General features: G+C 70.3%; 832 protein-coding genes, 5 tRNA genes, 11 pseudogenes and 3 riboswitches (2 of these 851 cut by a window edge). Of the genes and pseudogenes, 383 read left to right on the top strand and 465 right to left on the bottom strand.

The window, feature by feature from the left end; all coding sequences use genetic code 11:
• Positions 1–2,813: the 3' portion of a trypsin-like peptidase domain-containing protein gene (locus ACQPYK_RS16600; protein ID WP_433256165.1), read on the top strand. The gene continues 553 nt to the left of window position 1, outside the view; 2,813 of the gene's 3,366 nt are visible here — the last part of the coding sequence; its start codon lies off the left edge, out of view; its stop codon occupies positions 2,811–2,813.
• A 282-nt stretch (positions 2,814–3,095) separates the two neighbouring features.
• On the opposite strand, the gene ACQPYK_RS16595 is transcribed toward ACQPYK_RS16600, so the two are convergent.
• A complete protein-coding gene (locus tag ACQPYK_RS16595; RefSeq protein ID WP_433256163.1) occupies positions 3,096–4,283 on the bottom strand; it encodes an ROK family protein in 1,188 nt (395 codons plus the stop codon).
• 190 nt (positions 4,284–4,473) lie between these two features.
• Here ACQPYK_RS16595 and ACQPYK_RS16590 point away from each other — a divergent pair, with 190 nt between their 5' ends.
• From ACQPYK_RS16590 to ACQPYK_RS16575, 4 genes are all read left to right on the top strand, one after another.
• Complete coding sequence (locus ACQPYK_RS16590; RefSeq protein ID WP_433256161.1) at positions 4,474–5,691, top strand: sugar ABC transporter substrate-binding protein; 1,218 nt, start codon at positions 4,474–4,476, stop codon at positions 5,689–5,691.
• Positions 5,692–5,829: 138 nt separating this feature from the next.
• Positions 5,830–6,678, top strand: coding sequence for a carbohydrate ABC transporter permease (locus tag ACQPYK_RS16585; protein ID WP_433256159.1), 849 nt, complete (start codon positions 5,830–5,832; stop codon positions 6,676–6,678).
• The gene (locus tag ACQPYK_RS16580; protein ID WP_433256158.1) at positions 6,675–7,532 is read left to right on the top strand and encodes a carbohydrate ABC transporter permease; all 858 of its coding nucleotides are present in this window, start codon (positions 6,675–6,677) and stop codon (positions 7,530–7,532) included. Before ACQPYK_RS16585 ends, ACQPYK_RS16580 begins: the two co-directional genes overlap by 4 nt.
• A gap of 43 nt (positions 7,533–7,575) precedes the next feature.
• Positions 7,576–9,612: a beta-galactosidase gene (locus tag ACQPYK_RS16575; protein WP_433256157.1), complete on the top strand. Its 2,037-nt coding sequence runs from the start codon at positions 7,576–7,578 to the stop codon at positions 9,610–9,612.
• Positions 9,613–9,647: 35 nt separating this feature from the next.
• Here ACQPYK_RS16575 and ACQPYK_RS16570 read toward each other — a convergent pair whose 3' ends face one another.
• Positions 9,648–10,400 carry an aldehyde dehydrogenase family protein gene (locus ACQPYK_RS16570; protein ID WP_433256156.1) on the bottom strand — a complete coding sequence of 251 codons (753 nt, stop codon included), beginning with the start codon at positions 10,398–10,400 and terminating at the stop codon, positions 9,648–9,650.
• Positions 10,401–10,859: 459 nt separating this feature from the next.
• Between ACQPYK_RS16570 and ACQPYK_RS16565 the strand changes: the two genes are divergently transcribed.
• Positions 10,860–12,686 carry a DUF2264 domain-containing protein gene (locus tag ACQPYK_RS16565; RefSeq protein WP_433256154.1) on the top strand — a complete coding sequence of 609 codons (1,827 nt, stop codon included), beginning with the start codon at positions 10,860–10,862 and terminating at the stop codon, positions 12,684–12,686.
• On the opposite strand, the gene ACQPYK_RS16560 is transcribed toward ACQPYK_RS16565, so the two are convergent.
• From ACQPYK_RS16560 to ACQPYK_RS16550, 3 genes are all read right to left on the bottom strand, one after another.
• Entirely contained in the window at positions 12,628–13,518 is an 891-nt protein-coding gene (locus ACQPYK_RS16560) for an ABC transporter permease (protein ID WP_433256153.1), read from the bottom strand. The two genes, ACQPYK_RS16565 and ACQPYK_RS16560, sit on opposite strands and share 59 nt — an antisense overlap.
• Positions 13,511–14,434 (bottom strand): ABC transporter permease, encoded by a 924-nt coding sequence (locus ACQPYK_RS16555; protein WP_433256152.1) that lies wholly within the window; start codon positions 14,432–14,434, stop codon positions 13,511–13,513. The genes ACQPYK_RS16560 and ACQPYK_RS16555 overlap by 8 nt, the downstream gene beginning before the upstream one ends.
• 64 nt (positions 14,435–14,498) lie before the next feature.
• Positions 14,499–16,100 carry a peptide ABC transporter substrate-binding protein gene (locus tag ACQPYK_RS16550; RefSeq protein ID WP_433256150.1) on the bottom strand — a complete coding sequence of 534 codons (1,602 nt, stop codon included), beginning with the start codon at positions 16,098–16,100 and terminating at the stop codon, positions 14,499–14,501.
• 126 nt (positions 16,101–16,226) lie between these two features.
• On the opposite strand from ACQPYK_RS16550, the gene ACQPYK_RS16545 reads away from it, so the two are divergent.
• Entirely contained in the window at positions 16,227–17,204 is a 978-nt protein-coding gene (locus ACQPYK_RS16545; protein WP_433256148.1) for a LuxR C-terminal-related transcriptional regulator, read from the top strand.
• Positions 17,205–17,385: 181 nt separating this feature from the next.
• On the opposite strand, the gene ACQPYK_RS16540 is transcribed toward ACQPYK_RS16545, so the two are convergent.
• Positions 17,386–18,105, bottom strand: coding sequence for a DUF4386 domain-containing protein (locus tag ACQPYK_RS16540; protein WP_433256146.1), 720 nt, complete (start codon positions 18,103–18,105; stop codon positions 17,386–17,388).
• A 138-nt stretch (positions 18,106–18,243) separates the two neighbouring features.
• On the opposite strand from ACQPYK_RS16540, the gene ACQPYK_RS16535 reads away from it, so the two are divergent.
• On the top strand, positions 18,244–20,313 hold the full coding sequence (locus tag ACQPYK_RS16535) for an ATP-binding protein (protein WP_433256144.1): 2,070 nt from the start codon (positions 18,244–18,246) through the stop codon (positions 20,311–20,313).
• A gap of 686 nt (positions 20,314–20,999) precedes the next feature.
• Here ACQPYK_RS16535 and ACQPYK_RS16530 read toward each other — a convergent pair.
• The 3 genes from ACQPYK_RS16530 to ACQPYK_RS16520 all read right to left on the bottom strand — a co-directional run bounded on the left by ACQPYK_RS16530 (position 21,000) and on the right by ACQPYK_RS16520 (position 23,480).
• Positions 21,000–21,440, bottom strand: a complete 441-nt coding sequence (locus ACQPYK_RS16530) for an ATP-binding protein (RefSeq protein WP_433256142.1) — start codon at positions 21,438–21,440, stop codon at positions 21,000–21,002.
• A 164-nt stretch (positions 21,441–21,604) separates the two neighbouring features.
• Positions 21,605–22,423 carry a DUF1206 domain-containing protein gene (locus ACQPYK_RS16525; protein WP_433256140.1) on the bottom strand — a complete coding sequence of 273 codons (819 nt, stop codon included), beginning with the start codon at positions 22,421–22,423 and terminating at the stop codon, positions 21,605–21,607.
• A gap of 124 nt (positions 22,424–22,547) precedes the next feature.
• Complete coding sequence (locus tag ACQPYK_RS16520) at positions 22,548–23,480, bottom strand: Ppx/GppA family phosphatase (RefSeq protein WP_433256138.1); 933 nt, start codon at positions 23,478–23,480, stop codon at positions 22,548–22,550.
• Positions 23,481–23,767: 287 nt separating this feature from the next.
• Here ACQPYK_RS16520 and ACQPYK_RS16515 point away from each other — a divergent pair, with 287 nt between their 5' ends.
• Together ACQPYK_RS16515 and ACQPYK_RS16510 are read left to right on the top strand one after the other, a co-directional pair.
• Entirely contained in the window at positions 23,768–24,919 is a 1,152-nt protein-coding gene (locus ACQPYK_RS16515) for a polysaccharide pyruvyl transferase family protein (protein WP_433256136.1), read from the top strand.
• Between the two features lie 37 nt (positions 24,920–24,956).
• Positions 24,957–26,642, top strand: coding sequence for an MFS transporter (locus tag ACQPYK_RS16510; protein ID WP_433256134.1), 1,686 nt, complete (start codon positions 24,957–24,959; stop codon positions 26,640–26,642).
• A 21-nt stretch (positions 26,643–26,663) separates the two neighbouring features.
• Here ACQPYK_RS16510 and clpX read toward each other — a convergent pair.
• Positions 26,664–27,981, bottom strand: a pseudogene (clpX, locus tag ACQPYK_RS16505) (ATP-dependent Clp protease ATP-binding subunit ClpX).
• Positions 27,982–28,040: 59 nt separating this feature from the next.
• On the bottom strand, positions 28,041–29,258 hold the full coding sequence (locus ACQPYK_RS16500) for a cytochrome P450 family protein (protein ID WP_433256132.1): 1,218 nt from the start codon (positions 29,256–29,258) through the stop codon (positions 28,041–28,043).
• 103 nt (positions 29,259–29,361) lie between these two features.
• On the opposite strand from ACQPYK_RS16500, the gene ACQPYK_RS16495 reads away from it, so the two are divergent.
• Positions 29,362–30,453: a TetR/AcrR family transcriptional regulator gene (locus ACQPYK_RS16495; RefSeq protein WP_433256130.1), complete on the top strand. Its 1,092-nt coding sequence runs from the start codon at positions 29,362–29,364 to the stop codon at positions 30,451–30,453.
• Positions 30,454–30,569: 116 nt separating this feature from the next.
• Here ACQPYK_RS16495 and ACQPYK_RS16490 read toward each other — a convergent pair whose 3' ends face one another.
• On the bottom strand, positions 30,570–31,568 hold the full coding sequence (locus ACQPYK_RS16490; RefSeq protein ID WP_433256128.1) for a Gfo/Idh/MocA family protein: 999 nt from the start codon (positions 31,566–31,568) through the stop codon (positions 30,570–30,572).
• The gene (locus tag ACQPYK_RS16485) at positions 31,561–32,670 is read right to left on the bottom strand and encodes a GntR family transcriptional regulator (protein ID WP_433256126.1); all 1,110 of its coding nucleotides are present in this window, start codon (positions 32,668–32,670) and stop codon (positions 31,561–31,563) included. The genes ACQPYK_RS16490 and ACQPYK_RS16485 overlap by 8 nt, the downstream gene beginning before the upstream one ends.
• A 234-nt stretch (positions 32,671–32,904) precedes the next feature.
• Here ACQPYK_RS16485 and ACQPYK_RS16480 point away from each other — a divergent pair, with 234 nt between their 5' ends.
• Positions 32,905–36,039, top strand: coding sequence for a chondroitinase family polysaccharide lyase (locus ACQPYK_RS16480; protein WP_433256124.1), 3,135 nt, complete (start codon positions 32,905–32,907; stop codon positions 36,037–36,039).
• A 300-nt stretch (positions 36,040–36,339) separates the two neighbouring features.
• Positions 36,340–37,047 (top strand): RraA family protein, encoded by a 708-nt coding sequence (locus ACQPYK_RS16475; protein WP_433256122.1) that lies wholly within the window; start codon positions 36,340–36,342, stop codon positions 37,045–37,047.
• Positions 37,048–37,201: 154 nt separating this feature from the next.
• Here the strand turns inward: ACQPYK_RS16475 and ACQPYK_RS16470 are convergent, their stop codons facing one another.
• Together ACQPYK_RS16470 and ACQPYK_RS16465 are read right to left on the bottom strand one after the other, a co-directional pair.
• Entirely contained in the window at positions 37,202–37,417 is a 216-nt protein-coding gene (locus ACQPYK_RS16470) for a hypothetical protein (RefSeq protein ID WP_433256121.1), read from the bottom strand.
• Between the two features lie 273 nt (positions 37,418–37,690).
• Positions 37,691–38,194 (bottom strand): hypothetical protein, encoded by a 504-nt coding sequence (locus tag ACQPYK_RS16465; protein WP_433256119.1) that lies wholly within the window; start codon positions 38,192–38,194, stop codon positions 37,691–37,693.
• Positions 38,195–38,486: 292 nt separating this feature from the next.
• On the opposite strand from ACQPYK_RS16465, the gene ACQPYK_RS16460 reads away from it, so the two are divergent.
• Positions 38,487–39,128: a response regulator gene (locus ACQPYK_RS16460; RefSeq protein ID WP_433256117.1), complete on the top strand. Its 642-nt coding sequence runs from the start codon at positions 38,487–38,489 to the stop codon at positions 39,126–39,128.
• Positions 39,129–39,138: 10 nt separating this feature from the next.
• On the opposite strand, the gene ACQPYK_RS16455 is transcribed toward ACQPYK_RS16460, so the two are convergent.
• Together ACQPYK_RS16455 and ACQPYK_RS16450 are read right to left on the bottom strand one after the other, a co-directional pair.
• Positions 39,139–40,047, bottom strand: a complete 909-nt coding sequence (locus ACQPYK_RS16455; RefSeq protein ID WP_433256115.1) for a universal stress protein — start codon at positions 40,045–40,047, stop codon at positions 39,139–39,141.
• Positions 40,048–40,202: 155 nt separating this feature from the next.
• Positions 40,203–41,219 (bottom strand): ROK family protein, encoded by a 1,017-nt coding sequence (locus ACQPYK_RS16450; protein ID WP_433256113.1) that lies wholly within the window; start codon positions 41,217–41,219, stop codon positions 40,203–40,205.
• Between ACQPYK_RS16450 and ACQPYK_RS16445 the strand changes: the two genes are divergently transcribed.
• From ACQPYK_RS16445 to ACQPYK_RS16425, 5 genes and pseudogenes are all read left to right on the top strand, one after another.
• Positions 41,218–41,526, top strand: coding sequence for an alpha-L-fucosidase (locus tag ACQPYK_RS16445; protein ID WP_433256112.1), 309 nt, complete (start codon positions 41,218–41,220; stop codon positions 41,524–41,526). The two genes, ACQPYK_RS16450 and ACQPYK_RS16445, sit on opposite strands and share 2 nt — an antisense overlap.
• A 66-nt stretch (positions 41,527–41,592) precedes the next feature.
• Positions 41,593–41,731, top strand: a pseudogene (locus ACQPYK_RS16440) (IS5-like element ISFal3A family transposase); the annotation flags it as partial.
• A 137-nt stretch (positions 41,732–41,868) separates the two neighbouring features.
• Positions 41,869–42,813, top strand: a complete 945-nt coding sequence (sigJ, locus tag ACQPYK_RS16435) for an RNA polymerase sigma factor SigJ (protein ID WP_433256111.1) — start codon at positions 41,869–41,871, stop codon at positions 42,811–42,813.
• 351 nt (positions 42,814–43,164) lie between these two features.
• Positions 43,165–43,572: a hypothetical protein gene (locus ACQPYK_RS16430; RefSeq protein WP_433256109.1), complete on the top strand. Its 408-nt coding sequence runs from the start codon at positions 43,165–43,167 to the stop codon at positions 43,570–43,572.
• Between the two features lie 441 nt (positions 43,573–44,013).
• Entirely contained in the window at positions 44,014–44,673 is a 660-nt protein-coding gene (locus tag ACQPYK_RS16425) for a hypothetical protein (protein WP_433256108.1), read from the top strand.
• 295 nt (positions 44,674–44,968) lie between these two features.
• On the opposite strand, the gene ACQPYK_RS16420 is transcribed toward ACQPYK_RS16425, so the two are convergent.
• The 3 genes from ACQPYK_RS16420 to ACQPYK_RS16410 are packed head-to-tail and all read right to left on the bottom strand — an operon-like array spanning position 44,969 to position 47,993.
• Positions 44,969–45,400 carry an SRPBCC family protein gene (locus ACQPYK_RS16420; protein WP_433256106.1) on the bottom strand — a complete coding sequence of 144 codons (432 nt, stop codon included), beginning with the start codon at positions 45,398–45,400 and terminating at the stop codon, positions 44,969–44,971.
• Positions 45,397–46,731 (bottom strand): carotenoid oxygenase family protein, encoded by a 1,335-nt coding sequence (locus ACQPYK_RS16415; RefSeq protein WP_433256104.1) that lies wholly within the window; start codon positions 46,729–46,731, stop codon positions 45,397–45,399. The genes ACQPYK_RS16420 and ACQPYK_RS16415 overlap by 4 nt, the downstream gene beginning before the upstream one ends.
• 5 nt (positions 46,732–46,736) lie before the next feature.
• The gene (locus ACQPYK_RS16410; RefSeq protein WP_433256102.1) at positions 46,737–47,993 is read right to left on the bottom strand and encodes an MFS transporter; all 1,257 of its coding nucleotides are present in this window, start codon (positions 47,991–47,993) and stop codon (positions 46,737–46,739) included.
• Positions 47,994–48,121: 128 nt separating this feature from the next.
• Here ACQPYK_RS16410 and ACQPYK_RS16405 point away from each other — a divergent pair, with 128 nt between their 5' ends.
• Entirely contained in the window at positions 48,122–50,755 is a 2,634-nt protein-coding gene (locus ACQPYK_RS16405; RefSeq protein WP_433256100.1) for an AAA family ATPase, read from the top strand.
• On the opposite strand, the gene ACQPYK_RS16400 is transcribed toward ACQPYK_RS16405, so the two are convergent.
• Positions 50,717–51,091 (bottom strand): DUF2255 family protein, encoded by a 375-nt coding sequence (locus tag ACQPYK_RS16400; protein WP_433256098.1) that lies wholly within the window; start codon positions 51,089–51,091, stop codon positions 50,717–50,719. The two genes, ACQPYK_RS16405 and ACQPYK_RS16400, sit on opposite strands and share 39 nt — an antisense overlap.
• A 142-nt stretch (positions 51,092–51,233) precedes the next feature.
• Between ACQPYK_RS16400 and ACQPYK_RS16395 the strand changes: the two genes are divergently transcribed.
• The gene (locus tag ACQPYK_RS16395; RefSeq protein WP_433256097.1) at positions 51,234–51,458 is read left to right on the top strand and encodes a hypothetical protein; all 225 of its coding nucleotides are present in this window, start codon (positions 51,234–51,236) and stop codon (positions 51,456–51,458) included.
• On the opposite strand, the gene ACQPYK_RS16390 is transcribed toward ACQPYK_RS16395, so the two are convergent.
• Positions 51,446–52,258, bottom strand: coding sequence for a methyltransferase domain-containing protein (locus tag ACQPYK_RS16390; RefSeq protein ID WP_433256095.1), 813 nt, complete (start codon positions 52,256–52,258; stop codon positions 51,446–51,448). The two genes, ACQPYK_RS16395 and ACQPYK_RS16390, sit on opposite strands and share 13 nt — an antisense overlap.
• 111 nt (positions 52,259–52,369) lie before the next feature.
• On the bottom strand, positions 52,370–52,741 hold the full coding sequence (locus ACQPYK_RS16385) for a DUF5997 family protein (protein WP_433256093.1): 372 nt from the start codon (positions 52,739–52,741) through the stop codon (positions 52,370–52,372).
• Positions 52,742–52,796: 55 nt separating this feature from the next.
• Here ACQPYK_RS16385 and ACQPYK_RS16380 point away from each other — a divergent pair, with 55 nt between their 5' ends.
• Positions 52,797–53,525 carry a LysR family substrate-binding domain-containing protein gene (locus ACQPYK_RS16380; RefSeq protein WP_433256092.1) on the top strand — a complete coding sequence of 243 codons (729 nt, stop codon included), beginning with the start codon at positions 52,797–52,799 and terminating at the stop codon, positions 53,523–53,525.
• A gap of 28 nt (positions 53,526–53,553) precedes the next feature.
• Here the strand turns inward: ACQPYK_RS16380 and ACQPYK_RS16375 are convergent.
• Positions 53,554–53,787: pseudogene (locus ACQPYK_RS16375) on the bottom strand (Rid family hydrolase); the annotation flags it as partial.
• A gap of 117 nt (positions 53,788–53,904) precedes the next feature.
• On the opposite strand from ACQPYK_RS16375, the gene ACQPYK_RS16370 reads away from it, so the two are divergent.
• Positions 53,905–54,057, top strand: coding sequence for a DeoR family transcriptional regulator (locus tag ACQPYK_RS16370; protein WP_433256091.1), 153 nt, complete (start codon positions 53,905–53,907; stop codon positions 54,055–54,057).
• A complete protein-coding gene (locus ACQPYK_RS16365; RefSeq protein WP_433258818.1) occupies positions 54,054–54,251 on the top strand; it encodes a winged helix-turn-helix domain-containing protein in 198 nt (65 codons plus the stop codon). The genes ACQPYK_RS16370 and ACQPYK_RS16365 overlap by 4 nt, the downstream gene beginning before the upstream one ends.
• Positions 54,252–54,665: 414 nt before the next feature.
• Here ACQPYK_RS16365 and ACQPYK_RS16360 read toward each other — a convergent pair whose 3' ends face one another.
• Positions 54,666–55,166 (bottom strand): hypothetical protein, encoded by a 501-nt coding sequence (locus ACQPYK_RS16360; RefSeq protein ID WP_433256090.1) that lies wholly within the window; start codon positions 55,164–55,166, stop codon positions 54,666–54,668.
• A 126-nt stretch (positions 55,167–55,292) separates the two neighbouring features.
• Positions 55,293–55,769: a hypothetical protein gene (locus ACQPYK_RS16355; RefSeq protein ID WP_433256089.1), complete on the bottom strand. Its 477-nt coding sequence runs from the start codon at positions 55,767–55,769 to the stop codon at positions 55,293–55,295.
• 363 nt (positions 55,770–56,132) lie between these two features.
• On the opposite strand from ACQPYK_RS16355, the gene ACQPYK_RS16350 reads away from it, so the two are divergent.
• Positions 56,133–56,915: a neutral zinc metallopeptidase gene (locus tag ACQPYK_RS16350; RefSeq protein WP_433256087.1), complete on the top strand. Its 783-nt coding sequence runs from the start codon at positions 56,133–56,135 to the stop codon at positions 56,913–56,915.
• Between the two features lie 87 nt (positions 56,916–57,002).
• Here ACQPYK_RS16350 and ACQPYK_RS16345 read toward each other — a convergent pair whose 3' ends face one another.
• Entirely contained in the window at positions 57,003–57,314 is a 312-nt protein-coding gene (locus ACQPYK_RS16345) for a hypothetical protein (protein ID WP_433256085.1), read from the bottom strand.
• A gap of 293 nt (positions 57,315–57,607) precedes the next feature.
• On the opposite strand from ACQPYK_RS16345, the gene ACQPYK_RS16340 reads away from it, so the two are divergent.
• The 4 genes from ACQPYK_RS16340 to ACQPYK_RS16325 all read left to right on the top strand — a co-directional run bounded on the left by ACQPYK_RS16340 (position 57,608) and on the right by ACQPYK_RS16325 (position 59,333).
• Positions 57,608–57,823, top strand: a complete 216-nt coding sequence (locus tag ACQPYK_RS16340; RefSeq protein ID WP_433256083.1) for a hypothetical protein — start codon at positions 57,608–57,610, stop codon at positions 57,821–57,823.
• Positions 57,820–57,996, top strand: coding sequence for a hypothetical protein (locus ACQPYK_RS16335; protein ID WP_433256081.1), 177 nt, complete (start codon positions 57,820–57,822; stop codon positions 57,994–57,996). Before ACQPYK_RS16340 ends, ACQPYK_RS16335 begins: the two co-directional genes overlap by 4 nt.
• 66 nt (positions 57,997–58,062) lie before the next feature.
• A complete protein-coding gene (locus ACQPYK_RS16330) occupies positions 58,063–58,578 on the top strand; it encodes an amidohydrolase family protein (RefSeq protein WP_433256080.1) in 516 nt (171 codons plus the stop codon).
• Positions 58,579–58,670: 92 nt separating this feature from the next.
• Positions 58,671–59,333 carry a tyrosine-type recombinase/integrase gene (locus ACQPYK_RS16325; protein ID WP_433256078.1) on the top strand — a complete coding sequence of 221 codons (663 nt, stop codon included), beginning with the start codon at positions 58,671–58,673 and terminating at the stop codon, positions 59,331–59,333.
• Between the two features lie 334 nt (positions 59,334–59,667).
• On the opposite strand, the gene ACQPYK_RS16320 is transcribed toward ACQPYK_RS16325, so the two are convergent.
• The gene (locus ACQPYK_RS16320) at positions 59,668–60,855 is read right to left on the bottom strand and encodes an FAD-dependent oxidoreductase (protein ID WP_433256076.1); all 1,188 of its coding nucleotides are present in this window, start codon (positions 60,853–60,855) and stop codon (positions 59,668–59,670) included.
• A 67-nt stretch (positions 60,856–60,922) separates the two neighbouring features.
• Between ACQPYK_RS16320 and ACQPYK_RS16315 the strand changes: the two genes are divergently transcribed.
• Together ACQPYK_RS16315 and ACQPYK_RS16310 are read left to right on the top strand one after the other, a co-directional pair.
• Positions 60,923–61,591 carry a TetR/AcrR family transcriptional regulator gene (locus ACQPYK_RS16315; protein ID WP_433256074.1) on the top strand — a complete coding sequence of 223 codons (669 nt, stop codon included), beginning with the start codon at positions 60,923–60,925 and terminating at the stop codon, positions 61,589–61,591.
• A 10-nt stretch (positions 61,592–61,601) separates the two neighbouring features.
• Positions 61,602–61,838: pseudogene (locus ACQPYK_RS16310) on the top strand (IS3 family transposase); the annotation flags it as partial.
• Here ACQPYK_RS16310 and ACQPYK_RS16305 read toward each other — a convergent pair.
• From ACQPYK_RS16305 to ACQPYK_RS16285, 5 genes and pseudogenes are all read right to left on the bottom strand, one after another.
• Complete coding sequence (locus tag ACQPYK_RS16305) at positions 61,787–62,395, bottom strand: transposase (protein ID WP_433258816.1); 609 nt, start codon at positions 62,393–62,395, stop codon at positions 61,787–61,789. The pseudogene ACQPYK_RS16310 and the gene ACQPYK_RS16305 overlap by 52 nt on opposite strands.
• A 42-nt stretch (positions 62,396–62,437) precedes the next feature.
• Positions 62,438–62,578, bottom strand: a pseudogene (locus ACQPYK_RS16300) (VOC family protein); the annotation flags it as partial.
• A gap of 8 nt (positions 62,579–62,586) precedes the next feature.
• Entirely contained in the window at positions 62,587–62,844 is a 258-nt protein-coding gene (locus ACQPYK_RS16295; protein ID WP_433258815.1) for a hypothetical protein, read from the bottom strand.
• A 112-nt stretch (positions 62,845–62,956) separates the two neighbouring features.
• Positions 62,957–63,328: a MerR family transcriptional regulator gene (locus ACQPYK_RS16290; protein ID WP_433256073.1), complete on the bottom strand. Its 372-nt coding sequence runs from the start codon at positions 63,326–63,328 to the stop codon at positions 62,957–62,959.
• 26 nt (positions 63,329–63,354) lie between these two features.
• Positions 63,355–64,107, bottom strand: a complete 753-nt coding sequence (locus ACQPYK_RS16285; RefSeq protein WP_433256072.1) for an SDR family NAD(P)-dependent oxidoreductase — start codon at positions 64,105–64,107, stop codon at positions 63,355–63,357.
• A gap of 351 nt (positions 64,108–64,458) precedes the next feature.
• On the opposite strand from ACQPYK_RS16285, the gene ACQPYK_RS16280 reads away from it, so the two are divergent.
• Positions 64,459–64,848 (top strand): transposase, encoded by a 390-nt coding sequence (locus ACQPYK_RS16280; RefSeq protein WP_433256070.1) that lies wholly within the window; start codon positions 64,459–64,461, stop codon positions 64,846–64,848.
• Between the two features lie 680 nt (positions 64,849–65,528).
• Here ACQPYK_RS16280 and ACQPYK_RS16275 read toward each other — a convergent pair.
• On the bottom strand, positions 65,529–65,693 hold the full coding sequence (locus tag ACQPYK_RS16275; RefSeq protein ID WP_433256068.1) for a hypothetical protein: 165 nt from the start codon (positions 65,691–65,693) through the stop codon (positions 65,529–65,531).
• Between the two features lie 492 nt (positions 65,694–66,185).
• Positions 66,186–67,142, bottom strand: coding sequence for a helix-turn-helix transcriptional regulator (locus ACQPYK_RS16270; RefSeq protein ID WP_433256067.1), 957 nt, complete (start codon positions 67,140–67,142; stop codon positions 66,186–66,188).
• A 148-nt stretch (positions 67,143–67,290) separates the two neighbouring features.
• Between ACQPYK_RS16270 and ACQPYK_RS16265 the strand changes: the two genes are divergently transcribed.
• Together ACQPYK_RS16265 and ACQPYK_RS16260 are read left to right on the top strand one after the other, a co-directional pair.
• The gene (locus ACQPYK_RS16265; protein ID WP_433256065.1) at positions 67,291–67,599 is read left to right on the top strand and encodes a putative quinol monooxygenase; all 309 of its coding nucleotides are present in this window, start codon (positions 67,291–67,293) and stop codon (positions 67,597–67,599) included.
• A gap of 21 nt (positions 67,600–67,620) precedes the next feature.
• Positions 67,621–67,920, top strand: a complete 300-nt coding sequence (locus tag ACQPYK_RS16260) for a putative quinol monooxygenase (RefSeq protein ID WP_433256063.1) — start codon at positions 67,621–67,623, stop codon at positions 67,918–67,920.
• A 235-nt stretch (positions 67,921–68,155) separates the two neighbouring features.
• Here ACQPYK_RS16260 and ACQPYK_RS16255 read toward each other — a convergent pair.
• Positions 68,156–68,329 (bottom strand): annotated as a pseudogene (locus ACQPYK_RS16255) (MerR family DNA-binding transcriptional regulator); the annotation flags it as partial.
• Between the two features lie 195 nt (positions 68,330–68,524).
• Between ACQPYK_RS16255 and ACQPYK_RS16250 the strand changes: the two are divergent.
• A tRNA-Leu gene (locus ACQPYK_RS16250) sits at positions 68,525–68,595 on the top strand.
• Between the two features lie 361 nt (positions 68,596–68,956).
• Here ACQPYK_RS16250 and ACQPYK_RS16245 read toward each other — a convergent pair.
• Entirely contained in the window at positions 68,957–70,183 is a 1,227-nt protein-coding gene (locus ACQPYK_RS16245; protein ID WP_433256061.1) for an MFS transporter, read from the bottom strand.
• 55 nt (positions 70,184–70,238) lie between these two features.
• On the opposite strand from ACQPYK_RS16245, the pseudogene ACQPYK_RS16240 reads away from it, so the two are divergent.
• Positions 70,239–70,547, top strand: a pseudogene (locus tag ACQPYK_RS16240) (winged helix-turn-helix transcriptional regulator); the annotation flags it as partial.
• Positions 70,548–71,094: 547 nt separating this feature from the next.
• Here ACQPYK_RS16240 and ACQPYK_RS16235 read toward each other — a convergent pair.
• A pseudogene (locus ACQPYK_RS16235) lies at positions 71,095–71,331 on the bottom strand (transposase); the annotation flags it as partial.
• Positions 71,332–72,377: 1,046 nt separating this feature from the next.
• On the opposite strand from ACQPYK_RS16235, the gene ACQPYK_RS16230 reads away from it, so the two are divergent.
• Complete coding sequence (locus tag ACQPYK_RS16230; protein WP_433256059.1) at positions 72,378–72,623, top strand: tyrosine-type recombinase/integrase; 246 nt, start codon at positions 72,378–72,380, stop codon at positions 72,621–72,623.
• A gap of 265 nt (positions 72,624–72,888) precedes the next feature.
• Here the strand turns inward: ACQPYK_RS16230 and ACQPYK_RS16225 are convergent, their stop codons facing one another.
• Positions 72,889–74,175: an XRE family transcriptional regulator gene (locus tag ACQPYK_RS16225; RefSeq protein ID WP_433256057.1), complete on the bottom strand. Its 1,287-nt coding sequence runs from the start codon at positions 74,173–74,175 to the stop codon at positions 72,889–72,891.
• Between the two features lie 174 nt (positions 74,176–74,349).
• Between ACQPYK_RS16225 and ACQPYK_RS16220 the strand changes: the two genes are divergently transcribed.
• Positions 74,350–75,048, top strand: coding sequence for a hypothetical protein (locus ACQPYK_RS16220; RefSeq protein WP_433256055.1), 699 nt, complete (start codon positions 74,350–74,352; stop codon positions 75,046–75,048).
• A 601-nt stretch (positions 75,049–75,649) separates the two neighbouring features.
• On the opposite strand, the gene ACQPYK_RS16215 is transcribed toward ACQPYK_RS16220, so the two are convergent.
• Positions 75,650–76,603 carry a GntR family transcriptional regulator gene (locus ACQPYK_RS16215; RefSeq protein WP_433256053.1) on the bottom strand — a complete coding sequence of 318 codons (954 nt, stop codon included), beginning with the start codon at positions 76,601–76,603 and terminating at the stop codon, positions 75,650–75,652.
• Positions 76,604–76,665: 62 nt separating this feature from the next.
• On the opposite strand from ACQPYK_RS16215, the pseudogene ACQPYK_RS16210 reads away from it, so the two are divergent.
• The 3 genes and pseudogenes from ACQPYK_RS16210 to ACQPYK_RS16200 all read left to right on the top strand — a co-directional run bounded on the left by ACQPYK_RS16210 (position 76,666) and on the right by ACQPYK_RS16200 (position 79,594).
• Positions 76,666–78,252 (top strand): annotated as a pseudogene (locus ACQPYK_RS16210) (replication initiator).
• A complete protein-coding gene (locus ACQPYK_RS16205; RefSeq protein WP_184757765.1) occupies positions 78,249–78,455 on the top strand; it encodes a helix-turn-helix domain-containing protein in 207 nt (68 codons plus the stop codon). Before ACQPYK_RS16210 ends, ACQPYK_RS16205 begins: the two are co-directional and overlap by 4 nt.
• Positions 78,452–79,594, top strand: a complete 1,143-nt coding sequence (locus ACQPYK_RS16200) for a tyrosine-type recombinase/integrase (RefSeq protein ID WP_433256051.1) — start codon at positions 78,452–78,454, stop codon at positions 79,592–79,594. The genes ACQPYK_RS16205 and ACQPYK_RS16200 overlap by 4 nt, the downstream gene beginning before the upstream one ends.
• 87 nt (positions 79,595–79,681) lie before the next feature.
• Here ACQPYK_RS16200 and ACQPYK_RS16195 read toward each other — a convergent pair.
• A tRNA-Pro gene (locus tag ACQPYK_RS16195) sits at positions 79,682–79,758 on the bottom strand.
• A gap of 97 nt (positions 79,759–79,855) precedes the next feature.
• On the opposite strand from ACQPYK_RS16195, the gene ACQPYK_RS16190 reads away from it, so the two are divergent.
• The 4 genes from ACQPYK_RS16190 (at position 79,856) to ACQPYK_RS16175 (ending at position 82,015) form a co-directional block, all read left to right on the top strand.
• Positions 79,856–80,332, top strand: a complete 477-nt coding sequence (locus ACQPYK_RS16190) for a hypothetical protein (protein ID WP_433256049.1) — start codon at positions 79,856–79,858, stop codon at positions 80,330–80,332.
• 264 nt (positions 80,333–80,596) lie between these two features.
• Positions 80,597–81,232 (top strand): hypothetical protein, encoded by a 636-nt coding sequence (locus ACQPYK_RS16185; protein ID WP_433256047.1) that lies wholly within the window; start codon positions 80,597–80,599, stop codon positions 81,230–81,232.
• Between the two features lie 6 nt (positions 81,233–81,238).
• Entirely contained in the window at positions 81,239–81,826 is a 588-nt protein-coding gene (locus ACQPYK_RS16180; RefSeq protein ID WP_433256046.1) for a hypothetical protein, read from the top strand.
• Between the two features lie 3 nt (positions 81,827–81,829).
• Entirely contained in the window at positions 81,830–82,015 is a 186-nt protein-coding gene (locus ACQPYK_RS16175) for a hypothetical protein (protein ID WP_433256044.1), read from the top strand.
• 216 nt (positions 82,016–82,231) lie between these two features.
• Here ACQPYK_RS16175 and ACQPYK_RS16170 read toward each other — a convergent pair whose 3' ends face one another.
• The 3 genes from ACQPYK_RS16170 to ACQPYK_RS16160 form a co-directional block, all read right to left on the bottom strand.
• Complete coding sequence (locus ACQPYK_RS16170; protein WP_433256042.1) at positions 82,232–83,557, bottom strand: NAD(P)/FAD-dependent oxidoreductase; 1,326 nt, start codon at positions 83,555–83,557, stop codon at positions 82,232–82,234.
• A 65-nt stretch (positions 83,558–83,622) separates the two neighbouring features.
• The gene (locus tag ACQPYK_RS16165; protein WP_433256040.1) at positions 83,623–84,000 is read right to left on the bottom strand and encodes an ATP-binding protein; all 378 of its coding nucleotides are present in this window, start codon (positions 83,998–84,000) and stop codon (positions 83,623–83,625) included.
• A gap of 197 nt (positions 84,001–84,197) precedes the next feature.
• Entirely contained in the window at positions 84,198–84,974 is a 777-nt protein-coding gene (locus tag ACQPYK_RS16160; RefSeq protein WP_433256038.1) for a SigB/SigF/SigG family RNA polymerase sigma factor, read from the bottom strand.
• 193 nt (positions 84,975–85,167) lie between these two features.
• Here ACQPYK_RS16160 and ACQPYK_RS16155 point away from each other — a divergent pair, with 193 nt between their 5' ends.
• Positions 85,168–85,539, top strand: coding sequence for an STAS domain-containing protein (locus tag ACQPYK_RS16155; RefSeq protein WP_433256037.1), 372 nt, complete (start codon positions 85,168–85,170; stop codon positions 85,537–85,539).
• A 75-nt stretch (positions 85,540–85,614) separates the two neighbouring features.
• On the opposite strand, the gene ACQPYK_RS16150 is transcribed toward ACQPYK_RS16155, so the two are convergent.
• Positions 85,615–86,331 carry an ANTAR domain-containing protein gene (locus ACQPYK_RS16150; RefSeq protein WP_433256036.1) on the bottom strand — a complete coding sequence of 239 codons (717 nt, stop codon included), beginning with the start codon at positions 86,329–86,331 and terminating at the stop codon, positions 85,615–85,617.
• Positions 86,332–86,457: 126 nt separating this feature from the next.
• Between ACQPYK_RS16150 and ACQPYK_RS16145 the strand changes: the two genes are divergently transcribed.
• The 4 genes from ACQPYK_RS16145 to ACQPYK_RS16130 all read left to right on the top strand — a co-directional run bounded on the left by ACQPYK_RS16145 (position 86,458) and on the right by ACQPYK_RS16130 (position 91,505).
• A complete protein-coding gene (locus tag ACQPYK_RS16145; protein WP_433256034.1) occupies positions 86,458–88,317 on the top strand; it encodes a SpoIIE family protein phosphatase in 1,860 nt (619 codons plus the stop codon).
• A 242-nt stretch (positions 88,318–88,559) separates the two neighbouring features.
• Positions 88,560–89,513 carry an anti-sigma factor RsbA family regulatory protein gene (locus ACQPYK_RS16140; protein WP_433256032.1) on the top strand — a complete coding sequence of 318 codons (954 nt, stop codon included), beginning with the start codon at positions 88,560–88,562 and terminating at the stop codon, positions 89,511–89,513.
• Between the two features lie 118 nt (positions 89,514–89,631).
• Positions 89,632–90,783 carry a glycosyltransferase gene (locus ACQPYK_RS16135; RefSeq protein WP_433256030.1) on the top strand — a complete coding sequence of 384 codons (1,152 nt, stop codon included), beginning with the start codon at positions 89,632–89,634 and terminating at the stop codon, positions 90,781–90,783.
• A gap of 104 nt (positions 90,784–90,887) precedes the next feature.
• Positions 90,888–91,505 carry an FMN-binding negative transcriptional regulator gene (locus ACQPYK_RS16130; protein WP_433256029.1) on the top strand — a complete coding sequence of 206 codons (618 nt, stop codon included), beginning with the start codon at positions 90,888–90,890 and terminating at the stop codon, positions 91,503–91,505.
• Positions 91,506–91,656: 151 nt separating this feature from the next.
• Here the strand turns inward: ACQPYK_RS16130 and ACQPYK_RS16125 are convergent, their stop codons facing one another.
• Complete coding sequence (locus tag ACQPYK_RS16125) at positions 91,657–92,631, bottom strand: hypothetical protein (RefSeq protein ID WP_433256027.1); 975 nt, start codon at positions 92,629–92,631, stop codon at positions 91,657–91,659.
• A gap of 32 nt (positions 92,632–92,663) precedes the next feature.
• Positions 92,664–93,731 (bottom strand): PucR family transcriptional regulator, encoded by a 1,068-nt coding sequence (locus ACQPYK_RS16120; RefSeq protein ID WP_433256026.1) that lies wholly within the window; start codon positions 93,729–93,731, stop codon positions 92,664–92,666.
• A gap of 94 nt (positions 93,732–93,825) precedes the next feature.
• Between ACQPYK_RS16120 and ACQPYK_RS16115 the strand changes: the two genes are divergently transcribed.
• The 3 genes from ACQPYK_RS16115 to ACQPYK_RS16105 all read left to right on the top strand — a co-directional run bounded on the left by ACQPYK_RS16115 (position 93,826) and on the right by ACQPYK_RS16105 (position 97,191).
• Complete coding sequence (locus ACQPYK_RS16115) at positions 93,826–94,752, top strand: proline dehydrogenase family protein (protein WP_433256024.1); 927 nt, start codon at positions 93,826–93,828, stop codon at positions 94,750–94,752.
• The gene (gene pruA, locus ACQPYK_RS16110; protein WP_433256022.1) at positions 94,752–96,377 is read left to right on the top strand and encodes an L-glutamate gamma-semialdehyde dehydrogenase; all 1,626 of its coding nucleotides are present in this window, start codon (positions 94,752–94,754) and stop codon (positions 96,375–96,377) included. Before ACQPYK_RS16115 ends, pruA begins: the two co-directional genes overlap by 1 nt.
• Positions 96,378–96,588: 211 nt before the next feature.
• Positions 96,589–97,191 carry a hypothetical protein gene (locus ACQPYK_RS16105; RefSeq protein WP_433256020.1) on the top strand — a complete coding sequence of 201 codons (603 nt, stop codon included), beginning with the start codon at positions 96,589–96,591 and terminating at the stop codon, positions 97,189–97,191.
• A gap of 105 nt (positions 97,192–97,296) precedes the next feature.
• On the opposite strand, the gene ACQPYK_RS16100 is transcribed toward ACQPYK_RS16105, so the two are convergent.
• Entirely contained in the window at positions 97,297–97,608 is a 312-nt protein-coding gene (locus tag ACQPYK_RS16100; protein ID WP_433256019.1) for a hypothetical protein, read from the bottom strand.
• A gap of 49 nt (positions 97,609–97,657) precedes the next feature.
• A complete protein-coding gene (locus ACQPYK_RS16095) occupies positions 97,658–98,638 on the bottom strand; it encodes a GlxA family transcriptional regulator (protein ID WP_433256018.1) in 981 nt (326 codons plus the stop codon).
• 71 nt (positions 98,639–98,709) lie between these two features.
• Between ACQPYK_RS16095 and ACQPYK_RS16090 the strand changes: the two genes are divergently transcribed.
• Positions 98,710–99,606, top strand: a complete 897-nt coding sequence (locus ACQPYK_RS16090; RefSeq protein ID WP_433256016.1) for an NAD-dependent epimerase — start codon at positions 98,710–98,712, stop codon at positions 99,604–99,606.
• An 86-nt stretch (positions 99,607–99,692) separates the two neighbouring features.
• Here the strand turns inward: ACQPYK_RS16090 and ACQPYK_RS16085 are convergent, their stop codons facing one another.
• The 3 genes from ACQPYK_RS16085 to ACQPYK_RS16075 form a co-directional block, all read right to left on the bottom strand.
• A complete protein-coding gene (locus ACQPYK_RS16085) occupies positions 99,693–100,106 on the bottom strand; it encodes a type II toxin-antitoxin system VapC family toxin (RefSeq protein WP_433256014.1) in 414 nt (137 codons plus the stop codon).
• Positions 100,103–100,327 carry a FitA-like ribbon-helix-helix domain-containing protein gene (locus ACQPYK_RS16080; protein WP_433256012.1) on the bottom strand — a complete coding sequence of 75 codons (225 nt, stop codon included), beginning with the start codon at positions 100,325–100,327 and terminating at the stop codon, positions 100,103–100,105. The genes ACQPYK_RS16085 and ACQPYK_RS16080 overlap by 4 nt, the downstream gene beginning before the upstream one ends.
• 151 nt (positions 100,328–100,478) lie before the next feature.
• On the bottom strand, positions 100,479–102,467 hold the full coding sequence (locus ACQPYK_RS16075) for a heavy metal translocating P-type ATPase (protein ID WP_433256010.1): 1,989 nt from the start codon (positions 102,465–102,467) through the stop codon (positions 100,479–100,481).
• 112 nt (positions 102,468–102,579) lie between these two features.
• Between ACQPYK_RS16075 and ACQPYK_RS16070 the strand changes: the two genes are divergently transcribed.
• Positions 102,580–102,990, top strand: a complete 411-nt coding sequence (locus ACQPYK_RS16070; protein ID WP_433256008.1) for an ArsR/SmtB family transcription factor — start codon at positions 102,580–102,582, stop codon at positions 102,988–102,990.
• Positions 102,991–103,059: 69 nt separating this feature from the next.
• Here ACQPYK_RS16070 and ACQPYK_RS16065 read toward each other — a convergent pair whose 3' ends face one another.
• The 5 genes from ACQPYK_RS16065 to ACQPYK_RS16045 form a co-directional block, all read right to left on the bottom strand.
• A complete protein-coding gene (locus ACQPYK_RS16065) occupies positions 103,060–104,256 on the bottom strand; it encodes an MFS transporter (RefSeq protein ID WP_433256006.1) in 1,197 nt (398 codons plus the stop codon).
• Between the two features lie 207 nt (positions 104,257–104,463).
• Positions 104,464–105,435 carry an NAD(P)-dependent alcohol dehydrogenase gene (locus ACQPYK_RS16060; protein WP_433256004.1) on the bottom strand — a complete coding sequence of 324 codons (972 nt, stop codon included), beginning with the start codon at positions 105,433–105,435 and terminating at the stop codon, positions 104,464–104,466.
• Positions 105,432–105,662 carry a helix-turn-helix transcriptional regulator gene (locus ACQPYK_RS16055; RefSeq protein WP_433256002.1) on the bottom strand — a complete coding sequence of 77 codons (231 nt, stop codon included), beginning with the start codon at positions 105,660–105,662 and terminating at the stop codon, positions 105,432–105,434. Before ACQPYK_RS16055 ends, ACQPYK_RS16060 begins: the two co-directional genes overlap by 4 nt.
• Positions 105,659–106,087: a hypothetical protein gene (locus ACQPYK_RS16050; protein WP_433256000.1), complete on the bottom strand. Its 429-nt coding sequence runs from the start codon at positions 106,085–106,087 to the stop codon at positions 105,659–105,661. Before ACQPYK_RS16050 ends, ACQPYK_RS16055 begins: the two co-directional genes overlap by 4 nt.
• 74 nt (positions 106,088–106,161) lie before the next feature.
• The gene (locus ACQPYK_RS16045; RefSeq protein WP_433255998.1) at positions 106,162–107,271 is read right to left on the bottom strand and encodes a hypothetical protein; all 1,110 of its coding nucleotides are present in this window, start codon (positions 107,269–107,271) and stop codon (positions 106,162–106,164) included.
• A 171-nt stretch (positions 107,272–107,442) separates the two neighbouring features.
• On the opposite strand from ACQPYK_RS16045, the gene ACQPYK_RS16040 reads away from it, so the two are divergent.
• Both ACQPYK_RS16040 and ACQPYK_RS16035 read left to right on the top strand, forming a co-directional pair.
• Positions 107,443–108,531 carry a sensor histidine kinase gene (locus ACQPYK_RS16040; protein WP_433255996.1) on the top strand — a complete coding sequence of 363 codons (1,089 nt, stop codon included), beginning with the start codon at positions 107,443–107,445 and terminating at the stop codon, positions 108,529–108,531.
• Between the two features lie 5 nt (positions 108,532–108,536).
• Entirely contained in the window at positions 108,537–109,178 is a 642-nt protein-coding gene (locus tag ACQPYK_RS16035; RefSeq protein ID WP_433255994.1) for a response regulator, read from the top strand.
• 50 nt (positions 109,179–109,228) lie between these two features.
• Here the strand turns inward: ACQPYK_RS16035 and ACQPYK_RS16030 are convergent, their stop codons facing one another.
• Positions 109,229–110,587, bottom strand: coding sequence for an FAD-binding oxidoreductase (locus ACQPYK_RS16030; protein ID WP_433255992.1), 1,359 nt, complete (start codon positions 110,585–110,587; stop codon positions 109,229–109,231).
• A gap of 377 nt (positions 110,588–110,964) precedes the next feature.
• Here ACQPYK_RS16030 and ACQPYK_RS16025 point away from each other — a divergent pair, with 377 nt between their 5' ends.
• From ACQPYK_RS16025 to ACQPYK_RS16010, 4 genes are read left to right on the top strand one after another with little or no spacing between them, the layout of a single operon-like run.
• A complete protein-coding gene (locus ACQPYK_RS16025) occupies positions 110,965–111,951 on the top strand; it encodes an aldo/keto reductase (RefSeq protein WP_433255990.1) in 987 nt (328 codons plus the stop codon).
• Between the two features lie 42 nt (positions 111,952–111,993).
• The gene (locus ACQPYK_RS16020; RefSeq protein ID WP_433255988.1) at positions 111,994–113,349 is read left to right on the top strand and encodes an MFS transporter; all 1,356 of its coding nucleotides are present in this window, start codon (positions 111,994–111,996) and stop codon (positions 113,347–113,349) included.
• A gap of 35 nt (positions 113,350–113,384) precedes the next feature.
• Positions 113,385–115,007, top strand: a complete 1,623-nt coding sequence (locus ACQPYK_RS16015) for a long-chain-fatty-acid--CoA ligase (RefSeq protein WP_433255986.1) — start codon at positions 113,385–113,387, stop codon at positions 115,005–115,007.
• 42 nt (positions 115,008–115,049) lie between these two features.
• Positions 115,050–115,574 (top strand): RidA family protein, encoded by a 525-nt coding sequence (locus ACQPYK_RS16010; RefSeq protein WP_433255984.1) that lies wholly within the window; start codon positions 115,050–115,052, stop codon positions 115,572–115,574.
• A 74-nt stretch (positions 115,575–115,648) separates the two neighbouring features.
• On the opposite strand, the gene ACQPYK_RS16005 is transcribed toward ACQPYK_RS16010, so the two are convergent.
• From ACQPYK_RS16005 to ACQPYK_RS15980, 6 genes are all read right to left on the bottom strand, one after another.
• Positions 115,649–117,031: an MFS transporter gene (locus tag ACQPYK_RS16005; protein ID WP_433255982.1), complete on the bottom strand. Its 1,383-nt coding sequence runs from the start codon at positions 117,029–117,031 to the stop codon at positions 115,649–115,651.
• 39 nt (positions 117,032–117,070) lie between these two features.
• Complete coding sequence (locus ACQPYK_RS16000; RefSeq protein WP_433255980.1) at positions 117,071–118,540, bottom strand: FAD-dependent oxidoreductase; 1,470 nt, start codon at positions 118,538–118,540, stop codon at positions 117,071–117,073.
• Entirely contained in the window at positions 118,537–120,654 is a 2,118-nt protein-coding gene (locus ACQPYK_RS15995; RefSeq protein ID WP_433255978.1) for a molybdopterin oxidoreductase family protein, read from the bottom strand. The genes ACQPYK_RS16000 and ACQPYK_RS15995 overlap by 4 nt, the downstream gene beginning before the upstream one ends.
• 30 nt (positions 120,655–120,684) lie before the next feature.
• Entirely contained in the window at positions 120,685–121,854 is a 1,170-nt protein-coding gene (locus tag ACQPYK_RS15990) for a methyltransferase family protein (RefSeq protein WP_433255976.1), read from the bottom strand.
• A gap of 258 nt (positions 121,855–122,112) precedes the next feature.
• Complete coding sequence (locus tag ACQPYK_RS15985) at positions 122,113–123,054, bottom strand: methionyl-tRNA formyltransferase (RefSeq protein WP_433255974.1); 942 nt, start codon at positions 123,052–123,054, stop codon at positions 122,113–122,115.
• 23 nt (positions 123,055–123,077) lie between these two features.
• Positions 123,078–123,953 carry a ThiF family adenylyltransferase gene (locus tag ACQPYK_RS15980; protein WP_433255972.1) on the bottom strand — a complete coding sequence of 292 codons (876 nt, stop codon included), beginning with the start codon at positions 123,951–123,953 and terminating at the stop codon, positions 123,078–123,080.
• A 742-nt stretch (positions 123,954–124,695) separates the two neighbouring features.
• Here ACQPYK_RS15980 and ACQPYK_RS15975 point away from each other — a divergent pair.
• On the top strand, positions 124,696–125,883 hold the full coding sequence (locus ACQPYK_RS15975; RefSeq protein WP_433255970.1) for a CapA family protein: 1,188 nt from the start codon (positions 124,696–124,698) through the stop codon (positions 125,881–125,883).
• 151 nt (positions 125,884–126,034) lie between these two features.
• Complete coding sequence (locus ACQPYK_RS15970; RefSeq protein WP_433255968.1) at positions 126,035–126,799, top strand: ArsR/SmtB family transcription factor; 765 nt, start codon at positions 126,035–126,037, stop codon at positions 126,797–126,799.
• 64 nt (positions 126,800–126,863) lie between these two features.
• Here ACQPYK_RS15970 and ACQPYK_RS15965 read toward each other — a convergent pair whose 3' ends face one another.
• Positions 126,864–127,616: a dienelactone hydrolase family protein gene (locus ACQPYK_RS15965; RefSeq protein ID WP_433255966.1), complete on the bottom strand. Its 753-nt coding sequence runs from the start codon at positions 127,614–127,616 to the stop codon at positions 126,864–126,866.
• Positions 127,617–127,782: 166 nt separating this feature from the next.
• On the opposite strand from ACQPYK_RS15965, the gene ACQPYK_RS15960 reads away from it, so the two are divergent.
• Positions 127,783–128,220, top strand: coding sequence for a MarR family winged helix-turn-helix transcriptional regulator (locus tag ACQPYK_RS15960; RefSeq protein ID WP_433255964.1), 438 nt, complete (start codon positions 127,783–127,785; stop codon positions 128,218–128,220).
• A gap of 90 nt (positions 128,221–128,310) precedes the next feature.
• On the opposite strand, the gene ACQPYK_RS15955 is transcribed toward ACQPYK_RS15960, so the two are convergent.
• The 4 genes from ACQPYK_RS15955 to ACQPYK_RS15940 form a co-directional block, all read right to left on the bottom strand.
• Positions 128,311–128,862, bottom strand: coding sequence for a hypothetical protein (locus ACQPYK_RS15955; protein ID WP_433255962.1), 552 nt, complete (start codon positions 128,860–128,862; stop codon positions 128,311–128,313).
• 58 nt (positions 128,863–128,920) lie between these two features.
• Positions 128,921–129,673, bottom strand: a complete 753-nt coding sequence (locus ACQPYK_RS15950) for a lysophospholipid acyltransferase family protein (RefSeq protein WP_433255960.1) — start codon at positions 129,671–129,673, stop codon at positions 128,921–128,923.
• Positions 129,674–129,832: 159 nt separating this feature from the next.
• On the bottom strand, positions 129,833–131,485 hold the full coding sequence (locus ACQPYK_RS15945) for a thiamine pyrophosphate-binding protein (RefSeq protein WP_433255958.1): 1,653 nt from the start codon (positions 131,483–131,485) through the stop codon (positions 129,833–129,835).
• The gene (locus ACQPYK_RS15940) at positions 131,482–132,255 is read right to left on the bottom strand and encodes a cyclase family protein (RefSeq protein WP_433255956.1); all 774 of its coding nucleotides are present in this window, start codon (positions 132,253–132,255) and stop codon (positions 131,482–131,484) included. The genes ACQPYK_RS15945 and ACQPYK_RS15940 overlap by 4 nt, the downstream gene beginning before the upstream one ends.
• Here ACQPYK_RS15940 and ACQPYK_RS15935 point away from each other — a divergent pair.
• From ACQPYK_RS15935 to dhaM, 4 genes are all read left to right on the top strand, one after another.
• Entirely contained in the window at positions 132,224–139,099 is a 6,876-nt protein-coding gene (locus tag ACQPYK_RS15935) for a HEAT repeat domain-containing protein (RefSeq protein WP_433255954.1), read from the top strand. The genes ACQPYK_RS15940 and ACQPYK_RS15935 overlap by 32 nt on opposite strands.
• Before the next feature lie 104 nt (positions 139,100–139,203).
• Positions 139,204–140,196, top strand: coding sequence for a dihydroxyacetone kinase subunit DhaK (gene dhaK, locus ACQPYK_RS15930; protein ID WP_433255952.1), 993 nt, complete (start codon positions 139,204–139,206; stop codon positions 140,194–140,196).
• A 1-nt stretch (position 140,197) separates the two neighbouring features.
• Positions 140,198–140,839 (top strand): dihydroxyacetone kinase subunit DhaL, encoded by a 642-nt coding sequence (dhaL, locus tag ACQPYK_RS15925; protein WP_433255950.1) that lies wholly within the window; start codon positions 140,198–140,200, stop codon positions 140,837–140,839.
• A 145-nt stretch (positions 140,840–140,984) separates the two neighbouring features.
• Positions 140,985–141,356 (top strand): dihydroxyacetone kinase phosphoryl donor subunit DhaM, encoded by a 372-nt coding sequence (gene dhaM, locus ACQPYK_RS15920; protein WP_433255949.1) that lies wholly within the window; start codon positions 140,985–140,987, stop codon positions 141,354–141,356.
• Positions 141,357–141,455: 99 nt separating this feature from the next.
• On the opposite strand, the gene ACQPYK_RS15915 is transcribed toward dhaM, so the two are convergent.
• Positions 141,456–142,415, bottom strand: coding sequence for a DUF418 domain-containing protein (locus tag ACQPYK_RS15915; RefSeq protein WP_433255947.1), 960 nt, complete (start codon positions 142,413–142,415; stop codon positions 141,456–141,458).
• Between the two features lie 374 nt (positions 142,416–142,789).
• Between ACQPYK_RS15915 and ACQPYK_RS15910 the strand changes: the two genes are divergently transcribed.
• From ACQPYK_RS15910 to ACQPYK_RS15895, 4 genes are all read left to right on the top strand, one after another.
• A complete protein-coding gene (locus ACQPYK_RS15910) occupies positions 142,790–143,947 on the top strand; it encodes a sensor histidine kinase (RefSeq protein ID WP_433255945.1) in 1,158 nt (385 codons plus the stop codon).
• Positions 143,944–144,600 (top strand): response regulator, encoded by a 657-nt coding sequence (locus ACQPYK_RS15905; RefSeq protein WP_433255943.1) that lies wholly within the window; start codon positions 143,944–143,946, stop codon positions 144,598–144,600. Before ACQPYK_RS15910 ends, ACQPYK_RS15905 begins: the two co-directional genes overlap by 4 nt.
• Positions 144,601–145,210: 610 nt before the next feature.
• Positions 145,211–145,837, top strand: coding sequence for a ClpP family protease (locus tag ACQPYK_RS15900; protein WP_433255941.1), 627 nt, complete (start codon positions 145,211–145,213; stop codon positions 145,835–145,837).
• Complete coding sequence (locus tag ACQPYK_RS15895; protein WP_433255939.1) at positions 145,834–146,424, top strand: ClpP family protease; 591 nt, start codon at positions 145,834–145,836, stop codon at positions 146,422–146,424. The genes ACQPYK_RS15900 and ACQPYK_RS15895 overlap by 4 nt, the downstream gene beginning before the upstream one ends.
• A 27-nt stretch (positions 146,425–146,451) precedes the next feature.
• Here ACQPYK_RS15895 and ACQPYK_RS15890 read toward each other — a convergent pair whose 3' ends face one another.
• Both ACQPYK_RS15890 and ACQPYK_RS15885 read right to left on the bottom strand, forming a co-directional pair.
• Positions 146,452–146,808, bottom strand: coding sequence for a helix-turn-helix domain-containing protein (locus ACQPYK_RS15890; RefSeq protein WP_433255937.1), 357 nt, complete (start codon positions 146,806–146,808; stop codon positions 146,452–146,454).
• Between the two features lie 428 nt (positions 146,809–147,236).
• The gene (locus ACQPYK_RS15885; RefSeq protein ID WP_433255935.1) at positions 147,237–147,491 is read right to left on the bottom strand and encodes a Smr/MutS family protein; all 255 of its coding nucleotides are present in this window, start codon (positions 147,489–147,491) and stop codon (positions 147,237–147,239) included.
• A gap of 448 nt (positions 147,492–147,939) precedes the next feature.
• Between ACQPYK_RS15885 and ACQPYK_RS15880 the strand changes: the two genes are divergently transcribed.
• Positions 147,940–151,281, top strand: coding sequence for a S8 family serine peptidase (locus tag ACQPYK_RS15880; protein ID WP_433255933.1), 3,342 nt, complete (start codon positions 147,940–147,942; stop codon positions 151,279–151,281).
• A 110-nt stretch (positions 151,282–151,391) separates the two neighbouring features.
• Here the strand turns inward: ACQPYK_RS15880 and ACQPYK_RS15875 are convergent, their stop codons facing one another.
• Entirely contained in the window at positions 151,392–151,820 is a 429-nt protein-coding gene (locus ACQPYK_RS15875) for a CBS domain-containing protein (RefSeq protein WP_433255931.1), read from the bottom strand.
• A 105-nt stretch (positions 151,821–151,925) separates the two neighbouring features.
• A complete protein-coding gene (locus ACQPYK_RS15870) occupies positions 151,926–152,210 on the bottom strand; it encodes a helix-turn-helix domain-containing protein (RefSeq protein WP_433255929.1) in 285 nt (94 codons plus the stop codon).
• A 74-nt stretch (positions 152,211–152,284) separates the two neighbouring features.
• Between ACQPYK_RS15870 and ACQPYK_RS15865 the strand changes: the two genes are divergently transcribed.
• From ACQPYK_RS15865 to ACQPYK_RS15810, 12 genes are all read left to right on the top strand, one after another.
• Positions 152,285–153,043 (top strand): ABC transporter substrate-binding protein, encoded by a 759-nt coding sequence (locus tag ACQPYK_RS15865; protein WP_433255927.1) that lies wholly within the window; start codon positions 152,285–152,287, stop codon positions 153,041–153,043.
• A 105-nt stretch (positions 153,044–153,148) separates the two neighbouring features.
• On the top strand, positions 153,149–154,567 hold the full coding sequence (locus tag ACQPYK_RS15860; RefSeq protein WP_433255926.1) for an aminopeptidase P family protein: 1,419 nt from the start codon (positions 153,149–153,151) through the stop codon (positions 154,565–154,567).
• Positions 154,568–154,757: 190 nt separating this feature from the next.
• On the top strand, positions 154,758–155,567 hold the full coding sequence (locus tag ACQPYK_RS15855) for an MlaE family ABC transporter permease (protein WP_433255924.1): 810 nt from the start codon (positions 154,758–154,760) through the stop codon (positions 155,565–155,567).
• Positions 155,567–156,433, top strand: coding sequence for an ABC transporter permease (locus ACQPYK_RS15850; RefSeq protein WP_433255922.1), 867 nt, complete (start codon positions 155,567–155,569; stop codon positions 156,431–156,433). Before ACQPYK_RS15855 ends, ACQPYK_RS15850 begins: the two co-directional genes overlap by 1 nt.
• A gap of 6 nt (positions 156,434–156,439) precedes the next feature.
• Positions 156,440–157,456 (top strand): MlaD family protein, encoded by a 1,017-nt coding sequence (locus tag ACQPYK_RS15845; RefSeq protein ID WP_433255920.1) that lies wholly within the window; start codon positions 156,440–156,442, stop codon positions 157,454–157,456.
• Positions 157,453–158,520 carry an MCE family protein gene (locus tag ACQPYK_RS15840; protein ID WP_433255918.1) on the top strand — a complete coding sequence of 356 codons (1,068 nt, stop codon included), beginning with the start codon at positions 157,453–157,455 and terminating at the stop codon, positions 158,518–158,520. The genes ACQPYK_RS15845 and ACQPYK_RS15840 overlap by 4 nt, the downstream gene beginning before the upstream one ends.
• Complete coding sequence (locus ACQPYK_RS15835) at positions 158,520–159,545, top strand: MlaD family protein (protein WP_433255916.1); 1,026 nt, start codon at positions 158,520–158,522, stop codon at positions 159,543–159,545. Before ACQPYK_RS15840 ends, ACQPYK_RS15835 begins: the two co-directional genes overlap by 1 nt.
• Positions 159,546–159,662: 117 nt before the next feature.
• Positions 159,663–160,694, top strand: a complete 1,032-nt coding sequence (locus ACQPYK_RS15830; protein ID WP_433255914.1) for an MCE family protein — start codon at positions 159,663–159,665, stop codon at positions 160,692–160,694.
• Positions 160,695–160,737: 43 nt separating this feature from the next.
• Positions 160,738–161,766 carry an MCE family protein gene (locus ACQPYK_RS15825; protein ID WP_433255913.1) on the top strand — a complete coding sequence of 343 codons (1,029 nt, stop codon included), beginning with the start codon at positions 160,738–160,740 and terminating at the stop codon, positions 161,764–161,766.
• Complete coding sequence (locus ACQPYK_RS15820) at positions 161,763–163,154, top strand: MCE family protein (RefSeq protein ID WP_433255911.1); 1,392 nt, start codon at positions 161,763–161,765, stop codon at positions 163,152–163,154. The genes ACQPYK_RS15825 and ACQPYK_RS15820 overlap by 4 nt, the downstream gene beginning before the upstream one ends.
• Before the next feature lie 3 nt (positions 163,155–163,157).
• Complete coding sequence (locus ACQPYK_RS15815) at positions 163,158–163,979, top strand: hypothetical protein (RefSeq protein WP_433255909.1); 822 nt, start codon at positions 163,158–163,160, stop codon at positions 163,977–163,979.
• A gap of 100 nt (positions 163,980–164,079) precedes the next feature.
• A complete protein-coding gene (locus ACQPYK_RS15810) occupies positions 164,080–164,748 on the top strand; it encodes a 4'-phosphopantetheinyl transferase family protein (RefSeq protein ID WP_433255907.1) in 669 nt (222 codons plus the stop codon).
• Here ACQPYK_RS15810 and ACQPYK_RS15805 read toward each other — a convergent pair.
• The gene (locus tag ACQPYK_RS15805) at positions 164,698–165,201 is read right to left on the bottom strand and encodes a hypothetical protein (RefSeq protein ID WP_433255906.1); all 504 of its coding nucleotides are present in this window, start codon (positions 165,199–165,201) and stop codon (positions 164,698–164,700) included. The genes ACQPYK_RS15810 and ACQPYK_RS15805 overlap by 51 nt on opposite strands.
• A gap of 28 nt (positions 165,202–165,229) precedes the next feature.
• On the opposite strand from ACQPYK_RS15805, the gene ACQPYK_RS15800 reads away from it, so the two are divergent.
• The 4 genes from ACQPYK_RS15800 to ACQPYK_RS15785 all read left to right on the top strand — a co-directional run bounded on the left by ACQPYK_RS15800 (position 165,230) and on the right by ACQPYK_RS15785 (position 168,485).
• Positions 165,230–165,418, top strand: a complete 189-nt coding sequence (locus tag ACQPYK_RS15800; RefSeq protein ID WP_433255904.1) for a hypothetical protein — start codon at positions 165,230–165,232, stop codon at positions 165,416–165,418.
• 127 nt (positions 165,419–165,545) lie between these two features.
• The gene (locus tag ACQPYK_RS15795; protein WP_433255902.1) at positions 165,546–166,010 is read left to right on the top strand and encodes a MarR family winged helix-turn-helix transcriptional regulator; all 465 of its coding nucleotides are present in this window, start codon (positions 165,546–165,548) and stop codon (positions 166,008–166,010) included.
• Between the two features lie 60 nt (positions 166,011–166,070).
• Positions 166,071–166,748, top strand: a complete 678-nt coding sequence (locus tag ACQPYK_RS15790) for an LppX_LprAFG lipoprotein (protein WP_433255900.1) — start codon at positions 166,071–166,073, stop codon at positions 166,746–166,748.
• Positions 166,749–166,751: 3 nt separating this feature from the next.
• Positions 166,752–168,485: an MFS transporter gene (locus tag ACQPYK_RS15785; RefSeq protein ID WP_433255898.1), complete on the top strand. Its 1,734-nt coding sequence runs from the start codon at positions 166,752–166,754 to the stop codon at positions 168,483–168,485.
• A gap of 73 nt (positions 168,486–168,558) precedes the next feature.
• Here the strand turns inward: ACQPYK_RS15785 and der are convergent, their stop codons facing one another.
• The 11 genes from der to ACQPYK_RS15730 all read right to left on the bottom strand — a co-directional run bounded on the left by der (position 168,559) and on the right by ACQPYK_RS15730 (position 180,028).
• Positions 168,559–169,977 carry a ribosome biogenesis GTPase Der gene (gene der / locus ACQPYK_RS15780; RefSeq protein WP_433255896.1) on the bottom strand — a complete coding sequence of 473 codons (1,419 nt, stop codon included), beginning with the start codon at positions 169,975–169,977 and terminating at the stop codon, positions 168,559–168,561.
• The gene (cmk, locus tag ACQPYK_RS15775; protein WP_433255894.1) at positions 169,974–170,630 is read right to left on the bottom strand and encodes a (d)CMP kinase; all 657 of its coding nucleotides are present in this window, start codon (positions 170,628–170,630) and stop codon (positions 169,974–169,976) included. The genes der and cmk overlap by 4 nt, the downstream gene beginning before the upstream one ends.
• 128 nt (positions 170,631–170,758) lie before the next feature.
• On the bottom strand, positions 170,759–171,832 hold the full coding sequence (locus ACQPYK_RS15770; RefSeq protein ID WP_433255892.1) for a prephenate dehydrogenase: 1,074 nt from the start codon (positions 171,830–171,832) through the stop codon (positions 170,759–170,761).
• Positions 171,833–171,893: 61 nt separating this feature from the next.
• Complete coding sequence (gene aroH / locus ACQPYK_RS15765; protein WP_433255891.1) at positions 171,894–172,253, bottom strand: chorismate mutase; 360 nt, start codon at positions 172,251–172,253, stop codon at positions 171,894–171,896.
• Positions 172,254–172,334: 81 nt separating this feature from the next.
• Entirely contained in the window at positions 172,335–174,317 is a 1,983-nt protein-coding gene (locus ACQPYK_RS15760) for a pseudouridine synthase (protein ID WP_433255889.1), read from the bottom strand.
• Positions 174,317–174,874 carry an SMC-Scp complex subunit ScpB gene (gene scpB / locus ACQPYK_RS15755; RefSeq protein ID WP_433255887.1) on the bottom strand — a complete coding sequence of 186 codons (558 nt, stop codon included), beginning with the start codon at positions 174,872–174,874 and terminating at the stop codon, positions 174,317–174,319. Before scpB ends, ACQPYK_RS15760 begins: the two co-directional genes overlap by 1 nt.
• A complete protein-coding gene (locus ACQPYK_RS15750) occupies positions 174,867–175,718 on the bottom strand; it encodes a segregation and condensation protein A (protein WP_433255885.1) in 852 nt (283 codons plus the stop codon). The genes scpB and ACQPYK_RS15750 overlap by 8 nt, the downstream gene beginning before the upstream one ends.
• Before the next feature lie 30 nt (positions 175,719–175,748).
• The gene (locus ACQPYK_RS15745) at positions 175,749–176,696 is read right to left on the bottom strand and encodes a ParA family protein (RefSeq protein ID WP_012889692.1); all 948 of its coding nucleotides are present in this window, start codon (positions 176,694–176,696) and stop codon (positions 175,749–175,751) included.
• Between the two features lie 99 nt (positions 176,697–176,795).
• Positions 176,796–177,722 (bottom strand): site-specific tyrosine recombinase XerD, encoded by a 927-nt coding sequence (locus tag ACQPYK_RS15740; RefSeq protein WP_433258813.1) that lies wholly within the window; start codon positions 177,720–177,722, stop codon positions 176,796–176,798.
• Between the two features lie 12 nt (positions 177,723–177,734).
• Positions 177,735–178,361, bottom strand: coding sequence for an NUDIX domain-containing protein (locus tag ACQPYK_RS15735; protein WP_433255883.1), 627 nt, complete (start codon positions 178,359–178,361; stop codon positions 177,735–177,737).
• Positions 178,358–180,028, bottom strand: a complete 1,671-nt coding sequence (locus ACQPYK_RS15730; protein ID WP_433255881.1) for a CTP synthase — start codon at positions 180,026–180,028, stop codon at positions 178,358–178,360. The genes ACQPYK_RS15735 and ACQPYK_RS15730 overlap by 4 nt, the downstream gene beginning before the upstream one ends.
• A 156-nt stretch (positions 180,029–180,184) precedes the next feature.
• On the opposite strand from ACQPYK_RS15730, the gene ACQPYK_RS15725 reads away from it, so the two are divergent.
• The 4 genes from ACQPYK_RS15725 to ACQPYK_RS15710 all read left to right on the top strand — a co-directional run bounded on the left by ACQPYK_RS15725 (position 180,185) and on the right by ACQPYK_RS15710 (position 183,736).
• A complete protein-coding gene (locus ACQPYK_RS15725; RefSeq protein WP_433255879.1) occupies positions 180,185–181,087 on the top strand; it encodes an acyltransferase in 903 nt (300 codons plus the stop codon).
• A gap of 51 nt (positions 181,088–181,138) precedes the next feature.
• Positions 181,139–182,308 carry an NAD(P)H-dependent flavin oxidoreductase gene (locus ACQPYK_RS15720; protein ID WP_433255877.1) on the top strand — a complete coding sequence of 390 codons (1,170 nt, stop codon included), beginning with the start codon at positions 181,139–181,141 and terminating at the stop codon, positions 182,306–182,308.
• 104 nt (positions 182,309–182,412) lie between these two features.
• A complete protein-coding gene (locus ACQPYK_RS15715; RefSeq protein ID WP_433255875.1) occupies positions 182,413–183,003 on the top strand; it encodes a DUF4126 domain-containing protein in 591 nt (196 codons plus the stop codon).
• 148 nt (positions 183,004–183,151) lie between these two features.
• Entirely contained in the window at positions 183,152–183,736 is a 585-nt protein-coding gene (locus ACQPYK_RS15710) for a hypothetical protein (protein WP_433255873.1), read from the top strand.
• Between the two features lie 90 nt (positions 183,737–183,826).
• On the opposite strand, the gene uvrB is transcribed toward ACQPYK_RS15710, so the two are convergent.
• On the bottom strand, positions 183,827–185,938 hold the full coding sequence (gene uvrB / locus ACQPYK_RS15705; RefSeq protein WP_433255872.1) for an excinuclease ABC subunit UvrB: 2,112 nt from the start codon (positions 185,936–185,938) through the stop codon (positions 183,827–183,829).
• Between the two features lie 272 nt (positions 185,939–186,210).
• On the opposite strand from uvrB, the gene ACQPYK_RS15700 reads away from it, so the two are divergent.
• Genes ACQPYK_RS15700 through ACQPYK_RS15690 form a run of 3 tightly spaced genes read left to right on the top strand, consistent with a single transcriptional unit; the run spans position 186,211 to position 189,862 of the window.
• Positions 186,211–187,809, top strand: coding sequence for an SPFH domain-containing protein (locus tag ACQPYK_RS15700; RefSeq protein ID WP_433255871.1), 1,599 nt, complete (start codon positions 186,211–186,213; stop codon positions 187,807–187,809).
• Position 187,810: 1 nt separating this feature from the next.
• On the top strand, positions 187,811–189,058 hold the full coding sequence (locus ACQPYK_RS15695) for an SPFH domain-containing protein (RefSeq protein WP_433255870.1): 1,248 nt from the start codon (positions 187,811–187,813) through the stop codon (positions 189,056–189,058).
• A 30-nt stretch (positions 189,059–189,088) separates the two neighbouring features.
• Positions 189,089–189,862: a sporulation protein gene (locus tag ACQPYK_RS15690; RefSeq protein ID WP_433255868.1), complete on the top strand. Its 774-nt coding sequence runs from the start codon at positions 189,089–189,091 to the stop codon at positions 189,860–189,862.
• A 37-nt stretch (positions 189,863–189,899) separates the two neighbouring features.
• Here ACQPYK_RS15690 and ACQPYK_RS15685 read toward each other — a convergent pair whose 3' ends face one another.
• Positions 189,900–190,820: a PIG-L family deacetylase gene (locus tag ACQPYK_RS15685; RefSeq protein ID WP_433255866.1), complete on the bottom strand. Its 921-nt coding sequence runs from the start codon at positions 190,818–190,820 to the stop codon at positions 189,900–189,902.
• A gap of 205 nt (positions 190,821–191,025) precedes the next feature.
• On the opposite strand from ACQPYK_RS15685, the gene ACQPYK_RS15680 reads away from it, so the two are divergent.
• The 3 genes from ACQPYK_RS15680 (at position 191,026) to ACQPYK_RS15670 (ending at position 193,553) form a co-directional block, all read left to right on the top strand.
• The gene (locus ACQPYK_RS15680) at positions 191,026–192,027 is read left to right on the top strand and encodes a hypothetical protein (RefSeq protein WP_433255865.1); all 1,002 of its coding nucleotides are present in this window, start codon (positions 191,026–191,028) and stop codon (positions 192,025–192,027) included.
• Positions 192,027–192,668 carry a hypothetical protein gene (locus ACQPYK_RS15675; RefSeq protein WP_433255864.1) on the top strand — a complete coding sequence of 214 codons (642 nt, stop codon included), beginning with the start codon at positions 192,027–192,029 and terminating at the stop codon, positions 192,666–192,668. The genes ACQPYK_RS15680 and ACQPYK_RS15675 overlap by 1 nt, the downstream gene beginning before the upstream one ends.
• 66 nt (positions 192,669–192,734) lie before the next feature.
• The gene (locus ACQPYK_RS15670; RefSeq protein ID WP_433255863.1) at positions 192,735–193,553 is read left to right on the top strand and encodes an inositol monophosphatase family protein; all 819 of its coding nucleotides are present in this window, start codon (positions 192,735–192,737) and stop codon (positions 193,551–193,553) included.
• Between the two features lie 194 nt (positions 193,554–193,747).
• On the opposite strand, the gene ACQPYK_RS15665 is transcribed toward ACQPYK_RS15670, so the two are convergent.
• Positions 193,748–194,938, bottom strand: coding sequence for an SLC13 family permease (locus tag ACQPYK_RS15665; RefSeq protein ID WP_433255862.1), 1,191 nt, complete (start codon positions 194,936–194,938; stop codon positions 193,748–193,750).
• Positions 194,939–195,052: 114 nt separating this feature from the next.
• Between ACQPYK_RS15665 and ACQPYK_RS15660 the strand changes: the two genes are divergently transcribed.
• Positions 195,053–200,740: a TIR domain-containing protein gene (locus ACQPYK_RS15660; RefSeq protein ID WP_433255860.1), complete on the top strand. Its 5,688-nt coding sequence runs from the start codon at positions 195,053–195,055 to the stop codon at positions 200,738–200,740.
• A gap of 160 nt (positions 200,741–200,900) precedes the next feature.
• On the opposite strand, the gene coaE is transcribed toward ACQPYK_RS15660, so the two are convergent.
• The 5 genes from coaE to polA all read right to left on the bottom strand — a co-directional run bounded on the left by coaE (position 200,901) and on the right by polA (position 207,829).
• Positions 200,901–201,503 (bottom strand): dephospho-CoA kinase, encoded by a 603-nt coding sequence (coaE, locus tag ACQPYK_RS15655; RefSeq protein WP_433255858.1) that lies wholly within the window; start codon positions 201,501–201,503, stop codon positions 200,901–200,903.
• A 162-nt stretch (positions 201,504–201,665) separates the two neighbouring features.
• Positions 201,666–202,124 carry a GNAT family N-acetyltransferase gene (locus ACQPYK_RS15650; protein ID WP_433255856.1) on the bottom strand — a complete coding sequence of 153 codons (459 nt, stop codon included), beginning with the start codon at positions 202,122–202,124 and terminating at the stop codon, positions 201,666–201,668.
• A 99-nt stretch (positions 202,125–202,223) separates the two neighbouring features.
• Positions 202,224–203,720 carry a 30S ribosomal protein S1 gene (gene rpsA / locus ACQPYK_RS15645; RefSeq protein WP_433255854.1) on the bottom strand — a complete coding sequence of 499 codons (1,497 nt, stop codon included), beginning with the start codon at positions 203,718–203,720 and terminating at the stop codon, positions 202,224–202,226.
• A gap of 207 nt (positions 203,721–203,927) precedes the next feature.
• Complete coding sequence (locus ACQPYK_RS15640) at positions 203,928–205,007, bottom strand: polysaccharide deacetylase family protein (RefSeq protein ID WP_433255852.1); 1,080 nt, start codon at positions 205,005–205,007, stop codon at positions 203,928–203,930.
• 131 nt (positions 205,008–205,138) lie between these two features.
• On the bottom strand, positions 205,139–207,829 hold the full coding sequence (gene polA, locus ACQPYK_RS15635) for a DNA polymerase I (RefSeq protein WP_433255850.1): 2,691 nt from the start codon (positions 207,827–207,829) through the stop codon (positions 205,139–205,141).
• Positions 207,830–207,975: 146 nt separating this feature from the next.
• Between polA and ACQPYK_RS15630 the strand changes: the two genes are divergently transcribed.
• Positions 207,976–208,320, top strand: coding sequence for a PaaI family thioesterase (locus ACQPYK_RS15630; protein ID WP_433258811.1), 345 nt, complete (start codon positions 207,976–207,978; stop codon positions 208,318–208,320).
• A 266-nt stretch (positions 208,321–208,586) separates the two neighbouring features.
• Here ACQPYK_RS15630 and ACQPYK_RS15625 read toward each other — a convergent pair whose 3' ends face one another.
• From ACQPYK_RS15625 to ACQPYK_RS15615, 3 genes are read right to left on the bottom strand one after another with little or no spacing between them, the layout of a single operon-like run.
• Positions 208,587–209,348, bottom strand: a complete 762-nt coding sequence (locus ACQPYK_RS15625) for an amino acid ABC transporter ATP-binding protein (RefSeq protein ID WP_433255849.1) — start codon at positions 209,346–209,348, stop codon at positions 208,587–208,589.
• A complete protein-coding gene (locus tag ACQPYK_RS15620; protein WP_433255848.1) occupies positions 209,345–210,193 on the bottom strand; it encodes an amino acid ABC transporter permease in 849 nt (282 codons plus the stop codon). The genes ACQPYK_RS15625 and ACQPYK_RS15620 overlap by 4 nt, the downstream gene beginning before the upstream one ends.
• 3 nt (positions 210,194–210,196) lie before the next feature.
• Positions 210,197–211,060, bottom strand: coding sequence for an ABC transporter substrate-binding protein (locus ACQPYK_RS15615; protein WP_433255847.1), 864 nt, complete (start codon positions 211,058–211,060; stop codon positions 210,197–210,199).
• A gap of 495 nt (positions 211,061–211,555) precedes the next feature.
• Here ACQPYK_RS15615 and ACQPYK_RS15610 point away from each other — a divergent pair, with 495 nt between their 5' ends.
• The gene (locus tag ACQPYK_RS15610) at positions 211,556–212,119 is read left to right on the top strand and encodes a DUF4352 domain-containing protein (RefSeq protein WP_433255846.1); all 564 of its coding nucleotides are present in this window, start codon (positions 211,556–211,558) and stop codon (positions 212,117–212,119) included.
• Positions 212,120–212,254: 135 nt separating this feature from the next.
• On the opposite strand, the gene ACQPYK_RS15605 is transcribed toward ACQPYK_RS15610, so the two are convergent.
• From ACQPYK_RS15605 to ACQPYK_RS15580, 6 genes are all read right to left on the bottom strand, one after another.
• A complete protein-coding gene (locus ACQPYK_RS15605; RefSeq protein WP_433255844.1) occupies positions 212,255–212,980 on the bottom strand; it encodes an ABC transporter ATP-binding protein in 726 nt (241 codons plus the stop codon).
• The gene (locus ACQPYK_RS15600; protein ID WP_433258809.1) at positions 212,970–213,734 is read right to left on the bottom strand and encodes an ABC transporter ATP-binding protein; all 765 of its coding nucleotides are present in this window, start codon (positions 213,732–213,734) and stop codon (positions 212,970–212,972) included. The genes ACQPYK_RS15605 and ACQPYK_RS15600 overlap by 11 nt, the downstream gene beginning before the upstream one ends.
• Before the next feature lie 80 nt (positions 213,735–213,814).
• Positions 213,815–214,963: a branched-chain amino acid ABC transporter permease gene (locus ACQPYK_RS15595; RefSeq protein WP_433243761.1), complete on the bottom strand. Its 1,149-nt coding sequence runs from the start codon at positions 214,961–214,963 to the stop codon at positions 213,815–213,817.
• On the bottom strand, positions 214,960–215,928 hold the full coding sequence (locus ACQPYK_RS15590; protein WP_433243758.1) for a branched-chain amino acid ABC transporter permease: 969 nt from the start codon (positions 215,926–215,928) through the stop codon (positions 214,960–214,962). The genes ACQPYK_RS15595 and ACQPYK_RS15590 overlap by 4 nt, the downstream gene beginning before the upstream one ends.
• 158 nt (positions 215,929–216,086) lie before the next feature.
• A complete protein-coding gene (locus ACQPYK_RS15585; protein WP_433255842.1) occupies positions 216,087–217,289 on the bottom strand; it encodes a branched-chain amino acid ABC transporter substrate-binding protein in 1,203 nt (400 codons plus the stop codon).
• 330 nt (positions 217,290–217,619) lie between these two features.
• Positions 217,620–218,237, bottom strand: coding sequence for an ANTAR domain-containing response regulator (locus ACQPYK_RS15580; protein ID WP_433255840.1), 618 nt, complete (start codon positions 218,235–218,237; stop codon positions 217,620–217,622).
• 113 nt (positions 218,238–218,350) lie between these two features.
• On the opposite strand from ACQPYK_RS15580, the gene ACQPYK_RS15575 reads away from it, so the two are divergent.
• Positions 218,351–218,423: transfer RNA gene (locus ACQPYK_RS15575), tRNA-Leu, on the top strand.
• Positions 218,424–218,706: 283 nt separating this feature from the next.
• Positions 218,707–219,243 (top strand): GNAT family N-acetyltransferase, encoded by a 537-nt coding sequence (locus ACQPYK_RS15570; RefSeq protein ID WP_433255837.1) that lies wholly within the window; start codon positions 218,707–218,709, stop codon positions 219,241–219,243.
• A gap of 27 nt (positions 219,244–219,270) precedes the next feature.
• Here ACQPYK_RS15570 and pyk read toward each other — a convergent pair whose 3' ends face one another.
• From pyk to gltB, 4 genes are all read right to left on the bottom strand, one after another.
• The gene (gene pyk, locus ACQPYK_RS15565) at positions 219,271–220,701 is read right to left on the bottom strand and encodes a pyruvate kinase (RefSeq protein ID WP_433255834.1); all 1,431 of its coding nucleotides are present in this window, start codon (positions 220,699–220,701) and stop codon (positions 219,271–219,273) included.
• Between the two features lie 366 nt (positions 220,702–221,067).
• Positions 221,068–222,750 (bottom strand): S8 family peptidase, encoded by a 1,683-nt coding sequence (locus ACQPYK_RS15560; protein ID WP_433255831.1) that lies wholly within the window; start codon positions 222,748–222,750, stop codon positions 221,068–221,070.
• A 131-nt stretch (positions 222,751–222,881) separates the two neighbouring features.
• Positions 222,882–224,360, bottom strand: a complete 1,479-nt coding sequence (locus ACQPYK_RS15555; RefSeq protein ID WP_433255829.1) for a glutamate synthase subunit beta — start codon at positions 224,358–224,360, stop codon at positions 222,882–222,884.
• A gap of 78 nt (positions 224,361–224,438) precedes the next feature.
• Positions 224,439–228,944, bottom strand: a complete 4,506-nt coding sequence (gene gltB / locus ACQPYK_RS15550) for a glutamate synthase large subunit (protein WP_433255826.1) — start codon at positions 228,942–228,944, stop codon at positions 224,439–224,441.
• Positions 228,945–229,144: 200 nt separating this feature from the next.
• On the opposite strand from gltB, the gene ACQPYK_RS15545 reads away from it, so the two are divergent.
• Positions 229,145–230,710, top strand: a complete 1,566-nt coding sequence (locus ACQPYK_RS15545) for a bis-aminopropyl spermidine synthase family protein (protein WP_433255823.1) — start codon at positions 229,145–229,147, stop codon at positions 230,708–230,710.
• Here ACQPYK_RS15545 and ACQPYK_RS15540 read toward each other — a convergent pair.
• From ACQPYK_RS15540 to ACQPYK_RS15470, 15 genes are all read right to left on the bottom strand, one after another.
• Complete coding sequence (locus ACQPYK_RS15540; protein ID WP_433255821.1) at positions 230,676–231,296, bottom strand: hypothetical protein; 621 nt, start codon at positions 231,294–231,296, stop codon at positions 230,676–230,678. The genes ACQPYK_RS15545 and ACQPYK_RS15540 overlap by 35 nt on opposite strands.
• A 90-nt stretch (positions 231,297–231,386) precedes the next feature.
• The gene (locus ACQPYK_RS15535; RefSeq protein ID WP_433255819.1) at positions 231,387–232,202 is read right to left on the bottom strand and encodes a hypothetical protein; all 816 of its coding nucleotides are present in this window, start codon (positions 232,200–232,202) and stop codon (positions 231,387–231,389) included.
• Entirely contained in the window at positions 232,199–232,918 is a 720-nt protein-coding gene (locus tag ACQPYK_RS15530; protein WP_433255817.1) for a VIT1/CCC1 transporter family protein, read from the bottom strand. The genes ACQPYK_RS15535 and ACQPYK_RS15530 overlap by 4 nt, the downstream gene beginning before the upstream one ends.
• Positions 232,915–234,021 (bottom strand): prolipoprotein diacylglyceryl transferase, encoded by a 1,107-nt coding sequence (gene lgt, locus ACQPYK_RS15525; RefSeq protein WP_433255814.1) that lies wholly within the window; start codon positions 234,019–234,021, stop codon positions 232,915–232,917. The genes ACQPYK_RS15530 and lgt overlap by 4 nt, the downstream gene beginning before the upstream one ends.
• Before the next feature lie 11 nt (positions 234,022–234,032).
• Positions 234,033–234,812, bottom strand: a complete 780-nt coding sequence (locus ACQPYK_RS15520; RefSeq protein WP_433255811.1) for a thioredoxin domain-containing protein — start codon at positions 234,810–234,812, stop codon at positions 234,033–234,035.
• Positions 234,812–235,393 (bottom strand): MauE/DoxX family redox-associated membrane protein, encoded by a 582-nt coding sequence (locus ACQPYK_RS15515; protein WP_433255808.1) that lies wholly within the window; start codon positions 235,391–235,393, stop codon positions 234,812–234,814. Before ACQPYK_RS15515 ends, ACQPYK_RS15520 begins: the two co-directional genes overlap by 1 nt.
• A gap of 647 nt (positions 235,394–236,040) precedes the next feature.
• On the bottom strand, positions 236,041–236,835 hold the full coding sequence (gene trpA / locus ACQPYK_RS15510; RefSeq protein WP_433255805.1) for a tryptophan synthase subunit alpha: 795 nt from the start codon (positions 236,833–236,835) through the stop codon (positions 236,041–236,043).
• Positions 236,836–236,903: 68 nt separating this feature from the next.
• Positions 236,904–238,109 carry a tryptophan synthase subunit beta gene (gene trpB, locus ACQPYK_RS15505; RefSeq protein WP_433258807.1) on the bottom strand — a complete coding sequence of 402 codons (1,206 nt, stop codon included), beginning with the start codon at positions 238,107–238,109 and terminating at the stop codon, positions 236,904–236,906.
• A 42-nt stretch (positions 238,110–238,151) separates the two neighbouring features.
• Entirely contained in the window at positions 238,152–238,961 is an 810-nt protein-coding gene (gene trpC / locus ACQPYK_RS15500; RefSeq protein WP_433255802.1) for an indole-3-glycerol phosphate synthase TrpC, read from the bottom strand.
• A 168-nt stretch (positions 238,962–239,129) separates the two neighbouring features.
• On the bottom strand, positions 239,130–239,543 hold the full coding sequence (locus tag ACQPYK_RS15495) for a DUF2752 domain-containing protein (protein ID WP_433255799.1): 414 nt from the start codon (positions 239,541–239,543) through the stop codon (positions 239,130–239,132).
• A 100-nt stretch (positions 239,544–239,643) separates the two neighbouring features.
• Positions 239,644–240,054 (bottom strand): DUF4190 domain-containing protein, encoded by a 411-nt coding sequence (locus ACQPYK_RS15490; protein ID WP_433255796.1) that lies wholly within the window; start codon positions 240,052–240,054, stop codon positions 239,644–239,646.
• Between the two features lie 157 nt (positions 240,055–240,211).
• Positions 240,212–240,868, bottom strand: a complete 657-nt coding sequence (locus tag ACQPYK_RS15485) for a Trp biosynthesis-associated membrane protein (protein ID WP_433255794.1) — start codon at positions 240,866–240,868, stop codon at positions 240,212–240,214.
• On the bottom strand, positions 240,865–241,212 hold the full coding sequence (hisI, locus tag ACQPYK_RS15480; protein ID WP_433255792.1) for a phosphoribosyl-AMP cyclohydrolase: 348 nt from the start codon (positions 241,210–241,212) through the stop codon (positions 240,865–240,867). The genes ACQPYK_RS15485 and hisI overlap by 4 nt, the downstream gene beginning before the upstream one ends.
• The gene (locus tag ACQPYK_RS15475; RefSeq protein ID WP_433255790.1) at positions 241,202–241,918 is read right to left on the bottom strand and encodes a cache domain-containing protein; all 717 of its coding nucleotides are present in this window, start codon (positions 241,916–241,918) and stop codon (positions 241,202–241,204) included. The genes hisI and ACQPYK_RS15475 overlap by 11 nt, the downstream gene beginning before the upstream one ends.
• A gap of 29 nt (positions 241,919–241,947) precedes the next feature.
• Complete coding sequence (locus ACQPYK_RS15470) at positions 241,948–242,742, bottom strand: FadR/GntR family transcriptional regulator (protein ID WP_433255787.1); 795 nt, start codon at positions 242,740–242,742, stop codon at positions 241,948–241,950.
• 71 nt (positions 242,743–242,813) lie between these two features.
• Here ACQPYK_RS15470 and ACQPYK_RS15465 point away from each other — a divergent pair, with 71 nt between their 5' ends.
• The 4 genes from ACQPYK_RS15465 (at position 242,814) to ACQPYK_RS15450 (ending at position 246,833) form a co-directional block, all read left to right on the top strand.
• Positions 242,814–243,842: an ABC transporter ATP-binding protein gene (locus ACQPYK_RS15465; protein WP_433255784.1), complete on the top strand. Its 1,029-nt coding sequence runs from the start codon at positions 242,814–242,816 to the stop codon at positions 243,840–243,842.
• A gap of 16 nt (positions 243,843–243,858) precedes the next feature.
• Entirely contained in the window at positions 243,859–245,082 is a 1,224-nt protein-coding gene (locus tag ACQPYK_RS15460) for an ABC transporter substrate-binding protein (protein ID WP_433255781.1), read from the top strand.
• A gap of 183 nt (positions 245,083–245,265) precedes the next feature.
• Positions 245,266–246,027 carry an ABC transporter permease gene (locus ACQPYK_RS15455; RefSeq protein ID WP_433255779.1) on the top strand — a complete coding sequence of 254 codons (762 nt, stop codon included), beginning with the start codon at positions 245,266–245,268 and terminating at the stop codon, positions 246,025–246,027.
• Positions 246,024–246,833, top strand: a complete 810-nt coding sequence (locus ACQPYK_RS15450; RefSeq protein WP_433255776.1) for an ABC transporter permease — start codon at positions 246,024–246,026, stop codon at positions 246,831–246,833. The genes ACQPYK_RS15455 and ACQPYK_RS15450 overlap by 4 nt, the downstream gene beginning before the upstream one ends.
• Before the next feature lie 24 nt (positions 246,834–246,857).
• On the opposite strand, the gene ppk2 is transcribed toward ACQPYK_RS15450, so the two are convergent.
• Positions 246,858–247,814, bottom strand: coding sequence for a polyphosphate kinase 2 (ppk2, locus tag ACQPYK_RS15445; RefSeq protein ID WP_433255773.1), 957 nt, complete (start codon positions 247,812–247,814; stop codon positions 246,858–246,860).
• 192 nt (positions 247,815–248,006) lie between these two features.
• Between ppk2 and ACQPYK_RS15440 the strand changes: the two genes are divergently transcribed.
• The 5 genes from ACQPYK_RS15440 to ACQPYK_RS15420 all read left to right on the top strand — a co-directional run bounded on the left by ACQPYK_RS15440 (position 248,007) and on the right by ACQPYK_RS15420 (position 253,062).
• Complete coding sequence (locus ACQPYK_RS15440) at positions 248,007–248,912, top strand: amino acid ABC transporter permease (protein ID WP_433255770.1); 906 nt, start codon at positions 248,007–248,009, stop codon at positions 248,910–248,912.
• Positions 248,909–249,673 (top strand): amino acid ABC transporter ATP-binding protein, encoded by a 765-nt coding sequence (locus tag ACQPYK_RS15435; RefSeq protein WP_433255767.1) that lies wholly within the window; start codon positions 248,909–248,911, stop codon positions 249,671–249,673. The genes ACQPYK_RS15440 and ACQPYK_RS15435 overlap by 4 nt, the downstream gene beginning before the upstream one ends.
• A gap of 76 nt (positions 249,674–249,749) precedes the next feature.
• Entirely contained in the window at positions 249,750–250,757 is a 1,008-nt protein-coding gene (locus ACQPYK_RS15430; RefSeq protein ID WP_433255765.1) for an ABC transporter substrate-binding protein, read from the top strand.
• The gene (locus ACQPYK_RS15425) at positions 250,754–251,230 is read left to right on the top strand and encodes a GNAT family N-acetyltransferase (protein ID WP_433255762.1); all 477 of its coding nucleotides are present in this window, start codon (positions 250,754–250,756) and stop codon (positions 251,228–251,230) included. The genes ACQPYK_RS15430 and ACQPYK_RS15425 overlap by 4 nt, the downstream gene beginning before the upstream one ends.
• 197 nt (positions 251,231–251,427) lie before the next feature.
• A complete protein-coding gene (locus tag ACQPYK_RS15420; RefSeq protein ID WP_433255760.1) occupies positions 251,428–253,062 on the top strand; it encodes a Coagulation factor 5/8 type domain-containing protein in 1,635 nt (544 codons plus the stop codon).
• 113 nt (positions 253,063–253,175) lie between these two features.
• Here ACQPYK_RS15420 and ACQPYK_RS15415 read toward each other — a convergent pair whose 3' ends face one another.
• Complete coding sequence (locus ACQPYK_RS15415) at positions 253,176–255,065, bottom strand: ABC transporter ATP-binding protein (protein WP_433255757.1); 1,890 nt, start codon at positions 255,063–255,065, stop codon at positions 253,176–253,178.
• Positions 255,031–256,836: an ABC transporter ATP-binding protein gene (locus ACQPYK_RS15410; RefSeq protein WP_433255753.1), complete on the bottom strand. Its 1,806-nt coding sequence runs from the start codon at positions 256,834–256,836 to the stop codon at positions 255,031–255,033. Before ACQPYK_RS15410 ends, ACQPYK_RS15415 begins: the two co-directional genes overlap by 35 nt.
• A gap of 198 nt (positions 256,837–257,034) precedes the next feature.
• Between ACQPYK_RS15410 and ACQPYK_RS15405 the strand changes: the two genes are divergently transcribed.
• A complete protein-coding gene (locus tag ACQPYK_RS15405) occupies positions 257,035–257,667 on the top strand; it encodes a TIGR03085 family metal-binding protein (RefSeq protein WP_433255750.1) in 633 nt (210 codons plus the stop codon).
• 260 nt (positions 257,668–257,927) lie between these two features.
• Here ACQPYK_RS15405 and ACQPYK_RS15400 read toward each other — a convergent pair whose 3' ends face one another.
• Positions 257,928–258,986, bottom strand: a complete 1,059-nt coding sequence (locus ACQPYK_RS15400) for a hypothetical protein (RefSeq protein WP_433255748.1) — start codon at positions 258,984–258,986, stop codon at positions 257,928–257,930.
• A gap of 9 nt (positions 258,987–258,995) precedes the next feature.
• The gene (locus ACQPYK_RS15395; protein WP_433255745.1) at positions 258,996–260,054 is read right to left on the bottom strand and encodes a hypothetical protein; all 1,059 of its coding nucleotides are present in this window, start codon (positions 260,052–260,054) and stop codon (positions 258,996–258,998) included.
• 1,078 nt (positions 260,055–261,132) lie between these two features.
• Between ACQPYK_RS15395 and ACQPYK_RS15390 the strand changes: the two genes are divergently transcribed.
• The gene (locus ACQPYK_RS15390; protein ID WP_306857830.1) at positions 261,133–261,294 is read left to right on the top strand and encodes a hypothetical protein; all 162 of its coding nucleotides are present in this window, start codon (positions 261,133–261,135) and stop codon (positions 261,292–261,294) included.
• Positions 261,295–261,456: 162 nt separating this feature from the next.
• A complete protein-coding gene (locus ACQPYK_RS15385) occupies positions 261,457–262,866 on the top strand; it encodes a glutamine synthetase family protein (protein ID WP_433255740.1) in 1,410 nt (469 codons plus the stop codon).
• A 30-nt stretch (positions 262,867–262,896) separates the two neighbouring features.
• Here ACQPYK_RS15385 and ACQPYK_RS15380 read toward each other — a convergent pair whose 3' ends face one another.
• On the bottom strand, positions 262,897–263,187 hold the full coding sequence (locus ACQPYK_RS15380) for a hypothetical protein (protein WP_433255738.1): 291 nt from the start codon (positions 263,185–263,187) through the stop codon (positions 262,897–262,899).
• A gap of 331 nt (positions 263,188–263,518) precedes the next feature.
• Here ACQPYK_RS15380 and ACQPYK_RS15375 point away from each other — a divergent pair, with 331 nt between their 5' ends.
• Positions 263,519–264,919: a GH39 family glycosyl hydrolase gene (locus tag ACQPYK_RS15375; RefSeq protein ID WP_433255736.1), complete on the top strand. Its 1,401-nt coding sequence runs from the start codon at positions 263,519–263,521 to the stop codon at positions 264,917–264,919.
• A gap of 137 nt (positions 264,920–265,056) precedes the next feature.
• Here the strand turns inward: ACQPYK_RS15375 and ACQPYK_RS15370 are convergent, their stop codons facing one another.
• The 3 genes from ACQPYK_RS15370 to ACQPYK_RS15360 form a co-directional block, all read right to left on the bottom strand.
• Positions 265,057–265,455 carry a hypothetical protein gene (locus ACQPYK_RS15370; protein ID WP_433255734.1) on the bottom strand — a complete coding sequence of 133 codons (399 nt, stop codon included), beginning with the start codon at positions 265,453–265,455 and terminating at the stop codon, positions 265,057–265,059.
• Positions 265,456–265,755: 300 nt separating this feature from the next.
• Complete coding sequence (locus ACQPYK_RS15365) at positions 265,756–266,427, bottom strand: response regulator (RefSeq protein ID WP_433255731.1); 672 nt, start codon at positions 266,425–266,427, stop codon at positions 265,756–265,758.
• On the bottom strand, positions 266,424–267,563 hold the full coding sequence (locus tag ACQPYK_RS15360) for a sensor histidine kinase (RefSeq protein WP_433255729.1): 1,140 nt from the start codon (positions 267,561–267,563) through the stop codon (positions 266,424–266,426). Before ACQPYK_RS15360 ends, ACQPYK_RS15365 begins: the two co-directional genes overlap by 4 nt.
• 222 nt (positions 267,564–267,785) lie before the next feature.
• On the opposite strand from ACQPYK_RS15360, the gene ACQPYK_RS15355 reads away from it, so the two are divergent.
• Together ACQPYK_RS15355 and ACQPYK_RS15350 are read left to right on the top strand one after the other, a co-directional pair.
• Entirely contained in the window at positions 267,786–268,328 is a 543-nt protein-coding gene (locus ACQPYK_RS15355) for an anthrone oxygenase family protein (protein ID WP_433255726.1), read from the top strand.
• Positions 268,329–268,481: 153 nt separating this feature from the next.
• Positions 268,482–269,756, top strand: coding sequence for an SGNH/GDSL hydrolase family protein (locus ACQPYK_RS15350; protein WP_433255724.1), 1,275 nt, complete (start codon positions 268,482–268,484; stop codon positions 269,754–269,756).
• 115 nt (positions 269,757–269,871) lie between these two features.
• On the opposite strand, the gene hisF is transcribed toward ACQPYK_RS15350, so the two are convergent.
• The 9 genes from hisF to hisD all read right to left on the bottom strand — a co-directional run bounded on the left by hisF (position 269,872) and on the right by hisD (position 276,061).
• Complete coding sequence (gene hisF, locus ACQPYK_RS15345) at positions 269,872–270,642, bottom strand: imidazole glycerol phosphate synthase subunit HisF (RefSeq protein ID WP_433255721.1); 771 nt, start codon at positions 270,640–270,642, stop codon at positions 269,872–269,874.
• A gap of 10 nt (positions 270,643–270,652) precedes the next feature.
• Complete coding sequence (locus ACQPYK_RS15340) at positions 270,653–271,060, bottom strand: RidA family protein (protein ID WP_433255718.1); 408 nt, start codon at positions 271,058–271,060, stop codon at positions 270,653–270,655.
• Positions 271,061–271,070: 10 nt separating this feature from the next.
• The gene (priA, locus tag ACQPYK_RS15335; protein ID WP_433255715.1) at positions 271,071–271,793 is read right to left on the bottom strand and encodes a bifunctional 1-(5-phosphoribosyl)-5-((5-phosphoribosylamino)methylideneamino)imidazole-4-carboxamide isomerase/phosphoribosylanthranilate isomerase PriA; all 723 of its coding nucleotides are present in this window, start codon (positions 271,791–271,793) and stop codon (positions 271,071–271,073) included.
• Positions 271,794–271,797: 4 nt separating this feature from the next.
• Positions 271,798–272,139, bottom strand: coding sequence for a hypothetical protein (locus ACQPYK_RS15330; protein WP_433255712.1), 342 nt, complete (start codon positions 272,137–272,139; stop codon positions 271,798–271,800).
• A 43-nt stretch (positions 272,140–272,182) separates the two neighbouring features.
• Positions 272,183–272,818 carry an imidazole glycerol phosphate synthase subunit HisH gene (hisH, locus tag ACQPYK_RS15325; protein ID WP_433258806.1) on the bottom strand — a complete coding sequence of 212 codons (636 nt, stop codon included), beginning with the start codon at positions 272,816–272,818 and terminating at the stop codon, positions 272,183–272,185.
• The gene (locus tag ACQPYK_RS15320; RefSeq protein ID WP_433255710.1) at positions 272,809–272,964 is read right to left on the bottom strand and encodes a hypothetical protein; all 156 of its coding nucleotides are present in this window, start codon (positions 272,962–272,964) and stop codon (positions 272,809–272,811) included. Before ACQPYK_RS15320 ends, hisH begins: the two co-directional genes overlap by 10 nt.
• A gap of 34 nt (positions 272,965–272,998) precedes the next feature.
• Positions 272,999–273,619 carry an imidazoleglycerol-phosphate dehydratase HisB gene (hisB, locus tag ACQPYK_RS15315; protein WP_433255708.1) on the bottom strand — a complete coding sequence of 207 codons (621 nt, stop codon included), beginning with the start codon at positions 273,617–273,619 and terminating at the stop codon, positions 272,999–273,001.
• Positions 273,616–274,686: a histidinol-phosphate transaminase gene (locus tag ACQPYK_RS15310; RefSeq protein WP_433255705.1), complete on the bottom strand. Its 1,071-nt coding sequence runs from the start codon at positions 274,684–274,686 to the stop codon at positions 273,616–273,618. Before ACQPYK_RS15310 ends, hisB begins: the two co-directional genes overlap by 4 nt.
• A gap of 67 nt (positions 274,687–274,753) precedes the next feature.
• Positions 274,754–276,061, bottom strand: a complete 1,308-nt coding sequence (gene hisD, locus ACQPYK_RS15305) for a histidinol dehydrogenase (RefSeq protein ID WP_433255702.1) — start codon at positions 276,059–276,061, stop codon at positions 274,754–274,756.
• Positions 276,062–276,160: 99 nt separating this feature from the next.
• Between hisD and ybaK the strand changes: the two genes are divergently transcribed.
• Both ybaK and ACQPYK_RS15295 read left to right on the top strand, forming a co-directional pair.
• Positions 276,161–276,661, top strand: coding sequence for a Cys-tRNA(Pro) deacylase (ybaK, locus tag ACQPYK_RS15300; RefSeq protein WP_433255696.1), 501 nt, complete (start codon positions 276,161–276,163; stop codon positions 276,659–276,661).
• A gap of 94 nt (positions 276,662–276,755) precedes the next feature.
• Positions 276,756–278,147: an amidase gene (locus ACQPYK_RS15295; protein WP_433255693.1), complete on the top strand. Its 1,392-nt coding sequence runs from the start codon at positions 276,756–276,758 to the stop codon at positions 278,145–278,147.
• Here the strand turns inward: ACQPYK_RS15295 and ACQPYK_RS15290 are convergent.
• Positions 278,134–278,682: a hypothetical protein gene (locus ACQPYK_RS15290; protein ID WP_433255691.1), complete on the bottom strand. Its 549-nt coding sequence runs from the start codon at positions 278,680–278,682 to the stop codon at positions 278,134–278,136. The genes ACQPYK_RS15295 and ACQPYK_RS15290 overlap by 14 nt on opposite strands.
• 98 nt (positions 278,683–278,780) lie before the next feature.
• Here ACQPYK_RS15290 and murA point away from each other — a divergent pair, with 98 nt between their 5' ends.
• Positions 278,781–280,097: a UDP-N-acetylglucosamine 1-carboxyvinyltransferase gene (gene murA, locus ACQPYK_RS15285; RefSeq protein ID WP_433255689.1), complete on the top strand. Its 1,317-nt coding sequence runs from the start codon at positions 278,781–278,783 to the stop codon at positions 280,095–280,097.
• Between the two features lie 51 nt (positions 280,098–280,148).
• On the top strand, positions 280,149–282,413 hold the full coding sequence (locus ACQPYK_RS15280) for a transglycosylase domain-containing protein (protein ID WP_433255686.1): 2,265 nt from the start codon (positions 280,149–280,151) through the stop codon (positions 282,411–282,413).
• Between the two features lie 96 nt (positions 282,414–282,509).
• Here the strand turns inward: ACQPYK_RS15280 and ACQPYK_RS15275 are convergent, their stop codons facing one another.
• Together ACQPYK_RS15275 and ACQPYK_RS15270 are read right to left on the bottom strand one after the other, a co-directional pair.
• Entirely contained in the window at positions 282,510–283,382 is an 873-nt protein-coding gene (locus tag ACQPYK_RS15275; RefSeq protein WP_433255683.1) for a hypothetical protein, read from the bottom strand.
• The gene (locus tag ACQPYK_RS15270; RefSeq protein ID WP_433255680.1) at positions 283,375–283,890 is read right to left on the bottom strand and encodes a SigE family RNA polymerase sigma factor; all 516 of its coding nucleotides are present in this window, start codon (positions 283,888–283,890) and stop codon (positions 283,375–283,377) included. Before ACQPYK_RS15270 ends, ACQPYK_RS15275 begins: the two co-directional genes overlap by 8 nt.
• Positions 283,891–284,084: 194 nt before the next feature.
• On the opposite strand from ACQPYK_RS15270, the gene ACQPYK_RS15265 reads away from it, so the two are divergent.
• The gene (locus ACQPYK_RS15265) at positions 284,085–284,969 is read left to right on the top strand and encodes a CU044_5270 family protein (protein WP_433255677.1); all 885 of its coding nucleotides are present in this window, start codon (positions 284,085–284,087) and stop codon (positions 284,967–284,969) included.
• A gap of 82 nt (positions 284,970–285,051) precedes the next feature.
• Positions 285,052–286,347: a glycosyltransferase family 4 protein gene (locus tag ACQPYK_RS15260; protein ID WP_433255674.1), complete on the top strand. Its 1,296-nt coding sequence runs from the start codon at positions 285,052–285,054 to the stop codon at positions 286,345–286,347.
• 218 nt (positions 286,348–286,565) lie between these two features.
• Here the strand turns inward: ACQPYK_RS15260 and ACQPYK_RS15255 are convergent, their stop codons facing one another.
• The 5 genes from ACQPYK_RS15255 to dnaE form a co-directional block, all read right to left on the bottom strand.
• Positions 286,566–287,525 carry a TolB family protein gene (locus ACQPYK_RS15255; RefSeq protein ID WP_433255672.1) on the bottom strand — a complete coding sequence of 320 codons (960 nt, stop codon included), beginning with the start codon at positions 287,523–287,525 and terminating at the stop codon, positions 286,566–286,568.
• A 139-nt stretch (positions 287,526–287,664) separates the two neighbouring features.
• Complete coding sequence (locus ACQPYK_RS15250) at positions 287,665–288,981, bottom strand: MFS transporter (protein ID WP_433255669.1); 1,317 nt, start codon at positions 288,979–288,981, stop codon at positions 287,665–287,667.
• Positions 288,982–290,355: a galactose-binding domain-containing protein gene (locus ACQPYK_RS15245; protein ID WP_433255667.1), complete on the bottom strand. Its 1,374-nt coding sequence runs from the start codon at positions 290,353–290,355 to the stop codon at positions 288,982–288,984.
• Positions 290,356–290,639: 284 nt separating this feature from the next.
• Complete coding sequence (locus ACQPYK_RS15240; RefSeq protein WP_433255665.1) at positions 290,640–291,311, bottom strand: GAP family protein; 672 nt, start codon at positions 291,309–291,311, stop codon at positions 290,640–290,642.
• Positions 291,312–291,534: 223 nt separating this feature from the next.
• Entirely contained in the window at positions 291,535–295,056 is a 3,522-nt protein-coding gene (gene dnaE / locus ACQPYK_RS15235; protein WP_433255662.1) for a DNA polymerase III subunit alpha, read from the bottom strand.
• Positions 295,057–295,204: 148 nt separating this feature from the next.
• On the opposite strand from dnaE, the gene ACQPYK_RS15230 reads away from it, so the two are divergent.
• A complete protein-coding gene (locus tag ACQPYK_RS15230; protein ID WP_433255659.1) occupies positions 295,205–296,605 on the top strand; it encodes an amino acid permease in 1,401 nt (466 codons plus the stop codon).
• Here the strand turns inward: ACQPYK_RS15230 and ACQPYK_RS15225 are convergent.
• Positions 296,596–297,528: a chorismate mutase gene (locus tag ACQPYK_RS15225; RefSeq protein ID WP_433255657.1), complete on the bottom strand. Its 933-nt coding sequence runs from the start codon at positions 297,526–297,528 to the stop codon at positions 296,596–296,598. The two genes, ACQPYK_RS15230 and ACQPYK_RS15225, sit on opposite strands and share 10 nt — an antisense overlap.
• A gap of 318 nt (positions 297,529–297,846) precedes the next feature.
• Here ACQPYK_RS15225 and ACQPYK_RS15220 point away from each other — a divergent pair, with 318 nt between their 5' ends.
• The 6 genes from ACQPYK_RS15220 (at position 297,847) to ACQPYK_RS15195 (ending at position 305,329) form a co-directional block, all read left to right on the top strand.
• Positions 297,847–299,904 (top strand): serine/threonine-protein kinase, encoded by a 2,058-nt coding sequence (locus ACQPYK_RS15220; protein WP_433255655.1) that lies wholly within the window; start codon positions 297,847–297,849, stop codon positions 299,902–299,904.
• A 49-nt stretch (positions 299,905–299,953) separates the two neighbouring features.
• Positions 299,954–301,813 (top strand): protein kinase domain-containing protein, encoded by a 1,860-nt coding sequence (locus ACQPYK_RS15215; protein WP_433255653.1) that lies wholly within the window; start codon positions 299,954–299,956, stop codon positions 301,811–301,813.
• Positions 301,810–302,655 carry an AraC family ligand binding domain-containing protein gene (locus tag ACQPYK_RS15210; RefSeq protein WP_433255650.1) on the top strand — a complete coding sequence of 282 codons (846 nt, stop codon included), beginning with the start codon at positions 301,810–301,812 and terminating at the stop codon, positions 302,653–302,655. Before ACQPYK_RS15215 ends, ACQPYK_RS15210 begins: the two co-directional genes overlap by 4 nt.
• Positions 302,656–302,665: 10 nt before the next feature.
• Positions 302,666–303,346, top strand: a complete 681-nt coding sequence (locus ACQPYK_RS15205) for an AzlC family ABC transporter permease (RefSeq protein WP_433255647.1) — start codon at positions 302,666–302,668, stop codon at positions 303,344–303,346.
• Positions 303,343–303,654: an AzlD domain-containing protein gene (locus ACQPYK_RS15200; RefSeq protein WP_433255644.1), complete on the top strand. Its 312-nt coding sequence runs from the start codon at positions 303,343–303,345 to the stop codon at positions 303,652–303,654. The genes ACQPYK_RS15205 and ACQPYK_RS15200 overlap by 4 nt, the downstream gene beginning before the upstream one ends.
• Positions 303,655–303,727: 73 nt before the next feature.
• Positions 303,728–305,329 (top strand): protein kinase domain-containing protein, encoded by a 1,602-nt coding sequence (locus ACQPYK_RS15195; protein WP_433255642.1) that lies wholly within the window; start codon positions 303,728–303,730, stop codon positions 305,327–305,329.
• A 23-nt stretch (positions 305,330–305,352) separates the two neighbouring features.
• Here the strand turns inward: ACQPYK_RS15195 and ACQPYK_RS15190 are convergent, their stop codons facing one another.
• Genes ACQPYK_RS15190 through ACQPYK_RS15180 form a run of 3 tightly spaced genes read right to left on the bottom strand, consistent with a single transcriptional unit; the run spans position 305,353 to position 307,245 of the window.
• Positions 305,353–306,282, bottom strand: a complete 930-nt coding sequence (locus ACQPYK_RS15190; protein ID WP_433255639.1) for an RluA family pseudouridine synthase — start codon at positions 306,280–306,282, stop codon at positions 305,353–305,355.
• Positions 306,275–306,862, bottom strand: a complete 588-nt coding sequence (gene lspA / locus ACQPYK_RS15185; RefSeq protein ID WP_433255636.1) for a signal peptidase II — start codon at positions 306,860–306,862, stop codon at positions 306,275–306,277. Before lspA ends, ACQPYK_RS15190 begins: the two co-directional genes overlap by 8 nt.
• The gene (locus tag ACQPYK_RS15180; protein WP_433255634.1) at positions 306,826–307,245 is read right to left on the bottom strand and encodes a TraR/DksA family transcriptional regulator; all 420 of its coding nucleotides are present in this window, start codon (positions 307,243–307,245) and stop codon (positions 306,826–306,828) included. The genes lspA and ACQPYK_RS15180 overlap by 37 nt, the downstream gene beginning before the upstream one ends.
• Positions 307,246–307,697: 452 nt before the next feature.
• Here ACQPYK_RS15180 and ileS point away from each other — a divergent pair, with 452 nt between their 5' ends.
• Complete coding sequence (ileS, locus tag ACQPYK_RS15175) at positions 307,698–310,862, top strand: isoleucine--tRNA ligase (protein ID WP_433255631.1); 3,165 nt, start codon at positions 307,698–307,700, stop codon at positions 310,860–310,862.
• Positions 310,863–310,976: 114 nt separating this feature from the next.
• Here the strand turns inward: ileS and ACQPYK_RS15170 are convergent, their stop codons facing one another.
• The 18 genes from ACQPYK_RS15170 to mraZ form a co-directional block, all read right to left on the bottom strand.
• Positions 310,977–312,755 (bottom strand): hypothetical protein, encoded by a 1,779-nt coding sequence (locus tag ACQPYK_RS15170; protein WP_433255628.1) that lies wholly within the window; start codon positions 312,753–312,755, stop codon positions 310,977–310,979.
• A 44-nt stretch (positions 312,756–312,799) separates the two neighbouring features.
• Positions 312,800–313,657, bottom strand: a complete 858-nt coding sequence (locus tag ACQPYK_RS15165) for a DivIVA domain-containing protein (RefSeq protein WP_433255625.1) — start codon at positions 313,655–313,657, stop codon at positions 312,800–312,802.
• Positions 313,658–313,706: 49 nt separating this feature from the next.
• Entirely contained in the window at positions 313,707–313,994 is a 288-nt protein-coding gene (locus ACQPYK_RS15160; protein WP_031160088.1) for a YggT family protein, read from the bottom strand.
• A gap of 82 nt (positions 313,995–314,076) precedes the next feature.
• Positions 314,077–314,580 carry a cell division protein SepF gene (locus tag ACQPYK_RS15155; RefSeq protein WP_433255621.1) on the bottom strand — a complete coding sequence of 168 codons (504 nt, stop codon included), beginning with the start codon at positions 314,578–314,580 and terminating at the stop codon, positions 314,077–314,079.
• Positions 314,581–314,700: 120 nt separating this feature from the next.
• Positions 314,701–315,405 carry a YggS family pyridoxal phosphate-dependent enzyme gene (locus ACQPYK_RS15150; RefSeq protein ID WP_433255619.1) on the bottom strand — a complete coding sequence of 235 codons (705 nt, stop codon included), beginning with the start codon at positions 315,403–315,405 and terminating at the stop codon, positions 314,701–314,703.
• Between the two features lie 90 nt (positions 315,406–315,495).
• Positions 315,496–316,920, bottom strand: coding sequence for a cell division protein FtsZ (gene ftsZ / locus ACQPYK_RS15145; RefSeq protein ID WP_433255616.1), 1,425 nt, complete (start codon positions 316,918–316,920; stop codon positions 315,496–315,498).
• 226 nt (positions 316,921–317,146) lie between these two features.
• Positions 317,147–317,815, bottom strand: a complete 669-nt coding sequence (locus ACQPYK_RS15140; protein ID WP_433255613.1) for a cell division protein FtsQ/DivIB — start codon at positions 317,813–317,815, stop codon at positions 317,147–317,149.
• 55 nt (positions 317,816–317,870) lie between these two features.
• A complete protein-coding gene (gene murC, locus ACQPYK_RS15135) occupies positions 317,871–319,277 on the bottom strand; it encodes a UDP-N-acetylmuramate--L-alanine ligase (RefSeq protein WP_433255610.1) in 1,407 nt (468 codons plus the stop codon).
• A 66-nt stretch (positions 319,278–319,343) separates the two neighbouring features.
• On the bottom strand, positions 319,344–320,435 hold the full coding sequence (gene murG, locus ACQPYK_RS15130; RefSeq protein WP_433255608.1) for an undecaprenyldiphospho-muramoylpentapeptide beta-N-acetylglucosaminyltransferase: 1,092 nt from the start codon (positions 320,433–320,435) through the stop codon (positions 319,344–319,346).
• 66 nt (positions 320,436–320,501) lie between these two features.
• On the bottom strand, positions 320,502–321,830 hold the full coding sequence (ftsW, locus tag ACQPYK_RS15125) for a putative lipid II flippase FtsW (RefSeq protein WP_433255605.1): 1,329 nt from the start codon (positions 321,828–321,830) through the stop codon (positions 320,502–320,504).
• Positions 321,827–323,224 carry a UDP-N-acetylmuramoyl-L-alanine--D-glutamate ligase gene (gene murD, locus ACQPYK_RS15120; protein WP_433255602.1) on the bottom strand — a complete coding sequence of 466 codons (1,398 nt, stop codon included), beginning with the start codon at positions 323,222–323,224 and terminating at the stop codon, positions 321,827–321,829. Before murD ends, ftsW begins: the two co-directional genes overlap by 4 nt.
• Positions 323,225–323,264: 40 nt before the next feature.
• A complete protein-coding gene (gene mraY / locus ACQPYK_RS15115; protein WP_433255599.1) occupies positions 323,265–324,323 on the bottom strand; it encodes a phospho-N-acetylmuramoyl-pentapeptide-transferase in 1,059 nt (352 codons plus the stop codon).
• On the bottom strand, positions 324,320–325,717 hold the full coding sequence (locus tag ACQPYK_RS15110; protein ID WP_433255597.1) for a UDP-N-acetylmuramoyl-tripeptide--D-alanyl-D-alanine ligase: 1,398 nt from the start codon (positions 325,715–325,717) through the stop codon (positions 324,320–324,322). The genes mraY and ACQPYK_RS15110 overlap by 4 nt, the downstream gene beginning before the upstream one ends.
• Before the next feature lie 12 nt (positions 325,718–325,729).
• The gene (locus tag ACQPYK_RS15105; RefSeq protein WP_433258804.1) at positions 325,730–327,274 is read right to left on the bottom strand and encodes a UDP-N-acetylmuramoyl-L-alanyl-D-glutamate--2,6-diaminopimelate ligase; all 1,545 of its coding nucleotides are present in this window, start codon (positions 327,272–327,274) and stop codon (positions 325,730–325,732) included.
• A 40-nt stretch (positions 327,275–327,314) separates the two neighbouring features.
• Positions 327,315–329,153, bottom strand: coding sequence for a peptidoglycan D,D-transpeptidase FtsI family protein (locus ACQPYK_RS15100; protein ID WP_433255594.1), 1,839 nt, complete (start codon positions 329,151–329,153; stop codon positions 327,315–327,317).
• A 743-nt stretch (positions 329,154–329,896) separates the two neighbouring features.
• Positions 329,897–330,298, bottom strand: a complete 402-nt coding sequence (locus ACQPYK_RS15095) for a hypothetical protein (protein ID WP_433255592.1) — start codon at positions 330,296–330,298, stop codon at positions 329,897–329,899.
• Positions 330,299–330,392: 94 nt separating this feature from the next.
• Complete coding sequence (rsmH, locus tag ACQPYK_RS15090) at positions 330,393–331,385, bottom strand: 16S rRNA (cytosine(1402)-N(4))-methyltransferase RsmH (protein ID WP_433255589.1); 993 nt, start codon at positions 331,383–331,385, stop codon at positions 330,393–330,395.
• 222 nt (positions 331,386–331,607) lie between these two features.
• A complete protein-coding gene (gene mraZ / locus ACQPYK_RS15085) occupies positions 331,608–332,039 on the bottom strand; it encodes a division/cell wall cluster transcriptional repressor MraZ (protein WP_012889563.1) in 432 nt (143 codons plus the stop codon).
• A gap of 492 nt (positions 332,040–332,531) precedes the next feature.
• Between mraZ and ACQPYK_RS15080 the strand changes: the two genes are divergently transcribed.
• The 3 genes from ACQPYK_RS15080 to ACQPYK_RS15070 are packed head-to-tail and all read left to right on the top strand — an operon-like array spanning position 332,532 to position 337,194.
• The gene (locus ACQPYK_RS15080; protein WP_433255586.1) at positions 332,532–333,509 is read left to right on the top strand and encodes an AAA family ATPase; all 978 of its coding nucleotides are present in this window, start codon (positions 332,532–332,534) and stop codon (positions 333,507–333,509) included.
• Complete coding sequence (locus tag ACQPYK_RS15075; RefSeq protein ID WP_433255584.1) at positions 333,509–334,762, top strand: DUF58 domain-containing protein; 1,254 nt, start codon at positions 333,509–333,511, stop codon at positions 334,760–334,762. The genes ACQPYK_RS15080 and ACQPYK_RS15075 overlap by 1 nt, the downstream gene beginning before the upstream one ends.
• Complete coding sequence (locus ACQPYK_RS15070; protein ID WP_433255581.1) at positions 334,759–337,194, top strand: transglutaminase TgpA family protein; 2,436 nt, start codon at positions 334,759–334,761, stop codon at positions 337,192–337,194. The genes ACQPYK_RS15075 and ACQPYK_RS15070 overlap by 4 nt, the downstream gene beginning before the upstream one ends.
• Positions 337,195–337,310: 116 nt before the next feature.
• Here ACQPYK_RS15070 and ACQPYK_RS15065 read toward each other — a convergent pair whose 3' ends face one another.
• From ACQPYK_RS15065 to ACQPYK_RS15030, 8 genes are all read right to left on the bottom strand, one after another.
• Positions 337,311–337,706, bottom strand: a complete 396-nt coding sequence (locus ACQPYK_RS15065; protein WP_433258803.1) for a DUF3040 domain-containing protein — start codon at positions 337,704–337,706, stop codon at positions 337,311–337,313.
• Positions 337,707–337,853: 147 nt separating this feature from the next.
• Positions 337,854–339,092 (bottom strand): DNA polymerase IV, encoded by a 1,239-nt coding sequence (dinB, locus tag ACQPYK_RS15060; protein ID WP_433255578.1) that lies wholly within the window; start codon positions 339,090–339,092, stop codon positions 337,854–337,856.
• Between the two features lie 37 nt (positions 339,093–339,129).
• Complete coding sequence (locus ACQPYK_RS15055; RefSeq protein WP_433255575.1) at positions 339,130–339,888, bottom strand: methyltransferase domain-containing protein; 759 nt, start codon at positions 339,886–339,888, stop codon at positions 339,130–339,132.
• Between the two features lie 202 nt (positions 339,889–340,090).
• Entirely contained in the window at positions 340,091–340,501 is a 411-nt protein-coding gene (nusB, locus tag ACQPYK_RS15050; protein WP_433255572.1) for a transcription antitermination factor NusB, read from the bottom strand.
• A complete protein-coding gene (gene efp / locus ACQPYK_RS15045) occupies positions 340,501–341,061 on the bottom strand; it encodes an elongation factor P (RefSeq protein WP_433255569.1) in 561 nt (186 codons plus the stop codon). The genes nusB and efp overlap by 1 nt, the downstream gene beginning before the upstream one ends.
• 25 nt (positions 341,062–341,086) lie before the next feature.
• Positions 341,087–342,154, bottom strand: coding sequence for a M24 family metallopeptidase (locus ACQPYK_RS15040; RefSeq protein WP_433255566.1), 1,068 nt, complete (start codon positions 342,152–342,154; stop codon positions 341,087–341,089).
• A gap of 152 nt (positions 342,155–342,306) precedes the next feature.
• Positions 342,307–343,602, bottom strand: a complete 1,296-nt coding sequence (locus tag ACQPYK_RS15035; RefSeq protein WP_433255563.1) for a dicarboxylate/amino acid:cation symporter — start codon at positions 343,600–343,602, stop codon at positions 342,307–342,309.
• A 352-nt stretch (positions 343,603–343,954) separates the two neighbouring features.
• Positions 343,955–344,995, bottom strand: a complete 1,041-nt coding sequence (locus ACQPYK_RS15030; protein ID WP_433255561.1) for an LLM class F420-dependent oxidoreductase — start codon at positions 344,993–344,995, stop codon at positions 343,955–343,957.
• 174 nt (positions 344,996–345,169) lie between these two features.
• On the opposite strand from ACQPYK_RS15030, the gene ACQPYK_RS15025 reads away from it, so the two are divergent.
• Positions 345,170–346,078 carry an endonuclease/exonuclease/phosphatase family protein gene (locus ACQPYK_RS15025; RefSeq protein ID WP_433255559.1) on the top strand — a complete coding sequence of 303 codons (909 nt, stop codon included), beginning with the start codon at positions 345,170–345,172 and terminating at the stop codon, positions 346,076–346,078.
• A gap of 25 nt (positions 346,079–346,103) precedes the next feature.
• On the opposite strand, the gene ACQPYK_RS15020 is transcribed toward ACQPYK_RS15025, so the two are convergent.
• The 4 genes from ACQPYK_RS15020 to ACQPYK_RS15005 are packed head-to-tail and all read right to left on the bottom strand — an operon-like array spanning position 346,104 to position 349,776.
• Positions 346,104–346,700: a nucleotidyltransferase family protein gene (locus tag ACQPYK_RS15020; protein ID WP_433255556.1), complete on the bottom strand. Its 597-nt coding sequence runs from the start codon at positions 346,698–346,700 to the stop codon at positions 346,104–346,106.
• Positions 346,697–347,803, bottom strand: a complete 1,107-nt coding sequence (locus tag ACQPYK_RS15015) for an XdhC family protein (protein WP_433255554.1) — start codon at positions 347,801–347,803, stop codon at positions 346,697–346,699. The genes ACQPYK_RS15020 and ACQPYK_RS15015 overlap by 4 nt, the downstream gene beginning before the upstream one ends.
• Positions 347,796–348,896 carry a vWA domain-containing protein gene (locus ACQPYK_RS15010; RefSeq protein ID WP_433255552.1) on the bottom strand — a complete coding sequence of 367 codons (1,101 nt, stop codon included), beginning with the start codon at positions 348,894–348,896 and terminating at the stop codon, positions 347,796–347,798. Before ACQPYK_RS15010 ends, ACQPYK_RS15015 begins: the two co-directional genes overlap by 8 nt.
• Positions 348,880–349,776 (bottom strand): AAA family ATPase, encoded by an 897-nt coding sequence (locus ACQPYK_RS15005; RefSeq protein WP_433255550.1) that lies wholly within the window; start codon positions 349,774–349,776, stop codon positions 348,880–348,882. Before ACQPYK_RS15005 ends, ACQPYK_RS15010 begins: the two co-directional genes overlap by 17 nt.
• 49 nt (positions 349,777–349,825) lie before the next feature.
• On the opposite strand from ACQPYK_RS15005, the gene ACQPYK_RS15000 reads away from it, so the two are divergent.
• Both ACQPYK_RS15000 and ACQPYK_RS14995 read left to right on the top strand, forming a co-directional pair.
• A complete protein-coding gene (locus ACQPYK_RS15000) occupies positions 349,826–351,166 on the top strand; it encodes a TrkH family potassium uptake protein (protein ID WP_433255547.1) in 1,341 nt (446 codons plus the stop codon).
• A complete protein-coding gene (locus tag ACQPYK_RS14995) occupies positions 351,159–351,827 on the top strand; it encodes a potassium channel family protein (protein WP_433255544.1) in 669 nt (222 codons plus the stop codon). The genes ACQPYK_RS15000 and ACQPYK_RS14995 overlap by 8 nt, the downstream gene beginning before the upstream one ends.
• Before the next feature lie 89 nt (positions 351,828–351,916).
• Here the strand turns inward: ACQPYK_RS14995 and ACQPYK_RS14990 are convergent, their stop codons facing one another.
• The gene (locus tag ACQPYK_RS14990; protein ID WP_433255541.1) at positions 351,917–352,369 is read right to left on the bottom strand and encodes a hypothetical protein; all 453 of its coding nucleotides are present in this window, start codon (positions 352,367–352,369) and stop codon (positions 351,917–351,919) included.
• A 99-nt stretch (positions 352,370–352,468) separates the two neighbouring features.
• On the opposite strand from ACQPYK_RS14990, the gene ACQPYK_RS14985 reads away from it, so the two are divergent.
• Complete coding sequence (locus ACQPYK_RS14985; RefSeq protein ID WP_433255538.1) at positions 352,469–353,155, top strand: response regulator transcription factor; 687 nt, start codon at positions 352,469–352,471, stop codon at positions 353,153–353,155.
• A gap of 10 nt (positions 353,156–353,165) precedes the next feature.
• Positions 353,166–354,443: a HAMP domain-containing protein gene (locus ACQPYK_RS14980; protein WP_433255536.1), complete on the top strand. Its 1,278-nt coding sequence runs from the start codon at positions 353,166–353,168 to the stop codon at positions 354,441–354,443.
• A gap of 419 nt (positions 354,444–354,862) precedes the next feature.
• Here ACQPYK_RS14980 and ACQPYK_RS14975 read toward each other — a convergent pair whose 3' ends face one another.
• The 17 genes from ACQPYK_RS14975 to ACQPYK_RS14895 form a co-directional block, all read right to left on the bottom strand.
• Positions 354,863–355,321 (bottom strand): PH domain-containing protein, encoded by a 459-nt coding sequence (locus ACQPYK_RS14975; protein ID WP_433255533.1) that lies wholly within the window; start codon positions 355,319–355,321, stop codon positions 354,863–354,865.
• Between the two features lie 242 nt (positions 355,322–355,563).
• Positions 355,564–356,034 (bottom strand): 6,7-dimethyl-8-ribityllumazine synthase, encoded by a 471-nt coding sequence (ribH, locus tag ACQPYK_RS14970; protein ID WP_433255531.1) that lies wholly within the window; start codon positions 356,032–356,034, stop codon positions 355,564–355,566.
• Positions 356,035–356,101: 67 nt separating this feature from the next.
• On the bottom strand, positions 356,102–357,316 hold the full coding sequence (locus tag ACQPYK_RS14965; protein ID WP_433255529.1) for a bifunctional 3,4-dihydroxy-2-butanone-4-phosphate synthase/GTP cyclohydrolase II: 1,215 nt from the start codon (positions 357,314–357,316) through the stop codon (positions 356,102–356,104).
• Entirely contained in the window at positions 357,313–357,975 is a 663-nt protein-coding gene (locus tag ACQPYK_RS14960; RefSeq protein WP_433255527.1) for a nicotinamide mononucleotide transporter family protein, read from the bottom strand. Before ACQPYK_RS14960 ends, ACQPYK_RS14965 begins: the two co-directional genes overlap by 4 nt.
• Positions 357,962–358,579 carry a riboflavin synthase gene (locus ACQPYK_RS14955; protein ID WP_433255525.1) on the bottom strand — a complete coding sequence of 206 codons (618 nt, stop codon included), beginning with the start codon at positions 358,577–358,579 and terminating at the stop codon, positions 357,962–357,964. The genes ACQPYK_RS14960 and ACQPYK_RS14955 overlap by 14 nt, the downstream gene beginning before the upstream one ends.
• Positions 358,580–359,740, bottom strand: a complete 1,161-nt coding sequence (gene ribD / locus ACQPYK_RS14950) for a bifunctional diaminohydroxyphosphoribosylaminopyrimidine deaminase/5-amino-6-(5-phosphoribosylamino)uracil reductase RibD (protein WP_433255522.1) — start codon at positions 359,738–359,740, stop codon at positions 358,580–358,582.
• Between the two features lie 103 nt (positions 359,741–359,843).
• Positions 359,844–359,974: riboswitch (FMN riboswitch) on the bottom strand.
• A gap of 388 nt (positions 359,975–360,362) precedes the next feature.
• Entirely contained in the window at positions 360,363–361,190 is an 828-nt protein-coding gene (locus tag ACQPYK_RS14945) for an oxygenase MpaB family protein (protein ID WP_433255519.1), read from the bottom strand.
• A 268-nt stretch (positions 361,191–361,458) separates the two neighbouring features.
• On the bottom strand, positions 361,459–362,115 hold the full coding sequence (gene rpe, locus ACQPYK_RS14940; RefSeq protein ID WP_433255516.1) for a ribulose-phosphate 3-epimerase: 657 nt from the start codon (positions 362,113–362,115) through the stop codon (positions 361,459–361,461).
• Positions 362,116–362,192: 77 nt separating this feature from the next.
• Positions 362,193–364,046, bottom strand: coding sequence for an asparagine synthase (glutamine-hydrolyzing) (gene asnB / locus ACQPYK_RS14935; protein ID WP_433255513.1), 1,854 nt, complete (start codon positions 364,044–364,046; stop codon positions 362,193–362,195).
• Positions 364,047–364,337: 291 nt separating this feature from the next.
• Positions 364,338–365,945, bottom strand: a complete 1,608-nt coding sequence (locus ACQPYK_RS14930) for an RsmB/NOP family class I SAM-dependent RNA methyltransferase (protein WP_433255511.1) — start codon at positions 365,943–365,945, stop codon at positions 364,338–364,340.
• A 5-nt stretch (positions 365,946–365,950) separates the two neighbouring features.
• Entirely contained in the window at positions 365,951–366,880 is a 930-nt protein-coding gene (gene fmt, locus ACQPYK_RS14925) for a methionyl-tRNA formyltransferase (RefSeq protein ID WP_433255508.1), read from the bottom strand.
• Positions 366,881–366,884: 4 nt separating this feature from the next.
• Complete coding sequence (gene def / locus ACQPYK_RS14920) at positions 366,885–367,433, bottom strand: peptide deformylase (protein ID WP_433255505.1); 549 nt, start codon at positions 367,431–367,433, stop codon at positions 366,885–366,887.
• Positions 367,434–367,665: 232 nt separating this feature from the next.
• On the bottom strand, positions 367,666–369,048 hold the full coding sequence (locus ACQPYK_RS14915) for a hypothetical protein (protein ID WP_433255502.1): 1,383 nt from the start codon (positions 369,046–369,048) through the stop codon (positions 367,666–367,668).
• A 39-nt stretch (positions 369,049–369,087) separates the two neighbouring features.
• Complete coding sequence (locus ACQPYK_RS14910) at positions 369,088–370,731, bottom strand: hypothetical protein (RefSeq protein WP_433255499.1); 1,644 nt, start codon at positions 370,729–370,731, stop codon at positions 369,088–369,090.
• Between the two features lie 49 nt (positions 370,732–370,780).
• Entirely contained in the window at positions 370,781–372,853 is a 2,073-nt protein-coding gene (locus tag ACQPYK_RS14905) for a primosomal protein N' (RefSeq protein WP_433255496.1), read from the bottom strand.
• A gap of 346 nt (positions 372,854–373,199) precedes the next feature.
• On the bottom strand, positions 373,200–374,519 hold the full coding sequence (locus ACQPYK_RS14900; RefSeq protein ID WP_433255493.1) for a LuxR C-terminal-related transcriptional regulator: 1,320 nt from the start codon (positions 374,517–374,519) through the stop codon (positions 373,200–373,202).
• 66 nt (positions 374,520–374,585) lie between these two features.
• The gene (locus ACQPYK_RS14895) at positions 374,586–376,916 is read right to left on the bottom strand and encodes an ATP-binding protein (protein WP_433255491.1); all 2,331 of its coding nucleotides are present in this window, start codon (positions 376,914–376,916) and stop codon (positions 374,586–374,588) included.
• A 283-nt stretch (positions 376,917–377,199) separates the two neighbouring features.
• Between ACQPYK_RS14895 and nudC the strand changes: the two genes are divergently transcribed.
• Positions 377,200–378,120 carry an NAD(+) diphosphatase gene (nudC, locus tag ACQPYK_RS14890; RefSeq protein ID WP_433255489.1) on the top strand — a complete coding sequence of 307 codons (921 nt, stop codon included), beginning with the start codon at positions 377,200–377,202 and terminating at the stop codon, positions 378,118–378,120.
• Positions 378,121–378,340: 220 nt separating this feature from the next.
• Here nudC and metK read toward each other — a convergent pair whose 3' ends face one another.
• From metK to pyrR, 15 genes are all read right to left on the bottom strand, one after another.
• Complete coding sequence (gene metK, locus ACQPYK_RS14885; protein WP_433255487.1) at positions 378,341–379,528, bottom strand: methionine adenosyltransferase; 1,188 nt, start codon at positions 379,526–379,528, stop codon at positions 378,341–378,343.
• 12 nt (positions 379,529–379,540) lie between these two features.
• Positions 379,541–380,248, bottom strand: a complete 708-nt coding sequence (locus tag ACQPYK_RS14880; protein WP_433255484.1) for a TPM domain-containing protein — start codon at positions 380,246–380,248, stop codon at positions 379,541–379,543.
• 104 nt (positions 380,249–380,352) lie between these two features.
• A complete protein-coding gene (locus tag ACQPYK_RS14875; protein WP_433255482.1) occupies positions 380,353–380,721 on the bottom strand; it encodes a hypothetical protein in 369 nt (122 codons plus the stop codon).
• A 79-nt stretch (positions 380,722–380,800) separates the two neighbouring features.
• Entirely contained in the window at positions 380,801–382,063 is a 1,263-nt protein-coding gene (gene coaBC, locus ACQPYK_RS14870; RefSeq protein ID WP_433255479.1) for a bifunctional phosphopantothenoylcysteine decarboxylase/phosphopantothenate--cysteine ligase CoaBC, read from the bottom strand.
• 8 nt (positions 382,064–382,071) lie between these two features.
• A complete protein-coding gene (gene rpoZ / locus ACQPYK_RS14865) occupies positions 382,072–382,335 on the bottom strand; it encodes a DNA-directed RNA polymerase subunit omega (protein ID WP_012889517.1) in 264 nt (87 codons plus the stop codon).
• A gap of 13 nt (positions 382,336–382,348) precedes the next feature.
• Positions 382,349–382,921, bottom strand: coding sequence for a guanylate kinase (gene gmk, locus ACQPYK_RS14860; protein WP_433258801.1), 573 nt, complete (start codon positions 382,919–382,921; stop codon positions 382,349–382,351).
• 195 nt (positions 382,922–383,116) lie between these two features.
• Complete coding sequence (gene mihF, locus ACQPYK_RS14855) at positions 383,117–383,440, bottom strand: integration host factor, actinobacterial type (RefSeq protein WP_012889515.1); 324 nt, start codon at positions 383,438–383,440, stop codon at positions 383,117–383,119.
• Positions 383,441–383,626: 186 nt separating this feature from the next.
• Positions 383,627–384,340 carry an orotidine-5'-phosphate decarboxylase gene (gene pyrF / locus ACQPYK_RS14850; RefSeq protein WP_433255475.1) on the bottom strand — a complete coding sequence of 238 codons (714 nt, stop codon included), beginning with the start codon at positions 384,338–384,340 and terminating at the stop codon, positions 383,627–383,629.
• Complete coding sequence (locus tag ACQPYK_RS14845; protein WP_433255472.1) at positions 384,337–385,311, bottom strand: dihydroorotate dehydrogenase; 975 nt, start codon at positions 385,309–385,311, stop codon at positions 384,337–384,339. The genes pyrF and ACQPYK_RS14845 overlap by 4 nt, the downstream gene beginning before the upstream one ends.
• Entirely contained in the window at positions 385,301–386,146 is an 846-nt protein-coding gene (locus tag ACQPYK_RS14840) for a dihydroorotate dehydrogenase electron transfer subunit (protein ID WP_433255470.1), read from the bottom strand. The genes ACQPYK_RS14845 and ACQPYK_RS14840 overlap by 11 nt, the downstream gene beginning before the upstream one ends.
• Positions 386,147–386,426: 280 nt before the next feature.
• Positions 386,427–389,747 carry a carbamoyl-phosphate synthase large subunit gene (gene carB / locus ACQPYK_RS14835; protein ID WP_433255467.1) on the bottom strand — a complete coding sequence of 1,107 codons (3,321 nt, stop codon included), beginning with the start codon at positions 389,745–389,747 and terminating at the stop codon, positions 386,427–386,429.
• The gene (gene carA, locus ACQPYK_RS14830; RefSeq protein WP_433255464.1) at positions 389,740–390,903 is read right to left on the bottom strand and encodes a glutamine-hydrolyzing carbamoyl-phosphate synthase small subunit; all 1,164 of its coding nucleotides are present in this window, start codon (positions 390,901–390,903) and stop codon (positions 389,740–389,742) included. The genes carB and carA overlap by 8 nt, the downstream gene beginning before the upstream one ends.
• 133 nt (positions 390,904–391,036) lie before the next feature.
• A complete protein-coding gene (locus ACQPYK_RS14825; RefSeq protein ID WP_433255461.1) occupies positions 391,037–392,332 on the bottom strand; it encodes a dihydroorotase in 1,296 nt (431 codons plus the stop codon).
• Positions 392,329–393,261 (bottom strand): aspartate carbamoyltransferase catalytic subunit, encoded by a 933-nt coding sequence (locus ACQPYK_RS14820; RefSeq protein WP_433255458.1) that lies wholly within the window; start codon positions 393,259–393,261, stop codon positions 392,329–392,331. The genes ACQPYK_RS14825 and ACQPYK_RS14820 overlap by 4 nt, the downstream gene beginning before the upstream one ends.
• The gene (gene pyrR / locus ACQPYK_RS14815) at positions 393,258–393,827 is read right to left on the bottom strand and encodes a bifunctional pyr operon transcriptional regulator/uracil phosphoribosyltransferase PyrR (RefSeq protein ID WP_433255456.1); all 570 of its coding nucleotides are present in this window, start codon (positions 393,825–393,827) and stop codon (positions 393,258–393,260) included. Before pyrR ends, ACQPYK_RS14820 begins: the two co-directional genes overlap by 4 nt.
• 413 nt (positions 393,828–394,240) lie before the next feature.
• On the opposite strand from pyrR, the gene ACQPYK_RS14810 reads away from it, so the two are divergent.
• The 10 genes from ACQPYK_RS14810 (at position 394,241) to ACQPYK_RS14765 (ending at position 404,946) form a co-directional block, all read left to right on the top strand.
• A complete protein-coding gene (locus tag ACQPYK_RS14810; protein ID WP_433255454.1) occupies positions 394,241–395,164 on the top strand; it encodes a F0F1 ATP synthase subunit gamma in 924 nt (307 codons plus the stop codon).
• Between the two features lie 96 nt (positions 395,165–395,260).
• Positions 395,261–395,533: a DUF3040 domain-containing protein gene (locus ACQPYK_RS14805; protein ID WP_433255452.1), complete on the top strand. Its 273-nt coding sequence runs from the start codon at positions 395,261–395,263 to the stop codon at positions 395,531–395,533.
• Between the two features lie 128 nt (positions 395,534–395,661).
• Entirely contained in the window at positions 395,662–397,089 is a 1,428-nt protein-coding gene (locus tag ACQPYK_RS14800; protein ID WP_433255450.1) for an amino acid permease, read from the top strand.
• A 22-nt stretch (positions 397,090–397,111) separates the two neighbouring features.
• Positions 397,112–398,359, top strand: a complete 1,248-nt coding sequence (locus ACQPYK_RS14795; RefSeq protein WP_433255447.1) for an arginine deiminase — start codon at positions 397,112–397,114, stop codon at positions 398,357–398,359.
• Positions 398,360–398,397: 38 nt separating this feature from the next.
• On the top strand, positions 398,398–399,402 hold the full coding sequence (gene argF, locus ACQPYK_RS14790) for an ornithine carbamoyltransferase (protein WP_433255444.1): 1,005 nt from the start codon (positions 398,398–398,400) through the stop codon (positions 399,400–399,402).
• A 53-nt stretch (positions 399,403–399,455) separates the two neighbouring features.
• Entirely contained in the window at positions 399,456–400,391 is a 936-nt protein-coding gene (arcC, locus tag ACQPYK_RS14785; protein ID WP_433255441.1) for a carbamate kinase, read from the top strand.
• Positions 400,392–400,486: 95 nt separating this feature from the next.
• Positions 400,487–401,911 (top strand): amino acid permease, encoded by a 1,425-nt coding sequence (locus ACQPYK_RS14780; protein ID WP_433255439.1) that lies wholly within the window; start codon positions 400,487–400,489, stop codon positions 401,909–401,911.
• Entirely contained in the window at positions 401,908–402,816 is a 909-nt protein-coding gene (locus ACQPYK_RS14775) for a universal stress protein (protein ID WP_433255436.1), read from the top strand. Before ACQPYK_RS14780 ends, ACQPYK_RS14775 begins: the two co-directional genes overlap by 4 nt.
• A 271-nt stretch (positions 402,817–403,087) precedes the next feature.
• A complete protein-coding gene (gene bldD, locus ACQPYK_RS14770) occupies positions 403,088–403,582 on the top strand; it encodes a transcriptional regulator BldD (protein WP_012889498.1) in 495 nt (164 codons plus the stop codon).
• Between the two features lie 230 nt (positions 403,583–403,812).
• Positions 403,813–404,946 (top strand): PP2C family protein-serine/threonine phosphatase, encoded by a 1,134-nt coding sequence (locus ACQPYK_RS14765; RefSeq protein ID WP_433255434.1) that lies wholly within the window; start codon positions 403,813–403,815, stop codon positions 404,944–404,946.
• Between the two features lie 106 nt (positions 404,947–405,052).
• On the opposite strand, the gene ACQPYK_RS14760 is transcribed toward ACQPYK_RS14765, so the two are convergent.
• Positions 405,053–405,499: an SAV_6107 family HEPN domain-containing protein gene (locus ACQPYK_RS14760; protein WP_433255432.1), complete on the bottom strand. Its 447-nt coding sequence runs from the start codon at positions 405,497–405,499 to the stop codon at positions 405,053–405,055.
• Between the two features lie 321 nt (positions 405,500–405,820).
• On the bottom strand, positions 405,821–406,615 hold the full coding sequence (locus ACQPYK_RS14755) for a L,D-transpeptidase family protein (protein WP_433255429.1): 795 nt from the start codon (positions 406,613–406,615) through the stop codon (positions 405,821–405,823).
• Positions 406,616–406,734: 119 nt separating this feature from the next.
• Here ACQPYK_RS14755 and ACQPYK_RS14750 point away from each other — a divergent pair, with 119 nt between their 5' ends.
• The 3 genes from ACQPYK_RS14750 to ACQPYK_RS14740 all read left to right on the top strand — a co-directional run bounded on the left by ACQPYK_RS14750 (position 406,735) and on the right by ACQPYK_RS14740 (position 408,360).
• Positions 406,735–407,214, top strand: a complete 480-nt coding sequence (locus ACQPYK_RS14750) for a YbaK/EbsC family protein (RefSeq protein WP_433255427.1) — start codon at positions 406,735–406,737, stop codon at positions 407,212–407,214.
• A gap of 67 nt (positions 407,215–407,281) precedes the next feature.
• Entirely contained in the window at positions 407,282–407,629 is a 348-nt protein-coding gene (locus ACQPYK_RS14745; protein WP_433255424.1) for an arsenate reductase family protein, read from the top strand.
• Between the two features lie 182 nt (positions 407,630–407,811).
• The gene (locus ACQPYK_RS14740) at positions 407,812–408,360 is read left to right on the top strand and encodes a GNAT family N-acetyltransferase (RefSeq protein ID WP_433255422.1); all 549 of its coding nucleotides are present in this window, start codon (positions 407,812–407,814) and stop codon (positions 408,358–408,360) included.
• Here the strand turns inward: ACQPYK_RS14740 and metF are convergent.
• The gene (gene metF / locus ACQPYK_RS14735; RefSeq protein WP_433255419.1) at positions 408,357–409,298 is read right to left on the bottom strand and encodes a methylenetetrahydrofolate reductase [NAD(P)H]; all 942 of its coding nucleotides are present in this window, start codon (positions 409,296–409,298) and stop codon (positions 408,357–408,359) included. The two genes, ACQPYK_RS14740 and metF, sit on opposite strands and share 4 nt — an antisense overlap.
• Before the next feature lie 106 nt (positions 409,299–409,404).
• On the opposite strand from metF, the gene ACQPYK_RS14730 reads away from it, so the two are divergent.
• A complete protein-coding gene (locus ACQPYK_RS14730) occupies positions 409,405–410,472 on the top strand; it encodes a polyprenyl synthetase family protein (protein WP_433255416.1) in 1,068 nt (355 codons plus the stop codon).
• A gap of 70 nt (positions 410,473–410,542) precedes the next feature.
• Here the strand turns inward: ACQPYK_RS14730 and thiE are convergent, their stop codons facing one another.
• The 3 genes from thiE to ACQPYK_RS14715 are packed head-to-tail and all read right to left on the bottom strand — an operon-like array spanning position 410,543 to position 412,747.
• Complete coding sequence (thiE, locus tag ACQPYK_RS14725) at positions 410,543–411,184, bottom strand: thiamine phosphate synthase (RefSeq protein ID WP_433255413.1); 642 nt, start codon at positions 411,182–411,184, stop codon at positions 410,543–410,545.
• On the bottom strand, positions 411,162–411,536 hold the full coding sequence (locus ACQPYK_RS14720) for an Rv2175c family DNA-binding protein (RefSeq protein ID WP_433255411.1): 375 nt from the start codon (positions 411,534–411,536) through the stop codon (positions 411,162–411,164). The genes thiE and ACQPYK_RS14720 overlap by 23 nt, the downstream gene beginning before the upstream one ends.
• A gap of 50 nt (positions 411,537–411,586) precedes the next feature.
• Complete coding sequence (locus tag ACQPYK_RS14715) at positions 411,587–412,747, bottom strand: NAD(P)/FAD-dependent oxidoreductase (RefSeq protein WP_433255408.1); 1,161 nt, start codon at positions 412,745–412,747, stop codon at positions 411,587–411,589.
• 343 nt (positions 412,748–413,090) lie between these two features.
• On the opposite strand from ACQPYK_RS14715, the gene thiO reads away from it, so the two are divergent.
• The 4 genes from thiO (at position 413,091) to pknB (ending at position 417,187) form a co-directional block, all read left to right on the top strand.
• Positions 413,091–414,212 (top strand): glycine oxidase ThiO, encoded by a 1,122-nt coding sequence (gene thiO / locus ACQPYK_RS14710; protein WP_433255405.1) that lies wholly within the window; start codon positions 413,091–413,093, stop codon positions 414,210–414,212.
• Positions 414,209–414,409, top strand: coding sequence for a sulfur carrier protein ThiS (gene thiS, locus ACQPYK_RS14705; protein WP_433255402.1), 201 nt, complete (start codon positions 414,209–414,211; stop codon positions 414,407–414,409). Before thiO ends, thiS begins: the two co-directional genes overlap by 4 nt.
• A 14-nt stretch (positions 414,410–414,423) precedes the next feature.
• The gene (locus tag ACQPYK_RS14700; protein WP_433258799.1) at positions 414,424–415,182 is read left to right on the top strand and encodes a thiazole synthase; all 759 of its coding nucleotides are present in this window, start codon (positions 414,424–414,426) and stop codon (positions 415,180–415,182) included.
• Positions 415,183–415,258: 76 nt separating this feature from the next.
• Positions 415,259–417,187 (top strand): Stk1 family PASTA domain-containing Ser/Thr kinase, encoded by a 1,929-nt coding sequence (pknB, locus tag ACQPYK_RS14695; protein WP_433255400.1) that lies wholly within the window; start codon positions 415,259–415,261, stop codon positions 417,185–417,187.
• A gap of 32 nt (positions 417,188–417,219) precedes the next feature.
• Here pknB and alc read toward each other — a convergent pair whose 3' ends face one another.
• The 8 genes from alc to uraD form a co-directional block, all read right to left on the bottom strand.
• The gene (alc, locus tag ACQPYK_RS14690; RefSeq protein WP_433255397.1) at positions 417,220–418,173 is read right to left on the bottom strand and encodes an allantoicase; all 954 of its coding nucleotides are present in this window, start codon (positions 418,171–418,173) and stop codon (positions 417,220–417,222) included.
• On the bottom strand, positions 418,170–419,639 hold the full coding sequence (allB, locus tag ACQPYK_RS14685) for an allantoinase AllB (RefSeq protein ID WP_433255395.1): 1,470 nt from the start codon (positions 419,637–419,639) through the stop codon (positions 418,170–418,172). Before allB ends, alc begins: the two co-directional genes overlap by 4 nt.
• Before the next feature lie 108 nt (positions 419,640–419,747).
• On the bottom strand, positions 419,748–421,004 hold the full coding sequence (locus tag ACQPYK_RS14680; RefSeq protein ID WP_433255392.1) for a glycerate kinase: 1,257 nt from the start codon (positions 421,002–421,004) through the stop codon (positions 419,748–419,750).
• Between the two features lie 173 nt (positions 421,005–421,177).
• Positions 421,178–421,651 (bottom strand): (2Fe-2S)-binding protein, encoded by a 474-nt coding sequence (locus ACQPYK_RS14675; RefSeq protein WP_433255390.1) that lies wholly within the window; start codon positions 421,649–421,651, stop codon positions 421,178–421,180.
• Positions 421,651–422,538: an FAD binding domain-containing protein gene (locus tag ACQPYK_RS14670; protein WP_433255387.1), complete on the bottom strand. Its 888-nt coding sequence runs from the start codon at positions 422,536–422,538 to the stop codon at positions 421,651–421,653. The genes ACQPYK_RS14675 and ACQPYK_RS14670 overlap by 1 nt, the downstream gene beginning before the upstream one ends.
• Positions 422,539–422,564: 26 nt before the next feature.
• Positions 422,565–423,455: a factor-independent urate hydroxylase gene (gene pucL, locus ACQPYK_RS14665; protein ID WP_433255384.1), complete on the bottom strand. Its 891-nt coding sequence runs from the start codon at positions 423,453–423,455 to the stop codon at positions 422,565–422,567.
• Positions 423,456–423,457: 2 nt separating this feature from the next.
• Entirely contained in the window at positions 423,458–423,772 is a 315-nt protein-coding gene (gene uraH, locus ACQPYK_RS14660; protein ID WP_433258797.1) for a hydroxyisourate hydrolase, read from the bottom strand.
• Between the two features lie 79 nt (positions 423,773–423,851).
• Complete coding sequence (gene uraD / locus ACQPYK_RS14655) at positions 423,852–424,412, bottom strand: 2-oxo-4-hydroxy-4-carboxy-5-ureidoimidazoline decarboxylase (protein WP_433255382.1); 561 nt, start codon at positions 424,410–424,412, stop codon at positions 423,852–423,854.
• A 195-nt stretch (positions 424,413–424,607) separates the two neighbouring features.
• Between uraD and ACQPYK_RS14650 the strand changes: the two genes are divergently transcribed.
• Complete coding sequence (locus ACQPYK_RS14650) at positions 424,608–425,456, top strand: deoxyribonuclease IV (RefSeq protein ID WP_433255379.1); 849 nt, start codon at positions 424,608–424,610, stop codon at positions 425,454–425,456.
• A gap of 411 nt (positions 425,457–425,867) precedes the next feature.
• On the opposite strand, the gene ACQPYK_RS14645 is transcribed toward ACQPYK_RS14650, so the two are convergent.
• From ACQPYK_RS14645 to ACQPYK_RS14635, 3 genes are all read right to left on the bottom strand, one after another.
• Positions 425,868–426,632, bottom strand: coding sequence for a LytR/AlgR family response regulator transcription factor (locus ACQPYK_RS14645; protein WP_433255377.1), 765 nt, complete (start codon positions 426,630–426,632; stop codon positions 425,868–425,870).
• 78 nt (positions 426,633–426,710) lie between these two features.
• Entirely contained in the window at positions 426,711–427,895 is a 1,185-nt protein-coding gene (locus ACQPYK_RS14640) for a histidine kinase (protein WP_433255375.1), read from the bottom strand.
• A gap of 86 nt (positions 427,896–427,981) precedes the next feature.
• Entirely contained in the window at positions 427,982–428,599 is a 618-nt protein-coding gene (locus ACQPYK_RS14635) for a molybdopterin-dependent oxidoreductase (RefSeq protein WP_433258795.1), read from the bottom strand.
• Positions 428,600–428,997: 398 nt separating this feature from the next.
• Here ACQPYK_RS14635 and aroF point away from each other — a divergent pair, with 398 nt between their 5' ends.
• A complete protein-coding gene (gene aroF, locus ACQPYK_RS14630) occupies positions 428,998–430,035 on the top strand; it encodes a 3-deoxy-7-phosphoheptulonate synthase (RefSeq protein WP_433255372.1) in 1,038 nt (345 codons plus the stop codon).
• A gap of 144 nt (positions 430,036–430,179) precedes the next feature.
• Here aroF and thiI read toward each other — a convergent pair whose 3' ends face one another.
• From thiI to ACQPYK_RS14605, 5 genes are all read right to left on the bottom strand, one after another.
• Positions 430,180–431,382 (bottom strand): tRNA uracil 4-sulfurtransferase ThiI, encoded by a 1,203-nt coding sequence (gene thiI, locus ACQPYK_RS14625; RefSeq protein WP_433255370.1) that lies wholly within the window; start codon positions 431,380–431,382, stop codon positions 430,180–430,182.
• A gap of 662 nt (positions 431,383–432,044) precedes the next feature.
• A complete protein-coding gene (locus tag ACQPYK_RS14620) occupies positions 432,045–432,491 on the bottom strand; it encodes a hypothetical protein (protein WP_433255367.1) in 447 nt (148 codons plus the stop codon).
• A gap of 795 nt (positions 432,492–433,286) precedes the next feature.
• A complete protein-coding gene (locus ACQPYK_RS14615; RefSeq protein WP_433255365.1) occupies positions 433,287–434,312 on the bottom strand; it encodes a 6-phosphofructokinase in 1,026 nt (341 codons plus the stop codon).
• Between the two features lie 306 nt (positions 434,313–434,618).
• The gene (locus tag ACQPYK_RS14610) at positions 434,619–436,223 is read right to left on the bottom strand and encodes a N,N-dimethylformamidase beta subunit family domain-containing protein (RefSeq protein WP_433255362.1); all 1,605 of its coding nucleotides are present in this window, start codon (positions 436,221–436,223) and stop codon (positions 434,619–434,621) included.
• Positions 436,224–436,281: 58 nt separating this feature from the next.
• Entirely contained in the window at positions 436,282–437,229 is a 948-nt protein-coding gene (locus ACQPYK_RS14605) for a lactonase family protein (protein ID WP_433255360.1), read from the bottom strand.
• A 177-nt stretch (positions 437,230–437,406) separates the two neighbouring features.
• On the opposite strand from ACQPYK_RS14605, the gene ACQPYK_RS14600 reads away from it, so the two are divergent.
• The gene (locus tag ACQPYK_RS14600) at positions 437,407–438,315 is read left to right on the top strand and encodes a bifunctional helix-turn-helix transcriptional regulator/GNAT family N-acetyltransferase (RefSeq protein ID WP_433255357.1); all 909 of its coding nucleotides are present in this window, start codon (positions 437,407–437,409) and stop codon (positions 438,313–438,315) included.
• Between the two features lie 227 nt (positions 438,316–438,542).
• Here ACQPYK_RS14600 and ACQPYK_RS14595 read toward each other — a convergent pair whose 3' ends face one another.
• Positions 438,543–439,676, bottom strand: a complete 1,134-nt coding sequence (locus ACQPYK_RS14595; protein WP_433255354.1) for an alkaline phosphatase PhoX — start codon at positions 439,674–439,676, stop codon at positions 438,543–438,545.
• A gap of 199 nt (positions 439,677–439,875) precedes the next feature.
• Between ACQPYK_RS14595 and ACQPYK_RS14590 the strand changes: the two genes are divergently transcribed.
• Together ACQPYK_RS14590 and ACQPYK_RS14585 are read left to right on the top strand one after the other, a co-directional pair.
• On the top strand, positions 439,876–443,109 hold the full coding sequence (locus ACQPYK_RS14590) for a KAP family P-loop NTPase fold protein (protein ID WP_433255351.1): 3,234 nt from the start codon (positions 439,876–439,878) through the stop codon (positions 443,107–443,109).
• Positions 443,110–443,344: 235 nt separating this feature from the next.
• Positions 443,345–443,626 carry a type II toxin-antitoxin system Phd/YefM family antitoxin gene (locus tag ACQPYK_RS14585; protein ID WP_433255348.1) on the top strand — a complete coding sequence of 94 codons (282 nt, stop codon included), beginning with the start codon at positions 443,345–443,347 and terminating at the stop codon, positions 443,624–443,626.
• Between the two features lie 433 nt (positions 443,627–444,059).
• On the opposite strand, the gene ACQPYK_RS14580 is transcribed toward ACQPYK_RS14585, so the two are convergent.
• A complete protein-coding gene (locus ACQPYK_RS14580; RefSeq protein ID WP_433255346.1) occupies positions 444,060–444,797 on the bottom strand; it encodes a GntR family transcriptional regulator in 738 nt (245 codons plus the stop codon).
• 489 nt (positions 444,798–445,286) lie between these two features.
• Here ACQPYK_RS14580 and ACQPYK_RS14575 point away from each other — a divergent pair, with 489 nt between their 5' ends.
• On the top strand, positions 445,287–445,862 hold the full coding sequence (locus ACQPYK_RS14575) for an RNA polymerase sigma factor (protein WP_433255343.1): 576 nt from the start codon (positions 445,287–445,289) through the stop codon (positions 445,860–445,862).
• On the top strand, positions 445,859–446,746 hold the full coding sequence (locus ACQPYK_RS14570) for a hypothetical protein (RefSeq protein WP_433255341.1): 888 nt from the start codon (positions 445,859–445,861) through the stop codon (positions 446,744–446,746). The genes ACQPYK_RS14575 and ACQPYK_RS14570 overlap by 4 nt, the downstream gene beginning before the upstream one ends.
• Before the next feature lie 410 nt (positions 446,747–447,156).
• Here the strand turns inward: ACQPYK_RS14570 and ACQPYK_RS14565 are convergent, their stop codons facing one another.
• Entirely contained in the window at positions 447,157–447,387 is a 231-nt protein-coding gene (locus tag ACQPYK_RS14565; protein ID WP_433255338.1) for a DUF397 domain-containing protein, read from the bottom strand.
• Positions 447,387–448,262 carry a helix-turn-helix domain-containing protein gene (locus ACQPYK_RS14560; RefSeq protein ID WP_433255335.1) on the bottom strand — a complete coding sequence of 292 codons (876 nt, stop codon included), beginning with the start codon at positions 448,260–448,262 and terminating at the stop codon, positions 447,387–447,389. Before ACQPYK_RS14560 ends, ACQPYK_RS14565 begins: the two co-directional genes overlap by 1 nt.
• Before the next feature lie 231 nt (positions 448,263–448,493).
• On the opposite strand from ACQPYK_RS14560, the gene ACQPYK_RS14555 reads away from it, so the two are divergent.
• Entirely contained in the window at positions 448,494–448,847 is a 354-nt protein-coding gene (locus tag ACQPYK_RS14555; RefSeq protein WP_433255332.1) for a hypothetical protein, read from the top strand.
• A 462-nt stretch (positions 448,848–449,309) separates the two neighbouring features.
• On the opposite strand, the gene ACQPYK_RS14550 is transcribed toward ACQPYK_RS14555, so the two are convergent.
• Positions 449,310–449,777, bottom strand: coding sequence for a Dps family protein (locus ACQPYK_RS14550; RefSeq protein ID WP_433255329.1), 468 nt, complete (start codon positions 449,775–449,777; stop codon positions 449,310–449,312).
• Between the two features lie 112 nt (positions 449,778–449,889).
• On the opposite strand from ACQPYK_RS14550, the gene ACQPYK_RS14545 reads away from it, so the two are divergent.
• From ACQPYK_RS14545 to mmuM, 5 genes are all read left to right on the top strand, one after another.
• Positions 449,890–450,627: a MerR family transcriptional regulator gene (locus ACQPYK_RS14545; protein ID WP_433255326.1), complete on the top strand. Its 738-nt coding sequence runs from the start codon at positions 449,890–449,892 to the stop codon at positions 450,625–450,627.
• Entirely contained in the window at positions 450,624–452,948 is a 2,325-nt protein-coding gene (locus ACQPYK_RS14540; protein WP_433255325.1) for a VIT domain-containing protein, read from the top strand. Before ACQPYK_RS14545 ends, ACQPYK_RS14540 begins: the two co-directional genes overlap by 4 nt.
• A gap of 72 nt (positions 452,949–453,020) precedes the next feature.
• Positions 453,021–454,652, top strand: coding sequence for a DUF885 domain-containing protein (locus tag ACQPYK_RS14535; protein ID WP_433255322.1), 1,632 nt, complete (start codon positions 453,021–453,023; stop codon positions 454,650–454,652).
• A gap of 182 nt (positions 454,653–454,834) precedes the next feature.
• A complete protein-coding gene (locus tag ACQPYK_RS14530; RefSeq protein WP_433255319.1) occupies positions 454,835–455,029 on the top strand; it encodes a hypothetical protein in 195 nt (64 codons plus the stop codon).
• A 4-nt stretch (positions 455,030–455,033) separates the two neighbouring features.
• Positions 455,034–455,906 (top strand): homocysteine S-methyltransferase, encoded by an 873-nt coding sequence (mmuM, locus tag ACQPYK_RS14525; RefSeq protein WP_433255317.1) that lies wholly within the window; start codon positions 455,034–455,036, stop codon positions 455,904–455,906.
• 47 nt (positions 455,907–455,953) lie between these two features.
• On the opposite strand, the gene ACQPYK_RS14520 is transcribed toward mmuM, so the two are convergent.
• Positions 455,954–456,544: an MFS transporter gene (locus tag ACQPYK_RS14520; RefSeq protein WP_433255315.1), complete on the bottom strand. Its 591-nt coding sequence runs from the start codon at positions 456,542–456,544 to the stop codon at positions 455,954–455,956.
• Between the two features lie 271 nt (positions 456,545–456,815).
• On the bottom strand, positions 456,816–457,133 hold the full coding sequence (locus tag ACQPYK_RS14515) for an L-rhamnose mutarotase (protein ID WP_433255312.1): 318 nt from the start codon (positions 457,131–457,133) through the stop codon (positions 456,816–456,818).
• 357 nt (positions 457,134–457,490) lie between these two features.
• On the opposite strand from ACQPYK_RS14515, the gene ACQPYK_RS14510 reads away from it, so the two are divergent.
• Positions 457,491–458,498 (top strand): LacI family DNA-binding transcriptional regulator, encoded by a 1,008-nt coding sequence (locus ACQPYK_RS14510; RefSeq protein ID WP_433255309.1) that lies wholly within the window; start codon positions 457,491–457,493, stop codon positions 458,496–458,498.
• 88 nt (positions 458,499–458,586) lie between these two features.
• Here the strand turns inward: ACQPYK_RS14510 and ACQPYK_RS14505 are convergent, their stop codons facing one another.
• From ACQPYK_RS14505 to ACQPYK_RS14495, 3 genes are all read right to left on the bottom strand, one after another.
• Complete coding sequence (locus ACQPYK_RS14505) at positions 458,587–459,186, bottom strand: DUF421 domain-containing protein (protein WP_433255307.1); 600 nt, start codon at positions 459,184–459,186, stop codon at positions 458,587–458,589.
• Positions 459,187–459,308: 122 nt separating this feature from the next.
• Entirely contained in the window at positions 459,309–460,355 is a 1,047-nt protein-coding gene (locus ACQPYK_RS14500) for a magnesium transporter CorA family protein (RefSeq protein ID WP_433255304.1), read from the bottom strand.
• Positions 460,356–460,491: 136 nt separating this feature from the next.
• Positions 460,492–461,199 (bottom strand): lysophospholipid acyltransferase family protein, encoded by a 708-nt coding sequence (locus tag ACQPYK_RS14495; protein ID WP_433255302.1) that lies wholly within the window; start codon positions 461,197–461,199, stop codon positions 460,492–460,494.
• Between the two features lie 148 nt (positions 461,200–461,347).
• Between ACQPYK_RS14495 and ACQPYK_RS14490 the strand changes: the two genes are divergently transcribed.
• Complete coding sequence (locus ACQPYK_RS14490; protein ID WP_433255301.1) at positions 461,348–462,112, top strand: alpha/beta hydrolase; 765 nt, start codon at positions 461,348–461,350, stop codon at positions 462,110–462,112.
• A 198-nt stretch (positions 462,113–462,310) separates the two neighbouring features.
• On the top strand, positions 462,311–462,652 hold the full coding sequence (locus tag ACQPYK_RS14485; RefSeq protein WP_433255298.1) for a hypothetical protein: 342 nt from the start codon (positions 462,311–462,313) through the stop codon (positions 462,650–462,652).
• 3 nt (positions 462,653–462,655) lie between these two features.
• Here ACQPYK_RS14485 and ACQPYK_RS14480 read toward each other — a convergent pair whose 3' ends face one another.
• The 7 genes from ACQPYK_RS14480 to ACQPYK_RS14450 all read right to left on the bottom strand — a co-directional run bounded on the left by ACQPYK_RS14480 (position 462,656) and on the right by ACQPYK_RS14450 (position 468,747).
• Positions 462,656–463,789, bottom strand: coding sequence for a hypothetical protein (locus ACQPYK_RS14480; protein WP_433255296.1), 1,134 nt, complete (start codon positions 463,787–463,789; stop codon positions 462,656–462,658).
• Positions 463,790–463,947: 158 nt separating this feature from the next.
• Positions 463,948–464,739, bottom strand: coding sequence for an endonuclease/exonuclease/phosphatase family protein (locus ACQPYK_RS14475; RefSeq protein WP_433255294.1), 792 nt, complete (start codon positions 464,737–464,739; stop codon positions 463,948–463,950).
• A gap of 110 nt (positions 464,740–464,849) precedes the next feature.
• Positions 464,850–465,794, bottom strand: coding sequence for an ROK family glucokinase (locus ACQPYK_RS14470; protein ID WP_433255291.1), 945 nt, complete (start codon positions 465,792–465,794; stop codon positions 464,850–464,852).
• A 22-nt stretch (positions 465,795–465,816) separates the two neighbouring features.
• Positions 465,817–466,260, bottom strand: a complete 444-nt coding sequence (locus ACQPYK_RS14465) for a hypothetical protein (protein ID WP_433255289.1) — start codon at positions 466,258–466,260, stop codon at positions 465,817–465,819.
• A complete protein-coding gene (locus ACQPYK_RS14460; protein WP_433255287.1) occupies positions 466,253–467,422 on the bottom strand; it encodes an ArsA family ATPase in 1,170 nt (389 codons plus the stop codon). The genes ACQPYK_RS14465 and ACQPYK_RS14460 overlap by 8 nt, the downstream gene beginning before the upstream one ends.
• Positions 467,423–467,498: 76 nt before the next feature.
• Positions 467,499–467,936, bottom strand: a complete 438-nt coding sequence (locus ACQPYK_RS14455) for an SRPBCC family protein (protein ID WP_433255284.1) — start codon at positions 467,934–467,936, stop codon at positions 467,499–467,501.
• 43 nt (positions 467,937–467,979) lie between these two features.
• Positions 467,980–468,747, bottom strand: coding sequence for a metallophosphoesterase family protein (locus ACQPYK_RS14450; protein WP_433255281.1), 768 nt, complete (start codon positions 468,745–468,747; stop codon positions 467,980–467,982).
• 211 nt (positions 468,748–468,958) lie between these two features.
• On the opposite strand from ACQPYK_RS14450, the gene ACQPYK_RS14445 reads away from it, so the two are divergent.
• The 3 genes from ACQPYK_RS14445 to ACQPYK_RS14435 all read left to right on the top strand — a co-directional run bounded on the left by ACQPYK_RS14445 (position 468,959) and on the right by ACQPYK_RS14435 (position 472,527).
• Positions 468,959–470,752 (top strand): AMP-dependent synthetase/ligase, encoded by a 1,794-nt coding sequence (locus ACQPYK_RS14445; RefSeq protein WP_433255279.1) that lies wholly within the window; start codon positions 468,959–468,961, stop codon positions 470,750–470,752.
• Positions 470,753–470,983: 231 nt separating this feature from the next.
• Positions 470,984–471,127, top strand: a complete 144-nt coding sequence (locus ACQPYK_RS14440) for a hypothetical protein (RefSeq protein WP_433255276.1) — start codon at positions 470,984–470,986, stop codon at positions 471,125–471,127.
• 155 nt (positions 471,128–471,282) lie between these two features.
• Positions 471,283–472,527 carry a sensor histidine kinase gene (locus ACQPYK_RS14435; protein ID WP_433258794.1) on the top strand — a complete coding sequence of 415 codons (1,245 nt, stop codon included), beginning with the start codon at positions 471,283–471,285 and terminating at the stop codon, positions 472,525–472,527.
• 53 nt (positions 472,528–472,580) lie between these two features.
• On the opposite strand, the gene ACQPYK_RS14430 is transcribed toward ACQPYK_RS14435, so the two are convergent.
• The 8 genes from ACQPYK_RS14430 to ACQPYK_RS14395 all read right to left on the bottom strand — a co-directional run bounded on the left by ACQPYK_RS14430 (position 472,581) and on the right by ACQPYK_RS14395 (position 480,534).
• On the bottom strand, positions 472,581–473,696 hold the full coding sequence (locus tag ACQPYK_RS14430; RefSeq protein WP_433255273.1) for a glycosyltransferase family 4 protein: 1,116 nt from the start codon (positions 473,694–473,696) through the stop codon (positions 472,581–472,583).
• On the bottom strand, positions 473,693–474,970 hold the full coding sequence (locus tag ACQPYK_RS14425; protein WP_433255270.1) for a M48 family metallopeptidase: 1,278 nt from the start codon (positions 474,968–474,970) through the stop codon (positions 473,693–473,695). Before ACQPYK_RS14425 ends, ACQPYK_RS14430 begins: the two co-directional genes overlap by 4 nt.
• Positions 474,967–475,752 (bottom strand): hypothetical protein, encoded by a 786-nt coding sequence (locus ACQPYK_RS14420; RefSeq protein ID WP_433255267.1) that lies wholly within the window; start codon positions 475,750–475,752, stop codon positions 474,967–474,969. The genes ACQPYK_RS14425 and ACQPYK_RS14420 overlap by 4 nt, the downstream gene beginning before the upstream one ends.
• Before the next feature lie 100 nt (positions 475,753–475,852).
• Entirely contained in the window at positions 475,853–476,413 is a 561-nt protein-coding gene (locus tag ACQPYK_RS14415; protein WP_433255265.1) for a C40 family peptidase, read from the bottom strand.
• 37 nt (positions 476,414–476,450) lie between these two features.
• Positions 476,451–476,609: riboswitch (cyclic di-AMP (ydaO/yuaA leader) on the bottom strand.
• A gap of 299 nt (positions 476,610–476,908) precedes the next feature.
• Positions 476,909–477,205, bottom strand: coding sequence for a hypothetical protein (locus ACQPYK_RS14410; protein WP_433255262.1), 297 nt, complete (start codon positions 477,203–477,205; stop codon positions 476,909–476,911).
• A 336-nt stretch (positions 477,206–477,541) separates the two neighbouring features.
• Positions 477,542–478,495 (bottom strand): NlpC/P60 family protein, encoded by a 954-nt coding sequence (locus ACQPYK_RS14405; RefSeq protein WP_433258793.1) that lies wholly within the window; start codon positions 478,493–478,495, stop codon positions 477,542–477,544.
• Positions 478,496–478,621: 126 nt separating this feature from the next.
• Positions 478,622–479,257 (bottom strand): hypothetical protein, encoded by a 636-nt coding sequence (locus ACQPYK_RS14400; protein ID WP_433255260.1) that lies wholly within the window; start codon positions 479,255–479,257, stop codon positions 478,622–478,624.
• A 44-nt stretch (positions 479,258–479,301) separates the two neighbouring features.
• Entirely contained in the window at positions 479,302–480,534 is a 1,233-nt protein-coding gene (locus ACQPYK_RS14395; RefSeq protein ID WP_433255257.1) for an NYN domain-containing protein, read from the bottom strand.
• Between the two features lie 270 nt (positions 480,535–480,804).
• On the opposite strand from ACQPYK_RS14395, the gene ACQPYK_RS14390 reads away from it, so the two are divergent.
• A complete protein-coding gene (locus ACQPYK_RS14390) occupies positions 480,805–481,923 on the top strand; it encodes a phosphotransferase family protein (RefSeq protein ID WP_433255255.1) in 1,119 nt (372 codons plus the stop codon).
• 162 nt (positions 481,924–482,085) lie between these two features.
• Here the strand turns inward: ACQPYK_RS14390 and ACQPYK_RS14385 are convergent, their stop codons facing one another.
• Complete coding sequence (locus ACQPYK_RS14385; RefSeq protein ID WP_433255252.1) at positions 482,086–482,784, bottom strand: response regulator; 699 nt, start codon at positions 482,782–482,784, stop codon at positions 482,086–482,088.
• A 109-nt stretch (positions 482,785–482,893) separates the two neighbouring features.
• A complete protein-coding gene (locus ACQPYK_RS14380; RefSeq protein WP_433255250.1) occupies positions 482,894–484,096 on the bottom strand; it encodes a sensor histidine kinase in 1,203 nt (400 codons plus the stop codon).
• A gap of 109 nt (positions 484,097–484,205) precedes the next feature.
• On the opposite strand from ACQPYK_RS14380, the gene ACQPYK_RS14375 reads away from it, so the two are divergent.
• From ACQPYK_RS14375 to ACQPYK_RS14365, 3 genes are all read left to right on the top strand, one after another.
• A complete protein-coding gene (locus tag ACQPYK_RS14375) occupies positions 484,206–484,421 on the top strand; it encodes a hypothetical protein (protein WP_433255247.1) in 216 nt (71 codons plus the stop codon).
• A gap of 109 nt (positions 484,422–484,530) precedes the next feature.
• Positions 484,531–486,255 carry a DEDD exonuclease domain-containing protein gene (locus ACQPYK_RS14370; protein WP_433255244.1) on the top strand — a complete coding sequence of 575 codons (1,725 nt, stop codon included), beginning with the start codon at positions 484,531–484,533 and terminating at the stop codon, positions 486,253–486,255.
• Between the two features lie 43 nt (positions 486,256–486,298).
• Positions 486,299–486,586, top strand: coding sequence for an Lrp/AsnC family transcriptional regulator (locus ACQPYK_RS14365; protein ID WP_433255241.1), 288 nt, complete (start codon positions 486,299–486,301; stop codon positions 486,584–486,586).
• 3 nt (positions 486,587–486,589) lie between these two features.
• Here the strand turns inward: ACQPYK_RS14365 and ACQPYK_RS14360 are convergent, their stop codons facing one another.
• From ACQPYK_RS14360 to ACQPYK_RS14350, 3 genes are all read right to left on the bottom strand, one after another.
• Positions 486,590–487,405, bottom strand: a complete 816-nt coding sequence (locus ACQPYK_RS14360) for a sensor histidine kinase (protein WP_433255238.1) — start codon at positions 487,403–487,405, stop codon at positions 486,590–486,592.
• A gap of 83 nt (positions 487,406–487,488) precedes the next feature.
• The gene (gene trpD, locus ACQPYK_RS14355; protein ID WP_433255236.1) at positions 487,489–488,535 is read right to left on the bottom strand and encodes an anthranilate phosphoribosyltransferase; all 1,047 of its coding nucleotides are present in this window, start codon (positions 488,533–488,535) and stop codon (positions 487,489–487,491) included.
• A gap of 20 nt (positions 488,536–488,555) precedes the next feature.
• A complete protein-coding gene (locus ACQPYK_RS14350) occupies positions 488,556–488,954 on the bottom strand; it encodes a hypothetical protein (protein ID WP_433258792.1) in 399 nt (132 codons plus the stop codon).
• A gap of 195 nt (positions 488,955–489,149) precedes the next feature.
• Here ACQPYK_RS14350 and ctaE point away from each other — a divergent pair, with 195 nt between their 5' ends.
• From ctaE to qcrB, 4 genes are read left to right on the top strand one after another with little or no spacing between them, the layout of a single operon-like run.
• Positions 489,150–489,767, top strand: a complete 618-nt coding sequence (gene ctaE, locus ACQPYK_RS14345) for an aa3-type cytochrome oxidase subunit III (RefSeq protein WP_433255234.1) — start codon at positions 489,150–489,152, stop codon at positions 489,765–489,767.
• A 16-nt stretch (positions 489,768–489,783) separates the two neighbouring features.
• Positions 489,784–490,593: a cytochrome bc1 complex diheme cytochrome c subunit gene (gene qcrC / locus ACQPYK_RS14340; protein ID WP_433255232.1), complete on the top strand. Its 810-nt coding sequence runs from the start codon at positions 489,784–489,786 to the stop codon at positions 490,591–490,593.
• Positions 490,593–491,702, top strand: a complete 1,110-nt coding sequence (gene qcrA / locus ACQPYK_RS14335) for a cytochrome bc1 complex Rieske iron-sulfur subunit (protein WP_433255229.1) — start codon at positions 490,593–490,595, stop codon at positions 491,700–491,702. Before qcrC ends, qcrA begins: the two co-directional genes overlap by 1 nt.
• Complete coding sequence (gene qcrB / locus ACQPYK_RS14330; RefSeq protein ID WP_433255227.1) at positions 491,699–493,339, top strand: cytochrome bc1 complex cytochrome b subunit; 1,641 nt, start codon at positions 491,699–491,701, stop codon at positions 493,337–493,339. Before qcrA ends, qcrB begins: the two co-directional genes overlap by 4 nt.
• 307 nt (positions 493,340–493,646) lie before the next feature.
• Here the strand turns inward: qcrB and ACQPYK_RS14325 are convergent, their stop codons facing one another.
• From ACQPYK_RS14325 to ctaC, 4 genes are all read right to left on the bottom strand, one after another.
• Positions 493,647–494,855, bottom strand: a complete 1,209-nt coding sequence (locus tag ACQPYK_RS14325; RefSeq protein WP_433255224.1) for a L,D-transpeptidase — start codon at positions 494,853–494,855, stop codon at positions 493,647–493,649.
• Between the two features lie 157 nt (positions 494,856–495,012).
• Positions 495,013–495,408, bottom strand: a complete 396-nt coding sequence (locus ACQPYK_RS14320) for a cytochrome c oxidase subunit 4 (protein WP_433255222.1) — start codon at positions 495,406–495,408, stop codon at positions 495,013–495,015.
• On the bottom strand, positions 495,405–497,078 hold the full coding sequence (gene ctaD, locus ACQPYK_RS14315) for an aa3-type cytochrome oxidase subunit I (protein WP_433255219.1): 1,674 nt from the start codon (positions 497,076–497,078) through the stop codon (positions 495,405–495,407). Before ctaD ends, ACQPYK_RS14320 begins: the two co-directional genes overlap by 4 nt.
• Positions 497,075–497,824, bottom strand: a complete 750-nt coding sequence (gene ctaC / locus ACQPYK_RS14310; RefSeq protein ID WP_433255216.1) for an aa3-type cytochrome oxidase subunit II — start codon at positions 497,822–497,824, stop codon at positions 497,075–497,077. The genes ctaD and ctaC overlap by 4 nt, the downstream gene beginning before the upstream one ends.
• Before the next feature lie 216 nt (positions 497,825–498,040).
• Between ctaC and ACQPYK_RS14305 the strand changes: the two genes are divergently transcribed.
• From ACQPYK_RS14305 to ACQPYK_RS14295, 3 genes are read left to right on the top strand one after another with little or no spacing between them, the layout of a single operon-like run.
• A complete protein-coding gene (locus ACQPYK_RS14305) occupies positions 498,041–499,177 on the top strand; it encodes a cysteine desulfurase family protein (protein WP_433255213.1) in 1,137 nt (378 codons plus the stop codon).
• A 25-nt stretch (positions 499,178–499,202) separates the two neighbouring features.
• Positions 499,203–499,472 carry a sulfurtransferase TusA family protein gene (locus tag ACQPYK_RS14300; protein ID WP_433255210.1) on the top strand — a complete coding sequence of 90 codons (270 nt, stop codon included), beginning with the start codon at positions 499,203–499,205 and terminating at the stop codon, positions 499,470–499,472.
• 56 nt (positions 499,473–499,528) lie between these two features.
• Positions 499,529–499,951 carry a CBS domain-containing protein gene (locus ACQPYK_RS14295; protein WP_433255208.1) on the top strand — a complete coding sequence of 141 codons (423 nt, stop codon included), beginning with the start codon at positions 499,529–499,531 and terminating at the stop codon, positions 499,949–499,951.
• A 228-nt stretch (positions 499,952–500,179) separates the two neighbouring features.
• Here ACQPYK_RS14295 and ACQPYK_RS14290 read toward each other — a convergent pair whose 3' ends face one another.
• Positions 500,180–501,166: a carbohydrate kinase family protein gene (locus ACQPYK_RS14290; protein WP_433255205.1), complete on the bottom strand. Its 987-nt coding sequence runs from the start codon at positions 501,164–501,166 to the stop codon at positions 500,180–500,182.
• A 173-nt stretch (positions 501,167–501,339) separates the two neighbouring features.
• Complete coding sequence (gene erpA / locus ACQPYK_RS14285; RefSeq protein ID WP_068894270.1) at positions 501,340–501,693, bottom strand: iron-sulfur cluster insertion protein ErpA; 354 nt, start codon at positions 501,691–501,693, stop codon at positions 501,340–501,342.
• Positions 501,694–501,886: 193 nt separating this feature from the next.
• On the opposite strand from erpA, the gene nadA reads away from it, so the two are divergent.
• Positions 501,887–503,041, top strand: coding sequence for a quinolinate synthase NadA (gene nadA, locus ACQPYK_RS14280; protein WP_433255202.1), 1,155 nt, complete (start codon positions 501,887–501,889; stop codon positions 503,039–503,041).
• 66 nt (positions 503,042–503,107) lie between these two features.
• On the opposite strand, the gene ACQPYK_RS14275 is transcribed toward nadA, so the two are convergent.
• The 9 genes from ACQPYK_RS14275 to ACQPYK_RS14235 form a co-directional block, all read right to left on the bottom strand.
• On the bottom strand, positions 503,108–503,830 hold the full coding sequence (locus ACQPYK_RS14275; RefSeq protein ID WP_433255200.1) for an SIMPL domain-containing protein: 723 nt from the start codon (positions 503,828–503,830) through the stop codon (positions 503,108–503,110).
• Positions 503,831–503,899: 69 nt separating this feature from the next.
• Complete coding sequence (locus ACQPYK_RS14270) at positions 503,900–504,652, bottom strand: maleylpyruvate isomerase family mycothiol-dependent enzyme (protein WP_433255197.1); 753 nt, start codon at positions 504,650–504,652, stop codon at positions 503,900–503,902.
• 1 nt (position 504,653) lies between these two features.
• Positions 504,654–507,116, bottom strand: a complete 2,463-nt coding sequence (locus ACQPYK_RS14265) for a serine/threonine protein kinase (RefSeq protein WP_433255195.1) — start codon at positions 507,114–507,116, stop codon at positions 504,654–504,656.
• A 66-nt stretch (positions 507,117–507,182) separates the two neighbouring features.
• The gene (lysX, locus tag ACQPYK_RS14260; RefSeq protein WP_433255193.1) at positions 507,183–510,503 is read right to left on the bottom strand and encodes a bifunctional lysylphosphatidylglycerol synthetase/lysine--tRNA ligase LysX; all 3,321 of its coding nucleotides are present in this window, start codon (positions 510,501–510,503) and stop codon (positions 507,183–507,185) included.
• A gap of 17 nt (positions 510,504–510,520) precedes the next feature.
• Positions 510,521–511,954, bottom strand: a complete 1,434-nt coding sequence (locus ACQPYK_RS14255) for an alpha/beta fold hydrolase (RefSeq protein ID WP_433255190.1) — start codon at positions 511,952–511,954, stop codon at positions 510,521–510,523.
• Positions 511,955–511,958: 4 nt separating this feature from the next.
• Positions 511,959–512,528 (bottom strand): PspA-associated protein PspAB, encoded by a 570-nt coding sequence (gene pspAB, locus ACQPYK_RS14250; protein ID WP_433255187.1) that lies wholly within the window; start codon positions 512,526–512,528, stop codon positions 511,959–511,961.
• Between the two features lie 3 nt (positions 512,529–512,531).
• Positions 512,532–513,437, bottom strand: a complete 906-nt coding sequence (gene htpX, locus ACQPYK_RS14245) for a zinc metalloprotease HtpX (protein WP_433255185.1) — start codon at positions 513,435–513,437, stop codon at positions 512,532–512,534.
• 9 nt (positions 513,438–513,446) lie between these two features.
• Entirely contained in the window at positions 513,447–513,725 is a 279-nt protein-coding gene (gene pspAA, locus ACQPYK_RS14240; protein ID WP_433255183.1) for a PspA-associated protein PspAA, read from the bottom strand.
• The gene (locus tag ACQPYK_RS14235; protein ID WP_433255180.1) at positions 513,722–514,528 is read right to left on the bottom strand and encodes a PspA/IM30 family protein; all 807 of its coding nucleotides are present in this window, start codon (positions 514,526–514,528) and stop codon (positions 513,722–513,724) included. Before ACQPYK_RS14235 ends, pspAA begins: the two co-directional genes overlap by 4 nt.
• 147 nt (positions 514,529–514,675) lie before the next feature.
• Here ACQPYK_RS14235 and ACQPYK_RS14230 point away from each other — a divergent pair, with 147 nt between their 5' ends.
• A complete protein-coding gene (locus ACQPYK_RS14230; RefSeq protein ID WP_433255177.1) occupies positions 514,676–515,284 on the top strand; it encodes a DUF3043 domain-containing protein in 609 nt (202 codons plus the stop codon).
• 231 nt (positions 515,285–515,515) lie between these two features.
• Here ACQPYK_RS14230 and ACQPYK_RS14225 read toward each other — a convergent pair whose 3' ends face one another.
• Positions 515,516–516,820 (bottom strand): SMI1/KNR4 family protein, encoded by a 1,305-nt coding sequence (locus tag ACQPYK_RS14225; protein ID WP_433255175.1) that lies wholly within the window; start codon positions 516,818–516,820, stop codon positions 515,516–515,518.
• Between the two features lie 56 nt (positions 516,821–516,876).
• Here ACQPYK_RS14225 and ACQPYK_RS14220 point away from each other — a divergent pair, with 56 nt between their 5' ends.
• Complete coding sequence (locus tag ACQPYK_RS14220) at positions 516,877–517,875, top strand: aldo/keto reductase family protein (RefSeq protein ID WP_433255173.1); 999 nt, start codon at positions 516,877–516,879, stop codon at positions 517,873–517,875.
• Between the two features lie 65 nt (positions 517,876–517,940).
• Here ACQPYK_RS14220 and ACQPYK_RS14215 read toward each other — a convergent pair whose 3' ends face one another.
• Positions 517,941–518,147 carry a hypothetical protein gene (locus tag ACQPYK_RS14215; RefSeq protein WP_433255171.1) on the bottom strand — a complete coding sequence of 69 codons (207 nt, stop codon included), beginning with the start codon at positions 518,145–518,147 and terminating at the stop codon, positions 517,941–517,943.
• Between the two features lie 155 nt (positions 518,148–518,302).
• On the opposite strand from ACQPYK_RS14215, the gene ACQPYK_RS14210 reads away from it, so the two are divergent.
• Positions 518,303–519,364, top strand: coding sequence for a bifunctional adenosylcobinamide kinase/adenosylcobinamide-phosphate guanylyltransferase (locus ACQPYK_RS14210; protein ID WP_433255169.1), 1,062 nt, complete (start codon positions 518,303–518,305; stop codon positions 519,362–519,364).
• A gap of 132 nt (positions 519,365–519,496) precedes the next feature.
• Complete coding sequence (locus tag ACQPYK_RS14205) at positions 519,497–520,453, top strand: adenosylcobinamide-GDP ribazoletransferase (protein WP_433255167.1); 957 nt, start codon at positions 519,497–519,499, stop codon at positions 520,451–520,453.
• An 82-nt stretch (positions 520,454–520,535) separates the two neighbouring features.
• Here ACQPYK_RS14205 and ACQPYK_RS14200 read toward each other — a convergent pair whose 3' ends face one another.
• The 3 genes from ACQPYK_RS14200 to ACQPYK_RS14190 form a co-directional block, all read right to left on the bottom strand.
• Entirely contained in the window at positions 520,536–521,459 is a 924-nt protein-coding gene (locus ACQPYK_RS14200; RefSeq protein WP_433255164.1) for a lysostaphin resistance A-like protein, read from the bottom strand.
• A 186-nt stretch (positions 521,460–521,645) separates the two neighbouring features.
• Complete coding sequence (locus tag ACQPYK_RS14195; protein WP_433255162.1) at positions 521,646–522,623, bottom strand: DUF1648 domain-containing protein; 978 nt, start codon at positions 522,621–522,623, stop codon at positions 521,646–521,648.
• Between the two features lie 38 nt (positions 522,624–522,661).
• Complete coding sequence (locus tag ACQPYK_RS14190; protein ID WP_433255159.1) at positions 522,662–522,997, bottom strand: GntR family transcriptional regulator; 336 nt, start codon at positions 522,995–522,997, stop codon at positions 522,662–522,664.
• 102 nt (positions 522,998–523,099) lie between these two features.
• Between ACQPYK_RS14190 and ACQPYK_RS14185 the strand changes: the two genes are divergently transcribed.
• The 9 genes from ACQPYK_RS14185 to ACQPYK_RS14145 all read left to right on the top strand — a co-directional run bounded on the left by ACQPYK_RS14185 (position 523,100) and on the right by ACQPYK_RS14145 (position 533,085).
• Positions 523,100–524,629: a leucyl aminopeptidase gene (locus tag ACQPYK_RS14185; protein WP_433255156.1), complete on the top strand. Its 1,530-nt coding sequence runs from the start codon at positions 523,100–523,102 to the stop codon at positions 524,627–524,629.
• A gap of 232 nt (positions 524,630–524,861) precedes the next feature.
• On the top strand, positions 524,862–526,241 hold the full coding sequence (lpdA, locus tag ACQPYK_RS14180; protein WP_433255154.1) for a dihydrolipoyl dehydrogenase: 1,380 nt from the start codon (positions 524,862–524,864) through the stop codon (positions 526,239–526,241).
• A 37-nt stretch (positions 526,242–526,278) separates the two neighbouring features.
• On the top strand, positions 526,279–527,736 hold the full coding sequence (gene sucB / locus ACQPYK_RS14175; RefSeq protein ID WP_433255152.1) for a 2-oxoglutarate dehydrogenase, E2 component, dihydrolipoamide succinyltransferase: 1,458 nt from the start codon (positions 526,279–526,281) through the stop codon (positions 527,734–527,736).
• 140 nt (positions 527,737–527,876) lie between these two features.
• Positions 527,877–528,773 (top strand): TIGR01777 family oxidoreductase, encoded by an 897-nt coding sequence (locus tag ACQPYK_RS14170; RefSeq protein ID WP_433255149.1) that lies wholly within the window; start codon positions 527,877–527,879, stop codon positions 528,771–528,773.
• Between the two features lie 40 nt (positions 528,774–528,813).
• Positions 528,814–529,551, top strand: a complete 738-nt coding sequence (locus ACQPYK_RS14165) for a Type 1 glutamine amidotransferase-like domain-containing protein (protein WP_433255147.1) — start codon at positions 528,814–528,816, stop codon at positions 529,549–529,551.
• A gap of 28 nt (positions 529,552–529,579) precedes the next feature.
• Entirely contained in the window at positions 529,580–530,257 is a 678-nt protein-coding gene (lipB, locus tag ACQPYK_RS14160) for a lipoyl(octanoyl) transferase LipB (RefSeq protein WP_433255145.1), read from the top strand.
• A gap of 240 nt (positions 530,258–530,497) precedes the next feature.
• Complete coding sequence (gene lipA, locus ACQPYK_RS14155; protein WP_433255142.1) at positions 530,498–531,427, top strand: lipoyl synthase; 930 nt, start codon at positions 530,498–530,500, stop codon at positions 531,425–531,427.
• Between the two features lie 183 nt (positions 531,428–531,610).
• Entirely contained in the window at positions 531,611–532,291 is a 681-nt protein-coding gene (locus ACQPYK_RS14150; RefSeq protein ID WP_433255139.1) for a DUF4191 domain-containing protein, read from the top strand.
• Positions 532,291–533,085 (top strand): class I SAM-dependent methyltransferase, encoded by a 795-nt coding sequence (locus tag ACQPYK_RS14145; protein WP_433255136.1) that lies wholly within the window; start codon positions 532,291–532,293, stop codon positions 533,083–533,085. Before ACQPYK_RS14150 ends, ACQPYK_RS14145 begins: the two co-directional genes overlap by 1 nt.
• A 76-nt stretch (positions 533,086–533,161) precedes the next feature.
• On the opposite strand, the gene ACQPYK_RS14140 is transcribed toward ACQPYK_RS14145, so the two are convergent.
• Positions 533,162–533,626, bottom strand: a complete 465-nt coding sequence (locus tag ACQPYK_RS14140; protein ID WP_433255134.1) for an RDD family protein — start codon at positions 533,624–533,626, stop codon at positions 533,162–533,164.
• A gap of 137 nt (positions 533,627–533,763) precedes the next feature.
• Here ACQPYK_RS14140 and ACQPYK_RS14135 point away from each other — a divergent pair, with 137 nt between their 5' ends.
• Positions 533,764–534,789, top strand: coding sequence for a hypothetical protein (locus ACQPYK_RS14135; RefSeq protein WP_433255131.1), 1,026 nt, complete (start codon positions 533,764–533,766; stop codon positions 534,787–534,789).
• Positions 534,790–535,058: 269 nt separating this feature from the next.
• The gene (glnA, locus tag ACQPYK_RS14130) at positions 535,059–536,483 is read left to right on the top strand and encodes a type I glutamate--ammonia ligase (protein ID WP_433255129.1); all 1,425 of its coding nucleotides are present in this window, start codon (positions 535,059–535,061) and stop codon (positions 536,481–536,483) included.
• Between the two features lie 406 nt (positions 536,484–536,889).
• Here glnA and ACQPYK_RS14125 read toward each other — a convergent pair whose 3' ends face one another.
• Together ACQPYK_RS14125 and ACQPYK_RS14120 are read right to left on the bottom strand one after the other, a co-directional pair.
• Positions 536,890–537,366 (bottom strand): SAM-dependent methyltransferase, encoded by a 477-nt coding sequence (locus ACQPYK_RS14125; RefSeq protein ID WP_433255127.1) that lies wholly within the window; start codon positions 537,364–537,366, stop codon positions 536,890–536,892.
• A gap of 39 nt (positions 537,367–537,405) precedes the next feature.
• Complete coding sequence (locus ACQPYK_RS14120) at positions 537,406–538,788, bottom strand: hypothetical protein (RefSeq protein ID WP_433255125.1); 1,383 nt, start codon at positions 538,786–538,788, stop codon at positions 537,406–537,408.
• 470 nt (positions 538,789–539,258) lie between these two features.
• On the opposite strand from ACQPYK_RS14120, the gene ACQPYK_RS14115 reads away from it, so the two are divergent.
• The 7 genes from ACQPYK_RS14115 to ACQPYK_RS14085 all read left to right on the top strand — a co-directional run bounded on the left by ACQPYK_RS14115 (position 539,259) and on the right by ACQPYK_RS14085 (position 544,422).
• Positions 539,259–539,483 (top strand): hypothetical protein, encoded by a 225-nt coding sequence (locus ACQPYK_RS14115; protein ID WP_433255123.1) that lies wholly within the window; start codon positions 539,259–539,261, stop codon positions 539,481–539,483.
• Positions 539,480–539,923: a hypothetical protein gene (locus tag ACQPYK_RS14110; protein ID WP_433255121.1), complete on the top strand. Its 444-nt coding sequence runs from the start codon at positions 539,480–539,482 to the stop codon at positions 539,921–539,923. Before ACQPYK_RS14115 ends, ACQPYK_RS14110 begins: the two co-directional genes overlap by 4 nt.
• Positions 539,920–540,195, top strand: coding sequence for a hypothetical protein (locus ACQPYK_RS14105; protein ID WP_433255119.1), 276 nt, complete (start codon positions 539,920–539,922; stop codon positions 540,193–540,195). The genes ACQPYK_RS14110 and ACQPYK_RS14105 overlap by 4 nt, the downstream gene beginning before the upstream one ends.
• A gap of 740 nt (positions 540,196–540,935) precedes the next feature.
• Entirely contained in the window at positions 540,936–541,388 is a 453-nt protein-coding gene (locus tag ACQPYK_RS14100) for an NUDIX domain-containing protein (protein ID WP_433255116.1), read from the top strand.
• Between the two features lie 59 nt (positions 541,389–541,447).
• Complete coding sequence (locus ACQPYK_RS14095) at positions 541,448–542,650, top strand: hypothetical protein (protein WP_433255114.1); 1,203 nt, start codon at positions 541,448–541,450, stop codon at positions 542,648–542,650.
• A gap of 382 nt (positions 542,651–543,032) precedes the next feature.
• Entirely contained in the window at positions 543,033–543,578 is a 546-nt protein-coding gene (locus tag ACQPYK_RS14090) for a C40 family peptidase (protein ID WP_433255111.1), read from the top strand.
• A gap of 7 nt (positions 543,579–543,585) precedes the next feature.
• The gene (locus ACQPYK_RS14085; protein ID WP_433255108.1) at positions 543,586–544,422 is read left to right on the top strand and encodes an LLM class flavin-dependent oxidoreductase; all 837 of its coding nucleotides are present in this window, start codon (positions 543,586–543,588) and stop codon (positions 544,420–544,422) included.
• 91 nt (positions 544,423–544,513) lie between these two features.
• Here ACQPYK_RS14085 and ACQPYK_RS14080 read toward each other — a convergent pair whose 3' ends face one another.
• From ACQPYK_RS14080 to ACQPYK_RS14070, 3 genes are all read right to left on the bottom strand, one after another.
• The gene (locus tag ACQPYK_RS14080; RefSeq protein WP_433255105.1) at positions 544,514–545,593 is read right to left on the bottom strand and encodes a hypothetical protein; all 1,080 of its coding nucleotides are present in this window, start codon (positions 545,591–545,593) and stop codon (positions 544,514–544,516) included.
• A 65-nt stretch (positions 545,594–545,658) separates the two neighbouring features.
• Entirely contained in the window at positions 545,659–548,628 is a 2,970-nt protein-coding gene (locus tag ACQPYK_RS14075) for a bifunctional [glutamine synthetase] adenylyltransferase/[glutamine synthetase]-adenylyl-L-tyrosine phosphorylase (protein WP_433258790.1), read from the bottom strand.
• A gap of 283 nt (positions 548,629–548,911) precedes the next feature.
• Positions 548,912–549,613, bottom strand: coding sequence for a type 1 glutamine amidotransferase (locus ACQPYK_RS14070; protein WP_433255103.1), 702 nt, complete (start codon positions 549,611–549,613; stop codon positions 548,912–548,914).
• A gap of 271 nt (positions 549,614–549,884) precedes the next feature.
• Here ACQPYK_RS14070 and ACQPYK_RS14065 point away from each other — a divergent pair, with 271 nt between their 5' ends.
• Complete coding sequence (locus ACQPYK_RS14065; protein WP_433255100.1) at positions 549,885–550,748, top strand: alpha/beta hydrolase; 864 nt, start codon at positions 549,885–549,887, stop codon at positions 550,746–550,748.
• Here the strand turns inward: ACQPYK_RS14065 and ACQPYK_RS14060 are convergent.
• From ACQPYK_RS14060 to ACQPYK_RS14030, 7 genes are all read right to left on the bottom strand, one after another.
• Entirely contained in the window at positions 550,738–551,673 is a 936-nt protein-coding gene (locus ACQPYK_RS14060) for an acyl-CoA desaturase (protein WP_433255098.1), read from the bottom strand. The genes ACQPYK_RS14065 and ACQPYK_RS14060 overlap by 11 nt on opposite strands.
• Before the next feature lie 198 nt (positions 551,674–551,871).
• Positions 551,872–555,315 carry a serine/threonine-protein kinase gene (locus ACQPYK_RS14055; protein ID WP_433255096.1) on the bottom strand — a complete coding sequence of 1,148 codons (3,444 nt, stop codon included), beginning with the start codon at positions 555,313–555,315 and terminating at the stop codon, positions 551,872–551,874.
• Between the two features lie 80 nt (positions 555,316–555,395).
• The gene (locus ACQPYK_RS14050) at positions 555,396–556,121 is read right to left on the bottom strand and encodes a hypothetical protein (RefSeq protein ID WP_433255093.1); all 726 of its coding nucleotides are present in this window, start codon (positions 556,119–556,121) and stop codon (positions 555,396–555,398) included.
• A gap of 663 nt (positions 556,122–556,784) precedes the next feature.
• Positions 556,785–557,588, bottom strand: a complete 804-nt coding sequence (locus ACQPYK_RS14045) for a permease-like cell division protein FtsX (RefSeq protein ID WP_433255090.1) — start codon at positions 557,586–557,588, stop codon at positions 556,785–556,787.
• A 300-nt stretch (positions 557,589–557,888) separates the two neighbouring features.
• Positions 557,889–558,155, bottom strand: coding sequence for a hypothetical protein (locus ACQPYK_RS14040; RefSeq protein WP_433255087.1), 267 nt, complete (start codon positions 558,153–558,155; stop codon positions 557,889–557,891).
• Positions 558,156–558,274: 119 nt separating this feature from the next.
• On the bottom strand, positions 558,275–558,469 hold the full coding sequence (locus tag ACQPYK_RS14035; protein ID WP_433255085.1) for a hypothetical protein: 195 nt from the start codon (positions 558,467–558,469) through the stop codon (positions 558,275–558,277).
• Positions 558,470–558,578: 109 nt separating this feature from the next.
• Positions 558,579–559,271 (bottom strand): aspartate/glutamate racemase family protein, encoded by a 693-nt coding sequence (locus ACQPYK_RS14030; RefSeq protein WP_433255082.1) that lies wholly within the window; start codon positions 559,269–559,271, stop codon positions 558,579–558,581.
• Between the two features lie 76 nt (positions 559,272–559,347).
• Here ACQPYK_RS14030 and ACQPYK_RS14025 point away from each other — a divergent pair, with 76 nt between their 5' ends.
• The gene (locus tag ACQPYK_RS14025) at positions 559,348–560,247 is read left to right on the top strand and encodes a LysR family transcriptional regulator (protein ID WP_433255080.1); all 900 of its coding nucleotides are present in this window, start codon (positions 559,348–559,350) and stop codon (positions 560,245–560,247) included.
• Positions 560,248–560,328: 81 nt separating this feature from the next.
• On the opposite strand, the gene ACQPYK_RS14020 is transcribed toward ACQPYK_RS14025, so the two are convergent.
• Positions 560,329–562,752, bottom strand: coding sequence for an ATP-binding protein (locus ACQPYK_RS14020; RefSeq protein ID WP_433255077.1), 2,424 nt, complete (start codon positions 562,750–562,752; stop codon positions 560,329–560,331).
• Positions 562,753–562,816: 64 nt separating this feature from the next.
• Here ACQPYK_RS14020 and ACQPYK_RS14015 point away from each other — a divergent pair, with 64 nt between their 5' ends.
• Entirely contained in the window at positions 562,817–563,962 is a 1,146-nt protein-coding gene (locus ACQPYK_RS14015) for an epoxide hydrolase family protein (RefSeq protein ID WP_433255074.1), read from the top strand.
• Positions 563,963–564,344: 382 nt separating this feature from the next.
• Here ACQPYK_RS14015 and ACQPYK_RS14010 read toward each other — a convergent pair whose 3' ends face one another.
• Positions 564,345–565,706, bottom strand: coding sequence for a glutamine synthetase family protein (locus ACQPYK_RS14010; RefSeq protein WP_433255072.1), 1,362 nt, complete (start codon positions 565,704–565,706; stop codon positions 564,345–564,347).
• 225 nt (positions 565,707–565,931) lie between these two features.
• Here ACQPYK_RS14010 and ACQPYK_RS14005 point away from each other — a divergent pair, with 225 nt between their 5' ends.
• From ACQPYK_RS14005 to ACQPYK_RS13995, 3 genes are read left to right on the top strand one after another with little or no spacing between them, the layout of a single operon-like run.
• On the top strand, positions 565,932–566,819 hold the full coding sequence (locus ACQPYK_RS14005; protein WP_433255070.1) for a terpene synthase family protein: 888 nt from the start codon (positions 565,932–565,934) through the stop codon (positions 566,817–566,819).
• Between the two features lie 34 nt (positions 566,820–566,853).
• Positions 566,854–567,399, top strand: coding sequence for an EF-hand domain-containing protein (locus ACQPYK_RS14000; RefSeq protein WP_433255068.1), 546 nt, complete (start codon positions 566,854–566,856; stop codon positions 567,397–567,399).
• Positions 567,399–568,568 (top strand): terpene synthase family protein, encoded by a 1,170-nt coding sequence (locus ACQPYK_RS13995; protein ID WP_433255065.1) that lies wholly within the window; start codon positions 567,399–567,401, stop codon positions 568,566–568,568. The genes ACQPYK_RS14000 and ACQPYK_RS13995 overlap by 1 nt, the downstream gene beginning before the upstream one ends.
• Positions 568,569–568,632: 64 nt before the next feature.
• Here the strand turns inward: ACQPYK_RS13995 and ACQPYK_RS13990 are convergent, their stop codons facing one another.
• The gene (locus tag ACQPYK_RS13990; RefSeq protein ID WP_433255063.1) at positions 568,633–569,610 is read right to left on the bottom strand and encodes a DUF5937 family protein; all 978 of its coding nucleotides are present in this window, start codon (positions 569,608–569,610) and stop codon (positions 568,633–568,635) included.
• 47 nt (positions 569,611–569,657) lie between these two features.
• Here ACQPYK_RS13990 and ACQPYK_RS13985 point away from each other — a divergent pair, with 47 nt between their 5' ends.
• The 6 genes from ACQPYK_RS13985 (at position 569,658) to ACQPYK_RS13960 (ending at position 579,150) form a co-directional block, all read left to right on the top strand.
• Positions 569,658–570,857, top strand: a complete 1,200-nt coding sequence (locus ACQPYK_RS13985; protein ID WP_433255061.1) for an MDR family MFS transporter — start codon at positions 569,658–569,660, stop codon at positions 570,855–570,857.
• Positions 570,858–570,940: 83 nt separating this feature from the next.
• Positions 570,941–572,887: a sensor histidine kinase gene (locus ACQPYK_RS13980; protein WP_433255058.1), complete on the top strand. Its 1,947-nt coding sequence runs from the start codon at positions 570,941–570,943 to the stop codon at positions 572,885–572,887.
• An 85-nt stretch (positions 572,888–572,972) separates the two neighbouring features.
• Positions 572,973–574,475, top strand: a complete 1,503-nt coding sequence (locus ACQPYK_RS13975; RefSeq protein WP_433255056.1) for a BTAD domain-containing putative transcriptional regulator — start codon at positions 572,973–572,975, stop codon at positions 574,473–574,475.
• Positions 574,476–574,477: 2 nt separating this feature from the next.
• A complete protein-coding gene (locus ACQPYK_RS13970; protein ID WP_433255053.1) occupies positions 574,478–576,520 on the top strand; it encodes a sensor histidine kinase in 2,043 nt (680 codons plus the stop codon).
• A 301-nt stretch (positions 576,521–576,821) separates the two neighbouring features.
• Positions 576,822–578,606 (top strand): NAD+ synthase, encoded by a 1,785-nt coding sequence (locus ACQPYK_RS13965; RefSeq protein ID WP_433255050.1) that lies wholly within the window; start codon positions 576,822–576,824, stop codon positions 578,604–578,606.
• Between the two features lie 64 nt (positions 578,607–578,670).
• Entirely contained in the window at positions 578,671–579,150 is a 480-nt protein-coding gene (locus ACQPYK_RS13960; RefSeq protein ID WP_433255048.1) for a hypothetical protein, read from the top strand.
• Here the strand turns inward: ACQPYK_RS13960 and ACQPYK_RS13955 are convergent, their stop codons facing one another.
• Both ACQPYK_RS13955 and ACQPYK_RS13950 read right to left on the bottom strand, forming a co-directional pair.
• Entirely contained in the window at positions 579,151–579,444 is a 294-nt protein-coding gene (locus tag ACQPYK_RS13955; protein WP_433255046.1) for a hypothetical protein, read from the bottom strand.
• A gap of 2 nt (positions 579,445–579,446) precedes the next feature.
• Entirely contained in the window at positions 579,447–581,297 is a 1,851-nt protein-coding gene (locus tag ACQPYK_RS13950; RefSeq protein ID WP_433255043.1) for a hypothetical protein, read from the bottom strand.
• Positions 581,298–581,573: 276 nt separating this feature from the next.
• Between ACQPYK_RS13950 and ACQPYK_RS13945 the strand changes: the two genes are divergently transcribed.
• From ACQPYK_RS13945 to ACQPYK_RS13935, 3 genes are all read left to right on the top strand, one after another.
• The gene (locus ACQPYK_RS13945; RefSeq protein WP_433255041.1) at positions 581,574–582,413 is read left to right on the top strand and encodes a helix-turn-helix domain-containing protein; all 840 of its coding nucleotides are present in this window, start codon (positions 581,574–581,576) and stop codon (positions 582,411–582,413) included.
• The gene (locus ACQPYK_RS13940) at positions 582,398–582,634 is read left to right on the top strand and encodes a DUF397 domain-containing protein (protein WP_433255039.1); all 237 of its coding nucleotides are present in this window, start codon (positions 582,398–582,400) and stop codon (positions 582,632–582,634) included. Before ACQPYK_RS13945 ends, ACQPYK_RS13940 begins: the two co-directional genes overlap by 16 nt.
• A gap of 159 nt (positions 582,635–582,793) precedes the next feature.
• The gene (locus ACQPYK_RS13935) at positions 582,794–583,198 is read left to right on the top strand and encodes a protein-tyrosine phosphatase family protein (protein ID WP_433258789.1); all 405 of its coding nucleotides are present in this window, start codon (positions 582,794–582,796) and stop codon (positions 583,196–583,198) included.
• Positions 583,199–583,336: 138 nt separating this feature from the next.
• On the opposite strand, the gene ACQPYK_RS13930 is transcribed toward ACQPYK_RS13935, so the two are convergent.
• From ACQPYK_RS13930 to ACQPYK_RS13920, 3 genes are all read right to left on the bottom strand, one after another.
• Entirely contained in the window at positions 583,337–583,954 is a 618-nt protein-coding gene (locus ACQPYK_RS13930; protein ID WP_433255036.1) for a TetR/AcrR family transcriptional regulator, read from the bottom strand.
• Between the two features lie 7 nt (positions 583,955–583,961).
• Positions 583,962–585,524 carry an MFS transporter gene (locus ACQPYK_RS13925; RefSeq protein WP_433255033.1) on the bottom strand — a complete coding sequence of 521 codons (1,563 nt, stop codon included), beginning with the start codon at positions 585,522–585,524 and terminating at the stop codon, positions 583,962–583,964.
• 109 nt (positions 585,525–585,633) lie between these two features.
• The gene (locus ACQPYK_RS13920) at positions 585,634–586,827 is read right to left on the bottom strand and encodes an MFS transporter (RefSeq protein WP_433255031.1); all 1,194 of its coding nucleotides are present in this window, start codon (positions 586,825–586,827) and stop codon (positions 585,634–585,636) included.
• A gap of 162 nt (positions 586,828–586,989) precedes the next feature.
• On the opposite strand from ACQPYK_RS13920, the gene panB reads away from it, so the two are divergent.
• Positions 586,990–587,835 (top strand): 3-methyl-2-oxobutanoate hydroxymethyltransferase, encoded by an 846-nt coding sequence (gene panB, locus ACQPYK_RS13915; protein WP_433255029.1) that lies wholly within the window; start codon positions 586,990–586,992, stop codon positions 587,833–587,835.
• Positions 587,836–588,014: 179 nt separating this feature from the next.
• Here the strand turns inward: panB and ACQPYK_RS13910 are convergent, their stop codons facing one another.
• Positions 588,015–589,022, bottom strand: coding sequence for a DUF2278 family protein (locus ACQPYK_RS13910; protein ID WP_433255026.1), 1,008 nt, complete (start codon positions 589,020–589,022; stop codon positions 588,015–588,017).
• 55 nt (positions 589,023–589,077) lie between these two features.
• Positions 589,078–590,250 carry a trans-sulfuration enzyme family protein gene (locus tag ACQPYK_RS13905; RefSeq protein ID WP_433255023.1) on the bottom strand — a complete coding sequence of 391 codons (1,173 nt, stop codon included), beginning with the start codon at positions 590,248–590,250 and terminating at the stop codon, positions 589,078–589,080.
• Positions 590,251–590,312: 62 nt separating this feature from the next.
• Here ACQPYK_RS13905 and ACQPYK_RS13900 point away from each other — a divergent pair, with 62 nt between their 5' ends.
• From ACQPYK_RS13900 to ACQPYK_RS13880, 5 genes are all read left to right on the top strand, one after another.
• Positions 590,313–591,746 carry a PLP-dependent aminotransferase family protein gene (locus tag ACQPYK_RS13900; RefSeq protein WP_433255021.1) on the top strand — a complete coding sequence of 478 codons (1,434 nt, stop codon included), beginning with the start codon at positions 590,313–590,315 and terminating at the stop codon, positions 591,744–591,746.
• A 57-nt stretch (positions 591,747–591,803) separates the two neighbouring features.
• The gene (locus ACQPYK_RS13895; protein WP_433255018.1) at positions 591,804–592,712 is read left to right on the top strand and encodes an ABC transporter ATP-binding protein; all 909 of its coding nucleotides are present in this window, start codon (positions 591,804–591,806) and stop codon (positions 592,710–592,712) included.
• Complete coding sequence (locus ACQPYK_RS13890) at positions 592,709–593,485, top strand: ABC transporter permease (protein WP_433255015.1); 777 nt, start codon at positions 592,709–592,711, stop codon at positions 593,483–593,485. The genes ACQPYK_RS13895 and ACQPYK_RS13890 overlap by 4 nt, the downstream gene beginning before the upstream one ends.
• Before the next feature lie 10 nt (positions 593,486–593,495).
• Positions 593,496–594,599: a sensor histidine kinase gene (locus ACQPYK_RS13885; RefSeq protein ID WP_433255012.1), complete on the top strand. Its 1,104-nt coding sequence runs from the start codon at positions 593,496–593,498 to the stop codon at positions 594,597–594,599.
• A gap of 87 nt (positions 594,600–594,686) precedes the next feature.
• Positions 594,687–595,292, top strand: coding sequence for a response regulator transcription factor (locus ACQPYK_RS13880; protein ID WP_433255009.1), 606 nt, complete (start codon positions 594,687–594,689; stop codon positions 595,290–595,292).
• An 80-nt stretch (positions 595,293–595,372) separates the two neighbouring features.
• On the opposite strand, the gene npdG is transcribed toward ACQPYK_RS13880, so the two are convergent.
• Entirely contained in the window at positions 595,373–596,038 is a 666-nt protein-coding gene (npdG, locus tag ACQPYK_RS13875) for an NADPH-dependent F420 reductase (protein WP_433255006.1), read from the bottom strand.
• Between the two features lie 126 nt (positions 596,039–596,164).
• On the opposite strand from npdG, the gene ACQPYK_RS13870 reads away from it, so the two are divergent.
• Positions 596,165–596,743 (top strand): hypothetical protein, encoded by a 579-nt coding sequence (locus tag ACQPYK_RS13870; RefSeq protein ID WP_433255003.1) that lies wholly within the window; start codon positions 596,165–596,167, stop codon positions 596,741–596,743.
• A gap of 94 nt (positions 596,744–596,837) precedes the next feature.
• On the opposite strand, the gene ACQPYK_RS13865 is transcribed toward ACQPYK_RS13870, so the two are convergent.
• Positions 596,838–597,779: a LysR family transcriptional regulator gene (locus ACQPYK_RS13865; RefSeq protein ID WP_433255001.1), complete on the bottom strand. Its 942-nt coding sequence runs from the start codon at positions 597,777–597,779 to the stop codon at positions 596,838–596,840.
• Between the two features lie 103 nt (positions 597,780–597,882).
• Between ACQPYK_RS13865 and ACQPYK_RS13860 the strand changes: the two genes are divergently transcribed.
• From ACQPYK_RS13860 to ACQPYK_RS13850, 3 genes are read left to right on the top strand one after another with little or no spacing between them, the layout of a single operon-like run.
• A complete protein-coding gene (locus ACQPYK_RS13860) occupies positions 597,883–598,152 on the top strand; it encodes a CBU_0592 family membrane protein (RefSeq protein WP_433254998.1) in 270 nt (89 codons plus the stop codon).
• On the top strand, positions 598,149–598,808 hold the full coding sequence (locus ACQPYK_RS13855; protein WP_433254995.1) for a cyclase family protein: 660 nt from the start codon (positions 598,149–598,151) through the stop codon (positions 598,806–598,808). The genes ACQPYK_RS13860 and ACQPYK_RS13855 overlap by 4 nt, the downstream gene beginning before the upstream one ends.
• Positions 598,809–598,839: 31 nt before the next feature.
• The gene (locus ACQPYK_RS13850) at positions 598,840–599,232 is read left to right on the top strand and encodes a hypothetical protein (RefSeq protein WP_433254993.1); all 393 of its coding nucleotides are present in this window, start codon (positions 598,840–598,842) and stop codon (positions 599,230–599,232) included.
• A gap of 270 nt (positions 599,233–599,502) precedes the next feature.
• Here ACQPYK_RS13850 and ACQPYK_RS13845 read toward each other — a convergent pair whose 3' ends face one another.
• Positions 599,503–599,685: a hypothetical protein gene (locus tag ACQPYK_RS13845; RefSeq protein ID WP_352072892.1), complete on the bottom strand. Its 183-nt coding sequence runs from the start codon at positions 599,683–599,685 to the stop codon at positions 599,503–599,505.
• A 45-nt stretch (positions 599,686–599,730) separates the two neighbouring features.
• Between ACQPYK_RS13845 and map the strand changes: the two genes are divergently transcribed.
• The gene (gene map / locus ACQPYK_RS13840; RefSeq protein ID WP_433254990.1) at positions 599,731–600,579 is read left to right on the top strand and encodes a type I methionyl aminopeptidase; all 849 of its coding nucleotides are present in this window, start codon (positions 599,731–599,733) and stop codon (positions 600,577–600,579) included.
• A 229-nt stretch (positions 600,580–600,808) separates the two neighbouring features.
• Here map and ACQPYK_RS13835 read toward each other — a convergent pair whose 3' ends face one another.
• The 5 genes from ACQPYK_RS13835 to ACQPYK_RS13815 form a co-directional block, all read right to left on the bottom strand.
• On the bottom strand, positions 600,809–601,201 hold the full coding sequence (locus ACQPYK_RS13835) for a sensor histidine kinase (RefSeq protein WP_433254987.1): 393 nt from the start codon (positions 601,199–601,201) through the stop codon (positions 600,809–600,811).
• Between the two features lie 206 nt (positions 601,202–601,407).
• On the bottom strand, positions 601,408–603,444 hold the full coding sequence (locus ACQPYK_RS13830) for a cytochrome c oxidase assembly protein (protein ID WP_433254984.1): 2,037 nt from the start codon (positions 603,442–603,444) through the stop codon (positions 601,408–601,410).
• On the bottom strand, positions 603,441–604,076 hold the full coding sequence (locus ACQPYK_RS13825) for a copper resistance CopC family protein (RefSeq protein WP_433254982.1): 636 nt from the start codon (positions 604,074–604,076) through the stop codon (positions 603,441–603,443). Before ACQPYK_RS13825 ends, ACQPYK_RS13830 begins: the two co-directional genes overlap by 4 nt.
• 65 nt (positions 604,077–604,141) lie before the next feature.
• Entirely contained in the window at positions 604,142–605,434 is a 1,293-nt protein-coding gene (locus ACQPYK_RS13820; protein WP_433254979.1) for a helix-turn-helix domain-containing protein, read from the bottom strand.
• Between the two features lie 1,279 nt (positions 605,435–606,713).
• Complete coding sequence (locus ACQPYK_RS13815) at positions 606,714–608,219, bottom strand: PucR family transcriptional regulator (RefSeq protein ID WP_433254976.1); 1,506 nt, start codon at positions 608,217–608,219, stop codon at positions 606,714–606,716.
• A 95-nt stretch (positions 608,220–608,314) separates the two neighbouring features.
• Between ACQPYK_RS13815 and ACQPYK_RS13810 the strand changes: the two genes are divergently transcribed.
• A complete protein-coding gene (locus ACQPYK_RS13810) occupies positions 608,315–610,555 on the top strand; it encodes a xanthine dehydrogenase family protein molybdopterin-binding subunit (protein ID WP_433254974.1) in 2,241 nt (746 codons plus the stop codon).
• 32 nt (positions 610,556–610,587) lie between these two features.
• Positions 610,588–611,964 (top strand): NCS2 family permease, encoded by a 1,377-nt coding sequence (locus ACQPYK_RS13805; RefSeq protein ID WP_433254971.1) that lies wholly within the window; start codon positions 610,588–610,590, stop codon positions 611,962–611,964.
• Here the strand turns inward: ACQPYK_RS13805 and ACQPYK_RS13800 are convergent.
• A complete protein-coding gene (locus ACQPYK_RS13800) occupies positions 611,961–612,887 on the bottom strand; it encodes a SecDF P1 head subdomain-containing protein (protein ID WP_433254968.1) in 927 nt (308 codons plus the stop codon). The genes ACQPYK_RS13805 and ACQPYK_RS13800 overlap by 4 nt on opposite strands.
• Positions 612,888–613,491: 604 nt before the next feature.
• Here ACQPYK_RS13800 and ald point away from each other — a divergent pair.
• Both ald and ACQPYK_RS13790 read left to right on the top strand, forming a co-directional pair.
• Positions 613,492–614,607: an alanine dehydrogenase gene (gene ald / locus ACQPYK_RS13795; protein WP_433254965.1), complete on the top strand. Its 1,116-nt coding sequence runs from the start codon at positions 613,492–613,494 to the stop codon at positions 614,605–614,607.
• Positions 614,608–614,759: 152 nt separating this feature from the next.
• Complete coding sequence (locus ACQPYK_RS13790; RefSeq protein WP_433254962.1) at positions 614,760–615,350, top strand: S26 family signal peptidase; 591 nt, start codon at positions 614,760–614,762, stop codon at positions 615,348–615,350.
• A 50-nt stretch (positions 615,351–615,400) separates the two neighbouring features.
• Here the strand turns inward: ACQPYK_RS13790 and ACQPYK_RS13785 are convergent, their stop codons facing one another.
• Entirely contained in the window at positions 615,401–616,024 is a 624-nt protein-coding gene (locus ACQPYK_RS13785) for a DUF3105 domain-containing protein (protein ID WP_433254959.1), read from the bottom strand.
• A gap of 122 nt (positions 616,025–616,146) precedes the next feature.
• On the opposite strand from ACQPYK_RS13785, the gene ACQPYK_RS13780 reads away from it, so the two are divergent.
• The gene (locus ACQPYK_RS13780; protein WP_433254957.1) at positions 616,147–616,797 is read left to right on the top strand and encodes a DUF305 domain-containing protein; all 651 of its coding nucleotides are present in this window, start codon (positions 616,147–616,149) and stop codon (positions 616,795–616,797) included.
• Positions 616,798–616,874: 77 nt separating this feature from the next.
• Positions 616,875–617,174, top strand: coding sequence for a DUF3467 domain-containing protein (locus ACQPYK_RS13775; protein ID WP_306857431.1), 300 nt, complete (start codon positions 616,875–616,877; stop codon positions 617,172–617,174).
• Between the two features lie 344 nt (positions 617,175–617,518).
• On the opposite strand, the gene ACQPYK_RS13770 is transcribed toward ACQPYK_RS13775, so the two are convergent.
• The 3 genes from ACQPYK_RS13770 to ACQPYK_RS13760 all read right to left on the bottom strand — a co-directional run bounded on the left by ACQPYK_RS13770 (position 617,519) and on the right by ACQPYK_RS13760 (position 621,346).
• Positions 617,519–618,577 (bottom strand): threonine aldolase family protein, encoded by a 1,059-nt coding sequence (locus tag ACQPYK_RS13770; RefSeq protein WP_433254954.1) that lies wholly within the window; start codon positions 618,575–618,577, stop codon positions 617,519–617,521.
• Between the two features lie 61 nt (positions 618,578–618,638).
• Positions 618,639–619,280, bottom strand: a complete 642-nt coding sequence (locus tag ACQPYK_RS13765) for an SDR family NAD(P)-dependent oxidoreductase (RefSeq protein WP_433254952.1) — start codon at positions 619,278–619,280, stop codon at positions 618,639–618,641.
• Positions 619,277–621,346 carry a DUF6421 family protein gene (locus tag ACQPYK_RS13760; RefSeq protein WP_433254949.1) on the bottom strand — a complete coding sequence of 690 codons (2,070 nt, stop codon included), beginning with the start codon at positions 621,344–621,346 and terminating at the stop codon, positions 619,277–619,279. The genes ACQPYK_RS13765 and ACQPYK_RS13760 overlap by 4 nt, the downstream gene beginning before the upstream one ends.
• 152 nt (positions 621,347–621,498) lie before the next feature.
• On the opposite strand from ACQPYK_RS13760, the gene ACQPYK_RS13755 reads away from it, so the two are divergent.
• From ACQPYK_RS13755 to ACQPYK_RS13745, 3 genes are all read left to right on the top strand, one after another.
• Positions 621,499–622,566 carry a sensor histidine kinase gene (locus ACQPYK_RS13755; protein WP_433254946.1) on the top strand — a complete coding sequence of 356 codons (1,068 nt, stop codon included), beginning with the start codon at positions 621,499–621,501 and terminating at the stop codon, positions 622,564–622,566.
• A gap of 2 nt (positions 622,567–622,568) precedes the next feature.
• Positions 622,569–623,237 carry a response regulator gene (locus ACQPYK_RS13750; protein ID WP_433258788.1) on the top strand — a complete coding sequence of 223 codons (669 nt, stop codon included), beginning with the start codon at positions 622,569–622,571 and terminating at the stop codon, positions 623,235–623,237.
• A gap of 147 nt (positions 623,238–623,384) precedes the next feature.
• Positions 623,385–625,088, top strand: coding sequence for a carboxylesterase/lipase family protein (locus tag ACQPYK_RS13745; RefSeq protein ID WP_433254943.1), 1,704 nt, complete (start codon positions 623,385–623,387; stop codon positions 625,086–625,088).
• A gap of 149 nt (positions 625,089–625,237) precedes the next feature.
• Here the strand turns inward: ACQPYK_RS13745 and ACQPYK_RS13740 are convergent, their stop codons facing one another.
• Complete coding sequence (locus ACQPYK_RS13740; protein ID WP_433254940.1) at positions 625,238–625,480, bottom strand: DUF397 domain-containing protein; 243 nt, start codon at positions 625,478–625,480, stop codon at positions 625,238–625,240.
• Positions 625,481–625,970: 490 nt separating this feature from the next.
• Between ACQPYK_RS13740 and ACQPYK_RS13735 the strand changes: the two genes are divergently transcribed.
• The 5 genes from ACQPYK_RS13735 (at position 625,971) to ACQPYK_RS13715 (ending at position 630,372) form a co-directional block, all read left to right on the top strand.
• The gene (locus ACQPYK_RS13735) at positions 625,971–626,816 is read left to right on the top strand and encodes a class I SAM-dependent methyltransferase (RefSeq protein WP_433254937.1); all 846 of its coding nucleotides are present in this window, start codon (positions 625,971–625,973) and stop codon (positions 626,814–626,816) included.
• 68 nt (positions 626,817–626,884) lie between these two features.
• Positions 626,885–627,550 carry a TetR/AcrR family transcriptional regulator gene (locus tag ACQPYK_RS13730; RefSeq protein ID WP_433254935.1) on the top strand — a complete coding sequence of 222 codons (666 nt, stop codon included), beginning with the start codon at positions 626,885–626,887 and terminating at the stop codon, positions 627,548–627,550.
• Between the two features lie 264 nt (positions 627,551–627,814).
• Positions 627,815–628,468 carry an NAD(P)-dependent oxidoreductase gene (locus tag ACQPYK_RS13725; protein ID WP_433254932.1) on the top strand — a complete coding sequence of 218 codons (654 nt, stop codon included), beginning with the start codon at positions 627,815–627,817 and terminating at the stop codon, positions 628,466–628,468.
• A gap of 170 nt (positions 628,469–628,638) precedes the next feature.
• Positions 628,639–629,343, top strand: a complete 705-nt coding sequence (locus ACQPYK_RS13720) for a hypothetical protein (protein ID WP_433254929.1) — start codon at positions 628,639–628,641, stop codon at positions 629,341–629,343.
• Positions 629,344–629,664: 321 nt separating this feature from the next.
• Positions 629,665–630,372 (top strand): hypothetical protein, encoded by a 708-nt coding sequence (locus tag ACQPYK_RS13715; RefSeq protein ID WP_433254926.1) that lies wholly within the window; start codon positions 629,665–629,667, stop codon positions 630,370–630,372.
• On the opposite strand, the gene ACQPYK_RS13710 is transcribed toward ACQPYK_RS13715, so the two are convergent.
• The 4 genes from ACQPYK_RS13710 to ACQPYK_RS13695 form a co-directional block, all read right to left on the bottom strand.
• Positions 630,312–630,974: a response regulator gene (locus ACQPYK_RS13710; protein ID WP_433254923.1), complete on the bottom strand. Its 663-nt coding sequence runs from the start codon at positions 630,972–630,974 to the stop codon at positions 630,312–630,314. The genes ACQPYK_RS13715 and ACQPYK_RS13710 overlap by 61 nt on opposite strands.
• Before the next feature lie 57 nt (positions 630,975–631,031).
• Positions 631,032–632,168: a sensor histidine kinase gene (locus ACQPYK_RS13705; RefSeq protein WP_433254920.1), complete on the bottom strand. Its 1,137-nt coding sequence runs from the start codon at positions 632,166–632,168 to the stop codon at positions 631,032–631,034.
• A 145-nt stretch (positions 632,169–632,313) separates the two neighbouring features.
• Positions 632,314–633,855, bottom strand: coding sequence for a serine/threonine-protein kinase (locus tag ACQPYK_RS13700; RefSeq protein WP_433254917.1), 1,542 nt, complete (start codon positions 633,853–633,855; stop codon positions 632,314–632,316).
• Positions 633,856–633,860: 5 nt separating this feature from the next.
• Positions 633,861–635,555: a hypothetical protein gene (locus tag ACQPYK_RS13695; RefSeq protein ID WP_433254915.1), complete on the bottom strand. Its 1,695-nt coding sequence runs from the start codon at positions 635,553–635,555 to the stop codon at positions 633,861–633,863.
• A 101-nt stretch (positions 635,556–635,656) separates the two neighbouring features.
• Between ACQPYK_RS13695 and ACQPYK_RS13690 the strand changes: the two genes are divergently transcribed.
• Both ACQPYK_RS13690 and ACQPYK_RS13685 read left to right on the top strand, forming a co-directional pair.
• The gene (locus tag ACQPYK_RS13690) at positions 635,657–637,681 is read left to right on the top strand and encodes a hydantoinase/oxoprolinase family protein (protein ID WP_433254913.1); all 2,025 of its coding nucleotides are present in this window, start codon (positions 635,657–635,659) and stop codon (positions 637,679–637,681) included.
• Positions 637,678–639,507, top strand: coding sequence for a hydantoinase B/oxoprolinase family protein (locus ACQPYK_RS13685; protein ID WP_433254911.1), 1,830 nt, complete (start codon positions 637,678–637,680; stop codon positions 639,505–639,507). Before ACQPYK_RS13690 ends, ACQPYK_RS13685 begins: the two co-directional genes overlap by 4 nt.
• Before the next feature lie 34 nt (positions 639,508–639,541).
• Here the strand turns inward: ACQPYK_RS13685 and ACQPYK_RS13680 are convergent, their stop codons facing one another.
• The 8 genes from ACQPYK_RS13680 to ACQPYK_RS13645 all read right to left on the bottom strand — a co-directional run bounded on the left by ACQPYK_RS13680 (position 639,542) and on the right by ACQPYK_RS13645 (position 647,798).
• Positions 639,542–640,219: an adenosylcobinamide amidohydrolase gene (locus tag ACQPYK_RS13680; protein WP_433254908.1), complete on the bottom strand. Its 678-nt coding sequence runs from the start codon at positions 640,217–640,219 to the stop codon at positions 639,542–639,544.
• Between the two features lie 59 nt (positions 640,220–640,278).
• Positions 640,279–641,052 carry an ABC transporter ATP-binding protein gene (locus ACQPYK_RS13675; protein ID WP_433254906.1) on the bottom strand — a complete coding sequence of 258 codons (774 nt, stop codon included), beginning with the start codon at positions 641,050–641,052 and terminating at the stop codon, positions 640,279–640,281.
• Positions 641,053–641,119: 67 nt separating this feature from the next.
• Positions 641,120–642,115: a FecCD family ABC transporter permease gene (locus tag ACQPYK_RS13670; protein ID WP_433258787.1), complete on the bottom strand. Its 996-nt coding sequence runs from the start codon at positions 642,113–642,115 to the stop codon at positions 641,120–641,122.
• Between the two features lie 327 nt (positions 642,116–642,442).
• Positions 642,443–643,432, bottom strand: a complete 990-nt coding sequence (locus ACQPYK_RS13665; RefSeq protein WP_433254903.1) for an ABC transporter substrate-binding protein — start codon at positions 643,430–643,432, stop codon at positions 642,443–642,445.
• A gap of 416 nt (positions 643,433–643,848) precedes the next feature.
• Complete coding sequence (locus ACQPYK_RS13660) at positions 643,849–644,703, bottom strand: Gfo/Idh/MocA family protein (protein WP_433254900.1); 855 nt, start codon at positions 644,701–644,703, stop codon at positions 643,849–643,851.
• Positions 644,704–644,739: 36 nt separating this feature from the next.
• Entirely contained in the window at positions 644,740–646,020 is a 1,281-nt protein-coding gene (locus tag ACQPYK_RS13655; protein ID WP_433254898.1) for a cytochrome P450, read from the bottom strand.
• Entirely contained in the window at positions 645,989–646,990 is a 1,002-nt protein-coding gene (locus tag ACQPYK_RS13650; protein ID WP_433254894.1) for a phosphotriesterase family protein, read from the bottom strand. The genes ACQPYK_RS13655 and ACQPYK_RS13650 overlap by 32 nt, the downstream gene beginning before the upstream one ends.
• Positions 646,980–647,798 carry a phytanoyl-CoA dioxygenase family protein gene (locus ACQPYK_RS13645; RefSeq protein WP_433254891.1) on the bottom strand — a complete coding sequence of 273 codons (819 nt, stop codon included), beginning with the start codon at positions 647,796–647,798 and terminating at the stop codon, positions 646,980–646,982. The genes ACQPYK_RS13650 and ACQPYK_RS13645 overlap by 11 nt, the downstream gene beginning before the upstream one ends.
• 144 nt (positions 647,799–647,942) lie before the next feature.
• On the opposite strand from ACQPYK_RS13645, the gene ACQPYK_RS13640 reads away from it, so the two are divergent.
• Both ACQPYK_RS13640 and ACQPYK_RS13635 read left to right on the top strand, forming a co-directional pair.
• Positions 647,943–648,857, top strand: a complete 915-nt coding sequence (locus ACQPYK_RS13640; RefSeq protein WP_433254888.1) for a TIGR03621 family F420-dependent LLM class oxidoreductase — start codon at positions 647,943–647,945, stop codon at positions 648,855–648,857.
• Between the two features lie 39 nt (positions 648,858–648,896).
• Positions 648,897–649,478, top strand: a complete 582-nt coding sequence (locus ACQPYK_RS13635; protein WP_433254886.1) for a histidine phosphatase family protein — start codon at positions 648,897–648,899, stop codon at positions 649,476–649,478.
• Between the two features lie 84 nt (positions 649,479–649,562).
• Here the strand turns inward: ACQPYK_RS13635 and ACQPYK_RS13630 are convergent, their stop codons facing one another.
• The 4 genes from ACQPYK_RS13630 to ACQPYK_RS13615 all read right to left on the bottom strand — a co-directional run bounded on the left by ACQPYK_RS13630 (position 649,563) and on the right by ACQPYK_RS13615 (position 652,087).
• Entirely contained in the window at positions 649,563–650,330 is a 768-nt protein-coding gene (locus tag ACQPYK_RS13630) for a hypothetical protein (protein WP_433254884.1), read from the bottom strand.
• Between the two features lie 261 nt (positions 650,331–650,591).
• Positions 650,592–650,849 carry a hypothetical protein gene (locus ACQPYK_RS13625; RefSeq protein ID WP_433254881.1) on the bottom strand — a complete coding sequence of 86 codons (258 nt, stop codon included), beginning with the start codon at positions 650,847–650,849 and terminating at the stop codon, positions 650,592–650,594.
• Between the two features lie 140 nt (positions 650,850–650,989).
• Positions 650,990–651,226, bottom strand: a complete 237-nt coding sequence (locus ACQPYK_RS13620; RefSeq protein WP_433254879.1) for a DUF397 domain-containing protein — start codon at positions 651,224–651,226, stop codon at positions 650,990–650,992.
• Entirely contained in the window at positions 651,227–652,087 is an 861-nt protein-coding gene (locus ACQPYK_RS13615) for a helix-turn-helix domain-containing protein (RefSeq protein WP_433258786.1), read from the bottom strand.
• A gap of 308 nt (positions 652,088–652,395) precedes the next feature.
• Between ACQPYK_RS13615 and ACQPYK_RS13610 the strand changes: the two genes are divergently transcribed.
• Both ACQPYK_RS13610 and ACQPYK_RS13605 read left to right on the top strand, forming a co-directional pair.
• Positions 652,396–652,788: an ATP-binding protein gene (locus ACQPYK_RS13610; protein ID WP_433254876.1), complete on the top strand. Its 393-nt coding sequence runs from the start codon at positions 652,396–652,398 to the stop codon at positions 652,786–652,788.
• A gap of 253 nt (positions 652,789–653,041) precedes the next feature.
• The gene (locus ACQPYK_RS13605; RefSeq protein WP_433254873.1) at positions 653,042–655,438 is read left to right on the top strand and encodes a helicase-associated domain-containing protein; all 2,397 of its coding nucleotides are present in this window, start codon (positions 653,042–653,044) and stop codon (positions 655,436–655,438) included.
• A 24-nt stretch (positions 655,439–655,462) separates the two neighbouring features.
• On the opposite strand, the gene ACQPYK_RS13600 is transcribed toward ACQPYK_RS13605, so the two are convergent.
• Positions 655,463–656,035 carry a TetR/AcrR family transcriptional regulator gene (locus tag ACQPYK_RS13600; RefSeq protein WP_433254870.1) on the bottom strand — a complete coding sequence of 191 codons (573 nt, stop codon included), beginning with the start codon at positions 656,033–656,035 and terminating at the stop codon, positions 655,463–655,465.
• A gap of 91 nt (positions 656,036–656,126) precedes the next feature.
• Between ACQPYK_RS13600 and ACQPYK_RS13595 the strand changes: the two genes are divergently transcribed.
• Positions 656,127–656,465: a rhodanese-like domain-containing protein gene (locus tag ACQPYK_RS13595; RefSeq protein ID WP_433254867.1), complete on the top strand. Its 339-nt coding sequence runs from the start codon at positions 656,127–656,129 to the stop codon at positions 656,463–656,465.
• A gap of 39 nt (positions 656,466–656,504) precedes the next feature.
• On the opposite strand, the gene ACQPYK_RS13590 is transcribed toward ACQPYK_RS13595, so the two are convergent.
• Together ACQPYK_RS13590 and ACQPYK_RS13585 are read right to left on the bottom strand one after the other, a co-directional pair.
• Complete coding sequence (locus ACQPYK_RS13590; RefSeq protein ID WP_433254864.1) at positions 656,505–657,761, bottom strand: ArgE/DapE family deacylase; 1,257 nt, start codon at positions 657,759–657,761, stop codon at positions 656,505–656,507.
• A 4-nt stretch (positions 657,762–657,765) separates the two neighbouring features.
• Positions 657,766–659,388, bottom strand: coding sequence for a DUF885 domain-containing protein (locus tag ACQPYK_RS13585; RefSeq protein ID WP_433254861.1), 1,623 nt, complete (start codon positions 659,386–659,388; stop codon positions 657,766–657,768).
• 154 nt (positions 659,389–659,542) lie between these two features.
• On the opposite strand from ACQPYK_RS13585, the gene ACQPYK_RS13580 reads away from it, so the two are divergent.
• The gene (locus ACQPYK_RS13580) at positions 659,543–659,911 is read left to right on the top strand and encodes a hypothetical protein (RefSeq protein ID WP_433254858.1); all 369 of its coding nucleotides are present in this window, start codon (positions 659,543–659,545) and stop codon (positions 659,909–659,911) included.
• A gap of 191 nt (positions 659,912–660,102) precedes the next feature.
• On the opposite strand, the gene ACQPYK_RS13575 is transcribed toward ACQPYK_RS13580, so the two are convergent.
• From ACQPYK_RS13575 to ACQPYK_RS13565, 3 genes are all read right to left on the bottom strand, one after another.
• Complete coding sequence (locus ACQPYK_RS13575) at positions 660,103–660,579, bottom strand: DUF6326 family protein (RefSeq protein ID WP_433254855.1); 477 nt, start codon at positions 660,577–660,579, stop codon at positions 660,103–660,105.
• Positions 660,580–660,741: 162 nt separating this feature from the next.
• Positions 660,742–661,437 (bottom strand): hypothetical protein, encoded by a 696-nt coding sequence (locus ACQPYK_RS13570; RefSeq protein ID WP_433254852.1) that lies wholly within the window; start codon positions 661,435–661,437, stop codon positions 660,742–660,744.
• Positions 661,438–661,603: 166 nt separating this feature from the next.
• Complete coding sequence (locus ACQPYK_RS13565) at positions 661,604–662,605, bottom strand: NAD(P)-dependent alcohol dehydrogenase (RefSeq protein ID WP_433254849.1); 1,002 nt, start codon at positions 662,603–662,605, stop codon at positions 661,604–661,606.
• A 160-nt stretch (positions 662,606–662,765) separates the two neighbouring features.
• On the opposite strand from ACQPYK_RS13565, the gene ACQPYK_RS13560 reads away from it, so the two are divergent.
• Entirely contained in the window at positions 662,766–663,434 is a 669-nt protein-coding gene (locus ACQPYK_RS13560) for a TetR/AcrR family transcriptional regulator (protein WP_433254846.1), read from the top strand.
• Between the two features lie 179 nt (positions 663,435–663,613).
• Here ACQPYK_RS13560 and ACQPYK_RS13555 read toward each other — a convergent pair whose 3' ends face one another.
• Positions 663,614–663,940: a hypothetical protein gene (locus ACQPYK_RS13555; protein ID WP_433254844.1), complete on the bottom strand. Its 327-nt coding sequence runs from the start codon at positions 663,938–663,940 to the stop codon at positions 663,614–663,616.
• 9 nt (positions 663,941–663,949) lie between these two features.
• On the opposite strand from ACQPYK_RS13555, the gene ACQPYK_RS13550 reads away from it, so the two are divergent.
• The gene (locus tag ACQPYK_RS13550; protein ID WP_433254841.1) at positions 663,950–665,530 is read left to right on the top strand and encodes an endonuclease/exonuclease/phosphatase family protein; all 1,581 of its coding nucleotides are present in this window, start codon (positions 663,950–663,952) and stop codon (positions 665,528–665,530) included.
• Positions 665,531–665,588: 58 nt separating this feature from the next.
• On the top strand, positions 665,589–665,909 hold the full coding sequence (locus tag ACQPYK_RS13545; RefSeq protein WP_433254838.1) for a GroES family chaperonin: 321 nt from the start codon (positions 665,589–665,591) through the stop codon (positions 665,907–665,909).
• A gap of 157 nt (positions 665,910–666,066) precedes the next feature.
• Here the strand turns inward: ACQPYK_RS13545 and ACQPYK_RS13540 are convergent, their stop codons facing one another.
• The 11 genes from ACQPYK_RS13540 to ACQPYK_RS13490 all read right to left on the bottom strand — a co-directional run bounded on the left by ACQPYK_RS13540 (position 666,067) and on the right by ACQPYK_RS13490 (position 680,167).
• Positions 666,067–667,014: a hypothetical protein gene (locus ACQPYK_RS13540; RefSeq protein WP_433254835.1), complete on the bottom strand. Its 948-nt coding sequence runs from the start codon at positions 667,012–667,014 to the stop codon at positions 666,067–666,069.
• Positions 667,015–667,457: 443 nt separating this feature from the next.
• The gene (locus ACQPYK_RS13535) at positions 667,458–668,663 is read right to left on the bottom strand and encodes a PucR family transcriptional regulator (protein WP_433254832.1); all 1,206 of its coding nucleotides are present in this window, start codon (positions 668,661–668,663) and stop codon (positions 667,458–667,460) included.
• Between the two features lie 238 nt (positions 668,664–668,901).
• Positions 668,902–669,276 (bottom strand): hypothetical protein, encoded by a 375-nt coding sequence (locus tag ACQPYK_RS13530; protein WP_433254830.1) that lies wholly within the window; start codon positions 669,274–669,276, stop codon positions 668,902–668,904.
• A 222-nt stretch (positions 669,277–669,498) separates the two neighbouring features.
• On the bottom strand, positions 669,499–669,978 hold the full coding sequence (locus tag ACQPYK_RS13525) for a TIGR02611 family protein (protein WP_433254827.1): 480 nt from the start codon (positions 669,976–669,978) through the stop codon (positions 669,499–669,501).
• Positions 669,979–670,124: 146 nt separating this feature from the next.
• Positions 670,125–670,595 (bottom strand): discoidin domain-containing protein, encoded by a 471-nt coding sequence (locus ACQPYK_RS13520; RefSeq protein WP_433254824.1) that lies wholly within the window; start codon positions 670,593–670,595, stop codon positions 670,125–670,127.
• Positions 670,596–671,638: 1,043 nt separating this feature from the next.
• Entirely contained in the window at positions 671,639–671,905 is a 267-nt protein-coding gene (locus ACQPYK_RS13515; protein ID WP_433254821.1) for a hypothetical protein, read from the bottom strand.
• The gene (locus ACQPYK_RS13510) at positions 671,902–672,273 is read right to left on the bottom strand and encodes a hypothetical protein (protein ID WP_433254819.1); all 372 of its coding nucleotides are present in this window, start codon (positions 672,271–672,273) and stop codon (positions 671,902–671,904) included. The genes ACQPYK_RS13515 and ACQPYK_RS13510 overlap by 4 nt, the downstream gene beginning before the upstream one ends.
• 162 nt (positions 672,274–672,435) lie before the next feature.
• Positions 672,436–673,656, bottom strand: a complete 1,221-nt coding sequence (locus tag ACQPYK_RS13505; protein ID WP_433254816.1) for a helix-turn-helix domain-containing protein — start codon at positions 673,654–673,656, stop codon at positions 672,436–672,438.
• Complete coding sequence (locus ACQPYK_RS13500; protein WP_433254813.1) at positions 673,653–675,146, bottom strand: replication initiator; 1,494 nt, start codon at positions 675,144–675,146, stop codon at positions 673,653–673,655. The genes ACQPYK_RS13505 and ACQPYK_RS13500 overlap by 4 nt, the downstream gene beginning before the upstream one ends.
• A gap of 706 nt (positions 675,147–675,852) precedes the next feature.
• A complete protein-coding gene (locus ACQPYK_RS13495) occupies positions 675,853–677,376 on the bottom strand; it encodes a recombinase family protein (protein WP_433254810.1) in 1,524 nt (507 codons plus the stop codon).
• 58 nt (positions 677,377–677,434) lie between these two features.
• Complete coding sequence (locus tag ACQPYK_RS13490) at positions 677,435–680,167, bottom strand: penicillin acylase family protein (RefSeq protein ID WP_433254807.1); 2,733 nt, start codon at positions 680,165–680,167, stop codon at positions 677,435–677,437.
• Positions 680,168–680,724: 557 nt separating this feature from the next.
• On the opposite strand from ACQPYK_RS13490, the gene ACQPYK_RS13485 reads away from it, so the two are divergent.
• A complete protein-coding gene (locus ACQPYK_RS13485) occupies positions 680,725–681,651 on the top strand; it encodes a phosphotriesterase family protein (protein ID WP_433254804.1) in 927 nt (308 codons plus the stop codon).
• A gap of 3 nt (positions 681,652–681,654) precedes the next feature.
• Positions 681,655–682,533, top strand: coding sequence for a sugar phosphate isomerase/epimerase family protein (locus ACQPYK_RS13480; RefSeq protein ID WP_433254801.1), 879 nt, complete (start codon positions 681,655–681,657; stop codon positions 682,531–682,533).
• Between the two features lie 22 nt (positions 682,534–682,555).
• On the opposite strand, the gene soxR is transcribed toward ACQPYK_RS13480, so the two are convergent.
• A complete protein-coding gene (gene soxR, locus ACQPYK_RS13475; protein ID WP_433254798.1) occupies positions 682,556–683,062 on the bottom strand; it encodes a redox-sensitive transcriptional activator SoxR in 507 nt (168 codons plus the stop codon).
• A 50-nt stretch (positions 683,063–683,112) separates the two neighbouring features.
• On the opposite strand from soxR, the gene ACQPYK_RS13470 reads away from it, so the two are divergent.
• Positions 683,113–683,511, top strand: coding sequence for a PPOX class F420-dependent oxidoreductase (locus ACQPYK_RS13470; protein ID WP_433254795.1), 399 nt, complete (start codon positions 683,113–683,115; stop codon positions 683,509–683,511).
• A 62-nt stretch (positions 683,512–683,573) separates the two neighbouring features.
• Here the strand turns inward: ACQPYK_RS13470 and ACQPYK_RS13465 are convergent, their stop codons facing one another.
• Positions 683,574–683,828, bottom strand: coding sequence for a substrate-binding domain-containing protein (locus tag ACQPYK_RS13465; protein WP_433258784.1), 255 nt, complete (start codon positions 683,826–683,828; stop codon positions 683,574–683,576).
• A gap of 63 nt (positions 683,829–683,891) precedes the next feature.
• Between ACQPYK_RS13465 and ACQPYK_RS13460 the strand changes: the two genes are divergently transcribed.
• Positions 683,892–684,518 carry an AAA family ATPase gene (locus tag ACQPYK_RS13460; RefSeq protein WP_433254792.1) on the top strand — a complete coding sequence of 209 codons (627 nt, stop codon included), beginning with the start codon at positions 683,892–683,894 and terminating at the stop codon, positions 684,516–684,518.
• Here the strand turns inward: ACQPYK_RS13460 and ACQPYK_RS13455 are convergent.
• From ACQPYK_RS13455 to ACQPYK_RS13445, 3 genes are all read right to left on the bottom strand, one after another.
• On the bottom strand, positions 684,481–685,260 hold the full coding sequence (locus tag ACQPYK_RS13455; protein WP_433254789.1) for a putative hydro-lyase: 780 nt from the start codon (positions 685,258–685,260) through the stop codon (positions 684,481–684,483). The genes ACQPYK_RS13460 and ACQPYK_RS13455 overlap by 38 nt on opposite strands.
• Before the next feature lie 100 nt (positions 685,261–685,360).
• On the bottom strand, positions 685,361–685,600 hold the full coding sequence (locus ACQPYK_RS13450; protein WP_433254786.1) for a hypothetical protein: 240 nt from the start codon (positions 685,598–685,600) through the stop codon (positions 685,361–685,363).
• 10 nt (positions 685,601–685,610) lie between these two features.
• Entirely contained in the window at positions 685,611–685,832 is a 222-nt protein-coding gene (locus tag ACQPYK_RS13445) for a DUF6158 family protein (protein WP_433254783.1), read from the bottom strand.
• A 137-nt stretch (positions 685,833–685,969) separates the two neighbouring features.
• On the opposite strand from ACQPYK_RS13445, the gene ACQPYK_RS13440 reads away from it, so the two are divergent.
• Both ACQPYK_RS13440 and ACQPYK_RS13435 read left to right on the top strand, forming a co-directional pair.
• Positions 685,970–686,932, top strand: a complete 963-nt coding sequence (locus tag ACQPYK_RS13440; protein ID WP_433254781.1) for a LysR family transcriptional regulator — start codon at positions 685,970–685,972, stop codon at positions 686,930–686,932.
• Between the two features lie 196 nt (positions 686,933–687,128).
• Positions 687,129–688,574 carry a hypothetical protein gene (locus ACQPYK_RS13435; protein ID WP_433254778.1) on the top strand — a complete coding sequence of 482 codons (1,446 nt, stop codon included), beginning with the start codon at positions 687,129–687,131 and terminating at the stop codon, positions 688,572–688,574.
• A 4-nt stretch (positions 688,575–688,578) separates the two neighbouring features.
• Here ACQPYK_RS13435 and ACQPYK_RS13430 read toward each other — a convergent pair whose 3' ends face one another.
• The 7 genes from ACQPYK_RS13430 to ACQPYK_RS13400 all read right to left on the bottom strand — a co-directional run bounded on the left by ACQPYK_RS13430 (position 688,579) and on the right by ACQPYK_RS13400 (position 696,147).
• Positions 688,579–689,529, bottom strand: a complete 951-nt coding sequence (locus ACQPYK_RS13430) for an ABC transporter ATP-binding protein (protein ID WP_433254775.1) — start codon at positions 689,527–689,529, stop codon at positions 688,579–688,581.
• Positions 689,529–690,473, bottom strand: coding sequence for an ABC transporter ATP-binding protein (locus ACQPYK_RS13425; protein WP_433254773.1), 945 nt, complete (start codon positions 690,471–690,473; stop codon positions 689,529–689,531). The genes ACQPYK_RS13430 and ACQPYK_RS13425 overlap by 1 nt, the downstream gene beginning before the upstream one ends.
• The gene (locus ACQPYK_RS13420) at positions 690,463–691,455 is read right to left on the bottom strand and encodes an ABC transporter permease (protein WP_433254770.1); all 993 of its coding nucleotides are present in this window, start codon (positions 691,453–691,455) and stop codon (positions 690,463–690,465) included. The genes ACQPYK_RS13425 and ACQPYK_RS13420 overlap by 11 nt, the downstream gene beginning before the upstream one ends.
• A 64-nt stretch (positions 691,456–691,519) precedes the next feature.
• Positions 691,520–692,419 (bottom strand): ABC transporter permease, encoded by a 900-nt coding sequence (locus tag ACQPYK_RS13415; protein ID WP_433254767.1) that lies wholly within the window; start codon positions 692,417–692,419, stop codon positions 691,520–691,522.
• Positions 692,416–694,095: an ABC transporter substrate-binding protein gene (locus ACQPYK_RS13410; RefSeq protein WP_433254764.1), complete on the bottom strand. Its 1,680-nt coding sequence runs from the start codon at positions 694,093–694,095 to the stop codon at positions 692,416–692,418. The genes ACQPYK_RS13415 and ACQPYK_RS13410 overlap by 4 nt, the downstream gene beginning before the upstream one ends.
• Positions 694,096–694,190: 95 nt before the next feature.
• Positions 694,191–695,465 carry an aminotransferase class V-fold PLP-dependent enzyme gene (locus ACQPYK_RS13405; RefSeq protein WP_433258782.1) on the bottom strand — a complete coding sequence of 425 codons (1,275 nt, stop codon included), beginning with the start codon at positions 695,463–695,465 and terminating at the stop codon, positions 694,191–694,193.
• A gap of 331 nt (positions 695,466–695,796) precedes the next feature.
• Positions 695,797–696,147: a hypothetical protein gene (locus ACQPYK_RS13400; RefSeq protein WP_433254762.1), complete on the bottom strand. Its 351-nt coding sequence runs from the start codon at positions 696,145–696,147 to the stop codon at positions 695,797–695,799.
• On the opposite strand from ACQPYK_RS13400, the gene ACQPYK_RS13395 reads away from it, so the two are divergent.
• Genes ACQPYK_RS13395 through ACQPYK_RS13385 form a run of 3 tightly spaced genes read left to right on the top strand, consistent with a single transcriptional unit; the run spans position 696,137 to position 697,278 of the window.
• Positions 696,137–696,559 carry a hypothetical protein gene (locus ACQPYK_RS13395; protein ID WP_433254760.1) on the top strand — a complete coding sequence of 141 codons (423 nt, stop codon included), beginning with the start codon at positions 696,137–696,139 and terminating at the stop codon, positions 696,557–696,559. The genes ACQPYK_RS13400 and ACQPYK_RS13395 overlap by 11 nt on opposite strands.
• 39 nt (positions 696,560–696,598) lie before the next feature.
• A complete protein-coding gene (locus tag ACQPYK_RS13390; RefSeq protein WP_433254757.1) occupies positions 696,599–696,910 on the top strand; it encodes a hypothetical protein in 312 nt (103 codons plus the stop codon).
• Complete coding sequence (locus tag ACQPYK_RS13385) at positions 696,907–697,278, top strand: GntR family transcriptional regulator (protein WP_433254755.1); 372 nt, start codon at positions 696,907–696,909, stop codon at positions 697,276–697,278. Before ACQPYK_RS13390 ends, ACQPYK_RS13385 begins: the two co-directional genes overlap by 4 nt.
• A 191-nt stretch (positions 697,279–697,469) precedes the next feature.
• On the opposite strand, the gene ACQPYK_RS13380 is transcribed toward ACQPYK_RS13385, so the two are convergent.
• Positions 697,470–698,303: an amidohydrolase family protein gene (locus tag ACQPYK_RS13380; RefSeq protein WP_433254753.1), complete on the bottom strand. Its 834-nt coding sequence runs from the start codon at positions 698,301–698,303 to the stop codon at positions 697,470–697,472.
• A 605-nt stretch (positions 698,304–698,908) separates the two neighbouring features.
• Positions 698,909–699,193 (bottom strand): antibiotic biosynthesis monooxygenase family protein, encoded by a 285-nt coding sequence (locus ACQPYK_RS13375; RefSeq protein WP_433254751.1) that lies wholly within the window; start codon positions 699,191–699,193, stop codon positions 698,909–698,911.
• A gap of 106 nt (positions 699,194–699,299) precedes the next feature.
• Between ACQPYK_RS13375 and rfbB the strand changes: the two genes are divergently transcribed.
• Positions 699,300–700,289 (top strand): dTDP-glucose 4,6-dehydratase, encoded by a 990-nt coding sequence (gene rfbB / locus ACQPYK_RS13370; RefSeq protein WP_433254749.1) that lies wholly within the window; start codon positions 699,300–699,302, stop codon positions 700,287–700,289.
• Here rfbB and ACQPYK_RS13365 read toward each other — a convergent pair.
• Positions 700,281–700,601: a PadR family transcriptional regulator gene (locus ACQPYK_RS13365; protein ID WP_433254746.1), complete on the bottom strand. Its 321-nt coding sequence runs from the start codon at positions 700,599–700,601 to the stop codon at positions 700,281–700,283. The two genes, rfbB and ACQPYK_RS13365, sit on opposite strands and share 9 nt — an antisense overlap.
• Positions 700,602–700,678: 77 nt before the next feature.
• On the opposite strand from ACQPYK_RS13365, the gene ACQPYK_RS13360 reads away from it, so the two are divergent.
• Entirely contained in the window at positions 700,679–700,840 is a 162-nt protein-coding gene (locus ACQPYK_RS13360; protein WP_433254744.1) for a hypothetical protein, read from the top strand.
• On the opposite strand, the gene accB is transcribed toward ACQPYK_RS13360, so the two are convergent.
• Together accB and ACQPYK_RS13350 are read right to left on the bottom strand one after the other, a co-directional pair.
• Positions 700,815–701,294: an acetyl-CoA carboxylase biotin carboxyl carrier protein gene (accB, locus tag ACQPYK_RS13355; protein ID WP_433254741.1), complete on the bottom strand. Its 480-nt coding sequence runs from the start codon at positions 701,292–701,294 to the stop codon at positions 700,815–700,817. The genes ACQPYK_RS13360 and accB overlap by 26 nt on opposite strands.
• 25 nt (positions 701,295–701,319) lie before the next feature.
• Complete coding sequence (locus tag ACQPYK_RS13350) at positions 701,320–703,137, bottom strand: TIM-barrel domain-containing protein (protein ID WP_433254737.1); 1,818 nt, start codon at positions 703,135–703,137, stop codon at positions 701,320–701,322.
• 174 nt (positions 703,138–703,311) lie between these two features.
• Between ACQPYK_RS13350 and ACQPYK_RS13345 the strand changes: the two genes are divergently transcribed.
• Entirely contained in the window at positions 703,312–704,511 is a 1,200-nt protein-coding gene (locus tag ACQPYK_RS13345) for a cytochrome P450 (RefSeq protein ID WP_433254734.1), read from the top strand.
• A 3-nt stretch (positions 704,512–704,514) separates the two neighbouring features.
• Here the strand turns inward: ACQPYK_RS13345 and ACQPYK_RS13340 are convergent, their stop codons facing one another.
• A complete protein-coding gene (locus tag ACQPYK_RS13340; protein ID WP_433254732.1) occupies positions 704,515–705,660 on the bottom strand; it encodes a nucleotide disphospho-sugar-binding domain-containing protein in 1,146 nt (381 codons plus the stop codon).
• 19 nt (positions 705,661–705,679) lie between these two features.
• Positions 705,680–706,501: an SAM-dependent methyltransferase gene (locus ACQPYK_RS13335; protein WP_433254729.1), complete on the bottom strand. Its 822-nt coding sequence runs from the start codon at positions 706,499–706,501 to the stop codon at positions 705,680–705,682.
• A 212-nt stretch (positions 706,502–706,713) separates the two neighbouring features.
• On the opposite strand from ACQPYK_RS13335, the gene ACQPYK_RS13330 reads away from it, so the two are divergent.
• Entirely contained in the window at positions 706,714–708,159 is a 1,446-nt protein-coding gene (locus tag ACQPYK_RS13330) for a multicopper oxidase family protein (RefSeq protein ID WP_433254726.1), read from the top strand.
• Between the two features lie 7 nt (positions 708,160–708,166).
• On the opposite strand, the gene ACQPYK_RS13325 is transcribed toward ACQPYK_RS13330, so the two are convergent.
• The gene (locus tag ACQPYK_RS13325) at positions 708,167–708,430 is read right to left on the bottom strand and encodes a PadR family transcriptional regulator (RefSeq protein ID WP_433254723.1); all 264 of its coding nucleotides are present in this window, start codon (positions 708,428–708,430) and stop codon (positions 708,167–708,169) included.
• 176 nt (positions 708,431–708,606) lie between these two features.
• The gene (locus tag ACQPYK_RS13320; RefSeq protein ID WP_433254720.1) at positions 708,607–709,344 is read right to left on the bottom strand and encodes a permease prefix domain 1-containing protein; all 738 of its coding nucleotides are present in this window, start codon (positions 709,342–709,344) and stop codon (positions 708,607–708,609) included.
• Positions 709,345–709,500: 156 nt separating this feature from the next.
• On the opposite strand from ACQPYK_RS13320, the gene ACQPYK_RS13315 reads away from it, so the two are divergent.
• The 5 genes from ACQPYK_RS13315 (at position 709,501) to ACQPYK_RS13295 (ending at position 715,285) form a co-directional block, all read left to right on the top strand.
• Positions 709,501–711,063 (top strand): multicopper oxidase family protein, encoded by a 1,563-nt coding sequence (locus ACQPYK_RS13315; protein WP_433258780.1) that lies wholly within the window; start codon positions 709,501–709,503, stop codon positions 711,061–711,063.
• Positions 711,064–711,081: 18 nt separating this feature from the next.
• Entirely contained in the window at positions 711,082–711,873 is a 792-nt protein-coding gene (locus tag ACQPYK_RS13310) for a hypothetical protein (protein WP_433254717.1), read from the top strand.
• Between the two features lie 61 nt (positions 711,874–711,934).
• A complete protein-coding gene (locus ACQPYK_RS13305) occupies positions 711,935–713,413 on the top strand; it encodes a sialidase family protein (protein WP_433254714.1) in 1,479 nt (492 codons plus the stop codon).
• Positions 713,414–713,436: 23 nt separating this feature from the next.
• Entirely contained in the window at positions 713,437–714,174 is a 738-nt protein-coding gene (locus ACQPYK_RS13300) for a class I SAM-dependent methyltransferase (protein WP_433254711.1), read from the top strand.
• Between the two features lie 31 nt (positions 714,175–714,205).
• Positions 714,206–715,285, top strand: a complete 1,080-nt coding sequence (locus ACQPYK_RS13295) for an NAD-dependent epimerase/dehydratase family protein (protein ID WP_433254708.1) — start codon at positions 714,206–714,208, stop codon at positions 715,283–715,285.
• A gap of 162 nt (positions 715,286–715,447) precedes the next feature.
• On the opposite strand, the gene ACQPYK_RS13290 is transcribed toward ACQPYK_RS13295, so the two are convergent.
• Positions 715,448–716,668, bottom strand: a complete 1,221-nt coding sequence (locus ACQPYK_RS13290; protein WP_433254705.1) for a DegT/DnrJ/EryC1/StrS family aminotransferase — start codon at positions 716,666–716,668, stop codon at positions 715,448–715,450.
• A 165-nt stretch (positions 716,669–716,833) separates the two neighbouring features.
• On the opposite strand from ACQPYK_RS13290, the gene ACQPYK_RS13285 reads away from it, so the two are divergent.
• Positions 716,834–718,741, top strand: a complete 1,908-nt coding sequence (locus ACQPYK_RS13285) for a non-ribosomal peptide synthetase (protein WP_433254703.1) — start codon at positions 716,834–716,836, stop codon at positions 718,739–718,741.
• A 142-nt stretch (positions 718,742–718,883) separates the two neighbouring features.
• Here ACQPYK_RS13285 and ACQPYK_RS13280 read toward each other — a convergent pair whose 3' ends face one another.
• Positions 718,884–720,077: an NAD(P)/FAD-dependent oxidoreductase gene (locus ACQPYK_RS13280; RefSeq protein ID WP_433254700.1), complete on the bottom strand. Its 1,194-nt coding sequence runs from the start codon at positions 720,075–720,077 to the stop codon at positions 718,884–718,886.
• A gap of 111 nt (positions 720,078–720,188) precedes the next feature.
• Between ACQPYK_RS13280 and ACQPYK_RS13275 the strand changes: the two genes are divergently transcribed.
• From ACQPYK_RS13275 to ACQPYK_RS13200, 16 genes are all read left to right on the top strand, one after another.
• The gene (locus ACQPYK_RS13275) at positions 720,189–721,241 is read left to right on the top strand and encodes a ketoacyl-ACP synthase III family protein (protein ID WP_433254697.1); all 1,053 of its coding nucleotides are present in this window, start codon (positions 720,189–720,191) and stop codon (positions 721,239–721,241) included.
• A gap of 23 nt (positions 721,242–721,264) precedes the next feature.
• A complete protein-coding gene (locus tag ACQPYK_RS13270) occupies positions 721,265–722,464 on the top strand; it encodes a nucleotide disphospho-sugar-binding domain-containing protein (RefSeq protein ID WP_433254694.1) in 1,200 nt (399 codons plus the stop codon).
• A gap of 12 nt (positions 722,465–722,476) precedes the next feature.
• Positions 722,477–722,809 (top strand): TcmI family type II polyketide cyclase, encoded by a 333-nt coding sequence (locus tag ACQPYK_RS13265; RefSeq protein WP_433254692.1) that lies wholly within the window; start codon positions 722,477–722,479, stop codon positions 722,807–722,809.
• Between the two features lie 26 nt (positions 722,810–722,835).
• A complete protein-coding gene (locus tag ACQPYK_RS13260) occupies positions 722,836–723,282 on the top strand; it encodes a cupin domain-containing protein (protein WP_433254690.1) in 447 nt (148 codons plus the stop codon).
• Positions 723,282–724,553: a beta-ketoacyl-[acyl-carrier-protein] synthase family protein gene (locus tag ACQPYK_RS13255; protein ID WP_433254687.1), complete on the top strand. Its 1,272-nt coding sequence runs from the start codon at positions 723,282–723,284 to the stop codon at positions 724,551–724,553. The genes ACQPYK_RS13260 and ACQPYK_RS13255 overlap by 1 nt, the downstream gene beginning before the upstream one ends.
• Complete coding sequence (locus tag ACQPYK_RS13250; RefSeq protein WP_433254684.1) at positions 724,550–725,767, top strand: ketosynthase chain-length factor; 1,218 nt, start codon at positions 724,550–724,552, stop codon at positions 725,765–725,767. The genes ACQPYK_RS13255 and ACQPYK_RS13250 overlap by 4 nt, the downstream gene beginning before the upstream one ends.
• 18 nt (positions 725,768–725,785) lie before the next feature.
• Positions 725,786–726,040, top strand: a complete 255-nt coding sequence (locus tag ACQPYK_RS13245) for an acyl carrier protein (protein WP_433254681.1) — start codon at positions 725,786–725,788, stop codon at positions 726,038–726,040.
• A gap of 2 nt (positions 726,041–726,042) precedes the next feature.
• Positions 726,043–726,510 carry an SRPBCC family protein gene (locus ACQPYK_RS13240; RefSeq protein ID WP_433254678.1) on the top strand — a complete coding sequence of 156 codons (468 nt, stop codon included), beginning with the start codon at positions 726,043–726,045 and terminating at the stop codon, positions 726,508–726,510.
• A complete protein-coding gene (locus tag ACQPYK_RS13235; protein WP_433254675.1) occupies positions 726,507–727,265 on the top strand; it encodes an SDR family NAD(P)-dependent oxidoreductase in 759 nt (252 codons plus the stop codon). The genes ACQPYK_RS13240 and ACQPYK_RS13235 overlap by 4 nt, the downstream gene beginning before the upstream one ends.
• 1 nt (position 727,266) lies before the next feature.
• On the top strand, positions 727,267–727,605 hold the full coding sequence (locus tag ACQPYK_RS13230; protein ID WP_433254672.1) for an antibiotic biosynthesis monooxygenase family protein: 339 nt from the start codon (positions 727,267–727,269) through the stop codon (positions 727,603–727,605).
• Positions 727,602–727,934 carry an antibiotic biosynthesis monooxygenase family protein gene (locus ACQPYK_RS13225; RefSeq protein WP_433254670.1) on the top strand — a complete coding sequence of 111 codons (333 nt, stop codon included), beginning with the start codon at positions 727,602–727,604 and terminating at the stop codon, positions 727,932–727,934. Before ACQPYK_RS13230 ends, ACQPYK_RS13225 begins: the two co-directional genes overlap by 4 nt.
• Positions 727,935–727,964: 30 nt before the next feature.
• Positions 727,965–729,635 (top strand): acetyl-CoA carboxylase, carboxyltransferase subunit beta, encoded by a 1,671-nt coding sequence (accD, locus tag ACQPYK_RS13220; RefSeq protein ID WP_433254667.1) that lies wholly within the window; start codon positions 727,965–727,967, stop codon positions 729,633–729,635.
• 13 nt (positions 729,636–729,648) lie between these two features.
• Complete coding sequence (locus tag ACQPYK_RS13215) at positions 729,649–731,040, top strand: acetyl-CoA carboxylase biotin carboxylase subunit (RefSeq protein ID WP_433254664.1); 1,392 nt, start codon at positions 729,649–729,651, stop codon at positions 731,038–731,040.
• Positions 731,041–731,042: 2 nt separating this feature from the next.
• The gene (locus tag ACQPYK_RS13210) at positions 731,043–731,984 is read left to right on the top strand and encodes a hypothetical protein (protein WP_433254661.1); all 942 of its coding nucleotides are present in this window, start codon (positions 731,043–731,045) and stop codon (positions 731,982–731,984) included.
• A gap of 209 nt (positions 731,985–732,193) precedes the next feature.
• The gene (locus ACQPYK_RS13205) at positions 732,194–734,029 is read left to right on the top strand and encodes a BTAD domain-containing putative transcriptional regulator (RefSeq protein ID WP_433254658.1); all 1,836 of its coding nucleotides are present in this window, start codon (positions 732,194–732,196) and stop codon (positions 734,027–734,029) included.
• 53 nt (positions 734,030–734,082) lie between these two features.
• A complete protein-coding gene (locus ACQPYK_RS13200) occupies positions 734,083–735,705 on the top strand; it encodes an FAD-dependent monooxygenase (protein WP_433254655.1) in 1,623 nt (540 codons plus the stop codon).
• A 15-nt stretch (positions 735,706–735,720) separates the two neighbouring features.
• On the opposite strand, the gene ACQPYK_RS13195 is transcribed toward ACQPYK_RS13200, so the two are convergent.
• Positions 735,721–736,926 (bottom strand): cytochrome P450, encoded by a 1,206-nt coding sequence (locus ACQPYK_RS13195; RefSeq protein WP_433254652.1) that lies wholly within the window; start codon positions 736,924–736,926, stop codon positions 735,721–735,723.
• 159 nt (positions 736,927–737,085) lie between these two features.
• Between ACQPYK_RS13195 and ACQPYK_RS13190 the strand changes: the two genes are divergently transcribed.
• Both ACQPYK_RS13190 and ACQPYK_RS13185 read left to right on the top strand, forming a co-directional pair.
• Positions 737,086–738,831 (top strand): FAD-dependent monooxygenase, encoded by a 1,746-nt coding sequence (locus ACQPYK_RS13190; RefSeq protein ID WP_433254649.1) that lies wholly within the window; start codon positions 737,086–737,088, stop codon positions 738,829–738,831.
• Between the two features lie 27 nt (positions 738,832–738,858).
• Positions 738,859–739,671, top strand: a complete 813-nt coding sequence (locus ACQPYK_RS13185) for an SDR family NAD(P)-dependent oxidoreductase (protein ID WP_433254646.1) — start codon at positions 738,859–738,861, stop codon at positions 739,669–739,671.
• 9 nt (positions 739,672–739,680) lie between these two features.
• On the opposite strand, the gene ACQPYK_RS13180 is transcribed toward ACQPYK_RS13185, so the two are convergent.
• Both ACQPYK_RS13180 and ACQPYK_RS13175 read right to left on the bottom strand, forming a co-directional pair.
• On the bottom strand, positions 739,681–740,757 hold the full coding sequence (locus ACQPYK_RS13180) for a glucose-1-phosphate thymidylyltransferase (protein ID WP_433254643.1): 1,077 nt from the start codon (positions 740,755–740,757) through the stop codon (positions 739,681–739,683).
• Entirely contained in the window at positions 740,757–742,250 is a 1,494-nt protein-coding gene (locus ACQPYK_RS13175) for a peptide MFS transporter (RefSeq protein WP_433254640.1), read from the bottom strand. The genes ACQPYK_RS13180 and ACQPYK_RS13175 overlap by 1 nt, the downstream gene beginning before the upstream one ends.
• Positions 742,251–742,411: 161 nt before the next feature.
• Between ACQPYK_RS13175 and ACQPYK_RS13170 the strand changes: the two genes are divergently transcribed.
• Positions 742,412–743,674, top strand: a complete 1,263-nt coding sequence (locus ACQPYK_RS13170) for a cytochrome ubiquinol oxidase subunit I (protein ID WP_433254638.1) — start codon at positions 742,412–742,414, stop codon at positions 743,672–743,674.
• A gap of 13 nt (positions 743,675–743,687) precedes the next feature.
• The gene (gene cydB / locus ACQPYK_RS13165) at positions 743,688–744,647 is read left to right on the top strand and encodes a cytochrome d ubiquinol oxidase subunit II (RefSeq protein ID WP_433254635.1); all 960 of its coding nucleotides are present in this window, start codon (positions 743,688–743,690) and stop codon (positions 744,645–744,647) included.
• A 205-nt stretch (positions 744,648–744,852) separates the two neighbouring features.
• On the opposite strand, the gene ACQPYK_RS13160 is transcribed toward cydB, so the two are convergent.
• A complete protein-coding gene (locus tag ACQPYK_RS13160) occupies positions 744,853–745,608 on the bottom strand; it encodes a SchA/CurD-like domain-containing protein (protein ID WP_433254632.1) in 756 nt (251 codons plus the stop codon).
• A gap of 151 nt (positions 745,609–745,759) precedes the next feature.
• Positions 745,760–746,215, bottom strand: a complete 456-nt coding sequence (locus tag ACQPYK_RS13155) for an anthrone oxygenase family protein (RefSeq protein WP_433254629.1) — start codon at positions 746,213–746,215, stop codon at positions 745,760–745,762.
• A 179-nt stretch (positions 746,216–746,394) separates the two neighbouring features.
• Between ACQPYK_RS13155 and ACQPYK_RS13150 the strand changes: the two genes are divergently transcribed.
• The 3 genes from ACQPYK_RS13150 to ACQPYK_RS13140 are packed head-to-tail and all read left to right on the top strand — an operon-like array spanning position 746,395 to position 748,665.
• Entirely contained in the window at positions 746,395–746,859 is a 465-nt protein-coding gene (locus ACQPYK_RS13150; RefSeq protein WP_433254626.1) for an anthrone oxygenase family protein, read from the top strand.
• Between the two features lie 16 nt (positions 746,860–746,875).
• Positions 746,876–747,931, top strand: coding sequence for a methyltransferase (locus ACQPYK_RS13145; RefSeq protein ID WP_433254623.1), 1,056 nt, complete (start codon positions 746,876–746,878; stop codon positions 747,929–747,931).
• A complete protein-coding gene (locus ACQPYK_RS13140) occupies positions 747,928–748,665 on the top strand; it encodes an SDR family NAD(P)-dependent oxidoreductase (RefSeq protein WP_433254621.1) in 738 nt (245 codons plus the stop codon). The genes ACQPYK_RS13145 and ACQPYK_RS13140 overlap by 4 nt, the downstream gene beginning before the upstream one ends.
• A gap of 137 nt (positions 748,666–748,802) precedes the next feature.
• Here ACQPYK_RS13140 and ACQPYK_RS13135 read toward each other — a convergent pair whose 3' ends face one another.
• The 7 genes from ACQPYK_RS13135 to ACQPYK_RS13105 all read right to left on the bottom strand — a co-directional run bounded on the left by ACQPYK_RS13135 (position 748,803) and on the right by ACQPYK_RS13105 (position 756,417).
• Positions 748,803–749,384 (bottom strand): TetR/AcrR family transcriptional regulator, encoded by a 582-nt coding sequence (locus ACQPYK_RS13135; RefSeq protein WP_433254618.1) that lies wholly within the window; start codon positions 749,382–749,384, stop codon positions 748,803–748,805.
• Between the two features lie 131 nt (positions 749,385–749,515).
• Entirely contained in the window at positions 749,516–750,355 is an 840-nt protein-coding gene (locus ACQPYK_RS13130; RefSeq protein WP_433254616.1) for a sugar phosphate isomerase/epimerase family protein, read from the bottom strand.
• 158 nt (positions 750,356–750,513) lie between these two features.
• Positions 750,514–751,740 (bottom strand): substrate-binding domain-containing protein, encoded by a 1,227-nt coding sequence (locus ACQPYK_RS13125; RefSeq protein ID WP_433254614.1) that lies wholly within the window; start codon positions 751,738–751,740, stop codon positions 750,514–750,516.
• A gap of 87 nt (positions 751,741–751,827) precedes the next feature.
• The gene (locus ACQPYK_RS13120) at positions 751,828–752,766 is read right to left on the bottom strand and encodes an ABC transporter permease (RefSeq protein ID WP_433254611.1); all 939 of its coding nucleotides are present in this window, start codon (positions 752,764–752,766) and stop codon (positions 751,828–751,830) included.
• Complete coding sequence (locus ACQPYK_RS13115) at positions 752,763–753,827, bottom strand: ABC transporter permease (RefSeq protein ID WP_433254608.1); 1,065 nt, start codon at positions 753,825–753,827, stop codon at positions 752,763–752,765. Before ACQPYK_RS13115 ends, ACQPYK_RS13120 begins: the two co-directional genes overlap by 4 nt.
• Positions 753,824–755,299: a sugar ABC transporter ATP-binding protein gene (locus ACQPYK_RS13110; protein ID WP_433258779.1), complete on the bottom strand. Its 1,476-nt coding sequence runs from the start codon at positions 755,297–755,299 to the stop codon at positions 753,824–753,826. Before ACQPYK_RS13110 ends, ACQPYK_RS13115 begins: the two co-directional genes overlap by 4 nt.
• 8 nt (positions 755,300–755,307) lie before the next feature.
• A complete protein-coding gene (locus tag ACQPYK_RS13105; protein WP_433254605.1) occupies positions 755,308–756,417 on the bottom strand; it encodes a Gfo/Idh/MocA family protein in 1,110 nt (369 codons plus the stop codon).
• A 128-nt stretch (positions 756,418–756,545) separates the two neighbouring features.
• On the opposite strand from ACQPYK_RS13105, the gene ACQPYK_RS13100 reads away from it, so the two are divergent.
• Both ACQPYK_RS13100 and ACQPYK_RS13095 read left to right on the top strand, forming a co-directional pair.
• On the top strand, positions 756,546–757,727 hold the full coding sequence (locus ACQPYK_RS13100) for an ROK family protein (protein ID WP_433254602.1): 1,182 nt from the start codon (positions 756,546–756,548) through the stop codon (positions 757,725–757,727).
• A gap of 18 nt (positions 757,728–757,745) precedes the next feature.
• Positions 757,746–758,264: a GNAT family N-acetyltransferase gene (locus ACQPYK_RS13095; RefSeq protein WP_433254599.1), complete on the top strand. Its 519-nt coding sequence runs from the start codon at positions 757,746–757,748 to the stop codon at positions 758,262–758,264.
• A gap of 139 nt (positions 758,265–758,403) precedes the next feature.
• Here ACQPYK_RS13095 and ACQPYK_RS13090 read toward each other — a convergent pair whose 3' ends face one another.
• The 5 genes and pseudogenes from ACQPYK_RS13090 to ACQPYK_RS13070 all read right to left on the bottom strand — a co-directional run.
• Positions 758,404–759,369, bottom strand: a complete 966-nt coding sequence (locus ACQPYK_RS13090) for a UDP-glucuronic acid decarboxylase family protein (RefSeq protein WP_433254596.1) — start codon at positions 759,367–759,369, stop codon at positions 758,404–758,406.
• Positions 759,366–760,334 (bottom strand): glycosyltransferase family 9 protein, encoded by a 969-nt coding sequence (locus tag ACQPYK_RS13085; protein WP_433254594.1) that lies wholly within the window; start codon positions 760,332–760,334, stop codon positions 759,366–759,368. Before ACQPYK_RS13085 ends, ACQPYK_RS13090 begins: the two co-directional genes overlap by 4 nt.
• Positions 760,335–760,350: 16 nt before the next feature.
• Complete coding sequence (locus ACQPYK_RS13080) at positions 760,351–760,530, bottom strand: hypothetical protein (RefSeq protein ID WP_433254591.1); 180 nt, start codon at positions 760,528–760,530, stop codon at positions 760,351–760,353.
• Positions 760,527–761,699 carry a glycosyltransferase family 9 protein gene (locus ACQPYK_RS13075; RefSeq protein WP_433254588.1) on the bottom strand — a complete coding sequence of 391 codons (1,173 nt, stop codon included), beginning with the start codon at positions 761,697–761,699 and terminating at the stop codon, positions 760,527–760,529. The genes ACQPYK_RS13080 and ACQPYK_RS13075 overlap by 4 nt, the downstream gene beginning before the upstream one ends.
• A gap of 245 nt (positions 761,700–761,944) precedes the next feature.
• Positions 761,945–762,070 (bottom strand): annotated as a pseudogene (locus tag ACQPYK_RS13070) (carbamoyltransferase N-terminal domain-containing protein); the annotation flags it as partial.
• A gap of 187 nt (positions 762,071–762,257) precedes the next feature.
• On the opposite strand from ACQPYK_RS13070, the gene ACQPYK_RS13065 reads away from it, so the two are divergent.
• The 4 genes from ACQPYK_RS13065 (at position 762,258) to ACQPYK_RS13050 (ending at position 765,201) form a co-directional block, all read left to right on the top strand.
• Positions 762,258–762,989 carry a D-glycero-alpha-D-manno-heptose-1,7-bisphosphate 7-phosphatase gene (locus ACQPYK_RS13065; RefSeq protein WP_433254585.1) on the top strand — a complete coding sequence of 244 codons (732 nt, stop codon included), beginning with the start codon at positions 762,258–762,260 and terminating at the stop codon, positions 762,987–762,989.
• The gene (locus ACQPYK_RS13060) at positions 762,986–763,945 is read left to right on the top strand and encodes a glycosyltransferase (protein ID WP_433254582.1); all 960 of its coding nucleotides are present in this window, start codon (positions 762,986–762,988) and stop codon (positions 763,943–763,945) included. The genes ACQPYK_RS13065 and ACQPYK_RS13060 overlap by 4 nt, the downstream gene beginning before the upstream one ends.
• A 97-nt stretch (positions 763,946–764,042) precedes the next feature.
• Positions 764,043–764,432, top strand: a complete 390-nt coding sequence (locus ACQPYK_RS13055; protein ID WP_433254579.1) for a hypothetical protein — start codon at positions 764,043–764,045, stop codon at positions 764,430–764,432.
• 94 nt (positions 764,433–764,526) lie between these two features.
• Positions 764,527–765,201, top strand: a complete 675-nt coding sequence (locus ACQPYK_RS13050; RefSeq protein WP_433254576.1) for a DUF6766 family protein — start codon at positions 764,527–764,529, stop codon at positions 765,199–765,201.
• A gap of 64 nt (positions 765,202–765,265) precedes the next feature.
• Here ACQPYK_RS13050 and ACQPYK_RS13045 read toward each other — a convergent pair whose 3' ends face one another.
• Both ACQPYK_RS13045 and ACQPYK_RS13040 read right to left on the bottom strand, forming a co-directional pair.
• Positions 765,266–765,463, bottom strand: coding sequence for a hypothetical protein (locus ACQPYK_RS13045; RefSeq protein WP_433254574.1), 198 nt, complete (start codon positions 765,461–765,463; stop codon positions 765,266–765,268).
• 173 nt (positions 765,464–765,636) lie between these two features.
• Positions 765,637–766,305 (bottom strand): AIM24 family protein, encoded by a 669-nt coding sequence (locus tag ACQPYK_RS13040; protein WP_433254572.1) that lies wholly within the window; start codon positions 766,303–766,305, stop codon positions 765,637–765,639.
• 190 nt (positions 766,306–766,495) lie between these two features.
• Between ACQPYK_RS13040 and ACQPYK_RS13035 the strand changes: the two genes are divergently transcribed.
• Positions 766,496–768,178 (top strand): sensor histidine kinase, encoded by a 1,683-nt coding sequence (locus ACQPYK_RS13035; protein WP_433254570.1) that lies wholly within the window; start codon positions 766,496–766,498, stop codon positions 768,176–768,178.
• A complete protein-coding gene (locus ACQPYK_RS13030) occupies positions 768,175–768,831 on the top strand; it encodes a response regulator (protein WP_433254568.1) in 657 nt (218 codons plus the stop codon). The genes ACQPYK_RS13035 and ACQPYK_RS13030 overlap by 4 nt, the downstream gene beginning before the upstream one ends.
• On the opposite strand, the gene ACQPYK_RS13025 is transcribed toward ACQPYK_RS13030, so the two are convergent.
• A complete protein-coding gene (locus ACQPYK_RS13025) occupies positions 768,828–769,478 on the bottom strand; it encodes a phosphatase PAP2 family protein (protein WP_433254566.1) in 651 nt (216 codons plus the stop codon). The two genes, ACQPYK_RS13030 and ACQPYK_RS13025, sit on opposite strands and share 4 nt — an antisense overlap.
• A 245-nt stretch (positions 769,479–769,723) precedes the next feature.
• A complete protein-coding gene (locus tag ACQPYK_RS13020) occupies positions 769,724–770,440 on the bottom strand; it encodes a maleylpyruvate isomerase family mycothiol-dependent enzyme (protein ID WP_433254563.1) in 717 nt (238 codons plus the stop codon).
• Between the two features lie 493 nt (positions 770,441–770,933).
• Here ACQPYK_RS13020 and chvE point away from each other — a divergent pair, with 493 nt between their 5' ends.
• From chvE to ACQPYK_RS13000, 4 genes are all read left to right on the top strand, one after another.
• Complete coding sequence (chvE, locus tag ACQPYK_RS13015; RefSeq protein WP_433254561.1) at positions 770,934–772,064, top strand: multiple monosaccharide ABC transporter substrate-binding protein; 1,131 nt, start codon at positions 770,934–770,936, stop codon at positions 772,062–772,064.
• A gap of 101 nt (positions 772,065–772,165) precedes the next feature.
• On the top strand, positions 772,166–773,695 hold the full coding sequence (gene mmsA / locus ACQPYK_RS13010) for a multiple monosaccharide ABC transporter ATP-binding protein (protein ID WP_433254559.1): 1,530 nt from the start codon (positions 772,166–772,168) through the stop codon (positions 773,693–773,695).
• Positions 773,692–774,993 carry a multiple monosaccharide ABC transporter permease gene (gene mmsB, locus ACQPYK_RS13005; RefSeq protein WP_433254556.1) on the top strand — a complete coding sequence of 434 codons (1,302 nt, stop codon included), beginning with the start codon at positions 773,692–773,694 and terminating at the stop codon, positions 774,991–774,993. The genes mmsA and mmsB overlap by 4 nt, the downstream gene beginning before the upstream one ends.
• A gap of 74 nt (positions 774,994–775,067) precedes the next feature.
• On the top strand, positions 775,068–777,374 hold the full coding sequence (locus ACQPYK_RS13000; protein WP_433254553.1) for a tetratricopeptide repeat protein: 2,307 nt from the start codon (positions 775,068–775,070) through the stop codon (positions 777,372–777,374).
• Positions 777,375–778,140: 766 nt separating this feature from the next.
• Here the strand turns inward: ACQPYK_RS13000 and ACQPYK_RS12995 are convergent.
• Complete coding sequence (locus tag ACQPYK_RS12995; protein ID WP_433254551.1) at positions 778,141–778,749, bottom strand: TetR/AcrR family transcriptional regulator; 609 nt, start codon at positions 778,747–778,749, stop codon at positions 778,141–778,143.
• A 52-nt stretch (positions 778,750–778,801) separates the two neighbouring features.
• Here ACQPYK_RS12995 and ACQPYK_RS12990 point away from each other — a divergent pair, with 52 nt between their 5' ends.
• Together ACQPYK_RS12990 and ACQPYK_RS12985 are read left to right on the top strand one after the other, a co-directional pair.
• Entirely contained in the window at positions 778,802–779,338 is a 537-nt protein-coding gene (locus tag ACQPYK_RS12990; protein ID WP_433254548.1) for a hypothetical protein, read from the top strand.
• Between the two features lie 58 nt (positions 779,339–779,396).
• Complete coding sequence (locus tag ACQPYK_RS12985; RefSeq protein ID WP_433254545.1) at positions 779,397–779,846, top strand: ATP-binding protein; 450 nt, start codon at positions 779,397–779,399, stop codon at positions 779,844–779,846.
• Here ACQPYK_RS12985 and ACQPYK_RS12980 read toward each other — a convergent pair.
• From ACQPYK_RS12980 to ACQPYK_RS12930, 11 genes are all read right to left on the bottom strand, one after another.
• Positions 779,782–780,417 (bottom strand): TetR/AcrR family transcriptional regulator, encoded by a 636-nt coding sequence (locus ACQPYK_RS12980; protein ID WP_433254542.1) that lies wholly within the window; start codon positions 780,415–780,417, stop codon positions 779,782–779,784. The two genes, ACQPYK_RS12985 and ACQPYK_RS12980, sit on opposite strands and share 65 nt — an antisense overlap.
• On the bottom strand, positions 780,414–781,076 hold the full coding sequence (locus ACQPYK_RS12975) for a type 1 glutamine amidotransferase domain-containing protein (RefSeq protein ID WP_433254539.1): 663 nt from the start codon (positions 781,074–781,076) through the stop codon (positions 780,414–780,416). Before ACQPYK_RS12975 ends, ACQPYK_RS12980 begins: the two co-directional genes overlap by 4 nt.
• 343 nt (positions 781,077–781,419) lie before the next feature.
• The gene (locus ACQPYK_RS12970) at positions 781,420–781,962 is read right to left on the bottom strand and encodes a hypothetical protein (protein WP_433254537.1); all 543 of its coding nucleotides are present in this window, start codon (positions 781,960–781,962) and stop codon (positions 781,420–781,422) included.
• A 234-nt stretch (positions 781,963–782,196) separates the two neighbouring features.
• Positions 782,197–782,763, bottom strand: coding sequence for a hypothetical protein (locus tag ACQPYK_RS12965; protein WP_433254535.1), 567 nt, complete (start codon positions 782,761–782,763; stop codon positions 782,197–782,199).
• Positions 782,748–782,885, bottom strand: coding sequence for a hypothetical protein (locus ACQPYK_RS12960; protein WP_433254532.1), 138 nt, complete (start codon positions 782,883–782,885; stop codon positions 782,748–782,750). The genes ACQPYK_RS12965 and ACQPYK_RS12960 overlap by 16 nt, the downstream gene beginning before the upstream one ends.
• Positions 782,886–782,954: 69 nt before the next feature.
• Positions 782,955–784,565 (bottom strand): protein kinase domain-containing protein, encoded by a 1,611-nt coding sequence (locus tag ACQPYK_RS12955; protein WP_433254530.1) that lies wholly within the window; start codon positions 784,563–784,565, stop codon positions 782,955–782,957.
• Between the two features lie 115 nt (positions 784,566–784,680).
• Entirely contained in the window at positions 784,681–786,402 is a 1,722-nt protein-coding gene (locus ACQPYK_RS12950) for a glycerol-3-phosphate dehydrogenase/oxidase (RefSeq protein WP_433254528.1), read from the bottom strand.
• A gap of 93 nt (positions 786,403–786,495) precedes the next feature.
• Entirely contained in the window at positions 786,496–788,013 is a 1,518-nt protein-coding gene (gene glpK / locus ACQPYK_RS12945; RefSeq protein ID WP_433254526.1) for a glycerol kinase GlpK, read from the bottom strand.
• Positions 788,014–788,050: 37 nt separating this feature from the next.
• Entirely contained in the window at positions 788,051–788,881 is an 831-nt protein-coding gene (locus tag ACQPYK_RS12940; protein WP_433254524.1) for an MIP/aquaporin family protein, read from the bottom strand.
• A gap of 230 nt (positions 788,882–789,111) precedes the next feature.
• On the bottom strand, positions 789,112–789,264 hold the full coding sequence (locus ACQPYK_RS12935; protein WP_433254522.1) for a hypothetical protein: 153 nt from the start codon (positions 789,262–789,264) through the stop codon (positions 789,112–789,114).
• 29 nt (positions 789,265–789,293) lie between these two features.
• The gene (locus tag ACQPYK_RS12930; RefSeq protein ID WP_433254519.1) at positions 789,294–789,785 is read right to left on the bottom strand and encodes a quercetin 2,3-dioxygenase; all 492 of its coding nucleotides are present in this window, start codon (positions 789,783–789,785) and stop codon (positions 789,294–789,296) included.
• Positions 789,786–789,841: 56 nt separating this feature from the next.
• On the opposite strand from ACQPYK_RS12930, the gene ACQPYK_RS12925 reads away from it, so the two are divergent.
• The gene (locus ACQPYK_RS12925) at positions 789,842–790,492 is read left to right on the top strand and encodes a TetR/AcrR family transcriptional regulator (RefSeq protein ID WP_433254516.1); all 651 of its coding nucleotides are present in this window, start codon (positions 789,842–789,844) and stop codon (positions 790,490–790,492) included.
• A 146-nt stretch (positions 790,493–790,638) separates the two neighbouring features.
• Here ACQPYK_RS12925 and ACQPYK_RS12920 read toward each other — a convergent pair whose 3' ends face one another.
• Positions 790,639–790,950, bottom strand: a complete 312-nt coding sequence (locus ACQPYK_RS12920; RefSeq protein ID WP_433254513.1) for an ArsR/SmtB family transcription factor — start codon at positions 790,948–790,950, stop codon at positions 790,639–790,641.
• A gap of 61 nt (positions 790,951–791,011) precedes the next feature.
• On the opposite strand from ACQPYK_RS12920, the gene ACQPYK_RS12915 reads away from it, so the two are divergent.
• From ACQPYK_RS12915 to ACQPYK_RS12895, 5 genes are all read left to right on the top strand, one after another.
• Positions 791,012–791,773: a VOC family protein gene (locus tag ACQPYK_RS12915; protein ID WP_433254510.1), complete on the top strand. Its 762-nt coding sequence runs from the start codon at positions 791,012–791,014 to the stop codon at positions 791,771–791,773.
• A gap of 152 nt (positions 791,774–791,925) precedes the next feature.
• Complete coding sequence (locus ACQPYK_RS12910; RefSeq protein WP_433254508.1) at positions 791,926–793,074, top strand: hypothetical protein; 1,149 nt, start codon at positions 791,926–791,928, stop codon at positions 793,072–793,074.
• Positions 793,075–793,181: 107 nt separating this feature from the next.
• Entirely contained in the window at positions 793,182–793,313 is a 132-nt protein-coding gene (locus ACQPYK_RS12905; RefSeq protein ID WP_433254506.1) for a hypothetical protein, read from the top strand.
• Positions 793,307–794,851 (top strand): PucR family transcriptional regulator, encoded by a 1,545-nt coding sequence (locus ACQPYK_RS12900; protein WP_433254504.1) that lies wholly within the window; start codon positions 793,307–793,309, stop codon positions 794,849–794,851. Before ACQPYK_RS12905 ends, ACQPYK_RS12900 begins: the two co-directional genes overlap by 7 nt.
• Before the next feature lie 145 nt (positions 794,852–794,996).
• Positions 794,997–796,250, top strand: a complete 1,254-nt coding sequence (locus ACQPYK_RS12895; protein WP_433254502.1) for an NAD(P)/FAD-dependent oxidoreductase — start codon at positions 794,997–794,999, stop codon at positions 796,248–796,250.
• 26 nt (positions 796,251–796,276) lie between these two features.
• Here the strand turns inward: ACQPYK_RS12895 and ACQPYK_RS12890 are convergent, their stop codons facing one another.
• Positions 796,277–796,843: a CGNR zinc finger domain-containing protein gene (locus tag ACQPYK_RS12890; protein WP_433254500.1), complete on the bottom strand. Its 567-nt coding sequence runs from the start codon at positions 796,841–796,843 to the stop codon at positions 796,277–796,279.
• 39 nt (positions 796,844–796,882) lie between these two features.
• Between ACQPYK_RS12890 and ACQPYK_RS12885 the strand changes: the two genes are divergently transcribed.
• On the top strand, positions 796,883–797,575 hold the full coding sequence (locus ACQPYK_RS12885) for a maleylpyruvate isomerase family mycothiol-dependent enzyme (RefSeq protein ID WP_433254498.1): 693 nt from the start codon (positions 796,883–796,885) through the stop codon (positions 797,573–797,575).
• A 146-nt stretch (positions 797,576–797,721) separates the two neighbouring features.
• Here ACQPYK_RS12885 and ACQPYK_RS12880 read toward each other — a convergent pair whose 3' ends face one another.
• Entirely contained in the window at positions 797,722–799,347 is a 1,626-nt protein-coding gene (locus ACQPYK_RS12880) for an ISL3 family transposase (protein WP_433258777.1), read from the bottom strand.
• A 429-nt stretch (positions 799,348–799,776) separates the two neighbouring features.
• Entirely contained in the window at positions 799,777–799,995 is a 219-nt protein-coding gene (locus ACQPYK_RS12875) for a hypothetical protein (RefSeq protein ID WP_433254496.1), read from the bottom strand.
• Between the two features lie 259 nt (positions 799,996–800,254).
• On the opposite strand from ACQPYK_RS12875, the gene ACQPYK_RS12870 reads away from it, so the two are divergent.
• Positions 800,255–800,833 (top strand): NADAR family protein, encoded by a 579-nt coding sequence (locus tag ACQPYK_RS12870; protein WP_433254494.1) that lies wholly within the window; start codon positions 800,255–800,257, stop codon positions 800,831–800,833.
• Between the two features lie 106 nt (positions 800,834–800,939).
• Here the strand turns inward: ACQPYK_RS12870 and ACQPYK_RS12865 are convergent, their stop codons facing one another.
• Positions 800,940–801,668, bottom strand: coding sequence for a hypothetical protein (locus ACQPYK_RS12865; protein ID WP_433254491.1), 729 nt, complete (start codon positions 801,666–801,668; stop codon positions 800,940–800,942).
• A gap of 753 nt (positions 801,669–802,421) precedes the next feature.
• On the opposite strand from ACQPYK_RS12865, the gene ACQPYK_RS12860 reads away from it, so the two are divergent.
• The 4 genes from ACQPYK_RS12860 (at position 802,422) to ACQPYK_RS12845 (ending at position 810,449) form a co-directional block, all read left to right on the top strand.
• Positions 802,422–805,238, top strand: coding sequence for a PQQ-dependent sugar dehydrogenase (locus ACQPYK_RS12860; protein WP_433254489.1), 2,817 nt, complete (start codon positions 802,422–802,424; stop codon positions 805,236–805,238).
• 163 nt (positions 805,239–805,401) lie between these two features.
• Complete coding sequence (locus ACQPYK_RS12855; RefSeq protein WP_433254487.1) at positions 805,402–807,498, top strand: ThuA domain-containing protein; 2,097 nt, start codon at positions 805,402–805,404, stop codon at positions 807,496–807,498.
• 58 nt (positions 807,499–807,556) lie between these two features.
• The gene (locus tag ACQPYK_RS12850; RefSeq protein WP_433254485.1) at positions 807,557–809,239 is read left to right on the top strand and encodes an SEL1-like repeat protein; all 1,683 of its coding nucleotides are present in this window, start codon (positions 807,557–807,559) and stop codon (positions 809,237–809,239) included.
• Positions 809,240–809,426: 187 nt separating this feature from the next.
• A complete protein-coding gene (locus ACQPYK_RS12845; protein WP_433254482.1) occupies positions 809,427–810,449 on the top strand; it encodes a hypothetical protein in 1,023 nt (340 codons plus the stop codon).
• Positions 810,450–810,739: 290 nt separating this feature from the next.
• Here ACQPYK_RS12845 and ACQPYK_RS12840 read toward each other — a convergent pair whose 3' ends face one another.
• Positions 810,740–811,204 (bottom strand): MarR family winged helix-turn-helix transcriptional regulator, encoded by a 465-nt coding sequence (locus ACQPYK_RS12840; protein ID WP_433254480.1) that lies wholly within the window; start codon positions 811,202–811,204, stop codon positions 810,740–810,742.
• A 79-nt stretch (positions 811,205–811,283) separates the two neighbouring features.
• Here ACQPYK_RS12840 and wrbA point away from each other — a divergent pair, with 79 nt between their 5' ends.
• The 4 genes from wrbA (at position 811,284) to ACQPYK_RS12820 (ending at position 815,268) form a co-directional block, all read left to right on the top strand.
• Positions 811,284–811,964, top strand: coding sequence for an NAD(P)H:quinone oxidoreductase (wrbA, locus tag ACQPYK_RS12835; protein ID WP_433254478.1), 681 nt, complete (start codon positions 811,284–811,286; stop codon positions 811,962–811,964).
• 25 nt (positions 811,965–811,989) lie between these two features.
• On the top strand, positions 811,990–813,417 hold the full coding sequence (locus tag ACQPYK_RS12830; RefSeq protein WP_433254476.1) for an MFS transporter: 1,428 nt from the start codon (positions 811,990–811,992) through the stop codon (positions 813,415–813,417).
• A gap of 168 nt (positions 813,418–813,585) precedes the next feature.
• Entirely contained in the window at positions 813,586–814,767 is a 1,182-nt protein-coding gene (locus ACQPYK_RS12825) for a DUF418 domain-containing protein (RefSeq protein ID WP_433254474.1), read from the top strand.
• Positions 814,768–814,827: 60 nt separating this feature from the next.
• Positions 814,828–815,268: a DUF6221 family protein gene (locus ACQPYK_RS12820; protein ID WP_433254472.1), complete on the top strand. Its 441-nt coding sequence runs from the start codon at positions 814,828–814,830 to the stop codon at positions 815,266–815,268.
• Between the two features lie 203 nt (positions 815,269–815,471).
• On the opposite strand, the gene ACQPYK_RS12815 is transcribed toward ACQPYK_RS12820, so the two are convergent.
• Positions 815,472–816,764, bottom strand: coding sequence for a hypothetical protein (locus ACQPYK_RS12815; protein ID WP_433254469.1), 1,293 nt, complete (start codon positions 816,762–816,764; stop codon positions 815,472–815,474).
• Between the two features lie 8 nt (positions 816,765–816,772).
• The gene (locus tag ACQPYK_RS12810; protein WP_433254466.1) at positions 816,773–820,300 is read right to left on the bottom strand and encodes a PQQ-binding-like beta-propeller repeat protein; all 3,528 of its coding nucleotides are present in this window, start codon (positions 820,298–820,300) and stop codon (positions 816,773–816,775) included.
• Between the two features lie 436 nt (positions 820,301–820,736).
• Here ACQPYK_RS12810 and ACQPYK_RS12805 point away from each other — a divergent pair, with 436 nt between their 5' ends.
• Positions 820,737–820,877, top strand: a complete 141-nt coding sequence (locus ACQPYK_RS12805) for a hypothetical protein (RefSeq protein ID WP_433254464.1) — start codon at positions 820,737–820,739, stop codon at positions 820,875–820,877.
• A gap of 438 nt (positions 820,878–821,315) precedes the next feature.
• Here ACQPYK_RS12805 and ACQPYK_RS12800 read toward each other — a convergent pair whose 3' ends face one another.
• Positions 821,316–822,317, bottom strand: coding sequence for an NADP-dependent oxidoreductase (locus tag ACQPYK_RS12800; RefSeq protein WP_433254462.1), 1,002 nt, complete (start codon positions 822,315–822,317; stop codon positions 821,316–821,318).
• Positions 822,318–822,413: 96 nt separating this feature from the next.
• Here ACQPYK_RS12800 and ACQPYK_RS12795 point away from each other — a divergent pair, with 96 nt between their 5' ends.
• The 3 genes from ACQPYK_RS12795 (at position 822,414) to ACQPYK_RS12785 (ending at position 825,405) form a co-directional block, all read left to right on the top strand.
• On the top strand, positions 822,414–823,052 hold the full coding sequence (locus ACQPYK_RS12795) for a TetR/AcrR family transcriptional regulator (protein WP_433254459.1): 639 nt from the start codon (positions 822,414–822,416) through the stop codon (positions 823,050–823,052).
• A 178-nt stretch (positions 823,053–823,230) separates the two neighbouring features.
• Entirely contained in the window at positions 823,231–823,962 is a 732-nt protein-coding gene (locus ACQPYK_RS12790; RefSeq protein ID WP_433254456.1) for a hypothetical protein, read from the top strand.
• 822 nt (positions 823,963–824,784) lie between these two features.
• A complete protein-coding gene (locus ACQPYK_RS12785; RefSeq protein ID WP_433258776.1) occupies positions 824,785–825,405 on the top strand; it encodes a tyrosine-type recombinase/integrase in 621 nt (206 codons plus the stop codon).
• Between the two features lie 275 nt (positions 825,406–825,680).
• Here the strand turns inward: ACQPYK_RS12785 and ACQPYK_RS12780 are convergent, their stop codons facing one another.
• A complete protein-coding gene (locus ACQPYK_RS12780; protein WP_433254454.1) occupies positions 825,681–833,405 on the bottom strand; it encodes a polymorphic toxin-type HINT domain-containing protein in 7,725 nt (2,574 codons plus the stop codon).
• Between the two features lie 976 nt (positions 833,406–834,381).
• Positions 834,382–835,164, bottom strand: a complete 783-nt coding sequence (locus ACQPYK_RS12775) for a GntR family transcriptional regulator (RefSeq protein WP_433254452.1) — start codon at positions 835,162–835,164, stop codon at positions 834,382–834,384.
• Positions 835,165–835,242: 78 nt separating this feature from the next.
• Here ACQPYK_RS12775 and ACQPYK_RS12770 point away from each other — a divergent pair, with 78 nt between their 5' ends.
• Together ACQPYK_RS12770 and ACQPYK_RS12765 are read left to right on the top strand one after the other, a co-directional pair.
• Positions 835,243–835,599, top strand: a complete 357-nt coding sequence (locus ACQPYK_RS12770; protein ID WP_433254450.1) for a hypothetical protein — start codon at positions 835,243–835,245, stop codon at positions 835,597–835,599.
• Positions 835,596–835,946, top strand: coding sequence for a hypothetical protein (locus ACQPYK_RS12765; RefSeq protein ID WP_433254448.1), 351 nt, complete (start codon positions 835,596–835,598; stop codon positions 835,944–835,946). Before ACQPYK_RS12770 ends, ACQPYK_RS12765 begins: the two co-directional genes overlap by 4 nt.
• Before the next feature lie 646 nt (positions 835,947–836,592).
• On the opposite strand, the gene ACQPYK_RS12760 is transcribed toward ACQPYK_RS12765, so the two are convergent.
• Genes ACQPYK_RS12760 through ACQPYK_RS12750 form a run of 3 tightly spaced genes read right to left on the bottom strand, consistent with a single transcriptional unit; the run spans position 836,593 to position 837,839 of the window.
• A complete protein-coding gene (locus ACQPYK_RS12760) occupies positions 836,593–836,934 on the bottom strand; it encodes a hypothetical protein (RefSeq protein WP_433254446.1) in 342 nt (113 codons plus the stop codon).
• A 27-nt stretch (positions 836,935–836,961) separates the two neighbouring features.
• Positions 836,962–837,510 carry a hypothetical protein gene (locus ACQPYK_RS12755; protein ID WP_433254444.1) on the bottom strand — a complete coding sequence of 183 codons (549 nt, stop codon included), beginning with the start codon at positions 837,508–837,510 and terminating at the stop codon, positions 836,962–836,964.
• On the bottom strand, positions 837,507–837,839 hold the full coding sequence (locus ACQPYK_RS12750) for a hypothetical protein (protein ID WP_386434801.1): 333 nt from the start codon (positions 837,837–837,839) through the stop codon (positions 837,507–837,509). The genes ACQPYK_RS12755 and ACQPYK_RS12750 overlap by 4 nt, the downstream gene beginning before the upstream one ends.
• Positions 837,840–837,975: 136 nt before the next feature.
• On the opposite strand from ACQPYK_RS12750, the gene ACQPYK_RS12745 reads away from it, so the two are divergent.
• The 11 genes from ACQPYK_RS12745 (at position 837,976) to ACQPYK_RS12695 (ending at position 846,266) form a co-directional block, all read left to right on the top strand.
• Entirely contained in the window at positions 837,976–838,143 is a 168-nt protein-coding gene (locus ACQPYK_RS12745) for a hypothetical protein (RefSeq protein ID WP_433254443.1), read from the top strand.
• Positions 838,144–838,242: 99 nt separating this feature from the next.
• Positions 838,243–838,587 carry a WhiB family transcriptional regulator gene (locus ACQPYK_RS12740; protein WP_433254441.1) on the top strand — a complete coding sequence of 115 codons (345 nt, stop codon included), beginning with the start codon at positions 838,243–838,245 and terminating at the stop codon, positions 838,585–838,587.
• A gap of 120 nt (positions 838,588–838,707) precedes the next feature.
• A complete protein-coding gene (locus ACQPYK_RS12735) occupies positions 838,708–838,995 on the top strand; it encodes a hypothetical protein (protein WP_433254439.1) in 288 nt (95 codons plus the stop codon).
• Positions 838,995–839,951 carry a hypothetical protein gene (locus ACQPYK_RS12730; RefSeq protein ID WP_433254437.1) on the top strand — a complete coding sequence of 319 codons (957 nt, stop codon included), beginning with the start codon at positions 838,995–838,997 and terminating at the stop codon, positions 839,949–839,951. Before ACQPYK_RS12735 ends, ACQPYK_RS12730 begins: the two co-directional genes overlap by 1 nt.
• Entirely contained in the window at positions 839,948–840,289 is a 342-nt protein-coding gene (locus tag ACQPYK_RS12725) for a hypothetical protein (RefSeq protein ID WP_433254435.1), read from the top strand. Before ACQPYK_RS12730 ends, ACQPYK_RS12725 begins: the two co-directional genes overlap by 4 nt.
• Positions 840,286–842,505 (top strand): cell division protein FtsK, encoded by a 2,220-nt coding sequence (locus ACQPYK_RS12720; protein ID WP_433254433.1) that lies wholly within the window; start codon positions 840,286–840,288, stop codon positions 842,503–842,505. Before ACQPYK_RS12725 ends, ACQPYK_RS12720 begins: the two co-directional genes overlap by 4 nt.
• 139 nt (positions 842,506–842,644) lie before the next feature.
• Positions 842,645–842,863, top strand: coding sequence for a hypothetical protein (locus ACQPYK_RS12715; protein ID WP_433254431.1), 219 nt, complete (start codon positions 842,645–842,647; stop codon positions 842,861–842,863).
• Between the two features lie 23 nt (positions 842,864–842,886).
• Positions 842,887–843,297, top strand: coding sequence for a hypothetical protein (locus ACQPYK_RS12710; protein ID WP_433254429.1), 411 nt, complete (start codon positions 842,887–842,889; stop codon positions 843,295–843,297).
• A gap of 32 nt (positions 843,298–843,329) precedes the next feature.
• Complete coding sequence (locus tag ACQPYK_RS12705; protein ID WP_433254427.1) at positions 843,330–844,529, top strand: DUF3631 domain-containing protein; 1,200 nt, start codon at positions 843,330–843,332, stop codon at positions 844,527–844,529.
• On the top strand, positions 844,456–844,854 hold the full coding sequence (locus tag ACQPYK_RS12700) for a helix-turn-helix domain-containing protein (RefSeq protein WP_433254425.1): 399 nt from the start codon (positions 844,456–844,458) through the stop codon (positions 844,852–844,854). Before ACQPYK_RS12705 ends, ACQPYK_RS12700 begins: the two co-directional genes overlap by 74 nt.
• Positions 844,854–846,266, top strand: a complete 1,413-nt coding sequence (locus tag ACQPYK_RS12695) for a tyrosine-type recombinase/integrase (protein ID WP_433254423.1) — start codon at positions 844,854–844,856, stop codon at positions 846,264–846,266. The genes ACQPYK_RS12700 and ACQPYK_RS12695 overlap by 1 nt, the downstream gene beginning before the upstream one ends.
• Before the next feature lie 130 nt (positions 846,267–846,396).
• Here ACQPYK_RS12695 and ACQPYK_RS12690 read toward each other — a convergent pair.
• A tRNA-Ile gene (locus ACQPYK_RS12690) sits at positions 846,397–846,470 on the bottom strand.
• Positions 846,471–846,621: 151 nt separating this feature from the next.
• On the opposite strand from ACQPYK_RS12690, the gene galK reads away from it, so the two are divergent.
• Positions 846,622–847,740, top strand: a complete 1,119-nt coding sequence (gene galK / locus ACQPYK_RS12685; protein ID WP_433254421.1) for a galactokinase — start codon at positions 846,622–846,624, stop codon at positions 847,738–847,740.
• A 22-nt stretch (positions 847,741–847,762) separates the two neighbouring features.
• Entirely contained in the window at positions 847,763–848,005 is a 243-nt protein-coding gene (locus tag ACQPYK_RS12680) for a hypothetical protein (RefSeq protein WP_433254419.1), read from the top strand.
• Between the two features lie 205 nt (positions 848,006–848,210).
• Here ACQPYK_RS12680 and ACQPYK_RS12675 read toward each other — a convergent pair whose 3' ends face one another.
• From ACQPYK_RS12675 to ACQPYK_RS12650, 6 genes are all read right to left on the bottom strand, one after another.
• Positions 848,211–849,821 (bottom strand): dipeptide ABC transporter ATP-binding protein, encoded by a 1,611-nt coding sequence (locus tag ACQPYK_RS12675; protein WP_433254417.1) that lies wholly within the window; start codon positions 849,819–849,821, stop codon positions 848,211–848,213.
• Positions 849,818–850,684, bottom strand: a complete 867-nt coding sequence (locus ACQPYK_RS12670; protein WP_433254415.1) for an ABC transporter permease — start codon at positions 850,682–850,684, stop codon at positions 849,818–849,820. Before ACQPYK_RS12670 ends, ACQPYK_RS12675 begins: the two co-directional genes overlap by 4 nt.
• Before the next feature lie 139 nt (positions 850,685–850,823).
• A complete protein-coding gene (locus ACQPYK_RS12665; protein WP_433254413.1) occupies positions 850,824–851,795 on the bottom strand; it encodes an ABC transporter permease in 972 nt (323 codons plus the stop codon).
• Entirely contained in the window at positions 851,792–853,417 is a 1,626-nt protein-coding gene (locus ACQPYK_RS12660; protein ID WP_433254411.1) for an ABC transporter substrate-binding protein, read from the bottom strand. Before ACQPYK_RS12660 ends, ACQPYK_RS12665 begins: the two co-directional genes overlap by 4 nt.
• Positions 853,418–853,479: 62 nt before the next feature.
• Positions 853,480–855,234: an FAD/NAD(P)-binding protein gene (locus tag ACQPYK_RS12655; protein WP_433254409.1), complete on the bottom strand. Its 1,755-nt coding sequence runs from the start codon at positions 855,232–855,234 to the stop codon at positions 853,480–853,482.
• On the bottom strand, positions 855,231–856,175 hold the full coding sequence (locus ACQPYK_RS12650) for a glutathione S-transferase C-terminal domain-containing protein (RefSeq protein WP_433254407.1): 945 nt from the start codon (positions 856,173–856,175) through the stop codon (positions 855,231–855,233). Before ACQPYK_RS12650 ends, ACQPYK_RS12655 begins: the two co-directional genes overlap by 4 nt.
• Before the next feature lie 37 nt (positions 856,176–856,212).
• Positions 856,213–856,325, bottom strand: a riboswitch (SAM riboswitch).
• Between the two features lie 52 nt (positions 856,326–856,377).
• Here ACQPYK_RS12650 and ACQPYK_RS12645 point away from each other — a divergent pair.
• Positions 856,378–856,878 (top strand): DUF402 domain-containing protein, encoded by a 501-nt coding sequence (locus ACQPYK_RS12645; RefSeq protein WP_433254405.1) that lies wholly within the window; start codon positions 856,378–856,380, stop codon positions 856,876–856,878.
• Between the two features lie 81 nt (positions 856,879–856,959).
• Here the strand turns inward: ACQPYK_RS12645 and ACQPYK_RS12640 are convergent, their stop codons facing one another.
• The 4 genes from ACQPYK_RS12640 to ACQPYK_RS12625 form a co-directional block, all read right to left on the bottom strand.
• Complete coding sequence (locus tag ACQPYK_RS12640) at positions 856,960–857,733, bottom strand: enoyl-CoA hydratase-related protein (protein WP_433254403.1); 774 nt, start codon at positions 857,731–857,733, stop codon at positions 856,960–856,962.
• A 297-nt stretch (positions 857,734–858,030) separates the two neighbouring features.
• On the bottom strand, positions 858,031–858,807 hold the full coding sequence (locus tag ACQPYK_RS12635; protein ID WP_433254401.1) for an alpha/beta fold hydrolase: 777 nt from the start codon (positions 858,805–858,807) through the stop codon (positions 858,031–858,033).
• Between the two features lie 246 nt (positions 858,808–859,053).
• On the bottom strand, positions 859,054–860,175 hold the full coding sequence (locus tag ACQPYK_RS12630; RefSeq protein WP_433254399.1) for a nitric oxide synthase oxygenase: 1,122 nt from the start codon (positions 860,173–860,175) through the stop codon (positions 859,054–859,056).
• 358 nt (positions 860,176–860,533) lie between these two features.
• Positions 860,534–860,606 (bottom strand) — tRNA-Asn (locus ACQPYK_RS12625).
• A gap of 168 nt (positions 860,607–860,774) precedes the next feature.
• On the opposite strand from ACQPYK_RS12625, the gene ACQPYK_RS12620 reads away from it, so the two are divergent.
• Complete coding sequence (locus tag ACQPYK_RS12620) at positions 860,775–861,113, top strand: YtxH domain-containing protein (RefSeq protein WP_433254397.1); 339 nt, start codon at positions 860,775–860,777, stop codon at positions 861,111–861,113.
• Positions 861,114–861,267: 154 nt separating this feature from the next.
• Here the strand turns inward: ACQPYK_RS12620 and ACQPYK_RS12615 are convergent, their stop codons facing one another.
• The 5 genes from ACQPYK_RS12615 to dnaG form a co-directional block, all read right to left on the bottom strand.
• On the bottom strand, positions 861,268–861,729 hold the full coding sequence (locus ACQPYK_RS12615; RefSeq protein ID WP_433254395.1) for a hypothetical protein: 462 nt from the start codon (positions 861,727–861,729) through the stop codon (positions 861,268–861,270).
• Positions 861,726–863,024, bottom strand: coding sequence for an MGH1-like glycoside hydrolase domain-containing protein (locus ACQPYK_RS12610; RefSeq protein ID WP_433254393.1), 1,299 nt, complete (start codon positions 863,022–863,024; stop codon positions 861,726–861,728). Before ACQPYK_RS12610 ends, ACQPYK_RS12615 begins: the two co-directional genes overlap by 4 nt.
• Positions 863,025–863,147: 123 nt before the next feature.
• Positions 863,148–864,365 (bottom strand): iron uptake transporter deferrochelatase/peroxidase subunit, encoded by a 1,218-nt coding sequence (efeB, locus tag ACQPYK_RS12605; RefSeq protein ID WP_433254391.1) that lies wholly within the window; start codon positions 864,363–864,365, stop codon positions 863,148–863,150.
• 355 nt (positions 864,366–864,720) lie between these two features.
• Complete coding sequence (gene rpoD / locus ACQPYK_RS12600; protein WP_433254389.1) at positions 864,721–865,824, bottom strand: RNA polymerase sigma factor RpoD; 1,104 nt, start codon at positions 865,822–865,824, stop codon at positions 864,721–864,723.
• A gap of 185 nt (positions 865,825–866,009) precedes the next feature.
• Positions 866,010–867,860 (bottom strand): DNA primase, encoded by a 1,851-nt coding sequence (gene dnaG / locus ACQPYK_RS12595; RefSeq protein WP_433254387.1) that lies wholly within the window; start codon positions 867,858–867,860, stop codon positions 866,010–866,012.
• Positions 867,861–868,005: 145 nt separating this feature from the next.
• Between dnaG and ACQPYK_RS12590 the strand changes: the two genes are divergently transcribed.
• Positions 868,006–868,869 carry a M23 family metallopeptidase gene (locus ACQPYK_RS12590; protein ID WP_433254385.1) on the top strand — a complete coding sequence of 288 codons (864 nt, stop codon included), beginning with the start codon at positions 868,006–868,008 and terminating at the stop codon, positions 868,867–868,869.
• A 252-nt stretch (positions 868,870–869,121) separates the two neighbouring features.
• On the opposite strand, the gene ACQPYK_RS12585 is transcribed toward ACQPYK_RS12590, so the two are convergent.
• Entirely contained in the window at positions 869,122–869,478 is a 357-nt protein-coding gene (locus ACQPYK_RS12585) for a winged helix-turn-helix transcriptional regulator (protein WP_433254383.1), read from the bottom strand.
• 96 nt (positions 869,479–869,574) lie between these two features.
• Here ACQPYK_RS12585 and ACQPYK_RS12580 point away from each other — a divergent pair, with 96 nt between their 5' ends.
• Positions 869,575–870,456: an NAD(P)-dependent oxidoreductase gene (locus ACQPYK_RS12580; protein WP_433254381.1), complete on the top strand. Its 882-nt coding sequence runs from the start codon at positions 869,575–869,577 to the stop codon at positions 870,454–870,456.
• Between the two features lie 108 nt (positions 870,457–870,564).
• Here the strand turns inward: ACQPYK_RS12580 and ACQPYK_RS12575 are convergent, their stop codons facing one another.
• The 4 genes from ACQPYK_RS12575 to ACQPYK_RS12560 all read right to left on the bottom strand — a co-directional run bounded on the left by ACQPYK_RS12575 (position 870,565) and on the right by ACQPYK_RS12560 (position 876,864).
• The gene (locus tag ACQPYK_RS12575) at positions 870,565–871,797 is read right to left on the bottom strand and encodes a deoxyguanosinetriphosphate triphosphohydrolase (RefSeq protein ID WP_433254379.1); all 1,233 of its coding nucleotides are present in this window, start codon (positions 871,795–871,797) and stop codon (positions 870,565–870,567) included.
• A gap of 186 nt (positions 871,798–871,983) precedes the next feature.
• Positions 871,984–874,629: a pyruvate, phosphate dikinase gene (gene ppdK / locus ACQPYK_RS12570; RefSeq protein ID WP_433254377.1), complete on the bottom strand. Its 2,646-nt coding sequence runs from the start codon at positions 874,627–874,629 to the stop codon at positions 871,984–871,986.
• A gap of 427 nt (positions 874,630–875,056) precedes the next feature.
• Complete coding sequence (locus tag ACQPYK_RS12565) at positions 875,057–876,442, bottom strand: glycine--tRNA ligase (protein ID WP_433254375.1); 1,386 nt, start codon at positions 876,440–876,442, stop codon at positions 875,057–875,059.
• A gap of 143 nt (positions 876,443–876,585) precedes the next feature.
• Positions 876,586–876,864 (bottom strand): antibiotic biosynthesis monooxygenase family protein, encoded by a 279-nt coding sequence (locus ACQPYK_RS12560; RefSeq protein WP_433254373.1) that lies wholly within the window; start codon positions 876,862–876,864, stop codon positions 876,586–876,588.
• A gap of 200 nt (positions 876,865–877,064) precedes the next feature.
• Between ACQPYK_RS12560 and ACQPYK_RS12555 the strand changes: the two genes are divergently transcribed.
• Genes ACQPYK_RS12555 through ACQPYK_RS12535 form a run of 5 tightly spaced genes read left to right on the top strand, consistent with a single transcriptional unit; the run spans position 877,065 to position 880,484 of the window.
• Positions 877,065–877,457, top strand: a complete 393-nt coding sequence (locus ACQPYK_RS12555; protein ID WP_433254371.1) for a DUF6703 family protein — start codon at positions 877,065–877,067, stop codon at positions 877,455–877,457.
• Between the two features lie 44 nt (positions 877,458–877,501).
• A complete protein-coding gene (locus ACQPYK_RS12550; RefSeq protein WP_433254369.1) occupies positions 877,502–878,461 on the top strand; it encodes a metal ABC transporter substrate-binding protein in 960 nt (319 codons plus the stop codon).
• 36 nt (positions 878,462–878,497) lie between these two features.
• Positions 878,498–879,250, top strand: coding sequence for a metal ABC transporter ATP-binding protein (locus ACQPYK_RS12545; protein WP_433254367.1), 753 nt, complete (start codon positions 878,498–878,500; stop codon positions 879,248–879,250).
• Entirely contained in the window at positions 879,247–880,080 is an 834-nt protein-coding gene (locus tag ACQPYK_RS12540; protein WP_433254365.1) for a metal ABC transporter permease, read from the top strand. Before ACQPYK_RS12545 ends, ACQPYK_RS12540 begins: the two co-directional genes overlap by 4 nt.
• Positions 880,077–880,484: a Fur family transcriptional regulator gene (locus tag ACQPYK_RS12535; RefSeq protein WP_433254363.1), complete on the top strand. Its 408-nt coding sequence runs from the start codon at positions 880,077–880,079 to the stop codon at positions 880,482–880,484. Before ACQPYK_RS12540 ends, ACQPYK_RS12535 begins: the two co-directional genes overlap by 4 nt.
• Before the next feature lie 92 nt (positions 880,485–880,576).
• Here the strand turns inward: ACQPYK_RS12535 and ACQPYK_RS12530 are convergent.
• Positions 880,577–881,521 (bottom strand): annotated as a pseudogene (locus tag ACQPYK_RS12530) (DMT family transporter); the annotation flags it as partial.
• Here ACQPYK_RS12530 and ACQPYK_RS12525 point away from each other — a divergent pair.
• Positions 881,520–882,068 (top strand): CGNR zinc finger domain-containing protein, encoded by a 549-nt coding sequence (locus tag ACQPYK_RS12525; protein ID WP_433254361.1) that lies wholly within the window; start codon positions 881,520–881,522, stop codon positions 882,066–882,068. The pseudogene ACQPYK_RS12530 and the gene ACQPYK_RS12525 overlap by 2 nt on opposite strands.
• 177 nt (positions 882,069–882,245) lie before the next feature.
• Here the strand turns inward: ACQPYK_RS12525 and ACQPYK_RS12520 are convergent, their stop codons facing one another.
• From ACQPYK_RS12520 to recO, 3 genes are read right to left on the bottom strand one after another with little or no spacing between them, the layout of a single operon-like run.
• Complete coding sequence (locus ACQPYK_RS12520) at positions 882,246–883,010, bottom strand: crotonase/enoyl-CoA hydratase family protein (RefSeq protein WP_433254359.1); 765 nt, start codon at positions 883,008–883,010, stop codon at positions 882,246–882,248.
• A gap of 44 nt (positions 883,011–883,054) precedes the next feature.
• Positions 883,055–883,834, bottom strand: a complete 780-nt coding sequence (locus ACQPYK_RS12515; protein WP_433254357.1) for an isoprenyl transferase — start codon at positions 883,832–883,834, stop codon at positions 883,055–883,057.
• Complete coding sequence (gene recO / locus ACQPYK_RS12510) at positions 883,831–884,568, bottom strand: DNA repair protein RecO (RefSeq protein ID WP_433254355.1); 738 nt, start codon at positions 884,566–884,568, stop codon at positions 883,831–883,833. The genes ACQPYK_RS12515 and recO overlap by 4 nt, the downstream gene beginning before the upstream one ends.
• Positions 884,569–884,730: 162 nt before the next feature.
• On the opposite strand from recO, the gene ACQPYK_RS12505 reads away from it, so the two are divergent.
• From ACQPYK_RS12505 to rocD, 5 genes are all read left to right on the top strand, one after another.
• Positions 884,731–886,308 carry a CDP-alcohol phosphatidyltransferase family protein gene (locus ACQPYK_RS12505; protein WP_433254353.1) on the top strand — a complete coding sequence of 526 codons (1,578 nt, stop codon included), beginning with the start codon at positions 884,731–884,733 and terminating at the stop codon, positions 886,306–886,308.
• A complete protein-coding gene (locus ACQPYK_RS12500) occupies positions 886,305–887,012 on the top strand; it encodes a DUF5941 domain-containing protein (RefSeq protein ID WP_433254351.1) in 708 nt (235 codons plus the stop codon). The genes ACQPYK_RS12505 and ACQPYK_RS12500 overlap by 4 nt, the downstream gene beginning before the upstream one ends.
• Positions 887,013–887,162: 150 nt before the next feature.
• A complete protein-coding gene (locus ACQPYK_RS12495) occupies positions 887,163–887,636 on the top strand; it encodes an Lrp/AsnC family transcriptional regulator (protein ID WP_433254349.1) in 474 nt (157 codons plus the stop codon).
• Positions 887,637–887,744: 108 nt separating this feature from the next.
• Entirely contained in the window at positions 887,745–888,539 is a 795-nt protein-coding gene (gene ddaH, locus ACQPYK_RS12490; RefSeq protein ID WP_433254347.1) for a dimethylargininase, read from the top strand.
• A gap of 43 nt (positions 888,540–888,582) precedes the next feature.
• Positions 888,583–889,794 carry an ornithine--oxo-acid transaminase gene (gene rocD / locus ACQPYK_RS12485; protein ID WP_433254345.1) on the top strand — a complete coding sequence of 404 codons (1,212 nt, stop codon included), beginning with the start codon at positions 888,583–888,585 and terminating at the stop codon, positions 889,792–889,794.
• A 46-nt stretch (positions 889,795–889,840) separates the two neighbouring features.
• Here rocD and ACQPYK_RS12480 read toward each other — a convergent pair whose 3' ends face one another.
• Complete coding sequence (locus ACQPYK_RS12480) at positions 889,841–891,403, bottom strand: alkaline phosphatase D family protein (protein ID WP_433254343.1); 1,563 nt, start codon at positions 891,401–891,403, stop codon at positions 889,841–889,843.
• A gap of 235 nt (positions 891,404–891,638) precedes the next feature.
• Here ACQPYK_RS12480 and ACQPYK_RS12475 point away from each other — a divergent pair, with 235 nt between their 5' ends.
• Positions 891,639–892,925: a Glu/Leu/Phe/Val family dehydrogenase gene (locus ACQPYK_RS12475; RefSeq protein WP_433254341.1), complete on the top strand. Its 1,287-nt coding sequence runs from the start codon at positions 891,639–891,641 to the stop codon at positions 892,923–892,925.
• A gap of 170 nt (positions 892,926–893,095) precedes the next feature.
• Here the strand turns inward: ACQPYK_RS12475 and ACQPYK_RS12470 are convergent, their stop codons facing one another.
• Entirely contained in the window at positions 893,096–893,572 is a 477-nt protein-coding gene (locus ACQPYK_RS12470; RefSeq protein WP_433254339.1) for a MarR family winged helix-turn-helix transcriptional regulator, read from the bottom strand.
• A gap of 74 nt (positions 893,573–893,646) precedes the next feature.
• Between ACQPYK_RS12470 and ACQPYK_RS12465 the strand changes: the two genes are divergently transcribed.
• From ACQPYK_RS12465 to ACQPYK_RS12455, 3 genes are all read left to right on the top strand, one after another.
• Positions 893,647–894,735, top strand: coding sequence for a substrate-binding domain-containing protein (locus ACQPYK_RS12465; RefSeq protein WP_433254337.1), 1,089 nt, complete (start codon positions 893,647–893,649; stop codon positions 894,733–894,735).
• Positions 894,736–894,839: 104 nt separating this feature from the next.
• Positions 894,840–896,237: an APC family permease gene (locus tag ACQPYK_RS12460; RefSeq protein WP_433254335.1), complete on the top strand. Its 1,398-nt coding sequence runs from the start codon at positions 894,840–894,842 to the stop codon at positions 896,235–896,237.
• 151 nt (positions 896,238–896,388) lie between these two features.
• Positions 896,389–897,399: an acetamidase/formamidase family protein gene (locus ACQPYK_RS12455; RefSeq protein ID WP_433254333.1), complete on the top strand. Its 1,011-nt coding sequence runs from the start codon at positions 896,389–896,391 to the stop codon at positions 897,397–897,399.
• Positions 897,400–897,493: 94 nt separating this feature from the next.
• Here ACQPYK_RS12455 and ACQPYK_RS12450 read toward each other — a convergent pair whose 3' ends face one another.
• From ACQPYK_RS12450 to ACQPYK_RS12440, 3 genes are read right to left on the bottom strand one after another with little or no spacing between them, the layout of a single operon-like run.
• Positions 897,494–898,384, bottom strand: a complete 891-nt coding sequence (locus tag ACQPYK_RS12450) for a Gfo/Idh/MocA family protein (protein ID WP_433254331.1) — start codon at positions 898,382–898,384, stop codon at positions 897,494–897,496.
• A gap of 16 nt (positions 898,385–898,400) precedes the next feature.
• Complete coding sequence (locus tag ACQPYK_RS12445; RefSeq protein ID WP_433254329.1) at positions 898,401–899,345, bottom strand: NAD-dependent epimerase/dehydratase family protein; 945 nt, start codon at positions 899,343–899,345, stop codon at positions 898,401–898,403.
• A gap of 51 nt (positions 899,346–899,396) precedes the next feature.
• Positions 899,397–899,741, bottom strand: a complete 345-nt coding sequence (locus tag ACQPYK_RS12440) for a YrdB family protein (RefSeq protein ID WP_433254327.1) — start codon at positions 899,739–899,741, stop codon at positions 899,397–899,399.
• A 114-nt stretch (positions 899,742–899,855) separates the two neighbouring features.
• Between ACQPYK_RS12440 and ACQPYK_RS12435 the strand changes: the two genes are divergently transcribed.
• A complete protein-coding gene (locus ACQPYK_RS12435; RefSeq protein WP_433254325.1) occupies positions 899,856–900,554 on the top strand; it encodes a TetR/AcrR family transcriptional regulator in 699 nt (232 codons plus the stop codon).
• Between the two features lie 122 nt (positions 900,555–900,676).
• The gene (locus ACQPYK_RS12430) at positions 900,677–901,039 is read left to right on the top strand and encodes a VOC family protein (protein WP_433254323.1); all 363 of its coding nucleotides are present in this window, start codon (positions 900,677–900,679) and stop codon (positions 901,037–901,039) included.
• Between the two features lie 392 nt (positions 901,040–901,431).
• Here the strand turns inward: ACQPYK_RS12430 and ACQPYK_RS12425 are convergent, their stop codons facing one another.
• The 4 genes from ACQPYK_RS12425 to leuA all read right to left on the bottom strand — a co-directional run bounded on the left by ACQPYK_RS12425 (position 901,432) and on the right by leuA (position 906,400).
• On the bottom strand, positions 901,432–901,917 hold the full coding sequence (locus ACQPYK_RS12425; protein WP_433254321.1) for an Ohr family peroxiredoxin: 486 nt from the start codon (positions 901,915–901,917) through the stop codon (positions 901,432–901,434).
• Between the two features lie 223 nt (positions 901,918–902,140).
• Positions 902,141–902,461 carry a D-arabinono-1,4-lactone oxidase gene (locus tag ACQPYK_RS12420; protein ID WP_433254319.1) on the bottom strand — a complete coding sequence of 107 codons (321 nt, stop codon included), beginning with the start codon at positions 902,459–902,461 and terminating at the stop codon, positions 902,141–902,143.
• A 306-nt stretch (positions 902,462–902,767) separates the two neighbouring features.
• Complete coding sequence (locus ACQPYK_RS12415) at positions 902,768–904,198, bottom strand: FAD-binding oxidoreductase (protein WP_433254317.1); 1,431 nt, start codon at positions 904,196–904,198, stop codon at positions 902,768–902,770.
• A 492-nt stretch (positions 904,199–904,690) separates the two neighbouring features.
• Positions 904,691–906,400 (bottom strand): 2-isopropylmalate synthase, encoded by a 1,710-nt coding sequence (gene leuA / locus ACQPYK_RS12410; protein ID WP_433254315.1) that lies wholly within the window; start codon positions 906,398–906,400, stop codon positions 904,691–904,693.
• Positions 906,401–906,893: 493 nt separating this feature from the next.
• Between leuA and ACQPYK_RS12405 the strand changes: the two genes are divergently transcribed.
• Positions 906,894–907,139: a DUF2630 family protein gene (locus tag ACQPYK_RS12405; protein ID WP_433254313.1), complete on the top strand. Its 246-nt coding sequence runs from the start codon at positions 906,894–906,896 to the stop codon at positions 907,137–907,139.
• Here ACQPYK_RS12405 and ACQPYK_RS12400 read toward each other — a convergent pair.
• Positions 907,133–908,155: a hypothetical protein gene (locus ACQPYK_RS12400; RefSeq protein ID WP_433254311.1), complete on the bottom strand. Its 1,023-nt coding sequence runs from the start codon at positions 908,153–908,155 to the stop codon at positions 907,133–907,135. The two genes, ACQPYK_RS12405 and ACQPYK_RS12400, sit on opposite strands and share 7 nt — an antisense overlap.
• Positions 908,152–909,186, bottom strand: coding sequence for a transporter substrate-binding domain-containing protein (locus ACQPYK_RS12395; RefSeq protein WP_433254309.1), 1,035 nt, complete (start codon positions 909,184–909,186; stop codon positions 908,152–908,154). Before ACQPYK_RS12395 ends, ACQPYK_RS12400 begins: the two co-directional genes overlap by 4 nt.
• 354 nt (positions 909,187–909,540) lie before the next feature.
• Between ACQPYK_RS12395 and ACQPYK_RS12390 the strand changes: the two genes are divergently transcribed.
• The gene (locus tag ACQPYK_RS12390; RefSeq protein ID WP_433254307.1) at positions 909,541–911,451 is read left to right on the top strand and encodes a serine/threonine protein kinase; all 1,911 of its coding nucleotides are present in this window, start codon (positions 909,541–909,543) and stop codon (positions 911,449–911,451) included.
• Positions 911,452–911,586: 135 nt separating this feature from the next.
• On the opposite strand, the gene ACQPYK_RS12385 is transcribed toward ACQPYK_RS12390, so the two are convergent.
• Positions 911,587–911,823: a hypothetical protein gene (locus ACQPYK_RS12385; protein ID WP_433254305.1), complete on the bottom strand. Its 237-nt coding sequence runs from the start codon at positions 911,821–911,823 to the stop codon at positions 911,587–911,589.
• Between the two features lie 267 nt (positions 911,824–912,090).
• Between ACQPYK_RS12385 and ACQPYK_RS12380 the strand changes: the two genes are divergently transcribed.
• The 4 genes in view from ACQPYK_RS12380 to ACQPYK_RS12365 are tightly spaced (at most 17 nt apart) and all read left to right on the top strand, a layout consistent with a single transcriptional unit that may run on beyond the window.
• Positions 912,091–912,393, top strand: coding sequence for an urease subunit gamma (locus tag ACQPYK_RS12380; RefSeq protein WP_433254303.1), 303 nt, complete (start codon positions 912,091–912,093; stop codon positions 912,391–912,393).
• Between the two features lie 17 nt (positions 912,394–912,410).
• Entirely contained in the window at positions 912,411–912,737 is a 327-nt protein-coding gene (locus ACQPYK_RS12375; protein WP_433254301.1) for an urease subunit beta, read from the top strand.
• Complete coding sequence (locus ACQPYK_RS12370) at positions 912,727–914,442, top strand: urease subunit alpha (protein WP_433254299.1); 1,716 nt, start codon at positions 912,727–912,729, stop codon at positions 914,440–914,442. The genes ACQPYK_RS12375 and ACQPYK_RS12370 overlap by 11 nt, the downstream gene beginning before the upstream one ends.
• Positions 914,442–914,468 carry the start of an urease accessory protein UreF gene (locus ACQPYK_RS12365; RefSeq protein WP_433254297.1) on the top strand. It continues 669 nt past the right edge of the window, so only the first 27 of its 696 coding nucleotides appear in the window; the start codon lies at positions 914,442–914,444; its stop codon lies off the right edge, out of view. Before ACQPYK_RS12370 ends, ACQPYK_RS12365 begins: the two co-directional genes overlap by 1 nt.

The raw sequence follows: 914,468 nt of genomic DNA, 5'->3' as shown, positions 1-914,468 counted from the left end.
TGATCCCCGCGGAGGTGATCAACCGGGTCTGCCGGGAGGAACTGGCGCAGGACGCCGACACCGGGTGGCTGTCGCTGCTCGACGACGCGCGGCTCCACGCGGGCGGCTGGCGGCGGCTCGGCCCGCGGCTGCGCGCCTATCTCAAGGTCGCGCGCGAGGAGTCGCGCCAGCACCCCTACGCCACCGCCCTGCCCGGCGCTCCCCGCCTGGACGCCGTCTATGTGCACCAGCAGGCCGCCCGGCAGAGCGAGTCCCCGCAGGGACCGGCCGCCCCGGAGATCTCGGGAACGGCGCAGGGCCGGCGGCCCGCCCATCAGCAGCATCGGGGGACGGCGCCCGCCGAGGGATACCAGTTCCTGCAGCGTTTCGACGCGGACGACATCCTGGAGCGCCACCACGGCGGATTGATCGTCGGGGGGCCGGGGGCCGGCAAGTCCAGCCTGCTCAAGCATTTCCTGCAGACGGCCGCCGACAGGTGGCTGGAGACGGGGAGCGGGGAATACGTGCCCGTGCTCGTGCGCGCCCACGCCCTCGCCGGCGATCTCCCCCTTCCCCAGGCGGTCGCCGCCGGAGTCCAGGCCGACCTGGGGTCCCGACTGGAGGACGCGCATCTCGCCGAGGACCTGACGCGGGAGGCCGCGTCCGGAACGCCCTGGCTCATCCTCCTCGACGGCGTCGACGAGATCCTGGACCCCGCGGCCAGGGCCAGGGTGCTGCGCGCCGTGGTGCGCTGGTGGCCGGACGAGCGCTACCGGTTCCTGATCACCAGCCGCCCCCTGCCCCATGCCGAACTGGACGAGCTGCGCAAGAAAATCCCGATCTTCGACATCCAGCCTTTCTCGGAGGAGCAGCTGCCGGTGCTCGCCGAGCGCTGGTTCACCGCCCTGGGGCTGCGGGAGGTCGATTCCCTCATCGAGGAGTTCGTCGAGCAGCTCTTCCAGAAGCATCTCGGTCAGCTCGCCCGGACCCCGCTCATCTCCACCATGATCTGCGTGGTCTTCGCCCACGAGCCGGGGCGGCAGCTCCCCCACTCCCGGGCGGAGCTGTATGAGAGGTTCGTGGGTGTCCTGCTGGACAAGTCGTTCACGCATGTCAACGCCATGGACCTGCTCAAGCGGCGCGCCGCGCCCTACGGCACGGACGCGGTGCGGGCGGTCGAGTCGCTGCAAGGTGATCTGGGCACCCACCTGGAGACCCTGGCCGTACGGATCTTCAGCGCGGTGGACACGTCCGGAGACGTCCTCGAACACGCCCGGGCGGCCACGAGCGCGATCCGCCCGGCGAACCTGCCGGAGGAGATCTGGCGTGACTTCGTGGCCGAGTCCCTGCGTCAGAGCGGCCTCATTCTGGAAAAGGGCGGCGGGTTCGAGTTCGTCCACCACACGATCGCCGAATATCTGGCGGCCAGATGGTCCGCCTGGCGAAGCGGGAGGTTCGGGTTCCGGGACAGATGGAGGATCGCCGTCGGAGCGGGCAGGCAGCAGTCACTCGATCTCTTCGTGGCCGCACTGCTCCAGCAGGGTGGCGTCGACCTGACCCGTCCCGTCCCGCGACTGCTCATGTGGCGCCGGTTGGTGCACGCCCGGCTCGTCGCCGCGCTCGTCCGTGACGGCGTCCACCTGCCCGAGGACATGGTCCAGACGGCGAAGGACCGGCTAACGGAGATCATCGAAAGACGCTCGGTGGCGCTCCCGGCGGTTCTCCGGGAGCGTTTCTGGGACTACGAGGACGACTGCGTCCTGGCCGCGATCTCTCTCAGCCTCATCGACCAGCAGAACGGCCTGCGCCTGCTGACCCGGCTGGCCGCCGACCCCAGGGTCGGCGGCTTCCACGTCCCCGATGTCGGCGCCTACATGACGGACCTGCTGAACATCGCCCCCGGCGAGGATCTCGCGCTGCTGAGCCGGCTGGCGGCCGACGACTCGCAGGAAAGCTACTATCGGGCGGCCATGGCCGAGTTCGTCCTGGACAAGGATCCACGGCTGGGCACCCCGTTGAGCCGGGAGCTCTGCGCGGACCCCACGATGGACAGCAACGACCGCCTCCAGTGCGCCGAGAACCTCGTCGAGGCGGACCACCAGGCGGGCATCGACGCCTTCTCCGGGCTCGTGGCGGACCCCTCGATGCGGGAGGACGACCGTCAGTCGGCGGCGGACCGCCTGCTGGAGCTCGCAAGCGAGCGAGGAGTCGCGGCGCTCTCCCCCCTCATCGCCGACCCGAACGTCGATCCGGCACAAAGATCGGCCTACATCGCACGACTTCTGCACGAGAACGCCGCCATACCGTTGGACGCGCTCAGCGCCTTCGTCCTCGATCCGTCGGTGGCGATCACCGTGCGCTTCGACAGGCTCAGGCTCATCCGGAAGATGGACTCCGCCAGAGCCGATTCCCTGCTGGCCGAGACCGTGGCGAACGGATCGGACAGCGGCCTGCACCGCTCTCTCGCCTGTGCCGTCCTGCTGCGGCAGTCGCCGGCCGACGGCGCCCGGGTCGTGGAGACGCTGTCCGGGGACTCCCGGGCGCCGGGTTTCCACCGGGTCTTCTGCCACATCTGGCTGGACTCCACCGGCGAGGCGGCGGCGGGGCTGACCAGGCTGGCGGCCGACGGCGGGCTCGGCGGCGAATGGCGGCTCTTAGCCGCCGAGATGCTCATCGACTACGACGGGGAGGCGGGCGAAGCCGTCCTACGAGAACTCTCCCTGGACTCCGCGATGCCTCTTCGCCTGCGATGGCGATGCAGGATCACGCTCCTGTACCGCACGCTTCGCAAGCGTCTCGCCTCCCTGCCGGCGGGCGCGGCGGGGTCCGGGTGACCACCTCGGCTCGCGCGGAGCCGTGTCCGGCGGCACGCCACGGCCGGGCGGCCGAAGGACCTTACTCCCAGCCCTCCACTCCCAGCCGGCCATACCGCCCCGCGGACTCCCGCACGGCGGCGCATCCCCGGAGAACATGTCCGGGGGGCGCGCCCGTACGGCGGGTCCAGAAATTCTGGCTGCTCATCTGGAGCCCCCTTTGCTCGGCGATGGTCGGGCCTACGCCTTACCCCGCTCGGCGGCGATAAACGGCGATCGGCGGATTCGCCCCGGCCCGCCAGGTCAGCGGGCGAGGGGAGTCTTCGCGGCGGAGTGGGCGTTGAGGAACCTTTCGAGGACGAGGGTGGCGGCGCCCAGCGCCACGGCGTCGGGGCCGAGCCGGCCCAGCACGATGGAGGTGGCCGCGTACGGCTGGGCCAGGGAGTTGGCCGCCGAGGCGGCGCGGATGTCGGCGAGCAGGTGACGGCCGAGCAGGAGACCGGCCCAGCCGCCGATGATGATCCGCTCGGGGTTGATCAGGTTGATCAGGTTGGACAGGCCGACCCCCAGGTAGGTCGCGGTCTCCTCGATCACCGGCGAGCCGGATTCGAGCAGGCGGCCCAGCTCGACCTGCCAGTCGGTGGTCTGCGTGGGAACCCCGGCGCGGTCGAGGATGGCCTCGGCTCCGACGTAGGCCTCCAGGCAGCCGCGCCCGCCGCACCGGCAGCTCCGGCCGTTCACAACGATCTTGGTGTGTCCCAGCTCGCCCGCGCTGTTGCTCACGCCGCGGAAGGTCGTCCCGTCGGTGACGACGGTGGCGCCGACCCCCGACCCGATGAGCACGATCACCGCGTCACCGGCCCCGTGTCCCGCGCCGAACCACAGCTCCGCCTGGCCCATCGCCTTGGCGCCGTTGTCGACGAACACCGGCAACGAGGTGCCGGCCCGCATGAGGGCCCCCAGGGGGACGCCGTCCCAGCCGAAGGTCTTGGCGTGGACGCGCACGTCGCCGTCGTGCTCCACGATGCCGGGAACGCCGACCCCCACGCCCAGCACCTGTCCGGCGGACACCTCGGCGTCGGCGAGCACGACATCGATGCCCGCGAGGATGTGCCGCACCACCAGCTCGATGTCGTGCCTGGCGGGACGGAGCGCGTACTCGACCCTGGCCTTCTCGTTCATCTCCAGGTCGAACAGCTCGACGCGCACGTGCGTGTCGGCCACGTCGACGCCGATGGCGTAGCCGTAGACGGGGTTGACGCGCAGGATCATGCGGGGCCGGCCGCCGTCGGACTCGACGTGGCCCGCCTCGACGACGACGTTGTCGGCGAGCAGGTCGCCGGTCATGCTGCTGACCGTCGCGGCGCTGAGGCCGGTGAGCCTGGTCAGCTCGTTACGGCTCGCCGGACCCTCGAAGTACAGCGTCCGCAGCAGCATGGACTGGTTGCCCTTGCGGACATCCCGGACCGTCCTGCGTTCAGGCCTCACCATGATCGTCCCCCACTTCGTGACACATGTTAGTTCAAAGTCCGAAAGCGCATACCTCGAAGTTCGAAGGCCCGTCGCGACATCGCTGATCTCACGGTCATCGCGGGTGCGTTACCAAAACGTTTCCTCAGAGGGCTGAACTTTTTTCACAGCTTACATTATCGTCCGTTCAACCCCTTATGAGGAGTTGGAAATGATCAGGAGAGTCACAGGGACCGCGGCCGGCGTGGCGATGCTCATCGGGCTCGCCGCGTGCGGCAGCGGCTCTGAGCAGGCCTCGGACACCAAGGCGCTGACCTACTGGATGTTCCAGGACCGCACCCCGCAGGCCGGCGAGGTCGTCGAAAAGATCCGCGGTGACTTCGAGAAGGCCAACGGCGTCACGGTGAAGATCGTCAAGATCCCCAAGGACGACTACAACACCAAGCTCGGCAGCGCCATCGCCAGCGGGACCGTTCCGGACGCCGGCATCCTCGACCAACCGCTCGTGGCCCGTTACGCGCTGGACGGCACGATCAAGGAAGTGCCCGCGGGCACGGTCGACGAGAAGTCGCTCTACGCCGGGGCGCTGAACACCAACCGGGTCGACGACAAGCTCTACGGCCTGCCGGTGGACCAGACCGCGGTCGCCCTCTTCTACAACAAGAAGCTGGTGCCGACCCCGCCCAAGACCTGGGACGAGCTCAAGCAGATCACCGCGAAGATCCACGCGGACGACCCGAAGACCGCCGGCATGGTGGTGCCCAAGGGAGACGGCTACGGCGCCTGGATGTGGCCGGGCGTCCTCGGCGGCGCGGGCGGCTCCCTCGTGGACGAGAAGAACAAGAAGATCCTCTTCGACCAGCAACCCGGGGTCGAGGCGCTGCAGCTGTGGGCGGACCTGCTCCCCTCCTCTCCCAGGTCGATCACCGACTCGGACAAGGCGTTCGAGAACGGCCTGGCCGGCATGATGATCTCCGGCCCCTGGGATGTCGCCAACATCAAGGACCAGTTCCCCGACCTGCAGTTCAGCACCGCGCCGCTGCCGTACAAGACGCAGCCGTCCGGCAACATCGGCGGCGAGAACTCCGTGGTCTTCGCCAAGGGCAAGAACGCCGACATCGCCTGGAAGTGGATCCAGTACCTCACCAACGCCGACAACAACACCAAGCTGGCCCAGGCCCTCGGCGGCTTCCCGACCAACATCGCGGCCGCCGAGCGGGACGCCGCGAGCTTCGGGCCCGACCAGGCCGCGTTCCTGGAGCAGCTCAAGGTCGCCCAGGCGCGTCCGGCCCTGCCGCAGTGGATCCAGATCAACGACGAGATCATCGCTCCCGCCATCGAGGCGGCACTGAGCGGCAAGGTCACCTCTCAGCAGGCCCTGAGCGACGCGGCGGACAAGACCCGCGCCCTGCTCGGCTGGACCGGCTGACGCGAAGGCGAGGCGGACGTGGCATCTCCGGCGCCGGCCGACAGGCCCACCGCCACACCTGAGCCTGGGCGGCGGCGACGCCTCCCGGGCCTCGGGGGGCGCGACCACGTCATCGGGTGGCTCCTGATCGCCCCCGCGATGGCGTACTTCATCATCTTCCTGCTCTATCCGGCACTGTCGGCGCTGTACTACAGCTTCACCGACTGGGACCTGCGCTCACCGGCGAACTGGGTGGGGCCGGCCAACTACACCGACCTGCTCTTCGACGACGTCAAATACCCCCACTTCTGGAAGTCGGTGCGGGTCACCCTCCAGTACACGCTGATCGCGGTGCCACTGACGCTGGGCAGCGCGCTGGCCCAGGCACTGCTGATCAACGCGATCCGCCGGGGCTCCAACCTGTTCCGGCTGTTGCTGTTCCTGCCGGTGGTCACCGCGGAGGCGGCCGTCGGCGCCATCTGGCGCTGGCTCTACGACCCGCAGTACGGGCTGGTCAACGGCTTCCTGGGGCTGTTCGGAATCCCCGGGCAGAACTGGCTCAACACCCCCGAGCTGGTCATCCCGGCCCTGGCGTTCATCGCCGCCTGGCAGTGCGGGATCTCAATGATCATCTATCTGGCGGGGCTGAAGGGCATCCCCGACTCGATCCGCGAGGCGGCGACCATCGACGGCGCCGGGCCGCTCCAGCGGTTCTGGAAGGTCGTCTTCCCGATGCTGCGGCCCACCACCTTCTACCTGCTGGTCACCGGCGTGATCGCGGCCCTGCAGGTGTTCGGCCTGGTTTACGTGATCTTCTCGGGCGGCGGCAACAAGAGCGTCACCGGCGGCCCCGAGCAGTCGGGGCTGACCTACGTCCTGCACCTGTACCTGTTCGCCTTCCGCTACGACGCGATGGGCGCGGCCTGCGCGATGTCGTTCATCCTGTTCCTCTTCATCATGATCATCACTGCGCTGCAGTTCAAGTTCGTCAAGCAGGAGGCGTCGTGAGGACCTCGGGGAAATCGGGGAGGGCGGGGCGCGCGTCGATCTACGTCGCCCTGGTGCTGCTGGCGGCGGTCTCGGTCGTCCCGTTCATCTGGATGCTGGCCACCTCCTTCAAGCACGGCTCGGACGTCTACACCAAGGTGCCCAGCCTGCTGCCGCTGGACCGCAAGACCGGCGCCTGGTCGCCGACGCTGGAGAACTACGAGCACGTCCTGAAGGTCGGCGGCCTCGGCCAGGCCTTCCTCAACAGCGTCTGGGTCTGCCTGATCCTGGTGCCGGCCAAGCTCCTGATCGACGCGCTGGCCGCCTACGCCTTCGCCCGCATCCCCTTCCCCGGGCGGGACAAGCTGTTCGTCCTGCTGCTGGCAGGCATGATGGTGCCCACCATCACCCTGCTGGTGCCGCGCATCCACGTCACCCAGCAGCTGGGCATGTTCGACTCGGGGTGGGGCCTGATCGTGCCCAACGTGGCCTCGGTCCTGGACATCTTCCTGCTGCGGCAGTTCTTCCTGTCGCTGCCGGGAGAGCTGGAGGAGGCGGCGCGCATCGACGGCGCCGGACGGATGCAGATCTTCTGGCGGATCATCCTGCCGCTGTCCACGCCGGTGCTGTCGGTCGTCACGATCACCAGCTTCATCTTTCACTGGAACGACCTGGTCTGGCCGCTCGTGGTCCTCAACGACCCCGACCTCTACACGCTGCCCCTCGCCCTGCAGCAGCTGGCCAGCAGCGAATCCGGACGCGCCTACTACATCATGGCGGGCGCCGCCCTCGCGGTCGTCCCCGTGATCGTCGTCCTGCTGATCTTCCAGCGCCGCATCATGCAGGGCATCGCCTTCACCGGCCTCAAGAGTTGACCCACTACGGCGTGAGCCGTACCTGACGAACGGAAGTGTGAGCGTGACCATCGAGGTCCGCGACGGGATCACCGTCATCGACGGCGAGTCCCGGGTGCTTGTCAGCGCCGACTACCCCTATTACCGGGATGAGCCCGGTGTCTGGGCCGACCGGCTGCGGGCGATGCGCGACGAGTTGGGCATCGAGGTGATCAGCAGCTACATCCCGTGGCGGCACCACCAGCCCGACCCCGCGACGGCGCCCGACTTCACCGGCAGCGGCCACCCGTCCAGGGACGTCGTCGGTTTCATCAACCTGTGCCACGAGCTGGGGCTGAAGGTGATCGCCAAGCCCGGGCCGTTCATCCACGCCGAGACGACCTACGGCGGCCTGCCCGACTGGATCTGCCCCTCGGCCGACGCGCAGATCGAGCCGCTGCTCGACGCGGCGGGCGAGCCCTCGCGTTGGATGGACTCGCCCGTGCCACCCGGCAAGGTGCTGCCCGCCCCGCTGGGGCCGGTGTTCCTGGCCAAGGCGACCCAGTGGCTGTCGGCGGTCGGCAAGGACGTGCTGGACGCCACGACCCACCCGGACGGCCCGGTGATCATGATGCAGATCGCCAACGAGGGCATCTACACCAACGGCTCGCGGTCGCTGTCGGCATACGACTACAGCCCTTCAGCGCTGGCGTTCTTCCGCGAGCGCCTGTCGGCGTGGTACGGCTCGGTCGAGGAGTACAACCGCACCCACGCGACGGCGCACCGGGAATGGGACGAGATCGAGCCGCCCCGCTCCTGGAGCGCGACCACCCTGCCGCAGGAGATGCAGACCTACGCCGACTGGGGGCGCTTCCACGCCGAGTACCTCGCCGAGGTCTACCACCGCTGGGCCGCGGCGGTGGACTGCCGGGTTCCGACGGTGGTCAACCTGAACCCGCCGACGGTCGAGGAGCTGGACGACTGGCTGGCCCGGGTGCGCCCCGAGACCTGGCGGGACGTCGCCTACGGGTTCACCAACTGGATGGGCGTGGTCTCGACGGATCCCGACGCCCAGGCCCGTTACGTGACGGCCGCCAAGCGGGCCCCCGGCCCCAATCTCGAGGAGAACTGGGGCTTCTCCCTGCTCTACGACCGCGCCTACGCCGACGCGGCCACCAGCCACCACCAGACCCTGCTCGCGCTGGCCGCCGGAGCCACCGGCTTCAACGTCTACACCGGAGTCGGCACCTCCGGCTGGGCGCCCGAGATGGACTCCACCCACACCGCGCCCTACCCCGACTGCGCCCCCATCGCCGCCGACGGCTCCGCCACCGAGAAGGCCCCCGTCATCCAGGCGCTGGCGGACTTCTTCGCCTTCCACGGAGCGGAGTTCCTGGAGTGCGCGCCCGCGACGGCGGGAGCCTTCGGGCTGTACCTGCCCTACGCGGGCATCGCCGCCTGGGCCGGACCCGGCTCCGGCGGCCCCGAATGCGGCCGCTCGCTGCGCGCCTTCCACGACCGCATGCGCTCGGCGGGACGTGACTACGCCGTCGTCGAGCTGGAGAGCGCCACGCTCGAGCGGCTGGCCGCGCACGAGACGCTGACGGTTCCCGGCGGGCCGTTCATGCACCGCCACGTCCAGGACCTGCTGGCCGGCTACCTCGCGGGCGGCGGGCGGATCATGCTGGACGGTCCCGCGCCCGACCTCGACGAGGACCTGCGCCCGTACGGCGCGCTGGCCGAGGCGCTCGCCCGCGCCGCCGCCACGCCGGCCGCCCCGGCCGCCGAGGCGGTCCGGGTGACGCGCGGCAGCGCGGACGCGTTCGTCCGGGTCCACCCCGGCCACGACGTCCGGTACCTGACGATTCTCGTGCAGAGCGACAACGAGGGACCCGTCAGGGTGGAGACCCCGCACGGCGTGGTCGAGACCACGTGCGCGCGGGGCGGGGCGGTCGTGGTGCGGCTGGCCGGGGGCGAGCTGGACGACTTCGTCGTCAAGGGGCTCAACGGTTTCCTCGACTCCGCCGTACCCGCGTCGATCACCGTCGGCGACCGGGACGTGCGGGCGGACCGCCCCGCGGACCTGGCCCGGATCGGCGGGAAGGTCCGCGGGGACGGCTGACCTCCGGGACCGCCCCCGTCCGGTCGCGGAGCTTGTCAGCGGGTCCAGGCTGGCAGGTCGAGAGGCGTGCGCTGCACCCCGATCCACTGGCGCCTGGTGAATCCGGGCATCTGGTTCTCCGCGCCGTGACGGGCGTGCGCGTCGTTGACGTGCACCTCGCCGGCCTGCAGTCGCTCGGCGACGGCCATGCCCCGCAACAGGTCGGCGCTGAAGACCGAGTTCATCAGCATCGGATGGCCGTTCACCAGGGAGACGACCTCCTCCTCGGAGTCGACCACGGTCACCGGGATGACCGGGCCGAAGATCTCCTCGGTGAACGCGGGCATGTCCGGCGTCACGTCGGCCAGGACCGTCGGACGGTAGAAGAGGCCTTCGTAGGTTCCTCCGGTGACCAGCCGGGCGCCCTTGGCGATCGAGGGCTGGACGATCGTCCGGTGCACCCTGTCCCGCTGGACCTCGCTGATCAGGGGATCGAGATCCACCTCCTCCCGGACGGGGTCGCCCACCCGCAGCGCCTCCACCCGCCTGGTCACCGCCGCCAGGTAGCGGTCGGCGACCCCGCGCATGACGATGTGCCGGCTGGAGCTGATGCAGGTCTGCCCCTGGAACTCCAGCGAGGCGATCATCGCGCACGACGCGGCCAGCTCGACGTCGGCGGCCTCGCCCAGGGCGTAGCCGCCGATCCGCTCGCCGGTGGCCTTCTCGTACACGGCGGCCTCGTGACCCGACTCGGAGGCGCAGAACGTCCCGTCGATGTAGAGCTTGCCGTCTCCGATAGAGAGTGTCATCGCGGCATCATATGTTTGTTCTTGTACAAAAATAAGTGTTGAAACACGGTGAAAACGATGTGGGCGGACGATCGGGCAGGCCGTCCGGCGCCCACCCCTCCCGCCCTGGTGAACGGCGGCCGAAGCCCAGCCGGTCGATGGGACCCCAGGGCGGTGGGCCGGCCACAGGACAGCTTTCGTCAAGATATAAATTTAAGCATTGACAAAGATCTGATGAGAGGCCACTCTCAACCGGTGGGGCACCCTTCCCTCTCCCCGGCGTCCCGTCCGCACGCGACCCGATCGACGGGACCGCCGAAAGCAGACGGCCCACGCGGCGGACTCGGCACCCACCACGGAACATGGGGTTCGGCGGCATTGGAACGATCAGCCACATCAGCGGCGGCGCGGATTCGACCAGCGGGGAGCCCGGCCGCCGGACGCGAGACCGGACCGGCCGTCCCGCGCGACCGCGAGAGCATGGGCCGGCTCGTGCGCGAGCTGACCGACCCGCTGATCCCCCTTCTCAGCCCCGGCCGCGCACGCCTGCGGCTGGGGGACAACGCCGCCCACTACCCCGACGCGGCCGCCGAGCTCGAGGCGTTCGCCCGGCCGCTGTGGGGGCTGGGCCCGCTGGCCGCCGGCGGGGGAGGGTTCGAGCACTGGGAGCTGTGGCGCCGGGGACTGGCGGCGGGCACCGACCTCCGAAACGAGGAGTTCTGGGGGGCGGTGACCGACGTCGACCAGCGGCTGGTGGAGACCGCCGCGATCGGCTTGGCGCTCGCCGTCGCGCCCGAGGCCGTATGGGACCCGCTGAGCGGCCGGGAGCGCGACAACCTCGCGGCGTGGCTGCTGCACGCGACCACCGTCGAACCCGCCGACAACAACTGGCGTTTCTTCCCCGTCATGGTGGGACTCGGCCTCGACCGCGTCGGCGTCCGGTTCGACCCCGCCGCCGGCCTCGCCCACCTGGAGCGGCTGGAGTCCTTCGCCCTGGGCGCGGGCTGGTACAGCGACGGGCCCACCGCCCAGCGCGACTACTACGTCCCCTTCGCGATGCACTTCTACGGCCTGATCTACGCCGCCCTCGCCGGGGACCGCGACCCCGGCCGCGCCCAGCGCTTCCGCGAGCGCGCGGCGGCCTTCAGCCTGGACTTCCAGCACTGGTTCGCCTCGGACGGGTCGGCCGTGCCCTTCGGCCGGAGCATGACCTACCGCTTCGCGCAGGGGGCGTTCTGGGGCGCGCTCGCCTTCGCCGACGTCGAAGCCCTGCCCTGGGGGACGGTGAAGGGCCATCTGATGCGGCACCTGCGCTGGTGGCTGGCGCGGCCGATCCGCGACCGCGCCGGTCTGCTCACCCTGGGGTACGCCTACGCCCAGCCCGCGCTCACCGAGCAGTACAACGCCCCCGGCTCCCCCTACTGGGCGCTGAAGGCCTTTCTGCCGCTGGCGGTGCCGGCCGAGCACCCGTTCTGGACGGCGCCGGAGGAGGCCGCGCCGGACCTGCCGCCGGTCAGTGCCCAGCCGGAGGCGGGCGTCGCGCTGATGCGGTGCGAGGAGGGCCGGCAGGTGGTCATGCTGAGCGCACGGCAACACCACACGTGGGTACGGCACGGCGCGGCGAAATACGCCAAGTTCGCCTACTCCACCTTCTTCGGGTTCAGCGTGCCCGGCGGCTCCTGGGGGCTTGAGCAGGGCGCGTTCGACAGCACGCTGGCGCTGAGCGAGGACGGGACGCACTGGCGGCCGTGCGAGGTGCCGCAGGAGTGCCCGGCACACCGCGACCTCCTCCACACCCGGTGGGCGCCATGGCCCGACGTGGAGGTCGAGACCTGGCTGATCGCTCGCGCCCCGTGGCACATACGGGTGCATCGCCTGCGGTCCGAGCGCGGGCTCCTCTCCGCCGAGGGCGCGTTCGCGGTGAACCGCGACACGCCCGCGCGCCGCTCCGAGGCCGGGGCGGGCCACGCCCGCGTCGACTCCCCCGCCGGACTGTGCGTGATAGAGGATCTCGGCGGGGCGCGGGCCGGGCGGCTGGTGCACGCCCTGCCCGGCACCAACGTCCTCGCGCCGCGAACGGTGATCCCCACGCTGACCGGGGAGCACGAGGCGGGTGAGCACTGGCTGGCATGCGCCGTGCTGGGGCTCGGGCAGGCCCCGCCGGACGCGCGGTGGCCCGAGCCTCCCGGCTGGGAGGCCGTATCGGACCTCGTCCCCGGGCTCCCCGATCTCCCTAGGCTCCCTGGGCTCAGCGCAGCTTGGGATCCAGCGCGTCGCGGACGACGTCGCCCAGCAGCAGGAAGCTGAGCACCGTCGCGGTGAGGAACAACGACGGGAAGACGAGCAGGTGGGGGTGCTCGGCGAAGAAGGTCTGGGCGATGTTGAGCTGCAGGCCCCAGGAGACGTCCGGATACTGCAGACCGACGCCCAGGTAGTCGAGGGTGGCCTCGCCGGCGATGACGTTGCCCACGTTGAGCATGGCCACCACGAAGACCGGGGCGATCGCGTTGGGCAGGATGTGCTTGAACATGATCCGGCCGTCACTCGCGCCGAGCATCCTGGCGGCGAGCACGAAGTCCATGTCACGGACCGCGATCACCTGGGCGCGCATGAGACGGGTCATCGTGGTCCAGCCCAGCACGACCAGCACCAGGGTCATCGCCCAGACGCCGTGGTCGGGGAAGGCGACCAGGATCACGGTCGCGCCCAGCACGAACGGGATGCCGAAGAACACGTCCGTGAGGCGGGAGATGAACGCGTCCAGCCAACCGCCGTAGTAGCCGGCGAGCAGGCCGAGCAGGATCGAGATCAGCAGCGCGAAGACCGTCACCGCGATGCCGATCAGGACGGAGGCCCGGGTGCCGTGCACGATCTGCGACCAGTACTCGCAGCCCTGCAGGTCGTATCCGAACACGGCGCCGGTGCCGGGCCCCTTCTTCGTCATCCGGAGGTTGCAGCCCTGGTTGGGGCCGAAGCGGGTGAACAGGCCGGGGAACAGGGCCATCGCGGTGGCGACCACGAGGATGACCGCCGAGAACCAGAAGATCACCCGGCGGCGCAGTTCCAGCCAGGCGTCGTACCACAGGGAGCCGGCCCGGGTCTGGACGGTGCCGGCCTCCGCGACCTGGATCTCAACCACGGCGGATCCTCGGGTCGAGCACGCCGTACAGCAGGTCGACGAGCAGGTTGACCAGGATGAAGATCATCACAAGCAGGGTGACGATGCCGACGACGACGGGACCCTCCTGAAGCTGGATGGACTGGAAGACCTGCTGGCCGATGCCCGGCAGGTTGAAGATGCCCTCGGTGACGACCGCGCCGGCCATCAGGTTGCCGAAGTCCACGCCGAGGAAGGTGACCACCGGGATCAGCGAGTTGCGCAGCGCGTGCCTGCCGATCACCCGCCTTCGGCGCAGCCCCTTGGCGCGTGCGGTGCGGACGTAGTCGGCCCGCATGTTCTCGATGAGGCTGGTGCGGGTCAGCCGCGCCACGTAGGCCAGGCCGAACGAGCCGAGGACCATGCCGGGCAGCAGGTAGCTGACCGGCCATCCCTCGTCCACGCCGGCGGTCGGCAACAGCCCGAAGTTCAGGCCCAGCATGATCTGCGCGGTGTAGCCGATGACGAAGACCGGGACCGCGATGATGAAGGTGGTCCCGGCCAGCACCGCCGTGTCGGCGATGCCGCCGCGGCGCAGGCCCGCGATCACGCCGAGGCCGATGCCGACCACGAGCTCGAAGATCCAGGCGGTGACGGCGAGCTGGGCGGTCACCGCCCACCGCCCCTGGAGCAGCTCGCTGACCTGCTGCCCGTTGAAGGTCTCCCCCAGGTTTCCCTGGGCGGCGTTGAGCATGTAGAGGCCGTACTGGACGATCAGGGGATCGTTGAGGTGGTAGCGCTCCCTGAGCGTGTGGAGCACCTCGTCCGGCAGGGGCTTGTCCCCGGCCAGGGCCACGATCGGGTCGCCTGGCAGGGCGAAGACCATCGCGTAGATCAGGAACGTGGTGACGAAGAAGACCGGGACGGCCTGCAGCAGCCGGTGGATCGCGTATCTCACGTCCCCGCCTCACGGGGAGACCCCGGAGCGGCGCGCTCCGGGGTCACGGGTGCCTCGTGGACCACTACTTCACCGTGATCGTGTCGAGGTTGGGGCTGTAGGCGTCGATCTGGACCCCGCTGATCCTGCTGGAGTATCCGGCCTGGTCCTGCCAGTTCCACAGCGGGACCATCGGCATCTCGCCGAGCGCGATGTCCTCGGCCTTCTGGTAGAGCGGGATACTGGCCTCCATGCTGGCGGCGGAGTTGGCCTGGGTGAGCAGGTCGTTGAACTCCTTGCTCTCCCAGCCCATCCGGTTGCCCTCGCCCCACATCGGCTGCAGGTAGTTCTGCGGGCTCGGGTAGTCCATCACCCAGTTGTTGCGGTACGGCCCGTCCTGCTTGTGCGCGCGGAGCGTGGACAGGTAGTCGGCCGCCGGGATCTTGCGGAACTGGATGTCGGCGATCCCGAGGTTGTCCTTGAGCTGGTTGGCCACCGCGGTCATCCACTGCTCGTAGCTCGGGTCGGCGTTGGAGAAGTAGAGGTTCATCGTGCCGCTGAAGCCGCCGGCCTTGTCGAACAGCGCCTTGGCCTTCGCCTTGTCGAAGACGCACGCCTCGCCGCAGGCGTTCTCCCGGTAGCCCGGCACCAGCGGCGCCACCAGCGAGCCCATCGGCTTGAAGGTGCCGTTGAAGACCGCGTCCACGATCGCCTGCCGGTCGATGGCCATCGAGACGGCCTTGCGCAGGTCGGCGTTCTGGAAGCGCTTGTCGAAGACCGGGAAGCCGAGATAGTCCATGGTTCCGCTGGGCGTGGCCACGAACCGGTCGGAGAGCAGCCGCTTGGCCTCCCCCGCGCTCGCCGGCGGGATGGTCTGGATCAGGTCCACCTTGCCGGCCCGCAGGTCCACGTAGGCGGTGTCACGGCTTTCGTAGATCTTGAAGTTGACCGAGGCGGACTTGGCGGGCCGGGGCCCGGCGTAGCCGTCGAACCGCTTGACCTTGATCTGCCGGTTGTGCACCCACTCGCCGTCCAGGGCGAAGGGGCCGTTGCCGATCGGCTTGGCGTCGTAGGCCTTGAGATCGGCGAAGGCGGCCTTGGGCATCGGGGCGAACCCGGTGTAGGCCAGGGTGATCGGGAACTGGCTGAACGGCGCGGTCAGCGTCACCTGGAGGGTGGTGGCGTCCACCACCTTCAGACCGCTCAGCTTGTCGGTCGCCGGCTTGGGCGCCACGTCCGAGCCCTCGGGAGCCTCGGGGTTCAGCTTGTCGTAGCCCTCGATGTTCTCGAAGTAGTAGTTGTTGGTCCACGCGTTGGGACCGTAGGCGGCGGCGTTCCACGCGTCGGCGAAGCTCTCGGCTGTCACCGGCTCGCCGTTGTGGAACTTCTGCCCGGGCTTGAGCTTGATCGTCCAGATCTTCTGGTCCTCGCTGGTCACCGACTCCGCGGCCCGCATCTGCGGCTGCCCCTTGGCGTCGATGAACACCGGCAGGTCGAACAACGCCTGCAGCACGGTGATCGAGTAGCTGCTGGAGGTGTTGCCGGGAGTCAGGTGGTCCGGCTCCGTCAGGCCGACGGAGAACTCCTTGGCGCCCTGCCCTCCGGCGCTCGGAGCCGGCGATCCGCCGCACGCGCTCACGGCGAGCATCGTCGCCAGGAGGACGGCAGAGCCTCGTGTCCTCGTCAAGACCGTCACTGTTCCTCCCAGGGGGTATTGCGGGAGAGGGTAAAGACGGTCCCAAGTCGATACATCGGATAATTTACGTATTCCCTACCGCCGGTGACTTGGGGCACGCTGTGCACGGAGGAGACCATGGACCAGATCACCCTGAGCCCGCGCCACCTCCACGCGTTCACCGAGGTGGGTTTCCAGGTCGCCGGGCGCAGTGGCGCGTCCGGTGCGATGCGCGCCCTGCGCGAGGTCATCCCGCTGGAGGCCTACGAGTTCGTCGCCTACGACCCGGCGACGGGGCGGCACCGCAGCCTGGTCTCCGACGGCTACGCGCGGGTGGACGGCGACGCCGCCGAGGAATACGTCCGTCTCGACTCCTACCGCCGCGCCATGGACTCCCGGGTGCCGCTGGTCATGGGCGCCCCGGGCACCGAGCGCTACTTCCGGCGCCATCTGGAGCCGTACGGCTGGCGGGCCGGGCTGACCACCCCCCTGTTCCTGTCCGAGGGCCGCTACACCGGCCTGCTCCACCTGAACGCCCGTGACCCCGAGGCCTTCTCCGCCGAGACCAGCACGCTGATCAGCGCCGTCTCGCCCACCCTGGCGCACGTCACCGACCTGAGCCGCTGCGTGATCGACCCCGTCGGCCTGCCGGCCGGTTTCCACGCGGCGGCCTTCGACCGCGGCGGCACCCGTAGAGACGTCACGGGCGCCCCTGCCTCGGAGGCCGTCGCCGCCGAGCCGGCCATGGCCGAGCTGGCCAGGGAGTTCATCGACTCCCGAGAGCTCAACCGGCGCGGGCTCTGGCTCGACGGGACCGGACAGTGGCGGGAGGTGCGGCTCCTGCGCGCCGGCGTCGGGCCGCACGGGGCCATCCAGGGCGCGGTGATCGCCGAACGCCCGTGCGCGCTGCCGTACGAGCTGACCGGACGGGAGATCGAGGTGGTCACCCGGGTCGCGCTGGGCGACTCCAACCCGCAGATCGCGGCGGCCCTGGTGCTGAGCGTCCGCACGGTCACCACCCACCTGGAGCACATCTTCGCCAAGCTCGGCTGCGAGAGCCGGACCCGGCTCACCACCAAGGCGCTCGCCGAGGGCCTGTGCCGGCTGTTCGTCTGACGCCCGGAGCCGGGCCCCTGCCTCTCCGCGGCCATGACGGCTCCGGCCGGCCCCGTTCGGCGGCCTGAGCCGGACCCATTCAACGATCTTCGACTCCGATTCCGTCGATCGGCCTGCACGTTTCGGGGACGAGGTCCGAACCGCTCCACCGGCAGGTGGCCGCGCGCCGGGGGATTCGCCGTCATGCGTGGTCGATCCCACTCCGCCTGGCCGTGGCATGAGCGGTGAGCGCCGACGACGGTGCCCTGAATCCTTTCACCAGCAGCCAAACCGCTAACACCATCTCGTTCAGCGCCAGTGGGAAGTCAAGGACGGCGTGGAACGCCGAGGACGGGGCGAGCAGGCCGAACATCACGAGGAAGGCATCGGCCAGGTACGGTACCACCGCGACGAGCGCCCAACCGGCCATCCATCGGGGCACGAGCCTTGACCGGTACAGCAGGTGGTTGAGGAGCAGGGCGCTGAGGCAGAAGGCCAGGCTGCTGGCGTGGCCCCACAGGTCGTATGTCTGTGTCAACATCCGGACGGTATCCAGGCGCGCCGCGTCGTCAGGTGTGCCGGCGGCCGATCGGGTGGTGCTCATCGCCACCATCATGAGGGGACCGACGGCGGCGGGAAGCAGGAGGACGACCTCGATGATCCTGGCGGCGACGTAGCCGAGCGCGAGTGCCTCGCCGTGTTTCTTGAGAACCGGGAACAGCGTCGGTGGGATCATCGCGATCGCGATGGTCATGACCAGCACCATGAGGGCGCCGGTCGATGTTCTGTGCGCGTTGTCGGCGATGGATCGGGGTGAGTGCAGGGTATCGAGCGGCCCGAGAAGGGCCACGCTGAGCACTCCCGCGGCCGTCGCGGTGAGGAAAAGGAAACCCGCCATCCGTGCCGTTGTCTGCCTGTGCATACCTTCGCTCCGTCAGTCCGATGTTTCTTCCCACCACGATCGGGCTCTCGGCCGGTCCGCCGTCCGGGACGCCGACAGGTCATGGAGCCGTCGGCCTGTCGTGGCCGCCGCGCCCATGGTCGCCGAGACCGGTGGGCGTTGCGCGAGCTCGAGTCGCGGATCCTCGGCCACGACGAGCGGCTGCGCGGACGTGCCGCACCGGAGCAGGCGCCGCCACGCCGTCCGAGCGGGACGGTGACCTTCGGCATCGCGCAGGTCGCCCACTCGGCGTCCGGCTGGGCGACGCATCGGGCGGCGGCCGCGCCGATGGCCCGCCTGGACCAGCTCGTCCGGGCGGCGGCGGACCGGCACGGTGGCCACGTCTTCGCCACCGACGACGAGTCGGTCGGGGTGGCCTTCCACCGAGCCGATGACGCCGCCGCGTGGGCGGCACGGCTGCAGCGGGCGGCTGCCGGCGAACGCCGGCCGGACGGCGCCGAGCCAGGCGTGCGGATCGGCCTGCACTCCGGAGAGTCCGAGGAAGTGGCCACGGGGTACGTCGGTGCCGCGGTGGATATGGCCGCGCGTATCGCCGCCGCCGGCCATGGTGGACAGACCCTGGCTTCGGGGGCGACGGCCGGCCTTCTGGACCGGAGCGACCTGCACGATCTCGGGTGGTTCTGCCTGGACGGCGCTCCGGGCGACCAGCGCATCGTCCAGATCGGCGCGGGCGAGTACGCACCGATACGGCTGACCGGGATCCGGCGGGGCCACCTACCCCTTCGCGTGGGCCGCCTCATCGGCCGCGACGGGGACCTGCGGGCCGCCTCCGACGCGCTCGCGCGGTCCTCAGTCGTGACCTTGGTGGGACCGGGAGGGATCGGCAAGACCCAGCTCGCGCTGGCGGCGGCCCGCACGGCGGCAGCCGGTCACGGATGGGACGGGTGGCTGATCGAGCTGGCGGAGATCGCATCGTCGGCCGACGTGCCCCGCGCGGTCGCCGACGTGTTGGGAGTCGCGCAGCGTCCGGGACACACCCTGACCCAATCGATCGTCGCGGTCCTGCGGTCGCGTCCGGCATTGTTGCTCATCGACAACTGCGAACACGTCATCGACGGCGCGGCCGAGCTCGTACAGGCCATCGTGGCGGGCTGCTCGCAGGTGCGCGTGCTGGCCACCGCACGGGAACGTCTCGCCGTCACAGGCGAACAGGTGCTGGTCGTGGGACCGCTGGATCCGGCCGCCGGCGCCGAGCTGTTCCATGCCCGTGCGCTCGCCGCCGATCGGACCTACGATGCGCGTGCGCATCATCGCTACGTCGAGGAGATCTGCCGGCGACTCGATGGCATACCGCTGGCCGTCGAGTTGGCCGCCGCCCGGACGATAAGCCACCGGCCGGTCGACCTCGTCGCCCGGCTCGACGATCGTCTCCGGGTGACCGGTGGCCGCCGGACCGGCGCCGCACGGCATCGCACGCTGCGGGCGGCCGTCCAATGGTCCTACGACCTGCTCACGCCCGCCGAGCGAACACTGTTCCAACGCCTGTCCGTCTTCAACGCACCGTTCGACCTCAGCGCGGCGGAAGCCGTCGCCGACGAGCAGGACGTCGACGACCTTCTGGGCGACCTGGTCGAGCGGTCGATGGTCACCGTCGCCTTCGGCCCGTTCGGCCGGCGTTTCCGGCTGCTGGAGACCATGCGCCAGTTCGCCGCCGAGCACCTGCGTGAGCATGGGCATACCGACCTGGCCGCCGGGCGCCACGCGCGTTGGTGTCTGCGCGAAGTCACCCACATTCACCGCCTGCTCACGGGCCCGAGCGAGATCGAGGGCGTCGCTCGCCTCGGCGACCTCTGGGCGAATCTGCGTGCGGCCGTCACGTGGGCGTGTGCGGCCGCAGACCCGCGGCTGGCCGACGCGCTGGTCCGGCCGGTCGTTACGGAACTCCCCCTGCGGGGGGCGGCAGGAGATCGGCGTCTGGGCCGAGCACATCCTGGCCACGACGCCGGCGGAGGACCAGGAAAGCCAGGATGTGCGTGCCTTCTGGCTCGTCTGGATCGCCGAGCGCCACACCCAGAACGCCAACCCGGCGGGCTACCGCCACGTGGCGGACCGGTGCGGCGAACCGGGCCGGCCGCTGAGCCGCTATGCGCAAGCGTACGCATCCGGCGACGGCGAGGCCCTGCGGCGGTACCTGCCGGACGCCGTGGCCGATCTACGCCGCCAGGATGAGCAGTATCTGGCGGCGTTCCTCGAAATGACGTCGGCGGGGCCGCTGCTGGGCATCGGGCGTTTCGAGCAGGTCGATACGTCGGTCTCGGCCCTGGCGGATCGGTATCGGATCCACGGTCCGCCGACCCTCCTGCACTGGGCGCTGCAAACCCTCGGCTACTCCGCCTCGTTCCAGCGCCGGCACGACGAGGCCGAACGGTATTTCGACGAGGCGGCCCGTGTCGACCTCCCCACGGGCACGCTGTCGGCCAACAAGGCCACCGAAGCCCGATCCGCGTTCCGGCGAGGCGACCGGCTGCGAGCCTTTCGGCTCCTCCGGTCCCACATCGACGAACTGGTCGAGACCGACAACGTGATCGCCGCCAGCGTCATCTGCATCGAATTCATCAACATGATGGCCGCGATCGACCGGACCGCCGAGGCGGCCCACATGCTCAGGTATCTTGAGACGGCTAACGACTTCGGCGCCCTGGCCGCCGGGACTCTCGTCACCGAAGCCGTCGACAAGATCGCTGCCAGCGTCGGGCGCGATTCAGATCCGACGCCGGCATCCGTGCGCCACATCGACGACCGCGCCGCCCTCATATACATGCGTGACGTTCTCGTAGGACTCGCTCGGCCTGACGCGCAGCCCCAAACCTCTGCCGGTTGACCCCACAGATCTTGCAGGCGACGAGGGACGGCCATCACCTGACACCGGCCAGCCGGCTCCTGGGCACGGTGGCCGGCTCCAGCACGAGCTCGAACCAGACCCTGTTGGCTCCCGCCTCCCGGATCAGGCCCCAGCGGTGTGCCAGCGCCTCCACCAGGGGAAGGCCGCGGCCTCCGGTGGCGTCCGCCGAGGTGCGGCACACGCAGGGAGCGCTGGAGGACCCCTCGTCCTGGACGCAGACCCGCACGGCGTCGGCCGAGCAGAGCACGGTGACGGTGAACGCCCCGCCGTCCCCCGACCGGGAGTGGACCACCGCGTTCGTGGCGATCTCGCTGGTCAGCAGTACGCAGTCGTCGTGGAGGGGATGGTCGCGCCCCAGGGTCACCGAGATCAGCCGACGGGCTCGCACCACCTGGTCGGGAGAGCCCGCCAGGCGGAGAATCCATTCGCTGCCGTCGTACTCCGACGAATCCATCCGCCCCTCCGATGCCGTTCGCGCCTTTGGAAGGACGCGGGGCTCCGGAAGGTAGATGTCTCGGAAAAGTATGAATGGGATCCCTTACCGGATAGGCAGGTCGGGCTTGCCAGGACGACCTTCGCCTGCGTGCCCGCACCTGCCGCCCCGTGCGCCGCCACCCGTCACAGCCGGTGCCAGCGTGCCTGGAGGAAACAGTAGGCCGCGAACAGCAGCAGACCGATCGCGACGACCCCGAGGAGCCACGGCCCGGCGGGGGTGTCGGTCAGTGCGCGCAGCGTCGAGTCGACGCCCTTGGCCTTGTCCGGGTCGTAGGTGACGGCGGCCTGGATGACGAAGGCCCCGGCGACGGCGGCGATCACGCCGCGGGCGATGTAGCCGGCCATGCCGAGCTTCTCGGCGAGCCGGCGCGCCTTCGGGGGCATCTCGCCGGTGCGCAGGTCCTCCAGGAACCTCTTCTTCCAGCCCTTGTAGGCCCAGTAGGCGCCCAGGGCGATCAGCCCCAGCCCGACCAGGCCCACGATGATCTGCCCGCCGGGCAGGTCCATCAGCTTGGCGGTGAGGTCCTTGGAGCTCTTGTCGGTCGAGCTGCCCGCGTCGCCGCGCAGCAGGAGGCCGAGCAGCGTCGCCACGATCAGTCCGTAGACCACCGCGTGTGCCGCCGCTTCGACCCGCTTCTTGGCCTCGCCGCGGCCGATGACCGCCTCGGAGAGCTGCCAGAGGGTCAGGGCGACGAAGCCGACGACCATCAGCCAGAGCAGCACCGTGCCGAAGGGCTGCTCGGCCACCGTCTCGACCGCTCCGGTCTTGTCGGCCTCCTTGCCCCCGCTCCCGCCGCCGAAGGCGATCTGCAGGGCCAGGAACCCGATCAGCCCGTAGAGGACGCCGCGGCAGGCCAGTCCGAGACGGGCCAGCCTGTCCAACGTCTGACTGTTCGCCGCTCTGCGCGCGGCGCCTTCCAGCTGTGCCTGTGCGCTGTTCATAACAGTGCGCTCTTACCTGGTAAAGGCCCGGCAAACCTCAGCTCTCGGGCATCACACTCGAAAACCTCAGCTCTCGGGCATCACACCCGGAAACCTCAGCTCTCGGGCATCACACCCGGAAACCTCAGCTCTCGGGCATCGCGTCCAGGCGCCGCAGGATGACCCCCTCGCGCAGCGCCCACGGGCACACCTCCAGCTCCCCCACCCCGAACAGGTCCATCGTGGCGTCGGCGACGATCGCCCCGGCCGGCAACTGCGGCGCCCGACCGTCCGACACGCCGGGCAGCTCCGCCCGCTCCCGCACATCCATCCTGACCAGCCGGTCGGTCCACTCGACCAGGTCGGCGTGCCTGAGTACCCGGCGGGTGTTCGGGCCCTCGTGCGAGGGCGCGGCCCCGGCGATCCTGGCGAGCTGCCGGAACGTCTTGGAGGTGGCCACCGCGTGGGTGGCCTGGCCGTACCGGGCCACGTCGCCCACGACGCGGGCGATCTCCGTCCGCACGTGCCTGCGCAGCGCCCGCACCTCGTCGGCCGGGGGCGGGTCGGCGGTGAAGCAGTCGCGGGTGAGCCGCCCGGCGCCCAGCGGCAGCGACACCGCCACATCCGGCTGCTCGTCGATCCCGGACGCGATCTCCAGCGACCCCCCGCCGATGTCCAGCACCAGCAGCCGTCCCGACGACCATCCGAACCACCGCCGCACGGCCAGGAAGGTCAGCCTGGCCTCGTCCTGGCCGGACAGCACCTCGATGTCCACCCCGGCGCCGGCCTTGATCCGGCCGAGCACCTCCTCGCCGTTGACCGCCTCCCTGACCGCCGAGGTGGCGAAGGCCATGAGGTCCTCGACCCCCTTGTCCTCGGCCAGCCGCAGGGCCTCCTCGACGAACTCCCGCAACCGCGCGGCGCCCCTCTCGGAGAGCCGGTTGCCGTCTTCCATGTGCTCGGCGAGCCTCAGCTCCTCCTTGTGGGAGTAGGCGGGCAGCGGTCGAGCCCCCCGATGTGCGTCCATCACCAGCAGATGCACCGTGTTGGAACCAATGTCGAGAACGCCCAGTCGCATGGGATGAAGTTACTACCGTTCCAGAGCGTCTCCCGCCGGGGCGAGGGGAGGGCGCAGGCCGTCCGGCAGGTGCCGACGGACTGCTGACGGACGCCGCCGGCGTCCGGGCGAGAGGCAGGCTCGTGCTCCGTGTCGCGCGCCGGCCGACGGCCGGCAACGATCACGTCGGCGGTGAGCCGGTCGGCCGCGGCCCGGGGCGGCCAGGGCGGCGAGGGCGACCGGGGCGGCGGGGATACGCCAAACACCTTGGGGGTACAGAACCATCAAAAAGGATGAAAGGCGCAAATATGGACAAAACTCGCGGGCCTACTATCGGACTCCTGGGTTCGTACGGCGGCCGCAATGTAGGGGACGAGGCCATCCTGACCAGCATCCTGGCCAGCATCCGCCAGGGGCGCCCGGACGCCTCGACGGTGGTGTTCTCCCGCACTCCGGAACACACCCGCACCCATCACCCAGGTGTCGAGGTGGTGGGGTGGGAAGGGGTCAGCCGCGAGCCGGCCTCACAGATCGTGGCCCGGCTGGACGTGCTGGTCCTCGGCGGAGGCGGCATCCTCTACGACACCGAGGCCCGCCGGTACCTGCGGCTGGTCCGGCTCGCCCAGGAGCAGAACATCCCCGTCTTCGCCTACGCCCTGGGCGCCGGACCGCTCACCGACCGCCTGGACTGCATGATGGTGCGTGAGACGCTCACCGCCGCGGCCACGATCACCGTCCGCGACGAGGAGTCCCGGCTGGCACTGGAGGACGCCGGGGTGATGGGCACGATCATCGTCACCGCCGACCCGGCACTCCTGCTCCAGGAGGAGGAGTTCGGCCATGACCTGCTGCGCGCCGAGGGGGTGCCGGAGGCCGGACGGCTGGTCGGCATGAGCGTGCGCGAACCCGGCCGCGCCGCCGAGCACCTCGACGCGCAGGGCTACCACGAGCTGCTCGCACACGTCGGGGACTTCCTGGTCAGCCGGCTCGACGCCCACGTCGTCTTCGTCCCGATGGAGCGCGACGACATCCGGCACTCACACGCGGTGCTGTCCCACATGAACGCCGCCGAGCGCTGCCGCGTGCTGCACGGCAACTACCGGCCGCGCCAGATCCTCGGCCTGGTGCGGCATCTGGACATGGTGGTCGGCATGCGGCTGCACTTCCTGATCTTCGCCGCGCTGCAGGGCGTGCCGCTGCTGCCACTCCCCTACGCCGGGAAGGTCTTCGACTTCGCCCAGCAGCTGGGGGCGCCGGCCCTGCGGGGGGTGGTCAGGGAGGCCGCCGGTCCGCTGCTGGCGGAGGTCGACCGGGTATGGGACGAACGTCCCGCCCACCGACAGCGGATCAACGCGCGCACTCCGGCCCTGCGCGCCCGTGCCGCCTCGACGGCGGAACACTTCCTGTCACAGCTCGACCTCATCGCGCCGCACACGCCCGTGTGGGACCGGACCGCCTAGGACCCCGCGCGGGTGCGGGAGACCGGAAGCACCAGGGATGGGCCAGCCGCCACCGGAGCAGCGGGAACACCCGCACAGCGCCCCGTCGCCGAAGGCGATGTGGACCCCGCTGCGTCATCGCCTGTTCCGCGCGCTGTGGATCGCGCAGCTCGTGGCCAACACGGGCACGTGGATGCAGACCGTCGGCGCGCAGTGGCTCATGGGCGATCTGGGCGGTGGCGCGCTGGCCATCGCCCTCGTGCAGACCGCCACCACGCTGCCGGTCTTCCTGCTGGTCGTCCCCGCCGGAGCGCTGGGCGACATCCTCGATCGACGCCGCCTGCTGCTGGCCAGTCAGGTCGTCACCTTCGCCGGGGCGGCGAGCCTCGCCGCGCTGACCGCCGCCGGAATCATGACGCCGTCGCTCCTGCTCGCCCTGACCGGCACGATGGCCGTCGGGCAGGCCTTCGCCATGCCCACCTTCCAGGCGATCCAGCCGGAGCTCGTCAGCCTGGACGAGATCCCGCAGGCCGCGCTGCTCAACGGGGCCAACGGCAACGTCGCGCGAGCCGTCGGTCCCGCGCTCGGCGGCGTGCTCATCGCCCTCGCCGGGCCGGCGGCGACGTTCGCCCTCAACGCGCTGTCCTTCCTCGGCGTCATGCTCGTGCTGTTCGTCTGGAACCGGCCCCCCGACCACCGGCCTCTGGGCGCCGAGCACATCCGTGACGCGGTCCGCGCGGGCGCCCGCTACGTCCGCAGCGCCCCGGAGTTCGCCTCGGTCCTGTTGTGCGCGGTGATGTTCACCTTCTGCGCGAGCGGGATGTGGGCCCTGCTGCCCGCGCTCGCCCGCGACCCTCTCGGTCTCGGCGCCGGCGGCTACGGCCTGCTGCTGGCCGCGGTCGGTTTCGGCGCGGTCGCGGGCGCGGTCGCGCTCCCCGCGGTCCGCGCCCGGGCGGGGCCGAACACGGTCGTCGCCGCCTCGACGATCGGCTACGCCCTGGCGATGATCGTCGTCGGCACGGTGACGACCGTGCCCGTCGTCATCACCGCCCTGGTCGGCGCGGGCCTGGCCTGGATCGCCGTGCTGTCGACGCTGGGCGCCTCGGCCCAGCTCCTGCTGCCGGAGTGGGCCCGCGCACGGTCGCTCGCCTATTACCAGCTGGTCTTCATGGGCGGGCAGGCGGTGGGATCGCTGGTGTGGGGAACGGTCGCCGAACGGCTGAACCTGCCGGTCGCCTTCGTGGTGCCGGCCGCCGTACTGATCCTCGGCACGCCGGTCGGCGCGCTGCGGATACCGCTGCCTAAGGGCGGTCTGGACATGCGTTCGGTACGTCACTATCCCGAGCCGCCCGAGGACATGGAGCACGACAGGGGGCCGCTGCTGGTCGTGGTCGAATGGCGCGTCGGCACGGAGAACGCCGAGGCGTTCCTGGAGGTGATGCGGCAGGTCGGCCGGGCCAGACGGCGCACCGGGGCGACGATGTGGAGTCTCTTCGAGGACATGGAGGAGCCGACCCTCTACGTCGAGACGTTCACCGTCCAGACGGCGCAGGAGCATCTGCGCCAACACCTCGAGCGGGGCACGGCCATGGACCAGGAGCTCGACCTGCGGGCACTGCGGCTGGTCATGGAGGGCACCTTCCCCTACGTGCGCCACCTGATCTGGGCCTACGCGCCCCGACCCGGCCAGGAGATGGAGGAGCCCCAGTTCAAGTCGTTGATATCGCTGCTGCGGCCCCGGTGAGGGCCGCGCGGCGGGGCCGTCTCAGGCGGACTTCTCGGGGCGCTCCCATCCGTGATCGGGCTCCTCGCGCGGCACCAACGTCGGGTTGACGTTGTCGAGCACGGTGTCGCGGTCGACCACGACGCGGGCCACGTCGTCCCGGCTCGGCACCTCGTACATCACATCGAGCAGGACCTCTTCGAGGATCGCGCGGACCGCTCGGGCGCCGGTGCGGCGAAGCAGCGCCTGTTCGGCGATCGCGCCGACGGCGGCCTCGGTGAACACCAACTCGACGCCGTCGAGCTCGAAGAGCCTCCGGTACTGCTTGAGCAGCGCGTCGCGCGGCTCGGTGAGGATCCGCACCAGCGCCGCCCGGTCCAGCGAGCGGACGGCCGACACCACCGGGAGCCGGCCGACGAACTCCGGGATCAGCCCGAACTTCAGCAGGTCCTCGGGCATGACCTCGGCGAAGGCGTCCCCCCTCTCTCCGTCCTGCCCGGACCGCCCGGACCGCCCGGCGTGGATCGCGGCGCCGAAGCCCGCGCCGCCGCGGCCGGTCCGCCGCTCGATGATCTTTTCGAGGCCGGCGAAGGCGCCCCCCGCAGATGAAGAGCACGTTGGTGGTGTCGATCTGGATGAACTCCTGGTGAGGATGCTTGCGTCCGCCCTGGGGCGGCACGCTCGCGGTGGTGCCCTCCAGGATCTTCAGCAGGGCCTGCTGCACGCCCTCGCCGGAGACGTCCCTGGTGATCGACGGGTTCTCGCTCTTACGAGCGATCTTGTCCACCTCGTCGATGTAGACGATGCCGGTCTCGGCCCTCTTGACGTCGTGGTCGGCGGCCTGGATCAGCTTGAGCAGGATGTTCTCGACGTCCTCCCCGACGTAGCCGGCCTCGGTGAGGGCGGTGGCGTCGGCGATGGCGAACGGGACGTCGAGCATCCGGGCGAGCGTCTGGACGAGGTGGGTCTTACCGCAGCCGGTCGGGCCGAGCAGCAGGATGTTGGACTTGCCCAGCTCGACCGGCTCCTGCTTGGCGGCGTGCCGCCCGTTCCCGCCGGCTCCGGGCCGGATGCGTTTGTAGTGGTTGTAGACCGCCACCGCGAGCGTCTTCTTGGCCTCGTCCTGCCCGATGACGTACTGCTCGAGGAATTCGTGGATCTCCCGCGGTTTCGGCGGTTCTTTCAGCCCTCCCCCGGAGTCCTCCTCGAGCTCCTCCTCGATGAGCTCGTTGCAGAGTTCGACGCACTCGTCGCAGATGTGGACACCGGCCGGGCCCGCGATGAGCTTGCGGACCTGCTTGTGACTCTTTCCGCAGAACGTGCACCTCAGCAGGTCGCCACCGCCACCGATGCGTGCCATGTGGACGTCTCCTCAACGGTTGTGCGGGCCGGGGCCCGCGACCAGGTCGGGTTCGGGTGTCAGAGGGTCACGGGCAGCGCCGCCAGGCGCCAGGTGCCCGGGTCGGGGATGTGCCCGGCGCCGTGCGAGGCGCCGGCGAGCGCCAGGTCGGGCAGGCGCCGCAGCAGCGCGGTGAGCGCGATCTCGGTCTGCGCCCGGGCCAGCGAGGCTCCGAGACAGAAGTGCGGTCCGTGGGCGTATCCGAGATGCCCTGGCGCTCCCGGGGCGCGGCCGATGTCGAAGCGGTCGGGGTCGGCGAACACACGCGGGTCGCGGTTGGCGGAGACGATGGCGGCGGTGACGGGTTCGCCCTCGCGGATCAGCACGCCGCCCATCTCGACGTCCTCTCGCGGGTGGCGGGGAATGGTCAGGAGCTGCGGCCCGCACCAGCGCGTCAGCTCCTCCACGGCCTGGGGCATGAGGCCGGGGTCCTCGCGCAGCGCGGCGAGCTGGTCGGGGTGACGGAGCAGGGTGTCAACGGCGTTGGCGATGAGGTTCGTCGGCGTCTGCCCGGCGAGGACCAGATGCCAGACGAAGGTGACCAGCTCGGTGTCGCCGAGCCGGTCCCCGTCGTCGGCCTGGGCGCGGATGAGATCGGAGATCAGGTCGTCGCCGGGCTCGGCCCGTCGATGCACGACCGCCGCCTCGGCGCCTTCCATGATGCCGGGGATGGCGTCGGCGAAGGCCTGGCCCCAGCCGGCCGCGACGGCGGCGCCGTACTCCCGCCAGCGGGGGCGGTCAGGCTCGGGAATGCCGACCAGCTCGCAGATCACGCCGATCGGCAGCGGTCGCGCGAAGTGCGCCAGCAGGTCCACCGAGCCGTCTTCGGCGTGGTCCGGCAGCTCGTCGAGCAGGTTGTCGACGATCGGTTCGATCCGCGGCCGGAATTCGGCGGTGCGGCGCGCGGTGAACGCCGGTGACACCAGTCCGCGTAGACGAGTGTGCTCCGGCCCTTCCATTTCCTGCATGGTCCGCATGTGGGCCAGGCAGTGCTCGGGGATGCCGGCAGGCCGTGTGAAGCTGTCGGCGCTGAGCCGGAACCGTGGGTCGCCCAGCATCGCCCTGGCGCCCTCGTGGCGCGTCAGGACCCACATCGGGCGCATGCCGGGAGCCAGCAGCCGCGCCAGCGGCGAGCGTTCCCGGGCGCGCCCGTAGACGGCGGCGGGGTCGCGCAGCACCTCGGGGTCGGTCAGGTCGATCTCGGGGACGCCGGTCTCAGCCGGTCTGACGTCGGTCACGGGCACTCCAGATTTCAGATGATGAGATCATATGCTCAGAACATATGTATGAGGACGGTATCTTGGACCGGCAGGAATGGGCAACGTCGGGACGAGGAGGACGATGGACCGGCTCACCAGGGCGGAAATGCAGGAGCGCAACCGCCTCAGGGTGCTGGCCGCCGCCGAGGACGAGTTCACCGAGAGGGGCTTTCGCGAGGCCAAGATCGACGGCATCGCCGAGCGCGCCGAGCTCACCCGCGGCGCGGTCTACTCCAATTTCCCCGGCAAACGAGCTCTCTATTTCGCCGTCCTGGCCGACCTCGCCGAGCGCGCGTCCGAGCCGCCGTGTTCGGAGCGGGAGCGCACCGTCCGTGAAGCGCTCAGCGCGTTCGCCCGTGCCTGGCTCGTCCGGCTCCCCCTCGCCGCAGACGAGCAGCACGGCTCGGCCCGGCTCGGGGTGGACCTGATGTCGGAGATCCTCATCGACGAACGGACGCGGCGGCCGTTCACCCAGCTGATGAAGCTCGACGCGATCCTGCTCGGGCTGGCCCTGGAGCGGCTGCGGCCGGCCGAGACGCCCGTCGGCCGCCTGGTGCGCGTGGCCGAGGCCACGCTCACGACCCTGTACGGCGCGAGTCAGATGGCCGCCGCCGCGCCCGGCTTCGTCGAGCCCTTCGACATCGTCAGCGTCTGCGAGCGGCTCGCGGACCTCGACCTGGGCGACACGTGGCAGCCCCCGCACATCCCCTACATTCCGCAGGCGCGGCCCACCGACGAACCCTGGTCCCCGCCGCCCGCCACGGACGTCATCGGCGGCCAGGCCGCGCGGCTCACCGGCGACGGTGTGGTGGCGGTTCTCGGCCTGCACCGTCTCGAAGCCTCCGAGGAGGCCCTGCGGGCCGCGTCGCCGGGGGCCACGGTCACCGCCGTCCTGGTCACCGGCGACCCCGGCGAGCTGGCACCGCTGGCGCGGCTGGCCGTCGCCGAGCTCCGCAACTGCCTGCGCCCGGCCTTCCCCCCCTGGGCATGGCCGCGCCTGCAGGTGGTCCACGACGAGTCCGGCGTCCTCGCCGCGGCGGCCGGCGTGCCCGCGGTCAGCGACGAGACCGAGGTCGCCGTCCGCGTCGAGGCGGGCCGGATCGTCGCCCGAGCCGACGGCCGTGGCGCGTGCCATGCCGCCGCGTCCGACGGCCGGCCCCCGGCCTGGCCGTAGACGCCTCACCGATAGCCGGCGAACCGCCTCGCCCGGCGGCCTCCGCCACCACCCCGGCGGGGCCGAGCCGGCCGGGGTCCCCGCGCAGGACGAGCAGGACGTTGGGGCGACCGGGATCACGGCCGGCCAACGAGGCTCCCCGTTCGCACCGGGGTGCCGCCGGCCGCCGAGGCGTAGGCGGCCAGCACGACCTCCAGCACATGCCGCCCGTGCGCGCCGCCCACCGCGGGTTCGCGGCCGTTGCGCACGGCGCCCGCGAAATCGGTGAGCTGGGCGGCGAAGGCCGCCGGGATGTCGTCGGGATCCGGCCGATGCAGCCAGGCGGTCTCGCCGTCCTTGTGCAGCGCCGTGCCGAGGTGGGGGGAGATCGACAGCGTGCCGTTCCGCCCGACCACGACGACCTCGTCGTGCGGGGCCGGCGGCCCCGTGCTGGTCACGGCGACCTGCGCGGTCAAGCCGCCGGACAGGGTCAGCCTGACCAGCGCGTCGGTCTCGATCGGCGAGCCGTTCAGGGAGGCGTCCACCCGCTCGGCCCGGCGGCCGGACAGCCACAGCAGCCGGTCCACGCAGTGCGCGCCGATGTTGATGAACACGCCGCCGCCGGAGACCTCCGGGTCGAGGAACCAGCCGGGCCGCGAACCCGGCCGGTAGTCGGAGCCGCGCCGGTCGGACATCAGCAGCGGCCCGCCGATCTCTCCGGCTGCCAGTGCGGCCATGGCCGCGACCTTGTCGGGCAGGAAGCGCTGAATGTGCCCGACGGCCAGCCGTACCCCGGCGGCGGCACAGGCGTCGATCATCAGATCGCAGTCGGCCAGCGAGGTGGCCATGGGCTTTTCGACCAGGACGTGCAGGCCGGCCGCCGCCGCGTCGCACACGATCGCGGTGTGCAGCGCGTGCGGGGTGTTGACCAGGACCGCGTCCACCTCACCCGAGGCCACCAGGTCGCGGTGGTCGGCGTAGGCCGGCGCGCCGTGGGGCTCGGCGACCCGGCGCGCGGCATCCGGGTTCAGGTCGCAGACCGCGCCCACCCGCAGGCCGCGCACCCGCAGCGACGCCTCGGCGTGCAGCGCGCCGACGGCGCCCGCGCCGATCAGGCCCAGACGGAGTTCAGTCACTTGTCATCTCTCCCGAGGAGGCGCCGCATGATCGGCGCACGACGATGCCGGGGCGGAGCCGTACCCGGTGCATGGGCAGGTCCGGCTCGCGCAGGCGGCGGAGCAGGAGCTCGGCCGCGTGACGGCCGAGGTGACGCTTGGGCGGGGAGACGGCGGTGAGCGGCACCTCCGCCAGGTCGGCGATCTCGTCGTCATAGGCGACGATCGCCAGATCACCCGGTACGGCGAGGCCGGCCCGCCGGGCGGCCGAGACCACCAGGGTGGCCTCGCGGTCGCCGAAGCAGACCACGGCCGTGGAGTCCTCGGCGATGACGCGGCGCACCTGCTCGTCGGCGACCCTGGGACTCCACTCGCCCTGCGGCGCGGAGAACGGTTCGGCGGCCCGCAGGCCCAGGTCGGACACGGCCGCCGCGAAACCCTGGCCGACCGGCGCGCTGGTGGGGTTGCCCGAACGGGTGAGCAGGGCCAGCCGGGTGTGGCCGAGTGAGGCCAGATGGCGCACGGCCGCGTAGCCGCCGGCCTCGTGGTCGGTGCGGACGTGCTCGCTGGGGTCGTCCCCGCCGTCCAGACCGCGCTCGATCAACACGACGGGCACCGGCAGAGCGGTGAGGCGCTCGACGACGGCCAGGGGGTCGGCCCGCCCGATGAGCGTGGGAACGACGAGCAGGCCGTCCACACCGGAGTCGAGCATGCGCTTCAGCGCGGCCTCCTCCTCCACCGGCCGGTAGTGGGAACAGGCCAGCATCAGCCGCGCCCCGGCGGCGGCCAGCGCCTCCTCGATGCCCTCCAGGACCTTCGGATAGTAGAGCGTGGTGTCCGGCACGATGACGCCGACCAGCGCGGCCCCGCCCCGGACGGCCGGGGCATGCTCGGCCACGAAGGTGCCCGCTCCCTGTCGCCGGATCACGAGCCCTTCTTCGACGAGCTCGTCCACCGCCCTGCGGACCGTGGTGAGGCTGACCTCATGGGTGCGGGAGAGCTCCTGCTCGGTGGGCAGCTTCGCACCGGACGTCCAGACACCCGCGCGGATCTCCGCGCGGAGTTCGGTGGCGAGCCTGCGGAACTTCAGCTCCCGCGCATCCGGCATGGTCTCAGCCCTCATTTCACTGAACCGAGGGTCATGCCCTCGATGATCCGCCGGCGAAGGGGTGGATGCCGGAATCCTGGGCGCTTATTCATCTCTAAGTCAACACAATGAATTAGAGATGAATCCTGCGAATCGGGCGATTTTCCTGCGCCGGTAAGGCGATCAGAGCTAAAAAATCTTGAAGTACTTCTTTATTCATCACTTTTACCTACCGTTTGATACGGCTCATCCGACCCGCAAGGAGGAGCCGTGCTGGAGATCTCTCGTAGGACCGCGCTCAAGGCCGGAGCGGCGGGTGTGGCGGGAGCGGCGTTCCTGCCGCCCGGTACGGCGTCCGCCGTCGTGACCGCAGACCTGGAACAGCGGGCCTTGGCCATGACCCCGCCGGTCTTCCTGCTGGAAACCGCCGTCCCGCCGCAGATGACCGCCGGACAGGGCTCGAAGCTGAGCATCAGCGACCGGGCCGCGATCTGCGGAAGCCGCTCACTGCGCTGGGAGCACGGCCGCGCCTCCACCATCACGGTCAGCGGCCCCGTCGGCTTCGCCCCCGACCCCTACCGGCCGATGGACGACCAGGCCTGGCAGGGGACGGTGGACACCTTCTCGGTCTGGATCTTCAACGAGACCCCGGTGGACGACGTGGTCCGCTTCGAGTTCGGCCGTGGGAACCGGACCGACGCCTGGTTCGAGTTCCGGCTCGGCTTCACCGGCTGGCGGACGGCCTGGGTCCGCTACGACTACGACATGCACGGCCGGCCGCACCCCGGCATGGACACGCTGCGGATCATCGCGCCCGGCCGTACCGGAACACTCCACCTCGACCAGCTCATGCTCAACGTGGCGCTGCGGCCGGACGCCCCCACCCGCGACGCCCAGGTGCCGGACGTCGCCAGGGAGGGCGAGGACTACGACAACCAGCACTGGCAGGCGCTCTATCGCTACGACGACCTGCTGACCAAGGCCAGGCCGGACGCGACCGCGCCCTCGGCGGAGGAGACGGCATCGCTGCGCGCGCTGGTCGCCCGCTATCGAGACGAGTATCTCCTCCCGTCACCGGTGAAGGTGGACGACGCCTCGGTGGCCGCGCTCACCGGACAGGTCGCGGCGCTGGGCGTCCCGGAGGCGTCCGCGAGCGGGGTGGGCCGCCCGGTCCTCTCCTACCAGTCACAGATCTACCCGCCGGAGATCGCCTCCGAGCTCAAGACGTTCGTCGACGCGGTCACCCTGCGCGCCTACACCGACCTGATGAAAGCCGTGGCACTGGCCTTCGCCTCGGCCGGCGCGACGCACAGACCGGCGCTCGCCGCCCTCTACGTCCGGATGATCGCCCACCTGCGCGACCAGGGCTGGACCCGGGGAAGCTGCCAGGGCACCATCCATCACCTGGGCTACGACGCGCGCGGCTACTACGACTCGGTCTATCTCATGAAGGACGCGCTGCGCGAGGCCGGGCTGTTCGAGCAGGTCCGCGCCGACCTGGCCTGGCTGAGCGGGCTCGGCCGGATCTTCCGGGGCTGGAAGCACCGCATGGCCTACGGCAGCGTCGCCGACATCCTCAACACCACTTTCCGGGGGATGCTCGCGGCCGTGCTGCTGGGCGACACCGAGGCCGAGCAGATCACCTACCTCCGGGCACTGCGCGACTGGCTGAACCGGGCGCTGCTGCCCAGCGCGGGTATCCAGGACGGCCTCAAGACGGACGGGGCCACCTTCCACCACGTCGGCTTCTACCCCGACTACGCCCGTGACGGCTTCACCGGGCTGGCCCCGCTGGTCTACGTGCTCAGCGGCGGAGTGTTCCGTCTGGCCCCGGACTCCCACGCCTCGCTCAAGCGGGCCGTCCTGGCCATGCGCGTCTACGCCAACAAGAACCACTGGCCCATCTCCATCAGCGGGCGCAATCCCAGCGGGCTGACCGCCCTGTCGCTCGTCCCCTACCAGTGGCTGGCGATCTCCGGCACCCCTGACGGCTCCGGCGACGTGGACCCCGAGATCGCGGCCGCGTTCCTGCGCCTGCTGCCCGCCGCGCCGAGCACCCAGCAGAAGCAGCTCGCCGCACGGCTGGCGGCGCGCGGTATCGTCGCCGAACCCGACCCCAACGGCAACTGGACGATCAACTACGCCGCCCTGGCCGTGCACCGGCGGGAGAAGTGGCAGGTCACCGTACGCGGACACAACCGCTATCTGTGGAGCACGGAGATCTATCAGGGGGCGAACTGGTACGGCCGCTACAACACCTACGGCCAGATCCAGGTGCTGCACCGGGGCGACCCGGTCGGCAACGCCGACAGTGGCTACGCCCAGGCGGGCTGGGACTGGAACCGCAGGCCGGGCACGACCGTCGTCCACCGGCCGCTGGAGGAGCTCCGGGGCGACCTGACCGGGGCGATCGAGGAGATGCTGCTCACCGACTCGCGCTTCGGCGGGGCGCACACCATCGACGGCCGCAACGGCATGTTCGCGATGGAGCTGCGCGAGCACCCGAAGTACGAGGGCTCACATCGCGCGCTGAAATCGGTCTTCCTGTTCGACGACCGGATCGTGGCCGTCGGCACCGGGATCCGGAACGACTCCCCGCAGGAGACCGAGACCACGCTCTTCCAGACCCGCCTGCCGAGCCAGACGGCTCCCACCTACGTCGACGGGGTCGAGCCGGTCGTGGCCTTCCCGCACGACGCGCCGGATCTCACACCGCGCTGGCTGCTCGACGACAAGGGCATCGGCTACCATCTGGCTCCCGGGCAGAGGGTCGGGCTGACGCGCTCCACCCAGACTTCGCGCGACAACGCGACCGAAGCCCCGACCAGCGGCGACTTCGCAACCGCCTGGATCAAGCACGGTGCCGCGCCGCGGAACGGCGGCTACTGCTACGCCATGGTCGTCGACACCACCCCCGAGCGCATGGCCGCGTTCGCCGACGCGATGACCGACCCGGCGCGCGCGCCGTACGTCGTGCTCCGCGCCGACACCTCCGCGCACGTGGTGAGCGACCGGGCGACCGGGATCACCGGTTACGCGGTCTTCGTCCCCTCGGAACTGGCCGAGGGACCGGTGCGCGAGGTGGACACGCCGTCCATGGTGCTGACCAGAAAGGACGGCGACGACGGCCTGGTGCTGGCGGTGTGCGACCCCGACCTGCGGCTCTACAGTGGAATCGACCACGACCAGTACGAGCGCGGCCGGTATGTCGGCCACTACAGTCCCTGGTCACGGACATGGCTGACCAGCCCGAGCCACCCCCACCGGATGCGGGTGACCCTGGAGGGGCGCTGGCGCGCGGACGGCGACCAGCCGTGCACGGTGCGGGCACGGCATGAGCGGACCGTGGTCGAGTTCGAGACCGTTGACGGACGGCCGATCCAGGTACGCCTGCTCCCGGGGTGACACGCGTCGTCTTCTGGGCGGTCTTCTGGGCGGTCTTCTAGGCGGTCTTCTAGGCGGTCTTCTGGGCCACGGCCGGCCGCACCGGCCGGCCGTGGCCCTTCTTCGAGGGCCGCTCTCGCCGGGCCGCAGGAACCGCCCGGGCGGGCAGCGGGCCGGGCGGGCAGCGGGCCGGGCGGGCAGCGGGCCGGGCGGGCGGACCCCGGCGCCGCGTGGATTGATGCCGGTTTCTCGACGTGCGAGTCTCGAAGACGATGACGCGGCGAAGATGACGCGTCAAAGGAGAAGGCGAGGGAGCACGGTATGAACCACCAGGAGCTTCAGCGGCGGTTCGCGAAGCTGACCACCGCTCATCTGGCGGATGCGTGCATTCGCGCCCGGCTTCCGGTGCGGTGCGCGCCCGCGCTCCTGCACGCGGTGGTGCCGGGCAGTCGTCTGGCCGGGCGTGTGTGCCCCGCCCGGCATGTCGGCAGCGTCGATGTCTTCCTGGAGGCGTTCGAAGGGGCCGCGGCCGGTGACGTACTGGTGGTCGACAACGGCGGGCGGCTCGATGAGGCCTGCGTCGGCGACCTGGTCGTCCTGGAGGCTCAGGCCGCCGGGCTGGAGGGGGTCGTGATCTGGGGACTGCATCGCGACACGGCCGACATACGGGCGATCGGGCTGCCGGTCTTCAGCATGGGAGCGATTCCGACCGGCCCGCTGCGCCTCGACGCCCGTCCCCAGGACGCGTTGGAGTCCGCCGCCGTGGGAGATTTGACGGTGGGGCGCGAGGAGGTGGTCCTGGGCGACGACGACGGCGTGCTCTTCATACCGGCCGCCCACGCCGAGGACGTCTTCACCCTTGCGGAGAGGATTCGCGACACCGAGCGAGGCCAGGCCGAGCAGATTCGCGCGGGCGTCTCCCTGCGCGGGCAGGTGCGGTTCGACACCTTCCTTTCCCAGCGCCGAAAGGTGCCCTCCCTGAGTTTCCGCGATCATTTGCGGGCCGTGGGCGGAGCCATCGAGGAGTGATCCGGCGCCGCGACGAGATCGTACGCTCCGCGTCGCCGTGCGGGCCGGGCCACGCGGCGCCGATCAGACCCCGACTCGCACGGCGACACACCTTGGCCGGTGTGACCGTTCACCGCGCCCTTCGGCGCAGGGTGTAAGGCGACCCGCCGGTCGGCTATTCCACGAGTTTGTGCAGCGCCATGATGACTCCCCCTGCCGTGCCGCAACCGCTCAGAACGGCCAGCGGGAGTAGAACGCCCCCCAGGAGAAGCAGGGTCGCGGCGCCGATGCCGGCCACCAGGCCGGTTGCGAGTATCACCGTGACCCGCAGGGATACCAACGATGAGCGCCGGGGTGCGCCGGAGTCGGACGGTTCGCCGGGTATGGTCATGACGGTTCCTCGGAGAAGAGGTCCAGACGGCTCCCCGTGCCAGCGGGGGGCCGTCGTCATGTGCGCGGCCGCGCCGTGTCCCCGGTGGGGACTAGTCGAAGCTATCGACGGTTCTTCGCCTGATCAACCAAGGAGAATCCATGGTATCGGCACACTATTCGCTCCTTTGTTCGATTGCCTCGCCGAGAGAGTAGGGCGACAAAAGCCCATAAATATGGTCAATACCTATGAAACTCTCGAGACGAGAAGCGCGAAGAGCGATCGCGAGCGCCGTCACTGCCTGACGATCTCCTCGACGCGCGTGGCCGTCCCGCTCTTGAGCGTCACCTTGGCGTAGACGTCCTTGCCCGCCTTGAGCGCCTTCTCAAGCTGCGCCGCGGTGCACTTGTGCGGGATCGCGCCCTTGTCGCAGATCGCTCCCTGCACGTCGAGCACCACCGCGTCCGGACGAAGCATGACCGGCTGGGCGTCACCCCCGTCCAACTGCACCGTGATCCAGCCCGGCTGCGTCAGTGTCACGCTGAGCGATCCGATCAGATCGACGGCGGGGCCCGTGTCCGTGGCCCCGTCACCCGGCGTCTCCGTCGCGTCCTCGGCGGAACCGGTCTCGGATTCCGCCGGAGACGGGGAGGCGGCGGCGCTCTCGGATTCCGCCGGAGACGGGGAGGCGGCGGCCGAGGGGGAGGAAGACGATCCGTCCTGCCCCGAGCAGGCGGAAAGACCGGCGACGAACACGGCTACCAGGAGAATGCGCGCTATCTTCAACGATCTACTCATAAGGCGCAACCATTTCACGGATCTCACCGAAACCGTGCGTTGGCGATCCGGTCGTCGGGTGCCAGGGATCCCAGAGGCGCCGGTCCGTCCGCGTCGGGACTTTCGACCCGTTTCCCGCCGCGGTACGCACCCGGGCGCCTGCCGCCTCGCCGTCGACCGCGCTGCTTGACGACGATCACCGGGCATGGAGCGCGATGGAGCGATCCCCTGCCCCCGCCCGTGGCACTGGGAATGTGGCACTCGGGACCTTGGTCCCTGGCGACGCCGCCACGAGGGGATTAACGTTCGGAGCATGATTCGTGTGTTCCTGGTCGACGATCACGAGGTGGTGCGCCGGGGTGTGGCCGCGCTGCTGGAGTCCGAGGGCGACATCGAGGTGATCGGCGAGGCCGGAACCGCGGAGTCGGCCATGGCCCGCATCCCGGCGCTGCGGCCGGATGTGGCGGTGCTGGACGTGCGCCTGCCCGACGGCAGCGGTGTGGACGTCTGCCGCGAGGTCCGCTCCCTGGTGCCGGAACTCGCCTGTTTGATGCTGACCTCCTTCGCCGACGACGACGCCCTGTTCACCGCGGTCATGGCGGGCGCGTCCGGTTACGTGCTCAAGCAGATCCACGGCTCGGACCTGGTCGGCGCGGTGCGGACGGTGGCGGCCGGGCAGTCGCTGCTGGACCCGCAGACCACCGCTTCCATGCTGGCCCGCCTGCGTGAGCAGGCCACCCGCAAGGACCCGCTGGCCGCCCTGTCGGAGCAGGAACGCCACATCTTGGAGCTGATCGGTGAAGGCCTGACCAACCGGCAGATCGGCGAGCGGCTCTATCTCGCCGAGAAGACCGTGAAGAACTACGTCTCCAACCTGCTGGCCAAGCTGAGCATGCAACGCCGCACCCAGGCCGCCGCCCTGGCCGCACGGCTGAAGGCCGACCGTCCGGAGTGAGACGCTCGGATCAGCCTTCGGCGGTCTCCGAGCCGGAAAGCGGCGCCTCGGCCTGCGGCGGGCCGTCCACGGTGACCGGGACGACCGCGACGGCGCAGGACGCGTGCTGCAGGATCGATCGGGTGACCGAGCCGAGCCGGCCGTGCCCACGCGCGCCGCCGACCACCATCAAAGCCGCCTCCTTCGACAGATCCAGCAGGGCGTCTTTGGCCGAGGCGGCCACGAAGTAGGTGTGCACCGACACCGCCGGATGACCGGCCCGCCAGGGCTGCAACCGCTCCAGCATGTCGTCTTCGGCCGCCGTCGTGATGGCCCGCGTGTCGGGCACCAGCGGCATCGGCGCGCTCCACGCCATCGGCTGCAGATGCCCGGCGTGCACCGCCACCAAGGGCAGCCGGCGCAGGTCGGCCTCGGCGAAGGCGAAAGCGATCGCCGCATCGGGCGTGTGCCCGGTCATGCCCACCACCACGGCCCCACGGTGCCGCGGGACCGGAATCGGACCGGGTCCGCGCACCACGACCACCGGGCAGCGCGCCTCCGCCGCCACATAGCCGGCCACCGACCCCACGACGGCGCGGGCCAGAGCGCCCATCCCGCGCGATCCCACCACGACCAGCCGCGCGTGCGCCGACAGCTCCACCAGCCGCTCGGCCGCGGCGCCCTCGTACAGATCGGTGGTGACCTCGGGGATCGCGCTGCACGAGCGGGCGCACTCACCCCCGTGATACAGCACGTGCTCGGCGGCCTTGCGCAGGTGCCCCTTGGCCTCCTCGTCGGCCGGGCCGTAGGGCCACCGCCAGGCGTGCGCCACCGTCAGCGGCAGCTTTCTGAGCTCGGCCTCGTCCATCGCCCATTCCAGGGCCTGCATGGAGAAGTCGGAGCCGTCGTAGCCGACGACGATGTCGTGGGAATCGGTCATCGCTCTCACCTCCTTCCCAGGATCGGCGGCAGAGGCCTCGGCACGGCAGGGCGGAAGGTCCCACCGGCGTGGGACCTTCCGCCCTCTTTTCCGCTGCCGCCGTCATCGGGAGCCTGACCGGTGAGGGTGCCGTCGCCGACCGCCTCCCCCGAGGATCAGGACGCCACACTGGCGGCCAGCACCAGGCTTGCCGCGCCGCGCGCGTGGCCGCTGTCGTCCCACGGCCGGACTTTGATCTCCAGACCGGGTAGCGCCGCGATGATCCCGTCGTCGACCGCGCGGTGGAAGCCCGGCGCGAGGTACGGCCAGAGCACATGGCTCTCACCGATGACCGTCAGCGCCCGTACGGCCAGCACGTTCACCACGCCCGCCGCCGCTTCGGCGGCGAGCGCGTAGTCCGCCACATAGGCGTCGACGCAGCCGCGCCGCCCGCACACGCATTCGGGACCGCCCGGGCCGGTCGGCACGTGCCCGAACTCGCCCGCCACCCCGTCGGGCCCCCGATGCACCCGGCGATCCAGCACGATGCCCATGCCGACGCCGTCACCTATCGCCAGCACCAGGAAGTCGTCGTGGTCGCGGCCGGTTCCGAACAGCAGCTCACCCGTGGTGGAGGCTCTGGTGTCGTTGTCGATCAGCACGGGAACCGGCAGCCGCGCGGCGAGCGGCGGCCGCACCGGCATGTCCGCCCAGCCCAGGCGAGGCGACAGCCGTACCGTCCCCGTGCCGGGATCGATCACCCCGGGCACGGCCAGGCCGATGCCCAGCACTCGCGAACCGGTGGCCGGATCGCTCAGCACCTCCTCGCACGCCGTCGCGAGCTGCCCCACGGGGTCGTCGGCCGGTGAGAACGGCCGGGTGAAGCGCCGTACCTCGCTGCCGTCGAGCCGCATGAGCACGCCCATCAGGTGATCGGGGTGCACCCGCAGGTCCAGGGTGTAGGCCGCGTCGGCCACCACTTCGAGCGGCACCCTCGGCCGCCCCCTACCGGTGACCCGCGGCGGCAACTCGCGCAGGAAGCCCAGTTTGATCAGGCGGCGAGTGTGGTCGGTCACGGTGGCGGCGCCCAGGCCGAGCCGGGCGGCGATCTGTGACCGGTTGAGCGGCTGCGACCCGGTCATGGCGAGGATCTCCGCCTTGATCAGATCCTCCCGGTACGGAGGTAGGGGCATGGAGGCGACGCGCGGTTTGGGCACCTCGTTCGGCTACAACCGCGCGGAGGACGGCACGTACCTCATCGGCCCCGTCGAGCTGGTGCACCTCCTGGTGGACACGGTCGCCAAGAACGGCAACCTGCTGCTCAACATCAGTCCCCGCGGTGACGGCTCGCTGCCCGACGAACAGGTGGACCGGCTCCGCCGTCTGGGAGCCTACTGGGGCGACGGCCCCGCGGAGATCTCCGCGGACGGCACGGTCGCCGTCCCTCCTGCTCTGCGTCATCTGCCGGCCGCCGTCCTCACCTTCCCGCCGGCCACCTGACCGACGGGAAGGCCCCGGCCAGGGGGTGAGATCGAGCGCCGGGCCGGAAGATACGGATCACGGTGCGCCGACACCGTCGGGACCAGCACGCGCGGGTTCGATGCGGGCGAGAAGGGCAACGGCCGCAGGCGGTTCATCGTGACCGACACCCTGGGGCTGCTTCTTGTGGTGTGTGATGGCCGCGTCGGTTCAGGGCCGTGACGGGGCCGATGCGCAATGGTGTCTCATGAGTCCGACGACACAACCGCTGGGAACGTGAGGCCACACGCCGACCTCACAGTTCGGCGCGCCGTCTCGTCGAACCGGTGAGGGCAGCTGCGACCAAGGAGTGTCGGCGACACCATGACCACCCCATCCGAGCCAGGAGACGGCCGGCTCGATCCGGGCCTGAGCGCGATCATGAGCGAGCGGCGCCAGCTGATCAATCTCGCCTACCGGCTTCTCGGCTCCCTGGCCGACGCCGAAGATGTCGTCCAGGAGACCTACGCCCGCTGGTACGCCATGTCCCGACAGCAGCAGGAGGCCATCGACTCCCCCGGCGGCTGGCTGACGACGGTCGCCGGTCGCATCTGCCTCGACCTGCTCGGCTCGGCGCGGGCCCGGCGGGAGCGCTACGTGGGCGAATGGATCCCGGAGCCGCTGCCCGAGCGTACGGAGTGGATCAGCGGGCGGCCGGGCGGCACCTCGGCCGACCCGGCCGATCGGGTCACTCTCGACGAGTCGGTCAACATGGCCTTCCTCGTCGTGCTCGAATCGATGACCCCGGCCGAGCGCGTCGCGTTCATCCTGCACGACGTCTTCCGCTACCCCTTCGCCGAAGTGGCCGAGATCGTCGGCCGTACCCCGGCGGCCTGCCGCCAGCTGGCCTCCTCGGCCCGCCGTCGCATTCGCGCGTCGCAGGCTCCCGCGACTCCGGCCGCCCAGCGCGCCGACATCGTCAGAGCCTTCAAACAGGCCTGGGAGGCCAAGGACATCGACGCCCTCATCGGCCTCCTCGACCCCGACGCCACGATGATCGCCGACGGCGGCGGCCTCGTCAGCGCCCTGCTCCGCCCGATCGAAGGCGGCGAGCAGATCGCGCGCTACGCCCTGGCCATCACCGGCATGGCACCCGACCTGACGATCCTGGAGCGTACGGTCAACGGTCAGCCCGGTCTGGTGACTCAGCAGAACGGCGTCACCATGGCGGTGGCGGCGTTCGAGGTCGCAGGCGACCGGATCACGCACATCTGGGCAGTACGAAACCCGGACAAGCTCCGGCCGTGGACGGCGGGGCGAGAGGACTAGGACCAACCAGGACGCGCGGCCGTCGAAGCAACCCGACCGTTACAGCGTGCGATGCTTCGCAACGGAACGTAGATCCACTCGTGCTACCGGCAGAGACCGTTGATCGAGTGATCTACATCCTCTGGTGCGCGAAGATCGGCGGTTACTTCGCGTGGTCGCCGACTCTCCTTGGTGCAACCGCCCTCACCGGTTCGACCGAGACGGCGCGCCGAACCGTGAGGTCGGCGCGTGGCCTCACATTCCCAGCGGTTGTGTCGTCGGACTCATGAGACACCATCCAGCACGCAGGAAAGCGTCCTGGTCGTCATCGTCGCCGTCTTCACCCGTCCCACAGCCGTCAAGGAGTCACCCGTGTTCTTGCGCGTCGCGATCATCCTGCAGACCTTGGCCCTCTTCGCCGCGCCGATCACCGCCGGACTGTTGTTGTCCTCGCCCGGCGGACGAACATTGCACAGTGTTTCGGCGTACGGGGTGTTCGCCGCGGCGCTGTCGCACCTGGTCACCGCGATCTTGGTGTGGCGGCCGGGCGGCGGCTCGCCCAGGCCCATCCTGTACGCGGTCGGGTTCTTGGGGCTCACGCTGGCGCAGATAGCGCTGGGCATCGCGCACGTGAAGACCCTGCACGTCCCATTGGGCGTGCTGTTGTTCGGCATGAGCGTCCTTCAACTCAGCCGGGTCTCGGCCGACCGCCGCACTCACGTGCACCCGACCACCTTGATCACCTCTGAGCTGGACGCGACGACGACACGCCCATCGTGACCAGGCCTTCTCATTGCCCGTGAACGAACTGATCGCCGGTCCGTCAGCGGTGGATGGGAGCGCCGGCGAACCCCTCAACGCAAAGTGACATTTCGATGACAGGGGAGCAACTCCGGTTCCGGGCCGACCACGCCTTGCCCGGAGCTGATGCAGAAGACACGGCCCTGGTCGAGCGCCGCGGCACACCCCATCACCCCATGGTCGCTGCGCATCGAGATGTAGGCGCCGCTCCCGTCAGGTCTGAGCGCGAAGACCGCCGCCGGGTCCAGCCGGGACACGTGTGAAACCGGCCATGAGTCGATCTTGTTCAGGGAGGCGGCGACCGCTCGCTCGGTTCGTCGCCCGCAGGCTGCTCGGCAGCCCGCTGATGCTCTGATGGGAACCTGCTCCAGTTTCCTTCCGATCGCGCAGATTACAGCCTGGTTTGGTAGAAAGTCACCCATGAACGACAACCCGCGACCCGGGCGGAAACCCCTGGTGAGCGTCCTGGCGGCCGGTGCGGTGTTCGGCGCGGCCACCTCCCTGGTCAACGCCGTGGCCCAGCTTTCTGTGGATCTGGAAAGCCGGGAAGCGACGACCAGCGGGTGGTCGGTCATGGAGATCGTGAGCGTGCTGCTGGACTCCGGGTGGGCATGGGCCGGGTTGGCGGTGCTGGCGGGATCGTTGGCCACCCGCGCCAGGCAGAGGGGCCTTGGGGCCCGCACACCGGCCCGGGGCGCCGTGGCCGGCGTGGTGGCCCTGCTCGCCGCCACGGCGGCCTACTACGCCGTGGACACGGTCGTCCACGGCGTCTCGCTTGGCTCCTACGGGCTTGACACGGTCTACTGGTGGGTGGCGAGTGTTCTGTTCGGTCCGATTCTGGGCGCCATAGGGTCATGCGCCAGGCAGCCGGGAGCGATCGGTGTGCTCGCAAAACTGACCGTGCCGGTCGGTGCGGCCGTCCAGATGGTCGTGATGCCACCGGGCAGAAATGAAGTGATCATGACCATCGGGCAGTGGGTCGTGTGGACGGCGGCTGCCGTGAGCATCGGTGTGGTGGCCGTCCGCTTCCCCGGCGTGCGGCGGCAACGGAACTTCTCCAGGGGGGCGGAGTCGCCGTAGAACCTCGGCCGGCAGGCGAGTCGTACGTCCGAGATTAACGCCATCTCGGAAGTGCACTCCCGGTTGCGACTTCCGAGATTCCGCGATTCCGGCCTCCAGAAGGCGGCGGATCCGCTTCCGAGATCACGAAGCGCCCAGCCGGCGCCTGCCCCACCCTGCCCTCGAGGTCGTCCGCCTCGGCGTCGACGACGTCCAGCCGTCGGCGCGGCCTTGAATTCCGGCGTTCCCACTCGGTCATGAAATCTCCACAAGAAAGGGCCGGGTGGCGGCAGCCACCCGGCCTGAAGGAAACCGGTCAACTCTCGGCGGCCTTCTTCAGGTGCTGGAGCCAGGAGGTCAGCGAGACCTGGAGGCTCGCGCGCATGCCGTCGACGTCGGCCCGGATGGGCTCGCCGTCCCAGGACTCCTCGGTGTGCACGTGGACCACGCCGTCCTCCTCGCCGAAGGTCCACTGGTGGATCCCGTCGATGCCGTGGGCGGGGCCGCCCCACAGGGTGCGGTGGGGGGCCTCGACGGCGTAGACGGTGGAGGCGATGTCCAGGCCGAAGGTGCTCCAGTGGAAGACGGAGCCCTCCTCGACGGAACCGGTGGCGGTGGTGATGTCGGTCTGCCAGGTCGGCCAGTTGCCGACGTCGGTGTGCAGGTTCCAGACCCGCTGCAGGGGGGCGTCGATCTCGATGCTGACGCGTACGACGACAGCAGCCCGTGTGTCGATTCCGGTGATCACTTCTGGTCCTCGATCCAGTGTCCGTGGATGCCGGCGGGCACCCGGCGGGGCAGTTCGACGGCGGCGACCGTGCTCATGTCGCCCGCGTTCAGCACGAGCAGCTCGGAGGCGTTGGCCGTCAGGTCGCTGACGATGGTGAGCAGGTAGCCGTCGTCCTCGGCCGTTCCACCGGCAGCGGGGACGAAGACGGCCTCGCCGGGCATCCGTCCCTCCCCGTGCGCGAAGAACTTCTGCTGTCCCGTGGCGGTATCGAACTTGACGGTGTGGTGGCCGTGCAGCCCGGCGCCGGGGAAGGCGATGGCGTAGCTGTAGCGGTTGGCGACGCCGGTGTAGACGTCGTTGATGGCCGGGAACTCGCTGATCAGGTCGTCCAGCGATTCGTCCACGGCCTTGCCTGTGGCCGGGTCCATGATCCAGCGGTGGAAGGTGGAACCGGCGTCCAGGGTGGGGCCGTAGCCCGGTGCGCCGACCCACCACTTCCAGGAGGTCTCCCAGGCGGACCGGTCGAAGCGCGGCCCTTCCAGGACGACTCGGCCCATGGAGTCGACGTAGGAGTTGGTGACGTGCAGGATCGCCGCCTGGTTGTCGATGTCGAACCAGGTGACCTTCGCCGGCCCGGTCCGCGGCATGACGCCGATGCGGAAGGGCACGTCGTCGTGCCAGCGGTACGGGATGCCCGAGTGCTCGGCGTGGTCGAAGACGACGGGCGAGTTGATGAAGACGGCGTGCTCGCGGGTGATGGCGAAGTCGTGCATCAGGGACGGCCCCGACCCGTCGACCACCGTGGTGCGGATGATCTCGCCGGCGGCGTCGGCGACGTGGTAGGTCAGGTAGGGCGGGAACGGGCTGTAGGAGAAGAAGTGCAGCTCGCCGGTGACCTGGTCCTCCTTGGGATGGGCGGTCATCGCGCTGGTGAGCTTGCCGCCGAAGTCGTAGGGGCCGATGGTGTCGAGCTCGGCGCTGACCTCCCAGGGCAGGTTGGCCTCCTGGAGTGCCAGGTAGCGGCCGCCGTGGAAGATGATGTTGGTGGCGGCGGCGCTGACTTCGAGCTCGGTCCCGGTGAACGGCACGTCGTCCAGGTACGGGGTCTTCACCCAGCGGTTGCGGTACCACTCGGCGCGGCCCTCGGTGAGGCGGATGCCGTGGAGCATGCCTTCGCCCTTGAACCAGTGGCTGGGGGTGATCCCGGGCTTGGGGTTGTGGCCGTTGCGGAAGTAGCGGCCGTTCAGCTCGGGCGGCAGGGTGCCGCGCACGGTCAGTTCGCGGGCGGTGATCTCGTCGGTGACCGGGGTGAAGTGGCCGGTGATGTACGGCACGGGCAGCTCGTTCATGACAGTCATGCCTTTCGGCTGGTGAGAACGGTGATGAGCAGGGTGAGAACGGTGCAGGCCAGGAAGGCTCCGCCGTACGGAGGAAGAAGAGTCAGGAAGGACAGACCGATCGCGCCGCCTATCTGCCGGGTGGCGTTGATCAGCCCGCCGGCCAGCCCGCTGTCCTCGACGGGCACTCCGGCCGATGACATCGCGGTGAGCTCGACGAAGGCCACGCCCAGCCCGGCGCCGATGAGCATCGAGGCGGCGATGAGCGGGAGCAGGTCGGTGGGTGAGGTGGCCAGCCACGCCAGCCCTCCGGCCGGCAGGACCAGGCCGACGGGCAGGACGGCCCGGCTGCGCAGCTTGGGAGCGGCCCAGGAGGTCAGGGTGATCGTCAGGGCGAGCGGTAGCTGGGTGAGCCCGGCTTCCATGGGCGTGTAGCCCAGCTCCCGCTGCTGGTAGAGCGGCAGGAAGTAGAACAGCCCGAGCCAGACCGCGCCGAGCAGCGCCATCAGGATGTTGGGCCAGGCGACGATCGCCATGCGGCCGGGCAGCAACGGGTCGGGGGAACGCCGCTGGAGCACCACGAACAACCCGAGCAGCGCCAGGCCGAGCAGGGCAGCGGGCCAGAAGCTGGACAGACCGTAGGTGAGGGCGACCAACCCGGCGGTCACCGTGACCGCGCCCTGCACGTCCAGCCGTCCGCCGCGTGGCTGGTCAGGTGTGACCAGACGCCACGTGGCCACCAGCACGATCAGCGTGAGCGGCACCAGCACGTAGAACACCGAGCGCCAGCCGTACAGGCCGGTGAGCAGGCCGCTCAGCAGCACGCCCGCCGCCCCGCCCGCGCCGGAGACCGCACCCCACACGCCCAGCGCGGTGCCGCGGCGTTTCCCATCGGGATACAGGGTGAGCGCCAGGGCGAGAGCGGTCGGTGCCAGGAGCGCGGCTCCCACTCCCTGGACAGCCCTGGCCCCGATCATCAGGACCGCGTCGGGAGCCAGGGCCGCGGCCAGGGAGGAGAGGGCGAACAGGCCGGTGCCGACCAGGAAGACACGGCGCAGGCCGTACACGTCACCGGAGCGGCCACCGAGGAGCAGGAGCGCACCGAAGACCAGCACGTAGGCGTTGACGACCCACGACAGTCCCGCGGCCGACAGCCCGAGGCCGGCGCGGATCTGCGGGAGGGCCACGTTGACGATCGAGGTACTCAGTACAACCACGAACTGCGCAGTGGCCAGGACGACGAGGGGCGTCCAGGTGGTGGTCCGTGTCTTCATGTCCATCACCCTCGCAGCGGGGCAACGCCGCTCGCGTCGGTAGTTTTCGCCTATATAGGCGACATCGCCGACCCCAGGCTGGGGTAGTTCCTAGATTCGTTACGGCGCGGGTGCCTACTTTTTCAGGCATGCTCCTGACATATATGGACAAGCTGATCGGTAGGCAGGACGAGATCGGGCGGCTCGACGCCTTACTTCAGGCCGCCGGAGAGGGCGACGGAGGCGCCCTGGTCGTGCGCGGGGAGCCGGGCATCGGCAAGAGCGCCCTCCTTCGGCACCTGGAAGAGTCCGCCGAGGGTTTCCTGGTGATGCAGGCGTCGGGCGCGGAGTTCGAGATGGAGCTGCCGTTCGCCGCGCTGCACCAGCTCTGCGCGCCGGTCCTGGGCAAGGTGATGGCGCTGCCGCCACCGCACCGCAAGGCCTTGGAGGTCGCCTTCGGCCTGGACACCGGCACGCCCGATCCGTTCCTGGTGGGGGTGGCCACGCTGGGGCTGCTGGCCGAGACCGTGCGCGAACGCCCGCTGCTGTGCGTGGTCGACGACGCCCAGTGGCTCGACCACGCCTCGGCCAAGGCGCTGGCCTTCCTCGCTCGCCGGATCTCGGCCGAGCGCATCGCCATCGTGATCGGAGTCCGGACGCCCAGCAGCCTGCCCGAGGTGCCCACCCTGGAGCTGCGTGGTCTGGGCGAGATGGACGCTCGCGCGCTGCTGGCCGCCGCGATCAGGGCACCGCTGGACGTACGGGTGCGCGACCGTATCCTGGCCGAGGCCCGGGGCAATCCTCTCGCGCTGCTGGAACTGCCCCGCAGCGCCGGACTGACCGGGATGGCGGGCGGGTTCGACCTGCCCCCATCCGGGGTGATCGAGCAGAGCTTCCGCGCCCGTCTGGAGATCCTGCCCCCGCAGGCTCGGCTGCTGCTGACGGTCGCGGCCGCCGACCCGGTCGGTGATCCTGGGTTGCTGTGGCGAGCGGCCGAGTTCCTGGGCATCGAGCAGGCGGCCACCGCTCAGGCGGCCTCGCTGGTCGAGTTCGGGACCCGGGTCCGTTTTCCGCACCCGCTGGCGCGATCGGCCGTCTACCAGGCCGCTTCCGTCGAGGACCGGCTGCGGGCGCACGAGGCGCTGGCCGCCGCGACCGACCCCGTCGCCGACCCCGACCGCCGGTCCTGGCATCGCGCGCAGGCCAGCGCCGGAGCCGATGAGCAGATCGCCGCCGAGCTGGAGGCTTCCGCCGCCCGCGCACAGGCCCGCGGCGGGATCGCGGCTGCGGCCGCCTTCCTCGAACGCGCCGCCGCCTTGACGATCGCCCCGGACCTGCGCGTGGAACGGGTGCTCGCCGCCGTCCAGGCCAAGCTGTCGGTCGGCGCCTTCGATGAGTCGGCCGAGCTGCTCAGCACCGTGCCGGGCGACGACCCCCGGGTCGACCTACTGCGCGGCAGGTTGTCCTTCGTGCGCCGGCGGGGCGACGAGGGACCCACGACCTTCCTGCTGCGTGCCGCCGCCCGGCTGGCGGGCACGGATCCGGCGCGGTCGCGGGCCTGCTACCTGGACGCCATGGAGATGGGCATCCTGACCGGCGGTCTCGACCACGTCGTGGACGCCGCCCGCAAAGCCCCCTCGGTCGACTCACCGACGAGCTCCGATGTGGTACTGGACGGCATTGTCAGCCTGTCCACCGAAGGGCATCGGGCCGCGGCGGGCGCGTTGCGGCCGATCGTCGGCGACGTCGACGACCAGGTGTGGACCACGCGCCCGTCGATGGGTTTCATGCTGGCGGTGGAGCTGTGGAACTACGACTCCCTGCACGGCATCGCGGCGCGGGCCGTGGCCGCGGGCCGCGAGTCCGGGTCCTTCCACATGCTGCCGATCGGCCTGGCGATGCTGGCCGCCGCGACCGTGCACGGCGGAGGCTTCGGCGCCGCGATGGAGATGATCTCCGAGGAGGAGGCGATCGCCGAGGCCACCGGAGCCGCTCCGCTGGTCTACCCGCGGATCCATCTGGCCGCGCTGCGGGGACGCCGCAAGGAGGCGCTCGAGCTGTTCGCGTCGGTGGGGCCGTACATGTCCCTCAGCGTGCAGTGGGCGACAGCCGTACTCAACAACGGCCTGGCCGACTACCCGGCCGCGCTGGAGGCGGCCCGGCAGGCCGTCGCCCACGGCGACCTCGGGCCGGCCGGCATGGCGTTGCCCGAACTGGTCGAGGCCGCGGTGCGCTGCGGCTCCGCTGACCTGGCCGAGTCGGCGCTGGCCCAGCTGCGCGAGCGCACCACGGCTGGCGGGCAGGCGTGGGGGCTGGGAGTGGAGGCCTACTGCCGGGCCCTGGTGACCGAGGACGAGGACGCCTACCGGGAGGCCGTCACGGTGCTGGAGGACAGCCGGATGGCGCTTTACCGGGCCCGGGCGCACCTGCTCTACGGGGAGTGGCTGCGCCGGGAGGGACGCCGCCGCGAGGCCCGCACCGAGCTGCGGATGGCGCACGAACTGCTGTTTGACCTGGGTGCCGAAGCCTTCGCCGAGCGTGCCGCCGGAGAGCTGCGGGCCACGGGCGAGCACGCCCGCAGCCGTTCCGCTCAGGTCTCCGACCAGCTGACCATGCAAGAGGTGCACATCGCCCGCCTGGTCGCCGACGGCGCGACCTCCAAGGAGGTCGCCGCCAAGCTGTTCCTCAGCCCGCGTACGGTCGACGCGCACCTGCGCAACATCTTCCGCAAGCTGGGGCTCAGCTCACGCAAGCAGCTGCGCGACCTCCCCGAGATCCGTTAGCCGCATCGTGGTGGCCGCGACCTCGTGGGCGTTCATCGACTCCACGGGGCCGGGCCAGGCCAGTCCGTATTTGGCGCGGTAGGCGCCGGAGACGCGCTGGACGAGCTCCGGGTCGTTCACCGGTTCCAGGCGCGCGGACTGGACCGCCCCATCGATCTCGACCTCCGTGTCCGCACTTTTCAGGACGCGGCGGTACCAAAAGCTCCGCGTGCCGAAGGCGGAGCGCACGTAGGCCTCTCCGTCGATCTCCACGACCCAGATCGGCCGGGCCGACCAGCGGCCGTCCGCGTGCCGTACCCGCATCACGATCTCTGTGAGGTCTGCAAAGGCGCCCATGAGGGCAACCGTCCCGCGCCAGGGGCCTGGTCCGCGTCGGTGATGGTCGCCTAGTGCCGGATCGGGCGACGTTTGCCCTGTTGCGGTGTGACGCGCCGTCCGGGTGCTGTGCCGGACGGCGCGTGGTCGTCGCCCTGGCCGGGTGGCGGAACGAGTCCATGTACGCGAGATCGACGATGACGAGGGCGGACGGCTGCTACGGATCATCCGCAGGGGCACTGGGGCGGTGGTGACCTGGCGGCGGGCCCAGATGGTGCTACTGTCCGCGCAGGGCATGCCGGTGGCGAAGATCGCCGAGGTGTCGTTCACCGGCGACGACCGTCGTCGCCGAGGCGAACGTGGCCTGATACGGCATCAGTCGGCCTGAAGAACGAAGAACAGGAAGCACAGGAAGGCCCCCGAAGGCCTGTCCGCGAAGACGTCGGGGAACAATTCGCGGGCGCCCGGTGCGGGAAACGGTTCGCTGATGACGGCGATCCGGAAGCCGGCTGCGGTGAAGGCGTCGGTCATCGCGTGCAGCGGCCGGCGCCAGAAGCTCATCAGGGCGCTGTGCCCGCCGAGGGTCCATTCCTGGGAGTACTCGCGGGTCGCGAAGTAGCCGGCGCCGGGACCGGCCTGCAGGTAGTCGGCGAAAGGGTGATTAACGGACACGATCAGCCGGCCGCCGGGTGTCAGCACGCGCCGCAGTTCGGCCAGCGGTGCCGTCCAGTCCTCCAGGTAGTGCAGGACCAGGGACGCGACGACATCGTCGAACGCGGCGTCGGGGAACGGCAGCGGGCTGCCCAGATCGGCGAGGTGCAGGGCAGCGCCGTCGCCGAGCCGCTGCCGGGCCAGCTCCAGCATCTTGGCGCTGGAGTCGAAGCCGGTCACGATGGCGCCCCGCTCGCGCAGTGCCGCGGACAGAGGGCCAGAGCCGCAGCCGGCGTCGAGGATCCGCCGGCCGGCCACGTCACCGGCCAGATCCAGCATCGCGGGCCGCTCGTAGTAGGCGTTGAGGAGGCTGGTCTCGTTTTCGGCCGAATACGCCTCGGCGAAGCTGTCGTAGTCATTGGGCACAGCCCGCTCTGCGGGCCCGGCAGAACCCTCGGGAACGGGACGGATCCACGACGGCTGCGTGGGCGCTGCGGTGTCCGCCTGCCCGGCAGAACTCTTGGGAGCGAAAGTCATGCGGGCGATCCTGGCACGCTCGGCCTGTCCGGCATCGGGTGTTTCACGATCGTCCTGCGCCCCATGGGTGCCGATTAGCGCCACACAGGGCAAACGTTCCCTGACGCGGCACTAGCGTTGCTTGAGGCGGAGTGCTTCTTTGCGAGCCTCGGCGTGGAGGGACCGCTCGCGCTCCAGCCACGCCGGGTTCTCCGCTTTCAGCGCATCGATCTCAGCGGTGGTGAGCGGTCCGGTGATCCCACCTCTGATCAGGCCGGCAATGGAGACCCTGAGCTTCGCGGCGATGACCTGCTTGGTGTGCGGGCCGTTGCGGCGCAGGTCAGCGAGCCAGGCGGGTGGCGTCGACTGCAACTCGTTCAGCTCGTCCCTGGAGACGACACTCGCCTGGAACTCGGCGGGAGTGGCCGAGAGGGGGACACCCAGCTTCTTGGCCGCGGTCGCGGGCTTCATTGTCTGGATGGTCTTCGGTTTGGGCGAGGTCATGGCATCAAGAGTAGTCAGCCGGAACAGGTTCCCTTGACATCGGTACCCTGAGGAAGTGACTGATGGAGAGACCGGCAGGATGTTTCGACTGGCGTACGTGCCCGGGGTGACACCCGCGAAATGGGTCAACGTCTGGACCGAGAGAATGCCCGGCGTGCCGGTTACCCTGGTCGCGGTTCCCGCCGACGAGGTGGTGGGACTCCTGCGAAGCGGCGGCGCCGACGCCGGATTCGTCAGGCTGCCGGTCGACCGGGACGGGCTCAGCGTGATTCCTCTCTACGTGGAGACCACGGTGGTCATGGTGCCCAAGGACCACGCGGTGGCCGCTGTCGACGAGGTGGCCATCGCCGACCTTACCGACGACGAGGTGTTCCATCCTCTGGACGACACCATCGAGTGGACGGTCCGGCCTGGGCTGCCCGCGTTCACCCGCCCGGCCACGACGGCGGACGCGGTCGAGCTGGTAGCGGCCGGTACTGGGATTCTCCTGGTTCCGCTGTCGCTGGCACGCCTCCACCACCGCAGGGATCTCACTTACCGGCCGGTGCCGGACGCGCCGCAGTCTCAGGTTGCGCTGACCTGGCCCACGGACGCGACCACTGACCTGGTGGAAGATTTCATCGGCATCGTCCGCGGCCGGACGGCGAACAGCTCGCGGGGCCGTACCCCCGCCTCCCCTGCGGAGAAACCGGCACAGCGGCAGGCACAAAAACCCGCACAGAATGGCTCCGGTCGCCGGGCCGTGCCGGCCAGCCGTAAAAGGAAGGGCCACCGGCCTCGGTGACCTGCAGACAGATGTGAAGATGCGCCGTCACCTTGACGACGTCGGAGAAGTCGAGGCCGCGGGCGGCGAGCAAGGCGCTGAGGTTGCGCAGCACCTGTTGTGTCTGCTCGGTGATGGTGTCGCCGACGACCTCGCCGGTGGCGGGATCGTGTGGCCATCGCAGCGGGTGGCCACTCAGGGAACCGGCTGAGGTCGGCAAGGCGGCCGTTCTCCTTGTACAGACCGGCCGAGGCGTTAAGCCCGGTAGGTGAACGCCGGTCACGGCGGCCCTCACGCATTCGTGAGATGGGGAGGGCCGCCATGACCGGACAGGCACGGGCAGCCGTTCAGATACGGGGTAGCCGCACCACCACTGAGTGTTCTGCCCTCGGAACCGACCTTGGCCGAACACTTCCGGATAGCCCGTAGCACCGTCCGGCGCGGCCTGGCCGTACTGGAGAACGAAGGACTGATCACCACGTTGCCCGGCAAGGGGCGTGTGGTCAACTATCCCGGCCAAGAGACGAGTCCGGCTACCGGTATCAGGCGATAGCGAACGACCTGCGTGAGCAGATCCACTCGGGAACGTGCGTAGCCGGTGCCCGATTGCCGAGTGAAATGGCTATGCGCAGGCATTACGGCGCCTCGCGCAACACGGTCCGCCAGGCGTTCGACGAGCTCAGAAATGAAGGGCTGATCGTGGCAGCGCACGGCAAGGGCCGATTCATTCGATTCGCACCGAAGTGAGATGTCCTGGGACGTCTGCTGGTCGACACCGGACTGCACTACTCGACGGGCCCGCCACCTGCGCGACGTCCAGCAGGCCGACGGCACGCTCGTCCGATTGATCGCGCATCATTCGTGTGCGGTGAGGCGACCGAGCGTGGCCTGCTGGGGGCGCTGAACGCCGAGTTCGACCAGGAGCGTCCGGAGTTGGTGGCGGCGCTGACCTATGCCGACATGACCACCAGCCCGGACTGCCTCCCTCTGGAGGTTCTCGACCGGCTCGCGGAGATCCACTCCCGCTACGGTCCTGAGCACCTGGTGAGCCGCTCGATCAGCAACGCGACTCCGTGCATCACGGCGGCCGTGCACGCCGTACAGGCCGCGTTGAAGCGAAACCGACCTCGACGGCGGAGCAATCCAGATCACCTCTGGCGGTCAGTAGCCGCGGCTTTCGGCGTTCCGGCGGATCTTCGCGCTGCCGTACTCGCCACGCCGCAGGCACCCCGGACACGGGCAGGGGACCCTGCCGTGGGCGTTGGGCATGTACCGCCAGCCGGTGACCCGGTTGACGCCGCGCACCCGATGGATCTCCTTGGCACCGATCGCCCGGGGGACGAACACCTCATATCCCCGGGCGTCCTCGCATCCGGCGATCAGGGCCGCGGCTTCGGCGCTGGGAAGCTCCTGATGGGCCCGTCCATAGTGGCCCACGAACACGGGCTCATCGTCGGGCAGCCGGAAGTCCACGGCGACCATCGTGCGCCGCCCGCCGCGTCGCAGCTCCCGGCCCCACTGATGGGTGAGCTGGTAGGAGGGCAGGACCGGCAGGCAGAACAGCCCGGCCGTGCCCTCGTGGTCGCGGCTGCGGGCGCGCACGCCGGCCCGCCGGATCGAGCGGACATCATCGGCCGAGGTGAGGTGCGTGAACAACGTCATCGGGCGCGCCCTCCGGATGTCGTCTCCATCATGACCGGCACCTTACGGGCGCCGGCAAGGCACGGCCACAGGTTTCGGCTCTGGTGCACAGCCCGTCGGAAGCGGTGCGGTGAGCACGGCAGCGGGTCAGCTCACCCCGCCCACGATGGCCTTGCCCTCTCGCGCCGCCGCCGCGTAGAACGGCCCGAGGTCCTCAAACCCCTCATCGGCGCCGTCCGCCGCGTCCCGCCGAGCGGCGCCGAACCCCCATCCCTCGCCCATCAGGCCTTGCGCGACCATCGTCACCTGGCCGGGATCGAGGACGAACGCCGGGCCGTAGTCGAACTCGTACCCCTCCACGTCGTTCTCACCGTTCTCGCCGGTCGCCGCCATGAGCCAGGGATAACACTCCCGCCACTGCGCGCTCTCACGCTCGGCCTCGGCTCTGCCCTCCGCGACAGCGTTGAGAGTCCGGTAGTCACATCCGAACATGTCGGTTTCCGGCCGGAAGCCGGCGGGCGCCTGCCCGTTATCGAAGAAGATCTCTCCGATCAGATCAGGGTCCGCCCGTACGGACTCCAGCAGCTCGACATCGATCTTCGCGAGGTTCAACCACATCGACATGATCATGAATGGTAGCCGTGCCGGTCGAGGCCGAGATACGCCTGACGGAGACCTGCTCCCAACACGGCCCCGAGCATCTGGTCGGCCGCTCGACCAGCAACGCGACCCCATACGTCACCGCGGCCGTGCACGCCGTGCAGGCCGCGTTAAAGCAGCGCCAGGAATCGCTTCCCCGCCCATCTTCATGAGGCTGTGCTGCTCAAGAGATACGTATGACGCGCATAGGCCACAACGTCCTGCCGTGGAATCAGTGAGCGACCCGGGGATGATGCAGCCCAAGTTACCCATTTCCGCGATAAGGGAAGGGGTGGACGTATGTGAAACACCTACCATTCCTAGACATATGGCCTAATGTTCATCGCCATGAAGATTCGTGCGATCATGGTGGCTGCCGGGGCATCCGTCCTGCTCTTCTCCGGTACGACCAGTGCCTACGCATATCCGGTCAACGATGCCCGGGACTTGACCAACAACTCTCTTTATGCCGTCGGTAAGCTCCCCGAGGCGGCATGCGCGGAGAAACCCGCCAAGGGGAAGACCCTGGCCTCGGTCACGAAGCACGTCAACGCGGTCATCTCCTGCCTGAACGACACCTGGGGTTCCTATCTCAAGGAAGCCAACCTGCCGTTCGTCCCGACCCTGGTGGAGATGAAGGGCACGTACAAGACGGACTGCCGTGGGCGGACGCTGAGCCCGAAGAAATCAGCGGTCTTCTACTGCGGGGGACACGCCAACTTCATCGTGCAGATTCGTTCTGACTGGCTCAAGACGTCCGACGACGTTCAGATTTTCGCGCAGCTGAGCTCGGCGTACGGCGAGCACGTGCTGAACATGGTCGACATCGCCGAGGCCTACAACGCCCTGCACGCCGACGACGGCACTGAGATGTCCGAACAGCTTCGCCGCTACAACCTGCAGGCGCAGTGCATCAGCGGAGTGACCGCCAAGAGCCTGTGGTCCGCTCTCGGCTACCCCGCCAAGGACGCCGAACGCCTGGCGGAGCTGGCGAAGGCCGGGGCGGACAAGAGCAAGATCGACATATTCGGTAAGGGCGTCAACCTGGCCTACTGGTTCAACCGGGGCTACTCCACCGGCGACCCCAAGTCGTGCAACACCTGGACCGCCCCGTCTGGCAAGGTCGCGTAGCCCTTCGCGACGGAATCCTGTCGCCGCCATTTTCCCGTTCGACGGCACGGCTCTCGCTTCGCGGGCGCCGTGCCGGACGTGGATGGGTTATCCGATGTACGGACCGTCGGCCGTACCGGCCAGGTAGTGCCGGATGCGCACCTTCACTCCGGCGTCGGCCCTGTCGGTGAAGATGCGCACGATGCCGACGTCCTGGGCGATGAAGATGCCGCTGTAGACCAGGATGTCGATCTTTTCTTGGGCGGCCGAGAACAGTCGTCCCCAGGCGTCCTTGGGGACGACCCAGCGGTGGGGGTAGACGGTGACCATCTCAGTCTCGGAGATAGCAACTGTCTGAGTGGGGGTCAGCGCGTTCGGCCACAGGTAGGCCTCCTCCACGCCGAGGAGTTTGGCGACCACGAATCGATGCTTTCGGTACGGTATGCGGCCCTGGGTGATCTACCGCTCCACGGTCTTGGCGTCGACCCGGACGGCTCGGCCAGCGCATCGACGGTGGTGCCATGTTCGAGAAGGGCCACCCGCAACCGCTCGTTCGCCATCTCACCTGTCCGTAGAGGGGGACGTCCAGGGACGTGGCAATCGTAGACCGGACGTCCTGGACATGTCCCGTCCTGTAGTGATCTCGTCCCGCCTCTCCAACGCATTCTCGGTACCGCAAGGCAGTGCCGACCGCGACGAGAGGAGAGACGACAGTGATCAAATACATCGGGTCGATCGACGAGATGCCCGTCTGCGAGTGCGGTGCGGTCGCGGAACAGGGGCGGTTCCTCTACCGCGAGTGCCGGGCGCGGGACCGCTGGGTGCACCGTCAGACGGCCCAGCGCGGGACGACCACGAGGAGCGGGCAGACCCGGCGCCCGGCCAGCCGCCCGCGCGGCGTCGTCGAGGCGGAGGTGATCTGGACGTGACCGCGATCCCATTGATCATCGGCCTGGTGCTCGGCATCGCCGTAGCCGCCGGCTACATGCTCGTCCTGGTCGGGATGCGCCAGGAGGATCGGCGGATGCGCCTAGGCGACATCCCGCCGAGCAGGGCGGCGGGGCTGGCCCGGCGGGTCACCGGCTGCCATGTGCGGGGGTGAACGCGCTACTCGCGCTCGGCGGGCTGGGATTCCACGCGTTCCAGCCGCTGCGAGAGGTCTCGCAGCGTGGCACGGATCTCGGTGAGCTCGTCGGAGGCCGGCGAGGCCGGGGCGGCGATCGGCTGGTACTACGACCTGGGCATCCAGTACCTGCGGATGATCTTCTCAGGCGTCTTCGACCGGTTCCCCGACCTGCAGGTGATCGCCGGACACTGGGGCGAGGTCGTCATGTTCTACCTCGACCACACCGGATTCTTCGCCCAAGTCGGCGGCCTTCAGCGGCCGCTCGCCGACTACTTCAAGCAGAACTTCTGGGTCGCCGGCAGCGGCACCAACAGCCCACGCTACCTGCGCTGGACCGCCGAGGTCATGGGCACCGACCGGATGTTGTATTCCACCGACTACCCCTTCACCTACGGCTTCCGCCCCGGCGGCTTCCCCTATGTCGACACCAGCAACGGCGCCGCCCGCTCCTTCCTGGAGGACGCGCCTTTCACCGACGGGCAGAAGGCCGACATCGCCCACCGCAACTGGGAACGCCTCACCGCCCGCACGACCCAACGCCCGGCGGCCCGCCCGTAGAATCCTTCTTTGATGTACGTGATAACGGACTATTATCACGTACGTGAGCGATCACGGCGGCGCGGCGACCAGGAGAATCCCTCGCCGGGGCGGTGCGCGACTCCGGCACGTTATCCGGTACATCATCTGGGTCGGCGCAACGAGCATCGCCCGGCCTTCGGCATGAGCGCCGCGCCGAAGGTCACCGCCCTTCGCGGTGGAGGCCGTCGCGCCGCGACATCCCGCTGCGGGAGAAAACGCTGTGGCGGATGCTGTACGAGACCGCGACCCGGGCCGCCGAGATCCTCGCGCTGAACGTCGACGACCTCGACCTGGAGCACCGCCGCGCCCCCGTCCGCTCCAAGGGTGGCGCCACCGAGTGGGTGTACTGGGACAGCGGCACCGCCCACCTGCTGCCCCGCCTGATCCGCCTCCCCGACGGCAGCACGCGCACCCACGGGCCGCTGTTCCTGTCCGAACGCCGCCCGGTCCCCGCCCGCCGCCCGGCGGCCACCGACATCTGCCCGCACACCGGCCGCGCCCGCCTCGGCTACGACCGCGCCCGCGTCCTGCTGGACACCTACGCCGGGCTCGACCTGCACCAGCTGCGCCACAGCGCCGCCACCCACCTCGGCGAGGCCGAAGTGCCGCTGCAGCTCATCATGGGCAAGACCCGCCACAAGAACCCCCGCACCGCCATGCGCTACGTCAAACCCGGCGCCGAAGCCATCGCCAAGATCACCGAGGTCCTGGCACCCCGCCGCCGTACCCACTGACCAACTGAGTGGCGGCTCGCCGGAGCTATAGGAGTTCTGGGCCTATTCGGATCGACCGATGACCGCGAATTGCACCTTTTGGGTAAATGTCGTTTTTTGGTCAGGTCTTTTTGGTCGGGCGGATGCCGCCGTACCGGTGGGAGATGAGGCACATCCGAGGTCGGCCTGGGCAGTGCCTGGGACACGGCCGAGGAGGCCGCCGAGCGCCCGGCGCACACCGCTGGAACGTTGAAGGCCGGGCTGACACATCCGAGTTACTCGGAATGCGCGAGGACCTCTGTCGTACGTCCGGTCTTCCCAGCCCAGGGCGATCCATGGACGGGCGGGAAGCGGGTCACCCCTTGAGCGTTGGGCCTTCGAGCGATACCGGTGTCCAATCAGCGGTTCGGACCAGTTCCCTCAGCCCGACGCTTGCCGGTAGGAGCCGCATCGCGGTGTTGCGCACCAGGATGACCAGCCTGTTCTCCAGCTGTGCTCCCATCCGCCCCACCCGGTGGGCGTTGCGCGCGACGGCCTGGGTTCGCGGTCGCCGCGCGTGATCGTAGCGGGCGAGCGCGGAGGCCGGATCGGCTCCGGCTCGCAGCTCGGCGGCAAGGACGACGGCGTCCTCAAGCGCCATGCCAGCCCCCTGCCCGAGGTGTGGCTGCATCGCGTGGGCCGCGTCTCCGATCAGGACCGCCCTGCCGCGGACATAGCTCGGCAGAGGATCGGCCAGGTGGAAGATGTCGTGGCGGAGCACGGCCTCGGGAGGCGTGGCCGCGAGCACGGCTGGGATCGGATCATGCCAGGAGCCGAATCGCACCCGTACTTCTCCGAATTCATCGGCGTACCGCGTGCCACGTGAAGCATTGACCAGGGCGTGCCACTCTATTCGCCCGCCGGTCAGCGATGAGAAGCCGAACTCCATGCCACGGCCCCAGGTCTGATCGATGCCCTGCGGGGATTCGACAGGTTCGCTCGTCACGCCCCGCCAGACGGTCGCGCCGCTGTAGACCGTGCCAGAATGCTCTGGCCACATCTGTGACCGCACCCAGCTGTTCAGCCCGTCGGCGCCGATGACGATATCCGCGTCGAGTACGGCGTCGCCGTCCGAGGTGGTGAAGCGGACGCGGGCTCCCGTGCCGTCCTGCTCCAGCGCCCTGATCAGCGCGCCCGACACCAGGGCGTCGGACGGCAGGGCCTGGCGCAGCACATTGTGCAGCTCGGGACGGAGAAACGAGTAGACCGCCGTCCCCAGCCGGTCCTCGATGGCGGCGCCATCCATGGGTGTCAGCAGCCGGCCCGATGGGGCGACGATCCTGCCCCCGGGCTGGCGGCACCCGACGTCGCGTACGGCAGCGCCCACTCCCAGCGTGTCGAGCGCGCGCAATCCGTTGGCCAGCAGCGAGATGCCCGCCCCGATCGCCCCGAACGCGGGAGCCCTCTCCAGCACTGTGACCCGCCATCCGATGCGCCGCAGCCCGACGGCGGCGGCCAGCCCCGCGATACCGCCACCGATGACAACCGCTGATCTCTCGCCCATGGCACTCCTTCTACATTTGTAGAAGAGCATACTACTACGCATGTAGAAGGCGAAGGGAAGGCAAGAGATGATGGAGCGCCGGGATCGCCGCGCCGTACTGGCCGACGCGGCCATCGAGCTGGTGGCCGCGCGCGGGATACGCGGGCTCACCCATCGCGCGGTCGACGCCCAGGCAGAGATGCCCCCCGGCACCACCTCGGCCTACTACCGGACGTGGAAAGCCCTGCTCACCGGGCTGGTACGGCGACTCGCCGACCTGGACAGGATCGACCTGGAACGCCGTGCCCTGGCAGCGGAAGGACCACTCCTGGGGGGACCACAGGACATTCCCGCGATCGAGGACATTCCCGTGACCGCCGCCGAGGTGAACCGTCTGGCCGAGGCCACGGCCGCGGTCATCGACCACTGGCTCAGCGCGGGCCGCACCCGTACACTCGCTCGCCACGTCTGCATCCTTGAGGCCGTCCATGACCCCGAGTTGCGTGAACTGCTGACCCCGCACAACGACGCTGCGCGAGCATCGGCGAGCGCGTTCCTGGCTCGTGCCGGAGTTCGGGACACCGACCGCCGCAGTCGCGACTACATCGCATGCGTCGACGGACTGATCCTCGACCGCCTCGTCGGCGTGGGAGCGTCCATCGCGCCACTGCCCGGCACTCAGGAGAGCAGAGACGGCCTCCAGCAGAGCATACGCTCGCTGCTGGAGGCCATGATCCGGCCGGAGGGAAGCCGATAAGGGAGGAGCCATCCTCGGCCTGATCGAGGACGTGCACGCCCGCGAGTACGTCCGGGTCTATGGGGCGCACCGCGTCCACCTGCAGCTCAAACGCGAGGGCACCGTGGTGGCCCGATGCACTGTCGAGCCTCTCATGCGCGCACACCTGCGCGGGGTCATCCGGGGTCGCAAGCGGCGCACCACGATTTCCGATGATCAGGCACGCCGCCCCGCTGATCTGGTCAAACGCGACTTCACCGCCCTCCGGTACTCTGCTCGTCCGGAAGACCTCGGGGTGGCCCGATCTCGTTGATGTAACCCTGGTGGGACCATTGGGACAGTTGAACGCGGAAGCTGTTGACGTTCTCGATCCCGAGGATGGCGGCCAGCTCGCTCCCTCTCCAGACCCGCCAGGGCTGAGCGGCCAGGAGTTCCAGGACCTTGCCGCACCGGTCGGGACTGGACAAGATCCGGAAGCGGCGGCGGGTTGCTCCAGCGACTCGAGAGTGGCCGCCCTGCCAGTTCGCGCGTCAGGCGACGGGTCATCTGATGCACGGTGGCCCACCAGATCATGGCCTTATGCTGTCCGGACTTACGTTCATAGATCCGCACCAGGCGGCGGTAGCGAGACAGCCAGGCGAATGTTCGTTCTACCACCCACCTGCGGGGCGGCACGACGAAGCCGCCGAGGTCGTCGTTGCGCTTGACGACCGTGACGACCAGGCCAAGAACCCGCTTGGCCCAGGTCACCAACCGCCCGCCGTAACCACCATCGGCCCAGACCAGACTGATGGTGGAGAACTTCTCCCGGCCGAGAGCCCGCAGCCGGGCAGCCTCCGCTGCTTGGTCGTCACCGGCGTACGGTCACAGGTCGAGATGGACGCGGTTCTTCACGGTCTTCACGTCGGGCGTGCAGAGGAACTCCAGATACGGCCCGACGCCCTTGGCCGAGCGCGGCACCGCGTGGTCGTCGGTCACCTCGTGCAGGGTCCAGTCCATCGCCTCGCCGGCGGGGGTCAGCCGGACGCGGCGGCTGGTGCGGTCGAACAGCTGGGCGCATGACGACGACCTTCACTGACCCGTCGTGTAGCGATGGCCACCCAGACGCCAGAGTCAACGAGCTTCCTCACGCCGCTTGCCGCAACCTCGCCCCAGGGCTCCCAGCGCAGCCGTCCCGGCGGCGTCGTCTTGACCAGCGCGATGATCTGCGATCGCTGCTCCTGGGTGATCCGGGGCTTGCGGCCGGGCCCGGGCCGGTCACCGAGCCCGTCCAGGCCCTGAGCGCCACCGAGCCGTGGCCACCCGATATGACAAACTCGCCGTCCGCTACGAGGCCACCGTCATCATCGCCACCATCAACGAGTGGTTGTGACCGTGGAACGCAGATCAGGCAACCGAGCGGATCTTCCCCTCGGTCACCCGACGCAGCGTCGCCGCCAACCGGTCGCGTGCCTCGATCTGGACGGCAATGCGCTCATCAAGGACGGCAAGGCGATCCAGCGCGATCTGAATGCCTCTGTCCGAGGGTGGCACGGCCACCACGTCACCATCCAGGCACGGCAGGAACGCATGGACATCTGCCAGGGTGAGACCAGCGGCCAGCAAATGGCGGATGTTACGGACCCGCACCACCACGTCCTCGTCGTAGATCCGGTAGCCGTTGGGTGCCCGCCTGGAGGTGATCAACCCCTCATTTTCGTAGTGTCGAAGCGCACGCGCGGTCGTGCCCGTGGCCTGCGCCAACTCGCCGATACGCACCGACCTCACCTCCGCCGCCAGTCCTATCACGCGACCACCGCCCCACCGTCCACCGGGAGCACCACTCCCGTGACGAATGAGGCCTGCGGCGAGGCGAGTTGTGTGATCGCCCACGCCACCTCCTCGGGGCGACCGATCCGTCCCAGCGGCGTGTGGGCCATCTGCCACTCCCTGACCGCGGTCATCCGCTCAGGCGACAGCCCTTGATGTTCACCGATCGGGGTATCGATCCCGCCGGGTGCCACCGCGACCACCCGGACCCCGCGTGGCGCCAACTCCACCGCCCAGCTACGGGTGAGCAGTTCCAGGGCGACCTTCGTCGCCGCATACACCGAGTTGCCCGGCCAAGCACGCTGCCCGACCGACGTGCTCACGTTCACAATCACTCCGCCACCAATCTCCAGCGCGGGCAACGCGGCCTGCGCCAGCAGCATCGGCGCAACCAGGTTCGTCGTCATCTGCATTTCGATCAAATCTAGGGTCAGCATCCCGAGCGCCGCGCTGCGAACGATCCCCGCGTTGTTGACCAGCACGTCCAACCGACCGTGTGACTCCATGACGCCGCGCACGATCTCCTCCGCGGCATCCTCGGCGGTGACGTCAGCGATCATCGGATGGATGCTGTCATAGCCGGTCGCGGCCTCCGCCAGCGGCTCCGCCCTGCGGCCCACCGCCACCACCTGCGCGCCTTTGCCCGCGAACATCCGCGCCGTCGCACGGCCGATGCCTGTGCCGGCTCCGGTAACGATAACCACCATGTCCTGCAGTGAGCTGTCCATGCGAGAAATCTTCAGACCATGACGCCAATGACAAGGTCAAGACGACCAACACTTTTCCCGACCGAACTACACATCAGCCACTACCCCAACTTCTGAAACACGCCCTAGCTAGGTGGGTGTTTGATCCCATGAGATAGTGAATCGTCCGATTCGCTTGGTAGCCTGCGCGCCCGGCTTGTGTGCTTTCGATGGATTCCGAAACGGCGGCCTTCGGTGAACGGGCTGCCGAGTGCCGGTCTCATCCAGGAAAATCCTGTCTCATCCCAAGACGTGGCGCCCTGTCCTTACCTGCCGGTGAGGGATGCCATTCGAGGTCTGGGCGGCCGATGTGCCGCACGGTACGCCGGAGGCATGGCCGAGCAGCGCCCCTACCCCAGTGACCTGTCCGACGCCCGCTGGGCGCTCGTCGAGCCGGTGCTGAGCGCCTGGCGCGCCGACCGCCGAGGCAAAGGCCTGGACATCGGGCGGCCGTGTGAACATGACCTGCGCGCCATCCTGAACGCCATCGTCTACGTCGACCGCACCGGCATCGGCCGGCGCTACCTGCCGCACGAGTACCCGCCCCGGCAGAGCATCTACGCACTCCTTCGCCCACTGGCAGAACGACGGCGTCTTCACCCAGCTCAACGGTCTGCTGCGGCGTCTGGCCCGCACCGCAGAAGGCCGGCAGGAGGCCCGGCCACCCCTACCGGGTGGCGTGATCGATCACCAGCCAGACCATCCAGCAGATCCACAAGATGAAGCGGATCACTGCCAGACCGGTCCGTACTCGCTGGTGCCGATCGTTTCGGAGGTGAGGCGCGTCCATCGGGGTGCCTTTGGGCCATCCGGCAGCGCTGACCGGACGTCTTCCGTCAGGGCGATACGCCTCGGACCGCCTCTCCCCGGGGGACACGGTAGAGGGCTGCGCCCGGCACCGGGTCGATCATGCGGGGGCGGGGGTGGGTGTGCACACCTCCGCGTAGCACGAACCTCATCCGCTTGGAGGGAAGCAGCGCTCCCGGTCCGGGGTGGGAGGGCGATGGCGCCGTCTTGTCCGGTCCGGCGGGTTGGCCGCGACCGTCTCACGGGCTGCGCCGGTTCGCGTGGGGGGAGGGGGCATGTGCCCGGTTCGGCCGCAGGACGCCGATCAGGTGGACGGGCTCGGGGGCTGTCGAGGGAAATCTCGCCGACTATGGCTTCTGGCCAAGACGCGCCCTTGACTGCAGCGCCGAAAGCGCGCCGGCGACTCGCGCGGCGTCGATGCTTTCAACGCCCGGGTCAGGAACGCCATTCCATCATCGGAATGCACAGCCCCGTCACGTTCGAAGGCCTCTACCAGCCGTCAGATACCACCGAGTGACCACGCTCAGGTGTCCGTGCAACGGGGGAACCTTACGGAGATCTGTCGGGCAGTGTGGCGGAGGCCTGATCTGGTCGCGCTACGCGTTGACGTCGACGACGGTGCGGCCTCGTATCTGACCGGCCAGTATGCGTTCCGCGGTGTCGAGTGCCTCATCCAAGGTGATGACCGAGGTCATGCGCTCCAGCTTGTCCAGGTCGAGATCGCGGGCCAGTCGTGCCCAGGCATGGATTCGCTGTGCCATGGGGCGTAACGGAATCGATGCCAGCCAGGGTGACGCCGCGCAAGATAAAGGCGCCCTCCTCCCGAGTATGACCCCAGCCGCCAGGTAGCGCTCCTGGACTCAGTAGAGCGGTTGGTGGGACGAAAACGTCCGCTAGGCCCATGCGTGGGGGTCAACCGTGATGGCTGAGGCCGGGATGTGGGAGGGCTTGGCTGTGACTTGCAGCGCTTGATGTCGCATTTTCTGCATCGCTTCGTGTCGTCTGCAGGTGAGGGTTTTGGCTGTGGACGACGGTGCGAGGCATGGGGCCGGATTAGGGACCGGACTGAAGACAGGGCGTTGACCTGAGGATACGGCGTTTTGCGAACGAGGCATTACTCGGATTCTGCCTGGTTGAGACCGTTCCGAAGATCGAAGAATACGCCAAACAGCGATCCCAGAATCACGCCATAGAGCGATGCAAGTCACAGACCCAGCCGCCTTCACCCGTAGGGGTCGAATCAGTCGCGGTCGTCATGCGCGATGTTCCTCACGGAGTTCCTCACGGATGATCGGGGTCGGTCTCGGCATCGTGCTCGTCATCGAAGGCGTGGCCTGAGGTGGCGGCGGGCGACGGCCATGCCGCGGCCGACCTGGCGAACGCGGAGTCAGGCGACGGAGGATTGTTTCAGAGGGGGAGCCCGGTTCGGCGGTGTAGGTGATCAGGCTGATGTTCGGGTCGGCGGTGGAGACGAAGCTTTCGAAGGAGAGGTGGAGCTCGCCGGCCGTGGGGTGGTGCATGTGGTAGTCGCCGTCGGTGCGGTCGGCGACTTGTTGTTCGGCCCAGAGCTTGCGGAACTCGGGGCTGGCGGTGGTGAGTTCGTCGATGAGAGCGGTGAACGCCGGTTCGTCCGGGTGGCGGCCGAGGTCGCGGCGGAGGTAGGCGACGACGTTCCGGGCTTTGACGTCCCAGTTGACGTAGCGGGCGCGCACGTCGGCGTCGAGGAAGGTCAGCCAGGCGGTGTTGCGGTGTTCGGGCGCCATCGTGTCGAGCGGGCCGATCAGTTCGGCGTAGAGCGGGTTCCAGGCCAGGATGTCGGTGCGGCGGCCGACGAGGTACGCCGGGACGTCCGGCATGGCTGCGAGCAGGCGGAGCTGGCCCTGCGTCGGGGTCTGCTTCGCCGGGGCGGGCGGGGTCGCGGGGCGTCGGCCGACGGCGCGGGCGAGGTTGTGGAGGTGGGCGCGTTCGGCGTCGGTCAGGCGCAGGGCGGTGGCGACCGCGTCGACGACGGCGTTGGAGACGGTGTCGGTGCGGCCCTGCTCGAACCGGACGTAGTAGTCGACGCTCACGCCCGCGAGCCGTGCCAGTTCCTCGCGGCGTAGACCGGGGACGCGGCGGCGGTCACCGTAGGTGTCCAGGCCGCTGTCCTCGGGCTTGAGGCGGGCGCGCCGCGAGCGGAGGAATGCGCCGAGTTCTGATCTGCCGTCCACCGTCACCACCTTATGGGGGGTTTGGCAGACCCAGGTTCACGAGTGGGAGGGGTGAGGCTGGCCCTGGGTGGGGGCGCGGCGGGCCAGCAGGATCTCTATCAGAAGGAAGGCGGGCCGCCCGGCCGGCCTCCACTGCAAGGGAGATCCCGTGTTCCACATTGCCGTCAGCTTCGATGTTCCCGCCGAGCGCCGCGCCGAGTTCGTCGCCGCCGCACTGGAGGACGGCCGTAACTCGGCCGCTGATGAGCCGGGTACACGGCGCTTCGAGCTCATCACCGACGCCGACCATCCGAACCGGTTCTACCTGAACGAAGCCTACGACGACGAGGCGGCCTTCGACGTCCACGCTAAGGGCCCGCACTTCGCGCGGTTCTTCGAGATCATCCAGGACTTCGCCGAGGGGCCCACCCGGCTGATCAAGGGCACTCGCGTCGAGGACGACATCACCACCGCCTGAACTCCCAGAAAGGACACTGACATGACCCTTACCGTCATCGCCGCTTTCGAGGCCAAGCTCGGGCGTGAGGACGACCTGCGTACGGCGCTCGAAGCAATGATCGAACCGTCCGTCACCGAGCCAGGGTGCATCGTGTACGAGCCGTACCTCGACCCGAACCGCCCGGAGCGGATGGTGATCGTCGAGGAGTGGGCCGACCAGGCCGCACTTGACCTCCACTTCACGACGCCTCACTTCAAGCATGTCGTCGACGTCCTGGACGAGCTGCTCGCCGCGCCGTTCCAGATCCGGTACCTGACGGACACCGAACGGCCGGCGTGACAACGGGCCCCGGCCCTTCAAGGGGCCGGGGCCCCGTCACCACCAACCGCGACAGCCGATCATCCTCGGCCTCCACCCGGGCACGATCTCCTCCAGTTCGCCGCGCACTGCGATGGCAGCCCCGACGGCGCCCCATTCCAAGCCCCGCGACTACGGGTGCGATCACGTTGCCTACCTACGCACCAAGACCCGGCCGGCCGGCCGCACGCTGCCCGGTCTTCTCACACCGCCGGGGTTAGTGACCGGCCGGGCGGTCGCGTTCGTTGTTGATGCGCAGCGCTTCGGCGAGTTGGTCTTCCAAGATGATGATCCGGCAGGCGGCTTCCACGGGTGTGCCCTGGTCGACGAGTTCCCGGGCACGCGCGGCCAAGCGCAGTTGGTAGCGGGAGTAGCGGCGATGGCTCCCATCCAAGATCGACTACTTCGGGGTCGGCACTTTCACGGGCGCCTACGACGCCGACGGGCAACTCATGGCGCAGGTCCTGCCCGGAGGACTCCTCGCGGCCAGTACCCGAAGAACAACCATGCCGCCGCGCACGGCTGCGGCCCGCCTTCGTACGGCGGGCGGCCCGGGTCGGCGCCGGGCGGCGGCTCTCATGCATCCGTGGCCCAACGGGGAGAGGCATCGGCCCGAGGAGCCGAAGGTTGCGGGTCCGACTCCCGCCGTACATACCACGCGGACGACTGCGCTGCCCGCCTCGGTCGGCCTGCCGCGCCCCTTTCGAAGCTCATGGAGATGAGCGGCCGTCCTGTAAACGGCGAGTAGCCGGTCCGACTCCGACCGAAGGCTCTGTCACCCACGACTGCTTTTGGCTGTTGGCCTCTTGGGCATACGCGCTCGAATCTATGGTCGAACTGCAGGGAAAGATCACGCCAGAGGGCGATCGGCTAGCTTCAGGACCGATGGGCGCTCTGAGCTCCGCTCCCATCCGCGCGAGATCAAAGGTTCAAAACGGGCATTCTTGGATGGGCATGATTCCGCTGCAGGGAATCCGTTCAAGCGGTGAGGACCCTTCGGGCAACTGCCGGGTGATGACTAGACGCTCCCGATGCGGTTCTGCGCCGCCGACACCCCCCTTCCGATTACGGCGGCGAGCGTGGCCCCAAGGACGCTGACGCCCACCAGGGTCAGCCAGATCGCGGCTGCCCCGATGGACAGCAACCCGGAGAGTGCGACCGGAGCGACCGCCCCTGCACCGGTCACGGCGAGTTGGTTGAGGGCCAAGTACCGGCCGCGCAGAGCGTCTGGGGCGCTCTCCGCGGCAACGGTCGAGGTGATGGGGCCGCCGAGGATCTCACCGAAGGTGTAGCAGCCGGTGCCGAGCAACACCACGGCGATCGCGAGGGCCGGCGCAGCCATCTGGTCGGCCGCGAGGAAGAGGAGGTAGCCGGCCGCGAAGAAGGCGTGGCCGGCGATCAGGACGCGGCTGCGGATCCGCCCGCTGAGCCGCCTGACCACGATGCCTTGGATGAAGCCGACCATCAGGGTGTTGAGCGTGAAGACCGCCCCGGCGGTCCAGCCTGGCAATCCCAGGACGTTCACGGCGTAGACCGGTATCGCGATGTTGAGGGCGAACAACGAGAGGGCGAAGCACAGCTGATGCGCGACGAGCGACAGGTATCTACGGTCCCGGAGCACACGCGGCCAGCCTCCAGCAGCATCGTGGCCGGGCTTGGGGCGGGCGTTCGGTACGGCCTGCAGCAGGGCGAACGCGGCGATGTAGGACAGGGCGTTGACGACCACGATCGCGGTGTACCCGCCGTGAGTGCCGATGGTGACGGCAAAGGCGGACAGGAGCCCGCCGAGCGCATAGCCGAGGTTGCGTACCGACCCCAGCAGGCCGAACCAGCGCTCGCGCTGGCCGGGCGCGGCCAGCGCCGTGACGGTCACTCCGTAGCAGCCGAAGAACACCGCCCGGCCGGCACTGTTCAACCAGGCGCACAGGGCGATCTGCCATGTCTGGTCGGCGACGAGGTACCCGGCGAAGCCGAGCGCCTGGGCCAGGTTCGCCGCCTGCAATACCGGCTTGGCGCCGTACCGGTCGACCAGCCCGCCGGATAGCAGGCCCGCAGGGAGCGCCAGCAGCCCGGCCGTCGTCAGCGCCGCTCCCACTTGCACCAACGTGAGAGACGTGGTGGCCAGGAAGTACAGCATCGAAACGGGGATGAAGACGCCGGTGCCGATCGAGTCGATGAGGATCGCCGCGACGAACCGGCGGTGCGAAGCTATCTGGGGATGGGTCGCGCGATCGGAAATGGTCACAGCACGGACGGTATAGAATCTATACCGGTATCTACAACGCTACCGGGAGGCGTGCATGGGCAAGGCATACAACGTCATGGCCGCGACCTGCCCCAGTCGCACCGTCCTGCACCGGATCGGGGCGCGCTGGACGGTGTTCATCGTCAACGCGCTGGACGCCGGCCCGATGCGATTCACTCAACTCAAGGCACATGTACGAGGGATCACGCCAAAGGCGCTCATTGAGACGCTTCGCGCGATGGAGTACGACGGTCTGATCTCCCGCACGGAAATGCCCGCACATCCCCCGCATGTGGAGTACGCCCTCACCGATCTCGGTCGCTCCCTGCTGATCCCGCTACGTGCCGTCCGGGAATGGGCCGAGCGCCACGTCCCCGACATCGAACGCGCCCGCGCGCAAGCTGACGCGCGCCCCCCGCCGACCAGAAACCACCGCGGCGGGCGCCTTGGTGCACCTACGCCAATCGTGGATCGAGATCAAATACCAATGGTCGCTCACCGTCGACCACGCGGAGAAGGCGGCCCTGGGCGACATGCCGGCCACCTGCCCGGCGTTCACTTAGCCTCACCCGGCTGTCAGCGCGGTGTGCTCTGGGCCGCGCTTCACCACGCACGGCCCAGAGCACTGACTCCATTACATCCCCTGAAGCCAGCCCCCAGAGCACTCGAGTTCCTGCCGCGCCTGCCGTTCGGTCTCAACGGCAAGGTTGACCGTCACGTGTTGCCCGCTCCCACGTCGGGCGAGCCCGGCCCGGCGGTGGGGTGTGCGACGACATGGAGAGCGTGTAGGCCGTGGTCCTCAGCCGCGAGCCCACTCGCGGCTTCAGCGCCGACGGGACAGAACCGGCGGTGGCGTGCAACACCGGCAGATGAGGCGCCGTAGCCCTGGGGAGCACTCACCCGACAACTATCCTCCAGCCGTACACCGTGGCCCAGGGTGGGAAGTCGTGCGGCAGGTAGCGCCAGCCGATGCTGGTGCGATCCACGTACACAATCGCATCCATGACGGCGCGCAGGTCGTGCTCGGGTGGGCGGCCGATGTCCAGGCCGCTGCCCCGGCGTTCGGCGCGCCAGGCGCTCAGTACGGGTTCGACGAGCGCCCAGCGTGCGTCGGACAGGTCGCTGGGGTACGGTCGCCGCTCGGTCATGCCTCCGGCGTACTGCACGGTGGACTCGCAGGTCAGCCGAAGGGATCAAACGCCCTCTTAGCTTGTTCTTTAACCCCTGGGGCTGCGGGAGTTGTGCGGGAGGATGAACGCATGCCCCCCAACCCCACTTTTGATGCGGCGAGCGCGCGAGACCGGGAAGCTGTCGAGCGCATCCTCGGTCATCCTCTGAGCCAGTCATGGCCGGCGGATGCGCTGGCCCCCGGAAGCCGGGTCATGGTGCTGCGCGACCCGGCCTGGGACGGGCCATGGCAGATCGAGTTCCTGGGAACGATCGATGCCATGGGCGCGCCTGAGCCCGTTCAGCATCCCCGCGCACACCCTGGGGAATTGAAGTACTGGGTCGCCTTTGATGCCCCTCAGCACGACAGTGATGGGGGCGGGCCTTACCGCAAAGCCCAGATCTGGGGCCGATACCTAAGACCTGAATCAGGTCCCGAGGTAGAGGCATAGGCAACAGAACATTCACTCTGTCCGGTTCCCGAGACGGTGTCTGACCAGGTCAGCGTAATGAGACCGCTGTGGGAACCAATCCGGCCCCACGCCGGGCATGGCTGTCCACAGCCGAAACCTCGGCCTCCGCCCCCACTGCTTGCCATGCGGTCTCCGGCGGACGCAGCCCGTTTCCGCCGTATTCCGGTGGCACCCCTGGGAGACCCTGACGGAGCTCGCCGGCGCGCTCGTCGAACGATCGGCCGACAAGTACGCAGGTTGGGCTGAGGTGGTCATCTTCGCGGCCTGCACTGCTGCCCGGATCGGTGAGGTCTCCGGGTCCGGGCCGGCGACATCAATCGAGACGCATGGACCTGGACCGTGCGCCGGCAGACCACTCCCAGTCCCGGCGGGATCGTGGACAAGGGCACGGAGGGCAAGCGCGCTCGAACTGTGCCGCTCATCGCGGAAGTCCGTGACCTGGTCGCCCGGCGCCTGGTTGTGCTGGGCTCAGATCCGGCTGCGCGTCTGTTCGTCGGTCCCAGGGTGGACGCATCACCACCGCGGTTCTTCGGGACGCCACCCATTGGGATGAGGTGGTGACGAAGCTCGGCTACGAGCATCTCCGTCGCCATGATCTCCGCCATACCGGCCTTACCTGGATGGCCGATGCCGGTGTTCCCGTGCATGTCCTACGGAAGATCGCCGGTCATGGCTCGCTGACGACGACACAGCGATACCTTCACCCGGACGCGCGCTCCATCGCCGATGCCGGGGAGTCGCTGAGCGCCCATCTCGCGGCCCGGCGGTCCCCAGATGGTCCCCGGCTGCGAGCCGTCTAGCTGATCGCGGGCAATGAGAGAATCAAGCAAAAAAGGTCTGTTGATCTGGGATTTCAACCAGACCAACAGACCTTTTCGATCTGTCGGGACGACAGGATTTGAACCTGCGACCCCTTGACCCCCAGGCAAACCGGATGGGGGCGGGACCATGGGCTATACCCGCCCCCACCTGCGCATACGGTCCACGGTAGTCCACCGACGTCCAGCCTTGTCCGGGGTCGTTGTCACTCAGTTGGTCACCCAGAGATTCACCTGTCCGAGCCGGTCAGAGCGCGCTTCCATCCGTACGACCGGCAGCCATGAGCGCCTCCTTCAAGACGACGGCCTGGGGTGACCTGCGCTCGGCGAGCAAGACCGCGACATCGATCAGTTCCTTGCTCGCGTGACGGTTCAGCGCGACGGCATCGGCCACGACGGGAAGACTCACCTGTAGGGCTGCCGCCGCGTCTCCGGCCTCAGCGTGGGCCTTGGCCAGGCACGAGCCGTACCAGGCTCGATCCCGCTTGTAGCTCTCCGGCAGGCCGGACAACCCCTCCGCCAGCAAGTCGATCGCCTTCGGCCAGTTGGCAAGGTGTAGCTCGGTCATGCCGCGTTGGAGGCGAAACCACGTCTCGTCGTAGAAGTACATCCACACCGGCTCGTCGTCGGCATGCTCGGCGGCCTGGCGGATCAGTGCCTCGGCCTCGTCCAGCAGCGTGCGGGCGGGCCTGGCATCACCAGCGAGCGCGTGACCTCGGGCGGCCATCTGGGCGGCCATCCCCCGCACGCCGGGTGTGACCTGGCCGTCGTGCCAGCGTGCCGCGACGGCGAGCCGTACGCATCTGCGGGCGTTGCCCGCGCTCCATGCCTGGTGGGCTTTCATGCTGAGTGTGGTGGTGGCCATGTTCACGTCGCCGATCTCCAGTGCCCAGTCATGGGCGCGGTCGTACCAGGCGAGCGCGGCGGCCTGGTCATCGACGTCCAGAGACATCCACGCGACGAATTGGGCGTACTGCGCAGCCAGGTCGACCACCGTGTCGGCAAGCAAACCGCGAGCGTGCTGGGCCAGCTCGACCACCACGCCGAGCTGCTGGCGCACGATCCCGAGCAACGGACGGGAGCCGATGGTGTCCTCGACCTTGCGGTGTTCGGCCAAGCAGGTCTCCAGCCACTCCACGGTCTGCTGATCGACCCGGCTGGGCCGCTGGAGGGTGCGGGTGATCCGTTCGAACAGGTCCGCGTCGGGCGCGATGGTCGGCAACGGCAACGCGGGGATCGGAACGCTCAAAACCTCGGCGGGCGTGCGGTCCCGAACCATCTGCCGATCGCCGAACAGCTCGGCCTCGTCGATGCCGAACGCACGGCAGTACAGGACGCGGTAGGGGTCTTTGGGCTGGTGTCTGCCTGCCTCCCAGTCCTTGATCATGCGAACCAGGGACTCCCGTTCTGGGAAGCGCTCACGAGTGCGGGCGTCCGCAGCCTCGGTGAGTTGCTTGGCCATGTCCCGCTGCGTCCACAGCCGTTGCCGTCGTTCGGCGCGTAGCCGTACGGCCCAGCCCGGAAGATCGCGCATCGCGTACACCTCAGGGGAGAGTCGGGGATCCGCTCGTCTCCCCCAGTCTCCCCTACTCGCACTGTCAGCGGGCGTATCTGCGGCGATGTGATGGAGAGACCGCATAAATGGCGGGACCCGCAGGCGATATCAGCGCCGTACGGGTCCCTTGACCGCACGCTGGAGGTGCGACCCATGGACAACTGTAGGGCTACCCGGCCCAGCGTTGACGAGGCGACGTCGGAGGACCAGGACAAGGCGTTGGCCGTCGTGCAGCGGCTGCTCAAAGAGCGGGGAATCCGCTCCCGATGCCATCACACGATCAGTCTCGGCATGTTCGCCAGCCGCACCGATGAGCTCACCTGGCCCAACCGGCCTGTCCGGTCGTGGCTGGACCGGCACCCGCCCGAGCTGGCCGTCATCGGTCCTCAGGGCGGCCACGACGTCACGGTGACCATGGGTTCGCGTTCGGGCTCCTACCTGGTGTCGCTGCCCAGCACCCCCGACCCGCAGATCGTCAGGAGCGAGCACCCGGAAAAGGTGGTCGCTCTGACAGATCGTCAGGAGCGAGCACCCGGAAAAGGTGGTCGCTCTGATCCTCGCCGCACAGCCGGAGCGAGAGAGCCGGTGAGCACCGAGACTCCACGCGGCAACGGCGCGGTGACCCTGGCCGACCTGAGGACGCGTCACGGGCGGGCTTGGATCGTCTCCGATGCGATCGGGGGTGGCTGGTACGCCGTGCGGCGCGTGATGGTCTCGGCGCACGGAAGTGCGCATGGCCTGTCCGATGTCCGCTGCGGGGCGACCCTCGGCGAGCTGGCGCGCAACCTGGAGGCCGAGACACGGCTTGAGAGTCAGATCTGGATGCGCGCCCCGTCGCAGCGGGCGTCGTAGCCCCTAGACGGGCGTGGCGGCGTGAAGCCAACCGGAGGGACGGCGTCGCCACGCCTTTCAAGGTGCCAGGGGTCAACCGGGTGACTCCTGGCCCATTCCTCCCCCGTCCCCGACAGCTGCCGATCTTCGTGGCCCGATTGAGGGGTCAACTCCGTCTTCGCGTGTCCCCCAGCCCGCTACGTGCACCGTTGATCCCACCCAACGTGCACAGACGGAGTTGACGCCGATTGAGGGACACGAACAATGAGGCGGCGGGGGCGGGGGAGTCACCGGCCTCAACCCTGAAGAACATGAGCGGAGCGGAGACGGCCGGCGCAATGCCGAAGGCACCCCGAAGGGGCCGCGAAGCGGTTGGGCCGGCGGTCGCAGCGGCAGGCGGCAGCGCGCCTCCAGGGCGGCGGGTGCGTTCGGTTCGGCGGGTGCTCAGCGCGGCGGGCGGCGTGGTTTGCCCGTGCGCGCTGGACGGCGCGGGCCGGGACCGGCCGCCAGGGCCGCACGCCCGGCCCGCTGGCCGGTCCGGTGCGGGCGGGCACGCCGCGCCGTACGGCGGCGCGGAGCGCTGCCGCCTTGAACCAGTAAAGAAACTCTGAGCCAATGTTGATCACAGCAGGAGCAGGATCCGGCCGGTGGGCTCTGGATCGGGCTGCTCCGACTGGATCGTGGGGTCGAGGTCTTCGGGCTCCTCGGGGAAGTAGCCGGGGGTCTCGCGGGCGTAGACGGTCTCGATGCGTTCGGCGTCGGCCTTGACCTCGGTCATCTCCAGGGGACGGCCGTCTTTGTCGGCGAGGGTACGGCGGATGATCAGGATGGGACTGCCGACCGACAGGGCCATCAGTTCGCGTTCGTCGGCGTAGGGCATGCGGGCGGTGACGGTGGTCTCCCAGGTGGTGGGGCCGCGCCCGTCGATGATCACGTCACGGAAGGACTGCGGGGCAAGCGCCTGGACGAGGGACGGGTTGATGGTGGGGTCGGGCATGATCTCGGGAATGGTGTAGGAGCTGACATCGATGATCAGGCCGGTGGTGTCGTGCCGCCATCGGCTATAACGACGGAACACCGTGTGGCCAGTACGCAGCCCCAGGGCGGTGGCGATGTCGCGATTGGCGTTGGTGAACTCACTACGGCCGTAGACCTTTTGACCTTCGTCGTCGGAGATGTTGGGGATGGCAAGACGATTCCACCCCCACTGGCGAGCGGTGGGGATGAACTCCGGGTCGGCGATGTCGTGGCGGGGCCATGCGCCCAGCAAGACGGCGTGGCGGTCGGGGACGGCGCGGACGAAGGTGCCGCGTCCGCGTACCACGGTGGCGAGTCCTTCGCCGACGAGGGCTTTGACGGCGTCGCGGACGGTGGGGCGCGAGACGCTGTAGCGGGCCGATAGGGCGGTCTCGCTGGGCAGGGGGGCGCCGGGGGTGTAGCGGCCTTCGAGGATGTCGGCGCGCAGGGATGCGGCGATGACCTCCCAGAGGGGGCGCTGGGCGTCGGCGAAGCGGTCGCGTTCCTCGGGGGTCAGGTCGAGGTCGCTGGGGTCGGGCTCGTACTCGTTGCTGTTCATGGGAACTCCTCCGTATCACTCATACGTTTCTCTTGTACTACAGGTTGACAAGGCAAGGCAACATGACTCAGCCTGTACTACAAGTACACAGCATGAGTAGACAGGAGGAGGTGGTGATCATGGGCAAGGAGGAACGGCACCACACATCACCCGGCGGGGACGGCGCGACCGACCAGCCGGGCCATCCCGAATGGATGATCGACCTGGCAAGCCTGATCAACGATCCGGGCTATGACCGGTGGCGCTCCATGGTCGCGACAACCGGCGGGTGCGCTCACCCGATCCACCTCGCCGGGGAATCATTGATCGTCGATACGGCCACCGGGGAAGTGCTGCACCGCTACCAGACCAGTGACGAGGTGCGCGGACATCTGCTGGTGGCCTGCGGCAACCGGCGGGCCTCGGTGTGTGCGGCCTGCTCACAGGTCTATCAGGCCGACACCTTCCACCTGATCCGGGCGGGCCTGTCCGGCGGCAAGGGCACCCCGGAGACGGTCAGCGCTCATCCCCGGGCGTTCGTCACGCTCACCGCCCCGTCGTTCGGGCCGGTCCACACCAGAAAGGAGAGGAACGGAGTCGTACGGGCCTGCCGTCCCCGGGCGCGGAACAAGACGTGTGAGCACGGGCGGCCGGTCGGCTGCCACGCCCGACACGAGAACGGAGACGAGCGGCTCGGCCAACCGATCTGCCCGGGCTGCTACGACTACCCCGGCGCGGTGCTGTGGCAGGCCCACGCGGGCGCGCTGTGGCACCGCTTCACCCTCGAAGTGCGACGCACCCTCGCCAGCGAGGCGGGCCTGAGCCGTACCGAGTTCGGCAAACGGGTGCGAGTCTCCTTCGCCAAGGTCGCCGAGTACCAGCGGCGGGGCCTGGTGCACTTCCACACCGTGATCCGTCTCGACGGACCGGACGGCAGCACACAACCTCCCCCGGCCTGGGCCGATCACCACCTACTCACCCGGGCCATCCCGGAAGCGGTCCGCCGGGTGACGGTGCGTACGCCGGAAAGCGGCCTGGGCCGGTGGAACCTGCGATGGGGTGATCAGCTCGACATCCGCCCCATCCTGCTCGACCAGGCGGCGAACGGACTGAGCGAACGGGCGGTGGCGGGCTACATCGCCAAGTACGCGACCAAGGGCGCCGAAGCCTCCGGCACCGTCGATCATCGCCTGTCCTGCCCCACCTGCAAGGGGCGTGGTCGGCTGAGCCTGACCGCCTCGTGCGGACGCTGCCACGGAACGGGCCTGAAGCCGGGCCTGCATCTGGACGCGCTCCCGGTCACCGAGCACGCGCGGCGGATGATCCATACCTGCTGGGATCTGGGCACACGCCGGGAGTTCCGCGCACTGCGGCTGCGGCCCTAGGCGCACATGCTCGGCTTCCGGGGCCACTTCTCCACCAAGTCCCGCCGCTACTCCACCACCCTCGGCGACCTGCGCGGGGTGCGGGCCGTACACCGGGCCACCGAAGCACGCCAGCGGTACGGCCTGCCCGCTCTCGGCGACGAGACCACGCTCGTGCTCGGCCACTGGCGCTTCGCCGGATCCGGCTACACCCCCGGTGAGGCGATCTTGGCCGAAGACGTCCGACGACGCGTCGCCCTGGCCCGCGCCATCACGGCGGAACAGGCGGAACGGGAGGACGGATGACAGCAGCCGGATCCCCCGGCGAGCGACGGCTGTATCGCGTCTGCGAGGCCATGTACCTGCTCAGCATGAGCCGCAGCGTGATCTACGAACAGATCCGATCGGGCCGTCTGCGCTCGGTCACCCAGGGCCGTACCCGGCTGATCCCGGCCTCGGCCATCTCCGACTACGTGGCACTACTCGAACAGGAAGCGAGGGCATCATGACCACACGACGCAGCCGGGGTGATGGCGGACTGCACTGGGACGAGGCGCGGGAGCGCTGGATCGCCTCGGTGACGGTCGGCTACACCCCGGCCGGAAAGCGCATCGTCAAGAAGGCCAGCGGCAAGACCAAGACCGAAGCCAAGGCCAAGCTCAAGGAGATCATCAGGGATCACGATGACGGGCTGGCCAGCGGTCCGGCCAACTACACCGTGGCCGAGGCCGTGACGAGCTGGCTCACCTACGGCTTACACGGGCGGGACGCGAACACCGTGGCCAACTACCGGACCTTGTGCGACAAGCACGTCATCCCCGGCCTGGGCGCCCGCAAGCTGCGGGAACTGAGCGCCGAAGACGTGGACCGATGGCTCATGGGTAAGGCCAGGACACTCAGCGCTCGGACGGTCCGGCTGCTCCACTCCTGCCTGAACCGGGCGGTGAAGTTCGCCCAGGCGCGGGACAAGGTCAAGCGCAACGTAGTGGGCCTCTGCGAGGTCCCTGAGGGGAAGGAGGGACGCCCTTCCAAGGCACTCACCCTCGACCAGGCGGAGGCCGTACTCAAGGCCGCCGAGGGCACGCGGATGCACGCCTACGTGGTGCTCTCACTCCTCATCGGCGCCCGGACGGAGGAACTGCGGGCACTCGTCTGGTCGGAGGTGGATCTCGCTGGTGAACCGGGCAGCGAGGCTCCCCCGTGGATCGCCGTGTGGCGCTCCGTGCGGGAGGGAGGCGACACCAAGACCCGGAAGTCCCGGTGGTCCCTCGCGCTACCTCGTCGGTGCGTTGAGGCCCTGTGGGAACACCGGGCACAGCAGGACAGGGAACGCGAGGCGGCGGGCGCGAAGTGGCAGGAGAACGATCTCGTCTTCGCCTCCCTGGTCGGCACTCCCCTGGACTCCCACAACGTACGGCGGGCGTTCCGGAAGATCGTGGAAGACGCCGGACTGTCCGCGAAGGACTGGACTCCCCGCGAGATGCGGCACAGCTTCGTCTCGTTGCTCTCCGACTCCGGCGTACCCCTGGAGGACATCGCGCGGCTCGTCGGTCACAGTGGGACGGCGGTCACGGAGGCGGTCTACCGCAAGCAGATCCGCCCGGTGCTCCTCGGCGGCGCGGAGGCGATGGATCGGATCTTCACATGAGGAGAGTAATAGTCACTCAGTTAGTCACCCAGAATGCGAAAAGGGTGTCTCCCTTTCGGGTGACACCCTTGCCGACCAGTGAAAACCTGGTCGGGACGACAGGATTTGAACCTGCGACCCCTTGACCCCCAGTCAAGTGCGCTACCAAGCTGCGCTACGTCCCGGTTGTCCTGCGCCCTCTCGAGCGGGACGTCATAACCTTAGCGCAGATCGGATGGACGTGTGCACGCCAAGGCGTCCGCCGGACACATTGATCATGCGATGAACGAGGTGCACGTGGGGCGCAAAGCGCTGATCGATCATGATGAGCTGCGACGACTTGCCCGGGAGGGATTGTCCAACGTGGAGCTGGCCGCGCGGTTCGGGGTGAGCGAATCCGGAATCCTGCAGGCCAAGAGGGCCGCGGGACTTTCCAAGCCGATGCTCGACCATTCACGGGCGATCCCGTGGAAGCTGGACCGCTCGCACAGCCAGTCCGGCCCGGCGACGAATCTACGCAATCTGTCCTCCGTCGCCCAGGGGCGTGCGATCCCCGCCGAGAAGCTCAACACCGCGCTGCGCTGGGCCGGCCGGCTGGTGAACGACGGGCTCGACGTCGCCTATGAGCCCGGGCGGGGGTTCCTGGAGGTTCCGGCCCCTCCCGGGCGGTCGCTCATCGAGACGGTCCTGACCGAGGCCCGCCGGACACTGGAGCATCCGGCCGAGGCCCACCGGACACTGGAGCATCCGGAAGGGTGAGAGCCGCGCGGTGACCGGGAGGCGACCGGCACCCGCAGCGCGGGGTCTCGCCCCGGGGGCCGGGCGGGTGGGTTCGCCCGTCGTTCGGCCAGGCCCGGCCCCGATCGAAAGGACGACAAAGACAGGCATTTATCACCCGATAAATGTTGATAAAACGCTGGTTCAGTATTTCTTGACAGCTAATCACTGATACAGGCAGCCGGTTTCGAGGCTTGCCCCTGGGGCAGCGCACGGGGACAACCGCTTACACAACCGGAGGCAGACATGTCCACCGTGATCTGGGTGGCCGTCGTCGCGGTAGCGGTGGTGGCGATCATCGCAGTCGGCTATGTCGTACTGCAGCAGCAACGCCGGCACCGGCTTCGCGATCGATTCGGCCCCGAGTATGAACGCACCCTGCGGGAGCGCGACACACGGCAGGAAGCCGAGCAGGAGCTCATCGCCCGTGAGCAGCGTGTCAACTCCCTCGACATCCGCTCACTCGATTCCGGGACACGCGAGGCCTACACCAAGAAGTGGATGGAGGTCCAGGAGCGTTTCGTGGACGCCCCCGGCTTCGCGGTGACCGAGGCCGACCATCTGGTGACCTCCGTGATGGCGGAGCGGGGCTATCCGACCGAGAACTTCGAGCAACGGCTCTCCGACCTGTCGGTCGCGCACGGCAGGACCCTCGACCACTACCGGCAGGCCCACGAGATCAGCAGCCGTGCCGCCCACAAGGAGGCCTCCACCGAGGAGCTCCGGCAGGCCATGGTGCACTACCGCATCCTGTTCGAGGAGCTGCTCTCGGCTCCCGAGGGCGCGACCAACGGTGATCGGTCCCCCCGGCACACCGATCCGCGTCGCGAGGACACGATCGACGACGAGCGAACCGGCCGCCACGACCCCCAAGGACGGTGACCCGACATGAACGATCGACCCGATCGAAACGAAGACCGCCTGGTCTACAAGAACGAAGACGACCTGAACGTCCCACTCCAGCGAGCCGATGAGACGACCGCCGGATTCCAGGAGTCTCGCCACGCCGAAACATTCCCGAACCGGCATGACGGCCTCGATGACGGCCGGCATCGCGCGCTGGACGACGACGCACCGACGGTGATCGCGAACCGGCCCGACGACATGCCGGATCGGGATCAGGCGGTCGTCCCCGCCGACCGGTCCGACCTCGCGCATGACACGGCCGCGCATGACACGGCCGCGCACGCCGCGGACGGGTTCCTGTTCGATCAGGACCCCGACGAGGTACGGCGGCGCTGGCAGGAGGTCCAGACCGCTTTCGTGGACGACCCGCGTGACTCGGTGGAACGCGCCGACTCCCTCGTCGCCGAGGTCACGACCGCGCTGCGGACCGCGTTGGAGAGCCGGACGGCGGATCTTCAAGGCCGCTGGAAGAACAGTGACCACAACGACACCGAGCAGCTCCGTACGGCCCTGCGCGACTATCGGGCGACGCTGGAGCAGCTGCTGGCCCTGATCCACGGGACGAGGTGACCCATGCTCGCAATCGCTGCCGCGGTCGTGTTCGGCCTCGGCTTCCTGCTCGACCTGATCAACACCAGGATCGGCGGCATCAGCGGCACGACCTTCCTGCTCCTCGGACTGCTCCTGCTGGCGCTGCACCAGGCGGGAGTCGGAACGGCGGGTGTGCGGGGCGGTACGGCCTGGCGCCGCCGACGTTGAGCGCTCCCGAGTCGGAGAACGCGCCCGCGAAAGGGGACGCCGCCCGTGCAAGCGGCGTCCCCTTTCGGCGCAACCGCCCTGACGGGCACTGCACGGCTCCCGGCGGGCTTCCCTCGGACCGAGGGCATCGGGCGACCGGCTCCCGGCCGGATCATCGAGCCCGGATCATCGGGCCGTGTCGCCGGAAGGACACCGTGCCACCGGGAGGAGGCCCTGTCACCGGGAGGACGAGGCCAGGGAGGCGGCCCGGATGGCGAGCTCGAACTCCTGACGGGGATCGCTTATCGCGCCGAGCGAGACGATCTCCCGTCTGAAGAACAGTCCCAGTGTCCAGTCGGTCAGGACCCGGACCTTCTTGTTCACGGTGGGCACCCGCGACAGGTGGTAGGTCCGGTGCATGAGCCAGGCCGGCAGGCCACGGAGCTTGCGGCCGTAGATCTGCGCGACCCCTTGGTACAGTCCCAACGTGGCCACCGATCCGACGTAGGCGTGCTTGTACGGGCTGCGCGCCTTGCCGCGGAGCGTGGCCACCACGTTGTCGGCCAGCCTGCGGGCCTGCCGTACGGCGTTCTGGGCGTTGGGCGCGCACGTCTCCCCCGGCTTGGTGAGATCCGGTACGGCGGCGCAGTCCCCTGCCGTGAAGACGGTGGGGAAGCCCTCCACGACCAGTTCGGCGGTCGCCTTCACCCGGCTCTTGTCGTCCAGGGGAAGACCGCTGGCGTGCACGAGCGGATTCGGCTTGACCCCCGCGGTCCACACCAGGGTGTCCGCGTCGAACTCGCTGCCGTCGTCGAGCACGATGTGGCCGTCCTCGGCGGAGTTCAGCCGGGTGCGCATCCGCACGTCGATTCCCCGGCTGCGCAACTGCGCCAGCGTCCACCGGCCCATCTCGGGCCCGACCTCGGGAAGGATGCGGTCGGTGGCCTCCACCAGGAACCAGTGCATGTCGCCGGGGTCCACCGTCGGGTAGTAACGGCAGACGTCGCGGGCCATGTCCTCCAGCTCGGCCAGGGCCTCGACGCCGGCGTAACCGCCACCGACGAAGACGAAGGTGAGGGCTCTGGCCCGGACGGCCCGGTCGGTGGTGGACTCGGCCAGATCGAGCTGGGAGAGCACATGGTCGCGCAGGTGGATGGCCTCCTCGACGCTCTTGAAACCGATGCCGGTCTCGGCCAGGCCCGGAATGGGCAGGGTCCGGGAGATGGAACCGGGCGCGAAGACCAGGATGTCGTACTCCAGGGTGCGGCCGGGTCCCTCGTGCGGGCAGAGATCCGCGGTGTGGGCGACCGGGTCGACGCCGACCACCCGGCCGTTGAGGATCGTGCACTTGTTCAAGACCTTGCGCAGCGACACGACGACGTGCCGGGCTTCGACGTTGCCTGCCGCCGCCTCGGGGAGGAACGGCTGGTAGGTCATGTACGAGTCGACGTTGACGACGGTGATGCGGGCCTCGCCACGCCTGAGTTTGCGCTGGAGCCGCAGGGCGACGTACATGCCGACATAGCCGCCACCGACGATCAATATGCGGACAGGTGTAGTCATAAACCGGCTTGTACCCAGAAAGGGCACTTTGGACCTTTAAGTACCTTATGCCGGAAAAAGGCGGTTCAGACTTTGAAGGACATGGTGATGAACGTTCCTGCCGCCCCGGTCTCGAACGCGATGTCGGAGCTGATCATGCGGGCCACCCAGAGCCCCATGCCGCTGGTGGCATAGGGCCCGGGCGGCGTCAGACCGGGCGTTTCCAGAGGAGTCCAGCACCCCTCGTCGTGGATTTCCACGACGAGGGTGCGGTCGACGGCCCACATCCGCAGCATGGCCTTGGCCGCGGCGTGGCCGTGCGTCACGGCGTTGGTGGCCACCTCGTTCACCGCCACCAGGAAGTCGGCCAGCCGCTCCTGCGACATACCGCTCCGCATGGCCTGGGCGGTGGCGAAGTCGCGCACGTCAGGCAGGTCGGGAAGGCAGAAGGCGAGCTCCGCCACGGCTGCTCCGGCGGGGACGGGCCGAGAACGGTCGCCACTCGCCATGAAGCGAGCCGGACGACCACCGTCCTCGTTCACGCGAGATCCGCCTCCCCTGTCCCATCGCGCCGTTTTCACCGCCACCTGGGGATCATCCAAACGCACCCTACGCCACTCCTGCCGTCGCCGACTGGGGTGCCCGGTGAGGGGCCGTGTATTCAGCATTCGGCGACGAGTTCCTCGCGAAGCTGGTCCAGCACCTTCCGCAGGATACGGGAGACGTGCATCTGGGAGATCCCGAACTCCGCGGCGATCTCCGCCTGGGTCAGGTTGCCGAAGAAGCGCAGGAGGAGGATGTTCTTCTCGCGCGCCGGCAGCTTGTCGATCAGCGGCTTGACCGCCTCGCGGTCCACGAGCGTGCCCAGCGTGTCGTCCTCGTCGGGGATGACGTCGCCCAGGGCGGCCGCGTCGTCGTCGGCGCCGAGCGGCGCGTCGAGCGACAGGGCGCTGTAGGCGGCCGAGGCGTCGAGGGTGAGCAGGACGTCCTCTTCGGAGATGTTCATCTTCGCGGCGAGCTCGGCGACCGTCGGGGACCTGCCGAGGTCCTGGCTGAGATCGGCGACCAGCCGGTTCAGCTCGGCCCTGCGCTCCTGGTAGACCCGGGGCACCCGGATGGCCCAGGTGCGGTCGCGGAAGTGTCGCTTGACCTCGCCGGTCATGGTGACCACGGCGTAACCGCGGAAAGCGTGACCGAGGGTGGGGTCGAATCCGTTGATGGCCTTCATCAGCCCGACGTAGGCGGCCTGGAGGAGGTCCTCCAGCGGCTCGCCCCGGTAGCGGTAGCGGCGGGCGATCTCCATGGCGAGTGGCCGGTGCATCTCGACGATCCGCTCGCGCAGGCGCTCGGCGCGGTATTCGGAGATTTCGGGCAGAACCATCTCGGCGAGGAGTTCCTCGGCGGTCATGTCGGCGAGTTCGAGGGCCTGAACAGACATTGCTGCTCCCTGATATGACTGTCGGGCGGCGCCGATAGCACGGAACAGCATCCGGGCAGACGGCATCGCCTCGACCACTTTTCGAGGCGAGGCCCTCTGCTGGACCTCGGTTCTAGTATTACCCCGATTCCGGGAGTATTGCTCCCTCTCAGGTAACAGTAAGGTTGCTAATCAAATGTCGAGGAGGACCTGAGTGACGGTGTCAGAGAACGGCGAGAGAGCAGCAGCCCTGACTCTGACGTCGGCGCTGGTCGGCGGTATCAACGTGATCCGGGTGACGGGCCTGCTGGACGCCACGACCAGGGACCAGTTCGCCGACTATCTGGCTGTCGAGGCGGAGGAGCACGGCCCTGACATGGCGCTGGACCTGAGCGGGGTGACCTTCATGGACTCCCGCGCACTCGGGCTCATCGTCCACCACTGGCAGCTCAGCACCAACGCCGGCGCGAAGTTCGCCCTCATCGGGGTGGAGTACGCCAAGACCAAGGTGATGTGGATCACCGGTCTCGCCCAGCGCCTGCCGCTGTACGACACGATCGAGGACGCGCTCGCCGCGTTCGGCTAGCGGGTTTCGCCGCGCCGCCGGCCGAGGACTCCGGGGTGCCGCCGGCCGAGGACTCCGAGGGCGCCAAGAGCCCGCTCAGCCGGCTTTTCCCGCGCGATTGCGCTGATGCTCGTCGACCAGCAGCCGGGCCAGATCGGCCACTTTCACCTGGTGGTGCTGGGAGATCCTGCGCAGTTCGTCGAAGGCGGCCTCGGCCGAGCAACCACTGGACTTCATGATGATGCCCTTGGCCTGGTCGATGATCGCCCGGCCGGCCAGCGCCTCCTGCATCTGGGCGGCGTCGGTCCTGACCTCGTCGTAGTCCCACATGTTGGCCAGCGCCACACTCACCTGCTCGGCCAGCATGTCGGCCAGCGGGGGCACGTTCCGGGCCGCGAAGACACCGGGGCGCACGCCGTACAGGCCGAGGACCAGGACCGCGCGCTCGACGGTGATCGGCATGGCCAGAACCGAGCGGACCCCGCAGCGAACCGCCATCCCGACGTAGTCCGGCCACCGGGATTCGCGCAGCACGTCCTGCACGATCACGTGACGACCGGTGGCCCGCGCCTCGGTGGAGGGGCCCTGCCCCAGGTCTTCCTCGCTGTCGACGAGCACGATGAGCTCGCTGTGCGAAGCCGAGACGACCATCCGCTCCTCACGCCAGAGCTCGGCCGAGCCGCCGGCGCAACCGGGCACGTCGCCCGCGAGTGTGGCGGTGAGCCCGCGCAGTACGCTCTCGCTTGAGGTTTCCTCGCTCACCCGGCTCAGAGCTGCGAGATCCCTGGCGAGAACGGGAGTGACCATTTCCATGTCACGAAACCCCTTCCTGACTTCGCTAACTTAATCACTATCCGACCGCGCATCGATCCGATCCACCGGGTGGCGTACCGTCTACGACGGGGCCAGCCCCATCCCGGCCGCCGACGAGGACGAACATTGACCGACGCCATTGGCCTTCAGGCCCTGGAGCAGGCGCTGAGCGCGCTTACGACCAGGGTTTCCTCCTTGCGCGAGGCCAGGTCCGCCTACCCCGCCGACCCCCGGTCCACACTTGACGCCGCGCTCGCGGAGCTAGACACCGCCCGCGAGCTGCTGGAGGCGTCCCTGCGCGAGCTGCGCAAGGCGCCCAAGCGGTCCGGCGAGCGGGAGAGCGGGTCGCAGCGTGAGCTCAAGCTGCTGAGGCAGGTGTTCCGCACCTTCCCCGTCCCCGTGGTGGTGCTGGACGCCTCCGGCGTCGTCCGGCGCATCAGCGCGGAGACCTCCCAGATGCTGGGCAGCCCGGCCGGCTATCTGATCGGCCGCCCCTTCCCGCTGCTGGTCGACGTCTCCCGGCGGGCGGCGTTCCGCTCGCACCTGACCGCGGTGCAGCAGGGCGGCCAGACCGCGACGTTCCAGACCCGGCTGGCCCATCAGGGCCGCGCGCACACGGTGCAGCTCGCCGTCACCCGGCTGACGATGCCGGGCGAGCCGCAGGAGATGACCGCCGTCATGATCCTCCCGTTGGAGGCCCAGGTGGCCGGGCCGCCCCCGGGACCGGTGGACCGCTCCGACGCCTCCCTGGTCATCGCCGCCGCGCGCCGCCAGGAGCTGCTGTCCAGGATGACCCGCCTGTTGCTCGACGAGGAGAGCCTGCGCCAGCCGGTGACCGTCACCCGGGCCGCGCGGCTGCTGGCGGCCGAGAGCGCCGACTGGGTGATCGCCGACGTGGTCCGCGACGGCATGCCCCGGCGGGCCTGCGTGCTGGGCCCGAGCGACAAGCCGGTGACCGACCTGGTCCGCATGATCGAGGGGATGACCCCGCTGACCGCGCCGGCCGTCGCCCACGTGCTGACCGGCGGCTCGGGCGTGGTCCACGAGATGCTGGAGGAGGAGGGGCTGCTCGGCGACATCCCCGGCGGGCCGCCGTTGCTGCGAGTCATGGGCGCGGCCTCGGTGCTGATCGTGCCGATCCAGGGTGAGGCCGGCGCGCTGGGCGCCCTCACTCTCGTACGGCTGCGCGACCGCGAACCGTTCTCCCTGGCCGACCTGGGCCTGATGGAGGAGATCGGCGCCCACCTCGGGCTCGCCCTGCGGGCCCGGCGCAGCTTCCAGACGCGGTCCCAGGCCGCCGACGCGCTGCGCACCAGCGTGGTGCCCCGGAGCCTGCCCGACATCCCGGGCTTCGAGGCGGCGGCGATCTACCACGCGGGTTCCAGCCCGGTCGGGGCCGAGTTCTACGACGTCTTCCCCGTGCTGGACGGGTGGGGATTCGCTCTCGGCGGCTCCGCGGGCAAGGGCGAGGAGGCCGCGTCGGTCAGCGCGATGGTGCGCAATGGGCTGCGGGTGCTCAGCGTCTGGGAGTCCGACCCGGGCGAGGCGTTGCGCAAGCTGAACCACGCGCTGACGGCGCAGAACAGCGGCATGTTCGTGATGGCGGTGGCGGGCTTCGTCCGGGCCCGCAAGATCAGGCTGGCCAGCGCGGGACACCACCCGGCCGCGCTCCTGCAGCCCGACGGCGGGGTGCGGTTCACCGCCGGCGGCGGCGTGCCGCTGGGCATCGGCGCCGAGGCGGAGATGTTCACCGAGGAGCTCACGCTGACCTCCGGCCAGACCCTGGTCTTCTACTCCGACGGGCTGGTCGCCTCACAGAACGAGCAGGGCGAGCCGTACGGCGAGAGCCGCCTGGCCGATGTGCTGGCGCGGTGCGTGGCGCAGTCCCCGGCAACGGTGGTCAAGGCCATCGAGGAGGACCGGCACGCGTTCTCCGGCGGACGAGTATGGGACGAGATCGTGATACTCGCCCTGCGCGTCGTATAGCTTGGCGGTCGCGCCGGGTGACCGGCCCGGTGCTCCTGTCACATGGGACGTTCCGTGTCCGGCGAAGACGTGTGCTCGTGTCCAGTGAAGTGGGGACGGAGAATGTCACCAGCCCTGAATCGGCGCCCTTGCGGCCGCATGCGAGGGGAAGGGCGCCCCTGCGCCGCCCGGCGTCGTCCGGCCGGTCCGGTGCGAGAGCGCGACCTGGCGACCGGCCTGCGGCCGTCCGGGGGCGATTCGCGGTGACGGCCGTCCACCAGGCCGCGGTGTACGACTCCGACCAGCGGTTTCTGGCGATGGCGCTGCCGTTCATCCGGGACGGGCTGGCCAAGGGCGACCCGGTGATGGTCGCGACGACCTCGGCCAACCTCGAACTGCTCGGCGACGCGCTGGGCCGGGACGGCCTCCTGGTCGACTACGCGGAGAGCGGCTTCCTCGGCCGCCGGACGGTGGAACGCACCACCGCCTTCCACCGCTACTGGCGGCGGCGCGGCCTGGAGGCCCGGGGCGACGGGCACGTCCGGATCATCGCCGAGCCGGTGTGGACCGGCCGGGCGACCCGCGAGGTCCGGGCCTGGCAACGCATGGAGTCGGGGCTCAACCTGCTGCTGAGCGACACCAACGTGTGGATGATCTGCCCCTATGACGCGCGCGTCCTGGATCCGGACGTGGTGACGGCCGCGCGGCGCACCCATCCGACGATCTCGGCGGATGGCCGTACCCGACTTGCCTGCCCGGAATACACCGATCCAGTGGATTTCATCCGTGAATGTGACTCGGCTCCGCTGCTGGAACCTCCGCCGGACGCGGTCACCGTCTCGGCGGAGACGTCTCATGCCCTGCGCGAGTTCGTCACCGGCCAGGCGTCCTTGCTGGGGCTGAGCCAGGACCGGGCGACCCTGCTCGCGATCGCGGCCGGCAAGGCCGCCGAGCAGGTGGAACCACCGGTGACCGTCCGGTTGTGGGAGCGCTTCGGGGCGATCACCTGTCACCTCCACTGCCGGGGCGGCAGCATCGTCAATCCGGTCGCGGGCTTCCTCCCACCAGGCCCCACCGCCAGGCCGGGCGACGGACTGTGGATCGCCCGGCAGCTTTGCGACCGGCTGGACATCCACAATGACCTGGACGGATACGCGATCCAGCTACACGTCCCCAGCACACGCGCCGAAGAGCTGCGGCAAAGCCGCAAATACTGAGGTTTGCCTTCGGCATGAATCCGGGTATGGTCTCTCCCATACAGACGTGTGCCTAAGAAGCAGGCACCCCTGAAGGAATCACAGGCTTTCCATGCCTATCTCCTCCCAGAGGTGTGCCGTGAACATTGCATTCGTCTCCTCCGACACTCTGTCCTCCTCACAGAGCTCGTCCGACATCGCCGCGCAGCGCGCCCACCTCATCGCCATCGCTCGTGAGCTGGGCCGGGAGCACAAGGTCACGATCTACACGCGCAAGCACTCCGACGACGACAAGCCGCGGGTTCGCGTGGCGCAGGGCGTCACGCTGGAGAACCTGCCCGCCGGGCCCGCCCGTGACCTCCCCGAAGACAGTGTGCTCCCCTACCTGCCCGACCTCGGCGACCAGCTCATGCGCCGCTGGGGCCAGGATCGCCCGGACGTCATCCACGCCCACTCCTGGACCGGTGGCCTGGCCGCCATCGCGGGAGCGGACGGCCTCGGTGTGCCCTTCACCCAGAGCTTCAGCAGCGAGCACACCCGTGACGCCAAGAAGGTCCGGGTGCAGCGCGCGATCGGCCGCCGGGCCAGCGCGGTGATCGCCGGATGCGGGGACGAGGAGTCCACCCTGATCCGGCTGGGCGTGCCGCGCCGCAACATCGCGGTGATTCCCTGCGGCGTCGACGTCGAGCGTTTCCGTCGCCAGGGTCCTGCGGCGACCCGCGGCACCCGGCCCCGCCTGCTCCACGTCGGCCCGCTGACCGCGGACAAGGGCGTTCACACCATCATCCGCGCCCTGGAGGGCATTCCCGACGCCGAGTTGGTCATCGTCGGCGGACCGGACGCCGAAGGGCTGGCGCACGACGCCGACGCGCACCGCGTCATGCTGCTGGCCAAGGAGGTCGGTGTGGAGGACCGGGTCACCATGCTCGGGCACGTTTCGCACACCTCGGTGCCCAAGCTGATGCGCAGCGCCGACCTGGTCGTCTCGCTGCCGCGCGAGGCCGCCACCGGTGTCGTCGCGCTGGAGGCCATGGCGTGCGGCGTGCCCGTCGTCGCCTCGGCCGTGGGCGCCCACCTCGACTCCGTCGTGGACGGGGTGACCGGCCTGCTGGTGCCGGCGGACCGCCCCGCGCGGACCTCCCGGCTCATCCGCGAACTGCTCGCCGACCCCACCCGTCGCACCGCGCTCGGCTTCGCCGGCGCCGACCGCGCCCGGTCCCGCTACTCCTGGGAGAGGATCGGCCAGGAGCTGGTCCAGGTCTACGAGAACGCGCTCGCCACGCGACACTGATCGGACGAAGGAACGGGGACCCCGGAACGGGATCCCCGTTCCTTTTGTTTCAGTACGGGAAATCCACTTGATGGCGCTGTTCGAATATAAATACATTTGACTGCATGCTGATTCACCCCTGGGACTCCGCGGCCGAGGATGAGGCACTGGACTTCGTCCGGGCGAACGAATTCGGTCACCTGATCGCCGCCGGCCGGGACCGCGAGATCCCCGTCGTGGTGCCGACCCAGTTCCTGCTCGCCGACGACCGCACGATCCTGCTCCATCTGGCCAGACCCAATCCCATCTGGGCGGCGATAGCGGAGAATCCCGCCGTCGTGCTCTCCCTCGCCGGGGACTGGGCATACGTCCCCGGGGCATGGAAGGCCCTGCCCGGCCTGGAAGACCCTCGCACGGGCGTCCCGACCACCTACTATGCCGCCGTCCAGCTCGTCTGCCACGCCGAGGTGGTCGGTGACGCCGAAGGCAAGGCCGAGATCCTCCGCGCCCAGCTCGCCCGCCTGGAGGTCGACGGCGACCTGGTGGACCCGGCCGAGCACCGGCGGCTCCTGCCCGGCATCCTGGGCCTGCGACTGACGATCCAGAAGGTCAGCGGCAAGTTCAAGTACGGCGGCAACGCCGACGAGCCGCACCGCAGGCACGTCGCCGACCGGCTGGCCGAGCGCGGCGGTCCCGGCGACGCCGCGGCCCGTCGCCGTCTTCTGCGCGGGCTCGGCGGATAGGCGATCCCGCCCCGCCCTCCCGCGCACCACCCGGCGAGTAGGCGACCTCCCGCTCTGCCCTCCCGCGCACCACCCGGCGAGCAGGCGACCTCCCGCCCCGTCCTGCCGGTACGCCGCCCGGCGCGACGGGCGGGGCCAGAGGAGCCGCCCGTCAGCGCGCCGCCCGGCGGTGGAGCAGGACGCCGAGGCCCGCGGCGGCCAGCAGGACGGCTCCGGTCAGGACCAGGATCACCGCGCCGCCGACGGCTCCGCCGGTCCAGTGCCAGACGGCCTCGGGAATCGCCAGCGTCAACCCGGACACGCCGGCGACGATCAGCACCCAAGCGCGTTCCCTGCCGTATAACGCCAGGCAAACCAGCGCGATCACCGCGGTCGCCGAATAGCCCCAGGCCTCCTCATCCCACATGACCGGCCACTGCCCGCCGAACAGGGCGATGGCCGCGCCCATGCCGAGGGCGAGCGAACGGGGGACGAGCCGTCCGGCGAGGGCGAGCGCCAGGACGAGCGCGCCCAGCGCGATGTAACCGGCTCCCCATGCCGCGCCGCTCGGCCGGGCGAAGAGGTCCAGCAGACCGGTGACGGTCACCAGGGCCAGCGCGCCGCAGGCCAGCAGGCCGATCGCGGTGGGCAGCGCGGCGTAGGCCGCGCTCGCGACGACCATCCCCGCCACACCACCGGCGAGCACCTCGTGGCCTCCGGCGACGACCCCGACGCACAGGGCGGCCGTGCCCGAGCCCAGCGCGGCGAGCGTGGCGGCGACCCTGCGCCGCACGGCGACCGTCCCGTCGGCCGCCGGCGGCACCGTCCTGCCGGACACCGGCGGCACCGTCCTGCCGAGCCAGGCGGCGGCCGCCAGCAGCAGGACGGTGATGACCGCGAGCACCGCGACCCTGGCGGGCTGGGTCATTCGATCCCAGCCCAGGCCGACGAAGGTGGCCGCCCCGGCGAGGACGAGCCCGCCGCCGACGTAGGAGACGATCTCGCTCCAGCGCACCCGGCCGGCGGCCCCACCGGCGCGCAGGGCCTCGTGCACGGCCAGGGCCACCGGCTCCACCTGCTCGGCGCGGAGCTCGCCGGAGTCGACCAGCCTGGCCAGCGCCCGCCGTACCGGATCAGCGTCGTTCATGGCGGCATGCTCGCACATGTCGGAAACGCACCTCAGAGCAGGCGGGCCGCTTTGAGGCTGAGATGGAGCAGCAGCCGGTCCTCGCCGTCGGCCAGGTCACGGCCGGTGAGCCGTTCGGCCTTGCCCAGCCGGTAGTAGAGCGTCTGGCGATGCACGCCGAGCGCCGCCGCGGTCTGCTGAACGTGACCGGCGCGGTCGAGGTAGCCCTCCACGGTCCTGGCCAGCTCCGGGTCTCCGGCCAGCGCGGCCGTCTCCCGCGCCAGCTCGCGCAGGTCGGCCGGGGGCAGGCGGGCGAGCATTCGGTAGACGCCGAGGTCGGACCAGGCCGCGACGGGCGCGAGGGCCGGCACCTTGTCCGCCACCCTGAGCGCCTGTACGGCCTCCCGCCAGCTTCGCCAGGCCTGCGAGGGATCGGTCCGGGCGTCGCCGACGCCCGCGGCCGTGCCGTACATGGCCTGGATCCGGCCGGCCAGCTCCCCGGCCTGGCCCGCCGGGGCGAGCAGCGCGACCAGCGACTCGCCCTGCGCGAGGAGCCCGGGATCGGCGAGCACGCCGCGCGGGAGCGTCCAGAGCGCGGCCACCCGGTCCAGCGAGCTGCGAACGGCGATCGCCGCCACCGGACCGTGCACGTCGAGCCGGGACAGCGCCCAGGAGCGCTCGTCGGCGTCGGCGGAGAACAACTCCCGCAGGCTCCTGCCCAGGTCCTGGCGGCGACGCGCCTCCTGGGCGAGCATCGCGGCGACCCGGGCGACCAGGCCCGACACCGACGCGAGTGCGTCGCCGTCGAGAGTGCCGTCGTCCAGCAGCCACAGATAGCCGTAGGTCACCTCCTGGTGCCGCAGCGGCACGCACACGCGGGCGAGGACGCCCAGCTCGGCGTCGGCGGGGATGCGGACCGGGCCGCGCGCGGTCGCGATGCCGTAGCCCTCGAAGTAGGCTCGGACCTCCTCCGTCGCGCGGCGACGCAGGATCGACTCCTGGCGCACGATGTCGATGTCGCCGCTCTGCGCGGCATAGGCCAGGAGCTGGAACGAGCGGTCTTCCAGGGTGGCGGAAGCCCCGAGCCTGGCGGCGATCTCGTCGACTGTCTCCTGCAGCACCCTCCCATTGTTGTGCATCTGTATGAACGGAGGTCACAACGGTCGTGGCAGATGCACATGAGCCTTATCTGAACTGGGGTTTTAGTCTGAATACATGCTCGGTTCCCTTCTTCTCGCCGGATCACGGGTGCCGCTCGTGCGGCGCGCGGTGTCCGGCGTTCCGCTGACCCGCAAGGTCGTCGACCGCTTCGTCGCGGGCGAGACCACCCAGGACGCGGTCGAGGCCGTCCGCAGGCTGACCGGCGCCGGCCTCGCCGTGACCATCGACCATCTGGGTGAGGAGACTCGGGACGCCGCGGCCGCCGCCCAGACGGCGGACGCCTATGTCGTGCTGCTCGACGCGCTTCGTGAGCTGGGGCTCGGCGACCGGGTCGAGGCGTCGGTGAAGCTCTCGGCGGTCGGCCAGGCGCTCGGCGGCGACGGCGACAAGATCGCTCTGGAGAACGCCCACCAGATCTGCGAGGCCGCCCATGCCTCCGGGGCGAACGTGACCTTCGACATGGAGGACCACACCACGGTCGACTCCACGCTCGGCATTCTGCGGGCGGTGCGCGAGGACTTCCCCTCCACCGGTGTCGCCCTCCAGGCCTACCTGTTCCGCACCGAGGCCGACTGCCGTGACCTGTCCCACGAGGGATCGCGGGTCCGCCTGGTCAAGGGCGCCTACGCCGAACCCGTATCGGTGGCCCACCAGAGCAAGAGCGAGGTCGACAAGGCCTACGTCCGTTGCCTGCGCATCCTCATGGCGGGCAAGGGATACCCCATGCTCGGGACGCACGACGACCGGCTGATCTCGATCACCGAGACCCTCGCCGACCGTTTCGGCCGCACCCGCGGCGAGTACGAATACCAGATGCTCTACGGGATCCGCACCGACAAGCAGCAGGCTCTGGCCGGCGCCGGTCACACCATGCGCGTCTACATTCCCTACGGCGACGACTGGTACGGCTACTTCATGCGCCGCCTGGCCGAGCGCCCGGCGAACATCGCCTTCTTTCTTCGTGCCCTTGGAGGCAAGTGATGGATGCCATCTCCAACGTCCCGGCCCCGGCCAACGAGCCGATCCTCGGCTACGCGCCCGGCAGCGCCGAGCGCGCCACGCTCGAAAACCGCATCAAGGAGCTGGCCGGAGCCCAGCTCGACCTCACCATGACGATCGGCGGCGAGCAGCGGATGGGTGGCGGCGCCTCCATCGACGTGGTTCAGCCGCACAACCACGCCTCCGTGCTCGGCCGTACGGCTGACGCCACCGCCGACGACGTGCGGGCCGCCATCGATGCCGCGCTGAAGGCGGCTCCCGCCTGGCGCGCGCTGTCCTTCGACGAGCGCGCGGCGATCTTCCTCAAGGCCGCCGACCTGCTGGCGGGGCCGTACCGGCAGACGCTGAACGGCGCCACGATCCTGGGCCAGTCGAAGTCGGCGCAGCAGGCGGAGATCGACTCGGCCTGTGAGCTGATCGACTTCCTGCGATTCAACGTGGCCTACGCGCGCCAGCTCTACAGCGACCAGCCGGTGTCGTCGCCGGGCGTGTGGAACCGGATGGAGTACCGCCCGCTGGAGGGCTTCGTCCTGGCGATCACGCCGTTCAACTTCACCGCCATCGCCGGCAACCTGCCCTCGGCGGCGGCCCTGATGGGCAACGTCGTCGTGTGGAAGCCCTCCCCCACCCAGCAGTTCGCCGCGCACTTCACCATGCGCCTGCTGGAGGAGGCCGGGCTGCCCCCGGGCGTCATCAACATGGTGACCGGCAACGGCACCGCCGTCTCCGAGGTCGCCACGACCCATCCGGAGCTGGCCGGCATCCACTTCACCGGCTCCACCGCGACCTTCCAGCACCTGTGGTCCACGGTCGGCGCGAACATCGCCTCCTACCGGTCCTACCCGCGCCTGGTCGGCGAGACCGGCGGCAAGGACTTCGTGCTGGCCCACCCCTCGGCCGACCCGGCGGTGCTGACCACCGCGCTGGTCCGCGGCGCCTTCGAGTATCAGGGGCAGAAGTGCTCGGCGGCCTCCCGCGCCTATGTGCCGCGTTCGATCTGGTCGGCGATCCGTGACGAGCTCATCGGCACCGCCGAGTCGCTGACCATCGGCGACGTGGCCGCCGACCTGTCGACCTTCATGGGCGCGGTCATCGACGAGCGGGCGTTCGCCAAGCACAAGGCCGCGATCGACCGGGCCCGCGGGCTCGACTCGATCAACGTGCTGACCGGCTCCTACGACGACTCCACCGGCTACTTCGTGAAGCCGACCATCCTGGAGTCGGCCGACCCGACCGACGAGATCTTCTCCAAGGAGTACTTCGGGCCGATTCTCGGCGTGCACGTCTACGACGACGCCGACTTCGACACCGTGCTCGACCAGATGGAGAACGTCTCCCAGTACGCGCTGACCGGCTCGATCATCGCCCAGGACCGCTACGCGATCGCCTCGGCGTCCGAGCGGCTGCGCTTCGCCGCGGGCAACTTCTACGTCAACGACAAGCCCACCGGCGCCGTCGTCGGCCAGCAGCCCTTCGGTGGGGCCCGCTCCTCGGGCACCAACGACAAGGCCGGCTCGATCTTCAACCTGATCCGCTGGGTGAACGCCCGCACGATCAAGGAGACGTTCGTGCCGCCGACCGACCACCGCTACCCGCACATGGGCTGACATTCCCCAGACTGGTCGGCAGCAGCCCGACCTTGAGAAGCTGGGCTATTCCGAACAGGCAGCGGCCCCCGGGTCTCGTGTGTGAGACCCGGGGGCGGCGGACAGCCCTCATCACTTCCCGGCGGTGCGGGGCGACCCCGGTCAAAGGGGTCACCCCGCATGGGTCTCACTCTTCATGCAGTCTTGTGCCGACGTAACCGGAAATGACACGATGACCGATCCTTCCGACCACCTGGTGACCCCCGCCCAGCTGCGTGATCTCGCCGACCGCGCCGAGGCCCTGTCCACCGAACTGCGCGCCACCCAGGCACTGTTCCTGCTCGACGGCCGCGCCGCGCTGATCCCCCTGGCCCACCAGATCGACGGCGACCCCGACCAGATCAGACGCACCGCCGCCACCCTGCGCGCCGTGGCATCCGGCCTGGCCATGGTCAACGCCCGGCCCGCCGACGCCTGCCAGGCCCTGGAGGGCGGCTGCCCCGACCACGGCTGCACCCTGGTCGACGATCACGAGGCCGACCTCTGCCACTGCGGCGAGAAACTCCGCTTCGGCATGTGCTTCATCCACGGCGCCGCCTGGCCCACCACCCGCACCTGGTGCGTCGCACCCGGATGCGACCGCACCTGGGACTACCCCCGCCGCCTGCTGCCCTGCCCCGAGACCGCACGCTGGATCGTCGGCCCCGGCGAACTGCGACGACGACTGTGCGACGGACACGCCCTCGCCAGACGCACCATCCTCGGCGAGACCAGCATCACCCAGCTGACCTCGACCAACCAGCCGACAGAACCAGCCGGCCAACGGCGCACCTGAGCACCGGCCGTCACCACCGGTTCGGCTTGCCCGCGTCGTCGTAGGCCGTGAAAAGCAGCGGCGCCCGAGCCTCGAACGCGAGACCCGGACGTCATCCGTTTCCGGTTACGGCCACGGCATCGACCCGACCCACGAGGCGCCGCCGTCGACATCGAGCCGATACCAGCCCGGCCCGTACGCCGCCCGCACCAGCACCGGCTCCGTGCACGGATCCTCCCCCGGCCCCAGCAGCACTCCCAGCTCCCGCGCGATCGTCCGGTTCTGCTCGACCCACGCGTGGCAGACGTCGTCCAGGTCCAGCCCGTTGCACGGGCAGTTCGTGATCGTCCGCGGGTCGCCGCCCATCCCCCGCGGGTCCCGGTGGTGCTGCTGCGTCGCCGGCCTGCGGCCGCACGCTCTGCCCGAGCCGATCATCATCGGACCCATCCTCCGGTGAACAGGCCCGACCTCCAAAACGTCCGCGACGTCAACGCGCCACCCGTCCGCCCGGAAGCGCGCGGTCGGCCTCTCGGCGGGTGAAACTCGCGCGATAGGCACTGGGGCTGATGCCGAGTCGCCTCAGCAAGTGCTGGCGTAGCGAGTCGGCACTGCCCAGGCCGCTTTGCCGGGCCACCTGGTCCATGGACAGTGCCGTCGTCTCCAGCAGCTCCCTGGCTCGCTGCACCCGCTGGTGGAGCAGCCACTGTAGTGGGCTCAGCCCAGTCTCGGCATGGAACCTGCGGGTCAGGGTCCGCACGCTGGTGCGCGCGTGGGCCGCCAGATCGGCCAGGGTCAGCGACTCGTGCAGCCTCCGCAGCACCCACTCACGGGTCTCGGCCAGGGAGACACCGCGCTCGGACGGCAGGGGTAGGTCGATGAACTGGGCCTGGCCGCCGGGCCGTACCGGCGCGAACACCGCCAGCCGGGCCACCGCGTTGGCGACCGCCGCACCGTAGTCGGTGCGGATCATGTGCAGACACAGGTCGATCCCCGCGCTGAGCCCGGCCGAGGTGAGGACGTCGCCGTCCTCGACGTAGAGCACGTCGGGCTGGACCTTGACGGCGGGGAAGCGGCTGCTCAGCTCCTCGGAGTGCACCCAGTACGTGGTGGCACCACGGCCGTCGAGCAGGCCGGCCTGGGCCAGGGTGAACGCACCTGTGCAGATCGAGGCGATCCGCCCACCTGCGGCGGCCGCCTCGCGCAGGGCGCCCAACACCCGAGGGTCGGCGGCGTGCCGCTCCCCCGAGCCGGTGACCATCACGGTGTCCGCACCGGCCACCACGTCCAGGCCGTTGCGGATCACCACGTCCAGACTGTAGGTGCCGGCGATGGTTCCCGGCTCGGCGGCGCAGATGACGACCTCGTAGCCGGGAGCACCGTCCACCTCGGCCGCCCCGAACAACATCTCGGGGATGGACAGGTCGAACACCGTCACGGGTGGCACCGCGATGACTGCTATCCGATGCATGGCCAGAACCTCCGGATATATGGCATTTCAGCCACTAGTGTACGGCTCGCATCCCGAGCAGGGTGGTCCACATGACTTTCACCGTTGTCTTTGGAGCAGGTTCAACCGGAATCGCGACGGCACGCCTGCTCGCCGATTCGGGCGAGCGGGTGCGCCAGATCACCCGAAGCGGTGGCGGTGTCGAGCACCCGCTGGTCGAGCGGGTGGCAGCCGACGCCACCGATGTCAGCCTGCTGACCTCCCTTGCCGAGGGGGCAGGCTCGCTGATCAACTGTGCGGCGCCGCCGTACGACCGCTGGCCCGAGCAGTTCCCCGCGCTGGCCGCCGCGCAGCTGATCGCCGCCGAACGCACCGGAGCGGGCTATGTGATGCTGGGCAACGTCTACGGCTACGGCCCGACCCACAGCGCCTTCACCGAGGATCTGCCCATGGCGCCGACCACCGTCAAGGGCGCGGTCCGGGCACGGATCTGGGCGAACGCCGTCGCGTCTGGCGCACGGGTCACCGAGGTGCGCGCCGCCGACCTCCTCGGCGCAGGGGCCTACTCCTTGTTCAACCTGATGGTGACCGGGCCGTTGCTGACCGGGGATCCCGCCTTCCTTCCCTACGATCTGGACGTACCCCAGAGCTGGTCCTACACCGGCGACGTGGCGCGCACCCTGGTCGCGGCGGCGCGCGACGACCGCTCGTGGGGCAGGGCCTGGCACGTTCCGTCCACGGTGGTCACCGCGCGGGAGGTGGCGGTCCGCATGGCCTTCCTGACCGGAGCACCTGAGCCGAAGCTGGAAAGCATGCCCCTGGAGGAGATCCGCCGCCTGGCCCTCACCGACCCGATCATGGCGGAGGTTCCCGAGATGCAGTACCTCTACCGGCGCCCCTTCGTCCTGGACTCATCCCTGACCCAGCGGACCTTCGGCTTCGGGCCGGCCCCACTTGACCAGGCCCTCATCGAGATGACCAGCCAGTAGGCGAACCGCGAACCGCGAACCCCTGCCATCGGGAAGGCGTCGTGCCGGCGACCGACCACCGCTGTCGGCGGCACATGTGGAACGATCTACACCGGCGGGGGCGGGTAGCGGTGGATCTCCGCCCGGTGCCCGGTCGAACCGGCGAACTTGGCGTCGTCGGTCAGCAACGGCACCCCCAGCAGCTCGGCGAGGGCCACGTACATGCCGTCATAGGCGGTGAAGTTGTTCCGCAACTCCAGCACCCGCCGCTGTAGGGGCAGCATCGAATGACGGACGATCTTGAGCTGGGCGTAGCGCTCCAGCATGACCCGGGCCCGCTCCTCGGAGATGCGCACTTCCGGCTTGCTGGTGATCACATGTCCGCGTACCACCGAGGCGATCTCCACATCGATCAACGCCGGCGCGTGCAGCTTGCGGGCCAACCGCTGCCGAAGGAGGTCGTCGCCTCTCACATTGGCCAGCAGGCGGAAAACGATCGAGGCGTCCACGACCAGGGTCACCGGCGACCCTCACGCATCGTCTCGCGGACGAAGTCGGGGTCGTACGGCACCGGCTCATCGGTGGCGATCTTGGCCATCACCTCGTCCAATGTCGGGGTGGCCGCCTCCTCGTTCAGAAGGTCGCGCACATAGGCCGTCAGCGACTTGCCTTCACGCTCCGCCCTGACCTTCAGCGTCCGCTCGGTCTCCTCGGGGATGTCCCGAATCTGCATTATTCCCATGCATGCATGTTAGCATGCACGTTGCATGCATTCAGGGCGGGGCCGAACGGGACGCCGCCCCTGTGCCGCGGTGGCCGCCGTGGCACACCGCGACCGTGTACGGGGCCGCCCGGCTCCCGCCTCCCGGTGCTGCTCCGGCGGGTGCGGCGGCTCATCGCTCGTCCCCGATGCGGGCGCGGCGCCAGGCGGCGGTGCGCAGCAGGCGCAGGCCGTTGAGGCCGACGATGACGGTGGAGCCCTCGTGACCGGCGACTCCCAGCGGCAGCGGCAGGTGTCCGGCCAGATCCCAGACGACCAGGCCGGTGATGAACACCGCGGCGATGACGAGGTTCTGCACGACCAGGCGGCGGGTGCGGCGTGAGAGCGCCACGACGGCGGGGATGGCGGCCAGTTCGTCGCGGACCACGACGGCGTCGGCGGTCTCCAGCGCCAGGTCGGAGCCGGCCCGGCCCATCGCGATGCCGGTGTGGGCGGCGGCCAGTGCGGGCGCGTCGTTGACGCCGTCGCCGACCATCAGCACCCTGCGCCCGGCCGCCTGCAGCTCCCGAACGGCGGTGACCTTGTCCTGCGGTAGCAGCCCGGCGCGCACGTCGGTGATGCCGACCTCCGCGGCGAGCCGGTGTGCGGCGCGCGGGTTGTCACCGGTGAGCAACACCGGAGCGGTGCCGGCCAGCGCGGTGAGAGCGGCGACGGTGCCGGCGGCGTCCGGGCGTGGCCGGTCGGCGATGCCGAGCACCCCCACCGGCTCTGCGTCCCGGGTGACCAGGACCGCGGTGCGGCCCTCGGTCTCCAGGGCGGTCACGGCGCCGGCGGCGTCGGCGGCGCGCGGCCCGGCCAGGCCGTACAGCAGCCGGGCCGGGGCGCCGACCGCGATCTTCGCTCCGCCGAGCGTGGCGCTCACCCCCAGACCGGGGGTGGAGGTGAAGCCGGTGACGACGGCGACGTCCACGCCGCGAGCGCGGGCGGCCTCGACGACCGCGCGGCCCAGCGCGTGCTCGCTGGGATGCTCGGCGGCCGCCGCCAGGGCCAGCACGTCCTCGGCGTCCAGTCCGGAGCCGGCCAGGGTGCGGATGTCGGTGAGGCGGGGGGCGCCCCGGGTGAGGGTGCCGGTCTTGTCCAGCGCCACCGCGTCGACCTGTCCGAGGCGCTCCATGACCACGGCGGACTTGACCAGCACGCCGTGGCGTCCGGCGTTGGCGATCGCCGACAGCAGCGGCGGCATGGTGGCCAGCACCACCGCGCACGGCGAAGCGACGATCATGAACGTCATCGCCCGCAGCAGGGTCGGCCGCACGTCGGCGCCGAACAGTAGCGGCAGCACGAACAGGGCCAGGGTGATGGCGACCATGCCGGCCGAGTAGCGCTGTTCGATCTTCTCGATGAACAGCTGGGTGGGGGCCTTGGTCGCGGAGGCCTCCTCGACCATGGCCACGATCCGGGCGATCACCGACTCGGAGGCGTCCCGTGCGACCCTCACGCGCAGCGCGCCGGTGCCGTTCAGGGTTCCGGCGAACACCTCGTCCCCGGCCTGTTTGGCGACGGGAAGGGGTTCGCCGGTGACGGTGGCCTGGTCGACCTCGCTCGCCCCCTCCAGCACGCGGCCGTCGGCGCCGATCCGCTCCCCGGGCCGGATCTGGATCACATCACCGACCGACAACCGCTCGGTGGGCACCGTCTCCTCGGTGCCGTCGCCGGTCAGCCGGGTGGCGGTGTCGGGGGCCAGATCGAGCAGGCCGCGTACCGAGTCGGCGGTGCGGGCGGTGGCGACGGCCTCCAGGGCGCCGGAGGTGGCGAAGATGACGATCAAAAGGGCGCCGTCCAGGACCTGTCCGATCGCGGCCGCCCCGAGCGCGGCGACCACCATCAGCAGGTCCACGTCCAGGGTCTTGTCCTTCAACGCCTTCAAGCCCGCCCAGCCCGGCTCCCAGCCTCCGCAGACGTAGGTGAGTGCGTACAGCGGGCCCCAGACCCACGCGGAGGCGCCGAGCAGCTGCGGTGGCAGCGCGACCAGGAACGACACCAGAGCGGCTGCCGCCCAGCGGGCCTCGGGCAGCGCGAAGACCCGGCTGCGGCGTCCGGAGGTGAGCGCGTCACGGACGGTGCCGGCGGGCGGGGCCGGACGGGTGAGGGTGGAAGACACAGCGGCGATCCTTGTGCGTGAGTGCGTGCGGGTCAGGTCGGGCCGACCCCCTCACCATACAGGAACACATGAACACTCTTTCATGCATATATGCGGTCGGTATCCTGGAGTCATGGGCCATCGAGTCGTCACTCCCGCCGATAACGCCGTGCCGCGCACCCGTCTGGATGCGGGCAACGCCCCGAAGGTCGCCGCCACGCTGCAGGCATTGGCCACTCCATCCCGGCTGCTGATCCTCGCCCGGCTACGCGAGGGTCCGCTGCCGACCACCGAGCTGGCCACCGAGGTGGGCATGGAGCAGTCCGCCTGCTCCCACCAGCTTCGGCTGCTGCGTAACCTCGGCCTGGTCGTCGGCGAACGTCAGGGCCGCTCGGTGGTGTACTCGCTGTACGACCACCACGTCGCCGAACTGCTGGACCAGGCTCTCTATCACGTCGAACACCTACGGCTCGGCCTGTCCGACACCCCGGCCGAGCTGCTCGCACGAGCAGAGGAGGAGCAGGAGGAGGTCGCCGCGCGCTGAACGCGGGCGGACGGGCGCGAGCGGCGGGCGGGCGTGAGCGGCGGGCGGGTCAGTCGTGTGCCGGACGGGTCAGTCGTGTGCCGGGCGAGTGCGACGGGCCGTTAAGGCGACCGGCAAGAGGATCGTTACCACGGCGAGCGTGGCATAACCCCAGGTCAGTGTGGCGGCGACGGCGACGGCCGCGACCAGCAGCGGCCCGCCCGCGTCACCGAGTTCGCGGCCGAGCTCGGCCGCCCCCATGGTCTGGCCCAGCCGCTCCGGCGGGGCCATGGAGGCGAGGGCGGCGAAGCCGAGCGGGGTGACCAGGCCGGTGCCGACGCCGATCAGGGCGGCGGCCAGGAGCACGCCGGGCAGGCCCGGCAGTATCGCTGCGGCCAGCCCGCACGCGGCCAGGAACAGCCCGGCGACCAGTCCGGTGCGGACGGTGAGACGCCCGGCGTCCAGGGCGCGCCCTGCCCACGGCTGGGTGAGCGCGGCGCACAGGGCGAGCACCGAGACGGCGGCACCGGTGACCAGTGGCGACAGTCCGGCCACTGCCCCGGAAAGAGGCAGGAACCCGACCCCGACCGACAGCGCGGCGGTGGTGGCGGCCAGCGCGGCGACCGGACGCAGGAAGGCGCCGTCGGTCAGGCGGCGGGCCAGCTCGACGACGGTCTGGCGGGTCTTGGGCAGAGGCGGTACGGCGGGCACCGCGAGCGCGGCCCAGATGGCGACCGCCGCTGCGAGGACGGCCAGAACCGCCAGCAGCAGGCTCAGGCCACCGGCCCAGACCAGAACACCGCCCATCAGGGGGCCGGCGGTGTAGCCGACGCTCTTGTAAAAACCATAGGAGCCGAACGCGCGGCCATGCCCGGTCGCCGGGATGAGGCGGGCGACCAGGGCGGAGGCCGCCGGGGAGAACGCCGAGGCCGCCGCCCCCTGGCCGAGGCGGGCGGCCCACAGCCAACCCGGATCGCGCACCACGACGAACAGGAAGGAGGCGGCGGCGAAGGCGGCCAGCCCGCCCAGCAGTACCGGGCGGGCACCGACGCGGTCGGCCAGCGACCCGAAGAACGGTTTGAGGACGACCTCGGCCCCGTCGTACAGGGCGAGGAGCACCCCGAGGTACAGCACCGAACGGGTCAGCTCCGCACCACCCTGGCCGAGGTTGGCGGCGATGCCGTGCGCGCCGAAGGCCGTGGTGAAGCCCGCCGCGTACAGCGGCCACATCCGGTACGCCGACGCGGCGGGGATGGAGTCCTGCCCATGGGCCTGCGGCGCGGTCACGACGGGCCGCCCACGCCGCCGGCGCCGAGGGCGTGCGTCAACTCGGCGACGGTAGCCGACAGCCGGGTCATGCGCTCCCCCGATCCGTGCCGGCGGCGACAGCATCGGCGGGACGCCTGGCACGCGAACCGATTTCCCGCGCATCAGCTTAGGCCAACGTCCAAGCCGTCCCAAAGCTCGTACGCGAAGGCGGGGCGAGGGCCGGCCTCAGACGGTGATGACGACCTTGCCCCGGGTGTGGCCCTCACTCACATATCCGACGGCGTCGGGGACCTCGGCCAGCGTGTACGTTCTGCCGATGACCGGCGTGACCTGACCGGTCTCGATCAACTCCGTCAGGAATCGGAGGTCCTCCTCGCGCTGCGTCGACAACAGCATGAGCAGCTTGTGACCCACGAACGGCGACAGCAGCATCGCCCGGAGCTGGCGGTCCACGCTGCCGATCCACCGCCCGCCTCCCTCACCGCCCATGACGACGAGGGTCCCGCGGGGTGTGAGGACCCGCCGCAGGCGGGACAACGAGCGGTTGCCCGCGATGTCGAGGATCAGGTCGTAGCGGGACGGCCGGTCGGTGAAGTCCTCGCGCGTGTAGTCGATGACGTGGTCGGCGCCGATCGAGCGGACCAGGTCCGTCTTGTCCGCACCGCACACGCCGGTGACCTCCGCGCCGAACGCCTTGGCCAGCTGCACCGCGAACGTGCCCACCCCGCCTCCGGCCCCGATGACCAGCACCTTCTGTCCCCGTTGGACCGCCCCCCGGTCGCGAAGGCCCTGCAGGGCCGTCAGCGCGGACACCGGTACGGCCGCCGCCTGCTCGAAGGTGAGGGCGGCGGGCTTGGGCACGAACCTGTCCTGCCGGCCGCGGGCGTACTCGGCGAAGGCGCCCTCACAGGTGCCGAACACCTCATCCCCCGGCCGGAAGCGGGTGACATCGCGCCCGACCGCCTCCACACGCCCCGCCACCTCCATGCCGCGCACCCGGACCTTGGGCGTGCGCAGCCCGTAGCCGAACAGGCGAAGCAGGTACGGCCGGCCCGTCATGAGGTGGACGACGCCCGCGTCGACGCCGGCCGCGTGCACCCGGACGAGCACGTCGTCGTCCCCGGCCACCGGCGGGTCGATGTCTCTGAGCCGCAGCACGTCGGCCGGGCCGTAGGTGTCCTGGACGATCGCCTTCACGAGATCTCCTCCGCGCTGTCGGGGTACTGGAACACGTCGTCGAGCGGGACGCCGAACACCCGCGCGATCAGGAAGGCCATCTCCAGCGACGGCGAGTAGCGGCCCTGCTCGATGGCGATGACGGTCTGGCGGGTCACGCCGACGCGGTCGGCGAGCTCCGCCTGGGTCATCTCCCCATGGGCGAAGCGGAGGGACCGGATCGAGTTGGTGACCTTGGTCGGCTTCACCACGGCCAGAAGCCCCGGCGATAGGCGACGATCTTCGCGATGGAACCGAGGATCGAGGATAGGACGAAGGCCAGGTAGAGCACGTTCGCGATCCAGAACTGGTCCGCCTCGGCCATCGCCAGGCCGCAGGCCGCTACGCCGCCGACGACGACGAACGACTGGCCGGCGTGCTCGCCGAACCGGTTGATCTCCCGGTCCCGCTGGTCCTTCTTGCCGGCGTCCTGGGGTGCGAGAGCCGACACCAGGATGCGGAGCACGATCGAGGCGAGGATCGCGGCGCCGATGGTCCACAGCATCGTCGGCACGTAGGGCACCTCGGCGAGCGGGGTGGGACCCGTCCTCCCGAGAAGGAGGGTGAGGTACGTCGCGTAGGCGACGGTCGTGACCACCGCCATGATCCACGCGAGCTTCTCTTCGAATGGCATGCCACGAATGTAAAGCAGAGGAGACATCGTGTCTATATTTCTTTACATCGGATCGCGACCCGGGCGCCGCGCGTTCATCCGGTGCCGGCCACGGCATCGGCCCGGTCCAGGCCGCGCCCGCAGCGCCGGCATCCGCCGCTCCTGCGCAGGCGGTAGGCGAGGGCCGCGGCGGCCAGAGCCGCTCCCCAGAGCGGCCAGAAGGTCTCCGGGAGCCAGGCGCCCCATTCGGCCAAGGCGAAACGGCCGGCGACGGTCCAGCGGACGTAGGTCAGGCCCGCGACCGTGATGATGATCGCGACGAAGCCGGCCGGGATGACGGCGAGGAGCGGAGGGACACGCCTGCCGCGCAGGCCGGGGATCCAGCGGGGGAAAACCTCACCCCAGTGCTGGATCAGCCCCAGTGTGAGCAGGCCGCCGCAGGCACCGAACGTCGCCAGGTACGCACCGGCCAGCCAGATGCCCGGGGTGTCTTTCGCGCCCTCGTCGAGAAACTCCCGGCTCACTCCGAGCGGAATGCCGAGGGCCCAGCTCCATCGGGTCGCGCAGTAGACCAGCGGTACGGCGATGGCGACGTAGACGGCCACCCGCCCCCAACGAGCCGCCATCGCCGGGAGGGTCCATCCGTCACGATCGGTGCGTCCACAGGTGCCGCAGGCGTCGTGACGGCGGCGCCGGCGGTCCAGCGCCGCGGCGGCCAGCAGCAACCCGCCGAGAACGCACAACAGCTGGTTGCACACCGGCCACGGCCAGGCATCGGCCACGGTGGTCCCCCCCAGATCCAGGTCGAAGAGGGGCGCCACCAGCAGCAGCGGGGTGTAGGCCACCCCCATCATCAGACGGGAGTCGGGGATCACGAGGATGAGCAGCACAGCCATGGGCCAGGCGAGAAACCGCAGCACCCGGCCCAACGGGCCGTGTCCGTTCGGCCGGAGCAGGGCCAGCGCGGTGAGCATGCTCAGCACGCCGAAGGCGGCGATCCACCAACCGCCGGGGTCCGGGGCGGCACCGGCGAGGACGGACAGCACCCTGTCGGGATCGGGGTCGGACCTGCCCCAGGGGAAGCCGGGCGCGCCGAACACCCATGACAGACCGAGCGCGCCGTAGCCGAGCGACCACAGAGCCGCCGCATGGCCCGGCCAGGCCGGCCGGCGGGCAGGCGGGGATGGGGAGGTGATCGTTGTCATACGGCCAGCGTCGTGCCCCGGGTAGGTGATCTGCCATGTGCCGTTCGGCAGGTCTTGGCGATTTTCACCCCTTTTGCCCATGCCGTATGGCAGGCGCGGCGGGGTTGTCCCTTGCGTATCGTCGACCCGGTGAACCTTCGTGGGCATATCCGGGTGATCACCGTTTCTTGCGTGATCGTGGCCGGAATCGGCGGTTCGTCCGTCTTCGGGGCGGCGGCCATGGCGTCGGTGACGACGGCGGTGGTCGCCCTGGTCTGGGTGACCGGCCGGCCGCGAACGCGGACGCGCCCGGCCGCGGTGACCGGCGCGGCCGCGGTGGTCTCCCTCTCGGTCACCCTGGCTCACCTGATGGGGCTGCCCCTCGTCCAGGAGGTCGGCATGTGGGGAATGGTGGAGAGCGCGGCGCTCATGCTGCTGGTCGCGCTGACCGTCCGGTGGTCGCCGGTACCGCAGGCGGCGGTCACCGGTGCGCTCGCGGGCTCCGCCTCGGCTGTTTGGCTGCTGCGGTTCTTCACGCCTTCGTCCCTGCTGGAAGGGGTGGGAGCCTGCGCGTTCTGGTCGATCGGAGCGCTGGTCACGGCCGGTGCGGGAGCGTACCTGCGTTCCCTGGACACCGGACGGGCCCGAGCGGTGGCCGACAGCCGCACCGCTGTGCGGCTGCAGGTGGCCGGAGACCTGCACGACTTCGTCGCCCACGACGTCAGCGAGATGGTGGCGCAGGCGCAGGCCGGTCAGGTGGTCGGCGCCGGCGACCCGACGCAGGCGTTGCGGGCACTCGAACGGATAGAAAAGGCCGGGCTACGGGCGATGTCGGCGATGGACAGGACCGTGCTCATGCTGCACGAGGACGAGTTCGCGACGACGGCGCCGGTTCCCGGCCTGGCCGAATTGCCCGAACTCGCCGACCGGTTCTCCGCGGCGGGGCGGCCTCGGGTCCAGGTGGACATGGCCGGAGAGCTGGGCGAGCGGGTGCCCCGGGAGGCGGCCGCCACCGCGTATCGGATCGTGGTCGAAGCCCTGACCAACGTGCGCCGTCACGCTCGTGAGGCCACCCGGGTGGACATCAGCGTCAGCGCCGGACCCGCCTCGCTCCTGGTCACGGTGACGAACGACGGAGTCACCGGGTCCGCCGAGGGCGGACGCGGCGGGTTCGGCCTGCCCACCATGGCCGAACACCTCCGGTCGCTGGGAGGCGACCTGCACGCGGGAGCCGTACCGGCCGGGTGGTCGCTGACGGCTCGCATCCCTCTGACACGATGAACGCCGTGGCCACCCGTATCCTCCTCGCCGACGACCAGGAGGGCATCCGCAGTGCTTTCCGGCTCATCCTCGACGCCCAGCCTGACATGACCGTCGTCGCAGAGGCCGCCGACGGCGTCACCGCCATCGACACCGCCCGCCGCCTACGCCCCGACATCGTTCTCGCCGACATCAGGATGCCGCTCGCCGACGGCATCGAGGTCACCCGTGTCCTGGCCGGAGCCGGCATCCGCGTGGTGGTCGTCACGACGTTCGGGCTGGAAGAGTACGTGCACGCCGCGCTGCGCCACGGCGCGGCCGGCTTCGTGCTCAAACGTTCCGGACCCGCCCTGCTCGTCGAGGCCGTACGGGCAGCGATGAGCGGCGACATGCTGATCAGCCCGCAGCTCACGATGGGGCTCCTCCGCCAGACCCGCGCCGCGCAGAACACCGGGGAGGTCTGCGCGGATCCGGGGCTCACCCAGCGAGAGGACGACGTCGTTCGCCTCGTCGCGCAGGCCAAGACCAACGCCGAGATCGCCACGGAGTTGTTCCTCTCCGCCGGCACGGTCAAGAACCACATCGCCAGCATTCAGCGCAAGCTCGGCGTCCGTAACCGCGTCGGCATCGCCGCCTGGGCCTGGAGCACCGGAAGAGCACACGCCTGACCTTCAAGCCCAGGGTCGCGCGGTAGGCGCCGGAGGCTCCGGTCGAGGGGTCAGAAGGCCTTGCCCGGATTGAGGATGCCTCGGGGATCGAGCGCCCCTTTGACGGCGGAATGCACGTCGAAGGACTCCTGGGACATCTCCCGGGCGAGCCAGCCCCGCTTGAGAGTTCCCACCCCGTGCTCTCCCGTCAAGGTGCCGCCCAGTTCCAGGGCACGGACGAAGATCTCGTCGGCGGCCCGCCAGACCTCGCCGGAAATCCTCGTCGTCCCGTGCGGCAGGACGAACAGGGGGTGCAGGTTCCCGTCGCCCGCGTGGGCGACGGTGGCGATCTCGCAGTCGCGCGCCTCGGCGACGGCCTGGATGTGGCGCACCATCTCGGCCATCCGCGAGCGGGGCACGCACACGTCCTCGGTGAACGGGATGCCTCGCCGCGCCAGGGCCGGGTAGGCCAGGCGTCGCAACTCGACGAGCCGCCGCGCCTCGGTGTCGCTCTCCGACCGCATCGCCGTCTCGGCCCCGCCACGGGTGAGGATCGCGAGGGCGGTGTCGGCGGCGCTCTCCCGGTCCGGGCCGTCGAACTGGACGAGCAGCAGCGCCGCCGACCCCTCGAAGTCGAGGCGCGCGTGATCCCGCAGCGCGGCGAGGGTGTTCGCGTCGAGCAGCTCCATCAGGCTGGGATCAAGGCCGGCACGGGTGATCTCCAGCGAGGCCGACGCGGCGGCCTCGAGCAGCGGGAAGGGCGCGGCGACCGTCACCGGCACCCCCCGGGGCCGCGGCCGGAGCCGGAGCGTCGCCTCGACGATGACGCCCAGCGTTCCCTCGGAGCCGATCAGCAGGCTGGTCAGGTCGTAACCCACGACTCCCTTGACCGTGCGCCGCCCCGTCGCCAGCGTCCGGCCGTCGGCGAGCACCGCGCGCAGTCCCAGCACCCAGTCGCGCGTCACCCCGTACTTCACGCAGCGCAGGCCTCCGGCGTTGGTGGCGAGATTGCCGCCGATCGTGGAGGTCTCGTAGCTCGACGGATCGGGGGCGTACATCAGCCCGTGCCCGGCCGCCGCGCGATCCACCTCGGCCGTGACCACACCGGCCTCGACCACGCAGTACTGGTCGTCCGGGTGCATTTCGACGATCCGGTCCATGCCGGCCAAACTCACGACGAGGCAGCCGTCGACGGCGACGGCCCCGCCGGCCAGCCCGGTTCCGGCGCCCCGGGGCACGACGGGGACGCCGTGACGGTGCGCCCACCGCAGGGCGGTCCGGACGTCCTCCTCATTCTCGGCCCGCACGACGGCCAGGGGCCTGCCCGGCGAGGTGAGACAGGCCGAGTCGTAGCGGTACGCCTCGACGACGTCGCCGGCCAGCAACCGCGCACCCAGCTCGCAGCGGAGTTCCTCGACGATTTCGGTCACGCGACCGGATATGGGAGACACAGCGACTCCAAAAAGCCGGGGACAGTACCAGAAAACAGTTTTAACCACATTTTCCGCTGAAACACACGCACCGCCGTTAACGGCCGGGAAAAACGCGTGACCGCCCCGATCGACGACGCCGCATTCGGACGGTCGATCGGCGATCACGGTTCGTCGGTCACCTAACAACTCCTCGGCTAGCGTGGTCGAGGTCGTCCCGGGCCCGCACGGAAGCCGGTCATCCGCCTGCGTGAGGACTCGACGCCGGTCGCCTCCCGTCGCGCCGCCGGACACGGCTCGCTCGCGTTTTCTCCGTGTCGGGAGACCCCGGGCCGCGCTCAGAATCATCGAGATCCGACCGAAAAAAGGAGAATCCGATGAAACACCGAATGCTCGGCGCATTAAATGTTTCCGCGATCGGTCTCGGCTGTATGGGAATGTCCCAGTCATACGGGCCACACGACGACGCGGAGTCCATGGCGACCATTCGGCGAGCGCTCGACCTGGGTGTCACCCTGCTCGACACCTCCGACATGTACGGCTACGGCAACGGCCACAACGAGGAGCTGATCGGCCGGGCGATCGCCGGCAGGCGTGACGACGCCGTCATCGCCACCAAGTTCGGCATCAAGGGCTGGACCGGGGATGGCAGCTTCGTCCTCGACTCCAGCCCGGAGTACGCGCGAAAGGCGTGCGAGGCCTCGCTCCGCAGGATCGGGGTGGACGTCATCGACCTGTACTTCCTCCACCGCCGGGATCGGAGCATCCCGATCGAGGAGATCGTCGGCGGCATGGCCGTTCTGGTCGCCGAAGGGAAGGTTCGCCACATAGGCCTGTCGGAGGTCAGCGAGGAGACCCTCCGGCGGGCGCACGCGACGCACCCCATCGCGGCGCTGGAGAGCGAGTACTCGCTGTTCGAACGGTACGTGGAGGGCGGGGTCCTGCCGGCCTGCCGGGAGCTCGGCATCGGCCTGATGGCGTTCTCCCCGCTGGGCCGCGGCGTCCTGACGGGCACCGTACGGGACCTGAACTCGCTGTCCGAGGACGACTACCGGCACAGCGATCCGCGTTACCGGGGCGAGAACCTGCTGCACAACCTCGGGCTGGTCGACCGGATCCAGCTCATCGCCGCGAAGCTCGGCATGACCCCCGCCCAGGTCGCCCTCGCCTGGGTGCTCGCCCAGGACGAGCACATCGTCCCCATCCCCGGCACCAAGCGGATCAAGTATCTGGAGGAGAACGCCGCCGCGGCGGAGGTGGAACTCACGCCCGAGCAGATCCGCCTGCTCGAGACGGCGATCCCTCCCAACGCCGTGTCCGGTGAGCGCTACCCCGAAGGGATCATGCGCACCGTCGACGCGTGAGGTCCCCGGCCTGTCAAGTTCGAGAACCAACCGGAGAGCAACATGGCCGCTGTGCACACCGGGCACGAGGAGATCGAGACCCGGACCATCCGCAGACTCGTCCGCAGGCTCATCCCCCTGATGATCCTGCTCTACTTCCTGAACTTCCTCGACCGGGTGAACATGAGCTACGCCGCGCTCGACATGAACGCGGCACTCGGACTGAGCGCGACGCAGTTCGGCCTGGCCGCCGGGATCTTCTTCATCGGATACGTGATCTTCGAGGTGCCGAGCAACATCATGTTGCACAAGCTCGGCGCCCGGATCTGGATCGCGCGGATCGCCGTCACCTGGGGCCTGTGCAGTGCCGCGATGGTGTTCGTGCAGGGGGTGGAGAGCCTCTACGTGGTCCGCGCTCTCCTGGGCATCGCCGAGGCGGGCCTCTACCCGGGTCTGCTGCTCTATGTGGCCATGTGGTTCCCCGCCCGCCAGCGCGCCTGGGTGCTGTCGATGTTCCTGCTGGGAATCCCCCTGTCATCGGTGCTCGGGGCGCCGCTGTCGACATCGATCATGCAGTACGGCGACGGCCTGTTCGGGCTCGACGGCTGGCGCCTGCTCTTCCTCGTCGAGGGGATTCCCTCCGTCCTCGTCGGCATCTGGGCGTTCTTCTGGCTCACCAGCCGGCCGCAGGAGGCCAAGTGGCTGCCCGAAGACGAGCGGAACTGGCTGATCCGGACGCTTGAGGTCGAGAACGAGGCGCCGCGCCACGAGAAGGGCGCGCTGGGCAGGGCGCTGCGCAACCCGCGGGTGCTGCTGCTCGGCCTCGTCCTCTTCGGCCAGGCGTTCGGGCTCTGGGCGCTGACCTACTTCCTCCCCCAGATGATCAAGGGTCTGGAGGGCGCCTTCGGCACGAAGTTCTCCTATCTCCAGGTCGGCCTCGTCACGGCCATCCCGTTCGCCGTGGCCTCGGTGGGCTTCGTGTTGTGGGCGCGCCACTCCGACAGGACCGGCGAACGGCGTATGCACACCGCGCTCCCGCTGGTGGTGGGGGCGGTCGCGGTGATCGCCTGCGTGCTGGCCAGCAACCCCTACATCCTCGTCGCGGGGATCGCCCTCGGTCTCACCGGGATGCTCAGCTCCACCGTCGCGTTCTGGCAGTTGCCCGGAAGGGTCATCGCCGGGACCGGGATGGCCGCCGCCGGGGCGATCGCCCTCATCAACTGCATCGGCGCGGCCAGTGGATACCTCGGCCCGCATCTGTTCGGCTGGCTGAAGGACTGGACCGGCTCGTTCAGCACCGGCCTGTTCATCGTGGCCGGATTCATGATCCTCTCCGCCGTCACGGTGCTGTTCGTCGTGCCCGCGGAGCCCGGCGTCCCGGAGCCCACCGGACTGCCGCGTCCGGCGGTCGCTCCGTGACGGGAAACATATCGATCCACAGGGAGAGAGATCTCATGCAAAGCGGAATGATGGAGTCTCCGCTCACCATTCCCGGAATGGTCACGACCCGCGCCGAGCGGCTGTTCGCGCAGAGGCCTGTGATCACCCGGTCCGGCGCCGGCGTCAGCCGGCTCACCTGGGGCGAGGTGGTCGCACGCGCCCGCCGTCTGGCCGGTGCGCTGACCGCCCTGGGAATCGGCCCGGGAGACCGGGTGGCGACGTTCGCCGGCAGCACGCACCGGCATGTGGAGGCCTACATCGCCGCCACCTCGATGGGGGCGGTGCTGCACACGATCAACGTCCACCTCACGGCCGAGCAGGTCGCCTACATCGTGGAGCACGCCGACGACTCGCTCGTCCTGTGCGAGTCCGGTCTGCTTGACACCTGGAGGAAGGCCGAACGGCGGCTCGACCGGTCACGGCCGCTCGTCGTGCTGGGCGACGAGGCCGGGGCCGCCACCGGCGGCGACCTCGACTACGAGACGTTGCTGGCCGAGGCGGAGCCGTTGAAAGCCTGGCCGGAGGTCTCCGAGAGCGCGGCGGCGCACATCAGCTACACCACCGGGACGACAGGACTTCCGAAAGGGGTGGTCTTCAGTCATCGCAGCACCGTCCTGCAGAGCTTCTGCGCCGGGATTCGCGACGCCGAGAGCCTGTCGTCGGCGGACACGCTGCTGGCGCTGGTACCCCTGTCCCTGAGCCAGGTGGGTCTGCCGTTCAGCGCGGCGATGCACGGGTGCGGCCTCCTGCTGCCCGGTGGCGATCTGTCGCCCGCGGGCGTCTGCGAGCTGATCGAGCGGGAACGGCCCACGGTGGCGGTCGGATTCGGCGCCGCTCTCACCGGGCTGCTCGACCACTGGCGACGCCTGCGGCCGGACCTGTCCTCGCTGCAGCGCATGGTGTGCGGCGGGTCGCCCGTTCCACGGGCGGTCTCGCGGGCCTTCGAGGAGGAGGTGGGCGTCCCCATCGTGCAGGTGTTCGGCATGACCGAGACCAGCGGTCACGGTAGCTTCAGCCGGCTGCCCGCCGAGGCCGGGGAGAACCCCCCGGAGGAGACTCGCGCCTACTACGCGATCTCGCAGGGAAGGCCGCTGGCCATGGTCGACATGCGGATCACCGACGACGCCGGCGGTGAGATCCCGTGGGACGGCATGTCCATGGGCGAGCTCCAGGTGCGCGGGCCGTGGGTGGCGCGGGAGTACTTCCGCGACGGAGCCGCGCCGGACAAGTTCCAGGACGGATGGTTGCGGACGGGTGACGCGGCCCGGATCGACGAGCTCGGCTACATCCGCGTGGTCGACCGGATGAAGGACCTCATCAGGTCCGCCGGCGAGCGGATCTCGACGGTGGAGCTGGAGGAGCACCTCATGGCGCACCCGGCGGTCGCCGACGCCGCCGTGGTCGGGATCCCCGACGAGGAGGCGGGCGAGCGGCCGCTCGCCTGCGTGGTGCTCCAGGGAGACGACCGCTCCGGCCAGGTGACCGCCGAGCAGATCATCACTCATCTCACCTCCCGGGTGGCGCCCTCCTGGCTGCCCAAGACGGTGACCTTCCTGCCCGAGCTGCCCAGGACCAGCATCGGAAAGATCGACAAGAAGAGCCTGCGGGACCGGTTCTCCGACGTCCGCCCCGCCTGAGACGCCCGTACATCGCAGAGTTTCCAGAGGAAAGCCAACCTTATGAACGTTCAGGACACATCCGTCAGGCCGGCCGTGACGAGCGAGGAGGTCCGCGCGCGGCTCGCCGCCCTGGGCCGGTCCCTGCCCGAGCCCTGGCAGCTTCCCAACCAGATCAAGATCGCGCCGAGTCTCATCCGGGTGCTGGGCTCGCGAGTCTTCGTCTCCGGGCACGTGCCCATCGCCGACGACGGCACGGTGGCCGGCCCCGCCGGCAAGGTCGGCTCCGAGGTCGACCTCGAGACCGCGCAGCAGTCCGCGATCCGCACCCTGCTGGGAATATTCGCCAGTCTCGAGCGGGAGCTGGGGGATCTCGGCCGGATCAGCGCCTGGTGCCGCCTGCACTGCATGGTCAACTCCGCCGACGGCTTCCTGGAGTTCCCCGCCGTGTTCAATCCCGCCTCACAGCTCCTCCTCGACGCCTTCGGCGACGAGGTGGGAGGGCACTCCCGGGTGGCCGTCGGCGTGGCCGGCCTGCCCTGGAACATGCCCGTGGAGATCGAGGCCGAGCTCGAACTCCACGATTAGGAGGAGAAAGCACGGTGGGTCACCTCCCGCGGGAGGTGACCCACCGTGTCACACCTGGGCGTCACACCTGGGCGTCACACCTCGGCGTGCGCCAGGCTGGGGGCGCGCCCGGCGAGCAGTCGCTGCCGCAGGTAGAACCACCAGGTGACGATCAGGCACAGGACGTAGAAGCCGAGGAAGGCGTACAGCGCGGGTGCCACCGACCGGGTCGAGGTCAGCGACATGGCGATGACCCGGGGGACGAAGAACCCGCCGAACGCGCCGACCGCCGAAGCGATGCCGATGGCGGCGGCGGCCTCCTGCCCGGCTCGCAGCAGGGCTCCGGCGGAGACGACTCCCCCGGCGGCCCGCTGCCTGGCACGGGCCGCGAAGACGGCGGGGATCATGCGGTAGACCGCGCCGTTACCGATGCCGCCGGCGACGAAGAGCAGGACGAACGCGCCGAGGAACAGCCCGAAGTCGCCTTCGCGCAGGGCCACCAGGACGATCGGCACCCCCGCCCCCAACGCCATGAAGGACGCCGCGGTGACGCGCCCGCCGCCCCAGCGGTCCGCCAGCCAGCCGCCCACCGGGCGGATCAGCGATCCCACGAGCGCGCCGAGGAAGACGAAGTGGCCGCCGGAGGAGCGGGGGAAGGCGATGGCGGCCAGCATCGGCAGGGCGGCGGAGTAGCCGATGAACGAGCCGAAGGTTCCCAGATAGAGCAGCGAGATCGTCCAGGTGTGGCCGCGCCGCAGCGCCCTGGCCGGTACGGCGAGACCGGAGGCCGCCACCCGGAGGTTGTCCATGAAGAGCAGCGCGACGACCGCGGCGGCGACGACGAGCGGAACCCACATGAGACCGGCCCGGACGAGATGCGCTCCGGCTCCCACCGATATGACGACGGGGATGACGGCCTGGACGGCCGCCACCCCGAGGTTGCCGCCCGCGGCGTTGATCCCCAGGGCCAGTCCTTTGCGGGACGCCGGGTAGAAGAAGGAGATGTTGGCCATCGAGGAGGCGAAGTTCCCCCCGCCGAGTCCGGCGGTCGCGGCGGCCACCACGAACATCCAGTACGGCGTGGCGGGATCGGCGGCGCACCACGCGAGCAGGCCGGCGGGCAGCAGCAGCGCCAGCGCGCTGATCACCGTCCAGTTACGGCCGCCCACCATCGGCACCGCGAAGGTGTAGGGCAGGCGCAGCAACGCGCCCACCAGGTTCGGCACGGCGACCAGCCACAGGAGCTGGTCGGCCGTGAAGCGGAAGCCCGCCGCCGGCAGGTACACCACCACGACGCTCCACAGCAGCCAGATAGAGAAGCCCAGGTGCTCGACGAGGATCGAGCAGATCAGGTTCCGCGTGGCGACGCGATGTCCCGTCCGAGCCCAGAAGGCCGGATCCTCGGGCTCCCAGTGTTCGATCCGGCGACGGAGGCCGGCCCTGCTCCGGGTGGTGGACAGCCACCGACGCATGCTCATGTTCCTCTCCTTCGACTGATGCGCGCTCGTGCGTCCCTCTCATCGCCGCGAGGCCGGCTCCTCACCGCCGTCCGACCCCGCCAGCCAGTCGGCGATGGTCGCGACCTGGTCGCGGCACCCGCCGCATCCGGTCATCGCGCGGGTCGCCGCGACCAGCGCCCCCGTGTCGCGCGCGCCCGCCCGCCACGCCTCCACCAGCCTTGCCTTGGTGACCGTGTTGCAGCGGCACACCACCGCCTGGGGTGGCAGATCCGCCGCCCCGGCCGGGGCCGGTCGCTGGGACAGCAGCCTGCCGAGCAGCAGCGTGTGGGGGGAGGCGGGAACCGGACCGGCGCGGTCGTAAAGCTGGACGATGTTCGCCACGGCGTCCGGAAGGCCCAGCAGGACGGCCCCCGCCACCCGTTCGTCGCGCAGCACGAGCTTGCCGTACCGGCCCCGGGCGGCGTCGGAGAACACCAGCGTCTCCAGGGAGGGGTCGTCGGGCTCGGTGTGCACCTCGCCCAGCGAGGCCAGCTCGACCCCGGCCGCCTTGAGCCTGGTCACGACCGGTGTCCCCCGGTAGCGCGCGCCGGAGGCGGCATCGGTGAGCAGGTCCGCGAGCACGTCCGCCTGGTCCCACGCCGACTGGACTAGGCCGGCGGGTGCGCGCGCGTACTGGGCGCAGTCCCCCAGCGCGCGGACGCGCGGATCGCTGGTGCGCAGTTCGTCGTCGACCAGCACACCGTGCTCGACCGCCAGGCCGGCGTCGGCGGCCAGGCTCGTCCGCGGCCGCGTGCCGGCGCAGATCACCAGCAGCTCCGCCGGGACGTGCTCCCCGTTGTCCAGTTTCACTCCGGTGCCGAGGACGTACGCGGTGGCCTGGGTATCGAGCCGGAGCCGGACCCCGAGGTCGGTGACGCTCCTGGCGAGGACGCGGGCGGCCGGCGGGTCGAGCTGCCGCTCCATCAGGTGCGGCCGCGGATGGATGAGCGTCACCCGCGCCCCGCGGCCGGCCAGGCCGAGCGCGGTCTCCACGCCGAGAAGCCCGCCGCCGACCACGGCGACGCTCGTGCCGGGGGAGACCGACGACGTGATGAGACGGCAGTCCTCCAGCGTGCGGAAGGCGCTCACTCCGGGGGTGAGCGAACCGTCCTCGGCGTGGACGCCCTCGATCGGGGGCGTCCACGGTTGCGCGCCCGTCGCCAGCACGAGCGCGTCGTAGCCGATCCGCGCCCCGTCCGCCAGGACGACGGCCCCGCCTTCGCGGTCGATCCGGCGGGCGGCGACGGGCAGCAGGCGGTCGACGCCGTCGGCCGGCGTCCACGCGGGATCTCGCAGCCACAGCGCGTCGGGTGGCAGCGCTCCCGCCACGACCTCCGTCAGCAGCGCCCGGTTGTAGGCGGGATACGGCTCGGCGCCGAGCACCGTCAGCGAGACCCGCTCGCCCGCCGGGTCACGGCGGCGGATCGCCTCGGCCAGCCGCCAGCCGGCCATGCCGTAACCGACCACGACGACCCGTCGCCGGCTCACCCGCCGTCCCCGTCGACGTGGTCGGCAGGGTCCAGCCGGACGGCGCAGACCTTGAACTCCGGCATCCGGCTCGTCGGGTCCAGAGCGGGGTTGGTCAGCAGATTGGCCCGTTCCGCTCCGGCGAAGTGGAACGGGAGGAAGACGACGTCCGGGCGGATGTCCGGGGTGCACCTGACCCGGCACAGCGCGGCGCCGCGCCGCGACGACACTCGGGCGCGGTCGCCGTCGGCGAGTCCGGCCCGGGCGGCCGTGTCGGGATGGACCTCGACGAAGGATTCGGGTACGGCGTCGCGGAGCTCGGCCACCCGGCGGGTCTGGGCCCCCGACTGGTAGTGCTGCAGGACCCGCCCGGTGGTGGCGTACAGGGGAAAGCGCGCGTCGGGCCTCTCCGCGGGCCCCCGGTGGTCGACGGCGGTGAAGCGAGCCCGGCCGTCGGGGTGCGCGAAGCGGTCCAGGAACATCCTCGGGGTACCGGGATGGGCGTTCGCCGTGGCGGGGCACGGCCAGTGGAGTGCCTCGTTCCCGCGCAGCCGCCCGTAGGTGATGCCCGAGTAGTCGGCGGGCCCGCCGGCCGACACGCGGCGCAGCTCCTCGAACACCTCCTCGGGGTCGGAGGGGAAGCGGCCCGCGGGCTGGCCCAGCCGTACGGCGAGTTCCCGCAGCACCGTGAGATCGCTCCTGACCTCCGGCGGAGGGTCCGCCGTCTTCCTGCGGAGCAGGACCCGGCCTTCCAGGTTGGTCATCGTGCCGTCCTCCTCGGCCCACTGCGTCACGGGCAGGACCACGTCTGCGAGGGCGACGGTCTCCGAGGGCACGAAGTCGGCGACGACGAGGAGGTCCAGAGCCTTCAGCCGGTCGGTGACGTGAGCCGCTCCGGGGGCGGACACCACGGGATTGCTGCCGAAGACGAGCAGGGCCCGGGCACCGGCCTCGGTGCCCAGCGTGTCGAGCAGTTCGTACGCCGAGCGGCCGGGGCCGGGCAACTCGCCGGGGACGACGCCCCACAGGGCGGCGACGTGGCGGCGGTCCCGCGGGTCGTCGATCCGGCGGTATCCGGGGAGCTGGTCGGCCTTCTGCCCGTGTTCCCTGCCCCCCTGCCCGTTTCCCTGCCCGGTGAGGCACCCGAAGCCGCGACCGGGCCGGCCGGGCAGGCCGAGGGCCAGCGCGAGGCCGATCCAGGCCGACACGAGATCCGTTCCGGTGCTGTGCTGCTCCGTCCCGCGCCCGGTCAGCAGGTAGGCGCGGGACGCCGAGGCCAGCAGGCGCACGGCCGCCCGCTGGTCCGCGGCGGCCACGCCGCACACCCGCTCGGCCCGTTCCGGCCACCACTGCGCGGCGACGCCCCATGCCTGCGAGAATCCCGTGGTCCGCCGCGTCACGTACTCCCTGTCGAGGAGCCCCTCGGTGACCGCCGCGTGAAGCAGGCCCAGGGCGAGGGCCATGTCCGTACCCGGCACCGGTTGCAGGTGCAGGGCGGCGCGTTCGGCGGTGGGTGTGCGCCGGGGGTCCACGACGATCAGGCCGCCGCCCTGGACGGCCCGGCGCAGGTGTCCCATGAACGGGGGCATGGTCTCGGCCACGTTCGAGCCGACCAGCATGACGGCCTGGGCTTCGGCCAGGTCGTCGAGCGGGAACGGCAGCCCCCTGTCGGCCCCGAACGCCCGGAGTCCGGCCGCCGCCGCCGATGACATGCAAAAGCGTCCGTTGTAGTCGATCTGGCTGGTGCGCAGCGCCACCCGCGCGAACTTGCCGAGCAGGTACGCCTTCTCGTTGGTGAGCCCTCCCCCGCCGAACACGGCGACGGAGTCCGCGCCGTACCGTCGCCGCAGCTCGGTCAGCCTGCCGGCGACGTGGTCCAGCGCGTGCTCCCAGCTCACCGGGCGCAGCGCGGCGCCCTTACCCGCGCGCAGCAGAGGGCGGGTCAGACGCTCCGGCGAGTCGAGGAGCTCCGGGGAGGACCAGCCCTTCTGGCAGAGTCCGCCCGGGTCCGCGTTCGTGCGCCGCGGCGTGGCGCGAACCCGACCGGGAGATCCGACGAGATTCATGCCGCACTGCAGAGCGCAGTACGGGCAGTGGGTGGCGATTGCGTCCTGAGTGTCGGCCATCTCCATCATCTCGGCTTCCTCCCGTCCGGGCGGCCTGCCTCAAAGGGCGTTGTCGGCGCGGGTGGCGATGAGGATGCGATGCATGGGCGCGTCGATGAGGCCCACACGCTTCAGCCCCGCGGAGTCGAGCCATCTGTCGTACTGGCTCAGGCGGTAGGCGTCCCCGCCGCCGGTCGCCAGCATCGAGGCCGCGAAGAGCAGCGCGAACCTGTCCTGCTGGGAGCCGGTCGGGCCGAGGTCGTCCACGATGTGGTCGGCGATGCAGACCAGCCCGCGCTCCGACAGCGAGCCCGCCGCGGTCGCGGCCAGCTTCGCCGCGCTCTCCGCCGTCTGGAGGTGGAAGATGTTGGCGAAGAAGATGAGGTCGAATCCGCCGCCCCACTCGTCGGCCCAGAAGTCGCCCACCATGCCGCTGAAACGGTCGGCCACTCCGAGACGCTGCGCCTGGGCCTCGGCCAGTTTGATGATGCGCGGCGCGTCCAGGCCGGTCGCCCGCCAGTTCTCCGACCGGCGGAGCATGAGCTGGCTGTACAGACCGCTTCCGCAGCCGACGTCGAGGATTCGTGCGGGGGCCTGCACGTCCCATCCGCTGCCTTTGAGCCAATCGTGCAGCCGGGCGACAATCGGCGGAGCCCAGAAGTTGATGCCGCGGGCCAGCGACTCGTAGTCGGTCTCGGAGATCTGGTTCGTCCGGTCGTGGCCCGTGGTGTCGTGTGAACCGTTCCGTACGGCGTCGGCCAGCTCTCGCCACGCGCGCCAGGCGACCACCCGGTCGTAGGACATCTTGCCGGTCAGGCTGTAGACCCCGTCGGGGAGAAGCGCCGGCAGCATCCGATCGGCGACCGCGTAGCGCGCGACACCGTCGGCCGGCACCACGGTCGTGACGATCTCGTAGGCGTGCAGTGCGTCCAGCAGGATGCGGGTGGCCCGCTCGTCGGTCCGCAGGGCCTTGGCCATCTCGGCGGCGCTGACCGGCCCGTTCGCCAGTTCGGTGAACAGGCCCAGGTCGTGGGCCGCTTCGATCACACCGGGGGCCCACAGGCCGATGAGATGTTCGTACAACCGGTGGGCGGCCTGGATCTCCTGGTCCTCCTGGCTCTCGCCGTCCAGCCGGGCGCGGTCGACCAGCGACTGGACTCCGCCCGCCGGTCCCGGGAGAAGCGCTCCGGGATGGTGCGGGGTCAAGGTGGTGGAGGGCTTGTGTTTCATGAGTGCTCATTCCTTCGGGCATGTGGCACGGCGGCACGTTCCTCGCGGCTCGTACGGCGGGCGCGCATGCCGGTGAAGGCATGGCGGAGCACCCGTCGCACGCCACTGGTTCGCGGCTCCGTACGGGGATATGGGCGGCCGACGCTTCGCGTCGGTGAACAGGCGTCGTGGTGGGCTGGAGTGGTGGGCTGAAAGGGATGTCGCGGTGGCACGTCGGCGCGTGGGCGCCGACGTGCCGGTTGCGGTACGGCCGCGGACTCAGCCGGCCGCGCGGGCCTCGAACCAGGTCCTGACCGAGGTGTGCGACCGCGGCAGGTGGCCGAGCCGCTCCTCGCCGTCCACCTCGATCGACCAGAGCCGGAGCCATCCGTCCTTCGCCGCGATGAAGACGTCACCGTCCTCGCGGCGCACGCTTCCCGGGGTGACGGACGCGGGGTAGCGAGACCCCACGGACTCCATCGACAGGACCACCAGGGTGTTCCCGTCCTCGGTCACGACGTACGCTCCGGGTCGCCGGTAGCCGGCGCGGACGGTGCACAGGATCGTCTCGGCGTCCTGGGTGAAGTCGAGCCAGTAGTCCTGGTCACGGGGTTTGCTGAAATAGGTTCGCCGGCTGGGATCCTGCGGGACGGTGGGCGGCGCTCCCGCGGCCAGGCGTGGGATGAGCTCGCGCAGCAGTGCCACGTTGGCCACCGTGTGCGACTCCCTTATCTCCAGCGCGGTCTCGGTCCCGCTGAGCCGGATCGGCTTGGCGGCGATCGTCGGGCCTCCGTCGATGTGGACCGTCATGGAGATGGCCGTGACGCCGCTCTCCGTCTCTCCGTTCCTGGCCATCCAGAAGAACGGCGCCCATCCGGCGTAGCTCGGCAGCGGACTCGGATGAAAGTTGATCGGCATGATGCGGGGCACAGCCAGCAGTTCGGCCTTGAGGATCTGCTGGTAGTTGCCCACGATGATGTAGTCGGGGTTCAGGGCCGCGATGGCGAAGACGGTCTCGGCGGCGTTGACGTCCGGCGGACGCAGGAGCGTGACTCCCCTCCGGCGCGCCTGGGCCTCAAGGTCGACCTGGTCCTCCTCGCCGAGGAAGTAGGGGCAGAGCCGGCCCGGCGGGCTGGTCACCACTCCCACGAGTTCGACGAGGGGGTGCTCGGCGAGGATGGACAGGAACGGGGCTCCGAGTTTGGAATTGACCTCGGACATGAGGACGACCCTGATCGGAAGGTTCACTTCTCCCACCACTTGCCCGGGACCATGCGGGCGGTCCAGTTCAGGGAGTCGAAGATCGCGTAGCCGGGCTGCACGGGCAGCGGGGCGACCCCGGGAAGTTCCATGATCTCCATGGCGAGACGCTCGACCAGGATTCCCTCCGCCATGGGCGGGCAGCCGCCGAAGATGGGCATCCGCTGCATGTCGACGAACCAGCGGTCGATCTCCTTGCGGTCCGGGTAACCCGGCATCACGGCGATGGCCCGCTCGACCAGCTTGTGGATCACCTCGGGCGTGAACTCCGCGTCCTCGGGGATGTCGTAGACCTCCTCGATCGTCATCGAGTCCTTGGTGTACTTGTACACGATGACCGTGTGACTGACCGTGGGGATCTTGAGCATGAACTTGCACCGGTCGGACTTACGGAACGCCCGATGCAGGGCGTAGCGGTTCTTGACCTGATAGAACTCCATCTGGTCCATGACATAGTCGCAACCGTCCATGAACTCTTCCGCGCTGTCGGCGTTGATCCCCTCGGGGAAGACGTCGATGTTGACGTCTCGCGTCAGGTTGTAGGCCATTTCCGCCACCACCTCGGCCTTGTTGCGGCCGATCGTGTCGAGGTCGGCGCCCATCTGCCGCTGGATGTTGGTGATGTCGAAGTCGTCGGGGTCTGCCAGCTTGAGGTTCCGGGCGCCCATGCGGACCAGTCTGAGCGCGACCGCGCCACCGATCCCGCCGGTCCCGACAATCCCGATCACCGAGTCGCGCAGCTTCTCCTGACGCTTGCGCTGCTCCTCCGGAGTGTCACCGAGCCATCCCAGATTGCGATCGACGCGCTCCCAGTACAGAGCCTCGTCGTATTCGCCGCGGTAAGTCCTGCGATCGGCCATGACGTTCTCCTCACGAGTGGGAATTGACTGTTCGGGGATCCGCACCCCGCGTTCCTGGGGCGGGGATTTCCAAGGCCGCAGAAAGCTTAACTACTCGACCGTTAGGCCACCGCCTAATTGTTGGCGAAACCGGCCGAACAGGCCATCCGGCATATAAATGTTTAGCCTCGCGAGATCAGGGGATCCGCGGACATCGCAAAAACACGGAGAGTACGCGAACATAACGGTACTGTAAATGCAAAGGACCGGCCGAAACGCTCGTTGAGGCCGACGAAAAGCGCTTCTCACCCGATCGGCCGCTCCGCGATCCCGGGAAAAGGCGTCGGCGAATCCGCGACGCGCCCCTCCGGATCGCCGGCCACGGCCGGTGATCCGGGCACGAGATCCCGGTCATCGGGGACCCACGCATGGGACCCCGAATCGTCGTGGTTCCCGGAAGCCTCGACCGAAGATCCCGGAGCCCGGCCGCCCCTCAGACGATCCGACGGCCGCCGATTATCCGTCGGGCGGCACCGGAAGATCGGGCCGCACACATCTCGGAAAAGGGTCCGCCAACCCGGGCTTTTAATTCCGATGACCTTGATCAGGCTGCGGAATGAGCGCGCGGCCGCGCCCCCGGGTGGAAACACTTCGGCCGCCGCCGAATCGACCCCTTGTTATCGTGAAGCCCGCAGCCGGAGGCACGGCATCGATCTGTTCATCGAATCCACTGTTACTCGTAATCGATTGTTAGGAGCTGTCTGTGGCCACCGAGGCTTCGATTTTCGCTGTCGGCGACGTTTTCATCGATCGCGACGAACCGCAGACCGCCTTCCAGTCGTCCAAAGCGTTTCTCACCGCAGGTGACGTCCTGTTCGGCAACTGTGAGGGAGCGTTCAGCGACGTCTGGGAGCGCGCCCCGAGTTCGGGTTCTCCGGTCGTCGCGCCGGCGGCCAACGCCGAACCGCTGGCGGAGGCGGGGTTCACCGTCGTCTCGCTGGCGAACAACCACAGCGTCGACGGCGGCCATGGCGCGCTGCTGAACACGTGCGGCACCCTGGAAAGCCTGGGGATCCGGCCGGTCGGAGCGGGCGCGGACATCGCACAGGCCCGGCGACCGGTCGTCGTGACCCGTGGTGATCTGCGGATCGCCTTCGTCGCGTACGCCTCGGTCTTCCCCTACGGCTACGAGGCCCGCGCCGCGGTACCCGGGCTGGCTCCGCTACGGGCGCACACGAGGTTCACCCCCTGGGAGCTCAACGAGTGGCAGCCGGGTCTGCTCCCCCGCGTCACCACCGAGTTGCTCGCGCAGGACGAGACGGCGCTGCACGACGATCTGAAGGCGGCGCGGGAACAGGCGGACATCGTCGTCGCCAGCTTCCACTGGGGTGACTTCACGCGCCCGTACGTTCTCACCGACCACGAGCGGCGGGTCGCCCGGCTGGCGGTGGACGCGGGGGCCGACATCGTGCTCGGGCACCATCACCACATGCTGCGAGGTGTCGAGTTCTACCGGAACCGGCCCATCTTCTACGGCCTGGGGCACTATCTCTTCGACCTGCCACGGCTGCGGGAGCGGCTGGCCAAGGACGGCTATCTGAGCGCGACCGGCCCGCACGACGAGCTCGCGCTGAGCCGCCGGTTCGGCGAGTACCGTATCCAGCCCCGGGAGGGATACCCGCTGCTCCCCTTCCACGAGGACTCACGGCTCACCGGGATCGCGGTGGTCCGGGTCGGCGCGGGCGGTGTCACGGCGGTCGGGTTCCGGCCGGCGGTCATCAACCAGGACAACGACCCGATTCACGCACTCCCCGGCAGCCCGGAATGGAAGAACGTCGTGACATACCTTGAGCGATGCTGCGCCGAGGAGGGGATCGCGACGCGGTTCGTCACCCCGGAGAAGGGCTCCGGCCTGCCCGAAGACTGCGTGCAGATCCTCCCCGGCGGGTAGAGCGGGAGCTGAGTGCGCGGCCGGGCCCGTCGGCGGGCCCGGCCACCCCCCTTTTCGGACGCGTGAAGCCTGGCCATGGCCGGAGACCACCCCCCATAATCTCAGTGACAGCTCGGAATCTGTCACGCTCGGGGGTAGGGATCGAGGGGCCATGGCGAAACCGGCTGACAGCAGGACGGATGTGGGGCCGGACATCGCGGCCGTGGCCGGATTGCTGGGAGACCGCACACGGGCCACGATGGTGAAGTCGCTGGTCGCCGACCGGGCGATGCCGGCGAGCGAGCTCGCCGCCCTGGCGGGAGTGTCCCGTCCCACCGCGAGCGAGCATCTGGCCAGACTCGTCGAGAGCGGCATCGTCACCGTCGAACGCTGCGGCCGCCACGCCTATTACCGGCTGGCGGGACCCGAGGTGGCCGACGCGCTGGAGGCGCTGGCCGTTCTGGCCCCCATCCACCCGCCGCGGTCCCTTCGCTCCTCCCATCACCTCGACAATTTGCGCCACGCCCGCACCTGTTACGACCACGTCGCCGGCCGGGTCGGGGTCGCCATCGCGGACGTGCTGCAGAGCCGGGGGCTGGTGAAACGCACCGCCCAGACCCTTGAGCTGGACGTGCCGCTCTGGCAGGACCAGCGACCGCTGGAAATCGACTGCCGCCCGTGGCTCAAGGGCCGTCGCCCGGCCATCCGCGCCTGCGTCGACTGGAGCGAGCGCCGCCATCACGTGGCCGGCGGTCTCGCCAGCGCCATCACCGGCAGGCTGTTCGAGCTCGGCTGGATCATGCGGCCCCGCGAGGGCGAGCGGGTGGTGAAGGTCACCGACGAGGGCGTCGACGGCCTGGTGCAGACCTTCGGCCTGTCGGTGCCGTTGCTGAAGGCGGAACCCGTGGCGGACGACCACGACCTCGCCTCGGCCTGACGCCCCCGATCCGGCGGCGAGCGGCGCCGGTCTCAGCCCGCGTCGCGCAGGAAGGCCGCCGGTCTCAGCCCGCGTCGCGCAGGAAGGCGAGGACGCGCCGCCAAGCGTCGGCGCAGGCCTCGGCATGCTCGTCGCTCCCGGTGTCGAAGAACCCGTGCGGGGCGCCGGGGTAGGTGACGAACTCGTGGGCCACGCCGTTGGCGGTCAGCGCCTCGTCGAAGGCCGCCACCTCGCTCGCCGGGATGCCCTCGTCGGCGCCGCCGAACAGGCCCAGGATCGGGGCGGAGAGGTCGGCCGCGTGCTGGGTGGGCCCGGGGCCGTAAGGGCCGGCGATGCCCGGAGCGCCGTAGAAGCCGATCACTCCGGCCAGGCCGAAGCGGGGCTCGGCGGCGAAGAAGGCCAGCCGGCCGCCCATGCAGAACCCCAGGGCCAGCCGCGTGTCCCCGAACTCGCGCAGCCGGTCGGCGGCCGCGACCATGTCGTCCTGCATGCCGCTCCTGCTGAGCCCGGCGAAGTGCTCCATGGTCGGGAAATCCGCGCCCCGCCCGGTGGTGACGGGTCCCGCGGTGCGGCCGAAGTGGTCGTAGGCGATCGCCGGGTGGCCGTGTTCGGCCAGCCGTACGGCCAGCCGCTCGTAGAAGGGCGCCAGCCCCCGGTTGTCGGGGATCACCACCACCCCGGGGCCGGTCGGCCGCCCGGGAACGGCGAGGAAGCCCGCCAGGCGGGTGCCGTCGGCCGAGGTCAGGGTGAGCGGGCCGGAGGTGACAGGCGAGCCGGTGGACTCGATGGGAGGGGTCGCGTCAGCGTCGTAACACATGGGACGGGTGTCCTGATCAGTTCTGGGAGTAAGCCATCCAGCAGACTCCGGAGTCGGTGGTGGCCGTCGGCAGGTGAGCACTCTGGTGTCCTGGACGTTGAGTCCTTCCTGGCCGGTGTCCCTGGAAAATTAGCAAAGTTGGATTGATAAAGCTAACCTTGGCATCATGGAGACCGACCACGCCGCCCGCGATCTCAGGATCGTCGTCGGCCGGATCGCCCGGCGGATCAGGCAGATGTACGCCATCGCCGACGCGACGAACGACATCACCTTCACCGAGCTCGCCGTGCTGTCCAGGCTGGAGCGCCTGGGCCCCTCCACCTCGGCCGCGCTCGCGGAGTCCGAGCAGGTGACCCCCCAGGCGATCGGCACCGCACTCGGCGCACTCGACCGGCGCGGCCTAGTGGTCCGCGGGCCCGACCCGCGGGACGGGCGCAGGGTGGTCACCCGGATCACCGAGTCCGGACGGCGCGCCCTGGACGACCGGACCCACGCCGTCACCGAACGGCTGGAGCGCGCCCTCGACGACGCCCTCGACGCCGGGCAGCGGCGCACGCTCGCCGAGGCTCTCCCCCTGCTGGAACGATTCGCCGACCGGCTGTGAACGCCGCCCGGCCACCGGCGGCCGAGCGCGCACGGGCACGACGACCGCTCCCGCCGAGGGTCGCGCCCCACCGGCGCCGCCGCCGGACCTTCAGGCGTAGGAGGCCACCATGCCGATGACGACACCGGCAAGCGAGACGAGCGTGAGAAGGCCTCCGCAGATCACGGTGGCGCGGCGGCCACGCCGTACCTTCAGGACGTAGAGGAACACATACGGTAGGAAGGCCAGGACGCCCACCCCGAGAAAGGGCATGGTGAGCGCGGCGAGGACGCCGGTGGCGCCGGTCGGGACGGCGCGGTCGCCCTCGGGGGTGAGCCGGGTGCGCCTGACGTCTCCGGCGGTCGAGTCGGGTGAGGCCGCCACCGCGATCGCGTCGCCGCCGCCGTCGGGTGCGAAGCTGCCCTTGCAGTCGTAGCGGCCCTGGCCGAGGGAGTCGCAGGAGACGACCGTGAGGGTGCCCGGGGTGCCGATCCGCCCCGTCGCCAGCTTGAGGTCGGTCACCGAGAAGGCGAAGGGCAGCAGGCCCGTGACCATCCAGCAGATCAGCAGGATGGTCATGCCGATCGGGCCGGGCGTGCGCCCGGGGCCCGGGGACGGTCCGGGCTGGAAGGCACCGACGATGTTCTCAAGTGCGTCACTCATGAGGTCAGCCTCGGCCACACCACTTGTGACGCACCTGCCTACGACTTGCGTCCGGTTCTCACGACTTGTGGCGCGCGGCCCTGGCCTCCGCCTCGGCGGCGTCCAGCTTGTCCGCCTCCTCCGGGGTGGGGGCGGTGCCGCCGAGGTGGCGGGGCTGCCACCAGGCGCCCGGCGGGATCTCCGGGTAGGTCCGCTGCGCCCGGTCCAGCAGCTCGGCCATGCGCCCGCGCAGCTCGGCGGTGACGGCGTCGTAGTCGTCGCCGCGCTTGGCGTACAACGGCTCGCCGACCAGGATGGTGATCGGCACGTGCCGCTGGAACAGCTTCTTGGGGTGCCCCTTGGTCCACAGCCGCTGGGTCCCCCACAGCGCGACGGGGATCATCGGCACCTTCGCGCTCACGGCCATCCGGACCGGGCCGTTCTTGATCTCCTTGACCGTGAAGGACCGGCTGATCGTGGCCTCGGCGAACACGCCCACGATCTCACCGGCCTTGAGCGACTTCAGCGCCGCGCCGAACGCCGCGGCGCCCGCCGCCCGGTCGACCGGGATGTGGTGCATGCCGCGCATCAGCGGACCGGAGATCTTGTGATCGAAGACCTCCTTCTTGGCCATGAAGCGCACCAGACGCTTGGCGGGCAGCACGGTCAGGCCGGCGAAGATGAAGTCGAGATAGCTGATGTGATTGCTGACCAGCACCGCGCCACCGGTTCGCGGGATCCGCTCGGCGCCCTCGACGCGGATTTTCAGGTCCAGCGCGCGGAACAGGGTCCGCGCGGCCCCGATGACCGGGGGGTACACGATCTCAGCCATGGCTGAACCGTACCTCAGCCTTTCGGCGGGGTTCGACCGGTGGCCGCGGGGCGTGAGCAGAGACGTCGACGGCGGTCCCGGCCCGGAACATCTCCCCCATGCCGGGACACCGACTCGGGACACCGCTTGAGGACACCGACTCGGGACACCGTCCGAGGCTCAGTGTCCCCGGAAGGCCTCCTCCAGCCACCACGAGCCACGCGCGCCACTGACCTTGGCATGAACCAGCAACGGCCGCTCCCGTGATCCGGCCAGCCACGTCGCCACCCCCGCCAGGTCCTCCCGGTCCCGTACGGTGACCGCCTCGCAGCCGAAGCCCCGGGCGATGGCCGCGATGTCGACCGGCGGGAAGGTGACGGTGTCCAGGGGGTGTCCCTCCGGGCCGAAGTGGTGTACCTCGGCACCGTAGCCGTCGTCGTCGTAGACCACGATCACCATCGCAAGGCCGAGCCGTACGACCGTCTCCAGCTCGGCGATGCCCATCAGCGCGCCGCCGTCGCCGAGCGCGGCCACGGCGAGCCGGTCCGGCCGGGCCAGAGCGGCGCCGATCGCGGTGGCCAGGCCGAGGCCGATGGACTGGAAGGCCTGCGTGAAGGCGAAGCCGCGTTCGTCGGGGACGTCGAGGAACATCGATGGATATCCCATGAAATTTCCGGAGTCGATGGAGACGACGCGTTCTGCGGGGAGCAGGTCGTCCAGCCCGATCGTGAGGGTCCGGGGGTCGATGCGACCGTCGCCGCCCTCGTCGGTGTAGGGCACGTCCCGCCAGCGGCTCTCGCGGGCGATCCGTCCGGCCAGCGCCGCCGTACGGTAACCGGTGCCGCCGGACGCGGTCCGCGCCCCGGGAGCGTCGTCGAGCAGGCGGGCGACCGCCCGCGCGGTGAGGGCGACGTCGCCGACCACACCGAGATGGATCGGACGGTGGGCGCCGAGGGCGTCGGCGTCCAGGTCGACCTGCGCGACCCTGGCGTCGGGGCCGACGAGCGTGCCGTGACGCATGGTCCACATATTGAGCGCGCACCCCCAGCCGACGATCACATCGGCGTCGCGGACGAGCTCGGCGGCGAGCGGTGAGGCGAAGCCGCCGCTCACGTCCAGATCCCACGGACTGCCCCGGAAGAGTCCCTTCGCGACGGCGGAGGTGGCGAGCAGCGCTCCGGCGCGGTCGGCGAGCTCCTCCAGCTCCCTCCGGGCCGCGCGCCCTCCCCGCCCCGCGACGAACACCGGCCGCCGCGCGGCCGCGAGGAGCTCCGCCAGCCGCGCGACCGCTTCCGTCTCCGGCTCGGCCCGGCGCCCAGGCGGCTCGGCGGGAAGGTCCGCCGGTACCGGGACGGCCTGGCTCTGCACCTCCAGGGGGAGGTTCAGCAGGACCGTGCGCCGCCCGTCGCGAGCCAGGCGGAACGCCTCGGCCGTCCGCGCGACGGCGGTCGCGGCGGAGTCGATCCGCAGCGGGATCGCGCCGACCGCCGTCGCCAGGGCGGCCTGGTCCACGAAGAAGTTGGAACGGGGCGCGGTCACCTCGGCGGCCAGCACGACGAGCGGCGTGCGGCTCTTGGCGGCCTCGGTGATGCCGGTCATCGCGTTGGTGAGCCCCGGCCCCTGGTGGACGCTGAGGAGGCCGACCCGGCCGCCGGTGCGCGCGTAGGCGTCGGCCATGGTCGCCGCGCCGCCCTCGTGGCGGGCCGCGACGAACCGCACGCCCCGCTCGACGAGGGCATTGGTCACGTGGAAGTTGCCGCTGCCGACCACCCCGAAGGCCATGTCCACGCCGAGCGAGGCGAGGGTCGCGCCGACGGCTCGGGCGACGTTCACCGTTCGACCAGGGCCAGCACCCGCACTGGGCTGCCCGAGCCGCCGACGATGGGCAGCGGAGGCGCGACCACCACCGCGCCGGTGACCGGCAGCCGGTCGAGGTTGCGCAGCTGGGTCAGGCCGTACTTTCCCGCGCCGAGCAGGAACGAGTGGCACGGGAAGGCGGGGTCGAACCCGTGCGCGGTGCCCGCGTCGGTGCCGACCGTCTCCACGCCGAGCCCGGCGATCGGCGCCTCCTCGGCCAGCCATCTGGCGCACGCCACCGAGACGCCGGGGGTGTGCGGGCCGGTCTCGTCGGCGTTGAGGAAGCGCTCCTGGTCGTGGGAGCGGGCGTCCCAGCCGGTGCGGTAGAGCAGCCAGCCGCCTTCGGGCAGCGGCCCGTTGATCTCCTGCCAGGCCTTGACGTGCTCGATCTCCAGCAGGAAGTCCGGGTCCTCGGCTGCCCGGGCGGAGAGATCGAGCACCACGGCCGGGGCGATCAACCGGTCCACCGGCACCTGGGAGACGTCCTGGCCGTCTCGGGCGGTGACCCAGTGGATCGGCGCGTCGAAGTGCGTGCCGGTGTGCTCACCGGTCGAGATGTCGTTCCAGTACCAGGCGGGCCCCCGGTCGTCGTAGCGGCTGATCTCCTTCAGCGTGAACGGGACGGTGTTCCCGAACGGCTCGGGCAACCGCAGGATCGGCGTCTGCGACGACAGCGGCGCGGTCAGGTCGATCACCTCGATCCCGCCGTTCCGGATGCTCTCCACCAGATTCCGCAACACCGACATGACGCCTCCAGCGTGGGAAGAGGACCTGGCCAGATCCTCCTACACCGCTTCGGCCCGCGCCATCTCCCCGGCGGCCGTGCCGAACGGAAAAGGGCGCTCCGGCCGAAGGAAGCACCGTTTTTGCCGAATAGGGGATATTTCACGGACAGATGCGGGCCGGAGCTTGACGAGGGGTACTTTATGGGACGTGCCGAGCGTCTTCATCAGCCACACATCGGACATGGCGGAATATCCGCTCGCGGGGTCGTTCGTGCAGTCGGCCATCGACGCCGTGGCACGTGCGGGCCTGGTGCCAGTGGATATGAGGTATTTCTCCGCCCAGGGAGTCGCACCGGCGGATTACTGTCGCGATCGCGTTCAAAAATGTGATTTCTACCTGGGGATAATCGGCTTCCGCTACGGGTCCCGGGTGCCCGGCACCGATGTCTCCTACACGGAGCTGGAGTTCGCCGCCGCGTCCGAGAGAGGCATGCCGCGGCTGCTGTTCCTTCTCGACGAGGAGGCGCCGATCCCCCTGCGGCTCGTCGACAGGGACCGTTCGCCGGTCGAGGCCTTCCGGACACGCCTGCTGGAGTCCGCCATCGTGGTCGACCGGTTCACCTCGGCCGAGGACCTGAGCGGCCGGGTCCTGCACGCGCTCGTCGAATGCCTGGGCGCGCGGACCTCGCCCGAGGCGGGCTCCGGGCCTCTCACCGCCGGAGAGGAGTCGTTCACGATCGCGCGGGCGGCCTACCTCACGAGGATGGAACAGCGCTACCGGCGGCTCGACCTGGAGGTGCTGACCCCGGCGGAGCAGGACGTCCATCTGCCCGTCCTCCTCAGGTCGATGTTCGTCCCGCAGAGTGTCAGGGCCGACCCGCCCCCCGTCGAGCTGTCCAAGGAGCTGTGGCGTCGGCTGCTGAGTGCCGAGGAGATCTCGGAAAGAGACCTTCCGGAGGGGCTCGACCCCGACAGGATCGCGCAGGCGCGCACCACCTATGACAAGACCCCCCGGCGCGCGATCCTCGACGTCCTGGGCGAGCCGGGCAACCGGCTGGTGACGCTGCTCGGCGACCCCGGCGCGGGCAAGTCGACGCTGGCGCGCTATCTGGTCCTGAGGCTGATGGGTGAGGGGAAGGAAGGGGGCCTGGCAGGGCTGAGGGGGTGGCTGCCCATCCTGGTGGAACTGCGCTCTTACGCCGATCTCCGGTCGCGGTGCGAGACCTTCCTCGAATACCTGGAACACCTGCACCGGACCGACGGCACCGGTCTGCCCGCCCAGCCGCTGGACCGCTACCTCCGCGAGGACGGGCGGGCCCTCGTCGTCTTCGACGGGCTGGACGAGTTGTTCGACCCCAAGGTGCGGGAGACGGTGACCCGGCAGATCGCCGGGTTCGCCACGCGCTACCCGAAGGCGCGGATCCTGGTCACCAGCCGGGTCATCGGATATCGGCGGGCCGAGTTGCACGACGCCGGATTCCGGCACTACACGCTCCAGGATCTGGACACCGGGCAGATCGAGGAGTTCATCGCACGCTGGTACGAGCTGGCGATGCACGACCGCAAGGACGAGGCGCGACGTCTGCGGGACCGCCTGATGCGCGCGATGACCGATTCGCCGTCCATCCGGGAGCTGGCGGGCAACCCCCTGCTGCTGACCATTCTGGCGATCACCGGGCGGCGCCAGGAGCTTCCCCGTGAGCGGCGGACGGTGTACGTCCACGCGGCGTCCGTGCTGGTCGAGCACTGGGACGTCAACAGACATCTCGAGGACGCGCGGATACCGGCCGGATACATCGACGCCGAGGACAAGAAGGAGCTGCTTCGCCGGGTGGCCTGGCGGATGCAGAGCGGCAGGTCGGGGCTCGCCGGCAATCACATCCGGGGCGAGGACCTCCTCGACGAGTTCGTGGGCTACCTGAGCAGCCGCTACCAGCTCGACCCTCCCGCGGCGAAGATCGTCGCCCGCGGCATGCTGGACCAGTTCCGGGAGCGCAACTTCATTCTCAGCCTGTACGGCGGAGGCGTCTACGGATTCGTACACCGGGCGTTCCTGGAGTTCTTCTGCGCGGACGAGATCGTCCGGCGGTTCCAGAACAAACGCCAGTGGAGCCCCGACCAGCTGATCTCGGAGATGTTCGGCCGCCACTGGCCCGATCCCGCGTGGCGGGAGGTCCTGCTGCTGGTGGCCGGAATGCTCGACGAGCGCTTCACCGGCGGGATCATCGACTACCTCATCGGCGAGGCGAACCCGCTGTGGCCGTTCGCAGAGGCCGAGGACACGCCGTACCACCTGGTCCTGGCGGCCGAGTGCATCGCCGAGACCCGCAACCTCGGGGCGATGGAACAGCAGGGCGCCGCCGTCGTCGAGAAGATCACCTCCTGGTTGGAGCAGGCGGAACGGAACTACGTCTCCGACGTCGACGGATTCCTCATCGACAAGGTGATCCCTCTGCTGCGGACGATCCGGCCGCGATGGCCGGGGCGTGACCGCTATCTCCGCTGGTTCCTCGGCCGGGAGAGGGCGATCACTTTGCCGAAGAGCCGGGAGATCATGGCGAAGATCGCCGCCGCCCTGTTCCCGGACGACGATCGCCTCCGGGAGCGTTTCCGCCGTCAGGCCATCGCCGAGGCCGATGTGAGCCTGCGTGACGGAGCGGTGCGGGCTTTGACGCAGGGCTGGCCCGATCATCCCGTCACTCTGCCGCTGCTGCGCGAACGTGCCCTCACCGACCCGAGTGAGAGCGTGCGGACGACCGCGATCCAGGCCATCGCCGGCGACTGGCGAGAGCATTCCGAAACGCTGCCCCTGCTGCAGGAGCGCGCCACCGGTGACGCGCACCACCAGGTCCGCTCGGCCGCTCTCCGGACGATCGCCGAGAGCTGGCCCGAACATCCCGGCACCTTCCCCCTCCTGCGCGACCGAGCCGTCACCGACCCGCACGGCGAGGCGCGGGCCGTCGCCGTCAAAATGCTGACCGGCGCCCGGGGCGGGCACCCCGATCTCCTGCCGTTCCTGCGCGAGCGCGCCCTCGCCGACCCGGGCCGGAAAGCCCGTCAGGCGGCCCTCGACGCCCTCGCCGAGGGCTGGTCAGACGACCCCGACATCCTCCCCCTGCTGCGCGAACGCGCCCTCACCGACCCCGACGAAGACGTACGGACGGCCGCCCTCCAAGCCATCGCCACGAACTGGCACGACCACCCCGACACCCTCCCCCTGCTGCGCGAACGCGCCCTCACCGACCCCGACGAAGACGTACGGTCAACCGCCCTCCAGACCGTCGCCACGAACTGGCACGACCACCCCGACACCCTCCCCCTGCTGCGCGAACGCGCCCTCACCGACCCCGACGAAGACGTACGGTCAACCGCCCTCCAAGCCATCGCCGCAAGCCGGCACGACCACCCCGACACCCTCCCCCTGCTGCGCGAACGCGCCCTCACCGACCCCGACGAAGACGTACGGTCAACCGCCCTCCAAGCCATCGCCGCAAGCCGGCACGACCACCCCGACACCCTCCCCCTGCTGCGCGAACGCGCCGCGAAAGACCCGCACTGGCGCACCCGCCAGACAGCGCTCGGCGCCTTCACCTCGAACTGGGGTGATACTCCTGACGCCCTGCTCCTCCTACGGGAACGCGCCGTGGAGGAGCCGCATTGGCACACCCGCCGGGTGGTGCTCAACACCCTGGCCTCGAGCTGGCGCGACGACCCCGGCACCCTCCCCCTGCTGCGCGAACGCGCCCTCACCGACCCCGACGAAGACGTACGGACGGCCGCCCTCCAAGCCATCGCCGCAAGCCGGCACGACCACCCCGACACCCTCCCCCTGCTGCGCGAACGCGCCCTCACCGACCCGCACGCCCTCGTGCGGACGTCCGCCCTCCAGGCCGTCGTCCGGGGTTGGCGCGACCACCCCGGCACCCTCCCCCTGCTGCGCGAACGCGCCCTCACCGACCCCGACGAAGACGTACGGACGGCCGCCCTCCAGACCGTCGCCACGAACTGGCACGACCACCCCGACACCCTCCCCCTGCTGCGCGAACGCGCCCTCGCCGACCCGCATGCCCTCGTGCTGACGTCCGCCCTCCAGACCGTCGCCGCAGGCTGGCGCGACCACCCCGATACTCTGCTCCTGCTGCGCGAACGCGCCCTCACCGACCCCGACGAAGACGTACGGACGGCCGCCCTCCAAGCCATCGCCACGAACTGGCACGACCACCCCGGCACCCTCCCTCTCCAGTACAGCCGAGTCGCGAAAGACCCGCACGACGAGGTGCGAAGCACCATCCTCCAGGCCATCGCGACGAGCCGGCATGACCGCAGGCAGACCCTGGAGTGGCTGAAACGGCAGGCCTTGCACGGCTTCGGCGCGGTGCGTCACAGGGCATTGGCCGTTCTTGGCGGGACATACCGCGATTTCCCAGAGGTGATGGGATGGCTGCGGCGGCTGGCGGAGACCGGTGACGCCGCGGCGTTGCGGGCGGCGGCGTTGGAGGCGCTGGCCACCGGCCTGCCCGAGGACCCCGCCACTCTGGCGCTGCTGCGCGAGCGCGCGGTGGCGGACGGCCACTGGGAGGTCCGCCGGGCGGCCGTGGAAAGCTTGGAGGAGCTTCCCGCCTTCGAGATTCTGCGACGGTTGGTGACGGACGATCGCTGGGAGGTCCGCCAGGCCGCCGTGCTGAAGTTCGACATGTTCTGGCTGCGTGATCCCGACGCCTTCGTGCTGCTGCGCGAGTGCGCGGTGGCGGACGGCCACTGGGAGGTCCGCCGCGCCGCCGTACAACGGCTCGACCTCAGCCGCCACAGAGCGGTCAACGCGGCGCTGCTGCGCGAGCGCGCGGTGGCGGACGGCCACTGGGAGGTCCGCCGCGCCGCCCTGTGGAGGCTCGTCAGCTGGCACCAGGGACCGGAGACCATGGCGCTGCTGCGCGAGCGCGCGGTGGCGGACGGCCACTGGGAGATGCGCCGCGCCGCCCTGCAACGCCTGGAATTCTGGCAGTCCGACCCGGAGACCATGGCGCTGCTGCGTGAGCGCGCGGTGGCGGACGGCCACTGGGAGGTCCGCCGCGCCGCCCTGCAGGAGGCCGCGACACATCTGGACCCCTCCGGAACCCTCGCGTGGCTGCGTGACCGGGCCCTCCTCGAAGGGGACGAGGACGTCCGGGTGGCGGCTGTCGAGGCGGTGGCCGGTAGCCGTGCCCACGACCCCGCGACGGCGTCGTGGGTCATGGGCGTCGCCGTCACGGACGGCCACTGGAGAGCCCGCAGGGACATGGTCGAGATCGTGGGCCGGATCTGGCCGGGCGAACCTGCCGCGCTGGCCTGGCTCCGGTCACGCGCCATAGGGGATCCTGACGAGGACGTCCGCGGCATGGCCGTCGAACGGGTCGCCCTGGGCTGGCCGTACCGGCCCGGAGTCTCCTCATGGGTGCGTGGTCGCGCGACGGCCGACGCCCACGAACACGTCCGCGCGGTGAGTGTGACGACAGCCGCGCACTGCTGGCCGGGGGATCCCGCGACGCTCCCGTGGCTGCGGGATGTCGCCTCGCGGGACGAGCACTGGAAGGTACGGCGAGCCGCGGTCACGGCGGTGGCGACGATCTGGCCGCACGAACCGGCCACCGTGCCGTGGCTACGGGCACTGGCAGAGGACGACCCCCACTGGGAGGTGCGCGGCGCGGCCGTCCGGGAGACGGCACGGGCCTCCGACGGCGACGCCACCCTGACCTGGCTGCTCGGCCGGGTCTGCGGCGACCCGGACCCCGACGTCCGCGCCGCCGCGGTCACCGCGATCGCCCGCCACTGGCGCGACCACGACGACACACCGTCCCGGGTTCTGGTCTGGCTCGACGGAGACGGGGCAGAGGAGGTCCGGGCCGCGGCGATCACAGCTCTGGGCTGGGGCTGGCCCGACGAGCCTGGCACGCCGGTCCGGCTCCGGGACCACGCGAGAACCGACCGGCACTGGACGGTCCGGCGAGCGGCCCTGCTGGCGCTGGCCGGAGGCCGGCCCGACGAGGGCGCGTACTCCGCGGTGAGGGCGTGCGCGAGCGAGGATCCGTGCTGGCAGGTGCGGGTGGCCGCGCTGGTGGCGCTGGCGGATACATGGCGGGAGGAGCCCGGCACCCCTCCCCTCCTCCACGAGGCGGCGCGGCGCGACGGGCACTGGGAGGTCCGCCGGACGATGGTGCGGACGATGGCCGACGACCGTGCCGGTGACGCGGCCACGCTCCCCCTCCTGCGCGAGCGGGCCGTACACGACGAGCACGCCCAGGTACGGCTGGCGGCGGTGCACGCCCTCGTCCGGGGCTGGTGTCACGACGCCGCCACCTTGGAGCTCCTGCGCGACCGCGCCGTCCGCGACGGCCACTGGAGGGTGCGCGAGGGGGCCGTGGCGGGGATCGTCAAGGCCGCCGGTGAGGCGCCGGAGACCCGTGCCTGGCTGCACGAGCTGAGCGTGCGCGATCCCAGTCCGGCCATGGCCTGCACCGTCATGCAGTGGGCCGGCGCATGGTGGCAGGATCCGGCGGGCACGATGGCCTGGCTCCGTGAGCGCGCGATCGGCGACCCTCGATGGATCGTTCGGGCGACGGCCGTGGAACAGATCATGAGACTCTGCGGGCCGGATGACTCCACCACGCTTACATGGCTGCGGGACCGCGCGGTCGCCGACGGCGCCTGGCGGGCCCGGCACACCGCCCTATGGTCCGCCGGCGTCCTGGCTCCCGGGGATCCGCTCACCCTCTCCTGGCTGGCGGCGCTCGCTCGGGACGATCCGCACCGAGGGATCAGGAAGGAGGCCGCGGCCGTGCTCCGGCATCTGCGGATCGCTCCCCAAGCCGCTGAGGCCCGAAACCGCTGAAGGCCGCCCGGAGGCCACCGGCAGGCCCGGCGTGGGCGAATGCCGGGCAAGAGGTTTTCCCGATCAGGCTTGCCACCGTCCCAGGAAGGGAAGGGCTCCGAAATGTGAAGAAGCTCATCAACGGTGTCGACTCGGTCGTCACGGATGCGCTGCGCGGGCTCGCCGCGGCGCACCCCGGACTGCGGGTGGACGTGGAAAACCAGATCGTGGTACGCGCCTCGGGGCCTCGTCCGGACAAGGTCGGCCTGGTCTCCGGAGGGGGTTCCGGGCACGAGCCGCTGCACGCCGGCTTCGTCGGGTACGGCATGCTCGACGCGGCCTGCCCAGGCGAGATCTTCACCTCTCCGGTGCCCGACCAGATGATCGCGGCCAGCGAGGCGGTGAACGGCGGCGCGGGAGTGCTGCACGTCGTGAAGAACTACACCGGTGACGTCCTGAATTTCGAGATGGCCGCCGAGCTCTGTGCCGAGCAGGGCGTGGAGGTGGCCAGCGTGCTGGTCAACGACGACGTGGCCGTGCAGGACTCCCTCTACACGGCGGGTCGCCGGGGAACCGGCGCGACGCTCTTCGTGGAGAAGATCGCCGGGGCCATGGCCGAGGCCGGAGCGCCTCTGCGGGAGGTCGTACGGGTGGCCGAGGAGGTCAACGCGCGCAGCCGGTCCTTCGGTGTCGCGCTGAGCGCCTGCGTCACCCCCGCCGCGGGCAAGCCCACCTTCGACCTGAAGGACACCGAGATCGAGTTGGGCATCGGCATCCACGGCGAGCCGGGCCGGTCCCGCGCGGCCATGCGCGGCGCCCGCGAGCTGGTCGGCGTCGCGATGGACGCCGTCGACGAGGACATGCCGATCTCCGGTGACGTCCTGGTCATGGTGAACGGCATGGGCGGCACGCCGTTGATCGAGCTCTACGTCGCCTTCGCCGAGGCAGTGGACTATCTGGCGGGCAAGGGCGCCCGAGCGGCGCGGAGCCTGGTCGGCAACTACGTCACCAGCCTCGACATGCAGGGCTTCTCGGTCACGGTCTGCGGGCTGAACGACGAGCTCACCCGTCTCTGGGACGCTCCGGTGGAGACCCCCGGCCTGCGCTGGGGCCGCTGACATGGGCGCATCCGACCTGGACACCGCGTTCTTCGCCGCCTGGATCGGGGAGGTCGCCCGGACCATCGGGGCCGAGAAGGACCGGCTGACCCGGCTGGATGCCGCGATCGGCGACGCCGACCACGGAGCCAACCTCGATCGGGGCTTCACCGCGATCACCCAGGCGCTGGCCGACAAGGAGCCGGGCACCCCCGGAGCGCTGCTGCATCTGGTCGGAAGCACGCTCATCCGCAAGGTGGGCGGGGCTTCCGGACCGCTGTACGGCACCGCGTTCCGGGAGGCGGGCAAGGCGCTGGGCGACGCCACCGAGGTGTCCGTCGCGGAGCTGGCCGGCGCCCTGGAGGCCGGGTTGGCCGGGATCCAGAATCTGGGGTCGGCCGCCGAGGGCGACAAGACCATGGTGGACGCGCTCGCTCCGGCGGTCCGGGCTCTGGCGCAGGCCGTACAGGACGGGAGCGATCCGCGGCAGGCGGCCGACGCGGCCGCGTCGGCCGCTCTCGCCGGGGCGGAGGCCACGATCCCGATGCAGGCCCGCAAGGGCCGGGCCAGCTATCTCGGTCCCCGCAGCGTGGGCCACGAGGACCCCGGCGCCGCCTCGACGGCGCTCATTCTCACCGCTCTGCGCACGGTGACGGCACAGTGACCGCACGATGGGCCGATCCCGACCGCGACGGCAATGGCAACGGCAACAGCAACAGCAACGGCAACGCGATCGGCCCTCCACGCGGTGACGACACGGCGACCGGCACTGCCTGTCCGCCTTCGGCCGGGTCGGACGGATCCCCCCGATGGTAGGCATCGTCCTCATCTCCCACAGCGGCGCGCTGGCCACCGAGGTCGCGACCCTGGCCGCGCAGGTCGGCGGCGCGGAGGTCCCGCTGGCTCCCGCCGGAGGCACCGAGGACGGCCGTCTGGGCACCAGCCCCGACCTGGTCCAGGCGGCGATCGAGAAGGTGGACCGGGGCGACGGGGTGATCCTGATCCCCGATCTGGGCAGTTCGGTGCTGACCGCCCGGCTGGTGGAGGGGCCGGGAGTGGTGATCGCCGACGTGCCGTTCGTGGAGGGCGCGATCGCGGCCGTCGTCACGGCGAGCACGGGCGCGCCGCTGGCGGCGGTGCTCGCGGCGGCGGAGGAGGCCAGGAGCTTCCGCAAGCTCTGACCCGCTCTCTTCTCGACGGCCGTCCGGCGGCGTCAGGACGGCTCTGCGACGATTCGTTCGGCCGGGCCCGGGACCGGGCACGGGATATGTGCGCGGCGGTCAGGGGGTGCGTCGCAGGGGCGGGCGCCGGGCCCAGGTGGCCCAGCGCCAGAGCCACTCGATGGGGCCCTGGTGGTATCGGCGCAGCCAGAGAGTGGACAGCACCCACTGGGCGGCGAGGATGGCGCCGGCGGTCGAGAGCACCGCCGTCAGGGACCAGCTGTCCGGCGGGCCGCTGAGGACGTGGCCGGCCACCAGCAGGACGAGGACCGTGGCGGTCAGGTAGTTGGTCAGCGCCATCCGGCCCAACGGCGCGAAGACGGCCTGCAGCGCCGGCCGGAGCGGCGTCCTGAGCAGGACCAGCAGGGCGCATGTGTAGGCCCCCGCGAGCAACAATCCGGTGCCGGCCAGCGAGATGCCGAAGGCCGAGCTGTGCACGTCGTCAGCCCGCTGCCCGGTCTGCACCCACAGGACAGGCGCCGCCCCCGCCGCGAGGACCAGGCCCAGCAGGGCCGGCACCCGGGTGGACTGCTCTACCCGGTCGATCACTCCGTACCGGACCAGTGCCGAGCCCAGCAGGAACAGTCCGGCGATCAGCACGATCCGGTCGGCACCGATGACCATCGACGTCGCGACGAGCACGGCGGCGAGGGCGGCGACGGCCCACCGTGGCAGCCAGGTCGAGGGCAGCAGCACCAGCAGGCCGACGGTGGCGTAGATGGTCAGGATGTCGCCCTGCCACAGCAGCAGGAAATGCGCCAGACCGATCCCGAGCAGCACCAGGAGCCGGCGCAGCAGGAGCAGCCGCGGGCGGGCGGCCCGGCCCGTGGCGGAGCCCAGCAGCAGCGAGAACCCGATGCCGAACAGCAGGGAGAAGATCGGGAAGAAGCGCTGCTCGACGAGCAGCCCCATCCACACCTCCTTCGCGCCCGCCGGCCCGCCCGACAGGACGATCCTGCCGGAGTTGGATATCGGCTCGATGTTGGCCAGCAGGATTCCGCACAGCGCGAACCCCCGCACTATGTCGAGCGCGGCGATACGCGGCCGGCCGGGGGACGTCGTCGCGGAGCCTGCCGGACCGTCGTCCGGGAGCGGGCGGTGGGGATGGCCCTCCCCCTGGGGGCGATCGGGCCGATGACCCGGCCCGGTGGGATGCGCGGAGGGCGGCAGGCCGGTGCCCGGCGGCCGCTCCAGCGCTCGGCCGGATCCTCGGTCAGGCCCTCGGTCAGGCCTTCGGCTCTCGGCGCGGGAGGCGAAATCTTCATGTGGCATGGGACCTCATGCTGCGCGGGGCGACCCGGCGGCGGCACGGGTCGAAAGCAGGGTTCGCGCCGTCCGCGACCGTACTTTCGGCCGATTCAACGCGCGGGGGAAGGTCTCCTAGCCTGAACGGCGTGCGTGCTCAGGGGTGGCCGGCCGAGCGAACCGGCGTCATGGCCGACGTCGGGCTCGGTGCCGTGTTCGCCGCGACGCTCGCCTTCTGGGCGTTTCTGATCGCGAGAAGTTGGGGCGGCGACTACTGGCGGTTCGGCTGCGCCGCCGGAGCGGTGGTGTGCGTGATCGCTCTGGCACGCCGGCGCGACCGGACGTGGGCGGCGGTCGCGGGCCTGGCCGTCGCGGTGGCCGCCGTCCTGGTCGCCCGCCTCGCCCACCTGCCCAGTGAGCCCGGCCCCGCCATGGCCCTGGGCCTGTCGGTGCTCGTCGGCTCCGCGGTCAGAGCGCTTCCCGCCCCCTCGGCCTGCGCCGTCGCGGCCGGAGGGTGCGCGGTGGTCGCCGGCAGCCTGCTCACCGCCCACGCGTCCTCCTCGGGCGTCCCGTCGGTGACGGCGCTGAACGGCACGGGATGGCTCGCCGGCCTCGCGATCGGGCTGTGCCTGCGGCTGCTCTCGGCCCGTCGCCGGTCCGTCGCCGAGAAGGTGCGCCGCGACGAACGCCTGCAGTTGGCCAGGGAACTACACGACGTCGTCGCCCACCACATCACCGGCATCGTGCTCCAAACCCAGGCCACCCGCCTGCTCGCCCGCAAGCGCCCCGAGACGGTGGACGGCTCTCTGGCGGACATCGAGGCCGCCGGTTCCGACGCGCTGGCCGCCATGCGCCGCGTCGTCGGCCTGCTGCGCGACGCCGACGACGCGGCCCCCGTCGCGCCCGGTCCCGAACGGCTCAGCGACCTGGTCGAACGCTTCGGCGGCCACGGCCCCGCGGTGTGCCTGCGGTTGCCCGACGGCGAAGACGAGTCGGTGTGGCCGCCCGAGGTGGCCGGCACCGTCTACCGGGTCGTCCAGGAGTCGCTGACCAACATCTCCCGCCACGCCCGGCACGCCCGCTCGGTCACGGTCAGCGTCGCCCGAGATCGGGAGGCGGTCGTCGTCGAGGTCGTCGACGACGCCTCACCGGCTCCGGCCCGGCGCCACCACCGCGGCGGCTACGGTCTGGTCGGGATGCGCGAGCGCCTTGAGGCTCTGGGCGGCACGCTGTGCGCCGGCCCGCGCCCCGAGGCCGGCTGGTCCGTGCTCGCCACCCTGCCCCTCCCCGCGCGGACGCGCCGATGACCATCCGGGTGCTGCTGGCCGACGACCAGGCGATGATCCGCGCCAGCTTGCGGATCATTCTCGAGGACCGGCCCGACATCAGCGTGGTCGCCGAGGCCGCCGACGGCGCCGAGGCGGTCGCCCTGGCCCGGAGGCTGCGCCCGGATGTGTGCCTGGTGGACGTCCAGATGCCCCGCCTCGACGGCATCGAGGTCACCCGTGCCCTGGCCGGCCCCGGCGTCCCCGACCCGCTCCGGGTGATCGTGGTCACCACCTTCGACCTCGACGAGTACGTCTACGGCGCGCTGCGCGGCGGGGCGGTCGGCTTCGTCCTGAAGGACGCCGGCCCCGCCCTGCTCGTCGAGGCCGTCCGGGCCGCTGACGCCGGGGACGCCCTTGTCTCGCCGTCGGTCACCCTGCGGCTGCTGCGCCACCTCACGGCCGCCGGGGCTCCGGCCGCCCGGGGGCCCGCCCGGCCGCTGTCCGACCGGGAGACCGAAGTCGTCCGGGCCATCGCCAGAGGCCGCACCAACCAGGAGATCGCCGCCGAGTTGTTCATCTCGCTGAGCACCGTCAAGGGCTACATCTCCGGCATCAACGTCAAGCTCGGGGTGCGCAACCGGGTCGAGATCGCCGCCTGGGCCTGGGAGAACCGCATGACGGACGCCACGTAACACCGGCGGGGACACCGCCCCGGACGCGTCACGCGCCGCCGAAAACCTCGGGCACGCCGATCCCGGCTTCACGCCGCGGACCTGCGCCCGCCCTGCCCGACCCTGATACCCGACGCCGCCGACCGCTCCGGGAAGGCGACGGACGCCTTCTCCCTCGGATGGGCCGTGTGCCCCCGGCGTGCCCCAGCATGATCGAGTGTGTCGTCTGCGCCTAGCGCGATTGCCCAAGTGAGCCCGGCCGATGCCTGCGCATGCGAGTGCTCCAGCCGTCAGGCGTCGAAGCGGCGGCGGGCGGTCTCGATGTGACCGAGGTACCGGTGGGTCCACGGGTACATCGATGTCTCCGGGGAGCCGGCGGTGGCCGCACCCGACGTGGCCATCCGGCGCTGAGGGCTGACGGGCGCGTATAGATCGCAATCCGCCGATCTCGGTAGTTCACGGTCGGATCTTCGGCCCCGGCGCGGGTATAAGGAGAGCGCGCTCACCCCACTCGATTCCCCGACCGCAATGCTACGAACCGGGCCGGAAACCGAGCTCCCTCTGCTCAGAGCAGATCTGCCCCAAGCGGATCGTGTCGACGCCGGTCCGAATCGCCTCACATGATGGACGCATGAGCGAAGAATCGAATCTTCCACTGTTCGATACGAGGGTAAGGCGCGAGCTCTACGAGCAGCGTGTTCTCGTTCTCGACGGCCCTCTCGATGATGACAATGGGACACTGCTGACCACGCAACTGATAGCACTCGCCACGCAGGACGCGTCGACGGACATCGCATTGTGGATTCACTCCCCGGGCGGGTCGGTTCCCTCGATGCTTGCGATCCGCGACATCATTCGACTCATTCCCTGTGACGTATCGACCCTCGTGCTGGGCATTGCTTACAGCGCCGGGCAATTCTTGCTGTCATCGGGGGCCCGAGGGAAGCGCCGCGCCCTGCCGCACGCACGTGTCCTGATGCACCAAGGCTCGGCGGGAATCGGTGGCACCGCAGTCGACATCGAACTGCAGGCCGGCGACCTTCGGCATACTCGCGACACGGTGCTCGGTCTTATCGCCGAGGACACGGGGCAGCCCGTCGAACGCATATTCGAGGATTCTCTGCACGATCGTTGGTACACAGCGCAAGAGGCACTGAACTACGGCTTCATAGATGCAATCGTGCAAAATTTCGACGAAATCGCGCCGCGCAATCGCCCACGGCCCGGATTCGGCGTCACCGAAGGAGTCGGCCAGTGACCGCGTATACGATCCCGAACGTCATCGCCCAGAATCCTCGTGGCGAGCGGATCATGGATGTCTACTCGCACCTGCTCACCGAGCGAATCGTCTATCTGGGCACCGCAATCGACGCGGGCGTCGCGAACGCGCTCATCGCGCAGCTGATTTTTCTAGAGTCAGACAACCCCGATGCCGAAATACAGTTCTATATCAACTGCGAAGGCGGGGACCCAAGCGCAATGCTCGCGATATACGACACCATGCGCCATATCCGCCCGCGGGTTTCGACAACCTGCGTTGGACAGGCCGTCGCGGTGGGTGCCGTCCTTCTCGCCGCGGGTGCCGAAGGAAAACGTGCCGCTCTCCCGCACGCACGAGTGATCCTGCACCAACCAGCTGCTCAGGGGCGCGGAGCGATCCCCGATCTCATCTTGCAAGCCGACGAGGTCGTCCGCGTCCGAGCAGACATCGAGCGCATACTGTCACGGCACACCGGCCAGACGATCGAGACCCTACGCGCCGACACCGATCACGATCGCGTGTTCACCGCGACCGCGGCCTTGGAGTACGGACTCCTCGATCAGATCATCGAGGAGCATTCATAGGCCAGTGGATGATCCCGGCAAGCCACGCTACGCGGCCAGGGCATACGCCGCCGAGCAGGTAGCACCTCTCGACATGCTGCTCTGAGCAGACCGCAAGCTCTCGGCGACGGCAAGGGTCAGATCGACCAGGGTCACATCCAGCGCGCCGGCGACCGCAGCGATCATTTCGCTCGACGGCTCTTTGACGCCTCGTTCCATCTCGGAGAGATACTGCGGAGAGACTCCGGCGCGACGTGCCGTCTCGCTCAGCTTCTCGCCCCGCTCGTGACGAAGACCTCTGAGACACTCGCCGAGCGCGTGCCGCCACAGCGGCTCACGAGCCGGAGACGGCGTGGAGTTGGTCCGATCGATCGCTGGACGTAGCGGCGGGACAGAAGAGGCCATGCCTCACCTTAGATAGACGGCGCGTTCGAGTTCGGCCAGATCCGCGCAGAGCGGAACCGTCCCCGTCTCCTCCGGTCCGTCTCAGGGTGAATCGCGCGCTCACCGAGTGGTCGCCGTAGCGGAGATCATTCGGTGCTGCCGGTGACCAGTCACATGAGCAGGGCGTCGCAGACGGTGCTCAGCAGCGTGAGGCGGGTGGTGTGGGCCTTGGGCAGGATCTCCGATGAACTTCGGCCTGGGCCGCGATTCTGACGGCCCACAGACGGCCCAGGACCGGTAGGAGCATCTTGGGCCGGCGATTCGACATCGCTGGCCCCTGCACTTCCCGCGCTGAGAAATCTCCTTCTGACCTGCGCTTATAGCGTCAAACGCCAACGGCTCAGCTCGAACGTGACGGCCTGGTAGCGGTCACCGCTCCGCTCGCTGGTCTACTTGTGGCGGAAGTAGACGAACAGGCGGCCGTGGTTCTTGGAGTCCTTGTCGATGCGGTGATAGAGGGCCTTGATCTCCTTCTGCTCCAGGAAGCGCAGGACCTTCTTCTTCAGCTGGCCCGAGCCCTTGCCAGGGATGATCTCGACCTCGGTGGCCCTCTTCCTGATGGCCTCGTCGATGATGTCACGCAGCGCCTTGTCGATCTCGCCGCCGCGGTTGAAGATCGGGTGCAGATCCAGCTTCAGCTTCACGCGTCCCAGCTTCTCATCTCCGCGCACCGCCGGGTCAGTCCCCTCTGGGCGGGAACGGCTCCGGGGCTTCGTCCTGTCGCGTCCGGCGGGTTCGCTCAGGCGCGCGCCCGCCTTCACCAACGCCCGCCTTCGCCGACGCCCGCCGGATGGAACCGTACCGGTGGATCGGAAAGCGATCATGTCGACGTCCCGTCAGGCCGCTGGGCTGACCGTGTAATTAAATTTGACCAATTAAGCCGGTGATTGTGGCAATTCCACGATCTAGGCAAATAAATGATCTCTAGTTAGGCTCCCTGTCATGATCGGCCGCCTTTACCGGTGGCCGCTCTCTCGTCACCCAACGGGGAGGGTCGAGGCCTCCTCAGCCATGCCCTGATCCAGGCGTGCCCGGGTGACCTGTGACCTCTCCACGGCGTGACGTGGTCATGCGTCCCCCAGGGAGGTCTCGTTGCCAAGCAAGTCCCAGCCATCCAGGACCAGGCGCGTGGCGGTGCTCGCCGCCTGCGTCGGACTCGTCGCGGCGATGGCGCCGCCGGCGAGCGCGGCTCCCACCCCCACCCCGCCCTCGAAGTGGACGGCGACCCCGTTGACGGGCGGCGAGCTGGTACAGGGGGCCAAATCGGCAACCGGAAAAATCGCCCAGAGTGACACGGCGCTGCTGAAGTCAACCTCAGGCGCCACGGTCAACGTGATGGTCAAACTCGACTATGACTCGTACGCCGCCTATCAGGGCGGACTTGAGGGACTTCCTGCTACGAGCCCCGCCAAGACCGGCAAAGCTCTCGATATCAAAAGCGCCGAATCCAAGAAATACGAAAAGCACATCGAAGAAGTCGAGAACACCTTCCTCGCCGGACTGGCCAGGAACGTTCCCACGGCGAAGGCCGGGCAGAAGCTGCGCACCGTCTACGGCGGCATCGCGCTGCGGCTGCCCGCCAACAAGGCGGCCGAGCTGCTGAAGCTGCCCGGAGTCGTGGCCGTCCAGGAGGACAAGCCCGAGAAGCTGCTGACCGACTCCAGCGCCTCCTTCATCGGGGCTCCGGCGATCTACAGCAAGCTGGGCGGCAGCGCCTCCTCCGGCAAGGGGGTCGTCGTCGGCATCCTGGACTCCGGCGTCTGGCCGGAGCACCCCCAGTTCGCCGACCCCGGCACGCTGCCCGCCGCGCCCCCGACCAGGGACGGCACCCCGCGCGTCTGCGACTTCGGCGACAACCCGCTGACCCCGGCGGCCGATCCGTTCGCCTGCAACCGGAAACTGATCGGCGGCGCGCCGTTCCTGGACACCTACAACGCGGTGTTCCCGGGCGGGGAGGTCTACCCCGACAGCGCCCGTGACTCCAACGGTCACGGCACCCACACCGCGACCACCTCGGCCGGCGGCCCGGTGGCCGACGCCAACCCGCTCGGCATCAGCCGCGGACCGATCCACGGCATCGCCCCGGCGGCGCACGTGTCGGTCTACAAGGTCTGCGGGGTGCAGGGTTGCTTCCCCTCCGACTCCGCACAGGCGGTGGGCCGGGCCATCCTCGACGGCGTCCGTGTGATCAACTTCTCGATCTCCGGCGGCACCTCCCCCTACAGCGACCCGGTGGAGCTGGCCTTCCTCGACGCCTACGCGGCCGGCGTGCTCGTGTCCGCCTCGGCGGGCAACGAGGGCCCGGGGGCGGCCACCGTCAACCACCTCGGCCCGTGGGTGACCACCGTGGCGGCCTCCACGCAGAGCAGGACCTTCCAGTCCACGATCACGCTGACCGGCTCGGGGGGCGCGACGGCCACGGTCAAGGGCGCCTCCATCACGGCCGGGGTGAACTCGCCGCTGCCGGTGGTGCTCGCCTCCGCCCCGCCGTACTCCAACGCGCTGTGCACGACACCCGCTCCCGCGGGCCTGTTCACCGGCAAGATCGTCGCCTGTCAGCGCGGTCCCGGCCGGGTCATGAAGGGCTACAACGTGCTCCAGGGCGGCGCGGCCGGCATGATCCTCTACAACGCCACGCCGCTCGACGTGATGACCGACAACCACTGGATCCCGACGGTCCACATCGACAAGCCGGAGGGCGACGCGCTGCTGGCCTTCCTGTCGGCCAATCCGGGCGCGACCGGTAAGTTCGCCCAGGGCGCCAAGGCCACCTGGCAGGGCGACGTGATGACCACCTTCTCCTCTCGCGGACCGGGCGGCGACTTCCTCAAGCCGGACGTCACCGCGCCGGGCCTGCACATCCTGGCCGGGCAGACCCCGACGCTGGAGGATCCGGTGGGCGGCCCGCAGGGCAACCTGTACCAGGTCATCGCGGGCACCTCGATGTCGTCTCCGCACGTCGCCGGCGCCTCGGCGCTGGTGTTCGCGCTGCACCCCGACTGGACGCCGGGCCAGGTCAAGTCCGCGCTGGAGACGACCGCCAAGACCTCCGTCACCAAGCAGGACCGCGTCACCCCCGCCGACCCGTTCGACCTCGGCGGCGGCCGCATCGACCTGACCAGGGCCGGCGACCCCGGCCTGACCCTGAACGAGACCGCGGAGAACTTCGCCGCCTCCGCGAACGACGAGCTCAACCGCGTCGACCTCAACCTGCCGTCGGTCAACGCCCCGATCATGCCGGGTCTCATCACCGCCAAGCGGACGTTCACCAACGTCACCAACAAGACGCTCACCTACAACGCCACGGGCACGACCGTGAGCGGGGCGAACATCTCGGTGCTGCCGCCTCGCTTCAGCGTCAAGCCGGGCAAGAGCGCTCAGATCACCGTGCTGGTGACCGCGCCGGACCTGCCCGAGGGGCAGTACTTCGGCCAGGTCAACCTCAAGCAGGACGGCGGCACCCGCGACCTGCACCTGCCGGTCGCGTTCTTCCGCAAGGAAGGCGCCGTCCCGGTCGACCAGACCTGCGTGCCGGCCACCATCGCCCGCAACACCGGTGAGTCCACCTGCACGGTGAGCGTGCAGAACAGCACCCTCAAGGACGCCGAGGTGACGGCGGTCAGCACGCTGGACAGCAAGCTGCGGCTGAACTCCGTGACCGGCGCCACCCAGGTCGGCTCCCAGATCGCGACGGTGAAGACCACTCTCGCGGCCAGGCAGCCGGACAGGCCGAGCATCGCCCCGGGCACGGGGCCCGCGCCCTACCTGCCGCTCGACGCCTTCGGCATCACCCCGACGCCGATCGGTGACGAGCAGGCGCTGAACTTCAACGTCCCGCCGTTCACGTACGCGGGCAAGACCTACAACCGGATCGGCGTCGTCTCCAACGGCTACACGGTCGCGGGAGGCACCTCGGGCTCGACCGACATCGCCGCCACCCCGCAGTCGCTGCCGAACCCGGCGACTCCGAACAACGTGCTCGCCCCCTACTGGACCGACCTGGACGGCACCGGCACGCCGGGCGTCTACGTCGGAACGCTGACCGACGGCGTGAGCGACTGGCTCGTCGTCGAATGGCGTCTCAACGTCTACGGCACGACCGACGCCAAGGTGTTCCAGCAGTGGATCGGGCTGAACGGCGCCGAGGACATCACCTACACCTACGACCCGGACCACCTGCCCGGTGACGCCCCGGCGAGCTACGGCCTGACCGTGGGCGCGGAGAACGACGAGGGCACGGCCGGCGGCCAGATCACCGGGCCGCCGACCCAGGACCTGCGGGTGACCAGCACGCCCGGAGCCCCCGGCGGCACCCTGACCTACACGATGAAGGTCAAGGGAGTCGGCGCGGGAACCGGGACGGTGACGACGGGAACGTCGACGCCGCAGGTGAAGGGCATCACGATCGAGGTCGACAAGATAACCGTGCAGTAGGAGGCGGCAACGCCCAGGGGCCCGGCACCCGGTGCCGGGCCCCTCTGCCCGCCCTTTCCAGGCGGTCCGGGTTGCCGGGTTTCCGGGTTTCCGGATCCCTCTTCCAAGCCTCAGCGGTGCAGGTAGTCGACCAGGTAGGCCTTCTCGCTCTCCAAGGACTCGATGGCGCTCTTGACCACGTCGCCGATGCTCACGATCCCGGTGAGCCGGCCGTCGGCCACGACCGGCACGTGCCGGATACGGTGGGTGGTCATGGTCTGGCGCAGGTCATCGACGTCGGCATTGGGCGGGCAGGTGCGAACCTCGGTCGTCATGATGGACGACACCGGAGCGGCCAGCACGTCCGCGCCCCGGTCGTTCAGTCGGCGCACCACGTCACGCTCGGAGACGATGCCCACGATCTCCGAGCCGTCCTCGGAGACCACCGCGGCGCCGATGTTGTGCTCGGCCAGGATCGCGAGGAGCTCGGTCACCGTGGCCTCGGGATGAACGGTTGCCACATCCGTTCCCTTGCCTTGCAGAATCATACCGATCAGCATCGACACCACCTCGGTTCAGCCTGGCTGGGGTATCCCTAACCATTGCCCCGCCGACCCTCGGTCTAAGCGCCGTCTGAGCACCTCCGACGGTAAAGACCGTGACTGTCACGTCACCGAGAGTAGCCGTACCGCGTCGAGGGCCAGGGAGAGTTCCACGATGTCCAGCGGACGAGCCAGGGAACGCCCGGTGAGCTGCTCGATGCGCCGGATGCGGTTGAAGACCGTGTTGCGATGGCAGTACAGCTGCCCGGCGGCGCGCACCGCGGAGCCCTCGCAGCGCAGCCACGCCTCCAGAGTGCCGAGCAGCACCTCCCGGTCGGCCGGGTCGAGGGTGAGGACGGGCCGCAGGATGACACCGCCGAGCCGGCCGGCGAGCTCGGGCTGACTCACCACCAGCGCCGCGGGCGACCGGGCTGCTCGGCAGCAAGGCCATCCAGGTCACCGCCACCACCTACGACATCGACATGATCAACGGGGTCGATTTCCTGGTCAAGGAGAAGGGCGTCAGGTCCGGAGACAAGATCGGCCACCTCTACTTCGAGGGGGACTACGGCGAGAGCGCGCTGAACGGCTCCAAGTACGCCGCCGGGAAGCTCGGCCTGACGGTCGTCGAACAGAAGATCAAGGCGACCGACCAGGACATGAGCGCCCAGGTTGCCGCGTTCAAGGCCGAGGGGGTCAAGGCCGTGCTGGTCTCCGTCGGTCCCAAGCAGGCGGCCTCGCTCGTCGGCGTCTCGCTGGCCAAGGGCATGGACGTGCCGTTCGTCGGCAGCAACTCGGCCTACTCGCCGCAGTTGCTGCCGACCCCGGCCGGTCCCGCCCTGCTCAAGGACTTCTACGTCATGACCGGCGGTGCCCCGATCAGCTCGCCGCTGCCGGCCATGAAGAAGCCGGCGGCCGACTACGAGGCGAAGCATCCCGGCCAGACCATCGACAGCGGCGTCGCCACGGGCTACTCGGCGGCCGCGATCGTCGGCGACGCGCTCGCGAAGGCCTGTCGGGGCAAGGATCTGGGCCGCGCCGCCGTCATCGCCGCGCACCGCAGCCGGTCCTCGTGGGGCGGCGCCTATGGGACGACCATGGACTTCACCGTGTTCGACAAGCCCGCGTCACGGGCGTCGTTCGTCGTCAAGCCGGACAAGTCCGCCCTCGGCGGCGCCGCGGTATTCAAGGAGGCGGCGGTCTCCGAGCTGGCCAGGGACTACCCGGTGCCGGTCGGCTGATCGCCGGTCTGTGACGGGGTCCGCACCCGCCTAAAGTGGGGGTGCGGACCCCACTCGCCGGGAGTAGTGTGTGAAATACCACACACCTTCGCTCCCGAGGACACGATGACCGACAAGCTCAACACCGGTAGCCACGACCTGCCGGTCTCCGACGCCCTCGCCGCGTTCATGGGGACCGGCTGGGCCGACACTCACCGCGACGATCTGACCGCACTGCCGCTGGCCACCTACACCGCCAAGCGCCGCGCCGCCCTCGCCGCGCGCTTCCCCGGCGAGCGCCTGGTCATCCCGTCGGGCACGCTCAAGGTCCGCAGCAACGACAGCGACTACCGGTTCCGGGCGCACAGCGCGTTCACCTACCTCACCGGCGACCAGGAGCCGGGCAACGTGCTGGTCATCGAGCCCTCCGGGTCGGCCACGCTGTTCCTGCGGCCCCGTTCGCCGCGCTCGGCGCCGGGAACGGCCGGGCAGGAGTTCTACCGGGACCGCCGCTACGGCGAGTTCTGGGTGGGCCGCCGTCCCGACCTGGCCGAGGCGGAGGCGATCTACCTGATCGACTGCGCCGCCGTGGACAGGCTCGACGACGTGCTCGGCGGTCCCGCGAGGGTGCTGCGCGGGGTGGACGCCTCGGTGGACGCCCGGGTCGCGCCGCACGACGGGGACGGCGACCTGGAGACGTTCCTGTCGGAGATGCGCCTGATCAAGGACGAGTGGGAGGTCGCCGAGCTGCAGTTCTCGGTGGACGCGACCGCGCGCGGGTTCGAGGACGTGGTGCGGGCGCTGCCCGCCGCCCTGGCCCACCGGCGCGGCGAACGCTACCTGGAGGGAGTCTTCGGCCTCCGCTCCCGCCTGGAGGGCAACGCGGTCGGCTACGACAGCATCGTGGCCTCCGGCGCACACGCGTGCGTACTGCACTGGATCCGCAACGACGGCCGGCTGAACGACAGCGACCTGCTGCTGCTCGACGCGGGTGTGGAGACCGACAACCTCTACACCGCCGACATCACCAGGACCCTGCCGCTGTCGGGACGCTTCAGCCCGATCCAGCGCCAGGTCTACGAGCTGGTCTACGAGGCCCAGAGCGCGGCGATCGCCACCCTCAGGCCGGGCGCGAGGTTCCGCGACTTCCACCAGGCGGCCATGCGGGTCATCGCCGAAGGGCTGCACGACTGGGGCGTGCTGAAGATCAGCGCGGATGAGGCGATGGAGGCCGACAGCGGCCTGTACCGCCGCTACACCCTGTGCAGCAGCGGCCACATGCTCGGCATGGACGTCCACGACTGCGCCAAGGCCCGCTCGGAGGTCTATCTGGACGGAGTGCTGGAGGAGGGCCAGGTGCTCACCGTCGAACCCGGCCTCTACCTCCAGCCGGACGACCTGACGCTCCCGCCGGAGCTGCGCGGTATCGGCGTGCGCATCGAGGACGACCTCGTCATCACCGCCGACGGCGCCCGGCTGATGTCCGCCGGCCTGCCTCGCCACCCCGACGAGATCGAGGGCTGGATGAGCGCGCTCGCCGGCTGATCACGGGCCCGGCTCTCCCGACCACCTGCGGAAAGTGTGAGGCCCTGACAAGATGTGATCTGGGCCTCATCCCTTTTCCTCAAATTACACAGGAGCCATCGACTTACTGGACTACCCGTCAGTAGGGTGACTGATCCATGGTCGGAGTCGCGAACCCCGAGGTGTTCATGGCACAACGGACGGCGCACTGATGGCGGTCGGCGGGCGGGACAGGGTCACCGGTTACCTCGTCCGCAGGAGCACCGACGTGTTCGGCCGTGTCGGCGACATGTCGGTGATCGCCCTTGAGGGCTTCCGCCGTACCTGGGACGTCCGGACCTGGTTCTGGGAATACGTCCAGCAGTGCTGGTTCCTCGCCCGCGTCACCAGTCTTCCCGTCCTGCTCGTCTCGCTTCCCCTGGGGGCGACCGTCGCCCTCCAGGTGGGCCAGCTCGCCTGGCAGCTGGGCGCCTCCTCCGCCACCGGCGGCGCCGTGGTCGTCGGCCTGGTCCGCGAGGTGGCCCCGATGGCCTCGGCCCTGCTCATCGCGGGCGCCGGCGGCTCGGCCATGACCTCCGACATCGGCGCCCGCAACATCCGCGACGAGCTGGCCGCCATGGAGGTGATGGCGGTCAACCCGATCCACCGCCTGGTCACCCCCCGGCTGTGGGCGGCGAGCACGGTGGCGGTGCTGCTGGTTCCGCTGGTCATCGTGGCCGGGGCGAGCGGCGGCTACTTCTTCAACGTCATCATCCAGGGCGTCACCCCCGGCGCCTACTTCGACGGTGCGGTGTCCCTGCTGGTCACCAGCGACCTGCTGGTCACGCTGCTCAAAGCATGGATCTTCGGCTTCATCGCGGCGATCATGTCGTGTTATTTCGGCATGACCTGCCAGACCAGCCCGGTCGGCGTGGGCCGCGCGGTCAACCAGTCCACGGTCGTCACGTTCATGCTGGTGTTCGCGGTCAACTACGTGATCACCATGATCTATTTCCTCGCCTACCCGCCCAGGCCCATGTGATGGCGACGATCCCGGGAGCGCGCAGCGCCGGATTCCGCGCGTACGGCATGCTGCGCGACCTCGCCGACCGGCTGGCCTCCCTGTCGGACTGGCCGCTGTTCCTGTGGAAGGTCGTCTTCTACTCCGTCCGGGACATCGTCTTCCGGATGAAGTTCACCAAGGTCGTGCTCCGCCAGGTCAGCGACGTGGTGGTGGGCGTCGGGGCGACCGTCATCGGCGGCGGCATGGTCTTCGTGGCCTTCACCATGGCCTTCGCGGTCGGCGCGACCGTCGGCCTGCAGGGCTATCAGGGCCTGCAGGCGATCGGCGCCGAGTCCTTCATCGGCCTGGTGGGCAGTTTCGCCAACGTCCGGGAGATCACCCCGATCATCGCGGCGGTCGCGCTGGCGGCGCAGGTCGGCTCGTCCTTCACCGCCGAGCTGGGCGCGATGCGGATCTCCGAGGAGATCGACGCGCTGGAGGTGATGGCCATCAACGCCTTCACCTACCTGATCTGCACCCGGGTGGTGGCCGCGCTGATCGCGCTGGTCCCGGTCTACATGATCGCGCTGTTCGCCAGCTTCTTCGCCACCCGGCTGATGTGCACGGTCCTGTTCGGCATGTCGCCGGGCGTCTACGACTACTACTTCTACCTCGGTCTGCCGCTGATCGACATCGTCTACAGCGTGATCAAGGTGATCGTCTTCGCGTTCGCCGTGATCAGCATCCACTGCTACTACGGGTTCAACGCCACCGGAGGCCCGGTCGGCGTGGGAACCGCGGCGGGACGGGCGATCCGTCAGTCGATCGTCACGGTCATCCTCCTCAATCTGCTGCTGTCCTACCTGTTCTGGGGTAACGGCAGCGGCGTGAAGCTGACGGGGTGAGCCGCGATGGCGCGCGGTGACGTCCCCCTGCCGATCCGGCTCGCGATCTCACTCGGCGTGGTGCTCTCCGTCGTCGTGGCCCTCGTCCTCGTCGTCCGGAGCGCGGCGAACGAGAGCGGCACGCGGCTGACCGCGGCGTTCACCCACGCCGGGCAGGGCCTGGACCCCAACTCCCCGGTGAAGATCCGCGGCATCACGGTCGGCGGGGTCAGCTCGGTCACCCTCGACCGCACCGGCCAGGCGGTGGTCACCATGCACGTCGAGCCCGGCGTCAAGGTGCCCGAGACCGTCACCGCCGCGATCGAGCCGAGCTCGGTCTTCGGTCCCAAATACGTCAACCTGATCCTCGGATCCGGCGAGGCCGGCGGCCCCTACCTGGGCGACGACGCCGTCATCACCAGGACCGAGGCGCCCAAGGACCTGTCGGACACCCTCAACGACGCCTACGAGGGACTCGGCGCGGTGGACCCGGCGGACATCACGACCATCGTGCACACCCTGGGGCGCGGGCTGGACGGCAAGGGGCCGCAGCTGCGGGAGATCGTCGACGACACCGGGAAGATCGTCGAAGTGGCCCACCGGCGCCGCGGGGAGTTCCGGCGATTCATCGGCGACACCGGGGCGCTGAGCGGCAGCCTCGCCGACAAGGGCGACGAGCTGGTGGCGATCTCCTCCGACCTCAACGTGATCACCCCTGACCTGCTGAAGCGGGCCGACAAGGTCCGCGCGCTGCTGCGGGAGTTCGACGAGATCTCCCACCTGAGCGCGCACGGCCTGCGTAAGCACCGTAAAGACCTCAAGGCCGCGGTGAACGCCGGAGAGCGCGCGGCCGCGCTGCTCTACGCGCAGCTCGGCGTCGCGGGTGACGGTGTGCGAGGGCTGAACCAGATCCTCAGCGTGCTGAACGACCTGGTCGCGGGCCAGGGACCGAACGGCGCCAACCAGATCAAGATGGAGGCCTTCGTCGCGACCGACATCTGCGAGCTCTTCGTCGGCGCCTGCGGCCCCACGAACGGCAGGTGAGCCTTTTGGCCCGGTCGAGAGAACAGGTCCAGCGCCGCTGGACGCTCGCCAAGTTCGTCCTCTTCCTGCTCGTGACGGGCACCCTGATCGTCCTGATCGGCGCCCAGATCGCGCGGGTGAGCGTCGGCGACACCTACCGTCTCATCGGCACCTTCGACGACGTCTCCGGGCTGCACGAGGGCGACCAGGTGAAGATCGCGGGCGCGCCGGTCGGCCAGGTCGACTCGATCGAAGTGGTCGACGGCAGGGCCGAGGTCGTGCTCAGCGTGCGGGCCGCGGTGAAGGTGCCCGCCGACAGTTCCGCCGCCGTCCGGTGGCGCAACACGATCGGCCAGCGGGTGATCTACTTGATGCCCGGCACCGCCCGGGACATGCTCGGCGACGGCGCCCGCGTGAAGCGGACAAGCTCGGTGGTGGACATCGGCGAGCTGGTCAGCGACCTCGGCCCGCTCACCCGCAGCCTGGACCCCGACCAGATCAACCAGCTGCTGACCGCGGTGGGCGAGGCGCTGGAAGGCAACCAGGAGAACATCCCCAAGCTGGTCGACAACCTCGACGACCTGACCACCACGGTGGTCGAACGCAAGAAGATCATCAAGGGGCTGCTGGAGGACTACGCCACGGTGACCGGGGTGGTCGCCCGCCGCGACAAGCAGATCTCCCAGCTCGTGGACAACCTGGTCGCGCTGACGGGCGCCTTCGCCCGCAACCGCGAACTGGTCGACGACGCCCTGGTGGAGCTGTCCACCACGGTCAGGGTCAACAATCAGGTGCTCGGCCACAACTCCCGGGAGTTCGGCCGGGTGGTCGACAGCATGACCCGGCTCACCGGCGGCATCCGGCGCAACATCGGCAGCGTCGAGAAAGTGCTCAACACGATCACCCCACCGCTGCGGCGCTCGTTCCAGGTGACCGGCCGGGGCCACTTCGTCACCACGGCGGTGCCTTGCCTGACGCTCGGCCCCCTGCCCTGCCCCTATCCGATGAGCAGTCCCCCTCCGCTGCGTGGCGGCCTCAAGCTCACCAGCACCGGGAATCTGCGGCGAGTGCTGGTGGGCCCCTGATGGCGCTCAAGTCGTTTCGCGACCGCAACAAGACCGTCGTCGGCCTGGTGTCGATGGCGGCCCTGGGAGCCATACTGATCACCACCTTCCTGGTCGGCAACCTGGGCCTGCTGGAGGGCGGCTACACGATGTCGGCGGTGCTGCCGGACTCCGCCGGCCTGCAGACCGGCAACGACGTACGCGTGGCGGGCGTCCCGGTCGGCAAGGTCACCGAGGTCCGCGCCGACTACGGTCAGGGGCACGTCGTGGTCACCTGGAAGGTGGACGACGGGATCAGGCTCGGCCCGCAGACCCGGGCCGAGATCACCCTGTCGAACCTGCTGGGCGGCCGCTACGTCAAGCTCACCGGGCCGGTCACCCGGCCCTACATGGACGAGCTGCCCGAGGAGAAGCGGCAGATCCCGATGTCACGGACCAGCACCCCCGTGCTGATCACCGATGCCCTCAAGGACGCCACCCGGCTGGTGCAGAAGCTCGACACCGACTCGGTCGACAAGCTCCTTTCGGAGCTGGCCAAGCTCAAACCGGCCCGGAAGGGCCGGGTCAGCAAGCTACTGGACAACATCGGCGAACTGTCGGAGATCATCAGCGAGAGCGAGCCGCAGCTTCGGAGGCTGCTGGACAACGGCAACAAGATCATGAAGGTGCTGGACACGAAGAACGCGCAGCTCGACCGGCTGATCGACTCGATCGCGATCATGCTCGATGAGCTACGGCTGCGCCGCGACGAGCTGAAGTCCCTGCTCGGCGATGGCAGCGACCTGGTCAACAGCATCACCACCCTGGTCACCGAGCACGAGAAGAACCTGATCGCGGTGGTGGACGACGTGACCGCGATCGGCAACCGGCTCGACTCCACCAGCGGCCAGGGACTCAACTCCACCCTCGCCTGGGTCGGGCCCACCTTCTCCGGACTGGCCACCGCCGGCGGCCAAGGCCCCTGGGTGGAAGCCATCGCCACCGGCCTGGGCCCGATCAACCCCGAGGTGCTCGGCGCCATCCGCAAGGACAGGAACAGCCGTTGACACGCCGTGGACTGCGAGGAACGAGCTGTTCACGGCGTGCACCGGAGCGGAGCGACCAGTGACAGGCGGACTGCGAGGAACGAGCCGTCCACGGCGTGCACCGGAGCGGGAGGTCTCATGCTGAGAACGGTGGCGGCGTTTCTGGCCGGGGTGCTGCTGCTGTCGGTGGGAGGCTGCTCGCTGCTGCCTGGCGGGGCGTCGCCGTACCGGCTGACGGCCTATTTCAGCGCGGCGCCCTCCCTGTACGAACAGGCCAAAGTGAAGGTGCTGGGCCTGGATGCCGGAACGGTGGAGAAGCTGACCGTGGAGGGCGACAGGGTCCGGGCGGATCTGCTCATCGACGGACGGGTGCCGCTGCCCGCCGATGTGGAGGCGGTCGTGGCCGCGCAGAACACGCTGGGCGAACGGAACGTGGTGCTGCATCCGCCGTGGAAGCCCGGCCAGACCAGGATCGCGCCGGGCGCGGTGATCCCGTTGGAGCGGACCGACCTCCCGGTGGAGATCGACGACGCGCTGGAGGCGTTCACCAAACTCACCGACGCCCTCGACACCGACAAGATGGGCGACGTGGCGGGGAACCTGGCCGAGACGGTCCGGGGACGGGGCAAGCAGATCAACCGGGCGCTGACGGACGCGGCCTCGCTGACCCGCACCCTCGCCGGGCAAGACCAGCAGCTGATCGACCTGGCCGACGGCCTCAACCGGATCGCCACCAAACTCAACGGGCGCGAGCGTCAGGTCAAAACGGCCATCGACGCCTTCGCCGAGGCCAGCGCCACCCTCGCCGACGAGCGCCGGCGCCTGAAAGGCTTCATCACCGGCCTCGCGGAGTTCGTGCAGCGGGGTGACGTGCTGATCGAGGCGTACCAGGAGAGGCTGCCCAAAGGCGTGGCCAACCTCGCCGAGCTGGTGCTGACCCTGAAGGTGAACAGCCGGTCGGCGGCCACGGCCATCGAAGGAGCCCGCAAGTTCGCCGACAATCTCGTCGCGTCGTGGGACAGGGAGCACCACGTGGTCAAGATCCGCCTGGTGCTCAACGCGATGACCCGGGCCTGGCTAAGGCCGTTGTTCGAGGCACTGGGTCTGGGCAAGGTGCCGTGCCTGCCCGGCGAGCTGAGCAACTGCCCCTGGGAGAAGGGGAGACGATGAGGAAAGCCAGCGGCGGGCGACCGGCGGGAAGGGAGGGCGGCGTATGAGGCCGTGGACGCGGTTGGCGTCGGGGTTGACCGTACTCTGCCTGACCGCGGCGTGCAGCCTGCAGACCGTGGGGGCGCCGACCGGCGGGCTGACCCTGACCGCGACCTTCGACGACGTGCAGAGCCTGGTGGCCGGGCACAGCGTGCAGATCTCCGACGTGCGGGTGGGCAGCGTGACCGACATCCGCCTGGAGGGATACCGCGCGAAGGTCACCATGTCGATCGAGGACGGCACCCGGGTGCCCAGGGGCACCGGCGCCGTCGTGGCCAAGACCTCGATCCTGGGTGAGAACTACGTCCAGCTGAGGTTGCCCGAAGGCAAGGACATGACGAACGGGCCGTTCATGCCGGACGGCTCGGTGATCACCGATACATCGGTGCAGCCGGACATCGAGCAGGTAACCGAGCGGGCGGGACCCCTGATCGACGCGCTCGGCGCCCAGGACGTGAACGCCATCCTGGACGCGGCGGCGACCGGGCTCGGCGGCAAGGGCAAGGATCTCAACCGGCTGCTCAGGCAGACCACCGAGGTCACCACCGCCTACGCCGAGTCCCGCGAGGATCTGGCCCGCACCATAGACGGCCTGGCCCGGCTCGGCGACGACCTCGCCAAGGGCAGCGGGGAGCTGGACAAGCTGCCCGGTACTCTCGCCGACGCCACCGCCCGGCTGAACCACGGCCGCAAGCACGTGAAGAAAACCCTTCAGGAGCTCACCGCGCTGGCCCGTGAGGTCAACAGCACCGTCTATCCGAGACACGAGGCCCGGCTGCGCACCCTGCTGCGTGACCTCGATGCGGTTTCCACATCGATGGTCCGCGGTAAAGAAGACCTGAAGGTCCTGGTCAGCCGCATACAGCGGTTCATCGACCTGCCACCGATCGTGGTGAACGGCCAGTTGCTGACCTTCGTCTGGCTCAAGGGACTGTTACTGCCCAAGCCGAAGAAGGCGAAGAAAGGCGGCGACCGGCTTCGTCTGCCCAACTCGGTGGACGACTTCCGCCTGCTGCTGGAGCCGCCGCGATGAGGAACCGTATCTGGATCAACCTCGGTTTCTTCGTGGTGCTCGGCGTGGTGATGACGGTGTGGGCGTTCACCAGCATCATCAAGCTGGACTTCATCGAGCGGCCGTACCGGATCAACGCGGAGTTCCTGTCCTCTCCCGGTCTCGTCCGGGGCTTCGACGTGGCCTATCTCGGCGTCCGGATCGGCCGGATCGACGATGTGGCGCTGGCCCCCGGCAAGATCGTGGTGGGTCTGAGCATCGACCGGGACGTCCGGCTGCCGCGGGGCGTCACCGCCGAGGTGCGCCGCAAGTCCGCCATCGGCGAGCCGTACGTGGAGATCTCTCCGCCCAAGGCGGGGGCCGGCGGCGTCCTGGCGGCGGGTGCCACCATCCCGCTGGCCGACACCTCGGTGCCGCTGGACTACCGGAAGCTGTTCGACGGGGTCGGCAAGCTGCTGAAGGCGGTGCCGCCGGAGGACGCCCGGACCATCGTGCACGAGCTGGCGACGGGGCTGGACGGCCGGACGACCTCGATCCGCGAGATCGTGGACAACGCGCACGACCTCACCTCGACCCTCGCTGACAACGCCGACCTGCTGGACGATCTATCGGTGCAGCTCACCCGGCTGACCGGCACGCTGGCGGGCAGGCGTGAGAAGCTGGCGCAGGGCGTGACGGACCTGGCCGGGGTGACCCGGTCGATCCGCGAGTCCCGCAAGCAGCTCTACACGGCCCTCGACCACGGCCCGAGCTTCTTCCGCCAGGTCGACGATCTGCTCAACACCGCGCGCCCCGGCCTGTCCTGCATGTTGACCGCCACGGGCATGAACCCCGGAGTGGTGTTCACGCCCCGCAGCCAGGCGCACATCAACCATCTGCTCCGGACCGTGCCCACCGCCCAGGCGCTCCTCGCCGACGTGATCGACAAGCAGCCCGACGGGGTGTACGGCAGGACCACGTTCATCCTGAGCGTCCCCGGTGGTCCCCGGGTGCCGCAGGAATACCGCGACCCGCTGTCCCCGCCGAAGGTCCACGCGCTGCGTTCCTGCCCGAAGGGCGCCGCGGTCAAGGTGTCCGCCAGGGGCGACGACGATGAGGACCGCGGCCCCCACCCCACCGACGGCACCGCGATCGCCGACGGCGCGGACGGCGACCCGGCCACCGCACCCGACGACGAGACTTCGCAACCACGGGAGAGCGACGGCCCATCCGACTCCGGGGACTCCGTCGACTCCGGGGACTCCGGCACGACCGCTCCACCGGCGGCGAGCGCCGACAGGACCTCGAATTCCACCCGCCAGAACCTCACGCCCTTCATCGTCGCGATCTTCCTCGCCGTCGTCGTCTCGGGCGGCGTGCTCGGCTGGATCGCCGTCGGTCGGGCATCACGCCGCCGTGAACAGGAGTGACAGATGAGCCCAGTCCCTCAGCAGCCCGAAGATCTTCCCGAGGTGCCGGGTGCGGGCCGCGGCGAGGTCTCCGATGACGGCGGGGAGCCCACCGAGCCGGATTCCGCCGCCATGCCCTCGGCCGGTGCGGCCGCCATGCCCTCGGCCGGTGCGACCGAGGACAGGGCCGCGGCGGACAGGGTCGCAGCGGGCGGGGCCGTTCAGGACGAAGCCCGGGAAAGGGAAGGCGCCGGAGCCGGGCCGCGTACGAGGTCACGGGCGTGGCGAGGCAGGCTGATGGGCGCGGTCGCGGCCATGGTGTTCGCGGCGACGGCGACGGCCGCCGTACTGCAGTGGATGGCGGCCGACCGCCTGGCCGAGGAGAAGGCCGAACGCAGCGCGGTGTCCGCGCGGGCGGGCGAGTTCGCCGTGGCGCTGCAGACCTACGACTACTCCAACCTCCAGGCCTACCGCGACCAGGTCTTCGCCATCTCGGGCGAGGACTTCGAGAAGACCTACAACGAGGCCTTCAGCCCCCTCGAAGGTGTGATCACCTCGATGAAGGCGAACTCCTCCGCCTCGGTCAGGGGCGTGTACATCTCCGAGATCGCCGAGGGCAGGGCGAAGGCGATCACGGTCGTCGACTCCCAGGTCACCAGCACCGCGGGCACCCGGCGCATGCTCGGCACCTACATGGAACTCGGCCTGATCAAGACCGGTGGCCAGTGGAAGGTCAACGACGCGACCGTGATGGGCGCGGCCGACGAGCAGGTGACCGACCCCAGCGGAAAGACCATGGAACCGACTCCCACCCCCTCCCCGAACACCAAGAAGAAAGACAAGTAGCTTCCCGGGAAGGTCCTCGCCCGGCCAGAGGCGCGCACTCCGCCATGAGCTCTTAGCAATAAATCGCCTCTTACGCCGATAAAAAGCTTAATCTGAGCAAATGCGCGATTGCCTGGTGCTGGCCGGTCCCACCGACGAGATCTACACCTCGGCCGAAACGGATCTACTCACCGAGGTCGAGCGCGAACGCGCCGGAAAATTCCTCCATGAGGCCGACCGGCGCGACTTCGTCGCGGCCCACGTCCTGGTACGGCGATGCGCGGCCAAGGTCGTCGGCGTGCCCGAAGATCGGCTGACGCTGCTGCAGCACTGCGACCACTGCGGACCGGGACACGGCAAGCCGTACCTGGCGGAGGTCCCCGAGCTCGGCGTCAGCCTGAGCCACAGCCACGGCTACGTGTGCGCGGCGGTGGGCCCCGGCCGGGTCGGCGTGGACGCCGAGCGCGTCCCTGCGGGCCCACTGGACGCGTCCCTGGCCTCGCATGCCCTGGCTTCCGCGGAAAGGCCCCTGGCCCGCGACAACGAGGCGCTGATCCGCCTCTGGGTCCGCAAGGAGGCGCTCATCAAGCGCGGCGAGCTCACCCTGGACGGACTGCGCACCACGGACCTGTCCGGGCTCCCCCTCGACGGGGACGCGCCCGCCGCCGGCGACTTCGGCGGGGACGCGCTCCGCCGCCTGGAGTGGGAGGGCAGGCACCTGCTGGAGTGGCGGACCGGCTCAGGCGTCGCGGTCTGCGTCATCACCGACCAGCCGGCCGTCTTGGGCTGACCTTCCGGGGGTCGGATCGAGGAACACCTGGGAGATCGAGGAGAAGCGTTCCCTGAGCCTGTGCTCCACCCGGTCGGCGGCCAGTTCCAGGCCGGCCCCGGTGGCGTCGTCGGCGAAGTCGACACGGGCGGCGACCAGCACCTCGCTCGGTCCCAGCGTCATGGTGAGCAGCTCCACCACGTTCTCGACTTCGGGCAGGGCGAGCAGTTCGGCCCTGATCTGCTGTTCCATCCTCACGGGCACGGCCTGGCCGATCAGCAGGGACACGTTGGTGCGGATGAGGTTGAGCGCGACCCCGAGCAGCAGCAGGCCGATCACCACCGAGGCGGCGCCGTCCCACAGGGACGATCCGGTCAGCTGGTAGGCCAGCAGGCCGCACGCGGCGATCAGCAGACCCGCCAGGGACGCCTTCTCCGCCGACGAGGCCAAGCGCGTCCAGTCCGCCAGGTTCAACGCGACCCTGCAGGTCGGCTACTTCATCATGGGCGTCCGCGCCGCCGGTCTGGCCGCCGGCCCGATGTCCGGCTACGACGCCGCCGGCATCGACAAGGAGTTCCTGGACGGCGCCCACACCGTGCTGGCCGTCGTCAACATCGGCAAGCCCGGCGAGAACGCCTGGCGCGACCGCCTGCCCCGCCTCGGCTACGACGAGGTGGTCACCACCGTCTGATGTAGGTTCTGACCTATGAGCAGGATGTAGGTTCTGACCTATGAGCAGGGAGCGAGCCGACGCGGGGAGCAGGGGGGCCGGCTCGATGGAGCCGCCCGCGCGACAAACGAGGAATGGTGAGCGGCCGATGGACGACGAGGAGCCCCGCTGGCTCACTTCGATCGAGCAGCGGGCCTGGCGGGCCCATCTGGCAGCGCACAAGCTCCTCGAACATCGTCTCGACCGCGACCTGCAGACCTTCGGCCTCTCCGTCAACGACTACGAGATCCTGGTCAACCTCTCGGAGAGCGCCGAGCATCGCATGCGCATGAGCGACCTGGCCGACGCCACGATCCAGTCCCGCAGCCGTCTGTCCCATCAGATCTCCCGGATGGAGACGGCCGGCCTGGTCGCCCGGGAGACCTGCGCGGACGACCGGCGCGGCACCTTCGCCGTGCTCACCGAACACGGCTGGGCCACCATTCAGAAGGTCGCGCCGCACCATGTGGCCAGCGTGCGGCAGCACTTCATCGATCTGCTCACCGACGACCAGCTCCGCGAGCTGGAGACGGCCTACACCCCCGTGGTGAACCACCTGAAAAGCCTGCGCTGAAGCGAAACCGATACCGGCGGATCCTCCCTTAGTTGACCGAGCGGTCGCTACGATCCGGCCATGCATGCTCGCCGGATCCTCATCGCCGCGGTGATCGCCGCGCTCTCCCTGGTCACCTCATGCGGCGGCGGCTCCTCCGACGGACAAGCGGCACTGCCCGGCGGAGTCGAGTTGGTCAAGAAGTCCGCGGAGGCGATGCGGGGCGCCAAGTCCGCCGCCTTCACCATGGAGACCGAGGGCACCCCCCAGGTGCCGGTCAAGAAGGCCACCGGCCGCCTCAGCGGAACCGGCGACGCCGACGGCACCATCAGCATCGACCTGGCGGGCAGCCTCCAGGAGATCCGGTTCGTCCTGATCGGGGACACCGTCCACTTCAAGGGCGTGACCGGCGGCTTCCAACGGATATCGCGAAGCCAGCTGGCCTCGATCTACGATCCGTCGGCCATCCTCAATCCTGACAAGGGGGTCGTCCAGCTGCTGTCCAACGCCTTGGACCCGAAGACCGAGGCCGAGGAGAAGGTGGACGGCGCCGATGCCTACCGTGTCTCCGCCACGCTCTCCCAGCAGGTTCTCGCCACGATGGTGCCGGGGCTCACGCAGGGCGTGAACGGCCGGCTCTGGATCGACAAGGCCAGCAGCCGGCTGCTCAAGGCCGACCTGCCGCTGACCGGCGGCAAGGTGGTCGTCTCCTTCCGCGACTACGACGTGCCGGTCCAGGTCACCGCACCGGCGGAGTGACCCATGACCGACTCCTCGATCGACCCCACGGCCCCCCGCGCGACCGACTCCGCGGCGCACCCCGCGACCGACCCCGTGCCGCAACCCGCCGACACGGTGGCGCGTCCCGCGGCCGACCCCGCGACCGACCCCGCGGCCGACTCCGTGCCAGGACCCGCCGCCGACACCGCCCCGGAGCCCACGACCGCCCCGGCGACCGGTGACGGCCGGGCGACCAGGCGGCGGATCGCCCTCGGCGTCGGCGGCACAGCGGTGCTGCTGGCGGCGCTGGACGCCTACGTCGTGGTCACCGTCCTCGTCGACATCGCCAAGGACGCCGGTGTCCCGCTGAACCACCTGGAGCGGGCCACCCCGATCGTCACCGGCTTCCTGCTGGGCTACATCGCGGCCATGCCGCTGCTCGGCCGGCTCTCCGACCGTTACGGCAGACGCCCGCTGATCCACCTCTGCCTGGCGGGTTTCGCGGCCGGCTCGGTCGTCACCGCGCTGGGCGACACCGTCACCTGGCTGGTCGCCGGGCGCGGCCTGCAAGGCGTCGCGGGCGGCGCGCTGCTGCCCATCACCATGGCCATGGTCGGCGACCTGTGGGACGAGCAGGACCGTCCGGTGGCCCTCGGCGCGGTCGGCGCGGCCCAGGAACTCGGCAGCGTGCTCGGTCCCCTGTACGGCGCGGCCCTCGCCGCCCTGGTGCCGACCACCCTGAACCTGGGCGGCGTCCAGCTCGGCGGCTGGCGGTCGATCTTCTGGCTGAACCTCCCCCTGGTCGCCCTGGCCGCGGTGGCCGTGCAGCGATCCGTGCCGCCACCGTCTCATGACCCGTCCCGCCATCCGGGCCGCGGAGCCCGCCTCGACCTGGTCGGCGGCCTGCTGCTGGCCCTCGCCCTGGGCCTGCTGGTGGCCGGACTCTACAACCCCGACCCGAGCGAGTCCGTCCTGCCGCCATGGGGCCCGTCCATGATCGTCGCCGGGATGGTGGCCGCCCTCGCGTTCATCGGATGGGAGAGACGCGCCCGAACCCGGTTGATCGACATGGCCGGCGTGCTGCGCGGCCCGTTCTTCGCCACGCTCGCGGTGAGCTTCCTGACCGGCGCCGCGCTGCTGGTCACGCTCGTGGACGTGCAACTGTCGGCGCAGACGTTGCTGGGACTGCAGACGCTGGACGGCGCGCTGGTGCTGTCCCGTTTCCTCGTCGCGCTCTCGGTGGCCGCGCTGCTGGGCGGGATCACGGCCCGCCGGTACGGCGAGCGGGCCGTGGCGGTCGCCGGGCTGGCGCTCGCCACGGCCGGCTACCTCCGCATCGGCCAGTGGCCCGCCGACCTGGCCGCCGCCGGATACCGCATAGACCTCGATCTGGTCGTCGCCGGGCTCGGGCTGGGCCTGGTGATCGCCCCCGTCTCCTCGGCGGTGCTGCGGGCCACCTCGGCCGCCCAGCACGGCGTGGCGTCCGCGGCGGTGGTCGTGGCCCGGATGATGGGCATGCTGCTCGGCGTCGCCGGGCTGTCGGCGTGGGGTTTCCACCGGTTCCAGTCGCTCACCGCCGACCTGGACACGCCGCTGCCGTTCGGTGTGGACCCGGCGGTCTACGCCGTACGGCTCGCCAAGTACGAAGGCGAGGTGCGAGCGGCCCTGCACACCGAGTACAGCGAGATCTTCCTGATCACCGCGGCGCTGTGCGCGGTGGGGGCGCTGGTGGCGCTCCTGCTTCCGCACGGACCCGGGAGGGCGACCGTGGCGTGATTACGGCGGGACGTCACCGCGGACCGCCGAAACGGCGAACGGCCCGGCGTCAGCCGGGCCGTTCGCCACAGGATCATCTGCTCTTCTGGGACTGCCGCTTCTCACGGATCTTCATCGTGACCTCGAGAGGAGAGCCGGCGAAGCCGAACTCCTCGCGAATCCGGCGCTCGATGAAGCGGCGGTAGGTCTCCTCCAGGAAACCCGAGGTGAACAGCACGAACTTGGGCGGCTCCGTCGACGCCTGGGTGGCGAAGAGGATCTTGGGCTGTTTGCCTCCGCGGACCGGGGGCGGAGTGGCCGCGACCAGCTCGGTGAGGAAGGCGTTGAGGCGAGCCGTGGGAACCCGGGTGGACCAGGAATCCAGCGCCTTCTCGATGGCCGGTACGAGCCTGTCCACGTGCCAGCCGGACTTGGCGGAGATGTTGACCCGCAGCGCCCACGGCACGCGGACGAGCTGGCGGTCGATCTCCTTCTCCAGGTAGTAGCGGCGGTCCTCGTCGAGGAGATCCCACTTGTTGAACGCCACGACCATGGCGCGGCCCGACTCGATCACCAGCGAGATGATCCGCAGGTCCTGCTCGGTCAGCACGTCGCTGGCGTCGATGAGCACGATGGCGATCTCCGAGCGCTCCAGGGCGCCCCGGGTACGCATGCTCGCGTAGAAGTCGGCACCCTTCAGCTCACGGTCGCGGCGACGGATGCCCGCGGTGTCCACGAAGCGCCACGTCTTGCCGCCGAGCTGGATCAGCTCGTCGACCGGGTCACGGGTGGTGCCCGCCATCGGGTCGACGAGCACGCGCTCCTCACCCGCCAGCTTGTTCAGCAGCGAGGACTTGCCCACGTTGGGCTTGCCCACCAGGGCCACCCGGCGCGGGCCGCCCTCGTCACCGAATCGCTGCGGCGGCGTCTCCGGCAGCTTGTCCAGGATCACATCCAGCAGGTCACCGCTGGAACGGCCGTGCAGGGCCGAGACCGGCTGCGGCTCGCCCAGGCCGAGCGACCACAGAGCCGCGGCCTCCAGCTCCATCTGCTGGTTGTCGACCTTGTTGGCGGCCAGGATGACCGGCTTGCCGGAGCCGCGCAGCACGTGGCCGACGATCTCGTCGGCGTCGGTCACACCGACCACGGCGTCCACCACGAACAGGATCACATCGGCCAGCTCGGCCGCCACCTGCGCCTGCTCGGCGATCCGCAACGCCATGCCGGTCGCGTCCGGGTCCCAGCCGCCGGTGTCGACCACCGTGAACCGGCGGCCACGCCAGGTGGCGTCATAGGTGACCCGGTCGCGGGTCACGCCCGGCACATCTTCCACGACCGCCTCGCGGCGGCCGATGATCCGGTTGACCAGAGTGGACTTGCCCACGTTGGGACGGCCCACCACGGCCACCACCGGCTGCGGGCCCGCGTCGGGGCCCGTTTCCACAGAGCTGTCTTCGGTACCCAGATCGGCCAGCTCAGCCTCGATCCAGCCGCGGTCTTCTTCCCCGGTCACGCCTTTTCCTTAATCACGCGTAGCACCTCGGCGATGACCTCTTCCAGGTTCAGCGCCGTGGTGTCGAGTTCGACGGCATCGGCCGCCATTGCCAGCGGGTCTGTCTTCCTCGTCGAGTCCAGGGTGTCGCGCCGGGCCATAGCGGCCTTCTGCGCATCCACCGTGGTGCCGGTGAGCTCCGCCGTACGGCGAAGCGCCCGAGCGTCGGCGCTCGCGGTCAGGTAGATCTTGACCGGGGCGTCGGGCGTGACCACCGTGCCGATGTCACGCCCCTCGACGACGATGTCGCCCGCACCGATGATCTCACGCTGCTCGGCCACCAGTCGGCGACGCACCTCGGGCACCGCACTGACCGCGGAGACCGCGGCGGTGACCTCGGAGGTGCGGATGGCCACGGCCGCGTCGGCGCCGTCCACGGCCACCGACGGAGCGTCGGGATCGGTGCCCATCGACAGGACCGGGTCCAGAGCCCGGACCGCGATCGCCCCGGGATCGGTGAGATCGACGCCTCGTTCGAGCATCCACCACGTGATCGCCCGGTACATCGCTCCGGTGTCGAGATAACGCAGTCCCAGCGCGCGCGCGACCCCGCGCGACGCGCTCGACTTGCCCGATCCCGAAGGACCGTCCATGGCGACGACCAGTCCGGTCACGACGCCTCTCCCTTGCAGCCCGTTTCAGTTGTCCCGTACGAGGCTACCGGGAGTGGAGGCGGAAGCACGCATCGATCGGTCCGGGCCCGCTCCGGCGCGGCCGGCCGGAGCGGTTCGCGCCGAAGACGTCACGGCAGGTGCCAGCCGTGCGCGCGCAGGGCCTCCGACAGCACGGCGACCGCCTCCGGCTGCACCGACAGGTCGGCGGCGCCCAACGGCAGGCCGGGAGCGTGCTCCAGCCGGACGTCTTCGATGTTGACGCCCACCGCCTCGGCCACCTGGAACAGCCGGGCCAGCTCGCCCGGACGGTCACCGATGATGACCTGGACGGTCGCGTAGACGCGCGCCGGGCCTCCGTGCTTGCCGGGGATCCGGTCCGTGCCCGCGACACCGCGGCGCAACAGGTCGGTGACCTGGCCCATGGCGGCCGGATCGGCGCCGGCCCGCAACGAGGCGGCCACCGCCGCCAGATCGGCGGCCACCGCCTCCAGCACGTCGGCCACCGGAAGCGCGTTGCCCGACAGGATGCCCGTCCACAGACCCGGGTCGCCGGCCGCGATGCGCGTGACGTCCCGGACCCCCTGCCCCGCCAGGCCGAGCGCGGTCGTCGGCGCGTCGGCCAGCCGGGCGGCCACCGCGGAGGCGGCCACATGGGGAGCGTGCGAGACGACGGCGACGGCCCTGTCGTGCTCGGCCGCCTCGACCTTGACCGCCTCGCCGCCGCAGAGCTTGATCAGGCCGAGCAGCGCCTCCACCGCGTCGGGCAGGGTCTCCTCCGTCGGGCACAGCGCCCACGGACGGCCCAGGAACAGGTCCGCCCGGGCCGCGGCGGGCCCCGAGCGCTCCCGTCCCGCCAGCGGGTGCCCGGCGACGTAGGTGGTCAGGTCGCACCCGAGGCTCGCGGCCTGCTGGATCGGGAGTGCCTTGACACTGGCCACGTCGGTGTAGAAGCGGGCGGCGCCGGCCTGCTGAAGGTCGGCGAGCCGGTCGGCGACCACGTGCGGGGGAACCGCGATGACCGCGAGGTCCACGCGTCGTCCCGGAGACCATTCGGTGCCGGCGCCCAGCTCCCGTGCCAGGCGGACGGCTCCTTCGTCACGGTCGGCCAAGTAGACGGCGACGCCCTGCTCGCGCAGAGCCAGGGCGATGGAGGTGCCGATCAGGCCGGTGCCGACGACGAGGACGCTTTCCAGACCGCTCACGCGTGCTCCCTGGGCTGCTTGGACGTGGTGACGCACGACGAGATCACTGAGCCACCGAAGATCACTGGGCGATGTCCACCCGCAGGGCCGCCGCACCGCGCAGGTAGACGTGCTGGATCTCCTGGCGGGGGCGGTCGGTCTCCACGTGGGCCATCAGCCGTACGACATGAGGCAGCGCACCCGGCACGTCGATCTCGGACGCGCAGATCAGCGGGACGTCGTGGAAGCCGAGCTTGCGGGCGGCCAGGGCGGGAAATTCCGCGGTCAGGTCGGGTGTGGCCGTGAAGATCACGCTGATCACGTCGTCGGTGGTGAGCCGGTTACGCCCCATCACCTCGGTGACCAGCTCGGTCACCCCGGACAGGATGGCCTCCCGGTCGTTGCCCTCGACCTGGATCGCTCCCCGGATCGCCCGAACCATCGTCGTCCCTCCATACCGTTCACGCCGGACCGCCCGTTCGGGGCGGTCCGGCGTGTCCTAAACGTGCGTATTCACGGAAGGTTACAGGCCGACGGCGGCGTAGAGTTCGCCGACTTCCGTCAGAGTCAGCGCGCGCACGGTGCCCGGCTTGAGGCGGCCGAGCTTGACCGGGCCGAACTCGATGCGGGCCAGGTCGATGACCGGGTGCCCGACCTCCTCCAGCATGCGGCGGACGATGTGCTTGCGGCCCTCGTGCAGGACGATCTCGACCAGGGCCTGCTGACCGTGCTCCTGGACCAGGGTGAAGGCATCGGCCTTGGCGATGCCGTCCTCCAGCTCGACGCCCTTCTTCAGACGGCGGCCCAGGTCGCGCTCGATCTTTCCGGGAACCTTCGCCCAGTACTTCTTCTGCACGCCGTAGCTCGGGTGGGTGAGCCGGTTGGCCAGCTCGCCGTCGTTGGTGAGCAGGATGAGACCCTCGGTCTCGGTGTCCAGGCGGCCCACGTGGAACAACCGCTCGGTGCGGTCGGCCACGAAGTCGGCCAGCGAGGGACGGCCGTCGGGGTCGGACATGGTGCTGACGACGCCGATCGGCTTGTTGATGGCGAGGTAGACCAGGTCGGGCATGGTCGGCAGGCGCTTGCCGTCGACGTGGATGACCTGCTTGGCCGGGTCGACCCGGGCGCCGAAGCGGCGGACCACCTGGCCGTCGACCGTCACCCGGCCGTCACCGATCATGTCCTCGCAGGCCCGCCGGCTGGCCACGCCCGCCTGGGCGAGGACCTTCTGCAGCCGGACGCCGTCCGGGACCTCGGTGGTGTCGCGCTCGTCGACATAGTCCCTGTCGTAGAAGTCCGAGTCCCGCTTGGGCTGGCGGGCGGTCTTGAACCGGTCGTTCTCGACCGCGCCGGGGCGGCGCTCGACCTTCGCGGGGCCGCGGCCGGCGACGGTACGGCGCTCGCCGTACGAGCCGGACCGCTTGCCGCCGATCGTCTGGACCTCGTCCCTGCGGGGAGGCTTGCCGAACCGGCTGCGGGAGCCGGCGCCCGGCGCCTCCGCGCGGCCACGGTCGGAGCCGGGGCGGCCACGCGAGCCGTCACGGTCGTCCCGGCGCGGAGCGTCGGAGCGGAAACCACCACGGTCATCGCGACGCGGCGCCTCCGAACGGAAACCACCACGGTCATCGCGACGCGGAGCGTCAGAACGGAAGCCACCGCGATCGTCGCGACGCGGAGCGTCGGAGCGGAAGCCACCGCGGTCGTCACGACGCGGAGCGTCGGAGCGGGAGTCGCCGCGGTCATCGCGGCGCGGGGTGTCGGAGCGGAAACCGCCCTCCGCGGGCCTGCCGTACCGGCTGCGCGAACCATCACGCTCGGCACGGAAACCACCACGGTCGTCCCGGCGCGGAGCGTCGGAGCGGAAACCGCCCTGCGACCCACCACGGGAACCGCCGGGCCGGGAGCCGCCACGGTCGTCACGCCGGGGGGCGTCGGAGCGGAAACCGCCGCGCGAGCCGCCGCGATCGTCACGGCGCGGAGCGTCAGAGCGGAAACCACCACGGTCGTCCCGGCGCGGAGCGTCGGAGCGGAAGCCACCACGGTCATCGCGACGCGGCGCCTCCGAACGGAAACCACCGCGATCGTCACGACGCGGAGCGTCCGAACGGAAACCACCGCGATCGTCACGACGCGGAGCGTCAGAACGGAAACCACCACGGTCATCGCGACGCGGAGCGTCCGAACGGAAACCACCGCGGTCGTCACGACGCGGAGCGTCGGAGCGGGAGTCGCCGCGGTCATCGCGGCGCGGGGTGTCGGAGCGGAAACCGCCCTCCGCGGGCCTGCCGTACCGGCTGCGCGAACCATCACGCTCGGCACGGAAACCACCACGGTCGTCCCGGCGCGGAGCGTCGGAGCGGAAACCGCCCTGCGACCCACCACGGGAACCGCCGGACCGGGAGCCGCCACGGGAGTTGTCGCCCCCACGGGGGTTGCCACCGCGGGGGGCTCCGCCACGGCCTCGACCGCGTCCATCACCGGACGGGGTGCTGCGCCTGCTGTTCACTACTTCTGCTCCTCTAGGTTTTCCACGTCGTCGGGCAGGAACGGTGCCAGTTCGGGGAGCTCGTCGAGATCCCGCAGGCCCATCCGCTCGAGAAAATACGAACTTGTCCGGTAGAGCACGGCTTGGCTCTCCGGTTCGGTGCCGGCCTCTTCGACCAGCCCTCTCGTCACCAGCGTGCGCATGACACCGTCGCTGTTGACGCCTCTGATGGCCGCCACCCGAGCCCGGCTGACCGGTTGCCGGTAGGCGACCACGGCCAGGGTCTCCAGCGCGGCCTGGGTGAGCCGCGTCTGCTGGCCGTCACGGACGAACCGCTCCACGAGAGTCGCGCACTCGGCTCGCGTGTAGAACCGCCAACCACCCGCGACCTCTCTCAGATCGAAACCACGACCGGCCTCCGTGTATTCCGCCGACAGCCTGCGCAGCGCGGCGGCGACCTCGGCGGTGGGCCGTTCGAGCACCTGGGCGAGGGTCATCTCGCTGACCGGTTCGTCGACCACGAGGAGGATCGCCTCCAATCCGGCGCTCAGATCCGGCTCGGGCACCACGTCAGTCATCGGAAGGCTCTTTCTTGGTGCTCTCGTCGTAGTCGTCGGCCACGGCGACGTCTCCGTCGTCGCTGCCGGTCCAGGTCACGTGCAGTTCTCCGAGCGGCTCCACCTGGTCGAAGGAGACGGCCGCCTCCCGGTAGAGCTCGAGGACGGCCAGGAAGCGCGCGACGACCTCGAAGGTGCCGGCGCAGTCGGAGGTGAGGGCTCGGAAGGTCGCCCGGCGCAGCCGCCGCAGCCGCTCGACAAGGATAACCGCCTGGTCCCGGACATTGGCGAGCGGTTGGTAGATGTGGGCGACGGAAACCGAGGGGGGAGTCTTGGGGGCGAAGGCCCGCTGGGCGAGCTGGGCGAGGCGGTCGGGGCCGATGCCCAGGATCAGCTCGGGCAGGAGGTCGGCGAAGCGCGCCTCCATCGGCACGGTCCGGGGGAAGCGCAGGGCCTCCTCGGCCATCCGGCCGGAGAAGACCTTCACGACCTCCTTGTAGGCCCGGTACTGCAGGAGGCGGGCGAACAGCAGGTCGCGCGCCTCCAGGAGGGCGAGGTCCTCCTCGTCGTCGACCTCTCCCGAGGGCAGCAGCCTGGCCGCCTTGAGGTCGAGCAGGGTCGCCGCGACGAGCAGGAAGTGGCTGGTCTGCTCCAGGTCCCATTCCGGACCTCGGGCTCGGATGTAGGAGATGAACTCGTCGGTGACCTGGCTGAGGGAGACCTCGGTGATGTCGAGTTTGTGCTTGGAGATCAGACCGAGCAGCAGGTCGAAGGGGCCTTCGAAGACCTCCAGGTGCACCCTGAAGGTGTTGTCGGCCGTCTGCGCCCCGGAGGGGCCGTCGATCGTCTGCGGCTGCTCGGTCATCCCACCATTGTCCCGCACCCGGGACCGCGGTCACTGTTCCAGCGCGGCCCACCGGGTGAGGACTTCCCTGGCCAGCTCGCGGTAGGCGCTGGCGCCGAGGGAGGAGGAGTCAAAGCTGGTGATGGGCTCACCGGCCACGGTGGCGTCGGGGAAGCGAACCGTCCGGTTGATCACCGTGTGGTACACCTTGTCGTCGAACGCCTCGACGACCCGGGCCAGCACCTCGCGGCCGTGCAGGGTCCGCGCGTCGTACATGGTGGCGAGCAGTCCCTCGATGACCAGGTCCTCGTTGATGCGCTGCTGGACCTTGATGATGGTGTCCATGAGCAGCGCGACGCCGCGCAGGGCGAAGAACTCGCACTCCAGCGGGACCATGACGCCGTGCGCGCAGGCCAGCGCGTTGATCGTGAGCAGGCCCAGGGAGGGCTGGCAGTCGATCAGACACACGTCGTACTCGGGCAGGAGTGGCTTGATCACCCGGCCGAGCACCTGCTCGCGGGCGACCTCCGTGACGAGCTGGACTTCGGCCGCGGACAGGTCGATGTTGCTGGGCAGCAGGTCCATGCCCTCGACGCCGGTCTCCATCAGCACGTCCCTGGCGGTGATCTGCCGCTCCATCAGGAGGTTGTAGACCGTCAGGTCGAGCTGGTGGGGGTTGATCCCAAGGCCGACGGAGAGAGCGCCCTGCGGGTCGAAGTCGACCAGCAACACCTTGAGCCCGGCCTCGGCCAGCGCCGCGCCCAGGTTGATGGTGGTGGTCGTCTTGCCGACGCCGCCCTTCTGGTTGACCATGGCCACGACACGCGCCGGTCCGTGCACCGTACGAGGTGGCGGGTCGGGAAAGACCGGGCGGGGCCGCCCGGTCGGGCCGAGGACTCCCCCAGTGTGAGGGGTCCCGGCGGTTTTGGTGTCACCCCAGGGATTCTCGGGGTTTCCGGGGGTCGTTCCCCGGACAGAACCGTCGGTGGTCACAGTCACCAGTCGAACCTCCCTGACGGCCTCGAACCGGACCGTCCGGACGGACACTATGGCGTCAACACGTATGCGGCAAGGCGGCACGCCCGGACATAAGCAAGGTCAATGCCGTGCGCGCGGGTGCGCCGCGGCATAGGCCTCGCGGAGCTTGTCGACCGTGACCAGGGTGTATACCTGCGTAGTGGTCACCGAGGCGTGGCCGAGTAGTTCCTGAACCACCCTAACGTCCACACCCCCGTCAAGGAGGTGCGTTGCGAACGAATGTCGCAAGATATGGGGTGAGATTCCCGCCAGCCCTCCCCGCTCGGCGGCCGCCTGGAGGACCTCCCAGGCGCCCTGGCGGGTGAGCCGCCCGCCTCTGGCGTTGAGGAACAGTCCCGAGGTGCCCCGGCCGTGGGCGGCGATGCCCGGACGCGCCCGGGTGAGATAGGCGCCCAGGGCCTCCCTGGCGAAACGTCCCAGGGGCACCAGGCGGGTGCGCCCGCCTTTGCCGCGCAGGCGCACCTGCTGGGTCCTGGAGCCCAGGTCCACGTCGTCCACCGCGAGCCCCACGGCCTCGGAGATGCGCGCGCCCGTGCCGTACAGCAGCTCCAGCAGCGCCCGGTTGCGCATCGTCAGCGGTGCGCCCTCGGGGCCGGAGGCGGCGATGAGCCGCTCCACCTCGTCCACGCTGATCGCCTTGGGCAGCCGCCTGAGCTTTCGCGGCGGGCGCACCCCGTGGGCCGGGTCGTGGTCGGCGGCGCCCTCGCGGAGCGCGAAGCGGTGCAGGCCGCGCACCGCGGAGACGGCGCGGGCCGCCGAGCTGGCGACGAGGGCCTGGTGCTCCTCGTCGCCCTCCGTCAACGCGGCCAGGAAGGCCGCGACGTCGGCCTCGGCGACCTCGCAGAAAGTGACGCGGCCGCGGTTCTTCAGATGCTCCACATACCGCAGGAGGTCACGGCGATAGGAGGCCAGGGTGTTGGCAGCCAGGCCCCGCTCCACCGCCAGATGGGTGAGGTAGCTGGAGAGGACGGCCTCCGTCTCGCTCAGGGTGTCCTCCTGTCATGCCTCCGGTGCGTCGGCGGGCCGCAACGAGGCGAAACCATCCGCCGAAGCGGCGTATGCGGCGAGAATACCGGCCACGGCTTGGGAATTGTGGATCATTCCCTCCAGGGCACGCCGAACCGCGTCGGACAGGGGAATCCAGACCACCGGCATGTCGACCTCCTCATGCCGGTGAACGAAGTCCAGCTCTCCTTCGGGAAGAGGACTGAGGTCCCTCGCGAGGAAGATCCGGGTTCGTTCGTTGGTCATTCCCGGGGAGATGAAGGCATCGACCAGGGTGTGCCAGGTCCGCGCCCGGTAGCCGGCCTCCTCGGCGAGCTCGCGGGCCGCCCCGACGTGCAGCGGCTCCCCCTCGACGTCGCGCAGGCCCGCCGGAAGCTCCCAGAGCATGCGCCGGACCGGGTGGCGGTACTGGCGGATCATCAGTACCCGGTCCTGGTCGTCGAGCGCGACCACGGCCACCGATCCGGGATGGACCACGTAGTCGCGCTCGACGACTTCCTCGCCGTGCATGAGGACCGCGTCGGTCACCACACTGATGACACGCCCGCCGAAGTGCTCGGTGGAGGAGACGACCTTCCACTCCTCCGGAGCGTCCTGGACGTCGGTCTCGGGGGCGCTCACTTGCCCCGCCCGGCCTTGGCCGCGGTGCCCCGGGTGTCGGCGTAGGTCAGGGCGGCCCCGATCAGGCCCTTGAACAGCGGGTGCGAGCGGGTCGGCCGGGAGCGGAACTCCGGGTGCGCCTGGGTGCCGATGAAGAACGGGTGGATGTCGGCGGGCAGCTCGGCGTACTCCACCAGGCGGCCGTCGGGCGACAGGCCGGAGAAGACCATGCCGATCTTCTCCAGCTCGTCGCGGTAGGAGTTGTTGACCTCGTAGCGGTGGCGGTGGCGCTCGTCCACCTTCGCCTTGCCGTACAGCTGACGCGCCAAGGATCCCTCGGCGAGCTTGGCGGGGTAGAGGCCCAGCCGCATGGTGCCGCCCATGTCACGCTCGCCGGAGACGACGTCCTCCTGGTCGGCCATGGTGGAGATGACCGGGTGGGTGGTCTCGGGGTCGAACTCGGTGCTGCCGGCGTCCTCGATGCCGGCGAGGTTGCGGGCGGCCTCGATGACCATGCACTGCATGCCCAGGCAGATGCCGAGCAGCGGGATCTTGTTCTCCCGGACGTGCCGGATCGCGCCGAGCTTGCCCTCGATGCCGCGCACGCCGAAGCCGCCGGGGATGAGCACGCCGTCCACGCCGTCCAGCTCGCGGGCGGCGCCCTCGGGGGTCTCGCAGTCGTCGCTCTTGACCCAGCGGATGTTGACGCGGGCGTCGTTGGCGAAGCCGCCCGCGCGCATCGCCTCGGTGACCGAGAGGTAGGCGTCGGGCAGGTCGATGTATTTGCCGACCAGCGCGATCGTGACCTCCTTGGCCGGGCGGTGCACCCGGCGCAGGAGCTGCTCCCACTCCTTCCAGTCCACGTCGCGGAAGGGCAGGCCGAGGCGCCGCACCACGTAGGCGTCCAGGCCCTCGGAGTGCAGGACCTTGGGGATGTCGTAGATGCTCGCCGCGTCGATGGCCGAGACGACCGCGTCCTCGTCGACGTCGCACATCAGGCTGATCTTGCGCTTGAGCGAGTTGGTGATCGGCCGGTCGGAGCGGCACACGATCGCGTCGGGCTGGATGCCGATGCTGCGCAGCGCGGCGACCGAGTGCTGGGTCGGCTTGGTCTTCAGCTCTCCGCTCGGCCCGATGTACGGCAGCAGCGAGACGTGCAGGAAGAACACGTTGTCACGGCCGACCTCGTGGCGGACCTGACGGACGGCCTCCAGGAAGGGCAGCGACTCGATGTCGCCGACGGTGCCGCCGACCTCGGTGATGACCACGTCCACGTCGGGACCGGCCATAGAACGGATGCGGTCCTTGATCTCATTGGTGATGTGCGGGATGACCTGCACGGTGTCACCGAGGTATTCGCCGCGGCGCTCCTTGGCGATGACGTTGGAGTAGACCTGGCCCGTGGTCACGTTCGCCGAGCCGTGCAGCTCGGTGTCGAGGAAGCGCTCGTAGTGGCCGACGTCGAGGTCGGTCTCCGCCCCGTCGTCGGTGACGAAGACCTCACCGTGCTGGAACGGGTTCATCGTGCCGGGGTCGACGTTGAGGTAGGGGTCGAGCTTCTGCATGGTGACCCGCAGACCACGCAGTTTGAGAAGGCGTCCGAGGCTCGACGCCGTCAGTCCCTTACCGAGACTGGAGGCGACGCCGCCGGTGACGAACAGATGCTTGGTATGTGCGGCGCTGCGCAAGAAGTCTCCCGTGGTCGTCATAGATCAGTCGGCGCACCCTGATAGCGGCCCACCTGTCCACGGACTCTCAGAATATCAAACCGTTCCGGCGAACCGTCCGTACATCGCCTGGCCCGCATTCCCGTAGAACGTGACCAAGCGGTAATTTAGTCCGTTATGTCGATTCGTGGTGTGGTACGGCGTGCCGCCGGCGCCCTCATTCACCGCGGCTGGGCCGCGATTCGCGCCGCCGGGACGGTGAGCCCGGCCAATCCCGCCGGGTACCGGTTCCGCCGCCTCGGCGAGGGCGCCTGCCTGTCGTTCCCGGTCGGCGCGATCTTCGGCGAGGCATGGATCGAGATAGGCGAGCACACCCTGGTCGGCGAGCGCGTCTCCATCTCCGCGGGCATGGGGCCCGGGGTGGACCTGGGGCCCGACTCGATCGTGCGGATCGGCGGGAGTTGTTCGATAGGCCGGGGCAGCCACATCGTCGGCCATCAGTCGATCGACATCGGCGACCACGTTTTCACCGGCCCATACGTCTACATCACCGACCAGAACCACGTCTACGACGACCCGGAGATCCCGATCGGCCGCCAGTGGCCGCGCAACAACCCCGTGATCATCGGCTCGGGCTCCTGGCTGGGCACCGGCGCGGTCATCCTGCCGGGCACCCGGATCGGCAGGCAGTGCGTCGTCGCGGGCGGAGCCGTGGTGCGCGGGGAGTTCCCCGACCACAGCGTGATCGCCGGCGTGCCGGCCAAGGTCGTGCGCCACTACGTGGCCGGCGACGGGTGGCTGCCGCCCCATCTCAGCGGTACCCGCGCCGAGCCCGTCGAGGCCGCCGGATCCGCCGGCCTCGTCGAGCCGGTCGAGGTCGCCGGGCCCGTCGAGGTGGTCGAGGTCACCGGATCCGCCGGGCCCGTCGAGGTGGTCAGGTCCGCCGGACTCGACGGATCCGCAGAACAGGCCGGGCCGATCGCGCTCGCCGGACCGGTCGCGTCGGCCCGGCCGATCCGGCAGCCCGGGACACCTGGACCGATCGGGCCGGTCGGCGCCGAGTCGGTCGGCACCGCCTGAAGTTCTCCACGACCCTGGACCGAACAAGATTCTGCGACTTACGGTCGCGGCATGCGCACCGCGATCTGTGAGAGATTCGGCGTCGAGTTCCCGCTCTTCGCCTTCAGCCACTGCCGCGACGTGGTCGCCGCGGTGACCAACGCGGGCGGGCTCGGCGTGCTCGGCGCCGTCGCCTACTCCCCCCGGCAACTCGACGCCGAACTGAAGTGGATCGACGAGCGGGTCGGCGGCCGGCCGTACGGGGTGGACGTCCTCGTGCCCGGCAGGATCGACGCGGCGGCGGCCGACCGGAGTGCCCGCCTCCTCGACTTCATCCCCGAACGGCACCGCGACTTCGTGGCCCACCTTTTCGGCAAGTACGGCGTGAGCATGCCGGAGCCGTTCACCGGGGCGATGTCGGCCTACGCCGACGAGGTCGGCCGCCGGGTGACCGCCGAGGGCGCGACCGGCCTCGTCGATGTGGCGCTCAAGCATCCGATCGCCCTCATCGCCAGCGCACTCGGCCCGCCGCCGCCGGAGATGACGGCCAAGGCGAGGGAGGCGGGGATCGCGGTCGCCGCCCTGGTAGGCACCGTCGAGCACGCCCTGCGCCAGGTCGCGGCCGGGGTGGACGTGATCGTGGCGCAGGGGTCGGAGGCCGGCGGGCACACCGGCGAGATCTCCACCATGGTGCTGGTCCCCCAGGTCGTGGACGCCGTGGACGTCCCGGTGCTGGCGGCGGGCGGCGTCGCCGACGGCCGCCAGATGGCCGCGGCGCTCGCGCTGGGCGCCGAGGGGGTGTGGTGCGGTTCGGTCTGGCTGACCACGGAGGAGGCCGAGACCCCGCCCTCGGTCAAGCGCAAGATGCTGGCCGCCACCTCATCCGACACCGTGCGCTCCCGATCGCGGACCGGCAAACCCGCCCGGCAGCTGAGGTCCGCCTGGACGGACGAGTGGGACGAGGCGCAGGAGAGCCCGGGCCCGTTGCCGATGCCGCTGCAGATGCTGCTCGCCGAGAGCGCGATGGCCAGGATCGGTCAGGCGGCCGACAGCGGCGACCCCGGCGCCGGGGAGCTCGCCAATTACTTCGTCGGGCAGGTCGTCGGCCAGCTGAACCAGATCAAGCCGGCCCGCCGGGTCGTCTACGACATGATCGAGGGGTTCGCCGCCGCCGTGGAGCGCCTGCAGGCCGTCACCGGCGACGAGCCGCCGCCCCGGGCCGTGACGCCGTCGTCGGCCTGAGGACGGACGCGCCGTCACCCGCCGACGGCATGACCAGGAGCGCGGCGGGATCCTTTGGCGGCCGGGAATCGTTGAAGGAGGGACGAGAACACGACGGAGGCACGATGCTCGCGGCACTGACCGGCCTGGGGCTCTCCACCGCGGCGGGGCTGAACGCCTACATACCGCTGCTGGTGGTCGGCCTGCTGGCCAACTTCACCGATCAGATACGGCTGCCGCAGGAGTTCGCCTGGCTGGCCAACGGATGGGTGATCGGGATCATCGGCGTCCTGCTGCTCGCCGAGATCGTGCTCGACAAGGTCCCGGTGGTGGACAGCGTCAACGACATGATCCAGACCGTCGTCCGCCCGGCCTCCGGTGGCGTGGTGTTCAGCGCCACCGAAGCGGCGGCCCGGCTCGACGGGTCGGCTTGGATGAGCCACAATCCCTGGCTGAGCTGGGTGCTGGGCATCGCGATCGCCCTGGCCGTGCACGTGATGAAGACGACCGCCAGGCCCGTGGTCAACGTCTCCACCGCCGGGGTCGGCGCGCCGGTGGTCAGCACCGTCGAGGACGCCGGCTCGCTCGGCATCAGCCTTATCGCGATCTTCCTGCCGATCCTGGTCGTCGTGGCGGTGGCCGTGCTGGCGCTGTTCGCCTGGTGGGCGATCCGCAAAGTACGGCGACGCCGCGCGGTCCGGCGAAGCCCGGCCTGAACGGGTCAGGAAGAATGACTCGAACCCGGGCTCGGAAGAATGACTCGAACGCGCGGCCCCGCGCGCATGTGAACGCGCGGGCTATGCTCGAAACACCCCGTTTCACCCCTGCCGGGAGGTGGCTTCGATCGGCACTTTCATCACCATCATGCTGGTGGTTCTCCTGTTCTTCCTCCTCATGGGAGCGGCCGGGATCTACCTCCTGGTCAAGGTCGGCAAGAAGGCCACCAAGAAGGCCCGCAAGGTGAGCACCCGAGTCGCCTCCCACATGGCGGCGATGGGCACCGGCGACGCGGCCGAGACCGAGCGGATGCGGCTGGACCTGCGCCGCGAGGTCTCCCTGACCCGCCAGGCGGTGGATCAGGCGCTGCGTGACGGCTGGGGACTCGGCGACCTGCCCCAGCTCGTGGCCGAGATCGGCGTGCACGCCGAGCAGCTCGACGACCAGCTCGGCCGCTACGCCCAGGAGCGCCGCGTGTCCGCCTACGTCGACCACGCCGCCCTCGGCCGCCTGCGCGAGCACCACGCCAAGCTCACCACCTCCTGCGCCCGGATCCGCGCCGACCTGCTCAACGACCAGATGGCGCACGCGTCCGGCAGCATCGCCGACATCCAGAGCCGCACCGACCTGGAGATCGAGGCGCGCCGGCGCGCCCCCGACCCCCTGGACCAGATCGACGAGCTGTACAACCGCGCCATGGTCGATCGCTCGCGCCCCGACGACCGCCGCTGACCGTCCTAGGCCAGACGCCCCGGCTGCCACGCACGGCAGCCGGGGGCGAACCCGGCCGGGAGACCCCGTCTGCTCAGGGGACTCCGCTGTTCAGGAGACTCCGGCTTCGCGCATGTCGCGGACTTCCCGCTTGAGCTCCTTGATCTCGTCGCGGAGCCGGGCCGCGACCTCGAACTGCAGGTCGGCGGCGGCCTGGTGCATCTGGTCGGTGAGCGACTCGACCAACGCCTCCAGCTGGGCCCGGGGCATCTCCCCCGCGATCGCCTTGGCGTGCTGGCCGACCTGCTTGACCGCGAAGCCGGGGACCGGCGCCTTGCCGCGCGACTGCTGGCGGCCGCTGCCGCCGAGAAGCTGGGCGGTGTCGGCGTCTTCGCGGTTGAGCGAGTCGAGGATGTCGGCGATCTTCTTGCGGAGCGGCTGCGGGTCGATGCCGTTGGCCTCGTTGTAGGCCGTCTGCTTGGCCCTGCGCCGGTTGGTCTCCTCGATCGCCCGCTCCATGGAGGGGGTGATCCGGTCGGCGTACATGTGCACCTGGCCCGAGACGTTACGGGCCGCGCGGCCGATCGTCTGGATCAGCGAGGTCTCCGAACGGAGGAAGCCCTCCTTGTCGGCGTCGAGGATGGCCACCAGCGACACCTCGGGCAGGTCCAGGCCCTCACGGAGCAGGTTGATGCCGACCAGGACGTCGAACTCGCCCATCCGCAACTCCCGCAGTAGCTCGATGCGGCGCAGGGTGTCGACCTCGCTGTGCAGGTAGCGGACCCGGATGCCGAGCTCCAGGAGGTAGTCGGTGAGGTCTTCGGACATCTTCTTGGTCAGCGTGGTGACCAGGACCCGCTCGTCCTTGTCGGTGCGGGTCCTGATCTCGTGGACCAGGTCGTCGATCTGGGACTTCGTGGGCTTGACGATCACCTCGGGGTCGATCAGGCCGGTCGGCCGGATGACCTGCTCCACCACGTCGCCCTTGGAGCGGCCGAGCTCGTAGGTGCCCGGGGTGGCCGACAGGTAGACGGTCTGGTCGATCCGCTCCAGGAACTCCTCCCACTTGAGCGGGCGGTTGTCCATCGCCGACGGCAGGCGGAAGCCGTGTTCGACGAGCGTGCGCTTGCGGGAGGCGTCGCCTTCGTACATCGCGCCGATCTGCGGCACCGTCTGGTGTGACTCGTCCAGCACGAGCAGGAAGTCTTCGGGGAAGTAGTCGAGCAGGGTGTTGGGCGCGCTGCCCGGAGCGCGGTCGTCCATGTGGCGGGAGTAGTTCTCGATGCCGGAGCAGGTGCCGATCTGGCGCATCATCTCCAGGTCGTAGGTGGTGCGCATGCGCAGTCGCTGGGCCTCCAGGAGCTTGCCCTGCCGCTCCATCGTCTCCAGGGTCTCGGCGAGCTCGGCCTCGATGCCCCGGATGGCCTTCTCCATCCGCTCGGTGCCCGCGACGTAGTGGGAGGCGGGGAAGATGTAGAGCTCCTCGTCCTCGGTGATCACCTCGCCGGTCAGCGGGTGCATGGTGGAGAGCTTCTCGATCTCGTCACCGAACATCTCGATGCGCACGGCGAGCTCTTCGTACTTCGGGATGATCTCGATCGTGTCGCCGCGCACCCGGAAGGTGCCCCGGGTGAAGGCCAGGTCGTTGCGGGTGTACTGCATGTCGACCAGGCGGCGCAGCAGCCTGTCGCGCTCGATCTCCTGGCCCACCTTGAGCCGGGTCATCCGGTCGACGTACTCCTGGGGGGTGCCCAGGCCGTAGATGCACGACACCGACGCCACCACGATCGTGTCACGGCGGGTCAGCAGCGAGTTGGTCGCCGAGTGGCGCAGCCGCTCGACCTCGTCGTTGATCGACGAGTCCTTCTCGATGTAGGTGTCGCTCTGCGGGACGTAGGCCTCGGGCTGGTAGTAGTCGTAGTAGGAGACGAAGTATTCGACCGCGTTGTTGGGCATCATCTCGCGCAGCTCGTTGGCGAACTGCGCGGCGAGCGTCTTGTTGGGCTGGATGACCAGGGTCGGCCGCTGCAGCCGCTCGATCAGCCAGGCGACCGTGGCGGTCTTGCCCGTGCCCGTGGCACCCAGCAGGACGTTGTCCTTGTCACCCGCCTTCACACGCCGCTCCAGCTCGGCGATCGCGGCGGGCTGGTCGCCCGAAGGGGTCATGTCGGTGACGACCTCGAAGGGGGCCACCTTGCGCTGCAAATCAGTTACCGGCCTCACTCCACCCACTGTAGGCGGAGCCACCGACATTCCTCCCGGTCTCCGGACGGGCCGCCCTCCCTGCGGCATCCGCGAGGACTTCCACGACGGCCCCCGCGACGCCTCCGCGAGCCTCTGCGACGCCCCCGCGATGCCCCGCGACGGCCTCTTCGAGGATCCTTCAACCGCGTGGCAAGCGGGCCGCAAGCCGGATGCCCTTTACTGTCTCGCGTGCGACCGCCTACCAAGCGTGATATATCGGCCTTTCGATATACACCTATTCCGGAGGTTTGATGGCCCGGCCAAGAGAGGCCATGCAGTCGGCGATGGCCGCCGCGCAGGCGATAGGGCAAGGGGGCGATCCTCGTCAGGTCGTCGGTCAGGCGGTGGGTCAGTTCGCCGGTCAGGTCATGGGCCAGGTCACCGGCGAGAAGGGGTTCGCGCTCAACCCGACCGACTTTCTGGCCGCCCGCGAGCAGGGCGCGTCCATCGGCACCGCCATCGAGGCCCGCAGCGCGTCGCTGAACGAGGCCGGTGAGATCGTCAACCGCAGCTTCGCCGCCGCGGGCCCGAACGGCGAGGCGATCCACGTCATCTCGCCGGTGGTCATCCCCAAGGGCACCACCGCGCGGGTGATCGTCCCGCTGATCGTGCTGGCGGTGCTCGGCCTGGCGGGCCTGGTCGCCACCGGGCTCCCCGACGGCGCGCGGGTGCTGTTCGGGCCGCACTACTGGGCCGTGCTGGTGCTGGCCGCCGCGTTCCTGTGGTGGCGGCGCAGCGTGGTCATGGTGCCCGAGGGCTGCAAGGCGCTGATCACCAAGTTCGGCAAGCTCGTGCAGATCGCCGAGCCGGGCAGGGTGACGCTGTTCAACCCGTGGAAGCGGGTCAGCTACATCGTCAACACCACCCGCGAGTATCCCTTCAACGCGCCCATCCGCGAGGCCCCGACCCAGCAGGGTGTCAAGGCCAGCGTGGACCTGTTCCTGCAGTTCCGGATCGAGGACCCCGCCGAGTTCATCTTCGTCCTCGGCTCGGTCGGCGGCTTCCAGGCCAAGCTGCAGAACGCGATCAGCGAGGTCACCCGCTCCCTCATCTACGCCCAGCGCGCCGAGGACATCTACGACCTGGTCGGCGAGAGCACCCTCGGCATGCTCGACAACCTCAACCAGCAGTTCCTGCCCGCCGTACGGCTCACCGACGTGAACATCACCCACGCCGAGCCGTCCAGCCAGGAATACCGGATGGACCTGGCCGCGCCGGAGATGATCAGGGTCGCCAAGGAGGCGTACACCTACGAGTACGAGCTCCAGCTGCGCAAGGAGCAGAACGAGGGCGACCTGATCAAGGAGCTCGCGGGGCTGCAGGAGCAGCTTTCCGCCATCCACGCCGAGATCGCCGGATACCAGGCCCGGATGGACACCGCCCTGGAACGCGCGTCCCACCAGGCGAAGGCGCAGGCCGGCCAGCGGTTGGTCGAGGCGGAGTCCACCGCCAAGGCCAACGCGGCGCTGCTGGAGGCGCAGGCGCTGGACATCCGGGCGCTGAGCGCCGCCGAGGCGCCGGAGATCCTGGACTACCGCTTCCAGCAGGACCTGCTCGACAAGCTCGAGTCCGTGGCCGCCCATCTGCCCCGTGTGGTGCAGGTCGGCGAGACCATCGACATCGACCTGCTCGTCCTGGCCAGGCAGCTGGTCGGCAGCCGCGAGACACAGCTGTTCTCCGAGGCGGACATGGCGGCGATCAGAGCACGGATCGACGAGATCGGCAGACGGGTCGAGGGGCGCGAGGCGGAGATCGCCGCCCTGCTTCACCCGGCCGAGGCCACGGCGCCGGCCGTGCCCGCGCCGGCCGTAGCGGAGTCCGCGGCGCCGACCGTGCGGGAAGAGGGTTGAGATGAGCAGAGAATTCTCCAAGATCAAGGAATCCCTGGCCTCCTGGTCGGAGATCCGCCAGCTGCTGCGCGGCGGCGAGTCGGGCCAGCTCGTCCCGGTGGTCATCCCCAAAGACCGCCGTGGCTTCGCCTGGGTCACGTTGTTGTTCCTGGCCCTCTACCTCGCGGGTACGGCGCTGCTGGGCGGCGGGGCGCTGTCCCTGCTCGCCGCGGGCGGGGCGGTGCTGTCCCTGCTGGCGGCGCTGGTCTGGCTGTGGCGCCGGGCGATCATCGAGATCGAGGAGGGCACCACCGGCGTGCGCAGCCGGTGGGGCGCGATCACGGGCACCCTGCCGCCGGGCCGCCACTATCTGTGGCTGCCGTGGGACCGGGTGGACGCGGTGGTCGACACCTCCACCGAGATCCCCTACTCCGCCCCGATCTCCGCCTGCCCGACCGCGGAGAACGTGCCGCTGAAGTCGATCGAGTTCTTCCTGAAGTTCCGCATCCTCGACCCGGTGGCCTTCGTCCGGACGATCGGCGCCGGCAACTTCGACCTCGTGCTCAGCAGCGCCGTACAGGACGCCATCCGCCAGCGCAGCCGCCTGGTGCACACCGAGCGGGCCTACGACCTGCGCGGGTCCGACGTCGGTGACATGCAGGAGTTGCTGACCCGCCAGCTCGGCCGGTACGGCGTGCGGATCACCGGCGCCAACATCCCCGACGTGCAACTGCCCGACCAGTACCAGCAGCACCTGGCCACCCGCGAGAAGGTCGCCAAGGAGCTGTCGGCCTTCGAGCGGGAGTGGGAGCTCACCCGTAAGCGGCGGATCGACACCCTGCTGATGGAGATCGAGCGCGCCAAGAAGACGCGGGACGCCCGCATCGTCGAGGTGCGGGCCGCCGCCAACACCGCGCGCAAGGACGTCGCCCGCATGCTCGAGGAGCACGAGACCGAGGCGCAGCGGGTGCGCTGGGAGATCGAGGCCAAGGGCCGGGCCGAGCTGACCTCGGCGGAGAACGAGGCCAAGGGGCTGCGCCGGCTGGCCGAGGCCTACCGCGACAACCGGGCCGTGCTCCAGTACGAGCTGGCCCGCCGCCGGCTGGACGTGGGCGCCAAGCTCGCCGAGAGCGCCCCGCGCCCCGTCGTCGTCCGCACCGACGGCGCGGCCGGCGACTCCTCGGCGCTGTCCACCATGCTCCTGGCCCAGATCCTGCCGCGACTCGGCAGCGGGAACGGCCAGGTCAACCCGCCCGTTGAACCGAACTGAGAACCTTCTTTCTATCCCGGGAGTCCCCCAATGGTGTTCCGTAAGCTGATGGCCGCGTTCGGCGCGGGCGTCGAGGTCGACACGATCCTGCAAAACTCCAACGTCCGTCCCGGCGAAGTCCTGCGCGGACAGGTCAACTTCCGCGGCGGCGGCTCCGACTACAAGGTCGAGGGCATCTTCATCGACTTCACCGCGGTGGTCGAGGTCGAGAGCGGCGACAACGAGTACAAGTCGACCTACAGCTTCCTGCGCAAGCAGATCACCGGTCCGTTCCACCTCGCGGCGGGCGCCCCCCAGTCGGCTCCCTTCGAGATCCCCGTTCCCTGGGAGACCCCGATCAGCGCCATCGGCGGTCACCCGCTGCACGGCATGCGGCTCGGCGTCTCCACCGAGCTCTCCCTGGCCGGCGCGCTGGACAAGGGCGATCTCGACCCGTTGTTCGTCAACCCGCTGCCCGCCCAGGACCACGTGCTCGGCGCGCTGGACAACATGGGCTTCCGCTTCAAGAAGGCCGACCTGGAGCGCGGCACCCTGCACGGCTCGCAGATGCCGTTCTTCCAGGAGATCGAATACTACGCCGGCCACGAATACGGCCGGCACTTCAACGAGCTGGAGCTGACCTTCATCGCCGGCCCGAGGGCGATGGACGTCATCCTGGAGGCCGACAAGCGCGGCGGTTTCCTGACCTCCAGCCACGACACCTACAACCGGTTCACGGTCCGCTACGACGACCACCCGGGCCAGGTGGACCAGTCGCTCCGCGCCGGCCTGCACGCGATGGCCCAGAGGCGTGGCTGGTTCTGAGACCGTCGCCCCACGGCCGGCGCGCCGCGCTCACCCGTCATCGCGCGGACCACGAGTCGTGGGCGGGCGGCGCGTCCGGCCGGCGGCGGTACATGCGCTCGGTCCAGGCGTCGTAGCGATGGCCGGGGCCGGCCCGGTAGTCGTGCCGCCGGTAGACGCCGAAGACCTCGCGTTTGATCTCTCGTTCGATCGGGTTCAGGTTGGGCGGGAGAAGCTGGATCGTGTACCCCCGATAGGCGATCACCTCGACGCCCGGGGGCACGGCCTCGGCCGCGAACCGGGCGGCCGCCACGTGGTCCGGATGGTCCAGGCCGGCCGGTGACGGCTCCGGGTCGAGGGTGCGCAGCACGGTGGGGCGGAAGCCCCGCATCAGGGCGCGCAGCATGTCCGTCACGTCACCATGGGACAGGCAGAGCGCGCGGTGGAGGAAGGCCCGCACGCAGGACAGGCCGTCGCGGTCGGCCCACAGCCGGGTCAGCGCGCCGCGGCCCCCGCTCGCCCGGGGGTCACCGCCGTCGGGCAGCCCGACGAAGACCAGCTGGACACGGGGCAGGTCCGCCAGGGTGTCCACCGCGACCGGGACCCGGCCCAGCAGGAGCGTTCTGCGCCGCCACCGGTCGCGCGCCCCGGCGACCCACGCGTAGGCGGCCCGGACGCCCTGTTCCCGGCTCGCGGCGTACGGCCCCGGAGCGTGGTCGTCCCGCATCCCCGCCACCGACTCCCCCGCCGTGAGATAGACCGTCACGGTGCGCGCACCGTGTGCCACCAGCTTCAGCAGGTCGGGGCTCATGAACAGCAGATCGTCGTCGGGATGGGCGGCCACCTGCAGGTACAGGCCCGCCGGGGTCTTTCCCGGCAGCAGCGCCGCGAGCGCGGGAAACCGGGCCAGCGGCAACACCACCGGCAGCACGATGGCGGCGACCGCCATGAAAACGCCCACGCTTCGCACGCCCCGCATGCCGACCCCCGTCGATGCCACCCGTCGCCTCGACCGTAGAGGTCCATCGCACACCGCCGAACCGGTCGTTCGGATGATCCATGGTTGCGAAGATCATCCAAAAGGCGGAGCCTGGAGTGCGACCGTGGTCTGGTCCTACGATGACGGCGCAAGCATGACGGCGGGGCCGACTTGCGGCCGGACGGGCGGGGCGCGCATGGGGCGGATGGCACGGTTCGGGGCATGGCTCGGCAAGAACGTCGACGGTTTCATCGCCCTGCTGCTCGCGGTGGGCGTCGGCGTGGTGGGCCTGCTGGACGACGCTATCGACAAGATCCTGCGGGATCAGGTGATCGAGTCCGGGACCCTCCTGGTGCTGGCCCTGCTGACCACCGCCATCCTGCGGGACCGCTGGCGCCAGGAGCCGGTCGAGACCGCGATGCGGGAGAGCTTCGCCAGGACCGCCGCGCTGCCGGAGCGGCTGGAACGGCTGGAGGGCGTGGTCTCCGGGGCCGGCCGGGCGCTGCAGGACCTGTCGGTCGTGAACGTGCTCAACGGCGCCGAGGAGATCGCCAAGGCGCACGCGGAGGCGCGGGCCGGCACCGATCGCTGGATCTTCAAGGGCGGCACGGGCACCTACCTGCGCGCGGTGACGCTGCCCGAGTGCGTCGCGGCCGCCCGCAGGGACCGGCGCGCGCTGCTGATGCGCCTGGAGATCCTCGACCCGAGCAACGAACGGGTCTGCGAGGCCTACGCCCGCTTCCGCCGGTCGATGTCCCAGGAACCGGACGGAACGGGAGAGGTCTGGACGCCCGAGCGCACCCGCAAGGAGGCCTTCGGCACCATTCTCGCCGGCTGCTGGCACCACCAGCGGTTCGGGCTGCTGGAGATCCACATCGGGCTGTCGGCCACGATGACGACGTTCCGCTGGGACCTGTCGGCGGCATCGCTGATCATCACGGGCGAGGACCCCCGGCGGGCGCTCATCGCCCGTAAGGGCTCCTTCTACTACGACAGTTGCGCCACCGAATTGATGGCCAGCCTGGAGCAGGCCCGGCGGGTGCCGGTCGAGCTGGCCAGGTCGGCCCCGCTCAGCGAGGAACCCACGATCGAGGAGGTGCGCCGGCTGCTCGAGACCCTCGGCCTGCCGCTGCCCCGGTCCTACACCGACAGGGACGTCGTCGACCTCACGCGAAAGGCGCTTCGGGCCAAGAACCCGTACCTGTGATGAGATACCAGGATCTGTACGACGAGATGACCGGCGGCACCGCGCGCGATTCCCTGCCCCGCTGGGCCGGGAGGGTCCTGACGGCCATCGCCTCCGGCAGCCGGCCGATCACCGCCGTCCGCCACCCGCTCGGCTTCCTCTGCCTGCCGCTGGAGCGGACCGAGGAGTACGGCGTGTGCGTGCACATCTGGTCCGGCGCGCTCCCCCGCGCCGCCTCCACCACCTCTCAGATCCACTGCCACAGCTGGGACCTGGTCAGCCACGTGCTGTACGGCCGGGTGGAGAACGTGCGCGCCGACGTCAGCGACGCGACCTCCGCCCTCACCCACCGGGTCTTCGAGGTGGTCAGCGGGGCCGACGGCGACCGTATCCGGCCGACCCCGCGCACCGTCCGATGCGCCCCCGGGGTGAGCGAGGTGTACGGCCCCGGCCAGACCTACACCCTGCCCGCGGGGGTCTTCCACGCCAGCGTGATCCCCGGCGGGGAGACCGCGACGATCGCACTGGGCCGGGGCCGCCCCGGCGGGAGCGACCTGTCGCTCGGCCCGCCCGATCTCGGCACCCACCTCGTCCCCCGCTACCGCTGCGACGCGCGGGAGACCGCCCGGGCCGCGCTGCACGCCGCCGGACGCCTGTCCTGACCTGGCTCCAGCCGGGCGCCCGACGAGTCCGGGCACCCGGTCCACGACACGACCGAGGAGAACCGCATGGTTCAGGAGACAGATCTCGAATACGCCCGCCGGGTCGCCGTCGACGCCGCGCGGGCGGCCGGCCGGCTGATCGTCACGGGCGCCCGGGGGGCGGTCTCGGTCAGTCCCAAGGGCGACGACGGCGATGTGGTCACCGACCTCGACCTGGCCGCCGAGAAGCTGCTCCTGCAGCGGGTGCTGACCGCTTTCCCGGGCCACGCGGTGATCGCCGAGGAATCCGGCGAGCTGGGCGATTCAGGAGCGGAGTGGACCTGGCTCATCGACCCGCTCGACGGCACCAACAACATCGCGATCGGCCTGCCCCTGTACGCCGTGGGCCTGGCCCTGTGCCGGAGCGGACGTCCCGAGCTGGGGGTCGTGCACGAACCGGTGACCGGCAGGACCTGGTCGGCCGTCCGGGGCCGGGGCGCGCTCGGCCCCGGCGGCCCCGTGACCGCCCCGCCGTACCGGCCCGCCGGCAGCGGCCCGGTGCTGGCCTGGATCCAGGGGTACGGCGTGCGGCGCGATGACACCGTGGCCTGCGCGCTGAAGGCGGGGCTGGACAGGCGCGCCCGCCGGGTGCTGAGGCTCTGGGCTCCGCTGCTGGCCTGGGTGATGCTCGCCCGGGGGGACATCGACGGGATCGTCGGCTACCGCACCGGGGTCGTCGACCTGCCGGGGGGCCTGCTGATCGCGCAGGAGGCCGGCGCGATGGTCAGCGCCTTCGACGGCGCCCCTTTCGACTGTGCCCCGCTCGCCGGGGGCGGACGCGACTTCGTCGCGAGCCGGGCCGGATTCCAGGAGGACCTGCTGGAGGTGGTCCGGAGCGCCTCCTGAGCGGGCGGTGCGCCGCGGGCGGTGGAAGAGCGGCCGGCAGGGTTCCGGGCAGACGCCGGGCGGCGACGCGTCCATGGTCCCGGTCCCGGCCTCGGTCAGGCGGTGAGCAGTGTGACCGCGGTCCCGATCTCGTTCCCGGTCTCGGCCCGGTCCCGATCTCGGTCAGGCGGTGAGCAGTGCGCCCGCGGTCTCGGTCAGGCGGTGAGCAACAGCGCGCCCACGGTCGCGCCCACGCCCACCACTGCCAGTCCGGCTCCGGCCAGCACGAACCTGAGCAGCGGTACCCGCACTTCCCTGCGGCGGCACCACTCGAACCACAGCAGGGTGGCGAGCGAGGCCCACGGAGTGATCACCGGTCCGATGTTGGTGCCGATGAGCAGGGCCAGCAGCTGGTCCTGGTTGCCCGCGGGGATGACCTTCTCCACCGCTGTGTAGGCGGGCAGGTTGTTGATCAGGTTGGACAGGCCCGTCCCCACCGTCGCCGCCCGGTAGGCGCCGTCGCCGTCGCGGGCGGTACCGGCCAGGGCGCTCATCAGGCCGCCCAGGCCGTACCGGCTCAGCGTGGGCACCACCAGGAACAGGCCGGTGACGAAGACGAGAAGCTGCCACGGGAACAACGCGAAGGTCAGCTTGGACCTGTCGCGCCAGGCGAAGGCGGCGATCATGAGCACCGCCGAGAGCAGGGCGGCCACCTGGATCGGCAGCTCCAGCAGGATCGCGGCGATGAAGAGCACGCACACCGTGGCCGCCGTCCGAAACAGCACCGGGTCGGCGACCGGCACGGGAGGCGGCGGGTCGTAGCGGTCGGCGCCGCGCCGGCCGCGCCGCCAGAAGAACACCCAGAGGAAGATCATGGTGACCGCGACGGAGACGAGCTGCGGCAGCCACAGCCGCCCGGCGAACTCCTTGGTCGACATGCCGAGCCGTTCCATGGCCAGCAGGTTCGTCAGGTTGGAGACCGGCAGGAACAGACTGGCGGTGTTGGCCAGCCAGACGGTGGTCATGGCGAGCGGCAGCGCGGCGATCCCGGTCCTGGCCGCCAGGGCGAGCATGACGGGCGTCAGCAGCACCGCCGTCGTGTCGAGGTTCAGGAACATGGTGACCAGCGACGCGAAGGCCGTACACAGCAGGAAGAGCGCGAGATAGTCTCCCCGTCCGGCCGCCGCCAGCCGGGCGGCGATCACGTCGAAGACCTGGGCCTCCTTGACCAGCTCCGCCAGCACGATCACGGCGCCGAGAAACAGCAGGATGGGCGCGATCCGCTCCAGCTCGCCCCGGGCCTCGCCGTCGGGCAGCAGCCCGGTGACGACGAACACGACGCCGAGCCCCAGCAGGCCGACCCGGATCCAGTCGAGAACGCTCAGTCGCCGCAGCACACCGACCATGATCTACGAGACAGGTCAAGATCGCACGTCCCGTCCTTGATCGAATCTCTCCAAAACCCCGGCGCCAGAGGCGATACTGAATGCCCGGGCACGACGGCGAGGGGCGGGGACGCGATGGCGCGCGACGACAGGCCGGTCGACATCTTCGTCAGCTACTCCCCCGCCGACGAGCGCTGGGCGTCGTGGATCGCGTGGGAGCTGGAGGCCGCCGGATACCGGACCATGATCCAGGCCTGGGACTTCGTGCCGGGAACCCAGTTCATCGAGTTCATGGACCGCAGCGTCAGCGAGGCCGCGCTGGTGGTGGCGGTGCTGTCGCGCAACTACCTCAAGTCGCGCTGGGGACGAATGGAATGGCAGGCCGCGCTCCGCGCCGACCCGGACAACCCCTCCAACAAGCTGGTCACGATCCGGTTGGAGGACTGCCCGCTGGAGGGGCTGCTGTCCACCATCACCTGGGTCGACCTGGTCGGGGTGGGCGACCCGGACCAGGCACGGAGACTGCTGCTGGAGCGGATCGGACAGGCCCTGGCGGGCCGGGCCAAACCCCTGGACCGGCCGTCGTTCCCCAACGGCCCGGCGACCATCCCCGGCGAGGTGCTGTCCGCGCCGTCGCGGCGCGGACCGGCGCGTGCCCGCCGTACCCCGGTGGCGCCGCCCGCCTACCCGGCCGGCCCGTCGGCGCACGCCCCGCGCGAGTCGATCACGCTGTTGCACGTCGCGGGCCCCCGGTTCGGCCGGGGACTGGCCGCCGAGGACGAGCCGCTGACGGCCGAGGAGCTGCAGCCGAGGATCTGGGCGGACCTGACCCGGCTGCGGGACGCCGGGGTGCCCCGGCCGGATCTGATGATCGTGACCGGCGACCTGACCGAGTCGGGCAGCCGCCGTGAGTTCGGCGAGGCGGCGGCGTTCCTGACCGGGCTGCGGGTGCTGCTCGGGCTGGAGCCGCAGCGGCTGATCGTCGTGCCCGGGCCGCGAGACATCACCAAGGCCGCCTCCCGGGCGTACTTCAGCAACTGCGAGGCCGACGACGTGCGCCCGCAGGCACCGTACTGGCCCAAGTGGCGGCACTTCACCGGCCTGTTCGAGGAGCTCTATCTCGGGCTCGACGGGCCGGAGTTCGACAGTGCCCAGCCATGGACCCTCTTCGCCGTCCCCGACCTGAAGGTCGTGGTGGCCGGCCTGAACTCCACCATGGCCATGAGCCATCGCGAGGAGGATCAGTACGGCTTCATGGGCGAGGCGCAGGCCGCGTGGTTCGCCGAGCGGCTGCGGCCGTTCGAGGAGGCGGGCTGGCTGCGGATCGGCGCGATCGCCCACCCGCCCGCGCACCTGCGCGACGCGGCGACGCTCGAACACCTGCTGGCCGGGCGGCTCAACCTGCTGCTGCACGGGGCGGGCGGCACCGGACCGCAGAGCCCGCTGTGCCTACCCGCCCTCGGCCCGGGCCGCCACCGGCTCATCGAGGTGACCTCCGACGGTCTGCGCCGCTGGGACCGGGACCGCGGCGACCTCGCCCCCGCCGAGGAGGTGTCGCGTCCATGGCACGGCACGGGCGCGACGTTCTCCCCCGCCGGCGTGGCGCCCGCCGCCACACCCCTGGGAGTTCCCCCCGCGAGCGCCGAACCCGAGCGGGCGGCCGCCCCGGCGATGCTGCTGCTGGAGCGGATCGCGGAGGTCTGCGAGACGCGGCACGAACGGGTCAAGATCAGAAAGGTGACCGGCGACGTCCCGCAGCTACTGGTCACCTACCCGGAGGACGGCTTCGTCCGGCAGCTCAGGATAGGCGCGCACGCCGGTGAACTGACCGCTCAGGACGTGGCGGCCTTCGCCGGGCAGGTGCACGCCTCCGGGCTGGAGCACGGCGCCGAGCTGGTCTACCAGGGACCGCCGCCCGCGCAGGCGCTGCGCGAGGAGATGACCCGGCGCGGGCTGCGGCTGCGCAGCTTCACCGAGTTCCAGGGGCTGCTCGACCTGAGCGGATACGTGGCCGACCAGACGGCGCGGCTGCGCGGGGACCGGCGCTACCCTCAGCAGCTGTACGTGCCGCAGCGCTTCCGGGAGCTGGACCGGCCGGGCCGGCACGTCCGGGAGGGGCTCACCGACGAGCTGATGCGGCTGCTAGCCACCGACCACGGCAGGTTCCTGCTGGTGCTGGGCGACTTCGGGCACGGCAAGACCTTCGCCCTGCGCGAGCTGGCCAGGCGGATCCCGGTGGAGCTGCCCCATCTGGTGCCGATCCTGATCGAGCTTCGCGCGCTGGACAAGGCGCACTCGGTGGACGGGCTGGTCGCCGCGCACCTGGCCAACCACGGCGAGGACGTCATCGACCTGAAGGCCTTTCACTACATGCTCCGCCAGGGCCGCATCGTGCTGCTGTTCGACGGGTTCGACGAGCTGGTGACCCGGGTGACCTACGACCGGGCCGCCGACCACCTGGACACGCTGCTGCAGGCCGCCGAGGACAAGGCGAAGATCGTCGTGGCCAGCCGTACCCAGCACTTCAAATCCAGTGCCCAGGTGCTCACCAAGCTCGGCGAGAAGGTGGGTCTCCTGCCGCAGCGGCGCCTCCTCAGCCTGGAAGACTTCACCCGCCCGCAGATCCACTCCTACCTGGTCAACCGCTACGGCGGCGACGAGGCCGCGGCCGGGGACCGCTTCTCGCTGATGAGCGACATCGAGGACCTGCTCGGCCTGGCCGGCAACCCGCGCATGCTCAGCTTCATCGCCGACCTCGACGACCAGCGCCTGACCACCGTCGCCCAGGCCCGGCACACCATCAGCGCGGCGCTGCTGTACGAGGAGATCCTGGGCTCCTGGCTCGCCTTCGAGGAGCGCCGGGTGCGGGATGTGCCGGGCGCGCCCGCCGGGCTGCGCACCGGGGAGCTGTGGCAGGCGGTGACCACGCTGGCGTTGCGGCTGTGGGAGAGCGGGGAGGCCTATCTGCGCCCGGCGGAGCTGGCCGAGGTCGCCGAGACGCTGACCGGCCTGGCGGACGGGCAACTGTCGGGCCAGCAGACCGCGCACGCGGTGGGGACCGGAAGCCTGATGGTCCGCACCGAGGAGGGACTGTTCGGGTTCATCCACTCGTCGGTCATGGAATGGCTGGTGGCCCGGCACATCGCCACCACGCTGGCCGCCCCGGCCGCGCTCGCGCGCAGGCCGCTGTCGCAGCTCACGGTGGAGTTCCTGTGCGATCTGGCCGACGTGCGCGCCTGCCAGGGCTGGGCGGCGGGGGTGCTCGCCGACCCCGGCTCGGACGACGTCTCCCGGACCAACGCCATCAAGATCACCACCCGGTTGCGGACGCCGGCCATGGCCGACCTGCGCGGCGCCAACCTGCGCGGCGAGGACCTGTCCGCGCGAGACCTGCGGGAGGTGGACCTCACCGGCGCGAACCTGACCGATGCCGTCCTGGTCGGGACCGACCTGTCGCGCGCCGTGCTCCGTGACGCGCGGCTGGCCGGGGCCCGGCTGGACGAGGCCCGGCTGACCGGCGCCGACCTGCGCGGCGCCGACCTGACCCGGGCCCGGCTGGCCAGAGCGGACCTGCGGGATGTGACGCTGGCGGGCAGCCGCTGGCAGCGGGCGGCGCTGATCGACGTCACCGGGAGGGTCGCCGGCATCCCCGAACTGCGCGGTGCCGCCATCGCTCCCGGGCAGCCCGTGGAGACCCAGCTGGCCCCGGCCGCGGTCGGCGTGCCGTACGGATATCACTTCCAGACCAGCAGGCTGCCCGAGCCCGTCGCCTACAGCCCCGACGGTGAGACCGTGGTGATCGGCGGCGACGACGGCGGAGTGCTGCTCTGCGACAGCGCCACGGGCCTGCCGGTCAAGAGCCTGCAGGGGCACCGGGGCCGGGTTTACGCCGTCACCTTCAGCCGCTCGGGCGAACTGCTGGCCACCGGGGCGAGCGACGGCACGGTCCGGCTCTGGGACCCGGTGACGGCGAGCGCCTCGCACGTTCTCACCGGCCATCACGAGGGGGTCTGGCCGGTGGTCTTCAGCCCGACCGGCCGGCTGATCGCCGCGGGCGGCGCCGACGGCGTGGTGCGAGTCTGGGACACCGCCACCGGACTGCCGTACCGGGAGCTGTCGGGGCACCAGACACCGGTCTACACCGCGACGTTCGACCCGGGCGGCGACACGCTGGTCACCGGCGACGCGGGCGGGACGATCCGGATGTGGGACGTGCGGACCGGCGAGATCGTACGGACTCTGACCGGCCACCACGGCTCCGTCTACCGCATCGCCTACGACCCCGGCGGCACGCTGCTGGCCGCAGGCGACCGCGAAGGCGTGGTGCGGATCTGGGATCCCCGCAACGGGCGGGTCCTGCACGAGCTGCTCGGGCACACGGGCAGCGTCTACGCGCTGGCCTTCGCCCCCTCCGGCGGGTTGATGGCGACCGGTGACACCGACGGCGGGCTGCGGCTGTGGGACCCGGACTCGGGTGCCTCGCGCGGCGTGCGCACCGGCCATCAGGCCGCCGTCTACCAGGTCGGGTTCAGCCCGGACGGGTCGCTGCTGGCCAGCGCCGACTCCGACGGCGCGGTCCACCTGCAGAGCGCCGCCGACGGCCGTGAGCGGGTGGAGCTGGCCGGCCATCGCGGCTCCGTCTGGCCGTTCGTCTTCCGGCCCGACGGCGGCCAACTGGCCACCAGCAGCAACGACGGCACCATCCGGCTGTGGGATCCGGCCACCGGGCAGTGCCAGCGCCTCCTTCGCGGCCACGGCCGCAAGATCACCTCGGTGCGGTTCAGCGCCGACGGGAGCATGCTGGCGACCAGCGGCAACGACGGAGTCGTGCGGATCTGGGAACCCCGTACGGGCCGCCGCCTGCGGGAGCTCACCGGGCAGGCGGACCGCCTCATCTCGGCCGCCTTCAGCCCGGCCGGTCCCACGCTCGCCACCGCGAGCAACGACGGCGGGGTGCACTTCTGGAACGCCGTCACCGGCGACTACGAGCGCGAACTGGACGTCGAGACCGACCACGTGTGGGCGGAGGCCTTCAGTCCCGGCGGGGACCACATCGCCACCGCCAATGACGACGACAGCGTCTGTGTCTGGTATCGGCCGAGCGGCCGCCAGGTCGTCAAGCTGACCGGCCACCGCGGCCGGGTCCGTTCCATCGCGTTCAGCCCCGACGGCCGTCATGTGGCCACCGGCTGCGATGACCGGATGGTGCGGATCTGGGAGGTGGAGACCGGCGAGTGCGTCGCGAGCCTGCAGGGTCATGCCGACCGGGTGTACTCGGTGGCCTTCAGTCCCGACGGGAGCCGGCTGGTCAGCGCGGGCAACGACGGTGACGCCCGCGTGTGGGACCTATGGCCGGGCCACCCGTCGCAGCCCCGGCTCGTCCACACCCTCACCCGCCACTCCGGACGGCTGTGGACCGCGGCCTTCAGCCCGGACGGCTCACTGCTGGCCACCGGGGGCGACGACCTGGCGGTGCGGCTCTGGGACGCCCGGACCGGCCGGCACCTGCACGCGTTGAGCGGGCACACCCGCCGGATCTGGTCGCTGGCCTTCGCTCCCGGCGGGGATCTGCTGGCCAGCGCGGGCGACGACGGCGTCGTGATCCTCTGGAACCTCCGCTCCGGTACGGCCCCCGCCCAGCGGGCCGTCCTCCTCGGCCTGCCCGAGGGGTGGGCGGCGATCGCGCCGGACGGCCGCTACAAGCTGGTGGGCGACATGGCGGGCCAGTTCTGGTACGTCGTCGGGACCCGCAGGTTCGAACCCGGAGAGCTGGACGCCTACCTGCCCGCGATCGGGCAGATCGCGCTGGACGCCGAGTTCTGACAGAAACGGGTCAGGCGGCCCCGGCACTCGGCGGTTCCGGACGATCCCCGGTCACCTCGGATGGCGGTTCCGGGCGATCCCCGGTCACCTCGGATGGCGGTTCCGGACGATCCCCGGTCACCTCGGATGGCGGTTCCGGGCGATCCCCGGTCGCCCGGACTCAGGCCGCCGCCGCGCGGGCGGACAGATCGGCCCAGAGTTCGTCCACCCGGGCTTCGAGATCCTCCAATGACCCCTCGTTCGGCACCACGAGGTCAGCGATCTTCAGGCGGTCCTCCCTGGTCGCCTGGGCGGCGAGCCGGGCTCGGGCGTCCTGCTCGCTCATGCTCCGCAGCCCGACCAGCCGGGCGAGGCGGGTCTCGTCGGCGGCGTCCACGACGACCACCACGTCGTACATCGGAGCGAGGCCGTTCTCCGCCAGCAGCGGCACATCGTAGACCACGATCGCGTCCTCGTCCGCCTGGTGCTGCAGCTCGGCGACCCGCGCCCCGACCAGCGGGTGCACGATCGCGTTGAGCGAGGCCAGCTTCTCGGAGTCGGCGAAGACGATCGAACCGAGTTTCTCCCGGTTGAGCGAGCCGTCCTCGCGCAGCACCTCTTCGCCGAACACCCCGACGATGCGCGTCAGCCCGTCGGTCCCCGGTTCGACCACCTCGCGGGCGATCTTGTCGGCGTCGATCACCACGGCCCCCCTGGAGGTCAGCCGCCGTGACACCTCGCTCTTGCCCGACCCGATCCCGCCGGTAAGTCCCACCTTCAACATGATCCGCAGCATACGTGGTACGGCCGGCGCCCCGGGATGCCGGGACGCGCGTTCTCACCCTGCGCCGAGCGGCCGCCGGGAGCGCCGGTCACGCGAGCGTGGCCGTGCCGATCACCCGGTAGCCGTGAAGACGAACAGGCCGATAATCGGTGATCTTTCAGGTCATGCCTGGAGTTCTCTGCGCATATGGACGAGGGTGAGGTGGTCGCTCATCCGCTCCCGGCGGGTCTCGCGGTAACCGTGCCGGCGGTAGAGCCTCAGGTTGCCCTCCGACAGGTGCCCGGTGAACAGATCGAATGCCACAGCGGGGACCTCTTCGTGCAGGGCGGCCAGCAGGGTGCCGCCGACACCCCGGCCCTGCGCGTCCGGCGCCACCACCAGGCGGCCGACTCGGCAGGTCGTGCCGGACAGCTGCCCGCGGATCGCGCCGACGATCCGCTTCCCCCTGCGGGCGACCAGCACGGTGCCGGTCTCGACGGCCTTACGGACCTGCTCGGAAGACTCCACCAGCGGCGGGATGAACGGATCCCCGTAGAGCTGTGCCTCGCTCACGTAGGCGGCTCGCTGCACGGTCAGAATCTCACCGGCGTCCTCGGGCTCCGCCCGTTCGATCACAGTCACGGCGCAACCTTAGCTCCCGGGTGGCCACGCGCACGAAAAAGGGCCCCGCCGCAGCGGGGCCCTTCCTCAGATCCTCAGATCTCTACCGTGTCGCCGATGTCAGCTCTGGCCGCCCGCGAGCTTCTCGCGCAGCGCCGCGAGAGCCTCGTCGGAAGCGAGGGCACCCGCCGCCGGAGCGGAGGAGCTGCTGGAGCTGGAGCTCGAACCAGCGGCCGGGGTCTCACCGGAGTAGGACGTGGGGGCAGCCTCGCCCGCCTCGGCCTCGGCCTTGCGGGCCTCCTCGACCTGCTTCTTGTGAGCCTCGAAGCGCGTCTGGGCCTCGGCGTACTGCCGCTCCCACTCGTCGCGCTGCTTCTCGAAGCCCTCGAGCCACTCGCTGGTCTCGGAGTCGAAGCCCTCGGGGTAGATGTAGTTGCCCTGGTCGTCGTAGGTCGCCGCCATGCCGTAGAGCGTGGGGTCGAACTCGATGTCGGCGCCGGTCGCGCTCTCGTTCGCCTGCTTGAGCGACAGCGAGATCCGACGACGCTCCAGGTCGATGTCGATGATCTTCACGAAGATCTCGTCGCCGACCTGGACGACCTGCTCGGGGATCTCGACGTGGCGCTCGGCCAGCTCGGAGATGTGGACCAGGCCCTCGATGCCCTCCTCGACGCGGACGAACGCACCGAACGGCACCAGCTTGGTGACGCGACCCGGGACGACCTGACCGATCTGGTGGGTGCGGGCGAACTGCTGCCAGGGGTCTTCCTGCGTCGCCTTGAGCGACAGGGAGACCCGCTCGCGCTCCATGTCGACGTCGAGAACCTCGACGGTGACCTCCTGGCCGACCTCGACAACCTCGGAGGGGTGGTCGATGTGCTTCCAGGAGAGCTCGGAGACGTGAACCAGACCGTCGACGCCGCCGAGGTCCACGAACGCACCGAAGTTGACGATCGAGGAGACGACGCCCTTGCGGACCTGACCCTTCTGCAGGGTGTTGAGGAACGTCTGGCGAACCTCGGACTGGGTCTGCTCAAGCCAGGCGCGGCGGGAGAGAACCACGTTGTTGCGGTTCTTGTCCAGCTCTATGATCTTCGCCTCGAGCTCACGGCCCACGTACGGCTGAAGGTCACGGACGCGGCGCATCTCGACCAGGGACGCCGGCAGGAAGCCGCGGAGGCCGATGTCGAGGATGAGACCACCCTTGACGACCTCGATGACGGTGCCGGTGACGATGCCGTCCTCGTCCTTGATCTTCTCGATCGTGCCCCAGGCCCGCTCGTACTGAGCGCGCTTCTTGGACAGGATCAGGCGGCCTTCCTTGTCCTCCTTCTGGAGGACAAGGGCCTCGACGTGCTCGCCAACCTCGACGACGTCCGCGGGATCGACATCGTGCTTGATCGAGAGCTCACGCGAGGGGATGACGCCCTCGGTCTTGTAGCCGATGTCGAGCAAAACTTCATCTCGATCGACCTTGACGACGGTGCCCTCGACGATGTCGCCGTCGTTGAAGTACTTGATGGTCAGATCGATCGCTGCGAGGAAGTCTTCCTCGGAACCGATGTCGTTGACCGCTACCTGCGGGGTGCTCGAGGTGGCCTCAGTGCTGCTCGTCATGTGTGGAATTGCTCCGAACGCGGACAGAAGTCGATGTGGCGAACACGCGGCAGGCCTCTTATCGTTCAGCCGAAGGAAAATTCATCGGCGTGACCGAGCGCGAGCCCACTCCGTCCGAGACACGCGCGAGCCCACAGCGCAGCGATCAGCATATGAGACCAGACGAGTCTGGTCAATCCAAAGGCACGACACGCCGGAAATAGGGCGTTAATAGGCATTGACCTGCTGCCTGTGCTTCGAGGTGATGATACCCCGAAATTTTTGCGGTACTGACACGCGATCGGGGTCGCCGTCCGCCGTGTAGCGCCTGTCGGGGTGTTTGCCCAGCCACTCCAGCCAATACTGCGAGCACCACTTGCGGCATTCCCCCTTCTTGCCGTTGCTCTGGATCCGCTGGATGGCCCGCCAGTCGAAGTCCTTGACGAACGGCGATTCCGACGGCTGCGCGCCTGCCAGGAAGACGCCCTTGAATCCGAAGCGGGTTCCGTCCCATTTTCCCGACTGCACGGTAGATCTTTTACGCGGCATCGCGCCGAAGGGCAGCGCCAGCGTGTCGGACGGGCCGGTGCCGAGTTTCTTGAGCAGCCGCTCGATCCGGACGATCTGCTCGGCGATCCGCTTCTTCGACAGACCCGGCAGATAGGGATGGCTCCAGGTGTGGTTGGCCACCTCGAACCCCCGGGAGGTCAGCCACTGCACGGCTCGGGCCTGGTCCCGCTGGCTGCGCAGGCCGAACGGCTGGCGGTTGACCCAGAATGTGGCGACGGGCCGGAAGCCCGGATACTTCTTCGCGACCTGGTAGATGATCTCGACCGCGGTGTCCTTGGCCGGCATGCCGTTGCCGTCCAGGGCGAAGTGGCTGGAGTGCCCGTCGTCGAAGGTCAGCACGACCGGGTGCTTGCCCGCCGGAATGCCGATCTTCCCGGTGACGAACTCCTGCGCGGTGATCGGGACGTAGCCGCCCCTGGCCAGCTTCTCCATCTCCTGACGCACCTGGGAGGGCGTGCGGTCGATGGAGGCCAGCCGCTTTTTCATGATCCGGTGGTACATCAGCACCGGGACCATCCCCGCCTCGTTGGCCTTGACCTGACGGGCGAACTCCGGGGTCGCCTGAACAGGCGGTGGCAGATCGGCCGAGGGAAGATCAGGTGACGGCGACGGCGACGGCGTGCCCGCCACCGCGCCGGTCGCCGCACCCGTCATCGGCGAGGGCCGCGGGACGGCCGCCGTGGGCAGCGTGGCAAGCACCACCACCGCCGCGGCCACCACCACGGCGTTGGCCATCATGATGATCTTCGTGAGGGGGGATGAACTCCGCACAAAACTCCCGTGCCCGTCGAGATACCGGCTGAATCACCACCCTAGAACAGAGTCGGGCAGGCCGGGCAATCCTCAACGATCGGCCTCGGTGACCGGCGTCAGTGACCGGCGTCCTCCCAGGTGCGACCGACACCCACGGAGACCTCCAGCGGGACCCGCAGGGAATAGGCCGCGTTCATCCGGTCGGTGACCAGCTCACGCAGGGTCTCCAGCTCTCCCGGCGCCACCTCGAACACGAGCTCGTCGTGGACCTGCAGGAGCATGCGGGAGCTCAGGGCCGCTTCCTTGAGGGCGTCGCGCACGTTGAGCATGGCGACCTTGATGATGTCGGCCGCCGACCCCTGGATCGGCGCGTTGAGCGCCATCCGCTCGGCCATGTCCCGGCGCTGGCGGTTGTCGCTGTTCAGGTCGGGCAGATAGCGGCGGCGGCCCATGATCGTCTCGGTGTAGCCGTCCTGCCTGGCCTGCGCGACGATCGCGTTGAGGAAGTCGCGGACGCCGCCGAACTCCTCGAAGTATTCCTCCTTGAGCGCCTTCGCCTCCGGCACCGGGATGTTGAGCTGCCCGGACAGCCCGAAGTCCGACAGGCCGTAGGCCAGGCCGTAGTTCATCGCCTTGATCTTGGCGCGCATCTCCCCCGTCACCTGCTCGGGCTTGATGTCGAAGACCCGCGCGGCGGTGGCCTGGTGGAAGTCGTGCCCGGACTCGAAGGCCGCGATCAGCGACTCGTCGCCGGACAGGTGGGCCATGATCCGCAGTTCGATCTGGCTGTAGTCGGCGGTCAACAGGGTTTCGTAACCGGACCCGACCACGAAGCCCTGCCGGATCCGGCGGCCCTCCAGGGTGCGGATCGGGATGTTCTGCAGGTTGGGCTTCTCCGAGCTGAGCCGCCCGGTGGCCGCCACGATCTGGTTGAACGTGGTGTGGATCCGCCCGTCGTCGGCGATCTCCTTGATCAGGCCCTCGACCGTGATCTTGAGCTTGGCCTGGTCACGGTGGCGCAGCATGATGGTCGGCAGCTCGTGGTCGGTCTGCGCGGCCAGCCAGGCCAGCGCGTCGGCGTCGGTGGTGTAGCCGGTCTTGGTCTTCTTGGTCTTGGGCAGGTTCAGCCGGACGAACAGGATCTCCTGCAACTGCTTGGGCGAGCCCAGGTTGAACTGCTCCCCGACGGCCGCGTGCGCCGCCTCGACGGCCTGCTTCACCGAGGCGCCGAACTCGGCCTCCAGGGCGCTGAAGTGGGCGCTGTCGGCGGCGATCCCGGCCCGCTCCAGCTCGGCGAGCACGGTCACCAGCGGCAGCTCCACCTCGCGCATCAGGTGGGTGCCGCCGCGCGGCTCCAGGAAGGCCTCCAGCGCCTCGGCCAGCTCCCGCACGGCCATGGCCCGCAGGCCCAGCTCCCGGGCCGCGTCGTCGTCCTCGTCGTCGAAGAGGCTGGCCTGGCCGCCGGTCTCGGCCTCGCTGCGCAGCTCGCGCTGAAGATAGGCCCGCACGAGGTCCTCCAGCGGGAAGGTCCGCTGTCCCGGCATCGCCAGGTAGGCCGCCAGCGCCGTGTCACAGGTCAGGCCGCGCAGATCCATCCCCTGCGCCCACAGCGCCAGCATCGGCCCCTTGGCGTCGTGCACGGCCTTGGGACGGGACTCGTCGCAGAGCCAGGCGCGCAGAGCCGTCTCGTCGTCCTCGGTCAGCGCGGTGGGGTCGATGAAGGCGGCGCGGCCGCCGGGGGCGGCGATCGCGATGCTGTCGATCCGGCCCGTGCCGCTGCCGTAGGCGCCCTTGAAGGCGAGCCCGGCCCGGCCCTCGGGCAGCTCCCGCAGCCACTCCGCCACCTGGCCGGGGCCGAGCGCGACGGCCTCGACCTCGAAGCCCTCCTCGGCCCCCACCTCGGCGGAGCCGAGCGTCTTGAACAGCCGGTCGCGCAGCTCCCCGCGGAACTCCAGCGTGTCGAGAATCTTGTTGATCTCCTCGCGGTCTCCTTGGCCGATCGTCAGGCCGGAGACCTCGTGCTCCAGCGGGACGTCGCGCATGAGCTGGGTGAGGCGGCGGTTCATCAGGACCTGGTCGAGGTGGTCGCGGAGCTTGTCGCCGACCTTGCCCTTGACCTCGTCGATCCGGTTGACCAGCTCCTCCAGCGAGCCGAACTCGCGGATCCACTTGGCCGCGGTCTTCTCTCCCACCCCGGGGATGTTCTTCAGGTTGTCGCTGGAGTCGCCGCGGATGGCCGCGAAGTCGGGGTACTGGACGGGGGTGAGCTCGTACTTCTCCAGCACCGCCTCGGGGGTGAACCTGGTCATGTTGCTGATCCCGACCCGGGTCATCAGCACCGTCACGCGCTCGTCGACCAGCTGCAGCGCGTCACGGTCGCCGGTGACGACCAGGACGTTCATCCCCTGCCCGGCGGCCTGGGTGGCGAGGGTGGCGATCAGGTCGTCGGCTTCGTAGCCCGCCAGCGACAGGTGCGGGACGCGCAGCGCGTCGAGCATCTCGTGGATCAGGCTCATCTGGCTGCGGAAACTGTCGGGGCTCGCGCTCCGGTTCGCCTTGTAGTCGGAGTACTCCTCGTGCCGGAACGTCGGCTCCGACCGGTCGAAGCAGACCGCCACGTGCGTGGGCTGCTCGTCGCGGAGCACGTTGACCAGCATCGACGTGAATCCGTAGACCGCGTTTGTCGTCTGACCCGTCGTCGTGGAGAAATTCTCCTCCGGCAGGGCGTAGAAGGCCCGGTAGGCCAGTGAATGCCCGTCCAGCAGCAGGAGACACGGACGATTGGGGGTCGCTTCGCTCTTCGGCACAACGGAAGCCTAGTCTGCTGGTGCGACAGAAAACCTGGCCGCGCACGACAGGAGACGTCCCCTTGACCATGCCAGACCTCGCGGAAGTGGCCCGTCGCCTGGAAGAGCGGCTCGGCGCCTCCTACCGCGACACGCTCGTGGAGCGGATGGGCATCGAGATCACCGAGGCCACCCCCGAGCGCGTGGTCGGCCGGATGCCGGTCGAGGGCAACGTCCAGCTGTACGGCGTGCTGCACGGCGGCGCCTCGTGCGTGCTCGCCGAGACCCTCGGCTCGACCGGTGCGAGCCTCCACGCGGGCGCCGGACGCATGGCCGTGGGTGTCGAGATCAGCGCCACCCACCACCGTCCGGCCGGTTCCGGGCACGTCACCGGTGTGGCGACCCTCCTTCACGGGGGCCGGACGCTCGCCACCTACGACATCGAGATCACCGACGATCAGGGCCGGCGCGTGTGCACCTCACGGCTCACCTGCATGTTGCGCGACGTTTGATCACATGCATATTCGTCCGTAACAGCACCTCACCTTTTGGACTCTTGCCACATGAGTCGCTACCGTGGGTGACAGCGACGCCCGCGGGGAGGCTGAGTAGAAAACGTGCAGGGTCGGGGAAGCTCTGCACGGCGCCAAAGGCCTCTCCCGGGCTCGCGTAGCCGCATGCCGGCGTGCGGCCGGCATGCGGCTGACACGCGGCGCGCATACGGTGAACAAGGCAGAGCCCGCGCCACGCGGGCGCGGGCTTCACCGGAGCGAACGCCTCAGACGTCGGTGTGGGTGGGGTCGAGCACGCGGCGCAGGAAGGTCTTGGTGCGCTCGTGCTTCGGGTCGCCGATCACCTGGGCGGCCGGACCGTCCTCCACGATCACGCCCCCGTCCATGAAGACCACCCGGTCGGCCACGTCCCGGGCGAACGCCATCTCGTGGGTGACCACGAGCATGGTCATCCCCTCCTCGGCCAGCTTGCGCATGACCGTGAGCACGTCGCCGACCAGCTCCGGGTCGAGCGCCGAGGTGGGCTCGTCGAAGAGCATCAGCGCCGGGCTCATCGCCAGCGCCCTGGCGATGGCCACGCGCTGCTGCTGACCGCCGGACATCTGCAGCGGATAGGCGTCGCACTTGTCGGCGATGCCGACCTTCTCCAGGTTCTCCCTGGCGATCTTCTCGGCCTCCGCCCTGCCCCGCTTGAGCACCCGCCGCTGGGCGATCATGACGTTCTGCAGCGCGGTCATGTGGGGGAACAGGTTGAACTGCTGGAAGACCATGCCGACCCGGCGACGGGCGGCGTCGATGTCGACGTCGCGGTCGGTCAGCTCGATGCCCTCCAGGACCACCTTGCCCGACGTGGGCTGCTCCAGCAGGTTCACGCAACGAAGCAGCGTGGACTTGCCCGACCCCGACGGTCCGATGACGCAGACCACCTGGCCGGGGTCGACGGCGAAGTCGATCCCCTTCAGCACCTCGAGCTTGCCGAAACGCTTGTGCAGGTCACGAATCTCGACCGCGTGGTTCACCGGAGTCACCGTCCCCTCGCCTGACGCTTCTCCAGCCGGGACGCGAGATAGCCCAGCGGGATGGTGACCAGAAGGTACGTCACGCCGACGACCAGGATCGGCGTGGCGTTGGCGAAGGTCGACGCCATGTCGTTGCCGAATTTCGTGAGCTCGACGTACTCACCGGAGACGCCGAGGAACAGCACCAGCGAGGAGTCCTTGAGCAGGGACACGAACTGGTTGGTCGTCGGCGGGATCACGATGCGCACCGCCTGCGGGATGACGATGGTCGTCATGGCCCGCGCGTGTGACATGCCCAGCGAGCGCGCCGCCTCCATCTGCCCCTTGGGAACCGCCTGCAGTCCGGCGCGGAGCGTTTCGGCCATGTAGGCCGAACCCACGATGGTCAGGCCCAGGATGCCCTGGCCGTAGGTTCCGCCGGGCACCTCGAAGCCCGGCAGGGCCAGCGGCAGGAACAGGATGAGCAGGAAGATCAGCAGCGCCGGCAGGCCCCGGAAGACCTCGATGTAGGCGATCGCGATCCACCGGTAGGGCCGCACCGAGGACATCCGCATCAGCGCGAACAGCAGACCGAGAAGGAAGGCGAAGAAGAAGCCGCCCACCGAGTAGATGATCGTGTTCTTCAGCGCGACCGTGAACAGGTCCGGCAGCGTCTCCCCCGCGACCTCGGGCTTGGCGAAGTTCTCGGCGAGCTTGCCCCACTCGATGCGCAGAAGGAGGAAGGCCACGGCGGCCACCAGCACGACGTACTGGACGGTCCGGCTGATCTGCTGTTTCTTACGGGGACTGAGCCCGGTCCTGGGGGGAACGCCCCCGTCAGGACCGGGCTCGGTCTTCATCGACTGGTCGGTCATGGATCAGCCGAGCTCGCCGGGCTTCTTGCCGAACCACTTCACGAAGATCTGCTCGTAAGTGCCGTCCGACTTCGCCGTGGTGATCACATCGTTGATGGTCTTGAGCAGGATCGGGTCGGCGCCCTTCTTCAGGCCGATGCCGTACTGCTCACCGGTGTCCAGGCTGCCGATCAGTTCGAACTTGTCGGCGATCTCCGGCTTCTTCAGCCAGGTCAGGACGACGGGCAGGTCCTGGACGATCACGTCCACCTGGCCGGACTGCAGACCCAGGAGCTCCTTGGGGGAGTCGGCGAACTCCTTGGGGTTGAGACCCTGCTTCTTGACGTACTCGAGACCCGTGGTCGAGGCCTGGGCGCCGAGCTTGAGGTTCTTGGCCTTGATCTCGTCCAGCGTCTTGACGCCCAGGCCCTTCTTCGCCAGCAGCGCCTGGGTGGCGTCGAAGTAGGGTACGGAGAAGTCGATGTTCGCCTGACGCTCCGGGGTGATGGTCATGCCCGCGGCCGCCACGTCACACTTGCCCGCAGCCATCGCCGCGCCGCTCTTGATGACGGCGAAGTCGATGTCGACGATCTCCTGTGTCAGGCCGAGCTTCTTGGCCGCCAGGTCGACGATGTCGACATCGAAGCCCACGACCTTGTCGCCCTGCTTGAACTGGAAGGGCTCGTACGGAAGGTTGGTGCAGGTGGTCAACTTGCCGGGGGTGACCAGCTTGGGACCACCCGCAGCCGCTGGGGCGTTCGACGAGGCACTGTCACTGGTGCTCGCACCGGTGGTGCCGCCGCCGCCGCAGGCGGACAGGCCGAGCGCACCGGCGACGACCATCGCACCCACCGCGATCGCGCGGCGGGGAACAAAACTCAGGCCCACAAAGGCCTCCTTACGGTCAATGTCGCATCTCGAACAGACACCTCAGTGCTGGCGATGCTGCCCCACCTGCATAACCATGCAGATCACTGATGCGACACAATTCGGACAACAACCACGTTCGGATTCGCCTGGTCGGTGCCCTGTTCCGGCACAGATCCCGGCGCGCCCGTTCATCGAACGGTCAACGGCCCCTCTTCGAGCCGACCGTCACGGACTCAAGCCGGTTGGATCGAGTCCTGGGACATGAAAATAGCCTATATCCGCAGTTCAAGTCGGTTTCACCTCGCCCGGCGAACACGGAAGGTCACCCCGGCTGCAGCTTTCCGCCCATGCGACGGCGATCCGGGTGCCTCAAACCGGTTCCCGGAACCCGCCAAACAATGCAAAATCTCTTTTCGCCTGCCGTACACCGAAGAGAGCGTCGTGTTCTCCGGCGGAAGACGCCGAGCATCGAAGCGTTGAACCCGGCGCCCCGGCTCGGTTAGGTTGCCCGATGTGCGCAGCCCTCTCACGCGGTTCACCGTCGCCGCCCTGGTCGGTCTCCTTCTCACCGGCTGCACCGAGACCGGCCGGCCGGGGTCGGCGCCCTCGGCCACGCCCACTCCCACTCCCACCTACAACCTGGCCCCGCGCCCGGTACGGCCCGGCGAGCGTCCGATCAACGCCCGTCCGGTGACCGACGGCGACGGCCGCTTCCAGGTGATCGGCCTGCAGACGGGCCTGAGCACGATCTTCGGCACCCACGCCGAATGGCCGGCCAAGGGCCAGTACGTGGCCGTGCGCGTCGTCGTGGAGAACCCGGGCCGCGCCAACTCGCGCTTCGACGCCAAACGACAGAAGCTCGTCACCGCCGACGGCGCGACCTACGGCATCAACAGGTTCGTCCAGGCCATCAAACGCCAGCCCGACACGCTCCCGCTCGGCGCCGAGGTCAGGATCGAGCTCGACCTGTGGTTCGACATCCCCAAGGACGCGAAGGTCGCCGCGATCCAGCTGTTCGGCGACCCACCGCTCGGCGTCGGCGGCAGCACCGACGGGGTCAAGGTCCCCCTGCCCTGAGCGCGACCTGGGCACAGGGCCCGGCGTCGTCTGGACGGGTCCTGAGCGGGCCCGCCGCGCACGGGTGCGCGGCGGGCCCGTCCGGTGCCTACCGTACGGTCCACACCTGAGTGAGGGGCTCGTCCGACGCGCCGGCTAGTGCGGTGTGTCGTGCCCGAGACCGCCGCCGAGGTAGGCGGCTTGGACATCGGGATCGTTGAGCAACTCGGCCGCCGGCGCGCTCTTGACGACCTTGCCGGTCTCCAGCACATACGCCCGATGCGCGAGCTTGAGCGCCTGCTGAGCGTTCTGCTCCACCAGCAACACCGTGGTCCCCCGCCGGTTGATCTCCTCGATGATGGTGAAGATCTGCTGCACCATCAACGGCGCCAGCCCCATCGACGGCTCATCCAGCAACAACACCTTCGGCTTGGCCATCAACGCCCGGCCGATGGCCAGCATCTGCTGCTCACCCCCCGACATCGTGCCGCCCATCTGGGTCCGCCGCTCGGCCAGCCGCGGAAACAGCTCATAGACCTCCGCCAGATCGGCGGTGAAGTCACCCGAGCGGGAGTAGGCACCCATCAGCAGGTTGTCGTGCACCGTCATCCCGGGAAACACCCCGCGACCCTCGGGCGCCTGCCCCAGCCCGGCCATCACCCGCTTGTGCCCGGCCATCTTGCTGATATCGACGCCGTCGAAGACGATGCTGCCCGACGACAGACCCCGCAGCCCCGAGATCGTCTTCAGCGTGGTGGTCTTACCCGCCCCGTTGGCGCCGATCAGCGTGACGATCTCGCCCTCGTTCACCTGCGCCGAGATGCCCTTGAGCGCCTCGATCTTGCCGTAGTGGACACGAATGTCGTTGATCTCAAGAAGCATCGGCCGGAGCCCCCAAATACGCCTCGACGACCCGGGGGTCGTTTCGCACCTCATCCGGCAGCCCATCGGCGATCTTCTGGCCGAAGTCCAGCACCGCGATCCGGTCGCTGATGCCCATGATGAGGCTCATGTCATGCTCGATGATCAAAATGGTGCGGCCGGCGTCGCGGATGTCGCGGATCAGCTGCTGCAGCGCGACCTTCTCGGCCGGGTTCATCCCGGCCGCCGGCTCATCCAGCAGCAGCAGCTTGGGCTGGGTGGCCAGCGCCCGGGCGATCTCCAGCCGGCGCTGGTCGCCGTAGGGCAGGTTCTTGGCCGCGTGCTCGGCCCGGTGCGCGATCCCGACGAAGTCGAGCAGCTCCATCGCCAGCTGCCGGCCCTGCCGTTCGGCCTGGCGGTGCCAGGGCAGGCCCAGCGCCACGCTGACCATGCCCGCGCGGTGGTGGGCATCGGCGCCGACCATGACGTTCTCGATCGCGGTCATGTTGTGAAACAGCCGGATGTTCTGGAAGGTCCGGGCGATACCCCGCTTGGTGATCTTGAAGCGTTTGACGCCGCTGATCTTCTCGCCCTGGAAGCGCACCTGTCCCTCGGTCGGCTGGTAGACGCCGGTGATCACGTTGAACACCGTGGTCTTGCCCGCACCGTTCGGGCCGATCAGCGCGAAGATCTCCCCCTCGTTGATGGTGAAGTCCACATTCTTCAGCGCGGTGACGCCGCCGAAGCGCATCACCACGTTGTCCAGCTGCAGCATCGTCCGCCCAGTCGCCGCACCGGCCACCGGGGTGCTGGCGTTGCCGCCGTTGGTCGTGTCGGTCGTGTTGTTGTCGGCGCTCACTTGGAGGCCACCTCCTCGCCCCGTGACTCGGGCCCGGGCACCTCGGCGCCGAGCGTGCCCATCCCGCCCGAGCCCTCCTGCAACTCCGCCTTACGCTGCCGGGAGGGCAGCAACCCCTGCGGACGGAAGATCATCAGCGCCACCAGCACCGCGCCGAAGATCAGCATGCGGTACTCCTGCAGACCCCGGAAACGCTCCGGCAGCCACGCCACCACGAACGCCCCCAGCATCACCCCCGGCAAATTGCCCGCGCCGCCCATGACCACCGCGGCCAAAATCGTCGCCGACAACAGGAACTGGAAATCGTTCGGGTTGATTGAGATGACCTTCGAGGCCCACAACACGCCCATCGTCCCGCCGATCGAGGCGCCGATGGCGAAGGCCAGCATCTTGAACCTAAACGTGGGCACGCCCATCACCTCGGCCGCGTCCTCATCCTCCCGGATCGCCGCCCAGGCCCGGCCGACCCGGCTCTTCTCCCACCGCTTGACCAAAATGATCACGATCACGGCGAGCGCGACCAGCAGGTAGTAATACGGCCGCGGATCCAGCACCCCGTACTTGAAGACCTTGACCCCGAACAGCTCGAAACCCTCGCCCCAACTGGGCGGGTGCGGAATGCCGCGGATACCGTTCGGGCCGCCGATCGCGTCGGTGTTGCGGGCGGTGATCCGGATGATCTCACCGAAGCCCAGCGTGACGATCGCCAGATAGTCGCCGCGCAACCGCAGCGTCGGACCACCCAACGTGATCCCCGACAACGCGCAGATCGCGATGCCCACCACCAAGATGAGCCAGAAGTTCCAGCCCAGCCGGGTCCCGAGCAGTGCCATCGAATAGCCGCCGACCGCGTAAAACGCGACATAGCCCAGGTCGAGCAGGCCGGCCTGACCGACCACCACGTTCAACCCGATGGCCAACACCACATAGGTGCCGATCGGGAAGAACAGGATGCTCGCCCAGTCGGTGTAGGGCGACATGAACGAGCCGATGCTCTCGGAGGGCAGCAGCAGCGCGCCGATGATCAGCGCCACGTACAGCATCCACCGCTGCCAGCCCGGCGTGCTCAGCCACCGCTCATGCAGCACATCGCCGTAGTGGCCGGCCTTGTGCCGGAAGGCTTCCAGGGAGTTTTTGTGGTTCATGCGCGCGCCTGCTGAAGTGATTCACCGAGGATGCCGGTGGGCCGGAACATCAAGACCAAGACCAAGATGGTGAAGGAGATCACGTGTTTCCAGTCGGAGCCGAAGAAGATCGCTCCGTAGTTCTCCACCAGGCCGAGCACGACTCCGCCGACCAACGCGCCCCGCAGGTTACCGATCCCGCCCAGTACCGCCGCGGTGAACGCCTTGATCCCGAACAGGAACCCGATGTAGTAGTTGGTGTTTTCATAGGAGATCAGATACAGCGCGCCGGCCACGCCGGCCATGCCGCCGCCGATCAAGAACGTCATCCGCACGATTCGGTTGATGTCCACCCCCATCAGCACCGCCGCCTCGGGGTCTTGTGCGGTGGCGCGGATGCCGCGGCCGATCTTCGTGCGGTTGACCAGCGCGTCCAGCGCGATCATCATGCCGATCGCGGCCACGATCACCAGGACCTGATCGACCCGCACCGAGTGACCGAACAGTGAAAACAGTTCGGTCTTTTCCATCAGCCGGGGCAGGCCCATCTGGATGCGGCCCTGCTGCGGGCGGTTGAACACCTGCGGGATGACCAGCAGGGCGAACAGTTCCTGCAGGAAGATCGACGCGCCGATCGCCGAGATCAGCGCGGCCAGCCGGGAGGCGCCGCGCCTGCGTAGCGGCCGGTAGGCGATCTGTTCCAGCGCGATCGCGGTGCCGGCCGAGGCCAGCATGCCGGCCAGGATCATCGCGATGATCACACCGACCAGGGCCAGGCCGGTGAGCGCGGAATTGATACCGAGCACGAACGGGACGAACATCGCCCCGAACGTGCCGATCATGAACACTTCGGAATGCGCGAAATTGATCAGCCGCAGCACGCCGTACACCATGGTGTAGCCGAGCGCGATCAGGGCGTAGATCGAGCCGAAGGCCAGGCCATCGATCGTGGCCGGCCAGAACTGGTTGATGAAGTCATTGAGCACTAGGGGTTACCACTTCTAGCGGGGGTCGCCTGCACTGCCGGTAGCACACCGCTTCCAGCAGGGCCTCGTGGACTCTCTGGAAGTACGCGGGGAGCGGGAACCCATCGCGGCGTTCCCGCTCCCCGCGCGTCAACTACCTACTGTTCTCGAGCTCGCGGCTAGCCCAGCTTGGCCTCGGCCGCCTTGCCGAGCAGCGTGATGGCGCCGTTCTTGACCTGGTACATGTAGATGTCCTTGGCCTCGACCTCGCCGTTGGCCGCGAACTTGACCTGCTTGGAGACACCGGCCAGGTCAACGGTCTTGATGAACTCGTTGATCTTGGCGGTGGTGGTGTTGCCGGCCTTGATCGCCTCGACGAAGACCGTCGCGGCGTCGTAGCCCTCGGCCGCGTAGATCGCCGGGTCGGCGCTGAAAGCCGCCTTGTAGGCGTCGGCGAAGCCCTTGACCTTGGCGTCGGTGACGTCCGGGGTGGCGATGTAGCACGGGCAGCCGACCAGGGCGCCCTCGGCGTTCGGGGCGCCGGCGCCGTCGATGAGGCCCTTGTCCAGCGAGCCGTCACCGGAGAAGAACTTGGTGTCCTTGACGCCCTTGTCGCGCAGCTGCTTGAGCAGGTTGCCGCCCGCGGCGTAGTAGCCGCCGAAGAACAGCGCGTCGGGCTTGGTCGCGGCGACCTTGTTGACGACCGAGGAGAAGTCGCTCTCCGACGGGTCGAGCGAGTCGCTGGTCACCTTGACGCCCTTGGTGCCGAGCTGCGCCCGGACCGCGTCGGCCAGCGGCTTGCCGTACTCCGACTTGTCGTCGATCACGAAGACGTTCTTCCCGGCGGCGGCGCCGGCGATGAAGTCGGCGATGCCGGGGCCCTGGACGCCGTCGTTCGGCAGAACGCGGTGCCAGAACTTCCAGCCGTTCTCGGCGAGCTTGGTGTTGGTCGCCGAGGCGGTGATGCTGGGGATCTCCGCCTCTTCCAGCACCGGGCCGACCTGGGCGGACTCGCCGGAGAAGGCCGGGCCGATCAGGCCGACGATCTTGTCGGTCTTGATGGCCTGCTGGGCCAGCGCGACGGCCTTGGAGGCGTCGCCCTGGCTGTCGTACTCGGCCAGCTCGATCTTCACGGCCGGGTTGGTCTTGTTGTACTCGTCGATGACGAGTTTGGCGCCGTTCCTGGGCGGGATCACGATGCCGGCGTTGGGGCCGGTCAGGTCGCCCATGAAACCGATCTTGACGGTGCTGGGAGCGGCAGCGCTGGAGCCGCCGTCCGCCGGCTTGGCCTCCGTGCCGCCATCACCACAGGCAGCGAGACCGAGGGTGAGCGCCACACCGGCAGCGAGCACTCCACCGAGGCGAGCAGTCTTAGGCCGCAAGGTTGCCTTCCTTTCGCCCGGTCCCACTTCGGGAACGGGTTTACAGATGCCCTCCCCTGACGGAGTGGCCAGGGGGTTGTGTCGGTTAGTACAGCCAGCGGATGTCACGGGTCGATACAGGACGGCCTCCAGTTACCGTTTCGTTACAGCACCGATCCTTTTCGGCTATCAGCGACAAAAGCCATGGTCACTGGCGACCTCCCCCGCTCCAGATGATCACTACGGGTACACGAAAGCCCACGCATTCCCTCGCCTGAAGGGGATCCGCGGGCTTATCGGGGTAAAGGTTCTTGGTCGTACGGTGCGGTGGGACGCGGTGGGTGCGCCCTCTCAGGCCTCCCCGGTCTCGGTCGTCTCCGTGGTCTCGGAGGGCCCGGGAGTCCCGTCCAGCACGATCTGCGCCACCTGTCGCATGCTCAACCGACGGTCCATCGACGCCTTCTGGATCCACCGGAAGGCCTGTGGCTCGCTCCAACCGTGCTGCTCCATGAGCCGCCCCTTGGCCCGCTCGACCAGCTTGCGCGTCTCCAGCCGCTCCGAGAGCGTTCCCACCTCCCGCTCCAGGGCGGCGATCTCCTCGTGCCTGCTGACGGCCATCTCGATCGCGGGAACCAGGTCCGACTTGGTGAACGGCTTCACCAGGTAGGCCATCGCCCCGGCGTCCCTGGCCCGCTCGACCAGATCCCGCTGCGAGAAGGCGGTGAGGATCAGGCACGGCGCGATCCGCTGTGACACGATCTGCTCGGCGGCCGAGATCCCATCCAGGATGGGCATCTTCACATCGAGGATCACCAGGTCGGGCCGGTGCTCCAGGGCCAGCTTGACCGCGGCCTCCCCGTCTCCGGCCTCGCCCACCACGGCGTAGCCGTCTTCTTCCAGCATCTCCTTGAGATCGAGGCGGATCAGCGCCTCGTCTTCCGCGATCACCACTCGCCGCTGCGTACTCACGAGCAAGAGAGTACCGATGTCCGCTAGATTAGGACCACGCCGGTGTCCGGGAGTGATCCGGTTCTGGGTAAACTCACAGTCCACCCAGATAATCCAGGCAAGTCTAGAAATATGCCCCGATATCCCAACGGCAGAGGAAATGGTCTCAAACACCATCTAGTGTGGGTTCGAATCCCACTCGGGGCACAAGCAACCGTCCGGTCCTCGACCGGGCGGTTTTCTCATGCCCACCTGCGGCATCCGCCCGCGCGCCGTCGTCTCCGGCAAGGCCGTCCCCGATGCCGCGGCCCCGTCCGGAAACGCAGGCCCGTAGAACCGAAACACCGAAGATCCGACGGGGGATGAAAGCCGGAGGCGGTGGTCGAGTAGGTTGCCCGGGAAGCGGCGAATCAGATGGACCCGGGGATTCGGGAGCAGAAGGCATGGGCGAGCGGTGAGCCACATTGAGGCGGGTCGAAGCGGCGTTCCGGTGAGCTTTCCCACCGGCCTCCGGCTGAGCGGGCACGGCCTGATGCTGCGCGAGTGGGACGACGGCGACCTGGCGGCGATGGTGGGGCTGTTCGACGACCCCGACGTCGCCTACTGGACACCGCTGGTCACCCCGTTCGATCTGGGCGCGGCACGGATCTATCTGAAGAGGGCCGGGGAGAGGCGGGCGGAGGGACGGCGGGTCCAGCTCGCCATCACCGTCGACGGGCACGAGCCCGTGGGCGAGGTGATGCTCATGTTGGCCGGGACGGGCCTGGACGTCGCGGAGATCGGCTACATCGTGGGGGCGGCGCACCGGGGCCGGGGACTGGCCGCCAGGGCTGTGCGGGTGATGACGGGCTTCGCCCGCGACACGATGGGGATCACCCGGCTGCTGTTGGAGATCGAGGCGGGCAACGCGGCGAGCGAGGCGGTCGCGCGCGCGGCCGGATACCACCTGACCGACGCGCCGCCGATCCCCGGCGAGGACAAGGGACGCCCGTTGTATCTGCGGACATGGGCGCACGGCCGCCGCTGAGGCGGCGGCCGTACCGCAGTGAGGACCTCAGGAGAGGTTGGAGACGGCCGCGCCGATGGTGTGGACGCGCAGGGCGTTGGTGGAACCGGCCGTGCCGGGAGGCGACCCGGCGACGATGACGACCTTGTCGCCCTTCTCCAGGCGGGCGTTGGCCAGCAGTGAGGCCTCGACCTGGCGGACCATGTCGTCGGTGTGATGGACGAACGGCACCTCGAAGGTCTCCACGCCCCAGGTCAGCGCGAGCTGGTTGCGGACGTGCGGCGAGGAGGTGAAGGCCAGCAGCGGGATCGGCGACCGGTAGCGTGCCAGACGGCGGGCGGTCTCACCGGACATGGTGAAGGCGACCAGAGCCTTGGCGCCGACGATGGCGCCGACCTCGGCCGCGGCACGTGCGATGGCCCCGCCGGTGGTCTCCGGCAGCCGGTCGAGGCTGTGAGTGGCCTGCAGCGAGGTCTTCTCCGCCGCGCTGGCGATGCGGCTCATGGTCTGCACGACCTCGATGGGGTAGTTGCCGACCGAGGTCTCGCCGGAGAGCATGACCGCGTCGGCGCCGTCCATGACCGCGTAGGCGACGTCGGAGGCCTCGGCGCGGGTGGGACGCGGCGCGCTGATCATCGAGTCGAGCATCTGGGTGGCGACGATGACCGGGCGGGCCTTCTCCCGGCAGAGCTCGATGGCGCGCTTCTGCACGATCGGCACCTCTTCGAGGGGCAGCTCGACGCCGAGGTCGCCGCGGGCGACCATGATGCCGTCGAAGGCTTCGATGATCTCCGGCAGCCGTTCCACGGCCTGCGGCTTCTCGATCTTGGCGAGCAGCGGGAGGCGGACGGCCTCCTGCTCCATGATGTTGCGCACCACGTCGGCGTCGGAGGGACGGCGGACGAAGGAGAGCGCGATGAGGTCGAATCCGGTGCGCAGAGCCCAGCGCAGGTCGGTCTCGTCCTTGTCGGTGAGGGCCGGGGCACTGACGTTGACACCGGGCAGGTTGAGGCCCTTGTTGTCGGAGATCATGCCGCCGATGATCACGCGGGTGGTGATCCGCCGGCCGTCGACCCTGGTCACCTCCAGGTGGACGCGGCCGTCGTCGACGAGGATGCTGTCGCCGGGGCGGACGTCCTTGGGCAGGCCGAGGTAGGTCGTGGAGACCTGCTCGCGGTCGCCCGGCACCTCCTCGGTGGTGATGGTGAAGACGTCACCGAAGCCCAGACGGACCGGGCCCTCCTCGAACTTCCCGACCCGGATCTTGGGGCCCTGCAGGTCGGCCAGCACGCCCACCCCGCGACCGAGCTCGGCGGCAACCTCCCTCACCCTGTCGTAGACCTCTTTGTGCAGCTCGTGGCTGCCATGGCTGAGGTTGAAACGGGCCACGTCCATGCCGGCGGCGATGAGCTCGCGGAGGCGTTCCGGAGAGGAGGTGGCAGGGCCGAGAGTGCAGACGATTTTCGCGCGACGGGTCACGGGTCCCACCCTAATTGGTACAGACCACTTGGTTGTTACGTTGGCCGGAGCACCGATGAAAAACTCGGTGACATCACGCTACCGTCCGTCGACGGCGGGCGGCGAACCGGCCTCCGCGTCCCGTCGGGACTTCTCATCGGATCTTCATCGGTCGCCGAGGAGGCGTTGAGGGGCCGCTTCGACGGCGTGCCCGCGGACATGCGAACAGAGCCGCGATGGTCAAGGTGGATGCTTGGTCGCGGCGTGCGCGCTCGCCGGGGCGCTGTACGGCCGGGCGCCGGGCTCGACGATACGGCGACTCCCCCTACGCGGCGGCGGCCCGGTCGATGAGGAGGAGCTGCCTGAGGGGTTGTCCAAGGGGCTCTGTCAGCGCTTGACGGTGGCGGCCTTGGCGGCGTTGACGACGCCGCGGCCGTAGAAACCGTTGCGAGACCTGGACCCCTCGCAGGTCTGGGTGAACTTCTGGTCTTCGATGAGGTAGACGTGCTTGCGCGGCGAGGGGCAGGGCTTCTTGGTGGCGGTGGCGTAGAGCAGGCGCTCGACGTCGGCGGGACGCATGCCGACACCGTCCTTGCGCGGCTTGCCGAAGCGGCTGATGAGGATGGCGGCGACACCGGCGGCGTGCGGTGAGGCCATGGAGGTGCCGGCGAGGTACTGGTAGTAGGCGCAGGTGCCGTTACGGCAGTCACGGACGGCGGAGGAGCCCTTGGTACGGCCGTCACCGGCGATCAGGCCCTGGGCGCGGAGCACGTGCTCGGGGGCTGCGGCCAGGATGCTCCTGGTGCTGTCAGGCTTGCCGGTGCCGTCGTACTCGTCCCCACCGGGCGCCGACAGGTCCGTCTGCTCGACGCCGTAATCGGAGTAGTAGGCCTTGCGCCCGCTCTTGCCGAGCGCCGACACCGAGATGACGCCTCGGGACTCGGCCGGGACGTTGACACAGGAGTTGTCGACCTTGCGCACCCGCACGGAGTCGTCCGGATAGTCGGGGCTGATCGAGTCGACCTTGGGCTTGCCGAGGTCGTTGAGGTCGTTGCCGAGGGCGCTGATGAGGGTGACGCCGCGTTTGCGGGCGTAGTCGAGCGCGCGCTGCATACCGGTGATCACCCCGCGCTGCTCCAGCTGCTCGGCCTTGGAGTCGGCCGGGTTGGCCTTGCAGTTGAAGAGCCAGGGGTCGACGTAGTAGCTCATGTTGACCACGTCGATCCCGACGTCGCCCGCGTAGGTGAGCGCGTCGAGGCTGGGCTTGAGGAAGAACAGACCGGCGTCCTGGCCGGCGCGCAGGTTGACGAGGGACACCCGCGGGGCGACGCCGGCGATGCCCAGGCCGTTGATGGGCGAGCCGATCGTGCTGGCGACGTGGGTGCCGTGGCCGTCGTCGTCCCAGTCGACCGGGTCCTTGCATCCCTTGAACTCGCAGGGTCCGTCGAAGACCACTCCCTTGGAGTCCTTCGGCATGTCGGTCACGAAGTTGCGGCTCAGCGCGCGGTTGAAGTTGGGCGCGATGTCGGGGTGCCTGCCGTCCACGCCGGTGTCGATGACGCCCACGAGCACCTTCTTGCTGCCGGGGGCGGTGGCGTAGGAACCGTCGACGGTGGCGCCGATCATCTTCATGTCCCACTGCCGTCCGGCCAGCGGCTCCGCACCGCGTGACAGCGGCTCGGCACCGCGCGGGAGCGGGGCTTGGCGGACGTCCGGGGCGCTCACCCGGCCGGCGGAGGCGGTCGCGGGGAGCGCCGTCGCCGAGCCGATCTTGCGGTTGGAGGAGACTCCCGCGACGGCGTCGCTGCCGGCGAGGCCCTCGACGAAGCGGTCACCGGGGCCCGTGGCGATGACGTAGCCGAGCCTGGGCTCGGTGGACAGCGCGGTGCCGCCGCCCGCCTCGATCGCGGCGACCGCCCGGTCCCGGGCGCCGTCGGAGTAGAAGACCAGGTAGTCGCGGAGTTGCCCGCTCGCGGACGCCGCCCCGCCGGGCAGGGCGCCCGCGGTGAGGGCGCCCACCAGAGCCACCGCCGTCGCTGCGCCGGTCAGGCGGCCGCTCCACCGATTCATATATCCCCCACATCCCGCATACAGGAAGAATCATCTTTCAGGGATATATCCGGCATAGCAACCTGAACACTGATTCATCCGATATTTCCGGTACGGCGAGCGGCGCCGTACCGGAAACACCGCGGGAACGGTCAGACCAGCGGCCGGGCGGTCGGCGGGATCGCCACCGGCAGGGCCGTCTGGCCGGTGAGGTAGCGGTCGACCGCCGACGCGGCCGAACGGCCCTCGGCGATCGCCCAGACGATCAGCGATTGGCCGCGGCCCATGTCACCGGCGACGAACACGCCGTCCACCGACGACATGTAGCCCTTGTCGCGCGCCACGTTGCCCCGCGCGTCGAAGAACTCGTCCCCGGCGTCCGAGGCCAGCTCCTCCAGCAGTCCGGCCTTCTCCGGACCGACGAAGCCCATCGACAGCATGACCAGCTCGGCCGGGATCTCCCGCTCGGTTCCGGGGATCGGCTTGAAACCGGTCGCCGGGCCCTCGACCTCGACCAGGCGCAGCGCCCGGACGTTGCCGCCGGCGTCGCCGACGAACTCGGTGGTGGAGACCGCGTAGACCCGGTCGCCGCCGCCGTCGGCCAGCTCCTCGTGGGCGCTCTCCATCTTGAACAGGATGGGGAAGGTGGGCCACGGCTGGCTGCCCGGCCGGTCCGCCGGAGGCTGGGGCATGATCTCCAGCTGGGTGACGGAGGCCGCCCCCTGGCGGATCGCGGTGCCGATGCAGTCGGCGCCGGTGTCGCCGCCGCCGATCACGACGACGTGCTTGCCCGCGGCGTTGATCGGCGAGACCGGGTAGTCGCCCTCCTGGACCTTGTTGGCCGGGGGGAGATACTCCATCGCCTGGTAGACGCCCTTCAGATCGCGCCCGGCGACGGAAAGGTCCCGCCACCGGGTCGCGCCACCGGCCAGGACGACCGCGTCGAACTCCTCGCGGAGCCGGGCCCCGGTGATGTCGACGCCGATGTTGACGCCGGTGCGGAACTCGGTGCCCTCGGCCCGCATCTGCGCGAGCCGACGGTCGATGTGCCGCTTCTCCATCTTGAACTCGGGGATGCCGTAGCGGAGCAGGCCGCCGATCCGGTCGGCCCGTTCGAAGACCACCACGTCGTGCCCGGCCCGGGTGAGCTGCTGGGCGGCCGCCAGGCCCGCGGGACCCGAGCCGACCACCGCGACGCGCCTGCCGGTCTTCGACGTCGGGAGCTGCGGGGTGACCCAGCCCTCGTCGAAGGCCCGGTCGATGATCTCGACCTCGACCCGCTTGATCGCGACGGGGTCGGAGTTGATGCCGAGCACGCACGCCGCCTCGCACGGCGCCGGGCACAGGCGGCCGGTGAACTCCGGGAAGTTGTTGGTGGCGTGCAGGCGCTCGATGGCCTCCTGCCAGTCGTCGCGGTAGACCAGGTCGTTCCACTCGGGGATGAGGTTGCCCAGCGGGCAGCCGTTGTGGCAGAACGGGATGCCGCAGTCCATGCAACGAGCGGCCTGCTTGGTCAGAGCGGGCTTGGGAAAGTCCTGGTAGACCTCCCGCCAGTCGCGGATGCGCACGTCCACCGGGCGGCGCGCCGGCAGCTCGCGTCCGTGCGTGAGGAAACCCTTCGGGTCAGCCATCGGTGTACCCCCCTTATCCCTGAACAGTCTCGTGAGCGCGACCGGCGGTGATCGCTTCGATGTGTGTCGGCATCGGCGTCATCCCTGGACCGCGGCGGCCATGACCGCCTCGTCGATGTCGCGGCCTTCGAGGCGCGCGGCCTCGGCGGCGTTGAGGACCCGCTTGTAGTCCGTCGGCATGATCTTGCTGAACCGGGCCGGGTCCCAGTCGGTGAGGAGCGCCTTGGCCACCGTGGAACCGGTCTCGGTCAGGTGCGCCTCGACGACCTCCCGCAGCATCTCGGAGTCGGTCTCGTCCAGCGCCTCGATCTCCACCATCTCGCGGTTGACCCGGTCGGCGTTGAGATCGAGCAGATAGGCGACGCCACCGGACATGCCGGCCGCGAAGTTGCGGCCGGTCGGGCCGAGGACGACCACCTTGCCGCCCGTCATGTATTCGCAGCCGTGGTCGCCGACGCCCTCGACGACCGCGGTGGCGCCGGAGTTGCGGACGCAGAACCGCTCCCCCATCACCCCGCGGACGAACACCTCGCCGGAGGTCGCGCCGTACAGGCCGACGTTTCCGGCGATGATGTGCCCCTCCAGCGGAGCCTCGTCGTGCGGCTGAAGCGTGATCCGGCCGCCCGACAGGCCCTTGCCGAGATAGTCGTTGGCGTCGCCGGTCAGCCGCAGCGTGATGCCCCTGGGCACGAAGGCGCCGAAGGAGTTGCCCGCCGAGCCGGTGAACCGGACCTCGATGGTGTCGTCGGGGAGCCCGGCCCCGCCGTACCGCTTGGTCACCTCGTGGCCGAGCATGGTGCCGACCGTGCGGTTGACGTTGCGGATGGGCAGTTCGAGGGTGACCCGCCGGCCGTTGGCCAGCGCCCCCTCGGCGAGCTGGATCAGCGTGTGGTCCAGCGCCTTGTCCAGGCCGTGGTCCTGCTCCTGCGTACGGCGCAGCGCGGCACCCTCGGGCAGCTCCGGCTGGTGCAGGATCGGCGCCAGGTCCAGTCCCGCGGCCTTCCAGTGGTTCTCGGCCGAGGTGGTGTCCAGCAGCTCGGCGTGGCCGATGGCCTCGTCGAGGCTGCGGAAGCCCAGAGCGGCGAGGTATTCGCGGATCTCCTCGGCGATGAACTCGAAGAAGTTGACCACGAACTCGGGCTTGCCGCTGAACCGCTTGCGCAGCTCGGGGTTCTGGGTGGCGACGCCGACCGGGCAGGTGTCCAGGTGGCACACGCGCATCATCACGCAGCCGGAGACGACCAGCGGAGCGGTGGCGAAGCCGTACTCCTCCGCGCCGAGCAGCGCGGCGATGACCACGTCGCGGCCGGTCTTCAGCTGGCCGTCCACCTGCACGACGATCCGGTCGCGCAGGCCGTTGAGCAGCAGCGTCTGCTGGGTCTCGGCCAGGCCGAGCTCCCAGGGCGCTCCCGCGTGCTTGAGCGAGGTCAGCGGGGAGGCACCGGTGCCCCCGTCGTGGCCGGAGATGAGCACCACGTCCGCGTGGGCCTTGGACACGCCCGCCGCGACCGTTCCGACGCCGACCTCGGCCACGAGCTTGACGTGCACGCGGGCGACCGGGTTGGAGTTCTTCAGGTCGTGGATGAGCTGGGCGAGGTCCTCGATGGAGTAGATGTCGTGGTGCGGCGGCGGCGAGATGAGGCCGACCCCCGGGGTGGAGTGCCGGGTCTTGGCGATCCACGGGTAGACCTTGTGGCCGGGCAGCTGACCGCCTTCGCCGGGCTTGGCGCCCTGGGCCATCTTGATCTGCAGGTCGTCGGCGTTGACCAGATACTCCGAGGTCACGCCGAACCGGCCCGAGGCCACCTGCTTGATGGCGGAACGGCGGGCGGAGTCGTAGAGCCGCTCGGGGTCCTCGCCGCCCTCGCCGGTGTTGGACTTCGCGCCCAACCGGTTCATCGCGATGGCGAGGGTCTCGTGCGCCTCCATGGAGATGGAGCCGTAGGACATCGCACCGGTGGAGAACCGCTTGACGATCTCGGATACCGGCTCGACCTCGTCGATCGGGATCGGCTCGCGGACGCCGTCACGGAACTTGAACAGGCCGCGCAGCGTCATCAGCTTCTCGGCCTGGGAGTCCACCAGGCCGGTGTACTCCTTGAAGATCTCGTAGCGGCGCGAGCGGGTGGCGTGCTGCAGCTTGAAGACGGTCTCGGGGTTGAACAGGTGCGGCTCGCCCTCGCGGCGCCACTGGTACTCCCCGCCGACCTCCAGGCGGCGGTGGGGGTTCTCCGCCCTCGGGTAGGCCCGCCCGTGGCGGAGCGCGACCTCCCGGGCGAGGACGTCGAAGCCGACGCCGCCCAGGCGGGAGGTCGTCCCGGCGAAGCAGACGTCGATGACGTCCTTGCCCAGACCGAGCGCCTCGAAGATCTGCGCGCCGGTGTAGGAGGCGACGGTGGACACCCCCATCTTGGACATGACCTTCAGCACGCCCTTGCCGTACGCCTTGATGAGGTTGCGCACGGCCTTGTGCTTGTCGATCTCCAGGACACCGGAGTCGACCATGTCCTCGACGGTCTCGATGGCGAGGTAGGGGTTGACCGCGCCCGCGCCGTAGCCGATCAGGAGCGCCATGTGGTGGGCCTCGCGGGCCTCGCCGGTCTCGATGACCAGGCCGACCCGGGTGCGGGTCTTCTGGGCGATGAGGTGGTGGTGGACCGCGCCGGTGAGCATCAGCGACGGGATCGGGGCCAGCACGTCGGAGGAGCCGCGGTCGGACAGCACGATGATCCGCGCCCCGTCCTCGATCGCCGCCGAGACCTCGGCGCGGATCTCCTCCAGACGGTGCAGCAGCGCGTCGCCGCCGCCACGGACCTCGTACAGGCCGGAGATCACCCGCGGGTGGAAGCCCGGCAGCGCGCCCTCGTCGTTGATGTGAATGATCTTCGCGAGCTCGTCGTTGTCGATCACCGGGTACGGCAGCACGAGCTGGCGGCAGGAGGCCGGGCCCGGGTTGAGCAGGTTGCCCTCGGGGCCGAGCGTGCTGGCCAGGGAGGTGACCAGCTCCTCTCGGATGGCGTCCAGCGGCGGGTTGGTCACCTGCGCGAAGAGCTGGCTGAAGTAGTCGAACAGCAGCCGGGGCTTCTCGCTGAGCACGGCGACCGGGGTGTCGGTGCCCATCGAGCCGATCGGCTCGGCGCCCACCTTGGCCATCGGCGACAGGATGATGCGCAGCTCTTCTTCGGTGTAGCCGAAAGTCTGCTGCCGCTTGATCAGCGCCTCGTGGGTCGGGATCTCACGCGAGCGGGCGGGCAGCTCCTCGAAGCGGACCAGCCCGGCGTGCAGCCAGTCGGCGTAGGGCAGCTCGGCGGCGAGTTCGGCCTTGATCTCGTCGTCCTCGATGATCTTGCCGAGCTCGGTGTCGATCAGGAACATCTTGCCGGGCTGCAGGCGGCCCTTGCGGACCACGTCCTGCGGCGCGATGTCGAGCACGCCGGCCTCGGAGGCCAGCACGACCAGACCGTCCTTGGTGACCCAGAACCGCCCGGGACGCAGACCGTTGCGGTCGAGGACGGCACCCACCCGGGTGCCGTCGGAGAAGGTGATCGAAGCCGGGCCGTCCCACGCCTCCATGAGCGTGGAGTGGAACTCGTAGAACGCCCGCCGCGCGGGGTCCATCTCGGTGTGGCTCTCCCACGCCTCGGGGATCATCATCAGCACCGCGTGCGGCAGCTTGCGCCCGGCGAGGTGCAGCAGCTCCAGCGTCTCGTCGAAGGAGGCGGTGTCGGAGCCGTCGGGGTCGCAGATCGGGAAGAGCCGCGACAGCTCGCCCGGGATGGCGGCGGTCTCCAGCATGGCCTCACGGGCCCGCATCCAGTTGCGGTTGCCCTTGACCGTGTTGATCTCGCCGTTGTGGGCGACGTAGCGGTAGGGGTGCGCCAGCGGCCACGACGGGAAGGTGTTGGTGGAAAAGCGCGAGTGGACCAGCGAGATCGCGGTCTCGTAGCGCTCGTCGCTCAGGTCGGGGAAGAACGGCTCGACCTGCGGCGGGGTGAGCATGCCCTTGTAGACGATCGTCCGGGAGCTCAGCGAGGGGAAATAGACGTCCGCCTCGTGCTCGGCCCGCTTGCGCAGGCAGAAGGCCAGCCGGTCCAGCTCCAGCCCGCTCTCGCCGTCCGGGGAGGAGACGAAGAGCTGCTGGAAGAACGGCATCACCGCGCGGGCGCTCGGCCCGGGCAGCGTGGAGTCGACCGGCACGTCGCGCCAGCCGAGGACCGTCAGGCCCTCCTCGGCCGCGATCTCCTCGATCACCCGCACGGCGCTCCGGCGGGCCTCGGGGTCGACGGGCAGGAAGGCCGTGCCGACGGCGTAGGAACCCGCCGCGGGCAGCGGAAGGTCCGTCACCGCGCGGAAGAAGACGTCGGGGATCTGCGTCAGGATTCCGGCTCCGTCGCCGGTGTCCGGTTCGCTACCCTGAGCTCCTCGGTGATCGAGATTGCAGAGCGCTGTCAGGGCCTTCGCGACGATGTCGTGACTGCGGCGCCCGGCCACGTCCGCGACCATGGCGACGCCACAGGCGTCGTGCTCGTGCGAGGGGTGGTAGAGGCCCTGGGGCTCGGGAAAGCCGAGGTGGGCAGCAGGCATTGAATCCCTCCCGTCGTCTTGCTTCTTTGGAACAAGCAAGGGACGACGTTGGCCCTGCTGCGTGGTGTGTAGACATTACCGTACCCTGTCGGAAACGTGCCTACCCGGTCCACATCGCGAACATTTAGTGCTGATACGTCCACACCGTTCAACACGTCAACGGGTCATGGCATTCCAGGTGAGGGCTCTAGGGTGGCCCCATGGAAGCGATTGCGGCGCTCATCGCGCAGGCGGGTGTGGACGGCAGGCGGCTGCGGACGGTCCTGGCGCTGCTGGGCGAGGGCCGCTGGTGGACGCTGGCGGATCTGGTGCGGGAGAGCGCGACGTCACGACGGACCGTCGAGGCCCTGCTGCGCGAGGTCGAGCTGGAGCGCTCCGGTGACCGCTTCCGGCTCCGGGAACCGCTGATCGGCCTCGCAGGAGGCGGGATCGCGCCCGCCGACCCGGTGGCGCACCTGCTCGCCGAGCACGCCGGCCTGGTGGCGCGGATGGAGAAGCTGGTCGCCGAGGCGCCCCGCGGCCGCCAGGCGCTGGACCACGTGGCCGCGACCGCCGACACCGTGGTCCGGCGGGCGCTGCTGCTGGACGCCCGATTCTGGCTGGACGGGGCCCGGCTGTTGTGCGTGGGCGACCACGACCTGACCTCGCTGGCCACCGCGATGCTGCACCCCGGCGTCGAGGTGACCGTGGTGGACGTCGACGAGCGCATCCTCGCCTACATCGCCGGCCACGCCGACCGGCTCGGCCTCAACGTGCGGACCCGCTGGGCCGACCTGCGCCTGGGGCTGCCCGCTTCCGCCCAGTCGTGGGCCGACCTGGCGATCACCGATCCGCCCTACACCCCCGAGGGCATCGGGCTGTTCACCGCCCGCGCCGTGGAGGGGCTCCGGGACCGCGAACAGGGCCGAATCCTGCTGGCCTACGGCGCGAGCGAGCGCACCCCGGCCCTCGCGCTGAAAGTGCAGCACGCCCTGTCCCAGCTCAACCTGGTCAACGAGGCGATCTATCCCGACTTCAACCGCTACCACGGCGCCGAGGCCATCGGTTCCGCCGCCGACCTCTACATCCTGCGCCCCACCACCAAGACCTGGCCCGCGGTGGCCGCCCGGGTCGACGGCTTCGGCGCCGCCATCTACACCCACGGCCCCCAGTCCATCGAGTCCACCGGCCCGGCCTCGCCCGCACCGGTCTCCCCCGCACCGGCCGCCGCCGACCGGGCTCCCGAGGTGCTCGTGGGCGAATGGCCGAAGGAGACGCTCGCCAGGACACCCCGGGCCCGCCTGGCGACCTGGCTGGCCAAGCCCTACGCCAGCGACCCCGGCACCGTGGCGATAGCCGTACCGGCCGGGCTGGAGGCCGCCCTCCCCCGGCTGCTGCTGGCCACCCGCGCCCGCGACGTCCAGGTCACCCTGGCCGCGCCGCCGAAGGATCTCCCCGCCGCCCTGCTCTCCCCGGTTTACGAGCTGACCGTCGAAGGCCGCACGATCCACGCCCTACGGCTGCCGCCTCCGGCGACGCAGGAGGAGCGGATCCTGCGCCGCATCCTGGACAACGCCCACGGCAAGCTCGCCAACACCTGGCGCGAGGCCCTCATCAAGGCCCGGGACGACCTGACCAAGAAACAGGCCAGGGCGATCATCTCCGACGTCGCCCCGTGGGCCGACGACGTCACCGTCCTGGAACTGCCGGCCCACCGGCTCCAGGAGCTCCCGTCCGTGGTGGCGAGCTCCCTCAGCGCAGCAGGCGCCGCTGGATCACCAGGCTGAGACCGTCCACCGCGACCTGCGGATAGGTGAGGTCGGCCCGGCCCGCGCCACCCACCGGAGCGACCCAGCTCACGCTCACGTAGTGGCCCAGGGCCCGGGCCTGCGCCCAGCCGCGGGAGCCGTCGAACCCGGCGGGGGTGCCCGGGGCCGGCCGTACGAACCCACCGTTCGCGAGGGCCGCCACGAGCTTGTCGGCCGCGGCGGAGTCGGCCAGATTGAAGATGAGGAACTGCCCGGAGACCCGGCCGTCCGGGGTCGCGTAGTGGGCGCGCAGCACCTGGGTGCAGCCGGAGACCGCCGCCTCGGCGCTTCCCCACACCGCCGAGGCGCAGTCGGTGAGCGTCTCGTTGCCCTGGCTCGCGAGCGTGGTCCCGCCCGCGGTCACCGACCCGGTGGGGAACATCTCCGCGGCGCTCAGCGGATCGGGGTCGGCGGCGCGGGTGGCGATCGCCGCGTAGTGCGCCGTGGTCGGCTCACCCCGGAAGGTGGCCGGACGCGTGGGGTCCTCGCCGCCGCGCAGCCACAGGAACGCCGCCCCCGCGGCGACGGTGAGCAGCACGGCGACGACGGCGATCCACTTGCGCATGACCGATGAGCCTACTGGGACCTGGGGCGCCGCGCAGGCTTAGGGGACGGCGGCGACGCCGGAGGCCGGGGACGGGAGCGCAGGGCGATCTCAGGGAGCGGTGCCGGATCCGGCCGCGACGACACGGCGGAAGACGGCCTTCTCCGCGCCACGGACCGCCAGGGACAGGGAGACGAAGTCGTCCCTGGCCCCCGGCTCGGCCCCGTCGGCGCGGCCGATCCAGACCAGGCCCACATAGTGGCCCATGGCATGGCCGCTGGCCTCGGTGTGGCCACCGGCCGGGAAGCGCGCCCGGTCCGACTCCAGCGGACGGGCCCAGCCACCCCTGTGCATGGTCGTCAGCGACTGCACGAGCGCGTCGGCCGAGGCGGTGTCGCGCAGGTTGAGCAGGGTGTACTGGGCGACGTGGCGGCCGTCGGCGGCGGCGTAGACCCCTCGCACGGCCTGGGTGCATCCGGCCTGGACGAGCCGGTCCGTCAGTGCCTGCCCCCAGATCGCCGCCGAGCAGTCGGCGTCGAGCTTGGTGCCGGCCAGCTTGAGCGTGATCCTGCCCTCTTTGAGGACCTTCTCCGCGAAGACGTCTTTCAAGGTCAGCGGGGTGGGGTCCGCCTTGCTCTGCGCGATCGGCGCGAACAGCTTCGGCGAGACCCAGCCCTTGTAGGCGTCGGGCCGGGGCTGGGTGGAGATGGCCGCGGCGGTGGCCCGCTCGGGCACGAAGTCGTTGCCCATCGAACCGATCACGAACGTGAGGACGACCGCGGCGACCAGCACGCCGGCCACCGACGCGATGACCGCCAGCAGTCGCTGCTGGAACCGGCTCAGCCCCCACTCCTCCAGCTGGGGGATGCTCCAGGTCGAGGTCTTCGACGAGGTGCGGCGGCGCTTGCGGGCAGGAGGGGGCGTCACAGCGCGCCCCCTCCCAGGAGGTGACCGAGACCGAAGGTCAGGCCGGCCGCGACCACTCCGACGACGAGCTGGCGCAGCCCGCTGTACCACCAGCTGCGCGCGGTGACACGGGAGACCAGCGCACCCGCGCCGAACAGGGCCAGGCAGGAGATCACCGCCGAGCCCACCAGGCTGGTGACCCCCAGCAGGTACGGCAGGAGCGGCAGGACCGCGCCCACGCTGAAGGACAGGAACGAGGACACCGCGGCGATCTTGGGAGAGGGCAGGTCGTCGGGGGTGACCCCGAGCTCGGCCTCGGAGTGCACCTCCAACGCCTTCACCGGATCCTGGGAGATCTGCCTGGCCACCTCGGCCGCCACGTCGGGGTCGACTCCGCGCGCCTCGTAGAGCTGGGCGAGCTCGGCCTGCTCGGCCTCGGGATGGCGCTCGAGCTCGCGCCGCTCCACGTCGATCTCGGCGAGAGCGAGCTCACGCTGGCTGGCCACCGAGACGTATTCGCCTCCGGCCATGGAGAAAGCGCCCGCCGCCAGCCCGGCCACGCCGGCCAGCACGATGACCCTGGTGCTCGGCGTGCCGCCGGCGACGCCCGCGATCAGGGCGAAGTTGGAGACAAGCCCGTCCATCGCACCGAACACCGAGGGGCGCAGCCAGCCGCCGTTGACGTCACGGTGCGCGTGATGGATCTCGGCGCGCCCCCCGGACTCGCCTACGCTCATCGCTTTTCTTTCTCTCCTTCGGACGCGACTCGCGTCGCGACCTCCTCCCGGGAAGCCCCGAGCGTGTCCGGACTGTCGGCCGTCTCCGCGGCGTCGGCCTGGTCGGACGGGTGGGCCGGATCGACGGCCCCCTCGGCTGCCGACGCGACCAGCGGCGTCACGCCGCCCGGCTCGTCGTCACCGCCCGGCTCGCCGCCCTCACCGGCCGTCTCCGCGGCGTCGGCCTCATCGGACGGGTGGGCCGGATCGACGGCCCCCTCACCGGCCGGTGCGAGCTCCGGCGTCACGCCGACGGACTCCTCACCGGTCTTCCTTCCGGCATACCAGAAATAGGCCAGCGCCGCGAGGAACAGGATGACGGAAGTCCACTGGTTGAGCCGCAGGCCAAGGATGTGGTGGGCGGCGTCGACCCGCAGGCCCTCGATCCAGAACCGGCCCAGGGTGTAGCCCGCGACGTAGAGGGCGAACAGGCGGCCGTGGCGCAGCGCGAACCTGCGACCGGCCCAGATCAGTAACAGGGCCAGGCCCAGGTCCCAGATCGATTCGTACAGGAACGTGGGATGGTAGGTCGCCTCGCCCGGCACCGTGCCCGGCCGGTCGGGGTCGATCTCCAGGCCCCACGGCAGGTCGGTCGGGCTGCCGAACAGCTCCTGGTTGAAATAGTTGCCCCAGCGGCCGATGGCCTGGGCGACCACGATGGCGGGGGCGACGGTGTCGGCCACCGCGGACAGCGACAGCCCTCGGCCGCGACAGCCGAACCACACGCCCAGCGCGCCGAGCGCCACGGCCCCCCAGATGCCCAGGCCGCCGTTCCAGATGAACAACGCCTCGATCGGCTCGTTGGGCGCGTCCGGCCCGAAGTAGAGCTGCCAGTCGGTGATGACGTGGTAGAGGCGCCCGCCGACCAGGCCGAACGGCACGGCCCAGACGGCGAGGTCCACGATCGTGCCGGGCGCGCCGCCGCGGGCGCGCCAGCGGCGCTCGCCGATGACGACGGCGACGATGACGCCGAGCACGATGCACAGTGCGTAGGCCCGGATGGGGACCACGCCGAAGAGATGCCAGACACCCTGGGAGGGGCTGGGAATCGAGGCGAGGGGCATGTCAGGTGACGTTACCGTGTCGCGGGCTGGTTGGCGGCATCAAGGACCGCCTTGCGCAGATCGCCCGGCTTGAACGCGACGTCGTTGCTCACCTCGGTGCCGTTGAGCTTCAACGTCGGGGTGCCCTGGAGCTTGGCGCTCTCCAGGACCTTGGTGCTGTAGGCGATGTGCGTGGCGGCCTTCTGCTGGTCGGTCACGCACTTTTCGAAGCCCGGGTCGGTGACCCCGGCGTCCTTGCCCCAGGCGACCAGGTCACCGATCTTGAAGCCCTCGACGGTCTCGGACGGCTGTCCCTTGAACAGCCTGTCGTGGTATTTGGACCACGGGGCGCCGCCGGGGACGCAGCGGGACGCCGCGCCGGCCCGGACGGAGTTGCCGCGGGTGACGCCCTTGTTCATCTCCTGCGGAAAGATGGTGATCGGGTGGTAGACCACCTTGGCCTTGCCCTCGGCGGCCAGGTTCTTGATCGTGGCGCCGCTGGTCTCCTCCAGCGCCTTGCACGCGGGGCACTGGAAGTCCTCGTAGACGTCCAGCACCGGCTTGTCCACGCCGGTCTTGGCCATCACCACGGAGCCGTCCTCGGCGACGGTGATCGGCGCCAGTGCCCCGGTGGCCTCCTCCGGCTTGCTTCCCTGAGCGGCGTACCACCAGCCGGCCCCGACGGCGCCGAGCGCGACGACCGCGACGGTCGTGATCGTCGCGATGCGCTTGAGCCGCTCTTTCTGCCGCTGCTCCTCGCGCTGCGCCTTGATCCGGTCACGCGCCGACTGATCCCGCGCGGCCTTGCCCATCAGTGCTTCTCCTTTTCATAGGGCTTCTCGTCGTCGCCCTCGATGTCGTCGTCGTACGGCTCCCGTCCCGGGGCCAGCCCCAGCGCGGAGTCCAGCGCGAACCGTCCCGGCGGGAGCCAGGCCACGATCACGCCCAGCGCGAAGAGGCCGGCGTCCCGCAGGATGTCGACGAGGTAGTCGGGCTCCACACCGGCCTTGAGCTGACCGCCGCCCCCGAAGCAACCGCAGTCGATCCGCAGCCCGCGTGCCCACGCCGAGGCGATGCCGATGACGAACGCCAGCATGAGCAGCGCGGAGACGATGCCCGCGACACGTGTGAGCAGCCCGACAACCAGCAACACCCCTACAACGATCTCCACGATGGGCAGGCCGTAGCCGAGCACCGTGGCGAGCGAGTCCGGAAGCAGTTCGTATGCCTTGACCGCCTGCACGGACAGCACCGGCGCGCCGATCTTCTGCCAGCCTGCGACGATGAGCACACCCGCCAGCACCAGCCGCGAGACGGTCGTCACCCAGGGTAGCGCCGAACTCGCCGAGTGCGACCGCGGAAGCACGGGCTTGTCAGAAGTCACGAGCACCATCGTCTCCTATTCCGGGCCCCCGTTATAAACCGACCTCTATAAATACGATGCCATCTGGGGGAAACCCCATCACGAGCGTGATAAGCGTCGAATAAGTCAAATGCCGGACAGGAAACCTGCGGAGCCGGCACACCGGAGCGCGAAGGTGACGGGCCGACGCGACAGACAGTAATCCTACGGCGAACTTCGGCCACGATCTCGCTGGACGGCTCCTTCACGGCGCCGCACGGCACTTGGCACGACCTGTCCGAGGGGCTTCGACCCTCCCCCTCCCCGCCGGGCCGCGGCGGTTCACCGACCGCACCGCCGGGCGGGGTCCCGCCGGACAGGGAAGCGGGCGAAGGTCCCACCGGACGAGGAAGAAGAAGGGCAAGCGGGCCGGTACGGCTCGGGCGAGACGGCTTTGCGCCTCCGCCCGCGCGGATCACGACGACCCGCCCCCGGAAAAGAGAACGCGGCCGTCGTGACGGACGGCCGCGTTCCTGAGGGACGTCCCGGGCGGGACGCGAGCGTCCCGGATGGAGGACCGGATCCCGGGCGAGGAGGTCCCGGCCCGGGGCTGCCAGGTCCCGGACGGGACGGTCATCTCGGACGGGACGGACAGGCCGGTCAGGTCTCGGACGGGACGGTCAGGCCGGAGCGAGAGGTCAGGCCCGGACGCCGGCCGCCAGCTCGGCGCCCAGCTCGCGAACCGCCGCCAGGCCGGAGACCTCGTCCGGGGCGTCCAGGAGCCTTCGGATGAACGCCGAACCCACGATGACGCCGTCGGCGTAGCGGGCCACCTCGGCCGCCTGCTTGCCGGTACCCACACCCAGTCCGACACAGACCGGCATGTCGGTCTGCAGGCGGGTCCGCTCGACCAGGCCCTGGGCGGCCTCACCGACCGACTCGCGGGCGCCGGTGACGCCCATCAGCGAGGCGGCGTAGACGAAGCCGGTGCAACAGTCCACGACGGCCTTGATACGGCTCTCGGGAGAGCTCGGCGCGACCAGGAAGACGGTGTCGATCCCGGCCCCCGCGCTGGCGGCGCGCCAGGGCTCGGACTCCTCGGGGGTCAGGTCGGGGGTGATGGTGCCCACCCCGCCCGCGCTGGCCAGGTCACGGGCGAACCGGTCGGCGCCGTAGCGGTCGATCGGATTCCAATAGGTCATGACCAGCGTGGCGGCGCCCGTCTTGGCCACGCCCTCGACCGTGCGCAACACGTCGGCGATGCGGGTGCCGTTGGTCAGCGACCGGTGCACGGCGTCCTGGATCGTCGGGCCGTCCATGAGCGGATCGGAGTACGGCAGGCCGATCTCGATCACATCGCAACCCGCCTCCACCATGGCGGCGGCGGCCGTGATCGCGCCGTCCTTGGTGGGGAATCCGGCGGGCAGGTATCCGATGAGAGCGGCGCGATCGTCCGCCTTCGCCTTGGCGAACACCGTCTGAAGAGTCGTCATGGTTGGTTCCGTTGCGGTTCGTGGCCTCCGTCCCCTCCGGCCGCGCCGGAGGGGAAGCAAGTCGGTCGTCAGAGGTTGAAGTACTTCATGGCAGTGCCCATGTCCTTGTCACCGCGGCCGGAGAGGTTGACCAGGATGGTCGCCTCGGGGCCCAGCTCGCGGCCGAGCTTGAGGGCTCCGGCGAGCGCGTGGGAGGACTCGATCGCCGGGATGATGCCCTCGGTGCGGGCCAGCAGCGAGAAGGCGTCCATCGCCTCGGCGTCGGTGATGCCGTGGTAGGAGGCCCGGCCGGTGTCCTTGAGCCAGGCGTGCTCGGGGCCGACGCCGGGGTAGTCGAGGCCGGCGGAGATCGAGTGCGACTCGACCGTCTGGCCCTCCTCGTCCTGCAGGACGTAAGTGCGCGAGCCGTGCAGGACCCCGATGGACCCCTCGGTGAGGGTCAGGGCGTGCTCACCGGACTCCAGCCCTCGGCCGCCGGCCTCGTATCCGTGCAGTTGGACGCCCTCGTCACCGAGGAAGGCATGGAAGATGCCGATCGCGTTGGAACCGCCGCCGACCGCGGCGGCGACGGCGTCCGGCAGCTTTCCGGTCAGCTCCAGCATCTGGCGGCGGGCCTCGACGCCGATGATGCGGGCGAAGTCGCGGACGATCTCCGGGAACGGGTGCGGGCCGGCGATCGTGCCGAACAGGTAGTGGGTCCGGTCGACGTTGGCGACCCAGTCGCGGAAGGCCTCGTTGATGGCGTCCTTGAGGGTCTGGCTGCCGTTGGTGACCGGGACGACGGTGGCGCCGAGGAGCTTCATGCGGGCGACGTTGAGCGCCTGGCGCTCGCAGTCGACGGCCCCCATGTAGATGACGCACTCCAGGCCCATCAGGGCCGCGGCGGTGGCGGTGGCCACGCCGTGCTGGCCCGCGCCGGTCTCGGCGATCACCCTCGTCTTGCCCAGGCGCTTGGTCAGCAGGGCCTGGCCCAGCACGTTGTTGATCTTGTGGGCGCCGGTGTGGGTCAGGTCCTCGCGCTTGAGGATGATCCGGGCGCCGCCCGCCTGCTCGGCGAACCTGGGCACCTCGGTGAGCGTGGTCGGCCGTCCGGCGTAGGTGCGCAGCAGGTGGTCGAACTCGCGCAGGAACGCGATGTCGTTCTTGGCCTTCTCGTATTCGGCGGCCACCTCGTCGAGCGCCGGGATGAGCGCCTCGGGCACGTAACGCCCGCCGAACACGCCGAACTTGCCGTGGACGTCCGGGTCGTTGCCGTGGACGCCGTTGCCCGCCAGGTCGGCCGGAGTGAGAAGGGTTCCGTCTGTCGCTGCCACTGCTTACTGCCCCTCGGGTCGGGATGCGGGGTGGGCACCGGCGGTGACCAGGTCGACCACGGCGGCCCGCGGATCCTTGCCGGTGACCAGGCTCTCGCCGACCAGGACGGCGTCGGCGCCGGCCCTGGCGTAGGCGAGCAGGTCGTGGGGGCCGCGCACGCCCGACTCGGCGATCTTGATGATGCCTTCGGGGATCTTCGGGGCCAGCTTGGCGAACACCTCGCGGTCCACCTCAAGGGTCTTGAGGTTCCGCGCGTTGATGCCGATGATCTTCGCTCCGGCGGCGAGCGCCCGGTCGAGCTCCTCTTCGGTGTGCACCTCGACCAGCGGGGTCAGCCCGATCGACTCGGCCCGCTCGATGAGCGAGACCAGCGCGTTCTGCTCCAGCGCGGCCACGATCAGCAGCACCAGGTCGGCACCGTAGGCCCGAGCCTCCCAGAGCTGGTAGGAGGTGACGACGAAGTCCTTGCGCAGCACCGGGATGTCGACCACGGCGCGCACGGCGGCCAGGTCGTCGAGGCTGCCGCCGAAACGGCGCCGTTCGGTCAGCACGCTGATGACGTGGGCGCCGCCCGACTCGTAGTCGCCGGCGAGCGCGGCGGGGTCGGCGATCGCGGCCAGCGCGCCCTTGGACGGGCTGGAACGCTTCACCTCGGCGATGACCGCCACCTGGTCGCCCCCCAGCGCCGCGTAGGCGTCACGGGGTGCCGGCGCCCGTCCGGCCCGCTCCTTGAGCTCGGCCAGCGAAACCGCCTCCTGCCGGTCGGCCAGATCCGCGCGGACCCCTTCGAGGATCTCCTCCAGCACGCTCACTTGCCCTCCTCGCGAAACTCGGAGGTCAAGTTCGCGAACGCTGCCGTGCCCATGGTCCGCTCGCTCCACTCGCTCACGAGTAAGGCCCCTCCCGATCGATTGCCTTGTCCAGCCGATGCTATCGGCCTCGCCGCGGTCACCCCGCCACCGGGTGACGCCTATAGGTGACTATGGAGCCAAGAATTCCCCAAAAGGAACATTTCGCATTATCCAAAAAACGATCATTAACGCAAGAAAAGCCCATACATAGACAGGGCGGACGGCTTTCCCGTTGAACGGCTCGCCCCGCCAGGAGCGCACCGTCCACCGGCCCCACACGAGGGCCAGGACCGGAACCGCGGCCACGACGAGGGGGTTGAGCCCCAGCGCCGAGACAGGGTCACCGTGCGCCAGCGCGTGCACCGCGCGCAGGCCGCCGCACCCCGGGCAGTAGAACCCGGTGAGCATGAGGAAGGGACAGGTGGGGTAATGGCCCGGCTCGTTCGGGTCCACCGCGCGCACGAACGCGACCGCGGCCCCAGCGGCCAGCGCGGCGCCGAGCGGGGCCAGCACGGCCCGCGCCCGCGGCCTTCGCGCACTCACGGCTCTTCCCCTCACCATCGGCCTGCCCGCACCTCTTCCACCAGCGGCTGAGCGACTACCCGTCACCGGCCACGATACTCAAGGCGGGCGCCGATGCCCGTCAGTAACCCGACAGCGAGGCGGAACTGGCCAGGGCGCCGATCATGACCAGCCAGACCAGCAGGAAGATCACCCAGCCGGCGACGCCGAAGTAGGACAGGACCAGGCCGGCGATGCCCATGCCCCGGCCCTCCTCCCCCGTCCGCTTGATCTGGCCCAGCGAGATGTGGCCGAGCACGATGCCCACGATCGAGGGGACGCCGCAGGTGAACAGCCCGACGATGCCCATGATCAGCGCGGCGATGGCCATGCCGTTGTTGCCCCGGGGCGGCGGCTGCGCGCCATAGCCATAGGGGTCGTAACCGCCGCCGGGCGGCGGTCCGTAGCCGCCGGGGGAGCCGTAACCGCCAGAGGAGCCGTATCCCCCGCCCTGCGGCGGTCCGTAGCCGCCGGACTGATTCCCATAGCTCATGAATGACTCCCCTATTTGCGAGTTGCGGGCGAAATCCTAGCGAAACCCGCGTCTCCATCGAGGAATCGTGCCCGCTCCGTGGGCAAGTTGTGATCGGCGGAGAAGGCCCGCTCCGGCCCACGGATCCGGGGCGCCCGCCCCGTCCCCGCCACCCGCCTCAGCGCTCCCTGTGCTCCCGGTGCTCCCCGTGCTCCCCGTGCTCCCCGTGCTCCCCGTGCTCCCCGTGCTCCCCGTGCTCCGAGTCGATCGTCGGATCGGCGCCGAGGTCGATCGCATCCCACAGCGCCCGCTCGCTCGGAGCCCCCGCGGCGGCACGGCCCGCGCCAGCGGAGCCCGATCCGCGGCGGTCGTAACGGTCGGACATGCCAGGCCAGCCGGCACCCCGCAGAACGGCCACCGCCCCCCCGCACACCAGCAGCAGCCCTCCCACCCCGGCGACCAGCGGCCAGGCGGTGGCGGGAGTGGCGTTCAGGGCGTCGGTCCCGGCCATGGGGATCTTCTGAGCCGCGATCCGCAGCGCCGCGTCGGCACGGCCGCCCTGCCACGTCCAGGCGAGCACCCCCGCTCCGCAGAGCGCCATCACCCCTCCGACGACCCTGCGCCACACGCCCCGGGTCGCGAGGACGGCGACCACCGCGGCGAGCGCCGCCCAGGCCGCCGGGCCGAGTGCGGGAGCCAGTTCGGCGGCGGGCACCGCAGCCCTGCGCGCGCCGTAGGTCACGGTGAACCAGTCGCGCCCCGCGGCGAGCAGCACCAGCCCCGCGCCCACCGCGCAGGCCGCCACCCAGGTCCACAGCGCGCGTGCGGCCGTCACTTCGGGTTCACCGCAAGCTCGTCGGCGTCGAAGCAGGTCCGGTCGCCGGTGTGGCAGGCGGCGCCCACCTGGTCGACCTTGAGCAGGATCGTGTCGCCGTCGCAGTCGAGGGCGACGGACTTGACATGCTGGACGTGACCGGAGGTGTCGCCCTTCACCCAATAGGAACCGCGGCTGCGCGACCAGTAGGTGGCGCGGCCGGTGGTGAGCGTGCGATGCAGCGCCTCGTCGTCCATCCAGGCGAGCATCAGCACCTCACCCGTGTCGTACTGCTGGACGATTGCGGGCACCAGCCCGTCGCCGGTGCGCTTCAGCCGTGCCGCGATGGCGGGGTCAAGGGACATGCGGCAATTGTGCCGCAACCAGGGAGAGGGGTAGCTTCCGGCATGGCCGGGCGGCCAGGCCCGGGGCTCCCCGGAAGATCGATCCGGCCAGCCACTTGGCGGTGGTGGAGGCCACCACCCGGCCGGAGGCGTTGACCAGGAAGGCGGGCCCCTCGATCCCGCGGAGCACCGGCGACACCGCGGTCTCGAAGCGGCGCACGAACACGTCGGCCGCCGCCACCCCGAGGAACTCCCCGCCGCTCAACACGGGCACCGACAGCGTGAGGGAGTATTCGTCGGTGCACAGGAAGTCCACGTAGGGACCGGCCATGGTGTGCTCGGCGCCGGAGCGCGGACCGGCGAACCACTCCCAGTGCGTGTAGTCGTAGAAGGCGCTGCTGGAGGGGTTCATGTCCCTGATGAGCTGCACCGGCTCGCCCGAGGCGCCCTCCTGCCACCACTCCAGATACCACGGCGCGTCGGCGAGCAGCCCCGGCGCGGCGATGAACCCGATCCCGGAGATCAGACCACCCAGCAGCGGGAAGAGCACCGGGCGCAGCGCCGCCAGGTCGGCGCTCACCGGCGCCGGGCCCACGGCGCGGACCGCCGCGTCACGCACCCGGTGGAGCCGGGCGAAGACGCCGTCCACGATGTCCACGATGTCGCCCACCGCCGCCGCGACCGCGGCCGCGGCGCCGGGCGCCGGCAGCACGCCCTGTTCACTCACCTCGACCCACCCCCTACACACGCTGACCGTCACGGCTGCCGCAGACGCAGTTCGATGAGGTGTTCCACCGCGTCGAGCACGTGCCGCTCCGCCAGGCTTCTGGCGTGGTCGTCGTCACCGCGGTGGATGGCCTCGGCGATGGCGTGGTGCCGAGCCGACGGCCCATCCTCTCCCGTGTGGGCGAGCCAGAGCAACGGTCCGATGTCAGCCTGTAACCGGATCTCTTCCTGAGTGAGTCTCGCCGACTGCGACACGGCCGCCACCTCGATGTGGAAACGGCCGTGCAGTCTGCGCAGGTGCGCCTCGTCCCGGGTGTCGGCCATCTCCCGCAGCGTCCGCCGCAGCGGCGCGACGTCCTCCGGCAGGGCCCGCTGGGCGGCCAGCCTGGCGGCGGCCCCGGCGATGGCGGCGTAGTGGTCGCCCAGATCGCGCAGCTCGTCCACGGTGAAGGCGCGCAGCCGCTCGCCCGGGCCCGGCGCCTCCGCCGGCACCCGCACGAAGCTGCCGCCGCCGCGCCCGCGCCGCGTCTCGACCATGCCCTGCTGCCGCAGGGCCATCAGCGCCTCCCGCAACGTGACCGTGGAGACGCCGAGCTGGGCGGCGAGCTCGGCCTCACTCGGCAGCTGCTCGCCGTCGGCGAGCAGGCCCAGGGCGATGGCGTCGGTGAGCCGCCGGACCACGGCGTCCACCCGCGCGGTGCTGTCCACCGGCGCGAACGCGGCCAGCCGGGCGCCACCGGAGATGTCGGCCACGGTCGTGCGCCCCCTCACCATCGACGTCACGCGGTGCTCGCCCATGCGCAGCGACCGCCGCAAACGCCTCATTCTTGGCGCCCGCACCAGTGATACCTGATCAGAGCTTGCAAGAAAACATTTAACCCCATATGTTTTCGGCCATGTCAGACCCAGCTGTGAGGCTGCGCGGCCTCCGCAAGAGCTTCGGCGCCGTCGACGCGGTCACCGGCGTCGATCTCGACATCGCCGACGGCGAGTTCTTCGCCATGCTCGGGCCCTCGGGTTCGGGAAAGACGACCGTGCTGCGGATGATCGCGGGCTTCGAGTCGCCCACCGCGGGCACGGTCGAGCTCGGCGGGATGGACGTCACCCGGCTCGCCCCCTTCGAACGCGACGTCAACACGGTGTTCCAGGACTACGCGCTCTTCCCCCACATGAGCGTGGTGGACAACGTCGAGTACGGCCTGCGCGTCAAGCGGGTGCCCCGGGCCGAGCGGCGGGAGCGGGCCATGGCCGCGCTGGCCTCGGTCCGGCTGGAGGGCATGGAGCGGCGCAGGCCCGGCCAGCTCTCCGGCGGCCAGCGCCAGCGGGTCGCCCTGGCCCGCGCCCTGGTCAACCGCCCCCGCGTGCTCCTGCTGGACGAGCCGCTCGGCGCGCTGGACCTCAAGCTCCGCGAGGAGATGCAGGTCGAGCTCAAGTCCATCCAGCGCCAGGTCGGCATCACCTTCCTGTTCGTCACCCACGACCAGGAGGAGGCGCTGACGATGAGCGACCGGGTCGCGGTGTTCGACCGGGGCCGGATCGAGCAGGTCGGCACGCCGGCGGAGATCTACGAGCAACCGGCCAGCACGTTCGTCGCGGGGTTCGTGGGCACCTCCAACCTGATCTCCGGCGAGGCCGCGCGCATCGTGCTCGGCAAAGAGGGCACGTTCAGTGTGCGGCCGGAGAAACTGCGCGTGGCCGATCTCGGCGACGAGGTCGGCGACGCCGAGCACAGCGCGACGGGCACCATCGGCGAGGTCGTCTACGCCGGGCCCGCCACCCGCTTCGTGGTCGACCTCGACGCGGGCGGGCGGCTCATCGCGCTCCAGCAGAACCTGCAGGCCTCGTCCATGGACGTGATGGGCCTGCGCGGCACCAGGGTCCGGCTCGTCTGGAACCGCAGACACGAGTTCGCGATCGTCCCGTAAGAAAGGTCGTCATCATATGCGTCCCCGGATTCTCATCAGGCACGGCGCGGTCGCCCTGTCCGCGCTCGCCCTCGCCACCGCGACCGCCTGCGGTGGCTCGTCATCCCCGGGGCCCGGTACGGCCGCCGCTCCGGGCCAGAACGGTTTCACTCCGCCCAAACTCGACGCGCCGAAGACGCTCGGGGCGGGCGAGGGCCAGGTCAACCTGGTCAACTGGGCCGGTTACGCCGAGGACGGCACCAACGACCCCAAGGTCGACTGGGTCACCCCGTTCGAGAAGGCCACCGGCTGCCAGGTCAACTCCAAGACCGCCGGCACGTCCGACGAGATGGTCAACCTGATGAAGACCGGCGAGTACGACGTGGTCTCCGCCTCGGGCGACGCCTCGCTCCGCCTGATCGCCTCCGGGGCCGTCGCCCCGGTCAACACCTCGCTGATACCGAACTACGCCAAGGTCTTCGACGGCCTGAAGAACAAGGCCTGGAACTCGGTCAACGGGGTCGCCTACGGCGTGCCGCACGGCCGCGGGGCCAACCTGCTCATGTGGCGCACCGACACGGTCAAGCCCGCGCCCGACTCCTGGAGCACGGTGTTCGACCCCGCCTCGCCGTACGCGGGGAAGGTCACCGCCTACGACTCGCCCATCTACATCGCCGACGCGGCGCTCTACCTGATGGCGACCAAGCCCGACCTCGGCATCAAGAACCCCTACGCGCTCGACGACAAGCAGTTCCAGGCCTCGGTCGACCTGCTCAAGCAGCAGCGCAAGCTCGTCGGCGAATACTGGTCGGACTACACCAAGGAGGTGCAGGCCTTCAAGAGCGGCGACTCCGTCGTCGGCACCACCTGGCAGGTCATCGCCAACGTGGCCAAGGCCGACAAGGCCCCGGTCGAGGTGACCCTGCCCGAGGAGGGGGCGACCGGCTGGTCGGACACCTGGATGGTCGCCGCCGCCGCCAAGCACCCCGGCTGCGCCTACAAGTGGATGGACTGGATCATCTCCCCCAAGGCCAACGCCCAGGTCGCCGAATACTTCGGGGAGGCTCCCGCCAACTCCGAGTCCTGCGCGCTGACCGCCGACCCGAAGCACTGCGAGACCTTCCACGCGACCGACGAGAGCTACTTCTCCAAGGTCTGGTTCTGGACCACGCCGATCGCCCAGTGCCTGGACGGCCGCACCGACGTCAAGTGCAAGGACTACTCCGCGTGGACCCGGGCCTGGACCGAGATCAAGGGCTGATCCCGCAGCACGGGCCGCCGTCCCGCTCCCGCCGGAGCGCGGCGGCGGCTCCCTCCCCTTCCCCATGGCAAGGAGCCCAAGCTGAACACCACCGCTCTGGCGGGCCGTGCGCCGCGGCGCAGGCTCGCCGCCTTCCTGCACCGGCACGCGGGCGTACGGCTGTCGCTGCTGCTGTCCGCTCCGATGCTCTGGCTCGGCGTCGCCTACCTCGGCGCCCTGGCCGCCCTGTTCGTGACGGCCTTCTGGAGCACCGACACCTTCACCGGCGACCTGGTCAAGGAGTTCACCTGGGCCAACTTCCAGGACCTGTTCACCGGCGAGGTGTACCGGACGATCGCGCTGCGCTCGGTGGGAGTGGCGGTCGCGGTGACGCTGATCGACCTGGTGATCGCCTTCCCGATGGCGTTCGCGATGGCCAAGCTGGCCTCGCCGGGCGCGCAGCGCTGGCTGGTGATCGCGGTGCTCACCCCGCTGTGGGCGTCCTATCTGGTGAAGGCCTACGCCTGGCGGGTGATGCTCTCCTCCAACGGCGTCCTCGGCTGGGGATACGGCCTGACCGCCACGATCGTCACCCTGTCCTACCTGTGGCTGCCGTACATGATCCTGCCGATCTACGCCGGTCTGGAGCGGCTACCGAACTCGCTGCTGGACGCCGCCGGCGACCTCGGGGCGCGCGGCTGGCGGACGTTCCGGACGGTGGTGTGGCCCCTCACCTTCCCGGCCGCGGTCGCGGGTTCGGTCTTCACCTTCTCCCTGTCGCTCGGCGACTACATCGCCGTGAAGATCGTGGGCGGTAAGTCACAGCTCATCGGCAACGTCGTCTACGACAACATCGGCGCGGCCAACAACCTGCCCTTCGCCGCCGCGGTCGCCACCGTCCCCGTGATGATCATGCTGGTCTACCTCACCGCGGTCCGCCGCACCGGCGCCCTGGAGAACCTGTGAACCTGTCCCGTACGGCTCGCGTGACGCTGTGGGCCACGCTGGCGGCCGGACTCGGCGTCGTCTACGTACCGCTGCTGATCGTGCTGCTCAACTCCTTCAACGCCGACCGCACCTTCGGCTGGCCGCCCAGCGGGTTCACCGTCCAGTGGTGGCAGGCGGCCTGGAACTCCTCCGGCGTGCGTGCGGCACTGTGGACGTCGATCCAGGCGGGAGCGGGCGCCACGGCGATCGCCCTGGTGCTCGGCACGATGGTCGCCTTCGCGATCCAGCGCTACTCCTTCTTCGGCAGGAACGCGGTCTCGCTGCTGATCGTGCTGCCGATCGCCCTGCCGGGCATCGTCACCGGCATCGCGCTGAACAACGCCTTCCGGGCGGTGCTGGCGCCCTTCGGGGTGGGTCTGGGGCTGTTCACCGTGATCGTCGGTCACGCCACCTTCTGCGTGGTGACCGTCTACAACAACATGCTGGCCCGGCTGGGCCGCCTGGGCACCTCCGTGGAGGAGGCCTCGGCCGACCTGGGCGCCGACACCTTCACCACCTTCCGACTGGTCACCTTCCCGATGGTGCGCTCGGCGCTGCTCGCGGGCGGCCTGCTGGCCTTCGCGCTGTCCTTCGACGAGATCATCGTGACCACGTTCACGGCGGGGGCCGGGGTCAGGACCCTGCCTTTGTGGATCTTCGAGAACCTCTTCCGGCCGAACCAGGCCCCGGTGGTCAACGTGGTCGCCGCCGCCCTGATCGTCTTGTCGGTCGTCCCGATCTACCTGGCCCAGCGCCTGTCCGGCGGGGAGACCGGGAGCCACTGAGCCGGCCGCGCCCGTGCCGCCGGCTCAGCGGGTGCGGTCGTCGTCGAACAAGTCGGCCGCCTGGACCACGATCCGGGGGTCGGGTTCGCCCACGATCTCGTGGTCCTTGTCGTCGTATTCGAACCGGTTGAGGAGGTGGCGCATGGCCTCGATCCTGGCCCGCTTCTTGTCGTTGCTCTTGATCACCGTCCACGGCGCCTCCTCCGTGTCGGTGTAGAGGAACATGTCCTCCTTGGCCGCGGTGTAGTCCTCCCACTTGTCCAGCGACTGCAGGTCCATGGGGGACAGCTTCCACTGCCGCACCGGGTCGACCTGGCGGATCACGAACCGGGTGCGCTGCTCGGTGCGGGAGACGGAGAACCAGAACTTCACCAGGTGGATGCCGTCACGGACGAGCATGCGCTCGAACTCGGGGGCCTGCTCCATGAACTCCAGATACTCCTCCGGCGAGCAGAAGCCCATCACCCGCTCCACCCCCGCGCGGTTGTACCAGGAACGGTCGAAGAAGACCATCTCCCCGGCGGCCGGCAGGTGGGAGACGTAGCGCTGGAAGTACCACTGGGTGCTCTCGCGCTCGCTGGGCTTCTCCAGGGCGACCACGCTGGCCCCGCGCGGGTTGAGATGCTCCATGAACCGCTTGATCGTGCCGCCCTTGCCGGCCGCGTCGCGTCCCTCGAACAGCACGACCAGCCGGCCGCCGGTGTCCTTGATCCAGTACTGCAGCTTCAGCAGTTCGATCTGGAGCAGCCGCTTGGCCCTGTCGTACTCCGCCCGGCTCATCCGCTCCCCGTAGGGATACTTCTCCCGCCAGGTGTCCACCGGGGTGCCGTCCAGCCGTACCAGGACGGGGTCGTCGTCGTCATCGTCCAGGACCCTCAGGTTCGGCAGTTCGTCCAGCAGGTCGCTGCGCGCCACGGCCGAGCGCACGTCGAGCACGGGGAACTGCTCGTCTTCGGGCTTCTCGCCCGCCGTGTCCGTCATCGATCCCCCACCCCGCGAAACTTCGCCCTCATCACCGTCCCCTACCTCCGCCGGGCGGCGCTAATCCTCGCGGGCCGGGCGGCGCGGGTTCCTTCGGTCACCAAAAAACCTACTAAACAAGTAGGTCTTGACGGAATTAAGCGCCCGTGCTGGAGTGAAAGCCATGCAGGCCGAGCGTGGAAAGGCTCAACCATGGCCGTGGAGTTCTTGGACATCGATGGCCCGCCGGACGGATCCAAGGCGCCACCCGCCTCCGGCCCGCGGGAGGGGAGCGGACCCGCGCCGAAGGTGGTCACCACCCGGCATCCGGGGCGGTGGGTGGCCGCCGCCGCCGTCGCCGTACTGCTGGCCATGGCGGCCAGCGCGCTGATCACCAACCCCGCCTGGGAATGGGAGGTGGTCGGGGAGTTCCTCCTCGCCCCCTCCGTGCTGCGCGCGGTGGTGTTCACGCTGGAGCTGACCGCCCTCGGAATCGCCTTCGGCTTCCTGCTGGGCAGCGTGCTGGCACTGATGCGGATGTCGGGCGACCCGCTGCTGTCCTCGGCGGCCTGGGGGTACATCGCGCTGTTCCGCTCGATCCCGCTCATCCTGCAGTTGCTGTTCTGGTACAACCTGGCACTGCTGTATCCGAGGCTCTCCTTCGGCGTCCCGTTCGGCCCGTCGTTCTTCGACATCGGCACCATGGACCTGATCGGCCCGGTAACCGCCGCCGCGCTCGGCCTCTCGCTCCACCAGGCCGCCTACGCCGCGGAGATCGTCAGGGCCGGGCTGCTCTCGGTGGACCACGGCCAGCGGGAGGCGGCCGCCGCGCTGGGCATTCCCAGGACCAGACAGCTGTTCCGGATCATCCTGCCGCAGGCCATGCGGTCGATCGTGCCCACCGCCGGCAACGAGATCATCGGCCTGGTCAAGGGCACCTCGGTGGTCTACATCATGGCCCTGCCGGAGCTCTTCTACCAGGTTCAGGTGATCTACAACCGCAACGGCCGGGTCATCGCGCTGCTGCTGGTCGCGACCATCTGGTACCTGGTCATGACCACGGCCCTGTCCATCGTCCAGCACTACCTGGAGCGCCACTACGCGAAGGGCCGCGCATGAGCACCGCGATGGTCGACCTGCGGGAGGTGCACAAGAGCTTCGGCTCGCTGGAGGTGCTGCGCGGGGTGGATCTCCAGGTCGCCGCCGGCGAGGTAACGGTGATCATCGGCCCGTCCGGATCGGGCAAGTCGACCCTGCTGCGCACCGTCAACCACCTGGAGAAGGTCGACAGCGGATCGGTCAGCGTGGACGGCGAGCTCGTCGGCTACCGCCGGGCCGGCGACAGGCTGTACGAGCTTCCCGAACGCGAGATCCTCCGGCAGCGCACCAAGATCGGATTCGTCTTCCAGAACTTCAACCTGTTCCCGCACCTGACCGTGCGGCAGAACGTCACCGAGGCGCCTCTGTCGGCCCAGCGCAGGCCGCGAACCGAGGCCGACGAGCTGGCGAACCGCCTGCTGCAGCGCGTGGGGCTGGCCGACAAGGCCGGGGCCTATCCCCGGCAGCTGTCCGGCGGCCAGCAGCAGCGGGTGGCCATCGCCCGGGCCCTGGCCCTGGAGCCCAAGGTCATCCTCTTCGACGAGCCGACCTCCGCGCTGGATCCCGAACTCGTCGGGGAGGTGCTCGACGTGGTGAAGGACCTCGCCCGGAGCGGCACCACCATGATCGTCGTCACCCACGAGATCGGCTTCGCCCGCGAGGTCGCCGACACGGTCGTGTTCATGGACGAGGGACGCGTCGTCGAACGCGGCACCCCCGCCCAGGTGCTGGACGCTCCCCGGCACGAACGAACCCGCCTGTTCCTCGGCAAGGTCCTGTGACCCTCCCGCCTTCTCTCCCACGCCTTCCACACCCTCGCCGCCCGGCGAAACCCTCCGTCACCCAGCAAGGATCGACATGCCCCTGTCATCACGGCTGACCCCCGTCGCCGCCGCACTCCCCCTGCTGCTCGCCATGGCCTGCGGCGCCTCCGGCACCACCTCCGAAACCGCCTCCGGAACGGCCGTCAGGTCCGAGGTGGCGCCCGCGGCTCCGTCCGGGGCCGGCGGGGTGCGGATCAACACCTCCCCCGAGCAGAACCGGATCCGCGCCGACAAGGTCGACTCCATCGCGGCGCAGGTCCCCGAGGCGATCCGCGCCAAGGGAGAGCTCACCATCGGCTTCAACGGCGAGGGCGCTCCGCCGCTGGTGTCCCTGGCCGACGACGACACCACGCTGATCGGCGTGGAGACCGACATCGCCCACCTGGTCGCCGACGTCCTGGGCCTGAAGGTCAAAGAGGTCAACACCTCCTGGGAGAACCTGTTCCTCGCGGCGAAGTCCGGCAAGTACGACCTGGTCTTCAACAACGTCACGGTGACCGAGGAGCGCAAGGACATCTACGACTTCGCCACCTACCGGGTGGACCGGCTCGCCTGGCAGACGGCCAAGAGCAGCCCGATCACCAAGATCGAGAAGGCGGCCGACATCGCCGGACTGAACGTATCGGTCGGGTCGGGCACCAACCAGGAGAAGATCCTGCTGGAGTGGGACGCGCAGAACCGGAAGGCCGGCCTCGAACCCGCCCAGATCCAGTACTACCAGAAGTACGGCGACGTCCTGCTCGCCCTGAAGTCCGGCCGGGTCCAGGCCTACCTCGGCCCCAACCCGCCCATCGCCTACCAGGTGGCCGTCGGCGGCGACAGCAGGATCGTCGGAACGCTCTCGGGCGGCGGCTCGGTCGACGGCCTGATCGCGGCCATGACCCTCAAGGGGAACGGGCTCGTCAAGCCGGTCGGCGAGGCGCTGAACAAGCTGATCGAGAACGGCGAGTACGCCGAGGCGCTCAGCCGCTGGGGCCTTTCGAACGAGGCCGTGACCGAGTCCCGGATCAACCCGCCCGGCCTGCCCAGGCAGACCAAGTGACCGTCGAGTCCGTCGAGGTGCGGCACGTCGCGGTCCGCGACCCCGAGGTCAGGCCGCTCCTGGACGACCTGCACCACGAGTACACCAGCAGGTACGGCCCCAACGAGGAGCTCAACCGCTATCCCGACGACCAGTTCACCCCGGCACAAGGGGGTGCGTTCCTGGTCCTCGTCGAGGACGGGCAGACCATCGCCGGGGGCGCCTTCCGGCGCTACGACGAGCGGACCGCCGAGCTCAAACGGGTCTGGACCCATCCGGACCACCGGCGGCGCGGGCTCGGCCTGGCCGTCGTACGCGAGCTCGAACGGGAGGCCGTACGGCGGGGCTACCGCAGGATCTACCTGACCACCGGTCCCCGCCAGCCCGAGGCCGCCGCGCTCTACCTGGCGAGCGGATACACCCCGCTCTACGACGTGACGGCCGCCCCCGAGACCATCGGCCCCCTCCCCTTCGAAAAGAGCCTTCGGGGGTAGGGGGCGATCTTCCGTACGATCCTCACCCGCCGGCCCGCACGCCGTAGAGCGCCGGGCGGATGCGCGGTCGGCGCCCCACGGCAGGCAGCCCGGAGAGCCGGCAATTTTTGAGCATGGCTCATATTAAGTCTTGACTGGACGCCTGACAGCGATCAATCCTTGCGGCATCCCCCATGCAGGCCTGTTGCGAGGTGTTCGTGGCCAGTCCTCGTTCCATTCTCCGAACAATCGTCTTCGCGCTTCTCCTGATCGGTACCGTGGCCATGGCGGGCAGCGCCGCCATGGCCGCACCGCCCCGGCCGGAATCGGAGGTCAACGCCTCCGGCGAGCCGCTGAAAGGCACCGCGCCGGACGGCACGGTCCGCGGCTTCGTCGACGCGCACACCCACCTCATGTCCTACGAGGCGTTCGGCGGCAAGCTGATGTGCGGCAAGCCGTTCGATCCCGATGGCATCACCAAGGCCCTGGTCGACTGCCTGGACCACTACCCGCACGGCGAGGCCGCGTGGTTCGAGAACTTCACCCGGGCCGGCTCGCCGGTCGGCACCCACGATCCGGTCGGCTGGCCCACCTTCAAGGACTGGCCCGCCCACGACTCGCTGACCCATCAGCAGACCTACTACAAGTGGGTCGAGCGGGCCTGGCGCGGCGGGCTGCGCGTCATGGTCAACGACCTGGTGGCCAACCGGCAGCTGTGCGAGATCTACCCGCTCAAGAGCAACTCCTGCGACGAGATGACCATCATCCGGCTGGAGGCCCAGCGGACCTTCGAATTGCAGAACTACATCGACGCCGAGTACGGCGGGCCCGGCCGGGGCTGGTTCCGGGTCGTCCGCGACCCCGCCGAGGCGAGGAGGGTGATCGCCGACGGCAAGCTCGCCGTGGTCCTCGGGATCGAGACCTCCGAGCCGTTCGGCTGCCGCCAGAGCTTCGGCATCCCGCACTGCACCAAGACGCAGATCGACCAGGGCCTGGACGAGATGTACCGCCTCGGCGTGCGCAGCATGTTCCTGTGCCACAAGTACGACAACGCGCTGTGCGGCGTCCGCTTCGACTCCGGCACCCAGGGCGTCATCGTGAACCTGGGCAACCTCCTGAGCACCGGAAACTTCTGGAAGGCCACGACCTGCACCGGGCCTGAGCACGACAACCCGATCGAACCCGGTGGGATCCTCCCCGACCAGCTGGCGAGGCTGCTGCCTCCCGGCGTCTCGCTGCCGCTCTATCCCCCCGCGCCGCACTGCAACACCAGGGGGCTGACCAAGCTCGGCGAGTACATGCTGGCCGGGATGATGAAGCGGGGAATGCTCGTCGAGATCGACCACATGAGCGTGAAGGCGGCCGACCAGACGCTCGACATCCTGGAGGCCGCCGGCTACCCCGGCGTGATCTCCTCCCACAGCTGGGCCGACCCGAACTACTTCCGCCGGATCTACCGCCTGGGCGGCATGATCACCGCCTATGGCTCCCAGGCCGGGCAGTTCGCCGAGGAGTGGCGCAGGACCAAGGCGCTCCGGGACGAGCAGCACGTCTCCGGATTCGGCTATGGGCTCGACGCCAACGGCATGGGCCCCCTGCCCTCCCCCCGTCCGACCAGCTCGGGCAACCCGGTGGTCTACCCCTTCAAGTCCTTCGACGGCGGCGTGACCCTGGACCGCGAGCGCACCGGCGAGCGGGTCTGGGACGTCAACGTCGACGGCGTCGCCCACTACGGCCTGGTTCCCGACTGGATCGAGGACATGCGGATGGTCGCCGGAGACGAGATCGTCCAGGACATGGCCGCCGGGGCCGAGGCCTACATGCGGACCTGGCAGGGGACCACGGCACCCTGAGCGCGGCGCGCGCCCTCACCGGGCCGCGCCGCCTCCATCCGCTGTCCCGTCGCCGTCTCCCCATCCGGGGGCAGCGCTCGGAACAGCGCTCAGCACACCGCTCAGACCAGTGCTCAGGACCGGGCGGCCGAGACCCAGGAGGCGTGCAGGTCCGCGTAGACGCCGGGCTCGTCGACGAGTTCGGCGTGCGGGCCGCGCTGCACGATGCGGCCCCGGTCGAAGACGAGGACCTCGTCGGCGGCCTCCGCGGTGGACAGCCGGTGGGCGATGGAGATGGCGGTACGGCCCCGCGTGACCCCTTCCAGGGCGCGGGCCAGCCGCACCTCCGTCGCCGGGTCCACCGCGGAGGTGGCCTCGTCGAGCAGGAGCAGGTCGGGGTCGGCCAGGTAGGCGCGGGCCAGCGCGACGAGCTGGCGCTCGCCCGCCGACAACGACTCGCCGCGCTGGCCGACCGGGGTGTCCAGACCCGCGGGCAGACCCTCCAGCCAGTCGGTGAGCCCCAGCTCGGTCATGGCCAGCCGGATCTCCGCCTCGGTCGCCGACGGGCGGCCGAAGCGGATGTTCTCCTCCAGGGTGCCGTCGAACAGGAAGCCGTCCTGCGGCACCATGACGATCCGCTCGCGCAGCGAGGAGAACCGGATCTCGCGCAGGTCCTCCCCGTCCACGGTGACCCGGCCGGAGACGGGGTCCATCAGCCGGGTGAGCAGCTTGGCGAAGGTCGTCTTGCCGGAACCGGTCTCCCCCACCACCGCGATGCGCGAGCGCGGCGGGATGTCCACCGACACCTCGTTGAGCACCGGGCTTCCGCCTGGGTAGGCGAACCCGACCTCTTCGAAGGAGACCGAGATGGGGCCGCGCGGCAGCTCGACGCCCGCCGGTCCGGGGTCGGCGACGTCGGGCGGAGTGTCGAGCACGCCGAGGATGCGCCGCCAACCGGCGACCGCGTTCTGCGCCTCGTTGAGGACCTCGGTGGCGATCTGCATCGGGGAGACGAACAGCGTGATCAGGAACAGGAAGGCGATCAGGCGGCCGGCGGTGATGTCACCGTCGATGCCCAGCCGCACGCCGAGCAGCACCACACCGGCGATCGCCACCGACGCGACGATCTCGGTCAGCGGGAACACCGTCGCCACGATCCGCTGCGTGCGGGCCTGGGCGGCCCTGTTGGCGTCGATCGCGGCGTCCAGGCGGCCCGCCGTACGGGCCTCGGAACCATGGGCCCGGATCACCGCCGCGCCCACGACCGACTCGCTGACAGCGGCGAGCATGTCACCCGCGCGCTCGCGGACCAGCGTGTAGGCACCCGACAGCCACCGCTGGAAGCGCGGCAGCACCACCATGAGCGGCAGGAAGCACACCCAGACCAGCAGGGCGAGCTGCCAGGAGTAGACGAACATCAGCACGGTGGCCACCAGCAGCTGCCCCAGGGCGATGATGATCATCAGCCCGCCCCACTGCATGAACACGCTGATCTGATCCACGTCTCCGGTGACCCGTGAGACCAGGGCACCGCGCCGCTCGGAGTTCTGGGTGAGCACCGAAAGGTCGTGCACGTGCCGGAAGCCGCGCACCCGCAGCCCGGCCAGAGAGGTCTCGGTGGCCTTGTAGAGACGGACGTTCATCAGGTAGGCGCACAGCGCGGTGAGCACCACGGCGACGGCGCACAGCGACACCGCCACCCGGATGTAAGGCAGGTCGGGGACCGTCCCCTTGAGTCCCCGGTCGATGGTCTGCTGGACGGCGATCGGCACGATCACCTTGCCCAGCGTGGCCAGCACGGCCAGCACGAGCGTCCCGGCCATGCCCTTACGGAATTCGGGCGTGAGCGACAGTCCGTGCCTGACGGTGGCCAGTGCCGACCGTTCGACTCCCTGGAGAGAGCTCACGCGCACCCCTCGCTCATCAGGCCGGCCGGCGGGGCGCCGGTCCGGGAGTTCGCCCGGCCGTTGTGACCACTGGCTCGCCGGTTCACGCGCTGACCTCTTCCTCTGCTCCGAGTCCATCTGCGCCGAGTCCATCTGCGCCGAGCGCCTCGCGCTCGGCTTCTTCTCGTTCGTAGGCGGTGACCAGGTTGCGGTAACCCACGCAGCGGGCGAGCAGCCTCTCGTGCGAGCCCCGGTCGACGACGGCGCCGTGCTCCAGGTAGACGACCTCGTCGGCCAGGGCGATGGTGGCCATCCGATAGGCCACGACGACCACGGTCGAGGCCTGGGCCGCGTCGCGCAGGCCGTACAGGATCCTGGCCTCGACCTGCGGGTCCACGCTGGAGGTGGCGTCGTCCAGGATGAGCAGCCGGGGGCGGCGGACCAGCGCGCGGGCCAGGGCCAGGCGCTGCCGCTGGCCTCCGGACAGGGTCGTGCCGCGCTCGCCGACCTTGGTGTCGAGCCCGGAGGGAAGGGCGCTGACGAAACCGTCGGCCTGGGCCAGGCGCAGTGCCGCCCAGACGTCCTCGTCGCCGACCGGCAGACCGAGGGTGACGTTGCCGCGCACGGTGTCGTCGAACAGGAACGTCTGCTGTGGCACCAGCGCCACGGCGTCACTGACCCCGCCGCGGGCGACCTCGCGCAGATCGACCCCGTCCACGAGCACCGCTCCCGCCGCGGGGTCGACCAGGCGGACGAAGGTCTGGGTCAGGGTGGACTTGCCGGAGCCGGTGGGGCCGACCAGGGCGACGGTGCGGCCCGGCTCGGCCCGGAAGTTCACCCCGCGCAGCACCGGGAAACCGTCGTAGGCGTAGTCGAGGTCGCGGACCTCCAGCCTGGCCGGGGCGGTGCCGGGCAGCGTGGCGGTGCCGTACTCCATGGAGCCCGTCGCGGCGAGCACGGCCTGGACCCGCTCGTAGCCGACGACGGCGCGGGGCAGTTCGGCGAGCACCCAGCCGAGCGCGCGGATCGGGAAGGCCAGCAGGGTGAACAGGTAGGCGACCTGGACCAGGACACCCGAGGTGATCGCGCCGCTTTCCAGCCTCTCCGCGCCGACCAGCAGGACGGCGAGCACACCCAGCGTGGGCAGGGCCTCCAGCATCGGGTCGAACAGGCCGCGGACGCGGCCGACGGCGATGTTGGCGTCGCGCAACTCCTGGGCCTTCGCCTCGAATCTGGCGGTCTCCTCGTCCTCCCTGCCGAGGGTCTTGACGACCAGGGCGCCGTCGAAGCTCTCATGCGCGATCTCGCTGACCTCCGCGCGGAGCTGCTGGGCGCGGGTGGCCAGGGGGCTGAGCCTGCGCTGGTAGACCAGGTTCAGCACGGCGATCGCCGGAAAGATCAGGAAGCCGACCAGGGCGAGGACGGGATCGGTGATCACCAGCGCGATCGCCGCGGTGAAGAGCATGACGACCACGCCGACCGCCATCGGCAGCGGCGCGAGCGGGGCCCAGGCGGCCTCGGCGTCGGCGCTGGCGTTGGACAGCAGCTGGCCCGTCGGGTGCCGGTGGTGCCAGGACAGCGGGAGCCTGAGATATTGGCGGGTCACGTCCCGGCGGGACCGGGCCTGCATGCGGTATTGCATGACCCCGGCGAAGAAGCGCCGCCCGGCCACGCCCAGCGCCTTGAGCAGCGCCACGCCGAGGATGAGGAGCGCGCCGAGGACCAGCGTGCCGGCGGCGATCTCGCCTCTGGCGAACGCCGGCAGCATGACGTTCTCGGTGGCCCAGCCCAGTGCCCATGCCGATCCGACCGTCATGACGCCGTAGAGCGCGCTGGACAGGGTCGCTGCGGCGAAGACCGTCTTCTCGGCGCCGATGGCCACCCCGAGCACGCGGAGTCCCTTGCGCATGACAGCGGGAGTCACCTTGCTCGCCACTCGGGGGGTGTCCTTTCGAAGAGGAACATTGCTACATAAGCCCTATCACGTTGGATCATGTTCTTATTCCCGGCATCCTGCCCGAGACTTGTTTCCACCGGTCATGGATATGGGGCTGATGATCCGTATCCGCACCGATTGCCGGAACAACGGCATTGTTAGGATCACCAGATGACTCACGCCCGCGCCGAACGCGCCGCGCTCAGCGATCTGTTCGTCCGGCTCGGCCCGGACGCCCCCACGCTCTGCGAGGGCTGGACCACCTTCGACCTCGCCGCCCACCTGGTCCTGCGCGAGCGCCGGCTGGACGCCGCCGGTGGCATCGCGCTCAAGCCGCTGGCCGGATACACCGCCGCGGTGCAACGGTCGCTGAAGGCCAGGAACGGCTACGCGGGCCTCGTCGAGCTGGTCCGTTCCGGCCCGGCCGGGGTCTACGGTCTGGTCCCCGGCATGGACGGGGCCGTCAACACCATGGAGTTCTTCATCCACCACGAGGACGTACGGCGCGCACAACGGGTCTGGGAGCCGCGTGAGCTCCCGGCCGACCTGGAGGAGACCTTCTGGAGGCGGCTGCGTGCCGGTCGGCGACTGTTCCTGCGCAGGTCCCCGGTCGGGGTCGTCCTGCACCGCATCGGCGGCGGCGTCGCCCTCGGCGGCGCCAAGAACGCCCCCCGGGTCGAGGTGACCGGCACGGCCGGCGAGCTCCTGCTGTTCTGCTTCGGCCGCCAGTCCCACGCCAGGGTCGACGTCACCGGTGGCGGCGAGGCCGTGGCCAGGTTGATGGACGCCCCGCTGGGCGTCTGAGAGAGTGCCGGGTCAACCGAGCGGTAGCGGCTGGTGTCAGGCCGCGGCCGGGCGGAGGTCGCGGTAGCGGGTTCGTCGTCCGGCGGAGGCGAGCGCGACCGACAGCCCGAAGTCGTCGCGAAGCTCCACATCAGCGGGTCTGCGCCAGTGCGCGAGCCGGCGCGGGCCTTCTCTCCCGCGCGCGCTCGCAGACGTACAGGGCCGCGAGCGCGGTCAGGATGAGCGCCGAGCCGAGCGCCTCGTTGGGGTTGAGAGGACGCCTATGCCAAGGACGTCAACGGGGCGCACGTGAGAGCCTTACCCGCCTGCGTCGGGTAACCGTGATGTCCGAAGTCGCGCAGTTCGCCGCCCGCGGCGTACCAGGAGACGACCTCCGCGTCGAGGCGGGCCCGCTGCTCGATCACGTCGGCCACCGCCTTCGCGCACTCGCGCACCGTCTCGGTGCTCAGGTAGGGGAAGCCGGCGAGCAGGTCGAGGGAGACCGCCTCGTGCGCCTCGTCCTCGTTGACCTCGGAGTGGCCGACGATCGGCCCGACGAAGCCGTCCGGCAGGCCCAGTTCCGCGCTGCGCAGGCGAAACAGCTCCAGGAACTCCGGCTCGGGCTCCTCCATGGGGAAGAGCGTCGAGATCAGCGCCAGCGGGAAGTTGTAGGCGTACACACCGAGAGAGGCCATGATCGCCATCGTGGCAGGCAGCGGCTGGGCGCGCAGCAGCCGCTCCCGGGGAATCCCGACCGCGAGCAGCGACTTCTCCATCATGCGGTCATGGTCGCGCTCGGTCATGTAGAAGCGCATCAGCTTCTCCCACACCGGCGCACCCAGGTCGTCACGGGCCAGCGCGGGAGCGAGGGCGCGCGGACACAGGTGCGTGACGTGCCAGTATTCGACCGCGTAGCCGATGAGCTGACCGCGGGTCGCGCTGCCCTCCACGAGGGCCTCGACCAGCGGGCTGCGCACCCGCGCGCGCACCCGGTCGGCGTGCCGGCGCAGATGCGCGTAGGCGCTGACGCCGCTCATCCCGCCCCCGGCCGCCTCCTCGGCTTCGGCGATCATGCCTTGCTCGTCGAGTACGGCGAGCATCTCGCCGTACTCCTGCGGGCTGCCGGGGAAGGCGGCGCCGAGCTCGGCGGCGCTCAGGCCGCCCCCGGCCAGCACGGTGAGGAACTCCCGGAACCGCCCGGCCCGGTCGGCGTCGAACTCGAACTCGACGAACCGGCGCCCGTCGAGGTAGGTGAACTCGATGCCGCCGTCCGCGGTGGGGGCCGAGCGCACCCCCGGGCGCAGCACGGGTCGCCGGAACCCGGCGAAGTCGCTCATCATGCCTCCTGTTCAGATGTCGCCGGTGCGCAGCAGCGGGCGCCGGGGGTCGGAGTAGTGCTCCAAAATGCCGTTGAAGAAGGCCGCGTAGGCCTCCATGAACAGGTGGGCCTTGTCCTGCCAGCGCCGTTCGGTCTCCCGGTCGATCCCGGGGACCCGCGCGAACAACTCCCGGCTGACGGATCCGTGATCGTGCCCGGCGTTGACCCTGGCGTGCGCGCGCATCGGCTCGACGAAGCCCGGGTCCAGACCGACCCGGTCACAGGCGGCCAGGAAGGAGTCATGGGCGACCCGCCCGGCAGAGCCCCCCGCGGAGTCGCCGGCGGAGTCCCCGTCGGCGGAGTTCCCGTCGGCGGAATTCTCGTCCGCGGAATTCTCGCCGCCGCGGCTCTCGCCGCCGGAGCCCTCGCCGCCGGAGCCCTCGCCGCCGGATTCGAGGCGGCCCTCCAGCACGCCGATCGTGGCGACGAAGAAGAGCGGATCGGTCCGCGCCCACCAGGACAGCATTCTGATCAGGGCGGTGGTGGTCGGCAGGGGACGCGCTCCCAGCAGGTCGTCGCGGGTGATGCCCAGGGGCCGGAAGGCGCGGACCACGATGTCGTCGTGGCGGTGCTCCTCCTGGTAGAAGTCGTTGAGCATCGACCTGAGCTCGGCGTTCTCGGCCAGCGCGAGCACCGCGGAGTCGAACTCGTTCTCCCGGAAGAGGAAGAACCAGTTCTCCAGCCCGAAACCGAAGAAGACGTTGCGGTGCAGCTCCTGCGGACGTTCCGAGACCTCCCACCAGAACGGGCCCGCGAAGACCAGGTCTTCCAGGAGCCGGTTGAGGGTGTCCTCCAGCCGCGACAGGACCGCCAGCCCCGAGGAGGCCGCCGGAGGGGCGCCGTCGTCGACCAGGCCCCACACCACGGCGGGCTCGACGACCTCGCGCACCGCCTCGTCGTCGAGGCCGGTCTCACGTTTCAGGTCCTCGATGGTTCTGCTGCCGTCCAGCAGCCGCAGCAGTTCCAGGAAATCCCGCTGTTTCATCCCCTCCGGGGCCTCGACCTCCAGGACGCCGTCGGGTGTGTGCAATTCGGCCTCGCCTTTATCGCCTATTCGCAGGCCGGCCCGCAGACAGGGCTTTACCGGAAGGAATTTCGAAGACACCGACGGACTCCTTCTGACGCCGGGAAGGTGACACGCGGACGAAAGACCGGCACCGGCGGCACCGGCCTTCCGGTGGTTCGTCACATCACAGGTGAACAGCGGAAAGAGCGGTCACCTTGGCACGACGTCTGATCCGCACAGAACACCTCCTCGGCTCTCCGCGACCGAAAAGAAAGATGTCCCACCGCACATACTTGTCGTTTTACTCATATGCGGTGACCAATGTCAGACACTAAGCGGACCGCATGGAACAGTCAAGACTCACTTAACAAGGTGATACGCACTCCGATTTTCATCGGCAATAACCATGAGCACCACTCAAAATTATTTTCTTCGGCGGAAACGGAAAGAACCCGCTGGTACGGCGCATGTGGTCGGCGTAACCGGGACGAGACTCCGACAACCGCCTCTCGAGCATCGGCTTTCCGGTCTTGCCCGCCAGAAGGTGAACAGGCAGCAGGCCGGATACAGCCCGTCGGTCGCCCTCCGGAAGGCGTTCGCGACCGGTCCCGTCACGGATGGGCGGTCAAGCGACAGAAGGGTCGGCTCCACCGCCAGGCGGTGCCACAGCCCGGCCCGGCGGAGCATCGCGTGGCCGTTCCCGGTCACCTGGAGGGCGGCCACCCCGGCCGCCGGGCCGGACTCGCCACGGCCGTGGACGCCGAACTCCTCGATGATCACGCGCGGGTCCGCGACAGGCGAGGCCTCGGTCCCGTTCCGCCGGATGCCCCATTCGCCAAGAACCCTTGGTTTTCAACGTGAGGGGCGATGACCTGCCCCGCCCCTACCCCTACCGGTACATCTGGCAGTAAGGGTTGGACAGAAGCGCCCGCCGACCCCACGATGGCGTGGGGGGACTCATGCCGATCCGGTGATCTGGCCATGGCTCGCCCCGGCGGGACAGGTATGATCATCAAAATCCGGGAGCCACCCGGGCCGAAGATGCCAAAGATCCTTAAAATCAGGGTATGTAAGGCTGGGACTGGAACTGCAGGAGGCCCCCATGCAGGTCAAGAAGGTCGCTACCTACGTAGCGGTGGCGTTCGTGGCCTTTTATCTGTTCACCAAACCCGCAGAGGCGGCGAACGCGGTGAACGGAGTCTTCGACGGGATCGTGAGGGGAGCAGACCAACTGGCGCTGTTCTTCACACGTGTGCTGAGCTGACCGCCGGCAGGGGTTTGCCCTGCCCCTGACCTTTTGTGCCCGTCTTTTCCGTGGCGCTCCCGCCCGCTCCACGCGGGAGCGCAGGATCGTGGCATCCCCCGACGCCGAGCCCCCTGTGCGATGTGCTTCCGCTGTCCCCCCGGAACGTGTTACGCAGGGAGCATGGCAGATCGTCACAACGTGACCGGGGTTCAACGGCTCGGCCCGACGGGTCTTCGCGTCGTCGAACACGCCGAGACCGAACGCATCGAGCTCATTCGTTTCCTCTACGCCGACCACGGCGGGGTGATCCGCGGCAAGGCCACCTCGCGTTCCCGGCTGGGCGAGCGGCTCGCCTCCGGCATCGGGCACACCGTGGCCATGATGGCGATGAACATGCTCGACCAGCTCCAGGAGGTCGAGCATCTCGGCCCGGTCGGCGAGGTCCGCCTCGTCCCCGACCCGGCCACGTTCGTCCCCCTCCCTTACGCCCCCGGCGCCGCGGCCATGCTGTCGGACCTGCGCCGAATCGACGGCTCCCCCTGGCCCGCCTGCCCGCGCACCTTCCTGCGCGAGGCGATCGCCGCCCTGGCCGGCGAGGGTCACGTCGCCGTCGCCGCCTTCGAGCCCGAGTTCACCCTCGGCCGCCGGGTGCCCGGCCCCGAGGGAAGCCTGGATCGGCTGGTGCCCGTCGACGACAGCCTCTGCTACTCCACCACCGGCTTCGACCAGGCCCACGACTACACGATGAACCTGGTCCACGCTCTGGAGACGCAGGGGCTGCGGGTCGAGCACTACCATCCCGAGCTCGGCCACGGCCAGCAGGAGCTGTCCATCCGCCACGCCTCCGCCATGCGCGCCGCCGACAACCAGGTGATCTACCGCGAGACCGTCCGCGGCGTCGCCTCCCGGATGTCCCTGTGGGCCTCCCTCGCTCCCAAACCGCTCGCCGACCAGGCCGGCAACGGCGCCCACCTGCACCTGTCGCTGTGGGATCCCGAGCTACGGGTCAATGCCTTCGGCGACCCCTCCGACCGCTACGGCCTGTCGGCCACGGGCTACCGCTTCATCGGCGGCCTGATCGCCCACCTGCCGGCACTGACCGCGCTGACCTGCGGTTCGGTGAACAGTTTCCGGCGGCTGGCACCGAGGATGTGGTCGAGCGCGTACGCCTGCTACGGCATGGACAACCGGGAGGCCGCGGTGCGGATCTGCTCCCCGCTGGGGGAGGACGCCGAGGCGTCGGCCAACCTCGAGCTCAAGCCCTCCGACTCCTCGGCCAACCCCTACCTGTCGCTGGGCGCCGTCATCCACGCGGGCCTGGACGGCATCCGCCGCGACCTCGACCCCGGCGAGGCCGTCAACGTCGATCCCGCCACCCTCGGCGAGGCCCGGCTGTCGGCCCTGGGCGTGCGCCGCCTTCCCGCCACCCTGGACGAGGCCCTCGACGCGCTGGAGGCCGACGACGTCCTCATGGACGCCCTCGGCCCCCTGCGCAGTTCCGCCTACCTCGCCGTCAAACGCTCCGAAGCCCGTGCCTTCGCCCTGGAAGACGCCGACTACGAGCTGTTCCACCACTTCCGCGTCTTCTGAACACCGACGCCCGGGGCGGCGGCGCGGCGTCTACTCGTCGTCCGCGTACCGGCGAACCTCACGTCGGCTCGCGTAGCGATCCTTACGGTTCTCGACCCTGCGGTACCACTGCCATTCCTTTCCGCAGGAACGGTTTCCGCAGTGCGAGCAACACGAGTGGACCAGCAGCAGGCAGTCATCCGACCAGCGGCACCCGGCGCGCTTGTCGTCCATCGGGCTGTCGGGCAGGTCGCAGACGCCGTCACGGTGGTCGTGCACCGGCCAGGGGTCGTGCTCGGCACGACGCACGCGCAGGGGTTTGGTCTTGTCAGTGCGGGACATGTCGTTCTCTCTGGAACCGCCGCCCGCGAGCCCGGACCGTCCGGGCGGGCGGCTAGGTTCGCGACCGCATCGCGCCCTCCTTCCGGGTGAGGCATGCCGGGCTCTCAGCTGAGACACGCCGAAGCCGGCCCCGTCACCGCAGACTCTAACCCGCAGGCCCCGGCCGGGCCACGGTCGATCCGTCGAGGTCGCCTCCGTCAAACGAAGACGTGCGAAGACACACGCCGTTAACGATCTTTGATTAACATGACGGCCGCTGCGGCACGATCATCCCGGAGAAAGCCGGACCGTGCCGCACCCCCTGTGGAAGCACCGATGTGGAAGGCCCCCGATGAATCGCAGAAGAACCTCCCGCCTGGCGGCGGTGACGGCTTTCCTGGCCGTCGCCGCCGGCATGTCCGCCCCGCCCGCCGGCGCGGCCGCCGCGAACGTCACCGTCGACTTCACCACCGTCGAGCGCCCGGTGTCGCCGCAGTCGTTCGGCTTGGACGTCACCGGATACGGTTACGGGCACTACGTCACCAATGACACCCGTGAGCAGGCCATGGTCCAGGGCCGTTTCGGCACGATGCGGATGGGGTTGAAATATGCCGTCCCACACGATCCCGCCAGCGCGATCGTGGCCAACGGGGCCGGCGCCGACACCGTCGTGACGGGTGACCAGTGGGTGTCGGCCATCAAGGCGCGCGGCGCCGAACCCGTGGTGATCGTCCCGGAGGACGCCGTCGACGCCGCCAACATGGTCAGGCATTTCAACACCGGGTCCGCGCCCAACAGGGTCACCCGGTGGATCGTCGGCAACGAGCCCGGCGACATCACCGCGTACGCCACGAGGTTCAACGCCGCCTACGACGCGATGAAGGCCGTCGACCCGGCCATCAAGGTCGGCGGGCCGGCGCTCGCCCACCCCGCCATGGGGGACATCCGGACCTTTCTCAAAACCAGCGGCACCCGGACCGACTTCGTCGACTTTCACAAGTACGGCGAGGGCCGCGAGCCCGGCAAACCGGGTGGCAAGCTCGTCTGTGACAGCCAGTTGCTCGCCGAGACCGTCGAGTGGGAGAACGACGTCAACCAGGTCCGCTCGATCATCCAGGAGGAGGCACCCGCACGCGCGGGCAAGATCGACATCCAGGTGGGAGAGATCAACTCTTCCTGGAGCGTCGACAACGACCCGCCCGAGCTTGCCCAGTGCGGCAACATCGGCACCGAGCCCTTCCAGTACCGCAACGCCGCCATCTGGTGGGCGGCCAGCGTCTGGGGCCACCTGCTGAAGGCGGGCGCCCAGGGCTTCGTGTACGGCGACAAAAACGGCGCCCTGGGCCTGCTGTACGACCAGCCCAACGACGAACGTCCGGCCTATGCCCGCAACGGGGCCGGACTCGACGAGCGCATGCCGATCTACCAGGGGGTGGGCTTCTTCACCGGCCAGCAGGACACCTCGCTGGCCCGGTTCGGCAGCTCCCTCGTGCGCGCCCAGACCACCCTCGCCGGCGTCGAGGTGTACGCCTCGGCCAACCCCAAGGTCGTCGTCCTGGTGAACAAGAGCACGACGCCGGTGACCGCCGTCGTCGGCGTCGGCACCGGGGTCACGAAGGCCGCAGCCGTCCAGAAGAGCGGCGGCACGGCCAGCTACCAGCTGCCCGCCTCGCTGGGCACGCTGCCCGTCTCCCAGGGCACCGTGACGGTGAGCCTGCCCGGTCCCTCGCTCACCCAGCTCGCCATCTCGTGATCACGTGATCACCTCCGGCGCGGGTCCGGGCCCACTTCCGGTCCGGGCCCGCGCCGGCCACGTCGGCGGACGGGGCCGTCACGGCCGGCACCTCCACGGCACACGGCGACGATCGCCGCACGACAGCCGCGGATCCGTCATTTCACACTGATCGTCGTCATCATCCCCCGAGCGCGGTGGTCGTCCACCGGGCACCACAGCTCGTATCTTCCCTTCCGCAGCACGACCGTGAGCCCTGTCGTCTTCCCGCCCGGGATGACGTCGGAGGTCGCGTCGACACCGGGCCCTCTGATCGACAGGCCGTGCGGAGCGGCCCCCACGTTCTTGAGCTCGAATGTGTAGGCCCCCGGGCTGAAGTCCTTCCTCGAGAGCGTGAGAGAGAACTCCGAGGCGGTCACCGTGACAGACGTGTCGCCTGTCCGAGCCTGGGGCGTTACCGCGGCGGTCGTCCCTCCGCAGACCGCCAGGGTCAGCGCGGCGGCGACGATCCCCCTCACCGGACGGGACGGGCCTCCGGAACGGATCACAGCGAACATGATCGCCATCCCTTCATCGTGGCATCGATGTCAGCCATGGCAGACGCCCTCTCGGTATTCCCGGACGCGCGCAAGGCCAGGCCCCCGAGATCCCCAGCAACGTGCAGACTGTTCACCACGACGGCTTCAACGGCCGGCCCCGGACGTCATGCCCTCCAGCGTACGGGGTGTCCGGCCTGGCGGAGGGTCTCCTTCACCTCGCCGACCTTGAGCTGGCCGAAGTGGAACGCCGGGGCCGCCAGGACCATGTCGGCTCCCGCCTCGACGGCCGGCGGGAAGTCCTCCGGGGCGTCGTCGAATCTATGCCGGCCGTGTGGGGTCGTCTGGGGTGACCAGGCCGGATTGGTAGGCGAAGACGACGAGTTGGGCGCGGTCTCGGGCCTGTAGCTTGGTCATGGCCCGGCTGACGTGGGTCTTGGCGGTGGTCGGGCTGATCACCATGTGGGCGGCTATCTCGTCGTTGGACAGACCATGCGCGACCAGCGCCGTCACCTCGCGCTCGCGGTTGGTGAGCGTGCTCAGTCCGGCGGGGAGTGCCGTGGGACGGCGGGCGACGAACTCGCCGATCAACCTGCGAGTGATGGCTGGTGCGAGTAGTGCGTCCCCGCGTGCCGCGACGCGGATCCCGTGCAGCAGGTCGGCCGGCTCGGTGTCCTTGACCAGGAATCCGGTCGCGCCCGCCCGTAGCCCGTCGAAGACGTACTCGTCCAGCCCGTAGTTGGTGAGGATCACCACGTGGACGTCACTCAGATCCGGGTCGGTGGCGATCTGCCGGGTTGCTTCGATACCGTTCATGACCGGCATCTGCACATCGATGAGCACGACATCGGGGACATGGTGGCGGGCGAGGGCGAGGCCCCGCTGGCCGTCGGCGGCCTCGCCGACCACCTCGATGTCGTCCTCGGCCTCCAGCAGGGCGCGAAATCCCGCGCGGATGAGTGCCTGGTCATCGACCAGCAATACGCGGATCACGACAGCTTCTCCACGGGGAGTTCGGCGCGGACGGTGAAGCCGCCTTCCGGGCGGGCTGCGGCGCGCAGCCGGCCGCCGAGAGCGATGACGCGCTCGCGCATACCGGTCAGCCCGATGCCAGGTGCCGGGCTCGCGCCTGGGCTGGCGTGACCGTCGTCGTCCACCTGCACCACCAGCTCACCGGCGCCGTAGCCGATGCGCACCGATGCCGACGCCGGGCCGGCATGCCGGGTGATGTTGGTAAGCGCCTCCTGAACGATCCGGTAGGCGGCGCTGTCGACGGCGACGGGCAGCGCCCGGCGCCGGCCGCTGATCGTGACGGTGGTGGGAAGGCCGGTGGAACGGGCCCGCTCCACCAGCTCATCGAGCCGATCGAGCCCGCTGCCCGGCAGTTCGCCGCCGGAGTAACGCAGCACTTCCAAGGTGGCGCGCAGCTCGCGCATCGCGTCGCCGCTGGCTTCCTGAATGGCCAGCAGCACGGCCGGCGCCTCCTGTCCGCGCTTGCGGGCGAGGTGGACGGCCACCCCCGCCTGCACCTTGATGATCGAGATGCTGTGGGTGAGCGAGTCGTGCAGTTCCCTGGCGATCCGCAGCCGTTCCTCCCCGGCCCGCCGCAGCGCTGCCTCCTCCCGGGTGCGCTCGGCTTCGGCGGCTCGTTGCTCGGCCTGTTGGAGGTAGGCCCGCCGGTGCTTGCTGACCGTTCCGGCGATCCCTGCGGCGAGGAACCAGCCGAGCAGCAGGACCGTGCGATCAATGAGGTCCTGGACGGGCTGCTCGGCGAAGCCGGCCAAGCTGACCGCCAGGGTGCCGCCCAGGAAAGCGGCACCGGCGGCCACCATGGGCAGCCGTTGGCCCGCTCTGACGGTGGCGAAGATCGTGATCAGCACGGGGAAGGCGGCCGGTGGCCCCGGGTTCGCCCGCACCGTGTAGAGCACCATGCAGGCTGTGGCGATGGCCAGGGCCGCCACCGGAGCCCTGCGCCACGCGACGAGCGCGAGCGAGCCGACCAGGATGGCCAGGTAGTCCAGGAGCCGCGTATCAGGGGCGGACAGCGCGCCGACCACCAGCAGGACGGCGACCGACACCGCGAGCAGCACATCCATCGCGAGCGGGTGCCATCCGAGCCTAAACCTCATCCCTGCACAGTAGAACCCATTCGGAACGCCCTACTCCGCATCTGGTCGGATCCTGCGCTACTCCCAGCGTGGTAGTTCCCGCCATGTCCGCGTTCCCCGATGTAGCCGAAGGAGTCATCCCGGGTACGACGACCGCCGGCGGCCATGAAGGCGACGATCTCAACCTGAATCCGCTCATGGAAGGACCGAGATGACGCACCGCGTCTCCGCCGGACCGCCGCGATGGAGGGACACGGATTGAGAAAACGATCTGTATCAGGAGATCTCACCGTGCTGGTTCGACCTGTCAAAGCATTTGCACTTTTGTCCACAGGCCTGCTCGCCGGCGCATTCGGCTATGGCGCCGTGAACGTCGCCTACGCGTTCCGGGTCGTTCCCCTCGACGTGCGCTTCACGTTCCATACGGCGCTGATGCAGGTGAACGGCCTCGTGATGCAGACGACGATGGCGTTGGCGATGCTCAGTTCGTTCGTACTCGCCGTCATGACGCGCGCCGTCCCGCGGCTCCTCGCCGCGGGCGCGGGCGCCCTGGTCTTGACCTCGTTCCTGGTCACCCGGTTCGGCAACGTCCCCATCAACGGCCAGATCAAACAGTGGGCCGTCACTTCGGCCCCAACCGGTTACGCGGCGATTCTGCAACGGTGGGAGACATTCCACATCGTGCGGACCGTCACCGCGTTCACCGCGTTCCTCCTCATCGTCCTTGTCGCTGTCGTCGGCGGCCGGTTCAAGAAGCCCGGCGTCGCCCCGGTAACCGCCGAATGACGGACGCCCGCGCCGCTCCGCACGGGATCTCACCCGCTGTCCGCGGTTCATCCGGAGAGAGATGACCTCCGGAAGATCCCGCCGCCGTCCTGAACCGTCACCACACCACCGCGCATGTGTTCGCGCATGCGGGCAATCGTTTGGAGAGCAACAATGCATGCCGTACCGCGACGGCTGTCACCCGTATTGGCCCTCACGCTCGCCACGCTGCTGGCAGGCTCCGGGACGGCGTCCGCAGTGACCTCGGCGCCGGCCACCGCCGCGACCGCGCACGGCTGGGTCGCCACCTGGACCGCCTCGCCACACCGCCCGAGCGCGAGCTTCACCCCGAACTGGTCCGAACAGGGCTTCGCGAATCAGACGATCCGCCAAGTGGTCCGCGTCAGCACCGGCGGCGCGTTGATCCGGATCCGGCTGTCGAACGCCTACGGCACCACCCCGTTGAAGGTCACCGGTGCCACCGTCGCCCGCACTGTGAACGGCGCCGCCGTCCGGCCCAGGTCGTTGCGGCACCTCACCGTCAACCAGGCACGGGCGTTCACCGTCCCGGCCGGTGCCGAGCTCGCCAGCGACCCGATGCCACTGCCGCTGACCGCCCTGGATTCCGTGACGGTCACGCTCTACGTCGCCGCACCGACCGGCCCGGCGACCTACCACGCCCAGGCCATGGCGATCAGCTACCGCGCCGACGGTGACCACCGGGCCGACAGCGGCGCCGAGGCGTTCACCGAGACCTCGCCGTCCTGGTACTACCTGAGCGGGGTAGACGTCATCGGCGGCACGTCGCGCCGCGCCGGCGTGGTCGCCTTCGGTGACTCCATCACCGATGGCTACGGCTCCAGGCCGGGCGCTGACAACCGCTACCCCGATGAGCTGGCCGAGCGCCTGGCCGCCATGGGCCGGCCACGCGCCGTGCTGAACCAGGGCATCGGCGGCAACCGGGTAACGGTCGACTCCGCGTGCCTCGGCGACAAGGCGACGTCCCGCTTCCGGCGCGACGTCCTCGGCCAGCCCGGTGTGGGCACGGTCATCATCCTGGAGGGCATCAACGACATAGGCATGAGCGAGGCTCCCACCCCGATCGGCGCGCCGCCCACCGACGTCTCCGCCAAGGAGATCATCGCGGGGCACCGCGATCTGATCCGGCAGGCCCGCGCCAAAGGCCTGCGGGTCATCGGCGCCACACTGCCACCGATGAAGGGATCGCGGTACTACACCGTGCGCAGCGAGGCCAAGCGGGATGAGGTCAACACCTGGATCCGCGCCTCGGGCGAGTACGACGAGGTGGTCGACTTCGACCGCGAGCTCGCCTCACCGTCCGACGAGGACCGGCTCGACCCCGCCTATGACGTCGGCGACCACCTGCACCCCAACGACGCCGGCTACCGCGCGATGGCTCACGCCGTCGACCCCGCCGACCTCGACTGATCCAGCCCCGGCACGTGAAGGTGCGGACGTCGCGGCGTCCGTGCCCTCGCGCGCGGAACCTCGGTCACCGGCCGCCGTAAGGGACCCGCTCAAAGCCTTCCGGACGCCGCGATCGTCAGCGCACCGGGTGACCCGCCGCGCGTAGCGTGTCCTTCACCTCGCCGATCTTGAGCTGGCCGAAGTGGAACACCGACGCGGCCAGCACCGCGTCCGCCCCCGCCTCGACCGCGGGCGGGAAGTCCGCCAGCGCCCCGGCGCCGCCGCTGGCGATGACCGGGACGGAGACGACGGCCCGGACCGCGCGGATCATCTCCAGGTCGTAACCGTCACGGGTCCCGTCGCCGTCCATGGAGTTGAGCAGGATCTCACCCGCCCCCAGCTCCTCACCACGGCGGGCCCACTCGACCGCGTCGATGCCGGTGCCCCGGCGGCCACCGTGGGTGGTCACCTCGAAGCCGGACGGGGTCGGCGGGCCGTCCACCACCCGGCGGGCGTCCACCGACAGCACGATGCACTGCGCGCCGTAGCGCCGCGACGCCTCGGTCAGCAACTCCGGCCGGGCGATCGCCGCGGTGTTCAGCCCCACCTTGTCCGCGCCCGCGCGCAGCAGCTTGTCGACGTCCTCGACCGAGCGCACTCCCCCGCCGACGGTCAGCGGGATGAACACCTGCTCGGCGGTCCGCCTGACCATGTCGTACGTCGTCGACCGGTCGGAGCTGGAGGCCGTGATGTCGAGGAACGTCAGCTCGTCGGCCCCTTCCGCGTCATAGCGGCGGGCCAGCTCGACGGGATCTCCGGCGTCGCGGAGATTTTCGAAGTTGACACCCTTGACGACCCGCCCGGCGTCCACGTCCAGGCAGGGGATCACTCGCACCGCGACAGTCATCTACAGCTCCTCACTCACGGTATGCCTCGACTTCGGCCTCCACCAGCATGCGCGGGTCGATCAGGCCCGCCACCCGGACCCCGGTGCAGGTCGGGCGGATCTCGCCGAACAACTCGGCGTGCGCGCGGCCCACCTCGTCGTAATGCTCGTCGTCGACCACGAAGTAACGGACCCGTACCACGTCGCGGCGGGACAGGCCGGCCTTCTCGATGGCGTCCAGCGCGACGCCGAAGGCGGTCAGCGACTGCCGGTAGGCGTCGCCGACGTGCTGGACCTCACCATCGACGGTAGCGGTGCAGCCTGAGACGATCACCCATGGCCCCGCCACGACCGCGCGGGCATAGCCGTACCTCTCCTCCCAGATGCCACCGCTGAAGACCCGGGTGCCCGAGCGGTGGCTCACCGCGTCCTTTCCCACGTGCGGCAACTTAGGAGCTCACCGCGGCCAGGGCGTCTTCGAGGGTGAAGGCCTGGGCGTAGAGGGCCTTGCCGACGATCGCGCCCTCGACGCCGATCGGGACGAGCGCGGCCAGGGCCCGCAGGTCGTCCAGGGAGGACACCCCGCCGCTGGCGACCACCGGCCTGTCGGTGCGGGCGCAGAACTCACGGAGCAGGTCGAGGTTAGGACCGCGCAGGGTGCCGTCCTTGGTGACGTCGGTGACGACGTAGCGGGGGCAGCCGTCGGCCTCCAGGCGTTCGAGCACCTCCCACAGGTCACCGCCCTCCTTGGTCCAGCCACGGGCGGCGAGGGTGGTGCCGCGGACGTCGAGACCGATGGCGATCCTGTCGCCGTACTCCGCGATGATCTTGGAGCACCAGGCGGGGTTCTCCAGGGCGGCGGTGCCGATGTTCACCCGGCGGCAGCCGGTGGCCAGCGCGGCCTCCAGGGAGGCGTCGTCACGGATGCCGCCGGACATCTCGACCTTGATGTCGAGCGCGGCCACGACGGAGGCGAGCAGTTCGCGGTTGGAACCGCGGCCGAAGGCGGCGTCGAGGTCGACCAGGTGGATCCACTCGGCGCCGGACTCCTGCCAGGCGAGCGCCGCGGAGAGGGGGTCGCCATAGGAGGTCTCGGTGCCTGCCGCACCCTGGACCAGGCGGACCGCCTGGCCGTCGGCGACGTCCACGGCGGGCAGCAACTCTAGCGACATCTGATCAGGACCTCCGGTCGAAAACGAGGGTGACGAAAAGCGGCACGAAGAGCACCGAGAGAACGAACACGCCCAGCCGTGTGGTCCACGAGGACCACAGCAGCCAGGCGATGGCCTGGACGATGAAGAACAGCACGGCCACGAGGCCGTTCTGCGCGCGGCGGCGGCGAGCCATGATGCCGCCCTGGACGGCGATCCGGACGGGCCTGCCGGGCAGGAGCGCGGTGATCCGGCCGACGCACTCGCGCCGCCGGGCCAGCCTCGCCTCCCGCTCGGCGTGCAGGGCCGCCTGGCGTGCCTGTTCGGCTTCCCGCTCGGCCCTGCGCCTGGCCCGCTCCTTGCTCACCGGCGGTCCGTCCCGCGGCTCGTCCGGTGATGCGCCCGGCGGTTCATTTGACGGTGCCGAGCCAGTTGGTGAGCAGCTGGGCTCCGGCGTCGCCCGACTTCTCCGGGTGGAACTGGGTCGCCATGAGCGGCCCGTTCTCCACCGCCGCCACGAACGGGACACCGTGCTCGGACCAGGTGACCAGCGGATCGGTGAACCCCGGCCCGGCCTGAAGCTCCCAGTTTCGTACGCCGTAGGAGTGGACGAAGTAGAAGCGCGTGCTCGGGTCGATGCCGTCGAACAACACGGTGCCCTCGGGCGCCTTGACCGTGTTCCAGCCCATGTGGGGCAGGACCGGCGCGTCGAGGCGCTCGACCGTGCCGGGCCACTCGCCGCAGCCCTCGGTAGTGACGCCGTGCTCGACGCCCACGCCGAACAGGATCTGCATGCCGACGCAGATGCCCAGGACCGGCCGCCCGGCGGACAGGCGCCGGTCGATGATGCGGTCGCCGCGTACGGCGCGCAGCCCGGACATGCAGGCGGCGAACGCGCCGACGCCCGGCACGACGAGGCCGTCGGCCTCCATCGCCTCCGTGTAGTCGGAGGTCACCGTGACATTCGCCCCGACCCGGGCCAGGGCGCGCTCCGCGGAGCGGAGGTTGCCGGATCCATAGTCCAGAACGGTTATGTTCACCACCAGAGCACCGCCGCGGTAGTCGCCAGGGCCGCGAGGGCCGCCAGCAGCAGCGCGCCCTTCTTCAGGCCTTGCTTGTAGAAGGAGATGATCCCGCCGACCAGGAACAACGCGATGAAGGCCATGGCGACGGCCGTCCAGTTGTCGCTCATCGGCCTCCTTCCCCGCCGGCCGTACGGTCCCGGCTCACAGCACGCCCTTGGTGCTCGGCACACCGGTGGCGCGCGGATCGCGCTCGGACGCCTCGCGCAGCGCCCGGGCCAGGGCCTTGAACTGGGCCTCGACGATGTGGTGGGCATTGCGGCCGTAGGGGACGTGGACGTGCAGGCAGATGGCGGCCTGGGCGACGAACGACTCCAGGATGTGCCGGGTCATCGTGGTGTCGTACTCCGCGCCGATCATCGGCGCCATCCCCGCGGGCTCGGTGTGCACCAGGTACGGGCGGCCGGACAGATCGACCGTGACCTGGGCGAGTGCCTCGTCCAGCGGGCAGGACGCGCTGCCGAACCTACGGATGCCCGACTTGTCACCCAGCGCCTCGCGGAACGCGGCCCCCAGGGCGAGCGAGGTGTCCTCGATCGTGTGGTGGGAGTCGATGTGCAGGTCGCCCTCGGTCTTGACGATCAGGTCGAACAGGCCGTGCTTGCCGAGCTGGTTCAGCATGTGGTCGTAGAACCCCACGCCCGTGGACACCTCGACGTTCCCGGTGCCGTCGAGGTCGACCTCGACCAGCACCGAGGTCTCCTTGGTGACACGCTCGACACGTCCGACGCGCTTGGCGGACTCGTCTCCGGCGAGACTGCTCACAGGGTTCCCTCCAGGGCGGCCCGGAAGGCCGCCATCTCCTCGGTCGTTCCGATCGAAACTCTCAGCCACTCGGGCGGTCCCACCTCGCGGATCAGCACCCCGCGGTCGAGGACGGCCCGCCAGACCGCGTGCCTGTCCGCGAAGCGGCCGAACAGCACGAAGTTGGCGTCGGAGTCGGCGACCGCCAGTCCCTTGCCACGCAGCCACTCCACCGTGGCGTCCCGCTCGGCCCGTAGCCTGTCGACGGTGCCGAGCAGCTCCTCCCGGTGGGCGAGCGCGACACGCGCGGCCGTCTGGGTGAGCGTCGACAGGTGGTACGGCAGCCGGACCAGCAGCAGCGCCTCGATCACCGCCGGGTTGGCGGCGAGGTAGCCGAGCCTGGTGCCCGCCATGGCGAACGCCTTGGACATGGTCCGCGTGACGATGAGCCGGGGGTTGTCCGGCAGCAGGGTCAGCGCGGACGGGGTGCCGGTGCGGGCGAACTCGAAGTAGGCCTCGTCCACGACGACCATGCCGGGTGCGGCCTCGACGATCCGGGCGATCACGGCCGGGTCGAGCGCGGTGCCGGTGGGGTTGTTGGGCGAGGTCAGGAACACGATGTCCGGCTGGTGCTCCTCGATCGCGGCGACGGCCTTGTCCGGGTCGATCCCGAAGTCGTCCTCGCGCGCCCCGGAGATCCACTCGGTCGAGGCGCCGGTGGTGATGATCGGGTGCATGGAGTAGGACGGCTCGAAACCGAGCGCGGTGCGGCCGTGGCCGCCGAAGGCCTGCAGGATCTGCTGGAGCACCTCGTTGGAGCCGTTGGCCGCCCAGACCTGCTCGACGGCCAGGCCGTGGCCCAGGTAGGCGGCCAGGTCTCGGCGCAGGGCGACGGCGTCGCGGTCGGGGTAGCGGTTGAGCCCGGCCGCGCCGTGCCGTACGGCCTCGGCGAGGTCGGCGACCAGGGACGCGGAGGGACCGTAGGGGTTCTCGTTGGTGTTGAGCCGGACCGGGACGTCGATCTGGGGGGCGCCGTAGGGCGACCGTCCCCGGAGATCGTCCCGGATCGGCAGATCCTCAAGGCTCACGAGGACACCTCCCGGTCGAGGCGGGCACGGGCGGGCGCGCTCCCGGTGAACACGGGCCGGGAGGTCCTCACGAGGGCACCTCCCAGTCGAACCTCGCGCGGACGGCCGCACCGTGCGCCGGGAGGTCCTCGGCGTCGGCGAGGACGCACACGTGGGCGGCGGCGCCGGCGAGGGCCTCGCGGGTGTAGTCGACGACGTGGATGCCGCGCAGGAAGGTCTGCACCGACAGTCCGGAGGAGTGGCAGGCGCAGCCGCCGGTGGGCAGCACGTGGTTGGACCCGGCGAGGTAGTCGCCGAGCGAGACGGGAGCGTAGGTGCCGACGAAGATGGCTCCGGCGTTGCGGACCCGCGCGGCCAGCGCGGGCGCGTCGGCGGTGTGGATCTCCAGGTGCTCGGCGGCGTAGGCGTCGACGACGCGCAGCCCGGCCTCCATGTCGTCGACGAGGAGGATGCCGGACTGGCGGCCGGACAGCGCCTCGGTGACGCGCTCGCCGTGTTTGGTGGCGGCGACCTGCCGGGGCAGCTCGCGCTCGACGGCGTCGGCCAGCTCGACGGAGTCGGTGACGAGGACGGCTGCGGCGATCGTGTCGTGCTCGGCCTGGCTGATCAGGTCGGCGGCCACGTGCACGGGGTCGGCCGTGGAGTCGGCGAGGATGGCGATCTCGGTCGGCCCGGCTTCGGAGTCGATGCCGATGCGGCCCTTGAGCAGCCGCTTGGCGGCGGCGACCCAGATGTTGCCGGGACCGGTGACCATGGTGGCGCGCGGGCACTCCTCGGTGCCGTAGGCGAACATCGCCACGGCCTGGGCTCCGCCGACGGCGTAGACCTCCTCCACACCGAGCATGGCGCACGCGGCCAGGATGGCCGGGTGCGGCAGCCCGCCGAACTCCTTCTGCGCGGGAGAGGTGACCGCCAGGGAGGGCACCCCGGCCTCCTGCGCGGGCACGACGTTCATGACCACGCTGGAGGGGTAGACCGCGCGGCCGCCGGGGACGTAGAGGCCCACGCGCTCGACGGGGACCCACCGTTCGGTGACGGTGCCGCCGGGCACGACCTGGGTGGTGACGTCGGTGCGCCGCTGGTCGCGGTGGACGAGCCGGGCACGGCGGATCGACTCCTCCAGCGCCGCCCGGACCCTGGGGTCGAGCTCCTCCAGCGCCCCGGTGATCGCCTCGGCGGGGACCCGGGTGGAGGAGAGCTCGACGCCGTCGAATCTCGCGGTCAGCTCCCGCACCGCCTCGACGCCGCGATGATGCACGTCCTCGCAGATCAGCCGCACCTTCTCCAGGGCGGCTTCGACGTCGAGCTCGGCACGGGGCAGCACGTCGCGCAGGTCCTCGGGGAGGGTTCCGCGCAGGTCGGTACGGGAAATCACCCATCTAGTCTACGGAGGTCCGGCGCCCGGTCTCGTTCCGTCCACCATCCGGACATGCCCTTTACAAAGTAGATTTTAATCAACCACTAAGCTTGCCCCGTGAGCAAGAGCAGGAGCAAGGGCGGCCAGGGGACGCCGGCGACGGTGGCGCTGACCCAGGCCGAGGTGGACTTCACCCTCCATCCCTACGAGCACGACGCCGCCGCCCAGGCCTACGGCGAGGAGGCCGCCGACGCGCTGGGCGTGCCGTACGAGCAGATCTTCAAGACGCTCGTGGCCGAGGTGGAGGGCGGGCTGGCCGTCGCCGTGGTGCCGGTGGCGGGCAAGCTGGACCTGAAGGCCTTCGCGGCGGCGCTCAGGAGCAAGCGGGCGGCGATGGCCGACGCGGCCAAGGTCGAGCGGGTCACCGGCTACGTGGTGGGCGGGATCAGCCCGCTGGGGCAGCGCAAGCGGCTGCCGACGGTGATCGACGCCTCGGCGCTCGACTTCCCCACGATCTACTTCTCGGCCGGCCGTCGCGGGCTGCAGATCGAGACCGCCCCCTCGGAGCTGGTACGGCTGACCCAGGCCGTCACCGCGCCCATCGGCAAGGCGGGCTAGTCCCCCCGGCCTCCGCGTTGTCGAAGGTTGCCGAGGCGCCCGGACGGCGTCTTCGGCGAGACTCGGCGCAGGCCGCACCTGATCGGGGGAGCAGATGTTTTACCTGACCGCTATCGAGATGCTCGAACTGCTGCGCACCCGGCAGGTGAGCGCGGCCGAGTTGATGCAGGCGCATCTGCGCCGGATCGAGGAGGTCAACCCGCGCGTCAACGCGATCGTCACCCTGGTGGCCGAGCGCGCCCTGCGGGAGGCCCGGGAGGCCGACGAGGACCTGGCCAGGGGTCGTCTGCGCGGGCCGCTGCACGGCCTGCCGGTCGCGCACAAGGACCTGGCCGACACCGCCGGGATCCGCACCACGTACGGCTCGCCGCTCTTCGCCGACCACGTCCCCGGCGCCGACTCCCTGATCGTGCGGCGGATGCGCGAGGCCGGGGCGATCACGGTCGGCAAGACCAACACCCCGGAGTTCGGCACCGGCTCGCACACCGTCAACGAGCTGTTCGGCGCCACCCGCAACCCCTACGACCTGTCGAGGTCGGCGGGCGGCAGCAGCGGCGGGGCCGCGGCGGCGCTGGCGAGCGGGATGGTGGCCCTGGCCGACGGCTCCGACATGGGCGGCTCGCTGCGCAACCCGGCCTCCTTCTGCAACGTGGTGGGCCTGCGGCCGACCCCGGGGCGGGTGCCGTCGCCGTCGCCGACGGCGGCGTGGTTCACCCTCGGCGTGCCGGGTCCGATGGCCCGCACCGTGGAGGACCTGGCGTTGCTGATGAGCGTGGTGTCGGGTTTCGACGCGGCCTCTCCCCTGTCGGTCGCCGAGAGCGGCGCGATCTTCACCGAGCCGCTGGAGCTGGACCTGACCGGGTTGCGCGTCGCGTGGAGCCCCGACCTGGGCGGGCTGCCGGTGGACGCCGAGACGACGAGGGTCACCGCCGCCGCCCCCGCCGTGCTCGCGGAGCTGGGCGCATGGGTGGAGCGGGTGGAGCTGGACCTGTCGGACGCCGAGGACGCGTTCCGGATCTACCGGGCGTGGTACTACGCGCTGTCCTACGGCGACCTGCCGCAGGACCGGCTCGGGGACAACGTGCGCTGGAACGTCGAGCAGGGACGCGCGGTGACCGGGGCGGACCTGGCCCGGGCGGAGCGGCTGCGCAGCGGCCTCTACCGGCGGATGGCCGCCTTCTTCGACGCCTACGACTTCCTGATCACGCCGGTCAGCCAGGTGCCGCCGTTCCCGGTGGACGCGCCGTACGTCTCGGAGATCAACGGGCAGGCGCTCCCGGACTACCTGGCGTGGATGCGCTCCGCCTACTGGATCAGCGTGCTGCACTCCCCCGCGGCGTCCGTGCCGTGCGGGTTCACCGCGGACGGGCTGCCGGTGGGCGTGCAGATCGTCGGGCGTCCCTTCGCCGACCTGCGGGTGCTGCGGCTGGCCCGCGCGTTCGAGCGGGCCACCGGGCACGGCGCGCGCAGGCCTAGCTGCCGCTGATGTCGTAGGTCGACAGCGGCCCGTAGGGGTCCTGTCCGCCGAACGGGCGGCGCAGCGGCGAGTCGCGGTATCCCGCGATGCCCTCCAGGGCGAAGAACAGCCCGACGGCGAGCATCGGCCAGGCGCACATCACCCCGTGGGCGGTCAGGCCCAGCGGGCCGGGGATCAGGGTCATCGACGTCCCGGCGGCGGTGACGCTCTGCGCGCCGAGGTTGACCGCCCGGCCGACCACCAGCGTGAGATATCCGCCGAGCAGGCCGCCCGCGGTCAGGCCGAGCACCATCGCCAGCGGGCGTCCCCGGCGCGACAGGCTGTAGCCGACGGCGCCGCAGGCCAGCCCGAGCGCGCCGGTCACGACGGCGAACCAGCCGTCGGCCGCGATGAGCGTCTGGGTGGAGGGATCTGCCAGCAGCGCGCCCTGTTTGGTCATGACGTACGGCGGGCGCGGCGCGAGAAGGGACCACAGGACACCGCCGGCCACTCCCAGAAGGCCGAGCACCAGCACCGTGACGGCGAAGTCGCGCGCATGCCGCAATGTGTTTCCCCTCACCCTCTGTACGGATGTGCCCGATGTTACCGACCACGCGGCCCGTGCTCCCCGAGACTCGGGTGGATTCCCGTTACTCTGTCCAGGTGAACGAAGAGGTATGGCTGATCGAGCCCTCCGGGCCGTTGCGCGGCGACGTCGAGGTGCGCGGCTCCAAGAACGGCGTCTCCAAGCACATGGTCGCCGCGATGCTGGGCACCGGCGAGAGCACGATTCACAACGCCCCCGACGTGGGCGAGGTCGCGATCACCGCGCAGATGCTGAGGGCACTCGGCATCGACGTGGAGATCACGCCCCGGGAGATCAGGATCGCGCAGGGCCCGCAGATCAACCCGCACGTGCCCGCGGCGTTCACCGGCCTCAACCGGATTCCCATCCTGATGCTCGGCCCGCTGCTGCACCTGGCGGGCGAGGCGTTCGTGCCACTGGTGGGCGGCGACCCGATCGGGCGCCGGCCCGTCGACTTCCACGTCGAGGCGCTGCGCGCCATGGGCGCCGAGGTCGAGGTGAGCGACACCGGCGTCTACGCCAAGGCCAAGCGGCTGCGCGGGACCCGGCTCGAGCTGCCCTACCCGAGCGTGGGCGCGACCGAGACGATCCTGATGTCGGCGGTGCTCGCCGAGGGCAAGACCGTCCTCAAGGGCGCGGCCATGGAGCCGGAGGTGGTGGAGCTCGCCCTGTTCCTGCAGCGTATGGGCGCGCGCATCGAGCTCAGCCCGGACCGGCGCATCGTGATCGAGGGCGTGGAGCGGCTGCGCGGCGCCTCCACCTGGCTCAACGGCGACCGGATCGAAGCCTTCTCGTATCTCGCGGCCGGCCTGATCACCGGCGGCGAGGTGCGGGTGCACGGCTGCCCGCAGGACCGGCTGGTCACCGCGATCACCACTCTGGCCCGGATGGGCGCCGAGATGGACATCACCGACGACTACGTCTCGGCGTCGGCGCCGGACGGGCTGCGGGCGGCGGCGGTGCAGACCGACACGCATCCGGGGTTCATGACCGACTGGCAGACGCCGCTGATGGTGCTGTTCACCCAGGCCCAGGGCATGTCGGTGCTGCACGAGACGGTGTTCGAGAACCGGCTGGTCTACGTGCCCGCCCTGCAGCGGATGGGCTGCGAGATCGAGGTCTTCGACGTGTGCCTCGGCGGCCCGGCCTGCCGCTACCACGACACCAACGCCAAGCACTCGGCGGTCGTGCGAGGCGTGTCGAAGCTGCGCGGCGCCGACGTGACGCTGCCCGACATCCGGGCCGGATTCTCCGCCGTGCTCGCGGCCGCGGCCGCCGAGGGCACCTCCACGCTGCGCGGGGTGCACCACATCGAGCGGGGCTATCACCGCCCCTTCGAGCAGTTCGCCTCGCTGGGCCTGAAGATCAGTCGAGAAGAGGCTCCTCCGGAGTAAAGTTTTCCGCCCGGACGTTTGCAGCTGATCATCCGGTGCACCTTACTATGTGTGACTTCGCGACGACACGAGGTGAGACGCGGCCCTGTCGTGTGCCTGCGCGGGCTGGTGGCCTGCGGCGTGCTCGGCGGGGTGCTGGCGGCGGCGGCGGCCCTGCCGATGGTGGGCAGCGTCGGGATCACCGCGAACAACGTCGCGCGCACCCTGACCGTCCTGCCCGCCGGCCCGCGTGAGGATCCGCTTCCGCAGCGCACGGTGCTGCTGGACAAGAACGGCAAGCAGTTCGCCCAGTTCTACACCGAGAACCGGACGATCGTGCCCCTCGGCGAGGTGGCCCCGATCATGCAGCGAGCGATCGTGGCGATCGAGGACTCCAGGTTCTACGAGCACGCCGGCCTGGACATCAAGGGGACGCTGCGGGCGCTGGTGACCAACACCCAGGCCGGCGGCGTACGGCAGGGCGGATCCTCACTCACCCAGCAGCTCGTGAAGAACATCCTGGTCGAGAACGCCCAGACCAGCGCCGAACGCGCCCAGGCCAGGGCGCCCAGCCTCAAGCGGAAGATCACCGAGCTGCGGTACGCGCTGGCGATGGAGAAGAAGTACACCAAGGCCGAGATCCTGGAGCGCTACCTCAACATCGCCTACTTCGGCGCGGGGGCGTTCGGGATCGAGGCCGCCGCCCAGCGGTTCTTCTCGGTCCCGGCCGCGCGGCTGTCCCTGCGGCAGGCCGCGACGCTGGCCGGCGCGGTGCGCACGCCGTACGCGACGGACCCGTCGCTGGGCGGCCAGCGCCGCGCGCGGCTGCGGGAGCGCCGAGACACCGTGCTGGACCGGATGGCCCAGGTGGGCGACATCACCCAGGCCGAGGCCGACACGACCAAGAGGGCTCCCCTGGGCATCCGGCTGAAGCCGGAGCCCGGCGGCTGCGCGGAGAGCGCCTACCCCTACTTCTGCATCTACGTGCACAAGGAACTGCTGACCAACCCGGTGTTCGGCAACACCCGCGCCGAGCGGGAACGCCGCCTGGCCAGGGGCGGAATCGTGCTGCGCACCACCGTGGACCCGGTCGCCCAGCGGGCGGCGCAGCGGGCCATCTCCGCCCGGGTCGACGCCGACGACACCGAGGTCGCGGCCGAGGCCATGATCGAGCCGGGCACCGGGCGGATCCGTGCGATGGCGGCGAGCAAGAAGTACGGCCGCAACGCCGGAAACAGCGACAACGGCCCGCGGACCACCTACAACCTGCCCGCCGACGTGGCGCACGGCGGCGGCATGGGCTTCCAGGCCGGCTCCACGTTCAAGGCGTTCACCCTGGCCACCGCGCTGGGCAGGGGCTGGCGGTTCGACCAGGGCTTCATGACACCCGGCCGGTTCGAGCCCGACTCCGGTTTCGTCGACTGCCGGGGCCGCAAGGTCAACGACCCTCGCGCCGAGGTCTTCAACGCCAGCGGCGAGGGCAAAGGCGGCCCGTACAGCATCTCCACCGGCACCTGGCAGTCGGTGAACATCTTCTACATGATGCTGGAGCGGCGCGTGGGCCTGTGCCCGGTGGTCAGGACCGCGAAGGCCCTCGGCATCGCCCGCGCGGACGGCACGCCGCTGCGCGAGGTCCCGACCTTCACCCTCGGCGTCAACGAGATGGACCCGGTGACGGTGGCGGGGGCGTTCGCCGCGCTCGGCGCCCGGGGCCGCTACTGCCGGCCGATGGCCATCGCCGACATCGTCAAGCGGGACGGCAGGCGTGTCGAGGTGCCGCCGAGCTGCGAGCAGGCGATCGACCGTGAGGTGGCCGACGCGGTCAACCACGTCCTGTCGGGGGTGTTCACCAAGGGCACCATGAAAGGCCAGAGCATCGACCGCGACGCGGCGGGCAAGACCGGCACCAACAACGGCTACACCTCCGCCTGGTTCGCCGGATACACCCCGGACCTGGCCGCCGCGGTCAGCATGGGCGACATCCGCGGCTCCTACCGCTACCCGCTGAGCGACGTGCGGATCGGCGGCGAATACTACGGTCAGGTCCAGGGCGCCTCCCTGCCCGGCCCGATCTGGGTGGCGTCGATGTCGGCCGCCCTGGAGGAGGTCCGGCCGTCCTCCTTCCATCACCCGGACATGGGGCGTTTCGGCGGCGGCTTCACCCCCGGCATGGAAAAGGACGACAAGGGCGAGGAGGGCGAGCTCCGCGCCACCGGGCCGCGCGGGGGCTGGGAGCACGCGGCCGGGCAGCGCACGGGCGGCCGCCGCGACCGTGCCCACCGCCCCCACCGGGGGTGGCAGGACGGGTGGAACCGGTGGCGCCCCCGCCGTCGCTGAGCCGGTGCCGAGCGGGTCCGATCCCGGCCGGAAGCTCGGGAGACCTCCCGCGGGTTCCGGCCGCGGCCGAGCCCTCGGAGGCGACCTCCGGAAAGCTCAGCCGCCGGAGGCGGGCGCCCGGGTGGTCGTGCCCGGGTCTCCTCCGTCGGGGACGGGCGCTTCGGTGGTCGTGCCCGAGCCTCCGTCGTCATCGGCGGGCGCTTCGGCGGTCCTCTCCGATCCCCCGTCGTCGGAGGTGAGCTCCAGGGCGATCTTCCTCAGCTCGCGCTCGACCGCCTTGCGGGTGTGCAGCTTCTTGGCGAAGACCGGGCTGAACATGATCTCGGCCATCCGGTCGGGTCCCATGTCGAGGAACATCGTGGGGGTGCCCTTGCCGCCGTCCTCGCCGACCCACTGGGTGACCAGGTAGCCGGTCCGGCCGCCGATGGTCACCTCCTCGCCTTCGGACTCGTCGCGGTAGGACCGCACGCGGTCGCGGGACCTTTGGGCGGACTGATCCTCGTAGACGAAGATCTGGACGCAGTAGAAGCCGTTCTTGTCGCCGTCGTAGTTCCACGCGGTCGTGTACTCGTCGCCGCTGTCGATCGACCAGTTCGACCACCGTAGGCCGTCGGGCAGGTATCCCACCTTGACGTGCCCGAAGGCCTTTCCGTCGCCGAGATCCCCGAAGTCGCGGGTCGGCGACGGGGTGGGCAGCGGGGGCGGCTCGAAGGGCTGCGGCACGGCGTGGTCGGTGGTGTCGGGTGACGCCGTCGCGGCCGGCCCCCCGGCCGTGGGCCCGGAGGCGAGGGTCAGCCCGGTGGGGACCGTGATCCCCGCGACGGCCACCGCGGCGACCATCGCGACATACCTCGTCCGCACCGTCTTCCTGCGGCGCGAGGACCGGACGACCCGGTCCACCAGGTCGGGTGCGGCGCGCAGCCGCGCCGTCTCCTCAGCCATGATCTGACGGAGGTCGTCCTCAAGCATGGACATTCCTGATCAGCCCTTCCACTGATTCGGCGCCGATCGCCGACCGGAGTTTGGTGAGCGCCTTCGACGCCTGGCTCTTCACGGTGCCCGCCGAGCAACCGAGGATCTCCGCGGTCTGCGTCTCGCTGAGGTCCTCCCAGTAGCGCAGGACGACCACCGCGCGCTGCCGGGGAGGCAGGGCACGCAGGGCGTCCATGAGCACGCGGCGCAGGTCGACGTCGGACTCCCGGGCCGGCAGTTCCGGCGGGGCGTGCGTCGGGACGATCCGCAGGATCGCCCGGCGCCGGGCGCGGCTGATGGCGGTGTTGACGATGACGCGGCGGACGTAGGGCTCGGGGTCGTCGTAGCGCACCCGGTCCCATTTCCGGTAGGTGCGCTCCAACGCCGTCTGTAGCAGGTCCTCCGCGTCCCGTTCGTCGCCGCAGGCGAGGTAGGCGACCCGCAGCAGGCTGGTGCCGCGCGCGGCGACGAACCCGGCGAACCCATCGTCATCCGGGCCGCTCACGCCTGTTCATCCAGTTTCATGCCCTCTAATACGCCCGGATCCGACGAACCGTTGCCCGTATCCGCCAAACTCCGTGATTTCCCGAAATAACGGATTTGGCAGGCAACGTTTCGGACAGCCCGGGCGTATTAGGGGGCATGCGATCTGATCATCTGAAGGACCGGAAGACACGCCCAGCCACGCCGATCCGCTGGTTGACCGCGATCGGGACCGGCCTGGCCGCGGTCGGCGCCGTCGCGCTGCCGGGTCCCTCGCCCGCACCGGCGCTCCGGCTCGCGGCCGCCGCCCAGACGACGGCGGTCCCGGCGGAGGGCGCCTACTGGCATACCAGGACCCTCTGGAAGGGCACCTCCCAGCAGGCGGGGCGGGGAAAGAACCGCTACCGGCTGGAGAAGCAGGAGCTCCTGGAGCGCTGGACCTCACCCGACGGCAGAACATGGAGCGGGTATCGGGAGTTCGGCCTACGCCCACGGAGCGCGGCGGACGAGGCGGCGTGGCGCCGCGACGGGTCCCCGTCCATCAAGCCGAACAAGAGCTGGCTCGTTCCCGGCAAGGACCAGAAGGGCGACCCCGTGCTCGGTTTCTACGTGGTCGACCGACTGCTGTCGTACGAGCAGGTCCGGGCGCTGCCCACCGACCCGGCCGGACTGAAGGCCTGGGTCGACAAGGCGTCGCGGGATCCGAACTCCGGCGTTTCCGACGACACCCGCGATATCTACATCAGGGGAACGCTGGTCTCCATGCTGTCCGAGGTTCCGGTGAAGGAGGTCCGTGCCGCGGCGTACGAGGCGCTGCCGACGATGCCCGGCGTTCGTTCCCTGGGGAAGGACGAGGACCCGCGGGGCAGGACCGGTCAGGGCTTTCTCATCGACCATCAGCAGGGCTCCGGCAAGTGGCAGCAGAAGCACACGATCACCGGCACCACTCGGCTGATCGTCGACACCGGCACGATGACACCGCTGGCCTTCGACACGAAGACCACGATGGACGGCGAGCCGTTCCCCACCGAGTCCTCCACCACGATCACGCTCCAGGCCGGCTGGACCGACGACAAGCCGGCGGTGCCCGCCCTCCCGTAAAGGGCTTCCGCGTTCCCGGGACCGGGGGAGGTCCCGCGAGCGCGTCATGGGACGGAAAACCATTCGAACGGGGAACCTTCAATTGACGGGGAAGATTCGAGGGCCGGTCACGCGTGCGGCGCTGTGGTCACTGAAGAGGCTCAACGACAGGCGGGCGCGGCGGGCGCCCGCGCCGGACACCGGGACGGTCCGGATCGTGCTGCATCACGCCTACGGGATGGGCGGCACCATCCGGACCGTGCTGAACCTCGCGGGATACCTGGCGCGTGAGCGGGACGTGGAGATCATCAGCGTCGTCCGCACGGCCGAGGAGCCGTTCCTGCCCATCCCGCCGGGCGTGCGGGTGTCGTTCCTGGACGACAGGATCACGGCGCGGAGCCCGGCGGCCCGGCTACTGTCGCGCTTCGCCAGCAGGCTCGTACCCGAGCAGGAGAACATCCACCACACCGTCTCGCTCTGGACCGACCTGCGCCTGATCCGCCGCCTGCGCGCCATGCGCGGCGGCGTCCTGATCACCACGCGTCCGGCCTACAACCTGGCCGCCGCGCTGTTCGCACCCCCCGAGGTGATCACCATCGGGCAGGAGCACGTCTCTCTCCAGGTCCACAGGCCGCAGATGCGACGGCTCATCAAGAGGCGGTACGGCAGGCTCGACGCGTTCGTCACCCTCACCGAGGCCGACCTGGCGCAGTACGCCGGGCTGCTGAAGGCCGACGCCCCCCGGCAGCTGTTGCGCATCCCCAATGCCGTGCCTCGGCTGGCCGGGGACCTCTCGCATCTGGACGAGAGGGTCGTGGTCGCCATCGGCCGGCTGGTGCACGCCAAGGGCTTCGACCGCCTGGTCACGGCCTGGCGGCAGGTTGCGGCGGCGCACCCGAACTGGATCCTGCGCATCTTCGGCGGCGGCACGCCGGAGCGGGAGCAGCGGCTGCGCGAACAGATCGAGGAGGCCGGGCTGACCGACGGGGTGTTCCTGATGGGCAGCAGCCAGGAGATCGGCGTGGAGCTCGCCAAGTCGTCGATCTACGTGGTCAGCTCGCGGTACGAGGGCTTCGGCATGACCATCCTGGAGGCGATGAGCAAGGGGGTGCCGGTGGTCGGTTTCGACTGCCCGCACGGCCCCCGCGAGATCATCGCCCACGAGCACGACGGCCTGCTGATCCCTGCCGGGGACACCGACGCTCTCGCCGGCGGCATCCGCCGCCTGATCGAGGATGAGGAGCTCCGCCGCACGCTGGGCGGCAACGCGCTGCGCACCGCAGCCCGCTACGACCTCGACACCGTCGGCGCCCGGTGGGACGCCCTCCTGGCCGACCTGGCCGGCCTGCGCGGCCGTCCTGATCCCCGGCACTGCTCGCTGGGCACCCCGGCGCGCTGATCTCCTGATCCACCAGGTCGCCGCACGCCCTACGGCGTGCGGCGACTCGTCCGCCCTGACCGCCGTCGCCGTGGTCGGTGGCTCGACTCCGGCCGCGGGGGCCTGGAGCCGGGCCCCGGCACGCGGGGGACGCGGGGCACGCGGGGGATGCAGGGGATGCGGGGGACGCGGGGGACGCGGTCACGGCGGAACATCCGCGCGCCCGCCGGCGCCGACCGTCACCGGACGGCCACCGGCGAGGAGGCTCCGCGCACCAGCCGGGCCGGGGCGCCGGAGCCGTCGGCGGGCACCGACCAGACGTCCCCGCCCCTGGCGTAGGCCACGGTGCGCTCGTCGAGCCATACCGCCTGGTCGTCGACGCTGGCGGGCTCGGCCAGCGGCGTCTCCCGCATGGTGGCCAGGTCCAGCAGGTGCAGCCGCCACATCCGGTCGGGGTCGGCGGAGACGCGCTTTTTGAATACCAGACGAGTCCCGTCGGGCGACAGCGACGGGCACTCGGCGTTCTCGCGGAGCGCGCGCGCCTGCCACCTGCCGTAGTCGCCCTCGACGAGGTAGGTCTTGCCCGCGGTGCCCACGGTCGCGTAGAACCGGTTGTCGTCGGCGGCGAAGGTGACACCCCAGTAGTTGACGTCGGCGGCGTGGTAGCGGCGGCCGTTCAGGGTCAGCGGGATGTCCTCGATGTTGGTCACCGCGTAGCCGCTTCGAGTGTCGAGGATGCCGGTCCAGGTGGAGAAACCACCCTCGCTGTAGGAGTCGCCGGTGACGAACACCGTCCACGACGCCATCCGGCCGCTCTGCGACATCCTGGCCCGGTTCGGGATGCCGGCCAGCTTGATCCGGCGCGTCTCCCGCATCGACCGGTCGAGGATCACGGCGTGCGTGGTGACCACCGGTCCCGGCTGGGCGACCAGGCAGATCGAGGTGCCGGCCGCGGTGGAGAACCGGTCGCAGGCCAGGCCGCCGACCGCGGGCGCGGCGGAGGCGTCCCCCAGCGGCACGGCCGCGACCCGGCCGCCCGCCGTACGGAACATCAGCTGCCCGGGACGGGGCGCGCCGTCCCCGGCCGCCTGGGCGGGGCCGGGGTCGCGGCGCGCGGCCCAGGCCGCGTAGCCGACGGCCGTCCCGCCGAGGACGGCGACGGCCATGAGAAAGACCAACAGGCGCCGGACGCGGGTCACGAACACCTCCTCACCGGCCGGGCACCGGCCGTATCCGTCGTCAAGGGATTCACGAACGCCCGCACGTCATCGGTCCCGCGCACCACCAGGGGATTCACGAACGCCCGCACGTCGTCGGTCCGGCGCGCCATCCGGGGATTCACGAACGCCTCCGTACCGCGAACCAGGCGCCGAGCGCGCACGCCGCGAGCCCGACGGTGACGGCGGCCAGTCCCGTGGTGCTCCCCCACACCGTCCAGACCGCGCCGAACAGGGCCGACGACAGCAGCCGGGCGGTCGCCTGTCCCGTCTGCAGCAGTGCCAGGCCGCTGGTGCGCAGGTGGGTGGGGAGCATCGGCCCGGCCACCGCCATCAGCACGCCATCGGTGGCGGCGTAGAAGGCCCCGTGCAGGGCCAGCACGGCGACGAGCCACCCCGGTCCGAGCAGCACGAGGTAGGCGGCGATCAGCGCCACGTGACCGGCAAGAAAGACCGGTATCCGGCCCAGCCGGTCGGCGAGCCGCCCGACGGGCACGGCCAGCAGCAGGTAGGCGGCGGCCGTGCCGATCGGCAGCAGCGGGAAGTACTCGGCGGTGAGGCCGCCGCGCTTCTGCAGGAGCAGGTAGACGAAAGCGTCGCTGATCGTGACCAGTCCCAGCAGGGCCGCCACCACGCACACTCGCCGGAACGCCGCCTCGCGCAGCAGCCCGAGCGCCGCGCGCGGCGAGGTCGCCGGCCGTGGATCCGGCCGCGGGCCTGACTGTGACCCTGGCTGCGGACCCGTCTGCGGGCCCGGTTGCGGGCCCGGTTGCGGACCCGATCGTGGGCCCGGCACCGGACCCGGCAGCGGCGCGCGCTGGTCACGGACGTACATGACCAGCAGCAGCACGCCGAGCACGGCCACGCAGAAGCTGACCACGAACACCGCGTCGTAGGCCCCGCCGGTGCCCGTCAGGACGGCGAATGCCACCAGCGGGCCGAGCAGCGCGCCGAAGGTGTCCATGGCGCGATGCACGCCGAACGCCTGCCCTAGCTCGTCCGGTGGCACGCTCAGCGAGATCAGCGCGTCGCGCGGAGCCGTGCGCAGCCCCTTTCCGGTCCGGTCCAGGGCGATCACCGCGCCCAGCGCCGCGACCGAACCGCCGGCCGCGAGCAGGGCCGGCTTGCAGAGCGCCGACAACCCGTATCCGACGCCGGCGACCAGCTTGCGCCGCTGCCACCGGTCGGCGAGGTTGCCGCCGGCCAGGCGGACCAGTGCCGTCACCCCGAAGGAAAGCCCGTCCAGCAGGCCGAACTGCAGCAGGTTCAGCCCGAGGGAGAGGGTCAGGTAGAGCGGGAGCACGGCCGCGACCATCTCCGAGGAGATGTCGGTGACCAGGCTGACCGCTCCCAGCGCGAGCACGTTCCCGGGGACCGTCCAGGAGAGCCGGGGCCGCGGGCGGGTTCCGTCCGCGGCCCGGCTTGCCGAAATGTACATCTAGTGGCAGGCGTAGGTGGGGCCGGTGTCCTTCACCGCGCCGTCGATCCCGATGAGCTGCCAGGAGAACGCGCTGGGGGCGAACTTCAGCTTGACCACGCCGTAGACGTCCTGCAGCCGCTTCTGGCTGTTGGGCTGAACGTTCTCGATCTTGTACGGCGAGGCGCCGCCCATACCGCCGAGGATCTCCACGATGCCCTTGGGGTCGGCCTGGGCGTCGGGGTTCTGCGGGGCGAACCGCTCGTAGTGGTGGTCGTGCCCGTTGAGCACCAGGTCGGCCCCGGCGTCGTAGAGGATCTTCCACACGGGCTTGCTCACCGGGTCGTTGCCGTGCTCACCGGAGCTGAACAGCGGGTGGTGCCAGTAGGCCGCGACGCAGCCCCGGGTGTTGGCGGCCAGGTCGGCCTTGAGCCAGCTGATCTGGGCCGACTGGTCGAAGGCGTTGGAGTCGAGGGCGACGAAGTGCCAGTTGCCCCGGTCGTAGCTGTAGTAGGTCTTGCCCTGCGGGGTGGCGATGGAGCCGAAGTAGCCCTTGTAGCCGGCGTAGACGCCCGCCGGGTCGTAGGTCTCGTGGTTGCCGGGGACCGGGCGCGTCTTGCTCTTGAACTTGCCCCACGTCTTGTCGTAGTACTTCTGGTAGTCCGACAGCCGGGCGTCGTCATACTGGTTGTCGCCCATGGTGATGACGAACTCCGGGTTCATCGCCTGCACCTGCGCCGCCGTCTTGGGGTGGGCGCAGGAGCTGGAGCTCGCGGTGCACTGGGCGGCGATGTCACCGGCGGCGGCGACGACGAAGGTGTCGCCCGGCGGCACGGTCGGGGTCACCGTCGGGGTCGGGGTGGGGGTCGGCGTCGGGCTGGGCGTGGTGCCACCGCCGAACACCTGGAACTCATACAGGGAGTAGCCGTAGTCGGTGCCCCTGGCCGTGCCGTACATGCGCACGTAGCGGCCCGCGCCCGACAGGCCCGTCAGGTCGTCCTCGCCGCCGTCACCGGTGCTCGTGGAGTAGACGGTCGTCCAGGTGGCGGCGTCGTCGGAGACCTGGATCCGGTAGGCCTCGCCGTAGGCGGCCTCCCAGAACAGCTTGACCCGGGAGATCGGGGAGACCGCGCCCAGGTCGACGCGGATCCACTGCGGGTCGCTGCCCTCGGCGGAGGCCCAGCGGGTGGAGGTGAGGTCGCCGTCGACCGCCTTGCCCGAACTGTAGGAGGAGCTCTCCTTGGAGGAGGAGGCGGCGGGCTTGCCCTGTGACAGCAGGGTCTCGGCGGCTTCGGCGCGGCCCGTGGCGACGAGGGCGCCTACGAGGAGGATCCCGATCGCCGCGAGGATCGGCAGGAGGCGGTGGGGGGTGAAGTGAGGCGTCGTTAACGACACGAGCTGTCTCCTGAGGGGTGAGAGACGAAAGCCACGGTGCCGCCGGCGGCACCGTGTGATCAGCGGCCGGGACAGCACATCTCTCACTGAGCACGTCACGTCCCGCAGGGGGACGCCGCGCCAAGCCGCTCACCGGCATAGTGGCAAGCGGCCGGGCGCGATGTCAATGTAAGTTAGGAAGGTTTCCTAACTTGTATTCAATCGTTTCGAGGAAGGGCACCCGCTGGGAACACGGGATTTTCCGCGTCACGGATCGTCGGCCGAAGCGCCGGAGCGGAGGCCGGTCACAACCCGCCGACGCCCTTGACGACCAGCAGGAGCCCGAGCACGGTGATCACCAGGGCCATGAACGCGGCGCTGTGGACCTCAAGCCAGTCCTTCGCCCGGCCCAGCGGAACGACGATTCGCTCGCCCAGCAGCAGGTGAAGCACCAGTGGAAGAGCGACGGTGCAGGCGGCCAGGCCGGTGAACACCGCCACGGCCCCGACAACGCCCGCGGCGGACAGGCCGGCCGAGCCGATGCCGAGCCCGCCCGCCGCGGCCAGCAGCAGGATCTTCGGGTTGGCCGCCGACAACCCCAGCCCCAGCCACAGAGCCCTGGCCGGGGTGGTGGCCTCGAGAGACCGCATCCATCCCGGCACCGCCTTCCCCTTCCGGTCATACCAGTGCCACGCGCCGAACAGCACCAGCAGCGCGCCGAGGCCGATCCTCGTCCAGGAGACCCAGACGGGCGGCTCCCCGAGCAGTTCGACGATCGAGAACAGCACGGCGAAGGCCCCGGCGGCCACGGCGATCCCGACCACCCAGCCGGCCAGGAAAGCCCCACCGGCCGCCCGCGCCCGGGAAGTGAACAGCATGAATATCGCCGGGATGATGGAAAACGGCGACAGCGCGATTCCCAACGCCGGTGGCGCGATCTCGCCCATCACGGAGCCCAGGCCCATCCCAGAGCCCATCACGGAGCCCAAGCCCATCACAGAGCCCATCGGCTGCCCCCAACTCGCGATGACTGACAGCATTCATACCCGGTCCGCATGGCAAGGCATGCGTCACCGAGACGCCGTGTCACCCGCGGCCCGGAGTACGCGCCGAGCCGTGCCGACGCCCGTACCGCCGAGCCGTGCCGACGCACGGCTCGGGGGTGAACACGACGACGCCGAAGAGGGATGAACCCTCTTTTCAGGCTCCCAGGCAGGCGGGCCCCAGCAGCTGCTTCAGGTCGCCCATCAGAGCCGGGGAGGGCGCCACGCGCAGGCGGTCGTCCAGGCGCACGATGGTGGTCTTCGGACCGTTGTGCACCTGGAGATGGACCTCGGTGGTGCCGGGATGGGCGGTGAGGACCTCCTTGAGGCGGCCGACCACCGGGGGGGTGCAGCGGGTGAGGGGAAGGCTGACAGCCAGGGGGCCGCCGCTCTCGCGGGTCAGGTCGGGGGCGGTCACCTCCATCGCGATGATCTTTCCGACGTCCTCGCGCTTGTCCAGGCGGCCCTTGACGAAGACGATGGCGTCCTCGGCCAGGATCGTCGCGCAGAGCTGGTACGCCGAAGGGAAGATCATCACTTCGATGGCGCCCTCCAGGTCCTCCAGCATGGTCAGGACCCAGGTGTCGCCCTTCTTGGTGACCTTGCGCTGGACGCCGCTCAGGATGCCGCCGACCGTGACGATCTGCCCGTCGGGACGGCCGTCGTCCTGGAGCGCGGCGACCGAGCAGTCGGCGCCGGAGGCGAGGATGTGCTCCACGCCGAACAACGGGTGGTCGGAGACGTACAGGCCGAGCATCTCCCGCTCGAACTGCAGCAGCGTGTTCTTGTCCCACTCCCCCGGCGGGATCTGCACGTCGAAGGTCTGGTCCTCGGCACCCTCGATGGCGCCGAACAGGGAGTCCTGACCCTGGGCCTCGTTCTTCTTGATGCCGATGATGCTGTCGACGGCCTGCTCGTGGACCATCACCAGGCCCTTGCGCACGTGCCCGAAGGAGTCGAAGGCGCCCGCCTTGATCAGCGACTCGATGACCCGCTTGTTGCACACGACCATCGGGACCTTGCGCAGGAAGTCCTTGAAGTCGGCGAAGCGGGTCTTCTCCTTGCGCGCGGCGATGATCCCGTCGACCACGTTGCCGCCGACGTTGCGGATGGCCGACAGGCCGAACCGGACGTCGCTGCCGCGCGGGGTGAAGTCGAAGTCGGAGTCGTTGACGTCCGGCGGGAGCACCTTGATGCCCATGCGCCGGCACTCGTTGAGGTAGAGCGCCGACTTGTCCTTGTCGTCCTTGACCGACGTCAGCAGGGCGGCCATGTACTCGGCCGGGTAGTTGGCCTTGAGATAACCGGTCCAGTAGCAGACCAGGCCGTAGGCGGCGGTGTGCGCCTTGTTGAAGGCGTAGTCGGAGAAGGGCAGCAGGATGTCCCACAGGGACTTGATCGCCGCGGCCGAGTAACTGTTGTCCTTCATGCCCTGCTCGAAGAACTCGTACTGTTTGTCCAGTTCCGACTTCTTCTTCTTGCCCATCGCGCGGCGCAGCAGGTCGGCCTTGCCGAGGGAGAACCCGGCGACCTTCTGCGCGATGGCCATGACCTGCTCCTGATAGACGATCAGGCCGTAGGTCGTGTCGAGGATCTCCTTGAGCGGTTCCTCCAGCTCGGGATGGATCGGGGTGATCTCCTGCTGGCCGTTCTTGCGCATCGCGTAGTTGGTATGGGAGTTGGCGCCCATCGGGCCCGGCCGGTACAGCGCCAGCGCCGCCGAGATGTCCTCGAAGTTGTCGGGACGCATCAGCCGCAGCAGCGAGCGCATGCCGCCGCCATCGACCTGGAACACGCCGAGCGTGTCACCACGGGCCAGCAGTTCGTAGGTCTTGACGTCGTCCAGCGGGAGGTCGAGCAGGTCGATCATGGTGCCGGTGTTGACCTCGATGGCCTTCAGGCAGTCGTCGATGATCGTGAGGTTGCGCAGGCCCAGGAAGTCCATCTTGAGCAGGCCGAGCGTCTCGCAGGTCGGGTAGTCGAACTGCGTGATGATCACACCGTCGGAGTCGCGGCGCATGATCGGGATGTAGTCGGTCAGCACCTCCGAGGACATGATGACGCCGGCGGCGTGCACGCCGGTCTGCCGGATCAGCCCCTCCAGACCCCTGCCCAGGTCGACGGCCGACTTGACGTCGACGTCCTCGTCGTACAGCTTGCGCAGCTCGCCGGCCTCGTTGTAGCGCGGGTGGTCCTTGTCGAAGATGCCCGACAGCGGGATGTCCTTGCCCATCACCGCCGGCGGGAACGCCTTGGAGACCTTGTCGCCCAGCGCGTACGGATGGCCCAGGACGCGGGCCGCGTCCTTGATGGCCGCCTTCGCCTTGATGGTGCCGAAGGTGGCGATCATGGCGACCTTGTCGGCGCCGTACTTCTCGGTCACGTAGCGGATCACGTCGCCGCGCCGGCGCTCGTCGAAGTCGATGTCGACGTCGGGCATGGAGACACGGTCGGGGTTGAGGAACCGCTCGAAGATCAGGCCGTGCGGCAGCGGGTCGAGGTCGGTGATGCCCAGCGCGTACGCCGCCAGCGAGCCGGCCGCCGAGCCACGGCCCGGGCCGACCCGGATGCCGTTGTTCTTGGCCCACATGATGAAGTCGGCGACCACGAGGAAGTAGGACGGGAACCCCATCTGCAGGATGACGTCCATCTCGAAGTCGATCTGCCGGTGGTGCTCGTCGTCGACGCCCTCGGGGAAGCGCCGCTCCATGCCCCGCTGGATCTCCTTGCGGAACCAGCTCTCCTCGGTCTCCCCCGGGGGGATGGGGAAGGTCGGCATCAGGTTCTTGAAGCCGAACATGCCGGTCGGATCGACCTTCTCGGCGACCAGCAGCGTGTTGCGGCAGCCCTCGGCCCACAGGTCGGAGGAGTCGACCGCGCGCATCTCGTCGGCGGTCTTGATGTAGTAGCCGCTGCCGTCGAAGCGGAAGCGGTCGGGGTCGGACAGCTGCTTGCCGGTCTGGATGCAGAGCAGCGCGTCGTGGGAGGTCGCGTCCGACTCGTAGGTGTAGTGGGAGTCGTTGGTGACCAGCGGCGGGATGCCCAGGTCCTTGGAGATGCGGGTCAGGCCGTCGCGGACCCGGCGCTCGATGTCGAGCCCGTGGTCCATGATCTCCAGGTAGTAGTTGTCCCTGCCGAAGAGCTCCTGGAACCTCGCCGCCGCCGCGAGCGCCTCGTCGTACTGCCCCAGACGCAGGCGGGTCTGGACCTCACCCGACGGGCAGCCCGTCGTGGCCATCAGCCCCTCGGCGTGCTCGGCGAGGATCTCGGCGTCCATCCGGGCCCACTTGCGCACGAAGCCCTCGGTGTAGGCGCGCGAGGAGAGCTTCATCAGGTTGCTCAGGCCCGTGGCGTTCTTCGCCCAGATCGTCATGTGGGTGTAGTAGCCGCCGGCCGAGACGTCGTCGCGCTTTTGGTGCGGCTCGCCCCACAGCACCGGCTTCTTCTGGTGCCGGGAGGCCGGCGCGACGTAGGCCTCGATACCGATGATCGGCTTGATGCCGGCCCCGGTGGCCTGCTTGTAGAAGTCGTAGGCGCCGTGCATGTTGCCGTGGTCGGTGATCGCGATGGCGGGCATGCCCAGGTCACCGACCTGTTTGAACATCTGCTTCAGGCGAGCGGCTCCATCGAGCATGGAGTACTCGGTGTGAACGTGAAGATGCACAAACGAGTCGGACATGCGGCCTCGTTCCTCCCCTGATCGCGTGTCGGCGTGGGAAGCCTACGCGTGTTTGCGGCCCCTCGGAGCACCCACCCACGCACACTCTGAGCAACGGTCGGATACGTTGAGTAATAATCTTTGTGAGCTGGGCATACTGGAGGGACTCGTGAAGACCGACGAGGGCTACAGCCACGCGCTCGGCAACCGCCAGGTGCAGATGATCGCGATCGGCGGCGCGATCGGCGTCGGCCTGTTCCTCGGGTCGGGCGGGCGGCTCCAGGCGGCCGGTCCGGCGCTGGTGCTGTCGTACGCGGTCGCCGGGCTCGCGGCGTTCTTCGTGATGCGGGCCCTGGGCGAGCTGGTTCTCTACAAGCCGACCTCGGGCTCATTCGTAGAATACGCCGCCGACTTCGTCGGCCCCTGGGCCGCCTTCGCCAGCGGCTGGATGTACTGGATCAACTGGGCCTTCACCGGCATCGCCGAGCTGACCGCGATCTCCATCTACGTGAGCCTGTGGGCCCCGCAGTTCCCCCGCTGGCTCACCGCTCTGGTCGCGCTGGCGTTCGTGCTGGCCGTCAACCTGCTGTCGGTGCGGCTCTTCGGCGAGCTGGAGTTCTGGTTCGCCATGCTCAAGGTCCTGGCCATCTGCGCGTTCCTGGTGACCGGCCTGGCGCTGGTGATCTTCGGGCTGGACCTGGGCGGGAGCACCGCCGGGATCGGCAACCTCACCGCCCACGGGGGCTTCTTCCCGAACGGCTTCCCGGTGGTGCTGATGAGCCTCCAGTCGGTGATCTTCGCCTACGCGTCGATCGAGCTGGTCGGCATCGCCGCCGGCGAGACGAGGAACCCTCGGCAGATCATGCCCAGGGCGATCAACGGCGTGGTCTGGCGAATCGCGATCTTCTACGTCGGTTCGGTCCTGCTGCTGGCCATGGTCCTGCCCTGGACCGCCTACGGCCCCGGCCAGTCCCCGTTCGTGACGGTCTTCGCCGCGCTCGGCGTCCCCTGGGCCGCCGACGCCATGAACCTCATCGTGATCACCGCGGCCATGTCGTCCTGCAACTCCGGCCTCTACTCCACCGGCCGCATCCTGCGCGCCATGGCCGTCAAGGGCGAGGCCCCCGCCGTCGCCGGGCGGCTCAGCTCCCGGCACGTCCCCTACGGGGGCATCATGATCACGGCGAGCGTGCTGCTGGCGGGGGTCGTCCTCTACTACTTCATCCCGGAACGCGCCTTCAACATCGCCACCGCCGTCGCCTCCCTCGGCGTCGTCACCACCTGGGGCACCCTGGTCTACTGCCAGATCGGGCTGCGCCGGGCCGCCCTGCGGGGCCTGCTCGAACGCCCCTCCTTCCGCATGCCCGGCTCGCCGTACACCAACTGGCTCACCCTGGGTTTCCTCGCACTGGTGGTGCTACTCATGCCCTTCGCCGACGCCGACCAGCGGATCGCCTTCTTCTGCATCCCGCTCCTGGTCGTCGCGATCGCCGTCGGCTGGCGGATCGTCGACCCCCGGCGCCGCGCGGGGAAGGCGGCGTCCCGGCACCGGGCGCCGGGTCAGGGCTGACCGTTCGCCCTGCGCTCCTCGGCGAGGTGCAGACCCGCCTCGATGACGGCGTTCATGATGGGCGCCAGCCGCACCTCGCCCAGGGTCGGGGCGCGGCGGGCCATCTCGGCGACCAGGCGGCGCTCGCGGTCCATGTCGCGGCCGGCGAAGCCGCCGACGGGTTTGAGGCGCTGGACGGTGCCGGCGAGTTCGGCGCGGCGTTCGAGGAGGACGGCCAGGGCCGCGTCGACGCGGTCGATGGCACCGCGGGCGGCGAGGATCGACTCGGGGGTCTCGCGGCGGGTCACCGCGCCGATGATCCGCACGGCCTCCTGGGCGGCGAGGACGGCCTGCCCGGTGGCGTCGGGGGCCAGGAGAAGACCGTCGGCTCCGGCCGCGATCGCGGCGGCGGCCAGCGCGGGGTCCTCGCCGAGGTCGACCAGGACGGGACGGCCGGACCTCTCCCGGGCCGCGCGCATCAGAGCCAGGTCGACGGTCACCCCGGCCAGGTGCGTACGGCTGCCGCTCTCGCAGAGCACGACCCGATCGTTGCCCTCGGCCACGCAGTAGTCGGCGATGGCCAGCCACTCCTCCAGGGTCGCGGCCGGACCGCGCTGGACGAGCACGGGCAGGCCCAGCCGGGCGACCGCGCGGACCAGCTGGAAGTCCTGCATCCAGGCCGCACCGACCACCACGCCGTCGGCGTTCTGCGCGATCTCCGGCAGGTCGCCCGTCGAGAACGGCTCCACCAGGATCGGCCCGGCCCACTCGGCGCGGACCGCCGCCACGGCTTCGGCCGCGCGCACCCGCCCGTGGTGGTCACGCAGGTTGATCCAACGGGCGTCCGCGCCCGGACCACCGATCACCACGGCCGGCCCGGCCCCCACCGTGAGCGTCCCCAGTTTCACGGCCCCACGCTCCAGGTGTGCGGTCGACAACGACATTTCGGCTCCTCATGTCCGGCCGGCGCACATCCCGCGAGCCGGCGAATCGCAAGAAACAAAAAAGGCAGAGACATGGGTCTCTGCCTGGCGCCGGCTCCGGATGGTCGCTAGATCACGCTCTCGCGACCGGTCCTCCCGGAACCGGCCTGATAAACGCGAAATAGCAAGTCATGGGTTCGACGATAGGCCATCTCCGAACCGGACGCCACCTGCTGGACAATACGTCTCGGATTGTGGACACTCGTGGCTCGCGGGAGTCGATCACCCTTCTCGGCCTATGAGAGTATTCGGGGGTTTAGAAAGGGGTAGGTGCGGTTGATGGCCGGAGCACAGTCTTCTGAGGGACGTCGCATTGCCGCCCGCTACCACCTGCGCGAGCCCATCGGCCGGGGTGGCATGGGCATCGTCTGGCGGGCCCATGACGAGCTTCTCGATCGTGAGGTCGCGGTCAAAGAGGTCCGCTACGCCGACATGCTCGGCGAGGACAACCAGGAAGACTTCAACCGGCGCACCAAGCGCGAGGCGCGTGCCGCCGGCCGGCTGACGCACCCGAACGTGGTGGTCGTCCACGACGTGGTCGAGGAGGACGGACGCCCCTGGATCGTCATGCAGCTGGTGGAGTCCCGCTCGCTCGGCAAGGTCCTGCGGCAGGACGGGCCGCTGCCGCCGCAGCGGGTGGCGGAGATCGGCCTGCAGGTGCTGGACGCGCTGCGCGCCGCGCACGCCCAGGGAGTGCTGCATCGTGACGTCAAGCCCGAGAACGTGCTGCTGGCCGACGACGGCCGGGTCGTGCTGACCGACTTCGGCATCGCGACGCTCGAAACCGAGACCGCGCTGACCATGACCGGCATCGCCGGCACACCCGCGTTCATCCCGCCGGAGCGGATCAAGGGCGGAAGCGCGCAGCGCGAGTCGGACCTGTGGTCTCTCGGAGCGACGCTGTACGCGGCCGTGGAGGGTAAGCCCCCGCACGACAAGGGCGGCGCGCTGCCGACCATGCACGCCGTGCTGAACGACGAGCCGGAGCCACCGGTCCGCGCGGGCCGGCAGCTGGCCGCGGTGCTGGACGGGCTGCTGCGCAAGGACCCGGCCCGGCGCATGTCCTACGACGAGGCCGCGCGGCTGCTGCGCGAGGTGGCCGAGGGCGGCAAGCAGCGGCCCGCCGCGCCCGCCAAGACGGCCCTCATGCCGGCCGTGACCACCGAGGCGACGGCCGAGACCGATCCCGGGATCCAATACCAGCCCGAGGGCTTCCCCGCGACCGGGGTGAAGCTGGGGCCCGCCGTACCGGCCCAGGCCGAGAGCTCCTCTCCGGCACCCGCCAAGAGCTCCCCCGCCCCTGCGGCCCCCGCCAAGGCGCCTCCGCCCATCTCAGCGCGCGGGAAGACCGAGCGGCCTGAGCCCGCGGCCGAGGCGCGGCAGGAGCCCGTCCCCCGGCCGGCGGCTCCCGCCCCCCGGCCGGTCTCCGCTCCCGGCTCCGGCGGCCGGCCGGCCGCCGGGGCCAGACGCGACCCCTTCCCCCCGGTCCGCCCGGAGCCCGTCCCCCGGCCCAGGCCGGAGCCGGTCGTACCGGTCATGCCGGACTCCGAGATCTGGGACCGACCTTCGGAGCCCGCCCCCGCGCCGACGGGGGAGCGCCTTCCCACGTCGCCGACGATGCTCTCCGGGCCGTCCCGCTCGCCGGTGAAGCGGGGACTGCTGGTGATCGTGCCCGCGGTCCTCATCGTCGGGGCGATCGCGGGCTGGCTCGGGATGCGCAGCGGTGAGACGGGTGCCCTGTCCACCCCGCACACCAGCAAAACCGCCAAGTCGACCGAACCGGCCAAATCAGGTCAGACGACCGCCGACTCCACGCCGTCCACGTCCGCGTCCGCGAGCCCCACCCCCACGGCCAGTCCCAGCGCGAGTCCGACCGAGAAGAAGAAGGACGACTCGAAGCTTCCCGACGGCTGGCACATGCACAAGGACTCCAACGGCTTCTCCATCGGCCTGCCCAAGGGCTGGGAGGTGGAGAAGCGGCCGGGCCAGCAGGTGTGGTTCCGCGGGCCCGACCGCAGGAGCTTCGTGTTCGTCGAATACGTCGACAAGGCCGGTCCCGACCCGAAGAAGGACTGGTACAACCAGGAGAACTACAGCCGCGGCAACTTCCCCGGCTACAAGCGGGTCCGGATCGAGAAGGTCGACTACATGGAGAAGGCCGCCGACTGGGAGTTCACCTGGAGGACCAGCTCGGGCAAGGCCCGGGTGATCAACCGGGGGTTCGTCACCAAGGGGGGCCGGGGATACGCGATCTACTGGCACACCCCGGCCGCCGACTGGGACAAGAACATGCACTTCTTCAAGGGGTTCACCGAGACCTTCTCCTCCAAAAAGTGAGGGCCGCCCCGACCGGCTACGATTCGTGAGTTTGGGAGGGGCGAGGAGAATGACCGAACGGAAGGTGGCGGGCCGCTATCGCCTGCTCGAACCCATCGGCGAAGGCGGGATGGGCGTCGTCTGGCGCGCCCACGACGAGCTTCTCGACCGGGTCGTGGCGATCAAGGAGGTCCGCTACCGCGGGGTCGACGAGGCCGCGCGGGCGGAGCTGAACCGGCGCACGATCCGGGAGGCCAGGAGCGCCGGGCGGCTCGACCACCCATCCGTGATCATCGTGCACGACGTGGTCGAGGAGGAGGGGCGGCCCTGGATCATCATGCAGATGGTCCGGTCCCGCTCGCTGGGCGCGGTCATCCGCGAGGACGGACCGCTGGCTCCCGACAGGGTGGCCTCGGTCGGGTTGCAGGTGCTGGGTGCCCTGCTGGCCGCGCACGCCGCCGGAGTGCTGCACCGCGACGTCAAGCCGGAGAACGTGCTGCTGGCCGACGACGGCCGGGTCGTGCTGACCGACTTCGGCATCGCCTCGATGGCGCAGGAGACCGGGATCACCCAGACCGGTGGAATGGTCGGCACCCCGGCTTTCCTCCCCCCGGAGCGGCTCCACGGGATGGCCGCCACCCCGGAGTCGGACCTGTGGTCCCTCGGGGCGACGCTGTACGCGGCCCTGGAGGGCCGTCCTCCGTTCGAGCGGGCCACGGCCGCGGCGACCATGATGGCCGTCCTCCACGGCGAGCCCAGCCCCATGACGCACACCGGCCCGCTCAGCTCGGCGATCGTCGGCCTGATGGCCAAGGACCCCGCCGTACGGATGACCGCCGAGCAGGCCACGGCCCTGCTGGGCCGCGCGGCCTCGGATCGGGGCGCCGCGCCGCGCACCCCCGTGGGCGAGGCGCACACGGCCCCGCCCGCCCCGCCGGTCGTGCCTCCTTCGCCCTACGGCCCGGCCCCCCGCCTCACCGCCCCCTCCCCAGGCGGCCCCGCCGGTGACCCCGCCCACCATGGCGACCCCTCCTACGGCGCCCGGTGGCCGCACGCCGGACACGCCTCCCCTCCGGGGGAGACGACGCCGGGCGGGTGGCATCCGCAGTACGCCGAGTGGCCGCCCCACACCGGCGATCCGGCGCGACCGCCCCACCTCGGCGGCGCGTCCCACGCCGGGCGGTCCCACCCCGGCGATCCGGCGTACCCGGGGCAGTGGCCACAGCACGGACAGCCCACCGACGCCGGCGGGCTCACCCCTCCGGCGCGGCGGGCGGCGGCGGGACGAGTGGCGCTCGCGGTCGGGGTGCCCGTGCTCGTGATAGCGGTCGGCATCGGCGGATGGCTGGTGCTGCGGAATACGGACGGCACGCGGCCGAGCGGCCTGGACACCACCGCGGTGGTCCCCGGCGAGACGACCACCACGCCCGTCAGGCCCACCAGGTCGCCCGGTGCGAGCACCACCCCGCCCGCCCGTCCGTCCCCGGCGATCCCGGCCGGCTGGCGGCTCCATCGGGATCCGCTGGGCTTCACCGTCGCGATTCCCAAGGGCTGGACCGTCAAGCGGTTCTCCGGCCGCGACAGAGTCGAGTTCCGGCCGCCGGGAGGCGACGGCTTCCTGTGGATCGAGTCGACCGAGGACCCCGTGAAGGACCCGGTCAAGCACTGGGAGAAGGTGGAGCGGGGCGGCCTGGCCAAGAAGCTCTGGCCGGGCTACGAGCGAATCGGCATCACCCCGCTGAGATACCGCAGCCTTCCGGCCGCCGACTGGGAGTTCACCTACCTTAAGGACGGCAAGGTCAAGACACACGTCCTGGACCGGGGTTTCCGCACGCTCACCGGCCGCCCGTACGCGATCTACTGGGAGGGCCCGGACGACAGGTGGAGCCGGACGCTCTTCGACAGGTTCACCGAGGCCTTCCGGCCGTGACCGCGCCGGAGACCGCGCGTTTCTGGCGCAGCCCGGCGCTGCCGGGGGTGGACCTGCTCAGGGCCCGGTACGTCACGCACCGCTTCAGCCGGCACGTGCACGACGGCTATGCGATCGGGGTGATCCTGTCCGGGGTCGAGGAGTTCGACTACCGGGGCGTCCGGCATCGGGCCGGCGGTGGGAGCCTGGTCCTGGTCGACCCCGAGCAGGTGCACACCGGCCATGCGGGCGAGCCGGGCGGCTGGGCCTACCAGATGCTCTACCCGTCGGTCGAGGTCATCGCGGGCATCGCCGCGGAGTTGCTGGCCGGACGCGGCACGCCGTACTTCCCCGAGGCCGTCGTGTCCCACCCGCACGGCGCCGCGCTGCTGCGGGCCGCCCACGACGCCGCCGAGCACGGTGACGACCTCGCCTCCTCGACGCTGGCCCGCGTGGCCTTCGGCGTCCTGCTCCAGCACCACGCCGGACGCCGCCCGGCGGGCACCGCGCCCTCGGCGGGCCACCACGCGGTACGGCGGGCGCGGGAGATCCTGCACGAACGGCTCATCGACCCGCCCACCCTGGAGGACTTGGCACAGGCCGTGGACGCCGGGCCGTTCGTCCTGATCCGGGCCTTCAAGTCCGCCACCGGCCTGCCCCCGCACGCCTATCTGAACACGCTCAGGGTTCGGCGGGCCCGGAGCCTGCTCGACTCCGGCATGCCCGCCGCGCGGGTCGCCACCGAGGTGGGATTCACCGACCAGGCTCACCTGACCAGGCACTTCAAGCGGATCGTCGGCGTGCCGCCGGCCGCGTACCAGCGCGCAGGAACGTACAAGACTGGACCCGAAAAACGGACATAACCTCGTTCACATGGATACAACCACTCGTTCCTCAGCGGTCAGGGACGGACTGGGCGTGGGGATCGCCGTGGGACTGGCCGGGCTGGCGTTCGGCGCCGCCGCGGTCACCGCGGGGCTGAGCGTCGCGCAGGCGTGCGTGCTCAGCCTCTTCGCCTTCACCGGAGCCTCGCAGTTCGCCATGGTCGGGGTCGTCGCGGGCGGCGGCAGCCTGATCGCGGGCACCGCGGGCGCGCTGCTGCTCGGGGCCCGCAACAGCCTGTACGGCCTGCGCATGTCCGACCTGCTGGGAGCCCGTGGCTGGCGCAGGTTCCCGACGGCCCACGGCGTGATCGACGAGACGACCGCGGTGGCTCTGGCCCAGCCCGACAGGTCCTCGGCCAGGACCGGGTTCCTGGTCACGTTCGTCAGCATCTACCTGACGTGGAACGCCACCACCCTGCTCGGCGCGGCGGGCGCCTCCCGGGTGGCCGATCCGTCGGTGTTCGGCCTGGACGCGGTGGGCCCGGCGACGTTCCTGGCCATCCTGTGGCCCCGGCTCACCGGCGGCGGCGCCGAGGCCCGCACGCTGCGGCTGGTCGCCGGCGGTGGCGCGGCGGTCGCGCTGGCCACCACCCCCTTCACCCCGCCGGGCGTGCCCGTGCTGATCGCGGCGGTGGCCGTGCTCGCCGTCATCCTGAGGAGGCCGAATTGACTGTCTGGTGGGCCATCGTGGTCACGTGCGCGGGCTGCTACGCGCTGAAGCTCGCCGGGCTGTCGGCCCCGCGCCGGGTGCTCGACCATCCGACGGTGCAGCGCTTCGCCGCATTGGTCCCGGTGGCGCTGCTGGCGGCGCTGATCGCGGTGCAGACCTTCGCGCACGGCCAGGACCTGCACTTCGACGGACCTCGCACCGCCGGACTCGGGGCGGCCGTGGTGGCGCTGCTGCTGCGCGCGCCCTTCCTGGTGGTGCTCGCGACGGCGGCTGTCGTGACCGCCGCGCTGCGCTGGTTCATCGCCTGATTTCTCCCCCTCATTTACCAGACGATGTGGCACATAGGGAATGTCCGGGTCAATCAGGGGTATGCGGAGGCCCATGTCCGACTCTCAGGGGATCATCGGCGCCCGGTACCGGCTGCTGGAACACATCGGCCACGGAGGCATGGGCACCGTCTGGCGGGCGCGGGACGAGGTGCTCGGCCGTGACGTGGCGGTCAAGGAGGTCATTCCCTCTCCCGACCTGACCGGCCCCGAACGCGAGGTCTTCACCGTGCGGACGCTCCGGGAGGCTCGCGCCGCCGGGCGGATCGGCCACCCGGGTGTCGCGACGGTCTACGACGTGATCGAGGAGAACGGGCGCCCGTGGATCGTGATGCAGCTCGTGGACTCCCGAACCCTCGGCGCCGTGGTCCGGGAGGACGGGCCGCTGCCGCCGGCGCGGGCGGCACAGATCGGGCTCGAAGTGCTGGGGGCGCTGCTGGCCGCGCACGCCGCCGGAGTGCTGCACCGCGACGTCAAGCCGGACAACGTGCTGCTGTCGAAGGACGGCCGGGCCGTACTGACCGACTTCGGCATCGCGGTGCTCGAAGGCGACTCGTCGGTGACCAGGACCGGCGCCCTCATCGGCACCCCGGCGTTCATCGCGCCGGAACGGGCGAGCGGGGGCCCGGCGGAGTTCGCCTCCGACCTGTGGTCACTGGGGGTGACGCTCTACATGGCGGTGGAGGGACGCTCTCCCTTCGAGCGCGCCCACCCGCTGGCCACGCTCAGCGCGGTCATGCACCAGGAACCCGCCCCGCTGAGGTTCGCCGGGTCACTGGGCCCGGTGATCTTCGGCCTGCTCCGCAAGGATCCCGCGCAGCGCATGTCCGCCCAGGAGGTGCTGATCCACCTGCGGGCGATCGTGAACGGAACCGAACCGCAGCCCACCGCACCGATCGCGCTGCCGTCATCGGCTGCGGCGGCTGCGGTGCCGGCTCAGCCTGGGCCGTCGGCGCGGCCGGCGGACCGGGCGGCGACGGACCCCGTGGCGGCCTCCTCCCGCAGACGGCGGCGTCCGGCGGTCGCGGGCCTGGCGGCGGCGGTGCTCGCGATCACCCTGACTTCGGGCGGGGCGGCCTGGGTGGCTCTCAACTCCTCCGGTGGGCCCCCCACCGAACCCCCGACCTCCGCGAGCGTTCCCGCCCGGGAGAACACCCCGAAGAGGAAGACCGAGCAGGCGAAGCTGCCCACGAAGAAGAAGGACCCCACACCGGCCAGGACCGGCGACGGCCGGTACCCGCCCTCCACTCCCCCGGCCCAGGAGAGGCCCTCGCAGGGCGAACCGTCCCCGTCGGCCCGGCCGACGCGGAACGACTCGACGGGCCCGGAGAGCGGATCGAAGGACGATTCCGGCAAGAAGCCCGGTGAGAAGCCGGACGGCGACTCTGGCAAGGAACCCGGCAAGGAACCCGGCAAGAAGCCCGGCGAGGGCTCGAAGGACGACTCCGGAGACGATCCCGGTCAGCGGCAGGGCCAGAACCCCGGCGACGACTCCGGCGACGATTCCGGTGCCACCTCCGCCGACGACGCCACCCAGGACCGGCCCGAGCCGCCCCAGGAAGGGCAGATAGCCGAGCGGGCCGGCTTCGTGGGCGCGGAAGTCGCCCCCGGGAAGGCCGGCAAGGTCAAGGCCGGCAAGGGGAAGAAGAGCAAGTGATCGCCACCGGGACGGGGTGACCCCTACGACTCGCTCTCGACGACCTTCAGGGCGTGAGCCAGGTCATCGGGGTAGTCGGTGGTGAAGGAGACCCACTCGCCCGTCGCGGGATGCTCGAAGGCCAGGGAGACCGCGTGCAGCCACTGCCGGGTCATGCCCAGGCGCGCGGCCAGCGTGGGGTCCGCGCCGTACATCATGTCGCCGACACACGGGTGGCGCAGCGCCGACATGTGGACCCGGATCTGGTGGGTCCGGCCGGTCTCCAGCTTGATGTCCAGCAGCGACGCCGCGCGGAACGCCTCGATCGTGTCGTAGTGGGTGACCGACTCCTTGCCGCCGGCCACGACCGCGAACCGGCCGTCTCCGGAGGGGTGGCGGTCGATCGGCGCGTCGACGGTGCCGCGCAGCGGGTCGGGGTGGCCCTGGACCAGCGCGTGGTAGCGCTTGTCGACGGTGCGTTCCTTGAAGGCCCGCTTCAGATGCGAGTAGGCGTGCTCGCTCTTGGCCACGACCATGGCTCCGGTGGTGTTGGCGTCCAGGCGGTGCACGATCCCCTGGCGCTCGGCGGCGCCGCTCGTCGCCACCCGGTGCCCGGTGCCGAGCAGGCCGCCGATCACGGTCGGCCCGGTCCAGCCGGTGGTCGGGTGGGCGGCCACGCCGATGGGCTTGTTGACGACCACGATGTCGTCGTCCTCGTAGATGACTTTCATGCCGGGAACGGGCTCCGCGACCGGCATCGGGGTGGTGGGCGGCGGCGGCAGGACGACGTCCAGCCACGCGCCCGCGTGCACCCGGTCGGACTTGGCCGCGGGCGAGCCGTCCACCAGCACGTCGCCGGAGGCGATCAGCTCGGCGGCCCGGGTGCGGGAGAAGCCGAAAAGCCGGGACAGGGCGGCGTCGAGGCGCTCGCCCTCCAGGCCGTCGGGAACGGGGAGACTCCTGTGCTCAGCCATCCTTCTTCTCCCCTCCCGTGTCGCGCGTGCCGTCGATCTGGTAACCCCGCCAGGCGAGGAAGACGGCCAGGATGCCGCCACAGACGATCGCCGAATCGGCGACGTTGAAGACCGGGAAGTGCCCGGGGAAGGCCTCGATGAAGTCGACCACGTGTCCCTGCAACCCCCCGGGGTGGCGGAAGACCCGGTCGGTGAGGTTTCCCAGCGCCCCGCCGAGCATCAGGCCGAGCGTGACGGCCCACGGCACGCTGCGCAGGTTACGCGCGGTGCGCAGGATGGCGATCACGACCCCGGTCGCGATGATCGTGAAGACGATGGTCATCCCGGTGCCGAGGCTGAAGGCGGCCCCCGGATTGAAGATCACCCGGAACTGGAGCAGGTCGTCGAGGAGCACGACCGGTTCCCTGCCCTCGAGCGTCTTGAGCACGAGGGTCTTCGTCGCCAGGTCCAGGGCGTAGACGACCACCGCGATCGTTGCGAGCGCGGCGATCCGCCGCACTCCGGACGGGGCGACCCGAGCCGCCCCGCCGACGGTGTCGCCGCTCAGCGGCGCTCCTCCCGCTGCTTGCAGGCCACGCACAGCGTCGCCCTCGGGAACGCCTGAAGGCGCTCCTTGCCGATCGGCTTGTGGCACGATTCGCACACTCCGTAGGTTCCCGCGTCGATCCGGGCGATCGCCCGCTCGTTCTGCGCGACCAGGTCGCGCGAATTCAGGGTAAGGGCGATCTCGCGTTCCCGTTCATACGTGCGGGCACCGGCGTCCGCCTGGTCGTCTCCCGCACCATCGGTCACATCGCTCGACGCGATCTCGGACTCGGCCCTGGCGATCTCCTGGTTGAGCTCCTCGATCTCCGTGGCCAGTCGCCCGCGGACCTCCGCGAGCTCCTTGGCCGACCAGGTGACGACGGTACTGTCCTGTGACGGCGCTACCGCGCTCTCGTCTGCGCGTACAGTCGCGGCCATGTCGGCCTCCTTGCTCGATCGGACCGTATCCAATGCGGTAAACGGTGCGGGCAGCTTAGGTCTCCCATAACAGAACGGCAAACGACCCGCCGTGATGTTTACCACTCCCGTAACATCCGGCCCCTTCCTCTCGATTCCCTCACTCCGTCAATATCGGGAAGCTTTATGCAGGCCCGTGCGTTATCGTTTGAGCTTGCAAGGCGTTGATGGGGACAACTACCTCCGTGCCCCCTCGCACGAGCGACCCGGGGACGGTGTGAGCCCGGGGCGAGCCCCGGAGGGAAAATCACCCCGGAGCCGCCGGAAGAACGGTCCTCGCGACCCAGTAGACCCGGCAGCAACCCAAGGAAGAGGACCTTCGCCATCGAAGGTCAAGGAGGGTGGTACCGCGGGGCCGTACGGTCTCGTCCCTCCACGCCACTGCCAGCACCAGCGTGGAGGTCCCGCCCGTCATGTCCGCCTATTTCCGCTCTCTTCCCGCGCAGGTCGATCTGCCCGCGCTCGAACATGAGGTGCTTGACCGCTGGCGTGACGGCAAGGTCTTCGAGCGCTCGGTCGAGCAGAACTCCGACGGCCCCACCTGGGTCTTCTACGAGGGCCCGCCCACCGCCAACGGCATGCCCGGCGTGCACCACGTCGAGGCCCGCGTCTTCAAGGACGTCTTCCCCCGCTACAAGTCGATGCAGGGCTACAGCGTGCCCCGCAAGGCGGGCTGGGACTGTCACGGCCTGCCCGTCGAGGTGGCCGTCGAGAAAGAGCTCGGCCTGTCGGGCAAGAAGGACATCGAGGCGTACGGCGTCGCCGAGTTCAACGCCCGGTGCCGCGAGTCGGTGCTGCGGCACGTGGACGCCTTCGAAGAGATGACCGAGCGGATGGGCTACTGGATCGACCTGTCCCAGGCCTACCGCACGATGGACCCGGCCTACGTGGAGTCCGTCTGGTGGTCGCTCAAGGTCATCTTCGACAAGGACCTGCTGTTCCGCGACTTCCGGATCACGCCCTACTGCCCCCGCTGCGGCACCGGCCTGTCCGACCACGAGCTCGGCCAGCCGGGCGGCTACGAGACCGTCTCCAGCCCGTCGGTCTACGTCCGCATGCCCGCCACCTCCGGCCCGCTGGCCGACCTCGGCGCCTCGCTGCTGATCTGGACCACCACCCCGTGGACGCTGGTCTCCAACACCGCGGTGGCCGTGCACCCCGACGTGACCTATGTCGCGGCACGCCCCGCCGGGTCCGACGAGGTGCTGGTGGTGGCCGAGCCGCTGCTGGCCGCCGCGCTGGGTGAGGGCGCGCAGGTGCTGGCCACCTTCCAGGGCGCAGACCTGGAGCACACCACCTACTTCCGCCCCTTCGAGCTGGTCGACATCCCCGGCGCGCACTACGTGGTCCTCGGTTACTACGTCACCACCGAGGACGGCACCGGCCTGGTCCACCAGGCTCCCGCCTTCGGCGCCGACGACATGACGACCTGCAAGCGGTACGGCCTGCCGGTGGTCAACCCGATCGGCCCCGACGGACGCTTCCTCGACGGCGTCCCGCAGGTCGGCGGGCAGTTCTTCAAGGACGCCGACGAGGGCCTGACCGAGGACCTCAGGGCGCGGGGCCTGCTCTACCGTGGCAGCCATTTCGAGCACAGCTACCCGCACTGCTGGCGCTGCCACACCGCGCTGCTCTACTACGCGCTGCCCGCCTGGTACATCCGCACCACGGCGATCAAGGATCAGCTCCTCGCCGAGAACGAGAAGACCAACTGGTACCCCGAGACGATCAAGTGGGGCCGCTTCGGCGAGTGGCTGCGCAACAACGTCGACTGGTCGCTGTCCCGCTCGCGTTACTGGGGCACGCCGCTGCCGCTGTGGATCTGCTCGGCCGACGAGTCGCACGTCACCTGTGTCGGCTCGCTGGAGGAGCTGAGCCGGCTGTCGGGCCAGGACGTCTCCGCGCTCGACCCGCACCGCCCCTACGTCGATGACGTCACGCTGTCCTGCCCCACCTGCGGGGCCGAGGCGCGCCGGGTGCCGGACGTGATCGACGCCTGGTACGACTCGGGGTCGATGCCGTTCGCCCAGTGGGGCGCGCCGTATCAGTCCGAGGACATGCTCGAGAAGGCCTACCCGGCGCAGTTCATCTGCGAGGCCACCGACCAGACGCGTGGCTGGTTCTACTCGCTGATGGCGGTCGGCACGCTGGTCTTCGGCAAATCGTCCTACGAGAACGTGCTCTGCCTCGGCCTGATCCTCGCCGAGGACGGCCGCAAGATGAGCAAGCACCTGGGCAACGTGCTCAAGCCGATCCCGCTGATGGACCAGCACGGCGCCGACGCGCTGCGCTGGTACATGGCCTGCGCCGGTTCGCCGTGGGCGGCTCGCCGGGTGGGGCACGGCGCCCTGGAGGAGATCGTCCGCAAGGTCCTGCTGACCTACTGGAACACCGCGTCGTTCTTCACCCTCTACGCCAACGCCGAATCGTGGTCGCCGGCCAAGCTGGCCGAGGCCCCCTCATACGCCGAGCGCCCGCTCATCGACCGCTGGGCGCTGGCCGAGCTGCACCGGACGGTCGCCGAGGTGACCGCGTCGCTGGACGAGTTCGACACCGCCCGGGTCGGGCGGCGGCTGTCGGAGTTCCTCGACGACCTGTCCAACTGGTACGTCCGGCGCTCCCGCCGCCGGTTCTGGTCCGGTGACGCCTCGGCGTTCGCCACGCTGTACGAATGCCTGGAGACCGTCACCCGGCTGATGTCACCGGTGGTGCCGTTCATCACCGACTACGTCTGGGACGTGCTCCGCGACGCCGGCGGCCCCTCCTCGGTGCACCTGGCCGGCTGGCCCGCGGTGACCGAGGAGCTGCTGGACCCCGCCCTGTCGGAGCAGATGGGGCTGGTGCGCCGCCTGGTGGAGCTGGGCCGTTCGGCCCGCGCCTCCAGCGGAGTCAAGACCCGCCAGCCGCTCGGCCGTGCCCTGGTGGGCGCTCGCGGCTGGGCGGCGCTCTCCACCGAGCTGCGCGAGCTGATCGCCGACGAGCTCAACGTGCAGGGCCTGGAGGACCTGTCGGGCATCGAGGCCGACCTGGTCTCCTTCACGGTCAAGCCCAACTTCCGGGCGCTGGGCAAGAGGTTCGGCTCGCAGACCAAGCTGGTCGCCGCGGCCGTCGCCGCCGCCGACCCCGCAGAGCTGGCGCGCGGCCTGCGCTCCGGTTCGGCGGTCTCGGTGGAGGCCGGCGAGCTGGGCACGGTGGAGCTGAGCGGCGAAGAGGTGATCGTCACCGAGCAGCCGAAGTCCGGCTGGGCCGTGGAGACCGGAGCCGTCGACACCGGCACCGGCGAGACGGTCGCCCTCGACCTGACCATCACCGACGACCTTCGCCGTTCCGGCCTGATCCGGGACGTCGTCCGCCTGCTCCAGGACGCCCGCAAGTCGACCGGCCTGTCCATCTCCGACCGGATCGACGTGTGGTGGTCCACCACCGACGGCGACCTGGCCGAGACTCTGCGCGCCCAGGGCGGCACGGTGGCGGGCGAGGTCCTGGCCCTCTCCTTCACCGAAGGCTCCGACAGCGACCTGCCCACCCACCACGACGCCGACCTTGGTCTGACCTTCCAGCTCCGCCGCACCGTCTGATCTCTCCTGACGCGCGAGGTCTGCGGTCGCGACGATAACGGAAGGGGCCCTGGGGATTTCCCCAGGGCCCCTTCCGCTGTGGCGATGCGGCTCGCGGGTGATCCGGCCGGTGGCTTAGCCGCCGTCGCGGCAGACCGAGCAACTGCTCAGGCCGGCCTCCTCGGCTTCGGATCGGGACATGGTCTCGATGCCGCTGCCGTCCGTGCCCTTGATGAGCGGACAGGCCGAGCTGTGGAAACGGCGGGTGCCGACGATGACCTTGACCGTTCCGGAGTCGTCGGAATCCGGCTGCTCGTCCATGACGACGGGAATCCCGTGGGGGGCCGTGTCGGTGTCTTCGTCGTCCGCCCCGGAAATCCCTTCGTCGTCCGCGACGGAGACCTCTTCGTCTTCCGCGGCGGAAACTCCTCGCGAGACCTCCTCGGACGTCTCCTGCGGAGCTTCCTGCGGCTCCGCCGAGGTGGAGTCGGCCGTCACCTGCCCGGCGCGCCCGGGTGCGGTGTCGACCGGCTCCACCGGCTCGGAGGGGCTGTCCGGCTCCACGGACGCGGGCCGGCCGGGAGCCTTCCGCTTCGCCGGGGAAGGCTTCTCGGAAGCCTCCTGTCCGGCGGAGCGGGTCGTGGTCGTGACGGGGGTGTCGGGCTCTGAGGGGCCCGATTCGGCGGAATCGGCCTCGGCGGGCGCGTCCGGCTCCTCCTGTTCGGCGGGCGCGGGGTCGGCTGGGCCGTCCACGTCTCCGATCGGGGCGTCGTCCTCGATCTCGATGATGACCTCGGGCTCCGGTGACGCCGTGGAGGACCCGGCAGGCCCGGCGGAATCGTCTTCGGCGGAGGGGGGCTCGGCCGGGGTCTCACCCTTGAGCTCGTCGAACTCCTCGGGCTCGTCGAGCTCCTCAGGCTCCGGCTCGGACGCGACCGAGGCGACCACGTCGCGACTGAACCAACTGGTGGCCTCAGAGTCGGCGGAGGTGGAGGTCTCGGAGTCGGCGGAGGTCTCGGGGTCGTTGGAGGTCTCGGAGTCTGCGGAGGTCTCCGGCTCGGGCGCCGGAGGCCGGGCCGAGAACGATCGGCCGGCGGACTCCGCGGCGCGCGACGGGCTCGCCGGTTCTTCGGACCGCGCCTGATCTCCGGACTGCGGGGTGCCGGGGATGTAGGGGCGGGTCACCGCGACAGCGCTCTCCTGGCTCTCCTGCGAGCCGGACGAGGGGACGGGTGCGTACGGCGGGCCGAAGCGGGCGGTGGGCTCGTGCACGCCGGCTTCGCGGGCCTCGGCGGAGAGGCTGGACTCCTGCGAGGAGAGCGGGGGCTTGGCCGTCTCCTGGGCCTCGTCCGGGGCGTTCTGCGGCTGGGTTCCGCCGCTGAACTCGGGCAGGCACGTGGTGCAGGGCGTGAAGCCCTCCTCGCGCGCCTCCTCGTGAGTGAGCTCCTCATGGTCCCTGCCGACGAGTTGCCGGCATCCGGCGACGTGATACCGCTTGCGCCCGGGGATCACCAGAACGATCGCCTCGGGGCCCAGCAGGCCCTGCCTCGCGGCGGGGACCGGCCCGGCCGTCTGACTCGGCCGGGGCCGGGTCGCGACGGTCGCCGGTCGCGGCGTCCCCTGCGGCACCCCGGCGTGCGGTGCCGGGGGGGCTTGCCGGTGCGGCGGCATCATGTGCGGTGCGGGCATCGGCCCGGCCGGGACCGGCCCCTTGGACGGGAGCGGAGCCGACCCGGCGCGTTCGCGGCCGGGGAACAACTCGTGGCGGCGCAGCAGCGCCCCGATCACCAGGAAGACCGCGGACAGCACGCTGACCGCGATCGACCACATGACCAGAAATGGCTTGGCCAGCACGAATCCTGCAATGAGCAGGACGATGGCCGTAACCACCAAACCGGCGCTGATAAGGATCACAGAGGAACTCCCGGATACGGGTCAGGGGGGTTTGACCCGTTACCCTAGCGGCGGTCGTTGTGCGGACCGTCAACGCCCTGGAAGGCGCCCGAATGCTGCGGCGGCTCGCCACCGAACGGGTTGGCGGCGCCCTGCATGTTGGGCTGCCCACCCGGGGCGACGGCGTGGGACATGGCGGGGGGGCCGCCCACGATCGGGAATCCGCCACTGCCCTCGGCAGCCACGTTCAGCTCGGCGAGCTGGTTCTCCAGGTAGAGCTTCAGACGGCTGCGGTATTCGCGCTCGAAGCTGCGCAGCTCCTCGACCTTGCGCTCGAGCTCGTCGCGGGTCTGCACCAGCGAGCCCATGGCCTGGCGGTGCCGCTCCTGCGCATCGCGCTCCAGCGTCTCGGCGCGGGCGCGCGCGTCACCGATGACCTGCTCGGCCTGACGACGCGCCTTGCCCAGGATGTCGTCGGCCTCGCGGCGCGCCCGGGTCACCGTCTCGTCCGCCTCCCGGCGGGCGTCGGCGATCGCCTGGTCGGCCGTCTGCTGGGCCAGCGCGAGCACGCGAGCGGCGGTGTCCATGTTGTCCTCGGCGGGGGGCATCCCCATGCCGACGGGAACAGGCTGCTGGTGCTGCACCGGCTCGGGGGCACGCATCGGCTCCGGCTGCGGCATCATCATCTCGGGCTTGGGCTCGGCGACGGGAGCGGGCGCCATGGCCATCCCCATTCCGCCGGGCACCTTGCCCCGCAGGCACTCCGCGAGTTTGGCGCGGAGCTCCTCGTTCTCCTGAATGAGGCGGTCCAGCTCGGACTCGACCTCATCGAGGAAGGCGTCTACCTCTTCTTCGTCATAGCCCGGCCTGAGCCGGGTCGTACTGAATTGCTTGTTCCGCACATCAGCGGGCGTCAGCGGCATTTCGGTCTCCTTGGCGCGCTTGGAGTCTGTCCGGAGGGACGGTACCCGATCAACGAAGCGCGGACACGAGTTGGATCAAGACCAAGACCACAATGAACAGCACTGTGAAGCTTAGGTCAAAGGCCACCGTACCCAACCGGAGTGGTGGAATGAAACGGCGGAGGAACTTGAGAGGTGGATCGGTCACCGTGTACACGGCTTCCGCCAGAACGAGCACGACCCCCGTGGGTCGCCACTGACGTGCGAACGCCTGCACCGTCTCAAAGATCATTCTGCCGATCAGCAGAACCAGGTAGAGGGACAGGACAACGACCAAGATCTCGCTAACGATCCCCACGGCCCGTCCCCGCCTCCGCTCTGTTCCGCCGTCCCCGGTCTCGTCTGGACCTGTCCGGCCGATCACTGTTCATGGTGGAACTCTAGCTCTGGTTGAAGAACCCGCGTTCCGCGATTCGGGCCTTGTCCTCGGCGGTCACCTCGACATTGGCAGGGGACAACAGGAACACCTTGTTCGTAACACGTTCAATGCTGCCGTGTAGGCCAAAGACAAGACCTGCCGCGAAATCGACAAGCCGCTTGGCGTCGCTGTCAACCATCTCGGTCAGATTCATGATGACCGGGGTGCCGTCCCGGAAGTGCTCGCCAATTGTCCGCGCCTCGTTGTAGGTGCGGGGATGAAGTGTCGTTATACGCGCCAGATCGGTCGTGCGGCGCTCTATGACAGCCGTCGCGGGCCTTGGCGCGGGCACGCCGGGATCGGTGTCGTCCTCGCGGTCGAGGACCGTGCCGGGCCGCTCGTCGCCGACCCTCCGCGAGTCGTCGAAGTCGTCGTACTCGTCGTCGGAATAGCTGTCGTATCTCTCGTAGCGGTCGTCCTCCACAAGACCGAGGTAGACCGCCATCTTGCGCATCGCGCCGGCCATCGCTACTTCTTCCTCCGCCTTACTTCGATTTGCCTGGGGCGGTAGCCGCACCCCCTTGGAGCTCACCACCGATCGACCTCTATCTGGATACGCGGACGCCAAGGTCCACTTGAAGGGACATTACCTGACTAAGGGCTTCCTGCGACCGAGCAACGCCGTACCGACACGCAGGTGTGTCGCACCATTCGCAATAGCCTCTGACATATCACCGCTCATGCCCGCCGAGATGACCCCGGCCTCCGGGTGGGCGTCCCGTACGACCTGCGCGATCTCCCGCAGCCTGGCGAAGGCCCTGGCGGGCTCCTCCCCCAGCGGCGCCACCGCCATCACCCCGCCCAGCCGCACCCCGGGGGCCCCGGCGAGGGCGTCGGCCAACGCGGCCACGTCCGCCGGCCGCGTCCCGCCACGTCCGGGATCGTCGTCCAGGGCGACCTGCACCAGGCAGGTGACCTCCCTGCCCGCCCGGACCGCCTCCTGGCTGAGCGCGCTCACCAGGCGAGGGCGGTCCACCGAGTGGACGACGTCGGCGTACTCGATCACGGAACGGACCTTGTTGGTCTGCAACTGGCCGACGAAGTGCCAGGTGAGGTCGAGACCGGCGCACTCGCGCGCCTTGCTCGAAGCCTCCTGGTCACGGTTCTCCCCCATGTCCGTGACCCCGAGCTCCGCCAGTAATCGCACGTCAGAGGCCGGATATGTCTTGCTCACCGCGATGAGCGTGAGCTCCTCACGGGCACGGCCGGCGACCCGGCAGGCTTCGGCGATGTTCGCCTCGACCTGGGCCAGACCGGCCGCGATCTCATCACGTCGTGTTGTTTCCGTCACTTCTCCGCCGTTCACATACCGACAAACCGGCGGAATCCATTCTCCCTGTCACGGCTGGGTGATTCGTCGCCCACCCAGCCGTGAGCAATGTCACTTCAGGAAGTCAGGGACGTCGAGCTCTTCCTCCTGCTCCTCGAAGATCACCGGCCGCCGGCGGGCGGGGTCGGACACCCTCGCGGAGATGGGAGTGGGCTGCGACGGCTCCGGCGCCGGACGCGGGATCGACACCGGCGGCACCGGCGACTCCTCCGCACGCGGCGGCTCGGCCTGCTCGGCCGGGACGTGCGCCGGCGGGGCGGAGTGCATCGGCTGGACCGGCTGGGCCTGCGGGAGCGGCTGCGGTGCCGGCGGGATCGGCGCCTCCACCACCGGGGCGGGCACGGGAGGCGGGCTGACGACCGGCCGGACCGGTGGCGGCTGCTCGACTCTCGGCTCCGGCCGGGGCTCGGCCTTCACCGTGGGCGGCGCCGGACGGACCGGCGCGGTCACCGAGGGCGCGGCCGGCGCCGGGCGCGCCGCCGGCTGCTGGCGGGCGGCCGGCTGCGGCACGACCGCCTTGTTCTCCGCGGCGGGCTCGTCGAACCCGGCCGCGATCACGGTGACGCGCACCTCGTCGCCGAGGGCGTCGTCGATGACCGTGCCGAAGATGATGTTGGCGTCCGGCGCGGCGGCGTTGGAGACGAGCTGGGCCGCCTCGTTGATCTCGAACAGGCCGAGGTCGGACCCGCCGGCGATCGACAGCAGCACGCCGTGCGCGCCGTCGATGCTGGCCTCCAGCAGCGGACTGGAGACGGCCATCTCGGCGGCGGCGACCGACCGGTCGTCACCGCGCGCGTGGCCGATGCCCATGAGCGCCGAGCCTGCGCCGGACATGACCGACTTCACATCCGCGAAGTCGAGGTTGATCAGACCCGGCGTGGTGATGAGATCGGTGATGCCCTGGACACCGGAGAGCAGTACCTGGTCGGCCGCCTTGAAGGCGTCCAGCACGCTCACCTGCCGGTCGGAGATCGACAGCAGCCGGTCGTTCGGGATCACGATGAGGGTGTCGACCTCCTCGCGCAGCGTCTCGATGCCGGCCTCGGCCTGCATCGCCCGGCGCCGGCCTTCGAAGCTGAAGGGCCGGGTGACCACGCCGATGGTCAGCGCGCCCAGCGAGCGCGCGATGTTGGCCACCACCGGGGCGCCGCCGGTGCCGGTGCCACCGCCCTCTCCGGCGGTGACGAACACCATGTCGGCGCCCTTGATGACCTCTTCGATCTCCTCGCGGTGGTCCTCGGCCGCCTTGCGCCCGACTTCGGGGTTGGCCCCCGCGCCGAGGCCGCGGGTGAGTTCGCGCCCGACATCGAGCTTGACGTCGGCGTCACTCATCAGCAGCGCCTGAGCGTCGGTATTAATGGCGATGAACTCGACGCCCTTGAGTCCCTCCTCGATCATCCGGTTGACGGCGTTGACTCCGCCTCCGCCGATTCCTACAACCTTGATGACCGCGAGGTAGTTCTGCGGTGCTGCCACGACGAGGGGCCTTTCCGCTCGTTGACTTGCAATTTCATGCGGCACGGGGGCCCGTGCCGTCGCTTCCAAAACTCTCACCCTCAAGTTGAGATTTAGATTTATGTCAACCTGAGGAGTGATACGGACAGTAGGAGTTGCGCTCCTGGCGGGTCAACTAACCGCGCCGCAAGCGCGCCCGGCGTGTCGCGGGCCGTCCTTTTCGGAGAACGCCCGCGACCGGGTGAGATCACTTCACCGTCACGACGTCGGGCGAGCTCACGTCATAGGTGTCCGCCGGACGTTTCAGCAGCGTAAGGAGGATCTTCGCCTTCTCGGCCGGACGGTCCCGGCCGCCCCACACGACCGCGCGGCCGTCCTTCAGACGCAGCGAGACGGTCTCGGGCGACGGCGCGAGGACTTCGGCGACCAGCCGGCCCAGATCTCCCGGCAACGCCGCCATGACGGCCAGCGCCGCGCCGGTCGCCGGATCGCCGGGCTGCGGGCGGTCCACCCGCAGCACCGGAAGAGACGCGGGAGCGGTGTCCTTGATCTCGGTCATCACGCCGTGCCGGTCCATGACCGCGAACTTGGGCCCGACCGGCACCACCGCCAGCGGCTCGCGCTCCACGATCTCCACCACCAACGTGCCGGGCCAGCCACGGCTGACCCGCACCGTCTCGATCTGCCGGATCCGCCTGATCCGCTTCTCGACCTCGGCCACGTCCACGACGGCCAGGGGTCTGCCCGTCGGCACCCCCGCGGCCTGCTGGACCTGCTGGGCCGGGATGGCGAGGTTGCCCACCACCCGGATGTCCCGCACGCCGAGCACCGACGAGAAGAACACCAGCCAGGCCGCGATGGACACCACCCCGACGGTGAGCAGGGCCAGGAAGGCCGACCTCCAGACCCCGTTCACCGTCTCCCCCCGTCCGGCGGCTCGGGCGCGGGCGCCCTGCGTCCCCTCCCGTGGGTCACCTGGCGGCCAGCTCCGCGACGATGCGGGGGCCCAGTTCGGTCACGTCGCCCGCGCCCATGGTGAGCACGATGTCTCCGGGCCTGACCCGGTCGGCCACCAGGGCGGGAACCGCCTCCCGCTGCGGCGCGTAGGTCACCTGCCCGGACGGCAGGGGCACCTTGCCCGCCACCAGCGCTCCGGAGACGCCCGGCTCGGGGTCCTCACGGGCGCCGTAGACGTCCAGCACGATGGCCTCGTCCGCCAGCCCCAGGGCGACTCCGAACTCGTCGGCGAAGAACCTGGTGCGGGAGTAGAGGTGCGGCTGGAAGACCGCGACGACCCTGCCGGAGCCGGAGAAGGAGGCCACCACGTCCCGCGCCGCGCGCAGGTCGGCGGCGAGCTCGGTCGGATGGTGGGCGTAGCTGTCGAAGACCGCCACTCCCCCCGCCTCGCCCTTGGCCTCGAACCGGCGCTTGGCGCCGGTGAAGGCCGCCAGGCCGTCGCGTATCTCGTCGAAGGACACCCCCAGCTCCGCCGCCACGGCGATGACCGCGGTGGCGTTGAGCGCGTTGTGACGGCCGGGTACGGCGAGCCTGACCTCCCCGTGGCCACCGACCGTGAAGGAGATGCCCAGACCGTCGGGGACGATCCCGTTCACCCGTAGGTCGGCGCCCTCGGCCTCACCGTAGGTGATCACTTTCAGGCCTCGCGCGCGGGCTATCGGGACCAGCGCCGCCGACCCGGGGTCGTCGGCGCAGATCACCATGGACTCCCCGACCCGCTCGACGAAACGGGCGAAGCTGTCGTAGACCGCGCGCGGATCGCCATAGTTGTCAAGATGGTCCGGCTCCACGTTCGTCACCACGGCGATGTCCGGGGCCAGCATGAGGAAGGAGCCGTCGCTCTCGTCGGCTTCCGCGACGAACACCCCGCCCGCGCCCTCGTCGGCGCCCAGGCCGGTGGTCACGAGCTGACCGCCGACGCAGTAGGACGGGTCGGCGCCGCACTTCTGCAGCGCCACCGTGAGCATCGAGGTCGTGGTGGTCTTGCCGTGGGTTCCGGCCAGGGCGATCCCGGTCCGGCCCGCCATGACCGAGGCCAGCGCGGCGGCTCGGGGAATGACGCGCAGGCCCTGGCGCAGCGCCTCGCCCAGTTCGGGGTTGGAGTCGCGGATCGCGGTGGAGACCACCACCGTGTCGACGTGCTTGATGTGCGAGGCGGCGTGGCCGATGTGGACTCTGGCGCCCAGCTCCCGCAGCTCGGTCACCATGTCCGAGCCGCGAGAGTCGCTGCCGGAGACCGGCACGCCGCGCTTGAGCAGGATGCGTGCGATGCCGGACATGCCGGCGCCGCCGATCCCGATGAAGTGGACGCGCCCGAGATCCTCCGCCGCGACCGGATCCACCAATTTGACCAAGCTCATCGGTCGCTCACCGTTCCTCGTTCACTGCGCCGGCGGCCTGGGGCCTCGACCGGTCACGCGTCCAGCTCATCGGGCTCTCCCCTGCGCCGCGATCTGCAACACCCTGCGGGCGAGCGTCATGTCGGCGTCTTTACGGCCCATCCTGGAGGCGGCCTCCGACATGGTGACCACGCGCTCGGGGTCGGACAGGATGGGAAGGACGTTCTGAATGATCCACTCCGGTGACAGGTCGGCGTCGTCGACCATGAGGCCGCCGCCGGCCTGCACGATCGGCTCGGCGTTGAGCCGCTGTTCGCCGTTGCCGTGGGGAAGCGGGATGTAGGCGGCGGGCAGGCCCACCGCGGTCAGCTCGGCGCAGGTCATGGCACCGCTGCGGCACAGCGCGAAGTCGGCCGCGGCGTAGGCCAGATCCATCCGGTCGACGTACTGCAGCACGACGTACTGCGGGTCGCCGGGCGGCGGCTCCTGCTCCAGCGTGTTCTTCGGGCCGATGACGTGCAGCACCTGCACCCCGGCCCGGCGCAGCGCCGGGGCGGCGGCCAGGGCCGCCTGGTTGAGCGAACGCGCGCCCTGCGAGCCACCGGTGATCAGCAGCGTGGGCAGGTCGGCCTCCAGGCCGAACCAGGAGCGCGCCTTGTCGCCCATGGACAGCCGGTCCAGCGAGACGATCTCACGGCGCAGGGGGATCCCCACGTGTTGCGCGTGGTTCAGCGGCGTGTTCGGATGACCGGTGAACACGTGGTCGGTGAGCCGGGCGCCCAGCCGGTTGGCCAGGCCGGGCCGCGGGTTGGCCTCGTGCACCACGATCGGCACTCCGCGTCGTCGCGCCCCGAGGTAGGCGGGGGTCGCCACGTAACCTCCGAAACCGACCAGCGCGTCGGCCTGGACCCGCTCCATGATGCCCGCGGCCGCGTTGATGGCGCCCGCCAGCCGTCCGGGCACGGTCAGCAGCTGGGGTGTGATCGCCCGGGGCAGCGGCACCGCGGGCACGAGCTGTAGCTCGTAGCCCCGAGCCGGCACCAATCGCGTCTCCAGGCCGCGCTCCGTGCCGAGGCACGTGATCCCGATATTCGGGTCGAGCCGGCGAAGCGCATCGGCCAGTGCCAACGCCGGTTCGATGTGACCGGCCGTCCCGCCGCCGGCGAGGACCACCCTCATGTCGGTCCTTTCACTTATCGTCTTCCTCGGACCCGCCGTCGTTTCCGCGTCGGACCACCCAGTCGCCTATCTCCTCGCCCGGACCGGCCGTCGTTGGCGGACCGGACCACCCAGGCCAAGCCAGCTTAGGCCCCGCGCCAGCGGTCCGGGGCCACGCGCGGCCAGCGCCTGGCTCGCGCCCGGCTCGTGTTTGGCGAAGGCGAGCAGCATCCCGAGCGCGGCGAGGGTCGGCAAAAGCGCCGATCCGCCGTAGGAGACCAGGGGCAGCGGGATGCCGGTGATGGGCAGCACGCCGATGACGGCACCGATGTTGACGATGGCCTGACCGACGATCCAGGCGACCGCGGCGGCCGCGGCGAGCCGGACGAACGGGTCCTTGACCCGGGTCGCCACCCGCAGGCCCGCGTAACCCAGCAGGCCGAACAGGGCCACCACGACCAGCGTGCCCATCAGGCCGAGCTCCTCGCCGAGGATGGAGAAGATGAAGTCGCTCTCGGCGTGCGGGGTCCAGTTCCATTTCTGCCTGCTGAAGCCCAGCCCGAGCCCGAACCAGCCACCGCTGCCCATCCCGATCTGTCCCTGCACCAGCTGGTATCCGGCTCCCTGGGCGTTACCCCACGGATTGAGCCACCCCTTGATCCGATCCGAGCGGTAGCCCTCGAAGGTGATCATCGTGATGGTGGCCAGCACCAGGAGCGACAGGAGACCGCCGAACAGCTTCAGCGGCGCGCCCACCACCCACAACAGGGCCAGGAAGATCATCATCAGCACCAGGGTGGTGCCGAGGTCACGCCCCAGCATCACCAGGACGGCCATGATCGCCAGTCCCGGCATGAGGGGGATCAGCAGCCTGCGCCACTCGATCCGCCCGGCGCGCGCTCCCCTGGCGAGGAGGTCGGCGCCCCAGATCACCAGCGCGAGCTTGGCCGGCTCCGACGGCTGGATGGTGAGCTCGCCGATGTAGATCCAGCGCTGCGCGCCCAGCTCCGAGGTGCCGATGAAGAGCACCAGGATCAGGCCCAGGGCGGCGAAGACCATCAGCGGGTAGCCCACCAGCCGGAAGAACCTGACGGGCAGCCGGGAGCAGATCCACATCAGCAGCAGCCCCACCGCCATCGAGACGAACTGCCGCCCGAAGAGCGCGAACGCCGACCCTCTCGTCTGGAGCGCCTCGACGCTCGACGCGGACAGCACCATCATCAGCCCCAGGGCCATCAGCAGCGCGGTGACGCCCAGCAGCAGGTGGTAGGAGAAGAGCGGACGCGCCAGCAGCTCGCGCACGCGCGCGAGCCTGCCGTCGAAGGAGCCGGAGTCCGGCTCCCGATCCTGCTCGGCGCTCTTCGCCACCCCGCTCCGCCGGCCGGCCGGGCGCCCCGGGTCCTCTAGCGTGGTCATGCGTCCCCGGCGTCGTGCCGTGATCCGCCCAGACCCTCCACAACGGCCCGCGCGAACGCCTTCCCGCGGGCTCCGTAGTTGGGGAACATGTCCAGGGAGGCGCCGGCCGGGGCCAGCAGCACGGTGTCTCCGGGAGTGGCGAGCCTGGCGGCTTCGGTGACGACACGGTCCATGACCCCAGTGTCTTGGCCGACGACCTCCACCACCGGGACATTCTCGGCGTGTCGCGCCAGAGCCTGCCGGATTCGCTCGCGATCGACGCCCAGGAGCACCGCGCCGCGCAGCCGGGGCGCGGCCCGCCGTACGAGCTCGTCCACGTCGGCGCCCTTGAGCTGCCCGCCGGCGATCCAGACGATCGAGGGGTAGGCGGCGAGCGACGCCGCGGCGGCGTGCGGGTTGGTGGCCTTGGAGTCGTCCACGTAGTCGACCTCGCCGATCCGCGCGACCCGCGCCATCCGGTGCGGGTCGGGGACGAAGTCCAGCAGGCCCTGCCGTACGGCCGCCGCGGGCACCCCGTAGGACCGGGCCATGGCCGCGGCGGCGAGGGCGTTGGCCACGTTGTGCGGCGCGAACGGCCGGACGTCGGCGAACGAGGCGAGCTCCTCGGCGTTGCGCACCGGGTCGTCCACGAACGCCCGGTCCACCAGCAGATCGTCCACCACGCCGATCTGCCCCGGCCTCGGCACCTCGAGGGTGAAGCTCACCGCGCGCGTTCCCGGGATCCCTCCGTACGGCGCGGCCAGCCGGGCCGACCACTCGTCGTCGGCGTTGTGGACGACCGTCCCCGCCCGGGTGAAGATCTCCCCCTTGACCCGGGCGTACTCCTCCATGGAGCCGTGCCAGTCGAGGTGGTCGGGGGCGAGGTTGAGCACGGCGGCGGTGTGCGGGGCGAGGCTGGGCGAGCGGTGGAGCTGGAAGCTGGACAGCTCCACGGCGAGCACCTCGGCGGGTCCGGTGACGGCCTCGACGATGGGGGTGCCGACGTTGCCGACCGCAAGCGCCGCGCGCCCGGCGGCGGTCAGCATCGAGGTGAGCATCCGGACCACGGTGGTCTTGCCGTTAGTGCCGGTCAGCGCCAGCCACGGTGCGGCGCCCGCCGGGCGGAGCCGCCAGGCCAGCTCGACCTCGCCGATCACCTCCACCCCGGCCTCGGCCGCCGCGACGAGCAGCGGATGGTGCGGCGGCCAGCCGGTGGCGACGACGAGGGTGGTGCCGGCGGGGAGCCGCGCGGGCTCGCCGAAGCGCACCTCGACCCCCAGCCCGGCCAGCTCCGCGGCGGTCGCCCTGGCCCGTTCCCCGTCCCGGCCCTCCAGGACGACCACCTTGTCGCCCCGGGCGGCCATGACGCGGGCGACGGCCGTGCCGGAGACCCCGAGGCCGGCGACGCAGATCATGCGGTCACCTCCGCGGGCCAGGCGCTCGAAGCCGCCGCGCTCATGACTTCGGCATCCATTCGACGTAGAACAGCCCGAGGCCGGCGGCGGCGAAAAGGCCGGCCAGCAGCCAGAAGCGGACCACGATGGTCGTCTCCGCCCAGCCCGCCAGCTCGAAGTGGTGCTGGAGCGGGGCCATTCTGAAGACCCGTTTGCCGGTCATCTTGAAGAAGCCCACCTGGATCATCACCGAAGCCGTGATGACCACGCACATCCCGGCCAGGATGATCAGCAGGAGCTGGGTGCGGGTGGTGATGGCCAGGCCGGCGATCACGCCGCCCAGGGCCAGCGAGCCGGTGTCCCCCATGAAGATCTTGGCCGGCGGGGCGTTCCACCACAGGAAGCCGATCAGCGCGCCGAGCACGGCGGCGGCGACCACCGCCACGTCCAGCGGGTCGCGGACCCAGTAGCAGTTGGGGCTGAGCTGGGTGGTGCAGCTGTTGCGCAGCTGCCAGTTGCCGATCAGGACGTAGGAGGCCAGCACCACGCCGGTGGCGCCGCTGGCCAGGCCGTCGAGGCCGTCGGTGAGGTTCACCGCGTTGGAGAAGCCCACGATCATGATGAGCACCCAGATCGTGAACCCGATGATGCCGATGGACGGCCCGAAGTCCCGCAGGAACGACAGCCGGGTCTCTGCCGGAGTGATCAGGTAGGGGTTCTCGAAGCGGGTCACCAGGACCGCGAAGACCGCGCCGACGACGAGCTGGCCCAGGGCCTTGGCGCCGCTGCGCAGGCCGAGGCTGCGCTGTTTGTAGATCTTGATGAAGTCGTCGAGGAAGCCGACCGCGCCGAGGCCCACCATCAGGAACAGCACCAGCACGGCGGAGGCGGTGGGCGGGGTCCAGGTGGCCAGGTGGGCGCAGACGAACCCGACCAGCGCCGCGATGACGATCACGGTGCCGCCCATGGTGGGGGTGCCGCGCTTGTCGTGGTGGCCGGAGGGGCCCTCCTCCCGGATGCTCTGGCCGTAGCCGCGTCGCGAGAACAGGCGGATCGCCAGCGGCGTGCCGAACATCGACAGCAGCAGGCCCACCGCCGCCGCGATGAGGATCCCCATCATCGGCGGTCACCCCCGAGCAGCGCCTCGGCCACACGCTCCAGTCCGGCGGCCCGCGGCCCCTTGACCAGCACCACGTCACCGGGGGCCAGCAGCGGCGACAGCGCGGCGACGGCCGACTCGGCGTCGGGGACGTGCGTGATCCGCGTGGCGGGCGAGGCGTCCGCCACGGCGGCCTCGGCCCCGGCCAGGAGCGGGCCGGCGTCGGGTCCGACGACGAGGAGGCCGGCGAGGCCGGCGCCGGCCGCCAGGCGGCCCACGCCCTCGTTCAGGGCCGCGCTCTCCTCGCCGAGTTCGAGCAGGGAGGCGATGACCGCGAAGCGGCGGCGGCCGCCCGCGAGGGCGTCGAGGGCGCCCAAGGCGGCCCGCATGGAGTCGGGGTTGGCGTTGTAGGCGTCGTTGATCACGGTGACGCCGTCCTCCCGGTCGGTGACCTCCATCCGCCAGCGGCTGCGGGGCTCGGCCTCCGACAGCTCCTCGGCGATGGTGGCGACCGGCAGGCCGAGTTCGTAGGCGGCCGCGGCGGCGGCGAGCGCGTTCTCCACGGCGTGCTCGCCGTACAGGCGCAGCGCGACCGGCGCGGCGCCGGACGGGGTGCGCAGCGTGAAGGAGGCGCGGCCGCGGTCGTCGAGGGTCACTCCCTCGGCTCGCACCGCGGCGTTCTCGGCGCGGCCGTACCAGGTGATCCGGGCATCGGTACGGCGGGCCATCGCGGCCACCAGCGGGTCGTCGGCGTTCAGTACGGCCACGCCGTCGGCGGGCAGTGCCTCGACCAGTTCGCCCTTGGCCTCGGCTATCGCCTCCTTGCCGCCGAAGACGCCCAGGTGGGCGGTGCCGACGTTGAGGACCACGCCGATCTTCGGCGGGGCGATGCGGGCGAGATCGCTGATGTGGCCCGCGTGCCTCGCGCTGAGCTCCAGCACCAGGTAGTGGGTGGCCTCGTCGGCCTTCAGCACCGTGAGCGGGTGGCCGATCTCGTTGTTGAACGAGCCGACCGGGGCGACCGTCGGGCCGATCCTGGCGGTGAGGCGGGCCAGCAGGTCCTTGGTGGTGGTCTTGCCCGCCGATCCGGTCACGCCGACGACCGTGGTCGACGGCAGCTCGGCGCAGACGGCGGTGGCCAGGTCGGCCAGCGCGGCGACGGTGTCGCCGACGACGATCGTGGGGGCCTCGACGGGCCTGGACGCCAGCACGGCCACGGCCCCGGCCTCGACGGCCTGGGCGGCGAAGTCATGCCCGTCGACCCGGGTGCCCTTGATGGCGACGAACAACGACCCCGGCTCGACGGCGCGGGAGTCGATGACGACCGGGCCGCGCACGACCGCACGGGGGTCGGCCATGCCCGTGAGGGCGCCCGAGGTGATCTCGGCGATCCTGGCCAGCGGCAACGGGATCATGATGCGTCTTACCTACTCTCCATATGTGCTTCGGCGCCCGATCCGGTTCCGCCGCCTGACGATCGCGTCGGCCACCACTTGTCTGTCGTCGAACGGAAGGATCTCGCCCCCGACGTACTGGCCCTGCTCGTGGCCCTTGCCTGCCACGACGACGACGTCACCGAAGCCCGCCCGGCCGATCGCCAGGTCGATGGCCGCAGCCCGGTCCGGCTCAATGATCACATGCGCGCGCTCGTCCTGAGACACGCCGAGGACTCCATTCATCATCTCGGCCAGGATCTGCAGCGGATCCTCCGAGCGCGGGTTGTCACTGGTGAGAATGGCCACATCCGCCAGCCGGGCGGCGGCCTCCCCCATCATCGGGCGCTTGCCCCGGTCACGGTCGCCGCCGCAACCCAGCACCACTGTCAGCCTGCCGGTGGTGACCTCGCGCAGCGAGCGCAGCACCGACTCCACCGCTCCGGGCTTGTGCGAGTAGTCGACGATCGCCTGGAAGTCCTCGCCGCCGGGCACCCGCTCCATCCGGCCGGGCACGCCGGCCAGCGTGCCGACACCGGCCACCGCGGTCCGCAGCGGCACCCCGGCCTCCACCAGGGAGACGATCGCGCCCAGCGCGTTGGCGACGTTGAACGGCCCGGGCAGGGCGACCGTCGCGTCCTCCTCGACGCCGCCGGGGCCGATCACGCGGAAGGCGCTGCCGTCACTGCCCAGGCGCACGTCCGCCGCCCGCCAGTCGGCTTCGGGGGCGCCCGCGGCGGAGAAGGTGGTCATCGGGATCTTGGCCAGGCCGAGGAGCTCCCGCCCGTGGGCGTCGTCGATGTTGACGACGCCGGCGCGGCTCATCTCGGGGGTGAACAGCCGGGCCTTCGTCGCGAAATAGTCGTCGAGGTCCCGGTGGAAGTCCAGGTGGTCCTGGGAGAGGTTGGTGAACAGCGCGACGTCGTAGAACACCGCGTCGACGCGGCCCAGCGCCAGCGCGTGGCTGGAGACCTCCATCGCGGCGGCCGTGACGCCGTGCTCGCGCATGAGGGCGAACAGGCCCTGCAGGTCGCTGGCCTCCGGCGTGGTCAGCTTGGGCGCGAAGCGCAGCTCGCCCGCGTGGATCTCCACGCCGCCGATCAGCCCGGCCTTGTGCCCGGCGGCCCGCAGCCCGGCCTCCAGCAGGAAGCTGGTGGTGGACTTGCCGCTGGTGCCGGTGACGCCGATGACGAGCACGTCCTCAGCGGGCCGGCCGTACACCCAGGCGGAGACCTGACCGAGCACGTGGCGAGGGTCGGGGACGACGAGAACGGGCAGGCCTGTCGCGACCGCGGCCTCCCTGCCCGTCTCGTCGGTCAGGATGGCGGTGGCTCCGGCGGCCAGGGCCTGCGCGGAGAAGTCGGCGCCGTGAGACGTGGCCCCCGGCAGCGCGACGTAGAGGTCTCCGCGCTGCACCTGGCGCGAATCGATGGTGATCCCGGACACGGCGGCCAGCGGCGCGCGTGACGTGCCGGAGGGCGCGCCGAGCAGGCTCGCCAGCCCCGAGAGCGGACGGGGCGAACTGGTTGACGGTCGCATGGACGACGGGGGACGCACGGCGAGAGCGTACCTTCCCTCTTCACTCCCCGGCGCGTATCCGCACCGGGGAGGGCATCGTTCCAGTGGGCGGGATCTTCTTGCTCTTCAACGCGAACGTCATCACTTTCTTGAAGACCGGGGCGGCGATCTCTCCACCGTAGTGGCCCTTCTGAGGGTCTTGGACGACCGCCAGGACGACCAGGCGAGGCTTGTCCGCCGGGGCGAAGCCGACGAACGTCGAGGTGTATCCGCAGTATCCCTGACACTTGGGGTCGTAGCGCATCGCGGTGCCCGTCTTGCCGGCCACGCGGTAGCCGTCGATCGCGGCGAGGTTGCCGGTGCCCTCCTGGCTGACGGCGGCCTCCAGCATCCCGGTGACCTCCTTGGCCGTGCGCTCGCTGATCACCCGGGTCCGCTTGCCCGGCACGGAGGGCGTGAACACCCGGTGCTCGCCGGTCACACCGGCCACGACCTGCGGGGTGACGCGTACCCCGCCGTTGGCTATGGTCTGGTAGACGCTGGCCGTCTGGAGCGCGGTCACCGAGACGCCCTGGCCGTAGGCGATCGTGCAGCGCTGGCTGCCCGACCACTTCCTCCAGTCGGGAAGGAGCCCGGCCTCCTCGCCGAGCAGGCCGCTGCCGGGCTTGGCGCCGAATCCGAAGCGCCGCAGCATCTCGTACAGCTTCTGGTCGCCGACCCGCTGCGAGGCGAGGATCGTGCCGACGTTGCTGGAGGTCGCGACCACTCCTGAAAAGGTCAGCCGCTCCATGGGATGCGGGTGGGAATCTCTCAGCACCTGGTCGGCGCACCTGATGTTGTCGTGGACCCTGAACACGGTCTCGGGCCGCACCGCCCCCGACTCCAGGGCCGCCGCCGCGGTGATGACCTTGTTGGTGCTGCCCGGCTCGAACACGTCGGTCACCGACCGGTTGACCCAGTCCTCGGGCGCGCTCTTCTTCCAGTTCTGCAGGTCGAGCTCGGGCGCGTTGGCCATGGCGACCACCTGGCCGGTCTGCACGTCGAGCACGATGGCGCTGCCGGTGCGCGCGCCGGTCGCCTCGACCTGGTCGGTGATCGCCTTCTGGGCGGCCCACTGGATGTCGCGTTCGATGGTGAGCCGGACGTTGCTGCCCTCCACGGGCGTCTTCAGGGTGCTGCGGGTCATCGGGATGCGCTGCCCCTTGGCGCCCGTCTCGATGAACTGCTCGCCGTCGCGACCGGCGAGCAGCTTGTTGTAGGTGCTCTCCAGCCCGCTCAGGCCCGTGCCCTCGTCGCCGACGAAGCCCAGCAGGGTGCCCGCCAGGTCGCCGCCCGGGTAGTCGCGGCGGTAACGCTCCTTGCTGCCGACGCCCTTGAGCTTGAGTTTCATGATCCGTTCGGCGACGGACGGCTCGACGGTGGCCATCTCCGCGTAATGGCTGCCTGCGACGCCCAGCTTGGTCGCGATCTGCTCCTTGGGCTGGTTGAGCTGCGAGGCCAGGATCGTGGCGACCTGGTCGCGCTTGCCCGGCTCGACCTGCGACGGGTCGATGAAGATCTCGCGCGCCTCCAGGGTCAGTGCGAGCTCGTGCCCGTTGACATCGGTGATCGAGCCGCGCCGCGCGGTCAGCTTCTCGCCCCGCACCCGCTGCTCGGCCGCCTCCGCCATGTAGACCTTGGAGTCAAGGCCCTGGAGCTGCACCAGCCGGCCGGCGAAGATGGTCAGCACGAAGGCCATCGCGATCAGGCCGATGTTGATCCGCCTGCCGGGGTTGCCCAGGTGCAGCACCGCCGGCGGGCGCACCGGCGGCCGGGGCGGCCTGCCGCCCGTTCCGCCCCTGCCCGCCGTACGGCCGGAATCGCTCCTCTGCCCGTCTGCGCGGCCCGCGCCGGAGCGCATCCGCCCCGGGGAGGCCTGCGCCGTCTCCGGTCGTGGAGAGCTGTGCGGCCTGCGCGGCGCCTGCGGCCTGACCGGCCTGCCGGCTCCCTCGGGACGCGTGGACCTGCCCGCGGCGCCGCCGCCGGGCTTGCCGGACGCCGGAGGGGTGCCGGGCCTGCCGGCCCTCGCGGGAGCGCCGGACCTGCCTGAACCGCCCGGCCTGCCCGCATCCCCTGAACCGCCGGACCTGCCTGAACCGCCCGGCTTGCCGGAACCCGTGGAACCACCCGGCCTGCCCGCGCCCGCGGGACCCCCCGCCCTGCCGGGCTTACTTACCTTGCCCGCGCCGGTGGAGGCGCCGGACCTACCCGAACCGCCGGACCTGCCGGCTCCCTCCGAGCCACCGGACCTGCCGGAACCACCCGGCTTGCCGGAACCCGTGGAACCGCCCGGCCTGCCCGCGCCCGCGGGACCGCCGGACCTGCCCGCGGGACCTCCCTGCCCGCCGGAGGCGTCGGAACGCGGCCTGCCCGCCTCGTCGGGGCGCTCCGGCCGGCCCGTGGGCCGGTCCGGGCGACCGGCACCGTCAGGCGGGTTCGAGCCTTCCGGACGGGCGGGCCTGCCGGAGGGACCCGGCTTCCCCGTCGCGTCCGGACCACCCGGCCTGCCACCACGGCCGGGACCACCGGGAGCCCGGCGACCGGAGCCACCGGTGGATCCGTTGCCGGAACCGCCGCGGCCGGGACCCCGGCCACCGGTCTCCCTCACCGGCCCGTGCCCGGCACTCGCTCCTGCCCGATGGGCGTCTGGCCGTCACCTGCGGCCCGGCCGCCGGCGGAGCGGTCGGGGATGACGACGTTGACCCTGTCCCAGTCGGGTTCCTGACCCTGGTTGGCGGCGTTCTTGGAGAGCGCGCCGGGCCCCTCCAGACGCATGTTGCCGTTCTTCAGCTCTTCCTTCTTCTGGCGGAGCCGGTTGTTCTCATCACTCAGCTGGGAGGCCTTGAAGGAATCCTGGGCGAGGACGGTGTTCAGCAGCAGCAGACTGACCAGGCCACCGCAGAGCAGGCCGACCACGAGCAGCACGAAGGGAGCGCGCGGCGCGCGTCCCCGCCGGGCCGCCTTGGCCGGAGCCGGGGCCGGGGCCGCGGCATCGGTGGCGGGCACGGTCCTGACCGGCCTGGGCCTGTGCGTCTGCGGCGTCGCGCGGGGTACGCGCACGGGGCGCCGGCCGCGGCTCGGCGCGGTACGGACGTCTGAGTCACTCCTCGTCAACTGCCTCACGGATCCTCTCTGCTGCCCGGCACCGGGCGGAGGCCGCCCGCGGATTGCGGGCCACCTCCTCTTCGCTCGGAAGTTCGGCTCCCCTTGTCAGAAGGGCGAACCGCGGCTGGTGAGCCGGCAACGGGACGGGCAGCCCCGGCGGGCTGGTGTCCTTGGTTCGCGCCGCGAGGACCTGCTTGGTCAGCCGGTCCTCAAGGGAGTGATAGGCGAGCACGACCACGCGCCCGCCCAGAGTCAGGGCGTCGAGCGCGGCGGGGAGCGCGCGTTCCAGTGCCGTCAACTCCGCGTTCACCTCGATCCTCAACGCCTGAAAAGTCCTTTTTGCGGGGTTTCCCCCGGTTCGTCGGGTAGCGGCCGGGATCGCCGTACGAACGATGTCCGCAAGCCGCTTGGTCGACGTTATGGCCTCGTTGCCCCGTTCCTTGATGATTAGGCGCGCGACACGCGGGGCAAATCGCTCTTCACCGTAATCTCGGAGAATCCGGATGAGTTCGGCGGCCGAGTAGGTGTTCACGACGACCTCGGCCGTCAGCTCCTGCTCGCGGTCCATCCGCATGTCCAACGGCGCGTCGTAGGAATAGGCGAAACCCCGCTCGGCCTCGTCGAGCTGGGGCGAGGAGACACCCAGGTCGAACAGGACGGCGTCGACGCGAGGGCGGCCGGCCTCCGCCAGCACCTCGGTCAGCTCGTCGGAGACCGCGCGGACCAGCGTCGTCCGGTCGGCGTACGGCGCCAGCCGCGCCGTCGAGCGCTCGATCGCGGTGGGATCGCGGTCGATCCCGATCAGATGGAGTGAGGGGTGGGCGGCCAGCAGGGCCTCGGCGTGCCCGCCGAGGCCCAGATTGGCGTCGACGACGACGGGGGTGGGGCCCGCGAGGGCGGGAGCCAGGAGCTCGAGCACGCGCTCGAGCATCACGGGCACATGACCGCCCGAAGCCTGAAGGTCATGCATATCGTTTTCGGCGCGCATGAAGCGCAAACCCCCCTCTTGCCGCCGCGCTCGCGAATGCGCGGCGGATGTTCATCGGTGTCTTTACTGGCCCCCACCCCGGGCCGTCCGGCCAGGTCCCCATCCGCATCCACCTGTCCGCTCGTCACCTGACACCGGGGAAGGTGCATCAGCTGACGTGCATCGTGGTTGCGGGTGGAGACCTCGCCGAACGACGTTTTCACCGATGAGTCGACCGTGGAGTCACAGAATCCCTGGCAGCACCTCCTCCGACAAATCGGCAAAAGCCTGCTCTTGGTCGGCCAGATAGGTGTCCCAGGCGTGTGCGTCCCAGATCTCCAGCCGGGTGTTGGCCCCGATGACCGTGCAGTCACGACGCAGGCTGGCATACTCGCGCAGAGCCTGCGGGATGGTGACACGGCCTTGTTTGTCGGCGACCTCGTCAGATGCACTGGCGAAGAAGACACGGCTGTAGTCACGGACCGCCTTGGCGGTCACCGGCGCGGTGCGCAGAGCCTCGGTAATGCGCTGGAACTCCTCTACGGGAAAGACGTAGAGGCAGCGCTCCTGGCCTTTGGTGATCACCAGACCCTCCGCCAGCTCCTCACGGTACTTCGCCGGCAGGAACAGCCGTCCCTTGTCATCGAGGCGCGGATGGTGAGTGCCGAGGAACACCGGCCCCACCTCCCGTGCCTAGCGGAGCGCCTGGCGCTGTAGCCCCTGCCCTCCACTGCGCACCACCATACTCCACTTCTCTCCACCGTCAACTGATTCCGTCCGTCTTCACGATCGGTTCCAGCGCTATTTTCCCAGCTCAACAAGGGTGGAGCGGAGTGGAGGGCGTGGGGCGCCCCGCGGGGCCGTGGGCGTGTCGAGAACAGGGCCGATGGCCGGACGATTACGAAATCGACGGGTCGGCGGAGACGGGGGGGGTGAAAAGTGGAGCGCCGACGAACTTGTCACGAGATCGGCACGTGTATCACACAGGAACACCACGAAGATGGCACACACTATGGCTGTTCACCCGGAAACGGCCTTAATGCCTACATAGAGTCGCCCGGGAACCCGCCGCGTCGTAGTGTCGGTACCCACAATGGAAAAGGGGCCGCAAAGGCCCTGGAAATACGAACCCCCGGCGCAAAACCGCCGCACCTTCATGGAGGCCTGGTGGCAGTAACCCATGACGTCTCACCTCGGCTCGATGATCTGGTCGTCACGGCGCATCGGATCCGTCAGGCGATCGAGTCGGTGATCGAGGGAAAGGGCGACGTCATCCGCCTGACCTTGACCGTCCTTCTCGCCGAGGGCCACCTGCTCATCGAGGACGTGCCCGGAGTAGGCAAGACCATGCTCGCCAAAGCCCTGGCACGATCCATCGACTGCCCGGTGCGCCGCGTCCAGTTCACCCCGGACCTGCTGCCCAGCGACATCACCGGGGTCAGCGCCTACAACCAGCAGACCAGGGAGTTCGAGTTCAAACCCGGCCCGGTGTTCGCCAACATCGTGGTGGGCGACGAGATCAACCGGGCCTCGCCGAAGACCCAGTCGGCGTTGCTGGAGTGCATGGAGGAGCACCAGGTCACCGTCGACGGCACCACCTACAGGCTGGACGGCCCGTTCATGGTGATCGCCACCCAGAACCCCATCGAGATGGAGGGGACCTATCCCCTCCCCGAGGCGCAACGCGACCGTTTCACCGCGCGGATCGCGATGGGCTATCCCGAGCCCACGGCCGAGTTGGAGATGCTCGACGTGCACGGGGGCGCCTCCCCGCTGGACAAGCTGGAACCGGTGGCGACCACGGCGGAGGTCCGGGCCCTGATCGAGGCGGTGCGCGCGGTCTACGTCTCGCAGCCGATCAAGAAGTACGCCATCGACCTGGTGACCGCCACCCGTCACAGTCCCGAGCTGCGACTCGGCGCCTCCCCACGATCCACCCTGCAACTGGTCCGGGCGGCCCGGGCGCACGCCGCGCTCGCCGGCCGCGACTACGTCATACCCGACGACCTGCAGGAGCTGTGCCTGCCCGTCCTCGCCCACCGGCTGCTGCCCAGCGTCGAGGCCCAGAGCCAGCGCCGCACGCCCGAACAGGTGATGGCCGATCTGATCCGCCGGGTGCCCGTGCCCGAGGCGCAACCGAAGTGATGTCAGGCCTCAAGGCGCTCACCGCCCGCGGCCGGTCCTTCCTCGCGTCCGGCGGCGCGGCGCTGCTGTGCGCCTTCATCCTCGGAGAACACGATCTGCTCAGGATCGGGGTGCTGATCGTCTCCCTGCCGCTGCTGGCGGCCATGGTGGTGGCCCGCACCCGTTACCGGCTGAGCTGCGCGCGGCGCCTGGATCCGCCCAGGGCCGAGGTCGGCAGCGAGGCCACCGTGACGCTGCGGCTGGAGAACATCACCCGGCTGCCGACGGGCCTGCTGATGATCGAGGACACCGTCCCCTACGCGCTGGGGGCACGGCCCAGGTTCGTCCTGGACCGGGTGGAGGCGCACGGCATCCGGGAGATCGACTACCGGGTCCGTTCCGACCTGCGCGGCCGCTTCCGCATCGGCCCGCTCACCATCCGGATCAGCGACCCGTTCGGTCTGGTCGAGCTGACCAGGTCCTTCAGCATCAGCGACACGCTCGTGGTGACCCCTCAGGTCGTGGCACTACCGCATGTGCGCCTGTCCGGCGAGTGGACGGGCGGCGGCGACAGCCGTACCAGGAGCGTGGCGGCCGCGGGCGACGACGACGTCGCGCCGCGCGAATACCGGCAGGGCGACGACCTGCGACGGGTGCACTGGCGTTCGACCGCCAGGTACGGCGAGCTGATGGTGCGGCGCGAGGAGCAGCAGTGGCAGAGCCGGGGCGCGCTGCTGCTGGACACCCGCCGGTACGCACACCGGGGCGAGGGACCTCGCTCGTCGTTCGAAGTGGCGGTCTCGACCGCGGCCTCCATCGGCGTGCATCTGGCTCGGGAGGGGCTCGGCCTGCGCCTGGTCACCGACCAGGGCGCCGAGCACCTGGCCGACACCGGGCTGAGCTGGTCGCTGCTGGACACCCTCGCCGTGGCGCGGACCAGCTCGGCACGCTCGCTGGAGTACGGCATAAGCGCGCTGCGGCAGGGCGGCGGTGACGGACTGATCGTGGCGGTGCTCGGCGGGATCGACCTGGAGCAGGCCCAGGCTCTGGCCAGGCTGCGGCACGGCAACGTGACCGGCGTTGCCGTGATGCTGGACGTGGCGGGCTGGGAGCGGCCCGAGCTCGGCCGGAACGAGGAATACCAGGCGGCGCAGGCGGTTCTCGCCGGGACGGGCTGGCGTATCGTGCGGCTGCCCGCGGGCGCCTCGATCGCGAGCGTGTGGCCGGACGCCGCGCGACGCGGACGATTCGCACTCAGTGGGGGCGACTCATGAGACTTCCCATCGCGTCGGGCGCGGCGACGGGAGCGGTCGCGATCGCGCTCTATCCGCTCTTCCAGAGCGGCGGCTGGTTCTGGACCTCGCTGGGAGTCATCCTGGTGGTCACCGGGATCAGTGTCCTGGGCAGCCGTTACACCCTGCCGAACTGGCTGGTGCCGCCGGCCCAGCTGCTCGCCGTGCTGATCTACCTGACGGCGGTGTTCACCGGCTCCAAGGCCTGGGCGGTGGTGGTGCCCACCCGGGATTCGGTGCTCGGGCTGGCGAAGCTGCTGGCCACCGGGTTCGCCGACATCCAGCGGTTCGCGGCCCCGGTGCCGCCCAACAGCGGCATCACCCTGCTGACCTGTGGCGGTGTCGGACTGGTCGCGATCCTCGTCGACCTGCTGGCCTCCCGGCTGCGCCGGGCCGCGCTCACCGGGCTGCCGCTGCTGGCGCTGTTCACCGTCCCGGCGGCGGTGGTCTCCGAGCCGATCAACTGGCTGGCGTTCATCATCGCGGCGCTGGGTTACCTGGGTCTGCTGGCCGCCGACGGGCGGGAACGGGTCAACCACTGGGGCCGGGCGGTGCTGGTGCGCCGCGCCCCTTCCTTCATCGCCCCGAAGGCCGCCCCCGACACCGGGACCCTGCGGCTGTCGGGCAAGCGCATCGGCGTCACCGCGATCGCGCTGGCCATCCTGCTGCCCGCGCTGCTGCCCACGTTGGAGCCTGACCCCCTGTTCGGGTTCGGCGTGGGCAACGGCAAGGGCGGGGGCGGCAACTCGATCAGCATCGCCAACCCGATCGTCAGCCTGCGGGGTCAGCTCTCGCTTCCGAATAACTCCACCGTCCTGACCTACACCTCCAGCGACGGCTCTCCCCGCTACCTGCGGCTGCACTCGCTGGACGTCTTCGACGGCGAGCAGTGGACGATGACGGCGCCGCAGGGCCACCCCGAGGACCGCATCTCCGACAAGCCGATGCCGCCGGCCCCTGGCCAGAGCACGAGCGTGCCCACCACCCGGGCGACCATCAGAATCGCGGTGAGCGACCAGGTCAAAAAGGTGGAATTCCTGCCGTTGCCCTACCCCGCCGGCAAAGTCACCATCGAAGGAGACTGGCGACCCGACCGGGACACCCTCATGGTGTTCTCCACGCGGGACACCGCCGAGGGGCAGGCCTACGAGGTCGTCACCAACGAGCCCAAGCCCACGGCGGAGATGCTCAAGGCGTCCGCGCCGGCGCCCTCGCAGATCAGCGAGCGGTACCTGCAGCTGCCGGAGGGCCTGCCCCGGGAGATCAGGGAGCTGGCCGCCCAGGTGACGAAGCGGGACTCCAGCCGTTACGAGCAGGCGGTCCAGCTGCAGGAGTTCTTCACCAAGAAGGGCGGTTTCACCTACAGCCTGTCCACCCAGGGGCACGGCGAGGCGGCGCTGACCGACTTCCTGATCCGCGGCCGCACCGGATTCTGCGAGCAGTTCGCCGCCTCCATGGCGGTGCTGGCACGGGTCCTGGGCATCCCCGCCCGGGTCGCCATCGGCTACACCGGCGGCAGCAACTTCTCCGGCGCGTGGCAGGTGCGCACGCACGACTCCCACGCCTGGCCCGAGCTCTACTTCGAGGGCGTGGGATGGCTGCGGTTCGAGCCCACCCCGGCCGGCACCGGAGGGCAGGGCAGCGCGACGGTACCGTCCTACACCCGGCCGGAGATCGTGACGACCGGCGGCGACGAGCCGGCCGTGAAGCCGACCGGCGGCTCGACCGGAGCGGACGGCCCCACCGGGTCCGCCGGCAACCGCCGCGACCAGATGCTCGACCGCGACTTCGGCGGTCCGGCCATCGCGGTGGACGAGGGCATGCCCCTGGCGGCGCAGATCGGCATCGGGGTCGTCGTCGCGGCACTGATCGCGCTGATCCCCGCGATGCTCCGCTGGGAGCTTCGGGCCCGGCGTCGCCGGTCCTACTCCCGCGAGAAGAGAGCCTCGGGTGATCCCTCGCACGAGGACACGTCGGGGTCCACGGGCGTCGTGGCGGTCAGGACCGACCGGCGGGAGTCGGCGGTGACCGCGGCCTGGGCCGAACTCGACGACGCCCTGTGCGACTACGGCATGTCCAGGCGGCCGAGTGAGAGTCCTCGGGCCCTGGCCCGGCGGCTCATCGAGCAGTACGCGTTCGAGGCGGAGGCTTCGGCCGCGGTGACGCGGATCGCCACCGCGGTGGAGCGGATGCTCTTCGCCCGCACCCCCGCCGAGATCGGCCCGCTGCCGGAGGACCTTCGCAGCGTACGGCGGGCGCTGGCGGTCACAGTGACGCGGGGCCGGCGGATCCGCGCGGTGCTGTTGCCGCCCTCCACGCTGCTGCGGGCGCGACGCCTGGGTGAGCGGGCGTTGGACGGCTTCGACCGGCTGGAGAACCTCCGGCTTCGCCGACCGGCCCGCAAGAACGCCTGAGCGCGGACCCCGGAAGGTCTGATCGATCCACACGGGCCGCCCCGATGGGGCGGCCCGTGATCACCGGAGCGGAAGGTCCCGCCGCCCGCAATGACGGACGGCGGGACCTCACATCTCTAGTGTTCGTCGTGACGACGACGCCAGCGCTCTTCCATGCGCTCCATGAAGCTCTGTCGAGGGCCACCACGGCGCCCGCTCCTGCCCTGCCGCCCGGATGGGGCGGATGCGGCCTCGCCGAACCCGTTCATCCGCTTCCAGCTGGACAGACCCCACAGACACGCGGCGAGCATGACCACGAAACCGCCGACGCCGAGCGGGATATTGTTGATCACGACGCCGACCATCAACAGGACGATGCCCAGGATGAAGCCGATGGAGGCCTTCACCAGACGGCGCCTGTAGTGACTGCGTGGATCACTGATCCTTACGGTATTGGCCCACTTCGGGTCCTCAGCGTAGAGGGCCTGCTCGATCTGGTCGAGCAAGCGCTGCTCGTGATCAGAGAGCGGCACGGCGCCTCCCAAGGACAGCCCCAAGACGGGGAAGACGGTGACGAACGACACGGGGTGTCCGAACCTCGCGATCGGTTATCCCCAGAATACGAGGCTGTAGACGTAGACGAAAGAAAACGTCCAACGTAGTCCAAACCGGAGGTGACGTCATGGATCTATTCCATCAAATGGCGGACGAACAAGCGACGCCGGGAGCACCGCATCTCGACCGAATCTCCGCACCGCCCTGTCCATCGCCTGTTCGGCCTCCCGCCAGCCGCTCTCCCGCTCTCCCAGGCCGAGCTGCCGGGGTGTCTCCCCGGCCGGGCGCAGGTTCTCCACCCGCACTCCGACCAGGCGCAACGGGACTTTTTCCAGACCGGCGGCGGCGTACAGGTCGCAGGCGGTGGCGTAGAGCACCTGGGCGACGTCCGTGGGCTCCCGGAGGGTCCGGGAGCGGGAGATGGTGCTGAAGTCGGCGCGGCGGAGCTTGACACTGACCGTGCGACCGGCGTGACCGCCTTCTCTGAGCCTGGCGGCGACCCGCTCGGAGAGGCGAAGCAACTCCCTGCGGATCTTCACTGGATCGTCCACATCTGTGGCGAATGTCTCTTCGGCACCGATGCTCTTGTCGGGCACGTGCGGGGTCACCGGACGCTCGTCACGTCCCCAGGCGAGCGCGGCCAGGTGCGCGCCGATCGCCTGACCGAGGTGGCGCTGCAAGGTGTCGACCGGAACTCGGGCGAGATCGCCGACGGTCTTGATCCCCAGCCGCACGAGAGACTGCTCCGTACGCTCCCCTACGCCCCACAGAGCGGCCACCGGGAGCGGGTGGAGGAAATCCACCACCCTGTCCACGGGCACGATCAGGAGGCCGTCGGGCTTGCAGTGCTGTGAGGCGAGTTTGGCCAGGAATTTACTGCCGGCCACCCCGACGGAGCAGGTGATCCCGTGCTCGCGCACGACCTGCTCGCGGATCATGGCGGCGATCGCGGCCGGCGGCCCGAGGCGCTTACGCGCCCCGCCGACGTCGAGGAAGGCCTCGTCGGAGGCGATCGGCTCCACCTCGGGAGTGAACGACCGAAAGATCTCCATGACGCCCCGGGAGACCTCGGCGTACTTCTCCCGGCTCGGAGGGATGACCACCGCCCGGGGGCACAACCGCTGAGCCCGTGTCATGGGCATGGCCGAGTGCACCCCGAACCTCCTGGCCTCGTAGGTGGCGCTGAGCACCACGCCCCGCGCGCCGGGCGCGCCGATGATGACAGGCGTCCCCTTGAGCTCCGGACGCTCACGCAACTCGACACTGGCGTAGAAGGCGTCCATGTCGACGTGAAGGATCGGGCAGCCGGTGTCGTCGGCGCCCAGATCCGCCCCCGGACGCGACACCTGCTGTTTCCTCGACACGGCATCATCCTAGGGGAACACGCGTTCGAGACAAGCGTCACCGGCGGCCGAGGACGTGCAGCTGGGTGGCGATGTCCCGGAGCACCGGATGGGCGGCCGCCGCCTGTTCCAGGGCGACCAGGGCACGCGCGGCCCCCGGCTCGCCGTCGAGCAACCGGCTGGGCACCAGATCGGCGAAGATCCGCACGCCGTGGACCTCGCCCGGGGCGAACCCGGTCGCGGCGAGGAGCTGCGACAGGTCTTCCCGGGTGAAGCGCCGGGGCGTGGGGTCGCGGTCGCCCCAGCGTCCCCGGGGGTCTTCCAGAACCTGGCGGGCCTCGTCGAAGCGGCCGGCGACCGAGCGGTGCAGCGCGGCGGCGAGCGGGTTGGCCGCCAGCACGCTGATCGCACCGTCCTCGCGCAGCAGGGCGGCCATGGCCGCCAGCGCGCTGGTCGGGTCCTCGACGTACTCCAGCACGCTGTGGCACAGCACCAGGTCGGCGCTGTCGGCGGGAAGCAGGTCTCCCAGGTCGGCGGCGTCGCCCTGCAGCGCGCGCACGCTCACCCCGGCCTCCGCGGCGCGGCGTTCCAGGGCGGCCAGCGAGTCGGGGCTGGGATCGACGACGGTGACGGCGTGCCCGAGCTCGGCCAGCGGCACGGCGAAGCCGCCCGTGCCGCCCCCGGCGTCGACGATGTCGAGTCGATCCCGGCCGGTCGCGGACGCCCGGTCGGCCAGCACTGCACGCAGGACGTCCCAGACGACGGCGGTGCGGACCGCCGGCGTGCCTGACTGCCGCGAGATGCCTACGGCATGCACCTTCAGATCGCCTCCTATTTCCGGTGACGAGCCCAGCCTACGCCGGGCCGTCCCAAAGACCGTCCAGGGGCGATCCATACGCGTGCTTGATCGAGTCTTTTTCCGCGCGGGCCATACCGGAGGAAGGCCACGGGAGAAACGGGAACGGACCGCCGGCACGACCGCGGCCGGGCCGGGTCCCCGGCCCGGCCGCGGAACGCGCCTACAGCGTCAGGGACGGCTTGAGCTGCTTGAATCGGGCCATCAGGCCGTTGACGAACTGCGGCGACTCGTCGGTCGACAGCTCGGACGCCAGGCTGACCCACTCGCTGATGACGACACCCTCGGGGACGTCGGGCATCCACAGCAGCTCGTAGGTGCCGCCGCGCAGCAGGTTGCGGTCGACCGCGGGCATGCGGTCGAGCGTCCAGCCCTCGGCGTAAGTGGTGATCAGCTCGTCGATGCGCGTCCGGTGCCGGCACACGCCCTCGACGATCGTCGCGGTGTACTCGTTGACGGGCGGCTCGGCCCGCTCCAGGCGCTCGGCGAGGACGCTGAGCGGATCCTGGCTGCGCGCCTCCGCCTCGAACAGGATGTCCAGCGCGCGTCTGCGCGCCTTACCCCGTGCCGACATCAGGCCCGGCCGAGGTAATCGCCGGTGCGGGTGTCGACCTTGACCTTCTCGCCGGTCGTGATGAACAGCGGCACCTTGATCTCGGCGCCGGTCTCCAGCTTGGCGGGCTTGGTGCCGCCGGTGGAGCGGTCGCCCTGGAGGCCGGGCTCGGTCTCGGCGATGATCAGCTCGACGGCCGCGGGCAGGTCGATGTAGAGCACGTTGCCCTCGTTGATCGCCACGGTGGCGAGCATGTTCTCCAGCAGGTAGTCGGCGGCGGCGCCGACCGCGGTCCGGGAGACGTGGAGCATGTCGTAGGTCTCGGTGTCCATGAAGACGAAGTCGTCGCCGTCCATGTAGGAGAACTGCATCTCGCGCTTGTCGACGTTGGCCACCTCGACCTTGACGCCGGCGTTGAAGGTCTTGTCGACGACCTTGCCCGAAAGGACGTTCTTCAGCTTGGTGCGGACGAACGCACCACCCTTGCCGGGCTTGACGTGCTGGAACTCCACGACCGTCCAGAGCTCACCGCCGTCGAGCTTGAGCACCAGGCCGTTCTTGAGGTCGTTCGTCGTCGCCACTAGTTTCTCCTGCGTACGGCCGCTCTTAAAGGACAAGCAGCTCTTTGGTCGTCCGTGTGAGAAGTTCCGGTCCGCCATCACGCGTCACGAGCGTGTCCTCGATGCGGACGCCGCCCCTGCCCGGAAGGTAAACTCCAGGCTCGACGGTGACCGGAACTCGATCCTCTAGTCTAGCGTGCTCGGGGTCGGGCTCTGGCTTCGCCGGAGACAGGAACGGCGCCTCGTGAATCTCCAGTCCGACGCCGTGCCCGAGCCCGTGTCCGAAGTAGTCGCCGTAGCCCGCCTCCGCGATGACGTCGCGGGCGGCGGCGTCCACCTCGTGGGTGAGGGCGCCGGGCCGTACGGCGCGGCGGCCGGCCCGCTGTGCGGCGCGGACCAGGTCGTACAGCTCACGCTGCCACCCGGCGGGCTCGCCGACCGCCACCGTCCGGGTCATGTCGGCGTGATAGCCCTCGTGCAGGGCCCCGAAGTCCATCGTGACCAGGTCACCGCGCTCCAGAGGCCGGTCCGTGGGCGAGTGATGCGGGATCGAGCCGTTGGGGCCGCTCGCCACGATCGAGTCGAAGGCGGGCTTCTCGGCACCCAGCTCGATCATCCGCGATTCCAGCGCCCTGGCGATCTCCTTCTCGGTCACCCCGGGCCGCACCATGGCGAGCACGTCGGCGAACGCCTGGTCGGTGAGCGCGCACGCGGTGCGGAGCAGGTCGATCTCGGTCTCGTCCTTGATCCGGCGCACCGACTCCACCACCCCGGACAGCCGCAGCAGATCCTCGCCCAGCCGGAAGTAGTCGGCGACGGGCATGTGGTGGGCCTCGACGGCGACCCGGTCGGCCAGCGTGACCAGGTGTCCGGCGACGTCACGCTCCTCGACCACCTCGATGTCGGAGCAGACCCGCCGCGCGGTCTCGGCGTAGCGGGAGTCGGTGGCCAGCGTGGCGCGGGCGTCGGCCCGCACGAGCACGGCCGCGTTGGAGCTGGCCAGGCCGGTGAGGTAGCGCACGTTGACGCCGCGGGTGACCAGGATCGCGTCCGCCTCGTGAGCGGGGAGCAGAGCCGCGAGGCGCTCGCGGCGGCCGGCGTGGGTGAGGGTCATGACTCGCATGCTATTGACCGCTCGCCGGTGGCGTGCTTCCCGCGCGGGGCGGAAGGCCGTCCCGGGCGGCGCCGGTCATCGTCCCGGCCTCGCCGGGGCGGAAGCGCCGCTGGACGGGCTCCGGACACCCGGAGCCCGTCCAGCGGCGGGTCTCAGGCCGGAACCGGGCCGGACGATGTCCGGATCGCGGAGCGAGGGGCATCGTCCAGCGGCTGCGGCGGGGAGTTGAACACGCTCTCGTCCAGTCGTCCCTCCGAACGGGCCACGATGACCGGCACCACGAGCTGCCCGGCCACGTTGGTGGCGGTGCGGATCATGTCGAGGATCGGGTCGATGGCCAGCAGCAGTCCGACGCCCTCCAGGGGCAGGCCGAGCGTGCTCAGGGTGAGGGTGAGCATCACGATCGCGCCGGTGAGACCGGCGGTGGCGGCGGAGCCGACCACGGAGACGAACGCGATCAGCAGGTACTGGCCGACTCCGAGCGGGATGTGGAACACCTGGGCCACGAAGATCGCCGCGAGCGCCGGGTAGATCGCGGCGCAGCCGTCCATCTTGGTGGTCGCGCCGAACGGCACCGCGAAGGAGGCGTAGTCGCGGTCCACGCCGAGACGGTCGGTGGCGACGCGCTGGGTGAGCGGCATGGTCCCGACCGAGGAACGGGAGACGAAGGCCAGCTCGATGGCGGGCCAGGCGTTGCGGTAGAAGGCGATCGGGCTGACCTTGCCGGCGAAGGCGAGCAGCAGCGGGTAGCTCACCAGGAGGACCAGCAGGCAGCCGATGTAGACGCCCGCGCTGAACTTGGCGAGCGGGGCGAGCAGATCCCAGCCGTAGCCGGCCACGGACTTGCCGATGAGGCCGGCGGTGCCGATCGGAGCCAGCCGGATGACCCACCACAGGGCCTTCTGGACCAGTTCGAGGATCGAGCGGCTGAAGGCGAGGAACGGTTCGGCCTTCTCACCGACCGCCAGGGCGGCGGCGCCGAGGACGACTCCCAGGAAGACGATCTGCAGGACGTTGAGCTCGGTGAAGGCGGTGACGATGTTGGTGGGGATGATGCCGGTCAGGAAGTCGACCCACGTTCCGGCGCCTTCCAGGTCCACGGCCTTGGCGCCCGCGGTGGAGATGTCGACGCCCTGGCCCGGGTTGAGGATCAGCCCGAGGCCGATGCCGAAGACCACGGCGATCAGCGAGGTGACCAGGAACCACAGCAGCGTCTTGCCCGCGAGCCTGGCGGCTCCGTTGACGTTGCGCAGGTTGGCCACGCTGACGACGACGGCGGTGAAGACCAGCGGCGGGACCGCGAGTTTGAGGAGCTGGACGAAGAGCTTGCCGACCTCGGTCAGGGTGGCGGTGAGCCAGGCGACGTCACCGGCGCGGGCGACGAACCCGAGGGCGACACCGACCACCAGACCCAGCAGCAACTGCAGGGAGAAAGAGAACCTCTTCATGAACGGAACTCCGAAGGAGGGCATGCCGGAGCGGACACGGGCATGCGGGTGAGGAAGGGCGGGCGAAGGCGGCGGTCAGCGACAGAGCTGGCTGTTCGAACGGCACAGGTCGACGTGCAGTCGCTCGACGAGCCACACGATCACCGGGGAGAACCTCACGAGGGGGTAGAACATCCTGATAGGAGGCACATATTCCGATTTATCATGTGATACACGTCATATCCACCCTTGCGGGTCGATTATCGAAAAGGCGTGCGGCGGTGGCGCCGGTAGGGCACGAGAAGGCCGGGCACAAGAAACAGGCACAAGAAAGGGGCCCCGGCTCAAGCCGCGGCCCCTCACACCCGGAAGGTCAGGAAGCGAGCTCCCTGACCTTCTCGATGAGCCGGACGCGCTCCTCGTGCGTGTGGCCGAGCGGGGCGACGTTGACGGTCGTGACGCCCGACTCCCTCATCGCCTGGAGGCGGTCGCGGACGTGCCCCTCGGAGCCGATCAGGGACATCTTCTCCAGCAGTTCCTGCGGGACGAGCGCGGCGGCCTCGTCCTTCTTCCCGTCGAGATAGAGGTTCTGGATCTGCTCGGCCTCCTTCTCGTAGCCGTATCGGCGGGCCAGGTCGTTGTAGAAGTTCTTGCCCTTGGCGCCCATGCCGCCGATGTAGAGGGCGGCCATCGGGCGGCCCAGCTCCAGCCAGCCCGAGACGTCGTCGCCGATGGCCAGCGACGCCTGGGCGATGACGTCGAGCTCGCCCAGGGCGGGGTCACGCCTGGCCTTGCCCGCGGCCAGCGAGGCGCCCCAGACGTCGGCGGCCTTCTCCGGCATGTAGAAGATCGGCTCCCAGCCCTCGGCCAGCTCCGCGGAGAGCTCGACGTTCTTGGGGCCGATGGCGGCGATCACGATGGGGATGCGGTCACGGACGGGATGGTTGATGATCTTCAGCGGCTTGCCCAGGCCGGTGCCCTGGTCGGCGGGGAGCGGAACCGTGTAGTGCCTGCCCTCGTAGGTCAGCCGTTCCCGCTTCCACACCTGGCGGCAGATCTCGACGACCTCACGGGTGCGGCCCAGCGGGGCGGTGTACGGCACGCCGTGAAAGCCCTCGATGACCTGCGGGCCCGAGGCGCCCAGACCGAGGGTGAAGCGGCCGTCGGAGACGTAGTCCATGCCCGCGGCGGTCATGGCCAGCAGGGTGGGGGTCCGGGAGTAGATCGGCAGGATGCCGGAGGCGATCTGCAGACGCTCGGTCTTGGCCGCGATGTAGCCCATCTGGCTGACCGCGTCGAAGCTGTAGGCCTCGGCGACGAACACGATGTCGAGACCGGCCTGCTCGTAGTCGGCCAGCGCGGCCACCGTTTTCTTGAAGCCCCCCGAGTAGTTGAGGGCCATACCGATACGCATCCTGAGATCGTCCTTCCGCGCGCGCCTACGAAACCGAATGATGTTCCGTTTCCTCCGGGCAAAGGCTATCGATTCACCGCCGAAGCACCAAGCCCCGCGACCCCGGCGCGGGGCCGGTAGCGTACGGGTTCCTGGGGCAGGGGGAAGCTCGATGCCGAGCGGACGAGGAGCGGTGTGCTGAGACGGTCGATCATCACGGTGGCGGGGGCGCTGGCTATGGTTCTCGGCGGCCATCGGCTTCTGCCGGAGCTGGGCGGGTTCACGACCATTCTGGAGAGCATGCTTCCCTGGCTCGGCCTCGCCGTGCCGGTGCTGCTGGCCGGCGCGCTGTTCACCCGCTCGTGGCAGGTGATCGTCACGGCGCTGCTCCCGGCGGTCGTGTGGGGGGTCATGTTCGGCCCCGCGCTGCTGCGCACCCCGCCGGGCGGGCCGAGCGACCTGTCGGTCGCCACCCTCAACGTGGGCGCGACCAACGCCGCCTCGGCGCAGGCCGTACGGACCGTCGCCAAGGGCAGGGACCTGGTCGCCCTGCAGGAGCTGACCGGCGGCGGCCCGGCGGCGAAGGAGCTCAGCGACCGCTTCCCGCACCACTACCAGATCAGCACGGTCGGGCTGTGGAGCAGGTTCCCCATCGTCGACGCCCGCAAGGCCGACATCGGCCTGGACTGGGTGCGGGCGCTGCGGGCCGTGGTCCGTACGCCCAAGGGCGAGCTGACCGTCTACGTCATGCACCTGGCCTCGGCCCGTCCCGGCGAGACGGCCCAGCGTGACGAGACCCTCGCCCACGCCCGGAAGATCATCGACAGGGACGACAGCGCGCACCTGCTCCTGCTCGGCGACCTCAACACCGCCACCACCGACCGCAAGCGCTCCGGCCTGGTGCCCCCGTTGTCGGACGCCCAGCAGGAGGCCGGCGCCGGATTCGGCTTCACCTGGCCGTCGTCCTTCCCGATCACCCGTCCCGACCACATCCTCTACCGCGGTCTCAGCGCCACCAGCGCCGGCGTCGAGCGAGCCGCCGGCAGCGACCACCGGGCCGCCGTCGCCTCGCTGCGCCTGGCGAAGCGCGCGTCGTCCTCCTGAAGACCTCGGCGTGCCGGCCGGAGCGTCATCGGGCGCGCAGCTCCGACAGGTCCGCCGGGGTGTCGATGTCGGCGGGGTCGCCGACATCGTCGCAGGCCACCCTGACGACCAGCTCGGGGTGGGCCCGCAGGAACGGCCGGGCCCCGACGTCGCCGACCGCGAGCGCGGCTACCTCCGCGAAGTGCTCTCTGGCGATCAGCACCGGATTCCTCGGCGCCCCGCCGTAGGTGGCGACGGCGACCGAGGCGCCCTCCCGCGCGGCCCGGATCAGCCGCCGCACCGCCTGCGGGCCGATGAACGGCTGGTCGACCAGGGCGATCACCACGCGCGCCGCGTCCGAGGGAAGCGCGTCCAGGCCGACGCGCAGCGAGGAGCCCATCCCGGACCGCCAGCGCGGATTGCCCACGGTCACCGCGCCGCGCACCTGCGCGGCGGCGGCCCCGAGCACGACGACCACGGGATGGCAGCCGCCGTCGCGAAGCAGCCGGACCCCGCGGTCCACCAGCCGCTCTCCCCGCAATTCCACCAGTGCCTTCGGCGTGCCGAGCCGCGAGCCCGATCCGGCCGCCAGCAGCAGCCCCGCGCTCGCCTCCCGAGCGGGCGCCTCTCCCCGCCCGCTCACGCCGGCGCCGCCTCTCCGTGGATCCGGCCGGAGCCGTCGGTCAGAGGCCGGCCCGAACCGCCCCAGCGCAGCTGGATCAGCTCGGCGGCGATGGAGACCGCGGTCTCCTCCGGGGTTCGCGCGCCCAGGTCCAGTCCGATCGGCGAGCGAAGCCGCTTCAGCTCCGCCTCCTCCAGGCCCGCCTCGCGCAGCCGCGCCAGCCGATCCTGGTGGGTACGGCGCGAGCCCATCGCGCCGACGTAACCCGCCGGGGTGCGCAGGGCCACCTCCAGCAGCGGGACGTCGAAGCGGGGGTCGTGGGTGAGCACGCAGATCGCGGTCCGCTCGTCCACGGTGATCGAGGTCAGGTAGTCGTGCGGCCATTTGACGATCACCTCGTCGGCCTCCGGGAAGCGTCTGGCCGTGGCGAAGACCGGACGGGCGTCGCAGACCACCACGTGGTAGCCGAGGAACTTCCCGACCCTCGCCACCGCGGCGGCGAAGTCGATCGCGCCGAAGACGAGCATCCGGGGCGGCGGGGCGAAGGAGTGCACGAAGATCGAGAGCTCGTCGAGCCGTCGCTCCCCGCGTGCGCCGTACCGCCGGATTCCGGTGAGCCCCTGCGCGAGCATGCCGCGCGCGTCGTCGTCGACCGCCTCGTCCAGCCGGGCGGGGCCCAGCGAGCCCGAGGATCGGTCGGGCCAGATCACCCTGCGGGCGCCGACGGCGCCCGGACCGGACAGCACGGTCGCCACCGCCACCGGCTCGCGCTCCCGCACCGACCCGGCGACCGCCCCCAGCTCGGGAAACGTCTCGCGCGACACCGGCTCGACGAACACGTCCAGGATGCCGCCGCAGGTGAGGCCGACCGAGAAGGCATCGTCGTCGCTCACGCCGTACCGCTGCAGGAGCGGTGTGCCGGAGGCGACCACCTCCTGGGCCAGCTCGTAGACGGCTCCCTCGACGCAGCCGCCCGAGACGCTGCCCTCGGCCTCCGCGCCGAGCACGGCCATCGACGCGCCCGGCGGGCGAGGCGCGCTGCGGAAGGTCTCCACCACGGTGGCCAGGCCGAACGTCTGCCCGCTCTCCCACCACCGCATGATCTGCGACAGCACCTCACGCATGGGCCCCTCCCAGCAGTCCGGCCAGCTCCTCGAACGCGGCGAGGCTGTGCCCGGCCACGAAGTCGTCGATGTACGGCAGGGCGGCGCGCATCCCCGCGGTGAGCGGCTGGTAGCCCTCCTGCCCCTTGTGGGGGTTCGCCCAGATCACCCGGTGCGCCATTCGCGACAGCCGGGCCATCTGCGCGCCGAGCAGCGAGACGTCGCCCCGCTCCCACCCGTCGGAGGCGATCACCACCACCGCGCCTCTGGCGTCGTTCAGCGAGAGGAACCTCCTGAGCTCCTCGCCCAGCCGGGTGCCGCCGCTCCAGTCGGGGACGGCCCGCGAGACGGCGTCCATCGCGGCGGCCGGGTCGCGGTGGCGCAGTTCGGCGGTGATCCGGGTGAGGCGGGTGCCGGCGCTGAACACCTCGGTGGCCCGGGGCTCGCACCTGACCAGCGCGTGGGCCAGGCGCAGCAGCGTGTCGGCGTAGGGGGTCATGGAGCCGCTGACGTCCACCACCAGCACGACCCTGCGGGCTCTGGTGCGGTGGTCGCGGTAGCGGAGCCGGGCGGTCTCCCCGCCGCGCCGCAGGGTTTCGCGGATCGTCGCCCTGCTGTCCAGTCGTCCCCGGTGCGACGGCCGCAACCGCCGCGACCTGCGCTGCTCACGCCGTGCCCGGAACAGGGCGAGCAACCGGTGCACCTCCGCCAGCTCCACCCCGGTCATCTTGGCGACGTCCCGGTTGCGCAGCACCTCCGCCGCGCTCGCCCCGGCCGCCTGGGCGGGGCCGTCGTCGGCGCCGCCGGGCGCGCCGGACGTGGTGGCGGTGTGCCGGATCACGCTGACCACGGCCGGCTTCGGACGGCCCGCGCGCAGTCCGCCGAAGTAGGCGTCGAAGACCCGGTCGTAGCGGGGCAGGTCGTCGGCCGAGGCGCACAGGGTGAGCCGGCCGGCCCAGTAGACGTCGCGCGGCTCGGTCGCGTCCAGGTGGGACAGCGCGCGCAGCAGGCCCTGGGTCCTCTCGTGGTCGGCGGGGACGCCCGCGGCGCGCAGCGTCCTGGCGAAACCGGTCATGACGGCGACCAGGTCGCGCCCCTCAGCCGCGGAGGTCACCGAGGATTCCGTTCCCGAGCACGGCCTGGTGGTCCTCTCGGTGCTTGAGCAGGGCGCCCAGCGTGGCCGCGGCCAGGTCGGGGTCCAGCTCACGCGCGCCGAGGGTCAGCAGGGCCTCGGTCCAGTCGATGGTCTCGGCGATCCCGGGCGGCTTGACCAGCCCGGCCTCGCGCAGCCGGCCGGCCGCCCCGGCGACCTGCTCGGCGAGGGTCGCCGAGCAGGCGGGCAGGCGCCGCAGCAGGATCGCCACCTCCCGGTCGAAGGAGGGATGCTCCAGCCAGTGGTAGAGGCAGCGCCGTTTCAGCGCGTCGTGCACCTCACGGGTGCGGTTGGAGGTCAGCACGACCACCGGCGGCGTCTCGGCGCGGATCGTGCCGAGCTCCGGGACGGAGATCGCGAAATCCGAGAGCACCTCGAGCAGGATCGCCTCGAACTCCACGTCGGCCCGGTCGATCTCGTCGATGAGCAGCACGCTGGGCTGGGTCTCGATCGCCTTGAGTAGTGGCCGGGCGATCAGGAACCGCCGGTCGTAGACCTCCCCCTCCAGGCGGGCCGCGTCGGTGACCCCACCGGCCTCGGCAGCCTTCAGGTGCAGCAACTGGCGGGCGAAGTCCCAGTCGTAGAGCACCTGGGGGCCGTCCAGCCCCTCGTAGCACTGCAGCCGGATCAGCGGCGCCCCCAGCACCGTGGCCAGCGTCCTGGCCAGCTCGGTCTTGCCGACCCCCGCCTCGCCCTCCAGCAGCAGCGGACGGCCCATCCGCAACGCCAGGAACGCCGCGGTGGCCAGCCCTACGCCGGCGAGATAGGCCTCCCGGTCGAGCAGTTCGGTCAGCTGCCCGGGCGACTCCACGTCCGACGCCTTGATTGTCCGCCTCAGCACCACCTCAGGCTACGCCCGGATGTTCGGCACAGGCGTATTCTCACCCCCTGTGAAGAACCTGGTCCGGCGGATCAACACGCCATCGAGAGTCGTCGTGGCCGCGTTCCTGACGGTGGTCCTGGGCGGCTCGGCGTTGCTGTCGCTGCCGATCGCGGTCGAGGCGGGCCGGCCGGCGTCGTGGACCTCGGCGCTGTTCACCGCGACCTCGGCGGTGTGCGTCACCGGGCTCGCCGTACAGGACACGGCGACGCACTGGACGTTCTTCGGCGAGATGGTGATCCTGGTGTTGATGCAGATCGGCGGCTTCGGGATCATGTCGCTCGCCTCGATCCTCGCGATGCTGGTCTCCGGCAGACTCGGCCTGCGGGCCCGGCTCAACACCCAGGCCGAGACCCGGACCCTCGGCCCGGGCGACGTGCGCACGGTGATCGCGGGTGTCGCCAAGGTCACGCTGGCGGTGGAGGCGCTGACCGCCGCGGTGCTCACCGCCCGCTTCCTCACCGGGTACGGCGAGCCGTTCGGCCGCGCCGTCTACCACGGGGTCTTCCACGCGGTCTCGGCGTTCACCAACGCCGGGTTCGCGCTCTGGCCGGACAGCATGACGCGGTTCGTCGCCGACCCGTGGGTCTGCCTCCCCCTCGCGCTGGCGGTGATCGCCGGGGGCCTCGGTTTCCCCGTCTACGCCGTGCTCCGGCGGCATCCGCGCCGACCGGCACGCTGGTCGCTGCACGTCAAGATGACCCTGGGGATGACCGCCCTCCTGCTGTTCGGCGGGACCGCGGCCGTCACCGCCACCGAGTGGAACAACCCCGCGACGCTGGGCTCGCTCTCCCCCGGCCTGCGCCTCCTGGCCGGGTTCTTCCACAGCGCCATGACCCGCAGCGGCGGACTGAACTCCGTCGACGTCTCCCAGATGCACGAGAACACCTGGCTGATCAGCGACGTGCTGATGTTCGTCGGCGCGGGCAGCGCGAGCACCGGCGGCGGCATCAAGGTGACGACGTTCGCGCTGCTCGGCTACGTCATCCTGGCCGAGCTGCGCGGCGAGCCGGACGTCACGGCCGGGCGCCGCCGCGTCCCCGAGCAGCTCCAACGGCAGGCGCTGACCATCGCCCTGCTCAGCGTGGCCTCGGTCGCCGCCGGCACCTTCCTGCTGATGATGCTCACGCCGTTCAAGCTCGACCGCGTACTGTTCGAAGTGGTCTCGGCGTTCGGTACGGTCGGCCTGTCCACGGGGATCACCCCCGATGTCGGCATCGGCGGGCATCTGGTCCTTACGATCCTGATGTTCGTCGGCCGGCTCGGCCCGGTGACCCTCGGCGCCGCGCTGGCGCTGCACGTCCAGACCCGTCGGTTCCGCTATCCGGAGGAGCGTCCCCTCGTTGGTTGACAGAAAGAACCGCGGTGACGCGGTCGTGGTGATCGGTCTCGGCCGGTTCGGCGGCGCGCTGGCGGCCGAGCTGGTGGGACGTGACATCGAGGTGCTGGGCATCGACAGCGACGCCAAGAACGTCCAGGAGTTCTCCGGACGGCTCACCCACGTGGTCTGCGCCGACTCCACCGACCCCGACGCGCTCACGCAGCTGGGGATCGCCGAGTTCGGCCGGGCCGTCGTCGGCATCGGCACCGACCTCGAGGCGAGCATCCTGACCACCTCGATCCTGGCCGACCTCGGCGTGCCCGACATCTGGGCCAAGTCGATCAGCCTCCAGCACGGCCGGATCCTGGAGCGGGTCGGCGCCCATCACGTGGTGCAGCCCGAGCACGACATGGGCGAGCGGGTGGCGCACCTGGTCACCGGCCGGATGCTCGACTACGTGGAGATCGACGAGAACTACGCGGTGGTCAAGACCAAGGCGCCCCGGTGGGCGGACGGCAGGACGCTGGGCGAGCTGGGCATCCGCAAGAAGTACGGGGTGACCGTGATCGGGATCAAGAAGCCCGGCGGCAGGTTCACCTACGCCACCTCGGGCACGGTCATCAGCGGCGACGACACCCTGCTCGTCGCGGGTGAGACCGACCAGGCCGAACGGTTCGCCGAGGAGACCTGACATCCGGCGGGCGGGCCGCTCCGGACCACCCGGTTCGCGATGCTCGCCGTACGGCCGGCCCGGCCCGCGGCGGCTCCCGGAGGGGCCGTTCAGTCCGCGCCGGTCGAATGGGTCGTCACGGCGGGCGCCCCGGCGGGGCAGGTGACGCGGATCGTCGTCCTCTCGCCGGGGGCGGTGAACTCGACCGAGACGACGGGCGAGGGTCCGCGCTCGACCCTGTCGACGCCGTATCCCTGGGCCGGGCTCCAGGACAGCAGGATGGCCTGGTTCGTCTCGCAGGCGGTGACGACGGACCCCTGGCCGTAGGAGAACTCCCTGGCCGTGGCCTGCGGGGCGGGTGCGGCGGGAGCGGCGGGCAGGACGAAGGTGGGACTGCCGGCCGCACCGGCCAGGGTGCGCTCGACCTCGCTCAGCGTCATGGGGTGGACGACCTGGCCGGTGAGGTGCACGCCGATCAGGGACACCGCCCAGGTGCTGGCGACCGTGGTGAGAGCGGCCGCGGCGAGCCACCCTCCCAGACCGAGCAGGGTGTGCCTGTTCACCAGACAAACGTCTCACCGGCCCTGCCAACGACCCGCCAAGCGGTCCTCACGTCCCGGCCAACTCGGCTGGTCGATCGGAGAAAGGTTTAGCGTGTTGCTGTGGCACAGCTGCTGCTCGTCGAGGACGACGCCCAGGTCCGGTCCGCGCTGACCCGCGCGCTCACCGAACGTGGGCATGCCGTCACCTCGGCCGGCGCGGGCATGTCAGGGCTAACGCAGGCGATGGAGACCCGGCCCGACCTCGTCCTGCTCGATCTGGGCCTGCCCGACCTCGACGGCTGTGAGGTGCTGCGCATGCTCCGCGCCGTAAGCGCCGTCCCGGTCATCGTGACGACCGCGCGCGACGACGAAGCGGAGATCGTCCGGGCGTTGAACGCCGGCGCCGACGACTACGTCGTCAAACCGTTCAGCTCGGCCCACCTGGACGCCCGGATTCGCGCCGTGCTGCGCCGCGGCCGGGAGACCGACGAGGAGAAGGGACCCGTGGTGGTCGGGGGGCTCCACATCCAGCGGGCGGCGCGCGAGGCGACCCTCGACGGGATCTCCCTGGGCCTCACCCCCCGGGAGTTCGAGCTGCTGCACTACCTCGCCGTCCGGGCCGGTCAGGTCGTCACCAAGCGCGAGCTGCTCACGGAGGTTTGGCGGATGGCCTACGGGGGCGCCGACAAGACCGTCGACGTGCATCTGTCCTGGCTGCGCCGCAAGCTCGGGGAGAGCGCCCAGCGGCCTCGTTACCTGCAGACCGTGCACGGGGTCGGCGTCAAGCTCGTCGATCCGGGTTCCTGAGAGCGCGCCGATGAGAAGGCGTCTGGCCCTGCTCGCCGTGGCGACCACCTCGCTGGTCCTGGTGGCGTTCCTCGTGCCGCTGGCGATGCTGGTGAGCACGGTGGCCGCCGAGCGGGCCACGGCCGGCGCCACCGCCGCGGCGCAGTCGCTGGCCGCCGTGGTCGCCCTCGGTGACCGCGAGAGCCTGGGCGCCACGCTGCGGCAGGTCAACGCGGCCACCGAGACCCCGATCACGGTCTTCCTGCCGGACCGCACCTCCCTCGGCGCCCCGGCCGCCTGGGATCCCGCCGTGGAGCTGGCCTCGCGCGGGCGCAGCATCACCATGGAGACCCCGAACGGCCGGGAGATCCTCGTGGCCGTCCAGGGCCGGACCGGCGGCACCTCCGTCATCCGCACCTTCGTGAGCACCGGGCGGCTACGGCAGGGGGTCGGGAAGGCCTGGCTGGTGCTCGGCCTGATCGGGCTGGCGTTGCTGATGGTCGGCATCGTCGTCGCCGACAGGCTCGCCCGCTCCCTGATCCAGCCGGTCAGGCAGGTCGCCGGCGTCTCCCGCCGGCTGGCCCGCGGCGAACTGGAGGCGAGGGTGGATCCGGCGGGGCCCCCGGAGATCCGCGACGTCGGCGCCGCCCTCAACCATCTGGCCACGCGCATCCGCGAGCTGCTCGCCCGCGAGCGCGAGGCTGTCGCCGACCTGTCGCATCAGCTGCGCACCCCCGTCACCGCGCTGCGGCTGGAAGCCGAGACCCTGCGCGACAGGGACGAGGCCACGCGGGTGGGAGAGGCCGTCGACACTCTTGAGCGCATGGTCACCGAGGTGATAAGGGAGGCTCGCCGGTTCGGCCACACCGGCGTGGCGCGCTGCGACGCCACCGAGGTGATCACCGAACGGGTCACCTTCTGGTCGGCGCTCGCCGAGGATCAGGACCGGCCGGTACGGCTGCGGCTTCCCGGTGGCCCGCTCCCCGTCCGGGTCGGCGCCCAGGATCTGGCGGCCTGCGCCGACCTGCTGCTGGAGAACGTGTTCGCCAACACTCCCGACGGCACGCCCTTCACCGTCGAGCTGGTGCCGCGGCCGGGAGGCGGCGCCCTCCTGACGATCACCGACGAGGGCCCCGGGTTCTCGCATCCGGTGCCGGTCGACCGCGGGACGAGCGGCAGGTCGTCCACCGGCCTGGGCCTCGACATCGCCCGCCGTACGGCGGAGGGCTCCGGCGGCCGGCTGAGGACCGGGCCGTCACCGTCCGGCGGAGCAGAGATCGTCCTTGAGCTCGGTCCGGCCCTGTCTTAACGATTCGTTAGGAACGTCGCAGTGTTTCGCTATCCGCCGCGCTGGCACCCTTGAGAGGTCATCGTGGAATCTCCGGACATCCCGATCGGCCGGGGGACGCCGAAAGCCGTGGGAAGGCACCGGCAGGCAAGATCCCGTCGGCCCGAGATCGAGTCGGCCGATGACGATGACGCGGCCGCCTCGCGGAAACTCTCCGCGCCGGCGAACGGGGCCCGGAAAGGGGCCCGTCGGCGCGAAGAGGTGGCAGCCGAAACGCCGACGGTCAGCGGTCAGCGGTCAGGAGGAAGAACGACCACGGTGACGAGAACGGAACCTGTCGATCATTCGAGATCATGTCGCATGGGGCCGTGCCCTCCGCTCCTTCCGGGCGGGGGGCATCGGTCGTGCCGGCGCCCCGGCGTCGTGGCGGTCCGGCGGGGCTAGCGGGTCTCCTCCGCCTCGCCGCGCTCCCGGATGAGCGCGGACAACTCGCGCACCTGCCGCACGGTCCGGTCCTTCTCCGACCCCTGCAGCCCCACGGCCCCGATGGTCGCCCCGTCCGCGAAGTCGATCTTCGCCCAGGGCTCGCTCTGGGCCAGGGTGACCCCCAGCACCTCCGGCCATTCGTAGCGGTGCACCCGCAGCGGGTTGACCACCGTGATGCCGCGCTCGTCCGCCTCCACCCGGCAGCGCCCCAGCAGATGCAGCACTCCGGCGATCATGACCCCCAGCACGACCATGGCGATCTTGTCTGCCAGGGTGAACGGCGCCGGCAGGTAGATCGCCAGCGACAGCGCGCCCAGCATGATCAGCGCAGCGAAGCCGTACGCCACGATCCGGCCCTTCTTCGGCCGCCACACAACGGGCAGCTCGGGCGGAGAGACGCTCTCGGGGCTCACTGGAAGATCACGATCCTTCGGGAAAACCACCGGTCATAACGGCGTGACCGCTGACACACTGCCAATGAAATTTACCGCACCGCCCCACCGGCCCCCGACTCCGCAGGAGGGGCTGGGGGACCTCCCGCCCATGCCCGCCACAGGCGTAACACCGCACCGGTGGGGGCCGCCGGTCGGCCCCCACCGGCCGGCCCCATCGACCGGCCCCATCGGCCGGCGCGGTCCCGGCCGGAGCCCGCCGGCTAGGGCCGCAGGTCTCTCAGCAGCAGGGCGGTCTCCAGGGCCGCCACCGTGGCCTCGTAGCCCTTGTCCTCGTGGCTGCCCGGCAACCCGGAGCGGTCGACGGCCTGGTCGAGCGAGTCGCAGGTCAGCACGCCGTTGCCGACCGGTGTCTCCTCGTCGAGGGAGATCCGGGTCAGACCCGAGGTCACCGAGTCGCAGACATAGTCGAAGTGGGCGGTCTCCCCACGGATCACGGCTCCCAGGGCGACGACCGCGTCACATCGCCTGGCCAGGGCCTGGGCCACGACCGGGATCTCCAGGGTCCCGGCCACGCGCACCACGGTCGCGGTGGCGCCGCTGTCCTGGCTGGCCTGTACGGCGCGGGCCACCAGCTGATCGGTGATCTTCTCGTGCCAGCGGGCGGCCACGATTCCGACCGCCAGCCCCGCGGCCTCGACGGCCGAGGCCGCCGGTCGTCCGGTGCCGCTCACGCGAACACCTCCTGCAGCGGCTCCGCGTGCGCCTTCGCGGGCGCACCGGGCCCACTGCCCCGCTCGATCATGCCCTTTCCTCCTGGATGTCGTGGCCGAGGCGCTCGCGCTTGGCCGTCAGATAGCTCTTGTTGTAGGGGTTCATCGCCACCGGCATCGGCTCGCGGCCGAGCACCTTGACACCGTAGCCGTCCATGCCCCGCAGCTTGGCCGGGTTGTTGGTCAGCAGCCGGACCGACTTGATGCCGAGGTCGGCGAGGATCTGCGCGGCGTTGGAGAACTCCCGGGCGTCCACCGGCAGCCCGAGCTCCAGATTCGCGTCCACGGTGTCCCGGCCGTCGTCCTGCAGGCTGTACGCCTTGAGCTTGGCCATCAGGCCGATCCCACGCCCCTCGTGACCGCGCAGGTAGACGACCACTCCCCGGCCCTCGGCGGCGATCTCCGCCATCGCGTGGTCGAGCTGCACCCCGCAGTCGCATCGCAACGACCCGAGCACGTCACCGGTCAGGCATTCGGAGTGCGCCCGGACCAGGATGTTCTCCCCGTCCTCGATGTCGCCGTAGACCAGGGCCACGTGCTCGCCGCCGTCCAGCGCGCTGGCGTAGCCGTAGGCACGCCACATCCCGTACCTGTTCGGCAGGCGCGTCTCGGCGACCCGGGTCACCATCCGCTCGCTGCGCCGCCGGAACTCCACCAGCTGCTCGATCGAGACCAGCGCCAGGTCGTGCTCGTCGCAGAACTCTCGCAGCTGCGGAAGCCTCTTCATGGTCCCGTCGTCGTTGACGACCTCGGCGAGCGCGCCGGCCGGCCTCAGCCCGGCGAGCCTGGCCAGGTCCACGGCCGCCTCGGTGTGACCGCGCCGGACCAGCACACCGCCCTCGCGATAGCGCAGCGGGAAGACGTGACCGGGCCGTACCAGCTCGAACGGCTCGGTGGCCGAGTCGCACAGGGTGCGGATGGTCTTGGCCCGGTCCGACGCCGAGATGCCGGTGCTCACCCCGTCGCGGGCGTCCACGCTGACGGTGTAGGCGGTGCGAAGCCGTTCCTTGTTGTCCTGCACCATCAACGGCAGGCCGAGCCGGTCGAGGTCCTCGCCACGCATCGACACGCAGATCACGCCGCTGGTGTGCCGGATGGTGAAGGCCAGCAGCTCCGGCGTGGCCTTCGCCGCGGCGAAAATGATGTCGCCCTCGTTCTCACGGTTCTCGTCATCGACGACCACGACGGGCTTGCCGTCACGGATATCGGCGATCGCCCTCTCGATCGGGTCCAGCTTGATCACATCGCCTCCTTGGGAACGAGCACGGTCCTCGACCGGTACTCCTTTAGCCAGTTGAAGAATCCGACCAGGACGAGCACGAAGAACACCCCGTACACCGCCCCGGAGACGACCAGTCCCGAACTGAAGGCCAGCGGCACGCCGACCAGGTCCACCGCGATCCAGATCAGCCAGAAGTCGACCAGCGCCCGGCCCTGGGCCCAGGTGGCGACCGCGCTGCCGACGAAGATGTAGGCGTCGGCCAGGACCAGGAAGTAACCCTTGGGCGGCGGGACGAGCGCGCCCCAGGAGAGCTTGGTGACGAAGAAGAGCACGGCGACCGCCGCGGTGCCCGCGAGCATGATCCCGACCAGCGCGAGCCGTTCGGGGCTCGTCGCGGGGCGCACGGGCAGTTCCCGGCCGTCCTGCATGCCGCGCTGCCAGCGCCACCAGCCGTAGACGGCCAGGGCGCCGAACATGACCTGCTTGAGCGCGTTGCCCGTGATGTGCGCGTTGGCATAGGTGATGAACAGCAGCACCGAACCGACGAGCTGCACCGGCCAGGTCCAGACCGATTTGCGGATGGCCAGCAGCACGGTGGACAGGGCGGCCACGTTTCCGACCAGGTCGGTCCACAGGACCTTGGTCCCGAAAACCTCGAATCCCGCTTCAGCCCAGTTCACGAGGCGCTCCGAGACCGTAGGCGCCCACGAGCTTCTCCACGTGCTTGGCGATGATGTCGACTTCGAGGTTCACCGGGTCGCCGGGCTGCTTGGCGCCGAGGGTGGTGAGCTGCAGGGTGGTCGGGATCAGGCTGACGGCGAACCCTTCGCCCTCCACGCTGACCACGGTCAGGCTGATGCCGTCCACCGCGATCGAGCCCTTCTCCACCACGTAGCGGTTCAGCTCGGCCGGCAGCGAGATCCTGACGACCTCCCAGTGCTCGTCGGGCTCGCGCGTCAGCAGCACACCGGTCCCGTCCACGTGGCCCTGCACGATGTGGCCGCCCAGCCGCTGGTCGGCGCGGACCGCGCGCTCCAGGTTGACCCGGGAGCCGGGCCGCAGCGCCCCCAGGCAGCTTCGGTCCAGGGTCTCCTTCATCACATCGGCGGTGAACACCTCCCCGTCCACCTCCACCACGGTCAGGCAGACGCCGTTGACGGCGATCGAGTCGCCGTGACCGGCGTCGGCGGTGACGACCTTGCCCCGGATCGACATCCGGGCGGCGTCCCTCAACGGCTCGATCGCAGCGATCTCGCCTAGTTCCTCAACGATTCCGGTGAACATTCACAGCTCCTTCAGGGGTACCGGCCGGGCGGTCAGACGCAGGTCCGGACCGGTGGGGGTGACATCCTCGAACTCCAGGCGGTGGGTCTCGGCGATCGTGGCGACGCCCGCCGGACCGAGCGCGGCGGCTCCCGCCCCCAGCAATGCCGGGGCGAGGTAGCCGACGACCCGGTCGATCAGACCCTCCTTCAGGAAGGAACCCGCGAGGGTCGGCCCGCCTTCCAGCAACACGCTGACGATCTGGCGGCGGTGCAGCTCGGCCAGCAGTCCCGCCAGGTCGATCCCGTACGGCCGCCGCCGTGCCAGCCGTACCACCTCGGCCGCGTCCGCCAGCGGTTGCGCCGCGGCGTCGTCGGCGACCGCCACCAGCGTCGGCGCCCGGCTGTCCAGGACGCGGGCGGTGAGGGGGGTGCGGGCGTCGCTGTCGACGACCACGCGCAGTGGCGGCCTGGCCGCCGCGACGCCGTCCCCGTGCGGGCGGGCGCCGCCGGGGGAGAGGCCGGGACCCCCGGCGGCGGGGGTTTCGTCCCCCGGCGGGCGACGGGCGGTGAGGCGGGGGTCGTCGGCGAGGACCGTGCCGATGCCGGCGACGATCGCGTCGGCCTCGGCACGCAGGCGGTGCACGTCCGCGCGGGACTCGGGCGAGGTGATCCACTGACTGGTGCCGTCGGCGGCGGCCGAGCGGCCGTCCAGCGTCGCGGCGTACTTCCAGGTGACGTGCGGCCGGCCGAGCCGGACGGAGGTCAGCCACTCGGTGTTGCCGCGCTCGGCCTCTTCGGCGAGCACGCCGGTCTCGACCACGACACCGTGCCGCCTGAGCCGGTCGGCGCCGCCGGCCGCCATGGGGTTGGGGTCGTTCACCGCGACGACGACGCGGGCGATCCCGGCTTCCAGCAGTGCGAGCGCGCAGGGGCCGGTGCGACCGGTGTGGTCGCAGGGTTCGAGGGTGACGTACGCGGTGCCGCCCCTGGCTCGCTCTCCGGCGGCGCGCAGCGCGACCACCTCGGCGTGCGGACCGCCGGCGTAGGCGTGGAAGCCCTCCCCCGCGACCTGTCCGGAGGCGTCGAGGACGACGCATCCGACGATGGGGTTGGGGCTGGTGGTGCCGCGCCCGTGCGCGGCGAGCTCGATCGCCCTGCGCATGTGCGCCTGATCGGTCACCGGGGTCTCCTACTCGCCAGTAGCTTCAACTGCCACGGCGGGCCCCGGGGGATCACAGGTGTATACACCTCATCAGCGGAGGGTGCCCGAAGACACTCTCCGCTCGCGCGCTTCCTCCCATCCGGACTTTAACCGTCGGTCCTGGAATTTCACCAGGTCAACCGGTCGATGGCTTCGACCGGGTCGCGGACTGTAACCGCCGGTTCGGACTTTCACCGACCCCGGAGCACGCTGCTTGCTTGGTGGGTCCCTCACCCTTGCGGGCTCGTTTCCCATACATCAGTGTGCCATGCCCGACAACGGAAGGAACACCCCTGTATCGCACTAACCAAGCGAGCGCTTGTTTAAAAAGATGATCCACCGGCCGGGACGGCAAGCGGCGGCGGTTCCGGTGCAGGCTCCGGCGCGATTCCCGTGCGGTTCCGGTGTATTTCCGCCCGGGGCGCTCGATGCCGTTCGAGGCCGTGCGGGACTGTTCGGACCACCCGAAACCCTTGGCCGGGACCTCGCCACCCCCTTCAATCGAGGGGGAAGACCCGCACGACCCCTCCTCGCCGGCGTGGACCCGGCGCGCATGCGCACGCCGGCGAGGAGGGGCCGCACACGTCGGGCACCGGACGGGTCAGGCGGCCCGCTCGGCCGTCACGCGCCGCGCCCTACGGGCGTCCGGGGCGTACCTGACCGGAGCGGGCACCAGGCCGATGCCGGCATGCAGGCCCTTCAACGTGGCCGTCGCCCACAGGTCGCCGAGCGGCGTGGCGGGCAGGCCGTACAGCCTGCGGGCCCAGCGTGGCAGGGTCGCGAATGCCAGGACGGTGAGCATCGGGATGACCGGCTTGAGCGGCAGCAGGTAGGGCGGAAGCGGCGCACCGAGAGACTGGCTGAGAGATTGGCGAAGCGGATGTGGAACCTCTGGGACGAAGTAAAGCCCTGGGCGACAGCCCTGGATGTAGTCGCGCATCTCCCCGACCGAACCGGGGACGTCGTCCGGGCGCAGGCCGACGACCTCGGCGGCACGCCGCCACTCCGCGACGAACCGGTCGGCCTCCTCGTCGGTCAGGCGCACCCCGGCCCGCCGGGCGACCGACAGGTAGGAATCGACCTCACCGACGTGGACCCACAGCAGCGCGCCGGGATCGTCGAGACGGAACCGCTCTCCGGTGTCGGGATCGAGCGCGGTGAGGCGTGAGTGGATCTTCCTGACCCGGGCGCCGGCGTCGGCCACCTCGTCGGTCGTGCCGTAGGTGCGGACACGGACGAACTCGGTGGTGCGCAGGAAGCGCGACCATGCCTCGGACGGGTCCATGAGCGCGGAGTTCTGCGCCACCCCGCGCATCGCCCGAGGGTGCAGCCCCTGCATGAGCAGCGCCCGGAATCCCCCGACCAACAGGATCGGCTCCCCCATCACCCGCCAGGTCACCGAGCCGGGCCCGAACAGTCCGTGATCCACGGGCCACCTCCCTTGTAAGTGACTGATTACCCTATTCGTCCGCGATGACACGTATCACGACCATGACATCACCGGAACCGCTCGGGGGCGGAAGCGGGGGGCACGGGCTCACCGCGCCGACGGCGCTGCCGGCCGTACTCGCGGGTGCCTTTCGGACGCGGGACACCGACCGCGACTCCCCTTCCGCGGGGACCGTTCGGGGCCGGGCGTGGCGATCCCTGCCCGCGGAGGGGCGGGCAGGGCCTCGCGGGTCACAACCGACGGAGGATCAAGCCTTGGTCGCCAGGGCCCGCAGGTCGTCCACCGCGCGGGCCGGGTCATCGGCGCCGTAGACGGCGTTGCCGGCCACGAAGACGTCGGCCCCCGCCTCGGCGCAGCGCTCGATGGTCCGGTCCGAGACCCCGCCGTCCACCTGCAGCCAGATCTGGCCCCCATGCTTGTCGATCAGTGTGCGGGCCCGGCGGATCTTGGGCAGCACCACGTCGAGGAACTTCTGACCGCCGAACCCGGGCTCGACGGTCATCAGCAACAGCATGTCGATCTCGCCGAGCAGGTCTTCGTACGGCTCGATCTGGGTGGCCGGGTTCAGCGCCAGACCGGCGCGGGCCCCGGCGGCCCGGAGCTGGCGCAGGGTGCGGATCGGGGCCTTGGACGCCTCTGCGTGAATGGTCACGCTGCCCGCTCCGGCCTCGGCGTAGGCCGGGGCCCAGCGGTCCGGATCCTCGATCATGAGGTGGCAGTCGAGCGGCGTCGAGGTGGCTTTGAGCAGGGACTCGACGACCGGCAGACCGAGCGTTAGATTGGGCACGAAGTGGTTATCCATGACGTCCACGTGCAGCCAGTCGGCGTTGGGCACCGCCGCGGCCGCCTCGGCGAGGCGGGCGAAGTCGGCGGACAGGATGCTGGGTGAGATCTGTACGGCCATGATGCGGCGAGTCTATTGCGCCGCCTCCGGCCACCCGTCACCGGCGGACCGTTGCGTCGTGCGGACGCCCCGGCGGGTCACAGGTCGATCTGGACGCCGTACTCCTCGAGCCAGGCGTTGAGCTGCAGGAGCCTCTCCAGCGAGGACCGGGCCCCCGCGGGGCCGCCGGGATCCGCGGGCGCGTCGAGCACGGTCCGCACCTTCTCCGGGTCGATCAGCGGCGCGGCGGCGATGTCGCGGCGCTCCAGCAGGCGCGCCGCCTCCGCACGGACGGCCTGCCCGTAAGAGGGGTCCTGCGTCGAGGGATAGGGGCTCTTGCGGCGCTCCAGGACCGAACGCGGCAGGACGTCGGCCGAGGCGGCGCGCAACAGGCTCTTCTCCCGCCCGTCGAAGGTCTTCATCGACCAGGGCGCGTTGAAGACGTAGTCCACCAGCCGGTGGTCGCAGAACGGCACCCGGACCTCGAGTCCGACCGCCATGCTCATGCGGTCCTTGCGATCGAGGAGGATCTGCACGAACCGGGTGAGATGCAGATAGCTGATCTCCCGCATCCGCTTCTCCAGGCCGCTCTCACCCGGCAGCCGGGGCACCTCGGCCAGCGCCTGCCGGTAGCCCTCGGCGCGGTAGGCGGGCAGGTCGAGTTTGCGCAGCAGGGACTCGTCGAGGAGCGCCGTCAGGCCGCCGTACCGCTCGACCCCCGGCGCCGCCAGCCAGGGGAAGGTGTCGGCGCCGACCGTCTCGGGTTCGTGGAACCACCGGTAGCCGCCGAAGACCTCGTCGGCGGACTCTCCGGACAGCGCCACCGTGGAGTGGCCGCGGATGGCCTGGAACAGCAGATAGAGGGAGGCGTCCATGTCGCCGACGCCGGTCGGCAGGTCGCGCGCCCGCAGAACCGCGGCGCGCACGACCGGATCGATGAGATCGGCCGAGTCCAGGACGATGTCGGTGTGGTCGGGGGCGATGTGCCGCACGACGTCGTGGACGTAGGGGGCGTCGGGGGTGTCGCGCATCTCGTCGGGCTCGAAGTTCTCGCTGTATCCGGCGAAGTCGACGGCGAACGACCGGATTCTGCCCGCCCCGTGCTCCCGCAGAGCCTTCGCGGCGAGCGCCGTGATGGTGCTGGAGTCGAGACCGCCGGACAGCAGGCTGCACAACGGCACGTCGGCGATGAGCTGGCGATCGACGATGTCGTCCAGCAGCCCGCGCACCGTCCGGACGGTGGTGTCGAGGTCGTCGGCGTGCTCGCGCGATTCGAGCTCCCAGTAGCGGCGCCGGCGCAGACCCCGCCGGCCCACCCGGACGAGCTGGCCGGGACGCACCTCGTACATCCCGCGGTAGATGCCGTGCTCCGGCGTCTTGATGAGGGACAACAGCTCGCACAGTTCGTCGGCGCCGACGACGGCCCGCCCGGCGAGCGGGTTGGCGAGGATCGCCTTGGGCTCGGAACCGAACAGCACGCCCGCCGGGGTCGGGTGGTAATACAACGGCTTGACGCCCATCCGATCGCGGACGAGCAGCAGCTCCTCCCGGCGGACGTCCCAGATCGCGAAGGCGAACATGCCGTTCAGCCGGGTGGCGAGGTCCTCGCCCCATTCGAGGTAGGCCCGTAGTACGACCTCGGTGTCACTCTGGGTACGGAAGCGGTGGCCGCGCGCGTCCAGCTCGGCGCGCAGCTCGCGGAAGTTGTAGACCTCGCCGCTGTAGGTGAGGACGGCGAGCGGCCGCCCATGCTCCTCGGCGACCATCGGCTGACACCCACCCTCGATGTCGATGACGGCGAGCCGGCGATGCCCCAGCGCGGCGTGCCGGTCGAGCCACACGCCCTCGTCGTCCGGCCCCCGGCAGGCCATCGTGTCGGTCATGGCCTGCGCGGCGTCCCGTGACCGACCGAGATCGCGATCGAAGTCCACCCAGCCGGAAATTCCACACATCTCGACAACCCCACGTCCCGTCGGCGGTCGTTACCCGTGTCGAACGACCGACCGCACATCCCCATGCCCGGACGAGACGTGACAGTCGGCATCACCGTAAAACGCCGTTCACGCCATTGAAACCCGCGGCGAGCGCCGCGTCCATGTGGGTACGCCGAGTTCCGCCGTCACACGCGCCGGTCGGCGTGCGACCGGCCACCCGAACGCCGTTTTCGTACGGCGCGCCCAGCGGGTCACCTTCCGGTCACCCGCCCGAACACCACACCGATACGGCGCGCGGCGGGCGATCGCTCAGCGGCGGCGCAGCAAGGCCAGGAACATCCCGTCGGTGCCGTGGCGGTGCGGCCAGAACTGGGCGTGCGGGCCCTCGCCCAGACCCTCCACCTCGGGGAGATAGGCGCGGGCGTCGAGGGTCTGCACGTCGTCGCGGTGGCGCAGGACGTCGCCGACCACGGCGGCGGTCTCCGCCAGGTGGGGGGAGCAGGTGACGTAGGCGACGACTCCCCCCGGGCGTACGGCCTCCAGGGCCGAGGTGAGCAGTTCGCGCTGGAGCCTGCCCAGATCCGGGAGACTGCGGGGATCGCGGCGCCAGCGGGCCTCCGGGCGACGGCGCAGGGCGCCCAGGCCGGTGCAGGGGGCGTCGACCATGACCCGGTCGAAGACCCCGGGGCGCCAGGCGGGAACCGTGCCGTCGGCGGTGACGACCACGGCCTCGCGGGTGGTCTGCCGGACCAGGCGGGCGCGGTGATACTGAAGCTCGGCGGCCAGGAGTTTGGCCCCGCCGGGGAATTCGACGGGGCCGGGAGTTCCGTCCCTCGCACCGGGCTCCCCCGCGACGGCGGACGACCCCGCGCCCTCACGGGACACGGCCCCGTCACGGACCCCGTCGCGGGCGCCGGGGCGCTCGCCGGACGCCGCCGGGGGATCCGCTCCGGCGCCGTGGGTGGCGATCGCGTCGAGGAGGCCCGCCTTGCCGCCGGGGCCCGCGCACAGATCGAGCCAGCGGGAGTCGGCGCCGACCACCGGAACGCGGGTCAGCGCCAGGGCGACGAGTTGGCTGGCCTCGTCCTGAACGGCGGCGCGCGCCTCGGCCACGGCTCTGATGGAGCCGGGGTCGCCCTCGGGCAGATAGGCGGCGTAGGGGGAGTATGCGGCCGGTTGGGCGCCGGAGGCGACGAGCTCGTCGACCGACGCGCGTCCGGGCCGGGCGACCAGGGTGACACGGGGCCGCTCGTTGTCGGCGGCCAGCAGCGCGGCCGTCTCGTCGAAGTCGCCGCCCACCGCGTCACGCATCGCGGTGACGATCCACCGGGGGTGGCTGTGCGCCACGGCCAGATGGCCGACCGGGTCGTCACCGGGGTCGGGGGCCACGATCGGCAGCCACTGCTCCAGGGAGCGGTTGGCGACCTTGCGCAACACGGCGTTGGCGTACTTCGACGCGCCGGCGCCCACGCGCAGCCGTACCAGATCGACGGTCGTGCCCACCGCGGCGTGCGGAGGGACCCGGGTCTTGAGCAACTGGTGCACACCCAGGCGGATGGCGTCGAGCAGCGGCGGGTCCAGATCCTCGGGAGCCCGGTCGCTGCAGGCCGCGATGACCTCGTCATAGGTGCCGAGACCGCGCAGGGTGCCGTAGGCGAGCTCGGTGGCCAGGCCCGCGTCCCGCCCGGACAGGCGGCGCTCGCGCAGCAGCGTGGGCATCAGCAGGTTGGCGTAGGCGTCGCGTTCGTCCACGGCGCGCAGCAGGTCGTAGGCGGCGTTACGGGCCTCGTCACGGACCGGCCGGGGCGGACGGCCGCCCCTGCCCCCGCCCGGGCTCGCCTGGCCGCCGCGCGGATGATTGCCGGAACCACGGCCGCCACCGCGCGGAGCGTGCCCGCCGTTCCCCCGATTGCTCATGATTCCTAGCCCAGCCGATCTTCGTCTGCGGGCCGCACGCCGCGGGCCCACTCTCCCGCGCTCATCAGGCGCTTGCCCTGCGGCTGCACCTCGCCCAGCTCGACCGGGTGGGTGGCCGTGCCGACCAGGACGGAGTTCTTGGTGGCCGCGATCCGCCCGGGCGCCAGGCTCGGGGCGTCGGGTGCGAGCCGTACCGGACCGAGCTTGACCCGCTGGCCGCGGAACTCCGTCCACGCGCCCGGGGCGGGCGTGCAGGCACGGATGAGGCGGTCCACCCGCATGGCGGACGCGGACCAGTCGACCCTGGCGTCGTCAACGTTGATCTTCGGGGCGAGACTCACCCCCTCGGCGGGCTGGGGCACGGCCTCCAGCTTGCCGTCCTCGATCCCGTCCAGGGTCGCCACCAGCAGTCCGGCACCGGACTCGGCGAGCCGGGCGAGCAGGTCGCCGCTGGTGTCGGCGGACCGGACCTCCTCGGTGACCACGCCGTAGACCGGGCCGGCGTCCAGCTCCTTGACGATCCGGAAGGTGGCCGCGCCGGTGATCTGGTCACCGTGGAGCACGGCGTGCTGCACCGGGGCGGCACCGCGCCAGGCGGGCAGCAGCGAGAAGTGGAGGTTGACCCAGCCCTGATGCGGGATGTCGAGTGCGGCCTGCGGCAGGAGCGCCCCGTAGGCCACCACCGGACAGCAGTCGGGGTCGATCCGCCGCAGCCGCTCCAGGAAGTCGGGGTCTGCCGCCTTCCGTGGTCTGAGGACCTCGATCCCCGCCTCCTCCGCCAGCTCGGCGACGGGGCTCGGGTGGACCTTGCGGCCCCGGCCCGACTGGGCGTCCGGCCGGGTGACGACGGCGACGACGTCATGGCGCGGCGAGTCGAGCAGGGCCCGCAGCGAGGGCAGGGCGGTGTCCGGGGTTCCGGCGAAGACCAGGCGCACGTCCCTACAGGGCCTTTCCGTGGGTGGCGTGCGGGGAGAACTTGAACGCGGGAGCCGACAACCCGCTCCACTCGGCCTCGCGGATCTCCTTCATGGCGAGCTTGCGCTGCTTGGGATCCATCCGGTCGATGAACAGCACCCCGTCCAGGTGGTCGGTCTCGTGCTGGAAGCAGCGGGCCATCAGGTCGGTGCCCTCGAGCGTGACGGGCTCGCCGTGCATGTTGAATCCCCTGGCCACGGCCCTGATCGCCCGGGGCGTCGGGAAGGACAGGCCGGGGAAGGACAGGCAGCCCTCCTCGCCCTCCTCGTCCTTGTCGTCGGAGAGGTCGAGGTTGGGGTTGATCAGGTGCCCGAGCTGCTCGTCCACGTAATAGGTGAAGACCCGCAGGCCGACCCCGATCTGCGGCGCGGCCAGACCGGCCCCGGGGGCGTCCATCATCGTGTCGGTGAGATCCTTGACGAGCCTGCGCAGCTCCTTGTCGAAGTCTTTCACCGGCTCCGCAGGTGTGCGCAGCACGGGGTCGCCGAAAAGGCGGATCGACTGAATGGTCAACAGGGCTCTCCTCACGCTTTTCGGGGATGCCCACAGTCTAAGGGCCACCGGGAGTGCCCCTCGGATCTTCCGCTCCCGCGCCGGTCCGCGCCGGGAACCGCGGGCGGCCTTCCCCGTCGTGTCCGCGGCTCCCTCCGCTCACCTCCCGGGCGGCGCTCGCCCCGCATCCGGCGCACATCACGGACGCGGCGTCCGGCCCACGCGTCGCGTCCGGCTCACGCGTCGCGTCCGGCTAGCGCGAGCGGGCCTTCATGGCCGCCTTCCGCGCGGCCTTGGCGACCGCCGCGTCACTGTGGTGGGCCCCCAGCAGGTCGAGCACGGCGATCGTGTCGGGGTGGTCCGCCAGGGTCATCTCCTCCACGACGCGGACCAGGTCCTCGCCGGGTTCGAGCATGTCGAACTCGCACATCGCCTCGGGGGCGTTGCCGAGGTGGATCAGCGAGGCGAGCGTGTCGATCGCGATCCAGGTGCTGTCGGCGGGTGTCAGGGCCGGGGCCGGCAGGTCGCGGATGTGCAGCCAGGAGGCGGCGTAGCGCCACATGGCGGGCTCGGCGAGCGCCTCCCGCAGCGGGGCCTCGGCCTCGGGGCCGAGCTCCTCCAGGATCGTGCCCACGGTGGCGCGCTGGCCGGCCGTACCGGATGCGGCGATCTTGACCAGCTCCCGGGCGGCGGCCTCGGGAATGCGCGACTCCAGCCACACGGTGACGGCGCTGGGAGCGGCGGAGCGCTTCATGATCGCATCGACCAGCTCGGCGGCGCCCAGGTCGGCGAAGACGGCGACCTCCGCCCCGGTGGGGGCGTCGTGCCCCTCACGCAGCAGATCCTGGCGGACCGCCCACATGCCCAGCGGGGTCAGCCGGGGCCGACCCGCCTCCGACTGCTCGACGAGCCCGCAGTAGCTCAGCAGCGACAGCGCGCCCTCCAGCTCACCCGGGAGCGCGGCGGCCAGCGCCCGCATGTCCGCGGGACGGGCCTCGCAGGCCACCTCGTGCGACTGCAGAATGCCCTTGACCAGGGTGGCGGGAGACAGGCCGTCGCTCACGGCGTACATCGTGGCGAGCATCTCGGCGAGGTGGTCGTCCACCACCGAGGAGCCGGTCAGGCTCTCGTCCGCGCGGTCCAGGACGTCCATGACCACGCCGTCCCAGAACTCCAGCAGCGCCGCGGGGGGCAGCTCGGCCGAGAGCGCCAGCGGGCCGGCCGTCGCCACGCCCCGGGAGATGCGCAGCATGCCGGTGTTGACCGCGACGACCCACAGCAGGTGCAGCCGCGCCGGGTTGGGCACCCCGAGCTCGGCACAGGGCAGGAAGGGATCGGGCAGCAGGCCCGCGGGAGTCACCACCCGGGTGCCGGTCCACACCGCCAGCCGCTGGGCGTCCAGCACCAGCGGGACCCGGAGCACCGCGTCGGCGAGCTCCTCGTCGGCCGCCAGCACGACCGGCGGGAAGCTCAGCACCTCGCTGTCACAACCCGGGCAGTCGCAGCCCTTGTCGTCCGCGGAGGTCGCGTCGAGCACGGCCGCGCGCGCCTCACGGGACCCCGATCCCAGCTCGTCGACCAGCCTGCGCAGTTCGCCGAGATCGAAGACGTTGCCGGTGTTCCCGCTCTTTGCCACCCGTGAAACTTACTGCACTCGAGCCACACGGGTGTACGGCTAGCCGATAGCGCGGGAGCGTGCTTTGAAAGCGGCTTTACGGGCGGCCTTGGCCACGTTCTGGTCGTTCAGGGAGCGGCCCAGCAACTCCAGGACCTCGACGACCTCGGGGTGGTCCACCCGCCACATCTCCTCGATCACGTGCGCCGGCGGCCCGGAGGCCGCCATGTTCTCGGCGAACGTCTCCGGATCGTCCTCGGCGGCGGAGATGGCCAGGGCGAGCATGTCCACGCTCATCCACAGCACCTCCTCCTGGGAGAGCGCCGGGGCGGCCAGGCCCCGGGCGGAGAGCCAGTGGACGGCGTGCGGACGCAGCTCGGCCTCGTCGAGGTATCGGCGGACCGCGGGCTCGGCGTCCGGGCCGAGCCGGTCCACGATCGTCACCGCGATGCCGCGGACGACCGACGGCGCGCCGCAGGCGGCGCCCAGCAGCTCGGTGGCGGCCTCCTGCGGCGTCCTGCCGCGCAGCCAGCCCTCGATGTCGGCCTCGGCCAGCTCGGTGGGCATCCCGGACAGCAGGCCCTCGATGAGCTCGGACGCGTCGGCGGCGGTCAGATCGGCGGCCTCGGGCGCCTCGATGCCCAGGTCGGTGTAGTGCTCCCGCAGCCCCCACACTGCCAGCGCGGTCAGCTCCAGAGTCTCCTCGCTCTGCTCGGCGACGCCGCAGTAGGCCAGGCCGCGCACGGCCTCGGCGACGTCCGCCTCCCCCTCGTCGAGCAGGCCGATCTCCTCCAGGTATTCCATGACGAGGGGGATCGGAACCGGCGCCTGCAGCCGGTAGAGCATGTCGCACAGGCCGTAGAGCTCCTCGTCGAGGGACCGGTCGCCGGTCACGGCCCCGCCGGTCTCCTTCTCCACGAGGAACTCCAGCACCGCGGCCCACGTGTCGAGCGGGTCGAAGTCCTCGCCGTCGAAGATGGCCGTTCCCTCGACCTCGACCAGGCCGGTGTGCACCGCCAGCTCCCACAGGAAGCCGGGGTCGGCCACCGCGAGCTGAGCGGTCGCCTCGGCGGCGTCACGGACCCGCAGGCGTCCCTTGACGGTCGGCCTGCGGCCTCCGGCGAGCATCCACTGCACCAGCCGCCGGGCGTCGGTCACCAGGGGCACCCGCAGGACGCTGCGGGCGAGCGTCTCGCGGGGTGCGAGCCGTACCGGGGGCAGGGGGGAGCAGCCAGGGCAGTCGCAGGACTCGGCGGCGGGTTCCTCCGCCGCCGACACCGAGACGTCGCCCTGCTCCAGGGAGTCGGCGCCCATCGCGCTGAACAGGCTTTTGGCCATGCCGAATTTGGAGGTGTCGGCGAGCGCGATCGGCATCTCGGGCTCGATCCGGTCCAGGACGACACGCATGCGCGCGGCCATCTTCCCGCCGATCTCCTCGGTCGCCAGCAGGAAGTCGACCAGTGTGCGGGCGGCCGCGACGGTCTCGGGGGCACTTTCCGGTGGGGCGATGACCTTGCGCGGGTAGATGTTGAGCAGCAGCTCCTCGAAAGTGACCGGGGTGAAATCACCCAGCTCGTTCACGTCCAAGTAATCGCTCGCGTAGTCGCAGAGCAGCCGCACCTCGTCCACGTCAACGTCCAGGCCGTGCGCGCGCCCCCACGCACGCAGATCCTCTACGGCCCGGTTTACCCATTCGATCGACACAGGGGAAAATTAACGGCTTACTGTCAGCACCGCGAATCGGGGAAACAACTCAAATCACATCGAGAGGGTCAATGCATACCCTGACCACCTCGGGAGCCTTGCGCGCCGAGCGCACCCCGACAGCCCCCTTCAGCGCGGCGGCCAGTGCCGATCCCGTCCCGCTCGGAACCCGCACCATGGCACGTTCGCGCACCTGATCGCCCTTGGGCGAGTCGATCGGGACGGGCCCGAGGACCTGCGCCCCGTCCGGCAGCACCACCTCGCCGAGCATTTCCCTGACCGCCGCGGGCGAACCGGTCAACGTGGCCATCCTTACCGCCGGGGGGAAACCTAGTTCTGTCCTGTCGGCCAGTTCCCGTTCGGCATGGGTGATGGGATCCCAGCGCAGCAACGCCTGCACGGCGGGCACCGAGGAGTCGGCCAGCACGACGAGTTCGGCCTGGGGCCGCAGCAGCGCCGCGGCGTTCATCCACCGGCGCAGCGTCTCCTCGGCGACCCGCAGGTCCGGCCGGCCGAGCATCGCCCACCCGTCCAGCAGCACGGCCGCCGCGTAACCGCCCTCGGCCACCGGTTCGGCCCCCGGGGTGGCCACCACCAGAGCGCGCGCGGCGCCCACCGTGGCGAGCACACCGTCCTTGCCCGAAGTCTTCACCCGGACCGAGGGAAAGGCGCGCCCCAGTTCCTCCGCCGTACGGCGGGCGCCGATCACCTGGGCCCGCACCCGGACGCCGCCGCAGGCCGAGCAGCGCCACCGCCCCGCGATCCGGCCGCACCAGCGGCAGTAGGGGGCGGCGTGGCCGCCGCGCAGCGCGAGCGGCCCGCTGCAGTGCCCGCAACGGGCCTGGGCCCGGCAACTCTGGCAGGCCAGCGCGGGCAGGTAACCCCGCCGGGGGACCTGCACCAGCACCGGGCCGCTCACCAGGCCGGCCCGCAGCGTCCGCCAGGCGAGGCTGGGCAGCCGGGCCGCCCGCGCCGCCTCGTCCCTTGCGAGCTCGGAGTCCTCACCGGCCGGCCGGACCTTCGGTGCCCTGGTCCGCACCGTCTCCCGGGTGGCGGAGATGGCGCCGGCCCAGCCGGTGAAGACGAGCCGGGTGGCCTCGGCGGTACGGGCGTAGCCGCCGATGAGCAGGCCCGCGCGCCCCTGGTGGGCGCGCAGCGCGAGGATCTCCCGGGCGTGCGGGTACGGCGCGAGCCGCTCGGCGTGCAGATCGTCACCGTCGTCCCAGATCACCGCCAGCCCGAGATCCCTGACCGGTGCGAACGCCGCCCCCCTGGTGCCGACGACGGCGCGCGTCTGCCCCCGGGACACTCGCAGCCACCGGCGGTAGCGCTCGGCGGGGCCGAGATCGGCGGTGAGCGCCACGTGCGTCCCGGACCCCAGCACGGCGCTCAGCGCCGCGTCGGCCAGCGCGACGTCCTTGCCGTCGGGAAGCACCACGAGCGCGCCCCTGCCGCTTCGGAGGGTCTCCCGTACGGCCACCGCGACCGCCCTCGCCCACTGCGGACCGTCCTCCGTACCGGGCAGCGCGGTCCACACCGCGCGGGGCGAGCGTCCGTCGGTGAGAGCCGCCAAGAACGCCTCGCCGTCCGGATAGTCCGCCCAGGGGCCCGGATGGTGTCCCTCGGCGTCCCACTCCGGCGAGGGCGAGGGCGAGGGGACGACCTCGGCCTCCACTCGGGCATGGCGGGGCGGAACGGCCAGGCGCAGGACGTCGGCCAGGGTTCCGGCGTACCGGTCGGCCACGGCGCGGGCCAGCAGGGCGATCTCAGGGCTGAGCACCGGCTCGGGCGAGACCACCTTCTCCAGCCGGGCCAGCTTGCCCTCGTGCTCGCTGGCGTCAGAACGCTCCAGCAGGAAACCGTCGACGAGCTTTCCCGCGAACCGGACCCTGACCCGGCACCCCGGCACCGCGTCGGCGTCCATCGGAGCCGGGACGACGTAGTCGAAGGGCCGGTCCAGATGCGGTAGCGGAGTGTCCACGGCGACCCGTGCGATCGGCAGCGCGGCGGCGGGCTCCGGCACCCCCTTGGCCGGCTTGGCGGCAACGGGCGCGGGCCGCTCACGGACGGCGTCGAGCGACAGCAAGGCACCGTCGTCCGGTGAGGGGCTGGCGTGGGTCACCCACTTGTCCTACCAGATCCCGGGGGCGGTCAAGGCGCCCGGCCGCTCGTCCTGCCAGATCACGAGGCGGTCGACGCCCCCCGCCGGCGGAGCACTCCGGCGTCTGCGCGCACCGCCGGACACCGGCGAACGCCCGCCGTACATCCGGTACGGCGAAGGCGATCGGCCAGTGGGGTAACGCCCGACACAGGAGCACTCCGGCGTCAGATCAGGCGGAAGGGGACCCCTCCCTCGGCACCACCCGACCGCTGCGGAACATCGGAGCACACGGTTCCCCACTGGCCTCGGCCATCATGCCCCCCGTCGCCGGTGTCCCGCATCGGGTGATGTGCCTATACGGACGCGCCTATGTGGAGGGCCGGCAGTCGTGCTCGGTCACCCACGCGGCCACCTGGGTGCGGGAGGTCAGGCCCCCCTTGGCGAGGATGTTGCGGACGTGCGCGTCCACGGTGCGCTTGGCGATGTCCAGCCGCGCGGCGATCATCGGGTTCGACAACCCCTCGGTGATCAGCTCGGCCACCTGGAGCTCCCTGGCGCTCAGCGTGCCGGTGACCGCCCGAGCCACCCGGCCCGTATGGCCGGCGCACAGGGGCCGCCCCGCACCCCGCAGCGGCTCCTGTACGGCCGGCCGCCACCGGCCCCCGGACGGCTCCACCCCGATCTCCCGGTAGGCCTCCAGCATCCGGTGGCGGCCTCCCGGCTCACGGAGCACGATCGAGCGCTCGACCAGGGACGCCAGAACCGGCGCGACCCGCTCCGCTCCCAGCTCGGCCCCGCAGGCCTGCTCGGCGGCGGCCAGGTCGAAGGCTCCGGGCAGCGCCGACAACAGGGCCCACAGCTTGCGTTGCTCGTCGTCGCAGAGCCGGTGGCTCCACTGCACCGACGCCCGCAGGTCCCGGTGACGCGGCAGCACGGTCCTGCTGATCCCGGTCAGCACGGTGAAGCGGTGCCGCAGCCGCTCCAGCAGGTCCCGGGCCGACAGGGAACGCATCCGGGTGGCGGCGAGCTCGATCGCCAGCGGCAGCCCGTCCAGCCTGCCGCAGATCTCGGCGACCACCGGCGCGACGGCCGGTGTCAGCGAGAAGGCGGGATCGGCGGCCACCGCCCGGTCCTCGAACAGCCGCATGGCCGAGGGCATCGGCAGCGGCGCCAGCTCCAGCACCCGCTCCCCCGGCAGGCCCAGCGGCTGGCGGCTGGTGGCGACCACCGCGAGCCCGGGCGCCCCGGCGAGCAGGGCCGGCACCAGCCGTGCCACCTCGCCGAGCAGGTGCTCGCAGGTGTCGAGCACGACCAGCGACCGCCGGGCGCCCAGCGCCGCCGTGATCCGCGACGCCGAAGGTGGAGCGCCCGGTTCCGATTCCGACGCGATCGGCGACGCCGAAGGCCGGCCGCCGTGTTCGGGCACCGACGCGATCCGCGACTTCGAAGGCGAAGTGCCCGGTTGCAGGGCCGCGGCGACGGCGGCCACCGGATCTGCGGCGCCGGACAGCTCGACCCGCCAGACTCCGCCGGTGAAGCCGCGGCGCAGGATGTCGGCCAGGCGCAGGGCCGTGCGGGTCTTGCCCACCCCGGCGGGGCCGGTGACCGTCAGGAGCCTGGCGGCGGCGAGGTGGTCCAGGCCCTCGGCCAGTTCCTCGGCCCGTCCCACGAAGCTGGACAGGTCCACGGGAAGGTTCCCCGGCCGCCGCGCCATTTTCGCCCCCATGTTCGCCGAAACGCTACCAGCAGATGATCATGTGTTCTCCGCCGCGGCCGGGCTCCCCCTCCGCCGGGTCGCCCAGGCCGCGACCTGGGCGCGCGCCGAGAAGCCGAGTTTGGCCAGGATGTGCTCGACGTGGGAGTCGACGGTCCGCTGGACGATCATGAGCCGGTGGGCGATCTGCCGGTTGGTCATCCCCTCGGCGACCAGCTCGGCGACCTCCCACTCCCTGCGGGTGAGCGGTGCCCGGCCGGAGTCGCGCCGTACGGCGCCGCCCTCGGCCGTCTCCTCGCCGAGCGCATAGGCGATGGCCCCCTCCAGGCCGAGCGCGGTCCCCTCGCGGGCCGCCTGGTCGAACTCCCGGCGCGACAGGCCTCGCCTGACCAGCTCGACGCAGCGGGCGCCGTCTCGGGCCATCATCGGGTAGCCCTGCCGCAGCAGGCCCCTGTCCCGCCATCCGGTGTGCGCCGCGCCGAGCAGCCGTCCCGCCCTGGCCAGGTCACCCTGGTCCGCCGCGGCGCAGGCCAGCAGGTCCAGGCAGAACACGATCGCCATGGCGTCGGAGAAGTGCCTTTTGACCCGCAGCGAGTCCCGCGCGTGCGCGACGGCCCGGGCGGCGTCCCCTTCGGCCTGGGCGACCAGTCCCAGCCCGTAGTCGGCGTAGGCGCGCGCCCACGAGTCTCCGCGTTCCTCGCAGAGTGCCCGGCAGCGCAGGAACATCTCCCTGGAGGCCGCGATCTCACCTCGCCAGATCAGGCTCAGGCCCAGCTCGACCATCGCCGGCAGCAGCACCCCCGGAAGTCGCGTGCCGGGGCCGAGACGCTCCACCACGGCGCCCAGCCTGGCCTCCGCACCGGTCAGATCCCCTTCGATGACGGCCAGGGTGCCGCTCAACTTGAGCAGGAAGAGGCGGACCGGGTCGCTGTCGTGCGAGGACTGCTCCCTGCACCGTTCCAGCAGCAGCCGCGCCTGATCCAGATGGCCCCGGGCGATGGCGATGTAGGCGAGCACCAGCGTCGCCCACGACCACGGCTCGGTCCCGGGCCGGGAGCGTGCGAGCAGCCGCTCCAGGTGGTGGTGGCCCTCGCGGAGCATGCCGCAGGCGATCCAGAGGTACCACAGGGTCGCGGCCATGTTCAGGCCCGTCTCGTGCTCGTCCGGGTCCTCGGCGCACAGGTCGAGGGCCGCGCGGATGTTGGGCCAGTCACGCCGGATCCGGCCCCACCGCTCCACCTGGTCGACGCCCGGACCGATTCTGCGTCCCCGGCGTGCCGACTCGACGTAGTGGCTCAGGTGGCGGCGGCGCAGCCGCTCCCGGTCCCCGCTCTCCAGCAGCCTGGCGGCGCCGTACTCCCGGATGATGTCCAGCAGCCGGTAGACCGTGCCGTCGCCGCGCTTGACCGGGATCACGATGGACTTGTCCACCAGACCGAGCAGCGCGGGAAGGACCCGCTCGGCGGGCAGGGCCTCGTCGGAACAGACGCTCTCGGCCGCGGCGGCGTCGAAGGCCGAGACGAAGACCGGCAGCCGTGACCAGAGCAGCCGCTCGTCGTCGGTGCACAACCGGTGGCTCCATTCGACGGTGGCGCCCACGGTCGGGTGCCGCCCGCCCGCCGTACGGCCCGACAGCAGCCACGGTCCGTCGTCGAGCAGGTCGAGGATCCGGCCGAGCGGGAGCGTGCGCATCCGGACGGCGACCAGCTCGATGGCCAGCGGTATGCCGTCGAGCCTGGCGCAGACCTCGGCGACCTCCCGGGCGTTCTCACCGGTGAGCGTGTAGCCCGGGTCCACGGCCCTGACCCGGTCGAGGAAGAGCGCCACCGAGTCGCATCGGGAGAGCGCGGCGACCGATTCCACCGCGTGCGGGTCCAGCAGGGGCATCGGCGCGAGTGCCACGATGTGCTCCCCGGGAACGCCGAGCGACTGCCTGCTGGTGGCCAGGATCCGCAGCCGGGGGCTGTTCTCCAGCAGGGTCTGCGCCAGCCGGGCGCAGGCGTCCACAAGGTGCTCGCAGGTGTCGAGGATCAGCAGGGTCTGCCGGTCGCGGAGATGGTCGGCCAGCGCCTCGGCATCCGGGCGGTCGGACAGGTCCGCCATGTCCAACGCCTGGGCCACCGCCTCTTCGAGATGACCGGGATCACCCACCCCGGCCAGTTCCACGAACCGGACGCCGTCGGCGAAGGCCCTGCGCACCCCGGAGGCGGCTTCGACGGCCACCCTGGATTTGCCGATGCCCGCGACTCCGGTGACGGTGACCAGCCTGGAGCCCTGAAGCAGCCGCCTGACCTGGCGGACCTCTTTTCTGCGCCCCACGAAGCCGGTGCTCTCCACCGGTAGTCCGCCTGTCCCCGAGCGTCCGCTCACGTCTCTCCCCAAGATCTCAAAAATAGAGAAGCTACACAGGAGATGACGGCTCAGGCCCACCGGCGGTGGTCAAGGGCCGGCCGAGGACGGCCGGAGGCGGCCACCGGCCGTCGTCACGGGGCGGATCCGGCGTCCGGGCGGGCCCGTCTATCGTGGGCGGCTGACTCTCACGGGAAGGACGAGGATTCATGAGCGTTCACTTCGGCGTCGTGCCCGCCCGGACGGCCGGCGCATGATCGGTCACGAGGCGCCCGGTCCCGGGGGCGGCGCCGCCGGATCCGTGATGCGGACTCCCCCGCCGGCCGGGGCCGCGCTGCCCTACAACGGGGGACGCCTGGACCGGGCGGGCGCCCGGCGCGGCGATCCCGCCTGGGTGCGGGCGTGCCGCACGGACCCGGCGAGCGTCGCGATCCCGCTGTGGCGGGACAGGTGCCTGGTCGAGGGCACGACTCCGGTGACGCTGGCCGCGGCCGCGGCCGGCGAGGCGTCGACCTTCCTCGGCCTGGAAGGTGAGCGCGCGGTGTTCGCCGTCGACCTGTCCGCGCTCGACGAGCGGGAGGCGCTGCGCGTGGCGGGCGCCTCGGGCAGCGCCGACGTGCGCGAGCTGTTTTCCACGCTCGACGCCGAGCGGGCCGCCATCCTGGCCTACGCGCGCGGCATCCTGCGGTGGAATCGCGACCAGCGTTTCTGCGGCGCCTGCGGCGGCGGCACCGACAGCCGCGACGGGGGCCACCTGCGGGTGTGCCTGACGTGCGACAAACCGCTGTTCCCGCGGATCGAGCCCGCGGTGATCGTCCTGGTGGAGGCTCCGGGAGAGCCCCGCCGATGCCTGCTGGGCAGGCACCGCGCCTCGACCACGGGGGCCTATTCCACCCTGGCCGGTTTCGTCGAGATCGGCGAGAGCCTGGAGGACGCGGTGCGCAGGGAGGTGTTCGAGGAGGCCGGGGTGCGGGTGCACCGCGTCGACTACCTCGCCTCGCAGTCCTGGCCGTTCCCCGCCGGTCTGATGCTCGGGTTCAGGGCCACGGCGCTGTCGGAGGAGATCCACGTCGACGGCGACGAGGTCGTCGAGGCCCGCTGGTTCACCGCCGCGCAGGTCGCCGAGATGCGGTCCGCGCAGATCGAGCGCGGCGCCCACCGCGGGGACTCGATCGAGCAGTTCCTGATCGACTCGTGGATGCGCTCTCCCGCGGTCCGCACATAGGCCGCGCCCCGGGACTCGTCCTCGTCGTGATCGTCGCCGTCCTCGTCACCCTCGTCGCCTGGGCCGCTTCGCGGTCGGGGCGGCCGGCGACACCCGTCCCGACCATGGGACGGGCGCTGCCGGCACGGGCTCATGCGGCCTCACCGGCAGCGGAAGGAGGAGGAACGGCGACGCCGCCGTCCCCCACGAGAGGTCTCGTGGGGGACGGCGGCGGAGCGGATCAGAGACCGGCGGCGGTGCGCAGGGCGTCGGCGCGGTCGGTGGACTCCCAGGAGAAGTCGGAGCGACCGAAGTGCCCGTAGGCGGAGGTCGCCGAGTAGATCGGGCGCAGCAGGTCGAGATCACGGATGATCGCGGCCGGACGCAGGTCGAAGACCTCGGTCACGGCCTGCTGGATCTTCTCGATCTCCACCTTCTCGGTGCCGAAGGTCTCGACGAAGACGCCGACCGGGTGTGCCTTGCCGATGGCGTAGGCGACCTGGACCTCGGCGCGGTCGGCCAGGCCGGCGGCCACGATGTTCTTGGCGACCCAGCGCATCGCGTAGGCGGCCGAACGGTCCACCTTGGACGGGTCCTTGCCGGAGAAGGCACCGCCACCGTGGCGGGCCATGCCGCCGTAGGTGTCGACGATGATCTTGCGGCCGGTCAGGCCGGCGTCGCCCATCGGGCCGCCGATCTCGAAGCGGCCGGTCGGGTTGACCAGCAGGCGGTAGCCCTCGGTGGCGATCTCCAGGCCGGCGAGCACCGGGTCGACCACGTGCTCCTTGATGTCCGGAGCGAGCATCTCCTTGAGGTCGATCTCGGCCGCGTGCTGGGTGGAGACCACCACGGTGTCGAGACGGACCGGGCGGTCGCCGTCGTACTCGATGGTGACCTGGGTCTTGCCGTCGGGGCGCAGGTAGGGGACGGTGCCGTCCTTGCGGACCTGGGACAGGCGCTCGGCCAGGCGGTGCGCCAGCTGGATCGGCAGCGGCATCAGCTCGGGGGTCTCCCGGCAGGCGTAGCCGAACATCAGGCCCTGGTCGCCGGCGCCCTGGCGGTCGAGCTCGTCGGCGTCCTCGCCCTCACGGGCCTCGTAGGCGTCGTCGACGCCCTGGGCGATGTCGGGCGACTGCGCGCCGATGGACACCGACACGCCGCAGGAGGCGCCGTCGAAGCCCTTGTGAGAGGCGTCGTAGCCGATCTCGAGGATCTTCTCCCGGATGAGACCGGGGATGTCGACGTAGGTCTCCGTCGTCACCTCTCCGGCGACGTGGACCTGACCGGTGGTGATCAGCGTCTCGACCGCGACGCGGCTCTTGGGGTCACCCTTGAGCATGGCGTCGAGAATCGCGTCACTGATCTGGTCGGCGATCTTGTCCGGGTGGCCCTCGGTGACCGACTCGGAGGTGAACAGGCGACGGGACAAGTCAGTGGCTCCTCATGCAGCGGCTGCTGGCGTCTGGGGGCTCTGGCATCGACGTGACACCAGTAGCGCTGAGCCGAAGTCTAGCCGTACCCGGAGCAGCGTCGCGAAACCACATCGTGTCCAATTTGGGCGCGTCGTGTTGGTTTGAACCATGTGGCCGGGGCGCACGCCCGGTGCGGCCGGTACAGGGAGGACCCGCCCAGCCGGGCCGATCAGGGCGAAAACCACACCCGGGGAGGTCAGCGCCGCGTCGTACTCCCTGGCCGCGACGATCGGCAGGCCCACCCAGTCGGCGTGCCGCAACTCGGGTTCGATCGTGGTCGCGGCCACCGAGTCGAGCTGCGCGCCGGACAGCGGGAAGGCCGCGTCGGCGGAGACGGCGTAGCGGCCGTCCACGGTGGAGACCGCCAGCAGGAGGTCGAGCCGGCCCAGACCGCTGAGCCGTGCCGTCCTCGCGGCCCAGTCGGTCGCGCTCAGGCCTGAGAAGCCGCGCACGTAGACGACATACAGGCGCACCCCGTGGTGGGCCCGCAGCTTCGCGACGGCCGCCTCGACCTCGGCCCGGCGGCCGTCCAGCACACCCACCCGATCGGTCACCGGCGCGGAGACCGCGGCCGGCGGCTCGGCGCGCACCACGGGCCCGGCGGGAAGCTCCCGCGACAGCCCCCAGGAGAGCAGCGTCAAGGTCAGCGCGGCCAGAACGCGAACGATGTGCAGCACCGGCAGCCCCCCGCCGTCCCCGGCCCCGGCCCGCGGACCGGCCGATCCCCAGACGACCCTCGTAGGCCCGAGCGACCCGCGTACGTACTCGCCACACTATGAGGTCACAGATGGGGCAGCGGATCGGGGGGCAGCGTCTCGGGCGCGAAGACCTCGGCGTCCGCGGCGCACACCACCGCCGCGTACTCCTCGTCGATCTCGAACACCATGCCGCCGAGCTCGATGGCCGCGCCCGCGGAGAACTCCACCGGGCCGAGCCGCGTGCGGCGCGCGTGGGTGGCGTAGACGGAGGTCGGCGCGTCCTGGTCGAAGAACTTGGTGGACAACACGGAGATCGACCGGTCGGTGACCACGATGAGGAAGGTCGCCATCCCCGGCGAGCCCACCGACAGGGCGGGCAGGACGTAGCGCATGTCCTCCCCCGGGGGAAGCAGGGCGCGGCAACGGGCCCTGACGGCGGCGGGGACCGGCATGGTCAGTTCCCTTCAGGCGGCGATGTCCCGGGGCGCTCCGGACGCAGTATCCGCCGCGAGGACGGCTTCGGCAAGCGGATCAGGTGAGCCGTCGGGCGACGAGATCCCAGACCACGTCGGCGAGGTCCTCCTTGGGACCGCGCGGGATCTCCACCGGCTCTCCGCCCGCGACCAGGACGACCGCCGCGTTGTCCGGCGTGCCGAAGGCAAGATTCTCGCCCACCTGGTTGACGACGAGCAGATCGCAGCCCTTGCGGGCGAGTTTGGCCTGCCCGTTGGCGAGGACGTCGTCGGTCTCGGCCGCGAATCCCACGATCACCGACGGGTACGGTTTGAGCCCCTCCCGGCGCCGGTCGCCCAACTCGGCGAGGACGTCGGGATTTTTCACCAAATGGATGGGGTCGGGCTCCGCCGAGGTCTTCTTGATCTTCGAGTCGCTCTGCGCCAGGGGCCGGAAGTCGGCGACGGCGGCGGCCATGACCACGGCGTCGGCGTTCTCCACCGCCTCCAACACGGCGGCGCGCAACTCGACGGCCGACTCCACCCGGATCACCGTGACCCCTGCCGGATCGGGCAGGGAGACGTTCGCGCTCACCAGGGTGACCTCGGCGCCGCGGGCGACGGCGGTGCGGGCCAGCGCGTATCCCTGCAGACCAGAGGAACGGTTTCCGATGAAACGGACCGGATCGATGGCCTCGCGGGTGCCTCCGGCGGAGATCACCAGGCGGCGGCCGGCCAGGTCGGCCGGACGTCCGGACAGGACCCGGCGGCAGACCTCGAAGATCTCCTTGGGATCGGGCAGCCGGCCGCGGCCGGTGTCGGCACCGGTCAGGCGGCCCACGGCGGGGTCGATGACGATCGCACCGCGCTCCCGAAGCGTGGCCACGTTGGCCCGGGTCGCGGGATGCTCCCACATCTCCGTGTGCATCGCCGGAGCGAACACCACCGGGCATCGAGCGGTGAGCAGCGTGTTGGTGAGCAGGTCGCCGGCCAGCCCGTGGGCGGCCTTGGCGAGCACGTCGGCGGTGGCGGGGGCGACCACCACCAGGTCGGCGCCCTGCCCGATCCGGACGTGGGGCACCTCGTGCACCGAATCCCAGACGTCGGCCGCCACCGGGTTGCCGGACAGGGCCGCCCAGGTCGGCTCGCCGACGAAGCGCAGCGCCTCCCGGGTCGGGACGACACGGACGTCGTGACCGGACTCGGTGAACAGGCGAAGCAGCTCGCAGGCCTTGTAGGCGGCGATGCCCGCGCTCACACCGAGGACGACGGCGGGCTGGTCGCCCGGCACCGCCCGCTCTCCGGACCGGCCGGTCGCCGCGTCCTCGCCAGGCGTCCGCATCGGTGGGACTAGCCCTCGATCGGCTCGGAGGTGAGCAGACCCTCGCTGACCTCGCGCAGCGCGATGGACAGCGGCTTCTCCTGCGCGTGGGTCTCCACGAGCGGGCCGACGTATTCCAGCAGGCCCTCGCCGAGCTGGGAGTAGTAGGCGTTGATCTGCCGCGCGCGCTTCGAGCCGAAGATCACGAGACTGTACTTGCTGTCGACGATGTCGAGCAGCGCGTCGATCGACGGGTTGGTGATGCCTTCGGAGTAGGCGGCGTTCGTTGCCACGTTGTGATTTCCCCTAGCTAGGTGAACGACCGGGGCTCGAAGCCTCGGGAGCATCAGCCAGTAAGGCTATCAGCCGATGACATACATCCTGGACGGACGTGTTCACAAGAGTCAGGTCGAACTCCTGCTCGGCCGCCATCTCGACGCGTCCCGCCGCGAGGCGGCGGGCGATGACGTCCTCGGGCTCGGTGCCCCTGCCGCGCAGGCGCTTTTCCAGCTCCTCCCAGGTCGGGGGGGCCAGGAAGATCAGCATCGCCTCGGGCATGCTCGCCCGGACCTGGCGCGCGCCCTGAAGGTCGATCTCCAGCAGCGTGGGCACCCCGGCGGCGAGCTTGTCGAGCACCGGACCGCGCGGCGTGCCGTACCTGTTGCCGGCGAACTCGGCCCATTCCAGCAGCTCACCGGAGGCGGCCAGCCGGTCGAACTCGTCGTCGTCGGCGAAGAAGTATTCCACCCCGTGGGTCTCCCCCGGCCGGGGCTTCCTGGTGGTCACCGAGACCGACAGCCACACCTCGGGGTGTGCCCGCCGAAGCTCGGCGACGACCGTGGACTTTCCGACGCCTGACGGCCCTGAGAGGACCGTCAGGCGGTTGCCGGTGGGCCCGGTGAAGGCTCGCGCCGCCTCCGGGCCTGCGACCGGGGAGGTGAAGCCACCGGACCCGCTCTCAGCGGTTGCCTCCGAGACCCGACTCTCATCGGGCCACGACGTTCCGGTCACTCCAAACCCCCCGTGATGCCATCCCCGCGGATGCGGGGTGAGCGTGTTCTTACTGAACCGAGACTAGCTCTCGGCACCGCCGAACTCACGCTCGAGCGAAGCGCGCTGGTTGGCGCCCAGACCCCGCACGCGGCGGGACTCTGCGATGCCAAGGCGTTCCATCAGCTGCTTGGCGCGGACCTTGCCCACGCCGGGGAGCGACTCCAGAAGAGCCGACACCTTCATCTTGCCGATGACGTCGTCGGCCTGCCCGTCTTTGAGCACCTCAGCCAGAGAGATCGCGCCGTGCTTCAGGCGATTCTTAACCTCGGCACGCTCTCGGCGGGCCTTGGCAGCCTTCTCTAGGGCTGCGGCGCGCTGCTCAGGGGTAAGGGGAGGAAGAGCCACGCCGGGTCACCTCGAATTTCCTGTCGATGTACTCGGACGGGAAGGGAAACTAGCTGGTCATGACGCTTCAAGCAACGTCAAGACCAGTTTCTTCCCTTAGAAAATCTACTTCGTCACTTTGTGTATCCGCAATGTTGCCCAGTGTCGATGAAACTGCGCTCACCGCCGTGTTTTCAGCGACTTGCGTCACACCCCGCGCCCGCTGTCGGCGAGAGTGCGTCGCAGCGCCGCGGCGATGCCCGCGGCGGTCGCACCCGGGTCGGCCGAACCGGTGATCGGGCGCCCGATCACCAGAAGATCGGCCCCGTCGGCGAAAGCCCGCTCGGGAGTCGCTACTCTGGCTTGATCCTGACTCTCGGCGCCGGCGGGGCGGACGCCGGGAGTGATCAGGGTGATGTCCGGCCCGACCTCTGCCCGCACCGCGGCGACCTCACGGGGTGAGCACACGAGGGCCTGGGCGCCCGCGCCGACGGCCATGACCGCCAGGCGGCGCACGGCGGCGTCGGGGGGACCCGCGACACCGATGCGCTCCAGGTCGGCCTCGGAGAGCGACGTGAGCACCGTCACGGCCGCGATCTTGGTGGCGGGCAGGGCCTCCACGGCCGCGCCGATCATCGCGGGGCCGCCGGCCGCGTGGACGGTCAGGATGGCGGGCTTGAGTCGCGCGACGGCCCTGGCCGCGCCCGCGACGGTGTTGGGGATGTCGTGCAGCTTCAGGTCGAGGAACACCTGCACGCCACTCGCCCCGCGGACCGAGGCGATCACCTCGGGGCCGTAGCGGAGGTAGAGTTCGAGTCCGACCTTGACGGTGCTGACATGTGGCGTCACCAGGCTCGCCCAGTGGGCCGCGGTCTCCAGGTCGGGTGCGTCCAGGGCGACGGCGATGGGTGCGGGCGTCACAGGGAACTCTCCTCCAGGTCTATCCGGTGCCGGGTGGGCGCCCCCGGCGGGCGATGGGCCAGCCCGACCGCGTCGGCCAGCCGGTGGAACCCCCGGGCCGCCAGGAGCTCCTCGAGCTCGCGCAGGATGCGCAGGCAGGCGTAGGGGTCGTGGAACAGCGCCGTGCCCACGGCGACGACGCAGGCGCCGGCGAGGACGAGCTCGAAGGCGTCCCTGCCCGTCAGCACACCGCCCATGCCGATGATCGGCACGCTGGGCAGCGCGGCATGGACCTGCCACACGCAGCGTACGGCCAGCGGCCGGATGGCCGGTCCGGACAGCCCGCCGGTGACCGCCGCCAGGGAGGGACGCATGGCCTCGGTGTCGATGCTCATGCCGAGCGGGTTGTTGATCATCGACAGCGCGTCGGCGCCGCCGTCCACGCACGCGCGGGCGACGCTCACGATGTCCACCACGTCCGGGGAGAGCTTGGCCACCACGGGCACGTCGTAGCGCATCACCGAGCGCACCGAGGCGATCACCTCGGCCGAGGCGGCCCCGTCGCGCGCGAAGACCCGGCCCCGGTCCTCGATGTTGGGACAGGACAGGTTGACCTCCACGGCGCTCACCCCGGGGGCGTCGGTGAGCCTGCGGGCCAGCGCGGTGTACTCGGCCACGGTGCCTCCGCCGATGGAGACCACCGTCCTGATGTTGCGCTGGGCCAGCCAGGGCAGCTCGCGCTCCAGGAAGGCGTCCACGCCCGGCCCCTGGAGGCCGACGGCGTTGAGCATGCCCGAGGGCGTCTCGGCCATCCTGGGGGTCGGACGGCCCGCCCTGGGGGCCATCGTGATCGACCGCGTGGTCAGCGCGCCGATCCGGCCCAGGTCGAAGAACTGGGCCAGCTCCGAGCCCGACGCGGCGCATCCGGCGGCCGTGGTGATCGGATTGACCAGCTCCACGTGCCCCAGGTACGTCCGCATGTCAACCGACATTCCGCGATCCCCCACCGGGCGCTCCGAGCGCGTCGAACGGGATCGTTCCCACGTCGTCGAAGCGGACGCGCTCGCCCCGGAAGACCGGTCCTTCGACGCACGAGCGCACCATCCGGGTCACCCCGTCGTCACCGATGACCGGCAGCACGCACGTCATGCACACCCCGACCCCGCATGCCATCCGCTCCTCCACGGCCACCTGGACCGGGATGTCGAACTCGACCGCCACGGCGGTGACGCCGCGCAGCATGGGCATCGGACCGCAGGCGTAGACCGCGTCGGCCCGGGCGTCGGCGATCACACCGGGCAGCACGTCGGTCACCCGGCCGCGCAGCCCCAGGGAGCCGTCCTCGGTGGTCAGCGTGGTCGTCTCCCCCATCCGGCGGGCGCGCAGCGCGCCGAACACCCGGTCGGCCGAGGCGGCGCCGAGCACGAAGTCGACGCGGCAGCCACGTTGCTGGAGCGCGTCGGCCACGGCGAACAACGTCGCCGAGCCGTACTCGCCGCCGACCAGGACGCAGGTCACCGGGTCGCGCGGCAGCGGGAACGGGCGGCCGAGCGGTCCGACCAGGTCCAGCGTGTCGCGGGCGCGGCGCTCGGCCAGCCACGCCGTTCCCGGGCCGCGCACGGTGAAGACGAACTCCACCGTGCCGCCGTAGTCGGGTTTGACGTCGTGGACGGAGAAGGCCCGGCGCGTCAGCATCGAGGTATGCGCCCCGCCGACGGCCACCGCGACGAAATGGCCGGGCCGGAATCGCTCGGCGATGCCGGGCGCGACCACGGTCAGCGCATGGTAGGCGTCGACCCGGCGCGTCGTCAGCACCGTGCCCGTCACCTGTACCGGAGTAACAGGCGTCTCCCTCACCTCCGCCCGGGCATCAGCCCCTCAGCCGCCGTGCCCACGGTCGCGTTCGGCTCCTCACTCACTCCGCGGACGGCTCATTCCTCGCCGGCCACTGCGCTCGCTCGTCCCCTCAACCGCCGTGCCCACGGTCGCGTTCGGCTCCTCACTCACTCCGCGGACGGCTCATTCCTCGCCGGCCACTGCGCTCGCTCGTCCCCTCAACCGCCGTGCCCACGGTCGCGTTCGGCTCCTCACTCACTCCGCGGACGGCTCATTCCTCGCCGGCCACTGCGCTCGCTCGTCCCCTCAACCGCTCCGCGTGCTCCTGGAGCGACCGTACGCCGATGTCGTCGCGGACCACGGCCTGGATGCCCTGGACGGCCGCGGCGAGTCCCTGGACGGTCGTGATGCAGGGGATGCCCCGCAGCACCGCGGCGGTGCGGATCTCGTAGCCGTCCAGCCGCGGCCCGGACTGGCCGGGGCTGCCGAAGGGCGTGTTCACGATGAGATCCACCTCACCATCCAGGATGCGACGGCCGATGGTCGGCTCACCCTCGGGGCCCGTTCCTTCACTCTGCTTTCGCACGATCTTGGCATGGACGCCGTTACGGCGCAGCACCTCGGCCGTTCCCTCGGTGGCCAGAATCTCGAAACCGAGGTCCGCGAGAGCCTTGACCGGGAAGATCATCGCACGCTTGTCCCGGTTGGCCACCGAAACGAACGCCCGCCCCTTGGTCGGCAGCGAGCCGTAGGCGGCGGCCTGCGACTTGGCGTAGGCCGTGCCGAAGAACTCGTCGATGCCCATGACCTCGCCGGTGGAGCGCATCTCCGGGCCCAGCACGATGTCCACGCCCCGGAACCGGTTGAACGGCAGCACCGCCTCCTTGACGGCGATGGGCGCGTCCAGCGGCATGGTGCCGCCGTCGCCCTCGGCCGGGAGCATGCCCTCGGCTCGCAGCTCGGCCACCGTGGCGCCCATCATCACCCGGGCCGCCGCCTTGGCCAGCGGCACGGCCGTGGCCTTGGAGACGAACGGCACCGTACGGCTGGCACGCGGGTTGGCCTCCAGCACGTAGAGGATGTTGGCCGACATGGCGTACTGCACGTTGAGCAGCCCGCGCACGCCCACGCCGCGGGCGATGGCCTCGGTGGCGGCGCGGATGCGCTTGATGTCGTAGCTGCCGAGCGTCATCGGGGGCAGCGAGCACGCCGAGTCGCCCGAGTGGATGCCGGCCTCCTCGATGTGCTCCATCACGCCGCCGAGGTAGAGCTCCTCACCGTCGAACAACGCGTCCACGTCGATCTCGACGGCCTCGTCGAGGAACTTGTCCACCAGCACCGGATGGTGGCTGGCCGCGCCGGCCTTGGACATGTAGGTGATCAGCGTCTCGTCGTCGTAGACGATGGCCATGCCCGCCCCGCCCAGGACGTAGGAGGGCCGTACCAGAACCGGGTAGCCGATCTCCTCGGCGATCGCCAGGGCCTCCTCCACGGTCACCGCGGTGCCGTGCTTGGGCGCGGGCAGCCCGGCCTCGGCCAGGACGCGGCCGAAGGCGCCGCGTTCCTCGGCCAGGTGGATCGACTCCGGCGAGGTGCCGACGATCGGGACGCCGGCGTCCTTGAGGGCCTGGGCCAGGCCGAGCGGGGTCTGGCCGCCGAGCTGGACGATGACGCCGGCGACCGGGCCGGTCTGCTGCTCGGCGTGGACGACCTCCAGGACGTCCTCCAGCGTGAGCGGCTCGAAGTAGAGCCGATCGGAGGTGTCGTAGTCGGTGGAGACCGTCTCCGGGTTGCAGTTGACCATGACGGTCTCGTAGCCGGCCGCCGACAGCTCGAAGGAGGCGTGCACGCAGGCGTAGTCGAACTCGATGCCCTGACCGATCCGGTTCGGCCCCGAGCCGAGGATGAGGACCTTGGGCCGGTCGCCGTAGGGGACCTCGGTCTCCTCGTCGTAGGTGGAGTAGAGGTAGGGCGTGCGCGCGGCGAACTCGGCGGCGCAGGTGTCGACGGTGTTGTAGACCGGCCGGACGCCCAGGGCGTGGCGCAGGTCGCGGACCCGAGGCTCGGTCATGTCGCGCAGCTCGGCGATCTGCACGTCGCTGAAGCCGTACCGCTTGGCCCGGATCAACACCTCGGCGGTGAGCTGGGGAGCCTGGCGCAGTTCGGCGGCGACCTCGTCGATGGCGAACAGCTGGTCCAGGAACCACGGGTCGACCGCGGTGGCCTCGAACAGCTCCGCGGACGTGGCTCCGGCGCGGATGGCCCGCTGCATGGTGGACAGGCGGCCGTCGTGCGGGGTGCGGCAGGCCGTCAGAAGCTCGTCCTTGTCGCCCGGCTCGCCCGCCCAGGTGAAGGCGGCGCCCTTCTTCTCCAGCGAGCGCAGCGCCTTCTGCAGGGCCTCGGGGAAGGAGCGGCCGATGGCCATGGCCTCGCCGACCGACTTCATGTGGGTCGTCAGGGTCTGGTCGGCGCCGGCGAACTTCTCGAAGGCGAAGCGCGGCACCTTGACCACGATGTAGTCGAGCGAAGGCTCGAACGACGCCGGGGTCTCCTTGGTGATGTCGTTGGGGATCTCGTCCAGGGTGTAGCCGATGGCGAGCTTGGCGGCGATCTTCGCGATCGGGAAGCCGGTCGCCTTGGAGGCCAGGGCGCTGGAGCGGGAGACGCGCGGGTTCATCTCGATGACGACCATGCGGCCGGTGCCCGGGTCGACGGCGAACTGGATGTTGCAGCCGCCGGTGTCCACGCCGACCTCGCGGATGACCGCGATGGCGACGTCGCGCATGTTCTGGTATTCGCGGTCGGTGAGCGTCAGGGCGGGGGCCACGGTGACGCTGTCGCCGGTGTGCACGCCCATCGGGTCGATGTTCTCGATGGAGCAGACGATGACGACGTTGTCGGCCCTGTCGCGCATGACCTCCAGCTCGTACTCCTTCCAGCCGAGGATGGACTCCTCCAGGAGCACCTCGGTGGTCGGCGAGGCGTCCAGGCCCGCTCCGGCGATGCGGCGCAGGCCCTCCTCGTCGTGGGCGAAGCCGGAGCCGACGCCGCCCATGGTGAAGGAGGGGCGCACCACCAGCGGGTAGCCCAGCTCGCCGGCGGCGGCCAGGCACTCGTCCAGGGTGTGGCAGACGAACGAGCGGGCCGAGTCGGCGTTGAGGCCGCGCTCGGCGGCGACCTTGGCCACGATGCCCTTGAACAGCTCGCGGTTCTCGCCCGCCTGGATGGCGTCCACGTCGGCGCCGATCAGCTCGACGTCGTATTTGGCCAGGACGCCGGCCTCGTGCAGGGCGATCGCGGTGTTGAGCGCGGTCTGTCCGCCCAGAGTGGGCAGCAGCGCGTCGGGGCGCTCCTTGGCGATGATCTTCTCGACGATGTCCGGGGTGATCGGCTCGACGTAGGTGGCGTCGGCGAACTCGGGGTCCGTCATGATCGTCGCCGGGTTGCTGTTGACGAGGATCACGCGGAAACCCTCGGCGCGCAGCACTCGGCAGGCCTGAGTGCCCGAGTAGTCGAACTCGCAGGCCTGCCCGATCACGATCGGCCCGGAGCCGATCACCATGACCGACTGGATGTCCGTACGCTTAGGCACCCTTGCTTCCCTCCGTGTCGGCGCCCGGCTCCTCGCCCGCGGCCCGTCCTCTCGCCGATTCCATCAGCGCGCAGAACTCGTCGAAGAGGCCGGCGGAGTCGTGCGGACCGGCCGCGGCCTCGGGGTGGTACTGGACGCTGAACGCGGGGCGGTCGACCAGCCGCAGCCCCTCGACGCAGTCGTCGTTGAGGTTGACGTGGCTGACCTCCGCCGGGCCGTACGGCGTGTCGAAGCTCCCCTCCAGGGGAGCCTGTACGGCGAAGCCGTGATTGTGCGCGGAGATCTCCACCTTGCCGGTGCGCCGGTCCTGGACCGGCTGGTTGACCCCGCGGTGGCCGTAGCGCAGCTTGTAGGTGCCCAGACCCAGGGCGCGGCCGAAGATCTGGTTGCCGAAGCAGATGCCGAAGAACGGCGTGCCCGTCTCCAGGATGCCGCGAAGCGCTTCGACCGGTCCGTCGGCGGTGGCCGGGTCGCCGGGGCCGTTGGAGAAGAACACCCCGTCCGGGTTGAGCGCGAGGATGTCGGCGGCGGTGCTGGAGGCCGGCAGGACGTGCACCTCGCAGCCGCGCTCGGCCATCCGGTGCGGGGTCATGGACTTGATGCCGAGGTCGACGGCCGCCACGGTGAACCGCTTGGCGCCGATGGCCGGTACGACGTAGGACCGCGCGGTGGAGACCGCCTCTGCCAGGTCGGCGCCTTCCATCGCGGGGCTGCGCCGGACGCGCTCCAGGAGCTCCTCGACCGGGGCGAGGGCCTCGCCGGAGAAGACCCCGGCCCGCATGGCGCCCCGCTCCCGCAGGTGACGGGTGAGCGCGCGGGTGCCGGCGATGGCGATGCCGACGACGCCCTGCTCCCTGAGGTAGTCGTCGAGGGAGCGGTTGGCGCGCCAGTTGGAGGAGACGCGCGCGGGCTCGCGGACCACGTAGCCGGAGACCCATACGCGCGAGGACTCGGGGTCCTCGTCGTTGACCCCGGTATTACCGATGTGCGGCGCGGTCATGGCGACGATCTGGCGGTGGTAGGAGGGGTCGGTGAGCGTCTCCTGGTAGCCGGTCATCCCGGTGTTGAAGACCATCTCACCGAAGGTCTCACCCTCGGCGCCGTAGGGAATCCCATGGAAGACGCGGCCGTCTTCCAGCACTAGCACTGCGGTCACTCAAACACCCCGATCATCTCGGTCATTGCTCCGCAAAGTATGAAATATCCGGCGCACCTCAGGGGTGCGCCTCCACGATGTGGGATGCCTGTCGCGCGCGGGCGCGCGGCAGGCACGCGGTGGACGCGACTCCTCACGCGAGCTTTCCGTCCAGGACGGTCGGCCTGCCGCGCAGGAAGGTGGCCACGACCCGGCCCGGGAGGGTCCTGCCCTCATACGGCGTGTTGCGGCTCTTGGAGGCGTAGCCGGCCGGATCCACCTCGGCGCGCACGGCGGCGTCGTAGAGGGTGATGTTGGCCGGGGCACCGACCTCGATCGGCCGGCCGTGGTCGGCGACCCTGCCGATCCTGGCCGGGGCGTGGGACATGCGCTCGGCGACACCGGCCCAGTCGAGCAGCCCGGTCTCCACCATGGCCTCCTGGACCACCGACAGCGCCGTCTCCAGGCCGATCATGCCCATGGCGGCGGCGGCCCACTCGGTCTCCTTGTCCTCGACCGGATGCGGGGCGTGGTCGGTGGCGACGCAGTCGATGGTGCCGTCCGCCAGGGCCTCGCGCAGCGCCTGCACGTCCGCGCGGGTGCGCAGCGGCGGGTTGACCTTGTAGATCGGGTTGTAGGAGCCCACCGGAGAGTCCTCGACGAGGTCGTCGGTCAGGAGCAGGTGGTGCGGGGTCACCTCGGCGGTGACGTTCCAGCCCTTCGACTTCGCCCAGCGGATGATCTCCACGGAGCCGGCGGTCGACAGGTGGCAGACGTGCAGGCGGGAGCCGACGTGCGCGGCGAGCAGGCAGTCGCGGGCGATGATCGCCTCCTCGGCGACCGCGGGCCAGCCGGTCAGGCCCAGCCTGCCGGAGACCGCGCCCTCGTTCATCTGCGCGTCCTTGGTCAGGCGCGGCTCCTGGGCGTGCTGGGCGACCACGCCGTCGAAGGCCTTGACGTACTCCAGCGCGCGGCGCATGAGCACCGCGTCGGAGACGCACTTGCCGTCGTCGGAGAAGACGCGCACCTGCGCGGCGGAGTCGGCCATCGCGCCGAGCTCGGCCAGCCGCTCGCCCTGCAGGCCGACGGTGACGGCGCCGACCGGCCGCACGTCGCAGTGTCCGGCCTCCTGGCCCAGACGCCAGACCTGCTCGACGACGCCCGCGGTGTCGGCGACCGGGTCGGTGTTGGCCATGGCGTGCACGGCGGTGTAGCCGCCCAGGGCGGCGGCGCGGGTGCCGGTGTCGACGGTCTCGGCGTCCTCGCGGCCGGGCTCGCGCAGGTGGGTGTGGAGGTCGACCAGGCCGGGCAGGGCGATGAGGCCCCGCGCGTCGACGGTCTCGTCGCCGCTCAGCCCCTGGCCCACTTCCGCGACGACGCCGTCGCGGATCAGGATGTCGGCCGGCTCTCCGCCGAGGATCTTCGCGCCCTTGATGACGATGCTGGTCACTGGATCTCTCCCCCGAGGTCGGCGCCGCCAAGCAGCAGGTAAAGGACGGCCATGCGAGTGGTCACGCCGTTGGCGACCTGCTCGACGATCGTCGAGCGCGGAGAGTCGGCCACCTCGGCCGCGATCTCCATTCCCCGGTTCATCGGGCCGGGGTGCATCACGATGGCCTCGTCGTGCATCTTGGCGACGCGATCGCGGTCGAGGCCGTAGCGGCGGCTGTACTCCCGCTCGGTGGGGAAGAACGCGGCGTTCATCCGCTCCCGCTGGACGCGCAGCATCATCACCACGTCCGACTTGGGCAGCACGGCGTCGAGGTCGTAGGAGACCTCGCACGGCCAGGAGTCCACCGTCACCGGCAGCAGGGTGGGCGGGGCGACCAGGGTGACCTCGGCGCCGAGCGTGCTCAGCAGCAGCACGTTGGAGCGGGCCACCCGGCTGTGCAGCACGTCGCCGACGATGGTGACCCGCCTGCCGTCCAGCGGGCCGAGGCGGCGGCGCATGGTGAAGGCGTCGAGCAGGGCCTGGGTGGGGTGCTCGTGGGTGCCGTCGCCGGCGTTGACGACGCTGCCGCGCACCCACCCGGCCAGGCGGTGCGGCGCGCCGGAGGCGCCGTGCCGGATGACGACGGCGTCGGCGCCCATCGCCTCCAGGGTGAGCGCGGTGTCCTTGAGCGACTCCCCCTTGGAGACGCTGGAGCCCTTGGCGGAGAAGTTGATGACGTCGGCCGACAGGCGCTTGGCCGCGGCCTCGAAGGAGATCCTGGTGCGGGTGGAGTCTTCGAAGAAGAGGTTCACCACGGTGCGGCCGCGCAGGGTCGGCAGCTTCTTGATGGAACGTTCCGAGATCTTCGCCAGCTCGTCGGCGGTGTCCAGGATGAGCAGGGCGTCGTCGCGGCTCAGGTCGGCCGCCGAGATCAGGTGCCGCTTCACTTGTCGTCTTCCTTCAGCAGCAGGACCGCGTCGCGGCCGTCGTTCTCCTCCAGGTAGACCTTGACGATCTCGGACTTGGAGGTCGGGAGGTTCTTGCCCACGTAGTCGGCGCGGATGGGCAGCTCGCGGTGACCGCGATCGACCAGGGCGGCGAGCTGGACGGCCTGCGGGCGGCCCAGGTCGTTGAGCGCGTCGAGCGCGGAGCGGACGGTGCGGCCGGAGTAGAGGACGTCGTCGACGAGGACGACGATCTTGCCGTCTATGCCGTCGGCCGGCAGTTCGGTGCGGCCCAGCGCACGGGCGGGGCGCAGGCGGAGGTCGTCGCGGTACATCGTCACGTCGACGGATCCGACGGGCACCGAGCGGCCCTCGAACTGCTTGATGCACGCGGCCAGGCGATGGGCCAGATGGACGCCCCGCGTGGGGATCCCGAGCAGGATGATGTCCTCGGCGCCCTTGGTGCGTTCGAGGATTTCGTGGGAGATGCGGATCAGAGCGCGATTGATGTCGGGTCCTTCGAGGACCGCGCGGGCGCTGCCGTGCGCATGCGAAATGGCGTCAGCCAAAGAAAACACCACCTTTCCCGCCTCACGGGACGGGTCTTAAAGGAAGTCAACGCCCTCACGTTAGCAGCCGTACGGCGGAACGTCGGAATCGACCCCTTGATTCGGTAACGGGGATAAACCATGACAAAGATCACGATAGTTCCCTAATAGCTACATATAGATCATTGAATGGCAAACTCTCGTCCGTCCCGCCGTGACGGCGCGACGCCGGGGCAGGGCAACTGTGAACGGCATCCCGGCGGCAGACCCGAGCAGGCCCCGGGCAGACCCCGTACAGGGCACGGACAGGGCACGAGCAGACCCCGGGCAGGCACGAGCAGGGCACGGGCAGACCCCGGGCAGGCACGAGCAGGGCACGAGCAGGCACGGGCAGATCCGGGCAGAAGCACGGGTAGAGCACGGAGGGACACACCATGGGCGCCGAACTCCGCGCGATCCGCGCACGCATCCGGTCCGTCACCTCGACGGCCAAGATCACGCGAGCACAGGAGCTCATCGCCTCCTCCCGCATCCCCAAGGCCCGCCAGCGTCTCGAATCCGCCAGGCCGTACGCCGCGGAGATCACCAGGGTGGCTTCCATCCTCATCAGCCACGGCACGCACATGGACCACGCGTTGCTCAACCGCAGGCCCGACACCTCGCGCGTGGCCGTACTGCTGATGAGCAGCGACCGGGGCTTCTGCGGCGGTTTCAACAACAACGCGCTGCGCCAGGGGGATGCGCTGGCCGGACTCCTGCGCGAACAGGGCAAGGAGCCGGTGTTCTACCTGTCGGGCCGCAAGGCGGTGGACTTCTACCGCTTCCGCCATCGGAAGACCGAGCGGGAGTGGACCGGGCTGTCCGGCCACCCGACCTATGACGTCGCCGCCGAGATCGGCCAGACCCTGGTGGAGGCCTTCGACATGCCCACCCGCGACGGCGGGGTGGGCGAGGTGCACGTCGTCTTCACCGAATTCGTGTCCATGCTGACCCAGCAGACCCGCGTGCGCCGGATCCTGCCCCTGGAGGTCGAGGAGAGGGAGATCGGCGACGACGCCGAGGGCTCCGGCTCCGTCCCTCCGCCGCCGTACGAGTTCGAGCCGACCCCGGGGGATGTGCTCGACCGGCTGCTGAGACAGTACGTCCGGGGCCGGATCTGGAGCATGCTGCTGGAGACCAGCGCCGCCGAGCACGCCGCCCGCCGGCAGGCGATGACGTCGGCCACCGATAACGCCCACGAGCTCATCGGCCACCTCACCCGCCGGGCCAACTCCGCGCGCCAGGACGAGATCACCAACGAGCTCAACGAGATCGTGAGCGGAGCCGACGCGCTGTCCCGGTCGAACGCCGAGGAGTGACGCGGGAGCGAAGATCTACCTCCCCGGCTTGGCAAAACCCGACAAAGTGCCATTAAAATCCTTCGCGTCGTCGTCAGCCACCGGGGGATCGAGAACATGGGCCTGTCCGCTCACGAGAAGCGCACCCTTGACGTGATCGCCGACCGGCTCTACGCGGAGGATCCCGCCCTGGCGGAGTCCCTGTCGTCCTTCGCGACCGGCGCGGTCACCGCCGAACCCCTGTTCCCCCGCCACGGCAGGTTCCAGGTCATCCTGCTCCCCGTCGCCCTGCTGGCCGCGATCATGGCGATCATGGCCGTGGTGCTCCCCCCGATCTCGGGCGTGGAGACCGGCTCCGCCCCCGTCTCCAACGCGCTGACCCGCGACTGACCCGCGCGGGATCCGTGCGAGGCCACGCCACGCCGACGGCCCGGGTTTCGCCCTTTCCGCCCCTGGGGACCTCATGGGTATTGCCGCTAAATATGGCGGTATGAGGTGCATGTGCCGGGGGGCGCACGATGGGGGAGCTTTCGGGCCGACGTCCGCAAGGACGGATCGCCGAGGAGGGGGTGCTCCGCGACGAGGCCGCCGAGGCCGTCGCCGAGGAACGGGGCAGGCTCGGCCTCCCCGCGGCGACCTCGCTCGTCGTCGGCAACATCGTCGGCACGGGGGTCTTCCTGCTGCCCGCCTCCCTCGCCGCCTACGGCACGGTCAGCATCCTGGCGATGGGCCTGGTGTCGATCGGCGCCATCGCCCTGGCCGTGGTGTTCGGCAGGCTCGGCGCCCGGGTGCCCACCGGCGGCGGGCCCTACGCCTACGCCAAGGACGCCTTCGGCGAGTTCCCCGGCTTCTGGAACGCCTGGTCGTTCTGGCTGACCGCCTGGATCGGCAACGCCGCGATCGCGGTCGTCTGGGTCAACTACATCAACTACTTCCTGCACTGGGAGTCGGCCGGCGCCCAGATCGCGCTGGCGTTCGTCGCCCTGTGGATCCCCGCGCTGATCAACCTGAGCGGCGTGCGGAACATCGGCACGTTCACGCTGGTCACCACGGTGCTGAAGTTCATTCCGCTGATCTTCGTCGCCGTGGTCGGGCTGTTCTTCGTCCGGTGGGCCAACTTCGGGCCGTTCAACGCCACCGAGGGCAACTGGATCGGCGCCGTGTCCACCGCGGGCGCGCTCGCGCTGTTCATCTACTCCGGCGTCGAGAGCGTCACCATCGTGGCGGAGAAGATCAGGAATCCGGCGCGCAACATCGGCAGGGCCAGCGTCTACGGCGTGCTGATCTGCGCGGCGATGTACATGCTCAGCACCGTGGCCATCTTCGGCACCGTCCCGCACAGCGCCCTCGTCAACTCCCCCGCCCCGTTCGCAGACGCGATCAACAACATGTTCGGCGGAAGCGTCGGCGGCGGGATCATGGCGGCCTGCGCGGTCGTCTCCGGCATCGGCGCGATCAACGGCTGGACCATGCTCGTGGCCGAGATGCCGATGGCCGCGGCCAGGGACGGCCTGTTCCCGGAGGCCTTCACCAGGGAGAACCGCGGCGGCGCCCCGTGGGTGGGCATCGTCCTGGGCACCGCGCTGACCTCGCTCGTGGCGGTCTACAACTATTTCGGCACCACCGAGGGCTTCAACAAGATCCTGCTGATCGCCACCTTCACCACCGTCATCCCCTACTTCTTCTCCGCCGCCGCCCAGCTGTTCTGGCTGGTCACCGGGGCCAGAAGGGTCAGCGGCGCCCGCCTGGGCCGTGACCTGGCCATCACCGCCGTGGCGATCCTGTTCGCCTTCTGGATGACGTACGGCGCCGGTACGGAGGCGGTCTTCATCGGCTTCCTGATGATGCTCGTGGGTATCCCGGTCTACATCTGGACTAAGGCGAAACGGGGCGAATACGGCCCAAAGGACGAGGCCCCGGTGTCGCCTCCCGGACGATCCCGCTGACGACGACGAAGGAAGACAAGAAATGGCCTTTCATGTCGACTCCGAAGTAGGCAGGCTCCACCGGGTCTTGCTGCACAACCCCGAACTGGCGCTCAAGCGGCTCACCCCCTCGAACAAGGACGACTTCCTCTTCGACGACGTGCTGTGGGTGCAACGCGCGCTGGAGGAGCACGAGCAGTTCCAGCAGGTGCTGCGTGAGCGCGGCGTCACCGTCTACATGCTGGCCGACCTGCTGCACGAGACGATCGACATCCCCGAGGCCCGCAAGCACATCCTGGACAGCGTCATCGACGAGCGCTACTTCGGGCCGATGGCCGTCGACGCCCTGCGCAACGCCTTCGACGCGATGGACTCCTCGGTGCTCCAGCCGTATCTCACCGGCGGCATCACCAAACGCGAACTGCTGGAGCGGGGCACCGACCCCAAGAGCCTCGCCTTCCACACCCTGGAGTACGACGACTTCGTGCTGCCGCCGCTGCCCAACCACCTGTTCACCCGCGACACCTCGTGCTGGATCTACGACGGCGTCTCCGTCAACGCGATGAAGAAGAAGGCCCGCCAGCGCGAGACCGTGAACTACGAGGCCATCTACCGCTACCACCCGATGTTCGCCTCCGGCTACGACAATCCCGGCCAGGACGACGGCTACAACGTCTGGATGTCCGGCCTGACCGCGGCGCCGGCCACCATCGAGGGCGGCGACGTGCTCGTCATCGGCCGCGACACGGTGCTGGTCGGGATGAGCGAGCGCACCCAGCCGCAGGCGGTGGAGATGCTCGCCCGGAGCCTGTTCGCCAAGGGCTCGGCCAAGAAGATCGTCGCGCTGAACATGCCGAAGGCCCGGGCGTTCATGCACCTCGACACGGTGATGACGAACGTGGACGTCGGGGTGTTCACCAAATACGCCGGCCTGGGCATGCTGCCCTCCTACACGGTCGAACCCGGAGACACCGAGAAGGAACTCAAGATCACCGACCATCCCGCGGAGGACATGCACAAGGCCATCGCCCGCGCCCTCGGCCTGGACGACATCAAGGTCCTGACCCCCACCCAGGACGTCTACGCCGCCGAGCGCGAGCAGTGGGACGACGGCTGCAACGTGCTGGCCGTCGAACCCGGCGTCGTCATCGCCTACGAGCGCAACACCACCACCAACAACCACCTGCGCGACAACGGCATCGAGGTGATCACGACCCCGGGTAGCGAGCTCGGCCGGGGCCGGGGCGGGCCGCGCTGCATGAGCTGCCCGCTCGAACGCGACGGCATCTGACCCGATTCGGCGCCACGGGGACACGACGGGGGACATCCATGGCATTCAACCTGCGCAACCGCAGCTTCCTGAAGGAGCTGGACTTCACTCCGGAGGAGTTCAGGTTCCTGATCAAGCTGTCGGCCGACCTCAAGGCCGCCAAGTACTCCGGGAACGAGGACCCGCGGCTCACGGGCAAGAACATCGCTCTGATCTTCGAGAAGACCTCGACGCGCACCCGCTGCGCGTTCGAGGTCGGCGCCCACGACCAGGGCGCCCACGTGACCTACCTCGACCCGAGCGGCTCCCAGATGGGCCACAAGGAGTCGGTGAGGGACACCGCGCGGGTCCTCGGCCGGATGTTCGACGGCATCGAGTACCGGGGAAGCAGGCAGGCCTACGTCGAGGAGCTCGCGGCCTACGCCGGCGTGCCGGTCTGGAACGGCCTCACCGACGAGTGGCACCCGACGCAGATGCTCGCCGACATGCTCACCATGCAGGAGCACAGCGACAAGCCCCTGCACGAGATCTCCTACGCCTATCTCGGCGACGCCCGCAACAACATGGGCCACTCGCTGCTGGTCACCGGCGCGATGCTCGGCATGGACGTGCGGACGGTGGCGCCCAGGGACCTCTGGCCGGATGAGGAGACGGTCGTCAAGCCGGCCAGGGACCTCGCCGTGCGGACCGGCGCCACGGTCACCGTCACCGACGACGTGGCCAAGGGCGTCAAGGGCGTGGACTTCCTCTACACCGACGTGTGGGTGTCCATGGGCGAGCCCAAGGAGGTGTGGGACGAGCGCGTCAAGCTGCTCATGCCGTACCAGGTCAACGCGGAGGTGGTGCGGGCCACCGGGAACACGGAGGTCAAATTCATGCACTGCCTGCCGGCCTTCCACAACCGGGAGACCAAGGTCGGCGAGGAGCTGTTCGACAAGACCGGCCACGACGCGCTGGAGGTCACCGAGGAGGTCTTCGAGTCACCCCGCTCGATCGTCTTCGACCAGGCCGAGAACCGGCTCCACACCATCAAGGCCATCATGGTGGCCACCCTGGGGGGCTGAGCCGTGCGACCGTCGAGGCACCTGCCGTCCGGACCATCGTGGGAGGCCGACCGATGCGCGTCCTGGTAGCCCTCGGAGGAAACGCGATGCTGCGACGCGGGGAGAAGCCCGACGCCGACGTCCAGCAGGAGAACCTGCGCGCGTCGGTCACGGCGCTGGCCAAGCTGGCCGAGCGGCACGAGCTGATCGTCACGCACGGGAACGGCCCGCAGGTGGGCGTGCTGGCGCTGGAGAGCACGAAGGACACCAACCTGGCCAGGCCCTACCCTCTCGACACGATCGTCGCCGAGACACAGGGCATGATCGGCTACTGGATGCTTCAGGCGCTGCAGAACGCCCTGCCCGGGCGGCAGGTCGCGGCGATGGTCACCCAGACGCTCGTCTCCGCGGTGGACCCCGCCTTCGACGACCCGACCAAGTTCGTCGGCGAGGTCTACGAACGGGAGGAGGCCGAGAAGCTGGCCCGGGAGTACGGCTGGACGGTCAAGCCGGACGGCCCGTACTGGCGCAGGGTCGTGCCGTCCCCCGCCCCGCAGCGGGTCGTGGAGACCCGGCTGATCCGCCGCCTGATCCGCGACAACGTCCTGACGATATGCGCGGGCGGTGGCGGCGTCCCGGTCATCCGCAACGACAAGGGCCGGCTCCAGGGCGTCGAGGCGGTCATCGACAAGGATCTCACCGGCTCGGTGCTCGCCGAGGCGCTGGAGGCGGACGTCTTCATGATGCTGACCGACGTGCCCCGGGTCGCCAGGAACTTCGGCACCCCGCTGCAGGAGGACATCACCCACACCACCCCCCACCAGCTGCGCGCGGAGAGCTTCCCGCCCGGCTCGATGGGGCCGAAGGTGGAGGCGGCCTGCCGCTTCGTGGAGACGACCGGCGACATGGCCGCGATCGGCAAGCTGGACGAGGCCGAGCAGATACTGGAGGGGAAGGCCGGCACGATCGTCACACCCAACGCCACCTGGCCGCTGGAAAGCACTCTCTGATCCGGGCCCCGTCCGCGTTTCGGCGGCCGGAGCCTGGCCGGTCCCCCCTGCATGACAGATCATCATCACACTGGCCCAGTCGAGGGGGACGAGAGATGGCTTCCGTGGCGCATCGGCTGTTTCGCACCAAACCCGCCGACGAAATCGTCGCAGAGGGCGGCCACGGCGAGGGCGGCGAGCTGCGCCGGACCATGACCCTGTGGCAGCTCACCCTTTTCAGCGTCGGCGCCACCCTCGGCACCGGCATCTTCGTCATCCTCGGCCAGGCCGTGCCCAAGGCGGGCCCCGCCGTGGTGGCCTCCTTCGTGCTGGCGGCGATCACGGCCCTTTTCTCGGCCCTGTCCTACGCCGAGCTGGCCGGCACGATCCCGGTGTCCGGATCCTCCTACTCCTACGCCTACGCGACCCTGGGCGAGCTCGTGGCGTGGATATGCGGCTGGTGCCTGATGCTGGAGTACGCCGTCTCGGTGGCGGCGGTGGCGGTCGGCTGGGGCGAGTATCTCAACCACTTCTTCCGGGACCTGTTCGGCTGGCAGCTGCCGGACGCCATCACCCACTCCCCCGGCGACCAGGGCGGCGTGTTCAACCTCACCGCGATCCTGATCGTCCTGCTGGCCACCTGGCTGCTGCTGCGCGGCGCGTCCGAGAGCGCCACCGCCAACGTGATCTTCGTATTGATCAAGATCGTGGTGCTCGTCTTCTTCTGCATCGTGGCCTTCAGCGCGTTCAGCACGGGCAACCTGACGCCGTTCGCCCCGCTGGGCGTCGCCGGCATCACCGCCGCCGCCTCGCAGGTGTTCTTCTCCTACATCGGCTTCGACGCGGCCTCCACCGCCGGAGAGGAGGCCAAGAACCCCAAGCGCGATCTGCCCCTGGCGATCATCCTCTCCCTCGTCATCGTCACGATCGTCTACGTGGCGGTGGCGCTGGCCGCCGTCGGCGCCATGCCCTGGCAGCAGTTCGACCCGAACACCACCGAGGCCAGCCTCGCCCTGATCGCCGACCGGGCCACCGGCTCCACCTGGGCGGGCATCATCATCTCCTTCGGCGCGGTCGTCGCCATCGCCAGCGTGGTCCTCACCGTCCTGTACGGCCAGACCCGCATCCTGTTCGCGATGTCGCGCGACGGCCTGATACCGAAGATCTTCGAGAAGGTGGACCCGCGCCGGCAGGTCCCGGTGGCCAACACGCTCATCGTGGCCGCCTTCGTCTGCGTGCTCGCCGGGTTCATCCCGCTGGGTCAGCTCGCCGAGGCCACCAGCATCGGCACCCTGTTCGCCTTCGCCATCGTCAACGTCGGCGTGCTGGTGCTCCGCCGCACCCGGCCCGACCTGCCCCGCAGCTTCAGGACACCGCTCTTCCCGGTCACACCGGTCCTCGGCGTGATCTTCTGCGTCATCGTGATGGTCGGGCTGGCCGGAGTCACCTGGCTGGCCTTCGCGATCTGGATGCTGGTCGGCCTGCTGGCCTACTTCCTGTACGGCTACCGCCATTCCCGCCTCAACAGGAGCGTCCGATGAAGATCGAGCATGTTCTCGCCGGTTTCATCCCCGAATCACGTGGCAAGGAGGGGCTGGCGCTGGCCGTGCGAATGGCCAGACAGGCCGGAGCCCGTCTGACGGTGGCCTACGTCCACCCACCCGCCTGGACCACGCCGGGCCCGGCCAAGATCGACGCCGAATGGCGGGCCTACGTGGCCGAGGAGGCCGCCTTGACCCTCGACCAGGCGCGACGGCTGCTGTCGGAGGTGGACGACGTGCCGATCGACTACCTCCTGCACGGCAACCGGGGCAGCGGGCGCGGCCTGGTGCAGCTCGTCGGCAAGACCAAGGCCGACGTGGTGGCCATCGGCTCGGCCCCGGGGGGCGGCCGAGGCCGCATCCGGCTGGGCAGCACCGCCGACCAGTTGCTGCACGCCTCCCCCGTGCCCGTGGCCCTGGCGCCCAAGGGGTACGGCGATGAGTCCTCGGCCGGGATCCGGCGGCTGACCGTGGCCTACCGGCGCGACCCCGCCTCTGACGAGGCGGTACGGCAGGCCGCCGGGCTCGCCGCGCAGATGGGTGTTCCGCTGCGCCTGATCACCCTGGTGGTGAGCGGCGGGCGGCAGGCGAGGATGGAGCGGGAGATGCTGGAGCGGCTGCGGGAGAAGGTCGCCGCCGATCTCAAGGCGGCCGCGCGCGGACACCGGCGGGTGCAGGTGGAGGTGGAGGTGCTGGAAGGCAAGGACGTGGCCGCGGCGCTCGGCGGCACCGACTGCGGGGGTGCGGTGCTGATCTGCGCCTCCAGCGAAACGGGACCGTTGCGCCGGGTCTTCCTCGGCGACATCTCCTCGAAGATCATACGCTCCGCGCCGTGCCCGGTGATGATGTTGCCCCGAAACCCGCCGAAGAAGCCCGGATCCGGTGTCAAGCAGGGGAAACCCTGATGGTTCACTATGCGGGGTGGGACAAGTGTGGCGATTGAGGAGGACCGCACCGGATCGGATTCGGCATCTTTTTTCCAATCAGCTTGACCTTAGCCGCCCACCGCTTTACCGTCACTGTCCGTAACCACACCTCGCGGCGTTATCGGGTAAACCCCGACGCTCCGGTCACCGAAGGTGCCTACCCCAGGCGCCAACCCGGTGGTTGGGGCATATGTTGCGAGGGAGCACAATCAAGTGAAAGCAGTACATAACAGAGCCGGGGGGCCACACGATGCCGTCTGAGTACGCCAAGTCGCTGGGTGCACGACTCCGCGCCATTCGCACCCAGCAGGGCCTGTCCCTGCACGGAGTCGAAGAGAAGTCCCGTGGACGCTGGAAGGCGGTTGTCGTCGGCTCCTACGAGCGCGGGGACCGCGCCGTGACGGTGCAGAAGCTTGCCGAACTGGCCGACTTCTACGGAGTGCCGGTCTCGGAGTTGCTGCCGGGTGGCGCTGCCCCGAGCCCGCTGGGCCCGACGCCGAAGCTTGTGATCGACCTCGAGCGTCTTGCTCAGCTTCCCAAGGAGAAGGCGGGTGCCCTCGCCCGTTACGCGGCCACGATCCAGAGCCAGCGTGGCGACTACAACGGCAAGGTGCTGTCCATCCGCCAGGAGGACCTGCGCTCCCTCGCCGTGATCTATGACAAGTCCCCCACCGAGCTGACCGAGGAGCTCATCAACTGGGGCGTCCTGGACCCCGAGGCGCGTCGCGCCGTCGAGTCCTTCTGACGACCTGTCCGATCGTGGGTGCGCCGGCGGCCGGCGTGCCCACCGCCGGGAAACACCGCCGGGAAATCTTGCCGTCTCGTTAGAACATCGCCTGCATCGCGCCCCGGGTGACAGTCCCTGTGGTAGGAAAAGGCAAACATGGCATTTAACGAGATGTGGTGGACATGGCAGGGGGAGAGGATCGGCACGATCACTCTCAAACGCGCCCGAAGAGCCGTCTCGACGCCCTCATGGCGTCCCTGGGGTCGACCAAGACCCGCGCGTTCCTGAGGCTGCTGACCTCCGTCGGAGGCAGCAGGACCCAAGACACCCTGAAGCTCCTGCCTTTCATCGTCATGGCCGTGGTGGCCCTGATCGACTTCGGCTCCGGTCCGACCGCCGGCCTGCTTCCCCTGCTGGCTCTGGGTCCGGCCTTCGCCAGCGTGGCCTGCGGGCTGGCCCGGACCACGGTCGTCGGTGTGATCGCCCTGGCGCTGTGCGTCGCGCTCGGCCTCTACAACGACATCATCTGGTCGCCCCGCACCAACATCACCATGGGCGCGATCCTCGGCGTCACCGTGGCCAGCGTGCTGGCCAGCGCCGGACGGCTCCGCCACGAGCGGCAGCTCGCCGACGTCCGCTCGGTGGCCGAGGCCGCCCAGCGCGTGCTGCTGCGGCCGGTGCCGCGGCGGGCGGGGCCCGGGATCGGCGTGGCCGTCTCCTACACCTCGGCCACCGCCGAGGCCAGGATCGGCGGTGACCTGTACGAGGTGGTCACCACTCCGCACGGGGTGCGAATCATCGTGGGAGACGTCCAGGGCAAGGGTCTGGAGGCGGTGGAGACCGCCGCGGTGGTGCTAGGCGCGTTCCGGGAGGCCGCCCACGACGAGGCCAAGCTCCAGGGCGTGGTGGCCCGGCTGGAGAACGCCCTGACCAGGGAGCTGTCCGGCGAACAGTTCGTCACCGCCATACTGGCCGAGATCACCGGGGGAACGTCCATCACCGTGATCAACTGCGGCCATCCGCCGCCCATGGTGCTCGGCGCCGACGGCGGACACTGGTTCGCCGATCCCCCGGACGAGGCGCTTCCGCTGGGCATGGGCTCGCTCAAGGCCAGCGAGCCGGTGCCGCACCAGATCCCGTTCGAGCCGGGCAACCAGGTTCTCTTCTACACCGACGGGGTCATCGAGGCGCGCAACGGGACGGGGCAGTTCTATCCGCTTCCCGCCCGGGCGCATCTGTTGAACGGCGCCGATCCGCAGCTCGCCCTGGACGCCCTCCGCGCCGACCTGTTGCGCCACGTGGGCCGTCCGCTGGGCGACGACGCCGCCATGCTTCTGCTGCGCCACCGCGCGGCCCGCCCGGCGACCTCGTCGGCGGCCTGACCGGTGAGGACGGACTCGGCCGCCCCAGGTCCGTCGACCAGCGCTCAGGGGCGCCGTCCGGACGCCCGCACGCCTGCGGCAGGTGGAAGATCCGGCGGAACCCGCGCTAGCCGGCGAGGGGGACGCGGCCGGGCAGCATGGGCTGGGTGGGCACGCCCAGCAGCTTCTCCACCGTGGTGACGAACCGCTCCGCCTCGGAGATCAGCTCCTCGGCGTCCCGCGCCGACACCACACGGGTCATTCCCGCCTCGGCCGAGGCGCGCTTGGCGGCGCTCATCTCGAAATAGGGCGCCCAGTCGGCGAGGCGTGGCTCGGCCTCGGGCAACAGCTCCCAGGCGCTGCGCAGCCGGCGCCGGCGGCCCTGCATGGGGCGCGGCCGTGCGGCCAGGACGGCGGCCGCCGCCCTGAGCGCCGCCAGGTGGGCGGCGACGTAACGGGTGGCGGGAGTCCGGGCGGCGGCGGCCTCTTCCAGGCAGTCACGCGCGTCGGTCAGGTGCGCCCGCACCGTGGGCGACAACCGGGGCCCGCTGGAATCGCTGAGCCGAGGGGTCATGTGCTTCAGCCTCCTAGGTCGCAAGCGGCTCCCGGCGTCTTCGCCGGTGAAGTCAACACTTGCAGACCCCACCGACAAATTCGCCGGGCGGCCGGACGAGGAGCTTCCCCTCTCCCCGTCCGCCCCGGCCTGCCCCGAGTCGCCTGTGACGACACGGGACGGCCGACCGCCCTGGACGTGATCCGCGAGTCCCACGTCATTGCATCGAACATAAATTCGATCACTCGCAGTGTCAAGTAAAGCGACGAACAAAGGTTCGATCTCTCTAGAGACGCGAAAGCCCCGGGAGATCGCGATCTCCCGGGGCTTTCACCTGCGTGCTTACCGGACGAACCGTCCCCGGACGTGCACCGGAACGTCCTTGCCCAGCAGGCTGGGAAGCATCCCGGCCACGTTCATCGGCAGTCGGACGCAGCCGTGCGAGGCCGGAGCCAGCGGCACCGACAGCGCGCCGTGGAAGGCGATGCCGCCGTTGAAGAAGATCGGGTTGTAGAGCTGGCCGAGGTAGGACTTGTGCCAGCCGCCCCTGCGCCAGGTCGTCTTGTAGTCGCCGGTCGGCGTGCGGGCGCTGCCGCAGAACCGCTGCACCTTGCCGTTCCAGTTCGCCGTCTCGCAGTACGGGATACCGCTGCCGGAGGAGGTGTGGCTGATCAGCTTCACCCGGCCGTCGACGTAGAGGACCATCACCTGCGTGGTGAGGTTCATCTCGACCCGGGTCGGCTTGCCGCCGGGCACCAGCACCTTCGGCGCCTTCGGCGCCTCCAGGGCGTGCCAGGTCCTGCTCGCCACGGTGCTGGTCGGCGAGATGCCGTTGACCTTCTGGAAGGCCCAGACCGCGGCCTGGGTGGCCCCGCCGTACTGACTGTCGATCTTGCCGGGCGCGTAGCCGAGCTCCTTCAACCGGGTCTGGAGCACCTTCACCGTGGCGCCCTTGGCGCCGATCCTGAGCGTCTTGCCGGGCGAGACGAACGCGGTCGTCCCGGCCTCGGCCGCGGCGACCGGGACCGCCGAGGCGACGGTCCGGGCGTTCGCGACGCCGGGAGAGCTCAGCGCGGAGACGAGCACGGCGCCCGCCGTCATGAGCGCGGCCGCTCCGAGCCGTCGTTCAACCCCCATCTAAAATCATCCCCTCATATGACTGATGCCCGAACCAAGGGACCATAGCGCATGATTCGCCTGTCTCCGCCACCGGTGATGAAGCGGCAATCAATGGTCAATCTGTTTAGAGTGGCCGCGTGCCAGAAAAGTTGCATCCCAACATCGAGAAGGTGGCCGCGGCCCTGGAAGAGCACGAGGTCTCCGGCGAGATCGTCGTGTTCGCCGAGGCCACCCCGACCGCCGCGACGGCCGCCGCGCAGCTCGGCTGCGAGGTCGGCGCCATCGCCAACAGCCTGGTCTTCGACGCCGACGGACAGCCGCTCCTGGTCCTCACCAGCGGCGCCCACCGGGTGGACACCGATCTGATCGCGCAGACCGTCGGCGCGGCGAAGGTGAAGCGGGCCACCCCCGAGTTCGTCCGCGCCGCCACCGGCCAGGTCATCGGCGGCGTCGCCCCGATCGGCCACCCCGCCCCGCTCCGGACCCTGGTCGACACCTGGCTCGAACGGCACGAGGTCGTCTGGGCCGCCGCCGGTCATCCGCACACGGTCTTCCCCACCTCTTTCGCCGAGCTCGTCCGCATCACCGGCGGCACCCCGGCGCAGGTGGAGCGGTGACGGCCTCGCGGGGCGCGGCCGCCCACGCGCACGACGTCCCGGCCGCCCGGCCCGCACAGGAGGATCGATGACCACCGTCTGGCACAACCCGCGCTGTTCCAAGAGTCGCACGGCGCTGGCAGCCCTCACCGAGTCGGGCCGGGAGGTGACCGTCCGCCGCTATCTGGACGACCCGCCGACGTCCGCCGAGCTGTCGGAGATCCTGGACCTGCTCGGCCTGCAACCATGGGACATCACCCGCATGGGCGAGGATCGGGCCCGGGAGCTCGGGCTGGCCTCGGCGCCCCGGGAGCGTGAGCGGTGGATCGCGATCCTCGCCGCCAACCCCGTGCTGATCCAGCGCCCGATCGTGCTGACCGAAGACGGCCGCGCGGTGGTCGCCCGCGATGGGGAGTCGCTGGAGGAGCTGCTGTAGAGCGGGCCGCGAGGGGCCGGGCGGCGCGCCCGCGCCCCTTCCCGGGCCCGGCTCGCCCGGCCCCGGCCCCGGCCCTCCGGGATCGCGGGCAAAGGACGCTCTAGTAACTTATGAAAGTCACCAAACGCCACTTACGTACTTTTCGACGGTCAAGGCGGTGTCTGCCCTGCTAGGGTGCGTGCGTGATCGGACTGCGACGGGTCGCCCCCGATGAGTTCACCACCCGGTTGGACGCGGTCCTGGAGATCTACACCGCGGCGATGAAGCCACCCGCCGACCAGCTTCCCGGCCGGAAGACGATCATGGGGAACCACGCCGTCCACCCGGGATTCAGCTGCCTGTTCGCCGAGCGCTCCGACGGGACTCCGGTGGGCCTGGCCTACGGTTTCCACGGGGTGCCCGGGCAGTGGTGGCACGACGTCGTCCACCGGGCGATGGCCGAGCGCAACGGCGAGGCGAGCGCGCGCGGCTGGCTCGGCGACGCCCTGGAGCTCGCCGAGGTCCACGTCCATCCGGACTATCACGGCAAGGGCATCGGCCGGGCGCTGGTCACGGGCATGTGCGCCGGCCGCCCGGAGCGCACCGTCGTGCTGTCCACCCGCGACCAGCCCACCGCGGCCCGGCATCTCTACCGCAGCGTCGGTTTCGTGGACCTGCTCACCCAGTTCGTCTTCCCCGGCGGCTACGAGCGCTACGCGATCCTCGGAGCCGTGCTCCCGCTGAGCCGCTAGGCCGGCTGGACGCTCAGCGCGGCCACCTCGGACCGGACGTCGAGGGCCTGGAAGACCTCGCGGGTCGCGCTGGAGCGGTTGAAGGTGATGAAGTGGATTCCGGGCACGCCCTCGTCGAGCAGGGTCTGGCAGAGCTCGGCGGCGTGTTCGACGCCCAGCCTGCGCACGGCGACCGGGTCGTCGGCGACGGCCTCGAACCTCCTGGCCACCTCCGGCGGGAAGGGCGCGCCGGAGAGCTGCTCCGACCTGGCGATCGTGCTCATCTGGGTGACGGGCATGATGCCGGGGATGATCGGGGTGTCACAGCCCCTGGCCGCCACCCGGTCGCGCAGCCGCAGGTAGTCCTCCGCCTGGAAGAACATCTGGGTGATCGCGTAGTCGGCGCCCGCGCGGCACTTGCGCACGAAGTGCTCGGTGTCGTCCTCCACCGAGCTCGACCTGGGGTGCTTGTAGGGGAAGGCGGCCACGCCGACGCAGAAGTCGCCGGACAGGCGGATCAGCCGGACCAGTTCCTCGGCGTAGAGCACTCCGTCGGGGTGGCGCACCCACTCGCCCATCGGGTCGCCGGGCGGGTCACCCCGCACGGCGAGGATGTTGCGCACTCCCGCCCCGGCGAACCGGCCGACCAGATGGCGCAGCTCGCGGAGGGAGTGGTTGACGGCGGTGAAGTGGGCGACCGGGGTCAGCGTGGTCTCGTGGGCGAGCCGCTCGACGATCTCGACCGTGCGGTCGCGGGTGCTGCCTCCGGCGCCGTAGGTGACCGACACGAAGGTGGGACGCAGCGCCTCCAGCTCCCGGATGGCGCGCCAGAGCTGCCGCTCCCCCTCGTCGGTCTTCGGAGGGAAGAACTCGAAGGAGAACGACCGGCCACCGGCGGCGAGGAGCTCGCGGACGGTGGGCACGCGATCGGGAAGGATTGACGGGCGACCCAGAGCCATGGTCCTAGGGTACTGGCCGCCCGCCCGGCCGCCATAACTCCGACAGTGCGCGAAACACCCACCTCTACAGATAGGAGTCACCTGCCGGGGCGGATAATGTCATTGCATGACCACTTCCGCCGCCGCGCTCGACATCATCCGCTCCGAAGTGGATCGTTCTCTCAAGGAGTTCGTCGAACGGCAGCGACCGCAGGTCAGCGCTCCCGAACTGGCTCCGCTGATCTCGGCCGCCGAGGAGTTCCTGGCCGGCGGGAAACGGCTGCGACCGGCGTTCTGCTACTGGGGCTGGCGCGGCGCCGGCGGCGGCGACGACCCCGCGCTCTTCACCGCCGCCGCCTCGCTCGAACTCCTCCAGGCCAGCGCTCTGGTGCACGACGACGTGATGGACGCCAGCGACCTACGCCGGGGCATGCCGTCGGCGCACCGCAGGTTCCAGATGCTGCACGAGAAGGCCGGCTGGCACGGTTCGGCCGAGCAGTTCGGCGAGGGCGCCGCCATCCTGCTGGGCAACCTGATGCTCATCTGGTCCGGCGAGATGTGGCGCGGCAGCGGCCTTCCCCCAGCCTCGCTGGCCGCGGCCCAGCAGGTGCACGACCACATGCGCACCGAGCTGATGTGCGGGCAGTACCTGGACCTGCTGGAGCAGGCTCACGGCGAGAACACCTTCGAAAGCGCGCTGCGGGTCGCTCTCTTCAAGAGCGGGAAGTACTCGGTGGAGCAGCCGCTCCGGCTCGGCCTGGTGCTGGCCGCCCAGGAGCGCGCCCCGTGGATCGACCGGCTCTGCGAGGAGTACGGCAGGTGCGTGGGCATCGCCTTCCAGCTGCGCGACGACATCCTCGGCGTGTTCGGTGACCCGGCCGAGACCGGCAAGCCCGCCGGCGACGACCTTCGGGAGGGCAAGCGGACGATGCTCATCGCCCGGACGCTGGCCGTGGCCTCCCCCGCGCAGGCGCGGGTGGTGCGCGGCACGCTCGGCGACCCGGACCTGGACGCGGCCGGGATCGAACGGCTCCGCCGGATCATCGAGGAGACCGGGGCGCTCGTGGCGTGCGAGGACATGATCAAAAACTATCTCGAAGACGCCCTGGGCTCGCTGGACGACGCGCCGATCACCGCGCAGGCCCGTGCGGCCCTGGCCGATCTGGCCGTGGCCGCGACCTCCCGCCGCACCTGACCCCACGGGGAGCCGGTCGAGCCGACCGCTCCTGCCGAGACGGCCGGCCGGGGCGGCCGGCCCGAGACGGTCAGCCCGGGGCGGTCAGCCGCCGCTGGAACTCCTCTGCGGCCGCCTTCGGGTCGTCGGCCTCGGTGATGGCCCGCACGACCACGACCCGGCGCACGCCGTACGACATGACCTCCTCCAGGTTGAGGAGGTCGATGCCGCCGATGCCGAACCAGGGCCGGTCGGTGTCCAGGGACGCGGCGTGCCGCAGCAGGCCGGGCCCCGGGGCGAACCGCCCCGGCTTGGTGGGCGTCGGCCAGATCGGGCCGCAGCAGAAATAGTCGACACCGGGTTCGACCGCGGCGGCGGACGCCTCCTCGGCGGCGTGAGTGGAACGCCCGATGAGGATGTCGTCGCCGAGCATGTCGCGCACGATCGGCACCGGCAGATCGTCCTGGCCCAGGTGGAGCACGTCGGGACGGGCCGCGTAGGCGATGTCCGCCCGGTCGTTGACCGCCAGCAGCCTGCCGTGGCGGTCGCAGGCCGCGCGGAAGACCTCCAGGAGCTCGAGCTCCTCGCGCGCCTCCAGACCCTTCTCGCGCAGCTGCACGATGTCGACGCCGCCGGCGAGGGCGGCGTCGAGGAAGTCGGCGAGATCCCCGCGATCACGACGTCCGTCGGTGCACAGATACAGGCGGGCGTCAGAAACCGAGGGCCTGGGCACGCCGCTTGACCTCGGTATGGCGGCCCGCGACGATCGCGTCCACCGGTGAGCCCGGCAGGGTCTCGTCCGGGGTGAACAGCCACCGAAGCGATTCGACGTCGCTGTATCCGGCGTCGAGCAGCACGGTGAGCGTGCCCGGCAGGCCCTTGACGACGTCGTCGGCGGCGAGGAAGGCGGCGGGGACCTGCGGCTCGCCGCCGCCCCGTCGCACTCCGATGAGCTTGCGGTCCTTGAGGAGTTGCTTGGCACGACCGGCACTGAGGTTGAGCCTCCTGGCCACCTCACTCAGGGTGAGCCACTCGCCCACCAGCTGGTCGGTTTCCCGGTCGATCTGCGCAACAGAAAGCGTCACGAATCCACCACTACCACATCGAGCCCTTCGCCAAACACCCGGCGGCGAGGTTACGCCGCCGTACAGTCGCGCAACGCTACCGCAGGGTCGGCCAGGCGATCGACGTCGAGACGCTGACCACGCTCGATGAGACGGCGGCCCTGGACCAGATCGCGCGGGCGGTTCACGGCGAGCACCGCCGCGAGCCTGCCGTCGTCGGCCACCCAGCAGACGCTCCACTTGGTGTCGGTGGCCGGGTCCCCGCGCAGGACCAGGCGCTCCCCTTCGTGGTGCCCCGCGTACTGCACCATGTGGCCGAACTGCTCGGACCAGAAATAAGGCACCGGGTCGTAGACCGCCTCGTGGCCCAGGAGGGCGGCCACGGCCACGTCGGGGGCGCCCAGCGCGGTGTCCCAGTGCTCCACCCGCATGCGGCGGCCGTAGCGGCGCGACCACCAGGCCGCGCAGTCGCCCACGGCGACCACGTTCGGCAGCGAGGTGCGCAGGTGCTCGTCGGTGACGACCCCGTCGTCGAGTTCGAGGCCGGAACCGGTCAGCCACTCCACCGCGGGCCGCACCCCGACCCCGGTGACGATCACACCGGCCTCGACCGTGGAGCCGTCGGCCAGGGTCAGTCCGCCCTGGTCGACGGAGGCGACCGCGGTGCCCAGACGCAGGTCCACGCCCGCCCGGCCGTACCAGGAGGCGGTGTGCGCGCCCACGGGGCCGAGCGCGGCGCTCAGCGGGACGGCGGCGGCCTCGACGACGGTCACCTCGCAGCCCGCCCTGCGCGCGGCGGTGGCGACCTCGGCGCCGATCCAGCCCGCGCCGATGACGGCGACCTTCGTCCCCGCGGTGAGCAGGGCGCGCAGTTCGAGCGCGTCGTCGATGGTGCGCAGCACGTGCTGCGCGCCGTCGCCGCGCAGCCGGATCGGCCGCGCGCCGGTGGCGATGACCAGGCCGTCATAGGCCAGCTCGCCCTCGGTGGTCTCCACCACGCCCTCGCGCAGTCCCTTGGCGGACACGCCCGCGCGGAAGTCGACCTCCAGCGCGTCCAGGTCGGAGTCGACGATCGTGGAGTCGGTCTCGCCCAGCAGGACGCTCTTCGACAGTGGCGGACGGTCGTAGGGCCGGTGCGCCTCCTCGCCTATCAACGTGATCGCGCCGCCGAACCCGCGGGCTCGTAATGCCTCGACACTCCGCACACCGGCCAGGCCGGCGCCAACCACCACGACATGATTCACAACTCACGAGCCTAAGCGGCCGAGTCGATTCCCTACCAACGCGGTTTGATAACGAAAACGGTATTTAGCTCACATCCAGCGCGCTGATGGTGTGGCCCGAGCCTTTAGGGTGGGAGGGACAAGACGCGCGGGAGCCCGGGACGCACCGGGCTGAGAGGAGGGCTGCGGAGCGGCGAGGACCACGACGAGTCCGGTGACGTGCGAGGCCATCGCGCCTCGGAGGCGAGCGAGCACGGCACGGGACGAACGGTGATCCGAACGCGACCGCAAGCGGGCCCTCGACCGCCACGAACCTGATCCGGGTCATGCCGGCGAAGGGAGCGGAGCACGCATGGCGCATCGTTTCGACGTCCTCGTCATCGGCGGGGGCGTGGTCGGACTGTCGGTGGCCTGGCGCGCCGCCGGGCGAGGGCTGAGGACCGCGGTGGTCGATCCCGCTCCGGCCTCGGGGGCCTCACACGCGGCGGCCGGCATGCTGGCGCCGGTCAGCGAGGTCACCTACACCGAGGAGCCCCTGCTGCGGCTCGGCCTGGCCTCGCTGGAGAGGTGGGCCGCGTTCGCGGCCGAGCTCACCACCGACAGCGGCCACGAGCTCGACTACCGCACCGAGGGCACGCTGGACGTCGCCTTCGGCGCCGACGATCTGGCGGTGCTGGACGACCTGGCCGCTTTCGCCGACAAGCTCGGCCTGCCCGCCGAGCGGCTCACCGGCCGCGAGTGCCGCCGCCTGGAGCCGATGCTCGCACCGTCCGTCCGCGGCGGCCTGCTGGCCGGCGGGGACGCCTGGGTGGACCCCAGGAGGGTCACCAGGGCCCTCCTGGCCGCCCTGGAGCGCCGCGGTGGCGCACAGGTGCGCGCCAGGGTCGCGGGGCTGGAGACGGCCGCCGGGGCGGTCGCGGGCGTACGGCTGGCCACCGGTGAGACCGTCGGCGCCGACCGGGTGATCCTGGCGGCCGGGGCCTGGTCGGGAAAGCTGGAGGGAGTGCCGCCCGAGGTGCTGCCGCCGGTGCGGCCGATCAAGGGCCAGATCATGCGGCTGCGCTCCCCCGAGCCGATCCTGCGGCGATGCGTGCGGGGGGTCGTGCACGGCGAACACGTCTACCTGGTGCCGCGCGGCGACGGCGAGCTGGTCGTCGGGGCCACCCAGGAGGAGATGGGCTTCGACACCCGGGTGACCGCCGGAGGGCTGTGGGAGCTGCTGCGCGACGCGCGGGAGCTGGTGCCGGGCGTGACCGAGCTGGAGCTGGCCGACGTGGTCGCGGGGCTGCGTCCCGGCACTCCCGACAACCTGCCGCTGGTCGGCCCCACGGCCCTGCCCGGCCTGTGGCTGGCCACCGGGCACCACCGAGGCGGGGTGCTGCTGGCCCCGCTGACCGCCGACCTGTGCACCGGCCGGGCGGACCCGGAGCTTTCGACGATCTGCTCGCCACTGCGCTTCCAGGAGCACCCATGAACGTGACCATCAACGGCGCCGCGCACGAGCTGCCCCCCGGGGCCACCGTGACGCAGGCCGTACAGAAGCTGACCGAGGTCAGGACCGGTGTGGCCGTGGCGGTCAACGACGAGGTCGTCTCGCGGGGCTCGTGGGACTCCATGACGCTCGCCGAGGCCGACCGGGTCGAGGTCCTCACCGCGGTGCAGGGAGGCTGAGGGCGTTGACGTACATGGACGACGATCTGATCATCGGCGGGGAGAAGTTCTCCTCCCGCCTCATCATGGGCACCGGGGGCGCTCCCTCGCTGGACGTCCTGGACCAGGCGCTGGCCCTGTCGGGCACCGAGCTGACCACGGTCGCGATACGGCGGCTGGACCCGTCCGCGCGGGGCTCGGTGCTCGACGTGCTGCGCCGGCGCGGGATCAAGGTCCTGCCGAACACGGCCGGCTGCTTCACCGCCGGGGAGGCCGTGCTGACCGCCAGGCTGGCCAGGGAGGCGCTGGAGACCGACTGGGTCAAGCTGGAGGTCATCTCCGACGAGCGCACCCTGCTGCCGGACCCGATCGAGACCTTCGACGCGGCCGAGCGGCTGGTCGCCGACGGGTTCACGGTGCTGCCCTACATCGGCGACGACCCGGCTCTGGCGCGCCGGCTGGAGCAGGCGGGCTGCGCGGCGGTGATGCCGCTGGGCGCGCCGATCGGCTCGGGACTGGGCATCCGCAACCCGCACAACATCGAACTCATCGTGGAGGCGGCGAAGGTTCCGGTGATCCTGGACGCCGGGATCGGCACGGCCAGTGACGCGACACTGGCGATGGAGTTGGGTTGCGACGCCGTGCTGCTGGCGACGGCGGTGACCCGGGCGCAGCGGCCGGACCTGATGGCCCAGGCCATGCGCTCGGCGGTCGTCGCGGGACGCCAGGCCCGGCTGGCGGGGCGGATCCCCCGGCGGCGCTACGCGGAGGCGTCGTCGCCGATGAATCCGTAGGAAACAGTCAACTTCTCGGCATCGGTTTGGAACACCGGGACCCTGCGGGCGCCAAATCGCCCGTAAACTCAGCCGGGTGGACACGACGCTTACGGACCCCCTGGTCGGGAAACTCCTCGACGGGCGTTACCGCGTTGAGTCCCGGATCGCCCGGGGCGGCATGGCGACCGTCTATCTGGCTCTGGACATCCGGCTCGACCGCACGGTCGCCGTGAAGGTGATGCACCGCTCCCTCGCCGAGGACCCCGCCTTCGTGCGGCGGTTCATCGGCGAGGCCAAGTCGGTGGCGAGCCTTTCGCACCCCAACGTGGTGCATGTCTTCGACCAGGGCACCGACGGAGACAACGTCTACCTGTCAATGGAGTACGTGCCGGGACGCACCCTGCGCGACGTGCTCCGTGCCCGGGGCAGGCTCCCCGCCCGCGAGGCCCTCGAGGTCATGATCCCGGTGCTCGCCGCGCTGGGCGCCGCGCACCAGGCCGGGCTGGTCCACCGGGACGTCAAACCGGAGAACGTACTGCTGAGCGACGACGGCCGGGTCAAGGTGGTGGACTTCGGCCTGGCCCGCGCGATCGAGGCGACCAACCAGACGCGGACGGGCGTCATGATCGGCACCATCGGCTACATGTCGCCCGAGCAGGTGACCTCCGGCGCCGCCGACGCCCGCAGCGACGTCTACTCGGCCGGGATCATGCTGTTCGAGCTGCTCACCGGCCGCCAGCCGTACGAGGGCGACACTCCGATGTCGGTGGCCTACCGGCACGTGCACGACACCGTGCCCGTTCCCTCGACGCTGCTGCCGGGCGTCCCACCGCTGCTGGACACGCTGGTGGCCCAGGCGACGGCCCGTGACCCCGCGACGCGCCCGGCCGACGCCACCGCGCTGCTGGTCGCCGCGGTGGACGCGCACCGGATGCTGCCCAGGGAGAGCGGCCCGGTGCCGTCCGTCCCGGTCGGCCCCGCGCACAGCCCCGACCAGGCGCCCGCGCCGGCCAACCAGACCCTGATCCAGCCGCGCGTCGATCTGCTGACCAGCCCGGTCTCCGATCACGCCGCGCCCGCCGCGCCCGCGCGGGCGCGCTTTCGGCCCAACTGGTTCGTGATCGCGCTGGCCGTGGTGATGGTCGCCGCGGTCGGGGTGACCGGCTGGCTGTTCTCCCAGAGCACCACCATCACGGTGCCCGAACTGGTCGGCAAGAACGTCACGATCGCCGAGAACGAGGCCAGGCAGCGCGGTTTCGTCGTCGAGATCGGCAAGGCCGAGAACGACGAGAAGATGCCCAAGGGCAGCGTGCTGCGGACCGACCCGGTGGCGGGCACCGAGAGGGAGGGCAAGTCCAAGCTGGTCCTCATCGCGTCGGCCGGCCCCAAGCGGGTCGCCGTGCCCAACGTCGTGGGCCTGAGCAAGGACGACGCCGCGACGAAGCTGGCGGCTTCCGGGCTGGTCGTCGACCGCGTCAGGAAGCAGCCCAGCGAGACCGTGTCGCGCGGTCAGGTGATGCGGGCCAGCCCCGCCGTGGGAAACCTGGTCAAGGAGGGCAGCAAGGTCAGCCTGGTGATCAGCGCGGGTCTGGTCATGCCCGACGTCAAGGGCATGCCCCGCGACCAGGCCGACGCCATGCTGCGCACCGCGGGCTTCTCGCCCGAGTTCGTCGAACAGACCGACTCCGCCCAGCCCTGCACGGTGATCGCCCAGGACCCCCAGCCCAACGCGGAGATCGACAAGGGCGCCGTCGTCCGGCTGACCCTGTCGCAGTGCAACAACGGCGGCTGGCACTGGCCGTGGGAGAACACCGACCCGAACCAGCCCGCCGACCCGAACCAGAAGATCATCGTCATTCCCAACGTGATGTTCAAGGACGTCAAGGCGGCCCGGCAGGAGCTGCAGGCCGCGGGGATGAGGGTGAAGGTAAAAAAAGGCCCGGGCCGGGCTCTGGTCCTGGCCCAGCTCCCGCCGGGAGGGCAGCAGGCTCCGTCGGGCACTGAGGTGACCCTCTGGCACTGAGCCGGGCGGCGAAGGGGCGCCGGACGCCCGGGTCAGCCTTCGGCGAGAACGCCGTGCAGGCGGACGCGGGCGAGTCCCCCGTCGGGGTAGACGTCCACCCGCACGTGGGTGGCCACGGGGGCGTCGGCGATGCGGAAGCGGTGCGGGGTGTCGGGCTGCAGGCGGGTGCGGGGCAGGATGTCGAACCAGGTGTCCCCGTCCGCGGTGCCGCTGATCGCGACCGCGCTCGGGGCGTTGAACAGCAGGTTGGTCGTGTCGATCTCGGCGAGCTTGACGACCCCGGCGCCGGCCAGGCGGATCAGCACCCAGTCGTTGCCGCCGCCGCGACGGCGGGCGGTCTCCCAGCCCTCGGCCTGATGGCGGGCGAGGCCGGGGGCGATGAGGTTGTTGGGCGAGGAGTAGAACTCGTTGGAGCAGCCGGTGACCAGCGCGCCGTTGGCCAGCGCGGCCAGATCCAGGCCGAGGCCGTCGTAGACGCTCAGGTCGGCTCTGACCTCGCCGTGCACGCGTAGCCGCGCGACGCCGCCGTCGGGGAAGATGTTCAGCCGGACGTGGGTGTGGCGGCGGGGGTCGGTGACGGTGAACAGGTGCTCGGCGTCGCCGGTGAGATCGCTGGGAGCGAGGATCTGCGTCCATTCGGCGGCCTGCAGCTCGGCCGGGGTGGGGTGGCCGTCGAGCGCGGCGGCCTCGACGGAGGCCTGGGGCGGGTAGTTGCCGGTGAACCAGGCGGTGTCGATGACGAGGCCGCGGATCAGGCCGGGCAGGCCGAGCCGGACCAGAGCCCAGTCGTGGCCGGGCTCGCGCCGTCGCCGGGTCTCCCAGCCGTCGTAGCGCTGCCCTTTGGGGCCGAAGGTATGGGGTTGGAAAGCGGGCCGGCCGGGACTGATGAGGTTTTCCCGTTCGGCGAAGGACTCGTCGCTGGCCGCGACGACCGAGCCGCCCAGAGTGCGCAGGGCCAGGTCGGGCAGTGCGGTGAAATCACTCACGGAAGAGGGCCTTTCTCATGGGACGCCTCGGGCGCCGGACGGCGCCCGGCGGTCGCGAGACGCTCGCTTCCCGGAACGGCCGCCGGTTCCGATGCGGGCGCCGTTCCCGGAGGGCGTTCCGATGCCCGAGGGCGTTCCGACGCCGGATCGGGCCGCAGGAAAGCTCCCGCCGGGACGTCGTCCACCGCCCGGCCGCGGAGCCAGGTGGCGCGGACCACGCCGCGCAGCGTCCTGCCGTGGTAGGGCGTGAGCGGGTTCCTGTGGTGCAGGGCGGCCGCGTCCACGACGTGGACGGCGTCGGGGTCGAAGGCGACCAGGTCGGCGTCGTTGCCCACGGCGATGGACCCCTTACCGCCCAGCCCGGCCAGCGCCGCGGGGTTGGCGGCCATCCACCGGACCACCTGGCCGAGGCCGTGCCCGCGGTGCGACGCCTCGGCCCAGACGGCCGCCAGGCCGACCTGCAGGGAGGAGATCCCGCCCCAGGCCGCGGCGAAATCAGGCACCTTCAGCTCCGGAGGGGACGGGGAGTGGTCGGAGACCACGCAGCTCAGCACACCGTCGGCGAGCCCCCGCCAGAGCTCCTCCCGGTTGGCCGACGAGCGGATCGGCGGGCAGCACTTGAACTGGGTCGCGCCGTGCGGCACCTGTTCGGCGGCCAGCGTCAGGTAGTGCGGGCAGGTCTCGGCGGTGATCCTGACGCCTTCCCGCCGTGCCCTGGCCAGAGGTCGCAGGCACAGCGCGGAGGAGACGTGCAGGATGTGCGCCCGCACGCCGGTCTGCGCCGCCAGCGCGATGACCCGCTCGACCGCGCGGCACTCGGACCGGCCGGGCCGGGAGTCGAGGAAGTCCGCGTAGCCGGGTCCGGCCGGCTCGCCGAGGAGCGCCGGGTCCTCGGCGTGCACGACCAGCAGGCCGTCGAAAGAGGCGATCTCCGCCATGGCCGCCCGCAGCTCGCCGGTGTCCAGCGGCGGGAACTCCTCCACCCCGGAGGGCGACAGGAAGCACTTGAACCCGTGCACCCCGGCCTCGTGCAGGGCCCTGAGATCCTTGAGGTTGCCGGGAACCGCACCACCCCAGAAGCCCACGTCCACCAGGCACTGCCCGGCCGCCGCCGTCTTCTTGACGGCCAGCGCGGCCGCGTTCACGGTCGGCGGCAGCGAGTTGAGGGGCATGTCCACGATGGTGGTGACGCCGCCCGCCGCGGCGGCCCGGGTGGCGCAGGCGAAGCCCTCCCAGTGCGTCCGCCCCGGTTCGTTGACGTGCACGTGGGTGTCCACCAGGCCGGGCAGCAACGCGACCTCGCCGAGGTCGATCCGCTGGACCGCCGCGACCTCGGCGTCGTAGGCGTGCACGCCGGCGATCTTCCCGTCCCGTACGGCCACCGCCGCCGGCCCCTCCCCCTCGGGAAGCACGGCCCGGCGGGACCGGATGACCAGATCCATCATGCCTTCGACCTGTCCGCCCATCACCCCTACCTCTCCCCTTCCCTTCCCGTTTCCGTACGGCGGCCGGGTCTCCCGGCGGCAGGATCGGCCGCTTCGCGCGAGCAAACGGCCTGGCCGCCGGGACGGCGCTCACAGATGCCTGCGCGCGACCTCCCGCGCGAGCCGCTCCAGCAACGGACCCGCCTGGGACATGCACACGGCCGGGTCGGGTTCGAGGTCGGTGAGCGCGTAGGCGGCCGTGATGCCCGCCGCGTTCAGCTCCTCGTCGTCGAGAGCGCGGCGTCCGCACACCGCGACGACGGGAACCCCTGCCTTGACGGCGGCGGAAGCCACCCCGGCGGGGGCCTTGCCGCGCAGGGTCTGCTCATCCAGCGAGCCCTCGCCGGTGATGACCAGGCGGGCTCCTTCCAGCCGCTCCTGGAAGCCGAGCAGGTCGAGCAGGTATTCGATGCCGGGGCGGAAGTCGGCGGACAGGAAGGCCAGGGCGGCGAAGCCCACCCCTCCGGCGGCGCCCGCGCCCGGCCGGGCGGCCACGCCCATGGCCCGGACGATCCCGTCGTGCTCGATGGCGCCGGTCAGGCCGTGGGTGTGCGCGGCGACGGCCGCCAGGCGGGCCAGGGCCCCTTCGAGCACCTTCACCTCTTCGGGACCGGCGCCCTTCTGCGGGCCGTACACGGCGGCGGCGCCGTGCGGGCCCAGCAGCGGGTTGTCCACGTCGCCGGCGACGACGAACTCGACCCCGTCCATGGAGATCAGCCCGGATTTGTCGATCTCCTTGAGACCGCGCAGGGCTGCGCCGCCGGGCGTCAGCTCCTGCCCGTCCGCGTCCAGGAATCGCACGCCGAGCGCCTGCATCATGCCGGCGCCGCCGTCGGTGCAGGCGCTGCCGCCGAGCCCCAGCACGATCCGCCTGGCGCCGCGCCGTACGGCATGGGCGATCAGCTCGCCGGTGCCGTAGCTGGTCGCGCTCAGCGCTTGGAGATCACCCGTGAGGCGGCGCAGCCCCGACGCCTCGGCGAGCTCGATGACGGCCGTCGGCACTTCGACCGATGCCAGTCCCCCACCGGCCGTCGGCACTTCGACCGGTGGGGAACCGGCATCGGCCGGGGCGGCGGCCTCGGCGCGGGCGGGCTCGCCCCAGGCGTAGGAGGCGCGGACCGGTTGCCCGGTGGGACCGGTGACCTCGACCTCGACGCGCGTGAATCCGCAGGCCACGACCGCGTCCACGGTGCCGTCGCCGCCGTCTGCCACCGGCAGCGCGACCATGACGACGTCTGGACCCAGACCGGCCGCCACGCGTGCGGCGACCTCGGCTCCGGTCAGCGACCCCTTGAACTTGTCCGGGGCGATGATGACATGTCCCGAAGACCCCGAAGGCTCAGACAACGCTGCTCCCTGATGGAGGATGAGCGGACGCGCGCTCCGGCCCGGCGGATGCGGGTGTGCGCGCGTTCCGGAATACGGTGAGATGAAGCACCATCATCACACCTGTCCGATGACGGGCTCGACTCCCCTCACCGCCCTGTCACCGCCCATGCCGCCCTCTCCGGCCCGCCCGTTCACGAGAGCTCGGCTTTGCGGGCGGCGGCGAGCCGTACGGCGTCGAGGATCTTCTCGTAGCCGGTGCACCGGCACAGGTTGCCCGCCAGCGCCTCACGGATCTCCGCGTCCGAGGGCCGCGCGTTGCGCTCGATCAGATCATGCGCCTGCACGATGAGACCCGGCGTGCAGAACCCGCACTGCACCGCGCCGCATTCGACGAAGGCCTGCTGGACCGGGTCGAGCCGTTCCCCGTCGGCCAGCCCCTCGACCGTGCGGATCTGACGGCCCTGCGCCTGGCCGGCCGCCACCAGGCACGCGCACACCGCCACCCCGTCGAGATACACCGTGCACGAGCCGCACTCCCCCTGCTCGCAGGCGTTCTTGGAGCCCGGCAGGCCGAGCCGCTCGCGCAGCACGTACAGCAGGCTCTCGCCCTCCCAGACGTCGTCGGCCTGCTCCGGACGGCCGTTGACGACGAACTCGACACGCATCAGATCGCTTCCCTTCGCCCGTGCCGCGACCACCGCTCATTCCGTTCGTTCCATGCCCAGCTCAACGTGCGCCGCGCCATCACCGCCAGCGCGTGACGCCGGTAGTCCGCCGTGCCGCGTACGTCGTCGATCGGCGCGGCGGCCTGGGACGCCAGCTCGCCGAACCGCTCCAGCACGCCGGGATCGAGCCGTTCGTCGTCCCAGTCCGCCTCGGCGGCCACGAACTCCTCGGCCGCCACCGCCCGGACCGGCGTCGGCGCGGCCGAACCGATCCCGGTCCCCACCCGCCGCCGATCGGCGTCCAGCGCGACCGCGAACGAGCACACCGCGATGACCATCGCGTTGCGGGTGCCGACCTTGGAGAAATACTGCGGACCCGCGGCCGGCCTCATCCAGAACGCCCTGATCAGCTCATCGGCCTGCAACGCGTTGCGCTTGACCCCGAGGTAGAACTCCTCGGCCGGGATCATCCGCACCCCTCGGGCGGCCGATTCGACCTCGATCACCGCGCCGGCCGCCAGCAGCGGCGGGTGGCTGTCGCCGGCCGGTGAGGCCGCGCCCAGATTGCCGCCCACCGTGGCGCGGTTGCGGATCTGCGGCGAGCCGACCGTACGCGCGGCCTGGGCCAGGCCGGGCAGCTGCCGCCCCAACTCGGCGATCAGCCGCGTGTACGACACCCCCGCCCCCACGCGCAGCCGCCCGTCCGGTTCGCCGCTCCAGCGCCCCAGCTCCGCCACCCCGGTCAGATCCAGCAGCGCGACCGGCCGGTGGCGGCCGAAGTTGAGCTCCACCATCACGTCGGTGCCGCCCTGGATGGGCAGGGCCTCGGGCAGCGCGGCCTTGGCCGCCAGCGCCTGCGCCCAGTCGGCCGCCCGCACGAATTCCATGCTCACTCCCCGCTCACTTTCACGGCTCATTCCCACGCGGAACCGGCGTCGGGGGCGCCGTCGTCGAGCACCGCGCCCTCGATCAGCCCGTAGGGCCGATCGGCGGCGTAGAACACCTCGTTGGGGTTGTCCAGCCCGAACGGCGTCAGATCCACCGGAAAGTGGTGCTTGTTCGGCATCGTCAGGCGCACCTCGCAGACCTCCGGGCGGGTCTCGATCACCCGCCGGCCCATCTCGTACAGCGTCTGCTGCAGCGACAAGCTGTAGGTGTCGGCGAACGCCTGCAGCAAACAGTGCCGCACTTCACTGTAGGACTCGCCGAACGCGCCGCCGGCGTGCCCATGCCGCCAGCGGGCCGTCACCTCACTGGCCAGGATCCGGTCGGTGGCCGGCTGCAGGGTGGTGAACTCGTCCACGGCGAATCCCTGAAACTCCGAACCGGTCGAATTCAGCAACACCAGCTCCTTCAGTCCCGACATCACGCTGGTGGTCCCGTCGCGGTCGTGATGGACCACGCAGGTGCGCACCTCCCGGCCCGAACGCACGAAAGAGTGCGACGACCGCGGCGGGCCGGCCGGTCCGCCGGCGGGGACGCGCTCCCAGAGGTATTCGTCGATCTCCACCCGGGCGTGGTGGACGGCCGGCTGGGAGGCGACGTAGTGGCGGGCCAGCACCAGCGCGAAGTCCTCGATCTGGTCCACGCCGTGCGTGCGGGCGAAGGCGTAGACGGTGTTCTTCTGCGTGTCGGTCGGCAGCACCGCGCTGTTGTCACCGCGCAGGTACACTGCATCCATCTCGCCCGACAGCGCGCAGCTGACGTTGAGGTCCTTGAGATGGTGCACGGCGCCGTCCTTGACCACCCGGACCAGACGCACCTGCGCCTTGCCGTAGCGGTTGGCACCGAGAACGACCGCCATGCCTAGCTCCCTCGATACGTCGAATAGGCGAACGGGCTCAGTAGCAACGGCACGTGGTAGTGCTCGTCGGGATCCTCCACCGTGAAATCGACCGCGACCTGCGGGTAGAAGGCTCGCACCGCCCGGGCCGCGAAATAGGCGCCGGTGTCGAACACGAGCCTGTGGGCGCCCGCCGCGGGCGCCCAGCCGCCGAGGCGGCCGTCGGCGCCGGTGACGCCCTCGGCCAGCACGGCGCCCGCCCGCTCCAGCCGCACCGCGACCCCCGCCGCGGGCTTGCCCAGCACCGCGTCCAGCACATGCGTCGACAGACTCACCAGACCTCCCGGGTCGCCGCGCGCGAGCTCCCGCTCCCGCGCCTTTCGTACGGCCGCACGGTCCCGTACGGGATCGCGGCCCTCACACGCCCTCGCCCAGCAGCTTCGCCACGCGCAGGCGAGTGATCTTCGCGAGCTCCGCCCGGACGACGTCCCGCTCGGTCGCCTCGTCGTTTCGCAGCCGCTCCCGCAGCCGGGCCAGCATCTCCTCGGCCGTCAGACCGGTGGCGCACACCAGGTAGAGGTGCCCGAAGCGCTCCTCGTAGAGGCGGTTGCCCTCGGCCAATCCGTCGAGCACCGCGCGGCCGGCCCCGTCCACGCCGGACTGCTCCCGGCGGGACCAGGACGACTCCCGCTCGGTCCCGCCGGCTCGCTCGGCGCGACCGCCGTCGCGAGGCGGCCCACCGATTCTGGGGTGCGCGGCCAGCGCCTCCCGCACGTCCGGCCAGGACAGGTCGCCGACGGCGGCGCCGGCCGCTTCGGCCAGCTGGGCGAGGTCGCGGTAGGGACGCAGCGCGGCCACCCGGCGGGCGAAGACCCGGGAGCCGCAGCAGGCCAGCAGCCCGGCCTCGGCCTCGGCGGCGTCGAGCGCGTTGAAGCCGGTCAGCCCCGTCGCTGAGGCCGTGGGATTCACGTTCGGCATGCAAGCAGTACACACACCGCCGCCGTGCGCGGTCCAGCAGCGAGAACTCCCAAGGGGGCTAAAGGTTTGCCCCGTGTTTTCGTGTCATGCTCCAAGCCGGGCGGGCGAGCGTGGCCCCGACCTCCCGTAACGGGTCGGTCGAGGCCGCCTCGGCGGCCGGGAAACGTCGGCCGCAGCGCCTAAACTGGCGGCACCATGACTTCTCTTTCCCTCATCGGCGGACACGTCTTCGTCACCGGCGGCCTGGCCAAGGGCGGCCTGCAGTGTGCCTCGGACATCGGCGCCGAGATGATCCAGGTGTTCGTCACCAATCCCCGCGGCTGGGCGCTCACCGCGGGCGACCCCGAGCAGGACGCCAAGCTCCGCGAGTCGGGGATGTCGTCCTTCGTGCACGTTCCCTACCTCGTCAACATGGGCTCACCCAGTGCCGACACGCTGGAGAAGTCGACGGCCACCGTACGGCACGGCCTGCGGCGCGCCTACGAGATCGGCGCCGAAGGCGTGGTGGTCCACACGGGGTCGGCGGTGAGCCAGTCCCGCGAAGACGCCCTGCGCCAGCTGCACGAGCACCTGCTCCCCCTGCTGGAGGAGATCCCGGACGACGGCCCGGACCTGCTGCTGGAGCCGATGGCCGGGCAGGGTGCGATGCTCTGCGCGACCGTCCAGGACCTGGAGCCCTATCTGACGGCCCTGGACTGGCACCCGAAGGCGGGCGTCTGCCTGGACACCTGTCATGCCTTCGCCGCCGGCCATGACCTGTCGACCGCCGCCGGCGTCAAGGAGACCCTCGACGCCCTGCACGCGATCGCCCCGGGACGGCTCAAGCTGATCCACGCCAACGATTCCAAAGACGTCTGCGGTTCCAAGAAGGACCGGCACGAGAACATCGGCGCGGGCCACATCGGCATCGAGCCTTTCGGCGAGCTGATGCGCCACCCGGTGGCCGCCGGCGTGCCGCTGTGCATCGAGACCCCGGGCCCCATCGACAAGCACCGCGAGGACATCGAGCTGCTCAAGAAGCTCCGTGACCGCGAGGAGCGGTGAGCGGCGGGCGCCTCACCTGACCGGCGGGGTGGGACGGGACGCCCGCTCTCGTGATCCGGCCGCCCCCGCGGACCAGATCACGGTCCGGCCCGCTGGCTAACGCGGGCGTCCCGTCACACCGGAGATCGCCGGGCCCTCCCCCCGATTCAGGGCCCGGCGACCGGATGACCGGCCGTCGGCGGTCATCCAGGGCTCCGCGCATCAGGTCTTGTCCGAGCCTTTCGGCTCTGTCCCCCTGATGCGGCGGGTTTGGCTCTCCGATGAATGGAACACTAGAGGGGCGTCCAGCCGGCCGACCACTCCTTTCCCGTCAGCGCGATTAACGGTGTGTAGTCGTCGATGTACGGAGAGTATCGACACGACGAGCGGCCGGGCCGGCGCGACGAACGGTCGATTCCCGGGTCGACCGGCTCACCTGACCGCTTCGGAGGACAGCGACCGGTCCTGGAGCTGGCGGTCCCGGACGAGCTGCTCGCGGACCTGCCGGGTGTGGCGGCGGCTGACCGGCAGCGTCTCCGAGCCGACCTGCAGCGTCACCCGGCCGCCGTCGAAGCGCAGCTCGCTCACGTGCCGCACCGAGACCAGCGTGCTGCGATGCACGCGGATGAATCCCGAGCCGGCCCAGCGCCGCTCCAGCGCGGCCAGCGACATGCGCACCAGATAGTTGCCGTCCACGGTGTGCAGCCGTACATAGTCACCCTGGGCCTCGGCGAACCGGACCGCCTGCTGGGCCACGAACCTGGTCCGCCCGCCGAGCTCGACCGGGATGACGTCCTCCGGGACCGGTTCGGCCGTCGCCGGCGTCATGGACTCCAGGCGCCGTACGGCTTCCGCCAGCCGGTCGGCGCGGACCGGCTTGAGCAGGTAGTCGACCGCCTCCAGGTCGAAGGCCTGGATCGCGCAATCCTCGTGGGCGGTGACGAACACCAGCCGGGGCGGGTTGGGGAAGGCACCGATGAGCCGTGCCAGGTCGAGGCCGCCGAGACCCGGCATGCGGATGTCGAGGAAGACTCCGTCGAGCCGCTCTCCCGCGCCGATCATCTGGACCATGTCCTGCAGGGCACTGACTCCTCCGGGAGCGGTGGAGACGTGTTCGATGCGGGGGTCGTGGCGAAGGAGGTAGGCCAGCTCCTCCAGCGCGGGGACCTCATCGTCAACGGCCAGGACTCGCAACATGGCCCCACGCTGCCGCCGAACCGCGTTCAGCGCAATAGAAATGTCAACTTTAAGTAAAGCTATGACTACAAATAGCTATTACCTTGAGGGAAGCTTCGGCACGCGCAGCCGTATTTTGGTACCGGCGCCCAGGGCGGTCTCCACGACGAGCCCGTAGCCCTCGCCGTAGAGCCGGCGCAGCCGTACGTCCACGTTGGCCAGGCCGATGCCGCCCTCCTCCCGCCCCTGGCGCGGCTCGTCCTCCAGCAGCCGCCTGGCCCGCGCCGGGTCCATGCCGAGCCCGTCGTCCTCCACGGTGATGTGGGCCTCGGGGCCGGCGTCCCTGGCCACCACGCTCACCTCGCCGCAACCGCCGGTAGCGGCGACGCCGTGCTTGATGGCGTTCTCGACCAGCGGTTGAAGGCACAGGAACGGCACGGGCACCGACAGCACCTCCGGTGCCACCTGGACGGTGAAGCGGAGCCGCTCGCCGAATCTGGCCCGCTCCAGCAGCAGGTATCTGTCCACGCAGCGCAACTCGTCGGCCAGGGTGCTGAAATTCCCCTCCCGGCGCAGCGCGTGCCTGGTGAAGTCGGCGAAGTCCATCAGCAGCTCTCGGGCCCGCTCGGGGTCGGTGCGGACGAAGGAGGCGATGGTGGTCAGGGAGTTGTAGACGAAGTGCGGGGAGATCTGCGCGCGTAGCGCCCGCGTCTCCGCCTCCATCGCGCGGCGCCGGGAGGAGTCGAGCTCGGCCAGCTCCAGCTGGCCGGAGACCCAGCGGGCGACCTCGGTGACGGTCCGCACGAGCGCCGCGCTCACCTCGGCGTCGTAGGCGGCCAGCGCGCCGATCACCCGGCCGTCCACGGTGAGCGGCACCACCGCCGCACCTCGGATCACGCAGCCCGGCGTGTCACAGGTGAGCGTGTCACCGGCCACCACGTACGGGCGGCCGGAGGAGAACACGTCGCGGGCGTGCTCCGGCGCGTGGTCGCGGTGGCAGTCCATCGCGCCGTCCCAGGCGAGCACGCCGTAGGCGTCCGTCACCGCGATGGCCCTGGTGCCCAGCAGCGTGCGCAGGTGGCGGATCGCCTTGCAGGCGGAGTCGCGCGTCAGTCCGGCCCGCAGTGACGGCGCCGCCTGCGCGGCGACGTGCAGGGTGGCGAAGGTCGCCTCGTCCGGCGAGCCGCCCAGGTGGCGGGGGGCGGCCGGAAGCCGGCGGGACAGGACGAATCCAAGGAGAGTGCTGACGGCGCAGAGCAGCACCCAGCCACTGGTCGACCACATGCGGGAAACCGTAGTCAACCACCCCGGTCAATCAGGGGAGAACGCCGATCACGGCGGACCTTCACCTGATTCATCCTGATAGTCGATCACGGCGGCCCTTCGCCTGTTTCCTCCTGATAGGAGTATCGCTGCTCACGCCAGGGATCGGCGACGTTGTGGTAGCCGCGCTCCTCCCAGAAACCACGCCGGTCTTCCAGGAGATATTCCACGGCGCGCACCCATTTGACGCTCTTCCACGCGTACAGGTGGGGAACGACGACCCTTACCGGGAATCCGCGCTCCGGCGAGATGGGCTTCTCGTCGAGCTCCAGGGCGAACAACGTGTGGGGGTGGGAGAAGTCGCTCATCCGCATGTTGGCGCTGTAGCCGTACTCGCCCCAGACCATCACGTGCTTCACGCCCGGGGCGGGCGGGGCCAGCTCCATCAGTGTCGCCGTGGAGACCCCGCACCACTCGTTCCCCATGATCGAGAACTTGGTGACGCAGTGGAAGTCGGCGATGACCGTGGTGCGTGGCAGCTCGGAGAACTGTGGCCAGGTGAATTTGTGCGGCTGCCCCGAGGCGGTCGCACCCATGACGTGGAACTCCCACGTCGCCGGGCGGAACGTGGGCACCCTGCCGTAATGGATCACCGGGCGCCCCCGGGGGACGTACTGGCCCGGAGGCAGGCGAGTCTCCTCCGGAGGTTCGGACTGCTCCACCATCACTCCCCTCGCCGTTTCCCGCTGGCACCGGGTGATCCTGTTCCCCGACGGCACGGGGTAATCCTGCCACCGCGCCTCCACCACCGTCTCAGCGGCCACCGGATAACGCTTTCTCGCCGTGTCGGCGCCGGAGCCGGACACCGGGAGGCGCCGGAGCCGGACACCGGAAAGGGGCCTGGCGCACCGTCCGCCTCGCCGACGAGTCCTGACGATGCGCTACTATTGCCCGCGATGCGTACTGCTTTCTGGTTTTGGTATGGCGACGGACCCGCGGGTCGGACCGTTCGCCTCCAGATGCTGCGCTGACAGCCAGGCGAACGCGAAGGCCCCGGGTCCGGTTACGGACCCGGGGCCTTCTGCGTTCACGGACCTTTTTTCATCGAGATCGAAGGAGTGACATGGTCATCGTCATGGGCCCCAGCGCCACCCAGGAAGACGTCGAGGCGATCGTGGAGATCATCGGCACGACGGGCGGCGAGGCGTTCGTCAGCCGGGGCGTGAGCCGTACGATCATCGGGCTCGTCGGCGACATCGACCATTTCAGCGCGCTCGACCTGCGCGGCATGCGCGGGGTGGCCGACGTGATGCGGGTGAGCGCCCCCTACAAGCTGGTCAGCCGGGACAACCATCCCGAGCGCTCCACGGTCCGGGTCGGCGGCGTGCCGATCGGTCCCGGCACGGTGACCCTGATCGCCGGCCCCTGCGCGGTGGAGACCCCGCAGCAGACCCTCCAAGCGGCCGAGATGGCCAAGGCCGCCGGCGCCACCCTGCTACGCGGCGGCGCCTACAAACCCCGCACCTCCCCCTACGCCTTCCAAGGCCTGGGCGAAGCCGGCCTGCGCATCCTGGCCGACGTCCGCGAGCAGACCGGCCTGCCGGTCGTCACCGAAGTGGTCGACGCCCACGACGTCGACCTCGTCGCCTCCTACGCCGACATGCTCCAGGTCGGCACCCGCAACGCCCAGAACTTCGCACTGCTGCAAGCCGTCGGCGCCGCCGGCAAACCGGTCATGCTCAAGCGCGGAATGAACGCCACCATCGAAGAATGGCTGATGGCCGCCGAATACATCGCCCAGCGCGGCAACCTCGACATCGTGCTGTGCGAGCGCGGCATCCGCACCTTCGAAACCGCCACCCGCAACACCCTCGACATCTCCGCCGTCCCCGTCGCCCAGCGACTGTCCCACCTACCGGTCATCGTCGACCCGTCCCACTCCGGCGGCCGCCGCGACCTCGTCCTGCCGCTCAGCCGCGCGGCCATCGCGGTCGGCGCCGACGGCGTGATCATCGACGTGCACCCACAGCCCGAGCAGGCCCTGTGCGACGGCCCGCAGGCACTGGTCGACGGCGACCTGCAGGAGCTCGCCCGCCTGATGCGCGATTTCCCGCCGCTGGTCGGCAAGACCACGGTCGGCGACGCCCTGGCGTCCACCTGATCGTGGTCGCCGTCAGGCCCCGCGTTCATCCCTACCGCGAGTGCCCCCGCCTCCCGGCACGGCCGGCGCCAAGAACCGCCGGCCGTGCTCTCGCGCTCAGCCCACGGGCTTGTACTCCTGCCGGCCCACGGGCTTGTACTCCTGTCAGCCTTCGAGCTTGTACTCCTGGAGGGATCCGGCGAGCTGGACGGCGAGCTCCTCGGCGTCGAGACGCTTCTCGATCTGCCTCAGATCCGCGATCTTGGCCGCGGTCTCGGCGCGCCGGGGGGCCAGGAGGGTGCAGCAGTCCTCGTCGGGAAGCTCGGAGATCTCCAGGGTGCCGATGCGGCGGGCCTCGGCCATGATCTCGGTCTTGTCGAGGCCGATCAGCGGGCGCAGGATCGGCATGTCGACCGCGTCGTCCTGGGCGGTGATGTTCTGCAGGGTCTGGGAGGAGACCTGGCCGAGGGAGTCACCGGTGATCAGCGCGCCGGCGCGGAGGCGGCGGGCGACCTCCTCGGCGGTCTTGAGCATCAGACGGCGCTGGGAGATGACCGCGAGGCGGTCCTGCCCGGAGGACTTGATGGACTGCTGGGCCTTGCCGAACGGGACGACCCACAGCCGCGACCTGCCCTGGAACTTGTCCAGGGCGCGCACCAGCGCGTACGCCTTGTAGATGGACTCCGACGTCGTGAACGGGATGCCGGAGAAATGCAGGAAGTCCACCCGCAGACCGCGCCGCATCATGCGGTAGGCGGCCACCGGGGAGTCGATGCCGCCGGACATCAGGACCAGGCCTCGCCCGCTGGTGCCGACCGGCAGGCCGCCCTGACCGGGCGTGCCGCCGGTGAAGACGAAGACCTCGTCCCGGTCCACCTCGATGGAGACGACCAGCTCGGGGTTCTTCAGGTCGACCGGCAGGCCGTAGATGTCGTTGAGCTCGCCGCCGACCGAACGGTCGATCTCCATGGAGGTCATCGGGAAGCGCTTGTCGCGGCGGCGGGAGCGGACCGCGAAGGAGACGCCGCGCCTGACGTCCTCCCGGTCGGCCAGCAGCTCGATCGCGGCCTTGGTCACCGCGCCCGGGTCCTTCTCCACCCGCCAGGCCCGGTGAATCCAGACCAGCCCGGGAACGTAAGCGACCCGCTCGGCGACGGCGTCGGCGACCTCGGGGCCGGTGCCGTCCGGGAGGAAGAGCGCGATGACGCCGTGACGCTGGCGCACGTCCACTTTGAAGTCGAAGTCCTTCAGGGCCGCCTTGATGTTGGCCTGCAACCGCTGTTCGAAGATCTCTCGGTTGTTTCCCTTAAGGACGACCTCGCCCAGTTTGAGTAGAACGCAGGGCTCACCCAAGGCGGACATGGTCATGCTGCAACCTCCGGTGGAACAGTGAGGGTCAGGGGAGATACGGGCCTACCGCCCGATGTCATGCGTAACCGCCTGAAGACAACGCCTCGACCTAGTTACTTTAATCCGCCCCACGACCATCCGGACCTTGCTTGACGGTACGGAGGACGGACTCGCGGGCCGAGACCACCCGCCGTACCCCGGAGACGGCCGGGAGCCGGCACAGACGAAAGCCCCCGTCGACGAACGATCGCTCGTCGACGGGGGCTCACGGGCCGGGCGTTCGCAGGCTCGCCGTATCCGTACGGCGAGCCTGCGCCCGTCCGGCGGCCGGCCGACCTGCGAGGGGGCGCTGGTGTGCGATCCCCGCCGGCCGCGGCGATCACGCCCTTTCACACGGATTCGATTCTGAAGCTTCCTACCGATTGGCCCTCTCTGCGTCAGGGCGATGACGGCCACCTCTTCTTTCCGGGTGGTTTCCCGCCGCTACGGGCGGTCGGCGGACGGTGGCGCGATCACGCGCGGCGACCGTCGACGCCTTCCGGGGCGAATCTTGCGGATGTCACTTTCCGAGCCGGGCCTGACTGGCGACCTCACCCTGGACGACCTCGGCTCCTACCGTCGGTCCCCGGTCCACCCTCTTCCGGGACCGATGGGGAAGAACACCCCGGTTCCTACCGATCTCAGTTGTTGTTGTTATTGTTGTTGTTGTTCGCGCCTCCGTTGTTGTTGTTGTTATTGTTGTTGTTGTTCGCGCCTCCGTTGTTGTTGTTGTTATTATTGTTGTTGTTCCCGCCTCTGCCGTTGTTGTTGTTGTTATTGTTGTTGTTCCCGCCTCTGCCGTTGTTGTTGTTGTTATTGTTGTTGTTCCCGCCTCTGCCGTTGTTGTTGTTGTTATTGTTGTTGTTGTTTCCACCCCTGCCGTTGTTGTTGTTATTGTTGTTGTTGTTGTTCCTGGCGCACTTTCTGGGGTGCCTGTCGCACCAGTTCTGCGCAGAAGCGACGGGAGACGTGGCGGCGACCGCTCCCCCGGTGCCGGCGGAGGCCGACTGGGCCGACATCGCCACGGGAGCGACGAGCGCGGAGGCCACCATCGCGCCGGCGGCGAGCGAGTTTCTGAGTTTCGTCATTGGAGATCACTCCATGTCGCATAGGTGCACCCCGGGTGACACCCGGGCTGACAAGGCGCCGAGTCGACATCGCGGAAGACTCCGACACGGCGCGGAACCTGAATTCGACGCTAGTTGAGAAGAACTGGGACGGTCGCCCACGAGAGGCCAAAGCCCTCGATCCGGTCCGATTACCCTGCGAACCCGAAAAGGAGCGGAAAGTAGTCGCCCGGTCACATTCGGCTATCCGGCTTTCGGGGAGGCCTGCGCCGGCGTGACGGCGAGCGGGCACGCAGGGTCATGGGCGCGTAAGCGAGGACGGGCGCGGCCGCCGAGCTCGGCACGAATCACCCGCAACAGACCAGAACCGGCTCTCAATTCGTGCGGCGTTCCGCCCCCGCTTTCACACGGGCGACCTCGACTTACAACAATTCACCGTTTTCCCGCACAAAGAACTTGGAACATGTCCCACGCGGACCGCTTTCTGCGGCCCGTACACTCCGCGCCGGCCTATGCCGTCTCCGGAGTCGGGTGCGCGCTCGGCCTGCCGCCGGCCGTGGCCCTGTCGCCCCCGGTGCTCCGAAACGCCCCTCGCCGTTCGACTCCACGAGTGGGTGACGTACGGCTTGCGCCACCGCGGGCCGCTTGATCGGGGCGCAAGCCGTACTCGGAGGGGATCGGACGTCACCGTCCGTGGCGCGAGGTTACGTTCTGTCGCTTGCAGAACGCTTGCAACGGGCTGGAACGCCCGCGACCGGTGAGGGGGCCGCTTCGAAAAGCAGCCCCCTCACCGGTCGCGTGCCTGACCCCGGCGTGTCAGCCGAAGAAGACCTCGGCCTCCTCGTAGCGGCTGACCGGCACGGTCTTCAGCTCCTTGGTGGCCTCGGCGAGGCCGACCCGGACGACGTCTGTGCCCTGCAGGGCGACCATGACGCCGAAGTGACCGTCGTGCACGGCGTCGATGGCGTGCAGGCCGAACCGCGTGGCCAGCACCCGGTCGAAGGCCGTGGGCGTGCCGCCGCGCTGGATGTGGCCCAGCACGGTGGTGCGGGCCTCCTTGCCGGTCCGCTTCTCGATCTCCTTGGCGAGCATCTCGCCGATGCCGCCCAGCCGGACGTGACCGAAGGAGTCGAGCTCACCGGCCTGCAACGTCATCTGACCCTCGATGGGATGCGCTCCCTCGGCGACCACGATGATCGGCGCGTAGCGGGTCTTGAAACGGGACTCGACGTAGGCGCAGACCCGGTCGATGTCGAAGGGCTTCTCCGGGATGAGGATGACGTTGGCGCCGCCGGCCATGCCCGCGTGCAGGGCGATCCAGCCCGCGTGACGGCCCATGACCTCGCAGATCAGCGCGCGGTGGTGGGATTCGGCGGTGGTGTGCAGCCGATCGATCGCCTCGGTGGCGATGTTGACGGCGGTGTCGAAGCCGAAGGTGTAGTCGGTGGCGTTGAGGTCGTTGTCGATCGTCTTCGGCACGCCGACGACCTTCACGCCCTTGTCGAAGAGCTGCTTGGCGACGCCGAGGGTGTCTTCGCCGCCGATCGCGATCAGCGCGTCGACTTCGGCGTCGGCCAGGTTGTCCTTGATCTTCTCAACGCCACCGTCGATCTTGATCGGGTTGGTCCGTGAGGAGCCGAGGATCGTGCCGCCACGCGGCAGGATGCCCCGCACGGCCGGGATGTCCAGTGGCATGGTGTCGCCTTCGAGCGGGCCACGCCACCCATCGCGGAATCCGACGAATTCGTGTCCGTAGACGCTGATCCCCTTGCGCACGACGGCGCGGATAACAGCGTTCAGGCCGGGGCAGTCGCCGCCCCCGGTTAGCACTCCAATACGCATGGCATCCTCCGGTGGTGGTTCCGAGGCAAGACGGCCAAACTCAATGGGGTGACGCGGCCGGAGCGGAATCTCCGCCGCCGACGCAACGCATTCTGCCTGCTGGAAGGCCAATGGTCTAGACCAAATCGGTGGAGTCCTCGTGTGTCGCCTCTCGCCGCAGTCCCCGGAACGGCCGGGCTCGTGAAATGTTCACTGTCACTTCAGTCTTCTCCATGTTCGCCGCATGTTCGCGCATGACGACCAGGCGTTTCCCGCGGGTCGCGCGTGTGACGGCCCGTGCCGCGCGGAGAAAGGAGCCGGCGTGTCTCAGCGGGGCGCCGGTCCGTCCAGACCCAGGGATCGGAGGTTGTCGTCGGCGGGATGACGACGTCCGGCGGGACCGGCGGCGAAGGCCCGCAGGAGGTTCCTCGTGGCCCTGCGGACGAAGGCCCCGGCCTGCCGCGTGACGCCGTGACCACAGCGGGCGCCTCGCATCGCGCACACCCAGCGCATCGTGCCGGAGTCGAACACGGCGGCGCCGCTCGGCACGGTGTAGTAAGCGCTGTGCGCGACCGTGGAGCGTCCGCCGCAGTCGACCGGGGAGACCGACAGGACCTCCATCGGGCGCGGCGCGCCCGCCATGACCCTGTCGGTCTCCACTCCGGCCATGCCGGGGAAGCGGGTGCCGCGCCGTACCCCGGTTCCCTTGAAGATCCAGTTGTCGGGACGCTCGACCACGTAGGCGGACTCGGAGGGGTAGCAGTCGTACATCGGACCGGTCAGCGCGTTCTCCGGCTCGCCGCTGTCGCGCCACAGGACCGTCGATGGATCCTCGGCGGTGTCCTTGTGGCAGACGACCATGCGGTCAGGCCCCAACGAGGTCGCGGTGAAGCGGATCCGCCAGTAGACGGCGTTGGCGCCGAGGAAGGCGAGGTTGGTGCCGTGGTCGCGGGCGGCCTCGACGGTGCGGCGCATGCGCGCCGACCAGTATTCGTCGTGGCCCAGGGAGACCAGGCCGCGGGCGCCGTCGAGGATGCCCGGGTCGCGCTCGAGCTCCAGGCTCGTGACGTAGGCGAGCGGGAGGCCGCTGTGCTCGGCGACCTCGATGGCGTCGCGTTCCATGTCCAGGAAGAGCCGGGCGCCGGAGGTGTCGTAGGGGCGGTCGAAGCTCACCGCGCGCGATCTGTCCTCGAAGCCGCCGGGGCCCCGGTAGAGGCTGCGACCGCCCCAGTCGTTGTAGGCCTGCCAGGTCGTGACCGCGTTGACGACGACCAGGCGTCCCCGGGTGGAGGCGGATCTGACCGTGATGGGGACGTAGCGCCGCCCTCCGCCGGCGGCCTCCAGCCGGATCAGGTAGGAGCCCTCGGGCCAGCCGGAGGTGTTCACCTCGGGACCCGGCTCCCAGTGGGCGGCGCTCACCGCGCCGGTGGCGGCGATCGTCCTGGGCGGAGCCTGCCTGACGCCGGGCAGTTCGGCCGACTCCCAGACCTGCCTGGCCCCGGCTCCGCCGTACCAGCCCACGCGGAAGGCCCTTGCGGTGTAGCGGCCGGCCGTGGTCGAGACGTACAGCCGGAAGCTTCCCCCCGGCAGCACGCTCACCCGGTCGGCGAAGCCCTCGATCTCATGCTCGGCGCCGCGCTCGCGCAGCCGCCAGCGCGGGTCGCCCGCTTTGGCGTTCTCGGCGGCGATGGCGCTCCCGGCCGCACCGGCGCCCTCCGGGACGGCCGGGGACGCGGTGGAGGACGCGGTGGACGCGGTGGAGGGCATGACGGCGGCAGGCCCGGTGGTGACGGCGCACCCGGTGGACACCAGGACCGCCGCCAGGGCCCCCGTCAGGGTCACCGCCCAGGTCGTCGCCGGAGTCGTCGAAGTCGCCGGAGTCGCCGGCGGCGCCAGCGGCGGGTCGGTCGGATGCGTGGGCGTTCGGAACATGCGCAGCAGCATGTCCGCACGGGAGGCCTGCCACGCGGGACTTGGACGGATCTTGGCGTCAGTTCGACGGCAGCACGCACGAGGGGGTGCCCACCGCGAACACCTCTCCGTCGGCCTGAGGGATCCCGTCTTTCAGGGCCAGTACGGCGATGCCTCCGGAGCGCTGGTTGGCGACGTACATCCGGTCGCCGGCGAAGGCGAAGTGCCGCGGCCAGACACCGCCGCAGCCGACCTCGGCGACCGGGTCCAGGGTGAGGGGGGAGAGCACCGCGATGGTGTCGGGCCCCCGGTTGCCGACGTAGACGAGCCCGCCGGACACCTCCAGGTGCGAGGGGTGGTTCTCCCCGGCCGTGGCACTGGCCGGCACGGCCCGCATCTCGTGCCACCCGTCGTCGTAGACGCGGACCGTGCCGTCCAGCTCACCGGCGACGTACCAGTGATCCTCGAAGTGGGCCATGTGCCGGGGACCCATGCCGGATGCGAGCCGTACCGGGCCGTCGGGGTGCGGCCTCACCTGGCCGTCGACCAGATACCTGCGGACCTCGTCGGTGCCCAGGTCGGTCACGTACAGCACGCCGTCGGGGCCGAAGACGGCCTGGTGGGCGTGAGCGCCCTCCCGGTAGGGGAAGATCGTCACCTCGGTGAGGAGGCCGGACTCATCGATCCCGTGCACGCTCACCGTGCCGTCGCCGTAGTTGGCCACCGCGAGCAGGGTGCCCGACGGGTCGACGGCCAGGTGGCAGGGGGCCGACCCCTCGCTGGGCCGCTGGGCCAGCGGGGTCAGCGCGCCGTCGTCGGCCCGGGCGAAGACGGCGACCGTGCCCCGCTCGCTCTCCCCCACCGCGTACAGGACGGGAAGCCGGGGGTGGACGGCGAGGAACGACGGGCCCGAGGCCGCCGTCTCACCGAGCCGTGCGAGGCTTCCCAGCTCCACCAGGGTGATCCCCGGGCCCGTCCCATCGGTGTCCGGGGTGTATCCACCGATATATGCAACCTCGGCCATCATGCTCCCATCGCAGCGGTGGGCGACGTACGCCCGTCGGGACCGATCATCCCTTCTCGGCCAGTCTGCGAACCTAGTACACCCGTCCGGCGACCAGGGGGGCCACAGCGAAGAGATTCGCGGCGTGTCCGAGCGAGAAAATCGTTGACCGCGTCAATGAAATAGTTGATTCTGTCATGCATGGATGAGCACGTGGCGAAGGTCCGCGCCTTCAACCGCTTCTACACCGGGGTCATCGGCCTGCTCCGCCAAGGCGTCCTGGACACGCCTTACTCCCTCACCGAGGTGAGGGTGCTGTTCGAGCTGGCCCAGCGGGAACACATGGAGGGCGGTGAGCTCCGGCGGCTGCTCGGGCTCGACGCCGGATACCTCAGCAGGATGCTCGGCCGCTTCGAGACCGACGGACTGATCGTGCGCGAGCGATCCGCGGCCGACGGCCGGCGACAGGTCGTCGGGCTGACCGAAGTGGGCAGGACCACGTTCGGCACCCTCGACGAGCGCTCGGCGGCCCAGGTGCGCGACCTGCTGGACGGGGTCACCGAGGAGGACCGGCAGCGGCTGGTCGCGAGCATGGCGACGATCCGGGAGATCCTCACCCGGGCGCCGAAGGCCGAGCCGTACGTCCTGCGCCCGCCGCGCACCGGGGATCTCGGCTGGGTGGTGCACCGGCACGGCGTGCTCTACAGCCAGGAGTACGGCTGGGGCCAGGACTTCGAGGCGCTGGTGGCCAGGATCGTGGCCGACTATGTCGACGACCACGATCCCCTGCGCGAGGCCGGATGGATCGCCGAGGTGGACGGCGAGCGGGCCGGGTGCGTCTTCTGCGTGCGCAAGGACGACGAGACCGCGCAGCTGCGGATGCTGCTGGTCGAGCCGTCCGCCAGGGGGATGGGGATCGGCGGACGGCTCGTCGGGGAGTGCCTGCGCTTCGCCAGGGCCGCGGGCTACCGGCGGATCGAGCTGTGGACCAGGGACGTGCTGACCGGCGCCCGGCGGATCTATCGGGCGGCCGGCTTCGAGCGGGTCGGGGAGGAGGCGGGCGACGGGTTCGTCGAGGAGATCTGGGCCATGGACCTGCGGGACGCGTGATCGGGGACGCCCCGACGGACGCGTGACCGGGGACGGTCCCGCGCCGACGCTGCGGGCCGCGGCGGTGGTCGCGCCGGCGGCGATCTGGCAGGCCGTGGCGATGGCCCGGATCTGGCCCCCGTCTTCGTACCGGAGCCGGTGGCGGTCTGGGAGCAGTTCCTGCGGACCACGACGGAGGGGGTGGCTGCGCGAGGAGCTGACGCGGGTCGTCCGGCAGGCCGCGTCGGTCAGCGGCGGAACGGACCGGTGACCTCGTAGGTGACACCGTCGGTGCCGGCGGTGTCACCGCGGGCGCCGCGCTGGGAGGAGAAGTAGAGGCGGCTGCCGTCCGGGGAGAAGGCCGGACCGGTGATCTCCGACCTGGGGTGCCCGTCGACCCGGAGGAACGGGGCCACCACCCGGTCGGGAGTGATTAGGTTGATCTCCATGTTCCCGCCGTCCTCGGCGACGTAGAGGTCTCCGCCGGGAGTGCCGGTGATGTTGTCCACACCGCTCAGCGGGGCGCCGGCGTCATAGACGACCTCCAGGCGCTCGTCGTCCGCGTCGTAGCCCCACACCCGGTTGTCGCCCTTGGTGGTGAAGAAGCAGACGCCGTCGGCGTAGTGGCAACCCTCTCCCCCGTTGAAGTGCCTGGCCGTCTCGATCTGGTGCCGGGTCGCCTTCAGCGACGCGGCCGGGTTGGGCACCCGCTGCCAGGTCACCGCCCCGGTGTCGGCGCGGGCGCACATCACCTCCAGCAGGCCCGAGGTCAGGTCGCCCCAGTGGGCCGGCCGGAAGCGGTAGAGGCAGCCGTCCGGCTCGTCCTCGGTCAGGTAGACGACCTGCCGGTCGGGGTCGCAGGCGGCGGCCTCATGCCTGAACCTGCCCATGGCCAGGCGCGGCATCGCCGCGCGCGAGCCGTACGGGTCACACTCGAAGATCCGCCCGCGCGGGACCTCCTCGCACGACAGCCAGGTGTTCCAGGGCGTGCGACCGCCGGCGCAGTTGAGGTCGGTGCCCGACAGGATGCGGTAGGCGCCGCGGACGGCCCCGCCGGGCCCGAACCTGATCGCCGTCGCCCCGCCGAGCAACGGGATCTCGGAGTTGGACACGTAGATCCAGCCGTCGTCGTCGGGGAAGCACGCGCCGCCGTCCGGCGCCGGGTGCCACAGCACCCCGCCGACCCGGCGGCCGGTGCGGGCCACGACCCTGCTGGTGAAGCCGGCCGGCAGCGCGACCCCGTCGGCGTCGGGCGGGCCGAGCGGGCCGTAGGGGCTGCCGGCGCGCTGCAGGACGGCGTGCGCGGCCCCCTGCCAGAGCGATCCGGCGAAGGCCGCCCCGGCGGCCAGGCCCCCGGTGCGCACCAACGTACGGCGAAGCATGATGCCTCCTCGTTGCCTCCCACGGTACGTGCCCAGTTGATCGAGTTCACATGAACGGGATGACTGCCCCGGCACAAACTTTTCGGAAACCCGTGAGCAAGCGTTTCCCAAAACAGGTCGCCCTATCGCCAAGATCCGCATTCGGCGGTGGCCGGGCGTCCACAGTGGGACTTACATCGTCTTCATGACGGGAGCACCGTTGAGCGAGGGACTCGCGTTCGCGAATCCGATCTTCGAGGCCGCCCCCCGGCCGGGCGCCCGCAGGGCCCTGGTCTTTCTCGACTCCCCACCGGACACCCCGTCCGGTTCTCCGCCGTTCGCGGGCCGCGGCGCCGGGACGCCCGCCGGGCCGCCGGACGTGCGCCTGGCGAGCGCGCTGCGCGCCGAGGGCTTCACCGTCGACTCCGAGCGCAGTCGCGGAGCCCAGGCCGACGGCGAACGGGTGTGGGAGTTCCTGCGCTCGGGGCAGGAGCGGGACCTGCTGGTGGTCCGGCTGCCCGGGGACAACGGCTGGACCTCCGGGCAGCTCGGATCGATGATCGGCGCGTTCGGCCGGCAGGTCGGCGAGTCACTGGCGGCCGCCGTACTCCTGATCATGGATTTCGGCTGGAGCGCCCTGGAGCACTCCGCCGCACCGATCCGGCAGCTGGCCGTGGCGGGAGAGCCCCGGGTGGCCGCGGCGGCTCTCACGCTGACCTTGAAACTCGACGAGACTGCTCACGGTCCCGTGCACAGCCTGACCGCCGTCATCGCCGAAGGCCTGGCGACCAGGGCCGCCGACCTGGACGGCGACGGGATGATCACCATCGGCGACCTGCACACCTACGTGCTGCGCCACTACGAGGCCGTCTCTGCCGCCCGCACCCCCATCCTGATCGCCTACGGTGCCGTCGCGGACGTCGCCCTGACCCAGGTCCGGGACCTGTCCACCCCGCCCCACCCCGCCTTCGCACATCTTGTGGCCATGCTCGGCGATCCCTCGCCCCCCTCCTCGGGCATCGAGATCGTCCGGCGGATCTACGAACTCCATCTCAGCGAGCCGGCCAGGGAGCTGCTGCGCAGGGCCTCCCTTCTGGAGGAGGGCGAGCCGATCGACGACATCCTCGGCGACGCCACCGAGCTCCGGCGGTGGGGGCTGCTCGGCGAGACGAGCACGTTCGTCCATCCGGACGTGCGGACCTTCGGTTATTCACGGCTGTCGCCGACCGAGCGCGCCCAGACCTGCGCGGTGCTACGCCGCCTGCGGGCCGGGCGGCGTGCCGTGCAGCCGCGTGCCAGGCTCACCGCCGACCGATGGACCACCGAGGACCAGCTCGGGCACCGGATCTACGCCGAGGCCATCGCCGCGTTCGTCCGCCACCCCGAGACCCGGCCCCCGCTCACGATCGGCGTCAAGGGACCGTGGGGCACCGGCAAGACCTCCCTGATGCGGATGATCCAGGATCTGCTGGACCCCGGGGCCGCCGGAGACCGGCCCGTTGCGATCCATCTGCCCGGCTCCCGCGGGAGCAGGACGCCGACCAACGCGGAGGTGCTGGCCAGGGCCCGGCAGCGGCCTCAGGAGAGCACCGGGCAGGCCGAGCCCGGCGCCCTTCCCCTACGGCGGGCGGACTGGCGTCCGACGGTCTGGTTCAACCCGTGGATGTATCAGAACGGCGAGCAGGTGTGGGCCGGGCTCGCCCACGAGATCATCAGCCAGGTCACCCGCCGGCTGCCCCGCGCGGAGCGCGAACGGTTCTGGCTGGAGCTCAACCTCGCCAGGATCGACCGGGAAGCGGTCCGCGGGCGCGCCTATCACCTGGCGATGACCCGCCTGGCCCCGCTGCTCCTCGGCATGGTCGCCACCCTCGTCCTCACCGGCGCCTGCCTGGCGGCCGCCGCGCTGCTGCCCGCGTTCGGCGCCCTCCTGCGGAACGCGGCCGCCGCCGTCGGCTCGGCCGGGTCGGTGGCGGTGGTGGGAGCCGGCGCCGTACGGCTGGCGCGGTTCTTCCGGGAGTCGGCCGACACCGCCTTCCGCGAACTGGTCCGCCAGCCCGACCTGCTCTCCTCCGGCGTGGCCGAGGGGTTCGTCGCCGAGACCGCGGTCAACCCCGGCTACCGCTCCAGGACGGGCTTCCTGCACCTGGTGCAGACCGACATGCGGCAGGTGCTCGATCTGATCGCCACCGAGGAACGGCCGCTGGTGGTGTTCGTCGACGACCTGGACCGGTGCTCGCCGGGGACGGTGGCGCAGGTCATCGAGGCGATCAACCTCTTCCTCGCCGGAGAGTTCCCCAACTGCGTGTTCGTGCTGGCCATGGAGCCGGAGGTGGTGGTCGCGCACGTGGAGGCCGCCTACCCGGAACTGGTGGAGACGCTGCCCGACGACGGACGGTCCGGGCTGGGCTGGCGGTTCCTGGAGAAGATCGTGCAGCTGCCGCTGAGCGTGCCGCTGCTGGACGACGCCGACCGGCTGCCCGGCTTCGTGCGGGCACTGCTGGGGATGCCGGAGATCACACGGGCCTGCGAGGCCGCGGAGGACTCTGCCGCCGGGGGGAACCCGCCGGGGCGCCGCCGGCGGTCTCCCGGGGGCGGGACGCGGTCGCGGGCGAGCGGGCCGGGGCCGTGCCGGGCCGTACCGGAGTCCCGGAGCGTCGAACCGGGACCGTGCGGGACCGTACCGGAGTCCCGGGGCGGCGAGCCGTGGGAGAGCGGATCGCGGGACGGCGGGAACGTGCCGGAGTCCCGGGACGGCGGGTCGCGAGAGGGCGGATCGCGGGAGAGCGGGAACGGGGCCGTGCCGGAGTCGCGCCCGCCGGTCGACGTGCCGCTCGCCGTACCCAGGTCACGGCCGGTGGAGCCGCCGGATCCGGCGCTGGTGAGCCGGCTGGAAGACGCGATCTGGGCGCTGCAGCCGACGGCCGCGAGCCTGGACGAGGCGGCGAGACGGGCGCAGGAGATCCTCGGCATCGAGGCCCTGGACGCGATCGGCGGGCTGGCCTCGGCGACGCGCGAGGCGGCCGACCGGGTCTTCGACGACCTCTACAGCGACGAGAACGCCTACCGGGCGATCGAGTTCGTACTCCCGGTCATGACCTTCTTCAATCCGCGCGAGATCAAGCGTTACGTGAACGTCTTCCGCTTCTACTCCTTCCTCGTCTACCGGCGCACGCTCGCCGGGGCGGCGCCCGCCTCGGACGGCGAGGTGGCCAAGCTCGCGGCACTGACCATCCACTGGCCGCACCTGCTGTCGCCGCTGGTCAAGGAGACCGACGGGATGAGCGTGCTACGGCGGCTGGAAGAGGCCGCGGGCGACGACCGGAGCTGGGAGCGGGCCGTCCACGAGACGGGGTTGATCGCCCCGGACACCCTGGGCGCCACCCACCTGGACACCCTGCGCGACCTGCTGTCGTGTCCCCACCCCATCGCCGACCTGGCCCGCCACCTTCTCTGAGCTCGCCGGGCAAGCTTGAGATCTTCAAGAATTCCCGTATCCGGCTCCACCCCGGAATCACTCGTGGCCGCCGTCGGCGACACCCCCGTAGAGCCGTAGGGGAACCAGGAGAGCCGTCACTCCGGACCGTCGCCTGCAGGCTCCTCTCCGGCCGATCAGCGCCCGGGTGATCGGCGTCGACGGCGGGAGCACGAAATGCGTAGCACACTGAGACACGGAGAGCCACATTAAGCATGTGAAGACTATTAGCCAGCGGGAGTTCCGCAACAACTCCGCAGCGGTCATGGACGCCGTGGAGGCCGGAGAGATCTACCACATCACGCGTAATGGCATCGAGATCGCCGAGTTGCGACCTCTGGCCCGCAGGCGGCGACTGACCACGGAAGAGCTGGTGGCCCGGCATCGACGCCTGCCGCGCGTGGACCACGCGCTCATGCGCCGGGAAGCGGACGAGTTCTTCGGCGCCGACGACCATGTCGGCAGTGACGACGACCCCTGGGAGCGCGACCGTGCCTGATCGTGACAGGTCCGGGGTGCTCGACACGTGTGCCTACATCGATCTTGATCTGATCGATCCGGCACGACTGCCGGCCATCCCGGAGATCACCTCGATCACTCTCGCCGAGCTTCACCAGGGCGTTTCCATGGCCGGGATGCCGCGAGCAGGGCAGCGCGCCTGGAGAAGCTGGGGGCGGCGGCCACCGACTTCGACCCCCTGCCCTTCGACGGCGACGCCGCGACTCGCTATGGCACCCTGGTCGCCCTCACGATCGCGGTCGATCGCGGCCCCCGCCCTCGCAGAATGGATCTGATGATCGCGGCGGTGGCGTCCACGCGGGGCCTGCCGCTCTACACGCGTAACCACGCCGATTTCAAGGGTCTTGAAAGCATGGTGATGATAGTTCCCGTTTGACACCCCCGGTCGCGGAAGCGAAGGCGTAACAGAAGATCTACTCCAGGTTGTAGTCGGTCGAGAGTTCGCGGCCAGGACCGAGGAAGTCCACGGCGTACTCGGTCACCTCTCCGTGCTGGTCCCAATAGTGGTTGGTCATGGTGAGCGCCGGTAGCCCGCTCTCCACCCCGAGCACTGATGCGACGTCCTCGGGGACCGGCTTGACGGCGACGACGTCGCGTCGCCGAACCGCCCGGCGACCGGTCCTGGCCTCGACCAGCCCGAAAGTCATCGTGGGCAGAGGATCGACGGTCAGCAGTTCGGGTGCCGCCTCGACCAGTCCGCCCGGAAGCCAGGACGTCGACAGCGCGACGACGCCCCTGTCGTCGTAGTACGCGCGGCGACGGCGGATGGCAAAGACCCCTTCTTCGATCCCGAGCGCGTCCGCGATCTCCTCGGTTGCCGGGACAAGTTGGGCGCTCAGGATTTCCGCCCGTTCACCTGGGCGGTAGCCGCTTCCGGTCGCCCGCAGCATCTGGAGGCGATCAGGGCCTGTCGTGAGCCTCTTCGGAAGGGTGGCGAGCGTTCCGATTCCCGGGACCGACTCCGCATAACCCTCTGCTCTCAGCACCGCCGCGACCCGGGTGGCGGTCGCGGTGGACACTCCTTCGTCGCGCATGATCTCGCGCACCGATGGAATACGATCGCCCGGCCGAATCTCCCCACACTCGATCCGGACTTTGATCTGCGCGGCGATCCGCTTGTACGGAGCCATCGCCTGCGGACTGTCAGTCACCGGAGCCCTCCTGTTCTAGTGCACTCTAAATCATCCGTTGACTTTGTTGGTGCTCTAGAACACTATAGAGCTGCCGTAGGCCGAGGACAGAGAAGGGCGCCCCGGCACACAGAGCCCGGGGCGCCTGCCGTACCGGGCCGTGTCTAGTGGATGCCGCCATCGGCGGATATCTCGACGGTGAACGCCACCTGGCTCTTCCCTTGGCCGATTCGACCAGGCCCGGGGATCTCGTGATCGCCGAATCCGGTCCTGTGTAAGGGCGGCACGTTCCGCTGAACGCCGACCCGCCACCGCGCCGCTCCGTTTGCTGCTGACACGGGAACACCTCGCGGTGGTCGCGGTCGCCGCTCGCGGCCTCGGCGGGGTCTGTTTCGCCGCTGTCCACTATGCGTGGGGCTGGTACGGCGGGGAGGCGAATCTGATCGGAATGTAATATCCCACCCCTCTGCTCGCCAAGAAGGGGAAACCCCGTAACGGAAGGCGCAGTGGATGGCAGACATTCCACCGGAGGATCTCCGGCAGACGATGCGAGATCCCGAGGCGTTCGAGGTCTTCTACCGAAGACACGCCGAACGCGTGAGCCGCTTCGTGGCCCGCCGGATGACCGACCCGCACACGGTGGACGACCTCACCACCGAGGTCTTCCTGGCCGCCATCGACACGGCGGACACCTACCGGCCTGACCGGGGCAGCCAGGAGGCGTGGTTGTTCGGCATCGCGCGCAACGTGGTGGCGTCCGAGCTGCGCAGAGCGGCCAGGGAACTACACAAGAGTGGCAGGGCCGCGGGGCGCCGCCCCTTGGACAGCGACGACATCGCACGCCTGGAGGAACGCATCGACGCCGAACGGGCCGCTCGCCCGCTGCTGTCGGCCATCGCGCGGCTGCCCAAGAGCCTGAGGGCCGTGGCCGAGCTGGTGGACATCGACGGCCTGTCGGTCACCGACGCCGCCGCGGCCCTGCGCATCCGCGTCCCCACCGCCCGGGTACGGCTGCATCGCGCGCACAACCGGCTCATGACCGAGTCCGGCAACCGCCCGGAGACCATCTTGGAAGGAGCGTCATGAACGGATCTCTCACCGGTTTCGAAGAGCGCCGGCTGGCCGAGCTGAAGGAGCACGTGGCGGCGCGGGCGGCGGCCGAGCGGGTCAGACGGCCACGCCGCCGGATCGTCCTGGCCGTGGCTGCAGGGGCGGCGGTCGCCGCCGTGGCGAGCGTGGTCACGGTCTCGTCCATTGGCGGGGCCGCCCCCGCCTACGCCGTCACCAAGGACTCCGACGGCATCGTGTACGTCACTGTACGCGACACCGTACCCGGCGACGTCCCGGACGTGGAGGGACTGACCAGGCAGCTCCAGAGCCTCAACGTGCCTGCCATCGTGGACTACGTCCCGGCGGGCCAGAAATGCAAGGAGCCGCGCGGCGCCATCGTGACGGACATCCCCGGGGACCTCTACCACACGCCCAGGAACATCCCCGGCGACCCCGGGGCCTGGCAGATGCAGATCAACACCAAGCTGTTCAAGCCCGGCCAGACCTTCGTCTGGACCTTGCACGTCGATCCCATCAACGGATGGAACGGCACCAGCACGATCCTCATGCGGGACCCGGTGGCGCCCTGCGAGCTGGTCCCCGACGACCGGCCGCACTACCTGGCGAGGACGCCTCCGCCCTGGGTGAAGGCGACGTCGCTGGGCGGGTACCAGGTGGAGGGCAAGACCGTGGGCGAGATCCTGCCGGAGATCGACAAGCGCGGCCTCAAAGTCACCTACCTGGTCACCGAGCCCGCTCCCGATAAGCCGCGCGATCCGGACATGCCCTACGTGATGTACCCCACCAAGCAGAACACCCCGGTGGGCAACGACTGGTTCGTCTGGCAGGCGGATGAGCTGGCGAAGGGAGCGATCCGCCTGTATGTCACGCAGAAACTCGCCACGCCTCAGCATCACTGAACCAGCGATGCCGCGGAGACGTCCAGATCCACTTCCGAGATCACAAACATGATCGACTGTTGGCTGTATCTCGGCCGGATCCGGTGACGAGCCAGGATCGGTTGAGCGGGCGCATCCTGGTGAACCCCGTGGTTCCCCAGACCCCTCCTGGAACCGGAGTCCACGATCACGTGCGATCGTGGACTCCGGCACGCGCCCCGTCCGTGCGGGCGGTCACGGGCCCAGCTCGCTCAAAAGCAACTGCATTAGGCGTGCCGCCCCATGGGACGGCCATCGCGTCCAGCAGGGTGCCGTGATCCGCTCCGGATCGAGGCCGTCTCCGCGCCGTCACCATGAGCGCCAGGAGATCAACAGAGCAGGACCCTACGCGAGGAAAGCCCATAGGGCACAGACGATCGAAGGCAGAGTGGTCACTCGGCGGAGAAGTCGAACTCGCCGTCCTTGACACCGCCGACGAACGCCTCCCATTCGGCCTGGGTGTAGACGATCACCTCGCCGTCGGGATGACGGCTGTGCCGTACGGCGACCCGCCCACTCCCATCGGCCAACGGCCCCGCCTCCACACACTGCCCGCCACCGTCAGGACTCCTCGTGCTGATATGCCAGGCGACGCCCGCCAGTTCCTCAGGGGTGATCACCATCACGTGCTCCTCCCTCTCGATCGTTTGATATGGCCGACCGCGGCTCGGATGATGGTCGTGGACTCATCCGGTGCAAGCGCGGCATCCCGGAGGGAATCGTACGCTCGCGCGAAGCCCTCAACACCTTCTGCCTCCATGTAGACGGCACCTCCCCGGGTTTCCACGCAGGCCACATCGGAGTAGGGCTCCGGCATGTCGAAGATCGCGAAAGAGCCCTCCGGGCTGGCATGTGCCCCGGCGGCGAACGGCAGGACTCGGATGGTCACATTCGGGCTCGTCATGACCTCGGCAAGGCGCTCCAACTGGGCACGCATCACCTTCATACCGCCGATCGCGCGGTGAAGCACGGCTTCATCGAGGACGACCTCAACGTTCGGAGCCTCTTCGGCGTCGAGCACACGCTGCCTGGACATCCGGAACTCCACCCAGCGCTCGATCTGCTCACCGGGAACATCCGCGTCGCCCGCCGTGATGACCGCCGTGGCGTAGTCCCGGGTCTGGAGGAGCCCAGGGACGACCATCGCTCCGTAGGAACGGATCTCGCGGGCGCGCGCTTCGAGCCAGGCATGATCGAGCATTCCGCCGAGGGCTTCGGTGGCGTAGCCATCCCACCAGCCCTTCTGCCATATGTCGCGACTCAGCCGTTCCAGGCCGTCTCGAACCTTCTGGTCATCAACGCCGTACAGGTTGAGGAGTGCCAGCACATCGGACGCCCTCGCAGGGATGATGCCTGACTCCAACCGGCTGATCGTCCCGGCATCACGCTGTAGATAGTCTCCCGCCTGTCTGAGCGTCAGCTTGGCCGACTCACGAAACTCCCTCAGGTGCTTGCCGAGCCACTGCGCCCGCAGCGTCGGTCCTCGTTTCACCTTCATCGCCGTCTCCTCCGGGCTCAGGCCGCCTGCTTTCCCGATCGCTGCTGGCAAATTAGGTCAATACCAACAACCTTTTTAAGCAACCTTGCATCCGACTGAATTCAGTGTCACGCTACCGAAGCATCTGTAGTCACGCTCAGTATTCGCCCGAAAACACAGGGAAATCAGAGCAGAGCGGAACCGTCCACCAGATCTCCGCTCAGACCTCAGCACCGGAAGGGAGTACTCGATATGGAGCGCCACACCGGTTCCGGCCAGTCACCCACCCGCCATGATTCGAACTTCGACGCCCCGGATATCCGGGACACGGACCCGGAACGCGCACGTAAGGACATGCGAGCGCTGACCGGCGAACTGCCCCGCATGTTCGCCTTGGTCCAGGACGACGACGAGGAGACCAGCGTGGAGGTGGTGGCCTACGGGCTGGAACTGCCGGGCGGCACGACGACGACCGTTGGAGCGAACGGCCACGGATTCGGCCGATGGAGAAGCCCCTACAGCGCCGCGTGGCGGCTTCACTCCGACCTCGTCTGGCTCGGAGAGGATGCCGCGCGATCGAACTCCCCGGAAGCGCCCCTGCCGTAGGCCGCCAAAGCGAAAAGAGCTCCCCGTTCGTCGCAGGCCGGGTTCCCGGAAAGCGACAGGACGGTTCGCCTCAGGCCCTCAGCGTCTCGGGCATCGAAAGGCTCCCTACGCTTCGGACATCGAAGGACAAGGATCGTCCTCAAGCGTCACGCCCTCATCGGTGATGAGGAGCGGGAGTCAGGCGTGGACGGCGCAGCGGGGAGCGCGAGGGGCGCAGCCCTTCGCCGGGGGGCGAAGGGGGCGGCACGCCCCCTGGGGAACACTGCCCGAGCAGGGATCGCGCGTAGCGCGCGAGCCGCGAGGACGATGGGACGTGTCCGCCCCGCCGCCTCCTCTGTCCAGCCCATTTCAGGGACTTGAAAGCTTGGTAGCGATAGTTCCTGTTCAACGCTTTCCCGTCACGAAAGCGAAGAAAACGCCCCGGCCCACCTGGGCCGGGGCGCCTGCCGTACCGGGCCGTGTCTAGCGCTGGGCCTCGATCATCCAGTGGTGCTTCTCCAGGTCCTGGGTGATCTCGATCAGGATGTCCTGGGTCACCGGGTCGGGCTCGTCGGTGGCCTCGACGCGCTCGCGCATCCGGCGGACGATGGACCCGAGGATGTCCGTCATGGCGGCGACGACCTTGCCGTCGTTGATGTAGCCCGCCTCGAGCTGCGGCACCTCGGTCGTGCTCGCGATCGTGGACGAACGGCCGTCGGGGTTGCATCCGAGGGCCACCGCCCGCTCGGCGACGGTGTCCGCGTGCTCCCTGGCCGCCGCGACGATCTCGTCGAGTTGCAGGTGCAGCGAGCGGAAGTTGTGGCCGATCACGTTCCAGTGGGCCTGTTTGGTCAGGAGCGACAGATCGAGCAGATCGACGAGCGCACCCTGGAGCGCGGCGGCAACGACCTTCTTGTCATCGGGCTTGAGCGGACTGGTGATCGCGGACATGGAATGTCCTCCCCTGTTTCGGCATCAGTTTCCGATTTGTACTTAAACGTCCTTACCCCACCTCACGTTCCTTATGTTGACACTGTCATAGTTACAGTGTAATTATCGAAGCATGGAATGGACCATCGGCGAACTGGCGGAGCGGGCCTCCGCCGCGCTCTCCCCCGCCGCCCGGCTCAACGGGCGCGTCAGGGACGTGCCCAACGAGCGCCTCATCCGGTGGTATTCCACGATCGGCCTGCTGGACCCGCCCTCGGCCCGCCGCGGCCGTGTCGCCCTCTACGGCAGGCGCCACCTGCTCCAGCTCCTCGCCGTCAAACGGCGCCAGGCCGACGGCCTGACCATCGCCGAGATCCAGGCCGAGCTGGCCGGGGCCACCGACCAGGCCCTGGAGTCACTCGTCCGCGTCACGGAGATCGCCCGCGGCACCGAGTCCCCGGCCGAGGCGGCCACCCCCCGGACACCGCGCCCGCGGTTCTGGGCCGAGACGCCCTCTGTCACGGCCGAGACGGGCCCCGCCGCGCCGAAGCCTGCCCCGCCCCTACCGATCACGCCCCGGACGGGCACGGCCGCCCCTCAACCGGCCACCCCTCAATCAGCCGCCGCGCCCCAATCAGCCGCCCCTCAACCGGCCGCCGCGTCCCAACCGGCGGCGACGTCCCGCCCGGCCGTTCCGGCCGCCGCGATCGTCCACGGCGTACGGCTGGCCGACGGTGTGACGCTGCTGCTCGACGGCGGCGGCCGTACGCCTTCGCCCGACGACCTCGCCGAGATCGCCGCCGCGTCCGAGGCACTCCTGTCGGTCCTGCGCAAGAACGACCTCGCCCCTCCGGAAGGGAAGCTGTCATGACCACCTCGATCACAACGCTACGACCGGAGGAGTGCGAGCCGGTCCCGGACGCCGGGCTGGGAACACTCGTCACCGAACGCGGCAACCTGCCGCTGGAGAGCGTGGACGTCACCGCCGCCGTGTCCGGGTTGATCGCCGGCGTCGAGGTTGTCCAGGGCTTCCGCAACCCGCACGACGTGGCGCTTGAGGCGACCTACGTCTTCCCGCTGCCCGACCGGGCCGCCGTGACCGCCTTCAGGATGGAGGCCGGCGGGCGGGTCGTCGAAGGAGTCCTCAAGGAGCGGGGCCAGGCCAGAGCCGACTACGACCGGGCCGTCACCGAGGGCAGGCGCGCCGCGATCGCCGAGGAGGACCGGCCGGACGTCTTCACCATCAGGGTCGGCAACATCGTGCCGGGCGAGCGGGTCACCGTGCATCTCACGCTCGACCAGCCGCTCCCCTACGAGGACGGTGCGGCGACCTTCCGCTTCCCCCTGGTCGTCGCCCCCCGCTACATCCCCGGCACCCCGCTCGACGGTGAACAGGCCGGCGACGGCTGGGCCCCGGACACCGACGCGGTCCCGGATGCCTCCCGGATCACGCCCCCGGTGCTGCTGCCCGGCTTCCCCAATCCGGTACGGCTCTCGCTCGCGGTCTCCGTCGACCCTGCCGGGCTGGAGCTGCGCGAGATCCGCTCCAGCCTGCACGTGGTCCGGGAGGAGGGCACCACGATCCGCCTCCAGCCGGGCGAGCGCCTGGACCGCGACTTCATCCTGCGCCTGTCCTTCGACGCCTCCACCTCACTGGCGCTGGTCCCCGACGCGGACGGCGAGGAGGGCACGTTCCTGCTGACCGTCGTCCCCGACCGGACACCGGACGCCACCGCTCCCAAGGACGTGGTGCTGGTGCTGGACCGCTCGGGCAGCATGGGCGGGTGGAAGATGGTCGCCGCGCGGCGCGCCGCCGCGCGCATCGTCGACACGCTCACCGGCGGCGACCGCTTCGCGGTGCTCTCCTTCGACACCGTGGTGGAGCGGCCCGAAGGCCTCGGCGAAGGACTGGCGCAGGCGTCCGACCGTAACCGCTACCGGGCGGTGGAACATCTGGCCCGGTTGGAAGCGCGGGGCGGCACCGAGATGCTGGCCCCGCTGGAGCAGGCCGTCGCGCTGCTCGCCGGCTCCACCGGCGACCGGGTCCTGGTCCTCGTCACCGACGGGCAGGTCGGCAACGAGGACCAGATCCTGGAGCGGATCGGCGCCGGGCTGGCCGGGGTACGGGTGCACACGGTCGGCATCGATCGGGCGGTCAACGCCGGATTCCTCGGCAGGCTGGCCGGGCTGGGCTCGGGCCGGTGCGAGCTGGTGGAGTCGGAGGACCGCCTGGACGAGGCGATGGAGCACATCCATCGCAGGATCGGCGCTCCGCTGGTCACCGACCTGTCCCTCAAGGCCGACGGTCTCGACCTGATCCCCGCGACCGTCAGCCACCTCGGCTCGATCTATCCGGGCGTGCCGCTCACCGTCCTGGGACGCTACCGGGGAGCCCGCGACGGGGCGCTGGCCGTACACGGCCTGGACTCCGCCGGACGCCCCTGGGAGCGGAGGGTCGCCGGGACGCGCGTGGACAGCCCCGCCACGCCCGCGATCTGGGCCAGGGCCCGGCTACGCGCCCTGGAGGACGGCTACGCCGCCGGTGACCGCTCGCTGGAAGAGGAGATCGTCCGGATCTCGCTCAGGTACGGCGTGCTCTGCCGGTTCACCGCGTTCGTCGCGATCGACAGCGAGGTGGTCGCCGAGGGCGGGCCGGGACACCGGGTGATCCAGCCGGTGGAGCTGCCGGGCGGCTGGGAGAGCCCGGTCGTCGCGGCGGCGCCGATGATGCTGACCTCCATGGCCCCGCCGCAGCCGGGCGCGCCCTCGGGACCGCCCGGACTCGCCGCGCCCGGTGCGGCGCCGAAGTTCGCGGCCAGCGGGATGGGCGGTGCGCCGAGAGACATGGCGGCCGACAGCCTCGCTCCGCGCCGCGGGATGATGCTGCCCCATCCCGCGCCGATGCCGGAGACCGCCGGGCCGAGGGAGCTGCCCAGGGCCGAGCTCGCCGAGGAACTACGACGGCTGCGCGCCGCCGAGTCCCTCGGCCCCGCCGATCGGCTGCGCCACCTCCAGGACCTGGGCAGTCGCCTGGCGGCGCTGGCCGTCCATCTGGGCGGTCACGCGGAGCTCGAGTCCCTGGCCAAGGACCTGCAGTCCGGCACCGACGTGGACGCGCTGTGGCGCCGGGCCATCGACGCGCTGGAGGCTCTGAGCCGGCCCGGCGGGCGGCGCCCGTTCTGGAAGAGATGAATCGTGACCGAAGTCGTCAAATCGTGTCGATCATGAAGTGACTCCGCAGGTCAGGTTCGCTAAAGTGCCGGGATGACCAGCCCGATCTTCGCCCTTTGCGATGAATATGTCTCCCGGTCGGCGGCGCTCGACCCGGTCGGCGCCGGCGCGAGCGGCGTCGACGTCGAGTTCGCCCCCGCCACCGACTACGGCCCGGACGGCAACGCCGCCCGGGCCGCCCTGATCAGCGAGACGCTCGGCAGGCTCGCTCCGCTGCAGCCGCAGGGTGAGGCGGACGTGCGAGCCGCGGCGCACCTGCGCGAGCGTCTTGAGGCCGAGCTCGCCTGGTACGAGATCGGCGAGCCGCTCCGCGCGGTGCAGGCGCCGTTCGGGCTGCTCACCGACCTGCGCGACAGCGTGGACCTGTTGCCGCACGGCACCGACGACGAGTGGCGCAACGTGGCGGCCCGGCTCGCGGCCATCCCGGAGATGCTGGACGGCTGGCGGGCGAGCCTGGAGGCCGGTCTCGCCCAGGGCATGTCGGCGGCCCGCCGCCAGGCGCTGGAGCTGGCCGTACAGACCGGGCTCTTCGCGAGCGACGGCACGCACCGGGAGCTCGTGGCGAGCTACGGCGACGGCCCCGTCCGGCAGGAGCTGGACCGGGGCGCCGCGGCCGCGCACGCCGCCTACGCCGAGGCGACCCGCTACCTGCGGGAGAAGTACGCCCCCCGGGCGACGGAGGACGATCCGGTCGGCGCCGAGCGCTACGCGGTGGGCGCCCGGCTCAACCTGGGCGCCGACATCGACCTGGTGGACGCCTACGAGTGGGGCTGGGCCGAACTGGCCCGCATCGAGGCCGAGCTGGCCGCGGAGGCGCAGCGGGTACGGCCGGGCGCCTCGGTGGAGGAGGCGACCCGGATCCTCAACGAGACGCAGTACGTCGAGGGCACGGACGCCTACCGGGAGTGGCTGCAGGAGCGCCATGACTGGGCGGTCGAGCAGCTGCACGGCACCCACTTCGACATCGCCGAGCCGCTGCGCCGGGTGGACGTCACGCTGGCCATGGGTTCCACGTCGGGCGCGGCCTACTACACCTCGCCGAGCGAGGACCTGTCGCGGCCGGGCCGCACCTGGTGGCCGGTGGGCGGCGACCGGGGACGATTCGAGATCTGGAACGAGCTGACCACCGTCTTCCACGAGGGCGTGCCCGGTCACCACCTCCAGCTGGGAGCCACTCGCGTGGCCGGGGACGGCCTGTCGCGCTTCGGTAAGAACTCCTGGGTGAGCGGGCACGGCGAAGGCTGGGCCCTGTACGCCGAGCGGCTCGCCGACGAGCTGGGCTGGTTCGCCGAGCCGGGCACCCGGCTCGGCATGCTCGCCGGTTCGGCGCTGCGGGCCGCCCGGGTGGTCATCGACATCGGCGTCCACCTGAGCCTGCCGCTCCCCGACGGTTCGAAGTGGACCTTCGACAAGGCGTGTGAGGTGCTGCGCGACCGGGGCCGCTGCGAGCCGCACCGGGTCCACGCCGAGGTGGTCCGCTACTTCGGCTGGCCGGGCCAGGCCCCTTCCTACAAGCTCGGCGAGCGCGCCTGGCTGGCCGCCCGTGAGGAGGCCCGGCAGCGTCAGGGCGCGAACTTCGATCTGCGCCGCTGGCACACCGCGGCGCTGGAGCTCGGCCCGGTGGGTCTGGCGAGCCTGGCCGAGGCCCTGCGCCGGATCGACTGACCTGGCGCGTCTCGTTCGGCTCATCCGGCTCGTCCGGCTCGTCCGGCTCGTCCGGCTCGTCGGCTTGCCCGATTCGGCCGCCGGCCTTGACCGGTCTGTCTGCCCGTCCGGCCGCCGGCCTTGACCGATTCGTCTGCCCGTCCGGCTGCCGGCCTTGACCGATTCGGGACCCGGGAGCCCCCGTGGCGCGGACCCTCGCGGTCCGCGCCATGACCCCCGCGGTCCACACCATGATCCCCGCGATCCACGCCAGGGTTTCCCGTCGTCCCCGCGAGCCTCGTCAAAGTCCCCGCGATCCGCTTCACGGCCGCGAGCAGGACCGCGGGGACGGCGAGATCATCGGCGAGACGGGCGCCGACGGGAGTGACATAAAGTAGCGAAATGGTAATTCTGGACGGCGGACTGGCCACACATCTGGAGGCGCTCGGCGCCGACCTTCGCGACGAGCTGTGGTCGGCGAAGCTCCTTCTGGAGAACCCCTCGGTGATCAGGCAGGCGCACCTCGACTACTTCACCGCCGGAGCCGGGGTGGCGACCACGGCGAGTTACCAGGCGAGCATCCCGGCGTTCGTGCGCCGGGGACTCAGCGTCCGCGAGGCCGAGGACCTGATCATCCTGTCGGTCCGCCTCGCCGCGGAGGCCAGGGACGCCCACGGGACCGGCACGGTGGCCGCCAGCGTCGGGCCCTACGGGGCCTATCTGGCCAACGGCGCCGAATACACCGGCGACTACGATCTCGACGAGGACGGCCTGACCGACTGGCACAGGGACCGCTGGCACATCCTGGCAGGCAGCGGGGCCGACCTGCTGGCCTGCGAGACCATCCCCTCCTACGCCGAGGCCAGGGCGCTGGGCAGGCTGCTCGCCGAGACCCCCGAGACGCGGGCCTGGGTGAGCTTCTCCTGCCGCGACGACGAACACATCAACGACGGAACCCCGCTCAAGGAGGCCGCCGCGCTGTTCGCCGGCAATCCGCAGGTGATCGCCGTCGGCGTCAACTGCACGGCCCCTCGCCACATCACCGGCCTCATCGGCCGGATCGAGGGTAAGCCGGCGATGGCCTATCCCAACTCCGGCGAGACCTGGGACGCCGAGAACCGCCGCTGGCTCGGGCTGGCCGATCCCGTCGAGTTCGGCGCGGCGGCGGCCGGGTGGCACGACGCGGGCTGCGCCTTCGTCGGCGGCTGCTGCCGCACCACTCCCGAGCACATCCGCCAGATACGTGCCCACCTCACCGGGTCGCCCACCGCTTGAAATCACGGGCCCGCCGAAAGCGCGGGCCGGTTCGCCCGGCCGGGGACTCACACCTCCTCCTGTGCGGACGGCGAAGTCCCGGCCATGGACGCGGGAGCCTCGGATGCGGACGCCGAAGCCGACACCGGCCACCGCAGGGTGATCAAGGCCCCGACCAGGGTCGCGACGGCGACGACGCGGTAGCCCGGGGCGGTGCCCGCCTGGCTCATCACCGTGCCGATCACCGCCACGCCCAGCGCGCTGCCGAGCTCGCGGCCGGCGCCGTTCAGCCCCGACCCCAGGCCCGCACGCTCGGGCGGCAGCGAGGCGATCACCCCGACGGACAGCACGGGCACGCACAGACCCATCGAGCCGCCCATGACGACCAGGTAGAGGGCATAGAGCGGGTACGGCGTGGCCGGGCCCGCAAGGGAGAGCAGCCCCAGGCCCGCGACGATTCCCAGCAGCCCGGTCGTCACGACCGGGAGGGGCCCGAAGCGGGCGGCCGACGGCACACCCCGCCGGGAAACCACGAACATCGCGATCGCCAGGGACAGGATGGCCACACCTGTCGACAACGGGCTGAAGCCCTTCACCTCCTGCAGATACCGGGCGTTGACGAAGGACAGGGAGAAGAGCCCGAAGAAGGCCGTGGTCACCCCGAGCACACCGGCGCGCAGCCGGGGGCCTGGTTGCGGGACCAGGTTCGCAAGGTGATCACGGCCTTTGGCCCGCCGTAGGGCCGGTGCACGACCTTCGGTCCGCCACGGGGCTGGGCGGTCCCCGGGATTTTGTCCGCGTGCTCGCCGATGCTCCTGTCAGGTCACGCGCCGCGTCCGATGAGCGTCTCCCCGCCAGGACCGGCGAATCGCGTGACACGATGGCCGGCCGGTCGGCGGGTCAGATCCCACCGGGAGGCGCTCACCGCCGTCAGTCGAGATGGAACACTTCGGCGAGCGGTGTCATGCCCTCGTCCGGACGGCCCCCCAGATCCTCGAAGAAAGGCGCCATCTCCGCCTGCCACCGCGCGTTCACCCCGGTCGCGGCCATCCCGGCCAGAGCCGCCTGGAAGTCGTCGGTCTCCAGGTATCCGACGAGAAGCCCGTCCTCCCGCGCGAACAGCGAGTAGTTGTGCCAGCCGGTGACACGCAGGGCCTCGAGCATCTCCGGCCACACCTCGGCGTGGCGCCGACGATATTCGTCCAGCCGGTCCGGCCGCACCTTCAGCAGGAAGCAGACGCGCTTCATGAAGACTCCAGAAAAACGTTTTAATAAACTGTCGCGAAACTAACGCGGAGCGCGAGCCTTTGTCAACGCCCGGACCGGCTGCGCGAAGGCACGACGCCGGTCCGGCGGCCGGATGTCGTCCCGACCGGTCGCACTGGCAAATATCACCTTTAACGGCAACAATGATCGACATGTCGGCGGACCGGCGGATACCACCACGGCACCCGCCGGGCCGGCTCGCTCCCGGCCGCGACCTGACCGACGAGGTATCGGCCGATCACGATGGCGCCGGCCGCCGGCGCCCCGCAGAAGGTCAGGGCATCCTTGACGGCGACCTCCGGTGGCGTCCGCGTGTTTATTACGTTTTAATCAGTGCTCATGAGTTCGGTGAGTATCAGGGACGTCGCGGCGCGTGCCGGCGTTTCCCCCGGCACGGTGTCAAATGTGCTCAATCGTCCGGAGAAGGTCGCCGAGTCCACCCGAACCCGGGTCGAAGGGGCCATCCGGGAGCTCGGATTCGTCCGTCACGGCTCGGCCTCCAGCCTGCGAGCCGGGCACAGCCGCACGATCGGCCTGTCGGTCATCGACATCGGCAACCCGTTCTTCACCGACGTGGCGGCGGGCGTGGAGGAGGCGGCCAGCGAGCGTGGGTACGCGGTGATCCTGGGCAACTCCTCCGGCGACAGGTTCAAGGAGGAGCGCAACCTGCTGGTCTTCGCCGAGCAGCGAGTCCGGGGGGTGCTCATCACCCCGGCCGGGAGAAAACTCGACAAGCTCGACCAGCTCAGGGAACGTGACATCAGCGTCGTCCTGGTGGACCATCCGGCCGAGCGAGCCGACCAGTGTTCGGTGGCGGTCAACGATGTCACCGGTGGCGCCCTGGCGGTCTCCCATCTGCTGAGCGGCGGGGCCGAGCGGATCGCCTACGTCACCGGGCCCATGACGATCCGCCAGTGCCTGGACCGGCGCAACGGGGCCGAGCGGGCGCTGGCGGCGGCGGGCCGCGATCCCGGGACGGCGCTGGAGGAGATCACCACGAACGCGATGAACGCCAAGGCGGGGCAGGAGGCCGCCGAGAAGATGATCTCCGAGGGGCGGCTGCCGGACGCGGTGTTCTGCGCCAACGACTTACTGGCTCTGGGCATGCTGCGCGGGCTGCTCCACGCGGGTGTCCGGGTGCCCGAGGACGTCGCGCTCATCGGCTACGACGACATCGACTTCGCCTCGGCCTCGGCGGTCTCGCTCAGCTCGATCCGGCAGCCGACCCATCGGCTGGGCCGGGTCGCCACCGAACTACTACTCGACGAGTGCGACAACCCCGAGTCCCACGCCCACCAGCAGATCATGTTCCAGCCCGAGCTGGTCGTCCGCGAGTCGACCCGCTGAGCCCCGGAACGGTCCGGTCCCACCGGACACCCGGCCAGGGACGTCGCGGCCTTCAGACGCACCGGGCCAACAGCCGCCCGGGTGTCTTTCAGCCGGGCCTCTCCCGGCGTTCCGGATCGGTCCCGTCCGCGACGAGCCGGGCGAGGTGCCGCTCGATACGGTCCAGCCGGGCCTTGATCGCCGCGATGTCGCCGACGGAGGCGCTCTCCTCCTCGGGACGGAGCTTGACCAGCAAGGCCCCGCCCGGTTCCAGCGTCGCCATGCACACGTCCTCGACGCGGTCGCCCCCCTGACGCTTGATCGCCACGTCGAGGTCGGCCCGGGGCAGGCCCAGCCGCCGGAGCGCCCTGTCCTCGTAGGCCCCGTCATGGGCCAGCACCACCGGCGCCCCCTCCAGGAGCCTGGCCAGCCAGGGCCAGGACGCGATGGCACGCACCACGGCGGAGTTCACCGCGAGCAGCACGGCCGCGCCGAAGACGCCTCCGGAGACCGAATCGTCCGGGCCGATGATGGCGTTCTGCACCACGTTCGACAGCAGCAGCATGACCACCAGGTCGAAGGTGTTGAGCTGGGCGATGTCCCGCTTGCCGATGACCCGCAGCAGGATCACCAGCGCCAGGTAGACCGCCACGGTGCGCACGGCCTTCTCCGCCAGCGGGATGCCGGTGACCAGGATGTGCTGCCACATCCGTTCAGGCTATCCCGAGCCGTCCGGCGGGCCCATGCCGTACGGTCGCCACGGCCGTGAGCCGTGGTGGCCGAAGGTCCTCTCCTGTTCGCCGCCCACGGCCCGCCCCTCGTCCGGAGCGGTCACAGCCACCCCCGCCGCTTGAACATCATGTAGAGCACGGCGGACCCCAGCACCATCAGGACCAGCGCGTACGGGTAGCCGATGCTCCAGCGCAACTCCGGCATGTGGGTGAAGTTCATGCCGTACACGGTGCCGACGAGGGTGGGGGCGAAGAAGATCGCCGCCCACGCGGATATCTTCTTGATTTCTTCGTTCTGGGTGTAGCTGGCCTCGGTCAGACGCTTGACCTCCGCGTTCTGCGCCTGACCGACCAGCGCGGCCTTGATGGTGAGAGTGGTCTGGTAGAACTCGATCACCCGTTGGAGATACTCCCTTTCGCCGTCGGCCAGGCTGCGGATTCGGTCGAACTGGTCCGCGACGTCGACCACCAGCCGTTGCCCTTCGGGCGAGATACGGGTGAGGTTGGTCATCCTCCCGTAGATCGCGCCGCCCAGCGCGCCCATGGTGCGCACGGCGAGCAGCCCGTGACGGGCGCGGAACAACTCGTTGAGAAACTCCTCGGGATCGCCGACCTGTCCGCCCGTGACCCGCTGCTCCAGTTTCCACACGTCGCTGGTCACCGTCTCCACGTAGTCCTCCTGATTGCGGATCAGGGCGGAGACGATCGCGTATGACAGTTCGAACGGTGTCGCGGGGCGCAGGCGTCCCGCCTCGATCCGCGCGAGCACCGCGCGGGTCTCGCGCAGGGCGATTCCCGGTTCGACCGCCGGGTTGATCGGTCCGTGGACGGTCACCACGTAGTTCCAGCCGATGAACTGGTCGAGCTCGATGTAGTGCACGTGGCCGCGCATGCCTCGTGCGGGGGTGTGCAGGACGACGAACACGTGGTCCGGGTAGGCGTGCACTTTGGGCACACGGTTGCGCTCGACGCACTCCCGGACCGCCATCGGATGGAAGCCGAACACCTCCGACAGCACGCGCGTGGCCTCCCGGTCACAGCCGGGGATGTCCACCCAGACCAGGCTGTCCTCACGGTCGAGCAGCGCCGCCAGTTCCTCGACGGAACGCTCCTCGACCCCCTTGTCGTCGACCAGGCGAACGTCCATTCGGCTCACACCCCTTAACGATCCCGGCGCGGGTCGGCCGGACCGGCGCCGTGGGCTTGGCCTGTCGACTTCGATCGTGTCAAAAGCCGTGTGCCCGCCCACGACCAGGGACGTCACATCGGTGGTGGTCACCACGCTAGGGGCGCCGACCGGCCTCCTTGGCCGCGCGGGCGGCCTCGACCTTGGCGCTCGCGGCGTACTTGTCGACGTACTCCTGGCCGGACAGCTCCATCAGCGCGTACATGATCTCGTCGGTGACGGCGCGCAGGACGAGGCGGTCCTCTTCCATCCCGTAGTAGCGGGAGAAGTCCAGCGGCTTGCCGAACTTCACCCCTGGACGGATGCCCAGCTTGGGGAGGGCATGACCGGGAGGCATCATCTCGAAGGTGTTGACCATCGCCCAGGGGACGACCGGCACGCGCGACTCCAGCGCCAGCCGTGCCACACCGGTCTTGCCCTTGTAGAGGCGGCCGTCGTGGGAGCGGGTGCCCTCGGGGTAGATGGCGAGCACCTGGCCTTCGGCGAGGATGCGCTTGCCGGTGCGCAACGCCGCCTCGCTGGCCTTGCCACCCGAGCGGTCGATGGGGACGGTACCGACACCGCTGAAGAAGGCCCTGCTGAGGATGCCCTTCAGCCCGCGGCCGGTGAAGTAGTCGGATTTACCGAGAGAGATCACCTTGCGCGGCAGGAACAGCGCTCCGAAGAAATGGTCGGCGAACGACAGGTGGTTGCCGGCCAGGATTACCGGCCCCTCCTCGGGCACGTTCTCCACCCCTTCCGCCCATGGACGGAAGATGAAATGGAGGAAGGGCCAGAGGATGGCCTTCACCACCCAGTAGAACACTCGACGCTCCTTGGATCGGCACATGGGACCTGGAGTTATCTTCGCACCTTCGGTCCCAGCCAACTACACCGCGAAACCACTCAAATCGACCTCTCGCAAAATACGCCCCACTCGTGCGACGATCGGGCGAACCTTACAAGGAGCTGAGATGCCAGTGATGCCCGGCGCGGAGCCGTATCACCATAAAGGCGGGCAGATCGGTGTCTTACTCTGCCATGGATTCACCGGGTCGCCGCAGTCCCTCCGCCCCTGGGGCGAATACCTGGCCGCGGCGGGCATGACCGTGGCGCTGCCCCGGCTGCCCGGGCACGGCACCACCTGGCAGGAGATGAGCCGCACCCGCTGGGAAGACTGGTACGCCGAGCTGGACAAGACCCTGGCGGACCTGCGTGGCCGCTGCGCCGAGGTCTTCGTGATGGGGCTGTCGCTGGGCGGCTGCATGGCGCTGCGGCTGGCCCAGGTCCACGGGCCGGGGATCAGCGGGCTGGTGGTCGTCAATCCATCGGTGGCCAACGACGTGCCGCTGCTCAGGCTGGCGCCCCTGCTCGGGCTGGTGGTCTCCTCGGTGCCCGGCGTGGCGGGCGACATCAAGAAGGAGGGTGCGACCGAGTTGGGCTACACGCGCACTCCGGTCAGGGCGGCGGCCACCCTTCCCCGGTTGTGGGCTCTGACCCGGGCCGAGCTGGACAAGGTCACCCAGCCGGTGCTGGTCTTCCACAGCCCCCAGGACCATGTGGTGAAAGCGGCCAGTGTGCGTATTCTGCGTGAGAGGCTGAGCGGGGGGAATCTTAATGTGGTGGAGCTCCATGACAGCTACCACGTCGCAACGCTCGACAACGACGCGGATCGGATCTTTACGGGGAGCCTGGAGTTCATCCACGCGAACGCCTCGGTACCCTTGCAGGCAGACTGATCGCGAGTGGGGGATGCGCGGTTTCCGGGAGGAAGTGGCCGGTCGATGAGTAACGAGCCCAGCTAAGTGACACCTCAAAGCGATGAGGACGAGGTCTGGCGTCAGATCGTCGCGTCCTTCAATGACACCGCTGAACGTGATTCGGCCGACCAGCCGTGGCCCGACAGCGAGAATCTGCCCCCCGAGCCTCTCCGCCGAGTGATCAAACAGTCGGACGAGGACATGCGCCCGCCGGTGCAGGACGACTTCGTCGCCGACAGCACCGACGACGAGCGGGAGGATCCCGACGACGAGGGCCACTACGTGCCCCCGCCGCCGCCTCCGCTGCCCAAGACGGACGCCACCACCAAGATCGCATGGTTGGGCCTTTTCGGCGGTCCGGCCTACCTGCTGCTCAGCGCCGCCCTCAACTGGAACCTGCAGGGCTGGATGCTGTTCACCGCGGTCGCGGCGTTCATCGGCGGTTTCGTGGCGCTGGTGGTGCGGATGGGCGACGGACCGCCCAACGACTCCGGCTGGGACGACGGCGCGGTCATCTGACGGCTACGGCTCGTTTCGCCCCGGCGTGCCGAGTCGTTCGATCACGTCGGTGTATCGGCCGTCGGCGTCCACCACGTGCCCCACGGTCACCACGGTGCCGGTGCCCGGCAGGTAGGCCACCGACTGGAGTCTGATGGTTCGCGGGCCGACGCTCGGGGCGCCGCGCAGCGGCCTGAGCGTCTGTCCGTCGTAGCGGAGCAGGAAGGCCTCGCCGGGCTGTTCCAGGTCCACTCCGGAGATCCAGAAGTGGCCCTTGCGGTCGCCGGTCACACCGTACAGGCGCACGTCGCCGCCGGGCGGGGTCACCCGGGACCACCTTCTGCCGTTCCAGGACAGGATCAACGGGGTGATCCTGCTGCCGGAGCCGTCGTAGACGCCGCCGACGGCCAGCGCCCGCTTGGGGCCGTCGAGGTGGATGTCACGAAGGTAGCCGCCGGGGATGTCGGGGGCGTGGAGGGTCTTCCAGCGGCCGTCGGACAGCCGTGCGATCAACGGCTTGCTCCCGGTGTCGCCCACGGCCCACCCGTCGGCCTTGCCGGACAGCGCCACGCCGTACAGCGTGCCCTTCTCCTTCAGCTGCGTGACCTTCCACTTGCCGCCGTCGGCCCCGGTGGCGATGAGCGGCTGCTTGTCGCGACGGCCGACCGCGACCGCACGGCCGGGGACGGCCGACACCCCACCCAGCCAGTCGCCCACGACCAGCTTGTCGACGGCGACCCGGTCGAAGGCCGTGCCATCTCCCCTGGCCAGGTAGGGAAGGCTGTCATGCCCCTCGCCGACGGCCCACAGCTCGGTCGGGGAGGCCGCGGCGACCGAACGCAGGATGCCGGCGCCGGTGGGATCGTTGCGGATGCCGACCTCGGTCCAGGCCGTCCCGTCCCAATGGGCGATCGCGCCGCGACTCTGCCAGATGTCCCAGACGCTCTGCTGACCCACCGCCCAGATGCTGGAGGCCGAGACTCCGGCCACGTCGGACAGCGACCCGTCACTGCTCAGCCGCGCGCTGGTCGGCGCCTGCCACACGTCCGCCGCCGGCGGGCTGACAGGTTCGGCATGAGCGGCGAGCGGCGGCGAGGAAAGCAGGAGCAGGCTTCCCGCGCACAGCGCCAGTGCATGCCGCGGAAGGCGACTGGTCATGCTCCAAATGGTAAGGGTCGTGTCCGGCCCCCGTGCGTGGCTCCCCCGATTGCCGCCGGCGGCCGGCCGGAAGACCACAGACGGCGGCGGACAGCGGTGGGCGACGGCCTGGCGGCCGTCATGGCGATCTTCTGAGCTTTCTGCTCGTGCTCGCCGCTTCACTCACCGGGGTGCTCGGCACGCTCAGTGTCTTCGAGGCGCGGGTGATCCAGCTCGCCGTCTTCGAAGCGCGGGTGATCCAGCTCGGCATCTCCGGAACGAGGATGGTCCAGCTCGGCGACCACCGGCAGATGGTCGGTGGCGGCCGCCAGATCGGCGGGATCGGCCTCGACCCCGCCGCAGGAGACGACCGAGAGGCCCGCCACCGCGAAGATCGCGTCGATCCGCTCCCTCGGCCCCCTGGCCGGAAAGGTGAAGCCGTCACCGCGCGGCGAGACCGGATAGCAGTCGGTCAGCTGACCGGCCAGATGCCGCCAGGTCGGCTGGTGGGACTGCTCGTTGATGTCTCCGGCGAGCACCGGCAGCGCGTCGAACCGGTCGGCTGCGGCCTGCAGCAGCGTCAGGGCCTCTCTCGCGTGGTGCAGACGGGCCGCTTCGTCGAGGTCCAGATGGACGGAGCCGACGGCCATCCGCCACCGCCCCGTCTCCACCACGGCGATGGCGATCGCGCGCCGCTCCAGGCCGAGGAAGCACTTGAGCAGGTGGCCCTCGCCGTGCAGCAGCCGCACTCCTGGACCGATCAGTACGGCCACACCGCCCAGGCGACGCCCCGCCGCCACGGTCAGCCCGCCGCAGGCGGCCAGCCGCCTGCGCTTGCGACGCCAGCACAGGAAGCGGGGAGCCTCCTGCACACAGAGCACGTCGGCCCGGAGCGCGGTGATGACCCGCCCCAGCGCGGCGACGTCGTCTTTCATCGCGCGCACGTTGTAGCTGGCGACCCTGAGCACCACGGCTGCCTCACTTCACGAAAAACCATGAAAAATCGTGAAACGTGATGAAACTTGCCGCGAGCGTAATCCCGCGGGCCTCGGCGCGCCAGGGCCCGCGAGGAGCGTGGGCCTCAGCGCCTGCGGGCCAGATCCGCCGCGCCGACCAGACCCGCCGACGCGCCCAGCTCGGCCAGGCGGATGTCGGCCATGGGGCGGTGCCCCCGGCCGGTCAGGTTGCGGGCGAAGGCCTCGCGGACCTGGTCGATCCACAGTTCCGCCGCGCGCGACACGCCGCCGCCGAGGATGAAACAGCCGGGGTCGAGGATCGCGGCGAGGTCGGCCAGTCCCTGGGCGAGCCACTCGGCCATCGAGGAGAAAGCGGCCAGCGCGGCCGGGTCCCCCTGCTTGGCCGCCTCGGTGACCTCCTGGCCCTCGATCTGCTCCGGGGTGCCGCCGGCGATCTCCAGCAGCTTGGCGGCACGCGCCGGATCGGCCGCGGCGATCTCCTTGGCCTCGGCGACCAGCGCGTTGCCGCTGGCGTACTGCTCCCAGCAGCCCAGGTTGCCACAGCCGCACAGACGTCCCTCCGGGACCACCTGCATGTGGCCGAGCTCGGCGCCCATGCCCCAGCGACCCCGGTAGAGGACGCCGTCGAAGACGAGGCCGCCACCGATGCCGGTGCCGACGGTCACACAGACCAGGTGGCTCTCGCCGCGCCCGGCGCCGAACCTGGCCTCACCCCACGCCATCGCGTTGGCGTCGTTCTCCACCACGACGGGAAGGCCGATCAGGTCGGAGACCTTCTTCTGCAGGGGCTCCTCGCGCCAGGCCAGGTTGGGCGCGAATCGCACGATGGACCGGGTCTCGTCGACGAACCCGGCCGCCCCGAGGCCCACGGCCTCGATCTCCCTGTCCTTGGACAGCTCCCTGACCGCCTCGGCGACCGTCTCGGCGACCTGCTCGGGATTGGTGGCCGGCGTCGGCCGCAGGAGATGCTCGACGATCCGGCCGTCCTCGTCCACGACCCCGGCCGCGACCTTGGTGCCGCCGATGTCAACGCCGATGGTCAGCGCCATTGTCCACCCTTTCCCCCTGGGCTCACCCCAGGTCGATGTGCTCCACGGGGGTCTCTTCCCTGCCGCGCTCCCGTGCCCGCTGCCCGGGCGAGGGCTTGTTGAGCCCGTCGACGGCCGACTTGAACGCGGCGAACAGCTCGCTGCCCGCCTGCATCAGGTGGTCGGCGACCGCTCCGCCGGACTCGCGCTGGGCGGCCATCGCACGGCAGACGGGGCAGGCCCGGCAGATGTACTCGTCATGGTCGGAGACCGCCTCCTCCCACACGTCTCGGCTGCCGCCTCGGCCTCCGCCGCCGGAGAAGGCGCCGCCGAACCCGGTCATCGTCCCTCTGATCAGGTTCTTTCGCAGCTCTCTGGCCGCTTTCTGCTGAAGCGTGTCGAAGAGTTTGAACGCCTCTTCGGTCGCGCTGCCCAGCGGATCCCTGCCGTTGTCGGCCGTGTCGGTCTTGTCGGTCTTGTCAGTCATCAGGCCCTCCCGTTTGGAACCGTACCCGGAGAAGGCCGTCGCGGAGCACTGCGTCCCGCACGGGCCTGCGGGCCAGGGCCGCGGGCAGGGCCAGGACCCGGCGGTGGGAGCCCGCGTTGACGATCAGCTCGTCACCCTTGCGGGCCAGGTCCACCTCGCCCTTCTCGGCGAGCGGCAGGGCCAGGATCAGCTCGCCCTCACCGGTGATCCGCAGCGGCGGATCCGCGGTGGGCGGGGCGAAGGGGTCGGCGTCGCCGTACATCGCCTCGGCCACCCGGGCGAGGGCGTCCGGGCCGACGGGCTCGGCGTCCAGGTAGGGCACGATGTGAACGGGCAGCGGGGCGAAGGACTGCTCGACGTCGGCCAGGTGCCTGGCCTGGGCCGCCACCCATCTCTGCCGCCACGGGTCGGCGCCCCCGGCGGGGAAGACCCGGTTGGCGATCACCGCGTCGACGCGGTAGCCGTACAGGCTGAGGGAGGTGAGCGTACGGCGGGCCTCGGCCAGCACGACGGCCTCGGGGGTGAGCACCAGCCGGACGCTGGCGTCGGGGCCGGTGAGCAGCTCGCGGACCTCGAGCAGGCCGCGGTGCAGCCGCTCCCCCGCGCCGACCACGTGGTCCTCGGGCACGCTGACCTGCGCCACCCGGCGGATCAGCGGGGAGAGCGTGCGCAGCAGCCGCCTGCCGACCGGCAGCAGCCGGTTGACGTGCCAGTCGAGGGCTTCGGGCAGGGCGAGCAGCCGGAGCGTCTCGGCGGTGGGCGCGCAGTCGACGACGATGACGTCCCAGCGACCGCAGCGGGCGTGCTCGCGCAGCTCCAGCAGGGCGATGACCTCCTCGGCGCCCGGCAGGACCGTGATCTCCTCGGCGGTGACCTCGTCCAGGCCCAGCTCGGCGAAGAACCCCCTGGCGTAGTCGCGCAGGTCGCCCCACTGGCGCTCCAGCGCCTTCTGGGTGTCGACCTGGTGCAGGCACAGGTCCGGTGAGACCTCGGTGGGCTCGCCGCCGGCGGTCACACCGAGCGCGTCGGCGAGTGAGTGCGCGGTGTCGGTGGAGACCACCAGCGTCTTGAGCCCGGACCGGGCCGCGAGCGTCGCGGTGGCCGCCGCCGCGGTCGTCTTGCCGACGCCGCCCTTGCCGGTGAACAACAGGACCCTGCTCACGCGCCCTCCCCGCCGGGGCGGCCGGAGACCGGGCGCACCGCTACGGTCCCGAACCGGCCGATTCGCCGGCCCGGCCTCATGAGACCTCGACGCGCTTCTTCAGTCCCTTCAGGGCGGTGTCGATGATGACCTTCTCCGCCTTCCGCTTGATCATGCCGATCATCGGGACCTTGAGATCCACGGCGAGTTCGTACGTCACCTCGGTGCCGTTGCCCTCGTCGGCCAGGCGATAACTTCCGGTGAGCCCGGAAACCATCTTGCCCGCCTCGGCGATGCTCCAGTCGACCGAGTCGTCTCCGTGCCAGGTGTAGGCGAGGGTGTATTCGTCACTGATCACACCCGCGTCCAGGACGAACCGGACCCTGGCCGGACGTCCGTCCTCGTCGGTGGACAGCACCCGCGCCGACTTCACCTGGCCCGCCCACTCGGGGTATGAGGCGAAGTCGGCGATCACCGTCATGATGGGCGACCGGCCGGCGCCGATCGTGATGCTCGAAGTCGTGCGATCAGCCATGGGGTTACCGTACTCGTTCATCGTTTCCAGGCGAACTTCTGATTCACCACTCAAGAACGAAGGGAACCCCGTTTCCGCGGAAGTGGCCCACGTTGAGGCACTCGGTCCTGCCGATCCGCGTGCGGGCGGCCAGGGGCTGGTGCACGTGGCCGAACAGGGCGTAGCGCGGCTGGGTCCGCCTGATCGCCTCCAGCGTGGCCTCGCTGCCCCGCTCGAAGCGCCGGGCCACGACGTCGTAGAGCAGCTCGGGCACGGCGGGAGGGATGTGGCAGCACAACACGTCCACCTCTCCCACGGCCTCCACCTTGCGGGCGAACTCCTCGTCGTCGATCTCGTTCGGCGTCCGGTACGGCGTGCGCAGCCCGCCCCCGACGAAGCCGAACCGGAGGCCGCCGATCTCCACGCTCTGCCCGTCGAGCACGCGGTGGCCCTCCCTGAGGTATTCGGGCCAGTAGCGCGGCAGGTCCACGTTGCCGTGGGTGAGGTAGGCGGGGGTCGGCATGGCGGCGAAGATCTCGCCGTACTGACGGCGGACGGAGCGCTCGATGTGGTCGCGAGGGTCGCCGTCCAGCGAGGCCCAGAGCTCGGCCGACAGCGCCCGCGCCTCGTCGAAGCGCTTGGCGGTGCGCAGCGCGATGAACTGCGTGGCCTTCTCCCGCCCGAACAGCTCGGGGAAGATGCCCTGGGAGTGGTCGTCGTAGTCGATGAACAGGATCAGGTCGCCCAGGCAGACGAGCGCGTCGGCGCCGTCTCCCGCACGCGCCAGGGCGTCGGCGTTCCCGTGCACGTCGCTGACGACATGAACCCGCATGCCGGACATCCTAACCGTTGGCAAAATACGGACATAAGTAACAACTCGGATGCGACATCGACGCCGGAAGGGCGGTTCGAAGGTCCCGCATGACGAGACTGATACCGTGAAATCGCCCCCGGCAACGCCTGGGTAACGGTATCTACCGGCGCGTAACTTATCGCGGTAACTTCCAGGCAGCCCATTTGTCGTGCGTCTTCAGGAGTGACCCGTGCGCGAGTACAGCGTCCCCGTGCTGGTGGATGTCCCCGCCTCCGCCAACCTGACCGACACGCTGTTCCAGCGCGCCGAACGGGAGCCCGGCACCGTCTGCCTGCGCCGCAAGGTCGGCGACGGCTGGGCCGCCGTCACCGCCGGGGAGTTCCGCGACCAGGTCGCCGCGCTGGCGAAGGGACTGGTCGCGGCCGGGGTCGAGCCCGGTGACCGGGTGGCCCTGATGTCACGCACCCGCTACGAGTGGGCCGTGATCGACTACGCGATCTGGGCCGCCGGCGCGGTCAGCGTGCCGATCTACGAGAGCTCCTCCTCCGACCAGGTCAGGTGGATCATCTCCGACAGCGGCGCGAAGGCCGCCTTCGTGGAGCTGGAGTCGCACGAGGAGACCGTCCGCGAGGTGCTGGGCGAGCTGCCGGGGCTCAAAGACCTCTGGCGCATCGACGACGGCGCGCTGGAGAAGTTGTCCCTGCACGGCGCCGAGGTGCCGGACGAGACGCTGACCGAGCGCAGGACCGGCCGCGGCATCGCCGACCTGGCCACCATCGTCTACACCTCGGGCACCACCGGCCGGCCCAAGGGCTGTGCCCTGACCCACGACAACCTGCTGTTCACCGCCAGGAACGTGGCCGCGGGCCCGCTGGAGAAGCTGTTCACCGTTGACGGCCGGGCGGCCCTGCTGTTCCTGCCCCTCGCGCACGTCTTCGCCCGCATGATCCAGGTCGTGCTGATCGAGACGGGCACCGTGCTCGCGCACACCCCCAGCATGAAGAACGTCGCCCCCGACCTGCAGGCTTTCAAGCCGACGTTCCTGCTGGGCGTGCCCCGGGTGTTCGAGAAGGTCTACAACGGCGCCGAGCAGAAGGCCGCCGGCGAGGGCAAGAGCAAGATCTTCCACGCCGCGGCCGACACCGCCATCGCCTGGAGCAAGGCGCAGTCGGCGGGCGGCCCCGGCCTGGCCCTCAAGCTCAGGCACGCCCTGTTCGACAAGCTGGTGTACGGCAAGCTCCGCGCGGCCACCGGCGGCAGGCTGTCGGCCGCGGTGTCCGGCGGCTCGGCCCTGGGCGAGCGGCTCGCCCACTTCTTCCGCGGCGTGGGCATCGAGGTCTTCGAGGGCTGGGGCCTGACCGAGACCTCCGCGCCGTCGTCGGTCAACATGCCGGACGCCAACAAGATCGGCACGGTCGGCAAGCCGTTCCCCGGCGTCACGATCGGCATCGGCGACGACGGCGAGGTGCTGGTCAAGGGCCGCCACATCTTCCACGGCTACTGGAACGACGACAAGGCCACCGCCGAGGCCGTCGACGCGGACGGCTGGTTCCACACCGGTGACGTCGGCGAGCTCGACAAGGACGGCTACCTGCGCATCACCGGCCGCAAGAAGGAGATCCTCGTCACCGCCGCGGGCAAGAACGTCGCCCCGGCCCCGATGGAGGACCTCATCCGGGCCCACCCGCTGATCAGCCAGGCCATGGTGGTCGGCGACGACCGGCCGTTCGTCGGGGCGATCATCACCCTCGACCCCGAGGCGCTGGAGCAGTGGAAGGGCGCCAACGGCAGGGCCTCGGCCACCCTCGCCGACCTCAGCACCGACCCGGCGATCCTGGCCGAGGCGCAGAAGGCGGTGGACAGGGCCAACAGGTCGGTCTCCAAGGCCGAGCAGATCAAGAAGTTCGTGGTGCTCGACAGCGACATCAGCGAGGAGAGCGGGCACCTCACCCCGACCCTCAAGGTCAAGCGCAACATCGTGATGCGCGACTTCGCCAAGCACATCGATTCCCTGTACGGCTGATTCCGTAGGCCTGATTCCGTCTTCGCCGGGAAATCTTCGGCATCCACCGGCGATCTTCACCTTTTGGCTTCCTGGACATTTAATTGCCTGGATTTTGCCGTATGGAAACAGGGGACCTCGATTCCGGCGACCATTTCAGGCGGGAGCCCCGGACGGAGAGACTTACTCCGCTTTTACGGGAGCTCGCTGACAATGGGTCCATCTTTGCGTGCGGGAATATCCGGTATGGGCGTGCGACGGAAATCTTGGGAGGTGTCAGAGGCCGTGCGGGTGCCGCTGTTGCAGGGCGAACAGGTGTCCACAGACGTGAGCGTGGGTGAGCTCCGGCGTGACATGGCCGGCGACGCGTTCCGGCCGGGCCTGGACGAGTTGTGAGCGGGCGCGAGGCGACGGGAGAGAACACGGGACGCGGGCCGTCGTTCGAACCGCCCGAGCCTCCCGGCACCTCCGAGCCGCTCGGGCCGTCCGCGCCTTCCGGCACCTCCGGGCCTCCCCACGCGCCGGGAGCTCCCGGCGCACCCGGACCGGCCGTGCCGGGGCCCGGCGGGAATCCGGCACCGCACGGCCCGCCCGCCTGGGACGGCCCGCTGCCCGCCCCCGGTTCGATCCCTCTTCAGCTGGTCGACCGGGTGAAGGCGGTCCGGGACCGGATGAGCATCCGGTGGCGTCTCACCCTCACCTACAGCGCGCTTTTCTTCACCGCGGGCGCCGCACTGCTGCTGGCGATGTACGTGGTCATCAGATCCGTTCTCCATGAAGGACTGTCCGTCGCACTCCAGGTGCCCGAGAACACCCCGCAGAGTCTGATCGAATTCTGGAAGCAGCAAATTCGGCTTCAGCAACGCGTCGCGACCGATGTGGTGCTCGGCGGACTGGTCAAGCAGTCGCTCATGGCCCTGCTCGGCATGGGAATTTTCGCACTTATTGTTGGATATTTCGTTGCGGACCGGGCGCTCCGGCCCGTCCAGCAGATGACCGCGACGGCCCGAAAGCTCTCTGACAACACGCTCGCCCACGAACGCATCGCCTTGAGAGGTCCCGACGACGAGCTCAAGGAGCTGGCCGACACCTTCGACGCCATGCTGACCAGGCTCAACGTGGCGTTCGACACACAGCGGAGGTTCGTGGCCAACGCCTCGCACGAGCTGCGCACCCCGTTGACGATCAATCGGACGGTCCTGGAGATCGCTCTGGGGGACCCCGAGGCCTCGGGCGACCTCAAGGCGCTGGGCCGTACCCTCCTGGAGGTCAACGCCCGCAACGAGCGGCTCATCGAGGGGTTGCTGCTGCTGGCCCGCAGCGAGCGCGAGCTGACCGTGCGCAAGCCCGTGGACGTCAAGGACGTCGTCATGACGGCGCTGGAGCCCCTCGGGCCCGTGGCGCAGGAGGCCGGCGTCACGCTGACGGCCGAGCTGCACAGCGCCGTGACGACCGGTGACCCGGTCCTGCTGGAGCGATCGGTGGCGAATCTGGTGGAGAACGCCCTCAAGTACAACGTTCCCGAGAACGGGCACGTCTGGGTGCGCACGGGTTCGGCCGACGGGTCCCTGATCGTCCAGGTCGCCAACACCGGACCGTACGTACCCGCCTACGAGGTCGGCGGCCTGTTCGAACCGTTCAGGAGGCTCAGCGGTGACCGGATCGACTCCGCCAAGGGCGCGGGACTCGGGCTGTCCATCGTGCGCGCCGTCATGAACGCCCACGGTGGCGACGTGACGGCGACCCCACGTGACGGGGGCGGTCTGGTGGTGACGTTGCGGCTCACGACGTCCTGATCCGAGAAGGGGAACCCGTTCGCCGAACTCCCCCTGCCCTGCGGCTGGACGGGCTACCCGGATTCGAGCAGCCGGGTGAAACGATCGGCGACCAGGGCCCAGTCCCATTCTCGCGTGACCCACTCGCGGCCGCGCTCCCCCATCGCGCGCGCCCTCGCCGGATCGGCCAGCAGGCCGATGAGGGCCCCGGCCACCTCGGCCGGGGAGGCGCCGTCCACGACCAGGCCCGTCTCCCCCTGCAGCACCGCGTCAGGGGCCCCGCCCGACGAGCCCGCCACCACGGGCAGCCCGCTGGCGGAGGCTTCGAGGTAGACGATGCCGAGCCCTTCCACGTCGATGCCACCGAGCCTCGTGCGGCACGGCATGGCGAACACGTCACCGGCGGCGAGGTAGGCCGGCAGCGAGGCGGACGGCACCGGGCCGGCGATCCTGACCGAGTTGCCCAGCGGCCGGGCCAGCCGCTCCAGCGTCCCGCGGTAGGGTCCGCCGCCGACGAGCAGCAGCACCGCGTCCGGTACGGCTCGCAGCACCCGGGGCCAGGCCCGCAACAGGACGTCCTGTCCCTTGCGCGGCACCAGCCGCGACAGGCAGACCACGACCGGCCGGTCTGCCAGGCCCAGTGCCGCGCGCACCCCTCCCCCGTCGGCGTCCGGCCGGAACACGGCGGTGTCGACGCCGGGCGCGAGCCGTACCAGCTTGCCGGCGGGGATCACCCGGGCCAGCCGCCGCCGGGTGTAGTCACCCAGGTAGGTGACCACGTCGGCGTGGTCGCCGATCCTGGCCAGCAGGCGGCGGGCGAGCGGAACCTGCGCCCAGGACGCCTCGTGGCCGTGTGTGATCATGACGACGCGGTCCGCCCCGGCGGCGCGCAGCCTGGGCCCGAGCAGGCCGAGCGGGGCCGCCGCGCCGAAGACCACCGTGTCGCACTTGAACCTGGCGACCAGTTCGGCGGCCCGCCGGGCGACCTCGCGCGTGGGCAACATCAGCGAGGTGGGATGCCGCACGACCGGGTACGGCTGCCGCGCGTCGAAGCCGTCGCAGCCGGGCCACCGCGGGGCGTAGACGACCACCGAGTCCGGCGGGCGGCAGGCGGCCAGGCCGTGCACGAACGACTGGATGCCACCGGCCCGGGGAGGGAAGTCGTTGGTGACGATCAGCGCACGGCTCACGGCTCGCGCATGCCGTTCAGCAGGGCCCAGGACCGCGCCATCGCGATGCGCTGCGGCGCGGTGGGGTGGGAGACGTAGAGGGCGTATTCGAAGGCGTCCGGCGACAGATCCGAGATGTTGGTGACCGACAGTCGTTTCTGCATGGCCGTGAACGCGACCGGATCCCTGGTCAGATCCAGCGCGTGCGCGTCGGCGCGCGCCTCGATGTGCCTGCTGACCAGGTTCTGCGCCGGACTGGACAGCACCGCGGTCAGGCTCAGCAGCCCCATGATCAGGCCCACCGCCTTCGGGTCGGCCGCCGAGGCGATCCCGGTGCGCCGCCGTAGCGGCTGCCAGGAGGTCGCCAGGTAGAGCAGGCAGGCTCCGCAGGCCGCGCCCAGGCCGCCGACGAGCGTGCCGTACAGCACGTCGTCGGCCTTGGCGTGGCCCAGCTCGTGCGCCACCACCAGCTCGACCTCGTCCGCGGGCGCCTTGAGCAACGTGTCGTAGACCACGATCCTGCGGGTCGCGCCGAGCCCGGAGACGTAGGCGTTGAGCGTGGTGGTCCGCCGGGAGGCGTCGGCGACGAGGACGTCTTCGACGGGCACGCCGTCCCGGGAGGCCATGGTGAGCAGGTCGTCGCGGAGTTGCCCGGCGGGCAGCGGCGTGAAGTCGTTGAAGAGCGGCTCGATCAGCACCGGGTAGGCGAAGGAGGCGACCATGGTCAGCGCGAACGCGCCGACGGCCGCGGGGATCCACCAGCGCCGGTAGCGGCGCGCCAGCGCGACCACCGCGAGCACCATGATCGCGATCAGCCCGGTCCTGATGCCGATGTTCTTGATCCGGTCGGCGCTCCAGGCCGGCCAGTCCTGGGTGGACAGGCCGAACTCGCGCAGGTGGATCTCCGACCACATGCCCAGCGGCCAGCGCAGGATCTCCACCGCCACCGACAGCACCAGGACGCCGAGCAGCACCCTCAGCCACCACGGCCCCCGCAGCCTGCCGACCAGCCGCGCGCCCAGCGGGGTGCTCACCAGGATCCCGGCCGCCACCAGGGTCAGGCCGAGCGAGAGGTAGGCGGGCGCGCTGAGCACGGCGTCGAAGCTCTCGGAACGGGCGATCTGGTCCGGGGTGAAGTCGCGGGCCGGGTCGGGGACGACGGGCGGCGCCGTGGGCGGCAGAGCCCGCCAGGGCGTGGTGAACGCCACGACCGCCAGCGTGACCGCTCCGAGGGCGGCCAGCGCCCATCCCGCCGCCCGGATGCCCGGGGGCGTACCGGTCGTGGTTCGCGTCATCCCAGTTCCCTTCGGAGGTGGTCCCGCCAGGCGGCGACGAGCTCCGCCTGCGACAGGCCCAGCGTGCTGCCGACATCGCTACCGTAAAGCCTCACCAGCGCCTTCTCGCCGAAGCGCTCCGCGATGTAGCGGCAGGCGAGCCAGGCCTCCTCGTAGGCTTGCGCCAGCCGAGGGACGCCGGGGGCGAAGTCGGCCGGCCCGGGAAGCCGGGTGGGCACGACGCCCGCGCGCACCTCCCGTGCGAGCTCGGCGGCGGCCTCGCGGACCCCTATCCCGGAGTCGCGGTATCCCACGTAGTCGGCGAACCCCTCCGACAGCCACATCGGCACCCTGCCGCCCCGGGTCGCGCCGGTGGCCACGTGGGTGAGCTCGTGGGCGATCACCACGTCCCGGCCGGTCTCGCTGAGCCTGGCGTAGCCCGACGGCAGGACGACCACCCGGTCGGCGGTGGCCATCGCGGCCAGCCCTCCGGTGCTCCCCGCGCCGGCGAGCGCCGCCGCCTCCGCGTCGGTGGCGGGAAAGAGGATCACCGCCCGGACCGGTCCCCAGATCCGCCCGACGGCACGGCGGGCGCGGTCGGCCCTCGACGCCAGATCCCGCAGGTTCGCCGGTGGGACGCGGTGGCCGATCACGATGGAGTGCTCGCCGCGGACGACGGTGGCGGCGCCGGGCCACGGGCCGCGCGGCTGCCGGGGCAGCGGCCCCGCCCCGGCGATCAGGCCGGCGCCCATCAGCGCCAGCATCCCGGTGAGCACGGCGCGACGCCCTCTCGGGACGGACATATGAGTCGATGCTACTCGACGGGCGTGGAGCGGCCCCGGTTCGGCCGGCATGGAGCGGCCCCGGTCATCCGTCGAGGATGGCCGGGGCCGGTTCCCTCCGTCAGCCTCCGGGGCGGACCGCTCCGGCGAAGGAGGACCTGTAGTACCCCTTCAGATTCACGATCCGGACCGTCTTGCCGCTGCTCGGCGAGTGGACCATCTTGCCCTTGCCGACGTACATGCCCACGTGGCCCTTGCCGTAGAAGAACAGCAGGTCACCGGGGCGCAGACGGCTCCAGGAGACCTTCTTCCTGACGGCGCGGTACTGGCTCTGCGTGATCCGGGGGAGAGACACGCCGGCCTTGCGCCACGCGTACTGGACAAGTCCGGAGCAGTCGAACGCGCCGGGACCGGTGGCTCCCCACCGGTACGGATCGCCGATCTGCTTCTTGGCCGCCACGACGGCCTTGCCGGCCCTCACCTTCTGCCGTGCGATCTTGCTCGTCCCGGCCTTCGCCTTGACCTTGGCCTTCGCCTTGGTCTTCGCGGTGCTTTCGGCCTGGACGGTGATCACGCTGTCCGCCGTCGCCTGTGCAGCCGTGGAGCTCAGCGCGACCGCCCCGGAGGAAGCGGTCAGGGTGAGGACGGCACCGCCGAAGGAAAGGCGGGCAAGGCGCGACAAACGGGGGTTATGCAGGGTGGTAGACAGGATTTCTCCTTGGGACTTCCACTGATGCCTACCGGGTTAGCTGACGGATTCGGGCGGGGAAGTCGCCCTACGGCATGACATATGCCGATTCACCCCTGGCCATGCTCTGAGGGCCCTTGGGTCCCCGGTTCCATGCCTCCTGGCTGCACGGATTCGGCAGGCCGCCGCGGTGGGGGTCAACCCCGCAGGGGAGCGGCGGCCAATTGGATTTCTCAGCGGAATGCCGGCCTGGAGGGCCGGCATTCGGAGCGGCGACATGGCGTGCCGCCGCGACGCCAGAAGGTACTCCGATCCTCAAATTCCGGCAAAGCAATGACAAGGAAATGAAGATCGGAAAGCGCTGTCCGTTCTTCCGTTACCCCAGCGTGATAGCCGGTTCCTTCAATCGAATATGACTCTCGTCACATTCCGTGAATGATCACCCGAAGAACACCTCTTCTGTAACATTCGTCACACTGAATTCGATCTTCAGTACCCTTCCGGCGCCCGGATCGTCGTGAGGGCCGGCCGAGAGGCGGCGGCCGTCCCGCGTCCGCGACGGTCCACGTCGCGGCCGGCCGTACGGTGGCGTCGTAGATCCGGCGGGTGGCCGGCGACTCGGCGCGCTCCGGGCTCGTCGAACCGGGTGATGGCGAGCTCGGCGAGACGGTGGCCGTCCTCGTCGAGCGCCAGTGCCCGGTTGTGCGCGGTGAGCCCGCGCACCGCGTGACCGAACCGGTCGTACTCGGCGACGGGCAGATGGCCGCCGGCCTGGATCAGCGTCATGCCCTCGACGCGGTGGGCCGTCGGCACGGTGTTGCCCGCGGCGTCCTTGGCCCAGGGCGTGTCGATCTCTCCAAGGGAACGGCTGCTTTTGCGTCAGATGTCACTTAACCCGAAAAAGCCCCAGGAAGGCAGATCCTCGCGAATACGCGGAGACCCTCACATGAGTACGCGGACGCCCCTCGAGCAGGCGGACGCCCGCACGTGAGTGCCCGGGTCCCTGCGAGAGCCTCGGTGAGGAATGCCCGATCGGACGCCGGAGATGGCCGCGTCCCGATTCCGGACCCCCGCCCCGAGATCGGCCGTCCGCCGGGACATCCGCTTCGGGCGTCCACCGGTTCAGGGGCGGACGGCTCCGACCAGACGGCCACCGTAGGAGGACAGGGGAACGACCTTGACGACGTCTCCCGTTTGGGGAGCGTGGACGATCTGGCCGTTGCCCGCGTAGAGGCCCACGTGGCCCAGGCCCGAGCTGAAGATCAGGTCCCCGGCCTGGAGATCACTCAGGGACACCTTGCGGCTGGCGCCCCAGCCCCACTGCTCCCAGGTCGTGCGAGGAAGGCTGACGCCGCCGCTGCGCCAGGAGGCCTGGACGAGGCCGGAGCAGTCCCAGCCGCCCGGGCCCGTGCCGCCGTACTGGTACGGCTTGCCGATCTGGGCGAAGGCGAAGTCCAGGGCGGCCTTGGCGTTGCCGGAGGCCGGGCCGTTGTACTTGATGCCGGCGCTGTTGGGGTCGCCGGTCCGGTAGGCACCGAGCTTGCGCAGCAGCTTGGTCTGGACCTTGACCATCTTGTCGGCCTTGGTCTTCTCCGCCGCCAGTTCGTCGCGCGTCGCGTCGGCCTCCGAGAGGGCGACCTTGGCCTTGTCGCGGTTGTCGCGCAGCGTCTTGTTCGCCGCGTCGAAGGCCTCCAGGGACTGGGCGCGGGAGGCGGACATCTGATCGACCATGGCCAGGCCGCTCAGCAGCGTGCCGAAGCTGGGCTGGCTGATCAGCCCCTCCCAGCTGCTCACTCCGCCGAGTTGGTAGGAGCTGACGGCCATCGTGACGAGCTCCTCGCGCAGCCCGGCGACCTTGGCGTTCTGACGGGCGAGGTCGCCGTTCAGCGTCTGGTACTTCTTGCGGGCCTTCTTCCACTTCTCGCTGGCCTGGTTGTATTTCTCGACGACTTTGTCAGCCTGGTCGTTGAGCTTGTCCAGCTTCTTCTTGGCCTGGGCGATGGTCGGCTTCGGCTCGGCGAAAGCGCTGCCGCCGACCGGCAGCAGCAACAGCGCGAAGGCCAGCCCTACGGCCATCGGCACCCGACCAAATCCAACCGGCATACCTGCCACGGCCACGGTGCCGCCTCCCCCAGTGCAAAGACCTGGGCGGAATAGTACAGAAGAAGTAAGGCTTAGCTCACCTTTTTGGCTGTTTTGCTCTCAGGCGCAGACGGCGATCGTGCAGATCTTCCCGGCCATTTTGCCGGCGTCCCGCAGCTGGTTGTCCCAGTCATGCTTGGCCGGCTTGGCGTACTCTCCCGCCCAGAGATAGATCAGCACGGCGCTGCCCTTGCGGACCACCACGCTCCGGTCGCCGCCGATGCCGGCCTTCCTGCCGTAGTAGACCTGACCGGAGACCTTCAGCGCGTCGTCTCCGAGCCCGGTCACGGGTGCGGAGGCGTAGCGGTAGCTGGAGCCGCTGTCGGTACGGGACGCGCATGCGGACAGGGCGGCGCGGACCTGGGTCATGGCCCGCTCCGCGTCGGCCTTCGAACCATACAGGAGCACCTGCTCGACCTTCATGAAGTCCGGCACACCCGTGAACGTCACCGTCCGCGCGGCCACCCGGCCCGCCTTGCCGGGGGCTCCCCGGTCACACGGGTCGAGCGCGAGCCTCGCCTTGAGAGAGTCGCTGACCTTCCAGTTCGTCTCGGGGTCGTTGTCCTTCTTCGCCGCGGCCTTCTCGTACAGCAAGAACCCCTTGGGAACGCCGGAAGCGGCGACGGCCGCACCGGGTGCGGCGACGACCGCACCGGCCACGAGGGCGGCGCAGACCAGCGTCATGATCTTCTTCATCGAATCAACCTCCGGTGATCCGACGCGCCATGGGGTCGAAAAGTTCAGCCGCGCCCGAGACGCCGCAGGAGCAGGACCGACGGAACCGGCCGCGCGCCCATCCGGCGGACCGACTCGGCCACCTCGCGGTCGGAGGAGACCACCGCGACGGCACGGCCGGCGGGCTCGGCTCGGACCAGCTGGCGGATCAGGTCGTCGGCGATCTGGCCGGGGGCGCTGAACATCACTCGGACTCCCCGGGGAGCCGACACCGGGACCGGGCCGTTCAGCTCGGCGCCGTCGAAGACGCAGGTCAGCTCGGTGCGGGTCTGCGCGTACAGCGCGCCGAGCCCGGTGAGCAGGCGGTTGCGCTGGTCGGCGAGGGTGAGCGTGCCGTATCCGGTCTTGGTCACGTTGTAGCCGTCCACGATCAGGTGGATCTGCGGCAGCGCGAGCAACTGGTCGAGCAGGACCGGGTCGTCGTCGGCGAGTGCCCTGGCGGGCACCGCCTGGACACCCTGGCTACCGGGCGCGACGGAGACCACCGAGTCGGCGGGCCGGCTGATGCTGGAGGGCAGGGCGAGTTCCCTGCGCAGCCCCGCCGCGGCGTCCTGGAGTGCGTCCAGGAGCATGCGGACCTTGGTGTCCTCGACGCTGCGGCCCTCGCGGGCGGCCCGGCGGGTGGCCTCCAGCTGCCGCTCGGCGTCGGCGAGGCGCTCACGCAGGCGGCGCAGCTCGCTCTCCCCCGCGCTTCCCGCCGACGCGGCGGCGGCCTTGATCTCCTGGGCGGCCTCGGCCACCTCGGCGGCCCGCGCGTCGGCCGCCTTGGCCCGCTCGCGGGCGTCGTGCAGCTTGCGGCGCAGGTCGGAGATCTCCGACCGGGCCGTCTTGAGCTGGTCACGCAGCCGGTCGGACTCCTCCTTGGCCGAGGTCTTCTGCGCCGCAAGCTGCTCGCGCAGCCGGTTGAGCGTCTGCTCCTGCGCCGACCCCTCGGCCGCGACGGCCGACCGTTCCAGGTCCGCGCGGGCGGCCTCCACCATCTCCGCCCAGCCGGGTGGCCGGGTGAGATAGGCGGAGGCGGCGACCAAGACCGGCTCGGCGGCCGGCGGCACGACACCCTCGGCAAGGCTCGCGACCAGCTCGGGCCAGCCCGCGCTCAGCGTCTCGGCGACCAGCTCCCGGAACTTCTTGTCGCCCTCCAACTGGGCGGCGATCGGCGCACTGCCCAGTTTGGCGCGTTTACGAGGATCGAACCGGGCGATTCCCTTGAGAGGCAGGGGCACGGTGGCAGCGGGCATCGATCCCAGGACCTGGGACGCCAGCTCTACGACATGTAAGCGAACCTGCTCGGGTAACGGACGAGACAGGCCCTCTCCGGCTGAACTCATCACGGCCCCTACTCGGATTGGTCTTCACGTCAAGGGTACGGCTACCGCACCCTGACCCGGACATGACCGGAAAGCCGGCTCCCATCCGTCCGGCCGGTGAACCGCGTATGGACAAGTGGTTGATCACAGGTATACGACTGTGCCCAGCGACTTGCGACGCATGCCACCCGGGAGAACCCGATGGACGAACAGCGCGGCCAGACAGAACAGATGCGCGTCTCCACCCGCGATCTCGGCGAGTTGCGCGAGCGGATGCGCTCCTGGCTCACCGGCCGTCTGGGCCGCCCGGTCGCGGTGTCGCGGCTGTCGCAGCCTTCGAGCAACGGCATGTCCAGCGAGACCCTGCTCTTCGACGCGTCGTGGGACGCCCCCGAGGGGCGGCGGGACATCGAGTGCGTCGCCCGGATGGCCCCGGCGAGCGAGGCGGTGCCGGTCTTCCCCAGCTACGACCTCGGCAGGCAGTTCGAGGTCATGCGGATGGTCAGGGAGCGTGCCGGGGTGCCCGCCCCGCGCGCCCTGTGGTTCGAGCCCGATGCCGGCCCGATGGGCGCACCGTTCTTCGTGATGGAGCGGCTCACCGGTGACGTGCCGCCGGACGTGATGCCCTACACCTTCGAGGGCTGGCTGCTCGACGCCCGCCGGGCCGACCAGGACAGGCTGCAGCGCCAGAGCGTGGAGATCCTGGCCAGGTTGCACGACGCGCCGTTCACCGCCGAGGAGCTCGGGACGGTGACATCTCACCGGTCCGGCGGGTCCGCGCTGCGCGAGCACGTCGACGGCCAGCGCGCCTACTACGAGTGGGCGCACGGCGCGATGCGGATCCCGGTGCTGGAACGGGCGTTCGCCTGGCTGGAGGAGCACTGGCCGGCCGACTCCGGCCCCGCCGTGCTGAGCTGGGGGGACGCGCGCATCGGGAACGTGATGTATCAGGACTTCACCCCGGTGGCCGTGCTGGACTGGGAGATGGCGGGCGTCGCCCCCCGCGAGCTGGACATCGCCTGGATGATCTTCTTACACCGGTTCTTCCAGGACGTCGCCGAGGTTTTCGGACTGCCCGGCATGCCGGATTTCATGCGGCGCGAAGACGTCTGCCGGACATATCAAGAAATCACCGGCTACAGCCCGCGTGACATGGAGTTCTATGAGATGTACGCCGCGCTGCGGCACGGCGTCATCATGGCCCGCGTCTGGCACCGGCGGATCCATTTCGGCGAGCAGCCCATGCCGGAGGACCCCGACGACCTGGTCATGCACCGGGCCTCGATCGAACGGATGCTGGACGGAAGCTACTGGGGCTGAGCCGGCCACCTCTCGGCGGCGGGTCCCATGACGGGGTGTCCACGGCAGGACCCCGGGCTCCCCGGCGAACACGGAACTCTCGCAGCCGCCCTGTCGAGAAGACGACGTGGCGAGGCGCCGTCCGGACGACCGCGGCGGGCTGAAAGATCCCCGCAGCCGCGCCTAGTCGTCCAGTCGTCCGGCGTCATGGACGATCAACGCGATCTGAACGCGGTTGTTGAGGTCCAGTTTGGTCAGCACCCGCGACACATGAGCCTTGACCGTCGCCACGCTCATGTAGAGCTCGGCGGCGATCTCCGCGTTCGACTTTCCCCGGCCGACGGCCACCGCGACCTCGCGCTCGCGCTCGCTGAGCCCGGCCAGCAGGGCCCTGGCCCGCTCCCGGCGAGCTCCCGCGCCTCCTTCGGCGATGTGCGCGATGAGCTGCCTGGTCACCGCGGGCGACAGGATCGGCTCCCCCGCCCCCACCCGGCGGATCGCGGCGACCAGCTCGCCGGGCATGGTGTCCTTCAGCAGGAACCCCGCCGCCCCCGCGCGCAACGCCCGCAGCACCTGGGCGTCGGCATGGAAGGTGGTCAGGATGACCACCTCGGGCGCCGCGGGAGCCGCGCGCAGACGCTCGGTCGCGGCCAGCCCGTCCACCCTGGGCATGCGGATGTCCATCAGCACCACGTCCGGCCGGTGCTCGGCCACCAGCGCGGGCACCTCGTCCCCGTCGGCTGCCTCGCCCACGACGACGAGGTCGCCGGCGCCGCCGAGGATCATCGACAACCCGGCGCGGACGAGCGCGTCATCGTCGACGATCAACACGCGGATCTGCGGAGCGGCGGGGGCTGAGGTCATGCCGGTCACGATAGTCATCTCCCGATCCTCCCGACCCGCCCCGATGCCCCGGAGCGCGGCGCACCCCCCGTGCGCCCGCCGGAGAGCCGGGGCGCCGCCGTCCCGGATCCCTTCGGGGCGGCGGGTCTCAGGCGGCCCACGGCAGCCACGCGCTGAGCCGGAAGCGGCCGTCGGGGCCCCGGCCGTAGTCGAGGCGGCCGCCCATCAGTTCGGCACGCTCGGTGAGCCCGATCAGGCCGGTCCCGCTGCCGGGGATGGCGTGCCCGGCGGTGACCCGGTTACGGATCTCCACGGTGAGCCCGTCGCCGGGCCCGCCGGCCACGGTGACGCCCACCGGGGCGTCGGCGGCGTGCTTGCGCGCGTTGGTCAGCCCCTCCTGGGTGATCCGGTAGGCGTTCCTGCCGAGACGGGCGGGCGCCTGCGCGGCCTCGTTCACCCGCATGTCGAGCGTCACCTCCATGCCCGCCAGCCGGGACTCCTCGACCAGCTCGGCCAGGTCCGTCAGGGTCGGCTGGGGCCGATCCGGAGTGGTGCCCTCGGAGTCGAACCGGAGCACGCCGATGACCTCGCGCAGGTCCTGGAGCGCCTGGTGGGCTCCCGCCCGGATCACCCCGGCCGCCTTGGCGACGTCGCGCGCCTCCATGTCCGGGCGGTATTCCAGTGCGCCCGCGTGCACGCTGAGCAGCGAGAGCCGGTGGGCGAGCACGTCGTGCATCTCCCTGGCGATGCGCTCACGCTCCAGGTGCCTGGCCCGTTCCACCCGCAGCTCCGCCTCGACCTCGGCCCGCTCGGCGCGATCACGCAGCGTGAACACGAGCTGGCGCCGGGCGCGCACGAACATGCCCCAGAGGATCAGCAGGACATAGACCAGTACGGAGACGAGGAACGCCATGCCGAAGGGCAGGTCGGGGTCGGGCCGCCACCACAGATAAGGCCCGAGCGTGGCCAGATGCAGCCCGCCGGTCAGGGCCACGAACGCGAACGGCCGGTGCACGGCCACGGTGAACAGCATCGCGCACACGGGGCCGGTGGCGACGCCGGACACCAGCGAGACCGGCACCAGGGCCAGGGCCAGCCCCACCGGCCAGCGGCGGCGCAGCCAGACCGCGGCGCACGCGAGCGCGCCGATCAGCTGGTCGGCGACAAGGACCGGCCGCGGCGTCGAGAAGTCGGAATCCATGGCGGTGGCCACGGCCAGCCCTATCGCCACGGCCATGAGGAAGATGAGCATGTCCGCGGCCCAGTCACGGGTCGAGCGCCGCACCCGGGACCGCTCCTCCCTGGGGCCGGGGTGCAGGACCGCGGGAAGCAGCCACCGGTATTCCGTCACGTTCCCAGACAGTACGGCCGAGCCCGCCCGTCCGGTACCGACCAAAGTCGATGCCGTCGGCTACCTTCGGCCGAAGCGGTACCGCACCGCCGTCACCAGCATTGACGCCATGAAGGGATTTCTCGAGCTGGCCGGAATGATCTGCCTCGTCCAGGCCGTGGGCGGAACGGTGAACACCCTGCTGGGCTGGTGGGGCTGGGCGCACGGGATGCTTCTGGTCAACCGCCTCGCCTTCCTCGAAGGATACGAGATCTTCACCGGCATCGTGCTGGGCGTGCTCGGGCTGGCGCTGTGCGCGGCGGCCTCCGCCGTCCACAGGGACTGACCACCGGCCGGAGCCCGCGCCCGTCGCGTCGCCGGAACCGGAACCGGAACCGGTCCGGGACCGGGGGCGCCATGTTAAATGTCGGTCGGGGCTCCTATGGTCTTGAGTCGTGGATTACGTCGTGCAGGGAACGCTGGACGAGTTGGGCACGCCACTCGACCAGATCACGTTCGTCGTGTTCGACCTGGAGACCACCGGGGTTTCGGCGGGCGAGCACGCGATCACGGAGATCGGGGCGGTGAAGGTCAGGGGCGGCGAGGTGCTGGGCGAATTCGGCACTTTGGTCGACCCGGGTTCGCCGATTCCGCCCTTCATCTCGGTGCTGACCGGCATCACCGACGCCATGGTCGTGGCGGCACCGAAGATCGAGTCGGTGCTGCCGTCGTTCCTGGAGTTCGCCGAGGGCTCCACCCTCGTGGCGCACAACGCGGGATTCGACCTGGGCTTCATCAAGGCGGCCTGTGCCGCCCACGGCTACCCCCCGCCGGCCCACCCCGTGGTCGACACCGTCGTGCTGGCGCGCAAGCTGCTGACCCGCGACGAGGCGCCGAACTGCAAGCTGTCCACGCTGGCGCGGATCTTCAGCAAGACCGAGCCCCGCCATCGCGCGCTCGCCGACGCCCAGGCCACCGTGGACGTGCTCCACGCGCTGCTGGAACGGGCGGGTTCCTTCGGGGTGCACACCCTGGAGGAGCTCAAGGGCTTCGTCCGCGCGCCCACCCCGGAGCAGCGCCGCAAACGGCATCTCGCCGACGCGGTGCCGACCGGCCCCGGCGTCTACGTGTTCGAGGACGAGCGCGGCGATCCCCTCTACGTCGGCAAGAGCACCAACCTCCGCAACCGGGTGCGCAGTTACTTCACCGCCGGCGAGACCCGCCCCCGGATCCGCGAGATGATCGGCATCGTCGAGCGGGTCCGGCCGATCGCCTGTGCGACCGCGCTGGAGGCCGAGGTGCGAGAGCTCAGGCTGATCGGTTCGGCCAAGCCGCGGTACAACCGCCGGTCACGCTTTCCGGAGAAGATGGTCTGGCTCAAGCTGACCGACGAGCCGTTCCCCCGCCTGTCGATCGTCCGCGAGGTCAAGGACGACGACGCCGGCTATCTGGGCCCGTTCACCAGCACCCGCGCCGCCGAGGACGCCCGCGCCGCGCTGCACGAGGCGATCCCGCTGCGGCAGTGCACCGAGCGGATCACCCCGCGCACCGGACGTGCCGCCTGCGCCCTCGCCGGACTCGGCAAGTGCGGAGCACCGTGCGAGGGCCGCCAGAGCGCCGAGGAGTACGGCCTGCACGTCGTGACGGCACGCCGGGCCATGGAGCTCGACGCCGCCCCGGTCTTCTCCGCCGTCCAGGCGCGGATGGAGCGCCTGGCCCTCGACCAGCGCTACGAGGAGGCCGCGGCCGACCGCGACCGGCTCGCCTCCTACATCCGCGCCGGCGCTCGGATGCAGCGGCTGCGGGCGCTGACGGCGATCCCCCAGATGGTCGCGGCCTCCCCCGTGGCGGGCGGCGCCTGGCAGATCCACGTCGTCCGGTACGGCCGGCTGGCCTCGGCAGGGGTGATGCCCAGAGGCGCCCACCCCACCCCGTTCGTGGACGCGCTGGTGGCCACCGCCGAGACAGTCGTGCCGGGGCCGGGCCCCGTCCCCGCCGCCAGCGCCGAGGAGACCGAGTGCATCCTGCGCTGGCTGGAGACCCCCGGCGTGCGCCTGGTGCAGGTCGACGGCACCTGGAGCCTGCCGATCGGGGGTGCGGGGCGCCTCAAGGCCCGCCTCGACCACGCCTACCGGTCCGCCGAACCGCACCGGTCGCGTGAGGGCCGGCCGATGCGCTGATAGCTTCGGAGCCTGCAAGCCGTACTCAACGAGGAGGAAGCTCGTGGTCACCGCGATCGTGCACATCAACGCCGAGGTGGACCGGATCCCCGAGGTAGCCCAGACGATCGCCGAGATCGACGGGGTGAGCGAGGTCTACTCCATCACCGGGGAGTACGACCTGATGGCCATGGTCCGCGTCTCCGCCTACGAGGAGATCGCCGAGGTCATCCCCGGCCGGATCAACAAGGTCGCCGGGGTGCTGCGCACCGAGACGCACATCGCCTTCCGCACCTACTCCAGGCACGACCTCGACGCCGCCTTCTCGATCGGCCTCGGCGAGTCCGACTGACGTTCACCCGGACGGGTGGGAGCCCGGACGCACCTCGCCCATCGTGGGCAGCCGGGCCCGCACCTCGAACCCTCCCTCGGGCAGGGCGCCGGCTTCGAGCGTCCCGCCGAAGAGCGTGGCGCGCTCACGCATGCCCAGCATGCCGTAACCGGTGTTCGTCGTCGTGGTGACCTGCCCGTCGTCGCGCACCAGCACGTCCAGGAAGCCCGGCCGCCAGCGCAGGGTGACGTGGGCCGTCTGCGCCCGGGCGCGCCTGAGGGTGTTGCCGAGCGCCTCCTGGACGATCCGGTAGGCCGACAGTTCGAGGGCGAGGCCGATCTCGACGGGACTGCCGTCCTCGACCACGTCCACCCGCAGCCCTCTCGTACGGACCTGAGCCAGCAGGTCGGACAGGTCGGACAGCTTGGGCTGAGGCGTCCTGGTCCCCGGGGAGTCCGCCGCCTTCAGCAGGCACAGCATGCGCTGGAGCTCGACGAGCGCCTGGCGGCCGGACTCCTCGGCCAGCCGCAGGGTCTCACGGGCCCGCACGGGATCCTTCTCCATGATCATCCGACCGGCGCCGACGCCGAGCGTCATCATGCTGATCCCGTGGGCGACCACGTCGTGCAACTCGTGGGCGATGCGGGCGCGTTCCTCGGTGACCGTGGCATGGGCCAGCGCGTCCTGCTGGTCGGCGATCCTGGCCCGCTCGCGGCGAAGCGTCGTGAGCAGGTGCCCGCGTTCGCGGGCGAGTCCCGCCACGGCCAGGAACAGGCCGATCAGCACCACGATCACCAGGGTGGGGGGTATCTGATCGGCCAGGGGGTCAACACGCCACATGAGCGCAATCTAGGGCGGCCCGCCAAAGGGCTACATCCCCTCACGGGTGGATCTATCATCCGCCCGCGAGGGGAGAGCCGAGGTCAGCGAGACTTCTGTGCCCGGCTGCTGGCGATCCAGCGGTCGAGGGTGGCCGCGGCGGCACCGGAGTCGACGGCCCGCACGGCCCGGACGTAGCCGGCGGACATGGCGGCGTCCAGGTCGTCGCCCCCGCCGTCGAGGGCGACCAGCGCGGCGGCGGCGTTGAGCAGCACCGCGTCACGAACCGGGCCGGTCTTGCCCTGGAGCAGGTCGTGCACGGCCTGGGCGTTGAACGTCACGTCCCCGCCGCGCAACGCGTCGGGCGCGGACCTGGGGATGTCCAGCACGGCGGGGTCGAAGACGGTCCGCGTGGCGGTGCCCTCGCGCACCACCCAGACCGTGGAGGTCGTGGCGGTGGTGAGCTCGTCCAGCCCGTCGTCGCCCCGGAAGACCAGCGCCGACACCCCGCGCTCGGCGAACACGCCCGCGACCACGGGGAGCATGCCCGGGTCGAAGATTCCGATCGCCTGAGCCGCGGGCCTGGCCGGGTTGGTCAGCGGGCCCAGGAAGTTGAAGACCGTCGGGATGCCGAGCTCCTTGCGCGGCGGGCCGGCGAAGCGCAACGCCGGGTGGTAGAGCGGCGCGAAGCAGAAGGCGATGCCCGCCTCCACGGCGACCTTGGCGGTGCCGGCCGGGGACAGGTCGAGCACGACCCCCAGACGCTCCAGCACGTCGGCGGCGCCGCAGGAGGAGGAGGCGGCGCGGTTGCCGTGCTTGACCACCCGCGCGCCCGCGGCGGCGGCCACGATCGCGGCCATGGTCGAGACGTTGACCGTGTGCGCGCGGTCGCCGCCGGTGCCGACGACGTCGACGACGGGGCCCTCCACCGACAACGGGGTCGCCCGCTCCAGCATGGTGCGCGCCAGCCCGGTCACCTCCGCGACCGTCTCGCCCTTCGCCCGCAGGGCCACGGCGAAACCGGCGATCTGCGCGGGCGTCGCCGAGCCGGACATGATCTCGTTCATCGCCCAGGCGGTCTCGTCCGCCGTCAGATGCTCGCCGGCGATCAGGGCCGTCAGCAGCGCGGGCCAGGTGGTGCGCGCGTCCATGGGGGTCTCCAGGATGTTCTCTACCGGGCGGTCAGGCGGGTGGAGAGGCGGCGGCGCATCAGATCGGCGACGGTGTCGGCCAGGACCACCGGGTCGATCGGCTGCGGCACGACGGCCTCGGCGCGGGACCACTCGGCCAGCCACCGGTCGTCGCGGCGGGCGATCAGCAGGCAGATCGGCGGGCAGTCGTAGACCTCGTCCTTGGCCTGGCGGGCGACGCCCATGCCACCGGCCGGCTGGGCCTCGGCGTCGAGCACGGCGACGTCGATCTCGCCCGAGTCGAGGTGCTGGACGACCTTCGCGTGGGTGGCGCACTCCACGATCTCCACGAGGGGCACGTCGGCGGCGGGGCGCCGGCCGATCGCCTGCCGCACCTTCTCGCGGGTGCTCGCGTCGTCGCTGTAGACGAGGACCCTCATCTTGTCGTCGGTGCTCACGGTCGCGCTCACTATCCCTTGTCGATGTATGGTCACCTGGGATGCTACCGGTCGCCCGGCCCGCAGACCCAGGCCGGAGGCATCGGCGAGCGAAATGACCTTTACGTCCAGTTTGAATGGACGTTTGAACCCCCTATTGGGGGGTCGTGCGGCGACCCGAGCTGGAGAGCCGCAATAATGCTGCCCGTGGCGACAGCATCCGCAATCTCAACGACGACGACAGCACACTCGTCCCGCCGACCCGATCTGGTCAGCGTCGGGACGATCGTCTGGCTGTCCTCCGAGCTCATGTTCTTCGCGGCGCTGTTCGCGATGTACTTCACCATCCGGTCGGTGAGCCTGGGCCAGCATCTTCCCTGGCCCGAGGCTGACCTGAACATCCAGTTCTCGCTGGTCAACACGATCATCCTGGTCCTGTCGAGTGTGACCTGCCAGATGGGCGTGTGGGCGGCCGAGAAGGGCCAGGTCGCCAAGCTGCGTTTCTGGTACATCGTCAGCTTCCTGATGGGCGCCGTGTTCGTCGGCGGCCAGCTGTACGAGTACAGCCAGCTCGCCCATGAAGGGCACACCCTGTCGCACTCCGCGTACGACTCGGTGTTCTTCCTGACCACGGGCTTCCACGGCCTTCACGTGACCGGTGGACTGATCGCGTTCCTGTTCATGCTGGGACGCACGTACGCCGCGAAGCGCTTCACCCGTGAGCAGGCGACCAGCGCGATCGTCGTGTCCTACTACTGGCACTTCGTCGATGTGGTCTGGATTGGCCTTTTCGTGACCATCTACGGCATTCATTAAGGAATCGGGGATCTCAGTGACCAGGATCACCGCTAGGCGGCGGCATCCCCTCGCGAGATACGCCGTCCTGCTTCTGGCCCTCGGGCTGATCGGGGGCTTCTACACCCTCGTGGCCCCGCCGAGTGAGCGGGCTGACGCGGCCATCGCGTCCGGCAGGGCCGACGACGCCGCGCAGGGCAAGAAACTCTTCGAGCAGAGCTGCGCCAGCTGCCACGGCCTCAACGCCGAGGGCACCAAGCAGGGCCCGTCACTCGTCGGCGTCGGCGCGGCGGCCGTGGACTTCCAGGTCAGCAGCGGCCGCATGCCCCTGGCCAACCCCGGCGCGCAGGCCCCGCGCAAGCCTCGGGCCCCGTGGGCCACCGACGAGGCCATCAAGCAGCTCGGGGCCTACATCGAGTCGCTCGGCGGCGGCCCGACCGTCCCGGCCGCCGAGCAGGTCGATCCCGCCAAGGGCGACAAGGCGAAGGGTGGCGAGCTGTTTCGCGCGAACTGCATCCAGTGCCACAACTTCGTCGGCTCGGGCGGCGCCCTGACCCGCGGCAAGTACGCGCCGCCGCTGCACGACGCCACCCCGACGCAGATCTACGAGGCCATGATCACTGGCCCGCAGGCGATGCCGGTGTTCAACGACAGCATCATCACCCCCGAGCAGAAGCGGGACATGATCGCCTACATCGTGGGCGTGCGTGAGGAGCCCAACCCCGGCGGCGCAGGTCTCGGCCGCATCGGCCCGGTAACCGAGGGCCTGGTGGCCTGGATCGCGGGCCTCAGCCTGCTCGCCCTGGCCGCCATCTGGATCACCGCGAAGAAGCGACAGGCCCACTAATGACTGACAACAACCACGACATCGAGCAGCCCGAAGGGCGCGTGCCCAAGCGCGTCATCGGCACGCCCTCACCCGCCGCAGGCACCTCCCTGCTCGGAGCCGAGGAGCAGCACGCCGCGGACGCCGCCGTCCCCGGCGTGATCCCGCAGAACGAGGCGACGGCGAAGAAGGGCGAGCGGATCGCCGCCCTGTGCTTCACCCTCGCCCTGCTGGCGGGCATCGCCTTCATCGTCGCCTACGTGGCGTTCCAGGTCGGCGACGTCGAGAAGACGCAGGTCTCCACCCTGACCCTGGGCGGCGCGCTCACGGTGGCGCTGCTCGCGCTGGCCGCGGGCATCGTGGTCTGGGTCCGCATGATCATGCCGAAGTACAACCTGGTCCAGGAGCGCCACCCGATGGCCTCCGACAGCCCGACCAGGGAGTACGTCGCCGAGACCTTCACGCAGGGCGTGGCCGAGAGCGGCATCACCAAGCGGCCGCTGCTGCGCCGCACGCTGCTGATGGCCGCGGCCCCGCTGGGCCTGGCCCCGCTGGTCCTGCTGCGGGACCTCGGCCCGTCCTACACCGACTTCCCGAGCAAGCTGCGCCACACCGTCTGGGGCGAGAAGACCAAGGACGGCAAGCCCCGCAAGCTCGTCGTCGAGGGAACCGGCGCGCCGATCCGCGCGGCGGACTTCAACTCCCCCGGCGGCATCCTGTCGGTGGTGCCCGAGGGATACGAGCACGACCTGAACGCGCTGGCCAAGGCCACGCTGATCCTGATCAAATTCCGCCCGGAAGAGATCAAGTCCGGAACGAACCTGAACTGGACGCACGACGGCATCGTCGCGTACTCCAAGATCTGCACGCACGTCGGCTGCCCGGCGGCGCTGTACGAGCAGAGCACGCACCACATCCTTTGCCCCTGCCACCAGTCCACCTTCGACGCCGCCAACGGCGCCAAGGTCATCTTCGGTCCGGCCGCCCGGCCTCTGCCCCAGCTGCCCATCTCCGTGGACGACGAGGGATACCTCGTCGCCACGGCAGACTTCGCCGTCCCACCCGGTCCCAGCTTCTGGGAGCGCGGCGACGCTGAGGCCGAGGTTCGTAAGAACGGAGGCCACGCATGAGCAGCGGAACCGTTCCGAAGCCCATAGCGAGCACGAGCAGCTTCATCGACGACCGCATCGGCGCAGGAAACTTCCTCAAGCGCAACCTGCGGAAAGTCTTCCCCGACCACTGGTCGTTCCTGCTGGGCGAGATCGCGCTGTACTCGTTCATCGTCCTGCTGCTGACCGGCACGTTCCTGACCTTCTTCTTCAAGCCCACCATGGGTCACGTCGTCTACGAGGGCTCCTACGAGCCGCTCAAGGGCGTCATGATGTCCGAGGCGTACGCCTCGTCGCTGCACATCAGCTTCGACGTGCGCGGTGGTCTGCTGATGCGGCAGATGCACCACTGGGCCGCCCTGCTGTTCGTCGCCGGCATGATGGTGCACGCGCTCCGAGTGTTCTTCACCGGTGCGTACCGCAAGCCGCGTGAGCTCAACTGGCTGATCGGCGTCGGCCTGCTGACGCTGGCCCTGGCCGAGGGTCTGACCGGTTACTCCCTGCCCGACGACCTGCTCTCCGGCGCCGGCCTGCGGATCACCGAGGGTGTGGCGATCTCGCTGCCGCTGGTCGGCACCTGGATCACCTTCTTCCTCTTCGGCGGCGAATACCCCGGCGAGGACGTCATCTCCCGGTTCTACTCGCTTCACATCCTGCTCATCCCGGGCATCCTGCTGTCGCTGATCACCGCTCACATGATCCTGATGTGGGTGCAGAAGCACACGCAGATGCCGGGCAAGGGCCGCACGAACAACAACGTGGTGGGCGCTCCGTTCTATCCGGCCTTCATGGCCAAGGCCGGCGCCTACTTCATGTTCACGTTCGGCACCATCGCGCTGCTGGGCACCTTCGCCCAGATCAACCCGATCTGGCTGTTCGGTCCCTACACCCCGGCCGACATCTCGGCCGGTTCGCAGCCCGACTTCTACATGGGATTCCTGGAGGGCGCGCTCCGCCTGATGCCGTCCTGGGAGATCAACTTCCTGGGCTTCACGCTGCCGATGAGCGTGCTGATCCCGGCGCTGGTCCCGATGGGCATCATCATGACGGGCCTGGCCCTGTACCCGTTCATCGAGCAGTGGGTGACCGGGGACCGCAGCGAGCACCACGTCGCCGACCGTCCCCGCAACAACCCGCACCGCACCTCGATCGGCATCTCCGCGGTCACGTTCTACGGCGTCCTGTGGCTGCTGGGCGCCAACGACGAGCTCGCCTCGTTCTTCCACGTCTCGCTGAACATGACGACCTACGTCGGCCGGGTGCTGATCTTCGTCGGCCCCTTGGTGGCCTACATCATCACCTACCGGATCTGCCTGGGCCTGCAGCGCAGCGACGCCGCGGTCATCGGGCACGGCGTGGAGTCGGGCGTCATCAAGCGCCTGCCCACGGGCGAGTACATCGAGGTCCACGTCCCGCCGAACGAGGCCATCGAGGCCCACATGCGCGGCAAGACGGCGGTCCCGGTGATCGACGACACCCACGTCGACGGCGACGGCATCCCGCCCAAGGGGATGCGCGGCCCGCTCGGCAGGCTCCGCGCCAAGATGAGCCAGGCCTACGGCGGCGAGAAGATCGCGCTCGACGGTGACCACGGTCACGAGGAGCACGCGGCCGTCGGCTCGGGCGAGAGCGAGAGCGACAAGTCCCTCACCCACTGATCCGCCACGCAAGGCAGGGCCCGGACACCTCGGTGTCCGGGCCCTGCCGCTTTCCCGAGCCTTCCCGAGCTGTTTTCCCGAGCCTTCCCGGGCCTTTCCGAGTCGCTTTCCGGGGCCACCACCGACGTTCCCCGGACGTCTGCGGCGCTCACCGGGCCTGACGCTCACCGGAACCCACCCGACGCCGCCCGCGGGACGGGGTGAGCACCGCGGAGCCCTACAGGCCGCTGAGCGCCACGCCGTGCGTCCTGGCGGCCCCTTTCCGGGAAGCCCCGTGTCCGGGCGCCGTGGTGGATCTGAGGCGCGGTCAGAGGGGGTCGGTGGAGAAGTGCTTGACGCTGCTCCACTTGAGCCACTGCTTCCAGTTCTCCTGCCAGTGGCCCCAGCCGTTGGTGGGCTCCAGCACACGGGGCGAGCCCGTGATGATGATCGGATCACCGATCAGGGTGTTGTTGATGAACCAGCTGGCGTTCTCGGGGCTGACGTTGACGCATCCGTGGCTGACGTTGGCGTAACCCTGCGAGCCCACCGACCACGGAGCGCTGTGGACGTATTCGCCGCTGTTGGAGATCCGGACGGTGTTGTAGACGGTCATCTGGTAATAGCCCGCCTGGCCGGGTCCGATGCCGGGTGAGGTCATGATGGTGACGGGCTCGCGGGACATGGCCAGGTGTACGCCGCTGGTCGTGTAGTACTTCCAGACGCCGCCCTGACCCGCGCTCATGGGCATCTCGCGGACCGTCTTGCCGTCCCGCCTGACCGTCAGGTGATGGGAGCCGGTGCTGCCCCGGGTGATCTGGGAACGGCCGATCTTGAAGTCGATGCTCTGGTTGCGCTTGCCGTACAGGCCGTCGCCGCCGCGCACGCCCGCCAGGTGGGCCTCCACCCGGACCTTGGTATGGGCCGGCCAGAACTCCCTGGGGCGAAAGTGCACCGTCTTGTCGTCGAACCAGTGCCAGGCCCCGAAGACCGGCTTGGAGGCACGGACCAGCAGGTTCCGCTCGACCGCGACGCGATCGGTGATGGGCTGGTCGAAAGTGATCATGACCGGCATGCCGACGCCGACGGTGAGACCCGTCGTGTCCCTGCTCGGACTGAACGTCGCGATGGTGAAGGACTTGTCGGCCTTGACGGTGGAGAAGGAGGTGGTGGTCTCGGTGACCTTGCCGCCAGGATTCACCGCGGTCGCGCTGACCTGGTAGGAGGCCCCCGGCGTCGCCGTGCCGCGGCTGCGCCACTGGGTGCCGTCGGCGCTCAGCACGCCCGGCAGGGAGCCTTCGCGCCCCTTCACCGTGACCTTCTTCAGGACGCCGCCCCGGACCGCCACGAGAACGGTCGTGTCGGTCGGCACCCGGCCGGCCTTGTCGGCGGGCAGCACGGTGACGGCGGCGTCGGCGTAGCCCATCGGACTCGCCGTGGCCGGCGCGCCGGCACCACTGCCGGCCGAACAGGAGGTCACCAGAACCACGGCCAGCAATCCGGCCCCCGGGCTCGAACGACGAATCGCCTGCCTCACATCAACTCCCCTGTCCCGGACTCATCTACTGATTCTGTTATTACCCGGAGTAAGCGGAGCACCACGTAAGACATCACTCCTAACCTGCCAACAAACGCCAAAAAGCGGGCCACGGAAATTTTCCGTGACCCGCTCTCCGGCGGAGATCCGCCGGGAATCAGTGCGAGAAGTGACCCCGGTAGTACTCGAAGACGAATCCGATCATGCTCATGATGACCGCGAAGACGCCGATGATGAACAGCCACCAGCCGATGACCAGGCCGACCGCGGTGAGCGAGACGGCCAGGCAGACGAACAGCGGCCACCAGCTGTGCGGGCTGAAGAAGCCGAGTTCCCCGGCACCCTCGCTGATCTCACCCTGCTTGTTGTCCTCAGGCTGCTCGCCGATGCGGCGAGCGGTGTACATCAGGTAGTAGCCGATCATGAAGGCGAAGCCGACCGAGATGGCCATCGCCGTCGTGCCGACCGGCTCCCTGGACCAGAACCAGTAGACGACGTCCACCGCGGCGAAGAAGATGCCGCAGAGGATGAACAACCAACCCTGAACCCTCATCGGTTCTCCTCCAGCTCGTCCACCTCACGCTGGACGGACGAGACGTACGGGTGCTTGAGGTCGAACGCCGGGCGCTCGGACCGGATACGCGGCAGCGAGGTGAAGTTGTGCCGGGGCGGCGGGCAGGAGGTCGCCCACTCCAGCGAGTTGCCGAAGCCCCACGGGTCGTCCACGGTGACCTTCGGCGCGGTCTTGTGGGTCTTCCACACGTTGTAGAGGAACGGCAGCGTGGAGGCGCCGAGCAGGAAGGCGCCGACCGAGGAGACCATGTTCAGGTCGGTGAAGCCGTCGATCGGGCTGTAGTCGGCGTAGCGGCGCGGGAAGCCCTGCGCGCCCAGCCAGTGCTGGACCAGGAAGGTGGTGTGGAAGCCGACGAACAGCGTCCAGAAGTGCACCTTGCCCAGGGTGTCGTTCAGCATCTTGCCGGTGAACTTGGGCCACCAGAAGTAGAAGCCCGCGAACATCGCGAACACCACCGTGCCGAAGACCACGTAGTGGAAGTGGGCCACGACGAAGTAGGAGTCCGAGACCTGGAAGTCCAGCGGCGGCGAGGCCAGGATGACGCCGGTCAGGCCGCCGAACAGGAAGGTGACCAGGAAACCGATCGAGAACAGCATGGGCGATTCGAAGGACAGATGCCCTCGCCACATCGTGCCGATCCAGTTGAAGAACTTCACACCGGTCGGGACCGCGATGAGGAACGTCATGAACGAGAAGAACGGCAGCAACACCTGGCCGGTCGGGAACATGTGGTGCGCCCACACGGTGATCGACAGGCCGGCGATGGCGATGGTCGCGCCGACGAGGCTGATGTAGCCGAACAGCGGCTTGCGGCTGAAGACCGGCAGGATCTCGGTCACGATGCCGAAGAACGGCAGCGCGATGATGTAGACCTCGGGGTGGCCGAAGAACCAGAACAGGTGCTGCCACAGCATCGCACCGCCGGTGGCCGGGTCGAAGATGCGGGCGCCGAGCTTGCGGTCGGCCTCCAGCGCCAGCAGCGCGGCGGCCAGCACCGGGAAGGCCATCAGCACCAGGATCGAGGTCAGCAGCACGTTCCAGGTGAACATCGGCATCCGGAACATGGTCATGCCGGGGGCGCGCATGCAGACGATCGTGGTGATGAAGTTGACCGAGCCGAGGATCGTGCCCAGACCGCTGATGGTCAGGCCGACGATCCACAGGTCGCCGCCGACACCGGGCGAGCTGATCGCGTTCGACAGCGGGGTGTAGGCGAACCAGCCGAAGCTGGCCGCGCCGCCCGGGGTAAGGAAACCCGACAGGGCGATGGTGCTGCCGAAGGTGAACAGCCAGTAGCTGACCATGTTCAGGCGGGGGAACGCCACGTCGGGCGCGCCGATCTGCAGCGGCATGAGCTCGTTGGCGAAGCCGGCGAACAGCGGCGTCGCGAACATGAGCAGCATGACCGTGCCGTGCATGGTGAACAGCTGGTTGAACTGCTCGTTGCTGGTGATCTGCAGACCGGGCTGCGCCAGCTCCGCTCGCATGATCAGCGCCATGACGCCGCCGATCAGGAAGAAGACGAACGAAGTGATCAGGTAGAGGTGTCCGATGATCTTGTGATCGGTGGAGGACGTCCACTTCGCGATGATCGAACCCTTGCGGGTCGGCACCGGGGTGAGGACGAGGGGTTCGTTAAGTGCGGTCACTGGGCACCCGCCTGGCTAGCGATGTACTGGTCGAACTCGGCCTGCGAGACGAGCTTCACGTTGAAGAGCATCCGGCTGTGGTCGGCGCCGCAGAGCTCGGCGCAGCGGCCGGCGTAGACGGCGGGCTTGTTCAGCGTGTCGACCTCGAACTTGTTGGCCACCCCGGGGATGACGTCACGCTTGAAGTGGAAGGCCGGCACCCAGAAGGAGTGGATGACGTCCGGCGAGACGAGGTCGAACTCGACCTTCTGGTCGACCGGAAGCACCAGCTGCGGCCCCTTGGTGTAGTCGTCGGCGGGCCTGCCCACGACCTCGACCTTCTTGCCGTTGTAGTCCGTCGTGAAGCGCCAGCTCCACTGGAACCCCTCGACCTTGACCTTCACGGCGGCGTGGCCGGACACCGCGTTCACGTAGTTCTGGTCGCGCGCCGTGAAGAAGAAGAACACGCCGACCATGATGATCGGCACCACCGTGTAGAGGATCTCGATGGGGAGGTTGTAGCGCACCTGGGGCGGCAGCTCATCCTTCGAGTGCTTCTTCTTGCGGTGGAAGGCAACGGACCACAGGATCAGGCCCCACACGACCACACCGGTGGCGAGAGCGGCGATCCAGGATCCGTTCCACAGATTCTGGACCGTATCGGCCTGCTTGGTGATGCCGCCGGGCAAGCCGCCACGGGACCAGTCTTCGGCACTACACGCCGTCGCGGACACCAACAGCAGCGCCAGAGCGGCAGCGCGTGGCACCCGGCGGCGGGCCAACGGACGCCGTGCAGAACGGCGGGTCGGACTCACGGATCGCCTACCCCACAGATGAAGCCCAGGAGTCACTCCTGGGCGGTCGTTTATTCGTGCTCACAACATGTAATTCACAGCTTTACGCTGGGGGACACACTAGCGCGGACTACCCCCGCCCCCCCGCGCAGCCCCCGATTGCGCCGCACATGGTGCGACGATTGGGACGTGGCGTACTTCGACGCGGCCTCCACCGAGCCGCTGCACCCTCAGGCACGTGAAGCCCTGATCGCGGCGCTCGACGTCGGCTGGGCCGATCCCGCAAGGCTGTACGGTTCCGCCCGCCGGGCAAGGATGTTACTGGAACAGGCGCGGACCGAGGTCGCCGAGGCGCTCGGCGCCCGGCCCGACGAGGTCTCCTTCACCTCCTCCGGAACCCAGGCCGTGCACCTGGGCGTGCTCGGCGCCCTGCACGGACGGCGCCGCGCCGGGCGCCGGCTGGTCACCTCGGCGGTGGAGCACTCCAGCGTGCTGCACGCCGCCGGGGTCCACGAACGCGACGGCGGCTCCGTCGAGACGATCGGCGTCGGCCGCACCGGCACGGTGGACCTGGCGGCGTTCGGGGAGGCGGTCCTCGCGGAGGGTACGGCCCTGGCCTGCCTGCAGAGCGCCAACCACGAGGTCGGCACCGTCCAGCCGGTCGCCGAGGCGGCCGCCCTGTGCGCCGAGGCCGGCGTCCCTCTGCTGGTGGACGCGGCGCAGAGCGCGGGCCGGATGCCGCTGCCGGGCGGCTGGTCGGTGCTGACGGCGAGCGCGCACAAGTGGGGCGGCCCGGCGGGGGTCGGCGTGCTGGTGATCCGCAAGGGCACCCGGTGGCGCACCCCGCTGCCGGAGGACGACCGGGAGCATCGCCGGGTCCCCGGCCTCGAGAACGTGCCGGCCATCGTCGCGGCGGCCGCCGCGCTGCGGGCCATGGTGGCCGAGTCGGCGCAGGAGTCGGCGCGGCTGTCGGCGCTCGTGGATCGGATCAGGACCGAGGTGCCCCGGCTCGTCCCGGACGTCGAGGTGATCGGCGACTCTGTCACGCGAGCCCCGCACATCGTCACCTTTTCGTGTCTTTACGTAGAGGGTGAGACGTTGCTGACAGAATTAGACAAGGCGGGATTCGCCATATCGTCCGGCAGTTCCTGCACGGCGAGTACGCTTCGTCCATCACATGTTTTGGAAGCCATGGGCGTGCTTACGCATGGGAACGTCCGGGTATCGCTGCCCCAGGGCGCGTCCGCGACGGACGTCGACCGCTTCCTCGCCGTCCTGCCGGACATCGTGAGGCGGATCCGCGAGGACGCGGGCGTGAGGCTGTGAGCAACATTCGGGGAGTGAAGGTTTCATGACGTCCAGGCAGGCCGCCGCGGAGGGATCCACCCAGCCTCCGGCACTGACCATCGACGCGCTGGGCAAGAAGTGCCCCATCCCCATCATCATGCTCGCCGAGCAGATCAACCACGTCCCGCGCAACGCGATCGTCTCGGTGCTCGCCGACGATCCCGCGGCCTTCACCGACATCCCGGCCTGGTGCCGGCTGAAGTCCCACCATCACGTGGCCAGCTACGAGCTTCCCGGCGGCGGCTGGGCCATCCACGTGCGACGTAACTACTGATTTGCCGGGAAAAGGGTAAGACCTCCCGAAAGTCCGCACACGTTTCGGGGGGACACATGAGCGGAGAGACCGCCAAAGACCTGATGAGCTCGGGAGCCCGCTGCATCGAGGCGCACGAGACGCTCGACCGGGCCGCGCAGCTGATGCGGGAGCTGGGGGTCGGCGCGCTGCCCATCTGCGGGAGCGATGACCGGCTCAAGGGAATCATCACCGACCGCGACATCGTGGTGAAGTGCGTGGCCGAGGGCAAGGACCCGTCGAAGGTCACCGCCGGGGACATGGCCACCGGCCTGATCTGGGTGCCCGCGGACGCCACCGTCGGAGATGTCCTGGCCAAGATGGAGCAGCACCAGATCAAGCGGCTTCCGGTGATCGAGAACAGCCGCATCGTCGGGATGATCAGTGAGGCCGACCTGGCCAAGCGCCTGCCGGACGATCAGCTCGCCGACTTCGTCCACCGCGTCTACGCGAAGAGCTGAGCTCCCGGCGCGCCGTACGGAGGGAGGACCGCGGCGTACGGCCGCGCGGCCCGCGAGAGCGGGCACGGCGTACGGCGGCGCGGCCCATGATTCGACGGCGCGACCCATGAGATTCGGCGGCGCGGCCCATGAGAGGAATACGGCGTACGGCGCGCGGCCCACGAGAGGGGGGCACGACGGGCCCGGTGGATGGCGAACAGCCTCCGTCGGGCCCGCCGCAGGAGAAACTCAGGCGTAATGGCACTTCACGAAGCGAGCCACCTCGTCGGCGGCCTCGGCGCCGTAGGCGCCGGCGAAACGCTCAAGGAAGACCTTCTGGCCGAGTTCGTACTCCTGGCCTCCGACTCGCTCCAGGACGTGGGTGGCGGTGAGGTTGCCGACCTGGCCGCAGCGCTCCAGGGGCAGCCCCCAGGCCAGGGCGGCCAGGAAACCGGAGCGGAAGGCGTCGCCGACGCCGGTGGGGTCGGCCTTGCCGAGCTCGGGGGCCGGGGGGACGTGCAGGGACGGCTCGCCCTTGCGGTCGATCACGACGCCCTTGGGGCCCAGCGTGGTGACGCGGACGGCGACCCGGTCGAGGATCTCCTCGTCGGACCAGCCGGTCTTCTGCTCGATCAGCCCCTTTTCGTAGTCGTTGCCGAACAGGTAGGCGGCGCCGTCGACCAGCTGGCGGATCTGCTCGCTGGGCATGCGCGCGAGCTGCTGGGACGGGTCGGCCGCGAACGGGATGCCCCGCTGCCGGGCCTCATCGGTGTGCCGGAGCATCGCGTCGGGGTCATTGGGGCTGACCAGCACCAGGTCCAGTCCGCCGAGCCGGTCGGCGACCGGGCCGAGCTCGATCAGCCGGGCCTCGGCCATCGCACCGGTGTAGAACGACGCGATCTGGTTGTGATCTTCGTCGGTGGTGCACAGGAACCGGGCGGTGTGGTGCAGCTCGGAGACGTACACCGACTCACAGTCGACGCCGTGCCGTTCCAGCCAGGAGCGGTAGTCGGCGAAGTCGGCGCCGACGGCGCCGACCAGGATGGGGCGCAGCCCCAGACAGCCCATGCCGAAGGCGATGTTCGCCGCGCAGCCGCCACGGCGGATCTGCAGGTCGTCGACGAGGAACGACAGTGACACCCGGTCGAGCTGGTCGGCGATGAGCTGATCACCGAATCGTCCGGGGAAGGTCATCAGATGGTCGGTCGCGATAGAGCCGGTGACGGCGATGCGCACGGGATCCTTCTCCTCGTTGTCAGCATCTCTGAAAGGCGGGCGGTGAAACCCAGCAAGAATACGCGACCCCACAGGAACGCGAAGGCCCCGCGAGGTGACAGATATCACTTCGCGGGGCCTTCGTACGCCGTCCTACCGCCTGGCCGACTCCTCAGGCGAGTCGCCCTCGCCGGCTAGTTGAACGAGTCGCCACAGGCACACGAGCCCGTGGCGTTCGGGTTGTCGATCGTGAAGCCCTGCTTCTCGATCGTGTCGACGAAGTCGACCGTGGCGCCCACGAGGTACGGAGCGCTCATCCGGTCGGTGACCACGCTGACGCCGTTGAAGTCCGTGACGACGTCGCCGTCCATCGAACGATCGTCGAAGAAGAGCTGGTAGCGAAGGCCGGAGCAGCCACCGGGCTGCACGGCCACGCGCAGCTGGAGGCCTTCCTCGCCCTGCTGCTCCAGCAGGCTCTTGACCTTGGCGGCGGCGGCGTCACTGAGGATCAGGCCCTGCGCCGTGGTCTCGCTGCTCTCAACCGACATGTGGTGACTCCCGCGTCTGCGTCAACCGTCCGATCGGAACGGCTGTCTGTTTATGACGTCCTTCTAAGACGCTACCAACACCCGCTGGCAGCTACACATTCCTCAGTCCGGAACTACCCCCTCACCCCGGAATAAAGCCCCCCATGTCGTGTGTCATCATTAGTCGTCAGTTCGACGATAAGGGGGTGTGGTCGTGACGACCACCGAGACCGGGCTTCCGCTTTTCGTCCTCGGCAGGGGGACCGATCCGCACAGCGAACGTGGCGTCGACTGCCCCGGCGAGTTGCCGTCCGCCTCCGACCCTGCGCTCGTGGAGCGCGCCAGGCGGGCCAAGGCCGCGCTCGGCGACCGGGTCTTCGTGCTAGGGCACCACTACCAGCGCGACGAGGTCATCCAGTTCGCCGACGTGACCGGCGACTCCTTCAAACTCGCCAAGGACGCGGCGGCCCGGCCGGGCGCCGAGTACATCGTCTTCTGCGGCGTGCACTTCATGGCCGAGTCGGCCGACATCCTCACCGGCGATTCGCAGAAGGTCGTGCTGCCCGACCTCGCGGCCGGGTGCTCGATGGCCGACATGGCGACGTTCGACCAGGTCGAGGAGTGCTGGGAGGCCCTGGAGGACGCCGGGATCGCGAACGTCACGGTTCCGGTCACCTACATGAACTCCAGCGCCGACATCAAGGCGTTCTGCGGGCGCAACGGCGGTGTCGTGTGCACCTCCTCCAACGCCAGGCGGGCCCTCGACTGGGCGTTCTCCCGCGGCGAGAAGGTGCTCTTCCTGCCCGACCAGCACCTGGGACGCAACACCGCGGTGCTGGAGATGGGCCTGTCACTGGACGACTGCGTGGTCTACAACCCGCACCGGCCGAACGGCGGGCTGACCGCCGAGCAGCTCGAGAACGCCAAGATGATCCTGTGGAAGGGCCACTGCTCGGTGCACGGCCGTTTCACCGCCGAGTGCGTGGACGACGTCCGCGCGCGCATCCCCGGCGTCAACGTGCTGGTGCACCCCGAGTGCCGGCACGAGGTGGTCACCAAGGCCGACCACGTCGGCTCGACCGAATACATCATCAAGAAGCTCGAAGCGGCTCCGGCGGGGTCCTCCTGGGCGGTGGGCACCGAACTGAACCTGGTCAAGCGGCTCGGGCAGATGTTCCCGGACAAGAACGTGACGTTCTTGGACCGGACCGTCTGCTACTGCTCGACGATGAACCGGATCGACCTGCCGCACCTGGTGTGGGCACTGGAGTCGCTCGCGGCCGGCCAGGTCGTCAACCAGATCACCGTGGACGAGGACACCGCCCACTGGGCCAAGGTCGCCCTGGACCGGATGCTGGCGCTGCCGTGATCTGATCCGTCCCGACGCGGGCCCCGGCGGATCGCGACCGCCGGGGCCCGTCTCGCGGGCGGCCGGCTAGACCAGCTCGTAGACCACCCGGACGTGGACCGAGACGGCCTGCTGACCGGGACTGACGAAGGCCTTGTCGGCCAGCGCGCCACCGCCGAACGTGGCCGGCGGCGGTGTGAGGTCCTCCTCGCTGATCGACAGGACGCGGCCCAGCTCGCGGCCGGCGAGCTTGGCGTACTGCCCGGCACGGATGCCGGCGTCCTTGAACGCCGCGTCACGGGCGGCCCTGAGCGCCTTGCGGGTGTTGGATATCTCGAAGGAGACGCCGTTCAGCCGGACGTCCTCCCCGACCCCGGCCACGGCGTCGACCACTCTGTCGGCGGCCTCGATGTCGCGCACCACGGCCTCGACGCCCTGCGCCGCGCGATATCCGGAGACATGGGGATAGTTGTCGTACTCGGGGCCGAGGGACAGCTCGTCGGTGCGCATGTCCTTGGCCTGGATCCCGGCATCGAGCAGCGCCTTGGTCAGCTTGGCCGCGGCTTCACGGGCGTCGGCGAAGGCCTCGCCCGCGCTCGCGCGGCGCACCTCCACGCCGGCGTTCAGGCGCATGACGTCGGGGGTGGCGGACAGGCTGCCCTGTCCCCCGACCGTGATCCGTGACTGCGTGTCGTCCACTGTCACCTTCGTGAGGTCGGATTCGGAGCCGGAGTCGGCGAACGCGACCCCGCCGAACATGCCCATCGTGACGAGCGCGGCGACGGCCGCGGTGCGAGACATCTTGATCATAAGCTCATGGCACCACGGGCCGGGCATGCCGCCGGGGAGCCGCCGGTGTGCCCTGTCGTGTCTTGAACCTCAGATCACCGCACGCTCCCGCCACCAGCCGAGCAGCCCGCCGTCGCCCTCGACCGCGTAGTCGTCGGCGCTGCGGCGTCCCCACACGACCTGCAGCAGGTCCGCCGCGGTGGCGGTGCGGACGGTCACGGTCCCCGGCCGGAGCGAACGCGTGTGATGGAAGCGGTCGGGGTCGACGGTGACCACCCATCCGGTGCCGGCGTCGGTCTGGAAGGAGATCGTCTCGCCCGCGCCCCTCAGCTCGGCCACGCCCGGGTTCCAGTGCGCGTACGGCAGGATGTCGAGAAACTCCTCGATCCCGTCGGCGGCCACGTCCTCGTCGATCGAGACCGGAACGCCCAGCGCGAGCTCGGCGTCCACCCGGTGCACCACGGTCTCGTGGAGCTGCCGGCGCGACCAGAACCGCACGTGCCGGTCGGCGCCCCAGGACCACATCGGCGCGTCCGGGGCCCGCGACAGCAGTGCCTGCGACAGGATGGCCGCCCCCTCCGCGAGCCAGCCGGCGTAGCCGCCGACGTCCGCGGGCAGCCCCGCCTCCGTCTTGCCGCGGTCGTAGCGCTGTTCGGCCAGGTCCCGCACCATCGCGGCGGCCCACCGGTGCACGCGACCGGTGTGGGCGGTGAGCTTGGCCAGGTCCCAGCCGGGGCAGGTGCGCACCGGAGTGGACATGTCCGCGTCCCGCAGGGTCTGCGCCATCCGGGCGACCTCCCTGCCGGCGGCCTCGGCGTGCTCGGCGTGGGTCCAGTCCCTCAACTCAGTCCTCCCGGGTGAAGCGCATGAACTGCTTGTCATACTCCTTGGCGTTCGTGCTGGTGGCCAGCACCCGTTTCACCTGCCCCCGAAAATCGATCACTACCGCCTCGTAGCCGCTTCCCCTGCGCCGCCAGCCGGCGATGTGCCGATCGTCATACCAGCCGATGAGCCGCTTGGTCGCGAACGGAATCCTGACCTGGGCCTCGGCGTCGGCGACCGTGGACCAGACGCAGATCTCCTTCTGGGTCCCCTTGCAGTACGTCATGAGCAACGCGCCTGACGGGGAGACGTCGTCGCCCTCCACCGTGATCGGGGTGCCGACATCGAGCAGCGTCTGCAGCACGGTGCCCTGCAGGTCGTAGAAGCGGATGCGCTGGGTCTTGCCGGTCAGCGCCCAGGTGCCGACCGCCCGGCCGTCGCCCCGCCAGAAGTAGCTCCAGGTGCCGGCGTCCTTCTCCTTCACCCGCACCACCCTCGCCTTCTTCCTGGCGATGTCGATGACCGCGTAGCCGTATTCCTTGCTGGTGTCACCGACGGCCTCGTACAGCGTCACCAGGCCCTGCCTGCCGTCCGGAGACCACTGCGGGAGGGTCGGATAGACCGGCGCCTTGGTGATCTTGATCTTGTTCGTCGCGCCCGACCGCCGGTCGACGACGGAGACGACGGCGTAGTCGCTCTTGTCGTAGACCTTGTCGGTGGCCAGCGCGCGGGTGCCGGAGGCGTTCACCGTGTACTGGAAGTACGCGTCGTTCTTGGTGAACTCGTCGGTTCCGGACTTGCGGACGTAGAGCTTCTTGTCCCAGTCGAGGCTGTAGGAGCTCAGTTTGATCGGGTCGTCGCCGCTCTCATGGAGTGTGATCGAGCTGCCGGGAAGCTTGATCGTCCTTCCCTCGGGCGGGACGGAGGTCGTCGGGCCGGGCGTGGCCGCGAGATCGCCGGGCGAGGCGGACGGGAACGACGGAGATGACGAGGAGGTGGTCGCCCGCGAGGACACCACCGGGTCCGGCTCGCCGCCGCGCAGCGCCAGCGTGATCCCCGTGGCCGCGACGAGCGTGGCCGCGAGTCCCCCGCCGACCGCGATCCAGACCCCGCGCCCGCGTCCGGCGGGACCGTCCGACGAGTACGGCGAGGCGCCCCGGGACGGGTGGGTCACCGGATCGCCGGCAGGGCCGCCGTAGGAGTGCGGACGCACCGGCCCCGCCGGCCCGGGAGCCTGCCCGGGACGGGGGCCGGGAGCCTGCCCGGGAGGGGGAAAGGCGCCCGGCCCGGGATGGCCCGGGCCGTGGTGCGGGTGGCCGTTCGGTCCGGACCGGGGAAAGGGACCGGGGAACGGCGGCCCTGCCTGGGCGTAGCCCGGCCCGGGCCGCGGGTGGTCACCGGGACCGGACCGGGGGTGACCGCCCGGCCCGAGCCGGGGGTGACCGCCCGGTCCGGACCGCGGGCGGTCGCCGGGGCCGGCCTGCCGGGGCTGCGGATGGCCATCCGGCCCCGTCTGCCCCGGGTGGCCGCCCGGCCCGGGCCCGAGACGCGGGGGCTGCGGATGGCCGCCGTGTCCCGGACCCGGGCCGGGGCCCGTCTGTTGCGCGGCGGCGGCCGAGCCCTCGGCGAGGATGCCCCGGGGCGCGGTGGGGGCGGGCACGCCCGGCGTGCCGCCGGCGTGGCCGAGCAGTCGCAGCAGCGCCTCCCCCGCGGCGGGCCGCAGGCCGGGGTCCTTGGACAGGCACTGCCCGACCAGCTCGCGCAGCGCCGGATCGGCGATCGCCCGCAGGTCGGGCTCCATGTTCATGATCCGGTTGAAGACCGCGGGCAGGCTGTCGGTGCCGAACGGCGGCTGCCCGGTGGCCGCGAAGACCATCGTGCACCCCCAGGCGAACATGTCGGCCGGCGAGCCGGCGCTCTCCCCCGCGAGCTGCTCGGGGGTCATGTAGGAGGGAGTGCCGATGGCCATCGCGGTCAGCGTGGAGGTCCGGTCGAGCGCCCTGGCGATGCCGAAGTCGATCACTCGGGGGCCGTCGGAGGCGAGCAGCACGTTGGACGGCTTGAAGTCGCGGTGCACGATCCCGGCCTGGTGGATCGCCACCAGCGCGGTCACCGTGCCGATCGCCAGGCGGTGCAGGGCCGAACCCTCGCGCGGCCCCTCGGCCGCGACGACCGTGTCCAGCGTCGGGCCGTCGATGTACTCGCTGACGATGTAGGGCCGGTGCTCGTCGACGCCGGTGTCGATCACCGCCGCGGTGCAGAACGGCGCGACCCGCCGGGCGGTGCTGACCTCGCGGACGAAACGCTCCATCGCCTCCTCGTCCTGGGCGAGGTCGGCGCGCAGCAGTTTGACCGCGACGCGGGTGCCGGCGGGTGACACGCCCAGGAACACCGTCCCCTGGCCGCCTTCGCCGAGCCGTCCGGTGATCCGGTACTCCCGCACCCGCTCGGGGTCCCCGGGCCGCAAGGACGCGAGGTCCGGCATGGCCACACCCTCCCTTTAAGGACTTTTTACGGTCCATTGTGAGGGCAGATGGTCACGATCAGCGCATCACCCCCGGGGCCGGACCAGTGGGAAGGTCACCGCCTGCCTGATCGACCTGCCGGTCAGCATCATGACGAGCCGGTCCACGCCGAGGCCGAGACCGCCGGTGGGCGGCATGGCGTACTCCAGCGCGCGCAGGAAGTCCTCGTCCAGCTCCATCGCCTCCGGATCCCCCGCCGCGGCCAGCAGCGACTGCTCGGTCAGGCGGCGGCGCTGCTCGATCGGGTCGGTCAGCTCGGAGTAGGCGGTGCCGATCTCGATGCCGAAGGCGACCAGGTCCCAGCGCTCGGCCAGTCTCGGATCCCCGCGGTGCGGCCGGGCCAGCGGGGACACCTCCGCCGGGAAGCCGGTGTAGAAGACCGGTCCGGCGGTCCGCTCCTCCACCAGCCGCCCGTACAGCTCCATGATCATCGCACCCCACCCCCATTTCGGGTCGTACGGCACTGCCAGCCGGTCGGCCAGCTTGCGAAGCTCGGGCACCGAGGTGTCCGCGGTGACCTGCTCCCCCACCGCCTCCGAGAGAGCCTCGTTCACGCCGGTCGTCCGCCAGCTCCCGGAGATGTCGATCTCCTGACCGTGCCTGCGGAGCACCGGCGCGCCGAACGCCGCGACGGCCGCCTCCTGGATGATCTCTCGGGCGAGGTCCTGCATCGTCCGGTGGTCCGCGTAGGCCTGGTAGACCTCCAGCATCGTGAACTCCGGATTGTGTTTGTGGGAGACCCCCTCGTTGCGGAAGGACCGGCCGAGCTCGAAGACCCGCTCCACCCCGCCCACGCACAGCCGCTTCAGGTGGAGCTCCGGTGCGATCCGCAGATGGAGCCTCAGGTCGTAGGCGTTCATGTGGGTGGTGAACGGCCGGGCGTTGGCGCCGCCGTGGACGGGCTGCAGGATCGGCGTCTCGACCTCCAGGAAGCCCCGCCGGATCAGGGCGGTGCGCAGGCCGTACAGGGTCGCGCTCCGGATCCGCAGCATCTCGCGGGCGTCGGGGTCGGTCACCAGGTCGAGGTAGCGCTGCCGGGCGCGGGACTGCGGACCGGCGGGGCCATGGTGCCCGCCGGGCAGCGGGCGCAGGCATTTGGCGGTCGGCGCCCACTCCTCGGCGAGCACCGACAACTCCCCGGCCCTGCTGGTGACGACTTCGCCACTGCAGCCGACGTGGTCGCCCAGGTCCACGGTGGCGCGCCAGCGATCCAGACCCGCGGCTTCGGTGATCATGAGTTGGAGGGTGCCGCTCCAGTCGGCGATCGTGGCGAACAGCAGCTTGCCGTGGTCACGGACCAGCATCACCCTTCCGGTGACCGCGACCCGCTCTCCGGTGTGCGCGTCGGCGGCCAGGCCGGGGTGGGCCTGCCGTACCTCGGCGGCGGTGTGGGTGCGCCGGTGGCCCGGCGGGTACGGATCGCCGCCCTCCGCCCGGATCCGCTCCAGCTTGGCCAGGCGGACCCTGACCTGTTCCGGTACGCCGGCGCCGCTCCGCCGGCCGTCGCCTTTCTCCGGCGCGCGGCCCTCGCGGGCCGGGTGCGGGCCGTCCGCCACCGGGCGGGCCGGGCTCTCCCCGCGCCGCAGCAGCGTGGGCAGGCTCGGCCCACGCCCCAGGAAGCCCTCGGCGATCGCCGAGGCGAGGCCGACCTTGGGCAGGTCGCGACCGTCTTCGTAGGCGAGGTAGCGGGGCACCCACTCGGGGCGGTATTTCACGTTCGACCGGTACAGCGACTCCAGCTGCCACCACCGGGAGAAGAACAGCAGCATTCCCCGCCAGGCCCGCAGCACCGGCCCGGCGCCGATCCTGGCGCCCTCCTCGAAGGCGGCCCGGAACACCGCGAAGTTCAGCGAGATGCGCTCCACGCCCAGCGCGGGCGCCTGTTCGACGAGGCCGGAGACCATGAACTCCATCAGGCCGTTGTCGGCGTCGCGGTCGCGGCGCATCAGATCCAGGGAGAGACCGCGCTCCCCCCACGGCACGAACGACAGCAGCGCGGCGTGGCCGTCGTCCGGCCCGAGAGCCTCCACCAGCACGCACCTGCCGTCGGCCGGATCCCCCAGGCGGCCCAGCGCCATGGAGAAGCCGCGTTCGGCCTCGGTGTCCCGCCAGGCCTCGGCCCGGTCGATGATCCGGCGCATCTCCTGCGGGGTCAGCTCCTCATGCCGCCGGACGCGCAGGGTGTATCCGGCCCGCTCGACCCGGTTGACCGCCTGCCGCACCCCGCGCATCTCCCGGCCGCACAGGGTGAAGCCGGCCACCTCGATCACCGCCTCGTCGCCGAGCTGGAGCACCCGCAGCCCCGCGCGGTTGTAGGCCCTGGCGCCCTCCTCGCTCGCTCCGATGGCCGCCGGGGTCCAGCCGTACTCCCCCGCCTGGGCCATCCACGTGCGGATGGCCGGCTCCCACGCCTCCACGTCCCCGATCGGATCGCCTCCCGCCAGGCTGACTCCGGCGACCACCCGGTAGGAGACGGCCGCCTTGCCGCTCGGCGAGAAGATGGCGGTCCGGTCCCTGCGGGTGGCGAAGTATCCCAGCGAGTCGCGTGCGCCCGCGCCGGCCAGCAGCGCGCGCAGCCGGGCCTCCTGCGCCGGGGGCAGCTCGGCGCTGGCCTGCTGGGAGCGGAACAGCACCAGGAAGGCGGAGAGGATGGCGACGGCGGTCAGCAGGCCCACCACGAAGCCGACCCAGGCCGGCGGGTGGCCGACCCGGTCGAGGTCGAGGGTGACCGCGCCGCCCAGCGCCTTCTCCAGCGCCCAGGCCGCCCTGCCCCGCGCCGCCAGCGTGCCAGGGAAGAGCGTGACCAGCAGGTAGGCGACGCCGAAGGACACGGCGAACAGGACGGCGAGCGTGAGCAGGGCCTTGCGGAAGGCGCCGCGCTGCACCTTGGCGTAGAACTCCTGGCGCGCGCACACCAGCACGACCAGCAGGCCGGCAACGAAGATCAGGTTGATCGTGCCGGTGACCAGGAACCAGGTGGACTCCAGCCCGCGGACGGCGCTGTCGTACAGGAGGTGGATCAGCCACAGCAGGAACACGTCGAGCAGGACAGTCAGCGACAGCAGCAGCACGAGCAGCCAGTAGGCCGCGCGCTTGTGCCGGGCGACGGCTCCGGCGAGGATCGCCAGGAAAACGGCGTAGCCGAGGTTGGCCTCGACCGAGAAGAGGCTGGTGCTGATCACGTCGGTGACCGGCCGCAGCAGCCTGCGCAACGGCCCGACGAGCGTGATGAGCGCCGAATAGACCGCCAGCACCGCGAAGAACACGCTCAGCGCCCGAGGCACCACCGCCCTCCAGCGCCGCTCCCACAACCGAGCTGCCATCATCACCCCCGAGATGATCGCCACTCAAATCGTATACCCGGCTACGTATTGTGAAATCTGCCGAGCTTACGGACTGCTTCGGTGATCGCTTCGGGGCGGTCGAGCTGGACCTCGTGCCCGCTGCCGGGAAGGGAGACCAACTCGGCGTTCAGGAGCCCGGCGAGGTCGTGATGACAGCGATCCTGCGGGCCGGCGCTCAGGATGACGGCGGGGACGTCCGGAAAGGGATGGGTCCGGCGCAGCTCGTCGAGCTCGACGGCCATGTCCGGGTAGGCGAGCCACTCGGCCGCCGCGGCGGCCAGGACCGGGCCCCTGCCGTACACGCTCCGGGCGCGCTCGTGCGGACCCATGACGAGACGATGGGCCAGGGGCAGTGCCAGGCGGGTGAGGGCGGTGGCGCCGAACGTGCCGCCCAGCGCGGGCAGGATCCGCTGGAGGGCGTGCGCGACGGCCGCGCGCGGGGCGCCGCGTGGTCGCGGCGCGGACACACAGCTGGGATCGACCAGCACCAGTCCCGCCACCCGCCCGGGGTGGAGCCGGGCGAAGGCCTCCGCGTGCCAGCCCGCCACCGAGTGGCCCACCACCACCGGGAAGCGCGCGAGTGCGCCGATCCGCTCCGCCTCCTCGCGCAGCGTGGGCGGGCCGCGGTGGCCGGAGCTGAACCCCAGACCCGGCCGGTCGAACCGGATCACGGTGTGGTCGCGGCGCAGGTCGGCGGCGACCCGGTCCCAGTGGAACCAGGCGCCGGCCATTCCCGCGCAGATCAGCACCGGCGCCCCGGCCCCCTCCAGCAGGACGTGCGACTTCGGCGGGGCGGGCGCCGTCCGATCCCGCCACAGCGCGACCCCCAGCAGCAGCAGCCACAGCCCGATGACCGCGACCTGGAGCCGCTGCGCGGTCCCCACCGGGGCGGCGAGAGCGATGGCCGCCAGGGTCCACACCGTGGCGGCGGCCGCGAGCGCGGCCAGCGCCGCCCCGCCGTATCCGATCAACGGCCACCTGCGGCGCCGCAGCGCGCTCACCGGCAGCGCCACCAGGCTGAGCACCGCTCCCGTGGCCGCCAGCGCGCTGGTCACCGTGTGGATCCGGTGGGCGGGCGAGACCCGGCCGGCCGCCTCGGCCGCCGCGCACGACAGGTCGCTCACCGCGGCGCAGTCCAGCGGGAACAGGCCGCTGTCCAGCACCGTCATCCCGCCCAGCAGCGCGAGGCCGAGCCAGCCGGCCGCGCCCCACCGGCCGGGACGCTCGTCGGGCACCAGCGCCACCGCGACCAGGCACGCGATCCCGGCGGCCACGTCGGCGCCCCTGACCAGCCATGACCACGGCTGGTCGGCGGCCGCCAGCTCGCTGATGTACGCGCCGGAACGGCCGATCCCGGAGTTGAGGAACTGCGCCGGCGCCCAGGCGCTGTAACCCAGGGCCGCGACGGCGAACGCGCAGGCCGCGATCCGGGTCAGCCTCCGCCGGGCACGCATCGTTCTAGAGTCCGGGGGCGCCCCAGAGCGGGAACCAGCGGCCGAGATCGGGCTCGATCGGCAGCTCGTCCTCGATCGCGGCGCGCACCTGAAGCTCCAGCGCGTTGTCCCGGTGCTGGCCGGACACCGGCGCGAACGGGTAGAACGTGCCTCTCTTGTAGAGATAGACCAGCGCGAGCTTGCGGTCGGCCAGGTCGGTGAACGCGATCAGGGAGCACAGTAGGGAGGGGCCGAACCCCGCCGACTCCAGGGAGGAGTTGACCGCGTGCAGGTCGGTCACCAGCTCACCGAGCTGCTCGGGCGTGCGGCGCGCCAGCAGCCAGGTGTAGCCGTAGGTGTCGGTGGACTGCTCCACCGGCGGGCCGCCTCCGGCGGCGAGCAACCGGGTGACGTCGCGCTCCAGCTCGGCGAAGGCCCCTCCCTCGGCCTCGCGGAAGCAGACCGACCCCGTCCCGGTCGGCGCCAGTTCCGTCGCCGCCTGCAGGGTCACCGCCGCCGACGGCAGCGCGAACAGCGCGTCCAGGTCCGGCTTCGCGGGTTCGGTACGGCCCAGCAGCGCATCCCACCACTTCACCGCTCACACTCCCTGTCCGAGCCGGGCGGAGATCTCGGCCAGCTGCGCAAGACGCCGGTCCAGCGGCGGGTGGGTGGCGAACAGCGAGGCCAGGCCCGCGCGACCGGACAGCGCGGGGGCGAAGAAGAAGGCGTTGAACGGCTCGGCCTCGCGCAGGTCCCGGGTCGGGATGCGGGCCATCTCGCCGCTGATCTTGACCAGCGCGCTGGCCAGGAGCGAGGGGCGCTGGGTGAGCAGTGCTCCGGCGCGGTCGGCGGCCAGCTCCCGGTAGCGGGAGAGGGCGCGGGTGAGCAGGAAGCTGATCGCGTACACCACGGCCGAGACCAGCATGATGATCAGGCCGATCGGCAGGCCGCCCCTGTCGTCGCGGTCGCGCCCGCCCAGGCCGCTGTAGAGCGCGAACCTGGTCATGAGCCCGGCGACGATGCCCAGGAAGGAGGCGATGGTCATCACCGCGACGTCGCGGTGGGCCACATGGGACAGCTCGTGGGCGAGCACCCCTTCGAGCTCGGCCCGGTCCAGGCGGCGCAGCAGCCCGGTGGTCACGCACACCACGGAGTGCTTCTGGTTACGGCCGGTGGCGAACGCGTTCGGGACGTCCGAATCGGCGATCGCCACCCGCGGCCTGGGCATGTCCGCCATCGCGCAGAGGCGGTCGACCATGCCGTGCAGCTCCGGGGCCTGCTGCGCGGTGACCTCACGCCCGTGCATCGCGAACAGCGCGATGCGGTCGGACATGAAGTACTGGACCAGCAGGGTGCCGCCTGCGATCAGCAGCACCAGGATCGTCCGGACCCCCAGAGCGACCAGCACGCTCACGAAGACGACATACAGCAATCCCAGCAGGAACATGGTTACGACCATGCGACTGGTCAGGCCCCGGTCCGGGGCGAACCGGGTGTGTGCCATATGCCCAAACTATCCGGGAATCAGCCCCTCGTTGCCGAGCATCTCCCGCACTTCCTCCATGGAAGCGTCGGCCGGAGGCAAAATCAGCTCGGAGGACTCCAGGCTGTCGTCCGCGAGCGCCTTGCCGACATGGCGGACCTTGTCCAGCAGGTCGTGCAGGCAGGCCCGGAAGGCCCCCTCGTCACCGGACTCGATGGCCGCCTCGAGCTCACCGTCCAGGGCGTTGAGGACGTCGAGGTCACGAGAATCGATCTCGATCTGGCCCTCGCCCATGATCCGAACGATCACAGCCCCTCCCCCGGCTGCCGGTACTGCTGGGTCTGGGGGGACTGCGACTGCTGCGGCTGCTGGTGGGGCGCGCCGGACTCGATCGCGCTCTTGGGCGCGGGGCCCTGACCGAGCTCGGCCTTCATCCGGGCGATCTCCAGCTCCACGTCGTGGCCGCCGCCCATGCGGTCCAGCTCGGCCTGGATGTCGTCGCCGCGCTGCCCGCTGAAGTCGTCGAGCGCGCCGCTGGCCAGCAGCTCGTCGATGGCGCCCGCGCGGGCCTGCATCGAGGCTGTCTTGTCCTCGGCCCGCTGGATGGCCAGGCCGACGTCGCCCATCTCCTCGGAGATCCCGGAGAAGGCCTCGTTGATGCGCGTCTGCGCCTCGGCCGCGGTGTAGGTCGCCTTGATCGTCTCCTTGCGCGTGCGGAAGGAGTCGACCTTGGCCTGCAGCCGGTGCGAGGCGGTGGTGAGCTTCTCCTCCTCGCCCTGCAGGTTGTCATGCTGCACGCGCAGGTCGGCGATCTGGGTCTGCAGGCTGGAGCGGCGGGTCAGCGCCTCGCGGGCGAGGTCCTCGCGACCGACGCCGAGCGCCTTGCGGCCCTGCTCCTCGAGCTTGCGCGACTGGGCCTCGATCTGGTTGATCTGCAGCTCCACCCGCTTGCGCGAGGTTGCGACGTCGGCCACGCCCCTGCGCACCTTCTGCAACAACTCCAACTGACGCTGGTAGGAGTAGTCCAGGGTTTCGCGCGGATCCTCCATCTTGTCCAAGGCGTTGTTCGCCTTGGACTTGAAGATCATGGAAAGTCTCTTCATCACGCTCATGCGCGTCGGCCGTCCCCTTCTTCAAATGCGCTTCGGATCACCCCAGTGATTCCAGCCCCCCATGGAAAGCAGCGGAGCCACCTAGGGTTCACCCTACGCATAACGTACGAGGGCGTCACTAAGTTGCGGTCCCGGTAGGCTGACGATGTGTTCCGACGTACCCAGACCACCGCGGACGACGCCCCCGTCTCCGCCAACGATCCTAAGCCTGCGGGCAAGGGGCGTCCCACACCCAAGCGCCGGGACGCCGAAGGCCGTCGCCGTCAGCCGGTGAACGCCCCCCAGAACCGCAAAGAGGCCTACAAGCAGCTCCGCGAACGCCAGGCCACCGACCGCGTCAAGGCGCGCGAGGGCATGATGCGTGGCGACGAGCGCTACTTCCCGGCACGCGACCGGGGCCCGGCCCGCAAGTTCGCCCGCGACTGGGTGGACTCCCGCCGGATCATCAGCCAGTACTTCCTGCCGTTCTCGCTGCTGATCCTGCTGCTCACCTGGGTCCCCTTCCCCGCCCAGGTCCGCAGTTACGTCTATGCCGCCGTCATCACGGTCGGCTGGCCGCTGATGATGGTCGGCGTCCTGTTCACCTCGGTCTGGGTGTCCTGGAAGGTCAAGAAACTCGCGGCCGAGAAGTTCCCCGGCGAGAGCCTCAAGGGCGTCGGCTTCTACGCCGCCATGCGGGCGCTGCAGATCCGCAAGCTGCGCTTCCCGCCGCCCGCCTTCCTGCCGGGCGGCCGGCCCGTCCCGGCGAAGAAGTAGCCGAAGGCTTCCGAGGCCCCGTCCCCTCCCGGGGGCGGGGCCTCGCTCGTTCCTCTCGCCTCTCGCCTCGCCTTTCTCGCCGGCCTCTCTCGCCAGGTGCTCTCCGGGGAACGGGGTTTCGGCCGTGCCCCGTCCTCTCCGCCCCGTTCTCACTCTCCCTCGGCCCATGTCCAGCCCTCGGCCCATGTCCAGCCCTCAGCTCACGGCCGGACCTCAATCCGCGTCCGGCCCTCAGCCCACGTCCGCGACCTGCCAGTCGAGCTCGCCCTCGGTGACGAGGGGTTTCCAGTAGCCGACGGTCCCGCCGGTCTCCAGCGCGTCGGCGGTCGCCTTGAGCAGCGCGTAGTGCGAGCGGATCGAGACTTGGCCCGGCGTGAAGCCCATCCCGCTCTCGTTGTCCGTCTCCCCCACGTCGTGCCGCACCGAGTCGATCACGAGGTGGTCGCCGGATCCGTCGGAGCCGACGGGGATCATGCGCCCGTCCCACCACTCCGCACGCGGCTCGGAGTCCTCGTCCTGGTCATCGGTCCCGCACAGCGTCCGCCAGGTGTCGCGGATCTCGCGCACGCCCAGGGCCGTGTCGCCCAGGAATCCGAACGGCCGGGCCCCGCTCGTCATCGCGGCCCCGTTGTGCCGCAGCAGCGAGGCGCGCAGGTCGTTGGGGAAGCGCAGGCCCATCTGCGCCTCCGCGACCGCGATCGTCCGGGCCCTGGCGGGCGGGCGGAGCGTGCGGTGGCTCGCGGGCGCGTTGGCCTTCAGCCACCTCTCGATCCGTCCCCACTGCCGGTTCACCGCCCGCACCACCCGCGGGCTGAGCGGCCTCGCCCTCGGCGCCCGCGTCACGGGGTGGCAGTCCGCGTCGGAGACCGGCTTGTACGGGTACGGCTCGGTGGTGGCCTCCGGGGCCGGGCTCGTCTCCGGGTCCGAGACGGTGGTCGGCGTCTGCAGATCCTCCCCCCGTGCCTGGTCGAAGAGGTCCTGGGCACTGGGGGGCCGCGCCTCGCAGAGCGTCTCGGCCCTGTCACCGCCGACGTCCGGCGGCACCGCGCTCGCCATCCCGCCCCGCTCGCACGAGCCGACCACGGTGGCGAAGGCCGGCCCGACGGCCGCTTCCTCGGAGGTGGCCGCCTCCTTGGAGAAGGTCGCGTTCTCCAGGGCCTGCGTGCCGAGCACCAGCAGGCACAGCGCGACCGCGACGGCCCCCCAGCGGGTCAGGCGGCGCCGGGTGAGGGAGTCCAGGGGTTCCCGCGCCGGCAGTGGCGTGGTCAGGAACCGGGGGATGTAGGGCCTGACGGCGTAGCGCTTGAGATCCTCGGCGGTGGGGGTGCCGAGGATCGGGGCGGGCGGCCAGGACGGCGCGGCTTCGCGCTCGGTCTCGACCCGGGGGGCGGTCTCGGCCTCACCCCGGGGAACGGCCCCGGGGACGGCCACAGGCCGCCGGCGCAGGCGCAGGCGCAGGATCGCCACGACGACCGCTGCCGCCACGGCGGCCGCGAGCGCGAGCCGTACCCATCGAGAAGTGATCAAGCGCAACACGCCGGGCAGAGTATCCCGAATCGGTCTGCCACATGACACCTACTAGGGTCTTGGGCATGGAATTCCGCCACCTTGGCCGGAGCGGTCTCATGGTCAGTGAGATCAGCTACGGCAACTGGATCACTCATGGCTCCCAGGTCGAGGAGGATGCCGCCAGGGAATGCGTGCGGGCGGCGCTCGACGAGGGAATCAGCACCTTCGACACTGCCGACGTGTACGCGGGGACCAGGGCGGAGGAGGTGCTCGGCCGCGCTCTGAAGGGTGTCCGCCGCGAGTCTCTGGAGATCTTCACCAAGGTCTACTGGCCCACGGGTTCCGGCCCCAACGACCGCGGCCTGTCCCGCAAGCACATCACCGAGTCGATCCACGGCTCGCTGCGCCGCCTGCAGACCGACTACGTCGACCTGTACCAGGCCCACCGCTTCGACCACGAGACCCCGCTCGAGGAGACCCTCAAGACCTTCGACGACCTCGTACGGCAGGGCAAGGTCCTCTACGTCGGCGTCAGCGAGTGGAACGCCGACCAGATCGCCCGGGCCCTGAAGATCGCCGATGAGATGGGCTTCGACCGCCTGGTCTCCAACCAGCCGCAGTACTCGATGCTGTGGCGGGTCATCGAGGCCGAGGTCGTGCCGCTGTCGGAGAAGGAAGGCCTGAGCCAGGTCGTCTGGTCCCCGATCGCCCAGGGCGTGCTCACCGGTAAATACCTGCCGGGCCAGCCGCCGCCGGCCGGCTCCCGGGCCACCGACCCGACCGGGGGCAACTTCGTCTCCAGGATGCTCGACGACGACCTGCTGACCCGGGTCCAGAACCTGAAGCCGATCGCCGCCGACCTCGGCCTGAGCATGGCCCAGCTCGCGGTCGCCTGGGTGCTGCAGAACCCGAACGTGGCCTCCGCCATCATCGGGGCGACCAAGCCCGAGCAGGTCCGCGACAACGTCAAGGCCTCCGGCGTGAAGCTGGACGCCGAGGTCATGTCGAAGATCGACGATGTTCTCGGCTCGATCGTCGAGCGGGACCCCGCCAAGACCGTCAGCCCCGAGAAGCGCCCGTAGTCATCGAAGCGAGCGAAATCCCTGGGTTTCCCATTCCCGAATGGGAAACCCAGGGATTTCGTCGTTCACTCCGGGCGCAGCGACATCTTTTCGTATTCGACCCGGTCCTCTTCGAGAAGAGTCACCTTTTCAACCCCGGATTCCAGCAGTTCACGCCAGCTCTCACCGAGCCACGACTCCGCATCCGCCTGGCTCGGGAACGTGTCGGACGGCGCGACCCCCTCGGTCACCACACCGCCATTCGCGTTTTCGTAACGCCAGTGCCAAGCCATGCCGCACGCTCCTCTCGCGGGTTTGCCGGTGCCTCCCACGGCTCAGCGAACCCTACATCCCCGAGACTGAGGGCCGGCGGAGGGCGAAGGCGTGATCGGCATCCGGGACGCGCCCACCGTCGGGGCACCGTGGCCCACGCCCATACGCTGAGACCGTGAAGGTCCTGATCTCCGGCACGGCGGCGGCACACGGCTGGCCCGTTCCGGGCTGCGGGTGCGCCTCCTGCGCGCGGCTGCCCTCCGGTCATCGCCGCCCCACCGAGATCGCCCTCGCCGATCCCGTACGGCTGCCGCCCGCCGGCCCGCTCCCCGCCGGCTACCGCGCCTCGACCGGCCCCGACGGTCTCGCCCTCACCGCCCCCGGCGGGGAGCGGATCCTCTATGCGGCGCCGCACGCCCACCACGTCGTCTCTTTCCCGGACGGGCACGGCGACCGCCCCGGCGGGCACGGCGAACGGCTCGCCTGCGATCTGGTGCTGATCGACGTGCTGGACCGGCCGGAGCGGCTGGGAGATCTGCGCCGCCGGGGCGTGATCGGCGAGCGGACCCACATCGTGGCCGTGGGCATCGATCACCGAGTGCCGACGGAGGCGGAGCTGGCACGGCGGGCCGCACTGTGGGGGGTGCGGGCCGTACCGGACGGGACCGTTCTCGACACCGGCGAGCCCGTGCCCGTCCGGCCCCCGCGGCCGCGGCGGACCCTACTGCTGGGCGGGGCCCGCTCGGGCAAGTCGGCCGAGGCCGAACTGCGGCTGGCGGGTGAGCCCGAGGTCCTCTACGTCGCCACCGGACCGTCCGGCGGCGACGACGCCGAGTGGGATCGCCGGGTCCGGGCGCACCGGGAGCGCCGACCGGCCCACTGGGGCACGGCCGAGACCACCGACCTGGCCGGGCTGCTGCGAACCGCCGAGGTCCCGCTGCTGGTCGACGGGCTCGGCACCTGGGTCGCCGCGGTCTTCGACGAGTGCGACGCCTGGTCGGACCCGCGCGCCGGGGAGGCGGTCACGGCCCGGTGCGACGAACTGGTCGCCGCGTGGCGGCAGACCCGCGTCCAGGTCGTGGCGGTCTCCGACGAGACCGGGCTCGGCGTGGTGCCCGCCACCTCCAGCGGCCGGGCGTTCCGCGACGCCCTCGGCCGCCTGAACCAGCGTCTGGCCCTCGAATCCGAGGACGTCGCCCTGGTGGTCGCCGGCCGCGTCCTTCCCCTGCCCGTCTGAGCGGGCGCATGCCCGTCCGGGCGGGCGCGTATCCACCCGAGCGGACACGTGCCCGTCCGAACGGACGCGTGCCCGTCCGAACGGACGCGGGGCGACCACCGCCCCGGAGCCCGCGGGCTACCATCGACGACCGTGTCTGGAACGCCGCCTTCGGAAAATCCCGCCACGTTCGCCGACGGGGTGCGCCTCGCGATCGGCACGTTGAGCGTGTTCCCGGTCCGCCCGGGGGTGGTCGATCGCAGGGCCGGGGGGATCGCGATGACGGTCGCCCCGTTCGTGGGGGTGCTGCTCGGGATCGCCGGCGCGGCCGTGCTCGTCGCGGCGCTGTGGCTGGGGATCACCCCCCTGCCGGCGTCGGTGCTGGCCGTGGCGGCCCTGGCGCTGCTCACCAGAGGGCTGCACCTGGACGGGTTGGCCGACCTCGCCGACGGGCTGGGCAGCGGCCGGCCGGCCGAGCGGGCGCTGGACATCATGAAGCGCTCCGACATCGGCCCGTTCGGCGTCGTGACGCTGGTGCTGACCCTGCTGGTGCAGGTGGCGACTCTGTCGGAGGTCACCGCCGCGGGAGCGGGCGCGACCGCGCTGGTGACGGCCTGCGTGGCCGGGCGGCTGGCTCTCACGTGGGCCTGCCGCGCGGGCGTCCCCCCGGCCCGTCCGGACGGCCTCGGCGCGATGGTCGCGGGCACCGTGCGGCGTGGCCCCGCGCTGGCCGTGACGGCGCTCGTGCTCGTCGCGCTCGTGGCCCTGACATTCCCCTCCTCCGTCGGCGCCTTCGGATCGCCGTTCCCGGTCCCGCCGCCCGGCACCGGACCCTTCAGCGGGATCGAGGCCGCGGCGGGGGTGACGACGGTGTCCGGTATCCAGGAGCTCCCGTCGGAGGGGACGATGGCCGCGGCCGGTACGGATCTCGGGCCGTCGTCCGAGGTCTGGGGTCCGTGTCTGGCCGTCCTCGCCGGGCTGCTGGCCGCCTGGGCCCTGCGGCGCAGGGCCGTACGGCGACTGGGTGGGATCACCGGGGACGTGCTCGGCGCGCTCGTCGAGATCGCCACGACCACCGCGCTGCTGGTGTGCTCGGTGGTCATCGGCTGACCCCCTCAGCGGTGGTCATCGGCTGACCCCTCAGCGGCGATCATCGGCCGATGGCCCCTATGACGGTCACCGGACGGCCTCCTCAGACGGCGACCGGGGCGGGCGGGCGGATCGGCCACCGTTTGAACAGCACGGCGGCGACCACGGCCAGCAGCGCCGATCCGACCAGCCCGGTGATCCCGGCGACGGCGAGGTCGGGTGGGGCGGCCGCGTCGCCGACGAGCAGTACGAGACTCGCCGACGCGTTGAGCGCGCCGTGGCCGATCACCGCGGGCCAGACGCTGCCGGAGTAGAGGCGTAGCCAGCCGAGCACGGATCCGTAGACGACGCAGAAGATGACGAACATGGGCGCCGCCCACGCGCCGAGTTCGGGATAGTTGTAGCCGCGCAGGGTGAGCGGGGCGTGCCAGGCGCCCCAGATCACTCCTGAGAGCGCGAGCGCCCGCCAGGTGCCCAGCGGCGTCAGGCGCGGCAGCAACCAGCCCCGCCAGCCCCATTCCTCCCCGAACGCCGCGATCGAGTTGATCAGTGGAGCGATCAGGAAGGCCGACGCGAACTGCACGGCGGCGAACGACCGGGGGTCCACCGGCAGCGCCCGTCCCCCGGTGGCGCCGACCAGGCGCTCGCGCAGCAGGCTGAGCCCGTCGAGGTCGAGGGTGAACGCCCCGAGGACGGCGCTGAGCGCGATCGCCAGAACGACCAGCAGCGGGGTGCCGAGCCAGGCCAGCGCGACGAGCGCGAGCGTGCGTCCCCGCCGCCCGCCCGAGGTCAGCCCCGTCCGCCCGGCCCACTCGCGCCAGGAGGTCCCCGGTGCGCCGCGCCGCCTGCCGTACAGCCAGACGGCGAGGACGCCGAGCGCGGGGGTGAACATCATCGGGACGCCGGCCGCGAGGACCAGCGGGGAGGCGAGCGAGGCGTCCGCCAGCCAGATCGGCAGGGCGCACAGCCAGGACAGGACGAACGCGACGAGCAGGAACAGCCACAGGTCGATCGGACGACGCGACATGGCACCACCTTCGGGAGGTCGTCGAGGAACCCCGGGCACCCCGCCGGCACGCGGCCGGCGGGGTGCCCGGGGTCGCGTGCCGGAAGGCTGGCCGGCTTGGTCAGGAACGTGGTCAGGAGGCGTTGAGGACGAGCATTCTCGGAGGGCGGTCAGGAGGCGTTGATGACGAGCGTTCTCGGAGGGCGGTCAGGAGGCGTTGATGACGAGCGTGTTCAGGAGGGCGGCGCCGTGCTCGGCGTCGTCGACGGAGACGGCGAGCCGGGCGCCGGAGGCGTAGCGCACGACGAGGCACTCCCCGCCTCGGATCATGACCGTCGTGGCGCCGGGCAGGCCGCGAAGGCCCCAGCCGCCCACCTCGCGGGGGGAACGCTCCTCCGCCCAGGCCCGGTCCAGCTTGGCGAGCGGAACGTGCCTGCGGGGCAGGCGCAGCGGGCCGTAGGAGATCCGCAGGCCGTCCTCGGCGATCCGCACCCGCACCGAGCTGACCGCCACGGCGGCGAGACCGGCGACGACGATGATCGCGGCAGGGGGCCGAAGGCCGGTGTCCCCGCCGAAGGCCCCGGCCACCAGCAGGCCCGCCCCGGCGGCGGCGAGGGAGGCACCGGCGGCGACGAGCCAGCCGTTGCGCGCGTAGGAGACCCAGGCCGTGCGCTGGCCGGGGCGCAGGTCGAGCAGGTCGCCGTCGGTGTCTCCCCGGTGGAGGACCTCGTCGGGGCCGGGTCGGGCGGCGAGCGCGCCCAGCCAGCCACCCAGGATCAGCCCGGCGGGCGCCAGCAGCACGGTGAGGGACAGTCCGCCCGCCCGCCGCCAGTCGGACGCACCGAGGTTGGCCGACACGACGGCGAGCTGCATGGCCAGGCTGAACAGGCCTCCGGCGCCCAGCGTCGCCCCGAGCCCCGTCCGGCCGGCGCGACGCCGCAGCGAGCCGGAGTCGACGAGGGCTGCGACGCAGGCCCCGCCGCCGACCAGCAGCCATGTCCCCACCCCGAACGCGAGCGCGACGGCGAACGGCGCCGACCCGTCGGGGGCGCCCGACGGCCCCCAGTGGAAGGCCATCGGGTCGGGCAGCCGATCGCGCAGTGCCAGGGGCACCGCGGCCAGCACGGCGGCCACCAGCGCCACCCAGACGGTGGCCACCGAAACGAATCGGCCTCGCAAACTCATGACGGTCCTTTCCTTCGATGACCGGGCGCCCGGCCCGGTCACGAGATCTCCCTGATCAGATCGATGACGTCGTCGTGCCGGTAGCCGTACCGGCCCGCCTCGGCGAGCAACGAGCGCAGCTTCTCCTCCAGCACGCTGCGCGGGTCGGGGCGGCTGAGCACGCTCACACCCCGCCCGCGGCGGAACTCCAACACGCCCTCGTCGCGCAGGTCACGCAGGGCGCGCAGCACGGTGTTGGCGTTGATGCCCAGCGCATCGGCCAGGTCACGGGCGGGCGGGAGCCGATCTCCCGGCGCGTAGGAACCCTCGGCGACCGCACGCCGAATCGCCTCGGACACCTGTTCGTGCAGGGGCCGAGGATCGTTCAGATCCAAAGTGAGCAGCATAGTGATAGTGACATTAGCACCATCTCCTCGAATGGTGCCAATCACATTGGCATCATCAGGCGAAGCGATTCGTAGGACGAACCCTCGTTTATGCGTACTGAGCAAGCCCGACTAGCATCGGGCGACGTGACCACTGTGCGGCTGAACTCAACTGACAACGCTGTCTCGTTTGATACCGATGCCCTGGTCGTCGGCGTCCATACCGGCCCGGACGGCCCGCGCCCCGCTCCCGGGACCGAGAGCGTGGACGAGGCGCTCGGCGGCCGGCTGGCCGCGACGCTCGGCGCGATGGGTGTCAAGGGCAGGGCGGGTGAGATCGCCAAGTTTCCGACCTTCGGCGCGCTGACCGCCCCGCTCCTGGTCGTCGTCGGTCTCGGCGACGCCCCCGAGGGCGATCACGATCCCGAGACCCTGCGCCGCGCCGCCGGCACGGCCACCCGCTCCCTCGCCGGGACCACCCGTGTCGCGCTCGCCCTGCCCGCCGCCGACGCCGAGCGCGCCGGGGCCGTGGCCCTGGGCGGCCTGCTCGGCGCCTACGCCTTCACCGCCTACCGGACCACCGGCGAGCACGCCGCCCCGGTGGCCGAGCTGACGGTGCTGAGCGGCGCCGGTGCCGGCGACGCCGGGGCCGCGATCGAGCGCGCCGCCACCGTGGCCGAGTCGGTCTCCCTGGTCCGTGACCTGGTCAACACCCCGCCCTCCGACCTGTGGCCGGCCCGCTTCGCCGAGATCGCCGAGCAGACCGGTTCGAAGGCGGGACTGTCGGTGGAGATCCTGGACGAGAAGGCCCTCAAGGAAGAGGGCTACGGCGGCATCGTCGCCGTCGGCCAGGGCTCGGCCAACCCGCCGCGCCTGGTCCGCCTCGCCTACAACCACCCGGAGGCCGCCAAGACGGTCGCGTTCGTCGGCAAGGGCATCACCTTCGACTCCGGTGGTCTGTCGCTCAAGCCGTCGGCGTCGATGGACTGGATGAAGTCGGACATGGGAGGCGCGGGCGCCGTCTTCGGCGCGCTCGTCGCGATCGCCAAGCTGGGTCTGAAGGTCAACGCGGTCGGCTACCTCTGCCTGGCGGAGAACATGCCGAGCGGCACCGCCCAGCGCCCCTCCGACGTCTTCACCAGCTTCGCGGGCAAGACCGTGGAGGTGCTCGACACCGACGCGGAGGGCCGCCTCGTCCTGATCGACGGCATCGCCCGCGCCGGTCAGGACAACCCCGACGTGATCGTGGACATCGCCACGCTCACCGGGGCGCAGATCGTGGCGCTCGGCTGGCGTACGGCCGGCGTCATGGCCAACGACGACGAACTCCGCGAGGAAGTCGTCCAAGCCGCCGGCGAGCAGGGCGAGGCCGCGTGGGGCATGCCCCTGCCGGAGGAGCTCCGCAAGGGGCTCGACTCCCCCGTCGCCGACATCGCCAACCTCCATCCCGAGCGCTTCGGCGGGATGCTGACGGCGGCGGTCTTCCTGCGGGAATTCGTGCCGGCGGGGGTCCGTTGGGCACACATCGACATGGCCGGGCCCGCCTTCAACAAGGGGGAGCCCCACGGTTACACCCCGAAGGGCGGTACCGGGGCGATCACCCGGACCCTCATCGGTCTCGCCGAGCGTTACGCGGGCTAGCCCGCGCCGCGCAAGCGGGTCACGAGCGACGTGGACACAAGCGGGTCACGAGCAACGTGGACAAATGAAAAGATGCGGTTGTCGGGGTCAGGCCAGCGGCAAGGCCCCGGCGATGCGGCGAGCCGTGCCCGAGGGGGGAACGTGGACGCTTACCGGCGTCCGCGAGACCGTCCAGGGCACGGAGCGGGCGCGACCGTGAAGACGGTATTTCGATCCGACAAGGAGCTTTCCTGTGGCTGATGGCAGCGGCCCCTACGACATCGTCGTCCTGGGTGGCGGTAGCGGTGGGTATGCCTGCGCCCTGCGGGCGGCCGAGCTGGGCAAGACGGTCGCGCTGATCGAGAAGGACAAGATCGGCGGCACATGCCTGCACCGGGGATGCATCCCCACCAAGACCCTTCTGCACTCGGCGGAAGTGGCCGACGAGACCCGGGAGAGCGCGGCGTTCGGCGTCAAGGCCCGCTTCGAGGGCATCGACATGGACGGTGTCCACGCGTTCAAGGACAAGATCGTCACTCGCGCCTGGAAGGGCGTCCAGGGCCTGCTCAAGAGCAAGGGCATCACGATCATCGAGGGTGAGGGCCGCCTGGCGGGCCCGAACCGCGTGAGCGTCGGCTCCGACGTCTACGAAGGCCGCAACATCGTGCTGGCGACGGGCTCCGCGCCTCGGTCGCTGCCCGGCCTGGAGATCGACGGCGAGCGGGTCATCAGCAGTGAGCACGCGCTCAAGCTGGACCGGGTGCCCACCTCGGTGATCGTTCTGGGTGGCGGCGTCATCGGCGTGGAGTTCGCCAGCGTGTGGCGTTCCTTCGGCGCCGAGGTGACGATCGTCGAGGCCCTGCCGCACCTGCTCCCGCTGGAGGAGGAGTCCAGCTCCAAGCTGCTGGAGCGCGCCTTCCGCCGCCGTGGCATCAAGCAGGAGCTGGGCGTCTTCTTCGAGGGCGTCAAGACCACCGACACCGGCGTGGTCGTCACGCTCGCCAACGGCAAGACCCTCGACGCCGAACTGCTGCTTGTCGCCGTCGGCCGTGGCGCCGTCTCCACGGGCATGGGCTTCGAGGAGGCGGGCGTCGCGATCGAGCGCGGCACGGTCACCGTCGACGAGTTCTGCCAGACCAGCGTGCCGGGCGTGTACGCGGTCGGTGACCTGATCCCGACCCTGCAGCTGGCCCACGCGGGCTTCGCCGAGGGCATCCTGGTGGCCGAGCACATCGCCGGGCTCAACCCGGTGCCGATCGACTACGACGGCGTGCCGCGCATCACCTACTCCGACCCCGAGGTCGCCTCGGTGGGCATCACCTCCGCCCAGGCCCGCGAGCGTGGTCACGAGATCGTCGAGTTCACCTACGACCTCGCCGGCAACCCCAAGAGCCAGATCCTGCAGACGCAGGGCGCGGTCAAGGTCGTCGCCGAGAAGGACGGCCGGGTGCTGGGCGTGCACATGGTGGGCCGCCGCATCGGCGAGCTCGTGACCGAGGGTCAGCTGATCTACAACTGGGAGGCGCTGCCCTCCGAGGTCGCGCAGCTCATCCACGCGCACCCCACCCAGTCCGAGGCCGTCGGCGAGGCGATGCTCGCCCTGGCCGGCAAGCCGCTGCACGTTCACAACTAATCACAAGCCCTCACTCGGAACACGAGAGAAGACACCAATGCCGAAGTCCGTACAGATGCCCCAGCTCGGCGAGAGCGTCACCGAGGGCACCGTCACCCGTTGGCTGAAGAAGGAGGGCGAGCGCGTCGAGGCCGACGAGCCGCTCCTCGAAGTCTCCACCGACAAGGTCGACACCGAGATCCCGTCGCCGGCGGCGGGCATCCTCACCAAGATCGTTGTTGGCGAGGACGAGACCGTCGAGGTCGGCGCCGAGCTCGCGGTCATCGACGAGAACGGTTCCGCCGGCTCCGCGCCGGCTCAGGAGGCCGCGCCCGAGCCCGAGCCCGCTCCGGCTCCGCCGATCTCCTCGATCCCGCAGCCCGCCGCTCCCCAGGCCGCCGCCCCGGCACCGGCACCCGCTCCGGCTCCGGCACCGGCACCCGCTCCGGCGCCCGCCCCGGCCCCGGCCCCGCAGGCTCCCGCTCCGCAGGCCGCCCCGGCTCCGCAGGCCCCGGCTCCCGCTCCGCAGGCCGCGCCGCCGGCCTCCGGTGACAGCCCGTACGTCACGCCGCTGGTCCGCAAGCTCGCCGGTGAGCACAGCGTCGACCTGGACACGCTGAACGGCACCGGCGTCGGTGGCCGCATCCGCAAGCAGGACGTGCTGGAGGCCGCCCGCAACCAGCGCGAGCAGGCCGTCGCCCAGGCTCCGGCTCCGCAGGCCGCCGCCCAGGCTCCGGCTCAGCCCGCCGCGGCCGCCCCGGCCCCCGAGCCGGTCACGGTCGACACCACGCTGCGTGGCCGTACCGAGAAGATGTCGCGTCTGCGTCAGACCATCGCCAAGCGCATGGTCGAGTCGCTGCAGGTCTCGGCCCAGCTCACCACCGTGGTCGAGGTCGACGTCACCAAGATCGCGCAGCTGCGCGACCGCGCGAAGGCCGAGTTCCAGCGGCGCGAGGGCGTGAAGCTCTCGTTCATGCCGTTCTTCGCCCTCGCCACGATCGAGGCGCTCAAGCAGCACCCGAAGCTGAACGCCACGATCAACAGCGAGACCAACGAGGTCACCTACTTCGACGCCGAGCACCTGGCCTTCGCGACGGACACCGAGCGCGGCCTGATCGTCCCGGTGATCAAGGACGCGGGCGACCTCAACATCGCCGGCCTCGCCCGTAAGATCGCCGACCTCGCCGAGCGCACCCGCACCAACAAGGTGAGCCCGGACGAGCTCGGCGGCGGCACGTTCACGCTGACCAACACCGGCAGCCGTGGCGCGCTGTTCGACACGCCGATCCTCAACCAGCCGCAGGTCGGCATGCTGGGCACCGGCGCGGTCGTCAAGCGTCCGGTGGTCCTGGACACCCCCGAGGGTGAGGTCATCGCCGTCCGCTCGATGGTGTACCTCGCGCTCAGCTACGACCACCGCCTGGTCGACGGCGCCGACGCCGCCCGCTTCCTGACGACGATCAAGCGCCGTCTCGAGGAGGGCCGCTTCGAGAACCAGCTGGGCCTCAACGCCTAGCCTCCGTTCTCCCTCACCGGGCCGGTCCGCTTCTCGCGGGCCGGCCCGGTCCGCTTTCCGACGCCTTGTCTGGCAGGCGGCGAATCCGGTGACCGCCGCGCTCCCGAAGATCCCGGGGGAGGTCGATTAGATTGGACGACATGGCGATCATCGTGACCGGGTCCTCGGGCCTGCTGGGATCGGCTCTGGTCAAGGCTCTGCGGGCCGACGGCGCCCGGGTGGTCCGTTTGGTACGGCGGGCGCCGCAGGGCGCCGACGAGTCGTTCTGGAACCCGGGCAAAGGGCTCGTCGATCCGGCGGCCCTGGAGGGCTCGGAGGCCGTGATCCATCTCGCCGGAGCGGGGATCGGAGACCGGCGCTGGAGCGACGACTTCAAGCGCGAGGTGGCGCGCAGCAGGATCCAGGGGACCAGGACGCTGGTGCGGGCGCTGACGGAGCTGTCGGCCAGGCCACCGGTGCTGCTGTCCGGCTCGGCGATCGGCTTCTACGGAGACACCGGGGACCGCGAGGTGGACGAGACCTCCCCGCCGGGCACCGGGTTCCTCGCGCAGGAGGTGGTGGTGCCGTGGGAGGCCGAGACGGCGCCCGCGGAGGAGGCGGGCATCCGGGTGGCCCGGCTGCGCACCGGGCTGGTGCTGAGTCCTGACGGCGGAATGCTGCCCAGGATACTGCCGATCTTCAAGCTGGGACTGGGAGCGCCGCTGGGCTCGGGCGGGCAATACTGGTCGTGGATCACGATCGACGACTGGGTGCACGCCGTACGGCACATCCTGAGGACCCCGGAGCTCTCCGGCCCGGTGAACCTGACCGCCCCGGAACCGGTGACCAACGCCGAGTTCACCAAGGCGCTCGGGCAGGCTCTGCACCGGCCCACGATGCCGATCGCGGTGCCCGGCTTCGCGCTGCGCACGGCCATCGGGGAGTTCGCCGAGGAGGGGATTCTGACGGGTCAGCGGGTGCTTCCGCGGCGCCTGCTGGAGACGGGTCACACGTTCCGGCATACGCGTCTCGACGAGGCGCTCGCCAACGTACTCTAGGGTCCCCCCGTTTCCGCCGAAGCCATTGGAGAGATCACATATGGGCAGGTCCGGGCAGTCTCACATCCTCGCCATCGGAGGCGGCTCGTTTCGCGCGTCCGAGCGCCACGGGTTCATAGAGGCGAGCGCGCTGCTGCGGTACGCCCTTGACCTGACCGGCCAGGACCGGCCCAGGCTGGGTCTGCTCGCCACCGCCGTGGGGGACGACTCCGACTGGCTGCTGAAGATGTACGGCGCGTTCCGCGACTGGGACGTGGAGGTCAGCCACCTGACCGTGTTCCCGATGCCCAACGTCGAAGACCCCCGCGAGTGGATCCTGAGCCAGGATGTCATTTACGTCAGCGGTGGCAGCGTGGCCAATCTGGCGGCGCTGTGGCGGCTGCACGGCCTGGACGAGGCGTTCGAGGAGGCGTGGCGGGCGGGGGTGGTGCTGTCCGGGCAGAGCGCGGGGGCGCTGTGCTGGCACGTGGGCGGCAACACCGACTCCTTCGGGCCGACGTTGCAGACGTGGGCCGACGGCCTCGGCCTGTTGCCCTACTCGTGCGGCGTTCACTACAACTCCGAGCCGCAGCGCCGCACGCTGCTGCACGAGGCGGTGGCCTCCGGTGAGCTGCCCGGCGGTTACGCCGCCGACGAGGGCGTGGCGCTGCACTACGTGGGCACCGAGTTCATCCAGGCCGTCACCGTCGACCCGAAGGGATACGCCTATCGGGTCGAGCACGACGGGGCGAGCGGGGTGAAGGAGTTCCGCATCGAGCCTCGCCTTCTCACGTCATGACCACGAACGGGTCAACTACTCTTGAGACGTGAGTGACCTGGCGATCGTCCGTCTCGGCGTTGACTTCCCCTACGAGCAGGCATGGGATCTCCAGCGGCGGATCCACGCCCGCCGGGTGGCCGACCAATCCCCCGACACCTGTCTGCTGCTCGAACACGCCCCGGTCTACACGGCCGGCAAGCGGACCGCCCCGAACGAACGGCCCGCCGACGGCACCCCGGTCATCGACGTGGACCGGGGCGGCCGGATCACCTGGCACGGTCCCGGTCAGCTCGTGGGCTATCCGATCGTCAAGCTCGGCGAGCGACTTGACGTGGTCGCCTACCTCCGGCTGCTGGAGGACACGTTGATCCGCGTCTGCGCCGACTTCGGGGTGCAGGCCGGCCGGGTGGAGGGGCGCAGCGGCGTCTGGGTGGCCGGGGACCCCTCGCACGGCCTGCCCGACCGGAAGGTCGGCGCGATCGGCATCCGGGTCACACGGGGCGTCACGATGCACGGGTTCGCACTCAACTGCTCCAACGACCCGAGCTGGTACAACCGGATCATCCCCTGCGGGATCAGTGACGCCGGGGTCTCCTCCCTCTCGGCGGAGACCGGCCGCAGGATCGTGGTCGACGAGGTCATGCCGTACGCCGAGAAGCATCTCGCCGAGGCGCTCGGCGCGCGGGCCTTCGAGCTGCCGGAGGAGGAGCTCTTCCGGCGCTGAGTTTCTGCGCTGGATTCCGGCGGGGTGACCTGCCGGGCGTCTCCGGTCCTCGTGTGCGTGTCACGGCCGGGACGGCGGGACGCTCCACGCCCGGACCTGGCGCACGACCGGGCGGGTTCGAAGCGTCGCCCCTCCTGTGTGGTCATTCTCCGGCGGGACATAAGCTGGGGCGGTGAGCGAGCGTAGCGAGCGAGCGAATAGACAAAGCACTTCGGTCCAGCGACCGACGAAGGAGGTCGCATGACCGTTGCTCCGGAAGGCCGAAAGCTCCTCCGCCTGGAGGTCCGCAACGCCGAGACCCCTATCGAGAAGAAGCCCGAGTGGATCAAGACCAAGTTCAGAACCGGTCCCAACCACACCGAGCTGCGGGCGCTGGTCAAACGGGAGGGCTTGCACACCGTCTGCCAGGAAGCCGGGTGTCCCAACATCTCGGAGTGCTGGGAGGACCGTGAGGCCACCTTCCTCATCGGCGGCGACCAGTGCACCCGGCGATGCGACTTCTGCCAGATCGACACCGGCAAGCCCAAGGAATACGACACCGACGAGCCGCGGCGGGTGGCCGAGTCGGTCCAGCAGATGGGCCTCAACTACGCGACCGTGACGGGTGTCGCCCGTGACGACCTGCCCGACGGCGGCGCGTGGCTGTACGCCGAGACCGCCAGGCAGATCCACGCGCTGCTGCCCGGCTGCGGCGTCGAGTTGCTGGTGCCCGACTTCAACGGCGACCAGGCCCAGCTGGAAGAGGTCTTCTCGGCCAAGCCCGAGGTGTTCGCGCACAACGTCGAGACCGTGCCGCGGATCTTCAAGCGCATCCGCCCCGCGTTCCGTTACGAGCGATCCCTGGGAGTGATCACCAAGGCCCGCGAGGCCGGTCTGGTGACCAAGTCCAATCTGATCCTCGGCATGGGTGAGGATCGCGAGGAGGTCGTCCAGGCCATGCGCGACCTCCATGAGGCCGGCTGCGACCTGCTGACCGTGACCCAGTATCTCCGGCCCACCCCGCGCCACCACCCGGTGGACCGCTGGGTGAAGCCCGAGGAGTTCGTGGAGCTCCAGAAGGAGGCCGAGGCCATCGGTTTCGCCGGGGTCCTGTCCGGCCCGCTGGTCCGCTCCTCCTACCGGGCCGGCCGTCTCTACAAGCAGGCCATCGAGGCTCGTCAGCACGCCTGACCACCGTCTCGACGCCAGGGCCTCGCGCTTGACGCGCGGGGCCCTTCGGCGTCCTGGGGGGACCCTCCCGGACGGACGACGACGGGCCGATCGGGAAATCCGGCCGCGCCCGGCCTCCGCCCGACCGCGACCGCGGCAGGTCACGTTTTCATTTCTTGACCCCTGGATTTGTATCCTTCAGTCATGGCCAAGAAGCCCGAAGACCCAGAGCGCCCGGGGCGCATCAAGCAACTCCGTATGATCGCCCAGATCATCAAGGAGGCCAACCCCAAGGGGATGCCGATCGTCTACGCGTCAGCGCTCGGCACACTTGCGCTGTGCATCGTGATCGGCCTGGTCACGGGCTTGTTCTGGTACCTGCTGTTCATCGGGATCATGCTGGCTCTCACGGTCGGGCTGGTGGTGTTCGGCCAGATCGCCCAGAAGTCGCAGTATTCGATGCTGCACGGCCAGGTCGGCGCCGCCGCCGCGGTCCTGCAGGGGATGCGCGGCAACTGGGAGGTCACCCCGGCCGTCGCGGTCAACCGTGACCAGGACATCGTGCACCGCGTGGTCGGCTATCCCGGCATCGTCCTGGTCTCCGAGGGGCCGGGCAGCCGCGTGCAGAAGATGCTGGTCGCCGAGAAGAAGCGCGTCCAGCGGGTCGCGCTCGACGTGCCGGTCTACGACATCCAGTCCGGCGACGGCGAGGGGCAGATCCCGATCGCCAAGCTGCAGCGGCATCTGATGAAGCTGCCCCGCAACCTCAAGAAGCCCGCCGTCTACGAGATCAACAACCGGTTGAAGGCTCTTCCGCAGACCCTGCCGATGCCCAAGGGTCCGCTGCCTCGCGGGGCGAGGATGCCCCGGCCGAAGATGCGTTGATGGACCTCGCAGGAGTCGACCGGCGTCGAGTGGACGCCGCCGTCACCTCGCGGGCCAACCGCGGCTGGTGGGACGGCGCCGCGGACGGATACCAGGCCGAGCACGGGGAGTTCCTGCGTGACTCCGGCTTCGTCTGGTGTCCCGAGGGCCTCGACGAGGCCGAGGCCCGCCTGCTGGGCGACGTGGCCGGCAAGGATGTGCTGGAGATCGGCTGCGGCGCCGGACAGTGCGGGCGGTGGCTGGTCGGGCAGGAGGCCCGGGTGGTGGCCTTCGACCTGTCCTTCCGCCAGCTCCAGCATTCCCGCCGGATCGATCTCGACAGCGACTCGCCGCTCACGGTGGTCCAGGCCGACGCCGAGGCCCTGCCCTTCGCCGACGAGTCGTTCGACCTGGTCTGTTCGGCTTTCGGCGCGCTGCCGTTCGTGGCCGACGCGGTGGCCGTCCTCACCGAGGCGCACCGGGTGCTGCGCCCCGGTGGGCGCCTGGTCTTCTCGGTCAGCCATCCGATTCGCTGGGCCTTCCCCGACGATCCGGGACCTCGCGGGCTGACCGCCGACCGGTCCTATTTCGACCGCTCGCCGTATGTGGAGATCGGCGACGACGGGCAGCCGTCCTACGTCGAGCATCACCGCACGATGGCGGACTGGATCGGGCACATCGTCGCGTCGGGCCTGGCCCTGACGGCGCTCGTCGAACCGGAGTGGCCCGACGGCCACGACCGGGAGTGGGGTGGCTGGAGCCCGCTGCGCGGCCGTCACCTGCCCGGCACCGCGATCTTCACTTGCGTGAGATAGCGGCCGGGACGCAGCCTCGCGCGCGTTCCGCCGCCCGGCCAGGCCCGTCCGCCGGCCTCCGGGCGGCGTGAGCCGTCTACAGCCGCACGACCACGGTGTTCGCCGCGCGGTCGTGCAGGCCGCGCTGGTCACGGTCCCAGATGAGCGCCGGTACGGCCAGGCACAGCAGCAGGGTCCGCACCAGCACCGCGACGAATCCGGGACGGCCGCCGCCGAGTGCCGCGACCTGGATGCCGAGCAGCCGCATGCCGAAGGTCATGCCCATGGTGCCCACCAGCAGGATGTACGCAGCCGCGAAGATCGCCAGAGGGACCCACCCCTGTTCGACCGGGTTCACCCGCAGCAGCCCCTGCGCGATGGCCCAGGTGCAGATCAGCCAGTCGATCACGAGGGCGCCGATCCTGCGGCCGAATCCCGCCACCGCGCCGCTGCCCTGCCGGGGCAGCCCGAGCCGCTCCCCCGGATAGCCCAGGTCGACTCCGGCCGATCTGACGCCACCGAGCCAGGTCTGGGTCCAACGGGGTTGCTGCCTGCTGCTCATGACTAAACGGTATCCGGCCCGGGCGCCGCTCCGGCATTCGCCCGAGCCGGCTACCCGGATCCCGCGAAATCCGTACATCATGTTGATCATCATTTTTCAGCGAGCACATTCCTCCGGAGCGCCCCCCAGTGCCTGACATGGACGACATCGACGAGCGCTTCAACGCACTCACCGCGCAGATCGACCAGGACGAACGCCGGAAGATGAGCAAGGCCGCCGCGCGGGAATGGGCACGCCGGCCGCGTGTCAGACGTCGCCGCAGGCGGCGGATCGCCGTGGTCGCCGCGGTCGTCCTGGTGGCGGGGGCCGGGATGTTCGTCACCTACCGGCCCGACGTCGTCGACGAGATCCGTCTGGCCCTCGCCGGGGGGCTTCCCGTCGTGGACGACGGCCTGGATCTCGGCGCGGTCCCCGAGGAGAGCCCGCCGGTGGATGCGAAGCCGGTGGACGTCTCTCCCTTCCACGGCTCGCCCGCCGAGAAGTACGCCGACGGCGCCGAGGGGTTGATGACGCCGCCGGCCAGGGCGGCGGGCGGGCTGAGCCGCAAGGAGGTCTCCGCCGCCCTGGGCCGGGCGAAGGAGCTGCTGCGGGCCTCGCATCTGGAGCGCGGGGTGCTGGCGGGCGGCAGACCCGGGAAGCTGATCGGCCTGCTCGATCCCGAGCAGCGGAAGTGGTTCGTCAAGAACCTCGACCGCCGCGGAGGCCACGGGAAAGTCGAGCCCGGCAGCCGCCTGTGGGTGACCAGCTTGGCGCCCGACACCGCAGAACTCGCCGTGGAAACCGTCAAGGTGGCCGGCGACACCCGGCTGTCCGCCTTCCGCGACGACGACCACAGAGGCGTCCGGGTCAAGGTGAACTACCTGTTCGTCTACGCGATCCGGCGGCCGGACCGGCCGGAGACCACGATGCGGCTCGTCGTGCACAGCGCCGGCACGCTGGAGGTGTGGAAGGAGGGCGGCCGGTTGCGTTTCTGGGTCACCCGGTGGAACGACGGCGCCGTCACTCCGGCGCGGTGCGACGTCCACGACGGCTTCGTGCATCCGTCCTATCCGGACTCGGAGTCCGACGAGGTGGCGGCGAAGGCCACCGGCGCCCCCGTGGATCCCTACTCGCGCGAGGACGACTCGCGGCAAGAGGGCTGCAGACGAGCGTCCAGGACGTGAGAACCAGGTGATCTCCGGCGCTTCCCGTCGTTTCCGACTGCCTCCTCCGATCCTGGGCATGAGACTCTGGCCGTCTGAAAGGCGAGACCCGGACACTCCCGGACGTAAGACTCAGGCAAAGGAAGGCCTTTCCCGCCGGATCCGGCCGAGCTGCGGGTCTAGCGTGAAGGCGGCTTTCCCTTAACACGAGTGAAACAAACGAGACACGGGGCGGTAACGGCACAGGCCTACGTTCGGCTCTGATAGCCCGTGCCCCTTGGGAGGTTCGCGTGTTCAACTCCGCCGACGACGTCCTGAAGTTCATCAAGGACGAAGGGGTGCAGTTCGTCGATGTCAGGTTCACCGACCTGCCGGGAACGACGCACCATTTCACGTTTCCCACGGAGAACTTCGGGGCGAACGTCTTCACCGACGGCCTCATGTTCGACGGCTCGTCGATCCGGGGCTTCCAGGCCATCCACGAGTCGGACATGCTCCTGCTGCCCGACCCCTCCACGGCCGTGCTGGACCCCTTCCGGCAGCACAAGACGCTCAACATCAACTTCTTCGTGCACGACCCGCTGACGGGCGAGGCCTACAGCCGCGACCCGCGCAACGTCGCCCGTAAGGCCGAGGAGTACCTCAAGGGCACCGGCATCGCCGACACGGTCTACTTCGGCCCCGAGGCCGAGTTCTACATCTTCGACGACGTGCGGTTCGAGACCAGCGCGCATACGAGCTACTACCACATCGACTCGATCGAGGGCGCCTGGAACACCGGAAAGGCCCAGGAGGGCGGCAACCTCGGATACAAGCCGCGCTACAAGGGCGGCTACTTCCCGGTCCCGCCGATGGACCACTTCACCGATCTGCGCTCGGAGATGGTCCGCAAGCTCATCGAGGCCGGCATCGACGTGGAGATGCAGCACCACGAGGTGGGCACGGCCGGCCAGGCCGAGATCGACTTCCGGTTCAACACGCTGCTCAAGGCCGCCGACACCCTGATGCTGTACAAGTACATCGTCAAGAGCACGGCCCAGGCGTCCGGTCACACGGTCACCTTCATGCCCAAGCCGATCTTCGGTGACAACGGCTCCGGCATGCACTGCCACCAGTCGCTCTGGAAGGACGGCGAGCCGCTCTTCTACGACGAGGTCGGCTACGCGGGCCTGTCCGACACCGCCCGCTACTACATCGGCGGCCTGCTCAAGCACGCTCCGTCGCTGCTGGCCTTCACCAACCCGACGGTGAACTCCTACCACCGCCTGGTCCCCGGCTACGAGGCCCCGGTCAACCTGGTCTACTCCCAGCGCAACCGCTCGGCGTGCATCCGCATCCCGATCACGGGCTCCAACCCGAAGGCCAAGCGCATCGAGTTCCGCGTGCCGGACCCGTCCTGCAACCCGTACTTCGCCTTCGCCGCCCAGCTCATGGCCGGCATCGACGGCATCCGCAACAAGATCGAGCCGGTCGAGCCGGTCGACAAGGACCTCTACGAGCTTCCCCCGGAGGAGGCTCGCAACATCCCGCAGGTCCCGGGCTCGCTCTCGGACGTGCTCGCCGCGCTCGAGGCCGACCACGAATACCTGCTGGAGGGCGGCGTGTTCACGCCGGACCTGATCGAGACCTGGATCTCCTACAAGCGCGAGAACGAGGTCGACCCGATCCGTCTGCGTCCCCACCCGCACGAGTTCGAGCTCTACTACGACGTGTGACGACCCGGTTCTCCGGCCTTGGCGATCTTCTCGGAAACGGGCGCCGAGCTGGAGGAACCTTGTCGCCGGTTGTCGTTGCTGAGCAACGTCGGAAGAAACAGAACGGCCCGACATCGTGATCTTAGGTTCAAGGGATCGTCGCAACACCCCGGCTGAGGGGATGCGATGGGTTTCGAGATCCGGGAGGACCGGCAGCGAACCCGGGGGCGGGCGAAGCTGGTCGCCGAGCGGGCTGAATATTTGCGGCTTGCGCGTGAAGGGCATGAGTGGCAGGCAGGCCTGCGAGGCCGTCGGGATCAATCCGCGGACGGTCCGCAGATGGCAGAACGGGCGTAACCCGTCGCCGGGAACGCGGGGGCGCTGCCGATCACATCGGTGGTGCCCCCCGCCTTCCGCTGATCCGCGCTCAGTTCTGCGGATCTCCCCAATAGTCCTTGAGCATCTCATTCGGCCAACTGGGCTCGCGCACTTCACCGCGCGGGCCCATCTCCTTGAAGTACGGTGCCAGATCGAAGACGGGGCTGCCGTCGATCGCGTCCAGGTCGGTCACGTGCAGGTCCAGACCATCGACCTTCAGAAGCCGCGGGAAGGACTGCGCAAGCTGATTCGGCCTGCGGTGGTTGCGGTGAACGAACGTTCCCGTGGCCGGCCATTCGGGGTTGTTACGTGGGCTCCGAGCGTGCAGAGCGACATCATCGGGCGAAGCCTGGTGGAAGTGCCAGACGACCAGCAGGTGGGAGAACTCCTCAAGGCCCTGGACGACCTCGACGGGGAAGTCAGGCTTCAGGCGGATGATCGCCGTGCCGCTCCAGTGGTCGTCGGTAGGTTCGGTGCGTCCGCCGACCACGGTGCCGATGGGCTTGATCTCCAGCGCCTGAGCCATATGTTTGCCCTCATCCCTTCGCTGCGACTCGTAACGGGATCAATCTACGTGGGTCAAGCACGCAGTGGCTCGCGCGTCCAGCTCAGCGACCGCCGATATCCCTCGGCGCCGGTACGGGGAGAGAAGGTTACGCATGTTGACGACCGCTTGCCGCGCCCGCCCCGAATAGATGCCCTCCTCCATCGCATCGAGAGCGGTGCTCCAGGTAGCACACGCCTCTTCCACGCCGCCGGCGGCAACCTGTATCGCCCCCAGGTATCCAAGCGTCACTACGTGTGTGCGACGGAAGGCGTCCCCTCGGGTCCGGACGCTGCGTCGAAACTGGCGGATGGCGCCCTGCCGGTCACCGCAGTCCCGCAGGGTGCACGCGGTTTCGTGAGCCAACGAAGCTTCCCCGAAAAAGAACGTGCGCTGCGGTTCCTCGATGTCCATGTTGGCTGAAGCGAGATCGTTCTCAGCCCTCAGCAGGGCCTTGGCCGCACCCTGTTTGCTGCCGCTAGCGGCCAGAGCACGGGCATGAACGACACCGAGCAACGCCCGCTCCCGGGGCGTGGCACTGGCGTAGCGCCGGCCCTGCATGGAAGCTGTCGACAGATCGAGGCCCTGCGTAACGAACCCGAGGTCGATGGCTTGGTGCGCCATGGCGCGCAGGATATGGCCGGTCAACGGCGCGTTGTCAGCCCGAGCGGCCAACTTCACGGCCAAGATGAAATACCGCTCCGCCAGAGCATGCTCACCGTTGTCAAATCCCATCCAGCCCGACAGGTAGGCCAACTCTGCGGCGGCGGAGAACATATCGCGCCGTACCTGCTCATCAAGGAATGTCCCATGGAGAAAGGCTGCGACGTCCGACTGCAAGTACTGCACCAGCGCCTTCCTGCCGTGACCTCCGCCGCGCCGCTGGTCGATTCGGGAGAAAGCCGCAGTGAGCTCTTGAACAGTCACCACATCGCCACGTCCCACACGCTGATGCTTCGTCGGCGCGGACGGCTGCTCGGCCATCTTCTCCCACCACCCTCGCCCCGGAAGTGCAAGGGCAGCCACTGAGTACACTGCCCCGCTCAGAAGGCTTCTACGGTCTGAGTTCACGTCCGTTCTCCCCAGGTCAGTCAGCGCGATCAGCGGATCGACACGCCACTCCAGCGCCTCCTGTGTCGGCGCGTCGGGAACTGTGAACCCGAGCTCATCTGGTGTAACGGCACGCTTCAGACGGCGGGACAGCGCCTGACACAAGATTATGGGTGCTGCGCCTGACGGCTTCGTCCCGGCCACCCACATGCTGACGTGGGAGCGGCCTATGCATGCGTAATCGAGCAGATTGCTCTCTTGTGCGACACGGTTGAACGCATTTGCTGCTTGCGCCCGTGACCAGCCCGCCTCTTGGAGGAGTGCGGCAAGCCGCTCATTTCGTTCGCGCGCCATAATACGCCTCCGCATGACAAAACGGATCCTTGACCATTTTGATCGACTTTATCTGCGGTACGCATATCTCCCGCATTTCGCTGATCACCATAGCCGCCAGCATCAACGTTCTTATGACGAATAACTAGAAGCCCAGCCGAACCCAATAAACGGTCTTTGACCACTTTGACCACCGTACAGGCCTTTACCCCATACTCAACGTGGCCTGATCTTCGTAACTTGGGCAGCGTGGACGACGAACGCACCACCTTGTTATTCGGCCTCAACTTGGCCGGAATGCCGCCGTCATTTCTCGACGTAGAGACGGATGACAGTCGATGCCCTGTGGTGAGTGTGGGGTCACGGTCGCTTCACGCTCTCGGCCCTCTCTCTCATACAGAGTGCCCGAACAGCTTTCCCACCGCCCAAAGCGGACCCGCCCGGCGCTTGCGACGACCGGACGGGCCCTTGATCGGATGGAGGTCCGATCCATGGAGAATGCTAGATCCGCGATGCCCGAGTCCGCGAGCCCCACGATTCCGGGCTGGCGGCTGATCCTCAGTGACCGGGGCCGCTTCTGGGCCGTCCGTGAAAAGCCGTTCCCCCGGGGCGCGTTGCGCGCCGGAGCCGAGCCCACCGTGGACGCCGACACCTTCGACGGGTTAGAGGTCGAGGTCGAACGGCAGGAAGAGATCGCCAAGAAGGTGGTCCCATGATCGGGAACCCCCGCATACCCGGACGGCACCGCGAGAGCTCCGCCCTCGCCATCGTGCACCGCCGTCTGTGGGACGGCCCGGCTCGCGCCGAGGCCGAACGGCTGACCGCCGCCCGGCCGGGTTGGAGCGTGCTCTATAGCCTCGGCAACCGCCGTTTCTACGCCGTAGCGGCCTGGCCGACACCTCAACCGTTGATCGTCGAAGACGACACCCCCGAGGGGCTGGAGGAGCAGATGCACCAGGCGGAGATGGCCTGCGCCTGGCACGCGCTCCCCGTACCTCCCCAGAGCAGGCACGGCGACGCCCTCTCCCAGTCGCACGCCGCCGTGCCGCAGGTCCCGCACAACGCAGCGCGAAGGGGTCCCGACGTTGTGCGTGACGCGGGCGGGCGGAGTCCTCACCCGTCCCGCCCGCGTCATCCACACGGGAGTACGCAGTGACCGATCCCGAGACGCCCATCCTCAAAGGGGTGCTCATCACGCGGCAGCAATGCCAGCTCGCCGCGTTGGAGCAGACCTTCCCCGGCTGGCACATCACCCATGATCCGCTCCTCGGCCGCTGGACGGCCACCCGGCGTGCACCACTGTCCGAGCGGGAGCAGAGGGGAGGCGTCAAGTACATGATCACCTATCCCTCGGCCGAGGCGCTCGGCTCTGCGCTGGCCGATCAGGTCGAGCCGGCGCACACCTACGGGCGGCGAGCCAACCCCTGAGCTGGCGCGGCGGCACGGAGCGCCCCCGTCCCGCGTCGCCGCGCCGTCCCATCCTCGGGTGACCCTCATCCCCAGGGCAGACGCGACCGCACGGCCACTGTCCAGTCACCATGACCAGCTTCTGTTCACACATCGGAGAGATCGTTGAACCTCAAACGCGTTGGGAACATCATCTTCATCGCCGGCACCCTGGCGTTCGCCGCATGGCTGGTGAGTTCACCGGCCACGGTGCCGATACCCGTCCTCGCAGTGATGACCGCGCTATGCGCGGCGGGCCTGGCCGCGACGTCCCTGCCCCTCCTGCGCAGGCGATCCCGGTACAGACTTCCCGTAAGCACGCCCTCATGGGTCGGCCACGGGTAAGCGACCGCCCGGCACCAGGGCAGGTGCCGTGGAACGCCGGTCGCGGCGGCGCCTCCGCTTTGAGTCCTCCTCAGGCGGAGGCGCTGCTCTTCCTTCGCGTCGGCCGATCCTCGGCGTGCTACTCGGGTCGAACAAGCAGCCGAGCTACGAGAAACGCGCCGACCAGTAGGTGCTGACACAGAGACACGCCCCGTTCCTTCCTCCAAGAGATGGTGCGTCGTGACGAGCAGCAGCACTCGACCAGGGATGCCGAGAAAACGCCAGCGGCAAATCAGCCACCGGCCCCTCTCCCGGCGGCGGGCATGGCAATGTGCAACACGCCATCTCCGTGGCCCCGAACCAGAAGGCGGCGCGGATGAAACCCCGAAGGGATCAGCATGAAGAATCTCCTCGCCCGCCTGTGGCGCCTCATCCGCGGCCCTCTGCAGTGGCGCGTGCTGTGGCTGTGGCACGCGAAATTCATGGTCGGAGTCACCGGGGTCGTCCGCGACGACAAGGGGCGCGTGCTCCTCCTGCGGCACCGCATGTGGCCGCCGGACCGGCAGTGGGGCTGCCCTACCGGCTACGCCAACAAGAGTGAGGCATTCGAGGACACAGTCGTCCGCGAGGTGCACGAAGAAACCGGGCTGGATGTCAAGGTCAACCGGCTCGTGCACATCAAAAGCGGATACAAGCTGCGGGTCGAGGTGGCCTACGAGGCTCTGCTCACCGGCGGCACACTCAAGATGGACTCCACTGAGATCCTGGAGGCGAAATGGTTTTCGCCGCACGACCTCCCCGAGGGGGTACAGGAGTCGCACCGGCTCCTGATCCAGCACACACAGCCCTAACAGGGCGCTCCTGCCTGGCTCCCAACGAACACCTTGCCGGCGAGCCCGCCGACCGCCCGGTGCTCGTCGAGCGGCTCGCCGCCCAGCGGGCGACCGCCGGCCTGGACCGCGCTCACCCGAGCCTGGTCTTCTCGCTCCTGCCCTGGGTACTGGCCGATCTCGGCGAGAACAGCGAAGCCCAGGAGATTTTCTACACCGGCGCGTCCCTCCTGGCCGCCCGCTACGAGGAACTGGGCCTGCACCGGCTCCTGCCGACCGACCGCGTATGGGTCGGCGTCCGCTCCCCCCGCGCCGGCGCCTTCGGCGGGTTCCACCACCCCGACCAGGGGTATCGGCACCTGCAGATGGGTGCCGTCATCACCCGCTACGGCCCCCTGGACAATCCCGCGTCGGCGTCCCCTGAGCTGGTGGCGCTGGATCTGCTGCGCGCCTACGCCCACGACTGCCTCCATTACGGCTCCTACCGCGAGTATCGGCTCTGGCGCGGCGAGCTGGTCCGTACCCGGTACGGCATCAACAGCCGCGGCGTGGATGGCCGCACCTACTCGGCGCCCGACCCTGCCGGATCGATCTCGACCCGCAACCTGGGCGTCGTGATGGAGGGCGCCACCGACCGCGAAGCCGCGGCCATCACCCGGCAGGCCGCCCAGCGGGTAGGAGCGGCCGAGCCGGAAGGGGTGGATCGCTTCGCTTTCCGCGACGTCACCGGCTCTCTCACCGCTGACGACTTGGCCGCCCTCCCCCTTCGACAGGCCGACGCGAACCGACCGGGTACCGCGGAGGACTTCCTGTCCTCGATGGACTCCTACGCTCGCGGGGTGAACAGCCGCTACCGCATCTTCCTGTCCGAGGTCGGCGGCGACGAAGCCGATGCTCTCCACACCGTCATCGTGCAAGCGACGATCAGCGGATGCGTAGCCTCGCTGTCGGCGTGGCTCGACGATCGACATGGCCCCGAGGCGTTCATCCGTCTCTTCAGGCCGCCTCCTACAGTGGGCCTGAACCAAACGCCGGCACATAGGCCGCGCAATGCGAAGAAGCCCCGCCGTCTCAAGACGCATTCCAGAGGACGGCGGGGCTTTCTACTGAAACCGATGAGACCAGCGGGACGTCTGAGCCGTGAGGCCACGCGAGGGGCGCGGGTGACGCGTCGGGCTATGACGACGGCGTGGCCGTCGTCCCCCGGGGAGACTGGACACCCCTCAGCGGCGACGAGGCCGACCGGCTGCGGCCCGATGACGCCACCCCGACCAGCGTGGTGATCGAGCTGGTCGCCCAGCCTCTGCCGGTGTTCGCCTCTGACGATCTACAAGGCCGTGTGGACGTCGCGACCGCTCGGCGCGTCCTGACTCACCACGCCCCTATCGCCCCCTAAGGGACGAATGGCGCATTCAATTCAATTCAATGCCACACGAGGAAATATGCGGACATTCTGCATCTGTGTATCCGCTTTTTCGTAGCATCCCGCCTGCCCCATGCCGGCTGCGGCACCATGCCCCTCGATTGTCGGCAGCACACCACGACGCCATATTAGGCAGAATAAATTGGACTTGTAGCGATAAACCAAGGCGGGTGAATGTGGCCGGGGTTTCCCAGGGCGAACGGCGGCGCCCGAGGTCGTCCGCGCGTTTTCGAAAACCGGCCGTGGTCGTGGCGCTCACCGGCACCCTCCTGGTCGCCGGCGGCTCGGTGCCGTTCCTGCCCGTCACCCTCAACCGGGTGACCGCGATCGCCTACGCGGTCGCGGCCGGGCAGGACCAGCCGGGCTGGCGGGGCGGCGAGATCCCCTATTCGTGGGGCGGCGGCCACGACGAGGATCCCGGCCCCTCTCTGGGCACCTGTCAGGGGTACAGCGGCGCGATCCGCCCGTGCCCCGCGACCAGGACCCGGGGCCTGGACTGCTCCGGGCTGGCCAGGTGGGTGTACCGCCTGGCGTACGGACGCGACGTCCTGGGGCCGGGCAACACCAACGATCATGTCAGGCGGCTCACGAAGGTGTCCGCGGCAAAGGCCCGGCCCGGGGACCTGGTGTTCTACGGCAAGGTCGGCAGGCGCACGGTGAAGACCCACCACGTGGGCATTTACGTCGGCCATGGCAGGATGATCAACGCGTTGAGAACCGGCACCGAGATCCGGATCGATCCCCTCACGGCCGTCAAGGGCTTCGCCGGCTACTTTCGTTACTCATAGGAGAGACATGCGCCTGGGTGTGATGTTCGACCGCGACCTCCCCCCGGAGTCGCTCATCCCCTTCTGCCGCCATCTGGACGCCACCGAGGTGGACGACGTCTGGGTGGTGGAGGATCTGGGCTGGACCGGCGCGATCTCGTCGGCGGCCACCGCGCTCGCCGTCACCGAGCGGCTGCGCGTGGGCATCGGGATCGCTCCGGCGCCGCTGCGCAATCCGGCCCTGCTGGCCATGGAGCTCGGCAACCTGGCCCGCATGCACCCCCACCGCCTCACGGCCGGGATCGGTCACGGCGTCCAGGACTGGATGCGGCAGGTGGGCGTGCTGGCGCCCTCACCGCTGGCGTTGCTGGAGGAGACCATCGTGGCCGTGCGCGCGCTGCTGCGCGGCGAGACGGTCACCCTCCAGGGCCGGGCCGTACGGATCGACGGGGTGAGCCTGGTGCATCCGCCCGCGACCGCGCCGCCGGTTCTCGCCGGGGTGGTACGGCCCCGCTCGCTGGAGTTGTCCGGACGGGCGGCCCAGGGCACGATCCTGCCCGAGGGGGTCGGCCCCGCCCAGATCGCGCAGGCCCGCAAGTTGACCGGCGGAGACGACCACGAGCTGGTGGTGTTCACGAACCTCTACGTCGGCGACGACGCGGCGGTGGGCGCGCGTCTGGCCGCCGGTTCCGCGAAATTCCTGCACGTCGCCCCGGATGAGGTCGTGCAGGCGGTGGGCTCCCCCAAGGCCGCCGCCGACCAGGTCAGGTCGCTGTGGGAGGCGGGGGCGGACACGGTGGCGCTCCGCCCGTTCGGGCCCGACCCCCTCCCCCAGGTCGACCTGGTCCTGGCCGAGTTGCGCTAGAACCCGCAGCGGGCCCAGGCGCCTCCCCCTGGGCGGGACCGGTCTCACCGCCTGCGCCGGCCCGCCCCGGAACCCCGCCGCGGGCGGGAGACTACGGGCGACGGCCGCGAATGCCGGTCAGCCGGCGCAGGATGTCCCACCAGAAGGAGGCCCCGAACAGCAGCGCGATCACGGTGATCAGGTAACCGGGCCAGTGGCCCGGGCTGATCAGGCGCTCCCACCAGAGACCGCCGTTCCAGTGGAAGGACGGATCCTCCGAGCCGTCAGGGGGGATCGTCACGCTCACGATGGCGTGATCGAAGATCTTGACCAGGGCGGGAGAACTGAAGGACTCGGTCACGCAGGTGTAGGGCTCGCCCGCACCCGCGGCGGCGCACTTTTCCTTGAGCGCGCTCAGTCCGTCCTGGCTGCCGCCCGCGATGGCCGCCACCCCGGCGCGGTAGGCGTTGTCGCGCAGCAGGGTCTTGCCGTACTCCAGCGCGTCCATGCCCAGCAGCAGCGTCAGCGCCAGGCCCAGCGCGAACACCACCCATTTGACGTAGCGGCGGTACAGCGTGGACAGCCGCTGCATCTCACCGTCGAACCAGGCCTCCACGCCCTTGCGGAACTTGCCCAGGTCCCGCTGCGCGCCTTCCCAGACGCCCCGCAGATGCCCGGCCAGCGGGCTGCCGATGGCCTCCAGCTTGGTGAGCAGGCCGTCGATCCCGCCCTCCTCGGCGGCGACCAGCTCCAGCATCGCCCCGGAGAACCGCTCGGGCGGGATGTCGGCGATGCTGGTCCGCGTCCCCTTGGGGTGGTCGATCTCCTGGAGCCGTTCGTACAGCCGCCCGGTCATGTCGACCGGCGGCGCGGGCGCCTCGGCGGCCAGCACCGTGGCAGGGTCCACCGGCACCGGCTCGACCACCGACGGCGCGGGGTCCGGGTCGTGCCGGGGGCGCGGGTCGTCCTTGGAGAAGGGCAGCTTCGCGAAGACGTCGGCGACCTTCGCCGGAATCCACGACTCACCCTCCCGGGGGCCGCCGTCCAAGGTGTCACGGAGGTAGGCCCACAGGAACTTGCTGCGGATCCCGAACAGCCGGACGAAGGCCTCGTTGACCCCGCTCACCAGGAGGGACAGCAGCAGGAAGGCCAGGACCAGCCCGATGGCCAGGTCGATGTAAACGGATATCAAAATGGATCACCCGCACCGTTGATACACGTCTGTCCCGCCTGGCGCAATGCGATCGGAAAAATCGATCAATCTTCGTAGAAAACGCGCTCCACGACCCGGCGGGCGCGGCGGGTGATGCGGCGGTAGTCGTTGACGAGGTCCTCGCTGCTGTCGGGCGGGTAACCGAGGGTCTGCGAGATCAGCGCGCGTTCGCGCAGATCCACCGGGATGGAGTCGGAGGCGCGGCCCCGCACCAGGACCAGGGCGTCGCGGATGCGCGAGGCGAACCGCCAGGCCTGGGCCAGAGCGATCTCGTCGGCGGCCGGCAGCAGCCCTTCGGCGACCGCCGCGCGCAGCGCCTCCAAGGTCCGGGTGGTCCGCAGCGACGGCAGCCGCCCGGCGTGGCGAAGCTGGATGAGCTGGGCCACCCACTCCACGTCGGACAGCCCGCCCCTGCCGAGCTTGGTGTGCAGCGCCGGGTCGGCTCCGCGCGGCAGCCGCTCGGCCTCCATCCGGGCCTTCAGCTTCCTGATCTCCAGCACGGCCGTATCGGAGATGCCGCCGGCCGGATAGCGCAGCGGGTCGGCCAGTGCGAGCAGGGCCGTGCCGAGCGAGGCGTCCCCGGCCGAGAACCGGGCGCGCAGCAGCGCCTGGGACTCCCACGGCGACGACCAGCGCGCGTAGTAGGCGGCGTAGGAGGCCAGCGTGCGGACCAGCGGCCCCTGACGCCCCTCCGGGCGCAGGTCGGGGTCGATGAGCAGCGGCGGGTCGGGGGCGGGCAGCGCCAGCAGGCGGCGCAGCTCGTTGGCCACCGCGAAGGCCACCTCGGTGGCCTCCCGCTCGGGGACTCCCTCCAGCGGCGAGTGCACGAACATCACATCGGCGTCGCTGCCGTAGGAGGATTCGCCGCCGCCCAGGCGGCCCATCGCGATCACCGCGAACTTCGTGCCCAGCCGGACGCGCCGCTCCATCTCGACCTTGCTGATCGCGGCGTCCAGCGCGGCCTGGATGGTGGTGTCGTTGAGCGCGGACAGCGACTGGCCGACCCGCTCGATGTCGATGTGCCCGGCCAGGTCGGCGACCGCCGTGCGCAGCAGTTCTCTGCGCCGCAGCCCGCGCACCGCGGCCACGGCGCTCTCGGCCTCCCCGGGATAGCGGCCGACCGTGGCCCGCGCCTCCGACAGCAGCGCCTCGACGGGCCGGGGGTCGAGCTCCGCGTCCGAACCGAGCATGGCCACCGCGTCGGGCGCGTGCAGCAGCAGGCCCGTCACGTAGCGGCTGGTTCCCAGCAGGCGGGCCAGCCGCGAGGCCACCGCGGTCTCGTCGCGCAACAGCCGCAGGTACCACGGGGTGGCGCCGAGCTTGTCGGAGATCTGGCGGAAGCCGAGCAGGCCGGCGTCCGGGTCGGGGGCGTCGGCGAACCAGCCGAGCATGACCGGGAGCAGGGTCCGCTGGATGGCCGCACGACGCGAGACACCGCTGGTCAGCGCGCTGATGTGGCGAAGCGCCCCGGCGGGATCGGTGTAGCCCAACGCCTCCAGGCGGGCCTGTGCGGCGGCGGTGGAGAGCCGGGCCTCGGACTCCGGCAGGCGGGCCACCGCCTGCAGCAGCGGCCGGTAGAACAGCTTCTCGTGCAGGCGCCTGGCCTCCATCGCGTGCCGCTTCCAGCGGGTGGTGAACTCCCCCACCGGGTCGACGGTCATGCCCAGACCCCGGCCGAGCCGCCGCAGGTCGGTGACGTCCTCGGGCACCACGTGCGTACGGCGCAGCCGGTAGAGCTGGATGAGGTGCTCGATCCGGCGCAGGAACGTGTAGGCCTCGGCGAGGGCCTTGGCGTCCTCCCTGCCGACGTAGCCGCCCCGGGAGAGGGCGGCGAGCGCGGAGAGCGTGGCGCGGCGGCGCAGCAGCGGGTCCAGGCGACCGTGGACGAGCTGGAGCAGCTGGACCGCGAACTCGATGTCGCGCAAGCCCCCCGGCCCCAGCTTGAGCTGGCGTTCGGCCTCGTCCTTGCGCACGTGGTCCTCGACCCGGCGGCGCATGGCCTGCACGTCCTCGACGAACCTCTCCCTGGTGGCGGCCTGCCAGACCATCTCGTTCATCACCGAGACGTACTGGCCGCCGAGGTCGAGGTCACCCGCCACCGGCCGGGCCTTCAGCAGCGCCTGGAACTCCCACGTCTTGGCCCAGCGCCGGTAGTAGGCCTGGTGGCTGGCGAGGGTGCGGACCAACGGCCCGGCCTTGCCCTCGGGGCGCAGCGCCGCGTCCACCTCCCACAGCGAGCCCTCCGGGGTGCTGGCCGAGCAGGCGCGCATCATGCCCTGGGCCAGGCGGGTGGCGAGCCGGATGGCCTCGTGCTCGTCGACGCCTTCGCGCGGCTCGGCCACGAAGACGACGTCGACGTCGCTGATGTAGTTCAGCTCGCGTGCCCCGCATTTGCCCATCCCGATGACGGCCAGCCGTACCGAGCCGGACTCGGCGTGCTCGGAGCGCGCGACGGCGAGCCCTGCCTCCAGCGCGGCGCCGGCCAGGTCGGACAGCTCGGCGGTGACCTCCGCGAGCGAGGCCACGCCGGTGACGTCCCGCGCGGCCAGCCGGAGCAGGTGACCCCGGTAGGCGACGCGCAGCGCGAGCAGGGTGGCGGTGCTCGCGTCACGGGCGCGCGGCTGCGGGTCGTCGGGCTCGGCACCGACCGCGAGCAGCAACCCGGCGCGCAGCTCCTCCTCGGTCGCACGCCGTACGGCATGCGTCCCGCCGAGCAGCCGCCAGTGCTCGGGATGCCTGACGACGTGGTCGCCGAGGGCGGCGCTGACGCCGAAGACGCCGAGCAGCCGGGTCCGCAGGCCGGGGTCGGAGCGGAGCGCGCCGAGAACGCTCGGGTCCTGTTCGGCCAGCCGGTTGAGCGAGGTGAGCGCCAGGTCGGGGTCGGCCACGCCGACCAGGGAGTCCAGCAGGTCGAAGTCGCCGACCGCCTCGGGCCCCAGCTCGTCGAGCAGCCGTTCGGCCCTTGCCCCGTCGGCGAACCCGAGCCGGGCCAGGCGCCCGGCGGTCGTCTGCATCCGGGGCACGGCGTTCACCGACTCTCCCTCATCTTCGATCACAGGCACGGGTGGCCTTCCCAGTTCCTACCCCGACATCCCTACCATGACGGAGGAAACAGGCGCGTTCGCCCCTTCTGCCGCTCGCCTCCGCCGCTCGCCGGCCGCGCGGATCGAGCGCCGCCCTCCACCCGCGCCCGTCCACCGAGCCGGGCCCGCGCTCGGGGAAACCGGGAGCGCCGCCGCACACGCTAATCCCGAAAGTGTGCTGCGTCGTTAGTGGATTCGCACCGTAATCGCTCGGTCACGCGGATTGGACGACGGCGGCGAACCGCTCGGCGAGCCTTCGCCAGGTGTCCACCAGGTCCTCTTCGGCCTCCTTCACCTGCGTGTTGAGCTCCTCGACCGAATAGCCCAGGGCGGTCAGCTGATCGGCCGAGCCGCCGGTCCAGCCGGTGAAGATCTCGGCGGTGGCCTCGGGGTGGAACTGCACCGCCCACGCCCTCTCCCCCAGCCGGTAGGCCTGGTTGGGGTAGGGGTCCCCGGCCGCCAGCCGTACCGCGCCCTCGGGGAGGCGGGTCATCGCGTCGCCGTGGTACTGAACGGCCTGGGTGGGGCCGAGCCCGGCGAACAGCGGATCGTCGGCGGCTTCCGGGAGCGGGACGACCTCCCGCGCGCCCACCTCCAGCCCGTGCTCGCCCCGTTCGACGGCGCCGCCGCAGGCGAGGGTCATCAGCTGGGCGCCCAGGCAGATCCCCAGGGTCGGCACGCCGCCCTCGACCGAGTTCCGGATCAGGTCACGGGTGGCGGGCAACCAGGGGTGGTCCTCGTCCTCCCACGCCGCCGCCTCGCCACCGAGCACGATCAACCCGTCGTCGGCGCGCTCGGGAACCGCCTCGCCCAGATAGGGCCTGACCACCTCGCAGCCGGCTCCTGCGCCGGCCAGCCATCCGGCGAAGAAGCCCAGGCCCGCGGCGGCCTCGTGCTCGATGACAGTGATTCTCATGCGGTAATTATGGGCTGCCGGGGATGCCGCGCCTACCGGCCCGCGACGCCCATCCGGCGCGCGACGGTGCCGATCGAGGGCTCTTCGACCCGGGCGGGGGATCCCGCCGCCATGGACGCGACGCAGGTGGGCGCGGGGTGCGTGCAGTATGAATGCGAAGTGATCGGGCCGTCCCGGGGACGGCCGCGTTCGAAGAGCGACGCGTCACCCGGTCGGGCAGGTACGACCGGCGTTTCGCGCGATCCGCCCCGCCGACCGTGAGGAGAGTTCCTTGAGCCCTGTTTTCAGCGATGTCGATGTCCCCGGCGGACGGCTGCGTGTCGCCCGGTTCGGCGCCGGGCCCCGACTGATCGTGGCCGTGCACGGCATCACCGCCTCGCTCATGGCCTGGAACGCGGTCGCCCGCCGGCTGCCCGCCGAATGGTCGCTGGTGGCGATGGATCTGCGGGGCCGTGGCCACAGCGCCGACCTGCCGGGCCCGTACGGCCTGCCGCGGCACGCCGAGGACGTCCGCCTGGTGACCCGGTCCCTGGGCGCGGAGTCCGACATCGTGCTGACCGGCCACTCGATGGGCGCCTATGTCGCCGCTCTCGCCGCGGCCGATCACGACTACGCCAGGGTCGTGCTGGTCGACGGCGGCCTCCCGCTGCCCCTGCCGCCCGGTGTGGATCCCGACGCGGCCCTGACCGCCGCCCTCGGCCCGGCCCTCGCCCGGCTCGGCCGGACCTTCCCGAGCACCGACGCCTACGTCGACTTCTTCAAGGCGCACCCCGCCTTCGTCGGCGAATGGAACGACCGGATGGAGGACTACGTCCGCTATGACGCGGTCGGCCCCGAGGGCGCGGTGCGTTCACGGGCGCGGGAGGAGGCGGTTCTGCAGGACGGCCGCTGGCTGCGCGTCGAGGTCGAGGCGATCGGCGCCGCGCTGCACGCGGTGAAGTCGCCGCTGTCGCTGCTGCGGGCCCCACGCGGGCTGCTCGACCAGCCGGTCGGCATGATTCCCGCCGAGCTGGCCGCCGAGTGGACGGGGCGGCTGCCCGGCCTGCGGGACGAGTTGGTGGACGACTGCAACCACTACACGATCCTGTTGAAGGACCGTTGCGCCGCGCTGGTGGCCGACCGCCTCACGCGGTGACCACTCGCCGGGCGGCGATCCGTCCGGCGTCCGGCCAGCGGACGTCCCAGACCCAGCCGAGCCGCTCGAACAGCCAGATCAGCCGGGCGCTCGGATCCACCTGGCCGCGCAGGACGCCGTGCCTGGCGCAGGTGGGGTCGGCGTGGTGCAGGTTGTGCCACGCCTCCCCCAGCGAGACCAGCGCCAGCCACCACACGTTGCGGGAGCGGTCCCTGACCGAGAAATCCTCCCTGCCGAAGGTGTGGCAGATGGAGTTGATCGACCAGGTCACGTGGTGCAGGACGAAGACGCGCACCAGCCCGCCCCAGAAGCAGGCGGTGAGCGCGGCGTGCCAGGAGCCGCCCCACAGGCCTCCGGCCAGCGCGGGCAGGCCGAGCGAGAGCAGCACGACCGGCACGTAGGCCAGGTTGTGCGACAGGAACCTGATGGGCCGGTCGGCGAGCAGGTCGGGGCAGAACCGCCGCCGAGAGGTGCGCTCGGGGCTGAAGAGCCAGCCGACGTGGGCGTGGGACAGCCCCCTGGCCAGCCCGGTGAAGCCGGGACCGAACCGCCAGGGCGAGTGCGGATCGCCCTCCTTGTCGGCGTACTTGTGGTGCCGCCGGTGATCGGCCACCCAGCGGATCACCGGCCCCTGCAGCGACATGCCTCCGGCGACCGCCAGGAGCACCCGCAGCCAGCTCCTGGCCTGGAAGGACCGGTGGGTGAAGTGCCGGTGGTAGCCGACGGTGACGCCGAACCCGGTGATGAGATACATCACCACCGCGATGACCACGTCCCGCCACCCCAGTCCCCAGCCCCAGGCGAACGGGACGGCGGCCAGCACGGCGAGGAAGGGGACGACGACGAACAGGACGATCAGCAAGCGCTCGAACCACGGCGTGGGCGCGACGGCGAGGTCCGGCGGCACAGCGGAAGGGGAGGCCATGCCCGCCGAACTTAATCGCCCGTAACGTCGCAGGCTGCACCCCGAAAAGCGATTTATCCAGCGAAAGTTATCACCGGGCGAACAGCGCGCCCGGGGGCTGCCGGGGAGAAGACCGGCCGGGGACGGGCCGGCCGATGGACACCTCAGGGAAAGCGGGCCAAGAGCGGTCCGGGCGATGGACACCGCGGGGAAAGCGGGTCACGGACAGGCCGGCCGATAGGCGACCTCAGGGACGTATCGGGCCCAGTCCCGGGGGGACAGCCCGCCTCCGGCACGCGAGCACACCGCCCGTACGGCCCGTTCCGGGTCGAGGGGCCGGTCGGCGACGGTGCCGTCCGCGGTGACCGTCCGCAGCGTCCGGCCGCCGTCCGGGAACGCCACACCCGTCACCGCCCGGTCCACGCCCGCCGCCGGCCGCCCGATCTGCGCGCCGCTCGCCGCGTCCCACAGCGCCAGCCGGCCACCGCCCGAGGTGACCAGCAGTCCGCCGTCCGGTGAGAAGGCCGCGAGGTCCACCCCTCCGGGGTGGGCGGCGATCGCCGGGCCGCGCGGCCTTCGGGTGGCGGCGTCCCACAGCTGGACCCGCCCGGCGGCGTCGCCGGTGGCGAGCAGCTCCCCCTTGGGGGCGAATGTCACCGTGCGCACATCGCCCGCCCCGTCGAGCGTGGCGGCGGCGCCTTCCCGCAACGGCGTCAGGGTGACCCCTGCCGGGCCTCCCCGGGCCAGCCGCGTGCCGTCCGGCTGGAGGGCCAGGGCCAGGGCCGTCGTGTCCTCTCCCGGCAGCCGCCTGCCCGGCTTGCCGGACGCGACGTCCCACAACTCGACGAACGACCGGTCGGAACCGGTGGAGGCGGCGACGGCGAGGCCGCGCCCGTCGGCGGTGAACGCGATGCGCGAGGCGGACTTGCCGTCCCAGCGCAGCTCTCCCAGCCGTCTTCCCGAAGCGGTGTCGAACAGGTGCACCACGGGCTCGGAGTCGGGGGTGACGGCGAGGATCCCGCCGTCGGGGCTGAAGACGATTCCCAGCGCTCCGGCGCCCTGCTCGGGGGCCGGTGGGGTCGGCGGCACCGCGAGGGTGGCCACCGCCCTGCCCGTGTGCGCCTGCCGCACCTCGACCTCGCGGCGGGCGCCGAACGCGGTCTGCACGGCGATGCGGGCGCCGTCCGCGCTGAGCGCGCCGCCCTGCGCGATTCCGGCGCCGGACCGTCCGGGCACGGCGAGCGTGACCACCGAGCCGGCGCCGTCGACGAAACGCAGGGCACGGCCGTCCCGGGAGAAGCGCACGCTCTCGGCTCCGGGCTGCTCGTCGGTGGAGTAGTCCAGCAGCGTCACGACACCGGGCACACCCACCAGGACGACCCCGCCCAGATGGAGTACCGCCAACGTCCGGCCGTCCGGGGAGAACAGCAGATGGCCGCTCCGCGGGACGCCGATCTCGCCGAGCCGCCTGCCGGAGTCCACGTTCCAGAAGACCAGCCTGTCGTCGCGGCCCAGCGCCAGCGTCCGGCCGTCGGCGCTCAGCGCCACGTCCACCGAACCGGTTCCGGCCGGCGGTGCCGGGGCCCGCAGCCGCCGGCCGGTTCGCAGGTCCCACAGCCGGACGGTGCCGTCGCCCGAGGTGACCGCCAGGCGTCCGCCGCCCGCCGAGCGGCCCCAGACCTGCCCGCCGGGCAGCCGCAGCGGCTTGCCTCCGCGCTCGATGTCCCGCACCACCAGGTCGGAGCCGTCGAACGACAGCAGGTCCGCACCGTCGGGGCTGATCGCGGCCCAGCTCCCCGCCTCGCCGTACACCCCGGGCAGTTGCCTGCCGGCCGTCAGATCCCACAGGCGCAGACCCTCGGCGGTGTCGATCGCGGCGTGGCGCGGTGTCGCCCCCTGGGCCACGCCGGTGGCGGTCAGGCCGGGCGCCCGGATCGAGCGCAGCTCGTGGCCGGTGGCCGCGTCCCAGAGGGTGATCGCGTCGGTGCCCGCGCCGAGCAGTGCCGTCCCGTCCGTGCTCAGGGTGTAGTGCGTCGCCGAGCGCGGCACCGGCACGACGGAGGTCTCCCGCTGCGCCAGGGAGCTCTGCAGGGCGGCACGAGACTCCGCGACCGGCGCGATCGCGTGAGCCGCCGCGCTGAGCCTCATCGCGGTCAGCGGGTCCGCTCGGCGCAGGGCGTCGGCCTGACCGGCCAGGCGACGGGCGACGGCCTCGTCCAGCTGGACGGCGATCCGCTCGCGCTGCGCGGCCACCGTGACCCGGCGCTGCTCGGCGACGGCGACCGCCGCCAGCGCCACGGCGAGCAGCACGGCCAGGGCGGCGGTCAGCAGGCGACGCGCGCGTATCCTGCGACGGCTCAGCGACGAGGCCGCTCTGAGAAAGGCGGTCTCCAGGTGGTTGAGCTTGATGTGCCTGCGACCGGTGGCGGCCCACTCCATCGCCTCGTCGAGCGGAGTGCCCTGCAGCAGGTCGCCGTCCTTGCGCCCGCCGGAGTCCCAGAGCCGGGCGGCCTCGCTGACCCGCTGGCGGACCGGCAGGCCGGCGAGCTCGGCGGCGGACCACTCGCGCAGTCGCGGCCACGCCCGCAGCAGGCCCGGCCGCTCCAGCGTGACGGCCTCGCCCGTCACGCGGACCAGCCCCGCGGCGGCGAACGCGGCCAGTACCCGATCGGACTCCGGCGTGCCGTTGACCTCGGCCCGCGGGGCGTTCCTGGCCTCACGGCCGTCCGCGCTGACCAGGCGCAGGAAGATCTGCGGGACGACCTCCTGCTCGGCGGGCGCGAGCCGGGTGAACACCTCCTCGGCGAGCTGGGCGAGCGAGGGCGAGGCATCGGCCCGCAGGGCGGCGGCGGCGAGCGCCCCGGCCTCCGGGCTGTCCTGACCGAGCAGGCCGAGCAGGAGCTCTCGCGCGGCCGGGCGAGCCGCGGGGTCCTTGGCCAGGGCGGCCGACACCAGGGGGCGCACGTCAGGCGGCAGGGGCGAGACGTCGGGCTGGCTGGAGAGCACGCGATGCATGACGGCGCCGAGGGTCTCGGCGCGGAAGGGATCGTCGCCGGTGGCCGCGTAGAGCACGATGGCGCCGAAGGCGAAGACGTCGGCGGGAGCGCCGGCCCGCGCGCCGGCGAGGACCTCGGGCGCCATGTAGGTCGGGGTGCCGACGACGAGCCCGGTCGAGGTGAGGGACATCTCAGCGGTGCGGGCGACGCCGAAGTCGATGACCCGGGGACCGTCGGGACCGAGCAGCACGTTGTCCGGCTTGAGATCGCGGTGGACCACTCCCGCCGCGTGAATGGCGGTCATCGCGGTGGCGACGGCGATGGCCAGGCGGCGCAGCCGGTCCTCGTCCAGCGGCCCGGAGATCTGTACGGCGCGGCGCAGACTGGGCCCGTCGATGAACTCGCTGACGATGTAGGGGCGGGGCGCGTCGAGGTCGGCGTGCAGCACCCGGGCCGTGCAGAAAGAGGAGACCCGGGTCGCGGCGGCGACCTCCCTGGCGATCCGTCCCCGGTCGGTGTCGGCGTGCAGCAGCTTGACCGCGACCCGGCGCCCGTCGGGGTCGTAGGCGTCGTAGACCACCCCCTGGCCGCCTTCGCCGAGACGGCCGGCCAGGAGGTGGTCCCCGATGCGTTGTGGATCCCCGGGGCGGAGCCGTTGCGACGTCACCACGGGATGGTAGACGCCGCGACGGGCCCGGCGGTTCGGTTCGGTTCGGCCCGGCATCGAATCGCCGGGCCGCCGGTGGTTCAGGCCGGGGCGATCCAGACGGCCTTGGCGGCGGCCACCAGGGTGCCGTCCGCCTCGTAGACGGCGCTCTCGCCGAAGAGCTTGCGGCCCTCGCGGCCGGTGGCCCGGCCGACCACGGAGTAGGTGCCGCCGGGGTAGATGCGGCGGTGGACCTGCGCGGTCAGGCGGCCGAGCAGCGCGAACTCGCCGGGCGCGAAGTGGGCCCAGCCGGTGACGCAGTCGAGCGCGGCCCAGATGATCGCGTCGGGGACGACGCCGTCCTCATCGGTGACGGTCATCGGTACTCGCCAACCGGCGGCGACCAGGTCGGTGCCGGACACCGGGCCGGGGAAGATCCGCAGACCGTCGCCGGGGTCGCGCATGCCGCAGGCGAAGCAGCCGGGGAAGGCGTGGCCGCGGAGCCCGGCGAAGCCGCTCTCGGCGAGGGCCGCCTTGTTGAAGGGCACGAACGCCGGCGCGTCGAGCTGCTCGGCGACCGGAATGGCCTCCACCAGGAGGGTGTCGCCGTGGGTGAGGGTGGCGCTGTTGGCGAGGTGCCGCAGGGACAGCTCGGTCTCCAGCGGCGTGGGGGCGTGCAGCGTGACCTCGACAGCCGAGTCGTGCCGGGCGCCGTGCAACGCCTCGGTGACCGTGCCCGCGATCCATCCGCCGTTCGCGGTGCCCTCGGGCCCGCGGAAACGCGCCGGAACGGACAACACGGTCTGCAGCTCGGCAGCCGTCGTCATGCCGCACCTCCATATCGCCTTATATGGCTATTGATCGTCAAAAATCACTTTAAACAGACCGACCGATTTTACCGGAGTCGTTGGCTGTACAGCGAACCAGGGGGTCCGATGGTCCGCGGGCGTCCGGAAGTGGGCGGCATGCCGTCCGGGTCGCGGCGGACCGCACGTCTTGTGGACGGCGGTACGGCCGGTCGCGCCGCCCGACCGTACCGGTCCGGTCGAGCCGGTCCGGTCGCCCGGGGCGGAACGCCCGCGCGCACGGCGCCGAGCATATCGCCGGGAAACCCGCCGCCGCCCCGCGTTTGATCAGATATCCCGTACGGCCGGCGCCCCCTTCCCGCCTTCGGCGGAGGGGTCGTCGAAGTACGGCCGGAACCCGCGCACCGTCTGCCGGGGGTTCCGGCGATGAGGACCTGGCCGCCTCGCCCGACGATCACCTGCTAGGGGGTGCCGTGGCCGCGCCGACCAGCGCCACGGCCACGGGACCGAACGCGGTCCCCAGCAGATAGCACAGGCTGAGCAGGCCGATCGCGGCGGCCTGTGCTCTTCGGGGCCGGCAAGACGGCGCGGCAGCCCATCTAGCCTGGCTGGAGCCGGCGACCAGGTTCTACGTCAGCCGGATGGCGCGCCGGAATCCGTCTTGAATTGCCCCAGGCTGGTCGTTCACCGCACTTGAGCAACCCCCGGTAGGTCCTTCACTGCGTTCACGATCGATCGGGCAAGCTTCGGATCGTCAAGCTTGACGTGGTAGCTCTCGAAGTACTCCTCTAACGACCTGCGCTCGGCTTCGTCGTCCTTGTCTCGAGGATCGCGCTCAATCACCTGCGACCACAAGGCGACGAACTGCTCGGTCATCCGCATGTCATGCGCTCGGTCCTCGAAATAGATGCGCTTGACGCCCCTCGTCCTCCTCAGGGAAGCCTCGACCGCCGCCTTCTCATCAGCCGTGATCTGTCGCCCCTTACAGAGTTCGCGCCCTCCACCAGCGTCGCAGAGGGTGACGACCACATCATCCTTGCCCTGCCAGAAGGTGGCAGGTAAGGCGACGGCGTTGGAGACGCCCGGTAATGCCTGGACCGCCGAATCGAATGCGGGGGCGTCGCTCCATCGGAGTAGCCTGCCGTGAAAGCTCTCCGCCATGTCGCTTTCTTCGAGAACTCCCGCCAGTTCAGGCGCGGCCTCCATCACGGCCAGTGACTCCGATTTGGTCTCGAAGCGAAGCTCCGTGATGCGCGGTATCTGCCGTAGTCCCTGCTCGACCGCGTGCCTCTGCGCCGGAGTCACCTCCTTGTTTCCGCAGGCGTCCCAGGCATCATCCTCACCGCACAGGAAAACGGAGAACCTTCCGCCTTCCGGCCAAGGCCCGTTCGGGGGCGCAAGGATCTTCGGGAGCCGGTTTGCCTCGGCAGCCGAGGCGCCCAACAGGAGGACCGTCATCGATGCAAGGGTGAGAAGCACGCGGAGCATGGGGAAACTATGTCAGTGAACCCGGCGGAACCTCACATAGGAATCTCAACGGTCAGCACCTCAATCACTCCAGGGGCATGAACGAACAATTCCATCAGGGAGGGAGAATCAGCGGCGGCCTGGCGATGATGGGCCCCCGACACCCCCCGAGGCGCCTCGGCGTCGCCCCTGAAGCCGGTGCGGGGGCGCGGTCTTCCCTCGTGCCCGCGCCGCCACGCCCGGTCAGAAACGACCACGATCAGGCCGCCATGTCATTGATGGCAACCACCGTCACTGGCCGATCCACCGGCCTACCGGCCTCTACCAGCTTTCACTCCACCGGTACCAGGGGCCCTGGACATGTTCAAAAGTTTGTGCAGCCGCGTCGTCAGGGGAATCCACCGGTTCGCCTTTCGGACTCCAGACATAGCCATACGGGTCCACACCCACCCAGGGACTCAGTTGAAAATACACCAGATCCCTGTCTCGGTAGACTGAAGAAAAATCGAACAATCCGATCCGGCGAGGCTTGTCCTCCGGCCCCGAATCCGGTTCAACCGTTCGCGCCACCTGCTCCATGCTCTCCACGGATCGAGTAAAACGCACTTCCCTGGACACTCCGCAAGCCGTCAGTGCGATCAACGCGATCCCCGCGAGTGGAATCATCATCCAACGCATACAGACTCCCGTTAAAATAGTCCGGTCGCTCACTGCGAAACCATCGAAAATTTGACATGCCCAAGCACGTTGGACGGGCGAGAATACAACACATCAAAAGATTCCAGAGTTCCGGCGAACCGTTGATCGCTAATCGTACAGCCGTGGATGCCGTCATTCAGTGCCCAGAAATCGGCTCCAGCGAAGGTCGCGAGCTGCCGGCGCGGCAGCCGCAGGCGGCCCATCCGGCCGGGATGGAGGTCGCCTCGTCCGCTTCCGCGGTGGTGGAAGCCAGGGCATGGACGGCGGGGCGACAGAGGGCGGACTTTCGTGGTCCTCCACAGCACGCACCGTTCATATCAGAGCCAGGTCGACGGCGTGTTCGACGTGGATGCGGGTGGAGTCGAAAACGGGGATGCGGCTGTCCTGGGGGCCGATGAGGAGAGTGATCTCGGTACAGCCCAGAATGACTCCCTGCGCGCCGCGTTCGGCCAGATCGGTGATGATCCGCCGGTAGGCCTGGCGGGAGGAGTCCTCGACACGGCCTTGGGTGAGTTCCCGGTAGATGACGTCGTGCACGAGCGTGCGGTCAGGTTCGTCGGGCACCAGGATCTCCAGTCCGTGCCCGAACATCCGGGATCGATAGAAGTCCATTTCCATGGTGAAGCGGGTGCCCAGCAGTCCCACGGTCTTGAGCCCGGCGTGGGTGATCCGTTCCGCCGTCGCGTCAACGATGTGAACGAAGGGCGCAGCGATCGCCACCTCGATGACCTCGGCGATCCGGTGCATGGTATTGGTGCACAGCAAGACCATGTCGGCTCCGGCCTGTTCGAGGGTTCTGGCCGCCCGAGCGAGCCGCCGCCCGGCGGCCTCCCAGTCTCCCGCACGCTGCATGGCCTCGATCTCGGCGAAGTCCACGGTCAGCAGCAGGCTCCGGGCACAGTGGTGGCCGCCCAGACGCCTGCGGGTCTCCTCGTTGAGCAGCCGGTAGTACTCGGCGGAAGACTCCCAGCTCATGCCGCCGATCAGGCCGATGGTTCGTGTCATGGGCTCATGGTGGCTCACGATGGACCCCATAGGTAGTCCTGTATTTCTTGGCTGAACCCCAAGTGATACTTATGGCATGGACGCCCACCGCCTGCTTGTCTTCCGGCAGATCGCACATTCCGGTTCGATCGCGGGGGCGGCCCGCTCGCTCGGGTGGACGCCGCCGGCGGTCAGCCAGCATCTGCGCCATCTGGAGCGTCAGGCTGGGATGGCGCTTGTGCTGCGCCGTCCGCGCGGGATCCAGCTCACCGAAGCGGGCGCGGTCCTGCTGCGCCACGCCGACGCCGTCTTCACGCGGCTGCATGCCGCCGACGACGACCTGAACGCGCTGGCTCAGCTGCGGGAGGGCACCGTCCGGCTCGCCGCATTCCCCTCGGCCAGCGCCACCCTCGTTCCCGCCGCCATGAGCCTGCTGGCTCAGCGCCACCCCGGCATGGATGTACGGCTTCGCGAAGCGGAACCCCCCGAAGCGTTGGACCTTCTCACCGCCGGCGAGGTGGATCTGGCCGTGACATTCACCCACGCGGGAGAACAACCGGCCGACCACCCCGGGCTGGCGCGGGTCACGGTGAGAGAGGATCCGGTGCGCCTGGTTCTGCCGCGCTCCCATCCGCACGCGCACGCCGTACCACCTGGCCGGCCGGTGAACCTGCGGCTGCTGGCGGGGGACAAGTGGATCGCGGGCTGTGAACGGTGCACCGCGAACCTGCGTCAGACCTGCCAGAGCGCCGGCTTCGTCCCGGACATCCGCCACAGCACCGACGACTATGTGGTCACCCAGGCACTGATCGCCCGCAGTCTCGGGATCGGGCTGCTCCCGCAGCTCGCCCTCGACGCCTTCCAGGATCCCGACGTCACGGTCCGCACGGCCGCACAGCTCCGTCCCCGGACCCTCCACCTGGTTCATCATCGCGAAGCCGATCAGATCCCCGCGGTCCGCAGCGCCGTACGTGCCATCCACGACACCACCGCGTGAGCTGGGTTACCGCCACTGGCCGTTTGGATGTAGTCGGCCGGTGATCTGACAGTCGGTTCGTCGACCGGTTTCCGGCGCAGGTCAGCCCCTAGTGGCGTCGAACAGCTTGCGTGCCGCCTCGGTGCGGGTGGCCGCGCCCAGTTTGGTGAGGATCCGTGACACGTGCACACCGGCGGTGTTGCCGCTGATGAACAGCTCGGTGGCGATCTGCCGGTTGCTCTTGCCGTCAGCGACCAGGTGCAGCACTTCCATCTGTCGGGCGGTCAGTCCGGGCAGGCCCGGGGCGCGCTTTGGCGTCTGTGGGGCCGGCGGTTCGGCATGCGGCGTGCATCGCGACAGCTCGTACGGCTGGCCGAGCGCGCGCCAGCCCCGCGCGGCACTCTCCAAATCACCGCTGGCCATGGCCCGGTAGGCCTCGTCCACCGGACCCACGACGGGAAGGTCCGGCAGCTCGGCTGGTCGCGCCGCGGCGAGCAATGCCCATGCCTCGTGCGGGTGCGCGACAAGCTCGGCGGACTCCAGTCCGTGGACGGTGCCGGGGTCGAGGCGGATCTGCAGGGTGCGCAGCCTGATGCGATAGGGCCGGACCCAGGGCTCGTCACCGAGCAGCTGCGCCGCGCTCTCGGCCGCGACCCGAGCGGCGGCCGGGTCGCCCTGCGCCAGGTGGATCTCGCCGCGGCCTATGAGCAGCGCCGCGTGACTGAGCCGGGGCAGCTCGGCCTCGCCCAGCGCCTCATCGATGAGATCGAGCGCCTCCGCCCCGCGGCCCAATGCCGTCAGGGCCTGCACCCACTTGACCACCAGAATCGGCGCGTGCTTGGCGTACTGGAATGACTCGTGCACCGCCTTGAGGCCCGCCTGAATGACCTCGATCGCCTCGGCGTAGGCACCCATGGTCACGCAGAAGGCCGACTCCCACCTCGCGACGTCGATGGCCGTCTGCGGATCCGCAATGGCCCGCGCCGCGGCGAAGTGGTGGCGAGCGGTCTGGGGATCGGCGGCGGCCAGGCCAAGGTAGGCGTGAGCGTGAGCCATGAGAGCAGCGTTGTTCAGCTGCTCGGCGATCTCCAGCGCGGCCCGCGCGTGGCGTTCGCCCTGGACGGGATCGCCGGAGAACACGCTGCTGACGGCTAGATCCGCCAGGACCTGGCCGCGCAGCAGCGACGGCTCGGGCAACAGTTCCAGCGCTGTGAGCAGGTCGTCGCGGCCACCGCTGCGGCCCAGGTTCTTCAGCCGCGCCCGCTGATAGAGCCGCCGTGGGTGCGGGGCGATGGCCAGCGCTTCGGCTGACCAGCGCAAGCCCGAGTCGACCGCGCTGGTGGCCAGGCAGGCCTCCACCGCATGGTCGAGCACGGTGAGCCGGTCAAGCCCCGGCGGGCCGTCCACGGTGTCCCACAGCTGCAGGACGCGTTCCAGCAGGTGCAGCCGCTCCGGCTCGGCGCCGGAGAGCTTGGCCTGCCCGGCGGCCTCCCAGGCCGCTGGGAGTGCGAGAGCGTGGTCGCCGGCGGCGTGCGCGTGCGCTGCCAGCTGGGCGGCCCGCTGTGGCATCGCCGACAGCGCGGCGGCGAAGCGGGCGTGCAGCAGGGTCCGCTCCACCGGCAGCAGCCGATCGTAGAGGGCTTGGCGGATCAGCGCATGCCGGAAGGAGTAGCCGATGTCGCTCGCCAGCAGGACGTGCTTGTCGACGAGGTGGCGCAGCGCCTGGTGCAGCTGCGGCTCGGGCAGATCGGAAACGAGGGACAGCACCTGGTGTTCCACATCGGTTCCGGCGACCGAAGCGACCGTCATGACCTGGTGCGCGTCGTCGGTCAGTTCGGGCAGCCCGGCCAGCAGCAGTTCGCGCAGCTCGGCAGGGGGATCCTCCGGTGAGTCGCTGAGCGCCTCGACGAACAGCGGGTTGCCGTGGCTGCGTTCGAACACGCGGGTGACAAGGGATGGCTCCGGCTCGCGACTCAGCAGGGCAGCCAGCTGGCGGCCGGTTTCGTGCCTGTTCAGCGGCGGGGGCGTGACCCGCCGGACGACGGGCAGCCGCGCCAGCTCAGCCACTAGCCGGCGCAGTGGACCGCTCGGCGTCCGATGGGTGCCGACCAGGAAGACGCCGCTGTGTGCGAGGTTGGCCACCAGGAAGGTGAGCAGCTGCAAGCTGGACCGGTCCGCCCAGTGCAGATCCTCCAGCACGAGGATTAGCGGCCGGGCCTCCGCGGAGCGTTCCATGACCGTGAGGACCTCCCCGAAGTCGCCCGGCGCGGCCGACAGGTGACGCAGCGGGAACAGGAACGGAGCGAAGGACAGCCCGTCGTTGCCGAACTCCAGGCAGCGGCCGGTCAGCACCAGCGGTGTGGACCCCAGCCGGGAGGTGAACTCCTGCACCAGCCGGGACTTGCCGATCCCGGCCTCCCCGCAGATCAGCACGGTGGTGACGCCCTCGTCCTGGTAGGCAGCCCGCAGCGCGGCCAGTTCAGCGTTGCGGCCGATGAAGGTGCTGCTGCTCGTAAAGATGCCCATGAACGGGAAGGGTAACGAAATCTCGTGATTCGGAGCCGGCCTCTTTACCGGCAGCATTGAAGGCATGACGAACGAGATCAAGCCCTTCCGCGTCGAGGTCCCCCAAGCCGACCTCGACGACCTGCAGGCCAGGCTCCGCCGTACCCGCTGGAGCGACGAGCTGCCCGGCGCGGGCTGGGAGCGCGGCGTCCCGGCCGGCTACCTCAAGGACCTGGCCGCCTACTGGGGCGAGAAGTTCGACTGGCGCGCCGCCGAGGCCGAGCTCAACCGCCACCCGCAGTTCACCACCGTCATCGACGGGCAGAACGTGCACTTCCTGCACGTGCGCTCCGAGCGGCAGGACGCCACTCCGCTGCTGCTGATCCACGGCTGGCCGTGCTCGGTGGTCGACTTCCTCGACATGATCGAACCTCTGACCGCGCCCGAGGCCGGCGAACCGGCCTTCCACCTGGTCATCCCGTCCGTGCCCGGGTTCGGCTTCTCCGGGCCCGTCACCGAGACCGGCTGGACCGACACGCGCGTCGCCTCGGCCTTCGCCGAGCTCATGGCCCGGCTGGGGTATGAGCGCTACGGCGTGCAAGGCGGCGACATCGGGGCGTTCATCGGCCCGGCGCTGGGGCGGGTCGACGCCGAGCACGTCATCGGCGTGCATGCCAACGCACTGGTCACCTTCCCCACCGGCGACCCGGCCGACATGGCCGCGCTGACCGAGACCGAGCAGCTGCGGCTCAAGGCGATGAAGAACTTCCAAGACGACATGTCCGCCTACATGCAGCTCCAGGGAACCAGGCCGCAGACCCTGGCGCACGCCCTCGCCGACTCACCCGTCGGCCAGCTCGCCTGGATCGCCGAGAAGTACAAGGAATGGACCGACCCGGCCAAGGAACTGCCCGAGGATGCGGTGGACCGCGACCGGCTGCTCGCCACCGTCAGCATCTACTGGTTCACCGACACTGCCCGCAGCGTGGCCAACTCCTACTACGAGCGCTTCCACGACGCGAGCATGTGGGCGCCCAAGCCCCCCGCCACCGTCCCCACCGGCGTCGCGGTCTTCGATGCCGGCGACTACGCCATCCGCCGCTTCGCCGAAAAGGCCCACAACATCACCCACTGGTCAGAGTTCTACCGCGGCGGCCACTTCCCGGCTCTGGAAGCCCCTGACCTCCTCATCGGGGACATCCGCGAGTTCTTCGCCTCACTCGCCCGGTAAGACCACGGCGTGTGCCGCACAAGACCTCCTTGTGCGGCACACGCCACCTCCGCCTCAGCCGCTGGGAACGCGAGGCGCCACCGGCTGTTACTTGCCCAGGGAATGGTGCTGTTTCATAGGTGACCGCCTATGAAGGCCTGCCGTTAACGAGGACGCCACCGGGGACACGCGATCGCATCGCCCCTGGTGACAGCTCCCGCAGCCGCTCTGGACACACGCGACGGAAACCGTGGTTCTGTCCCAATCCCAGCCTGCTGACCTGGGCTGATGCGATCGCGTGTCCCTCATGACGGCTTCGTTACCGACATCCCCGCTGCTACGCCTCGGTCCTGCTGGACACCGGGGAGAACATCAAGGCCCTCAGTCCGCCACGGACCTGCGCCTACAGGACCGGGAGGTAGCGGCCGAGCTCGAACTCGGTGACCTGGCGGCGGTATTCGTTCCATTCGGTGCGCTTGTTGCGCAGGAAGTAGTCGAAGACGTGCTCGCCCAGGGTCTCGGCGACCAGCTCGCTGCGCTCCATGACGGCGATGGCCTCGTCCAGCGACTGGGGCAGCGGCTGGATGCCCAGCGCGCGGCGCTCGGCCGAGGTCAGCGCCCAGACGTCGTCCTCGGCGCCGGGGGGCATCTCGTAGCCCTCCTCGATGCCCTTCAGGCCCGCGGCAAGGATCACCGCGAAAGCCAGGTAGGGGTTGCAGGCCGAGTCGAGCGAGCGGAACTCGATGCGGGTGGAACCGCTCTTGTGCGGCTTGTACATCGGCACCCGGACCAGGGCCGAGCGGTTGTTGTGACCCCAGGAGATGTAGCTCGGCGCCTCGCCACCGGCTCCGGCGATCGCCTCGGCGCCACCCCACAGGCGCTTGTAGGAGTTGACCCACTGGTTGCAGACCGCGGTGATCTCTGCGGCGTGCTTGAGCAGGCCGCCGATGAAGGAACGGCCGATCTTCGACAGCTGATAGTCGGCACCGGGCTCGTAGAAGGCGTTGCGGTCGCCCTCGAACAGCGACATGTGGGTGTGCATGCCGGAGCCGTTGTACTCGGTGAAGGGCTTGGGCATGAAGCTCGCCCAGATGCCCTGCTCCAGTGCGACCTCCTTCATGACCAGGCGGAAGGTCATGATGTTGTCGGCGGTGGTGAGGGCGTCGGCGTAGCGCAGGTCGATCTCCTGCTGGCCGGGGGCGCCCTCGTGGTGGCTGTATTCGACCGAGATGCCCATCGACTCCAGCATCATGATCGCGTTGCGCCGGAAGTCGTGGCCGGAGCTGTGCGGGGTGTGGTCGAAGTAGCCGCCGTCGTCGATCGGCTCGGGCCGCTTGCCCTTCTCGGGGCGGTCCTTCAGCAGGAAGAACTCGACCTCGGGGTGGGTGTAGAAACTGAAGCCCATGTCGGAGGCCTTGGCCAGGGTGCGCTTGAGCACCCAGCGCGGGTCGGCGTGCGAGGGCGAGCCGTCCGGCATGAGGATGTCGCAGAACATCCTGGCCGCGCCCGGCGTCTCACTGCGCCAGGGCAGGATCTGGAACGTGGACGGGTCTGGTTTGGCGAGCATGTCCGACTCGTAGACCCGGGCGAAGCCCTCGATCGCCGAACCGTCGAAACCGATGCCCTCGGCGAAAGCCCCTTCGAGCTCCGCCGGGGCGATCGCCACCGACTTGAGGAACCCGAGCACGTCGGTGAACCACAGCCGGATGAACCGGATGTCTCGCTCCTCCAGGGTGCGGAGAACGAACTCCTGCTGGCGGTCCAAGGCCTTCTCCTTCATCGCCGACGCCGACGTGGTGCGACACGCCTGGTCTTCTACCAGTCTGCCCGCTCCGTGTTTCGCACACGTTACGAGGAAGAGCGGTGAGATGCCGCATCGAGTCCGTCGCATCCCAGGTGACCGGCCCTCGTCGTGCCTCCGCGTGACCCGCCCCATCCACTCCTACAGTGTGCGCCGGAGCGGCTGAAGTTCTATTCGGGGGAAGAGACGATGCGCACCGGACTTCACGGATCATCGGGCGGGGCCGCGCTGCGGGCACCGCTCACCGAACGGCTGGCGGCGCTGACGGCGCCGTGCCCCATGCATCCGTCGATGTACCAGATCGAGGCCGCGGTCATCGACTGGTCTCGCAAGGTCGGCCTGGACACGGGCCCCGGCGTGGGAGTCCACCTGCTGGCCGGGCGGGCGTTCGCCCGATACGGCATGGGCACGGTCACGCTGTTCGCGCGCTGGCTGACCTGGATGTCCCGCCTGCGCGAGGAGCCTTCGGCATTGGCCGGCGTGCTCGCGGTGGCCGGAGGCGGCGAGCCGGGGCCGCCGCTGGAGCGGGCCTTCGCCGACCTGTGGCGGGCCTGCGCACCCGGGCTCGGGGAAGGGGGACGCGAGCGGTTCCTCGCCGGGCTGATCGCCCAGCAGGCGGCGTTGCTGGGTGCCGGGACGCCGTCGATCGAGGAGTATCCGGCGCTGGCCAGGGCCGGTTTCGGGGCGTACCTGTTCGACCTGGTGGAATCCTGCACGGGGGTGGAGGTGCCCGCGCCGATCCGGCGGAGCCCGCAGTGGCGGGCGGTCGCCGAGGCGAGCGGTGACGTGGCCGCCTGGTGCGACGATCTGGTCGCCGGACGCGGCCACGTGACGGCGGCCTCGGCCTCGCTGGGCCTGTGCGGCGAGGCGGCCGAACAGTGGGTGATCGACCGCGTCGTGGCCCGGATGGAGGAGCTGTGGACCGCCGCGCGCGCGATTTCCCCGGTCGTGGAACGGCACAGCCTCGGGTTCGTGGCCTCCGGCGAGGTGATCCAGGTGGCCTGCGCTTTCTTGACCATTCCCAGGGCCTACCTGGAATGGCTCTTGGAATCGCCTCGCTATCGTCACTTACGGTAATCGACCGCGTCCTTGACGTAACACGGGGGTCAAGATGGGCATCGAACTTCTCAAGCACAAGCTGGAGCGCGCCTTCGCGCACCTGGACGTGAACGGCAACGGAAAGATCGAGCGTGACGACCTGCTCGGTCTCGGAGCCAGGATCCTGGTCGGCTTCGGCGAGTCGCCCACCTCGCCCGCCGGCAGCAGGCTCGTCCAGGGCTTCGAGTCCATCTGGCAGGCCCTGTCCGCCGAGATCGACGCCGACGGCGACGGCGCGATCTCCCCCGAGGAGTTCCGTGCCGGCATGACCTCGGCGTTCGTCGAGGGCGACCGGTTCGACGCGGTGTTCAGGCCGGCGGCCGAGGCGGTCGCGGCACTGTGCGACGCCGACGGGGACGGGGTCGTCGGACCGGCCGAGTTCCGGGTCATGCTGACGGCGTTCGGCACGCCGCACGACGACGTGGACGTCGCCTTCGACCGGCTCGACCGCGACCACGACGGGAGCATCTCGACCGGTGAGCTGGTCGAGGCCGTCCGGCAGTACTACACGAGCGCGGACCCGAACGCGGCCGGCAACTGGCTGTTCGGTCCGCTGTAGTGACGACCGCCGTAGTGACGATCACCCGGACGGCCCCCGATACGGCGGGCGGGACGGGCGGGACGCGAACGCGGCCACCGTGGGAACGGGCTCCCGCGGTGGCCGCGTCCTTGCTGCTGCCTCTCGTCGACCGGGTTCCCGCGATGGCCGCGCCGTGCCGCATGCACTCCTCCCTCGACCGCATCGGGGCCTCTCTCGCCGGGTGGACCCGCGAGGTCGGACTGGAGACGCCCGCGCGGGCGGGGTTCGAACGGATGGCCGGCCGGGCCTTCGCCGGATTCGGCATGGATGCGGCGCTGCTGTTCGCCAAGTGGCTGACGTGGCTGTTCCACTTCGACGACGAGTGGGACGAGAAGCCCGCCGGACGTGCCGCCGAGGTCGTGGAGGCCACCTTCGCGCGCCTGGGGCACCTGGTGTGCGCCGTGCCGTCTCCGGCCGGGGACGGTGCGCCCGGCCTCGCGGGAGGCCTCGTGGAGGGCTCGGCCGCCGGTGCCGCCGCAGGGGGTCTCGTGGAGGGCTCGGCCGCCGGTGCCGCCGCGGGGGGCCGGGCGGAGGGCGCCACGCCGATCGAGGCGGCCTTCCAGGGCCTCTGGCACGTCACCGCCGCGCGGATGAGCGCGCAGTGGCGGGAGCGGTTCGCCCGGGGACTGCGGGAGCAGGGGGCGGCCTGCCGTGTCGAGGCGGACAACCGGTGCGCCGGGCGGGTGCCCTCGGTCCGGGAGTACCCGGCGCTCCGACGGGGAACCGCCGGGCCCTATCTGTTCGACCTGGTGGAGCCGTGCCTCGGGGTGGAGGTGCCGGTCGAACTGCGGGAGAGCCCGGCGTGGCGGACACTGGTGGACGCCTGCAACGACGTCACCGCGTGGTGCAACGACGTCGCGTCCTATCCCAAGGAGCGCGCGAACGGGGACGTGCACAACTACGTGATGGTCGCCGCCGCCGCGTTCGGGCTCTCCGACGCGGGCGCCGTCGCGTGGGTCAACGACCGGATCGCCGAGCGGGCCGGAGACCTGCGGGCCGCCGCCATGCGGCTGCCGGAGCTGTTCGACCGGTTCGGGCTCCCACCGGCGCGGGCCAGGGACGTCAGCAAGGTGGCGTGCGCGTTTCTCGCGGCCCCGAGGGCCCAGTTGGAATGGCTTCTGGAGTCCAGCCGGTACGGCGTGGCGTGATCTCCCGGCCCGGCGCGTGCCCTGTCACGGCGTGCCGCGGCGCCTGACGGTTCGTTACGTACCGTCACGGCGCGCAGGCCAGGGAGTCGCCCATCGGGGTGCGGCGGTAGACGACCTCGCGGCCCAGGCGGCGGCGGGCCACCAGGCCCGCGTCGGCCAGGACGGCCAGGTGCTGGCTGACCGCACCGGGGGTGAGGGTCATCCGCCGGGCGAGCACCGAGGTGGTGGCGGGGTCGGCCAGGGCGGTCAGGATCTGCGCCCGGGTACGGCCGAGCAGCGCGGCGAGGGCTCCGGGGGCGGGCGGCGGCCCCGAGGTCCACAGCGTGCCGACGCCCGTCGCCGGGTAGACGAGCATCGGCTGGTACGGCTCGACCATCACGGCCGTGTCCGGCCAGTAGAAGGCCGTCGGCACCAGGACCAGGCCGTCGCCGTCCAGCGACCCGGAGTAGTCCCACGGCCGGGCGACGCCGAGCCGGTCGCCGAGCCAGCGCACGCCCGGGTGCAGGTCGGCGAACAGCTCACGGGCCCCGCCCACGGCCAGTTGCCGGGAGCGCCGCAGCACGTCGGCCTCCAGCAGGCCGTAGATCCGGGGCCAGAACTCGGCGAAGGCCGTCTCCCAGTAGCGCTCCAGGGCGTCGGCGACCCGTGCCACGCCCGCCACGGGGTCGGCGACGAAGCGGTCGATGACGCGGGGGTCGGAGCCGGCCACCCGGCCCGCCTCCGCGGCCGCCCGTTCCGGGGGCGTCCGCCGTACCCGGTCGAGGTCGGCGGCGAAGTCGGGCATCGGGGTCTCGGGAGTGGGGGTCACGAAGTCGACCAGGTAGCCCCGGAGCGGGACCAGCGCGAACAGCTCCGAGAGGTCCAGGCCGTCGAGGCGGGAGCGCACGGCGCGCGCCCAGGGCAGGTGGAGGGAGTGCCTGGCCGGGTCGCGCAACGGCCGCAGGCTGGCGACCAGCTCCCAGATCGGCGAGAACGCGAAGCGGATCCGGGCCACGTCGTCCGGGGCGAAGATCCACTCGACGCGGTATGGCTTTTTAGGCACGGCTAAAAGATTCGCCTACGGCCGGGCGCGTGTCCAACCCTGGCCACATGACGAGTGCCACCCTTTCCAAGCCCGGTTTCCTGCGGTCGAAGGTCGGCGGCCTGCCCCCGGCGTTCTGGGCCCTGTGGACCGGCACTCTGGTGAACCGGGTGGGCATGATGGTCCAGCCGTTCATCGGCGTCTACCTCACCCAGGCGCGCGGCATGTCCTACGCCGCCGCCGGCGTGGTGATGGCGGTCTTCGGCGTCGGCTCGCTGCTGTCGCAGATCGTCGCCGGCTGGCTGGCCGACCGGCTCGGCAGGCGGGTCACCCTGACCGGCGGCATGGTCGCGACCGCGATCACCATGGTGGCGCTCGGCTACAGCACCTCTCTCCCGGCGATCGTCGCCACCATGTTCGTGCTCGGAGTGACCATGGACGCCTACCGGCCGGCGTCAAACGCCCTGGTGGCCGACCTGATCCCGCCGCAGGAGCGGGCGCGCGCCTACGGCCTGCTCTTCTGGGCGCTGAACCTGGGCTTCGCGGTGGCGATGGTCGCGGGCGGCTGGTTCGCGCAGGCCGGGTACGGCTGGATGTTCGGGATCAACGCCGCCACCTCGCTGATCTTCGGTCTGCTGGTGTGGCGGGCGGTGCCGGAGACCGGGCCCGCGCCGGGCGAGCGCGAGCGGGGCGGCTTCGCCGACGTGTTCAAGGACCGGCTGATGGTCGCCTTCAGCGTGATCATCGTCCTCTCCTCGGTGGCCTACGCCCAGGCGTTCACCACCCTGCCGCTGGCGATGACCGACGCGGGGTTCACCACCGTCGACTACGGCCTGATCATCGCCGTCAACGGCATCCTGATCGTGCTCGTCCAGCCGTTGACCGGCGACTGGCTCGGCAGACGTGACCACGGCACCGTGCTCGCCGTCGGCTTCGCGATCATCGGGGTGGGCCTGGCGCTGACCGCCGTCGTCTCCAGCCTCGCCGGATACGCGGTCTCGGTGGTCCTGTGGACGGTGGGCGAGATCGTCACCGCGGGCATCCAGGGGGCCATCGTGGCCTCCCTCGCCCCGCCCCACCTGCGCGGGCGCTACTCCGGGGTGTACGGCTTGTCCTGGTCCGGCGGCGCCATGCTCGCCCCGCTGCTGGGCACCCGGCTGCTGGAGCTGAGCCCGGTGCTCCTGTGGCTGACCATCGGCGCCGTCAACCTCGTGGCCGCGGCGGGCCTGCTGGCGATCGGTCCCGCTCTGCGACGCCGTACGGCATAAGTTCGACGTTGAACGTTTGTTGATTGGATTGTAGTTCGCGCCCGTTAAGGTCCCTCTAAGCACGACAGAGAAGGGCCGGGGCGATGCGCGGGCTGAGCCGGGTGTTCCCGACGGTGACACCCGTCAGGGCGCGAGTGGCGGCGTTGCTGATCGCCGCCGTGTCCGTCGCCATGGAATGCGTCAACATCTGGGTCACGGCCCAGTTGCCGCAGCCTTCCTACACGCCGCTGCCGTTCGCGCCCGAAGACGTGGCGGGCACGGCCTTCCCGGTCTTCGGGGCGCTGCTGGTGTTCCAGCGGCCCCGGCTGGTCATCGGCTGGTTGCTGTGCCTGGGCGGGCTGTGCTCGGCGCTGAACAGCCTGACGGTGAACGTCGCGTTCCTGGGCCGGGGCGCGCTCCCGGAGGCGATCTGGACCGTCGTCGGGGTGAGCTGGCAGCTGACGGTCCTGTGTCTCGGCGTGCTGCTGCCGCTGCTCTACCCGGACGGACGCCTGCCCTCCCGTCGCTGGCGGCCGCTCATCTGGTTCACGGTCGCCGTCCTGCTGGCCGACACGCTCCGCGCGGAGTTCCTGCCCTTCCGGGAGCCCTACGGGCTCTCGTTCGGCTGGCGGGCCCAAGTCGCCCTGGACCAGCTCATCAACCTGGCGATGCTGCTGGCCTTCGTCTCGCTGGCGGTGCGGTTTCGGCGGGCGAGCTCCGAGGAGCGCAGGCAGATCCTCTGGCCGCTGCTGGCGATGGCCGCCTTCATCGTCCCCTGGGTGGTCGGGAACCCGCTGTGGTGGCTGGCCTCCTTCACGATCCCGCTCATTCCCGCCGCGATCACGTTCTCCGTGCTGCGCCACCGGCTCTACGGCATCGACACCCTGATCACGCGCACGCTCGTCGGCGCGGGTCTGGTCGGCGTGATCGGCGGCGTGTACGTGGCGGTGGGTGCGGCCTCCAGCCTGTTCCTGTCCGACGTCGACCAGATCGGCGGCCTGCTGGCCGCGCTGTGCGCCGGGGCGTTCTTCCACCCGCTCCGGCGGGTGCTCCAGCGGGGCGCCGACCGCCTCCTGTACGGCGGCAAGGGCGATCCGGTGACGCTCGCCGAGGAGCTCAGCCGGCGGCTGCAGCGGACCGATCCGGCCGGCGGGCTGATCGCCGCCCTCGACGTGTTGCGCGAGGGTCTGGCGGTGACCGGGGTGGCCGTGCGGTTCGAGGACGACGGCCCCTGGGAGGCCACGGCCGGCGACCCGCGGGTGGTGGTGCGCGACGTCGAGCTCGTCTGGCACGGTGAGCCCGTCGGGCGACTGCTCATCGGCCCGCCGGGGGTCAGGCGCCTGCCCGCCGCGCACAACGAGCGGGTCATCGCCGCGCTCACGCCGTACGTGGCGGACGCCGCCCACGCGGTCAGGCTGGTCGGCGCGCTGCGCAGATCCCGCGAGCGGATCGTCACCACCCGTGAGGAGGAGCGCCGCCGCCTGCGCCGCGACCTCCACGACGGCCTCGGCCAGTCGCTCAGCGGCATGGCCATGTCCATCAACGCGGCCCGCCACTCCCTGCGCGCCTCTCCCGAGGCCGCCGAGCGCATGCTCACCGAGCTGCGCTCCGGCATGGACAGCGTGACCAGCGACATCAGGCACCTGGTGTACGGCCTGCGCCCGCCCGCCCTGGACGACCTCGGCCTGGCCGGGGCCCTGGCGGAGATGGCCGGGCCCGACGTCGTGGTGGAGGTGAGCGGTGACCTCACGGGGTTGTCGGCCGCCGCGGAGGTGGCCGCCTACCGGATCGTCCAGGAGGCGCTGACCAACGTCCGCAAGCACGCCTGCGCCGACGCGGTGCGGGTCTCGCTGGAGCGGGGGGAGGAACTGCGCGTCCGGGTGAGCGACGACGGGGTCGGCGTCGAGCCCGGCCGGCGCTCCGGGGTGGGGTTGACGTCGATGCGCGAGCGCGCCGCCGAGCTGGGCGGCACCTGCGTGATCACCTCACCTCCCGAGGGGGGCACCGTGGTCGAAGCGGTGCTGCCGTTGAACTTGAATGTGGAGATCTGACTACCGATGATTCCTGACGGCCTGCGAATGATGGTGGGTATTGCCGTATGACATTGGACCGGGTGGCCCTACGCTTGCGCCTGAAATGCTGACGTTTCGCGCCCTAGGACCGTTTCAGGCGCGCCATGGCGACGTGGTGCTCGACCTCGGCGGTCAACGCCAGATGGCGGTGCTGGCCCGGCTCCTCGTAGCGGGTGGCCGCGCCGTCCCGGTGAGCATGCTCATCGACGAGCTCTGGCCGGGCGAACCCCCGGCCCAGGCGCTGTCCACCATCCAGGGATACGTGTCGCGGCTGCGGCGCGCCCTGGAACCCGGGCGCGCGCCCAGGGAGGAGGCGGAGGTGCTGGTCTCCGCCCCGCCGGGATACGCGCTGCGCGCCACCTCCGACCAGGTCGACTCCTGGAGGTTCGAGAGCGCCGTCAAGATGGAGGGCGAGCCGGCCAGGGTGTGGGAACGCCTGGACGGCGCCCTCGCGTTGTGGCGGGGGCCCGCGCTGGCCGAGTTCTCCGATCTGCCGTGGGCGGTGACCGAGGCGGGTAGGCTGGAGGAGCTTCGGCTGATCGCCGTCGAACGCCGCGCCGACGCGGGATTGCTGCTCGGTCAGTCCGGCGGCCTGGTGGCCGATCTGGAGGCGCACGCCTCGGCTCATCCGCTGCGGGAGGAGGCCTGGCGGCTGCTCGCCCTGGCGCTCTACCGGAGCGGCAGGCAGGGCGACGCGCTGGGAGCGCTTCGACGGGCCAGGGTGCTGCTGCGCGACGAGCTCGGCCTCGATCTCAGCGCCACCCTGCAGCGCCTGGAGTCCGACATGCTCTCGCAGGCCGCCCATCTGGACCCGCCCGCGGCCGTCAAGGAGACGGCCTCGATACGGACGGCCGAGCGGCCCGCGGGTCCGGGGATCTCGCCGGTCTCGGTGACCTCGGCGCCGGCGGAACTGCGCGTCGTCGTGGCCGACGACCAGGCCCTGGTCCGCACCGGCCTGCGGGTCGTGCTGGACAGCGAACCCGGCTTCCATCTCGTGGCCGAGGCCGAGAACGGCGAGCAGGCGATCGCGGCCGTCCGGGAGACCTCACCCGACCTGGTGCTGATGGACATCCAGATGCCCCGGCTGGACGGCCTGACCGCCGCACGGCGGATCCTGGCCGACGAGTCCCCGCCGAAGGTGATCATGATGACCACGTTCGGCACGGACGACAACCTCTACGCGGCGCTGCGCGCCGGGGTGAGCGGCTTCGTGCTCAAGACCTCCGCCCCCGAGCAGCTCATCACCGCGATGCGCGCCGCGCAGGCCGGTGACGCGCTGATCGACCCGGCCGTCACCACCCGGCTGATCGCCTCCTTCGCCGGGCGCACCGACCCCTCGGCCCCACCCGGGCTCGCCGGTCTCGGCGACGCCGAGCTGGACCTGATGAAGCTGGTCGCCCGGGGGCTCACCAACCAGCAGATCGCGGCGACCCTGTCGATCTCGGAGCGGTCGGTGTCGCAGTCGGTGTCCAAGCTCCTGGACCACCTGGGGCTGTTCGACCGGGCCCAGCTCGTCGTCTCGGCCTACGAGTCGGGGCTGGTCAACCCGGGCCACATGGGCGGGTAACGATGCCGCAGGAGCGACGGGACCAAGGCGCGGCCCGCAGTGGCGCGGCCGCCGCGTTCGCGCTGCCGCCGCCGATCCGGATGGCCCTCGTCGTCGTGGTGGCCGCCACCGCGGTCGCGCTCACGGTGATCGGATTCGTGGTCACCGTGCGCCTGCCGTCCGACTGGTCCGCGAACGCGGCCGTCACACCCGACCTGGCCGTCGGGCTGACCTTCCCCGTGGTGGGCGCGTTCCTGCTGGCCCACCGCTCCCGCCCGGCCATCGCCTGGCTGATGTGCCTCGGCGGACTCGGCGGCGCGATCAACGTCTTCGCCACCGGCATGATGCTCCGCTCCGCCTCCGAGGGCGCGCTGCAGGCGGCGGGCCACTACCGCTACGCCTCGGGGATCGGCTGGATCGTGGGCGGCACGCTGCTGGCGGTCGTGCTCCCGCTGTACTCCCCTGACGGGCGGCTGCCCTCCCGGCGCTGGCGGCCGATGGTGGTCCTGGCCTTCGCGTTGATGACGATCGAGGCGATCCGCCTCGTCGTGCGCCCCGACCCGCCCGCCGCCGGCTACCCCTTCCCCCGGGTCATCCCGAACCCGCTGGCGGTTCGGGCGCTCGCCCCCTACGGTCCCCTGCTCCAGCAGCTCACGCTGACGCTGATCATGGGTTTCGCCGTCGTGGCGCTGCTCTCCCTGGCCCTGCGCTTTCGCCGGGCCGACCCCGTGGTGCGCCGCCAGATCGCCTGGCCGATGAGCGCGTTCGCCGTCTACATCGTCTGCATGCTCGGCGGCGAAGACTGGGTGGTGGCGGCCACCGTCTGGACCGGGCTGATCCCGGTCGCCATCGCCTTCTCCGTGCTGCGCTACCGGCTGTACGGCATCGACACCGTGATCAGCCGTGCCTTCGTGGCCGCCGGGATGATCGCCGCGGTCAGCGCGGTCTACTTCGGGGTCGGCGCGATCGCCGGACTGCTCCTGTCCGGATACGACCGGATCGGCGGCCTGGCCGCGGCCCTGTTCGCCGGGGTCGTCTTCCACCCGCTCCGCCACCTGCTGCGGCGGTGGGTCGACCGGCTCATGTACGGCACGCACGGTGATCCGCGCGCCCTGGCCGCCCGGCTGGCCCAGGAGGTCGGCGAGGCCGAACCCGCCAACGCGCTCGCCGCCGTGGCCGCCGTGGTCCGCGACGGGCTGAGCGTCACCGGGGTCGCGGTCGAGGTGAACGACCCGGGAACCCGGCGGGTGGAGGTGGGCCTGCTGGGCCCGCGGCCCCGTACGGTGCCGCTGGTCTGGCACGGGGAGCCGGTCGGGCGGCTGCTCCTGGGCTCCCCGGGCCCCCGCAGGTTCGCCGCCGCCCACAACGACCGGCTGATCGCCGCGGCCACGCCGTACGTGGCGGACGTGGCGCACGCCGTACGGATGACCGCCGACCTGCAACGTTCCCGCGAACGCATTCTCACCGCCCGGGAGGAGGAGCGCCGGCGCCTGCGCCGGGACCTGCACGACGGGCTCGGCCACGCGTTGACCGACATGGCGATGTCGATCAACATGGCCAGGATCACCCTGCGCACCGCCCCCGCCTCGGCCGACCGGCTCCTGGTCGAGTTGCGCGGCGGCATGGACGCGGTCGGCCAGGAGATCAGGGAGCTGGTGTACGGCCTGCGCCCGCCGACCCTGGACGAGCTCGGCCTGGCCGGAGCCGTACGAGCGCTGGCCGCCGAGGGCGAGCCGCAGGTGGCCGTCGAGACCGAAGGCGATCTGTCCGATCTTCCCGCGGCGGCGGAGGTCGCGGCCTACCGGATCGCGCAGGAGGGACTGACCAACATCCGCAAGCACGCGCGGGCCCGCTCGGCGGTGGTCTCGCTGCGTCGGGGCGAGTCGCTGGTGGTCCGCGTCCAGGACGACGGGCACGGGCTGCCCGCCGGTCCCCGTTCCGGCATCGGCATGCTGTCGATGCGCGAGCGCGCCGCCGAACTCGGCGGGACCTGCGTGGTCGGCTCGGCGCCGGGCGGCGGCACGGTGGTGGAGGCCGTGCTGCCGATTCCGGCCAGCCGGATGTGAACCTTTCCCGCCCCTCAGGTCTCTAACTACCGAGAGTGGCTCGGCCCGTGCCACCTGACCCGGTCGGCCGACGGCAGGACGCTCGCCGGCTACGCCAGGACACCCGAGGCGTCCACCTGCTCGACACCGCCTCCCACCTCGCGCGCAAGGTCCCCGGGATCAAGCTCGCCAACCACGTGGAGAGCCTGTCTCCCGACGGCCTCCGAGCCCCGGCCTGCGATCACCCGCGTCCGGCCTCCGAGCCCCGGTCTGCGATCACCCGTGGACGGCGCTCTCCCCGGCCGGGAATAAGGTGGAGCACGTGGCTCAACTCCGTATCGCCCTGGCCCAGACCAATCCCGTGGTCGGCGACCTGGCAGCCAACGCCGACAAGGTCGTCGAGTGGACCCGGCGCGCCGCCGACCGCGGCGCGCACCTGGTGGTCTTCACCGAGATGTTCCTGACCGGCTACCCGGTCGAGGACCTGGTGTTGCGCAGCTCATTCGTGGAAGCCTCGATCGCCGCGGTCGAGACCCTCGCCCGGCGACTGGCCGACGAGGGTCTCGGCGAGACCCCGGTGCTCGTGGGCTATGTGGACCGGGCGGGCCTGGCGCCACGGGTGGGACAGCCCAAGGGCGCCCCGCTGGACGCCGCCGCGCTGCTCCACCGCGGCCAGGTGGTCACCAAGACCGCCAAGCACCACCTGCAGAACTACGGCGTCTTCGACGAATACCGCTACTTCATACGCGGCGACCGGCTGCCGATCTTCCGGCTGCACGGGGTCGACGTGGCGATCGCGGTCTGCGAGGACCTGTGGCAGGAGGGCGGGCCGGTCTCGGCGGTGGCCGAGGCGGGAGCCGGGCTGCTGGTGGTGCCGAACGCCTCGCCGTACGAGAGGGAGAAGGACGATGTGCGGCTGGCGCTCGTCTCGCGCCGGGCGCGGGAGGCGGGCTGCGCCCTCGCCTACGTCAACCAGGTGGGCGGGCAGGACGAGCTGGTCTTCGACGGTGACTCCATCATCGTCTCCGCCTCCGGCGAGCTCGTCGCGCGAGCCGCGCAGTTCGCCGACGAGCTGCTGATCACCGACCTGGAGCTGCCCGAGGCCCGCTTCGGCGGCCTCGGCACGTTCCAGGTGGACGCCGGGGACGGGACCGTCATCACGGTGGAGCGGCTGGAGCTGTCGGCCTTCCCCGTGGAACCGTACGCGCCGGAACCCCCCTCCGTCGCCCCGCACCTCGACGACATCGCCGAGGTCTATTCGGCCCTGGTCCTCGCGGTCCGCGACTACGTGACCAAGAACGGCTTCCGGTCGGTCATCCTGGGCCTGTCCGGCGGGATCGACTCGGCGCTGACCGCCACGATCGCCTCCGACGCGATCGGTCCCGACCGGGTGCACGTGGTGATGATGCCCTCGCGCTACTCCTCCGAGCACTCCCTGGAAGATGCCCGCGAGCTCGTGAAGCGGCAGGGGATCAACGCCGAGGTCGTGCCGATCTCCGACATCGTCGACGGCTTCGAGAAGGAGATCGAGCTGTCCGGCCTGGCCGCGGAGAACCTCCAGGCCCGGGTGCGCGGCATGATCCTGATGGGCCTGTCCAACCAGCACGGGCACCTGGTGCTGACCACCGGCAACAAGAGCGAGCTGGCGACCGGCTACTCCACCCTCTACGGCGACTCGGCTGGCGGCTTCGCCCCCATCAAGGACATGCTCAAGACCCTGGTGTGGGAGCTGTCGCGCTGGCGCAACGCCCAGGCGGGCAGTTCGGGCGAGTTCCTGTACGGCTTCGCGGTGCCGCCGATCCCGGAGAACTCCATCGAGAAGGAGCCCAGCGCGGAGCTGCGCCCCGACCAGCGCGACACCGACTCCCTGCCGGAGTACGACGTGCTGGACCGCCTCCTGGACGACTACGTCGAAAAGGACATGGGGTCCGCCGAGCTGATCGCCGCCGGCCACGACCCGGCCCTGGTCGCCCGGATCATCCGCCTGGTCGACCTGGCCGAATACAAGCGCCGTCAGTATCCCCCGGGCCCCAAGATCACTCCCAAGAACTTCGGCCGCGACCGCCGCCTGCCCATCACCAACCACTGGCGCGAGACGATCGCCTGAGTCCTCAGGGCGTTTCCGTTCGTCGGGCTCCCCCGGCGAGGAAACGATCAGTACAGTCGACAGGGTGCGTCATGTCGCGGGATGTGCCCTGTTGCTACTGCTGCTGGCCGCCGGCTGCACCACCGGCGGCCCGACCCTGGACGAGGCCGCCGGGGTGCTGGCCAAGGATGCGAAGGTGCTTGAGCGATTCCATCCATCGGCGAACAAGAAAGTCGTCGACAACACCGGCAAAGACCATGACGATTTTGCAAGCTGTTCCAATAAGGATACCGCTCTCCGCTATTACCAGGTGAGCGGCGATTTCGCTGAAAGCAGCCGATCCTCTTCCGTTCAACGGGCCGACTCCTTCGCCCTGCCGTTACGTGACGAGCTTCAAAGGGCGGGTTACGAGCTCGACCGGGGAGCCAGCTGGGTGGAGCCGGGACGGAGCATCGCGATACTTCGCAAAAAAGATCCTGGAATCACATTCATTGTGCTGGTGCAGGGTTCCCAGCCCAACGTAGAGATCGTCGGCAAGACGGACTGCCTGCCCGGCAGGCAATGATCAGAGAGGATTCGCTGAAAGACGAGCCTGCTCCCGAAGTCGCCGGGCGGCCTGCCGCAAGTTCCGCGCCGTCACGCGACATTGGTCGGCAAGTAGATCCGCATCCGACCGTCGCCGAACGACGTCATGGGCGAAGCGCTGGGCTGCGAGGCCCGTCCAGACCGACTGGCCGCCGGTAGAGCCGGTCTTGATCTGCTCAAGCAGTGTCGCGAGATTCTCGGCGTAGCCATCAAGCCGACTGGCAAGCAGGTCTTTCTCCTCGGCCCGGCGCAGCAGTTCGGATTGTTCCGTCATCGTCATCCTCCACGTGCCCTGAGTGCGGCCTCCAGCACCGGTTCCAAACGCCCATAGAAGATATCTTTCAGCTGGCGAATGTCCGAGTCCGCGAGAGGAGGCTGTCCGTGGTGTCGGCGCGAGGCGTTGAATGCTGATACCTGCCCTTCGACGAGCACATCGACCAGGTTTGAGGCCTCTTCTGGAGATCCCTCGTCCAAGAAACCCTCGATCGCGTCTTGGGCAGTGTTCTTCCATTGCAGATCCGCAATTTTTCCTGCCATCGCGCCTTCCCATATGCCATCACCAATAACTTTTCCGGCAAATCCGCCTATCATCGCATCCACAGGAAGGAAGAGTAGCTCGACGGCGAACTTGTGTTTTTCTTCTGCATCGAGGTCGGCTTCATGTAAACCATTGAATAACAGCGACGCCATCGCCCCGGCAGCAACCGCCTTTCCATAGAACAGCTCGCGTTGCTCCTGCCTGGCCTCCTCCGTGGAAGCACTGCCGAACGGATGCTCCTTCCCCAGATCGAGTCCGCCGAGAAAGACGTCATAGCCGTTCTTCAGCAAGGGCAGCCCTGCCGGATCACGCAGCAGTCCGGCGAAAAAGCTCGCAATCCGATCAGAGTCGAGTTTCTGCCATCCGTCATTCAGGGTCGGCCCCGGAGAGTCGTGCCCACTACTCCAGACAGCAGCGAGTTGCGGAAAGTATTGGGCGATGTGCCTCGCGAGCACTTGCCCGATCGGAGACGGAACGGGGGTGATCTTCGTGTCACCCGGTAGATAACGCTTGTCTGACGGCTGACCGTCCAGCGGCGCGAAGTATTCAGTCTTGCTGGGCTCCGGAAGGAGGGACGGCCATGCGGTTTTGTCGCCGAAGACCTTGATGACGTTGATCCAGGCGTTTCGGCGGAGGGTGGGATCACCCGCACCCGGAGCCAGCGCCTTGTCCAGGGCGGTGGCGAGCAACTGCTTGAACCCCGGACGGCCCTCGTCGTTGACCACCTCGGGCCGTAGCAGCAGGGCGGCGTTGTCGCCGGAGGCGAGCAGTTCCTGGGTCGCCTCGCCGTTCTGGCTCAACGCCTTGACCAGCCAGTAGGTGTTCCAGTCCTCCTCGTCCTCCCGGTGCCCGCCGTACTGGGCCAGTTTGGCACCGGCCTGGACCAGGAAACCCCGTGACTGGCGGGCCAGGCCGAGGAGCGCGGCCATGTCGCCGATGGGCAACCCGTTCAACGCGTGATCTCGGAGTGTCTTGGGCAGGGTGCCCGCCACGTCGGTCGACGCGAAGGCCTCGGCCAGCGGATTCAGGTCTTCTCCGACCTTCTCCAGGCTCTGCGGCGAGTAGCCCCGCCGGTCGTTCTGGTTCCGCGCGCCCGCGGCGGCGAATATCGCACCGAAGGCGGTGGCGCCCAGTGTGGCCAACAGCCCCGCAGAGTAGGCGGCGTCGGTGGTCTTGCCTCGCGACTCCCCCAGTGCCGCTCGGACCTTCTCCCAGCTCTTGACGCCAGGATCCTTCATGTAGTCCTGCCAGGCCGCCAGAGCCCGTTTTCCCGCGAGGGCTCCCGCCGTCTGGGCCGACGCGGCGTCGCCGAACACGAACTCCGCCGTCTTGAGACCGCCCTTCGACACGGCGTCCTCGATGCGCTCGATCGTCTGGGTGCGCCAGGTCAGGTCCCGGCACGCCTCGTCGAGGAAGCGCCCGACGTTGTCCAGCACCTCGGCGCCCGAACCGGCGGGCCAGTCCGGGCCCGCTTCGGCGATGGAGGCCGACAAGAAGGGTCTCAGCGTCTGGGCTCGTTGTATGGCCTCGCCCATGGAGTTGATCAGACGCCGCGCCCCGGCCGGATCAATGCCGACAAATTCCGCCATATCATCTGGTCCCCTCGGGTAGAGGCGCCGTATCAACAAGGCCTCAACATGTTATCCCGAATTCTTCACAACCGAAGGTGTTGATAAGTCGAGACTGGCGTCCGCACGGGGAATATGCATTCGCTGGACCCTTCGATCCACGGATCGGCGCACTTTCATCGCATTCCGGAGACGCGCTTCCTATTACGGCAACGTTCCATTACTTTTCGTAGTTGTTCGATTACGAAGCCTGCGGCGGTCTCACCGGGCGGGCTCGGCGCACGAAAGGAGCCTGTGATGCCCCCCTCACGCGAGCCCGACGGCGAGCCCAGCCCGCTGACCTTCTTCGCCTCCGAGCTTCGCCGCCTGCGCGAGCAGGCAGGATGGTCGCAGGGCCGGCTCGGCCAGGAGATCGCCTATTCGATCGGCCTGATCAGCATGGTCGAGACGGCCCGGCGCACCCCGTCGCTCGACTTCACCGAGCGGTGCGACCAGGCGCTCGGCTCCGGGGGCGTGCTCACCCGGATCTGGCCGATGCTGGCCTACGGCGCCCTGCCGTCGCGGTTTCGCCCCTGGGTGGACATCGAACGGCAGGCCCACACCCTGCGTGGCTGGGACCCATTGCTGGTCCCAGGGCTGTTGCAGACCTCCGACTATGCCCGCACGATTCTGCAGGCCGACCCGGGGGTGACCGACGAGCGGGTCGAGGAGCTGCTCACCGCCCGCCTGGAGCGGCAGAGACTGCTGGCGGGCGACGACCCTCCCCTGCTTTGGACCGTGCTCGACGAGGGGGTCCTGCACCGCGCCGTCGGCGGGCCGGAGGTCATGCGCGACCAACTCGCCGCCCTGCTGACCGCGTCCGAGCGCAGGCGGATCTCCGTGCAGGTCGTGCCCACGGGAGCGGGCGGAAGCGGAGGCGCGATCGCCGGGCTGGAAGGCGGATTCTTCATTGCGGGCGTCGAGGGCAGCCTGGATAGTGTGTTCGTGGAGTCCGCCACCGTGGGGCATGTCACGGACCATCCGCGTGACGTGGCGGTGATCTGCAAGCGTTACGAAACGATCCGCTCGGCAGCCCTGCCCGCGCGGGCCAGTGCCGACCTCATAGCGAAGGTGATGACGCGATGGCAGCAGACCTGACCGGCGCGACCTGGCGCAAGTCCTCTCTGAGCGGCTCCAGCGGCGGTAACTGCGTCGAGGTGGCCGTCGTGGACGCCCCCGGCGCCGGGCACAAGGCGGGCACCGGCCCCCTGCACGTGATCCGCGACTCCAAGGACCCCGACGGGCCCAAGCTGTTCTTCACCCGATCCGAATGGGACGCCTTCGTCGGCGGTGTGAAGCTCGGCGAGTTCGACGACTGACAAAACCCGACGACCGGTGCTCTGGCCGGGAGGGTTCACCGGGTCGGTCGCGGCGGCGTGCGGGCCGGTCGCCGGAGGCACGGCGGCCGGGTCCGGCACACGCGGCGGCGGGAGCGGGCGGGCTACGCTCGTTTCGTGATCGATTCCTGGGATCCCGCGATGGCGGGTGTGCTGCGCCTGCCCTCAGGTCGGCTCGTTCGCGGCCGGGGGCTGCGCCGTCCGCTTCCGGAGGGGCCGGAGCCCACCTTCGCGCTCTATCTGCTGGGCCGCCGACCGCCTCCCGTCGCCTGGGAGGCCCGCTGGCTGCGCTGGCCGGACTTCTGGTTGCCCTCCGACCGCGCCGCCGCCGGGAACGCACTGCGCGAGGCGTTGGCGCGGGCCGGGACCGAGCGCGTCGAGATCGCCTGCGCCGGCGGACGGGGGCGAACCGGCACGGCACTGGCCTGCCTCGCCGTCCTGGACGGGGTGCCGGGCCGCGAGGCGGTCGCCTACGTGCGGGAGCACTACGCGGCACACGCCGTGGAGACGCCCTGGCAGCGTCGCTTCGTCGCCCGCTTCCGGTAGCACGCCCGGCGCGTCGGCGACGGCTCCCGGCCGAAGCGCTGACAGACGGAACGCGGTGGGGCCCCTGTCACGTGACAGGGGCCCCACCGCGTTCCGGCCGCAACGGACGGGACGCTCCGGGTGGATGCCGGGCCGGGCTCAGCGCGGGGTGAGGCCGGACAGCAGGTGGTCGACGATCTGCTCGGCGATGCCGTCCGGGAACTCGTCGCATCCGTCGAATCCCATGGTCCGGGCGTACCACATCATCGTGCCGACCAACGACGCGATCACGATGGGCACGTCGAGATCGGGACGGAGCTCGCCGGTCGCGACGCCGCGCCGCAGCACGGCGGTCATCACCGCCCTGCGCGGCTCGATCGTGGCCTGGCGGATCCGCTCCACCAGGCGCGGATGCCGCTCGGCGTCGTTCATCGCGATGTTCATCACGCACCGGCTGCGCGCGTCGCACGAGTCGCGCCGGACGACCTCCAGGTAGGCGATGAGGTCCTCGCGGACCGACCTGCCCGCCATCTCGGGAAGGGGCGACTTGAGCGTCGTCAGCGCGTCGACGACCAGGTCCTCCTTGTTGGACCAGCGCCGGTAGATCGTGGTCTTGCCCACCCCGGCCCGGGCCGCGATCGCCTCGATCGACAGCTCGGCGATGCTCATGCCCTCGCCTATCAGGTCGAGGGTCGCCTCGATGATGGCTTTCTCTGCCTTGGCGCTGCGGGGACGGCCCGTCGGGCGGGCCGTCCGCGTCTCATCGGTCGTGGTCATCTCATGCCTACACTACCGCCGGTTCCTTCTCGTGATCCCTGTATGCGGCAGGTGCGGCCGGGGCGCTCTTGCCGGGCAGCCACCTCAGTGCCACCAGCGCTCCGAGCAGGGCGATCGCGGCCGAGACGACGGCGGTGACGTGCATGCCGTCGAGGAAGGCGTGCTTGGCGGGCTCGATCAGCGCCGCACCGCGCGCGCCGAGGCCGCCGGCGACGTTGAGCGTGCCGGTCAGGGACTCGCCCGCGAGGTGCCGGAGCTGCTCGGGCAGGCCGGTCAGCGCGGGGGCGATCTCGTCGCGGTAGGTCGCCGACAGCAGCGAACCGAGCAGGGCCACGCCGAGCGCGCCGGCGATCTGGCGGATCGTGTTGCTCATGGCCGAGCCGACGCCGGCCTTCTCCCGGGGCAGCGACTCCATGATCGCGGTGGTCGCGGGCGGCATGATGTTGGCCATCGCCCCACCCTGGACGAAGAAGACGATCTCGATCATCAGGACCGGGGTGCTCTCGTTCATCAGCGTGTAGCTGCCCAGCGCCGCGGCCACGATGACCATGCTCACGGTGGCGGTCAGCTTACCGCCGAAGCGCCTGGCCATCTGCTGGCTGAGCGGGGCGAAGATGAGCTGGGCGGCGGCGAACGGGATCATCAGCGCGCCCGCCTGCAGCGCGCTGAAGCCCAGCACGATCTGCAGGTAGAAGACCAGGAAGAACATCGCGCCCATCATCGCGAAGAACACGATGCCGATCATGCCGACCGCGGTGGCGAAGCGGGCGTCGCGGAAATAGGTGACGTCGAAGGCCGGGTGGTCGATGCGGCGCTCGTACCAGATGAAGGCGGCCAGCACGGCCACGCCGAGGACCGCCGGGACCAGCACCTCGGCACTGGCGACGGTGGCCAGTTCGCCGCCCCGGATGATGGCGTAGGTGACGGCGACGAGGCCCAGGATGGACAGGATCACGCCGACCGGGTCGAGCTTGGACGGCTTGGGGTCACGCGACTCGGGCACGACCAGCGTGATGAGCACCATGCTGATCACCACGATCGGCAGGTTGACCAGGAAGACCGAGCCCCACCAGAAGTTCTGGATGAGCAGGCCGCCGGTGATCGGGCCGATCGCCACGGCGATGCCGACGCCGCCGGCCCAGATGCCGATCGCCTTGCCGCGCTCCTGCGGCGGGAAGACGTTGGAGATGATGGCGAGCGTGGCCGGCATGATGGCGGCGCCGCCGATCCCCATGAACGCCCGGGCCACGATCAGCTGCGTGGGGTCCTGGGAGTAGGCGCTGGCGAGGGAGGCCAGGCCGAAGAGCACCATGCCGATCAGCAGCATGCGCTTGCGTCCGGTCCGGTCGCCGATGACCCCGAAAGTGAACAGCAGACCGGCGAAGACGAGCGTGTAGGAGTTGATCGCCCATTCCAGCTGGCTCTGGGTGGCTCCCAGGCCCTGCACCGGGTCGGCGATCGTCTTGAGGGCGACGTTGAGGATCGTGTTGTCGAGCACGACCGCCAGGAGGCTGAAAACCAGCACTCCCAGGACTTGCCACCGCCGGGGATGGCCAAGCTGCTGTTCCATAGGGGGACCCCGTTTTCGATACGCTAAAGTTTCGCAACGCAACCGTAGCGCTCGCGCTTTCGATACGCAACAGTTGCGTTTCGTATTAACGTGATGTTCACACGGGAAGTCAGACGGCGGCCGTGACGGGCTGCTCGACCGGCTCGGGAATCCGCCGCCAGAACGGCAGCGCGACCAGCACCATCACCACACCGACCACGCCGGCCGCGGCCAAGGCCCAGCCGGGACCGGCGCCGTCGATGATCGCTCCGGCGATCGGCGCGGAGGCGGCGCCGCCGATGAGCAGCGCCGTGCCGTGCAGGCCCATGGCCTCTCCCCGGGCCCCCACCGGAACCCAGCGGCTGAGCGTCTCGACCGTGGACGACAGCCCGGGGGCGCACAGCATCCCCGCCGGGACGAGCGCCACGAGCACCCACCGCCAGTCGGCGCCCACCAGCCCCACCGGGATGGTGAGCACGCCCATCGCGCCGATCAGGAGCAGCGGGGAGAAGCCTCGCGACAGCCCGCCGTACACGAAGCCGCCGATCAGCGAGTAGACGCACCACAGCCCGATCCCCAGGCCGGTCCAGGCCGTGGCGCCGGCCTGCTCGATCGTCGCCACCAGCGAGAGCTCGGTGGCGGTCAGCACGAAAGTGGACGCGGAGGCGGTCCCGAGCAGCGTGATGAGGCCCGGGGTCAGCCACTGCCGCCTGAGGACCTTCTCCTCCGGCGCCTCGAGCTCCTCGGCCGATCGGATCGGCGGGTTCAGCAGCGCCAGCGCCACGCCGGAACAGGTCAGACCGGCACCGACGACGCACATCGTCCACCCGCTGCCGAGCAGGGTGATGCCGACGACCCCGAGCGCGGGGCCGGTCATGTAGGCCAGCTCGACCATGATCGAGTCGAGGGAGAAACCGATCCGGCGCTGCTCGGACGGGACCAGCGCCGTCAGGCACTGCCTGATCACGCTGAAGACCGGCAGGGACAGCAGGCCGGCCGCCACCGAGGCGACCACCAGCACGGGGTAGGGCAGCGCCCAGGCGGAGGACCAGAAGGCTAGCTGGGCGACGGTGGTCACCAGCAGCACCGGGCGAAGGCCGTGCCTGTCGACGAACCGCCCGGCCAGCGGCGACCCGATCGCCATTCCCACCGTGGTGGCCGTGCCGACCGCCCCCGCCGCCAGCCACCCCAGACCGAGGCTGCGGATGTGCAGCGTCAGAGTGATGCCCATCGCCGTGGACGGGATCCGGGCGAGCAGCCCCACCAGCAGCAACGTCCGCACGCCCGGAAGGGTGAGCAGGCGACGGTAAGGTTCGATAGCCATTTTTATTGCTTACCTCCGCATGCATTGTGTCGTACGGCACCGGCACCACCGCCACTGGATTACCGGCGGGGTCAGGGGTGTTTAACAAGCCGACCGCGTGCAATCATCGGAAACGTCCGGGGACGCCACTGGGGCGCCTCGAGACTCCCCTGGAGGGTTTCCATGTCCTCTTCCGTCACCAGCCGGCCGACCGCTCTCTACGGCGGCCAGGCAGGACGAAGGATCACCGTCCGCGACATCGCCGCCGCCAAGGAACGGGGCGAGAAGTGGCCGATGGTCACCGCGTACGACGCGATGACCGCCAGGGTCTTCGACGAGGCCGGCATCCCCGTGCTGCTCGTCGGCGACTCGGCCGCCATGGTCGTGTACGGCTACGACTCGACACTGCCCGTGTCGGTGGACGACCTCATGCCACTGACGGCCGCCGTGGTGCGCGGCTCGTCGCGCGCGCTGGTGGTCGCCGACCTGCCGTTCGGCTCCTACCAGTCCTCACCGCAGCAGGCGCTGGAGACGGCCGCCCGCTTCATGAAGGAGGCCGGTGCCCACGCGGTCAAGCTTGAGGGCGGGCGGCGCGTGCTTCCCCAGGTCGAGGCCCTCGTCTCGGCCGGCATCCCCGTCATGGCCCACCTCGGCCTGACCCCACAGTCGGTCAACGCCTTCGGCGGTTACCGGGTGCAGGGGCGCGGCCAGTCGGGCGACGAACTCATGGCCGACGCCAAGGACCTGGAGTACGCCGGGGCCTTCTCGGTGGTCCTGGAGTGCGTTCCCACCGACCTCGCGGAGCGGGTCACCGCGTCCCTGTCGATTCCCACCATCGGCATCGGCGCCGGCCCGGCCACCGACGCCCAGGTCCTGGTCTGGCAGGACCTGATGGGGCTGACCCCCCACCCCGCCAAGTTCGTCAAGAAGTACTTCGACCTGGCCGAGGAGATGGACCGGGCGGTCCGCGCCTTCGCCGACGAGGTGACCACCGGAGCCTTCCCCACTTCCGAGCACAGCTACCACTGATCCGGCGCCGCCCCGGTGCCCGGGAGACTCCCGGGGCACCGGGGCGGCGGTACGCCCGCACGGTTCTCGAAGCACGACCCCCGGAAGCGGTTCTCGAAGCGCGGCCCTCGGAAGCGGTTCTCGGAAGCGCGGCCCTCGGAAGCGCTCAGAAGCAGGGGCCTCGAAAAGCGCTCCTGCGCTCAGAAGGTGACCGTCCAGCCCTCCCTGCCGCCCTGCGCCGCGGTGTAGGAGACCCCGTGGACCTTCAGGCCCGCGGCGTCCAGCAACGTGATCGCGCCGCCGCCGTTGCCCAGCGCGAACGGCGGGCCGGCGGCGACCGCGAGCGTGGCACCGGGGGCCAGCGTGCCGGCCGGCAGCGGGAAGGCGCTCTTGTGCCGGTCGGCCAGCTGCCATCCGGTGAGGTCGACCGGCCGTGGAGAGGCGTTCAGCAGGGTCACGACCTCGTGTTCGGGCGCGGGTCCGGCGGGATTGACCAGCGCGGCGAGGACGCGGACCGGCTCCTCGCCGGCACCCGGCCGCGCGGGCGTCCCGTCCAGGGTGTGCCCGGTGATGTCGTCGGTGTGCCAGGCCTGTGACTGGAAGGCCAGGAAGATCGCGATCCAGCGTGGTTCCGCGGGGAAGCGCAGGAGCAGGCCGCCGTCCTGCCACACACCGTCGTCTCCGCGGAAGCGCCCGGAGTTGCCCTGGTTCATGTGGATGTCGTGCACGCCGTTGCCCGGCCGGAACCCGAAGATCTTGTCGGGGGTCGCCGGTTCCGGGCCCCAGCGCTCACCGAAGGCATAGACGATCGCACCGGGGTCGGCGATCGCCCGCTGGACGTAGTGGTCGAGTTTGTCGGCCAGGTCGTTGTCGACCCCCGGGAGGTCGGGCGGGAGCGGGCGCAGAGCCGCCGGGTCGAACAGGTTGCCCCGGATGTAGTCGAGGGCCGCGCCGCCGGGACTGGACGGCAGCGCCGTCCAGCCCACCGCCGCCGGGGCGAGCGACTGGGCCGCCGGGTGCCGGAAGTCCTCGTCGACGAGCTGGAGCAGCTCCGACGGGGCCTGCTGGGACTCGACGTTGACCGCGACCCGATAGGAGGTCCCGGCCTCGTCGACGAGGTGGATCTGGTAGTGCGGGGTGTCGGCACCGCCCTCGCGCCGTCTGTCCACGGCCCGCCCGGCGAGAACCCCATAGCTCTTCAGCGGCATTGATCCACCTTCCGAACAGGATGATTTTTCCCACACACTGGCATTACACGAAAAATCAGGAAAGCGCCTGAGCGAAATCGGTCCACAGATCCTCGATGTGCTCGATGCCCACCGCGACCCGGACCGTGCCCTCGGCGATCCCGTGCCGGGCGAGCTCCTCGGCCGTCAGCGAGCGGTGCGAGGTGGTCGCCGGGTGCAGGATGAGCGTCTCGACGCCGCCGAGCGACGGGGCCAGCAGCGCCAGCCGTACCGAGCTCATGAACCGCTCCCCCGCCGCACGCCCGCCGGCCAGGTCGAAGGAGAAGACCCCTCCGAAGTCCGGCAGCAGCTTCGTGGCCAGCTCGTGCGAGGGGTGCGAGGGCAGGCCCGGCCAGTGCACGGCCGACACCGCCGGGTGGCTGTCCAGGCGCAGGGCCAGCTCGCGCGTGTTGGCGCAGTGGCGCTCCATGCGCAGCGGCAGCGTCTGGATGCCCCGCAGGGTGAGCCAGGCGGCGAACGGGTCGGCGGTGGCGCCCAGCTCGATCGCGAAGTGCCACACCTTCCGGTAGAGCTCCTCGGAGGCGAAGACCGCGATGCCGCCGAGCACGTCGGTGTGCCCGCTCAGGTATTTGGTCGTGGAGTGGACGACGACGTCGGCGCCGTGCTCCAGCGGGCGGCACAGGATCGGCGAGGCGAAGGTGTTGTCCACCACCGAGACGAGCCCGGCCTCACGGGCCACCGCGCACATCCCCGGCAGATCGGCCACCTGGGTCACCGGGTTGGCGATGGTCTCCAGGTAGACCATCCTGGTCTCCGGGCGCACGGCCGCGCGCAGCGCCGCCGGATCGTCCTGCGGGACGTAGGAGACCTCGATCTGGAATCGCCCGACCAGATCGTTGATCATGGCGGCGGTGCCGCCGTAGAGCGGCTTCTGCGCGATCAGGTGGTCGCCGGGCTTGAGCAGGCCGAGGAGCACGGAGTTGACGGCCCCCATGCCGGATCCGGTGGCGACGGCGCCGACGCCGCCTTCCAGCCCGGCAACGGCCTCCTCCAGCGACCGGACCGTCGGGTTCGACAGCCGCCCGTAGACGAAGGGACCGTCGGGACGGCCCATCCCGTCGGCGAAGACGGCCGGGTCGTCGAAGACGAAACCCGAGGTCTGGTAGATCGGCACCGAGATGGGGCGGCTGCCGTCGAGTCGCGGCTGGGGAAGGTGGACGGTGCGGGTCTCCGGACGAAGTTCAGTCATGCGACAAGAATGTCCGGTTCACGGGTTACTTGTCAGATCCAATCAGGCAAGATTGGTTCATCATGCGAGCCAATTATGAGCAACTGATCGCCCGGCTCGGCCGCTGGTCGTCCGGCCGGGGGCCGCTCTACCTCCTGCTCGCCGTACGACTGCGCGCCCTGATCGACGACGGCGAGCTGCCGCCCGACACCCTGCTCCCGCCCGACCGGGTCCTCGCGCGATGGCTGGCGGTGGGCCGGGGGACCGTGGTCGCGGCATACGACCAGCTCCAGCAGGAGGGCAAGGTGGTGCGCCGGCAGGGCAGCGGAACCCGGGTCTGCGCCGCCGAACCACCCGCCGTCCGCGACACGGTCGACGGCGTGGTCAACCCCCTGCTCCTGCACACTCTGACTCCGCCGGACGGTGTCATCCTGCTGACCTGCGCGGCGCCGGACGAGCCGCCCGCGGTGCTGATCGAGGCCTACCAGGAGGCGGCGGCCCGTCTGGCGCGGGTCCGGCACGACATCGGCTACCACCCGGCCGGGCATCCGGCGCTGCGCGAGGCGTTGGCGACCTACTATCGGACGCGCGGCGTGCCCACCACCGCCGGGCAGATCCTGGTCACCAACGGCGCGCAGCAGGCGCTGACCCTGCTCGCGAGGCTGCTGGTGTCGCCCGGGGACACGGTGCTGACCGAGGCGCCCACCTATCCCGGCGCGCTGGAGTCCTTCCGCGACGCCGCCGCCCTGTTCCGCACCGCGACCGACTCCGGGGAGTTCTGCGCGGCGCTGGCGGACCGGCCCGTACTGGGCTATGTCGTGCCGACCGGTCAGAATCCGACCGGCGGGATCATGCCCGCACCGGCCCGCCGCCGCCTGGCCGCACTCGCCGCCGAGCACGACGTGCCGCTCATCGACGACGAGGTCCCCGCCGAGCTCTGCTTCTCCGGCGAGCCGCCGCCCCCGCTGGTCTTCTACGGGATGCCGGAGCAGCTCATCACCATAGGCTCGCTGAGCAAGCTCGTCTGGGGCGGCCTGCGCGTCGGCTGGATCCGGGCGACGGCGTCGCTGATCACGCGGCTGGCCCGGTTGAGGGCCGTCCACGACCTCGGCGGCGACGTGCTCGCCCAGCTCGCCTCGGTCCGGCTGCTCTCCCGCATCGACGAGCTGCGCCGCGACCGCGCCGCGACACTGAGGCGGCGCCATGACCATCTGCGCGCCGAACTGGCTCGGCTACTGCCCTCCTGGACGACCGAGCCCGCGCTCGGCGGCCAGACGATCTGGGTGAGGCTGCCGCACGGCGACGCCGACGCCTTCGCCCAGGTGGCCCTGCGCCACCGGGTCGCGGTGCCGCCGGGACGTTCCTTCGACCCCTCCGGCGGCCACGGCGACCACCTGCGGCTGCCGTTCCTGTTCTCCGAGGAGACGCTCACCGAGTCCGTCACCCGGCTCGCCGCCGCCTGGCGCGACTACGACGGGGCCCGCCGCCCGCACGCCCTGCGCGCCCTCGTCGTCTGAGCGAAGTCGTGAATTCCTCACTGTCGCCGGATGCGCCCGATCTCCAGGATCGAAGGCATGACAGCGATTCAGGTGGATGGGCTGAGAAAGAGCTACGGGGATTTCACGGCCGTCGCGGATATCTCCTTCGACGTTCCACAGGGTGAGATCTTCGCCCTGCTCGGACGTAACGGCGCGGGGAAGACCACGACGACGGAGGTGCTGGCGGGCTTCCAGACCCCGGATGAGGGAGTGGTACGCGTGCTGGGCCTCGATCCGGTCGGGGATCGGGCCAGGGTGCGGGCGCGCACCGGGATCATGCTCCAGGAGGCGGGGTTCTTCCCGGACCTGACCGTGGCGCAGACCGTGGACGCCTGGCGGGACTTCGTCGCCGCCCCCCGGCCGCGCGCGCAGGCTCTGGAGCTCACCGGGCTGGGCGCCAAGGCCTCGACGAAGGTGCGCCAGCTCTCCGGCGGGGAGAAGCGTCGCCTGGATCTGGCCCTGGCCGTGCTGAGCCGGCCCGACGTCCTGTTCCTCGACGAGCCCACCACCGGGATGGACCCCGAGGCACGCCAGAACACCTGGGAGGTCATCCGGGACTTGGCCGGGGAGGGAACCACGATCCTGCTCACCACGCACTACCTGGAGGAGGCCCAGCGGCTGGCCGTCAGCATGGCGATCATGGATCGCGGGACGATCGTCGCGAGCGGCGGCATGGCCGAGACCCTGGCCGCCCGGACGGGGCGGGTCGCCTTCGAGCTTCCCTCCGGCGTCGCCCCGGAGGAACTGCCGGTGCCCGTCACCACGATGGAGGGCCACACCGCGGTCTGCCGGGTCGCCGACCCCGATCTCGCCGCCCAGACCCTGCTGGGCTGGGCCGGTGAGCGCGGCCTGCGCCTGCGCGGCCTGGAGGTCCGTACGGCGACGCTCGAAGATCTGTTCCTGGACCTCGCCGCCGGCGAGAAAGACGGAAGGAAGGTGGCGTGAGCGTGTCCACACGCGATCTGGCGGTGGTGACCCGGTTCAGCGGTCGCCTGTTCTGGCGGGACCGCACCGCGTTGAGCACGTCCGTGACGTTGTTCCTGGGGCTGGGCATCGGGCTGCCGTTCATGATGGACAAGATCCGCGCGGGGCACCCGGAGTTCCTGCTGGACCAGCATCTGGGAGTGCTCGCGATGGTCCTCACCCTCGCGACGTTCAGCCAGATCGCGGTCACGCTGACCGCCCGCCGCGACCAGCTCCTCCTCAAGCGGATGCGGACCACCGGGCTGAGCGACCGCGCCATCCTCGGCGGGGAGATCGGCAACCTGGTCGTCCAGGGCACGCTGCTGACCGCCGTGGTCTCGGTGTCGCTGTACGCGCTGACGAGCCTGCCGGTGCCGCGCGACCCGCTGCTGTATCTGGTGTTCGTGGTCGCCGGCGCCGCCGTCCTGTGCCTGCTGGGAGCGGCGTTCACGGCGATCGTCCCCCGCACGGAGCTGGCGGCCGTCATGGCCATGCCGGTCTTCTTCCTGGCCGGTGTCGGCGCCGGCGGCTTCGGCCCGATCCTGGAGATCCTTCCCGGCTGGGTCCGCACGGTGCTCGGCCTGCTGCCCACCGGCGCCGTCGTCGAGGCGGCCCAGGCGGCCTACGCGGCGGACGGCACCTTCGCCGGTGATCTGCGGGCGGCGGCCGTACCCGCGCTGAAGCTGGCCGTCTGGGCGGCGATCGGGCTCTTCGCGGTCAGCCGGTGGTTTCGATGGGACACCAGGAAGCCGTAGGTTTCCTGCCATGCGGACAACCCCCCAGCGCCTGGCCGTCGGCGTGGTCGTGCTGATCTCCGTGGGCTTCACGATCTCTCCGGCGATCCTGATGGTCCGGTACGGCGGAGCAGCCGGGATCGCGGTGCTCTCGGCTGTGCTGCCCGGATTCTTCATCCCGCACTTCCTGCACGTCCGCGCCGCCCTGCGCGGCGCCGAACCGGGCGGGCCGGTCGCCGGGCTCGTGGTGCAGGCGGCCGCCGCCTACGCCCCGATGGCGATCCTCCCGCCCGAGGCCGGCGGCTTCTGGTGGGGCGTCCACACCATCCTGCTCGGCTCGGTGCTCCTGCGCCTGCGGCCGCCGTTCGCCCTCGGCTGCCTGGTCCTGATGACGGTGGTCGACTTCGTCGCCGCCGGGAGCGGCGACCCGCGGGGTTTCGCTCCGCTCAACGGCCTCTACGCCGTCACGACCCTCTTCGTCACCGGGTTCGTGATCTACGGGGTGGTCCGGCTGGTCGTCGTCAGCAGGGAACTGGAGCAGGCCAGGATGGACCTGGCGGAGGCCGCGGTGCTGCGGGAGCGGCTGCGGATCTCCCGGGACCTGCACGACGGGCTGGGCAGCAGCCTGACCGCCGTCGCCCTCAAGGGAGACCTGGCCCGCAGGCTGGTCGGTCGCGACCCCGCGGCGGCGGAGGCGGAGCTGGCCGAGCTGATCCATGTGGCCAGGGACGCCGCCCAGGAGGTGCGGCAGGTGGCGCGAGGCTACCGGGAGATGTCGCTGACGGAGGAGGTGCACCGGGCGGTCGCGCTGCTGGAGGTCTCCGGGGTGAGCTGCCAGACCAACCTCGCCGAGCTCCGGTTGTCTCGGCCGGTCGACGAGGCGCTGGCCTGGGCGGTGCGCGAGGGGGTCACCAACGTGGTACGGCACAGCCAGGCGACGACCTGCTCGATCAGCACCTCCACGCACGGCGGCGCCGTACGGCTGGAGCTGGTCAACGACCGCGCCCGCAGGCGCTCGGCGGACGGCGCCGGCCTGACCGGCCTGAAGGAGCGGGCCGGCGGCCTGGGCGGCTCGGTCGAGGCGGAACGGACCGAGAGCGGCGGGTTCCGGCTCGCGATGGAGGTGCCGGCGTGACCGGCGGAGGCGGCGGATTCCGGCTCGCGGCGGAGGCATCGGCGTGACCGGCGGAAGGCGGGCTCCGATCGGCCAGGGGGTGCCGGCGTGATCCGGGTACTGCTCGCCGAGGACATGCACATGATCAGGGCGGCACTCGTCGCGCTGCTGGGACTGGAGCCCGACATCGACGTGGTCGCCGAGGTCGTCCGCGGCGACGACATCGTCCCCACGGCCCTGCGGACCCGGCCGGACGTGGCGGTGCTGGACATCGACCTGCCCGGTGTCGACGGCATCACCGCCTCGGCGGAGCTGCGGGAGAGGCTGCCCGGCTGCCGGATCCTGATCCTCACCGCCATGGGCCAGCCGGGCCAGGTGCGCCGGGCGCTGGCGGAGGGCATCGAGGCGTTCCTGGTCAAGGACGCCCCCGGCGACCGCCTGGCGGACGCGATCCGGCGCACCGCCCAGGGGCTGCGGGTGCTGGACCCCGAACTGGTCTCGGCGGCCATCGCGTACGGCGCGAGCCCGTTGACTCCCCGTGAGGCCACGGTGCTGAAGGAGGCCGCGCGGGGAGCCCCGGCGGAGGAGATCGCCGGACGGCTGCATCTGTCCGCCGGGACGGTGCGCAACTATCTGACCGGCGCCATCGCCAAGACCGGAGCCCGCAACAAGATCGACGCCGTCCGGATCGCCGAGGACGCGGGCTGGATCTGACCGGCGACGGGCCGCAGCTGACCGATGACGGGCCGCCGGAGAGATCCCGTTGCGGAAACCGGAGAACGGGCGGCGCGACCTCAGATGTCGGTGACGCGGAACCCGGCGTGGGCCTTGTAGCGGCGGTTGACGGAGATGAGGTTGGCGGTCAGCGCCTCGACCTGGTGGGCGTTGCGCAGGCGGCCGCCGTAGATGCCGCGGACGCCCGCGATCCGGCCGGCGAGCGCCTGGACCGTGTCGGTCGCCTCACGGTCGTCGCCCAGGACGAGGACGTCCAGGTCGACTTCGGCGACCTCGGGGTCCAACAGCAGGACGGCCGAGACGTGATGGAAGGCGGCGACCACACGGCTGTCCGGCAGGACCGCGGCGGCCTGCTGGGCGGCACTGCCCTCCTCGACGGCCAGCGCGTAGGCGCCCTGCTTGTCGAAGCCCAGCGGGTTGACACAGTCGATGACGATCTTTCCGGCCAGCTCGGCTCGCAGGGACTCCAAGGTGGACTTGTGGCCGTCCCACGGGATCGCCACGATCACCACGTCGGCCTCGGCGGCCACGGTCGCGTTGTCCGCACCGCGCGCCGACGCTCCGATGCCCTCCGCGGCCTCCCGCGCCCGCTCCGCGCTACGCGAACCGATCAGCACGGTGTGTCCCGCCATGGCGAATCGCCTGGCCAGACCCTTGCCCTGATCGCCGGTACCACCCAGGATCCCGATCGCGATCCCTCTCACGTCCACATTGTCAGTGCTCACTCGTCGCTCCTCGGCGTTGTTACGGGCTGGTCGGCACCGGGTTCACCGGCCCCCACGGCATGCTCAGATCATGCCAGGGCCCGTATTAGCGCGACCAAGCGGAGGTGACTAAGGCAGCATGGACGCATGGACGCTCGGTCGGTGGCACTCCTGCGCGAGATCCTCGGCTCCACCGGCTGGGTGGAGCGCACCCGCGAACTCGGTCTCGCGCTGCGCGCGACGCGGTCCCCCGGGGGCCTGCTGGTGGTCGGCACGCCCGAGGACGAACCCTGGCACCTGACCGCGCACCTCGGCGACGAGGCCCGGCTCGCCGGGCTGCCCCAGCTCGACCCCACCCTGGTCCGATGGAGGCCCGATCCGGGCGCACCCGCGCATCTGCGGGTCGGGCTGGAGCGGATCGAGCGGGCCCGGCGGGGCGAGACGCTGTTCGTGGTGACCGAGGAACAGGCCCCCGAGGCACTGCTGGAACGGGTGAGCGACGCCCGGCGCACCGGAGCCACGATCCTGGCCCTGGACGGCGGCGACCCCGACCTGGAGGGGCTGGCCCACGACGCGCTGGCGATCCCCGGCCAGGCCCCGATCACCTTCGACGGGGCCCAGCACCTGGTCAGCATGGCGGCGGGCGAAGGGGGGCGACGTACCGGCCTGCGCGACCGGCTGGCCAGGCTGCTGGAGCGCGTCAGCGGCCCCCAGGTCGCCGACTGACCGGACCCGGCGGCGACCGATGGAAACCCACAGGTCGCCGACCGGCAGGACCGACGGTCACCGGCTGGACGAACCGGCGGCCACCGATCACCGCTCAGAGGGCCTCATAACGCTCCCCCAGCCGCGCGGCGAGCCCCCCGGCGGCCTCCTGGAGCGCGGCGATGACCACGGCCTGCACGGGGCCGGGCTCTCCCGAGCGGGTACGGCTGACACGGGTGACAGTGTCCAGGCGACGGGCGCCCACGCCGGTGATGTCGGTCACCACGACCTCACCCGCCGGGACCTCCAGCAGGGCCAGTGACGGCACGATCGCCACCCCGTGCCCCGCCGCCACCAGAGCCAGGGCGGGCGGAAACTCCTCGATCACATGGGCCCGGTCCGGGGTGAACCCGTGCAGGGCGGCCAGCCGTTCCAGCGCGTGCCCGCTCGCCTGGTCGGGCGGGCCCGCCACCCAGGGAACGCCGCCCAGCTCCGCGGCCTCGCGCGGGATCCGGGCCCAGCTCGGCGGCGCCACGATGCGGTACTCGTCCACGTGGAGGGGATGGGAGACGATCGAGGCCCGCACCGGGACGGGCTCGTCGGCGTCCTGCTCGGTGATGGCCAGATCGATGCCGCCGAGGCGGAGCTCCTGCAGCGCGGGCGGCCCGTACAGCTCGTGGATGCGGGGCCTCACCTGCGGGTGGCGCTCGGCCAGGGTGGCCAGCGCGGGCACCAGCAGGTGCCTGATGACCGTGGGGAAGGCCGCGATCGACACCGGCCCGGCCAGCAGCTCGGCGAACCGGGTCAGCTCCCGCTTCGCCTCGGTCAGCTCCTCCTCGATCCGTTCGGCGTATCCGGCCAGGACCCGTCCGGCCGGGGTGAGCGCCACCCGGCGCTGCGACCGGTCGACGAGCGCGAGCCCGACCTCCCTCTCCAGCAGGGCGAGCTGCTGGGAGACCGCGGAGGCGGTCAGGTGCAGCGCCTCGGCCGCGCGCATCACGCCGCCTCGGCGCGCGACCTCGTGGAGCACGCGCAACCGCCGGGGATCGATGTCCATACAGCTGAGCTTACGTGGATGTTTAGGAGACTTTATTTGCCCTTCAGGGACGAGAGCCGGAATCATGAAGGCATGCCCACCTCGTCCGCCGGCGCGTGATCCGGTGTCCCTCCTGATCAACACGCTCGGCTGGCTCGGCGCCGGTCTCATGCTGTACGGCTACGCCACGGTCTCCGCCTCCCGGATGGCCGGGGACGGCATGCCGTACCAGACGATCAACCTCGTCGGGGCGATCGCCCTGATGATCAATTCGGCCTACCACTCCGCCTGGCCCTCGGCGATCCTCAACGTCGTCTGGGGCGTGATCGGCCTGATGGCCGCCGCAAGGATGTTCATGGCCCGAACCAGGAAGAAGACGGTGAGAGTCCCGTGACCCGGCTGGTCGAACTGAGCCACCGCATCACCGAAGGCATGCGCACCTATCCGGGGGTTCCCGGGCCACGGCTCGGCGTGCATCTGAGCCGGGAGGCCTCCCGCGAGGTCTACGCGCCCGGAACCGAGTTCCACATCGGCAGCATCGAGCTGGTCGCCAACACCGGCACCTACCTGGACACCCCCTATCACCGCTACCCGGACGGCCCGGACCTGTCCGGGGTGCCGCTGGAAGCGATCGCCGACCTGCCCGGACTGGTCGTGCGCGCCGAGGGCCTGCGCTCGGCGGGCCCGGATCTGTTCGCCGGACGCGACGTGCGGGGAAAGGCCATGCTCGTCCACACCGGCTGGGACCGGCATTTCGGCACCGAGGAGTATTTCCACGGCCACCCCTACCTCGAACCCGCCGCCGCCGAGTGGCTCGTGGCCGAGGGCGCGGCGCTCGTCGGGATCGACACGCTCAACATCGACGACACCCCGCCGCGCGGCGAGCGTCCCGCGCACACCCTCCTGCTCGGCGCGGGCATCCCGATCGTGGAGCACATGACCGGGCTGGCCGCGCTCCCCGACACCGGGTTCCGCTTCCACGCCGCCCCGCCGATGGTGGCGGGCATGGGCACCTTCCCGGTCCGCGCCTACGCGGTCGTGGACGGCTGACCGCACCGGGCCGGGTCTTCCACGGCCTCCCATGTCGGCGGCGGGCGGCGTGGCCACCGCCCGGATCCGGGTCTCCACGGTCGAATACACCCTGGCCGACGGGTCGAACGCCGCGACCGCCTGGGACCAGACGTGCTGCGCGCTCTGTTCTCCATGGCGCAACTCGACGCCGACGCCGTCGGCGGCTCCGTCCGCCGGGCTGCAGGACGGTCACACCCAGGGCATGAACGATCTGGCTCAGCGCCTCCACGACCAAGGCGCGCTCCGCGACGAGGTCACCGTCGACCAGGCCGGTCACTTGCTATGGCTCCACACCAGCTTCGACGCCTTCGACCTGCTGTTCACCGGACGATCATTGTCCACCGACACCGTCGCCACCCTGCTGGCCGACGCCGCCGAGCACGCCCTGTGCCGCCCCGCGTGACCGTGAACCGAGGACGGATCGGACGGCGACGACCACTGTTGCGTGGTCGTGTGGGCTAGCGTCACCCGGTCCGGTCGAAGTGCTCAAGCGCAGGCCTGGCCACGAGGGAAGCGAACGGACACCGCCGAGCGGTGCCTCAACAAGCTGAAGGGCCACCGCGCGGTGGCCCTTCGCACCGACAAGCGCGAGCGGATCTACCAGGACACCGTGGACGTCGCCTCGGTCAGGATCTGGCTCCGCGACCCGGTTCAACGATCCACGGGACACGCCCTAATCGTCCCCGTTCCAGGTCTTGTCCTCCTCCTTCCACGCCTCGTTGCGTTCGGCCGCGGTCTTCAGGGCGTTGGCCGCGGCCTCTCGCGTCTCGTAGGGCCCCAGCCGGTCCTTGTTCGGACATCCCTCGTCGGGCTCGACCGCCATGTGCTTCAAGCAGAACCACCACTGATCACTCATGACGGCAATACTGCCCACTGGGAAGCACAACTAGACTGGGGGACCATGACGACACTGCTCCAGCCCGGGCGGATCTCGCCCATCCGCAAGGTTCCCGCCGGCATCGAGCGGCCGGAGTATGTCGGGAAGAAATCCCCGAAGACCGGCGAGGCCGACATCAAGTCGCCCGAGATCATCGAGCGGATGCGGATCGCCGGCAAGCTGGCCGGTCAGGCGCTCGAAGAAGTCGGCAGGCACGTGGCGCCCGGCGTCACCACCGACGAGCTCGACCGCATCGGCCACGAGTTCCTCTGCGACCACGGGGCCTACCCCAGCACGCTCGGCTACCGGGGCTACCCCAAGTCGCTGTGCACCTCGATCAACGAGGTGATCTGCCACGGCATCCCGGACGACACGGTGCTGCGCGACGGCGACATCATCAACGTCGACATCACCGCCTTCATCGGCGGCGTGCACGGCGACACCGACGCCACCTTCCTGGTCGGCGACGTGGACGAGGAGTCGCGCCTGCTGGTCGAGCGCACCCGCGAGGCCACCAACCGGGCCATCAAGGCCGTCGTCCCCGGCCGCCAGCTCAACGTGGTCGGCCGCGTCATCGAGGCCTACGCCAAGCGGTTCGGCTACGGCGTGGTCCGCGACTTCACCGGCCACGGCATCGGCACCACGTTCCACTCCGGCCTCATCGTCCCGCACTACGACGACCCGTCGCTGGCGGTCACGCTGGAGCCCGGCATGACGTTCACCATCGAGCCCATGCTGACCCTCGGCACCATCGACTACGACATCTGGCCCGACGGCTGGACCGCCGTGACCAAGGACCGCAAGCGGACCGCCCAGTTCGAGCACACCATCCTGGTCACCGACACCGGCAACGAGGTCCTGACGCTGCCCTAGCGTCCCCGTTGCCGCCGATCCACACAATGACCCTGATTTTGTCGCAATAACGCCTTGCGCCGGATATGCCCGCTGACCTGCCACTTCGATGACCGATGATCGCAGGGCGGCTCGGCTTCTGCCGGTTCTGCCGGCCGAGGACGACCCGCCCATCCGCCGGTTCCGGGGCATGGCGTTGGCCCCTGGTGGCCCCGGGCCCGGGGCCACCGGGAACAGCGTCGGGAACGGACTAGATCCGGGGTGCCGCCGCGGTGACCGTGGTGCCCGATCCCTCGACGCCGTTGACGGTGAGCGAGCCCCCGAGGTCGGTGAAATGGCTCCGCATCGCGGTGACGCCCCGACCGGCGGCCGGACCGGCGAAACCGACGCCGTCGTCGCTGACCGTCATGCGCAACCCGCTGCCGCCCATGGTCACCGCGACGGAGACGACATTGGCCCGGCTGTGCCGCTCGACGTTGGCGAGCGCCTCACCCAGCGTGGCCAGAACGGCCCTGGCCAACTGGGGAGGAACGTCTTCCCCGGGCAGCGCCCAGATCTCGATGACGATCCCGGTGCGCTCGGCCCACTCGGCGAGATGCTCCTCGATGGCCTGGGCGAGACTGCGGCTCCGCCTTCCATGCATGCGCACTTCCTCGGACACTGCTCAACCTTCCTGATGCACATGGCGGCCACCGGCCCCGGGCCGGCCCGTGACCAGCCCGTGTGACCGGGTGTGACGCGCGCTGACCAGGCGCTGCACTGCTCACGGTGGTGCCCGAATCCCCCGCCTTCAAGGCTACCGGAGGCCCTCGAAAGGGGAGATAAAGATAGAGATGCGTAGCCTGATGGCTACTCTGCGCGATCGCGCTTGCTGAGCTTGGCCAGATAGTCGTTGTAGGCGTCGAGCTGCGCGTCACCGCTGCCGCCGGTGCGGGCCGCGGCGGCGTCGGCCCGGCGATCGGCACGGCGGGCCTTGCGGTCGTCGTCCTGCCACCACTGGAAGGCCAGCGCGATGAGCACGATCAGCGTCGGGATCTCACCGAAGCCCCAGGCGATGGCGCCACCGGTCTGCTGGTCGGCGACCCCGGAGGCTCCCCAGGTGCGGCCCAGCTGGTCATACCACTCGCTGGCGAGCACGGTGCTCATGCTCATCAACGCGATGCCGAAGAACGCGTGGAAGGGCATCGTGACGAACAGGAGCATCAGCCTGGCGTAGTGGGGCAGCTTGTAGGGCGCCGGGTCGACGCCGATGATCACCCAGAAGAACAGGGAGCCGCTGAGCAGGAAGTGCACCGTCATGGCGATGTGGCCGAGGTGCTCTTCCATCGCGGCGGCGAAGAGCGGGGTGAAGTACAGCGCGTAGGTGGAGACCACGAAGATCGCGGTGGCGATCGCGGGATGGGCGACGAAGCGGACGAACCTGCTGTGCAGGATCGTGGTCAGCCATTCGCGCGGGCCCCGGTCTCCCCGGCGGGCGGCGGGCTTGAGCGCGCGCAGTGCCAGCGTGACGGGAGCACCGAGCACCAGGAAGATCGGCACCAGCATGGACAGCGTCATGTGCTCGGCCATGTGCACGCTGAACAGCACCTTGGCATAGCGCGCGACGCCGCTCTGGGTGGCGACGGTCAGGATCAGCAGGCCGGTGAACCAGGCGGCGGTGCGCCCCTTCGACCAGGAGTCGCCGCGCCGTGCGAGCCGTACGACTCCGCTGAGGTAGAGGCCGCCGAGCAGGGCGATCAGCGTGCCGGAGAAGAGGTCGAACCACCACAGCGAAGCCAGGTTGGCCGGTGAGATCTCCGGCGGAACGGGATAGCCCAGCGCCTCGAAGGCCCGGTCGAGCGGGAGGACCGCCGGAGGTGGTGCGGTGCGGGCGAGCCCGACGGCCAGCCCGACGGTCACGAGCATGATGAGGATCTCGACGGAGGCGAACCGGACGAAGACCCCCGGCCCGCCGGAGGCGAGCTCGGGCAGGGTCCGCCTGCGGTGCCACCAGCCGAAGGCACCGAGCACCGTGAACGCGGCGATCTTGGCCAGCAGCAGCAGGCCGTAGGCCGAGGTGAACAGTTCGGCGACCGAGGTGAGGCGGGCCAGCACGCTGAACAGCCCTGACAGGCCCACGGCGATGAAGCACCACAGCGCCATCGAGGAGAACCGGGTGGCGACGATCTCCAGGTGTGACTGCCTGCGCAGCGCGTGGACGCAGAGCACGGCCAGGCCGCCCACCCACAGCGCGAGGACCAGCAGGTGCACCGCGACGCCGGTGGTGGCCAGGTCGTGGTTGGGCGAGGAGGCGACGTGCCCGGTCAGCGCGGGCGGCAGGAGGGTGGCCAGGGCGAGCACGAGCAGGCCGCCGGCCGCGCCGACGGTGATCGCCCCACGGGCGAACAACGCGATCGCGACTCCGAACAGCACGACCAGGGTGAGCGCGATGCCCTGCGACACCTGGCTGGCGTAGCTGGTGAGCTCGTTGCCGGCGAGCACCTCGAGGACGGGCAGGCCGAGCGCGTCGGACAGGCTGAACACCAGCGTCGCGCCCGCCGCGCCCGCCCACAGGAGCGCGAGCCACGACGCGGCCTTGACGTAGGTGAGAGCGGGCTTGCCGAGCAGGCCCTTGTCGTTGGGAAGCAGAGCCGTGGCGGCCAGCAGCACGCCCACGGTGAGCACGCCCGCCACGTCCATCGTCAGCTTGCCCAGCGGCAGCCCCCAGCGGGTGAGCACGCCCTCGTCGGGCAGGCCGGGGATGATGCGCGGGGTCGCGGTGCCCCCGGCGACCATGGCGATCACCAGGCCGGCCACCGCGGCGGCCGTACCGGCGAGCACGAGTTTCACCGTCCGGCCGGCTCCGGTCCGCTCGGCCTGGGCAACGGCCTGCTCCTGCCGGCTCATGGCTGCTTCTTGTTGCGCATGCTGAAGAACAGGCCGATGCCGACGCCGGTCACACCGCCCACGATGAGCCACATCCAGCCGGGCACGCCGCCGGAGGATCCGGACTCGTCCTGCGCCTGCGCTGCCGGGGCGGGGCTGAGCGCGCCGGTGGCCGGGGCGAACGTGGCCGCGGTCGCGCCTTCGGCGGGCGCCGGGGATCCGGTACCGTCCTCCGACGGCGACGCGGACGCGGAAGCGTCCCCGGACGGCGACGGGGAAGGTGTCTCGGACCCGACGAGGGTGAAGGGAATCTCGCCCTCGATGGGGTGCCCGTCGGTGGAGACCACCCGATAGGCGATGACGTATGCGCCGGGCGGGAGGTCGCCCTTGAGCTTCTGGGTGACCACCGCGCCGTCGACGACGGGCTTGCCGTCCTGCCGGGGGACGTTGTCCGCGGTGTGCACGACGACGTTCGGGAAGCGCACCGTGGCGCTGAACGTCAGCTTCACCTGCTTGAGGCTCTCGACCTTGGCGCCCTTGGCAGGATTGCTGCTCTTGAGCGTGTCATGGGCGAGGGCGGGAGAGGCGAAGGCCGTGCCGAGGACGAGAGTGGCGAGAAGCGCGAGAACGACCGCGACTGGGGAAGTCTTCATGGCAATCCCAAGGCTACCGACGCCGTCACGCGGTCCCGACCTCCCCGTCCCGATCTTCTGTGGATCTACAATCCCACGCAGGCCAGCGCCCGATGGTAGGCGTCCACGCTCCGGGCCGACTCATCGATGTGCTCCAGCACCTGCGCCGCGGTCAGCCACAGGTGGGCGGTCTGCCGGGTGGCGGGCTCCTGCTCCAACCAGCCGTCGGCGATGGCCAGCTCGCGCACGGCCTCCTCGGAACGGCCGAGCGCGGCCATCACCTCTCCGGCCAGAAGGTGTGCTCTGACCTGCAACGTCCTGGGCATGTCGTCGATCAGGTCCAGAACCGTCTGAATGTGCACCCTCGCACGCTCGGGGTGTCCGAGCAGCAGCTCGCAATGCACCAGTTGCTGCGCGCACCGCATCTTGCCCATCGCGCTGGCCCCGCTCTCCTGGAGCTCCGTCTCCACGCGCACGAGCATGTCGCGCCATGTCATGACACCCGTCGGCCGTGCGAGCATCATGATCTGCGCGTAGTCGACACGGAGTCTGGCCAGCTCGCGGAGTTCACCGTTCTCGGAGTAGATGGCGAGGGTCTTGTCGGCGAGTGCGACCGCCTCGTCGGACCGCCCGGTCTCGACGGCGACGATCGCCGCAGCCCAGTGGGCGAGAACGAAGGCGCGGGGAGTCGCCACCAGCTCGGCGGCCGCGAGCAGCTCGATGCCGAACTGGTGCGCCCTCAGCAGGTCGCCGCGCTCGGCGTAGGCGGCGAGCAGGGCCGTGCCGAGTTCGATCAGTCCTTCCGTCCAGACGGGCCGGACGGCTCCGCCCAGGATCTGCTCGGCGACCTGCACGGCTTCCGTCAGATCGCCCCGCTCGCGGTAGCACCTCGACAACGCGACGGCGACGCTGACGTGCCGATCGGGTGCCATCTCGGTCGCGCTACCCTGCCTCAGCCCGCTCAGCAGGTCGATCGCCCCGTCCAGGTCGCCGCAGGCGTGGGTGGCCAGCGCGAGGCCGTACTCGGCGTCCTGGCGTAGCTGAGGCAGGCCGGCCAGGCCGCCGTCGGTGACAAGCTCGGCGTAGCGCGTCCGCGCCTCGGCGACCTCGCCGTTGTCCATCGCCAGCCTGGCGTAGCGCAGCGCGAGCTCGATCTCCTCCATCTGCTCGGCCGTCACCCCGTTGACCAGGTAGGTGAGCGAGCAGTCGAGTTTGGCCGCGAGCAGCTCAAGGACGGCAGGCGTCGGAGTGCGCTTTCCGCTCTCGATGAGTGATACGTAGCTGTCTGACAACTCAGGGTGGGCCAGCTGTGCCTGGGAGAGGCCGCGCTGACGTCGGACAGTTTTGATCCGCTGCCCCACGAGGTCTTGACCGGTCACGATACCCCTTGAAAGATAGCCTTGAGCAGCAGAAACCTACGACAGGAGTCTCCCCGTGCGTCGACGACTTGCCTTGTCTGCCCTCGCCGTGATGTTTACGGCCACGTTTGCCGTCGCAGGCAATGCTACGGCCGCTAACGCCGATTCGTCTGCCCCTCAGCCCTCCCTAGTTCAGGCCACCACCATGTGGGAGTGGCCGGGCTGATCGGCCGGAGGTCACCCATACGTGTAGCGGGAGAACAGACCGTGGCCGGAAACCGCCACCGGCTCCCCCCGGTGTGCGCGTCAGCCGACCTTTTTAATTTTTGACGAGAACCGTCCGGCGTGCTTCTCACCTCTCACGGCTCAGAAGCACGTCGGCGATTCTCTGGCAGGCCTCGATCCCGGACATGGGAGCGGCCCGCCGGGGAGCAGATTCACCGGCCACCACGCCATCGGCATGGCGTGAGAAAATCACATTTCAACGCCGATCACAAGAGGAAAATGACGGTCGGTTAGCCTACTTACCAGATGAAGGTAACGGTCAGGCGGCCAAGTCACCGGCAAGGCCCGCTTCCAGGACTCATCCGAGAGCCTCAGCACGATACTGGGCGATTCGCACTAAACACCCAAGAGTGCCGTGAAAGTGGAGTAAAAGACTCTCCCGAACCGGCTAAGAAGCAGAAGTTCCCCCTTCCCCCTGACCACCCGTTCCGTCGCGCTCGCGCCACTCGGAGCAGGGGGCCACACCCCGTGATGCCATCAGGTCGCGTGAAGCGTGAAGCTTCGCACCGACTTCACACCCTGGGCCTCGGATGGGAACACCGCCCTCACATCGGCCGGCCACTCCAAAGCTCCGGCGCACCTGGCGAATCCAACTTTCCAGCAATCCTAACGATAGGACATTATGTCGGAGATGACTGGATACATTCCCAATACATTACAAACAGACTTATCTGCAAGATAAACCATCCGCGCCAATGGATGCCTACGGTTAACCTCACAAGTCTTATTTGGCACCACCCAGGACGGACTGGGGTAGATGACATTTTGAGCCCATCGCACGACATTTCTCCTACTCGGCAGCTTGATCATCCGTACTGCCGATGACAGCACCATCCGCATCCGGCGCCTCAAACATCGCCGGCTCCCGACGGCGCTTCTCCTCAGGGCCAACACCCCACACCCATCGAGCATCTGGTGGAATCACTGCGGGACGACGCCCCTCCGCCCTCCGCGGAGCGGAGGGCGGAGGCTCTCCTGGCCGCTCAGGGTGGACCGGGCACGGCTCCGGGCGAGGTCATGATGCTCTGAGGGCCAGGAACAGGTCGACCCGGTCCGCCATCGAGGACAGGTCCCGCCCGGTGAGCTCCTCCACCCGGTGGATGCGGTAGCGGACCGTGTTGACGTGGACGTGCAGCCGTTCGGCGCAGGCGTTCCACGAACCCACGCAGTCGAGGAACGTGCCGAGCGTCCGTACCAGGTCCGAATGATGGCGGCGGTCGTAGTCGAACAGCGGGTCCAGCAGCCTCGCCGCGAACGACCGCCGCACGTCGTCGGGAACGGTGGCCAGCAGCAGCGCGTGCGTGTAGATCTCGTCGCTGGTCACCACCGCGCCGCCGCGCGCCTCCGCCAGCCGCCGCGCGTGTCCCGCCTCCTCGGCACCGCCCCGGATCGCCGACGGGCCGGACAGTGCGGCGCTCACCCCGATCGACACCCGGATTCCGGGCAGTCCCGCCTCCAGCGCCCGCGTGCCCGCCCGTAGCGTCTCGGCCAGTTCGCCGGCCGTGCCGGCCAGCGGCACCAACGCCACCGCCCCGTCCGCTCCCGCCGCGGCCACCACCCGGGGACGCAGCAGCTCCTCCAGGACCTGGCCGCCGAGTTTCGCCGGGTCCGGCCCCTGGTTCACCCCCGGCCGGACGACGGTCGCGTTCACCACGGAGTACGGCTCGGCCGGGCCGATCCCGCAGGTCCGCAGTCCGGCGTTGAGCTCGGCGGGGTCGCTCCCCGCGGAGCAGGCCAGGGCGATCAGCTGCTCGGCGAGACGGCGTTCGACCCTCCTGCCCTCCTCCGCCCTGGTCCGCTCCAGCGCGACGCAGGCCGCCAGCTCGAAGCCGAGGTCCGCCTCGTTAAGCAGGTCGCCGCCGCAGACCAGCGCCCAGCCGGCGGCGCGGTGCTCGCGACCGACGCCGAAGAGGGTGAAGGTCCCCGCCGGGGTGCGGACCGCGTGCGGCAGCCGGGACGCGCTCAGATATTCGTGCGCCAGCCGTACGGCGTCCGCCTGGTCCAGGACGCCGGCGATCACCGCGCCGGTGGCCGAGACCACCGCGCCCGTCATCGCGAGTTCCTCGTCCATCAGCGCGCACAGCTCCGTCAGGCCGGCGCCCTCGGCGACCGCCGTGACGATCCTGCGGTGGCGGCCGAGGGCGTCGCGCAGCTCGACGTGCCGGGGCGCGGCCATCTCCGCGACCGTGCGGAAGGAGATCTCGACGGGCACTCCCAGCAGCGGCAGACCATACGTGCGGCAGGCCTCGACGAGGTCGTCGGGCACCGTGCCGAGCCAGGCGCTGCCGGCGCCGAGCGCGGCCACTCCGGCCTCGGCCAGGCGGCCGACGAACCGCTCGGAGTCGTCCGGTCCGGTACGCCACATGAGCCCGGACAGCACCAGTTCCCCGCCCGACAGATAGCGGCCGGGGTCGGGCAGGTCGGTGATCTGCACACCGGTGAAGTCACGGTCCAGATGCTCCTCACCCGCGAGGAGGGTGAGCTTGAGCTCCTCTATCCCGACCAGGTCACGTATCCGCATAGTTGGATAAAACTACAAGAGCCGCCGACGGCCCCGTCCCGCGTTTCGTCGTGTCCGCCATGTTCACCTCTGACCTGGGCTGATGTACTGCAAGAGTGAGCGGCATCGAGACTCGGCAGAGCCCGCGCGAGAGCCGGCGCGAGGGCCTGGGCCAGGGCGTCGGCGAGAGCGCGCCGCGCCCCGACGGCACGCTGAAGGTGACGGGCGAGTTCGCCTACTCCTCCGACCTGTATCTCGCGGACATGATCTGGGGGGTGACCCTGCGCAGCCCGCATCCGTCGGCCTGGATCCGCTCCGTCGACATCGGCCCCGCGCTGGCCATGCCCGGCGTGCTGGCGGTGCTCACCCATGAGGACGTGCCGGGCGAGAAGTTCTACGGTCTGGAGCACCGGGACCAGCCGGTGCTGGCCATCGACCAGGTGCGCTATCAGGGAGAGCCGGTCGCGCTGGTGGCCGCCGACCATCCCGAGCGGGCCAGGCGGGCGGCCGCGGCGATCGTCGTGGACTACGAGGTCCGTGAGGCGGTCACCGACCCGCGCCGGGCCGCCTTCGACCCCTCGTGCCCGGTGATCCACGACCGGGGCAACGTGCTGCGCCACCAGCCGGTCCGGGTCGGCTCCGACTTCGAGGCCCCCGTGGTGGTCACCGGGGAGTACGAGGTGGGCATGCAGGACCAGGCCTTCCTGGGCCCGGAGTCCGGCCTGGCCGTACCCGCCGAGGACGGCGGGGTGGACCTGTTCGTCGCCACCCAGTGGCTGCACGTGGACCGCGACCAGATCGCACCCTGCCTCGGGCTCCCCGCCGAGCGGGTACGGCTGTCGCTGGCCGGGGTGGGCGGCGCGTTCGGCGCCCGTGAGGACCTGTCCATGCAGGTGCACGCGTGCATGCTGGCGCTGCGCACCGGCCGCCCGGTGAAGATCGTCTACAGCCGCGAGGAGTCGTTCTTCGGCCACGTGCACCGGCATCCGGCCCGGATGCGCTACGAACACGGCGCGACCTCCGACGGCAGGCTGCTCTACGTCCGGGCGGAGATCCTGCTCGACGGCGGCGCCTACTGCTCCTCCTCCCCCGCCGTGGTCGGCAACGCCGCCTCGCTCGGGGTGGGTCCCTACGAGGTGGACAACATCCACATCGACGCCTACGGCGTCTACACCAACAACCCGCCCTGCGGGGCCATGCGGGGCTTCGGCGCCGTGCAGGCCTGCTACGCCTACGAGTCGCAGATGGACAGGCTGGCCGAGGCGTGCGGTCTCTCCCCGGTCGAGATCCGCGTCCGCAACGCGGTCTCCCAGGGGTCCACGCTGGCCACCGGGCAGGTGATCGACAGCCCCGCGCCGCTGGCCGACATGCTCCGCGAGCTCGCGGCGATGCCGCTGCCCGCGGCCGGTGGCACGGACCTGCTGGACATGCCCGGCGGCGTGTCGCAGACCACCCACGGCGAGGGAGTGCGGCGGGGCGTCGGGTACGGCGTGGGCATCAAGAACATCTGCTTCTCCGAGGGCTTCGACGACTACTCCACGGCCCGGGTCCGGGTCGAGCTGCTCGGCGGCGAGCCGCACGTTCTGGTGCACACCGCCGCGGCGGAGGTCGGCCAGGGACTGGTGACGATCCAGGAACAGATCGCCCGCACCGAGCTCGGCATCGACAGGGTGACGGTCGCCCAGGCCGACACGACGGTGGGCTCGGCAGGCTCCTCCTCGGCCTCCCGCCAGTCGTATGTCACCGGCGGCGCGGTCAAGACCGCCTGCGAGGCCGTGCGAGAACGGCTGGACAAGCTGCGGGCCGACGGGTCGTCGCTGGTGGAGGCGCTGGAGCGGGCCGTGGTGGTCGAGGAGACCCGGGAGTACCGGCACCGGCGGACGTTCCCGATGGATCCGGTCACCGGGCAGGGAGACTCCCACACCCAGCTCGCGCTGTGCGTGCACCGCGCCGTGGTCGACGTGGACGTGGAGCTCGGTCTGATCAAGGTGGTGGAACTGGCCGCCGTGCAGGACGTGGGGAAGGTCATGAACCTGCTCGCGCTGGAGGGGCAGATCCACGGGGGCTCCGCACAGGGGCTGGGGCTGGCGCTGATGGAGGAGATCCAGGTCGTGGACGGGCAGGTGCTCAACCCCTCCTTCACCGACTATCTGATCCCCACAATCCTCGACATGCCGCCCATGCGGGTGTCGATCCTGGAGAACCCCGATCCGCACGCTCCCTACGGCCTGCGCGGCGCGGGCGAGCCTCCCACCCTGTCGTCCACTCCGGCCGTGGCCGCCGCCGTACGGGCCGCCACCGGCCTGCCCCTGCCCCGCGTGCCCATTCGTCCCCATGACATCGCGTTGAAGGGGTAGGAACCGGTCATCCCCCGCGCGAGGGGGGAGTTATGGATCGGTTCTTCGAGCTGTCGGCACGCGGGTCGAGCGTCGGCCAGGAGGTCAGGGGTGGCCTGACCACGTTCATGGCCATGGCCTACATCATCCTGCTGAATCCGATCATTCTGGGCGGGGCCGTCGACGTCACCGGAGCGAAGCTGTCGATCTCCCAGCTCACCACGTCGACCATCATCGCCGCGGCGGTGAGCACGATCCTGATGGGCCTGGTGGGCAACGCTCCGTTCGGCGTCGCGGCGGGACTGGGGCTGAACGCGGTGGTCGCCTACCAGGCGGCGCCGCACATGACCTGGGCGCAGGCGATGGGTCTGGTCGTGCTGGAAGGGCTGCTGATCGTGCTGCTGGCGGTCTCCGGCCTGCGCCGGCTCATCATGAACTCCATCCCGCTGGCCCTGAAGCACGCGATCAGCGTGGGAATCGGGATGTTCATCACGCTGATCGGACTGGTGGACGCCGGGTTCGTCGCGAAGGGAACGGGGACGCCGGTGCAGCTCGGCAGCACCGGGCACCTGACGGGCTGGCCGGTGACGGTGTTCTGCTTCGGCCTGCTGCTGGTGATCGTGCTCTTCGTGCGCAAGGCCCGGGGGGCCATCCTGATCGGCATCGTGGTGACCGCCGTGCTGGCGATCGTGGTCAACTCGGTCGCGAAGATCGACCCGGCGAGCTGGGGCGTCGTGGTGCCCCGGGTGCCGGAGACGGTGGTGTCGCTGCCGGACGCCGGGTTGATCGGCCAGGTGGACCTGTTCGGCGGCTTCGCCCGCGCCGGGGCGGTGACCGCGACGGTCGTGCTGTTCACCCTGGTGCTGTCCGGGTTCTTCGACGCGATGGGCACGATCATCGGGGTGAGCGACGAGGCGGGCCTGGTGGACTCCGAGGGCCGGGTCCCCCGGCTGGGGGCCATCCTCACCGTCGACGGGGTGGCCGGGGCGATCGGCGGATTCTCCAGCGCCTCGGCCAACACGGTCTTCGTGGAGTCGGCCGCCGGTGTCGGCGAGGGCGCCAGGACCGGTCTCTCCGCGCTGGTCACCGGTGGCATGTTCGCCCTGACCCTGTTCATCACCCCGCTGGCCACGGTCGTCCCGGCCGCCGCGGCGGCCCCCGCGCTGGTGCTGGTGGGCGCGCTGATGATGACCCAGGCCAGGAACGTGCCCTGGGACGACCTGACCCTGGCCATCCCGGCCTTCCTGACGATCGCCCTGATGCCGTTCACCTACAGCATCACCAACGGCGTCGGCGCGGGCGTGGTGAGCTACACGGTCATCCAGGCGGCGACCGGCCGTATCCGGGAGATCCCGTGGCTGCTGTGGGTGGTCACGCTGGTCTTCGCGGTGTACTTCGCGATCGAGGCCGTCCAGAGGTTGTTCGTCTAGGTCAGATCACCGGAGTCGCAGGCGATCCCGTTGTTGTTCTTGTCCACATACCATCCGTACTCCTCCGGGCGGCTGTCGCGGAAGTAGGGCCCGTAGCCCTCCCTACGGGCGGTCTTGCAGTCGGGGTATCTGGTGTCGAGGCCGTCGCGGTTCGCGGTCTGCGCCGCGGGCGCGGTGGCCGAGGCCTTGGTGGAAGCGGTGGCGGGGGCCGTCGCACCGGAGGCGCCTCCGGTCGGCCCGGTTCCGGTCGGCCCGGTTCCGGTCGGCCCGGTTCCGGTCGGCCCGGTTCCGGTCGGCGCCGTCCCGTCGGGAGCGGTCCCGTCGGACGTGGTTCCGTTGGACGTGGTTCCGTTGGACGCGGTCCCGGTCGGCGCGGTCGCGGAGGGGACGACGGCCGAGGACGTGGGAGCCTGAGCCGGTTGCGACTGGCTCGGGGACGGCGTGGCGCCCCCCGCGGTGCCACGCAGCCGGGCGACCATGGCGTCCGCCTGCTCCTTGGTGAAAGAGCCCGCGATGCTGAGGCTGTCCTCGGTGATCACTTGGGCGACGCGAGGGGCCGCCACCACCTTCTCCCCCACGACGATCGCGATCTGCTGCTTGACCGCCTCCTGGGTCAGGTCGTTGATCCGCTCGCGGAACGCGGGCGCGAGGGCGATCCTGACCGAGTAGGCGCCGTTGCTGTCCTGAACCGTTTCGATCTTCCGCACGGCGGTCACGCTGACTCCCCCGGCGAGCGTGTAACAGGTCTGTCCGGTGTCGTCGGGCATGCCGTCGGAGGTCGTGCAGGCCCCGGGCTGCGAGCCGGTCACCGGCGCGAAGTGGATGGGGACCGGCAGACGCTGGGGGGGCGCCGCGCCGAGCGGCATGTCGGGGTTCCTCGTCATCAGCACCGCGAGGGTGCCGAGCACGCCGGTGGTCACCACGACGAGGACCAGCGCGACGATCAGGACGACGGTGGTGACCCGGCTCGCCCGAGGATCACCCGGTACGCTCCCGCCGGGACCGGCCCCCCGTTCCCGTGGGTCGCGCGGCCCCGGGGGGGACCCGGGCGGGGTGTGCCGCTGGGGGCCGGGCGGTCCTGACGGGACACCGCCTGACGGGACACCGCCTGAGGGGACACCGTGGGGTCCGGACGGGCCCGGGACGGTGTGGAGTTCGGTCGAGGATCCGGGCGGCTCCGGCGGCGCCCCGGGCGGCACCGGAGCCGTGGGGGGCTCGGTCGAGGATCCGGACGCCTCCGGACGACGCGCGTGACGTCCGGATGGAGGTCCCTGCGGCACGGGCGGCTCACCCGGACCGGCGTGCATCTCCATCGTCATATCCCTGTATTCCTCGCATCTGCTCGCGGCGAGCCTACCGATCAGCGAGGGAAGCGGGTAACCGGGAAGGCGGGCCGTTCCCGAAAAAAGATGATCACAGAATTTGACAACCTGTCATCATCGACAACTGATTCCTTCCATCTTGCACATGGTGGTCCTCTTCGGGGGAACGCAGAGTGGAGACACAGGCGCGAATACTGGAGGAGCCGTGAAAATCGCAGTTCCCCGCGAGGTCAAGAACCACGAATACCGCGTGGCCCTCACTCCCGCCGGGGCTCATGAATTCATCCGGCACGGTCATCATGTCTTCATCGAAAAAGACGCCGGTGCCGGATCCTCGATCACCGACTCCGATTTCCGGAGCGTGGGCGCGACCATCCTGGACTCGGCGGACGAGGTGTGGGCCGCCGGTGACCTGGTCCTGAAGGTGAAGGAACCGGTCGCCGAGGAGTACCACCGGATGCGCAAGGGGCAGGTGCTGTTCACCTATCTGCACCTGGCCGCGTCCGAGGCGTGCACCAGGGCCATGCTCGAATCCGGTGTGACCGGCATCGCCTACGAGACCGTGCAGAACCCCAACGGCTCCCTGCCGTTGCTGGCCCCGATGTCGGAGGTGGCCGGACGGCTCGCCCCGCAGGTGGGCGCCTATCACCTGATGCGCCCGGAAGGCGGGCGAGGGGTGCTCATGGGCGGTGTGTCGGGTGTGCACGCGGCCAACGTGGTCGTCATCGGCGCCGGCGTGTCCGGCATGAACGCCGCGGTCATCGCGCTCGGCATGCAGGCCGAGGTGGTGCTGCTGGACAAGAACATCGACCGGCTCCGCCAGGCCGACATCATCTACCAGGGACACTGCCAGACGGTCGCATCGAACAGCTACGAGGTCGAGCGCGCGGTCCTGGCGGCCGACCTGGTCATCGGCGCGGTGCTGGTGCCCGGCGCGAAGGCGCCCAAACTGGTCAGCAACGAGCTGGTGTCACGGATGAGGCCGGGTTCCGTCCTGGTCGACATCTCCATCGACCAGGGCGGCTGTTTCGAGGACTCCCGGCCCACCACGCACGCCGAGCCGATCTATCAGGTGCACGATTCGATCTTCTACTGCGTGGCCAACATGCCGGGCGCGGTCCCGCACACCTCGACCTACGCGCTGACCAACGTGACGCTGCCCTACGCCCTGTCCATCGCCGACCGGGGCTGGCGTGAGGCGCTGCGGAACGACCCCACGCTGGCCCTCGGCCTCAACACCCACGAGGGGCACCTGACCAACCTGCCCGTCGCCGAGGCTCACGGACTGGAGGCGGTTTCCCTGGAGCGGGTGCTGGCATAATCCGAACATTCGCCCCTACCCGGCACGCAGAGAGCCGAATCCATGAAATAGCTCACACACTCCAAGATCTTGATCGGACGGTTTTCAGACGCAGAGAATACAGTCTGCTGACCTCCCATCGCCTGAACACGATTCGCGACGCGGACCAGATCGTGATAATCGCCGATGGAGAAGTCCCCGAATGCGGGAACCATGACCAGCTGATCACCGCGAACGGTACCTCCGCCCGGCTCATCGCCTTACAGGCCCGCGGCTACGCGGAGACCGATACCCCAGCGATCTGGCTGCCGGTGACCGTGGCGGTGGCGGCCACACTCGCGGGACTGCTGGAGTGGCTGCGCCGACGACATCTCGTGGTCACCGTACGCGGCCCCAGCATGGTTCCCACCTATCGGAACGGGGATCGGGTGCTGGTGCGACGACGCTCGGGCGGCCGATTGCGGACCGACCAGGTGGCCGTGGTCGATTTGCCCGAGCGGATGCGGCCATGCCCGGACGGGACCAGCCCGGAGAACATCCTGCGCAATCGGCGGGTCATCAAACGCGTCGCCGCGGCCCCCGGCGACCCGGTGCCCTTTCCCATCGAAGGAAATGGACCGGTGGCGCCTCCCGGTTGCCTGGTGCTCCTCGGGGACAACCCCGACGGCAGCGGGGACTCCCGGCAGTACGGGTACGTCCCCGCCGATGCCGTGGTGGGCGTGGTGCTTCGCGTCCTGCGTGAGCGGGTGCCAGGAGGTCCTTGAAGCAGGGCGGCGCCGATCGCTCGCAGGCGCCGCCCCTTCCGTCTCCCGGGTCAGCTCAGGGGTTCGCCCTTGCCGCCGGAGCACGCCGCGCCGAGTTCGGGGGTGCCGGGACCGTTCTTGAACTTGGCGATGAACTTCGCCAACCGAGGGTCTCCCGCGTCCGTGATACCCGAGAGCTGGTTACCCCAGGAGCTGGCGACGATCGGCGAGGGAATCCCCGGGTAGGGGCTGAGGAGCATGTAGTCCCGCTGCTTGCGGACGAGCGATCGAAGCTCCTCCACCTGCGCCTTGGGCAGGTCAGGGCGATAGGTGATCCACACGGCGCCGTGTTCCAGCGAGTGGACCGCGTTCTCGTTGCCGATCGGCTTGTCGTAAATCCCGCAGTTCTGCCATTCCGGCGGCGGAGCGTGCGGCCCCCCAACCGGCGGGGTCTCCTTGTAGGTGACCGGACCGGAGGTGTGCTCGCTTCCGACGTACTTGAAGGACTTCACCGCGTCCAGTGAGCTGGCCGAGCGCTCGTTGACGATGTAGAAACCCACCACTCCGACAAGCAGCAGGATGACGGCGCCTCCGACGCCCCACATCAGGAACGCGGTCCGGCGCTCCTTGCGAGTCTGCTGCGCGCGCATCTGGGCGAGATGATCTCGCCGCGCCTGCGCCTTTTCCTTCGTCATCGCCCCTCCAGCCGCCACCCAACTTCGGGTCAGACTATGCCCTATGGATGCGTGTGAAGAATAAACGAATCGCAATGGTCGATAGGGCGAGGTTTCCTGACAGTGGGTACTCTTGGCAGGCGATGGAGACATTTCCCCGTGACAACCCGAACCCCAGGCGCCGGGTGGCGCTCGGTCTGCTACTCGGCTGCCTGACTGTGGCGGTCGTCCTGCTGGTGATGTTCGGCAGGACCGCGACTCCGACCGACGCCTCCGCAGAGGCGGGATTCGCCCGCGACATGGCCGTCCACCACGCCCAGGCCGTCGAGATGTCCTTCATCGCCAGGGACGGAAGCAAGGACGAGGCGCTCCGGGGGCTGGCCTACGACATCATCGTCGCACAGACCGCCCAGCGTGGCATGTTCGGCGGCTGGCTGCAGCAGTGGGGGCTCAACCAGTCCAGCGAACGGCCGGCGATGGCGTGGATGGCCGGTCACGGTCACGGCTCGACACCCCAGACCTCCACGACGATGCCCGGCATGGCCAGCGAGGAGGAGCTCAAGAGGCTCCGTGAGGCCACCGGCCAACAGCAGGAGATCCTCTTCCTGCAGCTCATGATCCGTCACCACGAGGGCGGCGTGCAGATGAGCCAGGCCCTGTTGAAACTGTCCGACCGCGACGAGGTGGCCACGATGGCAAAGCACATCGTCGAGGGTCAGACAGGTGAGATCAATCTGATGACCGACATGCTGAGGCAGCGCGGCGCCCAACCGCTGCCTTCCATCCTTAAATAGCGTCGGCGCGTCCTTGCACGGCCGGTTCCCGGCCAGGGCAGCATGGAGCCAGCCTGGCCGGAGGAGACGAGAACATCATGGTGAACGACGAGCCGGAGAACCGCCTGGAGGTGAGCATCTCCGCCGAGGTCGAGGCGGGCCAGTACGCCAACTTCGCCTCCGTGTGGCACACGCAGGACGGCTTCGTCCTGGACTTCGCGGTGATCACCAGACCACCCCAGCTCGCCAACGACCCCTCCTCGGGGCAGCATTTCGTCAGCGTGCCGACCCGGATCGTCAGCCGGATCCGCATCCCTCCGAGCCAGGTGTTCGAGCTGATGAAGGCCCTGGAACAACAGCTCACCGCCTACGAGAACGAGACGGGCCACAAGAACTGATCCAGCGGGACAGCGGGAACACCGCCGGGACACCGCCGTTCCCGGCGCCGTGGGCTCCCGCGGACCACGCGGGTGTCTTCAGGGCAGGCCGATCGCCTTACGGGCCGTGGCCGGCAGGCCGGCGGTGCGCTCGGCGGCCTGCGCGGCGCCGGTGGGCTTGAAAGCCGAGAAGACGCGTTTGGTCATGGTCACTCCTTGGTGGAAGGGACCGCCGTGCGCCCGCGAGCCGCGCGCAACGCGAAACGGCCGCCGGTTCACGGCGGCCGTCTGGTTGCACAGTCCGGGCTGTTAGCGGGTCCGCCGATGGGCGGCCCGCCGAAGACCCGGACTGTGCTTGCTCATGCTCAGGAGTTCATCTCCTCCGCGATGGCGGCGGCGAAAGCGTCCACGTCGGCCTCGGTGGTGTCGAACGCGGTCATCCAGCGGACCTCGCCGGTGGCCTGGTTCCAGACGTAGAAGCGGAAGCGCTTCTGCAGGCGCTCGGTCACCTCCGGCGACAGGATCGCGAAGACCGCGTTGGCCTGCACCGGGCGCGGTACCTCGACGCCGGGGATCTCACGGACGGCGGCGGCCAGCCGCTGCGCCATGGCGTTGGCGTTGCGGGCGTTGCGCAGCCACAGGTCACCCGCGAGCAGCGCCTCGAACTGGACCGAGACGAACCGCATCTTGGAGGCGAGCTGCATCGAGCTCTTGCGCAGGTAGCGCAGGCCGCGTGCGGCGTCGGGGTTGAGCACCACGACGGCCTCGCCGAGCATCAGCCCGGCCTTGGTGCCGCCGAAGGACATCACGTCCACGCCCGCGTCCGTGGTGAACGCGCGCAGCGGCACGTCCAGGGCGGCCGCGGCGTTGGCGGCGCGGGCGCCGTCGAGGTAGACGTGCATGCCGAGCTGGTGGGCGTGGTCGCAGATCGCCTTGATCTCCCCCGGGGTGTAGAGGGTGCCCAGCTCGGTGCTCTGGGTGATCGAGACGACCTTGGGCTGGGCGCGGTGCTCGTCGCCGAAGCCCCACGCCTGCCGGTCGATCAGCTCGGGGGTGAGCTTGCCGTCCGGGGTGGGCACGGTCAGCAGCTTGAGCCCCGCCGACCGTTCCGGCGCCCCGCCCTCGTCGACGTGGATGTGCGCCGTCTCGGCGCAGACCACGGCCTCCCAGTGCGCGGTCATCGCGCGCAACGCCACCACGTTGGCGCCCGTGCCGTTGAACATCGGCCAGGCCTCGGCCGTGGGGCCGAAGTGCTTCTTGAAGACCTCCTGCAGCGCCCGGGTGTAGACGTCGTCGCCGTAGGAGATCTGGTGCCCCTCGTTGGCGAGCGCGATGGCCTGGAGGATCTCCGGGTGCACCCCGGCGTAGTTGTCACTGGCGAAGCCCTTCACCAGCGGGTCGTGCCTGCGAATCGCGTCCGTCACTTCTTCCCCTTGATGAGGCGGCCGGCGATGTGCGACCGGCCGCCGTTGGTGCCTGTCGCGCTCAGTCGCGCGTGAGATCCAGCCTGGTGCCGTTGACGTCGGTGTCCCAGAGGCCGTCGATCGCCCCGGCGAGGTCGTCGACGTCGGTGAAGCCCGGGAACGTCCGCTCCGGGCTGGCCGCGCGCATGGCCTCGTTCACCAGCGCCTTGACCACCAGGATGTTCGCCGTCGCGTTCGTGCCCTCCAGGGCGTCGGCGAAGGCCAGGGTCCAGGCTTCGGCGGCGGCCTTGGCGGTGCCGTAGGCCGCGTTGCCCTGGGTGGGGCGCTCGGCCGCCTTGGCGGAGACGATGGCGAAGCGGCCCCGATCGCTCGCCTTGAGCAACGGCTCGAAGGCGAGCGTGACGTGCTGGAGGGTGCGCACGAGCAGGTCGTGCAGCAGGTTCCAGTCTTCCAGCTTGGTCTCGGCGAAGGTCTTGGAGCCACGCCAGCCGCCGACCAGGTGCACGATCCCGTCCACCCTGCCGTGCTCGGCCTGGATGTCGTGGGCGAGCTTCCGCACGGCGTCGAAGTCGAGCAGGTCGACCGGGAGCGTCCCGTCGGCGCCGGACCTGTCGACGCCGATGACCGTGTGCCCCTTGTCCGTGAAGCGGCGGACGACGGCCTGGCCCGCGGGGCCCGCCGCGCCGGCAACAACAATGATCATGCTCGGATCCCCTTCGTGGACTCGACGACATCGCCGAGCTTACGACGCAGGGCCTCGTAGAACATGCTCAGGGGGAACTCGTCGGGCAGCACCGCGTCCACCACGGCCTTGGGGAAGCCCTCGACCGGCAGCGCGTCCACGCCGCGGTTCCAGACCGAGGCGGGGTGCGGTTCCACGTAGGCCGCGACAAGCTGGTGCGCGGCCAGCCAGTGGGCCAGCTTGGAGCGGTCGATGCCGTCGCGGTAGAGCTTCTCCACCTCGGCGCGCAGGTCCGCGACACCGTCGGCCAACCGGGTCCAGTCGACGCTCAGCCGGTTGTCGGTCCACCGGACGATGTCGTTGCGGTGCAGGTAGGCGAACAGGAGCTGACCGCCGAGGCCGTCGTAGTTGCGAACCCGGTCACCGGTGATCGGGAAGCGGAAGAGCCGGTCGAAGAGGATCGCGAGCTGGACGTAGCGGGCGTGCGGCACGCCCTCCTTCTCCAGCTTCACGGCCTCGCCGAACGCGGTGAGGTCGCAGCGGAGCTCCTCGAGGGAGTAGAGCCAGTACGGCATGCGCTGCTTGATCATGAACGGGTCGAACGGCAGGTCGCCGTGGCTGTGGGTGCGGTCGTGGACCAGGTCCCAAAGCACGAAGGTGTCCTGGGCCAGCTCCTGCGACTCGATCAGCCGGGCGGCGTCCGGCGGCAGCGCCAGCTTGAGCGTCGCCGCGGCGGCCCTGCTCACCGCCCGGAACCGGGCGGCCTCGCGGTCGCAGAAGATACCGCCCCAGGTGAAGCGGGACGGGGTCTGCCGGACGGCGACGGTCTCGGGGAAGAGCACCGCGGAGTTGGTGTCGTAGCCGGAGGTGAAGTCCTCGAAGGCGATCGGCACGAACAGCGGGTTGTCGTAGCGGGTGTTCTCCAGCTCGGCCAGCCACTCGGGCCAGACGGTGCGGATCCAGACGGCCTCGATGTAGCGGAAGGTGGTGCCGTTCTGGGTGTACATCGGGAAGACGACCAGGTGCTCCAGGCCGTCCACCCGCTGGGTGTCGGGGTGGAAGGCGTTGAGGGAGTCCAGGAAGTCGGGCACGCCCAGACCCTGCTCGACCCACTTGCGGAAGTCGGCGACGACGGCGGCCAGGTAGGCCTCGTCGTGCGGGAAGCGCGGGGTGAGGCCGTCGATGTGGTCGACGATGTCGGAGATCAGCACCACCGCCCGGTCGCGGTCGCCCTCGATCGAGCCGTCCTTGGCCTGGAGCGGCTTGAGCGCCTCCACGGCCTCCTTGAGTCCCCGGAAGGCGGCGAGCGCCTCCGACTCCCCGGCGGCCGTCGCCGGGGCGGGGACGCGCGCGGCCCAGGTGACGAGGTTGCCCCAGAGCGCGGCGTGGTCGTAGTCGCCGATGGAGTCGTCGCCGAACAGGTCGGAGTCGGCGACCACCACGACGCGGCCCCGGCCGTGCCGTACGGCCACGGCCAGCGGCCTACCTGCGGGGTCGGCGGTGGGCGACGTCCGGAACAGGACGGTCGCGTCGTCGGGGGCGACGAGGACCCCGGCGCGGTAGAAGCACGCGCGGCGGGCTCCGGCGAGGAGGTCCTGCTCGCCGGTGTCGCCGGGGGAACCCAGGACCCAGGAGGCCACGCCGTTGTGGGCGCTCCTGGGGTCCTGGACGGTGGTGTGCTCGACGCCGACGCCGAAGCGGGCGAGGAGCTCGTCGAGGTTGCTGCCGTACTTCTCCTGCTCGCACTCGGCCAGGACGATCAGGCCTCCGCCGTCGGCGACATAGGCCTCGATCGCGTCGATCTCCTCCACGGGCAGGACGGGGCTGCCCAGGCCGGTGGTGCGCTCCCAGCGGTCGGCCGAGGGGTGCGCGATCACGAAGACGTCGTTCGGGGTCAGCAGGCCGGGGGTGACCGGGCCCTCGGTGTGCGCGGCCACGGTGTGGCCGAGGCGGCGCAGCAGGTCCGCGGCACGCGCGTAGCTGTTGTCGTCGGGATGCCCCGGATTCATCGTCTCGGCCACGTCCCGCCGGATGGTCCACGACTCGTTATGCGCCTCGTCGAAGAGCACGCGGGGGAAAGCTCGCACGATAAATCCTCCCTCAGATGACACCCAATGACGGAAAATATACACAATATGTCCCGATATTGACACATCCCTTATGGCGTAGCCCGCCTGGACCCGACCGGAACGGCGACCGGCCCGGCACTGGGCCCGCGAAGGCGCGAGATCCTCTCCTCATGACCGGGAGATCCAGGGACGCCCTGTTCGACGCGGTGATCACCACCGGTGTGTGCGCCGCCACGGTGCTGCCGCTCGCCGGTGCGCCGTGGCGGGTCGTCGTGGTCGCCGTCCTGGCGTCGGCACCGGTGTTCTGGCGGCGCCGGGCGCCCCTGACCGTGATGCTCGTCGTAGGCCTGGCGACCACCGCGCTGGCGCTGCTGGAGGCGGTGCCGCGCCTGCCGTACGGGGCGCTGGTATGCGTGTACACGCTGGCGGTGCTGAGCCCGCCGGTGCTGCTGGGGCTGGCCGTCGCGATCACCGCCGCCGGAGTGGTCGTCTCCTTCGTCATCCCGCGCGAGGCGCTGGCCGACTTCGGTTTCGTGAGCGCGGCCTACGTCGTCGCGGTCGCGCTGGGCATGAGCGCCAGGGCCCATCGCGCGCAGGTCGCCACGCTGCGGGAGCGGGCGCGCAGGCAGGAAGAAGAGGCGGCGGCCCGCGAACGCCTGGCCATCGCCCGCGACATGCACGACATCCTGACGCACTCGGTCGGCATCATGGTCGTCCAGGCGGAGGCGGGCCCGCTGGTGATGCGGACCGACCCCGCCCGTGCCGAGGCCGCCTTCGACGCGATCGCCGAGACGGGCAGGGGCGCGATCGTCCAGCTGAGGCGCGTCCTGGGCACGTTGCGCTCCGGAGACGGAGCCCGGCCGGGCGTCGACTCGCTGCCGGACCTCATCGCGCGGTCCCGGCGGACCGGGCTGGAGGTGCGCCTGGAGGAGGAGGGGCGGCGCAGGGCGCTGCCCGCCGACGTCGACGTCGCGCTCTACCGCGTCGTCCAGGAGTCGCTCACGAACACGATCAAGCACGCGGTCGCTCGCGAGGTGCTGGTACGGCTGCGCTGGGCCGACACCACGCTGCGGTTGGAGGTGAGCGACGACGGCCGCGGCCCACAGCCCGGCGGATCCGGAGGACATGGCATGATCGGCATGCGAGAACGGGTGCTGGCCTGCGGCGGGACCCTGCGCGCCGGACCCGGGCCCGCCGGAGCGGGATTCGCCGTGTTCGCGACCTTCCCGATTGGATGACCATGCTTCGCGTCCTCATTGCCGACGATCAGGACCTGTTCCGCGGCGGCTTCGCCATGATCCTCAACGCGCAGCCCGACATCGAAGTCGTGGGTGAGGCCGCAGACGGCGCCGAGGCCGTCCGCGCGGCGCTCGAACTGCGCCCCGACCTGGTGCTCATGGACATTCAGATGCCGAACCTGGACGGCGTGGCGGCCACGGCGCGCATCTGCGCCGAGACGAACGCCAAGGTGCTGGTCCTGACCATGTTCGACATCGACGAATACGTCTACGGCGCACTGCGCGCGGGGGCCGGCGGTTTCCTGCTCAAGGACGTCCGCCGCGACGAGCTGGTCGAGGCGGTCCGGCTGGTCGCCGCCGGGGAGGCGCTGCTCGCGCCCACGGCGACCCGGCGGCTCATCGAGCACCTGATCGGCAGCGGGCACCCCGTACCGCGCCTGGCGGCCCGTCTCGGAGAGCTGACCGCCAGGGAGACCGACACGTTGCGACTGGTCGCCCGGGGCCTGTCCAACATCGAGATCGCGGCGGAGCTGTTCGTCAGCGAGCACACGGTCAAGACGCACGTCAGCAACCTGCTGACGAAGCTGGGCATGCGCGACCGCGCGCAGGCCGTCGTCTTCGCCTACGAGTCGGGCCTGGTCGTCGCGGGATCGGGCCCGCAGGTGCGGTGAGGCGGCCCTTCGGGGATCGGGGCGGCCCGGCCGCCGGAATCTAGTCCCCGGGAGGGAAGCGGGACTCACTCCGTGCGGCGATCCGCCGGGCGGGACGCGAGGACGACCATCGAGGCAACCGATACGAGGAAGCCGATGATGTCCACCATGTCCCGCGCCACATTCCGCGCCATGCCCCGTGCCGCGTCCCGCGCCACATTCCGCGCCATGCCCCGCGCCGTATCCCGCGCCACATTCCGCGCCACCGCCGTCGTGTCACTGGCGGCGGCACTGGCGCTCGGCGGTTGCGCCGGGAGATCCACCGCGCAGGCGACCGGCCCGTCCGGTACGGCCTGCACCACCACCACTTCGCTCGGTGCCGTCGAAGGCAGGACGGAGAAGGGGATCTGCGCCTTCCGCGGCATCCCGTACGCCGACGCACCGACCGGGAAACAGCGGTTCAAACCGCCGCGGCCGGCCGGCGCCTGGCGCGGAACCCTGAAGGCCACCGACGGGACGCGAGTGTGCCCGCAGTTCCCGGACCGTCAGGGAGAGGAGTATCCCGATGGCAGGAAGGTCTACACCGACGAGGACTGCCTGTACCTGAACGTCTGGACGCCGAAGGCGGATCACGGCAGGCGACCGGTGATCGTCTTCATCCATGGCGGCGCGGCCACGTTCGGCACGGGCAACGAGGCCAGATACGCCGGAACGACCCTCGCCGCCAAGGGGGACGCGGTCGTCGTCAGCCTCAACTACCGGCTCGGCGTGCTCGGCTGGACCGAGCTCGGCGGGCTCGACCCGGCCTACCGGGGATCGGGCAACAATGGCCTGCGCGACCAGATGACCGCCCTGGCGTGGGTCCGTGAGCACGTCGCCGACTTCGGCGGCGACCCGGGGAACGTGACCGCCGTCGGCGAGTCCGAAGGAGCCTTCTCCATCGGCGCGATGCTCGGCACCGACCACCCGGAGCGGCTGTTCCGCCGGGTGATCCTGCAGAGCGGCACCGGATACATGGCGCACTCGGCCTCGCTGAGCGCCAAGCTCACCCCGCGCGGCCTCGACCTGCCGGCGCTGCGCTCGATGAGCACTCAGGAGATCCTCCGGCTCCAGGAGAAACTACTGGGAGCCCTGCCGGGCGCGGCGGCGAGGGCCGTCTACTTCGGCCCGGCGATCGACGGCGAGCTGGTCCGCGGACCGGTTCTCCAGCGGGTCGCGGCGGGCCACGCCAGGGGCATCGACATCATCGCCGGCTCCAATCGCGATGAGATGCGCTACTTCGCCCAGTTCGATCCGTCGGTGCTGAAGATGACCCTGCGCGAGTACGGCGCGTTCTTCCCCCGGGAGCTCGGCAAGCGGCGGCAGCACATGATCGCGGCCTATCGGGCGGGACGGCCCGGAGCGTCGGAGAGCGACATCGCACTGGCCATGCTGACCGACCAGGGCCTGCGGGTGCCCGCCACCAGGCTCGCCGAGGCGCAGAGCCGCTGGGCGAAGACCTACCTCTACCGGTTCGACTGGGAACCTGGCAACGACAGGAGCCTCGGGGCGATCCACACCGCCGAACTGCCTTTCATGTTCGGCACGCTGCGCTTCGTCGGCGTTCCGGGCGGCCAGGAGGCCCTGCGCGCCGACCGTGCCCGCGTGAGCGGCCTGTCGGACCAGATGGTGGAGGCGTGGACCTCCTTCGCCAGGACCGGCGACCCGAACGCGGGCCGTACCGTCAGCAGGCCCGCGTGGCCGCGCCACACCCCGGCCGAGCGGCGGACGATGATCTGGGACACCCCGGCGAAGGTCGTCGACGCTCCGCGCGAGAAGGAGCGCGCGCTGTGGGACGGCTTCGGCTTCCCCGGCCTCGACCTCAACCTCTGAGAATCTCGGCCGACCTCCGAGAACCCCGGTCTCGACCACCGAGAACCCCGGCCTCCGAGAACCGGGACGACCCGTGAGCGGTCCGGCCCCGGCGGCTGTTCGCCGCGGGGCCGGACCTTTTCGTACGGAGGACGGGGGCCGTCATCCGGTCAGACCGTGTCGTCGGCGCGGACCCAGCGGGTGAAGGCGGCCCACTCCCCCTGGGTGAACACCAGCGCCGGCTGGGTGAACACCAGCGCCGGACCCGCCCGGTCCTTGCCGTCGCGGACCCCGACCCGCCCATCCGGCAGCTTCGCGACCTCCACGCACTCACCACCGTTGCCACCGGAGAAGCCGTTGCCACCGGAGAAGGGGGACTTCACCCACACAGCCTCGTTCAGCTCCCGGTCCATCGTTCCCTCATCTCCTCGATCAGCTCCAGCGACATCCGCCAAGGGAGCGCCTCCGCTCTGATCGCCTCGTATTCGGTCATGATGTCCGCTCGGTGCGTATTCTCACGACCGCCCGGCAGGAAAGGGCGTCGAGGCGGAGATGCAGGTCGGTGTGCCGGGGGGGCGTACCTGATCTCGGTCATGTCCGCCTGCCATGACCGGCCTTCGTGATAGCCGATCCATGAATGCCGGCTCTGTGAGAGTTCGTGAAGTACGTACCCGTGCTTGCCCGGGCCCGGTTCATCCCACGGCGGCGTCTGCATTCGATCATCCTGCATCGGCGACGGGGACCGGCGTCCCCGTCGATGACAGCTGATCACCTCTCTGCCCGGTTGACGGTCCTCCCCTCATCCCTCATTATGAACATACGTTCATGAACATACGTTCATAACACGAGCCGTACGGACACGCGGGCGTGGCCGTACGACCGCGTCCGGCGAGAGGAAGATCGATGAGTTCCATCGTCAACACCGAGCAGGCCGACGCCTGGAACGGCTACGAAGGCAGCCATTGGGCCGACCACCAGGACCGCTACGACGCCGTGAACAGCGGGTTCAACGACCGTCTGCTCGCGGCGGCCGCCGTGGGCGAGCGGGACCGGGTGCTCGACGTCGGCTGCGGAAACGGGCAGGTGACCCGGCTGGCCGCCCGGCGGGCACGGCTCGGGCACGCCACCGGGATCGACCTGTCGGCGCCCATGCTCCAGCGGGCGCGTGCCAGCGCGGCCGGCGAAGGCGTCGCCAACGTGACCTTCGAACAGGGAGACGCCCAGATCCACCCCTTCCCCACCGCCGGCTTCGACGTGGCCGTCAGCCGTTTCGGGATCATGTTCTTCGCCGACCCGGTGGCCGCGTTCGCCAACATCGGCCGCGCGCTGCGGCCGGGCGGTCGCCTGGCCTTCCTGTCCATGCGCGAGATGGGCGACAACGACCTGGGCCCCGTCTTCGCGGCGATGGCCGAACACCTCCCGTTCAGGCCCGCCACCACCAGTCCCGGCGCTCCCGGACCGGAGTCGCTGGCCGACCCGGACCGCATCCGCGAGGTGCTCGGCGACGCGGGCTTCGACGCGGTGACCCCGGTGCCCGTCGACGCGCCCCAGATGTGGGGCCGGGACGCCGCGGACGCGGCCGGGTTCCTCGGCGCCTGGGGACCGGTCCGCTTCGTGCTCGACCAGGTCGATCCGGCATCCGCCGCCCGTGCCCGTGGCGCGCTCACGACGGCGCTGCGGACCTACGAGGAGCCCGGCGCCGTACGGCTGCGCGGCGCCGCCTGGCTGGTCACCGCCACCCGCCCCTGACCCGCCCGCCGGTCGCCGTCCGCCCCTGCGGCAGCGGCCGGCCACAGCGGTCAATACGATGCGACGTGATGTCACCGAGAAAAGCAGCCGCCCTGCGTGACGGCGCTCAGAGCCTGCGCGAGCACCTGATCGCCGCCGCCGAACGCCTCATATCCCAGCGCGGCACCGCCGGGCTCACCGTGCGCGACATCGCCCGCGAGGCCCAGGTCGCCGACGGCGTGCTCTACAACCACTTCACGGGCAAGGAGGAGCTTCTCGCGCTCGCCCTGCACGCCCATGTCCGAAGCGTCGAACGCGAGCTGGGCGAGCTGCCCTCCAGGGCGGGCGCCGGGACCGTCGAGGACAACCTGCGCGCCTACATCACCCACGGCCTGGCGCTGCACGCCGCGATCCTGCCCGCCTTCGCGGGCCTGCTCTCCCGGCCCGAGGTGCTCACCCTGTTCGCCGGCATGCCCAACCCCGTCGGGAACGGGCTCGGACTTCGCACGGCCCTCACCGACTACCTGCGCGCCGAACAGGACCTCGGCCGCCTCGCCCCGGAGGCCGGCGCCGAGGCCGCCGCCACGATGATCGTCGGTGCCTGCCACGAGCTGGTCCTGCCCCATCTGCTGTGGGGCCGGGAACCGGCCGCGTTCGAGATTCCGCCCGGCTATGTGGACGATCTGATCACCACCGTCATGAACGGCATCGCCCCGGCCCGGACCTCCCGAGAGCCGGACCGGGAGCCGAGCTGAAAGCCAGGCCGGAAGCCGAGCCGGGAGCCGGGCTGAAAGCCAGGCCGGAGCCGGATCGGCGGGCGCCGCGAAGCCGCCCCTCCGGAGACGGCCCGCCGATCCGCACGACCGCCCGAGGACCGCCTCCGGCCGCCGCACGACACCTGCGCGGCGGAGAAGGCGCAGGTCAGGGTAACTATCGTTGCGGGAACCCACACCCGGCGGCTTACCGTCTCGACATCGGCCGGTGATCCCCCACCGGCCCCGTCGAACGGAGCATCCGTGATGAGCAGAATCGTGGTTTTCGGCGCCGGTGGGCGGGCCGGCCGACGGGTGGTCGCCGAGGCCGTCACCCGCGGCCACCAGGTCACCGCAGTCGTGCGGGACCCGGCCCGGTACGAGGGACCCACCGGTGACGGTGTGACGGTCGTGACCGGCGACGTCACTCGAGCCGACAGCGTGGCGGCGGTCGCCGCCGGGCACGACGCGGCGGTCAACGCCGCCGCCCGCCTCGATGTGTCGGCGCAGGAGTTCTACGTGAGCGCGGCGCACGCCCTGCTCGACGGCCTGGCGAAGGCCGGTGTCGGCCGGCTGCTGGTGATCGGCATCGGCACCACGCTGGAGGCCGCGCCGGGCGTGCGGATCCTGGACATGCCCGGCCTTCCGGAGGAGGCCCGGGACTTCTCCCTCGGGCACGCGGCGGAGCTCGACATCCTTCGCGCGGCGGACAGCGCGATCGACTGGCTGGTGGTCACTCCGCCGCCGGCGTTCCTCGACGCCGACGCCCCGCGGACCGGCAGATACCGGATCGGCGGCGAGCAGGTGCTGCCCGAGGGCGAGGGGGCGGCCCCGCTGCCCTACGCCGACCTCGCGGTGGCCCTGCTCGACGAGATCGACGCCCCCAAACACCACCGGACCCAGGTCGCCGTGGCGCCCTGAACCGACGGCGATCCCCCGCTGGACTCGCGGGGCTCGTCGATCGCGGAGTTCGCGGCACGTCCCGCTTACCCCGCGAGGCGGACACCCGATCCGTCCGAGGACGGACGACCGGACCGAGGCCGGCGACCTACCTTGCTGTGCGACAGCCCCCGCACAGCAAGGAAACCCTCATGTTCAAGGACTCCGCCGACTTCAGGCGCGTGGCCTCCGGCACGCTGCTGATCGTCGCCCCCCTCCTCCAGGCCGTCGCCGTCGTCCTCGACCCGGGCACCTGGGGCGACGACCGCGAGGCGGTCAGCTACGGCGCCAACCCGGTTCTCGCCCAGGTCGAGTCGGTCATGTATCACTGGGCCTACCTGCTGATGGCCCTGGCGTCCATCGGCCTGCTGCACGTGATGCGCCGCCGCGCCGTGGTCTTCGGGCACATCGTGGGCCCGCTGACCGTCCTGGGCTACATCAACCTGTCGGGCCTGCTCATGAGCGACCCGGTGGAGTGGTGGCTCGGGCAGCACAACAAGCCCGAGGAGGCGACCCGGATCCTCGACGAGATGCTGAACCTGCCCGGCGTCGTCTTCGGCTTCCAGATGCCGTGGCTCTTCTTCGCCATCTTCGGCCTGCCCATCCTGCTGGTCGGCGTCTGGCGGGCCGGGTTCGCGCACTGGTGGGTCCCGCTCGTGGTCGGCATCGGCTACGGCGCCTCGCTGGCGATCCCCTACGGCCCGGCGACCGTCGCGATGTGGGCCGTCCCGGCGGTCGCGCTGGGATCGCTCGGCCTGAAGATGCTCCGGATGAGCCGCGAGGAGTGGATCTCCTTCTACCCGGCGGCGGCCCCCGCCCCGGTCGCGTCCGGCTTCCCCGCCGGCACCGCCGTCTGACCCTGGCCCGCTCGTCGAGCCCCCGGAGCCGCGCTCGCCCATCTCGGCGGCGACGGATCTTCCGGGGGCGCTCGCCCGTTCCCGGAGGCGGCGGATCCTCCAGGGGGCGCGCTCAACCCGTACGGGGGACGGCGAATCCGCCCAGGGGGCGCGCTCAGCCCGCACGGGGACGGCGGATCCTCCCGGGGGGCGTGCTTAGCCCGCACGGGGGACGGCGAATCCGCCCGGGGGCGGACGTCCCGAGCCGGGACGGCGGCCTACCGTCTCGGCCACGGCTCGCCCCGCGAGCCCCGGCCACAGGTTCGCCCGCAAGGAGATCCCATGTTCTTCCAGAGTTCCGCGGCCTTCCGGCGCATCGCTTCCGGGGTGCTGCTGATCACCGCCCCACTGCTCCAGGCCGTCGCCGTAGTCGTCGATCCGGGCACCTGGGGCGACGACCGCGAGGCGGTCGGCTACGGCGCCAACCCGGTCCTCGCCCAGCTCGAATCGGCGATGTACCACTGGAGCTGGATGCTGATGGCCGTGGCCGCGTTCGGCCTGCTGCACGTGGTCCGGCGCCGCTCGGTCGTCATCGGCCACATCGGCGGGGCCATGTCGGTCGTCGGCTACATCGCCGTGTCGGCCCTGCTGCTCACCGACCCCGTGGAGTGGTGGCTGGGACAGCGCTTCACGCCGGAGCAGGCCCAGCGCCACCTCGACGAGATGATGAACCTGCCCGGCGTGGTGTTCGGCTTCCAGATGCCCTGGATCTTCTTCGCCTGGGTCGGGCTCCCGCTGCTCACCTTCGCCGTCTGGCGGGCGGGAGCCGCACACTGGCTGGTCCCGCTCACGGTGACCGTCGGCTACGTCGGGGCGATCCCGGTGCCGTACGGCCCGGCGACCATCGCCTTCTGGGCGGCGCCGGTGATCGGGCTCGGCTCGGTCGGCGTGCGGTTCCTGCGGATGAGCGACGAGGAGTGGATCTCCTACTACCCGACCGCCGCCCCCGGCCGGACGACGCCCGACTCGTACGCGAACACCACGGCCTGAGCCCGGTCCCGCAGATGCAGCTTCATGAGCACCCGCGCCACGTGGGTCTTGACCGTGGCCTCTCCGACGAACAACTCGCCCGCGATCTCGGCGTTGGTCAGGCCGCGGGCCAGGAAGCGCAGCACCTCCAGCTCGCGTGGGGTGAGGTCGGCGAGCTGCGGCGGGGGCGTGGGATCGTGGCGGCCGGCGAAGGAGGCGATGACCCGGGTGGTGACGGCGGGGTCGAGCAGGGCGTCGCCGCCGACGACGACGCGGATGGCCTCCACCAGCTGCTCGGGCGGCGACACCTTCAGCAGGAACCCGCTGGTCCCGGCGCGGAGCGCGGCGTAGAGGTTCTCGTCGGTGTCGAAGGTGGTGAGCATGACGACCTTCGGCGGGTCCGGCCAGTCGAGCAGTTGCCTGGCCGCGGTGAGGCCGTCCATGCGCGGCATCGAGATGTCCATCAGCACGATGTCCGGGCGGGTACGGCGGGCCACGGCGACGGCCTCCAGCCCGTCGGCCGCCTCCCCCACCACCTCCATGCCGGTCTCGCTCTCCACGACGAGCTTCAGCCCGGCTCGGACCATCGCCTGGTCGTCGGCGATCACGATGCGGATGTTCACTTCTTCTCCTCGCCCAGTGGGTCTCCGACTCGTGCAGGGGGGCGCCGTGTCATCGGCTCATCCGATCCGGCCATCGGCGAGCACCTCCTGGGAGATCGGCAGGGACGCGTGAACGCGGAACCCGCCCCCGGGACGGGGGCCCGCCTCGAAGACGCCGCCGAACAGCGCGGCGCGCTCGCGCATGCCGATGAGCCCGTTGCCCGTCGACAGCCCGGACGAGGCCTTGCCGCCACCGTCCAGGACCTCCAGCTCCACCGCGTTCGCGCGGTAGGAGATCGTGATCCGGATCTCGGACTCGCCCGCGTGCTTGACCGCGTTGGTCAGGGCCTCCTGCACGATGCGGTAGGCGGACAGGTCCAGTCCGGGCGCGAGCCGTACCGGCTCGCCGACGACGTCCAGCGCGATCCGCAGGCCGGAGGAGACGAGCGTGCTCACCGTGCCGGACAGCAGGTCCAGGCCGGGTTGCGGGATGGCCTCGTCGAGCGGCATGCGCAGCGCGCCGAGCATGACGCGCAGCTCCTCGACCGCCTCGCGGCCCATCCTCTCGATGCCGAGGAGCACCTCGTTCTCCCCGCCCTGCATACGGCGGAGCACACCGGCCTGCATCACCATCATGCTGACGCTGTGCGCGACCACGTCGTGCAGCTCGCGGGCGATGCGGACCCGCTCCTCGGCGACGGCCTCGACCGCCTGGCGTTCCCTGTCACGTTCCATCTGCTCGGCGTGCTCGGCCAGCCGGCGGGCTCGCACGGCGTAGGCGTGCACGCCGAGGCCGCTGAGATAGGCCGCGCCGAAGACGACGGTCAGGAAGATGACCTCGTCGAAGGGCAACCAGCGGTGGTCGACGGCGCCGGAGTCGAAGACCAGCACGCCGGTCACGGCCCAGGCGAGGCCCGGCCTGAACGGGAGCTCGGCGGCGACCGTGTGGAAGACGATGAGCAGGGAGGCCAGCTGCCAGGTCTGGCAGTGCTCGTAGCCCTGTCGGTGCCAGGCGTACTGGGCGAGGATCATCAGGATGTAGACGGCGACCGGCGCCTTACGGCGGAACCACACCAGCACGCCGGTGACGAGCGCCTGGCCGATCCACCACAGTTCGGGGGTCTCGGTCGCGCCGTAGTCGGTCGCGACGGTGAACGCCTCCAGCGTGCCGAGGGCGACGATCGCGCATCCGATGAGCAGATCGACTTTCGACACCGTGCGAAGGTGCCGGGTGAACGACACCGTGCGGCGGTGTCGAACAAGGGGGAAGGGGACCGCCATGCCGGGAGACTAAACCCTCATGCCCTCTATGCATATAGGACAAAACGCCCAAGCAAGCCGGTTGCAAGTGGGCCACAAGTCATGACGTCTGGAAGGACACGCTCCGCACGAGGCGGTTGGCCACCGCGTCGTCGCACCCGCCGGGAGCACAGAAGTAGATCATAAGCGCGGGTTCGTCCGGTCGTTCCACGGCCCACCCGGTGAATTCGAGCTTGCCGCCGCGCTGCGGATCCGTGATCGATCCTTCCAGCCGCACGGCGGGCTTGCCTCCCACCAGCACCTGGACCACCTCGGAGTAGACGCTGACGGTGCCGGGCAGCGAGGACTGCAGGGTCTCCTGGAGCTGCTGCGCGCCGCCCCGGGGATCGAGGGTGTCCAGGGTCTGCGCGTAGACGCCGGTGGCCTGCTCCGGCGCGTCCTTGATGATCTCGTTGACGGCCGCCCAGTCGGCGGTGACCGGCGTGCCGAACAGCGCGTCGAACTCTCCCGCCTTCGGCGAGGCCACCACGAACACGTCCGCGTGCGGGCGCGGGGTCCAGTCACCGGGATGCTCGAAGGCGATCGGCACGGCGGCCGAGCCCGCGTAGGGGACCCAGGCGTCACCGCCCCGCAGGACCGTCGCGAGCAGCGCCACCAGCGCGACGATCGCCGCGATCGCCACCCCGGCGCCGATGAGGATGCCCCTGCCACCGGTCCGGGACCTCCCCTCCTCCCGCGCCGGCTCCCCCGGCACCGGCCGGGCTTGTGCGGCGGTGTCGCGGACGAGCTGGTAGGACTGGCCGCTGATCGCGTCGCGGAGCTCGGCGACGAACCGCGTGCAGGTGTCGTAGCGCTGTTCGGGCGACTTGGCCAGCGCCCGCGCCATGACCTCGTCGACCTCCGTGGGGAGCTCGGGCCGCAGCGCGCTGAGCGGGGTGGGCGCCTCGGCCAGGTGCGCCCAGAGCAGGGCGATCTCGTTGTCGCGCTGGAACGGCAGCCGCCCGGCGAGCGCCTCGTAGACCACGCATGCCAGGCCGTACTGGTCGCAGCGACCGTCGATGTGCTCCTTGTTGATCTGCTCGGGGGACATGTAGCGGGGAGTGCCGATGAACTGGTCGGTCTGGGTCAGCCCGGAGATCGAGGTGCGGTGTTTGGTGATGCCGAAATCGGTGAGGTAGGCGTGATCTCCCTCGGTGTGACCGGCGATCAGGATGTTGGCGGGTTTGACGTCGCGGTGGATCAGGTCGTGGGCGTGCGCGGTGTCCAGCGCGGCGGCCACCTGGGCGAAGATCCGGTTGACCTGGCTGACCTGCATCGGCCCCCGGTCGTAGAAGAGGCGGCGCAGGTCGGGGCCGTCGACGTAGCGCATCGCGATGTAGAGCGTGCCGTCGGCGGCGGAGTCGGCCTCGTAGATCGGGATGATGTTGGGGTGGTCGATGCTCGCGACCGTCCGCGACTCCAGGACGAAGCGCTGGCGGAAGCGGTCGTCCTCGCCCAGCAGCGGATTGAGGATCTTCAACGCCACCCGGCGGTTGAGCCGGGAGTCCACCGCGAGGTAGACCACGGCCATGCCGCCTTTGCCGATGATGTCCTCGACGTGGTAACCGGCCACCTCCTGGCCGATCAGCGCTCTCTCGTTCACGGCCGTCACGTCTCGGAGGGGTGACCGCAGTAGCCGCAGAAGCGATGGGCGGGGCCCAGCCGCATCCCGCAGGCGGTGCAGTATTTCTGGACGGCCGCGTCCGCGGCCTTGGCGCCGGCCGCTCCCGCGGCGGCCGGGCCGGCCAGGTCGGCCGGTCTGGCGCCGGGATCTCGCGCGACCAGCACGGGCCGGCCGGGCGAGTGGGAGGACGTCTTCGGCAGGGCGGGGAAGGACCGGCTGACCACGACCGTCGCATCGGCCGCCTCGTCGGACGGCTGGCGCCGCGGGGTGGGCGGCGGTCCCGGGATCGGCGTGACGGCCTCCCCGGACCGGGTGTCCCCGGGCCGGGTGTCGCTGCCGCGAGTGTCGCTGCCGCGGGTGTCGCTGCCGCGGGTGTCATTGCCGCGGGTGTCGGCGGACCGGCCGTTCGCGGCCCCGCTCCCGTCCGGCTCCGGCGTGGAGCGGCGGCTCCACAGCAGCAGCGCACCGGCCACCACGGCCGCCACCAGCACGCCTCCGGCGGCCAGGAACGGCCACAGGGGCGGCCCACCGTCCACGCCGCCGGCGACGGCCGCCTTTCTGGCCCCCTCGTCCTCGGCGGTGCCCCGCTTCTGCTGGGACGTCTTGAGGTGCGCCGCCGCGACGGTGTGCCCGGGGTAGAGGTCCAGGACGCGCTGGAAGGCGGGCACCGCGTCGCCGTAGTACTTGGTGTGGAAGCGGGTCAGCGCCTGTTCGAAGGCGGCGTCGATCGGGCCGCGCCTGGCCGCGACCTTGGCCTCGGCCAGCGCTTTGACGATCTCCCGGACGCCGATCATCCGGCCGTCCTTGCCGCCGCCGACCAGCAGCCCGACGACCTCGCCCTTCTTGTCCTCGATCACCGGTCCGCCGAGCAGGCCCCTGTCGACGAGGGCGCCCAGCTTGGCGGGCTCGTCGGCCTTGCCCTGGGGATCCTTGAACTGCCGGCCGCCCTCACCGGCGCCCCCGGCGCGCAGGTGCGCGATGTCCACGGTCTCCGGCAGGTTCGCGGCGGGCCGTCCGGTGAACCCGGCGACCGCCACCGGCGAGCCCTCCTTGGCGGGCACCGCGGCCGCGAGCGGCGCCGTGGGCAGGCCCGCGCCGCCGTCGGCGCGCCCGACGGGCATCAGCACGGCGGGACCGTCGGGCTTGGCGTCGGCGCGGACGATCTCGGCCCTGAACCCCTCCTCGTCGGGCGGGGAGATGTTGGGGAAGACATGGATCTCGGTGGTCACGTTGATGATGCAGGTCGCCGTGGGCTGCTTGGGCGGGTAGCACTCCTGCAGGTGGTGGTCGAGCCTGTCGTCCTTGATCGTGTGCCGCTCGAAGTCGGCGGGGATCTTGACCTTGTGGTGCTCGGCGAAGATCTTGTTGGCGGCGTACACCGCGATGTCCTTGTCGGTCTTGACGACCCGGGTGAGGGTGACGACGCCGCCTTCGGGGTTGACGACGGTCCCGGTGCCGCTGCCGATCGGCACCTCGTAGCCGCGCTCCACGTGGACCAGCTCGCCGATGTGGTCCAGCAGGGTGATGTCGACGTGCGCCTTCGCCTCGATCCGGACGACCGCGGGGGTCACCAGATCGGTGATTCCGCTGGGGTGCTCATGCGCCAGGGCAGGGGGCATCGCGGCGACCGCGAGCGCCAGGCCGCCGAGGAGCATCAGAGCAGAGCCGAACCGCCGCATCGCCACTCCAAAAGGGGATAAGGACAGCGTGGCAACCGTAGTGCAGAAGTCAATAGAACGACTGATAGACAAGCGCTTGGTAGGGAAATAACCTGCGTTGCGTGAGTTACACGATCGGGGTCGACGTCGGCGGGACGTTCACGGACGCGGTGGTTCGCGGGCCGGGCGGCGAGACGGCCGTCGCCAAGTGCCTGAGCACCCACGGCGACCCCGCCGACGGGATCGTCACCGCGGTCACCGCGGCGCTGGGCCGTACCGACCCGGCGGCGGTGACCCGGGTCGTGCACGCCACCACGCTGGCCACCAACGCGGTCCTGGAGCGCCGGGGCGCCCGGGTCGCCTACGTCACGACCGGCGGCTTCCGCTCGGCGATCCCCCTGGGCCGCTACGCCCGGGTCGAAGAGGACCGCTACGACCTCCGCTTCGACCCGCCGGCGCCGCCGGTCGCGGCCGAGGACTGCTTCGAGGTGCCCGAGCGCGTCGGCAGCCGCGGCGAGGTGCTGCGCCCGCTGGACGAGGAGGCCGTGGTCCGGATCGGCGAGGAGATCGTACGGCGAGGCGTCACGGCGGTCGCCGTCTGCCTGCTGCACTCCTACGCCAACCCCCGCCACGAGCGGCGGGTCGCGGAGATCCTCGGGGCCGTGGTCCCGAACGTGGTGATCTCCTCGGAGGTCTGGCCGGAGCTGCGCGAGTACGAGCGGGCGACCACGACCATCATGTCGGCCTACGTCGGGCCGGTGATGGCGGGCTACCTGCGGCGGCTGACCGCGCGGCTGGCCGGCATCGGGATCACCGCCCCGGTGCACGTGATGGACTCCGGCGGCGGCGTGATGTCGGCCGAGCTGGCCGCGCGCCGGGCGGTGGCCACGATCGAGTCCGGGCCCGCGGCCGGGGTGCTGGCCGCGGCGGCGACCGGCCACCCGGACGTGATCTCCTTCGACATGGGAGGGACGACGGCCAAGACCTGTGCGATCAGGAACGGCAGGCCGGAGATCACCCACGAGTTCCACGTCGGTGGCAAGGGCAGCTTCGGCGGCCGCCGGGCCGGAACCGGGGTGCCGGTCAAGACGCCCGCCATCGACCTGGCCGAGGTGGGCGCCGGAGGTGGCAGCGTCGCGTGGCTGGACCCGGCCGGCGCCCTGCGGGTCGGGCCGAGGTCGGCGGGCTCCGAGCCCGGCCCGGCCTGTTACGGTCTGGGCGGCGACGAGCCGACGGTGACCGACGCCGACCTGGTGCTGGGCTACCTCGATCCGGCCTCCTTCGCCGCCGGGACGATGCCGCTGTCGCGGGACCTCGCCGTCAAGGCCGTCGACCGGCACCTGGCCGGCCCGCTGGGGGTGTCGAGGGCCGAGGCCGCCTACGCCGTCCACGAGATCGCCAACGCCTCGATGGCGTCGGCGGTGCACGTCGTCACCGTCCAGCGCGGCATCAACCCGGCGGGTTTCGCGATGGTCGCCTTCGGCGGCGCGGGCCCCATGCACGCGGCCCGGGTCGCCTCCCGCTTCGGCATCTCCACGGTGGTCGTCCCGGCGCACTGCGGCGTCGGCTCGGCGGTCGGCCTGCTGTCTGGCGACCTGTCCACCGACCGTGTCCTGTCCGCCCTGGACGCCGACCCCGGGCAGGTCTTCGCCTCCCTGGCCGAGGCCGCCGCCCGCGACCTCGGCGTGCGCCCGGACTCCCCCGGCGTGTCCGTCGCGCGCTCGGCCGACGTCCGCTTCGCGGGCCAGGCCCACGAGCTGACCGTCCCGTGGGCCGACTCCCCCGACGAGCTGGCCGGCCGCTTCTTCGCCCGGTACCGGCAGGTCTACGGCATAGCCCAGGAGGGTCCCACGGAGGTCGTCAGCTACCGCGTCCGCCTGACCCAGGCCGTCCGCCGGCCCCCCGCCGAGCCGGTCGGGACCGGGTCCGCCTCCCCACGCGCCCGTACGGCGAGGCGGGCGGCGTACTTCCCGGAGGCGGGCGGATACGTGCCGGTGCCGGTGCTCACCCGGGCGTCGGTCGCGGCCGGGGGGCTCACCGGGCCGGCGATCGTCGAGGACGCCGAGTCGACGATCGTGGTGCCCCCCGGGTGGGCGGCCCGGCTCGACGGGAGCGGAGCCGTGATCCTCACCGGGACGGGCACGTGAGCGGGCCCGCGCTCTGCGGAGCCGACGGCCCGGACCGCTCCGGCGACGGCGGCGCCTCCGGCCGGAGCGAGCGGGCGGATGACGGCCGAGGCGGCCGGGCGGATGACGGCCTGAGCGGTCCGGGCGGCCGGGCGGGTGAAGCGCTGACCGCGGAGGTGCTGCGCAACGCGCTGGTGGTGGCGGCGGAGGAGGCCAGCATCGTGGTGGTGCGGTCGGCCTACTCCACGTTCGTCGTCGAAGGGTCGGACGCGTCGGCGGCGATCCTCGACGCGGGCGGCCGGCTGGTCGCGCAGTCGATGGCCACCACGCTCATGAACAGCATGGCCCTGAAGGTCGCCCTGCCGGAGCTGCTGGCGGACATCCCGGCCGCGACCATGCGCCCCGGCGACGTCTTCGTGCTCAACGACGCCTACCGGGGCGGCGTGCACACCAACGACCTGCTGGTCTACCGGCCCGTCTTCGTCGAGGACGTCCCCGCCTACTTCACCGCCACGATGATCCACGTCTCGGACCTCGGCGGCCTGTCGGCGGGCGGCATGGCTCCGCTGGCCACCGACATCTTCCTGGAGGGCCTGCAGCTCCCGCCCGTCAGGCTGGCCACCGCGAGGGGTGTCGAGAGCACGGTCGAGGCGATTCTGCGGGCCAACAGCCGCACCCCGGACAAGGTCATGGGTGACGTGCGGGCGCTCATCGCGGGCACCGCGGTCGCCGCCACCAGGATGGAGGCGCTGGTCGCCGAGTACGGCCCGGCCGGCCTCGCCCGGGGGATCGACGACTACCTGGACCACACCGAGGCGAGGACTCGCGCCGCCCTGGCCGCGCTGCCCCCGGGCCGCTACGAGGCCTCCTATCCGATCGACGACGACGGCATCGACCTGAACACCTCGCACACGGTCAGGGTCGCGATCACCCTGGAACCGGGCGCGGGCGCCGTGCTGGACTTCGACGGCACCGACCCCCAGGTGCCCGCGGCGATCAACTCCTCCGCGTCGCAGTCGCTGGCCGCCGCGGTGTTCGCGATGCGGTGCTTCCTGGACCCGGCCATCGCGATGAACGACGGCTGCCTGCGGGCGATCGAGGTGCGGCTGCCACCGGGATCGCTGCTGAACGCCGACTCCCCCCACCCGTGCGGCGGCCGGTTCGTGCCCGTCTACGCCGCGATGGAGGCCGTCTTCCAGGCCCTGTCAGATGCGATGCCGGACCGGGCGATCGCGGCCAGCGGGATCCTGCAGCCCTTCTCCATCGCGGCCGTGCGGGCGCCGTACTGGATCCACCTGTCCTACGACTTCGGCGGGGTGGGGGCCCGCCAGGGCAAGGACGGGCCGGACTCGACGGGCGTGCACTTCGGCATCGGCCGCAACTCGGTGCCCCAGGCCGAGCCGGTCGAGACGCGCTGCCCGCTGATCGTGGAGTCGGTGGAGACCGTCCCCGACTCGGGCGGCCCCGGCCGTCACCGCGGCGGTCTGGGCTCCAGGACGGTGATCCGTTTCCTGGCGGACGCCCACGTCACCACCCGTGGCGACCGGCTGCGCAACGCCCCGCCGGGCCGCTCGGGCGGCCTGCCGGGACGGGTCGGCGGCTTCTACCGGCGGCGTCCGGACGGCTCGCTCGAACGCCTCGGCTCCAAGGTGAACAACGTGCCGTTCGCCGCCGGGGAGGCGTTCGTGATCGAGACGACGGGCGGCGGGGGCATCGGCTCGCCGTACGACCGCCCGCTCGGCGAGATCGAGGCCGACCTCAGGACGGGCCGCGTCACCGTCCAGGGCGCGCTCACCGACTACGGCGCCGCCGTACGGGAGGACGGCTCGATCCTGCGGGCGGAGTGACGGACCGGGTCAGCCTCGGGAGTCTCGCCCTCGCTCACATGCTACTTTCCGCAATCACCTGACTTGAAGTAGTCGACCGGTCACGATTCACCCAGTCGTGGGCGCCGCGCCGTACGGCGTCGTGGACGGCGCGGGCGACGCGGGCGCCCCAGGTCGACCGGGGGCCGCCGAACAGCTCTTCGGGACCGTCGTCGCGCACGGCCACGCAGACCGCGTCGGAGGCGGTGCCCGTACAGGGGAGACCGGCTTCCAGCAGCGCCTGGGCCTTGGCCTCCGTCACCGTCATGACGGCGTTGACCAGGGCGGCGTCGCTCATCGCGACCGGCACGGCGACGACGATGTTGATCGTCCCGGGAAGATACATGGGCGCGAGCTCGGGGTCGGCGACCCCTTCGGGGGCGGCGGCCCAGGTGGGGACGCGCAGGCCGACGGTCGCCGTCGCCTCCGCTCCCCCGTCGGCCGCCCGGGTGAACCGTTCGACCGAGGCCGCGGTCAGCATGCCGACGCCCGGCCCCGGCGGGGCCATTCCGAGGATGTGGTCCACCGGGTCCATCCGCGAGTAGCCGCCGATCACCTGGGCGTTGAGCACCCACTCCACCGGGCCGATGCCGCCGCCGACCATGGCCGAGGAGATCGCCCGCCAGCCGGGGCCGAACTCCCACAGCAGCGAGGCCAGCCGGGCCCCGTCCTCGACGCGGTGGCTCAGCTTCATGGACGCTCCCATCGGACGCCGGGCCGGCGGGGACCGGTCCGGTCGCGGCGCCGGCGGCCTCACGGGCGCTCCAGGTGGACCTCGGGCCGGCCGCCGGTACCGGTCCCGACGCGGACGCGGGCGTCGAAGTGCTCGCCGATCAGCCTTTCCGTCAGCACCTGGGCCGGGGTTCCGGAGGCCGCCACCCGGCCGTCCGCGACCAGCATCATCGAGTCGGCGTACTGGCCGGCGAGGCTCAGGTCGTGCAGGGTGGTGACCACGGTCAGCCCGTCGGCCAGGCGGAGCCGGTCGAGGAGCTCCAGGACCTGCTGCTGGTGTCCCAGGTCGAGGGCGGTGGTGGGCTCGTCGAGCAGCAGCACGGGAGCCTGCTGGACCAGTGCCCGGGCGAGCACGACGCGCTGGCGCTCGCCTCCGGACAGGTGGCCGAGCGCGCGGGAGGCGAACGACGACAGATCCAGCCGCTCCAGCACCGACGCGGTCACCTCGCGGTCGCGGCGCCCCTCCCTGCCCAGATAGGGGATGTACGGCGTGCGGCCCAGCAGGGCGTAGTCGAAGACCGTCATGTCGACCGGGAGCGCCGGCGCCTGCGGGGCGTAGGCGAGCAGCCGGGCTCGTTCCCTGGGCCTGAGGCTGCGGACGGGCGTGCCGTCGACGAGCACCTCGCCGGAGCACGGCAGCACCCCGGTCAACGCCTTGAGCAGCGTGGACTTGCCCGCACCGTTGGCACCGATGACGGCCAGCCAGTCGCCGCCGCGCACCTCGAAGTCGACGCCGGACAGCACGGCCCGCCCTTCCAGGACGACGGCGAGGCCCCGCACCGCGACGTGGCTCACACGCTCCTCCCGTCTCGCGGATCCGTGGTCCCGCCGGCGGGCGCGCCCGGCCCGGCGAGACGCCCGCTCACGTCTCCACCCGTCTGGTCACGCGCAGCACGGCGACGAAGAACGGCGCGCCGACGAAGGCGGTGACCACGCCGATGGGCAACTCGGCCGGGGCCAGCACGGTCCGGGCGATCAGGTCGGCGAGGACCAGGAAGGCGGCGCCGCCGACCAGTGACAGCGGGAGCACGACGCGGTACGAGCCACCGGCCAGGCGGCGGACCACGTGCGGAACCACGATGCCGACGAAGCCGATCAGCCCGCTGACCGCGACGGCCGCCGCGGTGGCCAGCGAGGCGGCGAGCAGCACGACGAGCCGGACGCGGGCGACGTTGAGGCCGAGGCTGACCGCCTCGTCGTCGCCGACCGAGAGCACGTCGAGCAGCCTGCCGTGCGTCAGCAGGACCACCACCGAGATCGCGGCGTACGGGATGACCAGCTTGATCTGGCTCCAGTCGCCGCCCACGTCGCCGAGGATCCAGGCGTAGATGCGCTGGAGCTCCTCCACTCTGAGCTGCTGCAGGAAGGTCTGGACGGCGGCGAGGAAGGAGGAGACGGCCACGCCGGCCAGGACGAGCGTGGCGGTGCCGCCGCCCCGGCCCGCGACGTTGCCCAGCGCGTAGGCCAGCAGGACGCCGCCGATGGCCCCCGCGAAGGCGGCGGCCGGGATGACGAAGGCCGTGTCGTCGCCCTTCATGAACACGATCGCCGCCGTGGCCGTCAGGCCGGCTCCCGCGGCGGCTCCCAGCAGGTAGGGGTCGGCCAGGGGGTTGCGGAACACTCCCTGGTAGCCGGCGCCCGCGATGGCCAGCAGGCCGCCGACGATCCCGGCGAGCAGGACCCTGGGCAGCCGCAGCTCCAGCAGTAGTCCCTGCTCGACCGGCGCCAGCCCCGAGTCGGCCGATACGAACGGCAGCCAGTCGAGCAGCTGCAGCCCCACCTTCCCCGGTGGGATGTCCGCCGCGCCGATCAGCAGTGCGGCGAGCATGCTCGCCAGCAGGATCGCCGCCGCCGCCATCGTCGCCCCCGGCCGGAGTCCGGTCGCCCGCCCCGCCGGGACACCTGCCGGGACATCCGTCGGGACGCCCGCCGTCCGCGCGCCGCCCTTCACCGCGGCGGCGTCCGGGGCGGCTGTGACGACGTCCGGAGAGGCCGTGACGACGTCCGGAGAAGCCGCGGCGGCGTCCGGAGAGGCTGTGACGGCATCCGAGGAAGCCGTGACGACATCCGGGGGGGCGCCCCCGACCGACGGACCGCCCGCCCGGGTGGAACCGCCGGGGATGCCGGGACCTCCGGGACCGTTAGAGGCCCCGGAGGCCCCGGAGAAACGATAGGGACCGGGCACCTAGTCGGTCGCGGCCTTCTGCGCGGCGTCGCCGACCTGCTTGGCCAGGTCCACCACGCGCGGGCCCCAGCGGGAGGCGATGTCGTCGTCGAGGGCGATGACCCGGTCGTTCTTGACGGCGGAGAGCTTTGACCAGCCGGGGCGCTTGGCGAGGGTGTCCCTGGACTGGGCGCAGCACTTGGTGTCGGCGAGAAAGATGAGGTCCGGGTCGGCCTGGGCGACGAACTCGGCGGAGAGCTTGGGGTAGCCGCCGGCCGCCTCGGGAGCCTTGTCGGCGACGTTGGTCAGGCCGAACAGGCCGTAGATCTGGCCGATGAAGGTGGTGGACGTCACCGAGAAGGGCGTGCTGTCCAGCTCGTGGTAGAAGGTGAGCTTCTTGTCCTTGGGGGCGACCGCCGCGAGCTCGTCGATCTGCTTCTTCATCCCGGCCACGACCTCCTCGGCCTTGGCCGTGTTGCCGGTGGCCGCGCCGAGGTCGGCGATCTGGTCGTAGGCCTCGTCGAGCTTGGCGGCCGAGGGCTCCAGCAGCACCGGGACGTTGACCTTGGTCAGCTTGGCCACGATGCCGTCGCTGTCGTTGGCGAGCACCACCAGGTCGGGCTTCTTGGCGATGATCGCCTCAGCGTTCGGCTTGAAGCCCGACAGGTCGGTCTTCGGCGCCTCGGCCGGGTAGTTCGACTGGTCGTCGACCGCGACGACCTGGGCTCCGGCTCCGACGGCGAACAGGCTCTCGGTGGCGGTGGGCGACAGCGAGACGATCCGCTCGGGCCGCTTGGCGATGGCGATCGAGCCGTTGCCCGCCTCGACGGTGACGGGGAAGCCCGCCGCGGCAGGGGAATCCGGGGACCCCGAGGACGAGGCGGATGCGCCCGAGGCGGCCGTGTCCGAGGTGGCCGTGTCCGAGGTGGCGGGGGCGGGGCTCTGGCCGCATCCGGCCAGAGCCAGCACGCCGAGCAGCGCGCCGGCGAAGGCGGTACGTACGGGCCTCAAGCGAGGTCCTTTCAGTTACCGGAACCGAGAGACCCGCGAAACGACGGATCACCCTTTTCCACGAGGGTTGACGGCGTCGGCGCAGCGGAAGGCGACCTGGCTCGATCCGTGAGGATCATGACAGTTGCGGGACAGCGCCGGACTCACACCGGACTTCGCTACGCGCTGCGCGTCGGACAAACGTTATCAATCCTCTCGAACACTCCAACGTCAAGGGCCTGCGTCCGACCGTCTCACCCACAGTCTCACTCGCGCGAACCCCGTGTGGCTCCCGCGCGAATCCCGCCCTGCGCCGCCCCGGCGTCGCCGGCGCGCGTCGTGACCACGCACGCCGTGACCGCACACGCTGTGACCATGTGCGGGATGACCGCGTCCGTGACCGCGCACACCCTGATCGCGCACGCCCTGACCGCCGCCTAGCCGAGTTGCTCCTCCGCGGCGGCGATGATCTCCTGGAGGTGCAGGCCGTGCGCGGCGTCGAGAGGGTGACCACCGCCCCGGCGCACGGTCTCGGCGAACTCGGAGAGCATGACGGCGAAGACGTCGGGACCGAGCTGGTCGCCGTTGATGGACTCCCGGCCCAGCCGTCCGTAGATGTCCACGTTGGAGGGCGGTGTCTCGCCGGGCGCGCTCATGCACAGCGACGCCTCGCTCACCGCCCCGGTCTCGTGCTCCAGCAGCAGGCCGGCCCAGCCCAGCGGATTGCCGTGGGCGCGGACCCCGGTGACGCGGCCGAGCGCGGCGTCCAGCATGTCGATCATGTGCGGGCCGACGTCGAGGATCGCGCCGCGCTCCAGTCGCCACGGGGTGGCGAAGTCACCGCCGAGCATGGCTCCGGAGATGTTGGCCGCGTATCCGCCGAACGGCTCGATGGCCGAGACCCGCGCCAGAAAGGATCGGGTGGCGGCCGAGTAACGCCAGGTGAGGACCATCTGCGAGGCGACGCCCGCCTCGCCCACCGCCTCGGCCAGCCGCCGGGCGCCGTCCAGGTCGGCCGCGAGCGGCTTCTCCAACAGCAGCGCCTTGCCCGCCTTGGCCGCGAGCACGCCGAGCTCGGCCTGTACGGCGGGCGGCACCGAGAACGCGACCGCCTCGCAGGTGTCGAACAGCTCCTCGATGCGCTCGAAGACCGGGACGCCGAACCTCGCGGCCGCCTCGGGGCGGCGCGCCCACACGCCCACCAGACGCGTGTCCGGGCCGGCCGCCAGCATGGGCGCGTGCACCATCTCCGCCCAGGGCCCCGCGCCCACCAAACCCACAGATATCGTCACTGACTCAGCTTCTCACGCCCCGATCTCCCGACGGGGTCACCACTCCACGTGCAGCGCGCTCAGGCCCCGCCCGACGATCGAGGTGCGGTAGGCGACGGGCCGGCCGGGCGCCGGCCGCAGCCGCGGCAGGCGGCGGCCGAGCACCTCCAGTGCCGTGCGCAGCTGCAGGCGGGCGAGTGCGGCGCCCACACAGAAGTGGATGCCGTAGCCCAGTGTCATGTGCGCGTCGGCGTTGCGGCGGTCGATCCGGAACCGTTCGGGCTCGGCGAAGACGGTCTCGTCGTGCGCCGCCGAGTCGGTGGACAGCAGGCAGAGCGAGCCCGCGGGGATGGTGACGCCGTGCATCTCGACGTCCGTCGTGGTGTGGCGGAAGGACCCGAGGCTGGCGCCGTCGATGCGCATGCACTCCTCGACCGCGTCGTGGACCATCGGGGGCGGGACGGGCCAGGCGCCTTCGCGCAGCAGCCGCAGCACGCTGTTGCCGAGCTGGTTGGGCACCGTGTCGTTGCCGCCGAGCAGGATCGTGGAGATCAGCTCGACGACCTCGCGGTGCGACAGCTCGGCGCCGATCAGCGAGGTCATCAGCGACACGAAGTCGTCCCGCGGCTCGGCGGCGCGGGCGGCGACCAGTTTGTCGACGTAGTCGAGGTAGGTCAGGAAGCTGTCGGCCAGCACGAGCTGGCGTTCCGGCGGCTGGGGCGACAGGAAGAGCTGGAACCAGTCCTTGACGTGCTCCTGGACGAACGCCTCGTCGGCCTCGGGCACACCGATGAAGCGGGCGGTGAGCTTGACCGACGGCACGTGGGCGAGGTCGGCGACGAAGTCGCCCGCGCCCCGCGGGGCCACCCGGTCGAGCAGCTCCTCGTTCAGGTCCTCGAAGAGCCGTCGCATCGCGGCGACCGCCCGGGGGGTGAACGCCCGCGACACCGAACGGCGCAGCCGGGTGTGCGCGGGCGGGTCGACGTTGGCCACGAAGCTGGACAGGAACGAGCCGTGCTCGCCCAGCACGCGCCGGGTCTCCTCGGTCAGGCTGCGAGAGATCGTCAGCGAGCCCTGGGAGGAGAAGCGCCGCGGGTCGCCGTAGGCGGCGCGCACGTCCTCGTATCTGGTGATGACGTAGGCGCCCAGGTGCTCGCTGTGGAAGACGGGCCGTTCGTGCCGGAGCCTGCGCAGGAAGTCGTACGGCGCGGCGACGTGCCAGGCCGCGCTGACGTCGAAGTCGGTGGCGATGATCATGACATGCCTCTCGGTGCGGTCACGGCCGGTGCGGTCACGGGCGGCGTGGTCAGTACGGCTCGCGCCGGGCGAAGATGTCACGGGGGTTGCCGACCAGCATCTGGCGGATCTGCTCCTCGGTGACGCCCCGCCTGCGCAGTTCGGGCAGCACGTCCCGGGAGATGTGCAGCAGGTGGTAGTTGGGGTGGCGCCGCCGTACCACGTCGTGGTCGAAGCGATCGTTGAAGCAGTAGGAGTCGTGCGACAGGACCATCCGGCCGGCGTGGCCGCGCGCGGCGAGTTCGGCGACGACGGCCACCCGGTCCTCGAACGAGCTGATCGTCTCGATGCCGAACCGGTCCATGCCCAGGTAGGAGCCGCCCGCGATGAGCTCTTCCAGATAGGCGAGGTCGGTCGTGTCTCCCGCGTGCCCGATGACCACCCTGGACAGGTCGACCCCCGCCTCCGCCAGCAGCCTCTGCTGCTCCAGGCCACCGCCGGAGGCGCTGTGGGAATGGGTGGAGATCGGCACGCCGGTCGCCCGGTGGGCCTCGGCGACCGCGCGGAACACCCGCTCGCAGCCCTTCGTCATGCCCTGGTGGTCGGAGGCGCACTTGAGGATGGCGGCCTTCACCCCGGTGCGGCCGATGCCTTCGGTGATGTCCCTGACGAAGAACTCGGCCAGTCGGTCGGGGCCGCCGAACAGCGAGCCCGGGCCTCTGTTTCCGAAGTAGGGCGGGAGCGCGTCATAGGTGTAGAGGCCGGTGGCGACCACGATGTTGACCTCGGTCAGCTCCGCCACCCGTTGAACGGCGGGGACGTGGCGGCCGAGCCCGATGACCGTGAGGTCCACGATCGAGTCGATGCCGTGCTCTTTGAGTGCGGTCAGCTTGTCCGCCGCCTCGCGGGCGCGCCGTTCGAGATCCCACCCTTCGGGAATGTCCGGCCAGTTCCACAGGATCTCCGGGCTGAGCCCGAAGACGTGCTCGTGCATGAGCGTCGCCCCGAGGTCCCCGACCGGGCCGGCGGCCGTCTCGACGCCCGCGGCCGGCTCCGCGCGCTCAGCCCTCATGGGGGACGACCGGGAATCCGGGGTGCTCGAACGGCTGGTTGACGGCCAGGCCCAGGCCGTCCGTCTGCCGGTACGGCGTGCCGGTGTAGAGCGCGTCGGCGTCGAAGTAGGTGACGGTGAACGACAGCCTGGCGGTGTCGCGGCGGTTGGCGGCGGCGCCGTGGACGGTCAGCGCGTGGTGCGCGGTGGCGTCCCCCGCGGCCAGGTCCAGCGGCGGGGAGAGGTCGAGCCTCCCGAGCCAGGAGTGCTGGCTCAGCTGGTCGTCGCCGTCCCGGGTGAAGGAGCGGCCGAGGAGTCCGTACCGGTGGGAGCCGCCGTAGAACCGCAGCGATCCCATGTCCGCGGGCACGTCCACCAGCGCCAGCCAGACGGTGAGCATGGCCGAGCGGTCCATCGGCATCCACGGGAAGTCCTGGTGGAATTCCGTGGCCCCGTGCCCGCCCGGTCGCTCGGGGTCACGCGTGCCCGGGAGCCCGCGCTGCGGCTCCTTGATCAGCAGGTTCGTCACCTGGACCCGGACCCCGCTCACCCCGCGCAGCATCCGGGTGGCGCCGCGGCCGAGGGCGGGGGCGAGGGCCAGCTTCCTGAAGTGCTCGTCGGTCTCGGCGATGTCCCTGGACTGGCCGAACGCCTGATCCACCGGGGAGGCGACGGCGCGCGGACGCTCCCGTAGGTGCTCCAGCGCCCGTTTCCGGAGCAGGGCCACGTGGTCGGGGTCGACCAGGCGCGGCAGCCGTACCCAGCCGTTGTCCTCGAAGAACGCGACCTCGTCGTCGGTCAGGTCGCGGACCGGGGTGTCGTCAACCATGGGCCCAGTGTCGGACCTCCCGCCGATATAAAGCAAGCGCTTGGTAAAGACGGATCGATCGCCGTCCCATCCGCCGCCCCCATTCCCCTGGCCGTCCTGCGCCCCTACGCTTACCAAGCGCTTGGTGAAAGCAGAGGGGGTGCGATGGACCGCCTGTTCCGGTTCGCCGCCGTGGTCCGCGAGGCGGAGTCGGCCAGGGCGTGGGCCGAGAAGGCACGCCGCCTGGAGGACTCGGGCTTCGACGTGCTGCTCGTCCCCGACCACCTGGTCGGCCCCCGGTTCGCCCCGGTGGCGGCGATGACCGCGGCCGCGTGCGCGACCAGCAGGCTGCGGGTCGGCACCCTGGTGTTCGCCAACGACTTCCGGCATCCCGCCGTACTGGCCAAGGAGGCCGCCACCGTCGACCTGCTGTCGGAGGGCCGCCTGGAGCTGGGCCTGGGCACCGGCTGGATGGCCGCCGACTACGCCTGCGCCGGACTGCCGCTGGAGTCCCCCGGCGTCCGGGTGGACCGGCTGGCCGAGGCGATCACCGTGCTCAAAGGGCTCTGGGCGGACGGCCCGTTCACCTTCCACGGCGAGCACTATCGAATCACCGAGCTGGACCAGCACCCCAAGCCCGCCCGCCGGCCGCACCCCCGGCTGCTGCTCGGCGGGGGCGGCCCCCGCATGCTCCGGCTCGCCGCCCGCGAGGCCGACGTGGTCAACCTCGGCATGCGGGTGCGGGCCGACGGCAGCGGCCCCGACGGCCTGGACGGCGGCCTGGAGGCCTTCCTCGCCAAGGTCGACGTGGTACGGCGGGCCGCCGCGGACCGCTACGACCGGATCGAGCTCGGCACGAGCGTCCAGCAACTCGGCGTGCGCAGGCCGAACGAGCCGTGGAGCGCCGCCGACTCCTCCCGTCAGGAGGAGACTCCCCAGGTGCTGCTCGGCACCCACCGGGACATCGTCGACAAGCTCCGCTACTGGCGCGACACCCATGACCTGTCCTACTTCGTGCTCCACCACGAGCGCGACCTGGAGGCTTTCACCCCGGTCGCCGAGGAGCTCGCGGGGCGCTGACCGGTCGCCGGAGGCCATACCGGCATGATGGGGTCCATCATGAACGAGATGATTCTGCTGCGGCACGGCGAGACCGAGTGGAGCCGGGACGGGCGCCACACCGGGCGCACCGACCTGCCGCTGACCGACAAGGGCGACAACCAGGCGCGGGCGCTCGTCCCCCTGGTCAAGGGCCGGACGTTCGACCTGGCCCTGGTCAGCCCCGCCCTGCGGGCCCGCCGGACGGCCGAACTCGCCGGGCTCACCACCTATGACATCGACCCCGACCTGTGGGAATGGGACTACGGCGGCTACGAGGGCATCACCACCCCCGACATCCGCCAGACCCGTCCCGGCTGGTTCCTGTGGCGTGACGGGGTCATCCCCGGCGACGCCGGGCACCCCGGCGAGAGCGTGCGGGAGGTCGGCGACCGCGCCGACCGGGTGATCGCCCGGGCCCGCGAGGCCGGCGGCGACGTGGCGCTGGTCGCCCACGGGCACTTCCTGCGGGTGCTGTGCGCTCGCTGGCTCGGCCTGCCCCCAGAGGACGGGCGGCTCTTCCGCCTGGACACCGGCACCTACTCCCGGCTCGGCTTCGAACGTGACGAGCCCGTCATCCTCGCCTGGAACGCTCCCGTCTGACCCGCTCCCCCACCTGGATACGCGGCTCGGTCCCCTGTCCGAGGCGGCGGGGCCGGGCCGCCCTGTCATCGTCTCGGGCGTCTGTCAGGGGTTGTGAAGCGGCGAGAGCCGCGAACCCGGGAACGGCGCCAGCAGGGTCTCCCGCCACGGGCCGGTGAGGAAGTCGCGGGAGCGCCTGCTCCAGTCGAGCAGCCGCGGATCGGGCTCCGCCTCGTCGTCGAGGCCGAGCGCGGCGTCCCTGGCCCGCTGCAACGCCAGGTGGTCCGCCAGTGACGTGCCCCAGATCGTGACGACCTCGCTGTCGCACAGCAGCACCTCGTACAGTCCGACCACCCGGTGACCGTGGTCGGCGAGAACCGGCATCCGCTCCCGCCGGACCGCGTCGAGATACTCCAGCGCCGCGCCGGGGCGCACCTGGGCGCTCTCGAACAGGTAGAACGGCGCCGCGTACCCCTCGGCGACGATGTCGGCCAGCGCCGGACTGCCCTCCACCGCGCCGAGCGGCCGGGAGAAGGCGGAAAAGCGCAGGTCGTCGATGTCGCTCAGGAAGAGTCTGTCGTCCACGCCGTCGTAGATGTTCATCATCTGCCGCCAGCCGCCGTCCCAGCCGCCGTGACAGTCCCAGAGGGTGACGGCCCTGAACTGCGGATGGCCGGTGATGCCGACGGCGTAGAAGGCGCCCACGAGGTCGATCTCCCGCGATCTGATCGACAGTCCCCTGGTCAGTTCGGGGGCTTCGAGGCCCTCGTCCTCTTTCTTGTAGCGCGTGAGCCAGGTCAGATACTCCAGCGGTTTACGGGAGTTCATCGGCCGGAAGTCGACCTCTTCGATCAGATATATCCCTCGCCGCATGGAAGGCGCCTCCTCGGCCCAAGCGAATGCTTGGTTGGCAATCTAATCGAGGAGAGGCATGCCGTACAGGCCGCCCGGCGTCGTCCGGAGCCGGACGCCGTCACCGGGCACGGGGAGCCGGGTACGGGGAGCCGGGTACGGCCACCGGCCGTACCCGGCATGGGCGAGAACCCCTGTCGGCGGCGCTCACACGATGTCAGCCGGCACTGTCACCATGAAGGCCGATCCCTGCGTCGACGACTACCACGTCCCTCCATACCGTCAAGCGGCTGCGGCGCGCGGCTGCGGCCCCCGGCCCGTCAGCCACTCCAAGACCTTGCGATGACCATGGCAGGCGTCTTCGAAATGCCCCCAACGCCAGTAACGAGGCTGGTCCCGGACCCCCGTCACCCATGTCCGGTAGGAGACCGAAGTGACCCCTCCCTCACCCAGGGCCGCCGAGGCGACGCCATAGGTGCGGATCACGACACGACCCCCGGGCGCGAACAGCACGTCATCGGCCACCGGATACAAGGTCATCTGGTCAAGCATGGTCTGGGCCCCCAATTTCTCCGCCCCATGATCGTTCTGGGAACTCAGACTCTGCCGGATCTGCCCGCTTTTTGCGTTACATCATCGACGCACCGGAGTTACGAGGTGAGCCGGATGTAAAAACAGTGTTACACCATCAGGCTGTCAAACTCCCCATCCTTCACCCCGAGCACCAGCGCGCGGATCTCGTCGCGGGTGTAGATCAGGGCCGGACCGTCGGGGAAGCGGGAGTTTCGAACCGCGACGCTGCCATCCGACAGCTCTGCGAGTTCGACGCAATTACCCTGTGAATTGCTGTGACGGCTCTTTCGCCAGCTGGCCCCGGCCAGGTCCGTGGCGGGCATGCCGTTGTAGGTGTGCTCCATTTAGATCTCTCTGAGAAGGTCGCCGAGGATCTCGGCGGTGCCCCCGGGCGTGGTGCTTTCCACGCACAGCTGCTCCATGGCCGTGAGATATGGATCGATGTCCTCACGTTTGTCCAGGTAGAGGGCACCCCAGAGCTGCTCGACATAAACGACGTCCGAAAGGTCGGACTCGGGAAACCGCAAGATGCTGAACGCGCCACCCTCGGCCGCGTGCATGCCGAACCGGAAGGGCATCACCTGGATGGTGATGTTGGACAGCGTGGCCACCTCCAGCAGGTGCTGGATCTGCTCACGCATGATCTCCTTGCCTCCGATGGGCCGCTTCAGGGCCGCCTCGTCGATGACCGCCCACAGTCGCGGGCCGTTCTTCTTCGTGAAGCGTTCCTGCCGCTGCATGCGCATATGCACACGACGCTCGATCTCCGCATCCGGCACGTCCGGGTAGCCCAACCGGATCACCGTGCGCGCGTAGGCGGACGTCTGCAGCAGGCCGGGAACGAACTGCACCTCATAGGTGCGGATCACGTTCGCCGCCTCCTCCAACCCCACATAGGTGGTGAACCAGTTCGGCAGCAGGTCGCCGAACTTGTGCCACCAGCCGGGGGTGTTCGCCTCGCGGACCATCTCCAGCAGGCCGCGCCGTTCTGCGTCGTCGAGCACGCCGTACAGGGTGAGCAGGTCTTCCACGTCTCGTGTCTTGAAACCGACACGGCCGAGTTCCATCCGGCTGATCTTGGACTCCGAGGCGCGGATATGGAATCCGGCCACCTCTCGGGGGAGCCCCTTCTCCTCACGCAGGCGACGCAGGCTTGCGCCGAGCATGATGCGCCGAACGGTGGAACCGGTACCGGGCGGGTCCATGGACACGTGTGTGCTCCTCGCTCGCTTTCCTGATCGACAGTCTGTCACTTCGCGGCACAAGATTCCCTAGCCGCGGACAAGATCCCCTTTCCATCCGGATTGCCGAATCAGGGGTAACCGTAGCGGTTGCACACCCCTTATGCACGTGCATTCGCTCTTGCACCTGCACAGGAGTTTGCACCATGATGATCGCTGTGCAGTCCGCCCAAACCGCGCCCCCCCGAACGTCCTGGACAGCGCTCGACTGGTGGCCCCCAGTCGGCTGGTGGCCAGACCCGGCGCGTGATCTCCTCTCCGGATCACCGACCATGGCCAGCGCCACATTCGTGCTTCCCCCGCAGGCCGAATCCGTTCACTCCGCCCGCAGCTTCGCGACGGGCACCCTCACCGGTTGGAAGCTCTCCGAGCTGAGCGAGAACATGGAACTGGTCGTCTCGGAGCTGGCCACCAACGCGTTCAGGCACGGCCTGCGACTGGCCGAGACGCGCGCCAAGGAACCGATCAGGCTCTCCCTGCTCCGCCGGGACGGTTTCGTCGCCTGCGCGCTCAATGATCCGGGTTCGGGCTTTCCCTCGCTCCGCGACCCCTCGCCGCTGGAGATAGGCGGCCTCGGCCTGCACATCGTCGAATCGCTCAGCCTCCGCTGGGGTTGGGCGCCGCTGGCTCCCTACGGCAAAATCGTCTGGGCCGTCCTGCGGTAGGGACTCCCGGGCCGAGCCTCAGCAGACCATCTCGGAAAGGCGCCGCCTCTTCCCCTCATTTGGCGCCGATCGCTCCCGGGACCGCCGCGCCTCCCCGCCGGCGGTCCCGGGATCGGTCAAGAATGCGGGCGGACACCTCCGGAACGTGTCGCATTCTGCGCGGTACACGCCGTCGGGGATGGCCCTCTGCATTACCGTAGATGCCTATGGCTCACGGAGAGTCCCCGCGCGAGATTCCTGAGAGAGCTCCGAGATGGACGATCACCTGCTCGGCTGGTTGAAAACCCTCGACGAAGAACGGCTCACCCGCCTCCTGGCCAACCGGCCGGACGCCATCGCCCCGCCGTGGCCACGTCGCCTGGACACCCTGGCGCAGCGGCTGGGCAACGGGTTCGCGGTGATGGCCGTCATGCGTGGGCTCGCGCTGCCGTGCCTGGAGGTCGCGCAGGCGGCGCTGGCCCTCGGCGACCAGGTCGATCTGGAGACGCTGGCCCGGTTCATGGGCGTGCCGGAGGCCGAGGTGGCCCCCTGGGTCGACCGGCTGTTCGACCATGCCCTGGCCTGGCCGGACGACGAGGGACGGATCCGGGTCGCCGGCGGGGTCTCCCGATGGTGGACGGCTCCCTGCGGGCTCGGCGAGCCGCTCTCCCACTACCTGAACTCCTGGACGGTCAGCGCCGACGCCCTTCGCGCGCTCGCCCGCTCGCTCGGCCTGCCCCAGGGCCCCAAGCGCCGCACGGTCGCCAGGGTCACCGAGGTGCTCGCCGACCCCGGACGGGTGACCGCCATGATCGGGCGGGCGCCGGAGGGCACGAAGCGGCTGCTGGAGGAGTTCGCCTGGGACGGTCCGATCCGCGACGTGGACGGCGGCCGGTTCGTGGTGCCGGGCGCTCCGGAGAAGTGGGCCGCCGACCACGGGCTGCTCTTCCGGCCGAGCTGGAACGTGGCCGAGATGCCCCGGGAGGTGGCGCTCGCGCTGCGCGGTCCCGGCTATCACCCCCCGTTCACCCCCTGCGTCCCCGACCTCGCGACCATCCCGGTGGATCCCGAGACCGTCGACCACCTGATGACGCTGACCGCCCCGCACGTGGTCGAGCGCTGCGCCGCGATGCTGGAGAACACCGCCAAGGTCCCGCTGCCGCTGCTGAAGGCCGGCGGCGTCGGCGTGCGCGAGGTGCGACGGCTGGCCAGGGACACCGGCTGCGACGAGGACGAGACCCGGCTCCTGCTGGAGATCTGCGCGGTGGCCCGGCTGCTGGCCTGGGACGAGCCGGCCGGCGGGCTGGTGCCCACCGACAAGTTTGACCGCTGGCGGCTGGACGACGCGGCGGCCAGGCTGCGAGTGCTGCTGTCGGCGTGGTGGCGGATGGAGCGCTCGTCACTGCGCCGCATCGACGGCAAGTACGGCACCGCACTCGGCGACGACCCCGCCGGGGCCACGGTCGCCCGGGCCCGGCGGGCGGTGCTCGGCGTGCTGGCCCGCCTGCCCGCGAGCACCGCGTGTGCCGACCGGGCCGGGCTGGTCAGGTCCGCGCACTGGCACGCCCCGCTGCTCGACCAGGCGCTCCTGGCCGAGTGCGCCCCGGCCGTGCTGGAGGAGGCCCGGATGCTCGGGCTGGTGGCCCACGACACGATCACCGACCTGGGCCGCGCGCTGGCCGCCCTGGAGGCCGTCGCGGGAGACGAGAACGACGACTCCGCCCCGGCCGTGGAGCAGGACCCGGCGCTGGTGGAGTGCTCGACCCGCGCGCTGGCCAGCGTACGGCGGAGCGCGCTGTTCGGCGCCGACCTCACCGCCGTGGTGACCGGGCCGCCCTCCAGCGAGCTCGCCGAACTGCTCGACCGGGCCGCCGAACGCGAGTCGCGCGGCACGGCCTCGATATGGCGCTTCACCCCGGCGAGCGTGCGCCGGGCGATGGACTCCGGCTGCACCGCCGACGCCCTCCTGGGCGACCTGGCCGAGGTGGGCACGGTGCCGCAGCCCCTCGACTACCTGGTACGCGACGTGGCCAGGCGGCACGGCGAGGTCACCGTGACCACGGTCGCGTGCATCGTGCAGGCCTCCGACCCGGTGCTGCTGGCCGAGATCGCCGGGCATCGGCGGCTGGGCAGGCTGGGCCTGCGGCTGCTGGCGCCCACCGTGCTGGCCAGCGCGTTACCCGCCGACAAGACCCTCGCCGCGCTCCGGGAGAACGGCTACGCCCCGGTGCCGATCGAGGACACCGGGGAGATCACCATCCGTCGCGCCCGGATCGAGGAGCCGCGCAACGGGCGGCTGATCCTGCTGCCCGGCGGCCGGGTGGCCGAGCTGGAACAGCCGGCGGGCCCGATGCTCGAACCGCCCCCGGACCCGCACGAGCACGCCCGGCGGCTGCTCGCCGCCGAGGACGACACCGCCCGGCAGCAGGGCAGGACGTGGGCGATCATCGGCCGGATGGCCTCCCGGCTGCCGACCGCCCAGCAGTCGCTGCTCGGCTTCGTGGTGGACCGCGGCGTACGGGCGGCGATCACGCTGACCGACGGCCTGACCGCCACCATCAGCAACGGCGAGCTGCGCGGCGGCGTGCTCGACGCGTGGTGCGAGGAGGCCGGAGACTACCTGGAATTCCCGCTGGCCGACATCGTCGAGGTCCACGGCACCTACACCTGACCCGCGAAGACCGCTCCGGTCGGCTCATCCCAGGACGAGCGCCCGCACCGCCCGCACCGCCCGCGCCTGGCCGTACTCGCCGGCCAGGGCCGCCATGTGCTCGGCGGCCAGCGGGGCGAGCAGAGCGTGGGCGAGCGGGCCGGCATCGCAGCCGGGGCGGGCTTCGGTGAGCAGGATCTCCACGTGGCGGTGCCAGAACCGGTAGGCGCCGATCCGGTAGCGGGCACCGGGGCTGGCGGTCTCCGACATGCGGACCAGATCCAGGTGGCCGAGCAGGTAGTCGAGATAGGCGTCCACGAACGCGGCCAGCCGGTCGGCGGCCGGAGCACCGGGACCCAGCGGCGCGGGGCCGGACAGGATCCCCTCCTGGAGCTCCCGCTCCCGCTCGTCGAGGAGCGCGGCGGCCAGCCCGGACCTGTCGCCGAACCTCCGGAAAAGCGTGCCCTTGCCCACCCCCGCCTCGGCCGCGACCGCGTCCATCGAGACGCCGTCCACGCCTTTCTCCCGAAACAGCCGCGCCGCCGCCGCCAGCACCTTCAGCCGGTTGCGCGCGGCGTCGGCCCGCTCCCGGGGGGGCTCGCCCAGCAGCGTCCGCAACGGCTCACTTGACGAAGCGGACTGCGGTCCGCTAAATTCCGAATCGTTCACACAAACGGACTATAGTCCATTTAAGGCCGGGAGGCCGAAGATGACCAGACTGATCACTCGCGACGAGCTCAGCGCCGCGATCGAGGCGGGCACCGTCGTCGTCGTGGACGCCCTCGGCGGCGACTACTACGCCCAGCAGCACCTGCCCGGCGCGATCGCCCTGGTGGAGAGCGAGGTGGCCACCCGCGCCGCCGAGCTGCTCCCCGACCGGGACGCCGCCGTCGTCACCTACTGCTCCAATCCCTCCTGCGGCAACAGCGAGGCGGTGGCCCGGCGTCTGACCGCCCTCGGCTACACCGACGTCCGCAAATACCGTGAGGGCATCCAGGACTGGACCGAGGCGGGACTGCCCGTGGAGGCCGGTGCGGCCGTCGGCTGACGGCTCGGGTCCCACGCCGCACCGCCCGCACCGTGCCCTTCAGTTCCTGACCCCGCAACGGCGCAGGACCAGCAGGGCCAGCGCCCGGGTGACGTCCCGGAGCTCGCGCAGGTCCACCTGCTCGCGCGGGGCATGGGCCATGCGCACGTCACCCGGCCCGTAGTGCAGGGCCGGGACGCCGCCCGCGACGTAGAGGCGCAGATCGCTCCCGTACGGCGCGGCCGCCTCGGCCGGGCGGGTCCCGGTCACCTCGGCCACCGCCGCGGCGACCTGGGCCGGCAGCTCGTGCCCGGCGGGCAGCCGCCCGCTCGCGAACTGGCCACCGGACCAGGTGATGACCGGGGGATGCTCGCGCAGCCACGGGTGGCTCAGCTCGGCGATCGCGGTCTCCAGGGCGAGACGGGCCTCGGCGGGGTCCTCCTCCAGGCGCACCCCGAGACGGCCCTCCGCGACGAGCAGGTCCGGCACGCTGCTGGCCCAGTCTCCCGCGCGGACCGTGCCGACCTCGATCGGATAGGGCAGCGGATTGCCATCGAAGATCGGGTCCGGGTCGCGGTTACGGTCGGCCTCCAGCCGCCTGATCGCCTCGAAGACCGGCCAGAAGGCCTCAAGGGCGTTGACGCCCTCGTAGCGGGTGGCGCCGTGAGCCGCCCGGCCGGCGACCTCGATCCGGAACGTCAACGCGCCCGCCGTCGCGGCGATGATCGCCCCGCCGGTCGGCTCGGTGATCACCGCCGCCTCGCCCCGGTGGCCGCGGGCCAGGGTGGCGAACGCGCCCAGGCCGCCGTCCTCCTCCCCCACCACGCAGTGCACGGCCAGTGGTCGTGCCAGCCGTACACCCGACCGGTGGAGGGCGGCGGCGACGGCGAGGTTCGCCGCGAGTCCCGCCTTCATGTCACAGGCGCCTCTGCCGTGCAGGACGTTTCCCTCGATCCGGGCGCCGAAGGGGTCGCCTCCCCGCCATTTGGCCAGGTCCCCGGTCGGCACCACGTCCACGTGCCCCTGCAGGACCAGGGCGGGCTCGCCCTCGCCCCCGGTGACGCCGACCACGCCGTAGCCCTCGGTGCGCGGCGCCTCCGTGCCGGGGAAGCCGGGCGCGGCCCGGAGCGCGTCGAGGTCGAGCTTCCAGACGTCGACGTCCAGCCCCGCCTCGGTGAGCAGTCCCGCGCAGCGATGCTGCAGGTCCGACTCGGCGTCGGTGCCGGTCACGCTCGGCACCCGCACGAGCTCGGCCAGGAGCCGGACCGTCTCCGCCTCCTCCAGCGCGGAGAGCACCCTCGTCTCGCTGTCGGACATGTCGCTAGCCTTCCAGAGCCACCCGGCGGGCCAGCCCCAGGGGCAGTCCGCCGGAGCCGGCCAGGGTGTCGTTGAAGGCGCGCAGGTCGCCGCGACCGACGGTCAGGTAGTCGTCGCGGATGCGATCGATCTCCAGGGCTCCGGTCAGGTAGGAGGGGGCCTGGGTGGGCCAGGCGCAGTAGCGGTTGACCTCGCCCTTGGCGGTGCCCGGGGTGAGCGAGGACCTGGTGGTCATGAACTCCTCGGCCTGCTCGATGCTCATGTCACCGCAGTGCAGCGAGGTGTCCACGACGATGCGGGCCGCCCGGAAGAGGCGGAAGTCCAGGTGGGCCAGCTCCTGGGCGGGCGTGGTGAAGTAGCCCTGCTCCCACATGACCTTCTCTACGTAAAGGGCCCAGCCCTCGGTGAAGTACGGGGTGCGCAGCAGCCTGCGGGCCCGGCGCGGGTTGCCCGCCATCCAGGACAGGTGCCAGTGGTGACCGGGGTAGGCCTCGTGGACGGCGATGGAGGGCATCTGGGCCCTGGCGTTGGTGCGCAGCCGCTGGCGCACCTGCTCCTCGGTGAAGGAGTCGGGGGTGAACGGCACGAAGAAGTGGCCGATCCGGGAAGCGGACAACGGCGGGGGCTGCATGTAGGAGGCGACGGCGAGGATGGGCCGCTGGAACTCCGGCGACGGCACCACCCGGCACTCCTCGCCCTCGGCGAACGTCACCAGACCGTGCTCGCGTACGAACTCCCGGGCCCGCTCGGTCTCGGTTTCGTACTCCGACCGCATGGCCTCCAGGGTCGGCGGGTGATCGTCCTGGAGCGCCACGATGGCCGCGTGCCAGTCGTCGGATCCGCCGGGCAGCCGCCTGGCGACCTCTCGCATCCGGGCGTCCAGCTCGTCGTAGGCGGCCTGCCCGCGCTTGAGCAGCTCGTCGGCGCCGTAGCCGAGCATCTCCCGCTCGCGCAGCAGCGTGGAGTAGAGCTGCTCGCCCATCCGCCATGTGCCGGTGGCCCGGAAACCCTCCAGGAACTCCACCAGCCCGTCGAAGGCCGCCGCCGCAGGCTCGGCCGCCGCGACCAGCCGGGCGCGCAGGGCCTCGTCCGCGACCTGGCCGGGGATCGTCTCGGTGAGGAAGCGCCGGGCGGTCCGCGCCTGGCCCAGCCCACGCTCGACCAGCAAGGGGGCCGCCAGCGCCGGGTCGAGGTTCGCGCGGCAGGCCGCGATGACGTCCGGCACCTCGGCCAGCCGCGCGACCGCCGCGTCGACCAGCTCACCCTCGGGGACCAGCCGGTGCAGGAACGGGCCGAACATCGAGCTGAAGATCGCGTTCAGGTAGACGGACGGGTCGCGCCGCCAGGCGGGCCAGGCCTCGTAGGCGAGCCCGCCGCGCAGCGTGGACATGATCAGCTCACGATCGATCACTTCGTCGAAGCCCTCCTGCCCTCCGGAGTCCGGAACCTCCTGGAAGCGCTCCAGCCAGCGCCGCGACTCCCGCTCCCGAGCCAGGATGCCCGCCTCCGTGAAGTCTCCGAGGGTCCTGTCGTAGCCTTCGGCGCCGGCGAGGGCGGCGTAGATGGGATTGGCCTTCAGATACCAGTCGAGATAGTCGCCGACCAGGTCAGGGGAGAGGTCCGTCATGACCGGTGAGCCTACTCCGCGCCCCCGTCATTTCGCCGCTGCCGGCCTACCGCCCCGACCCGGCACGTCGACCGGCGGTGCTGCGCAGGAGCGCCCGCGAGGCGCCGGGGCTGACGTGGTGGTGGCGGCGGGGGTGCTCCTGGCTGGCGCCGTCGTGGCGTACACCCTGAGCGGGGCGCCCGCCGGCGACGCCGACCCGACGAGCTTCCTGTCACCCGCGAAGATGACACTCGTCTGCCCGCACGCGGTGCTCACCGGCGTCGTGGGCGCGAGGATGCCGTGGTCGAGAGGGCCGGAGCAGGTGGTCGCGCTGACCGGCTGGGCGGGGGTGTCCGGCGCCATCGCGCTCGGCACCGGGCTCAACCTGGTCGCCGGGCACGGCACCGACCTGGCGGTCAGCGGTGTCCTCGCCGGGCTCGCGGCCGTCCTGGCGCTGGCCCTGCGCCAGGGGAGACCCGACCAACTGAGGGGCGCGGGGCCGAGCGGTGACACCGGGACCGCCGCGTCGGGACCAGCCTCCTGACCCGATCCGTCACCGCCCGTGGGTTGGCGGTGTCCGCTGGCATCAGCCACCCCACGATCGGGCGGATCCTCGACGGTGAGATGCTCCCCGGCCTCGGCGCCATCGCCCGCCTTAGGCGAGCCCGCAACACCGATTCACCCGGCGGTCCTGCACCGGCAACTTCCACTCGCCTAAGGGCTTTACACGGATACCTACTGTCGAAGGTCGGTCGTCGCGGGACCGGCTGGGACGGCGGGGGTTCGAGGCCATGTCCAGGCGGAGCGCAGGATGAAGGCCAGGAGCAGCACCTCGATTCCGATGGAGAGGCCGTAGAAGGAGGCCCAGTCCCAGGACGTCCCTGCCGCGTTGACCACCGAGAAGGGGATGTAAAGCAATGCAACGACGAGGTTCGTGGCGCGGTTCACACGGGCGGGCAGTGCCGTGGAGAGCAGCACCATCAGGGCCGGGATCCCTATGACCGCGAGGAAAATGGTCAACAATGTCCCGCTGATGTCGAACTCAAAGACGACGCCACTCCGGATTTCGTCGATGGCGCCGGGCTTGTAGAGGTGGAAGTAGTCGACGTAGATGTAGAAGAACATGAAGCTGGTCCATGCGGCGGCGAGCTTGGCCTGCACGGAGATCGGCGGGTTGTCGAGCACGTTCGGGGTTTTCGTTCGGATGGCCATCGGTTCTTCTTTCGAGAGGAGCGGTCCCTCCGCCGGAGTGGCGGCAGGTTTGGGCGTGCATACGCACGGGTGGTCGAGATCGAGGCTGTGGCTGCCGTCCCCGGGCGGCCCTCCACGGAGTCCTCGCCCGCGTGCGCTACCTCGGCGCCGCCCTCATCTCGGTCACGACCGGACGAGGCGCACGCCGGTCGCGAGCAGCCATACGAGCCAGGCGACGAACCCTAGGAGCCCGACGAAGATCAGCGGCGAGCCGTCGGCGATCGCGAGGTTGCCCAGCCCCGCGGCGAGCAGCAGGCTCCCGCCCACCATGCCCAGCAGGCGCTGCCAAGCCGGAGTCAGCCCGCTCGCGTGCGCGGCGAGGGCCGAGCCGATGCAGGTGGTGCCGAGCATCGGCAGCGCCAGCGCGAACGCCGCCGCGTGAATCTGCCAGACGAGCCCGAACGCGAGCGTCGGCTCGGCGAGCCCGCCGGCGGAGAGCGCGAGCCCGTTCTGCAGGACGTTGACAAGCACGAAGATGGCCGACAGCGTCGCGCCAGCGGCCAAGGCGAGGCGCGACCAGTCGGCGCCCGCTCCGCCGCGCCGCTCCACGAGGCCGTGCAGGCCCGTCACGAACACGAGCAGCAGCGGCAGGTACAGGGCTACCAGACCGGACACGATCGCGACCGCGTCGCGGTTGGCCGCGTAGTAGGCCAGCACTTCCTCGATCGGAGCGCCGTAGGGCAGCGCGCCCGTTACCGCAAGCAACACGTTCTCTATCACCACCAACACCGCGAACGCGATCGCCGCGGCACCGACGAGCCGGCCTCGAACGAACCAACTGCGGGCTGGCGTGGTGGCGGCGTTCTTCGGTGATCTCATCTCTTACTCCTTCGTTGCGGTCAGATGACCGGCGGGTTGTCGAGCAGGTTCGCGGTTTTCGTTCGGATGGTCATCGGTTCTTCTTTCTCGAGGAGCGGGCCCTCCGCCGGAGTGGCGGCAGGTCTGGGCGTACGCACGGGTTGGGTCGTTCTCGTCGGTCCGGTCGTCAGATGGTCACGACGACCTTCCCTCTGGTGTGGCCGGCCGCGATGTAGCGGAGGGCGTCGGCTGCTTCGTCGAGGGGGTACGTGCGGTCGATGGCGGGCGTGACCTGCCCGCTCGTGAGCAGGTCGGCCAGGGTGAGCAGGTCCTGACGCTTCCCGGCCGACGTAAAGGGCTTCAGCTGCTGACGGGTGAACCCGGACAGCACGCGCGCTTTGACGATCCGACCGAGGGGGCCGAGCCAGCGGCCGCCGCGTCCGCTGTTGGGGATGAGGATGCCGGTGGGCGTCAGCGCTCGGCGGACAGCCGCCAGGGGCTGGGCTTCCACGTTGTCGAGGATGACGTCGTAGCGCTTCTCGGTGCCGGTGAAGTCGGTCTCCGTGTAGTCAACGACGTGGTCGGCACCGAGCGACCGGACCAAGTCGACGTTGCGGGTGCTGCACACACCTGTCACCTCGGCGCCGAACGCCTTGGCGATCTGGACCGCGAACGAGCCCACACCGCCCGACGCGCCCGTGACCAGCACCGTCTGGCCTGGTCGAACGTTCGCGATCTCACGCAATGCCTGCAACGCCGCCATGGCCGACGTGGGCACCGCTGCCGCGTCCACGATCGACAGGTTGGCAGGCACGGACACGAGGTTGTCCGCCGGGACGCAGGCGTACTCCGCGAGCGTTCCAGCGGTGCTCCAGCCGAACACCTTGTCGCCGGGGCGGAGAGTGGTGACATCGTTCCCGACCGCTGCCACCACGCCAGCGAGGTCCCTGCCGGGGATGCCGTGGCGGGGCCGGCGGAGCCCGAACACCAGGCGCACCACGTACGGCTCACCGGTCATGACGAAGTAGTCGCCAGGATGCACCGAGGCTGCGCCGACCTGGACGAGCACATCGCCTCGACCGGGCAGCGGTAGCCCGACCTCGGACGACTTAAGCACTGAGGGCGGGCCGTAGCGGCGCTGGACGGCGGCCCGCATCATCGCCGCCTCGGCCCGACTCGCCCCCCGCACCAGGCCTGCTCCGGCATTCGATCGCTGTTCGATTCCCACAGAAGTCCCCTCATCCGAACCGCGTCTCTCGGCGGCTCGTACACCGTACGTCGTACGCTGTACTATGGGCGTACGCTGTACGATTGTCAAGCCGTCCGAGCGAGCGAGGAGACCCGTGTCTGTGAGAGAGCAACGCCAGATCGCGTCAGACGCGGGGCTGAGCAAGCAGCGGGTGGTGGTCGAGGCGATCCGGCTGGCCGACCGCGAGGGGGTCGACGGACTGAGCATGCGCCGGCTGGCCGGCACGCTCGGCGCGGGCGCGATGTCGCTCTATCACTACGTGGCGAGCAAGGAGGAGTTGCTGGACGCCATGGTCGACATCGTGTTCGAGGAGATCGAACTCCCGCCCGAAGGGACCGACTGGCAGTCGGCGATGCGACGGCGTGCGGTATCCGCCCGACAGGTTCTCGCACGCCACCCGTGGGCGAACGGCCTGATGGAGTCGCGGACCTCGCCGGGGCCCGCGAACCTCCGGCACCACGAAGCGGTCACCGCTTGCCTGCGGCAGGCCGGCTTCTCGGTCTTGATGGCGACGCACGCCAACTGGTTGCTCGACAGCTACGTCTACGGTTTCGCCCTGCAGGAAGCCGGCCTGCCGTTCGACACCGCCGATGAGTTCGCGGACGTGATCGAGGACGCCTACCTGCCCCAGCTTCCTCCTGACGAGTTCCCCTACCTAAACGAGTCCGCCGCGGCGCTCGTCGCTGCCGGCTTCGACCCGGCGGAGGAGTTCGCCTTCGGCCTTGACCTCATCCTGACCGCCCTCGAGCCCCTGAGAGCCTCCGCATAGCGACGCTCACGGACCGTCGCGCGGCCCTCCGCACCACAGCTCCGATCCATAACCGCCGTGTTGTAGTGGGGCTCGTAGCGGCCGTGCGCCTGTGGTGCCTACGTGAATTCGTCGATTGCCTCTGCTGCACTGAACAGCAGCCACAGCCAGTTGTCCGCATCCAACACCCGCTGCCGAACTCAGCAGCGGGTGAGATCGTGCGGCTCGCTGCGACGGCAGGGCCGGGCGTCGGAGGCCAGATGGGCTTCCCTCCGGATGACCGCCGGCTGGTGCGGTCCGTGCTCGAGTCCGGGGCACGCGGTGACGGGCCCGGAGATCCACTCTCCGTCGATGTGGCTGATGGAGTGCCCACATCCGCGGCACACTGCCACAGGGGAGCGCTTCAAGCTCTGCTCGTAGGCGCTGGTGCCGGCGGGCATCGGCGTCGCGGTGATGGTGATCGTGCAGTCGCGGGTGCCGTGCTCGTGGCAGCGGCGCGCCGCTGTTTTCTCCACAACGGCTTCCATGCCACGTCCATGCAGGACATCCTGCGCGAAGCGCAGATGTCGGCCGGGAACCTCTACCGCTACTTCCCCAGCAAGGACGCCATCGTGCTGGCCATCGTGGAAGCCACCCTGGCCGAGGTGACTACCGCATTCGAACGAACGCTCCTCGATGAGCCGCCCACGCTCATGCAGGCGCTCACCGAAATCCTGCGCGCCATCGAACGGCTGGACACCGAAGATGGGACCCCCGGCTCGCCATCCAGATCTGGGGCGAAGCCCTGCGCAACCCGGCGATGGCCTCGCTCTTCGCCGATGCCATCGCTCCTGTCAAACTGTGGTTCGTTCAACTCATCGAAGTCCACCAGTGCCGCGGCCTCACTCCAGGCGAGGTCTCACCCGAACATCTGGCAGGCGTCGGGGAAACTCGCCCGCCGCCCCGAACTCGACAAGGCCCTCCTCGTCCTCCGCGAGGGCGATCAACTCGTAGTGACCAAGCTCGACCGGCTCGGCCGCTCCCTGGAGCACCTCGTAGCGCTGTCGAAGCAGCTGCAGGAGCGAAACGTGGACGGCGGGCCTTCTCCTGGCGCGCCCGAGACGGTAGCGTCCGGCGGAATGACCACGGAAACGATCTCCAGTAAGGTCCCCCCGGCCGCCCGGCCGCGCCGGCGGCGCTGGGTCAGCGCCCTGATCTGGATCCTGGCGGCGCCGTTCACGGCCTGGGCGGCGCTCCGGGTGACAGGCTGGGATGCCGGCTTCCGGTGGATTCAGCTCGTGGCGTTCACCCCTTACGTGGCGGCGGCCTCGGTCGTCGTCGCGCTGCTCGCCCTGTCGCTGCGCCGCTGGGCGGCGAGCGTGGTGAGCCTGGTCGTGGTGGGAGCGTTCGCCGTGGCGGTGCTCCCCCGGACCTTCGCCGACGCCGCCCCGTCTCCCGGCGGCGCCCCGCTGCGCGTGCTGGCGGCCAACCTCGCGCGCGGTGAGGCCGACACCAAGACCCTCATGGATCTCGTCACAGGGCTCAAGCCCGACATCCTGACCTTGCAGGAGCTCACCCCGGACGCGGCCGGGCGCCTGGAGAAGGCCGGCATCCGCAAGCTCCTGCCCCACATGGTCGGCGAGCCCACCCCGGGCGTCTGGGGCTCGGGGATCTACGCCCGCTTCCCCCTGCGCGCCGATCAGGCCGCGCTCAAGTACGGCAACTTCCGTCAATCCCTGGCGGTGGTGCCGGAGCTGAACCTGGAGATCGCCTCGGTCCATCCCTGCGCGCCCCGGTTCGATTACAAGGCCACCTGCTGGGCTCAGGGATTGCGGGCGCTGCCCAAGGCCGGGGCCGGGCCGTACCGGGTCCTGGCGGGGGACTTCAACGCAACCCTCGACCACGCGATCGTGCGGGAGTTGCTCGGCACCGGTTACCGCGACGCAGCCGATGCGACCGGGCAGGGCCTCACCCCGACCTGGCCCCAGCAGGGCTGGGAGCCGGTTCCCGGGGTGACCCTCGACCACGTGTTCGCCGACTCCCGGATCGCGATCCGGTCGTTCGGCGTTCACCGCGTTCCGGGCACCGACCACCGGGCGGTCTTCGCCGAACTGGAGCTTCCCCGCAAGGCGCGGTGAGGTGACGGCTCCCGCCGGATCAGCCGGCGCGGGCCCGCCGGTCCCATAAGCTTCTGCTGTGGGTGACCCGAAGTTCGAGATCCAGATGCTCCACGACCGCGTCATGGTCAAGGTCGAGCAGGAGTCCGAGGAGCGGCGCAGCACGGCGGGCATCGTCATCCCGGCGACGGTGAAGATGGCCAACCGGCTCGTCTGGGGTGAGGTCTGCGGCGCGGGCGCGAACGTCCGCGCGGTGAAGGTGGGCGACAAGGTCCTGCTCAATCCCGAGGACCAGTACGAGGTCGAGGTCCACGGGCAGCTCTACCTCGTCATGCGCGAACGCGACCTGCACGCCATCGCGACCCCGCAGACCGACAACGGCACCGGCCTGTACCTGTAGAGGGGCCGCCTCCGTACCTGTAGAGGGGTCGCATCCGCCGTCCGGGACGGTGCGCCGCCGCCCGCCGTACCGGACGGTGCCGCGACGGGGCCGTGGCGGACTCCTCCCTCTCCCTTCTCCGGTACGGCGGGCGCCCGCCGTACCGGAGAAGGGCCTCTCACCTGCGGGTGTAGCTGAGATAGACCTTCTTGTTCCAGTCTTCGGCGGAGATGTCGGCCAGCACCCGCCGGCTCGCGCCCCCGAGGTCGGCCACGACCACCCGGTAGGCGTTCCCGCTGGGCACGACGGCGATGATGTGCTTGTCGTCCCACCAGCCCAGCAGGGCCTTCGGCCGGATGGCGGCCTTGGCCGCGAGCCTGCCCGAGGTGCGGTCCCAGAAGCAGACGTGCTCGGTGTAGGTCACCGGGCACCAGGTCGTGAAGGTGCTCCCCGAAGGGGAGAAGACGTCTTCGCCTCCGGCGGGGGTTCCCGTCTTGGCCAGGGTGCGCCGGATCGCGCCGTCCGGGCCGTAGAAGCGGGTACCGCCCTGGTAGGCGGCCATCACGTCGGCGCCGTCGGGGCTCCAGCGGAATCTCGCGGCCCGGTCCACCCCCGTCACGCTCACCGTCCGGGCGGTCTTCGTCACCGCGTCGACGACCACGAAGCCGGTCGTCTCCCAGACCGTGCCATTCTTGCGCTGGGTGGTCAGGACCGCCTTGCCGCCGTTGCGGGACCAGTGGGCGAACTTCGCGACGGACGGCTTGGTGACGGTCCGGATCTTCGTGCCGTTGTTCGCCACCAGGTCGGCCAGCAGCACCGAATCGCGACCGGCGTCGTAGGAGTCGGGAACCGCGAGGGCCTTGGCCCCTCTGGGCCCTACCGTGATCTCCTGATAGCCGGCTTGTTTGACGAAACCGGCGCTCCTGCGCAGGTACGCCACGTTGCCGACGGTGTAGGAGGTGACCTTGAGCGAGTCCGCGGAGCTCTCGTGCACGGTGACCCGGGTGTCGGGCAACGTGACGTCCGCGGACTCGGCGGTGTGCGCGGTGGACGGGGTCAGCACGGTCACCGAGGCGGCGATGACGGCGCATCCGATCAGGCGGTAAATCCCAGGAGTCACAGACACGGCGGCATTTTAGGCAGGGAAATCCGCCAAGATCACGCCCTATACCGAATGGGTTTGGCCGATGTGTTCACACGCAGCGGATATGCCGTGCGCGAGGATTATCGCTGAATAGTTAAATTATCGGATTCGCCGCTTTTAGATCAGGCCGATACGGCGGTGCCACGCCGGACGGAGCCGTCTCGCGCTCCGGCGGCAGACGCGGGCGCCGCCCGGCGGGCCCCCGGCGACCACGGCGCCCACGGTTCTCGTGGGCCATCCGGGTGCGGCGTCCGTGAAACGGATCCCGCCGCACTCCCGGGTCGGTCCGGGTGCGGCGGGCATGGAACCGACCTCGCCGCACTCCCGGGTCGGTCCGGGTGCGGCGTCCGTGAAACGGATCCCGCCGCACTCCCGGGTCGGTCCGGGTGCGGCGTCCGTGAAACCGGCCTCGCCGCACTCGCTGGTCAGTCCGGTACGGCGGGCAGCCCGGCGGCCCGGGCGCGCAGGACGACCTCCAGCTCGAACCGGTCGCCGGGGGTGTTGAGCTGGTCGGCGAACAGCTCGGTGGCCTGGCGCAGCCGGTAGCGGACGGTCTGGGGATGGATGTGCAGCCGGGCCGCGACCTCGGTGGCGTTGCCGCTCTGCAGCCAGGCCAGCAGTGTCCCCGCCAGCCGGTCGCGCTGGGCGGGCCGCAGGTGGCGCAGGGGCGCCAGGCGTGACCGTCCCATGATCCTGATCAGCGCCTCGTCCTGAAAGATCATCAGGGTGGCCAGGTGGTGGGCCGCCCTGATGCTCCGACCCCGGCCGGCGTCGAGCACACCGCGCTCGGCCAGCTCCATGGTGTTGCGGGCGAGTCTCAGCGACAGCGCCGCCTCGCCCAGGCCGACCGCGGGACCGATCACCACCGTCCAGTCCACGGCCAGCGCGTCGAGCAGACCGTGCCGCCCCGGGCCGTCGGGGTCGGGAACGACCAGGCAGGGGTCGGGCCGGTCGAGGTCGGCGAGCACGTCGGGCGGCAGTCCCGGCCTGGGCATGCCGCCCTGGACGCGTGTGGCGAGCGCGACGCAGGCCACGGTGCGCGGCATGGTCCAGCGCACCGACCTCGCGAGATCGGCCACGGCGCGGGGGTCGGCCGGCGGGTCGGCGACGAGCAGGTCGAGCAGCCGCCGGCGGCGCAGTTCGAGCTCGCCCGCCACCCGTGCCTGGGCCTCGGCGTAGCCGTCGGCCGCCGCGGCGGCGATCTCGTCGAGATAGACCAGGATCGCCTCGCCGATGTCGCACATGCGCTGCCTGGACAGGTCCAGCCGTTCCGACTCCTCGGCCAGCCTGCGCCAGGCGACCCTGGCGCAGATCCGCAGCGCGGACTGCAGCGAGTCCAGCGGCCGGCCCTCGGCGGCCTCGCCGCCGCCCACGGCGCGATAGACCTCCAGCAGGCGGGATCGGCTGGCTCCCCGGTCGCCGACCCGGTTCACGAAGCCGGCGAGGGCCTCTTCCACGGCGTGCCTGACGATGCGGGCGTAGGCGTCGCTCTGCCGGGAGTATTCGGGCACGCTCGCCTGGATCTCGCCGATCATCTCCCCGGCCAGCTCGTGCAGGTAGGGGCGGAGGGCGTCGGCGAACTCACGGGGAATGTCGGCCAGCGGTTGTTCGGCGGCACGGGCAACGCTCACGTGGGCTCCTTCTGCCCACGGAGGGTACTCCGATCTCCCCGGCCCTTCTTCTAACCGGAGCGCACACTTTCCCCTGTGACTTCACTCACACCGGTGACAATCGACCGGTGATGAATCGGCGAGGCGGGGACGGCCGCGCCTGCCGCTCCCCGCCTCGCCTGCCCCTGCCCCTGCCGTGCCCGGCCGCGCCCGCCGTACCGTTGCGGGCCGGCCCGGAGACGGCCGGGAGACGGCCGGCCTAGAAGTAGCCGGCGCCCGCGATGGTGGCCGGGGTGGTGCCGAGGTTCTTGACCCGGTAGCGGATGCAGGACGGCACCGTGTCGAGGTCGGCCGCGACGTAGGGAGCGTGGTCGTCGGCGGCGATCGTCACCACGCCGAGATACCTGCCCCTGCAGTTACCGATCTTGATCTCGGTCGTCACGCTGTTGTTCTCCAGCTTGACCAGCACCTTGCCCTTGTAGGGGGCCGTGGGGACGAGGGCCTCGGCGAGGAACACCTCGGCGCCGGGCTGGACCGTCGCGCCCAGGTTGACGGCGTCGGCGTGGGCAACGCCGCCGGCCATGACGACGGCTCCGGCCGCCACCAGGGCGAACGTCGAAGACAGGACGCGCATCGGACGTCACTCTCCTTGTGTCTCGGGATGTCTCCGGGGATCAGACGGAGAGAGACTACGGACAGTGACACATCGAACCGATCATGCCGCGGGAAGCTCGGAGTAAAGCATTCCGGAGGCGTACGGCCGTCCCGGGACGGTCGGCCCCTCCGGCCGGCGGTCGCGGCCGACCCCCGACGCCCCTCACCGCTCCCGTCGGCCGGAAGGCCGGGACGCGCGCGTCTAGCGGTTGATGAGCTTCTGCGCCTCGACGACCAGGTCGAGGCCGAAGCTCAACTTGAGGCCGTAGTAGACGATGGCCACGGCGGCCACGGCGGCCACCAGGACCACCAGGATCTTCAGCGGCCATCCCTGACGGCCGAGCCAGGACGTCCAGGCCGACAGGGTCCGCTTGCCGAACTCCAGCAGCCGGTGCGCCCAGTGGAACTCGGTGGCCAGCACGGCGAGGCCGGCGAAGACCACCAGCCAGCCGGGGCCCGGGAAGGGGACCATGATGAGACCGGCGACGACCAGCACGGCGCCGACGACACCGATGACGATCTTGAGGGTGAGGCGGCCCGTACGGGTGGACCTGACGCCGTCGAGCCAGCCGTGGATGCCGGATCGCCGCGCCGCCTCGTCCTTCAGCGCGTCGGCGTCGCCGGTCTCGGACGGCCGCCCGGCCCCGCTCTGGGTGTCACGCACCCCATCTGAGATAGCCATGCGATCCCCCGGCAGTCGATTTCACCTAAGAATAGGCCAGTTCATCCGGCCCCTACTCATTCTGGGGGATGAGCCGCGTCTGCGACTTCCGGACGTGCGGGGTGCCGGGGAGGCGGCCCCGCACGTCCCGGTCGGGGCTGTCACCCTCAGCGAGGGTAGACCTCCAACTCGTAGAGGGAGTAGCCGTTCGACGTCCCGCGCCTGACGCCCTGCACGCGGATGTGACGGGCGGTGGTGGGGCTGAACGTCACGTTGTCCACGCCGCCGTTTCCGGTGGTGGTGGCGGAGACGGTGGTCCAGGTGGAGCCGTCGGCCGAGGTCTGGATCGAGTAGGCGGCCCCGTAGGCCGCCTCCCAGCGCAGCACCACCCGGGCCACGGTCGTGGCGGTTCCGAGGTCGACCTGGATGTGCTGGTCGTCGCTGGACGCGCTCGACCAGCGGGTCGTCGGGTCGCCGTCGACGGCCTTGCTCGCCGGGTAGAGGAAGGACTGGACGCTGGACGCGCTCGCCTTCCGTCCGCTCGCCAGGTTGGCGACCGCGTCACCCCGATGAGCGGGGAAGGAGACGACCTGCTGGTAGGTCGGCCGGTTCTGCCAGGAGAACCGACGCAAAGGCAAGTATTAGTCGTGCGCCGTTGATCGAACGGCGGGGAACGCCACGATACAGAAGACCGCCCTGACCTGTACAAACGCCCTCACTGCCCCGTAGACAGAGCGAGCGAAGAGCAATCGGCTGACGACAGGATGGAGTCTTGGCGAGAACCTTCACTACAGGGTCAAGGCGGCAGCGCTCCGCGCCGCCGCACGGCGGGGCGTGCCCGCCCGCGCCGCGCGGACATCGGGACCGGGCATGCGGCTCTGGCGGCCGGTCCCGGCCCGCGCCCGCGCCGCGCGAACGGTCAGACCCCGCCGCCCGCCGCACCAGGCCGCCCGCCGCAGCCGAACACCACGCCGACCTCCAACGCACTGCCGCCAAGGCCGCTTCGATCCCCGACCCGTCCACAGGCATCGGACATCCTACGACCATGATCATCTAGGCGATGGGCGACGCCCTCACGATCGCCTGATGGTGGCCGATCTTCGAACGGGGTCGGGGGCGATCGACGGTCCGGCGCTTCGTGCCTCAGCACCGGCCCACCGGGCAGCGGGGTAGGCGCGGCTCATTCACTGCGTGCCCGTCGTGGTCCGCCAGCAGGTTTCCCAGGATGGGTGCAGGAAGTCACGAGGAACGAGCCGCTCACTCTCGCCTGATGAACTGTCCGGCATGGGTAAGAGGGTGTTGCTTGCTCTCCGCCGCTCCGACCACCGGCCCCAACCGCTTCGCGGCCCCTACGGGGTGCTCCGCATCGGCGCCGGCCGCTCCGCTCCCGTCGATGGTTTCTCCGGCGATGCCAGATGGTTCCTCCCCCGCCCTCGATCGCCTGACGTGCTCGTGTCCCTGGGTGCGCGTCGTCTCCGTCGATGCACGCTGCGGGGGCAGCGACGCACCAGCGCGTGTGGGGGCACGCCAGGACGGAGCCGATCTCAGCCAGGCCACCAGACCAGCAGCCGCCGGGACGGGAGAGGAATGGGCCAGGGACCCCGGTTGATCCATGGCACCTTGAAAGGCGTGGCGACGCCGTCCCTCCGGTTGGATTCACGCCGCCACGCCCGTCTATGGGCTACGACGCCCGCTGCGACGGGGCGCGCATCCAGATCTGACCCTCAAGCCGTGTCTCGGCCTCCAGGTTGCGCGCCAGCTCGCCGAGGGTCGCCCCGCAGCGGACGTCGGACAGGCCATGCGCACTCCCGTGCGCCGAGACCATCACGCGCCGCACGGCGTACCAGCCACCCCCGACCGCATCGGAGACGATCCAGGCCCGCCCGTGGCGCGTCCTCAACTCGGCCAGGGTGACCGCGCCGTTGCCGTGTGACGACTCGGCGCTCACTGGGGCTCTTGCTCCGGCTGTGCGGCGAGGATCAGAGCGACCACCTTTTCCGGGTGCTCGCTCCTGACGACCTGCGGATCGGGGCAGCTTTGCAGGGACACCAGGTAGGAGCCGGAACGCGGACCCATGGTCACCGTGACGTCGTGGCCGCCCTGAGGACCGATGACGGCCAGCTCGGGCGGATACCGGTCCAGCCACGACCGGACAGGCCGGTTGGGCCAGGTGACCTCATCCGTACGGCTGGCGAACATGCCGAGACTGATCGTGTGATGGCACCGGGAGCGGATTCCCCGTTCCTTGAGCAGCCGCTGCACGACGGCCAACGCCTTGTCCTGATCCTCCGCCGTGGCTTCGTCGATTGCCTCCACAGATTCAGCCGTTGCCGTCTGCCGTGTCACCCATCCTCCAAGGTCGGAATCATCAGATTGGGACGGCGAGGTCCGTAGTTCTCGCTGCCACCGCGACCTTAGAAATGGTCAAGGGGTCTGGTGTGCACGAGTTGTGCACACCAGACCCCTTGACAAGCTGCCTTAGAGAGCCATGCGGCTTTCCAACGCCCGGAGAGGCTCTGGAATCCTCCGATGAACTCGCACGAGCTGACGGACCGTCTCTCTGGCCGAGGGGTGGAAGCGCGTCATCTGTGGCGCGGTCCGCTCGGCATTGATCATGCGCTTGAGCGCCCTTTCATGATCATTTACCCACAGATGAGCCCGTGCCATATCCAGCTCATGATGCGCCCGGCGCTCGTCGGTGATGTCTCGCCGGGACAGATCAACTACTTGATCCAGCCGTATTGCTTGATCGGAATCGCCCAGTTCGACAGCCACCGCGCACCCGTGAATAGAAGCGTTCTCCGGGTTCATTTGCAGGCCGTATGGGTCGCGCCGATCTCTCGGATTGACCCGCGCCGCCGCCTCGGTCGCGGTCCCGTGATGCTCCCACGCATCCGCCGCCTTCCCCGCTCGTGCGGCAGCGATGGCCGCACTGAGATGAAGCGAGCCGAAAACCTCCGTTGACACCGGGTTGTCTTGATCGATCTTGCCCGCAGCCTTTTTGATCATCTTGACCGCGACGTCCCATGAGCCGAGGGTCATCAACAGCCGCGCCCGGCCCATCGTGACCAGATGCGGCAGGTACGGATCTTCAGCACGTTGAGCAGAGACCGATGTCCGCTCCACGACGACTTGCGCCAGGTCGTTGTAACCAAGACGTCGCGCCAGGGAACCAGCGAGACTTTGAGCACGGTTGAGCAAGCGCCAGGCACGAGGAGCGTCCGACTCCATGACCTGCACGGTCAGTTCTTCCAGAACCGCAGGCAGGAGAGCACCGAGTCGAGCATGCGATGCGGCCTTTTGGAGCTTCTGAAGCTTGACAAGCTCGGCAGCCAACTCGTCGAGCATCCGAGGAGGCATGCCCAACTCGGGCGCGACGTCTACATACGCCAAAGCCATCCGGATGGCGGGGATCGTTGCATGAACGGCATCGCTGCGCTTGTCCGTGCCCCGATACGGCTGGCCGTTGATCTCGGCCGGGTCCACGGAGCAGGCACGCGCGACAGCGGCGACGAGGGAAGGGGTTGCCGGTTTCGAGCCGGATTCAACCTTGGCGATGAGGCTTCGAGAGACGTTCGCCAGTGTGGCCAGGCCCTCTTGGCTGAGGTTGCGGAGCTTCCGCACCCTGGCTATCCGCTGCCCGGTGTGCTCGCTGCGATCGGTGTGCGCTAGGTCAGGATTCCAGTCGTGCCCGGTCATACCGACTCCTCCTCGCAGTCGCGCGGCTTCTCCACCATAACTGCCTGCCCAGTTCGAAGAGGTGGACATTCCTCAGCGGCGGTTCCGTTGACTTCTCGTTCGCGCGCGATCTTGCGTGCGGTGGCGATGCGTTGGCGGGCGTCATCGGCCCAGAAGGCTTCGCCGTGTCGATGACCGCTCCCGGCATAGCGCCAGTCCTGCACGGTGATCGTTTCCCTGTCGTCCCTCTCCGGGAGACCGAGGATCAGCCGGGCTTGTTCGGCGCGGTGGTCGGCCCGTGCTTGCCGAAGGTCGCCGAGGGTCGTGGAGTAGTGACGGCTCTTGGTCGAGAAGTGCCCCCGGTAACCCAGCATGTGAGCCCACTGCCGCAACGGGAGCCCCTGGTATTGGGGCAGGCGGTTCAGGGCGAAGCAGGTAAAGATCATGCGTCGAGCGTGTTCGGTTACGTCCAGTCGAGTGACATCCCCAACGTCATGGATGCGACGATCTACCGTCCCGGCGGACTCCGCACCCTTGGTCGCGTACTTGGCGACGTAGGAGGCCACGCGTTGATCACTCACTCCGTCCAGGTCGGCCGAGACGTAGACCGGCCGCACGTCGATCTGATCACCCCAGCGCAGCAGGACGACAGGAGGCCCGTCCGGCGACTTCTCCGAAGTGGGGATGACGATCTGCGCGGCGGCTTGCCGGATCGCTTCATCCAGCAGTGGGACAGTGGCCCAGTCTGGGGGTGGCGAAGTTGGGCCGTCCGGTCCGTCGAGCCGGATCACCGCGTGAAAGTGAACCAGGCCGCGCGCTTGGTACTCGGCAACCTTGGCGTATGACAGCCGCAGGGTTTCACGCAGTACGGCACGGCGGACACCGAGCAGCCGGGCGAGGGTGGACGGGAGTGCTTGGGTGAAGCGTCGCCACAACTCCCCCGCGTGGGCGTTCCACAGGACCGCGCCCTGATAGTCGTAGCAGCTCACGCAGAGCGGTTGACCCACCTGTGGATCATCGCGTTCATGGCGTCTGCCGCACCCTTCGTAGCGGCCGTGCTGGCACACCGGGGAGTCACGCCGGGGACGGCAGGGCAGCGTCTTGCCGTCCCTGCCCGTGCGGTGAGCGTGGACCGCGCCGAAGGACGGAGCGGTGAAGGTGGCGAACACCCGAGGATGGCCGCCCACGTCCTCGGGGACGCCCTTACCGCCGCGCAGGCCGGAGATGATCAGGTGATAGGTGTCGTCCTTGTAGACCGCCGAGCAGGCCGGACAGCGCGACGCACGGCGGTTGCCGCAGGCCGTCAACAGGAACCCGGTGGGCTCATCGGCAGTCCGGTAGATGTCCAGGATCTCACCGGTCGCGCCGTTGAAGGTCAGGCGTTCACCGTGCAGGCGGACCGGTTGAGCACAGCCGCCGGTGGCGTAGACCATGCGTTGCCACCGGGCGAAGTCGGGCATGGCCGCACGTTCGAGCGCGGCTCTGGTGTCCGGCGAGAGATGGGAGATCACGCGGCATCCCTCCCACTCTCGGCGGGAAGTCCGGGCACGGAAGAAACATCGTCGGTGTACTCAAGACCGTGAATGGTGGCAATGCGACGCCATTTGTCGGCAGACCACCGGGGCGATTCAACGAGTTTGCGCTTGCACCACTCCTCAGCAAGCGCGGCATACGGTCCCATTTCTTCGGGTACCAGCAGGGGCCTCCTTTCCTAGAGGGAAGCCGCCCGCCACGTCCGGAGACAGCGAAAGCACCAACGCAGGGCAGGCCAAGGACGGGTAACGGCCTGTGGAGCGATAGTGCTTTCAGCGAGAGAGGATCTTGGAGTGTTTGTATGCGACGGTTAACCGGTGAGCGCTGCCAGGTCTTGCGGCCTACCGCTGGGCCGGGTCACTCCAGCGGAACGGCTGATCATTATTTTTTGCCCGGTGGCTTTCTTGCGCTCGAATCTGTCGCGGCCGGTTTCTCGCTTGCTTCGGGGTGATCGGGAAGCTGTAAGGACTCTCTAGATCTATCACGTTGAGAACGAATAAGGGCAGCTCAAAGTTCCCTTCCCGCGAATTATCAGGCGTGTCCCTGGACGTCCGCCAGCGTCCATGAGAGTCCATAGACGTCCGCCAGCGTGGACTGCGTGGCCGCAACAAGTAAGGGATCTGTTCCCCTAAGGTAAGGGGCACAGATCCCTTGGCGGTCCGAGGACGTCCAGGACGTCTTAGGTCATTCCTCGCGCCAGATAGGCTCAAGCAAGTCCGGATTGAACGGCTTGCGCCCCTTCCCTGCCGGGAGAACGATCACCGCGTGCAATGCCTCGCGTATGTGTGCGCGCTTCTGGGAGAGCGGCAACCCGCCGTCTCCCTCAGGCACATACCACCGCTTACGGATATCCGCCGTATCTATGGCTGCCCTCGTCCTGCGCCGCTCCGCTGAAGCGGTGAAACTGGTTCGTTCAGCCCGAAGCTCGTTCACGGTTCTTTGGAGACGGGGAAGCGTCCGGAAGTAGTGGTCATTCTCCACGTTCCCGGATTCCCACTGCCGCGTGAACTCGTCAAGACGTTCCTTGGCCTTCTCGTATTCTTCTTCCCGAAGCCACCCGGTTACCTCGTTCGAGCTGCTGAACTTCGCCTCTTTCTCCATTTTGCTCAGCACTAGTTCCGAGATGAAGAAGTCAACGAGATCGCCCTTGCGGGACAGTGATCCGCACCCACCCTCGCTCTTGGGGAGACACCTGTATAGGTGTTCCTTCTTGTCATAGGTGTGTGCGACTCGCAGCGGCATGTTGCACACCCCGCCCTGATCCTTGGAACGGCCGCAGCGCACGATTCCCGTGAGGAGGTATTTGTGCTCACGGAAGTCTTGCGGAAGCGGTTCGCCTAGTGTGCCGTCCTGGTTCACGCTGTGGCCCTTACGGCTGTCCGTGATAGATCTGATTGCCCGCCACTCATCCGGCGTGACGATGGGTGTCCAATCGCCTGCAACGGGCTCACCCGCTTCGTCTAGGACGAGTTCGCCGTGTAGTTCTCGCCATCCACACAGCCGCGCGCTTGAGAGCGTCTCCCGGAGCCTTGTGCCCCTCCAGGCGTTCCCGCGTGGAGTCCGCACCCCCTGACGTAGCCACTCATCAGCAACGGACTTGATGGACCGTCCGGCGATGAAGTCACGAGCCGCCTGCCGCAGCAGTGGGGCCTCCACGGGGTCGAGCGTTCGCCGATCCGGCATCCAGCCGAACGGACGATGACCGCCGACCGCTATGCCTGCCTCTGCCCGTCGGCGGTGGTCGTTCCGCATCCGGCGTTGCATCTTCCGGACTTCCATTTTGGAGATCACCGCACCGAACAGGCCCATGCTCTCCACCTCTTCGCTGTAGAGGTTCTTGGTCTGCTTGGCATCGGCGAACACGAAGCCGTCGTGATAGGTGAACGCCTCGACGAAGCGCTCATAGTCACCGGGACGACGCACCAGGCGGTCATCATGGATGACGACTACGCCCCGAGCAGGTGACCCGTCCGGGAGCTTGCCAGCCTTGAGCACCTTGAGCATGAGTTCGAAGTCATCGCGCACCACGTCAGGCTTAGCGGCGGACTTGTCGTTGTCGGTGAACTCACGGACGACCGTCCAACCGTGCTGAGCTGCAGTTCTGCGGTTGATCTTGTGCTGATCCTTGACGCTGTGCTCGTCCTTCTTCCTCTTGTCCGAGGAAGCTCGGGCGTATGACACGACGGGAACGAGGTCTTCCGAGGTCAAGGCGGGTAGCCGTCGCACCGTGATTACCTCCCTAGGATTAATGTCCCTAGGGAATCTTCTACCAGGAGATCAGCGACTGCTTGATCCCGCCGAGCGGCGACTGCTGGACGGCGTCGGCGCACCACTGGTCGCCCGCCGAGCACACGGCGTCCGCCGGATAGGTCGTCGTCGCGGGTTCCGTGAGCGCCGCCGCCAGGCTGTTCAACAGAACCGTACGGCAGGCCGCCACCGTGCCGTCGCCGCAGTATCTCCTGGGCAGCGGGCCGGCGACCGGGTCACCGAGCACCGCCCGGACGTCCTTGCTCACATAACCCCACCAGCCGTACTGGAACGCCGAGCCCTTGTGCGCCTGGGCTTCGTTGGCGGAGGTGGGCAGGCTGGAGACGTCGCCCTGCTGGCGCCCCGAGGGCGATTCGTTGATCTGGACGGCGTTGACCAGGGACTGGTAGAGGCCCTCGCCGAGGCCGGGCTTGAACTCGGCCTGGACGAGCCTCGGCCACCACGCGTCGAACGCGCGGATCGCCCCGGCGTTCGCGTAGGACTTGCTGCCCGGCGAGGTCTCGATCCTGCGAGCCCCCGACGAGGCCCAGGCGGACAGTTCGGCGACCGCCGAGGCGAGGGCCGGATCGGTCACGGTCGCGCTGTTGATCACTCGGAGCAGGTCGGGCAGGACCTCCTTGCCGCGCAGGTCGGTCGTGGCCGCCTCGGCCATGATCTTCACGGTGCCCGCCCTGCCGAGCTTGCCGCCCCCGGACAGGGCCGCCTTGACCGGAGCGTCGAGCAGGTCCGCGCGGTGAACCGGCCCGAAGCTGAAGTTGCCGTCAGCGGCGCCGTAATCCTTGGCCTGCTTGTTGTTCCAGCTGACGAGGTAGTCCTGGTCGGCCGTCTGCGGATGGGTGGCGGGTGCGGTGTAGGTCGCGGTGTTGGTGGACGGGTCGAAGCCCGCCCACTCGTGCGCCGCGTCGGCCGGCATCGGAAGGTTCGGGTCGGACACCGCGGACCTGACCGGGTTGTCGCCCGACATGAAGTAGGCCGCGTCGGAGGAGTTCACGTAGAACCAGTTGAACGCGAAGCCGATGGCGGAGGCGGAGTTCGTGAACGCCGCCGCGTCGCCCATCTGGGCCGGCTCGTTGAACATCTGGAACCCGATCGCCGAGTCGGCCTCGTGCTGGTAGGTCGATCGCAGGGTGGCGAAGGCGGTGGGCTGCCCGTTGACGGTGCCCCGCCAGCTCACCAGGCCATACTTCGTGCGCTTTATCACGAGGTCGTATGAGCCGGCGGCGGTGGAGTCGGCGACGGTGGGCTTCCAGGCGTTGGTCTTCTTCAGCGTTTCCATCGCCGTGCAGGTGCCGCGGTAGAGGTAGTGATCCGACGCCGTGGTCACCGTGCCGCCGGCGGGGTCGCAGAGTTGGAGGGCGTAGGTGTCGGTGATGTCCTGGCCGCTGGAGGTGGCGCTCCAGGCGTAGTCCGTGCCCCGGCCGAGCAGCACGTAGAGGTTGAGACCGGCGAACGCCGCGCCGCGCGCGTGGATGCCGGGCCCGGAGAGCTCCTCCAGCATGAGGAGCTGGGGGGCGAAGTAGCCCGTCTGCGGGCCGAACACCGCGATCGGATGCCCGGATGTCGACTTGGCCGCCGACACCACCACGGCGTTGGACATGCCGGGCTTGGAGTTGTCGACGATCAGCCCGTCCAGCATGCCTTTGGCGGCCGAGGTCGGCGTCCTGGCCGATCCGGTCTCGTTCTCGGTGATGTCCACGGGCGCCGTCGCCGGGTCGGGGAGGACGGCCCCGGTGGCGCCGGGCGCGTTCCCGGAGGGGAAGCTCTGGCCGTTGTGCAGGGTGAGCGTGGCCTCGGGGTCGTTCTGTGCCCGGAAGGCCGACCAGATCTGGTCACCGGCCGCCGCGCCGTACTTGACGCGGGCCTGGACCCGCGCCAGCGCGGACTGCATCTCCGCCCCGCCGCCGCCGCCGAACAACCCGCCGATCACCCCGGAGACCGCGACCAGGTCGGTCAGGGTGAAGTCCTCGGGACCGCCCGCGTTGGTGATCGCGTCGAGATGCCCGGTCAGGACGTACTCTCCGGGACAGTTCCGGTTCGCCATGCAGGAGTCGATGTAGGCGTTGATCCCGCTCACGTAGTTCTGCACGTCGGCGTAGAGCCGGGCGCCCCGGGGCCCGGAGTCCCTGAGCCTGGTGATCTGCGCCTGGAAGTCCGCCTCGGTGTAGGGGGAGTTTCGCCAGACGCTCTGTTCCAGCGCGCGGTTGCCCGACGCGCCGCCGGCGAACGGCGTCAGCTCGCCACGGCCGACGTGCCGCATCAGGTCCATCACCCACAGGCGGTCCTGCGCGCCCGCGTACCCGGCGCCGAACATCGTGCCCTCGCGGGTCGTCCCGGTGACGTGCGGGACCCCGGTCGCCTTGTCGCGGACGATCGTCACGTCCGACCGAGGGCTCGTCGTGCTCTGCACCTGTCCCGCGGGCACGCCGAACGAGCTGTCGTTGAAGAACGTGGTGATCTGGTCGTCGGTCAGCCCCGTGTAGCCGGAGACGAGGCCCGCGTACCTGCCGAGCTGGTCGTCGCTGTGTCGTGGCATCGTGCCCAGCGACTGGTTGGCCAGGATCTCGACCAGGGTGGCGTTGCCGTTCTCGCCGGGCGGCAGGATGTCCGCGCATTCGCCCAGGCAGTAGTCGGCGGTGAAGGTGGCTGCTGATGCGGGCACGGCGAGGGATGCCAGCGTGAGGATCGCGAGCGTGGAGGTCGCCGTGATCGCCCGCCGGAGGCGTGCGTGCATGTGAGAACCCCTAAAACATGAGGTGCACTCGGATGTTGGGAGGAACATATGCGGGGTCCCAGAGCGAATCAATGGCCGATGCGGTAACCACCCGCACCGGATCGCGGTTTCCCGTCATGGCGAGGAGGCCGGGCTCCGTCCGGGAGTCCGCGACCGGTTCCCGGGAATTCCTGCGCTCCTCGCTCCCCCGCGGGCCCGTCTCCGGATCGCGGAGATGGACCCGCGGGAGATCGACCGAAACCGGCCGCCGCGGACCGGCCGGACCGGTCGGCCGGGACTGGCCGGCTGAGGTCGGCCGGCCGTGCAGGTGGCGGTGGCCGGCACCCCGTTCGAGCACGCCGAACGGCTTTCTTCGCAAAGCAGCGGACAAACCGCCGTGCACGATCAGGTGACGGGACCCCGGTCTTCGACCGCCCATGGTGCGCGCGCATGAACGCCCAGAGATTCACATACCGGACCATGGGCTCTCAATAGTTTGAAGGGCCAACTAACAACCGCAAGGTAAAACAATGAGGGGTTCCGTGTTTTCTGCCCAAAATATGAGTTAATGTCCGTCCATGCCCAAGGCTTCCCTCGGCACATCCGAGGCTTCCCTTGTCAGGACCGTCAGCGGGTCCCGCGCCCCGTCCGCCATCGACGGAGCGATCCTGCCCCGCGAGCACCTGCGCAGCGACATGCGCCGGGCGGCCGGCGTCGCGTCCGACCCGCACCTGTGGCTGGATGAGGAGCAGGAGGTCACCCGCGAGCTGTGCGGGCTGCGCCAGTCCGACAGGCTCGGCCTGGTCGTCGAGCTGAGCTGCATCGGCATGGGCCGGGACGCGGCCGCGCTGGCGCGGGTCACGGCCGGCAGCCGGGTGGCGGTGGTGGCCGGGACCGGCTTCTTCGCCGGCCCGTTCACCCCCTCCTGGGCGCTCGAGGCCGATGTGGACACCCTCACCGCCCACCTGCTGACGGAGATCGACAACGGCCTGGACGGCACCAGCGCCCGCCCCGGCGTGATCGGCGAGATCGGCATCTGGGGCCGGGAGCCCACCCCCGCCGAGGAGCGCTGCGCGATCGCCGCGGCCAGGGCGTCCCTGGTCTCCGGCCTGCCGGTCGCCATCCACCATCGCGGCGGCCCGGCCCTGCTGGAGACCCTGCTCCGCGCGGGCCTGCCCGCCCACCGGATCAGCGTCGCCGACGCCGGGACCGACCCGGCGCTCCCCCGCAAGATCGTCGAGAGCGGGGCCTATGTCTGCCTCACCTCCCTCGGCGCCGACCGGCTCCGGCAGGCGCTGGAGCTCATCGAGGCCGGATACGCCCACCGCCTGCTGCTCAGCAGCGGCCTGTCCAAGGTCTCCGAGATCGAGCGGTACGGCGGAGCCGGCTACAGCCACCTGTTCCGCACCTTCCTGCCCCGGCTGCGCGAGGCGGGGGTCGGCGAGGAGACCATCAGCATGATCACCCACGACAACCCCCTGCGCTGGCTGACCTGTCTGGAGTGACCCATGGCGATCAAGATCGCGAACGCCCCCGTCAGCTTCGGGATCTATCAGGCGACCGGGGCACCGCTGGAGGCCGACGCGATGCTCGACGCGCTCGCCGAGGCCGACTACGACGGTGTCGACTCCGGCCCGATCGGCTACCTGGGCACCGGCGCCGAGTTACGGCAGCGGCTGGCCCGGACCGGGATGGGGCTGGCGGGCGGCTGGGTCGACCTGCGATACGAGGACGCCGGCGCGTTCGCGGCCGATCTGGCCGGGCTGGACGCGGCGCTGGCGGTGTTCACGAGCGTGCCGGTCGCCGACGGACGGTTCGCCCCCCGGCCGACGCTGGCCTGCCCGGCCCATCCGGAGCGGTTCGCGCGAGGCGTCGCGCCGGGCCTGCCCGGGGAGGCGTGGGCGGAGTTCGCCTCCCGGGTCCAGCGGGCGGCCGACCGCTGCCGCGACCACGGCCTGGAGCCCGTCTTCCACCATCATCTGGGAACCCTGGTGGAGACGCCGGAGGAGGTCGAGCGGCTCCTGGAGCTCACCGACGTCTCCCTCTGCCTGGACACCGGTCATCTCTGGCTGGCGGGCGGCGACCCGGTCGCGGCGCTGCGGGAGTGGGGCGACCGGATCAGGCAGCTCCATCTCAAGGACGCGAGCCGGCGGGCGCGTGACCGGGTGCGGGCGACCGGCGGCGACCTGGCCGCGGTCGTCGCGGGCGGCGCCTTCCCCAGGCTCGGCGCGGGGGAGATCGATCTGCCCGGTGTCCTGGGCGAGCTCGGCGGCTACGAGGGATGGCTGGTCGTCGAGCAGGACGTCCCGGGCTCCGGCCAGGACCTCGGCCGGGCCGTGGACGACCAGCGGGCCAACCGCGCCTGGCTGCGCTCCCACGGCCTCTGAACACGGGCCACGACGCGGACGCCTACGCGCTGACGGCCTCCGGTCCGGCCTCGGCCTGGTCATCGCACTCCCTGGGGCACTCGCGGCGCGGGGCGACCATCAGGCGTGAGCCGGGCCCTCTGGCCGCCGCCACGTCGTCGGGGTTGGCCAGCGCGCACCGGTCCAGGGAGAGACAGCCGCAGCCGATGCACTCGGTCAGGCCGTCGCGCAGCCGCTGGAGCTGCCTGATCCGGTCGTCCAGCTCGCCGCGCCACGTCGAGGAGAGCCTCGCCCAGTCGTCGCGGGTGGGGGTGCGCCCGTCGGGCAGCTCGGACAACGCGTCCTGGATCGTCTTGAGCGGTATCCCCACGCGCTGCGAGACCCGGATGAAGGCGATCCTGCGCAGCGTGTCACGGGTGAAGCGGCGCTGGTTGCCGGCCGTACGGCGGCTGCGGATCAGTCCTTTGGACTCGTAGAAGTGCAGGGCCGAGATCGCGACCCCGCTGCGCGAGGCGAGCTGGCCGACGGTGATCTCCAGGTTCTTGGACACGCTCCACTCTAACTTGACCTCAATCACCGTTGAGGTTGCACGCTGGGGCCATGACCTTCACCCAGGCAGAACTCGACTATCTCGCCGGCCAGCATCTGGGCCGCCTGGCCACGGTGAGCCCCGACGGCGTGCTCCAGAACAGCCCGACCGGCTTCTCCTACGATCCGCAGACCGGCGCCATCGACATCCGCGGCCGCGCGATGGGCAAGACGAAGAAGTTCCGCAACGTCCGGGCGAACGGCCAGGCCGCCTTCGTGGTGGACGACCTCACCTCCGTCAACCCCTGGAAGGTCCGGGGCATGGAGATCCGCGGTGTGGCCGAGGCTCTGGAGGACCAGGAGCCGCCCTCGCCGTACATGAGCCGGGAGGTCATCCGCATCCATCCGCGGCGGATCATCTCCTGGGGCATCGAGCCCGGGCGGGAGGGCATGGCGGGCCGAGACGTCTGACCCCGCGCGGGCACCGTCCGGCCCGGCCCTGCCCACCCGAGCCGGCCCGGCGCCGAAGGCCCTCACCGCCCGAGAGTGCTCTCCCTCGCCATGAGCCGGTAACCGGCCCGGGCCTCCTGCGGAGGATGACCGGCCTGGCCGTCGATCCTCCGCTTGAGCAGATCGACCGCGATCCGGGCGAGCTCGGCCTTGTCCGGCGCCACCGTGGTGAGGGCCGGCGTGCTGTAGCGACCGTCCTCGATGTCGTCGAGCCCGGCCAGCGCGATGTCCCGCGGCACCCGCAGGCCCGCCGAGAGGATCGTGCGCATCGCGCCCAGCGCTGGGTGATCGAGGGGATCTCACGCTCCGGGCTCAAGGGCTGATCGGGTAGAACTGGGCGCATGACGGAGGCACCGGTGCCTGACGGCCCGGACGTGACGGGGCCGGGACACCTGTGGGTGGTCAGCGGGCCGCCGGGGGCGGGCAAGTCGACCGTGGCGGCGGCGCTGCTGGCACGGCTGGACCCGGTGCCCGCGCTGCTCGACAAGGACACCGCCTACGGCGGGTTCGTGGCCGCCACCCTCCGGGCCCACGGCCGGGATCAGGGCGAACGCGAGGGCCCCTGGTACGACGAGCACATCAAGGGGCATGAATACGCCGGGCTGACCGCGCTGGCCCGGCAGATCCGCTCGCACGGCTGCCCGGTGATGCTCGACGGGCCGTTCACCGGCCAGGTGCACGACGCGACGCGGTGGGAGCGCTGGATGGACGAGCTGGGCGGGCCCCCGGTCCGCCTGCTCTGGATCCGGTCGGACGGCCCCAGCCTGCGTGCCAGGCTGGAGCGCAGGGGACTCGCCCGGGACGCCGGGAAGCTCGCCCGCTTCGAGGACTACCTGCGGGCGATCCGGGTGGACGAACCGCCCGCCGTGCCGTACATCGAGATCGACAACCGTCTCGGCGCGCCGCCCCTGGAAACGCAGGTGGCCGCGCTCACGGGACCTGGAAGCGGTCGTCCCTGGCGTCGATGATCGCCATGTGGCCCGGCAGGTGGCCGATCGCGAAAGGCACCCCGCTCGCCATGACGGCCGCCTGGGGCGTCACCCCGCACCCCCAGAAGAGCGGGATCTCACCTGCCTTCACCTCGACGGGGTCGCCGAAATCGGGCGCGCCGAGGTCGGTGATCCCGATCTCGGCCGGATCGCCGACGTGGACCGGCGCGCCGTGCACGGCCGGGTATCTCGCGGTCACCCGGATCGCGACCGGCACCAGCGAGGCGGGGACCGGGCGCATGGAGACGACCATCGGGCCGCTCAGCGAGCCCGCCGGGCGGCAGGGCAGCGAGGTGAGATACATGGGGACGTTGGTCCCGGTCTCGATGTGCCGCACCGGGACCCCCGCCCTGAGCAGCGCGTCCTCGAAGGTGAAGCTGCAGCCCAGCAGGAAGGCCACGAGGTCGTCCCGCCACAGGTCACGGACGTCGTCCACGTCGGCCACGGCCGCGCCGCGCTCGTAGACCCGGTAGGCGGGCAGATCGGTGCGGAGGTCGCCGCCGAACAGCCCGGTGCCGACCGCGCCGGGGTCGCCGACATCCAGCACCGGGCAGGCGACGGGGTTGCGCTGGGCGAAGAGCAGCAGGTCGTAGGCGAGATCACGGGGCACGGCGAGCAGGTTGGCCTGGGTCCAGCCCCGGCACCATCCCGCGGTGGGCGTTCGCAGCCCCTCCCGGAAGCGGCGCCGGGCCTCGCCCGGAGTGAGCGCGGCCTGATCCATCCTCGGATGGTAACCCTCGGCACCGCGGAAGTCCCGTGCCTGACGGTCACCCTCGGCACCGCGGAAATCCCGTGCCTGACGGCCTCTCCCGCTCGGGGACTCAGTGCTCCAGTCCCCAGCTGTGCGGGCCGAGGACGTAGGCGGTCCCGGCCACCCTCAGCCAGCCGGCCTCGACCAGGCCGTCGAGGCTGCGCCGTACCGCCTCCTCCGGCAGAGCGGTCGCGTGCGCCACCTCCTCGACCGTGGCCGTCCCGCCCTGCACCGTAAGTCCGGACACCGCCTCATAGACGTCGGTGTCCACGCCCGACAGGGCTTGGACGTCGGGGCGTTCCTCAGCCATGCCGACGCCCCTAACGCCGTCGCGCGCCGTCGCGCAACCGTTCGGGATCGACGTCTCGCTCGGGATGGCGGCGCAGGTATTCCTGCTCCAGCTCCTCGGTGCGGGCGGTGTGGTTGGCGAGCGCGTCACCGGAACCGTGCAGGAGCGTGTCGGTCCGGGTCGCGTGCAGGTGCCGCAACTCGCGGAGCAGGTCGTCCTCGATCAGTTCCTTCGGGTCGATTCCCATCGTCATGCAGACTCGCCTACCCCGTCACCGTCTTTCCTCACTTCACTTTCGATCTCTTCTGTTGACATGATTTCGAGAAATTGAGTCAGATTTCGTGACTCGTTTGCATTGCAGGCATAACTTCACGGCTTTACCTTCCCGGTATGGACCTCGAGCTCCGACACCTCAAGATCGTGCGCGCGGTCGCCGAGGCCGGAAGCGTCACCAAGGCCGCCACCCATCTGGGATTGGCCCAGCCCGCGCTGACCGCGCAGCTCAAACGGATAGAGCGGGTGCTCGGGGGAGCCCTTTTCGAACGCGACCACCACGGCGCGCGGCCCACGCCGCTGGGGGAACTGGTGCTGTCCAGGGCGATGGTGCTGCTGCCCGCCGCCCGGGAACTCCAGGAGGAGGCGGTGCGGTTCGCCAACACCAGCGGGAACGACGTCCCCAGCTACCGGCTGGGCGCCACCAACGGGCCGGTCCTGGGCGGCCTGGTGGACCGGCTCGCCACGGCGTGGCCATCGACCCCGGTGAGCACCTACACCTCTTGGTCGGCCAGGGAGCTCACCACGATGGTCATGCTCGGCCGGCTCGACTTCGCTCTCATCGGCGCCTGCGGGGAGAGCTCTCCACCGGTGGAGGGGCCGGTGGTGTGGCTGACCGTGGGGGTGGACCCGGTCTTCGTGCTGCTCGACGACGACCATCCGCTGATCGGCCGCAGGGAGGTGGCGCTGGCCGAACTGGCCGGCGAGCGCTGGGCGCTCACCCCCGGCGACAGCTGTTTCGGCGACTGCTTCGCCACGGCCTGCACCCGCGCGGGCTTCACACCTCAGACGATCTACGAGACCGACGTGGGCACGTGCATGCACCTGGCCAAGGTCGGCCGTGCCGCCGTGCTGTGCCAGGCGACCCTCCAGCCGGCTCCCGGCGTGGCGATGGTGCCGCTCGCCGACGCGCCGCTGCGCTGGCGGCAACTGCTCGGCTGGCATCCGGAGGGGGCCGCCGCGCAGATCGCGGCGTCGATCGTCGAGCACGCGAAGGCCGCCCACGCCGACGCCGTACGGCGAAGCCCGCGATACGCCGCCTGGCTCGCCGAGAACCCCCGCTTCGGCACCTCCCCGTAACGCCGACCGAGGAGACCACCGCGGCCAGGACCGAGTCCGCCCCCGGTGGACGGCCCGGTGGACGGCCCGGTGGACGGCCCGGCGGGCCTTCGCCGGAGCCTGGACGACCGGACCGTGACCCCGAGCCGACGACCATCGCTCTCGTCATGGAGGGGCGGCGGCGTCATCGTGTCCGAATGTCCAGAAGAATGGACAGATGAGCGAGCTTCTCAGGCTGAGCGAGGGCGCGGTGCTGACGCATCTGGTCACCCGGGCGGAACTGGCGGCCGGTGCGCTGAGCGCCGTCGACGACCTGCGGCTGTGGGCACGGCTGGCCGACGGCGACGGGGTGCCGCTGGCGGGAGGCGGCCGGGTGCGCACCGTGGTCCAGGCGGGCGAGCCGTCTCTGAAGGGGCCCGACGGCTGGCTCGCGGGAGTGGCGCCGCAGGACGTGGTCGCGCTGCGGCTGCGCGACGGCACGCTGGAGCTGTCCACCGTGACGCTGACCGGCTTCCCCGCTGATCGGGCGATCCGGGTCGTCCGGGAGTTCGGCGAGCAGGCGCTGGACGCCCTGCGCGCCTTCGCCGAGGGGTTGGAGCCCAGCCCCGGCGCCTCGATCGACGTCGTGGTCCTGGAGCTGCTGATGAAGGCCCCGGAGACTTTCGCCGACCCGCTCCCGCCGCTGGCCCCGCTGCTGCGTGAGGCATCGTTGGAGCTGCGGGGCGGCCGGGTCGGCATCGTGGGCGCGCCGTGGGACACCGGGTCGGTGGCCGACCTGGCCCCGCTGGACGTCATCAGGCTCGCCCTGGTGCGCAGCGCGCTGCGCACCTACGGCGAGGGCGCCGACCTGTCCAAGGCGATCACCTACCTGTCCCGGTCGGAGGCGGTGCTCGCGAGGATCGCCGACGAGGTGGAGCGCGAGCCGCTCGGCCCCGGCCTGATCGAGGCGCTCCCGCGCACCGAACCGGCCGCGCTGCTGCTGATCGCCAGATCCGCCGAGGGTGAGGGCCGGTCGTTCGAGGCGGCCGGGCTCATCGACGAGGTGCTCTCCCTCGCCCCGGGTACGGCTCCGGCCGGGCGGGACGCGGCCGAGTACGCCGCCTGCCGTACCGCTCCGGGCGACCCGTTGCCCGTGCGGGCCGCGCACCTGTTCCGGCAGCTGCTCGCCTACGTCCACCGTCCGGCCCGCCGCCGCCTGATCGACGACCTGGTCGCGCTGAGCATCCGGGTGGCCGAGCCCGCGCTGGCCGACCTGGCGCTGTTCGAGAACGACGTCGTCGGCGAGTTCCTGGACGCGCGGGGCGAGTGGCTGCGCGATGACGAGGTGGAGCTGCTGGAGTCCTGGCGCAGGACGCCGCTGCGGCTGTGGGAGGTCCTCGGCGTCGCCGGAGACGAGATCACGCTGCGCGAGACGGGAGAGCCCGGGAAGGGGCCGGTGACGCTGACCGACGAACTGCTCGCCCGGCAGGCCCTGCCCGGCGACCTGATGCTGACCAGGCTGCTGGGCGACGGGGAGGGCCCGCGCGTGTTCGGCCACCCGTTCAAGGTGGACCCGGCGCGCGGGGACGAGATGCTCGCCCTGCTCACCGATCCCGTCGACCCCTACGCCGTGGCCGCCTTCTTCCGGCGAGCCGGAAGAACTCCCGGCGCGACGCCTGGATGACGGCCTACCCGGGACGTCCGGCTGACGGGTCGTCCGGCTGCAACGGGAAGTGGCAGGCCACCTCCCTGTCACGATGGACCTGGAGCAGTGGTCGTTCCACCGAGCAGATCTCCTTCGCCTGCGGGCAACGGGGGTGGAAGGAGCAGCCCGGCGGTGGCGCGGCCGGGGAGGGCGGGTCGCCCTGGAGGACGATCCGCTCCCGCTTCCGCTCAACCTTCGGATCCGGCACCGGTACGGCGGACAACAGCGCACGGGTGTAGGGATGGGCGGGACTGTCGTAGAGCGCGTGCCGGTCGCCGATCTCGACGATCCGGCCCAGGTACATCACCGCGACCCGGTCGCTGACCCGGCGCACCACTGACAGGTCATGCGCGATGAAGATGTAGGTCAGGCCCAGCTCGCGCTGCAGTTCCTCCAGCAGGTTGACGATCTGGGCCTGGACGGAGACGTCGAGCGCCGAGACCGGCTCGTCGGCGATGACCAGTTTGGGCCGGGTGGCCAGGGCTCGGGCGATGCCGATCCGCTGGGCCTGGCCTCCGGAGAACTCGTGCGGGTAACGGTCGGCGTGCTCGGGAATCAGGCCGACCATGTCCAGCAGCTCGCCCACCTTGGCTGTGACGCCGGAGATTCCCTGGACGATGAGCGGATTGGCGATGATCTGGCCCACGGTCTGCCGGGGGTTCAGCGAGGAGTACGGGTCCTGAAAGATCATCTGTAGATCGCGTCGCAACGGCCGCAGTTCCCGCTGCCGGGCGTGCGCGATGTCCCGGCCCTGGAAGAGAATCGACCCTCCGGTGGGCTCCAGCAGTCGGACGATCGCGCGCGCGGTGGTGGACTTGCCGCAGCCGGACTCACCGACCAGGCCAAGCGTCTCGCCTGGCCGTACCGAGAACGAGACGCCGTCCACCGCTCTCACGGCCTTGAAACGCATCTGCAGATCGCTGACCGTGAGCATCAGGAACTCCCCAGGTGACAGGCGGCGAGGTGGCCGGGCGACGACTCGACCAAGGCGGGCAGGGTGGTCTCGCAGGCCGCCATCCGGTGCGGGCACCGGGGGTGGAAGGGGCAGCCCGGTGGCGGGGCGAGCAGTGAGGGCGGGGAGCCGGGAATGGTCCGCATCGGCGTGTCGTCCGAATCGTCCAGCCGGGGCAGCGAGTCGAGCAGGCCGTGGGTGTAGGGGTGACGCGGTGCCTCGAACAGAGGATCCGCGGCGGCCCGTTCCATGACCCGCCCGCCGTACATGACCAGCACCTCGTCCGCGACCCTGGCGATCACGCCGAGGTCGTGGGTGACCATGATCACGGCCAGGCCCCTGTCCTGCTGAATCCGCATGATCAGCTCAAGGATCTGGGCCTGTACGGTCACGTCCAAGGCGGTGGTGGGTTCGTCGGCCACCAGCAGGTCGGGCTCGCAGGCCAGCGCCATCGCGATCATCACGCGCTGCCGCATGCCTCCGGAGAACTGGTGTGGATGGTCTGCGGCGCGCTCACGCGGCGCGGGGATGCCGACCTCGGCCAACGTCTCCACCGCCCGCCGCTTGGCGATCCGTCGCGAGGCGCCGAAGTGCAGGCGGTAGGCCTCGGCGATCTGCTCGCCCACGGTGTAGTAGGGGTGCAGCGACGACAGGGGATCCTGGAAGATCATCGCTATCCGCCGGCCACGCAGCCGGCGCAGCGTCTCCTCCGGCACGCCGATCAGCTCCCGCCCGTCGAACCGCACCGACCCCGTCACCCGCGCGTCCACATGCAGACCCAGCAGCGCCAGGCTGGTCACGGACTTGCCCGAACCGGACTCGCCGACGATGCCGAGCGTGCGACCCCGATCGAGGCCGAAGCTGACATCCCGGACCGCATGCAGGTCGCCGAAGGAGACGCCCAGCCCATTGACCTCAAGAAGCACGGCGCACCCTCGGATCCACGACGCCGTAGAGCAGGTCCACAACGAGATTGGCGAAAACGATGAAGAACGCGGCCAGCAACGTGGTGCCCAGGATCACCGGATAGTCCTGCCCGGTGATGCTGTCCGCGGTGATCTTGCCGACCCCAGGCAGGCTGAAGATGGACTCGGTGATGATCGCGCCGCCCATGAGCCCGCCCAGGTCCATGCCGAAGAGGGTGACGATCGGCGTCAGCGCGGCGCGCAGCCCGTGTTTGACCACGACCGTGCGGCGGCGCAACCCCTTGGCGCGAGCGGTGCGGATGTACGGCTCCGCCATCGTCTCGATCATCGAGGAGCGGCTCTGCCTGGCGTACATCGCGGCCGACAACATCGCCAGCGCGACCCAGGCCAGCAGCAGGTTCCGCGCCCACAACAGGGGATCCTCCCCGAAGGGGACGTAGCCGGGGTACGGCATGAGCCCCAGCCACCGAACCACCACGAAAAGCAACATCGGGCCGACGAAGTAGATCGGCAGGGCCGCGGTGACCACGGTCGAGCCGACCAGCAGCCGATCGGTGACGGTGTCCTTGTGCAGCGCAGAGGTCACGCCCACAGCGAGCCCGCCGACGAGCCAGAGCACGGCCGCGCCGATCGCCAGCGAGAAGGTGATCGGCAGGCCCTCCAGCAAAATGTCCCAGACGAGTTGCCCGGTCTGCCAGGAGTAGCCCAGGCAGGGGAAGTCGCAGGCGATGGCGTACTGGCCGGTGCCCAGGGAACGGCCGGCGAAGATTCCGGTCACGTAGTCGGTGACCTGGGTCAGGAGCGGCCGGTCCAGGCCCATCTGACTGCTGATCTCGGCCAGCCGTTCCGCTGTGCAGCTCTTACCGCAGGCGATGAGGGCGGGGTTGCTGGGGAGCAGAGTGAAGATGACGAAGGTGGTCAGGCAGATTGCCAGCAGCACGGCCGCCGCGGCCGCCAGCCGGCGCAGCAGGTAAAGAATCATGAAACCTCCTTGGCCGGTCTCGTGATCTGGGTGCTGCGCCGACCGGTGGCCTCGACATGCTCGGTCATGAGCGTGCCCCCTTGGGATCGATGGCGTCGCGCAGCCCGTCACCGAGCAGGCTGAACCCGAGGATGACGAAAAAGAGACAGAGGCTGGGGATCGCGAAGTAGGTGGGAGCCACGTCGTAATAGGTCACCGCGTCGGCGAGGATCTGGCCCCATGAGGGGGTGGGCGGGCGGATGCCGATGCCGAGATAGGAAAGCGCCGCCTCCGCACTGATCATGCCGGGCACCAGCAGCGTCGCGTAGGCGATGATCGGCCCGGCCACGTTGGGCAGGATCTCGCGGCGCAGGATCCGGCCGACGCCGGAACCGCTGATCCTGGCCGCCTCCACGAACTCGCGCGCCCTGATCGACAGCGTCTGCCCCCGCACGATGCGGGCGATGCCGGGCCAGCTGAACAGCCCGATCACCGAGATCATCATGACCAGCCGATTGACGTGCGGCGTTACCGACATGATCGCGATCATGAAGATCAGGCCGGGGAACGACATGAGCAGGTCCATCAGACGGCTGATCGACGCGTCCACCCAGCCGCCGAAGAACCCGGCCATGATGCCGAACAGCGCGCCGAGCGTGAGCACCACGGCGGCCCCGGCGAAGGCGACCAGCATCGAGACCTGGGTGCCCATTACGACCCGGGAGAACAGGTCCCGGCCGCTCACCGGCTCGACGCCGAACCAGTGCTCGGTGCTGAAGGCCTCCCGGGGCAGGCCCGCCAGGTTGGGGTCGATGGCGGCCGGGTCGGGCTGGGCGGGATCCCAGCCGCCGAGCCGTACGAGCAGCGGTGCCACCAGGGCCACCAGCACGAAGAAGCAGACGATGCCGAGCCCGGTCATAGCGGATCTGTTGCGGCGGAGCCGGCCGAACGCCAGCCGCCAGGGCCCCTTGGAGCGCGTGATCACTTCGAGAGGTTCGGGTCCTTGAGCCCGATCTCGGCGAAGTCGGGATTGCCCTCCCAGATCGGGTTGCCCTTGACGCCCGCCACGTTCGAGCCGTACAGGTTGTTCTGCTTCACCAGTGTGACGGGGATGTAGGCGCCGGTGGCCATGACCTGCCCCTCCAACTCCAGCCAGGCCTTGCCGGCGGCGTCCGCGTCGGTCATCGACTCGATCTCGCTGATCTTCTTGTCGATCGCCGGGTCCTTGAGCAGCGCGGCGTTGCCGCCGTGGTAGGCCTCACTGATGAGGCGGCTGTCGGTGATCATCGGCAGGAAGGTGGAGCCGGAGGGGTAGTCCGGGCACCAGCCACCGAACTGCAGCTCGGGCATCTTCGCGGGAGTGCCGTTGATACCGCCCGCCGCGGAGACGTCCACCAGGTCGATCTGCAGGTCGAATCCGGCCCGCTTGAGCCCCGCCTGAAGCGCCTCGGCCTGCGGCTTGCCTCCGCTGCTGGTGACCATGCGGATCTTCACCGGGGCCTGCGCTCCCGCCTCGGCGAGCAGCGCCTTGGCCTTTTCCACGTCGCCGGTCGGCGGGATGTGCAGGATGTCGCGCTGCACACCACCGGTGAGGCCCGGCGGCAGGATGGCGCCGACGACCTCGGCCATCTGCGGGCCGCCGGCCGCGGTCTGCAGCGCGGTCTTGTCCGCCGCGAACTGCGCCGCCATACGGACCTTCTGATTGTCGAAGGGCGGCTTCGACGTGTTGAGGTAGATCAGGCCGGTGCAGCCGTCGACCATGCTGCTCATTCGCTGCTGTGTCTTCGGGTTGGTGAAGATCTTGGGCAGCACGGACAGGGCGACGTCGGTGTAGCCGATCGCCGAGCGGTCGGAGCCCTGGTCGGCGATGAGCCGGGTATCACGGGCCGCGCCGCCGACGGACATGTTGACCACGATCCGGTCGGGGTAGGCCTTGCGCACCGGATCCGTGGCGGGGTCCCAGTGCTCGTTGCGCACGAGGACGAGCCCGACCTTGCGCTGGTACTTCTCGATCTTGTAGGGGCCGGAGGAGAACGGGCGGTCGTCGTACTTGACTCCGGCTTCCTTGGACTCCGGTACGGGGGCGAAGGAGGGCAGGGTCACGGTCTGGGAGAATTCGGCGACCGGGCGCTTGAGATGGAAGACGATCGTCTTGTCATCGGGCGTCTCGATGGAGTCCAGGTGCTTGCCGGCCAGCGGGCCCTCATACTTGTCGCTGACCAGGTACTTACGCGCGTAGTCGGGGCCACCGGTGAGTTCGGGGGCGAAGGAACGCTCGACGTTGTACTTGATGTCCTGCGCCTTGACCGGAGTGCCGTCCTCGTACTTCACGCCGTCTCTGAGGGTGAAGGTCCAGACCGTGCCGCCCTCGGACGGCCTGCCCAGGTCGGTGGCGAGGTCGGGGACGACCTCGGAGCCGCCCGCCTTGAAGGTCGTGAGCGTGCGGTAAAGCAGGCGTGTGCCGAAGCCCATGTCCCGCATGGTCCAGTTGCGCGCGGGGTCGAGATGGATGAAGTCGGCGTTGTTGAAGACGGTCAGAGTACCGCCCTTGGCGGGCCCGTCCCCGGTGGTGGCCTGCGGCTTCTCATCGCCGCTGCCGCACGCGGACAGGCTCAGCAGCAGGGTTGTGGCCAGCGCGAGCAGGCTTTTGTTCCTCGTCATACATCGCTCCTAAAATTTGAACGATCTAAACGTGGTAGACATTAAATGTGTGACATTGCACAAACAAGCCTGCGTAACCAAACTGTGTTGATCTTTCATATTCGTCCGAGTACGGCCGGCAGCCGGTCGGCCAGGTGGTCGTAGTCGGCGGTCCGGTTGTAGATCTGCGCCGACAGGCGAAGCAGCCCGCCCGGGTCGATCTTGATCTGGCACCCGAGGTGGTCGAGGACCTCCTGGCACAGGGCATCGGCTTGGGCCTTGGTACCGCCAAGGCCCGACGCCAGCCGTATCATCCGCATCGGTACGCCGGGGTAGCCGCGGCTGCCCTGCGAGCACGAGCCCGCCACTTGCGCGGGCTCCAGCCGGCCGTCCGCTGCGCACGGGCCGTCCACGCGCATACTCGCCGAGCACGGGCCGTCCACGCGCATACTCGCCGAGCACCGGCCGTCCACGCCCGGGACGTCTCCGGCCGAGGCGTCCGCGCACAGGTCCGCCGCGTGCAGGGCTTCCGCCACGACTCGCTGCCCGTAGGCCGCCAGCGCCACGTTGTGCGCCCGCACCCGCTCGAGCCCGAGCCGCTCCAGCATGTCGAGCCCGTACGGCGCGGCCAGCAGGGCGGTGTAGTCACGAGTGCCCTGCCACTCCACCGCCTCGGGAAATCCCTCGCCGTAGGAGACGATCAGCGGCCTGACCCGCTCCCGCCAGTGGGGGGCGACGTGCAAGATCGCGGTCGGACGCGGCGCGAACGCCCACTTGTGCAGATTGCCGACCCAGAAATCGGCGCCGATCGCCTCAAGGTCCACCGTCAGCATGCCGGGCGCGTGCGCCCCGTCCACCAGCGTGACGACATCCCGCGTCGCCAGTTCCTTGACCAGCCGCTCGACCGGCAACAACCGAGCGGCGGACGAGCTGACGTGATCGAAGACCGCGAGCCGCGTGCGCGCCGTGACGCCGCCGAGGAGTGCTTCGACCGGGTCGTCACCCAGTTTGACCTTCACCAGCGTCGCCCCGGTCTCCCCGGCGCGTCTGCGCAGGGCCCGCTCCACGGCCGCGTACACATGGTCGGTGTAGAGAATCTCGTCCCACACACCGAGCGGCACGGACTCCAGCGCGACGGTGATCCCCTCGGTCGTGTTGGCGACGAAGGCGGCCCCGGAGGTGTTGAGGAAGGCGGCCACCCGCTCCCGTGCCCGTGCCAGCCGGGCCGGCAGCCGGGCGAAGAACCGGTCAGGAGCACGCTCCATCTCCGTCCGCAACCGCGCTTGCCGCTCCTGCACCTCGATCGGCACCGCGCCGTAGGAACCGTGGTTGAGCTGGATGACCTCCGGCTCCAGGGAGAACATGTCCCGAGCCCCGGGGATCGGCATCATCTCCACAAGACCTCCCAATCGCAAACAGGAATTCGTTCCTTGATCAGAGCTAAGCAACGTCAAATGTGACATGTTATTTCGATGGCTTCTACTCGAACAGCCATCGAAATTCGGTCACCGACTGCGACGCGCATCATGATCATCGTTCGCCGTCTCTCCCACCTGCACGACCATGCCGGGTCACCGACCGCGCCAGGCCCAGGGTCGCCCTACTCGATCGGGTCGACAGACCACCGGCAAGAACGGCCCGCGCACAGAAGCGGCCTCACCCGCCCGGCAGGCGGGGCATTCGACCAAGAGCGATACCGCCCGGCGCCAGGGGGACACGCCCTCATCCTGCGCAGGCGGCCTTCACGACCGCTTCGCGCCAGCCCGCCATCCCGTCCCGCCAGGGCACGTGCACCTCCTGCCCGCCAGAGGGGCCGTAGGCGACCATCTCCAGCCGCCAGCCGGGCACGGGGCGGTCGCACGGGATCTGGAGTCTCAGGGTGAGGGCTCGCTTCTCGCCCGGCTGCAGCATCACATCCCAGCCGGGCAGGACCAGGGACTCGGCAGGGCCTCCGTCGGCTCCGGCGGACAGATGCGGTTCGAGCGAACGCACCGGCAGCGTGCCGCCGGACGAGACCGAGGAGGCGTCCGCCGCGAACAGTCCCTTGGCCGGCCTGCTGGCCGTGCCCGCCACCGCGCTGACCCTCGGCTTCCTGCCGATCAGCCGCAGACGGCTGACCGCCTTCGCCGCCCTTCACGGCGTCACGGTGACCACTGCCAACGGGCCGGTTCTCATCCGCTACCTGACCCGCTCCGTCCGATGGCGCTCGACGGGCGGCGCACTCGGCTGGCTGGCGGGTGCCGCGATCGCCCCTCCCACGGGAGCCCTCTTCGGCGGCGCGATCGGCTATCTGGCCGGCGCCTTCGCCGCGGAACTGCACAGTTCCGTACGGCGGGCACCGGGACCGCGCCGCGCCCTGCTCGTCAAGCGGCACTCGAAGGACTACATGTCGTGGGGAGTGCAGTGGGGCCCCGTCCTCGTGCTCGCCGTCCTGGTCCTCCAGGGACTCGGCGAGCTCCTATGGCGGCGTGAGGCGGGCGCCTGACCCTGGACGACCCTGCTGTACCTCGCGTTCGTCATCGGCATGACGGCCGTGCTGGGGTTGTCGCGCCGGCTCATCGTCCGCCGCCCCCTGCCGGTCGTCGCCCCCGACCTCGACGCCGCCGACAGCGCGATCAGGACGAGCTCGCTGCAGAGCATCGGGGGTGCGGCCCTGGCGATGATGTGCCTGGCCCCCTCCGGCGTGTTCATCCCGCGCACCTTCGAGGTGGCCGACTCCGCGCCGGTGAGCTGGTTCTACGGCCTGGCTTCGCTGCTGCTCCTGCTGGGGGCGATCTACTCGTGGTTCGGCGTCAAGGCTCGCTCCCGGCGGGTACGGCCGGGGGTGAATCCTTGATCGTCGAGGTCGATCCCGACGGGGCGATCCCGCCGTACGAGCAGCTGAGGTCGCAGATCGCCGCGCACATCCGCAGCGGTGTGCTGCCGGTAGGCGGACGGCTGCCCAGCATCCGCCAGCTCGCCAAGGATCTGGGCCTGGCCTCGGGCACGGTCGCCAGGGCCTATCGGGAGCTGGAGGCCGCCGGCTACATCCGGGGCAGGGTCGGCCAGGGCACGGTGGTGCGGGGCGTGCCCGCACTGGCGGTGCCGGAGCGGGACGAGCGCCTGGCCGAGGCCGCCCGCACATTCGCGACGGCGGTCCGCGAGCTCGGCGTCGACCTCGACACCGCCCTGGCGGCGGTCCGCCACCAGATCGGCGACTCCTGAACCTCGGCCGCCGGCTCGCCCGCCGCGGCTCCCGAGCTTCGGCCGCCGGCTCGCCCGCCGCGGCTCCCGAGCTTCGGCCGCCGGGCCGCCCGGCGCGGCGGCCGTGGCGCACACCCTCGACACCAGCCCCGAGTCGGTGCGGGAGACCGCCGAGGCGTATCACGCGGCCGGCGGGCCCGCCGGCCCGGAGGTCAGGCGATGCCGTAGACGCGGGTGGCCACCCCGCCGAACACCTCGTCGCGCTCGGACTCCGACAGGTGAGCGGTGAGCGTGCGGGCGCTCTCCAGCACGGTCCCGTACGGCGCGGCGAGCAGGCAGACCGGCCAGTCGGAGCCGAACATGACCCGCCGGGGCCCGAAGGCCTCCAGCACCACGTCGGCGTAGGGCCGCAGATCCTCGGCCGTCCAGGTGTCCCAGTCGGCCTCGGTGACCAGGCCGGACAGCTTGCAGGTGACGTTCGGGCGGGCGGCCAGCTCGCGGATCAGCGTGGCCCACGGCTCCAGCTCGCCCGAGGCGACCGGCGGCTTGGCGCAGTGGTCGATCACGAAGCCGAGGCCGGGCAGCGCGGTCACGGTCTCGATGGCGGCGGGAAGCTGGTGGGGAAGGGTCAGTAGTTCGTAGACCAGCCCCGCCCGCTCGACGGCCGCCAGGCCGCGCCGCACGTCGTCCCGGCAGAGCCAGCGCGGATCGGCCTCGCCCTGGACCTGGTGCCGGATGCCGCGCAGGTACCAGCCTCCGGGCGCGCCCCGCAGCGCGGCGAGGTCGTCGGCCACCGAGGGCGTGGTCAGGTCGGTCCAGCCGACCACCGCGGCGATCAGATCGTGCGCCTCGGCCAGGGCCAGGAATTCGGGCGTCTCCTCCGGCACCGTGATCGTCTGCACGAGCACGGTGGCCGTGACGCCCGCCGGGGCCGCCGGCAGATCCTCGACGCCGAAATTCCTGCGCAGCGGGGCCAGCGCCGGTCCGGCGATCCAGTCCTGGTCCCGCACGGACAGGTCCCAAACATGATGATGCGCGTCGATCATGACTCTCCCGGGCCGATTGGTCCGATCATTCAATCGAACCGAGTGGGGAACGACAAGCTCCGGCCGGTATTCATGAAAATTGATCGGATCTCAATACGGGATTCTCCGCACACCGTCACGGCGAAAAGCCGCGGCCGCCCGTCGGCGCGCCCGGTGGAGAGCGGGCGCCGGGGCCGGCTACGCGCGCCCGGGCTCACGCGGGGGTCGGCGCGGCCGCGTGGTGACGAGCCGCCGCCTCCGCGCGTGCCCGGGCTCACGGCGCGCCGTACCGGCATCGCGAGGTCACCGGCCGTTACCTGCGCCGCGCGAAACCTCGATTCCACGTTGTCCGCGGAAAACTCCGGTGCTCTTTCCATGGAAGACAGGAAATAGGCCATCCGGTCATCACTCCCCGGCCACGGCGAGAAATCGAAGAGAGGTTTTCCGGCACGCCCCGTCGCGTCCACCCGGCGGATCAGGTCGATTGTCCGGCGAATTTCCGTTGGATCGCCACGGCGCGGCAGGCTTCGCCGGGATGATTCCGTCCATAAAATTCCCGGCGAATTCGAACGAAACCGCGAAATGTTTATCACGATATTCCGCGGGGGCGCTCGGCCGCCCGCCCCTCAGGTCGCGAAGACCTCGTAATGACCGCCGGGGCGTGCCCGGTCCTGATAGGAGCGCAGGTGAGAGGGGTGGCCCTGGGCGCGGAGGCGGTGTTCCCACGAATGGAAGGAATCGATGTCCGTCCATCGCATGAGGAGGGTCCAGGTGTGCCGGTCGGCGGGATCACACAGGAGTTCGGTGCCGAGCAGGCCGGGGGTGGCGGTCAACTGGTCGGCGGTACGGGCATAGCCGTCCCGGATTGCCTCCGCCGAGCCGCGGTAGTGAACGAACAGGTAGACGCCCATGCACCGAGGATGAAGGAGCGGGCTAGAGGAATGGTGGAGGGCACGGTTCCGCCCTCTTCCACCGCTCTTCGATCCTTACACGAGGCGAGGGGCCGATGTTGACCCCATGAGAATTCTCGTCACCGGCGGGGCCGGCTTCATCGGCAGCCATTACGTTCGCTGCCTGCTCGAAGGACGCTATCCCGGCTACGAGGGCGCGGACGTGACCGTGCTCGACAAGCTGACATACGCGGGCAGCCGATCGACACTGCCCATGGACGATCCGCGCCTGACCTTCGTGCGCGGAGACATCTGCGACCGCGGACTGCTCATGGACCTGCTTCCCGGCCATGACGCGGTCGTTCATTTCGCGGCGGAGTCACACGTGGATCGCTCGATCACCGATCCGGAGGTCTTCGTCCGGACCAACGTGCTGGGCACGCAGACCCTGATGGACTGCTGCCTGCACCGGGGGATCGAGCGGATCCTACATGTGTCGACCGACGAGGTCTACGGCTCCATCGACCAGGGAACGTGGGCCGAGGACGCTCCGCTGAGTCCGAGCTCGCAGTATTCGGCCTCGAAGGCGGCCAGTGACCTCGTGGTGCTGGCCTACCACCGCACCCACGGGCTGCCCGTGTGCATCACGCGGTGCTCGAACAACTACGGGCCCTACCAGTTCCCGGAAAAGATCATTCCGCTGTTCGTCACGAACCTGCTGTCCGGGACGGGAGTGCCGCTGTACGGCGACGGCCTGGTCTCGCGTCAGTGGGTGCACGTCGACGACCACTGCCGGGGCCTGAGCCTGGTGCTGAGCAAGGGACGGGTCGGCGAGGTCTACCACGTCGGCGAGGGCGTGGAGCTGACCAACGTCGCGCTCACCGAGCGGTTGCTCGATCTGTGCGGGGCCGGTTGGGAACGGGTCCGGCGAGTGGCCGATCGCAAGGGGCATGACCGGAGATACTCGCTGGACAGCCGCAAGGCCCGGACGGAGCTGGGACACGAGGATCGGATCCCGTTCGACGAGGGACTCGCCGAGACCGTGCGCTGGTATCGGGAGAACCGGGCATGGTGGGAACCGCTGCGGCCCGATCTCGCCGGAGCCGTCTCAGCCTGAGCCGAGAACCCCGCCCACGATGCCACTGAAGGTCTTCCAGGTGTCGCGCTCGCTGGCGAGGGCCCGGCGGCCGGCGGGGGTCAGCTCGTAGGTTCGCCGCTTGCGGCCGGCGACCGTGCTCCAGTCACTGCTGACGTATTCAGCTCTCTCCAGTCTGCGGAGCGCCGGATAAATGGTTCCGGTGGGGAGGTCGAGGCTGCCGCCACTGCGTGCCTTGAGGGTGGTGATGATGGCGTATCCGTGCAGCGGACCCTGCTCGAGCACAGCCAGAACCAGCGCGTCCAGTTGCCCGCGGAGTGTATCGAGCTTCATATAGCCATTCTACATGTATCGAATCTGAAGCCCATTGGCATTTTCCACTCGCTCACAGGAGACACGGAGAAAAGTCCATGCCGTTGAAGATCATTGACTGGCCGACGATGCGGGACGTTCCCGCCATGCTGACGTCGGCCCTGGCCTGCTTCGGCGGCCTGTATTGGAGCGCCCCTCACCCGGCCGACCCCAGGCAGGAGCCGCAGGAGCCGATCACTGGTCCGGCGGACAGATGGTGATCAACGGCTGGTCGTACTCCACGCGGGCGCCGTCCTCGACCAGGATGGCGGTGACCAGCCCGTCGCGGTCGGCTTCCAGGCCGTTCATCAGCTTCATCGCCTCGAGGATGGCGACGCGCTGGCCCTTCACGACCGTGTCGCCGACCTCGACGAAGGGTTTGGCACCGGGAGCGGGAGCCCGGTAGAAGGTGCCGACGAGCGGGGCGCGCAGCCGGTACTCGTCGGTCTCGGCGGCTTCGGGGGTCGCGACTTCCACGGCGACCCCGGCAGCGACCCCGGCGGGGGCGGGCGCGGCCGGGTGAGCCGGCGCGGCTTCGGGCCATTCCACTTCGACGCTGGCGTCCCCGGCGGTGAGCTTGATCCGCCGGACCTGGCCGGACCCGGTGTCGATGAGTTGCGCGGCGCGCTGCCACAGTTCTACGAGCAGCGAGGTGTCCTGAGGCGGTGTGCTCATTTCCAGTCCCTTTCTTCGGATTCGGTCACAGGTTCGCCCATGTGGATCTGATGAGGGCGAACTCGGCATCGGTGATTGCCTCCCCCGTGGTGTCGAGGTGGGTGGCGTAGTAAAGGCTCGGCACGCCGAGGGCCGGCTGGGCCCGGACGTACTCGCGCAGGGCGTCCCTGGAGGGCAGCGGCCAGCCGTCGGTGTCGATCAGCCAGCCGGGGTCGGCGATCCGGGCCATCCGGGCTCGGAAGGCCATCTCGTCCACCACCGACTCCCGGTCCCGGGTGTAGATGTCCCCGAGACGGACCATGTCGAGGACGTCGGCGAAGTAGGGGTTGGGCGACTGGCCCATGATGAGCGCGTCCGGCTTGATCTCCTTGGCGGCATGGTGGATGAGGCGGTGCATCTCCTTGGCCGCCTCGATGCCGAACAGCCGGCCGGATCCCTCGGGGAAGACCATTCCGTCGACCGAGGGCGTGGCCGACACATGATCGATCTTCAGGCCGTCGATGTCGAAGCAGCCCGGTCCCGACCCGAGCACCCGGTGGAGCTGTCGCCGGATGCGTTCGCGCACCTGCGGCAGGGTGACGTCGACGGCCAGCTTCGTCCCGGACGGGGCGTCGCTCCACTTGCCGCGCTTGTGGGAAGGTGACGGCGCGCCCGAGCGCGGATGCAGCACGCACTCGTCGTCCGGCACCCCCTCGGCCGTCCACGGCCCCCACCACAGCAGGACGCGCTTGCCCCGGCTGTGCAGGTGGTCGACGAAACCTCGCAGGTCGGGCCAGCGGCCGACGTCGAGGTCCTTCAGCCCGCCCGCGAGGAACCAGCGGGCGTCGATGACGAGCGTCCCCCACGGAAGGTCCTGCCGGTCCAGGCGGTCGACGATGTCGCGGTAGTTCGCCTGGGAGCACAACGTGTAGACGGCGTTGTCCGGCCCGCGCTCCCGCGGGCTGCGGACACGGAACAGGTCGCCCTGGTAGGACTGGTGTCCCCAGCCCGAGACGATCGGGCGGCTCCACCAGGACGGCTGCTCGCGACCCGGCGCGGCGCCGTACACCGCTTCGACGTAGGAGCGGACGGCGTGGCCGGCGTCGCGGCCCGGCATCATCACCACGTGCGGGGTCTCGGCGCGCCCCTCCACGTCGCGCTGTCCGCGGCACGGCAGGTGGAGTCCGAAGCCCGCGCCCCCGACGTACTCGTAGTCGGCGAACAGGTACTCTCCCGGCGGCACCCGCAGCCCGAAGGTCAGCCACTCGCGCTCGGGCCGCGCGGCCACCGCGAAGCACAGGACGCCCGGGTTGGCGACCAGGTTTCCTCCCTGGTAGTCCAGGTCGGCGTTCACGCTCACCTGGGCGTACTCGAAGGGGTGGAACTCCTGCTTGCCGTAGGTGTTCGGCTCGGGGCTGAAGACCCGCCGGAAGGCCGCCGGGGTGGGTCGCGAGTACGCGCGCGCCGGCGTCTGCCGCTTGTCGTTGAAGTGCTTGGTGAGCGCGAAGTGCTCGCGGAAGCCCGCGTCCTCGATGTTCTCGAAGAACCGGATGGCCGAGACGGGGCCGCGGCCGGCGAGCTCGGCGTGGAACTCCAGGCGGTCGTGGTGGACGTCGAGGTGGTAGAGCTTGTTCCACCGCGTGCTCTTGGCGGTCCAGGTGATCCGCTGGTAGGCGCCCCGGTCGGAGACGGTCCTGTCGATGAGGTCGATCTCCCGGTCCAGCTCCCCCGGGCCGTCCACGCCGACGCCCACCAGCAGGGGCTGGGTGAACGACTCCAGGTCCAGATGGACGAACGGGTCGGTGGGCGCCCCGAGGCGCAACCGAAACCCCGGCCGCTCGAATACGGTCTGGGAGTCCCGCATGTGTCATGCCTCCTCGGAGAGCGCAGGTCGTCGTCCTGCGGCAATGCTGGCGGCCGGCGCTCGAAGGTCGCTGGAATACCCGTCGGCCCGCCGTCGCGGGCCCTGGATCTCCGCTAAAGCCGCTTTCGAGAGCGGAGTGCCACGCTGGCGTGCCCCCTGAGAAGGAGAGTGGCCATGACCGAGATCGACTTCGATCCCTTCGACCGCGAGCACCGGGCCGATCCCTACCCGTACTATCGGCGCCTGCGGGAGGAGGCACCGGTGTACCGCTCGCCGCGGGGGGCGTGGATCCTCACCCGCTACCGCGACTGCGTCGCCGTACTGCGAGACGACCGGTTCGGCCACGGCACCCGGCAGCGGCTGCTGGACAACAGCAGCTGGCGGCGTCCTGCGCCCAGCCAGGCCATGCCGTTCATCCTGCTCGACCCGCCCGAGCACACCCGGCAGCGCTCGCTGGTGAACCGGGCCTTCACCCCGCGCCGGGTCCAGCGGCTCGGCCCGTGGATCCAGCGCCTGGTCGAGTCGATGCTGGACGAGGCGGTGGAGCGGGGCGAGGTCGACCTGGTGGAGGCCTTCGCCCATCCCCTGCCCGCGACGGTGATCAGCGAGCTGCTCGGTGTGCCGGTGGCCGACCGCGAACTGGTCAGGGGGTGGTCGCGGACGATCGCCCGCGGCGTCGACCCCGACTACCAGCAGAGCCCGCAGGAGAAGAGCGAGCGCAACGAGGCGCTGGCCTCCTTCGACGTCTACTTCCGCGGGCTGGTGGCCGAAAGGCGCAAGAAGGGGGCCGACGACCTGCTGACCGAGCTCATCGCCGCGCGCGACAACGGGACGGCCCTGAGCGAGGGCGAGCTGCTGGCGACCTGCACGATGATCTACGTGGCGGGTCACGAGACCACCACGGACCTGCTCACCAACGGCGTCCTGGCACTGCTGCGCAACCCGGGTGAGCTGAAGCGGCTCAAGGACGACCCCGGCCTCGTGGAGTCGACCGTCGAGGAGTTCCTGCGGTTCGACCCGCCCACCCAGCTCACTCGCCGGACCGCGCTCACCGACGTCGAGCTCGGCGGGCAGGAGATCGCGCGGGGCGACCAGGTCGTCCTGGTCCGCGGGGCCGCCAACCGTGACCCGGAGGTGTTCGGCGACCCCGACCGGCTGGACGTCGGCCGCTCCCCCAACCGGCACATCGCCTTCGACGGCGGGCCCCACTTCTGCCTCGGCGCGGGCCTGGCACGGCTGGAGAGCCGGCTGTCGTTCGAGGCGCTGACCAGCAGGGTCGCCGGGATGGAGCTCGCGACCGACGTCGTGCGTTACAAGGACAACCTCACGATCCGCGGACCGAGGGAGCTGCCGCTGCGACTGCTGGCCGGATGAGGCTCACAGCGCCAGCTTCTCGAGCACGTCCACGATCTCGGCGGGACTGGCCTGCCGTTCGATCTCCTCCTTGAGCTCGCGCGCGGCCTCGCGGTGGGAGCGGCTCTCCAGCAGGGCCGCCACCTCCGCGCGGATCACGTCCTGGTCGGCGTCGGCCAGATGGACGTGGCGGCCGGCGCCGAGTTCGGTCAGCCTCAGGGCGTTGAGCGGCTCGTCGGCGATGGACGGCAGCACCATCTGGGGCACGCCGCACGCCGCCGAGGTCAGCATGGTCCCCGCGCCGCCCTGGTGGACCACCGCGGTGACGGTGGGCAGCAGCAGGTGCAGGGGCATCGACTCCACCAGCCGCACGCTCTGCGGCAGGTTCCCCAGGAGCTTACGCTGTTCGGGGAAGGCCGCGACGACGACCTCCACGTCCAGACCGCTCACCGCCTCCGTCGCCAGCCGTACCGGATCGAGGTTGCCGGCGTGCTTGGCGAAGGTGACGCCGAAGGTCACCAGGACGCGGGGGCGCGCCGGGGGTTCGGCCAGCCATCCGGGTACGGTGCCCCCACCGTTGTAGGGCACGTAGCGCATGAACTGGCGGCCGATCGTCGCGGGCACCTGCAGCGAGGGCGGACAGGGGTCCACGGTCAGCGCGCCGTGCGGGTCCTGCAGGCCCAGCATCTCCCACAGCGGCGCCAGGATCGGCCGTTCGACCTCCTCGCGGACGTAGGTGTAGTCGGTGCCGCCGGACAGCGCCCTGATCGCGGGCACTCCCACGACCTGCGCGGCCTTCATGGCCGCGTAGCCGCGGGGTTCGTACACCACCAGGTCGGGACGCCAGCCGGAGGCGAAGTCGATCAGGTCGTCCGCCATCGCGGCCGATCCGGCCATGAACATCTTCACGGCCGTGGCGGAACGCGCCTGTTCGCGTTCCTCCCGGCTCGCCTCGGCGCCGGGCCGCACCCGGATCCTCTCGATGATCGCTCCGAGGTCGAGTGCGGGCCCGGCCGCCACGAAGGGCAGGCCGGATCTCGTCACCATCTCCCCGGCGTCGGGCTGGGCGGCCACCCGTATCTCGTGGCCCGCGGCCCGCAGCGCCCAGGCCAGGGGGACGAGAGGGTAGAAGTGCGATCGGGTGGCCCAGGTGGAGAACAGAATCCGCATCGGCGTGCGCCCTTCGGGGTCAGGCGGGCTTTCTGAGGGCGACCGCCTGGGACAGCGCGGAGAAGTAGCCCATGAGCAGTTCGGGAAGGAGCCCGACGACCCGGTCGAGGTCGAACTCGGGGAAGCCCAGCAGCTCGCGCGGGTCGCCGGCGACGACTTCGAAGCCGAGGTCGGAGACCAGCTCGTAGACGTCCACGTTGGTGCCCCAGACGTTCTTGTCCAGGACTCCGAACGGCTTGACGTCGAGGAACAGGTCGATGGTGAGCAGGCACAGGCCGCCGGGCGCGAGCAGGGTGTGGATGGCCTGGAGCATCTCGCGGGCCTCCTGCTGCCCCACGTGCTCGATCACCGACAGGCAGAAGGCCCGGTCGAAGGAGCCGGCGGGCAGGTCGGCCTCCTGGATGCGCTGGGTCACCAGGCGGGAGGAGGTGCCGAACGCCTCGTTGAGCCGCTTGTGGTTCTGCTCGGTCAGCGGCACCCCGACCGACGGGAACCCGGTCCAGCCGCGCTTGTCGGCCCAGCTCTCCACCTCGCGGGCCTCGGGGTCGACGTTGACGACCTCGCATCCCTCCGACGACAGGACGAACTGCAGCCCGCCCAGGCCGCCGCCGACGTCCAGGACGCGCATGCCCGGCTTGGTCTCGGCGGTGAAGTAGGCCCACGGGTACTCGAACAGCCTGGTGTGGTTGTTGCGCTGGTAGGCGAACGGGCCGAACCGCGCCGGGTCGGGGTCCTCCAGCCGCTGGCGGATCGACAGCTCCTGGGTGAGGTGACCGTACGGCACGCCCCAGCGCTCGTTCCACTCTCGCTGCTCCTCGGGCAGCACCCTGCGACCGATCATGTGCGTTCTCCTTAGCGGCGTCTGACGACGTTTCCGAGGTTCGGCCAGACGTTGACAGGGCGGCCTCGACCCTTGGTCGAGCGCCGATGGAGAGGCTCGCGGCCAGCCGTTCTAGAGCGAAATTCGAGTCGCCACCGTCACCCTGCGGGCGACGAATACGCAAAAACGGAGGCGAACCCATGCTGAGCAGGAGAAATGCCATAAAGTTCGGAGTGCTCGGGGGGCTTGCCGCCGCGCTGCCTGGCCGTACGATCCTGGAGGCCGTGCAGAACGGGCGCCAGGCGGGGCACCATATGCCGCCCTATCGTGACGTCGCCCTGGTCAGGAGCGGTGTCCTGCCTCCCGCGCCGGCGTTTGCCCGTCCCCTCCTCATCCCTCCCGTGCTGCGCCCGACCCGGCGGACCATGACGACCGACTACTACCAGGTCGCGATCAAGCAGGGGCAGGCGGAGGTCTTCCCCGGCATTCAGACCCCGGTGCTCGGCTATGAGGGACGCTTCACCGGGCCGACCATCCACGCCCACGCCGGGCGCCGCGTCGTGGTCACCCAGACCAACTCCCTCACCGAGCCGGCCGCCGTCCACCTGCACGGCGGGCACGTGCCGCCGGACAGCGACGGGCACCCGATGGACGTCATCGCGCCCGGTTCCTCGCGCACCTACGTCTATCCCAACAACCAGCTCGGCGCGACGTTGTGGTATCACGACCACGCCCACCATCTGGAGTCCGAGCACGTCTATCGCGGCCTGGCGGGTTTCTATCTGCTGAAGGACCAGACGGAGGCGAGCCTGCCGCTGCCCAGAGGTGGCTACGACGTGCCGCTGATGTTCCGGGACGCGCAGTTCGACGACCAGGGGAAGCTGCTGTACGCCAACGGCGGGTTCCGTGAGCGCACGACCGTCCTGGTCAACGGCCTGCCGCAGCCGTACTTCCAGGTGAAGGCGCGAAAGTACCGCCTGCGCCTGCTCAACGCCTGCAACGACCGCGACCTGGCGTTCACGATGGCGAACGGCGAGTTCGTGCAGATCGGCTCGGACGGCGGGCTGCTGCCGGCCCCGGTGCCGACGACCAAGGTCGGCGTGTGGCCCGGAGAGCGGGTCGAGGTCGTGGTCGACTTCTCGCGCTATCCCGTCGGGTCGCAGGTCGTGCTGGTGAACGAGCGGGGAAACGACGAGGCCACCAGGAACGTGATGCGTTTCGACGTGGTGGGCGAGGCGCCCGACTTCAGCTCGGTCCCCGAGACGCTGCGCCCGTTGCCGGACCTGGGCGAGGCCACCGTCACCCGTGACGTCGTCTTCAAACTCGACCTGACGACGGGCATGTTCCTGATCGACGGCAAGGTCTTCGACCCGGCGCGTGTGGACCAGCAGGTCAAGCGGGGCACGACGGAGATCTGGCGGATCAGCAACCCCGACACCCGGCCGGCGGTCCCGCACAACATGCATCTGCACCTGGCGCAGTTCCAGGTGCTGGAGCGTAACGGCCGGCCGGTGAGCGGGCACGAGGCCGGCCTGAAGGACACCGTGACCGTGCTGTCCGGCGGCACGGCGTCCTTCAAGGTCAGATTCGAGGAGTACACCGGCCGCTACGTCTACCACTGCCACCTGCTCGACCACTCCTCCATGGGCATGATGGCGCAGATGGAGATCACCCCCTGACGGGCCGTCACTCCAGGCGTTCCCGTGCCCCCGCACCGGTCAGCGCGTAGGTGCGGCGGCGCCTGCTGTCGACCGTCATCCACGCGCTGCGGACGTAGCCCAGGCGCTCCAGGCGGCGCAGAATGGGGTACAGACCGCCGAGCGGGAGATCGAAGGAGCCGCCGCCACGGCTCCGGAGCGCCTCGATGATGAGGTAGCCGTACAGCGGTCCACGCTCCAGCACCGCAAGGACCTCTCGGTCGACCGGGCTGAGGAAGTAGGCTGCCTCCATGTAGGAAGGCTACACGTAGAAGTTCTACCCTTGAAGAAGTTGCGAGGACGAAGGACGGCCTCGCCGGACACCGCCCGATCGACGGCTCCCAGCGGGACCCGAGCGGAGCGCCCCGCCCCCGTGGCGCGGGTCGTCGCGCCGCGCGGGATCGAGCCGTGGACCGGGCGGGCGGAGGGCTAGGAGTTGAAGGCCGTACGGCGCCGCGACAGCTCCGCCGTACCCAGTTTGCGGGTCGTGGAGATCACGATGCACCGGATGGCGGACGCCGCGACGTACCAGTTCGGCAGGATCCACACGAGCAGGCCGGCGAGCGTCAGCAGCGACTCCGGATGCGTCAGCGACACCGTCGAGACCATCCCCGAAGCCAGATGAGGCGTCGCGACCAGGAAGACGGCGGAGGCCAGCGCCTTGAGGGCGAGCACCGCCAGCGTCAGCATGCCCGTGATCCGCGCGAACCGCCAGGGGGCGCTGACGTAGCGCACGCCGAGGCTGAAGGCGAACAGGGCGGCCACCGCCATGACGACGAAGGCCATCTGGCTGTAGTCCCAGAAACGGGTGAACAGCAGATAGCCGTCGGTCGGCTGGCGGTCCGACCACGCGCCCGTCGACTTCCAGCTCTCGCTGGCCAGCACCATCTGCACCGCCATCAGCAGGACGAACCAGCGCACGGTGCGTCGCGCCTGGGCGAGCGCGAGCTCCCGCTGGTAGGCCGGAGCCACCTCCGCCACCGCCCCGAAGTCGGCCACGGCCATCACCTCGGCCTCGGCCTCGGAGTAACCGCTGTGTCGGTAGTCCTCCATGGCGTCGACGAGACTGTCGCCCGACTCGACGAGAAGGTCGGCCTTGAGACGGCGCGGACCGCTCAACGTGCGGCGCAATTCCTCGATGTACGCCTCGATCAGGCCTTGGCTCATCCGCATCCCCTGCAGGCGTCCGGTCGATCGGTATCAGGCTTCTTACTTTACGCCTCACTGCCTCTTTACTCGACCTTTGAAAGAATATGTAGAATATCTACATGTAGTCATGCTTCGCCTAATTTTCTCCCCGGAAGCACAGGAAGGGTAATCGTGATGAGGCATACACGCAGGCAATTCCTCAAGATCGCCGGAGGCACGGGCATGCTGGTGGGCCTGGGCACGACCGGGGCCACCGCGTGCGGTCCTCAATCCAATCCCGAAGCCGGCAGTCTGCTGAAGAGCAGCGCGAAACTTCCCAAGCCCTTCGAGGTGCCATTGCCGATCCCACCCCTCCTGCATCCAACACGCTCAGAGGGGGACACCGACTTCTATGACATCGTCCAAAAAGCCGCCAAAGTGGAGATCCTGCCCGGACTCACCACCGCCATCTGGGGCTACAACGGGATATTCCCCGGTCCCACGATCGACAGCCGCAGCGGGCGCCGGATCGTGGTGCGCCACCGCAACGAGCTGCCCGTTCCGACCACGACCCACCTGCACGGCGGGCACACGCCCTCCGATAGCGACGGCTACCCGCTGGACCTCGTGATGCCGGTCCTAGGCTGGAAGGAGGACACCGGACACACACATGGAGCACACAAGCCGATGGCGCCCACCAACGTGAGTCAAGGGGCCAAGGACTACACCTACCCTCAGGACCAGCGAGCGGCGACGCTGTGGTACCACGACCATCGGATGGACTTCACCGCGCCCGCCGTCTACCGAGGCCTGGCCGGCTTCCACATCCTCCGCGACGACGTCGACGACGCGCTTCCCCTGCCCAAGGGAGACCGCGAGATCCCGTTGATGATCACGGACCGGGCATTTGCCGACGATGGAGCGTTCCTCTACCCCGCCCTGGATCCCGCCGGCAGGCGACCCGGTCTCGACGGCGACTACGACACCGGGGTGCTGGGTGACGTCATCCTGGTCAACGGCGCCCCCTGGCCGGTCCTGGAGGTGTCGCCGGTGCGCTACCGCCTGCGGCTGCTCAACGGCTCGAACGCGCGACGTTACCGGCTCGAGCTCGATCCCCCGCCCAAGGGCGGATCCCCCTTCGTCCAGGTCGGCAGCGACGGCGGTCTGCTCAAGACTCCGGTGCGCCGCAAGTCGGTGACGATCTCCCCCGCCGAGCGATACGACGTGGTGGTCGACTTCTCCCAGTACGGCGCCGGCGCCGAGGTCACGCTGCGCAACGGGCTCGGCGACGGCACGACCGCCGACGTCATGCGGTTCCGGGTGACGCGCAGGGAGAAGGAGGACAGCACCATCCCCGCCCGGCTGTCCGACTTCGAGACCCTCGACCCGTCCAAGGCCGTCACCACCCGCCAGTTCAGCTTCGAGCGGGGCGACGAGCACACCTGGACGATCAACGGGAAGACCTACGAGCCGGGCGAGATGTTCGCCCGGCCGCGTCTGGGCGATGTCGAGATCTGGGATCTCGACATCGACGGCGCCAACCATCCCGTGCACGTGCATCTCAACCAGTTCCAGGTGCTGGGCGACGACGAGCGCAAAGCCGACGCCGGTCTGAAGGACACCGTGGGCCTCAACGCCGGGCAGAAAACCAGGATCCTCATCAAATTCACCGGATACCAGGGGCGCTACATGCTTCACTGCCACAACCTGGAACACGAGGACATGGGAATGATGGCCGACTACGAGGTCTCGGGCTGAGTGACGGGAAGGCCATTCATGGGATCGCGACACGGGTACCCCGTGCTGTGGCGGCTGACCGAGCCGCCCCCGCACGACGGGCCCCCGCTCGATGCGACCGCCGTCATCGTGTGCCGGCTCTTCCAGCGACTGCGAGGTGCGCCCGGCTTCTGCGTCTCCCTGCCCGCCGGGGAGACGCCTGTGCCGGATGAGGCCGAGCGGTGCGGCGAACTGGTGGAAACCGCCCGGCGCCGGCTCGTCGCGGGCGAACCGGAGACGGGGGTGGATCTGCGGGTCTGCGTGGTCGGCGCCGATCCCACCCCGCTGGCGTTCCTCAACATCCTCGGCGGTGAGGCCACGAAGACGGCGGTGCTGGAGCTGCTCGGCTGGGCGCGCAAGCACCACACCGGCCAGGGCGTCCTGCTGATGGTCCACCGCTTCGTCGCCGCGCGGGCGACGGCGGTCGCGCGCCTGTCCGACACCGACACCGTCAGGATCTCGGCGTGCTGGGGTCTCGGGGAGGATCTGCACCTGCCCGGCGTCCACGCCGACACCTTCGTCCTCAAACGGTCGCACGACGGCCCCGACCTGACCTTCGCCGGCGTCGACTGCGCCATCAAACCCTGGATGGACGTTCCTGCCGTCAGCGGCGCGATCCGCGCATCGACGCCGTCCCACCTGCGCAACGTACCCAGCCTCAGCGAGGAGGAGGCACTGGACGTCGGGCGCCGCGCCCTGACGGCGATCAACCTGGTGGGCCACTCGGTCCCCGTGGAGTTCGCACTGACCTCGCAGGGAACCCTCCTACGCGGGACCGGCGGAGGCATCTGACACCAGGGCGCTCCAGCGGTCTTCGAGCAGGGGTAAAGCAGGTGAAACACATACTCCTGCCATGACCGGCTACGTGCTCAACGAGAAACCCGCTCGCAGACGGGTCGCGCTGGCCGCCGCCGGCGTCGTCATGTTCGCAGGGACCGGCCAGCCCGCGGCGGCCGCCGTCCGGGGCGATCCGCCCTCTCCCATCACCTCCGTCACCGTCTCCGCGCCCTCTCCCTTCGCCTCCTGCGCGGATCCGGTGATGGTGCGCAACACCGAGTTCGAACCGTGGGTGACCACCCGGCCGGGCGATCCCGGACGGGTCGCGGTCGCCTGGCAGCAGGACCGTTCGACGACCGGTGCCGCACGCGGCGGCATCGTGGTCGCCACCAGCGCCGACGGAGGGACGACCTGGCGCGGCTCGGCGCTCGGCGGGATCACCAAGTGCTCGGGCGGTCCCTTCACCAGCACCAGCAATCCCGCGGTGAGCTACGCCCGCGACGGCCGCCTGTTCGCGGTGGCCATGGCCATGTCGTTCGGTCAGTCGACGGCGATCCTCGCCCTGCGATCCGACGACGAGGCCACCTGGAGCGCGCCGGTCGCCCTCACCCAGGACCCCAGCCCGGCCTACTTCAACGACCGGCCGTCGGTGACGGCCGATCCCCGCGACCCGCTGCGCGCCTACACCGTGTGGAACCGCAACCGGGCCGCCGACAACCAGCACGAGCTGATGTTCAGCCGGACCACCGACGGCGGAGGCAGCTGGGAGCCGGCCCGGGCGATCTACCAGCCCGCCGAGAAGGGCGCCGGAACCGTGGGCAACCAGATCGCCGTACTGCCCGACGGCACGCTGGTGGACCTGTTCTACGAGGGCGACTTCCCGGTCAGCGGGCCGCCGAATCCGAACATCCCCACGCGGGTGCGGGCCATCCGGTCGGCGGACGGCGGCCGCACCTGGTCGGAACCGGTCACCGTCACCACGACCGAGGTGAACGACCCGAAACTGCCCGGTGTGGAGCGCCCGGTGAGCGCCCGCGGTCTCATCCCCGACATCGCCGTCGACCGGCGCACCGGAGCGCTGTACGCCGTCTGGGGGGACGCCACCATGGCCTCCAGCCGCAGCTCCATCGGCCTGTCGGCCTCCTTCGACGGGGGGCGCCGGTGGAGCCCGCCGGTGCGGGTGGACCGCTCACCGGACAGCCCGCCGGGCGGAGACGGTCAGGCGTTCCTCCCCCAGGTCGACGTGGGCGACGACGGCACCGTCGCCGTGATCTACCACGACTTCCGGCGCAACACCCCGGAGCCCGGCACGCCCACCGACGTGTGGATGCTCACCTGCAGGCGCGGCCAGTGCCCGCGCGGGGCATGGCGTGAACGGCACCTGGCCGGTCCCTTCGACATCGAGAAGGCGGCCACCTGGTCGGGCGCCCCCTTCCTCGGCACCTCCGTCGGGCTGGCGCACACCCGCGCCGGTTTCCAGGCGGCGCTGGTGCTGACCAACGACACACCCGACAACCCCCAGGACATCCACGTCGTACGAACGCCGTCACGCTGACGGCCGACAAAAGGGAGTAACACATGTTCGCGGAATTGATGGCGGGGATCGGCTCGCGTCTCGTGAGGAACATCCCGCCCGACGGGGCGGCCTACTGGTCGGAGCGCTTCTGGGACCGTGACACGCTGGAGCAGGTCCCGGTCTTCGGCGACCAGTTGCAACACGTCAAGGACGACATCGGCGTGCTGATGAAGCGGTACGCCGGCACGGTGCGGACGGCCCTGGAGTTCGCCTGCGGCACCGGTCAGTTCACCAGCATGACCGCCACCCTCACCCCCGCCGAGTCGATCACGGCGCTCGACATCTCCCCCCAGGCCCTGGAGATAGCGGGCGGCCGGGTGGACCACCCCTCCCTCAAGCTCGTGTGCGGCGACTTCTGGGCCGACCACGGCCTGGGCGAGGCGGACCTGGTGATGTGCATCGACGCCATCCACCACCTCGGCGACGTACGGCAGGTGCTGCGGCGGCTGAAGTCCTTCATCGCACCGGGCGGGGTCCTCATCGGGAACCTGTGGACCATCGACCACTTCCACGAGGAGCAGCGCCACAAGCACGGCAGTGCCAAGCACCTGCTCAACTGCGCGAAGTTCCTCGCCAGCGCGCTGCTGCTGCGCCTGTCGGGCGGCCGGCTGCGCACGTCCGCCTACCGCAGCCAGCTGCTTTCCGCCCGGCAGGTGGAGCCGCTGCTGCGCCAGGAGTTCGGAGAGGTCGTCGAGGTCGTCAACGCCCGCTACTTCGTGAGTTTCGTCTGCAAGGCCTGACGGCCGCCTCATCCAGAGCAGGAGAACACCATTGCGCATCCTGGTCACCGGCGGTGCCGGATTCATCGGAAGACAGGTCGTCGCGGCCTTCCTCGAACACGGCCACGAGGTCCGTGTGATCGACGCCGCGCTGGCGGACGCCCATGGCGACGTGCGGCCCGAAGCGCCGGCCGGAGCGGAGACGATCTGGGCCGATCTACGTGACGACGGCGCCGCGGAGGCGGCCGTCGACGGTGTGGACGTCGTGTGCCACCAGGCCGCGTTGCCCGGCCGTGGACGTGAGGTCTACGACGCTGCCAAGTACGTCGGCTGCAACGACCTCGGCACGGCGGCGCTCCTGGCCGCCATGGCACGGCGTGGCCCCAAGCGGCTCATCCTCGCCAGCTCCGTCGTGGTCTACGGCGAGGGCCGCTACCGCTGCCCCGAGCACGGCCTGACCACCCCCGCGCCACGCCGCGCGGAGGATCTGCAGGCCGGGCGGTTCGATCCACCGTGTCCCGTCTGCGGCACCCCACTGGCCCCCATGGCCGTGCTGGAGGACGCCGAGGCCGAGCCACGCAACATCTACGCGGCCACCAAGCTCGCCCAGGAGTATCTGTGCCGCATCTGGGCGCACGAGATGGGCGGCACATGCGTCGCCCTGCGGTATCACAGCGTCTACGGGCCGGGGATCTCCTACGGCAGCCCTTACTCGGGGACGGTGGCGGCCTTCAGGGCCGCCCTCGACCGGGGAGAGCCGCCGGACGTCTACGAGGACGGGACCCAGCTGCGTGACTACGTTCACGTCAACGACGTGGCCGCCGCCAACGTGGCCGCGATGGGCTGGGAGGGACCGGGTTTTCGCGCCTTCAACGTCGCCAGCGGCGACCCCCGTCCCCTGATCGACGTGGCCCGGGTGCTCGCCGCCGAGGCGGGCGGCGCCGAGCCCGTCGTCAGCGGCACCTATCGGCTGGGCGACATCCGTCACATCGCCGCCTCCCCCGACCGTCTCATCAAGGAGCTGGGCTGGCGTCCGGCGGTGGAGTTCGAAGCCGGGTTCAAGGAGTTCGCCACCGCGCGGTTGCGTGACCTCAGCTCGCGGTCGCCGGCCCCGGCAGAGGGAACCGGATGACCAGTGCGATCCTCGCCGACGGCCCCGTGAAGTCTTACGGGGCCGTTCGGGCGCTGAACGGCTTCGACCCGGATTCGGGACGGCCGCCGGGCCGCGCGCGCGCGGCCCGGCGGCCGTCCCTCTTCCACCCCGTGGTGACCGCCCCGGTGTGGACGCCGGCCGTCATCGCGGTGTGCGTTCCAGTTGCCGGGCGGAAGTACGCCCGGCTGAGCCGTTCCTGAACCTGACACCGTCGCCGTGGGCGGTGACGACGAACCGGATGATCTGGCAGATCCGGCTGATGTCGTCATCGTCCACGGCCATGCCGGTGGGCACGCCGAGGACGAGGTCCGAGACGGCCTCGGTGTACGGCAGCCGCGCCCCCGTCCGGTAGGGCGCCATCGTGTGACAGCCGGGTGAGAAGTAGCACCGGCAGTTCACGTTCTCCGCGGCGAGCACCGAGCGCAGCGTGTCGCGGCTCACCCCGGTCACCCGCTGGTCGATCTCCAGGACGACGTACTGGTGGTTGTTTCCCGCCCCGAGGGGGAGCACCCGCAGACCGGGAACGCCGGCGAGCTCGCTCATGTAGCGCCGGTGGTTGGCCACGTTCCGCTCGACCACCGACGGCATGAATTCGAGCGAGGTGAGCCCCATCGCCGCCGCCGCCTCCGACATCTTGGCGTTGGTTCCCTGGTAGGACACCTCGTCCTGGCCGGTCTGCCCGAAGTTGCGCATCGCCCGTGCCTTGCGGGCCAGCGTGTCGTCATCGGTGACCAGGGCGCCGCCCTCGAAGGCGTTGACGAATTTGGTGGCGTGGAAGCTGAAGACCGCCGCGTCGCCGAAGGCTCCGATCGGCCGGCCCCCGTGCCGGGTGCCGAACGCGTGGGCGGCGTCGTACACCAGCGGCAGTCCGTGCCTGCGGGCGATCTCGGGCAGGACCTCCACGGCGTTCGGCTGCCCCCACAGATGCACCCCGAGGATGCCGGAGGTCTCGGGAGTGATCAGCGCCTCGATCTGGCCGGGGTCCATGAGGTGCGTCTCGGGGTCGATGTCGCAGAAGACCGGGGTGAGCCCGATCCACGACAGAGCGTGCGCGGTGGCCACGAAGGTGAAGGACGGCACGATGACCTCGCCCGTCATGCCGGTGGCGCGGGCCGCGACCTGTAGGGCGAGCGTGGCGTTGCACATGGCGACGCAGTGCCGGGTGCCCGCGAGGTCGGCGACGCGTTCCTCGAACTCGCCGACCAGTGGTCCCTGGTTGGTCAGCCACTGCCTGTCGAGCGCCTCTTCGAGCCGGGCGAACAGCCGCTCCCGGTTGCCGATGTTGGGCCGTCCCACGTACAGCGGCTCCCGGAACGCCACGGGACCGCCGAAGATCGCCAGATCATCCAGGGTTCGTTTCATCTCGCAAACGTGACAATCCCGGCTCGAAATCGGCTAGAGGATCGCCGGGAGCCAGCCGGTCGAGCGGCGGACGAGCGCCGCTCGAGCCGCCGATGCCACCGTGACGGCGATGAGACGACCGATGCCCGGGCCCCGACCGGACCCGAGCCGGATGAGGTGGTGACCATGACGAGCACGGCTGACGTGCGGGCCGCGAGGACCACGGGAACGGGAACGCTGTCGGTCCTGACCGGTCCGCGGATGGGATTCGAGGAGGGCCGCCGCATCGAGGAGCTGGTGGAGCGGTGGGCGCGGACTCGCCCGGACGCGCCCGCCGTCCGCTGGAAGGGTCACCATGTCGGCTACGCCGATCTGGTGGCGCAGGCGGGACGTGTCGCGCGGGCTCTCGCAGACATCGGGGTCGGCGCGTCCGAGGTGGTCGCCGTCCGCACGGCGCGAAGCCCGGAGATGATCGCCGCGTTGCTCGGTGTGATGAAGCTCGGCGCGGTCTACACCGCGGTCCCCGCCGAGTGGCCCGAGGCGCGCCTTGAGGAGGTGCTGCGCCGTACCGGCGCCCGGATCTGCGTCACCGACGAGGGAGGTTCGCCGATCGGCGGCGTGCCCACCGTCGGCCTGCGGGAACTGTGCGACGGCACCGCGCAGGTGCGGCAGGCCCTGCCGGCGCGCGGCGCGGCGGTCTCGGCCGACGCCTGCTGCGTGTTCTTCACCTCCGGCAGCACCGGCACTCCCAAATGCGTCCTCTCCCCCCATCTTGGGACGATCCGCGTCGCGCGAGAGGCCACGCTCGGCTTCGGGGAGCACACCGTGATGCTGCAGTCGGCACCGGTGGCCTGGGACGGCTTCGCCTTCGAGGTGTGGTGCCCGCTGATCAACGGCGGCACCACGGTCCTGCGGGACAGCGAGCACTTCGGCTACGACGACATCCGCCTGGCGGTCGCGCGGGGCGTGAACACCGTTTTCCTGACCCCGACGCTGTTCAACGCGACCGTCGACGACGACATCGAGGCGCTCGCCGGCCTGGAGGCCGTGATGCTCGGCGGGGAGAAGGCCTCCGCCAAGCACATCTCCACCGCCATCGGCAGGTTCCCGGGGTTGCGGGTGCACAACCTGTACGGACCGGTCGAGGCGACGATGTGCCCCACCGGCTATCTGGCCGACGGCACCGAGCGGGACGAGGTCCCGATCGGCGTACCGGTCGCGGCCACCGGCGTCTACCTGCTCGACGACGACGGCCGGATCGTCCCGTGGGGCGAGACCGGTGAGATCGCCGTCTCGGGCGCCGGCCTGGCCCTGTGCTACCTGGGGGATCCGCAGGAGAGCGCGCGCCGCTTCCCGCTGCTTCCCCTCGGGGACGGCGGCGAGGAGACGCGCGTCTACCTGACGGGCGACCTCGGCGTGATCGCCCCGGACGGGCGGCTGAGGTACCGGGGACGCAAGGACCGCCAGCTCAAGGTCCGCGGCGTGCGCGTCGAGCCCGGCGAGGTGGAGCGGGCCATCTGCGCGTTGCCCGGCGTGGGAAGCGCCGCCGTGGTGCCGCTGCCCCTGGGCGGCGTCACCGTCGAGGCGCTCGCCGCCTTCTACACGGCGTCCTCCGCAGTGTCTTCCACGACGTCTTCCACGGCGTCCTCCACGGCAGGCCGCCCGGACGAGGCCCAGGCGCAGGCCCCCACCGAGGAGGCGGTCTACGACGCGCTGAGCGAACGGCTGCCCGCGGCGTTCGTGCCCAACGTCATCCGGCGGATCGCGACGCTTCCGGTGACGAGCACCGGGAAGATCGACGTCACGGTGCTCGCCGAGATCCTCCACGACACGCCCCGGCCGGACGTCGCGACGCCCGGAGGAACCCTGGAGGTCGTGCTGCGGCACGTGAACGACCTGCTGGGCTATCCGGTGGGCCCGCAGGACGACATCTTCCAGCGGGGGGCCACCTCGATCGCGGCGATCCAGCTCGCCAACCGGATCGGCGGGGAGCGCGGCGTGGAGCTGCCGGTCTCGGTGTTCCTGCGGGGGCGCACCCCCGCAAAGATGGCCGAGGCCCTGGACGACCCGCTGCTGCTGGGCGAGCAGGACTAGCCAGCGAGCGGGACGGACAGGGCCGGCGGGCGGACAGAACGAGAGGGCAGAGCGAGCGGGCGGAGCGAGGGGCGGATGGACGGGCCGGGCCGAGCGGAGCGGGTGCGGCGGGCAGGGCGGAAGCCGCGGCGCGGGCCGGTGGTCACAGGCGGCTGAGAAGCTCCTCGGTGTAGAGCTCGCGAATGGAGCATGCGCCGGCGACCGTCGAGAAGTACCGTTGCACCGTCTCGGGATCGGAGGCGATCGCCCGCAGCATCGCCAGGCTCTGCTCCTGGACCTCCAGACGGGCCACGATCAGGGTGTTCTCGTAGATCTCGGCGAGCTGCCGGTCCCGTTCCCGGCCGTACCGGTGCAACGCCCGGGTCAGGGCGGCCTCGTCGTGCAGGTCGGCGCCGACCTGCACGACGAGGCCGGCGAGCAGCTCCGCCTGGAAGAAGGCGTCGGTGATGCCGCGGGCGGTGATGGAGTCCTTGTGGTGGCCCGCGTCGCCGACGAGCACCCACCCGGGGCCGTGGGCCTGGCGGAAGAAGTTCTGCTGGTCGCCGGTGCCGTACATGCGCTCCGCCCGGCGGCCGGAACGCAGCCGCTCGTACATGTCGGGCGCCGTCGCGCGGATGTTCTCCAGGTACGCCTTCTCCACGTCGGCCTTCACCGTCTCGAACTCGCCCTGCGGGAAGTACGCCGCGACACAGGTCGCCCCGTCGTTCGTGGGCGCCGCGCCGACCCACCTGCCGGGTGCCTCGTACAGCTCGAAGGTGGCCGGCACGTCGGTCCAGTAGGTGTAGTAGACGCAGGTCAGCCGGGGGTCCTCGATGACGGGGGCGGCTCCGGCCAGGCGGGCCACCGCCGATCGCATGCCGTCGGCCCCGACGACCAGCCGGGCACGCTCCTCGAACTCCCCGCCGAGGGAGCTGCGGCAGCGCACCCCGCACACCCTGCCGTCGTCGTCGCGCAGCAGCCCCACGACGGAGCACCCCTCGCGCAGCTCGGCCCCGGAGGCCACCGCACCGTCGGCCAGGATCCGGTCGAGGACGTGCCGGCGCGGGGCGTAGGCCGCGCGCTGTCCCTCCACCGCGACGGAACAGCCCGTCAGCCTGACGTCCGCCACCTCGTAGACCGCCTGGTCGAGCGGCGGGCAGCCGGAGGCCGCGACCGCGTCGAGCAGCCCCCAGGAGGCCAGACGGGCCACGCCCGGCTGGTGGATGTAGTGGGTGGAGAGGGTGTCCCGGGGGAACGTCGCGCGCTCCAGCAGGAGAACCCGGTAACCGGACCGGGCCAACAGCATTGCCGTGGGGGCGCCGGCGCACCGCGCCCCCACCACGATCACGTCATACATGTCCTACCTCCTGGGGTGACGGTGGCAGGCCGGACTCGAAAGTCACTCGACAGGTGCTCCGTACCAGCGCGATTCGAGTGGAGTTCTAGGGCCGGCACGGAGTCTCTGCTCATGAGACTCCACGACGTCTACCTCGCCGGCGCCGGAATGTACCTGCCGCCTCCGCTGACGGTCGACGACGCGATCGCCTCCGGGCAGTGCGACGAATCGGTCCGCACGGAGACGAGCGTCACCGCCGTCCGGGTGGCGGGCTCGGTCTCCGCCCCCGAGCTGGCCGTACGGGCCGCGCGGGAGGCGCTGGAACGGTCGGGGTACGCGCCCGACGAGATCGACGCCCTCTTCTACGTCAACGCCTGGCACCAGGGCCCCGACGGATGGTCCCCGCAGTACTTCGTGCTGCGGGAGGCGCTCGGCCGGGACGTCCCGGCGTTCGAGGTACGGCAGGGCTGCAACGGCCTGTTCGCCGCGATCGACCTCGGGGCCTGCTACCTGCAGGCGGCGCCGGAGCGCGGGGCCGCGCTCATCGCCGCGGCCGACAACTTCGGCACGCCGCTGGTGGACCGCTGGCGGTCGGCCCCGGGCAGCGCGCTGGGCGACGGGGCGACATCCCTGGTGCTGTCGAAGAGACGCGGGTTCGCGCAGGTGCTCTCCCTGACCCTGACCTCCGTCGTCGATCTGGAGGAGGTCGACCGTTTCGGGGAGGAGCTGTACCCGCCGGCCTGCACCGTCGGCACGACCATGGACCACCGGGTGCGCTCGCGCCGCTACCTGGAGAGCTTCGAGCGCCGGATGCCGCCCTTCGTCACGCTGATGCCCGCGGCGACGATCAAGGCGGTGGACCAGACCCTGGAGGAGGCGGGGGTGCGGACCGGCGACATCCGCCGGGTCTGCAACGTCAACGTCTCCCGGGGCTACCTCAACCGGTTCGTGTTCGAGCCGCTCGGCCTGTCCCCCTCGCTGGGCACCGCGGAGTTCGGCCAGGGCAACGGCCACATGGCCGCCAACGACTGCTTCTCCTCGTTCGTCCACCTGGCCGAGTCGGGGCAGGTGCGCGCCGGTGACGACGTGCTGCTGTTCGGCACCGCCCCCGGGCAGTCGATCGCCTGCGCGGTGATCCGGATGCTCGAAGAACCGGGCTGGCCGATCCCGGCCACCGGCCGCTGATCCCGCTGGAGGGTGAGATCCCCGTGCGTGTGCTGTGCGTGTCCTCCTGGCCGACCCACTACTACCCCATGGTGCCACTCGCCTGGGCGCTGCGGTCCCGCGGGCACGAGGTCCGCGTCGCGGTGCCTCCGGCGCACGCCGGCACCGTCGTCGCCTCCGGCCACCTCGCGGTGCCCGTCGGGGAGGACGTCGACATCACCGAGCTCTTCAAACGCGACATCCAACCGCTGATCGGCAACGACGACCCGGAGGTACGGCGCCGCCGCACCCTCGCCGCGATCGGCGTCTTCGTCTCCGTCGCCGAGGCCATGGCCGCGGAGGCGGTGCCGTTCGCCCGGTCCTGGCGGCCCGACCTGGTGCTGCACGAGCCGACGGCGTTCGCGGGCCCGCTGATCGCCGGGATCCTCGGCGTGCCGGCGGTCCGGCACCTGTGGGGACCGGACGGCACCTCCGCGGGTCCCGGCGGGGGCGGCCGGATGGACATTCCCTCGCTACGCCGGCTGGCGGAGCGCTACGGCCTGGCCGACCTCGATCCGATGGGCGACGTGAGCGTCGATCCGTGCCCGCCGAGCATGCAGGCGCAAGTGGAGCTGGAGCGGCTCGCGATGCGGTACGTGCCCTACAACGGGGCCGCGAGCGCGCCGCGTCACCTGCTCGAACCGTCCGGCCGTACCCGCGTCTGCGTCACCTGGGGGGTGTCCACCGCGGCCCTGGCCGGTTCGGAGCTGTTCCTGGCCCCCCGGGTGGTGGAGGCCCTCGCCGGGCTGGACGCCGAGATCGTGGTGGCGGTCAACTCCGCCACCCGCGAGCTGCTCGGCGAGCCGGGCGGCAACGTGCGGATCGTCGAGTCGGTGCCGCTGCACATGCTGCTACCCACCTGCGCGGCCCTGGTCCACCAGGGCGGCGGCGGGTCCATGCTCACCGCGGTGGCCGGCGGCGTGCCCCAGCTCGTCATCCCGCAGCTTCCCGACCAGCGCTTCAGCGCGCGCCAGCTGGCCGGAACCGGTGCCGGTCGCCACCTGCCCGGAGAGGAGGCCGAACCGGACGCCATCCGCGCCGGGGTCGAGGCGCTCCTCACCGAGCCCGCCCACCTCGACGCGGCCCGGCGGCTGCAGCGGGAGAACGACGACCGGCCCAGCCCGCTGGAGGTCGCGCAGCGGCTGGAGCGGATCTCCAGCTGCCTTTTAGCCGAGCCGCGCAGCATGGCGTTGCGCACCCGATGAAGGAGGACCGCAATGAGCAGGACACTGATCGTGGCCCGGCTGGAACCCGGCCCCGCGGAGGCGATCGCCGACATCTTCGCCGAGTCCGACGCCACCGAGCTCCCCCACATGGTGGGGGTGACCCGGCGCACCCTGTTCCGCTTCCACGACCTGTACTTCCACCTCGTCGAGGCGGACGACGAGATCACCCCCAATCTGTACCGCGCCCGCAGCCACCCGCTGTACCAGGACATCAACCGGCGGCTGGCCGAGCACGTGCGGCCCTACGACCCCAACTGGAAGGAGCCCAAGGACGCGATGGCCACGCCCTTCTACGTGTGGGAGAAGGACCCGGCCCGCTTCTGAAGGCCGAGCTACCTAAGGAGACGACGATGCCCGAGAAGGACGTCCGCCCCCCTGTCGCAGTCGGCGACGTTGCGCCCAACCGGCGCAGGGGCGGGGACATACGGATTCTGCTCAGCCCGAAGACGGTCGACTCGTGCTCCGGTTTCATGGGCGTGTTGACGCTGGAGCCGGGTGAGTACGTCAGCGAGCACTACCACCCCTACTCCGAGGAGTTCCTGTACGTCGAACGCGGCTCGCTGGTCATGAGCATCGAGGACGAGCCGGTGCACCTGGGGCCGGGGCAGGCGCTCATGGTGCCCAAGAACGTGCGGCACCGCCTGCGCAACGACGGCGAGGAAAGCGCGTTCGTCGTCTTCCACCTCAGCCCGCTGGCCCCCCGCCCCGAGCTCGGGCACGTGGACACCGAGCCGCTGCCCGCAGCCCAGGAACCGGTCGCCGCCGTCGGCGGATCCCCGACTAGAGAGGGTGGCTGATGAGCGGACGCAGGGTCGTCATCACGGGAATGGGGGTCGTGGCTCCCGGGGGCATCGGAACGAAGGCGTTCTGGGAGCTGCTGACCAGTGGAACCACGGCGACCCGCACCATCTCCCTGTTCGACTCGACCGGCTTCAGGTCGCGGGTGGCGGCGGAGTGCGACTTCGACCCGGTGCGCGAGGGCCTGTCTCCCCGGGAGATCCGCCGGATGGACCGGGCCGCGCAGTTCGTCGTCGTCTGCACCCGTGACGCGCTGGCCGACAGCGGGCTGACCGCCGACGAGCTGCCCGCCCACCGGACGGGAGTGAGCATCGGCAGCGCGGTGGGCTGCACGATGGGGCTGGAGGAGGAGTATCTCGTCGTCAGCGACCGCGGCAAGCGGTGGCTGGTGGATCCCACCTACGCCGTGCCCCACCTGTACGGGTACATGGTGCCGAGCACCCTGGCGGTGGAGGCCGCCTGGGTGTGCGGCGCCGAGGGCCCGGTCGCGCTGATCTCCACCGGCTGCACCTCGGGGCTGGACGCGGTCGGCCACGGCGCCCAGCTCATCCGCGAGGGCTCCGCCGACGTGATGATCGCCGGCGCCACCGACGCCCCCATCTCCCCCATCACCTCCGCCTGCTTCGACGCCATCCGGGCCACCACCCCCCGCAACGACGACCCCGAGCACGCCTCCCGCCCGTTCGACCGCGACCGCAAGGGGTTCGTCCTCGGCGAGGGGTCGGCGGTGTTCGTGCTGGAGGAGCTGGAGCGGGCCAAGGCTCGCGGCGCGCACATCTACGCCGAGGTCTCGGCCTTCGCCACCCGCAGCAACGCCTTCCACATGACGGGCCTCAAGCCGGACGGCCGCGAGATGGCCGAGGCCATCACCGTCGCCATGGGCAAGGCCCGGATACGCCCGGAGGACATCGACTACATCAACGCCCACGGTTCGGGCACCAAGCAGAACGACCGGCACGAGACCGCGGCGTTCAAGGCCAGCCTGGGGCATCGCGCCTACGAGGTGCCGGTGAGCTCCATCAAGTCGATGATCGGCCACTCGCTGGGCGCCATCGGCTCGATCGAGATCGCCGCGTCGGTGCTGGCCATCGAGCACAACGCCGTCCCGCCGACGGCCAACCTGGACACCCCCGACCCCGAGTGCGACCTCGACTACGTGCCCCACACCGCTCGGGAGCAGCGGGTCGACACCGTCCTGACGGTGGGCAGCGGGTTCGGCGGGTTCCAGACGGCGATGCTGCTGTCCGGCCTCGAAGGTCGTGCGGCATGACCGCCGTCGTCACCGGGATCGGCGTCGTCGCCCCCACCGGGGTCGGCGTCGAGGAGCACTGGTCGGCGGTGCTGTCGGGCGAGACGGCCATCGGGCCGATCAGCCGGTTCGACGTCTCGTCCTACCCCGTACGGCTGGCCGGCGAGGTCCGCGACTTCACCGCCACCGGGCAGGTGCCCAACCGGTTGATCCCCCAGACCGACCACTGGACGCACATGGGGCTGCTGGCGGCGGAGATGGCCCTGGACGACGCCCGGATCGACCCGGCGGAGCTGGAGGAGTACGAGCTGGCCGTGGTCACGGCCAGCTCGTCCGGCGGCACCGAGTTCGGGCAGCGGGAGATCCAGAAACTCTGGAGCAAGGGGCCGGGTCACGTCGGCGCCTACCAGTCGATCGCCTGGTTCTACGCGGCGAGCACCGGCCAGATCTCCATCCGGCATGGGCTGCGCGGCCCCTGCGGCGTCATCGCCAGCGAGCAGGCCGGCGGGCTCGACGTCATGGCGCAGGCTCGCCGGATGCTGGGCAACGGCTCCCGGATGGTGGTGAGCGGCGGGACGGACGCCTCGCTGTGCCCCTACGGGCTGACCGCCCAGCTCAGCACCGGTCTGCTCAGCCGCGACGGCGACTCCCGGCGCGCCTTCCGCCCCTTCGCCGCCGACGCCTGCGGCTATCTGCCCGGGGAGGGCGGCGGCAAGCTGGTCGTGGAGGACGCCGAGCACGCCGCCGGGCGTGGCGCACGGGAGCCGTACGGCGTCATCGCGGGGTATGCGGCGACGTTCGACCCGCCGCCCGGCTCCGACCGGCCGCCCACGCTGCGCCGGGCCATCGAGAACGCGCTGGCCGACGCCGGCGTGCCGGCCGAGGACGTCGACGTGGTGTTCGCCGACGCCATGGGCGAGCCGCAGGCCGACCGGCAGGAGGCGGAGGCGATCGCCGCGGTCTTCGGTCCCCGCGGGGTCCCGGTGAGCGTGCCCAAGGTCCTGACCGGCCGGATGTACGCCGGCGGCGGCGCCCTGGACGTCATCACCGCCCTGCTGGCCATCCGCGACGGCGTGCTGCCCGCCCTGCCCGAGGAGTACGAGATCAACCCCGACTATCCGATCGACGTCGTCCGCGGCGAGCACCGGCGGCTGCCGGTGCGCACCGCCCTCGTCCTGGCCCGCGGATACGGCGGCTTCAACGCCGCGCTCGTCCTGCGCGCCTGGCAACCATGAGATCCCCTAGGAGAACCGATGGCCAATCTGAATCTCGACGAGCTCAAACAGATCATGTCCAACTGCGGCGTGGATGAGGCGGTCGACCTGGACGGCCCCATCCTGGACACGCCGTTCGAGGAGCTCGGCTACGACTCACTGGCGGTGCTGGAGATCCAGGGCCAGCTGGAGCAGCTCTACTCCGTCCCCTTCTCCGACGACGCCCTGGAGCAGACCAAGACGCCGCGCCAGATGCTCGACTTCGTCAACGACCTGATCACCGCGGGAGCATAGCCATGGCCGCGCACACCGAGAACGAGATCGTCATCTCGGCCCCCATGGACCTGGTCTGGGGCAGGACCAACGATGTGGCGTCCTGGCCCGACCTGTTCAGCGAGTACGCCGCCACCGAGGTGCTCAGCCGGGAGGGCGACACCGTGCGCTTCCGGCTGACGATGCATCCCGACGCCGACGGCAACGCGTGGAGCTGGGTGTCGGAGCGGACCACCGACGCCACGACCCGGACCGTGAACGCGCACCGGGTGGAGACCGGCTGGTTCGAGTACATGAAGCTCTTCTGGAGCTTCCACCAGGAAGACGACGGCGTGTTGATGCGCTGGGTGCAGGACTTCCAGATGAAACCCGGGGCCCCGCTGGACGACGCGGCGATGGCCGAGCGCATCAACCGCAACAGCAAGGTCCAGATGGAGCTGATCAAGGAGCGCCTGGAGAAGGCCGCCGCCAACGCCCCGGAGGCATCATGACACTGTCCCTGTCCGGTAAGAACGCCCTGGTGACCGGGGGCACGCGAGGCATCGGACGGGCGATCGTCCAGGGGCTCGCCGACGCCGGCGCCAACGTGGTCACGAACTTCCACAGCGACCAGGAGGCGGCGGACGAGCTCGCCCGCGACCTCAAGGGGAGCGACGGCACCCACCACGTCCTGCGGGCGGACATCGCCTCGGCGGAGGCCGTCGGCGAGCTCGTCGAGGAGTGCCGGCAGCGGCTCGGCTCGCTCGACATCGTCGTGCACAACGCCGGCGCGATCAGCCACGTCCCCTTCGACAAGCTCTCCGCCGACGGCTGGAGTCAGGTGGTCGACACCAACCTCACCGCCGCCTACCAGCTCACCCAGAGGGCGCTGCCCCTGCTGGGCGACAGCGCGTCGATCATCTACGTCGGCTCCAAGGTGGCCACCGTGGGCGTGCCGATGCGCGCCCACTACACCGCGGCCAAGGCCGGGCTCGTCGGCCTGATGCGGTCGCTGTCGAAGGAGCTGGGCCCGCGGGGAATCCGGGTCAACGTGGTCGCCCCGGGCATCATCGACACCAGCGATCCCGACCGGCTGCCGCCGCAGGAGTACGCCGCCATGCAGGAACGGCTGGCCGAATACCGCAAGCGCACGCCGCTGGGCCGTCTGGGCCGCGCCGAGGACGTCAGCCGGGCCGTCCTCTTCCTGGCGGGCGACGACGCCGCCTTCATCACCGGCGAGACCCTGAACGTGGACGGAGGGATGTGACATGGCCCACGAAGGGGCCTTCCGCGTCATGCTGCGCATGCAGATCAACCCCGGCATGGAGCGGGATTTCGAGCAGACGTGGCTCGGCATCGGCAACGTGATCACCGAGCATCCCGCCAACCTGGGCCAGTGGCTGATGAGGAGCGCCGAGGAGGAGGGCATCTACTACATCATCAGCGACTGGCTCGACGAGCCGCGCTTTCGCGAGTTCGAGACCAGCGCGGCCCACCTGGAGCACCGCACCAAGCTGCACCCCTACCGCTCGGGCGGGTCGATGACGACGATGCACGTGGTCACCCACCTGACCGGAGCCGCGGCGCACCAGGCGGCGGCGCGGTGAGCGGCGAGTCACCGACCCCGGGGGGACGACCGGTCCGGGTCGTGGTGTGGTATCGGGCGCCCGACGGGAAGGCCGACGCGGTGACCTCCGCCTACCACGGCATCAGCAAGGAGATGGCGGGGACGCCGGGCCTGCTCGACAACGAGTTGCTGCGCTCGGCCACGGACCCGTCGGCCTTCGCCGTCATGAGCCGGTGGCGCGACGTCGACGCCTTCAACGTCTGGGAACGCGGCCCGTCGCACCAGAGCTCCACCGCGCCGCTCGTCCCCTACCTGGACCGGGCTCCCAACCGGCCCTTCGAGCTCTACGAGGTCACGGCCTCCTACTGAAACCCGGCCGCCTTCCGCACAGGAGTGAAGATGACGACTCTGGGCAGCGTACGACAAGTCACCGACTCGGACTGGCTGGCCTGCCCGAGTTGCCGCTCCCTCGTGTACCGCAGACGCTTCGCCGACGAACTCTCGGTCTGTCCCGACTGCGGGCACCACGGCCGGCTTCCGGCTCCCGACCGGCTGTCCATGCTTCTGGACGAGGGGTCGAGCCGCCTGCTGGAGTGGGAGCCCACCGAGTTCGATCCGCTGGGCTTCGTCGACTCCCGGCCCTATCCGGAGCGTCTGCGGGAGGCGCGGCGGGACACCGGGCTCGCCGAGGCGGTGCTGTGCGCGCGCGGCACGCTCGGCGGGCAGCCCGTGATGACCGCCGTCATGGACTTCCGTTTCCTCGGCGGCAGCCTCGGCTCGGCCGCCGGCGAGCTCATCACCCGGGCGGCCGAGACCGCGCTCGCCGAGCGCGTCCCGCTGCTGCTGGTCACGGCCTCCGGCGGGGCACGGATGCAGGAGGGTCTGTTCTCCCTCATGCAGATGGCCAAGACCAGCCAGGCCCTGGCCGAGCTCGACGAGGCGGGGATCCTCACCGTCACGCTGATCACCGACCCCACCTACGCGGGTGTCGCGGCGTCGTTCGCCACCCTGACCGACGTCATGATCGCGGAGCCGGGCGCGCGGATGGGCTTCGCGGGGCGGCGGGTGATCGAGCAGACCATCGGGCAGATCCTGCCGGCCGACTTCCAGACCGCCGAGTTCCTGCTGTCGCACGGCCTGATCGACGTCATCCAGCCGCGGCGCCAGCAGCGGGCGGCGCTGGGCCGGCTGCTCTCCCTGCAGCAGCCCCGTCCCTCCCGGCTGCCCGTCACCGCGGACGCCGTCATCGACGACCCGGCGCGCCTGCGGTCCCAGGAGACGTGGGCGACCGTACGGCTGGCCCGCGAGCTGGGCCGGCCCACCACGCTCGACTACGCCGGATACCTGCTGGACGGCTTCATGGAGCTGCACGGCGACCGCATGTCGGCCGACTGTCCGGCGATCGTCGGGGGGATCGGCTGGCTCGAAGGCCTGCCGGTCATGTTGATCGGGCACCAGAAGGGCCACGCCACGCACGAGGTGATCGCCCGTAACTTCGGCCGGGCCACCCCGGAGGGGCACCGCAAGGTCGCCCGCCTGATGCGGACCGCGGCCAAGCTGAACCTGCCCATCGTGACGCTCATCGACACCCAGGGCGCCGAGCCGGGGCTCACGGCCGAGGAACACGGCCAGGCGATCGCGATCGCCGAGAACCTCCGGCTGATGTCGGGGCTGCCCGTGCCGATCGTCTCGATCGTGACCGGCGAGGGCGGCAGCGGCGGCGCGCTGGCTCTCGGGGTCGCCGACCGGGTCCTCGCGTGCGAGAACGCCGTCTACTCCATCATCAGCCCGGAGGGGTGCGCGGCGATCCTGTGGCGGGACGCCGCCGAGGCCCCGCGCGCCGCGGCGGCCCTCCGGATCGACGCACGTGAGCTGCTGCGCCTGGGGCTGGTGGACGGCGTCGTCCCCGAGCCCGACGGCGGCGCTCACACCGACCCCGCCCGCGCGGCGGGGTATCTCCGCGCGGCCGTCACGTCCACACTCGCCGAGCTTCTACCGCTCGACGGAGAGCGGCTCGTCCGCGCCCGGCGCGCACGCTTTCGCCGCCATGGCGCGCAAGCCTGTTCCTGAGCTGGAGGTTGCTGTGTTCTCCTCAATTCTCATCGCCAATCGCGGCGAGATAGCCCTGCGCGTGGCACGGACATGCCGTGAGCTCGGCATCCGGACCGTCGTGGCGCACTCGACCGCCGACCGGGACTCCGCCGCCGTCGCCTTCGCCGACGAGGCGGTGCAGATCGGCCCGCCCCCGGCGAAGGGCAGCTACCTCAACATCGCCGCCGTCATCGAGGCGGCGCTGGCCACCGGGGCGGAGGCGATCCACCCCGGGTACGGATTCCTGTCGGAGGATCCGTACTTCGCCGAGATCTGCGAGGCGAACGGCCTGACCTTCATCGGTCCGCCCGCCGACGTCATCTCCCGCCTGGGCGACAAGGCGCAGGCGCGGGCGATCATGTCCGACGCCGGCATGCCCGTGCTGCCGGGCAGCCGCGAGACGCTGGAGTCGGCGGCCGAGGCGAAATCCCTCGCCGACGAGATCGGCTACCCCGTCATCATCAAGGCCGCGGCGGGCGGCGGCGGGCGCGGGATGGGCATCGTCCGCGACAGCGGGGACTTCCTGCGCATCTACGGTGAGACCCGCGCGCACGCGCAGGCGGTGTTCGGCGACGGGCGCGTGTACGTCGAGCGCTTCTGCGAGACCGCCCGGCACGTGGAGATCCAGGTCCTGTGCGACCTCTACGGCAACGCCGTGCACCTGGGCGAGCGGGACTGCTCGGTGCAGCGCCGCCACCAGAAGCTGGTGGAGGAGACGCCCGCGCCCGGACTGCCGCCCGGTCTCACCGCGCGCATGGGCGAGGCCGCCGTGCGGGGAGCGCTCGCCGCCGGGTACGTCGGCGCCGGAACGTTCGAGTTCATCGTCGACCAGGACGACGCGTTCCACTTCATGGAGATCAACTGCCGGATCCAGGTCGAGCATCCGGTGACCGAGATGGTGACCGGCCTCGACCTCGTCCGCGAGCAGATCCTCATCGCCGCGGGCCAGCCGCTGCGGCTGCGGCAGGAGGACGTGGTCCTCAACGGGGCGGCGATCGAGTGCCGCATCAACACCGAGGACCCGTCGCGCGGGTTCGCGCCGACGCCGGGACAGCTGACACGGTTCGTCGTCCCCGGCGGCCCGTTCACCCGGGTGGACACGCACGGCTACCCGGGGTGGCGCGTGGGCCCCGACTACGACTCGCTGCTCGCCAAGGTGATCGTCTGGGCGCCGGACCGCGAGCAGGCGCTCGCCCGGATGGAACGCTGCCTGGGCGAGCTCCAGGTCGAAGGGCCTCGGGTCCACACCAACGGCGCGTTCCTGCGGGAGGTGCTCGCCCACCCGCTCTTCCAGGACGCCAAGCACACGACGTTCCTCGTCGACCAGATGCTCACCAACGGCACCCCGCTCAAGGAGCGGGCCGAACCCGAACAGAAGGAGTGACCGTGACAATGATCCGAAGCCTGCGCGCCAACCTGGCGGCAGGCCTGACAGTCGGCCTGACAAGGGCGGTCGGCCTGGCCGCGCTCTGCCTGCTGGCCATGCCGGCGGTGGCCGCCGCCGGCGTCGCCGGCACGGCCGAGCGCCCCACCCGCACCCCTCCCCCCGTTCTGGACGTCACGATCACCGCCGCGGGCTTCGAGATCCCGGGCGCCAACCCCCGGCCGAGCGGCCTGACCACCTTCCGGGTGAGCACCCCCGAGCCGAAGGGGATGTGGCTGGCGCTGCTGCGCCCGAAGCCGGACTCCACCTGGGAGCGGGTCATCAAGGCGTTCGACGACTCGGCCTCCCCCGATCCCGCGGTCGCCCTGCAGGGCGTGCGCGACCAGTACCGCTATGCCGACTTCGCCGGCGGCGTCGCCGTCTTCCCCGGCCGGCCGGTCTCCTTCACCGAGCGGCTGACCCCGGGCCGCTACTACCTGGTGGGGACGTCGCAGCAGGGCGGCGCGCACCTGCAGACCCTCGACGTGGGCGAGGATCGGGTGGAGGCCACCCCGCCGCGGATCGACGGCATCATCCGGATCGTCGGAACGGACCGTCCGCGGTTCGTCATGCCGTCCCGGTTGCCCGCGAACGGCACCTTCCTGGTCATCAACGACTCCTCGATCCCCCAGGAGGCCGTCTTCGCCCGCACCGTCCCCGGCGCGACGTTCTCCACCGTGCAGAACTACTTCGACGCCCAGCGGGAAGGCAGGCCGCTGCCGCCCAATCCGCTCGTCGCGACGGTCGCCGGGATGCTCGCCATCTCCCCGGGTCGTTCGGCGATCGTCCATGCGGACTTCGAGCCCGGGAGGTACAGCGTCCTGTCCTTCCTCATGGAACCGGAGAACGGAGTAAAGCAGGCCTATCTCGGACTTCATCGCGAGTTCGACTTTTTGGTCAAGTAAGGCATGAGGTTTCGGTCATCTAGTACGGCCCGGCACTGCACCATAGATCATTTGCAGCGATCCAAATCTTTAATGGGTAGACACTCTACCTGTTGATGATTTACCGTGTAATTGCCCTTAAAAGGGCGCATGGACGCAGACCACGTACGCCAACCCAGGCCGGGGGTATGGGGACCGACATGCTTTTCAATGTCTTAGGCACATTCGAGGTGCGAATTGCTGGTCAGGACCTGACCCCGTCCGCACCAAAGCTGCGGACGGTACTTTCACTTCTACTGATTAATTACAACAGGATCACTCGTCCGGACTCGCTGATCGACGAGCTCTGGGGGGACTCGCCACCGATCAGCGCCGCCACCACACTGCAGACCTACGTCTACCAGCTCCGTCGCCTCATGACGGCGGCGGGCCAGCCGGGCGAGGAGTTCCTCGTCACCAAGGCCGCCGGATACCAGGTGCAGGTCCTGCCGGAAGCCATCGACGTCTACCATTTCGAACGCCATCTCAAGCAGGGCAGGGAGCTGCTCCAGGAGGGCTCCCTGCAACGGGCCTCCGAGAAGCTCTCCCAGGCGCTGAGCCTGTGGCGGGGTCACGCCCTGACGGACGTGCCCAGAGGACGCCTGCTCGAAGCCCACGCGATCAAGCTGGAGGAAGGCCATCTCAATGCGCTGGAGATGCGCATCGACGCCGACCTCCAGCTCGGCCGCCACCGCGAGCTGATCAGCGAGCTGAAGGAGCTGACGGCCAGCTATCCGATCTGCGAGGGCTTCTACTCGCGGTTGATGCTGGCCCTCTACCGATCGGAACGGCGCAGCGAGGCGCTGTCGGTCTACCAGCAGCTGCGCGCCATGCTCAACGACGAACTGGCGCTGGAGCCCTCGCAGCCGGTGCGCAACCTGCAGCAGGCGATCCTCCAGGGCGACTCCTCGCTGGACCTTCCGGTGAAGGAGCCGGAGACCATCCGGCTGCCGCCGGCGCCGCGGGTCGCCTCGCCGCCCGCCGAGCTACCACCGGACATCGCGGACTTCACCGACCGTCGCAACGTCCGCAAGCGGATCGAGCTGTCGCTCGTCACTCCCGCCAACGAGAAGGCGATCCCGATCGTCTCCATCACCGGCATCGCCGGGGTGGGCAAGACCGTCCTGGCCACCCACGTCGGCCATCGGGTCCGGTCGCGGTTCACCGACGGCCAGCTCTACGTCCACATGCGGGGGATGTCGTCCAAACCCCGCGAGCCCGAGGACGCGCTCGGCACGATGCTCCGGACCGTGGGTTTCGCCGCCCGGGACATCCCCGCCGACCTCGAAGGCCGCAGCAAGCTCTTCCGGACCTGGAGCGCCGACCGCAGCGTGCTGGTCGTCCTGGACGACGCGTCCCTGGCCGCCCAGGTCCGGCCGCTGTGCCCCACCGGGCCCAACAGCGCGGTGATCGTCACAAGCCGCTCACCGCTCTACGGGCTCACCAGCGCCGAGCAGGTGGAACTGGACGCCTTCGACCTCGACGCGGGCATCCAGCTGCTGCGCCAGATCATCGGCAACGACCGGGTGGCGGCCCAGGAGAAGGCGGCGCGGGCCATCATCGAGATGTGCGGCGCGCTGCCCCTGGGCATTCGCATCGCCGGCGAACGGCTCGCCGCGGCACCGCACTGGACGCTGGACCGCTACCGCGCCAAACTCGCCGACGAGGGATCCCGCCTGACCGAGCTGCGCTGGGGCGATCTCGACGTCCGCACCCGGGTGGAGGGCAGCTACCGGCTGCTCGACGCCAGGATGCGCCAGGCGTTCATCACGCTGGGCACCTCCCGTCAGCAGCACTTCTCCACCCGTGACACCGCCGACCTGCTCAACATCAGCGTCACCTCCGCCGAAGAGGTCCTGTCGCACCTGCTCGACGTCCGTCTCATGACGATCTCCAGGTGTTCCCACGGCGGCGACTTCTCCTGCGCCATCCCCGAACTGATCCGCCTGTACGGGGTGGAGCGCGCCGGGGAGAGCTGTCCTGCCACCCTCGACCGATCCACTGAGTGGTGTTCGAGAGTGCCTTGAGCGGCACGGAAGACGATGGGGCGGTCGGTTCCCCTTCGGCTTCGGGAGGGCACTTGCCCACGTACCACTACCGCACGACCGTACTGATCATCGGTGGCGGGCTGACCGGCCTCAGCGCCGCGCTCTTCCTGGCCTGGCACGGGGTCCCCGTGCTCCTGGCCGAGCGGCACTCGGGCACATTGATCCACCCACGGGCCCGCACGATCAACCCGCGCACGCTGGAGATCTATCGCCAGGTGGGGCTGGAGGAACGGATCCTTTCCGTCCCCAGCCTCCCCGGCGGCCAGATCATCGTCCACGGGACATCCCTGGCGGCTCCCGAGGAGCGGCGCAGCCCGATGGAACTGCCCCGGGAGAGCCGGCTGGCCAGCCCGTGTTCCTGGGCTCCGATCGACCAGGACCAGCTGGAGGCGATCCTGCGGGTCCGCGCCGAGGAGCTGGGGGCCGAGGTCCGTTTCGGCACCCGGCTCACCGGGTTCGAGCAGGACGGCGCGGGCGTGACCGCCACGGTCCGTGACCTCGGCAGCGGCCTCGACCGGACCGTGCGCGCCGACTACATGATTGCGGCCGACGGAGGGCCGAGCCCGATCCGGGACGAGCTGAGGATCCCCCGGACCGGCCTCGGCCGGCTCGGTCACACCGTCACCCTCGTCTTCGAGGCGGAGGTGTCCGCCGCGCTGCGCGGGCGGCGGGTGGGTCTGTGCCATCTGCGCAGCCCGATTCCCGGCACGGTGCTCATGCCGCACGACCGCGCCGACCGCTGGGTGATCAGCTTCCCCTACGACCCCGCGCGCGGCGAGTCCCCCGCCACCTTCACCGAGCAGCACTCGATCGAGCTGATCCGCGCCGCCCTCGGGCTCGCGGACGCCGAAGTCTCCATCGTCCCCCAGCTCGCCGACGGCACCAAGGTGCTCAGCTACGACATCGACGCCCTGCTGGCCGGGACCTACCGTAAGGACCGGATCTTCCTGGCCGGGGACGCCGCCCATGTCATGCCCCCGTCCGGGGCCTACGGGTCGGGCACCGGCATCCAGGACGCGCACAACCTCGCCTGGAAGCTCGCCGCCGTGACGCGCGGCCACGCCGATCCCGCCCTGCTCGACACCTACGAGTCGGAACGGCGGCCGGTCGCCGACCTGACGATCCGTCAGGCCACGCTCAAGCGGGAGGTGAACATGGGGCTGCGCAGCCCGGAGGACGCCGGGCTGCTGTCGCCCTCCGAAGCGGTGATCTTCGGGTACGGATATCCCTGCGGCGCGGTGTGGGACGACTCCCCCTCCGCCCTTCCCGCCCTGTCCTCACCCGCCGAGTTGCAGGGGCGTCCCGGCACGCGGGCGCCCCACCTGCCGGTGCGGATCGACGGCCGCGAGTGCTCCCTGCTCGACCTGTACGGCCGCGGCTTCGTGCTGCTGTCCGGAGGGGAGACCGACGCGTGGACCAAGGCGGCGGTGGAGACGGCCAGCCGGCGGGGCCTGCGAATCGACGCCTACCGGTTCGGAGTGGACCTGGACACGCCCGACGGCTGCGAGGCGTACGGGATCAGCGCGTCCGGCGCCGTCCTGGTGCGCCCCGACGGATACGTCGCCTGGCGGGCGGCCGGCTGCCCCGCCGAACCCAGGCTGACCCTCGACGGGGCGCTGGAGCGGCTCCTGTGGCGGAGCCGGTCTCCGCGTTGACCGCCGAACACACGCTCACCAGCTGACCGGCAGGGCCTCGGGGCCGCGGATCATCTTCCCCGAGGCCCAGACGAGGTCCTCGACGGAGCCCGCGAGGCGCAGGGCGGGCAGCCGGCCGAACAACCCCTGCAGCGCCACGCCCAGTTCGAGCCGGGCGAGCTGGGCGCCCAGGCAGTGGTGCGGGCCGTGCCCGAAGGCCAGGTGCGGGTTGGGGGCGCGGGTGATGTCGAGCTCGTCGGGCTCGGTGAAGACGGCGGGGTCGCGGTTGGCCGAGGTGGTGGCGGGAAGCACGGCCTCGCCCGCTTTGACGAGCGTTCCCTCGATCACGACATCCGCCACCGCGACCCTGATCGTGCCGCCGCTCACCGCCAGGGGTGTGTAGCGCAGCAGTTCCTCCACCGCGCTCGGGATCAGCGCGGGGTCGGCCCGCAGCAGGTCCAGCTGCGCCGGATGCCGCAGTAGGGCCAGCACCGCTCCGGATATCAGGTTCGCCGCCGTCTCGTAACCCGCGACGAGCAGGGTGACGCCGAGGGTGACCAGCTCGGACTCACTCAGGCGCTCATCCTCCCGGGCCCTGGCCAGATCGCTCAGCAGGTCGCCGGCGGGCTCGCGCCGCTTGGCCTCCACGAGCCCGGCGAGGAAACCCTTGAGCCGCTCCCCCGCGGCCGCCATCGCCTCGGGCGAGTGACCGGCGACGCTGAGGTAGGCCTGAGACCATTCCTGGAAGTCGCCGCGGTCCTCCTTCGGCACTCCGAGCAGCTCGCATATCACCCCGATGGCCAGCGGCCGGGCGAGGCCGCCCACGACGTCGCCGGGGGAACCCGCCGCGACCATGTCGTCCAGCAGCCCCGCCACCAGCCCCTCGATCCCCGGCCTGAGCCGCTCCACCCGCCGGGCGGTGAAGGCCCGCATGACCAGGCCGCGCAGCCGGGTGTGCTCCGGCGGGTCCATGGTCGTCAGGGAGTCGCGCTCCAGGGGGATGCGCCGGGCCCTCGGCGCGCCCGGGGCCGCGGCGGCCGCCCGGCTGAGAGCCGGGTCGGCGAGCAGCGCCCGGTTGCCGGCGTAGGTGGTGACCAGCCAGGCGTGGTCGCCGGTGGGCAACCGGACCGGCGCGGCCGGCCGGGACCGGCGCAGCTCCCCGAAGATCGGCGCCGGCTCGTACGGCACGGGCGCCTCCGGCGGAAACGTCAGCTCACCATTGGTCTCACCGGAACCTGGCACCACGCCTCCAAAAAAATCGGAATAGCGAATAATACAATCCACCAATCGACTGGAATATCCCTCGAAGAACTCTGGAGACAATTAATTGGCAATTGTCACCAATATCGCGATGAGCCTATGCTCAAGGCGACCGGCTGACGAAATACGAAGGACGGGCTTATGCGATCCCATTCGGTGCTGATTGTGGGCGGCAGTCTCGTTGGCCTTTCCCAGGCCCTGTTCCTCGCCCGGCAAGGGGTGGACTGCGTCCTCGTGGAACGGCATCCGGGCCTGTCGATCCACCCGCGGGCCCGGGGCCTCAACCCCCGCACGATGGAACTTTTCCGCCAGGCGGGGATCGAGGACCGGCTCCGCGCCACCGAGTCCGCCCGGGCGCTCGCCGGCAACTCCGGCGTCGCCATGGTGGACACCCTCGCCGGGCAGGAGTTCACCCGGCTGGAGCAGGCCTACTTCATGGACACCGACACCGACTACTCGGCGCTCACCCCGGTGACGTGGTGCCTGTGCCATCAGGACGAGGCGGAGCCCATCATCGCCGACCGCGCCCGGGAGCTCGGAGCCGACATCCGCTTCGGCACGGAACTGGTGAAGTTCGAGCAGGGACCCGACGGGGTCACCGCGGTGGCCCGCGACCGCGCGAGCGGCGCCGAGGAGACCCTTCACGCCGGCTACCTCGTGGCGGCCGACGGCGCCCACAGCGGGATCCGCGAGGAGCTCGGCATCTCCACTCGGGGCCCGGGCACGTTGAGCGACTTCCTCAACATCTCCTTCACCGCCGACCTGCGCCCGGTGCTGGGCGAGCGCCGCTTCGTCATCTGCTACGTGCGCGCGCTTCCCATGCGGGCGGCGCTGCTGCCGGTCAACAACGCCGACCGGTGGCTCCTGCACGTCGAATGCGATCCCCGGCGGGCGGCCGCGATCAGCCCCGCGGAGTGCCGCGCCCTGGTGCGCGCCGCGGCCGGGACGGCCGACCTCGACGTCGTCATCAACCAGGCGGTCCCGTGGGAGATGGCCGGCCACATCGCGGAGACGTTCCAGTCGGGACGGGTCTTCCTGGTGGGGGACTCGGCCCACGTGATGCCTCCGACGGGCGCCTTCGGCTCCAACACCGGCGTCCAGGCCGCGCACAACCTCGCCTGGAAGCTCGCCGCCGTCCTCCGCCACGGAGCCTCGCCCACGCTGCTGGACAGCTATGACGCCGAGCGGCGGCCGGTCGCGGCGCGGACCGTGGAACAGGTGGTGCTGAGGTCCCGGGACCGCTCACGGATGACCCGGGCCGCCGAGCAGGGCGGCGAGCAGGGCGGCGGCCGGACGATCCGCCCCGACGCCGAGCTCATGTTCGCCCATCGTTACCGCTCCTCGGCCGTCGTCTCCGACACCGATCCCGCCACGGCGGGCGACGCCGGTTCCGGCACGGCCGGCGAGACGGGCGGCGCCGGCGACGGTGGCGCGGGCGTCGTCGCGGGCGGTGCCGACGCCGGTTTCGGCACGGCCGGCGAGGTGGGCGTGCGCGCTCCGCATCTCGTCCTGACCCGGGCGGGTGAGCGGCTCGCCGTGGGCGAGCTGTTCGGCGACGGCTTCGTGCTGCTGGCCGGCGCGGCGGGGGTGACCTGGACCGAGGCCGCCGCCGCCCTCGCCACCGAGAGCGGGATCCCGCTGGCCGCCTACCGGGTGGTGCCCGCGGTCTCCGGGCCGGACGACCGCGTGGACGGCCCCGGCCTGCTGGCCGACCCGGCCGGGGAGTGGGAACGCGCCTTCGGCGTGGGTCCCGCCGGAGCGGTGCTGGTCCGGCCGGACGGATTCGTCGGCTGGCGCTCGCCTGCCGGTCACCCGGATCCGCACCGGGCACTCGGGGAGGCGCTCTCCCGGATCCTGCACGGCGCTCCGGCCCCTTTCCTCGTCTGAAAGAACCCGATCCGAAAGGGAGTCAGGATGCGTCAGTATCGAACGGCGCTCGTCACCGGCGCCTCCGGCGGCCTGGGCGCGGAGTTCGCCAGGGAGCTCGCCGCGCGCGGCAGCGCCCTGGTGCTCGTGGCACGCGACGAGGTGCGCCTGGAGGAACTCGCACGGGAGCTGCGCAAGCGGCACGGCGTCGACGTCGCCGTCATGTCCGCGGACCTGTCCGACCCCGCCGGCCTGGCCCGGGTCGAGCGCCGCCTGTCCGCCGAGGAGCCCCCGATCGACCTGCTCGTCAACAACGCCGGGGTCATCGGCGAGGTGGGGCCGTTCGCCACCCGCGACCCCGACACCGAGGAGCGCAACCTCCGGCTCAACCTGCTCGCCGTGATGCGCCTGACCCACGCCGCCGTCGGCGGCATGGCCCGTCGCAGGCACGGCGGGGTGATCAACGTGTCGTCGGCCATGGGCTTCCTGCAGATTCCCGGGGGGTCGTCCTACGCGGCCGCGAAGTCCTTCGTCACCTCGCTCAGCCAGATCGTGCACAGCGAGGTGCGGCTGCTGGGCGTGCACGTGCTGGCGCTGTGCCCGGGATCCACCCGCACCAACCTGCACCGCTCGGGCACCAGGCGGGGATGGACGCTCGGCCGGGTCCGCGAGCCGGGGTTCGTGGTGCGCGAGGCGCTGGCGGCGCTGGCGGCCGGCCGGCCGGTGCACGTGCCGGGCGGGGAGTACAAGCTCAAGGTGTTCCTCGCCCGGCACGCGCCCCGGCGCCTGGTGAACCGCCTTCTCTACCCGGGGTGGGACGTGCAGACCTCTCGCCGGCTCGCCGAGTCCCTCGACGCCTGACCGGCCTGGCTACACCAGGGAGATCTGGCTGTTCTCGCCGAGGATCAGGCGGTGGCCGCCCCTGCCGGAACCCGCGCGGCCGGCGGAGCCCGCGCGGACCGAGGTGCCGGTGCCGATGACCGAGCCGTAGACCCCGCGGACGTCACGGATGGCCACCCGGTCCATGACGATCGAGTACTCCACCGTGGCGTCCTCGATGACGCACTGCTCCCCCACCGAGCTGTAGGGGCCGACGTAGCTGCCGTCGATGATCGACCCGGCGCCGATGACGAGGGGGCCGACCAGGCGGGACCGGGTGACGGTGGCCTGCTCCTCGATGATCACCCGGCCGATCACCTCGGTCTCGTCGTCGACCTTGCCGGCGATCCGCGAGCCGAGACAGTCCAGGACCGCCTGGTTGCTCTCCAGCAGGGTTTCGATCAGGCCCGCGTCCTGCCAGAAGCCCTCGTAGAGGTGGCCGCGGACGTCGTGGCCGGCCTGGACCAGCCACCCGATGGCGTCGGTGATCTCCAGCTCGCCGCGGGGGCTGGGAGAGATCGCCCGTACGGCCTCGTGGATGACCGGGGTGAAGACGTACATGCCCATCAGCGCGAGGTCGCCGGTGGGGTGTTTGGGCTTCTCCTCCACCCTGAGCACCCTGCCGTCGGCGTCCAGCACCGCCAGGCCGCCCTCCCGGGGGTCGGCGTGGTGGACGGTCACCTGCGCGTCGCAGGGCCGCGCCCGGAACCCCTCCACCAGCTCGGTGACGCCGTCGAGCACGATGTTGTCGCCGAGATACATCAGGAAGTCGTCGTCGCCCAGGAAGTCCCGCGCGATGACGACGGCGTGGGCCAGGCCGAGGGGGGCCGACTGGGGGATGTAGGTGACCTTCAGGCCGAACCGCTCGCCGTCGCCGACGGCCTCGCGGATGTCGGCCATCCGGTCGCCCACCACCAGTCCGACCTCGGTGATCCCGGCGTCCCGGATCGCCTCCAGGCCGTAGGCGAGCACCGGCTTGTTCGCCACGGGGACGAGCTGTTTGGGGATCGTATGGCTGAGGGGGCGCAGGCGCGTGCCACTGCCGCCCGACAGTACGAGAGCTTTCATCAATCCTCCTGGTGGATGGCCGAAGCCGGCACGTTTCGTGTGGAGTCGTACGCGTCGTCCCGGCCGGTGGCGAAGACCCGGCGGATCCTGCCGCCGAGCAGTGCCAGCGCGCCCGCCGCGACGAGCAGGGCGACACCGACCAGGAGGTAGTAGAGCGCCTGGGGAAGCGCGGCGGACAGGCGTACCACGATGCTGCCGAGGGAGGCGCCGAAGGCGACGAAGAGCCAGTACAGGCCCATCATGCGCACCCGGAAGGCCGGGGGCGCCGCGTCGGCCACGGCGCTCAGGCCGACGGGGCCGATCGCGATCTCGCCGCAGGCCTGCAGGAAGTAGACCGCGATCATCCACAGCACCGAGATCCGGCCGTCGCCCGCGACCGTGGCGGCGCCGTACATGATGCCGAAGCTGGAACCGGCGAAGACCATTCCCGCGACGAACTTCTCGCGCACCCCGAGCCGGTCGCCCAGACGCAGCCAGAGCCAGGCGAACAGCGGGGCCACGCAGATGAGGAACAAGGGGGTGGCGCTCTGCAGCCAGCTCGCCGGCATGGTGATCCCGAGGACCGTCCGGTCGACGTGATCGCGGGCGAACAGGTTGAGCAGCGACCCGGCCTGGCTGACGACCATCCAGAACAGCGCCGAGCAGAGCAGCAGCCAGGTGACGGCGCCCAGCCGGGTGCGGTCGGCGGCCGTCAGCTGCGGGTGCCGGCGCAGCGCTCGCAGGCACAGCGGCGGCGCGATCAGCGAGACGAGGCCGAGCGCGATGAGGACGTGCTCGATGGAGAAGGCGCCGCTCACCACGTCCACACACAGCAGGGGCACCACCACCGCGGCCGCGATCGCCGTGCGCCGGATCACGACGGACAACTCGGCGTCGGTGGCGGGATGGGCGGGCCGCTCCCCCTTGCCCGCGAAGTGCCGGGACCCGGCGGAGAACTGGACCAGCCCGAACGCCATCCCCACGGCCGCCGCCGCGAAGCCGGCGTGCCAGCTCACGTACTCGCCGAGGAAGCCGGTGACGATCGGCGCGAGGACGGCGCTGACCTGGATGCTCATGTAGAAGATGGAGAAGGCGGCCTCCCGCCGGATCGTCTCGCCGTAGAAGCGGCTCAGCAGCGCGCTCAGGCTGGGCTTGAGCAGGCCCGTGCCGAGCGCGATCAGGGCGAGGCCGGCGTAGGCGGACCCGGGCAGCGGGACGGCCATGCAGGCGTGGCCGGCGGTGATCAGGCAGCCGCCGTACATGATCGCTCGCCGCTCGCCGAGGATGCGGTCGCCGATCCACCCGCCGGGCTGGGCCAGCAGGAACACCGTCGCCATGTAGGCCCCGAACAGGGCGGCGGCGGTCTGGACGGACAGGCCGAGACCGCCCTGCTCCGCCGGCGTGACGGCGTACAGGACCAGGATGGCCTGCATGCCGTAGAAGCTGAAGCGTTCCCACATGTCGGTGAGGAACAGCGTGGCGAACCACCGGGGGTAACGCGACCAGGTGGACATCGGTCTCCTCCGGGCGAGGTGTACAGGCCATGTGATGGCCCGACCATCTCGGAATCGCCTCAAACCCGGATCGAAGATGCCTGGATCACTGTTCCAGCGGACCCCCAGTGCTATATGTTGACATTCTACGTGTAGAATGCATACTGCTTAAAGGGGCGATCATGGAAGTGCTCGACCTGGCCAGGCTGCAGTTCGCCGTGACGACGAGCTTCCACTTCCTCTTCGTCATCGTCACGCTGGGCCTCGCCCCGTTCGTCGCGTTCATGCAGACGCGCTACGCCTTCAGCGGCAAGGCGATCCATGAGCGCACGACGAAGTTCTGGGGACAGATCTACCTCATCAACTACGCCGTCGGGATCATCACGGGATTGTTGTTGGAGTTCCAGTTCGGGCTGAACTGGACCGGTCTGACGGCCTACACCGGCGACATCTTCGGGGCGCCGCTGGCCATGGAGACGCTGCTCGCCTTCTTCCTGGAGTCGACCTTCCTGGGCCTGTGGATCTTCGGCTGGGGAAGGCTGCCGAAGGTCGTCCACCTGCTGCTGTTCTACCTGGTGACGATCACCGCCTACATCTCGGCGTTCTGGATCGTCGTCGCGAACGGATACATGCAGCATCCGGTCGGCGACGTGGTCGAGAACGGCGCCGCCCGGCTGGCGGACCTGTCGGCCCTGCTCACCAACCCGAACGCGATGGCGGCGCTGCGGCACATCGTGGCCGCCGCCTTCCTGGTGGGCGGCTACCTGATCGCCGGGATCAGCGCCTGGCACCTGCGGCGCGGCACCGACGACCGCGACCTGCACGGCCGCGCGCTGCGGCTCGGCCTGCTCGTCGGCTTCGTCGCCTCCTGGTTCACCACCATCATGGGCGCCCGGCAGACCGACCTGCTCGTCACCATGCAGCCCTCGAAGATCGCCGTGATCGCCCCCGGCAAGCTGCAGGAGGCCGGGCAGACGGCCGTCGACCTGAGCGCCGGGACCCCGCCGGAGTGGATCAGGACCGCCTACGGCGTGATGCTCAACGTCGGCGAGGTCTACCAGTACATCGGCCTGATCTTCGTCCTGCTGCTGATCGGACGGTTCATCGAGCGGCGCCGCCTGGTGTTGCGCCTGCTCACCTGGATGATCCCGATCCCCTTCGTCTCGGTCGCCGCCGGCTGGCTGGTCCGGGAGGTCGGCCGGCAGCCGTGGGCGGTGTACGGCAGGCTCAAGACCGAGGATGCGCTCGCGCCGCTGTCCTTCGGCGCGGTCCTCGCCTCCCTGGTCGTCTTCACCGCCCTGTACGTCGTCTGCGTCGCCGTCGACTGGTCGCTCATCGCCAAGTACGCCCGGCGGGGCCCCGACGGCGTCGTGCTCGGCCGGACGCTGGCCGAGCTCGACCTGCAGGACCGCCGCCCCGACGAGGGACACGTTCCCATCCACTAGAGGAGAAATGCTCATGGACGTCGTCTGGCTCGCCGTTCTCACGTTATTGCTCGGCGGCTGGTCAGTGCTGGACGGGTTCGTGCTCGGCCTCGGCATGCTCCTGCCGCGACTCGGCGCCACCCCCGCCGAACGCCGGCTCGTGCTGACCGGTATGGGACCGTTCTTCCTGCCCAACGAGGTGTGGCTGATCGCCGGCGCCGGAGTCATGACCGGCGCGTTCCCCCATTTCGAGACCGATCTGTTCGCCGGCTGCTGGCCCGTCGTCGTCGCGCTCCTGGCCTCCTGGATCGCCAGGGACGCCGCGGTGTGGTTTCGCAGCCGCCGCGAGTCCGACGGGTGGCGCACGTGGTGGGACCGCACCCTCGCGGTGGCGAGCCTCTGCTTCGCGCTGGCCTTCGGCATCCTGATCGGCAACCTCGTCCAGGGCCTGCCCGGCCCCGGCGAGCGGAGCTTCCTGCACCTGATCAACCCGTTCACCCTCCTGTGCGGGCTCTCGGTGATGCTGCTGTTCGCCCTGCACGGAGCGGTGTTCGTCGCGCTGCGCGTGACGCACGCCCCGGGCGAGCGCGCCCAGGAGATCGCCACCGCGCTGGTACGGCCCACGCTGCTGGCCGTCGCGCTGACGGTGGTCGTCGGCGCCGTCTCGGGACAGGTCCGCGCCGCGCTCGACCTGCCGGTGCCCGCCCTGGTGCTGGCCGTCCTCGGCCTGGTCGCGGTCGCGCTGGCCGGGCAGGTGCTGGTGAAGCGGCCCGGACGGGCCTTCGCGCTGACCGCGGTGGGTGCGGGCATGCCCGGGCTGGTGGCCCTGATCGGGGGCGCCTCGGCCCTGCTGGAGGGAGCGGGCGACGCCGCCTCGCTGACCTTGTTCGCCCGGATGGGACTGCCGGTGCTGCCCGTGATCCTCATCGCCCAGGCCTGGTCGTGGTGGCTGTTCCGGCACCGGGTCGGCGAGCGCTCGGTGGTCTTCTTCTGAGACCCGGCGGCCGTCGGCGAGCGTGAGAGCGGCCCTCTTCGGAGGGCCGCCCGCCTTACCGGGACCGTCGCCTTCCGGAGAGGGACACCGGAGACCGGGCGCGAAGATCCGGCGTTCCTCTCCGGAAGGAGCGCGAGGCCGGTGACGGGACGAACTCCCGTCACCGGCCTCGTGTCGTTCCCGGCCGGGATTTCCCGGCCGGGTCTCAGGCGGTCGGCCTGCGTCCCGCCGAAAGCATCGAGATGCGGCGCATCGTGTTCTTCTTGAACTGCAGCAGGAAGTCCTCCGGCGTCTCCACGTGCCGGGTCTCGGCCATGTACGGGGCGAGCTTGAGCTCCAGACCGGGACGGCCCCCTCTGGCCGCCATGTAGCGGGCCACGTCGTCGAGCTTGCCGTCGTACTGGACGACCCGGATCATCGAGTCGTCCTTGACGAACAGGGCGACGGCGAGGATCAGGCCGACCTCCTCCCCGTGCTGGTCGCGCAGCGCCGGCCGCGCCTCGGCCTGGACCTCGGCGAAGACCTGGGCGATCTCGTCTTCGAACCCCGGCTTGACCCGGTAGCGCAGGGCGGCGAGCTCGGCGCCCGGACGCTCCTCGATCGCCCGCTGCTGCAGGCAGCGCATGGTGCTCTTGCCGAAGTAGGCGAGGAAGCCCTCTTCGGTGGAGGTGTCGCGCGGCTCGGCCAGATAGGGCGCGATGCGCTCCTCGGCCTCCCGCACTCCCCGCTGGGAGGCCATGTGACGGGCCACATCGTCGAGCTCGCCGTCGTACTGGATGACACGCACCATCGTGTCGTCCTGGATGAACAGTCCCGTGCCGAGGACCAGGCCGGTCTGGGAGCCCTGGCCGTCCCGCATGACGGGGGTGGCGGCGCGCTTGAAGTTGGCCGGTGAGAAGATCTCCGCGATCTCCTCCTCGGCACCCGGCTTGATCTTGTACGTGATGGCTGCGAAGGCCATGGACAGTCCTCTTCCTCTGGTTTCCTCTGGTCGGACTCTGGTCGAGCTCTGATCGGACTCCGGCCAGGCTCCGGTCGAGCTCCGGCCGGACTCTGATCGGGCTCCGGCCGAACTCCGGCCGGGCGCCGGCCGGATCCCGGATTCGCCGGCGTCAGGCGAGCAGCACCGCTCCGGCGCCGGTGACGGTCAACGCGGCCAGGGCCAGCGCCGTGCGCAGCAGGTGCCAGCCGCGCCACAGCGGGCGGGGGTCGTCCCAGTCCGCGGGGATCGCGGACACGTCGATCTCGTGCAGCGAGCGGTTGATCGGCACGTTGCACAGGTGGGACACGAACTGGGTGCCCAGCAGCAGGACGGCGCCCGTGGCGAAGAGCGGCCGGGCACCGCCCTCCCGCATGATCGCGAGGGCGATCTCGGTCAGCATCGTGGCGTTCACCAGCAACGGCATCAGCGGGTGGTAGCCCTTGCCGAGCAGCCGGTGCGCCTCGATGTAGCGGTCTGCGGGCATCGCGATCAGTGCCGGAAGCACGCTCACCGCCACCGCGACGAACACCCCGGCGACGACTCCGCACCCGACGAGGGCCACGACGCCCAGGACTTGCGCGAGCACGCTCACCTCCCTCCTTCCTCCGGTCGGGTCTTCCGATGGAGGCGATGGTCTCCGATCCGGCTCGAATCCCTCTGGAGGACCCATGGGGAGGCACGCCTTCAGCCGTCTTCGAGGCGCTTTCGAGCGGCATTTCCCACAGTCGAGGCAATCCGGCCGAAGGAAGAAGGAAAGGGGGCGAGGTGATCACGATCCTCATGCTCGTCACGTTGATCGGGAACGGCCTCGCGGCAGGCGTCCTGTTGTCGACCGTCCTGGGGGGCGTCCCGCTCCTGCTGAGCCTGCCGCCCGCCCGGTACGTGCACGCGCACGGCTTCCTCGCCCAGCGCTACGACCCGTTCATGCCGGTGACGCTGGCGGCGACGGCCGTCCTCGACGTCGTGCTGGCATGGCGCACCCCCGGCCTCACCGGCCAGGTGCTGTACGCGGCGGCGGCGGTGACCGTCGGGACGGTGATGGTGATCTCCGTCACGAAGAACGTTCCCATCAACAAATGGCTCATCTCGCTCGACCCCGACGAGCTGCCGCTCGACTGGGAGCGGCGCGACCCCCGGTACCGCTGGCGGACGTGGAATCTCGTCCGCACCGTGCTCGCGGTGACCGGCCTGCTGATCAACTTTGCGGCGAGCGCCAGCGCGCTCCTCTGAGAAGGGACCGCAGTCCATGGAGAACGGATCACCGGGGATCGTCGGCCCCCCTTACTCGGCGCGGCTTCCGGCGGCTGCCCGGCTGCTGCTGCTGACCAGCGGCAAGCGCATCACCCAGGTCGTCCATGTGGTCGCCGAACTGGGCATCGCCGACCATCTGGCCGACCACCCGCAGACCGCCGCCGAACTCGCCGAGGTGACCGGAACCCACGAGGAGTCGCTGGCGCGGGTGCTGCGCGCGGCGACGACCCTCGAGGTGCTGGAGGAACTGCCGGACGGCCGGTTCACGCTCACCGCCATGTCCGAGATGCTGCGCCGCGACAACCCCGACGGCGTCCTCGACATCGTCCTGCTCAACGGCGGGGAGCTGGTCTGGTCGCCGTACGGCGCCATCCTGCACACCGTACGCACCGGCGAGCCCGCTTTCGAGCACCTGTACGGCATGCCGTTCTTCGAATACCTGGAGACCCACAAGGACAGCGGGGCTCTCTTCGACAAGGCCATGGAGCACATGAGCCGGGTCACGGCCCGCGGCCTGTCGGGGCAGATCCGGCCCGAACGGTTCTCGCTGATCGCCGACGTCGGCGGCGGCCGGGGCCACTTCCTGCGCGAGCTCCTGCGCTCGGCCCCGCTGGCCCAGGGTGTCCTGTTCGACCTGCCGGCCGTGCTGCCCGAGGCGGAGCGGACCATGGCCGAGCTCGGGGTGGCGGGCCGAACGAAGTTCGTCGCCGGCGACTTCTTCGGCGAGGTCCCATCCGGCTGCGACGCCTACGTGCTCAAGGCCGTGCTGCACAACTGGGACGACGAGCGCGCCCTGGAGATCCTGTCACGTGTCCACGACGCGATGTCGGCCGGCTCCGACGCCCGCCTGTTCATCGTCGAGCAGGTCATCGGGCAGCCCAACCGGTGGGACCACGCGACGCTGCTGGACCTGGACATGATGCTGCGTTTCGGAGGACGTGAACGCGGCCTGGGAGAGTGGCGGCGCCTCATAGAGACGGCCGGGTTCGACCTCGTCAACGAGCCGGCCACCGGCGGCTGGGCGGTTCTGGAATGCCGGAGGAACGCGTGAACCTCGGACTGGAGGGCAAGACGGCCCTCGTGACGGGCGGCACCCGCGGCATCGGCCGTGCCATCGCCATCGCGCTGGCGGCGGCGGGCATGCGGGTGATGGTCTGCTACCGCAGCGACGACGAGGCGGCGGCCGAACTGCTGCGGGAGCTGAAGGCGGGCGGCGGCGACCATGCCGCCGTGCGCGCCGACGTCAGCCGCCCCGAGGATGTGGACCATCTCCTCGCGCAGTGCCGCGAGCGGCTGGGTGGCCTGGACGTCCTCGTCAACAACGCCGCCGTCATCGGCGACCAGCCGCTCGAGGGGCTGTCGATCGACGAGTGGCACCGGGTGGTGACCAACGACCTGACGAGCGTCTATCTCGTGGTGCGCGGGGCCCTGAGCCTGCTTCGGGACGGCGCCTCCATCGTCACCATCGGCTCGGCCGCCGCCCTCAAGGGACTGCCCGGCCGTGCGCACTACACGGCCGCGAAGTCGGGCCTGATCGGATTCAACCGCACGTTGTGCAAGGAACTCGGCCCCAGGGGCATACGCGCGAACCTGGTCGCTCCCGGGATCATCGACACCGACGAACCCCCGCAGCCCCCGTCCGGGCAGCACGGGCGGCTGGCGAAGCTGACCGCGCTGGGCCGGCTGGGAAGGCCCGACGAGGTGGCCGACGTCGTGCTGTTCCTCGCCGGCGACATGTCGCGGTACGTGACGGGCGAGACCATCACGGTCGACGGCGGGTTCTGAGGAAGGGTCCGACCGGACGCAGAACGCTGCCGGCGGCCGTCCGGCGGCCTCGTTTCCGGATCGATGGATCCGGGTGGCCGGCCCGCCCGCGCCCCGCGGCGTCGCGGACCCGGGCGGGGCCGGTCAGCCCAGGCCGGTCAGCCCAGGATGGTCAGTGCCTGCCGCACGGCGTCGCGGACCCGGACCGGGTCCGCCTGCGTCCGGCCCATCACCCGTATGCCTTGCAGCAGCACCAGCAGGAACCGGGCGATCGTCTGCGGGTCCCGATCGGCGGCCAGCTCGCCCTGGGCCCGCGCCCGGGTGAGCGCCGAGGCGAGCGAAGTCTCCAGGTGGGCCCAGCTCGACTCCACGAAGCGCGCGGCCTGGTCGTCCCTGGACGCCAGCTCGACCGCCGCGTTGACCACCATGCAACCGCGCCGGTGCGGATCGTGAACCGACTCCTCGGCGTACCGCTCGATCAGCGCGCGAACGGCCGGCAGCGCGGGCCCCGGCTGCGAGAGGTCCTCCAGGATGCGCGGGCCGTTGCCCTGGAGGTAGCGCTCCAGAGCCTTGAGGTAGAGGTCGTGCTTGCCGCCGAACGTCGCGTAGATGCTCGCGCGGGCGATGCCGAGATGCTCCACGAGGTCGGCCATCGAGGTGCTTTCGTAGCCGCGCTCCCAGAACAGCTCCTGTGCCCGCACCAGCACGACGTCGGGATCGAACTCCTTGGTCCTTGCCACGACACCAACGGTAACCATTATTAGATCGATCGGTCAAATAAGTGCGGCGGTTGCGGCCCTTCGCAGGGGCGCACGGGGACAGCGGATTTCGGAGAAGACGCGGGCGGGTTCCAAAAGTGCGACGGCGGGTTTCACAGAGTGCGCAGGAAGGCCAGGCCCCGGGTGGCCAGGTCGTCCTGGGTCGCGGCGAGCGGCCGCCAGATCGAGGCGGCGGTGGCGATCGACCGGTTGTGCGCGGTGAAGGACTCGATGCAGAGCGGGCCCCGGTAGCCCACCTCGCGCAGCGCCCCGCTCAGACCCGGCCAGTCCAGGTGGTCGGCCCCCGGGGCTCCCCGGTCGTTGGCGCAGACCTGCACGTGCGCGAGGAGCTCCCCGGCCTGCCGTACGGCCGCCGCGGGATCGCGCTCCTCGATGTTCATGTGGTAGACGTCCAGAGCCAGGCCGACGCCCGGGATGCCGCCGACCGCCTCGACGGCCTGCTCGACCGTGTTGATCAGGCTGCTCTCGTAGCGGTTGAGCGGCTCGACCGCGACCGTCACCCCGCGCTCGGCCGCGTACTCGCCGACCGGGGTCAGGTTCTCGCGCAGCTCGGCGTAGCACGCCCGCCGTTCCTCCCCCGACATCCGCCAGGTCCGCCCGACCGACGCGTACGCCGGGCCGCCGATCACCGGGCTCCCCACCGTCACCGCGGCGTCGACGCACCGCCTGAGGTAGTCCTGGGTCGCGCGGACCGTCTCGCCGTCGGCCGCGACGAGCTCCCTGCCCGGCGGCATGACCAGCACCACGGACGCCGTCAACCCGAGCTCGGCCAGCAGGCCGGCCGCCCGGCCGGGGTCCCAGTCGCCGACCCGCTCCACCGGCAGCTCGATCGTGTCGAACCCCCAGCCGGCCACCCGGGGGGCCAGCCGTAGAAGGTCCTCATCCGTCAGCGGCGAGACCCACACCCACGTGTTGACACCGATGGAGAACATCGGCCACCCCTTCCTCACGTCTTGACATCCTCCCCCTCGTGAACGAGGGGGATTCCAACCCATCGACCTACGCTGAGAGGAGGACAGGATGAACGCCCATCGGGACGGCGGCGTCCGCGCGCGGACGCCGCCGTCCACACCCCGGTGGACCGGCCGCCCTACCGGCCGCCCCACTTGCCGGGGAAGCCGGGCAGGTCCTCGCAGCCGCACAGCGCGTAGTGCAGGGGCGGCATGTCGGGCTGGAGGTAGGTGGCCAAGGTCTCAGAAGTGATCTTGGGCTGGGGGAGCTTCCACGTCTTGGGCACCTGCTCGCCCTTGAGGATCCGCAGGGCGGCGATCACCGGGGTACGCCACTGGTAGGTGGGATAGGTGGGCGCGACGGCGGTCAGAGCGCCGTCCTTCCACTTCTGCAGGAAGTCCTGCTGGTCCTCGCCGACGATCGGCGGCACCGGCCGGCCGGCGTCCTCGAACGCCTCGATCGCGGCCACGGCGGTCGCGCCCGCGTCCATCCAGACACCGTCGATCTTGCCGTGGCGCTGGATGTAGTCGCTCACGATGCTCTTGGTCTTCGCCGCGTCGCCGTCGGTGAACTCCACCCCGACCACGTCGAGCCTGCTCTTGTCGAAGGCCACCTTCGCCGCCGACCAGCGGGTCTCCAGCACGTCCACGCCCGGCAGGATCCGCAGTGCCAGGACCTTCCCCCCGGCGGGCACCTTCTCCACCAGGAAGTCCGCGCCGTCGGCACCGAAGGCGTAGCCGCCGATGGGGTTGATGAACGTCACCGGGCAGTCGGTGTCCACGCCACGGTCGAAGACGATCACCGGGAGCTTCGGACAGGCCCCGGTCACCGCGGGGGTCAGCGTCGCGGTCGTGTTGGGCGAGACGATCAGCGCGTCACAGCCCTTGCCGGTCAGCTCGGCGATGTCGGAGATCTGCTTGTCGTCCTTGCCCTCCGCGTCGAGCGCGGTGAACTCGGCGATCTCCTTGTGCAGGGCGACCTCGGCCTGCATGGTCTTCCATCCCACCTGCCGCCAGGGGTTGTTGACCGCGGCGTTGGAGAAGCAGAGGTGGTAGGGGCCATTCTTCTTGTATTTGGCGGTGTCCGCCTTCTCCCCCGGCGCGATGGCCTGCTCCCACGGCTTGCCCGCCGGGCCTTCGGGGGTCTGGGTGCGCATGGCGAGCTGGGCGTCGTAGTCGGCCTGGACGAAGAACTTCGACTGCTCGCCCGTCCCGGTGGACGTGGCGGCGGAGGCGGCGGGGGCGGACGACGCCGGGGCGGAGGCCGGCGAGGTGACGCCGCCCGCCACCGGCTTGTCGCTGGCGCATCCGGCGGCCAGCAGAATCACGCAGACGCCGGCGGCGAGAGCCGCGACGGACCTGTTCATTCAAGGTCTCCTTTTCTTCTTCAGGGGGTGCCTGTTGTTCGGGGCGCGTCCGGAGCCCTCCGGGAACGCGTCCGGAGGCAGGCGCGTTCAGGCACGTGCCGCACGTCGCCGCGGAAGCCGTACGGCGCCCGCGGCGACGGCGGCGATGATGATCACACCCTGGACCGCGTACTCCAGGGCCCCCGAGATCCCGTGCAGGTTCAGCAGGGTGAACAGGGCCTCCAGCGTGAAAGCCCCGGCCATGGCGGCGACCACGGAGCCGCGCCCGCCGCCCAGTACGACGCCGCCGAGCACGACGGCGGTGATGGCCTGGAACTCCAGGCCTTGCCCGACCTGGGCGGAGACCCCCGCGAAGCCGCCGAGCAGGATGCCCGCGACGGCCGCGGCCAGGCCGGAGACGACGAAGGCCAGGACGCGGGTCCGGTCGACCCGGACGCCCGACAGTCCCGCCGCGCGCTCGTTGTCGCCGGTGGCGACGAGCCGTTTGCCGTAGCCGGAGCGCATGAGCAGGACCGCCGCCGCGCCGGCGACCAGGAGGACGAGCACCGACCAGGGCACCGGTCCGAGGTCCTTGCGGCCGAACATCCTGAACGTCTCCGACAGCGCGCCGCGCGGGGCTCCGCCCGTCCACAGGAACACCGCGCCGGACAGCACCAGCATCATGCCCAGCGTGGTGATGAAGGACGGCACCCGGAGCCCGGTGGTGATCACCCCGTTGACCAGCCCGACCAGCGGCCCCAGCACGACCAGCAGGGCCAGCACCGGCCAGGTGGCCGCTTCGTCGCCGCCGATCAGCCGGGCGGCCACCACCACCTCCACGGTGACCAGCGACCCGACCGACAGGTCGAACTCCCCCGAGACGATGACGAAGTACTGCCCCGCCGCCAGGATGACCAGCGGCGCGGCCCGCTTGACGAACGCCAGGAACCCGGCGGGCTCCAGGAAGAACGGGTTGACCACGGCGATCAGCACCAGCAGCGCGGCCAGCACGAAGAAGATCGGTCCCACGGACCTGAGGACTTTCATCGGGGTCGCCTCCCGGCGGTACGGCGGGCGTAGACGGCCACCGCGACGACGATCACCACGCCGCGCACCACGTCCTTGACGAACGCGTTGATCTCAAGCTGGTTGAAGACGCTGTCGAGCACGGCCAGCAGCAGCACCCCGCCGACCGTGCCGGCGACCCCGCCCCGGCCGCCTGCCAGGGCCGTGCCGCCGAGGACCACCGCGGCGATCGACTCCAGGTCGTAGCCGCCGTCGGTGCCGACCGTGGGCGCTCCCGCGCCGAGCCTGGCGGCCAGCAGCAGCCCGGCGACCCCCGCGCAGACCGAGCAGAGCACGTGGGTGACGACGATGACGCGGCCGGTCCGCACCCCGGACAGCCGGGCCACCTCTTCGTCCCCGCCCACCGCGTAGACGCGGTAGCCGAACCTGGTGCGGCGCAGCAGGAACCACGCCGCGACCGCGACCGCCGCCCACAGCAGCGCCGAGACCGGGATCGGCCCGATCCTGTCGTAGCCGAGCCGCTGGAAGGACTCGGGCACGCTGCCCGCCGGCCCGTCGTAGAGGTGGTCCACGACCCCTCTGACGATCAGCGCCGTGCCGAGCGTCGCGATGAAGGCGTGCACGTGGAGCCGGGTGATGATCAGCCCGTTGACCAGGCCGACCAACGCGCTGGCCACGAGCACCGCCAGGACGGCCGGGACGATCCCGCCGTCCCGGCCCGCCATGGTCTCCGCCGCCACGAGCGAGGCGAGGCTGATCAGATAGGCCACCGACAGGTCCAGCGACCCGGCCAGGATCGCCAGGGTCTGTCCCACCGCGACGATGCCGAGCGCTGCCGAGCGCTGCTGGATCCCGACGACGGTCTCCAGGGTGAGGAAGTCGCCTCCGTCGATCGCCACCAGCACCCAGCCGACGAGCATGACCCCGGCCAGGGCGAGGTAGACGACCTGTGTCGAGCCGATACGGCCGGCCAGGGCGCCGCGCCCGCGCGCGGCGGGGGCGGCGTCAGTGGCGCGGACGGCGGAGGCGGCGGGCGGCTTCGCCGGCGGCCCTGCGAGGCGGAGCCTGTCCTGCCCGGTCACGACGACACCTCACCGGCGGCCAGGCGCATGACCGTCTCCTCGGAGGGGCCGGCGGGGAGCTCTCCGGCGATGCGGCCGTCGCGCATCACCACGACGCGGTCGCTCATACCGATCAGCTCGGGAAGTTCGGAAGAGATCATCATGATGGCCATGCCGTCCTTCGCCAGGCCGCGCATCAGGTCGTAGATGGCGGCCTTGGCTCCCACGTCGACTCCGCGCGTGGGCTCGTCGAGGACCATGACCCTCGGCGCCACGGTCATCCACTTGGCCAGCACGACCTTCTGCTGGTTGCCGCCGGACAGGTAACGCACCTCCTGATCCGGATGGGGCGGCTGCAGCCGCACGGCCTCCAGCAGCTCTCTGACGTCGCCGTGGCCCCTGCGCCCACCGTCGCGCCCACCGTGTCCGCCTCGCCGTACCGAGCGGGAGACCAGCAGGGCGTTGTCCCGCACCGACTGGCGCAACGCGAGCCCCTCGGCCTTGCGGTCCTCGGTCACCAGGCCGATCCCGGCCGCCACGGCCTGCCGTACGGACCCGGGCCGCAGCGGGCTCATCTCGCCGCGCGTGAACGGCTCGGCCCCGAAGAGGGCCTTGGCCAGCTCCGTGCGGCCCGATCCCTGCAGCCCGGCCACCCCGAGGATCTCCCCGGCGCGCAGGTCGAGGTCGATCCCGTCGAGTACGGCGTTGCCGCCGCCGCGCACGCTGAGCCGTACCTCACCGGCCCCGCCCTCCCGGGAGCCGTCGCGGGGCGGGAAGTAGGCGCCGAGGTCGCGGCCGACCATCAGCCGCACCAGCTCGTCGGGGGTGACCCGAGTGGTGTCCACGCTGGTGACCAGCGCGCCGTCCTTCAGCACGGTCACCCGCGCGGCCAGGTCGAACACCTCGCGCAGGCGGTGGGAGATGTAGAGGACGGCGATCCCCCGCTCCCGCAGCCGCGCGACGAGCCGGTAGAGCAGTTCCACCTCGTGGCCGGCCAGCGCCGCGGTGGGCTCGTCCATCACGATGATCCGGGCGTCCTGGGAGAGCGCCTTGGCGATCTCCACGACCTGCTGCTGGGCGACGGAGAGATGACGGACCAGGTCACGGGGTCCGAAGGAGGTCTCGCCCAGCTCCGCCAGCAGCTGCGCGGTGTCGGCCTCCATCGCGGCCCGGTCGACCAGCCCCCGTCTGACGGGCTCCCGGCCGAGGAAGACGTTCTCCGCGACGCCGCGCTCGGGCAGCAGGTTGAACTCCTGGTAGATGATCGCCACTCCGGCGCGCTGGGCGTCGACGGGGTGGGCGAAGGAGACCGGGGAGCCGTCGATCTCGATGACGCCCTCGTCCGGCGCGTGGACGCCGGCGAGGATCTTCATCAGTGTGGACTTGCCGGCGCCGTTCTCGCCGACGACCGCGTGCACCTCGCCGGCGGCGGCCTCCAGGCTCACCCCGGTCAGCACGCGCACGCCGAGGAAGCTCTTGGCGATGCCCCGCATCCTGAGCTTCACGACTCCTCCACCTCCAGCCACCGCCCGGTCGCGGCCGACTCCAGCACGGCGTCACAGATGCGGGCGGCGCGGGCGCCGTCGGCGAAGGTGGGCAGGCCGTCGCGGTGCTCGCCGCGGATCGCCGCGTAGGTGTCGCGGGCGAACGCCTCGAAGCAGTCGTGGTACCCCTGGGCGTGTCCGGGCGGGAGGGTGGCGTACGGCACGGCCCCGGCCGACAGCGTGGCCGGGTCGCGCATCAGGAGCCGCGAGCCGTCCCGCCGGCCCGACCACAGGAGTTCGGGCTGTTCCTGGTCGAAGGCCAGGCCGGCCCGCGATCCGGAGATCTCCAGGAAGAGCCGGTTCTTCCTGCCCGGGGCCACCTGGCTGGTCGTCACGGTTCCGAGCGCGCCCGAGGTGGTGCGGAACTGGACGACGGCCACGTCCTCGGTCAGCACCGGGCGGCTCACCGCCCGATCGGGGATCACCACGGCCGTCTGCGCCGACACCGCGGCGATACGGTCGCCGGAGACGAACTCGGCCAGGTCGCACCAGTGCGATCCGACATCGGCGAAGACCCGCGAGGGACCGCCCCGCTCCGGGTCCACCCGCCAGTTGTCGTCTTCCGGGGTCAGCAGCCAGTCCTGCAGATAGCTGCCGTGGATCAGGCTGATGCGGCCCACCGCGCCCGACGCCACCAGCCACCGGGCCTCACGGACCATCGGGTGGAAGCGGTAGACGAAGGGAACGGCGGCCACCCGCCCCGCCTGCGCCGCCCGCGCGGCCATCATCGCGGCCGTCTCGCCGTCGGTGGCCAGCGGTTTCTCGCAGACCACGTGCTTGCCGGCGTCCAGCGCCTTCATCACCAGCGGGGCGTGCAGGTGATTGGGAGTGCAGATGTGGACGACGTCGACGTCGCCCGAGTCGATCAGCTCCTCGGCCGAGCCGAAGCCCCGCTCGGCCCCGAACCGCGCCACCGCCTGCCTGGTCTTCTCCCGGCCCGAGCCCGCCACACCGATGATCCGGGCCCCGGCGAGCCTCGCCGAACGCGCGTGGACCGTGCCCATGAAACCGGTTCCGATGACACCTGCTCGAACCTGATCCGCCGGTAACCAGCCGATTTCCTCCATGTTTCGGGATGCTAAAGGGATCTTATGGCGATGGTCAAGCAAAAGATGGTGACGAGTAGACATAATGGAGAAGCAGGTCAGCGTAAGTCGCTTTGACGCGGTGGAAACGAGGAGTGTTGACTGTGCGCATGCTGAGCGAAGCGAACGGTTCAATCGCCGGCGCGGGGGCGCTTCTGAAGATCCTGCGCGACGGCCAGGCCCGCACCCGTGCCGAGCTGGTCCAGCTGACCGGGCTGGCACGCTCCACTCTCGGGCAGCGGCTCGACGCGCTGTTGAGCCAGCAGTGGATCATTCCGACAGAGGAGGCCATCTCCTCGGGAGGCCGTCCCGCCGTCGCTTTCACCTTCAACCGCGCCGCCCGCGTCGTCCTGGCCGCCGACCTGGGCGCCACCCACGCCCGGGTGGCGATCACCGACCTGGGCACCGAGGTCCTGGCCGAGCGCGCGGAGGAGGTGCCGATAGACCGCGGCCCCGTGGAGACGCTCACCTGGCTGCAGCGCACCTTCGAGGAGATGCTCGCCGAGACCGGGCACACCCGCGACGAGATCTGCGGCATCGGCGTCGGCCTGCCCGGCCCGGTCGAGCACAGCTCGGGCCGGCCGGTCAATCCGCCGATAATGCCGGGCTGGGACGGCTTCCCCGTCCCCGAATGGCTCGGCGAGCGCTTCGGCGCGCCCGTGCTCGTCGACAACGACGTCAACATCATGGCCCTGGGCGAGCACTGGGCCGCCCGTCCCGAAGCCGACCACCTCATCTTCGTCAAGATCGGCACCGGCATCGGCTGCGGCATCATCAGCGACCGCCACCTGCACCGGGGAGCCCAGGGCGCGGCCGGCGACATCGGCCACATCCAGGTGGCCTCGGCCGTCGACATCGTCTGCCGCTGCGGCAACCTCGGCTGCCTGGAGGCCGTCGCCAGCGGCGCCGCCATGTCCGCCCGGCTGTCGGCCGACGGCGTGGCGGCCGACGGCAGCCGCGACGTGGTCCGCCTGGTGCGCGGCGGCAACACCCAGGCCGTCCAGCTCATCCGCCAGGCCGGCCGCGAGGTCGGCGACGTCCTCGCCTCGATCGTGAACTTCTTCAACCCCTCGGTGATCGTGGTCGGCGGCGACATCGCGGAGGCCGGCGAGCAGGTGCTCGCCGGCCTCCGCGAGGTCATCTACAGCCGCTCCCTTCCCCTCGCCACCCAGCATCTGACGATCACCGCCAGCGAGCTCGGTGACCGCGCGGGCGTGATCGGCGCGGCCGTCATGATCATCGAGCATGTCCTGGCTCCCGGCACCGTCGACCAGTCCGTCGTCCGCGCCTGATCGTGCGACACTGCCCCGATGACGACAGCGGAGCCGATCAGGACCCCCCGGCTGACGCTGGAGCCGCTGGCGGTGGAGCACGCCGCCCAGATGGCCCGGGCGCTCGCCGATCCCGCCCTGCACGTCTTCACCGGGGGCTCCCCCGCGACCGCGGAGGAGCTGCGCGGCCGTTACGCCCGCATGGTGGCCGGGCCACCGCCCGGCGGTGACGACGCCTGGCTCAACTGGGTGATCCGCCTCGACGGCCAGGAGGGCCTGGTCGGCTACGTCCAGGCCACCCTGGCCGCCGGGCGGGCGTCCGTGGCCTGGGTGGTCGGCACCCCCTGGCAGGGCCGGGGCATCGCCGGCGAGGCCGCGCTCGCCCTGCTCGCCTGGCTCCAAGAGCGCGGCGTGAACACCGTCGTCGCGACGATCCACCCCGACCACGCCGCTTCCTCGGCCGTGGCCCGCCGCATCGGCCTGGTCCCGACCGGCGACCGGATGGACGGCGAGGTGGTCTGGCGCTCCGAGCAGGGCCGTCCCGCCCCGGAGAGCTGACAGGCGAGAGGCCTGCGTCCAACGTTCGCCGGACGACACGGTGCGGATCGCCCGGTCCCAGCCGGCGAACGGTGCTGGGCCCCGATCCCGGGAGAGCTTCGCGCCGAGCGTCGTGGCACCTCACCCGGCCGCCGCGCACCTAGCGGCTGACCAGTTCCTCCGGCTCGCGCAGCTCCTCCATGAACCAGGAGATGGTGCGGCTCAGCCCGTCGACGACGTCCACCTTCGGCGACCAGCCCAGCCGGGAGGCGGCCAGCGAGGTGTCGGGGCGGCGGATCTCCGGGTCGTCGGCGGGGCGGTCGACGAAGCGGATCGGCGAGACCGAGCCGGTCAGCTCGCGGATCGTCTCGGCCAGGGCGAGCATGGTCAGCTCCGCCGGGTGGCCGATGTTGACCGGACCGGCGAAGTCGCTGCCGGCCAGGGCGAGGATCCCGTCGACCGTGTCGTCGACATAGCAGATGGACCGGGTCTGGGTGCCGTCGCCGGTCACGGTGATCGGCTCGCCGCGCAACGCCTGGCGGATGAAGGTGGGGACGGCCCTGCCGTCGTGGGGCCGCATCCGCGGGCCGTAGGTGTTGAAGATCCGCACGATCGCGGTGTCGACGTGGTGGGAGTCGCGGTAGGCGGTGGTGAGCGACTCGGCGAAGCGTTTGGCCTCGTCGTAGACGCTGCGCGGACCGACCGGGTTGACGTTGCCCCAGTAGCTCTCGCGTTGCGGGTGCTCCAGCGGGTCGCCGTAGACCTCGCTGGTGGAGGCCAGCACGAAGCGGGCGTCCTTCTCCTTGGCGAGTCCGAGAGCGTGCAGCGTGCCGAGGCTGCCCACCTTGAGCGTCTCGATCGGGTGGCGCAGGTAGTCGGCCGGGGAGGCGGCCGAGGCGAAGTGGAGCACCAGGTCCACCTCACCCGGGACGTGCACGAATCCGGTGAGGTCGCACTCGACGAGCCGGAAGGCGGCCCGGCCGATCAGGTGCTCGATGTTGTGGGGCGAGCCGGTCAGGAAGTTGTCCATGCAGATCACCCCGGCTCCGCCGGCGAGCAGACGCTCACACAGGTAGGACCCGAGGAAACCGGCTCCGCCGGTCACCACCACCCGTCGCGGATTCATCTGACGCCTACCTCCAGCAGATTGACGGCGGCGTCGAGGACTTCCCGGACGCCGATTTCCAGCAGGCCCTCGTCTGGCCGGTCTCCGTGGGGGTCGCCGGAGCGTCCGGCCCACAGAGCCACGTGCGGCCCGTGGGGCGGCCCCCACAGAGCGGGTGAGACAGGTCCGAACAGCACCACCGACGGCGTGGCCAAGGCGGTCGCCAGGTGGGCCACGCCGGTGTCGCCGCAGATGACCAGCCGGGCCCGGGCCACCAGCCGGGCCAGCCGGCGCAGGCCGGTGCGCCCGGCGAGCACGCTTCTCTCCGGCAGGCAGGCCAGGGAGGCCACCCGCTCGGCCAGCGCCCGCTCCCCCGCGTCCCCGGTGATCACCACCTCGTGGCCGGCCTGCCGCAGCGCGACGGCCGTCAGCGCGAACCGCTCCGGCGGCCAGCGCCTGGCCGGATCGGCCGCCCCCGGATGGACGATCACCGGCGCGGGGCGCGCCGGCACGCTCTCCCACGAGGGGGGAGGCCGCAGGGCCAGGTCGGCCGGGTCGGCCGCGATTCCGTACCGGCCGAGAAGGTCGCACCACCGCCGGACCTCGTGCGCGTCGCTCCGCCAGGACGGCCCCCGCACGTCCGGGAAGTCGGGGTGGGCGTGGGTGAGGAGCGTTCTCGCGCCGGTACGGCGCAGCGCCGTGACGCTCTGCGGCCCCCTGCCGTGCAGGTTGACCGCGATGTCGGGGGGCGCACCGGCCGGGACCGGTCCCGGCCCCGACACGTCGAGCACCTCGTCCACCGCGCCGATCAGCGGCATCAGGGGCGCCAGCCGGGCGGGCGCGGCCAGCACGATCCGATGACCGGGATGGGAACGCCGCAGGGCGCGCAGGGCGGGGACGACCATGAGCAGGTCACCGAGGCCGAGCCCGCGCAGTACCACCATGACCGGCGCCCGCCCGACGACCGCCCGTTCCGCGGTGGTCACGGCAGGTCCCGGCTCGTCACGGCCATGACGTCTCCGTGGAGGGGCAGACGACCAGCTCTCCGATCTCGCAGCCCACGGACCGGCCGAGGGCGAACACAACGGTCGCGGCCACGTCCTCCGGCTGGTTGAGCCGGGCGTCCACACCGCCGACAGCCGCGGGGGGATTCGCGTGCTCTGATATCAGTTCGACCCTCAACGAACGGCCTCCTTCACGAACGCCAGGCGGTTGACGGCCTCGACGACTTGAGCGCTGGGCACGGACGACAGGCACGGGTGGCCGGGAACCGGGCACACCCGGGCCCGGGTGCCCCGGCAGGGAGCGTTCTGGTCGCCCAGCACCACGCTCGGCACGCCGTAGGGCGCCCAGCGGGTGGCCGGGACCACGGGGGCGAAGAGGCTGACCACGGGCGTGCCGACCGCCGCGGCGAGATGCGCGGGACCGGTGTTGGCCACGACCACCACGCTCACCCCGGCGAGCTCGGCGAAGGTCGTCCTGCCGCCCAGGTCCGTGACGGTCTCCCAGGCGGAACCGTCCCCGGCCCGTCCCGGCGCGGGGTGCGTCCCCCGCGCGGCCTCGTGGACGGGGCGCCCCTCCGCGGGCCCCCGGACCTGCACTCTTCCGGTCCAGCCGTCCGGCACGGCGGACCTGCCCGACAGGCCGGACCGCCTCGCGCCGGCCACCCGCGCGGTGAGTGCCCGCTCGCCCGAGCCGCCGGTCACCACGACCCGCCAGCCGGCGCGAACGAGGTCGTGAACCGTTCTGGTCCAGCTCTCCGCCGGCCATGACCTGGCCTGTGCCGAGGCGCCGGGATGGACGACGACGTAGCCGGGTGGCCCGGTCAGGTGTCCCACCTCGGGCAGCGGGCGCCGTACGGCGAGCCCTCCCCCGTCTCCGGGCGGCAGGTCGAACCCGGCGGCCCTGGCCAGCCCGAGCATGCGCTCGGCCTCCGGCACGTCCACGTCCTCGTCGACGACGTGCCGCACGTCGAGCAGCGAGCCGGGGTAGTCGGCGCAGATCGCGGCGATCCTCGGCGTTCCCGCCAGTCTCAGCAGCAGGGCCAGCGGCAGGGGCGACTGGTGGAACGAGGTCAGGATCAGTGCCAGTTCGGGCGCCACCTCCTGGACGGTTCTCAGCAGCCGCAGGGCGTGCGGTCCGGTCATCGGCGGCGGGTTGGGGTCGATCCACGGCGCGCGCCACTCCACCACCTTGGACACACCGGGCAGCAGCTCGGCCGCCGCACGGCCGTGCGGCCCGGCCAGCAGCACGACCTCCCTGGCTCCCCCGGCGACCGCGCGGACGGCCGGCCCGGACAGCAGGACGTCACCCGCGTTGTCCGGCCGCGCGACGAGGACGGTGCCGATCATCTGCGGACTCGCAGTTCCCCGGCGGGGCGCCGCGCGCGGGCCACCGGCGGGATGAGCACTCTCGTGATCACCATCCGCCGGACCTCGTCCCCGGGGCGCGGGCCCGGAACGATGCGGGCCCGGGCGAATCCGGCCGTGAGCACCGCCCACGCCGTGGTGGAGGTGGCGGGCCGGCGGTCGGTCCCGCCGTTCGCGGGACGGTCGTCGACCACGATGACGTCCAGCGACGGCCCCAGCGCGGCGAGGACGGGGCGCTTGCCGTGCTCGCGACGGCTGAGCCGTTCCTCCTCCGCGGCCGCGACGACCTCTCCGTCGACCACCAGCGCGGCCGCGGGGTCATGGAAGATCGCGTTTATCCCGAGAAATCTCATGGATTCGCCTCTCGTGTGTAACTGGTTAACTACCGAGCGAAGCGATTCCCAAAACAATAGAACGGGGAAAAGTCCTGGTAAGAGACCTGCATATCGCTACATGTCACTCTCTGTGACCATTTGGTGGGGTATCCACTCGCCCGCCGAGCATCCGATCCCGTTGACGGGAAACGCACCGGAGGAGCCCGTGCCGAGCCACAGACGCCCAGCCGCCGTCCTGTTCGACCGCGACGGCACGCTGATCGTGGACGTCCCCTACAACCGTGATCCCGGCCGGGTGGAGCCCATGCCCGGAGCCCTGTCCGCGCTGGAGCGGCTGCGCCGGGCAGGCGTGCCGATCGGCGTGGTCACCAACCAGTCCGGCATCGCCCGGAGGCTCATCGGCGCCGAGGAACTGCTCGCGGTCAACGCCCGGGTGGACGAGTTGCTGGGGCCGTTCGACGTGTGGGCGGTGTGCCCGCATGACGAGAGCGACGGATGCGGGTGTCGCAAGCCGGCTCCGGGACTCGTGCTGCGGGCGGCGGCGGCGCTCGGCGTGAGCGCCCGTGACTGCGTGGTCATCGGGGACATCGGCCGCGACATCGAGGCCGCTCGCGCGGCCGGGGCCCGGGGCATCCTCGTGCCCACCCCTCGGACGCTGCCCGCCGAGATCGCGACCGCTCAGGAGGTGGCGGGCGATCTCGCCGACGCCGTGAGCCGAGCGCTCCCGGCGGACGACCCCACCGACGCCGTGAGCCGGATGACGGCGGCCGGCACCGCGGCCCCTCCTGACGCCGGACCCCGCCGGGACACCGGGTCCCCTTCGAGCTCCGGGTCCTCTCCTTCAAGCTCCGGGTCCTCTCCGAGCTCCGGGCCCCGCCCGGACACCGCGGGCCGTCCGGTGGCCGAGTCTCACCCGGACGCAGGAGCCCGCCCGTGAGGATCCTGCTCTGGCATGTGCACGGGTCCTGGACGACGGCGTTCGTCCAGGGCGCCCACGACTACCTCGTACCGCTCGTCCCGGACCGCGGCCCCGACGGGCGCGGCCGGGCCAGGACCTACCGATGGCCCGCCGCCGTGCGCGAGGTGCCGTGGGACCGGCTCCACGGGGAGGACGTCGACCTGGTCGTCCTGCAACGCCCCCACGAGCTGGATCTCGCCCGGCGCTGGCTGCGCCGCCGCCCTGGCCGGGACGTGCCCGCCGTCTACGTCGAGCACAACGCTCCGGCCGGGAACGCGCCCGGCACCCGGCACCCGCTGGCCGGCCGCGACGACATCCCGCTGATCCACGTGACCCACTTCAACGACCTGTTCTGGGACTCCGGCAGGGCGCCCACCCAGGTGGTCGAGCACGGCGTCGTCGATCCCGGCCACCGCTACACCGGCGAGCTGCCGCGCGCCGGCGTCGTCGTCAACGAGCCGATCCGGCGCGAACGCGTCGCCGGGACGGACCTGCTGCCGAGGTTCGCCGCCGCGGCCCCGCTCGACGTCTTCGGCATGAAGGTCACCGGCCTGCCGCACCGGTTCCGCTTCCCGTTCGGCACCTTCGAGGACCTGCCACAGGAGGCGATGCACGCCGAGCTCGCCCGGCGGCGGGTCTACCTGCACCCCTACCGGTGGACCTCGCTGGGCCTCTCCCTGATCGAGGCCATGCTGCTCGGCATGCCCGTGGTGGCGCTGGCCGCCACCGAGGCCGTGGAGGCGGTGCCGCCGGAGGCGGGAGTGATCTCGACGCGTGTCGCCACCCTCACCGCGGCGCTGGAGGCCTTCGTCACCGACCCCGCCCGGGCCCGGCAGTGCGGGAAGGCCGCCCGCGCCGCCGCGCTCGCGCGCTACGGTCTCGGGCGCTTCCTGTCCGACTGGGATCGGGTGCTCTCCCAGACCGCCCGGCGCTGAGGCGGCGTCCGGCCGGCCACCGGCCCGGCCGGACGCCCGCACTCCCCTCCCCCCGGAAGCCAGGTGACTTCGGTGACGAACGGGGAAGGGGGGAGCAATGAAAGTTCGGACCATGTCGTTGGTCGCGGCGATGCTGCTGACCGGGTTGACCGGCTGCGCGTCCTCCGACAAGGCTCCTGCGGAGCAGGCGGTGGCGCGTTTCTACACCGCGGTGCAGGAGCGCCACGGGGAGCAGGCGTGCTCGCTGCTGACGCCGGGGGCGGCCGACAGCCTGGGCACCGGGGGGCAGACGTGCGCCAAGGCCATCCTCGACCTCGACCTTCCCGGCGGCCAGGCGCGCGACGCCGCGGTCTGGGGCGACGAGGCCCAGGTGCGGCTCACGCGCGACACCGTCTTCCTGCACCGTTTCCCGCAGGGCTGGCTGGTGCGCGGCGCGGGCTGCCGGCCCCGTGGTGACCTGCCGTATCGATGCGAGGTGGAGGCCTGACATGCGAGCCATGTTCATCACGACCGTCACCCTCATCACGGTCGGTCTGCTCTACGTCTTCGCCATCGGCCTGCTGCACCGTTAGGGGGATCCCGTGAGACGTTTCATCAGGGACAACTCCCTCAGCCTGTTCTTCCTCGTCGCCTTCCTGCTGGCGCTGGCCGGCCAGTCCATCGCCGGGACCGCCGCCACCAACGACCAGCGGCTCAGCGAGGGCGGGGCGCCGATCTCCTGGCTGCGGTACGTCACCTCCTCCGACTTCGCCGTCGACGTCGCGGAGAACTGGCAGTCGGAGTATCTGCAGTTCCTGCTGTTCATCCTCGTGACAGTCTGGCTGGTGCAGCGCGGCTCGCCGGAGTCGAAGAAGCCCGGCGAGGAGGGCGGGGAGAGCGACGCCGAGCAGAAGATCGGACGGCACGCCACACCCGGCAGCCCGGAGTGGGCCAAGGCGACGGGACTGCGGCAGACGCTGTACGGCAACTCCCTCGGCCTCGTCATGGGAGTGATCTTCGTGCTGTCGTGGCTGGGTCAGTCGGTGGCCGGCACGGCCAGCTACAACGAGCAGCGGCTCGCCCAGTTGCAGGACCCCGTGAGCTGGGGAGGCTACGTCGCCTCAGGCGACTTCTGGGATCGCACCCTGCAGAACTGGCAGTCGGAACTCCTGGCCGTGCTGTCGATGGTGGTGCTGTCGGTCTACCTGCGCCAGCGCGGGTCACCGGAGTCCAAGCCCGTCGGCGCCCCGCACACCGAGACCAGCACCGAGGGCTGAGCGGACCGCCGGAACCCGCACCAGGGAACGGTGAATCCCGGTGGAGCGGGTTCCGGGACGGCGGTCATCCCCCCTCTTCGCCCCACTCCCGCGGGTCCGGCGTCTCGGAGCCGCCGGCGCTCTTGCGGTCGTCCGGGATGTGCGGGGCGGGACCGTCGGGGTCGATGCCGGTGGGAGTGTCGGAGCCGCCGGCGTCCTGCCGGTCGTCCGGCACCTGGGCCGGGGGTTCGGGGGACGTGCTCTCCGGATCGGTCTCGGTCATGGGTCCTCCCTGCGCTCCAAGGGCCTGCCTGCTCCCGGGCGAAGCACCCGGTGCCCGGCAGGGCGTGATCAATGACACGCAGGGGATTCCCTATCCTCCGGAGGACGCGTTATAGCTCGCACGAGCAAAGCTCTACAAAAGAGGGTGAACGCCATCCCGGCCCGGCGTGGTGGTCAGCCGTTGGCCTGCGGCACGATCGGTCCCTCGCTGGCCTGCACCAGGACGAAGCCCTGGCCCTGGAAGGCGAGCTGGGCGGCCTCGCCGCTTCCCCGCCCGATCAGCGCTCCCACCTTGATCGTGCGGTTGACGCCCACCCGCAACCCGGCGCTCCAGCACACCGCGGACTGGCTGTCGGCGAAGGTCGGGGCATGCGTGGTGTCGAGCAGCACCGGTGCGCCGTGGGCGGTGACCGCCACCCAGCCGGTGCCCTGGACCGTGGTGTTGAACAGACCGCCGGTGGCGATGCCGGCGCCCTGCAGCCGCTGGATGTCCCAGGTGAGCTGCGGGTCGAAGGCCAGCAGGCTGGTCCCGTTGACGGTGATCGCCTCGTTCTCCAGGTAGAACAGGTGCACGTCGTCGGCGTTATTGGCCACGAAGAGCGCCCCCTGCCCGCGGACCCGCATCAGCGGCGCGCCCTCGCCGGTGACCATCTTCTTCAGGAACCGCCCGACGCCGCCCGACCCCTCGTAGTCGAAGTCCATCTGCCCCTGGAAGGCCACCATCGACCCCTGCCGCGCCAGTACCTCACCGTTCAGCTGCACCCGCAGCATCTTGGAGTTCTGCAGGGCGAAGTGGCCCGGGACCTGGTTCTGCTCCAGGTTCCCGAAGAGCGAGCTGCGCACGAGGTGATGCCTTCCGTGTCGGAGGAGATCGGAGGAGATCAGAGGAGGAGGTCAGGTCAGAGGAGGAGGTCGGAGGAGTCGCATGAGGAGTGACGAACGGTGCGCGAGGGGAGTTCCCGTCGCCGTGAACCACCGCAAACCAGACTTTCGGTGGTGGAGCTGCCCGTGACGACTGGCTAGCGTCGACCGGATGAGGAAGACGGCGGCCGGCCGGACCGGCCGGTATCACGTGCTCACCGACGTCCTGCTGTGGTCGGCCCTGTGCCTGCCCGTGCTGTGGGCCGGGCTCACCTCCTCCGAGGACGCGTACGCCTGGTGGGAGATGACGGCGGGACTGGTCCTCCTGGGCGGGACGGTGGCGCTCGGCAGACCCGCTCCCCTGGCGTCGATGCTGCTCGCCGTGGCGTCGTGGGAGGCCTCGGTGCTGTCGCGGGAGGAGACGGCGGTGGCCATCGTCCCGTTCCTTCCCGCGGCCGTCGTCATGAGCTACCTGGCGGGGGTACGGATGACGCGGTCGCGACCCGGGCTGCTCGCGATGGCGGGGGCGTTCGTCGTGACCGCGCTCCTCGTGCCCGTGCTGACCGGCGACCTCGGGACGGGGTTCGTCGCGGTCGTGGGAGTCGCCCTGTTCGGGATCGTCCCCTGGCTGACGGGCCGGGGCAGGCACCAGTATCTGGAGCTGGCCCGGTCCGGGTGGGAGCGCGCCGAGCAGTTGGAGCGGGTCCAGCGGATCATCGCCGAGCAGGCCCGGCTGCGTGAGCGCACGCGCATCGCCGGGGACATGCACGATCTGCTCGGGCATGAGCTGAGCCTGATCGCCCTGCGGATCGGCGGCCTCGAGGTGGCGCCGGACCTCGACGCGCGCTTTCGCGACGCCGCCGGTGAGGCCCGCAGGGCCGTCACCGGCGCCTCCGAGCGCCTCCGGGAGATCGTCGAGGTGCTGCGCGACGACTCCGCCCCGTCCGTGCCGACCCCACCCGGGGACGACGTCGCGGAGTTGGTGAGGCGGGCCAGGGCCTGCGGCGCCCCGGTCGAGATGCACGACGAGCGGCGGGACGTACGGCTCGCGCCGATGGTGGAACGGGCCGTGTACCGCGTGGTGCAGGAGGGACTGACCAACGCGGTCAAACACGCGGCGGGCGCCGTGGTGACGGTCAGGCTCGACCACCGGGCGGACGAGACGGTGGTGACCGTGGCCAACGGTGCGCCACCGGCGAGTCCGGCGTCCGGCCGTATGGAAGGAGGCCACGAGTGGGCGGGCCTCGTCTCGGAAGAAGGCCGCCAACGAGCCGGCGCTCTCGTGGGAGGCGGTCATGGGCTTGTCGGGCTGGCCGAGCGGGTCCGCCTGTGCGGCGGAACCCTTCGGGCGGAGCGGCGCGGCGGCGGCTTCGAGCTGGCGGCTCGGCTGCCGCGGGTTCCGGGGCCCGCCGGGCAGAGCCGGATCCCGTCGTCGTCCGCAGTGCACCTGCGGGAGGCGCGGCTGCGGGTGCGCCGCGCCCGCACCCTGGCGATCACCGCGGCCTTGGCCACCTGCGCGGCGTCGGCGGCGGCCGTGGCCGCTCTCATGGCCTATGACGCCTTCACCTCCGTCCTGCCGCCCGCCGACTACGCCCGGCTGCGGGTGGGGCAGAATCGGGCCGAGGTCGAGGCGGTGCTGCCGTCACGACCTCGGGGTGACGCCGAGGGACGGCCGGGACCTCCGGTGCCCGCCGGGGCCGATTGCCTCCACTACGGCACACACCGCAATCCGTTCGACGAGCGGAGCGGTGAGCTCTACCGGCTGTGCTTCAGGGACGGCCGGTTGGCGGGCAAGGACCTCCTGCCCCCGCTCTCGCTCCCGCGGACGACCGCCCGGCAGGAAGGTGCACGTTGATCCGAGTGGTGCTGGCCGACGACGAGCCCGTGATCCGGGCGGGGGTGCGGATGATCCTGTCGGCCGACCCCGGGGTCGAGGTGGTCGCCGAGGCCGGGGACGGGCGGGCGCTGGTCGAGCTGGTGCGCGGGCACCGGCCGGACGTCGCCCTGGTCGACATCCGGATGCCGGAGCTCGACGGGCTCGCCGCGACCGCCGAGATCCGCCGCGCGGTGCCCGGGACGGCGGTCCTGATCATGACCACCTTCGGCGAGGATTCCTTCATCGCGCAGGCGCTCGCCAACGGCGCGTCGGGATTCCTGCTCAAGACCGGCGATCCGCGCGAGTTCCTGCTGGGGGTCCGGGCGGCGTCCGAGGGCGGCGCGTACCTGTCGCCCCGGGTGGCGGCGCGGGTGATCGGCGAGCTGTCGGGCGGGCACCTGGCGCGCGGAGCCGCCGCACGCGAGCGGGTCGGCGTCCTCACCGGGCGCGAGCGCGAGGTCCTGGGGCTGGTCGGGGCGGGCATGTCCAACGCCGAGATCGCCCGGCGCCTGCATCTGGCCGAGGGCAGCGTCAAAACCTACGTCAGCACGATCCTGGGCCGGCTCGACGTGCGCAATCGCGTCCAGGCCGCCGTCCTCGCCCACGAGGCCGGGCTGGTCGAACGGGACTAGGCTCCCCCGGCACGGCCCGCGGACCGCGTGGACCGCGGCGCGGTGAGCATCGGACGCAGCGCGCCCCGATTGCGAAGGCGCTCCACCGGCGAAACGAGCAGCGGTGTCAGGGACAGCATCAGCAGCGGCGCCACGACCGCGCCGAGCAGGGCGCCCGCGATGACGTCGTGCGGGTAGTGGACGCCGACGAAGACCCGGGAGAAGGCGCCCAGCACGGCCGCGGCCAGCACGTAGGGGGTGGTACGCCGCCAGGCGATGACGAGGGCGGCCGCCGCGGCGGCGACGAGCGTCGCGTGGTTGCTGGGGAAGGACCAGTCACCGTACGGGGGGCAGTCGGCGACGGTGGCGACGCCGCGCAGGACGCGGCACGGTCGGTCCTCCGCCACGAGGCTCTTGGAGAGCTCGCTGAGCACATAGGCCGCCGTCGCCGCGACGGGGGCGAGGAGGGCGAGCGTCATCGTCCGGGTGTCCCGGCGCCGGGCCCGCCACCACGCGCCGAGGAGAAGGGCGGCGAAGGCCAGCAGCACGACCTCCGTGCCGATCCCGGCCAGCGTCTGGAACCAGGGTGGGGTGCTCTGCGCGAACTCGGTGACATCACGGTACAACTCGGCGCTGACGTCGGGCACGCCGTCGATCTGATCGCTCACTTTTCCTCCGTGTCGGCCCTGCTGGGTCGCCTACGACTGTAGGAATCGGGAGGTCAGGAAAGCAGTCACCGATCGTCAGCGATCACCATTGACTTTCGTCGATGTCCCCGGAGACTCTCTACGAGGTCACGAGGTCACGAGGTCACGAGGTCACGAGGGGGCGAGGGGGCGAGGGGGCGAGGGGGCGAGCCACGGGGCCACGAGGGGCGGAGCGGGAGTGGTGCCCGTGGTCGCCACGGCCGCCCTCAGGCCAGGCAGCGCAGCGCGGCCCTGATCCTGCGGTCGAGCGGGTGGTCGTCCGGCAACCGGCCGACGGTCGCCTCGACGAACACGGAGGCGGGCAGCTGCGTGCTCATGCCGTAGGCGTGCACCCAGATCCGCTCGGCGGTCAGCTCGACCTGCGCCTTCGAGTCCTGTTCGGCCAGCACGAAGGTCGCCACCGCGGCCCGCCACCGGCTCCGCTCGTCGGCCTCCTCGTCCGACACGGGCGCTGCCACGTCGTCGGCGTGTGTGGCGTACTCCGAGTCGTAGTGGAAGGTCTGCAGGCCCACCGGGTACGGTCCGGCCATGGTCGTCAGCTCCGCTTCGCGGCCGAGCGCGCGCATGCGCTCGCGCGTCTCCCCGTTCGCCCGGCGCCATTGCCGGAGCACCTCCTCGGCGGGCACGTCTCGGCTGCGCCGCACGCACCAGTCGTTGAACCCGTCGAAGCCGCCGGTGACGCCCTCGCTCCGGAGCATCGCGGTGAAACCCTCGACATCGCCGTCCAGGCAGGCGTGGTTGTAGAGCTCTTCCCCGGCCAGATGCCCCAGGACGTCACGCACCGACCAGCCGGCGCACCGCGAGGGACGGTTCCAGCCTTCCTCGTCGAGCCCGGAGAAGTGACGGTCCAGACGGGCCGCCTCGATGTCGAAGATGTCGAAGGGGTCGAGATCGGCCAGCGGATCCTTCGATGCTGTGGTCATGTGTAAGAGGTACCCGGCGAGACCGGGTCATGCCACCGAAGGCTCCCGGCGGCGGGCTCGGCGGGCTCGGCGACGGCGATCATGACTCGCTCCTGAGGTGACGGCACTTATTACCGAATAAGGTTCCGCCGTTATTGTTAGCGCTCACATTTCCCCTGTCAAGAGGCCGCCCAAGGTCAGCCGCCCCCCTCTCGCCCGGCATGCCCGAAATGCAGGAGCGGGCCAGATCCGAGCCCCGAGATCACCGGCGGGGACTCCAGGAGGGCTTGACAGTGGGCCGACGTGGGCATTTGATAACTCGTCACACAAGCAATCGGCCTGTTACATGATCTGTGACAGCCAATGTGAGCGTTAACACCCATGTGACCGTCCCAGGCGGCCGCCGGGTGAACCAGCGCACGTGGCGGCCCGAAGGACCGGCGCGTGCGCGCCGACCGGCTGGAAGAGAACGGCGGCACCGCGCGTCCGCACCGCACCCCCCGAAGGAGAGAACATGAGGTTCGCGAAGCTGGCCACCGTATCGGTGGGCCTGGCTCTCGCCACGGGAGTGTCCGCCTGTGGTTCCAGCACCAAGACCGTCGACCAGGGCGCGTCCGGCTCGGCTGCGCCGGCCGCCGCCCTGATCGGCGTCACGATGCCCACCAAGTCGTCCGAACGCTGGATCCACGACGGCGACAACGTCAAGAGCTCCCTGGAGAAGCTGGGCTACCAGGTGGACCTGCAGTACGCGGAGAACGACATCCCCACGCAGGTCAACCAGATCGAGAACCAGATCACCAAGGGCGCCAAGCTACTGATCATCGCCTCCATCGACGGCACCGCGATCACCACTCAGCTCCAGGAGGCGGCCGACAAGAAGATCCCGGTTATCGCCTACGACAGGCTCATCCGCAACTCGCCCAACGTCGACTACTACGCCACCTTCGACAACTACAAGGTGGGCGTGCAGCAGGCGACCTCGCTGCTGGTGGGGCTGGGGCTGAAGAAGGAGGACGGCTCCGACGGCACCGCCAAGGGCCCGTTCAACATCGAGCTCTTCGCCGGATCGCCGGACGACAACAACGCCACCTTCTTCTTCAACGGCGCGATGGACACCCTGAAGCCCTACGTCGACAAGGGGACCCTGGTCGTCAAGAGCGGTCAGAGCGACTTCAAGACCGTCGCCATCCTGCGCTGGGACCCGGCCACCGCGCAGAAGCGGATGGAGGACCTGATCACCAAGTCCTACTCCGGCGGCACGAAGGTCCAGGGCGTGCTCTCGCCGTACGACGGGCTGTCCATCGGCATCCTGTCGGCGCTCAAGAGCAGCGGGTACGGCACGGCCGACCAGCCCTACCCGATCGTCACCGGCCAGGACGCCGAGGCCGCCTCGGTCAAGTCGATCATCGCCGGCGAGCAGTACGCCTCGATCTACAAGGACACCCGTGAGCTGGCCGCGGTCACCGTCAAGATGGCCGACGCCGTGCTCAAGGGCGCCAAGCCCGAGGTGAACAACACCAAGGACTACGACAACGGCAACAAGGTCGTCCCGTCCTATCTGCTCGACCCGATCGTGGTCTACAAGGACAACTACAAGAAGATCCTCATCGACTCCGGCTACTACACCGAAGACCAGCTCAAGTAGCAGCACCGGCACCCCGGCGGCCGTTCTCCCGGCCGGCGGCGACCCCTGTCGCCACCGGCCCGGCGTCCGGCCGGCGGGGCGAACGCTGCGGAGGCGGACGCATGACCGACGACATACTCCAGATGCGCGGGATCACCAAGACGTTCCCGGGCGTCAAGGCCCTGCAGGACGTCAACCTCGCGGTGCGCAGAGGTGAGATACACGCGATCTGCGGGGAGAACGGCGCCGGCAAGTCGACCCTGATGAAAGTGCTCTCCGGCGTCCACCCGCACGGTTCCTACGAGGGCGAGATCTACTTCGACGGCGAGCAGTGCCGGTTCGCCGACATCAGGCACAGCGAAAGACGCGGCATCGTCATCATCCACCAGGAGCTCGCGCTCATCCCCTACCTGTCGATCGCCGAGAACATCTTCCTCGGCAACGAACGGACCGGCCGCGGCCTGATCGACTGGAACCGCACGAACGCCGAGGCCGCGGAGCTGCTCGATCGGGTCGGGCTCCGCGAGAACCCGGTGACGCTCGCGATGGACATCGGGGTGGGCAAGCAGCAGCTGGTCGAGATCGCCAAGGCGTTGTCCAAGCGGGTCCGGCTGCTCATCCTCGACGAGCCGACCGCGGCGCTCAACGACGAGGACTCGGCGCACCTGCTCGACCTGCTGCGCGAGCTGCGCGACGAGGGCATCACCTCTGTGATCATCTCGCACAAGCTCAACGAGATCGAGGCCATCGCCGACTCCACCACGATCCTGCGGGACGGACGGACCATCGAGACCCTGGACATGAAGAGCGACCGGGTCACCGAGGACCGGATCATCGCGGGCATGGTCGGCCGCGACCTGGAACACCGCTTCCCGCCGCACGAACCGAAGATCGGCGAAGAGGTGCTGCGGATCGAGGACTGGACGGTGCACAGCCCCACCCAGCACGGTCGCGTCGTCGTGTCCGGCGCCAACCTGACGCTGCGCCGCGGCGAGATCGTCGGCCTGGCCGGCCTGATGGGCGCCGGCCGTACCGAACTGGCGATGAGCGTGTTCGGCCGCAGCTACGGGGTCGGCGTCTCCGGCCGCGTCTACAAGGACGGGCGGGAGATCCAGCTCCGCTCGGTCGGCGAGGCCATCGGGCACGGGCTCGCCTACGCCACCGAGGACCGCAAACGGTACGGGCTCAACCTGATCGAGGACATCAAGCGCAACGTCTCGGCCGCCGCGCTGAAGAAACTGGCCAGGCGTGGCTGGGTCGACGACAACGAGGAGTACCGGGTCGCCGACGGCTTCCGCGAGAGCATGAACATCAAGGCTCCCAGCGTGCTGTCGGTCACCGGCAAGCTCAGCGGCGGCAACCAGCAGAAGGTGGTGCTGTCGAAATGGATCTTCACTGACGCCGACGTGCTGATCCTCGACGAGCCCACCCGCGGCATCGACGTGGGTGCCAAATACGAGATCTACTCCATCATCAACGAGCTCGCCGACCAGGGCAAAGCCATCCTGGTCATCTCCTCGGAGCTTCCCGAGCTCCTCGGTGTCTGCGACCGCATCTACGCCCTGTCGGCCGGACGCGTCACCGGCGAGGTCTCGCGGGCGGAGGCCACTCCGGAGCGGCTCATGCAGTTCATGACCAAGGAAAGCCCGTGACCGGGGAATTCACGACCGAGGAAAAGGGAGAAACGGCGCAGATGAGCAGCGGCCAGGCCCCGACACGTCAAAGCCCACCCGCGAGCGACGGCCTTCCGCTCGTCCCCGCGAGGGCGCCGGGAAGCCGCTTCTCGGTCAACCTGCGGCAGAGCGGCATCTACATCGCGTTCGCGCTGATCATCGTCCTGTTCTCCTTCGTGACCGACGGTGAGCTGCTCAAACCGCAGAACATCTCCAACATCATGGTGCAGAACTCCTACATCCTGATCCTGGCGATCGGCATGATCCTGATCATCATCGGCGGCCACATCGACCTCTCGGCCGGATCGGTGGTGGCGCTCACCGGAGCCATATCGGCGGTGCTGATGGTCGACCAGGACATGCCGTGGCCGCTGGCCGTGCTCATCACCCTCGTCGCCGGCGCCCTCATCGGGGCCTGGCAGGGGTACTGGATCGCCTACTTCGGCATACCGGCGTTCATCGTGACCCTGGCCGGCATGCTGGTCTTCCGGGCCCTGACCATGACCGTGCTCGGCAACCAGGGCATCGGCCCCTTCCCCGACGCGGTGCGCACGCTGTCCAACGGCTTCACTCCGTCCTACCTCGGCAACATCGGCCTCGGCCCCCTCGACGGCGCGGACCTGTTCACCCTGCTCGTCGGGGTGGTCACCGTGGTCGCGATCATCGGCACGCAGTGGCGCGCCCGCCAGGCGCGCATCGGCTACCGGCAGAAGGTCGACGCGCCACCGCTGTTCCTCCTCAAGATCATCGCTGCCTCGGCGGTGGTGATGACGGTCATCGTGCAGCTGGCGCGGTTCAAGAACCTGCCCTGGGTGCTGGTGCTCCTGGCGGCCCTCGTCCTGGGATACACCCTGCTGACCAACCGCGCCGTCTTCGGCCGCCACATCTACGCGATCGGCGGCAACGTGCACGCCGCGAGCCTGTCCGGGATCAAGGTCAAGTCCGTCACGTTCTGGATCTTCGTCAACATGGGGGTGCTCGCCGCGCTGGCCGGGGTCATCTTCGCCGGACGGCTGAACCAGGCCGGCCCCACCGCGGGCAACGGCTTCGAGCTGGACGCCATCGCGGCCGCCTTCATCGGCGGTGCCGCCGTCCAGGGCGGCGTGGGCAAGGTGGTCGGCGCCATCACCGGCGGCCTGATCATGGCCGTGATCAACAACGGCATGTCCCTCATCGGCGCGCCGAGCGAGCGGGTGATGCTCTTCAAGGGTCTGGTGCTGCTGGCCGCCGTGGCCTTCGACGTCTGGGCCAAGCGCCGAGCCGGCTCGACCCGCTGAGCAGCCGCCCCGGCTTCCACCGGCTTTCACCGGCTTTCAAGTGAAGGACAAGCGGGGGCCGCGAGAGTGGGCCGGTGACGGAGACACCGAGGAACCGGGCCGGGGACGAGATCCAGGGACGGCTCGCGGACCGGACCGACGACGGCGGGGAGGCGGAGTACGAGCTGCTCACCAGGCTGAACCACCTCCTCGACCGGCAGCGGGAGGCGGGCGATCACAAGGCCGCGCTCGTCACCGCGAGGCGGGCGCTGCGACAGGCTCGCCTGCTCCCCTCCCGCTACCGCCTCGCCGTCGCCACCGCTCTGCAGGCCCTGCGGGAGGAGCTGGTCGCCGGTGAGATGTGGGACGAGGCGAGGCAGGTGGCCGCCGAGACCGTCCAGGCCTACGCCGTGCTCGGCGAGGAGGATCCGGACCTGCGGTTCTGGCACGCGCTGGCCCTGGACGGCATGGCCGGGATCGACCTGACGCTGGGAGACCCCGCCGGCGCGCTGGAGCTCGTCCTGACCTCGACCGGAATCTACCGGCGGCTCGCGCAGGACGACCCGGGCGCCCACGGCCCGGAGCTGCTGCGCTCCCTGCACAACCTGAGACACGTGTACCGGCGGCTCGGCCGGACCGGGGCCGCCGCCGGCGCGATGCGCCAGGCCGTACGGCTCTGCCGCGAGGCGGGTGACGGCGACCCCGGGTGGACCCCGAAACTGGCCCGCGCCCTCGACTGCCTCGGCAGGGACCTGGAGGAGAGCGGGCAGGCCGAGGCCGCGGTGCCCGTGCTGGAGGAGTCCGCGGCGCTCTACGAGGAATGCCCGGACAGCGAGGAGCTACGGGCCGACGTCCTGGCGCGGCTCGGGATCCATCTCAACGCGACGGGCCGCGGCGCAGAGGCCGTCGAGGCCGCCACGGCGGCCACCGCGCTGCTGCGCGGGATCGGCGCCCCCTCCCGGCTGGCGACCGCCCTGCACGACCTCGGCATCGGACTGCAGGGCGTCGGCCGGGCAGAAGAGGCCGTGGAGGCGGCCCGCGAGGCGGTGGAGATCCTCCAACGGCTCTATGACGAGGATCCCGGCCGGGCGGCCGGCCTGGCCACCGCCCTGGGCTACCTGGGCCTTCTGCGGGAGGAGCGCCGGCAGTTCGAACACGCGGTCACCTCGGGCGAGCGCGCCGTGAGCCTGCTGGAGCGTCTGCACGCCTGCGGGCATACCGACCACGACCACGAGCTCGCCCAGGCACTGCGGCACCTCGGCCGCTACCACGAGCGGCTGGGGCGGCCGGAGCAGGCGTTCGCGTGCCTGGAGCGGGCTCTGACGTTGTACGGCGAGCTGACCCGGCGCGATCCGGACCGCTTCCGCACCGGTCTGGCCGACGCCTGGGTCGCCCAGAGCGTCTACCTCGCCCTGCTGGAGCGCCCGGAGGAGGCCGTGGCCGCGGCGCAGCTTGCCGTCGACCTGTACGACGGGGCCTGCCCGACCGGGCCGGACCACCGGGCGGGAACCGCCGAGGCCCTGTCCCACCTGGGCGACCGGGCGGCGAACGCCGGGCAGCGAGAGCGCGCCGTGCGGGCGATGACCCGGGCCGTGGACCTTTACGAGGACCTCGTGTCGCTCGACCCCGGCCTATACGTGAGCAAGCTCGCCGACGAGCTCGACGGCCTCGCCGTACGGCACTGCGAGCGCGGAGACCACGACAGGGCCCTCCCCCTGCTCGAACGAGCGGCCGTCATCTGGCGGGAGCTCGGCAGCGACGCCGAACTCGCGGTGACACTGCGCAGAAAGGTCTTCGCCCTGAGCTGCCTGCACCGCGACACCGGGGAGGCGGCGGACAGACTGCTCGAAACGGCCGCCGACCCGGTCGACGCCTTCACCGCGCTCGGCGAGCAGCTGATCGGCGCCGGACGGCGGGAGGCGGCGCTGGAGCACCTGACCCGGGCCGCCACGCTGTGGGAGATCACCTCGTTCCAGCAGCCGGACGCGTCGGTGGCCTCCTACGCCCGCACGCTCGGCCTCATGGCTTCCTGCCTGGAGGACGTGCTCCGTCTCGACGAGGCCGTCGCGGCCCAGCGCAGGACCGTGGAACTCCTGACGGCCGTCGTCGACGAGGAACCCGAGCATCTGCCCCTGCTGTCGTGGGCGCTGGGCGAGCTGGCCGGTTACCTGTGCCGCACAGGCTGTCCCGAGGAGGCGCTCGGCCATCGCCGCCAGGCCGTCGAGATCGACAACCGGCTCGCCACGCGGGACCCGACCCTGTACCGCCGCGCCCTCGCCGGCTCGCTGACCGGCCTCGGCCACCTCCTGGAGGATCTCGGCGAGCAGGCGGAGGCCGAGGAGGTGCTGGCCCGGGCGCACCTGCTCAGCGCCACCCTCCCGGACGCCGAGCAGGCCCCCTGATCCGGCGGGTCGCGAGGCGATGACCACGCACCCTCGCCGCACTAGGAGCTGTTCGGGGTTCGGATCCAGGTGAGGCCCGGTGGCGGGCCGGCCGTGGCCGGTAGAACTCGGATGCGGCGCGCTTTGATGTGACGGATGCCGAGTGGGCGTTGATCGAGCCGTATCTGCCGGTGGCGGCTACCGGCCGCTGCCACGGCGGGTGCGTGATCGGCTCAACGGGATCCTGTGGCGCTTTCGCACCGGATCCGGCCGGCGTGATGTCCCGGAACGCCACGGGGCCGGACTCTACCTCCGAGGCTCGATCATGTGGCTGAAACTTCTCACCTCAACCACATGATCCGATCCCTGAACAGCTCCGGTGAACCTGTGGCGAGCTCATCGATCAGGCGGCCTCGATCGCCGCCCATCTCGGTGACGCGCTGTGCAAGCGGTCGGGAAAAACCCCGATCAGCGGCCATGGCGATCCTGCTGGGCGGCCGCATGGCTCCTGGTAGGCGGCCGCGAAACCTCCTGGTGGACGGTCACCTTGGCCCTCGCCCTGTGGCCCGGTCGGGCATCGAGTCCCCGACCGTGAGCGATGCTCGGCTACGGCTCAGCGGGCCGTAGCGCTCCCGTCGCTCGATGCTTCGATGCCGTGGGGCCGAGGGAGGAGGCCCTGCGGCTCCGATCGCCCCGACCATGAACGGCGTCTGACGCTCGCCAGCGATCGTCACGGACTTGACCGGCCATCAGGAGCAACCGAACGTTCATTGGTGATAGCGGGGACTCAGTTGGATGGGAGCGGCTGGTGGGCGGTGGATCGGAGCGCGGCACAGGCGAACCGGGCAAGTCGTTCGGGCAGGTCGTGCGGGTCATGGTGGGAGATGAACAGCCAGGACAACACAGTGCCGCCGAACATCGCGTGGAACAGGTCGATGTCAGGCAGCCGCTCCAGCTCGCCGCGCCGCACCGCTCGCTCCAGCAGCTCGGCGTTGCCGGCCCGTTCCGGTTCCACGAAGGTCGTGGTGAACCGTTCGGCGAGTGTCGGATCGGCTGCGATCTCGCCGAGCAGGCTCATCAACGCGCTGGCGGCCGCGGGGTGGCTCAGATGGCCGATGATCACCCGCGCCAGCGCGGTCAGGTCCCCGAGCAACGACCCGGTGTCGGGCGGAACATCCAGTACTTCTCCGTGGACGATCGCGGCGAAGATCATCTCGTGCTTGGTGGCGTACCGCCGGTAGATCGAGGCTCTGCCGATTCCGGCTCGCTCGGCCACGGCGGCCACCGTCAGGCCCGCGTATCCGACCTCGCCCAGGAGTTCCTGAACGGCTGTGGTGATGGCCTCGTCTACCCGGCTATCACGCGGCCGCCCGACCTGTTGCCCGTTGTGCTCCATTGCCTCATCATACGAGACTATAGTTTCGGAACTATAGTCTCGGAAAGATGTGATGATGATCGAGGACGCGGTGGTGCTCCCACCTTCAAGCGACACCGAACGGCCGGTCCCGCGCTGGGCCGTCCGGGCAGCGCATGTCGTATCCCTGCTCGCGCTGCCGTCGGGCCTGTGGCGGATCGGCCTGGCCCTGGGGTTTCCACTCGGCTACACCGAGCAGGGCCTGCGCGATCTGGTCGGTCCGACCGGGTGGGGGCCGCTGTACCTGATCGCCCTCTCCGTGCTGAGTGAAGCCGCGGCGCTGCTCACTGTCGGCCTGGTGCGACGCTGGGGCGAGGTGGTGCCACGCTGGATCCCGCTGCTCGGCGGCCGGACGATCCCGCGCCTGGCCGTCACCGTGCCCGCCTGGCTCGGCGTCGGGATCCTCGCCCTGCTGTGGACCCCGTTCCTGTTCTGGTGGGCGCTGCCGCACACCGACATGACCGTGACCGGACGTCTGCTCGTCGGGTTCGTCTACCTGCCCACGGTGGCGTGGGCCCCGCTGCTCGCCGCCGTCACGCTTTCCTACCAGCGCCGCCGAACCGGCTCATGACGCGGCGGAACGGTGGTCGGCGGTATCTCCCGGCCCGACGGCCGGCTATCGCCAACGAGTGTTCCGCTGTTCCCGATGGGCCTTGACCAGGCTCCTCCCTCGAGCAGTTCCGCCTGAGTCCAGTGGCCATGGGGCAGGGGAGGCGCCGGCCACCCGACGTCTGCGACGCCACTCGGCGAACTTCCTCACCGTCAAGACCCTGGCCTCCCGGCGGGCCGAAGACTCCACCATCCCCGAACCCACCCAGAACTCCCTGGTCACCCTGGAATGGATCGGCCGCGCCGAGAACCTCGTCATCGTCGGCCCCTCCGGCACCGGCAAGAGCCACTTCACCGAAGGGCTCGCCCAGGCCGCGATCGAGAAGGACTTGCGGGTGGCCTGTGCTTACCTTGGCTGGACCCCCAGCAGATCGAGAACGTGCTCGGCCGTCATCCGGGAGTCGGTCATCGGACGGCCGTCGTCGCGAACCGGTCGACGTGGGTGCGGTAGGCCTCCCGCAATTCATTGAGACGGGCGGTTCCCAGCGCGAGGGGTACCCCGTAGAAGCCGGCGAGCAGCCCGGTCACGCCGACCTCGGTGCCATCGGTGTCATCGGAGGAGCGCAGGTGGTGACGGAACAGATCGGCTTGCGGGGTAAGCGCGATGTTGAGTGCCCTCTCGTCGTCGAAGACCATCAACCGCTCGGCGGGGCCGATGTCCAGCACCGCGCATATACCGCCGCCGCGGGCCACCTCGGCGGTGATCTCGAACCACATCCGGGGACCGGCGACGATGGACCGGGCCGTCTCGTCGAAGAAGCGGCGGATGAACTCGATTCCATCGGGCGCCTCGGCGGCGGCCAGCACCGTGCCGATCCGCCACATGCAGATGTGATAGGCGAGCAGGTCGGTCTTGGACGCGAAGTGTGCGAAGAATGTCGGTTCGGATACCTCAACAGACGCCGCCAGTTCGCGCACCGAGATGTCAGCGAACGGAGTGTGCTCGATACGTTCACGCAAGGCCCGCCACAGCCCGACCTTCAACTTGGCGCGTTTGCGTTCCCGCAGCGGCAGCGCCGCGAACCGATCGGCCGCCGTCATGGCCGCTGCAATGCTTCCACCAGCGCCTGGGCGACGCCGGCCGACGACGCCGGATTCTGACCGGTGAGCAGGCGGCCATCGCGGCGCACCGTCACGGTGAACGGCTCACCCACCTCCACGACGGCGCCGAGGGCTTTCAGCCGCTGCTGCAACGAGAACGGGATCGCGGTGTCCGCCCCGACCAGAGCTTCCTCGGCGTCGCTGAACCCCGTTACGGTGCGCTCGGCGACAAGGGGCGCGCCCTCCGGTGTGGTGGCTTCGAGCAGGCCGGCCACCCCGTGACAGACCGCGGCGACGACCCCGGCGTGGTACACCGAGCTGACGATCTCGGCGAGCGTGTCGTTGGCGGGAAAGTCCCACATGGTGCCGTGGCCGCCAACGAGGAACACGGCGTCGTAGCCGTGCGGATCCACGGACTTCAGCGGCATCGTGTCGGCGAGCAGCGTGTCGAGGTCCGCTATCTGCGAGATATCGAAGTCGGCACTGGAGGGGTCGACCGGAGGCAGCCCGCCGCGTGTGGAGGCAAGGTCGACCTGCAGGCCGGCACGCTGAAACGCCAGTAGGGGCGTGACGAGCTCCTCCAGCCAGAACCCGGTGGGCCGACCGGTGGAGCCAAGGACGTCATGGGAGGTGAGAACCACGAGGATGCGCTGCGACATATCTATAGCGTACATAAATTATTTAGCAGACACAAGATATAGTGTGGCCGCTAATTTATGCGGCCCGTACTGACGGACCTGCGCCCGGGCCCGTCTATGACGCCAGCCTCTAGGGGTCTCGGTAGTAACGGTGCAGGAAACAACGGATATGCAGGTCAGTAGTCCGTCTTCCAAGCTGCGCCCGAAGGCCCTTAAAGGGACTCCGACCTGCATATCCGCTGGAAATTTCTTCATTGCTACTGGGATCCCTACTTGGCGGCCAAGGACACGGCCGGAAGGAGGAGGCCCAAAAGGGGCACCCGCCCAACCGGCTGGCGCCCCTTTCCCACTGCCCGAGGCCGCGCTACGCCACCGGCTCCGTGACAGCCTTCAGCCCAGCCAGCGTCCGGTTCAGCGCGAACCACGCCTTCAGTCGAATCCAGAACCGCCAGCGCGGCCCGCCCAGCACCACGGCCATCTGCCCCACCAACTCCTGCACCCGCGCGCACTGCTCCGATCGCGAACGCCCCGACAGCACCACCCCGAGCTGAACGGACAAGCAATCGGCCACGAGCGTTCGAGCCGGCCCCGCGAACGTCGCCAGGTAGCGACCCGCGTCGTCGGCCAACCCCCGCACCTCCGCGTCCAGCCGCTCGAACTGCCGCGACCGCTCCTCCCGGAGCTTCTCCAGCGCCGCCCCGCTCGCTTCGGTCGGCATCTCGAACCCCGCCGCCGCAGCCGCATGTCCGACGACGACCAGCCGAGTGAGCAGCTCCCGCCGGGCCCGCACCGCGTCCAGGATGCGCTCCTTCCGCGCTTCCAGCCGGGGCTTGGCCACGTACTCGATCCCCAAGGTGACCGTCAGCGACACCGCCGCCGGTACCAACACCGACTCAAGGTTCAACACCAGCCCTCCACTTGCCACCTGACCGGAGAACCGAGCGTAACGAGCCGACAACCCGCCGCGCAGATAAACAGCCGCGAATAGGGCGAAGCGACGTAAGCGACTGAACCCGGCATCCTCCCCGGCGACACACCCGTGTGGCACGGGCCAGGACCAGGCTGAGCGCATCGCGGCCGCCCTCGGCGGTAAGGCAGTCTCGATCACGGCATGAACCGCCAAGCCGCTGGCAGATCTGCGCTACAGCAGCGCGGCGAGCGTCGCGGCGGTGGCGGCCGCTCCCGCCACGGCGCCCGCGAGAGCCTGCCCCGAAGTGTGGTCGCGGATCACGACCCGTGCCCACCCGATCAGCGCCACCAGCAGCCCACCCACCACGAAGACGAGCACGGCGGGCAGCACCTCGGCGAGCATCACCACGGCACCGGCCGCGACCGCCGTATGAAAGCTGATCTTCCACGCCAGAGTGACCGGACCCACCACGGCGAGCGTGGCCAACATGATCGCCACGCACGCCACCATCACCCGCGGCGCCCCCATGACGACGAGCAGGGTGAGCGCGAGCACCACCAGGGCCACGATGACCGCAACCAGCTTCGGACGCTCCTGGCGCTCACGGACATGCCAGTCGCCGAACCACCCCCGCTTCACCCCGGCGAAAATGACCACCGCGGGGATCCCGCCACACAGCACCGCGGCGAGCAGCCCCCACCCGAATCCGGCCCAACCCGACGACAGCGCGCCCACCGCGAGGGGCAAGCTGATCACAATCCAGGCCGGGGCGAACAGGTCGGTTACACGACGAGCCACTTGTCGTTGTCGACCACCGCCTGATCGGTGGTCCGCTTCAGCTTCTGCCACACCCTGAGCAGCCACGCCGCTTCCTCCCGTAGAAAGGACCGTTCCTCATCGGTGAGGTCGCCACGCGCCATAGCGAAGGCACTACCAGGATCGCAGGCCAGAGCGCAGGCAATCCCTATGATCTCAACTCCATACAGGCCCTAGTCGTCGGACTCGCGACCGCGTGACCCGATGGGGAATCCGGACTCGCGCAGGAAGGTGATGAGCGGCCCCTCGGCGGCGAGCCTGCCCTCCCGCCGCGCCCTGATCAGGCCTCGGCCGAGCTCGCGTAACTCGTCACGGGCGTCCTCGTCCTCGCCCCGCTGGATCTTCCCGGCCATTTTGACGATCTTCTCGCGGAGTTTGCGGGCCAGCTTGGAGTCGATGCCTCCTTGGCGTTCCTGCTCGGTGACGGCACGGCCGAAGGCCGACAGGCGCGCCCGCCAGCCCTCGGGCACCGATCGCGACGATGAGGTCCGGCCGGGTGCCGGGGTCGCGGACACGCTCGGCGAGGCGGTCGGCGACGGTGGCGCGGTCGGCGCCGTGGACGGGAGCGCGGACGCGATCGCGGCGGTCACGGGCACCCCCGCCGGGTCCGGCGGGGGTGACGTCCACAGGGCCACGAGCACGGCCACGAGCACGGCGACCGCGCCCAGCGCGGCCCCGGCGTGCCGTCCCCTCGGGCGCCCGGGCATGAGCCGCACGAGCTTCGCCGTGCCCGCCCGCGCCGCCTCCGGCCCGGCCTGCGCCGGTGTCCCCGGAGCCCGCGGGCCACGCGACGCGTCCGGAACGTGCGAGCCGGGCGGCCTGTCCGAAAGGTGCGAGCCGGGCGGCGCGCCTGGAACGTGCGAACCGGGCGGCCTGTCCGGAACGTGCGAGCCGGGGACCGGCCGATGGAGCACGGCGGTGTCACCGGCGCGGGGCGCCGTCCGCCGGGCGATCTCGGCCAGCGCATGGCGGACGGCCTCCCCGCCGGAGGGCCGGGCCGCGGGATCCTTCTCCAGCAGGGCCAGCACCAGCCGCTCCAGCTCTGCCGGGATGTCCGGCCGGTAGCGGCTCGGCGGGTCGGGAAGGTGGTGGACATGCCGGGCGACCAGTTCCGTCGCCGGCCCGGCGAACGGGGGGCGCCCGCACAGCAGCTCGTAGCAGACGCAGCCGAGCGCGTACAGGTCGGAGGCCGCGTTCCCCGCCTCTCCCAAGGCCTGCTCGGGTGACAGGTAGGCGGCCGTGCCGATGACGCTTCCCACCGAGGTCAGCCGCATCGCGGCCTCGGTCGCGATGCGGGCCGTCCCGAAGTCGACGACCTTGAGCACGCCGTCCGCGTTCCGGTGCAGGTTGGCCGGCTTGACGTCACGGTGCACGACCCCGGCCCGGTGCGCGGCGTCCAGGCCCATCGCGGCCTGCCCCGCCAGGCGGCACACCGCGGGGACGCTCAGCGGCCCGTTCTCGGCCAGCTCGGTGGCCAGATCGCGGCCGGTCAGCAGCTCCATCACCAGGAACGGCCGGCCTTCGTGCTCGCCCACGTCGAACACCGTCACCACGTTGGGATGGACGACCCGCGCGGCGGTCCGCGCCTCCCGGGCGAACCGCTCACGCATCGAGACGTCGGCCACCTGCGGCGACAGGATCTTGACCGCCACCGGCCAGTCCGGCCGCAGGTCGTGCCCCCGCCACACCTCCCCCGTCGCGCCCCGGCCGATCAGCTCCTCCAGCCGATACCGGCCGACCAGCACGTCCGGAGTCCGTTCCCAACCACCCACGATTCCCGCCATGATCCAGAGCCCGGCAACTGGCACCCCACCTTACGGGTGCCCGCCCGGGCCGGTGCCCACGGATATCGATCATGAGGGCGGGCGGTCCGGTCCTGGCGGGACGGGACGATCGCCGTCAACGGCCCGCGTCGGCCGTACCGGCGTGGGCCGACGGCTCCGGAACGGCGTGCAGCACCGTCTCGGCCGCGATGTCGTCCGGCTGTCGCTCCGCGGTGATCTCCGCATGGACGAGCAGCCGGTAGTGGTCCGTCTCGCGCCGCACCGCCTCGTCGTCCCAGCCGAGAACCGGGGCCATGAGGGCGGCCACCTCGGGCGCGGCGGCGCGGCCGCGGTCCCGTTCCTCGATGAAGATGTGGGTGCGGCGGGTCATCGTGTCCTCCAGATGCAGCGCCTGCTCGTGGGACGCCGCGTAGACGACCTCGGCCCTCAGGTAACCCGGGGCCCCCTCCAGAGCCCGCCCCAGCGAGGGGTCGGCGGCGATCAGGTCCAGCAGGTCCTCGACGTCGGCGCCGTAGCGGCGCAGGAGCCGTTCCACCGAGGGCAGGTTCAGCCCGGACCGCTCGGCCAGAGCGCGGCGCCCGTTCCACAGCGCCTCGTATCCGGTGGCGCCGATGAGCGGCACCCGGTCGGTGACCGACTGCGGCGCTTCGGCGCCGAGATCCCGAAGCGCCATGTCGACGGCGTCCTTGGCCATCACCCGGTAGGTGGTGTACTTGCCGCCGGCGACGACCACGAAGCCCGGGACGGGAGCCGCGACCAGGTGCTCGCGCGAGAGCTTGGCGGTGTTCTCCGCGTTGCCGGCGAGCAGGGGGCGGAGCCCGGCGTAGACGCCCTCGATGTCGTCGTGGGACAGCGGCCGGCGCAGCACCACGTTGACGTGGTCGAGCAGGTAGTCGATGTCGGCGCGGCTCGCCACGGGACGGTCCTTGTCCAGGCTCCACGGGGTGTCGGTGGTTCCGATGACCCAGTACCGCCCCCACGGGATCACGAACAGCACGCTCTTCTCCGTCCGGAGGATCATGGCGGTGCGAAGGCTGATCCGCTCACGCGGCACGACGATGTGGACGCCTTTCGACGGCTTCATGGTGTGGGTGTCCCGAGTGCCGGCCATCGCGAGGCTCTCGTCGGTCCAGACGCCGGTGGCACTGATCACCTGGCGTGCGCGCACGGCGATCTCCTGGCCGCTCTCGAGGTCCAGCACGCGCGCCCCGGTGACGCGCGGGCCCTCCCGGAGCAGCCCGGTCACGCGTGCCCTGGTCGCGACGGCGGCGCCGTACCGCGCGGCCGTCCGCGCGACCGCCAGGGTCATGCGCGCGTCGTCGGTCTGCGCGTCGAAGTACTGGAGGGCTCCGATGAGGGCATCGGGATGCAGTCCGGGAGCCTCCCGGAGGGCGCCGCGACGGCTCAGATGCCGGTGGCGCGGGACGGCGGAGCGCAGGCCGCCCAGGAAGTCGTACAGGGTCATGCCCGCGCTGATGTAGAACCGCTCCCAGATCCGGTGGGTGAGAGGGAACAGGAACGGGACGGGGTGGACGAGATGGGGCGCCAGCCGGGTCAGCAGCAGGTGACGCTCCTTGAGTGCCTCGCGCACGAGCCGGAAGTCCAGTTGCTCGAGATAGCGCAGGCCGCCGTGGATCAGCTTGCTGGAACGGCTCGAACTGCCCGCCGCCCAGTCGCGGGCCTCGACCAGCGCGACGGACAGGCCGCGTGACACCGCGTCGAGCGCGGCGCCCGCGCCGACGATCCCGCCGCCGACGACCAGCACGTCGTAGTCGTTCTCGCTCATCTCCCGCAGCACCCTCGTCCGGTACTGCGGTCCCAATGCTGCCGATCTCACGGTTGGGCTTCCTCTCCTTCAGGGGCGAGCGCGGTCTCCCGGGGAGGCGGGGCCCGGTTCCGGAGGAGGGTGGAAGCCTTGGCCGGCCGTTGATCAGTCAACGTCGACCCAGTTGAGCGTGCGCTCCACGGCCTTCTTCCAGCCGGCGTAGCCGTGTGCGCGCTGCTCGTCGGACCACTCCGGCTGCCAGCGTTCGGCCTCGTTCCAGTTCTGCTTGAGCGCGTCGGTCGACTGCCAGAAACCGAGTGCCAGGCCGGCGGCGTAGGCGGCGCCGAGCGCCGTGGTCTCGGCCACCACCGGCTTGGAGACGGGCACCCCGAGGATGTCGGCCTGGATCTGCATGCACAACTCGTTGGCGGTGACGCCACCGTCCACGCGGAGCACGTCGAGGGCGACGCCGGAGTCGCTGTACATCGCCTCGACCACGTCGCGCGTCTGGTAGCAGATCGCCTCCAGGGTGGCCCGGGCGATGTGGGCGTTGGTGTTGAACCGCGACAGGCCCACGATGGCGCCCCGCGCGTCGGAACGCCAGTACGGGGCGAACAACCCCGAAAAGGCCGGCACGAAGTACACCCCGCCGTTGTCGGTGACCTGCCGGGCCAGCGCCTCACTCTCGGCCGCCCCGGAGATGACGCCCAACTGGTCGCGCAGCCACTGCACCGCCGACCCCGTCACCGCGATCGACCCCTCCAGCGCGTACACCGGCCGCTCGGCGCCGAACTGGTAGCAGACCGTGGTCAGCAGACCGTTCTTCGACCGCACCAACTCGGTGCCGGTGTTCAGCAGCAGGAAGTTACCGGTGCCGTAGGTGTTCTTGGCCTCGCCGACCTCGAAGCACACCTGCCCCACGGTCGCCGCCTGCTGGTCGCCCAGATCCCCCGACAGCGGAACCTCCCCCTTCAACGGCCCGTAGCGGCGGGTCACGCCGTAGAGGTCGGGATTGGAGGAGGGCCGGATGTCAGGCAGCATGCGGCGCGGGATGTTGAAGAACGACAGCAGTTCCTCGTCCCACTCCAGCGTCTCCAGGTTCATCAGCATGGTCCGGCTGGCGTTGGTGGGATCGGTGACGTGCACGCCGCCGTCGGTGCCGCCGGTGAAGTTCCACAGCAGCCAGCTGTCGGTGTTGCCGAAGATCGCCTCTCCGGCCTCGGCCGCCGTGCGCACCCCCTCGACGTTCTCCAGGATCCACTGGATCTTGCCGGCCGAGAAGTAGGTCGCCGGCGGCAGCCCCGCCTTGCGGCGGATGACGTCACCGCGGCCGTCGCGATCCAGCGCCGCGGCGATGCGGTCGGTACGGGTGTCCTGCCAGACGATGGCGTTGTAGTAGGGCCGGCCGGTGATGCGGTTCCAGACCACGGTCGTCTCGCGCTGGTTGGTGATGCCCAGCGCGACCAGGTCGGCGGCGCTCAGATCGGCCTGTGCCAGCGTCGTCTCGATCACCGCCCTGGTGCGCTCCCAGATCTCCAGCGGGTTGTGCTCCACCCAGCCCGGCTGCGGCAGGATCTGCTCGTGCTCCAGCTGGTAGCGGGCGATCTCGTTACCGCCATGATCGAAGATCATGAAACGGGTGCTCGTGGTGCCCTGGTCGACGGCTCCGACGAAGTCAGCCATAGGATGTCGCCTCCTTTGCGGCGTGCCGGCCGGCGCCTCAGGCGGTCTCGGGTCCGGGCTTGGTGGGGAGGCGACCGGGTTCGGGCTCCTCCGCGATCGGCAGGGAACGGCCGATGAGCACCTGGTAAAGGGCCGCGCCGACCAGTCCGCCGATCAGCGGCCCCACGATGGGCACCCAGAAGTAGAGCTGGCCGTACTGATCTCGCCAGGCCGTCTGGTATCCGGTGAGGAACGAGGCGAGCCGGGGTCCGAAGTCACGGGCCGGGTTGATGGCGTAGCCGGCGTTGGTGCCCCACGCCATGCCGATCGCCACGACGACCAGGCCGATCACGAACGGCGTGAGGTTGGCGCCGGGCGGCGAGTTGCCCAGGTCGGTGATGGCGAGGATGAGGAACAGCAGGATGGCGGTGCCGATCACCTGGTCGCGGAACGCCCCCCAGGTGCCCACCGGCAACGCTCCGTTGCCCGGCAGCGTGGAGAAGATGAACTGACTCTTGATCGTGTGGCCGGGATCGAACGCCGCGAGGACCTCGCTATAGTTCCACCGTACGATCAGGGCCGCGACGAACGCGCCCGCGGTCTGCGCGAGCGAGTACGGCAGCACCTTGCGCCACTCGAACCCCTTGAACGCGGCGAGCGCGACCGTGACCGCCGGGTTGAGGTGCGCGCCGCTGATCCGGCCCGCGGTGTAGACGCCCAGCATGACGCCGAGCCCCCACGCCCACGCGATGCTGTCGTGGTCGCCGAGGCCTTTGGCGGCGACCACCTGCGCCACGACGGCCACGCCGAACAGGATCAGGATCATGGTCCCCGCGAACTCGGCGACCAGCTCACCGACGAGTGCGGGGGTCTTCCTTGGGTTCGCCATGTGTGCTCCTTTTCGAAGCCGTGCGGCTCGCCCCGCCGCGTGAACCCCGGGTCGAAGACCGGTCGTAGTCGCGTCACCGAAAATCCCGCGCCCGCAGGTCAGGTAACCCGCCTCGCGGCCGGTAGCCGCCGGTCCTTCGAATACCGGACACCATTTTTCCGATCCATATGGAGATCTCCGGTATGGCACCGATCACACGTATTCGACCATCAACAGATGGTGCGGACTGCCTAAAGACCAGCACTGACGCCGGCCCCGCCCTGCCCCTGGCGACGGGTCACCGGCCGGTCGACCACCATCATGATGATCAGCGCGGAGTCGGCCACGGCGAACGCGGCGCCGGCCGCCCGCGGATACTTCGTCACGAGCTCGACGTAGGACATCGCCGTCAGCAGGGCGATGACGAACTCGATCAGCCCGCCGGGGTCGGGCCGAGGATCTCGATGGCGTGCCGGGCGGCCGTGTGGCCGAGGAGGGCCGCAGCGATGGGCGCGGGGTCGGGCAGGCGTCGCTCGCGCGCGGGTTCGCCCACGGCGGCGGCGAACCGCTCGAAGCCGGACGGCGTGGTGATCTGCAGGAGCCGGAGGGGTTCGTCCGGCCCGGCGACGAAGCCGTGCGCCAACCCGACGGGAAGGAACACGAAGTCGCCGGGGCCGGCCGGGAACGTCTCACCGTCACAGTGGAACCGCGCGGTGCCCGACAGCAGGTAGAACAGCTCGTCCTCCTCCAGATGGCGATGGAGGGGCGTGGCGAACCCGGCCGGGTTGACGAACTCGGCGACGGTGAGACGGCCACGGGTCTCGGCGCCGGTGGCTTTGAGAGTGACGAGGTTGCCGAGGAACCAGAAGGCCTCACCGTCGTCCCGGCCACGGACATAGGGGCGGCCGGGTGCCGTCTGCGTCATGGTCACCTTCTTTGGATAGACAGTAGTATAGTCAATATAACGCTAGTATTTCGGATGTGGTCGAGGATCGAGAGACGAAGAGGCGCTACCAATCCTCGGTTCGTCAGGACAGCGCACGCCGTACCCGCCGGGCCATCGTCGCCGCGGCCGGCGAGCTGTTCGTCGCGAACGGCTATGTCGCCACCTCCCTGGCCGACGTCGCCGCCGCCGCCGGCGTGGCCCGCCCCACCGTCTTCGCCGCCTTCGGCTCCAAACCCGCGCTGCTGCGTCAGGTGCTCGACCAGGCCCTCGCCGGCGACGACGCCCCGGTCCCGGTGGCCGAGCGACCGTGGTTCAAGCCGGTCTGGGACGCGGCGAGCCAGGCCGCCGTTCTCGACGCCTACGCGCAGGTGTGCGCGCTGATCGGAGAGCGCGTGGCACCGATCTTCGAGACCGTCCGCCGGGCGGCCGACGCGGCTCCCGACGTCACGGAACTATGGGACACGCTTCAGGCCAACCGCCGTGCGGGCGCGCACATGGTGGTCGAGCACCTGCGGACGTTCGGACCGCTACGCCCCGGTCTGGACGCCGAGCAGGCCACCGACGTCCTGTGGCTTCTCAACGACCCCGCCCACCACGACACCCTGGTGAGGCAGCGAGGCTGGTCCGCCGGCCCCTTCCGCGACTGGTTGTCGGGCATGATGCGCGACGCGCTGCTTCCCCGCTGAGCCCCGGCCGCCTTCACCGTCTGATCGCATCCGTACGACCGTCACCGACGACACCGCCACCGAGGAAACGCCGCGCTGGGAGTCCTTCCACCGGGGACGGCCGCGTCGCCGACCGGCCCGGGCGGCAGGTCCGGGAGACGTCGCTCCTACACCGGCTCGCCGGCCCGGCCGAAGAGCGTGTCGACGAGCCCGGGAAACCTGGCGTCGAGGTCGTCGCGGCGCAGGCTCATGCAGCGCGCCTTGCCCTCCGGGCGGGTCACCGTGAGACCCGCCTCCCGCAGGATCCGCCAGTGGTTGGACAGCGTCGAGCGCGGCACGTCGAGGTCGTCAGGGCTACAGGCGACCTCGCCCCCCGAGGCCATCCGCCGGACGAGCTCGAACCGCACCGGATCACCCAGCGCGTGGAGCACGGCGGGCAGGTCGAGATCCTCCCTGGCGGGCTGTGGAACGTGTCGCATGGAGCTAGTATGCCCCTCAATTCCATATTTCGGGAAACTCGAAATGATCTAGGAGACTCCCATGCAGGTGCTCACCACCTACGCCCGGCTCTACGTCGACGACCTCGACACCGCCCTGCCGTCCCTCACCGAGCTGACCGGGGCCGACCCGCAGTGGCGCGAGGGGTTCGGCGACCTGGAGCTGGCGGGGATCAGCCGGTTCCTGCTCGTCGCGGGCACCCCCGAGGCGCTGGCGCCCTACCGGGACACCCAGGGCACGGCCGTGGTCGCCGACATCGACGAGGTGGAGCACGTGCTCAAAAGCCACGGGGCCGAGATCGTCGGCGGCCCCCTCGATGCGCCCAACGGACGGGGTCTCACCGCGCGGCACCGCGGCGGGGCCGTCATCGAGTACGTCCAGTGGCACGACGAGCTCCGCGAGCGTGTCCTGAGCGCTCCGCAGGAGCCCGCCCCCATCCTGGCGACCTACGCCCGGCTCTACGTCGACGGCGTGGACGTGACCCTGCCGCCCCTGACCGAGCTCACCGGCGCCGAGCCCGCGCTGCGGTTCGACTACGGTGACCTGGAACTGGCCGGTCTGGAAGGGTTCCTGCTCGTCGCGGGCACCCCCGGCGCCCTCGCTCCGTTCCGCGAGACCCACGCCACCGCCATCATCACCGACCTCGCGGTGGTCCAGCGGATCCTCCGAACCCACGGGGGGCAGGTGCTCGCCGGTCCGGAGGAGGTCCCCACCGGGCGCAACATGACCGTACGGCACGCGGGAGGGGCGATCATCGAGTACGTCGAGTTCAGCTCCACCGTACGGGCCGAGGTCATCGGCTGACCGGGCCGGGCCGGGTTGAGTCGGGCCGGGTCCTCCCCGGCGGGAGGCGTCGTCTCCCTCGGGCGGGGGAGGTGGACGGCCCGCGTGGGGGAGGTGACCACCGGGGGCGATGGGTGATCTTGGGGTCAGCGATCGAATCTCCGGAGGCGACCATGACCACTCCCACCGACACTCGGATGCCGGACGGCCCTCGGCCTTCGTCCGGGGATCTCGGGTGGGCGACGCGCTGGCGCCGATGGCCGGCGTGGGCACCCTACGCCGCGGCGGTGTGGGGGGTGCTGTACGCCGCCGTCCAGGTCACCTGGGTGATGACCGGCACGGCCCTGCCGCTCGGGGCGAACCGTTCGCTCCCGTCTGTGGTCCAGCTCATCCTGGCGGGCCTGGCGATCCTGGCCGCCGCGGCCTGTCTGGCCGGTGCTCGTGTCCGCGGCGGACCCGGCCGGATGGCGGTGCGGGCGTCGATGGCCGTCGTGATCCCGGTGTTCGTGCTGGGGACGTTCGGTGCGCCGATCGAGTTCGTGTCCCTGATAGCGGGGGCGGGAGTGGGGTCGAGCGGCGCCGGGCTGGCCCACCTCCTGCTGGACATCCCCGGGGCCGGGCTGCTGGTGGTCACCGGCCTGTCCTTCCGGCGGCGGCTGCGCGGCCGGTGCCCGCGGTGCGGGCGGGCGCATCCCGGCGACGTCGACGGCCCCCTGACCCATCCGGCCGCCTCCACGGCGTCGGTGGGGGTCCGCGTGGCCGTCTACGCCGGCATGTGCGGGATCCTGCCGTGGGCGATCACCAAGACCATCTGGACGATGGGCGGTGACGCCCTCGGCGTCACCGCCCGGCAGTGGCGGGAGACGGGCGCCGGCGGGTCGGGGCTGACGAAGGCGCTGGCGTCGGTGGGCATCGACTTCACCGTGCTGGCGGCGATGCTGGCGTGGTTTCTGATGCTGGGCCTGGTGTATCCGTGGGGCCAGGTGTTCCCCCGCTGGACACTGGTGCTGTCCGGGCGGCGGGTGCCGCGTCTGCTGCCGTTGATCCCGGCCTGGCTGACCGGGACCACACTGGCCCTGTACGGGACGGCGCTCACCGTCGCCGCCGCCGTCATGCTCGTCGCCGGCGTGGGAACCGGGTCCGGTCCGTCGTCCACCGCCGTGGGCGGCGGCCCGGAACTGTCGACCTGGATGATCGAGTTCGGCGGGCTGGCCTTCGCCGGTCTGGGCATCGGCCTCGTCGTGGCCGCACGCTCCTACGCCGCCCGTACCCGGCCGGTCTGCGCCGCCGCCGGCACGCCGGCCACGGCCGCCGCCGGGTGAGAGCGGGCAGCGGGTGAAGACGCTCCGCCGGGGGCGACACCCGCGGCCGGGCCGCGATCGCCGCCGGCTTGCCGGAGCGGCTCGGGGACCGGAGGAGAATCGTCGGCGTGGAACGGATGTATCCGGACGGGCCGAGCCCGCAGATCCCCGCACGCGCGCGGACGCTCCTCACGGAGCGGCGCCGCGGCGAGGCGGCCGACGCGGGAATCGCGGCGGCGGGCGGGCGTGGCGGATGCTGAAACTGGATCGGCTGGTGAACGTCCTCGGCGGCTACGGAGCTCGGTTGTGCTGCGCCCCCGCGTCACGAGAGGTGGAGCTGCGCAGCGTGGTGGTGCACGACCCGACCGACCCCCGCCCGGCGACCGGCGACGTGTTCTTGTCGGTCGGCGTGGACTCGGCCGCCGACGCCGTACGGCTGGCACGCTCGGCGCGCGCCGGGGCGCTGCTGGTGCGCGGGAACCCGCCGCTGGAGGAGCGGGCCCTGGCGGAGGCGCGTGACGGCGGGATCGCCGTGCTGCTGGTGGAGCCGGAGGTGTCCTGGAGCCAGCTCTTCGGCGTGGTGTACGGCCTGGTGCTCGAAGGCCGTGAGACCGACGCCGGGCGGGGGCCGACCGACCTGTTCGCCTTCGCCGACACGCTCGCGGCCGAGGTCGGCTCCGCCGTGACCATCGAAGATCAGATGTCACGCGTGCTGGCCTACTCCGGCTCGCAGCAGACCGCCGACCCGGCGCGGCTGGAGACGATCCTGGGCAGGCGGGTGCCGGACACCATGCGGCGGCTGTTCGAGCGCGCAGGCGTCTTCGCGCACCTGGCGACCTCCGACGAGCCCCTGTTCGTCGGCCCCTCTCCGGCGCACGGCCTCAGGGGCCGCATGGTGGTCGCCGTGCGCGCCGGGCGCGAGCTGCTGGGATCGATCTGGGTCGAGTGCGAACGCCCGCTGTCGGCCGAACGCCGGGTCACCCTGGGCGACGGGGCACGGGCGGTCGCGCTGCACCTGCTGCGTTCCCGGGTCAGCGCGGACCTGGAGCGTCAGGTGGAGTCCGATCTCGTCATCCGGTTGCTGGAGGGCACGGCCGACGCGCCCGCCGTCATCAGCAGGCTCGGCCTGCCGCGGGGGCGGTTCCGGGTGATCGCGCTCCAGGCGCACGTCGCCGAGGAGAGGCACGCGGCGATCCTGCTCGCCTTCGAGCGCGCGACCACCGGCTTCGGCTGGTCCCGGCCGGGACGCAGCACACTGTTCGGCAACACCCTGTACACGCTGCTGCCCTGCGACCACGACGCCGCGCCCGCCCGCGACTGGCTCTCCGCGATCGTGAGTGTCCTGCCGCGGCGGGTCACCGTGTTCGCCGGCGTCGGCGGCGCCGCGGAGCCCGCCCAGCTGCCCGCGAGCAGGCAGGAGGCCGACGAGAGCCTCGCTCTGCGGGCGGCGCGGCCCGGCGGCGCCCTGGCGGTCGTCTACGACGAGTCCTGGGATGAGATCCTGCTGCAGCGCCTGCGGGCGGCCGCCTCGTCGGGCCGCACTCCCGCACGCGGGCCGGTCGCCGAGCTCACCCGGCATGACGCCGAACACGGCACCCGCTACATCGCGACGCTGCGCGCCTGGCTGGAGTCCCAGGGGGATCCGGTCGTCGCCGCCGGCCGCCTCGACGTCCATCCGAACACCGTCCGCTACCGGCTTCGGAGGATGGCCGAGATCACGGAGTTAGGGCTCGACCTGCCGGAGAAGCGGCTGGCGATGATCATCGCGTTGGCGGCCGGCCAGGACAGGCAGCTTTGATCTTCCCGCGCTTGTCGGGGCCGGACAAAGTCCTCCTCCACGCTTGTCCGACACGCACAGACCGCCGGCCCGCCACGACGGCGATGCTCATGTCACGCGGGTGACGCCCGCGGCGGGCAGAGCACGTCAGAGCGGAGAAGTGATCATGGGCATCGATGGTGGGCCGCGCACGGCAGTGGTGATCGGCGCCGGCGTGGTGGGGCTTTCCACCGCGTGGTTCCTGCAGGAGCGCGGTGTGGAAGTCACCGTGGTGGACCGTGACGGGGTGGCCGCGGGCGCGTCGTGGGGCAACGCGGGCTGGCTCTCGCCGGGGCTGGCCATCCCGCTGAACGAGCCGGGAATTCTCCGCTACGGCCTGCGCTCCCTGCTCGACCGGAGTGCTCCGCTGCACGTGCCGGCCACCCCCGATCTGGGGCTGTGGTCCTTCCTCACCAGGTTCGCGATGAACTGCACCTGGAAGTCGTGGGGGCGTGCCGTACAGGCCAACCTCCCGTTCAACGAGGAGTGTCTTGAGGCGTTCGACGTGCTCACCGCCAACGGTGTCGACGCCCCCACGGTCGAGGCTCCGATCCTGGCCGCGTTCGAGAGCCCGCGGCAGGCCGTGGGGCTCCTGCACGAGCTCCAGCGCATCAACCGGTCGGGGCTGGAGATCCGATACACCGCGTTCGACGGTGACGACCTCGGCCGGCAGGCGCCGCAGCTCTCCTCCCGGGCGCGGGCCGGGATCCGGCTGGACGGCCAGCGCTACGTCGACCCCGGGGAGTTCACTCGGTCGCTGGCCCGCTCCGTCACCGCCCGCGGCGGCACGATCCGCTCCGGTTTCCGGGTGACCGAGGTGCGCTCCGGCGCGGGCGGCGGGCTCACCGTCCGATCGAGCGAGGGAGACTCCGTCAAGGCCGACGCCGTCGTTCTCGCCACCGGCGCCTGGCTGAACGGGCTCGGCGCGTCGTGGGGCGTGCGCGTCCCGGTCCGCGCCGGGCGCGGTTACTCCTTCACCGTGCCGACCGACGAGCCGGTGCCCGGGCCCGTCTATCTGCCCGCCGTGCGCGTGGCCTGCACGCCGTACCAGGGCAAGCTGCGCGTCGCGGGAACGATGGAGTTCCGTGACGCCGACGCGCCCCTGGACCGCAGGCGGGTCGAGGCGATCATCGCATCGGCCCGGTCGCTGCTCACCGGCGTCTCCTGGGACGAGCGCACCGACACCTGGGTCGGTCCCCGCCCCGTCACCCCCGACGGCCGGCCCCTCATCGGAGCGACCCACGCCCCCGGCAGGTTCGTCGCCGGCGGGCACGGCATGTGGGGACTCACCCACGGACCGGTCACCGGGCGCATGCTCGCCGAGCAGATCACCACGGGCAAGCAGCCCGCGGCCCTGCGGGACTTCGACCCCACCCGCTGACGTCCGGCCCGCCTCGGCACGGAGCCTCAGGAAGTCTCCTCGTTGCGGCGGGCGCGGTAGGCGGCCATCTTGGCGCGGGCACCGCAGCCGTCCATCGAACACCAGCGGCGGTGGCCCGCGCGGCTGGTGTCCAGGAACAGTGACGAGCACCGGTCCAGCTCGCACTCGTGGACGCGGTCGGCGAGCGGCCCGCCGAGCAGATGCACCGCGTCGCGGGCGATCTCGGCCAGCAGCGTCTCCACGGTCGTCTCGCATCCCACCTGCCGCAGGCGGCCCCCGGAGCCGACCTCCAGCCGGTGCGCCCGCGGCGGGCGAGTGGCCCAGCCGTTGACGGCCGCCAGCGCGCCCGGCGGGACCTCCTGCCCGAGCCGGTGCGCCGTGAACAGCTCGTACAGCGCCTCCCGCAGGCGGCGGGCCCGCCGCAGGATCTCTTCCGACACCGGCGGAGCAGGAGCGGCGAGGCCCGCCTCGGTGAACCAGCGGCCCAGGTCGTCCGGTGTCGTCAACCGCTCGACACCGTGCTGCCGGCGCTCGCTCACCGTGGCGACGAAGTCGAGGCAGGAGCGCCCGCCGCGGAACCGGAAGCTGTACACCCTATTGATGTTACCGGTTCAACCAGTAACCTACTGTCCATGACACCGGCCGAACTCGTCACCCGCGTCCGCGACGGGCATCGCCTGCTGACCGCCCTCGTCGCGGACCTCACCGACGACGACGTCCGGGCCCCATCCGCGCTGCCCGGATGGTCCCGCGGGCACGTCATCACCCACCTGGCCGACCTGGCCGACGCCTTCGCCCGCCAGGCCGACCACGCCCGCCGAGGCCTGCTCGTCGACGTCTACGACGGCGGGCGTCCCGGTCGCGACGCCGCGATCGAACGCGGCGCCGGCCGTGCCGCGCACGAGCTGCGCGAGGCCACCGGCGCGGCATGCGCCGCCCTCGAAGCGGCGTGGGAGGAAACCGGTGAGGAGGGCTGGAGCCTGCCCGTCCGCTATCGCGACGCCACCCTGCTCGACACCGCCTACGCCCGCTGGCGCGAGGTCGGAATCCACCTGACCGACCTCGACCTCGGCTATCGGCCGTCGGACTGGTCCGTCGAGTTCTGCGATCACGTCGCAGGCTTTCTCATCTCTCGCGCCCCCACCGGGACCCATCTGACGCTGGTCGCCGACGACGCGGACCTCCGGTGGACCTCCGGGACGGGCGCTACCGTCGCGGTGCGGGGCCGTACGGACGACCTGGCCGCCTGGCTGGCCGGACGGGCTCCGGACCATCCGGTCCGCAGTGACTCCGGCGACCTGCCCGAGCTCGGCCCGTGGCCCTGATCCACCTTTCCGGTACGGCCTGCGCGAGCCGTACGGGTCCCGCGACGGCCTGCGGGCCTGACCGGCCTTCCCCCGGGTGTCAGCGATCACGTTATTGGGCTCTTGGTCACTTTCTGGGGACGGTCACGTTGGGTGACCGTCCTGGCTCAGTTGAGCAGCGCGATCTTTCTGATCAGGTCGAGATTGGCTCGGCCGAACATGAGCCTCTTCCAGAATTTGATCTTGCAGATGATGCCTTCGACGGCGCCGGATGAGTAAGTCAGGGTGAGCCCGGCTCGGACCGCGTCGTAGTCCTGTTCGAGGCCGCGGGCGAGGGAGTGGAGGGCGGGCAGGTCGTCGGTGCGGACGGCGGTGATCCAGTCACCCAGGCGATGGCCTTGGCGTTCGGTCATCATCGTGGCGAAGTCACGGACGTGTCGTGTGGTGGCCGCCAGTTCGGGGCTGCGTTCCAGGATGCGGGCGAGGTGTTGGGTCTCGTGTTCGGTCAGGTGGTCGGGGTGGGTCATGATCCACCGGATGACGCGTCGGGGCTTGGGCGGCGCCGGGGCTGCGGGTGCGGGTCGTGCGCAGCTCGGGTCCGGACGCGTGGGCGAGGGCGGGGTTCCCCGGAATTGGTGTAGGTAACGGCGCACGGATTGGACACTGCCGGTCCATCCACGGGCCTGGAGTTCGGCGTGCAGGACGCTCGCGTTGGTGCGGCCTTCGTTCCAGCGCTGGTTGAGGTAGGGCTTGAATCCGTCGAGGGTGCCGGTGCGGTGGGTGGATTTGAACAGGACCTCCTCAAGGTTCTGGGCTCGGGTGAACCGGCCGACGGTCGCGCGGCCGATCCCCAGCCGCCGGGCGATCTCGGTCTTGGAGTGGCCTTCCTCCAGCAGGGCGTGGATGGCGGCGTATCGTTCCCGGTGACGGGCGACCACAGGGCGTTCACGTCCCAGCACGTCGTGAGCGCCGTCCTGTGGCGGTATCGGCTCGGCTGCCGGGTCGTGCGGCTGAGCGTGCGGGAGCGGCGTCTCCTGCGCTTCTTCCTGCGTCATGGGTTCCGATTCCGGTTCGCGCAGGTGGGCACGGTGGGCGATGACGGTCTTCTCCACCGCCTTGCCCAGGTCTTGCCACAGGTGGAACCTGTCGGCCACTTGCTGGGCTTCGGGCGCTCCCTGCCTGGCTCCGGCGGCGTAGGCTCCGGCACGATCTCGGCAGATCACGCGGACGCCGGGGTGAGCGCGAAGCCAGTCGGTGAGCGTGCCGGCCTCCCGGTCGGGCAGCACGTCGATGATCCGGTGCCGCCGGTGCTCATCGGCCAGGTCGACCAGGACGCTGGCGTAGGAGTGGCCTTTGCGTTTGGCCCAGTCATCGACACCCAGCACGGCGACCTGCCCCACCTCGGGGTCGGGCAGTGCCCTGATCAGCCGGAGCAGTGTGCACCGGGAGACGATCACGCCGAGTACACGCGCCAGCCGGCTCCCCGCGCTGCCCGCCAAGGCCAGCGCGATCCGTTCCAGTAAGACCCGTAATCCGGCCGTGCGCCGCTGATGCCGTTCGGTCAGCCCGTTCACCTGCTCGGCGAATGTGGTCAGCGGGCATCCGGTGTTGCCGCAGACAAACCGGCGGACCTCCAGCTCGATCAGCACCGGCCGCCCACCGCACGACAGGTCGTGCAACCGGCGCCGATACCGGTCGTGCACTCGCGATGAGGCCCGGCCGCACCCACGGCATTCGGCCCCTTCGGCACGCGTGCGCGCGACGATCCGTACCCCCTCGCCCTGGTCCTCCATTCGCTCCACGGACAGGCCATTGAGCTGTGGGAACAGAGTTGCCAGGAGGCGGGCCTGGTCGTTGGACGGGGCAAGCGGCACAATGATCCCTCTGCGGTCGTTCCGGATGATCAGATCGTGGTGATCCAGATCGTGACGGAACGGCCGCAGCCACGCGCACCGCGTTACATGATCGCGACTTTCACGTAATTGAGCCACCCACCACCGCTCGCTCCACGCAATGGAGCCGGCTCAAGCTGACGGCCTTGGATCGCGGACAGTCACCGCTCCCCAGAGAGTGACCAAGAGCCCAATTAGACGATCGCTGACACCCCGGGGCGCCCCGGCCGCCATGGATCCGCGGCATGAGCCCGGCATGGGCACCGTGCGGCGTTCCTGCCTGGCAGTGTCCGGCCTGGCAGTGTCCGGCCTGGCGGCACGCGGCGGAACTCACCCCCGCCCGGTCTCCTCATCCGGCATCGCCGTGATGTCGGCCCAGCCGGTGGACCGGCTCTGCGCGTGGTGTTCGGCCGCCATGTCGCGGAGCTGGTCGGCGAACAGGAGTGCCTGCTCCGAGGTCATGCGCGGCTCGGGGCCGCGGTAGAAGACCACGATGTCGCCGTTCTGGGACATCGTGGCGGCGAAGGGAAGTGGAGGGGAGATAACCATGATGCGAACCATTCTTTCCTGTCGCACCGACAGTTCGCAGGTCGTTTAATTCCCCGCGTGCGGGTCGTTCGCTCTCCCCCGCCTGCGGGCCGCCGGGGTCTCGCGGGTGCGGGCCGTCCGGTCTCCTCCGCCTGCGGGCCCCCGGGGTCCGGAACGACCCGGTCCCCCGCCGACCACCATGGTCGTCCCGGCCCGAGGTCTAAGGGCTGTTTCTTGGATCTGATCCCATTGGCCACGCGGCGGCCGTACATGGCACGGTATGACGGTGTCCGACCTCATCACCCCACCCCGATCGGTCGCCGAGGCCGTCGCCGCCGAGCGAGACGGCCGGCGGTTGCGCTATCTGTTCTTCTGGGGGCATCAGCCGCCGCGCGGCGGTGGTGTCGGCGCCGGATGCCTCAGCCAGTGGTGGGAGGCGGCGTTCACCGCACAGGGGCGTCTCTTCCGATCGGCCGAGCACTACATGATGGCGCACAAGGCCTGGCTGTTCGGCGACGACGAGACCGCGGCACGGATCCTCGCCGCCGAACATCCCGGCGAGGCCAAGAAGCTCGGCCGCCAGGTCCGCGGCTTCGACGAGGACGTGTGGAACGAACACCGCTACGAGATCGTGGTGCGCGGCAGCACCGCCAAGTTCGGCGGACGTCCCGAGCTGAAGGACTTCCTGCTCGGCACCCGCGGCCGGGTCCTGGTCGAGGCCAGCCCGGTGGACCGGATCTGGGGCATCGGGCTCACCGCCGACGACGAACGCGCCGCCTCCCCCGCCACGTGGCGAGGCCTGAACCTGCTCGGTTTCGCCCTCATGGACGCCCGCGACGCCCTGGACTCCGCGCGCTGAGCCGGATCCGGCACCACCCGGCCCTGTCCATCACCCTCATCGACGACGCCGATCGGCTTCCGTCGTTCTCCGGTCGTGACCGGCACGATGGCTGGAGTTCGCACCCCTAACGCGCCCTGTCGGGATTTTCACGAGGCGGATGCAGAGCGGGTTCGACGGCGGCGAGCAGCTCGAGCATGGGCTCTCGTGTCTGTTCGGCGAACGCCGTCTCTACGGCTGCGGCAGCGGGCCCGCCCGTGACCCAGGCGAGGACCTGCTGGTACGCGGAGCTTCGACGGTTCCAGAAGGCGTTGGTCAGGCGGCTGCCTGACAGGCCGGTCAGGACGAAGTCGTGCAGGTGCTTGATTGCCGGGTCGGCGTCGAGCTTGCTCCAAGCGCTGAGGCAGGGCGTCAAATCCATGCCTGTGGCGGCCAGGGAGCACAGCACCGTGTCGACCGGAGGGCGGACCGGGTAGTTGCGCAGCGTTTCGTGCCACCATTCATTCAGGAACCCTGCTATGGCATCGCGCTCGTCAATCGGCCAGGTCCGCCAGTCGACAGAGGCGAGCTTGCCGAAAACGATCTCGGAATCCGGATAGGTGAAGGCGTCTTCTGCCGCGCATTCGAGCAGGCGCGGCAGAAAGTAGCGGAACTCGGTGACACCACCCCACGTGTTGAGGGCCTTGGCGGCGTAGCGGGCCAGCGACGCGGCTTCCACGGATCTGACCGGCCCGGCCAAGAGGCACAGCTCATCGCCTGGATCCACGCAGTGCGGACAGCCGATCACGCGCTCAGGTCGCTCAACGTGTCCGAAAACTTCGTACAGCCGACGCTTTGCTGCATCCCATCCCGACATTGATCCATTATCGACGGCCACGCCGCCATCAAAGCAGACACGTATGCGCGCGTTGCGCTGCAGATGTGAGGGTTTGGTGCACGGACCGAGCTCGGACTCTGCATGCGCTGGCGCGCACGCAGCACGGCATGAGACCTGGTGAACCGACGCTGAGGCGATCGAGTGTCCGTGGCCATGCAAAAGCGGCCGTTGACATCGAGTGCGCTCGGCATTGCAGCGACGATGTCGCGGATCTGTCTTCACCTGAGTCGCACAGACAGGGTGTTCTCGAGCAGGGCCGATCAGGTGCCATGGCGCTTCTTACGGACGGCCCGCCTGACCAGGCGATCACCGTCGACGGCCGAGTATCCGCGTCGGTGATCTCGCAAGCGTGATCAACTCTTACGGGCCCCAGGGAAATGTTCACCGAGCGGCGACTTATGCTCAATTCAGCAAAAGTCATGAAATATCAGTCGAAACCATTGACGCTGGCAGCGTAAGTTCCTACATTCACGGCGGAAGAACTACAAAAGAGAGCACCTCGTAACTTCCCGCAAACAGCCTGTGCGGAGGTGTGCACGACGGTCTCGGCGGTCAGTGGCTGGAAGCCCGCGTGACGCTCCGCCGGGGCACCGTCGCCTGAAGACATCCACGACGTCCTGCCGGCCCATCCCCTGAGCCTCCGGCGGCGCGCTCGCCGTCCGCCCACATGCCGTCCGGCCATGCCCGGATACCGCCGTACCGGGTGACACCCCCCACCCCTGGAGAGCCCCCGTGCAGCACAGGAGAAGACGAACACCGACAACGGCCCTGGCCGTCCTCCTCGCAGCCGGAGCCACGACGGTCGCCCTGGCCGCCGGCGCTCCGGCGGCGCACGCCGTCGTCGTCGATCCGGCCGACTACCAGCAGGTCACCCTCGCCAAAGGCGTGGCGGAGATGGGCGAGCCGATGTCGCTCGCCGTACTGCCGGACCACTCGGTCGTCCACACCTCCCGCGACGGCACGCTCCGGCGCACCGACGCCGGCGGCGACACCTCCGTGGTCGGCACGCTGCCGGTGTACAGCCACGACGAAGAGGGCCTTCAGGGGGTCGGGGTGGACCCCGCCTTCTCCGCCAACCGGCGCATCTACCTCTACTACGCGCCGCCGCTGTCCACCCCGGGCGGCGACGCCCCGGCCACCGGCTCCGACTGGTCGGCGTGGCAGGGCGTCAACCGGCTGTCGCGGTTCACCCTCACCGCTGACTGGAAGCTCCAGGCGGGCAGCGAGGTGAAGATCCTCGACGTGCCGGCCGACCGCGGCATCTGCTGCCACGTCGGCGGGGACATCGACTTCGACGCCGCCGGAAACCTCTACCTGACCACGGGCGACGACTCGAACCCGTTCGACTCCGACGGATACAGCCCACTCGACGAGCGCACCGGCCGCAACCCCGTCTACGACGCGCAGCGCACCGCGGCCAACACCAACGACCTGCGCGGCAAGGTTCTGCGGATCAAGGTGAACGGCGACGGGAGCTACTCGATCCCTCCGGGGAACATGTTCCCGCCCGGCACCTCGGGCACCAAGCCCGAAATCTACGCGATGGGATTTCGCAATCCGTTCCGGATGAGCGTGGACAAGACGACCGGCGTCGTCTACCTCGGCGACTACGGCCCGGACGCGGGCGCCTCGAACACCTCCCGGGGGCCGAGCGGGCAGGTCGAGTTCAACCGGATCACCGGCCCCGGCTTCTACGGCTGGCCGTACTGCACCGGCGGCAACACCGCGAACGAGACGTACAACGACTACGACTTCGCCACCGGCGTCTCCGGTGCCAGATACGACTGCGCCGGCGGGCCGGCGAACAACTCCCCCCGCAACACCGGCAGGCCCGCCCTGCCGCCCGCGAAGCCCGCCTGGATCAAGTACGGCGGCGACTCCGGCTCGCCACCGGAGTTCGGCGGCGGCTCCGAGTCCCCGATGGGCGGTCCGGTCTACCGCCACGACGCCGCGTCGAGCTCGACGGTGAAGTTTCCCGCCACCCTGAACGGCGTCTTCTTCGCGGGCGAGTTCGGCCGGGGCTGGATCAAGGCCATCGAGGTCGGTTCGGACGGCGCCCGGGGCGCCATCAGCGCCTTCCCCTTCTCGGGCAAGCAGGTGATGGACATGGCGTTCGGTCCCGACGGCGCGCTGTACGTCCTGGACTACGGCACCGGCTACTTCGGCGGCGACGCCAACTCGGCCCTGTACCGCGTCGAGTACATCGCCGGCGGCAACCGGGCGCCGACCGCGAGGGCGGCGGCCGACAGGACCTCCGGGCAGGCACCGCTGACGGTGGGCTTCTCCTCCGCCGGCTCCGCCGACCCGGAGGGCGGCGCTCTCACGTACTCGTGGACGTTCGGCGACGGCGGCACCTCGACGGCGGCGAACCCCTCCCACACCTACACGGGCAACGGCGCCTACACCGCCACGCTGAAGGTCACCGACCCGCAGGGCGCGACCGGCACCGCAAGCGTGATCGTCACGGTCGGCAACACCGCCCCCACCCTCACCATCACCTCCCCGAGGAACGGGCAGCCGTTCACCTTCGGTGACACGATCTCGTACGCGATCACGGTGGCCGATCCCGAGGACGGCTCGATCGACTGTTCCAAGGTCACGATGACCTACCTGCTGGGCCACGACAGCCACGCGCACGCGATCACCTCGAGGAACGGCTGCACCGGATCGATCACGACCCAGGTGGACGGCGAGCACTCCACGGAGGCGAACACCTTCGGCGTCCTGGCCGCGGAGTACACCGACGCGGGCGGCCTGAAGGGCACCGTCCAGGCGACGCTGCAGCCGAAGCACCGCCAGGCCGAGCACTACGGCTCGGCGTCCGGGGTGGACCCCATCAACCACGCCGGCGCCGAGGGCGGCAAGACGGTCGGCAACATCCACAACGGTGACTGGATCGCGTTCCAGCCGTACCAGCTGGACGGCGTCACCTCGATCACCGCCCGTGTCTCGTCCGCGGGCGCCGGCGGCACGCTGGAGGTGCGGGCCGGCTCCAGCACCGGCACTCTGCTCGGCTCGGTCCCGGTGCCGGTGACCGGCGGCTGGGAGACGTTCCAGGATGTCAGCACGGGCCTGCTGAAAGGACCCGGCACCACCACCACTCTGTACCTGGTGTTCAAGGGCGGCTCCGGCGCGCTGTACGACCTCGACGCCTTCACGCTGTCGACCGGCGGGACCGGTCCGGTCAGGGGGTTGGCGGGCAAGTGCCTGGACATCGCCGGAGCCGGCACCGCCGACGGCACCAAGGTCCAGCTCTACACCTGCAACGGCACCGGCGCCCAGAACTGGACGGTCAACGGCCAGACCCTCAAAGCCCTGGGCAAATGCCTGGACGTCGCCGGAGCCGGCACCGCCAACGGCACCAAGGTCCAGCTGTGGACCTGCAACGCCACCGGTGCCCAGAACTGGACCGCCCAAGCCGACGGCACGCTGAAGAACCCCGCCTCCGGCAGATGCCTGGACGTCGAAGGCGGCACCTCCGCCGACGGCACCCAAACGATCATCTGGGACTGCCACGACCAGCCCAACCAGAAATGGACACTCCCGTGACCTGAGGCGTCCCGCCGCGGGCCCGTGCCGTACACGTGCGGTGGCGGGCCCGCCACCGGAGCCGGGAACGGAAGCGCTCCGGAGTCCTCATATCGACAGGCGGCTTCGTCCTCAGAGACGGCTTCGTTCTGAAAGCAGCTTCGTCCCGAGAAGGGAACGCAGAGTGAGAGACTTTCTGCGCCGGGGATTGTCCCTGGCGGTGGCGGCCATCACGATCATCACCGGCACCGGCACCGGTCAGGCGACGGCGGCCGACGGCGCCTACAAGGTGCTCGTGTTCTCCAAGACCGCCGGATTCCGGCACGACTCGATCGCCGCGGGCGTGCAGGCCATCCGTGACCTGGGAGCGGCCAACGACTTCACCGTCGACGCCACCGAGAACGGCGGCGCGTTCACCGTTTCCAATCTGAGCCAGTACGCCGCCGTGGTCTTCCTCAACACCACCGGCGACGTGCTCGACGCCGGCCAGCAGAGCGCGTTCGAGTCCTATGTCGCCTCGGGCAGGGGCTTCGTGGGCGTCCACGCGGCCGCCGACACCGAATACGGCTGGCCCTTCTACGGCGACCTCGTAGGCGCGTGGTTCGCCTCGCATCCGGCGATCCAGCAGGCCACCGTCAAGGTCGAGGACCGGGCGCACGCGGCGACCTCGCATCTCGGCCGGACCTGGCCTCGAACCGACGAGTGGTACAACTACCGAACCAACCCTCGCTCCAGCGCGCACGTGCTCGCGACCCTGGACGAGACGACCTATTCGGGCGGCTCGATGGGCGGCGACCACCCCACCACGTGGTGCAAGGCCGTGGGCGGCGGCCGGTCCTTCTACACCGGCGGCGGCCACACCGTCGAGTCGTACGGCGACGGCGCCTTCAGAGCTCAGCTGCTGGGCGGCATCCGGTACGCGGCCGGCAGGACGAAGGCCGACTGCCGGCCGGAGACCGGATACACCACGTTGTACGACGGCTCGACGACCGGCTGGTCCCAGGCCGGCCCCGGCGGTTTCACCAGCGCGGACGCCACCCTCACCTCCTTCGGAGGCCTGGGCATGATGTGGTACTCGGCCAAGGAGTTCCACTCCTACTCGCTGAAGCTGGACTGGAGACTCAACGGCGACGACAACTCGGGGGTGTTCGTCGGCTTCCCCTCCAGCGACGACCCCTGGTCGGCGGTCGACAACGGCTACGAGATACAGATCGACGCGACCGACTCCGCCGACCGCACCACCGGCGCCGTCTACGGGTTCAAGTCGGCCGACCTCGCCGCCCGGGACGCCGCGCTGAACCCGCCGGGAGAGTGGAACACCTACGAGCTGCTGGTCGAAGGCGAGCGGGTGCAGGTCTTCCTCAACGGCTCCAGGATCAACGACTTCACCAACACCGACCCGGCGCGCAGCCTGCGGCAGGGTTACATCGGCATCCAGAACCACGGAGACGGCGACGACGCCGCGTTCCGCCACATCCGCGTCAAAGAGCTCGGCACGCCGCAGGACGCCACCATCGAGGCCGAGTCCTACAGCGGCGTCAGCGGGGCCTCGCCGTTCGGCAAGACCGGCGCGCACGGCGGCCGGACACTCGGCTCCATCGACCCCGGCGACTGGTCGTCGTACGCGGGCGTCGACCTGACCGGCGTGACGGGGTTCAGGGCGAGGGTCGTCTCCGGCGGCCCGGGCGGTGCGATCCAGGTCCGGACCGGTTCGGCCACCGGCCCGATCCTCGGCACCGTGAACGTGCCCAACACCGGCGGATGGGAGACCTTCGCCGACGTGCAGACCGGTCTGACCGGCGTGCCGCCGGGCGTCCAGACGGTGTATCTGACCTATACGGGCACCGGCACCGGCCTGTTCGACGTGGACGACTTCACCCTGGTGCGAGGCGTCCCGACGACCCGCACCGGTCCGGTCAGGGGGTTGGCGGGCAAGTGCCTGGACATCGCCGGAGCCGGCACCGCCGACGGCACCAAGGTCCAGCTCTACACCTGCAACGGCACCGGCGCCCAGAACTGGACGGTCAACGGCCAGACCCTCAAAGCCCTGGGCAAATGCCTGGACGTCGCCGGAGCCGGCACCGCCGACGGCACCAAGGTCCAGCTGTGGACCTGCAACGGCACCGGCGCCCAGAACTGGACCGCCCAAGCCGACGGCACGCTGAAGAACCCTGCCTCCGGCAGATGCCTGGACGTCGAAGGCGGCACCTCCGCCGACGGCACCCAAACGATCATCTGGGACTGCCGCGACCAGCCCAACCAGAAATGGACACTCCCGTAACGGTCGCCCTCACCGCGGAGATGATCTGTCACTCGCGGCAAACTGGGACAATTCGTCCATGACACATGAGTCGCCACGCGATCCGCGAAGCAAGGGTGAGGAGCTCGTCGCCGCCGCGCAAGCCGGTGATCGGGAGACGGCACGCCGTCTCACCGGCGCTTTCGTCCAGGGCGGGCACATCGACGAAAGCATCCCGTACTGGGAGCGGGCGGCGGCGGCCGGGGACGCCTTCTCCGCCTTCACCCTCGCCCGCTACCGGAAGATCCGGGGGGATCGATCGGCCGCCGAGCGGCTCTACCGCGGCGCCGCCGAGACCGACGCCGGCTGCGCGTACGGACTCGGCACCCTCCTCAGGGAGAACGCCGACCCCGAGGCCGCCCACTGGTTCCGGCGCGGGTGGGAGATGGGCGACCTCGGCTGCAAGATCGAGCTCGGTAAGCTCCTCGTCCGCGAGGGCGAACTCGACGAGGCGCCGAAGTTCCTGATGAGCGATGCCGGCATCGGTGACATCGCCGTCTTCCGCTGGGTGGAGCTCTTCGAGAGGATACGCGGCGACTTCGATCTCGTCGCCGCCGATCTCGCGTCGGCCGAGGAGGACGGCGACGCGGAGGCCGCGGCCGACGCGTTGTACCCGCTGTCCGACATGGAGCGCCACTTCCGGGACTACCCGGGCCTGCTCGACGAGGCCGAGGGCTATTACCGCAGGGCCGCCGCCCTCGGCAGCGCGACCGCGCTCGTCAACCACGCGATCCGCGTCGAGGAGGTACGGACGCGGGACCGCTGGCCCGAAGCCCGCGAGCTCCTCCTGCGCGCCCACGAGCAGGGCTACGACGGTGCCGCCTACGTGCTCGGCGTTCTCCACGAGCAGCGCGGCGACCTGGCGGAGGCCGAGCGCTGGTACGCGGACGCGGCCGCCGCCGATCACGAGTCCGCCCAGTGGAACCTCGGCATCCTGTGCAAGCGGCAGCGCCGGTTCGACGAGGCCGAGCTGTGGTTCCGCAAAGCCGGCGAGAACGGTGAGGACGTGGCGGACCAGCTCGCCGCCGTCGCCCGGCTGCGCGAGGAGGACGAGGTCCCGACCTACAGGGACCTGCGCCGCCTGCCCGAGCTGCGCGAGCGCGCCGAGGCCGGCGACGTCCAGGCCGGATACGCCTACGGGCGGATGCTCCACGGCTGGGGCGGCGCCTCCGCCCGCCACATGACCGGCTGGTTCGAACCGGCCGCGGAGGCGGGCGACGCCGAAGCCGCCTTCCGGCTCGGCGAGCTGTACAAGGAGCTGCGCGAGCCCGAACCACGCGACCACTGGCACCGTCGAGCCGCCGAACTCGGTCACCACGAGGCCTGTTTCGCCATGGGTTTGCTCTCCGACCACCACAAGGACTGGCAGGAATCCGAGCGCTGGTACCTGCGCTCGGCCGAGAGCGGCGGGGGTCTGGCCGCGATGTTCGCGGGCAAGCTGAAAGCCCAGCGCGCCGCCTACGCCGAGGCGGAACCGCTGCTGCGACATGCCTGGCAGGAGGGACGCGAGCGCCCGTACGGCGTCGAGGCGGCGGGCTACTACGGCACGGTGCTGCACCGCCTTGGCCGATCCGCCGAGGCGGTGCCACTGCTGCGGACCGCCGCCGGGCGCTGGCGGGAGGTCAGGCGACGCTACGACCCGCAAGACCTGGAGCTGCTCGCCAGGATGGTGGACCCGGCGAAGGAGCTTGCCGAGGCGGAGGCCGCGTCGGCCGCCGAATAGAGGGTGGATCGTCACCGCCGACGGTCCGGGGGCGGCTCCGAGACGACGGCTCAGGGACGACGGTTCCGAGACGGCGGCTTCGGGACGACGGCTTCGGGACGGCGGCTTCGGGACGGCGGCTTCGGGACGACGGCTTCGGGACGGCGGGACAAGGCCTCCGTACCCGGACATGCCCTACCATTCTGCGATGCTTGATCATAAATATGATGATCTTCTCCGTGCGGCCGAGGCCGGGGATGTCCCAAGCCTCTTCGAGGCCATGGGCGGTCTGTGGCAGGTGGCGCAGCACGCGGGCCCCGACGAGCTGAGCCATGTCGTGGTCCGCGCCCCCGGCCTCTTCCAGGTGATCCCCTCCATCGGGCTGCGGGCGCAGCTCGCCGTACTGTTCGGCGGGCTCACCGAGCTCGGAGCCGACCCGGCGCCCCTCGCCGAGCAGCTCTCCGATGGCTTGAGCGAGGCGTTGGAGCTGGTCATCGAGTACGCCGCGGTCTGGAAGGACGCCGCTCCCGACGAGCCGCTCCCGCCGATGGAGGGCACGGCCTTCGAGATGTCCCTCCCCGTGCTCGCCCCCCTCGTCGGAGAGGAGCACGCCCAGCGGCTGGCTCAGGGCTGGGCCGAGATCGGCCAGTGGAAGATGGCGGCCGTCACGATGCTGCAGAAGTCCGGCGCGGTCCGGCGCCGGCTGGCCGGCAGCGAGCGGCTCATCGCGGCGATCACCACCGCCACGACGGTTGACCAGGATCTGGACTGGCCCACCCGGCTGCTCGCCGTACTGGACGACGAGCCCCTGCTCGTCCTGCACCCCGCCACGGGGCTCGGTTACGAACTGACCATCGGCGGTATCGGCGACAACTTCCAGCTGCACACCCTGCTCGCCGACGCGCTCGGCGACTTCCTGGGAGTCGAGCGGCCCGACCCGACCTGGGTGGCGTCGGCCGTCGACGGCCCGCTCGAACCCGCGGTGTGGCCGATCCGGGGTCAGTTCAACCTGGTGGACGGGTACGGCTCGGCGATCTGGAACGAGGGGGTGCCCGCGGACATCCCGTTCTTCGAGGGCAGACGGGTCGTCGTCCTCAAGCCGCCGCCCTACCCGCGGACCTGGAACATCGGACGGCTCTATCCGATGATGCGGCCGCTCCTGCGCATCGACAGGCCCCTCTCCCCGGATGAGGCCGCCTCCTGGCTCGGCAAGGTCACCTCTCCCGTGTGAGCGCCGGATCGGCCCGGGCCGAGCGCCGGGCCGGCCGGCCGAGCAGGGCCCGGCGCCGATCCCCCGGGTGCCGGAGGGCGCCCGGCCCCGGCGATCACCTGGCGGTCGCGGATGAAATGATCTTTCCGCTCGGACGCATCCGCCGGCTCGGGCGCATCCGCCAGGAGTAGGTCCGCCTGGTCAGAGGTCAACGCGGTGCCCACCGCTCCATACGCGAACTCAACGCCGGCATCCGCGCCTGGATCAAAACCTGGAACGACCAGCCCCGACCGTACGTCTGGATTCCACGGCTAGACCGTGCCGGCGGCCGTGTGGATGGCGGGGCGCCTGGTATCCACGTTGCCGGTCAAGATCTTGAGGATGCCGGGTAGTTCCGCCACCGTTTCGGCGGGCAGGCCGGTCACGGTCTCCTCCGCCAGAGCGCACCACAGCTGCTTGACCTGGTCGGCGAGCGCCCTGCCGCTGTCGGTGAGTTCGACGATGCTGGCGCGCTTGTCGGAGGGGGCGGGTTTGCGGCGGATGTGGCCGGCGGCTTCGAGCTTGCGGGTCATGAGCGTGACGCTGGGCGGCTCGCAGCCGAGCGCCTCGCTGAGCTGGGCCTGGATCATCGGGCCGGTCCGGGCGAGCTCGAGCAGGAGCGCCTCCTGCCCGGGGTGCAGGCCGAGCGGGGCCAGCAGCGCCGCGGCCCTGGCCCGGTGGCGCAGGCTCAGGAGGCGGATGGCCTGGTTGAGGGCGTCGGCTTGCTCGAAGTCCATGGGCTCTCCTTGACGAAATTAGTTACGTGCATAATATTTATCCGCGTAACTAATCCTACATGACATCGAGGAGCTGGACATGACCGTGAACGTCGCAGTCATCTACTACAGCGCGACGGGCAATGTGCACGCACTCGCGCAGGCCGTCGCCGAGGGCGCCGCCTCGGCCGGGGCCGGGGTGCGGCTGCGGCGGGTCGCCGAACTGGCGCCCGACAGCGCGATCGACCAGAACCCGCTGTGGCGGCGGCACACCGACGCCGCCACATCGATCGCCCAAGCCTCGGTCGAGGACCTGGCGTGGGCCGACGCGTTCGCGTTCGGGACGCCGACCCGGTTCGGCGCACCGGCCGCGCAGCTCAAGCAGTTCATCGACCAGGCCGGCGGGCTGTGGCAGGAAGGCGGGCTGGCCGACAAACCGGTGACCGCATTCACCTCGGCGTTCAACCGGCACGGCGGCAGCGAGGCCACGATCTTGTCGCTGGGCAACGTCTTCTACCACTGGGGGGCGCTGATCGTCCCGCCCGGATTCACCGATCCGGTCGTGTACGCCGCCGGCGGCAACCCCTACGGCACGTCGCTTGTGACCGGCCCGACCGGAGACGGCCCTGACGCCGCGGCGCTGGACGCGGCCAGGTACCAGGGACGGCGGCTGGCCCAGATCACGATCCGGCTGCTGGGGGGCAGCCGCGTCACCGACGCCGCCGCGGGCGACGGGAACTCCCGCGAAACCATGGCCGCAACGATCTCCCAGACCGCGTGAGCGGCGGATCGACAAGGAGGAAGTCATGACAAGCACCAGCACCGCAACTCAGCGGGCCAGGCCGCACGCCGGCCCCGCCTGGTTGGTCCTGTCGCTGGCGTGTGCCTGCCAGTTCATGGTGATCCTGGACGCGTCCATCGTCAACGTCGCCCTGCCCTCGGTCCGCGAGGACCTCGGCTTCACACCCACCGGCCTGGCCTGGGTGGTGAACGGCTACCTGCTCACCTTCGCCGGCTTCATGCTGCTGGGTGGCCGCGCCGCCGACCTGTTCGGCCCGCGCCGGATGCTGGCCGCCGGGCTGTTGCTGTTCTCCGCCTCGAGTCTGGCCGGCGGCCTGGCAACCGCTCCGGAGGTCCTGGTGGCGGCCCGCGTCGCGCAGGGCATCGGAGCCGCCATGATGGCCCCGGCGACGCTGGCCGTGATCAACACCTCCTTCACCGAGCCGGACGCGCGTGCCAAGGCGTTCGGCGCGTGGTCCGCCTCGGGCGGTGTGGGCGGGATGGCCGGCGCGGTCGCGGGCGGCGCCATCACAACCGGCCTGTCGTGGCGGTGGGTCTTCCTCATCAACGTGCCGATCGGCGCGGTGCTGATCGTAGTGGCCATGATGTCGCTGGCCGGCGCGCGAACCGGCCGGCGGGAATCGCTCGACCTCACCGGCGCGGTCACGGGGACGGCGGGGCTGGCCGCGCTGGTCTACGGGGTCATGCAGAGCGCCGACCATGGCTGGACGTCCGCGCCGGTCGTCGGGCCGGTAGTGGCGGGCCTGCTCCTGCTCGTCGTCTTCACCGTGGTGGAGGCGCGTTTCGCCACCCAGCCGATGGTTCCCCTGCGGCTGTTCCGAATCCGGGGGGTGGCCGTCGGCAACGGCATGCTGCTGCTGTTCGGCGGAATCGCCATAGCGATGTGGTACTTCACGTCGCTCTTCCTGCAGAACGTACTCGGCTACAGTGCGCTTCAAGCCGGACTCGGGCAGACACCCGCGGCGGTGACGTTCATGGTGATCGCGCGGTGGGCCGCCGCCCTGCTACCGCGAACCGGTGTGCGCCCCCTTACGCTGGCCGGCAGCGGCTGTTTCCTGGCCGGTTTCGGCTGGCTCTCCCTGGCCCACGCCGACAGCGGCTACGTCACCAGCGTGCTCGGGCCTACGCTGCTCATCGCGGTCGGCATCGGGCTGACCTTCCCCACCCTCATGGCCGCGTCGACCGCCGACGCTCCCGAGGGCGACGCGGGGATCATCGGCGGCCTGGCCAACACCGCCGGTCAGGTGGGCGGGTCCATCGGCCTGGCGGTGCTCGCGACGGCCGCCGGCACCAGAGCCGCGGTGGAGGCCGACGGGCGTTCCCCGGTCGACGCCCTCGCCGCCGGCTACGACCTGGTCTTCCTCATCGCGGCCGGCCTCGGCCTGGCCATCGCGGCGGTCAGCCTGCTGCTGCCGCGGCACCGGCGCGGCTGACCGCCGGCGACGCCGCGTGCTCACTCGCCCCTGTGCCGCCGCGAAGATCCGATCGTCGAGGAACGCGTCACCGGAGCCGACTGCCGACTGCCGACTGCCGACTTTGGTCGTAGGACGCACGCCCAAAGTTCGATGTGCGCCACACGCCGGATTCCTAGCATCGAGTGCATGATCCAGTCCGCGGCTCCGATTTCCAGGCGCGTCCACGAGATCGACGCCGTGCGCGGCTTCGCGCTGGGCGGCATCCTGGTCGCCAACATCGGTTTCTTCGCCGACCCCCGATACGCCGTCGGCACCGGCGCCATGCCCATCAGCGAGGGTCCCGTCGCCCTCGTCGTCAGCACCCTGGTGCTGACGAAGTTCTACGTCGTCTTCTCGTTCCTGTTCGGCTACTCCTTCACCCTGCAGATGCGCGCGTGGGGAGAGAAGGTCACGACCCGCATGCTCCGCCGCTGCCTGGGGCTGTTCGTCCTGGGCGTGGCCCACGGGTTCCTGCTGTGGATCGGCGACATCCTCACCCTCTACGCCGTGCTCGGCCTCCTCCTGCTGGCCATGCGCGGCATCCGCCCCGGGACCGCCGTCAAAGCCGGTTGCTGGATCATCGGCGTGATGTCGGTGATCTGGCTCCTGCTGGCCGGGCTCACCCTGCTCGACCCGGGCGGCGCGGCGGCCACGGTCCCCGATGCGGCGGCCTCCGCCCGGGCGGAGGCGCTGTTCACCGGCAGCCCGCTGAGCTTCCTGCGGTTCCAGGCGGAGACCTACCCGCCGCTCGCCGCGTTCGTGTGGATCGGTCAGGGTCCGATGGCGATGGCGCTGTTCCTGTTCGGCCTGGCGGCCGGCAAGTCGCGACTGCTGGAGGAGCCGGGGCGATGGGCCCATCTGGTTCCCCGGATCCTGTGGCTGGGGTACGGCGTCGGCCTGCCCACCGCGGTCTTCTTCACCTGGTCGTCCCAGGCGTCCGGCGCCGTGGAACTGGTCGGCATGGCGGTCAACGACGTGACCTCGCCGCTGCTGTCGGCCGCGTACGTGGTCACCCTGCTCGAACTGGTCAAGCGCGTCCCGGCGATCGGCGCCGCCCTGGCCCCGGCAGGCCGGGTCGCGGCCTCCAACTACATCGGCCAGTCGGTGCTGGCCTGCCTGGTCTTCACCGGGTACGGCCTGGCGCTGGCGGGCGAACTGGCGCCGACCGCGGTGATGGGCGTGGCCGCGGCGATCTACGCGATCCTGCTGACGTTGAGCGCCTGGTGGTTGCGTCGCCACCGGCAGGGCCCGGTCGAATGGGCCCTGAGACGCTTCACCCTGTTCTCCACGACTCCACCGCGCCCGGCGAGAAGTGTTCCCCGGCCGTGAGTGGATGTTTTGATCCCTAATAACTGCATCGCATACCAATTGCACCGTACGCTCCACCTCATGGACGACCTGATCGCCTTCCTCGCCGCCCGTCTCGACGAAGACGAGCAGACCGCCCGCCTCGCCTCCGAGGTGTACGGCAAAAGCTGGTGGTGGAACCCGTCCTGGGGTCTGGTGAAGGGCATGCCGGACAACGACGGCGAAGCTACTTCGATCTTCTCCATCGGAGAGGAAACCGTCGCCGAAGTGTGGAGCGAGGTCGGCCCGCACATCGCCCGCCACGACCCCGACCGAGTACTTCGCGACATCAACGCCAAGCGCGCCATCATCGACGAGCACCCCGCCACGACCGGCCGGGACGGCACCCGACCTGTCAGGCCCACTTGCCCGACCTGCTCCCAGAGCGTCCAGGAAGGCGACCCGTACCCCTGCCGCATGCTCCGCCTACTCCTCCTGCCCTACGCCGATCACCCCGACTACCGGCAGGAGTGGAAGCCATGAGCAACCACATGACCCGCGGGCGAACAAGCACGGGCGCGCCTCGACAGGAATGACCAAGGCTTCAGGACTTCACTTCCCGACCGGCCACGCATGCTGCGACCGATGACATGCGCCCATGTCGACGGTGTCACCGGCACGCCCTGGCCCCGCCCTGACGGCTCGCCGGTGACATGCCCTCAGGAGACGGCTCGCCGGTGACACCCTCAGGAGGTCGCCACCGCGACCGCCGCCAGCACGGACGACACCAGGCCGCCGGCGACCACCAGCGCCGCCCCGGCGATCGGCAACCGCCGGCTCCACGCCCGCAACCTGGGCGACCTCGCCACACCGTCCAGCGCGTTCCTGCCCCGCAGGACGGCGACACCGACCCCGGTGAGGGTGACGGCCATCCCGACACCGAACGCCGCCACCATGGCGAGCGCCATGGCCGCTCTACCGGTGAGCAGTCCCATGAGCAGCAGTAGGAAGGCCGAGGGCGAGGGCAGCAAGCCGCCTGAGGCGCCCATCGTCACGATGCCCCGCCAGGTCAGCAACGACGCCGCCTCCCCATGCCCATGCCCATGTCCATGACCATGTCCATGACCGTGACCGTGACCGTGGCCGTGTCCATGACCGTGGCTGTGGCTGTGGCGCAGATTCCGCAGGTGCCGTAGGAGCAGTCCCACACCGACGCCGAGGACGACGAGCGAAGATGCGAGCTGCAACCACCGCGTCACCGCCCCCAGCGCGGGCAGGCCGTCCACCGCCAGCCACCAGCCGATGGCCAGCGCGGCCACCGACACGGTGTGCATGACCGCCACCACGGTGCCGAGCAGGACCGCGTCGCGGGCCCGCCCGTTGCCGCCGACCAGGTATCCGGCCGTCAGCGTCTTGCCGTGTCCCGGCGCGCACGCGTGCGCCGCCCCGGCCACCAGCGCGACCAGCAGCGCGAGGGGCATCACGACGTCGCCGTCCAGCAGCGTGGACAACTCGGCCGTCCACAGCTCGACGGGCGCGATCGGCGACTTGGGCGCGTCCTGCGGAGGACCGTCGAACCGCAGCACGTGCGCGGGGGCCGCCGCCGTGTGCAGTGCGCCCGCTCCGCCCGGCGTCGTGGACACCGTCCGGTACGCCGGATTCACGTCGGTGAGCGCGGTGATGTCCAGCGTGACGGCACTGACCCGCGCCCGGCATCGGAAGCTCAGCACGGCGCCGGAGGCGGCGATCGTCTCGGTGCGCACCGCCTCCAGCTCGCAGGCCGTGCCGTCCTGCGAGACCCGGATGTGCTCCCCGAGATAGCCGGCGACCTGCTCGCCCCGGTCGGCGGCCAGCCTGGCCAGCGTGTTCAGGTCGTCGGCGGCCGCGGACCAGGTCACCTCCACCGTGTCTGCGCGTGCGGTGACCTTCGCCGCAAGCGGCGGGCCGAAGGGGTGTGCCCACCCCGGGCCCGCCGCTCCCAGCAGGATCAGCGCCGCCAGGCCCGCGGACGCGAGCAGGCGGGCCAGAACCCGTGTCACGACCATGGTCACTGGCCGGAGCCGCCCTGGCCGCGGACTCTCGTGGCCGCCAGCGCGTGGATCGAGCCGTCGTCGGTGAGCGCGAACAGAAGGTCGCCACTCACCGACAGCGCCGACGCCACGCCTCCGCCCAGGTCATACTCGGCCAGCTTGCGGCCGGACGTCCGGTCGAGCGCCACCACGCGCCCATCCCAGGTGGTCGCGTAGACGACGGTGCCGGTCGCCAGCGCGTGCATCGCCGGAGAGCCGGGACCTGCCGCCGCGCACCCGGCGGCGACCCGCCACGGGTCGTCCATCGGGCTCTCCCCGGGCAGGTAGCCGAGCGGCGTCTCCCAGACCGGCTTGGCCGGGTCGGCTGAAGCCGTGTCATAAGCCCTGACCACGCCGTCCACGCTGGCGACGTAGGCCATCGCACCCCGGGTCGCCGGGCTGGTGACCGGCGGCGGCCCCGGCTCACAGGTGCTCGCGGTGCCGAGCTTGGCCTGCCAGAGCACCTTCCCACCCGCCGTAAGGTCGTGGCCGCGCACGCCGGACGAGGTCGCGGTCACCATCCCCGTGTCGGTGAGGGCCGGGGAGGACTGGGTGAACAGGTCGCCCCCCGTGTCCACGGAGGCTTGCCGCGTGCAGGTGGTCAGGTCCATCGCGATCAGCGACTGGCTGGACCCCGAGTGCAGGTAGGCGGTGGTGGCGCCGGGCCGCCGTACGGCGACGCTGTGGAACTGGCCCCACCCCGCCGGCGCGGCGAAGCCGCCGGGCAGGCGGGCACCGGTTCTCGCGTCGCGGCACAGGACCGTATCCCACGCCTGGTAGACCGCCACCGTCCGGCCGGGCAGGTCGAAGACGCTCACCGGTCCGCCCGCCCGGCCGTAGCGCCGAACGGTCGAGCCCGAGACGTGCTCGTCGTCGATCGTCTCCCAGGCGACCGCGCCGGTGGCGGTGTCCAGGGCGTAGACGCGCCCGACGCCGGTGGTGAGGTAGACCTTGCCGTCCTGCACGGTCGGAAAGGACTCGGCGTCACCGTCCAGATAGGTGCGCCACAGCTCCGCACCGGTCAGCGCGTCGTAGGCGAGCATCATGCTGTACGGCGAGTCGAACGCCCGCGAGGCGACGATCACCTTGCCATCCGACACGACAGCGCCGTTGAGATGGAACTGTTCGCCGGTGCTGGCCGCCCAGCGCAGGCCGAGCCTGGCGCCCGGGTCGTCCTTGGCCGACGAGCGGCCCTCCTCGTCGCCGCCCTGCCTGGTCCAGTCCTGGCCGGACTTCGGCTGGTCGAGGCGGGAGTCGGCGATCACCTGGAAGGTGGTCCTGACCGCGGGCCAGGACTTGCCCGCGGTGTCCACGGCGACCAGGTCCGCGGTGTAGGAGCCTGGCCTCAGGCCGGTGATCCGGGAGCTGACCCTGGTCCACGAGACGTGCGCCGTGGGGCAGGGCTCGGCGCTGCCGCCCGGCGGGGTGTAGCAGTTGACCCGGCCGGTGGGCTTGGTCTCGCGGCCGAACCGGAGGGCGCGGTCGTGCCAGGCCACCTTGCCGTTGCCTGCACGGATGGTGAGGGACGCCGTGGCGGGAGTGCGTCCGTCGTCCTCCGCGTACAGCTCGACCGGGACGCCGCGCTTCGCACCGTGCACGCTGCCCTCGGCCGGGCTGACCAGCGCGACGTCGTCGTCCACCTCGAACTGGCGGTGGGTGCCCGTCACGTAGCCGGTGTCGTCGGCCGTGGTGTCAGGGTCGTCGGCGATGGCGGAGAAGTCGAGGATCTTGTAGTCGGGCCTGGCCGAGTCGATGCCGTACACGCCCATGTTGTTGATCTCGACCGATCGGGCGAACGCGCCCCTGCGGTACTCCGCCTGCTGGTTGTGGCCGGCCGCGAACATCCGCACGTCGTACTTGGCCAGCTCGTCGACGATCGGCTGCATGCCCGCTCCCGGACCCCAGCGGGTGAACAGCGAGCGGTGCGCGAAGACCAGCACCTGCTTGCCGGTGGCGTGCCTGCGCAGGTCCTCGCGCAACCACTGGAGTTGCGGGGCCAGGCCGCTGGAGTCGTAGTTGTCCTCCAGGACCACGATGTGGCGTCCGTCGCGGTCGAACCCGTACCACTCGGGGCCCAGGTTCCTGCGGTAGTACTCCAGGCTGCCGCCGTAGCCGACGGAGGTCGCGGTGCCGCCCATGTCGTGGTTGCCGATCACCGGGTAGTAAGGGTGGCCGAGCCGGCCCTTGCGCAGCCCCTCGCGCAGGATGTCATAGCCTCCCTGACGGCGGGGCTCGTCCGCGTAGTCGGTGACGGTCAGGTCGCCCGTCGTCATGGTCAGCGTCGCGCCGTGCACCTCGGCCATCGCCTCGACCTGGCCCTGCCAGCGCGGCAGGCTGTTTCGCGCCTCGGCGTCGGTGCGGTTGCCCACCTCGACATCCGAGACCATCAGCCACTTCTCCTTGGGGTCGGCGGCGTGGGGGTCGGGGACCAGCGCGAAGTCGAGGCCCTTCAGAGGGCCCTGTCCGCCCGGCACCTTTCGGAAGAAGGTCGGCACGAAGTCGTCGCGCAGGACCGGCGTGTACCCGTTCGGCGAGACGACGCTGACGAGGTCGGTCTCCCTGCGATTACGGTCCACGTCCAGCGTGTAGCCGCCGTCGGCTCCGGTGGCCGCCCAGACGGCGCCGTCGGTGACGGACACGCCGGGCAGGCCCTTCTCCCCGGCGTCCCTGACCCCGTCACCGTCCTGGTCGGCGAAGACCGCACCCTGGACGGTGACGACGTCCGAGCCGGCTCCCGCCAGGGTGAAGGCGACCGGAGAGCTGAGCGGGTCGTACCCGTCGTTGGCCAGGAAGTGTGCGCTCCAGGAGCCTTCGCCGAGGGCGCGGGTATCCAGCGTGACGGTTCCCGAGGCGAGCGGCGCCCGCACCCAGGTCTTCGACGCGACGGAGCCGGGCTTGTCGGCGGCGCCGTACAGGCCGACCCAGTTGAGGGCGTTCGGCTGGTCGGTGGTGTAGCGGAAGGTGACGGGTTCGCCGACCTTCGGGGTGGCGGTGGTGAGCGTGAGCGTACCCGTCGGAGCCGCAGCGTCCTGCTGCGCGGTCCGATCTGGTGAGGGACCGGTCTCAGGGTCGGCGGCGGCCAGGGCGGCACCCGGCGCGAGCACCGCCATCACCACCGTCACCGCTACGAGGCCCGTCCAGCGCGCACGCCGGCGCAGCCGCACCGCCATGATCGCCAGTAGGAGGACGAGCAGCCCGAGCGGCAGAGCCGCGGCGGGCGGCGTCGGCCAGTGCCGAATGGCCGCGTGCGAGCCGGTGGCGTCCACGACGGGCAGTCCGGCCGTCACGTCGGACGTCACGCCGTCGAACTCGGTCACGATCTGCGACAGCCCGCCCGCGCGCAGCAGCGGACCGAGATCGAGGTTGTCCACCGCGCACGACCACGCCAGCTCGACGACCACTCCGCCGGAGATGCCGCCGGCTTCACCGGCCACTCCGTGCGCGCTCACCGGGCAGCCGCCTCCCAGCAGCCCGGCCGCCCAGGCGCCGGCCCGCTCGGGACTCACCACGTCACGGTGCACAACCAAGCGACCGCTTGTCATTCCTGCGGTCGTGCTCACAACCAGCTCGGCATGGCCGCGCGTCAGATGAGCGAACGCGGGACCAGCGCAGACACCAAGCGTCACGGCCAATGCCACGGCGAGGACGCCGACGGCACGGACCATACGGGATAACAGATAAGGGGGATGTGACATGGCACAAAGCTAGACAAGTTGATCGACCCGGATCGACCCCGCGCCGCCGATGTTCATCTCGTTCGTCCCATGAATTCACCCACGCCCCCGGGCTCACATCCGCAGAGAACCGTCACAGCACGAGCGCCATGGAGCGGGCCGCTCATACCCTGCCAAAACGCCGCCGCGATGGCTCTGACCTGTACTTCGACCGGACCCACCACTGCAGACGACATCACGCCCCGCGCCTGTTCGCCTGCTCTACCCGATGACGGTTCCGATGTTCACCGGGGTGAACGGGGGCGACCTGCCGAGCGCCGCCTACCGGCGCGCACGGGACAAGGCCCGGATGACGGTGTCGAGCGAAGCCGGGTACGCCTCTCCACCCGGCAAGCGCATCTACGACTGAAGATCTACGCCAGGTGCATCGTCGGCCAGGACGAGACCGCCAAGCGCCGAATCACCGACGCCCTCAGCGAGGGCTGACGGCCGTCCGGAAACTTCGGCACACATTCGGCCATTCGGCACAGCCAACCGCAGAGAATCGGGGACAGCCCTGCGCCGCCGGACACGAAAAATCGCCCCGACTACGAACACGTAGGTCGAGGACGCTTTTCGTGAAGTCACGAGGGGTAGGGCGGGCGGGACTCGAACCCGCGACCCAAGGATCATGAGACACGCTGACAACGAGCCCTCGCTACGCGCGCCACCTGTGAAAATGCCGCTCTCGCTGACTTCCCACGCCTCACGTGGGAAGTCATCGGGAAGAAACACACCCTCAACCGGAACGACGATTATCGGGTAGGCGAAAGCGGCGGCGAGGGCGCCTACTTCGGCCACTACTTCCTTACACAGCCGAGCCGGTCGTCACGATCAGTTTGCCGACCACGTGCTCGTTCACCAGGTCCGCGTAGGCCTGGGCGGCCTGCTCCAGCGGGTAGCGGCGGGTGACGGTGTCCGGCAGGACGCCCTTGGCGGCGAGTGCAGCCACCTCGTCCAGGTCGCCGGGGCGCGCCGCCATGTACACGGTCACGATGCCGGTGTCGGCGCCAGGGCTGGGGAAGGCGATGTTCAGCAGGCTCCCTCCGGGGCGGACGAGCCTGGCCATGGCGGGCAGGGACGTTCCGGGCAGGGCGAGATTGACCAGGGCGTCCAGGCCTCCGGGATGGCGGCGGCGGGTCTCGACGGCCGTGTCGGTGGAGCTGTAGTCGATCACTTCGGCGGCGCCCAGGCCGCGCACGTACTGCTCGTCCTGCGGCCGGGCAGTGGCGATCACATGGATGTCGCGTGCGGCCAGGAGTGGCACCACCGCACCCCCGACCCCGCCGGCCGCCCCGATGACCAGCGCCTTCGCGCCCGCCGGGAAGTCGCCGGCACGCATCAAGGGAAGGGCGGTCAGGGCGGCGGTGGGTAGGCTTGCGGCGTGCTCGGCGGGTATCTCCGCGGACCGGACAGCAAGGCCGGGCGTATCGGCGTCGAAGACCGCGTACTCGGCCATCGTGCCCGTGGTGAGCGAGGGCGGTGAGAAGAGCGGCTCAGCCATGGCTCTGGCCGTCCTCGGCAGACCGAAGCCGAAGATCTCATCCCCCAGGGCGAATCGGCCGACGCCCGTACCGACGCCCGTGACGGTGCCGGCGAAATCGCCTCCGAGGACGTGGGGGAACACCAGCGGGGTCCATTCCTTGAACATCCCGCTGACCAGTCTGAGATCGACCGGGTTGAGCGCCGCCGCCGTGATCCGCACCTGGATCTGCCCGGGGCCGGGCTGCGGAACCGGCACGTCCAGCAGTTCCAGGACCTCCACGCCGCCGTATCCTGCGGCGACCAGCGCCTTCATCGTCGTCGTCATCGAGCTGCCTCCACATACGGACCGCACGGTCAGGTTGCGGCCGAGCATAACATGACCCCATGGTCCGGTTGTAGTACAGTCCTGTGTGTGAGCACAATGCGCGCCGACGCCAGACGGAACAGGCAGCTACTGCTGGAGGCGGCCGCAGCCGAGTTCGCCGAGCACGGCATGGAGGTCTCGATCGCGCGCATCGCGGCACGGGCAGGCGTCGGCAAGGGCACGGTGTTCCGGCACTTCGCCACCAAGGAGCAGCTGATCATCGCGATCTTCGGTGGCCAACTCGACCGACTGGCGGCCAAGGGCGCAGAGCTCCTCAGTTGTGCTGATTCCGAGCAGGCCCTGCTGGTGTTCATGTCGGACGCGATCAACCTGCAGATCGCCGATCGGGCCTTCTGCCAGGCGGTTACCGCCGAACTGCGAAGGGATCCACAGCTCCGGGCAGCCGGCGACCGACTGGCGATGGCGGCGGGCGCACTCATCGCCCGCGCACAAGCGGACGGCGTTGTGCGCGATGACATCACCGGGCATGACGTCGTTCTGCTGATCAACGCGGTGGCGCAGGCGACGACGCCACTCGGCGACACGATCCCCGGCCTGTGGCAACGGTACCTCAGCCTAGTTCTCGACGGCCTGCGTCCACAGGCCGCTCGCCCCCTGCCGGTCCCAGCTCCCGGCTTCCTGGCGCCGCCCGCCAGTGACACCGGCAATGACGGTCCGGTCCACGTCGCCAGGTGACGAACTATGGCAAACGGGAGTCTTCCGAATGAATCGCCCAGGCTTCGATGGAGACCTTGACCCACCCCGGGCGGCCCACAGACGACCCAACCCCGTCGGGAGCAGGGCGGGAGCCTGGCAATGAGACGCCCTGCGCATTACGTCACCCTTATGATCATGCCTCATGATGATTCGCGCATTGGCGACCACTACCGGGGCTTTCATCCTGCTATTCGCCGGTACGGTCACCGCGTCCGCCAGCCCCATCGTCGGAGCTCCCGAGCTGACCCATAACCCGCTCTACAAGCAGGGGCGTCTCCCTATGATCGCCTGCAAGGCGGCCAAGGGCACCACCAAAGCCTCCACGACGAGATACCTCAACAAGGTCGTCGGCTGCCTCAACTCCGCCTGGCGCGAGACCATCGAGGACTTCGTCCCGGCCTATGTGGGTGTCCACGCCAAAGTCGAAGGCGGCGTGTGCCTCACCGGCCTGCAGGTGTCCGGCTCCTTCGCCATCAGCTGCCACGGCTCCATCCAGGTGCAGCTCGGGTCCGACTGGATCAAGGCCAAATCCGACCAGGCCGTTCTCGTCGAGGTCACGCGTGCGTACGCCGGAGTCGTTCAGGCGCAGACGGGCATCAGCGAGGCCTGGTGGGCATTGCCGGCCGGAGACGAGGAGGACGGTGGCGAGGAGCAGACGCACCGCTTCTACCTGCAGGCCGACTGCCTGGGCGGGGTGTCCATGAAGGTCCTGGGGCGCTCGGCAAAGGACTGGAAGCCCCTCCTCACCGCCGAGACGCCGAAGGAATACGGCAGATTCAACTGGGACGGCAAGCCCGCCAACCGCCTTCACTGGTTCGAGCAGGGCTACAGATCGCAAGGCCCGGGCGCATGCAACACCTGGAAGGCTCCCTCCTCGAAGGTCGCCTAACCCCTGTCAGCTCGTCTCGGGGGACGAGCACGAACAGGGCGCTCGCCGGACGGCGTCAAGGACTTCTCTGCCCGTGAACAAGCGGGTCAGAGGCGTTCCCAGGAGATGGTGAGGGTAGGAGGGGCGGAACTCAAACCCGCACCCCAGAGGTTATGAGACACCGATACAGCGAATCGCGATAGTGACGCTTACCTGCAGAGATGTTCTCACCCCGCCCTCCTCCTCCAATCCGTGGGAAGACGCTGGGAAAATCGCGCCTGAAGAGAGCTCCAACCATGATCGATGGCGAGTTCACGCCGGGCGTCTGCGCCCGCTTCAAATCCGTGCACCCGACTTCAGATGCCCTTCCACGATCCTCTCCTCAGCCGTCGCAGACCGGCCTTCATCAGGGAGTAGACCGATGCCTCGGCCGAACGCGGCGGCGTTGCAGGCAAGCGGTGGCGAGCTTCACGGTGGCGGCGGATAGGTTGACGATGCCGGCGATCACCGGAATCCACGCGGGAAAGTCGTGCATGTTGAGCTCCTGCATCGTGATCGAAGGAGGGCGGGCCGGCCGGCACCGTGGTTTACAAGGCACAGCACATCCCGTACCGGCCATATTCGGCAGCAGATACGGAGGAAGCCGAACAAACCGCTGCGCACTGGTGAAGACCGCAGGCAGGATGGTCGGAACAAACAGGTAACCGGTCAGCGGCGGGAACAGGGTGTCCGCCGCCCTCCGCCGCACCCTCCAACACACCAACGCGGGCGGGCTCACCACTCTGCCCACCAAGACCCGGGCCTCCGAACACCGCATCGACCTCCCCGCCAGTTGCCCCCTCGCTGAAGCGTCACCGCGAGCAGCAGCACGCGGAGCAGGACGGAGCTGGTGCCGATTGGCAGGGAAGCGGGTACGTGTTCACCACGCCGCAGGGCAGACCTATCGACCCGACCAACCTCATCTGGACCTTCACCACGCTCCTCCGCAAGGCCGGCCTTCGCCGCATCCGCTTTCACGACCTCCGGCACTCGACCGCCCCCCTGCTCCTGGATCAGAGCGTCGAACTCGTCATCATCAAGGAACTCCTCGGCCACGCCCACATCGGCGTCACCGCCACCGTCTACGCCCACGTCCGACTCCGACTCCAGCGCGACGCCATCGACACCCTTAGCACCGCCCTGGACAGCCCTACCGACGACGAGTCGACCCGCGACGACGGCGGCGACCCGGCCATTGTGCGGAGCCACCGTCCACTGACGTTGCCGTCAGCTACTGCCGTCACCCACCGCAGAAGCCCCGCCAGGACGCACCTGGCGGGGCTTCAGTTTTGCGTTCGCGACCTACCCGTTCGTATGCCGCAGAGCTACGACCTCACGACCCAGCGAACCTCGCATAAAGATCACGGTCACGCCAGGAATCAGAGAAAGCGTCCAGCATGGCCTCGTAAAGTCGAATATTGCTGACATTCCCTCTGGGGTGACGGATCCTCTCTCCGACTGCCTCTCGGACAGCTTCCCAACGCAACACGTGCATCAGGAAAGAGACTATTTCAACAACACCTTCCTTCGGGGAGTCAATCAGAGCAATCATCTGACTCTCAAATTGTCCCCTGAATTCAGGGTTCCTCTGCAGAATCGCGAGCGTACGCTCCAAGCCCGGCTCGAGCTCTTCGGTGCCGTAGGTCTCCTCCGCGGCAGTCAGGACCCCCTGGACAGCCTGCATGAACTCCGCGACCGGATCAGCAGCTGGGCCGCCATGCCTCGTTGTACTTCCCATCAGCGCCAAGTCCGTTCCTGTTAAAGGCATCCACTGCCGCCTTCTGAGCGTGCGCACCGTAAGGCTGATAATGGCCAGATTTATTGTCGAGGTACACGACTTGACCGCCCTTAGTCTTGAACTCTCCGGCAGCCAGCACGTCCCGCCCCTGGGCAAGGCTCACGTGACCAGCCGTGCGCTTCCCGATAACGAGCTCACCGTCTCCGGTCACTACGTATGCATAGTTTCCGGAGCGAGAAAGAACGGCGTCAGGAGCAATCGGCTTGAACCACTCCGGAGTATCTTCCGGTATCAAGTTCGAGAAAGAGCTAGGGTCAGGGCCCGATCCGCTGTTGTGAACGAGTACCGGAGTCTGCCCCGCCAGCACATAGTACGTGTGCAGGTCGTCGACGGTCAGGTTGTGGACGCGCTGGACAGCGGTCCACTTCTTGATCGCGGTTATCTGGACGAAGGTGCCGGCGCTGGTCCGCAAGAGCATGCCGGGCGAAAGTTCCTTCGCCTTGACCCATGTGCGGAGGTTCGCTACCCAGAACGGATGTCCGTCGGTTGCGACCACTGCGCCACTGTTGCCCCCGGAGCCGTCGGTGGGACCGACGACGATACGGACGAGGTGTTTTTCTCCGTTGCCGGTGATCAGGCGACTGACCGGTTTGGCGGCGGTCTGCCCTGTGGCGGAGTCGCCCGCGACCACCTGGTCGCCGATCTTCACCTCTTCGATCGGCTTCGTGGTCCCGTCGGCCATGAATACCTTGGTGCCGGGGACGAAGCTATTCGGAGGGTCGCACGACACCGGAGGGGGCGGAGGCGCATCTGGGTAACGATCGGCATCGGCGTCGGGGTCAGGGAGGTTCTGCGGACGAGCCGCACCGTTGCCCAGGGCCTTGTCGGAGGTAGCCAAGCACCCGGAAACCGAGCTGGAGTACACGAACCCGACCGAGTCACTGCAGTAATCTTCTTTACAGTGCCCGGGATCCCATTCTTGGCAGGAAATTCCGCCGCCGCCATCCCCGACAGCATTACCGATCCGAGTTCCAACATGGCCGGTGTAGCTATTCCCGCATGACCCAGTCCGGCACTGCTGATCAATTTCTTCCTGCGTTAGCGGTTTGACCCTGGCGTTGTTGCGGTCGTTGAGGAACCAGTCGGCCTTAACATCAATCTCCGGCTCTTTTACCTTCTTAACGGACGGCTTGGGAGGTTTTGGCGACGTGCATCGCGTCCTGCACGGATTGCAGTTTGACCGGCAGGCCCCAGAACCGGTGTTTGCCGTCCTTGTGGTTGGGGTTGCGCTTACAGTTCGAGTCCCGGTCCCGGTTGTTTTCTTGTTTGTGGACTTTTTGTTGCTACCGCTGGAGTTTGTGTAACGTGTATCGGAATAATTGCCCTTCGAATCATAATTGGCGCCACTCTTACCTTTCGAGCTATTTTTCGATTGGTTACTGTTTTTGGAGTCGGCTCCTACAACAGGCGCTGGTTGCTTCTTAGGAGGGGGCGGTGCCTGCTTTCTGGAGTCGTAGGCATTCTTCGCCCCGACCGCAGCCGCTCCCACTGCAACCGCACCCGTGACGGCCAGCAGCGCTGTGGCGGCTGCATCCAATGCAGGAATGAGGGCCAGCAGGAACACCAGGTGTCCACTGGGGTCGATCCCGGTGAGAGGGCTGGCGTTGGCGTAGGTGTAGCGGTTGGCTTGGACCGATGGGTTAGGGGGGAGGGTCCAGTCGTCGCGGGAGGTAAAGGCGCCGGTGCCGGGCTGGTACCAGCGGGCGTGCATGTTGACCTTGCCGGTGTCCGGGTCGGTGTACTCGCCCTGATACCCCAGCGAGCGCTTGGCGCCGGAACGCTGGGTGACCTCGCCGAACGGGTCGTAGGCGGTCGAGTCGACCAGTGCGGTGCCGGAGAAGGTGCCCACCACGTCGCCGTGCAAGTCGGACATCACGCCGAGCGCGGGGTCGGCTCCCTCCTGGAGGCTGAGCAGGCCACCGAAGGGGTCGCGGCCATACTTGGCCTGGACGACGTTGGCGCCGTCGGTGACGGCGGCGATGTCGTTGGTCAGGCCGGAGTAGACGAAGCGCTGCTGATTGGCACCCTTGGTACGCGACATCATCCGGCCCAGCGCGTCGTAGCCGTAGGTGGCGTCCCCGTCGGAAACGAGCTGGTCGAAGGCGTCGAAGGTCAGACCTCGGGTGACACCGTTCTTGGTCTCGGTGGCCACCGTCCCGCGGGGGGTGTAGGTGTAGTCGACCCCGCCGCCGGAGGTCAGCCGGTTGCGCTCGTCGTAGCTGAAGGTCTTAGCCCCGGCCTTGGTGCGGTTGCCGGCGTCGTCCCATTCATAGGCGGTGACGGCGCCGCCGGGCGCGGTCCAGGAGGTCAAGCGGCCGGCGTGGTCGTAGCCGTAGGTGTTGACGCCCGCGCCCGCCGTACCCGTTGTGGTCTTGGTGGTGAGGTTGTCGTCCTTGTCCCAGCCGTAGACGATCTTCGACAGTTGGGTGCCGGCACTGTTCTTCAGCGTGTGCGAGGCGAGCCGGTCGACCGCGTCGTAGGTGTAGCTCTGGCTGCCCGCCGGGTTGGCCGAGGTCTTGCTGGTGAGCCGGTCGGCGTTGTCGTAGCCGTAGGTCCAGGTCCGCCCGGTGACCGGGTCGGTCGCGGTCTTGAGGTTGCCGGCGTCGTCCCAGGTATAGGTGGCGGTGCCGGTTGGGTCGACGCGCTGGCTGGGGTTGCCCAGCGCGTCGTAGGCGTAGGTGGCGATCTGGTTGGTGGCCTTGGAGACCTTGGTCGGCAGGCTGCGGTCGTTGTAGTCCAGGGTGTAGTCGCCGATCGCGGTCACCCGGCCCGCGTCGTCGTAGCTGAGGTTGCGCTCGGCGGTGGCGACCGAGGCGCCGGCGCCGGTCTGCTTGACCATTTGGTTCAGAGGGTCGAAGGTGCGGTCGATGCGCACCCCGCCCGGCTGCAGCGTGCTCACCGCGTTGCCGGCGGCGTCGTAGACGCTGGTCCAGGTACGGTCGGCGGCGTTCGGGTGGGCGGTGGTGGCCGGTTCGATGACGGATTCGGCCAGGCCGAGGGTGTTGTAGCCGGTCCAGGTGGTGTTGCCACGGCCGTCGGTGAGGCGGGTGCGGGCACCGGTGGCGTCGTAGCCGAACGTCGTGGTGATCGACTTGGTCGCGGAGACCGGTTCGACCAGCGAGGTGATCCGGCCCAGCGCGTCGAGGGTCTGCCGGGTGGTGTGTCCCTCGCCGGAGGTGGTGCTGGTCGGGTTGCCGGCCGGGTCGTAGCCGAAGCCGAACGTGCGGACGACGGCGCCGGTGGCGTCGAGGTCCTTGGCGGCGATCTTGCGGCCGGCGAGGTCGTATTCGGCCTCGGTGGCGTTGCCCAGCGGATCCGTGGCCTTGGCCTCACGGCCGAGGAGGTCGTAGCCGAGGGTGGACTTGTGGGTGAGCGGGTCGGTCACGGTGGTGACCTGGCCGGCGGCGTTGACCGTGTAACTGGTGGTCTTGTTGCCGGGGGCGACGCTCTTGGTGAGGTTGCCGGCGCTGTCGTAGGTCAGTTTGGTGGTGTAGGCGGCGGTGGTGGGCTTGCGCTCGATCTGCGTGGTCGTGATCTGCCGGCCGAGGTCGTCGTAGGTGGCCTCACGGCGCGCCCCGGTGGGGTCGATCATCGCGAGTTGCTCGCCCAGCAGGTCATACTCCGACACCCACTGCCCGCCCGGTCCTGAGGGTCCGGGGCCGGTCACCCGGACCAGACGGCCCAGCGCGTCGTATTCGGTCGAGGTGACATAGCCACGCTGATTGGTAACGCTCGTTAGCTGACCGGCCACGTCGTAGCCGAAATTGACCTTCGGGGTGAGAGCGGTTCCGCCTGGCGGGGTGTAGGAGGGAGAGGCGGCCGAGGTCAGGCGTCCGGCCTTGTCGAACGTCGAGGTGAGAGCGCGTCCCTCGGCGTCGACCGTGTGGGTCTGCAGCCCGGCGGTGTCGTAGCCGTACTTCACTGTGGGCCGCCCGTCCGCGGCGGATCCGTTTTTATCGATCTTCACCTGCGGAGACTTCGACTCCACGAGTTGTCCGGCGATGTCGTAACGCATCGTGGTGGTGAAGTCGGCTGCGACTGCGCCGGATGCGTTGCCGCGCGGGTTAGTGATCGTAGTAAGAAGGCCGCGGTCGTCGTAGGCCCAGGTGGAGATCAGGTCGTCGGCGCCGTTCTCCACCGTCTGCCGCGTCACCTGGTTCAGGGCGTTGTAGGCGTACACGGTGGATTCGGTGCGGGTGCTGCCCGCACCGGTGAAGTCCTTCTTCGTGACGTTATCGGCCGCGTCGTAGTCGAAGGCGGTCTTACGCTTGAGCGCAGCGGGGTCGAACGTGGTGGAGGTGAGGCGGCCGGCGGCGTCGTAGACGTAGTCGGTGGTGGCCTTGCCTCCACCGGTGACCTGCTTGGTGAGGTTACCGGCCGCGTCATAGGTGTTGTCCTCGACCACCACGTCGGCCGGGGTGGTCGAGCCGTTCAGCTTGACGTCGTCGGCGACCATCTGCGACAACCGGTTGTCGGTGAAGTAGGTGTAGGAGGTCTTGCGGCCCATCGCGTCGGCCTGGGTGGCCAGCCGACCCGCCGGGTCGTAGGAGCGTGACTCTAGCACCACATCCTTGGCCGCCTGCGGGTTGACCGGACTGCCGGTCCAGTTCTTCAGCGTCGTGGAGGCCTGCTCGCCGCGCTTGGTGTAGCCGTAGGTGAGCACCGTGCCCACCGGGTCGGTCGTCGACGTCTGGGCTCCGGTGGCATCCCAGGTGGTGCGGGCCACACCGCCCTCGGGGTCGGTCACCGTCTCCACCCGGCCGAAGGTGTCGTAGGTGTAGGTGGTGGTGCGCACCGGGTCGCCGCCGGTCAGGTCGGCGAGGGTCTCGGTGAGCATGTTGCCGTCCGCATCGTAGGCGAAGGTGCTCTTGGCCGTGTGGGTGACGTTAGTGACCTCGTTCTTCACCCCGGCCCCGGTCTGTGTGAGCAGCCGGCCGAGGCTGTCATAGGTGAACGTCGAGGTGATCCCGTCGGGGTTGGCGGTGGAGACCTCGGTGCGGGAGGTCACCCGGCCCAGCGCGTCGTAGGCGAACTTCACCGTCAGCCCCGACGGGCTGGTCTGCTCGGCCAGGTCCCCGGCCGCGCTGTAGCGGTAGGTCGTCTCGTCGCCTTTGAGGTTCTTCTGCGATTTGACCAGACCGGCCGGGGTGGTCCCGCCGCCAATGGCGGGCTCGGTGCCGTCGGTGTAGGTGGAGGTCGCCGACCGGCCGCTGGGGAAGTCCGGGGTAGCCGGGGTGGTCACCTTCGCCACGTCGCCGTAGGCGGTGTATTCGGTTGTGGTGGCGTAGGTGTTGTCCGTTTCGCTAGTCGACCGCGGATCGCGGTAGACGAGCAGGTGGTCGTTTCGGGGGTCGAACTCGTCGTTGGTGTTGCGGTAGTAGCTGTAGCGGCGCTGTGGACCTAATGCCAGGGAGCACTCAAACGGTGCGCCAAGGAGTGCGTCCTCGGCCGAGCAGGCGCTTTGGGCGAGAAGATTACCGCGTTTGTCGTAGCTGGAGACGACCGCGTTCTGGTTGGGGTCGGTGATCATCCAGGGGTAGCCGCCGGTGTCGTAGGCGTAGCTGGTCTTCTTGCCGAGCTGGTCGGTCTGTGACACCAGCCGGTAGCCGCGCCAGGCGTCGTGCTCGTAGGTCAGCGTCTCGTTCTTGGGGTCGGTGACCGTCACCGTGGACATGCTGGTGGTGCTGTTGTATTGCGGTTCGCCGATCTTCCACGTGCCGCCGTTCTGGTCGGTGTGCGTGGTGATCCGGTCGTTGGCCGTGTCGTAGGTGTTGTTGGCCCATACCCGCCCAGATGGAAGGCTGATCTTCGTCAGCAGGTGCGGTACGGCCTGGCGGGCGGTGTAGTGCTCGGCCACCTCCCCTGCTGCCAGGGGCCGGTCGTAGACGGCGACCTCGTCGAGGTGACCGGTGAATCCCCACGGCGCGGTTGCTCCGCCGGTGACCGGGATGGCGGACGGCCAGGCGGCGCTGATGTGGCCGTTGCCGACCATCGCGTACCGCAACCACTGGTGGTCGATCGTTCCGTTCAACGATCCGACCGGAGCGCCGTCGAGGTAGAGAGTCTGGCTGGTGCCCGAGGCGGTCAGCGCGACGTGGTGCCAAGCGCCGTTGTTGACGGTGCCGGGCGAGGTGATCGGCGAGACGACCACACCGCCGGCGTTGGTGGTGCGGAACTGGCCGCGGAGTTTGCCGTCCACACCCACGTAGATGAACGGCTGGCCGTCGGAAAACCCTTGCCCTTCGTCTTCGTAGACGTCGGAGGCGTAGGCGATCACACCGGAGGAGGTGGTCTTGAACCAGGTCTCCATCGACACCTGGCCGCCCAGGCGCGTCATGAGGTAGTCGGGCAGCCACATCCGGGAGGTGCCCGACAGGCGTGCGGAGGTATTGGTGGAACCGGCCAGCGCCCCAGGTTCGGCCAGGGTCACCCCCTCATATGTGGCCGGTTGTGAGCCCCAGCCCAGGTTGGCGGCCTCGGTCGTCGGCGGTTCACACAGCTGCGGGATGACGTCACAGTCGGGGTCCGGGGTGGGCTGCGGCTGGTTGACCGGCTCTCCCAGCCGCCAGTAGCCGACCGGATCGTCGTCTTGCACGATGCCCTGGTAGGCCGAGCCGCTGGTGTAGTCGTAGACGGTGCAGTTGGGGGCCGTTTGCGGGGAGCAAACCTTGGCCAGCTTCTCGCCCTGGTATTCATACGTCCAGGTCAGCGGGGTGCCATTCACCGGGTCAGTGGACACGCTCGCCACCCGTGTCCCGTTCCAGGTGAAGGTCAACGACCGGCCGCCGACCCCGCGCGCCGTCGTTAGCTTGCCGTCGGTGCCATAGACGAGGTCCTGGACGCGGCCGCGGTTGTCGGTCACCTTTACCAGGCGGCCGGCGGCGTTGAACAGGTAAGAAGTGGAGGATTTGTCCATCAGCCGCCACCCGCCGCCGGCGACGGTGGCCAGGGTGGCGAACATGCCCGGCGGCGGCTGGAAACCGCCGTCCCCACGGGGGGCAAAGCGCAGCTGCCGCCCGTCGGGGTAGGTGACCAGCAGCGCACCGCCTGCCTCCGGCTGGACCTTCATGTCGAAGCGGGTCGACCAGCCCGCGCCGAAGATCCCGTCGCGGCGGGCGTCCTTGCTGTTATAGGAGCGCTGCACGCTCAGCGGCGGACCCGCCGTCGCCACCGAGGCTTCGGTGACCGCGGTGGTGTAGTTGCCGGCCAGCTGGTGAAACTCCTGACCGTTGGCTCCCCGCGCCGCCAGTTGGGAGGCGATGGTCGGTTGCCGGGCGCCGGTGACGAACGTCCGCTCGGGGGAGGCTGCGTTGTTGCCGGCCGAGTCGTAGAGCTTCACCCACCACGAATACGTTTTGCCCCACTGCAGGGCACCGGCGGGAACCTTCCAAGAGTTCACTCCCGCAGGGAGCTTCCCCGAATACGCGGCCAAGGTGGGTGCCAGATCACAGTCTGCAGGAGAGGTCTCCTCATCGACCGCGTCCGGCAGCTCGCAGACCGAGAACTCATACTGCAGCAACGACGGACTGGTATTGCCGTGGGCCACCAGGGTCGGCGTCACCGTCCCCAGCAACGCACCGGGCGTCGGCCACATGTCCGCCGCATAAAGATCCGACGAGGTGGCCACAGCCGACTTCTGAGCGCTTGCCTGCCGTTCCTCGGAAGCCGGTTTCGCCCCCGCCCCCTTGTCGGCTGCCGTCGCCTTCTTACGCACGCGCGCCGGACGAACATCCACAGGGAGCGCCTGCTTCGGCAGGCGCAGCTTCTTCCGAGGCCCATCCACCTTGACCGAAGTCGTGGTGGCCGTCGCAGCGACCAGGGACGGCAGCCCTTCGGCGGAGCCGGTCAACTGCTTCGGCGAATCAGCGGCGCCTTGAATCAAGGTCACTGCTCGTGTCGCGGCAGTTGCCGGAAACGCCTGGAGCGCTAACAGGCCCGGCATCAGCGCCGTCGTGAGTACCACCGTCATCCCAGCCTTACGGCCGGCTGAACGCGACCATGACGAACTCCGGCGCATACGCCGTCACCCTCCGAACCAGTCAGCGCGACAGCCGAGGCCGCCGCGTTGCCCCATCCCGCACCGACGCCGTGGCCAGGCCAGGATCAGCGGTTCAGAGCGCTTCACTAAGCAAACGGTCAGAAGTTACTCATCGACCTTCCAAGCCACAAGATCTATATAGGTAACAAATAAAACAAACCAGTTATGAAGGTGATAAAGATCACTCTTCGGACACTTGTGTCGATGGCAGATCGATGCATAGGTAGACCGCTACGCCAACAACCGGCGTATCGGCGAGAAGCCAGCCCGTTCCTCGTGACCCCTGACGCAAACCAAAAGAATCCACGCAATCCACAGAACTAACCATGAACACTGTTGTCGAACACCACGGACGACGCAGCAGTGGAGGATTCACAATCGCAGAATGCCGCACTATTCCACAGAAAACGAACAGCGCAAGAGCAGCACGATTCTGCATGCATTGCCACAGCATTCCGTGGGCGATCGCAGGCGCAAAGAGTACCAGCGCCCTACCAGCACAAACGCGGCTTCATGCGGGGCTTTGCGAATTACGCGTTTTCTGCGATGGTCACCAGCGAGTGACCTACTCCCCCGGGATCCGGCCCATCTTTCCGCTATAGACCAGTGAGAACCGATCGGCCGGCACCACGATGTCGGCGGTTTCGACTGGCCGCTCACCTGAGTAGTAGGTGCGCTGAATGGTCATCATGATGGAGCCGGGCGCGTGCTGTAGCCGCTCGCATTCGTCCGCGGTGCCGGGCCGTGCCCCGACCTCCTCCACCCAGTCGTCGATCGCCACGCCGATGCTGAGCATCCGTTCGGCCACGCCGCGGCCGGCGAGCATGCCGTCTTCGGGCAGCGCGATTGGCGTGCCCCGTGTGATGGCGAGGGGTTCCCAGCTGGTGGAGAGCATGACGGGCTCCCCGTCGGCCGAGAAGACGTAGTCGGTGCGCACCACGTCTTCGGCGTCGCCTGCGGGCTCGTCCAGTCCCAGACGGTCGCGAATCTCTGGTGAGGCTTGAACGGTTTCGGACTCGTACGTCCAGCCGGCCTCGCGGCCCTGCCGCTCCATGTCCTGTCGGAACGGCGAGCCGTACATGCTCGCCCGGTACCAGGCGCGGATCAGACGCTGCGGTTCCCGAGGCAGGCGGACGAAGGTGCCGGAGCCGGATCGCGCGACGGCGAGGCCTTCGGAGATGAGCACCTTCAGCGCCTCGGCGGCTGTGGAGCGGGAGATGCCCAGCTCGGTCGCCAGCCCCGGCACGGACGGCAGGCGATCACCCTCGCGGAGCTCACCTGAGGTGATCCTGGCGCGCAGTTGTTCCGCGACCCGCAGGTAGAGCGGCCGCTCGTCGTCTCGATTCACTCAGGTAGCTTGACATCCTTACCGGTAAGCTTCAAGCTTATCGGGACGCAGCTATACCTACCCGAGAAGGTTGGGTGTGTGATGTATTGGCAGTCCCTCCCGCCCGTCAAAGAGAGCATCGAGAGCGCCGGCATCTGGGTGCGCGATATCGCCCAGACCCAGTGCCCCGAACTCGCCGCCGAGGCCGAACAGGTTGCCCGCAATCTGGTGTCTGCCGCCATCGGGCGCACACCATCCGCCGCGTACATCTACGCGCAGATCGACATCACCCGCGAAAACCTCCGCATCGAAGTGCACCATCCTGACCGTCCCGGCTCTCTCGGCGGCATTGAAACAGCCGAGCTGTCGAGCATTGCGACGTCCTTCGGCGCATCAGGTGGTCCCGAGGGGCACCGGATGTGGGCCGCTCTGCGCAGGCATCGGGCGGCGTCATGACGGCATGCGATAAGGACCACAACAGCACGAGGGATGCGGCCGATCAGCAGCCGAGCCCGGACATCGACTTTCACGCGCTCTCCCAGGCATTCCACGAAGCGACAAGAGCCATACGAGCCATGCCCGAACCTCGGGACGCCTACGACACCGCTACGCGTCTCGCCAACGAAGTGCGCAACAAAGCGGACTTGGCGGCGCAGGTACGTGCGGAGGCGGCGGCACGCATTCACGAGGCCGAGAAGCTGTCAATTGCCGGCCTCGCCGAATGCCTCGGGATATCAAAAGCGCGAGCCGCTCAACTCCTTAAAGCAGCCCGGAAGGCAATGGACGGCAATGCGACGAAATGAGATCCGCAGCGCGCCCCCTGGACCGTCACGCCTAACCGCCGCACAGGTGGCACATAGGTTGCGCCGCAGCCTTGAAGATCACGGCATCGTTGCCGATGTCCATGATGGGTATGGACTGGCGCTTGTTTCGCTGTGGTGCGATCTCACTGTTTGGGTGCAGTTCTCATGTGACGGCTGGATATTCAGGTGGTGGACAGGCCGCTATTCGAGCCGAACGAACCGGAAGCTCTACACGTTCTGCCCGGCTACGGCAGTGGCCACAGCGGCACGTCGAATCGCACAGCGATATCAAGAGATGGGCGGAATACGCCAGCAGGCACCTTTCGTTGCCGCCGCAGACTCTGACGCTGACGATAAAATCCCCGAGACCTGACATGGCGCTCAGCGATTGGCACATCATCGGGGCCGTGGCGATACACAAGGGCGCCGGACGAGAGATCATCGTCACTGTTGGAAAGTTCGCCACGATCCACGAGGCTATTCAGGACTGGGAGGAACGGGAAAAGGCTCGTCAGACCATAGAGCTGCATGAACTTGGCAGAATTGTGGACGGTGCGATGACGCGCCTTCAGCTCCGCACTCCCCCGCCCGGCGGCCGGACTCCAGACGCCGGCGAGACCCGGCGAACCGGACAGGCCAAGCCTGCCTATGCGTCCAACTCTTCGGCGGAGATGTCAGCCGACAAGGTGACCGCAACACCGTCATAGTCCTTGGTGGACGCGTGAAGGTGCACGCCGCCCATCCGCTTAATGCCGTTGGGCCAGGCTTCCGCCCCTATCGCAGCCTGCCACGTGTAGAAATCCTCCTGCCGCTTTATGGGATCAGCGGCATGGCACTCGCCCACCAGCAAGGGACCCACGCCGCCATCCCCGAGCATCCAAGAGATGACCGGAAGGTTCTCCTGAAGCGTGCGCTCAATAATTCCCCCGAGCGCTCTATACGCCTCTTGCTGATAAACGATGCTTGTGTTTGAGATGTCCTCAACCATACCCGTGCCCCCTTACCTCGTCCGGCTCTATGAAACGCTTGCGCCAGGGAGGTCAATCGGCGCCTCTCCATGCTTGTGGTCGTACATTCCCGCCAGAGCAGGGCGGAAATCGGCCAGGTGGCCGCGCCACTTCTCACATAGCGCAGAGCGGGCAGACGAGTCCGTCTGCAGCAGGAACTGCAGATGACGAAGCCCATGCATGAGGACGTCGATATACCGAGGGATGGGCGCCTCGTCTGCTTTTACTTCGATCGGTTTGCCCACGGCTTCGGGAAGTGCAGGACTGATCGGTTTGGCATTCGGCCAGTGATCGAGCGCAAGGTGTGTGCATCCGATAACGGCTACGTAGGTGAGGATTACAGCCGTCTCCTCTGCACGCCATGACGTCGAATGCAAAAGTTTTATGTCGGTCGATGTTCCATGCTCTTCCAACAGCGCCTCAACATTGCTGTGCGGGTCGCTGTCCTGGCGAATTGCGTCAGAACGCCATGCGTCATGACCGCTGATCAGCCATAGCCCGACCTGGTCTGCCGACACCGGCCAGACTTCCACCCGCACTTCAGTGTTGAGACTCATTGGGCTTCCTCCGTTGCAGGGCTAGCCTTACCGTCTGCCTTTTTCGCGGTATTGATCAGTTGAGCCGCACGTGCTTTCGACACGCTGATGCGACCGGCCAAGCCGGCCAGCGACAGCCGTTCATCGTTGAAAATCCGGGCTGCTGACTGCGCCCGGAGATCCCCCGAGGCCTCGATAAGGCGCTGCAATGTCTCCACGAGCTCGGTCGCCTTCCCGTATGCACGGTCGGCATCGGGCTCCGCCTGGATCGCGCCCACTGTGGCCTCGAAAGCGCGTTCAAGGCCCGCCAGTGCAGCGGCAACCGCCTCGCTCGCGTCTTCCTCGTTCATGCCTGCCAGGGTACGCGGCCCATCAAGGGGGGGCTAGACACGCCACGTACAGTCCCCCCTTGACGTTCGTGCAGGGGGGACTGTACGGTCTTTCGTGTAGCACCCCCTACACGGCAAGCGTCCGGAGGAACAGCCCATGCTCCCCATCTCGAAGCCCCGCCGCCTTCTGCCCATCGTTCTCATGGTCCTGGCCGCTTTCTACATCGTTAAGCAGCCCACCCAGGCGGCCCAGACGCTCACGAGCGTGATGAACGGCGTGGCCACCATCGCCAGCGCGTTGAGCACGTTCGTCGGTGCTCTCTGACCCCGAGCCGAAAAGACCGGAGCGGCCCCGATCCGCCAAGACCTGAAGCCGCTCCGGTCCTCCTCGCCAACCATCTGAGCAACAAGGAGTGCCTTCATCATGGCAACCAACTTCACCGGCGTCTCTACCGTCGCGATAAGGCTTCACCCTGCGCTGTTGTCCCCCGCGCAGCGGCATGCAGCCTTCCGCCCCGAGAACGGCATGCCGGACGTCGAGTGCGTGTATGACCCCGAGCTGCACACCGGCCCTGACCGCACCGAGTCGCCCGAGGAGCGCGAAGCCCGCGAGAGCGTTGCTCGCGACGTCTGCGCGTCCTGCCCGGCGCTGGCGCTGTGCCGCGCCTACGCGCTGGAAGTCCTTCCGAGCTTCGGTGTGTGGAGCGGCATGACGCCTCCCGAGATCGCCGAACACGCCGCCGACCTTGACTGGCTGGAGGTGGCGTGACGAGCGCCGGCGCATCCGATGTGGCCGTACCGGCCGGCTCTCCTACGAACCCGCCCGGCCCGCCGCTGAATCCAGCTCCACGACATGAGAGGCATCACCAGCCCTAAGGAGGACTGCCCAATGAACATCCGCCTCATCGGCACACCGTTCGAGGTGGCCGACGCCTCGCTGACCATCCGTGCCCTGGCCATCATCACCGCTTTCCGCGGCCCCTACCCCAGCCACCAGAACCCCGAGCACGTCCGGCTGTACCTGGAGGTCACCGGCCTGCCCCGCCCGGTGCCCCACCCCTATGCGCCCACCGACGCCCCGGCCGCTCACCGCAGCCGCACCCGGCCCGACTGCGCGACCTGCCAGAGCTGGAGCTATGCGACCCGCACTTTCCGACGTCCCTACGTGGAGGACTGATGAGCATCACGAACCCGATTCCCGAACCGCCCCCCGATGACATCTCGCGTGGCCTGGCGGAGATCGAACGGCACCTGGCCGAGCAGATCCCCGCCCTCCCGCCAGCGGCACAGCCGGTCAATGCTGAGGGCGAGACCAGGCGCGTGCGACGATTGCGCGCCGAGGTGGCCGAGGCTCACCTGTTGGCCGGCCTCCAGGACGACGACACGCCACTGATGGTGGACACGGCCGCAGTCCGCAAGCGCCGCAAGGCCGCCAGTGAGGCGGCTCGGTTACACGAGTTGGCCCAAGACCCCGCGATGGGGGCCTGGCAGGCCGCGCGGACACGGAACCTGCTCGTGGCCGCGGGCATGGTCTCGCTGGCCTTGGCGTTGGCCTGGTCCACCGCGGGCGTGCAGCGCTTCGCCGCAGACGGCGCCCCGGCCTGGTCGCCCGCGTGGGTGTTCGCCTGGCTGATCGAGCCCTTCCTGTCCCTGGCCCTGCTGGTCGTCGTCGGTGCCCGCGCCTACCTCGGCACCCGCGGTCAGCCGCTCAACGACCGGACACTGATACGCATCGAGCGGCTCTTCCTCGGGCTCACGTTGTCGATGAACGCCTGGCCGTACCTGCCCGGCGTCGCCGAAGTCTTCAGCCTGTCACGGCTGGTGTTGCACATCCTCGGGCCGATCGTCGCGGTCGCCATCGTCACCGCCCTGCCCATCATCCTGGCCGCGTTCTCCCGGTTGGACCATGGCCGTCAGTACCCCCGTACTGGCCTGGAGTACAGGGCGAACGTGCGACCGGAGTACCCCCACGGCGGTCCCGACATCGACGCCCTGACCATGCGGGTGCGGCGGCTGATCGCCGCCGGAGAGCTACCCGCCGATCCCGGAACCCACAAGATCCGCAGGGCGCTCGGATGCGGCACCGACACCGCCCGCGCCGTACGCGACGCCCTGATCCAGGAGGCGGCGTGATGGCCCTGCACATCACCCACACCATCATGATCGATGATCTGTCCGGCCTCTGCGCTCAGCGCAGCGCGAACGGCCGATGGAGCGTGACCGGCCACCCGGCACGCACCTTCACTCGCGACCAGGCCATCACCGCGCTGAGCATCGCCGAGGCGCTCGCCCTGGCCCCGCCGCCTGACCACCGGCTGCGGCTGTTCATCAACGGTTGGCGGGCCGAACTCGACCTGCCGCCCCTCGACCCCTCCGACCGTTCTGTACGGGACGCGGCCTCATCCGCCAAGACAACGGCCGCGCCCCGCAACCCCGCCACCGTCAAGCAGCCCGAGGTGAACCCATCATGACCGACACCCCGACCGGGACCAACGGCCACCGCCCGAACTGGGCCGCCGACCCGACCACCGCCATCCCTGAGCAGCCCGGACCGGCCGACGACGGCCCCGGCGCCGAGGTGGTCTCCATCGAGGCCGCCCGCGACCGCCGCCACGCCTACCCGCCCACCGACACCGAGACCTCGACCGGCGGCCCCTTCCTGGAGGGCGAGGTCATCCGGGTGGACGCCCCCGGCGGCGATGACCACGACTGGCTGGCCGACCTGGCGCGTCGCTCGGCCGAGCGGCGCCCGGTCGTCCCGATCTGGCTGACCTCCGCCCGCCAGGCCCGCGACACCCTGGCCTGGGTCGGCTCCCACTACGCGCACGTGGGCGCCTATCACCTGCTGCGCACTCCGAAGTATGTCGCCAAGCTGGCCGCCCGCTCCCCGCGCGGCGCGGTCCGCTTCGTCGGCGGCAGCGTCAGGTGGGTGTTCGACCTGGAGGGCGAGCCGGTGCGCCGCGCCGCGGTGCAAAAGGCCGACCCCGAGGCCTACCTGAAGCTGAGCCGTCAGCGCGATGCCCGAGTGCGGCTGCGTGTCGCGGTCGCCGTGGCCGGGCTGATCGTGCTCGGCCTGGCCTCCCTGCTGCTGGCCGCCGACGCCCCGACTCCGGTGCAGTGGGCCGCGCTCGGCTCCCTGGTCGCTCTGCTGGGCCTGCTGGGCGCGCCGGCCGACCGGCCGCTGATCGACCGCGCGGTCATCGCGACCAAGGTCGAGCGGCTGACCTCCACCGTGGTCATCGACGCCCTGGCCGCCCTCGGTATCGCCGAGCTGAACAAGGCCTTCGGCAAGGGCGGGCGCGGCATCAACTTCCCCGCCCCCATCACCCGCGACGGCCCCGGCTGGCGGGCCGATGTGGACCTGCCGCTCGGTGTCACCGTCACCGACATCATGGAGCGCCGCGACCGGCTGGCTTCCGGCCTGCGCCGCCCGCTGGGCTGCGTGTGGCCGGAGAACGCGCCCGGCCAGCACCCCGGCCGCCTCGTGCTGTGGGTCGGCGACCAGGACATGTCCACGGCCAAGGCCCCGGCCTGGCCGCTGGCCCGCACCGGCAGCGCCGATCTGTTCAAGCCGATCCCCTTTGGCCATGACCAGCGGATGCGGCCGGTCAAGCTCACCCTGATGTTCGCCAACATGCTGATCGGCGCGATGCCCGGCGCGGGCAAGACCTTCGCCCTACGGGTACTGCTGCTGGCCGCCGCCCTCGACGTCACCGCCGAACTCCGCCTGTTCGAGCTCAAGGGATCGGGGGACCTGTCGATGTTCGAGCCGGTCGCCTACCACTACGGCTCCGGCGCCGACGACGACACCGTGCACGCCTGCCTGATCTCGCTGCGGGAGGTCTACAAGGACCTGGAGACCCGTGCTCGCACGATCTCCCGCCAGCCCCGCGACATCTGCCCGGAGAACAAGGTCACCCCGGCCCTGGCCGCCAAACGCTCCCTCGGCCTGTTCCCGCTGGTGGTGGCGATCGACGAGTGCCAGGAGCTGTTCTCCCACCCCGAGTACGGCAAGGAAGCCGGCGAACTGTGCACGGCCATCATCAAGCGGGGCCGCGCCCTGGGCGTGATCCTGCTGCTGGCCACCCAGCGTCCCGACAAAGACAGCCTGCCCACCGGCGTCAGCGCGAACGTCGGCGTGCGGTTCTGCCTGCGGGTGATGGGCCAGGTCGAAAACGACATGGTGCTCGGCACCTCGGCCTACCGCAACGGCATCCGCGCCACCACCTTCTCCCCGCGCGACAAGGGCATCGGCTACCTGGTCGGTGCCGCCGACGACCCGCAGATCACCCGCTCGGCCTACCTCGACGGCCCCGCCTCCGAGCGGATCGTGGTCCGCGCCCGCGCCGCCCGCCAGGCCGCCGGAACCCTCGCCGGACACGCCATCGGCGAGACTCCCACCGCCGCCCCGACCTACGACCTGCTGACCGACATCCTGGCCGTCATCCCCGAGGGCGAGACCAAGGTGTGGTCGGAGGTCGTGGTCACCCGGCTCGGCGAGCTGCGCCCGCAGGTCTACGGGGAGTGGGAGACCGAGACCCTGGCCGCCATGGTCAAGCCGTACGGCATCGACACCGTCCAGATCGGCCGCCGGGTGGACGGGCGGATCGTCAACCGGCGCGGCATCGAACGCGCCCGCCTCGCTGAAATCGTCGCTGAGCGTAACGATGCCCGGTCCGTCAGATAGCCGCCGAACCCGCTAACGGCTAGCGGCGCCCCCGCTAACCGTTAGCACCCCCGCTAGCGCCCTGCCCATTCATCTAGCTGCGGCGTAGCGCGATAGCGCCCACCTGCGGCGACCCACGAAAACGGCCCTGGGAGCCCTCGTGACCCTCCTCATCGCCCTGCTACTGCTCTGCCTACCAATCGTCACTCTCTGCTACGTCGGCTGGTGTGCCATCTCCCCGTGGGGGACCTGCAACCGGTGCCGGCCCGGCGGCAAGAACCGCACCTGCCGCGCCTGCAACGGCACCGGGATGCGGCCCCGGCTCGGCTGGCAGCTCTACGTCTACCTGCGCCGCCTGCACCGCGACGGCACCCGCTGACCACCTCGAATCGGAGATCACCCATGTCCACCCCGCACACCACCCACCCGATCTTCACCACCTCCACCTGCGTCCCGGTCACCTGCTGCGACTCCGGTGCCCCGATCCGCTACGCCCTGGCCGCCGCCCTCGTGGCCGACCTGGACGACCAGCACCGCCGCGAGCGTCAGGCATACGAGCAGGGCTACCGCGATGGTCACCGCTCCGGCTGGGAGATCGGCTACGGCTACGCGCACCAGGAGATGGCCGGCCACTGGGAAGCCCTGGCCGCTCAGATCCGCAATCTGTCGCGGAGCCGTACCCACGCCGAACTCGAAACGCGCCGATGGGACGGGCGCCGAGAGGACTTCGGCAGACCCCGTCCCGGCGACCGTCAAGGCCGTCGACTCGCCGCGACCAACACCACTGCGATCCCGCGTCGGCGGAGCGCATGACCAGCCCACTCGCCCATACGGGAGCTCATCTCATGACCAAGCCCAGCGCCGACGACAACACCTACGGCGCGACTCTGCTCGACGCCCTGCTCGACGCTTTGACCCGCTACGTCATCCTGCCGACCTCACCGGCCGCCGACGCGGTCACCCTGTGGATCGCCGCCACCCACGCCCAACCTGCGTGGGCGCACGCACCCAGGCTCGTGATCCGCGCCCCGGAGAAGCGCTGCGGCAAGTCGAGGCTGCTGGACGTGGTCGAGGCCACCTGCCATGAGCCGTTCATCACCGTCAACAGCTCAAGCGCCGCCGTCTACCGCTCCATCAGCGACGACCCGCCCACCATGCTCGTCGACGAAGCCGACACCATCTTCGGCCCCAAGGCCGACGGCAATGAGGACCTGCGCGGGCTGCTGAACGCCGGGCACCAGCGCAACCGCCCCGCCAAGCGCTACGACGCCAACACCGGCCGCGTCGAGAGCATCCCGACGTTCGCCATGGCCGCACTCGCCGGAATCGGCGCGATGCCCGACACCATCGAAGACCGCGCCGTGGTGGTCCGCATGCGCCGGCGCGGCCCCGGCGAAACCGTCGCACCCTACCGGCATCGCCGCGACCGGCCCGCACTGCGCCGGCTCGCCGCCGACCTGTCCGCGTGGCTGCGCGCCGACCTGCCCACCCTGGAGCAGGCCGAACCCGCCATGCCGGTGGAGGACCGCGCGGCGGACACCTGGGAACCTCTGGTCGCCGTCGCCGACCACGCCGGAGGCCACTGGCCCGAGCGCGCCCGCGCCGCGGTGCTCGCCCTGACCGCCGAGGCCGACGAGACCGGTCGGCCCTCGCCGCGGGTCCGGCTGCTGACCGACTGCCGCGCGGCCTTCGGCACCGATCCCGCCTTGCCTACCGCTGCCCTGCTGGAGCGGCTCAAAGCCGATCCCGAAGCTCCGTGGGCCGACTACGGACCCAACGGCCTGACCGCGATGAAGCTGGGCGCGATCCTGCGCGAATACGAGATCCGTTCGGCCAACATCCGCTTTCTCGATGGCACCCAGGCCAAGGGCTACCAGCGCGCCGATTTCCTCGACGCCTGGGCGCGTTACTGCCCGCTCCCGGTCGTCCCGGAGCCCCCCGAGCACAGCGAGATCGCGCTGCTTGAGGGGGGTGGCCGTCCCAGCCGTCCCAGCCTCGTCATCGCAGGTCAGAGCGGGACGGCTGCCCTCCGTGGGACGGCTTAGCCGTCCCAGTGAAACTAGCCGTCCCGGCCTGACCAGCACAAATGAGCCTGGGACGGCTGGGACGGCTACCCCCTCAGAGCTGGTCCGACCTCCCCGAAAACTGCTGAACCCAAGCGCCTCGTTGAGGAGAACAACCGCCATGGCCAAGGCCGAAAAGCTCACCGTCGACGACATCTGCGAAGACCTCGGCATTTCCCGCTCCACCTTCTACGAATGGCGCCAGAAGAATCGTGGTCCCCGATGCATGAGGCTCCCCAACGGAGACCTCCGCGTCCACCGCGCCGACTACGACCGCTGGCTCGCCGGTTTGGAGGACGCCGCCTGATGCAGAACATCGCCTATGCCGTACGCGTCCACAAAATCGAGAAGCGTAAGAACAAGGCAGGCAAGGTCACTTCGTATCGGGTGGTGTGGCAGACCGCTGGGAAGTGGTGGAAGACGTCGTTCCCGAAAGAGGCCCAAGCCGATGTCTATCGGAGCACTCTGCTCACCGCCGCGCGAAACGGCGAGCCGTTCAGCCTGCTCACCGGGGAGCCCCTCTCGTGGAACCGGGCCGAGGCCGCCGAGATGAGCTGGTACGACTTCGCGTGCAAGTTCGTCGACATGAAGTGGAAGGCATCGTCGGCGAACTACCGCCAGGACATCGCGCGGGCGCTGGCAGCCGCCACACCCGCTATGTTCGCCAGTGAGCGTGGCAAGCCCGCTGACAAGGAGCTGAGGCATGCGCTGAAGCGCTGGGCGTTCAACACCAAGCAGCGTGACGAGGCGACCGGCGACACGGCCACCGCTCTGCGCTGGCTCGCAGCCAACACCAAGCCCGTCTCCGCGCTCACCGACGCGGAGACCGTTCGCAAGTTGCTGGACACCGCTACGACCCGCCTCGACGGCAAGAGGGCCGCTACGAGCACCGTCCTGCGGAATAAGACCATCCTGCAGAACGCCCTGGACTACGCCGTGGAGCTCAAGCTCCTGACGAGGAACCCGATCAAAGAGCTCAAGTGGAAGCGTCCCCAGACTTCCTATGAGGTGGACCGCCGGAGCGTCGTCAACCACGCCCAGGCGCGGGCGCTGCTGGCCGCCGTAGCGGCTCAGGAACCGAGCGGCAGGCGGCTCAAAGCGTTCTTCGCGGTGATGTACTACGCCGGTCTGCGTCCCGAGGAGACCGTCAACCTCCGCGCATACAACGTCACCCTCCCGCCCCTGGTCGAGAACCCGGAGACGGGGCGGATGGAGGAGCCGCCGGACGGCTGGGGGGAGTTGAACTTCGCCGAGGCGGCGCCCTTCGCCGGCCGGGAGTGGACCGATGACGGCGCGCTCCGCGAAGTGCGTTCGCTCAAGCATCGACCCGACGGGCACACCCGCACCGTGCCGTGTCCGCCGGAGCTGGTCAGGATCCTCCGCACTCATCTCGCGGAGTTCGACGACGGCCCCGGGGGACGGTTGTTCTACGGGGTCAGGGGTGGCGAACTGCCGACCATCACCTACCGGCGAGCGTGGGCCACGGCTCGCGAGAAGGCGCTCACTCCTGCAGAGACCGCCTCACCGCTGGCCAAACGGGTCTACGACCTCCGGCACGCCTGCGTCTCCACCTGGCTCAACGCCGGGGTCCCCGCCACCCAGGCAGCCCAGTGGGCGGGACACAGCGTGGAAGTCCTGCTTCGGATCTACGCCAAGTGCATCGCCGGTCAGGACGAGGCCGCCAAGCGCCGGATCTCCGACGCGCTCAGGGAGACGTGATCCCGTGGGAAGGCATTGGGAAGAGCCAACCGCAAACGATCGGTGACAACCGTAGACAGCCGGACATGACGAAAGCGCCCCTGGCCGCGAACACGCAGGTCAGAGGCGCTTTCTGTATGATCACGAAGGGTAGGGCGGGCGGGACTCGAACCCGCGACCCAGGGATTATGAGTCCCCTGCTCTAACCGGCTGAGCTACCGCCCCCTGTGCATGCCGTACTGCCGCATTCAACCAAAGGTCCGGCCGGTTCGCACATCCGCCGGGCGGTACGCGTTCAAGATGTGACCTTCGGCGGGAACCGGGGTTGCGGGGACTCGCTACTCTACGAGGAGACGTTGTTGAGGAGTGTTCGATCATGCGCGTTTTTGAAGCTTTTCGCGAGTCGTTCGGCGCGGAGCCGCAGGGGGTGTGGCACGCTCCGGGACGGGTCAACCTGATCGGCGAGCACACCGATTACAACGACGGGTTCGTGCTGCCGTTCGCGGTGCCGTGGGGCGTCACCGCGGCGGTCTCGCCGCGTCAGGACGACGTCGTCCGGCTGTGGTCGCTCCAAACGGGCGAGCCGTTGACCGTCGAGGTCCTGGACCGGGCCGAGGGGTGGGCGCGCTACGTCGTCGGCGTGTTCTCGGTGCTCCGCGAAGCCGGGCACCCGGTCCGGGGCGCGGATCTGGTGATCGACGGGGACGTGCCGCCGGGGGCGGGGCTGTCGTCGAGCGCGGCTCTGGAGGTGGTCGTCGGGACGGCCCTCAACGAGTTGTACGGCCTGGGCCTGACCAAGATGGAGATCGCGCTCGCCGCGCAGAGGGCCGAGAACGACTTCGTGGGCATGCCGTGCGGAATCATGGACCAGGCCGCCTCTGCTCTCGGCGAGGAGGGGAAGGCCCTGTTCATGGACTGCCGGAGTCTCGGCACCAGGAGCATCCCGTTCGACCTCGCCCAGCACGGCCTGCAACTGCTGATCATCAATACCGGGGTTCACCACGAGCTCGCCGACGGGCAGTACGCCCGGCGTCGCCAGGACTGCGAGAACGCGGCCAAGCGCCTGGGAGTCGACGCGTTGCGCGACGTCACCGATCTGGCGGGCGCTCTGAGCAAGCTCAGCGGCGACGAGCGTAAGCGCACCCAGCACGTGGTGACCGAGAACCATCGGGTGGAGGCGCTGATCGGGCTGCTGCGGGCCGGCGCCGTACGGGAGATCGGGGCCCTGCTGAACGCCTCCCATCTGTCACTGCGCGACCAGTTCGAGGTGTCCTGCCCCGAGCTGGACGTGGCCGTCGAGGAGGCGATCCGGGGCGGGGCCAGGGGGGCGCGGATGACCGGTGGCGGGTTCGGCGGGTCGGCCATCGCGCTGGTCGCCGACGACCGGGTGCAGGCCGTACAGGACGCGGTGGTTCTGGCCTATGCCGAGCGCGGCTGGGCCGCACCGGGGATCTACCCGGCCACCCCGGCCGCCGGAGCCCGCCGGCTCAGCTGAGTCGGTATGTTACTTTGGTAACATGGTAACAATTGAGCGCGCACAGACCGGACTCCGGATCGAGAAGAACGTCCTGAAGGTACTCAAGGGCCTTGCCGAATACCTGGACATGTCCCTCGGCGACCTCGTCGAGGGGATCGTCCTGCACTCCTTCGAAGGCAAGGCCCCCTTCTCCCCCGAGACCATGGCCAAGATCGAGCAGCTCAAAGCGGTCTACGGCTTGACCCTCACCGCCGCCGACGCGCACGGACTCGAGGAGGGGTGAAGCTCACCGGCGAGGCCGCCCGGGAGCCGGCCGGGTTCGCCGACGGCCACTCCGCCCTCCTCCGGTCGCGTCAGGACGCGCTCGGGACACGGCTGCGCGACCTCTGACAGCGGGAAGGCACCGGGCGGCGTCTGACAGCGGGAAAGCACCGGGCGGCAGCCGGAAAGTCCCCTCAGGCAGGCGGCCCGCCCGCCGGGCCGGCCGGTCAGGCCCCCGCGGGCACCAGTTTGGGCACCGCGCCGAGCAGTTCCCGGGTGTAGTCGTGCTTGGGGATGAAGAACACCTCGTCCACGTGCCCCTCCTCCACGACCCGGCCCCCACGCATGACCAGCACCCGGTCGCTGATGTGGTGCACCACCCCGAGGTCGTGGGAGATGAAGATCAGCGCGGTCCCGTCGGCCGCCTGGATCTCCGCGAGCAGGTCGAGCACCTGCGCCTGGACCGACACGTCCAGCGCGGAGACCGGCTCGTCGCAGACGAGCACGTCGGGCCGGGGGGCCAGGGCCCTGGCGATGGCCACCCGCTGGCGCTGCCCGCCGGAGAGCCTCCGGGGGTGCCGGCCGGCGATGTCGGCCGGCAGGCCCACCCGCTCCAGCAGCTCGGCCACCCTGGCGTTGCGGTCCCCGGAGGATCGGCCGAGGGGCTCGGCGACCAGGCGGCCGACGGTGTAGCGGGGGTCGAAGGAGTCGAGCGGATTCTGGGAGATCACCTGGATGGTGGAGCGGTGGGAGCGGCGCCTGCGCTCGGGGATCGCCGACCAGCGGGCGCCGTTCAGCAGCACCTCCCCGGAGATGGGCGTCACCAGGCCCAGAACGAGCCGTGCGACGGTCGTCTTGCCCGATCCCGACTCTCCCACGATGCCCACGGTCTCGCCCGGGTGCACCTCGAAGGAGACGTCGTCCACCACCCGGCGGGAGCCGTACGCGGCCGACAGGCCCGAGACCCGCACGACCGGCGAGCCGTGGTCCACGGTCCGCTCGGGCAGCGGGGTGCGCAGCGCCACGCCTCCGGCGGCGACCGCGGCCAGGCGGGTGCCGCGCGAGGCGGCCGAGGGGACGGCGGCCAGCAGCAGCTTCGTGTAGGCGTGCTCGGGAGCGGACAGCACGCGGGCGGTCGGGCCCTCCTCGACGACCACGCCGTCCTTCATGACCAGCACCCGGTCGGCGATGGAGGAGACCACGGCCAGGTCATGACTGATCATCAGCAGCGCGGTGCCCGCGGCCTTGCGGGCGGCGAGCAGCCGCAGGATCTGGGCCTGCACGGTGACGTCGAGCGCGGTCGTCGGCTCGTCGGCGATGATCAGGGGCGGATCGGCGGCGATGGCCGAGGCGATGAGGGCTCGCTGGCGCAGCCCTCCGGAGAGCTGATGGGCGTACTGCCGGGCACGCGCCCCCGGCTCCGGCACCCCGACCGCGTCGAGCAGTTCGATCACCTTCGCCTTACGGCCGGCACGCGGCACCACGTCGTGGGTGGCGAGCACCTCGGCGATCTCGTCGCCGACCGTGCGGAGCGGGTCGAGCGAGACGAGGGCGTCCTGCAGCACCAGCCCGGCGAACCGGCCGCGCAGCCGCCGCCAGTCCCGGGTTCCGAAGCGGAGGGCGTCCTTGCCGTTCACGGTGAGACGGGCCGCCGACACCGTCGAGCCGGGGCCGGTCAGCCCCACCAGGGTCCTGGCCGTGACGCTCTTGCCCGAGCCCGACTCCCCGACGATCGCCACGCACTCCCCCGCCGCGATCGACAGGCTCACTCCCCGAACGGCCTCCACCCCGGAGGAGGGGAAGGAGACCCGCAGGTCCTCGACCTCGATGAGGCTCATCGGTTTCTCCCTTCGAAGCGGCGCTGGAGGCGGCGGCCGACCAGGGTCAGGCTGATGACGGTCAGCGTGACGGCGAGGCCGGGAAAGAGCGCCGTCCACCAGGCGACGCGTAGGTAGTTGCGAGCCTCCGACAGCATCGAGCCCCATTCGGGACTCGGCGGCTGCGGGCCCATGCCGAGGAAGCTGAGCCCCGAGGTGGCGATGATCGCGGTGCCCGTTCCGATCGTGGCGAGCACCGGAAGCGGGCCCAGGACGTTGGGCAGCACGTGACGAAGCACCAGGATCGGCCGGGTCAGGCCGAAGGTGACCGCCTGCTCGACGTATCCGGATCGGCGGACGACCAAGGTCTGGGCTCGGACCACGCGGGCGTAGTTGGGAATCTGCACCAGGCCGATCGCGAGGATGACGTTGCCGGTGCCCGGACCGGTGATCGCGATGACCAGCAGGGCGAGCAGCAACTCGGGGAAGGTCGCCAGCACGTCGAACAGGCGGCTGAGCACCTCGTCGAGGTAGCGGGGGGAGATCCCGGCCAGCACGCCCAGGAGGGCGCCGGTCACCGCGGCGAACAGGATCGCGCTCGCGCCGATTCCCAGCGAGTGCCCGGCGCCGTGGACGACTCGGGCCAGCACGTCCCGGCCGAGGTGGTCGGTGCCGAACCAGTGCTCGGCGCTCGGTCCGGCGAGCGCGTGCAGCGGGTCGGCGGCCAGCGGGTCCACCCCGCTCAGCAGGCCCGGAGCCACGGCGGCGACCGCGGCGACGGCCAGGAACAGCGACGGTGCGATCAGCCAGGGACGCGTGCCGTACCGGTGCCCGGACCGGATCGGGGAAGCGGCGATCGGCGGTGCTTCGGTGACGGTCGTCATCGCAGGCTCCGGAGCTGAGATCCCCGCCTCGGGTCCGTCCCGGGGAATGCCTGCGATGAACCGGGGGATGCCTGCGATGAAAGGGCGGGAGCCGGCCGGTGAGGGCGGGAACGCCCGGGTTTCGATCGCGGGGAAGAAGTCAACGGCTCCTCCTCAGACGGGGGTCGATCACGAGGTAGGCGAGGTCGACGATCGTGCTGACCGTCACGTAGACCAGGGCCGACAGCAGCACGATCGCCATGACCACGGGCATGTCCTTGCCGGTCACCGCCGTGACGGTGACCTGGCCCAGCCCGGGACGGCCGAACACGGCCTCGACGATGATCGCGCCACCGAGCAGGAGGCCGGTGAACCAGCCGGTGAAGGTGACGGCGGGGAGCAGGGCGTGCCGCAGGGCGTGCCGGGTGACGAGTTTCCACTCGGTGATCCCGCGCGAGCGCGCGGTCACCGCGAACGGCTCCTCCAGCGCCCGTTCCAGGCCCTCGCGCAGCACCTGGCCGAGCACCCCGGCGATCTGCAGTCCCAGCGCCGTGGCGGGCAGGATCAGCGAGGCGAGGCCCTGGTCCCCGGAGACCGGGAACCAGCCGAGGGTGAAGGAGAAGACGGCGAGCAGCAGGATCCCGATCATGAACGGCGGCACCGAGACGGCCACCAGCTCCGACAGGCCGGCCAGGCCGTTGAACCAGGACCGGCGGCCCGCGGTGGTCAGCGCGAGCACCAGGGCCAGCGCCACCCCGAGGACCGCCGCGGTGAGCGCGAGCCGTACGGTCGGCCCGATCTGCGAGGACAGGACCTCGCCGACGCCGCGCTGCAGGATGTAGGAGTGGCCGAGGTCGCCGTGGAGCAGCCGGACCAGGTAGTCGCCGTACTGCCGCAGGGCCGAGCGGTCCAGTCCCCATTCGGCGATGATCTGCGCCCGCCGTTCGGGGGTGTCGAGGCCGTCGCCGATGAGGACGTCGACGGTGTCGCCGGGGACGAGCAGCAACGAGACGTAGGCCGCGGTGGCGGCGGCCCAGAGCACGGCCACGCCGGCTCCGAGCCGCCGGGCCACCGGGCCGAGCCACCCGGCGGCGGCCAGCCCCCGCCGCCGGGTGAGTGTGAGGGTGCTCATGTCCCTATCCGGATGTCATAAGCACTGTTGGGGGTGCCGGAGACCGGCTCGAAGGTGACGCCGGTCACGGAGGCGCTGTAGGCGATCTGGTCGGCGGGCACATACAGCGGCAGGAGCAGGGCCTCGTCGCTGACGAGCTTTTGCACCTTGGCGTAGAGCTCCTTGCGCCTGGCCGCATCGGAGCCGGCCGACGCCTCGGCGAGCAGCTCGTCCAGCTCGGCGCTCTCGAAGTGGGTCCGGTTGATCGCGGCGCCCTTGGGGAGGATCAGGTTGAGCGCGGCTCCGGCGTCGGTGTCGCCGCGCGAGTTCTCGAAGATCTCGTACGCGTTGTCGTCGTAGGCCTTCTGCGCGCTGCCCTGGTCGACCAGCTTGACCTGGAAGTCGATGCCGGCGCTCTGCTTGACCGCCGCCTGGATCGCCTGGGCGAGGATCTCCCGGCGGTCCCGGACGAACGGGGCGGAGTTCACCGCCCGCACGGTCAGCCGCTTGCCGTCCTTGACGCGGTAGCCCTCGGCGTCGCGCTTGTCCCAGCCCGCCTCGTCGAGCAGCTTGTCGGCCCGCTGGGAATCGTTGCCGAAGGTGTTCTCCAGCGAGGAGTCGTAGACCTGCGCGCTGCCCTGGCCGACGACGCTCCAGGCCCGCTTCGCCGTACCCTGGTAGACCGAGTTGAGGACCGCGTCCACGTCGACGGCGTCCCGGAAGGCCTCACGCACCCGTTTGTCGTCGAACGGCGCGTGGGAGACGTTGAAGTAGTAGGAGAACGCGCTGCCGGAGTTGAGGCTGGTCTCCAGCTTCAACCGAGGGTCGCTCTTGATCAGGCCGATCTCCGTGGCGGGCACGCCCTCGATCACCTGGACCTGGCCCGAGGTGAGCGCGCCGACCCGGACCGCCGCCTCGGGCAGGAAACGGTAGGTCACTTCGGAAAGCCGTGCGGGCCCCTGGTGGGCCGAGCCGGCAGGCGGCCAGTTGTAGTTCGGGTTGCGCCTGTAGTGGACCTCCTGGCCCGGTGCGAACCGGTCGAGGATGAAAGGCCCGGTGCCGACCACGTCCACCCCACCGGCTTTGAGGTCCTTGGCGTTCTTCAGCGACTTCGGGGAGACCTGGCCGGCGTACGGCGAGGCCAGGAAGTCCAGGAACAGACCGTCCGGGGCCTTCAGTTTGATCTTGAGGGTGTGCGGGCCGGCCACCTCGGCGCCGTCGAAGTCGCGGAGCTGGATGGCGGCCACCGCCGGGTTGTAGCCCGGCGAGAGGAGCTGGTCGAAGTTCGCCTTCACCGACGCGGCGTCGAACTTCTCTCCGTCGTGGAAGGTGACGTCGTCACGGAGCTGGAGGGTGTAGGTGAGGCCGTCCTTGGAGACCTCCCAGGATTCGGCGAGCCACGGCAGGAACTCGCCGTCCTTCCCTCTGGCGATCAACGAGTCGAACTGGTTGTGCACCAGCAGGCGGGCCTTGTTCTGTCCCCACTGCTGGGGGTTGAACGTGATGGGCTGTGTCTCCACCGCCCACACCAGTGATCCTCCGCCTCCGCCGCCGGCCGCGGCTGTCGGAGCCTCCGTCTCGGCCCCGCACGCCGCCAGCGCCAGCACTCCGGCCAACGTCAGAGCGCCCCATCTCAACTTCACTTTCTTCTCCTTAACGGCTTCGAATTAACGGCTTCGAACGGCTCGGGCGACATAGGGCGCGGTCAGGCGACGTTTCTGATCTGGGTGGTGACGGTTTCGGACAGCACGATCCGGGCGAGCGCGTCGGCGTGCCGGAACAGCGGGGCGTTGAGACCGGGCCGGGCGAATCCGCCGGTGGCCCGGCCGCCGACCACCCACGGGCCGAAGGCGAATCTGCGGGGGTGGGGGGTGTCGGACCGATCGAGCAGGCGGCGGTCGGCCGGCCGTACCTTCAGCAGCCCGGAGTCCTCGTCGGCCTCGCCCCGGTCCCGGAGCGCGGAGATCAGCGGATCGGTGGCCCTGCTCACGCTGGGCGCGGGCAGGCGAGCCTCGATCAGGGTCGTGGCCGCCACCCCGCCGGGGACGGTGGGGCTGTGCGCCCACCACCGCCGGTCGCGGTGTTCCACCTTCAGGTCCGCGCCGAGGAAGGTGACCACGCCCGCCTTGCCGAGGGCCCGAAGCTCCTCCAGCCGGGGACCGGGCGGGCCGCTGGCGATGTAGTTGAAGAAGCCGTGGAACCAGGGATCGGAGACGCCCGCCTCGGCGAGGACGCCGTAGACGGACAGCAGCCCGAGGATCATGGCGTGGTCGGCGCTGTGCGCCGGATCGGACCGCCGCTCCAGGCCCGCCCCCAGGTAGCCCTGCATCCACCTGCGCAGCCCCGCCGAGTCACCGAATCGCATCCGGTCCAGCGGCCGGTCCAGCCGGTCGAAGTCCAGCCGGTCCAGATGCCGGGGCACGGCCTTGCGGATCAGCACCCGCATCCCGGGGCTGCGCCACTCTTCGGCCGCGAACGCCTCCTCGAACTCCGCCCAGCTCACCCGGGATCGCTTCGGGTGGGCGGTGATCAGCTCGTGGTAGTAGGCGAACGCCAGTTCCTTGGCGACCAGCGGCCACACGTCCCTGCGGAAGTTCCACGGCCCTTCGCCCAGTGCCCGCGCGGTGAGGAAGCGCGGCACCGGCGGGCGAACGCCCCGGAAGGGGTATCCGGTCTTCGAGCGGTACGGCACGCCGCGGCGCGAGCCCACCTGGAGCAGCGGCTCACGCCCGCTGGGCAGGTAGACGAGCTCCCCGTCGTACTCGCGGACGAATCGGCCGCCCCGGCCCGAGGTGAACAGCACCATCAGATCGATGAAAGCCAGCCCCATGCCGCGCACGATCACCGCTTCCCCACCGGGCACCCGGTCCAGGTCGAGGTCGGCCGTGTAGCCGGTGGGAAGATAGCGCAGCCCGCTGCCGGCGGCCGTCCTCGCGAGCGCCTGCTCCTGTCCGGTCGGGGTCACGTCGCCGTGTCCCTGGGCGAGGATCACCGCGTCCACCTCGATCGTCCGGCCGTCCTCCAGCGTCACGACCTGCCCGCCGGGAACGTCGGCGAGGTCCAGCGCACGGGTCGCGTGGACGTGCACCCGGACGCCGCGCGGGGCGGTGTCCACCGTGTGGTGGAAGACGTGGGACAGGTAGGCGCTCTGCACCGGCCGCGAGGCGAACCTGCCGGGGTCACCGCCGAGCCACTCGGCCAGCGACGGCCCGGGACGGATCGGGCCCTGGCACCGTACCGACTCGTCGGTGAACAGCGTCACGTCGGCGGCGGTGGAGTTCATCCAGAGCAGGTCGGGCTGCTCGCTGCGCCAGACCCGCCCGCCGCCCGGCGGGTAGGGGTCGATCACGTGGATGTCCAGCGACGGCCAGTGGAGCAGGTCGGCCGCGTTGGCGCAGATCCGCTCCACCAGGCAGGTGCCGGTCGGCCCGGCACCGATGACGGCGATGGAGGCGCTCATACCGCTGCTCTGCGGTGGGGCTCGTCCCAGTCGGCGTGCAGCGGCTCGACCGGGATCCGCCAGGGGTCGGTCTCCGTGGAGGCCGGGGCGGAGATCGCGGCGAAGTCGGTGTTCTCGCGGAAGGCGGGGTGCTGGTAGAGGTCCCTGGCGTAGCCCCACAGGTTCGGGAAGGCGGTCAGCGGGCGCTCGCTGATCCTGGCGGCCGGATTGTCGCTCACGTCGAAGCGCAGCAGCGTCGGCCAGAGCCGCACGTCCGCCTCGGTGATCCCCGAGCCGAACAGGAACCTGCGGTCCGCGAGGCGGGCGTCGAGCTCCTCCAGGAAGGAGATCACGGCCTGCCGGGCCTCGTGGTAGTCCGCCTCGGTGCCGGCCGACGCCACACGGCCCGCCGCCGTGTTGACGTACTCGTAGATCCTGGCGTTGAGCGCGTCGATCTCCGGCCGGAGCTCCTCGGGGTAGAGGTCGGTCTCCGGGTCGCCGCCGAACCGGGTGGCCAGGTCGATGGTGATGTCGGGGAAGTCGTTGCTGACGATCCGCCCGGTCGTCCTGTCCCACAGCGTCGGCACCGAGACGTGCCCGTCGAACCCCGGCTCCGTCGCCTCGTAGGCCTCGCGGAGCGTGGCGAACCCGTTCACCGGGTCGGCCCCGCGCCGCTCGCGGAACGCCCAGCCGCGCCCGTCACGCTCGTCGTCCACGTAGGACAGCGAGATCACGTCCTGCAGCCCCTTGAGCGAGCGCACGATCGCCGCCCGCTGGGCGTAGGGACAGACCGCCGCGACGTAGAGGTGGTAACGCCCGGCTTGGGCCGGGAAATCACCGGCGCCGTCGGCGGTGATCCGTCCCTGGAAGGGGTAGCGGGGGCCGGGCCGGCCACCCGGCTGGTAGCGGCCGTAGGCGTCGAGGTCGACGGGGCCGGCGTAGTTCAGTGTGATCTCGGACATGTGCTGCTCCCAGGCATGCCTCGGTGACCCGGTGAGGGGTCCGCGCTTGCGGCACGCCCACCGTGCCGCCGGGTCTTCCCCGGGGGCACCCCGCCGCGGTGCGAGGGTTGCCGGTCAGTCAGCCGGGGCTTTGCACTAACACTCTTAACCTAGTTAGAAGGTAGGAAATACATAGATCTATGTCAAGCCTTATTGTCGAGGGATGTCACAAGAGATCGTGAATGTGGTCTATCGCAAGTACGACGGCTCACTGCACTGGCATCACCCGGCCCTGCTGCTCGGCGAGGACGAGCACGGGGTCTGGACCGGCTGTGTCGCCGGCTCCAGCGGCAGCAAGGGCGACAACCCCCCGGTCACCTGGCCTAACGCGTTCGTGATGCTCTTCCCCCGCGACGGGTGGTGGACGGCCTCCTTCAACGCCCAGCCGCACAAGGTCGAGATCTACTGCGACATCTCGACCGTGCCCGAGTGGCGCGACGGCGAGGTGACCATGGTCGATCTCGACCTCGACGTGCTCCGCATGCGCGACGGCCGGATCATCCTGGACGACGAGGACGAGTTCGAGGAGCACCAGATCCGATACGCCTATCCCCCCGACGTCATCGCCACGGCCCGCAGCACGGCCGCCCGGCTCATGGAGGCCGTCACCGCCGGCACCGCCCCCTTCACCACCGCCCCCCACTGGCTCTCCCGGGTGACCTGACCCTCCGGCGAGGAGCCTCCGGCAGGGGAACGGGAGGGGTGTCCGGCGATCCCCGGAGCGTACGGCTCGCCGCTCGGCGCCCTACAGGGGCGGGAATCCGGGGACGCGGCGCTCGACGAAGCTGGCCACCCCCTCGGCGAAGTCGGGGCGGCGGAAGGACTCGGTCATCAGGCGGACGGCGGCCGACTCCGACGACTCCAGGGTCTGGCTCCAGTCGCCCCACACCTGCCGCTTGATCACGGCCATCGACGCCGGCGAGCTGTGCGTCGCCAGCTCGCGGGCGTAGGCCAGGGTCTCCTCCATCAGGCTCTCGCCGGGCACCGACCGGTTGACCAGGCCGAGCTCGTAGGCCTGCGCCCCGGTGAACGTGCGGCCGGACAGCAGCAGGTCCATGGCCCTGGCCTGGCCGATGAGCCTGGGCAGGATCCACGACAGGCCGTACTCGGCGATCAGGCCACGGCGGGCGAAGGCCGTCGTCCACTTCGCCTCGGCCGCGGTGAAGACCATGTCGCAGACCAGGGCGTGGACCATGCCGAGCCCGGCGCAGGCTCCGTTGACGGCCGCGATGACCGGCTTGCCGATCGTGACGGGGAAGGTGGTGGGGCGCTTGTCCGGCTCCCCCTCGTAGGAGCCGTCCTGGATGGCGTTGAGGGTCTGGAAGTCCGCGCCGGCGCAGAACCCCTTCCCCGCCCCGGTCACGACGATCACCCGGACCTCCGGGTCCCGCTCGGCCTGCGCCAGCTGGTCGAAGTAGCGCCGCCCCATCGCGTCCGTCCAGGCGTTGAGCCGCTCCGGCCGGTTGAACGTCAGCGTCAGCACACCCTGGTCGATCGACGGCAGTACCAGATCCAACATCTCGCGCCCTCCTTGTCCGCCCCCCCATACCGAACCATGTTCTACATCTGGCCGCAACGCGCCGGGCCCCGGTCGCCCCGGTTCGCGCGTGCTCCTCGGGCCGGGGCCCGGATCGGCCGGGCGTGGTTCGATCGGTGACGCGGACCGTCAGCGTGATTCGATCGGTGACGCGGACCGTCAGCGTGATTCGATCGGTGACGCGGACCGTCAGCGTGATTCGATCGGTGACGCGGACCGTCAGCGTGGTTCGATCGGTGACGCGGACCGTCAGCGTGGTTCGATCGGTGACGCGGACCGTCAGGCGGTGAAGAACTCCGTCAGCGCCGGGGCGATGGCCGCCGGATCCACATTGTGCGGCTGCCCCGCCAGGGTGAGGCGCCGGGCACCGGGCACCGAGGCGGCGACCGCCTGCGCGGTGGCGCTCAGCCACGGCGTCGTCGCCCCCTCGACCACCAGCGTGGGCACCGCCACCGAGGCCAGCCGCTCGACCGGCAGCGAGAAGTCCCCGAGGATGGCGGCGTCGTAGACCAGCGTGTGCGCTATCGCCTCCATCGTTCCCCAGAACGGCAGGTCGCGCATCGGGGCGACGAACTCGGCGGGCATGCCCACCGCGGCGGTGAAGAACAGCTCCAGCATCTCCCCCCGGCGCCCCTCGGCCAGCAGCGCCACCAGCCGGTCACGGTAGTCGGCCGGCACCGCCGGGCGGCTGCCCTCAAGGATGTAGGGCGTCTCCCACACCACCAGCCGGGTGATGGCCAGCCCGCGCGCGGCCGCCTCCAAACCGATGATGCCTCCTCCGGAGGTGCCGAACACCATCGCCGACCCACCGGCCTCGGCGATCAGCGCCGCGAGGTCCTCATACTCGCGATCGACCGAGTAGGAGGCGCTGTCACCGCTGTCACCACGGCCGCGGCGGTCGTAGTTGAACACGGTGAAACACGGGGACAGCAGCTCGGCCAGCGGCGTGTTCACCGAGCGGTCGGTCGGGCCGCCGCCGATCAGGATCAGTGCCGGCCCCTGTCCCGAGCGGTCGAACGCGATGGCGGTGCCGTCCTTGGAGATGACCTTGTCCATGATGGGTTCCCTTCGAAGATCTGTGGTCCCGCCCGGCGGCGGGCTCGTTTCTGCCCTCTGCCTGTGCGTCGATCGGTGGACGACCGGATCGACATGCCGGGCGAACTTTTCTCCAGATCTTTTTTCGGCCGCCCTACGGCCGGAAAGCCGCCACCGCGCGCCCGCGCCGTACGGCGGCGCGACTCCGGGCGCGCCGCACCGCCGGACGGGGCACCGCGGGCGCGGCCCCGCCCCCTCCCCTCCGGGTCACCAGCCCGTCACGGACGCGTGCCCGAGTCCGCGCTCCAGCGCGTCGGGGTGATGGGCGAAGTTCGGCTTCAGCTCCGCCTCGTCGTAGTAACGGTGGAAGACCGGCGTGGCGGAGCCCGAGATCGGCGGAACGATCCAGCTCCAGTCCGCCGGGCAGACCCGGCCGGCCTTCTCCTCGCGCGCCACGTGCGTCAGGAAGCGCCGGGACTCGGTGTGGTGGTCGGTTATCGTCACCCCGGCCTGGTCGAAGGAGTGCAGAACCGCCACGTTCAGCTCCACCATGGCGTGGTCGCGCCAGAGCGAGCGGTCGGTGGTGGTGTCCAGGCCGAGGAGATGGGCGATGATCGGCATCAGGTCGTAGCGGTCGATGTCGGCGAAGTTGCGCGCGCCGATCTCGGTGCCCATGTACCACCCATTGAACGGCGCCGCCCCGTAGTGGATCCCGCCGATCTCCAGGCACATGTTGGAGATCGCCGGTACGGCGTGCCAGCGCAGCCCGAGGCTGGCGAACCACCGGTAGGACGGGTGGGTGAGCTCCACCTCCAGCACGGCGTCATCGGGCAACGTGAACATCCGCGGCGACCCGTCGGCCGCCGAGACGAGCAGCGGCAGCACGTCGAAGTGCGTACCGGAACCGCCGGGCCAGCCGAGCTTGCGCACCATCGTGGTGAAGTCCACATACCGGGGGTCACCGATGACGGTCCCGTCGTCCATCGCGTATCCGGCGTACCGGATCAACTGCTCGTTCCAGATCCTCGGTCCCGGCCTACCCGGCCGGTCGGGGGCGAACACCGTGATCGTCGGCCGAACCTTGCGGGCGGGCGCCGCCTCCCTCAGGTGGCCCACGCACTCTGCGGCCACGCCCTCGGCCGTGGTCACCCAGCGCCGGTCACGCACCTGCAACGAGTGCCAGTAAAGCCGCCCGATGCACCTGGCGTTGTTGCGCCAAGCCACCCTGGCGCCGAAAGTGAGCTCTTCGGGAGTGTGCGTGTAGGTGCCCGTGGTGTAGATCTCCATCTGCACCTGACGCAGGCGGGGTTCCAGCGGCCCCGCGGCCGGATTCTCCGCGTGGAACAACCTCAGGAAGTCCTCGGCCGCCGCGACGTCGATCTCTTGCACGACCGGAACGAACTCCTTCGCCTTCAAGAACATGGACGCCAGTCGCCGAACCCCATGGATCAGACCCGGTGCACGACGCCGCGACCTCTGCCAGATCAGCACAGAACAACCACCCATGCGTGGCTCACGGGCACGGACGGCCGTTCCGGGCGGCGCGGTGCCCTGTGTGCAGCGGCCCTTGTCCCACTGCGATCGCTGTGTTCCGCGGCAACCGCGCCATCCTCGCTGACAGGTGAGCATAGCGATACATGACGCAGCGTCTGTCATCTTCTATGACTGAAGATGATTTGTCCTCCGAATCAGGACAACACAACGACGAAGGCCTCTGGAGCCAAGCTCCAGAGGCCTTCGAATTATGCTCCCGCGATAGGACTCGAACCTATAACCTGCCGGTTAACAGCCGGCTGCTCTGCCGATTGAGCTACACGGGATCGTGCTTCGCGCTGCTGGGGGTCGGGATGTTTTCCCCGCTCCTTGCGGCGCAGGAATAGATTAGCGCACTCCGGGAGTGTGTGTCGCATCGATACACCGGGGTAGGTCCGACAACAACCACGATCTGTGGGTAGGGGGCCTGGCGAAGCACGGCTGTGGAGGTGGAGATGCGTTATCGGTTGATGTTCGGGGTGGGTCTCGCGGTGGGCTACATCCTGGGAAGCCGCGCCGGGCGGGAGCGTTACGAGGAGATCAAGCGGTTGGCCCAGCGGGTGTCCGACAGCCCCGCGGTGCAGGAGGCCGCCGGTCTGGTCGGCGCACGGGTCTCCAAGGTCACCGACGTGGCCAAGACGAAGGTGACGCACGCGGCCAAGAACCGGCTGCCGTTCCTGCATTCGGAGAACGGCCGGCAGGACGGCAAGCATGACGAGACGGGCACGGGCTGGCCGGAGGACGACAAGGCGGCCTCCTCACAGCCCTCCTCGCGGACCTTCCCCGATCACTGAGCGGCGGACCGGCGAAAGGCCCCCTGAGGGGCCTTTCGCATGTCCGGGATCAGACACCGACGGCCTTTCGCGTGTCTTCGTATGTCCGGGATCCGATGCCGACTGTCCGGGATCAGATGCCGACGGCCTTTCGCGTGTCCGCGCGTGTCTTGGATCAGACGCCGAAACTCCGGCGTGTCTCCTCAAGCGCCTGCTCGGCCAGCGCCCGCAGGCCGGGGTCGTCGGGATCCATGCCGGAGTCGAAGACGAACTCCCAGATCATCCGGTCGTCGTCGGTCCTCCTGGCCACCAGCCGGACTCCTCCGCGCGCGTCCAGCGGGGCGTACTGGCTCACCACGATCGAGGCGGTCACCCGCTCCCGCACGGCCTCGGGGATCCGTCCCGGCTCGGGCAGCAGCGCCCGGTGGACCTCCCCCGCCGTGGTGACGACGGTCAGCCCCTGCTCGTCCCACACCCCGCGATCCACCTGAAACCAGGGCAGCCTGGCGTCGCCCAGGTAGAGCGCCCGGTCCGTGGCGATCACATAGCCGTCCGGCCCTCCGGCGTAGGTGAGCACCCGGTCGGTCGGTGCGACGGCGGCGCGAACCTCGGCGGGCATGCGGTTGAAGAGCTTCATGCGTCCACGTTATCCGCGAGCAGATCGAGGGTGAGCGCGGCCGACCAGGAGAAGTCCCGGCTGCCTCGACCGCTGCCGTCGAAAGGGTCGAAACACTCGCGGAAGCCCGCCTGCCGGACCAGCCGCAGGGTGCCCGCGCCGAGCATCCTCACCGGCTCGCTCAGGCCGTGTACGGCCAGCGCCCGTCGCAGCAGCCAGTTGGTGTTCACCCAGGACGGCCCCCGCCAGTAGCGGGACCGGTCGAACTGCGGCGCGCGGATCTCACAACTGGGCACCGGATAGCCCGCGGCACCCATGAACCGAGGCGACTGCAGCACCCCCACCAGCTTCTCCACCCGGTCGGCGGGCAGCCCGGGATCGAGCAGCGGCCCGAAGCACCCGACCGTGCAGACGGGACTGAGCCGCCCGCTGCGCAGATCACGGGCGCGGAAGACCCCGTCGGCCCAGAGCCGCTCCAGCAGTCCCTTGCGGATCCGCTCGGCGGCCTCCCAGTGCCGGGCGGGGTCGGCGCCCGCCAGCGGGGCCAGTTCGGCGAGCGCCTGGCAGGAGGCCAGCCAGATCCCGTTGAACATCGGGTCCTCGATCGCGAACGGATGATCGTCGCGCAGGTAGGTCCCGTCGTAGCCGGAGTCACGGTAACGGCCGGCCAGCCAGATGTAGCGGTCCTGGTGGTTGTCGGGGTGGTCGTCGGGCGACTCATGGCGCCGGTACGCGTAGTGGACCGGGGGCAGCGCCCCCAGCGGGGCGTCCCACACGGGACTGTCGTCCATCCCCGACTCCCACGGGTGCACGATCGCCGCCAGCCCTCCCCCGCCCAGGTCCCTGGTCGTGGCGAGGTAGTCGTGCTGGGCCGCCAGCATGGGATACAGGCGGCGGACGAGGGCGGCGGCCTCGTCGCGGTCCGTCGCGTGCCGCCACACCCACCAGACGGCCAGGGCCTGCAACGGCGGCTGGGTCAGCCCGGAGGTGAGGACGCCGTTGGGCGACGCCGGATTGTCACGCGAACGCCAGACGGAGGGCCCTGGGAAGTAGGCCTCGGCGTGGGCGGGATGGAAGACGATGTGCGGCACCATGCCGGTGCGCCACTGCCCGGCCAGCAGGCTGAGCAACTCGGCCCCGGCCCGGCGGGTGTCCCAGCGGGCCAGGCCGATCGCGACGAAGGTGGAGTCCCAGTTCCACTGGTGGGGGTAGAGGCCGGGTGCGGGCACGGTGGCGGAACCCGTCCAGTTCGCGTCGAGCACGGACCATGCCTCGCGCCCGAGCGCGGCGTCGTCTACGGCCGACCGCGCCTCCATTCGCCCAGTCTGCGCTTGTATCGACTGGGAGAATAGGGGTTATCCACCTTCATGTTCCATTGAGACACCGCACGATGCGCGAGAACACCACGGAGGCGACGCCGCTCCGTCAGGACGGGTCCGTCAGGTCAGCAGCGCCTCGCCCCAGAACGAGCCCGGCTTCACCCCGCCCGGGCAGGCGAAGATGGCCGAGCCGACGTGCTGGATGTATTCGTTGAGCGCGTCCTTGGCCGCCAGGGCCCGCTGGACCGGGATGAAGCCCTTCTCCGGGTCGCGCTGGTAGGCCAGGAAGAACAGGCCCGCGTCCAACCGTCCGAGGCCGTCGCTGCCGTCGGTGAAGGAGTAGCCGCGGCGCAGGATCGTCACCCCGTTCAGGGCGGTGGGGTTGGCCAGCCGTACGTGGGCGTCGATCGGCATCTTGTCCAGGACCACCGGATCGTGCTCGCGCGCGCCTCCGTAAGGGGCGCCCTCTCGCTTGGTGCGGCCGAAGATGTCCTCCTGCTCCTTCAGCGAGGTCCGGTCCCAGGTCTCGATGTGCATCCGGATTCGCCGGGCCACCAGGTAGGAGCCGCCGTGCATCCAGGCCGGCCCCTCTTCGCCCACCCAGACGTGCTCGTCCAGCTTCTTGGGGTCGGTGCCGGCGATGTTGTTGGTGCCGTCCTTGAAGCCCATCAGGTTGCGCGGGGTCTGCGCGTCGGGCGTCGTCGAGGACGTCTTGCCGAAGCCGAGCTGGGACCACCGGATCGACGCCGTGCCGAAGCCGATCCGCACCAGGTTCCGTACGGCGTGCACCGCGACCTGGGGGTCGTCGGCACACGCCTGGACGCAGATGTCGCCGCCGCTACGGGCCGGATCGAGGTTGTCCCCCCGGAAGTGCGGCAGTTCCTTGAGCCGGTCCGGCCGGGGCAGCTTCAGCTTGTCGAAGAAGGAGGGGCCGAAGCCCACCGTCAGCGTGAGCCGTGAGGCGGGCAGGCCGACGGCCTCGCCGGTGTCGTCGGTGTCGTCGGGCGGAGCCAGCTCCGCACCGGTCGCCCCGCTACCGACCTCCTGCCCCGCGGTCATCCGCGCGGCCGCGTCCGTCCAGTCCTTCAGCATCGCCACGACGCTCTGCCGGGAGTCGGTGTTCAGGTCGAAGGCGGCGAAGTGCAGCCGGTCCTGGACCGGGGTGGCGATGCCCGCCTGGTTGGGGCCGTGGAACGGTATCGACCCGCCGGCGGCCTCGACCCGGACGGAATCCGGCTGCGTCTGCCGTACCAGACCGGTGCCCACGACCGCGGCGGCTCCGGCGCCCACGGCGAGGCCCGCTCCGGTGAGAAGCCTGCGACGGCTGAGATCAGGCATGTCTTCCCTCCAGAGAGGATCAGTTCGCGGCGATCGCGGCGAGAGCGCGCGTCGGTTCGACGGGGGCGTGGACGACGTCGGTGACATCGGCGAACCGGTCACGGGGAGCGGCGCAACGGAGGGCGGGGGGCATGAAGGCTCCTGGCTGGTAGTTAGGCGTCCCTAACTTAGCTTCCCCTTACCTTATACCGCCAATCCGGGTGCCTTCCGAGCCGATGGGGCAGGCGCCGCCACCGGCCTCCGAACCGGACATCCCGGGAGGGGCAAGCGTCGCCACCGGCCTCCAAGCCGGACATCCCGGGAAACGGCGAAGGCCCCCGGGATGCGAACCAGGGGGCCTTCGCCGTACGGACTCTCAGTCGAGATAGTCGCGGAGCATCTGCGCTCTGGTCGGGTGGCGGAGTTTGGCCAGGGTCTTGGACTCGATCTGCCGGATGCGCTCGCGCGTCACGCCGAACTCCCGGCCGACCTCCTCCAGCGTCCGGGGGTGGCCGTCGGCGAGGCCGAAGCGCAGCTGGATGATGCGCTGCTCACGGTCGGACAGCGTGGCGAGGATGTCGTCGAGCTGGTCCTGCAACATGATGAAGGCCGCGGCCTCCATCGGCACGACCGCGTCGGCGTCCTCGATGAAGTCGCCGAGATCGGAGTCCTCCTCGCCGATCGGCGACTGCAGCGAGACGGGCTCCTGGGCGATGCGCTGGATCTCGATCACCCGGTCGATCGGGAGGTCCATCTCCAGTGCGATCTCCTCGGGCGCCGGCTCGCGGCCGAGATCCTGGTGGAGCTGGCGCTGCACCCGGACCAGCTTGTTGATCGTCTCGACCATGTGCACCGGAATGCGAATGGTGCGCGCCTGGTCGGCGATGGCCCGCGTGATCGCCTGGCGAATCCACCATGTGGCATACGTGGAGAACTTGTATCCCTTGGTGTAGTCGAATTTCTCGACCGCCCGGATGAGCCCGAGGTTGCCCTCCTGGATCAGATCCAGGAACAGCATCCCGCGTCCCACATATCTTTTGGCGATCGAGACGACGAGTCGCAGATTGGCCTCGATCAGCCGCTGCTTGGCCCGCGTCCCCTGCCAGACCAGTTCCTTGAACTCGGGGAACGCCAGCCGCGAGACGACGCTTGTCAGCTTGTCCTCGGCGAACAGCCCCGCCTCGATGGACTTGGCGAGCTCCACCTCCTCCTCGGCCGTCAGCAGGGGCACCCGCCCGATCTCCCGCAGGTAGATGCGGACCAGATCGCTGGTCGGCGCCCGTTTACCGACGTCCTCCTCCTCGGAGCGGGTGGGCTCCTCATCGCCTTGGGGCTCGAGAACCTCCACTCCGTGCTCGGCGAGCATGCGCACGACGCGTTCGAGCGCGTCGGACGGCAGCTCGGATTTATCGAGAGCGGCGGCCACGTCATCGACCGTGACGCTTCCGCGCTCTCTTCCTTTCGCAACGAGGTCGGCCACCTGGTCTACCGATGGCGGCCCACTTGGCAGCACCGATGCACCCACGGGACACAGTCTGCTGTATTGGGTCCCCTAAATGGCAGACCTATTTTTGTCACCGAAGGTAAGGCTCGGATCATTATCGAACCGAGACCTTATTGGGGTTTGGTCGAATCAACGCATGGAAATTAAAGCCAATTACGCGATCAACTTCCGGCGGCGCGTTCCTTCAGCACTCGCCGCTGCTGCTCCAGCGCGACCAGCTCGCCGAACAGCCGGTTGTACTCCTGCTGCTCCTCGACCGGGTTGGTCCGCTGCATGCGCGACTTCAGCTGCTCGATCGAGCGGGCCACCGAGATGAGTTCGAGCGCGGCCAGCATGGCCGAGGCGTAGCGCTCCTCGCCGGCCACGTCCGCGCGCAGCTCCTCCACCGCGAACCGGGTGACCACTCCGCGCAACGCGTCGGCCACCCCGTCCAGCAGCCGGTCCACCCACTCGCGCCCGCCGTGCCCGGCCGCGGCCGTGCCCCCGGTCTCCATGACGAGCCGGTAGAGGGCGGCGTGCTCGGGCAGAGTGAACGCCTCCGGGCCGATCGCGTCGAAGCCGGGCCCCAGCAGCGCGGGGCGCTGCACGGCCAGCTTCAGCACCTCGGCCTCGGTCCGCACGCCGGGGTCGGTGAGGTCGGCGACCTTCCGCGGCCCCGCGGGCCGCTGGGGGCGCGTCTGGGCCGTGGCGGAGATCTCGGCGATCCGGTCCATGACGAACCGCTCGTTGTTGAAGCCCAGCCACCGGTCGAGGTCCACGCCGTACAGCTGGCGCAGAGCCCGGTCCTTGATCCCGGCCACGATCGGCGCGGCGGCGTCCAGCGCGGACAGCCGGCCCTCGTTGGTGCTCACGTCGTAGCGGGAGATGACGCTGCGGATGGCGAAGGCGAACAGCGGCTCCCGGCTGGCGATCAGATCCCGCACGGCGGCCTCGCCCTGCTTGATGCGCAGGTCGCAGGGGTCGAATCCGTCGGGCTGCACGGCCACGAAGGTCTGGGTGACGAACTTCTGCTCGTCGGCGAACGCCCGCAGTGCCGCCTTCTGCCCCGCCGCGTCGCCATCGAAGGTGAAGATCACCTCACCGTGGGAGCCCGACTGGTCCAGCAGCAGCCGCCGCAGCACCTTGATGTGCTCCTCGCCGAACGCGGTGCCGCAGGTGGCCACCGCCGTCGGCACGCCCGACAGGTGACAGGCCATCACGTCGGTGTAACCCTCGACGATCACCGCCTGGGACCGCTTGGAGATCTCCCGCTTGGCGAGGTCGACGCCGTAGAGGACCTCGCTCTTCTTGTAGAGCGGACTTTCGGGGGTGTTGAGGTATTTCGGACCGTCTTCGGCATCGTTCAGCTTCCGTGCGCCGAATCCGATCACATCGCCGGTGATGTCGCGGATGGGCCAGACCAGCCGTCCCCGGAACCGGTCGATCGGGCCCCGGCGCCCCTCCTTGGCCAGGCCACCCTTGATCAGCTCCGCGCTGGTGAACCCCCGGGCCATCAGGTGGCGCGAGAGCGCCTCCCACTCGGCGGGGGCGTATCCCACCCCGAAGTGCTCGGCGTCGACCCGCTCGAACCCGCGCTCCGACAGGAAGCGGCGCCCGATCGCGGCCTCAGGCGCGGACAGCTTGGCGGCGTAGAACTCCGCCGCCGCCCGGTGCGCCTCGATCAGCCGGCTCCGCTCGCCCTGCTCCCGGCCGGGCACGTAGCCACCCTGCTCGTAGCGGAGCTGGATGCCGGCCCGGTTCGCCAGCCGTTCCACGGCCTCGCCGAACGACAGGTGCTCCAGCCGCCGGACGAAGGTGATGACGTCACCGCCCTCGGCACAGCCGAAGCAGTACCAGTATCCGCGGGTGGGGGTGACGTTGAAGGAGGGACTCTTCTCGTCGTGGAAGGGGCACAGTCCCTTCAGGTTTCCGCCGCCCGCGTTGCGGAGCTGGATGTGCTCACCCACGATGTCCGCGATCGGTGAGCGCTCTCGCACGAGCGCGATGTCCTCGTCACTGATCCGGCCTGCCACGCCGCGAGTCTAGTGGGACCCTCCGACAGCTCGGACGGCTCGGAGCCGGACGGCGGAGGCGACTTTTCCGAACGGGTCGTGACCAATCGGAAGGTCGGTTACAAAGGTAAAGGCTGATTCTCGATAAGTTACGCGGGTGGAGATCATGCGATCGGGGCATATAGCACGATTGGCCGCCGTCACCGGGGCGGTGCTCGTCACGGGGGCGTGCGCGTCGCCGGGCGGTGTGGCCGGCATCAGCACCCTGCCTCCGGCACCTTCGGCCGAGGCGGTCGCCGCGGCGCCGGGCGCGGTGACCGCGACGATTCCGACGCCGACGCCGGCCACCGCCGGGGCGAAGGTGACGGTGCAGCGGCCCGAGGCCGACGACCCGGTGCAGGTGCCGCCGCCGAAGCTGTCGGAGTACACCTACGCCTTTCCCGTGAAGGGCTGCAGGGTGACCTACGAGAGCAGGTTGCTGGTCCTGCCCAAGACCACGATCTGGTCGGGCAAGGGATGCTCGTTCGTCTCGCCCGTGAACGGCGTGGTCGACGAGGTCAACACCAAGAACCAGTGGAAGCCCTCCACCGACCGGGGTGCCGACCGCGAGGGCCGGTTCGTCACGGTCGTCGGAGACGACGGCGTACGCTACCTCGGCGGCCACCTGGAACGGGTCAGCCCGGGGATCAAACCCGGGACGCGGGTCGGCGCGGGCCAGGTCCTGGGCCAGATCGGCAACTCGGGCAACGCCCGATCCACCGCCAGCAACCTCTACTTCGCGATCTCCTGGAAGACCGCTCCCTCGCTCTGGTGGGTACGGCGGGGCATGGTCAGGCCGTGGAGCTATCTGGACGCCTGGCTGAACGGCAACCGCACGCTCTCGCCCAGAGACGAGATGCGGGCCGTGATGAACCAGACCGGGGCCGCACCCAAGTGCGTGACCCTGTGCAAGTCCAAGCCGAGCCCCAAGCCCAAGCCCACCGAGAAGCCTCCGCAGCCGGACGAGGAGCACATCACCGTGGGTGGTTAGGGCGCGTCCCGTGGATCTTCAATGGTGGTTCGGTACAGATCAGCACGATGGATGATCGCCTGAATCGCCATGGTTCATCCAAGGACGGGTGGCAGCGGCTCTCGCCGCTGCCGTCCGTCCACCCGCGCCAGGGCGGCCGGTGGGCCGGCCGTCGGCTGGTGATCAACGGGGTCTTCTCCCGGACCTGGACGGGCCGTCCCTGACGGGACCTGCCGGAGATGTACGGCAGACCGCGAAGGCCTGGGACACTGCCTAGTGCGGGACGTGGTGAGCGTCCTCCACGCTGCCGAGCATGTGCTCCCGTCCCCATGCGCCGAGCGACGCCAGCGCCCCGTTGAGCGAGACGCCGAGCGAAGTCAGCGAGTACTCGACGCGGGACGGCACCTCGTCGTACACCTCGCGGTGCACGATGCCGTCCGCCTCCAGCTCCCGCAGATGGGAGGCGAGCACCTTCTCGGTCACCCCGGGCAACAGCCTGCGCAGCTCGCCGAAGCGGCACGCCCGTTCGTTGAGCGCCCAGAGGATCAACACCTTCCACTTGCCGCCGATCACGTCCATCGCCGCGTCGATTCCGCAGACGTACGCCCCCGGTCTCCGCGCGGTCGCCATGACCCACCCCTCCCGCCTGCTCACTCACCCCGGGGTAACCACCCACTTCAAAGTGCGTAATTGATCATTCCGGGGTCTGCGGCAAGTCTAGTCGGCATGAATGACAACACCTTTGAGAAGTCTCGGCTCACTCTCCTCGGGCTCGGCGCCATGGGTACCGTGCTCGCCCGTGCGTGGCTCGCCGCCGGGCATCCGTTGACCGTTTGGAACCGCACCTCCAGGCGGGCCGAGCCGCTCGCCGCCGAGGGCGCGACGGTCGCCGAAACGACCGCCGAGGCGGTGGCTGCGAGCGGTCTCGTGGTGGTCTGCCTGCTCGACGACGCCTCGGTCGGCGAGGCCCTGGCCGATGCCGACCTGACGGGCAAGGACCTGGTCAACCTCACCACCAGCACCCCCGCCCAGGCTCGCGCCCGCGCCGAGTGGGCCGAAGAGCGCGGCGCCCGCTTCCTGGACGGTGGGATCATGGCGGTCCCGCCGATGATCGGCGCGCCGGGATCCGGAGGCTACGTCTTCTACAGCGGATCCCGCGCCCTCTTCGATGCCCACCACGGCGCGTTGGCCGTACCGGCCGGCACCGTGTATGTCGGTGAGGATCCCGGCTTCGCCGCCCTCCACGACGTGGCGCTGCTGAGCGCGATGACCGGGATGTTCGCCGGGGTCTCGCACGCCTTCGCGCTGATCCGCAAGGAGGACGTCGTGCCGAAGGACTTCGCCCCTTTGCTCGTCGACTGGCTCACCGCCATGGCCCCCTACGCGTACGGGATCGCCGACCACCTGGAGAGCGGCGACTACACCAAGGGCGTGGTCTCCAACCTCGCCATGATGGTCGAGGGCAACTCGACGCTGCTGCGCACGGCCGAGGAGCAGGGGGTCAGCGCCGAGCTGCTGACTCCGTTCATGGCCCTGATGGAGCGCCGCCTCGCTGACGGCCACGGCGATGAGGGCACCACGGGCGTGATCGACCTGCTCACTCGCTGAGGTGTGCACCGTGGGTCTTCACCTCCCCGCGACAGGGAGATCCACAGGACACGCGCCAGTGCCTTCGTTCCTCGAAGCACTGTGCGCCGCCTCCCGGGCCGCCCCGGGTCAGCGTCCGGACAGGTGCCTGTGCCAGGTGACCGCGGAGGTGTCGGTGAGCGAGGCGAGCTGGTCGACGACCACGCGCAGCCTCCCGGCGTCGCCCTCGGCCCTGGTGAAGGAGGGCCGCAGCGCCGGCTCCAGCGTGCCGGGCGCGCCCAGCATGATCAGATGGGCCAGGTCGTGGATGAGCTCGCGCTGCCTGGCCTGGTTGGCGTTGTGCGCGCGCCCGGTCATCACGTAGTGGGCGGTGAGCCCCTTCAGCAGCGCGCACTCCAGCCGGGTGGCCCTGGGCACGATCAGGTCGGCGCTGTAGCGGCCCGCTGCGGGGCCGTAGGCCTCCCGGGTGGCGATCTGCGCCGACCGGCACAGATGGCCGATGAGGGAGCTGGTGAGCCCCTTGATCGCGGCCAGGGCGGCGAGTGAGCCGTCGAAGTGGCGAGGCCACAGCGGCTGGGCCACCAGACGGCCGAAGATGTCCTCCAGTTCGCCGGGGTCGGCCTCCGGGGCGTACCAGGCGCGGGTGGTCACGCAGACCTCGCGGCGCTCGGCGGGGTCGCGCAGGGCCTCCGGCACGACGGCGCCGGAGTGGAGGGCGTCCTCCAGGTCGTGCACCGAGTAGGCGACGTCGTCGGCCCAGTCCATGATCTGGGCCTCGAAGCTCACCCGCCCCTCGGGGGCGCCCTCCCTGATCCATTCGAAGACGGCCATGTCGTCGCCGTAGGCGCAGTATTTGGGGCTCGTCTCCCGCGTCCACGGGTATTTGACCGCGGCGTCCAGGGAGGCGCGGGTGAGATTGAGGCCGGCGCTGCGGCCGTCCTCGGTGAGGACCTTGGCCTCCAGCCGGGTCAGCAGGCGCAGGCTCTGCGCGTTCCCCTCGAAGCCGCCGCACCCTGCTGCGAGCTCGTTGAGCGCGGTCTCCCCGTTGTGCCCGAACGGCGGATGCCCGAGATCGTGGGCCAGGCAGGCGGTCTCCATCAGATCGGGGTCACGACCGAGCGACTGTCCCATCTCCCGGCCGATCTGCGCGCACTCCAGCGAGTGGGTCAGCCGGGTGCGCGGAATGTGCTGGCCGCTGCCGAGGGTCTCCCCCGGTCCCACCACCTGGGTCTTGGCGGCGAGCCGGCGCAGCCCCGCGCTGTGCAGCACCCGCGCGCGGTCGCGCTCGAACGGGCTTCTCTCCGGGTTGCCGGGCGGTTCCGGCACCCATCTCGCCTGATCGTGCTCGTCATAACCGTGCATAAGTGCAGTGATTTTATCCAGGAAACGGCGACCCATGCCGAACAGCAAGGAAACACCTGATGACCCCTGACCTGTGGTCATCAGGTCACGACCGGCGTTTCCGCCGCGCCCGCGGCGGTGCGGCGTCCGCGAGCGCCCTCCGGTTTCGGACGGAAGGCGCCCGCGAACGGAGCCGGACGGCCGGTCCTAGCGGGTGCCGGAGTCCGTGGGGGCGGCCAGGGCGGCGCGACCGGCCTCCAACCGGGCGACCGGGATGCGGAACGGCGAGCAGGACACGTAGTCCAGGCCCACCTGATGGCAGAAGTGGACCGAGTCGGGGTCGCCGCCGTGTTCGCCGCAGATGCCGAGCTTGAGATCGGGACGGGTCTTGCGGCCCTCCTCTGCGGCGATCCGCACGAGCCGGCCGACGCCGTCGCGGTCCAGGGACTCGAACGGGGAGACGCCGAAGACGCCCAGCTCCAGATACTTGGAGAAGAACGCAGCCTCGACGTCGTCACGGGAGAATCCCCAGGTCATCTGGGTCAGGTCGTTGGTGCCGAAGGAGAAGAACTCGGCGGCCTCGGCGATCTGCCCGGCGGTCAGCGCCGCACGCGGCACCTCGATCATGGTGCCGACCAGCGCCTCGACGCCGGCCTCGGCGAGGATCGCCCGCGCCTCGTCCCGGACGCTCTCCAGTTCCTGGACGGCGGCGACGAGCGGGATCATGATCTCCGCGCGGGCTCCCGGAACGGCCCCGGCCGCCTCGGCGATGGCCCGTACCTGCATGGCGAACAGGCCGGGGATGACCAGACCGAGCCGTACACCGCGAAGGCCCAGCATGGGGTTCTGCTCGTGCAGGCGCTTGACCGCGGCGAGCAGCCTGCGGTCCTTGTCGTCGGCCTGCTCTCCGGCGAGGGCGACCTTGACCGACAGCTCGGTGTAGTCGGGCAGGAACTCGTGCAGCGGCGGGTCGATCAGACGGATCGTGACGGGCAGGCCCTCCATCGCCTGGAAGATCTCGGTGAAGTCCGCCTTCTGCAGCGGCTCCAGCGCGGCCAGCGCCGCCTCCCGCTCCTGCGGGGAGGCGGCCAGGACCAGGTCCTCGACGAGCTGGCGGCGGTCTCCGAGGAACATGTGCTCGGTACGGCACAGCCCGATCCCCTGGGCGCCGAACCGGCGGGCGCGGGCGGCGTCCTCGGCGTTGTCGGCGTTGGCCCGCACATCCAGCCGCCGGGACGCGTCAGCGTGGCTCATGATGCGGTGCACGGCCTGGACGAGCTCGTCGCCGGTGTCGCCCTCGCCTTCGAAGTACTCCACCACCGGGGAGGCGACCACGGGCACCTCGCCGAGGTAGACGGCACCGCTGGAACCGTCGATGGAGATGACGTCCCCTTCGGAGACCACGACACCGCCGGGGGCGGTGAACCTGCGTTCCTTGGTGGACACCTCCAGCTCCTCGGCGCCGCAGACGCAGGTCTTGCCCATGCCGCGGGCGACCACGGCCGCGTGCGAGGTCTTGCCGCCGCGGCTCGTCAGAACCCCCTGGGCGGCGATCATGCCGGACAGGTCGTCCGGGTTGGTCTCGTTGCGGACCAGGATGACGGCCTCGCCCTGACCGGCGAGCTCGACGGCCCGCTCGGAGGAGAAGACCGCCTTGCCGACGGCCGCGCCGGGTGAGGCGTTCATGCCCGTAGTGATCTTCGTGGTCTCCGCGTCCTTGGCGAAGCGCGGGAACATGAGCTGGGCGAGCTGGGCGCCGGTGACACGGGTCACGGCCTCGTCGAGGTCGATCAGGCCCTGGTCGACGAGCTGTACGGCGATGCGGAACGCGGCTCCCGCGGTCCGCTTGCCGACACGGGTCTGGAGCATCCAGAGCTTGCCGCGTTCGACCGTGAACTCGATGTCGCACAGGTCGCGGTAGTGGTTCTCCAGCTTCTCCATGATCTGCATGAGCTCGTCGTAGACGGTCTTGTCGATGCGCTCCAGCTCCTGCAGCGGCATGGTGTTGCGGATGCCCGCCACCACGTCCTCCCCCTGGGCGTTCTGCAGGTAGTCGCCGTAGACGCCCTGGTGTCCGCTGCCGGGGTCGCGGGTGAAGGCCACGCCGGTGCCGGAGTCCATGCCGCAGTTGCCGAAGACCATCGAGCAGATGTTGACCGCCGTGCCGAGGTCGGCCGGGATGCGCTCCTGGCGGCGGTAGAGGATGGCGCGCGGGGCGTTCCAGGACTCGAAGACCGCCTTGACGGCCATGCGCATCTGCTGGTGCGGGTCGGCGGGGAAGTCCTGCCCGGTCTGGGCCCGGACGATGTCCTTGTAGGTCTCGACCAGCTGGCGGAAGTCGGCCGCCTCCAGGTCCAGATCGCCACGGCCGTCCTTGAGCTCCTCAAGGGCGTGGTCGAACAGTTCGGCGTCGATGTTCTGGACGGTCTTGCCGAACATCTGGATGAGACGCCGGTAGGAGTCCCAGGCGAAACGCTCGTTGCCGCCGGCCTGCTTGGCCAGACCGTGCACCGACTCGTCGTTCAGCCCGATGTTGAGGACGGTCTCCATCATGCCGGGCATGGAGAACTTCGCCCCGGAGCGCACGCTGACCAGCAGCGGGTCGTCGGCCTGTCCCAGGCGGCGGCCCATCTGCCCCTCCAGCGCGGCCAGGTGCCGGGAGACCTCCTCCTCCAGCCCCTCGGGGAGCGCGCCGTCCTCCAGGAACCGGCGGCACGCGTCGGTGGTGATGATGAAGCCAGGGGGCACCGGCAGTCCGAGATTGGTCATCTCGGCCAGGTTGGCCCCCTTACCGCCGAGCAGATCCTTGAGATCTTTGTTGCCCTCGGTGAAGTCGTAAACGTACTTGGGCACGGTTGCTCCTTCTGCGACTTCAAACGACGTGTGGTTCCGCCTCACTTCGGACTCTACCGATGAATAAGATGATGAAACGTCACCCAATGGGTGACAGCACGTTTGCGCACGTCAAAGCCCATATAGCGGTCTAATCCAATTCAAATCGGAGTCAAATCCGCCGCGATATGGGACGTCCGGAGAATTGGTATAAACCAATTGGTATAAACCAATTGTCTCAGTATTCAGGCGCGTTCACGGGGCGTTCAAGCCATGGGGTATGAAGCGCGCACGGCCCTCCCCCGCCTCGATGCACGGCCACCCCCTTCCCCTGCCGGGTGTCCGTGTCTCCCCTGCGGGTGTCCGCGTCGCCGCCGGACGAGCACCACGAAAACGACGGCCGGCGACCCCGTGGGGTCGCCGGCCGTCGTCGGTCGGGAGGGGCGCCTCAGTCGTTGAGGTGCTTGCGAAGGTAGGGCTCGACCTGGTCGAGAGCCACGCGCTCCTGAGCCATCGAGTCGCGCTCGCGGATGGTCACCGCGTGGTCGTCGAGGGTGTCGAAGTCGACGGTGATGCAGAACGGCGTGCCGATCTCGTCCTGGCGACGGTAACGGCGGCCGATCGCGCCCGCGTCGTCGAACTCGACGTTCCATCGGCGGCGGAGCTGGGCGGCCAGGTCCTTGGCCTTCGGCGACAGGTCGGCGTTGCGCGACAGCGGGAGCACCGCGACCTTGACCGGCGCGAGGCGGTGGTCGAGACGCATGACCGTGCGCTTTTCCATGACACCCTTGGCGTTGGGCGCCTCGTCCTCGGTGTAGGCGTCGAGCAGGAAGGTGAGCGTGGCGCGGTCGACACCGGCCGCGGGCTCGATCACGTACGGGACGTAGCGCTCGCCGGTGTCCTGCTCGAAGAAGCTGAGGTCGGTGCCGGAGGCCTTGCCGTGCGCGGTCAGGTCGAAGTCGGTGCGGTTGGCGACACCCTCGAGCTCGCCCCACTCGCTACCGGTGAAGTTGAAGCGGTATTCGATGTCGACGGTCCGCTTGGAGTAGTGGGACAGCTTCTCCTTCGGGTGCTCGTAGATGCGCAGGTTGTCCTGGCTGATGCCCAGGTCGGTGTACCAGCGGAAGCGCTCGTCGATCCAGTACTGGTGCCACTCCTCGTCGGTGCCCGGCTTGACGAAGAACTCCATCTCCATCTGCTCGAACTCGCGGGTGCGGAAGATGAAGTTGCCCGGCGTGATCTCGTTGCGGAACGACTTGCCGATCTGGCCGATGCCGAACGGGATCTTCTTGCGCGCGGACTGCTGCACGTTGAGGTAGTTGATGAAGATGCCCTGGGCGGTCTCCGGCCGCAGGTAGGCCAGGCCGGACTCGTCCTCGACCGCGCCGAGGTAGGTCTTGAGCAGGCCGCTGAACTGCTTGGGCGCGGTGAAGGAGCCCTTGTTGCCGCAGTTGGGGCAGGTGATGTCGGCCAGGCCGTTCTCCGGGTCCTTGCCGTGTTTCTCGGCGTAGGCCTCTTCGAGGTGGTCGGCGCGGTAGCGCTTGTGACACGCCTGACACTCGGTCAGCGGGTCGGTGAAGGTCTCCACGTGGCCACTGGCCTGCCACACCTCGCGGGCCAGGATCACCGATGAGTCGAGGCCGACCACGTCGTCACGGCCCTGCACCATGCTCTTCCACCACTGCCGCTTCACGTTGCTCTTGAGCTCCACGCCCAGCGGCCCGTAGTCCCAGGAGGCGCGCAGGCCGCCATAGATCTCGCTGGAGGGATAGACAAGGCCACGTCGCTTGGCGAGGCTGACGATGGTGTCCATGATGTCCGTACGGCGTGCCATAAGGGAAAGTCTCCATCCGGCTGGAGGTCGGCGAGGAATGATTGAGTTCCCAGCTTAGGGGAGTCGGAGGAGCGGGGCGCGCGCATGAACCATCACGTACATCTTGTCCGGTAAAGGCAGGTTAGGGATGGTTTACGTCCAGGTTAGGGACGGTTCACGTCCTCGAAGGCGCTCGGCTCGTTGATCATCAGCGTCATGAGCGGATACATCGCCATCCGCGCCGCCCCCAGCGCCCGCCGGTAGAACCCGGCCCCTTCCCACTCGCTGACCAGCGCCCACAGCTCCGGCTCGTCCACCGACCGCGCCACGCGTCCGCGCACGTATCCGGGCTGCCCGGCCAGCGTGTCGACGATGTCATGCGCCTGGGCCAGGAACTCCTCGGTCCGGCCGGACGGCACCGAGTAACGGATGAGAGCAAGCATTCGCACAGCATGCCAGAGCCAGGCCGCCCCACCACCCTCCGCACGCCCTCCGCATCGTCCTCCCCGCACGCCCTCCGCACCGCCTGGAGCACAGCGCGCCGATCGGCGCACACCGATTGGCGGCCTCCGGATCGCGGCACGAACCAACGGGCGGGCGCCGGGACATGTCGCCGCGGGCCCGCCGGCGTTAGGCTCGGTCCGTGGCCGACAAACGCAGCGAGCGCCCCGCACACCCCATGGCCCGGCACCGCCCTCAGCAGCGGAAACAACGGCCCCTCCCGCCCGGTGAGCAGTTCTTCACACCGGGCGCGACCGGCCTGCGGCGCAAGGTCGAGCAGCGTAGCGCGGCCCCCCTCGTCTTCCTGTTCCAGCTTCCCCGCTGGGTCGTCCCGGCCGCACTCGTGATCCTGCTCCTGGTCGGCTTCGCCGTGCCGACCTTCTGGGGCGGCCTCGCGGCGCTGCCGGTGCTCGGGTTCGTGGGCTGGCTGGCCTACATGTCGTGGCCGTCGCTCGGCGCCCGGGGCCGCATCCTGCGCGTCGCGCTGCTCACCTTCCTGGTCCTCCTGGTGGCCGATCGTTTCGGAGCTTTCTAGGACGGTTTTGACAACCGTTTTCATTTACGTCCATACTAGTGGACATGATGTCCGATTTTTCCCGACGTATGAGCATGCGCGGTGCGGGCCTGCTTGCTCTCGCGACCGTTCTCACCGCCACCTCCGCCTGCGGTTCCGGCTCGGCCGACACCGCCCGGCCAGGCGATGCGTCCGGGGGGAGAAGCGGCGTCACCGCCGCCATCTATCCGCTGCAGTGGCTGGCCGAGCGGGTGGGCGGCCCCGACGTCGCCGTCACGAGCCTGACCAAGCCCGGTGTCGAGCCGCACGACCTGGAGCTGGCGCCGACACAGGTGGCCGGGCTGGAGAGCACCGGCCTCGTCGCCTACGTCAAGGGCGTGCAACCCGCCGTGGACGAGGCCGTCGAACAGCACGCCGCCGACCGGGGCTTCGACGCGGCGACCGCGGTCAAGACCCTCCCGGCGGTCGCCGGCGAGGAGGAGCACGCGGATGAGGAGCACGGCCAGGGCGTCGGCTACGACCCGCACCTCTGGCTGGATCCGTCCCGCTTCGCCACGGTCGCGACCCGGCTCGGCGAGAAGCTCGCCGCCGCCGACCCCGCGCACGCGCAGGGTTACAAGGAACGCGCCGCCAAGACCGTGGACGACCTCAACGCGCTGGACGGCGAGCTGGCACGGGGCCTGAGCAAGTGCGGTTCGCGGGCGATCGTCACCGGCCACGCCGCGTTCGGTTACCTCGCCGATCGCTACGGGCTCCGCCAGGTCGGCATCAGCGGCCTCGACCCGGACGCCGAGCCCTCTCCCGCCCGGCTCGCCGAGGTGGCGAAAGTGTCCAAGCAGGAGAAAGTGACTACGATTTTCACCGAGACCCTCGTCAGCCCCAAGGTCGCCGAGGTTCTCGCCCAGGAGGTCGGCGCCAAGACCGCGGTTCTCGATCCGGTCGAAAGCCAGCCGGCGGCCGGCGACTACCTGTCCGCCATGCGCCAGAACCTCACCGCACTTCAGGCGGCGCTCAGCTGCTCGTAAAGGCGACATGTGACATCCAACCAAGCAGTTTTCACCATGAACGGCGGCCAGGTGAGCCTGGACCGCCGGCCGGTGCTTCGTGGCGTCGATCTGACCGTCAAACCCGGCGAGGTCGTGGCCGTGCTCGGCGCGAACGGGTCGGGCAAGTCCACCCTCATCCGTGCCCTGCTCGGCCTGACGCCGCTGTCCGGCGGCTCCACCCTCCTGTACGGCACGCCGCCCCCGCGCTTTCGCGAGTGGTGGCGCGTCGGCTACGTGCCCCAGCGGCTCTCGGTGGGCGGCGGCGTGCCGACCACCATCCGCGAGGTCGTCGCCTCGGGCAGGATCGCCAGGCAGCGGCGGCTGCGCCCGACGAGCACCGCCGACCGTGAGGCGACCGCCAGGGCGCTGGAGGCCGTCGGCATGGCCCACCGTGCCGCGGACCCGGTTCAAGCCCTGTCCGGCGGGCAGCAACAGCGGGTGCTGATCGCCCGCGCCCTCGCCGGAGAGCCCGACACCTTCGTCATGGACGAACCCACCGCGGGCGTCGACTCCGAGAGCCAGCAGCTCCTGGCCGACACCCTGTCCGCGCTCGTCGACCAGGGCAAGACGGTGCTGCTGGTCGCCCACGAGCTCGGCCCGCTGGAGTCGCTCATCACCCGCGCGGTGGTGCTCAGGGACGGATACGTCTGTCACGACGGACCGCCGCCCCACGCGGTCGGCGCGCACGCGCTGCCCGGTCACGACCACGTGCATCCGCACGCCGAGGAGAAGCCCGCAAGCCCGCTCGACTGGAGACCCGCATCGTGATCGACCTTCTGCAGTTCGACTTCATGCAGCGGGCGCTGATCGCCGCCCTCCTGGTCGGCCTGGCGGCCCCGGCCATCGGCACGTTCATCGTGCAGCGCCGGCTGGCCCTGCTGGGCGACGGCATCGGGCACGTCGCGCTGACCGGCGTGGCGCTCGGATTCCTGACCGGCACCGCCCCCGTGCTGACCGCGGTGGCGGTCTCGGTGCTGGGCGCCGTGGCCATCGAGCTGGTCCGCGCACGCGGCCGGACCAGCGGCGACGTGGCGCTCGCGCTGCTGTTCTACGGCGGCATCGCCGGAGGCGTGCTGCTCATCTCGCTGGCCCCGGGCGGCAGTAACGCCACCCTGATGTCCTACCTGTTCGGTTCGATCAGCAGCGTCAGCGCCCAGGACGTGTGGGTGATCGGCCTGCTGGCCGCGGCCGTGCTGGGCATGGTCGCCGTCTTCGGCCGCGAGCTCTACGTGCTCTGCCAGGACGAGGAGGTCGCCAGGGCCAGCGGCCTGCCGGTGCGCCTCCTGAGCCTGCTGATCGCCGTCACCGCCGCGCTGACCGTGGTCATCGCCATGCGCGTGGTGGGACTGCTGCTCGTCAGCGCGCTGATGGTGGTCCCGGTGGCGACCAGCCAGCAGCTCACCCGGGGGTTCCGGAGCACGATGGCGCTTTCCATGGTCTTCGGGATGATCTCCACCGTCGGCGGGCTGACCTCCTCGTTCTACGTCGAGGTCCCGCCGGGCGCCATCATCGTGATCGTGGCCCTCGCAGGGTTCGTCCTTGCCCTCGGGCTCGGTAGATTCGTACGCCGAAGCCGACCTCAGGAGTCCAGCCCATGAGCAACAGACGTGATGCCGTCCATGAAATCCTCCGCCAGAGCGAGGGCTTCCGCAGCGCGCAGGACGTCTACGCCGAGATGCGCGCGCAGGGTGCCAAGATCGGGCTGACCACGGTCTACCGGGCGCTGCAGGCGCTCGCCGACAGCGGTCATGTCGACATGCTCAGGACCGACGACGGAGAGTCGGTCTACCGCGCGTGCGCCAGCGGCGACCACCACCATCACCTGGTCTGCCGCTGCTGCGGGCGAACCGTGGAGGTGGCCGGGCCCGCGGTGGAGCGTTGGGCCGAGGCGGTCGGCTCCGAGCACGGGTTCACCGGGATCACCCACACGGTCGAGGTCTTCGGCACCTGCGCCTCCTGCTCGGCCGCCGTCAAGCCCGCGGAGGCGTCGAGCCGGGCCTGAGGCGTCTGATGGGCGGGGAGATCCACCGGACCGGCCAGGACTCGGGCCGGACGTGGACGCCGGTCGGGGCGGGCGCCGTACAGAACGCCGAGGACCGTCACCGCGCAGCCGGCGAGCTGGATCGCCGACGGACGTTCCCCGAGCACCAGCCCGGACAGCGCGAGCGTTCCCGCGGGCTGCAGGAGCAGCAGCAGCGCGGTGAGGGCGGCGGGCCGGCGCGGCAGCGCGTAGGTGATCAGCGCCCAGCCGAGCACCTGGGGCCCGAGCGCGAGCAGCAGCAGCCAGCCGTGCGAAGGCCAGCGCGGGGTGAGGTCGAGGCCACCGGACAGGGGGCCGGCCAGGGCGATCAGCACCGCGGCCGCCGCGACCGCGTGGGCCAGCGCCCCCGCGCCTCGGCGGCCCTCCTCAGAGCAGCCGCGCAGGACCAGCATGAAGGCGGCGTAGGTCAGCGAGGTGGCCGCGCCGAGGGCCACGCCGAACCGGGGATCGGAGCCGTACGGCGCGGCGTCGAACAGGCCGGAGATCAGCGTCACGCCCGCGAACACGACGGGGACGGCGAACAGGAGCCGGCGGGAGGGGCGTTCGCGCAGCAGCGCCCAGGCCGCGAACGCGACCACGAACACCTGCAGGTTGCCCAGCACGGTGGCCAGACCCGCGCCGATCCGGTCGATGCTGTGATGCCACAGGAGCAGGTCGGCGCCGAGCGCGAGGCCCGCGAGCCAGGCTCGCGCCCGCTGCCCGGCGGGCATCGGGCCGATCCGGCGGCTCTCCCGCCAGGCCAGCAGTGCCAGGAACGGCACCGCGTAGGCGCACCGGAACAGCGCGGAGGTCGCGGCGGACTCGCCGGACAGGCGCACGAGCGTGGCCGACGTCGCGATGACCGCCGCTCCGCTCACCGCCACCGCCGACACCGGGACGGAGCGGCGGTGTGCGGTCACGACAGGCCCCCGAACACGCGCCGGAGAGATACGCTTCCGAGACGGCGAGCCGCCGTACGCGCCTTCCACGCTAAAATCGAATTCAACAGGAGTCAACATGCCATTCGGACATGACATGGTGCACTCACTCGCCACTGTGGTCGATCTCGTCAACACCTCCCCCTCCACGGGAGGCGAGGACGGGCTGACCGGCCTGGGACAGCTCGGCGAATTCGTGGAACGCCGGCAGGTGAGCGGCATCGGCGAGCTCAGCGCCACGGACCTGAGCCAGGTGCGCGCCCTGCGCGAGGCCTTTCACAAGGTCTTCACCGCCCCCGACCAGGCCACCGCGGTGATCCGGCTGAACACGCTGCTGAGCGGCTCCCGCATCACCCCGCGCCTGGTCGAACACGACGGCCACCCCCTGCACGTCCACTACTTCGCCCCCGACGCCTCGCTCGCCGAGCATCTGTCGGCCGACCTGGGCGTCGCGCTGGCCCACCTGCTCGTCGAGGGCGAGTGGGAACGCCTGCGCACCTGTTCGGCCCCCGACTGCGACCATGTCTTCGTGGACGAGTCACGCAACCGCTCACGGGTTTACTGCGACAGCCGCACCTGCGGAAACCGCATGCACGTCGCCGCCTACCGGGCCCGCCGCCGCGCCTGAGGTGACGATCCGTAATTATCTATTGACCGAGTAGGTAATAGGGGTGGGTTGGCCCGTGACGCCCCCGGCCTCCGTAGGCCCTCCACCACGGCGGTGGGCCCTCCAGCACGACGGAAAGGGCGGAAAGGACCGAAGACCCGGCGCCCGGCAGCCCGCCCCATCGCAGAAGGCGGCCGGTCAGAGCGCGTCGAAGTCGCCGTGGCGCCCGGCGCCCGCGGCGAAGCGGGCGGCCCCGGTCACCGCGCCGGGCAGGGCGTTCACGCCGTGGCGCAGCTCGCCCGCCATGGCCTCCCCCTCCTCCAGCCCCTCCTGCTCCAGCACCGACATCCGGTCGCCGCGCATGCACTCTTGCGGGAAGCGCGCGAGGTCGGCGGCGAGGCTCTCGGCGGCCTCACGCGCCTTTCCCGCCGGGACCACCCGGTTGACCAGGCCCATGTCCCAGGCCTCCCGGGCGGGCACCGGACGCCCGGTGAGGATCATGTCCATCGCACGGCCGACCCCGATCAACCGCGGCAGCCGGACGGTACCGCCGTCGACGAGCGGGACGCCCCAGCGGCGGCAGAAGACCCCGAACACCGCGTCCGCCTCGGCCACCCGCAGGTCGCACCAGAGCGCCAGCTCCAGGCCGCCCGCGACCGCGTGCCCGGCGATCGCCGCGATCACCGGCTTGCCCAGCCGCATCCGGGTCGGCCCCATCGGCCCGTCGCCGCCGGGAGCCACCCGGTTGCCCCGGTCGGTGCCGATGGCCTTGAGGTCGGCTCCGGCGCAGAAGGTGCCCCCTTCGCCCCACAGCACGGCCACCGCCGCGTCCGGATCGGCGTCGAAGGCGCGGAAGGCGTCGGCCAGAGCGGCGGCCGTGGGCCCGTCCACGGCGTTGCGGGCCTCGGGGCGCGACAGCACGAACGTGGTGACCGGCCCGTCGCGTTCGATCCTGACATTCATCCGGGAGCACCTCTCAACGGGTCGGCGTCACCCGGAACATAACATTATTCGGTAACCGTGTTCGGCACGGCTCCGCCGTACCGCCTGTCGCGCTTGGCGTAGGTCTCGCAGGCCTCCCACAGGTCCCGGCGATCGAAGTCGGGCCACAGGCGGTTGAGGAAGACCATCTCGGCGTAGGCCATCTGCCAGATCAGGAAGTTGGAGGTGCGCTGCTCGCCCGAGGAGCGGACGAAGAGGTCGACATCCGGGATCTCCGGCTCGTCCAGGTAGCGGGCGAAGGTCTCCTCCTTCACCCGGCCCGGCTTGACCCGCCCGGCGGCGATGTCCTGCGCCAGGCGCAGCGCCGCGTCCACGATCTCGGCGCGGCCGCCGTAGTTGACGCAGAACTGCAGGGTCAGCGTGGAGTTGCGCTCGGTCATCCGCTCGGCGTCCTGAAGCTCCTGGATGACGCTCTTCCACAACCGCCCCGGGCGGCCCGCCCAGCGCACCCGCACGCCCATCGCGTGGAGCTCGTCCCTGCGGCGGCGGATGACGTCGCGGTTGAAGCCCATCAGGAAGCGCACCTCGTCAGGAGAGCGCTTCCAGTTCTCGGTGGAGAAGGCGTAGGCCGACAGGTAGGGGATGCCCAGCTCGATCGCGCCCTCGATGACGTCGAAGAGCGACGCCTCCCCCGCCTTGTGGCCCTCGGTCCGCGGCAGGCCGCGTTGCTTGGCCCACCGGCCGTTGCCGTCCATCACGATCGCCACGTGCCGGGGCACGAGATCGCGCGGGATCGGGGGCGGGGTGGCGCCGGAGGGGTGCGGGACCGGGGGACGGACGTTCACTGGGCGAGCTCCCTTTCTACGTGTCGGAGAGAGCGTATGCCGTGCTCCAGGTGCCACTGGAGGTAGGCGGCGACCAACCCGCTGCACTCGGCGCGGTGCCGGCCCTCGGAGGCGTCGGCGGTGAGCCAGTCGCCCTTCAGCAGCGCGACCATCAGCGCGAGCGTCTCTCCCGCGGGCACCGCGGCCCCCGCGGGACGGCAGCCTCCGCACACCACGCCCCCCGCCACGATGGCGAACGCCCGTACCGAGGGGGCCTTGCAGCGGGCACACGACTCCAGGGCGGGAGCGTAACCGGCGACGGCCAGCGAGCGCAGGAAATAGGCGTCGAGGACCAGCCGGGGTTCGTGCTCCCCGGAACCGAGCGTGCGCAGACCGCCGACGAGCAGCAGGAACTGGCGGAGCGCGGGCTCCTTCTCCCCCAGGGTCAACCGGTCGGCGGTCTCCAGCATCGCACTGCCCGCGGTGTAGCGCGGGTAGTCGGCGACGAGCGCCTCGCCGTACGGGCGGATCGTCTCGGCCTGAGTGATCACATCGAGCGTGCGGCCGGTGTGGAGCTGGAGGTCCACGTGGGTGAACGGCTCCAGGCGGGCGCCGAACCGCGAAGTGGTCCGCCTGACTCCCTTGGCGACCCCCCTGACCTTGCCGGTGCGCCTGGTCAGGACGGTGACGATGCGGTCCGCCTCACCCAGCTTGTGGGTGCGCAGCACGATGCCGTCGTCACGGTACAGACTCACCTGGTCAGTCTAGTGGGATACCCCGCCTGACACGGCGTCAAGCACGATCAAGTGCCACAGATGGATCACGGGTGCGTGTTGTTCATCCAAAACTCACTAAACTTTGGCCTCTGGCGAACTCCCCGCGCCATGTTTCACCCCGCCCCCGCACGAAAGGGTGCCATGCCCCGCGTGGTCCTGCTGGGCTCATCGCCCGGCCCCGATGCCGCTCCCGGCCAGTCGACGCCGTCCGCCGCGCTGACTCTGCCCGCGCTTCCCGGCTGCCCCACTGTGATCGGCAAGCTGCACGGCCAGCTCGCCTCGCTCGACCCCGCGCCGGTGACGATCGCCCGCACGGGCGACGCGCCGGCCTACCGGGGTTTTCCCGGCCGGCTCGTCGAGACCTCCGATCTGGCCGGCGACCTGCGCGCCGTGGCGGACGCGGTCGAGCACGCCACCGAGAACATGCTCATCCTCCCGGCCAACTCGCTGGTCCACGACGAGCTGATCTACCAGATCACCAAGTCGAAGCGCGGAGCGCTCGCGCTGATCACCAAGGAGCCTCGCGAGGAGGACGAGAACGGCGACACCATCGTCCCCGACGTCCCCGTCGACGAGGCGGAGCCGGAGATCGGCGACCGGGTCCTGGAGGGCCTGCCGGTCCGGGTGCGCGCCAGCAAGTCCCGGGTGATCTCGGTGGGCTCCGCCTACCACGCGGTGACCCGGCCCAACGCCGTCCTGCTGGGCCCGCTGCACCTGCACCACAAGCACGCGGTCACGCTGGCCGAGGCGGCCCGCGAGCTCGCCGACATGGCGCACCTGCTCGGCCCCGAGGACGACCTGGTCCAGCTCCTGGTCCTGGGTCTCGTACGGCGAGGCGTCTCGGTCGGCATCCGAGGCCGCCGCGACCTGTTCTTCCGCCGGGTGGAGAGCCGCGAGCAGGCCGACGAGGCACTGGCCGAGATGTCCACCTACAACGAGGACAAGGCTCGGCTGAACAACGCGGTCAAGGGTGCCGACGGCTTCTTCACCACCTACTTCGTCAGCACCTACTCGCGCTTCATCGCCCGCTGGGCGGCCCGGCGCGGGCTCACCCCCAACCAGGTGACGCTGATCTCGATCGCCCTGGGCGTGGCCTCGGCGGCGTGCTTCGCCACCGGCGCGCGGGCGGGGATGGTCGCCGGCGGCATCCTGATCTACTTCGCGTTCGTGTTCGACTGCGTGGACGGGCAGGTCGCGCGCTACGCCCGCAAGTTCGGCGTGCTCGGGGCGTGGCTGGACGCCACCTTCGACCGTTTCAAGGAATACGTGGTCTTCGCGGGCCTGGCGGTCGGCGCCGCCGTCTCCGGCGTGGGCGACGTGTGGACGCTGGCCCTGGTCGCGCTCGGCCTGCAGTCCATCAAGCACCTGCTGGACTTCTCCTTCGGCGCGGCCAACCGGCGCAAGCCCCCGTCGCCGCTTCCCTCGGTGCCGCTGGCCATCAGCGCCGACACCGACCTGCGCGCGGCGCTGGAGCAGCGGAAGATCGCACGCAGCGGCGGAATCCGCGGGCTGCTGAGGATGTGGAGCAAGGCGGGCAGGAACCGGGCCGTCCACTGGGCCCGCAAGATGATCGTCTTCCCGATCGGTGAGCGCTTCGCGGCCATCGCCATCGTCGGCGCCTTCTTCGACGCCCGGGTCACCTTCATCACCCTGATCATCTGGGGCGGCATCGCCACCGCCTACTCGCTCACCGGACGCCTGATGAGGTCACTCGCATGATCACCCAGCCGCAGACCACCCCCGCTCCGGACCCCTACGAGGAGCGGCTGCGCGTGCAGACCGCGCGTCTGCTCGCCTACCGCGACGACGGCCCGCTGGTGACGGCGCTGCGCGACAAGGTGGGGCCGGGGCTGCCCCCGGTGCCGGCCACGCTCGTCGCGCTGCTGGCGATCGCCGCGATGGCGGTGACCGGACTGCTGGACAAGGGCCCGGTGCTGCTGGTCCCGGCCGTGGTCATGGTGGTCCTGGTGCTGCCGACCGCGGCCCGCGACCACCTGGGCAAGCTCGACTGGCTGGTGCCGCCGCTGATCCGGGGCGCCGAGTTCCTCACGATCATCCTGATCGGCCTGGCGGCGGACGCGCCCAAGTGGCTGCTGTTCGTGCTGATCTACGTCATCGGCTACCACACCTACGACACGGTGTACCGGACCCGGCAGAGCATCTGGCCGCCCGCCTGGGTGTTCCGGGCGGGGCTGGGCTGGGAGCTCCGGCTGCTGCTGATCGGCGCCGGCGCCGCACTCGGCGTGCTGACCTGGGTGCTGGCCGCTCTCACCCTCTACCTCGGCGTGCTGTTCGCCATCGAGAGCGTGACGAGCTGGGTCCGGCTGGACAAGGCGTCGGCGCTCGCCCAGGCCGGTGACGACCTGGAGGCCTCCCCGGAGGAGGCCATGGAGCAGGCGACCGGCGAGGCTGAGCCCGCCTGACGAGCCCGTCCGACACACATCCGCCACAACAACGACCGAGGGCCGCGACGGACCGTCGCGGCCCTCGATCGTCTCTGCGGGCCCCGGTCCGCGGACCGGCGCGGGCCGCGGCGGTGCGAAGCGGGCCGGCCCGTTGTGTTACAAAGCAGCGTGGAACTGGACCGGCTGGACCGTGACATCATCGGGGCGCTCGTCGAAGACGCCCGTAGCACCTATGCGGAGATCGGGCAGAAGGTGGGCCTGTCGGCGTCGGCGGTGAAACGGCGGGTGGACCGGCTGCGCGAGACGGGAGCGATCACCGGGTTCACCGCGCGGGTGGAACCCGCGGCGCTCGGCTGGACCACCGAGGCCTACGTGGAGTTGTTCTGCGCGGGCAAGACCTCGCCGTCGGAGATCGGGGTGGCCGTCGCCCGCCTTCCCGAGGTGGTCTCGGCGTGCACCATCACCGGAGAGGCCGACGCGTTGCTGCACATCAGAGCCACCGACGTCCGCCATGTGGAGCAGGTGATCGAGCGCATCGCCTCGGAGCCGTTCGTGGTGCGGACCAAGAGCTCCATCGTGCTCTCACGACTGATCGCCACCCCGCTGATCACCTCGCACAACGAATCGACGTTCGTCGCCTGAAGCACGCAAGAGACCCGCGCCAACACGCAAGAGCAGGCTCTTGGCCCGCGCGAACCCCGTTCTTAGGCTGTTGCCATTCCTGCCACGACGTCCTTTACGGGGTTCTCCATGACGAGGCATTACCTCATGTGCCGGCCTGACCACTTCGCGGTCGAGTACGCGATCAACCCGTGGATGGATCCCGAGGCCGGCGCCGACCGCGAGGTCGCGATCCGGCAGTGGGAGGGACTCAAGAGCGCCTATGAGGAGATCGGTCACCGGGTCAGCCTGATCGACCCGGTGGAGGGCCTGCCGGACATGGTCTTCGCCGCCAACGGGGCGCTGGTCGTCGGCGGCCGGGTGTACGGCGCGCGGTTCACGCATCGGGAGCGCGCCGCCGAGGGGCCGGCGTACCTGAAGTGGTTCGTCGACAACGGCTACGACCGGGTGCACGAGGCGGCGTTCACCAATGAGGGCGAGGGCGACTTCCTCACGCTGGACCATGTGGTGCTGGCCGGAACGGGTTTCCGCACCGACATCACCGCGCACAAGGAGGCCCAGGAGTTCCTCGGCCGTCCGGTGGTGACGCTGCAACTGGTGGACCCGCGTTTCTACCACCTGGACACCGCACTGTTCCCACTAAACGGACATAACGTGGCATACTTCCCGGGGGCCTTCTCGGCGGGGAGTCAGGAAGTGCTACGGAATCTGTTCCCCGACGCGATCATCGCGGACGAGGACGACGCGACCGTGCTAGGCCTCAACGCAGTCAGCGACGGCACCCGCGTGGTGATCAACGCCGAGGCGGCCAACCTTCAGCTGGAGCTCAAGCGCCACGGCTTCGAGGTCATCCCGGTCGAACTGTCCGAGCTGCGCAAGGCAGGCGGCGGACCCAAGTGCTGCACGCTTGAGATCCGGGGATAACCGCAGGTAGAACGGCAAAGACCAAGGAAACGGCGAATATCGGATGACCACCACAGACAAGTTCATCGAGCTCAGCGAGCGCCGCAGCGCGCACAACTACCACCCCCTTCCCATCGTGATCCACGAGGCGCAGGGCGCCTGGGTCACCGACGTGGAGGGGAAGCGGTTCCTGGACTGCCTGTCCGGTTACTCCTCGCTGAACTTCGGTCACGGTAACCCGAAGATCGTCGGGGCGGCCCAGGAGCAGCTGGCCAGACTCACCCTGACCAGCCGCGCCTTCTTCCACGACCAGTTCGCCACCTTCGCCGCCGGGCTGGGCGACCTCACCGGCAAGGACATGGTCCTGCCGATGAACACCGGCGCCGAGGCCGTGGAGACCGCGATCAAGGTGGCTCGCAAGTGGGGCTACGAGGTCAAGGGCGTGGCTGCGGAGCAGGCCAACATCATCGTGATGGAGGACAACTTCCACGGCCGCACCACCACGATCGTCAGCTTCTCCACCGACCCCGACGCCCATGACGGATTCGGCCCCTACACCCCGGGCTTCAGGATCGTGAAATACGGTTCGGTCGAGGCGATCCGCGAGGCCGTCGACGCCAACACCGTCGCGGTGCTGCTGGAGCCCATCCAGGGCGAGGCCGGCGTGCTGGTCCCGCCGGACGGCTACCTCACCCAGGTCCGCGAGCTCTGCACCGCCGAGAACATCCTGATGATCGCCGACGAGATCCAGTCCGGTCTCGGCCGCACCGGCGACACCTTCGCCTGCGACCACGAGGGCGTCGTGCCCGACATCTACGTGCTCGGCAAGGCCCTGGGCGGCGGCGTCGTCCCGGTCTCGGCCATCACGGCCAACGAGGACGTGCTCGGCGTCATCAAGCCGGGTCAGCACGGCTCCACCTTCGGCGGCAACCCGCTCGCCTGTGCGGTGGCCAACGCGGTCATCGAGATCCTCAACACCGGCGAGTACCAGACACGGGCCAAGGAGCTCGGTGCGGTGCTGCACGAGAGGCTGCGCGGCCTGATCGGCCATGGTGTTGTGACCGTGCGCGGCCGCGGCCTGTGGGCGGGCGTCGACATCGACCCCTCCCTGGCCACCGGCCGCGAGGTCTCCAAGGCCCTCATGCGCCGCGGTGTCCTGGCCAAGGACACCCACGGCTCCACCGTCCGCCTCGCCCCGCCGATCGTCATCTCCGAAGAGGACCTTCTGTGGGCCGTCGACCAGCTCGCCGACGCCCTCGCGGAGTTCGCGAAGTGATCTCACGGTACGGCTCACGCCCGCCGGCGTGAGCCGTACCGGCCGGTCACCCGTGACCGGCGAGCTTCACCGTGGTGACCTCGGAGATCTCGGTGGCGGCCGCGGTGTCCCAGCGGACCGACAGCGGGCGGGTCTCCAGCGACAGCGTGGCCACGGCGTTGGAGAACCACGGACCGTGGACGATCCGCCACTTGAACGGAGGCTTGGGGATCTTGGCCAGGCGTGACAGCCAGCCGCCGACCAGGGTGGCCAGGCCGAACTGGGCCACGATGTTGGCCAGGCGGAGCGTGCGGCTCAGCGGGTTGCGGATCGGCGAGCAGACGAGCTGGTAGATGGGCAGGCCCTCGGCCTTGGCGACGTAGGAGTAGTGCACGTCGCCGGAGAGCAGGATCACGGGCTTGCCGGTTCGGGCCAACAGCCTGGACAGATCTTCGAAGGAGCGGCGGAAGGCCGCCCAGTGTTCCAGGTCGACGGCCTGGCGAAGCGCCTCCGACCAGCGTGCCGCCCTCTTGCCCCAGGCCCCCTGGGCCAGGGCCTCGTTCCAGTTCTGGATGTGGTGGATGCCGGCCGGAAGCAGGAACGGCACCGATGAGCCGATCACGAAGCGCTCGACGCCGCTGTCCCGGAGCTGCTCGGTGAGCCACTCCCACTCCACCGGGTCGATCATGCGCCGGTCCCCGGGGGTCAGCTGCCGGGCGCAGCGGGAGTCGAGCATGATCAGACGAGTGTCGCCGAGGTCGCGGGAGTAACTCCACCGGTTGTCGGTGGGAACGGCGTCGGCGTGCTCGGCGAACGCGTCGAGGATCTCGGCTCCGTCGCCCTCCGCCGCGCACAGCTTGCTGAGCAGGTCGTCCGACGCGCGCTCCTGCGGGGACATGTTGCCCAGGTGCTGGTAGATCCAGTAGGCCCCGAGTCCGGAGATCACCCGGCGCGGCCACCACGAGACCTTGGCCATCTGCTCGCGCCAGGTGGCGGAGGTGTTCCAGTCGTCGCGCAGGTCATGGTCGTCGAAGATCATCGCACTGGGCACCGTCGAGAGGATCCAGCGGATCTCCGGGTCGGTCCACGCCAGCCGGTACAGCTCGGCGTACTCCTCGAAGTCGGCGATCTCGCCCACCGGCTCGCCGTCCCTGCGGTTCGCGATGAACTCCAGCATCTCGACGGACGGCTCGTCGGCGTAGACCTGGTCGCCGAGCAGCAGCAGCAGGTCCGGCCACTCCTCCACGGGGCTGTTCATCATGCTGCAGCCGTAGGCGCGCAGCACGTCGACCCCGTGCGAGATGACGTGCATGGTGTCGTGCGGCACGCTGGTCCGGCAGGAGCCGAACATCACCCGCCGGGGTCCGCCGGGGCCGAGAAAGCGGATGTGGCTGGGCGGCTGGTCCGGCAGCGGCCACACCGCCCGCCCCGCCAGGCGGACCTCGTAGGCGCCCTCGGCCTCGACGTCGACGATCGCGTAGTGGTGGCCGTGCACCGTGAACGTCGACGCCTGCGACCGTGCCCCACCGACCTCGACCGTCACCTCGCACGGCTCGCTGGTCTCCACCCACACCGATGCGCCGGTCTCATTCACGTAACGCAGCAGCGGCCCGACCACAAGTTCCGGCACGTCCATCCCCTCAGCACTACAGAACGGCAGGCGTCCGAACAGGAGCCTGCCATATTGGCGCGTTGCCCTCACCGTGCCCAACCGCTCTGATCGGTAACGACAGATCAGTCCGGAAGTGAGGAAACACACAAAACTCGGTCATAAGATCGCAATACACCCAGTTTGTAGGTAAAAACCCCGCACGTAGCCCTGGGCGGAGCAATGGCGCTCCCCCATCGTATGGAGGCTCTCCTTCATGACTCTCATGGTGCCGTCAACGACGCCGGCAGCCACCACCCTCATCAGTCCCGGCCGCCAGGCCCTCGACACCGCGCTGTTCCAGCTCGACCAGGCGGCCGACCGGCTTCACCTGGACGACGGCCTGCGCGCGATGCTGGCCACCCCCCGCCGCTCGCTCACCGTCTCGGTGCCCGTCCGCCGCGAGGACGGCCGGATGGACGTCGTGCAGGGCTTCCGGGTCCAGCACAACACCACTCGCGGCCCCGCCAAGGGCGGGATCCGCTTCCACCCCTCCACCGACATCCACGAGGTCACCGCGCTGGCCATGTGGATGACCTGGAAGTGCGCCCTGGTCGGCATCCCGTACGGCGGCGCCAAGGGCGGCGTCTCGGTGGACCCGGGCTCGCTGACCACGCGGGAGCTGGAACGGGTCACCCGCCGCTACGTCAACGAGATCCTGCCGATCATCGGTCCGGACAAGGACATCCCCGCCCCGGACGTCGGCACCGACGAGCAGACCATGGCCTGGATCATGGACACCTACTCGGTGAACGCCGGCTACTCCGTGCCCGGCGCGGTGACCGGCAAGCCGGCGGCACTCGGCGGCTCCCTCGGCCGGACCGGAGCCACCGCCCGCGGCGTGCTGATCGCGGCCCTCAAGGCCATGCCCGGCTCTCCCGAGGGACGCACCGTCGCGGTCCAGGGCTTCGGCAAGGTCGGCGCGCCGGCCGCCCGCCACCTCGCCGACGCCGGCTGCCGCGTGGTCGCGGTCTCCGACGCCACCGGCGCGGTGATCGACCGCTCCGGACTGGACGTCGAGGACCTGCGAACGTGGGTGAAGGAGACGGGCGGCGTGTACGGCTACCGCCACGCCGACGCCCTGTCCCACGAGGATCTGCTGGAGCTCGACGTGGACGTGCTCGTCCCCGCGGCGCTGGAGGGCGCGATCACCGCGCAGAACGCGCCCCGGATCAGGGCCGGACTGATCGTGGAGGGCGCCAACGGCCCCACCACCCCGGAGGCGGACCGGATCCTGGCCGACGCCGGGACCACGGTGGTTCCGGACATCCTGGCCAACGCGGGCGGCGTGATCGTCTCCTACCTCGAATGGGTGCAGAACCTGCAGGCCTGCTCCTGGAGCGCGGGCGAGGTCGACGCCAAGCTCCGCGAGCTCATGGAGAGCGCCTTCGACACGGTGGCGCAGACCTCCGCCGAGCGCGGGATCAGCCTGCGCCAGGCCGCCCACGTCATCGGCGTGGGCCGGGTCGCCGAGGCCCACCGGATGCGCGGTCTGCACCCCTGACGCGGATGGCCCGGTCCCCGTGTGGGCCGGGCCGAAAGGCTGACCGGGCGGGCGGCCTGGTTCCCACGCGGAGGCCGGACCGCGAACCGGTCGGATGAGCGGCCCGACGCCCACGCGGGGCCGAGCTCACGGCCGACCGGATGAGCGGACGCGGAGCGAGCCGTGCCGCCTCAGGAGCGGACGGGACCGCTCAGATCCCGCTCCACCGGGCGGGAGGGCTCGTCCAAGGCTCTGACCAGCGCTTCCAGGTCGCGCATGAGCTGCTCGGTGCGCTCGGTGCCGTAGGCGGCCTCGATCACCCGATGATGGCCGGCGACCCCGCCCTCCACCCGGGTGAGCACATCGGCCCCGCGATCGGCCAGGAAGACCGCGACCTTGCGGCGGTCGGCCGGGTCGTGCCCCCGGTAGACGAGCGCGCGGTCGATGAGCCGGTCGATCGCCTTGGTCAGCGTCGGGTGCGGCATCAGGACCGCCTCGGCCAGCTCACCCATCGAGTGCCCCCGGCCGTCGGCCAGGGCACGCAGGATGCGCCACTGCTCGACCGTAATGTTCTCGGCGGTCACCGCGGCGGCGAGACCGCGGTTGACGCTGCGCTCGGCCCGGCTGAGCAGGTAGGCGAGCGAGGATCCCAGCCCGGTCGTCACCATGTGAGTCTCCCGCCTGTGTCCCGGCTAAGTAACGGGCCTGCCAAGACCCTCCTTTTAGGAGGATACTCGGCTGTGTGGCAGAAGCCATCACACCGGTCATAGAACCTCTGGAAGCTCAGCTCATCCGGAGCGACGCCTTACGCGTCGGACTTGTGGTGCCCGTTTCCGGGGTCCTCGGCCTGGTGGGGCCCTGTGCGATCAACTGCGCGATCCTCGCCGCCGACGAGGTGAACCTCGCGGGCGGGGTGCTCGGCAAGCCGATCGAGCTGGTCCTGATCGACGGCGGCGCCCCCGCGCAGCAGGTCGCCGCCGAGGTCGGGAAGCTCGCCGGCAGCGGCGCGATCGACGCGCTGGTCGGCACCTGCGGCAGCGATGTGCGGATCGCGGTGGTCCGGGCGCTGGCCGGGCGGGTGCCGTTCGTCTACGCCCCGCCGTACGAGGGGGGCGGCCACGCGCCGGGGGTCTACTTCCTCGGCGAGACCCCCGGCCGCCAGCTGCGGCCGGGACTTGACTGGCTGATCGACCGGCGCCGTGCCCGCAGGTGGTTCCTGCTGGGCAACGACTACGTCTGGCCGCGCCTGGTGCACGAGGCGGCCGGCCACCACCTGCGCGCCCGCGGCGCCACGGTGGTCGGCGAGCGGTTCGTGCCGTACGGCGTGCGGGATCTCGCGCCGATGCTGGAGGGGCTGGTCGCCAGCCGGCCCGACGCCGTGCTGCTCAGCCTGATCGGCAGCGACCTGGTCACCTTCAACCGGGCCTTCACCGCCGCCGGCCTGTCGTATCCGCGGCTGTGCGGGGCACTGGAGGAGCACGGCCTGCTCGGCATCGGCGGCGACGCGACCGGGGAGCTCTACGGCGCGATGGGTTATTTCGCGAGCCTGGTCACCGACGACAGCCTGAGCCTCGGCGAGCGCTACGTCCGCCGGTTCGGCGCCAGCGCGCCCCTGCTCAACGGGCACGGGCAGGGATGCTACGAGGCGGTGCTGATGCTCGCCGCGCTCGGCTCGCGCGCCGGGACGCTCGCCGTGCCCGCGGTGGACGCGATCGCCGACGGCACCTCCATCGTCACCGCGCGAGGCCGTCTGATGCTGCAGAACCGGGGAGTACGGCGCGGCGCGCACATCGGCCGGGCGGACGGCCTGGACTTCGACATCGTCCGTTAAAGGCGAGGCTTCGCCGTCGGCCATTAAAAGCTTTCGTCGGAAATCTTTTCCTTTTCAATAAAAAGTCCTATCGTTACGCCTGCACCCACATCTAGGAGCCGTCCATGGCCACTGATCCCTCCCTGGAGCAATTCGGCTACCAGCAGGAACTCCGCAGGTCGCTGAGCTTCAGCGACCTGCTCGTCTACGGCCTGATCTTCATGGTCCCGATCGCGCCGTTCGGCATCTTCGGCAGCGTCTTCCAGGCCTCCGGCGGAATGGTCGCGCTCGCCTACATCATCGGCATGGTCGCGATGGCCTTCACCGCGCTGTCCTACGCGCAGATGGCCAAGGCCTTCCCGATGGCCGGCTCTGTCTACACCTACGCGGGCCGGGGCATCACCGGCACCGTCGGTTTCCTGGCCGGATGGGTGATCCTGCTCGACTACGTGTTGGTGCCGGCGCTGCTCTACCTCATCGCGAGCGCGGCGATGGCCTCGTTCATACCCGCCATCCCGATCTGGGGATGGCTGATCGCGTTCGTGGTCCTGAACACGATCGTCAACTACGCGGGCATCCAGATGACCGCGCGGATCACCAAGATCATGCTGATCGGCGAGATCATCGTGCTGGTGATCTTCCTGGCCATCGGCCTGGTCGCGCTGGCCATGGGCAAGGCGCAGGCGGGCGCGCTGACCCCGTTGTTCGACTCCAAGACGTTCTCCTGGCCGCTGGTCTTCGGCGCGGTCTCCGTCGCGGTGCTGTCCTTCCTCGGCTTCGACGGCATCTCCATGCTGGCCGAGGAGAGCAAGGTCGACAGCCGCAAGATCGGCAAGTCGATGGTCGCGGCGCTGGGCCTGGCGGGCGCGCTGTTCATCGTGCAGACCTGGGTCGGCGCGCTGCTCACCCCCAACCGGGCCGACCTGCTGGCCAAGGGCGACCCCGCGGGCACCGCGTTCTACGACATGGCCGAGTTCGCCGGCGGCCACTGGCTCAGCGTGCTGACCGCCGTCGCCACCGCCATCGCCTGGGGTTTCGCCAACTCCCTGGTCGCCCAGGCCGCCACCTCGCGCCTGCTGTACGCCATGGCCCGCGACCGCCAACTGCCCGCCTTCCTCGCCAAGGTCCACCCCAAGCACAAGGTGCCGGTCAACGCCACCCTGCTCGTGGCCGCCGTCTCCCTGGCCGTCGGGCTCTACCTGACCAGCCGCGAGGACGGCATCCCGCTGATCAGCAGCCTGGTCAACTTCGGCGCGATGACCGCCTTCCTCGCGCTGCACATCTCGGTGGTCGTCCACTACGTCATCCGCAACCGCAGCCGCGACTGGTGGCGCCACCTGATCGCCCCGGTGATCGGCTTCGCGATCCTGGTCTACGTGGTGATCAACGCCAACATCGCGGCCCAGGTCCTGGGGATCGTCTGGCTCGGCATCGGCGTGCTCGTGCTCGCGACCTTCTACGCCTACGGCCGCCGCCCCCTGCTGGCCGCCCTGGGTGAGACGCACGAGACGCCCTCCCGGTAGCCACCGCGGCCCCGGGGACGCACCGCACCCCGCCCGACCCACTCGATCACGCAAGGACAGAGCACATGTTCGAAATCTTTCTTGAGGTGGAAGAGGGCTTCACCTCGGCTCTCCTCAACTCGGTGACGAACCTCAGCCGGGCGGGTGTGCGGTGAACGTCGTCTCCTACAGGCCGGCTCCCGAGGAGCTGAGCTACACCTTCGGCGGGCGCCCCGCGGTCGGCAGGATCAAGCCCGGCACGATCGTCGAGATGTACACCGAGGACTGCTTCGGCGGCCGGGTGCGCTCGGTCGACGACCTGCCCTCCAGCGTCTGCGACTTCCCCTACCTCAATCCGGTCACCGGCCCCTTCCACGTGGAGGGCGCAGAGCCCGGTGACACGCTCGCCCTGCACTTCGTCTCCATCGAGCCCGCCAGGGACTGGGCGGTCTCGGCCACCTTCCCCCACTTCGGCGCGTTGACCGGCACGCACACCACCGCCATGCTCACCCCTCCCCTGGAGGAGGTCGTGTGGCGCTACGACATCGACGTGGCCAAGGGCGTGGCCCGCTACCACGCTCGCAAGGGCGACTTCACGGTCGAGCTCCCGCTGGACCCGATGCACGGCACGGTCGGCGTCGCGCCGGGGGCGTCGGAGGCCCGGATGACGATCACCCCGGACGCCCACGGCGGCAACATGGACACCCCCGAGCTGCGCGCCGGGGTGACCGTCTACCTCGGGGTCAACGTCGAGGGGGGCCTGTTCGCGGTGGGCGACGGGCACGCCCGCCAGGGACACGGCGAGGTGTGCGGCACGGCCGTCGAGTCGGCGATGAACACCGTGGTCGCGGTGGAGCTGATCAAGGGGGTGAGCACCCCGTGGCCGCGCCTTGAGGACGACGAGCACCTGATGTCGACCGGCTCGGCCCGTCCCCTGGAGGACGCCTTCCGGATCAGCCAGCACGACCTGGTCACCTGGGCCGCCGACCTCACCGGCCTGGACACCCTGGACGCCTACCAGCTGATCAGCCAGATCGGCGAGGCCCCGGTCGGCAACGTCTGCGACACCAACTACACGATGCTCGCCAAGGCCCCCAAGGCCTACCTCGGCGGATCCGGCGTCTACGAGTCGGCCCACGAGCGGCTGCGCGCCCTCGGCCGGGCGTATCTGGACCAGCGCTGAGGGGGAACCCCCGGCGGTGAAAGCCGTCCCAGCGTCGCGCACCGCCGGGGCGCGCGACGCTGGGACAACGTGACCGGCCCCGCCGGGACGGAGGTCAGCCCGCGCAGGCGATGACGATGTCCTCGCAGATCGCGTGGGTGAGCAGGGCGTCCTCGGCGTCGATGCGGACACCGGAGCGGACCGCGTCCAGGAACTCCAGGCAGACCTGCTCGATGCCGCGCTGGCGGGAGACGGGGGTCCAGTCGCCGCGCCGGGTCGACGTCTCCGCTCCGGCGTAGTCGGTCACATCGGCGATGTTGACCACCCGGCGCTTGACGTCCTCCCCCATGACCTCCACGGTCTCCTCGACCGCCCCGCTCACCCTGTTCATGATCCCGAACGCGGTGAAACCGTCCCCGGACAGCTCCAGCGTGACGTGCTCCAGCAGGCCGTCCCTGACCCGGGTACGGATCCCGGTGTGCTCGGCCTTCCCCGGCGCCAGGAACCTGAGCGTGTCGACCACGTGGATGAAGTCGTCGAAGATCGCGGTTCGCGGATCCTCCGGCAGGCCCCTGCGGTTCTTCTGCATCACCACCAGGTGGCGGGGCAGCTCCAGCAGGGCCGCGTAGGAGGGCGCCCGCCGGCGGTTGAAGCCGACGAGCAGCGACCGCTCCGTCTCCCGTGCCAGCCGTACCAGACGCTCGGATTCGGTCAGGGTGTAGGCGATCGGCTTGTCCAGGTAGACGTGGACGCCCGCGCGCAGCAGCGGCTCGACGATCTTCACGTGGGCGCTCGTGGCCGCGTGCACGAAGGCCGCCTCGATCCCGGCGGCGAGCACCTCCTCCACCGAGGTGGAGCGGCGGTCGATCCGGTAGGCCTCGCCCAGGCGGTCGAGCGTGGCGCGGTTGCGGGTGCACAGGTGGAGGTCGAGGCCGGGCAGCGCGGAGAGCACGGGCAGGTACGCCTTCTCCGCGATGTCTCCCAGGCCGATCATGGCGGTCTTCATGCTCAGAGCGTACGGCTTACGCCGCCGCGGCCAGGCGGTCGCGCCACCAGGCGATCGTCGCGGCCAGCGCCTCGTCCATCGAGGTCGGGGCCATGCCGAAGGTGGTCTGGAAGTCGGTGGAGTCGAGCACGAAGGGCCGGACGAACTGGTAGCGCAGCTCCTCCAGCTCGCCGAGCATGGGCGAGAAGGCCCCCGCGGTGCGGACCAGCCAGTGCGGCATGACCTTGACCCCCGGGTTCGGGACGCCGGCGAGCGCGCACATGCGGTCGGCGACCTCGACGGCCGTCATCTCCCTGGCCGTCGGGACGTGCCAGGCACGGCCCCAGGCCCGCTCGTCCGTCGCGGCGGCCACCAGGGCGCGGGCCACGTCGGGCACGTAGGTCCAGCTGTGCGGCTGGGCGGGGTCGCCGATGTAGCGGACGGGCTTTCCGGTCAGGAGCCGGGGGACGAACCTGTCCCCCAGGTGCGCCTGGTCGAGGCAGCCGGGGCCGAAGTAGTCGGACCCGCGCACCTCGGTCACCCGGACCCTGCCGGCCTCGTGCGCGGCCAGGGCGTCGCGCCACATGCGGACGCGGATGGCCCCCTTGGCGCTGGGCGGGGTGAGCGGGTCGCTCTCCCTCATCGGCGCGCCGGGCGCGGCGTAGACGTAGAGGTTGCCGAGGATGACGTATCCGGCGCCGGTGGCCTCGGCGGTCGCCAGCAGCGACTCCGCGACCGGCGGCCAGTCCTGCGCCCAGCGGTTGTAGGGCGGGTTGACACAGTTGTAGAGCGCGTCGGCGCCCCGGGTCAGGACGGTCATCCGCTCCCGGTCGGCGGCATCGGCCGCGACCTTGCGGACCCCCTTCAGGTCGGGCCCGGAGCCCGAACGGCTGACGAGGACGACCTCGTGTCCCCGGCCCGCCAGCAACCGGGCGACCTCCGAGCCGACCTGCCCGGCTCCCGCGATGACATGCTTGCCCATGATGGTTCTTCCTTCCATTGAGATGAGTCGGGATGACCGGTGGCGGTGGGCTCACTGGTTCCAGACGAGCCGCAGGACGGCGTTGACGACGTAGACGGCGGCGAAGACGATCCCCGGGGTGAGGCGGCCCGCCATGACCAGCGCCAGGGCGCCACCGCCGAACCAGACGACCTCCAGGACGACCCGGGCGAACCCGGTGAGCGGGATCGTGGCGCCGTTGGCGGCGCCGAAGAGCGCCCAGACGACGACGAACAGCGCGGGGGCGCCGAGTCCGAGGAGCAGCTTCGTCACCAGGCTCTGGCCTGCGGTGAAACCCCAGTAACCGGCCGAGAACAGGACGCCCAGCTCCAGAAGGAACATGACGAGCAGGTTGGTGTTCTTGGCCAGGGACAGCATGGGGGCTCCTTCAGAGAGTGTCGTTCCGTTCTGAGAGCAATGCTCTCTCCAAAGAGCACGACTCGTCAAGAGCACTGCTCTCTTTTATTTTCGGTGCTCTGATATGGTTCGGACATGAGCTCAAGCCGAACAGCACGGGAACGGGTCCGCGCCGAGCTGACCCGCGAGATCACCGACATCGCCCGCAGGCACCTGGCCACCGAGGGTGCCGGCGGACTCTCCCTGCGCGCGGTCGCCCGCGAGATGGGCATGGTCTCCTCGGCGATCTACCGCTACTTCCCCTCCCGGGACGATCTGCTCACCGCCCTGATCATCGACGGCTACAACGCCGTCGGAGAGGCCGTGGAGAACGCGGACGCGGCCTGCCCGCCCCACGACCACACCGGCCGATGGCTGGCGCTCTGCCACGTCGTACGGGACTGGGCACTGGCGCACCCGCACGAGTACGCCCTGCTGTACGGCTCCCCCGTGCCCGGCTACCAGGCTCCGCAGGACACCATCGCCCCGGCGATCCGCGACACGATCGTCTACGGCCGGATCGTCTCCGACGCCCACCGGGCCGGAGCCCTCAACCCGCCGGGCATCTGCCCGCCCGTGCCGGCCGCCTTCAGCGAGGACGCCGCACGCGTGCGCGCGATCATCCCCGACGTCCCCGACGACGTGATCGTCCGTGCCCTGATGATCTGGACCGGCCTGTTCGGCTGGCTCAACTTCGAGCTGTTCGGCCAGTTCAACAACACGATCCTCGACCCCACCGCGGCCTTCGACCACTCGATGCGCTGCTCGGCCGCCTTCCTCGGCCTGCCCGCCTGAGGCACCGGGGCTCGCCGTGGCACGACTCTTGCACATGTGCAAGAGTCGTGCCACGAGCGGTGGCGCGGCGGCCCCCTTTCATGCGATCACCGAGGCGCACCGGCATGTGCCAAAATCGCCGCATGCTGAACATCGGGACGATCGTGCTGGGTGTCGCCGACATACGGCGGGCGACCGATTTCTGGAGTCAGGCACTGCGTTACGTTCCTCGCGACGGCGAGAGCAAGGACGACTGGGTCGTACTGGAACCGGCCGACGGTCCCGGCACCGCGCTGGCGCTGGACCTCAGCGAGGTTCCCGTGCAGAAGCACCCGCGCGTCCACTTTGACCTCCACACCGAGGACCAGGTCGCCGAGGTCGAGCGGCTGGTGTCCCTCGGCGCCGAACGGGTCGACTGGGATCTCTACCCGGAGGACCCTGACTTCGTCGTCCTCGCCGACACCGAGGGCAACCGCTTCTGCGTCATCGATCTCAACCACGGCTGAACCGCCTGCGGCGCCTCCCCCGCGCCGCGGGGCGGGCCGGAAAAGACAAGCGGCACCCCGCGCCGAGCTCTCCTCCGGCGCAACCCTCGCATATACGCAAGCGTTGCATCATGACGAAAAGTAGCGCGACGGCCACCCTCGGTGCGATGGCCGAGGCACAAGCGATCCCGCCCTATGCCTCTCCCCGCGCGTTTGAGGCTGCGCTCACCGCCCGATTCAAGACGCTCACGGCAGAGCGCCCGTATTCCATCTCTCAGCTACGCCGCCGATTCGCCTACGACCGTGCACTCGCCCGCTGCTTCTCCGGGCCGTCAAGCGATCGATGGGTGCTCAAAGGCGGCATATCGATCACGTCGGGATCCTGAAGTCCGGCGAGTCCGAGCTGGGAGTGATCAGGCGAGATACACCCCGACGTCGACGTTGCCCCGCAGCGCCTTGGAGTAGGGGCAGTGCTCGTGTGCCCGCTCGGTGAGCCGGCCGGCGAGCTGCGGGTCCACCTCCGGCAGGTGGACCGTGACGTCGACGCCGAACACGTAGTCGTCGTGCTTTCCGCGCTTGCGCAGCTTGACGGTCGTGTCGACGCTGGCGTTGGTGGTGTCCACGCCTTCCCTGCCGGCGATCAGGGCGAGGGAGCTGCGGAAGCAGGCCGCGTACGCGGCGGCCATGAGCTGTTCGGGGTTGGTGGCGCCGCCGGGGCCGCCGAGCTGCTCCGGCGCCCTCAGTTCGAGGTCGAGAAGCCCGTCGTCCGTTCGCACCCGTCCGGCTCCGCCGCCCGTCGAGGAGGCCCATGCCGTGTAGAGGGTGTCGTAGCCGGCGTCGCCGCCGATGGCCCCGGTGAGCTCGGCTTCGACGCCGGGCCCCGAGTAGTCCGAGGCCATCGGCCGGGACGGCCGGCCCGGCCGACCTGAAAGGCCTGTCGCCCCGGCTCCCGGCCTCTGCTGTCCGGACCGCACGTCGTGTCCCATGGATTCGCCCCCGATTTCCCGCCCAAGACGGCCCGGGTGCCCGCCGTACCCTCTCCCCCGCGCCTGGACCTGTATGAACTGGTCGAAACGCTGGTTATCTACCCGCGGAAATGAGCACCGACACGGTACCGCGGGCTCATGAAGGGAGATCCCCGCCAAGGACGCGGTCGTTCACGAACGCGTTGCGGAACTTACCGGCCGGGTCGTAGGCGTCGAGCAGCCGCCGGAAGTCCGCAAGCCGCTCGTACAGGGCCCCCAGGCTCTGCGGGGGCATGCCGAAGAGCTTGCCCCAGTGCGGCCGGGCGCCGAAGGGCTCCAGTTCCTCCTCCACCAGGGCGAGCACCCGGCTCACCGCCGGCCAGTCCTTCTTCCAGGTGAAGTGGACGGCGACCGCCGCCTGCCGGTAGGAGGGGCTCATCCACAGGTCGTCCGCCGCGACGGTCCGGATCTCCGACACCTGCAGGACGGGGGCGATTCGCCTCGTGGCGCGGCACCAGGTATTCGGACTGGAGCTCCTCCCCGCTGCTGGGCGTGAAGTCCAGCCGGAAGTGCGGCAACCGCTCATGCCACGGGCCGGGCACGCCCAGTTGCTCGGTGCAGTTGACGGCCGGCATGTCCGGCAGGGGATGCCGGGCGGTCCGCGCCAGGGTGGCTCCCAAGGTGATGTTGCCGGCCCAGTTCCGCTCGCGCTCGCCCAACAAGGTGCTCCTCTGCGGCCTGCTCCGGATCGCGCCCCGCGCGGCGGCAACGGTCACCGCCGCGCTCAGCGTAGTCCGGGCGGTTCCACCCGTCGTTGGCGGGCCACGCCACGACGGCCGCCCGTCCCGGCCGCTGCGCCCGGACGTGCCGGAGGGACGTTGTGGTTGAGGCGGAAGACGTTGTCCGGGTCGTAGGCCCTCTTCACCTCGCGCAGACGGCGATGGTCGTCGGCGGTGTAGGCCGTCTCGGTCTTGGTGGGATCGGTCAGGAAGTTCAGGAACGAACCGCCGGTCGCGTGCGGCCGCAGCGCCGCCGCCAGTCCGGGCAGGGCCGCGTCGACGATGAGGGAGAAGGGCACCGTACGGTGGCCCACCGGACCCGCGCCCGGTCGCGGGTGGGCCATCGCGCCACCCCAGTGACGGATCTCCACCGTCCCCGCCTGCTCGCTCGCCTTCACCAGGATGTCGATCACCGGGTCGGACAGCTCATGGACCAGGTCCAGGTGCCGGGCCGCCGTGCCTCCCATCGCCGCCTGCCCGAAGCTCATCGGCCGCAGGCCGTCAAGCAGCGCCGGACCGGCGCTCGCCCATAGCGGCCGGAGCAGCCGGCGGGCCTCATCGGCCTGTCCGGCGTGCATGACCTTGATGGCGAGCACCCGCCTGCCCCGCATCGACTCGGGGATCTGCGGAGCATCGGGCATCCGCGTCAGCAGGAGCGCGGTGCTGATGTCGTCGGGAGCGCCGGCGGCCCACTCCCGGTAACGGACGAGCGTTTCGGCCCCTGACTCGATCGCGAAGTAGGCGACGCCCGCGTAGACCTGGGTCACCGGGTAGAGCCGGAACTCCAGGGCGGTGACCACGCCGAAGTTGCCGCCGCCTCCGCGCAGCGCCCAGAACAGCTCGGGGTGGCTGTCGGCGCTCGCCGTCACGAGCCTTCCGTCCGCGGTGATCACCTCGGCGCGCAGCACGCTGTCGGCGGCGAAACCGTACTTGCGCGCCAGCCATCCGACCCCGCCGCCGAGGGTGTAGCCGGTGACGCCGACATCCGGCGCGGAACCCGCCAGCGGCGCCAGGCCGAACGGCGCGGCGGCGGCGATGACCTCGCCCCATCGGGCACCGGGAGCGACCCGGGCGATCCGCCGGTCCGCATCCACCAGGACCGTCGTCATCGCCGAGGTCTTGAGCAGGATGCCGCCGTCGGACGGGACGTGCGTGCCGTGCCCGGTGGCCTGAACCGCGAGGGGCAGGTCGTGCTCGCGTGCCGCGACCACGGTGGCCCGCACGTCCGCGGTCCCGGACGCCTCGGCGACCATCGCCGGACGCGGGTCGATCGTCGGATGGAGTGGCTGCCGCTGCGTGTCGTAGCCGATCTCACCCGGCAGGTGCACGGCTCCGCCGAATTCGAGACGCAGGCGGCGTGCGGCTGCGGAGACGTCGTCACCGCCGAAACCGGCATCGTGCGACCGGTGCGTCCGCTTCTCGACGTGCTGGCTCATTCGAACTGTTCCCTCGTCTCGAAGTCGTCTCTCCACGTGCGCCGACCGGGCCGCCGCGACTCGGCGAAACCCCGGTCGCCGGCACCTCGGTCACCGTCACGTCGAGCGTGCCTCCAGCGTCTCACCGACAGCTTCTCTAGTCAAGACAATTTAAATTGTCGGTTCATCGCGCGATGCTTCCGGAAGGCGCGGCATCGCCAGGAAAGACACGGCACCGGGCGGGGAGGGGGGGTCGGAGCGTGCCAGGTCGGGGCGCCGGGGTCTTCTCACCCGGGCTCCCTTCGCGGACGACCGCCATGGCTCGCGCGGAGACCGTGACCGAGCCGGCATGAGCGGTGCCGTCGAGCGGGTTCGTGCCGGTGACCCCCGGAGACGACTCGACCGCGCGTCCGCGGGTTACGCGGAGAGCGCGGTCGAATGGACGACGTGGCCTCGTGGGCGGTTGCCGGGCGCGTTCTTCGGCAGGTCGTGCCGCAGGTGCGCGAGCCGTACCTAGCGGGTGGCGCGGTTGACGGCGGAGATGATGGCCTTCAGGGAGGCGGTGGTGGTGTTGGCGTCGACGCCGACGCCCCACAGCGCTTCGCCGGCGATCTCGCACTCGATGTACGAGGCGGCCTTGGCGTCGGTGCCCGCGCTCATCGCGTGCTCGGCGTAGTCGAGGACGCGAACCTGGATGCCGATTCTGGCCAGCGCGTCGCAGAAGGCGGAGATGGGGCCGTTGCCGACCCCCTCGACCTCGCGGATCTCACCGTCGACACGCAGGTCGGCGCTGATGGCGTCCCTCTCGTCCACCCTGGAGACGGTGCGGTGGGCCAGCAGGCCCAGGCGCCCCCACGGGCTGACCGGGTTCGGCAGATATTCGTCGGTGAACACCTCGAACATCTGGGCCGGGCTCACCTCGCCGCCGAGGGCGTCGGTGCGGGCCTGGACGACGCGGGAGAACTCGATCTGCAGGCGGCGCGGCAGGTCGAGCTGGTGGTCGGCCTTCATGATGTAGGCGACCCCGCCCTTGCCGGACTGGCTGTTGACCCGGATGACCGCCTCGTAGGTGCGGCCGATGTCCTTGGGGTCGATCGGCAGGTACGGCACGGCCCAGGTGAACTCCTCCACCGGAACTCCCGCGGCGGCCGCGTCGCGCTCCAGATGCTCGAAGCCCTTCTTGATCGCGTCCTGGTGGGAGCCGGAGAAGGCGGTGTAGACCAGCTCGCCGCCCCACGGGTGGCGCGGGTGGACGGGCAGCTGGTTGCAGTATTCGGTGACCCGGCGGACCTCGTCGATGTCGGACAGGTCGATCTCGGGGTCGACGCCCTGGGAGAACAGGTTCATGCCCAGCGTGACCAGGCATACGTTGCCGGTGCGCTCGCCGTTGCCGAACAGGCAGCCCTCGATGCGGTCGGCCCCGGCCATGTAGCCCAGCTCGGCGGCGGCCACGGCGGTGCCCCGGTCGTTGTGCGGGTGCAGGGAGAGCACGATCGAGTCGCGGTAGGCCAGGTTGCGGTGCATCCACTCGATCTGGTCGGCGTAGATGTTCGGGGTGGCCATCTCGACGGTGGCGGGCAGGTTGACGATGACCTTGCGGTCCGGGGTGGGCTGCCAGACGTCGTTGACGGCGTCGCAGACCTCCACCGCGTACTCCAGCTCGGTCCCGGTGAAGGACTCCGGCGAGTACTGGAAGTAGACGTCCACGTCGGAGGCGTCGGCCAGCTTCTTGCAGAGCTTGGCGCCCTCCACCGCGATGGCGGTGATCCCCTCGCGGTCCTGGCCGAACACGACGCGGCGCTGCAGGGTGGAGGTGGAGTTGTACAGGTGGACGATGGCCGTCTTCGCACCCTGGAGCGACTCGAAGGTCCGCTCGATCAGCTCAGGTCTGGCCTGGGTGAGAACCTGGATCACCACGTCGTCGGGGATGAGGCCCTCTTCGATGATCTGCCGGACGAAGTCGAAGTCGGTCTGCGACGCGGCCGGGAAACCTACCTCGATCTCCTTGTAGCCCATCTTCACCAGCAGCTCGAACATCTTGAGCTTGCGGTGGGAGTCCATCGGGTCGATCAGCGCCTGGTTGCCGTCACGCAGGTCCACCGCGCACCACCGCGGGGCCCGCTCGATGACCTTGCCGGGCCAGGTGCGGTCGTCGAGCCGGACCGGGGCGTAGGGCTGGTAGCGCTTGAACGACATGGGGCTGGGCTGCTGCTGCGGATACATGCAAGGGCTCCTCGACTGGAAAGACAATCGCGGCCGACGCGCATGGCTCGCTCCGCGACGAGGGAGCCGGCCTTCTACAGGCCCTCGTCGCGGCAGCTAAGAAGCAGACCGCGCAGCATGCATAGCACGCTAGCAGACGGCCGCAAATCTCTGGGACCCGTGCCCACATCGTGAGACCGGCGTATCACCCCGGGCCTTCTCCCATCCCCCGGTCACCCCGGTTCCCCTCGCTCGGTCGCCCCGGGTCTTCTCCCATCGCTCGGCCAGACCGCCTCGAACGGCCTCACCGACGTTGGCGGCGCCGGCCTTCGCCGTGCCGTGCCGTATGGCCGGCATGAGGCGGTCGCCGTGGAGCACTCCCGAGAGACCGCGCGGGACGGACGGCGCCGCACGGGACGCAGGCGAAATACGTCGTCCGTCGGCCCGGTCTGCGCCGGAACGCTCACCCGCTGATCGGATACAGTCCCGAAAGGAGCCAAGACAGGGGAACGCGATGAAAGACGACGACATCCTCGCCCACATCCACGAGCTCATCGCCGAGGAGCACGGGCTGCGGCAGCGGCTGGCCTCAGGTTCGATCTCCTCGCACGAGGAGAACAACCGGATCAAGCAGCTGGAGGAGGCCCTCGACCAGGCGTGGGACCTGCTCAGGCAGCGCCGGGCGCGCCGGGAGTTCGGCGAGGACCCCGACTCGGCGGCACCGCGCCCGATCGACGAGGTCGAGGACTACCGTCAGTAACGAGGGAGCCCGCCGGTGAGGTGCTCCCCTTCGTCCTCCGGACGGCCCTGGCAGCGCAGGTCGCCCGGGGCGGGCGGCGGGGCCGGGGCCAGCCAGGAGATCATGCTCTGCTCGACGTACCAGCCGTGCAGGTTCACCCAGGTCCTGGGAACCTCGCCGGGGTCCGGGCAGAGGACCTTGGACTGGAGCCGGTCGTTCTGGACGAAGCTCACGACGCCCTCGCGTCCCAGCACGGTGGACATCTGGTCGTCGCTGGCGACCAGATAGCCCACGAGCACCCGGGGCGTCTCCTTCTCGGTCATCTGCAGGGCCATCAACGGGAGGATCGGCGCCTTCATCACGACCACGCCCACCAGGAACGGGGTGAACACCGCCATCGCGATCGCGATGCCATGGGTGAGGACCCGGGCCGGGGCCGGGGGAACCGGACCGGTCAGCAGGACCGCGAGCCCCGGCGGAAGCGTGAGGAGAAGCGCGGTGGCCACGTCGCGCGCGGCGAAGGCGGCCCCGATGGCCGGCCAGAGCACCGCGTAGGAGATCACCGCGGCCATCACGGGCAGCCCGTAGCAGACGACGCCCCGCAGCCCTTCGTGCCGGGCGAAGCGATCTCGCACCGTCAGCCCCGCCACGGCCAGCGACAGCATCGCCAGCGTCGGCAGGAACCGTAGCTGCCAGGCGAACAGCCCCACCACGACGGCCAGGGCCACCACCCAGCCGGGCAGCCGCTCGGCGGTGCGCACCAACCAGGAGGAACGGCCGGTGCTGATCCAGTACAGGGTGCCGAGCACCCTGCCGCCCAGGATGAGGGCGGGCAGGACCCAGACGGTCGTCAGCAGGACGGCACTGAGCAGGCCCAGCGGGCTGATGTTCTGCAGGAGGAGAAGCAGTGTCTGGGTGTCCTGCCGGCTGGCGTACCACAGCCGCATCACCAGCAGGACGAGAGGGAACACCGGCAGCAGCGCGAGCAGCCACTCCTGGTTCCTCGGCGCATCCTTGACCCGCCTGGTGCTCTTCAACGGGACGGGCAGTCCTGGACGGGCAGGGACCGCTCCCACGGCCATCTGCGCACCGGCGGGGGAAGAGCGCAGGGTTGCTCCGCCTGGGCGACGTTCACGTTGGGGCTGGCCGACAGCATCGGATCGATGTAGGCCTGGTAGGCCTGCTCCCACCTCTGGTCCTGAGGGTCGGCGTAGGAGCGGTAGAGAGCGAGGTCGACCAGGGTCCGCAGGGCTTTGTTGGAGCCGGTGTTGACCGCCCACATCTCGGTCTTCTCCAGCGCGATGTCGTGATGGCGCAGCGCTCCGCCGGACTCTGCGACGAACCCGGCCAGAATGGCCGCGTCGGTGGTCATCGCGTCGAACTCACCGCTCTTCAGCCCCGTGGCGCAGTCGCTGATCAGATTCTTGGCGGTGACGATGGCCTTCGTCGCCCTGGCCAGCTCGATCTCGGAGGTCGAGGTCCCGAGCGTGCAGACCTTCCTGCCCTCCAGCTGTCCCAGAGAGGTGATCTTTCCCGGGTAGTCGGATCTGGTCACCACGGACTGCTCGGTGTAGAGGTAGGGCGTGGAGAAGCCGACGGAGGGATCCTCCTGCCGGGCGCGTGTCACGCTGAAGGTGGCGACCACGAGGTCGACCCTGACGAACCGGCCGTCGCCGTCCAGGGCCTGCATTCGTGCCCTGTCCTCGGTTTCGATGGACAGGAAGTCGACCTTGTCCGGCGGATAGCCCAGATCCGCGGCGATCAGGTAGGCGATCTGGATCTCGAAGCCCTTGAAGGTGCGTCTGCCGGTCTGCTCCCGCAGCGCGATGCCGGGAGTATCGGCCTTTACCCCGATTCGGAGCCGGTCCTTGTTGAACAGCCCGGCCTTCTCCCGCAGCTCGGCCTCGGTGGGCGGCCCACTCACCCACATGACGGACGCACCGACCACGATCGCGGCCAGGACCAGCGCGATCCACGCCGCGAGCCGGAACCGCCGCGCGCGCCGCCGGCCGTACCCGGGCGGCGGGCCGTACTCGGGCGGCGGGTCGGGCATGGGCGGGTCGGGCATGGGCGGCGGACCGGATTCGGCCGGTGCGCCGAGCCGGTGGCCGAACGCGGACGGCGAGCCGGGCTGCGAAACAGGCGCGGACGGCGAACCGGACTCCGGATTCAGGCGGGAGCCGGGATACGGGCCGGACAGCGGCTCACGGGCTTCGGGAGAAGCCGGTGAATCCTTCCCCCGCGCTCCTGCGTCCGCAGGTTCTTCGATCATGGCACCTCCGGACTCCCCGTCTGACCGGCAGGCTATGCCGCCGCCGCCCGGCTCGGGCGTCCCTTCACCAAGACGAGATCAAACGGCATGCCGGTGCAGCGCCCGAAACACCCCTTAGGATCCACTATCAGATCTCTGGAAGGGGGGACGATGGATCTCGTCATTGGACCGTACCGCGTAGTGAGCAAGCTGGGACAGGGCCGGACCGGCGAGGTCTTCCTCGCCCGTGACCCCGACGGGCGTCAGGTCGCCGTCAAGGTCATCCACCCGGGCCTGGCCGCCGATCCCGCCTTCCGGCAGCGATTCCAACAGGAGGCGCAGGCCGCGACCCGGGTGGCCCGGTCATGCACCGCCCCGGTCCTGGGAGTCAGGCTCGACGGCGACCACGCCTATCTGGTCACCGAATACGTCGAGGGACCGAACCTTCGCCACCAGGTCGGCGAGCACGGCCCCCTCTCCGGATCGAGTCTGGAGACGCTGGCCGTGTCCACCGCCGTCGCGCTGCAGGCCGTCCACGCCGCCGGTCTCGTGCATCGGAATCTGAGGCCGTCCGCCGTCCTGCTCGGCCCGCTCGGGCCCAGGGTGATCGGCTTCGGCGTGGCCCATCTCGCCGGTCCGGCCGCCCTTCCCTCGCTGAGCACGCCCGGATACACCTCGCCGGAGCAGGCGCGGGGGCAGGAGGCCACCACGGCGTCGGACGTGTTCGCCTGGGGCGGGGTCGTTCTCTACGCGGCGACCGGGCGCGAACCGTCCGGCTCCGGCGCGGACGGGACCGGTGACCCCGCTCTGGCCGGCCTGCACGGCCCCCTCCGTGACCTGGCCGCCCACGCCCTCTCCTTGGACCCGGCTCGCCGTCCCAGCGTGCAGGACATCCTCAGGATCCTGACGGGCGCCATCGATCCGGCCACGTCCCTGGTCCAGCCACCCGCCGTGGAGCCGCTCGACGAACCCACCAACCCGGCCATCCCCATAGCCCGCCCACCCGCGGCGGCCGGACCCGTCGCGCAGCCGATCGGCCTGCCCGCCCCGATGGCCGGGCCCGCCGCGCAGCCACCCGGCGTGCCTCCCGGTCAGCCTCCCTCGACGGACCTGCTCCCGGCGCGGCCGGCAGACCTGCCGGTGCCGGTCGGCGCCTCGCCCGCTCCGCAGTGGCCGAGTCCGGCTCCCGGGGCGGGCAGGCCGAACAGTGCCGCCGCGGCAGGCGCCGCTCCGGCCCACTGGAAGCGGTCGGTCGCCGTTCCCCTCCTCGCGGGGCTGGCGGTCGCGCTGGTCATCGCCGCCTTCTCCTTCTTCCTGCCGCGGGACAGGGCGACCTCCGGCCAGGCGTCTCCGGCGCAGCCGATCGCCGGGACGAGCTCCGCCGTGTCCGTCCCGGACCCGGCGGCGGACTCCGCGGCCACACCGGTCCCGGCGGCCGATCCCACGGTCACGGGCTCTCCCTCAGCGCTTGTGACCTCCTCCCCGTCGCCCTCCTCGGCCAAGGCGGCGGTCACGCCCTCGCCGACGCGGGCCCTGCCGTTCCAAGACGACTTCAGCGGCGCGAACCGGGGCTGGACCACCGCGGCGGGAGGCAGCGGCAAGCACCGGCCGGCCCGGGGCGCCTACCGGATCGTCACCAGGTCCGATGGCTACCTGCCGGTCATCGCTCCCCTGACCGGTCCGGTGAAGAACACGATCATCACCGCGAAGGTCCGGATGCTGAACGGCAAGGGCGACTTCGGCGTCTTCTGCCGCGGTCTGGACAAGGGGTCCAAACGCTACGCGTTCTCGCTCGCCAGCAACGGCAACGCCTCCATCAGCAAGAGCGGCGAGGCGCCCGCCTCGGTGAAACAGGTCCGCGTTCCCGGTTTCGACCCGGCCCGGCTCACCGTCCTGCGGGCGGCCTGCCGCAGTGGAGCGGCAGGCACCAGGCTGACCCTGAGCGTCAACGGCAAGGAGGTCGTCTCCCGGCTCGACGACGACAGGCCGTTCGCCGCCGGCTCCATCGGCATGTTCGCCCACGCCTGGCACGGTGGCGTCAGGATGGACGTCAGTTTCGACTCCTTCGACGCCCGCCCCTGAGACCCTGGCCCGTCTCCGGTTCCGACGCCGCCCCCGTGCGGGAACCGGTGCGGGAACCGGGCACCGGGCCGGAGCACCGGGCCGGAGCACCGCGTCGCGCTCACACGACCACGCCACCGGGCCGCCGCGGCGCGCTCACATGGCCACGTCGTAGGAGGCCACGATGTCACCGTCGGGGATCACGCCCGCCGCGGTCACCACGACCCGCCTGCCCGGGTCCTCGTAGCCGTTGTCCGTCAGCCACAGCAGCGCCGCCGGCCCCAGGTCGCTGTAGGTGATCGGGGAGTTCGGCGAGAAGAGGTCCACACCGGCCGAGCCCCCCGCGATGTCCCCCTCGACGATCCACAGGGTGTAGGTGGTGTAGGTGGTCATGGCAGCCCCCGTGCTGTAGTCGTTCCCCGTGGGGTTCATACCCGGACCCGCCGGCGCCCCACCCGGAGCGTGGAACGCCCGACCGGCGCACCCGTGGTGACCGTCCGACCCGCCGGCTCGTCACCGGGCGACCGTCCGCCCGGAATGTGGCGTGCAACGGCATTCGGCAGGCATTCGCGATGCCGCACGGCGGGCGCGCGGAGTGCGGAAACCACTCCGACATCGTCATGCAACACTTCGGAAACCGCCGGTTCCTATGGTCCGGTAATGCGGCTCACACCACACGAGCAGGAGCGCCTGCTCATCCACGTCGCCGCCGGTGTCGCCCGTGACCGCAGGTCCCGGGGGCTCCGGCTCAACCATCCCGAGGCCACCGCGATCATCGCGTCCTTCCTGATGGAGGGCGCGCGGGACGGGCGGACCGTCGCGGACCTGATGGAGTCCGGACGCAACGTGCTGTCCCGGCGGGACGTCATGGACGGCGTGCCCGAGATGCTGGAGTCGGTGCAGATAGAGGCCACTTTCCCCGACGGCACCAAGCTCGTCACCGTTCACCAGCCGATCCCGTGACCGAGGAACCGTGAGCGATGAGACCCGGTGAGATCCAGTACGGCGAGGCGCCCATCCCGCTCAACCCGGGCCGCGAGCGCGTCACCGTCCGCGTCGTCAACACCGCCGACCGGCCGATTCAAGTGGGGTCGCACTACCACTTCGCCGCCGCCAACCCCGGCTTGGAGTTCGACCGCCGGGCGGCCTGGGGCACCCGCCTCGACGTGCCGGCGGGTACGGCGGTTCGGTTCGAACCCGGCGTCGAGCGCGACGTGACGCTCGTGCCGATCGCCGGACACCGGATCGTCCCCGGGCTACGCGCCGAGTGGTCCGGGCCTCTCGACGGGAGCGCCCATGTTCGTTGAACGGTCCCGTTACGCCGCGCTCTACGGACCCACCGCCGGTGACCGGGTCAGGCTCGCCGACACCGACCTGTTCGTCGAGGTCACCGAGGACCTGTCGATGGGACCCGCCGGGGCGGGCGACGAGGCCGTGTTCGGCGGCGGCAAGGTCATCCGGGAGTCGATGGGCCAGGCCAGGACCACCCGGGCCGAGGGCTCCCCCGACCTGGTGATCACCGGTGCGGTCGTCCTCGACCACTGGGGCGTGGTCAAGGCCGACCTCGGGATCAGGGACGGCCGGATCGTCGCGATCGGCAAGGCCGGCAACCCCGACACCATGGACGGCGTCCACCCCGATCTGGTGATCGGCCCGTCCACCGAGATCCTCGCGGGCAACGGGAAGATCCTGACGGCGGGGGCGATCGACTCCCACGTCCACCTGATCTGCCCGCAGATCCTGGACGAGGCCCTGGCCGCGGGGGTGACGACGATCATCGGCGGCGGCACCGGACCGGCCGAGGGAACCAAGGCCACCACGGTGACCGGCACCTGGTATCTCGCGCGGATGCTGGAGTCACTCGACTCCTACCCGGTCAACGTCGCGCTGCTCGGCAAGGGCAACACGGTAAGCACCGAGGGCCTGCTGGAGCAGCTGCGCGCCGGAGCCTCCGGTTTCAAACTGCACGAGGACTGGGGCACCACCCCCGCCGCCATCGACGCCTGCCTGTCGGTCGCCGACGCCACAGGCGTCCAGGTGGCGTTGCACACCGACACCCTGAACGAGGCCGGGTTCGTGGAGTCGACGCTGAAGGCGATCGGCGACCGGATGATCCACGCCTACCACACCGAAGGCGCGGGCGGCGGTCACGCGCCGGACATCATCCGGGTCGCCTCCTACGGCAACATCCTGCCCTCCTCGACCAACCCGACCCGCCCGCACACCGTCAACACGCTGCACGAGCACCTCGACATGCTGATGGTCTGCCACCACCTCAACCCCTCCATCCCCGAGGACCTGGCGTTCGCCGAGTCCCGGATCCGGCCGGCCACGATGGCCGCCGAGGATGTGCTGCACGACATGGGCGCGATCTCGATGATCGGTTCGGACTCCCAGGCGATGGGCCGGGTGGGCGAGACGATCATCCGGACCTGGCAGACCGCCCACGTGATGAAGGGCCGTCGCGGCACGCTGCCGGGCGACGGCCGCGCGGACAACCTCCGCGCCCGGCGATACATCGCGAAGTACACGATCTGCCCGGCGACGGCCCACGGTCTGGACCGCGAGGTCGGCTCGGTCGAGACCGGCAAGCTGGCCGACCTGGTCCTGTGGAACCCTGCCTTCTTCGGCATCAAGCCGGACCTGGTGATCAAGGGCGGTGTCATCGCCTACGCCCAGATGGGCGACGCCAACGCCTCCATTCCCACCCCCCAGCCGGTCATGCCCCGCCCCATGTTCGGCGCGGCCCCGGTGACCGCCGCCGCCACCTCGGTGCATTTCGTCGCCCCGGCGGCGATCGAGGACGGCCTGGCCGACCGCCTGGCCGTACGGCGGCGCCTGCTGCCGGTGGCCGACGTCCGGCGCCGGGGCAAGGAGAGCATGCCGCTCAACGACGCCATGCCCCGGATCGAGGTGGATCCCGACACCTTCGCCGTCCGCGTGGACGGCGAGCCGATCGAGCCAGCTCCGGCCGAGTCCCTGCCCATGACCCAGCGTTACTTCCTGTTCTGATGCGCGCCGCGTTGCTGTTGCTGGCC

Origin of the sequence: Streptosporangium sp. CA-135522 (assembly GCF_050949235.1) — a bacterium.
GTDB lineage: Bacteria > Actinomycetota > Actinomycetes > Streptosporangiales > Streptosporangiaceae > Streptosporangium.
The sequence above is the reverse complement of the archived record's forward strand: the minus strand, read 5'-3'. Positions and strand labels throughout refer to the sequence as shown.

Excerpts from the sequence above, each read along its gene's own strand:
- ACQPYK_RS16595 (WP_433256163.1), bottom strand. The coding sequence starts at position 4,283 with ATGGTGAGGCCTGAACGCAGGACGGTCCGGGATGTCCGCAAGGGCAAC.
- ACQPYK_RS16590 (WP_433256161.1), top strand. The coding sequence starts at position 4,474 with ATGATCAGGAGAGTCACAGGGACCGCGGCCGGCGTGGCGATGCTCATC.
- ACQPYK_RS16585 (WP_433256159.1), top strand. The coding sequence starts at position 5,830 with ATGGCGTACTTCATCATCTTCCTGCTCTATCCGGCACTGTCGGCGCTG.
- ACQPYK_RS16570 (WP_433256156.1), bottom strand. The coding sequence starts at position 10,400 with ATGACACTCTCTATCGGAGACGGCAAGCTCTACATCGACGGGACGTTC.
- ACQPYK_RS16565 (WP_433256154.1), top strand. The coding sequence starts at position 10,860 with ATGGGCCGGCTCGTGCGCGAGCTGACCGACCCGCTGATCCCCCTTCTC.
- ACQPYK_RS16545 (WP_433256148.1), top strand. The coding sequence starts at position 16,227 with ATGGACCAGATCACCCTGAGCCCGCGCCACCTCCACGCGTTCACCGAG.
- ACQPYK_RS16540 (WP_433256146.1), bottom strand. The coding sequence starts at position 18,105 with ATGCACAGGCAGACAACGGCACGGATGGCGGGTTTCCTTTTCCTCACC.
- ACQPYK_RS16530 (WP_433256142.1), bottom strand. The coding sequence starts at position 21,440 with ATGGATTCGTCGGAGTACGACGGCAGCGAATGGATTCTCCGCCTGGCG.
- ACQPYK_RS16525 (WP_433256140.1), bottom strand. The coding sequence starts at position 22,423 with ATGAACAGCGCACAGGCACAGCTGGAAGGCGCCGCGCGCAGAGCGGCG.
- ACQPYK_RS16520 (WP_433256138.1), bottom strand. The coding sequence starts at position 23,480 with ATGCGACTGGGCGTTCTCGACATTGGTTCCAACACGGTGCATCTGCTG.
- ACQPYK_RS16515 (WP_433256136.1), top strand. The coding sequence starts at position 23,768 with ATGGACAAAACTCGCGGGCCTACTATCGGACTCCTGGGTTCGTACGGC.
- ACQPYK_RS16510 (WP_433256134.1), top strand. The coding sequence starts at position 24,957 with ATGGGCCAGCCGCCACCGGAGCAGCGGGAACACCCGCACAGCGCCCCG.
- ACQPYK_RS16495 (WP_433256130.1), top strand. The coding sequence starts at position 29,362 with ATGGACCGGCTCACCAGGGCGGAAATGCAGGAGCGCAACCGCCTCAGG.
- ACQPYK_RS16485 (WP_433256126.1), bottom strand. The coding sequence starts at position 32,670 with ATGAGGGCTGAGACCATGCCGGATGCGCGGGAGCTGAAGTTCCGCAGG.
- ACQPYK_RS16475 (WP_433256122.1), top strand. The coding sequence starts at position 36,340 with ATGAACCACCAGGAGCTTCAGCGGCGGTTCGCGAAGCTGACCACCGCT.
- ACQPYK_RS16470 (WP_433256121.1), bottom strand. The coding sequence starts at position 37,417 with ATGACCATACCCGGCGAACCGTCCGACTCCGGCGCACCCCGGCGCTCA.
- ACQPYK_RS16465 (WP_433256119.1), bottom strand. The coding sequence starts at position 38,194 with ATGAGTAGATCGTTGAAGATAGCGCGCATTCTCCTGGTAGCCGTGTTC.
- ACQPYK_RS16460 (WP_433256117.1), top strand. The coding sequence starts at position 38,487 with ATGATTCGTGTGTTCCTGGTCGACGATCACGAGGTGGTGCGCCGGGGT.
- ACQPYK_RS16455 (WP_433256115.1), bottom strand. The coding sequence starts at position 40,047 with ATGACCGATTCCCACGACATCGTCGTCGGCTACGACGGCTCCGACTTC.
- ACQPYK_RS16445 (WP_433256112.1), top strand. The coding sequence starts at position 41,218 with ATGGAGGCGACGCGCGGTTTGGGCACCTCGTTCGGCTACAACCGCGCG.
- ACQPYK_RS16450 (WP_433256113.1), bottom strand. The coding sequence starts at position 41,219 with ATGCCCCTACCTCCGTACCGGGAGGATCTGATCAAGGCGGAGATCCTC.
- sigJ (WP_433256111.1), top strand. The coding sequence starts at position 41,869 with ATGACCACCCCATCCGAGCCAGGAGACGGCCGGCTCGATCCGGGCCTG.
- ACQPYK_RS16425 (WP_433256108.1), top strand. The coding sequence starts at position 44,014 with ATGAACGACAACCCGCGACCCGGGCGGAAACCCCTGGTGAGCGTCCTG.
- ACQPYK_RS16415 (WP_433256104.1), bottom strand. The coding sequence starts at position 46,731 with ATGAACGAGCTGCCCGTGCCGTACATCACCGGCCACTTCACCCCGGTC.
- ACQPYK_RS16410 (WP_433256102.1), bottom strand. The coding sequence starts at position 47,993 with ATGAAGACACGGACCACCACCTGGACGCCCCTCGTCGTCCTGGCCACT.
- ACQPYK_RS16405 (WP_433256100.1), top strand. The coding sequence starts at position 48,122 with ATGCTCCTGACATATATGGACAAGCTGATCGGTAGGCAGGACGAGATC.
- ACQPYK_RS16400 (WP_433256098.1), bottom strand. The coding sequence starts at position 51,091 with ATGGGCGCCTTTGCAGACCTCACAGAGATCGTGATGCGGGTACGGCAC.
- ACQPYK_RS16390 (WP_433256095.1), bottom strand. The coding sequence starts at position 52,258 with ATGACTTTCGCTCCCAAGAGTTCTGCCGGGCAGGCGGACACCGCAGCG.
- ACQPYK_RS16385 (WP_433256093.1), bottom strand. The coding sequence starts at position 52,741 with ATGACCTCGCCCAAACCGAAGACCATCCAGACAATGAAGCCCGCGACC.
- ACQPYK_RS16360 (WP_433256090.1), bottom strand. The coding sequence starts at position 55,166 with ATGACGTTGTTCACGCACCTCACCTCGGCCGATGATGTCCGCTCGATC.
- ACQPYK_RS16355 (WP_433256089.1), bottom strand. The coding sequence starts at position 55,769 with ATGTCGATGTGGTTGAACCTCGCGAAGATCGATGTCGAGCTGCTGGAG.
- ACQPYK_RS16350 (WP_433256087.1), top strand. The coding sequence starts at position 56,133 with ATGAAGATTCGTGCGATCATGGTGGCTGCCGGGGCATCCGTCCTGCTC.
- ACQPYK_RS16320 (WP_433256076.1), bottom strand. The coding sequence starts at position 60,855 with ATGGGCGAGAGATCAGCGGTTGTCATCGGTGGCGGTATCGCGGGGCTG.
- ACQPYK_RS16315 (WP_433256074.1), top strand. The coding sequence starts at position 60,923 with ATGATGGAGCGCCGGGATCGCCGCGCCGTACTGGCCGACGCGGCCATC.
- ACQPYK_RS16285 (WP_433256072.1), bottom strand. The coding sequence starts at position 64,107 with ATGGACAGCTCACTGCAGGACATGGTGGTTATCGTTACCGGAGCCGGC.
- ACQPYK_RS16280 (WP_433256070.1), top strand. The coding sequence starts at position 64,459 with ATGGCCGAGCAGCGCCCCTACCCCAGTGACCTGTCCGACGCCCGCTGG.
- ACQPYK_RS16275 (WP_433256068.1), bottom strand. The coding sequence starts at position 65,693 with ATGGCACAGCGAATCCATGCCTGGGCACGACTGGCCCGCGATCTCGAC.
- ACQPYK_RS16260 (WP_433256063.1), top strand. The coding sequence starts at position 67,621 with ATGACCCTTACCGTCATCGCCGCTTTCGAGGCCAAGCTCGGGCGTGAG.
- ACQPYK_RS16225 (WP_433256057.1), bottom strand. The coding sequence starts at position 74,175 with ATGCGCGATCTTCCGGGCTGGGCCGTACGGCTACGCGCCGAACGACGG.
- ACQPYK_RS16220 (WP_433256055.1), top strand. The coding sequence starts at position 74,350 with ATGGACAACTGTAGGGCTACCCGGCCCAGCGTTGACGAGGCGACGTCG.
- ACQPYK_RS16215 (WP_433256053.1), bottom strand. The coding sequence starts at position 76,603 with ATGAACAGCAACGAGTACGAGCCCGACCCCAGCGACCTCGACCTGACC.
- ACQPYK_RS16205 (WP_184757765.1), top strand. The coding sequence starts at position 78,249 with ATGACAGCAGCCGGATCCCCCGGCGAGCGACGGCTGTATCGCGTCTGC.
- ACQPYK_RS16200 (WP_433256051.1), top strand. The coding sequence starts at position 78,452 with ATGACCACACGACGCAGCCGGGGTGATGGCGGACTGCACTGGGACGAG.
- ACQPYK_RS16190 (WP_433256049.1), top strand. The coding sequence starts at position 79,856 with ATGAACGAGGTGCACGTGGGGCGCAAAGCGCTGATCGATCATGATGAG.
- ACQPYK_RS16185 (WP_433256047.1), top strand. The coding sequence starts at position 80,597 with ATGTCCACCGTGATCTGGGTGGCCGTCGTCGCGGTAGCGGTGGTGGCG.
- ACQPYK_RS16180 (WP_433256046.1), top strand. The coding sequence starts at position 81,239 with ATGAACGATCGACCCGATCGAAACGAAGACCGCCTGGTCTACAAGAAC.
- ACQPYK_RS16175 (WP_433256044.1), top strand. The coding sequence starts at position 81,830 with ATGCTCGCAATCGCTGCCGCGGTCGTGTTCGGCCTCGGCTTCCTGCTC.
- ACQPYK_RS16170 (WP_433256042.1), bottom strand. The coding sequence starts at position 83,557 with ATGACTACACCTGTCCGCATATTGATCGTCGGTGGCGGCTATGTCGGC.
- ACQPYK_RS16160 (WP_433256038.1), bottom strand. The coding sequence starts at position 84,974 with ATGTCTGTTCAGGCCCTCGAACTCGCCGACATGACCGCCGAGGAACTC.
- ACQPYK_RS16150 (WP_433256036.1), bottom strand. The coding sequence starts at position 86,331 with ATGGAAATGGTCACTCCCGTTCTCGCCAGGGATCTCGCAGCTCTGAGC.
- ACQPYK_RS16130 (WP_433256029.1), top strand. The coding sequence starts at position 90,888 with ATGCTGATTCACCCCTGGGACTCCGCGGCCGAGGATGAGGCACTGGAC.
- ACQPYK_RS16125 (WP_433256027.1), bottom strand. The coding sequence starts at position 92,631 with ATGAACGACGCTGATCCGGTACGGCGGGCGCTGGCCAGGCTGGTCGAC.
- ACQPYK_RS16115 (WP_433256024.1), top strand. The coding sequence starts at position 93,826 with ATGCTCGGTTCCCTTCTTCTCGCCGGATCACGGGTGCCGCTCGTGCGG.
- pruA (WP_433256022.1), top strand. The coding sequence starts at position 94,752 with ATGGATGCCATCTCCAACGTCCCGGCCCCGGCCAACGAGCCGATCCTC.
- ACQPYK_RS16105 (WP_433256020.1), top strand. The coding sequence starts at position 96,589 with ATGACCGATCCTTCCGACCACCTGGTGACCCCCGCCCAGCTGCGTGAT.
- ACQPYK_RS16100 (WP_433256019.1), bottom strand. The coding sequence starts at position 97,608 with ATGATGATCGGCTCGGGCAGAGCGTGCGGCCGCAGGCCGGCGACGCAG.
- ACQPYK_RS16095 (WP_433256018.1), bottom strand. The coding sequence starts at position 98,638 with ATGCATCGGATAGCAGTCATCGCGGTGCCACCCGTGACGGTGTTCGAC.
- ACQPYK_RS16090 (WP_433256016.1), top strand. The coding sequence starts at position 98,710 with ATGACTTTCACCGTTGTCTTTGGAGCAGGTTCAACCGGAATCGCGACG.
- ACQPYK_RS16080 (WP_433256012.1), bottom strand. The coding sequence starts at position 100,327 with ATGGGAATAATGCAGATTCGGGACATCCCCGAGGAGACCGAGCGGACG.
- ACQPYK_RS16070 (WP_433256008.1), top strand. The coding sequence starts at position 102,580 with ATGGGCCATCGAGTCGTCACTCCCGCCGATAACGCCGTGCCGCGCACC.
- ACQPYK_RS16050 (WP_433256000.1), bottom strand. The coding sequence starts at position 106,087 with ATGCCATTCGAAGAGAAGCTCGCGTGGATCATGGCGGTGGTCACGACC.
- ACQPYK_RS16045 (WP_433255998.1), bottom strand. The coding sequence starts at position 107,271 with ATGACAACGATCACCTCCCCATCCCCGCCTGCCCGCCGGCCGGCCTGG.
- ACQPYK_RS16025 (WP_433255990.1), top strand. The coding sequence starts at position 110,965 with ATGAAACACCGAATGCTCGGCGCATTAAATGTTTCCGCGATCGGTCTC.
- ACQPYK_RS16020 (WP_433255988.1), top strand. The coding sequence starts at position 111,994 with ATGGCCGCTGTGCACACCGGGCACGAGGAGATCGAGACCCGGACCATC.
- ACQPYK_RS16015 (WP_433255986.1), top strand. The coding sequence starts at position 113,385 with ATGCAAAGCGGAATGATGGAGTCTCCGCTCACCATTCCCGGAATGGTC.
- ACQPYK_RS16010 (WP_433255984.1), top strand. The coding sequence starts at position 115,050 with ATGAACGTTCAGGACACATCCGTCAGGCCGGCCGTGACGAGCGAGGAG.
- ACQPYK_RS16005 (WP_433255982.1), bottom strand. The coding sequence starts at position 117,031 with ATGAGCATGCGTCGGTGGCTGTCCACCACCCGGAGCAGGGCCGGCCTC.
- ACQPYK_RS15995 (WP_433255978.1), bottom strand. The coding sequence starts at position 120,654 with ATGATGGAGATGGCCGACACTCAGGACGCAATCGCCACCCACTGCCCG.
- ACQPYK_RS15990 (WP_433255976.1), bottom strand. The coding sequence starts at position 121,854 with ATGAAACACAAGCCCTCCACCACCTTGACCCCGCACCATCCCGGAGCG.
- ACQPYK_RS15985 (WP_433255974.1), bottom strand. The coding sequence starts at position 123,054 with ATGTCCGAGGTCAATTCCAAACTCGGAGCCCCGTTCCTGTCCATCCTC.
- ACQPYK_RS15980 (WP_433255972.1), bottom strand. The coding sequence starts at position 123,953 with ATGGCCGATCGCAGGACTTACCGCGGCGAATACGACGAGGCTCTGTAC.
- ACQPYK_RS15970 (WP_433255968.1), top strand. The coding sequence starts at position 126,035 with ATGGCGAAACCGGCTGACAGCAGGACGGATGTGGGGCCGGACATCGCG.
- ACQPYK_RS15965 (WP_433255966.1), bottom strand. The coding sequence starts at position 127,616 with ATGTGTTACGACGCTGACGCGACCCCTCCCATCGAGTCCACCGGCTCG.
- ACQPYK_RS15960 (WP_433255964.1), top strand. The coding sequence starts at position 127,783 with ATGGAGACCGACCACGCCGCCCGCGATCTCAGGATCGTCGTCGGCCGG.
- ACQPYK_RS15955 (WP_433255962.1), bottom strand. The coding sequence starts at position 128,862 with ATGAGTGACGCACTTGAGAACATCGTCGGTGCCTTCCAGCCCGGACCG.
- ACQPYK_RS15950 (WP_433255960.1), bottom strand. The coding sequence starts at position 129,673 with ATGGCTGAGATCGTGTACCCCCCGGTCATCGGGGCCGCGCGGACCCTG.
- ACQPYK_RS15935 (WP_433255954.1), top strand. The coding sequence starts at position 132,224 with ATGCTCTCCACCAGATTCCGCAACACCGACATGACGCCTCCAGCGTGG.
- ACQPYK_RS15940 (WP_433255956.1), bottom strand. The coding sequence starts at position 132,255 with ATGTCGGTGTTGCGGAATCTGGTGGAGAGCATCCGGAACGGCGGGATC.
- dhaL (WP_433255950.1), top strand. The coding sequence starts at position 140,198 with ATGGGCGCATCCGACCTGGACACCGCGTTCTTCGCCGCCTGGATCGGG.
- dhaM (WP_433255949.1), top strand. The coding sequence starts at position 140,985 with ATGGTAGGCATCGTCCTCATCTCCCACAGCGGCGCGCTGGCCACCGAG.
- ACQPYK_RS15905 (WP_433255943.1), top strand. The coding sequence starts at position 143,944 with ATGACCATCCGGGTGCTGCTGGCCGACGACCAGGCGATGATCCGCGCC.
- ACQPYK_RS15900 (WP_433255941.1), top strand. The coding sequence starts at position 145,211 with ATGAGCGAAGAATCGAATCTTCCACTGTTCGATACGAGGGTAAGGCGC.
- ACQPYK_RS15890 (WP_433255937.1), bottom strand. The coding sequence starts at position 146,808 with ATGGCCTCTTCTGTCCCGCCGCTACGTCCAGCGATCGATCGGACCAAC.
- ACQPYK_RS15875 (WP_433255931.1), bottom strand. The coding sequence starts at position 151,820 with ATGCTGATCGGTATGATTCTGCAAGGCAAGGGAACGGATGTGGCAACC.
- ACQPYK_RS15865 (WP_433255927.1), top strand. The coding sequence starts at position 152,285 with ATGATCAACGGGGTCGATTTCCTGGTCAAGGAGAAGGGCGTCAGGTCC.
- ACQPYK_RS15860 (WP_433255926.1), top strand. The coding sequence starts at position 153,149 with ATGACCGACAAGCTCAACACCGGTAGCCACGACCTGCCGGTCTCCGAC.
- ACQPYK_RS15855 (WP_433255924.1), top strand. The coding sequence starts at position 154,758 with ATGGCGGTCGGCGGGCGGGACAGGGTCACCGGTTACCTCGTCCGCAGG.
- ACQPYK_RS15850 (WP_433255922.1), top strand. The coding sequence starts at position 155,567 with ATGGCGACGATCCCGGGAGCGCGCAGCGCCGGATTCCGCGCGTACGGC.
- ACQPYK_RS15845 (WP_433255920.1), top strand. The coding sequence starts at position 156,440 with ATGGCGCGCGGTGACGTCCCCCTGCCGATCCGGCTCGCGATCTCACTC.
- ACQPYK_RS15835 (WP_433255916.1), top strand. The coding sequence starts at position 158,520 with ATGGCGCTCAAGTCGTTTCGCGACCGCAACAAGACCGTCGTCGGCCTG.
- ACQPYK_RS15830 (WP_433255914.1), top strand. The coding sequence starts at position 159,663 with ATGCTGAGAACGGTGGCGGCGTTTCTGGCCGGGGTGCTGCTGCTGTCG.
- ACQPYK_RS15825 (WP_433255913.1), top strand. The coding sequence starts at position 160,738 with ATGAGGCCGTGGACGCGGTTGGCGTCGGGGTTGACCGTACTCTGCCTG.
- ACQPYK_RS15820 (WP_433255911.1), top strand. The coding sequence starts at position 161,763 with ATGAGGAACCGTATCTGGATCAACCTCGGTTTCTTCGTGGTGCTCGGC.
- ACQPYK_RS15815 (WP_433255909.1), top strand. The coding sequence starts at position 163,158 with ATGAGCCCAGTCCCTCAGCAGCCCGAAGATCTTCCCGAGGTGCCGGGT.
- ACQPYK_RS15810 (WP_433255907.1), top strand. The coding sequence starts at position 164,080 with ATGCGCGATTGCCTGGTGCTGGCCGGTCCCACCGACGAGATCTACACC.
- ACQPYK_RS15800 (WP_433255904.1), top strand. The coding sequence starts at position 165,230 with ATGGGCGTCCGCGCCGCCGGTCTGGCCGCCGGCCCGATGTCCGGCTAC.
- ACQPYK_RS15795 (WP_433255902.1), top strand. The coding sequence starts at position 165,546 with ATGGACGACGAGGAGCCCCGCTGGCTCACTTCGATCGAGCAGCGGGCC.
- ACQPYK_RS15790 (WP_433255900.1), top strand. The coding sequence starts at position 166,071 with ATGCATGCTCGCCGGATCCTCATCGCCGCGGTGATCGCCGCGCTCTCC.
- ACQPYK_RS15785 (WP_433255898.1), top strand. The coding sequence starts at position 166,752 with ATGACCGACTCCTCGATCGACCCCACGGCCCCCCGCGCGACCGACTCC.
- aroH (WP_433255891.1), bottom strand. The coding sequence starts at position 172,253 with ATGGTTCGGGCGATCCGGGGAGCGATCCAGGTCGAGGGCAACGACCGG.
- scpB (WP_433255887.1), bottom strand. The coding sequence starts at position 174,874 with ATGACTGACGTGGTGCCCGAGCCGGATCTGAGCGCCGGATTGGAGGCG.
- ACQPYK_RS15750 (WP_433255885.1), bottom strand. The coding sequence starts at position 175,718 with ATGACCGAGCAGCCGCAGACGATCGACGGCCCCTCCGGGGCGCAGACG.
- ACQPYK_RS15725 (WP_433255879.1), top strand. The coding sequence starts at position 180,185 with ATGTCGATTCGTGGTGTGGTACGGCGTGCCGCCGGCGCCCTCATTCAC.
- ACQPYK_RS15720 (WP_433255877.1), top strand. The coding sequence starts at position 181,139 with ATGCGCACCGCGATCTGTGAGAGATTCGGCGTCGAGTTCCCGCTCTTC.
- ACQPYK_RS15715 (WP_433255875.1), top strand. The coding sequence starts at position 182,413 with ATGCTCGCGGCACTGACCGGCCTGGGGCTCTCCACCGCGGCGGGGCTG.
- ACQPYK_RS15710 (WP_433255873.1), top strand. The coding sequence starts at position 183,152 with ATGCTGGTGGTTCTCCTGTTCTTCCTCCTCATGGGAGCGGCCGGGATC.
- ACQPYK_RS15700 (WP_433255871.1), top strand. The coding sequence starts at position 186,211 with ATGGCCCGGCCAAGAGAGGCCATGCAGTCGGCGATGGCCGCCGCGCAG.
- ACQPYK_RS15695 (WP_433255870.1), top strand. The coding sequence starts at position 187,811 with ATGAGCAGAGAATTCTCCAAGATCAAGGAATCCCTGGCCTCCTGGTCG.
- ACQPYK_RS15690 (WP_433255868.1), top strand. The coding sequence starts at position 189,089 with ATGGTGTTCCGTAAGCTGATGGCCGCGTTCGGCGCGGGCGTCGAGGTC.
- ACQPYK_RS15685 (WP_433255866.1), bottom strand. The coding sequence starts at position 190,820 with ATGCGGGGCGTGCGAAGCGTGGGCGTTTTCATGGCGGTCGCCGCCATC.
- ACQPYK_RS15680 (WP_433255865.1), top strand. The coding sequence starts at position 191,026 with ATGGCACGGTTCGGGGCATGGCTCGGCAAGAACGTCGACGGTTTCATC.
- ACQPYK_RS15675 (WP_433255864.1), top strand. The coding sequence starts at position 192,027 with ATGAGATACCAGGATCTGTACGACGAGATGACCGGCGGCACCGCGCGC.
- ACQPYK_RS15670 (WP_433255863.1), top strand. The coding sequence starts at position 192,735 with ATGGTTCAGGAGACAGATCTCGAATACGCCCGCCGGGTCGCCGTCGAC.
- ACQPYK_RS15665 (WP_433255862.1), bottom strand. The coding sequence starts at position 194,938 with ATGGTCGGTGTGCTGCGGCGACTGAGCGTTCTCGACTGGATCCGGGTC.
- ACQPYK_RS15660 (WP_433255860.1), top strand. The coding sequence starts at position 195,053 with ATGGCGCGCGACGACAGGCCGGTCGACATCTTCGTCAGCTACTCCCCC.
- coaE (WP_433255858.1), bottom strand. The coding sequence starts at position 201,503 with ATGTTGAAGGTGGGACTTACCGGCGGGATCGGGTCGGGCAAGAGCGAG.
- rpsA (WP_433255854.1), bottom strand. The coding sequence starts at position 203,720 with ATGACGAGCAGCACTGAGGCCACCTCGAGCACCCCGCAGGTAGCGGTC.
- ACQPYK_RS15640 (WP_433255852.1), bottom strand. The coding sequence starts at position 205,007 with ATGATGGCCAACGCCGTGGTGGTGGCCGCGGCGGTGGTGGTGCTTGCC.
- ACQPYK_RS15630 (WP_433258811.1), top strand. The coding sequence starts at position 207,976 with ATGGGCATCGAGATCACCGAGGCCACCCCCGAGCGCGTGGTCGGCCGG.
- ACQPYK_RS15620 (WP_433255848.1), bottom strand. The coding sequence starts at position 210,193 with ATGACCGACCAGTCGATGAAGACCGAGCCCGGTCCTGACGGGGGCGTT.
- ACQPYK_RS15605 (WP_433255844.1), bottom strand. The coding sequence starts at position 212,980 with ATGCTTCTTGAGATCAACGACATTCGTGTCCACTACGGCAAGATCGAG.
- ACQPYK_RS15600 (WP_433258809.1), bottom strand. The coding sequence starts at position 213,734 with ATGCTGCAGCTGGACAACGTGGTGATGCGCTTCGGCGGCGTCACCGCG.
- ACQPYK_RS15595 (WP_433243761.1), bottom strand. The coding sequence starts at position 214,963 with ATGAACCACAAAAACTCCCTGGAAGCCTTCCGGCACAAGGCCGGCCAC.
- ACQPYK_RS15560 (WP_433255831.1), bottom strand. The coding sequence starts at position 222,750 with ATGAATCGGTGGAGCGGCCGCCTGACCGGCGCAGCGACGGCGGTGGCT.
- ACQPYK_RS15555 (WP_433255829.1), bottom strand. The coding sequence starts at position 224,360 with ATGGCTGACCCGAAGGGTTTCCTCACGCACGGACGCGAGCTGCCGGCG.
- gltB (WP_433255826.1), bottom strand. The coding sequence starts at position 228,944 with ATGCCTGCTGCCCACCTCGGCTTTCCCGAGCCCCAGGGCCTCTACCAC.
- ACQPYK_RS15545 (WP_433255823.1), top strand. The coding sequence starts at position 229,145 with ATGGAAGCGATTGCGGCGCTCATCGCGCAGGCGGGTGTGGACGGCAGG.
- ACQPYK_RS15540 (WP_433255821.1), bottom strand. The coding sequence starts at position 231,296 with ATGCGCAAGTGGATCGCCGTCGTCGCCGTGCTGCTCACCGTCGCCGCG.
- ACQPYK_RS15530 (WP_433255817.1), bottom strand. The coding sequence starts at position 232,918 with ATGAGCGTAGGCGAGTCCGGGGGGCGCGCCGAGATCCATCACGCGCAC.
- lgt (WP_433255814.1), bottom strand. The coding sequence starts at position 234,021 with ATGCCCCTCGCCTCGATTCCCAGCCCCTCCCAGGGTGTCTGGCATCTC.
- ACQPYK_RS15520 (WP_433255811.1), bottom strand. The coding sequence starts at position 234,812 with ATGGGCAAGGCCGCGCGGGATCAGTCGGCGCGTGACCGGATCAAGGCG.
- ACQPYK_RS15515 (WP_433255808.1), bottom strand. The coding sequence starts at position 235,393 with ATGGTGCTCGTGACTTCTGACAAGCCCGTGCTTCCGCGGTCGCACTCG.
- trpA (WP_433255805.1), bottom strand. The coding sequence starts at position 236,835 with ATGACGACTCTTCAGACGGTGTTCGCCAAGGCGAAGGCGGACGATCGC.
- ACQPYK_RS15490 (WP_433255796.1), bottom strand. The coding sequence starts at position 240,054 with ATGAGCTATGGGAATCAGTCCGGCGGCTACGGACCGCCGCAGGGCGGG.
- hisI (WP_433255792.1), bottom strand. The coding sequence starts at position 241,212 with ATGTCCCTTGACCCCGCCATCGCGGCACGGCTGAAGCGCACCGGCGAC.
- ACQPYK_RS15470 (WP_433255787.1), bottom strand. The coding sequence starts at position 242,742 with ATGAGGCGTTTGCGGCGGTCGCTGCGCATGGGCGAGCACCGCGTGACG.
- ACQPYK_RS15465 (WP_433255784.1), top strand. The coding sequence starts at position 242,814 with ATGTCAGACCCAGCTGTGAGGCTGCGCGGCCTCCGCAAGAGCTTCGGC.
- ACQPYK_RS15460 (WP_433255781.1), top strand. The coding sequence starts at position 243,859 with ATGCGTCCCCGGATTCTCATCAGGCACGGCGCGGTCGCCCTGTCCGCG.
- ACQPYK_RS15455 (WP_433255779.1), top strand. The coding sequence starts at position 245,266 with ATGCTCTGGCTCGGCGTCGCCTACCTCGGCGCCCTGGCCGCCCTGTTC.
- ppk2 (WP_433255773.1), bottom strand. The coding sequence starts at position 247,814 with ATGACGGACACGGCGGGCGAGAAGCCCGAAGACGAGCAGTTCCCCGTG.
- ACQPYK_RS15440 (WP_433255770.1), top strand. The coding sequence starts at position 248,007 with ATGGCCGTGGAGTTCTTGGACATCGATGGCCCGCCGGACGGATCCAAG.
- ACQPYK_RS15435 (WP_433255767.1), top strand. The coding sequence starts at position 248,909 with ATGAGCACCGCGATGGTCGACCTGCGGGAGGTGCACAAGAGCTTCGGC.
- ACQPYK_RS15430 (WP_433255765.1), top strand. The coding sequence starts at position 249,750 with ATGCCCCTGTCATCACGGCTGACCCCCGTCGCCGCCGCACTCCCCCTG.
- ACQPYK_RS15415 (WP_433255757.1), bottom strand. The coding sequence starts at position 255,065 with ATGGACTCGGAGCAGAGGAAGAGGTCAGCGCGTGAACCGGCGAGCCAG.
- ACQPYK_RS15410 (WP_433255753.1), bottom strand. The coding sequence starts at position 256,836 with ATGCGCAAGGGACTCCGCGTGCTCGGGGTGGCCATCGGCGCCGAGAAG.
- ACQPYK_RS15405 (WP_433255750.1), top strand. The coding sequence starts at position 257,035 with ATGACTCACGCCCGCGCCGAACGCGCCGCGCTCAGCGATCTGTTCGTC.
- ACQPYK_RS15400 (WP_433255748.1), bottom strand. The coding sequence starts at position 258,986 with ATGATGAGCGACTTCGCCGGGTTCCGGCGACCCGTGCTGCGCCCGGGG.
- ACQPYK_RS15390 (WP_306857830.1), top strand. The coding sequence starts at position 261,133 with ATGCAGGTCAAGAAGGTCGCTACCTACGTAGCGGTGGCGTTCGTGGCC.
- ACQPYK_RS15385 (WP_433255740.1), top strand. The coding sequence starts at position 261,457 with ATGGCAGATCGTCACAACGTGACCGGGGTTCAACGGCTCGGCCCGACG.
- ACQPYK_RS15380 (WP_433255738.1), bottom strand. The coding sequence starts at position 263,187 with ATGTCCCGCACTGACAAGACCAAACCCCTGCGCGTGCGTCGTGCCGAG.
- ACQPYK_RS15375 (WP_433255736.1), top strand. The coding sequence starts at position 263,519 with ATGAATCGCAGAAGAACCTCCCGCCTGGCGGCGGTGACGGCTTTCCTG.
- ACQPYK_RS15370 (WP_433255734.1), bottom strand. The coding sequence starts at position 265,455 with ATGTTCGCTGTGATCCGTTCCGGAGGCCCGTCCCGTCCGGTGAGGGGG.
- ACQPYK_RS15360 (WP_433255729.1), bottom strand. The coding sequence starts at position 267,563 with ATGAGGTTTAGGCTCGGATGGCACCCGCTCGCGATGGATGTGCTGCTC.
- ACQPYK_RS15355 (WP_433255726.1), top strand. The coding sequence starts at position 267,786 with ATGGAGGGACACGGATTGAGAAAACGATCTGTATCAGGAGATCTCACC.
- ACQPYK_RS15350 (WP_433255724.1), top strand. The coding sequence starts at position 268,482 with ATGCATGCCGTACCGCGACGGCTGTCACCCGTATTGGCCCTCACGCTC.
- hisF (WP_433255721.1), bottom strand. The coding sequence starts at position 270,642 with ATGACTGTCGCGGTGCGAGTGATCCCCTGCCTGGACGTGGACGCCGGG.
- priA (WP_433255715.1), bottom strand. The coding sequence starts at position 271,793 with ATGTCGCTAGAGTTGCTGCCCGCCGTGGACGTCGCCGACGGCCAGGCG.
- ACQPYK_RS15320 (WP_433255710.1), bottom strand. The coding sequence starts at position 272,964 with ATGAGCGACAACTGGACGGCCGTCGCCATGGCCTTCATCGCGTTGTTC.
- ACQPYK_RS15295 (WP_433255693.1), top strand. The coding sequence starts at position 276,756 with ATGTTTTACCTGACCGCTATCGAGATGCTCGAACTGCTGCGCACCCGG.
- ACQPYK_RS15275 (WP_433255683.1), bottom strand. The coding sequence starts at position 283,382 with ATGCTTGAGGACGACCTCCGTCAGATCATGGCTGAGGAGACGGCGCGG.
- ACQPYK_RS15250 (WP_433255669.1), bottom strand. The coding sequence starts at position 288,981 with ATGTACATTTCGGCAAGCCGGGCCGCGGACGGAACCCGCCCGCGGCCC.
- ACQPYK_RS15240 (WP_433255665.1), bottom strand. The coding sequence starts at position 291,311 with ATGGGCTCTGGGATGGGCCTGGGCTCCGTGATGGGCGAGATCGCGCCA.
- dnaE (WP_433255662.1), bottom strand. The coding sequence starts at position 295,056 with ATGTCCGACTCGTTTGTGCATCTTCACGTTCACACCGAGTACTCCATG.
- ACQPYK_RS15225 (WP_433255657.1), bottom strand. The coding sequence starts at position 297,528 with ATGTCGTTGTCGACCGCACACCTGGAGCGTGGGGCCGTGAAACTGGGG.
- ACQPYK_RS15220 (WP_433255655.1), top strand. The coding sequence starts at position 297,847 with ATGGCCGGAGCACAGTCTTCTGAGGGACGTCGCATTGCCGCCCGCTAC.
- ACQPYK_RS15215 (WP_433255653.1), top strand. The coding sequence starts at position 299,954 with ATGACCGAACGGAAGGTGGCGGGCCGCTATCGCCTGCTCGAACCCATC.
- ACQPYK_RS15205 (WP_433255647.1), top strand. The coding sequence starts at position 302,666 with ATGGATACAACCACTCGTTCCTCAGCGGTCAGGGACGGACTGGGCGTG.
- ACQPYK_RS15195 (WP_433255642.1), top strand. The coding sequence starts at position 303,728 with ATGTCCGACTCTCAGGGGATCATCGGCGCCCGGTACCGGCTGCTGGAA.
- ACQPYK_RS15190 (WP_433255639.1), bottom strand. The coding sequence starts at position 306,282 with ATGGCTGAGCACAGGAGTCTCCCCGTTCCCGACGGCCTGGAGGGCGAG.
- ACQPYK_RS15180 (WP_433255634.1), bottom strand. The coding sequence starts at position 307,245 with ATGGCCGCGACTGTACGCGCAGACGAGAGCGCGGTAGCGCCGTCACAG.
- ileS (WP_433255631.1), top strand. The coding sequence starts at position 307,698 with ATGTCCGCCTATTTCCGCTCTCTTCCCGCGCAGGTCGATCTGCCCGCG.
- ACQPYK_RS15165 (WP_433255625.1), bottom strand. The coding sequence starts at position 313,657 with ATGCCGCTGACGCCCGCTGATGTGCGGAACAAGCAATTCAGTACGACC.
- ACQPYK_RS15155 (WP_433255621.1), bottom strand. The coding sequence starts at position 314,580 with ATGGCCGGCGCGATGCGCAAGATGGCGGTCTACCTCGGTCTTGTGGAG.
- murC (WP_433255610.1), bottom strand. The coding sequence starts at position 319,277 with ATGAGCTTGGTCAAATTGGTGGATCCGGTCGCGGCGGAGGATCTCGGG.
- murG (WP_433255608.1), bottom strand. The coding sequence starts at position 320,435 with ATGAGGGTGGTCCTCGCCGGCGGCGGGACGGCCGGTCACATCGAACCG.
- ftsW (WP_433255605.1), bottom strand. The coding sequence starts at position 321,830 with ATGACCACGCTAGAGGACCCGGGGCGCCCGGCCGGCCGGCGGAGCGGG.
- murD (WP_433255602.1), bottom strand. The coding sequence starts at position 323,224 with ATGATCTGCGTCGCCGGCCTCGGGGTCTCCGGCACGGCCGTCGCCCGC.
- mraY (WP_433255599.1), bottom strand. The coding sequence starts at position 324,323 with ATGATGGGGATCCTCATCGCGGCGGCGGTGGGCCTGCTGCTGTCGATG.
- ACQPYK_RS15110 (WP_433255597.1), bottom strand. The coding sequence starts at position 325,717 with ATGATCCCGTTGCCGCTGGCCAGGATCGCCGAGATCACCTCGGGCGCC.
- ACQPYK_RS15105 (WP_433258804.1), bottom strand. The coding sequence starts at position 327,274 with ATGCGACCGTCAACCAGTTCGCCCCGTCCGCTCTCGGGGCTGGCGAGC.
- ACQPYK_RS15100 (WP_433255594.1), bottom strand. The coding sequence starts at position 329,153 with ATGCGCTCCGGCGCGGGCCGCGCAGACGGGCAGAGGAGCGATTCCGGC.
- rsmH (WP_433255589.1), bottom strand. The coding sequence starts at position 331,385 with ATGCGCGCCGAAAACGATATGCATGACCTTCAGGCTTCGGGCGGTCAT.
- ACQPYK_RS15075 (WP_433255584.1), top strand. The coding sequence starts at position 333,509 with ATGTCAGGCCTCAAGGCGCTCACCGCCCGCGGCCGGTCCTTCCTCGCG.
- ACQPYK_RS15070 (WP_433255581.1), top strand. The coding sequence starts at position 334,759 with ATGAGACTTCCCATCGCGTCGGGCGCGGCGACGGGAGCGGTCGCGATC.
- nusB (WP_433255572.1), bottom strand. The coding sequence starts at position 340,501 with ATGTCGGCACGGGGTAAGGCGCGCAGACGCGCGCTGGACATCCTGTTC.
- ACQPYK_RS15040 (WP_433255566.1), bottom strand. The coding sequence starts at position 342,154 with ATGACCCTCACCCACGCCGGCCGCCGCGAGCGCCTCGCGGCTCTGCTC.
- ACQPYK_RS15035 (WP_433255563.1), bottom strand. The coding sequence starts at position 343,602 with ATGAAGAGGTTCTCTTTCTCCCTGCAGTTGCTGCTGGGTCTGGTGGTC.
- ACQPYK_RS15030 (WP_433255561.1), bottom strand. The coding sequence starts at position 344,995 with ATGCGTATCGGTATGGCCCTCAACTACTCGGGGGGCTTCAAGAAAACG.
- ACQPYK_RS15015 (WP_433255554.1), bottom strand. The coding sequence starts at position 347,803 with ATGCGTGAGGTGCTGTCGCAGATCATGCGGTGGTGGGAGAGCGGGCAG.
- ACQPYK_RS14980 (WP_433255536.1), top strand. The coding sequence starts at position 353,166 with ATGAGAAGGCGTCTGGCCCTGCTCGCCGTGGCGACCACCTCGCTGGTC.
- ACQPYK_RS14955 (WP_433255525.1), bottom strand. The coding sequence starts at position 358,579 with ATGTTCACCGGAATCGTTGAGGAACTAGGCGAGATCGCTGCGATCGAG.
- rpe (WP_433255516.1), bottom strand. The coding sequence starts at position 362,115 with ATGGCCGTACAGATCTCACCCAGCATCCTGTCCGCCGACTTCGCCCGC.
- asnB (WP_433255513.1), bottom strand. The coding sequence starts at position 364,046 with ATGTGTGGAATTTCCGGCTGGGTGGACTTCGATCGCGATCTCGGTCGG.
- ACQPYK_RS14930 (WP_433255511.1), bottom strand. The coding sequence starts at position 365,945 with ATGAGCAATCGGGGGAACGGCGGGCACGCTCCGCGCGGTGGCGGCCGT.
- nudC (WP_433255489.1), top strand. The coding sequence starts at position 377,200 with ATGCGGACTCCCCCGCCGGCCGGGGCCGCGCTGCCCTACAACGGGGGA.
- ACQPYK_RS14875 (WP_433255482.1), bottom strand. The coding sequence starts at position 380,721 with ATGCCGGTCCCCGCCGCCGTCAGGGCCCGTTGCCGCGCCCTGCTTCCC.
- coaBC (WP_433255479.1), bottom strand. The coding sequence starts at position 382,063 with ATGCGGACGCCTGGCGAGGACGCGGCGACCGGCCGGTCCGGAGAGCGG.
- ACQPYK_RS14845 (WP_433255472.1), bottom strand. The coding sequence starts at position 385,311 with ATGTCGGTTGACATGCGGACGTACCTGGGGCACGTGGAGCTGGTCAAT.
- ACQPYK_RS14810 (WP_433255454.1), top strand. The coding sequence starts at position 394,241 with ATGGGCGCCGAACTCCGCGCGATCCGCGCACGCATCCGGTCCGTCACC.
- ACQPYK_RS14805 (WP_433255452.1), top strand. The coding sequence starts at position 395,261 with ATGGGCCTGTCCGCTCACGAGAAGCGCACCCTTGACGTGATCGCCGAC.
- ACQPYK_RS14800 (WP_433255450.1), top strand. The coding sequence starts at position 395,662 with ATGGGGGAGCTTTCGGGCCGACGTCCGCAAGGACGGATCGCCGAGGAG.
- ACQPYK_RS14795 (WP_433255447.1), top strand. The coding sequence starts at position 397,112 with ATGGCCTTTCATGTCGACTCCGAAGTAGGCAGGCTCCACCGGGTCTTG.
- argF (WP_433255444.1), top strand. The coding sequence starts at position 398,398 with ATGGCATTCAACCTGCGCAACCGCAGCTTCCTGAAGGAGCTGGACTTC.
- arcC (WP_433255441.1), top strand. The coding sequence starts at position 399,456 with ATGCGCGTCCTGGTAGCCCTCGGAGGAAACGCGATGCTGCGACGCGGG.
- ACQPYK_RS14780 (WP_433255439.1), top strand. The coding sequence starts at position 400,487 with ATGGCTTCCGTGGCGCATCGGCTGTTTCGCACCAAACCCGCCGACGAA.
- ACQPYK_RS14775 (WP_433255436.1), top strand. The coding sequence starts at position 401,908 with ATGAAGATCGAGCATGTTCTCGCCGGTTTCATCCCCGAATCACGTGGC.
- bldD (WP_012889498.1), top strand. The coding sequence starts at position 403,088 with ATGCCGTCTGAGTACGCCAAGTCGCTGGGTGCACGACTCCGCGCCATT.
- ACQPYK_RS14765 (WP_433255434.1), top strand. The coding sequence starts at position 403,813 with ATGGCGTCCCTGGGGTCGACCAAGACCCGCGCGTTCCTGAGGCTGCTG.
- ACQPYK_RS14760 (WP_433255432.1), bottom strand. The coding sequence starts at position 405,499 with ATGACCCCTCGGCTCAGCGATTCCAGCGGGCCCCGGTTGTCGCCCACG.
- ACQPYK_RS14755 (WP_433255429.1), bottom strand. The coding sequence starts at position 406,615 with ATGGGGGTTGAACGACGGCTCGGAGCGGCCGCGCTCATGACGGCGGGC.
- ACQPYK_RS14745 (WP_433255424.1), top strand. The coding sequence starts at position 407,282 with ATGACCACCGTCTGGCACAACCCGCGCTGTTCCAAGAGTCGCACGGCG.
- metF (WP_433255419.1), bottom strand. The coding sequence starts at position 409,298 with ATGGCTCTGGGTCGCCCGTCAATCCTTCCCGATCGCGTGCCCACCGTC.
- ACQPYK_RS14730 (WP_433255416.1), top strand. The coding sequence starts at position 409,405 with ATGACCACTTCCGCCGCCGCGCTCGACATCATCCGCTCCGAAGTGGAT.
- thiO (WP_433255405.1), top strand. The coding sequence starts at position 413,091 with ATGGCGCATCGTTTCGACGTCCTCGTCATCGGCGGGGGCGTGGTCGGA.
- thiS (WP_433255402.1), top strand. The coding sequence starts at position 414,209 with ATGAACGTGACCATCAACGGCGCCGCGCACGAGCTGCCCCCCGGGGCC.
- ACQPYK_RS14700 (WP_433258799.1), top strand. The coding sequence starts at position 414,424 with ATGGACGACGATCTGATCATCGGCGGGGAGAAGTTCTCCTCCCGCCTC.
- allB (WP_433255395.1), bottom strand. The coding sequence starts at position 419,639 with ATGGGCGGACAGGTCGAAGGCATGATGGATCTGGTCATCCGGTCCCGC.
- ACQPYK_RS14675 (WP_433255390.1), bottom strand. The coding sequence starts at position 421,651 with ATGCGTGTCGAGTTCGTCGTCAACGGCCGTCCGGAGCAGGCCGACGAC.
- ACQPYK_RS14670 (WP_433255387.1), bottom strand. The coding sequence starts at position 422,538 with ATGGAATTCGTGCGGGCGGCCGACTGGGCGCAGGCGCTGGCGGCCAAG.
- pucL (WP_433255384.1), bottom strand. The coding sequence starts at position 423,455 with ATGGCGGTCGTTCTCGGTGCCAACCGCTACGGCAAGGCGCAGGTGCGT.
- uraD (WP_433255382.1), bottom strand. The coding sequence starts at position 424,412 with ATGCCGAACGTGAATCCCACGGCCTCAGCGACGGGGCTGACCGGCTTC.
- ACQPYK_RS14650 (WP_433255379.1), top strand. The coding sequence starts at position 424,608 with ATGACTTCTCTTTCCCTCATCGGCGGACACGTCTTCGTCACCGGCGGC.
- ACQPYK_RS14645 (WP_433255377.1), bottom strand. The coding sequence starts at position 426,632 with ATGTTGCGAGTCCTGGCCGTTGACGATGAGGTCCCCGCGCTGGAGGAG.
- ACQPYK_RS14640 (WP_433255375.1), bottom strand. The coding sequence starts at position 427,895 with ATGTGGTCGACCAGTGGCTGGGTGCTGCTCTGCGCCGTCAGCACTCTC.
- ACQPYK_RS14635 (WP_433258795.1), bottom strand. The coding sequence starts at position 428,599 with ATGGTGGAGCAGTCCGAACCTCCGGAGGAGACTCGCCTGCCTCCGGGC.
- aroF (WP_433255372.1), top strand. The coding sequence starts at position 428,998 with ATGGTCATCGTCATGGGCCCCAGCGCCACCCAGGAAGACGTCGAGGCG.
- thiI (WP_433255370.1), bottom strand. The coding sequence starts at position 431,382 with ATGACCATGTCCGCCTTGGGTGAGCCCTGCGTTCTACTCAAACTGGGC.
- ACQPYK_RS14620 (WP_433255367.1), bottom strand. The coding sequence starts at position 432,491 with ATGACGAAACTCAGAAACTCGCTCGCCGCCGGCGCGATGGTGGCCTCC.
- ACQPYK_RS14615 (WP_433255365.1), bottom strand. The coding sequence starts at position 434,312 with ATGCGTATTGGAGTGCTAACCGGGGGCGGCGACTGCCCCGGCCTGAAC.
- ACQPYK_RS14610 (WP_433255362.1), bottom strand. The coding sequence starts at position 436,223 with ATGTTCCGAACGCCCACGCATCCGACCGACCCGCCGCTGGCGCCGCCG.
- ACQPYK_RS14605 (WP_433255360.1), bottom strand. The coding sequence starts at position 437,229 with ATGATGGCCGAGGTTGCATATATCGGTGGATACACCCCGGACACCGAT.
- ACQPYK_RS14600 (WP_433255357.1), top strand. The coding sequence starts at position 437,407 with ATGGATGAGCACGTGGCGAAGGTCCGCGCCTTCAACCGCTTCTACACC.
- ACQPYK_RS14595 (WP_433255354.1), bottom strand. The coding sequence starts at position 439,676 with ATGCTTCGCCGTACGTTGGTGCGCACCGGGGGCCTGGCCGCCGGGGCG.
- ACQPYK_RS14575 (WP_433255343.1), top strand. The coding sequence starts at position 445,287 with ATGGCAGACATTCCACCGGAGGATCTCCGGCAGACGATGCGAGATCCC.
- ACQPYK_RS14570 (WP_433255341.1), top strand. The coding sequence starts at position 445,859 with ATGAACGGATCTCTCACCGGTTTCGAAGAGCGCCGGCTGGCCGAGCTG.
- ACQPYK_RS14565 (WP_433255338.1), bottom strand. The coding sequence starts at position 447,387 with ATGGTGATCACCCCTGAGGAACTGGCGGGCGTCGCCTGGCATATCAGC.
- ACQPYK_RS14560 (WP_433255335.1), bottom strand. The coding sequence starts at position 448,262 with ATGAAGGTGAAACGAGGACCGACGCTGCGGGCGCAGTGGCTCGGCAAG.
- ACQPYK_RS14555 (WP_433255332.1), top strand. The coding sequence starts at position 448,494 with ATGGAGCGCCACACCGGTTCCGGCCAGTCACCCACCCGCCATGATTCG.
- ACQPYK_RS14550 (WP_433255329.1), bottom strand. The coding sequence starts at position 449,777 with ATGTCCGCGATCACCAGTCCGCTCAAGCCCGATGACAAGAAGGTCGTT.
- ACQPYK_RS14545 (WP_433255326.1), top strand. The coding sequence starts at position 449,890 with ATGGAATGGACCATCGGCGAACTGGCGGAGCGGGCCTCCGCCGCGCTC.
- ACQPYK_RS14540 (WP_433255325.1), top strand. The coding sequence starts at position 450,624 with ATGACCACCTCGATCACAACGCTACGACCGGAGGAGTGCGAGCCGGTC.
- ACQPYK_RS14535 (WP_433255322.1), top strand. The coding sequence starts at position 453,021 with ATGACCAGCCCGATCTTCGCCCTTTGCGATGAATATGTCTCCCGGTCG.
- mmuM (WP_433255317.1), top strand. The coding sequence starts at position 455,034 with ATGGTAATTCTGGACGGCGGACTGGCCACACATCTGGAGGCGCTCGGC.
- ACQPYK_RS14515 (WP_433255312.1), bottom strand. The coding sequence starts at position 457,133 with ATGAAGCGCGTCTGCTTCCTGCTGAAGGTGCGGCCGGACCGGCTGGAC.
- ACQPYK_RS14510 (WP_433255309.1), top strand. The coding sequence starts at position 457,491 with ATGAGTTCGGTGAGTATCAGGGACGTCGCGGCGCGTGCCGGCGTTTCC.
- ACQPYK_RS14505 (WP_433255307.1), bottom strand. The coding sequence starts at position 459,186 with ATGTGGCAGCACATCCTGGTCACCGGCATCCCGCTGGCGGAGAAGGCC.
- ACQPYK_RS14500 (WP_433255304.1), bottom strand. The coding sequence starts at position 460,355 with ATGGACGTTCGCCTGGTCGACGACAAGGGGGTCGAGGAGCGTTCCGTC.
- ACQPYK_RS14490 (WP_433255301.1), top strand. The coding sequence starts at position 461,348 with ATGCCAGTGATGCCCGGCGCGGAGCCGTATCACCATAAAGGCGGGCAG.
- ACQPYK_RS14480 (WP_433255296.1), bottom strand. The coding sequence starts at position 463,789 with ATGACCAGTCGCCTTCCGCGGCATGCACTGGCGCTGTGCGCGGGAAGC.
- ACQPYK_RS14470 (WP_433255291.1), bottom strand. The coding sequence starts at position 465,794 with ATGGCGCTGACCATCGGCGTTGACATCGGCGGCACCAAGGTCGCGGCC.
- ACQPYK_RS14465 (WP_433255289.1), bottom strand. The coding sequence starts at position 466,260 with ATGACTGACAAGACCGACAAGACCGACACGGCCGACAACGGCAGGGAT.
- ACQPYK_RS14455 (WP_433255284.1), bottom strand. The coding sequence starts at position 467,936 with ATGGCTGATCGCACGACTTCGAGCATCACGATCGGCGCCGGCCGGTCG.
- ACQPYK_RS14450 (WP_433255281.1), bottom strand. The coding sequence starts at position 468,747 with ATGCGGGTTCATGTCGTCAGCGACGTGCACGGGAACGCCGACGCCCTG.
- ACQPYK_RS14425 (WP_433255270.1), bottom strand. The coding sequence starts at position 474,970 with ATGACGCGAACCACGACCGGTACGCCCCCGGGCATCCGGGCGGCGGGA.
- ACQPYK_RS14420 (WP_433255267.1), bottom strand. The coding sequence starts at position 475,752 with ATGTCCGTCCCGAGAGGGCGTCGCGCCGTGCTCACCGGGATGCTGGCG.
- ACQPYK_RS14410 (WP_433255262.1), bottom strand. The coding sequence starts at position 477,205 with ATGACGCTGATCCAGGCCGGCGGCCATCTGCCCGTCGCCGAGTACGAC.
- ACQPYK_RS14405 (WP_433258793.1), bottom strand. The coding sequence starts at position 478,495 with ATGGCCGTAGGGCTGGCCTTCGCGCTGTTGCTGCTGCCGGTCGGCGGC.
- ACQPYK_RS14400 (WP_433255260.1), bottom strand. The coding sequence starts at position 479,257 with ATGAAGAAGATCATGACGCTGGTCTGCGCCGCCCTCGTGGCCGGTGCG.
- ACQPYK_RS14395 (WP_433255257.1), bottom strand. The coding sequence starts at position 480,534 with ATGCCCGCTGCCACCGTGCCCCTGCCTCTCAAGGGAATCGCCCGGTTC.
- ACQPYK_RS14390 (WP_433255255.1), top strand. The coding sequence starts at position 480,805 with ATGGACGAACAGCGCGGCCAGACAGAACAGATGCGCGTCTCCACCCGC.
- ACQPYK_RS14385 (WP_433255252.1), bottom strand. The coding sequence starts at position 482,784 with ATGACTATCGTGACCGGCATGACCTCAGCCCCCGCCGCTCCGCAGATC.
- ACQPYK_RS14375 (WP_433255247.1), top strand. The coding sequence starts at position 484,206 with ATGAAGGGATTTCTCGAGCTGGCCGGAATGATCTGCCTCGTCCAGGCC.
- ACQPYK_RS14360 (WP_433255238.1), bottom strand. The coding sequence starts at position 487,405 with ATGTGGCGTGTTGACCCCCTGGCCGATCAGATACCCCCCACCCTGGTG.
- trpD (WP_433255236.1), bottom strand. The coding sequence starts at position 488,535 with ATGGACGCGCGCACCACCTGGCCCGCGCTGCTGACGGCCCTGATCGCC.
- ACQPYK_RS14350 (WP_433258792.1), bottom strand. The coding sequence starts at position 488,954 with ATGAGGGTCCTCGTCTACAGCGACGACGCGAGCACCCGCGAGAAGGTG.
- ctaE (WP_433255234.1), top strand. The coding sequence starts at position 489,150 with ATGCTGCCCGTGGCGACAGCATCCGCAATCTCAACGACGACGACAGCA.
- qcrA (WP_433255229.1), top strand. The coding sequence starts at position 490,593 with ATGACTGACAACAACCACGACATCGAGCAGCCCGAAGGGCGCGTGCCC.
- qcrB (WP_433255227.1), top strand. The coding sequence starts at position 491,699 with ATGAGCAGCGGAACCGTTCCGAAGCCCATAGCGAGCACGAGCAGCTTC.
- ACQPYK_RS14320 (WP_433255222.1), bottom strand. The coding sequence starts at position 495,408 with ATGAGGGTTCAGGGTTGGTTGTTCATCCTCTGCGGCATCTTCTTCGCC.
- ACQPYK_RS14300 (WP_433255210.1), top strand. The coding sequence starts at position 499,203 with ATGACGTCCAGGCAGGCCGCCGCGGAGGGATCCACCCAGCCTCCGGCA.
- ACQPYK_RS14295 (WP_433255208.1), top strand. The coding sequence starts at position 499,529 with ATGAGCGGAGAGACCGCCAAAGACCTGATGAGCTCGGGAGCCCGCTGC.
- erpA (WP_068894270.1), bottom strand. The coding sequence starts at position 501,693 with ATGTCGGTTGAGAGCAGCGAGACCACGGCGCAGGGCCTGATCCTCAGT.
- ACQPYK_RS14275 (WP_433255200.1), bottom strand. The coding sequence starts at position 503,830 with ATGATCAAGATGTCTCGCACCGCGGCCGTCGCCGCGCTCGTCACGATG.
- ACQPYK_RS14265 (WP_433255195.1), bottom strand. The coding sequence starts at position 507,116 with ATGCCGGACCTCGCGTCCTTGCGGCCCGGGGACCCCGAGCGGGTGCGG.
- ACQPYK_RS14255 (WP_433255190.1), bottom strand. The coding sequence starts at position 511,954 with ATGCGTGCCCGGCGGAGGCTGACCCGGATCGCGGCCTGCGCGTTCGCC.
- htpX (WP_433255185.1), bottom strand. The coding sequence starts at position 513,437 with ATGGCACACACCCGGTTCGCCCCGGACCGGGGCCTGACCAGTCGCATG.
- ACQPYK_RS14235 (WP_433255180.1), bottom strand. The coding sequence starts at position 514,528 with ATGAGCGTGATGAAGAGACTTTCCATGATCTTCAAGTCCAAGGCGAAC.
- ACQPYK_RS14220 (WP_433255173.1), top strand. The coding sequence starts at position 516,877 with ATGGAATTCCGCCACCTTGGCCGGAGCGGTCTCATGGTCAGTGAGATC.
- ACQPYK_RS14215 (WP_433255171.1), bottom strand. The coding sequence starts at position 518,147 with ATGGCTTGGCACTGGCGTTACGAAAACGCGAATGGCGGTGTGGTGACC.
- ACQPYK_RS14200 (WP_433255164.1), bottom strand. The coding sequence starts at position 521,459 with ATGTCGCGTCGTCCGATCGACCTGTGGCTGTTCCTGCTCGTCGCGTTC.
- ACQPYK_RS14195 (WP_433255162.1), bottom strand. The coding sequence starts at position 522,623 with ATGAGTTTGCGAGGCCGATTCGTTTCGGTGGCCACCGTCTGGGTGGCG.
- ACQPYK_RS14185 (WP_433255156.1), top strand. The coding sequence starts at position 523,100 with ATGCGTACTGAGCAAGCCCGACTAGCATCGGGCGACGTGACCACTGTG.
- sucB (WP_433255152.1), top strand. The coding sequence starts at position 526,279 with ATGCCGAAGTCCGTACAGATGCCCCAGCTCGGCGAGAGCGTCACCGAG.
- ACQPYK_RS14170 (WP_433255149.1), top strand. The coding sequence starts at position 527,877 with ATGGCGATCATCGTGACCGGGTCCTCGGGCCTGCTGGGATCGGCTCTG.
- ACQPYK_RS14165 (WP_433255147.1), top strand. The coding sequence starts at position 528,814 with ATGGGCAGGTCCGGGCAGTCTCACATCCTCGCCATCGGAGGCGGCTCG.
- lipA (WP_433255142.1), top strand. The coding sequence starts at position 530,498 with ATGACCGTTGCTCCGGAAGGCCGAAAGCTCCTCCGCCTGGAGGTCCGC.
- ACQPYK_RS14150 (WP_433255139.1), top strand. The coding sequence starts at position 531,611 with ATGGCCAAGAAGCCCGAAGACCCAGAGCGCCCGGGGCGCATCAAGCAA.
- ACQPYK_RS14145 (WP_433255136.1), top strand. The coding sequence starts at position 532,291 with ATGGACCTCGCAGGAGTCGACCGGCGTCGAGTGGACGCCGCCGTCACC.
- ACQPYK_RS14140 (WP_433255134.1), bottom strand. The coding sequence starts at position 533,626 with ATGAGCAGCAGGCAGCAACCCCGTTGGACCCAGACCTGGCTCGGTGGC.
- ACQPYK_RS14135 (WP_433255131.1), top strand. The coding sequence starts at position 533,764 with ATGGACGACATCGACGAGCGCTTCAACGCACTCACCGCGCAGATCGAC.
- ACQPYK_RS14125 (WP_433255127.1), bottom strand. The coding sequence starts at position 537,366 with ATGGCTCAGGCGCTGGAGATCAAGCCCATCGGCACCGTGGTCGGCGGA.
- ACQPYK_RS14120 (WP_433255125.1), bottom strand. The coding sequence starts at position 538,788 with ATGGCGCGCGAACGAAATGAGCGGCTTGCCGCACTCCTCCAAGAGGCG.
- ACQPYK_RS14115 (WP_433255123.1), top strand. The coding sequence starts at position 539,259 with ATGGAGAATGCTAGATCCGCGATGCCCGAGTCCGCGAGCCCCACGATT.
- ACQPYK_RS14110 (WP_433255121.1), top strand. The coding sequence starts at position 539,480 with ATGATCGGGAACCCCCGCATACCCGGACGGCACCGCGAGAGCTCCGCC.
- ACQPYK_RS14100 (WP_433255116.1), top strand. The coding sequence starts at position 540,936 with ATGAAGAATCTCCTCGCCCGCCTGTGGCGCCTCATCCGCGGCCCTCTG.
- ACQPYK_RS14085 (WP_433255108.1), top strand. The coding sequence starts at position 543,586 with ATGCGCCTGGGTGTGATGTTCGACCGCGACCTCCCCCCGGAGTCGCTC.
- ACQPYK_RS14075 (WP_433258790.1), bottom strand. The coding sequence starts at position 548,628 with ATGCAGACGACCGCCGGGCGCCTGGCCCGGCTCGGGTTCGCCGACGGG.
- ACQPYK_RS14070 (WP_433255103.1), bottom strand. The coding sequence starts at position 549,613 with ATGAGAATCACTGTCATCGAGCACGAGGCCGCCGCGGGCCTGGGCTTC.
- ACQPYK_RS14060 (WP_433255098.1), bottom strand. The coding sequence starts at position 551,673 with ATGGCCTCCCCTTCCGCTGTGCCGCCGGACCTCGCCGTCGCGCCCACG.
- ACQPYK_RS14050 (WP_433255093.1), bottom strand. The coding sequence starts at position 556,121 with ATGACGACGGCTGCCGAGCTGCAGACCGTGTTGTCCGTTCCGGCGCGT.
- ACQPYK_RS14045 (WP_433255090.1), bottom strand. The coding sequence starts at position 557,588 with ATGCTCCGCGTGCTTCTCACCCTTGCATCGATGACGGTCCTCCTGTTG.
- ACQPYK_RS14035 (WP_433255085.1), bottom strand. The coding sequence starts at position 558,469 with ATGGGCCGCCTGCGGCTGCCGCGCCGGCAGCTCGCGACCTTCGCTGGA.
- ACQPYK_RS14030 (WP_433255082.1), bottom strand. The coding sequence starts at position 559,271 with ATGACACGAACCATCGGCCTGATCGGCGGCATGAGCTGGGAGTCTTCC.
- ACQPYK_RS14025 (WP_433255080.1), top strand. The coding sequence starts at position 559,348 with ATGGACGCCCACCGCCTGCTTGTCTTCCGGCAGATCGCACATTCCGGT.
- ACQPYK_RS14020 (WP_433255077.1), bottom strand. The coding sequence starts at position 562,752 with ATGGGCATCTTTACGAGCAGCAGCACCTTCATCGGCCGCAACGCTGAA.
- ACQPYK_RS14015 (WP_433255074.1), top strand. The coding sequence starts at position 562,817 with ATGACGAACGAGATCAAGCCCTTCCGCGTCGAGGTCCCCCAAGCCGAC.
- ACQPYK_RS14005 (WP_433255070.1), top strand. The coding sequence starts at position 565,932 with ATGCGCACCGGACTTCACGGATCATCGGGCGGGGCCGCGCTGCGGGCA.
- ACQPYK_RS14000 (WP_433255068.1), top strand. The coding sequence starts at position 566,854 with ATGGGCATCGAACTTCTCAAGCACAAGCTGGAGCGCGCCTTCGCGCAC.
- ACQPYK_RS13985 (WP_433255061.1), top strand. The coding sequence starts at position 569,658 with ATGACGAGTGCCACCCTTTCCAAGCCCGGTTTCCTGCGGTCGAAGGTC.
- ACQPYK_RS13980 (WP_433255058.1), top strand. The coding sequence starts at position 570,941 with ATGCGCGGGCTGAGCCGGGTGTTCCCGACGGTGACACCCGTCAGGGCG.
- ACQPYK_RS13975 (WP_433255056.1), top strand. The coding sequence starts at position 572,973 with ATGCTGACGTTTCGCGCCCTAGGACCGTTTCAGGCGCGCCATGGCGAC.
- ACQPYK_RS13970 (WP_433255053.1), top strand. The coding sequence starts at position 574,478 with ATGCCGCAGGAGCGACGGGACCAAGGCGCGGCCCGCAGTGGCGCGGCC.
- ACQPYK_RS13955 (WP_433255046.1), bottom strand. The coding sequence starts at position 579,444 with ATGACGGAACAATCCGAACTGCTGCGCCGGGCCGAGGAGAAAGACCTG.
- ACQPYK_RS13950 (WP_433255043.1), bottom strand. The coding sequence starts at position 581,297 with ATGGCGGAATTTGTCGGCATTGATCCGGCCGGGGCGCGGCGTCTGATC.
- ACQPYK_RS13945 (WP_433255041.1), top strand. The coding sequence starts at position 581,574 with ATGCCCCCCTCACGCGAGCCCGACGGCGAGCCCAGCCCGCTGACCTTC.
- ACQPYK_RS13940 (WP_433255039.1), top strand. The coding sequence starts at position 582,398 with ATGGCAGCAGACCTGACCGGCGCGACCTGGCGCAAGTCCTCTCTGAGC.
- ACQPYK_RS13935 (WP_433258789.1), top strand. The coding sequence starts at position 582,794 with ATGGCGGGTGTGCTGCGCCTGCCCTCAGGTCGGCTCGTTCGCGGCCGG.
- ACQPYK_RS13930 (WP_433255036.1), bottom strand. The coding sequence starts at position 583,954 with ATGACCACGACCGATGAGACGCGGACGGCCCGCCCGACGGGCCGTCCC.
- ACQPYK_RS13925 (WP_433255033.1), bottom strand. The coding sequence starts at position 585,524 with ATGGAACAGCAGCTTGGCCATCCCCGGCGGTGGCAAGTCCTGGGAGTG.
- ACQPYK_RS13920 (WP_433255031.1), bottom strand. The coding sequence starts at position 586,827 with ATGGCTATCGAACCTTACCGTCGCCTGCTCACCCTTCCGGGCGTGCGG.
- panB (WP_433255029.1), top strand. The coding sequence starts at position 586,990 with ATGTCCTCTTCCGTCACCAGCCGGCCGACCGCTCTCTACGGCGGCCAG.
- ACQPYK_RS13910 (WP_433255026.1), bottom strand. The coding sequence starts at position 589,022 with ATGCCGCTGAAGAGCTATGGGGTTCTCGCCGGGCGGGCCGTGGACAGA.
- ACQPYK_RS13905 (WP_433255023.1), bottom strand. The coding sequence starts at position 590,250 with ATGACTGAACTTCGTCCGGAGACCCGCACCGTCCACCTTCCCCAGCCG.
- ACQPYK_RS13900 (WP_433255021.1), top strand. The coding sequence starts at position 590,313 with ATGCGAGCCAATTATGAGCAACTGATCGCCCGGCTCGGCCGCTGGTCG.
- ACQPYK_RS13895 (WP_433255018.1), top strand. The coding sequence starts at position 591,804 with ATGACAGCGATTCAGGTGGATGGGCTGAGAAAGAGCTACGGGGATTTC.
- ACQPYK_RS13885 (WP_433255012.1), top strand. The coding sequence starts at position 593,496 with ATGCGGACAACCCCCCAGCGCCTGGCCGTCGGCGTGGTCGTGCTGATC.
- ACQPYK_RS13870 (WP_433255003.1), top strand. The coding sequence starts at position 596,165 with ATGGACGCTCGGTCGGTGGCACTCCTGCGCGAGATCCTCGGCTCCACC.
- ACQPYK_RS13865 (WP_433255001.1), bottom strand. The coding sequence starts at position 597,779 with ATGGACATCGATCCCCGGCGGTTGCGCGTGCTCCACGAGGTCGCGCGC.
- ACQPYK_RS13850 (WP_433254993.1), top strand. The coding sequence starts at position 598,840 with ATGTCGGCGGCGGGCGGCGTGGCCACCGCCCGGATCCGGGTCTCCACG.
- ACQPYK_RS13845 (WP_352072892.1), bottom strand. The coding sequence starts at position 599,685 with ATGAGTGATCAGTGGTGGTTCTGCTTGAAGCACATGGCGGTCGAGCCC.
- map (WP_433254990.1), top strand. The coding sequence starts at position 599,731 with ATGACGACACTGCTCCAGCCCGGGCGGATCTCGCCCATCCGCAAGGTT.
- ACQPYK_RS13835 (WP_433254987.1), bottom strand. The coding sequence starts at position 601,201 with ATGCATGGAAGGCGGAGCCGCAGTCTCGCCCAGGCCATCGAGGAGCAT.
- ACQPYK_RS13830 (WP_433254984.1), bottom strand. The coding sequence starts at position 603,444 with ATGAGCCGGCAGGAGCAGGCCGTTGCCCAGGCCGAGCGGACCGGAGCC.
- ACQPYK_RS13825 (WP_433254982.1), bottom strand. The coding sequence starts at position 604,076 with ATGAAGACTTCCCCAGTCGCGGTCGTTCTCGCGCTTCTCGCCACTCTC.
- ACQPYK_RS13815 (WP_433254976.1), bottom strand. The coding sequence starts at position 608,219 with ATGCGGATACGTGACCTGGTCGGGATAGAGGAGCTCAAGCTCACCCTC.
- ACQPYK_RS13805 (WP_433254971.1), top strand. The coding sequence starts at position 610,588 with ATGGATCGGTTCTTCGAGCTGTCGGCACGCGGGTCGAGCGTCGGCCAG.
- ACQPYK_RS13785 (WP_433254959.1), bottom strand. The coding sequence starts at position 616,024 with ATGACGAAGGAAAAGGCGCAGGCGCGGCGAGATCATCTCGCCCAGATG.
- ACQPYK_RS13780 (WP_433254957.1), top strand. The coding sequence starts at position 616,147 with ATGGAGACATTTCCCCGTGACAACCCGAACCCCAGGCGCCGGGTGGCG.
- ACQPYK_RS13775 (WP_306857431.1), top strand. The coding sequence starts at position 616,875 with ATGGTGAACGACGAGCCGGAGAACCGCCTGGAGGTGAGCATCTCCGCC.
- ACQPYK_RS13765 (WP_433254952.1), bottom strand. The coding sequence starts at position 619,280 with ATGATCATTGTTGTTGCCGGCGCGGCGGGCCCCGCGGGCCAGGCCGTC.
- ACQPYK_RS13755 (WP_433254946.1), top strand. The coding sequence starts at position 621,499 with ATGACCGGGAGATCCAGGGACGCCCTGTTCGACGCGGTGATCACCACC.
- ACQPYK_RS13750 (WP_433258788.1), top strand. The coding sequence starts at position 622,569 with ATGCTTCGCGTCCTCATTGCCGACGATCAGGACCTGTTCCGCGGCGGC.
- ACQPYK_RS13745 (WP_433254943.1), top strand. The coding sequence starts at position 623,385 with ATGTCCCGCGCCACATTCCGCGCCATGCCCCGTGCCGCGTCCCGCGCC.
- ACQPYK_RS13740 (WP_433254940.1), bottom strand. The coding sequence starts at position 625,480 with ATGGACCGGGAGCTGAACGAGGCTGTGTGGGTGAAGTCCCCCTTCTCC.
- ACQPYK_RS13735 (WP_433254937.1), top strand. The coding sequence starts at position 625,971 with ATGAGTTCCATCGTCAACACCGAGCAGGCCGACGCCTGGAACGGCTAC.
- ACQPYK_RS13730 (WP_433254935.1), top strand. The coding sequence starts at position 626,885 with ATGTCACCGAGAAAAGCAGCCGCCCTGCGTGACGGCGCTCAGAGCCTG.
- ACQPYK_RS13725 (WP_433254932.1), top strand. The coding sequence starts at position 627,815 with ATGAGCAGAATCGTGGTTTTCGGCGCCGGTGGGCGGGCCGGCCGACGG.
- ACQPYK_RS13720 (WP_433254929.1), top strand. The coding sequence starts at position 628,639 with ATGTTCAAGGACTCCGCCGACTTCAGGCGCGTGGCCTCCGGCACGCTG.
- ACQPYK_RS13715 (WP_433254926.1), top strand. The coding sequence starts at position 629,665 with ATGTTCTTCCAGAGTTCCGCGGCCTTCCGGCGCATCGCTTCCGGGGTG.
- ACQPYK_RS13695 (WP_433254915.1), bottom strand. The coding sequence starts at position 635,555 with ATGCGGCGGTTCGGCTCTGCTCTGATGCTCCTCGGCGGCCTGGCGCTC.
- ACQPYK_RS13680 (WP_433254908.1), bottom strand. The coding sequence starts at position 640,219 with ATGAAGCTGAGCCACCGCGTCGAGGACGGGGCCCGGCTGGCCTCGCTG.
- ACQPYK_RS13670 (WP_433258787.1), bottom strand. The coding sequence starts at position 642,115 with ATGGCGGCGGCGGCGATCCTGCTGGCGAGCATGCTCGCCGCACTGCTG.
- ACQPYK_RS13650 (WP_433254894.1), bottom strand. The coding sequence starts at position 646,990 with ATGAGGGCTGAGCGCGCGGAGCCGGCCGCGGGCGTCGAGACGGCCGCC.
- ACQPYK_RS13645 (WP_433254891.1), bottom strand. The coding sequence starts at position 647,798 with ATGGTTGACGACACCCCGGTCCGCGACCTGACCGACGACGAGGTCGCG.
- ACQPYK_RS13640 (WP_433254888.1), top strand. The coding sequence starts at position 647,943 with ATGGACCGCCTGTTCCGGTTCGCCGCCGTGGTCCGCGAGGCGGAGTCG.
- ACQPYK_RS13635 (WP_433254886.1), top strand. The coding sequence starts at position 648,897 with ATGAACGAGATGATTCTGCTGCGGCACGGCGAGACCGAGTGGAGCCGG.
- ACQPYK_RS13630 (WP_433254884.1), bottom strand. The coding sequence starts at position 650,330 with ATGCGGCGAGGGATATATCTGATCGAAGAGGTCGACTTCCGGCCGATG.
- ACQPYK_RS13625 (WP_433254881.1), bottom strand. The coding sequence starts at position 650,849 with ATGACCTTGTATCCGGTGGCCGATGACGTGCTGTTCGCGCCCGGGGGT.
- ACQPYK_RS13620 (WP_433254879.1), bottom strand. The coding sequence starts at position 651,226 with ATGGAGCACACCTACAACGGCATGCCCGCCACGGACCTGGCCGGGGCC.
- ACQPYK_RS13615 (WP_433258786.1), bottom strand. The coding sequence starts at position 652,087 with ATGGACCCGCCCGGTACCGGTTCCACCGTTCGGCGCATCATGCTCGGC.
- ACQPYK_RS13610 (WP_433254876.1), top strand. The coding sequence starts at position 652,396 with ATGGCCAGCGCCACATTCGTGCTTCCCCCGCAGGCCGAATCCGTTCAC.
- ACQPYK_RS13605 (WP_433254873.1), top strand. The coding sequence starts at position 653,042 with ATGGACGATCACCTGCTCGGCTGGTTGAAAACCCTCGACGAAGAACGG.
- ACQPYK_RS13595 (WP_433254867.1), top strand. The coding sequence starts at position 656,127 with ATGACCAGACTGATCACTCGCGACGAGCTCAGCGCCGCGATCGAGGCG.
- ACQPYK_RS13590 (WP_433254864.1), bottom strand. The coding sequence starts at position 657,761 with ATGTCCGACAGCGAGACGAGGGTGCTCTCCGCGCTGGAGGAGGCGGAG.
- ACQPYK_RS13585 (WP_433254861.1), bottom strand. The coding sequence starts at position 659,388 with ATGACGGACCTCTCCCCTGACCTGGTCGGCGACTATCTCGACTGGTAT.
- ACQPYK_RS13575 (WP_433254855.1), bottom strand. The coding sequence starts at position 660,579 with ATGGCCATCCGAACGAAAACCCCGAACGTGCTCGACAACCCGCCGATC.
- ACQPYK_RS13570 (WP_433254852.1), bottom strand. The coding sequence starts at position 661,437 with ATGAGATCACCGAAGAACGCCGCCACCACGCCAGCCCGCAGTTGGTTC.
- ACQPYK_RS13555 (WP_433254844.1), bottom strand. The coding sequence starts at position 663,940 with ATGGAAGCCGTTGTGGAGAAAACAGCGGCGCGCCGCTGCCACGAGCAC.
- ACQPYK_RS13550 (WP_433254841.1), top strand. The coding sequence starts at position 663,950 with ATGCAGGACATCCTGCGCGAAGCGCAGATGTCGGCCGGGAACCTCTAC.
- ACQPYK_RS13530 (WP_433254830.1), bottom strand. The coding sequence starts at position 669,276 with ATGCGCGTCCTGTCTTCGACGTTCGCCCTGGTGGCGGCCGGAGCCGTC.
- ACQPYK_RS13525 (WP_433254827.1), bottom strand. The coding sequence starts at position 669,978 with ATGGCTATCTCAGATGGGGTGCGTGACACCCAGAGCGGGGCCGGGCGG.
- ACQPYK_RS13505 (WP_433254816.1), bottom strand. The coding sequence starts at position 673,656 with ATGACCGGGCACGACTGGAATCCTGACCTAGCGCACACCGATCGCAGC.
- ACQPYK_RS13490 (WP_433254807.1), bottom strand. The coding sequence starts at position 680,167 with ATGCACGCACGCCTCCGGCGGGCGATCACGGCGACCTCCACGCTCGCG.
- ACQPYK_RS13485 (WP_433254804.1), top strand. The coding sequence starts at position 680,725 with ATGCCCAAGGCTTCCCTCGGCACATCCGAGGCTTCCCTTGTCAGGACC.
- ACQPYK_RS13480 (WP_433254801.1), top strand. The coding sequence starts at position 681,655 with ATGGCGATCAAGATCGCGAACGCCCCCGTCAGCTTCGGGATCTATCAG.
- ACQPYK_RS13470 (WP_433254795.1), top strand. The coding sequence starts at position 683,113 with ATGACCTTCACCCAGGCAGAACTCGACTATCTCGCCGGCCAGCATCTG.
- ACQPYK_RS13460 (WP_433254792.1), top strand. The coding sequence starts at position 683,892 with ATGACGGAGGCACCGGTGCCTGACGGCCCGGACGTGACGGGGCCGGGA.
- ACQPYK_RS13455 (WP_433254789.1), bottom strand. The coding sequence starts at position 685,260 with ATGGATCAGGCCGCGCTCACTCCGGGCGAGGCCCGGCGCCGCTTCCGG.
- ACQPYK_RS13450 (WP_433254786.1), bottom strand. The coding sequence starts at position 685,600 with ATGGCTGAGGAACGCCCCGACGTCCAAGCCCTGTCGGGCGTGGACACC.
- ACQPYK_RS13445 (WP_433254783.1), bottom strand. The coding sequence starts at position 685,832 with ATGACGATGGGAATCGACCCGAAGGAACTGATCGAGGACGACCTGCTC.
- ACQPYK_RS13440 (WP_433254781.1), top strand. The coding sequence starts at position 685,970 with ATGGACCTCGAGCTCCGACACCTCAAGATCGTGCGCGCGGTCGCCGAG.
- ACQPYK_RS13435 (WP_433254778.1), top strand. The coding sequence starts at position 687,129 with ATGAGCGAGCTTCTCAGGCTGAGCGAGGGCGCGGTGCTGACGCATCTG.
- ACQPYK_RS13430 (WP_433254775.1), bottom strand. The coding sequence starts at position 689,529 with ATGCTCACGGTCAGCGATCTGCAGATGCGTTTCAAGGCCGTGAGAGCG.
- ACQPYK_RS13420 (WP_433254770.1), bottom strand. The coding sequence starts at position 691,455 with ATGATTCTTTACCTGCTGCGCCGGCTGGCGGCCGCGGCGGCCGTGCTG.
- ACQPYK_RS13410 (WP_433254764.1), bottom strand. The coding sequence starts at position 694,095 with ATGACGAGGAACAAAAGCCTGCTCGCGCTGGCCACAACCCTGCTGCTG.
- ACQPYK_RS13405 (WP_433258782.1), bottom strand. The coding sequence starts at position 695,465 with ATGATGCCGATCCCCGGGGCTCGGGACATGTTCTCCCTGGAGCCGGAG.
- ACQPYK_RS13390 (WP_433254757.1), top strand. The coding sequence starts at position 696,599 with ATGACGGCCGTGCTGGGGTTGTCGCGCCGGCTCATCGTCCGCCGCCCC.
- ACQPYK_RS13380 (WP_433254753.1), bottom strand. The coding sequence starts at position 698,303 with ATGATCGACGCGCATCATCATGTTTGGGACCTGTCCGTGCGGGACCAG.
- ACQPYK_RS13375 (WP_433254751.1), bottom strand. The coding sequence starts at position 699,193 with ATGGGCGTCTACCTGTTCGTTCACTACCGCGGCTCGGCGGAGGCAATC.
- rfbB (WP_433254749.1), top strand. The coding sequence starts at position 699,300 with ATGAGAATTCTCGTCACCGGCGGGGCCGGCTTCATCGGCAGCCATTAC.
- ACQPYK_RS13365 (WP_433254746.1), bottom strand. The coding sequence starts at position 700,601 with ATGAAGCTCGATACACTCCGCGGGCAACTGGACGCGCTGGTTCTGGCT.
- ACQPYK_RS13360 (WP_433254744.1), top strand. The coding sequence starts at position 700,679 with ATGCCGTTGAAGATCATTGACTGGCCGACGATGCGGGACGTTCCCGCC.
- accB (WP_433254741.1), bottom strand. The coding sequence starts at position 701,294 with ATGAGCACACCGCCTCAGGACACCTCGCTGCTCGTAGAACTGTGGCAG.
- ACQPYK_RS13350 (WP_433254737.1), bottom strand. The coding sequence starts at position 703,137 with ATGCGGGACTCCCAGACCGTATTCGAGCGGCCGGGGTTTCGGTTGCGC.
- ACQPYK_RS13345 (WP_433254734.1), top strand. The coding sequence starts at position 703,312 with ATGACCGAGATCGACTTCGATCCCTTCGACCGCGAGCACCGGGCCGAT.
- ACQPYK_RS13340 (WP_433254732.1), bottom strand. The coding sequence starts at position 705,660 with ATGCGGATTCTGTTCTCCACCTGGGCCACCCGATCGCACTTCTACCCT.
- ACQPYK_RS13335 (WP_433254729.1), bottom strand. The coding sequence starts at position 706,501 with ATGATCGGTCGCAGGGTGCTGCCCGAGGAGCAGCGAGAGTGGAACGAG.
- ACQPYK_RS13325 (WP_433254723.1), bottom strand. The coding sequence starts at position 708,430 with ATGGAGGCAGCCTACTTCCTCAGCCCGGTCGACCGAGAGGTCCTTGCG.
- ACQPYK_RS13320 (WP_433254720.1), bottom strand. The coding sequence starts at position 709,344 with ATGAGCCAAGGCCTGATCGAGGCGTACATCGAGGAATTGCGCCGCACG.
- ACQPYK_RS13315 (WP_433258780.1), top strand. The coding sequence starts at position 709,501 with ATGAGGCATACACGCAGGCAATTCCTCAAGATCGCCGGAGGCACGGGC.
- ACQPYK_RS13310 (WP_433254717.1), top strand. The coding sequence starts at position 711,082 with ATGGGATCGCGACACGGGTACCCCGTGCTGTGGCGGCTGACCGAGCCG.
- ACQPYK_RS13305 (WP_433254714.1), top strand. The coding sequence starts at position 711,935 with ATGACCGGCTACGTGCTCAACGAGAAACCCGCTCGCAGACGGGTCGCG.
- ACQPYK_RS13300 (WP_433254711.1), top strand. The coding sequence starts at position 713,437 with ATGTTCGCGGAATTGATGGCGGGGATCGGCTCGCGTCTCGTGAGGAAC.
- ACQPYK_RS13290 (WP_433254705.1), bottom strand. The coding sequence starts at position 716,668 with ATGAAACGAACCCTGGATGATCTGGCGATCTTCGGCGGTCCCGTGGCG.
- ACQPYK_RS13285 (WP_433254703.1), top strand. The coding sequence starts at position 716,834 with ATGACGAGCACGGCTGACGTGCGGGCCGCGAGGACCACGGGAACGGGA.
- ACQPYK_RS13280 (WP_433254700.1), bottom strand. The coding sequence starts at position 720,077 with ATGTATGACGTGATCGTGGTGGGGGCGCGGTGCGCCGGCGCCCCCACG.
- ACQPYK_RS13275 (WP_433254697.1), top strand. The coding sequence starts at position 720,189 with ATGAGACTCCACGACGTCTACCTCGCCGGCGCCGGAATGTACCTGCCG.
- ACQPYK_RS13265 (WP_433254692.1), top strand. The coding sequence starts at position 722,477 with ATGAGCAGGACACTGATCGTGGCCCGGCTGGAACCCGGCCCCGCGGAG.
- ACQPYK_RS13260 (WP_433254690.1), top strand. The coding sequence starts at position 722,836 with ATGCCCGAGAAGGACGTCCGCCCCCCTGTCGCAGTCGGCGACGTTGCG.
- ACQPYK_RS13255 (WP_433254687.1), top strand. The coding sequence starts at position 723,282 with ATGAGCGGACGCAGGGTCGTCATCACGGGAATGGGGGTCGTGGCTCCC.
- ACQPYK_RS13250 (WP_433254684.1), top strand. The coding sequence starts at position 724,550 with ATGACCGCCGTCGTCACCGGGATCGGCGTCGTCGCCCCCACCGGGGTC.
- ACQPYK_RS13245 (WP_433254681.1), top strand. The coding sequence starts at position 725,786 with ATGGCCAATCTGAATCTCGACGAGCTCAAACAGATCATGTCCAACTGC.
- ACQPYK_RS13240 (WP_433254678.1), top strand. The coding sequence starts at position 726,043 with ATGGCCGCGCACACCGAGAACGAGATCGTCATCTCGGCCCCCATGGAC.
- ACQPYK_RS13235 (WP_433254675.1), top strand. The coding sequence starts at position 726,507 with ATGACACTGTCCCTGTCCGGTAAGAACGCCCTGGTGACCGGGGGCACG.
- ACQPYK_RS13230 (WP_433254672.1), top strand. The coding sequence starts at position 727,267 with ATGGCCCACGAAGGGGCCTTCCGCGTCATGCTGCGCATGCAGATCAAC.
- accD (WP_433254667.1), top strand. The coding sequence starts at position 727,965 with ATGACGACTCTGGGCAGCGTACGACAAGTCACCGACTCGGACTGGCTG.
- ACQPYK_RS13190 (WP_433254649.1), top strand. The coding sequence starts at position 737,086 with ATGCGATCCCATTCGGTGCTGATTGTGGGCGGCAGTCTCGTTGGCCTT.
- ACQPYK_RS13185 (WP_433254646.1), top strand. The coding sequence starts at position 738,859 with ATGCGTCAGTATCGAACGGCGCTCGTCACCGGCGCCTCCGGCGGCCTG.
- ACQPYK_RS13180 (WP_433254643.1), bottom strand. The coding sequence starts at position 740,757 with ATGAAAGCTCTCGTACTGTCGGGCGGCAGTGGCACGCGCCTGCGCCCC.
- ACQPYK_RS13175 (WP_433254640.1), bottom strand. The coding sequence starts at position 742,250 with ATGTCCACCTGGTCGCGTTACCCCCGGTGGTTCGCCACGCTGTTCCTC.
- ACQPYK_RS13170 (WP_433254638.1), top strand. The coding sequence starts at position 742,412 with ATGGAAGTGCTCGACCTGGCCAGGCTGCAGTTCGCCGTGACGACGAGC.
- cydB (WP_433254635.1), top strand. The coding sequence starts at position 743,688 with ATGGACGTCGTCTGGCTCGCCGTTCTCACGTTATTGCTCGGCGGCTGG.
- ACQPYK_RS13160 (WP_433254632.1), bottom strand. The coding sequence starts at position 745,608 with ATGGCCTTCGCAGCCATCACGTACAAGATCAAGCCGGGTGCCGAGGAG.
- ACQPYK_RS13145 (WP_433254623.1), top strand. The coding sequence starts at position 746,876 with ATGGAGAACGGATCACCGGGGATCGTCGGCCCCCCTTACTCGGCGCGG.
- ACQPYK_RS13130 (WP_433254616.1), bottom strand. The coding sequence starts at position 750,355 with ATGTTCTCCATCGGTGTCAACACGTGGGTGTGGGTCTCGCCGCTGACG.
- ACQPYK_RS13125 (WP_433254614.1), bottom strand. The coding sequence starts at position 751,740 with ATGAACAGGTCCGTCGCGGCTCTCGCCGCCGGCGTCTGCGTGATTCTG.
- ACQPYK_RS13120 (WP_433254611.1), bottom strand. The coding sequence starts at position 752,766 with ATGAAAGTCCTCAGGTCCGTGGGACCGATCTTCTTCGTGCTGGCCGCG.
- ACQPYK_RS13110 (WP_433258779.1), bottom strand. The coding sequence starts at position 755,299 with ATGCGGGGCATCGCCAAGAGCTTCCTCGGCGTGCGCGTGCTGACCGGG.
- ACQPYK_RS13105 (WP_433254605.1), bottom strand. The coding sequence starts at position 756,417 with ATGGAGGAAATCGGCTGGTTACCGGCGGATCAGGTTCGAGCAGGTGTC.
- ACQPYK_RS13100 (WP_433254602.1), top strand. The coding sequence starts at position 756,546 with ATGCTGAGCGAAGCGAACGGTTCAATCGCCGGCGCGGGGGCGCTTCTG.
- ACQPYK_RS13095 (WP_433254599.1), top strand. The coding sequence starts at position 757,746 with ATGACGACAGCGGAGCCGATCAGGACCCCCCGGCTGACGCTGGAGCCG.
- ACQPYK_RS13090 (WP_433254596.1), bottom strand. The coding sequence starts at position 759,369 with ATGAATCCGCGACGGGTGGTGGTGACCGGCGGAGCCGGTTTCCTCGGG.
- ACQPYK_RS13075 (WP_433254588.1), bottom strand. The coding sequence starts at position 761,699 with ATGATCGGCACCGTCCTCGTCGCGCGGCCGGACAACGCGGGTGACGTC.
- ACQPYK_RS13055 (WP_433254579.1), top strand. The coding sequence starts at position 764,043 with ATGAAAGTTCGGACCATGTCGTTGGTCGCGGCGATGCTGCTGACCGGG.
- ACQPYK_RS13045 (WP_433254574.1), bottom strand. The coding sequence starts at position 765,463 with ATGACCGAGACCGATCCGGAGAGCACGTCCCCCGAACCCCCGGCCCAG.
- ACQPYK_RS13035 (WP_433254570.1), top strand. The coding sequence starts at position 766,496 with ATGAGGAAGACGGCGGCCGGCCGGACCGGCCGGTATCACGTGCTCACC.
- ACQPYK_RS13020 (WP_433254563.1), bottom strand. The coding sequence starts at position 770,440 with ATGACCACAGCATCGAAGGATCCGCTGGCCGATCTCGACCCCTTCGAC.
- chvE (WP_433254561.1), top strand. The coding sequence starts at position 770,934 with ATGAGGTTCGCGAAGCTGGCCACCGTATCGGTGGGCCTGGCTCTCGCC.
- mmsA (WP_433254559.1), top strand. The coding sequence starts at position 772,166 with ATGACCGACGACATACTCCAGATGCGCGGGATCACCAAGACGTTCCCG.
- ACQPYK_RS12995 (WP_433254551.1), bottom strand. The coding sequence starts at position 778,749 with ATGGAGCACAACGGGCAACAGGTCGGGCGGCCGCGTGATAGCCGGGTA.
- ACQPYK_RS12990 (WP_433254548.1), top strand. The coding sequence starts at position 778,802 with ATGATGATCGAGGACGCGGTGGTGCTCCCACCTTCAAGCGACACCGAA.
- ACQPYK_RS12980 (WP_433254542.1), bottom strand. The coding sequence starts at position 780,417 with ATGACGGCGGCCGATCGGTTCGCGGCGCTGCCGCTGCGGGAACGCAAA.
- ACQPYK_RS12975 (WP_433254539.1), bottom strand. The coding sequence starts at position 781,076 with ATGTCGCAGCGCATCCTCGTGGTTCTCACCTCCCATGACGTCCTTGGC.
- ACQPYK_RS12960 (WP_433254532.1), bottom strand. The coding sequence starts at position 782,885 with ATGGCGCGTGGCGACCTCACCGATGAGGAACGGTCCTTTCTACGGGAG.
- ACQPYK_RS12955 (WP_433254530.1), bottom strand. The coding sequence starts at position 784,565 with ATGGCGGGAATCGTGGGTGGTTGGGAACGGACTCCGGACGTGCTGGTC.
- glpK (WP_433254526.1), bottom strand. The coding sequence starts at position 788,013 with ATGGCTGACTTCGTCGGAGCCGTCGACCAGGGCACCACGAGCACCCGT.
- ACQPYK_RS12940 (WP_433254524.1), bottom strand. The coding sequence starts at position 788,881 with ATGGCGAACCCAAGGAAGACCCCCGCACTCGTCGGTGAGCTGGTCGCC.
- ACQPYK_RS12935 (WP_433254522.1), bottom strand. The coding sequence starts at position 789,264 with ATGTCCTACGTCGAGCTCGTGACGAAGTATCCGCGGGCGGCCGGCGCC.
- ACQPYK_RS12930 (WP_433254519.1), bottom strand. The coding sequence starts at position 789,785 with ATGACGCAGACGGCACCCGGCCGCCCCTATGTCCGTGGCCGGGACGAC.
- ACQPYK_RS12920 (WP_433254513.1), bottom strand. The coding sequence starts at position 790,950 with ATGCGACACGTTCCACAGCCCGCCAGGGAGGATCTCGACCTGCCCGCC.
- ACQPYK_RS12915 (WP_433254510.1), top strand. The coding sequence starts at position 791,012 with ATGCAGGTGCTCACCACCTACGCCCGGCTCTACGTCGACGACCTCGAC.
- ACQPYK_RS12910 (WP_433254508.1), top strand. The coding sequence starts at position 791,926 with ATGACCACTCCCACCGACACTCGGATGCCGGACGGCCCTCGGCCTTCG.
- ACQPYK_RS12900 (WP_433254504.1), top strand. The coding sequence starts at position 793,307 with ATGCTGAAACTGGATCGGCTGGTGAACGTCCTCGGCGGCTACGGAGCT.
- ACQPYK_RS12895 (WP_433254502.1), top strand. The coding sequence starts at position 794,997 with ATGGGCATCGATGGTGGGCCGCGCACGGCAGTGGTGATCGGCGCCGGC.
- ACQPYK_RS12885 (WP_433254498.1), top strand. The coding sequence starts at position 796,883 with ATGACACCGGCCGAACTCGTCACCCGCGTCCGCGACGGGCATCGCCTG.
- ACQPYK_RS12880 (WP_433258777.1), bottom strand. The coding sequence starts at position 799,347 with ATGGAGGACCAGGGCGAGGGGGTACGGATCGTCGCGCGCACGCGTGCC.
- ACQPYK_RS12875 (WP_433254496.1), bottom strand. The coding sequence starts at position 799,995 with ATGGTTATCTCCCCTCCACTTCCCTTCGCCGCCACGATGTCCCAGAAC.
- ACQPYK_RS12870 (WP_433254494.1), top strand. The coding sequence starts at position 800,255 with ATGACGGTGTCCGACCTCATCACCCCACCCCGATCGGTCGCCGAGGCC.
- ACQPYK_RS12865 (WP_433254491.1), bottom strand. The coding sequence starts at position 801,668 with ATGTCGGGATGGGATGCAGCAAAGCGTCGGCTGTACGAAGTTTTCGGA.
- ACQPYK_RS12850 (WP_433254485.1), top strand. The coding sequence starts at position 807,557 with ATGACACATGAGTCGCCACGCGATCCGCGAAGCAAGGGTGAGGAGCTC.
- ACQPYK_RS12845 (WP_433254482.1), top strand. The coding sequence starts at position 809,427 with ATGCTTGATCATAAATATGATGATCTTCTCCGTGCGGCCGAGGCCGGG.
- ACQPYK_RS12840 (WP_433254480.1), bottom strand. The coding sequence starts at position 811,204 with ATGGACTTCGAGCAAGCCGACGCCCTCAACCAGGCCATCCGCCTCCTG.
- wrbA (WP_433254478.1), top strand. The coding sequence starts at position 811,284 with ATGACCGTGAACGTCGCAGTCATCTACTACAGCGCGACGGGCAATGTG.
- ACQPYK_RS12830 (WP_433254476.1), top strand. The coding sequence starts at position 811,990 with ATGACAAGCACCAGCACCGCAACTCAGCGGGCCAGGCCGCACGCCGGC.
- ACQPYK_RS12825 (WP_433254474.1), top strand. The coding sequence starts at position 813,586 with ATGATCCAGTCCGCGGCTCCGATTTCCAGGCGCGTCCACGAGATCGAC.
- ACQPYK_RS12820 (WP_433254472.1), top strand. The coding sequence starts at position 814,828 with ATGGACGACCTGATCGCCTTCCTCGCCGCCCGTCTCGACGAAGACGAG.
- ACQPYK_RS12805 (WP_433254464.1), top strand. The coding sequence starts at position 820,737 with ATGACGGTTCCGATGTTCACCGGGGTGAACGGGGGCGACCTGCCGAGC.
- ACQPYK_RS12800 (WP_433254462.1), bottom strand. The coding sequence starts at position 822,317 with ATGACGACGACGATGAAGGCGCTGGTCGCCGCAGGATACGGCGGCGTG.
- ACQPYK_RS12795 (WP_433254459.1), top strand. The coding sequence starts at position 822,414 with ATGCGCGCCGACGCCAGACGGAACAGGCAGCTACTGCTGGAGGCGGCC.
- ACQPYK_RS12765 (WP_433254448.1), top strand. The coding sequence starts at position 835,596 with ATGACGGCATGCGATAAGGACCACAACAGCACGAGGGATGCGGCCGAT.
- ACQPYK_RS12760 (WP_433254446.1), bottom strand. The coding sequence starts at position 836,934 with ATGGTTGAGGACATCTCAAACACAAGCATCGTTTATCAGCAAGAGGCG.
- ACQPYK_RS12755 (WP_433254444.1), bottom strand. The coding sequence starts at position 837,510 with ATGAGTCTCAACACTGAAGTGCGGGTGGAAGTCTGGCCGGTGTCGGCA.
- ACQPYK_RS12750 (WP_386434801.1), bottom strand. The coding sequence starts at position 837,839 with ATGAACGAGGAAGACGCGAGCGAGGCGGTTGCCGCTGCACTGGCGGGC.
- ACQPYK_RS12745 (WP_433254443.1), top strand. The coding sequence starts at position 837,976 with ATGCTCCCCATCTCGAAGCCCCGCCGCCTTCTGCCCATCGTTCTCATG.
- ACQPYK_RS12740 (WP_433254441.1), top strand. The coding sequence starts at position 838,243 with ATGGCAACCAACTTCACCGGCGTCTCTACCGTCGCGATAAGGCTTCAC.
- ACQPYK_RS12735 (WP_433254439.1), top strand. The coding sequence starts at position 838,708 with ATGAACATCCGCCTCATCGGCACACCGTTCGAGGTGGCCGACGCCTCG.
- ACQPYK_RS12730 (WP_433254437.1), top strand. The coding sequence starts at position 838,995 with ATGAGCATCACGAACCCGATTCCCGAACCGCCCCCCGATGACATCTCG.
- ACQPYK_RS12720 (WP_433254433.1), top strand. The coding sequence starts at position 840,286 with ATGACCGACACCCCGACCGGGACCAACGGCCACCGCCCGAACTGGGCC.
- ACQPYK_RS12710 (WP_433254429.1), top strand. The coding sequence starts at position 842,887 with ATGTCCACCCCGCACACCACCCACCCGATCTTCACCACCTCCACCTGC.
- ACQPYK_RS12705 (WP_433254427.1), top strand. The coding sequence starts at position 843,330 with ATGACCAAGCCCAGCGCCGACGACAACACCTACGGCGCGACTCTGCTC.
- ACQPYK_RS12695 (WP_433254423.1), top strand. The coding sequence starts at position 844,854 with ATGCAGAACATCGCCTATGCCGTACGCGTCCACAAAATCGAGAAGCGT.
- galK (WP_433254421.1), top strand. The coding sequence starts at position 846,622 with ATGCGCGTTTTTGAAGCTTTTCGCGAGTCGTTCGGCGCGGAGCCGCAG.
- ACQPYK_RS12680 (WP_433254419.1), top strand. The coding sequence starts at position 847,763 with ATGGTAACAATTGAGCGCGCACAGACCGGACTCCGGATCGAGAAGAAC.
- ACQPYK_RS12675 (WP_433254417.1), bottom strand. The coding sequence starts at position 849,821 with ATGAGCCTCATCGAGGTCGAGGACCTGCGGGTCTCCTTCCCCTCCTCC.
- ACQPYK_RS12670 (WP_433254415.1), bottom strand. The coding sequence starts at position 850,684 with ATGACGACCGTCACCGAAGCACCGCCGATCGCCGCTTCCCCGATCCGG.
- ACQPYK_RS12665 (WP_433254413.1), bottom strand. The coding sequence starts at position 851,795 with ATGAGCACCCTCACACTCACCCGGCGGCGGGGGCTGGCCGCCGCCGGG.
- ACQPYK_RS12655 (WP_433254409.1), bottom strand. The coding sequence starts at position 855,234 with ATGAGCGCCTCCATCGCCGTCATCGGTGCCGGGCCGACCGGCACCTGC.
- ACQPYK_RS12650 (WP_433254407.1), bottom strand. The coding sequence starts at position 856,175 with ATGTCCGAGATCACACTGAACTACGCCGGCCCCGTCGACCTCGACGCC.
- ACQPYK_RS12645 (WP_433254405.1), top strand. The coding sequence starts at position 856,378 with ATGTCACAAGAGATCGTGAATGTGGTCTATCGCAAGTACGACGGCTCA.
- ACQPYK_RS12640 (WP_433254403.1), bottom strand. The coding sequence starts at position 857,733 with ATGTTGGATCTGGTACTGCCGTCGATCGACCAGGGTGTGCTGACGCTG.
- ACQPYK_RS12635 (WP_433254401.1), bottom strand. The coding sequence starts at position 858,807 with ATGGACAAGGTCATCTCCAAGGACGGCACCGCCATCGCGTTCGACCGC.
- ACQPYK_RS12620 (WP_433254397.1), top strand. The coding sequence starts at position 860,775 with ATGCGTTATCGGTTGATGTTCGGGGTGGGTCTCGCGGTGGGCTACATC.
- ACQPYK_RS12615 (WP_433254395.1), bottom strand. The coding sequence starts at position 861,729 with ATGAAGCTCTTCAACCGCATGCCCGCCGAGGTTCGCGCCGCCGTCGCA.
- ACQPYK_RS12610 (WP_433254393.1), bottom strand. The coding sequence starts at position 863,024 with ATGGAGGCGCGGTCGGCCGTAGACGACGCCGCGCTCGGGCGCGAGGCA.
- efeB (WP_433254391.1), bottom strand. The coding sequence starts at position 864,365 with ATGCCTGATCTCAGCCGTCGCAGGCTTCTCACCGGAGCGGGCCTCGCC.
- ACQPYK_RS12590 (WP_433254385.1), top strand. The coding sequence starts at position 868,006 with ATGCGATCGGGGCATATAGCACGATTGGCCGCCGTCACCGGGGCGGTG.
- ACQPYK_RS12585 (WP_433254383.1), bottom strand. The coding sequence starts at position 869,478 with ATGGCGACCGCGCGGAGACCGGGGGCGTACGTCTGCGGAATCGACGCG.
- ACQPYK_RS12580 (WP_433254381.1), top strand. The coding sequence starts at position 869,575 with ATGAATGACAACACCTTTGAGAAGTCTCGGCTCACTCTCCTCGGGCTC.
- ACQPYK_RS12575 (WP_433254379.1), bottom strand. The coding sequence starts at position 871,797 with ATGCACGGTTATGACGAGCACGATCAGGCGAGATGGGTGCCGGAACCG.
- ACQPYK_RS12565 (WP_433254375.1), bottom strand. The coding sequence starts at position 876,442 with ATGGCACGCCGTACGGACATCATGGACACCATCGTCAGCCTCGCCAAG.
- ACQPYK_RS12560 (WP_433254373.1), bottom strand. The coding sequence starts at position 876,864 with ATGCTTGCTCTCATCCGTTACTCGGTGCCGTCCGGCCGGACCGAGGAG.
- ACQPYK_RS12550 (WP_433254369.1), top strand. The coding sequence starts at position 877,502 with ATGATGTCCGATTTTTCCCGACGTATGAGCATGCGCGGTGCGGGCCTG.
- ACQPYK_RS12545 (WP_433254367.1), top strand. The coding sequence starts at position 878,498 with ATGAACGGCGGCCAGGTGAGCCTGGACCGCCGGCCGGTGCTTCGTGGC.
- ACQPYK_RS12535 (WP_433254363.1), top strand. The coding sequence starts at position 880,077 with ATGAGCAACAGACGTGATGCCGTCCATGAAATCCTCCGCCAGAGCGAG.
- ACQPYK_RS12525 (WP_433254361.1), top strand. The coding sequence starts at position 881,520 with ATGCCATTCGGACATGACATGGTGCACTCACTCGCCACTGTGGTCGAT.
- ACQPYK_RS12520 (WP_433254359.1), bottom strand. The coding sequence starts at position 883,010 with ATGAATGTCAGGATCGAACGCGACGGGCCGGTCACCACGTTCGTGCTG.
- ACQPYK_RS12505 (WP_433254353.1), top strand. The coding sequence starts at position 884,731 with ATGCCCCGCGTGGTCCTGCTGGGCTCATCGCCCGGCCCCGATGCCGCT.
- ACQPYK_RS12500 (WP_433254351.1), top strand. The coding sequence starts at position 886,305 with ATGATCACCCAGCCGCAGACCACCCCCGCTCCGGACCCCTACGAGGAG.
- ddaH (WP_433254347.1), top strand. The coding sequence starts at position 887,745 with ATGACGAGGCATTACCTCATGTGCCGGCCTGACCACTTCGCGGTCGAG.
- rocD (WP_433254345.1), top strand. The coding sequence starts at position 888,583 with ATGACCACCACAGACAAGTTCATCGAGCTCAGCGAGCGCCGCAGCGCG.
- ACQPYK_RS12475 (WP_433254341.1), top strand. The coding sequence starts at position 891,639 with ATGACTCTCATGGTGCCGTCAACGACGCCGGCAGCCACCACCCTCATC.
- ACQPYK_RS12470 (WP_433254339.1), bottom strand. The coding sequence starts at position 893,572 with ATGGTGACGACCGGGCTGGGATCCTCGCTCGCCTACCTGCTCAGCCGG.
- ACQPYK_RS12460 (WP_433254335.1), top strand. The coding sequence starts at position 894,840 with ATGGCCACTGATCCCTCCCTGGAGCAATTCGGCTACCAGCAGGAACTC.
- ACQPYK_RS12450 (WP_433254331.1), bottom strand. The coding sequence starts at position 898,384 with ATGAAGACCGCCATGATCGGCCTGGGAGACATCGCGGAGAAGGCGTAC.
- ACQPYK_RS12445 (WP_433254329.1), bottom strand. The coding sequence starts at position 899,345 with ATGGGCAAGCATGTCATCGCGGGAGCCGGGCAGGTCGGCTCGGAGGTC.
- ACQPYK_RS12440 (WP_433254327.1), bottom strand. The coding sequence starts at position 899,741 with ATGCTGTCCCTGGCCAAGAACACCAACCTGCTCGTCATGTTCCTTCTG.
- ACQPYK_RS12435 (WP_433254325.1), top strand. The coding sequence starts at position 899,856 with ATGAGCTCAAGCCGAACAGCACGGGAACGGGTCCGCGCCGAGCTGACC.
- ACQPYK_RS12430 (WP_433254323.1), top strand. The coding sequence starts at position 900,677 with ATGCTGAACATCGGGACGATCGTGCTGGGTGTCGCCGACATACGGCGG.
- ACQPYK_RS12425 (WP_433254321.1), bottom strand. The coding sequence starts at position 901,917 with ATGGCCTCGGACTACTCGGGGCCCGGCGTCGAAGCCGAGCTCACCGGG.
- ACQPYK_RS12415 (WP_433254317.1), bottom strand. The coding sequence starts at position 904,198 with ATGAGCCAGCACGTCGAGAAGCGGACGCACCGGTCGCACGATGCCGGT.
- leuA (WP_433254315.1), bottom strand. The coding sequence starts at position 906,400 with ATGTATCCGCAGCAGCAGCCCAGCCCCATGTCGTTCAAGCGCTACCAG.
- ACQPYK_RS12405 (WP_433254313.1), top strand. The coding sequence starts at position 906,894 with ATGAAAGACGACGACATCCTCGCCCACATCCACGAGCTCATCGCCGAG.
- ACQPYK_RS12395 (WP_433254309.1), bottom strand. The coding sequence starts at position 909,186 with ATGCCCGACCCGCCCATGCCCGACCCGCCGCCCGAGTACGGCCCGCCG.
- ACQPYK_RS12390 (WP_433254307.1), top strand. The coding sequence starts at position 909,541 with ATGGATCTCGTCATTGGACCGTACCGCGTAGTGAGCAAGCTGGGACAG.
- ACQPYK_RS12385 (WP_433254305.1), bottom strand. The coding sequence starts at position 911,823 with ATGACCACCTACACCACCTACACCCTGTGGATCGTCGAGGGGGACATC.
- ACQPYK_RS12380 (WP_433254303.1), top strand. The coding sequence starts at position 912,091 with ATGCGGCTCACACCACACGAGCAGGAGCGCCTGCTCATCCACGTCGCC.
- ACQPYK_RS12375 (WP_433254301.1), top strand. The coding sequence starts at position 912,411 with ATGAGACCCGGTGAGATCCAGTACGGCGAGGCGCCCATCCCGCTCAAC.
- ACQPYK_RS12370 (WP_433254299.1), top strand. The coding sequence starts at position 912,727 with ATGTTCGTTGAACGGTCCCGTTACGCCGCGCTCTACGGACCCACCGCC.